The organism is Bradyrhizobium mercantei (assembly GCF_001982635.1).
Classification (GTDB): Bacteria; Pseudomonadota; Alphaproteobacteria; order Rhizobiales; family Xanthobacteraceae; genus Bradyrhizobium; species Bradyrhizobium mercantei.
The window spans coordinates 228,344-1,135,693 of the sequence record NZ_MKFI01000001.1 but is presented as its reverse complement, the minus strand read 5'-3'; the positions used below and the strand labels follow the sequence as shown (position 1 = coordinate 1,135,693).

The window sequence follows — 907,350 nt, the reverse complement described above, 5'->3', positions numbered from 1 at the left end:
GGTCGATCCGCAGCTGCACGCGGCGGATCGCCAGCAGATCGAGCTTCGCTTCGGTCTTGCCCGTGAACACCCGGTCGCCGATCTGGAAGCGCCATTTCCAGACGCCGGCCATAAGCTGCGTGACGCTGAATTCGACGCCCTTGTGGATCATCTGGAACGGTTCCGCGAATGATTGGCGGTCGTCGACATCTAAACTAAAAGTTGTAATAATAATTAACACCCGTCAAATGATATGTCGGAGATTGCGCCCGTTCGGGCGTCGTTGAAGGATCCTGGAAGGGATCCGTCCGCCAGCGGCACCGCGCCACGCAAATTCGCGGTGGGGTGGCTGGCCAATGTTACGAACACTGGTGGAACCCGAGTCTTCCGTAAGAACGCTACGTAGTTTTTTCCGGCGTCAGGAGGGGTACCAAGGTAGTACGCAGATTGTGCCAGCCGGCATCCCGGCGTCGCCGTGCGCGGTCACTAACCCGTTGATGAATTAGTAAGTTTCGGACGATGGTTGCGGCGCATTATGCTGGAACTTTGTTCTGGCCCGGAGAACTACGGATCATGCCGGCTGGGCGCCGGGAGCCGAAGCCAGGGAGCTGCGTGTGGCTTGAGTCGTTCGATCTGCGGGCGATGGCTGAGATGATCGGGATACCGCTCATGCCGCGCGCGCAGGTTCTGATCACCTCATAACGGCCGAACTAGTCCCAAGGACACCATTGCCAATTCGTTCGAAGAGAACATCACGGGAGCGAACTCGGTAGTCCTACTGAGAACGCACTAAGGCACGGTTACGGCTGGCTTAATTCGGCTCCGCGAGGGTTGGAATTCGGCTTCCGAGGGCACCGGTTGCACAGCATCTTTCATGAACAAGTTGATACCTGCCGGTGCTGTCCTGGTTAGGACACTCCCTGCGGTGAGTTAGGACATCCGTAGAAACTTCGGACCAACGATGCGATTAATGTTCTGCAATCGCTACTAGCATTTCAGCACGGAACAATTTTGGAGAGTTCCAATGCCAGCTTGGTCCTCTGAGGAGGAGCAGCTGTTATTACAGTTGCTCCGGGAGACCGAACTAACGCAGCGCGAGATTGCTCAAAAGCTCGGACGAACAGAAGCTGCGGTGAGTTCCCGGTTAACAGTCATCAGGAAGCGGGATGCGGAGGGGAACTAGATCCCCCACAACACAACGCCGCCTCGCTTAAAATGCTCGCGGGCGGCGTCGGCTCTAGCCCCAGGAAGGTCGGCAAAATCCTGATAGGTAGAGTTTGGCACAAAATGCATACTGGGGCGATTACCTCAGAAGTGGTATCGTAGAAGTTGCGGCGCGGTAAGGCGGCCCCAGCATTCGTTCCAACGTGCTGGGGCCGTTCTCTTTGAAATCCATCCACCCGCGCCGGTCGTCTCTTTCGAGACGACCGGCGGCGAGCTTGGGCCGGGCGTCCCGTGCTGAGTGAGATGGCCGACCCGGATTCGGTCGTACCACGATGCAAACGGAGCAGCATTACCGGGCGACTACGCGTTCATGCACGCCGACGTGCATAGCCTGTGCCCTCCGCGCTGGGGGCGTTTCTTGGGCGCAACGAAAAAGCCCGGCTTGCGCCGGGCTCTCCGTAGTTCACTTGCGAGATAGCGCCGCTTCTCGACTGCCGCGATGTCGAGAGCGTTTCTACAGGCGCGAGATGGCAAATCTCTCGGCCGCACTTTGAAATGAAAGAGGCCGCCAACTGAGGCGGCCTTTCTATGAGCGACCCCATCAACCAAGGGGGCCTGTGAGAAGGGAGGCTAGTTGCTGGGGCCATCTACCGGCCCGCATGCGCGCGAGCCAGGTTGCCATTGTGATCAGTTTCAGGATTGCCGTCCCCGTCCCGGACCACCCTGCTTGACGCATTTGATAACCTCATTGTCCAACCTCTCGATACTGCCGGGGGCGGGTATTAAGCAGTTCGCGGTAGTGGGCACCACCACCCGGCAATCGGGCCCTTTCATTTCTGCGCGGACAGCAGCGCGGCACTGATACTCGATCGAATCGGCCTGTGCCTGCGCGGCGAAAGCCGCGACGCAGATTGCCGGACCCAGGATTGAAAGCAATTTCATATTCGTCTCCCCACTTCTTGACGCGAGCAATGGAAAGCGTGTGCCGTTGAACTGTACTCCGACCCGTATCGGACTCAAGCTACCAGATAAGGCAAACCCCCGGACGAAACTGGCACAAACTGCATAGTGAACCCTATAGCCGCATAAGAGCTGATGGGGACGACAGAACATCTCGTGATCGTCGCTCGGTAGTCCTACCGAGAACATCGGCTAAGCCATGGTTTCCGTTCGCTTAATCCGAACTAGGACACTTTCAAATTCAATCTAGGATACTGAGGCTTAAATACGGACAGCACCTACCCGCCGGTACTGGCCGAAATAGGCCACTCGCAAAACCAAAACAGGCCACTGGAACGGGCAGTGTCGGGGGACGTTTGCACCTCACGTCGGGCGTTGGTTGCCCCCCTGCGCTCGGCGAGGCTGTACGGCGGCCCCAGCATCCCCGCTGGGGCCGTCCTTTTGGCCACTCGCAGATGCGAAGTAAGCCACTGTGGCATTGTTCGCTGTTTTCCCCAGTATTACAGAAATCATTCTGGCACCATCTTGCGGTTCTTCTGGAACGGGCGTATTTGTCTGAATCGGAGAGACCCGAATGTCAGACCCGTTCGAAGCGCTGAGAGCTAAAAAGGCGAAGATTCTTGCGGACGCCGAGCGCGAAGCTGCTGCGGTGGACGCAGACTTGCGCGATCTCGAACGGCTAAAGGTGCTGGCTGAAAAATATGGGTTCACGCTTGCGCCAGCGACTATCGAGCAAGCGGTTCGAATGCAGGCTCCTCTTCGCATTCTACCAAAGCCAGGAAACGAAGAGCGCGAAGAGCCAGCTTACGCCAGAGCTATCAAGGCTGCTGAGGAATTGGTCCGCGCAGCTAGCCATCCGCTTGAACTGAGCGATATCTATGATGGGCTGGTTAAGCGAGGCGTCCCTCTGGCAGGCGAAAGGCCGCGCTCCACTTTGAGTGCTTACCTTTCCCACGAGAAATCGACATTACAATCCATCCGCAAGGGATGGTACTGGCTCAAAGATGAGCCAGTTCCCGAATTTCCCGTTGGTTCGCTCTGGCGGGAGACCTGATAGGACGTGGTGTAAGAAGCATGTCGTCGGTTTCTTAGAAACGGTGCCAGCCGGGTCGCCGACGACGGTGCAGGTGCAAGACCTGCCGTCCTTCCTAGCACATGGGGATTCCCAATGGAATCCCCAAGGCTGTTTTGTGGGTATTTTTCCCGCGTGCGGTTAAGATTTCCCGCCCTCAATTACCGTGAACTTCCGGCGCCGATCCGGAGGCGTCTCAGTGGGCAGCGCGGGGGCCACAGAGAGCGCAGCGTCAACTAGCTGAGCGATTGACCAAGCCTTGTCCGCCACGCCCAGCGCCTTCGCTGGCGTCGTCCGCAGTGCTTCATGACTACGGCAGAGATTGTAGTGGCAGACATATAGCGCGACGGCTGCAACGTGGTTGTCCAGCTTTTTGCTAAAGCCGTTCGTCAACCGGGTGAACCGACGCGACGCCATGCGCAGCGTCAAGTTCTGTCGCTCAACATAGCTGGTTGAGACATACTGATCCGGATCGCCGGATACTACTTCACGGTCTACAGCTACTACAGCGGCAGGCGAGTAGCGGCCCTGCGCTTCCTTTACGAGGTGCGTGACCGAGTAGGTCTTTACGATCACGCCATGCGAAGCGGTATCGCCGAAAGCATCGCGGATCGCCATACGGTAGGGATGGAAGCCATCGGTGCTGATCTCGGGCTGGCCGATCACACGGGCGCGCAGATCGTGCAGGAAGTCCATCGTGCTTTCGGTGTTACGCTTGCCGACGCCCCAGCTAATGATTGCCTTCTGCGTTCCGGCCATGCCGATGAACACGTACTGATCGCCCTTGGCGTTGATCTCGTGGCGCTTGACGTTCTTTTGCTTCTTGCCGACGAAGCTCCAGAGTTCGTCCAGCTCTAAGCGTTCGGTGCGGACGCCGACCATGATCCGGTCGTGCAATTCCATGCAGCCGAAGCCGACACGCAGGGCCAGGTTCGCCACGGTGCCACGGTTGACGCCGGTTAGGCGCGACGCGGTGCGGATGCCGACGCCTTCGCAAAGCGCGGCAATGACTTCAATCTGCTTATCGCGGGAAAGTATGTTCATGAGGGCCGAATCCTCTGGGTGAGGGATGGCCCGTCCGCGACTCTGGAAATCACGCCCGCCAAGGCGTATATTTGCAGCGGTTGTCGCTTCGGGGCCGAATCCCGGGGTGGTAACTAGGGATCGGCAGCGCGCCAACGCGGTCGGTCCCACTTATTCGATGATGGTTCAGGGAGCCGGATTCGGACCGACATCTCCACACTTGTAGGGGCGGGTGTCCTACCATTAGACGATCCCTGAAAGTCCTAGAGCCGATTGCAGGGCCGCCGCGTTCCTCCCCCGAGGTTTGACGCTGCGGCCCTTCCTTTTGCGCCCCCTAGCTCGGCTAGCGCGTCGGGGGCTTAGACCCTCCTAGTCATTCGTCGCTCCGTGTCTCTGAATATGGATATTATCCAAGTCGCTATCCTTCGCAAGAACTATTTTGGATATTATCCATCCGGCGCTTGCAGTCTGTGGATTTGGAGGATATACCACCATGGTTCCTATCCACATGGACGGAAGGAGATGGTTATGTCAGACGAGAACGAAGAGGGAACGGCGATCAAGCTAAAAGCCGAGGAGGGCGGAAAGCGGCAGCGTTCCTCAATCGCCTTTCCATACATGGACCTAAACGAGGCGGTCGCCCTAGCTAAGGCGATTCACAACAATGTCGGCACGCATACTTGCTCAATCGAGCAACTCGCACCTTGGGTCAAACAAAGTCCAACAAGCAGCGGTTTTCGCTCGCGGCTGGCGGCGGCGCGGCTTTTTGGGTTGATCAATGCCGACCGATCAGATGCTCTGCAATTGGCCGAGTTAGGCCGGTTGGTTGTAGATGCTAAGCGAGAACGCGAAGGCCGCGCGAAAGCCTTTTTGAGCGTTCCGCTCTATGCCGCCCTGCATGACAAATTTAAGGGAAGTGTTGTGCCGCCTACGGCCGCTCTCGAAAAGGAGCTTGCCGCCCTCGGCGTTGCCAGCACGTTGACCGATACGGCGCGCCGAGTGATGGAGCGCTCGGCTGAGCAGGCTGGATTTTATGAGGCTGGACGAGATCGACTCGTTCTTCCCGGCTTCGTCCCAACGGAAGCCCCGGCCGCCGACGGAAGCAATGATTCCAATGGTGGCGGGGTCGGCGGTAGCGGCGGTGGTGGAGGTGGCGGCGGAGAGGATGACTTGCAACTTGATCCCCTGTTGCTTGCGCTTTTGAAAAAGATTCCGGACCCTGAAAAGGGTTGGCCCGCTGCGCAGCGGGTGCGGTGGTTCAAGACGTTCGCAATGAATGTCTCCCAAATCTATGATGGAGACGACGAGCCCGTCGAAATGAAGATTGAACAGGACAAGGCCGCCAACTGAGGCGGCCTCACGCGATCAGCGCGACAACCAGGATCAGCACGGAAAGCGCGATGATGATGCACCCTGCTGTGGTGACGTGATCCCATGCCATAGGGGGACGCTGGAACTCTTGGCGGCCCGTTGGTTTGATCTGGGTCAAAGCCCTTGGCACAAACTGCATAGTCATTTTGATGGCGCGATAAGGGCCGGTGATACCCTAGAACATTCGGTGATCGCCCCTCGGTAGTCCTACCGAGAACAGCCGGTAAGCCATGGTTTCCGTTCGGTAAAACCAAAACAGGCCACTCTGAAAATCAACTTAGGCCACTAGGGGATAAAACAGGCCAGCGCCTACCCGCCCGAAAGAACATATTGCGAACGTAGAACAAACGTGGTACGAGGTTCCTATCAACAACGCATTCCATCTTTGACCTCACCCGCCCTTTGTCCCGCTAGCGAATCCTCGCCATAAGGAGCACATCCCAAATGTCCGCCACTGCACTGCGTATCGTCGAAGGATCCTCCATGGACAAGTCCAAGGCCCTCTCAGCCGCGCTCTCCCAGATCGAGCGCCAGTTCGGCAAGGGCTCGGTGATGAAGCTCGGCAAGAACGACCGCTCGATGGATGTCGAGACGGTGTCATCGGGATCGCTCGGGCTCGATATTGCGCTCGGCGTCGGCGGCCTGCCGAAGGGACGCATTGTCGAGATCTACGGGCCGGAATCCTCGGGCAAGACCACGCTGGCGCTGCACACGGTGGCGGAAGGCCAGAAGAAGGGCGGCATCTGCGCCTTCATCGACGCCGAACACGCGCTCGATCCGGTCTATGCGCGCAAGCTCGGCGTCAACATCGACGAGCTCCTGATCTCGCAGCCGGATACCGGCGAGCAGGCGCTGGAAATCTGCGACACGCTGGTGCGCTCCGGCGCGGTCGACGTGCTGGTGGTCGATTCGGTTGCGGCGCTGGTGCCGAAGGCCGAGCTCGAGGGCGAGATGGGCGACGCGCTGCCGGGCCTGCAGGCGCGCCTGATGAGCCAGGCGCTGCGCAAGCTCACTGCCTCGATCAACAAGTCGAACACGATGGTGATCTTCATCAACCAGATCCGCATGAAGATCGGTGTGATGTACGGCTCGCCGGAAACCACCACCGGCGGCAACGCGCTGAAGTTCTATGCCTCGGTCCGCCTCGACATCCGCCGCATCGGCGCGATCAAGGAGCGCGACGAGGTGGTCGGCAACACCACCCGCGTCAAGGTGGTGAAGAACAAGCTGGCGCCGCCCTTCAAGCAGGTCGAGTTCGACATCATGTACGGCGAGGGCGTCTCCAAGATGGGCGAGATCCTCGACCTCGGCGTCAAGGCCGGCATCGTCGAGAAGTCGGGTGCCTGGTTCTCCTATGACAGCCAGCGGCTCGGCCAGGGGCGCGAGAATTCCAAGGCGTTCCTGCGCTCGAACCCCGATATCACCACCAAGATCGAGGCCGCGATCCGGCAGAACTCCGGTTTGATCTCCGAACAGATCCTCGCCGGCACGCCCGAGCGCGACGCCGAAGGCGAGGAGCCGACGGAGGAGTAAGCCACAAGCATGATCCGGAAAAGTGCGAAGCGGTTTTCCGAAAAGATCATGCTCAAACGATCACATGATTTCGCTGCAAGCGGGCGCTGAGGACGTTGAGTTGCCGACGTCTTCGGCGCCCGTTTTGTTTTGATGCCGGTGTTCAGTGAGTTGGATCAATGAAGCGTCTGATCTTGAGCAACCCATCTGGCCTCGATCTGACGCGTGCAGGCTTGGCCGACGCGGTGCTCCCGCTCTCGTTTCGCTTCGCCTGGGGAGTGTTGCCTTCACCACCGGAACTGGCCGTCTATTTCGGCGTGCGAGCCGGCCAGAAGCCGGGGAATCATTGGTCAGATTGGATTTCCCCGAAGGGGACGGCCTGGGAGGACCTTGCGTTCAGCGACTATTGCGGGTCATTCGACGTCATCGAGCTATGGTTCGATCCCGATCCAAACGATCAGCTGCAACTGATCTGGGTGCTCGGCCAATTGCAGGCTCAGCCCGAGACGGCGGCAAAGCTGAAATTACGCCTCGTCGGCTTCAACATGCGGGCCATGCCCCCGGAATGGCGCGGATGGAACGAGGTCCCGCTGGCCAACGTCCGACCTGCGGACCTCGAGACGGCAAGCATGTGCTGGCAAGCGTACCGGGCAACAACTCCGGAGGCGTGTTTCGATGTGGTGCAACGCGACCTGAGTGCGTTTCCCTTGCTGAGGCCGGCGCTGCTTGACCTGCTGCGGGAGCTGCCATGGAGCGGATCGGGCCTTGGCGCGACCGAGATGCGGCTGCTTGAGCTGGTCGCTGCGGGATTCATGGGGACGAACGCGCTGTTCTACCTTCGCGGCTTTCGCCAGTGCGGCGTCTTCAACGAGATGGAAATCGGCCGGCTGCTCGAAGGGCTAGCGCACGGACCGCAGCCGGTGATCGCCGGGCTCGACGATAGCTTGCACTCCATCGACCCGGAGAATGCGCGAGATCGTCTGGAGGCCTTTCAGCGAAGCCGGTTGTCGGTGACGGAGTTCGGCAAGGCGGTGCTCGCCCACAAGGAGGACTTTACCCATCACAATCCGATCAATCGCTGGTGGGGCGGCACGCACCTCACCAACGACAACCTCTGGCGCTGGAATCCGGCGCTGACCGGTCACGGCACGTAGCGGGAGCAGCGCGCATCATTATGGCTCGACTCATCTTCACCTTCACCGACAGCGGGGCGGGCGCCCTGAGGGCCGCACGGCTTGCCGATTGCGTTGTTGGCGTCGAGCTGCGGTTCGTTTGCGGAAGATTGCCGGCGTCAAGCGAACTCGATGCCATGTTTTCGCGGTGAGCGGCTTCGCAGGGTACCGGGGCACACTGGCTGGACAATCTCACCGGCCGATTGCTCGAGGACGCGCGTCATCAGGGTCTTGGATTGATCGAATTCTGCGAGCGCTTCGATGCCGTCGATCTATGGATCGATCCCGATCCGAACTCACAACTGCAGTTGATCTGGCTGCTGGATTACCTGCGTCTGCACGCGAGCGTCATATCCAGGCTTGCGATACTGCAGACGGAACACATCATCGGCGCGCAAGCCCCGGCTGAGTTGGCTGCTTGGCAGCTGCACCTCGCCCCTGTCCGTAGCCATCATGACCGTCACGAACGCTACAAGCGGAGCCGGCTTGCACTGACCGGTCTCGGCAAGGCGATCGTTGCGCGGTCCGATGATTTCAGCCGGCACAATCCGATCCATCGCTGGTGGGGCGGCACCGAGCTGACGAATGGGCGGCTGAGGCGCTGGGATGCCGAAAACCGCACCTTGATCGCCCCGTGAGCTTGATCTGCGCGACGCCCGACGTCGTGCTTACCTCTATGCCAACGCCTTTTCCCGGCTCGCGATCAGCGCCCGCAAATCCTCGGTCACCGCGACCGATTGATGGGTCTTCTGATCGGTCGCGACCCAGATGATCTCGCCGGTGGCGCGCAGGTCGTCGGAGCCCTTGGGGAAGATCGCAAGCGCAAGATTGATCGAGGAGCGGCCGATTCGCGCGACGCGGACGCAGACCTCGATGTCCTCGTCGAACCGGATCGGCGCCTTGTACTCGACCACCGATTTCACGGTGTGGAAGTCGATGCCGGTCCGGGCCACCTCGCCGAGATAGTCGTAGCCGAGCGCGCGGAAATACTCGGTTATCGCGGTGTCGAAATAGGTCAGGTAGTGGGCGTTGAACACCACGGCCTGCGCGTCGACCTCGGAATAGCGGACGCGAAACGGGAAGTGAAACCAGAATTCCTCGCGCATGTCTCCTCCTGCCGCGGCGTCGGTCGCTCCCGCGCATTCCGCGCGATAGCCGAATCGCGGACCCCTGGCTCTACCCGTCCTACCGACTGGATCTAGTGCCCGCGGATGACCAGTCGCCCCAATCCCTACTGTGCATGGGGTTGTTTTTGACGTTTTGATCTGGGCCTCGTAGCAACCATTCCCGCTTAATGGTTGCTACAACATCCCGCAACAAAGGCCGCGTTATTCCGCCGCCTCCGCGTAATCCTCCACCGGCGGGCACGAGCACACCAGATTGCGGTCGCCATAGACGTTGTCGACGCGGCCGACCGGGCTCCAGTATTTATCCGAACGCGACACGCCGGCCGGGAAGCAGCCCTCGGCGCGGGTGTAAGCCCGGTCCCAGGCATCGTCGGCGATGTCGTGGACGGTGTGTGGCGCGTGGCGCAACGGCGAGGCCTCGATCTTCCAGCGGCCCTGCTCGATCTCGGCGATCTCGCCCCGGATCGCGATCATGGCGTCGCAGAAGCGGTCGATCTCGAACTTCGATTCCGATTCCGTCGGCTCGATCATCAGCGTGCCCGCCACCGGGAAGCTCATGGTCGGTGCGTGGAAGCCGTAATCGATCAGCCGCTTGGCGATGTCGTCCACGGTGACGCCGCTGGTCGTCTTCAGCGCCCTGGGATCGACGATGCACTCATGCGCGACGCGGCCGCGCTCGTTGCGATACAGCACCGGGAAGTGCGGCTGCAGCCGCGCGGCGATGTAGTTGGCGTTGAGGATCGCAATCTCCGTGGCGCGGGTGAGACCTTCGCCGCCCATCATCAGGATGTAGATGTAGGAGATGGTCAGGATCGACGCCGAGCCGAACGGCGCCGCCGAGACCGGGCCGATGGCGTGCGCCGTCGCCCCATCGGTCGCGGGATGGCCTGGCAAATAGGGCGCAAGATGCGCTTTGACGCCGATCGGACCCATGCCGGGGCCGCCGCCGCCATGCGGGATGCAGAAGGTCTTGTGCAGGTTGAGGTGGCTGACATCGGCGCCGTAATCGCCGGGCCGCGACAGCCCGACCTGCGCGTTCATGTTGGCGCCGTCGAGATAGACCTGTCCGCCATGCGCGTGCACGATGTCGCAGATCTCGCTGATATGCTCCTCGAACACGCCGTGGGTCGACGGATAGGTGATCATCACCGCGGCGAGATTGGCCGAATGCTTCTCCGCCTTGGCGCGGAGATCGTTGACGTCGACGTCGCCGCGCGCGTCGCACGCGACGACCACGACGTCCATGCCGACCATCGCGGCCGAGGCCGGATTGGTGCCGTGCGCGGAGGAGGGGATCAGGCACACCTTGCGGTGCGGCTCACCGCGCGCGAGATGGTAACCCCGGATCGCCAGCAACCCGGCATATTCGCCCTGCGCGCCGGAGTTCGGCTGCAGCGACACCGCGTCGTAGCCGGTGATGTCGCACAACCACTGCTCCAGCCGCTTGAACAGCGCGTGATAGCCCTTGGCCTGATCCGCGGGCGCGAACGGATGCAGATTGCCGAACGCCGGCCAGGTCAGCGGGATCATTTCGGTGGTGGCGTTCAGCTTCATCGTGCAGGAGCCGAGCGGGATCATCGCGCGGTCGAGCGCGAGGTCACGGTCTGAGAGCTTGCGCATGTAGCGCAACAGCTCGGTCTCCGAACGATGGGTGTTGAACACCGGATGGGTGAGGAAGGCGCTCGTGCGCCGCAGCTCCTTCGGCAGCGTCTCGCGTGCGCTGCCCTCGATCTCGGCAAAGCTGAGCTTGCCGCCGAACACGCGCCACACCGCTTCGACGGTCTCCGGCGTCGTGGTCTCGTCGAGCGCGATGCCGAGCGTGGTTGTGCCGATGCGTAGATTGATCCGCTCCGTCTGCGCGCGGGAGAGGATCTCGATCTGCTTCGCACCCACCTCGACCGTCACGGTATCGAAGAACGCCTCGCTGGTCGGCGTATAGCCGAGCTTGCGCAGGCCGGCGGCGAGCACGGTGGTACAGCGATGCACGCCGCATGCGATATGGGTCAGGCCCTCGGGCCCGTGATAGACCGCATACATCGAGGCGATCACGGCGAGCAGCACCTGTGCGGTGCAGATGTTGGAGGTCGCCTTCTCGCGGCGGATATGCTGTTCGCGGGTCTGCAGCGCGAGGCGATAGGCCGGTGCGCCGCGCGAGTCGACCGACAGACCGACGATGCGGCCGGGCAGCGAGCGCTTCAGCGTGTCGCGCACCGCCATGTAAGCGGCGTGTGGTCCGCCGTAGCCCATCGGCACGCCGAACCGCTGCGCCGAGCCGACGGCGATGTCGGCACCGAGCTCGCCGGGCGAGGTGAGCAGCGTCAGCGACAGCAGGTCAGCCGCGACGATCGCCAGCGCGCCCTTGGCACGCAGCGATGCGATCGCCGGCCGGAGGTCGCGCACCGCGCCCGATGTTCCCGGATATTGCAGCAGCGCGCCGATCACTTCGGCCTTGTCGAGCTCGGTCAGGGGATCGCCGACCAACAGCGCCCAGCCCAACGGTGCTGCGCGCGTGCGCATCACCGCCAGCGTCTGCGGATGCACTTCCTTGTCGACGAAGAACACCTTCGCCTTGACCTGCGAGTGGCGCTCGGCGAGCGCCATCGCTTCGGCCGCCGCGGTCGCCTCGTCGAGCAGCGAGGCGTTGGCGACGTCGAGGCCGGTGAGGTCGCAGATCATGGTCTGGAAGTTGAACAAGGCTTCGAGCCGGCCCTGGCTGATTTCGGGCTGGTACGGCGTATAGGCCGTGTACCAGGCCGGGTTCTCCAGGATGTTGCGCTGGATCACCGCCGGCAGGATGGTGCCGGAATAGCCCTGGCCGATCAGCGAGGTGAACACCTGGTTCTGCGCGGCGAGTTCGCTCATATGCGCGAGCGCCTCGGTTTCGCTCAGCGCGCGGCCGAGATCGAGCGGTGCCTTCTGGCGGATCGACGCCGGCAGCGTCTCGTTCATCAGCGCCTGCAGGCTCGCGGCGCCGACCGTCTCCAGCATCGCGTTGACGTCGCGCGGTGAGGGTCCGATGTGGCGGCGGACGAAATCGGTGGCGGCTTCGTTGATCGGCTTGAAGGGCGCGTTCATGGCTTGATCCTCAGGCGGTGTGCGCGGCGTAGGCGGCCTCGTCCATCAGGCCACCGAGCTCGCCCTTGTCTGCAATCTTCAACTTGAAGAACCAGGCCTTGCCGCCGGCGTCCGAATTGACCAGCGCGGGCTCGGCGGCGAGGGCCTCGTTGACCTCGACCACCTCGCCGGTGATCGGCGCGTAGACGTCGGAGGCGGCCTTGACGGATTCGACGACGGCGGCCGCCTCGGCTTTCTTCAGGCTGCGGCCGACCTTGGGCAGTTCGACGAACACGACGTCGCCGAGCTGCGATTGCGCGTAGTCGGTGATCCCGATCGTGGCGACGTCGCCCTCGATGCGGAGCCATTCGTGGTCGGACGTGTACAGCGTCGTCATGGAGATATCCTCTTAGCGTTTGTAGGTATTGGGGACGAAGGGCGTGGCGGCGACTTTCAGCGGCAGCCGCTGGCCGCGCACTTCGGCGAAAACGGTGGTGCCGACGGCGGAAAGGGCGGTGGGCAGGTAGCCCATCGCAACCGGCGCATTGAGGCTCGGGCCAAAGCCGCCCGAGGTCACCTTGCCGATCTGCTCGGTCGAGCTGGCGTCAGCGAACAGCGAGGCGCCTTCGCGCACCGGCGCGCGGCCCTCCGGCCTGAGGCCGACGCGTCGGCGCGATGCGCCTTGCGCGAACTGGGCAAGGATCTCGTCGGCGCCCGGAAAACCGCCGGCGCGGGCGCCGCCGCTGCGGCGGACCTTCTGCACCGACCATTCCAGCGCGCCCTCGACCGGCGTCGTCGTGGTGTCGATATCGTGCCCGTAGAGGCAGAGCCCGGCCTCGAGCCGCAGGCTGTCTCGCGCGCCGAGCCCGATCGGCAACACGTCGGGATTTTCGAGCAGCGCCGTGACCAGGGCCTCCGCCTTGTCCGCGGGTACGGAGATCTCAAAGCCGTCCTCACCGGTATAGCCGGAGCGTGAGACGAAGCAGTCGATGTCGGCGACACGGCGCGGGCCGGCGTCCATGAATTTCATCGAACTGACATCTGCACAAAGTTTCGCCAGCGCCGATTCGGCTTTCGGGCCCTGCAGCGCGATCAGCGCGCGGTCGGCCAGCGACACGATCTCGCAGGTGTCGGAGAGGTGCGCGCGCAGATGCGCCTCGTCCTCTTCCTTGCAGGCAGCATTGACCACCAGGAACAGGTGATCTCCGAAATTCGCCACCATCAGGTCATCGAGCAGGCCGCCGTCGTCGTTGGTGAATTGCGCGTAGCGCTGCCGTCCCGGCGCGATGCCGACGATGTCCTGCGGCACCAGTTTTTCGAGCGCGAGCGCGGCATCAGCGACCTTGCGGGATTCGGCCCTCAGCACGAGCTGTCCCATATGGGACACGTCGAACAGACCGGCTGCGTTGCGGGTGTGCAGATGCTCTTTCAGCACGCCGGCCGTGTATTGCACCGGCATGTCATAGCCGGCGAACGGCACCATCTTCGCCCCGCGCGCCAGATGCAGCACGTGCAGCGGGGTCTGTTTCAGCGGGGAAGTTTCGTGCGCAAGCATCACAGGGCCCTCGCGGTTCCCGCGGGGACCTATTTCCCCTTGAGAAACCTGCAGAAAGCCCCATCTGTCGCTGTGCCTGAGAGTATTATCCCGTCGGCGGACGCAATCGGGGAAGACCCCAGCGCCTCTTTCCAGATGTCAGACGTCACGCGGTCCTTTTGCCTGAGAGTTTCCGGGGCGGTTGCTCCTTCGGCGCCGGCGGCAAAGCCGGTCTCTCCCGACGTGACGGGGTACAGATAGGTAGAAAACACCGCGCCACCAAGACTGTCAACGCAGCTGCAGCAACTATCCCACGGGCTTTGTGCTGCCGCGGCAAGCCCATGATCCACCTGCACAGTTTCTGGACACCGCAGCCGGCAATGTCTAAAAGCGTTCGGCCGGAAAATGACGCCCTTTTGCGGCTGCCGGCCCCTTTCTCGATTGGATGAACATGAGCAGCGTCAACGACATCAGGTCGACATTTCTGAACTTCTTCAAGGAGAACGGCCACGAGATCGTGGCCTCGTCGCCGCTGGTGCCGCGTAACGACCCGACCTTGATGTTCACCAATGCCGGCATGGTGCAGTTCAAGAACGTCTTCACCGGCGTCGAGAAGCGCGGCTATCAGCGCGCCACGACGTCGCAGAAATGCGTGCGCGCCGGCGGCAAGCATAACGACCTCGACAATGTCGGCTACACCGCGCGCCATCTCACCTTCTTCGAGATGCTCGGCAACTTCTCCTTCGGCGACTACTTCAAGGAGCGCGCGATCGAGCTCGCCTGGAATCTGATTACCAAGGATTTCGGGCTCAAGAAGGACAAACTGCTCGTCACCGTCTACCACACCGACGATGAAGCGGCCGGCTACTGGAAGAAGATCGCGGGCTTCTCGGACGATCGGATCATCCGCATCGCGACCTCGGACAATTTCTGGGCGATGGGCGACACCGGCCCGTGCGGACCGTGTTCCGAGATCTTCATCGACCGCGGCGAGCATATCTGGGGCGGACCTCCGGGCAGCCCGGAGGAGGATGGCGATCGCTTCCTCGAATTCTGGAACCTGGTGTTCATGCAATACGAGCAGGTGACGAAGGAGGAGCGCGTGGCGCTGCCGCGTCCCTCGATCGACACCGGCATGGGCCTGGAGCGCATGGCGGCCATCCTGCAGGGCGTCGAGAGCGTGTTCGAGACCGATCTGTTCCGCAACCTGATCGATGCGGCTTCGTCGGCCCTCGGCCATGGTCCGAACGAGCAGAACGTGGCGTCGTACCGGGTGATCGCGGACCATCTGCGCTCGTCGGCGTTCCTGATCACCGACGGCGTGCTGCCGTCGAACGAGGGCCGCGGCTACGTGCTGCGCCGGATCATGCGCCGGGCGATGCGCCACGCGCAGCTCTTGGGCGCGAGCGAGCCGCTGATGCATCGCCTGGTCTGGGCGCTGGTCCGCGAGATGGGCCAGGCCTATCCGGACCTGGTGCGCGCCGAGAAGCTGATTGAGGAGACGCTGCGGCTGGAGGAAGCGCGCTTCCGCAAGACGCTGGCGCGCGGCCTGTCGATCCTCGACGAGAAGAGCGCCGGCCTCAAGAAGGGCGACATGTTCGACGGCGACACCGCCTTCACGCTGTACGACACCTATGGCTTTCCGCTGGACCTGACGCAGGACGCGCTGAAGTCGCGCGGCATCAGCGTCGACCAGGCTTCGTTCAGCGACGCGATGGAGCGGCAGCGCGTGAAGGCGCGCGCCTCCTGGGCAGGCTCTGGCGAAGCGGCGAGTGAAGCGATCTGGTTCCCGCTGCGCGAGAAGCTCGGCGCGACCGAATTCCTCGGCTACGAGACCGAGAGCGCGGAAGGCGCGGTGACGGCGCTGATCAAGGATGGTGCCGAGGTCGAGAGCCTCAAGGCCGGCGAGAGCGGCGCGATCGTGCTGAACCAGACCCCGTTCTACGGCGAGTCCGGCGGCCAGGTCGGCGACATCGGCGTGCTCACGGGTGAGGGCGTCAAGTTCCGCGTCACCGACACCCAGAAGAAGGCCGGCGACCTGTTCGTGCATCTAGGTCAAGTGGAGCAGGGCACGTTGAGCGTTGGCACCGCGCTGCAGCTCGAGGTCGATCACGCCAGGCGTTCGTCGATCCGCGCCAACCATTCGGCGACCCATCTGTTGCACGAGGCGCTGCGCCAGGTGCTCGGCGATCATATTGCCCAGCGCGGCTCGCTGGTCACGCCCGACCGGCTGCGCTTCGACTTCGTGCATCCGAAGCAGATCACGCCGGAAGAGCTCGCCCGGATCGAGGACATCGCCAACGATGTCGTGCTGGAGAATGACGAGGTCACCACCCGCATCATGGGCGTCGACGATGCCCGTGAGGCCGGCGCACGCGCGCTGTTCGGGGAGAAATACGGCGACGAGGTCCGCGTCGTGTCGATGGGCAAGGGCGCCCGCGATCACGGCCAGAACGCGCTCGGCTGGTCGGTCGAGCTCTGCGGCGGCACCCATGTGCGCCGTACCGGCGACATCGGCATGATCTCGGTGACGAGCGAGGGCGCGGTGGCGTCCGGCGTGCGCCGCATCGAGGCGCTGACCGGGCATCATGCGCGCAAGCACGCCAATGACACCATTGCGCTGGCCAAGACCGCGGCGCTGGAGCTGCGCACCACGATCGAAGATGTGCCGGCGCGCATCACAGCCCTGATGGAGGAGCGCAAGAAGCTCGAGCGCGATTTGTCGGATGCCCGCAAGAAGCTCGCGATGGGCGGCGGCGGTGCGTCGAACGGCGCCGGCTCCGGCGTGCGCGAGGTCGGCAACGTCAAGCTGCTGGCGCGCGCGGTCGAGGGCGTCGAGACCAAGGACCTGAAGAGCCTGGTCGACGACGGCAAGAAGCAGATCGGCTCCGGCGTGGTCGCGATCGTCGGCGTCACCGAGGACGGCAAGGCCGGCATCGTGGTCGGCGTCACCGCCGACCTGACCTCGCGCTTCAACGCGGTCGAGCTTGTGCGCAAGGGCTCCGAGGTGCTCGGCGGCAAGGGCGGCGGCGGGCGGCCCGACATGGCGCAGGCCGGCGGGCCCGACGGCGCCAAGGCCGACGCCGCGCTGTCGGCGATCGAGCAGGCGATGGCTAGCGCCTGACGGAGAGGCTGATCGTGGTGACGGCTCCGCTCAAGCCCACGATCAGCGATCCCGGGCTGCGCGACCGTCTCTACGAGCTGCTTGAACGCGATGATCTGCCGCATTCGGGCGGCTCGCGGTTCGCCGGGATCATCGTCGCCATCATTGCGATCGACGTGCTGGCGGCGATCCTGGCCTCCGTGCCCGAGATCGACGCGCAGTTCGGTTGGCTGCTGACCATCGTCGAGATCGCGGCGGTGGCAGCCTTCGCGCTGGAATATGCCGCGCGGCTCTGGAGCGTGGTCGGCCACTCCTTGCGCGACGTGACGCCGCTACAGGCGCGGCTCGAATACGTCGTCTCGGCGCTAGGGGTGATCGACCTGCTCGCCTTCCTGCCGTCGGCCATTGCGCTGGCGATCGGCGACAAGACCGCGCTGGTGCTGTTCGGCATGCTGCCGTTTCTGAAGCTCGTGCGCTACTCGACCGCGATGCGCTCGCTGCTGGCGGCGCTGCATGCCGAGCGGCGCACGCTGTTCGGCTGCGTGGTGATCCTGACCGGCGCGGTGCTGCTATTCGCCGCGCTGCTCTATGCCATCGAGCACAAGGTGCAGCCGGACAAGTTCGGCACCATGCCACAGGCGATGTGGTGGGCGATCGTGACGCTCGGCACCGTCGGTTACGGCGACGTCGTGCCGGTGACGCCGCTCGGCCGCATCGTCACCGTGGTTGCGATCGTGGTCGGCTTTGCGATGATCGCACTGCCGGTCGCGATCATCTCGACCGCATTCGCCGACGAGGTGCGGCGCCGCGACTTCGTCGTAACCTGGGGCATGCTGGCACGGGTGCCGCTGTTCTCGCATCTCAATGCCGCTGACATCGCCGACATCATGCGGCTCTTGCGGTCGCAGACCATCGAGGCCGGCGAGGTCTTGGTGCGGCGTGGGGACGCGGCATCGTCGATGTATTTCATCACCGCGGGCGAGGTCGAGATCGACCTGCCGAGCCAGCGCGTGCGGCTCGCCGACGGCGCATTCTTCGGCGAGATCGCGCTGCTGCGGCGGACCAACCGTTCCGGCACGGTGACGGCGATGCGGAAGACCAAGCTCTTGCTGCTCGATGCGCAGGATTTCCATGCCCTGATCGAACGGATGCCGGCACTCGCAGCGCATGTCCGGGAGACCGCGGAGGCGCGGCTCGCCGATCCGCTCACGGCCGGTGGCGACCTGGCCGCCGCAGAGATTGCCCAGGCGCCGCGCGAGACCGACGGCGGCATCCGCGATTAGCTTTGGCCTAGTCGCGGCGCAGAAACACGTAATCCGCCGAGTACGCCGCACCCTTCAGCGCGCCGGCCTTGTCGCACGCGCCGCTGAGCTCGCCGCCCGAGGTATTGATCCGCTGCACGGTGGCGACGCTGGAGAACAGGCCGTTGCCACGGTGGGAGATCACTTCGAGCTTCAGCCAGGGAATGTCTGCAGGCGTGGTGCCGGGCGCGCTGCCGGCGGTGCGGGCGGTGACCGCGCTGCCGTCGACATGCTCCCAGTTCGGGCCGGCATAGTGCCGGCCGACGGTGCGGCCATCGGCGATCAGGGTCGCGACCGGTTCGCGGAACGACCAGGCGAGCTTGCCGTCGGTGACCGGCTTGCATTCATAGACCTGGACGCCCTCGGCATGGACCGACAGCACCGGGGACTCGCCGGGCGCTGCGACGGCGTCGGGCAGGGGATCGGCAGCTGATGCCGCCGATCCGGTGAGCGAGAGCGATGCGAGCACGACGGCTCTGACGAGGGCCAAGGTCATGCTCGCACCTGTCTTCCCAGGACGGCAGCCGTCAGGCCGCCATCGCCTTGCCGAGGTTGTCGGACACCTTGTCGAGGAATCCGGTGGTCGAGAGCCAGCGCTGGTCGGCGCCGACCAGGAGCGCGAGGTCCTTGGTCATGTAGCCTTCCTCGACGGTCGAGACGCAGACCTTCTCCAGGGTGGTGGCGAACTTCGCCAGTTCCGGATTGTTGTCGAGCTTGGCGCGATGGGCGAGGCCACGGGTCCAGGCGAAGATCGACGCGATGGAGTTGGTCGAGGTCTCCTTGCCCTTCTGGTGCTCGCGGTAGTGCCGGGTCACGGTGCCATGGGCGGCTTCGGCCTCCACGGTCTTGCCGTCCGGGGTGAGCAGCACCGAGGTCATCAGGCCGAGCGAGCCGTAGCCCTGGGCCACGGTGTCGGACTGCACGTCGCCGTCATAGTTCTTGCAGGCCCAGACATAGCCGCCGGACCACTTCAGCGCCGAGGCCACCATGTCGTCGATCAGGCGATGCTCGTAGGTCAGGCCCTTGGCGTCGAATTCCTTCTTGAACTCGCGGTCGAACACCTCCTGGAAGATGTCCTTGAAGCGGCCGTCATAGACCTTCAGAATCGTATTCTTGGTCGACAGGTAGACCGGGTAGTTGCGCATCAGGCCGTAGTTGAACGAGGCGCGGGCGAAATCAATGATCGAGTCGTCGAGATTGTACATCTCCATCGCGACGCCGGCGCCGGGCGCCTTGAACACTTCCTTCTCGATCACGGTGCCGTCCTCGCCGACGAACTTCAGCGACAGCGTGCCCTTGCCCGGGAACTTGATGTCGGTGGCGCGGTACTGGTCGCCATAGGCATGGCGGCCGATGATGATCGGCTTGGTCCAGCCGGGAACCAGGCGCGGCACGTTCTTGCAGATGATCGGCTCACGGAAGATGCAGCCGCCGAGGATGTTGCGGATGGTGCCGTTGGGCGACTTCCACATCTGCTTCAGGCCGAACTCCTTCACCCGGGCCTCGTCGGGGGTGATGGTGGCGCATTTGACGCCGACGCCGACCTTCTTGATGGCTTCGGCGGCGTCGATGGTCACCTGGTCATTGGTCTCATCGCGGTATTCCATGCCCAGATCGAAATAGAGCAGTTCGACATCCAGGAACGGGTTGATCAGCTTGTCCTTGATGTACTGCCAGATGATCCGGGTCATCTCGTCGCCATCGAGCTCGACGACGGGATTGGATACCTTGATTTTTGCCATGACGGAGAGGCCCTCTTGGGAATAGCGCGCTTTTGACGGCGGGATTGCGGAATACGCCTGCGCTATAGCACCGCCCGGGGGCGGGCGGAAGCGGAGGGGGTATGCAGTTTCAGCCCATCTTTTGGCCGAGAACCGCCATTCCGACGGCGGCTCTCGGTCCCCTTGTCCCGGCTGGCTTTTCGTCAGGCGACCCCTTCTAGAATGGCACCTGCGTCGCGGTCCCGGCCACGATGTACCAGGTCGCGAACAGGCCTGCGATCAGGGCCCCCGGCAGGCTCGATCCGGTCCGCCGCCAGGTGAAGGTCGCGATCACGGCCACGATCGCGAGCAGCGGCACGAACTGGATCGCGACGATGGTCGACAGCGGCACGAAACCGGGGTCCGGGACCGGGTTGAACAGTTTCCCCGTCAGCCACATCGTGCCGTATTGCAGCACCAGCAACACGATGAAACCGAACGTCAGCGCCAGGATGTTGGTGAGGTACAGCGCACCGCGCGGCGCAGCCATGGTCGAGAAATTCCGGTGCAGCACGTGCAGCGCCACGACGAAAAACGCCGTGAACGGAATCAGATAGATCAGGAAGATGAGGAATTGCTTCGCGCTCATCAACTTCAGTGCAACGATCCAGAACCTGAAGTCGATCTTGAAGGCGAGATCGGCGAGCCACAGCGCCGCATAACCCACCGCAACCGAGGCCAGCGCGATCACGACGGATTGACCAATGAGCCCGGCCCGGCTGGCACGCTTCGGGGCGAACCGCATCAGCGCCAACGTGATCAGGCCGTTGATGATGGCCCAGACCAGGATCTGGTTGGTGATGCCCTGCGGCAGGAACGCGCTCGGGGTCACGAAGGTGCCGCCGAGCGCAAAGGCCGGATAATAGGTCAGCGCCGGGATGAAGGCGGACAGGATGAACGCCGTGGTCCAGCGCCGGCCGCTCGCGGCCTGATGCGGCGGCATGGTGCCGTCGGCAACCGCCGGCAGCCGCAGGCGGGAGAACATCGCCGCTTCCAGCAGCCCGTCGAACGTCCCGATCACAAGCGCAATGAAACCGACGAGGGCGATCAGCGTGCCGATCTCCTTGCGGAACCAGATCTGGTCGTCGACCGGGCGCGGGGTGCCGCCCTTCAGCGTCTTGGCGAACCAGTCGAGGCTGTAGCCGATCGCCTCATGCGAGATGTGCTCGGCCGGATGGGTCATCGTCGGCGTGTACAGCACCCGCGCGGTGCCATTGGCCGGATCGCCATAGACCTTGCCCGGCTCGACCGCGCCTTGGGTGCCGAACAACGCCCAGAGTTTTGGGCTTGTGGTGACATCGCGGGCGAGCTGGACGCCCCACATCAGGTCGGGGAATTCCTCGTACTGGGCGAACACCAGCGCGGTGTTGCGCGGCCAGCTCGTGGTGCCCTCGGCCGCGAACGGCTTGCCGGTGGACGAGCCTTCAAGGACCATCGACTTGTAGTCGTTGGGCATCGCGGCGGCGGCGGCGAGCACGGTCCAGCCGCCCATCGAATGGCCCTCAAGCCCGATATTCTCCTTGTCGACGAATGGCAGGCTGCGCAGATAGGCAAGGCCGTCAGGTCCGCCGAAGCCGTTGGCGAAGGAGGGCGGGTCGCTGTAGCCGTGGCCGGTCTGGTCGAGCGCCAGCACGACATAGCCGCGGCGGGCGAACTCGATGGCGAAGCCGTCCTGGGTCTCGCGCGAATTGATGTAGCCGTGGACGGCGAGGATGCCGGGCGCAGGGATCTGCGCCGTGGCATTCGCCGGGACGTAGAGCAGGGCGCTCATGGTGTTGCCCTTGGCGCCCTTGAACCTGACATCCTCGATCCGGATGCCGCCTGCGGTCTGCGTGACGTGGGCGAGTAGCCCGCCCGCCACGATCAAGACCAGGCCCACAATCGCCAGCGTCCATCTGCCTCGCATCATCGTCCCCCCAAAAGTGCTTCGACCCAAGTGCCCCGCCGTTCAAGCGGCGTCTCAAGCGTGCCTTTACAGCTTCGCTTTGGTTGTGGTTGATAGCCTATCCGAAGGCGAAGCGCGCGCAAGCGGCTGCCTTCGCTCTGTGCGGTTGGGATTCCGATTGAGGATTCGCAAACGCCGCTAACCCTGTTATCTCCTTGGGGAAAATGGCCCCGCGCAAAACCGGTGCAAAGCTGGTGGATGCTGCCCGGTGCTGTCCCCTGGGCCCCTCTCGGGCTTCCAAATGAGACTTTGAATCAGCCACTTCGGAAGCTGATTCAAAATCTTCAGACGTTGAATCAGAAAGTGAAGTGAGATGTCCGGCACCGACAAGACCAAGGCAGGGCACGACCTTGCCGGTCCCGTCGTCATCCTGGTCGAGCCGCAGCTTGGCGAGAACATCGGCATGGCCGCGCGCGCGATGGGCAACTTCGCGCTGTCGCGGATGCGCATCGTCAACCCGCGCGACGGCTGGCCGAACATTGCCGCCCAGCGGGCCGCCGCCGGCGCCGACCACATCATCGGCTCCGTCGAGCTGTTCGACACGGTCGAGCAGGCGGTCGCCGATCTCACGCTTGTCTTCGCGACCACCGCGCGTGCCCACGACCAGGCCAAGCCGGTGGTGGGGCCGGAAGGCGCGGCCACCGAGATCGTCGGCCATGTTGCCTCCGGTGGCGGGGCCGGCATCCTGTTCGGACGCGAGCGCTCCGGCCTGACCAATGAGGAGGTCGCGCTCGCCAACCGCATCATCACCTTCCCGGTCAACCCGGGCTTCGCCTCGCTCAATCTGGCGCAGGCGGTGCTGTTGATGGGCTATGAGTGGTTCAAGCTGTCGACCGCCGGCGCGCTGCCGTTCGCGATGCCCGAACGGTCCGAGCCGGCCTCCCAGCACCAGATGCAGGCGTTCTTCGACAACCTCGTCGCCGAGCTCGACAAGGTCGAGTTCCTGCGGCCGGCCGAGAAGCGCGACACCATGCTGGTGAATCTGCGCAATATCTTCACCCGGATGGACCCGACCAAGCAGGACATGCATACGCTGCACGGGGTGGTGATGGCGATCGCCGAGGGCCGCAAGGGCCCGGCCAAGGGCGGGGTACTCGACGGCGCCCAGGCCACGAGGCTGCGGGCGCTGCTCGCCGAGCAGGGGCAGGGCGGTGCGACCGCCGACAGCAGCAGCACGGTGCGTGGCCTCGCCCGGCTGCTCCGCCGCAATCCGACCGACGCCGAACGGATTCTGTGGCAGGCGCTGACGCGGGACCGCCGCTTCGCCGGCCAGTTCAAGCGCCAGACCCCGGTCGGCCGCCATATCCCCGATTTCGTCTCGTTCGTGCACCGGACCGCCGTCGAGCTGATCAATCCGAACGAGAGCGAGGCGATCGGAGCCGACCGCGCCAAGCGCCGCGCCTGGCTCGAGGCGCGCGACTACCGGGTGGTTGATATGCAGGTCGCTGACGTCGAGCGCGACCTCGACGGCGAGCTAGCGCGGCTGGAGGCGGGGCTTTCGCCGGGGCGGTGAGGCTTCGCCATCGACCGGACGGCCGTGAATTTGGCAAGGCCTCTCCGCCGTCGTCCCTGCGAAAGCAGGGACCCATACTCCGCGGCGGATGCGGTGGAAGGGACTCGTCGCACCAGCATCGTTCAACGATAGTCATTCGTGGTTATGGGTCCCTGCTTTCGCAGGGACGACACCGAGTATGTTGAACGGCCGGAAGTCATGGATAAGCGAGCTCGCGACATCAGTCGTCCGAGCCTTGCTCTCCATTCCGGCGCAGGGAAAGCCGGGTGTCGATCGCACACCCATGGGTCTCGCGATCGCAGCGAGACGTCGCGCGTCCGGGCCGACAGCGAGACTCATGGATTGGCAGCAATCGCTCTACAATCACGTCAATAGCTCGGGGGCGGCGACAGGTCTGGCCCGGTAAATCTGCACAAATTACCGGCTTTCGAACCAAGGTCGCCATGTCCGAGTTCCCGAGGGGCCCCGTCACGCCCGCCTTAATTGTTGAGGCACTGGAAGCAGTGGCCGGCCATCCGTCAAACGTACGTGCGGGCTTTGCCAAGGGCCAATGCGTCCACGGCACCTATATGCCGTCGCAGCAGGCGGAGGAAATCACGAGGTCGCGGAGCTTCACCAGGCCATCCCGCGTGCTGGCGCGCTTCTCGATGGGCGGCGGCAATCCCGATGTGGCGGATACCGACCATCTGGTGCCGCGTGGTTTCAGCTTCAGGCTTGGCGACACTGATCATCGCTCGGACATCCTCGCGCAAGACGCTCCGGTTCATTATGCGAGGACGCTGGCGCAGATGCTGGCTTTCCTTGAAGTGCGCATCCCGGGACCCGATGGTCAGCCGGACGCCGAAAAGGTCAAGGCATTCTCTGCTGCCAATCCCGAAACGCTGCGCCAGGCCAGCTACATCGCCGCGCGGCCGCTGCCGGCCAGCTTTGCCGGCACGACCTATTGGGGGGTGCACTCCTTCCCGGCCACGAACGCGATGGGCGAGACACGGTTCATCAAATTCAAGATCGCGCCGGTGGGCGGCGAGGTGACGCTGACCGCGGCGGAAGCCAGGGCGAAGTCTGCCGACTTCCTGCACGACGAACTCGAACAGCGGGTGGCGACAGGCAATATCCGCTTCAGTGTGATGGCGCTGCTCGATCGCCCCGGCGATCCCACCCTGGACCTGACCATCCGATGGCCCGACGAGGACGATCGCGAAGCTGTGCGATTGGGGACGATCGTGATCACCGGCGTCGAGCCGAACGAAGCATGCGACGGTTCTATCTTCGATCCGGCAAATCTCGCCGACGGCATCGGTCATCCGCCGGATGAGATCTTCGCAGCGCGCACTGTTGCCTACGCCATCGCGCTGGCGAAGCGCCGCTGATCGGACAGCTCTCGAAGATCATGTATCTCCGGACACGCCGTAAATTTCACGCCGCCACACCGCCGGGCTGACCCCGACCGCAGCCGAAAACACCCGCGTAAAGTGGCTTTGGTTGGCAAACCCGGCCGATATCGCGATTTCGGCCAGCGGCAGCTCGCGCACCGCCATCAGCTGCTTCGCGGCCTCCAGACGCTGACGAAGCAGCCATCGATGCGGCGGCTGGCCCGTGGAGGTTCGAAATGCCCGTGAAAAATGGCTGACCGAAAGGCCGAATTCAGCCGCGATCTGCTGCAATGAAACTGTTCCACCGAGATCGGCGCTGAGCCTTTCACAGGCTTGTTTCGCCTGCCATGGAGCGAGACCGCCGCGGGCCAGCTTCCGGATGGTTCGCAGGCCGCCATAGGTCTGAGCGGCGTGGGTCGTAAATGCGAGCATCATGTGATCGATGAAGAGCTGGTTGGTCTCAGCCGGCCGGCGCAGCGCTTGCAGGAGCGCCCCGCCGATATGACGGATCACCGGGTCGTCATGGCCAACGCCGAGCTGCGAGGGGAGCTCACCAACGCGCGGTGCGGCGGCCTGCGCAGCGATGCCGTCGAGCGCCGAGCGCGGAAGATAGAAATGGAGGGAGTGGCATGGCTTGTCGATCACGAATCTCGGATTCTTCTTCATGTCGTACAGGTAGGTTGCGCCCGCATGGATGTTGTTCTTGGCGGCAGGCGTGCCTAGTTCCCGCTGCTCGCAATCCGGGTAATCGCTGAGTATCAGGCTGACAACATAGGAATCCTCAAGGGCCATCCCGCCGGAAAGGCTCCGCGCGGGGGCATCATCCCGGATTTCAGTGACGGCGATCTCGGCGTTGCGCAGCGAACGCGTAATCAACGACAGCGGCTGATGCTCGAGGTCGAAGTACTGCTTGGCATTCTGACCGTAGAAACCCGTCGACTTCATATGCGCCGCCCTCATGAGTGGTGTTGGACGGAATGATCGCGATCGAGCGAAGGTAGCGACCATTGTGGGGATCACGAAGCAGCCCTCCAGGGCGGCCGTGATTATGTATCGCCTTCGGACACGCCGAGCATTTCACGCCGCCAGACCGCCGGGCTGACCCCGACCGCGGCCGAGAACACCCGCGTAAAGTGGCTCTGGTTGGCAAAGCCGGTCGATATCGCGATCTCGGCAAGCGGCAGCTCGCGCACGCTCATCAATTGCTTGGCCGCGCTGATGCGTTGGCGAAGCAGCCATTGATGCGGCGGAAGTCCGACGGATGTCCGAAACGCCCGGGAAAAATGGCTGACCGAGAGATCCAACTCGGCCGCGATCTCCTGCAGCGTGAATTTCCCGCTCAGGTCGGACGCGAGTCTTTCGCAGGCCCGCTTCGCCTGCCATGGAGCAAGACCGCCGCCAACGGCTTCGGCGTTGCGCAGTCCGCCGTACGCCTGGGCGACATGCGCCGTGAGCGCAAGCATCATGTGATCGATGAAAAGCTGGTTCGCTTCCGATGGCCGGCGCAGTCCGACCAGGAGCGCTGTGCCGATGTGATGCACAACCTCGTCGCGAAAGCCGGTGCCAAACTGGCAGTCGAGTTGGCCGAGACGCCGGATGCCGGACTGCTCTGCGATGCCATTGAGCGCCACAGCTGGAACGTAGAAATGAAGGGAATGGAACGGCTTTTCGATCACAAAGCGCGGATTGTACTTCATGTCGTACAGATAGGTCGTACCCGCCCGGATGTTCGGCTTCCCCACGCACTTGCCGCGCTCCCAGTATTCGCAGTCGGGGTAATCGCGAAGTTTCAGACTAACGATATACGCATCCTCGGGGATGACTTCACCGCAAAGACCCGGGGTAGGATTGTCGTCCCGCGTTTCGGTGGCCGCGATCTCGCCGCCACGCAGAGATCGCGTGGTCAGCGACGACGGCATATCCTGGAGGCGCAGAAGTTCTTTGAACTTCTGACCGTGAAAACCGGTCTGTGCCATGTGTGGTCAGTCTCACTGCAAGGGGCAGGCGGCTCAACGATGGTCGGCGCAGTCCCTTGCATTATCCGGTATCGGGATGCTGTGGTCTAGGTCAGCGGACGCTAGAACGGCATTGTGATTGCCTTGCGACGGACGATTTTCACAAATGATTTCAGTACCCGGCATCCGATTACGCTGACGACATCGATCAACACTGCTGACCCATCGCCTGCGAGCCGCCCATCACAAGACGCCAACATGCGAATCTTGCAGCAGGATCAGGCAAAGCACGGCGCTTTTGGGAAAGAACCCGTAGTTCTCCTTGCCTAAAACGCGCGGCGAAGGCTCGCAGCATTTACCGGCATCAACCAACCGCGGACTCGAAGCAACGACGTCACGCGCCGTCCGTGAAGCCGGGCCGGTGGCACGCGTGTGGTCTCGCCAGACGAGTACAAGCCAATGAGCAAGCCAATCCGCCACGAAGCGTCAGAGGGGTCGCAGGCTGCGCCCGAGATGCATCAGACCGATTTGCCGGGCAGCGACCATCGTACCGCCGAGGCCGAGATGGAGCGGGTGCTCGGGACCACGCCGTTTCACATGGCTCTGGATTCCTCGGGCGCCGGGATCGCGCATTGGAAGCATGATCCATTGCACGACGTCGTCGAGCCGATGACCCATCACGTCATCATGGCCTACAACGGCACGGTACAGCGCATGGAGCGGCGGACAGGGCGATCGCGCGTGACCGGCACGTTCCGGCCCGGCGTCGTGATCATCATCCCGGAAGGATCAAGCTCGCGATGGGACATCCCAAAGCCTGTCGACGTGGTTCAGCTCTATCTTCCGCACGCCAGCCTCAGACGCGTGGCGGACGAAGTCAACGGCGCCGCGCCAAAGGAAATCCTGGAGCGCACGGCGCATCCCGATCCCGTCACATCCCGGCTGCTGCTGAGCGCGGCAACTATCCTGGAGAGCAATGACGCCCTGGATATGTTGTTCAGGCAGCAACTGACGGAGCTGCTGGCCACCCGTCTTCTCGTCGCGCATGCCAGCTCGACCGTCGTGGTCGAGCCGGTCAGGGGAGGATTGGCGCCGAAGGCGCTGCTTCGTGCGATCGAACGCTTGCGTTCAGACAGCGATACGGACGTGTCGCTGGCGGCTCTCGCGTCGGAGGCCGGGCTGTCGCGCTTTCACTTCTGTCGCGCCTTCAAGGACAGCACCGGCCTTTCCCCCCATGCCTGGCTGCGCCACTACCGGCTTGAGCAGGCGATGAGCATGTTGCGCAACACGGATGCGTCGGTGGTGTCAGTGGCGGCGGAGCTCGGCTACGCCTCCCAGACCGCCTTTGCTGCCGCGTTCAAGAAGCTCACCGGCGAAACGCCGAGCGATTGGCGGAGGCGCGTGCGTTAGCGGCAATCGCACTGGCAGGTAACTGAAATGTCTTCCGAACGCGAGGACGGCCCCATGGGCGACCCGATATTGCGCGCTCCCTTGCAAGGCTCTCAGCCGCGTCCCTCCGAGGTGGACCCGGACAAACTACGTCGCGCCGATGTGGAGATGGCGCGTGTCCTCAAGACCGTCCCCCTGCAGATGGCTTCAGACCCATCCAACGGCTCCATCGCGCATTGGAAGCATGGGGCTCTGCACGACGTGGTCGAGCCGATGACCGATCACGTCATCATGACCTATCCCACGGGCGTTCAGCGCCTGGAGCGACGGACCGGGTCATCGGTCGCGATTGGAACGGCGCGTTCCGGCGTCGTGACGATCATTCCGGCCGGATCACAAGCCAGATGGGATATTCCCGGCATCGTCGATGTCATCCAGCTCTATCTTCCGCACACGACGCTCGTACGCGTTGCCCGCGAAGCCAATGCGCCCGCGCCCGGCGATCTTCTGGAGCGGACGGGACAGCCAGACCCCATCACGTCCGGATTGCTGATGAGTGCGGCGGATGTGCTGGATGGCAATGCGGCCCTGGATGCACTGTTCAGGCAGCAACTGACCGATATCCTGGCGACGCGCATTCTGGCCGGGCACACCGGCGCACCAACCACGTTCGTGCCGATCATGGGCGGACTGTCTCCGCAGGCTCTGCGACGCGCGATCGAACGCCTGCATTCCGACAGCGACGCTGACGTTTCGCTCGCGGCTCTCGCGTCGGAAGCCGGCCTGTCGCGCTTCCACTTCTGTCGTGCCTTCAAGGACAGCACCGGCCTTTCGCCTCACGCCTGGCTGCGCCAGCACCGGCTCGAGCAGGCGATGAACATGCTGCGCGACACCGACGCATCGATGGTGTCGATCGCGGCCGCACTCGGTTATGCGTCGCAGACCGCCTTCGCTGCCGCATTCAGGAAGCTGACCGGCGAAACGCCGTCCGATTGGCGGAGGCGGATGCGTTAGCCGCAATCTTTCTGCAAGGACGGCAATCGCTCTGGCGCAGTCGAAATCTCAATCCGTTAGGTCAATACGGTACCCAAGATCCGTATCGGATGGAGATCAACGATGACCTGGAGGAAATATCTCACCCTTCCTGCAATCGTCCCGCCACGGAGGGCGATAGCGAGCGCAGTGGTCTACGGCCTCTCGCTGGGCATCCGTTTCACGTCAGCCACCGGCGAGCAAGTCGAAGTTCACTCGCTCGCCACGGCGCCGATCATGACAACGGACGACGCTCCGCTATCCTACAATGGCTTGCCCCTGAGGCCAACGCAGCCGATTGCGCTTCGACTTGCCCAGCCGATGCTTGCCGGCCGTTGTCACGCGGCGTGCGGACACTCCATGCCGATGGCGCCGGCGGCGACATGCGGCGCGCCGTGAGCGCCGCCTAGAATTCATCTCACATCGTCGTGTCGTTGGTGATTGCGCGGGGCTCTCCCGGACGACGGCGTCGCGCGTGCGTCCCGGCAGCACTACGCATGCCTCCGACATCCGATTTGACTCTCGAGCGCAACAACTTTTGGAGGACCACCATGTCGACCCTTCCTTATGCCGCCGAGCAGAAAGCCGGCACCCGCAGCTCGCCGTCGCGCCAGGCAGTCCGGCGCGCGGCGTTCGCGCTCGCCGCGGCACTCGGCGTCGCCAACGCTGCCGCGTTCGGCCACTACTACGTCACCACCGGCCGCTACCTGGAAACGACCGACGATGCCTATGTCAAAGCCGATTCCACGATTATCGCACCCAAGGTCTCCGGCTACATCGCCGAGGTGCTGGTCTCCGACAACGAACGGGTCAGGGCCGGCCAGACGCTGGCGCGGATCGACGACCGCGACTTCAAGGCCGCGCTGGGGCAGGCCCAGGCGGATGTCGCCGCGTCCGACGCTGCCGTCAAGAATCTCAACCTGCAGATCGAATTGCAGGAGCCGCTGATCGAGCAGCAGGCAGCCGAGGTCGACGCGATCGAGGCCAGCCTGAAATTCGCGCAGCAGGAGCGCGCCCGCTACGACGAACTCATGAAGTCGGGTTCCGGCACGATCCAGCGCGCCCAGCAGACCGACGCGGCGTTGCGCACGCAGACTGCGCAGCTGCAGCAGGGCAAGGCGGGATTGCTGGCGGCCAACAAGAAGATCGAGGTGCTCGCGGCCCAGCGCGCGCAAGCCGTCGCGCAACTCAGCCGCGCGCGCGCGGTCGAACAGCAGGCTGCACTGAACCTCTCCTATACCGAGATCACGGCACCGGTTGAGGGGACGGTCGGCGCACGAACGCTCCGCATCGGCCAGTATGTGCAGGCTGGAACACAACTGATGGCAGTCGTGCCGCTCGACGCGGTTTACGTGGTCGCGAACTTCAAGGAGACCCAGCTTACACATGTGCGCAATGGCCAGCCGGTCGAGCTGCGGGTCGACAGCTTCCATTCGATCAGGCTGAAGGGCCACGTCGACAGCCTGTCGCCGGCAAGCGGCCTGGAATTCGCGCTGCTGCCGCCCGACAACGCCACCGGCAATTTCACCAAGATCGTGCAACGCGTGCCGGTGAAGATCGCGCTCGACGATCACAGCCTCACGGGCCTGCTGCGGCCCGGCATGTCGGCGATCCCGACCGTCAACACCAAATCGGCCGCCGTCGCCGAACGTACCTCCGGGAAACGGCTCGCTGCGCGCGGCGGCGGTCCCGCAGCCGACTGATGCATCGCGCCCGCGCGAGGAGGCCACCATGACGACATTACAAGCTGTCGATGCCGCTCCCGTCAGCGACGGTCAGTCGCCGGCCGCCGGTCCCGCCGTCTCCGCAAAGACCTGGCTCGCGGTGACGGGAGCGACGCTCGGCGCCTTCATGGCAGTGCTCAACATCCAGATCGTCAACGCCTCGCTTGCCGACATTCAGGGCGGAATCGGCGCCGGCATCGATGACGGCGGCTGGATCTCGACGTCCTACCTGATCGCCGAGATCGTCGTGATCCCGCTCTCCGGCTGGCTCGCCCAGGTGTTCTCGGTCCGCATCTATCTACTCACCAACGCGTTCCTGTTCCTGGTGTTTTCGGCGGCGTGCGCACTGGCGCAGGACCTGCCGCAGATGATCGCGCTGCGCGCCGTGCAGGGCTTCACCGGCGGCGTACTGATCCCGATGGCGTTCACGCTCATCATCACGCTGTTGCCGAAGGCAAAGCAGACGATCGGCCTCGCGATGTTTGCGGTCTCCGCGACTTTCGCGCCCGCGATCGGTCCGACCATCGGGGGCTATCTCACCGAGAATTTCGGCTGGGAGTACATTTTCTACGTCAACGTCGTGCCTGGCGGGGTCATGATCGCCATGCTGTTCTTCTCGCTGGAATCGAAGCCCATGAATCTGTCGCTGCTGCGCGAGGGCGACTGGGCCGGGATCATCACCATGGCGATCGGGCTCGCCGCGCTGCAGACCGTGCTGGAAGAAGGCAACAAGGACGACTGGTTCGGCTCGCCCTTCATCGTCCGGCTGGCAATCATTGCCGCGGTCGCACTGGTGTTGTTTCTCGCGATCGAGCTGACCGCGAAGCGGCCGTTGCTCAATTTGCGCATCCTGTTCCGCCGCAATTTCGGGTTTGGCGTTCTCGCGAACTTCCTGCTCGGCGTCTCGCTCTATGGCTCGGTCTACGTCCTGCCGGTCTACCTGTCCCGTATCCAGGGCTACAATTCGGAGCAGATCGGCATGGTGCTGGCATGGACCGGACTGCCGCAGCTCTTGCTGATCCCGCTGGTGCCCCGGCTGATGCAGCGCTTCGACGCGCGTCTGGTGATCGGCATCGGCTTCGTGTTGTTCGGGGGCTCCAACTTCATGAACATCTACATGACGAACGACTATGCCGCCGACCAATTGTTCTGGCCGAATGTCATCCGCGCCTTTGGCCAGGCACTCGTGTTCGCCCCGCTTTCCGCGGTTGCGACCGCGGGCATCGAGCAGGAGAACGCCGGGTCCGCATCCGCCCTGTTCAACATGATGCGAAACCTCGGCGGCGCGATCGGCATCGCCGCGCTGCAGACGCTGCTCACGAAGCGCGAGCAATTCCACTCCAATGTGCTCTCGCAGCACGTCACGATGTTCGAGCAGGCGACCCGCACCCGGCTTGATCAGCTCACGCAATATTTCATCGGCCATGGGGTGGTCGACCGGATGGACGCCGTCCACCACGCCTATGTCGCGATGGGCAAGGTGATCCAGAAGCAGGCCTTCATCCTCGGCTTCAGCGATACCTTCTATCTGCTGGGAGTATCGCAGATCGTCGCGCTGATGGCCGCGCTCATGCTCAGGAAGCCCGGCCGTCTCGATGCCGGCGGTGGGCACTGACCAGCTTCACGGACATCGTCACCGCATCTCACGATCGGCAACATCAGCCGCAATCTCTCTGCAACGACGACAATCGCTCTGGCGCAGCGGCAGGCCCGGTTCGCTAATAGTCCAACCTACCGCAAACACGCCTCAACGCGGCGTGGCCGGTCAGCAGGAGACGAACATGAACCTACACAACACCTCGCTCCCCGTTACATCGGAGCCCGAAGAGCTGGTGCCGTCGCGCTATGCGCTGCGGATCGGCGAGATTGACGTGCTGGTCGTCAGCGATGGCGTGCTGCCGCTCCCGTCCCAGATGCTGGCACATAATGCCGACCCGGCGGTTCGCGCGGCCTGGTTGAAGGACATGTTCCTGCCGCCGGACGCGTTCGATTGGGCGCTGAACGTGGTTGTGGTCCGCAGCGGCGGGAAAACCATCCTCATCGACGCCGGGCTCGGATCCGATCCGGACCTGCATCTGCCGCGCGCCGGGCAGACGATCAAGCGACTGGAGGCCGCCGGCATCGATCTTGCGGCCGTGACCGACGTGGTGCTGACCCACATGCACATGGATCATGTCGGCGGGCTGCTCGTCGACGGCGTCAAGGAGAGGCTGCGTCCGGACCTGCGGATCCACGTCGCCGCCGCCGAAGTCAAATTCTGGGAGGCGCCGGATTTTTCCCGCGTCTCGATGCCGCCGGGCTTCCCGGACGCGCTTCGTGCGACCGCCAAGCGGTTCGCGAACGAATACCGCGGCAATCTGCGGACGTTCGATGACGAGCACGAGGTGGCGCCGGGCGTGGTCGTCCGCCGCACCGGCGGTCACACCCCCGGGCACAGCGTGGTCCGCCTCGCATCCGGCGGCGACCGGCTGACATTCGCCGGCGACCTCGTGTTCACGGTTGGGTTCGAGCACCCCGACTGGCACAACGGCTTCGAGCACGACCCCGAGGAGGCGGCCCGCGCCAGGATTCGCCTGCTGCGGGAACTGGCGGCGAACCGCGAACTGCTGGTGGCGACGCATATGCCGTTCCCATCCGTCGGTCATGTCGCGGTCGATGGCGACGCCTTCCGTTGGGTGCCGGCGTTCTGGGACTACTGACCGCGTGTTGGGGTGGGGGCCGCGCCGCGCGGGTCGGCGCGGCCCCATCCACGCGTCATTCCGGGCTCGCCGCCGCGCGTCGCCCCGCAATGACGATGGAGAAACGGTGCAGTGAGCATTTGCGCGGCGTTCGCCACCAGCGCTCACGCCTTCGAGATGCCGCCGTCGATCACCGGTCCCATCGGCTCATAACGTTCGCCGCTGAAGCGCGTCAGTTGCAGTTGCTCGAGCGGATAATAGTCCGATGGCGAGGTGTTGATCCTGATGCCCGGCAACAGCATGTCGGATTCGACATCCTTCAGATTCGTCGCTTGCTTGATGATGTTTTCGGACGAGACGTCATCGCCGCACTGCTTGAGCACCTGAACCAGGATTTGGCTCGTGAGATAGCCGGTGACGGCGTAGATGTCGTTCCTGGCGGCGGCCGGGTCGTATTTGTCGAGGAATGCGCGCCATTTCTGGATGGCGGGATCGCTGTCCCACGCGGCGTCGACCGGATCCTTCAAATAGGCGCTGGAGATGATCCCCTTGGATACGTCGAACCCCGCCGCCTTCAGCGTCGAGCCCGCCGAGGAGGCGTTGTTGCCGATGTAATGCGCCGGCTGCCAGCCGAGTTCGGCGATCTTCTTGATGCCTTGTGCGGCGAATTTCGGCGTGGTCATGCTCATGAACACATTGGCGCCGGCGGATTTGCAGCGCACCACCTGGCTGTCGATCGTCGGATCCGCGGTCTCGTAGGACAGCTCCGCCACGATCGCGGACGTCTTCGCGCCAAGGCCGTCCTTGAAGCCCTTCAAGACGTCGCGGCCGAAATCGTCGTTCTGGTAGACGATGCCGATCTTGGGGTCTTTCTGTGTCGACAGGACATGCTGCGCGAAGGCCCGTCCCTCGATCTGGTAGCAAGGCTGGAAACCCATCGTGTAGGGGAAATTCTTATAGTCGCCGAATTTGGTGGCGCCCGAGGCGATGAAGAGGTGCGGGACCTTCTTGATGTTCATGTACTTCATGATCGCAGCATTGGTGGGGGCACCGAGCGGCGCAAACAGAACATCGATCTCGTCGCCCTCGACGAGCTTGCGCGCCTGCTCGACGGTCTTGGCCGGGCTGTAGGCGTCGTCATAGGTGATGTACTTGATCATGCGGCCGTTGATGCCGCCTTGCTCATTGATCATCTTGAAATAGCCGCCGGGCGTGCGGCCGATCGACGAGTAGACCGCAGCCGGTCCCGAATAGGCGTCGATGTTGCCGATCACGATCTCGGTCTTGCCCTTGGCGATTGCGGGCTTGCCGAGCAGCAGCGTGGCCGACGCGGCGGCCGCGCCCTTGATGAGCTGACGGCGAGTTGGTTGGATCGAACGGTTCCTTGGCATTGCAGTCCTCCGCTTCTTGTTGTTGGCCGTTTTGGCATTGTTGGCCGGTTTGGCAGCCTCTGACGGGCATGTCGGCTCGAAACACTGCACAGCGTTCGAGCCGGATCAAATCAATCTATGGTAGGCGCGCGCCGGGACTTGTGTGTAGTCGCTGCGATCAGGAATATTGGCGCGGTGTCAGGGTGGCGGCGCGGTGAATCGAGTGATCCGAGCCGCGCCGCACATCGCGGCTGATCAGGCCGGCAGAGCCCGGCCTGCCGTGCGGCCGTCCGCCTTGCGCTGAGGCACCGGAAAGACGCGATCGTAGGCGATGTTGAACACGAACGCGTAGACCAGATAGAACGCGACGATCGAGATATCCATCATCAGCGCAGCCCACAGCGAGATGCCGAGATACCAGGCGACGAACGGGATCAGCAGCACGACCAGGCCGGCCTCGAACAGCATCGCGTGCGCGACACGGATCGGCATCGTCTTGGCGACACGCCCGGTGACGCGGATCAGCGCATGGTCGAAGCCGAGATTGAACAGCAAGTTCCAGATCGTCGCCACCGTCGCCGAGACGACGCCGATGACGCCCATATGGGCGACCGGCTGATTGAACAGCCAGGCGGCGGCCGGCGTGAAGATGGCGATACCGATCAGTTCGAACAGGACTGCGTGCCTGACCCGGTCGGAGAAGGAACGCATGGACATTTTGAAACCCTTTCTTGTCGTTGCGACCGGGTTTCTATCTGGTATTGTGGGATAACAAAGTTAGATAATATCTGGAAAAGTGATAGATGGCCGTCTCCATGGACCAGCTCGAATCCTTCGTGGCGGCAGCCGAGCAGGGGTCGTTCTCCGGTGCGGCGCGGCTTCTGAAGAAGGCGCAATCGGCCGTCAGCACGCATGTCGCCAATCTGGAAACGGACCTCGGCATCGCGCTGTTCGATCGCGCCGGCCGTAATCCGGCGCTGACCGAAGCAGGGGCGCGGCTGTTGCCGGAAGCAAAATTGATCCTCGATCGCCGCGAACATCTGATCGGTGTTGCGAGCAGCTTCGAGGCGCATGTCGAGAAGCGGCTGGTGGTGGCGATCGACGAGCTTTACCCGGAGAGCGCGGTCGGCGAGCTGTTTGCGGAATTCGCCACGCGCTTTCCCCATGTCGAACTGGAGTTGCTGTTTCCGATCATGGAGGACGTCAGCCGTCTCGTGCTCGACGGCAAGGCCGATGTCGGGGTGATGTGGCGGCAGGAACATCTGCCGCCCGAGCTCGGCTTCAAGACCATCGGCTGGGTGCCGCTGCAACTCGTATGCGGGAAGACCCATCCGCTGGCGCATGGGCGGGTGGATTGGGAGGAACTGAAGCGGCATCGCCAGATCATGGTCACGGTGCGCAACGAAGGCACCGAGCGGCATCGGCTGCGTGTCGCAGCCGAAGTCTGGTGGGTCGAGAGCCATTGGGTGATCCTGCAAATCCTCAAGCACGGCGTCGGCTGGGCGCTGATCCCGGCCCACATCATGGCGAGCTCGCAAATTGCCGCCGAGCTGGCGGTTCCGGACCTGGACTTCGACGAGGGCGCGCATCCCGTCGCGCTCGAAGTGGTCTGGCACAAGCAGCGGCCGGCGGGGCCGGCGGCAAAATGGCTGCGGCGCCGTTTCGCCACGCGGCCGCCGATGTTGCGCCTGTAACGGACGAGCGTGCCAGATACGCGTGCCAGATACACGTGCCTTGGCGCATCGCATGGGAGCTGACTTCGCGACCGTGATGTGTTGCCATGCGCGCCGCACTGACCTGACAGGGTGGAAACGATGGTGAAGCAATTGCAAGGCAAGGTGGCCGCTGTCACCGGGGCGGCGTCCGGTATCGGACTTGCGAGCAGCGAGGCGATGCTGGCGGCCGGCGCGCGCGTGGTGATGGTCGACCGCGACGCTGCCGCGCTCGAGGCGCTGGCCGGAAAGCATGGCGATGCGGTGATCCCGCTGGTGATCGACCTGCTCGATCCCAGGGATTGCGCCACGCTGCTGCCGAAGGTGCTGGAGAAAGCCGGCCAGCTCGACATCCTGCATGCCAATGCCGGGATCTATGTCGGCGGCGACCTCGTCGATGCCGACAGCGGTGCGATCGACCGGATGCTGAACCTCAACGTCAACGTCGTGATGAAGAACGTGCACGACGTGCTGCCGCACATGATCGCGCGGGCGACCGGCGACATCATCGTGACCAGTTCGCTCGCCGCGCATTTCCCGACGCCGTGGGAGCCGGTCTATGCGTCGTCGAAATGGGCGATCAACTGCTTCGTGCAGACGGTGCGGCGCCAGGTGTTCAAGCACGGCATCCGCGTCGGATCGATCTCGCCCGGGCCAGTCATCACCTCGCTGCTCGCGGACTGGCCGGTGGAGAAATTGCAGGAGGCGAAGGCGACGGGCAGCCTGCTGGAAGCCAGCGAGGTCGCCGAGGTCGTGCTGTTCATGCTGACCCGGCCGCGCGGCATGACCATCCGCGACGTCGTGATGCTGCCGACGAATTTCGATCTGTAGGCGTCGTTCGATTTCGTTGGGAGCAAGGTTTCTGGCACGCTTCGTGCACGAACAGCACGTTCGCGAACCCAATCCCGCGCAGGGTGCTGCGCGCTGAAGCCTAAGGAGGAAGCCTCATGAAACGCGAAGACCTCACCGAAAAGCTGCTCGACATCAAGCGCGAGAAGGGCTGGAGCTGGAAACACATCTGCGAGACGATCGGCGGCTATTCCGAGGTCCTGATCGTGGGCGCGATCCTCGGCCAGATGAAACTGACGAAGCCGCAAGCGGCCAACGCCGGTGAATTGTTCGAACTGTCGAAAGCCGAGATCGCGATGCTCAACGAGGTGCCGATGCGCGGCACCGGCACGCCGATGCCGCCGACCGATCCCCTGATCTATCGCTTCTACGAGATGGTGATGGTCAACGGCCCGGCCTGGAAGGCGCTGATCGAGGAGGAGTTCGGCGACGGCATCATGTCGGCGATCGACTTCGACATGGCGATGGAGCGCGTCGCCAACCCGAAGGGCGATCGCGTCAAGATCACCATGAGCGGCAAGTTCCTGCCGTACAAATATTACGGCGCCAGCGGCAACGTGCCGGACTACGGCTTCAAGGAGGAGTGAGGAGGGCGCGGCTGCTTTCACGCCGCGCTCCGGTCTTCTCTCTGGCCTCACAGGATCGCGCGCGGCGCGTAGCTCGCGGCTTCCGGCTTGGCCTTGGCCAGGGCTTCGACCTGCTCGGCGAAGTAGTCGACCTGGGCGGCAGCGTCGCCGGAGTTGGCGCGGCCGTGCTCGAGCACTTGCTGGAGCTCGGCTGCGCTCAGGCCAAGACGCTTGTCGGCGGCGAGGCGCTGCAGCAGATCGTTCTGCACGATCTTGCCGGTGCGCAGGTCGCCGATGGCAGCCACCGCATGCTCCTTGATCGCCTCGTGCGCGCCTTCGCGGCCGGCGCCCTTCTTGACCGCTTCCATCATGACGGTGGTGGTCAGCAGGAAGGGCAGATAACGGTTGAGCTCGGTCGCGACGACGGCCTCGAACACCTCCATCTGATCGAGCACGGTGAGCAGGGTCTCGAGCAGGCCATCCATCGCGAGGAAGGCATCGGGCAGCATGACGCGGCGGACCACGGAGCAGGAGACGTCGCCCTCGTTCCACTGATCGCCGGCGAGCCCGGCGGCCATCGCGAGATAGCCCTTCAGGATCACGTGCAGTCCGTTGATGCGCTCGCAGGAGCGGCTGTTCATCTTGTGCGGCATCGCCGAGGAGCCGACCTGGCCCTTGGCAAAGCCCTCGCTGGCGAGCTCGTGGCCGGCCATCAGGCGGATGGTCTTGGCGAAGTTGCCGGGACCGCTGGCGAGCTCGGTCAGCACGCTGACCGCACGGAAGTCGAGGCTGCGCGGATAGACCTGGCCGACGGCATCGAGCGCTTTCGGCAGGCCGAGGTGACGCAGGATGTTCTGCTCAAGCGCGCGGGCCTTGCCGGCGTCGCCGTTGAACAGGGTGATCTGGTCGAGACGGGTGCCCACCGCGCCCTTCAGGCCGCGTGCGGGATAGCTTTGCAGCACATGGACCAGGCTCTGATGCGCCAGCAGCATTTCTTCGCCGGACATGGCGATGCGCTTGCCGAGCGTCGTGACCTGCGCCGCGACGTTGTGGGTGCGTGCGGTGAACGGGATGTCGCGCAATTGCTTGGCGCGCTTGGCAAACCGGACCAGCGCGGCGATGCTCTTGGTCTCGACCAGCTGCAAGGAGCGGTAGACCTGCAATTGCTCGACGTTCTCGGTGAGGTCGCGGCTGGTCATGCCCTTGTGCAGGTGCTCGTGACCGGCCAGCTCGCAGAACTCCTCGATGCGCGCCTTGACGTCGTGACGGGTGACGCGCTCGCGCTGCATGATGGACTTGAGGTCGATCTGGTCCTTGACCCGCTCGTAGCTTTCGATCACGCCATCCGGCACCGGAATGCCGAGGTCGCGCTGGGCCTTCAGCACCGCGATCCAGTAGTCGCGTTCGAGGCGGACCTTGCCTTCGCCGCTCCAGATGGCGCGCATGGCGGGTGAGGCGTAACGTTCGGCGAGGACGTTGGAAATGTGATCTTGGGACATGATCCCGCTCTCTTGGCATTGCCTGAGGCTGGCTGCAAGTCGCGAGCTGCCATGAATCGTCAGGTCTGATAACGCCTTGCCCGCACTTGCGGTGCTGGCGCCACCATACCAGATTCCAGGGGGCGCCGCCTCGGATGATCCGGGGCGGCGCTGGCGTGATTCGCTTGGGGTCAGAGCGAGAAAGCCACGGCCGCAGGTCCGCAGCTGAGCCCTGCCGTGTTCGGCACAGAGACGTCGCTGGTCCAGTTGTCCTCGCCGTCGGTGGTCTTGTACAGGAACTGGCCGTTGGGTCCCTGGTGCAGGATGTACAGTGTGTTGTTGAACACGGCCGGCGCGGCATTGCCGAAATTGCCGGGCGTGTCGGGGACCTGGCGGTCTGCCCCCCAGCTGCCGTTGCCGTCGAACCTCTTGAAGAAGAACAGACCCGTCGGATCGTTGAAGAACAGGTAGATCCAGCTTCCGTACAGGGCGGCGCCGGGACCGTTGCTGAGGCCCTCCGTGCCGGCAACCGGATTGCTTCGCCAGGTGCTGCGGTCGAACGTTGCGTACCAGAAGCGGTTCATGTTGCCGGGTTCGTCAAAGCCGGGCCCGCGGCCGAACACGTAGAGCGTGTCGCCGCGCACGACGGCGGCCGGCGTGTCGACGTTCTGGTAGGCGACCGAGATCAGGTGGTTGGTTCCTGAGGTGTTGATCTCGGGTCCGAAGCTGGTGCCGTCGTAGGTCTTGTACATCAGGTCGGTCTGGCCGGGATTCGAGTAGAGCAGATAGATCAGGCCGTCGTACACGGCGGCCGCCACCCCGCCGCCCACGCCGGCCATGTTGGGCACCAGGGCTTCGGCCGTCCACACCTCGCCGTCATAGACCTTGAAGTACAAGCCCTGCCAGCGCGGATAGAACAAATACAGGTTGGCGTTGAGCACGACCGCCGCCGGCGTGTTGCTGATGCCCTCGGCGCCGGGCACCGGGACGTCGCCGCTCCAGGCCTGGCCGTTGAAGACATTCGAATAGAATTGCGGATGGCTTCCAACGGTCTTGTGGAAGGAAAACAGCCAGCTCGTCATTTTGGAAATCCCCCATGGCGACGCGACGCCGCCTCTGATCATCGGTGCGATTGATCGACATGCGCGGGATCGACTCGAATGGATTGATCGTCCGCGTGCGACCGTCATCTTCTACGACCGATTCACCAAGGGTTGTATGAAGTTGTTCACTCGCCCGTGCAGCGGGGGCTCTGGATTTCGTGCGCGAATTGAGAATCTCGAAGGAGCGGATTGGATTTTAGGGCAACCTGAATCTGGCAATTGTCATTGCGAGGAGCTCGCGACAAAATTGCAAAGCAATTTTGCGCTGAAGCGACGAAGCAATCCATGCCTCCGCTTGCCGCGTGATGGATTGCTTCGCGGAGCCTGTCATCCGGCGGCGCTCCGCGCCGACCGGGTGGCTCGCAATGACGACCGTTCAACCTATCCCTTCGCGGAAGCGAACGCCTCGCGCACGTCCTTCACCGGCGCCATGTCGCGGACGAAGCTGAATGCGCCGTTGTCCTTCATCTCGCGGGCACAGCGCAGGAACGCGGCCAGCGCGTGACGCTCCATCGCGCCGCCGACGCTGATGCGCTTGACGCCGGCGGCAGCGATCTGCTCGACCGTCAAGGTCGGGTCGGCAAAGCCCATCACGAGGTTGAAGGGCCGCTTGAGCGCCGACACCACGGTCTTGATGGTGTCGATGTCGTACAGGCCCGGCGAATACAGCACGTCGGCGCCGGCGGCTTCGAAGGCCTGTAGCCGCTTGATGGTGTCGTCGAGGTCCTTGCGGCCCCAGAGAAAGTTCTCCGCCCGGGCCGTCAGCGTGAACGTGAAGGGCAGCGCCCGCGCCGCCTCGACCGCGGCCTGCACACGTTCGACGGCGAGCGAGAAATCGTAGATCGGATGCTCACGATTGCCGGTCGAATCCTCGATCGAGCCGCCGACGGCGCCGGCCTCGGCGGCGAACCGGATGGCCTCGGCCGCGAGCTTCGGCATGTCGGCACCGCAATTCTCGAGATCGGCGTTGACGGGCAGGTCGGTGGCCTCTGATATCACCCGGCAGTTCTCGATGATCTCGTCGAGGCTGACGGTCGCGCGTCCGAGCGTATTGGCGAGCCCGAGGCTCGTGGTCGCGAGCGCCTCGAAGCCCATCGCCGCGAGCAGCTTCGCGGTGCCGGCGTCCCAGGGATTGGGGATGATGAAAGCGCCGGGCCGCTGATGCAGCTCGCGAAACCGTGCTGCCTTGTCTGCCTGGGTGCGCATGTGAACTCCTGATGGTTGGAAAAAGCCACTGGCAGCACCGATAGGGCGGTTTTACCCATCAGACAAATTTGTTATTTCTCTCGATATCATCAGCTTTTTGCATGAGGACGGAATGGACAGCGACGCGCTCAACACGTTCCTGGTGGTGCATCGGCGCGGCGGGATCTCGAACGCCGCCAAGGCGCTGCATCGCTCGCAGCCGGCGATTTCCCGGCGCATCGCACTGCTCGAGCAGGAGCTCGGCGTGCCCCTGTTCGAGCGGATCGCAGGCAAGACGCGGCTGAGCGATGCCGGACGGGTGATGGTGCCCTATGCCGAGCGCGCGGTGGCGGCGGCGCAGGATGCCGAGAACGCGGTGCGGGCGCTGTCGCGCAACAATTCCGGTCCCGTGGCGCTGGCGGTGACCGGCACACTCGCCGGCGAGCGGCTCTCGAAGGTGCTGAAGCGCTTTGCCCGCCAGCATCCGGATGTCACGCTGACACTGCGCACCGCGACCAGCGCCGAGATCAGCGATCTGATCAGGCGCGGCGAGGCGACGATCGGACTGCGCTACGACCGCGACCGCTCGCGTGATCTCGATTGCGAGGTGCTGTTCGCCGAGCCGCTCGGGGTGGTCTGCGCACTGGACCATCCGCTGGCCGGGCGCAGGGTCGGCAAGCTCGCCGATCTCAGGGACGAGCGATGGATCGCGTTTCCCGAACTGCCCGGGCGCCGCGAGATCACCGCCTCGCATGTGTTCGCATTGTTCCTGACGCATGGGCTCGGCGAGGTCGCCTGGACACCGGTCGACAGCCTCACGGCGCAGAAGCGGCTGGTCGAGGCCGGGCTCGGGATCGCCCTGTTGTCACAGAGCAATGCCGCGGAGGAGCTCGGCAGCTCCAGGATCGCGACGATCCGGGTCGGCAATCTCACGGCAAGTCACGAAGTCGTCGCGGTGACGCGGCATGGCGGCTTCCTTAGCGCCGCCTCGCGCCGTCTGCTCGACATCATCCGCGCTGATTTCACCAAGGCGAGGGGCACAAACAATTCGCGCCGGAACGGGGTCCGGCGCGCGTAGTCGATTTGCCGATTGGCCAGAGCGGGAACTCAGGTCCCCGCCTTGACCTGCGCCGCGGCCACCGCCAGCAGCTCATCCATCTTGGCGCGAACGTCGCGCTCGGTGACGGCCTGGCCCTTGGCGGTGAGGTCCTTGAGAACCTTGTGCAGCACGTCATTGTCGCCGGCTTCCTCGAAATCGGCGGCCACCACCTCCTTGGCATAGGCGCTGGCGGCATCGCCCGCGATGCCGAGCTTCTCGGCGGCCCACAGCCCGAGCAGCTTGTTTCGGCGGGCCTCAGCCTTGAACTTCTGCTCCTCGTCGAGGGCGAACTTCTTCTCGAAACCTTCCTCGCGCTTGTTGAATTCGTTCATGGCTGAAGTTCCAATCCCCTCTAAATGAAGGGCCACCGCTCGTTGCGGCAGCCCCGATGCCTGCCTAGATAAGTGGGAGGAATCGGCAAGACAACGAGCCGTTAAGCCGCAGGCAAAACAGGCGGAATCGGCCCTTTATGATAGGGCGGTATAAGTGCCCTCGAGGGGGCACAATTGATTGTGCTGGATGGCCCAATCGGATAGGTTGCCAACAGGCATGGTTCTTGTTCTGTTTCCAGTGGATTGTTCGGGTTCCAGGCCTCCGCGGCAGCTCCGTCGTGGGTCGTAACCCAAGTCATCCGGAGCACCCAAATCCATGGATTTCAACAAAACACGGTACATCCCAATGAGCCGTCGACGCCGTATTTATGAAGGCAAGGCCAAGGTGCTTTATGAAGGCCCCGAGCCGGGAACCCTGATCCAGCACTTCAAGGACGACGCGACCGCGTTCAACGCCAAGAAACACCAGGTGATCGAGGGCAAGGGCGTCCTCAACAACCGGATCTCGGAGTACCTGTTTCAGCACCTCAACGACATCGGGGTGCCGACCCACTTCATCCGCCGTCTCAACATGCGCGAGCAGCTGATTCGCGAGGTCGAGATCGTGCCGCTCGAGGTGGTGGTGCGGAACGTCGCCGCCGGCTCGCTGTCGCAGCGGCTCGGGATCGAGGAGGGCACCCAGCTGCCGCGCTCGATCATCGAGTTCTACTACAAGAACGACCAGCTCAACGACCCCATGGTGTCGGAAGAGCACATCACCGCCTTCGGCTGGGCCACGCCGCAGGAGATCGACGACATCATGGCGCTGGCCATCCGCGTCAACGACTTCCTGACGGGCCTCTTCCTCGGCATCGGCATCCGCCTCGTCGACTTCAAGATGGAGTGCGGACGGCTGTTCGAGAACGAGATGATGCGGATCATCGTCGCCGACGAGATCTCGCCGGACTCCTGCCGGCTGTGGGACATCAAGTCGAACGAGAAGCTCGACAAGGACCGTTTCCGCCGGGATCTCGGCGGCTTGCTTGAGGCCTACACCGAAGTGGCAAAGCGGCTCGGCATTCTGATCGAAAACGAGCGTCCGGCCGGCAGCGGCCCGGTGCTGGTGAAGAGTTAAGGGGCTATCGTGAAGGCACGTGTCACTGTCACATTGAAGTCGGGCATCCTCGATCCGCAGGGCAAGGCGATCGAGGGCGCGCTCAAGTCGCTCGGCGTCGACGGCGTCGCCAGCGTTCGCCAGGGCAAGGTGTTCGACATCGAGCTCGCCGCGACCGATAAGGCCAAGGCGGAGGCGGCGCTGAAAGCCGCCGCCGACAAGCTGTTGGCGAACACCGTGATCGAGAACTATCGGGTCGAGGTCCTGAGCTAGCCGGGCGAGCCAAATGATATCAGCCGCTCCCGTCTCTCTTGGCAACGACCGGACGGTCGCCCGATTGTTGTTGGGCGGTTTGCTCACCGTTGCCGGGATCGGTGGTGTTTCGGCCCAGTCGCCTGCGCCGGCGCCGTCGGCGACCACGCAGCGGCCGCCATTTGCAGTCAGCGGCTGGCGTTACGAGCGCCGCGATGACACGCATCTGTTCCGTTGCGAACAGGCGCAATGCGGAGCGGGTTCGAAGGTCAGCTACCGGGTTTACACCGGCGGAAATCAGATGACGCTCGATCAGTTCCGTGACGGGCAGAACCAGATCATCAAGGCGCTGGAGCAGCGGACGCCCGGACAGCGGATCACGCTGCTCGGTGTTGACGGCGACAAGGGCACCGCGGTGCCGCGCATGTACAAGGCACGGCGCCTCACGGTGACGCCCAACGGCGCAAGCGAGTATCAGGTCAACGGCCTGCTGTTTGGCGGACAAGGCTCCGCCAGCCTGATCAGTTCGGCGCGCGACGAGAAGGCCAGCAACGACAATTACGCAAGATTTGCCGCCGCAGTTAAGCTCGCGCTGGCACCCAAAACCAGGTGACGCAATGAAATCAGCCGTCCTCGTCTTCCCCGGCATCAACCGCGAGCGCGACATGGCGCGCGCGCTGAAGCTCGCATCCGGCAATGAGACCGCGATGGTCTGGCACGCCGAGACCGCGCTGCCCAAAGGCACCGACCTCGTGGTGGTGCCCGGCGGCTTCTCCTACGGCGATTATCTGCGCTGCGGCGCGATCGCGGCCCGCGCGCCGGTGATGGACGCGGTGCGCGACTTCGCAGCCTCGGGCGGGCTCGTGCTCGGCGTCTGCAACGGCTTCCAGATCCTTTGCGAGTCCGGCCTGTTGCCGGGCGTCTTGATGCGCAATGCCGGGCTGAAATTCGTCTGCCGCGACGTGCATATGAAGGTCGAACGCTCCGACACCCCGTTCACCCGCGGCTACAATGCCGGCCAGGTGATCCGCGTCCCGGTGGCGCATGGCGAGGGCAATTACGAGGCGGATGAAGAGACGCTGAAGCGGCTCGAGGGCGACGGGCGGGTGCTCTACCGCTATTGCTCGGCCGAGGGCGTGGTCGACGAGGCCTCCAACTTCAACGGCGCCGCGCATTCGATCGCCGGCATCGTCAACGAGCGCGGCAACGTGCTCGGAATGATGCCGCATCCGGAAAACCACGTCGAAGAGATCATGGGCTGCACCGACGGCCGCGGCCTGTTCGCAGGCTTGGTCCAGCAGTTCGAGAAGGCGGCCTGACGCCCATGCTCGGACGCTGGTTCGCGGCGGCGGCCGCGTTGCTGCTTGCGACGGCGGCACATGCGCAGGACTTTCCCAAGCGTCCGATCACGATGATCGTGCCGTTCACGGCAGGCGGCACCTCCGATGTCATTGCCCGCGCGGTCGCCGACCAGATGGCGGCAGCGCTCGGCCAGAGCATCATCATCGAGAATGTCGGCGGCGCCGGCGGCTCGACCGCGCTGACCCGCGCGGCGCGCGCCGAGCCGGACGGCTATACGATCGCGATCGGCAACGCCGGCACCAACGCCGCGACCTACACCATCTATCCGAAGCTGTCGTTCACGCCTGACTCCTTCGCGCCGATCGCGGTCGTCGCGAAAACCTTCGGCATCGTCGCGCTGCGCAAGGATTTCCCGGCCAAGGACCTGAAAGAGTTCATCGACTACGCGAAGAAGAACCCGGGCAAGGTCAATCTCGGCCATGCCGGCGTCGGCTCGTCGAATTACCTGATCTGCAAGAGCTTCGTGCATGCCGCCGGGATCGACGTGCAACTCGTCGGCTATCGCGGTGCTGCCCTCGCGCTGACGGATGCGATCGGCAGCCAGATCGACGGAGTCTGCGACGCCGCGGCCTCGGTGTCGCAGGCGATCGACGACAAGCTCGTGAAAGCGGTCGTGGTCGGCTCGACCGTGCGGCTCGCCTCGCTGCCGGAACTGCCGACTTCAAGCGAGGCCGGACTGCCGGAGTTCGAGGCGCAGGGCTGGAACGGCCTGTTCGCGCCGAAGGGCACGCCGCCCGAGATCATCGCCAAGCTGAATGCGGCGGCGCGTACGGCCGTCGCGAGCGAGGCGGTGAAGAAGCGGTTCGTCGACCTGTCGACGGTTGCGCCCGACGCCAACGAGCTTGCGCCCGAGGCGCTGCAGCAGCTCGTGACCCGCGACGTGGCGAAATATCGCGCGCTGCTCGCCGACGACAAGAAGTAGCGCCTGCGCGGTGCGTCGATAGGCGCGGACCATGAACCTGGTCCGTTTGATCAGCGACAAATGCAGGGATAGTCGCCTCAAGTTTCACAATCTCTTCACGCTAGCGCGGACGGTTAGCAACCGGGGATTGTCGCAGCGTGCCGGGCACGTTATGACGGGGCGATTTGGATGATCTGTCCGGCTCGCTGGGATCGTTATGCCTGTTGCATTGGTCATATTGCTGCTCGACATCACGCTGATCTATCACGCCTCGCGCACCGGGCGCTTGCAGCCCTGGGCCTTCATCATCCTGATGGTGCCGTTGATCGGCGCGCTTGCTTACATCGTCGTCGAGCTCGTTCCGGAATGGTGGGGCGGACCGGGCGCCGCGCAGGCGCGCAAGCGCGTCGCCAACCGGCTCGATCCGGAGAAGCGGTACCGCGAACTGTCCGACCGGCTCGCGACATCGGACACGATTGCCAACCGCGCGGCGCTGGCCGCGGAGTGCCACAGCATCGGCCGCTTCGAGGAGGCGGAGAGCCATTACGACCACGTCCTGCGATTGCCGCAGGGCGACGATCCCGCTTACGCGCTGGCCAAGGCGCAGGCCCAGTTCGCCCGCAAGCAGCCGGCCGAGGCGCTGGCGACGCTCGATGCGTTGCGCGAGCGCTGGCCGGACTTCGAATCCGCGGAGGGGCATCTGCTCTATGCCCGCTCGCTCGCCGAGATCGGCCGGGTCGATGAGGCGCTGGAAGAATATCAGGCGGTGTCGCAGTATTTTCCGGGCGCCGAGGCGCGGGTCCGCTATGGCCTCTTGTTGCAGCTGGTCGGCCGCACCGCCGAGGCGCGCATGGTGTTCAACGAGCTGTTGATCCAGATGCGCCGCGCGCCGAAATATCTGCGCGATGCGCAGGCCGAGTGGCTCTCGATCGCCGAGAAGCAATTGTCGGCCTGAGCTGCGATTACAACTTTCGCAGCCAGCGCTTGACGGCCTCGGCCGGCATCGTCATCGCGGCAACGCCGGCCATGACCAGCACGAGCCCCAGCGCCAGGTTCGACGGCACGGATTCCCCGAGCAGGATCACCGACAGCGCGACGCCGATCGGAATCCGCAGATAGCCCTGCGCGTTGGTGGTGAGGGTGCCGAGCCGCGTCAGGCACATGTAGAACAGCATCAGGCCGAAGGCGCTGGAGAAGATGCCCATTACGACGGTCGCGACCAGCGCCTGCGCCGTCGGGTGCAGCGTCCAGGGATGGTCGACGATCAGGGCGACCGGCAGCAGCACGGTGCCGCCGAACAGCAGCGAGCCGGCGGCGACCACCATCGGGTCGTAGTCCGACAGCCGGAGCCCGAAGATCGTCGCGCAGGCGAACGACACGGTGGCGAGCAGGATCGCGATCTCGGCGAAGATTTCCTTGCCGAAGCCCGAGAGCGCGTCGAGGCCGATGATCGCGATCGTGCCGGCGAGGCCGAGGATCGCGCCGACCAGCTTGAGCAGCGAGGCCGGCTCGTGCCGCGTGATCGCCCAAGTGATCAGGAAGGCGAAGATCGGCGTCGTCGAGGCCAGCACCACGGTGTTGGACGCCGGCACGTAGAGCTGCGCCCAGGTGATCACCAAAAACGGGATCGTCGAGTTGATGGTCTGCTGGAAGGCGAACAGCTTCCAGGCCTTGATGTCGGTCGGGATGCGGATGCCGCGGATCCGCAGCACCACGAGCAGGAAGGCTGCGGCGACCAGCGAGCGCGCCGAGATGAAGGTGACCGGCGGGATCGAGCCGAGCCCGATCTTGGTCAGCGGATAGGTCGAGCTCCAGCAGCAGGCGAGCGCCAGCAGCAGCGCATAGTCGCGCCAGCCGCGCGCGCCCGGCGCCGATGGAGTGGGTGTGATCGCGGGAGCCGGCACGCCGCCCGTCTTGGCCCCTTGTTTGAGCACGTTCTGGGTCATGCTCTCGCTGTGCTCTTCGGCACCTTGATTGGCTCCCCGCGCATTGGCGCGCATGGAAACTGATACTTCGGGAGCTAACCCGAGGCCAGAGCAAGTTTACTGCGCTTCGTGTCGCTTAATCCCGCGAGGCGGTATTCGACACGGCCGCTTCGGCATCCATGGAGCCGGGATGTGCACTCGTATCCGACGTCGTTTCCCACCAGTCGCCGAGCGCGTCGATCAGTGGCACCAACCGGTGGCCGGCCGGCGTAAGCTGGTATTCGACGCGCAGCGGATAGCCTTCGAATTCGCTGCGCTCGACGATGCCGGCATCCTCCAGCTTGCGCAGCTCCAGGGTCAGCATCTTGTGCGAGATGGTCGGGTTGTCGCGGCGCAGGTCGCTGAAGCGCTTGGTGCCCTGCTTCAGATAGTAGATCAGCAGCGTCGGCCAGCGGCCGCTCAGCATCTGCATCACTTCTTCGATCGGGCAGCGGGAGACGAGGGTTTTCATGGCGGCTCGTGGTTACAAAAAGGTGCGTAATTTACTTCACGGATGTGGCGAATAGGGTCCGGCTCCGCTGCGCAGCGTGATCGTCAGACATCACCGGAGACCACATCATGGAACCTATCCTCATCTATGGCTTCCCGCTCGGAAGCTCCATGGGGCTCGTCGCAGCCCTCGAATGGCTGCGCAAGCCCTATCGCCTTTGCCGTGTCGACATGCTCGGCGAAATGCGCGATCCCTCCTATGCGCGGATCAATCCGCGGCATGAGACGCCGGCCTTCGTCACCGACCAGGGCAGGGTGCTCACCGAGAACATGGCGATCGCAAGCTGGCTCGCGGCACGTGATACCGAGCGCCGCATCAGCTTCGACCCGTTGTCACCACAGGCCGACCGGATGCGTCAGCTGATGGCCTTCGTGAACACCGGATTCACCGCCGCGTTCAGTCCGCTGTGGGCGGCGCTGGAGATGCAGACCCCGAATCCCGCGATGCAGTCTGTGCTGCGGCAGTGGGGACAGGGTAATGTCGTGCAGCGGCACGACAGGCTCGAGGAACTGATCGGCGACGCGCCGTTCCTGCTCTGTGACCATCCGACATTGGCGGATGGTCTGCTGATCGGTGTCGCGCGCTGGCTCGATTTTCACGCCGTTGCCGACCGCAACCGCTGGCCGAAACTGGCCGCACTCCGTGCGCGACTTGAAGCCGATCCGGCCGTGATCTATGCGACGGCGCTGGAGACGGGCGAGCACAGGCCGGGGTCAGGCGCCTGCGCCGGTCACGTTCCGCTTGCCGAGGTGATCGACCGTTTCGGTGCGCCGGTCACGTGACGATTCTGGGGCCGGAGCTCCGTTGTTCGGGGCTCCGGCTTCTGTTACAGTTTTGTGACCTGTCCCACACGCAGCTACCGCTCGCGCTGATAGGGTTGGTCGCATGACGAAGCATTTCAGATTACCGATCATTTTCACGGCTCTGTTCGTCGCAACGCAATGCATGGCTGCGGAGACCAAGGGCGCGGGCTCAACCTTCGTGTCGCCGGTGATGGCGAAATGGATCGATGCCTACAAGGCAAAGACCGGCAACAATGTCAGCTATCAAGCGGTGGGCTCGAGCATCGGCGTCGGCCTGATCAAGCAGGCCGCGGTTGATTTCGGCACCAGCGACATGCCGCTCGATCCGAAGGAGCTCGACAGGCTCGGCATGATGCAATTCCCGATCGTGATCGGAGGCGTCGTGCCGGTGGTCAATGTCGCGGGCGTCAAGCCCGGCCAAATCCAGTTCACCGGCCAGCTGCTCGCCGACATCTATCTCGGCAAGATCAAGTCGTGGAGCGATCCGGCCATTCAGGTGGTCAATCCCGAGCTGAAGCTGCCGCGGACCGCGATCACCGTGGTGCACCGGCTCGATGGCTCGGGCACGACATTCAACTGGTCGAACTATCTCGCGAAGGTCAGTGCGCAGTGGAAGGCCAGCGTCGGCGAGGGCACGTCGGTGGAATGGCCGGTGGGGCTCGGCGGCAAGGGCAATGATGGCGTCGCCTCGCTCGTCAGTCTGATTCCCGGGTCGATCGGCTATCTCGAATATTCCTACGCGCTGCAACGGCTCGACCGGATTTCCTTCGGCCTGGTGCAGAACAGTGCCGGCAATTTCGTCACCCCGGATGCCGCCTCGTTCCAGGCTGCGGCGTCGAGTGCGGATTGGACCGCGACGCAGGATTTCTATTTGGTCCTCACCAACGCCCCGGGAGAGGACGCGTATCCGATCACGGCCACCACCTTCGTGCTGATGCACAAGCAGTCGAAATCGCCCGAGCGGTCGGCAACCGCGATCGATTTCCTGCGCTGGTCGTTGGAGAGCGGCAAGCCGCAGGCCCAATTGCTCAACTATGTTCCACTGCCGGCCGCGCTGGTCGAGCAGATCGAGCAGTATTGGCAGCATCATTTCGAGGCGCTCACGGCGTCGGCGTCAACGCCCGGAAAGCGCTGACGCCGCATTGGTTGATCCGAGAAGCCTCGTGCCGCGATGGACGCCGGCCTGCGTCCATCGCCTGACATTACCCGAGCTAGCGCAGGACCTCGCTCAGCACCTCGCCATCGACCTGATGCGGTGCCGTCCCGAGAATCCGCACGATGGTCGGCGCGACGTCGATATTGCGCATGTGCCGCACCACGGTGTCCTTCCGGATCTGCGGCCCGGCGGCGATGAACGTCGCGCTCATCACCGGAAGCTCGGGGTCGTGACCGTGGGCGCCATAGAAGTTCGGCATCGACAGCGCGGTGGTTGCCGAATTGAACGGCGCATCGCCCGCGCGCGCGACGCCGGGGTTCTGGATGCCGTCGAAATTGTAACCGGGCGCCATCAGCGCGAACACGTCGCCATAGTCCTGGCCGACGGTCTTGCTGGTGCACTGTCCGGTTCCGGCATCGCATTGCAGCGGCCGGGTCTCGACGACGGTGAAGATGCGCTGATCCTTGAGCGAGTAGTTGAAGCGCCCGTTGGGATCGACCGCGTTCTTCACGGCATCGGTGATCTGCGCCACCAGGGTGCGGTAGGTCGCAAGGTCAACGGTGCCGCCGAGCTCGCGATTCTGCAGGTTGACGTAGATGTCGGCGGCAGGACCCGAGGTGCGGATGCCGACCTTGCTGGTATCGATGCCGGCGTTGCGCAGGATGTTGGTGAGATTGACCGAAGTGTGGAACGGCGCGAAGCCGTGATCGGACACCACGATGACGTTGCTGTCGTGGCCCGCCGCATCGGCAATCTGCTTCACCGCTTTGTCGGCGGTCTGGTAGGCGAAGCGGATGTAGGACGCGTAGCGCTTGACCTTGGCCGGATCCTGGTTGGCGCCGATCGAGTTCGGATCGGTCGGGGTGGTGCCCTGACGCGGATCGGTGAGCAGGAACTGGTGCTCGGAGCCGTCGGGCTGCTCGATATAGACCATGACGAGGTCGGCGTCCGGATGGGTCTTGATCGCGCGCTCGCCGATGTTCGCCTGGTAGCGCACGAAGGTCTTCACCATGTCCTCGAACATGGTCTCGATCTCGACGTCGGGGAAGCCGGTGAAGCCGGGGCTCAGGCGCTCCGGAATGCGGAAATCGGCCTGCGGACGCCAGAAGCCGATGTTGTCGTTGATGTCGTCGACATCGGCGAGAACAGGCGTGTTGCGCGGGATGTAGTTGGCGCCGTAGCGGGCGAAGCGCACCACCGAGAGATCGGGCGACAGCGCCGAGACGAAGTAGGCGGCACCGACCTTGGCGCCGCTGCCTTCGAAGAAGAACGGGGCATTCTCGCCGCCGAACTTGGCGTAGGCCGGCCCGGTCGAGGGCGCGTGGAACGGTCCGGCGGTGATGCCGCGATTCTCGTCGAAGAACACCAGCGTGTCGTAGTTCACCTTGCGATCATTGGTCGTGTCGATCGCGGCGACGCGGATCGAATATTTGACGTCGAGCGTCGCGGCGTTGGTGCAGGTCGCGGTCGCCGCGGCGGAGCATGAGAACGTCTCGATCGGTGCCGCGGTCACCAGCACCGGGCTGAACGAGAAGTGGCCCGCAGCCTGCAGTGCCGCGACGATGCCCGGATCGGCCGTGAAGTCGCTGCGCGACAGCGTGAAACCCTGGGCGCCGATGCCGCCGAACGCGCCGAACGGCACCGTGAAATCGGTGACGCGGGTCGGTTGGGCCGGCTGCACCACGGTCTTGTTGATCGAGATGTCGGCGCCGTCGCCGCCGGGCCAGGTCGCGGTGACGACCTTCTTGCCCTGCTGGCGCAACTGCACCCAGAGCGGCTGTGCAGTCGGGTGCGCCGACGGCCCGAGCGGGCTCTCATTGTAGCCGCCGATCGGCGCCGCGAAGCCGCTGATGCTGCTGGAGATCGGCCCGACGATCGGCTCGAACGTGTTGGAAGGAATGTCGTTATGGACCGCCGTCGAACCGGTCGCGATCGCAATGTGTGACACTGCCGTGAGCGACGGTGACGCCGTCACGTTCTGCAACGCGACTGCGCCGCGCCGGCTCAGCCGGGCGAGGCCGCCATCGCGCGGCAGCACGCCTTCCTCGATGAATTTCTGGATGAAATCGGGCTTGGCACCGTCGAGCGAGATCATCACCACGCGCGCCTTGCGGCCATGGTGACCGCCGTCATGGTCCTGATCTTGATCCTGATCATGACCGCGGGAATCGCCAGCACGATCGCCATTATCGCCGTCCTGACCGGCGCGCGCCGGAGTTGCAGTCCACGCCAGCGATGCGACAAGCGACATCGCCGTCGTGACGGACACAAACGTCTTCAATTTCATGAGAATGCCCCATAATCGCTGTGCGAATGCACAAACGGAAACCGTTGGGCAATCTACGGAGGCTTGGCTGACGGCCATGTGACGCATGCGCGACGACGCAACGACAGCACGTCGTCGCGTCACAACCGCAGTGCGCATTGCTTCACACAAAGAACGCGCGTGAACACAACGCGCTAGAACTCTGTGTTCGATTCAATCCGTGCCGATGTAACGGCTGGATGACTGCGGGTGTCCACAGAGCTCGCGCGTCTTCGAGCGAAGCAGGTCGAGCGCTTACGCTGTCGCGGGCGCCTTGCGCTTCACGCGCTTGATGGTGCCGGAGAAGGTGAACAACGGCCGCTTGGCCGATGTCAGCATGCCGCGCACGAAGATCAGCGACATGCCGGCGCGGGTGACCTCGCCGCTGCATTCGATCAGGTCGCCCTCGCGGGCGGCGTCGAGGAATTCCGAGGCGAACGACACCGTGACGCCGGGGCCCTGGAGCACCGAGCCGGCGAGCGCGAACAGGCAGTAATCCGCGAACGTCATGAAGCAGCCGCCATGGACGTTGCCGCCGCCGTTGAGGTGCTTCTTGGCGACCCGGAACGCGCAGCTGATCCGGCCGTTTTCGTCCATGCGGTGGTAAAACGGGCCGGAATGGCTCTCGAAATTGTCCCGGGTCCAGGCTCGCCAGCCGGCGAATTCGCCCTCGGTTTCGACGTGCAGGTCGGGGCGGCGGTTGAATGCGGTCTCTAGCGCGGTCTTGGCGAGCTCGTTCACGAAATCTGGGCCTTCAATTATCGGGTTCGGGTCCTTAAATCCGATCCATCCCCTTTGTGCAAATCCTGAGTGCCAACCCCAAGCCGCGTCCAACCGCCGCAAAGCTCTGGACAGGCCGAAAATGGGCCGTAAAAGGCCTTTTCGCCCCCGTTCGATCTACCTATTAAGGGTCCCATGACCGAGCCCAAGAACGAGCCCCAGATCACCCCCGAACTCGTCGCCGCCCACGGGCTGAAGCCGGACGAGTACGAGCGCATCCTCAAGCTGATCGGGCGGGTTCCGACCTTCACCGAACTCGGCATCTTCTCGGCGATGTGGAACGAGCATTGCTCGTACAAGTCGTCCCGCATCCATCTGCGCGGGCTGCCGACCAAGGCTCCCTGGGTGATCCAGGGCCCCGGCGAGAATGCCGGCGTGATCGATATCGGCGATGGCCAGGCCGTGGTCTTCAAGATGGAGAGCCACAACCACCCGAGCTACATCGAGCCCTACCAGGGCGCCACCACCGGCGTCGGCGGCATCCTGCGCGACGTCTTCACCATGGGCGCGCGGCCGATCGCTTGCCTGAACGCGCTGAGCTTCGGCGCGCCGGAGCACCCGAAGACCCGGCACCTGGTGTCCGGCGTGGTCGCGGGTGTCGGCGGCTATGGCAATTCGTTCGGCGTGCCGACGGTCGGCGGCCAGGTCCGCTTCCACACCCGCTATGACGGCAACATCCTGGTCAACGCGATGGCGGTGGGCCTCGCCGACGCCGACAAGATCTTCTACGCGGCGGCGTCGGGCGTGAACATGCCGATCGTCTATCTCGGCTCCAAGACCGGCCGCGACGGCATCCACGGCGCCTCGATGGCCTCGGCCGAGTTCGACGATGCCTCCGAGGAGAAGCGCCCGACCGTGCAGGTCGGCGATCCCTTCGCCGAGAAGCTTTTGCTCGAAGCCTGCCTCGAGATCATGGAAGCCGATTGCGTGATCGCGATCCAGGACATGGGCGCGGCCGGCCTGACCTGCTCGGCGGTCGAGATGGGTGCCAAGGGCGACCTCGGCGTCGAGCTCGATCTCAGCGCGGTGCCGACCCGCGAGACCGGCATGAGCGCCTACGAGATGATGCTCTCGGAGAGCCAGGAGCGCATGCTCATGGTGCTGAAGCCCGAGAAGGAGCAAGAGGCCGAGGCGATCTTCCGCAAATGGGGGCTCGATTTCGCCATCGTCGGCTACACCACGCCGACCAAGCGCTTCGTCGTCAAGCATGGCGGCGACGTGATGGCCGACCTGCCGATCAAGGAGCTCGGCGACGAGGCGCCGGTCTATGACCGTCCGCACGTTGCCTCGAACGCGCTGCCGGTGATCCGCGGCCAGGACGTCAAGCCGCCGCTCGGCATCGCCAACGCGCTGACCAAGCTGATCGGCACGCCCGAGCTGTGCTCGAAGCGCTGGGTCTGGGAACAGTACGACCACGTCATCCTCGGCAATACCATGCAGCGTCCCGGCGGCGATGCCGCGGTGGTTCGTATCGAGGACGGGCCGAAGGGACTTGCGCTCACCGTCGACGTCACGCCGCGCTATTGCGAGGCCGATCCGTTCGAGGGCGGCAAGCAGGCCGTCGCCGAAGCCTGGCGCAACATCACCGCGGTCGGCGGCCGGCCGCTCGCGATCACCGACAACCTCAATTTCGGCAACCCGGAGCGGCCCGAGATCATGGGTCAGTTCGTCGGCTGCCTGAAGGGCATTTCGGAAGCCTGCCGCGCGCTGGACTTCCCGGTCGTGTCCGGCAACGTCTCGCTCTACAACGAGACCAACGGCCGCGGCATCCTGCCGACGCCCTCGATCGGCGGTGTCGGCGTGCTCGACGACTTCACCAAGTCGGCGACGCTGGCGTTCAAGGCGGCGGGCGAGGCGATCCTTCTGGTCGGCGATACGCAAGGCTGGCTTGGCCAGTCGGTCTATCTGCGCGACGTCTGCGGCCGCGAGGAGGGTGCTCCGCCGCCGGTCGATCTCGCGACCGAGAAGCGCAATGGCGACGTGATCCGCGGCATGATCCGCGCCGGCACCGCGACCGCGGTGCACGACGTCTCCGACGGCGGGCTGCTGATCGCGCTGGCCGAGATGGCGATCGCAAGCGGCATCGGCGCCCAGCTCCTGGCGGCGCCGTCCTCGATCGTGCCGCATGCCTATTGGTTCGGCGAGGACCAGGCCCGCTACATCGTCACCGTGCCGGCGGCCGACGCGGGCCTCGTGCTGGCCAAGATGAAGGGGGCGGGCGTGCCCTGCGCGCGTATCGGCACCACCGGCGGCGATGCGATCGCTGTCGCAGGCGAGACGCCGGTTGCGGTCGAAGACCTCTCCCGCGCGTTCGAGCACTGGCTTCCGAACTACATGCACAGCACTGCCGCCTGATCCCGACGGATCAGGCGCTACCGCGCGTTGCAAGGATTTCAATGGCGCGATGAATTCATCATCGCGCTATTTCTTTCTGTGCAAGCCGATCCCCTGGATCGCGCCCTAGGTCGCGCCGCGGACCGCGCGCCACGCAAAGATGATGATGCAGGCGCCGATGAAGCCGGCGATGAGATAGCTGAGCCAGCCGCCGCCGAGCGACACACCGAGCAGACCCAACAACCAGTTCGCCAGCGCAGCGCCGACAATGCCGAGGATGATGTTCATGAGGATGCCGGTTCCGGACTTCATGAACATCTCGGCGAGCCAGCCGGCCAATCCGCCGACGATGATGGCGGCGATCCATCCAACTTGAGGGTCGTTCATCTCAGGACTCCCTAGGGGTCAAGCAAGTCCAGCCAGCATACCTGAGAATCACCGGGCGGCATGTGACCAATGGCAGGTTGTGCGCAACTTGTCGGGGCGCGACTCGCCGTTAGGCCTGCCGCTTGCGCCGCTGCCGGCGTTCCGCGGCCGTGATCAGGATGCGCGGGCCTGCCCCCTGGGTGCCGAGCTTGTCGTCGCAATTGCGTAGCGGACATTCGGTGAGCGACAGGCAGCCGCAGCCGATGCAGTTGAACAGCTTGTCGCGGAGGTCGGTGAGATCGCTGATGCGTTGTTGCAGCGCCTCGGTCCAGGCGCGCATCGCGCGCTCCCATTCACGGATGGTCGGAGCGCGATCGAGCGGGATCGCGGCGAAGGTCTGCCGGATCTCCTCCAGCGGGATCCCGGCGCGCTGCGCGATCCTGATCACCGCGATGCGCCGCAGCACGCCGCGGGCATAGCGCCGCTGGTTGCCGCCGGTGCGGTGGCTCGCGATCAGCCCCTTGCTCTCGTAGAAGTGAAGGGTGGAGACCGCCAGTCCGCTGCGCCGCGCCACTTCGCCGACCGAAAGCTCCTGTGCAAGCGTCATAGATTGGAAATCCTGCAAGCTGCCTGCCTTGACCTCAACCATACTTGAGGTTCTATATCAGGCGCGGGCTTGCAGGGGCAAGCTTCCGGCCGACCCGCCGGGGTTCGTTCTTGGAAGCGATATGCCGTCCGCATCATTCTCGTCGCGCCGTTGGCTCGGGCTTCGTGCCAGGCCGTTCGGCATCACCGTCCTGTTGCTTGCTTGTGCCGCCGGTGCGCTGTTCGTCTGGCGCGGCGGCGGGGCCGACGCGAAGCCGACCGCCGAACCGCCGCCGACGCCGGTTGCGGCCATGGTGGTGCGAACCGAAAGCCTGCCGCGGTCGATCGAGGCGATCGGCTCGTTGCAGGCGGTGCGGCAGCTGACGCTCGCGCCCGAGGTTGCCGGCCGCGTCACCGCGATCAATTTCGATGCCGGCACCGATGTCGCCGCCGGCGCGCCGCTGGTGCAGCTCTATGATGCGCCGCTGCGCGCCGCGCGTGCCGTTGCGGTGTCCAAGGGGCGCTTCGCACAATTGCAGGAGAAGCGTTCGCAGGGGCTGGCGCCGTCCGGCTTCGTGACCCAGGAGACGCTGCAGCAGCGCCAGGAAGACCTCAAGCAGGCCGACGCCTCGGTCGAGCAGCTCGATGCGCAGATCGCGCAGACCACGATCCGGGCGCCGTTCGCGGGCCAGATCGGCCTACGCAAGGTCAATCTCGGCCAATACGTCAACGCCGGCGATGCGCTCGCCACGCTGACCGCGCTCGATCAGCTCTACGCCAATTTCACCGTTCCGCAGCAGCGCCTGTCAAATCTGAAGGTGGGAGGCGCGGTGACGATCCGTACCGACGCTTACCCCGATCGGGTGTTCGAGGCTGTTATCAACGCCATCGAACCGCAGGTCGCCGAGGACACCCGCAATGTCCTCGTGCAGGCTTTGTTCGACAATCCCGACCGGCTGCTGCGGCCGGGCCTGTTCGTGACGGTCAATGTGGTGCTGCCGCCGCAACTCGATGCCATCGTGGTGCCGGTCACCGCGATCCAGACCAGCGCATCGGGCGAGAGCGTGCTTGTGGTGCGCGACAACAAGGCGATCGGTGTTGCGGTCAAGACCGGGCAGCGCATCGGCGAGCGTGTCGTGGTGGAGCAGGGGCTTTCGCCCGGCGATCACATCGTGACCTCGGGCCAGCTCCGCGTCATGCCCGGCGCGGTCGTTCAGATGACGATGGCGGAGACGCCGGAGAAAGGGCGCTGACCCCCGAGCGGTCGGCGGCCAAAGGCAAGCATCATGCATTTCACCGACATCTTCATTCGCCGGCCGATCCTCGCGACCGTCGTCAGCCTGCTGATCCTCCTGATCGGCACGGCGGCGATGCTGACGCTGCCGGTGCGGCAATATCCCAGCATGGAAAGCGCCACCATCCAGGTCGACGTTTCCTTCCCGGGCGCGACCCAGGACGTCATGCAGGGCTTCGTCACCTCTGTCATCGCGCAGTCGATCGCGACCGCCAACGGCATCGAGTACATGACCTCGAACTCGACGCTCGGCCTGAGCCAAATCAAGGCCAAGCTGGTGCTCAACGCCAATGCCGACCGCGCCATGACCGAGGTGCTCGCCAAGGTGCAGCAGGTCAAGTACCGCATGCCGGCCGGCGTGTTCGATCCCGTGATCACCAAGATCACCGACGGCGCATCGGCGGTGCAATACATCGCCTTCACCAGCGCGACCTTGAGCCCGGCCGAGATCACCGACTTCGCCACCCGCGTGGCGCAGCCGCTGCTGACGTCGGTGCCCGGTGTCGCGTCGGCCGACACGCTGGGCGGCGCGGCGCTGGCGATGCGGGTCTGGATCGATCCGTTCAAGCTCGCGGCGCGCGGGCTGACCGCGGGCGATATCGCGGCCGCGCTGCGTGCCAACAACGTGCAATCGGCGCCGGGCCGGCTGCGCGGCGAGATCACCGTCACCAACATCACCGCGCAGACCGACCTCAGGACTCTCGACGATTTCCGCAGGATGGTGATCAAGACCGGAGCCGGCAGCGGCGGCCTGGTGCGCCTCGGCGACGTCGCGACGCTCGAGATCGGCGGCGAGAACTACGATGCCAATGCGCGCGATAACGGTACGCCCACCGTGTTCATCGGCGTGCAGCCGACCCCCGACGGCAACCCGCTGGAGATCGTCGCGGCCACCAACAAGGTGATCGACGACCTGAACCGGGTGGCGCCGCCCGGCCTGAAGATCCGGGACGTCTTCAACATCGTGCACTTCGTCAAGGCCTCGATATCGGAGGTGCAGCACGCGCTGGCCGAGGCGATCGCGATCGTCGTGGTGGTGATCCTGCTGTTCCTCGGATCGTTCCGCTCGGTGCTGATCCCGGTCGTCACCGTTCCGCTGTCCTTGGTCGGCACCGCCGCAATGATGCTGGCGCTCGGCTTCTCCATCAACCTGTTGACGCTGCTTGCGATGGTGCTCGCGATCGGGCTCGTGGTCGACGACGCCATCGTCGTCGTCGAAAACATCCATCGCCACATCGAGGAAGGCCTGAAGCCGGCCGAGGCGGCCTTGATCGGCGCTCGGGAAATCATCGGCCCCGTGATCGCGATGACGATCACGCTGGCCGCGGTCTATGCCCCGATCGGCCTGATGGGCGGCCTCACCGGCAGCATGTTCCGCGAATTCGCCTTCACGCTTGCTGGCTCGGTGATCGTGTCGGGCGTGGTCGCACTGACTTTGTCGCCGATGATGAGCTCGCAACTGCTGGGAGAGGCGACCTCGCACGGCCGGTTTGCCCGCTTCGTCGAGCACCAGTTCTCAAAACTGTCGCGCGGCTACAGCCGGCTGCTGGCGGCGACGCTGCGGATGCGCGCCGCGGTGCTCGTGGTCGCCGTCAGCGTGCTGGCAGCGATCGTGGTGCTGTTCCTCGGCAGCCAGCGCGAGCTCGCGCCACCGGAGGACCAGGGCTACGTGTTCACCGTGCTCAGGGCGCCGCAATATGCCAGCGTGGATTACACGACGCGCTATACCGACCAGATCGAGCAGATGTATCGCTCGTTTCCGGAGTACCAGTCGAGCTGGGTGCTCAACGGCAATGACGGACAGAACCGCGCCTTCGGCGGCATCAATCTGACCGATTGGGACAAGCGCAAGCGCTCGGCCAACGACATCCAGAACCAGCTCTACGGCATGTCCTATGGCGTGCTCGGCGCCAGCGTGACGCCGTTCCAGCCGGCCGCGCTGCCGGCCGCGACCGGCGGGCTGCCGTTCCAGATGGTGGTGCGCTCGGCCGGCGATTTCTCCAGCATCTATCAGGAGGTCGAGACGCTGAAGGGGGCAGCCTGGAAGAGCGGGCTGTTCGTGTTCGTCGACAGCGATCTCGCCTTCGACAGCCCGACCGCGCGGATCACCATCGATCATGCCAAGGCGGCCGAGGCCGGCGTCAGCATGCAGACCATCGCCGATACGCTCGCGGTGCTGGTCGGCGAGAACTACGTCAACCGCTTCAACTTCTTCGAACGTTCCTACGAGGTGATCCCACAGGTGCGCCAGGCCGATCGCGTCACGCCGGAGAACCTGGGGAATTTCAACGTGCGCTCGAGCTCGGGCCAGATGTTCCCGCTGTCGACGGTGATCAAGGTCAACGTCAAGCCCGAGCCGAACCGGCTGCCGCAATTCAACCAGATGAATGCGGCGACGATCTCGGCGGTGCTCAAGCCCGGCGTGACCATGGGGCAGGCAGTGTCATTCATGCAGGCGCAGAAGCTGTCGCCGGGCATGACCGTCGATTGGCTCTCGGACAGCCGGCAATATGTCCAGGAGGGCAACCGCCTGATCGTCACCTTCGGCATGGCGCTGATCGTGATCTTCCTGGTGCTGGCGGCGCAGTTCGAAAGCTTCCGCGATCCCCTGGTCATCATGGTGACGGTGCCGCTTGCGGTCTGCGGCGCGCTGCTGCCGCTGTATTTCGGCTTCACCACGCTGAACATCTACACCCAGATCGGCCTCGTTACCCTGATCGGGCTGATCTCCAAGCACGGCATCCTGATGGTGAGCTTTGCCAACGAGATCCAGCACCATGAAGGGCTCGACCGGGTCGCCGCGATCCAGCGGGCGGCCGCGGTGCGCATGCGCCCGGTGCTGATGACGACGGCCGCGATGGTCGCGGGCCTCGCGCCGCTGCTCTATGCCGACGGCGCCGGCGCGGCGAGCCGCTTCGCGATCGGCATCGTGGTGGTGATGGGCATGCTGATCGGCACGCTGTTCACGCTGTTCGTGCTGCCGACCTTCTACATCCTGATCGCCCGCGATCACCGCGCCGCGGCAACGCCACGGCTGGAAAGCGTGGCGGCGAGGGGCGAGATCGCGGCGTAGAGCGCGATGGACTTTGGTTTGGTCGATCCGCCGGCGAACTGGCTGTGACCTCTCTCGCTTGCGGGAGAGGGAACACCGTCCCGATGCCGAGCCCGCTTGCGCGTCGGGCTAAAGCACGTAGTTGGCGCCCGGCAGCTTGCGCAGCAAGGCGGTCGCGGCCCAACTCAGCGCCACGGTGGCGAAGAACGCGATCGCGGCCTTTGCGATCGCCGGCAGATCCATGTCGAACAGCCAGTATTGCAGCCACAGCACGATCGGATAGTGCACCAGGAACATGCCGTAGGCGTCGCCCTGCATGCGGTCGAGCAGCGTCGGCCCCGATGCCTTGGATTGCAGGAAATAAGCCAGGATCGCGAACAGGATCGAAGCGCTGAACAGCACGTAGAAGCTGCCGTAGATCGCGAGATACCAGCCCGGCAGCGGATCGGGGTTACCGATAATCTGGCGCTTGATGTAGATCATCATCCACATCAGCGCATAGGGGATCAGTGTGATGCCGGTCCAGAACCAGCGCCGCTCGGTCAGCCGTCCGTGCGCGCTGAGCACGCCGCCCTCGAGGTTTGCCGCACCGATCCCTGCACCAATGAAGAAATAGCATGCATACAGCAGCACGCGGCTCGCCTGCACCGAGAACGGTCCGAGCTCAAACCAGTAGTTCTGGCCGTAATGGACCAGCATCGGCAGGTAGGCGGCGGCACTGACGAGAACGAGGAACAGCCAGAACTTCGAGGGACGCTGGAATCCCTTGATCGACAGCCGGTTGATCGGCTCGAGCAAGCGCGATGACACTCGATACAGCACGCTGGCCGTCAAGTCGAAGGTCATCAAGACCCAGACGAACCAGATCGGGCCGCTCGGCCACGGCCCGAACATCATGGTCCTCCGCCAGAATTCAGAGAAAGTCAGATCCGGCGTCGTGCGCAGCGCGATCGCGTAATAGGCGATCGGGATCACCGTGACCGCGCAGACGACGAACGGCAGGCCGAGCCGCAGCAACCGGTCGCGCAGGAAGATCAGCCACGGCTTGCGGCCGAGTCCGGGCCAGACGAACAGCCCCGACAGGAAGAAGAACATCGCCATGAAGAAGCTGTCGGTGCCGAGCACGATGCAATCGAATCCGATCCACGACGTCGGGTCGGTGTGCCCGAAATGGGTGTAGGGGATCACCGCATGGTGCAGCAGCACGACCAGCGTCAGGAAGGTGCGCGCACGGTCCAGGGCGACATTGCGCTTGTGGAGCTTCGGTGCTGCCTGGATGTCGACGGCCGGAGCCGCGTGAGCAATCGATTTCATGGTGCCCCCAGCCGGGTCTGCACCCTGATGTTGCAATCGGGAACTCGATTCAGCAAGGCCCAATCGTCCCGATTCCGTGGTGTCGAGGTCGGTCATCTCAGCGCTTCTGTTTCGTTTTGGAACCGGGGTCGGTAATGGCTGTTATCGGGAGGATTGGCGGACGCGCAAGGCGCGCACGCGGCTTGAGGAGCAACAATGACACTGCTGAAAATGGGCGCTGATCTTCCTGGTCGTATCGATCATCGCGGGCTTGCTGGGCTTCACCGGCATCTCAGCCGCCTCCGCCGACATCGCGCGCTTCCTGTTCTATGTGTTCGTCGTGATCTTCCTGGTGCTCTTGATCCTCGGGCTCACGATATTCAGGGTCTAGCGGCGGTCCGGGCCGAATCCTCCCCTCGTCATGCCCGGGCCTTGCCCGGGCATTTACGTTTTTCAGGCTTGGGACGGCGCAAGCTGCCGGGCGAGCCCGGCGATTGCGGCTGGCGGGACGGCCTAGGCGACTTCCTCGATCTTGACCTTGTCCGGATAGAAGGCGAGGTGGCCGGCAATCTCGGTCATGGCCGGGAAGGGCTCCTCGTAGGTCCAGATCGCATTGTCCAGCGTCTTGCCGTTGGCCTTGATGCTGAAATAGCTCGCATCCCCCTTGTACGGGCAGTGCGTGGTCCGCTCGGTGCGGGTCAACAGCTCCATATGGGCGTCCTGCCGGGGGACGTATTGCACGGCCGGATAGCTCGCTTCCTTCAAGGTCAGCGCATGGGTGGTCTCGGCGATCACGACGTCGTCGGCGGTGACGCGGACGCGCTTGGCATTGGGTGTGATCGTGATCGGATGGTCGGGGCCGGGGAGCTTCATGATTCTGCGCCTCTTCTGGTCATTTCGGCGTGATGGCTTGTGACCGATTGATGCAGGTTTAATTCGCTGGGAATGGGAATATAGTGTCGCCAGGGATGACCTAGAAGACCTCGGGCGCTAGGTTTTATCTTGGGTTTTGTCTTAGGTTTCTTGGCCGAACCGGCCTGATTCGAACGACCTGACGGAGGTGGACTGGGATGCCGATGGACGCCCGTGATATCGAATCGATGATCAAGGCAGCGATCCCCGATGCCGAGGTGACGATCCGCGATCTGGCCGGCGACGGCGACCACTACGCGGCCACTGTCATATCCGAGTCATTCCGCGGCAAGTCCCGCGTCCAGCAGCACCAGATCGTCTACCAGTCGCTGAAGGGGCAGATGGGCGGCGTGCTGCACGCACTGGCCCTGCAGACCGGCGTGCCGGAAGGCTAGGCCCGCGGCGACCAGCGGGCGGGGGCCTTAAGCGATGGTGGATAATTCGCGCGGCAGGATGTTTCGCGTCATCGTGCCGGACCAGCACAGCCGCGTCACCAATGCCGAGCTGTTCTTCGACCTCGTCTTCGTCTTCGCCGTCACGCAGCTGTCGCATACGTTGCTGCACCACTTCACCCCGCTGGGGGCGGTGCAGGTCACGCTGCTGTTTCTCGCGGTGTGGTGGGTCTGGGTCTACACTACCTGGGTCACCAACTGGCTCAATCCCGAGCTGACGCCGGTTCGCCTGCTGCTGTTCGTCCTGATGTTGGGCGGGCTGTTGCTGTCGACCTCCATACCCTCTGCCTTCGAGGGGCGCGGGCTATGGTTCGCCGGCACCTATGCGGCGATGCAGGTCGGCCGCACGGCGTTCTGGCTGCTGGTGACGCCGCGGCGGCGAACGGCGGTGCGCCACAATGCAATCCGCATCCTGATCTGGTTGTCCTGCTCGGCCGTGCTCTGGATTCTTGGCGGCTTCGCCGAGCATGAGACGCGGATGTGGCTCTGGATCGCGGCGCTGACGATCGAGTATGTCGCGCCGGCCGCGCGGTTCTGGACGCCTCGGCTTGGCCCATCCTCGATGGAGGCATGGTCGGTCGAGGGCGGCCACATGGCCGAACGCTGCGCCGGCTTCATCATCATTGCGCTCGGTGAGGCGATCGTCGTCGACGGCGCGACGTTCGCCGAATTGACCTGGACGCCGGAGAATGTCGCCGCGTTCATCTCGGCGCTGGTCGGCAGCATCGCGATGTGGTGGATCTATTTCCACAAGGGCGCCGAGGCCGGCTCCGAGATGATTTCCAGGTCGGAGGAATCCGGCCGCGTGGCCCGGATCGCCTATACCTATCTGCACATGCCGATCGTCGGCGGCATCATCCTCGCCGCGGTCGCCGACGAACTCGTGCTGAAGCATCCGTCCGGCCATTCCGACCTGAGGACGATCGTGAGCTCGGTCGGCGGCCCGATGCTGTTCCTGGTCGGCACCATCCTGTTCAAATACGTGATCCGCAATTTCCTGCAGCTCTCGCACGGCGTCGGCATCATCGCGCTGGCGATCACGGCCTATTTCGCCCGCGAGATGTCGCCGCTCGTGCTCTCGATCGTCACCACGGCGATCATGATCGTGGTCGCGGCGTGGGAATCGATATCGCTGCGGTCGGCGCGAGAGGAAGAATAGCGGGAGCCATCACGCGCGATAGGCCGTGGCCACGCGGTGCTGCCAATAGACGAACAAGGGCGCGCCGATCACTTCCAGCGCGGTGAAGCCCACGAACGGCAGCGGCGGCAAGCCGACCATCATCATCGACAGCAGCCGGCCGATGCCGCCGAGGAAGATGCCGCCCCAGACCACGCGAAACAGCACGCTCTCGCGTTCGATCCGCGGCACCAGCCAGAGCAACGCGAGACCGAGACCGAGCCAGACCCCGCCGAAGAAGCGCAGATTGCTGTCGAGCACCGGCAGCGCCGGCACGCCGGACGAGGCATAGAGCGGATCGCTCACGCCCAGCATCGTGATGATGCCGGTCAGGATCGGGACGAGGGCGAGCAGCGCCGTTGCGATCTGTAGCGGACGCCTGCCCATGATCGTTGCGCCGTCCCTCGCGTCATAGCGTTTTCGAGCGAAGTGGATACCGGTTCGCGTGAAGAAAACGCGTCAAGCTAACGTTGCTAGTCGGCGACCAGCGCATGCACCGAGAACATCGTGTTGGCGTCGGTCCAGCTTTCGCGCACCGTCCAGCCCGCGTTGCGCGCGAGCGCGGTGAAGCGCTCGAGCGAGTATTTGTAGCTGTTCTCGGTGTGAATGCTCTCGCCCGGGCGGAACGCGAAGGTGTTGCCGAGGATGCGCACGGTCTGCGCCTTGCGGCTGATCAGGTGCATCTCGATGCGATGGCGGTCGCGGTTGTAGATCGAGCGGTGGGTGAAGCCCGACAGGTCGAAATTGCCGCCGAGCTCGCGATTGATGCGAACCAGCACATTGAGGTTGAAGCGCGCGGTGACGCCGGCCGCGTCGTTATAGGCGTCGTACAGCACGCGCTCGTCCTTCTCGAGGTCGACGCCGATGATCATCTGTCCGCCGTGGCCGAGGATCTTGCGCGCGCTGCGCAGAAAGGCGGCCGCCTCGCTCGGCTCGAAATTGCCGAGCGTCGAGCCCGGGAAGAAGCCGACCTTCGGCATCGTGGCGACGGCGTCGGGCAGCGCGAACGGCGCGGTGAAATCGGCCGCAACCGGATAGATGCCGAGACCGGGGAAATCCCGGCGCAAGCCGTCGGCCTGAGCCTTGAGGAAATCGCCTGAAATATCGACCGGCACATAGGCGGCGAACTCGCAATGCTCGAGCAGCAGGCGCACCTTGGTGGTCGCGCCGGCGCCGAACTCGACCAGCGCCGCGCCTTCCGGGATGATCGCGGCGATCTCGTCGCCGCGGTCGCGCAGGATGCCGAGCTCGGTGCGCGTCGGATAGTATTCCGGCAGCACCGTGATCTGCTCGAACAGCTCTGAGCCGGTGGCGTCGTAGAAGTATTTCGGCGACAGCCGCTTCGGGTGACGGGCGAGATCGCCGATCACATCACCGGCAAACGCCGAAGTCGCTTCGTCGAACGGATACGCTTTGGCCAAAGCGGCGGCATGCACATTCATGATACTCTCCTGAACGCGCTTACCGGCGCGCACTTGATGTCGACTGGAATCGATCAGGCGTAGTCGGCGAGGCGTAACCCCGTGAATTGCCAGCGATGGTGCGGATAGAAGAAGTTGCGATAGGTGACACGGCTGTGACCGGCCGGCGTCGCCAGCGACGAGCCGCGCAGCACGAGCTGGTTGACCATGAACTTGCCGTTGTACTCACCGAGCGCGCCTTCGATCGCGCGGTAGCCCGGGTAGGGCGAATAGGCGCTGCGGGTCCACTGCCAGACGATGCCGTAGGCGTCGTTGAGCAGGCCGGCGCGGGCTGCAACTTCCCATTCCATCTCGGTCGGCAGATGCTTGCCGGCCCAGCGCGCGAAGGCGTCGGCCTCGTAATAGCTGACATGGCAGACCGGAGCCTTCGGGTCGATCGGCTGCAGGCCGCCCAGCGTCATGATCTTCCATTCGCCGTCGATCTCGCGCCAGTGGCCGGGTGCCTGCCAGCCCTCGTTGCTCACGGTGCCGAAGCCGTCCATCAGCCACAGCGTGGCGGTGGCATAGCCGCCGTCCCTCATGAAGGCGAGCCAGTCGGCATTGGTGACGAGATTCTTGGCGAGCTTGACCGGGCCGACCAAAGCGCGATGCGCCGGCTTCTCGTTGTCGAAATGGAAGCTGTCGTCGGCGTGGCCGACGGTGTGGATGCCTTCGTTGAGCGTCACCCATTCCTCAGCGCCGCCGTGCGGCGCCGGGAAACGCCAGGCCGGATCGTAGGCCGGCGGGATCGGGTTCTGCGCGAAGGCATGCAGGATGTCGGTGTACATCAGCTCCTGATGCTGCTGCTCGTGATTGAGGCCGACCTCGACCAGCGGCACCAGCGCCTCGAGCTTTTCCGTCGTGGCGGTCTGGAAGAATTTCACCACCTCGGCGTCGACATGGCGGCGATAGGCGGTGACTTCGTCGGCGGTCGGGCGGGTCAGGTGGCCGCGCTGGTGGCGGGCGTGCCGGGGGCCGGCGGTGACGTAATAGGAATTGAACAGATAGGCGTAGTCCGGATGGAAAGGCGTGTAGCCCTCGACGTGCTCGCCGAGCAGAAACTGCTCGAAGAACCAGGTGGTATGGGCGCGGTGCCACTTGGCGGGGCTCGCATCCGGCATCGACTGGATCAGCTGGTCTTCGGGGGAAAGCGGCGCTACCCGGCGCTCGGTCTCATCGCGGACCGCGCGGTAGGCATCCACCAGCCGCTGGGCGAGCGGGCCGGATTCGGAGGTCAGTGACGGGGAGGCGGCGGGCTTGGTTGCCGCGGCAGAGGCTGGTTTCGTCACAGGGGTCTCCGATTCTAGGGGAGAACGTTGCTTCGGCAATCTGGTTCCAGACGGACAGTTCGTCCTAGATAGGGGCTCCGTTACGGGAAAAAAGCCTCCCCCGCGATGATATTGGGCCCATCAGATAATCCGGCCCCCTTTTGGGGTGCTGTCAGGCCTCCGCCGCATGCCAGATTTCCGCCATTTTGCTTTGGATGCACAATGGTTTGAGCTACATATATAGCCAGTCACGGGTTAGAAGGGCGGGCCGGCCCGTTAAGGCCTGAGAGCGCCGCCTACGCAAGGAAGCGAAAATGAGCATCGAGCAATTCATCGACAACGAAGTGAAGTCGAACGACGTCGTGCTGTTCATGAAGGGCACGCCGCAATTCCCGCAGTGCGGGTTTTCCGGTCAGGTCGTGCAGATCCTCGACCACATCGGTGTCGGCTACAAAGGCCTCAACGTTCTTGAATCGGCCGAGCTGCGCAACGGCATCAAGGTCTATTCGAACTGGCCGACGATTCCGCAGCTCTATGTGAAGGGCGAGTTCGTCGGCGGTTGCGACATCATCCGCGAGATGTTCCAGGCCGGTGAATTGCAGCAGCTGTTTGCCGACAAGGGCATCCCGGTCGACGTGGCTGCCTGACCTTGACGGCGCGCCAGATCGGCAAGGCGCGGCTCGAAGTCATCGTTACCGACATCACGACGCTACGCGTTGACGCCATCGTCAACGCGGCCAATTCGTCGCTGCTCGGTGGCGGCGGCGTCGACGGCGCGATCCATCGCGCCGCCGGGCCCGAGTTGCTGGACGAGTGCCGGACGCTTCATGGCTGCGCGACCGGCGATGCCAAGATCACCAAGGGCTACCGGCTGCCGGCCAGGCACGTCATCCATGCCGTCGGCCCGATCTGGCACGGCGGCACCCAGAACGAGGATGCGCTGCTGGCATCCTGCTATCGCCGCGGCATCGAGCTGTGCCATGCCAACCGGCTCGTTTCCATCACATTTCCCGCCATCTCGACCGGCGTCTATCACTTCCCGCCGGACCGGGCTGCGAAGATCGCGGTCAAAACCGTCGTCGATGCCCTGCCGTCGGCACCAGGTGTCACGCAGGTGATCTTCTGCTGCTTCTCTGCCCCAAGCGGCGAGCTTCACCAGAAGGTCCTGGACACCTTCGGTAGCCCTTGTGCCCAATGATACCGCCGCTACACTTCCCCGTGATATCCGGGGAGGGATAGTTCAAATGCATTCATTTCGTTTGACGTGTGCCGCCGCAGCCGCCGCGGTGGTGCTTGCGGCGCCGGCGTTTTCGCACACCGAGGGCACCTACGAGATTCCGGCGGGTGCGCATTTCAATCCCGACAAGCTCGCCAAGATCAGCGAGTTCTTCAAGAACGAGGTGGCGACCGGCAAGATTCCGGGCGCGATCGTCCTGATCCAGCAGCACGGCAAGCCGGTCTATCACGAGGCTTTCGGCGTGCAGGACGTGGTCAGCAAGGTGCCGATCACGGACAAGACCATCTTCCGCCTCGCTTCGATGTCCAAGTCGATCACCGCCGTGGTGTCGATGCAGCTGCTGGAGGAAGGCAAGTACAAGCTCGACGATCCCGTCTCGAAATACATCCCGTCCTTTGCCAACGTGAAGGTCGGCGTCGAGAAGAAGGCCGAGGACGGCACCAAGACGCTCGAGCTGGTACCCCCGAAGCGGCCGATCACGATCCTCGATCTGATGACGCACACGTCAGGCATCACCTACGGCTTCTACGGCGACAGCCTGGTCCGCAAGGCCTACAAGGCAGCCGATATCTATGGCGGCGATTTCGACCTCGCCGAATTCGCCGAGCGGATCGCCAAGCTGCCGCTGCACAACCAGCCCGGCGAGCTTTGGCAATACGGCCATTCCACCGACATTCTGGCGCGCGTGATGGAGGTGGCCACCGGCGAGAAGCTCTCGACGATCGAGCAGGAGAGGCTGCTCGGCCCGCTCGGGATGAAGGACACCGGCTTCTTCGTCACCGATCCCGAGAAGCAGAAGGTGATGGCCGAGCCGATGCCGAACGACAGCGACTTCCGGGTCGGCCGGGTCAACGATCCGACCAAGGTCAAGAAATGGGAGTCCGCCTCTGGCGGCATGGTCTCGACCATGGCGGATTATTCGCGCTTTGCCCAAATGCTGCTCAACGGCGGCAGCCTCGACGGCAAGACCATCATGAAGCCCGAAACGTTCAAGGAACTGACGACGGATCGCGTCGGGCCGAGCTCGGGCGTCGCGCGCGACTTTTTCTACTTCCCCGGCGACGGCTTCGGCTTCGGGCTGGGGATTGCAGTGCGCACCGATCCGGGCACGGCGAAGCCGCCGCCGCCCGGCGATCTCGGCGAGCTCAAATGGGATGGCGCGAGCGGCTGCTATTACGTCATCGACCGCAAGCAGGATTTCTTCTTCGTCCTGCTGGAACAGACGCCGTCCGAGCGCCAGCGCATCCAGCGGACGTTGAAGCAGCTTGTCTATGAAGCAATGGAGAACTGATATGCGTGGGTGCCGCGCTGTCGTCGCGGCACTCGTGCTCGCGTCAATTGCAACGGGTGCGAAGGCCGGCTCCGAGGGACCGGCCGCGCACGGCTTCTCGGCTGAAGGCCTCGCCAAGGTCTCCGACTATGTCAGGAACGAGGTCGTGACCGGGAAGATCCCCGGTGCGATCCTGCTGCTGCAGCAGCACGGCAAGCCGGTCTACTACCAGAATTTCGGGGTTCGCGACGTCGCCACCGAATTCTCGATGAGCGCGGACACCATCTTCCGCCTCTATTCGATGTCGAAGCCGATCACCACCGTCGTCGCGATGATGCTGGTGGAGGAAGGCAAGCTCGCTCTCAGCGATCCCGTCTCGAAATACATCCCGGCCTTCGCCGACATGAAGGTCGGCGTGGAGAAGCGCGGCGACGAGGGCAAGACGACGATGACGCTGGAACCGCTCAAGCGTCCGATCACCATCGAAGATTTGATGCGCCACACGGCCGGCCTGCCTTACGGCTATTACGGCGGCGGTGTCGTGAACAAGACCTACGCCGATGCCGGCCTGTTCAACAACGATCCCGACAATGCCGAATTCACGGCGCGGCTGACGGCGATGCCGCTCGCCGAACAACCCGGCACGCAATGGGACTACGGTCATTCCACCGACGTGCTCGGCCGCATCATCGAGGTGATCACGGGGAAATCCCTGTTTCAGGTCGAGAAGGAGCGGCTGCTCGGTCCGCTCGGGATGAACGAGACTGCATTCTATGTTGCCGACCGGGCGAAATGGCCGCTGATCGCCGAGCCGATGCCGAAGGATCGCACCATCAGCCCGGTCGCCGACGTCAGTGACCCGCGCCAGCCGCTGCGACGGGAATCCGGCGGCGGCGGCATGGTCGGCACCGTCGGCGACTATGTGCGCTTCTCGCAAATGCTGTTGAACGGCGGCCTCTATGAGGGGAAGCGCTATCTGAAACCGGAAACCATCGCGCTGATGACAAAGGATCATATCGGTCCCGAAACCGGCGTCGTGCGCGACCAGAATTATTATCCGGGTCCGAACTCCGGCTTCGGCCTCGGCTTCGCGGTCCGCACCTCGGTGCCGGCGAACACGGACTGGCCATTGGGCGAGTATCGCTGGGACGGTGTCGGCGGCACGTTCTTCTTCATCGATCCCGCGGACGATCTGTTCGGCATCTTCATGGTGCAGACGCCGTCACAGCGCGGCCGCATCCAGCAGGAATTGAAGACGCTGATCTACCAGGCGATGGGCAGGTAGATGGAGCAGATTTTGGTTGGCGTCGGGAGGAGATGGCAATTCCGGTGTACCTCCAGGGACGCTCGGAACTGCGCGTGCTAACGATGGAACCCTAGGTCAAAATCGACATTCAAGGGGGGAGTCGTTATGCGAACCGCACTGGTTGCAGGGTTGGCTGGATTCTTCTTATCGACGACACTGGGCGGCGCACTTGAAAGCGCGCATGCCCAGAACGCAAAAGCGAAGTCGAAGAAGCCTCAGCCGACAGGACAGATGATATGCAATTCGTCGGGAGGATGCAGGCCGGTCAAACCAGGCTGCAAGCTCGAACCGAGCAATTACGTTGGACAAGTAGAGGTCTGCCCCGGTGAGAGGCGGCCAATCTAGGAACGTCAAAGCGCGGCGCTAACGGCGGAGTGGTCTCTTGGCGCTTGCGCCATAAGACCGCGTGAAATCAGCTGGTCCTGATTTCGTTGCGCGACATCCCTGCCGCGAAAGCTACGCCGCGCGCACGATGTCCCTGACGTGGCCGATCGCCTCCTCGATCATCGCCGCTGACACGTCGAGATGCGTGCAGGCCCTGATGCGGCCGTCCATCATCGCGAGCGTCACGCCGCGCTTGCGCAGCTCGGCGACCATCTTGTCGCCGGATACGCCGGCGCCGTCGGGCTTGAAGAACACGAGGTTGGTCTCGGGTGCCTGCACCGCGATGCCGTTGATCTGCGCCAGCCCGCGTGCCAGCGCCCGCGCATTGGCGTGGTCGTCGGCGAGGCGGTCGACATGGTGATCGAGCGCGTAGATGCAGGCGGCGGCCGAGATGCCGGACTGCCGCATCGACCCGCCGAGCCGCTGCTTCCAGCGCCAGACGTCGTCGATGAACGCTCTGGTGCCGGCGATCACGCCGCCGATCGGCGCGCCGAGACCCTTGGAGAAATCGATCCAGGCCGAATCCCAGCCCGCCGTCATGTCGCGCGGCGCGATGCCGGACGCGACCGTCGCATTCAGGAGCCGCGCGCCGTCCATGTGGGTCACAAGCCCATGGGCCTTGGCGATGCGCACGACCTCGTCCAGCGCGACCTTCTTCCAGATCGTGCCGCCGCCGATATTGGCGGTCTGCTCGACGCTGACCAGCACCTGCGGTGGCTGATAGCGGGTGCGCGGATGCAGCGCGGCCTGAAACGTCTCCGGCGTGAACTGGCCGTCGTCGCCCGCAAGCTGCGTGATCTGGAAGCCGCCGAGTGCGGCATGTGCGCCGCCCTCGCGCGCGATGATATGCGCGGTGGCGTGCGCCAGGATCTCGTCGCCGGGGCGGCAATAGGCCAGCGTCGCCGCGACATTGCACATCGTGCCCGACGGCATGAACACGGCGGCTTCCTTGCCGAGCAGATCGGCGACGCGGGCGCAGAGCTCATTGGTGGTCGGATCGTCGCCGACCTGCTCGTCGCCGACCTCGGCCCTCGCCATCGCCTCGCGCATCGCGGGCGTCGGTTTGGTTTGCGTGTCCGACAGCAGGTTGATGCGGACGGCGGGCGCCTTCGGATCGGGCGGGGCAGGGGTGTAGTGCATGTTGTTTCTCTCGGTCGATATGCCCTGACTTTAGCCAAACAAAAAGGCCCCGGCAAAACCGGGGCCTTTCGGATCTCGCATGCGTGCTGTGATCAGCGCGAATAGAATTCGACGATCAGATGCGGCTCCATCTGCACCGGGAACGGCACATCCGAGAGGCCGGGGGTGCGCGCGTACTTCGCGGTCATCTTGGAGTGATCGACCTCGATGAAGTCGGGCACGTCGCGCTCGGGGAGCTGGCTTGCTTCCAGCACCGGGGTGAGCTGCTTGGAGGATTCCTTGACCTCGACGACGTCGCCGACCTTCAGCTTGTAGCTGCCGATGTTGACCTTGCGGCCGTTCACCTTGACGTGGCCGTGGTTGATGAACTGGCGCGCGGCGAACATCGTGGAGACGAACTTGGCGCGATAGACCACGGTGTCGAGACGGCGCTCGAGCAGGCCGATCAGGTTCTCGCCGGTGTCGCCCTTCAGGCGGCTGGCTTCGACATAGATGCCATGGAACTGGCGCTCGGAAATGTTGGCGTAGTAGCCTTTGAGCTTCTGCTTGGCGCGGAGCTGCACGCCGAAGTCGGAGAGCTTGCCCTTGCGGCGCTGGCCGTGCTGGCCGGGGCCGTATTCGCGGCGGTTCACGGGGCTCTTCGGGCGGCCCCAGATATTCTGGCCCATGCGGCGATCGATCTTGTACTTCGCCTCACTGCGCTTTGTCATCGCGTCCTCTTTGCATAGCCGTCGCACGAAGCGACCGGCGTTTTGTCAGTCAAGGGTTTGAGGAGACGCGCCCTCCTGTGTACCGGCCAAAAGGCCTGTACCGACAGGTCCGCCTCGAAAGCTCGGGGAGAACCACGGGTCGCGAAACGCATCGCGGGCCGAAACCGGCCCGCGAGCAAGGGTCGTCTTAAGGAGAAAGTCCGGGTCTGTCAAACAAAACGCGGGCCGTTTTGGGTCAAATCGGCACCAAAATCGACAATTTTGGCCCTCAGAGGCGGTTTCCGGCCGCCCGAACCAGCCGGGCGTCGGCCTGCGGCCGGATCACGCCCAATTCCGCGGCGATTTCGCCGGCCAGCACCTGCTCGAGCCGGGTCAGGGTCTGTGCGATCAGGGCGGCATCGCAGACCAGATGGTCCCAGCGCAGCACCACATCGACGGTGTTATCAGGCTTGATCACACCATAGCTGAGCAGAAACGGGCCCGGGCTCAGCGCGTGCAACTCGCCCGGGCCATAGGCCGCAACCGAGGTCACGCCGAAGCTGCCGCAGAAATTGGCGCGCTGCCGGCCGAAATTCAGCCCGATCGCCCAAGCCAGGCGGCGTAGCGGAAGCGGCAGGCGCGTCACGCAGAGCGTTTTGCGGAACGAGGGGATCTCGTGCAGCGGCGCGGTCTTGGCGCGGCGGATCAGCGCATCGACATCGCTGAGCGCCATCTCGTCGGCGGCGCAAACTCGCTCGAACAGCACGCAGTCCTCACCCTTCTCAACGCGCGCAACGGCCACCATGCCGACGCTGCGCGGCAGCTCGTACAGGCAAGGCCATGGCCATTTGACGTGCAGCGTCCGCAAGGTCGGCTCGGTCTTGGCGACCAGCGCGAAGGCCTTGACGAAGATGGCGGCCCAGCCCGGTGCCTGCGCCGCGCGTGCGCGGGCCTCGACCACCGCACGAACGTTCACCGAGCGCGTCAGCGAGACGAACGGCACGCCGGCCGATGCGTACATCAAATCGGCGACGAGACGGCGCGGCAATGAAATCCGACGAAATTTACCGCGCATCTGTTCAGTTCACGTCCCTGCAGTCAGGCAAGAAAATCAAAGGCCCGGTGAGTTCACACTGTTGCGCGCCGCACCTGAAGCCAACATGAACCAATTGGTCGGAGACCAATCGGTTCGGGTTCACGGCGCCGGTTTCGCCAAGGGCTCGCCGGCCTTGACCACGTAGACCCCGAGCACCTTGAGCGGCTTGTCGCCGGAAGTCTTGGCGTCGTGCACTGCGCCTTCCGGGATCTGGTAGGAATCGCCCGCTTTCAGCTTCAGCGGCGGTTTGCCGTCGATCAGAAGCTCGAGCTCACCCTCGAGCACATAGCCGGTTTCAGCGCCCGGATGGCTGTGACGCCCCGACGCACCCCCGGCCGGAACCTCGGCAATCGCGGTGACCGTGGTGTAGCCCGCCGGGAAATCGACCTTCTGCAGCGGGGTCCGCTTGATGCCGCTCTGCTGCGCAACGGCAGCGCCGGCACCGGCAAAGGCAATTACGGTGAGACCAAGCAGCAATTTCCTGAACATGCATTTCCTCCCAACCCGCAAAACTCTAGCAGCGCGGAATCGCGGCGAAAAGCAGATGATGTGTGATGTACGCTTTCGACATTGGGATTAGTCCGTTCATCCAATAGCGCGGGATGTCGCGGAATTTAGCGCGGCCGTGCTTACACAGGGCTGACAAGCTGTTCAGGCAATTGCGCTGCGCACAGTTTGCGCTTGCGCCGCTCAATGTTGAGCCGGGTTCCTTCGTGACATGGCTGGAACTTGTTCTCTCCGGCGAGGCCGGGCTGCTTGTCATCGCCCTTGCGAAAACGCGCAGGCGTTTGCGGGAGGGTACCGCCTTCCGCATCGATCATGCTCGTCGATCGTGATGTCCGCGTCCGCCTGATCTCGCCGCAACGCGCGTGACGATCGCGAAGCGCTCCTCAATCTGGTGAGATGGGCAATCCACGTGCTGGAATTCGGATTCAGATTAACAGAAGTGTTTTCCACGCCGGGAGCTTGCGTCGAGCAAATCGGTGATCGTGATTTCCGGCGCGACCGGCCGATCGATCGTCTGCGGTGTCCGCCGGCGACGTGCTCAAACTGCATGGCTCGACAGAAGGACGACCCGCGCACAACCAGTCAGCGCTGTTCGATGCGCATCGCGGTGGTGCGAATTTTCGTCTGTTTTTTCGAGAAAGCAATTTGGAGGGCCGTACCGGATTGACCGATTTGGCACATCTTTCGTTAAGGCTGCACGCCTTGCGACTGAGATTGGCACAAACTGCACATCACACGCAGAGCGTGCTGCGCTATCATTTGATCGCAGCGCGAAATCGGCTCCTAGCAACGTCCCGAGGGAGCGATCACGCGCCGCGGAGCGGTGTGCACGTAGACGTGCATACCGATGGCGACAGAGGAGAAAGGGAAGAAGGGCTGACGGATCAACACTGCCGAAACGAGCAGCACAGAAAAATGGAAGGGCGCGACAATGCAATCGAGCACAAGGTTCGGTCACCAGGAAAAGCATGCTGCGATCTTCACCAGGATTTTCCGCGTGGCGCTTCTAGGAGTCACCGCGCTTGTCGCGCAAGCAGGTCCGGCATCGGCGATCAACATCAGCGCTTCGGCGTCACTGCCGCTCGTCAAACAGCAACAAGCTCGCGATGACGTCGTCCAAGTGCGTGCCGTCGTGCGCCGCGGCGGCGTTGCGGTCGGCCCGCGCGGCGGGGCGGTTGCCTATCGCAGCCGGACGGTGGTGGGTCCGGGAGTTCGGCCCGGCTGGCATGGCGGCGGCGCGCGCTGGGTCGGGCCCCGGCCGCTTCCCGGGCCGCGGCCTGGGGGCTGGGCGCGGCCCGGCTGGTACGGCTGGCCGGTCGGTGGCGCGGTCGCAGCCGGCGCAGCGGTCGGCTTCGTGACGGCGGCAAGCGCTGCGGCCGCACCGCCGGCGCCGGGCATGTGCTGGTACTACACCGATCCGTCCCGAACACAGGGCTTCTGGGATTACTGCCCACGCTAGTGCGAGCGGGTGCATCGCCATGTATCGCGCCGATACCCCATCAGATGAATCAGGGCCGGACGACCGCGTCCAGACCGACGGCGACATGATCTGGATTCCCGGCGGCACGTTCCGTATGGGCTCGGACCATCATTATCCCGAGGAGGCGCCGTCGCATCGGGCGTCAGTCGACGGCTTCTGGATTGACCGCACGCCGGTAACCAACGCCCAGTTCCGCGAGTTCGTGCGGGAGACCGGGCACATCACGATCGCCGAGCGGCCGCCCGATCCTGCGCAATATCCGGGTGCGCTGCCCGATATGCTGTACGCGGGCTCGCTGGTGTTCTGTCCGCCGCGCCGGGTCACCACCCTGCTCGACTGGAGCCAATGGTGGACCTTCATGAGAGGCGCGAACTGGCGTCGCCCCTACGGTCCGCGCAGCAACATCAATGTGCTCGGCAGCCATCCGGTGGTTCACGTCGCCTATGCCGATGTGCTCGCTTATGCCAAATGGGCCGGCAAGGAGCTTCCAACCGAAGCGGAATGGGAGTTCGCGGCGCGCGGCGGGCTCGAGGCCGAGGAATATGCCTGGGGCAACGCCCTGACGCCCGGCGGCAAGCACATGGCCAACACCTGGCAGGGCAATTTCCCGTTGCAGAATCTCTGCGAGGACGGCTTCGAGCGAACCTCGCCGGTGACCGCGTTTCCGCCGAACGGTTACGGCCTCTACGACATGATCGGCAATGTCTGGGAGTGGACCGCCGACTGGTGGTCCGCCCGCCATGAGACCGACGCCGCAAAGCCCTGCTGCATTCCGCAGAACCCGCGCGGCGGCCGCGAGGAGGCGAGCTACGATTCCTCGCAGCCCGCGATCAGGATTCCCCGCAAGGTTCTCAAGGGCGGCTCGCATCTCTGCGCGCCGAACTACTGCCGCCGCTACCGCCCGGCCGCGCGCCATGCCGAGCCGGTCGATACCTCGACCAGCCATGTCGGCTTTCGCTGCGTGGTGCGGCCATCGCCCGCCGTTTCCAATCCAGCGACGTGAAGGTCTATCAATGTAGGGAGTTCGAGATGAGCAGCGAAGCCGACGACAACAAGCAGACCGGCAAGACTCAGGCTATCGATCGCCGCAATCTGTTGCTGGGCACATCCACGCTTGTAGCAGCGGCAGCGCTGACATCGGACGCCTTGGCGCAGGCGCAAAAGTCAGCGCCGGCGGCAAGCCCCGCACCTTCAGCTCCATCAGGCCGCAAGCCGAATATCCTCGTGATCTGGGGCGACGACATCGGCGTTGCCAATATCAGCGCCTATTCGAACGGCCTGATGGGGTATGAGACGCCCAGCATCGACCGCATCGCGCGCGAGGGCATCAAGTTCCAGCACTATTACGGCGAACAGTCCTGCACCGCGGGCCGTTCGGCGTTTCTCACCGGCCAGCACATTATTCGCTCGGGCCTGAGCAAGGTCGGTTATCCCGGGGCGCCGGCCACAGCGCAAAGCCGATGGCTGCCGGCAAACTCGACGTGCTCTCGGCCGGTGCCGTGATCTCGAGCTTGCTGCCGCGCGGCGGTTATACAGCGTTCCTGGTCAACGATATCGAGATCGCGACCGCTCAGCTCTGGGTCCGGCCCGACAAGGGCGTGCGGACCTTCGCCGACCTGCGCGGCAAGCGGATCGCGACCACCAGGATGAGCACTGCGCACATCTTCCTGGACCGCGCGTTGCGCGCCAACGGTCTCGCGCCGGCCGACGTCGAGATCGTGAACAGCAACATGTCCGCCGCCGTGAACGCATTCATCGCGGGCGAGGTGCCTGCCGTCGCGCTCTGGGTGCCCTTCAACATCGCGGTGCGTGAAAAGCTGCCCGGTGCAATCAAGCTGGTCGACGCATCCGCCTACTATCCGCAGTCCGCGGTCGTCGGCGGCTGGCTTGCCCGGCAGGAATATTTTGCGGCGAACCGCGACGTCTTCGCCCGGATCATTCGCGGCTGGGCCGACGCCAACGACCACATGATGCGCCACCGCAAGGCTGTGGCTGAAACCTTGCAGAAGAGCCACTATCCGCAAGCGTCGGTCGCCGATATCGAGGAAGCGCTGGCGGCGCAGAAGATGTTTTCGTCACGGGAGTGGAAGCGGCTTTGCGCCGACGGCACCGTCACCAAGTGGTTGCAGCAGGTCAGCGACTTCTTCGCAACCGAGGCTCCGATCCCAGCTGCAACGCCGGCCACGCAATATTTCGATCCCAGTCTCTATCTCTCGACGATCTAGGGCTTGCGCCGCTCATCGCCCAGATCGAGTGATTGCCGATGGGGCCACGCCTACCGTTTGATCCCGGCGAACGCGGCTGCGATGCCGCGCTGGAACAGCGACCAGTCGAAGCCGAGCGCGAGCGCCAGGTAGCCGCGGTCGATCATCGCATTGGCCTGCTCAGCGGTGCGCGCGACGCCGCCGAGCGGCACGCCGCTCTTCATGATGCCTTGCTCGGCGCGCTGCATCAGCGCGACCACCTCGGGATCGTCGGGCAGGCCGCGCTTGTTGATCGAGGTGGCGAGATCGCCGGGACCGATCACCGCGAGGTCGATGCCCGGCGTCGCCATGATCTCGTCGATGCGATTCACGGCCTCGACATGCTCGATCGTGATCATGCAGATCATGTCGTCGTCGGCGGTCGCCATGTAGTCGTTCATCGAGACGCCCCAGCGGAACGGCGCATGGAACGGGCCCCAGAGCCGGTCGCCCTTCGGCGGATAGCGCACGCTGCGCGCCGCTTTCTCGGCGTCGGCGCGATTGCAGATCATCGGAAAATTGATGCCGAGCGCGCCGATGTCCATCGGCGCCTTGGCGAGGTGCGGCTCGTTGGCTGATATCCGCACCATCGGCACGCATGATGTCCCCGAGGTTGCCACGATCATCGCATGCGCGGTGCCGAGATCGATCGGCCCGTGCTCGAGATCGACGATGATCCAGTCCAGCGACTGCGCCATGATCTGCACGGTCTGGATGCTCGGAATGGTCGCGATCGCGCCGAAGGTCGGGTGCTTGTCGCGCCACGCCTTGCGCAGGCGGTTGAGCGGCGTCAGCGATGCTGAAGTCAATGCAGTGCTCCCTCGATGAGGCGAGGGCAAACTAGCAGCGCGTTGTGACGGCGAAAAGGATCAGGCCGGGACGCGGCCGCCGAAGAACGGCGTCAGCGCATCGGCCAGTGCGTGCGGGCGCTTCGAGGTGAAAATCATCTCGGCGCCAGCTTGGTCGCTCGCGGCCGGGCCAAGCAGATCCGCGACGCGGCGGGCGATCGCCGGCGCCGGATCGATCCAGTCGACCGGCCAGGGCGCGAGCCTGGTCAGGCGCTCCAGCAGCAGCGGGTAATGCGTGCAGGCGAGCACGATGGTGTCGGTGCGGGCGGGGTCATTGGCGCCGTCGCCGACGAAGCAGGGCGCGAGCTCGGCCGCGATGTCCTCGTCACGCACTTTTTGGCCGCTGAGGGCGGCCTCGGCCAGCGAGGCGAGCTCGCCGGACCCGACCAGCGTCACCTCGCAGCCTTGCGCGAAGTCCGAGATCAGCTTGCGGGTATATTCCCGCTTCACGGTGCCCCTGGTGCCGAGCACCGAGACGCGGCGGGTTTTCGACGAGGCGCAGGCCGGCTTGATCGCCGGCACCGTGCCGACGAAGGGCAGGCGGTAGGCATCACGCAGATGCGACATGACGAGCGTGGAAGCCGTGTTGCAGGCGATCACGACCAGGTCGGGGGCGTGGGCCTCGATCAGCTCGCCGACCAGCGGCACCACGCGGGCGATGATCTCGTCCTCGCCATGGTGGCCATAGGGAAAGAAGGCGTCATCGGCGACGTAGACATAATGCGCGTCGGGCCGGGCGCGGACGATCTCGCGCAGCACGGTGAGGCCGCCGAGGCCGGAATCGAAGACGAGGATGGTCGGGGGAGTGGACACGCGGAAATTCTATCCGAAGCAGGGTTACCATTCAGTTGTTTCTGGCTATCCGCTGTCTGCGGCCGACAAAAGGCAGTGAAGGCGGGAATTTCATATGGCCTTGGCCAATACCTGCAAGTATCACGGCAAGCTATTGCTGCGACGTGCGAAATCCAAACCGGGGCCGCAGGGGGCCAGTCCACCATGATGCGCAATACCGCCACCAACTGGGGCTCGCTCGCCCGCGCCTTCCACTGGGTGCTGGGGGCAGCCATCATCGGCATGCTGGCCTATGGCTGGTGGATGAACCACATCCCGGCGCGGGCGGACAAGTTTTTCTATCGGTCGATCCACGCCGACATCGGCTATCTGGTGCTGCTGCTGACGGTGCTGCGGCTGGTCTGGCGTGGCGTCAATCCGACCCCGGCGCTTCCCGCCGACATGCCCTCCTGGCAGCGGATCGCCGCCCGGGTCAGCCACGGCGCGCTCTATGCCGTCACCATCCTGGTGGCTGTCCTGGGCTGGGCCCATTCCGGCTCCCGTGCCCAGGATTATTCGAGCTTCTTCGGCCTGTTCCACATCCCCCAGATCACCTCGCCCGACAAGGCGGCGGCGGATGCCTATGAGGAGCGCCACATCTTCTTCGCCTACGTGCTGCTGGCGCTGATCGTGCTGCACCTCGTGGCGGTGGCGTTCCATTACTTCGTCAGGCGCGACCGCGTCGCCGCGCGGATGATCGGCACGGATACGGCCGATCACGCCACTTGAAGCACAGAGGCCGGGTGCCGGGCTCCGCCTTAACCCGCCGGCATCTGCTTCTCGACCAGGCGCACCCAGTAGGAGGCGCCGTGGCCGAGGATGTTGTCGTTGAACTTGTAGGCGGGGTGGTGGCACATCGGGCCGTCGCCCATGCCGAGGAAGACGAACGCGCCGGGCCGAGCCTCCAGCATGAACGCGAAATCCTCGGCGCCCATCACCGGCACCAGATTGTCGTTGACCCGGTCGGCGCCGACCACGTCGCGGGCGATCTCGGCGGCGACGCCGGCCTCGCGGGCGTGGTTCAGCGTCACCGGATACATGCGGTCGTAATGCGTCTCGGCCGAGCCGCCATAGGCCTTGGCGATGCTGGAGGCGACCTCGCCGATCCGGCGCTCGACCAGGTCGCGCACGCCGGGATCGAGTGTGCGCACGGTGCCGCCGAGCGTCACGGTCTCCGGGATCACGTTGAACGCGCTGCCTGCCTCGAACATCGTGATCGAGATGACCGCCGACTTCAGCGGATCGACATTGCGCGACACGATCGATTGCAGCGCATTGATGATCTGGGCGCCGATCAAGACGCTGTCGACCGCCTCGTGCGGAGCCGCGCCGGCATGGCCGCCCTTGCCGTGGACGACGATCTTCAGCGTGTCCGACGAGGCAAGCATCGGGCCCGGCGTGGTCGCGAAATAGCCCTCCGGCAGGCCCGGCATGTTGTGCAGGCCGTAGACCTCCTGGATGCCCCAGCGGGTCATCAGCCCGTCGTCGACCATCGCCTTGCCGCCGGCGCCGCCTTCCTCGGCGGGCTGGAAGATCACGACCGCGGTGCCGTCGAAATTGCGCGTTTCGGTGAGGTATTTCGCGGCGCCCAAGAGCATCGCGGTGTGGCCGTCATGGCCGCAGGCGTGCATCTTGCCGGGGACCTTGGAGGCGTAGGGCACGTCAGCAGCTTCCGCGATCGGCAGCGCATCCATGTCGGCGCGCAGCCCGATCGTCTTGCCCGAATTGGACTTGCGGCCGCGGATCACGCCGACCACGCCGGTGCGGCCGATTCCGGTCACCACCTCGTCGCAGCCGAACTCCCGCAGCTTGTCGGCAACGATACCGGCGGTGCGATGCACCTCATAAAGCAGTTCGGGATTCTCGTGGAAGTCATGGCGCCAGGCGGCCATTTCATCCGAGAGGGCGGCAACGCGATTGACGATGGGCATAGGGAGCGTCCGTTTCTTGTGATTGCGTAGAGCGGGTCAGCGTAGCGTAACCCGCCGACTTGTCACGCGAAAGGACACTATCATTCTGGGTGCATACGGAGCATAGGACAACCCCAATTCGCAATTGCGAATTGGAGGATTTCGAGATTGCGGCGCGAAATTAGGGGGCACGCGCGGTGTGGATGCCCCGGAATGACGGAGGAGGCCTCAACTTGTGATCAGCCCCGGGTGGCGCCGTGCTCACCCAGGCCACACGGTCTACAAATTCGCCAGGCCGCATTCCACCGCGAGGCGGACCAGCTGGGCGTCGGTCCGCAGGCCGGTCTTGGCCTTGATCAAATAGTGGTAGTTCTGCACGGTCTTGGTGCTGAGGTTGAGGTTGGCGGCGATCTGCTCCTTGGTGTGGCCTGCCGCGAACTGGCGGAGGATCTCGATTTCGCGTTCGCCGAGCTGGTCGAGCGCGGATTTGGTTGGCACCAGGCTTTCCAGCGCGAGCACCCGCGCGACGTCGTCGCTCATCGCATGCTCGCCGCGCGCCACCGAGCGGATCGCCGCGATCAGCTCGGCCGGCTCGCTGCCCTTGGTCACGAAGCCGGAGGCGCCGGCGCTGAACGCCGCCTTCACCTGGGCCGCCTCGCTGTGCATGCTGAAGACCAGGATGCGGGCATCGGCGTCGCGCGCGCGGATGTTGCGGATCGCCTCCAGTCCGCTCGCGCCCGGCATCGAGATGTCCATCACCACCACATCGGGTCCGTGCGACTTGAACGCGCGGTAGGCATTGGCCGCGTTGTCGGCCTCGGCGACCACGCTGAAATCGTCCTGATGCTCGAGCACACGCCGATAGCCCTGGCGGACGACCGGATGATCGTCCACCAGCAGGATCGAGATGCCCCGGCTCTTCACGGTCATCATCTTCGCGGTCGTCATCTCAGGCGGCGAGCGGAATCGTGGCGGCGACGGAGAGGCCGCGGCTGGCGCGCGCAATCGACAGCGAGCCGCCGAGCGCGGTCACGCGCTCGCTGACGCCGGTGAGACCGAAGCCCGCCGATTGCGCCACCTTGGCCGCATCGCCGCCGCCGTCGTCCTCGACGCGCACCAGCAGCGCATTCTCGGCTCCGGTCCGCCGTTCGATCCGCAGCACGATCTCGCGCGCATCGCTGTGGCGCAGCGCATTGGTCAGGCACTCCTGCGCGACACGGTAGGCGGCCGCAGCGACCGTGCCGCTGATGTCGGCGAGGTCGCCTTGGAGATCGAGCTGGATCATCGGCTGCGCGGTGCGCGATCGCCAGCTGTCGACGAGATCGACCAGGCTGGCTTCCAGCCCGAGCTCCTCGGCCGGCGGATGGCGCAGCCGGTTCAACGTGTCGCGCAGGCACGCCATGATGCGGCGCGTCGCCTGCGAGATCATCCGTGCATCCTGCGCAATCTCGGTGCCGGCGGCGTACTTGTCGCCGGCGCTCGCCTCGATCGTGTTAGCGAAGGCGAGGATCGCGGTGAGGTTCTGGCCGAACTCGTCGTGCAGCTCGCGGGCCAGCGTGCGGCGTTCGTCGCTGCGGATCTCGAGCAGCCGCCGTGTCAGCACCGTGCGTTCCTCCTCGGCCAGCGCGAGCCGGTCGCCGAGATCGCCGACGGCGCGGCCGATCATCGCGAGCTCCATCGAGCGGATGCGCGGCAGCGGTGTGCGGTACTCGCCATCGGCCATGCGCCGCAGCGCCGACACGATCGAGTGGGCCGGCGCCAGCGTATGCGCGATCGCGAGCGAGGCGAGCAGCGCGATGGCAAGCGCCATCAGCAGTGCGACATGGATATTGTCCAGGATGTGCTGCCAGGCGAGTGCGATCGCAGCGGCCGGATCGGCGGTGGCGCGCACGGTTCCCGCGGTCGCGGCGCGGGCGCTGATCGGCCGCTCCACGGTGGCGTGCTCGCCGAGCACCATTTGCACCGCGGCGGCGAACCAGCGCGGCGGCGCCTGGCCGATCCCCTTGCTCTGGCCGCAGAGCGGCTTCTCGAAGGCGCCGGCCGGTTCGAACTGCACGCAGATCCCCGGCGCGATCAGGCCCATGGTCTCGATGGTGCGCCAGTCCGGCGCCGGCAGCAATTGCTCGCGCATCCGGTTGCTGCGGAGCAGCAATTCACGCCAGTACAGCGCCTCGAGCGACTGCGAGACCCGCGCGGCAGAGGCCTCGGTGGCGCGATCGACGCTGCGATAGGCGTCGATCGTGGCCCAGACGGTGGCTGCGCCGAGGCATAGCGCGACGATCACGAGCAGGCGGGCGACCAGTTGAAGCACGAGGCGCATGCGATCACTCCACGGCCGGAGCATGATCCGAACAGGCGTGATGCGGTTTCATGCTCAAACGAGTGGCCTGATGCTAACAGCACCGCTGTTCCCCGCCAATCGCAAGCATGCCACGCTATGCAGGTCGGGAAATTTGCCCGACCAAATTTGGGCAGATGTCTTTGGACGGCGCCGGCTGGCTCTGCTCTAACCGTAGCCGAGGTCCCCACGCGGGGCCGCGCGGAACAGTCGTCACAGGGAGCTAACGCAGCATGGACGCCAAGGTCGAGGCCGCGGCCGCACCGGCCGGCACGGACGCGGCGGAGCGCAGTGTGCTGCTGCTCTGGATGATCTTCACCGGCCTTTCGATCTTCGCCGCCTTCCTGCTGTGGCGCTACGGGCTGATCCGCCTGATGGTCAGTTCCGACCGCACCTACATTTCCAGCGTCATCGCGGTGCTCTACATCGTGACCTGCATCCATTGCTTCTGGCGGACGCGGGCGATCGCGCGGGAAGGCGAGGTGGCACGGTCCTGCCGCACGATCCTCGCCGCGCCCGATGGCGCCAAGGCGCTTCTGTCGGATGCGCGCGGTTTGCCCCGCGGGCTCGTCACCGACCACATCAAGAGCCTGGTGCAGAAAGCCGATGCGCAGGCGAAAGGCCGGATCGACCAGACCCTGCTGCTGCGCACGCTGGCGGATCGCTTGCGCGGCTCCAACGGCTTTGGCGCCTTTGTCTCCGACACGTTGATGAAGCTTGGCCTGCTCGGCACCATCATCGGCTTCATCATCATGCTGGCACCGATCGCCTCGCTCGATGCCGCCGACAAGGTCGCGATGAAATCGTCGATGGGGCTGATGAGCGACGGCATGGCGGTTGCGATGTACACCACGCTGGCCGGGCTGATCGGATCCATCCTGGTCCGGATCCAGTACTACATGCTGGATGCCGCGACCCAGCGGGTGTTCTCGGATGCCGTCGTGCTGACCGAGACGCACGTCACCCCGGCCCTGGAACGTCGCCTTGGAACGACGTCATGATGGATGAGTTCGGCCTCTATCCGCGCGAGGAGCCGTTCGATCCGCTCGGCGTCATGCTGTTCAAGGCGCTGCAGGTGATCGCCTTCCTGTTCTTCCTCGCGCTGCTGTCAGTGTCGCCGGACTCCAAGGAAGGCAAGATCGAATCCAAGGCGGAGTTCATCATCACGATGGACTGGCCGGACAATCACCCTGACGATCTCGACCTGTTCGTGCAGGACCCGGCCGGCAACATCGCCTGGTACCGGCATCGCGAGGCCGGCTTCCTGACGCTCGACCGCGACGACCGCGGCGGCGCCAACGACTTCATCGTGGTCAACGGCAAGAAGATCGCCTCGCCGATCCGCGAGGAGATCGTCACCCTGCGCGGCGTCGTCGCCGGCGAATACACCGTCAACGTCTCGCATTTCCAGGCGACGACCGGCGAGCCGGTGCAGGCCAATGTGAAGGTGCAGAAGCTCAATCCGACCGCGCAGGTGATCTTCGACGACAAGCTGACCGTCGATCACACCGGCGACGAGAAGACCGCGGTCAGGTTTCGTCTCGACGCCGAGGGCAAGGTGATCAACGTCGACCGGCGGCCGAAATCGCTGCTCGAGACCTTCCGCAGCAGCTGGCGCAACGGCGCCGACCTCGATCCGAACACCGGCGTCCCGAAATCCGGCGTGAGGGTGCTCCGCAATGATTAGCTTGCAGTCGGTGATCCTCACCATTGCGGTCGCCTACGCGGTGATCGGTGCGCTGCTGCTGATCGTGCTGGTCTACGCGCGGCTGCATTGGTCACTGAAGGCCGTCGTCATCGTCGTGACCAGCGCCTTCTACTTCGTCAGCTTCGGCGGCATGCGCGGCCTGCTCGGCTGGGCGTCCGCGGAGAAGCTGCCGGCGAATTTCAAGCTGCTGTCGACGCGGATCGTGGAGCCGCATTCGCTGGAGGGCGATCCGGGATCGATCTATCTCTGGGTCGAGGAGCTCGACGAGGACAACCGGCCGAGCGCGGTGCCGCGCGCTTTCCGCATTCCCTACAGCGACGCCTTGGCGGAACAGACCCACACCGCCGAGAACGAGATCAAGGCCGGGCATCCGCAGGGCGGGCGCGCGGCGGATTTCGGTGGCGGTGACGGCACCATCATGGACTTCGTCAGGGAGTACATCACCCCGAAGACGATCGTGGAGACCACCGGCGGCGATTCCACGACCGGGACGTTCGTGGCCCCGCCGGCGGGCGCGCAGGGATCGGTTTTCACCCCGCTGCCGCCGCCCCGGATGCCGCCCAAGGACGAGCAGCAATAGGACGGCGCAGATCACCAGGAGGATGGCACAAAAATAGGGATCGCCAATAATCAGTCAGCGGAATGGACAGTAATCATCCGGAATTCCTCAATCCGCTGAACCGTGTAGTCTTGGAGCTAACCGGGGCTAGATTTTATCCCGAAGGCATTTTCCCGGCAAAGGGGCCGCTGCGTGAGGCGGCCCCTTTCGATTCCGGCGCCCGGTTCCGGCGGCCTCATAGTACCGTCATGAATGCGATGGCGAGAACCATCAACCATCCGACAATGACGAGCGACACCACCGCGCCCGCGGTGATCTTGGCGACTTCCTTGAAGGTCATTGGGCGATCCATGCAAACCTCTCCCGGGCAGCCCTAGTGAGACATAGGCACGGACTGGAGGTTCGCCGCCGTCGCTCACGGAACGTTGTAGCGGCCCGTAAGCCAGACGTTCGGCGCGGGCGGGGCCTCCCGTCCGGGGCCCCGCTATCATTTCACAAAATATTGTCTGACAGATATTGAAATCTGTCAGCGAGATGGTGTATATACTCACCAGCCCAAGGGAGGAGGGCGCCCAGTGGCTGTTCCGGCATTTTGGCCGGGGGAGCCGAACCTGATTTGATTACCTCGAAGGACTACCTCCATGACGATAGAAATCTTCCAATTGACCGCCCAGATTCAACAGTGGCTCAACCTTCGCGTCGCCCGCCACTTGGCTGCCCAGGCTGCCAAGTTCACCCGCGGGCAGGACGGCGATAACCAGACGGTAAACGCATGAACGAGGCGGTGGTTTTGACACCCGAGCGGATCCTCGAGGCAACTGAGGATGTCTTGAGACGCTTCGGGCTGACAAAGGCCACCGTCGTCGACGTTGCCCGTGCGCTGGATGTCAGCCACGGCAGCGTCTACCGTCACTTTCCCAGCAAGGCCTCGCTGCGCGATGCGGTTGCAAAGCGCTGGCTCGACCGCGCCAACGAGCCGCTGTGCAAGATCGCAGCCGACTCGGGCCCGGCGCCGGAACGGCTGGAGAAATGGCTGCGCACCGCCTTCTCGATCAAGCAGAAGAAGGTCTGCGACGATCCCGAGATGTTCGCGACCTACCTTGCGCTGGCGCAGGGCGCCCGCGAGGTGGTGGAAGCCTACAAGGACAAGCAGGTCGATCTGATCGCGAAAATCCTGTCCGACGGCGTCGCGCAGGGCGTGTTCGAGACCGACAATGTCAAGGCGACCGCGCGCGCCGTGTTCGACGCCACCGTCCGCTACCATCACCCGGCGCATGCCGAGGAATGGGCCAAGCCTGAATGCCCGTCGCGAATCGACGCCCTGATCGCCCTGCTGCTGCGCGGCGTGCGGGTCTGCAAGCACTAAGCCGACCTTCCTTCCGACATCCCTGATCGACTGATGCCTTCGGCCCGATTGCGAGCCCGGGGCCGCGTGTGCTTGATAGCGGGCAGGGATCAGCAGCGCGGACCACGATGCGGCTTGCACTCTTTGCCGATATTCACGCCAACCGGCAGGCCTTCGCCGCCTGCCTCGAGGCTGCGCGTGCACGCGGCGCCGAGCGGCTGATCTGCCTCGGCGACATCGTTGGTTACGGCGCCGATCCCGAATGGGCCGTCGACACGGTGGTCGACCTCGTCGCGACGGGGGCGATCGCGGTGCGTGGCAACCATGACAATGCGATCGGCGTGCCGAGCGACAGCATGAATGCCGATGCGCAGGCCGCGATCGACTGGACGCGGGGCCGGCTCAACGCCGGGCAGAAGGCCTTCCTCGCGGGCCTGCCGATCACGCGTGAGGAAGACAACCGTCTCTACGTGCACTCCGAAGCCTCTGACCCTGCGAAGTGGCGCTACGTCCGCGACACGTCGGATGCCGCGCGCAGCATGATGGCAACCGAATTGCAGATCACCTTCTGCGGCCACATCCATCGTCCCGGCCTCTACTCGATGTCCTCGACGGCGAAGATGACGAGCTTCGTGCCGACCTCGGGCGTCGCGGTACAATTGCTGACCGGGCGGCGCTGGCTTGCGGTGCTCGGCTCGGTCGGCCAGCCGCGCGACGGCGATCCCGCGGCATCGTTTGCGATGTTCGATACGGCGAGCCGCGAGATCACCTACCACCGCGTGCCCTACGACGTCGCGACCGCCGCGGCGCGGATCAAGGCCAGCGGCCTGCCGCTGTGGCTGGCCGACCGCCTGCCGCTCGGCAGGTGACGCGGTGGCGGCGCTGACCATGCAGCCGGGCGCCGAGCTCGATGGCTTCACTATCGGCGAGCGCGTGCACCGCGGCGGCATGGCGACGCTGTGGAGCGTCACCCATCCCGGCATCACCGTGCCGCTGCTGATGAAGGTGCCGCTGACCTCGGAGGGCGAGGATCCGGCGGCGATCGTCAGCTTCGAGATGGAGCAGATGATCCTGCCGCGGCTGTCGGGGCCGCACGTGCCGGCCTGTTTCGGCACCGGCGATTTCGAGCGCCAGGCCTATGTGGTGATGGAGCGCATCCCCGGGCAGACGCTCTACAAGCGGATCGACAATTTGCCGCTGCCGTATGACGAGGTGAGGGTGATCGGCGGCAAGGTCGCGACCGCGCTCGCCAGCCTGCACCGGCAGAACGTCATCCATCACGACATCAAGCCGAGCAGCATCATGTTCCGCGAGCGCGGCGAAGCGGTGCTGATCGATTTCGGCCTCTCGCATCACCAGCATCTGCCGGATTTGTTGCAGGAGGAGTTTCGCCTGCCTTACGGCACCGCGCCCTACATGGCGCCGGAGCGCCTGCTCGGGGTGCGCGACGATCCGCGCAGCGATCTGTTTTCGCTCGGCGTGCTGCTGTATTTCTTCACCACCGGCGTCCGCCCGTTCGGCGAGACCGAGAGCCTGCGCGGCATGCGCCGGCGGCTGTGGCGCGATCCCTATCCGCCGCGCCAGCTGAGGCCAGACTATCCGCCGTGGCTGCAGGAGATCGTGCTGCGGTGTCTCGAGATCGATCCCGCCGCGCGCTATCCGACCGCGGCGCAGCTCGCGTTCGATCTCGGCCATCCCGAGCAGGTGAAGCTGACGGCACGGGCGCAGCGGCTCAACCGCGATTCCCTCAGCACGGTCTGGCGCCGCCGCTTCAATCTCGGCGCGGTGCCGCCGCAGCCGAAATCCAATGTCGCGGCGCAACTCGCCTCGAGCCCGATCGTTGCCGTTGCACTCGACATCGGCGAGGAGGCCGGCGCGCTGAACGACACCATCCGCGTCACCGCCGATCAGGTGCTGTCGACGTCGCCATCGGCGCGGCTCGCCTGCGTCAATGTGCTGAAGCTCAACCGCCTGGCGATTGACCGCAGCCATGACGAGCAGGGCCAGAACAAGCATGTCGACCGCCTGGTGGCTTTGCAGCACTGGGCGCGGCCGTTCAAGCTCGAGGAGGGGCGGCTGACCGTGCACGTGCTGGAGGCGATCGATCCCGCGGCCGCCATCCTGGAATTCGCCGCGGTCAATCTGGTCGACCACATCATCATCGGCGCGCGGCAGAACTCGATGCGGCGTGCGCTGCTCGGCAGCGTGTCCGCCAAGGTCGCAGCCGAAGCGCCGTGCACGGTGACCGTGGTGCGGCCGTCGCGGCTGGCGCCGCAAGCGGACGACGATGAGGCGGCGGACCAGGCGGCGAATGCCGCGGCCACGCCGCCCGCCGTATTTTAGTCCCGCCGGATCGTCAGATCGCTTCGCCGCGCGCCTCGGCGGCCGCATGGCGGATCGCGGCGATGTTGGTCTTGTAGGCCTCGATTGTGCCGCCCTTGAACACGGCCGAGCCCGCGACAAAGGCGTTGGCGCCGGCGGCCGCGAGCTGGCCCGCAACATCCGGAGCAACCCCGCCATCGACCTCGATGTCGATCGGACGGCCGGCGACCATCGCCCGGACGTCAGAGATCTTGCCGATTGCCGAGCGGATGAAGGCCTGGCCGCCGAAGCCGGGATTGACCGACATGACAAGCACGAGGTCGATCAGGTCGAGCACATATTCGATCGCGCTCGCCGGCGTGCCGGGATTGATCGAGACGCCGGCCTTCTTGCCGAGCGCGCGGATCGCCTGCAACGAGCGATGCAAATGCGGGCCGGCCTCGGCATGCACCGTGATGTGGTCGCAGCCCGCCTTGGCGAACGCTTCGAGATAGGGGTCGCAGGGCGAGATCATCAAATGCGCGTCGAAGATCTTCTTGGTGTGCGGCCGCATCGCCTTGATGACGTCGGGGCCATACGAGATGTTCGGCACAAAGTGTCCGTCCATCACGTCGAGATGGATCCAGTCGGCGCCGGACTGGTCGACGGCGCGGACCTCCTCGCCGAGCTTTGAGAAATCCGACGCCAGGATCGACGGAGCGATAATGAGGGGACGCGGGGTGAATGACTGAGTCATAGCGCAGTTCCGGAAGACTTCAGGGGGCGACGGGTGATCCCGCCTAACACGCGGGCGCGTGGCGGGCAATGCGAGCGGACGGCGTCTCCGAGCCGGAAAATTCTGCCGCTGGCGGCAGCTCTTGCCGGGTGCGCGGAACCCGTAGCGATGCGCCAAGGCCTGGTTTTATTGGGTTTTTGCCATGGCATGCGCCTTGCTCAGCCACTGGCATGCGTTCGAGCCGCAAGGCGCGGCTCTGCTGGAGTATTGCCATGTTATTTGCAATTGGCGCTGCGTCGTCGGCCATTGATCTCCTGAGCTCGCTGATGTCGTCGAAGTCGACGGCCCAGACCGGCAGCTCCAGCCAGGGCAGTCAGACCACCGGGCTGTTCGACCTCTCGACCACGACACCGACGTCGACCAGCAGCACGAGCACCAGCACCGGATCGGGCAACTGCGCCCCGCAGATTTCGCCGCAGACCATGAGCGCGCTGCTCGACGCGCAAAGCCAGTCGCAGACCACCGGTTCGACCAGCACGTCCTCGACCAGCCGGTCGGATGCGCTGAAGGACCTGTTCTCGCAGATCGATGCCGACGGCAACGGCCAGATCACCCAGTCGGAGTTCGAGAACGCGCTCGGCGCCGGCGGGACCAACACCGCGCAAGCCGACGACGTGTTCTCCAAGCTCGATACCAATGGCGACGGCACCGTCAGCCTCGACGAGATGTCGCAGGCGTTGCAGGGCCACAAGGGCGGCGGCCATCACCATCACATGGCCAGCGGCTCGACCGACGGATCCGGCTCCAGCAGCGGCTCGGGCGGATCGAGCTCCGATCCGTTGATGCAGGCGCTGGACGGCGCCACCTCGACCTCGGTGACCAACAGCGACGGCTCGACCACCACGACGACGACCTATGCCGACGGCTCCAAGGTGTCGATGACGACGCCGGCCACCGCCTCCAGCACCAGCAGCACGAGCTCGTCATCCGCGAGCAACAATGCGACCTCGTCCTACAATTTCATCGAGCAGCTGATCCAGCGCCAGTCGCAGGCGATCTCGGCGCAGGCATCGGCCGGCGTGTCCGTCAGCGCTTAGTGCGTGTCGGCTACCACTCGTCATTGCGAGGAGCGTAGCGACGAAGCAATCCATGTCTCCGCAAGCGGTGCAATGGATTGCTTCGCTTCGCTCGCAATGACAATCGTGGAACTGTAGCTGATAAAGCTCTTCGCTTAACCGAACCGGTCCTGCCAGCTCGGCAGCGCGCCGGGGAACGGCAGCGCGGTCGCTGAATGGACGCCGCGGGCGATCGCGCGTGCCACCGTGTTGGCCGCGATCGCACCGAGCTTCGTCAGGCCGAACAGCGGATCGATCGGTTTCGCGCCGGTCGCGGCGGCAAACACCACATCGCCATCGAGCGGGGCGTGCACCGGATAGATCGCGCGCGCCATGCCGGTCTGCGCGATCATCGCCAGCCGCCGCGCCTGCGGTTTTGTCAATTGCGCATCGGTCACGACCACGACCAGCGTGGTGTTCTCGGCGGCGGTGGCGTCCGCGCCGCCCTTCAGCCGCGGCTTCAGCATGTCCTGGGTGAACGAGGGCGGCAGGCCGCGCCCGCCGAACTCACTGTTCACCTCGAACGGCGCCGCCCAGAACCAGGGGCCATTGCCGACGGTGACACTGCCGACCGCGTTGACCACCGCGAGCGCTGCGACTTTGACGCCGTCGTCGGTCACATCAGAGGCCGAGCCGAGGCCGCCCTTGAGATTGGCCGTGGTCGCGCCCATGCCGGCGCCGACGCTGCCGAGCTCGAAGCCTTCAGAGGCGGCATTCGCCGCGGCGTAGCCGAGATCGCGATAGGGTGGAAAGCGTCCCCACGCCTTGTTGCCGCCGTTGAGCAGGTCGAAGCAGATCGCACCCGGCACGATCGGGATCACCGCATCGCGAATCCGAAAGCCGCGGCCGCGCTCGGCGAGCCAGGCCTGCACGCCGCCTGCGGCGTCGAGCCCGAGCGCGGAGCCGCCGGACAGCGTGATGGCGTCGATCGCCTCGACCACGTTGTGCGGGGACAGCAGGGCGTCCTCGCGGGTGCCGGGACCGCCGCCGCGGACGTCGATCGAGGCTACCGCCGGCCGCTCGAACAGGATCGTGGTGACGCCGGAGGCGATCACGGCGTCGTCGGCGTGGCCGACGGCAACGCCGGCAATATCGGTGAGAAGGTTTTTCACGATGCATCCACCCGTCTGCTGTCCGATCACTCCGGTATAGCAGCCACGACGGATGCATCAACCGCCGCCCGCGCGCGGGCAGGGACCCGCGGTAAGACTTGCAGGTCTCGGATCAAAAAAAGCCCCGGCGAACCGGGGCGTTTGGTGTCTTTGACTGGATCGACTAGAGGAGCTCAGGAGCCCTTCGGATTGATCTCGGTGTAGTTGCCCTTGGCGTCCCACTTGTAGACGACGTAGTCGATCGCCTTGATGTCGCCCTTGGCGTCGAAGGCCATCTTGCCGAGCACGGTGTCCCACTCGCCGGCCTTGATGGTGTCCATCACCTTCTTGGCGTCGGTCGAGCCCGCCTTGGCGACGGCCTGGGTCCACACCTGCATCGCGGCGTAGGTGTAGAGCGTGTAGCCTTCGGGGTCGATGTTCTTGCTCTTGAACTTCTCGACGATCGCCTTCGCGGTCGGCTTGTTGCGCGGGTCGGGACCGAAGGTGAACAGCGTGCCTTCGGCGGCCGGGCCGGTGATCGAGGCGAACTCCTTGTCGTTCATGGCGTCGCCCGCCATCAGCACGGTCTGCAGGCCCTGGTCGCGCATCTGGCGCAGGATCAGGCCGGCTTCCTGATGGTAGCCGCCGACATAGACCAGGTCGATGTTGTCACGCTTCAGGCGCGAGACGATCGAATTGAAGTCCTTGTCGCCCTTGTTGTAGGACTCGAACATCTTCTCCTGGAAGCCGGCCTTGTTCAGCGCCTTCTTGGTCTCGTCGGCGAGGCCTTTGCCGTAGGTGGTCTTGTCGTTCAGGATCGCGACGTTCTTGCCCTTGTAGTTCTTCATGATGTAGTCGGCGGCGACCAGGCCCTGCTGGTCGTCACGGCCGCAGACGCGCGCCACGTTCCACAGCTTGCGCTCGGTGAACAGCGGGTTGGTCGAGGCCGGGGTGATCTGCAGCACGTTGGCGTCGGCATAGGCCTCGGAGGCCGGGATCGACGACGACGAGCAGAAATGGCCGGCCACGAACGGAATCTTCGAAGAGCCGATCTTTTCCGCGATCGAGCGCGCCTGCTTCGGATCGCAGGCATCGTCGTCGGATTCCAGCACGAGCTTCTTGCCGAGCACGCCGCCGGCGGCGTTGATGTCGGCGACCGCCTGCTCGGCGCCGTTCTTCATCTGCCGGCCGAAAGCGGATTCGGAGCCCGTCATCGGGCCCGCGACGGCGACGGTGATGTCTTGCGCGAACGCGCTCGCCGATAGTGCGAACGAAGCGCCCAATGCCAGGCCGATCAGCTTCAGTGATTTCATGAGACGTCCCTCGTGGTCGTTGCCTCTTGTGGGAAGGGCCCGGCACGCCGGGCCCCCAAAACCGCGGGCATTCTCGGCTGATTTCGCAGCGAAGTCACCGGCAATTTTCAGGCAAATCGACGCTGCATCAGCCGCATCTTGCTGCAGGTGCGGCACAGAAAGTGCAGCTAGCCGTGGCGGCCGCCTTCCAGATAGGCGGCGCGGATTTCCGGGCGCTGCAGCAATTCGCTGCCGGTTCCGGTCAGCGTGATCAGGCCGTTGACCATGACGTAACCACGATGGGCGAGCTTCAGCGCATGGTTGGCGTTCTGTTCGACGATCAAGACGGTGAGGCCATCCTGCCGGTTCAGCGTGCGGATGGCGTCGAAGATCTGGCGCGCGATCAGCGGCGCGAGGCCGAGCGACGGTTCGTCCAGCATCAAGAGGCGCGGCCGGCTCATCAGCGCACGGCCGATTGCCAGCATCTGCTGCTCGCCGCCCGACAGCGTGCCGCCGCGTTGTGCGACGCGCTCCTTCAGGCGCGGGAACAGCGCGAACACGCGCTCCAGCCCGGCTTCGCGTTCGGCCTCGCTGCATTCAGTGGCATCGGCGCCCATCTGCAGGTTTTCCGCGACGCTCATGCGCGGAAAGATCCGCCGGCCCTCGGGCGATTGCGCGATGCGCAGCCGCGCGATCTCGTGGGTCGGCACGCCGGTGATGTCCTGGCCGTCATATTCGATGGTGCCGGCGCGGGCGCGCGGCCGGCCGAAGATCGTCATCATCAGCGTCGACTTGCCGGCGCCATTGGCGCCGATCAGGGCGACGATCTCGCCGGCATTGATCTCGATATCGACGCCCTTCAGCGCCTCGATCTTGCCATAGGCCGCGCGCACGCCGCGCACCGCGAGCAGGGGTGTGGTTGCTTGTGCCGCGCTCACGTGCCGCTCTCCATCACGGCGATCGCCTCTTCCTCGTCGGCGCCGAGATAGGCGGCGATCACCTTGGGGTCGTCGCGCACGGCCTGCGGCGTGCCTTCGGCGATCTTGACGCCGTAGTCCATGACAACGACGTGGTCGGAGATTTCCATCACGACCGACATGTCGTGCTCGATCAGGAGGATCGAGGTGCCCTGTTCGTTGCGGATCGACAGCAGCAGCTCGTTGAGCCCGCCGCTCTCGCGTGCGTTGAGGCCGGCCGCCGGCTCGTCGAGGCAGAGCAACACGGGTTCCGTGCACATCGCGCGTGCGATTTCGAGCCGGCGCTGGTCGCCATAGGCGAGATTGCCGGCGGCATCGTCGGCGCGCGAGAGCAGGCCGACACGATCGAGCCAGGTCCGCGCCAGTTCGATGGCGCGCTGCTCGGCCGCGCGCCAGGACGGCGCACCGATCAGCCCGAGGAAGGTCAGGCCCGAGGCGCGCATCAGCGCGTTGTGCTGCGCCACCATCAGGTTCTCCAGCGCGGTCATGCCAGGGAATAGCCGGATGTTCTGGAAGGTGCGCGCCACCTTGGCCTGCTTGGTGATGCGGAAATCGCCGAGCCGCTCGAGCTGGATGGTGCGGCCATCGTCATGGGCGAGACGGATTGCGCCGCCGCTAGGCCGGTAGAAGCCGGTGATGCAGTTGAAGACGGTGGTCTTGCCGGCACCGTTCGGGCCGATCAGCGCGGTGATCTTGCGCCGTTCGGCGGCGAAGGACAGCTCGTTGACCGCGACGATGCCGCCGAAGCGCATCATCAGGCGGTCGACGGTGAGGATATGGTCGCTGCTCATCCGTGGCCCTCCTTGACGAGGTCGGATGAGATCGCCTGGTTGCGCTCCAGGAATACGGTCGGCGCGCGATGGCCGATCAGCCCGCGCGGCCGCCAGATCATCAAGAGCACCATCGCGATGCCGAATACCAGCATGCGATACTGATCGAAACCACGGAACAGCTCGAAACCGCCGATCATGGTCAGCGCCGCCAGTGCGACACCGAGCTGCGAGCCCATGCCACCGAGCACGACGATGGCAAGCACCAGCGCCGATTCCTGGAACGTGAAGGATTCCGGACTGATGAAGCCCTGCCGCGTGGCGAAGAAGGCGCCGGCGAAGCCGCCGAACATCGCACCGGTCGCGAACGCGGTGAGCTTGGTCGTGGTGACGTTGATGCCGAGCGCGCGGCAGGCCACCTCGTCCTCGCGCAGCGCCTCCCAGGCACGGCCGATCGGCAGCCGGCGCAGCCGGATCGTCACCCAGTTGGTGAGCAGCGCCATCGCCAGGATCAGATAGAACAGGAACACGATGCGATGGGTCGGCGAGAACTCGATGCCGAGCTTGGCGGCGAGCCCGTCATCGCCGGGCGTCAGCGGAATGCCGAACATGGTCGGGCGGGGAATCCCCGAGACGCCGTTGGGGCCGCCGGTCAGGCTCTGCCAGTTGATGATGACGAGGCGGATGATCTCGCCGAAGGCGAGCGTCACGATCGCGAGATAGTCGCCGCGCAGCCGCAGCACCGGGAAGCCGAGCAGCACGCCCCAGAACGCCGCCAGGATGCCGGCAAGCGGCAGGCAGACCCAGAACGACAATCCGAAATTGGTCGCGAGCAGCGCGTAGGAATAGGCGCCGACCGCATAGAAGGCGACGTAGCCGAGATCGAGCAGACCGGCGAGGCCGACCACGACATTGAGACCCCAGCCCAGCATCACATAGGTCAGGACCAGGATCGAAAGGTCGAGAATATAGCGCTGGTTGTAGAAGATCACCGGCACCAGGAAGGCGAACACCAGGAGCGCCGGCGCCAGCCAGCGCCCGGCGAACGACATCGCCGACTGCACCGGTTTCGGCACGATGCGGTCCTTGTCGACCGGTCCCCACCATTGCCGCAGCAGCTCGATGATGATGCTGCCGCCGAACACGGTGCCGACCAGGGCTGCGAGATCGCCGAACCGCGTCCAGTAGATCAGGCCGCCCTGCGGGCCAGCCTCGGTGCGCACGCCGATCATCAGCGAGAACAGCACCAGCGCGACCGCGGCGCTGATCAGGGCTTTCTTGAGAATGAAGGCGCTGCCCGAGGGCTGCGCGGCGTGCGAGGGGCGGGCTGAGGTCGCGCTCACGAAGTGCCTGTCAGACTTTTTCGACTTCGGGACGGCCAAGCAGGCCGGTCGGCATGAAGATCAGCACCACGATCAGGATCGAGAACGCGGCGACGTCCTTGTACTCCACCGAGAAATAGGCCGACCAGAACGTCTCGATCAGGCCGATCGCGAGCCCGCCGAGCATCGCGCCCGGCAACGAGCCGATGCCGCCGAGCACCGCGGCGGTGAATGCCTTGATGCCGGCGACGAAGCCCATGAAGAAATCGACCAGGCCGTAATACAGCAGGTACATCATGCCGGCGACGGCGGCGAGCGCAGCACCGATCACGAAGGTCATCGAGATGGTGCGGTCGACATCGACGCCGAGCAGCGCGGCCATGGTCTGATCCTGCTCGCAGGCGCGCATGTCGCGGCCGAGCCTTGTGCGCGAGACCAGCCAGGTGAACACCGCGAGCAGCACGATGGTCGCGAGCACGACCACGATCTGGATATTGGAGAGCTGCACGGCGAAGCCCTGCGAACCTTCATGCAGCGTATAGCCGCCGGTGATGATCGGCGGCACCGGCTTGACCCGCGCGCCCTGCGACACCTGCGAGAAGTTGGTCAGGACGAACGACATGCCGATCGCCGACAGCATCGGCGCGAGGCGGAACGAGTGGCGCAGCGGCCGGTAGGCGATGCGCTCGATGGTCCAGCCATAGAGCGCGGTGATCACCATCGAGACCAAGAGCACGATCAGCAGGATCAGCGGGATCGCGGTGAGGCCGAGCGACACCAGCACCAGGAACGAGATCATCGCGATGAAGCCGCCGATCATGAAGATGTCGCCATGGGCGAAGTTGATCATGCCGACGATGCCGTAGACCATCGTGTAGCCGATGGCGATCAGGCCGTAGATCGAACCGAGCACGAGGCCGTTGATCAGTTGCTGGGCGAAATAATCCATGCGCTGCCGTTAGAGCCTGTTCGGTTGAGAACCGAACTGGCTCTCGCTTTGATCTGGACGCGCACTCTTCATGCGAACCGGTTCCCACTTCGCTCGAAAACGCTACGTCGCGGATGACGCGGCGAGGGCCCTCGGCAGCCTGATCCGTCGCGTCGCGGTATTTTCTAACAGCGGAACCCCGGCGGCGGCAACAGCGTGGCAGCAGCAGAAAGGGCCTTGTACATAACTACTTTGGCGGGTGCGGTTCCGATGTCACAGGGGCGACACGTCGCTGCCTTGCAATGATCGCGCCGGAACCGGTGTTCCCCGGGCAGCCGCGCTGCGAGGGCGCGCGTTGTCCCCAGCTTCATGAAGGCAAAAGGGCGCAGGCCCGGCCTGAGCTGGATCCGGGCCGGCAGGGCGAGAGGCCCGATCCGCAGCGCGAGTTCGACGAAGGTTGAGCACGAACATTTGTAGAAGGATCTCGCCGCGAGGCGGGACCTTTCTGTTCTGTTTGCGCCTTGATCTGCGATGCTGGACAGCCGTCGAGCGATCATCCGCTATCGCCGCGCTTGATCGGTTCACGCAGCGAACCGCTCGACCATGAAATCAATGAAGCTGCGCAGCTTGGACGACATGTGCCGGTCGCGGAGATAGAGCAGATTCGTCGGTCGGACCGGCGGCGAATAGTCCGCCAGCAGATGGACCAGACGACTGCGCGCCACGTCGTCCGACAACATCATTTCCGGCAGCATGACGATGCCCATGCCGGCGAGCGCAGCACGGCGCAGTGCTTCGGCGTTGTCAGCCTGGAGGCGGGAGGTGAGGGGAACGTTGATCTCTCCATCCGATCCGGTCAGGCGCCAGATCGCCTGCGCGGAATGCCACTCGGAACGCGCGCCATAGCTGTAGGCCAGGCAATCGTGCCGTCCCAGGTCATCCGGCTGAAGCGGCGTGCCGCGTCGTTCGAGATAGTCGGGCGATGCGCAGATCATCAACCGGTAAGGGGCAAGCGGGCGGGCGATCAGATCAGACGTCGGCAGATTGCCGAGACGGATCGCGGCTTCGAAGCCTGCTTCCGCCAGGTCGACCACCGCGTCGGTGATGACGAGATCGAGATCGATGCCGGGATAGATTGCGGCGTAGTCGGCGAGCGCGGGCATCAGGCACTCGACGGCGAAGGTGACGGGAGCGGTGATGCGCAAGCGTCCCTTGGGTGAGGTCTGGGTCTCCAGCGCCAGTGCCTCCGCGTCGCCGACCAGGCCGAGGATTTCCACGCACCGGTCGTAATAGATCTTGCCGAAGTCGGTCAGGTTCTGGCGCCGCGTGGTGCGGCTGATGAGCCGCGTGCCGAGCCGATCCTCCAGGGCCTGAAGGTGGTTTCCGACCATGGTCGGCGAGAGGTCGCATGCGGCCGCAGCGGCCGTCAGGCTGCCGGTGTCGACGACGCGAACAAAGAGGCCCATGGCCCGCAGGACATCCATTGCCAAGTTTTCCTGGAGAGTGACCCAACAGATCGGCAGTTTATCAAATTTATATGAGCAATACAGTGCATTCCGGGGCGAACCAGCGGTTCGGCGGAACGAGCGGCGCTCCCGTTGAAACGCCCCTGGAGCTTGCCCCTGATGCCGAATTCGAAAGTCGACAAGACCGCGTCGCGACTGACCCTGATCGCCACGAGCCTGGGCTTCCTGCTCATCATTCTCGACGTGACCGTGGTGAACGTCGCGCTGGAACGGATCAAGGTCGCGCTCGAGACCGATGTCAGCGGTCTGCAATGGGTCGTCAACGCCTACACGCTGGTGTTCGCCAGCCTGCTGCTGACGGGCGGCGCGCTGGCCGATCGCTTCGGTGCCAAGCCGATCTTCGTCAGCGGCTTTGCCCTGTTCACCGCGGCGTCGCTGGTCTGCGGTTGTGCGGCAAGCATCTCCGTGCTCGTCGCGGGCCGCGTCGTGCAAGGCGTCGGTGCCGCGCTCTGCGTGCCGGCTTCGCTCGCCTTGGTCAGCGCCAGTTTCCCCGATGCAGCCGATCGTGCGCGGGCAGTAAGCATCTGGGCCGGCGTTGGTGGCCTCGCTCTGGCGGCAGGTCCCGTCGTCGGCGGCGTGATGGTCGATCGCCTGGGCTGGCCGAGCATCTTCTTTCTCAACATTCCGCTCGGCGTCATCGGGCTGTGGATCACGCTGGGCTATGCGCCGTCGGGTTCACGTACGGCGGGGCGTGGCCTGGATCCGCTCGGTCAGGTCCTTGCCATCGTCGGCCTTGCGGGACTTACCTTCGGTTTCATCGAGAGCGGCGGGCTCGGCTGGACCCATCCGCTTGTCGTTGCCGGCTTTGCCGTGTTCGCCATGGCTGCGGCATCGTTCCTGCTGGCGGAGGCACGCAGCGCCGATCCGATGCTGCCGCTGTCGTTGTTTTCGACGCCGGCCGTCGGCGCCGCCTCGCTCGTCGGGCTGCTCACCAATTTCGCCTATTACGGCCTGATGTTCGTGCTCAGCCTGTTCTTCCAGGCGACCAAGGGCTACTCACCGCTCGTCACCGGTCTTGCTTTCCTGCCGATGACCGCGCTGGTGACGATCGCCAATCTTGCCGCCGGCGCCTTCACGGCGCGCTTCGGTCCGAGATTGCCGATGGCGCTGGGGCAGGCGCTCGCTGCCTTCGGCTACTTTGCGCTTGCCGGCACCGATGCGGGCACGTCCTACGTCACCATCGTCGGTCCATTGCTCGCCGCCGGGATCGGCGTGGCCATGACTGTGCCTTCGATGACGGTTGCGGTCCTGACCAGCGTCGAGAAGCAGCGGGCCGGCATCGCGTCCGGTGTGCTGAATGCGGCGCGCCAGACCGGGGGCGTGATCGGCGTCGGCGTGTTCGGATCGCTGGTTGCAGAACCCCATGGATTTCTCGGCGGGATGCACCTTGCCTTGCTGCTCGCCGGTGTAGCGCTGACGATCGGATGCCTTGTGAGTGCGATCGGTGTTCGGTATCGGACTGCCGCGGCCGTGACCGAGTGCTGAACCAATCGTCTCAGGACGAAACATCTTCACGGAGCAGGGTGGCTCCGGCGCCCTGCTGTCCCCAGCAATCCCCAGGCAGTTAAGGTAAACAAAGGGTTTAAATTGCCGCCGGCAATTGATCGGCGTTACCTCGCACGCTGAACCGTCGCCGATTCAAACGGCGCTGGAACCACGGGAAGCGGCAATGTCGAACAACTGGCGGATCAGCTCCTTCAACGGCGCGCTGCTTGCGGCCTATTTCATTCCGGTCTGGACCATCATCGCCTTCAGCATCATGGTGTCGCCGATCCACGGCCTCTATGAGCGGCCGAGCGTGTCGATCGCGCTGTATGCGAGCGACTATCTGCACCTCGGCAAGATGGCGACGGTGCGGCTCGCGTGGCTGCTGGCGCTGGCGCGGATCACCGTGGTGGCATTCTTCGCCGTCTTCCTCGCGATGGCGGCGTTCTCGCCGCTGCGCAAGCGCAGCAGCGGCAGCGACGAGGCGCTTGCGGTGGCGCTCTGCCTCGGCAGCGTGCTGAGCTTCGCCAGCATGATGATGGCATCCAAGGTCGGCGAGATCGAAGCGATGCGCATGCATGCCTCGGAGCTCCTGATGCTGCTCGGCACCGCGATCGTGATGCTGTTCGAGACCTCGCCGAGGCGAACCGCCGAGGCGCCCGCCGCCGAGACCGGCGCGCCGGCCGGCGAACTATCCCTTCAGCAGCCCTAGCTCGGCAATGATCGCGCCGGCTTCCTTGACGGCGTGATTGGCCGCGGGCACGCCGCAATAGATCGCCTGTTGCAGCAGGATCTCCTTGATGTCGTCGGGCGTGAAGTCGCCTTCGGCCAGCGCCGCGCGCACATGCAGGCGGAATTCGTCCCACTGGCCGAGTGCGACCATGGTGCCGATCACGAGCACGCGGCGCGTGCGGTGATCGAAATGCGGCCGGGTCCAGATGTCGCCCCACGCGTAGCGCGTGATCAGGTCCTGGAAGTCGGTGTTGAACGCGTTGCGGTTCTTGATCGACTTGTCGACCCATTCATTGCCCAGCACCTTGCGGCGTTGTGTCATGCCGTCGTCGCGGCGTTGGTTGTCGTCCATTGATGTCTCCTCTTGTCATTGCGAGGAGCGAAGCGACGAAGCAATCCATGCCTCGGCAAGCGGTGACATGGATTGCTTCGCTCCGCTCGCAATGACGCTCTTGGCTGTTAGCGTTGCGTCAGGAAGCCGACCACGGCTTCGGTGAAGGCGTGCGACTGCTCGACATTGGAAATATGCGCGGCATCGAGCAGCGTCATGCTGGCGCCGGGAATGCCGCTGCGGATCATTTCACCCGCCGACACCGGCGTCGCCATGTCCTGCTTGCCTGCGATCACCAGCGTCGGGCTCTTGATCCTGGGCAGCAGCGCGCGCTGGTCGAGCGTCGACAGCGCCTCGCAGCAGGCGAGATAGCCCTCGACGGGCGAGGCCAGCAGCATGGCCTTCATGCGCGCCGCGGTCTCCGGCTCGCGCTCGCGGAAATCAGCGGTCAGCCAGCCCGCGATCACGGTGTCGGCGACCGCGGCGATGCCGCCTTCCTTCACCGCCTTGATGCGGTTCAGCCAGTTGGTCGGATCGGGATAGTAGCAGGCGGTGTTGGCGAGGATGATCTTGCCGAACCTTTCGGGGGCGTTGGCGCCGAGCCATTGCCCGACCATGCCGCCCATCGACAGGCCGCACCAATGCACCTTCTCGATGTTGAGGTCGTCGAGGATCGCGAGCACATCGCGGCCGAACCGTTCCATGGAGTAGGGCCCGGCGGGCACGCCCGACTTGCCGTGACCGCGGCGGTCGTAGCGGATGACGCGGAACATCTGCGTCAGCGCCTTCATCTGCGGCTCCCACATCTGCAGGGTGCAGCCGAGCGAGTTCGACAGCATCAAGGTCGGTCCGCCGTCGCGGCCGTCCACCTGGACGTTGAGCAGGCACCCGTCGGCGTTGATCATCGGCATTGGCTTTACCCTTCTGTCATGCGCGGACTTGATCCGCGCATCCATCGAAAATGAATTTCCTTGCGATGATGGATTGCCGGGTCAAGCTCGGCAATGACATCTCGCTATTTCTCAGCAAGCGAAGCCAGCAGCCGATCAATCAGCGTCTGCGAGGCGCCCTGATAGGCCATCGGCTCGAACAGTTCCGCGATTCTCTTCGCATCGAGATGCGCGGTGACCTTGGCATCCGCCGCCAGCACGTCGCGCAGATGCTTCTTCTCCGCGACCGCTGTCTTGCTCGCGGCTTCGATCACATGATGGGCGTCGCTCTTGCCGATCTTGTCGGCGAGCGCAAAGGTGACGGCTTCCGCCATGATCAGCCCATGCGTCGCATCGAGATTGCTGCGCATGCGCGCCGCATCGACCTCGAGCCCTTCGGCGAGATCGACGATCGCAGCGAGCGCCCCTGACGTCACCAGCATCAGGCCCGGCAAGGTCGGCCATTCCGCGTGCCACGGTCCGGCGCTGCGCTCATGGTCCTGCACCTGCGCGGCGAAGATCGTGGCAGTAAGGTTCGGCGCCATGGTCGCGGCGCCGAGCGCGCTCGCGGCGGCAACCGGGTTGCGCTTGTGCGGCATGGTGGAGGAGCCGCCGCGGCCGGCGCCCGCAGGCTCGAAGGCCTCGCCGACATCGGTCTGCATCATCAGCGAAATGTCGCGCGCGATCTTGCCGCAGCTGCCGGCGAGGATCGCGAAGCCAGACGCGGCCTCGGCGATGCGGTCGCGGTGGGTGTGCCAGGGCGCATCCGGCAACGGCAGGTCCAATTCCTTCGCAAGCGCTGCCGCGACCGCGAGGCCCTTGTCGCCGAGCGCGGCGAGCGTGCCGGCGGCGCCGCCGAATTGCAGGGCCAGCGTCTCGCGGCGCAGGCGCAGCAAGCGCTTGCGGGAGCGGTGCAGGGCCGCGGCATATTCGGCGAGCTTCAGGCCGAACGGCATCGGCAGCGCGTGCTGCAGCCAGGTCCGCGCCACCACGGCGGTATCGCGATGGGCGCGCGCAAGCTTGGCAAAACCGGTGACGGCGCGGTCGAGGTCGGCGAGCAGCGCATCGATGCCGGCGCGCAGCGACAGCATCGTCGCGGTGTCGATCACGTCCTGGCTGGTCGCGCCCCAATGCACATAGCGCGCAGCCTCGGCATCGGACTTGGCGACGTCAGCGGTCAGGGCCTTCACCAGCGGGATCGCCAGATTGCCGGACCGCGTCGCGGCGTCGGCCAGCGCGGCGAGGTCGAATGATTCGGCCTTGCAGGAGTTCGCGATCGGTCCCGCGGCTGCCGCGGGAATCACACCGCAGGCCACTTCGGCGCGGGCCAGCGCGGCCTCGAAATCCAGCATGTTTTGCAGGGTGGTGGCGTCGTCGCACACCGCGCGCATCGCGGCGCTCGACAGCATCGGGGCAAGCAGAGGGGAGAGGGCTGTGCTCATGGCGCGCGACCTAACCACTGTCGCGCACAGATGCCAATGCCCGGGGCGCCTGCGCCATTTTCAAGCAGGCGTCGTGCGCGATTTCGTGAACGGCGCGCTCGGCTTGCTGCGGTTGCGAATATGCATCGCTCATCCTCCGAAGGTGCCCTTTCCTTTGCGCCCGGGCTGCTTTACTTGGGGGAAAAGGTTTCTTGCGATCGAGGAGGTCCCCCATGGCCATGACAATGACCGGCGAAGTCCAGCTTGCAGCGCCGCGCCAGGCTGTGTGGGACAAGCTCAACGATCCCGAAGTGCTGAAGGCCTGCATTCCCGGCTGCGAAGAGCTGGAGAAGACCGACGAAGGCGGCTTCCGCGCCACCGCCAAGATGAAGGTCGGCCCGGTCTCTGCCCGCTTCAAGGGCAAGGTCACATTGAGCGATCTCGATCCGCCGAACGGCTACAAGATCTCGGGTGAAGGCGAGGGCGGGGTCGCCGGCTTCGCCAAGGGTGGCGCCACCGTCGGCCTCGCCGACAAGGATGGCGGCACGCTTCTGAGCTACAACGTGGAGGCGCAGATCGGCGGCAAGCTCGCCCAGCTCGGCCAGCGCCTGATCAACGGTGCCGCCAAGAAGCTGGCCGATGAATTCTTTGCAAATTTCGCCAAGGCGGTGCAGGGTTAGCCCCGCTCACGGGCCGGATCATTCAGGCCCGGCCATGCTCTGGATGGGTGGCTCCAAAGGTTGCCCATCGCGGGGCGCGCCCATATTATGCCGTCTGGAATGATTTTAAACCGCCTGCTTCGCCGATATGCGGTGGCGCAGATAAGAGAGTGCTGATGGCCAAGATTTCAATGATCGTGAACGGCAACCCCGTTAACGCGAATGTCGACCCCCGTACCCTTCTGGTCCAGTTTCTGCGCGAAAACCTGCGGCTGACAGGCACCCATGTCGGCTGCGACACCTCGCAGTGCGGCGCCTGCGTCGTGCACCTGGACGGCAAGGCGGTGAAGTCATGCACGACGCTCGCGGTGATGGCCGACGGTCATGAGGTCAAGACCATCGAGGGGCTGGCTGCCGATGGCGCGCCGCTGCATCCGATGCAGGAGGCCTTCCGCGAGCATCACGGCCTGCAGTGCGGCTTCTGCACGCCGGGCATGATCATGACCGCGGTCGACCTGGTCCATCGCAAGGGCCACGAGCTCTCCGACGAGGTGATCCGCGAGGAGCTGGAAGGCAATCTGTGCCGCTGCACCGGCTACCAGAACATCGTTGCCTCGATCGCCGCCGGCGCCAAGGCGATGGCCAAGTCGGACCTCGCTTAGCAAGTCGGATCTGGCCTAATCCGTAATTCATCGCGACCGCGATCAGGACATTCCAATGTACGAATTCAAATATCATCGTCCCGGCACCGTGCGGCAGGCCGCCAACCTGTTGGTGAAGAACGAGGACGCCAAGCTGATCGCCGGCGGTCACACGCTGGTGCCGGTCATGAAGCAGCGGCTGGCGAGCCCGCCGCATCTGGTCGACCTCTCCCACATCGAAGGTCTCGACACCATCGAGATGAAGGGCCGCTCGCTGGTGATCGGCGCCACCGCCAAGCATGCCGAAGTCGCGAACTCGGCGATCGTCGGCGAGGCGATCCCGGCGCTGGCCGAGCTCGCCGGCCTGATCGGCGATCCCGCCGTGCGCCACCGCGGCACCATCGGCGGCTCGCTCGCCAACAACGACCCGACCGCCGACTATCCGGCCGCGGTGCTGGCGCTGGGCGCGACCATCGTCACCAACAAGCGCCGCCTCAAGGCCGAGGAGTATTTCCAGGGCCTGTTCTCGACCGCGCTCGAGGCCGACGAGATCATCACCAAGGTAATGTTCCCGCTGCCGAAGAAGGCGGCTTATGTGAAGTTCCGCAACCAGGCCTCGCGTTACGCGTTGGTCGGTGTGTTCGTGGCCAAGCGTCCGTCCGACGTGCGCGTCGCGGTCACCGGCGCGGGCTCCGACGGCGTGTTCCGCGTCGCCGCGTTCGAGGAGGCCCTGAAGAAGCGCTTCTCGCACAAGGTGCTCGACGGCATCGCGGTTCCGGCCGAAGGGCTGAACAGCGACCTGCACGGCAGTGCGGAATACCGCGCCCACCTGATCGGCGTTTTGGCGCGCAGGGCGGTGGAAGCCGCGAACGCCAAGGACTAGATCCAAGGGACTGGATCCGAACTGGATCCCAAGGACTAGACTCAAGGCGTGATGTTGCTAACCCCTGTTCGAAGACTGGCAGTTCCATGAGTGCATCGGCGTTACCCACTTCCGTCGATGCGCTCGAGGATCTCCTGACCTCGCGCGGCTATCTCGCCGAACGGTCGCTCGCGACCGTCACCTATCTGGCGCTGCGGATGGGCCGGCCGCTGTTCCTCGAAGGCGAGGCCGGCGTCGGCAAGACCGAGATCGCGAAGGTCCTGTCGGCGGCGCTCGGGCGCAAGCTGATCCGCCTGCAATGCTATGAGGGCCTCGACGTCGCCTCCGCCGTCTACGAGTGGAGCAGCGCGGCGCAGATGATCGCGATCCGCCTTGCGGAAGCCTCCGGCGATACCGATCGCGACCAGCTCGCGAGCGACATTTTCGCCGAGCGCTTCCTGATCAAGCGGCCGCTGTTGCAGGCGCTCGAGCCCGATGTCGCGGGACCGCCGGTGCTCTTGATCGACGAGCTCGACCGCGCCGACGAGGCGTTCGAGGCGTATCTCCTGGAAATCCTCAGCGACTTCCAGGTCACGATCCCCGAGCTTGGCACCGTGAAGGCGCCGGCGCCGCCGATCGTGATCATCACCTCGAACCGCACCCGCGAGATCCACGACGCGCTGAAGCGCCGCTGCCTCTATCACTGGGTGGATTATCCCACAGCCGAGCGCGAGCTCGCGATCGTCAAGTCGCGGGTGCCGAACATTTCCGCCAAGCTGTCGCAGCAGGTCGTCCGCTTCGTGCAGGCGCTGCGCAACCAGGATTTCTACAAGTCGCCGGGTGTCGCCGAGACCATCGACTGGGCCACCGCGCTGTCCGAGCTGGACGCCCGCTCGCTGACGCCGCAGGTGGTCGGCGACACGCTGGGCGCGCTGCTCAAGTACCAGGACGACATCGCGCGCATGCAGGGCGATGCGTTGCAGAAGACATTGAAGGACGCGACGAGCGAGACGTAAGCGCGGTCGCATTTGCGTCCGTCGTTCCGGGGCATGTGAAGCGTGATCCCGGAATGACGAAGTCGAGAGATTCCGATGGCGATCAACCACCTCGCGCCTCCGACCGGCCACATGGCCAACAACGTGATCGGCTTTGCCCGCGCGCTGCGGGCGGCCGGGCTTCCCGTCGGGCCGGGTTCGGTGATCGATGCGCTCGATGCATTGCAACTGATCGAGGTCGGCAACCGCGCCGATTTCTACGCCACGCTGGAAGCGATCTTCGTCAAGCGCCATGAGCATGCGCTGATCTTCCGCCAGGCCTTCATGCTGTTCTTCCGCGCCGCCGAGGAGTGGAAGAGCATGCTGGATTCGGTGCCGCTGCCCGACCACGCCAAGAAGAAGCCGCCGCCGGCCTCGCGCCGCGTCCAGGAGGCGATGGCGCAGCCGGCGAAGACCGAGGAGCGGCCGCAGGCCCAGGAGCAGGAGCTGAAGCTCTCGGTCTCCGACAAGGAGATCCTGCAGAAGAAGGATTTCGCGCAGATGACCGCGGCCGAGATCGCCGAGGTGACGCGCGAGATCGCCAAGATGCGGCTGCCGCAGGCCGAGCTCGTCACCCGCCGCTACCAGCCGGACGCGCGCGGCCTGCGGCTCGACATGCGCCGCACCGTGCGCAACTCGCTGCGCACCGGCGGCGAGATCATCGATATCAGGAAGCTCGGCCGGATCGAGAAACCGGCGCCGATCGTGGCGCTGCTCGATATCTCGGGCTCGATGAACGAGTACACCCGCCTGTTCCTGCACTTCCTGCATGCCATCACCGATGCCCGCAAGCGGGTCTCGGTGTTCCTGTTCGGCACCCGCCTGACCAATGTGACGCGCGCGTTACGGGCGCGTGACCCCGACGAGGCGCTGGCGAGCTGCTCGTCCTCGGTCGAGGACTGGGCCGGCGGCACCCGGATCGCGACCTCGCTGCACAGCTTCAACCAGCTCTGGGCCCGCCGGGTGCTCGGGCAGGGCGCCATCGTCCTCCTTATATCCGATGGACTAGAACGGGAGGCCGATGCCAAACTGGCCTTCGAGATGGACCGTTTGCACCGCTCCTGCCGCCGCCTGATCTGGCTCAACCCGCTGCTGCGCTATTCCGGCTTCGAGGCCAAGGCGCAGGGCATCAAAATGATGTTGCCCCACGTTGACGAATTTCGTCCGGTGCATAACTTGACGTCCATCAAGGGCTTGATCGGGGCGCTGTCATCCCCGCCGCCGGCGCACCACCGCAGCCTGATCCGATCCGTGGCTTGAGGGAGGCTGATATGCTCAATCGCGACGAAGACATTCTTCAGGCCGCCGAGACCTGGCAGAAAGCGGGCCATGGCGTGGCGCTCGCCACCGTGGTCGAGACCTGGGGCTCGGCGCCGCGCCCGGCCGGCTCGAGCCTCGTCATCAATGACGACGGCACGTTCCTGGGTTCGGTCTCCGGCGGCTGCGTCGAGGGCGCGGTCGTGACCGAGGCGCTCGACGTGATCGCGAGCGGCCAGCCCAAGATGCTCGAATTCGGCGTCGCCGACGAGACCGCCTGGAATGTCGGCCTGTCCTGCGGCGGCACCATCCGCGTGTTCGTCGAGAAGGTCGGTTAGCCGTGAAGCTCGAAATCCTCAAAGAGCTGAATGCCGAGCGCGCCGCGCGCCGCCCGGTCATCATCGTCACCGACACCGCCAACGGCGATCAGCGCCTGGTCAAGGCCGCCGACATCGCGGCCGATCCGCTACGCGCCGAACTTGCCAAGCAGCTGCGGATGGGCAAGAGCGGAAATGTCGAGGTCGGCGGAAGGAAACTGTTTCTCAACGTCTACGCACCGACCGCAAAGCTCGTGATCATCGGCGCGGTGCATATCAGCCAGGCCCTGGCGCCGCTGGCGCGCTCGCTCGACTATGACGTGACGGTGGTCGATCCGCGCACGGCGTTTGCAAGCCCCGAGCGTTTCCCCGACGTGCCGCTGGTCGCCGAATGGCCCGACGTCGCGCTGCCGCCGCTCAAGGTCGATCACTACACCGCGTTCGTCGCGGTGACCCATGATCCGAAGATCGACGATCCGGCGCTGCTGCACGCCTTCGACCGCGAGTGCTTCTATGTCGGCGCGCTCGGTTCGCGGAAGACCCACGCCAAGCGCGCCGAGCGGCTGCGCGCGCAGGGCGCCAAGGACAGCGATATCGCGCGCATCCACGCGCCGATCGGTTTGGACATCGGCGCGGTGTCGCCGTCGGAGATCGCGGTTGCGATCATGGCCGAGATCACCGCGCAGCTGCGTTTGCCTCCCAAAGAAAAAGAAGAAGCGGCATGAAGTTCGGTCCCGCCAGTCCGGCCGACGCGATTGGCGGCGTCACCGTGCATACGCTCCGCCAGGGCGCGCTGGTGCTCAAGAAGGGCACCAAGATCGGCCCTGAAGAGGTCGAGGCGCTGACCAAGGCCGGCGTCAAGGACGTCGTCGTGGTGCGGCTGGAGGACGGCGACGTGTCCGAGGACACAGCTGCCGCCAGCATCGCGCAGGCGGTGGCGGGCGAGGGCGTCAATGTCGAGCGCGCCTTCACCGGCCGCGCCAATCTGTTCGCGGCGCGTCCCGGCGTGCTGGTGGTCGATCGCGCCGCGGTCGATCGCATCAACGGCGTCGACGAGGCCATCACCTTCGCCACGCTGGCGGCCTACAAGCCGGTGGTCGAAGGCGAGATGATCGCGACCGTCAAGCTGATCCCGTTCGGGGTCGAGGGACGCTTGCGCGACGCCGCCGTCGCGGTCGCCGGCAAGGATACGCTGCGGATCGCGCCCTATGTGATCAAGAAGGTCGGCGTGGTCTCGACCTTGCTGCCCGGTCTCGCGCCGAAGGTGATCGACAAGACGCTGCGCGTCACCGCCGAGCGGCTGGCGCCGGCCGGCGCCACCATCATCGCCGAGCGCCGCGTGCCGCATGACGAGACGGTGCTCGCGGCCTCGATCAAGGATTTGCTCGGCCTCGGCGCTGAGCTCGTCATCGTGTTCGGCGCGTCGGCGATTGCCGACCGCCGCGACGTGATCCCGGCCGCGATCACCGAGATCGGCGGCGCCATCGAGCATTTCGGCATGCCGGTCGATCCCGGCAATCTGCTGCTGATCGGCAGCGCCGGTGGCGTGCCGGTGCTGGGTGCGCCGGGCTGCGCGCGCTCGCCGGTCGAGAACGGCTTCGACTGGGTGCTGATGCGGTTGCTCGCCGGCATCAAGGTGACGCGGTCGGATCTGACCGGCATGGGCGTCGGCGGTCTGTTGATGGAGATCGTGACGCGGCCGCAGCCGCGCACCGTCCCGGATACCGAAGGCAACCGCAACGTCGCGGCGATTGTGCTCGCCGCGGGCCGCTCGACCCGGATGGGCGGCCCGAACAAGCTGCTCGCCGAGCTCGACGGCAAGAAGCTCGCGCGCATCGTCGCCGAGCAGGCGCTGGCCTCGAAGGCCTCGGAGGTGATCGTCGTCACCGGGCATCAGGGCGACCTGGTCGAGCAGGCGCTGGCCGGGCTCAAGGTGAAATATGTGCGCAATCCGGATTTCGCCGGCGGGATCGCCAGCTCGGTGAAGGCGGGAATCTCCGCGGTCTCCGACAGCGCCGATGGCGCGATCGTCTGCCTCGGCGATATGCCGCTGATCGATGCACAGCTGATCGACCGCCTGATCGAGACCTTCGCCCCCGACCGCGGCCATCTGATCGCGGTCCCCGTCAGCGAAGGCCGCCGCGGCAATCCGGTGTTGTGGTCGCGGCGCTTCTTCAGGGAATTGATGACGCTCGACGGCGACATCGGCGCGCGTCATCTGATTGCCAAGCATGCCGAGGTGGTCGCCGAAGTCCCGGTCGAAGGCAACAGCGCCTTCCTCGACATCGACACGCCGCAGGCGCTGGAAGCCGCGCGGCGCGGCTAGCCCCACTGTCGTCCCGGCCTAGTGCGCAATTGCGCACTAGGCCGGGACGACGAGTGGATAGAACTCGTCTCAACCCGTCATTCACCATCTGGAAACGACCCCCGCGTACAGTCCGCGCCGGACTTTGGGGGATTTCCGCTTGATCATTTCGACCGCCGCCGCGCAGCGCCGCGCGCTGACGATACTTGTCCTGACATTGCTGCTCGGTGCCACGCGTTTCTCCGTGGAAAACTTCGTCCCCAAGGCCCGCGCAGCCGGCGCGTTCGCGGTCGGCAAGTGCGGGGCGTATGGCCAGGCCTACGACTATCCGGCGGAAGCCGCGGCACGTGCCGCCGCGCTGAAGCAGTGCAAGGGCGACTGCACCACCGTCACCATGAAGCGCGCCTGCGCCGCGCTCTCGATCGACCTGAAGAACCCCTGCGGCGCGCATGGTTATGCGGTCGCGCCGAAGATCTCGAGCTCGCTCAACGCCGCGACCAAGAAATGCTACGACTATGGCGGCAAGGAATGCGTGATCCGCGCCTGGGCCTGCGACGCCAAGGGGTAGGGGAGGCACCGCATCAGCTAGTAGCCCGGATGAGCGCAGCGATATCCGGGGCTTCGTTCGAATCCCGCATTTCGCTACGCGCATGCGGGCTACCGCTAAAGCGGCCCCGGATCAGCGATCGACATTCGGATTGAGCTTCTTCGCCGCAGCAATGTCGGCCTCGCCGGCGGCGACGTCACCCTGCTGGCGCTTGGCGATGCCGCGCCAGTAAAGCGCCGCGGCGGAGGCTGGTTGCAGCCGGAGCGCGTGATCGAATTCGGCGACCGCGCTGTCGTATTTGCCGGTCGCGAGATACACGATGCCACGCCCGATCAAGGCGAGATCGAAGTCGGGCGCGAGCGTGACGGCCTTGCTGTAATCGGCCAACGCGCTGTCGTACTCCTTCTTGACCAGATGGATGTCGCCGCGCGCGCCGACCGCAAAGGCATCGTCCGGGTCGAGCCGGATCACCTGCTCGATATCGGCGAGGCTGCGGTCGAGATCGCCGGTCTGGGCGTAGGCCTGGCCGCGATAGATGAGGGCCCTTGCGAGATCCTTGCCGGCAAACTTGCCCGACGCGATGGCCTCGGTGCATCCTGCGATCTGCGCGTCCCACGCGACGTCAGGTTTTCCGGTGCATCCCGCATTCAGTGCCGTCTCGGCGCCCGCCGAGATCGCAGGCGACGCCAAAGCGAGGATCGTGCAGATTGTCCCGGCGGACACAGGCAGCGCGCGACATCTCTTCATCGATGCTCACCGAATGGCACGACCCGGACATCGCGAATGCTGCATGCCCAGGCCTTTGTCGCGCGCGCGGAACGCCAGGTTCAGGGCCCGCCGGCCGCGGGCTACCGCGATGGCAGCGCCGCGATCGTCTCCCGGACCAGCCGCTCGGTCGCGACGCGGTCGTCGTTCGGCGTATAGGACCAGCCGATCCTGACGATCACGAGATCCAGTGACGGCATCACGATCGTGTACTGGCCCTGGCTGCCGGCAGCCATGAAGCTGTCGGGTGGAAAGCCTCCGGCGATGCGGCCGCGGCCGGCGGGCGAGCCGCCGCGTTGGGTCCAGAAGCCCGCGCCGTAGCCGTATTCCTCGGCGCTTGGCGGCGTCAGCGTCGCCGAATAATCGACCCAGCCCTCGGGCAGCAGGCGACGCCCGCTCTCGGTGACGCCGTCCCGCAGGTAGAACAGGCCGAAGCGCGCCCAGTCGCGGGCGCTGGCCCAGAGATGGATCGTGCCGAGTGGAGCGCCGGCGCTGTCGTACTCCAGCGTGGCATGCTGGAAGCCGAGCGGCTCGAACAATTCGCGTGCGATGAAGCGTCGTGCGGCATTGGCATCACCGCCGGCCAGGTTTCGGATGATCCGCGACAGCAGCACGAAATTGCAATTGGTGTAGCGCCACTCATCGCCCGGCTTTGCGCGCAATCCGAGGCTTGCCGCGAAAGCCGATTGGTCGGCCATGTCGTATTCCATCTGGGTGTCGGGATCGAAGATGGTCGAAAATCCCGATGTATGCGCGGAATCTCCGCCGCTGAGGCCGCTCGTCATGCGCAACAGCTGGTCCGGCGTGATCGGGCGTCGCGGGTCGTCCGGCTTCGACCATTCGGTAATCGGCGCCGGCGCGTTGATGTCGAGCTTGCCGCTCCGCACCAGAATTCCGAGCAGGGCGTTGGTCACCGATTTGGTCATCGACCAGCCGATCAACGGCGTTGCCGGCGTCACACCAGGCGCGTAACGCTCGCCGACGATGCGGCCGTGATGCAGGACCACGACGGCCTTGGTGAAGCGGCGCGGTCCGGTGTCCGGTTCGGCGAACGCGTGGTCCAGCGCATCAGCCAGTGCTGCGTTCACCGGCGCCACGACATCGGGACCTGAGAGCGGCGGCAGCGCCGCGGTCGCCGGCGGCAGGTCGTCGGCCTCGCCGCGGAAGAAGCGCGCCTCGCGCCCGGGATGCAGCACGCGGCATCCGAACGGGCCGTCATGCACGGCACGGCTCTCGATCAGGCCGGCGAGGCTGGTCCGCACCTCCTGGTGCTGGCGGTCGACCGTATAGCGCAGCAGGCCGCCGAGCGGGCCGAGCTTGGGCTTGATCGCCTCGTCGAAGAACTGGGTCGGATCGAGACCCGCCACGAAGGTCGCCGAGCACAGCTGGTGACTGGCAAAATGCACGGGAACGCCGGCGGCGCGCGCCAGTCCGTCGCGGCCGATGAACGCGGCGGCCGATCCAAGGCAGGCCACAGCCGAAGCGAGCTTCCAGTTCCGTCGCAGCGAGATCATTCACGGCACCCACTGATGTTGCGTGGGCCGTGGCATAGCCGCATCATGTGCCGGCCGTCTGTCGGCAGGCCGACACAGTGCACGGGGATGTGATGCAGGCGAAAGCAGCGACGAGCGAGGCCGGCCGATCGGCTGCGATCACGTCGGCCCAACGCGCCGTGCTCGAGAGCAGCGAATGGTTTGCCGCGCTCGACCCCGCGTTCCAGCAGGCGATCGTTGCATGGTCGCGCGTCATGACGGTGCCGGCCGGCGGCGCCGTGTTTCACCGCGGCGATCCCAGCGACGGCATCTATTGCGTGCTGTCGGGCGCGATCTGCTTCAGCGGCAGCGCGCCGTCGGGCAGGGGATCGATCGCCGCGCTGGCCGAAGCGCCGCAATGGTTCGGTGAGATCGCGCTGTTCGACGGCGGCCCGCGCACCCACGACGCGCTCGCCGACATCGCCTCGACCGTGCTGCATCTGCCGCTGCGCCATCTGACGAAACTCCTCGCCGATGATCCTCGCCGATGGCAGCAGATGGGGCGAATGCTGGTGCACAAGCTTCGCCTCGCGCTCACGCTGCTCGAGGACATGGCGCTGGAGCCGCCGCGCGTGAGGCTGGCACGCTGCCTGATCAACCTGCTGGAAGGCTATGGCCAGCGCAAAGCGGCGCCGGCGGGCAGCGTGCGCGTCTCGCAGGAGCGGCTCGGCATGCTGCTCTCGCTCAGCCGTCAGACCGTCAACGAGCTGCTGCGGCATCTCGAGCAGGAGCAGGTCATTCAATGCCAGCGTGGCGCCGTGCGCATCCTCGATCTCGGCCGCCTCACCGAAGCGGCCCGTGGGGCGGTGTAAGAAACGAACGCCGGCGTCCGACGGGCAGATGAGGGATGCGCCGTCAGGGCTGGCGTTTGCCGCTCACCCGCGGATAGATTCATCGCATGCAGTTCGACACCAAGATCGCGGTCGTGATCCGCACCGACCTGGAAGTCTGGCAGAAGCTCAACGTGGCGTCGTTTCTGGCCGGCGGCATCGCCGCTTCCTATCCCGAATGCATCGGCGAAAGCTACGAGGACGGGTCGGGGACCCAATATCTCTCCCTGATCGGCCAGCCGATCCTGATCTACGGCGCTGATCGTGCGCAGTTGTCACGCGCGCTGGAGCGTGCGCTGGCGCGCGACGTGAAACCTGCGCTTTACACCGAGGACATGTTCAGGACCACGCATGATGCCGCCAACCGCGAGGCGGTGAGGGCGGTCGCGCGCCCGGAGCTCAACCTGGTCGGCCTCGCCATTCGCGCCGAGCGCAAGTTGGTCGACAAGATCCTCGACGGGCTGAAGTTTCACACGTAGCGGGCGCGCACGTGAGGTGAGCACGACGGTCAGGCTCCCTCAGGGGGAGGGAACCCTTCCGCCGGTGCGTCCATCGCTACCGGCTCGCCGCCTTGTCCGGCATGATTTGCAGCAACGGCGTCGGCGCAATCGATATCTGACCCGTGAACGGCCGATCGTGCGCGGCGATCAGCAGAGCCGATGTCGCGACGCCGGTCGCGAACAGTCCCATGGCGATGGCGGATCCCAGCCGATTGTCGCAGTGAATGAGAGCAATCGCCAGCAACTCGCAGACCGCCTGAATGTAGAGGCACCACCACTTGATTGCGTTGACTTCCGACTGGCTGAGGATGACGCGTTGCCGTCGCGCGTCGAGCGCCGTATCCAGCGCCGTGATGATCTCGCGCTGCGCCGTCTGCTGGCCCGGGTTCTGCACAGGCATCGAAATGACCAGCCGCAGCGCCTCGGTGAGGGCAGCAGGTGCCGCCTTGAGCGAAGCCTTCTGGCGCGCCATCATTGGCCATTCCACGGCAACTGCTTCCTCGATGTGATCGTGAACGAGGCTGCGCAAGCGCGCCTCCTGTTCCGGTGGCAGGCCGCCGGCAAGAAGGATGACCGTTCGCAGCGCACTGGCTTCGCGGCTAACCGCCGTTGCTGCATGCTCGCTGTCGCTCCAGACCTGAGCCGCGGTGAAGGCAACGAACAGGCCGAAAATGACGCCGAGCACCGGTAGCAAGCCGGCAGAGATCGATTTGAATGACGCCACCCGCGTCTTGGTCGACAGGGCCGCAACGGCCAGGAAAACCAGCAAGGTGAGAAAATAGGTGAAGCCGAAGACAGTGAAGGCCATCCACGGCACTGAAAGGTTGTGTAGCCAGTCGCTCATTGGCGTCTCCTCAGCCGATCGCCTGAATCAACTCCCACTACAGCGCCTGATCGCGGCGCCTCCCTTCTGGGAGAGCACCAAGTAAGCCGTAACCCGTCGCGCAGGGAAAGCCGGGTTGTTTCCGGTTGTGCCTGTGGCCCTGCCTTCCGCGGTTTGATTGCGTGGGACCCTTGGGGCTGACATGGGGTGCGATCGGCACTCGGCTTTCCCTGTGCCGTCTGATCGGGAGCGGGCGAAACGGGACCAAACCTCGGGCGGAACGCGCCGCGAGATCCGGGCCGTACGCCCACCTAAAAACAGGAACGTTTCGCGCTGCCGCAGGTTACCTCATACCACATTGACAATGACTGACCAGTCAGTCATAATACGAGCATGACAAAACGCGCGAAAACATCGACCCGCACTCCGTCCGCCCGCCGCCGGACCACGGTCCGCACTGCCGCGGCCAAGGTTCCGAAGCTGGTCTCGCCGCCGGTCGCAGAGCCGAGGCCGCCGGCGAACCGCGCCGAAAAATCCGCCGAGCGGCGCGCGGCGATCATCGATGCGGCGATGGACGAGTTCATCGCGCGCGGTTTTGCCGCGACGCGGCTCGACGACGTCGCCAAGCGGGCGGGCGTCGCCAAGGGCACGCTCTATCTCTACTTCAAGGACAAGGAATCGATGTTCGAGGAGCTGATCCGCACCGCGCTGGTGCCGCTGATCAGCCGCATGACGGCGCTGCCGCCGATCACCGGTCCGGTGCGCGACGCGGTGGAGGGCTTTGCCGAGACCTTCATCCACGAGGTGGTGTCGACCCGGCGCGGCGACATCATCCGTTTGATCGTCTCGGAAGGGCCGCGCTTTCCGGCGATCGCCGATTTCTATTTTCGCGAGGTGGTGTCGAAGGGCCTGGCCGGCATGAAGGCGCTGGTCCAGCTCGCGATCACACGCGGCGAGATCAAGCACCGCGAGCTCGGGGAATTCCCGCAGCTCGTCGTTGCGCCGGCGATCGTCGCAGTGATCTGGCAGAGCCTGTTTGCCCGCCATGCGCCGCTCGATGGGCTCGCGATGTTCAGGATTCATCTCGATCTGATCTTTGGCGAACGGAGGCAGACATGACCGCGTCGCGCATGATGAAGCTGATAACGGCCGTCGCGCTGACGACGGCGCTGGCCGGTTGCCAGGAGAAGCGCGATCCCGGCTTCCAGGGCTGGGTCGAGGCCGACATGATCTTCGTCAGCCCCGATGAATCCGGCCGCGTCATCAAGCTCAACGTGCGCGAGGGCGACGAGGTCAAGCCCGGCGATCTGCTCTATTCGGTCGACGACGATCTGCAGCGCGCCGATCTCAACCAGAACAACGCGACGCTCGCCAACGCCCAGCAGAGCTATGACCGCGCGGCCTCGCTGCGCGGCACCGGGGCCGGCACCCAGGCCAATCTGGATTCCGCCGTCTCGGCGCTGCGCGTCGCGGAGGCGCGCGTCAACACCTCGCAGACCCGGCTCGACCGCCGCAAGGGGTTTGCGCCGATCGCGGGCTCGATCCAGCAGATCTATTTCCGCGAGGGCGAGATGGTGCAGGCGCAGCGGCCGGTGCTGTCGATCATGCCGCCCGGCAACATGAAGCTGCGCTTCTTCGTGCCGGAGACCGAGCTGCCGAAGCTCGCGCTCGGCGACGAGGTGAGGGTGACGTGCGACAATTGCGCGGCCGATCTCACCGCGAAGATCTATTTCATCGCCACCACGGCGGAGTACACGCCGCCGGTCATCTACAGCCTCGATGAGCGCAACAAGCTGGTCTATCTGATCCAGGCGCGGCCGAGCCGGCCCGACGTGCTGCGCGTCGGCCAGCCGATCAGCATCTACCTCAATCCGAAGACGCCCGTGGCGGACCGCAGATGAACGGCGGACCCACCAGTGCGCAGTCCAACGCATCGTCCATCGCGATCGATGTGAAGGGCCTGACCAAGTCGTTTGGCGGACGCGAGGTGGTCCATGACCTGTCGATGCAGGTCAAGCGCGGCTCGATCTATGGCTTCCTCGGACCGAACGGCAGCGGCAAGACCACCACCATCCGCATCCTGTGCGGGCTGCTGACGCCGGACAGCGGCGAGGGCACCTGCCTCGGCTACGACATCCGGCGCGATGCCGACAAGATCAAGCGCAAGGTCGGCTACATGACGCAGCGCTTCAGCCTCTACCAGGATCTCTCGGTGCGCGAGAATCTGGAGTTCGTTGCGCGGCTCTACGGCATGCCGGACGCGCGCGGCGCGGCGGCCGACATGATCGCGCGGATCGGGCTGAAGGGTCGCGAGGAGCAACTCGCCGGCGAATTGTCCGGCGGCTGGAAGCAGCGGCTCGCGCTCGGTGCCTGCACGCTGCCCAATCCGCAATTGCTGCTGCTCGACGAGCCGACCGCCGGCGTCGATCCCAAGGCGCGGCGCGACTTCTGGAACGAGATCCACGCGCTCGCCGCCGAAGGCCTCACCGTGCTGGTCTCGACCCACTACATGGACGAGGCCGAGCGCTGTCACGAGATCGCTTATATCGCCTACGGCCATCTGTTGGCCCACGGCACCGTGGACGAGGTGATCGCGGCCTCCGCGCTGTCGACCTGGACCGTGACGGGCGAGGATTTCAACGGCCTGATGGCCGAGCTCACGGACAAGCCCGGCGTCGACATGGTGGCGCCGTTCGGCACCAGCCTGCACGTCTCCGGCCGCGACAAGGCGGCGCTCGAGGCTGCGATTGCGCCTTATCGCGACAATTCGAAGTGGCACTGGCAGCCGAGCGAACCTTCGCTCGAAGACGTCTTCATCGACCTGATGGGGCGCTCCAAGGACAACTTCCAAGGATAATTGTCAGGGATTATGGCCATGAGCGCGACGGACACGATCCGGAATGGCGAGGCGAGGGAGCCGGCGTTCGGCTTCTGGCGGCGCAGCTACGCGATGCTGGTCAAGGAGTTCATCCAGCTTCGCCGCGACCGCGTCTCGTTTGCCATGATCATCATGCTGCCGGTGTTGCAGCTCACGCTGTTCGGCTTCGCCATCAACACCACGCCGCGCAACCTGCCGACCGCGGTGCTGACCCAGGAGGACACCGATCTCGGGCGTTCGATCCTGAAGGCGATGGAGAACACCGCCTATTTCCATTTCACCCGTGAGGTTCACACCGTCGCCGAGTTCGACGAGCTCCTGCAATCCGGCAAGGTGCTGTTCGGCGTCGAGATCCCGCGCGGCTTCGAGCGCGCGGTGCGGCGCGGCGACAAGCCCGCGCTGCTGGTGGCGGCCGATGCGACCGATCCGACGGCGGCGGGCTCGGCGCTCGGTGCGCTCGGGCCGCTGGTGCAGACCGCGCTGGCGCATGACCTGCACATCGGCGATCCCCCGGACATGCCGTTCGAGATCCGCACCCATGCCCGCTACAATCCGGCGGCGGAATCGCGCCTCAACATCGTGCCCGGCCTGGTCGGGACCATCCTGACCATGACCATGCTGATCTTCACCGCGCTGTCGGTGACGCGCGAGATCGAGCGCGGCACCATGGAGAGCCTGCTGTCGATGCCGATCAAGCCGGTCGAGGTGATGTTCGGCAAGATCGTCCCCTATGTGCTGGTCGGCTTCATCCAGGCCGCGCTGATCATCGGCATCGGCGTGCTGCTGTTCGGCGTGCCGATCCTCGGCAGCCTCACGCTGCTGGCGCTGCTCACCACGCTGTTCATCACCACCAACCTGTCGATCGGCTACACCTTTTCGACCATCGTGCAGAACCAGCTCCAGGCGATGCAGCTCTCGATGATGTTCTTCCTGCCGAGCATCCTGCTGTCCGGCTTCATGTTTCCGTTCGCGGGCATGCCGGTCTGGGCGCAATATATCGGCGAGGGACTGCCGCTGACCCATTTCGTGCGCATCGTCCGCGCCATCATGCTGAAGGGCGCGGCGATGCAGAACCTGCAATACGACACCATCGCGCTGGCCGCCCTGATGCTGTTCGCCATGACCGTCGCCGTGACGCGCTTCCGCCGCACGCTCGATTGAGGCAGAATAAGCGCTGTCGAGATTCCGGGTTCGATGCTTCGCATCGCCCCGGAACGACGGGCGAGGAAAAATGGCTGAGCTCTGGGGTAAAGACAACGCGGCGCGCCACAGCACCGTATCCGCCGATTTCCATCACGCCCTGATGCAGGAGGTGATGACCACCGAGCTGCTCCGCATCAAGGTGCTGATCGGCATCGCGCTCGGCTTCTCGCTGGTCACCTCGACGATCTACTTCACGGCTCCCGAGGCGCTGGCCCGGTTGTGGCACGGCAATTTCAAGCCGTCCTATATCTACTCCGTCATCGTGCCGTTCATCCTGTTCGAATTGTGGGTGCATGGCGCGATCACCAGGCACCAGAAGCAGGGCCGCGACCTGCCGATTGTCAGGCGCTATGTCGGCGCCCTGATCGAGACGTCGATGCCGACCGTCGCGCTCGCCTTGCATATCGACAACATGGGCCCGGTCGCGGCGCTCGGCTGGGTCGCGCCGCTGGTCTATTTCATCTTCATCATCGCCTCGACCCTGCGGCTGGATTTCTGGCTGTCGACCTTCACTGGCTTTGTCGCCGCCTCGGAGCTGTTCTGGATGGCGATGTATTATCGTCCCGACGGGACGCTCGATCCCGAGCCGGATTTCTTCTATCACTGCGCGCGCAGCGTCGTGATCCTGGTTTCCGGCGTGCTCGCCGGCACCGTCGGCATGCAGCTGCGGCGGCAGTTCGGCGCCAGCATCATGGCCGCTACCGCACGCGACCGCATCACCAACCTGTTCGGCCAGCACGTCTCGCCGCAGGTGGTCGAGCGCCTGATGGTGGAGGGCGCCGGCACCGGCAGCGACATCCGCCGCGTCGCCGTGATGTTCGTCGACTTCCGCAGCTTCACCGCCGGCGCGCGCACCCGCTCGCCGCAGGAAGTGGTGGACAGGCTCGACGGTGCCTTCGCCGTACTGGTCGAAATTCTCGACCGTCATGGCGGCATCGTGAACAAGTTCTTGGGTGACGGCTTTCTCGCGCTGTTCGGCGCGCCGTTCGAGACCGGCGACGCTGCGCATCAGGCGGTCGCCGCCGCACGCGAGATGCTGGCGGCCAATGAGCGCGCCAACGCGGCGTCGAGCTGGCCGCTGCGCATCGGCATCGGCATCCATATCGGCGAGGTCGTCGCCGGCAATATCGGCTCGCCGCGGCGCAAGGAATACACGGTGATCGGCGACACCGTGAACTTTGCCGCACGGCTCGAGGCGCTCAACAAGGACCTTGGCTCGCAATTCCTGATTTCGTCGGCCGTCCGCGATGCGCTCGGCGACGACTGTACGGACGCCGTCTCGCGCGGCGAGATCCCGGTGCGGGGTTACGAGCACCCGGTGCCGGTCTGGCAATTGGGGTAGGCGGCAGCAATCTGTGATTGGAGGTATAAAAGTAGCGATTGACGCGCTGTCATATACTCATATAGATGACTATATGAATTCACCCCTCGACGACCGCCTGCCGCGCTACCAGCGTCTCCGCGACGACCTCGCCGCGCGCATCAACCGCAATGAATGGCGTCCCGGGGACCTGATCCCCTCGGAGGCCGAGCTCGGCGCGCATTACGGCGTCGCGATCGGCACCGTGCGCAAGGCGATCGATCAGCTCGTCAGCGACGGCGTGCTGGAGCGCCAGCAGGGCCGCGGCACCTTCGTGCGGCGTGCGCGCTTCAATTCCTCGCTGTTCCGCTTCTTCCGCTTCCAGTCCGAGAGCGGCGAGCGCCGCGTGCCGCGAAGCCGCATCCTGCGGCGCAAGGCGATGCCGGCGCCGTCAGCGGTGGCCTCGGCGTTGCGCATCGCCGTCGGCGAGCCCGTCATCAGCCTGTCGCGGCTGCGGCTGATCGACGAGGTGCCGCTGCTCGCCGAGGAGATCTGGCTCGAGAGATCGCGCTTCGAGGCGATCCTTGCGCTCGACATCGCCGAGTTCGGCGACTTGCTGTATCCGCTCTACGAGGACCGCTGCGGCCAGGTCGTGGTCTCGGCCGATGAAATCCTCACCGTCGAGATCGCGACCGAGATGCAATCGCGGCTGCTGCGGCTCAAGGCCAACGCGCCGCTGATCGTGATCGAGCGCCTTGCCTTCGATCTGGAGCGGCGGCCGATCGAATGGCGCCGCTCGCGCGGGCCGGCGGATCGCTTCCGCTACCACGCCGAGATCAGATGACCGCGGCAAGCAAATAAAACAACACAAGACATTTCAGGGAGGAATGATGGTGAACTGGTACAGCGAATGCTCGCCGCTCGAACGGCGCACCTTCTGGGCAAGCTTCGGCGGCTGGGGGTTAGATGCGCTCGACGTCCAGATGTTCAGCCTGGCTATACCGGCGCTGATCACCGCGTTCGGGATCAGCAAGGCCGACGCCGGTCTGCTCGGCTCGGTCACGCTGTTCTTCGGGGCGTTCGGCGGCTGGCTCGGCGGCGCGCTCGGCGATCGCTTCGGGCGGGTGAAGGCGTTGCAGATCACGGTGGCGACCTTTGCGCTCGCGACCTTCGCCTGTGCGTTTGCGATGAACTACAGCCAGCTCCTGGTGCTGAAGGCCATTCAAGGCATAGGCTTCGGCGCCGAATGGGCCTGCGGCGCGGTGCTGATGGCCGAGATCATTCGCGCCGAGCATCGCGGCAAGGCGCTCGGCGCCGTGCAGAGCGCCTGGGCGGTCGGCTGGGGCGCCGCGGTGCTGCTCTCGGCCTTGGTGTTTACCTATGCGCCGGCCGACATCGCCTGGCGCATGCTGTTCGCGGTCGGGCTGATCCCGGCGCTGTTGATCCTCTACATCCGCCGCGGCCTGAAGGAGCCACCGCGGGCCGCGTCGCGCGCAGCCGAACCGCCGTTCTTCGTAACGCTCGCCGGCATCTTCCACCGCGACGTGCTGCGCTCGACCTTGATCGGCGGCCTGTTCGGCATCGGCGCCCATGGCGGCTATGCGGCGCTGACGACGTTCCTGCCGACCTATCTGCGCGAGGTGCGGCATCTCTCGGTGCTCGGCTCCAGCGCCTATCTCGCCGTGATCATCATAGCCTTCTTCTGCGGTTGCGTGGCTTCGGGCATCATCAGCGACCGGATCGGGCGGCGCGCCAACGTGACGCTGTTCGCCGCCGCCTGCGTCGTCACGGTGCTGGTCTACATCTTCGCGCCGCTGTCCAACTCGCAGATGCTGGTGCTCGGCTTCCCGCTCGGCTTCTTCTCGGCCGGCATTCCCGCCAGCATGGCGGCGCTGTTCAGCGAGCTGTATCCGGCCGGCGTGCGCGGCACCGGCGTCGGCTTCTGCTACAATTTCGGCCGCATCGTCTCCGCGGCGTTTCCCTTCCTGGTCGGCTATCTCAGCGATCACATCGGCCTCGGGGCGGCGATCGGGATCGACGCCGCGTTCGCCTATTCGCTGGTGCTGCTCGCGGTGCTGATGCTGCCGGAAACCCGCGGCAAGGTTTTCGAGCAGGCCGCCGCCACGCGCGCGTGATGACGAGGAATAATCATGACATCGTACGAACACGGATTGACGCGGCGCCAGTTCGCCGCGGGAGTGGCGGCCGCGCTGTCGGCCGGCGGATTGACGGGCAAAGTGAGGGCTGAGGTGCCGAAGCTCGTGATCGATACCCACGCCCATGTCTTCCATCGCGGGCTGAAGCTCGCGCCGGGCCGCCGCTACGCGCCGGACTACGACGCGCCGCTCGCGCTCTATCTGCAACAGCTCGACCAGAACGGCATCACCAACGGCGTGCTGGTGCAGCCGAGCTTTCTCGGCACCGACAATTCCTATCTGGTCGAATGCCTGAAGGCGGCGGGCGGCCGCCTGCGCGGCATCGCGGTGGTTGATCCCACGGTCGGAGCCGAGGAGCTTCGTGAGCTCGATCGCGCCGGCGTGGCCGGCATCCGGCTCAATCTGGTCGGGCAGAAGCTGCCCGATCTGGCCTCGGGCGAGTGGACGGCGCTGCTGGCGCAGATCAGGACGCTCGACTGGCAGGTCGAGATCCAGCGCAACGCGACGGACCTTGCGAGGCTCGCGCCAACGCTGCTCGACCAGGGCGTCAAGGTCGTGCTCGATCATTTCGCCTTGCCCGATCCGAAGCTCGGCATCGACGATCCCGGATTCCAGTCGGTGCTCAAGCTCGGCGCGACGCGAAATGTCTGGGTCAAGATTTCGGCACCCTATCGCAACGGTCCCAACGGCGAGGCATTCGCGAAGCAGGCCTATCCGCTGCTGCGCAATGCCTACGGCGTCGACCGGCTGCTGTGGGGCAGCGACTGGCCGCACACGCAGTTCGAGACGACGCAGAATTACGCGAAGAACCGCAAATTCCTCGACGAGCTCGTCACCGACGCCGATGAGCGCGCGCGCGTGCTTGCGTCGCCGCGCGCGCTGTTTCGATTCTAGCTCACGTGTCTGGCTCGCGTGCGATTGTACCGAGTGTTCTGAAGGGCGTCGTTGCGGCTGTGCTACGATGCGTCATCGGTCGCGGGTGACCGGAGCACAAGGACAAGCACAATGCAGCGGCGCTATATCACCGTCGACGTTTTCACCGACCGCGCCTTCGGCGGCAACCCGCTCGGCGTGGTGCTCGACGCCCAGGGATTGTCGACCGAAGAGATGCAGGCGATCGCGACCGAGTTCAACTATTCCGAGACGACCTTCGTGCTGCCGCCGCAGGACAAGGCCAACGATGCCAACGTTCGCATCTTCACGGTGCGCTCGGAAATCCCGTTCGCCGGTCATCCCAATGTCGGTACCGCTTTCGTGCTGGCGAGCCTTGCGGCGAAGCCGCCGGAGCAGCTGCGGTTCGAGGAGAAGGCCGGCCTCGTGCCGGTCGCGATCCTGTCCGATGGCGGCAGGGTGATTGGCGCCGAGCTGACCGCGCCGCAGGCGTTGCAGCGGACCAATGAGGTGAGCGCGGCCGTTGCCGCCGCGTGCCTGTCGCTGTCGGCCGATGACGTGAAGACCGATCGGCATGTGCCGCAGGTCGTCTCGGTCGGCCTGCCGTTCCTGGTGGTGGAGATCGCCTCGCGCGAGGCGCTGAAGCGGGCGCGGCCCGATGCTGCGGCGTTCGCGAAGGCGCTGGCCGAGATCGGCCGCGACGTCGTCTATTTCTACACCCGCGACGTGCCGGCGAGCGAGCAACCGCTCGACCTGCAGGCACGCATGTTCCATCCCGGCGCGAGCGGGCTGTCCGAGGACCCTGCCACCGGCAGCGCGACTGCGGCTTGCGCGGCGCTCCTTGCCGACATCGATCCCGCGCGCGACGGCGAGTTGCGGCTGCGGATCGGGCAGGGCGTCGACATGGGCCGGCCGAGCCTGTTGCTGACGCGGGTGCAGAAGCAGGCCGGCGCCATCACATCGGTGCGTGTCGGCGGCGGTTGCGTGAAGATGATGGAAGGCACGATCAGCGTGCCGGGCGAAGGCGGCTAGGTCCGAAGCTAGACCTGCGGCGCGGCGAGGTTCTCGATCCTGACTCCGTCGCGCTCCTCGATGATCTCGGCGATCCAGCGGCGGTGGCAGTGCTCGTGGTCGCGCTCGTAGCAGAGGATGCAGACCGGGCCGGATTTCGTGACCAGTGCCGACAGCTCGTCGAGCTCCTCCTTGGCCTGCGCCGTCTTCAAGTGCGCCGAATAGATCTTGTGCAGCAGCGCATATTGCCCGCTGCGCGCCGCCTCCCGTCCGCTCTTCGGCGTGCCCAGGCCGCGGAGGTGGACGTAGCCGATGCCGCGCTCGTCGAGGCCCGCGGCGAGCTGGCTCTTGGAGAAGCCCGGGCGGCGCGAGGAGGCCACCGCGCGGACGTCGACCAGGAGCTTGACGCCGGCATGCTGGAGTTCGTCGAGCACCGCCTTCGACGGCGTCTGCTCGTAGCCGATGGTGAACAGCTTTTTCGCCCTCGCCATCGGTTGTCCCTACTTCACCCGTTCGATCAATTCCATCGCGCCCGCGGGCGCGCGGATCTTGCCCTCGTGGATCACGTAGGCGAACACGTCGCGCGGGGCCTTTTTCGGCGCAGTCTTGTCGACCTTCGGCAGGTCGTCCGGCTCGCCGCCGCCGGCCCAGTCCTGCAAGCGCCTGGCCCAGGCGTCGAGCTGCTTCGGCGGATAGCAGGTCTTCAATTCGTCATTGCCCTTTTGCAGCCGGGCATAGACGAAGTCGCTCGCGACGTCGGCGATCGCCGGATACTTGCCGTGCTCGGCGAACACCACCGGCACTTCGTGCTCGCGAATGAGGGTGATGAATTCGGGTACGCAAAAGCTGTCATGGCGCACCTCGACGACATGGCGCAGCACACGGCCATCGAGCTTGCGCGGCAGCAGCTCGAGGAACTTGCCGAAATCGGCGCCGTCGAACTTCTTGGTCGGCGCGAACTGCCAGAGCACCGGGCCGAGCCGGTCACGCAGCTCCAGCACACCCGAATCATAGAACCGCTTCACCGAATCGCCGGCCTCGGCGAGCACGCGGCGGTTGGTGGCGAAGCGCGGACCCTTCAGCGAGAAGATGAAGCCGTCGGGCACTTCGGCTGCCCATTTGCGGAAGCTCTCCGGCTTCTGCGATCCGTAATAGGTGCCGTTGATCTCGATCGAGGTCAGCTTGGAGGCGGCGTAGGACAGCTCTTTCGATTGCGCGAGCTTGTCCGGATAGAACACCCCGCGCCACGGCTCGAAGGTCCAGCCGCCGATGCCGATATAGATGTTGCCTGCGTCCGTCTTGGTTGTTTTTGCGTCGGTCTTGGTCGCCTTGGGGGGAGCTTTGGCCACGACTGCACTCATCGTGAGGGGAGGGAACAGGAAGCGAGAGTAGTCAAAATAATCGTGATTGGCCAGTTTGCCAGATTTGCGCGGCGGTGCTTATCGTGGTTGCCGGTGTTGGCTAGGATGCCGAAAAACGGGAGAACAACAATGCGCATGCTGGTTGCGGCCGCCCTCTTGATCACGTCCTCCGCCGCCATATCGTTCGCTGCAATGGCCGACGAGGTCGACGACGCGCACAAGCTCGCGATCACCGGCCGCGATGCCTACTGGAATTGTCTCGCCCGCGAATATCCCCGCGACAGCAACAAGGCGATGTCCGATCAGGAGTTCATCTCGCTGATCGCCAATGTCTGTCCCTCGGAGCGGCAGAACTTCCGGGTGTCGCTGATCGACTTCCTGTCGCTGCAATTTCCGAAACAGGATGCCGACGCCAATCTGACGACCGCCAACCGCGCGATCGAGCTGGCGCAGAAGGACATCGTGACCGCCTTCACCCGGCGCAAGGCCGCGGCGAAATAGGTTCCCGAATCCTGTTGCGGCCGGCCGATTTTTGATATCAATCCGCGCAGGCGAGGGGATCATCGGGATGAATTCACGATCGACGGCAGGTTTTTTGGGCGCACTGGTCGCAGCCATCGCGCTGGCGGCGGCGTTCATCTATGGGCCGTCGCCGAGCCAGCTCCGCAATCCGACCCAGCCTGCCGCGGCGCAGCCGCAGGCGGCTCCCGCCGAGGCCGCGCCGGCGGCCCCGGTGCCCCGCGGCCCGGTGATCCGGGAAGTCCCGAACAACTAGCGCCATCTGCCCCTTGCGGACCGCCTGAGGGGTTCCTATCTGGTCTCTAACGGCGACGTTGCAGCTTCAGGGCTCCGGCGCTGGGACGACCACGACAATTTGGCTGCGCCGGATGTACGCGCGCCCTTGTTCGTGGTCGTTGGCATTTTGAGGGGTGTTTTTGCCCCGTTTTCCCGCTTCCCGAGAGAGCGTTTCGGCCGGCCCGCCTTGGCAGCGGGGGAGGCTGCGGCTATACGCTGGCGCTCATGAACGAAGCCATCAAGCCAGGCCCCGAAGCCGCATTGCAGGCAGCAAACTTGCCGCAGCTCTCGGTGGTTGTCCCGACCTTCAACGAACGCGACAACGTCACGGTGCTCTACCGCCGGCTCGACGCGATCCTGAAGGACGTGTCCTGGGAAATCATCTTCGTCGACGACAATTCGCCCGACGGAACCTGGGACGTGGTGCGCGCGCTGGCGCGGAAGGATTCCCGCGTCCGCTGTATCCGCCGGATCGGCCGGCGCGGCCTGTCCGGCGCCTGCATCGAGGGCATCCTGGCATCGAGCGCGCCCTATGCCGCCGTGATGGATGCGGACCTGCAGCACGACGAGAGCCAGCTCCCGAAGATGCTGGCGCTGTTGCAGAGCGGCGAGGCCGAGCTCGTGGTCGGCAGCCGCTACATCGAGGGCTACAAGGCCGACGGCTTCAACAAGCAGCGCGCCGGCGCCAGCGCGTTCGCGACCGAGATCGCGCGCCGCGCGCTGAAGGTCGAGATCGCCGACCCCATGAGCGGCTTCTTCATGATCCGCCGCGATCGTTTCGAGCAGCTCGCGCCGCAGCTGTCGACGCAGGGCTTCAAGATCCTGCTCGACGTGGTGGCGACGGCGGACGGCAAGCTGCGCGCGGTTGAAATTCCCTACACGTTCGGGGCCCGCCAGCACGGCGAGAGCAAGCTCGACTCGATGGTCGCGCTCGACTTCCTCGGCCTGGTGCTCGCGAAGCTGACCAATGATCTGATCTCGCTGCGCTTCATCCTGTTCGCGGCCGTCGGCGGGCTCGGCCTGCTGGTGCATCTCATGGTGCTGTTCATCGCGCTGGAGCTGTTCAAGGCGCCATTCCCGGAGGCCCAGGCCTCCGGCGCGATCGTCGCCATGACCAGCAACTTCATCCTCAACAATTTCCTGACCTATCGCGACCAGCGCCTGAAGGGTTTTGGCATTCTGCGCGGCCTGCTGCTGTTCTATCTGGTCTGCAGCGTCGGCCTGCTCGCCAATGTCGGCGTCGCGTTTTCGGTCTACGACCAGGAGCCGATCTGGTGGCTTGCGGGCGCCGCCGGCGCGCTGATGGGCGTGGTGTGGAACTACGCGATGTCCGGGCTGTTCGTCTGGCGCAAGCGATGACGGTGGCATGAACCCGAACGAGGCGCGGCTGGCGCGGAACACCGCCCTTGCGGTGTGCGCGCTCGTGGTGCTGCGGCTGGCCGCCGCCGCATGGACGCCGCTGACCTTCGACGAAGCCTATTATTGGATGTGGTCGAAGTCGCTCGCGGGCGGCTATTACGACCATCCGCCGATGGTGGCAATCGTGATCCGGCTCGGCACCATGATCGCAGGCGACACGCCGTTCGGCGTGCGGCTGGTGTCGATCCTGCTTGCGCTGCCGATGAGCTGGGCGGTCTACCGGACTGCCGAGATCCTGTTCGGCGGCCCGCGCGTCGCGGCAAGTGCCGCGATCCTGCTCAATGTCACGCTGATGGCCGCCGTCGGCACGCTGATCGTGACGCCGGATTCGCCGCTACTGGTTGCGGCGAGCCTGCTGCTGTACGCGCTCGCCAAGGTGCTGGAGAGCGGCCGCGGCGCCTGGTGGCTCGCGGTCGGCGCCAGCGCCGGCGCGGCGCTGCTGTCGAAATACACCGCGCTGTTCTTTGGTCCGGCGATCCTGATCTGGCTCGCGGCGGTGCCGAAGCTGCGGCGCTGGTATCTCTCGCCCTGGCTCTATCTCGGCGGCCTGGTTGCGGCCGGCCTGTTCGCGCCGGTCATCCTCTGGAACGCCGATCACCAATGGGTGTCCTTCATCAAGCAGATGGGCCGCGCCCGGATCGAGGATTTCCGCCCGACCTACATCGCCGAGCTGATCCCGACGCAGTTTGCGTTCGCAACGCCGCTGGTCTTCATCCTCGGCGTCATGGGGCTCTACGCGCTCTCCCGGCGCCGCGACGGCGCGATGGCCGCGCGCGTGCTGATCAATACGATGTTCTGGACCATCGTGGTCTACTTCACCTGGCACGCGCTGCATGCGCGGGTCGAGGCCAACTGGTTCGCGCCGGTCTATCCCGCCTTTGCGGTGGCGGCCGCGGTCGCCGCGATCCAGGTGCAGTGGGCGCCGCGCGAGCAGCGCACGATCGATTTCTGCCGCCGCTGGGCGGCGCCCACCGGCGTCGTGCTGTTCGCGCTGCTGATCGTGCAGGCCAACACCGGCATGCTCTCGGGCTACCGCCGCGACGCCACCGTGCGCAGCGTCGGGGTCGGCTGGCCGGAGCTCGCCGGCGAGATCGAGGCGGCGCGTGTGCGCAGCGGCGCCGCTTGCGTGCTGGCGCCGGATTACGGCACCACCGGCTGGCTGGCCTTCTATCTGCCCAAGGGCACCTGCGTCGCCCAGCAGGGCCAGCGCATTCGCTGGGTCAACATGTCAGAGCCGAGTCCGGCGCAGCTGTCCGGCAAGCTGTTGTATGTGCATGAGGTCGATCAGGCGATGCCGGCCTCGGTGCGCGACAATTTCGCCCATGTCGAAACGGTGGCCGAGGCCAGGCGCATGCGCGGGCCGTTGATCGTCGAGACCTACGTGCTCGAGCTGCTGGAAGGTGCAAAGGGCGAGGTCTTCGACCGTTCGCCGCCGCCGGAACTCCAGTAAATCGCAGCCGTTGGATGTCGGACCGTCCCCGTCCGGCTCGTCTTCCAGGGAGCCCGTCAACCACGCGAGGTTCCAACCATGACCAGTTCCGTCCTCAAGCCCGCCGCCGAGCTCGCCGCGACCAATCTCAGGCGCGTTCCCAACGAGAGCGCCGAATATCGCCGGGCGCGCCAGGCGCTGCTCGTCGAGGAGATCGAGCTGCGCCGCCATATCGAGCGCGTCGCCGAGCTGCGCCGCGCCTTGCCGCCGGGCGGCGAGGTGACCAAGGCCTATCAGTTTACCGGCGAGTCCGGCGCGGCGTCGCTCGCCGATCTCTTCGGCAACAAGCAGACGCTGATCGTCTACAGCTACATGTTCGGCCCGCAGCGCGAGAAGCCGTGCCCGATGTGCACGTCATTCATGAGCACATGGGAAGAGAAGCTGCCCGATATCGAGCAGCGCGTGTCGTTCGTGTTCACGGCGCGCTCGCCGATCGCACGATTGATCGAGGCGAAAAAAGCGCGCGGCTGGACCCGTCACAGGATCTACTCGGATCCGTCGGGCGACTACACGCGCGACTACGTCAACAAGGATGACGCCGACTTGCCCGGCTACAATGTCTTCACCCGCCACAACGGCACGATCCGGCATTTCTGGGGAGGCGAAATGGGCGGAGGCACGATGGATCCCGGCCAGGACCCGCGCGGCGCGCCGGACATGGATCCGCTGTGGACCTTGCTCGACACCACGCGCGAGGGCCGCGGCACGGACTGGTATCCGAAGCTGAGCTATTGAGGAGATGGTTTTTGCGCGATCCCCGCGTCATTACGGGGCGATCGGCAAGGAAATTCTCTCCTGAATTTATTCCGGCATGCCGCGCCAAAGCGGCATGCCGGAATGTCCCGCAATGGGACAAAAAAGCCCCTTTGGCGGTCCAATGTCATCTTAAAAAAGCCCTACGCCACAGGCACTTCCCGCGCTGCAGGGGATGCGCCCAGTTAAGCGGCATTTAACTAAAAGTCGCCTTAATGGCCGTCTGTGCCCCCTGCGCTACGGTTACGCCGAGACATCGTTCGGCAGATCCAGTGTGGGGACAAAGGTGGACCTGTTTTGAGCGTCGGGCGTATGGGTACGAGTGCGAGTGCGTATGTTCTTGGGGCGCCGAGCCGCAAGAAATCATCCCGAAAAATCCTTCCGCAGCATTTCTTTGGCAGCGCCGCGGTCGCGGCTCTGGTTCTCGGCTGCGCCTGGACCGTCTACGCCAACATCTTCGCGGCGAGCGTCTTTCCGTCGGTCGGCAATGCGTCGTTTGATGCGCCGGTGGCGAAGCGGCCCGTGGCGGTCGCAGCGCGGCCGGCACCCGCATTCAACGAGGTGTTCGCGTCCCTGACGCCGGCGCCTGTGGCGCCCGCAAAGACCGAGGTCGCGAAGTCGGAAGCTCCGGCGGCTTCGCTTATGTTTAACGATCGGTTTGCGGCGGCCTCGCCTGAGGGCGTGGCGTCGAGTGTCGTGGCCGACGCCGCATCGCAGATCGACCCGATCAAACAAGCCGCCGCGCCCAGGGGCACCGAAGCGGCGAGGGCGGTCGCCTCAGCAGAGCTTGCCGAGACATCGAAGCCGTTGCCGGCGCCGAAGTCGGTCGAGGCCGCGAAGAAGCAGGCCGCCGCCAATCTGAAGGTGGCGCTCAACGACCCCACCGCCAATGTTCAGACTCCTGAGGCGAAGGCACCCGAGGCGAAGCCCGCCGAGGCCAAGCAGGCAGCGAAATCCGGCGGCGTTCGCGACATGGCCGCGCGCGCCAAGGCCGCGGTGATGTCGATCGCCTCGAACGAGCGGCACACCATGGTCGAGAAGCTGTGGGGCAAGCGCGAGTCGAGCGGCGGACTGCTGTCGTTTGCCTCGGCCGACGCCAATGTGACCGGCAGCATCCCCTCGACGCTGGACCAGAACCCGATGCTCGGCGGCTCGCCGCCCTATGACCGCCAGACCGCGGTGTACGACATCTCGGCCAGGACCGTGTACCTGCCCGACGGCACCCGCCTCGAGGCGCATTCGGGCCTCGGCTCCAGGCTCGACGATCCCCGGTCCTCGCATCTGAAGATGGTCGGTGTGACGCCGCCGCACATTTACGAGCTGAAGCCGCGCGAGGCGCTGTTCCACGGCGTGCCGGCGCTGCGGCTCAATCCGATCGGCGGCGAGGGCAAGATCTTCAACCGCGTCGGCCTGCTCGCGCACACCTTCATGCTCGGCCCGAACGGCGACTCCAACGGTTGCGTCTCGTTCAAGGACTATTACGCGTTCCTCGACGCCTACCGCAACAAAGGCATCCGCCGCCTCGCGGTGCTGGCGCGGATTCAGTAGGCGCATTCTGCGCGAGGGCGTGGACTCACGCCCGCGAGCCGCGCGACGAAGTCCAGGTTCCTGTCCGAAGGTCGGTGTGCCGTTCCCTTGAAAGGCTGCGTGGAGCGCTATATTCTCCGGCATACAAGGATGCCAGGGCCAACGCGCCGCGCTCCCGAGGGTCTGTAGAACCCGCGGAGCAGGGGAGGAGAGCATGAGCCGGTCGCCAGGCGTCATGCACACGGACAAGGTTCTCGACGTGCTGGCCGGAGGCGGAGCGCCATCCGAGCTGTCGGCGTCGTGGCGTCGCTCCGGCCATCTGCATGCGCTCGATCCGGCGAGCCGCCTGCCGTCGCATCGTCTCGGCCAGGCTGAAATCGCCGCCGCACAGCAGCGCCTCGGTGAATTCCTGAAAGTCGCACAGAGCACGCTCGACCGGCTGTTCCTGGCCGTGGGCGGCGTCGGCTGTTCGGTGCTGCTCGCGGACCGCGACGGCGTCGTCGTCGACCGGCGCGGCGCGGGTGCCGATGACGCGACCTTCGACGCCTGGGGGCTGTGGACCGGTGCGGTCTGGAGCGAGAAGTACGAGGGCACCAATGGCATCGGCACCTGCATCGTCGAGAAACGTGCGCTGTCGATCGACCGCGAGCAGCACTTCTTCACCCGCAATTCCGCTCTGTTCTGCACCACCGCGCCGATCTTCGACGAGCATGGCGAGCTTGCCGCTGCCCTCGATGTCTCGTCCTGCCGGGCGGACCTCACCGAAGGATTTTCCCGGCTGATCGCGACCACGGTCACCGACGCCGCGCGCGCGATCGAGGCCGAGAATTTTCGCCGGGCGTTTCCCGATGCGCGGATCCTGCTGACGCCGCGAAGCGAGCGCGCCGTCAACTCGCTGCTGGCGGTCGATCGCGACGACCTCGTGATCGGTGCGACGCGGGCGGCGCGGCGCGCGCTCGGCCTCAACGCGGCGTCGCTGGCGCGGCCATTGCCGGCGGCTGATCTGATCGGCGAGACGCGCGAGGATGGCGGCCTGGCTGCCGCGGAACGTGCAGCATTGCAGCGCGCGCTGGCACGCGCCGGCGGCAACGTGTCGAAAGCCGCCAGGGATCTCGACATGTCCCGCGCCACGTTGCACCGCAAGCTGAAGCAGCTCGGCCTGCACCGCTAGGGCAGGATGAGTATTGATTGAATCGGCTTGGCGCAGTCTCAGTTCACCTCTCCCCGGCGGGGAGAGGTCGGATTGCGAAGCAATCCGGGTGAGGGCTCTTGCTCCCTCGATCGACCGTTACCCCTCACCCGATTTGCTGCGCAAATCGACCTCTCCCAAGGGAGAGGTGAACTTTCGACGCCGTTGCAGCTCAACCCAATCCCATCATGCCCTAGGGCATTTCACCAGGCTCAAACCGGCGTCCGGAGCACCGCTGCGCCGGTGCCAATTTGCGGCGCACTCTGTCTCAGATTTGCGACAGTTCCCCTGCGGCCGTTGGGGTCGGCCCCTGTTCTGTCCGCCTGATTTGGCCGAGCGTTCCGGCCCAACGCCGTGTGCATCGGCGTGCCAACGGAGGAACACATGAACAAGGTTGACATGCAGTCCGTGCTCAAGGCGCCGTTTGCCAAGCGTTACGGCAATTTCATCGGCGGCGAATGGCGCGAGCCCCATTCCGGAAAATATTTCGACAACGTCTCGCCGGTGACTGGACTTCCGATCTGCGAGATCCCGCGGTCGGATGCCGCCGACATCGAGGCCGCGCTCGATGCCGCGCATGCCGCCAAGGACGCCTGGGGCAAGACCAGCGTCGCCGAGCGTTCGCTGATCCTCAACAGGATCGCCGATCGGATGGAGACCAATCTCGAGAAGCTCGCCACCGCCGAGACCTGGGACAACGGCAAGCCGATCCGCGAGACCATGGCCGCCGACCTGCCGCTCGCGATCGACCACTTCCGCTATTTCGCCAGCGCGATCCGCGGTCAAGAGGGCTCGATCTCCGAGATCGACCATGACACCGTCGCCTATCACTTCCACGAGCCGCTCGGCGTGGTCGGGCAGATCATTCCCTGGAATTTCCCGATCCTGATGGCGGTCTGGAAGCTCGCGCCGGCGCTCGCCGCCGGCAACTGCGTCGTGCTCAAGCCGGCCGAGCAGACCCCGGCGTCGATCATGACGTTGCTCGAACTGGTCGGCGATCTCCTGCCCAAGGGCGTGCTCAACGTCGTCAACGGCTTTGGCCTCGAAGCCGGCAAACCGCTCGCCTCGTCGAACCGGATCGCCAAGATCGCCTTCACCGGCGAGACCACGACCGGCCGGCTGATCATGCAATACGCCTCGCAGAACCTGATCCCGGTGACGCTTGAACTCGGCGGCAAGTCGCCGAACATCTTCTTCAAGGATGTCTGCGCCGACGACGACGATTTCTTCGACAAGGCGATCGAAGGCTTTGTGATGTTCGCGCTCAACCAGGGCGAGGTCTGCACCTGTCCGAGCCGGGCCCTGATCCATGAATCGATCTACGACCGCTTCATGGAGCGCGCGCTGAAGCGCGTGGCCGCGATCACGCAGGGCAGCCCGCTCGACCCATCCACCATGATCGGCGCGCAGGCCTCCTCCGAGCAGCTCGAGAAGATCCTGTCCTATATCGACATCGGCAAGAAGGAGGGCGCCAAGGTTCTGGCCGGCGGCGAGCGCAACAATCTCGGTGGCGGACTGTCGGGCGGCTATTACGTCAAGCCGACCGTGTTCGAGGGCAACAACAAGATGCGCGTGTTCCAGGAGGAGATTTTTGGGCCGGTGGTGTCGGTCACGACCTTCAAGACCGATGAAGAGGCGCTTTCGATCGCCAACGACACGCTCTATGGCCTCGGCGCCGGTGTCTGGAGCCGCGATGCCAATCGCTGCTACCGCTTCGGCCGCGCCATCCAGGCCGGCCGGGTCTGGACCAACTGCTATCACGCCTATCCGGCGCATGCGGCGTTCGGCGGCTACAAGCAGTCCGGCGTCGGCCGTGAGAACCACAAGATGATGCTCGACCATTACCAGCAGACCAAGAACATGCTGGTGAGCTACAGCGCGAAGAAGCTTGGCTTCTTCTGAGATCCCGGCTGCCCCGCGTTCAGGGGACGCGGACGACAGGCTTCGGCGGGATGTCCCGCCGGAGCCCCCTTCACGGAGGCCGAGGTGGCTGACAAGGTGACCGCGACGCCGGCTGCGCTGGAGCTGATCGCCGAGATCGTGGCCGATCATGGGCCGGTGCTGTTTCACCAGTCCGGCGGCTGCTGCGACGGTTCGTCGCCGATGTGCTATCCGCAAGGCGAATTCCTGATCGGCGATCACGACGTCAAGCTCGGCGAGATCGGCGGCGCACCGTTCTACATCAGCGGTTCGCAATATGACGTCTGGAAGCACACCGACCTGATCATCGACGTCGTTCCCGGCCGCGGCGGGATGTTCTCGCTCGACAATGGCCGCGAGCGCCGGTTCCTGACCCGGTCCGAGATCTGCGCGCTGCCGCCGCGCGAGGCGAAGTAGGGCGCCGCGACCGGCACCGATCTGGAACTGGAGGCCATTGTCGCTATACTGCGCTGATCCAAAGCGAGTCCCGGCTCGGCAACGGATCTGGTGCAAAGCGAACATGTCTCCGACGCCCCCCATCGAAACCCCGCCGCCGATCACGACCGAAGCGTTCGTCGATGCCGCGGCGGCGGTTGCCCGCCTCGAAGAGATTTACGAGCGCAACACCGGCTTCCTGCGCAATCGCTTCGAGGCCTATGTCAACGGCGCCGTGATCACCACGCGGGTGCGCGCGCATTATCCGTTCGTCCGCATCACGACCTCGTCGCATGCCCGGCTCGATTCGCGGCTCGCCTATGGCTTCGTCGCAGGGCCTGGCATTCATGAGACCAGCATCACGCGGCCGGATATTTTCCGCACCTATCTCACCGAGCAGATCGGGCTCTTGATCAAGAACCATGGCGTGGCGGTCGAGATCGGCGAGTCCAACGAGCCGATTCCGATCCATTTCGCCTACCGGCGCGACATCAATATCGAGGCGGCACTGACGATTGCCGATAGCTCGGCGTTCACCCGATCGCTGCGCGACATCTTCGATACGCCGGATCTCGCCGCGATGGACGATGCGATCGCCGACGGAACGTTCGAGCTGACGCCGGGCACGCCGGAGCCATTGGCGCTGTTCCGCGCCGCGCGGGTCGATTACTCCTTGCGCCGACTCTATCACTACACCGGCACCGATCCGGAGCACTTCCAGAATTTCGTGATCTTCACCAACTACCAGTTCTATGTCGACGCCTTCGCGCAATCGAGCCTGCAGCGTCTGGCTACGGGCGAGCAGGACATCGAGGCGTTCGTCGCACCGGGCAACGTGATCACGCAAAATGCGCGGCTCGGCGGCGGCACCATGGGCACCGCATCAGAGCGCGTCCCGCAGATGCCGGCGTTTCATCTGGTCGAGCCCGGCTATCGCGGCATCACCCTGATCAATATCGGGATCGGTCCGTCGAACGCGCGCAACATCACCGATCACGTGGCGGTGCTGCGGCCGCATGCCTGGCTGATGATCGGGCATTGCGCCGGCTTGCGGAATACGCAGCGGCTCGGCGACTACGTGCTCGCCCACGGTTATGTCCGCGAGGATCACGTGCTCGATCACGAGCTGCCGCTGTGGGTGCCGATCCCCGCGCTTGCGGAAATGCAGGTCGCGCTCGAGGAGGCGGTCGGCGAGGTGACCGGGCTCTCAGGCTTCGAGCTGAAGCGGCTGATGCGGACCGGCACGGTCGCCAGCGTCGACAACCGCAACTGGGAGATCAGCGGGCCGCAGGTGATCCGGCGGATGTCGCAGTCGCGCTCGATCGCGCTCGACATGGAATCGGCGACGATCGCCGCCAACGGCTATCGCTTCCGCGTCCCCTATGGCACGCTGCTGTGCGTCTCCGACAAGCCGCTGCATGGCGAGATCAAGCTCGCGGGCATGGCGAGCGAGTTCTACCGCCAGCGCGTCGGCCAGCACCTTCAGATCGGGCTGAAGGCGCTGGAGCGGCTCAAGCAGCAGGAATCCGAGCGGCTGCATTCGCGCAAGCTGCGCAGCTTCGCCGAGGTCGCGTTTCAGTAGAGCATGATCCGGAAATTGCGCCGCGGTTTTCCGAAATGATCACGCTTAGGTAATAAGCCAAAGCGCCGGGGCGCGCGGCGATCACGCCGCGAGCGATTTCCACAGCTGTGTCTCGATGCCGATCGCGGCCTTGACCTGCGGCCGCGCCTGGATGCGTGCGAGATAGGCCGCCAATGACGGCCACTGCGCGACGTCGACACCTGCGGAGCGGAGCAACAGCAGGGCCCAGGCGAGGTGCGCGTCCGCCACCGTGAAGCGGTCCCCGACCAGAAATTCGCGGTGCGCGAGATGCTCTGACGGCACCGTTAGGGTCTGTCCGATCCTGGCGCGCGGTTTGGCCAGCGATGCCTCGTCCTTGTACCAGAAGGTCGGAAACAGGAATCCCTTGTGGATCTCGGTGCTGATGAAGCTCAGCCATTCCTGCAACCGGTAGCGCTCCGGATCGCCCGGCGGTGGCGCGAGGCCGAGCTTGGGCTTGATGTCCGCGATATATTGCAGCACCGCCGCGCTCTCGGTCAGTTGCTCGCCGTTCTCGAGCACCAGCACCGGCACGGCGCCCTTCGGCGCGACCGCGTGGAAGTCGCCATCGTCCTCGAGCACCTTCTTGGTCCAGAGATGGACCATGTGGTAGCGCGCCTCGATCCCGGCTTCCATCAGTGCGATGCGGCTGGCGAGCGAGCAGGCCATCGGCGAGAAATAGAGCTGCAGCATGGCTGATCTCTCAGGCAAGCGCGTTGCCGCGGGCGATGATCGCGAAGCGATCGGACAGTTCGGCGAGCGCGACGTCGTGGATAAGCTTGGCGGCAATCGTGCCACCAACGCCATCGGGCAAATCGCGGGTGGCGCAGCTGTCGGCGTCGATGGTGGTGCGGAAGCCGAGATCGAGCGCGGCGCGCGCGGTCGAGCTCACGCACATATGCGTCATGAAGCCGGCGAGCACCAACTCCTTGCGGCCGGTCGCGGCAAGCTGCGCGTTCAGCTCGGTGCCGGCGAACGCGTTCGGCAATTGCTTCTCGATCACGATCTCGCCCGGCCGCGGCTGAAGCGGCGCGACGATCGCGCCGCGCTCCGCGTTGCGATCGAACAGGCTGCCCGGCGCTCCCTTGTGCGCGATGTGGATGATTTTGGCGCCGCTTTCCCGCGCGCGCGCGAGCAACGCGGTCGCGCGCGCAATCGCGGGACCGGCGTCGGGCAGAGCCAGGGGGCCGGCGAGATATTCGTTCTGGATGTCGATCAGCACCAGGCAGCTGTCGCCGAGGCGGGGCGGGGTGAGGTCGATGCCGGCAAGCTGCATCAAGGTCTTGGCTGCGGTCATGGTCGTGAGATCTCCAGCGGATGGGTCTTTCCGAAAATATAGCTGTGGGGCGGCCTGCCGTTATGCAGGGATATTGCAGCCGGTGGCTGCATTATTGCAGGCAGGTCGCGGGCGATGTAGCCTGAGGCCATGAACTGGGACGACCTTCGCATCATCGCAGCCGTCAGGGACGAGGGCACCTATGCCGGCGCCAGCGCACGGCTGCGCATCGACGAGACCACCGTCGGCCGCCGGCTGGCGCGGATCGAACGCGCGCTGGGCTTGCGGCTGTTCGAGGCCGCCGACGGCGTCCGCAAGCCGACCCGGCAGTGCGACGTGGTGCTCGCGCACATCCAGGCGATGGCCGCGCATGCCGAGGAGATCGGCCGGATCGGCGAAAGCCTGCCCGGGCCGGTCGGCCGGTTGCGCATCGCCTCCACCAATGCGATCGCGGAGGAAGCGCTGGCGCCGCGCACGGCGGATTTGCTGCGGGCCCATCCGGGTCTCACGCTGCAATTCCTGACGTCGAGCGAGAATGTGAAATTCTCGCGCTGGGAAGCCGATCTCGCGATCCGCCTGCGCAAGCCCGACAAGGGCGACTTTGCGATCTCGAAACTCGCCGAGGTCAGGCTGTATTTTTTCGAGCCGGTCGCGACAACAGCGCAAGATGCGGTGACGTGCGCCTATCCGGACGAGCTCGGAGCGATTCCCGAAATGCAGTTCCTGCGCGCGAAGCGGCTGCGCGCGCGCTGCGTCACCGACAATGTGCGCATCATCCACAGGCTGATCCAGTCGCATCAGGCGGTCGGCGTGCTGCCCGAGCATAGTTGCGTGGATCTGCTGACCGACCGCAGGCTGCGCGCCACGCTGCTGCCGAAGCGGCGCGACGTCTGGCTTCTGGTGCAAAGCCATCTCAAGCGCGACGCGGCGACGCGCGTCACCATCGACTGGCTGCGCGGCTGTTTCCAGGACGTTGCGCGGAGTGGGTGAGGTGGGGGCGGGGTGTTGATCTGCCCCCCGTCATGAAAAAATCACACGCTTCCCTCTTGCAACCCGGACGTGCTTCGTTTATTAGCCCGCTCCTTCGCTTCGGCCATGGGTTCGGGCTCGTGAGATCCCGACCGGCGCGTGCCGCTTTGCGGTGTCGTGTTCCGCCGAAATGAAGATCACGAGAATGAAGCTCATGGGCGAGCGTCGGGCTGAAACCCGAAGGTACCGGTTCGAATCCGATCTTCTCTCAAAGGATAGCTCAGTTAGGTAGAGCAGGTGACTCAGAATCATCATGTCGCGGGTTCAACTCCCGCTCCAAGCGCTCCGTTCAGCCTGAAAAGCTGATATCTCTGAAGGGGACCGGACGCGCGCTTCAGTCGCAGTCCGGCCGTCCTGCCGCAAGGCTCTTCGTCCGAACATCGACACTGTGAGACCGGCTTTGCGCCGCGGTGGATACCGCCTGCGCTGATGCCGGGTAGCTCCGCTCGGCCGCGCGGTATCTGTCGCGCGATCGCGCGCGTGCGCCCGTCATCGCGCAGGCTCAAGCCACGGCCCGCTTGGCTGACAGGAAGCCGCGTTCGCGTCCTCACGTCCTTTGCAAAACTGAAACCCGCTCTCCGGCCCATGGGCCCGAGTGCAACAATGGAGGCGTGCCATGACCTGGCATTTCCTGACGACCAAGTTGACGGTGAAGGATGGCGAGCGCGCGTTGCTGACGCGCGACGGCCGGCTGGAGCGCGTGCTCGCGCCCGGACGTCACCGCCTGTTCGATCCCTTGCATCAGCTCAAGGCCGAGCTGTTCAGCGTCGTGCGGACCGAATTCCCCGCGGACCGTTACGCGGTGATCAAGGCCGCGCGGCCCGATCTGGCCGGCGAGCTGTTCGAGGCGGTCGAGACCAAGGCGAACGAGATCGCGATCGTCAGCCTCGACAGCCGTCCCGTGCAGCTGATGACGCCTTGGCAGACGCGTGTGTACTGGAAGGTCGCGACGTCGGTCGAGGTCGAGTACATCGACGTGACCAGCGATGTCAGGGTCACCGCGCGGCACCTCGCGATGATCCAGCCCAACCGGGCCGGCGTCATCACCGAGGCGGTGGTCGAGAACCACGAGGCCGGTCTGCTTAACGTCGAGGGCAAGCTGGTCGAGCGGCTCGCGCCCGGCCGGCACGCATTCTGGATCGCGGGCCGCAAGATCGAGGTCAAGCGCCTCGACCTGCGTCCCCAGGCGATCGAGATCACGGCGCAGGAGATGCTGACCAAGGATCGCATCGCGCTGCGCGTGACGCTGACCGCGTTCCGCCGGATCGTCGATCCCGAGCGGGTCGTGGCCACGGTGCCCGACGTGGATGCGTGGCTGTACCGTCTGGTGCAGTTCGCGATCCGCGAGGCGGTGGCCGGCCGCACGCTGGACGAGGTGCTGTCTGCGAAGGCGGCGCTCGACGAGGAGCTTCGCGACTATGTCCGCGGACGTGTCGCGGACTCAGGCGTCGAGGTGACCGAGCTCGGCGTGAAGGACGTGATCCTGCCCGGCGAGATCCGCGAGCTGGTCAACAAGGTGGTGGAGGCGGAGCGGGTGGCGAAGGCCAACCTGATCCGCCGCCAGGAGGAGACCGCGGCGACGCGTTCGCTCCTGAACACTGCCAAGCTGATGGAGGAGAACCCTCTGCTGCTGCGGCTCAAGGAGCTCGAGTCGCTGGAGCGTCTGGTGGAGAAGGTCGGCCGCATCGACCTGCACGCGGGCGACGGCCAGGGCCTCGATGCGCTCCTGACCAAGCTGGTCCGCCTCAAGGCGCCCGAGAGCGCGTAACAAGAAGGGCCGCCCACGGGCGGCCCTTCGGTTTTTGCCGGGGCGAACCGCCGACGCTCGTACGAATGTTAGCGTGCAGACGGCTGTAACGGGGCACCGCCGTGGTGCAATTCGCGTGTCCGGCCCGGGGCGGGCTGCCGCGAAACAGAAGGTGTCACCCCGGACGGATTGCGATAACGTCTATTCCGCCGTGGTCCATTCGGCCAGCCGTCAACCCGTCGGTGAAGCCAATGCAGCAGATTACGGAATGGCTCGAGAAGCTGGGGCTTGGGCAATACGCGCTGCGTTTTGCCGAGAACGGCATCGACGTAGGTGTTCTTCCGGAATTGACGGATGAAGACTTCGACAGGCTCGGCGTCCTGCTCGGCCATCGCCGCAAGATGCTGCGCGCGATCGCCGATCTCAATCAGGCCGAACTGATCGCTGCGCCGGTTTCGTCGCACGATGCCGAGCGCCGCCATCTCACCGTGATGTTCTGCGACCTGGTCGGCTCGACGGCCTTGTCGGCGCGTCTCGATCCCGAGGACATGTGGGAAGTCATCCGCGCCTATCGTGCGGCCTGTGCGCGGGTGATCGCGACATATGATGGCGTCGTCGCCAGATTTATCGGCGACGGGATCCTCGCATATTTCGGCTATCCGCGTGCCCATGAAGATGATGCGGAGCGCGCGGTGCGCGCCGGCCTCGACGTCATCGCCGCGATAGGCAAGCTTGAGACCCGCGCGGACGAGGGCGTCGCGGTGCGGATCGCGATTGCGAGCGGGCTCGTCGTGGTCGGCGACCTCGTCTCCGGCGGTGCATCGGAGGAGCAGGCGCTGGTCGGCGATGCGCCGAACATCGCGGCGCGGCTGCAGAGTCTGGCGGAGCCGGGGGTGGTCGTCGTGGCCGCCTCGACGCGCCGGCTGCTTGGTAATCTGTTCACGCTTCGCAACCTCGGTCGCCGCGAGGTCAAGGGCATCTCCGAGCCGATCGCGGTGTGGGCTGTCGAAGGCGAGCCGGCATCGGAAAGCCGTTTCGAGGCGGTGCGTACCGCGCGCTCGATCGGCTTCGTCGGCCGCAAGGCGGAGATCGAATTTGCGCTATCGTGCCAGCAACTGGCGTGGCAGGGCCAGGGCCAGGCGGTGCTGATATCGGGCGAGGCGGGTATCGGCAAATCCCGCATCGTGGCGATGCTCTCCGACAGTCTCGTGCCCGAGACGTACCGCCGTGTGCGCTATCAATGCTCGCCCTATCACGCGAACAGCGCGCTGCATCCTTTCGTCGCCCAGCTCGAACGCGCCGCCGGCATCCGCTCCGAGGATGTGCCGGAGCAGAAGCTGGACAAGCTCGAGGCCATGCTGGCGCTGGGGACGAAGCAGGTGCCCACCGTGACGCCGCTGATCGCGGCGCTGCTGTCGATCCCGACCGGTGAGCGCTATCCGCCGCTCGGCCTCAGCGCGGCGCAGCAGCGGCGGCAAACATTCGCGGCGCTGCTCGACCAGCTCGAGGGCCTTGCCCGGCAGCAGCCGGTGCTTGTCGTCTGCGAAGACATACATTGGGCCGACGCCACCTCGCTCGAATTGCTCGACCTCGCGGTTGACCGGATCAGGGGACTGCCGATCCTCATGCTCATGACGTTCAGGCCCGAGTTCGAACCGCCGTGGGCGGGGCTCGCCAATGTCAACCTGTTGCGGCTCGATCGGCTCGACCGGCAGGACACGCGCGCGTTGATCGAGCAGGTGACCGTCGGTCGGTTGCTGCCCGGCGAGATGATGGCACAGATCGTCGAGCGGACGGATGGTGTCCCGCTGTTCGTCGAGGAACTGACCAAGATGGTCATGGAGTCGGGGCTGCTCGTCGAGAATGCCGGGCGCTATCGCCTTGACAATCCGCTGCCGCCGCTCGCGATCCCGGCGACGCTGCAGGACTCGCTGATGGCGCGGCTCGACCGCCTTGCGCCGGTCAAGGAGGTGGCGCAGATCGGCGCGGCGATCGGCCGTGAGTTCTCATATGAGCTGCTGCGCAGCGTGGCCGGGCGCGATGATCTGACGCTTGCCGCGGCGCTCGCCCAGCTCGAAGAGGCGGAGTTGCTGTTGCGCCGGGGCACGCCGCCGGATGCAAGCTACAGCTTCAAGCACGCGTTGGTTCAGGAAGCTGCCTACGAGAGCTTGCTCAAGAGCCGCCGGCAACTGCTCCACAAGCAGATCGGCGATGTGCTGCGCGCCAGGTTTGCCGAGATCGCCGAGATCGAGCCGGAAGTCGTTGCCTATCATTTCACCGAGGCGGGGCTCGGCCAGACTGCGCTGGGGTGGTGGCGCAAAGCCGGTCAGCAGGCGCTGAAGCGCTCGGCCTATCGCGAGGCGATCGCACATCTCGGCAAGGCGGTCGCCATCGCCGACGAACTGCCCGACGAGCCGGATCGGATGATCGGCCGGCTCCATCTGCAAATCGCCTATGGTCGGGCGCTGCGGGGCAGTCTCGGGCACAGCGCACCCGAGACCGTGGCAGCCTGGACGCGTGCCCGGCGGTTTGCTTCCGACATCGATGATCCAATCGAACTGGCGCCGATCCAGTCGGGCCTTTTCAACGCCTGCCTGACCCATGGCGAGCTCGCGCCGATGCGGGAGTTGGCGGAGGCCATCATGGGCGCGGCGGAGCGGCATCCGGAATCGCCGGTGGCGACGATCGTCGCGCGCTGGACCAGCGGGGTGACCTCGTGGTTCGCGGGCGACTACCTGAACGCGGGCATCCATCTCGAACAGGCGTTCGCTGCCCATGCGACCGAGCCGGATCCGGCAACATTCAAGGCGTCGACGCTCGATCTGCCGTTCGTCATCATGAGATTTCTGGCGCTCGTGCTTTGGCCTCGTGGCGAGATCGATCGAGCCCGGCAGCTCGCGGGCGCAGCGGTGAGCGTCTCCGGGGAACAGCGCGCGCTCGCGCGCGCCAATGCGCTGGTGCACAAGGCGGTTTTCGACGGGCTGTGCGGCAGCCGGTTGCGGCAGACCGAGACAATCCTTGCCCTCGGACTGGCGCAGGATCACACGATGCCGCTGTATGTTGCCGCCGGCACTTATCTCAATGGGTTGGCGAAGTGGCGCGCCGGCGACCGGACGGCAGGTCTCGCGGAGATGCAACGCGGCTGGACATTGCTTCACGAGAACGACTGCTACCTCTGTGATCCCTTCTGGGGATTGCAGATTGCGGTGGCGAACGCGGAGGCCGGGCAAGTCGAGGCGGGACTCGGCATCATCAACGATCTGATCGACGCGACGGAGCAATCCGGTCAGCACTGGCTGGATGCCGAGCTATACCGCGTGCTGGGTGAGCTGCGGTCGCGTCGCGACACCCGCGACATTTCCGGCGCCGAGGAGGCCTTCCGCCACGCCATCGAGATTGCCCGAAGGCAACAGACGAAGACGTTCGAGCTGCGCAGCGCGCTGGGGCTTGCGCGTCTTTGCAGCCGCGGCGGCCGGGCAGACGAGATGTCTCAATTGTTGTCGCCGGTGCTCGCCGGCTTCGATGCGACGCTCGATCTTGCCGAAATCAACGAGGCGAAGGAGCTGCTCACGCAGGCGCATTGGCGGCCCGACCGCCACTCGCGCGCGTCTTGACCGGCGCCGCGTTGGAGCGGTCACTCTGTCGAGCGCAGTCCTTGCCGAGTCCGAAAACTGGAACTCTCGGGTTCCCGAAGTTTTACGGAACGGCGATGCGCATTTTGCTATTGCGTCCGGCGGCGCATTTGCATCTAACTCTTTCGAGACGGTGCCGCATGGAATTCCGCCGCGCGGTCAAATGCTTGGAATTTGTTGTTAATCCTGTGTTCGAGTGAGTTTGCTGTGCGACCCTTCATCACGAGTTCCCGCAGGTGAGCATTTCCGGCGGAAGTCGTAATCGTCTTCTCGCAACACTGTCGCCGGCGGATTTGGACCTCCTGAGGCCCGAGCTGGAAACCGTTGCGCTCGAACAGGATGCAGTCCTGGCGCGCGCCGGCGACGAGATCGACTACGTCTTCTTTCCTCACAGCGGGGCGATCTTGTTGATGATCGACATGGCGGATGGCCAGACGGTCGCGACCGGTGTGGTCGGAAGCGAAGGGGCCGTGGGCAGCCTTTCGGTGCTTGGAGCATCACCGTCCGGCATTACCGCAGTCGTTCGTGCGCCCGGTATGGCCTCGCGGGTCCCCGCGCCGCGCTTTCATGCCGCTTTTGGCCGCAGTCCCGGGATCCGGCAGGCGATCCAAAAGCACGTCAGATCCATGCTGATCCAGTTTCAGCTTGGCTCCGCCTGCAATGCCCTCCATCCGGTCGAGGCGCGGATGGCGCGCTGGCTGCTCCAGCTTCGCGAGCGCGTCGACAGCGACGTCCTCCCGCTGACCCAGCAGGCGCTGTCGCAAATCCTTGGCGTACGGCGAACAACGGTGACGTTGCTGATGCGCAATCTGCGCAAGCGCGGTGCGATCAGGTCCGATCAACGAGGCCGGATCGAGATCGACCGGGCGCGGCTGGTGGCGACGGCGTGCGAATGCCATCGCGTCATGCGTCTTGAGGCCGAGGGGATCTTCTCGGGTGACAGGGCGCGAACGCGAGGTATGGCGCTGGCTGACGATCCCCGCATCTCGGAAATCGAGGCGGACGACACCGTTTGAGCGCGTTCCCGGCGCGATCAGCCGGCTGGCCGCCGATCACGCCCCGGCGCGAGGGCGGATGCCGTCTCGAACTTCGCAATCTCGCGGAGCACTTTCGCCGTTTCGCGCAACTCGTTGCGCTCAGGGCCCGGCTTCAGCCGTCGTGCTTCATCGAGAAAGTCCTTGGCCTGCAGCAGCCAGGCTGACGTTTCCGTTGAGATCTGCGCATGCGCCATGGTGTCCCTCCATCGCGATCATCAGGAATGGTGGCCGGTTTCAAGCCGGTGAACCGGCGCTGCGGCGTCGCCGCACGCGGATGCTCGGCTCGTCGACCCAGGCGTCCCCGGCAAACCATGCGTGATCGGCGCGGCAGAATGGGCAAGGGGTCCGCGAGAAGAACACCGTACTGCGTCGAAAGCTCTCGCGATCGGTTTTGATTCCGGTGGAAATCGCGTGTCCGGTTTGCGGACATTTGACCATGACCATGCCCATGTGAGCCTCCCTCCCATATTGTTTTTTTGCTCTTGCAGAAAAGCTCCGGCCGGTTGGATTGGCCTCAGGCCGGTGCGGGGTAGTTGGGGGCATCGCGCACCTGCGGCGGTTGACGGAGCATCGGGCAGTAGGGGCTGCATGCTCGTCGCTGGGCTTCTTCCAACCGGCCAGATCCCTCCTCAAACGAATCCTCGATGTGAGTTGAGCCCCGCTTCTCCAGGCGGCTCTCAAGCGAAAGCATTCTCCGCAACGCTTGTCCGCGTCGCGGGAGCTGACGCTCCGCGCTCAATTCAGGTTTTTGAGTGAACTTCGATCCTGTCCCGAGCTTACTGTGCGTGACGAGGTCGAGACTGTCGGTTCGGTTTGCGACTCTCGCCAACAATTTTTTTGCGAATGTCAACTCGAGCCAACATATGTTTATGGGGAGTGCTGTGCATAAGTGAATACCGCCGTGAGCCGCGGTGTGCCTTCTCCAGCGCGAGTTCGGGCACAACATGCACATTGAGCGCGCTGCAACACGTGCGCAGTGGGGTGCCCAAAACAAAAACCCCGGCATCGCTGCCGGGGTTTTGCATTTCGTAATTGCCTTGGAGAGGCTGGACTTAGAAGTCCATGCCGCCCATGCCGCCGCCCGGAGGCATCGCGGGGCCGCCGGCGTTCTTCTTCGGCAGCTCGGCAACCATCGCTTCCGTGGTGATCAGGAGCGCGGCAACCGAGGCAGCGTTCTGGATCGCGGTGCGGACGACCTTGGTCGGGTCGATGATGCCCTTCTTGACGAGATCGGCATAGTCGCCGGTCTGGGAGTCGAAACCGTAATTGTAGGTCTTGTTCTCCAGGATCTTGCCGACGATCACCGAGCCGTCTTCACCGGCGTTGATCGCGATCTGGCGAGCCGGAGCCGACAGCGCCTTGCGCACGATCTCGACGCCGGTCTTCTGGTCGTCGTTCTTGGTGCGCAGGCCCTTGAGCTGCTCGGAGGCACGGAGCAGGGCGACGCCGCCGCCCGGGACGATGCCTTCCTCGACAGCCGCGCGGGTCGCATGCATCGCGTCATCAACGCGGTCCTTGCGCTCCTTCACCTCGACCTCGGTCGCGCCGCCGACGCGGATCACCGCGACGCCGCCTGCGAGCTTGGCGAGACGCTCCTGCAGCTTCTCACGGTCGTAGTCCGAGGTGGTTTCCTCGATCTGCGCCTTGATCTGGGCAACGCGGGCGTCGATGTCGGCCTTCTTGCCGGCGCCGTTGACGATCGTGGTGTTTTCCTTGTCGATCATCACCTTCTTGGCGCGACCGAGCATCTGCAGCGTGACGTTCTCGAGCTTGATGCCGAGGTCTTCCGAGATGGCCTGGCCGCCGGTCAGGATCGCGATGTCCTGCAGCATGGCCTTGCGGCGATCGCCGAAGCCCGGAGCCTTGACGGCCGCGACCTTCAGGCCGCCACGCAGGCGGTTGACGACGAGGGTGGCAAGCGCTTCGCCTTCGACGTCTTCAGCGACGATCACCAGCGGCTTGCCGGTCTGCACCACGGCCTCGAGCAGCGGCAGCAGCTCGTTCAGCGAGGAGAGCTTCTTCTCGTTGATCAGGATGTAGGCGTCGTCCATCTCAACGCGCATCTTGTCGGCGTTGGTGACGAAGTAGGGCGAGATGTAGCCGCGGTCGAACTGCATGCCCTCGACGACGTCGAGCTCGGTCTCGAGCGACTTGGCTTCCTCGACCGTGATCACGCCCTCGTTGCCGACCTTCTTCATGGCGTCGGCGAGGAACTTGCCGATCTCGGCATCGCCGTTGGCCGAAATGGTGCCGACCTGGGCGATCTCCTCGTTCGAGGTGACCTTCTTCGAGTTCTTCTGGAGGTCCGCCACGACGGCTTCGACCGCGAGGTCGATACCGCGCTTCAGGTCCATCGGGTTCATGCCGGCGGCGACCGACTTGGCGCCTTCCTTCACGATCGCCTGGGCGAGCACGGTCGCCGTGGTGGTGCCGTCGCCGGCCGCGTCAGCGGACTTGGAGGCGACTTCGCGCACCATCTGGGCGCCCATGTTCTCGAACTTGTCCTCGAGCTCGATCTCCTTGGCGACGGTGACGCCGTCCTTGGTGATGCGGGGAGCGCCGAACGACTTCTCGAGCACCACGTTGCGGCCCTTCGGACCGAGGGTGACCTTCACCGCGTTGGCGAGAACGTCGACGCCGCGCAGCATCTTGTCGCGCGCCTCGACGGAGAATTTGACTTCTTTAGCTGCCATCTGAGTTTTTCCTTGAGAGATTTACCTGGGAGGGGAAGAGGCGCTTAGGCCGCCTTCTTCTTGGAAGCGGGGACGTCGAGCACGCCCATGATGTCGCTTTCCTTCATGATCAGCAGGTCTTCGCCGTCGATCTTGACCTCGGTGCCCGACCACTTGCCGAACAGGACGCGGTCGCCGACCTTGACGTCGATGGGGATCAGCTTGCCAGCTTCATCGCGGCCGCCCGGGCCAACGGCGATGACTTCGCCCTGCGAGGGCTTTTCCTTGGCACTGTCCGGAATGATGATGCCGCCAGCAGTCTTCTCTTCGGCGTCGATACGCTTGACCACGACGCGGTCGTGAAGCGGACGGAATTTCATGCAGTCCTCCTAAACATTTGCGGATGCTGTAGATTTTTGGAGAGTTAGCAGTCCAGCCAAGCGAGTGCCAGACTGGTTGGGCAGGAGATAGGCCAAGCCTTGGCGGCGGGCAAGTGGCTCTAGCAGAAAAATTGGCACTCGTAAGTGTCGGCTGCCACGAGCATTTCGGCATCCTTAATGCCGCCCTGAAGGGCCGCCTGGCTATTAGCAGATGCGGTAAGCTGCTGCCAACGCTTGAAATTTCAACAACCTATTAAACATTTAGGCTTGAGATGAGTTAGTCGCGTGCGTCACATTTCTCTCATGTGAGCGCATCCATTGCCGGTGGTCCGGCGGGGAGGTCGGCCACCACGTGAATGCGCTCCGTCACAGGAGGTTGGCATGGTCTCGCGAGTTGGTGGGGTTGTTTCCGACGATTTCAGGAAGCAGTTGCTGGGGTATGGGCTGACGACGGCGCAAATCCTTTATCGGATGCCGGATCACCCCTCGCTGCTGCAAACCTATGTCTGGCAGAACTACGACCTGTTTCCGAAATTTCCGGCGCTGCAGGATTTCCTCGCCTTCTGGCAGGAGAAGCTCGAGGGCCCGCTGTTCTCGGTGACGGTGGCGCACTCCAAGCTGGTCAAGCCGGCCGAGCTGCGCGCCGTCCACGGCGTGTTCCGGCTGCATTGATCTGCGAGGTGGCAAGGCGGGTGGCAAGGCGCAAGCAGGCGCGCCTTTACCCACCTGCGGCGCACGACTTGTGTTAGCCTCTTTCCGTCAGAAAAAGACGGGAGGCAAATAATGGCCAAGCAAAAGGCGGCATCAAGACCCGCAGCCAAGACCGCTGTGAAGAAGAAATGGACCGGGCTCGGCGCCGGCGCCAAGAAATCGTCGGCGAAATCGTCCGCGCGCAAGACCATCAAGTCCAAGGGCCGCGTCTCGGCGGCGAAGAAGAGCGCGCCGAAAGCCGCAAGCAAGGCCCGGCCGAAGCAGCGCGTCGCCATCAGCCATCACCGCGAAGAGGACTTCAAGGCCGACGGCTTACGCGCCTACGCCAAGTACCGCGACCTCGGTATCGCAGCCGCCTCGCATGGTCTCGCTCAGGCGCATGTGATCCGGCTGCAAGGCCCGTGCAATCCGGATGAAGTGTCGAAGCTGCACTTCCACGACGTCGACTTCCAGATGGTCTATGTGCTCAAGGGCTGGGTGAAGACCTACATGGAAGGCGAGGGCGAGACGCTCATGAAAGAGGGTAGCGCCTGGACCCAGCCGCCGCGCATCCGGCACATGATCCTGGACTATTCCGACGACGTCGAACTGCTGGAGGTGATCCTGCCGGCCGAGTTCAAGACGGTGGAATTGAAGGCGTAAATCTCGGAGTGTCATGGCCGGGCTTGACCCGGCCATCCATCCAGCTTCGAAAGATTCCTTTTGACCGATGGATGCCCGGTCAAGCCCGGGCATGACGACTTTTTAGCGCGGCCCGATGGATTCCGGGCTCGTCCTTCGGACGCCCCGGAATGACGGGCGTGGTCGTCACTTCATCATCCCCACGATCGCCTCCATCAAACACGTCATCAGCGTCCCCGACACGATCGCTAGAAGTCGATCGATCCGCGAAACCGGGCAGTCACCATAGGATGGCGCCGCTCTCCCTCGCTGGCGAACGTTAACCGGTCGAAGATGCCGCGCGTGTCAACTTGCGGCTGTAAAGATGCGGGAATCCCCTTCATGGCGCCCCAGACGTTCGGCCGACGCGGCGCCACGGCGCCACCTCCACGTGGATTGTTTCAACCCGTCGCGGCGCCGATCGCGCCGGCGATCATGCCCGACCATGCCGGGTCGCCGTCCGATGAGGGTTCGCTATTTCGCGACAACAAGCTTCTGGCCGATATTCCTTTTCTCACCCTTGGCCTGATTGCCGGTCTGGTCCTGATCTTCGCGCTGCAACGCAGCCTGGCCATCGACGTGGCGACGGGCGGCGCACTCGATCCCCGCTCGCTGATCGCCTATGGCGCGTCCAGCTACGATCTGGTCGTCGGGAAGGGAGAGTGGTGGCGGATCGGCCTTGCGCCGCTGCTGCATGGCAGCCAGTCGCACCTCATCGGCAATTGCGTTGCGCTGCTCATCGTCGGCGTCAGGCTGGAGCCTCTGATCGGCCGTGGCTGGTTCTCCCTGATCTTTATTGCAAGTGCGCTGGCCGGTGTGGCCGGCTCGCTCCTGGGCAACGCGCCAGGCGTACCGAGCGTCGGTGCCTCGGGTGCCATCACCGGGCTCATTGTCGCGCTGTTCGTCTCGAGCTTCGATCCCGAGGCGAACGCCGATCAAACGATATCGAGACTGAAGACGTCGCTCTTCTTCGGTGTTCCCGCGCTGCTGCCACTCGCCTTCGGAGCCTCCGGCAACACCGACTATTTTGCCCATGCGGGAGGTGCGCTGGCCGGCGGCGTGCTTGCCCTCATGCCGTGGCTCTTGTTCTCGTCCCATCACAGCCTGCAGCCGAGCCTTAGCACGACGTTGCTCGCAGGATTCGCCGGCGCTCTGATCTGCGCCGGCTTCGCCGCTGCTCACTATTCGTCCTACATGGCCGATGCCGCACAGTACGCCCGTATTTCGGAACTGCCGACGAACGGCGGCGGGATTGCCGGCCGGTCTCTCGATTTGGTCACTCGCTACCCGAAAGACCCACGGGCTCATCTGACCCGTGCGATATTCTTCCTGGAACAAGGGAGGCTCGGTGCAGCCGAGACCGAAGTGCGAGCCGCCATGTCGCTCGCAGCTTCAGATGTGGCGGGCGGGCCGGTGCGTTCCGGGGCGCAGGGCTTGATGGCGATAATGCTGTTGGCGCAGGGGCGGCATAGCGAGGCGAAGGCCATGGCGGCCGAGCCGTGCCGTGCCAGGCTGGCCGAGGTGCGTCGTCTGTTGCAGAAGTCGAAGTTGTGCGATTGACCGGGATTGCGGCGGAGTGCGCTAGGTCAGCACCCCCACGATCGCGCCTATCAGGCACGTCGTCAGCGTGCCCGAGACGATCGACTTCAGCCCGAGCGCGTTGATCTCGTCGCGACGCTCCGGCGCCATGATGCCGAGGCCGCCGATCATGATGCCGAGGCTTGCGAAATTGGCAAAACCGCACATCGCATAGAGCATGATCAGCCGCGAGCGCGGATCGAGTGCGTCGGGGCCGAGCTTCGAGAGATCGACATAGGCGATCAGCTCGTTCAGCACGGTCTTGGTGCCCATCAGGCTTCCGGCCGTGATCGCCTGCGGCCACGGCAGGCCCATCAGCCAGCACACCGGCGCCATGACGTAACCGAGCAGCCGCTGCAGCGAGATTTTCGCGCCGCCGATTTCCGGCAGCAGGCCGATGATCGCGTTCGCGAGATAGACCAGCGCGACCAGCACCAGCAGCATCGCGATGATGTTCATCAAAAGCTCGAGCCCGGCGGCGGTGCCCTTCACGATGGCGTCCATCGTCGACGACACCTGAATATCGGGATCGTCGAGCGCCCCGCCGGTGCGTTTATCAGACGTCTCCGGCACCATGATCAGGCTGACCAGGATCGCGGCCGGCGCGCCGAGCACCGAGGCGATGACGAAATGCGCGGCCGCATCTGGAATCAATGGCGCCAGCAGCGTGGCGTAGAGCACCAGCACGGTGCCGGCGATCCCGGCCATGCCGCCGGTCATCACCAGAAACAATTCGCTGCGGGAGAGCTGCGCCAGATAGGGGCGGATGAACAGCGGGGCTTCCACCATGCCGAGGAAGATATTGGCCGCGGTCGAGAGCCCGACCGCGCCGCCGACGCCGAGCGTGCGCTCCAGGATCCAGGCCATGCCGCGCACCACCGGCGGCAGCACGCGCCAATAGAACAGCAGCGTCGTCAGCACGCTCATGACCAGCACGATCGGCAGCGCCTGGAAGGCGAGGATGAAGTCCGAGCCGGGCGCCTTGGGATCGAACGGCGCCGGGCCGCCGCCGACATAGCCGAACACGAAGGCGGTGCCGGCGCGCGTCGCAGCCGCGATGGTGCCCACCGCATCATTGATCGCACCGAAGGCCTGCGTCACCAGCGGCACCTTGATCAGCACCAGCGCGGTGATGACCGTGACGGCAAGCCCGATCGCCGCCTGCCGCACCGACACCTTCAGGCGATTCTCGCTCAAGACCCAGGCGATCACGAGCAACGCCACCACGCCGAACGCCGATTGCAACTGCAGCATCACGCCCCCAAGAACCCGCGGGCAATTATGGGCAGGGGCTTCGCGCAGCGCAATGCTGTTGCGCGTTCATCTCGAATCCATTGACAAGTTGCAGGCGCTCGGCCACGCAATCATCCATGTCCTCCGCCACGCCGGCCGGCGCCCGCGATCTGCTCGGCCACAGAGCTTTCCTGTTCTTTTTGTCGTCGCGCAGCCTGTCGCGCTTCTCCAGCCAGATCGGCGCGGTGGCGATCGGCTGGCAGATCTACGATCTGACCGGCAGCGCGTTCGACCTCGGCATGGTCGGCCTGGTGCAGTTCCTGCCGACGGCGCTATTGGTGTTCGTCGCCGGTCACGCCGCCGACCGCTTCGAGCGCAAGCGCGTGGTGCAGGCCTGCCAGGTCGCGGAAGCGTTGACCGCATTGTTTCTCGCCGGAAGCACATTTGCCGGTACCATCTCCGAGATCCAGATCTTCGTTGCGACCTTCGTGCTCGGGATCGCCGGCGCGTTCGAGAGCCCGGCGACCGCCGCGCTGCTGCCGCTGATCGCGCCGCAGGGCTCGTTGCAGCGGGCGACCGCGATCTCGAGCGGCGCCGCGCAGGTCGCGACCATCACCGGCCCCGCGCTCGGCGGCTTCGCCTATGCGCTGATGCCGAGCGCGCCCTACGGCATCATGATGGTGTTCTGGCTGTTCGGTGCGCTGCTGACCAGCGGCATCGGCCGGCTGCAGCAGGCGGCGCCGACCAACGGGGCGGTGTCGGATGACCTGTTTGCCGGCGTCACCTTCGTGCGCAGCAACCCTGCGATCCTCGGCACCATCTCGCTCGATCTGTTCGCGGTGCTGTTCGGCGGCGTCACCGCACTGCTGCCGATCTATGCCCGCGACATCCTGCAAACCGGCCCGCTCGGGCTCGGCATCCTGCGCGCCGCACCCGCGGTCGGCGCGCTCCTGATGACCATGGTGCTGGCGCGGCATACCATCAACCGCCGGGTGGGACTACGCATGTTCCAGGCGGTGATCGTGTTCGGCGTCGCGACCGTGGTGTTCGCACTGTCGCACTGGATGTGGCTGTCGGCGCTGGCGCTCGCAGTGCTCGGCGCCGCCGACACGATCAGCGTCGTGATCCGCTTCTCGCTGGTGCAGCTCGCCACCCCCGACGAGATGCGCGGCCGTGTCGGCGCGGTCAACTTCCTGTTCATCAACGCGTCGAACCAGCTCGGCCAGTTCGAGAGCGGCGTCACCGCGGCGCTGCTCGGCGCCGTGCCATCAGCCGTGCTCGGCGGCGTTGCCACCGTCGCGGTGGCGCTGCTCTGGATGAAGCTGTTCCCGACGCTGCGGGATGTCGAGAAGCTGGAGTAGGGCGGGTTCTCCTCACCGTCATTGCGAGGAGCGAAGCGACGACTTGTCCGCCGAAGCCTTGGCGAAGGCGGAAGCAATCCATCTATCCCCGAGTGGAACGATGGATTGCTTCGCTTCGCTCGCAACGACGGTGGTCAAAGCTCTGCTCTTCACCTCGCCCCGCTTGCGGGGAGAGGTCGACGCGAAGCGGCGGGTGAGGGGGACTCTCCACGAGCTCGTCTCTCACCGTCTCCGTGGAGGCTCGGCGGCCTGCGTAGTTTCGGAATAATAGAAATATACTGCTGAGTTGCCCGACGTGTCAAGCCGCCCGCTCGGACGCCGGCCGCCGCCGGCACCTTTGCATGGGGTTGTTTTCGATATTTTGACCGTGCCCCTGCAACGCGATGGCCGGGACAAGCCCGGCCATGCCATCGTGATAGCCCTGCCGCACGCGGGAGAAGGGGAAGATCAGCCCCGGCCGACGAACGGCATCTTGGTCGCCATCACCGTCATGAACAGCACGTTGGCGTCGAGCGGCAGGCCGGCCATGTAGGCGACGGCATCGCCGACCGCTTTCGCGTCCATGCGCGGCTCGTGCTTGGTGGTGCCGTCCGGCTGCAGCACGCCGGGGCCGTTGACCATGCGGTCGGTCATCGGGGTCGCGGCATTGCCGATATCGACCTGGCCGACCGCGATGTCATACATCCGGCCGTCGAGGTTGGAAGCCTTGGTCAGGCCGGTGATGGCGTGCTTGGTCGAGGTGTAGGCCGCCGAGAACGGCCGCGGCGCGTGCGCCGAGATCGAGCCGTTGTTGATGATGCGGCCGCCGCGCGGCGTCTGGTCCTTCATGATGCGGAAGGCGTGCTGGGTGCACAGGAACGGCGCGGTGAGGTTGGTGTTGACCACGGCCTGCCACTGCTCGAGCGGCAGGTCCTCGAAGTTCACCGGCGGCGCGCCCATGCCGGCATTGTTGAACAGCACGTCGAGCCGGCCGTAGGTCGCCTTCACCTTGTCGAACAGCGCGGCGATCGCGGCCGGGTTGGCCATGTCGGCCGAGACGCACAGGCTCTTGCCGGCGGGGCCGAGCTTGGCGGTCTCCTCCAGCATCTCGATGCGGCGCCCGGCGAGCACCACGGTGTAGCCCTTGTCCATCAAGGCGAGCGACGCGGCGCGTCCGACGCCGGTGCCGGCGCCGGTCACGAGCGCGATCTTGCTGGTTGCCTCAGTCATCTCTCAGTTTCCTCTTACTTGGTTTTTGCTTCGGTTTCGTTCTTGTAGGGTGGACGTGGAATGTTCTGATGCGCCGCGCGCAGCGCCGCCGACCAGCGCGAGCGCAGATCGTGGAAATAGGGCTCGCCGGCCTCGATGCGGTGGTTGAGGTCGGCCTCGCAGGCGTCGGTGCGCACCACCAGCACGTCGATCGGCAGGCCGACGCCGAGATTGGAGCGCATCGTCGAGTCCATCGAGATCAGGCCGGTCTTGAGCGCCTCATAGAGCTCGACGTCGTAATGCATGGCGCGGTCGAGCACCGGCTTGCCGTATTTGTGCTCGCCGATCTGCAAATACGGCGTGTCGGTGGTGCACTCGATGAAGTTGCCGGCGGTGTAGACCATGAACAGGCGCATCCGCGAGCCCTTGATCTGCCCGCCGAACAGGAACGAGACGTCGAACGAGATATCCTCGGCGCGCAGCGCATCGCCCTCGGTGGCATGCACCGCGCGGATGGCGCGCCCGATCCGCTGCGCCGCCTGGAACATGGTCGGCGCATTCATCAGGGTCTCGAGCTCGCCGGTGTGCGGGTCTTCCATGCCTTCGGTCAGGGTCGACAGCACCGACTGGCTGATGGCGAGATTGCCGGCGCTGGCGATCGCCATGATGCGATCGCCCGGCTTTTCGAAGATGTGCAGCTTGCGGAAGGTCGAGACGTTGTCGAGGCCGGCATTGGTGCGGGTATCGGCGATCATGACGAGGCCGTCGCGCACCAGAATTCCGCAGCAATAGGTCATTTCCAGTCCCCAACGGTCCGAGTTTCTCGGCGTGAGACTAGTAGCCAATTTCGAGCATGCATCCAACCCCAATTCCCCGCAACGCGGGATCCGAGGAATGGGACGAAATCGCGGGAATTTTCGGCTGGGAAAGCCGGTCGTCCCAAGCCGCGGGCCGGCAGGGCGGGCTTTTCAACGGTTCGGTGAGCGCGCCGGCTCAGAACAGGTCGATGTGGTCCATCACGGCATAGATGATCGCGATCACGATCAACGCGCCGATCAGGACGATTGAAATCTCGACCGCGATGGCGCCGACGCCAAGCGCGCCGGACACCGCGGCAAGCAGCTTCTCCTCGCGGAAGATCAACGCGAACACGGACAACGCAATGGCGAGCAGGCCGAACGAGATCGCCGCCAGCGAAGATCCACCGCGCAGGCGGTCGCCGATCGACGTCTCGCGCTGCGGCGCCTGGTATTCGATGCCCTGCTTGCGGGCGAGCAGGCGATCCTTGATCCTGTGCCCGGTGTCGACCACCACCTGATCGATCGGCGGGGGCGGATCGAGTACCGGCACGATCCAGTGCGGCAGCACCGCCGCGATCAGGGCCAGCAGGCCGACCAGGCTGCCGATCATTCCAAGCCGGCGGGATTGTGCGACAGAAGCAGTCATCGAATGAGCCGTGCCGTGGGTTGACAATCCTTAGTGGGGGCAATCGCCGGGCAGGTTCACGGTCGATCGGGGGCGTGAAAATACGGGGCGCGACGACCGGCGCGTGCTCTGCGTTATATGCAGCCCGCAATGTGCTGATATTGCCGTCGTTGCGGCGTGCAGGGCGTTGTGCTCGACTGTTTTCGGCCGACAACAACAAGAAATTCCGGGAGGCGAGAATGTCGCTCAAACTGTCTGCATTTGTCGTGGCGTTGGGCATCGCAGCAATGGCTACGGGTCCGGCTTCGGCGCAGAAGAAGGGCGGCACGCTGCGGCTCTATCACAACGACAATCCGCCCTCGACCTCGCTGCTCGAGGAGTCCACCATCGCCTCGGTGATGCCGTTTGCGGCGGTGTTCAACAACCTCGTGGTGTTCGATCCGGCCAAGGTGCACGAGAGCATCGACACCGTGATCCCCGATCTTGCCGAGAGCTGGTCGTGGGATTCCACCAACACAAAGCTCACCTTCAAGCTGCGCCACGGCGTGAAATGGCACGACGGGCAGCCGTTCACGGCGAAGGACGTGCAATGCACCTGGCGGATGCTGATCGGCAAGAGCGAGACTCAGGATTTCAAGCGCAATCCGCGCAAGGTCTGGTACTCGAAGCTGAAAGACGTCAGCATCAATGGGGACGATGAGGCGACCTTCGAATTGACCGAGCCGCAGCCCGGCCTGCTGGCGCTGCTGGCCAGCGCCTTCTCGGTGGTCTATCCCTGCCATGTCCCGCAGCAGGTGATGCGCACCAAGCCTGTTGGCACCGGGCCGTTCAAATTCGTCGAGTTCCGGCGCGGAGACTCCATCCGTCTGGTGCGAAATCCCGATTACTTCAAGAAGGACCGACCCTATCTCGATGAGATCACCGTGCGCTCGATCGACAGCCGTGCCACGCGCATGCTGGCGTTCGCGACCGGCGACTACGACATTACCTTTCCGTCCGACGTCAGCATTCCCCTGATGAAGGACGTCAAGGCGCGCGCGCCGAACGCGATCTGCGAGATGACATCGACCAATCTGCAGATCAATCTGCTCGTCAATCGCGTCAATCCGCCGTTCGACAATCCCGATATCCGCAAGGCGATGTCGCTGGCTCTGGATCGCAAGGCCTTCAACAGCATTCTGTTCGAGGGCACCGGGCGGCTCGGCGGCGCGATGCAGGCGAAGCCGGAAGGCGAGTGGGGCATGCCGCCGGAGATCCTGTCGACGCTGATGGGCTATGGCCCCGACACCGAGAACAACCTCGCGGACGCGCAGACGATCATGCAGAAGCTCGGCTACAGCGACGCCAAGCCGCTGTCGATCAAGATCCAGACCCGCAATCTGCCGACCTATCGCGACCCGGCGGTGATCCTCGCCGATCAGCTGAAGAAGATCTACATCATAGCCGAGCTCGACATCCTCGACACGCCGCGCTGGTATTCGCGGCTGCAGCGCAAGGACTACACGATCGGCCTCAACGTCACCGGCGTCAGCGTCGACGATCCCGACGGCAATCTGGTCGAGAACTATTCCTGCAATTCGGAGCGCAACTACACCCAGTATTGCAATGCCGAGGTCGATAAATTGCTGGCGGCGCAGTCGCGCGAGGTCGACAAGGACAAGCGGCGCAAGATCGTGTTCGACATCGAGCGGCTGCTGGTCGACGACGCCGCGCGGCCGGTCATCCTGCACTCATCGGCGGGCAATTGCTGGCAGCCCTACGTGAAGAATTTTCATCCGCACGACAACAGCCAGTACAACAATCTGCGTTTCGAGGATGTGTGGCTGGACAAGTAGCGCATACTGCTCCGCTGGCGATGACATGCGCCGTCGCCCGCGTGCGTTTCGCGTCTTCACTCATTCACGCGACCAGGAGCGGGTAGCTGCTCCTGCGCACCCGCGTCTCCGCGCTGATCGCCGGGTGTCAAGGTTGCGGCGGCACCCGTCAGTCAGACCGCGTAGGGATCCATTGGGATATCCGAAGCCGCTACGGGAGCTCGGATATCAGCTTGGTCCACTCGGCCTCAGGCCACGCCCGCGAGGTGCAGGTCCGAATGTTTCCCATTGAGCTGAGGGCAAGCGCGAGCTTTGTAATGTTGTCGCCGAGGGGCGCCTCGGCGAGGAGAAGAATGTCATGCTCGCCGGAGGTGAGATAGACCTCCTTGATTTCGACACCGAGCTTCTGGGCGAGTTCTCGCGCCGCTCTGCTGCGCTTGGGAGCTTCCTTGACATTACGAATTCCTTGGTCGGTCCAGTCGATCCTCAATATGAATGTCGCCATGTCGTCCTCCAAGGGTTATGCATTTCCCTTGTCTGCCGCGTGCGCGGCAGGCCAACTTGCTTGACGTTGAAGTTGAGGGAGCGCCACATAAGGCAGGCGCTGCAGTCAGACTGAAATGCCTGCCGACGGCCTGACCACCACCCGTTCCTTCAAACGGCGACGTCGGCCCGTCCCGTCTCAAAGGGCAGCTTGGTGTAGATTACGCCACGTCGCTTGTTCGAGAAAGAGGGCTTCTCGCGTTGTGATCGGGAGTGCGGCAGCGAGGCTCGGCCGTCGACGCGCACGCCGAGAGAGAAGCCATGAGAGAAAGCTGCGGCGGTATTGCATCGTTGCGGCCCGAACACCAAATATTTGAACGTGGGAGGCAGAACCGCTCCAGGAGTGAGCGCGTGGCCAGTAAGAGAGCAAACGAGGAGCTCCCCGTCATTGCGCGCTTTGAGGTGCGCCGCCGCAATTACCTCGCGCCCGACGGCTCGATAGACCGGCCGCTTCCCGCCTTCGCTACAGATGCCCGACTGCTCGTCGAACTTTACCGGTCGATGGTGCTCTTGCGCCTGTTTGACCGAAAGGCTGTTGCGTTGCAGCGCACCGGTCGACTTGGAACCTATGCCGTTTCGCTCGGCCAGGAGGCGGTGTCGGTCGGCATCGCGAGTGCGATGCGGGAAGATGACGTTCTGCTGCCCTCTTATCGCGACAACGGCGCGTTGCTCTGGCGTGGCGTCAAGCCGGAGGAGATCCTGCTGTTCTGGGGCGGCGATGAACGAGGCAATCACTTCTCCGGTCCGCGCCACGATTTCCCGTTCTGCGTTCCCGTCGGATCACAGGCGCCGCACGCCGCCGGCGTTGCCTATGCCCTGAAGCTGCGCAAGGAGCCACGCGTGGCCGTCTGCCTGTTCGGCGACGGCGCGACCTCGAAAGGCGACGTCTACGAAGCCATGAACTTCGCCGGCGTTCACAAATTGCCGCTCGTGTTCGTCGCCACCAACAATCAATGGGCTATATCGGTGCCGCTGCGGCTGCAGACGGGGGCCGAGACGCTGGCGCAGAAGGCCATCGCCGCGGGGTTCAGCGGCGAGCAGGTGGACGGAAGCGACGTGGTGGCAATGCGTGCCGCCGCAGAGGAGGCGATTGCCGCTGCCCGCGACGGCAAGGGCCCTCACTTCATCGAAGCGGTGACCTACCGGCTCGGCGATCACACAACCTCCGATGATGCATCGCGCTATCGTTCGGCCGATGCAGTGCAGGCGCACTGGAAGGAAGAGCCGATCGCGCGGCTCAGGTCCTTGCTCGTCGGTCGGAAGATGTGGACCAAGGCGGAAGAGGAGCAGCTTGCCGCCGAGTGCCATGAGCGCATCGAGGCGGCGGTGGAGCGCTATCTGAAGACGCCGCCGCGCCGAGCCGAAACCATGTTCGACAACCTCTATGCCGAGCTGCCCGAGGCGTATGCCGAGCAGCGCCGCGAACTCGCGGGGGAGGACGATGCCTGAAGTCACGTTGGTCGAAGCCATCAATCTGGCTCTCGGCCGCGCCATGGCGGATGATCCTGATGTGGTCGTGCTCGGCGAGGATGTCGGCGTCAATGGCGGCGTCTTCCGCGCGACCGTCGGCTTGCAGGAGCGCTTTGGTCCGGAGCGCGTCCTCGATACTCCGCTTGCCGAACTCCTGATCAGCGGGCTCTGTGTCGGCATGGCCGCGCAGGGATTGAAGCCCGTCGGCGAAATCCAGTTCATGGGATTTATTTATCCCTGTCTCGATCAGCTGGTGAACCACGCATCACGGATGCGCAACCGTACCCAGGGACGGCTCACCTGTCCGATGGTCCTGCGCACGCCGCATGGTGCCGGCATTCGCGCGCCCGAGCATCATTCCGAAAGCACCGAGGCGATGCTCGCCCATATTCCTGGCCTGCGTGTCGTCATGCCCTCGTCGCCGGAGCGCGCCTATGGACTTCTCCTCGCCGCGATCCGCGATCCCGATCCGGTAGTCTTCCTGGAGCCGACGCGGTTGTACCGCGCGGCGAAAGGCGAGGTGGATGACAACGGCGAAGCTTTGCCGCTGGATCTCGCCTTTATCTTGAGGGAAGGTCGCGACGTCACGCTGATCAGCTGGGGCGCGATGCTGAAGGAAACGATGGCCGCAGCGGACGCGCTCGCCGACGAGGGTATCGCTGCCGAAGTTATCGACCTCGCCACGCTCAAGCCCTACGATGAAAACACCGTGCTCGGTTCGGTCGCAAAGACCGGGCGCTGCGTCATCGTGCACGAGGCCGCGCACACCGGCGGATTTGGTGCGGAGATCGCAGCCCTGATTGCCGAGCGCGGACTATCGTCGCTGCTCGCACCCGTGAGCCGCGTCACCGGTTACGACACGATCATCCCGATGGCCCGCCTCGAGCAACGCTACCTGCCGTCGGTCGGACGCATCGTGACCGCAGCCCGAAAGGCGTGCCAGTACAACTGAACACCGACGGATCTCGTGCCATGCGCCAGTTCACGTTGCCCGACCTTGGTGAAGGTCTTGAAGAAGCGGAGATCGTCACCTGGTACGTCAACGAGGGCGATCATGTCGTGACCGATCAGCCGCTCGTTTCGGTCGAGACCGACAAGGCGGTGGTCGAGATACCGGCGCCGTCGAGCGGACGGATCGCGCGCCTGTTCGGTACCAAGGGCGATATCGTGAAGGTCGGCGCGCCGCTCGTGGAGTTCGCCGAGGGCGCAGGGCAGGACACAGGCACGATTGTGGGCGAACTCGGCACTGGCGAGCAACGGCCGGCGCCGGCTACCGCTTCGCCGCCCGGCGGACAGGGAGCTCAAGTGTTTCCGGCAGTGCGCGCGCTGGCGCGCAAGCTTGACGTCGCGCTCGATCTCGTCGAGGCGACGGGGCCCGGCGGCACCATCACGCGGGCCGATGTCGAGAGGGCGGCGAAGCGGATGTCTCACGGCGGACCCGCCGAGCCGCTGCGTGGCTTGCGCCGCGCGATGGCCCAACGCATGACGGCAGCGCACGCCGAAATCGTCCCGGCAACGGTCACCGATGAAGCTGATATCCACGAGTGGCGGCAAGGTGAGGATGTGACAATCCGCCTGGCGCGGGCGATCGCCGCCGCCTGCAAGGCGGAGCCCGCGCTCAATGCCTGGTATCATTCCGGCGCGGGAGAACGGCGCTTGATCGAGCGCATCGATCTCGGTATCGCCGTCGACACCGGCGGCGGCCTGATCGTTCCCGTGCTGCGCAACGTCGCGGAGCGGACCGTATCAGACCTGCGGGCTGGACTCGACCGTCTGCGAGCTGACGCAATCGCGCGCGCAATCCCCCCGGAAGAGCTGCGCGGTGCGACGATCACGTTATCGAATTTCGGTATGATCGGAGGCCGGTTTGCCAATCTCATCGTCGTGCCGCCGCAGACGGCGATCGTTGGCGCCGGGCGGATATCGGAGCGCGTGGTCGCGCTTCGGGGACAGGTTGCGGTCCGGCGCACGCTGCCGTTATCGCTGACCTTTGACCATCGGGTGGTGACGGGCGGCGAAGCGGCCCGTTTCCTGGTTGCCCTCAGATCCGACATCGAGCGCACCTCGTGACATCACTCATTCGCGAGAGCGTCAGGGCTCCTGGCTTTGCCCCGCCGGTGCGCCGACCAGGAACGCGTCGTCCACCGGCACGCCGAGCGCGGTGACCAGCCGGTTGGTCTCGGCGGCCATGCCGACGATCGCCAGCATTTCCTGATACTCGGCGTCGGTCATGCCTTTGGCGCGGGCGGCCGCGGTGTGGGAATGGATGCAGTAGCTGCAGCCATGCGCCACCGAGACCGCGACGTAGAGCATTTCCTTCACCTTCGGATCGAGCGCACCCGGCGCCATCACCTCCTTGATGCTCTCCCAGGTCCGCCGCAGCGTCTTCGGATCATGCGCGAGCGCGCGCCAGAAATTGTTGATGAAGTCCGACTTCCGCACCTTGCGGATGTCGTCGAACACGGCGCGTGCCTCGGCTGAGAGTTCGTCGTCTGAGAGCAGCTTTACGGTGGCCATGGCTTCTTGTTGCTCCGGTTTGAAACGTCGATGATCATAGCAGGGCCCGGACAGCACTGCTTCGGATGCGATCAGGAATCCAGAAAATCGTTCAGTGCGGCGTTGAACAGCGCGGGATCCTGCAAGAAGGCGAAGTGGCTGGCATTGGGAAAAATGAGCAGGCCGGCGCCCGGAATGGTCGCGGCCATGTATTCGGTATGCTCGCGCTTGATGCCTTCGTCATGTTGGCCGTCGGCGATCAGCACCGGCGCGCGGATCGTGCGCAACTGGTCGTCGGTCCAGTTCGGCTGGCTGTCCCACATCTTCTCGATCTGCTGCAGGAACTGATCGTATTCGCCCGGCGTCGGTGACAGCCGCTCATACTCGGTCTTCGCCCGCGCGATGAACTGCGCGAAGGTCGGGTTCTTGTCGATGTCCGGCTTCAGGCCCGATGTCTGGGTGTTGGCGCCGAACGCGAACACGCGGCTGACCCGGTCGGGATGGCGCATCGCCATATCGAGGCCGATGATGGCGCCATCGCTCCAGCCGACGATCGCGGCACGCGGGATCTTCAGGTGATCGAGCAAGGCAACGACATCATCGGTCATCAGGTCGTAGCCGAACGGCTGCGTGTTGCGGCTGCTGCGGCCGTGGCCGCGGCTGTCGACGCAGATCACCCGATGCCGGCGTGCGACCTCCGGCACCTGCAGGCCGAAGTAGTCGGAATTGGAAAGCCCGCCATGGAGAAACACCACCGGATCGCCGTCACCGGTCTCGACATGGAACAGGCTGATGCCGTTGACCTCGGCGTGCGCGCTGTGCCCGGCGATCGGCGCCGGCGTCGCGGGAAGTGTCAGCCAGCGCTCGGCCGCGTCGGCACGCGGGATGCGCGCCAAGCCGAACAGGGCGGTTGCGAGAAAGAGACGTCGGTCCATGATGACACCCGCGCCAAGAGACGCGCCCCGGAATGGCGCGCGAGACGTCGACCTACGACTGCGTCTGGCTCTGCCACTGCCCTGGACGTCCGGCCTGGTCGACCTTGACTGCGACCGTCAGCGTCTCGTTGCCGCCGCCATAACGGGTGCCGCGAACCGGGGCGGCGCCGAGATAATCAAGGCCGATCGCGACGCGGGCGTGGGCGTCGGTGATGCAGATGCCGTTGGCGGCGTCGAAACCGACCCAGCCGAGGTCGGGCACGAAAGCCTCGGCCCAGGCGTGGCCGGCCTGCTGGTTGACCATGCCGTCGGAACGCAGGAAATGGCCGGAGATGAACCGCGCCGGAACGCCGCCGGCGCGCGCGCAGGCGATCAGGATGTGGGCGTAGTCCTGACAGACGCCGCGCTTCAGCGCGAACGCCTCTGAGGCCGAGGTGGCGCTATTGGTCGGGTCCTCGTCGAAGGTCATGTGCTCGTAGATTTGCACCATCAATGCATGCAGGAAGCCGAGCACGTCGCTGCCGGCTTCGGCGCGCAGCTCGCGCACGAAACTCGTCATCGCCGGGTTGAGGTCGGTCAGTGCCGTGGGGCGTAGGAACAGGCTCGGCGGAAACCGCTCATCGCTGCCCTTCAGCACGCCGCCGGTGTCATGGGTCTCGATCAGGCCCTCGCAATGGATCGTGAGGTCACTGATCGAACCATGCGTCAGCACATGGGTGACGTTGCCGAACGCGTCCTCATGGGTGTCGAGCCGGGAATCGGTCGAGACGTCGATCTGCCAATCCGCGACATACTGGCCGTCATGGCTGCCGGGCGTCATCCGCAGAATCTGGATCACGCCCGAGGCCGCCGGCTCGTAGCGATAGGTGGTGGTATGGGCTATTCGCAGGCGCATGGCTCAACCGCGGTTCAGTCGGTTTTTAGGGCAGGAGCGTCATGCCCGGAGCTTTCCCGAGCACCACGTCTTTCTTCCTAATCGGCCGCGAAAGCAAGACGTCGATGGCCGGCGGGAAGCCTGCCATGACGACAATTTGAGCGTTTTTGGGCCGTATCGGTCAGATCAGATACTGCTTGGTGATGATCTCACCCAGCCGCGAATTGTCGGCGATGAACTCCTGGATGAATTCGTGCACGCCGTGCTGGAAGATATCGTCCATATGGCTGTGCTCGAGCCGGTTCCTGATGCCGCGGGCGTGGCGCTGCGAGGCGCCCTGGCGGCCATAGGCGACGCCGATCTGGTCGAGATTGCGCACCAGATTGCTGTAGCAGCTGGCAAGCGAGCGCGGCAGCGTGTCGTTGAGGATCAACAGGTCGGCGATCAGCCAGGGTTTCAGGGTTTCCCGATAGACCCAGTGATAGGCTGTCGTCGCCGACACCGAGCGCAGGATCGAGGTCCACTGGTAGTAATCCAGCGGGCCGCCGACATGCTCCTCCTCGGGCAGCAGCATGTGATATTTCACGTCGAGAATGCGGGCGGTGTTGTCGGCGCGTTCGAGATGCACGCCGAGCCGCGAGAACCAGTAGGCGTCGTTGCGCAGCATGGTGCGGTAGGCCGAGCCGTCAAAGCGCAGCGAGGTCTCCTGCACGAAGCGCAGGAATTTCGCCAGCTCCTCGCGGCTGCCGGTGCCGCCCTTGCTCCAGACCGCCTGCAATTCGATCCAGGCCGAATTGATGGTGTCCCACATCTCCGACGTCAGCGCGGTGCGTACCGAGCGCGAATTGAGCCGGGCGGCCTCGATGCAGTTCTTGATCGAGGAGGGGTTCTCCGACGAGAAGGAGAGATATTCGACGACGTTCTGCTGGTTGGCTTCCGGGTAGTGATCATAGAAGCCCGAGCCGACACCGGCGGTGAGCAGCGCGGAATCCCACTCATTGGTCTTGCCGATATAGGCCGCCGGCAGCGCGGTGACGCGGAGCGTGGCGTCGATCGTCCGCGCGAGATATTCGGCGCGTTCGACATAACGGGCCAGCCAGAACAGGTTTTCGGCGGTGCGCGACAGCATGCTTTCGATTACTCGCTCAGTATCCAGGTGTCCTTGGTGCCGCCGCCCTGGCTCGAATTGACCACGAGCGAACCTTCCTTCAGCGCGACCCGCGTCAACCCGCCGGGCACGATGGTGGTGTGGCTGGAGCCGGTCAGCACGAACGGGCGGAGGTCGACATGGCGCGGCGCGAGGCCCTTGTCGGTGCAGGTCGGGCAGGTCGACAGCGCCAGCGTCGGCTGGGCGATGAAGCCCTCCGGCTCGCGCTTGAGCTTGTCGCGGAACGCCTCGATGGTCGCCTTGGTGGCGGCCGGGCCGATCAGCATGCCGTAGCCGCCCGAGCCGTGCACCTCCTTGACGACGAGGTCGGCGAGGTTGTCGAGCACATAGGACAGATCCTGGGGCTCACGGCAGCGCCAGGTCTGCACGTTCTTCAGGATCGGCTCCTCGCTGAGATAGAACTTCACGATGTCGGGCATGTAGGAATAGATCGCCTTGTCATCGGCGATACCGGTGCCGACCGCGTTGGCGAGCGTGATGTTGCCGGCCGCATAGGCCGACATCAGTCCGGGGACGCCGAGCGCGGAATCCGGCCGGAAGGTGAGGGGATCGAGGAAATCGTCGTCGACCCGGCGATAGATCACGTCGACCCGCTTCAGCCCCTCGGTGGTGCGCATGAACACCTCGTCGTTCTTCACGATGAGGTCGCGGCCCTCGACCAGCTCGATGCCGAGCTTGTCGGCCAGGAAGGAGTGCTCGTAATAGGCCGAATTGTAGACGCCGGGCGTCATCAGCGCGACCGTCGGCTCGGCGGAAGCGTTGTGCGGCGCTACCGAGCGCAACGCCGACAGCAGTTCGTCCGGGTAGCGTTCGACGGGTGCGACGCGGTGGCGCGAAAACAGGTCCGGAAACAGCCGCATCATGATCTCGCGGTTTTCCAGCATGTAGGAGACGCCGGACGGCGTGCGCGCGTTGTCCTCCAGCACGATGAAGTTGTCCGGGTCGGTGCGGATGATGTCGATGCCGGCGATGTGGACGTAGATGTCGTGCGGCACGTCCTGGCCGTTCATTTCGGGGCGGAAGACCGGGTTCTGGAAGATCAGGTCTTCGGGGATGATGTTGGCGCGCAGGATGTCGCGGCCGTGGTAGATATCCTTCAGGAACATGTTGAGCGCGAGCACGCGCTGCTTCAGGCCCTTTTCCAGCAGCGTCCATTCGGTCGCGGACATGATGCGCGGAATGACGTCGAACGGGATCAGCCGCTCTTGGGCTTCGGAATCGCCGTAGACCGCAAAGGTGATGCCGATCCGGCGGAACAGGAGCTCCGCTTCCTGGCGTCGATACTCGAGCGCATCCGGCGGCGTCTCTTTGAGCCAGCGGGAGAGCTCCTGGTAGGCCGGGCGGAGATCCTCGCCGAGGCCATTCATCTCATCGAACGCGACTGCCATGTATCCCGACTGCCCTCCCAAGCCATGTGACACAGTGCATGACTTGATGGGATGGTAGCAAGGGGCGGGCCAGCGCGATATGCATTGGCCTGTGGCATTTGCTAAGGGTGAGGCGGAAGGCCTGCCCGAAAAACCGGCTGAGGTCTGCTTAATTCGGCGGCAAAACCCCGTGACATCAAGGCATTGGATCGGCAATGTCAGGGGATCAAGTTAAGGGAATGCGACCATGAGCGAGATCGTCACGGCGGGGATATTGGTGATCGGCGACGAGATCCTGTCCGGCCGGACCAAGGACAAGAATATCGGCTTCATCGCCGAATACCTGACCAATATCGGCATCGACCTGAAGGAGGTCCGCGTCGTCGCTGACGACGAGGCCGACATTATTTCTGCCCTTGATGCGCTGCGGCATAGGTACACCTACGTGTTCACGACAGGCGGCATCGGGCCGACCCATGACGACATCACCGCCGACAGCGTGGCTAAGGCGTTCGGGGTCGATATCCATCATCACCCCGACGTGGTGGCACGGTTCAGGGAGCGCTGGAGCGAGCAGGACCTCAACGAGGCGCGGCTGCGGATGGCCCGGGTGCCCGATGGCGCCGAGCTGATCCAGAGTGCGACCATCCTGGCGCCGGGCTTCAAGCTCGGCAATGTCATCGTGATGGCCGGCATCCCCACCATCATGCAGGCGATGATGGACATCGTGGCGCCGACCCTGAAGTCCGGCGTGCGGATGCTGTCGGACTCGGTCCGGGCCGACGCAAGGGAGGGCGACATCGGCGGCCCGCTGCGGGCGATCGCGGAAGCCAATCCCGACACCATCATCGGCAGCTATCCATTCCAGGACGAGAACCAGAAGCCGAACACCAATCTGGTGGTCCGCTCGCGCGATCCGGAGAAGCTCGCCGCCGCGATGGCTGCGGTGAAGGAGATGCTGAAGCAGGTACAGGCTGCGCAGAAGAAGCCGGCGGGTTGAAGCGACATGGTTGAACGAAATTCTGAACCGAGTGCGCAGGAGCGGGCCGGCAGGCCGTTCCCGGTCTCGTGGGATCAATTCCACCGGGACTGCCGGGCGCTGACCTGGCGGCTCAATGAAGTCGGTCCGTTTCACGCGGTGGTCGCGATCACCCGCGGCGGGCTGGTGCCGGCCGCGATTGTGGCGCGCGAGCTCGGGCTGCGGGTGATCGATACCGTCTGCGTCGCCAGCTACGACCACGACAAGCAGGGCGACCTGCAAGTGCTCAAAGGCATTTCGGAGCAGACCGCCAAGCTCGGCGGCGGCACCGGCAAGGGATTGTTGATCGTCGACGACCTCGTCGATACCGGCAAGACCGGCAAGTTGGTGCGCGAGATGCTGCCCGATGCGCATTTCGCCACCGTCTACGCCAAGCCGCAGGGGCGCCCGCTGGTCGACACCTACATCACCGAGGTGTCGCAGGACACCTGGATCTTCTTTCCCTGGGACACCGCGCTGTCGTTCCAGCCGCCGATTAGGGATGGGGCGGCCTAGATTTCCACCTCGCCCCGCTCGCGGGGAGAGGTCGGATCGCATGCAGCGAAGCGCAATGCGATCCGGGTGAGGGGGACTCACCACGAGTTCATCTTCCACTATATCTTTGCGGAAGCAGCCCCTCACCCCGACCCTCTCCCCGCAAGAGCGGGGCGAGGGGGAAGTAAGAAGCATGCCCCTGCAAAACCGCGTCACCCCGACAGGCGACATCATCGCCACCGACCATCGTGGCACCTTCACCGGCAATCGCGGCATCATCCACGATCCCGCGACACGGACGCTTTTGAACAAGCGCTGGTCGAGCCCGGCGTGGCTCACCTGCGTCTGCGAGTTCAGGGGGCGCCGGCGCGAGGTGATGCGCCGTCAGAGTTGGACCGAGCTGTTCTTCCTCGATGAAGCCACTGCGTTTGCGGCCGGACACCGGCCCTGCTTCTACTGTCGCCGTGACGACGCCAACCGGTTTCGCGCCGCCTGGGAGCAAGGCAATGGCACGAGCGATCTCAGCGCCAAGGCGATGGATGCGGTGCTGCACGCCGAGCGGCTGGATCGTCGGAAGAAGAAGCGGCTGCATCCGCTGCCGCTGCCGATTGATCAGTTGCCCGACGGGACGATGGTGCTGGTGGCCGCGGAGAGCTATCTCATCGCCGGTGGCAAGACGTCGCGCTGGTCGTTCGCCGGCTACGAGCGGGCCGACGTGACCGCGCCCGCGATGCTGCTGACGCCGCCGTCGACCGTCCGTGCATTTCAGTCCGGCTATCGGCCGGTGCTGCATCCAAGCGCGGCCGCCGCGCTCGGATAATCCCGCCGGCGCTGTCGTTACGCCAGCCGCTGCCGCGCCAGCTTCGCACCCGCGCCGAGCGCGATCAGCTTGGCTTCGGCAATGTCGCGTCGCATCGGCGCCATGCCGCAATTGGTGGTCGCGATGATATTGCCCTTCGGCACGTGTTTCGCCACAGCCTCGATCACCTTGACGACATCCTCAGCGGTCTCGACCTCGTCGCTGGCGACGTCGATCACGCCGGCCTGCACGATCTTGCCGGGGAGGGCGGCGAGCAGTTCGATCGGCACCTTCGAGTTGCGGCATTCGATCGCGACCTGCTGGATCGTGCTCTTGTCGATCACCGGGAAGGTCTCTTCATATTGCCGCCACTCGCCGCCGAGCGTCTGCTTCCAGTCGGTGTTGGCCTTGATGCCGTAGCCGTAGCAGATGTGCACGGCGGTGGCGCAGGTCAGGCCCTCGGCGGCGCGCTCCAGCGCCTTGATGCCCCAGTCGCGCACCTCGTCCATGTAGACGTTGAAGGCCGGCTCGTCGAACTGGATCATGTCGACGCCGTCGGCCTGCAACGCCTTGGCTTCCTGGTTCAACAGCTCCGCGAAGGCGAATGCCATCTTGACGCGGTCGCCGTAATATTGGTCGGCGATGGTATCGATGATCGTCATCGGGCCGGGCATGGTGAATTTCAGCCGGTTCTTGGTGTGGGCGCGTGCCGCACGTGCCTCGCTCTCATGGACGCGGCCCTTGAGCTGCAGCGGTGCGACCACCTGCGGGACCATCGCCTTGTAGCGATCCTTGCGGATGCCCATCTCGACCTTGTGCGCGAAATCGATGCCCTCGATCCGCTCCAGAAAACCGTGCACGAAGTGCTGGCGCGCCTGTTCGCCTTCGGTGACGATGTCGACGCCGGCGTCCTCCTGCAGCTTGACCGCAAGCACCGTGGCGTCGCGCTTGGCGCGGGCGAGTTCGGCACCTTCCGACTTCCAGGGCGCCCACAGCATGTTCGGTTCGGCGAGCCATTCCGGCTTCGGCAGGGAGCCTGCGATCGTGGTTGGAAACAGCATGGGTGCCTCCCGATGGGTTCTGATTGAGCGCCTGTGTGCCATGTCCTAAGCTGGACGTACAGAACAACAAAAGTCTTTGTGATGGGAAATAGACGCCGATGATCGACCTGCACTACGCGCCGACGCCGAACGGCTGGAAGATCTCGATCATGCTGGAGGAACTGGGGCTGCCCTATACGGTGATCCCGGTGAACATCCGCGCCGGCGAGCAGTTCCGGCCGGAATTCCTGGCGATCAGTCCGAACAACCGGATCCCCGCGATCGTCGACCATGCGCCTGCCGACGGCGGCGGGCCGTTCTCGGTGTTCGAGACCGGCGCGATCCTGATCTATCTCGCCGACAAGGCCGGCCGCTTCCTGTCCAGGGAGTTGCGTGCGCGCTCGACCGCCATCCAATGGGTGATGTGGCAGGTGGGCGGCCTCGGGCCGATGCTCGGCCAGCACGGCCATTTCGCGCTCTATGCGGCCGAGAAGATTCCCTACGCGATCGAGCGCTACCGCGACGAGACCGCGCGGCTCTATGGCGTGCTCGACCGCCAGCTCGGCAAGACCGGCGCCTATATCGCAGGCCCCGACTATTCGATCGCCGACATCGCCTGCTTCCCCTGGACCATGACCCACAAGGCGCAGGGCTTCAGCCTCGACGACTACCCGAACATCAAGCGCTGGTATGCGACCGTGCGCGCGCGACCGCAGGTGCAGGCGGGACTTGCGATCGGAAAATTCGTCAAGGAGCCGTTCGACGAGGAATCACGCAAGAACATGTTCGGTGCGCGTGCCAAGGAGCTGGTCGAGAAAAAATAGTGCCCGTTATTCCGCGGCGCGACACGGTTGCGATGCCAGCGCCTTGCGGCGTATCCCGGAATGACGAGAATGAACGCGGAAAAGACAAAGGGAAACGCCATGATCGAATTCTTCTTCGACTGCTCCAGTCCGTGGACCTATCTCGCCTGGCATAACATCCAGCCGCTGGCGAAGGAGTTCGGCGCCGAGATCACCTGGCGGCCAATTCTGGTCGGCGGCATCTTCAACACCGTCAATCCGTCGGTTTACGCGCAGCGCGAGAAGCCGGTGCCGCTGAAGGCGCGCTACATGAAGAAGGATCTCGCCGACTGGGCGCGCTCGGCCGGCCTTGCGATCAAGATGCCGCCGACGGTGTTTCCGGTGAACAGCGTCAAGGCGATGCGCGGCTGCATCTGGCTCGGCAACGAGAAGATGGTGCCGTTTGCGCGCGCCGTGTTCGAGGCCTATTGGGGCGACGACAAGGACATCTCGCAGGATGCGGTGCTGACCGAGATCTGCACCAAGCTCGGGATCGATCCGGCACAATTCCTTGCCGGCATCGGCGACCAGGCGATCAAGGATCAGCTCAAGGCCAACACCGAGGAGGTGATGGCGCGCGGCGGCTTCGGCTCACCGACGATCTATCTCGACAAGACCGACATGTATTTCGGCAACGACCGCCTGCCGCTGATCCGCGAGGCGCTGGCCCGTTTCAAGGCGCGGGCTGCCTGATGCCGAAAGCTGTCGTTTGCCGCGAGCTCGGCCCGCCCGAGCGCCTTCAGCTCGAGAATTTTGCCTCGGTGGCGTTGCAGCCGGGGCAGGTGCGCGTTGCGATCCGCGCCGCCGGGATCAATTTCCCCGACATCCTGATGGCCGCGGGCGAGTACCAGCTCAAGCCGCCGCTGCCGTTCACGCCGGGCTCGGAAGCGGCCGGCGATGTCGTCGAGGTCAATGACGCTGCCGGTGTCGCGGTCGGCGACAGGGTGATCGTCAAGATGCGGCACGGCGCCTATTGCGACGAGACGGTCGCTGTGCCGGCGCAGCTCGTGCCGGTGCCGTCGACCTTCGATTATGCGGAAGGCGCGACCTTCCTTGCCGCGCACGGCACCGCCTATCACGCGCTGATCGACCGCGGGCAGATCAAGCCGGGCGAGGTGCTGCTGGTGCATGGCGCCGGCGGCGGCGTCGGATTGGCCGCGGTCGAGATCGGCAAGCTGCTCGGCGCTACCGTGATCGCGGCGGCTTCATCCGAGGAGAAGCTTGCGATCGCCAAGGCGCGCGGCGCGGATCATCTCGTGCTCACCGCGCGCGAGCCGTTCCGCGACGCTGTCAAGCGTCTTACCGACGGCCGTGGCGCCGACGTCGTGTTCGATCCGGTCGGCGGCGAGGTGTTCGAGAACTCGATGCGCTGCATCAACTGGGGCGCGCGGATTCTCGTCGTCGGCTTCACCGGCGGCATCGGGCTTGCCCGCACCAATCTGTTGATGATCAAGGGCGCGAGCGTGCTCGGCGTGCGCGCCGGCGAGGCGGTGCGCAAGGACCCCGCGCTCGGCGAGGTCAGGTTCAAGGCGCTGAGCGAATGGGCCGAGGCGGGCCGGGTGCGGCCGAACATCTCGCACCGGTTGCCGCTGGAGGATTTTGCGAAGGCGATGCGGCTCCTGATCGAGCGCAAGGCGATCGGGCGCGTGGCGTTGATCACTCGGTAGAACTACGGCCTTTGCAAATGTTCTGCGCAGCGCCTGCCCAAAACTTCGGCGGCGCTGCCGCAGGGCTTTTTTACCAATCGAATGTAGGCATGAACCAACCCGGGGTTGAGTCATGCTGAAGAACACCAGGATACTTTATCGGATTGCTTTCTCCGCCTTGCTGCCGCTGATCGCCTTTGCGGCGATCGCAATCTACGACATCTCGACGAAGTGGTCGGTGCGTTCCGACATCGCCCGGATGCAGCCGATCGCCGAGGGCGTCGGCAAGCTCAGCCGGCTGGTGCACGAATTGCAGCGCGAGCGCGGCCTGTCGTCGGCCTATCTCGGCAGCAAGGGCACGCAGATGCGCGGCGAACTCGGCGAGCAGCGCAAACGCACCGACACGGAGCGGTCGGTCGCAACGTCAGTGCTTGCGGATCTGAAGCAGTCGGGAACCGGGGACATCGCCGCGGCCGCGCAGGCGGCCCAGGACGGTGTCGGTCAGCTCGACCTGCACCGCGCCGACATCGATGGCCTTGCGATCGCGCCGCCGGCCGCCGTCGGCTATCTCACCGACACGATCGGCCGGCTGATCACGGTCATCACCGGCATTGCCAAGCTGAGCCACGACGACGAGATTTCGAAATCCATTGCCGCCTACGCCAATCTGATCGAAGGCAAGGAGCGCGCCGGGCAGGAGCGTGCGGCCGTCGCCGGCGGCATCGCGGCGGGCCGCTTCGAGCCGCAGCTCTATGTCCGCGCGGTTGGCCTTGCGGCGGCCCAAGAAAGCTTCTTCGGCGCGTTCCGCGCTGCCGCGTCGCGGGAAGCACGTGAGCTGTTCACCCGAACCATGTCGGGCAACGCCATCGATACATTCAATGCCATGCGCAAGACGGTAGAGCAGGGCGGGCTTGCCGGGGACTTCAAGTCGCTCGACAGCAAATCCTGGTTCGACGCCGCGACCGTCCGGATCGACATGCTCAAGACAATTGAAGACGGGCTTGCCGCCGAATTGTCTCGCCTGATGATCGACAAGAAGGCAGACGCGACCATGAGCCTCGGTGCGGTGGCCGGACTGATGTTGCTGGCACTGCTCGCGGGATCGCTTGCGGTGCTGGCGATGGCGCGCAGCATCACGGTGCCGATCAACACCCTGGCCTCCAACATGACCGCGCTCGCGGAAGGCAATCTCGATCTCGAAGTCGGCGCCACCGATCGCGGCGACGAGATTGGTGTGATGGCGCGGACGGTGCAGTTCTTTAAGCAAAGCATGATCCGCTCCGCCGACCTCGCCGCGAAGGAAAGTGAGGCCGTCAACCAGCGTGCGGCCCGCGTCGCGCGCGTAGGCGACCTCACCAACCGGTTCCAAGACGATATCGGCGCGGTCATCGACGCGGTGATATCGGCATCCGCACAGCTCGAGTCGACGGCCGCGTTGATGAGCGGGAGCGCCGGCAAGACCAGCGAACAGGCCGCGAATGTCGCCGAAGCGACGCAGGCGGCGTCAAGCAACATGCAGACAGTTGCCGCTGCGACCGAACAATTGTCGGGCTCGGTCGGCGAGATCGGGCGGCAGGTGACGCAGTCGGCGCAAATCGCGCAGCGTGCGGCAGCCGATGGGCGGCGTACCAATGAGACGGTGCAGGGGCTCTCCGCCGCCGCGGAGAAAATCGGCGACGTCGTCAAGCTGATCAGCGAGATCGCAAGCCAGACCAATCTGCTCGCGCTCAATGCCACGATCGAGGCGGCGCGCGCCGGTGATGCTGGCCGCGGCTTTGCCGTGGTTGCCGCCGAGGTCAAGACGCTCGCGGAGCAGACCGCCAAGGCGACCGACGACATCCGGGCGCAGATCGGCGCGATCCAGGCCACGTCAGGCGACGTCGTGACCGCGATCCGGGGCATGACGGTCACGATCGACGAGATCAACGAGATCGCCTCGTCGATCGCCAGTGCCGTCGAGGAGCAGGGCGCGGCGACCCAGGAGATCGCGCGCAACGTTCAGCACGCGGCCAAGGGAACCGGCGACATCTCTGCCAATATCGGTGCGGTCACCGGTGCGGCGGAGGAATCTGGGGTGGCGGCGGGTCAGGTGCTCGGGGCTTCCCAGGAACTGTCGCGACAGTCGGCGCGGATGCGCGTCCACGTCGAGAGCTTCATCAGCGGCATCAAGGCCGCCTGATCAGCGCATCCTTGCGAATTGTCCGTCGCGCAGGAAAGCAATCGTCTGCGCGATCGCTTCCGCATTGCGCACCAGCCAGGGATGCGAGGTGCGGATCACGATGTGATCGGCCATGCCGTCGAGCCTGGTGTTGGCGACTGAGACGCGGCCATCGTGCGGCCGCGGCAGGGGCATGGACGTGATCGGATAGACCGAGCGGTTGCCGGCAATGATGCCGGCCTCATAATCGATTGCGGGCAGCAATGCGCTGGTCGCAGCATCGCGGCGGGTGACGAGCTGCTGGCCGGCCGGGCCGAAGTAGGCGCGATAGGGCGGGAGGTTCTTCAGGCGGTCGGCGATCTCGCTGCCGCCGTTCGGTGTGCCCAGCATCACGACGCGGCCGAGCCGGGCCGGGCGATGTCGTGCGAGGTAGACGCGCGCCAAAAGGCCGCCCATCGAATGGCAAACGAGATGCACGGAGCCGTCGAGGCCCCGCGCGAAGCGATCGAGTGAGGGGTGGATATCCTCGGCCAGCGCATCGAGCGGCTTGCGCCGGCTGTCATAGTCGAGATTGAGGGTGGCGAAGCCGGCATCGCTGAGCGCCAGCTCCATCCTGCGAAACGAGCGCGCCGTCCTGCTGATTCCATGCAGCAGGACGACGCCGTCAGGTGTGGACGACGCGGGACGCCGTTCGCTCACTTATAGTCGCGCTCTTGCCACCACGGGAAATAGTCGGGCATGTCGGACGAGACCTTGTTCTTGAACTGCGCCGGGCGCTTTTCCAGGAACGACACCACGCCTTCCTTGACGTCCTCGGAGCGGCCGCGGGCATAGATGCCGCGGCTGTCGACCTTGTGCGCCTCCATCGGATCGTCGGCGCCCATCATGCGCCACATCATCTGGCGGATCAGCGCCACCGACACCGGTGCGGTCTTGGCCGCGAACTCCTTGGCGAGCGCGCGCGCGGTCGGCAGCAGCTCATCCGGCGGCACCACCTTGCTCACGAGTCGCCCGGCGAGCGCTTCCTGTGCCGGGAACACGCGGCCCGAGTAGCACCATTCCAGCGCCTGCGAGATGCCGACGATGCGCGGCAGGAACCAGCTCGAGGCGGCTTCGGGCACGATGCCGCGCTGGGAGAACACGAAGCCGAAGCGCGCGGCCTCCGACGCGATGCGGATATCCATCGCCAGCTGCATGGTGACGCCGATACCGACCGCCGGACCGTTCACCGCGGCGATCACAGGCTTCAGGCACTTGAAGATGCGCAGCGTCACCTGGCCGCCGCCGTCGCGCACCTGCGGATCGCTGTAGTCGACGCTGCCGTCGGCGTTGCGCTTGACCGGGCCACGCCGTGCGTCGCGGTCGAAGGTGTTGGCGCCGGAAGAGAGATCGGCGCCGGCGCAGAAGCCGCGGCCTTCACCGGTCACGATGATCGCCCTGACGTCGTCGTCCTTGTCGGCCTTGTCGAACGCGTCGATCAGCTCCTGCTGCATCGTGGCGTTGAAGGCGTTGAGCTTGTCGGGCCGGTTCAGCGTGATGGTGAGAATCTGCTCGGCGACCTCGTACTTGATGGTCTCATACGCCATGGGGATGATTTCCTCTCGGTTTTCTTTGAATGCGCGACGTGCGTCGTCATTCAGTTAACCCGGCAATCATCCCTTGTGAAGAAGTCGGATGCGCCGGCGCGTCGCCGGCACATCCAACTTGCGTCGAGGCGCTATTTCTTTGGCGGCGCGGGCCACGGCTTCTGCGGGCCGCGCAGGCCTTCGAACGCCTTGCCCATGCCGAGCACGCCGATATCGTCGAAGCGGCGACCGATGATCTGGACGCCGATCGGAAAGCCCTTCTTGTCGTAGCCTGCGTTGATCGACAGCGCGGGATTCTCCGACATATTCCACGGCACGGTAAAGCAGATGTGCTCGAACGGCTTTGCCGGGTCGTTGAGCGGTGCGGCGAACTCCGCGGGGAAGTTCACCACCGGCGACACCGGCGAGATCACGTAGTCGACCTCGCAGAACAGCTTTGCGGCAGCCGCGCGGATCGCCATCGTCTGGTTGAAGCCGCGCACCACGTCGACGCCGGAGAGGTTTGCGCCAGCCTCGGCCCAATTGAGGATGTAGGGCAGGGTCTTGCCGCGGTCGGCCTCAGACAATTTCGACAGTTCGTCCCAGGTCCGCGCGCGCCAGAAACTGTCGAGCCCCTCGAGCATCTCGGGCGTCAGGATGCCGTCGATCTCGGTGATGACGGCGCCGGCGGATTCGAACGCCTTCGCCGCCTTGACCACGACCTCGCGGACCTCCTTCTCGACCTTCTGGCCAGATCCGGCATCGAGCATCAGCCCGATGCGCAGCTTGCGCGGCGACTTCTCCAGCGCCTTCCAGTTCACTTCCAGCGCGGGCAGGCTCATGCCGTCGCGGCGATCCGGACGCGACAGCACGCTCATCATCAGCGCGGCGTCATCGACGGTGCGAGTCATCGGCCCCGCCACGCGGCCGACATAGGGTGGATCGATCGGCACGCGGCCGAGGCTCGGCTTCAGCGCGACGAGGCCGCACCACGAGGCCGGCAGCCGCACCGAGCCGCCGATATCGGTGCCGAGATGCAGCGGGCCGTAGCCGGCGGCACCGGCCGCGCCCGCGCCGGCGCTCGAGCCGCCGGGGTTCTTGCTGACGTCCCAGGGATTGCGGGTGAGGGGATGGAACGACGACAGTCCCGACGACAGCATGCCGTAATCCGGCATCGTGGTCTTGGAGAAGATCACGCAGCCGGCTTCGCGCAACCGCGCGGCGGGCGGCGCATCCTTCTCCGCGGGCGCCAGCTTGACGCTCGCCGCACCGAGCGGCACCGGCTGGCCCTTGGTTGCGACATTGTCCTTGATGGTCGCGGGCACGCCGTCGAGCGTACCGGCCGGCTCGGCTTGCTGCCAGCGCTCGGTCGAGGCCTTGGCGACCTTCCGCGCCCCTTCCGGGTCGTACAGATACAGCGCCTTGATGTGCGGCTCCCAGGTCGCGACCTGGGAGATGATTTCCTCCAGCACTTCCGACGGCGAGAACTGCTTGGCACGATAGCCGGCGAGCAGGTCGACGGCCGAGAGATCGTGCAGCGATGTGATGGCGTCCGCTTTCGGCTTATGCATGCGCACCTGCCGGCATACGTTTCTCGATGATGCGGGCGAACATGCTGGCGCCGATCGGCAGGATCTTGTCGTCGAGAACGTAACCGGGATTGTGCACGGGCACTGAACCGTCGTGACCGACCCAGAAATACGCACCGGGAACGGCCTGCATCATGTCGGCGAAATCCTCGCTGCCCATCTTCGGCGTCGAGCGGGTGATCACCTTGGTCGGATCGACGACGGTGCGCGCGACTTCCTCGACGACGCGGGACTGCTCTTCCTGATTGACTAGCACGCTGAAGCCGTCGCGGATCTCGACCGAGATTTCGGCGTCATACGCGGCGGCAAAGCCGGCGGCGATCTCGCGCATGCGCTTGCGGATCAGCGCACGGATCTCCTCGGAGAAGCAGCGCACCGTGCCGCACATCCAGGCGTCGCCGGGAATGACGTTGTAGGCCGAACCGGAATGAATCTGGGTGATCGACAGCACCACAGCCTGCAGCGGGTCGACGTTGCGGCTGACGATCGATTGCAGCGCCTGCCCAAGCGTCATTGCGATCACGACCGCGTCCTTGGAACGCTCCGGCATCGCGCCATGGGCGCCATAGCCCTGGATCCTGATGTCGAAGAAGTCGGCCGCGGCCATTGCCGGGCCCGGCAGGATCGCGATCTCGCCGTGGTTCAGGTCGGGCGCATTGTGCAGGCCGTAGACCTCGTCGCACGGGAACTGCTTGAACAGGCCGTCCTTGATCATGGCGCGCGCGCCGCCAAGGCCTTCCTCGGCCGGCTGGAAGATGAAATGCACGGTGCCGTCGAAATTGCGGGTCTCGGCGAGATAGCGCGCCGAGCCGAGCAGCATCGTGGTGTGGCCGTCATGGCCGCAACCATGGAAGCGGCCGGGGATGGTGGAACGCCACTTCAGATTGGTGTTCTCCTCCATCGGCAGCGCGTCCATGTCGGCGCGCAGGCCGATCTTCTTGCTGCTGTTGCCCTTGCCCTTGAGCACGCCGACCACGCCGGTGCCGCCGAGGCCGCGATGCACCTCGATGCCCCAGCTCGAGAGCTTCTCGGCGACGATGCCTGATGTCCGCACCTCCTCGAAGCCGATCTCGGGATGCGCATGCAGATCCCGTCTGATGGCGGTGAGTTCGTCGGCAAAACTGTCGATGCGCTCAATGGTCGGCATGGCTCTCTATCCGTTTGTGCGTGATGGGGAGGTGGGTGTGAAACTAGGGCCGTTAGGCTTGATACGGATACCGGGTCGCAAATGTTTCCACGGCAGCGTGGCGGTATCGGCCGGCATCGCGCCGGGCGCAGCGCAGATCAGCAGTTTCTCCGCGATCGGTTCGAAATCGGCGCGGAAATGCACCGAGCTCTTGTTGACCAGGATCTTCTGCGCGGTCGGCTCGATGCCGACATAGCGGTACATCGACTGGTCGGCAAGCTGCGCCTTGTAGGATCCGACGACGACGCGGACATCGCCGACCCGCAGGCAGGCCGAGGGGCCCATATCCATGTCGCGGCCGCCGAAATAGGGACCGGGCGCGACGAACTTGCCGTCCGAGAGCTGTTCGACCACGAAAGTCTCTTTGTATGGAGCATCGCCGGGAATGCCGGACTTGCCGCCGAGCTCGAGCGTGACTGTGGCCCCAATCCCGGCGGTGTGCGCGGCCCTGGCCGATTGCGGGTCGTAGATCACGCCGGTCGCGGCGCTCGCTTTGTTGCGCACCAGCGCGCGCAGCATGCCTGTGGTGTCGGAATCGCCGCCGGCGCCGGGATTGTCCTGGGTGTCGGCGATGATGATCGGCTTGCTGGCCGACTTTGCCAATTCCATCGCGAGCTGCACGCCTTCATCGGGCGAATAGATCCTTCCGTCGAAATCGTCCTCATGGCTCTCGACCAGGGCGACGACCTTGTCAGCGGCTGCATCCGCATCGGCCTGGGTGCGGCCGTAGGCGAACACGCTCGGTCCGCAATCCCTGAAATCGGCCGCCGGGAAGCCCGGCGCGAACGACAGCGTCGGCACGGCGTCGCTCTCGAGCGCGGCGAGCTTCTGGTAGATGCCCTTGGTCGGCTCGTCGTTGGTGCATTGCCAGCTGATCGGGATCAGGAACGGCAATTGGCGGAATGCCTTGGCGAACCGCTGCCTTGACTTGAGCATCAGCGCCAGATGCCGGGCGCAGGCGCGGCCGGTGTCGGCCATGTCGACATGCGGATAGGTCCGGTAGGCGATCAGCGCGTCGGCATGCTCGATCATCTTGGGCGAGACGTTGGCATGCAGATCGAGGCTCACCAAGAGCGGCAGGTCACGGCCGATCGCCTTGCGGACGCGTGCCAGCGTCTCGCCTTCGCCGTCGTCATAATGCTCGGTGACCATGGCGCCGTGCAAATCGAGATAGACCGCGTCGATTGGCCCCGCCGCGACAATGCCCTCGACCATTTCCGTCACGATCCGCTCGAACGCATCCTTGCTGACATGCGCCGACGGGCTCGCCGCGGCGAAGATCGTCGGCACCAGCTCCCAGCCATTGGCTTCCGCGGCCTCGACGAAGCCTGCGAGGCCGACGTTGATCTTGCGCATGACCTTGAGCACCTCGGCGCCATGCGTCATCGACGGCCAGCCGCCGCCGTGCACGAAGTCGTCATAGGTTGCCTTCGTCGGTGCGAAGGTATTGGTCTCGTGCAGGAAGCCGCCAACGGCAATGCGGGTCATCAAGTTGGTCTCGGTACGTTTCTTCGATCATGATGCGATTGGAATGGTTCGCACCATGATCTCATCTCGTTGATTGGAGCGTGATCTCCGGGGAAGACCGGTGTCCACCTTCAGGGCCATGCTCTAGCGCGCGACGTTAAGCGTGTCGTCGCGCCAAGCGCAAGCCGGGGAGCACCAGCGGATTTGCATGCCCTGTGGGCGTAAAGGCTTAAGGCGAAAGACCTAGGCCGTCGCCACAATGCCTTCCGAAACGGGGCGGAAGTTGGCGAAGTCCCAGCCGCGGCCGGGTGCCGCATCGAGCAGCGCGCGGGTATAGGCCTGCTGCGGATTGGTCAGCACCTCGGCGGCCGGTCCCTGTTCCACGACGCGGCCATGCTGCATCACGGCGACGTCGTCGCAGATTTGTGCGGCGACGCGCAAATCATGCGTGATGAACAGCAGCGCGATCCCCAGCCGCCGCTGGATTTCGTCGAGCAGATCCAGAACCTGCGCCTGCACCGAGACGTCGAGCGCGGACACCGCCTCATCCGCGACGAGCACGTCGGGATCGAGTGCCAGCGCGCGCGCGATCGCGATGCGCTGGCGCTGGCCGCCGGAGAACTGGTGCGGGTAGCGCGAGATCGCATCGGGCGGCAGATGGACGAGCTCGAGCAGTTCGCGGGCGCGCGCCAGCGCGTCCTTGCGCGGCATGCCGTAATTGATCGGGCCTTCCGCGATGCTCTCGCCGACGGTGACGCGCGGATTGAGCGAGCGGTAGGGGTCCTGGAAGATGATCTGGATCTTCTGGCGATGCGGCTGCAACAGCCGGCGCGACAGGTCGGAGATTTCGCGGCCGGCGAGGTGCACCCCGCCTGAGGTCGGATCGATCAGGCGGACGATGCAGCGCGCCACCGTCGATTTGCCGGAGCCGCTTTCGCCGACGATGCCGAGCGTGCGGCCCTTGCGCAAGGTGAGGGTGACGTTGCTGGCGGCGGCGACCTCGCGCGCTTTGCCGTACAGCGAGCGCTCCCGGTAGACCTTGCTGAGCGCATTGGCTTCCAGCACCACGGGCTCAGTCGTTTCCGGCCGCGGCGCGCGCGGCACGAGGCTCGGCACCGAGGACAGCAGGTTGCGGGTGTATTCCATCTGCGGCGTGCGCAGCACGTCCTGCAGCGGGCCGGCTTCGACCAGCCGGCCATGCCGCATCACCGCGACGCGGTCGGCGATCTCGGCCACCACGCCCATGTCATGGGTGATGAAGAGAACAGCGGTGCCGTGGTCGCGTTGCAGGTCGCGGATCAGGGTCAGGATCTGCTTCTGGGTGGTGACGTCGAGCGCGGTGGTCGGCTCGTCCGCGATCAGCAGCTTCGGCTCCAGCACCAGCGCCATCGCGATCATGATGCGCTGCCGCTGTCCGCCGGAGAGGCGGTGCGGGTAAGAGGAGAAGATGCGCTCCACATCCGGCAGCCGCACATGCTCCATCATCGCCAGGATCTTGCGGCGCCGCGCGCGGGCGTCGAGATCGGTGTGGGTGCGCAGCACCTCGTCGATCTGGCGGCCGACCGGCACCACCGGATTGAGCGCGGTCATCGGCTCCTGGAAGATCATCGCCATCCGCGTGGCGCGCAGCTGGCGCAGCCGCCGGTCGGTCGCGGTGAGCAGTTCCTCGCCGACCAGCTTGACGCTGCCGCCCGAGGGCACCAGCGTGCCCTTCTGCTGCAGACCCATCACGGTGAGCGAGGTCACCGACTTGCCCGAGCCGCTTTCGCCGACCAGGCACAGCGTCTCGCCTTCGTGCACCSTTAGCGACAGGTCGTCGATGATGCGGTGAGCGTCCGCCTTGCGGCCGAGGCCGACGACGAGATTGTTGATGTCGAGGATGACGTTGGAAGAGTTGGTTGTGGTCACTTGCCCTCACGCTGCTTCATGCGGGGATCGAGCGCGTCGCGGGCGGCGTCGCCGATCAGATTGATGCTGAGAATGGCGATCGAGAGCAGCAGGCCCGGCCAGAAGATCAGTGACGGCTTGACCTGGAAGAAGGCGCGGCCCTCGGCCATGATGTTGCCCCAGGTCGGCGTTTCCGGCGAGATGCCGGCGCCGAGGAACGACAGGATCGCCTCGGTCAGGATCGCGGAGGCGCAGACGTAGGTGCCTTGCACGATCAGCGGCGCGATCGTGTTCGGCATCAGATGCCGCCACATGATCTTCGGCAGGCTCGAGCCGAGCGAGATCGCGGCCTCGACATAGGGCTCCTCGCGTGCGGTCAGCACCACCGAACGCACCAGCCGTGCCACGCGCGGAATCTCGGGAATGGTGATCGCGACCATCACGGTCCAGATGCTGGCGCCCGACAGCGACACCACGGCGATCGCGAGCAGGATGGCGGGGATCGCCATCAGGCCGTCCATCACCCGCATCATCACCGCATCGACCCAGCGGAAGAAGCCGGCGACAAGGCCGATCAGGAGACCGATGGCGATCGAGCACACGGCGGCGCCGAGCCCGATCACCAGCGAGATCCGCGCGCCGTAGATGATGCGCGACAACAGGTCGCGTCCATAGGCGTCGGTGCCGAGCAGGTACTGCGCGCTCGACGGCTTCAGCCGCTGCGACGGCGTCAGCAAGAGCGGATCGTGTGGCGCAAGGAGCGGCGCGAAGATCGCCATCAGGATGATGAGGGCGAGGCAGATCGTCGCAACCGCGATGATCGGCGTCGACGTCAGGAAGCCGAACTTGACGCGGAACGGCCGGGTGACGGGAATCGTGGATTCCGGAAGGGTTTCGATCGCCATTGCTCAGTACCGGATACGAGGATCGAGCAGGGTGTAGGCAACGTCGATCAGCAGATTGACGCCGACATAGATGCCTGACGTCAACAGGATCATCGCCTGGATCACCGGATAGTCGCGCGCCAGTACCGCGTCGACGGTGAGGCGGCCGATGCCGGGCAGGTTGAACACGCTTTCGGTGACGACGACGCCGGAGATCAGCAGTGCGAAGCCGGAGCCGATCACGGTGATGACCGGAACCGCGGCGTTGCGCAGCGCGTGGCGCAGCAGCACGCCGGTTTCGCCGATGCCCTTGGCGCGCGCCGTGCGGACGTAGTCCTCGCCCAGCACGTCGAGCATCGAGGCCCGGGTCATGCGCGCGATCAGCGCGACATAGATGAAGGAGAGGGTGCAGGTCGGCAGGATGAGGCGCTGGAAGAACGGACCGAAGCTGTCCCTCAGGCAGGCCGCGACCTCCAGCGTGCTAAGCGAATTCGGCTTGGCCGTCGCGCAGGCCGACATGATGCTCTTGTAGCCCTGCACCGGTACCCAGCGCAGATCGATCGCAAACATCTGGATCAGCACATAGCCGATCACGAACACCGGCACCGAGAAGCCGAGCACCGACAGCCCCATCACGAACCGATCGATCCAGGTGCCGTGCTTCCACGCCGCGATCACGCCGAGCGGCACCGCGACCAGGATCGAGAGGATGATGGTGGCCAGCGCGACCGAAATCGACGGCTCGAGGCGCGGGCCGATCATCTCGAGGATCGGCTTGTTCGAGATCAGGGAGACGCCGAGGTCGCCGTGCAGCAGCTTGGCGACCCAGGTGTAGAACTGGATGTAGATCGGCTCGTTGAGACCAAGCGAGGTCCTGATCCGTTCGAGCTGTTCGGGCGTCGCGTTGTCGCCGGCAAGGATCGCGGCGGGGTCGCCCGGCGTCAGCCGCAGCAACAGGAACACGAACAGAGCCACCACGCCCATCACGGGAATGGCAGCGAGGATGCGGCGAAGCAGATATCCGAGCAAATTGGATCCGTTGGGTTGTGGTCGATGAAGTCCCCAGCGGGACCGTTGCACACCGAACCGTAGCACAGATGGTAGCGGACACACTGCAGAAGTTCAGCAAGTCCCATGCCATCGGTGCTGCGATTTTTGCGGTGCAGCTAATCAGTCCTCACAGCGCGATTATTCCTTTGATGGAGTTCGAAGCAGTCCACTGGAAGGTGGATTGATTTCAGCTTTGCGCGATTTCGCAGGCGCATCGCCGAGGCCGGCACCGAGCGACGGCGCCATCGGTGGCGTGTCGAGGTCGCGCCAATCATCGATCGCCCCTGCGACCATCTGCGCCGTCGCGGCCGACAGCGTCCAGCCGAGATGACCGTGGCCGGTGTTGTAGAACACGCCGGGAATCCGTCCGGCGCGCACCACCGGCATCATGTTCGGCATCATCGGGCGCAGGCCGGCCCACGGCACGACTTTCGACGTATCGATGCCGGGGAAATGCTGCCGCACCCAATCCACCAGCGGCTGGATGCGGTCGGCCCTGATATCGCGGTTGAAGCCGTTGAACTCGGCGGTGCCGGCGACGCGGAAGCGGTCGGCGCCAAGCCGGCTGGTGACGATCTTGGCGGCTTCGTCGAGCAGGCTGACGACCGGCGCGGCGTCCCGGCTCTGCGGCGCATCGAGCTGCACCGTGATCGAATAGCCCTTCACCGGATAGACGTTGACGCGGTCGTTGAGCAGGGCGGCGAAGTGGCGGCTCGCCACGCCGGCGCAGATCACGATGCCGTCCGCATGCAGCTCGTGCCGCGCCGTGACGTCGGCATCATGCGAAGCGGTTTCGTTCCAGCCGATGCGGAAGCCGCCATCGCCGTGCGCGATCGTGTCGACGTCGGCTTCGTGGACGAACGACGCGCCGCGGCGGACGCAAGCGTCGGCGAGACCACGCGTGAACTTGTGGATATCGCCGGTCGCATCCGACGGCGTGAAGAAGCCGCCATAGCAGTTGGTCTGCAGCGCGGGTTCCAGGCTGCGGATTTCCTCCGGCGTCACCGGCCGGCGGTCGAGCCCGCCCTGTTGCAGCAGTGTGTTGACGCGCAGGCCCGCGTCGAAGCCGGCCTTGTCGTGATAGACGTGCAGGATGCCGCGGCGTTCGAGATCGAAGGCGATGTTCTCGCGCTGCGCGATCGAGAACAGATGCTTGCGCGCTTCGATTGCGAGTTTCGTGGTCTCGATGGTGTTGGCGCGATAGCGCGCGATGTTGCCGACGAATTCGCCGATCCAGGAATATTTGTGCCAGCTCGGCTTCGGGTTCATCAGGAGCGGCGCGTCGCTTCGCAGCATCCAGCGCAGCCCCTTGAGAATGGTCGACGCGCTGTTCCATACTTCCGCGTTGCTGGCGGAAAGCTGTCCGCCGTTCGCAAACGAGGTTTCCATCGCGGCGTAGCGGTGCCTGTCGAGGACAGTCACGTCGTAGCCGCGTTCGAGCAGGGCATAGGCCGTCGTCACGCCGGTGATGCCGGCGCCGATGATCGCAATATGTGGCATGATGGTCTTCAGGCTCCCGTGGGTTAGAGTCGCCGAACCACCGGTGAAACCGGCTGTTTCGACGCCCCATCTGTCACGGTACCTGAGAGCTTGATCCGCATCGGGCCTGCGCCCGGAAGCGGACTATCCCCTTCGGTGGACGTCACGGCCCTTGATGTGCGGCCATGCGCGTCTCTCTCCAGATCGTCCTGACGATACAGTCCTTTTGCCTGAGAGTTTCCGGGGCGGTTGCTCCGTCGGCGCCGAAGCTGACAACACGTACGTTGTCGCTTCGATCTCTCCCGCATCGTCGCGTTGGACGGCCGGACCGTAGGCGAAGCCTCAAAAATGGACAAGGCTAAATTTCGATCCGGCAGTGCCAACGTGTTGTGCAGTGCAATCGATGTCAGTCCAGCGTCGCCAGCAGTGCTGCCATCAAGCGACCGCGCTCGGCGAGGCTGTCGACCTCGATATGTTCGTTGAGCGTATGCGCATCGGCGCCGCGAACGCCGAGACCGTCGAGCGTGGGGATGCCCATCGCGCCGGTGAAGTTGCCGTCCGATCCGCCGCCGGCGCTGCCGTGCGGCAGATCGAGGCCCATCGCCGCCGCGAGGCCCTTTGCCTTTTCATGGAGCGCCATGGTGCCGGCATCCGGCTCCCACACCGGGCGGGTGACGCCGCGCGTTACCTTGAATGTCACGTCGTTGGTGGTGCCGGACAGCGCCAGCATCCGTTCGACGCCGCGGTCGAGATCGGCCTGGCGCTTGGCCATGCTGAGCGCTTCGCCGGTGCAGGTCGTTGCGACGCAATTGACCCATTGGCCGCCATGCACGATGCCGACGGAGAAGGTGCAGTCCTCCGTGGTCATGCCGTCGATGGCGATGATTTGCCGGGCCATCTCGCGGATCGCGGAGCGGCCGGAGGACAGCGTCGCGCCGGCATGGCTCGGCTTGCCGGTGGCTTCCAGGTTGAAGCGCGCGATCGCGTAACGGCCGGTGACGACGCCGTTGTTGGGCCGGCCGGGCTCCGGCACCAGCACGTATTTGTTGCGCGCGGCTTCCGCCTCGATGATGTCGCGCGTCGACGGCGTGCCGACCTCTTCGTCGGGCGTGAACAGCACGGTGATCGGCAGCGGCGTGGTGAAGGAGGCGCGCGCCAACTGCCGGATCGCCTCGAGCGACAGATAATTGCCGCCCTTCATGTCGAAGATGCCCGGTCCGAAGCACTTGTTGCCTTCGCGCCGCCACTTCAGTTTCTCGATGGTGCCGACCGGGTGCACGGTGTCGAGGTGGCCGGCGATCAGGATGCCGGGCTGGCCTTGTTTCGGATGAGGAAAGCGGGCGCGGACGCAGCCCGCGAAGCCCTGGCGTCCCGCGATGCGTTCGATCGTCGCACCCAAGATCGCCATCTCGCGCGCGGCGAGATCGAGCATGCGCTCGACCGCGGCCGCGTCCCAGGTCGGGCTCTCGCATTCCACCCAGCTGCGCAGGCCCTGCAGCATCGCTTCGGAATCAAAGGGAAGATTGGCTGGGTTCATCGTTTTTCTCTCTTGTTGTTCTGACCGCGCCGGCTTCGCGCGGCGCTCACGAAAATCTCAGCCGAGGATTTTGTAAAGCCAAAATCTGGCGCGCGGCCTCATTCGTTTGTGTACGTCCGATCCGGATTGAAACCGATTGACGCGCTTGGCGCTTGGTGCAAGTCTCGATTTCACAAGCCATACAGCGTGTTAGTTCGCCTAAATAACGAACCGCATGCATAACGAATAAGCCGGCTTTGACCAGTTACACGTCAGGAGAGATTTCCATGTTCCCTAACTCGCGTTGGAAGCGCCGCACGCTCGCGGCCGCGTTGTCGGCGTTCGCGCTGTCGTTTGCGCCTCCGGAATTGTCGTTTGCGCCGCCGGCGATGGCCGCAGGCAAGACCATCACCGCAGTGATGCATTCGGATCTGCGCGTCATCGATCCGATCATGACCACGGCCTACATCACCCGCGATCATGGCTACATGATCTATGACACGCTGCTGGCGACCGACGCCAACTTCAAGATCCAGCCGCAGATGGCGGACTGGAAGGTCTCCGACGACAAGCTGACGTATACGTTCACGCTGCGCGACGGCCTGAAGTGGCATGACGGCACACCCGTCACCGCGGAAGACTGCGTCGCCTCGTTGCAACGCTGGGGCAAGGTCGACGGCATGGGCCAGAAGCTGATGGACTTCGTCGCGAGCCTGGAAGCGACCGACGCCAAGACCATCACGATGAAGCTGAAGGAGCCCTACGGCCTGGTGCTGGAATCGATCGGCAAGCCGTCGTCGCGCGTGCCGTTCATGATGCCGAAGCGTCTCGCCGAGACGCCGCCGGACAAGCCGATCCCGGAACAGATCGGGTCGGGCCCGTTCAAATTCGTGCAGGCGGAATTCCAGCCGGGCGTGAAGGCGGTCTATGAGAAGAACAAGGATTACGTGCCGCGCAAGGAGCCGGCGAGCTGGACCGCGGGCGGCAAGGTCGTCAAGGTCGATCGCGTCGAGTGGGTCACGATGGCTGACGCACAGACCGCGGTGAACGCACTGCAATCCGGTGACATCGACTTCATGGAGAACCTGCCGTTCGACATGCTGCCGGTGCTCGAAGCCAATCCCGATCTCAAGATCGACGTGTTGAACAAGTTCGGCTTCCAGACCCTCGGACGCATGAACTTCCTCTACCCGCCGTTCGACAATCCGAAGGTGCGCCGCGCCGCGTTCATGGCGATGAACCAGAAGGACGTGCTCGACGCGCTGGTCGGCAACGCCAAGTACCAGAAGATCTGCGGTGCGTTCTTCGTCTGCGGCACGCCGCTCGAGACCGACGTCGGTGCCGAGACCCTGGTGAAGGGCAACGGCATGGCGGAAGCCAGGAAGGCGCTCGCGGCATCCGGCTATGACGGCACGCCGGTGGTGATCATGGCACCGGGCGATGTGACCACGCTGAAGGCGCAGCCGATCGTCGCTGCCCAGCAACTGCGCGACGCCGGCTTCAAGGTCGACCTGCAAGCCACCGACTGGCAGACCGTGGTGACCCGCCGCGCCAGCCAGAAGTCGCCGAAGGAGGGCGGCTGGAACATGTTCTTCACCAACTGGGTCGCCGCCGACGTCTCCGATCCGATCGTCAACGCTTCGATCACCGGCCGCGGCAAGAATGGCGGCTGGTTCGGCTGGGCCGAAGATCCGAAGATCGAGGAGCTGCGTGACAAATTCGCGCGCGCCGCGACGGCCGAGGACAAGAAGAAGATCGCAGCCGATATCCAGACCGAGGCCTACGATCAGGTGATCTACATCCCGCTCGGCCAATACACAGTCCCGAGCGCCTGGCGGAAGTCGCTGACCGGTGTGCTCGACGGCCCGGCAACGCCGATCTTCTGGAACATCGACAAGTCCGAGTAAGCTTGCGGTGTGACGCAAACCAAAATGGCCGGGACTTGTCCCGGCCATTTTTCATTTCGCTGTCGCTCGTCAGGTGAAGCTGTCGCGGAGCTGTTCGAGTCCGCGGTGAAGCGGCGGCCCGCTGTGTGGTGCGCCCTGCGGCGGGGAGGGGCGGTCCTTGCGCTGATCGCGTTGTTCGGTCGTGCGCTCGGCGGATGGAAAGTCGTTCGGCATCGTCATGCTCCAATTTGCGGCATGACAACCATGATGCGGTCGACTGGTTCCGGGACGGCCGCCGCTAGTTCGCGTGGCCTGGTCTTGCGCTGCTCGTGCTCGACAGGCTGGTGAGCTGCGTCTGTCCGGGACTGGTGGCGTTCATCCAGACCATCGCTCCCGCGGCGAATGCCAGCACTCCGTACAGCATGATCGCGCAGCGGATCCAGCGCCGGTAGGTCGCGCGCTCGTCGGGCGTCGCGTCACGGAATTTCTGCGCGTTGAGCCCGTTGCTGCAATGAGCCGCGTCGTCGCCATGTTCGAGAATCGACGCACCGTGATCGCGCGCCTCGCCGCTTGCAATCGACATTGCCGGTCTCCGACCAAATTGATTTCAAAATGCGACGGCCGCTAAATGTGCGGCCGGAATTTCCAATGCGGGAAGATTAGACCGTGCGGCTGCCACGGCGTGTGAAGCCAGCCACAGCCGCAAAACACGATGAGGTGATGCGGGCATCGCGATACCGCGCGGGCCTGCTCCGACCATGGGCAGGCGCAGTGGCATGCCAACTCGCGGAAAAAGCGCCTTAAGGTTCCCGTCAGCATTGCGAAGTAATTTGGCCGCCAGCTTGAGTCCCCACCGCGACGGGTTCATGGCCGACGATCATAGCAGGCCCGCACCAACCAGCACGCAACAGCCAATGCCGACCAGCGAGCGGCGGCGTGCCGGATCGCGTCGCCGCGTGCTCAAGTCGGGCGCGATCGAGTTCGGCCACGAGGCGATCCCCTGCACGGTGCGAAATCTCTCGCCCCAGGGTGCCTGCATCGAAGTCAACTCGCCGCTCTGGTTTCCCGACCACTTCGTCCTCGCCGTCGATGGCGAGCGGCACGCCTGCCGGGTGATCTGGAAGAAGGAGAGGCGGATCGGGTTGGGGTTCGACTGAGGCGCAGCGCTGTCGGAGACGGCCTACCTTCACTCGCCGGATCGGCGCGGCAGCCTTCGCTCACTTCTTGCTGGCTTGCCGAGCCGTAGCTCGCGAAGCGAGCGAAGGCTGGTGCGGGCGGTGGGACTCGAACCCACACGACGTTGCCATCGAGGGATTTTAAGTCCCTTGCGTCTACCAGTTCCGCCACGTCCGCGTTGCCAGATCGCGATGCGTTTCCACGGAAGCGCTTCACGATCTCATCTCTTTGTTTGAGCATGATCTTTTCGGAAAGCCGGTTTCCACCTTTCCGGATCATGCTCCAGGGCGCGCCGATTTCTAGCGCGTTTGGGCGCGGAGTGGAATTGGCTTTATCCGCTGCTAACAGGTGAGCTTTCAAAGGCTTACGCTGCGGGCCGCAATTCCATTTGCCTCTCCGGCCGGGCGTTGGGATAAGCAGCGCGCCGCCGCGATTGAGCCTCAATCCGGACACCGGTGGCTGCTTTAGGCAATCTCAACACTGTCGGATTAAGAAAGCTGAATGTCTGCTCGTTTCCAACGCCGCCCGGATCTGTTGCGCGCGGCAGCCGTCGTTGCGCTGCTCGCCTCGGCCGCGGGCGTTTCCGGCTGCGCGCAGATCGGCGATACCGTGCCGTCGGCGTTCGCCGATCCCGCCAAATACGATCTGTATGATTGCAAGCAGCTCGAGACCGAACGCACGAGCCTCAAGACCCGCGCTGCGGATCAGGAAAAATTGATGGCCAAGGCGGAGACCGGCGTCGGCGGCACCGTGGTCTCCGAGATGGTCTATCGCAACGACCTGATCTCGATCCGCTCCCAGCAGAAGCTGGCGGATGAGGCCTGGCGCAAAGGCAAGTGCCACGAAAGTCCGCCGGACACGCCTGCGGCCGCAGCGCCCGCCGCGCCGACGCCGGCCGCGACCGGCCCGCGCGCCCCGCGAGGCCTCATCCACTAGGTCAGCATTTTCGCGCGAACCGAATTTCCGTTCGCGCGCAGGGCGCGCCGAGCCGATAGCTCAGGCGCGCCAGTCGTAGATCCAGTCCTGCCGCGCCAGCATGCGTTCTGGACCGATGACGCGGATCGCCAGATCGCGCGCGATCGCCAAAGGTCCGCTCAAATGATAGATGCGGCCCTGTTGCCGCGCCATGCGCTGCACCTTCAGCACCCGCGCGCGCCGCATGCTTGCGTAGCGCTTCAGCGCTGTGGGAATGCCTGCGGTGTTTTCTCCGGTGCAGTCGCTCAGGGCCTTGGCGAGCACCGCCGCATCCTCGATCGCCATGCCGGCGCCTTGCGCGGCGAACGGCAGCATCGCATGCGCGGCATCGCCGAGCAGCGTCACCGCGCCTTCGCTCCAGCGGCCGATGTCGGGCAGGGTGAACAGCGCCCATTTGCGCCAGCCGTCGACCGCACCGATCAGCATCCGCGCCGTCGCCGGCCAGCGCGCGGTGGCGAAGGCGCCCTTGATCTCGTTGATGTCGCCGGGCGCGCTCCAGCCCGGCCGGTTCCAGGTGCCGGACACGATCGCGACCACGTTGATCTGGCGTCCGGCCGAGATCGGATAGGCGACGAGATGCGCGTCCGGCCCCATCCACAGCTGCACGCGCGGCGCGGTGTACTCACGCGGCAGGGCGGTTGCGTCCAGCGTACCGCGCCAGGCGATCAGGCCGGAGAACTGCGGTTGTACATCCGGAAACAAATGTCCACGGACCGACGACCAGATACCGTCGGCGCCGATCAGCGCAACCGCCAATTCCTCCTGCCGTGAATTGCCGCGGCGCTGCACGACCGTCAGGCCCTTGGCATGCTTGGTCACGTCCTCGAACTGGCAGCCGAGCCGCAGATCGATGTCGGGATGGTCGTTCACCGCAGCCTGCAACGCCGCCTGCAAATCGGCGCGGTGGATTACCCAATAGGGAGCGCCGGCGCGGAACTCGGCCGCCTGACCGAGTGGCATCCGCGCGATCTCGCCACCGGCGCGCGCGCTCAGGATGTTGACGGAATCCGGCGTGACCGCGCGCCGCGCCAGCGGTTCCTTGAGCCCGAGCTCGACCAGGATGCGGCTTGCATTGGGGGAGAGCTGGATGCCGGCGCCGGCCTCCTCGAGCCGTTCGGCCTTCTCCAGCACGACGACGCGAAAGCCTTGTGCCGCCAGTGTCAGCGACGCAGTCAGTCCTCCGATCCCGGCGCCGGCAACGATGACGGTTCGCGTCAGCGCCACGGAGCGGTCAGGCGACCTTGTCTTTCAGCACGCATTCCGGCGGCCGGGCTTCACCGGCAGCGAGATCGGACGCGAAGCGATAGAGCGTCGAGCAGTACGGGCAGATGATCTCGTTGTCGTTGCCGAGGTCGAGGAACACGTGAGGATGATCGAACGGAGGGTTGGCGCCCACGCACATGAACTCCTGCGATCCGATTTCGATCACCGAGACACCGGCATCGTTATGGAAGTGCGGGACGACGTGGTCGGACATATTCTCACCTTGGTGGCAACGATGGGCAGACGCAATCAACAGCATGCGGCATCGCGAAATGCCGCGCACCATACTGGCGGGAACAGTTGATTCCTAGAGCCCCGATGGCTCATTTGCTCATGCAAATTCGACACAATCTTGTCGTCCCAGAGAAGCCCTCCTTTGGTCGGAGCCGTTGTGTCGCAAAAACGGCACACTATCTCCAAGGCGAATAAAACTAGAGGTTTTCGGCGGAATGAACGGGTTGCGCCTTAGTGTCGCGCTGGCTGGCCTGGCAGTAAGTGCTGCCGTGGGCGCGGCGATTTGGCCGCACGCCCGTGACGCCGGCACGGTGCTGGCCGCGCAGGACGATCCCGCAGCGCTCGCCGACATCAGGCTCAATTCCGTGCTGCGCAACAACCCGACGTTGATTTCAGACAACATTGAGGCGGCACTCGCATCAGGGGATGCCGACCTTGGGGCCAGTTTCGTCGCACTCGCGGGCGAGAAGAACATCGCGCTCAGTGATGAACTCACAAAGCGCGTCGAGGACGCGCGCGCCGAGCAGTCGTCCACCACGCATTTCGCCAAGGGCTTCGCCACCGGTCTCGTGACCGGCAATGCCGACGACGTCGCAAGCCTGTCGGGCACGGTCGCGGGTGACCTGTTCGTGTTCGGTGATGTCAGGGATGTCGTGCGCGAGGGCAAGCACCTCGTGATGGGCGAGGACACCGACCGGCTGGTGCTTGGTCTCGCGGCCGCCGGGCTCGCCGTCACCGCGGCGACCTATGTCTCGGTCGGTGGCGCCGGGCCGCTGCGCGCCGGGCTGACGCTGGTCAAGGACACGCGCAAGGCCGGACGGCTGAGCGAGGGCATAATCGAGTGGGCCGGACGCTCGACCCGCGAGGTCGTCGACCAGCCGGCGCTGCGCGAGGCGGTCGCATCCGGCTCGGTGCTGCGCCCGATGGAAACGGCGACCGCGATCCGTGCGGCATTCCGCGCCGAGAAGGCCGGCGCCCTGGTGCGCGTCGCCAAGGACGTCGGACGCGTCGGCGAGGCCGCGGGGGTTCGCGCGGCGCGGGACACGCTCAAGGTCGCGGAGAACCCGCAGGAGATCGCGCGCGCGGCGCGGATCGCCGAGGCGAAGGGCGGCCAGACCCGCGCGATCATCAAGCTGCTCGGCCGCGGCGCGCTGCTGCTTGCGGCCGGCGCATTCAATCTCTCGATGTGGTTGTTCGGCGCGCTGCTTGCGCTGTTCGGCTTCCTGTCGTCGATCAAGGCCACCACCGAGCGGGCCACCGCCTGGTGGCTCAGGCGCAGCAAGGCGCTCCGCCTGAAGCGGCAGATGGCCGCCGCGGCTACTCTGGCGAGTATGCCCGTCCAGGGCTAAACTTGCGGTCGCCGGTCGATCGCAAATCCCAAATCCTGATCTCAAGAAAAAACGGAATCGATGATGCCGAGTTTCCATCACGGCGATGTTGAAATTGCCTATATCGACGAAGGCGCGGGCGAGCCGATCGTGCTGGTGCACGGCTTTGCGTCGAGCAAGAACGTCAACTGGATCTATCCGACCTGGGTCTCGGACCTGGTCAAGGCCGGCCGCCGCGTCATCGCGCTCGACAATCGCGGCCATGGCGAATCCGCCAAGCTCTACGATGCCGCGCAGTACGAGATCGCGACCATGGCGAGCGACGTGATCGCGCTGATGGATCATCTCGGAATCGCGCGTGCCGACATCATGGGATATTCGCTGGGCTCGCGGATGACCGCGATCCTGGCGCGCGAGAATTCCGACCGGGTGCGCTCGGCGATCCTGGGCGGCATCGGCATCGGGCTGATCGAGGGCGGCGGCCCCGGCGAGGCCGTCGCGCTCGCGCTGGAGGCGCCGTCGCTCGACGATGTCACCGATCCGGTCGGCCGCACCTTCCGTGCCTTTGCCGATCAGACCCGCTCCGACCGCCGCGCACTCGCGGCCTGCCTGCGCGGCTCGCGCCGGCTGATGACGCGCGAGGAGGCGGCCGGCATCGGCGTGCCGGTTCTGATCGCGGTCGGCAGCAAGGACGAGATCGCGGGCTCGGCGTCAGCGCTCGGCCGGATCATTCCGGGGTCGGAGGTGCTCGACATTCCGAACCGCGACCATATGCGGGCTGTCGGCGACAAGGTCTACAAGAGCGGGGTCATCGACTTCCTGTCGCGGCGAAAGTAGCTCGCCGGCGTCGTAATCGGCGTCGTCTTTGGCGAAGGCCCGCGCGGCCGCGATCAGCACCACGAAGGTCGCGACCCACACCATGCGCGCGCCGTAGCGGTCGTGCGGCCCCGAGATCACGCCGCAGATCACGGCGTTGCCGAGCAGAGCGAGCGTGACGGTGCCGGCCAGCAGCGTCAGATCGTCGAGCCGCCGCTGCCACAGTCCGCGGCCGAACAGGATCACGACCAGCAGCATCGAGCCCAGCGCGACCGGCACATGGATGTGGTTGATCGCAGTGAAGTCGAGATGCCAGCGTTGCTGTCGCGCGGCGCGCATCGGCGCGACCTGCTTCGGAATATAGCGCTCGATGATGCCATAGGTATGCGGGATCCAGCCATTGGTGCCTTCACCGGTCGCGACATGCATCAGCTGGTCGGCGGTTGCGGTGAGTGCCGCCTTGGCCTGCCATTCCGGATACTCGGCCAGCGAACGCTTCACGATAGTGCCCATCTCGTCGTTCAGTCCCTGGAAGCGGCCGAGCGTGTTGAACATGCTGTGGCCCCACAGGAAGTCATCGGCGGTCGGCGGCAGCTCGTTGCGATAGGGGCAGAGCTTCAGCTTCTCCGTCGCGCAATGGTCGCGCAGATATTGCGTGACGATGCCATCCTGCAGCATGCGGCCGAACGCGACGCCGATGCCGCCGGGGGTCCAGGCGAACTGCCCGGACAGTGCGAAATTCGCCGCCAGCAGCATTGCAGCACCCGCGACGATGGTCAGGCTGCCCTGCACCAGGCCGGCCAGGGGGATGCGCCGGCCGAGCCACGGACGCAGCATCCAGCCGACCAGGCACAGGCCGAACAGCACCCCGAGCGTCGCGCTGTGCGTTGCAGCCGAAAACGCGATGAAGGCGAACAGCACCGCCTTCTCCAGCGTCGAGATCCTGTCGCCGTGCAGGATGAGGATGAAGAGCGCGAGCACCGCGAGGCCGGCAAAGATGTCGGTCAGCAGCATGCTCGCGAGCCATGGCAGCGCCGTGGTTGCGATCAGCGCGAGGCTGATCGCGATCAGCCGGACCGGGCGGGCGAGGTCGAGCACGCGCAGCGTCAGCTGCAGGATCCACAGCGTCGCCAGGGTCTGGACGCCGAGGTTGAGCCAGAAGCCCGAGGTCTCGCCGAGATGGAGGTAGATGCCGAACACCGTCGATCGGCTCGGCACCAGATAGCCCTCGTACCAGCGCGCCAGATAGCCGCCGGTATCCCATTGGAGCAGCGGATAGCCGTTCCAGAAGGCAGGGGCGAGCAGGAGGAGGGGGATGGCAATGGTGGCAACCCAGACCGAGCGTGCATCGGTCAGGCGGGCGCCCGAACTCCGGGTATTGATGATGTTTCCCCCTTTTATTGGGGCCGACCATGCCCAAAACCACACCGGGAACGAAATCCGCCAATAGTTGCAGAAGCACGGCTTGATTTCGGCAAAATCCCGACCAATTCCCCTAGACGCCGGTCCGGGGAGTTCGGCTGGGGTTTACCGTACTGAGCCATCCCGGGACGCGCTGGGTCCACCGTGCTATAACGCACATCAGAACAACCGAATTGCGAGAGCAGCTATGGCAGTTCATCAGGTCAATCCGCAGGGGAGCAAGCTCGCGGCGCTCGATCCGATCTGGGATCGGATCCGCGGCGAGGCGGAAGACATCCTGCGCCGCGAGCCGGAGCTCGCATCCTTCATCTATGCGACCGTGCTGCATCATGAGCGCCTGGAAGATTCGGTGGTCCATCGCATTGCCGAGCGGCTCGATCACGCCGCGCTGTCGGGCGATCTGATCCGCCAGACCTACGGCGAGGCGCTGCGCGATGAGCCCGATATCGGCAACGCGTTCCGCGCCGATCTCGTCGCGGTCTATGACCGCGATCCCGCGACCTCGCGCTTCATTGATCCCTTGCTCTACTTCAAGGGCTTTCACGCGCTGCAGACCCATCGTCTCGCGCACTGGCTGCATCGGAACGGCCGCAAGGATTTTGCCTTCTACCTGCAGAGCCGCTCGTCGGCGGTGTTCCAGACCGACATCAATCCGGCCGCCCGGATCGGCCGCGGCATCTTCCTCGATCATGCCACCGGCTTCGTCTGCGGCGAGACCGCCGTCATCGACGACGACGTCTCGATCCTGCATGGCGTCACGCTCGGCGGCACCGGCAAGGAGAACGAGGATCGCCATCCGAAGATCCGTCACGGCGTGCTGATCGGCGCCGGCGCCAAGATCCTCGGCAATATCGAGATCGGCCATTGCGCGCGGATCGCGGCGGGCTCCGTCGTGGTCAAGCCTGTTCCGCACAACGTCACGGTTGCGGGGGTGCCGGCGAAAATCGTCGGCGAAGCCGGCTGTGCCGAGCCGTCGCGCACCATGGATCAGATGCTCAACGCAATCGGGCTTTGATTTCATTTGCTTTCTGATCGGCGGCGCGTTTTGGCGCGTGCGCAACATCACATCGCCAAAGCCTGAAAAGGCTCTGGCGATCTTTGTCGTCTCGTCCTAAAACTCCCCCGAAAATCATCGACCCGATTGGAGACGGCCGTGGACGTTCAGGAAGTCAGGAAGCTCGACGCGTATCTGAAGCGCGTGTTCAGCAATCCCAAGATCCGCGTGGTGCCGCGGCCCAAGAAGGACGACTCCGCCGAGGTCTATATCGGCGAGGAGTTCATCGGCGTGCTGTTCGTCGACGACGAGGACGATGATCGCTCGTTCCAGTTCCAGATGGCCATCCTGGAAGAAGATCTGGCCGAGTAAGGCGGAACAGTCCTGCTTGTTAATTCGTCACTGCGATGCTCGCAGTGACGAACAAGCTACCCCTTCGCGCTGTGCATCTGCGCGGAGAGGCGGTTCATCCCGGTTGCGATGTCCCGCCATTGCGCAAGCCAGCTGCGCGGAAATCGGAAGGTCAGGTCGGCGCCCTCGATGCGCTGCTCGCTCAGGCACATTCCGGGCGTCGAGGTGTCGCGCGTGCAGCGCGCGATAAGCTGCGGCTCGGTCGCGGTGAACAGGTCCTCGCCGCCATAGGGCGTGCCGTCGCGGAATGCGCGTGCCGTCAGGCCGTCATCGGTGCTGGTACGCTCGTCGAGATAGCGCGGATAGATCGTGCGCACGCGCATGTCGGGTGCGAGTGAATCGTGGTGCGCCGCGATCGACACGAAGATCCTGTCGATCGGCTGCACCTTGTCGTCGACCGTATCGGCGCTGTAGTGCTTCGGCGCGGCCGGCGCCTCCAGCGAGGGGTAGAGGAAGCTCAGATCGACGCGCTCCTGCGGCCCGGAATGGCGCTGGATCTTCATGCGCACGGCCATGGTCGGCACGTTGAACAGCGTGCCGCCGACACTCACCGGCAGCCGCGACGGATCGCTCGCCGGCACGGTCGTGTAGGTCGGCCACAACAGATAGGCGACGAGCGCGATCGCACCGGCCGCGATGATCGCCGAGGCGACGATCGGAACGAGATGCGCGCGCGGGTTGCGGCGGGTGTCGCGGGCGAGATGCTGGGCCGTCGAGAGAAGCGTCATGAACGAGGCAAAGACCGGGTCGGGGGAGGCCGAATCACCTGTCGAATATGCCACGCAGCGAAGAATTTCCGTTACGATTCCAATGGAATCCCTGGACGAATGGCCATGCGCAAACGCCGCGCCATGGGACGCGGATTAACCTTTCCTTAAGGATGATGTGGCGGCCGGCCGGCAATTCTGCGAAGCAGGGGCGAGTGGCCTGTAGCGTAGCGGAAGTGCCGATGTCGCCCGATACCCTGAATTCCCTGTTCTCCCTCTTCATCGGTTTCGCGTTCGCCGGCGCCCTGGCCAGCGGCTATCAGGCGATGGCCGAGCGCCCGGCAGGCTTCGGCCTGCTGCAGGAGGGCGTGGCGCCCAGGACCTTTGCCGCGGTGCCGTTCCTGGTGTTCGCCGCACCGTTCATCATCATGCGCAACACGCTGCGCGGCGCGCGCATCGAGCGCCGCCGCTTCGAATTCGTGATGATGGCAACCGTCATCTCCGGCTTCTGGAGCCTGATGTCCGGCACCTTCTTCGTGATGACGCTGCGCGCTGCGGGCGTGCTCGGCTGATCCGCATCCGGATCAGCGTCTCGCTTGCTTGAAACCATATCCGTCGCTGTGCCAAGGTCGTCCTGACCAGAGCTTCGGTTCTGATTGGATCAGAACACGCTCCAAGGAGACCTTCATGGCGATCTACGAACTCGACGGGCAGGGGCCCGATCTTCCCGCTGACGGCAGCTACTTCATCGCCGACAATGCCGTCGTGATCGGCAAGGTGCGCCTCAAGCCGGGAGCGAGCGTCTGGTTCGGCGCGGTCCTGCGCGGCGACAATGAGTGGATCGACATCGGCGAGGGCTCCAACGTCCAGGACAATTCGACCCTGCATGTCGATCCCGGCTTTCCCCTGACCATCGGCAACAACGTCACGATCGGCCACAATGCGATCGTGCACGGCTGCACGCTGGAGGACGGCGTGCTGATCGGGATGGGATCGATCGTGATGAACGGCGCGCGCATCCGGCGCGGCAGCGTCGTCGGCGCCGGCTCCGTCATCACCGAGGGCAAGGAGTTTCCGGAGAATTCCCTGATCATCGGCGCGCCCGCGCGCGTGGTGCGCACGCTCGACGCCGCACAGGCGGAGGCATTGTCGCGACCGGCGAAGTCCTACGCGATCAGGGGCCCGCAGTACAAAGCGGGATTGAAGAAGATCGGCTGACTTTTTAGCGCTTGCGGCCCAGCTTTCGCGCGGCCTTCGATACCGCGGCGCTTGGCTTCGCAGCCTTCGCGGGTCTTGCTGCTTCCTGCAGCCGCACGCTCTTGCGCAGCGCATCCTTCAGGTCGATCGGAATACCGTGCTTCTTGAAGAGGTCGGCGAAGGCCTCGTCGGCGAGCTCCTGCAAGGTCGCCATCCGGTCGCGGCCAAGCTGCTTCAGCTTGTCGAAAGTGTCGTCGTCAAACTCGATCAGCTTGCGCAAATTGGATTGCTCCCAAACTGTATTGCTCAAACGCCTGCGGGAACCGGTGTTTTGCGGACTCGTTGATGTCCGCAAGGGAGAACTGCCATGCGCAAATTATCCGCTACCGTCGCGCTCGCGACAATCGCTGTTCTGCTGGCGCCCGCCGTTACCGTCGCTCAAGGCGCCGGAGGCGGCACGGGGACCGGCAACCCCTCGTCGGCCAGTCCGGCAACGCCGCAAGTCGCGTCGCCGCCGCGCGGCACCAACAGTGCCGGCACCGCGCAATCCTCCGGCGGCCTGAACACCGGTGCGGGCGTCACCACCGGCTCGGCGTCGACTGAGAATCTCGACAAGGCAATCGAGGACGAGAACAAGACGGTCGACCGTCGGGTCAAAGGCATCTGCCGCGGCTGTTAACGTTTGCCGGTGCGCCCTTGATGAACGCGGGTCGCGCAGAAGTGAGTGCGACATAGGCGCGCGCCGGAAGCTGCGATCCTAGATTGGGTTAGCATGCGCGGGACGCGGCGGAGGAGGCTTGAAAGCAAAGCCTTGGAAAGAGGAGTAACGGGTGATGTTGCGTAAAACGATGATCGCCTTGCTGGCGACGGCCACGGTCGGCCTGTTCACGGTCGACGCCGCGTCAGCGCGCGGCGGATTTGGTGGCGGCGGCTTCCACGGCGGTGGTGGCGGCTTCCACGGTGGCGGAGGCTTTGGCGGCTTCCATGGCGGCGCGTTCCGGGCGATGGGCGGGGGCGGTGGCTTCCGCTCGGCGGCGATCGGCGGTGGCTGGGCCGGCCGCGGCTGGCACGGCGGAGGCTGGCAGGGTGGCGGCTGGCGCGGCGGCTATTACCGGCGCGGCTGGGGTTACGGCTATCCGCTTGCTGCCGCAGCGATCGGGTTCGGGCTCGGCTATGGCGCCTACGATTACTATGACGGCTACTACGGCAATCCCTATTACGCCGGTTACGGCTACGATGACGGCTACGGCTATGGTTACGGCGGCTGCTACGTCGTGCGCCGCAGCGTGATGACGCCGTATGGCTGGCGCGTCCGGCCCGTACAGGTTTGCAACTGAGCCATCCGCTGACGCATGGCCGCTCCATGCGATCGCCATGCTGATGGTCTTGCAATGATCGGCGCGGCCTCGGTGTCTTGATGCCGGGGCCGTCGCGCATTGGTACGCAGCTTGCTTCGTCTTGCAGCAGTCCGTGCGTGAACGCGCCGCGAATACAAAGGGCACGGCTGCGCTTGGCGCCGGGCCTCAGAGGATGTCCGAGATGCTGACCATTCCTGATCTGACATTGCTGTTCATGGTGGTTGTTTCGAGTCTTGCCGTTGCACTGATCTACATGCTCCACGAGCTCGAACCGAAGCTCGCGCGGCTGCGGCTGCGAGCCGATCGCGTCTTGCGCGACCGCACCAAATAGGCCGGCTGCGCGGACCTTGTGGATCGACCCCTGCGTGAGGGCATCCCGGTGCCTGGAGCTTGCCGAACGGCCCCGGGACGGGCATTCGCGAGCACAAAAAACAAGGCCGTCGACGTAGTATACCGTCAACGACCTTGCCAGCCCCGGATATTGAAATCGGCTCACGCCATCCGGTCATTGAAAGATGACTCGGATTCGAAGGGCGATATGTGAACCAGTTCACAAAGTCGGGATTAATTCACGCTAACGGGTGCTCATGCGAGGCGGCCGGCGGCTGCCTGGAGCTCGGAAAGTTCCCGTTAGATACTGATCTTGTTCGGGATTTGGCGCATTTTTATGGCACGGGTCGCGCGTGCTTGCGGCGTCAACCGCGCGACCTGTGGCGCTTCCGGTTCGCGCTGCGGGTGGCCTTCGAGCGTTTGCGCGGCTCGGGCTCGGCGGCCGGCTCATTGGCCTGCGCGCTTGCCAGCGACTGGCGCAAACCCTCGACCTGTTCGGTCAATGCGGCGACCTGTTCGGCGAGCTTCTTGGCGTCGGCCTGCTGCAGCGCGAACAGCTTGCGCATGGTCAGCAGCTGGTCCTGCACCTCCTGCAACTGGTCGATGGATTCCTGCTGGGTCGCCTCCATCCCCTTGGTCTTTTCCACCAGGGCCTCGGAGACCTGCGCGGTCCGCGCCTGCAATTGACGGGCGGCGACCATCCGATCGGTCTCCGGCACATTGCCGCTGAAGCTGCGCCACAGCGCGATCGAGCCGATCCCGAACAGCACGAGCACCAGCGCCACGGCGCCGATCGCGATCGGCTGCACGCCAATCAGGCTGCTGGCTTGTGAATTCCGGGGGGCAAGTTCGACCATGCGACCAACAACCGGACATCAATTGAAAGGTTCGAAATAGCACAAACCTCGGCGCGGGCAAAACCGGGGTCCACGCAGGCCACTGCGGCAGCAGCAAAATTTGTATCATATGTTAATCTTCGGCCGTGCGGTTCGGCCTCTTCGAGGCGCCGATCGGCTCCGCGGCGGGCCCGAATGGACCCCCCCGAATTCAGCCGCTGGGCGCGATCAGGCCGACCCTCATGTCCTTCGCCAGGTAGACGCACGCGCCGTCGGCGATCACCCGGCCGTCGGCGATGCCGAGCACCAGGCGGCCGCGCCTGACCTGGCGCATGTCGACCTCGTAGCGCACCAGCCTGACCTCCGGCGTGATGTGCCCCCTGAACTTTACCTCGCCGACGCCGAGCGCCCGGCCTTTGCCAGGTGAGCCCGACCAGCCGAGCCAGAAGCCGATGATCTGCCACATGGCATCGAGACCGAGACAGCCGGGCATCACGGGGTCGCCGGCGAAATGACAGGCGAAGAACCAATGGTCGGGCGCAACGTCGAGCTCGCCGGCGACATGGCCCTTGCCGAAGGCGCCGCCCTCGGTGCTGATCTCGGTGATACGATCCATCATCAGCATCGGCGGCGCCGGCAGCTGCGCATTGCCGGGACCGAAATATCCGCCCTCGCTCGAGCGCAGCAGATCCGCTCGGCTGTAGGACGATTGCGGGGTGTGAAAATCGTGCGGGTTGAACAAGATGGCCACCAACCTTGGGGTTATGGTTGAACGTCAGGCGCGGCTGCGCCGCTTGGCTTTCGACGGCACGGCCGGGGCCTTTGCGGGCAGGCGCAAGGCCGCGGCCATGAAGGCCCAGATGGCGTCGGTGAGGTCGGCCGGATCGGGCCGCGTTTCGCCCGTCAGCGCGCCGATCAAGGCCTGGCGGATGCCGCCGATCATCAACGCGATGGTGAGGCGAGGGTCGATATCCCCAGTGACGATCCCGTCGCGCTGCGCTGCCTCCAGCATCCGCGCACCGGCCGCGAGCTGCCGTGTGGTGAAGGCGGTCTCGACATCCAGCACCTCCGGCGCCCGGCTCAGCGGTCCGATCACGAGCGGCGCAAACGGATGCTCATAGTGAAACGCGACATAGGCGCCGATCCGCTGCTTCTCTCGATCTGCCCAGCTCGTGGCGGATAGCCTGGCGCCGCCGAATGCCGCCTCATCGAGGTGCTCATAGAAGTCCTCGACCACGGCGGCGATCAGGCCGGCTTTCGATCCGAAATGGTGATAGGCGAGCCCGACCGAGGCCTGCGCCCGGCGGGCGACGGCCTGCATCTCCAGATGCCCGAGCCCTTCGATCAGTTCGTCCTGGGCTGCGGCGAGCAGCCTGTCCCGCGTTCCGGGGTTGGCAACGATCATCGTCCATCTCTGTCTTGAATTGAATTCAATTCAATCGTCCGGATGCTAGGATGTCAAGCTGGCGGTGCGGGCCGGGCGATTGGACGGAAGGTTGGGAATGGCGTTTGCGATCAAGACCGAGATCTCTGATTCCCGGGCGAAAGCGTTCGCCTTCAAGGCCCAGAAGACCATGTATGGCGGCAAGCTGATTGCAGCGGGAGACATCGTGTTCCTCTTCGCGAGCGAGAACGAGGGCGGCAACGGCCTGATCGCCCGCGCGATCGTCACTGCGGCCGAGGCGGTGCCGCGCAAGGCCGGCATCGCCAGGCAAACGCCGCGCGTCAGCATTGAGGTCAGGCGCACCGCACTGGCGAACCGGCCGCTGGGACGTGACCAACTCAAGCGCTTCAAGGACTGGGACGACGGCCGGCCCGAGACCGAACTCAACTTCAAGTTCTACCGCCAGGCCACCAACAAGATCGTCGGCATCACGGACGAGACGGCGGCGTTCCTCGCGCGGTTCTTCTGATCACGAGCGGGCTCGCAAAGGGTGCGGGCAGCCTTTGGGGAAAACGGCCACCCGTTGAGGGAAGGCTCGGCGATCCCTGTGGAAGACTGGCTCAGCCTTGTGACGCTGCGGCTTGCGGTGGTAAGGGTGCTGATATTTCAGCGGGCTTTTCATTGCCAATGGCCTGGATTTCAGTTCGAGCGACCACGTCCGCGCTTGTCGCGATCGGGGTCTATGTTCTGCTTGTCGTCTTCGGTCGCCACGTCCTGCGTGACCCGGATATCCTTTGGCACATCGAAACCGGCCGGTGGATGTTCGAGCATCTTGCCGTACCGAGCACCGATCCGTTCTCCCACACCTTTAACGGAGTGAACTGGATCGAGCACGAATGGCTGGCAGACGTGATCTATGTAGCTGCCACGTCGGTCGCCGGCTGGCGCGGTGTGCTGGCTCTCACGGCCTTGGCCCTTGCCGCTGCCTTCGCGCTACAGACCCGTTTTCTTTTGCGGCATGTGCGCGAGTTGCTTGCGATCGAGATCGCGATCATAGCGGTGGTGCTGATCGAGGGACATGCATTGGCCCGGCCTCATGCGCTGGCTTATCCGATCTTGAGCGCATGGTGCATCGGCATCATCAGGGCCGCAGACGAGAACCGAAGTCCATCGCCCTGGCTGCTGGCCTTGATGCCGCTCTGGGTCAATCTCCACGGCAGTTTCCTGTTCGGCATCGCGTTCGTCGTCCCGATGGCGCTGGAAACCCTGCTCAAAAGTCGGGACCGGAAACGGTTGATTTGGGAGTGGGGTCTCTTTCTGGCGGCGGCGCTGATCGCTGCATGCGTTACGCCTTACGGGCCGAAACTCCTGTTCACGCTCGACCGGGTGATGGACCTCGGTCCGGTGCTGGAGTTGATCTCCGAGTGGCAGCCATCGACATGGAGCAACAACAAGCCGCTCTTCCTGGTGGGGGGCGTCGCTGTCGGGCTCGCGATGTACTTTCGTGTTCGCCTGCCCGCCATCCGCATCCTTGTCATCGGCGGGCTGTTGTTGATGGCGTTGTCGCACATGAGGCACACCAGTCTCTTGTCGCTGGTCGTTCCTCCACTGATCGCGGCTCCGCTCGGCCGTCAGTTCGGCCGGCCGAAATTGGCTCCGGTGACAATGGCTCGCCTCGCCGCGGTTGCCGGTGTTGGAGTCGTGGCGATCGCTCTGACGCTTGTCGACCGAAGGCCTCCTGACGACTACATTCCACGAGCTGCTGTCAGCGCCATGCTGAAGTCGACACATGGTCCGGTGCTCAACGAATACAATTTTGGAGGATATCTGATCTCCATTGGAGTTCAGCCTTCGATCGATGGACGGGCTGATCTTTATGGTGGCCCGTTCATCATGCGCTACGTCCGGGCGGTCCATGGCGGCGATATCGAAGAGTTGCGCGCCTTGATCGCCGAGTATCACATCGAGGCAACGCTGTTGGGCCCGAACATCGCCGCAGTCAAAGTGCTCGATACGCTGCCGGGGTGGCAGCGGGTCTATTCCGACGAGATCGCCGTCGTCCACGTCAGAACAAAGCAAACTGCGCCTGGGCAGTAATGATCTGCCAGCTACCCGGCTAGCGGGTCGGTGGCTGCTGCGTCAGATCCACAAGGATTTGCGGAGTTCGTACCCCTCTCACAAAAGGTTGCGGCCAGCCATTGGGGGATGGCTGGCCGCGCGCGAACCGGTCTGGGACGGGGAGGGGTGGGGATGTGACCGGGTCGCGAACTCGAAATTCCTTGTTCTGCTCAGCGCGAGCTTGCGGTTGAAACTGCGGGGCGGTTGTCGCCGAGCGAGACCCACACATTCGGATCGCTCTGCGATTGCCGCTTGACGAAGCGGTAGCCGGTCTCCGTCCAGGCGACGATGCTCTCGTTCTGGTTATCGAGCACGAACTCGCCCTTGTCGGTCTTCACCGTCAGCACCGCGTGGCCTTCGCCCTTTTTGTCGCGCACCACCGTGATCAACAGCGCCTCGCGCGGCCAGCCGGCGTCCATCAGCATCTTGCGCTTCAGGAGCACGTAGTCCTCGCAGTCGCCGTAACCGTCGGATGGCAACGACCACTTCTCGATCACGCCCCAATGATCCATGTCGGTCATCGGCTTGATGGATTCGTTGACCCACTTGTTGACCCGCACGAGGTCGCGCCAAGCGGTCTGCGACAACACGATGTCGCGTGGTTGCGTCTTGCCGCCGCGGCACTCGGCGGGATTGTCGGTACAGAATTCGACCCAGCCGATCGGCGAACGCGCGACGTCACCCAGGCTGGCGTAGACAACGTCGCCGGCCTTGGCCGACACGCACGTCGCAAACAGGATGGCGGCAACCGCCAAACCTTTCCCCTGTCCCCTGAACCCAAACATCGTAGCCCCCGTTCTTCTTGTTGGGACCACGTTTCGCACAAAGGATTTTCGTCGCCGCTAAGTGTGCAAAGTAGATTTGACGCGAATACTGGTAAAAGCTGCGGCGAATTCGATCTATACTTGAATCGAATTCTCGTAAAATTTGAAACAACTGCAATTGATTCAAATTTTATGCATTAACGCGGCGAGCGCTGCGGCAATGCGGTTTGCTGCGTCAAATGTTCCGGCCGTTAACCGCCGATTTCGCCCGGCCAAACGCAGCGAAGGCGGCCACCGGTGCACCGGAGGCCGCCTTCGCAGGGCCGAAAACGGGGTTTTGGGCGGTTTTTCGCTTTACCTCGCGGTAACGCTCTCTTCGAGGGTTTCCGCGGACTGCTCGTGGACGAACTCGAGCGCGAAGCCTTCTTCGAGATTTCGCACCACGCGGGCCTGCACCCGGCCGAGCATCACCAGCGATTTCAGCGGCGGGCGGTTCTCGGCGGCAATCGCAGCACCCGACAAAGAGAGGTCGATGATGCGGCAGGTCATCCGCGTGCCGTCTTCCTGGGTGAGCAGGGCGATCGGGTTGCGCGGCACGATACGGTCGTGGCGGCGATCCTCGGGCAGATTGAGGATGTCGCGATTGGCGAGCCAGGTGAGCTGGGCGGCGAGCTTGTCACGCTTGCGCGCGGTGGCGCCGATCGTCATCGCAAAGCCGTTGTCGATGATGCGCGTGATGCGCCCTTCGACCCGGCCGATATGGTCGAGATAGGCGATCACGCGATCGCCGACATTGCCGATGCCGGGCGCCAGCAAAGCGAGGCCGCCCGGAGACATGTTGATAATCTGGCAGGGAAACTCGCGCCGGTCGGGCAGCATGTAGCGGCCGAGCAGGTGCACCTTGACGCGCTGGAAGCGCCGCCGCTCCTCGGCTACGGGGACGACGGTAGTTTTCTTCTGTGCAAACGACATCACACCAAACCCGGCCACCGTCCATTCGGAGCCCCGAAGACCCTAAAGCTGATAGGGTTAACGGGGCGTTACGGTTGTGAAATGGAACCCGGACACGGAGCGAGAGAGAAGCGAAGCTCGCATGCGCCGGAACCAAGAGCGTTAGGCCTTCTGATATGCCGCGTCGGGTTCGCCGAACCATCGCGCGGCGGCTTGAGCAGTCTCCTCCGGATCCGGCGCGATGTCTGTGGCCCAAGCCACAAACCCGTCGGGACGCACCAGCACTGCGCTCAGTCCCAGCCGATCCCGGGCGTCGCTTGCGACATAGCTGATCCGGTCCCGCCTGCGATCGGCAAACGCGCGCAGGGCCGAGCGCGCGCCGAAGTCCAGCAGCAGGCCGCGGCCGTCGTGGAGCAACTCGCCGAGCTTCGTCCCGCAGGCGAGCTCGAAGTCGGGCACGCTGCGGCCCACCAGCGGATGGCCGCCGCCGAGATCGTAGCGCAGCGAGACGCCCCACACGCGCTCGGCAAAATAGGTCGCGCAGTCCGGCGTTGCGATCAGATCGCGGATGATGGCTTCGAGCGCACGCGAACTCCGGCAGGGGCGCATCAGCGCGACCTGGGCGCGGGACCAGTCGAGAACCTGCGCGCCCACCGGATGCCGCTCGCCGAAATAGCTGTCGAGCAGACCGGCCGGCGCATCGCCGCGGACCGTGGCCGCGAGCTTCCAGCCGAGATTCATCGCATCGCCGAGTCCGAGGTTGAGGCCCTGGCCACCCAGCGGCGAGTGGATGTGCGCGGCGTCGCCGGCGAGCAGCACACGCCCGCTGCGGTATTGCGTCGCCTGGCAGGCACGATCCGTCCAGGTGGTGGCAAGCTCGAGCGCCGTCAAGGTGACATCGGTGCCGGAGACGCGGCGGAGCACCGCCTGCACATGTTCGCGCGTGATCGGCTGGCTGCGATGGAAGGCGCCGCCGTCGAACTCGACCATCGCGATGGTGCCCGGACGCGCGTAGGTGTACATGCCCGTCGGCGTGTAGCGGCGGCCCGGGGCGAGCTTGTCTGGATCGGCGATCTCGACCGCGATCGAATAGCCGGTGAACTCGGGGGCGGTGCCGGTGAATTCGAAGCTGGCCGCCTTGCGCACCATGCTGCGGCCGCCGTCGCAACCGACCAGCCAGCGCCCGTGGAACGTCACGCCGCCGGCGCGAATGGTGACGCCGTCATCCGACTGTTCGAGTGCCTGAACGCCGAGGCCGCGCCTGATCTCGACGCCCATCGCGGTTGCGCGAGCGGCCAATACGGATTCGAGCGACGCCATCTCGACCGCCATGCTGGTGCCGGCCGGGCTCGGCAGGCGAAACCGCCACTTCGAAGCGTCGATATCATCGTGGCAAAACTGGATGCCGGCGAAATGGCCGGCCGCACGGCCATCTTGCGCGCGCTGTGGCGCCGCGATGTCGTCCAGCATTCCGCGGCGATAGAGTGCTTCGATGGTGGGCGCCGAAAGGCCGCGCATGCCGAACGGCAGCCGCTTCAGCGGCGAGTGCGGGTCGGCGGCCTGCTCCAGCACCAGGACCGAGACGCCCGCGAGCCGCAGCTCGCAGGCCAGCATCAGCCCGACCGGGCCGGCACCGGCAATCACGACATCATGGGGAACGGGAAGGTGGTTGGGCATGAACTGCTCCTTTGTCGGTGTTCGACCGGAGCGGTTCGTCGGGTTGAGAACCACACGGACGAACAATGGACGCATCGCGTCCGGTGTTCGTCGTGGGGATCTCGTGCACGAGGCAGGAGACCAGAGCTTTCGTTACCGAAGGGACTTCGTTCACGAAAGGACTTGGGCTTACCAAACCAAGTCTGCCTTTTCCGACGGGGCCGATATAGCGGCATGGCGATGGATATGCAACCGACGCGGAACGGCGCGCGATCGCTAGGTGCGGGCGACCGCAGCGGCGTGATCAGGACCGTCGACGCGGCGCGCGCCCGGGCGCGGTGCGAGGTTGTCCGGCGTCTTGATATTGCGCGCGAGCCCGGCTGCCTCGAACGCCTTGATCAGCCACCAGCCGAGATCGATCTGCCCCGGCAGCAGCCCGAGCTTCGCCGAGTTGGGATAGGCGTGGTGATTGTTGTGCCAGCTCTCGCCCATGCTGATCAGCCCGGCGATGCCGACATTGTAGCCCTGGGCCGCGACGCCTTCGATGATCCAGGTCTGTCCGCCCTTGCGATGCGAGTAATGACCGATCAGCCAGTGACCGGTGACGCAGACGGCGACCCGGACGCAGATCCCCCACACCAGCCAGCTCCACGAGCCGATCGCAAAGAACAGGATCGCCCAGGGCAATTGCTGCCACATCCAGGTTCGCTCGACGAAGCGGTAGAAGCGGTCATCGGCAAGCCGCGGTTCGAGCCGGAAGACCGGCGGGTGTTTCAGCACGAGCATGCAATGCAGCTGCCACCAGGCATCGCGCCAGAAGCCGGCGGCGTGGCGGGAGTAGTCGTGGCATGCCGGCTGGCGTTGTGCCCAGTCGCGGAAATCGTGCAGCCGCACCATGCCGTACGGGCCGGCCATCCCGACCAGCGTGCCGAGATAGACGCAGAGCCGCTCGAGCCACAGCGGACAGTCGAAGCTCGCATGGATCAGCCGCCGGTGCATGCCGACCGAATGCCCGAAGCACAGCGTGATCGCGCTGGTCACGATGAACAGCGCGAACGCGCTCCACGAGAACAGCAGCGGCCCGAACACGATCGCGACCGCGGTCATGCCGCCGAGCCACAACGACTTTGCCGGCGCCCATTGCACGCGCCCGTCCAGCGGGTCGGTGAGCTCGTCGGCGAAGATTCGTTCAGATCCGGGCTGCAGTTTCATTCCGTTACCTGAAGTTGTACCGCAGGTTGGGATGGAGCGGCTGTCGCTGTCAATCCGCCACGCGCGTCCGTCATGTCGCAGCCTGCATTGGCATCTCGGGCCACTTCACCTAGCCTGTCGTGACTTGGTCATCTCAGGGGGCAGGGGCGTTCGATGATGCGACTGAAATTGTGGCTTGCGCTTGCTGCGGCAATCTTCGTCAGCGCCGGCACGACGCGTGCCGCCGAGATGCGGGTCACCTTGCTCGGCACCGGCACGCCGACGCCGCGGCTCTCCAGCTTCAGCGCCGCGACGCTGGTGGAAGCAGGCCCCGAGAAGCTGATCTTCGATCTCGGGCGCGGCTCGACGATCCGCCTGTTCCAGAAGAAGATCCCGATCGGCGCCATCACCGCGCATTTCATCACCCATCTGCATTCCGACCATATCGTCGGCCTCCCGGACATGTGGCTGACGGGATGGATCGGCACGCCGTTCGGCTCGCGCAGGACGCCGATGGTGATCTTCGGGCCGAAGGGCACCGTGGCCATGACCGAAAATCTCACCAAGGCGTTCTCCGAGGACATCCGCATCCGGATCGACGATGAGGGTTATCCGCCGTCGGGCGTCGCGTTCGCGGCCAAGGACATCGAGCCGGGACCGGTCTATGACAAGAACGGCGTCAAGGTCACCGCGATCGAGGTCAATCACGGCGAGAAGATCAAGCCGTCATTCGGATACGTCGTCGAGTATGACGGCAAGAAGGTGGTGCTGTCGGGCGACACCAAGCCGGACGAGCGGGTGGCAAAGGCGGCCGAGGGCGCCGATCTCCTGATCCACGAGGTCGCGGTGATCGATCCCGAGCTGTTCAAGGCCTATCCGAACTATCGGGCGATCGAGAACCACCACACCTCGCCGGAGGAGGCCGGCAAGATCTTCGCAGAGGCCAAGCCAAAGCTTGCGGTCTATTCGCACATCGTGTTCGCAAGCCAGCCGCCGACACAGGACGTGCCGGAGGATGCGCTGCTGAAGCGGACGCGTACGACCTATCAGGGGCCGCTGGTGATCGGGCACGATCTGATGTCGTTCGTGATCACGGACAAGGTCGAGGGCTTTGCGCCCGACGGCGCCGCGATGAAGTGACGATCGCGGCGCGGTGAGGCTATTTGGCCTCGGCGTCCATGGCCGGTTCGACGGTCGCCGCCGGCGGCTCGACGGTCACCGCTTTCAGAACCTTTCGTTTCGCCGCGCGGATCTCGAGCTGCAAAGGCAGCTGATAGGATCCGGCCGGCGGCTCGAACATGAAGGCGTGGTGCCCGTCGCCCTTGTTGAGCTTGAGCAGGTCCTTGCGGAATTGATCGGCGACGACTTCGGCAACGAGCTCGCCGTTGAAGTAGATGTCGATCGCCACGCGCTTGTCGGGGTGCTGGTCGTACAAGGCCCATCCGGCGATCCTGTTCTCGTTGAACACGTCGACATGGCCGGTGATCTCGCCGGAGAGCTTCTCGATGCCGGCTTCGATCACCTCGAGGTCGCTCCTGTAGATCGATCGCGTCACGTCGAAGCTGAAATTCGCCGTATCGACGCATTGCTCCAGCAGGCTCTGGCGATGCTCCTTCATGCGTTGCAGCGTATCCAGTTCGCCGAGCTTGACGTACATGCCGACGATGCCTTCGATACCAGGATTCATGATCTCGTTCCCCGCAATGCTACAAGCCTATTCGCCCTCGGCCGCGTGCACAATCAATGCTTCCTTGCGGAAAAATACTCCCGTCAAGACTTGAAGCGCCTCGTCCTGCCACGGCGTTCATGACAGGCCTTCATGACATCCCGATCGTCCTGACCTAAAGTCGGTGCGGCCGAACCCGGCCCAATGACAAGGACAGGGAGAGCGAACCGATGGAGCAGATCCGCGTCTGCACGCATGACGGACCTGGAGCCAAGCCGGTAATCCGGACCGTGCCATGGCCGGATATCGGCAAAAAGGCGGCCTTGATCAAGGTCGGCGCCTGCGGCGTTTGCGGAACCGACCTGCATATCCTGAAGGGACATTGGCCGAAGCCGCTGCCGTGGCCGTTCACGCTCGGCCATGAGCTCGGCGGCGTGATCGTCGAGTGCGGCCCGGAGTTCACCGAGGACTTCATGAGCAAGCCGCTCAAGGTCGGATCGAAGGTGATGATCCCGCCCTTGATGCCGTGCGGCCGCTGCTATTACTGCATCCATTATCCGGAGAGCGCCAACAAGTGCCTGACGCCGGTGTATTACGGCCGCTATCTCGGCTTCGAGAAGGCGCCGCACATGTGGGGCGGCTGGGCCGAATATGTCTATGTCGATCTCGACATGCTGCCCGGCACCAAGATCTACAAATTGCCCGACGACATGTCGCTGCGGCTCGGCGCGCTGTCCGAGCCGTTGACTTCCTGCATCCGTGCCTTCAACCGCGCCACCCGCGCCGGCGGTTTCAGCTGGGGCGACACGGTGGTGATCCAGGGCTCCGGGCCGATCGGCATCCTCGCGGTCGCAGCCGCGCAGGAGATGGGGGCAGGGCGCGTGATCTGCGTCGGCGCGCCGGAAAATCCGCGGCTCAAGCTGGCGCGCAAATTCGGCGCAGAGGCGACCGTCGATATCGAGCAGCTCAAGACGCCGGACGAGCGCATCAAGGCGGTGCGCGACATCGTCGGCGGCTTCGGCGCCGATCTCGTGATGGATTGCTCCGGCCATCCGACCGCCGGCCCCGAGGGCATCGAGATGCTGCGCGACGGCGGCACTTATGTCGAGATGGGCCAGTTCACCGACGCCGGCTCGATCGACACCTCATGGCACCGGATCTGCACCAAGGACCTCAATGTGCTCGGCTCCTGGGGCTTCACCGGCAACGATTTGCCGCTCGGTGTCGACATGCTCTACCGCACGCGCAACAAATATCCCTGGCTCGACATGCAGACGATCTATCCGTTCACCGAGCAGGGCGTTGCGCAGGCGGTGGCGGACGCGATGGCGATGAAGACGGTGAAGTCGACCATCGTGCCGTGGCCGGAGCTGGTCGGGTGACGCAGGCAAGCAGGAGCGGTGCAAATCCTGTTGCAGCGCCCCCAAGGAATAGCGGCCGGGTGCTGCCGATCATGCTCTGATATCGCTCGCCGAGACGACGGCCCGGCGCTAACATCGGAGCATGCAGTCGAACCGTATGCCGCCGAATGCAACATTTGCAGGGGGAAACGTGTCCGAGGACTTCCCGCTGTTCAGGACGCTCAGCGCGGAACAGCGGTTGATCGCCTTTGGCGCGATGACCCGGCGTGATCTGGTGCGTGGCGAGCTTCTGGTCGAGCAGGGCGGTGCCTCGGACGCGTTGTTCCTGGTGCTGCACGGCGCGCTCGCGGTGTACCGGAGCGATCATCCCGAGCCGATTGCGGAGTTGCGCGCCGGCGAGCTGGTCGGCGAGATCGGCTTCTTCGCCAACATCCCGCGCACGGCCAATGTGATCGCGATCCGCGATACCAGCGTGCTGGTGCTGACGCGCGCGGCCTATGCGAAGCTTGTCCAGGAAACGCCCGGGATCGTCGAGGCGCTGCTCGCCGCGCTTGCGCAGCGGTTTGCCATTCAGACCGCGCGGCTGTTGCCGGTGCGGGCATCGCCGAAGGCGCGCACCGTCGCGCTGATCTCGGGCGGGCGGGAGCCGGTGCCGGCCGCCTTTGAACAAAGGTTGCGCCAGGGCCTTGCCGCCGCGGGAGCCGAGATCGTCGACCTTGCGCGCGTTGAGGCGATGTTTCCCGGCCGCACGCTCGACGCCTCCGAAGTTGCCGACTGGCTCAACAGGATCGAATATGACGCGCCGCTGGTGGCCTATTTCGGCGGCACGGAAGCATCGGAATGGGCGCGCAAGACCATTCGCCAGGCAGATCTCGTCGTGTTCGCCTGCCGCGGCCATGCGCCGCCGCCTGAGCTGACCGAGATCGAGAGCTTCGCCTGCGCGGTGCATCCGGCGGCGGCGCGCCGCCTCGTTCGTGTTCACGATGTCAGGCGGCACGAGGTCAGCGGCACCGCGGCCTGGCTGGCGCGGCTGCCCTGCTTCATGCATCACCATGTCGCGCTCGAGGACCAGCTCGATATCGACAGCCTGGTGCGCTTCCTGTGCGGCCGCGCCGTCGGGTTCGTCGCCGGTGGCGGCGGCAGCCTCGGCACTGCCCATGTCGGGGTCTACAAGGCCTTTTGCGAGCGCGGCGCGATGTTCGACATCTTCGTCGGCACCAGCGTCGGTTCGGCGATGGCGGCGGGCTTTGCCAAGAACTACGACGCCGAGCATCTCGAGCGCGGCACACACGAGATCTTCGTCTCCAGCCGCAGCTTCCGCCGCCCCACCTGGCCGCGCTACGCGCTTTTGGACCACAAGGCCTTCGATGCGGCGCTGGCCGATCAGTATGGCCACAACTGCCGGATCGAGGATTGCTGGCGGCCGTTCGCTGCGGTCGCGACCAACCTGTCGACGCACAATCTCGAACTGATCCGGACCGGCCTGCTGTGGCAGGCGGTGCGGGCATCGAGCGCCATCCCCGGCCTGCTGCCGCCGTTCTATACACGGGACGGTTCGATGCTGGTCGACGGATGCCTCATCGACAACGTTCCGCTCGGGCAAATGCATCAGCTGAAGAGCGGGCCCAATCTGGTGGTCCATTTCGGCGAGCCGGCCACCGAGATGTTCGACGTCGACTATGCCGCGCTGCCGGGCCGGCTCGAGCTGCTTGCGTCGCTGCTGACGCCGTTCCGGCGAAAATCGCTGCCGGCAGCTCCAAGCGCCGTCAACGTGCTGTGGCGCAGCCTCGTCGCGCATCAGCGCTACGATACGTTGCCGACCACGGCGCTCGACATGGTGATGCGGCCGCCGACGCCCGATGGCATCGACGTGACCGATTTCGACCGCCATCAGGAAATCTTCGAGTCCTCGTACCGCTGGGCCCAGGAGACCATTGCCGCCTCGGAGGCCGCGCATCATCCCGCCATTGCGGCCATCGTTCCGTCGGCCAATGGGGCTGACATGGTCGGCGACACGCGCGCGGATACGGCGACAGCGACCACGCCGGTTTCCCACCAAGCCCGCGTCGGCTGAACGGCTTGCAGGCGGCGGCGAAGTCGACCATCGTGCCGGACTGAAATCCGGAGACGACGATGCCTTTCGATTTGATTCTGCGCGGCGGACGGGTGATCGACCCGTCGCAAAAGCTCGATGCTGTCACTGATGTCGCCTTTGCCGGCGGCAAGGTCGCAGCCGTCGGCCGGGAGTTGAGAGCCGATCCTGCGACCGAGGTTCGCGACGTCTCAGGGCTGATCGTGACGCCTGGGATCATCGATCTGCACACCCATGTCTATTGGGGCGGCACCTCGCTCGGCATCGACGCGGAGGAATTTTGCCGCAACTCCGGCGTCACCACCTCGGTCGACACCGGCAGCGCCGGTCCCGGCAACTTCGCCGGCTTCCGCAAGCATGTGATCGAGCCGAGCCAGGTCCGCATCCTCGCCTATCTGCATGTCTCGCATGCCGGCATCTTCGGCTTCTCCGACAAGGTGATGGTCGGCGAGAGCGAGGAGTTGCGGCTGATGAATCCGATCGACGCCGCGCGCGTGGCGGATGCGAACCGCGACGTCATCGTCGGCATCAAGGTGCGGGTCGGCCTGTTCGCCTCGGGCACCTCGGGGCTGGTCCCGCTCGAGATCGCGCTCGAGGTTGCGGAGGAGGTCGGCATGCCCTTGATGGCGCATATCGACCATCCGCCGCCGAGTTACGAGGAGGTGCTGGCGCGCTTGCGTCCGGGCGACGTGCTGACCCATGCGTTCCGGCCGTTCCCCAACACGCCGGCGACCGCGCAGGGCACGGTGAAGAAAGTGGTGCTGGAGGCGCGCGAGCGCGGCGTGCTGTTCGACATCGGCCACGGCAAGGGCTCGTTCGCCTTCAAGACCGCGCGCGCGATGCTCGCCAACGGTTTTTATCCCGATACCATCTCGTCCGACATCCATCAGCTCTGCATCGACGGCCCGGCCTTCGATCAGGTGACGACGATGTCGAAATTCCTCTGCATGGGAATGCCGCTGCCGGACGTGATCGCGGCGTCCACCGTCAATGCCGCGATGGCATTGCGGCGGCCGGAGCTCGGCAGCCTCAAGCCCGGCAGCGTCGGCGACGCCACGCTGATCTCGATCAGGGAAGGCCAGTTCGACTATGTTGACGTGGTCGGCGAGCACCTCACCGGCGATCGCAAGATCGCATCCGAGGGCGTGGTGATCGGCGGACGCTGGTGGCATCCGAGATAGGGCGTGCGCGCTCAAAGAATCCGCGTTGGCTTTGTCCAAAAAGAGCGACATCGAAGTCGGTTCGAATGAATGGCGGTTGAGGGCCAAACCTGGGAATCCCGCACACTTCCCAATCGCTCGAAAGTGCGCTCAGATGCCCTCCGGTGATACTTGGTGTCGTGGTGTCGGCTTGCACGGGGAGATTGCGCGTGAAGGAACTCGCTGGAAAGACCGCGTTCGTGACCGGTGCGGCGTCAGGCATCGGATTGGGGATCGCGACCGCTTTCGCCCAGGCCGGGGCGAAAGTCATGCTTTGCGATATTGAAGACGCGGCTCTGTCCGCGGCGCTGGAGCAACTGAGGCGCACCAACGTCGATGTCGACGGCGTGAAAGCGGACGTTTCGCTGAAAGCCGAACTACAAGCCGCCGCCGAAGCCACGACCGCGCGCTACGGCAAGGTGCATATCCTCGTCAACAATGCGGGCGTCGGCGGCGGCGGACCTTATGGCACCTGGACCGACGCGTCGTGGAATTGGACCCTGGGCGTCAATCTGATGGCGACGATCTGGGGGATCGAGATTTTCGGGCCGTTGATCGAGCAGCACGGCGAGGGTGGGCACATCGTCTCCACGGCCTCGCTCGCTGGCCTCATTTCAGGGGGAAGCACGGCCTACAACGTTTCGAAGTATGGCGTCGTCGCGCTGTCCGAGGGACTGCGGCCCGAACTCGCGCCTCGCGGGATCGGCGTATCGGTGCTGTGTCCCGGGTTCATCCGCACCCACATCATGGACTCCAGGCGCAACCTTCCCAAGCGCTTCGAGGGGGAGACGCGTACCTTGCCGACGTCGGGCCCGCTTGCCGAGCGGATCAATCTGGTCCGCGAACGCATCTCCCAAGGTATCGATCCCATGTATGTCGGTGAACTCGTCCGCGAGGGCGTCGAAAACGACTGGCCCTATATCTTCACCGACCTCGAATTCGAGGCGGTGGTCGACGCGCGCTTCGCCGCAATCAAGCAGGGCTTTGACCATATCCGCGGGCGTGATCCGAAACGTTGAGCCTTGCGATCGCGCAAGGTCGCCGCGCTGCGAATGATGCGCAATTGCAGCGACGTCATCGCGCCGGTCGATGTCGCGCGAGTCGTTCGCCGGTTCATGCTGTCATCAAAAAAAGATTGGCAGTGCGAATAATGTTCACGCCTTGCGCCCCCTCAGCCGCCCACCACATGTCCGCACCGCAATTCTTGGGTGCAGGTTTGGGTTCCCAAACCGCCCAGTTGCGAATTGTGGAGATGGACTATGGACTTCCTCGGTTTTCTTAATGGCTCAGGTTTAACCCAACCGGCCATTTGGACCGCAGTCGTGATCGCGCTTGTGATCCTGCTGCGCATATCGAACGTATTTCGCTACATTCCGAACAATCAGGTCGGCATCGTCGAAAAGCTGTGGTCGGCGAAGGGCTCGATCGACGACGGCTTCATCGCGCTGAACGGCGAAGCCGGCTACGAGCCGGAGGTGCTGCGCGGCGGCCTGCACGTGATGTTTCCCTTCATGTACCGGATCCACCGCTCCGACCTCGTGACCGTCGGCCAGGGTAAGATCGCCTATGTGTTCGCGCGCGACGGCGCGGCTCTCGAGCCGTCGCAGGTGCTCGGTGCCAACGACACCGAGGACAAGTCGGACTTCCAGGACGCGCGCCGCTTCCTGCTCGGCGGCGGCCAGAAGGGCCCGCAGCGCAAGATCCTGCGCGAGGGTACCTATGCGATCAACACCACGCAGTTCGCTGTCATTACCGATGAGCGTGTCTATGGCCATGCGCTGAGCGAGCGCGAGCGCGGCGTGCTCGAGAGCATGCAGCTCACGATCACCGAGCGCTGGGGCTTTGCCCCGGTGGTGCTGGCGGCCGATCACGACCTGGTCGGCATCGTCACTGTTCATGACGGCCCGTCGCTGCCTCCGGGCGAGATCATCGCGCCTGAGGTCGGCATCGAGCTGCGGGATACCGCGACCTTTCACAACAATTTCCAGGAGCCGGAGAAATTCCTGAGCGCCGGCGGCTATCGCGGCCGTCAGCTCCAGGTCATCGTCGAGGGCACCTGGTACATCAACCGGCTGTTTGCGACCGTCGAGGCGGTGCCGAAGACGGTGATCCCGGTCGGTAATGTCGGCGTCGTCATCTTCTATACCGGCCCGCGCACCGACGACGTCTCGGGCGAGCAGTATCGCCATGGCGAGTTGGTGCTCAACGGCAGCCGCGGCGTCTGGAAGGACCCGCTGTTGCCGGGCAAATACGCCTTCAACACCTATGCCGGCAAGATCGAGGTGATCCCGACCGTCAACTTCATCCTGAAATGGATGCGCGGCGAGGTCGGCGCGATGAAGCTCGACGAGAACCTGTCGGAGATCTCGCTGATCACCAAGGACGCGTTCGAACCGACGCTGCCGCTCTCGGTGGTGATGCATATCGACTACAAGAAGGCGCCGATGATCATCCAGCGCTTCGGCGACGTGAAGAAGCTGGTCGAGCAGACGCTCGACCCGATGGTCTCTGCGTTCTTCAAGAACATCGCGCAGAAGATGACGCTGATCGAGCTGTTGCAGAACCGCGCCGCAATCCAGGAGGAGGCGGCCCACGACATGAAGGCGAGGTTCGAGAGCTATTCGCTCGACCTTCAGGAGGTGTTGATCGGCACGCCGCGGGCGGCCCCTGGCGATCACACCATCGAGAACATCCTGATCCAGCTGCGCTCGCGCCAGATCGCGCGCGAGCAGATCGAGACCTATCAGGAGCAGGAAAAGGCCGCGGTCCAGGAGCGGGCGCTGAACGAGGCCAAGGCGACGGCGGCGGCGCAGACCGCGCTGACGCAGTCGCTGATCCAGGTCAAGGTCAACGAGAACGAGGGCGCGGCGGCGCTGGCCCGCGCGCAGAAGGATGCCGAGACCCGCAAGGTGACCGCAGCCGCGGTCGGCGAGCAGTCGCGGCTCGAGGGCCAGGGCGAGGCCGACCGGGTGCTTGCGGTCGGCGCCGCCAACGCGCAGGCGACCAAGCTGTCGGTCGATGCCTATGGCGGGCCGGAGTACCGGCTTGCCGAGCAGAATTTTGCAAAATTCGCCGAGGCGCTGACGCGGATCAATCAGCCCCTGGTGCCGCAATTCCTGATGTCGGGCGGGCAGGGCGCGGAAGGCAGCAGCGCGGGCCTGATCCCGACCGCGATGCTGAGCTCGATGTTCGGGCAGATGATGCCCGGCGCATTGGAGAAGCTGAAGGACGAGGCGCCGAAAGCGGCGCGCCGGACCAACGGCCAGTGACGAACTGAAGCACATTGGTAAACCGGAAGCGGTGCGCTCTTGATACGGACTGGCGTCCATGCCTTGAGACACCGCTTCCGCCGCAACGTCAAACGGAGCCGGTTACCGAATGAGAGCCTGGGGCGGCCACCACGAGCGCCAGCGAAATGGCCACCCACGCCAATACGATCGGGTCTAGAGGAAAGCGGTCAATGCCGTGTCGCCGAAAAGATGAGTTGCGACCTGCCCACCATGGACGATCTCCCAGCCCGGGATAGGAGTGTCTTCGAGGTTCGTATACGCGACGGTCGGCGACGAGGACATGGCATCCAGAAACACCCCATCGATCTGACCGTTCGGAGTACCTGCAATGAGCTCGACATGATCACCGCTGCTCAACTCGGTATAACCTGGCGGCGGCCCGCCGGGAAACGGAGACGTATTCCAAAGAAAGGTGCTGCCGTAGTTGCTCCCGCCAGGATTGACCTCTCCGACGTGCGGATAACCAGCGGTGCCCGGCACCACGCTGCTGCCTGCAAGGATTAGCCCCGGAGACGCTGCGAAACTTCCGTCGAACCCGTAGACAGTCAACTGTCCGTCGGACGCTTGCGTGATGATGTCGTCTACAGGTCCCGTATTGACGAAATTGGAACCAAAAGCTCCACCCCCTTGAGTATTCGGAGAGGCGGAGTGCTGGACAGCCACTCCCGTGTCCCCAGCCCCAACCACAGGTGCCGCGCCAGCCGTACCGGCGATCAAATCAGACCATATGAGTTCGCCGACTTTATATCCGAGAAGATCGAAAGAGCCGTCGGCAGTCTGGCTAATCAGAGTCGGACCAATCTGGCCGCTCGCCAAGCCGAAGTTGCCCGTTCCATGTACTTCAGGAACAGAGCTCGACGTCATAAAGCTTCCTATCATATGAGCAGAACTGTTAAGGAACAGGAAGTCGAGCATTCCGCCGCCCCGCTCCTGAGCGACCAAATCAGGTGTCCCGTCCCCGTTGAAGTCTCCACTCCCGACCACCTTCCAATGTGCGCCAAGGCCGTAGTCTGCAGCGTAGCTGGCGACGAGGGACGTTCCGTCAAAGCGCAGGAAGTCGACTACGCCGGTTGTTGGATTCTGTACGGTAGCGTCAATAATTGTTGACATCGAAATTGCTCCTGAAACGGTTTCACCCGGAATTGCTGACCGTCGTGAACGCTAGCCCCTGCAGGGAGGCCGAGCAACGGCTTTGTAGGAGCCTCGCAAACGGGACGGACTGGCGCGCAGCCGTGGCGACACGGCGTTCTGAAAATTCATTTCCAGCCCGGTGGTGGGACTAAACGACGCGGGCGGCTACGGTACGGGCGATGAAGGCGAGCGCGAGGATTGGCAGGCGGCGCGTTTCGCGCCCCCTGTCCTGTCGGTTACCGACATCCCACGTGGAGCAGCCATCGTCAGAACGGCGTCAGTGCCAAACGACCGGTGTCCGTCAAACGATTGCAGCGGTAGATTGCGAAGCCTTCGCGGCTGTCGAGCCACGCATAGTAGAACAGGCCAAGCACCTCTTTCGCGGCGACGTAGGATCGGAAATTGGTTCGTGTCTCGTTGACCAGGGTAATCTGATTGGTTTCGTGAGGAGGGCAGGAGGAATCGCGATTGGGAATGCCCCACTCGGTGATCCAGCAGGGCTTGCCGGCCTGGCTCCCCTGCGGCCGGCATTCCGCGAGAACGTACTTCTGTAATCGGTCGCGGCGCCCCTCGGTGGCGGTCGGACTTCCCGGATCATTCGTCCAGGGATAAGTATGAACACCGTAGCCATCGACGAGTGCGTCGAGGCCGTTCGCGCGCATGAACTCCAGCGTTGCGACGGCACCGACCGAGTCGAGCTTTGCGGTTCGCGGAGCCTGCGGAGCTTCGTTGAACACCAGACCGGCGCTGATGATCGGTGCATGCTGGTTCAGCTTCGACCGCGCGCGGGCCTCCTTGATGACCTTGAGCAGCTTCAGATATTGCAGATAGCCTTTGGCGACCTGTTGTGCCTCCGGATCATGCGAAAGGTCCTCGAGGTTGAACTCCCTGGATTGGGCCGGCTTCTCCGCCGGCAAGCTGAAATCCGAATTGAACATCGCGGAATTGATTTCATTGCCCAGTTCGAACCCTGCGAGCTTGACGCCGGCGGCTTCGAGTTTTTCGAGCAGCGGCTCGAAATACTTGCCGAATTGATCTGGATCGGCGGCGGACAATGGAGGTCCGCCCCACACGCCGAAGGCATTGGGCCATGGTCGGCTCGGCGCGCCGGGCCGGTATTGCAGTTGGACCAGCCACTCGATCTGGATGCCCTGCGCCTGGGCGCGCCGGGCAAAATCCACTCCCTGCGCATCGGGCGTAATGCCCGATCGGATGAAATGAACGTTGGCTGCGTGCAATTGCGCGAGGATTGCATTCTGTTGGTCGGCGCTCAGTGACCCCACCGAGGCGTTCACGCCGACAACCGCATCGATGGTCCGGGCGGACAACGGCTGGAATCCGAGGAGGGCGCAAAGCATGGATGTAAGGACAACAAGTCCGCTGCTGAAGCTCTTCATCGGTCGCGCCTCACGATTCCCGGTGCTGGGCGAAGGGTCTGGCTCGATGCCCGCAACGTTGCGGGCAAGTTTTCGGGCGCCGACTATCCTATTCGATCTTGTCGGTGTTCCTAGCGCCGCATGATCAATCTTTGACCATCGGGCCGAACGGCTCCCAGCGCTCGCCGGTGAAGCGCATCATCCGGAACTCCTTGACCACGCGATAATCGCTGCGGCTGGTGTTGATGGAGAGGCCCGGCAGCAGCAGGTCGAGCTTCACGTCCTTCAGACTGGCCGCCTGGCGCATGACATTGTCGCGCGAGAGATCGTCGCCGCACTGCCGCAGCACCTGCACCAAGAGCTCGGCCGCGCTGTAGCCATAGGTCGTGAAGATACTCTTCCTGTCTCCCTCCGGATAATACGTGGCCATGAAGGCGGTCCATTTCTTCATGCCCGCATCGTCCGCCCAGTTCGGGTCGGCGGCCTCCTTGAAGGAACTCGCCGAGATCAGCCCCTTGGCGTTCTCGAGTCCTGCGGGCGCAAGCACCGCGTCGATCGAGGACGAACCGACGCCGAGCAGATGAACAGGCTTCCAGCCGAGCTCCGCCGCCTTGCGGATCGCCTGGGCGGCGAACTTCGGCGCCGCCATGTCGATCAGCACGTTGACGCCGGCGGCCTTGAGCCGCACCACCTGCGAGTCGATGGTCGGGTCGGTCATTTCATAGGGCGCTTCGGATGCGACCATCAGCGCGGCCTTCGTGCCGAGCCCGTCCTTCAAGCCGGCGAGATAGTCCTTGCCGCTTTCGTCATTCTGGTAGAGCAGGCCGATCCTGGCGTCCGGATAATTGTCGAGGATGAACCGCGCGTAGACGCGAATCTCGGTCCGCAGGTTCGGCGCGAAGCCCATGGTCCATGGAAAGTCGGCGGGATCCTCGAAACGCGTCGAGCGACCGCCCACGAACAATTGCGGGACATGGTGGTCGTTGAGATATTTCTGAACGGCGACGTTGGAGGCGGTGCCGGGGGTCTGGAAGGTGAACAGCACCTCGTCGCCTTCGACGAGCCTGCGGGTCTGTTCGACGGCCTTCGGTGGAGTACCTGCATCGTCATAGGAGATCAGCTTGATCTTGCGCCCGTTGACGCCGCCGTGGTCGTTGATCATCCGGAAATAGGCAGCCTGCAGCTTGCCGATGACCGAGACTGACGACGCCGGCCCGCTATAGGGCATGGTCTGCCCGATCCTGATCTCGGTATCGCCTACGCCGGGATCGTATTTGCGGCTTTCCGCGAGCGCATTGGCGGCCGCAAACAGGCTGACGCCGGTGATCGCCGCTCTGGCCGCCAGCCAGCACCAGTTTTTATGCATCGCGTTGCCCAACACTGTCCCGGCTTGACGACGTGGCGCCCCGCGCGCCGGACTGCGGCAGGTGCGGTACGACCTCCGGCAGCGTCTTCCACTCCGGTGTCGGCGGCGTCTCGCCCGGGCGCGGCACATAGGCGGAGCGTGCCGTCATGGCGAGATCGGGGACATAGCGCGGACAGTTTGGATAGATGTCGCGGCATTCGACGCGGATCACCGCCTTGGCGCCGTGGTGGCGCCTCAGGCTTTCGGCGTCGCGATGAATGCCGGCGTCGCCGTTGATGCGAATCCGGTAGCTCTTGCCATCGAAGGTCATGAACAGGAGCCCGACCTTCGGATTCACTGCGATATTGCCGAGCGTCCGGTACATCAAATTGCCGTCGTAGTCGGGAAATTCCAGCGTATGCGGGCCGATGATCTTGACGAACCCGGGATCGCCTCCCTTGAAGCTGCAGTCCGGATGATCGCCATGAGATGACGCGATGAAGAAGAAACTTGCCGACGTGATGTGCGCCGCGTCCCGTTCGGAAAATTCGCTGTGCCTGGCGCTGGTGGCCAGGAACTCGGCCAGGCGCCGGCCGTCGGCCTGCTCCTGCAGCGCAAGCATCCCCTCGTGGTAGAATCCGCGTGCTGCCATCAGCGTCCTCGCGCTTCAATGTGCGGGCGTTGGGTGAGACGACAGCATAGCACCGGCGCGCCGCCGGGCTCTCGCCGATTGACCTGAAGACGATGCGTCCTGTGCCCGCTTGCTGCCGGGTGGATTGCCGGAGACGTCGGGAACGACGCCCGGTTTCACGGGCAAAACACCCGCGCGCAATGGCTCTGGTGCTTAAAGTCATTATCGGGCGCGATCGCGAGAATTGATCGGTAAACCCTGATGCCGCAAAAATTGCGCCTGATGGGTGATCGCAAGATCGCATCCGAGGGCGTCGTGATCGGCGGACGCTGCTGGCATGCGAGATAGGGCGCGCGGACGGCGTCTGCTTGGCCCTCGAAAGACCAAATCGAAGCCGGTCTGAATGAATGTCGGCTATGGGCCAGAAGCGGAAGTCATTCTGTGCATCCGAGCCGCTAGGCGCTCGCGTTCGGCCGCCGCTCAACAAATATGTTGGAGATGCATTCGAGAACGGTTTCGCGCTTCTGGTTGCGCAAGATATTTCGATTCCGGACAATCCCTCGATCAGATTTTGACTTCGATTCGCGCATCTCCAGAACCGTCATTTCCAGATCGAGTTCATCACCAGGGCGCACCGGGTTAGGCAGTTTCACCTCGTCCCAACCCAATCCCATGAGCACTTGGAAGTGTGGTTGGAGCCGACCAGTCCGGGCCATGAGCCGCCTAAACGAGTGACCTCCAGACCTACAAAAACAAGCGACCTTCGATCCTCCAATCGGGCGAGGTCTCGTAGACAACTTGGCAGTGCGAAAGTCGGTGATCGTCCGGGCTCCACATGAGGCTACCGGGCTTGCTTCTGATATGGCACTTTGGTGTATGGCATTTGCCGAGGACGGCATACTCGTTTTGGATCAGCAAGCGACGGACTTCCTGCCGATCCTGCCACCGATACTTCATTACGAGACGCTCAACTACGTCCTCAAGGTCGTGGTCGGATTCGGAGCGATGGTGAAGGGATGAGAGAAACCCGTCTAGAATTGTTTTTATACGACCGACAAGATTAACTTTTTCGGGAGCCCAGACAACCAAGTCCACCTTAAGCTCGGCACCGTTGCTGCCCCGTTCACTTGTGTGCCAATTTGCTCCTTTCAGCACTTTCCAAAGTCGTCCCGGGTCTTGTAGATCGATTTTTTGACATGCTACTGGAGCGCATTCGGCAAGCGTATCGCCCTTGAAAGGAACGATTTGCTTGCTGACCTCGTAACGAACATATGCGTCTGGCAACTGAGGGCAGGGCTGTAGTTTGGCGGCAGTTCTTTTCTCGAACCGTAAACACTGACGATTTCCGAAATCCTCGCTACTTATGCGCGGGTTGTACAGCAGCAAGTTTTCGACATCACGATTTCTTGGCCACTCCTGGCATGTATACGTTGCATTCAAGCCCACACCGGCGGCCAAGTGTTGAATCCCATCGCGCAGCTCTTTGCGATATTGGTCGTCTTCTTTCGTATTGGTGCTGTGGGCAGAAAAGTTAACGTGCCAGGATGTCCAGGCTTCGACAAATTCGTCAGTTGACCTTATGTGATATGGCACGTGTGCGTCTCGCAAGGGACAATCAGCTTGATAGGAGACGACACTGCCCTTTTTAGCAAGGAACGATCAACTCCTGAGTCTGGTTTGGGTCAAAAGGCAACGTGGGCCAATGCCGCGCGGAAGGTGACGAGGTTAAGGCGCCGGTGGTGCCATCACCGGCGAGCGGGAGCGCGATTTCGGAATATTGGAAATATGCTCCTGAGTTGCCCGACGTGTCAAGTGGTCCGGACGGGCCGCGGCCGCCGGCTCCTTTGCATGGGGTTGTTTTCGATATTTTGGCTGCGCGGAGCTGGCGCGGTCCCGCAAGCGGGAGAGGCGACGCGAGTCTGCGGACAAGCCGATAGCCTATTCCGTCTTGTCGACGTTCCAGAACACCGGCGGCGCCGGGCCGTCCAGCACGCCGGTCAATGATTTCCGCCAGGCGCTCGGCAGGCGGAACTGGCCGAGCGGGATATAGATCACCTGCTCGTAGGCTTCCTGCTGGATCTCGACCGCGAGCTGTTTCTGCGCCTCGGGGGTGGTGGCGCGCGCGTAGGCGTCGCGCATCTGTTCGATCTTGGCGTTCTCCGGCCAGCCGAACCAGGCGCGCTTGCCGTTCGCGGCGATCTGGTTGTTGACGATCGGGTTCATCGTTTCGGTGGCACCCGTGAAAGTGAAGAACAGGTTCCAGCCGCCGTCCTTCGGCGGCTTCTGGCTGGCGCGGCGGCTGACCACGGTCTGCCAGTCCGTCACCTGCGCATCGACGTTGAAGCCGGCCGCGCGCAACAGCTGCGCAGCGACCGTCGGCGGTCCTTTCAGAGTCTGCACGTCGCCGGGGATCATGATCACGACGGGCGTGCCGTCATAGCCCGAGGCAGCCAGCGCCTGCTTCGCTTCGGCCATGCCGTTGCCCTTGATCAGCGTTTCCGCGCCGACGTCGCTCGCGAGCGGCGTGTCGCAGGCGAAATAGGCGCCGCAGATCTCGTAATATTTGGCATTGCCGACGGTGGCGTCGAGCACGTCCTTCTGGTTCATCGCCAGGAACGCGGCGCGGCGGATCTTGGGGTTGTCGAACGGCGGATGCAGGAAATTCATCCGGCCCTCGATCTGGAAGCCGAACTTGTTCAGCACGCCCACGGTGAGATCGGAGTTCGCCTCGAGCACCGGCACCAGATCGATCGACGGTTGTTCGAGGAAATCGATGTCGCCGGATTGCAGCGCGTTGATCGCGGTTTGCGCATCGGGCATCGTGATCCATTCGACGCGATCGACCTTCGCCACCTTGCCGCCCGACAGCCAATCCGGCCTTTCCTTGCGCGGCACGTAGTCGGCGTTGCGCTCATAGACCGCCTTGACGCCTGGCTGGAATTCAGTGGCAATGAACTTGAACGGGCCGCAGCCGATCTGTTCAGGGATCTGCTTGCCCGGCGGCGTCTCCGCGAGCCGCTTCGGCATCATGAACGCGACATAGGAGGAGGGCTTTGCGATGCTCTCCAGCACCAGGCCATACGGCTCCTTCAGCTTGAGCACGATGGTCCTGGGTCCGGCTGGCTCGAGCGTCGCGGTGAAGTCCATCAGCTTCTGTCCGGTGCCGTCATTGGTGGCCCAGCGCTTCAGCGAGGCGATGCAGTCCTCGGCCGTGACCGGCGCACCGTCGTGCCATTTCAGGCCGTCGCGCAGCGTGAAGGTGTAGGTGAGCTTGTCGTCCGAGATCGTCCAGTCCGCCATCTGCGGCCGGACCTTGAAGCTGGAATCGATGCCGAGCAGCGTGTCGTAGACCATGTAGCCATGGTCGCGGGTGATGTAGGCGGTGGTGAAGCCGGGATCGATGATGCGCAGGTCCGAATGCATCACGGCAGTGATGGTCTTGCCCTTGGTCGCGGCGACGGCGCGCGACGTGAGGATGGCCGGGGCTGCCATCGCCGGCGGTACGCTCGCCGCGAGCTTGAGGAGCGTTCTGCGCGAAACTTCGACCATTCGCCGTCTCCCGATCTGTCGTTGCGCCGGCACGCGTGCCACAGCGACCGGCATGCTTCACCAATCCGTGACGCAAAGCAAGCAAGGGCCGTGCCGCCGGTTTGGCGCCGGGTTTCCTGATTGGTGACGTGAACGTTCGATGACGACAGACGGCGCGCGGCCTGCGCCGGCACCGCACAAGTCCGCATCCTGCATAGGAGCCTGCGCTTCCTGCCGCACCTCGCAGGCTGTTCGGGGCCTGATCCGGCGTGTAGGCTTGTGGTCCTGCCGGCCAGCAATAAGGCCATATCCCGCACATCCAGGGAACAAGCAGCCGAGGGAGACCGAAAGAACCGTCATGACCGATATCCGATACGTAGCACCGCGCACGCTTGATGAAGCGATTGGCGCATTTGCTGCCGCCGGAAGTGCCGCCCGCATTATGGCAGGGGGCACCGATTTGTTGGTGCAAATGCGCTCCGGCCTGGTGCGGCCGGGATTGATCGTCGACATCAAGAAGATCGGCGAGATGACCGAGATCACCGAGACCGCCGATGGCGGTTTCCGCGTCGGTGCCGCCGTCTCCGGCATGGAGCTCGCCGAGCATGCGCGCTTCGGCAAGGTGTGGCCCGGCGTGCTCGAGGCCGTGAACCTGATCGGCTCCAAGCAGGTGCAGGGCCGGGCCTCCGCCGGCGGCAATCTCTGCAACGGCTCGCCCGCCGGCGACAGTGTGCCGGCGATGATCGCGGCAGGTGCCGTCGTCACCGTGCAGGGCCCGAGCGGCCGCCGCGACATGAAAGTCGAGGACGTGCCGGCCGGACCGGGCCGCACCAACCTGAAGCCCGGCGAGATCCTGGTCAGCTTCACATTGCCGCCGCGGCCCAAAGGCTCGAGCGATGCTTACCTGCGGATGATCCCGCGCACCGAGATGGATATCGCGGTGGTCGGGATCGGCGTCAGCCTGACCTTGCAGGACGGCGTCTGCACCGCGGCCCGTGTCGGCCTCGGCGCGGTGGCGCCGACTGCGCTGCTGGTTGCGCCGGCAGCCCAGGCGCTGATCGGCTCGAAGCTCGACGATGCGGCGCTGGAAGCCGCCGCCGCTGCATGCCGCGCCGCCTGCCGTCCGATCGACGACAAGCGCGGCACCATCGCCTACCGGACCAAAACCGCCGGCGTGCTGCTCAAGCGCACCGCCGCGATCGCCGCCCAGCGCGCGGGAGGACACTAGCACCATGCCGAAACTGCACGTCACCACATCGGTCAACGGCGAGCCGGTCGAATTCCTGTGCGAGCCCTATGAGACCATGCTCGACGCGTTGCGCGGGCAATTGGGGCTGACCGGCTCCAAGGAAGGCTGCTCCTCCGGCGATTGCGGCGCCTGCTCGATCACGCTCGACGGCCGCCTGGTCTGCTCCTGCCTGATGCTCGCGGCCGAGGCCGAGGGGCATGAGATCAGGACCATCGAGGGCATGGCCAAGGGCGAGACGCTGCACCCGTTGCAGCAGAAATTCCTCGAGCACGCGGCGCTCCAGTGCGGCATCTGCACCTCGGGCATGCTGGTCGCCTCCGAGGCGCTGCTCGCCAAGAATTCCAATCCGACCGAAGAGGAAGTCCGCTTCTGGCTCGCCGGCAATCTCTGCCGGTGCACCGGTTACGACAAGATCGTCCGCGCGGTGATGGAGACCGCGGCTGAAATGCGGGAGACTCGCGCATGAACGTCGTCAACAACAAATGGATCGGCCAGCGCACCATCCGGCCCGATGGCGTCGACAAGGTCACCGGCCGCGCGGCGTTTGCCGCCGACACCACCATGCCCGGCATGATCTGGGGCAAGGTGCTGCGCAGCCCGTATCCGCACGCCCGCATCAAGGCGATCAACACCGCCAAGGCGGAGGCGCTACCCGGCGTGAAGGCGGTGGTCACCTCGCGCGACATCGTCGACTTCACGATCGAGAAGGGTGCCGTGATGCTCGGCATCCAGGACATGCGCTGGATGTGCCGCAACGTGATGGCGCGCGACAAGGTGCTGTTCCCCGGCCATCCCGTCGCCGCCGTGGCTGCGACCACGGAAGCGATCGCGGCCGAGGCCTGCAAGCTGATCGAGGTCGACTACGAGGTTTTGCCCTGGGCGATCGAGATCGACGACGCGATCAAGGACGGCGCGCCGATCCTGCACGAGTTCAACAAATTCGACGGCAAGCCCTCGAACATCATGGGCCGCATCGAATCCAAGAAGGGCGACATCGCGCAAGGCTTCAAGGACGCCGACATCGTGATCGAGCGCTCCTTCACCACGCGCCCGGTGCATCAGGGTTATATCGAGCCGCATGCCTGCCTGATCTCGGTTGCCGCCGACGGCAAGACCACGATCTGGTCGTCGAGCCAGGGCCAATTCATGGTGCGTGCGATGACCTCGATGCTGACCGGCATCCCGCAGAGCGACATCCGCGCCATCCCCGCCGAGATCGGCGGCGGCTTTGGCGGCAAGACCATCGTCTATCTCGAGCCGCTCGCGACCTTGCTTGCCAAGAAATCGGGCCGCCCGGTCAAGATGGTGATGACGCGCGAAGAGGTGATGCGCGCCACCGGGCCGACCTCGGGCTCGAAGAGCACGGTCAAGATCGGCGCCAGGAAGGACGGCACCATCGTCGCCGCGCACGGCAGCTTCTATCTGCAGGCCGGCGCCTTCCCGGGCTCGCCGATCCGCGGCGCGGTCGGGTGCAGCTTCGCGCCCTACGACATCCCGCATGTGCTGTCGGAAGGTTTTGATGTCTGTTCCAACCGCTCCAAGGTCGCGGCCTATCGCGCGCCCGGCGCGCCGATCGGCGCCTATGCGGTCGAATGCGTGCTCGACGAACTCGCGGAAGCCTTGAAGATGGATCCGCTGGCGTTGCGGCTGAAGAACGCGGCGAAGGAAGGCACCAAGGCCGCGCACGGCCCGGTGTTTCCGCGGATCGGCTATATCGAGACGCTGGAAGCCGCGAAGAACCATCCGCATTACGCCGCGCCACTCGGCAAGTTGCAGGGCAGGGGCGTGGCTAGCGGCTTCTGGTTCAATGCCGGCGGCGAATCCTCTGCACAGGTCAACATCACCGAGGACGGCAACGTCGTCGTCACCACCGGCCACCCTGATATCGGCGGCTCGCGCGCCGGCATCGCCAACATCTGCGCCGAGCTGCTCGGCATCGACTACAAGCGCGTCTCCGTCATCATCGGCGACACCCAGACCGTCGGCTTCTCCAACCTCACCGGCGGCAGCCGCGTGTTGTTCGCCTCCTCGATGGTGGTGACGCAGGCGGCTGACAAGGTGATCGCGACCTTGCGCGAGCGCGCCGCGAAGCTCTGGGAGATCGACCCTGAAGCCGTGAAATGGGAGAACGGCGCCGCGCATCCGGTCAGTCCGAACGCCGGCCAGTTCGAGCCGCTGACGCTCGCCGACCTTGCCGAGAAGGCGCCGTCGCAGGGCGGCCCGATCGGCGCCAGCGTGCAGCTCAACACCCAAGGCGCAGAAGGCGGCTTCGGCACGCATATCTGCGACGTCGAGGTCGATGTCGATCTCGGCATCGTCCGGGTGATCCGCTACACGGCGGTGCAGGATGTCGGCCGCGCGGTGCATCCGAGCTATGTCGAGGGCCAGCTGCAGGGCGGCGTCGCGCAGGGCATCGGCTGGGCGCTGAACGAGGAGTACATCTACAACAAGGACGGCAAGGTCGATAATCCGGGCTTCCTCGATTATCGGATGCCGGTCTGCTCCGATCTGCCGATGCTCGACTGCGCGCTGGTCGAGGTGCCGAACCCGAAGCACCCGCAGGGCGTCAAGGGCGTCGGCGAGGTGCCGCTGGTGCCGGTCATGGCCGCGGTCGCCAACGCCGTGCACAACGCGCTCGGCAGGCGCTTCTACAGCCTGCCGATGTCGCCGCCGAAGGTGTCGGAAGTGCTTGATGCACCGACGCAGCAGGCGGCGGAGTAGGGAGCGTAGCGCGGGTCAGGCGAAAGCCGTAACCCGCCGTCTTTCCGGCGGGCGAGCGGCGTAGCCCGGATGAGCGAAGCGATATCCGGGGAAGATCGTCCCGCATATCGCTTCGCTCATGCGGGCTACTCCCTTGCTCGTTTGCCACCGAGCCGCGGCAACGGGCGATTGCGTAGCTGGCCGTACCTCGGCAAGATCGATCGGATGCATCAGGCTCACCGTGACGGATGAGAATGACCAACCCCGACGAGCTGTCCGCCTACATGATCTTCAGCCGGAGCGATTGGGCGGCGCTGCGCGCCAGCACGTCGCTGACGCTCTCGGACGCCGATCTTGCGGCGTTGCGCGGCCTGAACGGGCCGATCACGTCGGCCGAAGTCTCGGACGTCTACCTGCCGCTGACGCGCCTGTTGAACCTGCATTTCGCCGCGGCGCGCAATCTGATGCAGGTCAAGGCGGAGTTTCTCGGCCGGCCGGCGCGCCATTCGCCCTACATCATCGCGCTGGCGGGAAGCGTCGGCGTCGGCAAGAGCACCTTCGCCCGCGTGCTGTGTGCGCTCTTGGCCGGCTGGGCCGATCATCCGCGGGTCGAGCTGGTGACGACCGACGGCTTCCTGCATCCGAACGCCGTGCTCGAGGAACGCGGCCTGATGCGGCGCAAGGGCTTTCCCGACAGCTACGACCTGCCGCGGATGCTGCGCTTCCTCGCGGCCGCCAAGGCGGGCGAAGCCGAGCTGGAGCTGCCCGTCTACTCGCATCTGATCGGCGACATCGTGCCGTCGGAACGCCAGGTCATCCAGCAGCCGGATATTCTGGTGTTCGAGGGCCTCAACGTGCTGCTGGCGCGCGGCACGGCGCCGGTGGTGGTGTCGGATTTCTTCGACTTCTCGATCTACCTCGATGCCGACGAGGCCGACATCCAGTCCTGGTATGTCGAACGCTTCCTCAGGCTGCAGCCGACCGCGTTCCGCAGCCCCGCCTCCTATTTCCACCATTACCGGGACCTGCCGCCCAGCGACGCGCGCGAGGTCGCGGACCGGCTCTGGCGTGAGCATCATCGCGCCAATCTCCGGGAGAACATCCTGCCGACGCGGACGCGGGCCGACGTCGTGCTGCGCAAGCGCTCCGACCATTCGATCGGCGAGGTCTGGTTACGGGAGACGTAGAGCAGAGATGTAGCCCGGATGAGCGAAGCGATATCCGGGAAGAGTGGTCCCGCATGTCGCTTCGCTCATGCGGGCTACTGACCTGCTCACCTTAGCTCTCTCCCCAGCCGCGCGAACACCGTCTCGCAGGTCATCAGATCGAGATGCCCGCCGCCGGCGTTCTTGAAGAAGGTGATGTCGCTATCCGACAGCCGGCCTTTGACCGCACCACCGGCGAGGTCGTAGTGGTCGCCGAGCACGTCACTCTCCTTGATCGCGCCGCTCGCAATCGGTTGCAGGATGTCGCCGACGCCGTCGAACGCGGATTCGCGGCGGTCGACGAAGACGCGCGCGCGGCGCGCCGCCTCGTCGTCGGACTCGCGGGTGTCGGGGGTGAAGCCGCCGACCAGGTCGAGATGGGCGCCGGGCTTCAGGTTCGCGCCCTTGACCAGCGGCTCGCGCGAGCGGGTGCAGGTGGTGATGATGTCGGCCTCGCGTGTCGCCGCGTCGAGATCGGTGATGGCCTCGGCGGCGATGCCATCGGCCTCAAGCAGCGTGGCGAGTTCCTGCGCGCGCTCGATCGTCCGGTTCCAGACCCGCACCCGCTTCAGCGACGGCCGCACCGTGCGATGGCCGCGCACCAGCCAGTGCGCCATCTCGCCGGCGCCGACCACCAGCAGCGTCTCGGCATCCACCCGCGCGAGGTGCTTGGCGCCGAGCGCGGAGTCCGCGGCGGTTTTCCAATGGGTGATCTCGGCAGCGTCCATCACCGCGAGCGGCCGCCCGTCATTGCCGTCGAACAGCACGCAGACTGCCTGCACCGCCGGCAGCTTGCCGTGGGCAAGGTTGCCCGGAAAGCTGGTGTAGAGCTTGGTCATCATGAAGCGGCCGGCATCGACCGCGCTGCGCGTCACCAGTTGCTGGCCCTTGTCGTCGCCGAGATAGCCGTCGTGCACCGCGATCTTGGGCCGCCGGTGCGCAGCCTCGATCGCCTCGATCAGGATCGGGAAGCTCAGGACGCGGTTGACCTCGCTGTCGTCGACAATATGCACGTGGTATCTCCTCCAGGGCGCTGTTGCGCTCCTCCAGGGCGCCCTTGCGTTCCTCGCCGGGCGCCCAAAACCGGTCCGGACTGGATAGCGCGTGGGGAAGGCTAGTCAACCGGACATGCACCGTTGCGCTGCACTTGCTATCCTGCACGTCTGATTCTCTCGCAGGTCTCCGCAAGCCGTGGTTGCATTCGTCGTCGCCGTCCTGATCTTCATGCTGTTGAGTGGCGCCGCGCTTGCGACCATGGCGATCCATGGCCGGCTCGCCGATCATCACCGCAGCGACGAGACCAATACCTCGGTACGTTTGGTCGCAACCCTGTTCGTCACCATGCCGTCGCTGCTGCTCGGCCTGATGATGAACAGTGCCGCTAACACCTATGTGGCGGTCGACCGTAATCTGCACGTCTTTGCCACCGACCTGATCCTGCTCGACCGCAGCATGCGGCCGCTCGGCCCCAGCGCCGACGAGCCACGCAAGCGGCTGCTCGCCTATGTCGAGCAGGTGCTCAAGGATGTCCCGATCTCGCGGGCGAACGAGCTGTCCGAACGTCTGCTCGACGAGGTCGGCAACAGCCTCCGCGAGCTCAGGTTCGACGACGAGCAGAAGGTCGCGCTGTGGAACGACGCGCGGTCGGTCTACCGGCAGGCGGTGCAGCAGCGCTGGACCTTCGTCGAGCAGTCCGACGGTTCGTTTCCGTCGCCGCTGATCTGCATCCTGGTCGGCTGGCTGACGCTGATGTTCGCGACGCTCGGCTTTCGCGCGCCGCGCAACGCCGTCGTGGTCTCGACCTATATCGCCGCCGCGGCGCTGATCTCGGCCGCGATCTATCTGATCCTCGAGATGAGCACGCCGTTTTCCGGTCCGATCCAGATCTCCGACCGCCCGCTGGTGCGCGTGGTCGAGGAGATCAAGCGGTAGGGCGATGGCCCCGTAGCCCGGATGAGCCAACGGGTCGCGCGAACGCGCGCCCCGTTGGCTCATCCGGGCTACGCAGTGGTATTGATGCCGCCCTCGGCTTTATTCCCCTCTCACAGTTGGCGATCTCGAAATTTCTTTCCGTGCCGCCGGCGGAATAGCGCGCGCCCTCAGGCGTCCTACGCATGCAAGCCATTTGCATTCGAACAGGAGACATCATGAAGACATCGATCTCGCTCGCGCTCGCCACCGCCATGTCGTTTGCGCTCGCGTCCGCCGCCTTTGCCGCGCCGCCGACCAAGACCGGCACCACCGCGAAGGGCTCGGTCCTGACCGACGCCAAGGGGATGACGCTGTACACCTTCGACAAGGACGGCGACGGCAAGTCGGCCTGCAACGGGCCGTGCGCGACCAACTGGCCGGTGCTGAAGGCGGAGGCCAGCGACAAGGCCGAAGGCGGCTACACCATCATCTCGCGCGACGACGGCTCCAAGCAGTGGGCCTACAAGGGCAAGCCGCTCTATACCTTCGCCAAGGACCAGAAGGCCGGCGACATCACCGGCGACGGTTTTCTAAACGGCGCCTGGCACCTCGCGCAGCCCTGAGGACCACGGAAGAATGTAGGGCGGGTTAGCGTAAGCGTAACCCGCCGTCTCTCCGCGCGGGCACACCGCGGCGGGTCACGCCGGAGCCTGTCATCGGGCTGCGCTTCGCGCGGACCCGTTGGGCTAACCCGCCCTACGGCTTCTCGCCGAATCGAACCGGGCGCCTTACGCCCTGCGCTTCAGCGCCATGCCCATGCTGATCCAGCTCACGCCGGCGCAGATCAGGTCGACGCTGAGGAAGATGCCGAGCACGTAGAGGCTCGAGACCGGCCAGTGCGCCAGGATCATGGCGCCGAGCACCAGCGTGATCAGGCCTGATATCGCGACCATTCCCCACGGCGCGGCCGAGTTCATGCCGAAGGCGAGGAAGATCCGCACGATGCCGGAGGCCACCAGCGCGATGCCGAGGAACAGCGTCAGCGTCGCCGCCGCGAGCAGCGGGTTCTCGAAGGTGACGAAGCCGGCAACGACATAGAGCGCGCCGAGCAGCAGCCAGAACAGGAACTTGCCCCACGTCTTGAACTGGAATGCGTTCACGATCTCGGCGGCGCCCGCGACGATCATCATGGCGCCGACGAACAGCACGCTGACGACGGTGGCAAACAACACGCTGCCGAAGGCGAGCACGCCTGCGATCAGGTAGATCACGCCAAGGGCGACGATCCAGCCCCATTTCGCGCGGAGGTTGGCAAGCCCGGATCCGAGGCTGTGAGGAGGTGTGGCGGGTGAGCTGGACGCTGTGGACATCGTATCGCTCCCGAATACTTGATCAAACCATGCTACCATAGGTGATCGCGGCGACAAGGGCAGGTGCAAGGTGGCACCAAATGCAGGTGGCACCAAAGGCGCCGCGACACGTTGATTCAAATCAATCGGCTTGCTGCCGCGCAGCATTCGCTCGACGACAGCCGGTTTGCACCAGACGACGGAGTGTCCGGATCAGACTGCCAATTGTCCGGATCGCGCATCCACAGAGGAGGTCGACATGCCCACGACGCACGACAAGGACCACGTCTACAAGATACTCGAACTGGTCGGATCATCGGACAAGAGCATCGAGGCCGCGATCGACAACGCCGTCACCCGCGCGTCAAAGACGATCCGGGAAATGAAGTGGTTCGAGGTGGTGCAGACGCGGGGCCATATCGAAGAGGGCAAGGTCCGGCACTACCAGGTGACGCTGCGGGTCGGCTTCACGCTGGAGTAGGCGGCGCTGCTTGCCGCCATTGCGAGTCCGCAGGATGGGTAGAGCGCAGAGACCCATCCCACCCTCATCTGTCATCGCCCGGCTTGACCGGGCGATCCAGTACGCCGCGGCCTCTCGATTCAAGCACTGCTGTCTCTGGAATACTGGATCACCCGCTTTCGCGAAAGCGGGTGATGACACCGCGTGTTTGACATCTTGAAGCGACAACCATCCTCATCGTCGTCCTGGCGAAAGCCAGGACCCATTACCCCGAAAGCTCATCGCTGGGCGATGCTGGGCCGCAATCCCGTTCACACTGAATGCGGTGGTTATGCGTCCTGGCTTTCGCCAGGACGACGAATGGAAGGAGCCGGGCCCATCACCGCCGCGACAGCGGCGGGGGCGGCGGCGGGGCGGTGGCGCCGGCGGCGAGCGAGCGCTGCACCATCACGGTGTCGGACCAGCGGCCGTAGCGATAGGCGACACCAGGCAGATGGCCCACGCGGGCGAAGCCGAAGCGGTCGTGCAGCGCGAGCGAGGCGGCGTTGTCGCTGTCGATATAGCCGATCATCTGGCGGAAGCCGGCCGCGGCGCAGGTGTCGACCAATTCCTGCAACAGCCGGCCGCCGACGCCCTTGCCGGTGAAGCGATGGTGAATATAGATCGAATGCTTCACCGTGTAGCGGTAGGCCGGACGCTTGCGGAACTGGACGACGTAGGCGTAGCCGACCACCTCGCTGTCGCACACCGCGACGAGATGCGGCAGGCGGGTGTTGCGCAGGTTCTTGCGGCGGTCGCGCAGATCGTCGGGCTCGGGCGTGCCTGAGTCGTCGACGCTCTCCTCGATGCCGTGGCGGATATGATAGCGGTAGATCGACAGCATCGCGTCAACGTCGCTGTCACGGGAGGGACGGACGGTGATCTTGTGATCATTCTCCATTGCGTACTGACCGTTCCCTTATTCGGAGACCACATAGGTGTAGAAGCGGACACGGCCGGATTCGTCAATCTCCTTGTAGATGCCCTGGACCTCGACCTCGAAGCCCGGAAACGCGTTGAAGCTCGCCTCGAACATCTTGAGATAGTCGATCATCGGCTTGCTTCGTTCCGTCAGCCGCTCGCCGGGCACGATGGTGGCGATGCCGGGCGGATAGACCACGAACGGCGTCGCGGCGATGCGGCCGAAGATCTGGTCGATCGGCAGATAGTCGACGTCGTTGCGGATCAGATATTGCGCTGCCTGGCGCGGCGACATCGCGATCTCAGGCAGATGTTCGGGCAGGAATTGCTTGGCCTGCAACGTGCTGACGCCGCCGTCGCGGAAGAAGCGGTGCATGTCGCCGCAGAGGTCGCGCAGCCGCACCCCGCTGTAGCGTTGCGGGCGGCGGCGGAAGAATTCGGGGATGACGTCCTCGATCAGCGCGTTGTCGTCGTGCAGCTTCTTGAAGGCCACGAGCCCGGACACCAGCGTGCCGGCCTTGCTGGCCTCGACGCCGGGCGTCAGCAGGAAGAGCAGGGAGTTGAGGTCGTTCTTCTCGGCGACGATCTGGTTCTCGCGCAGATATTGCGCCACGACCGGCGCGGGGATGCCGTGATCGGCATAGGCGCCGGTGGCGTGATTGAAGCCGGGCGTCAGCAAAGTGAGCTTGTTCGGGTCGGTCATGGCAAAGCCCGACGTCAGCTCGGGGAAGCCGTGCCAGGTCTCGCCGGGGTTGAGCTGCCAGTACGACGGATTGGTCGCGAGCTGGTCGGTCGAGATGGTCTCCCAGGCGACATTGTGCACGCCGTTCTCGCGCGCGACGTCGGGGATCATCACACGATCCGGCACGAACGGCTCGAAGAACCAGCGCCGCTCGGGACGCGTCTCCTTCTCCTCGAACTCGCGCTTCACCGCGCGGATCTTCTTGCGCAGCTCGATGCCGAGCCGGATCGTGTCGTCCCACAAGACTTCGCCGGAGCGGCCCTTCATCATCTGCGCGCCGACGTCGAGCGAGGCGAAGATCGGGTAGAACGGCGAGGTCGAGGCGTGCTGCATGAAGCTTTCGTTGAAGCGGCGGTGCTCGACCCGGCGCTTCTGGCCCTTGATGTGGCGGTCGCGGATGTGGATCTGCGAGGCCTGCGAGAAGCTCGCGAGCTGCTTGTGGGTCGACTGGGTGGCGATGATGCCGGGCGCCTCGGCGCCGAGATTGGCGAGCCCCATCGCGAAGCGGCCGGCATAGATCGGGTGGAATTTCATGAAGCCGGCCCAGGCCTCGTCGAACAGGATGTAGTCGCAGAGATGGCCGATCCGCTTCAGGATCATCTCGGCGGAGTGGATGGTGCCGTCATAGGTGCACTGCTCGACCACCGCGACGCGGAACGGGCGCTCCTTCTTCCAGGCGTTCTCGTCCTTGACCAGCGGGTGCTTGCGGATGTGGTCGCGCAGCGTGCCCTCGTCGAGCAGGTCCCAGCGCATCGGGCCGATCAGGCCCCAGGCGTTGCGCACCGTCGGCACATAGACCGGGATGCCGCCGCCGATCAGAAGCGCGCCGTGATGGGCGGCCTTGTGGTTGTTGCGGTCGAAAAGCACGAGGTCGCCGTCGGTGACCAGCGAGCCGAGCGCGACCTTGTTGGAGGTCGAGGTGCCGTTGAGCACGAAATAGGTCTTCTCGGCGCCGAAGATCCGCGCCGCTTCCTTCTGCGCCTTCAGCGCCGGTCCCTCATGGGTGAGGAGGTCGCCGAGGTCGAGCACGGAATTGTCGAGGTCGTCGCGGAACACGGCTTCGCCGAGATGCTCGACGAACACCCGGCCGATCGGGCTGCGGCTGTAGAACACGCCGCCATTGTGGCCCGGGCAGGTCCAAAGCTGGTTGCCTTCCTCGGCATAGTCGACCAGCGCCCCGAAGAACGGCGTCTTCAGGTTCTCGGCATATTGCTTCAGCCTGGAGATCAGGTTCTTGGCGATGAAGGGCGGGGTCTCCTCGGACAGGAACACGTAGCCGTCGATGAAATCGAGCACCTCGACCGGCAGGTCCTCGAACCGCTTGCGGCGGATCAGGAGGATGATCGGGAAATCGAGGCCGCGCCGGCGCATCAGATTGATCAGCGCCGCGGTCTTGCCCTCGAGCCCCTTCTTGCCCCAGTCGACCACCATGCAGCCGATCGCGGCATCGGTCTGCACCGCGATCTCGGCATCTTCCAGCTTGCGGGCGCGGACCACCTCGAAGCCGGAGCGCTCGATTTCGGTGATGATCTGGTTGAAGCGGATGCCCTCGAGGTCATCGGCCTCGAAAACCGGCGCGGCAAACAGGAAGTTGAAGCGTTTGAAATAGTCCATGCGTGTCCCCGATCTGTACCGGCGCTGACGTGTCGGCACAATTCATGACAAAGAGATGACAATGGGGGTCGCAGGATATCGAATTGGTGCTCCGGAGCGCCGCGCCTCAGGGCGAGGCCCGAACCCGAGGATATTCCAGCTGCGTGGCGACAAAATCTGCCGTCGCCCGGCCATAGCGCGTCTCGATCCCGGCGAGGGTCTGGTCGAGCGCCTGCGCGGGCGGCGTCGTGCCGACCGCGGGCAGCAGGCGGTCCGCAGGCCAGCTGGTTGCCACCGCCTGCGGATAGATGCGCAGGCCGTTGCGGCTCGTCACCGCGTCGCCGGTGGCGGCGAAGGTCGCAGCATGCGAGCGGAAGGTTCGCGACCAGCTGTCGGCGACCAGCGCCAGCGAGACCTCGTCGACACCTGGGACCAGCGCGAGGCCGAACTGCTCCCGGTTCCAGAATGCCAGCGTGTTTCGGATCGCGGTCAGCGCGAAGGGGCGGGTGAACGTGAAGGCGCTGCTGTCATGCCGCGCATCCCAGCCGGGCAGGCCGATCTCGCGGGCGACGGCCTCGGCCTTGTCGCGGCCGGCGATCGCCTCGACCAAGGTGAGCGACATCGGCATCGACGCCGAAATGCCCGTCGTCGTCGCGACGCCGCGGTCGACCACGATGCGGCGGTCGGCGACGTACCGGATCGCGGGATGATTGTCGCGCCAATCCTTCAGGTAGAACCAGTGCGTGGTCGCGCGGCGGCCGTCGAGCAGGCCGGTGGAGGCAACGACCTTGCCGCCGGCGCAGATGCCGACGATCACGGCGCCTTGCTCCGCCTGCCGCCGGATCCATTGCATGACAACAGGGTCGTCGTCGCGGCTCATCGCCGGCACGATGACGTAGTCGGCGCCGTCGGGATGCGCGGCGTCGAACGCGGCGATGGTCGCATCCGGCTCGACCTTCAGCACCGGGAACAGCGTGACGGGACCGGGTCCCGTCGCCAGCGTGACGACATCGGCGATATCGGCGCGTTTGAGGATGCCGTAGGGCATCAGATAGTCGGTGGTCTCGGTCATGTCGTTGATGCCGATGATCGCGATCAGCGGGCGCGCGCGCTTCGGCGGCTTCAGCGCCGCCAGTGTCGCGTCGTGTTCCTGCGTCGCGATCGGCGGCTGAACCCGGTAAGCCGATGCGGCGGGCAGGGTGAAGAGCCAAATGCCGCCGATGATTGGAACCAGCGCGGCCACGGCGATGCCGCTCCACGCGAGAAGCCGCCAGGTCATGATGATCGATCTCGTATCCGCTTGCGTCGCCCGGTGCCGAAGCTAGTTGGCGCGCATGCAGATCGGAATGGCGAAATTCCCGCAAAAACGGACACACGAAAAGTGGTCGGACGGGTAGCCCGGATGAGCACCAGCGACATCCGGGGCCGCTCCTTCCCCGCATGTCGCGGAGCCTGTCATCGGGCGCGCGTTCGCGCGACCCGTTGGCTCATGCGGGCTACACGTCGCGCTCAATAGACGAGATTCGTTCCCGGCGGCTTCTCCAGTGCCTCCGCCAGCGTGCGATACTCCGCGCAGTCCGTGCCGCAGATCTCGGCGATCCGGCTCAGATGATACTGCGCGGCATCGCGGTTGCCCTGTTCGATCTGCCACAGGCCGTAATAGTTCCAGGTCAGCACGTGGTTCGGATCGGCCTTCAGCGCGCGCTCGTACCAGACCTGCGACTGCTTGTAGTCGCCGAGCTTGCGGTAGGAGTAGCCGATCAGATTGGCGACGTTCGGATGATCGTCGTTGCCAAGCGCGTGCAACTGTCCGATCGCGGCGGCGTAGTCGTTGCGCCCGTAGATCGTCGCATAGGCTGCGCGATAGCCGTCGCGGAATGCCGGATCGTCGAAGCTCGACTGCTTGGCGGGCTTCTTCTTCTGGGTGGTCCGCTTGCCCTTCTCCTGAGGGTAGGACGGTGGGGCAGGGGTGCTGTAGCTCGACCCGTAGAGCTCACCGCCGCCTGCTCCTCCTCCTCCGCCGCCACCGCCGGCAGCGCGGGCGGTCTGCTGAGGGGACAGGATGATCGGCGCTGTCAGAAATGCCGCAAGCATTGCGAGCTTCGTCGGTGACTTGATCATGCGCACCTCCCGATTCGACGTGGACCGTCATTGATCTGAAGCACTAACTCTCGATCGCAGGAGACATTCCGTGCGTTCTGAAAAATATCTGTCGATGCGGCAATCGCACTGTCGCTTCCGGACGTTGCACTTGCGCGTGCGGGCTGGTTTGTTCGCCGAAACTAACATCGGTGTTAGAATCTGACGCGCAGCGACAAGGACGATTGATGATGCAGACGGACCTCGCGGCGATCTGTCGGAACTACATCGACTGTCTCAATCGGCAGGATTGGCCGCAGCTCGGCGAGTTCGTGGCCGACGATGTGTCCCACAACGGCCAGCGGCTCGGCCTGTCGGGTTATCGCGCGATGCTGGAGAGAGATTTTCGCGAGATCCCGGATCTCAGCTTCAACATCACGCTGCTGATGTCAGATGCGTCCCATGTCGCGTGCCGGCTGGCGTTCGACTGCGCGCCAAAGGGCACCTTCCTCGGGCTCGCCGTCAACGGCAGGCGCGTCTCGTTTACCGAGAACGTGTTCTATGAATTCCGCGATGGCAAGATCGTGCAGGTCTGGTCGGTGATCGACAAGGCGGCGATCGAGGCTCAGCTGGCGTGAGTGTCGCTCGGACGCGCAGCCGTAGCCCGGATGAGCCAACGGGTCGCGCGAACGCGCGCCCGATGACAGGCTCCGCGATATCCGGGGTTCGTCTTCCCGCATATCGCTTCGCTCATGCGGGTTACCGCCGTTCTTATTTCTGCTCCAGGTGCCAGGCGCCGTCCCAATCGGCGACCGGCGGATTTTGCCTGAAGGCTGCGGCGCGTGCCTTCATGGCGATCGACGGGCCGTCGCCCGGCACCGCGGTGAGCGCCGCGGCGAACGCCTGCTCGGCATCGTCCCAGCGCCGTTCGCGATAGGCGGCGAGACCATCCGCATAGTGCTGCCGCAGTTCGGTCTGCGCCGGCGTCAGTTCGTCCTTCATGCCGATGATCTCGAACACGGCGACCGGCTGGGTCTGGCCGAACACGACCAGCCGGTCGACCTCGCGCAGCTCGATGGTGGTGGCGCAGGCCGCCGCGGTGGCCTCCGAGATCAGGCTGCGGCTGCCGTAGAACTTGTTGGCGCCTTCCAGCCGCGAGGCGAGGTTCACGGTGTCGCCGAGCACGGTGTAGCTCATCATGAATTCGGAGCCGATGCTGCCGACCAGCGCCTCGCCGGTGGCGATCCCGATCCGGATGTCGCAGTCGGCCGGGATCGCGCGCACCCCGAGCAGCTCGGGCAGATCCTTGCGCAGCTTGTTGACCTGGCCGATCATGTCGATGGCGGCAAGCGCGGCCAGATGGGTCTGCTCGGTCTCCTCGACGAAGGGGGCGCCCCAATAGGCCATGATGGCGTCGCCGATATATTTGTCGATGATGCCGCGATGCGCTTGGACCGGCGCCGACATCGTCGACAGATAGAGGTTCATGATCTTGACGAGGCCGCTCGGTGTCACGCCTTCGCTCAGGCGGGTGAAGCCCTTCATGTCGCAGAACATCACCGTCATGACGCGGCGCTGCCCTTCGGTGGCGGCGATCGCCGGCTGTTCGAGCAGGCCCTCGGCGATCCTTGGGTTGATGTAGCGGCCGAAGGTCTCGCGGATGCGCTGGTTGTGGCGCAGCGTCTCGATCATGCGGTTGAAGGCGGCCGAGAGCTGGCCGATCTCGTCCTGGGTCGTGATGGCGATGGCGCCGTCGAGCCGACCCGCCTCGACCTCGCGGGTGCTCTCCAACAGGCGCATCACCGGGCGCGTGATGCCGCTGCCGACCAGCATCGCGAACACGAAGCCGAGGATCGCGGCAATCGCGGTCACGACGCCGGAGATGATGATCGCCCGCTGCTGGGCGCTCATCACCTTGGCCGCGGCCGAGGCGACCTGCGCCAGCATGTCGGTCCGGATGCCCTCGATCCGGTTGTTGAAATCGTCACGCAGGGCGTCGGCACGGAGCATGGTCTGCCGCGCGGCCGCAAAGTCCTTGGCGTCGAGTTGCGAGAGCAGCGTCTTGTTCTCTGTGTTCAGCCGCATCAGCAGGTCGTTGACGGCATTGTCGATGCGGTCATCGAGACGCCCGAGGGCGGCATTGTCTGATGGCGTCGAGGGATCGGCGATGATCGCGTCGATCTGCATGCGTGCGGCATCGGTGTCGCGCTTGATCTGGGGCTCAATCTCGTCGAAGGTCTTGCGCGCCGCCGCGTAGCCGGTGTCTTCGCCCGGCGGCTGCATCTTCGCCAACATCATCCGGCGCATCGCCAGCGACCGCTCCAGCGAGCGGACGTTGATGCGAGCGAGATGGCCATAGGCGGGGATGTAGCGGTTGGTCAGCTCGTCCAGGAGATGGCCGACCTGGCCCGCCATCACCATGGACAGCAGCGAGGTGATCACCGCGAGGACGATCAGTCCCGCGGCAATGCCGACGATCTTCTGCCTGATCGAATTTCGAAACATGCCGAGCCCCGCCGCAGCTGCAATAAGCGAGTCACCCCGCCGTGGCGGCGAACCAGCTAATAGAGTTCCGCGGCCCGCGGCGCAAGCGACCGGTTCCGGTCATCCCGTCGTCAGACGGCCGTCAGGGGCTAGCGCAGGCCTTCGTAGACCATCAGGCCGCGCGCGATGGCGAGCTTGCGCAGGGTCCGCGGCACGAACCGTTCCTGGGGATGCAGGTAACGCCACGAGGTCAGCACCAGGTCGTGCAGCCGGGTGACATCGTCCTCGAACGGGGCGAGCAGGCCGGTGAGGCTCGCCGGCATATGGACCCGGGCGGTGAACGGCAGCAGCAGCAGTTCGAGCTGCGCCTTGGAGCCGGTCTCGGTCGTGGCGGTGATGCCGGCGATCGCCGGCAGGGTCTCTTCGACGACGCAGGTGATGATGTCCTCGATCTCGCCGCGGTTCGCCCCGGTGAACAGGGCGGAAAAGCTCTGGTTCTTGAGGTCGCAGCCGAGCAGGGCGGAGGTGCGGGTGCCGGCGACGCGGAACGGAAAGCGGGTCTCGCCGTCGTAGGACAGCACGAAGATGTCGGACAGCAGCTCGCGCACCGCGGACGGCTCGAACTCACTCCGGTCGGGTGCACGTGCGGTGCCGCGCTTCGCATTCCAATAGGCGAAGAACTCGCGGCTGGAGCTGTGTTTCATCTAAAGAACCTTGCCCGGCACCTGTCTCGGCGGGACACATCTGTCCCGGTTTTGCTCAGGCGCCTTCCCTTCTCTGTTGTGCAGGGAAGGCTGTGCAGCGTCCATGCCGTGGGCCGCGGTTTGGGCGGCTTATCGGCAGCTTTGTGTTGTTAACGTAAATTTAACTATGTCCTTGGCGTCCGCGGGAGGTCCGCATAGGGTCCGCCCGTTCCCGTTCACGCCGGCTGCCCCAAGCGCCGGTGCGGTTGGTACACAGGTGGCTTCAAACAGTTTGGTCATCGTGCGGGGAGGGGTGGGGATGTTCTCCCGGTCCTCCTGGGGCACGACAAGACCGGCCGATCAGGGAGGGTGTTCTCAGCACCCTCCCTTTTCTTTTGTCTCGATTTCGGCGTCGCGCGACACCCGCTGTCCGATTACGGGATTGTGCACTTGCACAGGGGCGTGAAAGCCGCCTATCTCTGATTCACAGCCGCATCGAGGTCGCCGACCCCTTGGACTCCCATCCCGAATCCCCGCTCGCGCCGCCGCCGGAGGCGCCGCGCGAGCCGATCCTGACCCTGCCGCCGGCGCTCACCGCCTACATCCTCCTGATCGCGGTGATCCACCTGCGGGTGCTGCTGCCGCCCGAGATGGAGAACTGGACCATCGACGTCTTCGGCTTCATCCCGAAGCGCTACGATTCGACGCTGCTCGACATCACCTTCCCGGGCGGGGAAGGCGCCAAGGTCTGGACCTTCGTCACCTATTCGCTGCTGCACGCCAACCTCACGCATATCGGCTTCAACGTGCTGTGGCTGCTGCCGTTCGGCAGTGCCCTGGCGCGGCGCTTCGGCGCGGTGCGCTTCTTCGTCTTCATGGCGGTGACGGCCGCCGCCGGTGCGCTCGCGCATCTGTTGACCCATGAGCACGCGATCGCACCGATGATCGGTGCGTCGGCCTCGGTGTCGGGGACGATGGCGGCAGCGATCCGCTTCGCCTTCGTGAAGGGCAGCTTCCTGTCGTTCAGCCGGGGCGACGCCGAGGCGGCCGCCAAGGTGCCTGCGCTGTCGCTGTGGCGGGCGCTGCGCAACGGACGGGTGCTCGCCTTCCTGGCGATCTGGTTCGGCGTCAATATCCTGTTCGGCGCCACCTCGCTGTCGCTCGGCGGCGAGGAAGCGAGCGTCGCCTGGCAGGCGCATATCGGCGGCTTCCTCGCCGGGTTGCTGCTGTTCTCGCTGTTCGATCCGATTCCGCGCGCGCGAGACGATGCTGCGGATGCGTCGTCGGTGGATCAGTCGGGACGCGTCTGATCGCCGCTTGCGGCTCGGTTCGAATTCCTCCATCATCTTTGCGACGCAGAAACAAAGCGGGCCGACAAATCGAGCCCAGCTACCGACCGCGCCCCGGAACCGAAATCGGCGCGGAACTGTTGATTGAAGACTCTGGCGAACAGGCTCGACCCCGCTGAAGTGGGGCACGACGGATTCAGGGAGACGACAATGACGGTACGTTCCATTCTCGATGCAAAGGGCCATCAGGTCATGAGCGTCGCGCCCGGCGCGAAGCTCTCGGCCGCGGTCAAGCTGCTCGGCGAGCGCAAGATCGGCGCGGTGCTGGTGATGGAGCAGGGCCGAATGGAAGGCATCCTGTCGGAGCGCGACATCGTGCGCGTGCTCTCAGAGCGCGGCGCCGGCGCGCTGGACGAGCCGGTGAGCGCGGTCATGACCAGGAAGGTCGTGAGCTGCCGCCAGTCCGACACGGTCAGCGGCATCATGGAGATGATGACAACGGGCAAGTTCCGCCATCTGCCGGTCGTTGAGGACGGCAAGGTGGTCGGGGTGATCTCGATCGGCGACATCGTCAAGAGCCGCGTGCAGGAATACGAGCGCGAGCAGGAAGCGCTGCGCGACTACATCAAGACCGCCTGAACGCCAAAAGACGGCCCTAAGCTATTTCCCGGTCGTTCCCGCGCCGGTCGACGGCGGCACCAGGATATCGATCGCTTCCTCGATCGCGCTGATGGAGCGCTCGGCCGCACGGATGCCGTGCGCGATCAGGTCGTCGGCGCGGTGGAAGTCGAACCAGCCGATCTGGCCGACCCGCGGCGAGATCAGCATGTCCGGCGGATCGCCGGCGAGGCGCGCGCGGGTGATGCGGTCCTGCATGATGTTGAAGGCGTCGACCATGACGCTCGAGATCCCGGGCCGGCTGGCGCTGCCGAAAAATTCCCGCTTCACGGTGCGCTCGGCGGAGAAGAAGCGGCCAAACCCGCGCTTCGGCGGTTCCGGCTCAATATCTGCCTCAGCGGTCGCCGCGACCGTCACTTCGGGCGCGGGGGCCGCCGCGCCGTGATTGTAGATCGTGGTCGAGTGGGCGAACACGTCGCTGGAGAGGTTCGCGGCAATCACGATCTCGGCGCCGAGCGCGCGGGCGGCGGAGACCGGCACCGGGTTGACCAGCGCGCCGTCCACCAGCCAGCGGTCGCCGATCAGGACCGGGGCGAAGATGCCGGGCAGGGCGTAGGAGGCGCGCATGGCGTCGACCACGCGGCCTTGGGTTATCCAGATCTCGTGGCCGGTCCGCACTTCGGTGGCAACGCTCGCGAACTTGACCGTGAGGTCCTCGATGTTGGACTGCCCCAGCGCCGCCTCGATCTCGGCGGCGAGCTTGGTGCCGCCGATCAAGCCGGAGCCGTTGAGGCGGATGTCGAGGTAGCCGAGCACGCTGCGCGGCTGCAGGCTGCGGGCCCATTTCTCCAGCGTATCGATATGGCCGGCCGCATAGGCGCCGCCGACCACCGAGCCGATCGAGGTCCCGACCACGACATTGGGGACGATGCCATGGGCGAGCAGGGTCTTGATGATGCCGATATGGGCAAAGCCGCGCGCGGCGCCGCCGCCAAGCGCAAGTCCGATCACGGGCCGGCGAACCGGTCCCAATCCTACCTTGTCGGGGCCGTCGGAGCTCTTGTGGCCTCGGCCCATCCAGCTATCCAACACGACAATTCTCCTGCCAGCGCCAGACTAGGCCGCACAGCACGGCTGCGCCAGCGTCGTCCGTCTTCATGGTTATTCCCCACAAAGGCATGATTCATGCCCCGGGTGGACCGCGGTAGGCAGGGAATGTGACTGGACCGCGACGATAGGGCTAACATCGGCTTGATCGCGCGGTTCCAAACGGGGGGACAGCCCCGCCAGGACTGTGACGAAGCTTCGACGAAGGCTTGAATTTGCCGCGTTTTCGTTGAAAAGCATGGGGATGATCTCGAGGGGCAACGGCATCGGCGGATGCGGGCGGGGCATGCGGCTCCTTCCGCTGCTGACGCTCGCGGCATTTTTGCTCGCCCTGGTCCCCGGTTCCGTGTCGGCGCAGTTCTTCAGCGACCGGCCGCCGCCGATCCCGCCGGCCTCGGTGCCGGAGGTGCCGTCCGGCCCGGCGCTCAATCTGGCGCCGCCGTCCGGGGCCGGTTCAGGGCCCGTGCTACCCGGCCCGCTGACCCAGCCGACCATCGTCCAGCCCTCGATTGCGACCACGCCTCCGGTGGCGCCGCCGGCCGGCTCGCCGACCGCGGGGCAGGCGGTGCTGTCGCTGACCGCGCGGTACGGCAAGGACCTGCCGGTGATCAATGCCGGACTGGTGTGGCGGGTGTTCGCCGACAAGCCTGACGATAACGGCACCTACAAGCTGGTTCGCGAGGAACGCGGAGCGACGCCCAACGTCGTGCTGCCGCCCGGCAATTACGTCGTCCACGTCGCGCTCGGCCTCGTCAGCGCGGTGCGCGCCGTCAGCCTGAAGTCGGAGACCGATCGCGAATCCTTCGTGCTGCCGGCCGGCGGCTTGCGGATCGAGGGCCGGGTCGGCTCGAGCAAGATCCCGGCCAACCAGATTTCGTTCGCGATCTACAAGGGCAGCCAGTTCGACGGCTCGGACCGTGGCCCCTTGGTGCCCAACGTGGCCGCCGGCGACGTCGCGCTGCTGCCGGAGGGCACCTACTACATCGTCTCCAACTATGGCGACGCCAACTCGGTGGTGCGCTCGGACATTCGCGTCGCGGCGGGCAAGCTGACCGACGTCACCGTCACCCATCGCGCGGCCGTCATCACCCTCAAGCTGGTCAGCGAGAAGGGCGGCGAGGCGCTCGCCAACACCGCATGGTCGGTGATCACGCCGGGCGGCGACGTGATCAAGGAATCGATCGGCGCGTTCCCGCGCGTCGTGCTCTCCGAAGGCGAGTATCGCGCGATCGCCAAGAACGAGGGCAAGGTGTTCGAGCGTCCCTTCAACGTCGTCAACGGCGTCGATGGCGAGGTCGAGGTCGTGGCGCGCTGACGCCAGACCGCGTTGCATTTCATGCAACTGTCATAGTCTCTAACCCGAACTAACCATCGCGCAAAATTGAGCCGTCATAATCGCTCGCGGCACCGCGCGTCATCGCTATTTTTACATGGCGTTAAGCCGCGGCATGACTTGGATGCGGTGGGGACTACGTTTTGCGTGGGGCGTGCCATGGTCATGGCCAACAAGAATTCAGCAAAGACATCGGCCAAGTTCAATTCCGAGATGTTCGCCGACGTTCCGGTGCTGCAACGCAAGTGGCAGGCCGCGGTTCGTCCCGGCGAAAAGCTGCCGCACTATGAAGACGTGATGCTCGGCAGTCTCGGCCGGCTCGCCGATCATATCGTGCTGCTGCGCAACGTCGACGGCGTGCTCAGCGTCTCGCACACCGGCCGCTACGTCCAGACCTGGCTGAACGACGATCGCTGGGACATTCCGCTCAGCGCGCTGCCGCCGGACTGCGCCACCGCGCTGACGGAAGCCGCCGCCAACGCGCGCGAGAACTGCCGGCCCTATCTGGCATCGGCGCACTGCGTGCGCGATGGACTGGTGCGGACCTTTGACGTGCTGGCGCTGCCGACGCGGTCGCGCTGGGGCGGTATCCTGGTCGGCGTCTACGTCAACGAGCGCAGCGCGCAGTACAATCTGCTCGACACGATCTTCTCGGCCACTGATGAGGGCGTGCTGTCGCTCGCGGCGATCCGCGACGCGCGGGGCGAGGCGGCCGACTTCCAGATCGTGCATCTCAACCAAGGCGCAGCCAAGCTCTTGATGCAGCCCGCGACCGAATTGCTGTGGCGCCGGCTCAGCGCCGGCGGCAATCCGCTGGCGGCGCCGGCGGTGATGGAGCGCCTGCGCGGCTTCGTCGGGAGCGGTCCCGGCGGCCAGTTCGAGATCGACAGCGGCGATCGCTGCCTGCGACTCGGCGTCACCGCGTTCGGCGACATGCTGTCGCTGACCGTCTCCGACGTCACCGCGCTGAAGCAGCGCGAGGTCTCGTTCCGCCTGCTGTTCGAGAACAACCCGATGCCGATGTGGGTGTTCGACGCCGGCACGATGGAATTCCTGAGCGTCAACGACGCGGCCGTCCAGCACTATGGATACAGCCGGGAGAAGTTTCTCGGCATGACGCTGCGCGAGATCTGGCCGGTGGACGAGTGGAACGTGCACAGCGCCGCCCTGCGCGACGTCGGCGATGTCTATCAGTCGAGCCGCGACTGGCGGCACATCAGGGCCGACGGCACCGAGATCCATGTGCTGACCTTCGGGCGCAAAGTCGCGTTCGAGGGCCGCGACGGCTATCTGGTCGCGGTGGTCGACATCACCGAGCGCCGCGCTGCCGAAGCCCGGATCGCGCACATGGCGCACCATGACGGCCTCACCAACCTGCCGAACCGCGACTTCTACCAGGAGCGCCTGAGCGAGGCGCTGGAGCGTGGCCGAAGCGGCAACAAGCGCGTCGCGGTGATGTGCGTCGATCTCGATCTGTTCAAGAACGTCAACGACTCCTTCGGGCATCCGATGGGCGACCGGCTGCTCAAGCTGGTGGCGGAGCGGCTGCGCGAAGTGGTCCGCGACGACAATGTGGCGGCCCGCCTCGGCGGTGACGAGTTCGCGATCGTGCTTGCTTCCGACGTGTCGCCGAACGAGGCGAGCGCCTTTGCCGAGCGGCTGATCGATGCCCTGAGCGCGCCCTACAACATCGACGGGCTCGAAGTCGTGGTCGGTGCCAGCATCGGGATTGCGCTGTCGCCGGGCGACGGCACGACGTCGGAAGAATTGATGCGCAATGCCGACATGGCGCTGTACCGCGCCAAGTCCGAGGGCGGCGGCGTGCATCATTTCTTCGAACCGGAGATGGACCAGCAGGCGCAGAAGCGCCGCGACATGGAGCGCGATCTGCGCGCGGCCTTCAACAACGGCGAATTCGAGCTGCACTACCAGCCGCTGGTCGATATCGCGGCCGACCGCATCTCGGGGTTCGAGTCGCTGCTGCGCTGGCGCCATCCGCAGAAGGGCATGGTGTCGCCGGCGGAATTCATCCCGGTTGCCGAAGACATCGGCCTGATCGTCGCGCTCGGCGAATGGGTGCTGCGCGAAGCCTGCGCGGAGGCGATCAAGTGGCCAGCCGACGTGAAGGTTGCCGTCAATCTGTCGCCGGTCCAGTTCCGCAGCCGCAATCTGGTCCAGGCGGTGATCTCGGCGCTGGCGCATTCCGGCCTGCCGGCGCGGCGGCTCGAGCTCGAGATCACCGAGTCGGTGTTTCTCGCGGAGACCGAAGCCAATCTCGCGATCCTGCATCAGCTGCGCGAGCTCGGCGTCAGCATCTCGATGGATGATTTCGGCACCGGCTATTCCTCGCTGAGCTATCTGCGCAGCTTCCCGTTCGACAAGATCAAGATCGACCGCTCGTTCGTGAAAGACCTGGCGAGGCGCTCCGACTGCGTTGCGATCGTGCGCGCGATCTCAGGTCTCGGCCGCAGCCTCAAGATCACGACGACGGCGGAGGGGGTCGAAACCGTCGACCAGCTCGACTGGTTGCGGGCCGAAGGCTGCAACGAGGTGCAGGGATTCCTGTTCAGTGCGGCGAGGCCGGGAAGCGAGATCGCGGCCTTGCTGAGCAAATTTGCGGAGCGCGCGTCGAAGGCGGCGTGAGTCTCAACTCGTCATGGCCGGGCTTGACCCGGCCATCCATCATTCAGACGAGTCTTTCGGGAGATGGATTGCCGGGGCAAGCCCGGCAATGACAGCCTGGCATGATGACGGCTTTCGTAGCCCGGGTGAGCAAAGCGACACCCGGGGCGTCGGTCCCGCATATCGCTACGCTCATGCGGGCTACAAAAGCTCCTCGTTCAGAACCGCGTCACGATATCCGACAGCGCCGGGCGCGGGCGGTCCTCGCTCGGCTTGGTCGGCCGGCCGATATGGATCAGGCCGGCGAGCTTCTCGTCCGGCTTCAGGCCGAGACCGTCGAGCACGTCGCGATCGAACACGAACCAGCCGGTCAGCCAGCAGGCACCGTAGCCGAGCGCGGTCGCGGCGGTGACGATGTTCATCGCGCTCGCGCCGGCCGACAATTCCTGCTCCCATGGCGGCACCTTCGGATGCGGCTTGGTGAAGGAGACCACGCCGATCACCAGCGGCGCATCGGTCAGGCGCTTCTTCTCGACCTCGATGTCGGTGGCCGGCGCACCGGGGTTCTTGCGGGCGAAGACTTTGGCGATCACGTCTCCGGCGCGTGCCCTGGCATCGCCCTCGAACACGATGAAGCGCCACGGCGCCAGCTTTCCGTGATCGGGCACGCGCGCGCCGATCGTCAGGATAGTCTCGAGCTCGGCCGCGGACGGACCCGGGCCGGTCATCTCGCGCGGTTTCATCGAGCGGCGTGTCTTCAGGAGTTCAATGGCGTCGGGCACGGAAATGTCCTTCAAGGGGAGTCGTGCCCCCAAGATGGGGGCACGACCAGTCCTGCGAAAGCCAGTTTAGACCGATTGTGAAGATCAGGCGACGGATCGCGCCCGTTTCACGTCCGGCGGCGTCGCCTCATCCACCAATGCGGCGATCGCCTCATCGGTCGGCATCACGGTCTGGCGTTCGCTGCCGAGGCGGCGGACCGAAACCGAATGGGTCTCGGCTTCCTTCTTGCCGACGACGAGCAGCGCCGGGATCTTGGCCAGCGAATGCTCGCGGACCTTGTAGTTGATCTTCTCGTTGCGCAGGTCGATCTCGACGCGCAAGCCCGCGCGGCGCGCCGCCGCCGCCACCACCTTGGCGTATTCGTCGCCCTCGGAGGTGATGGTCGTGACCACGAGCTGCGTCGGCGCCAGCCAGAGCGGGAAGTTGCCGGCATAGTGCTCGATCAGGATGCCGATGAAGCGCTCCATCGAGCCGCAGATGGCGCGATGGACCATCACCGGCGCCTTCTTCGAGCCGTCGTGATCGATGTAGAACGCGCCGAACCGCTCCGGCAGGTTGAAGTCGACCTGGGTCGTGCCGCACTGCCAGTCGCGGCCGATGGCGTCGCGCAGCACGTATTCGAACTTCGGCCCGTAGAACGCGCCTTCGCCCGGATTGATCTCGGTGCGGATCCGGTTGCTGCCCTTGGCCTTGATCTCCGACAGCACGGTCGCCATCACGCGCTCGGCGTGATCCCACATCTCGTCGGTGCCGACCCGCTTCTCCGGTCGCGTCGAGAGCTTGACCGTGAGTTCGCCGTCGAAGCCGAAATCGGCGTAGGTCGACAGGATCAAATCGTTGATCTTGAGACACTCCTCGGCGAGCTGCTGCTCGGTGCAGAACACGTGGGCATCGTCCTGGGTGAAGCCGCGCACGCGCATCAGGCCGTGCATCGCGCCCGATGGCTCGTAGCGATGCACGACGCCGAACTCGGCGAGCCGCAGCGGCAGGTCGCGGTAGCTCTTCAGCCCGTGCTTGAAGATCTGCACATGGCCCGGGCAGTTCATCGGCTTCAGCGCGAACCAGCGCTTGTCCTCGGCCTCGTCGCCGGCAGACTGCGCCGCGAACATGTTCTCGCGGTACCAGTCCCAGTGGCCCGAGGTCTCCCACAGCACCTTGTCGAGGATCTGGGGGGCGTTGACCTCGTTGTAGTCGCCGAGCAGCCGGCGCCGCATATAGGCGATCAGCTGCTGGAAGATGGTCCAGCCCTTGGGGTGCCAGAACACCACGCCCGGGCCTTCCTCCTGGAAGTGGAACAGGTCGAGCTCGCGGCCGAGCTTGCGGTGGTCGCGCTTCTCGGCTTCCTCGATCTGCTTGAGGTAAGCGTCGAGATCTTCCTGCTTGGCGAATGCCGTGCCGTAGATGCGGGTCAGCATTGGATTGTTGGAATCGCCGCGCCAATAGGCGCCCGCCACCTTCATCAGCTTGAAGGCGTTGCCGACCTTGCCGGTCGAGGTCATGTGCGGACCGCGGCACAGATCGAACCAGTCGCCCTGGAAGTAGATCTTGATCGGCTCGTTGCCGGGAATGGCGTCGACCAGCTCGACCTTGAACGCCTCGCCCTTGTCGCGGAACACCTGCTTGGTCTTTTCGCGATCCCAAACCTCTTTCGTGAAGGGCTTGTCGCGCGCGATGATCTCGCGCATCCGCTTCTCGATCGCGGCAAAATCTTCCGGGGTGAACGGCTCGTTGCGGAAGAAGTCGTAGTAGAAGCCGTTCTCGATCACCGGGCCGATCGTGACCTGGGTGCCCGGCCACAGCGACTGCACGGCTTCGGCCAGCACATGCGCGGCATCGTGCCGGATCAGTTCCAGCGCGCGCGGGTCGTCGCGGCCGATCAGCTCGATCTTGGCGTCGGTCTCGATCGGATCGTTGAGGTCGGCGAGCGTGCCGTCGAGCGCCATCGCAACGGTACGTTTGGCAAGCGAGGGCGAAATGCCCTTGGCGATGTCGAGGCCGGTGGTCCCTTTCGGGAAATCGCGCCTCGCTCCATCAGGGAAGGTGAGGGCGATCTTGTTCACGGGTTCTGCGGGTTTGAGGTTGGACAGGCTGTATTGGAATCCGGATTCGGATTTGGGCGGCGTATCGGCCATGATGTCTCCTGTAGCTCACTCCTGCGAACGAGCGCAGGTAAGCGGAAAGCAGCGGTATAGCAGGGGATTTGACGCCTGCAATCCGGCAATATCAAGAAAATGGGCCTCCGGCCGCGCGGATTCGGCGGAGCCCCGCCTGCGTCCGACGCCGCCGAGCGTTGCGACGCTGCCGATCATCGTCTAACGTCCGGCCTCCATTTTCCGCCATCGCGCGATCCGCAAGGTTCATGTTTTCCCGTCTCCTGTTTTTCGCGGCGTTGCTTCTGGTCCCGGGCGTGTTGCGGGCGGAAGACACACCGGTCGAGAAGGCCGGGTTTGCGAAAAAGCTGACCATCTATCTCGCCAAGGGTCCGGCCAATGCCTGCGGCGCCGGTTGCGATCGCTGGATCGCGATCGAAGGCGAGATCGATCGCGAAGCCGCGCAGCGGATCCGCACCTTCCTGTTTCCCCTCAGGGACAAGCAGATTCCGATCTACCTGCATTCGCCCGGTGGAAATGTCGAGCAGTCCTATGCGATCGCGCGGTTTCTGCGGGCACACAAGGCGATTGCCCGGATCGGCCGCACCAACGTGCCGGCCTGTTCCGCTGGCACGCAGGTCGACGCGGCCTGCCTGAAGATCAAGGCGGCGAAGGGGGAGCTCGAGGCCGAGCTCACCACGCGCAATGCGATGTGCGTTTCGGCCTGCGCCTATCTGTTCCTGGGCGCGACCGACCGTGAAGTCGCGCCCGATTCGGTGGTCGGGGTTCATAACTCCAAGCTGATGTTCGTGGTCCACGGGCATCCGCCGGCGCAGGTCATCGCGGACTTCCGGCGGCGCGAGATGGTGAGTGCCGATCGCGACCGCAACCTGTTCCTCGCGGCGATGGGAATCAGCCATGAACTCAGCGACCTCATCCGCTCGGTGAAGTTCGAGAGCCTGCACGTGCTGACGCGGCCGGAGCTCTATCGATTTGGCATCGATACGCGGCCGTTGCCGGAAACGCAGTGGGCGGTGGAGAAGGAAACGCGGCCCTATCTCCGCAAGATCGTGCAGCAGAAAAAGGGCGACGGCAGTTCGTTCCGGATGATGGAGTGGCGCCTGTTCTGCGAGAACAAGGATCGCGGGCGGCTGATGTTCGTGCGTGAGTTCGACGAGGGCGCCGCCGGCAAGAGCACGGTCGTGATGATGGCCGGCGCCACCAAGGCGATCGCGTTCGGCAGGTTGCCCGCGCGGTTCGGCAGGTACGAGGTCTGGAGCGATCCGGTGACGTCGGACGTCGTCAAGGCGATGCTGGCTGCCCCGCATCTGCAGGTCGGCGAAAGCACGCCGTCGCCCGACGGCAAGCCTGAAGCCAAATCCGAGAACAAGTCCGAGAACAAATCCGACGCCCCCAAGCCCGGCTCGGTGACATTCGATATCGGCACCACCGGGCTCAAGCAGGGCTGGGCGCAACTGCTGGCGTCGTGCCCGGCGGCGACATCTGCTCCGAAAGCTGCGGGCCCGTGGCCGGCGGCGGCATCGCCGAGCGTCAACGCGGCACCGGCGGCTTCGCCGTCGCCGTGAGCGCGAGGTTGCGTGCAAGTGGCGCCATCCGATCACGTGCCATCCGATCATGTGCTATGCATTTAGATGCAGTTGCATTGAGTTCGGGGTCTGCTAACAACGCTGCGTGAAACGCTTCGCTCCCACCGCATTGATGCTCGGCAATATCGTCACCGGCTGCTCGGTGCTGGCACCGGCAGGCATGCTGGCGGAGCTGTCCAACGGGCTCGGCGTCACGATCCACGCCGCGGGTCTCCTGATCACCTTCGGCGCCATCGTGCTGTGCGTGGGCTCGCCGGTGACGGCGTGGCTCACCAGCCGGTTCGAACGCCGCGCGTTGCTGACGGCGACGCTTCTGGTGCTGACGCTGACCAATGCGGCATCCGCCTTTGCACCTGATTACAACAGTCTCCTGATCGTCCGCCTGGTGATGCTCGCGGTCGGCGTGCTCTACACCCCGCAGGCAGCCGGCACCGCGGCGCTGATCGTGCCGGTGGAGAAGCGCGGCAGCACGATCGCCTATATCTTCCTCGGCTGGTCGCTTGCGGCTGCGATCGGGCTGCCATTGATCAACTTCATCGCGAGCCGCTACGGCTTTCGCGCGACCTATGGCGGGATCGCGCTGACCGGGCTGGTGAGCTCGGTGCTGCTGTGGTGGCGGTTGCCGGCTGGATTGCATGGCGCACCGGTTGACCTCCGGACCTGGGCCGATCTCGGCCGCAATCCGACCGTCGTGCTGCTGCTGTCGATCACGACATTGCAGATGTCCGGCCAGTTCGTGGTGTTCACCTTCATGGGCCCGCTGCTCGGCAAGTTGACCGGTGCCAATGCCGACGCCATCGGCATCGTGTTCGCGCTCTACGGCATCTTCGGGTTCGTCGGCATCGCGATCGCAACGCGCATCGTGGATGCCTGGGGCGCATGGAAGACGTCGGTGGTGTTCACCGTGCTGCTGTTCGCCGGCGTGGCCGGCTGGGCACTGAGCGCCGGAGCCTATGCATTGATGGCCGCCTCGGTCGCGGTGTGGGGGCTCGGCTTTGCGTCGACCAATTCGATGCAGCAGGTGCGCCTGGTCGGTGCAGCGCCGGCGCTGGCGTCGGCGTCGGTCTCGCTCAACACCTCGGTGCTCTATATCGGCCAGGCCATCGGCTCCGCGATCGGCGGATTGCTGTTTGCGCGCGAATGGTTGCTGAGCGCGGGATACGTGGCGGCGGCCTTCGTCGCGGCGGCGCTTGCGGTCGTGATCATCACCCGCCCGCGCCCGGTGCGGACTGCCGCAGCCGAGTGAGCTTGCGCGTCACCACTTCACGCTCTGGCTCGGTACGATGAATGCCGTCGTGCTGGGCTTGGTCGAGTTGTGGGTGAAGTAGCCGTAGGCGGCGATGATCACGACGAGCAGGGCGAGCACCGCCAGCAAATCGATCTGCCGGGGATCGTGACCGTTGTGGCTGATTTTCCAGCGCATTGTTGTTTCCTCCCCAAGGAACCTGACGGGGGCGATGAAACAATGCGCCAACTATCGCCACAGTTCCGCCGGGACAGCAATGCGCGTGGCGCTTGGCGATGCCGCAGCGATTGATCAGGCGTCGTTGACGCCGCGCCAGCGGCCGAAGCGCCAGGGCAGGTACCAGTGCGCGCCCGGCGGCTTGACCGATGGCACGTTGTCGATTCCGGAGGTGCCCCAGGGCTGGCAGCGCAGCAGCCGCGCCAGCGTCATCCACCCGCCGGCCCATAGTCCGAAGCGCTCGATCGCCTCATCGCCATAGACCGAGCAGGTCGGCAAATGCCGGCAGTTGTAGCCGACCAGCGGCGACAGCGTGTGCCGGTAGATCCAGATCAGGGCGCGGCCGAAATTGCGCGGCAGGCGGCGCGCGGTGATGGCACACTCCATGCATCGTGGATGATGTGGTGTTGAATGGTCTGTCGACGGCATACGCAAGTATGTACGTAGTCTTGCGGGGGTTCCAAGCCAAGGAACTGTTCTGTTGCAGATATTTACGCCACAGTTCGCATTTAACGCACAGCGCAGGTGGCGCTGCAACAAGGGTCCTATGGACGATCCAGGTAAGCAAGGCTACCGTTCCCATAACGCGCCGATGACAGAATCGTGGCGCATTGCCATGGGGCCATTGCCACCGCTCGCATCACCAAGGGCTTGGGGGAAGGAACCAAATTGAGGCTCGTCAGGTCGCTTCCATCGCGTAGCTGGGCGCTTATCGGCGCAGTTGCGCTGTGCTTCGCAGTTTCCGGCACCGTCACGATGGCGGGTGGTTCCGCGAAGGTCAGCTCGACCCTCGAAGAGCGCAAGCTGCCGATGAAGTTCAGCTGGGTCGCCTGCCAGCCGAATTGCCGGGGCTGGGTTTCGGCTGTCGGGATTATCACCGCGGACAGCCCCAGGGAATTCGATGAATTCGCGCGCAGCCGCCAGCTCAACGGCGCCACCATCGTGCTCGACTCCAGCGGCGGCTCGGTCAACGACGCGATCGCGCTCGGCCGCCGCTTCCGCGGCCTCGGCGCGCTGACCACCGTCGGCACCAGCGTCGCCAATCAGGCGGCGCAGGGCGACCGCGCGAGCGTGCTGCCGGATGCCTATTGCGAGTCGATGTGCGTGTTCCTGCTGTTGTCGGGCAAGACGCGCTACGTTCCACCGGCCGCTCATGTCCGCGTGCACCAGATCTGGATGGGTGATCGCGCCGACGACGCCAAGGCCGCGAGCTACACCGCGCAGGACCTGATGATCGTCGAGCGCGATATCGGGCGCCTTGCAAAGTATACGTTCGACATGGGGGGCGCGGGTGAGCTGCTGTCGCTCGCACTCAGCGTGCCGCCGTGGGAAGACCTGCATGAATTGTCGGCGGCCGAATTGCGGCTGACCAATCTCGTCACCACGGATGCGGTCGCCGACGTGCTGCCGCGGCAGGACAATGCAATTCCCGTTGCCGAGGCGAAGCCGAAGATCGGCGATCGCTTCGCGAGCAGCGTGATGGAGGGTGAGGCGCAGCCGCAGGCCGCGAAGGCGACCAAGACCGCCGAGGCTGTGGTGCCGACCGGCGGGACCGCCGCGCCGGCGCCGGTCCAGCCGTCTCAGTAACGCTGACGCCGGCAGGAAGTCTTAGGCCGGCTGCTTTGCCTTGGCCTCGATCTGGCCGATCGCATCGACCACGGCATCGAAGGTCAGAAGCGTCGAGGCGTGGCGCGCCTTGTAGTCGCGCACCGGCTCGAGCAGCGCGATGTCGGCCCACTTGCCGCCCCGCGGGGGCTGGCCGTTTTCCTTCAGCATCTTGCGGACGGTCTCGCGCAATTCGCGCAGCTCGCCCGCGGTCGAGCCCACCACGTGGCTTGCCATGATGGAGGAGGATGCCTGGCCGAGCGCGCAGGCCTTCACGTCATGGGCGAAGTCCGTCACCACGGGGCCGTCCATCTTGAGGTCGACCTTGACGGTCGAACCGCACAATTTGGAGTGGGCGGTGGCGCTGGCGTCCGGCTCGGCGAGCCGTCCGAGGCGCGGAATATTGCCGGCCAACTCGATGATCCGCTTGTTGTAAATGTCGTTCAGCATGAGGACAGATGCCTGGTTCCGGCCGTGCCGGGCGCTCTTGGCGGCTGGGTTTCACCGTCCTATATATGGACGACGCGGCCGGAAACATAGCCCGGCCATGCGTCCACCGCGGACCACATTCGCCGTTGTGGTGCTACAAAATGGGGACTCAGGCGCCCGGCGGATCGATGATCCGCCCCGTCTGCCCGGTGACACATCCGGCCTGAAGGCAATGCCAGGGCCGGTCGAACGGAGAAGACATGGACGCCTTGATCAAGCCGATTCGCCCCAACAAGCCAACTGACGCGAAGCCAGGCGAGCTCGACCCTGCAGAATTCATGGCGGCGGCCGTTCGTGCCGACCAGCCGCGCCCGTCGCGCGCCGAAGCCGAGGACGCCGTGAAGACGCTGCTCGCCTATATCGGCGAGAACACCGGCCGCGAAGGTCTGCTCGATACGCCGCGCCGCGTCGTCGAGGCCTATGACGAGCTCTATCAGGGCTATCACCAGTGCCCGGCCGAAGTGCTCAACCGCACCTTCGGCGAGACCGCCGGCTATGACGATTTCGTTCTCGTCCGCGACATCGAATTCACGTCGCAGTGCGAGCATCACATGATGCCGTTCTACGGCAAGGCGCACATCGCCTATACGCCGGTCGAGCGCGTCGTGGGTCTCTCCAAGCTGGCGCGGCTGACCGACATCTTCGCCCGCCGCCTGCAGACCCAGGAGCATCTCACCGCCCAGGTCGCGGCTGCGATCGACGAGGTCCTCAAGCCGCGCGGCGTTGCAGTGCTGATCGAGGCGGAGCATACCTGCATGTCGGTGCGCGGCGTCGCCAAGCACGGCGCATCGACCTTCACCAGCCGCTTCACCGGCATGTTCCGCGACAATCCGGCGGAGCAGCAGCGTTTCCTGTCCCTGGTGCGAGGACCGAACCGGTAACCTCGCATTCTCTCGAGCGAGGTTGTCCGTGTCCGCATCGACCCACGATCACGACCGTGAAGAGGGGCTGGCCTTCCAGCCCAAATTCGACGCGGCAGGTCTTGTGACCTGCGTCGCGACCGATGCTGCGACCGGCGACGTGCTGATGGTCGCGCACATGAACGACGAAGCCCTGCGCAAGACGATCGCGACCGGCGAGGGCTGGTACTTCAGCCGCTCGCGCAATGCGCTGTGGCGCAAGGGCGAGAGCTCGGGCCAGACCCAGCGCGTGGTCGAGATCCGGATGGATTGCGATCAGGACGCAGTGTGGATCAAGGTCGAGCAGATCGGCGCTGCCTGCCACACCGGACGGCGCTCCTGTTTCTATCGCGCGGTGAAGGACGAGGGTGGCAATGTCAGCCTGTCCTTTGTCGATGCCGACCGCCTTTTTGACCCGGCAGCAGTCTACCGCACCTAACCATTGATCTGAATCAAAGACGGCGCGCCAAATTTCGCGCTTCGTCACCTCCGGTTTCGCGATGAGCTCTCATCGTCGCGCTGGGGGGCAAAAGGTGACGTATCGTCTTACTCGGTTGACCGCGTTTCTGGCGCTCGCTGCGCTACCGATCGATGCTGCCCGATCGCAAACAACCGAGCGTGCACCCGATACGATGGCCGCGCGTGTCCTTGCCTGCGCGCCCTGTCACGGCGCCGAAGGCGAAGGCACCGGCGACGCTTATTTTCCCCGTCTTGCCGGCAAGCCGGCCGGCTACCTCTACAACCAGCTGATCGCGTTCAGGGACGGGCGGCGGAAATATCCGCCGATGAACTACCTGCTGGAGTTTCAGACCGACGATTACCTGAAGAAGATCGCCGAGTATTTCGCTTCGCTCAGGCCGGCATTTCCGCCGCCGGTCCCCCCGGTCGACAGCAAGGAGATCCTGGCGCGCGGCGAGGCGATCGTGAAGAACGGCGATCCGCAGCACGGCGTTCCACCCTGTTCGGCCTGTCATGGCCCCACATTGGGCGGGATGGAGCCCGGGATTCCCGGCCTGCTTGGCCTCCGCGCGGCCTATATCAGCGGCCAGCTCGGCGGCTGGCGTTACGGCACGCGCACGGCGTTCGCGCCGGACTGCATGCAGATCGTTGCGAGCCTGCTGACCGAGGACGATGTCAAGGCGGTGGCAGCCTACCTGTCGTCGCGTCCGGCACCGGCCGATCCGTCCTTCGCGGCGCGCGGCAGCCTTCCGATGCCGCTCGAATGCGGCAGCGAACCGCACTGAAGGGATCGTGCCGATGTCGCGAACCTCAACAGGACTGCTGGTCGGATTGATACTGGTGCTGTCGCCCATCACGGCACTGGCGCAGCCGAAGGCGGCCGATCCGGCCGTCATCGCCAAGGGCGAATATCTCGCGCGCGCCGGCGATTGCATCGCCTGCCACACGGCGCGCGAAGGCAAGACCTTCGCCGGCGGTCTCCCCATGAAGACGCCGTTCGGCACGCTCTACACGTCGAACATCACGCCCGACTCGCAGACCGGCATCGGCACGTGGACGTCGGACCAGTTCTACCAGATGATGCACAGTGGCCGCTTCCCGGATGGCGGCCTGGTCTACCCGGCGATGCCGTTCGCCTCCTACACCCAGGTCACGCGCGAGGACAGCGACGCGATCTACGCGTATTTGCGCACCGTGCCGCCGGTCAAGCAGCTCAACAAGCCGCATGACCTGACGTTCCCGTTCAACAACCGCTCGCTGATCCTTGGATGGCGCACGCTGTTCTTCAGGGAAGGCGAGTTCAAGCCTGACCCAACGAAGTCGGCGGAATGGAATCGCGGCAACTATCTGGTCGAGGGGCTCGGTCATTGCGGGATGTGTCACACCCCGATCAATGCGCTCGGCGGCAGCAAGCAGTCGCAGGCCTTCGAAGGCGGCCTGATCCCGATGCAGAACTGGTACGCGCCGTCGCTGACCTCCAACAAGGAGACGGGACTCGGCGACTGGACGATCGAAGAAATCGTCGACTATCTGCGCAAGGGCGTGTCCGCCAAGGGCGCCGTGTACGGGCCGATGGCCGAGGTCGTCTACAACAGCCTGCAATATCTCAATGACGACGACGTGCGCGCAATGGCGGTCTATCTGAAGGGTCTCGCGCAAGGCGGTCCGCCGGAAAAGGCGTCGACCGCGCTGCCGTCGGCCGAGAGCAGTCTGCTGCTGTCCTTTGGCAAGTCGATCTATGATCGCGACTGCGCGAGCTGCCATGGCGCGACCGGGCAGGGGATGCCGCCGGATTATCCGCCGCTTGCCGGCAACCAGTCGATCCAGATGGTCTCCGCGGTGAACCCGATCCGGATGGTGCTCAATGGCGGCTATCCGCCGGGCACATCGGGCAATCCGATGCCCTACGGCATGCCGCCGTTCGCGCAGAAGCTGTCGGACGACGAGGTCGCGGCGGTCGTGACCTACATTCGAACGGCCTGGGGCAACCGCGGCGAGCCGGTGTCGGCGCGGCAAGCCAACGAGCTGCGTGCAGCAACACTGAATTAGGGGCGCGATCATGATCAACGCACCTTCGCCGCAACCATCGGCATCCGGCTCGGAAGACGATGATGTCGAGACCGTCGTGCGCGCCGGCCCGGGCGGCGCGGTCGCGGTTGCGGGCATCGCGACGGCCATCGTGGTCGGATTGTGGTTGGCATTCTACCTGCTGGTCTTTCTGCCGCGGAGCGTTCCCTGATGGCGACAGAGACCGACCATGGCCTCGGCGAAGCGGTTGCCGCCCGGATCGAGCGGCGCTGGGCGACGCTGTCGCTCGTCATTGTCGCCTTTCTGGTCGGCATGGCGGCCTATATCGGCATCCATCAGGCGACGATGCCGCAGGGCCGGGTCGAGACCGCCGATCCCAAGACGCTGCATCTGTCCGGCGAATTCATCGAGAGCAATCTCGGCAGCGAAATGCAGCCCGACGGCTCGGTCACCGTGCGCGCGATCGGTCAGCAATATTCCTTCACACCGCAATGCGTCGTGGTGCCCGCGGAGACGCCGATCACGTTTCGCGCCACCAGCGCCGATGTCGTCCACGGTTTCCTGATCGAGGGCACCAACATCAACACCATGCTGGTGCCGGGCTACGTCACGGACCTGCCGGTGCGCTTCAAGGCGCCGGGCGATCACGTGATGCCGTGCCAGGAGTTCTGCGGCATCGGTCACCAGGGCATGTGGGGCAAGGTCAAGGTGGTCGACAAGGCCGCGTTCCGCGACATGGCGGCGGCGAAGCGGAGGCTGACCTGTGTTGATTAACAAGCGGCTGATAGCGGCGCATTTCTGGCTCGCCTTCGTCGTGTTCGGCGCGGCGCTGGTGCTCGGCGCCTGGCAGATGTTCGTGCGCAGCCCGTTGAACGCCTGGCACTTCAATCCGGAATTCTACTATCGCTCGGTCACCGCGCATGGCTCGGCGATGGGATACGTGTTCCCGACGCTGATCGCGATGGGCTTCGGCTATGCGATCACCGAGGCGTCGCTGGAGAAGGCGCTGATCGGGCGTCGCTGGGCCTGGGCCGGATTCTTCCTGGTCGCCGCCGGCGCCGTCGTCGCGATGATCCCGGTGTCGCTCGGGCTCGCCTCGGTGCTCTACACCTTCTATCCGCCGATGGTCGGCAATCCCTTCTACTACATCGGCGTCGTCATGGTCGTGGTCGGCTCATGGATCTGGGTCGCGCTGATGGTGGTCAATTTCGTGATCTGGAAGCGCGAGAATCCGGACAAGCCGGTGCCGCTTGCGATGTATGCCAATGTCGCGGGCTGCTTGCTCTGGGGCTGGACCGCGGTCGGTGCGGCGCTCGAGATCCTGTTCCTGATCCTGCCCGTGGCGTTGGGGCTCAAGTCGACGATCGATGCCGGGCTGGCGCGCGTGTTCTTCTCGTGGACGCTGCATGCCATCGTCTATTTCTGGCTGATCCCGACCTACATCGCCTACTACACGATCTTCCCGCGCGCGATCGGCGGCCGGCTCTACAGCGACGCGATGGCGCGGATCTCGTTCATCCTGTTCGTCGTGGTGGCGATGCCGATCGGCGTGCATCATCTGTTTGCCGACCCGCAGGTCGGCGCCGGATTCAAGTTCATGCATTCGGTATTCACCGGCCTCGTCGCGCTGCCGACGCTGCTCACCGTGTTCACGATCTGCGCGTCGGCTGAGGTTGCCAGTCGCCTACGCGGCGGCCGCGGTGCATTCGGCTGGATCGGCGCGCTGCCATGGTCCAATCCGATCATGCTGGCGACCGCGCTGTCGCTGGTCATGCTCGGCTTCGGCGGCGCCGGCGGGCTGATCAACATGAGCTATCAGCTCGACGCCACGGTGCACAACACGCAGTGGATCACCGGTCATTTCCACCTGATCTTCGGCGGCGCCATCGTCATCATGTACTTCGCCATCGCCTATGATCTGTGGCCGCATTTGACCGGCCGGGCGCTGGACAACTTCGGCATGATGCGCGCACAGCTCTGGCTGTGGTTCATCGGCATGATCGTGACCACATTCCCGTGGCACTATGTCGGCATCCTCGGCATGCCGCGCCGCATGGCGTATTACGACTATGCCAACCCGGCGATCTCGCCACAGGCCTTGTCGGTGACGCTGTCGGCGATCGGCGGATTCATCCTGCTGCTGTCCGGCCTGCTGTTCCTGCTGGTGCTGATCCGCGGGCAATTCGGCGCGCGAGGCGAGGCGGGTGCCTACCGCTTCGCGGTGCCGCTACATATGCCGGCGCGGATTCCGGTCGCGCTCAATTCGTTCGGCCTCTGGCTTGCGTTGATGGTCGGCCTCACCGTCGTGAACTATGGTTTCCCGATTGCGCAGTTGATGGCGCTGAACGAGACCAGCGTGCCCGCGGTCTATGTCGGAGCAAGCCGATGAGCGATCAGCCGCTGTTCTCGCTGCGCAATCCGTGGTTCGGCACCAGCGTCGGCATCACGGCCGCGATTGCCGTGCTGTCGGCCATCGCCGGCCTGATCTGGTTGCCGTTGGCGCAACCGAACCTCAAGCTTGCCGGCGTCTGGGATGCGATTTGCAGCGCGGCCGGCGTGCCGCGTGCTGCCGTGCCGGAGGCCGGCGTCAAGCCGGATTTCAAGACCTCCAATGTCGTCATGACGTCAGAGATGCTGACCAGGGTGAACCAGGTCTCGATCGGCCGTGGCGCGACGCTGGCGCAGCGCTGCGCGATCTGCCACGGACCGCAGGGCGTCAGCGACGCGCACTCGCCGAACCTCGCCGGGCAGTTTGCCGCGGTGACGTACAAGGAACTGAACGACTTCAAGACCGGCGCGCGGGTCAGCGTGGTGATGAGCCCGTTCGCGGCGGCCATGAGCGATCAGGACATGAAGGACGTTGCGGCCTACTACGCCTATCTGCCGCGGGTGCCTTCGAACAGCCTGGATACCGGGCGTCCCGCGCCGGCGGTGGTGGTGACGGGCGCCCCGATGCGCAACATCCCGCCCTGTGGCTCCTGCCACGGCGATATCGACAACAAGGCGGGAAGCCCCTGGCTCGGCGGTCAGTCGGCGGTGTACATCAAGGCGCAGCTCGAGGCCTTCGCGTCCGGGGCCCGCCGCAACGACATCAGCCAGCAGATGCGCAACATCGCGCGCCAGATGACGGCCGAGGAGATCGACCAGGTCGCGCATTACTACGAGGCCCAACCCTGAGCAGGGGCGATCTTAACGTGCCGTTAACCATAATTACGGCAGGTTGACGGGACATGGGTGCCGATTGCCGGCGCCCGGCAAGGCACCCGGACAGATGGCGGTCGACCTCTTCAATGCGACGGCTTCGGCAGGTGTCGATGCTTCGCGCCTGAAGGTCGCGGGCTCGATCAAACAGGCGGCCGCGACCACCGGCACGAGCTTCGAATATCTGCTCACCACCGCGAAGATGGAATCCAATTTCAATCCGCAGGCCGGCGCCACCACCTCGTCGGCACATGGGCTCTATCAATTCATCGACCAGACCTGGCTCGGCACCGTCAAGGAGGCCGGCAGCCAGCTCGGCTACGGCCAGTATGCCGACGCCATCACCAAGAATTCCGACGGCAGCTATTCGGTCAGCGATCCCTCCGCACGCAGCGCTGTCATGAAGCTGCGTGACGATCCCGATGCGGCGTCGTCGATGGCGGCGGTGCTGACGCAATCCAACAGCTTCAAGCTCACGGGCACGCTCGGCCGGCGTCCGACCGATGCCGAACTCTATATGGCCCATTTCATGGGCGTCGGCGGCGCCGGCAAGCTGATCTCGAGCGCCGAGGATAGCCCGAGCGCCAATGCGGCCGCGATGTTTCCGAAGGCGGCGGCTGCGAACCAGTCGATTTTCTACGACAAGTCGGGCAGTGCGCGCAGTGTCAGCCAGGTCTATTCGGTGTTGACCACGCGCTACGCCGCGGCCGCCAATTCCAAGGACACGCGCACCGCCTTTGCCGCGGCGGGCGGCGACACCATGTCGCCTTACGCGATCGCAAGCGCGGCGCCGACGCAAGCGGTGTCGATGGACACCGCGTCGTATCTCTCGACCTTCCCGAATACCAGTGCGGCCTCATCAGCCGGCGCGACCTCGGCCGTCGCATCGGCACAGCCGGCGCCGACCTTCCGCTCGCTCTACCAGGCCGGCGACCGCTCGGAACCGATCTCGCCGGCGGTGCAGGAGCTGTGGGGCAACTCCGCCTCGCTGACCGCGTCGGCAACGCCGAAGGTCCGCGCGCCCGGGCGGCTCGATCTGTTCAGCGACCCCAACGGCACTTACAGCAACAGCTAGCGCCGCGTTGCTAGCGCGCGCGAAGCCGCACGCCGTCGCCGTCTTAACGAAACGTCAATAATCCCAAACGTTTATGGTGAACCCTTTGTTAAGCGTCATGGTTTATTTTTCCTTGTAGTTGGCATCGTAGGTCGATGCCGTTTCGTTGCGTAAGCCGGCAGGACCATGATCGTTCGGCAGTTCATTAGTTGGATTAGGACCGCTCCAGCAGGCGAGCGGGCAGAGGCGACGCGGGCGTTGGCCCGGGCCTGGCTCATTTCAGATCTCACCGAGGACGACCGTATCGCAGCCGAAGGCGCGCTGCTGATGCTGCTCGACGATCCGTCGCCGCTGGTGCGCCAGGCGATGGCCGAGGTGTTTGCGCATAGCGGGGAGGCGCCGGCTGCGATCGTGCGGGCGCTGTCGGCCGACCAGCCGTCGATCGCGCTGCCGGTGCTGGAGCATTCACCGCTTCTCATCGACGCCGATCTCGTCGACATTGTCGCGACCGGCTCCGACGAGATGCAGTGCGCCATCGCGCGCCGAAACAATCTGCCGGCTTCGGTCGCCGCGGCGATCGCCGAGGTCGGCTCGGCGGCGGCCGCGCTCGAACTGATCGAAAATCCCTATGCCGGGCTTGCGCCTTTCTCCTGGGACCGCATCGTCGAGCGCCACGGCCACCTCGCGGCGATCAGGGAATCGATGCTGGCGCTGGAAGACCTGCCGTCCGCGACGCGGCTGGCGCTGGTCGCAAAGCTCTCCGACACGCTGGCGCAGTTCGTCGTCGCGCGAAACTGGCTCGGGGCCGACCGCGCCGACCGGATTGCGGGCGAGGCGAAGGAGCGCTCGACGGTCAACATCGCCGCGCGTGCCTTCGGCGACGACATGCAGAACCTGATCACGCATCTGCGCGCCACCGGCCAGCTCACCGCCGGGTTGATCCTGCGCGCGCTGCTGTCAGGCAATCTCGATCTATTCGGCGCTGCGCTTGCCGAACTCTCCGGACTGCCTTATGGCCGGGTCTCGGCGCTCTTGAACGACCGCGGCGGCAACGGCCTGCAGGCACTGCTGCGGCGGGCCGGCCTGCCGGAATCGACCTACGCGGCGTTCCGCATTGCGCTCGAGGCCAGTCACGAGGTCGGCTATGTCGATAGCGGCGACGGTGCGGCGCGGCTGCATCGCCGCATGGTGGAGCGCGTGCTGACGCATTGCGAGACCGATCATTCCGCCGCCGAGCCGCTGCTGATCCTGCTGCGCCGCTTCGCGACGGAATCGGCTCGCGAGGATGCACGGATGTTCTGCGAGGAGCTCGCCGCCGAAGACGCGGTCTCGGTGCTGCCCTACGACGACGACCTGATCGCGGCCTGAAGGCCGCGTTTCCTTCCGATTGATGGATGCTTGGGTAGCTGCGGCAACGCGGGCAGCCGGCCGACTGCGCCGTTATTCGCTGGGTGCGATGCTCGGCGCGAGGATCGCCTCGAGATGCTCGGGGCGGTCGCGGTTGGCGTGGGTCAGGAATTCATCGGCGATGCCGCGGAGCTGCTTGCTCAGCACGCCGGCCACGACCGCGGTGTCGAGCTTGGTGCGGTTGCGCACGATCGCCTGCACGGCGTTGATGTGGTGGGCAATCAGCTGCGGCGGCACTGCGCCCAGGTCGGGCGCGTGCTCGATGATGCGGCACAGGCTCTCGGCGGCTGCGGCCGCCGACGGATAGCCGAACGTCGCGGCATCGCCCTTGATGTCGTGCGCGGCGCGGAACAGCTCCTCGCGCGTCTTGTCGTTGAAGCCCTCGCGCTGCACCGTGGCATGCGCGGCGGAGAGGCGGTCGGCCTCGATCGTCATCCATTCCTTGAACTCGCCCGACAGCCCGGCAAGCGCCTTCTCGGCGCGGCCCACGGGATCGTCGAGATCGCTCTCCGGCACCCGCAGCAGCACCTTCCGCAGCGGATTCGGCTGCGTGATCACGTGGTGCGTGCCGAAGCTCTTGACCTCGATGCTGCCTGGTTTGTCCTTGGAATTGTCCTTGGCCATGACGGTGTCCTAGATCGCGGAGCGCGCCTTCTCGAGCAGCGAGGGCTGCTGCAAAATCTCGACCTCGCCGCTGCCGCGGCGTTCGGGGCCGATATAGGTATTGGTGGTATTGCGGCGGCGGTCGGGGCCGAAATAGGTCTTGGTCTTGATGAACGGGCGCGGGTTGGCGACCACGTTCATGATGCGCTGGTAGAGGCCCTTGGCCGAGATCGGCTTGGCCAGGAATTCGGTGACGCCGGCATCGCGTGCCACGGTGACGCGGCGCTTCTCGGAATGCCCGGTCAGCATGATGATCGGCGCGTAGGGGTTGCCCTTGGATTCCGGCTGCCGGATCATCTGCGCGAGCTCGAGCCCGTCGAAGATCGGCATCGACCAGTCGGTGATGACGATGTCGGGCACGTAGTGGGTGTACATCTCGAGCGCGGTGGCGCCGTCCTCGGCCTCGTACACTTCGCGCGCGCCGAACGAATGCAGCAGCGTCCGCAGAATGCGGCGCATGTGCGGATTGTCGTCGCAAATCAAAAATCGCAGCTTGTTGAAATCGATGCGATACATGGTCCGGTCCCGAAGGGGCATACCGGGCCAAACGCGGTATTACCCGACGTTAACCATATCCCGCCCGGGGTTAATGATTGGTTGCCGGGCAGGGGGAAGGGGCGCGTGCCGTCAGTAGCCGAACTGCTCGCGCAGGATGCGCTCCTCCAGCGAATGGCCGGGGTCGAACAGCATCCGCATCGCGATGGTCTTGTCTGAGAGTATCTCGACGCGGCGGACGTCGCGGACCTCGTCATGGTCGGCGACCGCGGCGACCGGGCGCTTCTCGCCCTCGATCACCTCGATCACCACGAAGGCGGAATTCGGCAGCAGCGCGCCGCGCCAGCGCCGCGGCCGGAACGCGCTGATCGGGGTCAGCGCCAGCAGCGCCGCGTTGATCGGCAGGATCGGACCCTGGGCGGAGAGGTTGTAGGCGGTCGATCCGGCCGGCGTCGCCACCAGGATGCCGTCGGCCATCAGCTCGGGCATTCGCTCATGCTCGTCGATCAGGATGCGCAGCTTGGCGACCTGGTAGGTCTGCCGGAACAGCGCGACCTCGTTGATCGCGTGATGCAGGTGCACGGCGCCGTGGATGTCGGTCGCGCGCATCAGGAGCGGATTGATCAGCGACTCCCGCGAGGCGGCAAGCCGCGTGCGCAGATCATGCGTCGAATATTCGTTCATCAGGAAGCCGACGGTGCCGCGATGCATGCCGTAGATCGGCTTGCCGCTGCGCATGTTGGCGTGCAGCGTCTGCAGCATCAAGCCGTCGCCGCCGAGCGCAACCACGACGTCGGCATCGGCGGCGGAATGGTTACCGTACATCGCAGTCAGCTGCTCGAGCGCCGTCTGCGCCTCTGCGCTTGGGCTGGCGACGAAGGCGATCTTGTCATACCGCTTGGAGCTGGCCATCGCTCACGAACTCGTTTGGCACGGAATACGCCGCGCTCGTCTATACATCCCGGGCGGCCTTGTCGAGATGGTCCGGGAACGGACCGCACGGCTTACCGGTGCCGCCAAACTAGCGCAGTTTGCCGCTGGATTGCGTAAACAGGGGCGCAGGGAGTGGACGATATGGCTAACAGTTTTGCGACACGGCTCGCCGCGGCGTTGCTGGTGGCCTGCCTCGCAACCGCGGCGCGGGCCGACGATGATATGCCGCAGCCATCGCCGTCGCCGAGCGCGCAGGCCCCTAGCAGTCAGAATCCGAGCGGTCAGAATCCAACTGGCCAGAAGGGGCGGGCGGGGCGCGGCGAGGCGGGCTCCGGCGCCAGCGCGGCGGCCAGCGCCTCGACCGCCGAACAGCATCGCCTGCCGCCGGATTCCACGACCAAGCAATCGGTCGCGCTGCCCGACCGCACGCTGAACTTCAGCGCCACCGCAGGCTCGATCCGCGTGTTCGACGACAAGGGCGAACCGCTCGCCGACATCGCCTACACCTCGTATCAGCTCGACGGCGCCGACAAGTCGAACCGTCCGGTGACGTTCCTGTTCAACGGCGGGCCGGGCTCCGCATCGGCCTGGCTGCAATTCGGCAATGTCGGGCCGTGGCGGCTGCCGTTCGACGGCGCAGTGTCCTCGGCCTCGCCCGAACTGCAGGCGAACGCCGACACCTGGCTCGACTTCACCGATCTCGTGTTCATCGATCCCGTCGGCACCGGCTACAGCCGCTTCGTCACCACCTCGGAGGATGCGCGCAAGCGCTTCTTCACCGTCGACGGCGACGCCAATTCGGTCGCGCTGGTGATCCGCCGCTGGCTGGAGAAATACGACCGGCTGACCTCGCCGAAATATGTCACCGGTGAAAGCTATGGCGGCATCCGCGGGCCCAAGGTGGTGCGCAATCTGCAAATGCAGCAGGGTGTCGGCGTGCGCGGCCTGATCCTGATCTCGCCGGTGCTTGATTTCCGTGACTATACCGGCACCAGCATCCTGCAATATGTCGCGAGCCTGCCGACCATGACGGCAGTTGCGCGGCAGGCGAAGGGACCGGTGACGCGGGAGGATCTCGCTGACGTCGAGAGTTATGCGCGCGGCGATTTCCTGCTCGACCTCGTCAAGGGCCAGGCCGACGCGGAAGCCACCACGCGGCTCGCCGACAAGGTCGCAAGCCTCACCGGCATCGATCAGGCGGTGAGCCGCAGGCTCGCCGGCCGCTTCGACATCGGCGAATTCCGCCGCGAGTTCGATCGCAAGAACGGTAAAGTCACCGGCCGCTACGACGCCTCGGTCGAGGGCTTCGATCCCTATCCGGACTCCAGCTATTTCCGCTTCAACGATCCGTCCGGCGATCCCTTGATGGCTCCGCTCACCAGCGCCGCCGTCGACCTCACCACGCGCAAGCTGAACTGGCGGCCGGACGGCTCCTATCACCTGCTCAGCGAGAGCGTGAACAAGGGCTGGGAATTCGGTCACGGCATCAGCCCGCCGGAATCGGTGACGCAGCTGCGCCAGATGCTGGCGCTCGATCCGAAGATGCGGCTGCTGATCGGCCACGGCCTGTTCGATCTCGCGACGCCGTACTTCGCCTCCAAGATCATCCTCGACCAGCTGCCGGCCTTCGCGGGCCCGAGCCGCACCAGGCTTGCGGTCTATCCCGGCGGCCACATGTTCTACTCCCGCGACGGCTCGCGCCTGGCGTTCCGCAAGGAGGTCGAGGCGTTGGTGAAGTGAGGGGGCTGGCGAATTGATTTCAGGTTACCCTCGCCACGTCCCCAGCCGTCGTCCCTGCGAAAGCAGGGACCCATACTCCGCGGCTTGTGTTGTGATCGGGCTTCGTTGTTCCACCACCGCTCACCAATAACCATTCGTGGTTATGGGTCCCTGCTCCCGTGCGCAATTGCTCACTAGGCAGGGACGACACCGAGTTTGTAGCTTCCGCATTCTCGCGATACGCCTGTCCGAGTTGAGTTGCCGCGGGGGCAACTTGTTTCACCCATACGTCTCCACAATAAAGTCGATCAGGGCGCGGAGCTTGGGCGTCATCTTGCGGTTCCTCGGCCACAGGATCTGGCGCGCGCGGGCTTGCGTGGTGTAGTTCGGCAGCAGCACCTGGAGCCGGCCCGCGGCGATATCCTCGGCCAGCAGCTCGTCGCGCATCAGCACGATGCCGGCGCCGGCGAGGGCCGCATAGCGGATGCCGAACGCGTTGTTGATGGTCAGGCGGCTCTCGACGTCGACCTGCACCTCGCCCTCCGGCCCGAGGAAGGTCCATCGCTGTCCGTCCGACCAGCCGGGATAGCGCAGGCATTCATGGCCGGCGAGATCCCGTGGATGGGCCGGCGTGCCGCGTTCGGCGAGATAGCTCGGCGCGGCGCAGACCACGCCGGTGTAGGGCGACAGCGAGCGCGACATCATGGTGGAATCGGTCAGTGTGCCGACCCGGATCGCGGCATCCAGTCCTTCCTCGAGCAGATCGACCATCCTGTCGCTGAGCACGAGGTCGACCGAGACTTCCGGGTATTTTTTCATGAAGCGCACCAGCGCCGGCGCCAGGCTGTACGATCCGAACGCGACCGAGGTCGCGACGCGCAGCCTGCCGCGCGGCGCGCTCAACGCTTCCTCGACCAGCGCATCGCCGGCCTCGGCCTCGACCAGCAGATGCTTGCAGTGATCGAGATAGCTGCGGCCGAGCTCGGTGAGGCCCTGCCGCCGCGTGGAGCGGTTGATCAATTGCGAGCCGAGCCGGTCCTCGAGAAAACGGATATGCTTGCCGATCATGGTCGGCGACATCCGCAGCTCCTTGGCCGCCGCGGTGAATGAGCCAAGATCGGCGACGCGGGCGAACACGGACATGCTGGTTAGTCGGTCCATTATTATAAACCAATGGTTATTTCACTGCAGAGCAAACCGCCGCTTCTAGCACGTAGCATTTCTATTTATTACCATAAGTGAGCAATTGGCGCGAGAATGCACGCGATTGCTTTGGAATTTGGCCGATCGCGCCCGGAGGGGCCGATCCGCGCAAGGGCTCCAACCAGGACAGGAGTGTCAGATGCCTTTCCAGATCACGATCAATGGGACCAGTCATTCGGTCGATGCCGACGGCGATACGCCGCTGTTGTGGGTGCTGCGCGACGTGCTCGGCATGACCGGCACCAAGTTCGGCTGCGGCATGGCGCTGTGCGGCGCCTGTACGGTGCATCTCGACGACAGCGCGGTGCGCTCCTGCATCACGACGATCGACAGCATCGGCGATTCCAAGATCACGACCATCGAGGCGGTCGGCATGACGGCGGCGGGCAAGAAGATCCAGGACGCCTGGCTCGCGCATGAGGTGCCGCAATGCGGTTACTGCCAGTCCGGGCAGATCATGTCCGCTGCCGCGCTGCTCGCAAGCAAGTCGAAGCCGACCGATGCCGATATCGACGAGGCGATGTCGGGCAACATCTGCCGCTGCGGGACCTATGTCCGCATTCGCGACGCCATCAAGCAAGCCGCGCAGTCGGGAGGTTGAGCCATGACGCTGATCGACAATCTGTCCGAGCGCGCCGCCGACCTGTCGCGGCGCAACTTCCTCCGCGCCGGCGCGATCGCAGGCGGCGGTCTGCTGCTCAGCGTGAGCCTGCCGTTCGCGAGCCGCGAGAACGAGGCCGCGGCCGCCGACGGCTTCGCGCCGAATGCCTTCATCCGGATCGGCGGCGACGGCAAGGTGGTGCTGACCATGCCCTATGTCGAGATGGGGCAGGGCACCTACACCTCGATCCCGATGCTGATCGCCGAGGAGCTCGAGGTCGGCCTGAACCAGGTGCAGCTCGAGCATGCGCCGCCGAGCGACAAGCTCTACGCCAACCCGCTGCTCGGCGTGCAGGCCACCGGCAATTCGAATGCGATGCGCGGCGCCTGGCAGCCGATGCGGAAAGCCGGCGCCACCGCGAAGGCAATGCTGATCGCAGCCGCGGCGAAGCGCTGGAACGTCGAGCCCGCCAGCTGCCGCGCCGAGAACGGCGAGGTGCATCATGCCGCCTCGGGACGCAAGCTGGGTTACGGCGAGCTCGCGGCCGACGCGGCCCAGATGCCGGTGCCGGAGAATGTGACGCTGAAGAGCCCGGCCGAGTTCAAGCTGATCGGCACGCCGGCCAGGCGGCTCGATACGCCCTCCAAGATCAACGGCACGGCGGTCTATGGCATCGACGCGCGGCCGCCCGGGGTGAGAGTCGCGACGCTGGCGCAGTCGCCGGTGTTCGGAGGGCGGGTGAAGCGCGTCGATGATGCGGCAGCAAAAGCGATCAAGGGCGTCCGCCAGATCGTGACGCTCGATGACGCAGTCGCCGTGGTGGCCGATCACATGGGCGCGGCGAAGAAAGGTCTCGCGGCGCTCACGATCGAGTGGGACGACGGGCCGCACGCCAAGCTCGCCACGGCGGATATCGCGCGCGAGCTCGAAGCCGCCACCACCAAGCCGGGCGCCGTCGCGCAGAATACCGGCGACGCCGACAAGGCGATGGCGGGCGCCGCGACGAAGATCGAGGCGACCTATCAGCTGCCGTTCCTCGCCCATGCGACGATGGAGCCGATGAACTGCACCGTGCATGTGCGCTCCGATGGTTGCGAGATCTGGGTCGGCAACCAGGCGCTCTCGCGCGTGCAGACGGTGGCCGCGAAGATGCTGAACCTGCCGCCGGAGAAGGTGGTGGTGCACAATCATTTGCTCGGCGGCGGCTTTGGCCGCAGGCTCGAGGTTGATGGCGTCATTCGCGCCGTGCAAATCGCAAAGCAGGTCGACGCGCCGGTCAAGGTGGTGTGGACCCGCGAGGAGGACATCCAGCACGACATGTACCGGCCGTACTGGTTCGACCGGATTTCGGTCGGGCTCGATGCGTCCGGCAAGCCGGTCGCCTGGAATAATCGCTTTGCCGGTTCGTCGGTCATCGCGCGCTGGGCGCCGCCGGCGTTCCGCAACGGGCTCGACGGCGACACCACCGAGGGCGCGATCGATCTCGTCTACGACATTCCGAACTTCCATGTTGAATACGTCCGGGTCGAACCGCCCGGCATCCCGACCGCGTTCTGGCGCAGCGTCGGGCCCTCGCACAACGTGTTCGTCGCCGAAAGCGTGATCGACGAGATGGCGGCAGCCGCCAAGCAGGACCCGGTCGCGTATCGCAAGGCGCTGCTCGGCAAATCGCCTCGAGCCAAGGCGGCGCTCGAGCTTGCGGCGGCCAAGGCCGGCTGGGGCGACAAGCTACCGGCCGGGCGCGGCCGCGGCGTGTCGCTGCAATTCGTGTTCGGCAGCTACCTCGCGCAGATTGCCGAGGTCGAGGTTGCCAAGGACGGCTCGGTCCGCGTCCACCGCGTGGTCTGCGCGATGGATTGCGGCACCGTGGTCAATCCCGACACGGTGCAGGCGCAGCTGCAGAGCGGCATCAATTTCGGCGTCACCGCCGCGCTCTACGGCGAGATCACGCTGAAGGACGGGCGTGTCGAGCAGACCAACTTCGACACCTATCAGATGCTGCGCATCGATCAGGCCCCGGCCATCGAGGTCCATATCGTGCCGAGCACCGAGCCGCCCGGCGGCATGGGCGAGACCGGGACCTCGGGCATCGTGCCTGCGATCAGCAACGCGATCTTCGCGGCAACCGGCAAACGGTTGCGCAAGATGCCGGTCGATCCGGCGGTGTTGAAGCAGGCATAAGGCGCTACTGGCGCGATCGTGAAGTGGCACGGATTTGCAGGTTCCGCTGATCCGTGCGACAAGCGCGCATGCATGTGAGGCGGCTCGTCAATCTCTGGATTCTGCTGTTCGTCGCGGCCGGGCTGTTGCTCGCGCCCGTGGCGCCGGCGTTTGCCCGGATGATGCCGGACGCATCGGCCGTCACGATGCAGGCGATGTCTGACCATCAGGCTATGTCGGACCACGCGATGTCCGGCCACGCGATGTCCGACAAAACGATGTCCGACGAAGCCATGTCGGGGCAGGCGATGGCGGACAACATGCCGTGCTGTCCGGACCAGACCAAGAGCAAGGGCTGTGACGATTGTCCGTTCCTCGCGCTGTGCATGCTCAGCGTCTCGCTGCCCGCGCCAGGCGGAGCGATGTCGCTGATCGCGCGCCAGCCGTCGCTGAGCGCCTTCGCCGCGCGCGATGACCGCCTGCTTGACGGGCTTGGCGCCAAGCCTCCGGATCATCCGCCTCGAACCATCGTCTGACAGGCGCTCAAAGCGCCTGATCGCTGATGCGTGCGCCCGATCGCGCGCGTGTCGCCGCATGCCGCTCACGCGGTTCATCAGACGTATCGAGGAATCATACCCATGAAGTCTTTCCACCTCGCGCGCGCCGCTGCGGCCGCGCTGATCGGCGTTGCCCTTGCCCACGCGCCCGCCCATGCCGAGATCAAGAACTACGAGTTCCAGCTGGTGCAGCCGACCGTCAAGGCCGGCGCCGATCGCATCGTCACGGTGCGGCTGGTCGACAAGAGCACCGGAAAATCCGTCTCCGACGCGATCATCTTCTCGACCCGGCTCGACATGGCGCCGGACGGCATGCAGGAGATGGCCACCAAGGTGACGCCGATGCCTGGCGCCGAGCCCGGCACCTACCGGTTCAAGGCGACCTTCGGCATGGCTGGCCGCTGGCAATTGTCGCTCGGCGCCAAGGTGCAGGGCGAGACCGGTTCGGTCGAGAACAAGCTTGTCGTCACGGCCGAGCAATGAGCCGCCTCATCTGGGCCGGCGCTGCCGCTGCGATCGCCGCAGCGGCTGGCGCCGCGTGGATCGGCCGCGGTTTGCCGCCGCCACCCTCGACCGCTGCGATCGTCTCTGGCGCGCATGCGGCGGAGACGGCTGCGCCGATCTATTACCGCGATCCCGATGGCAAGCCGATCTATTCGGCGACGCCGAAGCAGACGCCCGACGGGCGTGATTTTCTGCCGGTTTTTCCGGAGCGCGATGCGCAATCCGGCGGCCCCGAGCGGCCGGTAGAGAAGGCCACGGCCGCGAACAGCGAGCGCAAGGTCAAATATTATCGCAACCCGATGGGGCTTCCCGACACCTCGCCGGTGCCGAAGAAGGATTCCATGGGGATGGATTACATCGCGGTCTATGACGGCGAAGACAGCGACGATGGTTCGATCACGCTGTCGCCCGGCAAGATCCAGCGGACCGGGGTCAAGTCGGAGCCGGCCGAGATGCGCCGCATCCGCACGCTGGTCCGTGCGCCCGGCACGATCCAGCTCGACGAACGCCGCGTCTCCGTGATCGCGATGCGGGCCGAGAGCTATGTGCAGAAAGTCGCCGACGTCACCACAGGCAGCCGTGTGACAAAAGGACAGCCGCTGATGGAAATCTACAGTCCGGCGATATCTTCCGCCGCGGCCGAATATGTCGCGACCATCACGTCGAAAGCGACCGCGAATATCGCGCCCTACGGACGAGGATCCAAGCAGCGGCTGACCAATCTCGATGTGCCCGAGCCCGTCATCACCGAGATGGAGAAGAGCCAGACGGTCCCGATCGCCATACCGTGGTCGTCGCCGCGCGACGGCATCGTGCTGCAGCGTGCCGCCATCGAGGGCATGCGCGCCCAACCGGGTGACGTGCTGTTCCGGATCGCCGACGTCTCTGTCGTTTGGGCGCTGGTCGATGTCGCCGAACGCGACCTCGGCAACATCGTGGTCGGCCAGAAGGTCACGGTGCGGGCGCGCAGCTATCCCGGCCGCACATTCGCTGGCCAAATCAGCGTGATCTATCCGCAGGTCAACAAGGAGACGCGCACGGCGCGGGTGCGGATCGAACTTGAGAACGTGGATCTTGCGCTGCTGCCGGACATGTATGTCGATGCCGAGATCGACACCGGCAGTGCAGCGCCGGTGCTGACGGTCGCCGACAATTCCATCCTCGATACCGGCAGCCGCCAGACCGTGCTGCTCGACCGCGGCAACGGACGGTTCGAGCCGCGCGAGGTCAAGCTCGGGCGGCGCGGCGACGGCTATGTCGAGATCCGCGACGGGATCGCCGAGGGCGATGCCGTGGTGATTTCGGCCACTTTCCTGATCGATGCCGAAAGCAATCTGAAGGCGGCGATCAAGGGCTTTGCCGAGGCCGGCACGAAGCAGGCAGCAGGTGAGGGCGGGATGATGGATGGAGGCAAGCCATGATCGCCCGAATCATCGCCTGGTCGGCGCGCAATCTGCTGCTGGTGCTGTTCGGCACCGGCTTCGCCGCGGCCGCGGGCCTCTACGCGCTGCTGCATCTGCCGCTCGATGCGATCCCCGATCTCTCGGACACCCAGGTCATCGTCTACACCGAATATCCCGGGCAGGCGCCGCAGGTGATCGAGGACCAGGTCACCTATCCCCTGACCACGGCGATGCTGACGGTGCCGAAATCGAAGGTCGTGCGCGGCTTCTCGTTCTTCGGCGTCTCCTTTGTCTATGTCATCTTCGAGGACGGCACCGACATCTACTGGGCGCGCTCGCGCGTGCTAGAATTCCTCAACAGCGCGGCGTCGCGGCTGCCGGCCGGCGTGTCGCCGACCATCGGTCCCGACGCAACCGGGGTCGGCTGGGTCTACCAATATGCCGTGATGTCGAAGCAGCTCAATCTCGCCGACACCAGAACGATCCAGGACTGGAACCTGAAATTCGCGCTGGCCAAGGCCGAAGGCGTGGCCGAGGTGGCCAGCGTCGGCGGCTTCGTCAAGCAGTACAACGTGATCCTCGATCCGCAGCGGATGCGCGACCGCGGCATCACCATGCAGCGGATGCGCGACGCGATCCGCGCCAGCAACGCCGATGTCGGCGGCCGCACCGTCGAGCTCTCCGAGTTCGAATATGTCATCCGCGGCAAGGGCTACCTGAAGGACATCAACGACCTCGGCAATGTCGTGCTGAAGACCGACAACGGCACGCCGGTGCTGTTGCGCGACGTCGCCCGCGTCGAGTTCGGCCCCGACGAGCGGCGCGGCATCGCCGAGCTCAACGGCGAGGGCGAGGTGGCGAGCGGCATCGTGCTGCAACGCTTCGGCATGAACGCGCTCGACGTTATCGAGAACGTCAAGAGGCGGTTCAGGGAGATCGCGACCAGCCTGCCGAAATCGGTCGAGATCGTGCCGGTCTATGACCGCTCCAATCTGATCTATGCTGCGATCGACACGCTGAAGCGCACGCTGTTCGAGGAGAGCGTGGTGGTCGCGCTGGTCTGCATCGTGTTCCTGCTGCATGTGCGCAGCGCGCTGGTCGCGATCCTGATGCTGCCGGTCGGCGTGCTGATGGCGTTCGGCGCGATGAAACTGCTCGGGATCGGCTCCAACATCATGAGCCTCGGCGGCATCGCGATCGCGATCGGCGCCATGATCGATGCGGCGATCGTGATGATCGAGAATGCGCACAAGCACCTGGAGCGTGCCGAGCCCGGCCGGTCGCGGGTCGCGATCCTGATCGAGGCAGCATCGGAGGTCGGGCCGGCGCTGTTCTTCAGTCTGCTCATCATCACCGTGTCGTTCATGCCGATCTTCACGCTGGAATCGCAGGAGGGCCGGCTGTTCTCGCCGCTCGCCTTCACCAAGACGTTTGCGATGGCGGCAGCGGCGCTGCTGTCGGTGACGCTGGTGCCGGCGCTGATGGTGATCTTCGTTCGCGGCAGGATCATTCCCGAGCACAGGAACCCGATCAACCGTTTCCTGATCTGGATCTACCGTCCGGTCATCAACGGCGTGTTGCGGGCCAAGACGCTGGTGATCCTGCTGGCGCTCGGCGTGCTCGCCGTCACGGTCTGGCCGGCGCGGCAGCTCGGCACCGAGTTCATGCCCGACCTCAACGAGGGTACGCTGCTCTTTATGCCGACCACGCTGCCGGGCATCTCGGTGACCAAGGCGTCCGAGCTGATGCAGACCCAGAACCGGATCATCAAGAGCTTTCCGGAGGTGGCCTCGGTCTACGGCAAGGCCGGCCGCGCCGCGACCGCAACCGATCCGGCGCCGTCGGAAATGTTCGAGACCATCGTCAACCTCAAGCCGAAGCAGGAATGGCGCCAGGGCGTCAGCCTCGACAGCCTGATCGCCGAGATGGACAAGGCGCTGCAATTCCCCGGCGTCTCCAACGCCTGGACCATGCCGATCAAGGCGCGCATCGACATGCTCTCGACCGGCATCCGCACGCCGGTCGGCGTCAAGGTGATCGGTCCCGATCTTGCCGTGATCGACAAGCTCGCGCGCCAGGTCGAGCAGGTGCTCAAGACCGTGCAGGGGACCTCGTCGGCCTATTCCGAACGCAGCCTCGGCGGCTACTATCTCGAGATCACGCCGAACCGCGAGGCGTTGGCGCGCTACGGCATCGCGGTGCAGGACGTGCAGGATACGATCGCCGCCGCGCTCGGCGGCCAGAGCGTGACCACGACGGTGGAGGGGCGGCAGCGCTTCACCGTCAACATGCGCTATCCGCGCGACCTGCGCGACAATCCCAGCGCAATCGCCAGCGACATCCTGGTGCCGATGCCGGCCGGCGGCGCGGTGCCGCTCGGCGAAGTCGCCGACGTCAAGCCGGCGCGCGGGCCGAGCTCGATCCGGACCGAGAACGGGCAGCTCGCGACCTACATCTATGTCGACATCCGCGATCGCGATCTCGGCGGCTATGTCGCCGACGCGCAGCGCGCGGTGCAGGCGAGCGTGGCGTTTCCGCCCGGCACTTATCTGGTGTGGAGCGGGCAATACGAATATCTCGAACGCGCCGCCGCGCGGCTCAAGATCGTGGTGCCGGTGACGCTCTCGATCATCTTCCTGCTGCTCTATCTCAATTTCCGCTCGGTGGCGGAGACTATGATCGTGATGCTGTCGCTGCCGTTCGCGCTGGTCGGCGGGCTCTGGCTGATGTGGGCGCTCGGCTTCAACCTGTCGGTTGCGGTCGCGGTCGGCTTCATCGCGCTCGCCGGCGTCGCCGCCGAGACCGGTGTGGTGATGCTGATCTACCTCAACCATGCGCTGGACGAGGCGAGGGCCCGTTGTGCCGCCGAAGCGCGGACGGTCGGGCGCGGCGACCTGCACCGCGCGATCATCGAGGGTGCGGTCGAACGCGTGCGGCCGAAGATGATGACTGTGGTCGCGATCATGGCCGGGCTGCTGCCGATCATGTGGAGCACCGGCACCGGCTCCGAGATCATGCAGCGCATCGCCGTGCCGATGATCGGCGGCATGATCTCCTCGACCTTGCTGACGCTGATCGTGATCCCCGCGATCTTCGCCATCGTGAAGGGCATCGAGGTCAGCGCGAGCGTGCCGGAACGGAAGGTCGCTGCGGCCGCCGCCGGCCAGCAGGCATCGCTGTGACCGGGACAGCGCGTTTCTTGAAATGGAGAATCCAATGAGTCACTTCACAAAGCCTGTCATCGCCCTGATCGCGCTGTCGGTCACCGCTGTGCCGTCACGCGGTCACGACAAGCACGGCCACGAATCCTATTCGGCCGGCGAGCCCGGCGATCCCGGCAAGCCGTCGCGCACGGTCGAGGTCGAGATGAAGGAGATGGAGTTCACCCCGTTCCGCATCGAGGTCAAGCGCGGCGAGCAGATCCGCTTCGTGATCAGGAATGCCGGCACCGAGGATCACGAATTCCTGCTCGCCACCACCGAGGAGAATCTCAGACATGCCGAGGTGATGAAGAAGCATCCGCATATGGAGCATGCCGATCCGAACGGCGTTCGCGTGGCGCCGAAGAAGAGCGCGGAGATCGTCTGGAAGTTCACCAAGCCCGGAACCTTCGAATATTCCTGCCTGATCCCCGATCACCGCGACTACGGGATGACCGGCCGCGTCATCGTGAAATGAAGCCCGCAACAAGCGAAAGACCAACAACCATGAACAGGACGATCCGGATTGCCGGCGCTGCCAGCTTCGCGTTGGCGCTGACACTTGGCGGGGCACTGGCGCAGGGCGAGACCATCGACGGCGAGGTCAAGAAGATCGACGAGGGCGCGGGCAAGATCACGCTCAAGCACGGCCCGGCCAGGAGCCTCGGCATGGATGCGCCGATGACGATGGTCTACCGGATCAAGGATCCCGCGCTGCTCGGGCAGGTCAAGGTCGGCGACAAGGTCAAGTTCGAAGCCCAGGAGGGCGACGGCGGCTACACCGTCACCGGCATCCGGAAGGCGAGGTGAGCGGGGCTCCGCCGGGTGGGATCAGCCGGCATTAACTCTGCTGCGACGGTCACGCCGCGGCGGAGGAACGCTATCGGCACTGGCGCGTTGCTGTGCATCATTTGAGCGCAGAAGGCCCCCTCCATGACAGTCAACGCGGCAATACTGGTAGCGGCCTTGGTGCTGTCGGGAACCGTGTTGGCGCAGAGCTCCGGTCCGCCGGCCGGCTCGGCGGGCACCGGGCAGACCGCGGCCAACGTGACCACCACCGGCCAAGCGCTGAACAACAGCAAGAAGACCGGCGACAGCGGCCCGCCGATCGAGAAGGCCGCCCGCCCGGCGAAGCCGGATGCCGGCGCTCCCGGCAACACGGTCGGCGCCAGCCGCCCGCAAAAGCCCGACCGGCGTCTCGAGCACTACCCGTAACGACCGTAATCCTGGGGACGTCGCCTGGTCCGAACCGGTCCGGACGGCGCCAGTCATGATATCGTCATTCCATCTCGGTTAGCCAAAGCGTTTGGTCGAAACGCGGTGGGCGGTGGTGGCAGTGGCGGACCGGGTACGGTTCCTTGGAATGGACAGGCAGATCGCGGGCGTCCTGCTCGTGCTAGCGATCGCGCAAGTGTTCGGGTGGGGGACGCTCGGCCTGCCGGCCATCGTCGGCAACCGGATTGCGGCCGACCTCCACATCGCCCTTCCCATGGTGTTTGCGGGGACTTCGACCCTGTACGTGACGATGGGCCTGTGCGGGCCGCTGCTGGCGGAGCCGTTCCGGCGGGCCGGCGCGCGGCGCGTCATGATGATCGGCAGTCTGGTCGCCGCGCTCGGCTTTGTGGTGCTGGCCTGCGCCCATGGGGCGGTGCTGTACTTCATGGCCTGGACGATCCTCGGTGCCGGCGGCAGCGCGGCGCTCAGCACCGCCGCCTACATCATGCTGAACGAGGTGGCCGGGCGGAACGCGAAGGGCGCGATCGGCGCGCTGATGCTGGTCACCGGACTTTCCAGCAGCGTCTTCTGGCCCACCACAGCGTTCCTCGCCGAGGTTTTGGGCTGGCGCGGGACCTGCCTGGTCTATGCCGCGGCGATGCTGCTCGTCTGCCTGCCGCTCTATGCGTTCGGGCTGCCGCGCCGGGCAGCCGGCAAGGCCGAAGCCACATCCGCGTCGGACAGCTCGGCCGCGCTACCCGCGGCGGGCAAGGGAACGTTCATTCTGGTGGTCGCGGCGATCGGGCTCAACGCCTTTGTCAGTTTCGGCTTCAGCGCGGTGCTGGTCGAGCTGTTGAAGGCGCAGGGGCTGTCGGCGGCCGAGGCGGTCGCATTCGGTTCCATGCTCGGCGTCGTGCAGGTGTCGGCGCGCGCGATCGACTTCCTCGGCGGTGGACGCTGGGACGGCATCACGACAGGGCTCGTCGCCGGCACGCTGCTGCCGGTTGCGATGCTGATCCTGATCGCCGGCCACGGCAGCCATTGGGCGATCGCAGCCTTCATCCTGATCTACGGCCTTGGCAGCGGCGCGCTTGCGGTGGCGCGCGCGACGATCCCGCTGGTGTTCTACGACAAGGGCGCGTTCGCCAAGGCAAGCTCGCATATCGCGCTGCCGATGAACCTGATCTCGGCGGCATCGCCGCCGGTGCTGGCTTCGCTGCTGACCCGGGTCGGCAGCAACGCGGTGCTGGAGCTCGCCTTTGCCTGCTCGGTCGGCGCGCTGGTGATGCTCGCTATTCTCGGCCGCCGACGGCGCGAGGTCGGGATCACCGCGACGTCGTAAAGAAAAAGCCGGCGCGGTCGTCACGACCACGCCGGCTTTCTGCTTGGACGATTGGTGGCTCAGTAGACGAGGCCGGTGCCCGGGGGCTTCTCCAGCGCCGCGGCGAGCGAGCGATATTCGTCGCTGTTGGTGCCGGCGAGCTGGGCGATGCGGTTCAGGTGGTACTGCGCCTGATCGCGGTTGCCCTGTTCGACCTGCCAGAGGCCGTAATACTGCCAGGTGCGCACATGGGCCGGGTCGGCCTTGAGGGCGCGCTCGTACCAGATCTGCGAGACCTTGTAGTCGCCGAGCTTGCGATAGGAGTAGCCGATCAGATTGGCGACGTCGGCACGGTCGTCCTGGCCGAGCGCCTTCAGCTGCTCGATCGCCGCGGTGTAGTCGTGCTTGTCGTAGATCGTCGTGTAGGCGGCGCGATACCCAGCCAGGAACTTCTGATCGTCGATCGCGGAGCTCTTGTCCTTCTTGGCCTTCTTGCCCTTGCTGCCGCTGTCGGACGCCGGCGGCGACGGATTGTCGCTGCCCGCAGCGTAGGCCGAGATGACCGGCCCGGCGGCGAGCGTCATCGAGAGCACTGCGAGGCCCAAAAACTTCGTCGTCTTGCTCATTCCTGGTTGCTCCTGATCGTTCCTGATCGTGCTCGGTAATCCTACACCGAAGCCTGATGACTTGAACACCCAGGGGTGCAGAACATTCCCGGCCGATCCCACGATTGCGTGATCCTGCTGCTCGGTGGCGGGGGAGAACATGACAGAGATGTCATTCACATGAATGAAGTCCGTCCATGCCCTTCAGAACGGGTTCAGTGCGCGACCCCTAAGGTCACGTGCATTGATCGGTGAGGCCGACCATCCGGCCGGACACCTCTCGATCCCGAAGAGGAGGACCACCATGCTGAAGACGATTTCCGCCGCGCTGCTCGCCGTGTCCGTGATTGCAGCGCCCGCGCTCGCCGCCGAGACCGGCAAGGCCACCACGCCCGCCCCGGCGACCACGACTGCTCCGGCGACCAAGGCCGMTCCCGTCATCAAGAGCGAGCAGCTGCCGTCGAAGGTGCGCAACGCCAACGCCAAGATGCACCACAAGCACTATCGCCATCACCGCCACCACAAGCACATGGGCATGCTGAAGGTGAAGTCGCCGAAGCATGCGACCAAGCACGTCCACGCGAAGGTCGCGACAAAGCACGTCGCGCCGGCCAAGCGCGGCTGAACCTGAGCTTGAACCTGATCCGAGGGACGTAGTTCGATCCACATTGCCCCGCTGCGCCCTTTGGATGCAGAACCGGCCCGCCCGTCCATTGCTTCCCCAATGGCGGCGGGCCGGAGTGTGTCCGGGTCTCGCTTGTGAACCCGGATGGAAATAACTCAGTTGAGAATTCCCTTCCGCCGCCCGTCGGTCTATGAGACGCGGCCGGGGACACATGAAACAGCTGACTTTGCGGATTTCATCACAACTGGCGGCGATCCTGCTGCTCTCGATTTCGCTCGCCGGCTGCCTGACCAGCGATGAGGGCGGCGGGCCAACCACCTTTACCGATGATCGCGGCGTCGCCAACCAGCCGTTTCCGGACCGGTACCGTGAGCAGATCGTCGCCTTCATGCGGACCTACCTGAACAATCCGGTCGGGGTCCGCGAGGCGGCCATCGCCGACCCGGCACAGCGCACGGTCGGCGGCCGGCTGCGCTACGTGGTGTGCGTGCGCTACAGCGCGAAGGATACCGACGGCAATTACCGCCCGGCCCGGGAGCGCGGCGTCCTGTTCGTCGACGGCCGGCTCGACCGCATCCTCGAGAGCGCCGCCGAGCCCTGCGCCGGCGCGTCCTATGCGGCGTTTCCAGAGCTGGAAAAAATGGCGCGCTAGGGCATGATCCGGAAAAGTGCGAAGCGGTTTTCCGAAAAGATTGCCCCCGCTGTAGGCGCGGCGGCTCGTCGCAGCTGATCGCGACGTCTGATCGAAACGTTAGCGAACTCCGATCACTTTTCGGGGAGCGTTGAACGTCAGCTTAGCCGTGGCGACATATATGCAGCCGAAATGCGGCTGCTTAACCGGTGAAAAATCCTGCTGTGCCAGGGAACAAACGGGCGTTGTTGCGACCCCGTCACAGCCTGGAAACATCACGGGTCTGGCATTGCCCCAAAGCAACCTAATTGAGGTCACGTTGTTTGGCTTAACAGCGCAGCGTTAGTAACGGGGATCAGCGATGAAGAAGTTTTTGCTCGGCACAGTCGCGCTGGCCGCTTTTGCGGGCCCTGCGTTTGCGGCTGACATGCCGGCCCGCACCTATACCAAGGCGCCGCCACCCGTCACGGCGCCGGCCCTCGTCTACAACTGGACCGGTTTCTATATCGGCGGCCATGTCGGCGGCGCATTCACCGACGGCAACAATCTGATGGGCAGCGATGCGCGCTTCACGGGTGGCGTGCAGGGCGGCTTCGACTATCAGTTCGCCCCGAACTGGGTGATGGGTCTCGAGGCGCAGTACTCCTGGCTGCCCAGCTCCACGAACAATGGTGTGCTGCTGCCGGGCGGAACGCTGGTGACCGGCAATACCGACCAGATCGGCTCGGTGACCGGCCGGCTCGGCTACACCTGGGGTCCGGCGCTGCTCTACGCCAAGGGCGGTTATGCCTGGCGCGACAACAACAACATCACGGCGTCGGTCGGCGGCGTGCCGGCGTCCTTCACCACCGATGGCAGCCACAAGGACGGCTATACGGTCGGTGGCGGCCTCGAATACATGTTCGCCCCGAACTGGTCGGCGAAGGCCGAATACCAGTACTACAATTTCGGCAAGACCAACTTCACCAGCGGCCCGGCCGACCTCGTCGGCACGAGCTTCCGGAACGACGAACATACCGTCAAGGTCGGGGTCAACTACCGCTTCGGTTGGGGCGGCCCGGTGGGCTCCCGTTACTGACACTGATCGCGCGTTTGTCGCATCGAGATCGAAAGGCCGGCCTTCGGGGCGGCCTTTTTTATTGGCTGCCGCTTGCTTGTTCAGCCGGTGTTCACGCCTGATCGTGCAATGCAAAAAATAATTCCTGCATTGCACGGAACTTTCATCGTGATGCGCTATTGTGGGATCGCCGGGCTGGTGGACAAACAAACATGCGTAGCTTTGCGTTAGGGCTGATCCTCTCTGCGGTCTCTGTGCCGTGCTTTGCCCAGACCATCCTTAAATCCGAACCGTTGGCGCTTGCGCCTTATGAGGTCGTGTTCGTGCAGGACGCGTCCTGCTCGGCCGGCAAGGTGCTCAAGGTGACGGGCGCGATCCGGGGTCTGCATCGGCGGAAGATCTGCGTGTCGCTCGCCGCCGAACAGGCCTCGTTGGTGACGGCGACCCCGTAGGGGCAAACACGACAGCCGCGCAAAAGCCCCGGTCCGCGCCATGCGGCACCGGGCGCCCCTGCCGTCCCTCAGTTCAGCCGCGGCTCCTGACGCGCTTCGCGGTCGGCATCGGCCTTGTTCTTGACCGGGTCTTCGTTCGGCTCGAGCTGGCAGGGCCGGATCTCGTAGTCATTGTCGAGCACCGGACGGGGCGACGACTTCGCCTCCTCGGAGACGGCATCCACCACCAGGCCCGATTTCCGGGCGAGCTTCCAGACATCCGCCTCGGTCGGGTAGGCCTTGCTCAGCTTGGCATCTTGATAGAATAGCGCGTACGGCATTCGTCGTTCCCCCAAGCACCGACAACGCCGGCAACCGCCCCGGGTTTCGGATCCGATTGTCCGTTCCGATCACGGAACCGTGAGCATGGATGTGCAGCAAGCATCTGAAAATATGAGCCATTTCGGCCCCTTTTGCGAAGGCGCCTGAGTCCTTAACGGGTCGTAAATCCCGGAAAAAAGAATCCCCGGGACTCTCCGGGTAGAATCGCCGGATGCTCCGGCCCATGAGAGCGATCCACCAGCCCCCCTATGAACGCGTGCAGCTCGCGCTTGCGGTTGTGCTGTTCGCGGCCTGCGCCGCGAACATGGCGCTGGTCTGGTCCTGGCTCTAGGATTCCTGCTCCAGGTTTATCGCCCAGGGTTTCCCGGCTCTGGATTTCCTGGCCCCAGCCAAAATCTGTATGTGGCGGCCACGCGAAAACGCCGGGGCCGCGCGGCGCGGGCGGCGATTGACCGCCGCTTCATTCCTTCCATCATGACCGGCAGAACAAGGGCCTGCCGCTGCGCGGACCGGCTGCTATCGGGGTGGAGGGGACATGATCGAGATGCTGCAGGAGCGGGTCAACGGCGACGCCGGCCTGGTGCGGCGCGGCCGCTTTCTCACCACGACATTCCTGCTCGAGATCGGCAAGGCCACCTGGCTGATCGCGATCCATGAGGGCCGCATCGTCGCGGTGACCAAGGGCCCGTTCGTGATGCCGTCGTGGTCGTTCGCGCTGCGCACCTCGGACGGGGAGTGGGCCAAGTTCTGCGAGCTGAGGCCGCCGCCGGGTTCGAACGACCTGATGGCGCTGATCAAGCGCCGCGTGCTGAAGGCCGAGGGCGAGCTGCAGATCTTCATGGCGAACCTGCGTTACTTCAAGGAGGCGCTCGGCAAGCTGCGCCGCGAGGGAGTGGCCGCATGAGCGCCAGATTCGAACCGATCGTCGGCCGCTACATGCATCTCGAGCTGTCCGGCCGGGCGCACCGCCTCTATGTCGAGGAGGCGGGCGAGGGCACGCCGCTGCTCTGCCTGCACACCGCGGGCGCCGACGGGCGGCAATATCGCGGCCTGATGAACGAGGAGCGCGTCACGCGCAACCATCGCGTCATCGCCTTCGATATGCCTTGGCACGGCAAGTCGTCGCCGCCCGAGGGCTGGCACGACGAGGAGTATCAACTCACCTCGGCGCAATACACCGCGATGATCCTCGCCGTGATCGACGCGCTCGAGCTCGACAAGCCGATCGTGATCGGTTGCTCGATCGGCGGCCGGATCGCGCTGCATCTCGCGCTGGAACATCCCGAGCGCTTCCGCGCCATCATCGGCCTGCAAGCCGGCGCGCATGTCGATCCCTATTACGACCTGAATTTCCTGCACCGGCCGGACGTCCATGGCGGCGAGGTCGCGGCCGCCGTCGTCTCGGGCCTGGTCGGTCCCGACGCGCCGGACAGCGAGAGGTGGGAGACGCTGTGGCACTACATGCAAGGCGGCCCCGGCGTGTTCAAGGGCGACCTCTATTTCTACAAGATCGACGGCGACATCCGCGCCCGCATAGCCGAGATCGACACCAAGCGTTGCCCGCTGTTTCTGCTGTCAGGCGAGTACGACTATTCCTGCACGCCGGCGGAGACGCTGGCGGTGGCGAACAGCATTGCCGGAGCCGAGGCCACCATCATGAAAGGCCTCGGGCATTTCCCGATGAGCGAAAACCCCGGCGAGTTCTTGAAGCATCTGCTGCCGGTGCTGGAGCAGATCGGCGGGCGCTCAGCGCGATGAGATCATCGCGCCCTCAGGCGCTGCGTGTCTCAAGGTTTCGGCTGCATGCCCTGCAAGAAGCGCAGCGGGTTGAGCGGGCCGATGGGGATCAGTTCGAAGCTCATCATATGCGCTTTGCCCAACGGCAACTGTTCGAGCATGTCGTGAGCGGCGGCCGGATCAGTGGCGTTGATGATGAACACCACGCCCGGCTTGCCCTGGAGCGAGTACCACTGCTCGATCTTGCCATCGAGGTAGAGGTCGACGGTTTCCCGAACTTCCTCCGGCAGGACAGCACGCACTTGCGATTGTTCAAAACCGGGATTGATGGTCCCGATGGCGAGAATCTTGGTCGTAGGCGTCGTTTTCATGGCGCCTCCTTGTGCGTTTGCGGAATTGAAGCCGGCCAGCCAGCCCACAAGTGCCAATGCAGCGGCAGCAATGAATTTCATGTTATCTTCCCTCTGTGTGGTATGACACTATCCACGTGGATGGCGTGAACCGGCTGCGCTAGAGGTCTCGATGCTTCCGAAGGCTGAAGCGGCATTTTTCGCGATTGCCGACATCTCCGGCTACACCAACTTCCTCGCGGCGGTCGAGCTCGACCATGCGCAGGATATCATCGCCGATTTCATGGACGTGGTGGTGAAAGGGCTGCGTCCGCCATTTCGCCTCGCCAAGTTCGAGGGCGACGCCGCCTTCGTCTACTCGACCGGGACAATCGACGGCTCGCTGCTGCAGGACGCGATCGAGGGCACCTATTTCAAGTTCCGGCGGCGCCTGCGCGACATCCGCCAGGCCTCGACCTGCGAATGCAAGGCCTGCGTCGCGATGGGCGATCTCGATTTCAAGTTTGTCATCCATCACGGCGAGATGGTGAAGCAGAAGATGGGCGGCAGGGAAGAGCTCGCCGGCCGCGATGTCATTCTGGTCCACCGGCTGCTCAAGAACAGCGTTGGCGAGAAGCTCGGCGGCCGCGCCTACGCGCTCTACAGCGATGCGGCGATCCGCGCCATGGGCGTCGATCCGGTGGCGCAAGGGCTCATCGCGCATCAGGAGGCCATCGACATCATCGGCGACGTGACGCTGTGGGCGCGCGATCTCGAAGCGGCGTGGCAGCAGGACGACGCGCAGGTCCGGATGGAGGTGACGCGCGACGACGCCTACGCGATCCTGGAGTTCGACATCGCCGCGCCCCCGCAGACGGTGTGGGAGTTCATCACCGTACCCGGGCAATGGCAGAAATGGTGGGACGCCGACGACATCGTCGAGGAATCAGGCAAGGGGCGCCGCGGGGTCGGCACCAAAAATCATTGCGCGCACGGCAACCATACCAATGTCGAGGAAACGCTCGACTGGCGGCCGGTCGATTACTTCACGGTCGGCATCACGCTGCCGGTGCCCGGCGCGCCGCGCATCGTGATGACCCGAGCCGTTCTGGAACGCCCGGACGGAACGTCCCGTTTCGAGCTGCGGATCGCCAAGCCGAAGCCGAAGGACAAGGCGTTCCTCGACGGCGCCGCCGCCAAATTCGGCGAACGCATGACCCAGGCGATGGCCAGCTTGCGATCGATGGCGGAAGGCAAGCAGCCTGCCGGTGATGCCATGGAGGAGCCGGCGTTGACGCGACCAAGCGGTCGCTTCCTGACCGAGCCGGTGAAATCCGGCGGGCGGGGCTGAAGTCCGGCAGTCGGTTCGGAATTTAGAGCGCGCCGGTTACTTGCCGGAGCGCGGCAGCTCGCTGTTGTCGCGGATCGCGGCGCGGACCTTGGCCATGGTCGTGGTGCAGTATTCCTCGCGCTCCCTGATGAAGCGCTGCTGTTGGGCACGGAAATTGGCCACCCGCTCCCGCACCTCGGATCCGAAGTCGCCGCGGATGTCGAGTTTTGGGAAATGCGGCGGCTCTGCCGGTGCGGGCGGGACCTCGACGACGGTGACCGCCAAGGGCGACGGCGCGGGAGGCAGGCCCTCGAGGACGGTTGGCACCGGAAGCGGCGGCGGCATGACCACCCGGGCCTCGGCGGCGGGCTTGCTCTCCGGGGCAGCCTTTGCCTCCGCGACAATCTTTGCCTCCAGGACAGGCTTTGTCTGCAAGGCGGCCTTTGTCTCCAAGGCAGGCTTTGTCTCCAAGGCAGGCTTTGTCTCCGAGGCGGCCTTGCTCTCCAGACCGGCGGTGGCTTCGGTCGTGGCCGACGGGGTGGGGGCTTGTGGCGCAGCGGTACGCTGGGCAGGCGCCGGCAGCTCAGCGTCGGGCAGCTTGCCCTTCACCGATTGTACGAAGGCCATTGTCTGCGCGATCAGGAGATCGCGTTCTTTCATCCACTTCATGGCGCACCCTAAGCGCGCGGATTGCAGCAGAGCAACTGTGCGGAATCAAGCATCCGTCATCATGATGGTTGATGAAGACGCCTGTTTCGGGGGCACGGTGACAAAATTGTGACGTGCCCCGCGCGCGAAGGTCGTCAGCGCTGGCGCGGATTGGTGTTCGGGACGAACGGGGTGCCGACGATCCGGACCGGGGTCTGGGTCAGTGCGCGATGGGGGGCCGGCGTTTGATTCGTACCCGGCGGGACCGCGGCACTAGCCGGCGCGGGCGCCGGATCGAGCAGGGCGACGACGCCGGCAGCAGCGATGCTCAGCAGCGTGAAGCTGCCCAGAAGCAGGAGATTGCGGTTGGCTTCGCGGACCCTCATGCGGGGAAAATCGCCTGAGGGGGCAGAATGTTCCGAAAAAATCCTCAGGCAGTTTCGCGCCGATTTGGCGCCTCGCTAAGGTGCTGCGTCAGGAGCAGGGGGCAGATTGGTGGGCCGCCTCGGCGGGCACGCGCTCGATGCTGCGGGCCTCGATCAGGTCAGCGTAGCGGCCATACTCCTCGGCCATCTCCAGCAGTTTCTCACGCACCGTGGCGTCGGTGACCTGGCGGGCCAGCCGGCGCGCCTGATCGGACTGGAAGCGGTAATGTGCTGTGTCGGACATGATGGCTCCTCACACATGTGTAAGGGCCGTCCGGCAAAGGTTCACTGAAGGGTTTGTGAGCGATCGGGACCGGCGCCGCCGGGCTTGTCCTCGCGGACCTCGACCTCGAACCAGCCCATCTCCTTCAGCTCGCGCGCCTTCTTCTCGGCCGCGTCCTCACTGTCGCGCTTCAGCACGATCTGACTGGTGCCATCCCGGGCAAGGATCAAATAGGTCATTGGCTGAGTCCCACCCCATCCGTATTCTGCATACCCCTTTCCCGGCTGCAAGAACAGAAACAAGGCGACGGATGGGTGATCCTACGGGAAGGATCCCACGATTCCTGCCAAGGCAGCATCGAGCCGCTTCCGAGCCGCCGTCGATATCGGCGGGCGACATCGGATCGGACGATTGCCGACATCCGGGACGCGTGAGGCGGCGGCTGATTGGTCAGCCCTGTTGGTTGCCAGCAGTGAGCGTGCGCGATGCGTTTCGCAAAGCGCCGTCGGCGACGTGAAGCATCTCCCGGAGACCGGAAGACTACGGCTTGTGCTGTACGTTGTGGGTAAGCCAAGAGAGGCTCTTTGATTGAGCCGCAAATACATGCTCGGTTCGGATCAGACGACGCGACAATGCACGGCACAAGCCGTGTCGATCTGGATGGAGGACGCGATGCCGAGGCATTTCGGTTTGAAGGCAACATCCACGGCGGGACGGTCGGCGTTTACGGGATCAACAAGAGATTTGCAGGAGCGGACTGCGTCGGCGTCTGCATCGAAGAAGCATGCTGTCGTCGGCTCACCGGCGTCAAAACCTGCTTCCCCGTCGGAGTTGCCGTACTCGCCTGCGAGCTGGCGCGGCTGCCGTGGCCGGCGATCGATCTCGGCAGATTGAGGAACCACGCGACGAGGCCGGTCTTTACGGCTCGGACGGCTCGTGCCTTTTCTCGCGCTTCAGGTCCATGCGATCGATGCGTTCATCGATCAGGCGATTCAGCCGCTCGTCCCGCAGCGTATCCCGCCTGAACAGCCCGCCATGCAGGCGATAGGCGAGCAGCAGCAGGACAACAGCAATGCCCACGAGATAGTAGGACCAGTCCATCGTCGGAACCGCGCCAGGCAGCCTCTATTGCCGCAATGGACCTGAACGTAGGGCCGGAACGGGCGCCTTGTCCAACGCTATCGGCGGTCGCGCCGGCTGGACATGTTTCGAAACATCAATGGGATGTGACAGCGGATTTGCGGCACAAATGGCGGCGGTAACCGCGCCGGGCGGCGGGCCAAACATGAGCGCGGGGGCAGCCTAGTTGGAGCCCGCGAGGATGATCAGATTGTTGTACACGGGCGTCGCGATGAAGGCGACGACATAGGCCATCTGCCGCTCGCTCTTGCCGTGCCAAAGCATCCACATCACGAGATAGGTCAAGCCCAGCTTGGCAACCAGCCACCATTCGCCGAGCCACTCCTGGGTAAACCGCATGAACGGGTTCAGCTCGCCCATTCCGCGCTGCAATATCTCGTTGGTGGTGATGAGATCCGAGTAGCCCATCAGCAGGGCAGAGAACAACAGCATTGCCTTCAGCAAGGATGTCCGTGCCCGCAGCTGCTTTTCCGTCATCCGGTACCTGCCCGAATCCGCCTGTGGCTCCCCAAGGAACAATTTTGCGGAATGTTTTCGGCCAGTGCAAGTCCCCCGACCCGGTGGCCCGACGCCACGCCTGCCAAACGTGGTGGAAAACCGGCGCTCGGCGACGTGCGATGAGCCAGCGGAGCGCTGGTGCCGGCTGAGGGGATTGAACCCCCGACCTTCAGTTTACAAAACTGCTGCTCTACCGCTGAGCTAAGCCGGCGAAATGGGAATGATTTGCGCGCTCGCATAGCAGACTTGGCGCGCCAGAGCCAGAACCCGAGGGCCAGAACCTGTGCGGCCCGGATTCATCACGCCGGCCAGCCGCGGTCCAGCAGCAAAAAGGCGGCCGGAAGGCCGCCTTTTGCGCCGTCGGCGTTTCGCCTGCGCTACTGGCAAGGATGCTGGCGGCCGTCGCTGCCGCGGAACCAGGTGCCGGGGGTGCAGACAAGGCCATTCTGCCGGACATATTCCGCGCTGCCCATCGGGGCGCGGCCATAATAGTCGGGGCCGCCGAACGGGGCGGTGGCGATCGCAGCCGCGGTGCCGACCGCGCCGCCGACCACGCCGGCTGCGACGCCGGCCGGGCCGGGGTCATACCGGTTGTAGCTGCCCTGCCAGTCGCGGTCCCGCCGATAGGTGCGGTGATGATAGGCAGTGCGCGTGGTGCCGCCTGCCATCGTCTGGCATCGGGCGGCCGGGTCGGCATTCGAGCAGCGGGCGGCGGTGCCGATGGTCTGTTGCGCCATCGCGGGGCCGGCCAGTGCCGTGGCGAGCAGGGCTGCTGCGCCGAGGATCTTGAGCTGTGTCATGCAAGGTCTCCTCTCGTCGTTGTGACGAGCTAATCTCGTTGTCCAGCCCCCGTTCCGGTGCGGCCTTGGCCTGTGTTCAAACCCGTGTGAAGTTCCGCAACTCTCGCGCATGATGCGTTCCGGATCATGCTGTCTTTGACGAGAATTGCATGTACAGCGATGTTCGATCTGATGGCGGGGCCGGCACGGGGGATTGATGTTCGGAATCTTGAGTCTTGGCTTTCTGCTCGGCATGCAGCATGCGCTGGAGCCGGATCACATCGCAGCCGTTTCGAGCATCGCGGCGCGCCGCACCCATGTCGGTGACATCGTCAAGCACGGCCTGACCTGGGGGCTTGGCCACACGCTCACGCTGTTCGTCTTTGCCGGTGCCGCGATCCTGCTCGGGCGCGCGATCCCGGAGACGGTTGCCGCGCCGATCGAGACCGCGGTCGGCGTCATGCTGGTCGGGCTCGGCGCGCATGTCTGGTGGCGGCTGTGGCGCGACCGCGTGCACTTCCACACCCATTCGCATGGCGACGGCACCACGCATTTCCACGCCCACAGCCACGCCGGCGAACCGCTGCCGCACACGCGCGCCGCGCACAGCCACGCGCACGGCTTCCGCTGGCGCACGCTGCTGGTCGGCCTGATGCACGGCATGGCGGGCTCGGCGGCGCTGCTGGTGCTGACCGTCTCGCAGGCCCCGAGCCCGGTGATCGGGCTCGGCTATGTCGCGCTGTTCGGCATCGGCTCGATGATCGGCATGGGCGTGCTGTCGAGCGTGATCGCGGTGCCGCTGGCGGCCTCCGCGCGCTGGCTGACCTGGGCCAATCGCGGCCTGCAAATCGCGGTCGGCGCGGTCACGATCGCGATCGGCATCCACTCGATCATCGAGAACGCCTTCACTTGATCCGACGGCGCCGCTGGGCGGGCCGTTAACGATTTCTGAGCCCGCACGGCCGCATTGGCCGGATACCGATGCTTACGCGTTAGGCTTACCGCCAGTTTGGCCCGCGTCCTTAACCCTTCCGCCAAGCCGTTCGATTAGGCTGCGGATGGAACAATTCGGGACGCTGGGTGAACATGCGCGGACGACTGGCGCTGGCGATATTGGCTGCGACGACCTCGACGGCACTGGCCGGCGGCGGCTTCGACATCGTCGTGCCGGTGCGCCCCGGCGTGACCATCATCATCAACGGCGTCGACGCCACCTACGCGGTGGTCGAAAGCGCAATGGGGCTTGCCCGCAACGATTCGCTGGTGCCGACCGTCTATGGCGGCCGCCCGATCAGTCCCGAGCCGAATGTCGGCCACTATTATCCGAGCCTCGGCCGCATGCCGGGTTACGGCCGCCTCGAGATCGAGCCGCCGGCCAACCGCAAGCTGCCCCAGCCGGCCGAGAGCTATCATCAATCGTGGGGCGCGCAATCCGCGCCGCTGCCGGCGCAGTCCAACGTGCCGGTCGATCCGCCGCCGGTGATCTACGCGCCCGAATTCAACGGACGGCGTCCGCTGCCGGGCCCGGTCCCGCGGCCGCCGCGTCCCCGAGGCCCCTAACTCAACCACCACTGAACAAGAGCCCCTCGAACGGGGGCCTTCATAGCCACCAAGAGCTACGCGACGAACAACAGGAGAGAGTAATGCGTCAAATGATCAAAGGACTGATTGCGGCCGTGGCCGTCATGGTGACCGCGCCCGCAATGGCGTGCGGTTTCAACCCGTGCGGCTATTCCGCGCCCGTCGTGAACTACGGCTGCGGCGGTTGCGGTGGCTACGGCTACAGCGCGGTCGAACGTCTGCCCGACCCGGATGCGGTCTATCCCGACGCGGCGCAGCAGTACTATTACGTCAACCAGGGCCCGACCTACACCGGCCCGGGCAATTGGGCACCGCGTCCGTACTACCGCGAAGGCTACGGCCGCCCGTATTACGGCTATCGCCACTATGGCTACCGTCACTACGGCTACCGCCATCACTACGGCTATCGCCCGCACTATGGCTATCGCTACGGCTACGCGCATCGCGCGCCGGCCTATCACTACGGCCACCGCCCGCTGCGCCGCTATTACTGATCCTTCGATCTGTCGAAGCCAGCAACGCCCGTTCGCGTGACGCGAGCGGGCGTTGCTCGTCTGACGATTGAAGTCGGGTCGCTCCGGGAAGGGGCGCCGCATCCCCCGCACGCGACCGCCGCAGGTGCGCTGTCAAAATATCGAAAACAACCCCATGCAAAGGAGCCGGCGGGCTGCCGGCGTTCGACAGGGCGACTTGACACGTCGGGCAACTCAGGGATAGATTTCTAATATTCAGAAATCGCGCGACGCCGTCTCGCGAGCGCTGCTGGCCCGCAGGTGCTGCGGTCTCCGTCCAGATATCAAGCTAACCCATCAGGCCGAGCCGGCTGGCGCCGATATAGAGCGCGAGCACACAGGCGTTCGACACGTTCAGGCTCTTGATCTCGCCGGGCATGTCGAGCCGGGCGACGACCCGGCAGGTCTCGCGCGTCAATTGCCGCAGGCCCTTGCCTTCGGCGCCGAGCACCAGCGCGAGCGGCTGCTGCAACGGAACCTTGCCGAGATCCTCCGAGCCCTCGCTGTCGAGGCCGATGGTCTGGAAGCCGTGGTCATTCAGTTCGTTCAGCGCGCGCGCCAGATTCTGCACGGTAATCATCGGCACCAGCTCGAGCGCGCCGGAGGCGGACTTCGCCAGCACGCCGGTCGCCTCCGGGCTGTGGCGGGCGGTGGTGACGATCGCCTTCACCGCGAACGCCGCTGCCGAACGCAGGATGGCGCCGACATTGTGCGGGTCGGTGATCTGGTCGAGCACCAGCACGATGCCCTCCAGCGCCAGCGTGTCGATGCCGGGCGAGGGCAGGGGATCGGCCTCCGCCAGCAGGCCCTGATGCACGGCATCGGGGGTGAGGCGGCGGTCGATATCGCCGGGTCGGACGATTTCCGGGGTGACGCGGGTTGCGATGTTTTCGTCGGCGAGGCGCTTGGCGGCGTTCTCGGTGAGGTAAAGCTTGCGGATCTGGCGGTCCGGGTTGGCAAGCGCGGCCGAAACCGTGTGCCAGCCATACAGAATCACCGGTCCGTCGGAACCGGATTCGCGTTCCCGCCTGGCCTGGGGGCGGCCGAATTTCGGCCCTTTTTGGAAGGGTTTACCGCCCTTGCCTCGGAAATTGGGTTTGCGGTCGCGATCGCTCATGTGAGGCTTGTGTCACGGGTGTCGAATATTGGCAATTTAACCGGCAAATAGGCGGCCCGCTTGGTTGACTTTGGGGACCGCCTTCCCCCATAAACGCGCCCGACCGCGCACCCGCTTCGGGTCGATGCCGGTTATCAGCGTCATTTCGATGACCCGGTCCGCCGCCACTCGCGCGGCCGGTCTGATGCTGTTGGACGGGGGAGTGTCCCGAGTGGCAAAGGGAGCTGACTGTAAATCAGCCGCCTCATGGCTTCGCAGGTTCGAGTCCTGCCTCCCCCACCACGCTTCGCCCTGACGGGCTTTGCGTGGCGCAGCCACGCCCGGCCCGTCAGGGCGAAGCGTGTCCGGCGTAGCTTGAGCATTAGCGAAAGCGAAGACGGACTGATCGCAAATCCCAAATCTGCGAGCTACGGCTAGGCAAGCCAGCAAAACTCCATCGTAGCGAAGTGAGCGAAGGCTGCCACGCCGAAGCCCAAAGGGCGAAGGCGGGCTGTGTGCTGCTGATTGCGTACACCCTCGTGCCGCTTCTGTTCTCCATCCACAGCGATGACGCATTGGCTTGTGAATTTGTAGTTGCGCATATGGACGGCACATCCCGCCAATTGCATTGTTGCTCTCCCAATTAGAAGGTGGGCTTCATGACGAAATACTTGTTTTGGACGATTACTATCGCGGCCGGCATCATCGCGACGCATCCCGCTCAAGCTAGGTCGTGCTCGGATTATAAAGCTATCTGCCTGTCCAAGGCCGCCAAGCCGGAACGATGCGACGGGGCGTGGAAGAGATGCATGAAGACCGGCATCTACATCGGCCCCGAGAGCGGGACGAACCACGGACAGGCCGACAAGCAATAGCTGAAGAGGCCCCTTCGCTCTCTACCCTCGCGCGGCCAGGCAGGCGCGAATCTTGTCGGCAGCGGGGCGCGGCACCGCGTGCGCCCGACACTGTTCGCGCGTGGGCGATGTTTCGCGTGAAGGATGCGCCGTCGTGATCGACGCGGCTATCGCCACCTGGTCTGGGCCTCAGCCTGATGGCCAGACCTATTGAACATCGAGTTCAGCCTCGCCAAAATCCGGAATAGGCGAACACGAGGCCGAGTATATCGGATCGTCGGGGGCTGCGGCGCAAAGACGCCGCTTCGTTCTTCGTGCCAACGCCGAATATGCCACTGCATGTAGCGCTTGTGGGCGACGCGGTAGTAATGCCTGAACAGCGGATACATCGTCGCGACAGGAATTCTGTGGACCCGCATGCTCTCGGACAGCGCAATTTGCTCAAGCGTGAGAAGCTTCTCGCCCTGGTCGAGCACGGCATCAATCAGCGCTATGGAATCCTCGATCACCGGCAAGTGCTTGGCAGGATCCACGGCGGTCAGTCCGCTGTTGTATTCGACGGATGCTTTCGTGTCGTAGCGATAGCTGCCGACGTTCGGCAGTTCGGCCTCGAAACCAGCCAAGGCCGGGAAGGGGTTTCGCCCGTGAAAGCGGTCGACTGCGATCGATCCGGCGCATGCCATGGACCAGAGCTTGTCGAAGAACCCATCCACGAAAAAAGTGTCCGTGTCCGTCATGACGCAGAAGTTCGGGTTGCGCTTCATCTCCTCGCGGAGGACGCACGGCTTGATGCGGTGATGGTAGAGGCCATCGCGCGAGAACTCCGCGATCCTCGACGTAATGTCGACGATCCGGACCGGCAGCTCGCGATAGCGATCCGGCTTGTCGGTATAGACGACAACGTCCACGGGAGCGTGGAATTTCCAGTGCAGCAGAGTGGCGAGGCTGTACCGTAGTTCCAGATAGAGACGATCGAGATTCCCATATTCGACGTAAATGAAAGTCAGTCCACGCGAAATCATTCCAAACATTCCAGCAACATTCAGTTGCAAAGCAATATTGGAGTTCCGGGACAACCGCAAATAGCAAAATGGATGATTCTTCGCGTCTGACCACGATCGCAGTCCCAAAAAACAAAAAGGTCCGCTGTCCAAAAGAGGCAAGCGGGGCACGAAGGGATCCGCGCGCACGACTTCGCCTTATCCACCGACGTCGGCTAGGCAAGCCAGCAAGACTGCATCGTAGTGTAGCGAGCGAAGAGCTGCTGCGCCGAAGCCCGGAGGGCGAAGGCGGGCTGTATCCGCGAAACGTAATTCGCTTCGTAGCCTACAGCCTGAAAACTCAGCAGCGTCCATCCCCGTCCAAGCAAGAGGCGGGATGCACCAAGCCTGCCGCTCTCTATCCTTGTGCGGCCAGGCAGGCGCGGACCTTGTCGGCGGGCGGAGCGAGTGCACCCGCGGGTCGGCTGGATCGTTCGAGGAGGCGAGGGCAGCGTTCAGCGCCGCATAGGACGTATTCCTTGCCACACGTACCGAGGCCAACTTCGCGGCCTTGCGCCGGCAGCAGGCCTGGATCGAGGAGAAATATCGCCGCTTCGACCGAGGTGAGCGTGTGGACCCGCCCTGGAGCCCGGCACCCCGTCAACTAGCGGATCTTGGTCCCGTTGCCCAACCGGGAGATGCGGTGGTAGCTTCGCCGCATTTCAGATCCTGGGCGGGTTTTTTTCTTGAACAATTTGCGAACGGACCACTCGGACCGATCAGACTCGCTTGACGCGATTCGGGGACTTGCGATTTCGCTTGTCATCGCCCGCCATTACTTCGGCTTCAAGCAAGGCATGCTGGGCGTGGATTTGTTCTTCGTGCTCAGCGGCTTCCTGATCGGCGGCATCCTGCTCGACAGCCGCAACCAGCCCGGATACTTCACGTCCTTCTACGGGCGGCGCGCGTTCCGCATTCTGCCGCTCTACTGGCTTGCGCTCGTAATCGCCACTCCCAAGCACTGGCAGTATTATTTATTCTTCGCCCAAGCGATACCGTGGCTGCAATTCGGCTTCCCGACGGACGAGCCACTCCTCGTGACGTGGACGCTCGCCGCCGAAGAACAGTTCTATCTCGTGCTGCCCGTGCTGATCTGGTGTCTACCGCAACGATGGCTAGTTCGCGTCTTGTGGACCGGCGTACTACTCGCCCCTGTGTGGCGCTGGTGGGCACACGCGTACCTGCCGACCCTGTGCTGGGAGTGGCTGCTCCCTGGTCGCCTGGATGAGCTTTTCGGCGGCGCATTGCTCGCCTGCTTCGTCAGGGGCTATTGCAGATCCGTCGCCGCGTGGATCGCGCTAGCCTGCATCCCCCCACTCTGCGATCTCGGCTACGCCGTCGCTTTCACTCCGTTCTGCTTCCTCTCTGTAGCAGCCGCCACTTGCGCCGCCATCGTATGGGCCAGCACCAAAGTCGCCCGGCCTGTGCTTCTCAGGCCGCTGATCTGGCCGGGCCGTCGCTGCTACGCACTCTACCTGTTTCACTGGCCGTTCTACGTGGATACCGGCCTTGGCCAGATTCCTTCGGGACTCGCGTCCATCGCAGTCGTGTGCGCCTTCGCGGAATTAAGCTGGCGGCTGATCGAGGCGCCGCTCATCGCGTACGCGAAGAGACGATTCCCGAGGGCCGGCGCTGAAGATGTCAGCAGCGCATTTCCTGTTGCCAATCCGGTGGGCCGGCCGTAGCAACCGGGCTCCGCAACCTCTGGTCTCTCGAACAGAGCCCGCCTGATATGACACTCCCTCGGCTTGCGGGGCGCGGCGGCCGCGATGCCGAAGTGTCAATCGGTCGGCTCGCCCACTCCATCCACGTAAACATCTCCAACATGTCCAGCGTGCGCGATGCGGCGAGTCGCTTCCTGGCCGGGCAGGGCCATGTAGCCGCGCGACATCACGCGATCGTCAGCCGGCATGGTGCTGCTGCATCTGGTCGAGATGCCCAAGACCCGCAACAATCCGCAGTTGAGAAATCTGCCGTCTTCCCGGCGTGGGGGACGGCAGCACTACCTCATGGGGAGTCCTGAAATGCGCCTTGTCACCGCGATTGCATGCCCAACCCTGTTATTGCTGGTGGCCTCGGCGGCGCAGGCTCAGGTCATCTTCAATACGGCTATCCCTGCGCCTCCGCCCGGCTTCATGGAAATCACCGTGACGCTCAAGAGCGTCGCCGTGCCTCCCGCGCCGCTCCAGGGCAGCGACCGTGACGTCGCCCTGAATGCGATCAGGCAGGATCTCTACGAGGAAGCGAAGGCGCAGTGCCCGATATTGTCGCAGGTATATGCTGCAACCTGCCGAGTGACCTCCGTCAACATCTTCAGGTCCCAGGCTGCGGCGAAGGACGGCCCTCCCAGCTTTGCGATCACCGGGACGGCCAAATATGAGCTCAAGACGAGCGATGGCGACACCAAGCACTGAGCTGCTTCGGTCGATGAAGCTGCGTTGTCCGGCCCGGCGCCCGCCCGATCTTCACGCGCGCAGGGCGCGCCGCAGCAGCTTGGCGAAATCCTGCGCCACCTGGGACAGCGCTTCGTGGGTCGGGGACAGGATCGCGACCTGATACTGGATCCTCGGCCTGAAAGGGCGCAGGGCGAGGCCTTCGGTAAACGGCTTGCTCACGACCGGATCGACGATGCCGACGCCGCGGCCCTCCGCGACCAGCTGGCACGCGGTCGAGAAGAATTCGGTCTCCGCGACGACGTTCCAGCGCGCGCCCTGTTCGGAGAAGGCGGATGCCAGCTGCTGGTAGATCGGGTCGCCGCGAAACAGCGTGATGAACGGGACACCGTCGAGATCGTCAGGGGTGATCTGCTTCAGCTTCGCAAGCGGATGCGCGCCCGGCAGCATGCACATGCAGTCGTAGGAGAACACCTCCATGTGCGCGGTCGGATAGTCGAGCGGCAGCTCGGCGACCGCGAGATCGAATTGCTGCGTCGAGATCAGCTCGCGGACGGTCGCGGAATTCCGCGTGATGATCTTGATCTGCAGCTCGGGCTTGTTTCTGGCGAATTGCGACAGCAGCCGCGGCAGCAGGTTGATCGAGATGCTCGGATAGGCCGCGATCGCGAGGTGACCGCGCCGGCCGGATTTGATCTCGGCCGCGACGCGGGAGGCGTTCTCGGCGGCTTCGAGCGCCCGCGCGGCCTCGACATAGAACAGCTTGGCTTCCGGGGTCGGTTGCAGGCGGCCGCCGCGCCGCACGAACAGGTTAAGGCCGGTCTCGTGCTCGAGGCCTGCGATCATCGTGCTGATCCCGGGCTGCGACATGCCGAGCAGTTCCGCCGCGCGCGTCATGGTGCCATGGAGCATCAGGGCACGGAAGCATTCGAGCTGTCTGAGGCGCATGGGCGACTATACGAATATGCTATAATGGACACAACTAATATTATTAGAATTGCATGAGCGGCGGTGCTCCAATGGCGCGACAGTGCCTTGAGGAGACATCACGTGACCGCCGCAACCGCCGATCTCACCCGCGCCCGCCTGATCCCAGCCCGCAACGGCGTCGCGGCGCGCCTGAAAGCCGGGGAGACCGTCACCGTGGTCAACACCCATGGCAAGCAGGTGGTCGACACCTGGGCTTTCAATGCCGGCGATACCGGCGAGTTCATGTCGATGGAGCACAGCCGCGCATCGATGCTGCGGCTCATCCCCCGCGTCGGCGATACGCTGACGACCAACCGGCGCCGCGCGATCCTGACGCTCGTCGCCGACACCAGCCCGGGCATCCATGACATGCTGATCGCGGCCTGCGACATTCACCGCTATCGCCAGCTCGGCGCCGTCGGCCATCACGACAATTGCACGCAGAACCTGGCGCATGCGCTCGAGGCGGTCGGGCTGTCCAGTGCGGTGACGCCGGCGCCGCTGAACCTGTTCATGAACGTGCCCGTGACCGGCAGCGGACAGCTGGACTTCAAGTCTCCGGTCAGCGAGGCCGGGCAGTATGTGGCGCTGCGCGCCGAGATGGATCTGATCATCGTGTTCTCGGCCTGTCCGCAGGACATGGTGCCGGTGAACGACATGCGGCCGACCGACGCTCATTTTCTCATTGCCTGATGCCGCCAGCGCGGAGAACCGATCATGCGCAAGCTGCCGCCGCTCAATGCCGTCCGCGCGTTCGAAGCCGCGGCGCGCCACGAGAGCTTCACCGCCGCCGCCAACGAGCTCTGCGTCACGGTGACGGCGATCAGCCACCAGGTCCGGCAACTCGAAGCGATCCTCGGGCGCAAGCTGTTCGAGCGCTCCGGCCGCGCCGTGGTGCTGACCGCGGACGGACATGCAGTGTTCCCGATGCTCCGCGACGGGTTCGATCGCATGGCCAGCGCCTTTGCCGCGATCCGGCCGCCGGCCGATAGTGACGCGATCACGGTGTCGACCACGCGGGCCTTCGCCGAGCGCTGGCTGATGCCGCGGCTCGCGCGCTTCAATGCGGCATATCCGGCCCTGATGGTCCATATCGATGCGACCGAGGAGATCAGGACGCCTGATGTCGACGGCGTCGATCTGGCGATCCGGTATGGACGCGTCGACCGCACGAGCGAGAAATCGGTGCTGTTCAGCGATCGTTACATCGCGGTCGCAGCGAGCACGATCTGTCCGCCAGGGGCCCCTCTTGCCATTGATGATATCCGCTCGCGATCGCTGCTGGCGTTCCGCTGGAAGAACGCTGCGCTGGATTCGCCGGCGTGGTCAGCGTGGCTTGCGGGGGCCGATCATGATCCCGCGCGGGATTTTCGCATCTCCTGGTACAGCGAGGAGCCGCTGGCGTTGCACGCCGCCGAGCGCGGGCTGGGCCCTTTGTTGTGCAGCGATGCGCTGGTCGACGAGCAATTGCGCCAGGGTACGCTGCGCCGGCTCGACGGGCCGGCGCTTCCGGGCTTTGCCTATCGTCTCGTGGACGCGCCGGCCGCGGCCAGGCGCAAATCGGTGACGGCATTCGTCGATTGGCTGCGCGGGGAAGCGGCTGCGTTCCGCGCCGCGCCGGCACAGGTCATGACACGGGCTGCGTGAAGTAGGGCAGGTCCTCGACCCGGACCTGGTAGGTACCTGTCTTGACCAGGCCGTCGACATGCGCGGCGATTTCCTCGAGCGGCGCGAACCAGACCTTGCGTTCGGCGATGATCCGCTCGAGCCAGCGCTCCACGACGCGCCAGCGCGCCAGCCGGCCGGTCAGGAACGGGTGCCAGATCCCCATCCAGAATCCGCCGGTCTCATAGGCGGCCTCGAACTCCTCGAAGGAGGCGGCAAGGCCCTCGCTCGGCGATTTGACCGGCATCATGTAGCCGATCTCCGCATAATGGGCGAAGGGCGGCCAATCGTCCGATCCCCAGTGCGGCGGCATCTCGTAGAGCGACCCGCGGGCGGTGCGCATCTGGTACGGAATGTCGTCGGCCATCAGCGACGAATCGTAGACGAAGCCGTGCTCGATCAGGAGGTCGATCGTGGTCTGGTTGGCGTTGTAGACCGGTGCGCGATAGCCGCGCGGCTTGCGCCCGGTCATCGCGACATGGATGCCGAGCGCACGCTCGAAGGCCTCGCGCTGCTGCGCCGAGGAAATCTCGGTCGGATCCTCGTGGATGTAGCCGTGATGGCCGATCTCATGGCCCGCTTTCAGGATCGCTTCCACCGCCTCGGGATAGCGCCGCATCGTCCAGGCCGGCATGAAGAACGACTGTTTCAGGCCGAGGCGGCGATAGGTCTCCAGGATGCGGGGGACGCCGACGGTCGGCCCGTATCGTCCCATCGTGATCGGATAGAGCCGGTCGAAGGAGTCCTTCGGCCGGGCGATGTGAATCAGGCTGTCGGCGTCGACGTCGAACGTGATCGCACAGGCGCAGCGCGCGCCGTTCGGCCAGGGGATGGGATTGCGTATCATTGGATCATCCTCGTGCAGCCGGCGGGGCGGCCGTGCTTCATTCCGCAGCAATATTAACAGGCCCGTCGATCCCAAGACACTGCCGGACCAGCACCGGAATGGCGGCAAGGGCGGCGGCGAGTGATCGCCGGTGGCGCTCATCGCCGAACTCCTGGTAATCGACGGCGATCAGATGACTCTCCTGCACACCGAGATAGTGGGCGCAGGTGAAGATGTGAGTTTCCAGATGGTTCATGGTCTCCCGCACCCCGCCGGGGCCAAAGCCGAACTCGCCGCGCGAGCTCAGCACCACCAGCGTCTTGCCGCGCATGATCGGCTCGAGCGGAAAGTCGCCACGGGCGAGATCGAAACTGAAGGTCTTGTCGATCCGGATCACCTTGTCGAACCACGACTTCAATGCCCCCGGCATGCCGTAATTGTGCATCGGCGCGCCGATCACGATCACATTGGCGCGCTCGAGCTCGTCGATCAGCGCGTCGGAAAGGCGAAGCTCGTCGTGCTGTTGCGCGGTGCGGTCGCCGGGCGGCGTGAAGGCGGCGGCGACCCACGCCTCCGTGATGAGGGGCGGCGGGTCGCGGCCGACATCGCGTGAGATGACGGTGGCGGCGGGCTCGTGCGTCAGCCAGTGCTCGACAAAGGATTGCGAGAGTTTCCGGCTGATCGAGCGGTCGCCGCGCGGGCTGGCATCGATATGGAGCAGTGTCGTCATCTCTGGGCCTCGGCTGATTGGGCAGCAATGCATCCGCGGCACCATGGCCGAGAGCCGGGCCCGGCGCGATTGACGAATCCGGCAGGTGAGTTGAGAAAATCTCAACAGTGAAGCGGCGCATCATGGCGGTGCGGTGTGCAGGCGCGATCGCGGCGCGGTTTGTCGATATCGGACAGACAAACTTCACTCTCGACGCCGTCTCAACCCGGCTTGAGGATTCCTCATTATCGCCTCGCAGCGATCCGCTGCTCAGATGCCCCCATCCCGGCCCAAATCAATGCGCCGGACAACGGGGGAAACATGTTGCTCAAGCAAACACAGCTTCCGGCACAGGATGAGGCCGGCTTCGATGCCCACGGAATTGAGCCGGTGCCGGCGGCGCACCGCACGTCGTCATCGTTCGATCAGTTCTGGATCTGGACCGGCGCCAACATCGCCCCGATCAACTGGGTGCTGGGTGCGCTCGGAATCCAGCTCGGGCTGAGCCTGCTGCAAACGCTTGCCGTCATCGTCGTCGGCAATCTGTTCGGCGCGGCGCTGTTTGGCGCGTTCTGCCTGATGGGACATCGCACCGGCGTGCCGCAGATGGTGCTGGGCCGGCTGGCGTTCGGCCGCCGCGGCGCCTATCTGCCCGCACTGGCGCAGGTACTGATGCCGATGGGATGGGTCGCGATCAACACCTGGATCGTGCTCGACCTCTGCATGGCGGCGCTCGAACGGATGGGGATCGGCGGCGGCGTCGAGCTCAAATACGCGATCGCGGTGCTGGTGATGCTGTTCCAGGTCGGCATCGCGGCGTGGGGCTTCAACGCCATCAAGATGTTCGAGCGCTACACCATGCCGGTCATTCTGCTGATCATGGCCGTGATGACCGCGCTCGCGTTCCTGCGCGTCGACATCAAATGGCAGGCCGCAACGGTGACCGGCATGCCGGCCTTCGCCGCGGCGACGCAGTTGATGACCGCGATCGGCATCGGCTGGGGCATCTCGTGGCTCACCTATGCGTCCGACTATACGCGCTTCACAAAACCCTCGCTCGGCGCCGCCAGGGTGTTCCGCGCGACTTTCCTCGGCATGTTCCTGCCGACGGTCTGGCTCGCGTTCCTCGGCGCTGCGATCGCGTCTGCGGGCGCCGGGTCCGATCCGTCGAAGCTGATCATTGCCGCGTTCGGCACGATGGCGCTGCCGGTGCTGCTGGTGCTGCTCCATGGCCCGATCGCGACCAACATCGTCGTGATCTATTCGGCGGCGCTGTCCTCGCTCGCGCTCGATCTGCGGCGGCCGCGCTGGGTGATCTCGGTGGTCTCCGGCCTGATCGCCTCCGCGATCCTCTATGGCTTCCTGCAGTCGGGCGACTTCGCCCATGCCTTCGACAACTTCATGGTCGCCTTGATCGTCTGGATCAGCCCATGGGCCGGCGTGACGCTCGCCGATTTCTACCTGGTGCGACGCGGCCGGATCGACATCGCGTCGCTCTATGAAGAGCCGGGTCAGGGTCGCGATTTCAACTGGGCGGGGCTGATCGCCTTTGCCGCCGGCTTCGCAGCCGCGTGGGCCTTCCAGATGGGCACCATCAAGGCCATGCAGGGCCCGCTTGCCCTGGCGACCGGCGGGGTCGACCTGTCCTGGCTCACGGGCATCGGCGTGGCGGCGGTGAGCTATCTTGTGCTGCACCGGCTGCTCGGACGGCCGCTGGCGCTGAGCGGCAAGTTGCCGGCTGCGGATGATGCGTCGGTCGCGCCGGCGCCGACATCGACCTGACAAGTGTTGCGCCGCCTCACTCGATCCGCGCGAACAGCTCGACCAGCGTCTCGCGCAGCCAGCGCTGCGCGGGCACGGTGTCGTTGCGCTGGTGCCAGAACAGGCTGACGATACGCGGCGGCGCCGGCAGCGGCACCGGCACGGCGTGCAGATGCTGTGCCTGGCGGGACTGCGCGCTGAGGTCGCGCGGCAGCACGCCGATCAGGTCGGATTGCCGCACGATCTCGTAGGCGGCATTGTAGTGATTGACGATGGCAACGAGGTTGCGCGACAGCCCGCGTGAAGCGAGAAACTGGTCATAGGTCGGCAGCGTCCTGCCGGCGAGGCTGACATCGACATGCCCAGCGCTGAGGAAGCTGCGCATATTGAGCCGCTTCCGGTTCGCAAGCGGATGATCGCGCCGCATGAAGCAGGCATAGTCGACCGTCCACAGCGAACGCGAACGGATCAGCCCCGGTTGCAGTGCCTCGTTGACATAAACGCTCAGCACGCAGTCGACCCGGTTGTCCTCGAGCTGGTCGGCGATCCCGATGATGGTGTTCGGCGCGGTGCGCAGCCGCGCGGTCGGCGCCATCTCGGCGAAGCGATTCAACAGCCGCGGCGTCACCAGCGACGAAACGTAGTCCGACATCGACAGGCTGAACTCGGTCTGCGCACTGCGTGAATCGAACACCTCCTTGTCGAGCGCGCCGCGGATGCTCTCCAGCGCGCCGCCGATCGGGTCCCACAGCGCCACCGCGCGCTGGGTCGGGCGGATTCCGGTGCCGGATCTGACGAACAAGGGATCGCCGAGCGCGTCGCGCAGCCGCGCCAGCGCGTTGCTGACGGCGGGCTGGGTCATTGTCAGCGCGCTCGCGGCGCGGGTGACGCTGCCCTCGGTCATCAGCGCCTCGAAGACTTTCAGAAGGTTGAGGTCGAGCCTGCGGAAGGACACGGACAGTATTCACCGTGGTGATGTACCAGATAACGATTATAAATTATTCCCATAATGTGGATTTGTCTATCATTCCCCGGCCTGACCTCGCGGCGCGTGCCGACCGCGGGGCGGAGGGGGGACTGTCATGTCGATGATCTCGGCGCGCATCGAGCGCCTGCCGTTTGCGCGTTTCCATGTGCACCTGCTGCTGATGGGCGGCCTGGGCTATCTGTTCGACGCGATGGATGCCGCGGTATTGGCGTTCATCTTGCCGGTGCTGCGCACCGCCTGGGGGCTCACCAATGTCGAGACCGGCGTGCTCGGCAGCAGCACCTTCGTCGGCTATCTCTTTGGCGCGTTGCTCGCGGGCACGCTGGGCGACCTGATCGGCCGCCGCGCGGTGATGATGTCGGCGCTGGCGCTCTACAGTGTGGCCTCGCTGGTCAGCGCGACGGTGGACAGCTGGCCGGCGTTCTTCGCCGCGCGCGTCGTCGCCGGCATGGGCACCGGCGCGGAGAGCGCGATCATCGCGCCGTATTTGGCAGAATTCGTGGCGCGGCGTTACCGCGGCGCCTTCACCGGTGCGCTGGCCGGATTCTTCTCGTTCGGCTTCGTCGCGGCCGCCTTGCTCGGCTATTTCATCGTGCCGGCCTACGACAACGGCTGGCGCATCGTGCTTGTCATCACCGCCATACCCGTCGTGATGCTGCTGTGGTGGCGCCGCTCGCTGCCGGAATCGCCGCGCTGGCTGGAAAGCCGGGGCAGGGCGACGGAAGCCGAAGCCGTGCTCGACAGGATCGAGACCAGTTTCGCGCGCGAGGGCCGCGTGCTGCCGGCGCCGGTCGCCGAACCGGCCGCGCCCGCCGTATCGTCGGGAACGCTGTTGAGCAATTTTGCCGCGCTGCTCGCCGGCCGGCAGGCCCGCATCACCACCATGACCTGGATCATGTGGCTGTCGATCACCTTCAGCTACTATTCCTTCTTCGTCTGGATTCCCGGGCTCTTGGTGCAGAACGGCATGAGCATCACCAAGAGCTTCGGCTATTCGCTCGCGATGTATTGCGCGCAGGTGCCGGGCTATTTCACCGCCGCCTATTTCAATGAGCGGATCGGGCGGCAGGCGACGATCGCGACCTATATGCTGCTCGGCGGCGTCAGCGCGCTCGGGCTCGCCTTTGCCAAGAGCGACGGCGAGATCATGACGGCCGGCCTGCTGCTGTCGTTCTTCATGAACGGCACCTATGCCGGCGTCTATGCCTACACGGCCGAGGTGTTCCCGACATCGGTCCGCACCACGGGCGCCGGGCTTGCTTCCGCGATCGGCCGCATCGGCGCGATCGCGGCACCGATCCTGGTCGGCTACCTCTATCCGAATTTCGGCTTTGCCGGCGTGTTCGGCGTCACCACGTCCGTCCTGTTGATCGGCGCTTTGACCGTCGTGCTGATGGGCGTGCCGACGCGCGGCCGATCGCTGGAAGAAATTGCAAGCAAGACCGCGTGAAGCATGATCCGGAAAAGTGTGAAGCGGTTTTCCGGAAAGATCATGCTCAATTAACTACAGCGGCGTCCTGACAGGAGACTTTCATGCCAACAACCCTCTTCAAGAACGCCGCGCTGCTCGATCCTCTGCGCTCCGACCTGCTCGAAGGGCATCACGTGCTGGTCGAGGATCGTCTGATCAAGGAAGTCTCCGATCGGCCGATCGACGCTTCGGCGGACCGCGTCATCGACCTCAAGGGCAAGACGCTGATGCCGGGCCTGATCGACCTGCATGTGCATGCGGTCGCCGTCGAGCTCGACCTGTCGCAGCAGGCGCGGATGGCCAACGTGCTGGTGACGCTGCGCTCGACCATGCTGTTGCGCGGCATGCTGAAGCGCGGCTTCACCACTGTGCGTGATGCCGGCGGCGCCGGCTATGCGCTGAAGCAGGCGATCGACACTGGCCTGACCGATGGTCCGCGGCTGTTCGTCTCCGGCCGCGCGCTGAGCCAGACCGGCGGGCATGGCGACGGGCGCGCCCGCTCGGATTATCTGGCCGACCCGACCTGCTCCTGCTGCGTGCGGGTCGGTGCCATCGCGCGCGTCGTCGACGGCGTCGATGCGGTGCGCAAGGCGGTGCGCGAGGAGCTGCAGATGGGCGCCGACCAGATCAAGATCATGGCGTCCGGCGGCGTCGCGTCGCCGACCGATCCGATTGGCGCCTACGGCTATAGCGAGGACGAAATCCGCGCCATCGTCGCGGAGGCGAAGGCGCGGCACACCTATGTGCTGGCCCACGCCTACACCGCGGAAGCGATCGAGCGAGCGGTGCGCTGCGGGGTGCGCACCATCGAGCACGGCAATCTGGTCGATTTTCCGACCGCGCGGCTGATGGCGGAGCAGGGCGCCTATGTGGTGCCGACGCTGGTCACCTACGAGGCATTGGCCAACGAGGGCGCGAAATACGGCCTGCCCGCGGCGAGCGTCGCCAAGGTTGCCGACGTGCGCGACGCCGGTCTGCGCTCGCTCGCGATCTACCGCGAGGCCGGCGTCAAGATGGGCTACGGCTCCGATCTGCTCGGACCGTCGCAGCGCCTCCAGAGCGACGAGTTCCGGATCCGCGCCGAATTGCTCGGCCCGCAGGCGGTGATCGCCAGCGCCACGGTCATTGGCGCCGAGGTGCTCGGCATGGAAGGCAAGCTCGGCCGCATCGCGCCGGAGGCGTTCGCCGACCTGCTGGTGGTCGAGGGCAACCCGCTGCGCGACGTGAGCTGCCTGCTCGGCCAGGGCGAGCATATTCCGCTTGTCATGAAGGCCGGGCACGCGGAGGTCGACCGGTTGGGCGGTTAAGCGCGCAAGGCCAGATTACCGCCCAATCGGAAGGCATGGCAGGATCATCGCCCAAATCGGCACTGAGCAAAGCAGGCACCAGCCCGCGATGACGGCCACGAATACGAAGTCGAAGGGAAAAATAACGGAGGCCGCCTTGCTTGGGTCGTCCAAGCCCTTCTTCTCCACGAAGCGCTTATAGTTGGCCTGACCGGAATCCCACACCCATCGCGTGAAGCCCGGCCATCGAACGAGAATGAAGCAGAGCCAGAGTGCGGGAAACGCCGTAAAGAGACCCACAAGCGCCCACAGCGATGTGCCCTGACCATTCTTGTCGGAGATGGTCCAGCCCGGACACGCACCGCCGGTCGGATCGACCAGGACGAGAATGCAAACGGCGATCGCCAGCCACGTCAGGCAGATGGCTGCGCCCCATTTGGCGACCCGGCGGCAAAACTCCGGATCGAAATCGAGAAGGGACGGGCTCTCGTTCATGAGGGCATTCTACTGCCGACCGAGTTTTTCCAGCAAGGCCGGGCAATGTCGTCGCCTTGCCGCGCGCTTCGACAACAGCACCGCCGAGGGCCTTGTACTCACCACACCACGCGCAAACCGGCGGTGCCCTTGTAGCTGTGGTTGTCGCCGGCCTCCTGCAGGCTGGCGCGATAGGTCGCTTCGCCGAATACGGTGTAGCGGCCGTTGCCCCAGCTGTAGCTGCCGCCGCCGCCGATAGAGCCCCAGAGCCGGTCGTTGGCGCTGGCGAAGCTCGTGCCCGCGACATCGACATTGCTGCCGTCGAGGAATTCGTAGTGCAGATTGCCGATCGCGTAGAGGTCGGAGCGCGCGATGCTGGCGCCGTCGCTCCAGCTCTTCTGGTGATTGAGCATCAGGCCGACGCGGCCGAGCAGGCTGTCGGCATTGCCGAGCGCGACCTGCGCGCCGAAGCGGTCGGCAAAACCGTCGAAGTCGACCTTGGAATAGGCGAGTTGCGCCTGCGGGGTCAGCGAGAAGCCGTTGCCGACATTGATGCGTTTGCCGCCTTCGACGCTGAAGGCGTAACCGAGACCTTCATTGCCATGGGTCATGCTGCCGACGAGGTCGGAGGTGAGATCGCCGCGATAGAACATGGTCTGCATCTGGCCGTCGAGATAGACCCCGTTGTCGCCGTACCAGGTAGCGGTGGCGCCGACGCCGGTGCCCTCGGCGCGGATGCGGCCGCTGCCGAACAGCGAGTTCACATACGCCGTGGTCAGGCCGTATTGCAGCGTGAGGCCGACGATCAGGCGGCCGTAGCCGTTCTCGAGCGCGAGGCCGTCGAGCCCGGCCTGTGCCTTGAAGTCGTCGCTGTTCAAGGTCGAGCCCGTGGTGTTCGACGGCCGCAGGCTGGTCTGTCCGCCCTCGACGCGGCCCCAGAACGCCGATTGCGTCCATGAACTGTCGGCCTGCGCCGCCGGCGTGACGCCCATCCGCGCCATCGCCTCGCTCGGGCCGCCATTGCCGCCCCAATAGCGGTTGCCGACGCGCTCCTGCATCGACGGCAGCGCGTTCATGCCGAGCAGCACCTGGCCGTAGTTCTCATACAGCGGCACGCCGGGCTGGTACAACGGACCCGCGGACGTCGTCGGTGCGGCCGGATCACTGGGCGGATTGACCAGGCTGGAGCGCAGATACCAGTCGCCGTCCGTCGGCGTCGAGATGCCGTTCTTCTGCAGCGTGTAGGCATAGGCGCCGGCGACGATCGCCTGCTGGCCTTGCAGCGAATAATTACCCGCCAGCGTGAAGCTGCCGTTGGAGGCACCGAACACGTCGATCAGCTTGATGCCGTCGACGGTCTGCGCGCCGCCGCCGCCCGCGTTGTTGATCCTCACGGTCGAGGTGCCCGATGTGCTTCCGCCGACCAAGAGCCGGTCGGTCGCCGAGCCGTCGCCGCCGAGCACGGTGTTGAACAGCAGCGTGCCGCCGTTGCCGGCGTAGTTGCCGACAACCGTCAGCGCTGTGCCGGGCGTCGCGCCGAACCTGACGGTGCCGGCATTGCTGAGCGCCCCCACGATCTGGCTGAAGCCGTTAAGGTCGACCGTGCTGCTCGCACTGGCGGCAAATGTGGATGCCGCGCTGAACGCATCGGCCGTACCTGCGCGCAGCTTGCCGCCGGTGAGCGTGGTCGCGCCGCCATAGGTATTTCTCCCCGAGAGCGTCTGCGTGCCGCCGGTCAGCGCGAGCCCGCCGGTGCCGCCGATCGCGCCGGCGAAAGTATCGCTGCCATTGGTGATGATCAGTGTCTTGCCGCCGAGCGCGACATTGCCGTTGCCGGCGAGACTCTGGATCGCGGTGCCGGTGCCCGCGAGGCCGGAGATGTCGAACGCCGCATTCGCCACCACATGGCTGGAATTGCTGATCGACCCGGTGCCGGTCAGTGCCAGCGTGCCCGCTGAGATCGTGGTCACGCCGCCATAGGTGTTGGCGCCGGACAGCGTTTGTGTGCCGCCCGCGAGCGTCAGCCCACCGCTGCCGCCGATCGCACCGGCGAACGTATCGTTCGCGGCGGTGAGCGTCAGCGTCTTGGCGCCGAGATCGACGCTGCCGCTGCCGGACAGCCGCTGGATGTTGGTGCCCGCGCCGGAAAGCCCGGCGATCGAGAACGTGCCGTTGGCGATCACCTGGCTGGAAGCGGAAATGTCACCGGCGCCTGATAGCGCCAGCGTGCCCGTCGTGATCGTGGTCGCGCCGGTGTAGGCTTGGGCGCTGGAGAACGCCTGCGTGCCGCCGGTGACCTGCACGCCGCCGGTGCCGCTGATCGTTCCGGCAAAGCTGTCGTGCCCGTTGGTGATGATCAGGTCCTTGGCGCCCAGCGTGACGCTGCCGGCACTGCTGCCGGCGAGGCTCTGGATGTGCGAGGCGGCGTCGGGGACATTGGAGATATTGAACGTTGCGTTGGCGACCACACGGCTTGAAATGGCGAGAGCGTCACTTGAGCCGGCGACCCCACTCAGAGAGAGCGATCCCTGCTGGATCACCGTCTCGCCGGTATAAGTGCTGCTGCCACCGAAGATGAAATTGCCGGTGCCGATCTTGGTCAATCCGCCGACCCCGCTGAAGCCGACGCTGCTGAGAACGGTGAAGCCGTTGGTATCGACGGTCAGTCCGCCGGCGGCGATGTTGTTCTGGGCCGCCGTTCCGGCGGAGGCATTCACGGTATTGATGCGAGCGCGGATCGTCGCATTGTCGTAGTTTATCTGACCGCCGGCGTTGCTGATGCTAAAGCCGAAGCCGCCCATGACTATGGTAGCGTTGCTGACGTTGAGGGTGGCCGTGCTGCTGCCCGCCGGGGTGCCGACGATGAGCCTGTTTGTGGTGCTGACGGTCGCACCGTCCGTGACATTGAGCACGCTTGTGGCGCCGGCGAACAGGGTGATCGTGGCGGCGTTCAACTGCGAACCGGCCCCTGTCACCCTGACGGAGGCCGTACCACCTGCGACATCGCCGATCGAAATCGAGCTCGAACTCGTCAGCGTGCTGCCGTTTTGAATTGTGAGATTGGTCGTTCCACCGACCGCGTCGCGCACGTTCATAGCGCCGGTCGTGCCGGTCGCTCCGGGGCTCACGCCGAGGACGACATTTGAATTGGGCGCGATGTTGACTGCGCCTCCGGCCGGCACCGTTCCACCGGACCAGTTCGAGCCCACCGTCCAGTCGTTGCTGGTGGCGCCGGTCCAGGTCTGCGCCGCGGCCGAGCCCGGTGACAGCGCCGACAGCGCGGCCACCGAGGCGCTCAGCAACAGCAGCCGCTGGAACTGCGCGCGGACGCGGGACGGCGGTTCCGTCCGGCGTGAATTGAGAGTGGTGTCACCAACGTGTCGTGCGATCGTCGTAGCCCCGATGCATTCGCGCATGGTGCCCAGCCCTTTGTTCTTGCCGCCGCCTGGCAGGTTGCATTCCGGCAAACCTTCGCCGCCTTGCGGATGTGCGTCACGCTATGTGACTCACTGTGAGCTGACAAATGAAGCTTGTGGCGCTGGCAGCGAAACGAAGCGCGGTGTGCCCGCCATGCAACGTCCGCGCGTTACAATTAATCGATCGCTAACCAGTTGAGCCGTGCCGGGTATGGAAATCGGTGCGCGAGCGGATGGGGAACGCAGCGGGCAGGGCGGCCACGACCGGTGATACCCGCGATCACGTTACCGCTGGTGGCGTTGACGTTGCCGGGCAGAAGCACGACATACCGTCTGTCAAACCCGCCGCTCCGGAGCCAGCCATGAACGCCCCCAACATCGAGTCCGTCACGCCGCAGTCCGACGGCGACGTTGTGGCGTGGCTGACCAACGAGACCCGCGACCAGCGCTTCATCGACAATATCTTCGCCGAGCTCTGCATCCGGTTACAGAACACCGGCATCCCGCTCAAGCGGGCGACGATGAATCTCCTGATCCAGCATCCGCAATGGCTCGGCGCCCGGATCATCTGGGGCGACGGCAAGCGCGAGGCCGAGATCACGCGGGTCGACTACGATGTCCAGCAGCGATCGGAGTATATCGGCAGCCCGGTCTACGAGATCCACCAGGGCGCCACCGAGGTGCGCGAGCGGCTCGCGCGCGATCCCCGCCGCACGCACGCGCTCTATGACGAGATGCGGGCGCAAGGCCTGACCGACTATGTGGCATGGCCGCTGCTGCATACGCTCGGCAAGCGGCATGTCGTGACCTTCGCGACCGACCGTGCCGGCGGATTCGATGACGCCCATATCGCCAGCCTGATGAAGGTGCTGCCGGTGCTGGCGCTGGTCAGCGAGATCCGGATGAAGAACCGCCTGGCGCGGACGCTGCTCGAGACCTATGTCGGCGCCCATGCCGGCGAGATGATTTTGGCCGGCGCGACGCGGCGGGGCACCGGGACCACGGTCCGCGCCGCGATCATGATCTGCGACTTGCGCGATTTCACCCGGATCTCGGACTCCTGGCCGCGCGACGACGTCATCGATCTCCTCAACGATTATTTCGACGCGATGTCGGAGCCGATTGCGCGGCATGGCGGGGAAATCCTGAAATTCATCGGCGACGGACTGCTCGCGATTTTCCCGCTCAGCGAACCCAGGGCCTGCGCCAATCTGCTGCACGCCGTGTCCGAGGCGCGGGAGGCGATGGCGGCGCTCAGCGAAAAGAACAGCATGATGGGCCGGGCGCCGATGAATTACGGCATCGGCGTTCATGTCGGCGATGTCATGTACGGCAATATCGGATCGCGCAGCCGGCTCGATTTCACCGTGATCGGCCCCGCGGTGAACATGGCCTCGCGCCTCGAAGCGCTGACCAAGCAGTTGAAAAAGACGGTGCTGCTGTCGCGCGCCTTCGCAGACCTTGTCGAGCACGATTTCGCGCTCGAACATGTCGGCGAGCATGCGGTGCGCGGCTTCAGCGAGCCGATCGAGCTGTTTGCCTATAACGGCTGACGCCTGAGCGGCCGGAAATCTAGGCCGGTGTCGTCGGCTGCGCCGGCGCAGCCCGCTCGATGAACCCCTTGGCGAGGGCGTGATAGACGCCTTCCTTGCAGATCAGCTTCGAACTCGCATGCGCGATCAGGGCCGCGGCCATCAGCGGCACCACCATCGCGTGATTGTCGGTCATCTCGGTGACGATCACGAAGGCCGTGATCGGCGCCTGAACGACGCCCGCGAAATACGAAACCATGCCGAGCAGCATGATGGCCGGCAGCGGCGCGCCGTGAAACAGCGGGGCGATGTTGGAGCCGAGCCCGGCGCCGACCGCAAGCGAGGGCGCGAAGATGCCGCCCGGCATGCCGCTGATCGAGGCGAACGTGGTCGCCAGGAATTTCCACACGCTGAAGCTTTGGGGCAATTGCGATCCGGCTTCGAGCGCGGATTTGACCTGCTGATATCCCGTCCCGTAGATCGCCCCATCGGAAGCAATTCCGCAGATCGCTGCGGCCAGTCCGCAGACGGCGGCGAAGCCGATCGGATAGCGCTTGATCGCGCGTCCGGCTGGATTGGCAAATCCGCGCGCCATGACGATCAGGATGCGGCTGAACAGGCCGCCCGCCAGACCTCCGGCCACGCCGCAAAGCGGGATTGCGAGCCAGTCGGTGCCGTTGCGCAAGCCTGTCGCGCTGGTGCCGAAATAGGTGTAGTTGCCCATCAAGGCGAGCGACGTCAGGCCGGCGGCGATCACCGCGCCGATGATCAGGCTGGAGGTCCGCGTCTCGAAGGCACGGCTCATCTCCTCGATGCCGAACACGATCCCGGCCAGCGGGGTGTTGAAGGCGGCCGCGACGCCTGCGGCCGCACCGGCCAGGATCAGGCCGGGTTGACGGCGGGGCGAGAAGCGGCCGAGCGCGAACATGATCGACGCGCCGATCTGCACCGTCGGCCCCTCGCGCCCGACCGATGCTCCGCACAGCAGGCCGAACAGGGTCAGCAGGATCTTGCCGGCCGCCACGCGCAACGAAACCAGACTCTCGCGCGCGGTCTGGTCGGTCAAATGGCGTGCCGCGATGGCCTGCGGGATGCCGCTGCCTTGCGCATTCTGGAAAAAGCGATTGGTCAGAAAGACCGAGAGGGCGAAGCCTGCGGGTGTCAGCACCAGCGAGGCATAATGGAAACGCGATACCACTGCGCCAAAGGCGATCTGCGCCAGATCCGCGAGCTGGGCGAGCGCGACCGCCGCCGCACCGACCGCAATGCCGCCCAACAGGAAGATGGCGCGGCGCTGCCAACGCGCGGAGACCAGTCGGAACAGCCGCCGCTGGCGGTTGGAGAGGAAGTTCATTCTGAAGGCATTCTGGCTATGTCGTGGTCCGGGTACGTTCACGTCACTCCTGGCATGCTCGCATCCGCCCTCTGGGCGGGGATGTTCTTCACCAAGGATATTTTTAAGGGCCAGAGGAGCCGCTTGGCAACGGCGACTTGGCGGCAGGACGTGGGAACGAAGGAGGGTCCCGCTTTCGCTGGGATCGTTTCTCTCGTGCGGCGCGATCCGGCGCGCGTGCGCCGAGGCGACCTCATACCCCGAAGGAATGCCTCATCTGCCGGGCCATGCGCTGGACCGCGTCGGTGTATTGACCGTGGTTGAAGTGCTGATCGGCGATGTAAAGAACCAAAATAATGCCTACGGCAATCAATAGCCCTTTCACGCAATCCTCCTCGAAATCCAATCGCAGATAACGTGCGGATGGGTCGAAGTGTTCCCTGGGGGACAGGGGGTCTTACGCGTCCGGCGGCTTTGATGCGGTCATGGTTCGCTCCACTTCAACCGCCAGTGCTCGGATGTTCGGCGAGCTTGGCGAACAGGGCTTTCTTGGTCGCGTCGGTCGCCAGCCTGCTGATCAGTTCGCACTCCTCGGCCTCGACAAGAAGCTTCTCCAAGTGTGCCTTCATGTCCTTCATCGGATGCTCCCATGTCCGGTGATGCTGAATACGGATGCCGATTTGGGATGCGACGGGAACTCCTCAAGACCGCCAAACGGCGTAGCGGCAGAACCGATTGGTACTCTTGCGCAATGCGCGCCGCTTACCGCCGGCGCCGCTGCTATCTCGGAAACAGCCGGTCGCGGATATAGCGCGAGGTCGCGGTCAGGCGGATTCCGCGGGGCTTCTGCCAGGCGGCGCGATCGATCTCCTTCTTGTCGCCGATCGCCAGCCGTCCCTTGGCGTTCTTGGCGATGAAGATCGCGTCGCTCATCCTGCGGCCCGAACGCTTGTTCTTGGCCGTCACTTCCTTCCAGAGGCTGAGCCGACCGAGCTTGAGCTTCGGCAGCTCTTCCTTGATCTCGCGCTTGAGGCAATCCTTCCCGGTCTCGCGCGCGCGCCGACGGCCGCCGGGGAACATCCACAGCCCGTCAGATCGACGTCGAACCAGAAGGACCTTGCCGCGCTTCGCGGCAACCAGTTTGGAGGACTTGGTCATGTACTGCGCAATATCGAAAACAGAATCGATTTCATTCTAACTTGTCTATTTGGGTAGACAAGTTCTATTGACCTAGTGTTCCACAGCCATGTGTCGGCGGTTTGTCGGTGCAGCAGATCAACGAGGCTGCCGGCTGTGATGGTCTGTCGCGATCTCACCGCGTTGCCGGTGTTTTGCTCTCGCTCGCCGCGATCCCCGCTCCAAGCGCGCGCTGCGTAGCTCTCCTGATCTGGCTTGATGTCTGACACCCTCACGTTGAATTCGTGAGAACGGTGATGGTTCCCGGCGCGGGAAACGCGCGCCGCCCGCGTTTCGATCGACAAAGTCATGACGCGCCGGCTTCGTCGGGTTGACTTTGTATCCTTGACTTTATGTTCTTGTTTTGTTCTTATTGCCTTCCACCGTGAATAGGAGGCCGCCATGGACAACCGTATCAGCGAAATTCGCAGGCAGATCAGGGCATTGCGCGTCAGCATGCTCGAGGCCGAAGCCATCATGCGCCAGCAGATCGACCGGGATGAGGACTGCACCTTCGTCGCCGGGGACCTCCTCAAGATGCGGCTGGTCATGAGCCGTCTGGTCGAGGAGCGCGGCGTGCTGGGCGACCGCGAGCCGATCATCGTGCATGCGAGCGTTGCTCCGCGCCGCCGCGCCGCGACGATTGCGTTCATTCGCCCGGCGAAGCCGGAACGCGTCGCCGGCGAAGCGCGTGCGTGATGACATCGTCAGGATAGCGCGGCTGCGCGCCGAATTGCGCGCACTTGATTCATCCATGAACCAGCTCAGGCGGGCCGGACGCGACAGCGCATCCGTGCAGCTTTTGCTGTCGCGCAAGCGCGCCGAGCTGGAAGACGTGATGTGCCGGAGGAACGATGAGAGAGCCGCTTCGGTATTTCCACGACAGCGATGATCACGCGCCCTGGATCAAGGCGCTGGCCGAGGTCCGGCACATGGCGACGCGGGAAGGCTGGTGCTTTCAACACGTGCAGGCGATCATCGTGGCGATCGACCAGTATGCGGAAACCGCGCTCGGCAACCGCGAGTTCTTCCTCAACCGGCCGCAGACCGTTGGCCCGAAGCGACGAGGCGATGTGCCCTAGCGCATTTTCGATCGGCCGATCCAGAACGCCGAGCACTGCTGCCTCTGGAATACTGGGTCACCGCTTTCGCGGGTGATGACACCGCGTGGCGTGAGACGATGAATCGAGAACTATCCTTATCGTCGTCCTGGCGAAAGCCAGGACCCATTACCCCAAATCTTAATTGATGCGCGACGCTGGGGCCGCGATCCCCTTCATCACCGAATTCGGTGGTTATGGGTCCTGGCTTTCGCCAGGACGACGGCTGCGAACATGGACTCATCCGGGCTATCGGCCGGGATGGTCAACCCGCCACGGCCGACATATCGTGGCGGTCAGCGGCCGAATCTGAGGCGGATCGTTCATCGCCGGGTCATCTATTTCAGGCCATCGTCAGCGCCGCGCCCGCAAGGGGCGGCGGCACATTGCGCAGGAGGTTTCGGATGATCAGGGGCTGGCAGGTTGCGACGTCGGCGCTCGCCATCGTCGTGATGGTTGCAACGCTGGGTGCCGAGGCGAAAGCGGCGCAGTGCGGCAACGGGCCTGGCGGGTTCGAAGCCTGGAAGGAGCAATTCGCCGGTGAGGCGAGGGCCAAGGGCGTCGGTGCCACCGCGATCGACGCGCTGATGCAGACGCATTACGCCAGCGCGACGATCGCCGCCGATCGCGGCCAGCGCAGCTTCGGCCTGTCGCTCGAGCAGTTCATGGCCAAGCGCGGATCTGCGACCATCGTGGCGCGCGGCCGTTCGCTGAAGCAGTCGCAGGCGGCGATGTTCGCCTCGATCCAGCAGCGCTACGGCGTGCCGCCGGGACCGCTGATCGCGATCTGGGGGATGGAGAGCGGTTTTGGCAGCCAGCGCGGCAACCAGAACATGCTGTCGTCGATCGCGACCCTTGCCTATGACTGCCGCCGTCCGGATTTCTTCACCGACCAGCTCTATGCGGCGCTGAAGCTGATCGACCGCGGCACCTTGTCCGGCAGCACGCGCGGCTCGATGCATGGTGAGATCGGCCAGACCCAGTTCATGCCGAAGAACGTGCTCAACTATGGCACCGGCAATCTCGATGTCGCGGCCAATGCGCTGAGCTCGACGGCGAACTTCCTGCGCGCCCATGGCTGGCGCGCCGGCGCCGGATATCAGCCCGGGGAACCCAACTTCGCCGCGATCGAGGCATGGAACGCCGCCGGGGTCTATCAGAAGGCGATCGCCATCATGGGACGGCAGATCGACGGCCAATGAGCGCAGAGCCGGGTTCCTTCACCGCCCGTTAACGCAACGATGCCCAGATCGTTTGCGGTAAAACGGAGCAGATGGAGACAGGCTCCATGCTCAAGAACGGCACCTATGCGGCATGGTTTCGAACGTCGCTCGCCAACGGCACCGGCATCGTGCACGTCGCCGACGGCAGGCTGTGGGGCAGCGACGCGGTCATGCTCTACAGCGGCACCTATGAAGTCGACGGCGAGCGCTTCTCCGCGGTTCTCACCACCAGGCGGCACTCCAACGAAGGCTCAACCGTGTTCGGCACCGACGATCTCGTGGTGCGGCTCGAGGGTGCCTGGAGCGGGCCGATCGCGGTCTGCAAGGGCAGGGCCGATGCGGTGCCCGACCTCGCTTTCGAAGTGACCCTGATGCCGAGCAACGACGTGCCGCCCGAGCCGCCGCCGGATCTGCCGCTGCCGAAGTTCAACCCGAGCAAGCTGCCGAAGCTGCCGAAACGTTCCAGCCGCTAAACAACTTTCCAAAGCACGATGAGATTAGGTTGGATCGTCATCGCGCCTCGGCTCAGTCTTGAGCATGATCTCCGCGCCAACGCGTTCCGCGTTTTCCGGATCCTACGCGTCGCGCGGGCCTGCGGTTTCCGGAAACGGCGCGCCGGGGATGTAGAGCTTCAGCGCGCGGATCTCGTAGACCGCCGACGGGTTGACGCTGCGCAAGTCCCGCGCCGCCGCGATCGCATCGGCTTCATTGGCGCAATCGATCACGTAGAAGCCGAGCAGCTGCTCCTTGGTCTCCGAAAACGGGCCGTCGATCACCATGCCGTGGCCGGGCCCGCGCAGGGTGCTGGCCTTGCGGGTGTCGCCGAGCCGTGCAGCCGGGCCGAGCCGGCCCTTCAGCCGTTGATGGACTTCGCGCAGGCCGGTCATCACGGCTGCGTCCTCTTCGGCGTTCCACGATTTGACCTCGGCTTCGACGTGATAGGCGAGGATGGCATAAAGCATCTCGTGAGCTCCCTGTTTTTGATGCGGCAGGCCCAAGGACGTCTGAAAGCCGCCCACGCCGACATTTCTGATGTAGCGGACCGGGCCGTATTTGGGGGTGCGACAAGGTATCCCGCAGGCTCGCATGGCGGCGGCGAATCGCGCGGTACAACCCGCAAAAAAGGCGCGGCGGAATCGCTTCCGCCGCGCCCCCGATTTTGATGTCTCGCTGGTCCAGGGCTGAGAGCGCCCCGATGCCAGGCTGATTACTCAGCGCCTAGCGGGCGATCCCAGCGAGGTGACAGCGCTTGAGACAAGACACTAGATCACCTCCTTTCTTTGTTGATGGGACTGAGAATATAGGCAGGGAATCCGCGCCTGTTAAGGGCACCGGCTGGCCGGTCCGGGCGCGGAACGGGCGGATTGTGCAGAAATAAAGGCTGTTTGCACGGCGCGACCAGGTCAGCCGCGACAGTTGAGGCCGCCGCCCGGCCGTGTTAGGTGATCCCCGACGCGGGTGTAGCTCAATGGTAGAGCAGCAGCCTTCCAAGCTGAATACGAGGGTTCGATTCCCTTCACCCGCTCCATCCCCGAAATATATTCATGAGTGATCCCCGCTAATTATTGAATTTACGGATGGAATCCGTATTTTTGCCAGAAAGAACGTCCAACATTTCGTCCAACAAAACGTCCAACAGACGATGCGAAATGCCTGATTTTTTGACCAGACGAAACGGCACCTGGCACTTCGCTCGTCGAGTCCCGATTGAGTTTTCGCACCTCGATCGGCGGGGCGTTATTCGGCATTCAACAAAGATTCGGATTGCATCGGACCGCGCAGCGGTTCGTGCGTCACGCGTCGCCGAAAAATTCAATGCCAGTCTTGAGCAACACTGGCGCGCGCTTGCGGATTCAGATTCCCGCAAAGTGGTGAACAGCTACGACGAGGCGAGAAAGCGCGCGCGCCTCCTTGGGTTCGACTACATCGAGAATGCACAATTAGTGTCCGCGCCAGCCGCCGACCGGCTCGAGCGTCTCGAAACGCTCGTTGCCAAGGACCTCGTGAATGACCAAGGCGCAAGAGAAGCAGTCCTCGGCCTAAAAAAGAAGCCTGTCTTCAAAGTCTCTAAGATCTTCGAGGAGTACGAGGCGGAAACGAAAGACCAGGTCCTAGATCTCTCGCCGGATCAACTCAGGATTTGGCGCAATGCCCGGAAACGCGTGGTCAAGAGCTTCACCGGCGTTGTTGGCGACAAGCTTGTCACCGACCTCACCATCGATGACGCGATCGATTTCCGCAACTATTGGCGGGATCGAATTGTACAAGAGGCGATAGCTGCAAAGAGCGCCAACCGGGAAATTGGTCAGCTGAGCGGTATGATCAAGGAATTGAATGTCCTGCGGCGCTTAGGGCTGCCCGACCTATTCAAGGGCTTGCGTCTGAAGGGTGAGGTTGACAAGGAGCCCACTCCTTACGAGACCAAGTTTATCCAAAATCGCCTCCTGGCTGACGGGGTGTTGGATGGCTTGAACGAGGACGCGCGCTACATCATTTACGTTATCGCGGATACAGGACTTCGGCCTTCTGAAGTTGTGAATCTCAACAAGAAGACGATCCACCTCAATACTAAGATCCCATACGTCAGCGTACTCCCAGATGGTCGGCGACTAAAGACGGACGACAGCTTGCGCCAAGTGCCGCTCGTTGGTGCGGCACTCGCAGCCTTAAAATTGAGACCGGATGGTTTTCCCAGATATCAGGATAATTCCTCTACCTTTTCCGCGACGGCCAACAAGTTTTTGCTTGAAAACGGACTGCGTCCGACTGAGGACCATACTGTCTACTCGCTTAGGCATAGTTTCAAAGATCGGTTGATTGCGGCCGAAGCCCAAGACAGCCTAATCGACAGTCTGATGGGCCATGACACCAACAAGCCTAAATACGGCAAGGGACCTTCTCTGGAATTGAAGCGCAAATACCTTCAGCGGATTGCTTTCAAGCCACCACCTTCGTTGAGGTAGCTCTCCAAACGCTGGCGCGCCCGATATTTGATAGCTTCTTTTGTTTTCAAATCGGCGAGTTCAGCCTCGAATTTTTCGTACATCGGCACGTGCACGTCGCCGTCGAGCTCGATGAAATAAGCAAGTAGCACAAGTGCTCGTTCCAGCCGCTCGATTGTGACCGGGAGTCGGTCCGCCAGGTTCGCCATCGCCACTGTACTTTTGTGGTCTCAAACCTGAGACCGCCAAACAATCCGTTCGGGCGATGAAGATCATTTTCGTTGCGAGTTGAAGGTTTCAAAGGTTGACATCGAAGAATTGGATAGAATGTCGCAAGCTGGGCGCAAGGCCGCGCTTGAAAACCAATGGCGGAACTTTTTCGGGGCGCGGGATGCAAGCATCCGTGCGGAGGCTCCGTACGAGGGGCACCATTCAAAAATCAAAATGAAAAAACATGGGGAGACGTGGGGACGCCGCGCGGACTTGCCTTGTGCTTGCACCGCGCGGGACGAGTGTCTCCTCTCGAAAGAAATGCGCGCGATAGCGCGGGGCACGGCGATCGTTACCCGAAGGGCCGATACGACGAAGGCGGCTAGGTGAGCGAAGCGAATAGAGCCCGTTTCCGCCGCAGCGCAGCGCAGGCGGATGCCCGCAAATCTCCGGTGATCGGATGAATCAATTTATGGATGTGATGACCTTTCGGACACGCTTAAAGAATGACAGATTTAGAGGATTCGATTTATCGTATTAGCCCTGCGGGTGACCGATGTCGTTGCCGCCGCTCTATAAGTATCTCAGCGTCCAAGGCGCCAAGCTGACGCTCGGGAACCAATGCTTTCGGTTCGCCAAGCCGTCTGAGTATGACGACCTTGAGGACATGACGGTACAGAGCCTCTTTCCGGACAAGCTGGAAAAGGCGCTGGCAACCATGCCGGACGGGTTCGTGGATGCCGTCATGGCGAACCTGTACGCACCCCCGACCTGTCCTCCGGGACAACGGCCGACCGTGGTGAAGCTGCAAACGATATTCCGACAAAAGCCAGAGCTGAGTCCGATCGTTGCCGCGGGGCTAAAAGAAGATCCGGAGAAGGCCGGGCTTGGCGTTGAAGCCTGGAAGACGCGGTCTGAAGCATTCGTGAAGGAGACGAATGGGTTCATGCAGAACTATCGGGTGTTCTGCGTGACGACCGACAAGACCTCCGAACGCATGTGGAAGGAGTATGCCCAGGAAACCGACGAAGAAGTCAGTCAGTCTGCGCTCGATACCGCCTACAGCAACGCGTTGAATGCGATTTATTCGGCGAGGAAGAGCGAAACGCAGGCGAATGCGGCGACGTCCTTCGACGATATTGTGGCCGCGCGAAACATCGACGTGCTCGATATGGCGGACGAGATGGATATCGCGCGCGGCGTGCTGGCCGATCTGTTCGACGGCGCCATGCTGCGTCCAGCCCGAAAACGGCTCAAGGATGCCGTCTGCGAAATGCTTAAGATCACGAGCGCCATGTTCGATGGCGCGCATGATCTGGCATTGAACAACCCGCGGTTTGGCCACGCCAAGGCAACGGGCGCGCCGGTGATGCGCGCACGGCCATGCGACGAGATTATTCGGGACAGTCCCATGACACCAGAGCGAGTACGCTATTGGCTAGAAGAGGTCTGACCTGTGGACACCTGGATTGACATCCGCCGGAAGGCTCGTGCCTGCCACGCAAAAGCGCTGGCGGCAACGGGCGGCGACCGCCGCGCCGCAACAATCATCGCAGCCGTTCTGAAGGCAGATCGTCTCAAGGTAGAGCCGCACGATTTTCCGGCAGATACGCTTGGCTCCCTGAACCGAAAATTTCGCCTCGTGCGGGTCAAGAAAGGCCTGGCGCCAGAGGACGAACTCGTCGTGGTCGCGCACGAGATCGGCCACTTTCACATGCACCACGATCCGCACAACGAGGTAACGGTGCGCCCCGATGGTCTCGGTGGCGATCCGGTCGACAGTGGCGCCGGCAAGGTCGAGGGGTACTCACCAAGCGAACGGAAGGAAGTTCAGGCCGACATTTTCGCAGGCGAATTGCTGTGCCCCGGCGATTGGCTTCGCGATGAGTTTGTTCTACGCAACCGGCGCCCGGCGGAGATTGCCGGTGACCTAGGGATTCCGGTTTCGTTGGTGCTGAACCAGATGGTGCGCGCCGTGCTGCTTGCGCCGATCGGCCCCACGCCCGAGGTACCGCCTGACACCGTCCATGATCTTGACGAAAGTCAACAAGCCGCCGTGATGTGGGAAGGGGAGCCGTTGCTGGTCGAAGCGGGCCCCGGCACCGGCAAGACGCGGACGCTGGTCCGCCGTATCCAGCGCAAGCTGGATGAGAAGTCGGCGCCGGCATCGTTCCTGGCGCTGCGCGGATCGGCAACCACCGCATGGCGGCGACCTGGACGCCAACGCGGGGTACCGGAAAGGCAGTGAGTGTTACGTCGGCACCAACTCTGTCGGCTGAAGGTGAAGCGATACGCGGCAAGATCGAAGAGTTAAGAGCCGCCGGAATCCCCTATGCGGAGCAAGCGATCCTGGCGCGTTCGCACCTCACCCTTGGGCGGATAACAGGAATTCTTGAACAACTGGGTGTGCCCCTTCTCTATCTCGGCGATCTCTTCGAACGTTCCGAGGTGCGCGATCTCTTGTCGCTGGCCAGTATCGATGCCGAGCTCGGCGGTATCGGCCTCGTGCGCGTAGCAGCACTACCCGACTATGCTGTGACGAAGGCCGACGTTCTGACGCTGCTTGCGTGGGCACGCGAGAACAAGGAGGCGTACTTTGAATGTCTGAAGCGGGCCGACGAGATCGAGGGGCTCTCCGATGCCGGCCGGGCTGGCTTCAAAAAACTTGGCGGCGAACTTGACGGGCTTCAGCGGGCGTCGCCCTGGGTTCTGCTCACGACGTGGCTGTTCGAGCGGAGCGGCTATCCGCCGCCTATCGAAGCGGTGGCCTTGCGGGCGTCGCGGACGCCGGAAGCTCGGCTGCAATGAGTCCGTTGCGTCGCGCAGCGGCCGCGTTCGGCGGCGGCGGGCAAGCGGGCGAGGAGACCGCGAGCACTCCGGCTGAAGGTCAGCCCGATTGGGCGCGCCGCATAAAGCGTGCCCAGACCATTCGGCATGGAGCGTCGGCAGCCGGTCACGCGGTCCGCTCAGGCGATCATGGTGGCAGCGGCTCCTCCGTCGATTTGTCCGAAGGAGAGCGCTGACATGCGGCCACTGGCTTTCGCCACGGGCAGCGCGGCATCACCTCGCACCCATGCACCGTACGACTTGAAACCGATCACTTCATCTTAGGGGCAATGATAGATGTTCAAACGACCTTCCGTTCATTACGGGCGCATGCCCGAGCCGATTACGCCTTATCAAAAGGCAGCGCAGGTTTGGGACGAACGCATCGGATCGGCCCGCGTGCAAGCCAAGAACTGGCGCCTGATGGCGTTCGGTTGCTTGATGTTGTCCGCCGGCCTCGCCGGAGGCCTTGTCTGGCATTCGAGCCAGGGATCGATCACGCCATGGGTGGTCGAAGTCGATCATCTCGGCCAAGCCCAAAGGGTTGCGCCGGCCAACTTCGAATATCAGCCCACTGACGCCCAGATCGCCTACCATCTGGCTCGTTTCATCGAGGATGTCAGAGGGCTGCCGGCTGACGGAATCGTTCTGCGCCAGAACTGGCTTCGGGCCTATGATTTTACGACCGATCGCGGCGCCGCCGCGCTTAATGACTACGCGCGCAATAATGACCCCTTTGCCAAGTTAGGCAAGGCGCAGATCTCAGTCGACGTCTCGAGCGTCATTCGCGCGTCTTCAGAAAGCTTTCGGGTCGCATGGACCCAGCGCACTTACGACAACGGATCGTTGAGCTCGATCGAACGATGGACTGCAATTCTTACAATCACGATCGAGACGCCGCGCGATGCCGAACGCCTCCGCAAGAATCCCCTTGGGGTCTACGTCCGCGCCATCAACTGGTCAAAGGAGTTGAGTCAGTGACCAAGACGTTGTCCGACGTTCATTTGAAACGTCCCATTCCGAACGGCAAGCTCAATTCGACTTGGTCCGAGTTCGTGACCGCGAAGCGAGCGGTTCTGTCTGCTCTTCTGCTTTGTTCAACGGCGCTCGGTGGGTGCGCAACCTATATTCCGCCGGAGATCAGCTATGACGCCGAAGCCCCTCCGTTGCCGGCGCCTCCGACGCCTCTCGACGACAGGTTGCGACCGCTTCACGTTCCGCCGCTCTGGAAACCGGCACTCGGCGGCAAGCCGGGAGGGAAGGAAGACGCTGAGCCCGTGAGCCGGGTTGAGACGGCGAACAGCGCTGCCCGCGTCGAACCGCGCAAGCGGGGATATTTTAACGCAGCTCAGATCTACGCCTATAGCCCAGGGGCGCTGTACCAGGTTTACGCCGCACCGGGGCAGATCACGGATATCGCGCTCGAGGAAGGAGAGCAGTTGACGGGATCAGGGCCAATCGCGGCCGGCGACACCGTGCGCTGGGTCGTAGGCGATACCGAGAGTGGGAGCGGCGACACGCGACGCGTCCATATCTTGGTCAAGCCAACCCGCGCATCGATCGAGACCAATCTCGTCGTCAATACCGACCGGCGCACCTACCTGATTGAGCTCCGCTCCCGGGAGCGGCCATACATGCCATCCGTTGCCTGGTACTATCCGGAAACAGTGCGCGAACGATCGCACTTAGTTGCTCTGAGACCCGTTTTTCCGGATCCCGCGCAGCGTATCTCTCGTTACGCGATCGAAGGGGATAGCCCACCTTGGCGGCCGCTTGCCGTGTATGACGATGGCCGCAAGGTCTATGTCGAATTCCCTCAAGGTATCGTGCAAGGTGAGATGCCTCCGCTTTTCGTCATCGGTCCAGACGGCAAGACCGAACTTGTCAATTATCGCGCCCATGGCAACGTGCTGATCGTTGATCGGCTCTTTGCAGCAGCCGAACTCCGGCTCGGCGGTGAGCATCAGCAGAAGGTTAGGCTTGTCAGGACTGACGGGAGGCCGTCGTCGTGAATACCCAGAATGGAAATGATCACGAGCAGGCGATTCAGCCGCAAACACCAAGCGAGGAGTCCGGGAGCTTCCGGTTAAGAGCGGAGCATCCGCGCGTGACACGGCTGTCGCGGAAGGTCTTGGCCGGAGGGAGCGCGGTTGCATTGCTCGCTATCAGCGTAGCCGTGTTGTGGTCGCTGCAGAACAATCGTTCTAGAAGCGGGGCGGTCGATGAGCTTTACAGCACCGACCATCACAACGTTGCCGACGGCATTGCGGCGCTGCCGAAGGACTATAGTGGGCTTCCACGCCAAACGGTCCCTCAGCTTGGCCCGCCGCTTCCTGGCGACCTCGGTCGACCGATCCTTGCAGCACAGGGCCAGTCGCCGACCGTCGGCGCTGATCCGGACCAGCAGCGCCGGGACCAGGAGACCGAAGCTGCCCGTGTCAGCCATTTGTTTGCTTCGAGCAACGGGAGAGAAGTGGGTCCGCCTGCTGCCGTGGCTCTGGGGACCGATCGCGTCGTGCCGTCGAGCCCAACGAGCACGAGCGACGATGGATCTATGCAGAACGGTCAGGACAAGAAGCTCGCCTTCGTCAATGCATCCGTGGATCGCCGTACGGTAAGTCCTGACCGCATCGCCAAGCCGGCCTCACCGTATCTCGTACAAGCCGGCTCGGTCATTCCAGGAGCCCTTATCACCGGGATACGGTCGGACCTTCCAGGACAAATCACAGCGCAGGTCACCGAGAATGTATATGATACTCCCACGGGACGGTTCTTGCTCGTGCCTCAAGGAGCCCGGCTGATCGGCATCTACGACAGCCAGGTTACCTTCGGCCAGTCACGTGTGTTGCTTGTCTGGACACGGCTGATCATGCCCAACGGTCGCTCGATCGTACTTGAGCGACAGCTTGGTGCGGACAGCGCGGGTTACGCTGGACTCGAAGACCAGGTAGACAATCATTGGGGTGAGCTATTCAAAGCTGCCGCGCTCTCGACCTTTTTGGCAGTTGGCACGGAATTGGGCGAGGGCTCGGACACCGATAGCAACAACAGCGCAATCATTCAGGCGTTGCGCCACGGTGCCGCCGACTCGCTGAACCAAACCGGCCAGCAGGTGGTTCGGCGTAGTCTCAACATCCAGCCGACATTGACCATCCGGCCAGGTTTTCCGGTTCGCGTCATTGTCAACCGCGATCTCCGCCTAGAGCCATACAGAGGATGACGCCCAGTGGCAAAACTCAGAATCTCAGGTATCCCCAGCGATAAGCCCGTCAGAGTCACTGCCGAACTACCCGCAACTGTCCATCGCGACCTCCTTGCCTACGCAGAGGCATTGGCACATGAGACCGGTCAGCCCGTTGATCCACCCAAACTGATCGCGCCGATGCTGGCGCGCTTCATGGCCACCGACCGCGGATTCGCGAAGCTGAGACGTCCATCTCAGTCGCGCGACGTGAGTGTCGGGTAGCGTTCAGTCAACAAGTCCAAAAAATTGAGTAGCACCGGGTTCTCGTTGTCAACTCTCCAATGAGCGTAGAAGTCTATTCGGCTTGGCCCAGTTCCGTCTCGTAGTTCTCGGTAGACTAGCCCAGCAAAGCTCGCTCCGACGTCTGATTCCATGGCGAGACCGGCTCCCATGCCCATACTGACCAGACTCTTGATAATGCCTCGACTGACGTCATGTCGCTCGATCTTTGGACGGTCCTCAGGAAGCGCGAGCTTCGATGTCAAAAGGTCCTCCAGTTCGCGGCCGGGGTCGTATTGGCTTAGGAGGACAGTCTCGTTGCGAAGGTCCGTCCAGAAGACAGTTTCGCGCGCTGCCAATATGTGATCTTCAGGTATTGAAATCATAACGCGCTCACTCCAGAGCAGAAGGTTCCGGCAGTCATCTGATAACAAGCGTCCGGGAGTGATGACTACGTCGAGCGCCCCGCTACGAAGAGCGCTGACAAGGCGAATACGAGAGCGTTCCACTGTTGCCAATTCGACTTGCGGAAACCGTTTCTTGAAGTCCATCAAACTGGCGCGCAAGTTCCCAGCTGACATTGACGTGCAAAAGCCAGCAGCGAGACGGCCCTCCTCGCCGCGGCCGCTCGTCCGTCCCATTACGACCAAAGTATCGACTTGCTCGAGGATCATTCGTGAGAGCCGCAGGATGCGTCGCCCAGCAGCAGTCGGCGCAACCCCGCCGGTGGAGCGCTCAAACAAAGCCACCCCCAGCAGGTGTTCAAATTGCTTGATGGAGCGGCTTAACACGGAATGACGAACGGCCAGAAGTTCAGCGGCTTGGCGAAAACTTCCGCAATCGGCAGCAGCAACTGCCGACCTTAGGTGATGTAAGCCGATACTGGCTGATTGAACAATGTTGGCCATATCCTGGCATGTGTCGTGTTCGGCCGCGAACGATCTAAGCGGCTTTCCTTGCGCCCCGCGGCGTGCTCAGCGACGTCCTTGCGCGTGAACGTCGAGCGATGGTCTGTTGGATCAGCGTAGGGGATTATCGGAATGGCTGAGGGGGGCGCGTTCGACCCTTGCAATATCCTCGAAGCGGGGCACCAAGATCAGGTTCGCCGCCTTAATGAAGACTTGCCGGCGCGATGTCTCGGACACATTGAAGTTGGAATCCGGATCCTCGAGCAGATCGTGTGCGATGTTGTTGAGTGTGGGTACGGTGCTCGCTACCTTCTCCTCCCTCGATGATTGCGTTTGGTGAAGGTTATTGTAGGCAGGTCGACAGCACAATTGGATGGACTAGATATTCTCTATCGGAGTATCGCATGACTTCACCTAAATTTGCGCGGCAATCCCATGTGTGAGCACCGTTGCCATGAATTCGCCCCTTGACCCCATCGACGTCCGCGCCCTGCGAATATTAGTCGTAGTGTACGATCTCGAATCGTTTTCGGCTGCGGCGGATCGCCTGGAGGTTAACCAATCGACGATTAGTTATACGATCGAGCGATTGCGAAAGGCCTTCCAGGATCCGCTCTTCGTGCGTCAGGGAAACGGCGTCACGCCCACTCAACGTTGCGACGGCTTGGTGCAATGGGCGAGGGGAATGATCGCGGAGTTCGAGGGCCTTGCATCTCCCGTTGAATTCGAGCCAACCATCGCCGCCGGCTCGGTAACGATCTCCTGTAACCATCACGAGCGACAGACGATGATGCCCCGGTTCATGGCGCAGCTCCGTGCCGCGGCTCCGAAGGTGAAGCTAGTGCTCCTCGAGGCGGCGGGACATGGGGAAGCACAACTCAGACAGAACTTGTGCGATATCGTCATCGGTCCGATCGGCATCGTCGGCGAGGACCACTTTCGAAGACACATCCTTACCGATGAATATGTGTGCGTCATGGACCCGAGCAACCCGCTTACCCGGCGACGAATGTCTCTTTCGGCCTATTGCAAAGCCGAGCATGTCTTTGTCACGTACAATGGAGAATGGCGACCTCTATACATAGAGGCGCTGAAAGCCAAAGGGGTCGAACTACAGCCGGCCGTCACTCTGCCAACTCACGATTGCCTCGAGCGTATAATCCCCGGCAGTACTCTGATCGCTTCCATCCCGCACCAATTGGCTCGGACATTTCGAGGCGGGCTGCGTGTCCAGCCCCTTCCGTTCAAAGTGCCGATCAGCATCGACATGTACTGGAGCGCAAGAACGGCGCGATCAGGGTTGCACAAATGGGCGCGGAATCTACTCGCCGAAGTGGCAAGAGCGAGCGCCGCCTGAGTTTCCGAGCCTCCATCCTTGAGCATTCGGCCGCGGAGCAAGTTTCCGTTAGGCCGCATCCGCCTTTGCCGCCGAGGTCGTGAAGTCGAATTCATAATTCAGATGGAAATAGTGCTTTCGATCGCGTGACCGTCCGGAGTGGGGTCGGTTTTGGCTGGAGTACGAACTCACGGATCAAGCTATCCTTGAGGCCGAATACCACATTCGGAGCCGAGGTGTTTGTCGCGGGCAACGAACACGACGCATTGGGGCATGCGGGCAGCAATACTCGTTGCTGACAAAATGATCATTCTCGAATATCGCGGGGAGGCGTTGCAATTTGGGGGCGCCGCAGCGGAATCCGCGTATTGCGGCGCTCGATCGTAAGCTCGCGGAGCGCGACTTCGATCCCGAAGTCGCTGCGTCATCAAAGTCGGGCGCCAAGGGCGCTAGAAGGAGTCAAGCTTTGCGCGACGATCGATAATCCGAATGCCAGGGATTATCATAATCGATTTTACTTACTTCACGGCGCCACAGTATAGATTCGATCAAGTCTTCTGCTTGGTGAGTTGCCGACCAACGAAATGGCAACCGCAGCACCGGCCTATCGGTTCGGGCACAAGCCGAAGTCCTACAAAAATATGTCGTGGGGGAGGTCTATCGTGGTTACTAGACGCTCATTGCTCAGTTTCGCGTTAGTCAGTGCGGCCCAATTGCGCACCGCAGCAGCGCAGTCGTCATTGAAATCATCGGCTTCAGACTCAAGTGAGTTGACTGGCAAGATCTTTCTCAGGGGTGACACTGAATATGAACCCCTACGTCAAGCCGCAACCTGGAATGCACGTAAGCCAAATCGCTTCCCTACCGCTATCGTTCTTCCTGAGAATGAAAGAGACGTGATTGCTGCTGTGAAAATGGCCAAGTCACGCGGATGGCAAGTCACCACGCGCTCGGGCGGCCATAGCTTCACAGGCTCACATACTCGGGACAATGCGGTTCAAATCAACCTGGCTCGGATGAAGGAGCTCTCAGTCGATGCTGAGGCCCGCGTTGCTTCGGTGAGTCCGGGGTGGAAATGCGGACCATTCAATAATGTGCTTCGCGAGAAGCACGGCCTGATGTTTCCTGTCGCACATGGCTTCGACGTTGGGTTGGGGGGATTCGTCTTGTGCGGCGGACATGGCTGGAACAGCGCTGTTCTGGGACTAGGGTGTGAGAACCTTAGGGGGCTTGATGTGGTTACCGCAGATGGCGAATTGATTCACGCGGACGAAAAGCAAAATAGCGAATTTCTGTGGGCCGCGCGTGGCGCAGGCCCCGGCTTCTTCGGAGTCGCTGTCCGCTATTACCTGGACATACACCCGCAGCCTACTTACGTAAGGCTAAATCAGTACGTATTCCCATTAGATGTTGCTGACGACGCCGCGGCGTGGGTCGATAGTACGCGATTTCCGGCATTTATGGAGCCTGTCGTCGCATACGTCATCGGCAAAGACGGCAAGCCGGTGTTTGCAGTCATCGTTGTTTCGTTCGCTTCATCTCAAGACGAAGCGAACGCGGCGTCGGCGATCATGAGCGCCTGCCCAATCGCTAACAAAGCGATGGTGAAGACCGTGGATGCGCCAGCGATCATCCCCGCCAAAAGCGAAGCAGAGGATGCTTTCATCGTTCCGACTGGCGGGCGATTCACAGTCGATGGTGCATACTCTAATGCCAGTCTGGCAAAGATGGTCTCGCTCTTGCGCGAGGAGATGGCATCACCGCCGACACCCTACTGCAACTTCGCAATAGGTCGCTGGAAGCCCATCGGAAAGGTCAAGGACATGGCTTATTCGATCTCGGGTCAGCACTATTTCTCGGCTATGGGTGTTAGTTATGATCCCGCGGATGATGAACGCTGTGCTGCTTGGCTGGAGAGGATGATCAAGAAGATGACACCCATAGCCACTGGTGCGCAGATGAATGACGAGAATATGCCCGTCAACAAGTTGCCCTATCTTTCACAGGAAGTATCCGCGCGGTTGGAGGCCTTACGAGCCAAATACGATCCGGATCGGCGATTTGCATCATTTTTGAAGTGAATCTGGCGGCGCACTACGCGATCAGTCAATAGCCAAGGAACGGAAAGGAAGTGGCGTGACTTCGAAAGCTCGGCGGGCAGCCTTTTGCCACGCAACCATGTTTGTAATGTTTGCTTGTTTGGGAGATGTTGCTACGGCCGACACCAAACACGGTGAGGCGTTGTTTCAGACATGTGCTGCTTGCCACCAGGTCTTGCTGGGAGATGGCTTGGGCCCAGACTTACGGAAGGTGCTGGGTCGAAAGGCAGGATCACTTCCAGGCTTTCAATATTCGGAAGCGATGAAGACGAGTGGTGTGATTTGGGATGAGACGACGTTGAGCGCTTTCATTCGTGATCCCCAAGCGGAAGTCCCAGGGACGTTGATGGCCTTCCCGGGTTATCAAAATCCTCTCGACGCAAAGGACGTCGTTGACTATCTGAAAACCATAAAATGACAACTTATGCAGCAGTGGGGGAGCAGCGTTAGGCTGCGCGATCGCGTCGCCTAGCGCCACGGAAGTGCATTTGTGGCGCAGAAGGGGAGCAGGTTGAGGAGGCGGACGCCAAGCGGCTGGGAAGCCCTGGCGCGAACCGACAAGTAAGGAAGTGTCTGACGACGGTGCACACGCTGGACAGCGGCCTGCCTTGCCCATCTCTCAGAGAGAGTTGCTCAGCATGTCCCTGGCCCGCACGGCTGTCGAAGCCAATTGTTCTGTACGAGCTTCCTGCCCGGGAACGTGGATCACGATGCTTTCCAGATCCGGGGCCATCTTGATCAGTCTCCATCGACATGCACTTTAGCACTTCCTCCTCCTTGTCATTCATCGGATGCAAGCGAGCGGCGGCCCTTGGCGGCTTGTATAACGCTATCACCCCCGAGATGGGGATCTCGACAAGCGCGCTCCCGCAGGCATGATAGATATCGTTTTGGCATGATCCCTCAAACGGGGAGTGACGTGGAGAGCTGTTTCGACAAATGATACGGCTAGAGACCACTTTGCAGGAATTATCTACTGAAGAGCAAGAACCGGGCGGCCAGTCCGCATACGGCGCTCTGGTCGACCCGGCCCGGCTTCGCGTTGGTTGTGCGGCAATTTTCTCCGCTCATCCATGCTATCTGGCGTCTTTCATTCGCGGCTCGAACGAAACGTCACTCAGGATGTACATCGGTTCCTTTAGTGAACGGTGACCTCGACGTTCTTGAAGCCTCGCAGCGTATTGTTGAGCAGTCGCTCTGTTTTGCCAAGTTCGAACCGGCGAACGCGTTTGGCCAGGGACGTGAGCAGAGCCGTGATCTCGAGGCGGGCGAGGTTCATTCCGGCGCAGACGTGTTCGCCATAGCCAAAGCCGACGTGCTCGGACGCATTTTTGCGCCGGACATGAAACGTTTCGGGACTGTCCCACTTACGCTCGTCCCGGTTTGCAGAGCCGTTGAGAACAATGACCCGAGAGGACGCAGGTACGACGGCATCATTGAATGTATGCTCGGCGAGCGCATAGCGGGAAAAGCCCTGTATCGGGGATTCAATCCGTATTGCTTCGTTGATAGCATTCGGAATCAGAGATGGATCTTGGCAGACGAGATCCCACTGATCCGGGTTCTGCGCGAACAGCCAGATTGCACTCGACGTTGCCAAGATGGTGGTGTCGAGTGAGGGCCCCATGTAGTCGAGCATCATTGTCTTTGCTTTCTCGATCGGGAGCTCGCCACGGTCGGCCGCATCCAGCAGCATCTCTCCCCAGCTTCCTGGCTTCAGTTTGCCTCGTACACATTCACCTAACGCATAGTCGATCGAACCCTTCAGCGTACCGAAGGAGTTGATCGTGCGCTGGTTCATTGGGCCAGCACAGTTGAACCCGGCGATTGCCCATTCGAGCATCTTTTCGCGACCCTCCTCGGGCAGACCCACGGCGTGCGATACGATCGCCACCGGTAGATACTGGGCGAGATCGGTCGCAGCGTCGAAATTGCCGCGGGTCACCAGGCGGTCTACGAGCGCCTCAGCCTCAATCGAGATTGTGTCCTTCAGGTCGCGGAGCGCGCTCGGCACCAAGGGCTTCATGAGAACGCGGCGCATCTGTTGGTGCTCGGCGCCGTCCGAGCAGAGCAGCATTCCTTTCGTGCTTTCGTTCATCGGCTGGTTCATCATCACGCCGTGGGCCGAAGAAAAGACTGAGGCTGTTCCGAGCGCCTCTCTTGCCTCGTTGAAGCGGGCAACCACGAACATCTGGAGCTTGTCCAGGTAGACTATAGGTCCGGCATCGCGGATCGCGCGGTAGATCGGCCACGGATTGAGGAGCGTTTCGTCGCTATAGATATCTGCTTCCGAAACCGGAATACTCTTCGGCATCTTCGTTGTCCCTTTCCCTTCAGTGACGGTCTGCAACAGGCGCTTCCGTCTCGGGACGGAAGAAAGTCATCAGCGTCGCGAGCATTGGTTGATCGTGCGGAGCTTCGCTGAGCGACAGGCGCTACAACTTGCTGGACCAAGACGTTGGGCAATGTCCGGGTCCCGCAGTCATTGCGAGTTGGATGTACGGTTGATGAATTGAGATGTGTGCCGGAAAGCCGGTCGGAAGATCGCGTGCAGCTTGCGGCTGTCGGCGATCTGCTTCCCGTTGGCGTTCCACCACAGATAGGAAGCGATCGGGAAGGGATCGCGACGCTGCGTCTATGTCGCAAGCCAAGGTCAGGAGCCTAACCGTTTTGGCGTCGATATGGGGCAACTTGGGCAGTCGGAATGGCGACGGTCACGCTCTGATCATCGCGATCCCTATGTTTGAGCTCGCCCAAGAATAATGCGGGCGTGGGACCAGTCGGTCCACATCCGTTGAGCGCAACATCGAATTCAGGCGGTGCCATCTATCCCATCCCTAAGTTTTTCGTTTGGAGGGATGTTGCGGCGGCGATCCGTATGAGTAAAATCGATTTTATATATGCGATAGATTTACATCTTGGATGCGTCTGCGGGTCAACGAGCTGCGGCCGCGAGCAGGCCCAAGGTGAAGCTGCGTCATTCGGCTGCTTGAGACACCCCAAATCAACATAAGATCATCGTCCTTGCGGAATGGTCATCGAGGGGAAAGGTCGAGCCGACGAGGCTCGTCGATTGAGCGCGAGCGCTCCGTGAGCATGCAGACGACCTTACGGGAAACCAACTAGTGGGCCCGCAAGGCCGTCAGCAGCCATTCACTAGGGCTGCTTGCGGGTGGGATCGAACCGCTTACCCAGATCGCGCCAGCAGTCGGTATAGTTTTCGTCCACTTCTTTGGACGTGGCGGCGTAGCCCGTCAGACGCTGCGGGAATCGTGTTTCGAACATGAACGCGAGAGTGCCGGACAACTTGGTCGGGGATAGTTCAGCGTTGCTGCCGTGTTCGAAGGCTTTGCTGTCCGGCCCATGAGGCAACATCTGATTGTGGAGCGAGATGGCGCCCGGCGGAAAACCGTCAGGTTTCGCATCGTAGACCCCGTAGATCAGACCCATGAATTCGGACATCAGGTTGCGATGGTACCACGGCGGGCGGAAGGTCTTCTCCGCCACCATCCAGCGTTCGGGAAAGATCACGAAGTCGACGTTTGCCGTGCCGGGGGTTTCCGATGGGGCCGTCAAGACGGTGAAAATCGACGGATCCGGATGATCGAAAAGGAGTGCTCCGACAGGGGAAAAGTGGCGCAGGTCGTACTTGTAGGGCGCGTAGTTCCCGTGCCACGCGACGACATCGAGAGGCGATTGATCGATTTTGGTAGCGTACAGTTCGCCGCCCCATTTGACGATGAGCGTCGACGGTGTTTCTTTGTCCTCGTACGCGGCGACCGGCGTCCGGAAATCGCGGGGATTGGCGAGACAGTTAGCGCCGATCGGGCCGCGGTCCGGCAACGTGAAGGTCGCACCGTAGTTTTCACAGACGAAGGCACGAGCCGGTCCGTCCAGCAACTCGACGGCGAAGATCATTCCGCGCAGAATCACGCAAATCTCGCCCGGCTCGACGTCGATGATTCCGAATTCGGTACGGAAACGGAGTTTCCCTTCCTGGGCGACGATGAGCAGTTCGCCGTCCGCGTTGAAGAAATATTCGTCTGTCATCGAAGCGGTAACGAACGCCACGTGGGCGGCCATTCCGACTTGCGTATCGGAATCGCCGGCGGTCGTCATCGTACGGAGGCCGTCGACAAACGTCAGTTTTTCGGACGGAATGGGCATGGGCTTCCAACGCAACTGCCCGATCGGAAGCTCGCTTTCATCGCGCGCTTGAGGAGCTGTCCGGATTAGTCGTTTGTCGATCTTCGTGAAACGGCCGCTATGTCTGACCGAAGGCCTGATCCGATAGAGCCACGAACGTTGATTGGTGGCTTGCGGTGCCGTGAAGGGAGAGCCGGAGAGCTGCTCCGCATAGAGCCCGTAGTTGACCCTCTGGGGGGAGTTCTGCCCGATCGGGAGGACATCCGGGAGAGCCTCGCTTTCGAAAGTATTGCGAAAGCCTGACATGTACCGCAACTCGGAGCCATCCTCTGGGTTGCTGAATTTGCTTGATGAAGGTTGGATGTTCATGAGTTCCTCCTGTATAGTTGCAAATGTGACCGTCAATTTTGCAACTATCAAGCCCCCAGAAGGTGCGCCAGGTCGCCAGCGATGCGATCTGATTGCGGCGTTAGGTCCGTGGGCGTTGCGCGAAAGGAGGGAGGATGAAGAAATTGGTTCTCGAGGAGTTCATTCCATATCGGCTGAACCGGCTCGGGACTGCAGTTTCGGAGCGGCTGAAGGGTGTCTATTCGAAGAAGTTCGGACTGACCATTCCGCAGTGGCGAGTGCTCTCAACGCTCGGGCAATTCGACCGCCTGACGGCGACCGAGATCGGCGCCCATTCCGCCATGCACAAAGCGAAGGTCAGTCGCGCGGTCAGAGATCTCGAGCTCCGCCGTTGGCTGAGCCGACTCGAGACCGAACAGGATCGCAGGTTCGAAACATTGCAGCTCACCGCCGCTGGTCGAAAAGCGTACGACGCGATAGTGCCGGACATGGCTCGGTTCGAGGAAAGGATGCGTGGCTCAATGGGAGTACAGCAAACGCGCATCGTTATGCAGGCGCTGGATTGTCTCGAGAAGGCCCTCGGCGTGCGGTCGCAACGCCGAGGTCGTGAGGGAGCATAGCGATGCTCCAATGGGCGGGATCGCGGACTCGTTCGTCTCAGAAAAGCGAGTTGTGAACGCCGCCGTCGATGATCAGGCTCTGACCGATGGTGTAGTTCGCGAACTCGCTACAGAAGAGGGCGCAGAACGCACCGACGTCGTCGGCTTCGCCGAATCTGCCGGCGGGGATGCGCAGGATGTCGATGATCTTCTGGACTTCCGCCTCATAGGAATCGGTATTGCCCGGTCTGTCCGCCCGAAATCGGTCCCGGATCCCGCCGGTATGGTGCATTCCCGGTAGAATGTTGTTCAGGATCACGTTGTCCTTGGCCAGAGATCTTGCCATGGCTACCGTGTAGTTCGCCAGTCCCGACCGTGGCGGGCCCGACAAGAGGCGGAAGTCGATCGGTGCACGGGCCGCAAGCGTCATGATATTGACGATCCGACCCCATTTTCGTGATCGCATACCATCGATAGTGCTCTTCATGAGCTCGATGGGACCGATCATTCCGGTTGCCAGGGCCTGCTGCCAATCGTCCACGGTGACTTCTCGGAAGTCCGGCGTCCACTTAGGCGGAGAACAAGTGATAACCAGGATATCTGGCTCGGGAAGCGAGGCAAGCAATCGTGCTCGACCTTCTGGGGTGCTGTGATCGGCGACCACCCATTTTACCGGAATCTTCGCTTTGTCTTCGATCTCGGCCGCGGCGGCAACCAACCTGTCCTTGTTGCGAGCCGAGATCAGAACTTCGACGCCTTCGCGCGCAAGGGCTAAGGCGCTGCTTTTGCCGAGACCGGCGCTGGCACCTGCGACGATGGCCTTACGGCCGCGAATACCCAAATCCATCTTCTTCCCTCCTTACAGCGACGTCTTTTGAGATCAGGGCCACAAGCGACGCCGGCAGCGATGTGGACCTTTCAACTTGCCTGTTGTCTCTCGCGCCGGCGAGCCCTTCGCTGACTCTGGCATCGGTCGGAAGGGCGTCGAGCGTCGTAAGTCGTCGAGCGCAGTCCATGAGACGGCGGCATGCCTTTCGTACGGGCGACTAGAAGGTGATAACGACCTTCCCGAAGTGCTTCCCGGCTTCCAGATATCTGAACGCGTCCTTTGTCTTTTCGAGATCGAACTCGGCGTCGACCACTGGCTTGATGCGGTTGGCGGCAATGGCCGCGAGCATGTCGCGAAAATCGTCGGTACTTCCGACGCTGATACCTCGGACGGACAGCCGCCGCAGGTTGAGCGAGATGAGATCGATGGGGGCCTCGACCCCGTCGAGAAATCCCACAATCGATATGCTCCCCTCGGGCCTTACCGCAATCATGCTCCGTGCTACGTTACGGCCGCCGATCGTCTCCACGACGAGGTCGACGCCCCGGCCATCCGTCAGTCGCGACACCTCTTCGCCGATGTCAGGATGAGTTCGGTAATTGATTGCTTCGTCCGCCCCTAAGCGTGAGGCGCGCTCGAGCTTTGCGTCGTCTCCCGACGTAATGATGACTTTGGCTCCCTGCGCCTTCGCGAATTGGAGAGCGAAGATCGAGACCCCGCCCGTTCCGTGCAGAAGAACCGTGTTGCCGGCCTTGATCGCGCCGTAAGCGAGTGCGTTCCAGGCGGTCAATCCCGCGATTGGCAGCGTGGCCGCCTCGGTCAGGCTGATCGACTCTGGTATTCGGATCAGCTCATTCGGCCGGAAGATCTTGTATTCGGCGAGCTGTCCCGCAACGCTTCCCGCTCCCGGGCGATTCGAAAGGTCGATATGTTCGTGCTTGTAACGTCCGCTGGCCCAAGAGGGAATGTAGAGAGTGGCGACACGATCTCCTGGTTTGAAATCGTGAACAGCGGATCCGACTTCCTCGATCGATCCGCTGCCATCCGCGACCGGAACGAACGGAAGGGTCAATTTGGGATCAAGCCTGCCCTTGATTGTCGCCAGATCGACGAAATTGAGAGCTGCAGCCCTCATCCGGACCAGAACCTCATCGACTTTCGGTGTCGGTTTCGATCCAGATCGGATCGTTAGGTTCTCGATGCCGAAACCGTTTGCGAGAGCGACGTACCTCATCGGAAATGTCTACCCCGAGCGGAGAGCCGGTCAATCTGGTCATATGGCGTCATAAGCTGAGCAATCCGATCGATCTGAAGATTGCGGAGAGGGCTCGAGCTCAACCGTGCATCGCCGATTGCGCCGCCCAAGTAACCTCGTGAACATCAGCGGCGAAAATATTGGGCGCAATAATCCTGTCCAGAGCTTTGGACTGACACTCTCTGTTGACTGAAATTCGCTAGTGGCGAGGAAGGCCTAGCTTTCGACCATAGGGAGATCGACCTCCCACGGCGGGACCGGCAAGAAGCGAGCCGCCAACTCGTCGACCACAACCCTGACCTTCGGCGTTAGCTGCCGCCCCTGGGGCCAGAGCGCGTGAATGGGTAGTCCTGCGCAGACGCAGTCCGGCATCGAGACTACGAGCGATCCGGATTTCAGATGGGGGGCGATCAACCAGGTCGGCAACTGCGCAATCCCCCGGCCGGCAAGCGCCGCGTCAGCGATGGCATCGCCGCTTCCGAGACGCAAGCGGCCCGAAATGTGTTTCAGCTGCGACTGACCGTCCGCGCCGGGAAAGAACCAGGGGCTATTCCGCCCACCATAGTAGTAGATGATGCAGTCGTGGCTTTCGATTTCGTCGGGAGTGCGAGGAAGACCGCGCTGTCGGGCGTAGGATGGCGCAGCGCAGATTGCCATCGTCTGTACGCCGAGCCGCCGCGCAACCAGGCTGGTGCTGTCGTCGAGATGGCCGATGCGAATGACGAGATCGTATCCTTCCTCGATTAGGTCTACGCGGCGATTGTTGAACGTTACGTCAAGTTGGATCTCAGGATATCGCTGTACGACATCGAGCAGCGCCGGCATTACACATTGTCGTCCGAACACGACCGGAAGGTCCACCCGCAGCTTGCCCGCAGGGACTTGCCTACCCGAGACGAGGCTTAATTCGGCAGCCTGGAGATCGGCAAGTGCACGGGCGCACTTCTCGTAGAATGCCTGACCCTGTTCGGTCAGGCCAAGGCTTCTGGTCGTCCTGTTGAATAGTTGGACGCCAAGACGCTCCTCGAGCCGCGCAATGCTTTTGCTGGTCGCCGACCGCGACAGGCCGAGCCTTTCCGACGCGACGGCGAAGCTCCCTGCTTCCGCAGCGGAGACGAAGGTGCGGATACCATTCAGCAGTCCATCGGAGATCATCCAAAAATATTGGTGACAAAAATTCGCCTGTCAATCGAGAAAAAACGGCTGTCGCGAAATCGGTTCACCAACATAACCTGCTGGTTGCGGCGGACTGACGGCACGACGGGGCCGTCGTAAAGCCCAGCAAACCTCGATCTGGAGTCGGCTTACATGATAGACAGGATGGTCTTCTTGCAGAGGAAGAATACGCTCTCGATCGGCGGATTCCAAAAGCACTGGCGAGACGTCCATGGTCCGCTCGCCGCAAGCGTTCGGGGGCTTCGCGGGTATGTGCAATTGGACGCGATCGGATCGGGTGATGGGAAAGCACGTCGGATGCCGGGTACCGGGCTTGAGATTGACGGCATCGCACTACTTGTTTTCGACGATATCCCGGCAATCGCAGCGGGATTTACGCCAGCCAAAGTAGAAGCGCTGGTGGAAGACGAGGGAAAATTCGTCGAACGCCTGGAGCTAGCGACCACGGTCGCGAATATCGTGGTCCCAGCGAGCATCGAGGCGGCACCGATAAGACTGTTGTCGCTGAACAGGCGCAGGTCAGAGGTGGATGCGGCTACGTTCCATGCGGAATGGTGGCGCAATGGGGTGGCCTTCGCAACGAACTTGCCGAAGGAGGTTGGTTACATTCAGCGCATCGTCATAGAGCACAGTCCGAAAGGACCGAAATCGCTGGAGTCGCAGGAACGATCGTTCGAGGGCGTTGAGGAACTGTCCTTTCCCGACGAGGCGTCCTTTGAGAGAGCCCATACGAGTATTGCACTGAGAGGCGCTCAGGTAGCCGGCGTGGGCGATCCCGTCCTTTCCATCGTGCTGCGAGGACACCGCATCGTGTAGGCGGCAAAACTGTTGGGGGCGGTCCGCCGGATCCCGCGACGGCCAACTTACCGTCGTCCTGAAGGCGTCCTTCGGGAAGGCCGCGCTTGCGGTGGATGTTCGGCCTCGCTGCTACTGGCGAGCGTGCGCGCGCGCGTCAGCAATTTATCGATCGTCCTCTCGAAGCTTTCCCGTTCCGCTCGGGACAGTGGCTCTGTCAGATACCTCTCGCGGTCAATTGCCAACGGCATGATCTTCCGATACAGGGCTCGCCCCGAGCGGGTCGACTGAAGGACCTTTAGCCTACCGTCATCGGGCGATTGCTCGCGTACGATGTAGCCCTTCTCTTCGAGCAACGACGACGCGCGGCTCACCGCCATGGCATCGAGGGTCGAATACTTCGATACGTCCAACGACGATATGGAGCCATTGTCGGCCAGTGCCGCTAGGACGCGCCACTCCTGTCTGGTCAGCCCGAACCTCTCCTCGTAGAGCTCCGAGAGAGATCTCGATATTTGGTCGGCTAGGACAACCAGCTTGTAGGGCAAGAAATCTCTCAATCTTACCAGCTCGGCGTCGTCGGATTCGGCCGTCTTATCAGCCGAAACGGGGTCGCTCATTCGAGGAGCTCTTTTCTGAATGGGGTGTGTCGATGTTAGTAGCTCGGGAGCGGTGTCGCAAGGCCGCGCGCTTGAGTTGACTCAGATCATAACAATGGTTATGAAACTCATAACAACGGTTATAAAGTAGGTGGAGGCGTTGCGTCTTGCGAAACATTCGCAAGCCCAGCGCGCTGCTCCGTAAGGGATGAAGCGGATGAACGACGTGATGCGGGGGCCGAGGCGAATGGCGGGTTCCGAAAGCTTCCCGCAAAACCGGCTCGGGCATATCTCGATCTTGGTTTCTGATTATGGGGACGTGCCGTGCGCGCGTCCCGGATGCGAGCGCGCGGCGTAGGGACGGCGATGCTCAAAACCTACAAGTTTCCGAAATTCGAGTACCGGCCGTCGCCCGAGCAGAGTGGGGCGGTCCCTAATCGACATGCGGTAGTGGTCGTTGGAGCTGGCCCGATTGGGCTCACTGCTGCTTTGGAATTCGCTTCGCGCGGGATTTCTGCCGTCGTGCTCGACGACAACGACACCGTATCGGTCGGGTCGCGGGCGCTGGCCTATGCCAAGCGGTCGCTGGAGGTGTGGGATCGTCTCGGCTGCGCTGATCGTGTGGTCGAAAAGGGCGTGAGTTGGAAAGTCGGCAAGGTCTTCTTCCGGAACGAGCTTCGCTATCAGTTCGATCTGTTGCCTGAGACTGATCACAAAATGCCGGCGATGATCAACCTCCAGCAGTACTACCTCGAGGAATCGCTGATCGAAGAGATCGGCCGACAGCCCTTGGTCGACGTGCGTTGGAAGCACAAGGTCGTGGGCCTGAAGCAGGCGAACGATCACGTGGTTCTATCGGTAGAGACGCCAGACGGCGAATTTAGTTTGACTGCCGACTGGGTCGTGGCTTGCGATGGCGCCAACAGCGACGTTCGCGAGATGGTCGGCGCGAAATTTTCGGGGCAGGCCTTTCAGGATCGCTTCCTCATCGCCGACGTCGTGATGAAGGCAGGATTTCCGCCGGAGCGCTGGTTCTGGTTCGATCCGCCATTCCACCGCAATCAGTCGGCACTGCTGCACAGGCAGGCAAGCGACGTCTGGCGCATCGATTTTCAACTCGGACAGGATGCCGATCCCGATGAGGAGAGGAAGCCGGAGCGGGTCATTCCGCGCATCCGGGCGATGCTCGGCGATGAACACAACTTCGAGCTCGAGTGGGTGTCCATCTATCAGTTTGCCTGCCGCCGGATCGACGATTTCCGGTACGGTCGAGTCCTTTTCGCGGGCGATTCCGCGCACCAGGTTTCTCCATTTGGGGGCAGGGGGGCCAACACTGGCGTGCAGGACATCGACAATCTCGGTTGGAAGTTGAGGCTAATCATCGATGGGGAGGCGCCAATCGGCCTAATAGACTCCTACAATGAGGAGCGCGGCGTCGCCGCAGACGACAATCTCCTCAATTCCACACGTTCGACGGATTTCATCACGCCTAAGAGCGCGACCAGTCGGCGCTATCGAGATGCGGTATTGGAACTTGCGGCGAATAACGAATTCGCCCGCCCGTTGCTTAACTCCGGGCGCCTATCGCGCCCCACGCCCTATGTGAACTCGTCGCTGAACACGCCGGACGAAGATGTCTTCGACAGCAGGTTGGCCCCCGGTACGAATTGCGAAGACGCGCCGATCCGTCGGAATGCCGAAGAGGCTTGGTTGCTGAACCAGCTCGGGAATGGCTTTGTAGTGCTGACGTTTGGCGTCTCTCCCGACCTGGAGACGATCGCTCATGGCCTGGTCAAGGCGAGCATTCTCGTGGTCGGGCGCGATATCGAAGATTGCCGGGGCATTCTCTGCGCGCGCTACGACGGTCGCCCCGGAACCACCTATCTGATCCGGCCGGATCAGTATGTCGCGGCGCGCTGGCGCCAATTCGACGCCGACAATATCAGGAAGGCGCTGGCCCGCGCCATCAGATGCTGCAGGGGGTGAAATGGATTTGCTCACAAAGCCTAACATCGCTGATCCGGACGGATTCTATCAGGAGCTAATCGACTCGCAGCGGGACATGACGGAAGAGGCGGCCGAACTGATGAACTGCAAGCTAGTGCTTATCCTTGCGAACCATGTCGGTGACAGGGGCGTACTTCGCGAGGCTATTAGCCGCGCCCGCGGCTCATCGACCGAGGATTGAAGATGACAGAAGCGACGTACGATCTCGATCAAACGCATGATCCAGAGCTGCGGAGCTGGGTCGAAGCGGCGAATGATAAGAATGGTGACTTCCCCATTCAAAATCTACCGGTCGCGGTCTTCCGTAGGGCCGGCTCCGACGAGCAGTTTCGGGCAGGAATCGCGATAGGTGATTCTCTGATCGATCTGTCTGCGTCTTGCCTTTCACCTCATCTGAACGAGCCAGGACTGGCCGCGATCAATCTTGTCTCGTCGTCGAGCTTGAACGAGTTCATGGCTGCAGGACGTCGCGCACAGCGAGCCTTGCGCAGAAATCTTTCGCGAATCCTGCAGCACGATTTTCCGCAGAGAAAGCGCGTTGCGGGCGCCTTGATTGGCCTTCGTGAAGTTGAATTCAAGATGCCTGCCCGGATCGGCGATTTTTCGGACTTCTACTGTTCCATCCATCACGCCACGAACGTAGGAAAACTGTTCAGGCCGGAAAATCCGATCTTGCCCAACTACCGCTGGCTTCCCGTTGGGTATCAGGGAAGGACGTCTTCGATCCTTCTTTCTGAGCAACCTGTCGTTCGCCCGAGAGGACAGATCCTCACGCCGGGATCCGCCGATCCGATCTATTCGGATTGCCGACGGCTCGACTACGAAGCCGAGCTCGGAGTATTTGTCGGGGCGGGTAACACACTAGGCACGCCAATTCCGATCGACCGCGTCGAGGACCATCTTTTCGGCGTCTGCCTGCTCAACGACTGGTCCGCCAGAGACATCCAGTCATGGGAGTATCAGCCGCTTGGACCGTTCTTGGCGAAGAGCTTCGCGACGTCGATCTCGCCTTGGGTCGTAAGTTTTGATGCTCTCGATCCCTATCGTAGGCCCCATCGCAGACCAGACGGAGATCCGGCTTCCTTGCCACACCTGACATCATCCAACGACGCGACGCGGGGCGCGATCGATATCAAGGTTTCGATCCACCTACTGAGCGCGGCCATGCGCGCGCGCGGGTTGCCGCCGGCTCGCCTCTCCCTGTCGAACTACGCAGATGCCTACTGGACCATCGCGCAGGTCGTCGCGCACCAGACATCGAACGGATGCAATCTGCAGCCCGGTGATCTTTTGGGCACAGGAACGATATCCGGACCTGCGCCGGAGTCGAGAGGGTGCCTCTTGGAGCTCAGTGAGGGAGGCAGCTCGCCGGTGTCGCTGCCGTCCGGCGAGACGAGGATTTTCCTTGAGGACGGCGACACTGTGATCATGAGCGCTTGGTGCGAGGCAGAAGGACGGGGTCGGATCGGATTCGGCGAATGTCGAACGACCGTCAGCAAGGCCGTGTGATCTCAAGGCGTCTTGAGGCCCGATTCAACCGCCTTCCGAATGGTCGAGGTGAGCTCGGGAGCTTGGAGCCTGGCGGACTGAAAGTTCATCGTTTGGAACGTCTTATCGAAACATGCGGATTGGTGCTCAATGGGTAAAGTGTTCGAGAACGCACGTGACGCCATTGATGGCCTGGTGAATGACGGCACGACGCTGATGGCAGGCGGATTCGGGCTCTGTGGGGTCCCTGGAGCACTCATCGAGGCCGTGAAGGAAACGGGCGCAAGGAACCTCACGGTCATTTCCAACAACGCCGGCGTGGACGGGGTGGGTCTCGGCATCTTGCTCGAGACGAGGCAGATCAGGAAGATGATCTCCTCCTATGTGGGCGAGAACAAGCGTTTCGCTCAACAGTATCTCTCGGGTGAGCTGGAGCTCGAATTCAATCCGCAAGGGACCCTGGCGGAGCGAATTCGAGCGGGAGGGGCCGGAGTTCCTGCATTCTACACCAGGACCGGTGTGGGTACCGTCATCGCCGAGGGCAAAGAAGTTCGCGAATTCGGCGGCGAGAAGTATCTGATGGAACTGGGGCTCCGCGCCGACGTCTCGCTTGTCCACGCATGGAAGGCGGACACTGAGGGAAACCTCGTCTTTCGCAAGGCCGCACGCAACTTCAATCCGATCATGGCGACGGCCGGCGGCGTGACCGTCGTGCAAGTCGAGCATCTGCTCGAGCCAGGAGCGCTCGATCCGGATTCAATTCATACGCCGGGAATCTATGTTGATCGTATCGTTCATGTTCCGAACGTCGCCAAGCACATAGAGCAGCGTACCGTGCGCAAACGACCGAATGCTTAGCCACTGACGGAACGGAGATCAGATGCCCTGGACCCGCGATCAGATAGCCGCCCGTGCCGCCAAAGAGCTGCGCGAGGGCTTGTACGTCAATCTGGGTATCGGAATTCCCACACTCGTACCGAACTTCATTCCCGCAGGGATGAAGGTGCAATTGCAGAGCGAAAACGGCATGCTCGGGATGGGACCGTTTCCTTACGAAGGGGACGAGGACGCCGATGTGATCAATGCCGGCAAGCAAACCATCACGGAACTGCCGACGACCAGCTATTTCTCATCGGCAGAGTCGTTCGCCATGATCCGTGGCGGACACATTGACCTGTCCATCCTGGGCGCCCTTCAGGTGGCGCAGAACGGAGACCTCGCCAATTGGGCCATTCCCGGCAAGATCGTCAAGGGAATGGGGGGAGCGATGGATCTGGTCGCGGGCGTGAGAAAAGTCATCGTGGTCATGGAACACGTGAGCAAGGACGGGCCGAAGCTGCTCCGCGACTGCGGTCTCCCTCTAACGGGATCGAGGGTCGTGGATATGGTCATCACCGATCTTGGTGTCTTCCAGATCGACAAGATCGGCTCGAACGTCATGCGGCTCGTCGAAATCGCGGATGGAGTTACCCTCGACGAAATCAAGAGCAAGACCGAGGCGACCTTCGACATTCGCGTTGCTGGCAACTAAACGCGCAGCCATTGCGGCAAAGGACGGGCATGTCTCAATTCTTGCAATTCGTATCTTCCGGACTGACCGTTGGAGCGATCTACGCACTCGCCGCGCTCGGGTTTTCGATCATCTACAATGCCTCGGGTGTGATCAATTTCGCGCAAGGCGAGTTCATGATGCTGGGGGGCATGGCAGGGGCATTCTTGACGGCGGCGGGCATCCCGTTGCCGCTCGCTGCGCTTTTGAGCGTGGTAGCCATCGCACTAGTCGGTCTTATCATCGAAAAGCTCGTCGTCGAACCTGCAAGCGGCTCGGACGTGGTCAGTCTCATCATCATAACGCTTGGAGTTGCGATGATATTGCGAGGCATCGTCCAGGTCACGTTCGGAAAGGCCAACCATTCCTTGCCTGCATTCTCCGGAGACAAGCCCATTGCGGTCTTTGGAGCGACCATCCTGCCTCAGAGCATCTGGATCCTCTGTGTTTCCGCGCTTCTCGTCGTGGGCCTAAGTTTCTTCTTCGGCCGCACGCGCATCGGTAAAGGCATGCTGGCCGCGGCCTACAATCGGCTTGCCGCCGAGCTCGTTGGTGTCGACACCCGCACCGTCTTAATGCTGAGCTTCGTTCTGTCGGCCGCGATCGGCGCCGTTGGCGGCATTCTTGTCGCACCGATTGCGACGACCTCCTACGATTCGGGCGGCATGCTCGGGCTGAAGGGGTTCGTCGCGGCGACGCTGGGCGGCCTTGGGAGCGGGGTGGGCGCCGTCCTGGGCGGGCTTCTGCTGGGCCTTCTCGAGTCGATGACCGCCGGCTACGCGTCGTCCGCATACAAGGATGCGGTATCTTTCGTTCTCGCGCTTCTGATCCTTGGCCTTAGACCTCAGGGCTTGTTCGGCGCCAGGCAGACGGATCGGGTATGAGCACAAGCGGTTCCCTACCGGATGTTCTTGCGCCGCGGAGCAGAGCTCCGGGGCTTCTCGCCGTGACAGTCGTTCTCATGGTCCTGCCGGTGTTCTTGCCGAACGCATTCTACCTGGACGTCGCGATCCGGATCGCGATCAATGCCGTGCTTGCCATCACGTTGAACTTGTTGATCGGTTACACGGGGCAGATCAGTCTCGGTCATGCAGGATTCGTAGGTCTCGGAGCTTATGGGTCGGCCATTTTGACATCCCGCTGGGACATTCATCCCGGCCTGGCCCTTGTGGTTTCTGCGATCGCGGCGGGCGTTCTCGCCTGGGTCATCGCCGGCTTGATCCTGCGCTTCAAAGGGCACTACCTGGCGATGGCTACACTGGGGCTGGGCATCATCATCTCGATCGTCATCACGAACGAGACCGTGTGGACTGGAGGTCCGGACGGTATGTCAGTCGGGGACTTCGTGATGTTCGGCTGGCAGCCGTCCGGTGAGAGGCAATGGTACTGGATATTTGCCGCTTTGTTGGTCGTCACGATTGTGCTTGCCCAGAACCTCGTCGACTCGCCGGCAGGCCGGGCTCTCCAGGCTTTGCACGGTTCGGAGGTCGCGGCGCGGGCCATGGGCATCGACACCGCAAGCTTCAAAACGCGAGTCTTCGTTCTGTCGGCGTCCTACGCGGCCATCATAGGAAGTCTCTCGGCGCACTACTTGGGCTTCATCACGCCGGGGATAGCTGCGTTCCCGCATTCGGTTGAGCTGGTCACGATGGTGGTAGTCGGAGGCATGGCATCGGTTTGGGGTGCCGTGTTCGGAGCCGTCCTGCTGAGCCTTCTTCCGCAGGTTCTCGCGAGCTTCGAAGGATGGGAGACCATTGCGTTCGGCGTAATCCTGGTCGTCACGATGATTTTTCTGCCGCGCGGTATCGTACCCAGCCTTGCGGGCCTGTTCCGGCGTCCGGAGGGTTGAATGCTAAAGGTATCGCACCTATCGAAAAGCTTCGGGGGCGTCCATGCTATCGAGGACGTCTCGTTCGAGATCCCGCGAGGGGGCGTCTACGCCGTCATTGGACCGAACGGAGCGGGCAAGACGACGCTGTTTAATTTGATCACCGGCCTTTACGTTCCCTCGGCGGGATCGATCTCGCTCGCGGGCGAGGAAATTTCAGGCATTTCGTCAAATATCCTCGCGAGCCGCGGGTTGAGCCGTACGTTTCAGAACCTGCAGGTCTGCATGAATCTGAGCGCCGTCGAGAACGTCATGGTGGGGGCTCATCTCAACCTCAATTCGAGCCTGCTCGCCGGCATGATCAGGGCGCCGGGCCTGCGCCAATCCGACAGGGCCTGTCGGATGAAGGCCGCCGAATTGCTCACCTTTGTCGGGTGCAAGAAATTCGTCGCGGCCGATGCCAGTGCGATGCCCTATGGAGCTCTGAAACGTCTCGAAATCGCTCGTGCGCTCGCGATGGAGCCGAAGCTGCTCCTCCTAGACGAACCGGCTGCGGGTCTGAATCATACCGAAACGCATGAAATCGAGGAGCTGATCGTCAGGCTCGCGAAGTCCGGCATCACCGTCGTTCTCGTCGAACATGATATGAGGCTCGTCATGAGCATCTCAGAACGTATATTGGTGCTCGACCACGGGAAGCGCCTTGCCGAGGGGACCCCCGACGAAATCCGCATCAACCGTGACGTTATCGCGGCCTACCTCGGCAGTGAAGTGGGCGAGACCTGAGATGCGGTCCCTTGACATCATCCGAAACGAGCATCGCACGATGTGGCAGCTTGCCACCGCGCTTTCAATGCTCGGCGCTCGCCTCAGGGAGAGTTGGGATGCTCACGACGCGCATACGGTCGAGCTCATCCTCGACTATTTCGAACAGTTCACTGGACGTTTTCATCATCCGAAGGAGGACGATCAACTCTTCGCTCGGTTGCGCGAACGATCGGAGGAGGCCGGCGAGATTCTTGCGAAGCTTCGCGGCGACCACGAAGCCAGTCCGCAAAAACTGGCTTTGATCCGCGCTCTTATCAAGGCAGAGCCTGAGCACGGCTGCGGGCAAGCCCTTGCCGAAGCCATCGAACGTTTTCGCGCTCATCTCGATGCACACATGAAGCTGGAGGAGGAAGTAACTTTTGCGCTCGCGCGTAAGATCTTTACGTCCGCCGACTGGGTCGAGATCGATGCGGCCTTCGAGGCCCACGTCGATCCGTTAAGTCATTCGGGCCCTGCGGGAAAGATGACCCTGCTGCAACAACGCATTACGCCGCTTCTACCTGCGTCGGATGGGCGCGGTGCCGAGAAGGATTTCGGCTCCGTCGTCGCGATCTCGGCGGCGCCGCGTGCCGGACGGGATCTCCTTCAGATACGTGATCTTCGGACTCGCTATGGTCAGATCCAGGTGCTCCACGGCGTTTCCATTACGGTGGGGGAAGGTGAACTCGTTGCCCTGATCGGCGCCAATGGCGCAGGCAAGACGACGCTCTTGCGATGCATTTCGGGAGTCCGGCCGGCGAGTGCAGGGGCCATTCATTTCGGAAAAGAGGCCATCACCTCGGTCCGGTCCGCCGCGCGAGTCAGGTGGGGAATCTGCCATTCGCCGGAGGGTCGGCAGGTGTTTGGCCCAATGTCGATCGAAGATAATCTGGTCATGGGTGCGTATACGCGGCCTGGCAAGGAGATCGCCTCTGGGTTGAGCGAGGTTTACGAGCTTTTCCCGATTCTGCGCGAGAAGCGCGCGTTACCGGCGGGGACCCTGTCGGGCGGTCAGCAGCAGATGTTGGCGCTCGGCCGGGCTCTCATGGGTAAACCGAAACTGCTCCTGCTGGATGAACCATCCATGGGATTGGCGCCGCTGATCGTGGAGGAAATCTTCCGAATCATTCGGACCTTGAAGCAGAGCGGGATGACGATTCTATTGGTCGAGCAGAACGCACGTGCGGCGCTTTCCATCGCCGACTACGCTTACGTGTTGGAGACCGGCAAAGTGACGCTGGAGGGCCGCGGCCATGAGCTGCTCGCGAACGACGATGTCCGGCGCGCGTATCTTGGCATGTGAACGCTCCTCGTACGCCAAGCGCTTGCGTGATGAGTTGAGAGACAGAAGGCGCTGAAAGCGGATGCTTCGGCGGTCACGGGGAGACGACCTCTGAAGATGCACTTCCAAGACGTGTAGGAGAACGTATATGAGCAGCGAACAGAGACTGGCCGATTTCGTTTCGAAGACGAGCTTCGAGGAATTTTCCGAAAGCGCTCGTACGATCGTGAAGCAGATCGTGCTTGCCGTGATCGGAACGGGAATGGCTGGCGCTTCCGAGCAGGGTTGCCGCGAAGTCCAAAAATATGTGCTCGAGGCAGGTGGTAAGAGCGAAGCCACGGTCTTTTTCACAGGGGGCAAAGTCCCGACACGCGCCGCGGCTTTGGCCAACGGGGTAGTCTGTCGCGCACTCGACTATTGCGACGCAATGGCGCCGGGTCTGCATATGGGCTCGTCGATCGTGCCGGTGGCACTCGCCATGGCCGAAAGCATGGGCGGTTGCGAGGGGCGTGATCTACTTGCCGCAATCGCGGTCGGCGCCGAGATCGGATCGCGTTTCAATCTATCGGAGGCGGAGTATCATGGCTTCGATCCCACCGGGGTCGCCGGCGTGTTTGCAGCAGCGGCAACCGCGTGTCGAATTAGGCGGCTCCCGCCCCACCAGACGCTTCAGGCACTTGCATTAGCATTCAATCGAGCGGGCGGCAGCTTCCAGAGCAATGTCGACGGTTCACTCGCCGTGCGGGTCATCCAAGGATGGGTAGCCGAGTCCGGAGTGCTTTGTGCCGACTTGGCCGCCGTCGGCATCACCGGCCCGGCAAACTTCCTGGAGGGCGTCTACGGTTACCGCCGGCTTTTCGCGGGCGACGCGAAAGACGACCGCTTTACGCACGCGCTGGGCAAGGATTTTCGACTCGAGCGGACCGTCTTCAAGCAGTTCCCTAGCTGCGGTTTGACGCAAGGCATCACGCAACTGACTCTCGAGGCAGTTCAGAAGCACGGCGTTCGTGCGGATCACGTAAGCTCGATCTCGGTCCGGGTGCCGCCATATGCCCACAAGCTGGTTGGACACCAGTTCGTCGTCGGCGAGAACCCGCGCGTCAACGCGCAGTTCAGCGTACAATTTTGCGTGGCAAACGCATTGCTCCATGGCTCCTCGGAGCTCAATCATTTCACGCCCGAGTCGGTCGGCCGGGATGAGATCATGAAGCTCGCAAGGAGCGTGGAAGTGCGAGCCGCCCCGACGCTGGATGCCCGAGGACATACCGCCGTTGATCTCGACATCACGACTGTGTCCGGCGAGTCCTTCTGCTTGAAACTGGACCACCCCGATGGATTCCCGGACAGTCCATTGAGTGCCGCGGCGCACCAGCGCCGGTTCGAAGACTGCGTACGCTATTCACCGATCAAGAACGCAGAGGCGAGGGGGCAAGCAATCGCCCAGATGATCGAGAACCTCGATGATCTCGGCGACGCCCGGCATCTCGTCAGCCTGCTTGCCGCCAATTGATTACGAGCTCGATCGAATGGACGAAAACATGGAGGCTTACCTAATCGGATGGCCGCACTCCGCGTTCGGCAAGCTCTCGAAGATGCGCTTGAGCCACTTATCGTCCGGGCTGTCGAGGAAGCTGTGTCCTGCCGCGAATGTGGATTTCGACGTGATGACATGGTCTTCGTCGGAAACCTCAGGGCCGGCATCGTTCCTCAAGGAGTTAGCTTGTCGGCAAATATCCCGCCGTCAAAGCGCGCGACCCGCGGCTCGGCGGCGTATTCGACATGGAAGGCAGCGGCGCGGCGGACTAGGTTTCGATCCTTGAAAGGAAGCGCCCTCAAGCGGAAACGGCGGCCCGCCGCACGGCCGCCTTCAGGTCGAAGGCCGTGTCTCCTGCTTCTTCAGTGCTGATCGCGCAGCCGGCATCCAAGAGCCTTCTGGCGGCCATGTGGTCGCCAGCCCGGTTCACGGATTCAACGCATCGCAGCGCACCATCGGCAAAGCCGAATACCGAGAATGCAGATGATTTGGGATCGCCGCGTGAGACGAACGTATCGCAGCCTCGGACGAGCCCGGCGATCTGAAGTTTGAGACTGCCCTGGTCGCTCCAAAACCATGGCAAGCTATGGAAGGGTTCCGGCTTCCCAACCAGTCTGCGCGCGACGCATTTTGCTTGATCCACGGCGTTCTGAACCGATTCCAGCCGGATCGTCGCTCTCGCAAAAGGATTGGGGTGCCGGGCGCAATCGCCGATCGCGGAAATCCTGGGGTCCGAAGTCAGCAGTGCTTCGTCGACGACGATGCCGTCCTCGCAGACGAGACCTGCGTCGCGAGCCAATCGGTCGTCCGCCACCACTCCGATGCCTACCAGGACGATATCGGCTGCGATTGCACGTCCATCGTCCAGGACTGCTTCTGTCACATGCCCTTGCCAACCTCTTAGTTCGTTGACGCGTCTTCCGAAGTGGAACTGAGATCCTGTGTCTCGGTGGGCATCACGAAAGAAGTCCGACATTTTCGGCGAAAGCGAGCGCGCCATAGGGCGGTCCGCCAATTCGATGACGTTCACCTCGATATTTTTTTTCCGGGCTGCGGCAGCAAACTCCAGACCGATGAAGCCTGCTCCGATCACCAAGGCGCTGCGGCAAGATTGGAGGTCAGCTCGGATTCTGGATGCATCTTCGAGCGTGCGCAGTTCGTGCGAGCCCTGGAGCCCGCTTCCGGGCAACTCCAAGGTTCGGGACCGCGATCCGGTCGCAAGAATCAAGTGCGAGTATTCGAGCGCCTGGCCCGAAGTGAGGCGAACGTTTCGTAGAGCGCGGTCGATCGAGACCGCTGCTTGGTTCACTATATCGATGCGCTTGGTATTGAAGAATGATTGAGCGCGCAGCGAGAGGGCCTCGGCAGGAATATCCCCGTGGATGTACCCCTTCGAGAGGGGCGGCCTTTGGTACGGCGCCACGCCTTCGCCGTTGACTATGGCTATCGAACCGTCATAGCCCTCCTCGCGTAGGGATGCGGCGAGCTGGGCGCCGGCATGGCCGCCGCCCAGGATCACGATAGGTGCCGGGCTCATGTCTGGCGCTCGGGCACATGGATTACGATTCCGTCGAGATCGGGAGTCAGCTTGATCTGACAAGAGAGGCGACTGCTGGGCTTTCTCTCGGTCGCCGTGCAGTCGAGCATTTCGTCCTCGACCGCATTCATCACCGGCAGGCGGTCAAGGAAATCCTCCGCAACGTATACGTGGCAGGTGGCACACATGGCCGAGCCGCCGCATTCGGCCACGATGCCGTCGACGCCGTTCGCCTTTGCGACCTGCATGACGCTCATATTCTCGGGGGCGTTTACGTCGGCGACGGTGCCATCATGGGATTGGTAGCTGATTTTCGGCATGATTCCTCAAGCAGGAGTGACGCGAACCGGCAGGCTCGACAAGGAGCGGAGGGTATTGTTGAGACGCCGAACGGGTTCGCCGACGATTTCGATCGACTTGATGCGTTTGATCATCGACGTCAGGACGACCTCGGCTTCCATTCGCGCGACCATCTGTCCGACACACCCGTGAATGCCCGTTCCAAAGCCCACATGGCCCGTCGTCGAGCGCGTGATGTTGAATTTGTCGGGGTCCTCCCATTTGCGCGGATCGCGATTGGCCGAACCGAGGAAGAGGAGCACCTTGGATCCGTCCGGGATCATGGTTGCGCCGACCTGCACGTCGCGCGTGGTCGTGCGGAAGAACGTCTGAACAGGGGACGCCCAACGCAGCAATTCATCGAAGGAGGGGCGGATGAGCGTCGGGTTTTCCCGCAGCTTTTGCCACTGCTCCGGATAGAGGGCGAAGGCGTGTATTGAGGAGCCGATGCCGATGACAGTAGTATCCAGTCCGGCCGTGAGCATCGCCCGCACCAACACGGGTGCCTCGTCGGGCTGAATCTCGCCTCGATCGAGTGCGTCGTAGACTTGCGCACCGAAGCTGCCGGGGGCCAGAACATCACGCGCACACTTTCCATAAATCCAGGCAACGACCGGCTCCGCCTCTTTGATCGACTCCAGGAAGATCTCGTTCCGGGGCCCGAACGAGTTAAAGATCATGTTGCCGAAGGGCAGGAGGTTCTCGCGCCCCTCCATGCCGATCCCGATGGCGTCCGGAAATGCCCATACTGGGAATACGCTCGCCAGGTCCTTCACGGCGTCGAAGGTCTCTCGCTCTATGAGCTTCTCCACCAACGTGTCGGCTCTGGTTTGCCACTCATCGCGAAGGCGCCGCATGGCCGCAGGGCTGAGAATCTTGCTCATCACGGCGCGGGTGCGCGTGTGGAGCGGGGGATCGACCTCAAGCAGCAGGCTTGGGGGTCGCCACGCCTTGTTCTTGCGAAAATCGTCTATGCCGACGCCCGCCGCAGACGAATAGGTCTGCCAGTCCTGCATGGCCGCGTACACTTCGGCGTGACGGGCAAAGCCCCAAACCTGGTAACGCTCAAGCCAAACGACGGGACCGGCGTCTCGGAGTTCTCCATGAAAAGGATAGGGGTCAGTGAGGAATTCGCGCCCAAAAGGATCTAGGCGAGAGACCGGACAACTGACGAGCGGTTCTGAAGTCAGTTCGGCTTGCAACGGTGCCGTCGACATGCTGGTCCTCCCTGTTTTGCCGTCATCGCGGTGCGGGAGGTAAGCTTCATCGATAGGCGACTGAGGGTCGCCTAGCTCCGATTGGCTCTTCCATCCCGTGTCGCCCGTTTTTCTGAAGGCTGACAGGGGAAACGCTAATGCGAGTCAGTTGGTATGTCAACTCACTCGATGTTCGTGAGAGCCTTCCCATCGTGAATCGGGGCGAGCAACTTCTCTACCGAAGCTTCAGACTAGAGAATGCTGATCAGAGGCAGCCGAGTTTAGAAAGAACCAGAGTGCAGTCGCGTGGCTCAATTCTCCGGTGGAATTACGATGGGACCATTTACGCTGTCGATGCGGGCGAGCATCTTTTTCAGCGCCCGGATAAGCACTTCGCGCTCCTCGGGCCCGAGGTCAGCAGTCAGTCGCCTTTCCCTTTCGAAGGCGACTTGAACGATCCTGTCGTGGAGCGCCGCCCCCTTTTCCGTGAGTGCAACCTCTAGAAATCGGCTTCGCTGGCTGTTCGAACGCACCCGAACCAGGCCGCTCTCCTCGAGCGTACGGATCGCGCGACTGACGGCCGCCTTGTCGAGCCCGATGACCTGACAGATCCGGTTCGGCGAAATCCAGGGTTCGACGATGAGAAGAGCCATGCACCGCCACTCGATGACTCCAACGCCGAAGTGCCTCCGATAGATCTGGGACGTGCCATTGGTGAACTTGTTCGAGAGGAACACGAGCAGCACCGGAATGTGTCGATCGAGGTCGAGCGCCAGACGTCCGCCTATGCGAAGGGACGATTCCGGATCGCGTGGCTTCCTACCCGGTTCTTTCGGGCCTTTCCCGGGCTTTTCAAGTTTCTTTGCGGGCGCTCTTGCCATTTGCCGCCTAGGTCACGTGTTGGGATGAGTTCGCATGTGAGGTCCTAAGTCCGTCGGGGACGTTTGACAACTCCGGGTATTGAGTTGATAATTCAACTCACAATCACGAGCACCACAGAGTGCGTCCAGGGAGGAAACACATGCCGAAGTTCATCGGAGGCCTTAAGACTATCGCTTCGGTGGTCGTCGGCCTTGGTTTGATCGTGTCGCCGCAGTTCGGTGCGGCCGCTGAGCGGTCGATAAGGATTGGTTCGTTCCTCACCACCAGCGGCCCGGCTGCCTATCTCGGTGAGCCCGCAAAAAAGACTATGGAAGCCGAAATCGGCCGGATTAATGCAGGCGGGGGCCTTCTTGGGCGACAGCTCGAGCTGGTCCTTTACGATGACGGAGGAGCGGCAGACAGGGCGGTAGGTTTAGCCAAGCGCCTTCTCGACAACGACAACGTCGATGTCCTGATCGGCGGGAGCACGACCGCCACCAGCATGGCCGTCGCGCCGCTCGCCGAAAAAACGGGAATGCCCTTTATTTCGTTCGGGGGAGCCGGAGTGATCGTAAACCCCGTGCGCAAGTGGGTGTTCAAGGTGCCCCATAGCGACCGGATGGCGGCGGAAAAGGTTTTCGTAGACCTGAAGCGACGCGGGCTAACGAAAGTCGCGCTTCTCTCGGAGGATTCTGGTTTCGGCAAAGCAGGCCGCGATCAGATATTGAACGCGGCTCCCGCGTATGGAATTCAGATCGTCGCGGACGAGATCTACGGGGCGAAGGACACGGACACGACCGTGCAGCTCACCAAAATCCGAGGCAATCCCCAAGCGCAAGCTCTGTTGGTCTGGGGCTTCGGATCGGGAGCCGTCATAGCCGTCAAAAACTACAGGCAACTCGACATGCGCTTGCCGATGTATCAGTCGCACGGCGTCGCTTCGAAGGAGTTCGTGAAAGTGACGGGCGCGGCGGGTGAAGGAGTCCGGATCCCAGCCGCCGCCGGCATCGTGGCCGACAAGGTGCCGGCGGAGGACCGGCAAAAGTCTGTAGTGATGGATTACCAGCATCGGTACGAAACACAGTACAAGGAGCCCGTGTCGGCGTTTGGCGTGAATGCGTTCGATGGCGTTCTTTTATACATCGAGGCCGTGAAGCGGGCGGGCAGCTTCGACAAGGAGAAAGTGCGGGATGCGCTGGAGCGGACGCGCGACCTCGTCGGAGCAAATGGCACATTCAATATGAGCGAGAAGGACCACAATGGTCTTTCCTTCGAATCCCTCCGACTTCTTGAGATCGAAAAAGGCGATTGGAAGATCGTGGATTAAGTGAGCACGGCGCAAAGTCCTCGAACGAGTTCTCCCGAGCTGCCCGATTGGGCGGCCCAACTTGAACCCGGCACACCGTGCCGGGTTTTCTTTTGCGCGGCTGCGAGTGGGAGAAGGAAGCGATCTCGCGCGCCGCAAAGTCGAACTGATGTTGGATGTGCCGGACGTAATCACCGGATCTATTTAGGCCGCGTACTCATAAACCGTCGGCGATATCCGCTTTTCTCCGATAGCGACCGCCCTTGTGCAACCGCAGCAAATGACGCGATCGGCCAATTGCGGAAGTAGCTGCCACACTAAGCACTCGAACTTCGGCGCTGTCAGCAACGCCAAAGCGCTGACGGCTCCCATAATACGAACCAAAGCACAGTCGCCCATTGAGCTTCACATAGGCTTTTTCACGCGCACGATCAGTGACATCGGAGCAATCCGGGTGTCTGCAACCACGGGCTCCTTGCTTGCTAACTCCAAACTAGCACATGGTTCGACGAATTGTTCGATAGTCAGCCCTGCCATAGTGATCATCTCGACCCACTGACTTAGGGTTCTATGAAAGCGAGGGACGCGAAAAGGGCCATCTTGCTGGCGGAGCTCATCCGGCAAGGTCTCGAACCAAAAAGCATCTATACGGCCGTCAATATTGTCGAAGTAACCAGCATTCTGTATGGCTACGCGCCGGCCGTGCTCATCCTTCAGAGTCTTTCGATACGGTGACACAAAGCAGGGATGCAGGATCGAAAATTGCAGGAATGCGCCCGGTCGGAGCACTCGACAGGCTTCTGATAGCGCGGCGCGTTGGTTGGGCACGTCCATCAGGGACATGAATGCGGTTGCGAAATCGAACGTGTCGTCCTCAAAGGGCAGACTCACAGCGTCACCTGTACGATAGGTGATGCCCAGCGGCTCAGTTTGCTCGGCTTCCTCTGCGTGGCGGATAAAGGTGGGCGCTATATCAATCGCGTGCATGTTCGCCCCGAGACGAGCCACTTGCCGCGTATTGCTGCCTTCGCCACAACCGATATCGAGTCCCTTCAAGTCCTTGACTGTCGGCAGGGCCGCGAGGAATGCTGGTGTATTCAGGGCGTCTCGATAAATGTCATACCCGGCCCGGCTGTGTCGCGTCCAAGCATCTGCGTTAGCTTCCCAAGCCCGTCTTACATCATCCGCTTCCATGGCGTCCTCCGTCCACGCTCATTTATCGGATCGCACGCTTTCTCTCCAGTACAAACAGCCGCAAAGCTTTCGGGACCAGTCTGTTTGGTATGGGGGTCATTTTCGACGGTTTCATCGGCGATTGTCGGCAGGTCGATGTCGGCTCCAGCCCGCAAGCGCCGAACGGGGTCGGGCCAGAAGCGTTGCGCTTGGCCAGACCTCCGTGATTCAAACTCCCGAACTGGGGGCTCGAATCATGCGCTACGAACTCGCGGATCATGAATGGACCGCCATCAAGCCGATGCTGCCGAACAAGCCGCGTGGCGTTCCCCGGGTAAACGACCGACGCGTTCTCAATGGAATTTTCTGGGTTTTGCGATCCGGAGCACCCTGGCGTGATCTGCCCGAGGCATTTGGTCCGTACACCACGTGCTACAACCGCTTCGTTAGGTGGCGGCGGGCCGGTGTCTGGGGCCGCACCATAGACGAGCTTGCCGCTGCCCACGATGCCGCTGTCCAGATGATCGACACCTCGATCGTCCACGTTCATCAGCATAGGGCCTGCATCACCAGGAACCAGCGGCAGTCGATGGGAAGGTCACGCGGCGGCTTGACCAGCAAAATCCATGCGGTGGTCGATAATGGTCTCCCGGTACGGCTGGCGTTGAGCGCCGCCGGATCCTTCACACGATCGCGGATGCGATCGTAGCGCGGGCAGAGGAGATCGCGCTGGTCGAATGCATGGATACAGGTCAGCCGTACCGGTTCATGTCGCAGGCAGCTCTTCGCGGGGCCGAAAACTTTCGCTTCTTTGCGGACCGCGCGCCCGAAGCGCGGGATGGCAAGACCCTTCGCACCGTCGATCAGCTCAATCTGACGGGGCGCACGCCCATCGGGCCGGTCGGGATCATCACTCCATGGAACGTTCCGTTCATGCTGTCGACGTGGAAAATTGCGCCCGCCCTGGCAGCCGGTTGCACCGTCGTCCATAAGCCGGCCGAATTCTCGCCGCTAACCGCGCGCCTACTGGTAGAGATCGCGGAGAGCGCCGGACTGCCGAGGGGCGTTTGGAATCTCGTCAACGGACTGGGAGAAGACGCAGGAAAGGCTCTCACGGAGCACCCGGCTATCAAGGCAATTGGCTTCGTCGGCGAGAGCCGGACGGGCGCCATGATCTTGAAGCAAGGTGCGGACACGCTCAAGCGCGTCCACTTCGAGCTGGGCGGCAAAAATCCGATGGTCGTGTTCGCGGACGCCGATCTGGAGCGGGCAGCCGACGCCGCAGTTTTCATGATCTATTCGAACAACGGCGAACGATGCACCTCATCGTCGCGGTTGTTCGTCGAAAAGAGCGTCTACCAGAAATTCACCCGGGCGGTCGCCGAGAAGGCAAAGCGCATCAAGATAGGGCACCCCCTTGATCCAGACACCGTCGTCGGTCCTCTGATCCATCCGGTCCACGAAAAGAAGGTCCTGAGCTACATAGACCTGGGACGTTCCGAGGGCGCGAAAGTCGCCGCCGGTGGCGAGAAGGTCTCGGGCCCGGGCGGAGGGTGCTACGTTTTGCCTACCTTGTTCGTCGACGCGAACAATCGGATGCGGATCGCGCAAGAGGAAATCTTCGGTCCCGTTCTGACCGCCATTTCGTTCGAGGACGAGAGCCAGGCGCTCGCGCTCGCGAACGACGTGCAATACGGTCTGGCCGGCTATCTGTGGACCTCTGACGTCATGCGAGCCCTTCGATTCAGCGAAGAGCTGGAAGCGGGCATGATTTGGGTGAATTCAGAGAATGTTCGGCACCTGCCCACGCCGTTCGGGGGCGTAAAAGGGTCCGGCATCGGCCGAGACGGCGGCGACTGGTCGTTCGACTTCTACATGGAGACGAAGAACGTTGCCTTCGCGACGGCGCCTCGCCGGATCTCCAAGCTAGCCAATTAAAGAAACGCAGGAAGTGGGGAGAAAAATGGCAATACCTGTCGCTAATCTGTATCCGCCCGTCAACATCGTCCGTCTGAGTCACGTGGAACTCGTCGTGCGCGATCTGAAGGCGAGCCGCGCGTTCTATGTCGACACGCTGGGCTTGCAGGTGACGTTCGAAGACAGTCAGATGATCACTCTCCGCGCGCTGGAGGAACGGGGACATCACTGTCTGATCCTGAGAAAGGGCGACGAGCCCGCCGCGCGACACCTGAGCTTCAAGCTTTTCGACGAAAAGGATCTTGATGCGGCGCAGGGGTTTTTCGAATCCCGCGGACTTCCCGTACGTTGGATCGATCGTCCGTTCCAATCGCGTACGTTGTTGACGAGCGATCCGCACGGCACGCCCCTTGAGTTCTACGCGAAGATGGACAGGCTCGCTCCGATCCATCAGAAATACGGATTGTACAAGGGGGTGAAACCTCTCCGCATCGACCACTTCAATTTCTTCATGAGCAACGTCGATGAGGCGGTCGCCTTCTACAACGAGCTCGGTTTCCGGACGACCGAATACACCGAGGACGAGGTGACAGGCCGTCTATGGGCCGCCTGGATGCATCGGAAAGGTGGCGTTCACGATATCGCGTTCACGAATGGTAGCGGTCCCCGTCTTCATCATGTGGCATTCTGGGTCCCGACGCCGCTGAACATCATTGATCTTCTCGATCTCATGGCCACGACCGGCTACGTCTCGAACATCGAGCGCGGCCCCGGGCGGCATGGCTTGTCGAACGCCTTCTTCCTGTACGTTCGCGATCCGGACGGGCACCGCGTCGAGTTCTATTGCTCCGACTATCAGACGGTGGATCCCGATCTCGAGCCGCTGAAGTGGAGCCTCAAGGATCCGCAACGTCAAACGCTCTGGGGCGCTCCTGCACCTCGATCGTGGTTCGAAGAGGGCACGCCGTTCCAAGGCGTCGCCATCAAGGAGCCCGATCTGAAAGCCACGCCCATCGTGGCGCCGTGATCAGTCAGGACGCGATCGAGGCCTTCCATCGGAAGACAATGAAATGACCGAACCTTCCGTCAGGCTTATGAGCTTCTCCCACGCCGGGAGGCCGGGATACGGCCTCGTGAAGGGCGATGGAGTCGTGGACCTGTCTAGACGCTACGGCGAGCGATGGCGCGACTTAAGCGAGGTCGTGGCGGAGGGCGCCCTGGAGCACCTGCTGACGGATGCGTCTGGCCTTCCTGCCGATCTCGAGCTTTCCTCATTGCGGTATGAGATCCCCGTGCCTTCGCCGGAGAAGATCATCTGCGTCGGCGTCAACTATCCCGACCGCAACGAGGAGTACAAGGATAACCAGGCCGCGCCGCCAAATCCTTCGCTCTTCGTTCGATTCCCCCGATCCTTCGTCGGACACGATCGGCCCTTGCTTCGACCTGCCGAGTCCCAGCAGTTGGATTATGAGGGCGAAGTCGTGATCGTGATCGGCCGCGCCGGGCGTCGGATCTCCGAAGCGCAGGCGCTGGACCACATAGCCGCGCTGTCGCTTTGCAACGAGGGCACGCTTCGTGACTGGGTCCGCCACGCGAAGTTCAACGTGACGCAGGGCAAGTATTTCGACGGCAGCGGCTCGATCGGACCATGGCTGGTTCCGTTCCGTGACGAATCTCAGATCGCCGACATCAAGTTGGAGACGCGTGTCAATGGCGAGCTGCGTCAATCTGATCGTACGTCACGGATGATCTTCTCTTTTCGCAAGATCATCAACTACGTCTCGACCTTCACCACGCTCGTTCCCGGGGACGTTCTGGTGACGGGAACGCCGACGGGGGCGGGAGCGCGCTTGGATCCTCCGCGCTGGCTCAAGCCGGGCGACGTGGTCGAGGTCGCTGCGCAAGGCTTAGGAACGTTGCGGAATACGATAGAGGACGAGAAGTAATCGATGCTGACGGACGATGAAGTTGAGGAAGCTGTCGCCAGTCTGGATGCTGCCGAGCGAAACAGAACCCAGATAGGACTGCTGTCGCTCAAATACCCGAATATGACTATGGACGACGCGTACGTCGTCCAGGCTGCGTGGAACAAACGGAAGATCGAGGCGGGCCGGGCGGTCATTGGTTGGAAGATTGGTCTGACGTCGAGGACGATGCAGGCCGCGTTGAACATTGACATCCCCGATTCCGGCGTCCTGTTCGACGATATGGTGTTTGACGATAGCGCAACGATCCCCGCTAACCGTTTCATTCAGCCCCGCATTGAGGCCGAGATCGCATTCTTCATGAGCAAGTCCCTCAAAGGACCGAACGTGACATTGTTTGATGTCCTAGACGCAACGGCTTACGTCATGCCGGCTCTCGAAATTCTTGATACACGGATCGTGCGTTCCGACCCGACTACCAAGAAGACACGGACTATCGTCGATACGATCGCGGACAATGCCGCCGATGCCGGCATAATTCTGGGCGGCCGGCCGGTGCGCCCTGTCGACGTGGACATGCGCTGGATGGGGGCTATTGTCTCACGAAATGCCGTCGTCGAGGAGACGGGGCTCGGAGCAGGCGTCCTGAACAATCCTGCTCGCGGTATTGTGTGGCTTGCGAACCGAGTGGCCGGCTACGGCGAGCGGATCGAAGCCGGGCAGGTGGTGCTCGCAGGGTCGTTCATTCGGCCGATCGAAGCTCGACATGGTGACACGATCCATGCCGACTTCGGATCGTTCGGATCCGTGAGTTGCCATTTCGCCTAAGGCGACTTCCGCGCGTCGACCTCGGATACGGATAGGATCATGGCCGACACTTCAAAGCCCATTCTATATGACTATTTCCGTTCTGCCGCTGCGTATCGGGTTTGGATCGCCGCGAACCTGAAGAGAGCGGACTGCATCATTGATATGGTCAACTCAGGAAGGGCGAGCAGAACCAGGAGCGGTTCCGCAAGGTGAGTTCGGCCGGGTTGGTGCTGTACTGGGTGGAAGGCGAACTGCAACTCGCTCAATCCTCGACCATCTGGACGAGGCCTATCCCGATCCACAACCGCAGCTTCGGTCGAAGCATTCGCGGCAACGAGGCCGGATCGGCAAGCCGACGCAGAGTGACCCGAAACCGCACCGGCAAGTTGGCACAACGAAAGCCGCAAAGGTCCACAGTGACCTCCTACTGTACGTAAAGACGGCATGAGTGATCACCTTTCGTTGGGCGGCGCTCCCTACTTCTTTTCCGGTACTTCAGACATCCCAAAGAACCGGTAACGAGATGGGGCCCCGGAAGACCCAGCCCCGAATCGTAGGGGGAGCATGGTCACTGAGACGAAGGTTGCGGAGACGTTCGAACACCGCCGGCACCACCAGTTTGCCAACGAGTTGCCGTGAGATCCAAGCGCCGGCGCAGAAGTGCGGCCCCGCGCCAAATGCAAGATGTGATTGCTTGGGACGAAAGATGTCAAAGCGGTCGGGATCAACAAAACGCCGTTCATCCCGGTTCGCCGCTCCGACGCAGAGACCGATCTGAGTTCCTTCGGAAAGCGCGACACCCGAAAGTTCGGTGGGACGGGTAACGCGTCGTGGATACATGCCGATCGGCGAGATCCAGCGCACCGCCTCCTCCAGGGCGGTTGGCCACAACTCTGGGTTGGCGAGAACGGTCGCTTTTTGCATCGGCTCCATGAGCAGTCCGAGCGTCAGGGTGAGTATTGCGTCGCGCGGCTCGTTTAATCCGCCACCGATGATCACCTTGATGTTCGCTCGAATCTCCTCGATCGGCATCGGAGGATCGGCATGGACCATCGACGACAAGATCGAAGGGTTGGCATGCGAACGGTGGTAGTCCAAGACGGCTTCAATCGCTTCATCGACGCCTTTGCCTGCCGCCATCGCTTTCCGCTCGATCTCGGAGTCGCGCGAATAGTTGCCTGCGCCATCGATGAGCGACTGCGACCACAAGGCCAGCGTTTCCCAAGAAACGTCTTCGAACCCGATCATCTGCATCAGGCTGAGAGAGGCCATCGGCGCGGCGAGTGCCGGGAACAGATCTGCCTGCCCGGCTTCAATGAATGAGTCGATTAGGTTCTTGCAGATGCCGGAAAAGTGCGGCGCCCAATGCTCCTTGATCGTGCTTGCCCTAAAGGAGGGTTCGATAGCCTTGCGCCCTACAGCGTGCTCGGCGCCGTCCTTGCGCATGAACGTAGGGCCCATGATCTGGTTGACCAGCGAAGTAGGATTATCGGCCGAATAGCCGACGGGGTCGCGTTCGATCCTGGCAATATCCTCGAAGCGGGTTACGAGGGTCAGGTTTGCCGCCTTCACGAAAACGGCCGGCGCGGTGTCCTGGATCCGCCTGAAGCTAGGATACGGGTCTTCGAGCAAATTTTCGTATGTGATATCGTTGATGACCGGTACGGCGCTCGCCACCTGTTTCCTCCCCGATGATTTGTTTTGGGGAAGGCTATTGCGGGCAGGTCAACGACACAATTCGATGGGCTAGATAATGCCTATCGAAATATCGCATGAGCTCCCCCTAAGCTTGCGTTGCTCGCAACCAAGCCTAGTGAACGTAACGGCTGCGAGTTCGACTGGCGCAATTACTTCCTGCTTGATGGAATTGGTAGGCAGATTTTCGATGCCCTTTCGCTGCGCCTCATGTTGGGCAGCTTCTGGCGCCGACCGAGTGCTAGACGGCCGCGGTCGAGGCCTGATTGCCACGAGGTCCTGCAGCGCAAAGGGAGATCGTCACAGACCCGTTCAGCGTCTTTCCTGGTTCGAGAACGACGGTTCCGGTGACGGGGTGCCCATCAGCGAACAGGTTGAACCCGTCAGCGACGTGGCTCACGGGCTCTGCGCAGAGATGTGCCGCATCTGCCGGCCGATGTAGAACGAAGTGGGAGAATACTGGATCTGCCTGCATCTCGATCCGGTCTCCGTTCGTGCGGTCGATGACGCACAACCCGCGCCATCCACTGCGATAAAGCGTCACCTCTCCGAGTGGTAACGGGCCAGGCTTGGCCGAGGCAGAGCGATCCCGCTGGAGCGCGGCGAGATAGTCGGCGGTCACCGGCCAGTCGATTGGAGCGTCGAACGCGATGTGGTCGTCGGGGTCATGCTGGAAGTAGGGATGGAGGCCGATCCCACCCGGCATCGGTGTTTGCCCCTCATTCGTAAGACCCAGGGAGAATACGGCACGGGTCGGTTCAAGATCGATGTCGAGCGTCGCCCTGAACGGCCAAGGCCATTCGGCGCCTCCCGCATATGCATACTGCATCGTCACGTGTGAGTGGGTCAGCGAGATTGTCTCCCAGGCCATCCGGTGGGCATGCCCGTGCAATGTATGCGGACGCGCGTCGGGATGGGGCGTCAGCTCGTACCGCTTGCCCTGGAAGAGAAGGACCCCGTCCTTGATGCGATTACTGTAGGGGACGAGCGGATATATGCCGCCCTTGGGCCAGTGCTGCAACTGAGCCGGCCCGACCTCGTCCGGAAACGGCCGCAACACGCTTCTCGCCAAGCCGTCCCGATCGCTGCTGCACAGGTCGAGAAAGGTCACGCGTCCGCCGGCGGACGCGGAGAAGCCAAGACGAGCCGCACCGGCAATCAAGAGCTGCTTTGTGGTCATGCGCTGCACTTCAAATGATGCGAGCCTGATCTCGGGAGAAAAGGTCTGGCCGCCGCCTCGCTGTCCGGGCCTAGTGTTCCGCCGATTCCGAGACGAACGCGGCCAGTTCGGGGGTGGCGGGTGTGCGCAGGATGTCCGACGATCCCATTTCGTGCACTTTGCCGTCCCGCATGTAGATCACGCGATCCGCCACCTTGCGGGCAAACGCCATTTCATGGGTCACCAGGATCATGGTCATGCCGTCGGCCGCGAGCTGCTCCATGACGCGCAGGACCTCACCGGTGAGCTGCGGGTCGAGCGCCGACGTGACCTCGTCGAACAGCATCAGCTTGGGTTCCATGGCGAGGCTGCGGGCAATCGCCACGCGCTGCTGCTGCCCGCCGGAGAGCTGCTCTGGGTAGCAATCCATCTTCTCGCGCAGCCCGACCTTGGCGATCACCGTGTCGGCAATCTCGCGGGCGTCCCGCTGCTTCATGCCTTTCACCATGCGCGGAGCTAACATGATGTTCTGGGCGACGGTCAGGTGTGGGAAGAGATTGTAGCTCTGGAACACAATCCCGACGTCGCGCCGCAATGCCTTCAGATCGACGTCAGTGTCGTGCAACTGATGACCGCAGATCAGCATCGATCCGCCCTGGATCGTCTCCAGGCGGTCCATGCAGCGAAGCGCGGTGCTTTTGCCGGATCCGCTTTGTCCGATGATCGCCGCTACCTCGCCCTTGTTCACCTCGAAGGTGACGCCCTTGAGGACTTCGAGACTGCCAAAGCTTTTGTGGACGTCCTTGAGTTCAACGATTGGCGACATTGAGCTTCCTTTCGAGCGCTCGGCTCTGGACCGACAGCGGGTAACAAACGGCGAAGTACATCAGTGCCGCGATTCCGAAGTAGAGGAAGGGTTCGAAAGTTGCGTTATTGATGATCTTGGCGTTGTAAGAGAGCTCGGCATATCCGACGACCAGCGACGCGATCGACGTATTCTTGACGATCTGGACCATGAAGCCGACCGTCGGTGGCACGGCGATCCGCAAGGCCTGAGGCAGGATGACAGTTCTCATGCGTTGCCAGCGGCTCAGGCCCAGGCACTCGGCAGCCTCCCACTGAGGCTTCGCCACGGCCTGAATACAGCCGCGCCAGATCTCGCCGAGATAGGCGCTGCTGTAGAGCGTGAGCGCAAAAGTGGCCGCCACCAGGGGTGACAACGAGTTGTAGCCCAGGATGCTCGGCCCGTAGAAGCACAGACCCATCAGGACGAGCAGCGGAAGTCCCTGCAAGACCTGGATATAGGTTGCTGCCCCGCGTGAAATCACCCAAGATGGTGAGATGCGCGCGAGCCCGACCATGAACCCGATCAGGCCGCCGAACAGAAAGGTCAGCACGCTCAGGACGACGGTCGCCCAGAGGCCCTGGAGCAGCGAGAGGATGTAGGCGCTATTCATTTGCCGTCTCCTGCAACTCAGAGAGGGGTTCCAAGCGTGCGGCGGCGGGGGAAGATCGCAAGCCCCAGCAGCGCAAAACCGGAACGCACTAGCACGGCAAGCAATAGATAGATGACGCCGAGCACGACGAAGATCTCGAAGTTGCGATACGTCTCGCTCTGGATGCGATTCGATATGCCGAAGAGCTCCTCGACGCCGACCGATGAGACGATGCTCGAGGCCAGCATCAGGAGGACATACTGACTCGACAGGGCGGGATAAACCCGCTCGAGCGCCGGCCGAATGATCACGTGCAAATACGTCTGGGTGCTCGATAGGCCGAGACAGGTCGCGGCTTCGAGCTGGCCACGGTGGATCGATTCAATGCCTGCCCGGACGATCTCTGTCGTGTACGCGCCGATATTGACGGTCAAGGCGATGACTGCGCCCAGCAGGATGGGCAACCGAATCCCCATGCTCGCAATGCCAAAGATCAGGAAGTAGGACTGGACGAGCAGAGGCGTATTGCGGATGAATTCGACGTAAAGCGAGACGATCCACCGGGCCCAGGCTGGTCCACCCGTCCGAACGACGGCGCAGAAGGCGCCGACCAGGATGCCGAACACGGTGGAGAACAAGGTGAGGCGCAGCGTCGTCCAGACACCCTCCAGCAGGAGGGGCCAGTACGCCAGCACTGCTCCGAAATCGAAATTGTAGATCATGGGACTGCTCGCTCCGCCGTGGATCGCGACATCACTGAGATGCCGCAATGACCTCGTTGGGAAGCTCGGCACCCTGGAATTTCCTGAAGATCGCCTGGAACTTCCCGTTGGCGACGTTCTTCTTGACCCAGCCGTCGACCCATTCCTTCAGGTCGGTATCCTCCTTGCGCATGCCGACGCCCATGGGTGCGGTCCGAAGCGGCAGCTTGAGTTCGAGGTTCTTGGCAGGGTTCTTCTTGTTGATGAGATCGACGAGGGTCGGTACCTGGGCAACCAAGTCAAGCTGGTTGGAGACCACCGCCGTCATGGTGGTCGCCTCGTCCTCAAAACGCACGATTTCCGCATCGCGCGGCGCGGCTGCAGTCACATCCGCGTCGTTCGTCGTGCCTCGCGTGACGGCGATGCGCTTGCCCGACAGGTCCGCGAAGGTCTTGATCTGCATGCTCTTGGGTGCTGCGACATACGAGGTCGCGCCGGAATAGGGCAGCGAGAACGCGATCAGCTTCTTGCGCTCGTCGGTAATCGACAAGGCGGAGATGACGGCGTCCGCGCGATGCGACATCAAGAATGGAATGCGGTTGGCGCTGTTCGTTCCAATGATTTCCATCTTCACGCCGAGATCCGAGGCGAGGAGATTGGCGGTCTCGACCTCCGAGCCGGTGGGATTGAGGTTTTCGTCCTTGAACGCCCACGGCGGCACGCTGAGGTCGATCGCAATGCGAATGACCCCTGCCGACTTGATTTTCTCCAGCGTGTCGGCTGTCGCGGCTTGTCCCATGACGGCAAGCGAGATCGCAGTGATGGTGAGAATTTTCGCAAGATTCCTCATTCAACCCTCCCGGTTGCAATTGACTGTTCAGAGTGAGAGCGGGATCGCTCCGCCAATTTCGTCTAGACGAAGTGCGCGTGGCCTCCGCGCCGAGTGTGCCTGTCGATCCCTTGATCGAGCGTTGCTTCGGGTCCGGACTTGCCCTCGTCGCGGGCGACGCCGGGCATCGCGGCGACGTATGGCCGGGCGGCAATTGCACCTTCCGGCGCGACTGGTCCAAATAGGTTCGCAAGCTGGCTCCTCCAGAATATCGATTGTTCTTGTTATGATTGCGCGAGACGTTAGCGAGCGCGGCTTCGCAGGAGAAGCGCGTCTTTTGTGTTCGCAAGAGAACGTCTCACTTCGTGAGACTGTCGTCGTGAGGTGACCGGCCCGATACTCAATGCTTGCCGGTCATGAAGGAGAACAGAAGCTCGATCTGTCCCTCCAGCATGTGCGTGCCGTCGCGCGTGGCGCAGCCGATCTTTGAGGCCTCCGACAGCAGTCTCGTCGGGACCGGATCCGTGATGACGTCGGCAACGACCATGCGCGGTGCGAGTTGGGCGGGATCGACCGGAAGCGCATCGCTGTCCCGCAAGCCCGCCGAGGTCGCATTGACCACGATATCGCAATCGCGGGGAACGGCCGTAGCGATGGAGATACTCCCAGGGTACGTCGCGCTCAGCTTGTCGAAGAGGCTTTCTTGGTTTGCCGCGTTGATGTCGTGGAATGTCAGGTGGCGCGCGCCCTCTTCGAGCATGGAGACGCCGATCGAGGATCCTGCGCCGCCGGCGCCGACCATGAACACGTTCTTCCCGGCGATGGCATGGCCCACCTTCTTCAAGCCGGCAGTGAGGCCGGCCCCGTCGAAATTGTCGCCGTGCCAGCGGCCATCCTTCTCCCGTCGCATCGCGTTGATGGCGCCGAGCACCCTGGCGCGGTCGGACAACCGGTCGCAGTGCGCGATCGCGCCGAACTTGTGCGGCAGGGTGACGAGAATGCTGTCGATGTTGGGCATCGCCTTGAGCACGGGGAGTGCCGTATCGAGATCTCCCTTCTCGATATGCAGGGGTACCAGCACGCCGTCATAGCCGGCATTCTGCATTCGTCCGGTCAGCCAGCCCGGCGCCAGAACCTGCGCGATGGGCGAGCCGATCAGCGCGTGAACACGCGTCTTCCCTGTGATTGCTATGGCCATGAGAGCGTCCGAACTCCTCTGCCGCTTTAGGACAAGTTCGGCGCGGGCGAGGGCGGTGTCATGGCATAGCCTCTGGCCTCATAGTCGAAGTCATGGAGCTTGTTCACGGGCTCGGCCTTGTTGACGGGGGAGGCATAATAGGCCCGGATCTCGGCGATGCGTGTGATGTCGTCGTTGAACACATACCATTCGTCGCCGCGCAGCACCTCGCCGAGGGCCGTCTTCCAATGCGTCCATTCGATCACCGCTTCGCGGCCGTCCGCGCTTGCGAGAATCTTCTCTATGGTCCAGCGCGATCCCATGGTCTTGACGCACCAGACCCAGCCATCGGCAATAGCCTCGGCACCGCGCCAGGGCGCGCCGGGCAGGCCGGGTGGAAAGTAGTGGACCGCATCGCTCGTGAAGCAATCCAGCAGCGCCTGGTGATCGGCATCGTTGCAGGCCAGGAAGTACCGGCGAATCAGGGCTTCAGCCTGGTCGGCTTTCATTGGTGCCGTCATCACCTCACTCCGCCGCCTGCCGCGCACGCCATTCGGCGTATTCCTTCAGTGTTGTCTCGTTGGGCGGGTAGGTCCCCCAAAGCGGCGCGCCGGCGTCAATCTTCGTGAACAGAAATTTTTCGCGGAGCTCCTGCTCGTGGGAATCTTCCGCGAGCTCCTCGGCGATAGCGCGTGGGACGACGACGACGCCATCGCTGTCCCCGACGATGATGTCGCCGGGGTAGACGGCGACGTCCGCGCAACCGATTGGCAATTGCATATCGACGGCGCGATGATAGGCAGGACGCGTCGAGGCCGTATTGGCCGTGCAGTAGGCCGGAAACGGCATCTTGGAGATCTCTGTCCCGTCGCGAAACGCGCCGTCGGTGACGGCGGCCGCGACGCCCTTGCGCATCATGCGGGTCATCAGCATGTTGCCGGCTGAGGCGGCGCGGGGGTCATTGCGACTGTCGATCATCAGGACCTGGCCTGCGCCAATCGCCTCCACGGCCTCCCACTGCATGTTGTCCTCGCCGCGCTTGCGCAGGTCGGAAAGATCCCAGTCCTTGTCTTCCCGCGACGGGATGAACCGCAGGGTAAAAGCCTCCCCCGCAAACGAGCCGGCATTCGGATTGAGCGGTGTGACGCCGACGAGGAATTGCTGGCGATAGTTGCGCTTGAAGAGCTGCGTTGTCAGCGTGGCAGTCGAACAGGCCTTCAGCTTTTTGAGGATTTGGGAAGCAATCGGAGCCATGCGTGTCTCTCTCCAGGAACGGAACCTTGCGAAATGGAAGCAGTGCGCGCGCCTACCTTTAAGGGCATCACCATAGCTGCCGCGACCACGGGCGGAAGGCGCATCGATATAGAGGCGAGAGCGACGTCTCACATGGTGAGATCACGTGCGCGGAGCGTATCGCCTGATGACGTCGAGATCCGGTTCAAAGCCGATGCCGATGCTGGTTGATGCGCCGACAGAGCCAGTCACCGGCGTGGGCGTACTCGCGAGCCACGCCTCCGGCTCGACGAACAGGAACTCAATCAGCGTCGTCTCCGGCATGAAGGGCAGCATCGCCAGCGTCGCGAAGTAGCCGGGTCCGAAATAGGGCGTGTGCGGCATGGCGACCTTGCCGTTGCGCTCGCATGCGGCCAGGATTTGCGCGAATTCGGAAATGCCGCCGACCTTGGTCATGCTCGGCTGCGGATAGGTGACGGTGCTGATGATCCGCCTGAAATCGAAGGCGGTGCTGGCGTTCTCGCCCGTCCCGACAGGGATTCCGGCCTTCTCGATCTCCGCCATGCTCTGGTAGTCATCGGGTGGGAAAACCGGTTCCTCCACCCAAAGGGCATTGCAGGCCCGGAAAGTCTCGCGCAGGCCGATCGTCTCCTGCATCGACCATGCGCAATTGGCGTCGATCATCAGCGAGATGTCGGGCCCGATGACCTCGCGCGCGTGCTCGATGACGTCAGGCGCGATTTCGTGCAGCTTGATGTGCCGGTAGCCGAGCTCGAGCGCCCGCTTGCATTGTTCGGCGACCAGACCCTTGTCGCCATACCTGACGAGGCTCGCATAGGCCGGGCGGTGCGCGGGCGCCTTCGCTCCTAGAAGGCGCCACAGTGGCACGCCCTGCCGCTTCGATTTCAAGTCCCACAGCGCGGTATCGACCCCGGAGAGCGCGAACAGCGTCATGCCGTAACGGCCAAAGAGATGAAGCTTCTTTTGCACCTCTAGGTTCCAGGCGGCGATATTGTCGATGCCGGACATAATGACGAATGGCGCAATCATGTGATCAACCGCCGCCTTCACTGGCTCCAGACAGAAGTAGGCAAAGGCATCGCCCCAGCCGATATGCCCCTCCTCATCTTCGACGCGGATCAGGACCATGTCGAGGCTATGCCATCGAGAGGGGGTTCCACCCGTGCCGAGCCCGCCGTCGGTGAACGGGATCCGCACCGGAAAGGTTTGCAGCGAGACGATCTTTGGCACAGTGTTGCTATTGGTCATGACGCGGTTTTCCTCAAAGCGTTGCGATCGGGTCGACCAAGCCGCGCTCGCCGACATCAATCGATAGCAAGTGTCCCGACAAGGGCGCGTTCGCGAGGCTTTCTCGAGACAGGCCGGTGCGCGCGCTGGTCACGAAGAGCTCTGACAGGGACGCCCCGCCGAAGGCGATGCCGGTCGGGCTGGGGACGGGTAGCGCGACGGTCCTTTCGATCTCTCCGCTGTCATTGAGCTTGATGATGCTCCAGCCTTCGGACAGCCCGATCCACACGTTGAAATGTTCGTCGACAGCGAGGGCGCGAGGAGCGCCAGAGACCTTGGGAATGTCAGCGAATTTTCGCCGTCGCCCCGTCTTGCGCTCCAGCAAATAAACGCACTGGCGGGATGGCTGCGTCGCGAACAGGCCGGCGTCGCCCGCAAAGGCAAAATCGGTTACTTCGCCCTGCATCTCGAATAGCGACTGGATGCCCGTTTGCTTTCGCCACGGGCCTATTCTGCTGAGATTGGCGTCGGCATCGAACGCAGCAGCCCAAACTTCACCGTCCGCAGAAACGCGCAGGACCTTGAACGAGAGGCCCGGCTTCCCCTCCACGCGCTCTTGCCTCCCTGATAAATTGTCGATGATGACGTCATTGCCGACGGAAAAGGCAACGCCTTGCTCGACAAGACACATGGTGTTGATGCGCTCGGACAGAGCCTGCAGCGAGATCGTGTACTGATTTCCGCCCTCCGCCCTGATCGCAGGGGCCAGCAGATCTGCCCAAACCAAAGTCTGTGTGCGTACTTCCCAACGCGGCGCCGCCCCGATGAATGCTGGGTTGTTTGTCCATACCTGGTAGCCGCCGTGGTCACGCCGCGCGCTCTTGATGGTCGGTGCTAGCAGGTCTGAAATCCGCTTTGCGACGTCGACGAGCTCCTGTCCCAATTGCTCGGCGCGCTCGGCAGTGATGCGAAATGTCGGGCCGGCCACGCTGATGGCGGCCAGCGGCTTGCCTCCGGGGTCGAGAATGGCCGTTCCGACGCAGCGGGTGCCCAGGATGATCTCCTCGTCGTCGATCGCGTAGCCGCGGGCGCGGACGATGGAGAGATGATCCTTCAATTGCTCGGGATCACAGATCGTCTTGTCGGTGAACCTGCTCAGGCCGTCGCACAGCGCAAGTTCGACTTGAGTCTCGGATAGGTGAGCGAGGATCGCCTTGCCCTGGCTCGTGCAATGCATGGGCTTCAGCGCGCCGAGCCTCGCGTTCGATCGCTCGGAATGCGCGCTTTCGAAGCGGCCAAGGGAGAGGACGTGATGACCCTCTTGAACCGCGAGGTAGGCCGTCTCACCCGTCAAATCCCGCAGACGCCTCAATTCCACGGACGCGATCGACGCAAGGTCCGACGACGACCACGCATTCTGCGCGAGGTCGAGGAAGTTGAAGCCGAGGGTGTAGCTTTGAGTCCGGGGATCGGTCCGGATCAGCCCGCGCGAGATCAGGGCGGCGAGAATGCGGTAGAGGGTGGCTCTGGGAATGCCCGTCTGCTCGGCGAGACGTACCTGGTCTAGCGTCCCGGGTGATCTGCCGATCAGCTCGAGAATGTCGCAGGCCTTGCCCAAGAGCGCCGTTCCGACGACGTTCTTGGGATGGATTAGATCCGGCGACCACTCGAGCTCGTTCTCAGGCATCGGGCGATTTTAGTATCAATATGTGAGACCATCCAGCTTTTGGGGCACGGTGCGGGGCATGGATCGACCGAAGTGCCCACATGTTGAGATTCGACCGGCGAGCTCAAGTTTGCCCATGCCGATCGGACCACGGACCCCTTGCCCCTGGAGAAAATGCCAGATCGAACGTTGGCTGGCTTCTCTTCCGAGCCGATCTTGCAATGCACGATCTTGGCCAGCGGATCCGCTCGCTGAAGATCTGCTGGAGGGTCGCTTGAAGTCGAGGAAAACGGCCAAGGCGGGAGTAAGGCGGTGCGGGGATGCTGATCGACCTTTAACCCGTCAAAATATCTTGCCGGGGTTCATCCGGTCCGACGGGTCGAGCGATAGCTTCAAGCGCCGCATCAAGGCGAGCTCGATTGAACTTTTCTGTTGCGACATCTCGTGGCGATGAAGCTGGCCAATACCGTGCTCGGCGCTCACGGTCCCGCCCAGTTCCCAAACGATTGTGTTCGCTACGGTCTCGATCTCCTTCCGCTTTCCGAGGAAGTCGCTCGCTTCGATGCCTTCCGGCTGGCACGCGCTGTAGTGGAGATTGCCGTCTCCCATATGACCAAAGCCGAATGGGACGAACCCTGGTGTTATGAGATCTATCGCAGCACAGAGACGACGATAGAGTTCGGGTATTCTTCCCAACGGTACGCAGTAATCGAAACGGATCGAAGCTCCGAGGAACTTATGGAGCTCGGAAAACGAATCTCGGATCGCCCAAAGTTGCGTTTCTTGTGCCGCCGATTGCGAGAGGACGGCATCAGAACAGAGATCCATTTCTAGAGCACGTGAGGCCAGGGTTTCGAGTTTCTCATGGAGGGACTGCTGACCGGCAAGACGGAGCAGCACGAACCAGTCCGCGCTCAAGTCCAACGGTGGCCGGCAGCGCAGCAATAGTTCGCATGACCGACGAATACCCATGACGGGCATTAATTCGATAGCGGAAAGCTCTCCGGCAGCCATTTCGAGAGCCAAATCGGCGAACTGCGTGGCCGCTTCGAGCGAGTCCACGCGGAGGAGGGCCGACGCACTTACTGTTTCCGCGGCGTGCAATTTCAACGAGGCCGCAGTGATGATACCCAAGGTGCCTTCGGAACCTATGAAGAGATGCTTGAGGTCGAAACCGCTATTGTCCTTGCGCAGTGCCCTCAGGCCAGACCAGAGCTGTCCATCAGGAAGGACTACCTCGAGACCAAGAACTAGGTCGCGGCAATTGCCGTAACGCAGCACGCTCATGCCTCCGGCATTCGTGGCGATGGCACCACCGACGGTGGCACTGTCGCGCGACCCAAAATCGAGGCCGAAGTGGCGACCTTCAGAGCGCGCGGCATCTTGAATCTGTGCGACTGTGCAGCCCGCTTCGGCCACAACGGACCAAGTATGTGGCTCGATAGCTCGGATCCGATTCAATCCGCTCGTGCTGAGAATGATTGATGGCCGACTGCCTTCGGAAGGCACCGCGCCGCCGCATAGGCTGGTGTTTCCGCCTTGAGGAACAATTGCACATCCCAACTTGCCGCCCACAGACAGCACCGCTTGGACTTCATTGACACTACGAGGGCGAGCGAGAGCCACAGCTTCGCCTTTGTGCCAACCGCGAAAGTCCTGACAGCTCGCAGCAATCACACTGCTGTCGGTGACCAACAGGCCCGGGCGAGGCAAAGCGGACCGAAGCTCGTGTTCTGTGTTTTCTTGCCCTTGCACTGGTTTACCCATCATCTCCACCTGGCAGTTGGGCCCATCTCAAAACAACTAACACGCGGCGCATGTCTAAGCATGAACATGATTCTCAAGTAGCCAGTTGTGGAACGTCAGGATCGAGATGTCGGCCTTCACGGGAAGGCGGACATCTCTTTCACTGGCGTGCAGCAGATCGAGCGACGATTCGTTTGATCGCTCCTGTCGGCAATGTCAGCCTTTGCGCATTCTGCTGAGCAGATAGTTGTCGTAATAATTTTCCGCGATCTGCGTGTAGAAGAGCAGCTCCTTCATGTACGCGTCGTGGCTTTCCTTGGTCTTCTTAAAGAGCTCGCTCTTCTCGGCCAATTCGTTCAGATGGTCTTGGGTGGCCTTGTAGCAGGTCTCCATGACCGGCTGCGGAAATGCCTTCAGCTCCGTCCCATTCGCGATCAACCGCTTTAGCGCGGCAGGATTTACGCTGTCATACTTTTCGACCATCCAGGCGCCCGCGGCCGAGCCGGCTTGGTTGAGAATGGCCTGATACTGCTTCGGAAGTGCATTCCACCTCTCATCGTTGACGATCATATGCAGCATCGCGCCACCCTCCCACCAGCCGGGGAAGTAGTAGTACTTCGCAACCTTGTAGAAACCGAGCTTCTCGTCGTCATAGGGGCCGACGAACTCCGCTGCGTCGATCGTCCCCTTTTCGAGCGCCGGATAAACGTCTCCGGCCGCGATCTGCTGCGGGACGACACCGAGCCTTGCTAAGACATGGCCACCCATGCCCCCGATGCGGACCTTAAGGCCCTTTAGATCGTCGACTGTCTTGATCTCTTTGCGAAACCAGCCGCCCATCTGCGTGCCAGAATTGCCGCACAGGATCGCGTGCACTTTAAAAGGCTTTAGCGCTTCGCTGCAGAGCTCGGCGCCGCCGCCGAACGTCCACCAAGATTCCTGGTGGCGGTGGTTCATGCCGAAGGGCACGCCTGTTGCATAGGCGAGGGTCGGCTCCTTGCCGATGTAAAGATAAAGTGGCGTCTGCGCCATCTCGACGGTCGCAACGCCGACAGCATCGAGCGCCTGTAGCCCGGGGACCAACTCGCCCGCTGCAAATGTCTGAATCTGAAATCTGTTATCGGTGGCCTCCGCGACGTATTTCGCAAAGAGCTGTGCAGTACCGAAGATGGTGTCGAGGGACTTTGGAAAGCTTGACGTCAAGCGCCACTTAATTTCCGGCATCGATTGAGCGATTGCAGGTGCAGCAACCAACGTCGCTGCGCCAGCCATGGCGCCGCCCTTGAGGAACGTCCGGCGTTTCATCGTGTGTTCACTCCCTAGTTGTGTGTCTCAGTATGAGCGCCGGCTCTTGGAACCATTGCCCGCATCGCGGTCAAGCACCGCATTGCCCCGTAAGTAAGCGGCGTCGCGCCGCTTCCGTGTTGATAACTGCAAGGACCTCTCAAATCGAGCAGCCGACCGCGTCATACCGAAAGAGCCAATCGTAGCGTTCGCGAACCTTTTCTTCATTCCATTGTGATGTGACATATCTGTGCGCGTCTTCGCGGTCGAACAGTCGCTCATTATGAAATAGGAGGCGATTACGGTCGGCAAGTTCGACGCATCGGTTCGCGCGCTCGATGCGCGCTGCTTTGAATGAAGCGATCGCCTTCTCCGGGTCCGATGCGAAGTGACTGAAGCATCGCGCGAGGATCATTCCGTCTTCGATTGCCATGACGGCTCCCTGAGCCATGAAAGGCAGCATGGGGTGCGCGGCATCGCCGATAAGCACGATATTCCCGCGGGACCATTGCTTGATCGGAGGGCGACTCATCAGGGCCCAGCGATAGTGAACCTCGATATTCTCGATCAACGCGTGCACGTCCTCGTGCCAGCCAGCAAAGTCGGCGGCGCAGTCCGCGCGGTCGCCTCGAGCTGTCCAGGATTCTGTTTCCCAAGCATCGCGCTCAACGACGCCCACGAAATTGATGAGCTCACCACAACGAAGGGGATAGGTGACCACGTGGCGTCCGGGCCCAACCCAATTCGTGCCAACCGCGCGACTAAGCCGATCAGGAAGAGACCTCGAAGCCACTGTGCCGCGCCAAGCGACGCAGCCCGTGAACGAGGGACGCGAGTCGCCAAAAAGGGCCGAGCGGACCCGCGAATGGATACCATCAGCCCCGACCAATGCGAGGCCAGAGACGCGTTCGCCGTCAGTGAGGACCGCAGTGGGGGCTTGGCCATCATCGATGATGTCGGTCACCTTTGCGCCGAGACGAATTGCCGAAGGTGAGGCGGCTAAGACGGCGCGGGCGAGCAACATCTGGAGATCGCCGCGATGGAACATCAAATAGGGATGTCCGAATTCTGCTATCGCCGTGGCTCCAAGATCGAAAAGTGGCCAGGTCTCTCCGCTGTTCCACAGCCGAATCTCTTTGGCTTGAGGCGCGACGGAGACTGCATTCATGGCGTCGTCGAGACCGAGATGAGACAGGACGCGTGTTCCGTTTGGGCTAAGCTGCACTCCAGCGCCCAACTCGCGGAGTTCTTCGGCCTGTTCGAGCACCGTAACTTTAATGCCCTGGCGCAACAGCGCGAGCGCTGCCGTTAGTCCGCCGAGGCCGCCGCCAACGATGATGATGGTGCGGTCGCCCATGACCGGCCTCCTTTGGTAAGGTGAAGACAACGAAGTCCTGTGGGTTGATCATTCGCGGCCGCGACAGCGGCTTTCCATGGCCATCGGTCCCGGAGCTCTAGGCCGGCTCGCGCCCAGAAATTCGATAGACGAGTTCCCGCGGATTCTCCGGGGAGACGTCGCCTCGCCAAGCGACATGTTGATCAGGCCTGGTCAACACTAATGCCCGATCGTAGACGGCAGCGCTCTCGTCGGAATCCACGTCTAGAAGACCAAGCGGCACGCCCGTATGGGCGGCCTCGGACATGAGCTCGGTCACGTCGACTGAGGGGTCAAACCGCAGCAACGTATAGTACGGCCCAAGAGCATCGTAGAGGGAGCGTCCATCGCTCAACCAAATGTGGGGGGCACGGCAGCCCGGAACGGTCGAAGGAGTAAAATCGGCCATGCCATAGACCGGAGCCGACTTCCCATCGTAAGCGATTATGGGAGAGTGGTCGTAAAAGTATCCGAAGTTGAGACCGCCGCAGCAGTATTGCTGAACGTTCAGCTCGTAGGCTTTTTGCCCGAGAATCTTCCTGGCTTCTTCGCCGGCTTCGTCGTCGGCGTCGAGATTGTTGGGCACCTCGCTCCTTTGCCGAGACAACGACAAGGCGTGATTCATCGCGAATACCGAGACCTGCTCGGTAATCGGCAGCCGTTCGGCTTCGTGAGCGTCGAGAATACGGGGAGGGGCCCAGCCTGTTATGTGGCCGGCCAGAAGCCATGCGAGATTGGCCGCGTCGGCGATGCCGGCATTCATGCCGTATCCGGCCATCGGAACCCACAGGTGGGCTGCGTCACCGCATATGAAAACGCGTCCATCGCGGAATTTGTCTGCCACGAGCCGACGGCCAATCCAATCCTCCTTGCGGAGAACCTCGTATTCGAAGTCGGTGCCTACGCCCAAGATCTTGCGCAGCGCCCAGTCGCGATCAACGGATTCAAAATCCTGCTCGTCCTCCCGAAGGTAGTTGTGGACGAGCCATGTTTCCCGGCCGTCGATCGCGTACACGTTGCCCGACCGCTCCGGATTTAGGGAGAAAGTCGCCCAGGCTGGCTTGAGCTTGCTCAAGGACAGCAGCTCGGGGGCCCGGATGTAGGTCGACTGCACGCGTTGCACGACCGCGGTGCCGGTCAACTTCGCTCCGATGGCCTTCCTTATTCTAGATCTACCGCCGTCGCAGCCGACGAGAAACTGCGATCGGATGCGGAGAGGTTCACCCCCATCGAGTTGCTTCCCGTAAGAGATCACGCCAGCGGATGTGTGCTCGAAGTGCTCTATCTCGATACGATTGAGCAGCGTGACGCCAGATAGCTTCTCGGCATGTGCGGAAAGTATCGGCTCGAGGTAGATCTGGTTGATCCTGTGTGGAGGTTCGGGCGTAGGCCACCAAGTGTCTGGACCTCCGCGCGCCGTGTACCGATCGCGCCGGCATGGGATGGGTATCCGCGAAAGCTCCTTACCAGTGAAGTTGACGCGATAGGAGACATCGTTCGGGTAGTCGGCAGGCAACCCACCCTCGCGGATCGCCTTGGCAACTCCGAGACGTCGGAATATCTCCATGGATCTGGCGGAAACGTGGTTGCATTTAACGCTGGGCGGCTCGCCCTTGTGACGCAACTCAGCCACGACGGTCTGTACACCACGCCCCGCGAGATCCATTGCGAGCGTCAATCCGACCGGACCTCCACCGACGACGAGGACCTGAGATTCAATCTCGGTCATGCGATTGCCCGAGAAGACGTTTTCCGGTGGGCGGGATCGGCGTCCACATTGCCTCCGTGATCGACAGCGGAAAAATGCGGGCAATAACCGGCCAAGCAGCCGGATAGCCCATCCGCAGACTTAGCGCGTTATGAACTCGCTGTCTATTCTACGGACATGGCTCGCCGGCCGGCAGAGAAACGATGGGCGATTAGATGGCAGTCGCCTTAGGCTTTCACCGCCCTGCGGGTGCGTTTCATCGGAGCGGCTTCGACAGATTTCGGTTTGTTCTCTTGCGGGAGTTCAGTGGGAGCCTGGGAGCCCAGCAGAGTCGAAATCGTATGGCCGGCCTCGCGGACCAATCGCGCGAACTCCGAGATTTTCTCCTCGCTGACGCGCGCAGCGGGGCCGTAGAGTCCGACCGACCCTACGACGCTTCCCCGGTGATCGAAATAGGGTGCTGCGACGGCTATCGCGCCCACGAAAATCTCTCCACGGCTGATGGTATAACCATTATGCGCGGCCGCGCGCAGCGCCTCGTCCAGATTGGTTCGTTGAGAATCTTTGGGAATGCCTGAAAGAAACTCAGCCTGCCGTTCGGAAGGCATGAAAGCCAGCAGCGCCTTGCCCGTCGCGCCTTGCGGAATTTTCATCGAAGATCCAACGCCGCGGCTGATCGCCAGAACGTGACGGCTTTCGCATTCGAGAATGCAGATGCTGCGATCCTCCTCCAGGCGAAACAACGCGGCCGTTTCCCCGGTGACGTCACGCAATTCTTCTAGGATGGGACGAGCGACGTTTACGACATCGAGGCCGCTCAACCAGACGTGCGATAGTTTCATCACGCCATGCGCGAGCTTGAACCTTTGTGGATCACCTTCGGCGTAAATCAATCCGCGGGTAGAGAGCGTGTGCAACAGCCTGTAAAGTGTTGGACGGCTCAGACCAACGCGCTTCTGGATCTCGATCACGCTCATCGCGGGTTGGTCGGCGGTAAAGCACTGCAAAATCGCGATCGCGCGATCCACGGCCCGCACGCTCGACATTCCGGCCTCCACTTGGGCGGCCTCCTTCCTACGCTGTTTCGCCATCCTACCCCGCGGTGAATCTGAAATCGGTTTTCAGTTCAACAATATAGGATGCCCGGGCTTCGCAACAGCCCTGGAACGGAACAACTGGTTTAAATTTCCCTAAAGCGGGTCATCGAGACACGAGTCCGAGGGGCGGTCAGGTGGGGTCGTCCTGCGGCTGGCCCTGGCTGCGGGATTTCCGGCGGAGAGGGGGCTGTCCCTGAGAATTACTCGCACCTGAAGCTCGATGCATTCTCGACGTCTCCCGAGATGTAGCGGGCGACTCTGGGCCAGGTGCACAGAGGACGCGTGCGGCCAGGCCATGGCGTACCGCTGGGAGCTGTGGCAAGCACCATTTCCGGCACCTTGCCGTTCTCGACCCATTCCTGCACCGCCGTGAGCATGTCGAAGCTGCTGGTTGCTGGGCCACCGCCACAATGTCCCATGCCGGGCACCGAGTAGAAACGCAAGAAGCTGGTCGCATCGCCACCGTTGGCGGCGTTGATCTTTTCCACCCAGGCAGCTGTCTGACCGATCGGAAACGCGCCGTCGGAAGCCCCATGGTAAACGAGCATCTTACCGCCGTGGGCCCTGAAGGCGGAGAGGTCGGTCCCTACGAAAGACTGGTCCCAGCTCGACTCGGGGAAGTCGGCGGTCGAGGCGAATGAACCAGCGATATCGGTCCCGAAATTGAAGTCCAGAAAGTACCGATAGGGCTCCGATCCATTGTTGAGCGTTGCGTGCACCGCGTGAGGCGGAGTTACATAAAGCGTCGCGCCAGCCCGCCCGATCCACAGATTGCCGGATTGCACGGAGTCGTACTTGCCTAGCCACCAGCTCCGGTACATGCCTTCCACGAGCCCCAGATCGTAGTCCCAGGAGATATTATCGCCCGGATAGCTCCCCATCATCTTCTCGAGAGCCGTGACATGAGCGTCATCGAGGCAGTTTGCCGACTGCCCGGGCGCGCAGCGCAGGCTCGACGGTTTAAATTTGGCGCTGCATGCCCGGAAATCTTGGGACATTCCGTCCTGCACGCCGTCGAGGGCGTCGCACTGCTGCGTGACCCCGTTCCGCAGGACCGCCAAATTCGTATCGGTGAATGCTTTGTTGATGAAGGGCAGGCCATTGCGATCGACCAGCCCTTGGTCGCGCGCGAGGCGGCCGAACACCTGTGCGATCCAGGCGGGCCGCACGTTCGAAGACATCGGCGCATTCAGAAGAGGGTCGCCCATGACGATCCCGTCGAACAGGTCAGGATACCGCTGACTGACCATTCCGGCCTCCTGTCCGCCTTTGGAGCAGCCGGCGAAGTAGGACCGCGTCGGCCCATTGCCGGCGAACGCCTTGATCACATCCTTGGCGACTGCGGTCGCGCGACCATGAGAACGATACCAGTTATCCTGTCGTGCGCGGAATTCGAAGCCGAAGGCGCGGATGCCGCCCTTCTCCGGAACGTCGTCGATGGCATTATCATGGCCAGCGTTCTGAGACAGGACGGCCCAACCTTTCGCGAGCGGCGAAACGCTGGTGCCGTTGACGGTCATCGCATTGCCTAGCTCTCCGTTAGAGCCGCCGCCTCCGCTGAACACGAAGCGGCCGTTCCAGGCCTCCCCAATTGGTATTCGCATATGAAATTTTATTGCGTAGGGAAGCCCGTCACTGCCGGTGCGCTCGTCGATCGCGCCGATGACTTCGCAGTGGGCCGGCAATGCAGGCGCTGCGTCGGTTTGGACGGTGGCTGACCGCACTTCAGCCGAAACAATCGTCGCACCATCGGATTTGAAGGTCTTCGCCAAGTCGGCACAGCTCTGAGCGGTGCCGAACGTCCGCGCGATCGAAGCCGTTGGGGCATCCGCTGCAACTGCTTCGCGGCCGCACGGGCCGACGAGGGTCATGATGGACAGAACGCGAATGATCGTATTTTTCGACATGCCGCTCTCCGATTCTTTGGCGTTGCTCGGAATGTTTTGCCGGTTAGCGCCTACAAGGACTGGAGAGTTTCTGCCCGCTCGTCCGCGACCCCATTTCGCAGGACACCGATACCCTCGGCTTCGATCTCGATGGAGTCACCCGGCTTGAGCCAGCGGGGAGGGTTCAGGCGTGCGCCTGCCCCAGTCGGGGTGCCGGTCACGATCAGATCGCCGGGTACGAGGGTGGTGAAGGTGGAGATGTAGTTTATCAGCTTCCTGAAGGGGAAGATCATGCGGCCCGTCCGATCCTCTTGGCGGATCTCGCCATTGACACGCGTGACTAGCCGGATGTCGGCGATCTGCTCTTCTTTTCTGAAGGGCACCAGCCAAGGACCGATTGCGCCGGTTGCGTCGAAGTTCTTCCCCTGAGTGACGTTGAACTTCGCGTGCCTTACCCAATCACGGATGGTCCCCTCGTTGCAGAGGGTGATCGCGGCGACGTGGTCTAGCGCGTTTTCTTCGGCAATACGGCGTCCTGCTTTACCGATGACGAGAACGATCTCTCCTTCATAGTCCAATTGAGGAGATTCAGGCGGTCTGCTTAGGGGAGCCTCGTGTCCCACGAAAGAGCGTGGGAAACGCGGAAACAGTGATGGATTTTGAGGAGCCGCCTGGCCGTCTTTGTACTCTTCGTTCCGGTCGGGATAGTTCACGCCCACGCAAATAATCTTCTCAGGATTGGGCACCGGCGGTAGAAACGTCAATTCCGACATCGGAAAATCTTCTGACAATCCGCCGCTGATCTCGACCAATTTCTCCAGCGCATCGCTTTCGATAACGTTTCGGAGGCTAGGCCAGGTGGAATCAAATCTCGCCGATAGGTCAATGAAGCCCTTGTCGGTGATCGCGCCATAACGCGTCTTCCCTGTGACCGAGACTGTGGCAAGGCGTCCGTATTCGAATTTCATGGTCGATCTCCTGGGTAACGCGCGCCGCCGAGAAGCTTTTCTCGGCGGAGCGCTCGGTCGAAGTCAGGGAGCCACAATGGGTTGGGCGGCCAATACGGACTCGCGGATCGCGGCGTCGACGAATCCGCTGCCCTCTTCAAACCAGGATTTCGGAGCGGGAGCGCCCCAGAGCGTCTGGCGTTGAGGATCCTTGAGGTCCCATTTGATCGGCTCCAGATCGGGATCGACGGTCTGGTAATCGGAACAGTAGATTTCGATCCGATGTCCGTCGGGATCGCGGATATAGAGGAAGAACGCGTTCGAAATTCCGTGCCGGCCTGGCCCGCGCTCGATGTTCTTCACCCATCCGGTGGTGGCCATCAAATCGCAGAGATCAATGATGTTAAGAGGCGTAGGAACCCAGAAGGCGGTGTGGTGAAGGCGGGGACCGCGTCCGTTCGTGAACGCTATGTCATGCACGCCGCCCTTGCGGTGCGTCCAGGCCGCCCAAAGACGACCGCTCTCCTCGTCCTCGGTGTATTCGGTGACCCGGAACCCGATCTCGTTGTAGAACGCCACCGAGGCATCGACGTCGGGAGAGAAGCAGTTGAAGTGGTCGATGCGCAGCGGCTTGACGCCCTTGTAGAGAGCGTACTTCTGGTGAATCGGCGGAAGCCTGTCCATCTTGGAATAGAATTCCAGCGGGATGCCATGAGGATCCCTGGTGCGAAACGTGCGCGATTGATAGGGCCGCTCGACCCATTCCACCGGCAGCCCCTTGTTCTTGAAGAAATGGGCGGCCTTATCGAGATCCTCTTCGCCGAAGACCTTGAAACCCAATTCGCGGGCGAGTGCCTTCGTGCTCTTCTTCAGGACAATGCAGTGATGACCGCGCTCTTCCATGGCGCGAAGGTAGATCGTCTCCGACGTCTCGTCGGTCACCTGCAGTCCTAGGGTGTCCACATAAAATGCGCGGGCCTTGGGAAGATCGGTGACGGCGAGCTCGACGTGGCTCAGACGTACAATATTGAAAGGAGGGTAGAGATTCGGGGCAGGGATGGGCATGGGCGTCTCCTATCAGCGAGCGAGTTTTTGGATCGCGTGCTGCGAAATGGCGAACGCGACGTTTTTGGTTTCCATGTAGAAATCGAAGGACCAGTCGCCGCCGTCGCGACCGATACCTGAGCTCTTCAGCCCGCCGAACGGTGCCGGAAGATGGCGTACGTTCTCGGAGTTGACCCAGATCATTCCGGCTTGCAGGGCGTTCGTGAAGCGGAAGGCCCTGGTGACGTCCGAGGTCCAAAGATATCCGGTAAGACCGTACTGCGTGTCGTTGGCGATCCGCAGCGCTTCCTCCTCGTTCTTGAAGCGAATCGCGCTCAACACCGGACCGAAGATTTCTTCCTGTGCAATGCGCATGTCATTTGTCACATCGGTGAAGAGGGTCGGAGCGACGTAACAGCCTCCGCCGGGCCCGGTGACTTTTTCGCCGCCGGCAGCGAGCGTCGCGCCGCCGTTCTTGCCGATGTCGATGTACTGCAGGACCTTCTTCTCGTGGACCGGATGGATCAGGGGGCCCACGACCGTCTTAGGATCGAGCGGATGGCCGACGGGAATGCGCTTCGCCTTGTCGGCAACCATTGCCGAGAACTTGTCGTAGATCGAATCCTCGACCAGCAGACGCGAAGATGAGGTACAGCGTTCGCCGTTCAGCGAGTAGATCATGAAGACGGCCGCCTCCGCGGCCCGCTCGAGGTCGGCGTCGGCAAAGACGATCACGGGATTCTTGCCGCCTAGCTCGAAATGCACGCGCTTAAGCGTGTCCGCTCCCTGCTTCATGATGAGAGAGCCCGTCCGGCTCTCGCCTACGAACCCGATAGCCTTGATGTCGGGATGCTCAGTGAGTGCCTTTCCTGCATCCTCCCCGAAGCCGTTAACGAGATTCCAGACGCCGGGGGGAAGACCCGCTTCTTCGGCAATCTCGATCAACAACCGCGCCGTAAGTGGGGAGAACTCGGCCGGCTTATGGACGATCGTGCATCCTGCCGCCAAGGCCGGCGCGATCTTCCAGGTGGAAAGCATGAAGGGCGTGTTCCACGGCGTGATGATTCCGACGGGGCCGATCGGCTGTCGGCTCGTCATGTTGATCTGACCGGGAGCGTGCAACGTGTTGCCGTCGCGCGCTTCCGGCGCGCGATCTGCGAAAAACCTGAAGTTCTCCGCGCCGCGCAGGGCTGCTTTCGCCATGAACTTCAAGGACTGGCCCGTGTCCATGCACTCGACGAACGCGATCTCTTCGGCGCGGGCCACGATGGCGTCCGCGATCTTGTGGAGCATCGACTTGCGTTTTTCGCCATCCAAAGCGGCCCATGCCGGAAATGCGCTCTTCGCGGCGGCGGCAGCACGGTCGATGTCCGCCGCTTTGCCGCGGGCGACTTTTGCGATGCACTTCAGATCCACGGGGGACAGCGTTTCAAACGTCTCGCCGTCAATTGCCGGCAGCGACTTGCCTCCGATGTGGTTGAGGACGCCGTGCGTTCCAAAGCGCGCGAGGTACTTCTCCGCCTTCGCGAGATTGACTTCGAGATCCGACATTTTCTCCCTCCCTTTGTCGATTGAGGCGATCAACGCCGCGCGACAGATATACTTAACATGTTAAGTAGTCAATCGCGGAACCGGTTTGGCTGCGGCGATCGGCTCTACTTGACTCCCTCGGACGTTTGCGGGTACACGAAAATGACAATGATGTCCATCCAATGGACACCGGGAGGAGCTGACATGCAAGGCTGGAATTTTTCTCTGCGCGTCCCTGGTTTGGCAATCGCGCTGTCGTTGTTGACCTTTCTTCCGGCTTTGTCGGGCGCTCGCGCTCAACAGCCGTCGATCGTCAAGGTCGGAGTCCTGGGGTCGACCGGTGACGTGGCGCTCCATCTGGCGAAGTCGGAAGGCTACTTCAAAGCCGAAGGTATCGAGGTCGACTTCGTGCCGTTCAAGTCGGGCGCTCAGATGGTTGCGCCACTCGGTACTGGACAGCTCGACGTGGCTGCCGGGGTTGTCGCCGCCGGCCTAAACAATCTTTCAGTTCGAGGCGTCGATCTTAAAATCGTGTCCGACCGGGCGTCCATGCCGCCCGGGCACGGCTATATGCAGTTTCTGGTCCGCAAGGACTTGGTCGAAAGCGGAAAATACAAGACGTATGCCGACCTGAAAGGAATGAACATCGGCACGCAGTCGAAGGGTGGGGCGGCCGAGTCCACGTTGAACGAGCTGCTGAAACTCGGCGGGCTTTCCTTCGATGACGTGAACATCGCGTATCTCGGACACTCCGAATTGGCCGTGGCGCTTGGTAACAAGGCCATCGACGCCGCCTTCGTGACCGAACCGCATGCCACGGTGGCGTTGAACCAAGGGTCCGCGGTTCGTATCGCGACCGGCGACCAGATTTATCCAAACGACGTCCTCGGCGTGATGATCTATTCCGGCGCATTGATGAAGAACCGGGCTGCGACCGCGGTCGGATTCATGAAAGCCTTCCTTCGTGCGTGCCGTCTCTTTGATTCCGCCTACAAGGACGGAAAGATGCTGACGAACGAGGCGGCCGACAAGGTCGTCGCCGCTTACAAGGGATACACACAATTGAAGGACGAGGCGCTTATCCGCGCGATGGTGCCGCACGGCTGCGATCCGGACGGAAAGCTCAATGTCGACGGGATGAAGAAGGACTATGCGTTCTTCAAGGCTCGTGGCCTCATTCAGGGCAACGTCGACATTGAGCAGTTGATCGATATGTCCTTCGCCGAGCGGGCAGTGAAGGAACTCGGAAACAGCGCGAAAACCAATTGACACACACAACCGTCAGGCAGGCCATGAACAAACCCGCGAACGTTGCAGGTGCGGCAGTCATCGAAATGCCCCGCGGAGGTCAGGCCTCCGCTAAGGATGCTTCGAAGTGCAAGGTGCGTTTTTCCGGGGTGCACAAGCACTTCAAGACGGGAGACCGCGTATTCACCGCCATTGATGGCGTTTCGCTGGAAATTCCGGACGGCTCGTTCTTCGTGATCGTAGGGCCGAGCGGCTGCGGGAAGACCACGCTGCTGCGCATGCTCGCGGGTCTGGAAAGGCCTAGCGTCGGCACGGTCGAATGCGCCCAGACGGCGGGCAAGTCGCCGCGTATGTCGATGGTATTCCAGGGAGACGCCATCTTCCCGTGGATGACCGTCTGGGACAACGCGGCGTACGCGTTGAAGCTCAGGGCGGTTCCGGAAGCCGAGATCGCCGAGATCGTCGGTCACTACCTTGATAGGACAGGCCTAACGAAGTTCGCGAAAGCGTATCCCCACCAGCTCTCCGGCGGGATGCGCCAGCGGGTGTCAATTGCGCGCGCGTTCGCCAACGATCCCGAAGTCCTTCTGATGGATGAGCCGTTTTCGGCGCTCGACGAGCAGAACAAGACGCTTCTTCAGGAAGAGTTGTTGCGGATCTGGGACGAGACGAAGAAGACCGTGCTCTTCATCACTCACAGTGTGGACGAGGCTGTCACCCTGGGCGACAAGATCATGGTGATGACGGCTCATCCGGGCCGCATCAAAGCGGTCGTTGACGTGCCGTTCGAGCGCCCACGCAACGTGATCGAGTTGCGCGCTCAGCCTGCGTACGGCGAGATGGTCTATCAGATCTGGGGCCATTTGCGCGAGGAGGTGCAGCAGGCGCGTCTTCAAAGCGAAAGCCAGATGAAAGGGTAGGGCCATGACAGTCTCGAACGAACCGGCAGTCTTCGTTTCTGTGGCGTCAGCCCCTTCAACAAGCAAGGGTGGTTACAGCTTTGGTCCGGCCGTGCTGGAACGCGTGATGACGATCGTCTCGCCGATCATGTTGCTGGTCGTCTGGGAGCTTTGCGGCCGCGCCGGTCTGCTTGATCAACGGTATTTCCCGATCCCGAGCACGATCTTTCAAGCACTGAAGGCGCTCGCTGTGTCCGGGGAACTCTGGTCGAACACCGAGGCCAGTCTCCAGCGGTTGGCCATCGGCTTCTTCGTAGGTGGGGTGCCCGCTTTGCTCATCGGCGTCGCGATGGGGCTCTCTAGGCCGCTCAGATTGATCGTCGATCCGTTGATTGCGGCCACATATCCGATCCCGAAAAGCGCCATCTTGCCTCTCCTGTTGCTGATCTTCGGGCTGGGAGAGGGATCCAAGATCGCGATGGTCGCGATCGGCGTGTTCTATCCGGTGGCGATCAACACGTTGGCCGGAGTCTTGGCGATCAACAAGGTCTATTTCGAAGTCGGCACGCACTTCAAAGCGACGCCATGGCAGACCTTCCGTACGATCGCCTTACCAGGTGCACTTCCCTTCATCATGACGGGCGTCAAGTTAGGCGCCGGTCTCGGACTGGTGCTGATCGCGTTGGCCGAGATGGTCGGAGCCAAAAAAGGCTTGGGCTACATGATCTGGAATTCGTGGGAGCTCCTCGCGGTCGATACAATGTACGCGGGTATTCTGGTCATCGCCGTCATCGGCTTCGCGCTCACGATCTTGTTCAACGAGATCGAGCGGATCGTCGTGCCTTGGGCGACCTCACGCTAAGGCGAAGATATCTCGAGGGAGAGACGCACTATGCTTTCAAGGCGAACGGTTTTGCTTGGAGCACTCGCTGCATCGACGTCGCATGCGTTTGCAAATGCGTCCGGTCCCGTGACGATCATCGTGCCTTTCTCGCCTGGAGCCTCGTCGGATGGCATCGCGCGGATGGTTGGCAACTATCTCTCCGACAACATGAAACTAACCATCGTTGTCGACAATCGGGTTGGCGGCGGCGGCGCCGTGGGACTGATGGCGGTTTCTCGGGCTGGCGCTGACGGCGCAACGATCGGGATAGGGGCGACTGGCGCAGTCGTGATCAACCCGCACGTTTCGGGCGCTCCAGCGTTCGATCCTCTGAAGCAGCTTACGACGCTTGCGAAACTCGTCGATATTCCCTTGGTCCTGGTCGCGAGCCCGTCGTCGGGCCTACGCACGATCAACGACGTAGTCGCAAAGTCAAAGGAGACATCCGGGGGGCTGAGCTTCGGATCAACCGGCGTGAACTCCTCTCAACACCTTTCGATAGAGGTGTTGAAGCAGATGACGGGCGCCAATTTGACGCACGTTCCTTATCGAGGAAGCGCGCCGGCTGCCACCGATTTGATCGGAGGACAGCTACCACTGGCGTGCGTTGACCTGACCTCTGTGGTGGAGCAGATCAAGGCAGGCAATCTGGTACCCATCGGCGTTACCGCGGCAAAACGCTACTCGATCGCGCCGGACATTCCGACATTCGCCGAGCAGGGCTTGAAAGGCTTTGACGTGCCGGCATGGCTCGGTATGTTCGGTCCTGCCGGGCTCTCTGGCGATGTTGTCGAGCGGTATTCGGAAGCATTGGGCAAGGCTATGTCAGACGCGGACGTGGCGGCCCGCGCGGAGCGACTCGCGTGCCAGCCGGCATTTCTTGGGCCCAAGGAATTTGCCTCCTTTCTCAAGGAGCAATCGGAGAAAATGAAGCCCCTCGTCAAACTTGTCGAGGGGACCAAGTAGGCCGTCCGACTACTAAGTCGGACTCCCTGGTGCGCCGTGGATGGTCTGATACTGCAGGAACTCTTCCACGCCGAAACGGCCGTTCTCCCTACCGAAGCCGGACTTCTTGAAGCCTCCGAAGGGTGCAAGGAAGTTCTGCGGCGCACCGTTGAGGCTTACCTGCCCGGTTCGAAGCGAGCTTGCGACGCGCAACGCGCGCTCCTGGTCCACGCTCCAGACACTGCCCGACAGGCCGTAGACGGAGTCGTTCGCGATGGCGATAGCGTCGCGTTCGTCTTCATAGGGGATGATGGCAAGAACCGGTCCAAAGATTTCCTCCTTTGCGATAGTCATCGAAGGATCGACTTTCGAAAATACGGTAGGGGAAACGAAGTAGCCGCGTTCGGGCTCGTTGCGAGTGCCGTCGGCCCCGATCGCTTCTGCACCTTCTGCGGCGCCTCGCGCGATGTACTCCATGACGCGCCGGTACTGTGAGGAGGTAGCTACGGGACCCAGGCGTGTAGCTTCCTGGAGTGGGTCGCCGATGGTCCAGGTCTTCATCGCAGCGCGGCAGCGGTCCTCGATCTCGCCGAGGGATCGACGCGGGACGATCATGCGAGACTGGGCGACGCACGTCTGGCCGCTGTTTGCAAAGCATGACGTCAAGACGGCTGGTATGGCTTTCTCCAATGGAGCATCATCCATGATGATCGCGGCAGATTTGCCGCCGAGCTCGAGCACCACGCGTTTGCCCTGCCGACCGGCTGCCTCAGCTACCGCCATGCCCGCGCGCTCCGATCCGGTGAAGCTGACCATGTCGATGCTCGGGCTGTTGCAGATCGCAGAGCCGATTTCCGGGCCACCCCAAACCATGTTGAATACGCCGGGCGGAAGACCGGCGGCAGCGAGGGAATCCGCAAAAAGAACCGCCGTCGTCGGGGCGATCTCACTCGGCTTCAGGACAATCGTGCAGCCGGCCGCGAGCGCGGCGATGACCTTCGCGACAATCTGGTGCAGCGGGGCATTCCAAGGGGTGATGGCGCCGATCACGCCCACCGGTACGCGGCTAACCAGCGAGGTTCCCATGAACTCGCTCCAACGCATCGTGCGAATGGTATCGATGGCGACGGCACCGTTTCGAAGCGGCATCGGGAGTTGCAGCAGTTTTCCGAACCATATCGGTACGCCGATTTCCCTTGCCATCGACTCGACCAAGGCGTCCGAGCGAGCCTCAATCTCTTTGAGACTTCGCTCGAGGACCGCAGCTCGCGCGTCTGGAGGTGTGGAACTCCAGACCGAGAGGGCCTTGGCTGCGGATTGAGCGGCTGCAGCGACATCCGTAGGCGATCCGTAAGCGACCGTGCCGATTTCGGCTTCCGTCGTCGGATTTACGATCTGAGTGCTATCTGAGCCGTTCGCCTTGGACCACTTCCCATCGATGTAGTTATCGCTGATTCTGTTCATTTGGGCCTCACTTCGGGTCGATGACACTTGCGGCGTCCGGGGTCTTTCCACCAGCGGCAAAGGGCGGGGGAACAAGCCGCAACAGGTGCCAAGGGCTCGGCATCGGCGCGACGCGAGCCTCCACGAGGACGGGGCCTCGTTCGCCACGGCGCTTCTTGAGGAGCGCCAGCAATTGTTGCGGATCGTCGGCCCGTTCGTAGGGGATTTCGAATGCGTCCGCCAAGCGGTCGTATTTCGGGTTGAGCAATTCGACCCCGAACTCTTTTCCGAACTGATCTTGCTGCATCTTTCGAACGTTTCCGAAATGACCATCGTTGAAGATCACAATGACGACGTTGAGATCGTACTTGCGGGCCGTGGCCAGTTCCTGAAGATTCCAACCGAAGCCGCCGTCGCCGTTGATGCTGACTACGATGCGTTCTGGATTCGCGACAGCGGCGCCAAGCGCCGTGGGAAAACCATAGCCGAGTGTGCCTTGGTACCCGGGCGTGATGAACGTACCGGGTTCGTAGACAGGGTAGGCAAGGCGGGCGAAATATCCGACCTGTGTGAGTTCGTTGACGAGGATCCCATCATCCGGAATGCCCTCGCGCAGAGCTCTGACCCATGCTCCTTGCGGCTCGATCTCCTCCATTTGCGTGCCTGCCCATCGACGCGCCCTCCCGAGATCGACGGATAGGGCCGGCCGCTTCGAGCAGGCATTCTCGAGCGCCCGCAAGGCGGCCGCACAGTCCGCTTCAACGGACACATCGCAGGTTCGCGGAGATGCCCACGCGTCTGGATCGAGGTTTACGAAGATGAATTTTTTCTTGCCATCCGCAGGCCAAGAGGGCTTGCCCATGGCCGTATCCACGAACCTGCTGCCGACCACCAGAACCACATCGGCGTGCGGAAAGACCGCGCGTCCATCCAAAGTGTTCAAGGCGAGGGGGTGTCTGTCCGAAATGGCACCCCGTCCGTTTTCTCCCATCACAACCGGCATCTGCAACTTTTCTGCGAACGATGCGAGCGCGGCCGATGCGCGGCCGGCGAGCACGCCTCCGCCCACGTAGATGATCGGAAATCTGGCCGCGTCCAGGAGAGCAGCCGCACGTTCGATCTGATGTTCGTCGACGGGCTGCTTCGTCGCCGGAGTGGGATCGATCACGCCAAGGTCGGCGGTTGCGCTCAGCACATCGTGCGGGATTTCAAGACCGACGGGTAGGGGTCTGCCAGATTCCAGTTCGCGAAAGGCGCGGCGGATGAGGTCCGGCACTTCAACCGGACGATCGGCCCGTCCGTGCCACTTCGTTACCGATCCGAGGATGGAGGACTGGTTGCGGATTTCGTGCAGAAGTCCCAGGCCCTTCCCGACGGCCGACGAGTGGATATCGCCTGAGATGCAGACGACCCGCGAACTGCAAGCATAAGCAGTCGATAGACCGGCCATTGCGTTCAGTAGTCCGGGTCCCGGCACGACCATGCAGACGCCCGCTGAACCCGACGTACGGGCGTAGCCGTCCGCCATGTAGGACGTTGCCTGCTCGTGTCTCGGAACGATGTAGGTGATCTTGTCCGCTACCTTGCGGAGACCATCCACAGCCCAGTCGAGCTGCACTCCAGGTACGCCGAAGACGTGTTTGACGCCCTCACAAACGAGTTGATTGGCCAGTGCGTCGCCGCCAGTTTGCTGCATGATTTTGCACCCTTCAGTTTACCGAGGCCGGAGTGGCCCTCGGTTCGCTCGTGGAAGCGATTGATGAATATTGTATCCGAAGATGAGACATGATGACTCGCGGAGACTTCATAGGTGATCGAGCCAGACGTCCAGGACGGCGCAGCGTCCCTCGTCTCGCACAACTCGGTAGGCCTCCACTACAGCCTCGTCGACCTCCGCTGGATCCTTGACCTTCTTCGCCCAGGCTCCGCCGGCCGCGGCCGCGATTCCAGCGTAATCCGGAACAGGATCGAAGCCGGTGTCCAACTGATTGGCGCGAGATGCGTATCCATCCGGATGAAGTGCCAGAGCAGCCCGCTTGGGCGATTTCCAGCCACGATTGTTGAGGACGACTTGGAGGAATGGCGTCTGATAGCGGCGAGCCATCCAGTGCACGGAGGACGGGACGGAAAACATGTACGATCCGTCTCCGCAAATGGCGACCACCGTGGCTTCGGGGCGCGCAAGCTTCACGCCGACTGCGGCTCCTCCGCTCCAGCCCAGCGAACCGCCCCCGCTGAAGAGCAGCGAGCCCGGCACAGTCGGCATGAGGTGATCGGTTACGATCTTGTAGTTCGTAATGGTCTCATTGAGAAACACCGTCTGAGTAGGAGCATGTTTCCTCAAGCATGAGACGAGATATTCGACTGTGATTGAGCTTTTGGGCATGGCTTCGGCTGCCGCCAGCGCTTCTCGCCGCATCCGATGAATTTCGGTGTAATGCGCGATGCGCTTCCTTACGACTTCGGAATCGATGCGTGCCGATCGCAGCCAGTGCGTCAGTTGCCGGAGGGCGACTTCTGCGTCCGCCCGGAACGAAGCCGTTGCGCCGATATGCCAGAGCGGCATCTGTTCCTTAAGCGGGTCGGTATCGATGTGGAAGATCTTCGCGTCCGGTCGCGGGCGGGATACGGACGGAATCCAGGGAACGTCGCAATCCACGACGACGATGACGTCCGCTTCCGCGAGGAGCGGGCTTTGACGTACTTCGTTCCATTGGCTCCCAAGATAGAGCTCATCGTCGTGGGGATAGTTAAGCCAGGTCGGCACGGAATCGAGCACTCCGATCCCTGCCGCGCGGCAAAACTCGACGAGAGCGGTGACGGCGAGAGGTTTCCGACCTACATAGGACGTTATCAGGAGAGGCCGGCGAGCTTCGAGCAAATTGAGACCGATCTCCTTGATAGCGTCGTCGGCGAGAGCCGACGAGGCCATGGCCTTCCAGGAGGCGGTGGTGTCGGGAAGTGGATCAGTTGTCTCTTCCATGATTTCCCGCGCGCCCATCAAATAGACGGGACCCTGCGGTTCGGAGAGGGCAAACTGCATGGCGCGATGTACCATGCTCTTAACGTTCTTTGCGCTCTTTAGCTCGGCATCATACTTGACGTACCCGCGGACGATTCCTCGTTGATCGTGGACGTCCTGGATCCAGTGGATGAATTCGTTCCGGCTACCCTTGAGCTCACCCTCCTGCGTCACGGGCGAGGCGCCAGCGAATATCATGATCGGCGCACGGCCTTTTGCGGCATTGTGAACGGCGCCGGCGAGAGCCTGCGTTCCACATTCGACGTGCACCAGAGTAGCCTGAGGTTGTCCGCTCGCTTGCCAGTAGCCATGAGCGGCACTCATGCCGACCATTTCATTCGGACAAGTGATCACCGAGGGGATTTTGCGGCCGGTCGCCCGGGCTTCCGCAATCGCTTCTATGACGGCGGGATGGTCGCTCCCGAAATTCGCAAAAAGATAGGACATCCCTTGCTCCGAAAACGCTTCGAGAAGGGCGCTGCTTGTCGTGGGCACGCTGGAAACTCCCGCACGTGGAACTCCGGCGACTTTAGGACGGGTTGACAACCGCCGGCCGGGGCGTCCCTTATACACGCGCAATGAAATAAATGTCCATCACGTGGACAAAACATAAATGCTTGGAGGAGCGCCGGACCGATGTTTTCTCCCCATTTCATCAACAGAGTTATGGCAATCACCATCACGGGATTGCTTTTCTTGGGCGCGCAATGTCGTGCCGCCGAGACGGTGAAGATCGGCGTTCTCGGCACGACCAGCGACCTCCCGATGTATCTCGCTCTTCAGGAAGGCTTCTTCGAGAAGGAGGGGCTTAGCCTGGAAATCGTTCCCTTCAAGTCGGGGGCCCAGATGGTCGCGCCCCTTGGTACCGGCCAACTCGACATCGCTGCCGGCATCGTGGCCGCCGGTCTGTACAACCTGTCCAACCGCGGAGTCGAGTTCAAGATCGTGTCCGATCGCGGATCGATGAGACCCGGTTTCGGCTACTATCGCCTGCTGTTGCGCAAGGACATCTACGACAGCGGCCGCTACAAGGGGTACGCCGACCTAAAGGGTCTTCGGATCGGCACGCAATCGAAAGGCGGCCCCGCCGAATCGACACTCAATCAGGTCCTCAAATTAGGTGGACTTTCATACGAAGACATCGATCCGACCTATCTCGGCCATTCCGACATGATCGCCGCACTTGCGAACAAGGCGATCGATGCGGGCTTCTTCACCGAGCCGCATGCCACCTTCGCGCTCAAGAGCGGCTCGGGCGTAGAGATCGCGCGCGGCGACAAGGTGGATCCCAACGGGAATCTCGGCGTGATGATCTATGCGGACTCCTTCATGAAGAAGCGTAGCAAAGCCGCCGATGGATTCATGCGCGCCTTCCTGCGCGGCTGCCGGCTCGTGAACGATGCGTATCGTAACGGCCAGCTCGACGCAGGTCCGTTGGGCGAGAAGGTCATCAAGGCCTATCTCGGCTTCTTCGAAGTGAAGGATGCTTCGCTGATCAGAGCGATGAATCCGAGCGGTTGCGATCCCGACGGGAGGCCCGACCTCGGTAAGCTCCAGGAAGCTTATGCGTTCTTCAAAGGGCGGGGGCTCATTCAAGGGAAAACCGAAGTCAAGGATCTCTTGGATTTCGAATTCGCGGATCGCGCCAGCAAGGCTCTCGGGCCCTACAACCCCTGACCATAATACCCGAACGTCCACACGACGGACTCCAACCGCGGTGTTGACGTTCGAGCAAAGGCAGGCTAACAAATATGGACATAATGTCCATCAGATGGACAAAAAGGGAGGTACACAAACCGATGCGGAACAGCCTCGGAGCGGCCCTGTTCGTTGCCGCAGCACTTGCGCCGCTACAAAGCTCTGCCCAGTCCGCCTCAGGCGGAATTTCCGATGAGGTCGTCAAGATCGGCGTTCTCGGTGATTACGGTGGAGGCAAGGATCTCGGCGGTCCGGGATCTGTCACGGCAGCGAAGCTTGCCGCGGAAGACTTCAACAACAAGGTGTTGGGCAAGCCGATCGAAATCGTCTCGGCAGACCATCAGAACAAGCCCGACGTCGCGGTATCGGTAGCGCGCAAGTGGTTCGATCTCGAGCAGGTCGACGCCATCACGGACCTGGCAATCAGTTCCGTCGGACTGGCGGTTGCCGGTTTGGCTACGCAGAGCAATCGTTCAGTGTTGATCTCGGGAGCGGCTACGTCGGATCTCACAGGGCCAAATTGCTCTCCCATCATCACGCACTGGGCCGACGACACCTACGTGCTTTCGAAGGGCATCGTGCCCGACGTCAGCACTCGTCTTGGAAAAGACTGGTTCTTTGTCGCGGTCGATTATTCCTTCGGCACGGCCATGTTGCGTGATGCCTCGGACGCGCTGGTGAAGAGCGGTGGCAAGGTTGTCGGCAGCGTCCGGTACCCCTACGGCACGCCGGACTTTTCGTCCTTTCTGTTGACCGCACAATCATCGGGGGCCAAGGTCATTGCGCTCGCCAGTACCGGTTCGGACACTATCAATGCGGTGAAGCAGGCGCACGAATTCGGTCTGCAGGAGGCCGGTCAGACGATCGTCGGATTGCTGACGTTCATCGCTGACGTGCATTCGGTGGGATTGAAGGATGCGCAGGGTATGTATCTCGCATCCCAATATTATTGGGACGATGATGACGGTACGCGCGCATTCGCAAAGCGCTTCTTCGCGATCGAGAAGCGGATGCCGACCAAGCTGCAGGCGGCGACGTACGCGTCGGTGAAGCACTATCTCAAGGCTGTCGAGGCGGCAGGCACCGACGAGGCCAAGACGGTAAACGCGAAGATGCGCAGCCTGCCTGTCGACTTCTTCGGTCGTCCAGCACGGATACGAGCGGACGGTCGCGTGATCTACGACTTGGCTCTCTATCGGGTAAAAGCGCCGTCCGCGAGCAAGGCGCCTTGGGATTATTACGAGAGGATCTCGACGATCCCCGGCGACAAGGCATTCCGCCCTGAAAGTGAAGGTGGCTGCAATCTTGTGAAGTGACTGGTTTCGTCACGTTAGGTTTTCCTCCCAAGACTGCCGGCGGCTTCGGCCGTCGGCATTTTTTTCCGGAAAACGGGCTGTCGTTGATGAACGAGCCAAAGAACCTTAGGACAGAGCAAATGAGCACCAAGAACGGAAAGAACACCAAGAGTGGCCTGCACAAGGTCATGGAAGAAACCTCGGTCAATCTGACCGATCGCGTGGCGATCGTGACCGGCGCTGCGCAGGGCATCGGCGCGGTGTATGCGAGATACCTTGCGCTTGCGGGGTGCAGAACGATCATTGCCGACGTGAACGATACCCTCGGGCGGAAGGTGGAGCAGGACCTCAATCAGGAGGGATGTTCGACGGAGTTCGTGTCTATCGATGTGGCGAACGACAAGTCAGTGTGTCGAGCGGTCAATTCCATCGCTGAGCGGCATGGTCGTATCGATATCCTGGTGAACAATGCGGCCTTGTTCTCCGCGTTGACAAAGAAGCCGTTTGAGCAGATCGAAATCGACGAATGGCGCAGGGTGATGCAGGTCAACGTGGATGGTACGTTCCTCATGACCAAGGCGGTTATGCCTCACATGAGACGGGCGAAGTACGGCCGGATCGTCAACATCTCGTCGACGACGGTCCCGATGGGACGCGGCAACTATCTGCATTACGTCACGTCCAAGGCGGCGGTGCTCGGAATCACACGGTCGGTGGCGCGCGAGGTCGGCGAGGATGGAGTGACCGTCAACGCGATCATGCCAACCCTTATAGAGACCGGGGTGGACACTCAGGTCGTCAACGCGGCCACGTTCGACTACATTTTGGAACGTCAGAGCATTAAGCGGACCGGTCAACCGGAGGACCTTGCGCGGGTGCTGTTGTTTCTGGTGTCAAAGGACAGCTCCTTCATCACCGGGCAGACGATCGTTGTCGATGGCGGCGGCATTCATCTCTAAGGCCGCACTTGTCATGATTTTCGGGCGCACGAGCGCCTTGATTGCAGGAGTTCTGGCCTGGAAAGACCGCTGGATAGCGGCTTTCTGGGCCGAGGCCGCTTTCCGAGCTGAGCACGATTTGGGAAGCTAATCCTTTCGACCGCGCGGGTGACCGCTTTCGTTCGGGAACCACCAATGTCCATGGTATGGACACGCATAGACGGATGGCTGACCTCCCATTGGGAGAGAGGTACCGTGCTTGACAACGGTCGCGAAAGCGCAGAGTTATATTTTGAGAATGATGTCCACCTGATAGACTACTAGTCGATGCAGGATGGTTTCGGGATGGAACAAGCGACCAGGGAACGTCGTATGCCGGCGGTTAAATATATACAGTTCGATGGTGCGGAACAGACGGTGGATGCACCGGTCGGGACGAGCGTCATGCAGGCCGCGCTTACCAATGGCGTGCCTGGAATTCTTGCCGAATGCGGGGGCGCCGCCTCATGTGCGACCTGCCACGTCTATGTGGACGAGGCCTGGGTGGAGCGGTGTGGCCCGCCCGGGGATGATGAGAATGACATGCTCGAATGCACTGCGAGCGAGCGCCGGCCCAACAGCAGGCTAAGCTGTCAGATCGAATTGTCCGACGAGCTGGACGGGCTGATCATACGGACGCCGGAGACACAGTCGTGAGCGGGCCGGGAACCGTCATTGTGGGAGCCGGGCAGGCGGGCGTTCAGGTTGCGCTCTCGCTGCGGGAGTTCGGATATTCCAAGCCGATAACTATCTTCAACGACGAAGGACACCCGCCCTATCAAAGGCCGCCGCTCTCGAAGGCCTTCATGTTGGGAAAGGTGGGTCACGAAGGGATGTACCTCCGCAATCCAGATTATTTCGATCGGGCGAGCATCTCCATAGTGTGCGATCAGGTCCAAACCATCGATCGGGTTGCGCGCAAGGTCATCGGCCAATCCGGAGGCCAAACGGAATACGAGGCGCTGGTCCTCGCCACAGGCAGCCGGAATAGAACGCTCGATGTGCCGGGAGCCGAATTGAATGGAGTGTTCTCGCTGCGGTCCCTGGACGACGCCACAGCACTTCGCGGGCAACTCCAATCGGCGCGGGACGTCGTGGTGATCGGAGGCGGATTCATAGGTCTTGAGTTCGCGGCGGTGGCCTCCAAGGCCGGTGCTCGCGTTCACGTGGTGGAAGCGGCGGCGAGACCGATGGCGCGTGCCGTTTCGCCGGAAATTTCGGCCTACTTCACGCGGCGGCACATGGATCGCGGCGCCACGTTCGCCTTCGGAGACACGGTTCTGCGCATCGACGGCAAAGATGGTCACGTCGTCTCCGTTCAGACCGCCAAGGGAGGGCTGGTACCGGCCGACCTCGTTCTGATTGGCGTCGGTATCGTGCCGAATTCGGAGCTTGCGCACGCAGCAGGATTGGCGACGGACAATGGGATCGTCGTGGACGAGCATCTGGTCACCTCGGATCCTTCGATATCCGCGATTGGAGACTGCGCAATCTATCCGAATGTATTTTCGAACAGCATGTTGCGGGTGGAGTCGGTCCAGAACGCGATCGACCATGGTCGTTCGGTGGCTGCCCGTTTGATGGGGCGCCCATCTGCATATTGTGCCGTTCCGTGGTTCTGGAGCGATCAAGGAGAGGACAAGCTCCAGATCGCAGGAATATCTCTCGTCGGCGACATCGGGTTGACGAAGGGCGACCAGGCGGGCGGTCGCTTTTCGGTCTTCCTATTCCGTAACGATTCGCTCGTGTGTGTGGAGTCTGTCAATCGCGTCGCAGATCATATGGCCGCGCGCGCATTGCTCAAGACGGGAAGACTTGGCCGCCTGACGCCGGACACCGTTCAATCCGAAACCTTCGATCTGAAGGCATACGCCTCGAAGGAGACTGTTGATGCCTAGTCCGCTGCAGCTCATTTCCAAGCGACCTTCCTGACACCGGGCGTCGTTCGCCCAATCAAATCTGGAGAACAACCGCATGCCCCAGAACGAATTCGACAAGTTGGTGGACATCGATAAAGGTTTCGTCAGCCGCGAGATCTTCGTGGACTCGGACGTCTACAAGGAAGAACTCAGCAAGGTGTTTACGCGTGCCTGGCTGATGGTCGGACATGAAAGCCTGATCCCCAATCCGGGCGACTTCTTCACTTCGCGCATGGGCGAGGAATCGGTGATCCTCTGCCGGGACAAGAAGGGCGAGATTCACGTCTTCCTGAACTCCTGCCGCCACCGGGGCATGAAGGTTTGCCGCTACGAGTCCGGAAACACATCCCTGTTTACCTGTCCCTATCATAGCTGGACGTACACGACGGACGGGAAACTGCAGGGCGTCCCGCTCTACAAGACGCTCTACGACGGCGTACTGGATCGCGAAGCCAACTCGCTCGTATCGGTCGCCAAGCTCCACAACTATAAGGGGTCGATCTGGGCGACCTGGGACAAGGACGCGCCCGATTTTCTCACCTATCTGGGTGACGCGAAGATTCACCTCGACCAGGCGTTGGATTGCCGCGACGGCCGCGAGGGCGGCTCGGAAGTGATCGGCGTCCACAAATGGGTTTTTCCCGCGAATTGGAAGTTCGCCGCGGAGAATTTCCTCGGCGACACCTACCACAATCCCAGTCACCGGTCCGTCGACCTGATCGGCATCGGACCGAGCGCTGCCGCCGGCAAGAAGGGACGGCGCGACGATGAGTTGGAGAAGGCGCAGCACGTCTGGATCAGCTTCCCGCAGGGACACGGTGTCCACAGCGCGCTACAGCCCGAAGCGAACGAATACATCGAGTCGTTCATGGACAACCCGATTTTGGAGGAGTACTTCCGTCATTGCTTCGAAGAGCGCAAAAAGCGCTTGGGCGAGAACGCGAAGCTGCTGCCTTTCGTTGGAACCATCTTCCCCAATACGTCATATCACGGTCGTCAACCCCGAGGCCTGTGTGCATGGCACCCGCATAGCCCGACCTCGACGGAAGGTTGGCGCTTCTTCCTCGTCGACAAGGACGCACCGACGGAGGCGAAGGATTATCTACGCCGATACTACATGCGCTACTCGGGTCCCGCCGGTATGACCGAGCAGGACGACATGGAAAACTGGTTGTATGCGACCGCCGCGAGCACCGGCACAATCGCGCGGCGCTATCCGTTCAACTACCAGCAGTCGATGGGCGCCTATACGACGGATCACCAGCTCGGCGGCCAGGTCAGTCTCCAAATCACCGAGCAGATCGCGCGCGGCTTCTATAACCGCTGGGCGTCTTACATGCGCAACGCAGGCTGGGACGAGTTGTTGGGCGCTTCGGCGCAGAACAGGCAGGCAGCAGAGTGACTCAATCCGGAAAGGTCGTGATCGTTTCCGGCGGAACGTTCGGAATCGGTCGAGCCATAACACTCGGTCTCGCGTCGCGCGGCCACAAGGTCGTGGCGTTCGGTCTGGAAGCCGCGCAAGTATCAAGCGTCGCGGAGGCGGCGATCCCGGGCCTCCGCAACGAGCTTGCCTCGCGCAAGCTCGAGGCGACAATTCTTGAAGCCGACGTGTCGAGGGCTTCCGACGTCAAGAGGGTCGTCGATACGGCGATCGAAACCTATGGCCGCCTCGATGCCGTGGTCAATAACGCGGCCATCGGTCCGCTAGGGACCGTGCTCGATACGGACGAAGACTTGTTCGACCGGGTCGTGAGCGTAAACCTCAAGGGTCCGTACCTGATGAGCCGCATGGCCATACCGCACATCAAGAGGCAAGGCGGCGGATCGATCGTCAACATCGGATCGGGCGCTGGCTGGGGCAAGCCGAACATGGCAGTTTACAGCGCGACTAAGGGCGGGCTTCATACGCTTAGCGCCGCGATGGCTTACGACTTCATTTACGACCGGATCAGGGTGAATACCGTCATCCCGGGCGGGGGAGGCATCGTCAGCGGGATGAGTCTCGGACGTGTGGGCGGTGATCAGAGTCGCCTCGGCAAGGGATCGCCGGGAACCGCCGCCGGCCGGGTCGCGACCGGCGATGACATCGCCAACGTCGTCGCATTTCTTCTGTCACCCGAGGCCGAAACGTTGTCAGGAACGGTCATCGATGTCGGCTGCTTTGCCAATCAGGGCGGTCCCGTTCCGCCGAAGCCGGCCGGCTGACGTATTCGAACCCAGGAGCATTCCCATGAACGCAATGGTGCAGGAAAAGGACAAGGTTGCGACCGCGACCGCGACCGGCAATTCGGCTATCCAAAGAACTCCGGAATACTACCGGCTGAAGGCCGACGCGGAGGACTTCTACTACCGCGAATCCGACCTTCTCGACGAGCGCCGCTTCCGAGAGTGGCTGGACATCCTGGCCGACGACATCGTCTACTTCATGCCGATCCGTCGGAACGTCAAGTTCGGTCAGCACGCTGCGCGCGAGAATACCAAGCAAGGCGAGGGCATGAGCTGGTTCGACGAGGACAAGTGGACGCTGTCCAAGCGGGTCGATCAGATCCTGACGGGCGTCCACTACGCCGAGGAGCCGCTCTCCCGGATCACCCACATGGTGAGCAACGTGCAGATCAAAGCCGTTCGCCCTGATCTGGACAAGCCGAGCGAGCTCGAAGTGACCAGCCGTTTCTTACTCTACCAGAACCGCGTAGAGTATGAGACCTATACGTTCGTGGGCCGACGCAACGACACGATCAGGATCACGGAGTCTGGCTGGAAGGTCGCGAGAAGAGAGATCCTTCTCGAGCAGAACATCCTGCTCGCGAAAAACCTGACTATGTTCTTCTGAGCGACGAGGGGATAGTTCGTCATGATCAATGTTCTGGAGATCAAGGTCGGCAGTAAACTTCAGCTCCGAGAAGGCATCGTGGCTGAAGTGGTCGAGAACATGGAGGACGGCATGTGGCTCCAAGTCAAGTATCTCGAAGTTCCGAAAAATCCCGGCGAGATCGGTGCCATCGAGCTCTGTCACGCACAGGACATTGTGAAAGTGTCCGGTGCGGCCGAAGGCGTTTGAAGCGACTGGCAGCAGGAGCCGATGAAATGCTCAGATTCGACTACATGCCGAGCGACTTCCATCCCATCTATCTTTTCTTGGGCGACGCGGCCGATCTGACCGCACTTGCGAACCTACTGCGCAAGTTTTCTCAGAGTGCCCGAGAAGTATCCGTCGTCGACGGCATTCCAGGTTCGAAATCCCGCACGGGGCTTACTCTGGTCCCAGCCGACGACGAATTCGGAATGCGTGAGGTCAACGGCAGCTTCAAGTGGAAACTGAACGCTTGGCAGGCTGCTCGCATTGCGGAGCGCATCGATCTGCTGACGCCGGAGGAAAACAAGTCGGGCTCGGACCTGCTTGAGGTCGGAAGCGACGGGGAAATTCCGGTCAAGGTCTCGCGAGGCGAATTCACGGACGATTTCCTCGTCAGCAAGCGCTGATTGCCAAATGCCGCCTATGGGCGGCGACATCGACCACGACAAAGTCGGCAAGGGGACGCGAATGTCCGGGCTGCCCTCGATCGTACAGACAGCCGAACTCTACCGGGAACGTCGAGCTTCGCCCGTCGAGGTCACTTCCGCACTGCTCGAGCGGATCCGGAAGGTCGATCGGCATCTGTCGGCCTACACGACGCTGACGCCCGAAGCCGCGCTTTCCCAAGCGACATTTGCCGAGGAGGAGATGTCGTCCGGGCGGTACCGCTCGGTCCTTCACGGGATTCCCGTGGCCGTAAAAGATATCATCTATACCAAGGGCATCCCCACCTGCTCGGGGATGCCGATCCATCGGAACTGGGTGCCTTCCTACGACGCGACGGTGGTCACCCGTCTGCGTGAGGCCGGCGCGATCATTCTTGGAAAGACCACGACGACCGAAGGGGCAGGGATGTTTCACCACGCCTCGATGCCGATCGCGAAGAACCCGTGGAATCCAGACTACTGGACCGGAGTGTCTTCGTCCGGCAGCGGTGTCGCTGTCGCGGCGGACCTGTGTTTCGGTGCATTGGGGTCGGATACCGGTGGCTCCATTCGATTTCCGGCTGCGGCCAACGGCGTGACCGGGTTGAAGCCCACCTGGGGACGGGTCAGTCGATACGGCGTCTTTCCGCTTGCGGAATCGCTCGATACGATCGGCCCGATCGCAAGGACGGCCGCGGATTGCGCAGCCATTCTCGGAGTTATCGCCGGAATGGACGCATCCGACTGCACCACGGTTCCCGGCGAGGTGCCTGACTATCTATCGGGACTCGAGGGCGCGGCAGGCGCGCGCGGTTTGCGGATAGGGGTCGATACGGCCTTCAACAATGAACATGGGGACCCTGAGGTATTGAGTCGTCTGGAGGATGCTCTCCAGGTGTTTCGCGGCATTGGTGCCGAGATCGTGGAGATCGAATTTCCCGATCCCACCGAGTTCCGCCAATACATATCTTGTCTGTCGAAGGTGGAAGCCGCGCTGGCGCATCGGGAAACGTATCCTGCAAGGGCGTCCGAGTACGGCTCTTGGTTGTCGCAACGAATCTCGGAGGCCGACAAAACCGATCCCATGCAACTGGGGCGGGCCATCGTTGAACGAGATCGTTTCAAGGGCGCTCTCGCCCAAACGTTCGCTCAGCTCGATGTGATATTCCTGCCGGTGCTCGTGCGTCCCACTCCCGACTTGAGCGCCATAACGGGCGATCCTCAGAACGACACTCCCTGGATGTTCATGTTCGCAAGCATCCTGAATCATGCCCGGGTGCCCACGATCACGTTGCCGTGCGGCCTGACATCGAACGGTTTGCCGACCGCATTCCAACTGGTCGGGCCTCACCTGTCCGAGGCAGTGCTCTTTCGGGCCGGTCACGCTTTCCAGCAGCACACCACTTGGCACGGAGCGAGACCCGATTTGAGCTGGATCGGGACGGACTGAATAGGGACTGCTTCTCTGCTCGACGACCCCGGCAGGTAGCCGTCGTCAGCTCAGTGGGGGTCTGGAGCAGGTTTTCTCGGAAGGGCCCTTTAAGCGGGCCCTCATTGATTATGCCCTGGCGAGCGTTTTTACCCGACGAGTCGGTGGTCGAGGGTGTGGTAGCCAGCACAGGAATGCGGACGACACTTTGAGGTGGATTATGCCGCCAGTAAGTCGTGCAGGAAGCTTTGAACCTGCGCACGGAGGTTTTCGGCCTGTCGGGCCAATTCTCCTGCGGCGCCCTTCATTTGATCCGCGGCATCCCCGGAAGCGTCGACGGTTTTCGTGACACCCTCGAGATTTCCGCAGGCCGCCTTCGTACGCGCGGATGCTTCCTGCGCGTTTCGGGCGATCTCGCGGGTTGCTGCGCTCTGTTCCTCCACCGCGGCTGCGATCGCCGAGGAGGTTTCGCTGAATCGGGTGATGGTTTCTCCTATCGAACCGATGGCGATCACCGTTTCGCCGGTCACCGTCTGCATCGTCTCGATCTGCCTGCTGATCTCTTGGGTTGCCTTCGCGGTCTGAGCGGCGAGACTTTTGACTTCCGAGGCGACGACCGCGAAGCCTTTACCTGCTTCCCCAGCTCGCGCCGCCTCGATGGTCGCATTGAGCGCAAGAAGATTGGTCTTGCTCGCGATTTCGCTGATCATCTCGGTGACAGTGCCGATCTGTTTGGCAGCGTCGGAGAGTGCCGCCACGAGCGCGTCGCTCCGTTTGGCATCGTCGACCGCCTTGGCGGCCATTTCCGAAGACGAGGCGACCTGACGGCTGATCTCGTCGACGGACCCCGTAAGCTCGTTTGCTGCACCGGCGACGGCTTCGACATTGGTCGATGTGTTGTCGGAGGCGGCGACCGCCGCCCCGGCCTGACGCGAGGCTTCACTGGCGGCCGCCGTCATCGACGACGCCGTCTGTTCCATCTCGGTTGCCGCCGAAGCGACCGTATTCACAACCTCGCCGACGCCCGCCTCGAACTCCTGTGCAATTCGCTCCATGGCCACGCGTTTTTCGACCGCCGTCCGTTCCGCCGCGGCGGTCTGCTCCGCTTTCAATCGACCGACCTCCGCCGCATTTTTTTGGAACACGCGCACAGCGACGGCCATCTCGCCGATCTCGTCGCGCCTGTCGGAGCCCGAAACTTCGACGTCCAAGGTGCCTGCGACGAGACGTTGCATGTCGAACTTCATCCGGAGAAGGGAACCGCCGATATCGCGATTGATGCACCAGCATGATGCGACGACCAAAAGGAAGACCAACCCCCCCGTGGCGGTAAGCTCCAGGATCGTCGTGCGGAACGCCGCATCCAGATCGTCGGTATAGGCCGCCGCCATTACGACCATGCCATCCCAAGGACGAAAGCGGGAGACGTAGGCTACCTTGTGCTGCAGCTCGCTCGCCCCGGGCCTCGGAAAGAAGTAATCGACGACGGCATCGTCCGTTCTCGCCAGGGCCGTTTCGATCAGGTCGGTGAGAAGGCGACCGTCCGCGACTTTTGCCTCCGATGATTTGCCTTCGAGCTTTGGATTGGCGCCATGCACGCGCACACGCCCGGCAGAATCCAGGGCGATAATGTAGCCTTCGCCTCCGTCGAAGCGGATCGCATGCACCGCTTCGCGGAACTGATCCAAGGCCTGCTCGCGCGTGAGCTTCTGAGCTCCGACTTGGGCATCGAGCGATTTTGCGAGCCCGGTCGCCGCCTGGACGACGGCATGGAGCTTCTCGACGCGGTCATCCATCATTCGGCCTCGCATAATCGAGCCGGCAAAGGCAATGGATGCCGCAACGGCCAATGCCGCAAGACAGAGGACCAATAGAAGCTTGATACGGATGCTGAGGCGGCTCAAGATTTTCATGCGATGTCCCGTCCCGATCGAAATCTAGTATGCAAACCATGACAATAATGTCCGTCAGTCGGACATTAGCATCCAATCGCTGCAAAACGGTTACTCCCGTCGTCGAGCGGTGACGTCCCGGGAGCCGAGACACAAATCCTCCCGGACGGGCTCAACGCCGCGTCAAGGCCGAATCCGAAAGTTGCTAATTTTCGGGTGCGATGCCCCGTCGTCTAACCGGCAGTCGGGTGCCTAGACGGCACTCGACAATCGAAATAGTGCCGCAGACCGCCTTGCCTGGATGATGAGGCGGCGACACCTACCGCTGCGCTCTGAACGTGAAATCTTGGGCCTTTACCGTTCCTGAAATGAGCCCTTGAGACTTAACCAGGTCTACCCACCAATTCAGAGTTCCTTCGTCCACACCTGCACTCAAGTTGGGAATGCGGGCAGAGGCTACGACCGCGGCGGGAAGCTTGGTCCACTTTGCGAGACTGGCCCGCGCGTCGGCCTCGTTGGCTTTGATGTGACCGATTGCTTCCGCGATCGCGTCCCTGAACTTCACAGCGATTTCCTGGTGGTTGGCCAGCCAAGACTTTGGGGCGACGTAAAAGTCGACCGGGATGCCGTTTGGCACGGTTTGAAGATAGTCTCCAAAGGAGTAACCCACGCCTTGGTCGATCATGCGATTGTAGAACGGGTCGACCGTCACGCCCGCATCGATCTGGCCGGCCTTCATAAGATCCTGCATCTGAGGCAATCCAACCTCGACAAACTCCACCTTGCCGGGATCGACATGGTTTTCCGCCAGCCAGCGTCGGGCCATAATGTGATGGAAGGAGTTGAGGCCGATGACGCCGACCTTCTTTCCGATCAAGTCGTTGGCGGATCTGATCTCCGAACCCGTGCGCGCCAGAATACCGGCATATGCTGGCTTGGGCAGGGGAAATTCGGTCGCGCCACAGACAATCTGCAGGTCGATACCATTGTCCTTGGCTTGGATGATGACCGGCGGGACCGCAAATCCGATGTCCGCCGCCTCCGATACCAGGGAGCTCACGACGACCGATTGGTTGGCGACTGGCGTGATCTCGACCGAGAGGCCTCGCTTGTCGAACATGTGCTGATCGGCGGCGACGTACAGCGCCAACGCGTCGCTCTGACTGATTACGACGACCTTCAGGGTATCGGCCGATCGCGCCGGTGTCGCTGTCGCAATCAAGAGTGTCGCCGCCGCCAAAGCGCACCGCGCGAAAACTGTCTGAATCGTCATGAAGTGCTCCGTGACAAGAATGGGGATCAATGAACGGTTCTCCAGCGCAACAGCCAGCGCTCGAGGCCGATAAGCAACAAGCTGCTCGAGAGACCGAGTGCCGCAAGCAGGACAAGTCCAGCGAAAAGATCCGGCGAACGGAACGAGCGTCCAGCGAGCAGAATCCACTGGCCCAAACCGTCGCGGCTCGCGAGCATCTCGCCGACCACCGTCAGGATCAGCGAAACCGTCATGCCCAAGCGCATGCCCGCGAGGATGTCCGGCAATGCACTGGGAAGTACGATCTTGAACACGACCGCTGTCCGCTTCATCCCTAGCGCTTCGGACAGTTCATAGAGTCGCGGCTCGACGGAGCTGAAGCCGTGGATCGTTGCCAATAGCATGGGCCAAAGTGCACCGAAGCAAATCGTGGCCAGTACCATCCCGTCGGAAAGGCCAAAGAAGGCGATCGCGATGGGGATGACGGCAGAAGCCGGAAGAGGACGTAGGAGTTCGAGGCTCGGCTGCAGGTAGCTACGTATCGTGGAGGAGCTTCCGATAAGCGCGCCGATGGCAATCCCGAAGATCGACGCGCATATCCACCCGTAGAACATGCGCTCCAGCGTGTGAAGGAACTTCAATTGTAGTGCGCCTGCGGCAAAGCCATGTTGCAACGCGGCCCACGTGCGCTCTGGGCTCGGCAAAAACACCGGTGAGACCATTCTGGCATCGACCGCGTATTTCCAAAGCAACACAAACGCCACGGCGACGGCGATGCTGGGGACGATCCAAAGCGAGCGCACTGCCTTCATCGCGTGAAGTCCGTCGAGGTCATCCGGCCGAACAGCCGCTTTTCGGTCCACAGCAGCGCGCTGTTGAGTGTCCAACCGACGGCCGCGAGCCAGCATAGAAGTGCGAGCATGGTCGCAGGTTGCAGCGACTGCTGGGCGCTCATCAATCCATAACCAAGTCCAAGCGGATTTGCGGTGACTTCGACGGTGACAGCGACGATAAGCGCCACGCTGGCGGCGAGCCGCAGCGCCACGAAGACGCGCGGCAAGGCGGCCGGCAGCACAATCTTCCAGATCGAGGCGCGGATCCCGAATCCAAGCGCGCGCGACACCTCCAGGAGGCGTGGTTCGATGCTCGACACGGCGGACCGCGTCAAGAGAAGTGTCGGCCAGAACGTGGCAAAGGCCACGATCGACAGTTCCATGCGGTACCCGAATCCGAAGATCAGCATGGCAATCGGTATGAACGCAATCGAGGGAAGAGCGCGGACGATCTCGATCGATACGAACAACAGGCGATCCAAAAAGCTTGAGATACCGAGAAAGGCGCCCAGGAGAAGTCCGAGCCCAAAACCTATCGAAAGTCCGGCCATCGCGCCGGCGAGCGTCTGCATCGTGGCGTTCCAGAGCGTTCCATCCATCGCGATCGTGGAAAGTGCCCGAAGAACCTCGTGAGGCGGGGCGATGATTTCGCTGTGCACGTCGTTCATCGCGTAGACGATCTCTGCCAAGGACAACAACGCGAGCGGAACAATGAACCCACGCAAGCGAGCTAAAGTGTGTTGCCCCGGATTGATCATCAATGCAGCTCCTTGAAGAGTGTGTGGAGCTCGTGGCGCAGTCGGGTGAATTCTCCGTCTTCGCGCGATCGAAGCTGGTCGCGGGGGCGCGATAGGTTGACGTCGAAAGTCCTCACGATCCGTCCTGGGTTGGGCCGCAGGACGATCACGCGATCGCCCAAATAGATCGCTTCTTCCAGATCATGTGTAACGAAGAATACTGTGGCGCCGGTGCGAGCGACGATTGTCAGGATCTCGTCCTGAAGGGACTGGCGAGTCATCGCGTCGAGCGCACCGAAAGGCTCATCCATGAGAATGGCCTTCGGCTCCTGCGCCAGGGCGCGCGCGATCTGCAGGCGCTGCTGCATGCCGCCTGACAATTGACCCGGATACTTGTCCGCATGTTGCGCAAGTCCGACGAGTTCGAGAACGCAACCGATGCGATCGCGATATTCGGACTTCGGCACCCGCATCGCTTCCAGCGCAAGAGCGACGTTGCCCGTGACGGTCCGCCAGGGCAGCAACGCTTTCCCGTAGTCCTGGAACACGATTGCCACATCCTGATGCGACCGCGTTATCGGCTTGCCGTCATAGAGGACCTCGCCGGCGGTTTGGCGAGCGAGCCCGGCCATGAGCCGGAGTAGGCTCGTCTTGCCACAGCCGGAGGATCCTACTACCGAGACGAACTCCTTGCGGCGGACGACGAAATCTATCTTTTCCAGGATCGGACGACCTGCAAGTGTCAGCGTTGCCTGTCGCAGCTCGAAAAGTGCGGGCTCAGTGCCAAGCGGAGTGTGGACTCCGTCGGCGTTTGCTGGAGCCTCGACTGGCGCTGACCGGGTGGTATTGGCACTGTCGAGCGTGAGAGGGGCCGTCATGAGAGCTCCAGCGTGCCGTGAACGCAGCGTCCCTCGAACAGCGTCGCCAGAACCTTTGTCTCGGCGATCGCTTCGGGAGCGATTTCAAAAAGGTTGCGGTCCAAGACGATCATGTCTGCCGACTTCCCGGGGCTTAACGAGCCGGCACGGTCGTCGATGCGTAAGGCTCGGGCCGGACGGCTGGTGTAGAGTTCGATGGCGGTGGCTAGATCGAGCGCTTCATGGGACGAATGCGTCTCGGACGAATGAGAGTAGGGGTTTCTGCGGGTCACCATCGCTGACAGGCCCGGCCAAGGGCTGGGCGTAGGCGCGATGGCTGGCCAATCCGTTCCGGCGGCCGCGTCGGTTCCCAGTTCGAGAAGACTTCGTATCGGCCATGAGCGCTCCACGCGTTCAGGGCCCAGAAGCCGGCTCATCGATTGCATATGGGCGGACGGGAACCACATCGGAGGGCAGAGATCTGCAAGAACATTGAGCTCGCGAAGGCGTGGCAAATCAGAAGGGGCGATGAAATTAAGATGCGCGATCTGATGCTGCGGGCCGCCCGTTCCATTGTTGGCTCGGACGATCGCGATCGCATCGAGCGTGTCTCGAATGGCCTGGTCTCCGATCGCGTGAATCTTGACGCTGATGCCTTCCCGATCGAGTGAAGTGATCCGGTCGGCGAGGTCCGCAACCGAGTAGAAGGACTGCCCGCGAAAGCGCGCTTGGCCGGCGGAGGGGATCAGATATGGCTCGACGAAAGCAGCCGTACGCATGCTTGGAACGCCGTCCATGAAGAACTTTGCGAAGTCCACGTCGATGTGTGGGGATGCGAACTGCTTCCGCGTCGCGATGGCCTCGGGGCCGATTCCGTCGCGAGCTTGGGCGAGCCCCGCCTCCATGGCAATGGTCATTCCGATCCGGGCAGAAAGACCACCGGCGTCGTCGACCATCTTGTAGATCGACATCGTCGCACGGGATGCGACCGCCAACTGGAATCCCGTGACGCCGAGTCCATTGTAGAGCGCGATGCTTGACCGCGCCGCATCGAGATTCTCGTGCTCCGACCATGGGGCTGCCGCCTCGTCCATATTGAAGGCGGCCGCCTCATGCAGTAGCCCGGTTGGGACGCCGCTTTCCGGGTCCCGCACGATCACCCCGTTCGGCGGATCCCGCGTATCCTTTCGAATACCAGCGGCAGCGAGAGCGACGGAATTCGCAAAGCGGGAATGGAAGCTAACGTCGCGAAGGACCACGGGGCGGTCCGCCGAGACCTCATCGAGGGCGCGGAGCGCGGATTCAGTCGCAAATAGCTCGGCAAGCGCAGGCCCCCACGTGCCACCAGTGATCCAACGGCGTCCGGGCTTGCTTGCCGCTGCTTCGACAATGCCGAGCAGTTCCGAAAGGGATGCGATGGGGCTGATCTCGATCTCGAACAAACGCGAGCGCGCCCCTTCGAAGACATGGCAATGCGCGTCGATGATGCCCGGGAGCACCATGCGACCACCGAGCTCTTTGAACTCGGTGCTTCGATCAACGAAGGGTTCGATGTCCGAGGACGACCCGACCGCCAATATCCGGCCCTGGCCGATGGCGATGCAGTCGGCCCAGGGGAGCGCCGGATCGAGCGTGTAGAACCGCGCATCTCGCAGGACGAGATCGGCCTTGGAACGCTCGGTTGGCGGGTCGCGCGTCATAGAATCTCTTTCTGGACCTCATCCAGTGCGCCAGCGACTGCTGCCACCAAGGTCTCGATTTCGGCACGGGAGATGACAAGCGGTGGCGCGCAGTAGAGCTGACTTCCGATGGCACGCAGCAGGACGCCGCGGCGCTGCAGTGCGGCCATGAGGCGCTCTCCGATGCGTGTCTCCTGCGCAAACGGCGTCTTCTCGGATTTGTCCCTGACAAGTTCTAGGGCAGCCATGAGGCCTATTCCCCGGACCTCACCGACGAGGGCGTGCTCGGCGAACTGTCGCAGGCCCGATTGGAGCAGCGATGCGTTTTCGCGCACTCTGCCAACGATATCGATTTCGTCGTAGATCTTCAGCGCCTCGATTGCGACCGCGGCGCCGACAGGGTGGCCGCTGTAGGTGTATCCGTGTCCAAATCCGTTCAAGGAAGCACTGTGGTCGGCCACGCCCTGATAGATCTTGTCCGACATCATCACGGCCGAAATCGGAAAGTACGCCGACGAAAGGTTTTTCGCGCAGGTCAAAAGGTCCGGGCGCATCGCCATGGTCTGGGATCCCCAATATTCGCCAGTCCGACCGAAGCCGCAGATGACCTCGTCCGCAACGAGCAGAATCTCGTACTTCGCGAGGACCGACTGGATCTTTTCGAAATAGGTGCGGGGCGGCACCACGACCCCACCCGTTCCCATGACCGGCTCGGCGACGAATGCCCCGACGGTCTCAGGGCCTTCACGCAGGATTGCTTCTTCGAGCTCTTGCGCCAATCGGGTCGAAAAATCCTCCTCGCTCTCCATGGGAAGTGCATTCCGGTAGTGATGCGGGCAGGAGACGTGCAGAAAGCCCGGGATCGGCAAGCCGTATCCACGGTGCATGTTGGGCAATCCAGTCAGACTGGCCGAACCGATCGTCGTGCCGTGATAGCCGCGCTCTCGGCCGATGATCTTGCGCTTCTCCGGCTTGCCGATCCCAGCGTGATAATACCAAACGAGCTTGATTGCGGTGTCCACGGCTTCGGATCCGGAGGCCTGGAACATCACCTTGGACATCGGCACGGGAGCGCGCGCCAATAGCATTTCCGAGAGCTCGATCACCGTGTCATTGGACCGGTGCGCGAATGTCTGTTGGTAGGGCAGCTTCGACATTTGCCGATAAGCTGCTTCGGCCAGGCGCCGTTCGCTAAAGCCGAGCGCCGCGCACCATAAGCCGGCCATGCCTTCCAGGAAGCGGTTACCGTCCTTGTCGATGACGAAGACGCCATCGCCACGCTCAATGACCAGAGGCCCGATCGTTTCGTGCAGGCGCAAATTCGTCTGAGGGTGGGCGTGACTCGCGATGTCGCGAGCCTCGAACGAATTTAAAGCCACCGACATCGCGCGCTCTCGCCCTGTTAAATTGATATATAATCAACTCGCTGGTTGCGCGAGCTTTCGCAAATTATAAGTAGCGTTGCGACGTAAGGGCAAGAAGAAAGGGATAAAACTTACCTCTTACCAGGTTATAGAATTGATATATAATCAATTCACTCAATGGAGCGAACGAGCCGATGAAGACCGCCCAGAAGACAGTGCGTTTGTTGAAGCAGTTCTCGCTCGACGCGCCCGAGCTTGGGGTGATCGAACTCAGTCATCGGCTTCAGATGGACCGTGCATCTGTGCATCGCCTTCTGCAAAGCTTGTGCGGCGAAGGGATCGTTCAACAAAACGAACGAACGCGACGCTATTCGCTGGGGCCGGCTATCATGGACATTGCTGCGGTCAGGGCTGGCTGGCCGGGAGTCGCGGACGTCGCGCGGAAGCATCTGAACCAATTGCGTGACCGGACAGGGGAGGGGGCTGCACTTTCTCGAACAGATGGCGCATCCGCCATCTGTGTGACGATGGTGGAATGTCGAAATACAGTTCGGGTCGTCTACGAGCTCGGCGAGCGCATTCCGCTTCACTGCTCCGCCAGCGGGCTGGTGCTGCTTTCGCATCTCGAGCCTGAACGGCGAGCCGCGTTGCTTGCGCAACCTCTGGAGCGCTTCACAACGTGCACGGTGACGGATGCCGGCGAGCTCGAAGCGGAGTGTGGCCGCGTGCGCGAGCTGGACAGCGCGTACGCTGCCGACACTTACCTCGAAGGCGTCCGAAGCGTAGCGTCGCCAATCCGCGATGCGCAAGGTCGCGTGGTTGCCGCTGTCGCGATCTCAGTCCCCTCGGCGAGAATGCCGGATCCATCTATTGCCGAGTTTCGGAAAAACGTTCTCAATTGCGCTTCTGCGATTTCCGACGAGCTTTCGCTCAAAGAGTAGCGAAAATCAGGAGCAGACGAAGGCGCTCGACCATGCTCGCTGGTCATCGCGCCACAAGAAGCGCTGAGCCGCTCCCGGCCTGAGCAATTCGTCAAGGGCTTCCGCAGCAGGGAAACGCCCGCCAGGCCGCTCGCGCCGGCGCTCGAGGGTGCCCTGTCTATCGGCGCAGACTTGTACACACCATCTTTCACATCCATGGAATCTCGCTCTCGCATCCCGGGCGGCGCATTGAGCTCTCGAACAGAAACTGTGCAAAACCACAGCGGACGAGGCCTAAGACCCCGCAGCCGCAAATCCGATCGTAGATCTGCGGCATCTGAAAGAGGAAAGCGCTCGATGAATTGCCGCGGATCGTGGCGCTCGGCTTCTGCCGTCCAAAACATGTCCCCTGAACGCAGGACGGTTCTCCAAGGCAATCTCGTCTCTGCATCGGTCACAACGCGCAACCCACTTTGTCGACTTAGTTCGAGGATCTCAAGATGAAGAAGAGCGATACGACTGCAGGATTCGAATGGGGCGGCTTGCTTCCCGAGCCGACGGTGATTCCCGATACCGCCGAAGTCCGCAGAAAATACAGCGAGGAGCGCGCGAAGAGGCTGGCATCAAACCGGACCGACATATCGGATCTGACCGGCGAGCTCGCGCATTACCTCGACGATCCCTACTCGGTCGCAGTCGAACGCGCCGCTTTGAACGACGAGGTCGATGCTCTCGTCGTGGGGGCGGGGTTCGGTGGGCTCATGACAGCGGCCCGGCTCAAGGAGGCGGGCCTGGCTAGCGTGCGTGTCGTCGATAGCGCCGGTGACGTTGGCGGTACGTGGTATTGGAATCGATACCCGGGCATCATGTGCGACGTCGAGTCGTACATCTACCTCCCGCTCCTCGAAGAGACGGGCTACATCCCCACAGAGAAGTACGCATCCGGATCGGAAATATTCGAGTACTCGAAGCAGATCGCCAGGCACTACGGTCTGTATCCGCTGGCTCTCTTTCATACTACGGTCAAGGAGGTTCGGTGGGACGCAGACGCAGCTCGCTGGGTCGTGCGGACCGATCGTGGTGATGCGATCAGAGCGAGGTACGTTGCCATCTGCAAGGGCATCTTCAACAATCCGAGACTCCCCGGCATCCCGGGACTGGGATCTTTCAAGGGCCGTTCATTCCATTCCAGCCGCTGGGACTACGCCTACACCGCTGGGGACATCACCGGAGGCTTGACCGGGCTGTCCGACAAGCGCGTTGGGGTAGTCGGAACAGGGGCCACCGCAGTGCAGGTCCTTCCCCAAGTCGCGCGACACGCGCTGGCCACATATTTGTTTCAGCGCACGCCGTCGACAGTCGGTCCACGCAACAATCGTCCGACCGATGCCTCTTTTGCAGCAGGGCTGGAGCCGGGCTGGCAACGTCGCCGCATGGCCAACTTTACGGAAATCATTTCCGGCCGTGCTCAGTCGACGGATCTGGTCGACGACGGCTGGACGGCTTTTTACGGGCCGCTGCGGCGATCCCTGGCGTCGTTCGGACAAACGCCGGAGGAGGCTTTGGCCGCTAAAGAACGGTTAGACCTGAAGCAGATGGAGGCGATCCGGGCCAGGGTCGACCATGTGGTGAAGGACCCTGAAACTGCCGAACGGTTGAAGCCTTATTACAATTATCACTGTAAGCGACCAGCCTTTCACGACGACTATCTCGAAGCTTTCAATCGGTCCACGGTGACCCTCGTCGATACCGATGGGCAGGGAATCGAGGAAGTGCTTCCCGACGGCGTCGTCGCCGGCGGCCGGAAGTACGAACTCGACTGCCTCATCTTCGCGACCGGATTCGATTACGAATCGAACTCGATCTTGAAGGGTATCGAGATTAAGGGGCGGGATGGCAGTAGCTTGAGCGATAAGTGGAACAGCGGAATCGCAACTCTGCACGGCATGACGAGCCGAGGATTTCCGAACCTGTTCATCCTGCCCGGGTCCAATGCGCAGGCCGCACTGACGGTCAACTTCTCGCACACCATCCAGGAGCATGCGGCCCATATCGGCTACATCGTCCGAGAGATGGAATCGCGAGGAGTTCGCTTCTTCGATGTCTCGCGAAGAGCCGAGCAGGAGTGGGTTCAGCGCATCGCTGCCGGCGTAGACCGGAGGCCGGCGGAGGTATGTACGCCGGGACGCCTTACAAACGAGGGGCAGCTCGACAAGCGACCGATCGCGAATGCGAACTTTCCCGATGCCATGGGATTTTTCCGGGTCCTGTCCGATTGGCGAGAAGACGGAACGCTGTCTGGTCTCGAGCTGAACTATGGGCAGGATACCGTCCAGGGCGATGCTTCAGGAACCGGATCTCGGGCGACGGCCGAGATGCCTTCCGCCTAAAGGAGGTTCGATTGGCTCTCTGCAATCTCGTCGACGTCATCACCTCTGACGATCTGCTTCTGACCGGGGCGTTCTACGCCGCCGATCGATTGGACAGGCGCGCGCGCATCGTCGATGCCGTACTGATGGTCCACGGCAATGGGGCGAATTTTTATAGTTCGTACCAGCGCGGCTTCGCGGAATTGCTCGCCGGCTCTGGCTATCCGGTTGTGACGGCAAACACCCGTGGTCATGGCTTTCTGAGCATGGCCGTGCGATTGACCGGGCCACAGGGCTATTTAGGCACTTCGATGGAGCGGCTGGACGAGTGCCTAAATGATCTGGATTCCTGGATCGCTTGGCTGAAGGTCCAGGGATATCGACGGATTCTCCTCTGGGGTCATAGCCGTGGCGCGGTCAAAGTCGCGTACTACATGGCGCAGCGGCCGGACGCAGCGACTTGCGCCGTCCTGTCGTCGCCGCCACTCCTGTCGCACAGCCGATGGATGGGAACGTCGAGAAGAGAGGAATTCAGAAGGGATCTTGCACGGTGCGAGGAAAGCGTGCGAGGGGCCGAGCCGAATGCCTTAATCGGAGTGACCGTTCCGTTGCCCTATTTCAGCGGCGCAGCGCAATATCTTGATACTTATGGACCGCACGAAAAGTACAACGTTCTCAGGCTGCTTGAGAATATCTCTAGTCCCGCTCTGGCCATCACGGGGACCGTGGAGGTCGAGGCATTCTTTCCATTTCAAGGTCTCGCCGAACTCCTCGATGAGCATGCGACGCGGTCACCGATCTTCGAACACCTGTCGGTCCCTGGGGGCGATCACGTGTACACTGGTTTACGCGAGTGGGTGCTCAACCGCGTTATTTCTTGGCTCACCGATGGCCCGCCGAGTCGTGCGGTAGCCTAGAATGGTTGGGAACGTCTTCCTGGCCAGCAGCGGAGGGCAAAGGCGCGAACGTTCCGAAGATGCCGTGTCCATCGGACGCGATCAAATCCGTCGCATGCCTTCTACCTTTCGGAACGCTACTTGCCACGTTGGTCGAGGGATCCTTCGAGCTTTGCACGCTCCGCTCTGAGCATCGCGACAAGTTCCGGCAGACGTTTTTCGATTCGCACAAGCGGTCCGCCGATGGCGATGGCCAACGGGCGGTGTCCGGAGGGCGAGGGCATCACCATCGCCACCACGCCGGCCTGTCCGTAAACCATCCCCTTTGAGAAGCAGTACCCGTCCTTTCGAACCTTGGCGACGTCACGTTGAAGTTGATCGAGAGAACCGATTTCGCGCGCCGCAGGATTTCTTTCTATGGTTCGGGCGTGCAGTTTCGCTATTCGAGCGCTGCTTTGGAGGCTCAAAAATGCCCACCCCAGCGCGGAGTGAACCAGCAGAACCTTAGCGCCCACGGGCGTGAAATACTGGATGGGCTGATTGGAATGTATGATGTCGACGACCTCGGCGTGCAGGTCGATCGGTGTCCCTAACAACACGGCCTCGTTAGACTTCCGGCTCAGCAGATGCAATGCCGCGCGTATCGGGCCGCGCTCGAATTCGTTGCTGGTGAGCCAGCTTCCAAGTCGGATGATCCGCTCGGTTGGTATGTACGTGCGCAGCTCGGGGTCGAACGAGAGATAGCTGAGGTCTGCCATCGTCTTCAGAAGCGCGGCCGCGCTTGAGTTCGGCAGGCCCAGCTCTTCAACGACGTCGGTAAGCCGCAGCGGCTTCTGGAGACGCTGAAAGAGCTCCAGGATGTCGAAGACCCGACGGGCCGACTTTATGAGAGCGTTCGACATGAAACAGCAAGAATGCCGGTAAAATCTTGGAGGCTCCGTGCTGCAAATATATCACGCGGCGGCCCATGCCAAGGCTCGCAATGCCCGAGTGGGAGGGCCCGGATGCCTGCGCAGTAAATCCGCCTTCCCGCAAATCCGTAGCCGATTTCCACGTATGTGAAATCTTTACCTGCGGAGGCGATCCGCGAATTGCGGGCGACGACCGACGTCCCGCAAGGTCCTTCCAAGCGACCACGGAGGGTCCGATCAAGGGCCGTTCCCAAGGCGCATCGGAAGAGGGAAGGGAACATGCCATGGGAGCGAACACCGACCACATGCAGAAGAGATGGATCGACAATCGTGTCTTGGTCCCCGTTCTTTGCGGGTTAGTGCAAGTCTTGGACGGCTACGACCTGGCTACGGTGGGCTTCGCCGTGCCATCAATCGCGAGGGAATGGGGGCTCGCGCCGGAGGCGTTTACGCAGGCCTTCGCTTTCTCCAGCATCGGCATCATGATCGGCGCCTTGGTCGCTGGCCCCCTCGGTGACCGGTTCGGCCGGCGTCCGATGATCCTGATCTCGGTGTTGCTGTTCGGGCTTTCTTCTTTGGCCACCGCACACGCCACGTCCGTATGGATGCTCGTCGTGCTGCGCTTCCTGACGGGATTGGGAATGGGCGGTGCAATGCCGACCACCGTGGCCCTCACCGGAGATGCGGTTCCGGAAAAATGGCGCACGGCGGCGATAACCTTCATGTTCTGCGGTGCGTCCTTCGGTTCTTTTGCCGCAGGCCAGGTGGCCGCTATGATCCTGCCGAGTTGGGGCTGGCAGGGGATGTTCCTGACCGGCGGCGCCCTCCCTCTCGCCATCTTCCCGGTGCTGTTCGCACTATTGCAGGAATCGAGCGCGTTCCGTGCATCGGCGAAGACGCGGAATCCGATCGGGGGCCTATTTCAGAACGGATTGGCGGCGACCACTCTCCTGCTGTGGAGCATCTTTCTGGCGAACCTTTTCACAATGTATCTTCTCGGCGCGTGGGTGCCCACCTTCATCACTCTCGATGGAACGACTCCTGCCGAAGCTGCTCACGCCGCGAGCTTCTACCCTGTCGCCGGCATGTTCTCCACTTTTCTGGTCGGCTATGCGTTGTCGCGCTTCAACGCGGAGCGCGTGCTTGCGGCCAACCTTGCCATTGCCGTCATCGCTCTGATCTTTCTCGGTAAGGTGCATTTCTCCGGATTTGCTCTGTGCGCGATGCTTTTCGCTATGGGATGGGGGATCGTCGGCAGCATGCTGGGACTGATAGGCCTCGCAGGTACTCTGTATCCGGCACACTTGCGGGCCACAGGAACCGGGTGGGCTATGGGTGTGGGTCGCCTTGGCGGAATCCTAGGTCCGATCGCGGGCGGCACATTGATCCACGCGGGGTACGCGCCATCGTCGATCATGCTGCTACTCGCCTGTCCTACAGCAGCAGTCGTATTGGCGATTCTTATGCTTCGGCGCGTTCGTGGCGCGGGCGATGTTCGCGAAACGGCTGAAGATCCTCAATCCCAGCTCGCGTTGGAGCGCCAAATTGGATCGACGCGCGCTTAGTCCCGCGTCCTAGACGATCGTCTATCCATAGGGGAAGGCCAAATGAACCTGAATTTCGCGGGCCGGACGGCGTTCGTGACCGGGGCAGCTAACGGCATCGGTCTTAGTATCTGCCGCGCCTTGGCGCGTCGCGGTACCAATATAGCGCTCGCCGATATCGAGGATGAGCCGCTTGAGCGTGCACGATCCGAATTGTCGGAAACGGGCGTCAAGGTCGCCAGCTTCGTCGTGGACGTCACCGATGCTGCAACATTCGAAGAGATCGCTGGCGAAATCGACCGACGAATGGGACCCATACATTTTCTGTTCAACAACGCGGGTGTGGCGCTCAAGACCGCTCCTGTCTGGGAATTGAAGCCATCCGACTGGGATTGGGTGCTTGGAGTGAACGTGCTGGGTGTCGTCAACGGACTTCGAGCGTTCGTGCCAGGGATGATCCGGCATGGCGAGGGCGGTCACATCGTCAACACTGCGTCGATAGGAGGACTTCAGGTCAATCCGGCTGTGCGCAACGGGTCCTATGCAGCCAGCAAATATGCCGTCGTCGCTCTCTCGGAATCGCTTGTCTTCGACCTGGAAGGAACGGGTATCGGGGTGTCGCTACTTTGCCCAGGCGTCGTCGCGACGACGCTCGAAAGATCGTCCGAAAGGAGACCCGATCGGCTGGGCGGCCCGAGTGCCTCGTCGAGCGGACTCTCGGATAGATTCAAGAGAGCGGCCATGTCGCCGGACCTCGTGGGGGAAAGAATCCTCGATGCAATGCTCGCAAACGAGTTCTTCGTTTTCACTCACGAGGACGGTCAAGGCAGGATCATCGAACGGCACGAACGCATTCTGGCCGGCTTTCACGCTTGCAGGAACTACATTCGTGATCGTGCTCAAGCGAAGTAGCAACTAACGGAACCATAAGCTCCGTAGTCTGCCTGGATCGTGTCGCCTTTGCGGGCTTCGATGGGGCGAATGAACGAGCCTGCCAGCACGACTTGGCCTGCTTCCAGCGCCAGACCGTTCGGAGCGATCTTGTTGGCGAGCCACGCCACGGCGGTCGCTGGATGATTCAGGACCCCCGCGGCAAGTCCCGTTTCTTCCAGTTGGCCGTTGCGGTAGCAAAGGGCGCCGATCCATCGGAGATCGGCCTCCAATGGCCGGATCGGGCGCCCACCGAGCACGATGCCAGCGTTGGCGGCGTTATCCGCAATCGTATCGAATATCTTTCTCGTCGCCTTGGTTTGCGCGTCGACACGTTCGATCCGGGTGTCCAAGATCTCGAGCGCGGGCACTACGAAATCGGTCGCGTTGAGCACGTCGAACATCGTGCAGGCTGGCCCCGCCAGTCTCCGCTTCATGACGAAGGCGAGCTCTGCCTCGATCCGGGTCGCAATGAAGCGCTCGGTGGGTACCAGGCCGCCGTCGTCGAAGAACATGTCGTCGAGCAGGACGCCGGAGTCGGGTTCGTCGATGTTTAGCGCGCTTTGCATGGCTTTCGACGTCAGTCCGATCTTGTGGCCCCTCACCACACGTCCCTGCGCGACCTTCATGTCGACCCATCTCTTCTGGATCGCATAAGCATCTTCGATCGTGATGCCGGGATGCTCGAGCGAGATCTGCCGGATCTGCGTGCGGGACTTTTCGGCGCTATCGAGCCGTTCGGCCGCGGAAATGATTGCGTCTTGCGACAGGGCCATGATGCGACTTTCGATTGTTGGTGTCTTCTGATGCTTAACATGTTAAGCGTTTCTGGGCAACTTCGATATGCAAATCGGATTCTTAGAGTTGGATCGATGATGGCAAGACGACCTTCGAAGCTGGCGCACTCCCGCCAGTCTCGCCCGAGGCAGCCGGCCGCGGTACCGATGCGGGAGTTTTCGCAATCTTTGCCGATGGCATTGCTGCGGGCGAGAGAAGCGGTCATGAAGCACTTCAGACCCGCGCTGCGCCAGAGCGGATTGACCGAGCAGCAATGGAGAGTGCTTCGGGCGCTTGCCTGGCTCGGAGAAATCGAGATAACGGAATTAGCTCGAACCGTGGTCATACTGGGCCCGAGTCTCTCGCGTATCTTGCGCGATCTCGAGGCGCGGCGATTCATCGAGCGAAGGACGCCTGAAACGGACCTTCGTCGGACGGTCGTCACGATAGCTGCGGAAGGTATGAAACTGATCGATGCAGTGGCGCCCGCCTCGGAGGCGATTTATGCCTCGATTGCGCGTCGGGTGGGAGAGGGCCGGCTGTCTGACCTTCATGACATGTTGGGTGTGCTCGAACGAAGTCTGGACGGGAAGAACGCAGTGCGGCCCCCGAAGCCCGGAACAAACTCGGACGAGTAGTCGGCGGCGCCGCCGTAGTTGCGCCGCCCGGCGAGTGGCGGAGCGGGGGCGCCCTGCTATGCACCTAGGTCCGACCTTACCAGCTCGGCGGCCTTCTCGGCGATCATGATGACAGGAGCGTTGGTGTTGCCCGAGACAAGGCGGGGCATGATGGACCCGTCGACCACCCGCAAGCTCTGCACGCCGCGGACGCGCAACGCGTTATCGACGACGGCTTCGGGGTCGGACGCCGGTCCCATCGCGCAGGTGCCTACGGGGTGGAAGATCGTACTGGCACGTCGTTGCACCCAAGCCAGAATGTCTTCGTCACTCTCGATCTTGCGGCCCGGCTCGTGCTCATCTTCGATGAAACCGGCGAGTGGTTCGCTGCATACGATCTGTCGTACTTTGCGAAACATCTTAACCGCAAGCTCCCGATCCTCGGGTGCCGTCAGATAGCACGGGTAGATGGAGGGTGGCGCCAGCGGATCATCGGTGTTGATCTCGATCCGACCTCTGCTCTCCGGTCTGAGTGCGCAGGCTGACACGGTGACGCCTGGAAACCGGTGAAGCGGTTCATTTCTTTCATCGAAACTTAACAGCGCGAAATGGAGTTGGGTGTCGGGCCGATCATGATCGGATCCGCTCGAGAAAAATGCACCCGCCCGGAAGATACCGCTACTGAGTTCGCCGGTTCGACCCAGGGCGTACTTCATCATTTCTCGCGCTCCGCGCCACCGGGAGTGCGCGAGCTGGTTCAACGTCTCGATGTCTTTGCAGCGATAGGTCGGCCGTATCTGCAGATGGTCCTGGAGATTGCGGCCCACGCCCGGTAATTCCGCCTCCACCTTGACGCCGAAACGGCCGAGTAGCGCCGGATCACCGATTCCGGAGAGCTGCATCAATTGGGGGGATTGTATCGCGCCACCGCTCAGTATCACCTCCAGGGAGGCGCGGAAGATCTCGCGGCACCCCGCCCGAAGGGTCTCAACGCCGACGGCACGTCCGTTCTCGATGATGATTTTGGTGGCCCGTGCGCCCGTGATGAGGGTGAGATTGGGACGGCCAAGCGCGGGCTTCAGGAAGGCGCGCGCGGTGCTCATCCGGCGGCCGTTTCGAGTGTTGATGGTGAAGTAGCCTGCGCCAGTGTTATCGCCGCCGTTGAAATCGGCAACGGTCGGGATCTGACAGCGTGCGGCTGCTTCGATGAAGGCGTCGGAAAGCACGTCGCGCGGCAGTCGTGAAACCCAGAGCGGTCCGCTGCGTTTCCTATCGGCAGGATAGCCGTCGGTCGTCGTGCCAAGAGAACGATCGAAATAGGAGCGGACGGTCTCCCAATCCCAGCCTTCGTTTCCGAGCGCAGCCCAATCGTCATAGTCCTTTCGATGCCCACGTAAATACAGCATGCCGTTGATCAAGCTGGACCCGCCTGGACCCTTTCCTCGAGGCCACGAAAATCGGCGATCCGCCATCGACGGCTCAGGTTCGGTGACGAATTTCCAGTCGTGGCGGGCATCTCCTATCGTCTTCACGTAGCCGATCGGGATGTGGATCCACATGTTCCGAGGTGTCGATCCGGCTTCCAAAAGGATCACTTTGAGATCGGGATTCTCGCTGAGACGTGCGGCGAGCGTGCAACCGGCAGAGCCAGCGCCGACGATGACGACGTCGGCGGTTTGGAATTCTGAAATCATAACAGGTGCCAAAAGGGGGCGCATCGCACCCATGCTTGAGGTAGGTTCTCCGAAGTGCCGACATCGTCGGTAGGAATATGTCACTTTACGGCCGCCGGTCGCGTACGATCGGCGGCCGGTTCGGACTATTTGTTCTCCGGCATGAACTCCCAGACCTTCTTTTCAACGTTGGGTCGGAGAATGTTGCCCGGGAGGTAGGCATCGCCGGTGTCGCGGAATTTGTACCTGTACACGCCGACGAACTCCTTCAGTTTGGAAAACTCGTCCTTGACCGTCTCTCGGACTTTCTTCGGGTCACTGGTGCCGTCGATGCCGTTCCGCCGGAAGATGTCGGCATAGAGCAAGATGGCATCGTAACCGAAGGACCAATTCGCCAGATTCGGAGGTACTCCGATCGCCTGATCTCCCTTCTCCAACACCCTGCTGACGATGCTTTGATACAGCGCCTGATCCGTGTAACCGGGCATTCCGTCCGCGTTGGTCGAGAAGCCGATGACGTACCAGTTGCGACCATACTCGCCTACCATGTTGATGAATGGACCGGACCAGAGCGTCGATGTATTGAAGACAGGAGCCGTGATGCCCTGTGTGTGAAATTCTTTCGCCAGCAGCATCCCTTGCGCGGGGAAGGCCGAGACCATGATCGCATCTGGATTGCGGCTCTTGATCTGAATCGCAGCCGACGACAGGTCGGTGCTCTTGGAAGAGAATTCGACCGTGTCCAGAACCTGAAGCCCGTTGTCTTGCGCGATGGTCTTGAACGCGTCGGCTGCGGCCTTGCTGGATGCCTCCCGGACGTCGGCCGTGATGACGACGGTCTTTACGTTGGGAAACGCCTTCAGAAACGCTTTGAAGCCCTCGGGAATTTGCGTGTCATCGGGGGGCTGGAGTCGGATGGTCCAGGGTCTGACGTTGATGCCGGGCTTGATCGCATTCAGGGCGATGGAAGGCATTGCGATCTGATTGGCGAGGGGACTGACGGTTTCCCATTGAGTGCCGGTCATAGGGCCAATCGATCCGAAATATCCGCCTCCGGCGTAACGCCTGAAGAGAACGACCGCCTGACCGGGGTCCGTCTGGGAGTCTCCGACGTCGAGCTGAAGCAGGCTGCCGTTTACGCCGCCCTTCGAGTTCACGTCCTCTACCGCGAGCTTTACGAGAATCTCCTGAATCTTCCCGTAGCTGCCCAGCGGCCCCGTCAGCGGGGTTATCAAAGCCAATTTGATCGGCGGTTTGGCCTGTTGAGCTTCTGCGGGGCCGTTCGCGACTGCCGCCAACGCGCATGCGCCGATGGCGAGGATTGTTCGTCTCGAAATTCTCACGGTCACCTCCTTGGATCGTTCGCTATGTGTCTTTTGTTGTCTGGTGGCGCGTCATGGGATTGCCCCAGATAGCTGGCGACGATTGCCGGATCTCGGGACAGTTCGTCGGACGGTCCGGACGCGGCGAACACGCCATGCGAGAGCACGAGCGCGCGCTGGGCTAGCTGCAGAGCGCGCCGGACGTTTTGTTCGACCAACAGGATCGCAACTCCATCATCACGCAGCTCGGCCAGGCTAAGAAATACCTCGCCCGTCATTCGAGGCGAGAGGCCCATCGAAGGCTCATCTAGGAGGAGCAGCCGCGGGCGGTTAACTAGGGCTCGCGCCACTGCGAGCATTTGCTGCTCACCTCCCGACAGGTTGCCAGCGGCCTGAGCGCGCCGCTCGCGAAGGCGAGGAAACCGCCCGTAAGCTTTCTCGAGGGCTTCACCGAATGTGACCGCGGTCGGACGGATCTCCCAGGCGAGGCGAAGATTGTCCTCCACGCTCATGGTCTGAAGCGTGCCTCTGCCCTCGGGAACGTGGAGCATGCCGGCGCGAGCGAGATGGTGGCTTGAGGTCCCGCGGATATTGCGTCCGAGGAAGCTCGCTTCGCCGTCGGAAAGTGGGATGATCCCCGAGAGGGCGCGCATCAGCGTTGTCTTGCCGGCCCCGTTGGCGCCAACGATGGCCACGGTCTCCCGCTCGGCGACCTGGAATGTTAGGCCTCGAAGTGCCCGAATGGGGCCGTAACCCGCGCACAGATCCGTGACGCTCAGCAGGACGGACGTCACGAGACGGTCTCCTCGGTATCGGTTCCGAGATAGGCCTTAAGGACCTCGGGGTGGTTCAGCACCTCCGCCGATGCGCCCTCGACGATCTTGCGCCCGTAGTCCATCGCCACGAGTCTATCGGAAAGACTGCGGATCAGGTCCATGTCGTGTTCGATCAGCACGATGGCTCGGACATGGCGGCGGACGATGGCGATGTCGTCCACCAAGCGCCGCGTTTCGTTCTCGTTCATGCCCGCCGCGGGTTCGTCCAACAGAAGCAGAGACGGTTCACCGACAAGCGCGCGGGCGATCTCGAGGCGCCTCGCGTCGCCGTACGAAAGCGAGGAGGCGATGCGATCGACCTTGTCGGCGAGCTGAAGAAGTTCGAGCCAATGCATCGCCCGCGCGATGGCCATCCTGCGCTCGCGGTAGGCGATTAGCGAGCGGAGAGGATGATCCGCGAACGGTCTGAATGCCACGAGCGCATTCTCGAGAACCGTCATCCTGCGGAACAGGCGAATATTCTGGAAGGTGCGCCCGATGCCCAGGCGGCCGATCTCATGCATCGGCCGATGCGTGATGTCTTGATTCTGGAAGAGAATCGTGCCGCCGGTTGCGCGGTAGAAACCGGTAACGGTATTTAGCAAAGCCGTCTTTCCGGCGCCGTTCGGACCTATGAGGCCGACGACTTCACCCTCGTGGATGTCGAGATTGATGCCGTCGAGCGCTCGCAGCCCTCCGAAGGACTTTTGCAGCTTTCGGACCTCGAGAATGGGCTGCTTCATAGCGAACCTGATTTCCGGGGCGCGGATACGGATGCATGCGCCGTGACGAGGCGGAAGGCCAAGAGACCGAGTGGACGAAATAGGAGCATAGCCAGGATCGCCAGTCCGAAAACCGTCGGACGCCATTCGGCGAGAACTCGGAAGTATTCGGGCAACAACGTCATCAGAGTCGCGCCGATCAGCGGTCCCAGCATGTTGTTGGTGCCGCCGAGAACGACATAGAGAACGACGTAGATCGACAGGAGAACATCGAAGCTCTCGGGACGGACGAAATTCATGTAATGGCCGTAGAGCGCCCCCGCGATTGCGGCGATAGCGGCTCCGGCGGAGAAGCCGAGCAGCCGGATGAAAGTCACGTTTATCGCCAGTGAGGAGGCGACCCGGTCATCCTCTCGTACCGCGTCGCAGATCCGCTGCAGCGGGCTGAAGGAGAACCACAAGAGGAAAGCGCCAACGATCAACACGGCAACGATGACAGCGTTGAGATCCGCGCCCCGCATACCGCCGAATCCGCCGACGCCTCCTACGTAGTCGATGTTCTCCAGGGCGACACGCGCGCAGAATGTGATGCCGATGGTGACCAGGATGAGGTATACGCCTCTCAGACGCAGCGCTGGATAACCTAGTACCGCTGCGATCATGGCAGATAGAATTGCCGACACGAGGCAGGCCGGCAGCAACGGCCAACCGAATTTCACAGTCAGCACGCCGGCTCCATAGCAGCCAAACGCCATGAACGCGCCTTGAGCGAAAGAGAGACTCCCGGTCACCAATCCGATGTAGACGCTCCAGGCGAGAAGGACGTTGATGCCTGTGAAGAAGAGCTGATCCGATATCACGCCCGTTGCTCCAGGCCGTGGGTTCCGCTGCTGAAGAGGCCACGTGGCCGCACCATCAGCGTGACGATCATCGCGAGCCAAACGGTGAGTTCGGACAGCCGGCCGAGTCCAAGGTGGAACATGAATGCTTCAAGCACGCCGATGACGAGACCACCGAGCATCGCGCCGCGGAGGTCACCGAGGCCGCCGATGGCCATGATTGCGAGCGCCTTTAGGCCGAACGTCAAACCGATGTCGGAGCTTGCTGCGCCACTCCTCAATGCAAGGAGCAAGCCGGCTTCCGCCGCCAGCGCAGAGGATACGAAGAAAACCGCCTGCGAGACCCTAAGCACGTTCACTCCGAGCAGTGAGGCGGAGACCGGAGACTCGGCAACGGCTCTGATCTGGCGCCCCACCCTGGTTCGCTGCAAGAGCACGTGGAGGCCGCCGGTCAGGATCGCGGTGGCGAGGACGATGACGATTTGAACGTTCAGGAATTCAACGCCGGCAATCTGGAAACGCCGGGAAAGCCACCCACCACCGATCGGGAGCGACACGCTCTCCGTGCCGAAGACCTTTTGCGTGAGGTCGGTCAGCACGAGGCCAACGGCCATTGAAGCAAGACCCGCGGTGATTTTGGCATCGGCGTCTGTGAAGCGACGAAACGCCGCAAATTCGACGACGAGGCCGAGCAGGCCGCCAGTCGCGAAAGCGGCGATGAACGCGTAGTAGGGCGGCAGGCCGCTTGCGACCACGGCCACGAAGCCGCCTATCATCAACACTTCGGGGTGCGCGAAATTCAGCTTGTCCAGCACGCCGATGACGAGCGTGAATCCTACCGCGACCAGCGCGTACAAGGCTCCGCTCACCAGCCCATTGATAAGCAATCCAACCAGCATCATTCGGCTCCGCGGGTGTGCGACAAGCCTACGTGAAGTCCGCGCACTTGAGCTTTCGAGAAATCGTCATGCGCGCGCCTGAGTTTGGCGGGCAGGCTGCTCGGCATCGAGATTACTGTTCGAGCCAGATCTGGTGCGCAGCTCCAGATCTGGGACTTCTTACAGCCCTGTGAGAATCGATAGATGTCGCGCCTCCTCTTGGAGTCGCGCCCGCTAAAAAATAACAAACGGATGTGAAGCAAGACCGTCGCCTCCCACGTGTCCGTGTGACGGACATCATTTCCAAAATAGTCCTACCCGGTCCTGCCGCCGTGTCAAGCTGGCCGTGGATTATCTGCCCTCGGGCTCGCCGCTGCTGAACGCCCGGGGCAGGCTTGACGACCTGCATGCTTATCCAATATCGGGAACGAAGTCCGTAGAGCGGACATATCCAGAATTAGCCCAATGTGGCCTTCCGAGTGGAGGCCTGATCGAGAGGGATCCATGAAGAACCCCGACACCCAGCTTTACATCAACGGCCAGTGGCGGCCCTCCGGCTCGGGAAGGACTCTCCACGTCATCAATCCAGCTACCGAAGAGCCGATCGGGACGGTGGCTCACGCCGACATGGCAGACCTTGATGAAGCGCTGGCTGCGGCGGAGCGGGGCTTCAAGACTTGGAGCGCAGTGCCGCCGTACGAACGCTCGAAGGTGATGCGAAAGGCCGCCGAGCTCTTGAGGGAGCGGCTCGATGCGATCGCAAGGATCATGACCGCGGAGCAGGGGAAGGTGCTGGCGGAGGCCAAGATTGAGACTGCGACCGCTGCCGATATCATCGAGTGGTTTGCCGAAGAGGGCCGTAGGAGCTACGGACGTGTAATTCCGGCGAGATTGCCGGGCGTATACCAGATGGCGCTAAAGGAGCCTGTCGGACCGGTCGCCGCATTCACTCCCTGGAACTTCCCGATCAATCAGGCCGTGAGAAAGCTCAGTGCAGCGTTGGCTGCGGGGTGCTCGATGATTGTCAAGGCTCCCGAAGAAACGCCGGGCTCGCCAGCGGAGCTGATACGAGCCTTCGCGGACGCGGGGCTGCCGGACGGGGTCATCAATCTCGTCTACGGTGTGCCGTCCGAAATCTCGGAATATCTCATTCCGCATCCCATCATTCGCAAGGTATCGTTCACCGGATCGACGAAAGTCGGCAAGGACTTGGCAGCGATGGCCGGGCGGCACATGAAGCGCGTGACGATGGAGCTTGGAGGACATGCGCCCGTGATCGTGTTCGACGATGCCGACGTGGAGTCGGCCGCCAACATCATGGTCGCAGCCAAATTCCGCAACGCGGGCCAAGTGTGCATTTCGCCGACGCGATTCCTAGTTCAGGAAGGGGTATACGATAAGTTCGTCCGTCATTTCGTGGAGGGCGCGAAAGCGATCAAGGTCGGAAACGGTCTTGATGCCGACTCCAGGATGGGTGCACTCGCAAACGACCGCCGCGTCGCCGCCATAGAAAGCATGGTCCAGGACGCGATCGGAAGCGGAGGCCAATTGAAGACCGGCGGAAGTCGGATCGGCAACAAGGGCTACTTCTTCGAGCCGACCGTGGTGACGAATGTTCCGAAGTCAGCGCGCGCGATGAACGACGAACCCTTCGGCCCGTTGGCTCTGATCTCGCCGTTCGCAAAATTCGATGAGGCCGTGGAGGAAGCAAACCGACTACCGTACGGCCTCGCGTCCTATTCCTTTACGAAGTCGGCCAAGACGGCCGCCGCAATCGGTGCAGCCGTCGATGCAGGCATGATGTCCATCAACAGCTTCGCGCTTGCTTTGACGGAAACGCCCTTCGGAGGCGTCAGGGAATCTGGCTATGGATCTGAAGGCGGTATCGAGGGAATGGAAGCCTATCTGAATACAAAGTTCATCACTCAAACAGGCGTATAGGAAGGTCAGGTCCGCGAGCCGCTACCTTCTCATCAGCGCCCGGGTGAACCGCAGCGGGGGAGTTCGAACCCCCCGCTTGCGGAGAGCCAACGGGCTATGGCACCAGGTAATGCTTATCCCACTCCTGCCGCGGCACCGGCGCGCCTAGCGTGTAGCTGAAAGCTCGGATCCTCAGCCCATCATCGCTCGTTTCGCAGCGATAGGCGACATGATACCATGTGCCCCGACTCCGCAAAGCGGCACCGCCGGCGGCTATAACGTGTCCCTGAACGACGGGATTGGCAAATGCATAGGCGACGAACTCGTCGGGCTTAAAGCCTTGGTGCTCCCGGCCAACGATACCCATCGCACGTGCGTTGCAGCGCTGCTCAAGTCTCGTCTCGGGAGACAGCTCAAGCATCTGCTCATCGTGAGATTTTGCTGCGTGAAGGATGTGAGGAAGCCCGCATATCACCAGGCTAACGGCTAACAAGTATCGGATCACGTGCTTGAAGAGGCGGGTTCGGCGCGGTGTTGGCATATCGTGCGTCGCCTAAATTTGCGGCGGGTTACGTAACGCATAAGCGGCGGCGACACAATCGCTATCGTGCGGCGCGAAAGCGAAGCCCACTACCTCCTTGCGTCCGTTACTCCGAGCGTTCGAACTGCGGCTGCCAGCGCAACAGGTACGACTGCAAGGACCGCACCACCAGCGCCAACAGGATGCCTACGAACATCATGATGAAGATCGCGACCATCATCTCGCTGGCATTGGCGCGCCCTTCAGCCTCGATTATGAGCTTGCCTAGGCCGCGTTCGGCGCCAATGAACTCTCCGACGATGACACCGATGAGTGCGAAGGACACCGCAGGAAGCAGGGACGCGAATACCCAGGCAAGCGCCGACGGAATCACGACGGTGCGGAGAATGGTGAATTCTTTTGCGCCCATCAGCCGAGCGGCGGCGATTTGATCGCGATCCACGGCGCGCGCGCCCTCGAATGTATTGAAGAAAACCACAAAGAAGACGACGAGCCAGGCGGTCGCTACTTTTGACCAGTCTCCGAGTCCAAAAATCAGGATGACGAGTGGGACCAAGGCGATGCGAGGGATCGAGTTGAATGCAATGATGTAAGGGCCGAACACGCCGGAGAGGAAATCCGAGCGGCCCAGAACGAGCCCGACGATAACACCTGTTGTCGAGCCGAAGAGAAATCCCCACCAGGTGTTCTTCAGCGTGACGAGGGTCGCCGTCCACAAATTGTTGTCCGTGCTCTGGACGCACGTGAGAAACTCGCCGGGATCGTTCAAGCAGCCGAGCCGCAAGAAGCTTTGCCAGATCAGCGACGGCTTCGCCACGAAATAAGGGTCAAGGATCTTTGGCACATAGGCTTTCGGCAGGAGCGCCTTGCTCCACTCAAAACCCCACTGCCAAACCAGAAGTAGCAGAACGAGGATCGCCAACTGCCAGAACAGGATTACGGAGCGGTGGTTCAACATGATCAGTCGGCCTTGGTGCGGCGAAACTCTTCGCCAAGAGAATGCCAGATATGCGAATACAGCCGGCCGAACTCGGCGGTCTCGCGCAAATCGACCGGATCGCGTGGGCGAGGGAAGGAGACGTCGAAATCATCCTTCAGCCGTCCAGGCCGTGCGGACAGAAGGATGATGCGGCTCGCCAGCGTAAGCGCCTCGCCGAGATCATGGGTCACAAACAGCACGGTCTGCCGCTCGCGTTCCCAGATGTCGAGCAGCGTCTTGTGCATCTCCAATTTGGTGTGAGTATCGAGCGCACCGAAAGGTTCGTCCATCAGCAGGATCTCAGGCTCGAGAATCAGCGTGCGCATCAGTGCCGCGCGCTGTCGCATACCGCCCGAAAGCATGCGCGGAAAACTCTGGGCAAAGCCGGTCAGTCCAGCCTTGTCGATGGCGTCGGCGACGCGTGTGGCTCGTTCCGCCTTCGGCATACCGGCGATCTCAAGTCCATACCCGATATTGTGCTCGACCGTTCGCCAAGGGAACAGGGTGTCGCGTTGGAAGACGTAGCCGACCTTGGGATTCACCCTGCCGGTCTCGACGACGTCGTCATCGATCAGGATGCGTCCATCCGAACGAGGCAAAAGTCCGGCTACCATGTTGAGGATGGTGCTCTTACCGCAGCCGGAAGGACCAAGCAGGGCGACGAATTCACCCTGGCAAACTTCAAAGGAAACGCGGTCCACGGCGACAAACTCGCCTCGACCTGTGTTAAAACGCTTGATGAGCCCTTGCACGGCTATCCGCTTGCGGGCAGTCACTTTATTCTTCGTTTCTCGCGCAACTGCGAGGCTTGTACCCGGCGCGGACGTCACTTGTATTTCGCCTTTGCTGCGTCGAGAAAGGTCATGTCGATGACGTCCTCGTACCTGGTTTGCGGGATGTCTGTGCCTTTGCGGTGCCAAACCTTGGTACCCCGATCAAAGGAGGCCTTGTCGATGCTCCCATCATAGGCCCACGTCGATTTGTCGAAGCCGAGTTCTGCACTCACCGCGTTTGGGTCGATCCCCGAGAAGTATTTCGGCGTGACGAGCGCCTGCACCTCAGCAAGCGGAGTATCTTTTATCCACTTCATGGCGCGATAGATCGCATTCACTGAGGCTTGCACTACGGCCTTTTCCTGCTCGACCGTGTCATTGAGCGCGTAAATGACAAGTACTGGAACCGTTCCGCCAAAATCCTTTTCGAACACGCCGGGCTTCGAAGTGTCGTAGATCGCTTTGCCGAATCCCTGCCTCTCGGCTTCGACGATCCAGCTCGGCGGCGCCATGGCCCCATCAAACTGCTTTGTCTGCAGCGAGGCGAACGCCGTATTGGGCCCACCTCCCGCGACCCAGTTCACCTTTTCGCCTAGACCCCGGGCCTCGAACAAGTAGGTGCCGTAGACCCAAGTGCCCGAGCCAATTGCCGAGGCGGCGATGACCGGTTTGGTTCCGTCTGCGCGCTTGTAGGCGGCGAGCTTCTCGACAGAGGTGATGCCGCTCTCGTAAAGATCTCGACGGACGACGACGTTGGCGAAAGAGCAAACCATCTCGGTCGCGAGCAGGATCTTGCACGGTTTGCCTCGCGCCGAGAGCTGTAGGGGATGGCTTGCATCACCATGAGCGAACTTCGCCTGGTCGGCCGCGAGCGTCTGCCGACCGAAAGTGCCAGCGTTGCCGGTGAGGAGCTTGGAATCGATTCCTTCGTCCTTGAAGTAGCCCTTCAGCTCTGCGATCATGCCGATCGCATATATGGGAGAGACGGGACCAAACGCGAGCGAGGCGACCTTGTTTTCGGCATGCAGCGCGTGCGGCAGAAGCGACGTGCCTGCAAGAGCCGGACCCGCAATGAGGGCTTGGCGTCGTGTTATCATCATGCACACCTCCCATTCAATGAACGGTGCCGGACACGGCTGCGCGTCCCGGGGCGATTCAGCCGCATCTCACGATATTTCGCTCGCAAAGATCGTCGATGTCCGTTCGCGTTAGACCTAGCTCAGTCAGGATCTCAGCCGTGTGCTGCCCTACAGTCGCTGGTTGGCGCCGCAGTCCTAGGGCATGTCCATTCATTTCCAGAGGTAGTCGCGGGATTTTCGCGTTGCCGCCGGCCGGTGTTTCGACGTCGAGCAAGCGCCCGTTGGCGTTGAGGTGTGGATCCTCGATCAGATCGCTCGGCGTAGCAACTGGCGCGAACGGGCAGCCCAGGTGGTCAAGCAGCTCTATCAACTCGGCCTGGGTATAGCGAGCAATGATCCCAGAAACGAGTGGAAGGATGGTGTCGCGTTCCTTCACGCGATCGGCATTGGTATTGTAGCGGGGATCCGACACGAGATCGGGGCGACCGAATTTTTCGCAGAACCGGCGCCAGTGATTGTCGCTGATGATGCCGAGAAAGATCTTCTTGCCGTCCGCGGTCTCGAACGGATCGTAGATCGTCCAAACTCCAGCCCGTTTGCCGCCCGTCGGGGCCGGCGAGACCCCCGTGACCTGAGCACGCACCATGTGTTGTCCCATAAGGAACGCGGTCGTTTCGAAGAGCGCTGACTTGATCAACTGACCGCGCCCCGACCGCTCCCGCTCGCGCAACGCGGCCTGAATAGCAATAACCGCGAACATGCCGCCCATGATGTCGATCACGGATGCCCCGGCACGGCGCGGCTCGCCCGGGGGGCCGGTCATGTAGGCCAAGCCGCCCATGTACTGGACAACCTCATCGAGGGCCATGCGATGTTCGTAAGGTCCGCTCAGAAAGCCTTTGAGGGAGCAGTAGACCAACCGCGGATTGATACCTGACAGTTCTTCGTAACCGCACCCAAGTCGATCCATCGTACGCGGCGAATAGTTCTCGATAAGGATGTCGGCCTGAGCGGCGAGCTTCTGAACGACCGCGCATCCCTCTGGTGCCTTGAGGTCGATTGCCAAACTACGCTTGTTCCGATTGTAGGTGGGGAAGAAACCCACTGCGACGTCTTTCAGTCGGCGGGTCGGATCCCCGTCGGGGGCGGGCTCGATCTTAATGACGTCGGCGCCTAGGTCGGCGAGGATCATGCCTGCGCTCGGACCCATGACCATGTGTGAGAATTCCATGATCCGGATGCCGGCGAGCGGAAGTGAAGCCGTCGAGGTCTGCGCGGAAATCGCGGGCGCCCCGGCCTGTCGATATGTCGAACTCATCTTTTCGATGTCCGCCTTCGAGATCACGCTGCAGGTACGAGCTTTTCGCGCAGCCTGCGCAAGCTGCCGCCGATCTTGACCGACCCGGGCAGGGGATGTCCGACGACGTCCTCGGCCAAGATCGCGCACTCGATCAAAGCGTCCAGATCGACGCCCGTCTCGACGCCCATTTCCTCGCACATGAAGACTAGATCCTCCGTGCAGACGTTGCCGGCTGCGCCTTTGTTGTGTGCAAACGGACATCCGCCAAGGCCGGCTACAGCTGCGTCGAACCGGCGTACGCCCATTTCCAGGCCGGCGAAGGCGTTGGCGATGCCCATGCCGCGCGTGTCGTGCAGGTGCAGCATCACCTCGATCTCCGGAAAGCGGTCCTGAACGGCACCGACTAGACGTTTGATCTGGAGCGGGGTGGCCCATCCCATGGTGTCGGCGAGATTGATCCGCCGGATGGTCAAATCGTGCTCAGCGGCGACACCGAGCGCATCGGATATCAGATCGAGTACGCACCGCGTGGTTACGGGGCCTTCATAGTTGCAGCCGAATGCCGCCATGATACCGATGCTCTCGATCGGGAGGTGATGCTCCTTCAGCAATTGGATCATCGCCGGTTGGGCCGCCAACTGCTCGGCCTTGCTGCGGTTCAGATTGATTTTGACGAACGCTTCCGTGGTAACCAGCAGAATGGCGCCGCCGACCCTCACACGACCGGTCGCGAGAGCGCGCTCCAAACCGCGCTTGTTCAAGGCTAGTGCCGAATACGTCACGTCCGGGTTCGGTGTCATTCCATTCACCACCGCTTCGGCATCGGCCATGCCGGGCACGCGGCGCGGATCGACAAAAGAGACGGTAGCAATGTGACGTAAGCCAGTCTGCGAGAGCGCATCGATGAGTTCGATCTTGCGTTGGGTCGGGATCTGACCCTTCTCGTACTGAAACCCTTCCCGCGGACCTTCCTCTTTGATCTCGATCGATGCCGGCAAATTTGCCACCGCGTGCTCCTCCGGTTTCTGGTTCGATTACGAACGCGTTTTTCGGGACGGAGTGTTGGGCGAAGCGGTGGGCCAAGCAAGGGACCCGAAACCTATGACATATAGGCGTTGCCCTATATTGGATCCGGGCCTAAGGTTTCCGCATGCTTGCCAGCACGCTTCGTCAGTTGAGAGTCTTCAAAACTGTCGTCGATGAAGGGTCCTTCACCGCGGCGGCCGACGTCTTGGACATCTCCCAGCCATCAGTCAGCGAGCATGTTCGCATCTTGGAAGCGCATTTTGGCGAGCGGCTGCTGGAACGACAGCGAGGGCGCGGGCCGAGGATGACGGAAGAGGGACGGCGCATCTATGAGTATGCAGCGTCTGTTCTCGATGAGTCCGAAAAGGTGGGTGCGGAACTGGCTCAAGCGCGGGCCAAGCGCGATTCCATACTGTCATTCGCTGCCCATATGTTCGTCGCGGACGAATTGTTGCCAAGCGTTCTTGCCAGCTTGACCAAACGATGGCCCCACATCGAAATAAGGGCCAATATCGGCCGCAACGAAGAAGTCGTCCATTTCGTCAAGAAGGGAGATGCAGACCTCGGCTTCGTTCTCACCCGCAACGAACCGGTGCCGTTTGGGTTCCAGGCGGAAAGGATCGGGACGCAATGCTTGCTTTTCGTTGCCGCCGCAAATCATCCGTTGGCTCGGGTCAAGAACATCAGCCCCGAGCAGCTTACGGAATATCCTTTCATCATGCCGAATGAAAATTCGGACTATGGCCGCCGCATGCACGCGATGATGGCGGAGATCGGCCTTAAGAACATCAAGGTCGGCTTGCGGACCCAGCACCTTCGGGCTTGGTTTAAGCTGGTCGCATCGTCTCAGAACATCTGTTTTGCATTGAGCGGACGAATTGCATCCGAGCTTGCACGAGGCGAGCTGGTTGTGCTCGATGTAGCGACCAAACGGATCGATCTGGATATCGTAGTCGTCTGGCGGGACAAGCAACCAATCAGCGACGCATCACGGAAATTCCTGCATCTGATCCGTCATATTCCGAGAGGGGACACTTTTGGACCGCTCTCGCGCTGGAAGGGCTGAGCGTCCGTTTCGCGAGCATCTTCCCTACTACCTGGCTCGATTGTCCCTGTTGCCGACCGCGGGCACGTCGCCAGCCGCGTGGACCCAATTGCGCGCACAAGCACGTTTTCGGACCGCAGATCGCCTAACGCGGAGCCAGCGGAATTGACATGGAGGGCGACGGCCGTTCATACTCAAAATACAATAATAATGTCCATCACGCGGACATATTGAGCTAGGGGTCGCCTAGGGCGGGCGGAAGATGCTGCTTCAATTTGAGCGAGGAAGAGTGTGAAGACCGACATCGTAATCGCCGGCTACGCTGAGACCCCCATCCAGTACAAGTCGGGGCGGAGTGCTTATGATCTCGCCGGAGAAGCGATGGCGGCTCTTCTCGAAGCCACCGGTGTCGACGCGCGAGACATCGACGGCCTCAGCGTGACCGCGCCACTGAGCGAGAGTCCGAACCCGTTCTTCGCGGTCTATATGACGGAAGCGCTCGGCCTGGAGCCGACCTGGCTGAACTACGGAGGAAATGGCGGCTGTTCAGCGACCGGGGGCGTCGCACGCGCAGCCTCGGCGATCCGAGACGGGCACTGCGAAGTAGCATTGGTTCTGTCGGCCGATGCGCCCAGTACGGCATGGCGTTCCAACTATGGAGCCTACAGATCCGAGTTTCAGGATCCGCCGGGCGTGCAGGGACCTCCGGCGTCGTTCGGTTTGTTGATGAGCCGATACCGCCATCAGTACGGTTTGAAGACGGAAGCGTTGGGCAAGATCGCAATTACCCAGCGCGAGCACGCTCTTCACAACGAGAATGCCTATCAGAAGTTCAGAACCCCGATCACGATGACGGACTACGAGAACTCACGCGTGATCGCCGACCCGTTGCGTCTGTTGGACTGTGTCATGTTCTGCGATGGCGCAAACGCTTTCCTCGTCACAACGGAGAGGCGCGCCAAGGATATGGGATTGACCAGGATGGTCTATCCGACGGCATTCGCGGAGGTGACGAATTTCGCCGGACGAGAATCTCTCGCCGACATCACTCAAACGGGGTTCTCGGTAGTGGCGCCGAAGGTCTACAAGCAGTCCGGTCTGACGCCGAAGGACATACGGATGTTTCATCCCTACGACGACTTTACGATCGCAGTCATGATGTGTTTCGAGGAATTCGGATTTTGTAAGCGGGGGCAGGGCGCAGATTTCACCCTCGACACTGACATCTCCTTCCGCGGAAGCCTGCCCCTCAATACCGGCGGCGGTCAGATTTCGGCGGGACAACCTGGCTTGGCCAGTGGTGGCCTAAACCTAGCCGAGGCTGTGCGGCAAATGTTCGGCGATGGGGGCGCTCGTCAAGTCGAGAACCCCAGGAACGCCTTGGTCACGGGCATCGGGGTGATCCCCTATGCGCGCAACTGGAGTGTGAGCGCTGCTATGATACTGGAGGCTTGACGAGAAATGTCCGAGAAAAGCGGGCGCGCGATCCCAAGGCCTTCGGTATACGTGGACACTGCGCCCTTCTGGCAAGCCGCGGCCCGAGGAAAGCTGGTTCTTCAATACTGCAAGGACACTGGACGCTTCCAGCACTACCCGCGTCCGGTGAGCATATACACCGGCAGCCGCAATCTGGAATGGCGCGAGGTCTCAGGCAAGGGCGAGATCTACGCCTACACGGTTGTTCGGGTGCCGGGACCGGGACTCGAAGGAAGATTGCCGCTCCTCGTCGTGACCATTCAGCTCGACGAAGGTGTCCGCATCATTGGCAATGTCCTGGGTGCTGAGCCCGAAGAGCTCGCAATAGGTAGACGAGTCGAGCTGACGTGGGATCAGCTCGGCGAGGACGTCCAGTATCCGGCATTCAGGCTGGTGTGAGGCAATTCATGCGCTTGGAGAAAATCCTCGAATCGCAAGCGCTCAGGCTCGCCGAAAGGACGGCCTTGGTCTGCGGAACCGAGAGGATCAGTTATGCTGCGTTGGTCGAACGGACACAGCAGGTCGCGCTGGGTCTGCGTTCACGTGGTATTAAACCCGGCGATCGCGTGGTGCTGTTTCTTCCGAACGGCGTCGAGATCATCGAACTGTTCTTTGCGGCGTTTATGGTCGGGGCCATCGTCGTACCCGTAACCACGCGTTTGACAGCCTACGAACTCGATCACATCTGCCGGGACTGCATGCCGTCGGTAATCGCAGTGGATGGTGCGTCCGAGGCGGTGGAACAGACGTTGTCTGCGTACCCTCAGGCACTGCGGATAACAATAGGTCGCGACTTCGTGGGGGCCGTGCATTATGCGTCGATCAAGTCCGCCGCGACCGGCGAGTTGCCGAGCCTTCCGGCGGAACCGGACGATGCCTTGATCATGTACACGTCAGGCACCACGGGAAAGCCGAAAGGGGCCATAATCACGCACGCCAACGTCATAGTGCAGCATCGCTTCATCAACGGTGTTGAATGGCGCATTTCGGACGAGGACTGCTTCCTCGTGACGACGCCTCTTGCTCACAGGACGGGGTTCGCGCGTATGGCGAACGCGCTGACCTTGGGTGGAACGCTCGTAGTTATGAAGAAATTCGACGCGAGAGAGGCCGTCGAGCTTATCTGTCGCGAGTCAATTTCTGTCGCAGGTATGGTCCCCACCGTCTGCCGGATGCTTCTACCCGAGATTCAGGCTGATCCCACGAAATGCGCTTCGTTGAGGACGATCGTGGTAACCGGAGAGGCGTTCCCGGTGGATCTCAAAAGGAAGTTCATTTCGCTTCTGCCGTCCGTCCGCCTCGTCTCGTTCTTCGCCATGACAGAGGCCGGAGCTGTTACGTCCCTCTCGCATGAAGAGCAGTTCGATCATGCCGATTCGGTAGGACGTCCAACCGCGGGTGTGGAAACCAGGATCGTCGACGAGAAGGGAAGCCCGCTGCCTGTTGGACAAGCCGGCGAGCTGTTGGTGAGGGCCGGGGAGCCCGGTCGATACTCGGTTATGAAAGGATACTTCAATCGGCCTGCCGAAAACGCTGAAGCGATAAGGGAGGGTTGGATCCACACTGGGGACATCGCGAAGAGCGACGAACAGGGCTATCTGTACATCGTTGACCGAAAGAAGGACATGGTCCTCAGCGGCGGCTTCAACATCTATACCAAGGAGGTTGAGCAGGCGTTGATGGCCAATCCAGACATCGTCGACGCTGCGGTTGTAGGAGTCCCGGATCCGATTTTCGGCGAGGCAGTTGCGGCCTTCATCGAACCGGCGCCGGGCCGTCAGCCGACCGCGGTGTCCGTGATCGAGCACGTCCGCGACCGCATTGCAGGTTACAAGAAGCCGAAACACGTCTTCATAGTCGCCGAGTTACCTCGCAACAGCTTGGGCAAGGTTCTAAAGAACGAGCTGCGAGAGTCCGCCCGTCATGCGGCCGAAGTTCGCAACGAAGCCATAGCCGCCAACGAGATCTAAGACGATCCGCTAGAGCGGCGCCTTGTTTGTGGCGCCTTAGGGTGCACTTTGAGAGGACGTAAGCCCGCGACGTTCGATTGCTCCCCGACGACTGGCAGGCCGAGCGCATCCGAAATGAATTTCGCGGTCGAAACGGTGAGTTTGATGTAGGCCGTCAGCATTTCGTCGTTCATGCGAGCATTCGGAGCGAATAGAGCGACCGAACCGATGACCGCGCTGTTGCGATCGAAAATGGGAGCCGCGATGGATGTTGCGTCGCGGAGGAACTCGCCTCGATCGACCGCGTAGCCATCGCTTCGCGCACGGTCGATCGCATCAACCAGTTCCTTCCGTTCGACATCGCCCGGGGTTCGTAGGCGCGGCTTGTTGTCGCGAAAGGCCAGTATGGCCAAGCCGCTTGCATCGTGGGTCATCGGATGACTTTCCCCGACACGGCGGGAAACCGAAAGGCAATGGCGGCTTCCGCACTCCAAAACGCACAAGGATGCATCGTCTCGAAACAGGAAGAGGGCGGCCGTCTCTCCGGTCTGGTCTCTCAAGTCCTCGACGTGTGCTCGAGCCAGATCGGCAACTTTCGTACCGGACAACCAGGCGTGAGCAAGCTGCATCACTCCCGATGCCAATCGAAAGCGTTCTGGTTCGCTTAGCGTCTCGACTAACCCGGTCGCGCACAGGGTATGCAATAGACGGTATAGGGTGGATCGGCTCAATCCGACCTGATGCTCTAGATCGATCAAGCTCAATGTCGGAGCTTCGGGCGTGAAGCACTTCAGAATGGTTACGGCCCTATGGACGGCCCGAACATGGGACATGCGTCCTGCCATTGGCTGGCCGGTCGGTTGCACGACTTCTCCATGCGATCTCGGGCCGTGAAATGCCGTCATCTGGATTCACCTCAGTCGGCGTCCATTCTGCTCATCTCCCCTGTCGAAATCTTTGAGCCAAATCAATCAAGGCGCTGAAGTTGGGAGAACGGCCTGAAGGGATGCCTTCCCATTCGCAAGGCGTACTAGGGTTCGGCTCTCCGGAGGCTATCCGGCAATTCGAGCTCCACGTGGCGGTCGCGTCTATTGCATGGACATTGGTCTCAATATAACAATCACGGTACAGTTGCGGCCTGTGGGTGGGCCTGGATGGGTTGGGGCGAATCTAGGAGGCGCGCTTGCGCTTTCGGGCGGAGCGCGACCTCTTTGCGTTGGACCGGCATGACGACCAAATCGAAAATCGCTCCCGATCTGCTCGAAAGGCTCGTCCGCTCGGTTGGGCGAGAACATGTCGTTGAGGGCGCGGAGGAGCTCGACTGGGCCGGCCGTTCTGCCTGCGGCACGTTCAACGGGCGCGCCGATCTCCTCGTTCGTCCCGGCTCCACTGCCGAGCTGTCCGAAGTGGTGCGCGTCTGTGTCGACGGCAGAATGCCGATGGTGCCCCAGGGCGGCAACACGGGCCTTGCAGGAGGGGCGACCCCCTTCGGAACCGGCGGGGAGGTCGTGATTAGCCTTAGTAGGATGCGCGCGCTGCGACAGCTCGACATTGAAAATGCGACGATTACTGTCGAGGCTGGCCTCACCCTCAGTGAGGTAAGGACCTACGCGGATCGAGCAGGCCTGCTCTACCCGGTAGGGCTCGGATCTGAGGGAAGTTGTCAGATCGGCGGAAACATCGCCACTAACGCGGGTGGCACCCAGGTGCTTCGGTACGGCAACGTGAGACCCCAGGTTCTCGGCCTGGAGGTCGTTCTGCCAGACGGGCGCATATGGGACGGGCTGCGTTCCTTGCGGAAGGACTCGGCCGGTTACGACATGAAGCAGATTTTCATCGGTTCGGAAGGGACCCTCGGTTTCATCACTGCTGCCGTGCTGCGGCTCCAGCCGCGGCCGAGCGACGTCGCGGCCGCATTTGTGGCCGCACCCAACCCTGCTGCGGCCTTGAAGCTGCTTTCCGCGGCGCGCGGGCGCCTTGGAGAGGCGGTGACGGCATTCGAACTGATGCGGCGTGAGGCCATCGATCTTACGCTTGCTGTAAGACCGGAGTTGCGGATGCCGATCGAGCACTTGCACGATTGGTACGTGCTAGTTGAGGTCGCCGGGCAGGGGGATCCGGGAGGACTGGAGCCCGAGCTTGAAGCGGTCCTTGCATCTGCCCTGGAAGAAGGGCTCATCGTCGACGCAGCGCTCGCCCGGAGTAACGCGCAGCGGCTGGCCATGTGGGAGCTGCGCGAGTGGAAGGCGGAGGCCCAGAAGGCAGCCGGTCCGGGTGTCAAGCACGACGTCTCGGTCCCGGTCTCATCGATTCCGAGATTTCTTGCGGAGGCAGATGCTGCCCTGGAGAACGCTCTTCCCGGAATCCGACACTTCGCGTTCGGCCATCTTGGAGACGGCAACATCCATTACAACCCGATCGCTCCGGCCGGGTGGACGGCGGTCGATCTTGATCCTCACCGCGCGAGGATCAACGAGATCGTCCATGACATCGTCGCGCGCTTCGGCGGCTCGATCAGCGCCGAGCACGGAATCGGTCGCCTGCGCTCCGACGAACTCCGCCGCCGCAAGAGCGAGGTCGAGTACGACATGATGCGCGCGATCAAAGGGACGTTCGATCCGTTCGGGCTCATGAATCCTGGAAAGGTTGTGGCTTGAGTTCGTCGGCCGCGGGAGCGCACGATCAAAGTGTTCGGGACATGTCGGTGGGCGCGGGTACGCGCCGTCTCCGCTTGCTCGAACGGTGCCTCTGCCTGAACGATTTCGAAGCGATCGCCCAGCGCAAGCTGCCGCGCATGCTTCACGGTTTCATCGCAGCAGGAGCCGAAACGGAGACCTCGCTGGAAGCGAATTTCCAGAGTTTTCGCGAGCGGGCTTTTGTTCCACGTGTTCTAGCCCAAAACTTCGATCGCGATATTTCGGCGACGATATTTGGTCGCCGTTATGCTGCTCCGTTCGGAATCGCTCCGATGGGCGCGGCGGGCTTGTGCGCATTCGATGCCGACCTTGCCCTTGCGTCCGGCGCCAAAGCATTCGGCATTCCGATGATGCTGAGTGCGTCCTCGCTCGTTTCGCTCGAGGAAGTCGCTCGCATAGCTCCGGGGACTTGGTACCAAGCCTATCTCCCGGGCGACGACAGGGCGATCGAGGCGATGATCGATCGGGTCAAATCGGCCGATTACGACATCCTGGTTGTGACGGCCGATGTGCCGGTGCCGGCGAACCGCGAGACAAATGTACGGAATGGCTTCTCGATCCCGCTGAAGCCGAGCTTCGATCTATTGTGGCAGGGATCGACCCACCCGGGGTGGGTGACAGGCACGTTCTTGCGAACGTACTGGCGTCGCGGAGAGCCACGATTCGTCAATCTCGAGGCCAGCGGCGGACCGCCCGTCCTTTCCCGTGCGGCCCCGCGCCCTTCCAATCGCCGGGATCGTCTGAGCTGGCAGCATGTGGGGCTGATCCGTCGTCGCTGGCCCGGGCGCCTGGTCATAAAGGGCATCCTGTCGCCGCACGATGCGCGGCTCGCGGCGGACATCGGCGCGGACGGCATCATCGTGTCGAACCATGGCGGTCGTCAGCTTGACGGGGCCGTTGCGCCATTGCGCGTTCTTTCGGACATCAGACAGGCCGTTCCGGCAATGACCGTGATGCTGGACGGAGGAGTCAGGCGCGGCACGGACGTGCTGAAGGCATTGGCGCTCGGTGCGGACTTCGTCTTTCTAGGGCGACCGTTCCTGTTCGCTGCCGTTGTACAGGCAGAGGATGGCGTGCGGTATGCCGCACGCCTTCTTGCGGAAGAGATTGACCGCGATTTGGCGCTGCTCGGTCTGCGCTCGCTGTCCGAACTCTCCCCCGGTTTGATCGTCGACGCCTTTCGATGAGGAAGACGGACGCGGGATACAGGAGCGGCGAAAGAGCGGTGTGCCGATCCCGCGCGAGAATTCGGATGAAAGACAGGGTACGAGCATGGCGAAGCCGGTTTGTCTGATAAGTGGTGGCTCCAGCGGCATCGGTGCCGCCTGCGTGGTCGAATTCGTCCGGCATGGATGGAACGTCGTTGCGTCGTATTTCGGGGATGATGATCCTGATGCGGCCCAGTCGTACGTGGATCGCGAAGTAGGATCGCAGGCGGGCGAGGTGCTTTCGGTTGGGCTCGATGTTGCCGATGAGGAGAGTTGTCGCCGGGCTGCCGTGGCCGCGGTCGCCAGATGGGGGCGGTTGGACGCGCTGGTAAATTGTGCCGGGATCACGAAATTCGTTCCGCATACGGATCTCGAAGGGATCGACGCGGCGGAGTTTCGCCGGCTCTACGACGTCAATCTGATTGGCTGTTTTCAGCTTACGCGCGCCTGCGCAGCTGCGCTTCGGAGCTCCGGCGCCGGCGCAGTGGTTAACATTTCTTCGATTGCCGGGCTGCGCGGATCAGGCTCGTCAATCGCGTATGCGGCATCCAAGGGAGCTTTGAATAGCCTGACTTTGTCGCTCGCGCGCAGCCTGGCACCGAGCGTCCGCGTCAATGCCATCGCGCCAGGGTTCGTCGACGGCGGCTTGCCGCAGCGGATGCTGTCGCATGATCAGTACGAAGAAGTTCTCGGGCGACAAGCAGCGACCGCACCTCTGGGCCGGGTGTCGCAACCTGCTGAAATTGCCGCGCTGACCTGGTTCATGTGCGCATGTGCGCCTGGAATGACGGGCCACGTCGCGGTCGTGGACAACGGGCTCCAACTCTAAGACTGCGCCAGGGAGGAAGGACTTTGACGACATCTTCGAAGAGGTATCGGTCCGCCACCATTCGCGAAGGTACCTTGCGCGCTAGCACGCGCGCCTTTCTTCACGCGCTTGGCCACGACGACGACGAGATCGCGCGCCCGCACATCGGAGTTTTGCACACCGGTGGTGAGATGAGCCCTTGCAACGCTAATCTGAGAGACCAGGCGCAACATGCAAAAACCGGCATCTACGCCGCCGGCGGCATGCCCCATGAATGCCCCGTGGTGTCCGTCAGCGATGGGTTGACGATGGCGCACTCGGGCATGCGTTTCTCGCTGCCCTCGCGCGAGCTCATAGCCGACAGTGTTGAAGCCTCCGTTCGCGGCCATCAGTGGGATGGCATCTTCGCCATTGGAGCATGCGACAAGAACCTGCCGGGATTGATGATGGGCATCGTCCGGTGCAATGTCCCGAGCGTTTTCCTTCATGGAGGGGCCGCGCTACCGGCGCATCTGCCCGGACCGCCAGGATCGAGAGTGCTTGCATCCACCGACACCTATGAAACGATAGGTAAGGTGCTTGCAGGGACGGCTACCCTTGAGGAATTGAACGTTATCAGCCACGCGTGCATCCCAACATCCGGCTCGTGCGCCGGCCAGTTCACTGCCAATACGATGGGAATGGTGAGCGAAGCGCTCGGGCTGGCGCCCATTGGTTCAAGCATGATACCGGCAGTGTACAGCGAACGCTCTTCGCTTCTTCGCCGTACGGGACGGCAGCTCATGAATGCCGTGCGGGCGAGCCTTGATGGCCGCGGCCCGCTGCCACGAGACGTGGTGACTCGTCGATCGTTGGAGAACGCATGCGCCATCGTGTCCGCCACCGGCGGCTCAACCAACGCGGCATTGCACATTCCCGCTATCGCCCACGAAGCGGGCATTCGCTTCTTCCTGGACGACGTGGCCGCCGTCTTCGCCCGGACTCCGCTCATTGCGGATTTGCGTCCAGGCGGCAAGTACTTGGCCAGAGACGTTTATTCCGTCGGTGGGGCGGGCGTGATCTTGCGTAGCTTGCTTGACGCCGGACTTCTTCACGGAGACGCCCTCACTTTCACGGGACTAACGCTGGCGGAGGAACTGGGAGGAGCTGGGGCGCCTGATGGGATCGTCGTGCGTCCAGCTTCCGATCCCATCAGTGCGAGCGGCGGACTGACGGTGCTGAAGGGTAATCTCTGTCCGGACGGCGCTCTGCTTAAGACTGCCGGATTGAAGACGCTACGCCATAGAGGTCCAGCACGCGTGTTCGAGTGCGAGGAGGAGGCTCAGGCGGCAGTGCGAGAGATGCGATATGCCGTCGGCGACGTTCTCGTCATCCGTAACGAAGGACCGCGGGGAGGGCCTGGCATGCGCGAGATGCTCGGAATTACCGCGCTGCTGTACGGGCAGGGGATGGGAGATAAGGTTGCACTGCTGACCGACGGCCGCTTTTCGGGGGCGACCCGCGGCCTTTGTATCGGTTACGCCGGCCCTGAGGCGGCCGAGAAGGGACCCATAGCGGCCTTGCAGGACGGCGATATCGTGAGCATCGACGCTTCGCCGCAGGTCAACTCCATTTCGGTCGAACTGACGGATGGGGAGATCGCCCGTAGGCTGGCCAGCCTTCCGTCCGAGCGGCTCGGCAACGAGCGTATGACGGGCGGCGGGGTACTGGAAAAATACGCGAGCGTAGTGCGGCCGGCATATTGTGGCGCGGTGACTCATTCAGGAGCCGTGCGCTGGCCGAGGGACGACATTGCTCGAAAGGAAACATCCTCAGATGGAGACTCCGGAGCAACGTCCTCGTGAAACTGCACCAATCGTGTGAAAATCCGTTCACATCGTCCTGCCTTGGACATCTCTAAGCCGACGTCGGCGGCGCAGGGTCTTGCACCATGCTTCCGACTTCGCCGACTCTGCGAGTTATCCGGAGTTTGTCCGCAAGATGCTGAAGACCGCTGAGGGATCGACCAAGGCGTGCAGACACCCATGACTCGCGGGACGGGTAACCGATCTCTCCCCGCCTGACTCCGTAACACTTCGCTGTTCTTCAACTGGATTCGACGGTTGCATTTGAAGTGATCGATCGGGCCGGCGCGGCTGCGTCCATGCCCGGAATCGTTCGGCCGTCGATGCACTTTGGAGTGGGGGGCCGCGCACTGCCTGGTGAAGGCTCATAACGGGACCCGTCCGAGCCGCGGACATATATCTCAAAATGTGCCGATCCATTGTAGACAGCGTGTCGACAAGAGACTATGGTGCCTCACAACAAAACATGAGGGAGCGCGCTGGGTGATTTCTTCAATCCTCCAAATCCGGTGCTTGTCGAAACGCTTTGGCGGAACGCATGCGGTCCGAGAGATTTCTGCCGACCTTCAGCGCGGGCAGATTTATGGCCTGATCGGGCCAAACGGGTCCGGGAAAACCACGCTGATCAACCTGATCAGTGGCTTCTACGCCCCTGACACGGGAGAAATCATCCTCGACGGAGAGGAGTTGACCCGACGCAAGCCCTATGAGCTGGCCGGTCTCGGCTTGGTGCGGACCTTCCAGATGCCCAAGACCTTCGCCAGCCTGACCGTGCTTGAGAACGTGTTGCTGCCGGTGGCCGGGGATGGCAGGAGCGAGAGCCTCGATGCTATGCGCGATGCCGCTTTCGATGCGCTCGCGACGACTGGCCTCACCGGGATGGCTCAGCATCCCGCGGGGAGCCTGTCCGGCGGTCAGGCCATGTTGCTCCAGTTGGCCCGTGCGCTGATGTGCGCGCCGGTAAAGCTTCTGTTGCTCGATGAGCCTTTTGGTGGCGTGGCTCCCGCGCTCAAGGAGCGGATTACCCACACCATCCGCCAAATCAATGAGCGATTTCAGGCGACAGTGGTTCTGGTGAGCCACGAAATGTCAACGATCCGCGCGCTGTGCTCCAACGTCATCGTCATGGGAAACGGGCAGGTGATTGCGCAGGGCACGCTCGATGAGGTGTCTGCATCGCCCGAGGTAGTGGCTGCTTACTTAGGAAAACCGGTATGAGCACCGCCGACGCATTGTTGAATGTCGCGGGCCTCGGCGTTGGTTATGTGCCCGGCATTGACATCCTTCGAAATATCGATCTTCGGGCCGAAAGAGGGAAGGTCACGACGATCATCGGCCCCAATGGCGCCGGCAAGTCGACCCTGCTGCGATGCATTTTCGGCCTGTTACCTGCGCGCCGCGGCACCGTAGAGTTCGCGGGCAGCATCATGGAGGCGACTGCTCCCGACCGTCGCAAATTGGACGGCATGGCTTACGTGCCGCAGCACCATAGCACCTGTCCACAATTGACGATCGAGGAGAATCTACGCCTCGGTGGATGGCTATTGCGGCGTCGAAAGCCCGAGATGCAGGCACGTCTCGACGAGATATACGAGCGATTTCCGGTGCTGGCCGAGCGGCGCAGAATCAAGGCCACGCAGCTAAGTGGAGGCCAGCTACGCACGCTCGCGGTGGCCAAGGAGCTAATCGTCCAGCCGCGATTGATGCTGCTGGATGAACCCAGCGTGGGCATGTCGCCCAAAGTCGCGCAGGAAGTCTATGCGATGCTGGCCGCGCTACCTTCGCAGGGCGTGACGGTGCTCTTGGTTGATCAGAACATCACTGACGCAGTCGCCATGTCCGATAGCGTCTATCTCATCGCCGAGGGCGGGGTGCAGCGGCACGGCACGGGCCGCTGGTTCACAGAAAACATCAGCGACGTCATTCGGGAAATGCTCCAGGGCGCCTGAGCTGCTTATTCCACTCTCAATCTTTCCTCGAAAGGACGATCATGGATTTTGAATTGTCTGGCAAGCTGGCGATCGCTGCTGCTGCGGCGGCGTTTCTCACGGCAACCGCCACGAGTGCAATGGCGCAAGCCAATGCGACTCCCGTCAATATCGGCGTGCTTACGCCGCTATCGCCTCCCGGCGACTCGGCTGCCGGCCAGTTGATCGTCAGAGGTGCCGAGCTGGGCGCGAAGTACGTGAACCAGCGGCTCGGCGGAGTATGGAATTCGACGTGTCCAGCGCCAGGACCAGTCAACATCGTCAAGGGCGACGACTCCGGCCTCGCCGAGAAGGGCATGGCGGCTCTTCGCTCGCTGGTGACGAACGATAAGATCGCAGGAGTGCTTGGCACCTACGACAGCACGGTGGCGTTGGCTGTGCAGCCGCTTGCGGAACAATACAAGTTGCCGCTGCTGGTGACGCAGGCGTCCGATGACAAGATCAGCGGCAATCACACGAAGTTCACGTTCATGACTCATACGATCGCCCGGGATCGTAGCGATGTCGTGGAAGCATTCATAAAGAGCTACGGGTTCAAGCGCGTGGCCATCCTCGCCGAGAACACCGATTACGGGACCTCCAGCGGGCCAGACATGCAAAAGCGCTTCGTCGATGGCGGGATGTCGAGCCAGCTTTGGATCTTCGATAAAACGAACCCCGACCTCTTGCCCACATTGCTGCAGGTGAAGAAGTTCGCGCCGGACGTGATCTACAATATGGGCGTAGGCGCGCCCGCTTACCTGATCGTCAAGCAGTCCGCTGACGTGGGACTGCTGCCGAAGACTCCGATGATCATCTCCTACGACCTCCCGATACGGCCAGAGTTCTGGCGTAACCTGGGGGAGCTCGGGAAAAACATGATCTTCCTGTCCTACTACCAGCCCAAGCAAGTTCTTACCGACGCGGGCAAGTGGCTGCAGGAGGAATACCGGAAGTCCTACAACGAGCCTGCTCTCTACAGCTCACTCGCCGCGTTCGGCAATACGATCGTGCTGGCGCAAGCAATGAACGCGGCCTGTTCCACGGAGGGAGAGAAGGTCTCGGGCGCACTCGTCAAAGGAGGATTCACAAGCTGGAACCAGACCGGTGTGGCCTTCAAACAGTCCGATGGCGTCGATTGGCAGCGGAGCGTGCAGCCGATCATGGTCCTTCAGTACACCAAAGCGAACCAAGGCTTCGGTGACGCCACGATCCTCTATCCCCCCAACATGAAAACTGGCGAACTGGTTCGCTGAACCCTGGCATCGAAGCGCTCATGCAGCTCCTGCTCCAATCCCTCACGCTCGCACTCCTGAACGGTGCTATCTACGCACTGATGGCGATGGGTATCACGTTCATTGCCAGCATCATGCGAATCATCAACTGGTCGACGGGCGAGTTCTACATGGTCGGCAGCTTCGCGCATCTAGCGCTGCTGACGGTAATCTTCCCCGCGCTCGGCCTGACGCTGCCGATGGCATGGCTGCTATCGGCGCTCCTTGCGATGGGACTCGTCTTCGTGCTCGGCATGGTCGTGCAAAGGACGCTAATCGCTCCAATGCATCGGCCTGGCACTCAGGCGTTCGAATACGCAACTATCATGACGGTCGCGCTCTCCGTGCTCTTGCAGAACGGGGCCATCATGATTGCGGGCCCGAATCAGTATTCCGTTCCGGACTACATGCGCCCGATACTGTTGGAAGACCTCGAGATCGTGCTTAACGGTAGCCGTGTGGCATCGGGTCTCGCGGCGCTGGCCATCATCCTGCTGTTCTATGTCCTGCTGTACCGAACATCGCTTGGACTGGCATTCCGCGGAATCGCGCAGAACCGCCTGGCGGCTGAAACGGCGGGTCTCAATTTGAAGACTATGGATATGCTCGCCTTCGGCATCGGAACGGGACTATGCGCCGTCGCCGGCGCGCTGTTGGCGCCAGTGTTCTTGGTGCATCCGTTGAACGGCGCCGCCGCGACGATGAAGGGATTCGAGATCATCGTGATCGGCGGCATCGGTTCGCTGGGTGGCGCGGTCGTCGCGGCGTTCGGATTGGCTTTGGTCGAAGGGCTCGGCGCTACATTCTACCGCGCAGAACTGCAGCAGCTCTACGGATTCGTCTTCCTCATTGGCTTCTTGGTTTTCCGCCCGCAAGGCCTCTTCGGGCATAGGGAGCGGCGGGTATGATGCCGCAGTCGTCGATGATCGATCTCCTTTCCGCCACGCGCAAGTTGCCAGCTTCCTGGTGGCCAAACGAACTGACACCTGGTGTGGCAGCGGCTCTCGCGACGGCGTTCTTGCCGCTGATGCTGAACGACTACCAACTGCAAGTGATGTGGGTCGCGTTCTATCTCGCCGTGCTGGCGATTAGTTGGAACCTCGTCGCCGGCTACGGTGGGATGTTCTCACTGGCGCAGCACGCACTCGCGACGATCGGCGGTTATTCGTCGGCTGCGGCCGTACTTGCTCTGGGACTGCCAGTCTGGTGGGGCGTGGTGTGCGGCGGGCTCGCGGCGGCGCTCCTCGGGTATCTGCTTGGCCACGCGACACTGCATCTAAGAAGTCTATACTTTGCTATTGCGACCTGGGTCTTTGCTGAGGTCGCCCGCCAGCTAATCACGATCAACTACGAGATCACACGCGGCGCAATGGGATTGCAGGTACCCTACCTATTCTCGACGCTCGATCCTATCGCGTACTTCTACTTGTTCCTTGGATTGCTCCTGGTAGCATTCGGCGCGAGTGCGATACTGCTCCGGACGAAACTCGGTTATCGCATCCAGGCCGTCCGAGATGACGAAGAGCTGGCCATCGCCAATGGAGTAAATGCCGCGCGGGCGAAGCGAACCATCTTCGCGATGTCCGCTGGCATGGCAGGTATGGCTGGCGCGATGTATGGCCATGCGGTGGGGTTGTTGGCACCGAGCCAGGCCGACTTCTCGCAGATGTCCCTTATCATCATCGCGGCTGTTCTGGGTGGTTACCGGACGTTGTGGGGGCCAATCATTGGCGCAATTCTTATCCAGGCGGTCGCCGAAATGCTGCGCTTCTCGCAGGAGGGCAGGCTAGTCATCTTCGCGGCCTTGCTGATTGTCGTGTTCCGCTTGTACCCGCAAGGCGTGATGGGCGCTCTGAAAATCCTCGCGACGTTGCTTCGCCGCCGGCGACAGGCTGAAGGGAAGACTCAATGATGGAGGTGACGTGGCTTATTCGGAGTTGCGGTTCTGTTGGCTCGGGCCTTTGCATTGAGAGTCCTGCTTTGGCGCGAGATGCGACCTCGCATAAGGATGTCGTGAACGCGCGGCGTCGACGAGGACCTATCATCGGCAGCCAACGTTGGACGACGACCTGGACGGCGTGTGATCGGACGGTCCAAAAGAAAAACGAGAGATCAACGTGTCAAAACCCAATCGCCTAAAGGCTGAGGAGAGACCCAAGGGAAACCGCCCGGTCGACGACGTGCCGTCGAGGGGGCGTGGAAGCAACGCCGACGCGGTTTACCTCCGCCTAAAGAGGTCCATCCTCCAAGCAGAGCTGTCGCCGGGAACCCTTCTCGACGAAACAAGCCTCAGCCAACAGTTCAACGTCTCCCGTTCGCCGGTGCGGGAAGCGTTAATTCGTCTCAACGGCGAGCGACTTGTGCAGACACTCAGGAACAGAAGCACCATCGTTGCACATTTCGACGCCTCGGCGTTGCCGGACTACTTCGACGCTCTTCAACTCATGTATCGCGTCACTGCTCGCCTTGCAGCGCTACATCGTACTGAGCGGCAGCTCGAAGAGCTCAGGGAGATTGACCAGAAGCACAAGACTGCCGCCCGTGGCGACATCCTAGTTAGGATCGAATGCAATCGCGATTTTCACTGCAAGATCGCGGAGTGCGGCAAGAACGTGTTCTTTATCGACTGGACCCGCTCGGTTCTCGATCAAGCTCAGCGCTTGATCTACATGTACCTCGAGCACCACGCGGACGTTCAGGTTTCGTATCCTCTGGATTACCACAAGGAGCTGATCGAGGCGATTTCGCAGCGCGATCAAGTCGCGGCCGAAAAACTCGCGAAACTCGATGCCGAAGTGCTGCGCACCGAAGTGTCGACTCGCCTTGCTGCCTCACTCTCCGCCGCCATCGAGCTGTGATGATTGACTGCATAAACAACTGTGAATCAGGGCTGTCTTGGTCTCCGGCGCAGCAGAGCAGCGCGGTCTCGCGATCGCTCAGAAAAGTTCCGGCCGGAAGGGGGGCGACCGGCTGCCTACCTCGTGCCGACGACTTGGTTGCGAGCTAGATGCCCGGCGATCAGCAGGAGTAATCCATGCAGACGGCAAAGCTACTTACCGCATATCCTTCGCCTTTCGGTCATAAAGTCCAGTGCGCCGCGGCGATCGTCGGTTTCGAAATCCGATTAGAATTCGTGAGCACTCTCGAAGCGGGTAGCGAGCTTCGCAGAGTCAACCCTCTCGGCAAGCTTCCGGTGCTAGTTCCGGTCGGTTGCGAGCCGATCTACGACTCTTCGGTGATCGTTGAATATCTTCAACTTCGCACCGGGACGACGCTCCTGATCCCGCGGGACTCCCAAATGCGCCTTAGCGCGCTACGTGCGCAAGCGCTCGCGGACGGACTGGCGGAAGCCGCGGTTCTCATCTACTCCGAGTTCCAGTGGCGAGAGCCGCCGATGCGCAATACCGCTTGGTTAGCGCATCAGGCGGAAAAGATGGTGAGGTGTCTGGATCACCTCGAGGGAGCGCAGATGTTGAATCCGCGCGCCACAGCAGAACGCAATATCGGGACGATCGCTCTCGGCTGCACGCTCAATTACCTCGCGCTTCGGTTCGGAAATGGCATGGCGAACCGATGGCCGCGGACTTTTAGTTGGGTGGAGCATCTTGCGAGAGACATGGAAGAGTTCGCATCCACGGCGCCGCTTCAGCAAGCGCTTCACCTGAAGTACGTCCCTGCGGACGAGCTCTTTGGGCTGCTGCGTCTTGAGCCGGCCAATACGACGACGCGGCCGTCGCTCGGAGGAAGTTTGGACTAGCCTGACGGTCGAGATCTTATTGCCGGTCCGGGAGTCTTCCGTGGACTGGATAATCCTGAGGAGCAGCACAATGATGAAGCGCCGAAATTTTCTTTCCTCCGCGTTCTTTGCGTGCGTCAGCACCGGCGCAACGGCGGCGGCAACGGAAGCTGGTGCTCAGGCCAGGGCTGATCGGGGAATCCCATTCTATCTGTTCGATTCATTTACCCGAACAGCGTTCTCCGGGAATCCGGCGCCTGTGTTGGTGCTGGAGGAGTGGCTTTCGGACAGCCAGATGCAGGCCCTGGCAACTGAGATGAACCAGTCGGAAGTCGCGTTTGTTCTGAAGAAGGGAGCCGATTGGCACATCAGGTGGTTTACGCCCGTTCAGGAGGTGCCTCTAAATGGTCACGCGACGCTTGCTGCGGCGGCACTGATCTTGAATGACCTCGAACCCGATCTGCCGTCGGTCGCGTTCCATACGCGCACCAAGGGCATTCTCTCCGTCGTCAAGTCCGGTGATAGCTTCCTGATGGACTTTCCTGCAGATGACCCGCCGGTAGCGCGCAGTGTTCCTGTCGGGATCGAAGCGGATCTCGGCGTCAAGCCTGCTGAGTTCTGGGCAAACAATCGCAACATTCTGGTCTATCGCGATGCCGAGGAGGTGAAGGCCGTTCGATCCAAGTTAAGCAGGGAAACAGCTTGGGCCGAAGGAAGGAATGTCATCATTACGGCGCCCGGCACCGACGGAACAGATTATGTTCTACGCTATTTCGCGCCTCTTCTTAATATCCCAGAGGATCCAGTCACTGGAGTTGTCCATTGCACGCTCGCGCCGTTTTGGGCGAACAGACTGAAGAAGACGGCCTTTCAAGTAAAGCAACTGTCGGCAAGGCGGGGTGATGTTACGACGGGAGTTGCAGCGAATGGGCGCGTAGTGATTGGCGGGCCAGCCAAGAAGTACATGAGTGGTCAGCTCTTCATTTCTGGTTAGGAGAAGCCTTAAAGGCTTAGGAGGTGAATATGGACCCCTTAGACAACCAGAAGCCGTGGCGTGTTATTCTCGCGGCCACGATCGGCAATGCATTGGAATGGTATGATTTCATCGTGTACGGCTTCCTGGCAGGAACAATCAGTTCGCTGTTCTTCCCGCCCAACGATCCGTCGATGTCGCTGCTGCTCTCAACGCTGAGCGTCGGCGTCGCCTTCGTGATGCGACCATTGGGCGGATTGGTCATCGGTCTTTACGCGGATCGCGTCGGTCGCAAGAAGGCGTTGACGCTGGTCATCTGGATGATGTTCGTCTCGACCGCTCTGATTGCGGTTGCTCCGACCTATGCGACTGCGGGTGTCGCAGCTACGGTGATCGTCGCCATCGGCCGTTTGTTGCAGGGCTTTTCCACGGGTGGCGAGTTTGGCAGCGCGACCGCGTTTCTGATCGAGTACGCTCCTTCTAATCGCCGGATCTTCTACGGGAGCTGGCAGATGTTCGCTCAGGCGTCAGGTGCATTGGCCTCAACGATAATGGGCGCAATTCTGTTCGGCCTTTTCTCCCAGTCGCAAATCGAACTAGGAGCCTGGCGAATTGCCTTCATGGTCGGGCTGCTGATCGGACCGGTGGGCTATTACATTCGCCGGCGGCTGCACGAGCCCAGCGGTAGCGCCGTCGGTGCCTCGGCGGTCGAACGGGTTACGTTATGGGGTACCATCACCGGATATCCCCGCGAGATAGTCGTTGGCCTAGCCGTAAGTGCAGCGGTCAACGTGATGTCTTACGTCATCATTACGCACCTTCCGCTGTTCGTCCACCTCAGTCTGGGTCTGCCTCAAGCCGTAGCGTTCAACACGCTTCTCGTCGCGGTGACTGTCCGGATGATGTTGATTCCGGTTTTTGGTCTACTGGCGGACCGGATCGATGGCATCACTATCCTGCGGGTGGCGCTTGGGACACTAACGATCAGTGTCTATCCCGCCTACGCCTGGTTGATTGCATCTCCCGGCTATCTATCGCTCACCGTGGTCGAATTGTGGTTCGCAGTTCTCATCGCAGCAGCATACGCCCCCGCACCGACGTTTCTTGCGGATCTATTTCCGACTTACGCCCGGGCGACGGGCCTGTCGATCGTGTACAACGTGGCGGCAACGATCTTCGGCGGGTTCTCGCTCTTCTTCGTGACTCTCATCGGCGAGTTGACCGCCAGCAAGTTTGCACCAGCACACTATGCGGTCCTGTTCTTCATGGCCGCTCTGGCATCGCTCCAGCTCATTCCAAGACCTGCCACGACCTCAAGCGTGGCGAGCGCATCCGCGGCCTAACCGAGCTGTAGCTTTGCCATCGATCTTGTTCGTTCCGTTGAAAACGAATGTGTCTCTTCAGAATTGGCCAAGCAACAGGCCGGTCCTGATCACGCTGAGTCTCCTCAATCGGCGCCGCTGCCCACACACCAGGTAACATCATGTTCAGTTCACTATCTGTCCTTCCGACTGATTCAGTCCTCGGCCTCATCCGGTTGCATGCAGAGGATCCGAACCCGTCAAAGATTGATCTGGGGGTTGGCGTGTACCGAGACGCCGCGGGTAAAAGCCCGATCATGGCGGCCGTCAAGGAAGCAGAGAAGCGGCTCGTTAGCCATCAGCGGAGCAAGACCTATTTTGGGTCAGAGGGCGACCCCGAATTTCTCGCCTCGATAATTCCACTCGTTTTCGGTGAGGCAAGGCTTCCAGCGGAGCGGGTAGTGGCCTGCCAGGCCGTTGGCGGAACGGGCGCGTTGAGACTGGCGGCCACGCTCGCCGCTTTCGCGTCATCCGAACCGCGGATTTGGATCGGCGTTCCGACATGGCCGAACCATCTGCCGGTCTTGCAGTCCGCCGGTCTGAAAATCCAACAATACTCCTATTTCGATCCCTCGACTCAGAGTGTGCAGTTTGAGCTCATGAAGGAAGCACTCAAGCAGGCGAAGCCGGGGGACTTGGTGCTATTACACGCATGTTGCCACAACCCGACTGGCGCGGACCTCACGCCGGAGCAATGGCAAGAGGTTGCCGACCTCCTGGTCGCGCGCAAACTCCTTCCGCTCATTGATTTTGCGTATGCCGGCTTCGCGACGAGCCTTGCAGAAGATAGGCGAGGTATCCAAACAATCCTGGCGCAAGTTCCCGAAGCGTTGATCGCGTTCTCGTGCTCGAAGACCTTCGGTCTATATCGGGAACGGACAGGAGCTCTCTTCGTGCTCGCCGACAGCTCCAAGGCGCGTGCCCCGATCCTGTCAAGTTTGCAGGTACTCGCGCGAACAGTTTATTCAACGCCGCCCGATCACGGAGCAGCCGTCGTGAGGACGATTCTAAATGATCCTGAGTTAACGGCTGGATGGCAAGGCGAGCTACGGCAGGCTCGTGACCGCATCGCTAACCTTAGACGAGAGCTCGGACGATACGGTCAGGTAAACCGGATCAACTTTGCGGCGCTGTCGAAGCAAAACGGCATGTTTTCGCTACTGCCGCTAACCAAAGACGAGGTGGTCCGGCTGCGAACAGGCTACAGCATCTACATGGCAGAGTCGGGACGTATCAACCTGGCAGGGCTTCGGACGTCAGATATGGAGTACTTCATACATTCGATATCAGAAGTGACTGCATAACGCCGGCTCAAGGCATTCATCTTCCGTAATGAGCCAATAACAGGAACTTCATCGAGGGACGGTAAGTCGCGCACCAGGGGCTGTTCCCAATCCGCCGCAGTAGACGTTGGACACCGCTCTCGGGCGATTTCGGGGATGCCGGTGAACGATTGCTGGCTGCGTACATAGACCACACCACCATCGCGCGCATCTCTGCCGTGCTGGCGCAAGTCGAGAGCGCTTCGAGAGACTTGCCCCCGAGCCGCTCCGGCGTCACCACTGCTGTCAACAGGGCCGGTGCTCGAAACCTTCACACTCGACGACGGTGCGGACTCACTCCCGCGATCAAGCACAACTGTTGCCATCCTTTGATCATGGACATGCCGGGGCCGGGGGGCTCCAGGCGAGGTGGCGCCCGCCGGTCGCCTGAAGGTCTGCGCCAGTGATATAGCTGCCAGCGTCGGAGCAGAAGAGCAGGGCGGCACCGGCCATCTCGGAGGGGGCGCCTGCGCGCTGCATCGGGCTGCAGCCCGCTTCGATCGCCTTCCAGGTCGCAGCGTTGACACGGCGCCATTTGTTGCGCTCGGTGGCGATGAGACCTGGGGATAGGTTATTGATGGTGATGCCGTAAGGGGCGTATTCGCGCGCAAGATTGAACGACAGGTTGTGTTGCGCACTCTTGAGAGCGGCGTAGACCGAGAGGGCCGGTTCCGGCGCGATCTGGTTGACGCTGCCGATGGTGAGAATGCGTCCGAACCGGTTCTCGCGCATATGCGGCAACGCGGCTTGCAGCAGTTCGATCGTCGCCTTGAAGTTGACCTGAAGCTGGCGCTCGATCTGATCCGCGGTCACCTCTTCAAAAGGGATCCGGTACTGGATCGAAGCGCACACGACAAGAACGTCGAGACCGCCCAGCAGGGTGCGCGCTTCTTCCACGCATCGCGTCGGCTCTCCTGATATTGAGAAGTCCGCATCGATCGCGCCTCCGGCCCGGCCACGACCGGTTATAGCTGCCACCATTTCCTCCGCTGCATCGTTGCGGCCGAAACCGATATCGGCCTGGCGTGCATGCTGAATGACGACATCTGCCCCCGCTTCGGCGAATGCGAGAGCGATCTCACCCCCAATGCTGATGCTGCCCCCGGTGACCAGCGCCTTACGGCCTGCCATCGAAAAGCGTGCAGCCACACGGCGGCTATTCTCCAAATCCTGCGCGTTTGACATGGTTTGCTCCAGCGTCCATTCGATCTGCTGACTGTTCTTCAGGGCGCGAGACGCTCTCCCGTCGATCTGTCAAAAAGATGAATCCGATCCTCATCTACGGAAAACCGTACGCGGTCGCCGGGCCTGGGGCCAATTCGGTCGCGCTGCGTTACGATCATCTGCTCGCCGCTAGCTGCGAGAGAAAGGAGTGTATCGGTCCCCGTTGGTTCCACCGCCTTAATGGTCGCGCCGACGTCTCCTTCATTCGAAATCCTCAGATTTTCCGGACGAACACCCCAGGAGACCTCTCTGCCGTTCCAAAGCTGCCGCGCGAACGCTGGCAACGGAAGCTCGAGGTCGCCTTTCAGAAAACACCCGCCTTCAATACGCCCATCGATCACGTTCATGGAGGGCGAGCCGATGAACTGGGCGACGAAGCGATTGGCCGGGCGGTCGTAAAGATCCAGGGGCGTGCCGATCTGTTCGACGATTCCGTCATGCATGACAACTATCTTGTCACCCATGGTCATAGCTTCGACCTGGTCGTGCGTCACATAGATCGTGGTGGTACGCAATTGCTGGTGCAAAGCCCTAATCTCGGTGCGCATCTGAACCCTCAGCTTGGCGTCGAGATTGGAGAGCGGTTCGTCCAAAAGAAAGACTGCCGGGTCGCGCACAATGGCGCGTCCCATCGCCACACGTTGACGCTGACCGCCGGACAGTGCGCGAGGCTGGCGATCAAGTAACTTTTCAAGGCCCAGCATTCTTGCCGCGCGATTGACCCTATCTTCCATTTGGGCGCTCGCCGTCCGGCGCAGCCGCATCGAGAAACCCATGTTCTGCCTGACCGTCATGTGCGGATAGAGCGCGTAGTTCTGGAAGACCATGGCGATGTCGCGATCCTTCGGCGCAACGTCGTTCACGACGCGCTCGCCAATGCGAATAGCGCCGCCGTTGATGGCTTCCAGACCGGCCACCATGCGCAGCAGGGTAGACTTGCCACAACCGGACGGTCCAACGAGAATGACGAATTCGCCGTCGGCGATATCGATCGAAACTCCGCGGATCGTCTCCAGCGCACCGTACCGCTTGCGGACATTTTCTATTGAAACGCTCGCCATCGGTCCCTCCCGCGCGCTCTCTAGTTTGAGGCAGCTTTTTGCAGATTGGCGACCGCCGCCGCCTCGCCCGGGAGCGCAATGCGATAAACTCGAGAGGCCGTGCGCCGATAGATCAAATCCTTGTCGTCTTCTGAGAGATCGTCCAGCACGGCGTCGAGATTGCGGATCTGGTCGGCAACCAGGCACATCAATTTCTCGACGGGATAGTTGGTGGCCCACATGCACCGATCCGGTCCAAATAGGTCGATGACCATGCGGACGGGGCCGGCGATGCGCTCCGGCAACCAATTGCGGTCGAGAACCCACAAGCCCGAAACTTTGATTGATATGTTCGCGCACTTCGCGCACTCGCGCATTCCCTGGGTCCATTGGACGATGTCGTCGGGAGTATCGCGGAGCGGAGTGCCGAGGTGGTTTGCGACGAACTGCTGGTCGGGATTCGCGCGAGCGAGCGCGGCAAGCTGCTCGAGTTGCCCGGGTACGACCAGCGTGTCGAATACCAACTCGCGTCGTGTCAATTCGGCGAGACCGCGTTGAAAGTCCGAGGTCAGCATGACGTCCGGCGAGTCGACAAAGCGCCACCGCGGACGGCTGTCCCATGCCAGCGACATGCGTATCCCGCGCATGCGTCCGGAGCGCTGGAAAGACGACAGGAGTCTGCCAACGTCAGGCTGGCGCAAGTCAGCATAGCCGATCGAGGCGGCGGGCAAGCTGCCATCACCGCCAACCGTGTCCACCCAATCGATCTCAGAAGCCCCGGATGCTCCCGCGTTTGCCTCCACGAACACCGACGCGACGACGCCGGCGTCGGCCATGTCGCGTGCGTAGTCGGCAACAAGATAATCCGTCTTCAGCCTGGTGTGATCACCGAAAGGGCGCGGCGGCGAGTCCGGCGCTAGCCACCCATAGGGGAAATGACCAAGCTGCCACAGGTGATGATGGGCGTCGATCCTTTGCCGCAACGGTCCGTCTTTCGTTAGCTAAAAACAGTCCTATTGATAGGTCCGTTTGACAGGAGCGTCAATTGCTGCCGATTGGTTTGACAGAATTAACAGGATCACATATGGTTCTGTTAAATGTTCGGACTGACCGTGCTCAGATCCGCGGTGCCGCAACCGGAAATATGGGAGGACGCCATGCTCAAGCTGCTCGCTGCCGGGCTCGTTGCGAGCGTGGCCGTGATCGGAACGGTTCATCTCGCCAGTGCGGACCCGGTGACGATCACCTTCCGCTTCAACGATACCGAACAGGAGGTGCGGGGAGCAATCGATGCATTCCAGCGCGACAATCCGAACATCAAGGTCGACCTCCAGCGGATCGGCTGGAAGGACGCCCGCAACCAATTCTTGCGCGAGGCAGCCGTTGGGGAAGGGCCGGACGTAGCGCACGTTGCGCAGGTCTGGGTCATCGAAATGGGAGCCGCCGGCGCCACGCTTGCGCTGGACGATTTCATTCGGAAGGATCCGCCGCCCAACGGCTTTGCGGACTTCGCCGCACAAGATTTGGCAAAGGGCAGGGACGGCCACTTCTACGGCCTGCCATGGACGACCGACACCTGGGCGATGGTCTATCGGACGGATTTGCTCAAGGATGCTGGCATTACGGACTTGCCTCATACCTGGGAGGACCTGCGCAAGAACAGCGAGGCGGTCTACAAGAAAACGGGCAAGGCCGGCTTTGGCTTTCCGGCCGGAAGCTCGGCATCGGGGGCGATGTGGTTCTTAGCCAATTTCTACTGGTGGTCGCACGGCAAGGAACTGATCGTTCAGAAGCCTGATGGTTCCTATGCGATCGGGCTGATGCCGAAAGATGTCGTCGAATGCATGAACTACTTCAAGCAGTTCATGGACGGCGGCGATAATCCAAAGACAAATCTTGCAGCCAGCGATGCGCATGATCCGGCCATCATACAGGCTTTGGTCACCGGTAAGCAGGCCATGGGGGCTATGCCTCCGAACACATACAAGGAAATCCTCAAGGCGTATGAGGAGGCAAATCCCGGCAAGTCCATTCCGTTCGCGTCCGCGCCGTTCCCGCACCAAGACGATACCAAAAGTTCAATGATTGGAGGACGCATGCTTGTCATTAACGCCAACAGCAAGCATCCCAACGCAGCCTGGAAGTTCACCAAATTCATGGCCTCGCAAGCAGTCTTCGCCCAATACTACCGTACCCAATTTCCGGCCCAGACCTCGTTGCTGAAGCAGATTGATTTCGGGGCGCCCCTGAAGGGGTTTGCGGAACAATTCCCGCATGCCCGCACGTGGGGAGCTTATGCCAGCGGACCGGCTCCGATTGGCACGCTTTGGAATGTCACGACGCGCACTTTCGGAAAGGCGCTATCGGGGCAAGTATCGACCGAAGATGCTGCGAAGGAACTGTTCGCGGAAATCGGTAAGCAGATGCCCTGAGGTTGGCAAAACGAAATCGGGGCAAGGGGCAATATGCGCGACAGGCTTTTCATTACGACGATGCTTCTGCCCGCAGTGGTGCTCCTGGTCTTATTCTACGGCTATCCGATCTTCGACAATCTTCGCATCAGTTTCACGGATCTGTCCCTTCTCGGCATGAAGAAGGGTGGAAACTGGGTAGGCTTGGCAAATTATCGCGAATTGCTTCATCGCGGCGATTTCAGTCACATCCTCTTCAATACCTTGATCTGGCTGACTGCGACGTCCGTGCTTCTTAGGTTGCTCATTGGGCTTGGGATCGCGGTGTTGCTAAATACTAGGGCCCTCAAGACGCTAAGGCTTGCCTCGGTTGCCCGCTTTGCCCTTCTCGTTCCGTGGGCGACACCGCCGATCGTCGCAGTGGTGATCTGGCGCTTCCTGCTCGAGCGCAATGGTTTCGTCAACGACGCGCTGATGGGGCTGAACATAATTAGTCAGCCGATCGCCTTCCTTGCCGACATGCGCACGGTATGGCCATCCATCGTGACGATCATGCTCTGGAACACCGTGCCGCTGATTGCCCTTTCGCTGCTCTCCAACTTGCAGACGGTTCCCGAGGAATATTACGAAGCAGCAGAACTCGACGGCGCTACCAACTGGCAGATGTTCCGCTTCGTGACCTTGCCGTTCCTTATGCCTGCGATTCTGGTGCTCGGACTGATGTCGGTATTCTGGTCGTTCAACAACTTCGTCTACGTGTGGTTGGCGACCGGCGCCGGGCCGGGTACCTTTACCAACGTGCTCGCCACAGAGGTCTATCTCAAGGCGTTCGTGGATTTCCGTCTCGGATATAGCTCCGCGATCGGCATGGTGATGGCGGTCGTGATGGGTGCGTTTGGAATCTTATATTTGCGGCTTGTGGCGCACCGGCAACTGGAGGAGACGCTGTGACTGCTACGGCGCCCTCACGGCACTGGCGCGATCCGGGCGGATGGCAATTTGTCCTTGCTGTTGTGCTGACGATCGTCACGCTGTTTGTCCTGGTCTATCCGGCCATCTACGTGCTCGTCGGTTCGTTCCGGCCCGGTGGCGGCCTGCTGTCGACGGCGGAGACGTTCACGATTCGCAACTACGTTCGGATTTTCCAGGCCGGCTTCGGGCGCTTCATCCTCAACAGTGTGGTCATCTGCGTGGCCGCTACGGTGGTCTCCACCGTGCTGTCGGTCATGGCAGCTTATGTGTTCTCGCGCTTCGAGTTTCGCGCCAAGCGGACCCTCTTCACGGGAATCCTTTTCGGCCAGGTGTTTCCCTGGATCGTCCTGATCAATCCGCTATTTGTGGCGTTCGCCGCCATGCATCTGATCAACAGCTACGTCGGGATGATCCTCACCTACACCGCCTTCACAATCCCGTTCTCGGTCTACATGCTGGTAGGCTACCTTGTAACCGTGCCGAAGAGCCTCGATGAGGCCGCCATCATCGACGGAGCCTCGCGCTGGCAGGTCATCTGGCTGATCATCTGTCCCGTCATGCTGCCGGGATTTGTGGCGACAGCCACCTATGCCTTCCTGCTGTCCTGGACGGAATACCTGTTTGCGCTCGCCTTCCTGACGCAAACCGACCTCAAGACCTTGCCACTCGGTCTCTACCAGTTCTTTGGCGACGATTACGTCGACTGGGGCGCGGTCATGGCAGCATCTGTCGTCACGACGCTCCCGGTCTTTCTGCTTTTCCTGCCGATTCAGGGGTGGATCTCGCCGGGACGCATTGCGGGAGCCGTCAAATGAAGCGCCGCTTGCATGTCCGGAGCGGCAGTTGAGCGGCCCTACGATCGAGAAGCTGCGCGTGGCCTTGGTTGCGGCTCCGCTTGACACACCGATCGTTGCGCCATTCGGTACGGTAACGACGCGTCACAACCTCCTGGTCCGCGTCGAGACTAGCGATGGTTGCTGGGGTATCGGCGAAGCCTGGGGGAATTTTCCGCCCTGGGGATGCCGTGAGCGGGTTGACATCCTGACCAATGTCGTGCGCCCCGCTCTGATCGGCCAGGCGCTGGACGATCCGGCAAGACTTTATCGTGGGCTTGCTCAGACGATGCGCGCTCTCGCCAACCAGCTCGGAGCTCCCGGTCCTTTCCAACAAGCGCTCTGCGGGGCAGACATTGCGCTATGGGATGCGATGGCCCGGCGTGCCGGCTGCCCTCTGGCCGATTTCATCCGGGGGCGGCCCTCGTCGCGACGCGTGGATGTCTATGCGACGAATCTCCCGATCCAACGTCTCGCCGCGGTCGAGGAGATGGCATCGAAGGGGCACACACGCTTCAAATTCCGCGTTGCAGGGAACGACACGCTATTTCTTGATCGGCTGCGGGAGGCCCGTTCGGTCGTCGGCGCACGGCCGATGATGGCAGACGCGACACAATCCCTTCAGCTTGAAACATTGCGTCCGCTCGTCGGAGCTCTCGACGAGCTTGCGCTGGAGTGGCTGGAGGAACCATTCCTGGTCGATGACGAGAAATCCTATGTTGCCTGGTGCGCCCAGAATGTCAGGCCACCGATAGCGCTTGGCGAAAACTCGTACCGACTTGCAGGGTTTCGGCGGCTTCTTGACGTCATCAGGCCGGAGGTTGTGCAACCCGATATCACCAAGACGGGGGGCATCAGCGAAGGGCAGGAGATATGTCGCGATATCCTCGCAGCCGGTCGACGCGCCTGCCTGCACATGTATGGGGGGCCCGTTGGCCTCTATGCCAGTGCGAATCTCAGCGCCGCAATCGATGGGATGTCCTGGCTGGAAATGGACTCCTTGCCCAATCCGCTATTCGACATGCTTCTTCGCCACCCCCCGACAGTCGAGGACGGCAAGTTGCATCTTGGAGCGGAGCCCGGGCTCGGAGAACTCATCCGGGAGGATGTTTTCGAAAGGTTTGAAGTTATATGATTGCGTGAAACGTAGAGGCGGACGGGAGCAATTATTTGAAGAGGGCGTCCAAACCGTCGACAAAGCGGGGCCAGTCGCGGCGGTTGCGGGAGCGCAAGCAGCGGCTCGGCATCTCGACGTATCGTCGAGTGGCTTCGGTACTGCGGCGGCGCATATCAACCGGAGAATGGCAACCGGGGGATCGCCTACCTGCACTCGACGCGCTCGTTGAAGAGTTCAAGGTTGGCCGTGTCACCGTCCGGCATGCGCTTGACCTTCTAGCCGACGAGGGGCTGATCGTGCGCCATCGCGACAGGCGCGGCAGCTCAGTGACGGCCAAGCCATTAGATCGCCGCTGGTTTACCTTGGCCCTCAATTTGGCCGAGCTCGAAACCCACTCGTCTTCGATCACGGTGACGGAACTCGAGAGCGGACCATGGGGAAGTCGGTTACCCGTCACCGCCACGGAAGGGAGGCAAAGCGACAGTTATCATCGCGTCGTTCATCTCCACCATCATTCTGATTTTCCCCGACCGATCGCCATGACCGAGATTCTGATCGATAGTGCGATCTATGCTGGGCTCGACGCCAAGGCAACCAAACGAAAACGACCAATCCTGGAGCGCTTGGCGGCGCGCCATGCAGATCTCGGACAGATCCAGCAGACCTTGACGATCGGCGAAGCTGACCTCGATCTCGCCCGAAACTTAGGTATTCATGAAGCCGCACCGATAGCCGAGCTGCGCCGCATCATCCGCAACGGTGCCGGCACGATTATCTATTTCGGCCATCTTTTCTTCCGCGGCGACCTTGTCCGTCTCGACTTCTCCGTCGATCTGAAAACTTAGCTAGTTTCATTCTGTTTCTATCTTCGGGTTAGACGAGCAGACAAGTTCGCCGTTGCGGAAGCTGGGCTCGCCCCTGCGGCGTCCTGCGGCACACATTGCCTGGTTCGGCCAACCCATCTCGGTTGCCGACGTTGCCCGGCCCGACATCGATCAGTTCGATAAAGCTGGCTTCATCGTTCGACGCGATTTCCCGTCCGCGGACGAAGGACGACCGCTGGAGACTATCGCGCGTAGAGCTGGCGCCGCCTTAGAGGGGCGGACTCATCTTCGAAATGGTGGGCGATAGATGAGCGGCACTTTGCGTGCCGACACCGCTCGATTCATGTTGACCGTAATACGGTACAGCCGTATTGTAGTTCGATACAAGAGGGTTCGGAACGAGCCGTCGTTCGGTGAAGGTGGGCAACGCATGTCGATTAACGTCCGAGGTATCGAGTTTCAGGCCAATCTCGACAACCCAATGGGGCTGGAATTCTACAACCTGTCCCATCGCTTCGGCTTCCAGTCGCCGAATTGGCCGTATTTCGAAGACGTCAAGATCGAGCGCATCCACTACATGGCGAAGTCGGGTGTGCTGTCCCAGCGCATCACGACCAGCATGCACAACACCACTCACATCGACGCCCCCGCGCATGTCGTCGAGGACACGCCGTTCATTGACGAGGTGCCGCTGCCGCATTTCTTCGGCACGGGAATCGTCGTTTCGATCCCAAAGAACTATTGGGAGCCGATCACCTACGACGATCTCGAAAAGGCAGCCGGCAAGGCCGTGCGGCCGAACGACGTCGTGATCGTCAACACCGGCTGGCACCACAAGTACCGCGACAGCGAGGAGTATTTCTGCAAGTGCCCGGGCTTCGTTCCGTCCGCCGGCGACTGGTTCGTCGAGAAGAAAGTGAAGGTCGTCGGTCACGATACCCAGGCCAATGATCATCCGCTTGCCACCGCGATCGGCCCGCACCGCAACGGCCCGCTGCACCCGCATCTGGCGGACGAATACAAGAAGTGGTCGGGCGGGCGCGACTGGAAGGAAGATCATCCCGAGTGGGAGCCTGTGCACCGCAAGCTCTTCACCAACGGCATCCTGGGCATCGAAAACGTCGGCGGCGATCTCGACGCGGTGACCGGAAAGCGCGTCACCTTCGCGTTCTTCCCCTGGAACTGGGACCGCGGCGACGGCTGCATCATTCGTCTCGTCGCGATGATCGACAAGTCGCAGAAGTACCGGATCGAGGACGGCGCAAGCTTCGGTCCCGGCGCATAAGCGGCCGCATCAACATCAGGACGCGGGAGGACGTGCATGCACGTGAAGCGCTTCGCGGACGCCAAGCCCTATGAGGCACCAAACCATCGCGGCGTCGTCGGCTTGCGTTTACAGGGATTCGAGGCCGGCGGTCCCGCCAATCAATGGGTCGGCTATTCGCAATTTCTGCCGGGCGGCGGGGCGGGGCCCGATTCCACGCCGTTCGAGAAGGTCTATGTCGTCCTCGAAGGCCGCATGACGATCGTTGTCGATGGCCGGGAGACGGTGCTGGGTCCGATGGACTCCTGCACGATCGCGCCGGGCGAGGTGCGCGAGATCGTCAACCGCGAGAACGACATTTGCAAGATGCTGGTCGTGATTCCCTATCCTGCGGGAGTGAAGCCATGACAGGTGCGCCGACTGATCCTCTCGCGCTGTTTTCGGTCGCGGGCAAAGTCGCCATCATCACCGGTGCCTCGGGCGCATTCGGTGCGGTCGCGGCGGAGACGCTGGCGTCTGCCGGCGCCAGGCTGGTGCTGACGGCGGGCAAGGCCAAGGAATTAGCCGTGGTCGCCGCCGCGTGCCGGCAGCGAGGTGCCGAGGTCGAGGAAATCGCGGGGCGGCCCAATTCCGAAGCGGCTTGCGATGCCATTGTCGCCAAGGCCGTTGAACGGTTCGGCCGTGTCGACATCCTCGTGGTGGCATCCGGCAAGAACGATGTGGCCAAGATCGTCGAGATGGCGCCCGAGCGCTTTCTCGACGTGATGGATGCGAACGTCACGCAGAGCTGGCTGATGTCGCGCGCGGCCGGCCGCCAGATGCTGGCGCAGGGTGAGGGCGGTAAGGTCATCCTGATGTCGTCTGCGCGCGGCCTGCTCGGCCATCCCGCCGGATACACCGCCTACTGCGCCTCGAAATCCGCCGTCGACGGCATCACCCGGGCGCTCGGATGCGAATGGGGCCCGACCGGAATCACGGTCAACGCGATCGCACCGACTGTTTTCCGCTCGCCGCTCACCGCGTGGATGTTCGGCGACGACGAGCGCGCGACGACGACACGCGCGGGATTCCTCGCGCGCGTACCGAAAGGGCGTCTCGGCGAGCCTGCAGATCTCTCGGGGCCGCTCCTGTTTCTGGCATCCAAAGCGTCCGACTTCTACACCGGCCACATCCTGTACGCAGATGGCGGCTATACAGCGGGTTGAGCCATGAAGGAGCGCATCGCGATTCTCGGTGGCGGCCTGATGGGGCACGGGATCGCGCAGGTGTTCGCCTGCGCCGGTCATCATGTTCGCGTTACCGACCCCATACGCGAGGTGCGTGAACGGATTCTCCCGCGCATCGAGGCCTCGCTGGATGGGCTCGGTCTCGACCAGGCCGCTTTGTCTAGAATCGAGGTCCTCAACACACTCGGGCCCTGTGTCGCGGATGCTGATCTCGTCGTCGAGGCGGTGCCGGAAGATCTAGAGTTGAAGCAGCGGATTTTTGCCGATGTCGAGCGCGCGACCAGGCCGGACGCGATCCTTGCATCGAACACATCCGTCATCCCCATCGGGCAGATCATGTCCCGTGTGGCCGACAAGTCGCGGGCGATCGGGACGCATTGGTGGAATCCGCCCTATCTCGTTCCGCTCGTCGAAGTGGTTCGCACCGACCAGGCCTCGGACGCCGTCATCACCGCGACGATGGAGTTGCTGCGCCGGGTTGGAAAGTCTCCCGTCGAAGTCAAGAAGGACGTTCCGGGCTTCATCGGCAACCGCCTTCAGCACGCGCTGTGGCGGGAGGCGATCGCACTGGTCGCCGCTGGAGTGTGCGATGCGCGGACGGTCGATGACGTCGTCAAATCGAGCTTCGGCGCGCGTCTTGCCGCGCTCGGACCAATCGAGAATGCCGATCTGGTTGGGCTCGATCTCACGCGTGCCATCCACAGCTACATTCTGCCGTCTCTCGACCGGTCGACCGAGCCGTCGGACTGTCTCGACCGGTTGATCGACGAAGGTCGGCTTGGCTTCAAGTCGGGGCGCGGATTTCTGGAGTGGCCGCCTGAAGCGCAGGCGGCGCTGCGGTCGAAAGTGACGAACCATCTCAAATCGGCCTTCGGCACGTCGACCAAGGAGTGATGCAATGGTAAAGCGGCGTTCGGACAGGGTCATCATCACCTGCGCGATCACCGGCGGCATCCATACCCCGACCATGTCCGACGCGTTGCCCTACACGCCGGCCGACATCGCGGCCCAGTCGATCGCAGCTGCCGAGGCGGGCGCTGCGATCCTGCACCTGCACGCTCGCGACCCCAAGGACGGCCGGCCAACGCCGGATCCCGCCGTGTTTATGCAGTTCCTGTCGCGGATCAAGCAGTCGACCGACGCGGTGATCAACGTCACGACGGGCGGATCGCTCAGCATGACAGTCGAGCAACGCCTGGCCGCACCGCTGGTCGCCAAGCCCGAAATGTGCTCGCTCAACATGGGCTCGATGAATTTCGGCATATTTCCGCTCGCCGACCGCTACCCGACGTTCAAGTACGATTGGGAAGAGCCTTATCTGCGCGGCACGGACGACTTCATCTTCCGCAATACCTTCCGCGACATCGAACGCATTTTGAATATGCTCGGTGAGGAGCACGGCACGCGGTTCGAGCACGAATGCTACGACGTCGGTCACCTCTATAATCTCGCCCACTTCGTCGATCGCGGTCTCGTCAAGCCGCCATTCTTCGTCCAGACCATCTTCGGCATCCTCGGTGGCATCGGCGCTGAGATGCGCAATCTGATGTTCATGAAGGAGACGGCCGACCGGCTGTTCGGTGACGACTATCACTGGTCGGTGCTGGCGGCCGGACGCGCGCAGATCCCGTTCGCGACACAGGCGGCGATGCTGGGTGGCAATGTACGGGTCGGCCTGGAAGATTCGCTCTACATCAGCCGTGGCCAGCTTGCCTCGTCCAACGCCGAGCAAGTTGCCAAGATCCGTCGCCTTGTCGAGGAACTCGGCCATACCATTGCGACGCCGGCCGAAGCGCGGCAGATGCTCGCGCTGAAGGGAGGCGACAACGTTGGATTCTAGAAACTAGCAACGACGCACAACGACGTCGACGAATGGGAGGAAGGGCAATGATGGATTCAGGACGCAAGGGACTGGACGCCAGGGTGGCTTCCCTGACCAGGCGCGAGACCATGCGCGGCGTCGCCGTTGCGGGTCTGGCCGTGCTCGCGGCACCGGCCTTCACCGGACGCGCCATGGCGGCCAAGCCGATCAGGATCGGATTCGTGAGCCCGCAAACGGGCCCGATCGCCGCATTCGGCTCAGCCGACGATTTCGTGGTTAGCGAGATCCGAAAGGTGATCGGCGGTGGGATCTCGATCGGCGGCATCAAGTATCCGATCGAGATTCTGGTGCGCGACAGTCAGTCCAATCCGAGTCGGGCGGCCGAAGTCGCGGCGGAGCTGATCACCAAGGACAAAGTGAACCTGATGCTCGCCTCGAGCACGTCGGACACCGTCAATCCCGTCGCCGATCAGTGCGAGCTCAACGGTGTGCCCTGCATCACCACGGATACGCCGTGGGAGGCCTATTTCTTCGGTCGCGGCGGCGAGCCTGCGAAGGGCTTTGACTGGACCTATCATTTCTTCTGGGGCGGCAGCCAGGTGGTTCAGACCTTCACCGGTCTGTGGAATTCGATCGAGACCAACAAGGTCGTGGGCACGCTGTGGTCGAACGATCCCGACGGCGTTGCGCTGAGCGATCCCAACAAGGGGCTCCCGCCCGCCTTTGCGAAGGCGGGATTCAAGGTCGTGGACACCGGCCTGTTCACGCCACTCTCGAACGATTTCAGCGCCCGGATCGCCAAACTCAAATCCGCGCAGGCGGAGATCGTGACCGGCGTGTTCCTGCCGCCGGACTTCGCGACCTTCTGGGCGCAGTGCGGCCAGCAGGGATATCGGCCGAAGGCGGTGACGGCCGCCAAGGCGCTGCTGTTCCCGGCCTCGGTCGAAGCGCTCGGCGAGCGCGGCGCGGGCCTGTCGTCGGAGGAGTGGTGGTCGCCGGATCATCCGTTCAAGTCGGGCCTGACCGGCCAATCGGCCTCCGAACTATGCGACGCCTTTACCAAGGCGACGGGGAAGCAGTGGGTGCAGCCGATCGGCTTCAAGCACGCGGTGCTCGAAGTTGCGCTCGATGTCCTCAAGCGCACGAAGCAGGTCGAGGATCCCAAGTCGATCCTGGATGCGATCGCGGCGACCGATTATCAGTCGATCGTCGGCCCGGTGAGCTGGAAGAAGGGGCCGGTCAAGAACGTCTCCACGACGCCGCTGGTCGGCGGCCAGTGGGTCAGGGGCGACAAGTTCAAGTACGAGATCAAGATCGTCAACAACTCGGCCTATCCAGATATCAAGACGGTGAAGAAGTTCGAGCCGATCGCCTATTGAACCGCGCCGGCCTCTCGCGTGGAAAGGTCGATTGATGACCATCGCGCTGTCGCTCCGCAATGTGTCGAAATCGTTCGGAGCGATCCGCATCGCCGACGGTATCGACCTCGACATCAGCGAGAACGAGGCCGTCGGCATTCTCGGGCCGAACGGCGCCGGCAAGACCACGATCCTCGGGCTGGTGACGGGGACATTGTCGCTCGACGCAGGCGCCGTGGAGTTCCGGGGGCGCGATATCACGGCGCTGCGGCCGGAGCAGCGCTGTCGGCTCGGAATTGCCCGCGCCTATCAGGTGCCGCAACCGTTCGGCGACATGACCGTGTTCGAGAATTTGATGGTCGCCGCCTGCTTCGGTGCGGGCAAGAGCATCGCCGAGTCCCAGGCTGGATGCCTTGAAATTCTTGAAGACTGCGGACTTGCCGATCTTGCCAACGTCCATGCGGGCCGTCTCACGCTGCTCAACCGCAAGCGGCTGGAGCTGGCGCGAGCGCTCGCGACCAAACCAAAAATTCTGCTGCTGGACGAGATCGCAGGAGGTCTGACCCAGCATGAGTGCGACGAACTGGTGGCGCTGATCCGCCGCGTCCACGGCACGGGGGTGACCATTGTCTGGATCGAACATGTGCTGCATGCCCTGATGTCGGTCGTGGGCCGGGCGCTGGTGCTCTACCAGGGCAAGTTCATCGCCGACGGTGCTCCCGCCGACGTCATTCGCGAGCCGAAGGTGGCGGAGATCTATATGGGGATCGACACCGATGCCTGAAGCGCAGCTGCTGCGCGTCAACGCGCTGAAAACCTTCTATGGCGACTTCCAGGCCCTGTATGGCGTCGACATCGAGGTGTCGGCCGGCCAGATCGTCGCCATCATCGGCGCCAACGGCGCCGGCAAGAGCACGCTGCTCAATTCCATCGTTGGGCTCAATCCGGCGCCGCCTTCCGCGATCCGCTTTTGCGGCACGGATATCGGCGGCGAGGCGCCGTACAGGATCGTCCGGCGTGGGCTCACCATCGTGCCGGAGGGACGGCGATTGTTCACCTCGCTCAGCGTCGAGGAGAACCTGCTGATCGGCGCCGAGGTCAAGCGCCCCGGTGAATGGACGTTGGCGAAAATCTACCAGCTGTTTCCGATCCTGCGCGACTTCCGCAACCGGCCGGCGCGGCTATTGTCCGGCGGCCAGCAGCAGATGGTCGCGATCGGGCGGGCGCTGATGTCGAATCCGAAACTGCTGCTGTGCGACGAACTGAGCCTTGGCCTCGCGCCGGTCGTCGTCAAGGAGATCTACCTCTACATCAAGCGCATCGTCGCCGGCGGCGTGTCCGCCGTCATCGTCGAGCAGGACATCCAGCAGGCGCTGAAGATCGCCGATCACGTCTACTGCATGCTGGAGGGCCGCATTGCGCTTCAGGGGCCGGCGCGGTCGCTGTCGCGCGAGGCGATTGCGGCGGCCTATTTCGGAGTGTGACCATGGAGCATCTGGCGAACGCGCTGGTGCAGGGGGTGATGATCGGCGGCCTCTATTCGATGTTCGCCGTGGGGCTCGCGCTGATCTTCGGTGTCATGCGCCTCGTCAACATCGCCCACGGCGATCTCATCGTGCTCTCCGCCTATGTCGCGCTTGTCGCCACGCAATCGCTGGGGCTGAACCCGCTGGTATCGCTGGTGGTCGTGGTGCCCGTCATGGCGCTGGTGGGTTACGCGCTGCAGCGCGGGCTGTTCAACCGCACCATGGGTGCTGACGTGTTGCCGCCGTTGCTGGTGTCCTTTGGGCTTTCCGTGATCATCCAGAACGCGCTGTTGATGAGTTTCTCCGCCGACAACAGGCGCTTGCAGGCGGGGAGCATCGAAGTCGCCAGCGTGACCTTGACCGATGCGATCAGCATCGGCGTGTTGCCGCTGCTGCAACTTGTGCTGGCGGTCCTGGTGATCTTCGGACTTCAACTCTTGCTCTATCGCACCGCGATCGGGCGTGCCTTTCGCGCGGTGTCCGATGATCCCAAGGTCGCGCAACTGATGGGCCTCAACAACAAGCATGTCTTCGGGCTGGCGATGGCGCTCTCCTGCATGATCGTGGCGCTCGCCGGCGTGCTGCTGGCGATCCGCGCCAATTTTGACCCGGCGACCGGGCCGACGCGACTGATCTTCGGTTTTGAGGCGGTAATCATCGGAGGCTTGACGAATTTCTGGGGCACGCTGGCCGGTGGCATCTTCCTCGGCGTGGTGCAGTCGGTGGCGTCGTCCTTCGATCCGGGCTGGCAAATCCTCGCCGGACATATCGCATTTCTCGTCGTCCTGGCGGTACGGCCCAACGGTCTCTTTGGTGCGGCGAACTGAGCATGTCCGGCTTTCACGTCACACGATCATCCACGCTCACGCTGGTCTCATCCATCGGCGCGGTCGCGCTCGCAGCGGTGCTCGCGAGTGGGGCGCTCTGGGCCTCAAACGACACGCTACGGCTGGCGACGGATGTCTTTCTCTATGTCGCACTCGCCTGCCTCTGGAATTTCCTGGCGGGCTATGCGGGCCTGGTCTCGGTAGGGCAGCAGGCCTATGTCGGCCTCGGCGGCTACGTTCTGTTCGCTTTGGCCGCAAAGGCCAACATGCCGGTGCTCTACACGATCCCTTTGTTGGGGATCGTGGCGGCGTTGCTGTCGGTGCCGTCGGCAAAACTGCTGTTCCGGCTGCGGGGAGCGTATTTCACGATCGGGTCCTGGGTGCTTGCGGAAGTCTTTCGCCTGACCGCGATCCTGATCGTGCCGCTTGGCGGCGGCTCCGGCATGAGCCTCCCGGTCAGGGTGGCGCAGACGCTGGGACGCACGCCGCACGACCGCTTCGTCATGACCTACCTGATCGCCTTGGCGTTGCTGCTCGCGATTCTGGTAATGATCTTCCTGGTGCTGCGCTCGCGCATCGGCCTGGCGCTGACCGCAATCCGTGACAATGAGGTCGCCGCGCGCAGCAACGGTGTCAATGTCGACCGCATCAAGCTCGTGGTCTACGTCGCAGCGGCATCGGCGACCGCAATGGTCGGCGGGCTGATCTTCCTGCAGCGGCTGCGCATCTCGCCGGATGCCGGCTTCAGCGTCAACGACTGGACCGCCCTGATCATCTTCATGGTCGTGATCGGCGGGATCGGCACATTCGAAGGGCCGATCCTGGGCGCGCTGATCTACGTCTTCCTGCGCGAGACGCTGGCGACGCTCGGTCCGGTGTACCTGATCATCCTGGGCGCGGTCGCGATCGCGGTGATGCTGGTCGAGCCCCGCGGCATCTGGGGCTTCGTCCGCTCGCGCTGGGGCGTGCAGCTTCTGCCCCTGGGGTTTTTCGTCGGGAAGTCCCCTCAGCGCTGAAGGTGGAACAGTATCTCGGCGTTGCCGTGACAGACCAGGCGGCGCACATCATCCGGGATCGGTGCGGTCTCGATGAAAGCAGCGGCGATATCGGATCGCTCGAAGGGATAGTCGACCGAGAACAGCACGCGGTCGCTGCCGAGGGCGCTGAGCGCGCAGAGCAGGGGCTCAACCGAGCAAACGCCCGATGTCGTCACCGTGACATTCCGCTTGAAGTATTCGGACGGCGCCAGCGCAAGGCGCTTGTCGCCGCGGTTTGAAATCTCCCAACGGCTGTCCAGACGCCATAACTGAAAGGGCAGGGCCTCGCCCATGTGGCCAAGGATCAAAGTCGCTTTCGGAAAGCGGTCGAACAGTCCGGAGAACACCAGGCGCAGCGCATGATTGGCGGTCTCGACGCCCCAGCTCCACACCGGGCCCCAGAGCTCCGGATGGTCCTCATACATCGCCGGCTTGTCGACGGGATTGCCCGGATGGATGTAGATCGGTGCGTTGAGTTCTTGCGCCCGTTCCCACAGTCCGAAGTAGCGGGAATCGTCGAGGTAGATGCCATTGGTCTGGCCGTTGACCATGGCGCCGACAAAGCCGAGATCGCGGACGCATCGCGTCAGTTCGGTGGCGGCCTCGGCCGGATCCTGCAGGGCGAGGTGGGCGAAGCCGCCATAGCGCGCGGGATTGCGCCGGACCTGTTCGGCCAGGAAGTCGTTGGCTTCGCGCGCAAGGCGGACCGCGGTCGCAGTGTCTCGCTCGATCTGAACTCCGGGGCCGGCAAGGGAGAGGATCGCATGCGAGACCTCGCTGGCATCCATCGCCGCGAGCCGTCGCTCGCCGAAGTCCGCGAGCGCGCCCAGCGCCTTGTCGAACAGGTCGGGACTGATATTCGCGGACGTGCTCTTGAAATAGGGGATGAATTGGGGAGCCATGAAGTGCTCCTCGAGGGCGATCTTTCGCATCAGTGCCTCCGAAATCGAGTTGGTTGCCGATTAGTGCCCGGCCGTGTTGAGAACGGGGGTCACGGCGATCTGGTTTTTCTCGCGGGTCAGCAACAGCACGGCGATCGCGGCGATGATCGGCATCAGGCCGAGCACCAGGAAGACCTCGCTTGCGCCGAGACCATTGCGCAGCATCCAGCCGGTCACCAGCGGTCCGCAGACCTGGCCGCCGCGGGCCATCGCCAATCCCCAGCCCAGCCCGGTGGAGCGGATCAGCGTCGGATAGAACGCGGTCGCCAGTGCGATCACGCCGACGCCGCCACAGCCGAGGAACAGGCCGCTGAGGAATGCCGATGCGATCGTCAGGCCGGGATAATCAGGCATCTGGCCGACTGCAGCGGTGAACACCGTGGCCAGCACGAAGGCGCTGGTCAACAGCTTGAACGGCCCGATCCTGGCGAGCAGTGCCCCACACAGGAGCATGCCGACCACCGCGCCGCCATTGTTCAAGGCGACGACCGCGAACGCCTGTGAGGGCTGCAGCCCGTTCGGCTTCACCAGCAGCGTCGGCACCCAGAGCGGGATGAAGACGAGAATGGTGAAGGCGATGCAGAAGATCACCCACAGCAGCAGCGTTGTCGTCAGGCGGCCGTCCGTGAACAAGCTGCGCACGCCTGAATGGCCATGGGTGTGATCGATGGCGGTGAACTGCTCCTGCGGGTCGACCGCGCTTCCCTTGATCTGGGCTGCGATTGCGCGGACCTTCGGTTGGGTCTTGCCGCGCAGCGCGAGGAACCGCAGCGATTCCGGGACGGCGAGCGCGAGGATGACGGCAAGGATCATCGGCAGGATGCCGCCGACGTAGAAGATCGAGGTCCAGCCATAGGCCTTGAGCAGCGCAGATCCCACAAAGGCGCCGGTCATTCCACCGAGGGGAAAGGACGCCCACATCAGTGCGATGACGAGCGGTCGTTTCCGTGCCGGCGTATACTCGGCCGCCAGCGCCGTGAAGCAGGGCGCTGCGCCGCCGAGACCGAGGCCGGCGCAGAACCGCAGCGCCAGCAGCGCCTCGAACGAGGTCACGAACACGGTGAGCAGGCTGAACAGGCCGAACAGCACGGTCGAGAGGATCAGCATCTGCTTTCGGCCAACGCGGTCGGCGAGCGTGCCTAATCCCAGCGCCCCCGTCAGTGCGCCGAGCAGACCTGCCGCGAAAATCGGTGCAAGTCCGGCCGGTGTGAGCGACAGGACCTTTGCAAGCTCCGGCGCGGCGATGCCGATCGACTGCGTGTCGACGCCGTCCAGGATCGACGCCAGCCCGCACAGGGCGACGACGCGGATCTGGAGCGGGCTAAAGCGGGATTCGTCGATCAGGACACCGACGTCTGTGGCACGCGCATTCATGGATTCCTCCCCCGAGCTACTTCACTATTTGGTGCAGCTGTACGCCATGGGCCGGTGTCAATGCACCGAGACCACGCACTTCTTGATGCCGCGCAGCACGTTGTTGACGCTGCGCTCCATCTCCCTGAGCTCGAACCGCTTGACGCGTTTGGTCAGCGCGGCGAGCAGGGCGCGGATTTCCATGCGCGCGAGATTATTGCCGACGCATTGATGCTCGCCAAAGCCGAAGCCGAGATGCTCGTTGGTGCCGCGCCGGTTCACCTGGAAATGGTCGGGATCCTCCCAGCGGCGTTCGTCACGGTTGGCCGAGCCGAACAGCAGGATCGCGCGCGACCCCTCGGGCAGGACCACGCCGTCAATCTCATGATCCTCGGCGACGTAGCGCGAAAAGGCCTGGATCGGGCTTTCAATCCGGATCGCCTCGTTGATCGCCTGCGGCAGCAGCGCCGGATTTTCGTGGACGACGTCCCATTCCTGCGGATGCCGCGCGAACAGCCAGATCGCGCTGATGGTCGCGAAGATCGTCGTGTCCAGCGACGGGCCCATATAGTCGTTCATCAGGAACGGGCAGATCGCAGGATCAATCTCGCCGCGGTCGGCGGCATCCCAGATCATCTGCGCCCATCCGCCCGGCTTGAGCTTGCCCGGAACGCACTGGGTGAAGGCGTAGTGGACCATCTCGGCGACGACGGGAAATGCCGCATTGGTCCGCGCGTTGATCGGCCCGAAGCAATCAAAATTCGCCGGCGCCCAATCGAGCATCCGTTCGCGCCCCTCTTCAGGCAGGCCGACGAGTTCGGAGACGATCGAGACGGGGAGGTGCGGCGCCAGTTCGGTCGCGACGTCGAAAGTGCCCTTGGCGACGAGCCGTTCCACGATCGTCTCCGCTTCCGCGGTCACGCGCTCGCGCAGCGACGACAGTGCCTTTGGCGTCAGGGGCCGCTCGATCACTTTGCGTAAGACGTCGTGGGTCGGCGGATCGCTGCAGAGCAATCCGCCCTTGAGCTTCTCGTTCATCTCGTCGTTCATGGTGACGCCGCCGGCCGACGAGAACACTTGCCAGTTCTCGAGCGCGCCACGGACCTCGGCGTAGCGTGGAAGCACGAACATGTCGTAGGCGTCGAGCCACACCACCGGCCCTAGATCGCGCAATTGCCGATAGATCGGGAACGGGTCGAGCAGCGCCTCGGTGGTGAAGAGCTCAAGCGACGAAGAGGGAGCCCGTGCCATGATGTCCTCCTTGCATTTCCAGCTTCAGGAACCGGCATCGGCGATGCCGTTTCCGGTCGGTTCTTCGCTCGCGTTGACCGCGAGTCGTATTGTCGACGTCAGATCTCGAAGATCCGCTTTTCGGTGCGATGCAGGCACGCGCTGACGCCGTTGGCTTCCACCAGGTAGTTGTCGCAGATCACGGCGAACAGCTGTTCCGTCTCGTACCCGGGATGCACGGCGAGGCACATGTTCTCGGCGAGCGGCATGGTTTCGTCCTGCCTGATCAGCGGGCGTTCGACCATGTCGTAGCCCTGGCCGTGTGCGTACAGCCGCGTCTCGGGCGGCAATCCACGTTCTTGCATCCATCTGTTGTGGGCAGCATGAACTTCCGCAGGCTTCGCGCCCGGGCGGATCAGGGAGAGCGAGTAGTCCTGCGCTTCCTTGACCGATTGGAAGGCGGCCTTGAGTTCGTTGGATGCACGGCCGAGCACGATAGAACGCGCGATCTCGGTGTAGAAGCCGCCGGGGCCATTCACTTCGATCAGCAACGACAGATGATCGCCGGCCGCGAGCGTGCGTCCTTGCGCCCAGCGCGGCATGAATGGCGAGCGAATGCCGACCGGAGCAGACGCGCCGAGGAAGATGCCCTGCTCACTGCCGAGCACGAGCGCCTGGTCCTGCGCGTAAGCCGTGACGTCGATGTCGCGCAGCCCCGGTCGGATGAAGCCGAGTACCTTCTCGAACACGGAATCCTGCAACGAAGCGGCCTGGCGGATCAGCGCGGTTTCCGCCGGGCTCTTCACTGCCTTGATCCGGTCGATCTCCTCGGTGCCGTCGACGAAGGCGACGCCGGGCCCGAGCGCCTTCTCGATGTGCGAGACGAAACCATGGGGCAGTGCGCCGGGGTTAATCCAGGCGATCGTGCGACAGCCGGCAAGGCTCTCGACGGCTATCTTGGCGTCGTAGGCGGTCGTATAGCTGATCGAGGGAAAGGAGGGCGTGGTGACGAGGCGGCCGACGCCGCGGTGCAGGGGGTCACCGCCTTGCAGGTCGCGCCGATGGTCGAACGGTCCCATTTCCACGACGGTCATCCGGCCCGATGCCGGGAAGACGATGGTGCGCGGATAACCGTTGGTGGCTGGAATATCCGTGAACCATTTGACGTATCCTCCGAGCCAGTCATTGGTGTTCTGGAGGACCAACGCGTCCCAGCCGCGGGTCCGCATCACATCGCGGGCCAGCGACCAGCGCCGTTCCAGCTCCTCGTCGCCGATGCGGGTCAAGAGTCTCGCTTCGGGTGTCACCGCGATCTTCTCCCTCATGGCCTGCGGACGATGTTTTGTATGTCGTCGATGCGGCCCTCGAGATAGGCGCGCATGTTGTCGACCAGCAGCGGCAGCGCCTGCTGCGCGTAGATATCGCTCATTCCGCCGATGCGCGGAGTCATGATGACGTTGTCCATGCTCCATAGGGGATTGTCGGGCCGCGGCGGCTCTTCCGCATAGACGTCGAGCCCCGCGCCGGCGATCTTTCCGTGCTGGAGAAGACGTATTAGCGCAGTCTCATCGACGACATTGCCGCGGGCGATGTTGATGAGGATCGCGCTCTGCTTCATGGCCGAGAGCACCGCGTCGTCGATCATGTGGTGGGTCCGGGACGAGTAGGGCACCAGGACGATCAAAAAGTCCGCCTCGGCAGCCGCCTCGTGGAGGCGTGCGCGCGGGACGATGCGATCGAACCCGCGGGCCTCACTTCGGGAGTCGCTGACGCCGAGCGTCTCCATCCCGAACGCCTTGCATCGCAGGGCGACATCCTCGCTGATGGCGCCAACGCCGACCAGCACCGCCGATTTGCCCAGCAGGAGCCGTTGCGGCCGCCGTTCCCATGCCTGATGCGCCTGGTTCGCCAAGATGCCGCGCAGATTCCGCGACAATGCGATCATGTACATGAAGGCGAGCTCAGCCATTTGCGGACCATGGATGCCGCGCCCGGAGGTGACGATCAGCCCCGCCGGCAGATCCTCTAGGGTATCGAGGTGATCAGTGCCGGTGGTTAGCGCCGCAATCCAGTGCAATCGCGGCATGTCATGGATGAGCTTCTGCGAGACCTCGTGCGCAAGGGCGATCAGGATCTCGGCGTTCCCGCAAACCGCCAGGGCCTCGTCCTCCGACGTCGCCGCATGAATGTGATGGCCATGAAACTCCTGGCGCAGCCGGGTCGCATAGGTGTCGGCTTCTCGCTCGAGGATTAGGATTTCGGGCATCAGGTCACCTGCGCAAGCGCCAGCCCGCATCGCACGAGCAGCGTGACCGATCAGCGACGATTTGAACGCAAAGGATCTGGCAGTAAGCCATCTTTGACCCTCCCCACATTTACTCCAAGGGGCGCTCTTCGGCGCCTTGATGCATCTCATGTACCGGATTGCGGTATATGTGTATCATATCGTGAATATCTTCGCAAGGTCTGCGGCGCTTCTCTTTCGCGCCCGATCCAGTTACGAAAGCATCATGAAGAAGAACGTCGTCCCACGCCGCATCCCCACCGCCGAGAAGAACCAGATCCAGGTGATTTCCCGCGCGGCCGCAATCCTGCGCGTGGTCGAGGAAGAGGGGACGGGCCTTAGTCTCGGGCAGATTGCGACTCGGGTGGACTTGGCACGTTCGACTGTCCAGCGGATTGTCAACGCGCTAGTGGCCGAGGGTTTGCTTTTCGTGGCTGGGGCGGCGGGACGAGTAGTTCTCGGCCCGGCGATTCTGCGGGCTGCGCGCACCTCCGGTCCACAGTTTGCGGAAATAGCTCGTCCGCAGCTCATCAAACTTTCCGGTGATTTGCAGGAAACCGTAGACCTCGCAGCGATACGCAAGGACCGTGCTATCTTCATCGATCAGATCGTCGGCCCCCAGAGACTGCGCACCGTTTCGGCGATAGGTGAATCGTTCCCATTGTATTGCACGGCCAATGGAAAAGCGTATCTAGCAACGCTGGAGAACAGCGAGATCGAAGGTCTCTTGGGCCGCTCCTTCGAACGGCGTACCCCCACTACAATCACGAACTTGAATGACCTGTTGTCCGAACTGTCCGAAGTCCGGGCGCAAGGGTTCGCACTCGATCGGGAGGAGCACACACTTGGTATTTGCGCCGCCGGAGTGGCCGTAAAGGACCATTTGGGCAATCCTCATGCGATCTCAGTTCCGGTGCCGACCGCGAGATTTGTCGACGAGGAAGTCAATATTACAAGGCAACTGCTGAAAACGAGGACCCAGCTATTGAAGCTGGCGGAAACGAAGGGTCATCGCTGAAGCCGAACGTCGTGTTTTCGTGCAAAGATCGGCCCGGATCAGTTAGCGTTGACCAAATGCCGTCATATTGAGACTCGGACGGCTCTCTCAGGCGCCGCGCGGAGTTCGCATGCGGTTCGCCTCTTCTAGCACGATCTCGCGCAGCCACATGCTGGCGGGGTCGCTGTTGTGAAGCGCCGGCCACTGGATCGCCTCGGTGAAGGGGGGAGCGCCATCGGCAGTTCGACGATGCGAATCGGCATTGTCTTGGCGAAATGCTGCGCCAAACGTCTGTGCATCGTCGCGATGCGCTCGGTTCCGAGCACTAGGTGCGGGATCATGCTGAAGTTCTGCACGGCGACCTCGATCCGGCGCTTGATGCCGTGCTCGAGCAGAAGCCACGGCTCGATCGAAGGTTTCGAGTCCGGCCGAATTGCGCCATGACATGTCCCATCGACATATATTTCTTGGAGGTCAGCTTGCCGGACAATTGCCGGTTCGACCGGCACCCGACGCAGAGCAGACGCTCGTCAAACAGTATCTCCTTTGAGTGAGCGGGCGACATGAACATATCTCGGGAAAGACCAGCAAATCGATCTCGCCGCGCCGGATCGGCTCGTCCGGCAGATCGTCGAACTGCAACAGTTCGAAGGTGACTTGGGGAGCTCCCGCGCCACCCGCTCCACGATCCTCCTGAAGAAGACGACGGTCATGAAATCGGACAAGACGACCCGAAACTGGCGGTCGGACTTTGTGGGACCGAAGGCATCGCGTGTCGTGATCGACAATTGAATATGCAGCAGCGCGTCGCGCGTCGGTGCGGCCAAGGATTCAGCGAGCGGCGTCGGAACTAGCTCGCGCCCAAAAATGACGAAGAGATCGTCCCCGAAAAAAGTGCGCAACCGTTGCACGGCCGCGCTCATCGCCGGTTGGCTGAGATTGATGCTGCGCGCTGCTGCCGAGAGATTGCGCTCGGTCCAGAGGGCATCGAATGCGACCAGGAGATTCAGATCGAGACCATTAAAGCGCATGCCGCCTATCATCCATGAGCTGGATATGATCCATCCAAACAATCAATTGTACTAATGACAATCAATATCACTAGGGTCTCCGCCAAACAAAGGGAGGATATGGTGGCGCGGACGGAGTTCGATGTCGCCGTTATCGGCTATGGCCCGACTGACCTTACGGCGGCATCGCTGCTTGGCCAACTTGGACTCCAAGTTGTGATGATCGAGCGCTGGCAGACGCTCCATGGCCGGCCTCGGCTGACCCATATCGATGGCGAGACAGCGCGGCTGCTCAGCTTTGCTTGCGACATCAACGAGGCACTGCGGGAGTCCTCGCCGACGAGGGCAAAGGAAGTGTGATCGTGTTCGGCGGCATGAGTGGGTGGTCAACCGCCTATCGTTCGATGGCGGAGGCCCTATGCCGGCGCGGACTTGACTGTTTGCTGGTGGACGGTCCCGGGCAAGGCGAGAGCCGACTGGAAGGCGCATTTTTCGCTGATGCCGATGTGACATCCGGGTTCAGCCGCTTCGTCAATTGCATCCAGGAGCGTACGCCTGGTCAGCGCATGGGACTCTGGGGAAACAGCTATGGCGGCCTGCTCGCCGCGCTCACGGCGACGCGCGATCATCGCATTGAGGCGTGCTGCGTCAATGGCGGGCCGGTGCTGACGGAGCTGCCACCGTTCCGCACGGCCCAAGAACAGTTTGCCGCGATGTTCGGGACGTCGGAGCCCGCGGCGCTCACGAAGAGTCGCACTGCGCTTGCATTCGATGGCAAACGCGCGCCGCTCGCTTGCCCCACCCTCGTACTTGAGGATGGTGCGGACCCGCTGGTACCGCTCGGCACGCAGCGCGGCTTTCTTGTCGGCAATCGCTACTCGCTGTCGCGCGTTCAGACGTGCTCTGACGGCGAGCACACAATCTACAACCACTCCGCCGAGCGCAACGCACTGGCGGCGGACTGGTTTGCTGAGGCGCTCGCGCCGGCAGCTCGATTATGCCACCGGGAGAAACGAAATGCTCAAATCGCGCATTTTTAGTTACGAAAATTCGGTGATGGTCCTGTTGGGGCTGGCATTTGGCTTCGTTTTCTTCGACAGGCTGGCGCTCAATTTTCTCGCTCCGTTCGTCGTTCCTGAACTGCAACTCAGCAATACCCAACTTGGCGCATTGGCGGCGGCTCTCGGATTAACCTGGGCAATCTCCGGCTATGTGGTCGGGGCGCTGTCCGACTATCTCGGCAACAGGAAGTCCTTGCTGGTAGCCGCAATCCTTGTGTTTTCTGCCTGCTCGGTGATTTCCGGCTTGGCGCAATCGTTCCTGGTGCTCCTGGGCGCGCGCATGATCATGGGGATCGCTGAAGGACCCGTCCTTCCGATCGCTCAATCGATCATGGTGGCCGAATCATCCGAACATCGGCGGGGATTCAACATGGGCGTCATCCAAAATTTCGTGACGTCGATTCTGAACGGCTTTATTGCTCCGCTCGCTCTTGTCGCGATCGGTTCCGCTTACGGGTGGCGGAATGCTTTTTTCCTAGCCGGAGTTCCGGGATTCATCATTGCCATTCTCATTATGCTGTTGGTGCGAGAACCACGAAGCGCAGCCGGCATGCGGCATACAGGAGTTGTCGGCCAATCTATCGGCCTGAAAAAGCTGTTGAGTTACCGCAATATCTGGATCTGCGCGATGATCAGTTGCCTCATGGTCGCGTGGATGTTGATCCAAATGACCTTCCTGCCGATCTATCTGGTCCAGTCTCACGGTCTGACGCCCAGTGAGATGAGTGTTGCGATGGCCGCGACCGGTGTTTCATCGGCGGTCTCCGCGATTATGGTGCCGGCGTTGTCTGACCGCTTTGGCAGGCGCCCCATACTTGCACTCTTCTCGTTGGTCGGCGTGATTGCGCCGGTCGCAGCGGTGATGTTCGGCGGCCCGTTGCCTGTCCTGTACGCGCTGATGGCCGTCGGCTTCCTGTCAGTCGGCGCCAGTGCGTTGTTCATGGCGACTGTGCCTTCGGAGACGATCCCATCGGCCCATGTGGCAACCGCGCTCGGTTTCATCATGGGCGTTGGTGAGGTCGCTGGCGGTTTTGGGGGGCCTGGTCTCGCCGGCGTGGCGGCGGATGCGCTGGGCGCCTCGACCCCACTCTGGATCGCGGCCGGAGCATCCATCATTGCCAGCGGATTGGCTCTCCTTCTCGACGAAACCGCACCACGCATCGTTGGGCAAGCCAAGCCTTTGGAGGCGACGTCCACGGCCTGACCGCTGCCGTCGGTCAGGATCGGCGGAACGCCGTCTCGTAGATGCTACACGGAACCAAGACATGAAAATCCATGACTTATTCGACGTGGGCGGACGGTCGATCGTGGTGACCGGCGGCGCCTCGGGCATAGGCCTGGCGATCGCAAGGGCGCTGGCCGAGAACGGTGCACGCGTGACGATCGCGGACGTGAACTCCAATGCGTTGGAAAAGGCACTTCCACTTTTGGGAGACGACGCAGCCGCCGAACGCCTGGATGTGGTCGATCGCGGGGCTGTCGAGCGGGTGTTCGATGCGATCGATCACCATCGGAACGGCATTGATGTCGTATTTGTCAATGCAGGCATCGGCGGCGGACCCGGCTTTGCGGCTCCGAATGGCGAGCGCGGAGTCAATCACGAAGGGACGATTGACGGGTCTGCTGACGCCGAATGGAACGACGTCATCGCGATCAATCTGACCGGTGCGCGCAATACCTGCGCGGCCGCGGCACGCGTCATGAAAGCCCGCGGGAAGGGAGGGCGGATCATAGCGACCTCGTCGGCTGCTGCCATCTTGAATGCTCCATTCGTCTCGACGGCCTATCATGCGAGCAAAGCCGGGATGGCTCATATGATCCGGCAACTTGCGATCGAGCTTGCACCGCACAACATCCTGGTTAACGCCATTGCGCCGGCGAATTTCGTCACCAACATCGGAGACGGTGCAATGCAGAATCCGGCAGTGAAGGCTCTGTTCGCGCGCAATTCGTTGCTGGGTCGCGTTGCCGAGACGGAAGAAATCTGTGGCGTGGCACTTTTTCTTGCATCGGCGGCTTCCAGCTATATTACCGGTACGCAGGTTCGAGTCGATGGCGGAGCATGCCTGATAGGACCCTCATAGGTCCAGGATCACGTGCCCGACGTATCCAGCCCAACGCCTTCGCCGCGGCGGCAGAGGCGGCGTCGTACCTGCGGAGTGCAAGCGCGAGAGCTTTGGCGTCTTGAATGGATGCGTCGTCACACTGGGCTACGGCTAGGCCCCTCCCAATTTTCCGCCCGACGGCGCGGGGCCATTGTCTCTCGCCACGGGTCCGGCCTAGTCGTTGCAAAAGGCCGCCGGCGATGTAAAGTCGTCGGTATTTTCCGACTATCATTAATCCTCTTGAATTCGACGCCGAGACGATTGCTTTAAAACAAGCTTTTCCTTTGGGAGTGTCCCATGTTTGATGCCGCTACCACCGCGCTATTGCGCGCGGTCCTCGACGAGGTGTGTGAGAACGTTGCCCGTCATAAGACGGGCGCCCGCACCCATGTGGCCTCTAAAATTCTGGAAGCGGCCACCAGAGGCGAGACCTCGCTAGACGGGCTCAAGCAGGCTGGGCGAGCAGCTCTATCCGACGCTCCGACCATGTGACGGTAGTGTGCGCGAGACCTAGGTGAATTTTCAGGTCACCGTCCTCAAGATTTTGGTGAGCTATCCCGGCGGCTTCGCCGTGATGGCCGATCTCAAGCGCGACATGGCGATCCTAGCCACAAGCGGCCGCGACTGGGCCGATCGCACCAAACGCCTAGCTTCTCGCTTGCCAGATCTGGATATCTTTTCTCAGGGTCTAATCGTGCGCATGAACGGTGGGTGGCGGATCACCGATAAAGGGCGCGCTGTGTTGGAACTCATGGAAGCACGCCCTGGCGCCGCAGACGAGGCAAATGCAGAGACCACGCTCAACCAGTCCATTTCGTCAACCGAGCCGCTGCAATTCCCATTCCAGAGGAGCCGGCGCGGTCGCAAACGCCGTGAGCAAAGGCGCGCCGCCAGGCAACGTACTTCCGGCAGGTGAGACTCTGTCGAGTGCTTCAGAGCGTCCCAAGGAAGCCGAGGCGCGGAAGCGCTCTGTCGCACATTCGATCGTCGCCAGGTGGCATCGCTTTTCGGATGGACACCGCCCGCTTCGGCGTTCGGTTCGCAGGTGAAGAACGAAGATATCCGCGGTGACCCGCCTTCTTTCGCCTTCACGCTAGTCCAATTCGTCAGAGACCGACAAAGGCGAGCAGGCCGGCTGTTGTGGGGAACGAACCAGACCGTAGCCTTCCTGCCTTCCACGGTGTTGTATTCGGAATAACGGAGACAATGAGCGAGCTATTGACTACGCATAGCGGCTCCAGTGGTCCGGCTAGCAGCACGGTGCCCGAGTCGGTGAATCACGGGTTAATTTTCTGACAAATTTCGCCGCTTGCCGATCCCCCGACTCAGTCTATGACGCCTTCGTCGCACGAAAAACGCGGGTGCACGGATGCAAAGTTCGAACGACGTCGCGAGCAACGAGATACTTCGGGAGCGAGTCCTGTCCTTGCTCGTCGTGGGAGCCAGCGTGTTGGGCGGAAGCGCCGTTTTGCTCATACAGGCGTTACCACCAATACTTCATGGGTTTCCGTAAGGGCAGAAACGAATTTCGAGCGGCACATGAGCCAAGTTGCCGCGAAGAAGTGTCCAATAAAACGTCCAACAAAGCGTCCAACAAGAAAATCGACCAATCAGCTTAAGTAATTGAAATTACAAAGAAAAATTTAAAGTAATATTTGCGTCGGAGCGCTTCACCCGCTCCAATCATCCCCGGAATAGTCTAGTCTCGCGATCGATGTGCCGATCGGACGGCCATGCCGCCGCAACGCGGACAGGACACGGAATGACCACGCCATCCATCGAAGTCCGCCGCCTGCTGGCGGCCGACGCCGCGCTCTATCGCGACATCCGTCTCGAGGCGCTGCGGCTCAGTCCCGAGGCGTTCGGCAGTGCGTATGAGACGGAGAGCGTGCACCCGGTCGAATCGTTTGCGGAGCGGCTCGCGCATGGGGCGGTGATCCTCGGCGCGTTTTGGGATGGTGAACTCGCCGGCATCGTCGGCTTCTTCGCGGCGGAAGGGCCGAAGCGGCAGCACAGGGGCATGCTGGTCGGGATGTATGTGCGGCAGCAGGCGCGGCGCGCAGGCATCGGCCGCCGTCTGGTCGAAGCCGCGCTCGAGCTCGCCGCGCAATCGGTCGAGCTGGTGCAACTCGCCGTAGTGAAGGGCAACGAGCCGGCCGTCCGGCTCTACGAAAGCATGGGCTTCGTCGCGTACGGGCTGGAGACGCATGCGCTGAAGATCGACGGCCGCTACTACGACGACATCCTGATGGCGAAACATCTGGTCAGTCACGGCTGACGTCGGTCAATCGGTTATTTGACCAGCACGCTCGACGACTGCTGCAGCCGCTGCCAGACCAGGGCCGCGCCATGGCGGGATATCCAGGAGAATAAAATCCTCGGCGCGCGTATCCGAGTGGCATCGGATTTATCGCTTCCAGGTTGTATTGGCGCCGGTGTCACGCTAATCAATGAATTTCCATCATAAGGTGATGCGTGCCAGACCGGTTGCAGACGACAGATCGGGCTGCGCCGCGCACGTCAACTACCGCGAAGCTCGCCGTCAAACGAACGTCCGTTGGAAGAAGAATGGGTGATGGCCGGCCATTTCCTGGAATGACACCTTCCCTAGCGCGCGCATGATTGCCGCAACATCAATTTGAGAACGCCTCTACGCCGATTTCGCTTCGATCAGCAACGCAGGTTTTAATCCACGTCGCAGGGAGCCAGGCATGATCACCACACCACCAAAACCCCGGCCGTACACCCACACGGAAATCGGCGCCCTTCCGATGGGCACCCACGATTATCTATTCGCCGTGACGCAATGGATTGCCCCGTCTTCAACGACTGTTCAGGCTGAAATTCAGGGTGATCCAAAGATCTTCAGCGCCGTCTCGATCACCGCATCGACGCTGACTTTGCAGAAGGTCGATCCCGTGGATGTGCCATCACATACGCCGCCGACATACGATTGGGTCGGCGAGCCGGCCGGTTCGTCGAACGGCGCGCCGCTGACCGTCGCTGCGGGGAGCATGATCACTGTGTCCGTCTCCGTGACTCTTCCGGTCGGGACGGCACCGGGTCCGTTTGCCGCCAAGTTGATCATTGGCGGCGATCCCTTTGCCACCAACCTGTCCCTCACCGGAACTTGCTTAGGGGTCGATCCGAATTCCGTTATCGGCCGCAAATACGCTGCCTTGGGTGGCCAGAGCTTCCTTGGTAACCCGCTCGGGCTGCCGCAAGATCTGCCGAACGGTCTTGGCACGATGATGCGGTTCGAGAACGGCGCGATATGGCAGGTGTCGCCGACCGACGCATTTTTCATCGGCAATCCGATCCTCGCCAAGTGGATGGACAAGTCGGTCACCGACGACAACATCCAGCAGATCCTCGGCGTGCCGGTCGAGGACACCTTTGCGACAGCGGAGGCAGGGTTTGCCCAGCGTTTCAAGGGGGGCCTCATTGTCGCGCGGCCGGGCAACCGGTCTTTCGTGGTGTATGGGGCGATCTGGATCTGTTACCAGGGTCTTGGCGACGTGCGCGCGCCCGGCCTTATGCCGGCGCTCGGCTGGCCAACCTACGATGAGATGGGTTGGGAAGGTGGCCGTCTATCACCGTTCGATCAGGGTGAGATTCATTACTCAGGTACGACGGGCGCGCACGAGATGCACGGCGCAATTCTCGCACGCTGGAAATCGGCAAATCTCATCAAGACACTTGGCCGCCCGACGAGCGATGAGCTGGTCGCTGCCGATGGCGTCGGTCGTTACTCACGCTTCGAGCACGGCATCATCGCATGGGCAGCCCCGTTCGGCGCTTTTGAAGTGCCTGGCGCGCTCTCCTCGACCTGGGAGAACGCTCGGATGATGGATGGATGGCTTGAGTACCCGACCGCCGTCACGCAACGTGCTAATCCGCCGGGGTCTTCAAAGGTTGGTACGCTTGTTCGATTCCAGTACGGCTCTGGCTATCTGCTCGACGACGACGAAGTTATCGTCATCCCGGACGAAAAAACCTTTTCAGCCCAGATCCTGACTCCTGCGGGAACCGCGCTTGGGGGAAACGTCGCGCTGACGGTCCGGAGCAACTCCACTTGGGACTTCGCCTGCCACATGCACGACAGTGGCGCCGATGACTACAGTTTCACGGTCCGGGTGATGTTGACGACGCCGAACGGCGTCGCCCTGGCGTTGCAGGCCAACGGTTCGATTCAAGGGCACATCATAGGCGGGGGCGGCCGCGACTTCCATCACGCGGAATCGAACACGATCTCGGATTCCGCGCAGGTTGCGGATCTGCAATTGAAGCAACAGGTCATCTTTCTCCAGGACCATTGGCCGGACATCGCCGAAGCGAATTTCTCGGTGATGCACGCCTACAAGGATATGGGCATCCTTGGCGACGTCGAGGCGGCAGTGAACGACATTGCAGGCTGGCTCGTCGGCGCGGCGGTCGGTGGGCCTGCACTGGCCAGCATCGTCCTTATCGGGAGTGTCCTGGGAAGACATCTCGGCGTTCGCGTCGTCGGACCAGGCGGGCTCGTGGGAGTCGTTGTCGCGGGAGCATCCGTGCTTTTCCTGGGCCCGCTCGGCTTCACGGTGGGCATGTTGGCAGGCGTCGTCGGCGCAGTCGCCATCAAGCATCGTACCATGACGGATGACGAGTACCGGTTCGCGAACCGGATCTTCAAAGGAACGCTGCCTCCGCAAGACCAAATTATCCTCACCAACGTGGCCGCGCCCGGTGCTCATGGCGACGGTGGCGGCAGATTCACCGTGCCCAACATTGACGGCTCGATCCTCGTCAATCTCGGCGACGCATGTTTCCAGAACCCCATGGGGTGGGCCGGTACGTCATACTACAAGCGTGCGGGCCAGGTTTTCATTCACGAGCTGACGCACGTTTGGCAAATCTATCACCGCAGCTCCGTCGGGGTGCTTTGCGACTATGTCACGCGGCGGCGCGCCAGCGTGGGGTCGGACGTTTACGCCTACGGCAAACCGGACATTCCATTCCATAAGTTCGGCCTCGAGCAGCAGGCGCACATCGTCGACGATTGGTACGGTGGCACCCGTTCCGCCCAATATGGTCACAGCTCGAATATGGGCCTGCCGGAGAACCTCCAGGATCCGTTCTTCCACTACATTGCCAACAATATTTGGCTTGGAGATCCGGGATAGCGCGCTTCGCGGGATTCAAGGAGCGTTTCGAACTGACAGGGCAGATGCGGGCGGAAGCGCCTGATTGGCATCCGGGTCGACACGCTCGCGCGCCGATCCGCGGGCGGCCGCGCCGGCGCGAAATCGGCCGTTGCGGAGAGGCTCGCGAGGGACCAATGTTCCGGCGAGGGAGTTTTGGTCGCGTGCCATGACGGAATGGTATTTCATCTGGATTGACGGACCGCGCGGACCCGAGCCGCAGAAATGGTCGTCGGATGCGCTGTGGGGGCAGGTGGCGCGTCAGGACATCATTGTCCGTTTTCCGCTGAGCGATCGCGAGGCCACCTTGTCGCTCGACCAGCTGGCGCGCTTGCATCCGGTGCCGCAGTGAGCTGCGCCGCAGAACCATGCGGCTGCCTCACACCACCAGCCGTCCTTCGCGCTCCGCGACGGCGATCTGCGCTTCGGTCCCCGAATTGAAATCGAGCCGGTCGGCCTCGATGCCGTCACTGAAGATCACGCCATTCTCCGGCATCAGCGAGCGCACGCTGAGGCGCTCGGCGCGGTCGAGGCTGCCGCAGACCAGCGTGACCTGCGAGGTGCGGCTCGGAAACGGCTCGCGCACCGCAAAGCGCAGCGCGCCGGCGTCCCATGCCTGCGGCAGATAGGGCGGGCCGTCGCTGCCGCCGCCGAAGGCGCCGGCGATCGCGAGCGAGCCGGTGACGATGCTCTTGAACCAGGCGGTCGAGCCGAGCCCGGTCGCGACGATCAGGCCGCTCGAGGACTGCCGCTCCTTCTGCCCGGCGAGCGCGATCTCATAGACGGCCGACGTATGCGTGCGCGCGCCGATGAAGAGGTCGTTGACGGCGTAGAGCACCTGGCCGTTGGTGAGTTCGGCTTTCGCCATCGTCACCGCCTTGTGGCCGCGCCTGTCGGAAGCGACCTCGCGCAGCAGGGTAGGGAGGTCATGCGGCACGAAGGGCAGCAGGATGCCGTCGTAACGCCTGGCATCCGGGTTGAGCCCGATCAGCGGATGGCCGTCGAGATATTTCATCGTGTTGGCGACGACGCCGTCCTGGCCGAGCGCCACCACGATGTCGGACGGGCCGAAGATGAAGTTCGGCAAAAAACTCCGGTCGATGATCTGGTAGCGGCCCCATTGCTCCAGCGCCTGCACGGTGACGCGGCGCTCGGCCTGATAGACATCGTGCTCGCGCTGGTAGTCGGAGAAGTCGGCGCCGAGATGCTCGACATAGAAGCGGGCCTGCGCCGCCGTCAGGTATTTCGCGATCAGCTCCTCGAGCCGCGTCTTGCGGGTGACGAGGACGATCTTGCGGTCATTGTCGGCGGGCACGGGGGGCCTCCACGGCGGCGGGCTTGTCCAGCAGCGTGTTGAGCAGGTCGGGCGAGACGTTGAGCTGGCCGATCTTCTCGGCCTTTTCGGCGATGCCGCTGAAGGCCTGCGCGATCAGCTGTCCCGGCTGCATGCCGGCAGACGCCAGCGCCTGGATCACGCGGGTGTCGACGCCCTCGAATATCTTCATCAGCGCGCCGACGCGATAGGCCTCGGCGTCCGCCAGCGTGCGGGTGTTCTCGGCGTTGAGGCCGACGAAGTCCTTGCGCTTGCTCTCCAGCGTGATGTCGGCGACCATGCCGGCCTCGCGCAGCTCGGCCTGCTTGGCCGCGACGCTCGCCTCAGCATCCATCTGGGTCTCCCGGATCGAACGCTTCTTCTGCTCGACCGCGATCTCGGTGTCGAGCTCGCTCTCGCGGATCGCGCGTTCCTGCTCCACGGCAAAATTGCGCCGCGCGAAGATCGCTTCGTCCGCGCTCTTGAGGATCGCCTCGCGCGCCTCGGCCTCCAGCGCTTTGGCGGTGTCCGGCGTCGGCTTGACGCCGCGGATCGAGACGCCGAGGATTTCGAGGCCGAGCGAGGCGATATCGGCGCGGCCGCGCAGTCCGCCCTCGATCAGGCCGGCGATGCGATCGGCGGCCTGTAACGCTTCCTTCAAGGTCAACTCCTTGACCGCCTGCTGCGCCAGCACCTCGACGGTCGCCAGAATCCGCTGCGGCAGCTTCTCCGGGTCGTCGGACTCATAGGTCTTGCCGTCGGCCTTGAGCGTGAAGTTGAGCATCGCGGCGGCCTTCTGCGGCTCGCTGATCCGGTAGGTGACATGGCCCTGAATGGTCAGCGCCTGAAAGTCGCGCGCGCTCTGCTGGAAGATGAAGGCGGCGTCGCGGCTGCCGATCGGGACCGCGACCAGCGAGGTGACCGGCCCATAGTAGAAGCCGGACAGGCCGGCGCCCTGCTGGGTCACCGCGCCGCCGCGGTATTTCATGAGATAGGTGGTCGGCTGGGCCTTGATGAAGCGAAGTCCGAACATGACGGATACTCCTTAATAAGTGTGTCTGAACAACTAATATAGTTGGACTGTACAACTAAGTATGCTATTGTCAAGCCGGGACGCGAAAAGGTTCACGCCAGCGAAGCGGTTTCGAGCGAACTGGACGCCGGTTCGCGTGAAGACGACGCGTCATGACCAGAACCTCGAAGGAGTGGGGAAGAGCATGCCCGAGAAGCCGGAACTCGACTTTCCGCGGCCGCTGACGACGGTCGACGTCGTCATTTTCGCTATTCGGTCAGACGCGCTCCAGGTCCTGCTGGTTCAACGGCCAAGGGCGGAAGGCGAGCCGTTTCCAGGATCTTGGGCGCTGCCGGGCGGCTTCGTCGACATCGCCGGCGACCGCGACCTCGAAGCCTGCGCGGCGCGCAAGCTGAAGGACAAGACCGGCGTGGTCAGTCCGTATCTTGAGCAGCTCGGCAGCTGGGGCAGTGCCACGCGGGATCCGCGTGGCTGGTCTGCGACGCACGCCTATTTCGCATTGCTGCCGGAGCACGCCGCCGGCGGCGCGCTGGCCGCGGATGCGCAATGGTTCGCGGTGGAGGGCGAGAAGGTGAGGCCGAAGCTTGCCTTCGATCACGCCGAGATCCTGCACGCAGCCGTGCAGCGTTTGCGCAGCAAGGTCGAGTACACCTCGCTGCCCGCCTACCTGATGCCGCCGGAATTCACGCTGCCGGAATTGCAGCGCACTTACGAGATCGTGCTCGATCGTGCGCTGGAGAAGAGCGCCTTCCGCACCCGCATGCTCGCCGCCGACCTGATCGAGCCGGTCGCCAGGATGCGCAAGGGGCCGAACCGGCCGGCGCAGCTGTACCGGTTGAAGAGGGCCAAGGCGCCGGTGTTCTTCGCGCGGACGTTCAATCCACCGGGCTGAACGTCAGACCGAGAGATCGAAGCCGGGCGTTGCGACGCCAGGAAGGAACAAGGCAGGGAACGGCCGTCGCGGCACAAAACCACCACGGCGATGCGCAACGTCTCGTTCGCATAATGGAGGCGCGGCGCGATGCCGGCTCTCCAGGGCAATCCTGAGCGAAACATATTGATACGGATTGCGCAGCGGGACCGGCGCGCCGTCGATTCGGAGGAGATAATAATTCTCGCCGCGTGCATCGATCGGGAACAATTGTCCCGACGTTGCGCCATCCGAGACGATGTGATGGCGTCGGCCGCTGCGGTGCCGATCACCTGATGCAGTGCGGCATGTGTTGCGTCGCGCTCTAGCGGCGCTCGTTATCGAGAGCACGCATGCACAAGAAGGCAGCATGGCCGCCATGCGTGCCGAAAATTGCATTGAAGCAGCGTTCTCGATGTATTGCTGGCAGCCCACGATGAAGCGTGAAACAATGCTGCAAAAATCATGTCGGGAGAAAACTTGATGCCGTTCGAGCGGGAGTTGCATTGCGCCGTTGCGTGCAGAAACCTCAAGTGCAACTCCGTCAAGTATAGGTCTTGGATCGCGTTGCCATTATTCTGCCTGATCAGCGCGTTCGGAGTAATGCATAACGCCGTCGCGAACGAATCCCTGCAGATTGTGGATGCGCGCGTACCGGCGGTCGACAAAGCGGGCGGGGACCTTCCCTTGACGATGACGATCAAGAACGAGGCCGACAGCGCCGACGCGCTGCTCCGTGTCCGCTGCCCGGTCGCCAATTTTTCCGAGCGTCATATCGTCGATCGCGGTGAAGGCGCGCCCGCGATGCGCTCGATATCCAATATACCAGTCCCGGCCAAGACATCGCTCGAGCTCAAGCGCGACGGCTATCACGTCATGCTGCTGCAGTTGCGTCAGGCACTCGCGCCCGGCGAGACCTTCAAATGCGCGGTCGTTTTTCAGAAAGCAGGCACCATCGAGACGGAGGTACAGGTCCAGAAGTGACCCAAGTTTAGTGACCAGGAATGCGGCGAATGGCACAGCCATGCGCCGGGACTCAAGGCTTCTCGCGAGACTGTCCGTATGTGACGGGCGGTTCGATCAATGAAGAATGCTAGATCCGGAGGAAATGCATCTATGACAAGGTTGAATTGGGTTAAGTCTCACATGCTCGCGGCGGCAGTAGCATCCGCTGCGACCTTCGCAGGCTCGTTCGCGCTTGCGGACGATGTCAACCAGGACCGTCTGCTCAATGCTGACAAGGAAGCAGGCAACTGGTTGCACCATCACAAGAACTATTCCGCGACCCGCTTCTCGTCGCTGACCGACATCAACAAGGACAACGTCAAGAATCTGAAGGTCGCCTGGACCATGCATCTCGGCGGCGTCGAGGGCGGCGGAATCTGGGCGCATGGCGGCCTGGAGGGAACTCCGATCGTCGAGAACGGATTCATGTACGTCACCGACGGCTGGGGCTCGGTCTACAAGATCGATGCGCATGGCGGCAAAGGCGTGCTGGTCTGGAAGATGGATCCCAAGACCGACCACGACTGGGCCGGCGCGGTGGCCTGCTGCGGTGTCGACAATCGCGGCGTCGCGTTGTGGGGCAACCTCGTCGTCTCGCACACGCTCGACGGCCGCCTGATCGCGACCAACAAGGAGACCGGGCAGGTCGCCTGGCAGCGTCAGGTCGCCGATCCCGACAAGGGTGAGGTGATCACCGGCGCACCGTTGATCGTGAAGGACATGGCGATCTCAGGCGTGGCGGGCGCCGAATACGGCATTCGCGGCTGGATCGCTGCGACCGACCTGAAGAGCCAGAAGGAAGTGTGGCGCACCCACACCATCCCGGGCAAGGATGAGCCGGGTCATGAGACCTGGAAGGACGACAAGGACGCCAAGGCAAGCGGCGGCGGATCGACCTGGGTCACCGGCAGCTTCGACCCCTCGACCAACACCATCGTCTGGGGCGTCGGCAACCCAGGTCCGGACTGGGACAATGAGTATCGTCCCGGCGACAACCTCTACACCGATAGTTCGCTTGGTCTCGATGCCGACACCGGCAAGATCAAGTGGCACTACCAGCACACGCCGAACGATCCCTACGACTACGACAGCGTGGCGGAGAACGTGCTGATCGACGTCCCCGGTCCGAACAACACGACGCTGAAGCTCGCGCTCGAGGCCGACCGCAACGGCTTTGCCTATGCGGTCGATCGCAACACCGGCAAGTTCGTCTGGGGTCTGCCCTTCGTCAAGAAGGTGACCTGGACCAAGGGTCTCGATCCCGAGTCCGGCAAGCCGGTGGAGTATGATCCGAAGCAGGGCGTGCAGAAGTACAACGCCTCGGTGACGCCGAGCCGCACCAACAAGGAAACGGACATCTGCCCCGGCAACATGGGCGGCAAGAACTGGCCGCCGACTGCGTACAATCCGAACCTGAAGCTCTGGTACATTCCGGTGATCGAGAGCTGCAACCATATCAAGGTCGAGGAGTCGCAGAAGGACAAGCTGAAAGCACGTGAGTTCTGGACGGGCGGCGGACCGAGCCAGAACGTCAAGATCACGGGTAGCGTGACCGCGATCGACGTCACCACCGGCAAGGTGGCGGGGAAGGCGGAGACCCAGTTCCCGAACCTCGGCGGCATCCTGGCGACGCCCGACCTCGTGTTCTCCGGGCAGCCATCCGGCGAGGTGATCGCCTATGACGCGAAGTCGCTGCAGCAGCTCTGGCAGTTCAACACCGGCGGTGGCGTCAACGCGCCCCCGATGACGTTCTCGGTGGACGGCAAGCAGTATGTCGCGATCCTGGTCGGCCTCGGCGGTGCCTGGGACAAGTGGTTCATCGATGCCACGCCCGAGCTGAAGCGGATGCAGCCGGGCTCGATGCTCTACGTGTTCGCCCTTTGACGTCGCAGGCGCGGGAGGCTTCGGTAAGAGGCCTCCCGCGTTGACCTTGGTTCAGAGAAACAAAAGCAAATGAAGCACAACTGGCTGGTTGGCGCGTGGCTCGGCTGCGCGCTCGTGATGGGATTGACGGGTACGGCGCAGGCGCAGTCGGCTGGTGATCCGACCGATGCAGGCAAGGCGGTGTTCAAGCGCGGCAATTGCATCGGTTGCCACAAATGGCATGGCAATGGCGGCGGCGGCTATGGCGGCGACGCCCTGTCGCTGCGCAAGACGGAGCTGACGCGCGAGCAGATCATCGAGACCGTGACGTGCGGACGGCCGGGCACCGGCATGCCGTTCTTCGTGCGCGGCTCCTATGACACCACGAAATGCTACGAGATGAACCGGCAGGATGTCGCCGACCGCATGCCGCCCGAGGCCAATGTGTTCCTGCGGCCGAACGAGATCGAGGCCGTCGCCGATTACGTGCTCGCCCATGTCAAGGGCAAGGGCGAGCCGAGCTATGACGAATGCATCGCCTTCTTCGGCGATGGCTCGCGCGTCTGCAACATCTACAAGGAGGCCGGCCATGCCGCCGCGCCGTCCGACCCAAGCGAGAAGGCAAAGCCATGAGCAAGCACAGATCGGCAATCCGCGGGTTCGTCTTCGCCGCCTCAGTCACGGCCGCGGTGCCGGCGATGGCAACCGCGGGGGACCTGCGCGACATCAATGTCGGAATGGAGATCAGCAAAGTTCCCGACGCGGGATACATCAACCTGACCTGCGCCGGAGAGAAGACCACCCACAGATTGGCGGAATGGGCGCAGTGGCCGAACTGCCCGGAAGGGCCGGACCAGCTGCGCGGCATCAGGTTCGAGTATGACCGCGAGACCGCGCGAGAAGGCACCATGGTGGGCGGCCATCCGGCGATCCTGACCGTGATGATCGACAAGGACGCCAAGATCGCGGCGCTGACGATCGAGACCGACCCCAAGGCGCGGCTCTATCTGCGCAAGAAGGCGTTCCTGCTCGGCCTGCAGGCGAAGTCGCGCTATGGCGAGGACGGCTGGACCTGCTCGGAGGCGAAGCCAAGCGGCGGCAAGCAGGAGGTCGGCGGCGTGTTCGTCGACGAGACGTGCAGCAAGACCACGGACGGCCGGACGGTCGTGATCGAGCGGCATCTCTATCGCGAGCCGAGCAAGGAGCTCAAGGACATGACCGACGAGACCCGGATCACGATCCGCCGCGCCGGGTCTTGAGCGCCTGACCGGAATGGCGATTTCAGTAGCCTTCTAACCGACTGCGAACGAATCTCTTTCGTCATGGCCGGCACAAGGCCGGGCATGACGGAGCTAGGTGGTCTTGCTGTGCTAACGCCGCGCCAATAGCACCACGATGACCAGAGCGAGAATGGCGCACAGCACTTTCCAGAAGGTCACGGGATCGCGGTCGTGCAGCGATTTGCGGGTGGTGACGGCCGGGCCGGCCCAGGTCGCGCCGTTCTCCAGTTCATGCGCGAACTCGATGGCGTCGCCGAAGCGTTGCGCGGGCTCGACGCTGAGCGCCTTGCCGATCACGGCATCGAGCCAGGCCGGCAGGTCCGGCCGGTAGCGTGACAGCGGCGCCGGCTTGCCGAAGCGCGGCCGCGAGAACGGCTCGATCTCGCCAAAGGGATAGTTCGCGGTGAACATGCGGTAGACGGTGACGCCGAGCGCGAACAGGTCGGAGGCCTCGTCGCCGGCCTTGCCGCCGAACAGCTCGGGCGCCATGTAGCTCGCGGTGCCCGGAATGTCCTCGGCGGGAAAATCCTCCAGCAGCGGCACGCGCGCGACGCCGAGGTCGACGAGCCGCAACCCGCCGTCCTTCAAGAGGATCACGTTGTCGGGCTTGATGTCGCGATGAATGATGCCGGCGCGATGCAGCGCCGTGACCGCGCGCACCAGCTTGGTCGCAATCGCGATGCCCTCGGTGAGCGACAGCCGCGGCGCGCGGTTGAGCCGCTGCTCCAGCGTTTCGCCCTCGTAAAGCGGCATCGCCGAATAGAGCCTGGTCTGCCGCTCCGCCGGTACCTCGATGATCTCGCCGATCCACAGGCTGCGCACGCGCGCGGCGACCCAGGCCTCGCGCACGAAGGCGAGGCGGTAGGAGCCTTCGCTCGCGACCCGCGGATGCGGAAATTTCAGCACCACGTCGCGACCGGCGCGCTTGTCGACAGCCTTGAACAGGCGGCTGTAGCGCCCGTCGGACAGCACGTCGCCGAGCGCGAAATCGTCGATCACCTCGCCGCTCAGCGGCAGGTCGAGGATCGGCAGCGTCGCGATCGCATGCGTAAGATCGTCGCGATCCGCCGGCGGCAGGTCGACGACGTCGAGCACCAGCGCTGACGTGTTGTCGCTGCTGCCGGCCGCGAGCGCGGCATCGACGATGCTGCGCGCCGATTCGTCGGGCGGCGTGCGTTCGTCCAGCAATTGCTGAAGCCGGGCATCGGCGAGCGCGCCATGAACGCCGTCGCTGCAGATCAGGAGACGGTCATGTTGCCGGAGCCCGACGGACGTATAGTCGAAGCGGGCGAATTCCTCGAAACCGATGGCGCGGCTCAGCATGTGGGCGAGGTCGCCGCGGCCGGCGATATGATCCTGCGTCAGGCGCTCCAGCCGTCCGTCGCTCAGGCGATAGGCGCGGGTGTCGCCGATATGGATCACATGGCATTGCCGCCGCGACAGGATGATGGAGGAGAACGCGCAGGCCATGCCGCTGCGCGCGGCATCGACACGGCCCTGGCCATAGATCCAGCTGTTGGCGGCTTCCAGCGCCCGCGCGGCGCGGCGGCGGACGCCGAGCGTCTCGGGCAGCGAATAATAGGCGTCGATGAAGCTGCGGACCGCGACCTCCGCGGCCTCGCGTCCGCCCTTGTGGCCGCCGACGCCGTCGGCGACCGCGGCCACGACATCGCGGTGAAGCGTGCCCGGCTGGCCCAGGCAGGCCGCGACATAGTCCTCATTGGCGGCGCGCTTGCCGGTCTCGCTGGCGAAGCCGACGCGAACGCCCAAGTCCGGTTGCGCGCCATTCGCCACGTCCGAGCTATCCTCTCCCTGCGGAGCGGGCTATCAGACGCGCGCTCCCGACACCGCGCCCCAGGTGGTGCGCCAGCGGACCTTGACCATGGCAAGTCCGATGAAGCCAAGCAACGCCAGCGCGCCGAAGAACAGGAAGCCGGCGCCGAAGCCGCCGGTCATGCCCTTGGCATAGCCGAGCGTCTGGGCGAGGAAGAAGCCGCCGACGCCGCCCGCGCAGCCGACCAGCCCGGTCATCAGGCCGATCTCGTGACGGAAGCGCAGCGGGATCAGCTGGAATACCGCGCCATTGCCCATGCCGAGCGCCAGCACGCCGATCGAGAACAGCAGCACCGAGACCCAGGCGATGCGCGGCAGCTCGGTCAGCGCCCAGCCGCCCGGCGTCGCCGCCACCGGGCCTTCGGGCATGAACGCGATCACGACATAGGCGGCGACGACGACGCCGAACAGGATCGAGAGCGAGCGGATGCCGCCGATACGGTCGGCGATCATGCCGCCCACGGGGCGGAATCCCGAGCCGAACGCGACGATCAGCGCGACCAGCATGCCGGCCGCGACGCCGGAGACATGATACTGCACGGTGAAATAGAGCGGCAGCGCGTTGGCGAGGCCGACGAAGCCGCCGAAGGTGATGAAGTAGAAGAACATGAACCAGCGGCTGTCGGAGTCCTTCAGCAGCGCGCCATAGGCCTTCAGCGAGATCGGCTTGCGCTCGCCCGGCGCGTCCTTGGCTGCGAACGCATAATAGGCGAGCACCATCAGCATCGGAATCAGCAGGCATCCGAACACGGCCTGCCAGCCCCAATGTTCAGCGATAGTCGGGGCAAGAAGTGTGTCGAGCACGACGCCCATATTGCCGGCGCCGGCGATGCCCATGACCACGCCCTGATATTGCGGCGGATACCAGCGGCTCGCCTGGGGCAGGGCAACGGCAAACGAGGCACCGCCGACGCCGAGTGCCAGCCCGAACAGCTCGATCGCGAGCTTGCTGGTCAGTCCGAATTGCCACACCGCCGCGGTCGCGGCGATCACGACGAGCTGGGCGATGATGCCGGTGCGCTTGGCGCCGATGATGTCGGCGAGAATGCCCATCGGTACGCGCAGCAGTGCGCCGGCGAGCACGGGAATGGCGACCAGGGTGAACTTCTCGTTCACGGCCAGATTCATGTCGCGCGCGATGTAGACGATCAGCGGTCCGAGCGCGACCCACGCCATGAAACTGATGTCGAAGTAGAGGAACGCGGCAAGCAGTGTCGGCCAGTGACCTGCCTTCTTGAACTCGGCTAGCTTCATCGCAAGCGTCTCGCGTTGATGCGGCGGAGACAGCCGCACAAGCGCGGCTCCCTCAGGCGCAGATAAATCGAATGTGGGTGAATGTATGAGCGCGCTCGTCGTTGAGACGCACTCCGTCAAGAAGTCAGGTCAGCAATTTGCGTGCCATCGAATCGATCGCGCCGCTTTGCCTTGCAGTCGCAAGACGTTGCCGCGAGATCGCGAAGCGGATTCCGTGATCGGAATTGGCGTGGCTTGCAGCAAGAGCCGCCGCGCAAACGCGCACGCTGATGCTTTCTTGTGCGATGCGCCATCGGCATGCGCCGGCGCATCGATCGCGGGTTCGCGATCGCCATCGCGGCCGCTGATGCTGTGCTGCACAAGAGATCATCGCCGTGGCTAAAAATTCGGCCTGCCGTTTGCGCGACAGATCGCCCGGCTGATTCGATGTCCCCGAAAACCGATTGATTCTGCTGCAAAATTCGTCCGCGTCGAGTTGGCACGCGTTTTGAATATCAGTCATTAACGGAACATCGATCGTCATTGAGGACGGTCTGCGCCCGCGGATGGGCTTCCTACAACTCCAACCTTTATCGGTGTCGATCAACGACGCGTGTCGCGTCGCTGGGCATCGCCGTCGGAATTGAAAGGCAGACCATGCTCGACAAGGTGATCAAGCAGAAGCTCGTGGTGATCGGCAACGGGATGGCCGGCATCCGGACGGTCGAGGCGCTGCTCGAGCGCGCGCCCGATCTCTACGACATCACGGTGTTCGGCTCCGAACCCTACGGCAACTACAACCGCATCCTGCTGTCGCCGGTGCTCGCCGGCGAGAAGACCGTCGACGACATCATGCTCAACACCGTCGACTGGTACGAGGACAACAACATCACGCTGCGCAAGGGCGAGACGATCTCGATGATCGATCGCCGCACCTGTGAGGTCGTCACCGAGGCCGGCGAACGCGTTCCCTATGACCGCCTGCTGATCGCGACCGGCTCGAACCCGATCATGCTGCCGCTGCCGGGCAAGGACCTGCCGGGCGTGATCGGCTTCCGCGACATCTATGATGTCGATCGCATGATCAAGGCCTCGACCGACTATCGCAACGCAGTCGTGATCGGCGGCGGCCTGCTCGGCCTCGAAGCCGCCAACGGGCTGATGAAGCGCGGTATGAACGTCACGGTCGTGCATCTGCTCGACACCTTGATGGAGCGCCAGCTCGACCCGGTCGCCGGCGGCCTGCTGCGCAAGTCGCTGGAAGAGCGCGGCATGGTGTTCAAGATGCCGGCGCAGACCCAGGCCATCCTGGGCGAGGACCGCGTCACCGGTGTGCGCTTCGGCGACGGCACCGAGCTGCCGGCCGATCTCGTGGTGATGGCGGTCGGCATCCGCCCGAACTTCGAGCTCGCCAAGAAGGCTGGCCTTTATTGTGAGCGCGGCATCGTCGTCTCCGACACCATGCAGACCTATGACGGCCGCATCTACGCGGTTGGCGAATGCGTGCAGCACCGCCGCCAGACCTATGGTCTCGTTGCGCCGCTGTTCGACCAGGCCAAGGTCTGCGCCAACCACCTCGCGATGAAGGGTTTCGCCACCTACGACGGCTCGGTCACCTCGACCAAGCTGAAGGTCACCGGCATCGACCTGTTCTCGGCCGGCGACTTCGCGCCGGGGCCGGACAAGGAGGAGATCGTGCTGCAGGACGCCAACCGCGGCGTCTACAAGCGCATCATCCTGAAGGACAAGAAGATCGTCGGCGCGGTGCTTTATGGCGACACGATCGACGGCCCCTGGTACTTCCAGCATCTGCGCGACGGCACCGACGTCTCGCATATGCGCGAGCGCCTGGTATTCGGCGCCGCCAATCTCGGCGATGGCGGCGTCAGCGGCCAGAACTCGGTCGCCGCGATGAGCGACGAGACCGAGATCTGCGGCTGCAACGGCGTCTGCAAGGGCGCGATCGTCAAGGCGATCTCCGAGAAGAAGCTGTTCACGCTCGACGACGTGCGCGCCCATACCAAGGCGTCGTCGTCCTGCGGCTCCTGCACCGGCCTGGTCGAGCAGGTGCTGGCGTTCACCCTCGGCGGCGACTATTCGGCGGCGCCGAAGGTCAAGCCGCTGTGCAAGTGCACCGATCACAGCCACGACGACGTCCGACGCGTCATCGTCGAGCAGCAGCTCAAGACCATTCCGGCGGTGATGCGCTTCATGGAGTGGAAGACGCTGAACGGCTGCCATTCCTGCCGTCCGGCGCTGAACTACTATCTGCTCGCGACCTGGCCGGGCGAATACCGCGACGACCAGCAGTCGCGCTTCATCAACGAGCGCGTCCACGCCAACATCCAGAAGGACGGCACCTATTCGGTGGTGCCGCGGATGTGGGGCGGCGTCACCACGCCGAGCGAGCTGCGCGCCATCGCCGACGTCGCCGAGAAGTTCAACATCCCGACGGTGAAGGTCACCGGCGGCCAGCGCATCGACCTGCTCGGCGTCAAGAAGGAGGACCTGCCGGCGGTGTGGGCCGATCTCAACGACGCCGGCATGGTGTCGGGCCACGCTTACGCCAAGGGCCTGCGCACGGTGAAGACCTGCGTCGGCTCGGAATGGTGCCGGTTCGGCACCCAGGATTCCACTGGCCTCGGCGTCAAGCTCGAGAAGTTCATGTGGGGTTCGTGGACGCCGGCCAAGGTCAAGCTCGGCGTCTCCGGCTGCCCGCGCAACTGCGCGGAGGCGACCTGCAAGGACGTCGGCGTGGTCTGCGTCGATTCCGGCTACGAGATCCATTTTGCCGGCGCCGCGGGCCTGCATATCAAGGGCACCGAGTTCCTGACCAAGGTCGAGACCGAGGACGAGTGCCTCGAGGTGATCGTGGCGTTGACCCAGCTCTATCGCGAGGAGGGCTGGTATCTCGAGCGCATGTACAAATGGTGCGACCGTGTCGGTCTCGAGCAGATCAGGAAGCGGGTGGTCGACGACGTCGCCAACCGCAAGGCGCTGTTCGCCCGCTTTGCCTATTCGCAGCAGTTCGCGCAGACCGATCCGTGGGCCGAGCGCGCCAGCCACGGCGTCGATCGCAACGAGTTCGCGCCTCTCGCCGAATTGGAGCTCGCATGACCCAGTGGATCGAAATCGGCGCACTCGCCGACATTCCGCGGCTCGGCTCGCGCGTGGTGCGCACGCCGGGCGGCAACATCGCGGTGTTCCGCACCGAGAGCGACGAGGTGTTCGCGCTCGACGACCGCTGCCCGCACAAGGGCGGGCCGCTGTCGCAGGGCATCGTGCACAACAAGCGCGTGACCTGTCCGCTGCACAACTTCGTCATCGAGCTTGCGAGCGGGCAGGCGGTCGCACCCGATGAAGGCTGCACGCATACTCATCCGGCCAAGGTCGAGAACGGCATTGTCTGGCTGTCGGTGCGGCAGGCGGCGGCGGTGAGCTGAGCGGTCAGGCAATGCCCGTCAAGACCACGTGTCCCTATTGCGGTGTCGGCTGTGGCGTCATCGCGTCGAAGGACGCGGCGGGCGCGGTCAGGGTCGAGGGCGACAAGCAGCATCCGGCCAATTTCGGCCGGCTCTGCAGCAAGGGCTCGGCGCTCGCCGAGACCATCGATCTCGACGGCCGTCTGCTGGAGCCTGTCGTCGACGGCGCGCCGGCCGCGTGGGACGACGCGCTCGATCGCGTCGCCGACGGCTTTAGCCGGATCATCAGCGAGCACGGGCCCGACGCGGTCGCCTTCTATGTCTCCGGCCAGCTCTTGACCGAGGACTATTACGTCATCAACAAGCTCGCCAAGGGCTTCGTCGGCACCGCCAATATCGACACCAATTCGCGGCTGTGCATGGCGTCCAGCGTCGCCGGGCACAAGCGCGCGTTCGGCAGCGACACCGTGCCGGGCTGCTACGAGGATCTCGAGCAGGCCGACCTCCTGGTGCTGGTCGGCTCCAACGCCGCCTGGTGCCATCCGATCCTGCACCAGCGCATGCTGGCGGCAAAGGAAAAGAACCCGGCGTGCAAGATCGTGGTGATCGATCCGCGCCGCACCGCGACCTGCGAGGGCGCGGATCTGCATCTGCCGCTGCGCTCGGGCAGCGACAGCGTGCTGTTCAACGGGCTGTTCGCATTCCTCGCCGGCAGCAATGCCGTCGATCGCGGCTTTGTCGGCAATTGCACGACGGGGGTCGTCGACGCGCTCAAGCAGGTGGGTGGCCAGACCGTGGCGCAGACCGCTGCGACCTGCGGCCTGACCGAAGGCGCGGTCGGGCTGTTCTTCGACTGGTTCACCCGGACCGAACGCGTCGTCACGCTGTATTCGCAAGGCATCAACCAGTCGTCGAGCGGCGTCGACAAGGTCAACGCCATCATCAATTGCCATCTGTTGACGGGGCGCATCGGCCGTCCCGGCATGGGGCCGTTCTCGCTGACCGGCCAGCCCAACGCGATGGGCGGTCGCGAGGTCGGCGGGCTCGCCAACCAGCTTGCCGCACATATGGAGATCGAGAACCCCGCGCATCGCGAGCTGGTGCAGCGGTTCTGGCGCGCGCCGGTCATGGCGGAGAAAAGCGGGCTGAAGGCGGTCGACATGTTCGACGCGATCGCCGATGGCCGCATCAAGGCGGTGTGGATCATCTCGACCAATCCGGTGGTGAGCCTGCCCGATGCCGATCGCGCCCGCGCCGCGCTCGACGCCTGCGAGCTCGTCGTGGTGACGGATTGCATGCGCGACACCGACACCACCCGCCATGCCGACGTGCTGCTGCCGGCGCTGGCGTGGGGCGAGAAGGACGGCACAGTCACCAATTCCGAACGGCGGATCTCGCGGCAGCGGCCATTCCTCGCAGCGCCCGGCGAGGCGCGCGCCGACTGGCGCATCATCTGCGACGTCGCGCAGCGCATGGGATATTCCGGTTTCGACTACGCGTCAGCCGCGGAGGTGTTCCGCGAGCACGCCGAACTGTCGGGCTTCGAGAATGCCGGCCGGCGCGATTTCGATATCTCGGCGCTGGCTGCGCTCGACGACGGCGCCTATGACGCGCTGGCGCCGGTGCAGTGGCCGGTGACGTCGGAGCATCCGGCCGGCACGCCGCGGATGTTCGAGAGCCAGACATTCTTCACGCCCGACCGCAAGGCGCGCTTCGTGCCGGTCGCGCCGCGCGCGGCGCGCAACGCGACCAGCCGCGACTTTCCGCTGGTGCTCAACACCGGCCGCGTCCGCGATCAGTGGCACACCATGACCCGGACCGGGAAGACCGGGCGGCTGCTGTCGCATGTGTTCGAGCCCTATGCCGAGTTCCACCCCGAAGATGCGCGGCAGGCCGGCCTGCAAAACGAAGGGCTGGCGCGGCTGACCTCCGGCTGGGGTGAGATGATCGCGCGCGTCGTGGTCAGCGCCGACCAGCGCCGCGGCTGCGTGTTCGTGCCGATGCACTGGAACGAGGAGTTTGCCGGCGAGGGGCGTGTCAACGCGCTGGTCAATCCGGCGGTCGATCCGCTGTCCGGCCAGCCGGAATCCAAGCACACGCCGGTCAAGGCCGATCCTTACGCGCCGAAATGGCACGCCTTCATCCTGAGCCGCGACACGATCAAGCGTCCGGCGTCCGGCTATTGGGTGTACGGCAAGGCCGGCGATTGCACGCGGCTGGAGCTTGCGCTCGACGTCCGTCCGGAGAGCTGGCGCGACTGGGCGCGGACGCAGCTCGGCCTCGACGGCGTCGAGATCGAATGGATCGCCTATCGCGATCCGGCGGCGGGGCGTTTCCGCTACGCGGCGGTGCGCGATGGCCGGCTCGAAGGCTGCGTGTTCATCGCGCCCGATCACACGCTGCCGTCGCGGGCCTGGCTGACCGGGCTGTTCGCCGAACAGCAATTGTCGGCCAATGCGCGGATGGCGCTGCTCGCGGGACGGCCGTTCGGCGCGGGCGAGGATGTCGGCCCGATCGTCTGCTCCTGCTTCAGCATCGGACGGCACCAGATCACCGCCGAGATCAAAAAGGGCGCCGACAGCGTCGAGGCGATCGGCCGCTGCCTGAAGGCCGGCACCAATTGCGGCGGCTGCAAGCCCGAGATCGGCAAGCTGATCGGCGCCACCGCGCAGCCGCGGCAGGCGGCGATCGCGTCCTAGGGTCTCGAACGAGTTAGCAACCCCGGCAGATGCTCTTCAGCTTGCTGTTGAGCAGGCGGTCCTCTTCGTCGGAGGCCGCCTTGGCGTAGGGATCGTCGCCGTGCCGCTTGTCATCGGCTAATCCGCCGCCGTGCATTGCGCCCCCGGCATGCATGCCGTGACTGTGCCCGCCGCCATGGCCGTGGCCGCCGCGCGCATCCGCCGGCGGCATCGCGGCCGCAACCAGCGTCAGCAGCAGCCCGGCTCTTGTGATCATTCGCATGGTGTCCTCCTCGTCGCGGCAGAATACCGCTGGCGCCGGGACAAATCGGTGTCGGCCATCTTCACAATTTCGCGCGGCGGCAATCGGAGCCGGGCGCGCGACCGCGCGGTCGGGTTCCGGCCAGATCCCCCGGTGCGCCGCACATAGGCCGTCCGCGGATGGCTTCATGCCGACAACGCAGTGCTCGCGGCGCCAAAATGGTGTATCGGCAGGCTCTGGCGCGTCCAGGACACGGGCAAAGACACCCGTCCCGCGCCGGATAATCAAGATTTAGCAAGATATCGGAGGAACGCTTCATGTCGGCTCTGCCACTCTCGGGCATCAAGATTCTCGACCTGACACGGGTGCTCGCGGGCCCGCTGTCGGCCCAGATGCTGGCGGATCTCGGTGCCGACGTGATCAAGATCGAACGGCCCGGCGGCGGCGACGACGCCCGTGCCTTTGGTCCGCCCTATCTCCCCGATCCCGAGGGCAAGGCGAACAACAACAATTCGTTCTACCTCTGCGCCAACCGCAACAAGAAATCGGTCACCGTCAATATCGCCAAGCCCGAAGGGCAGGAGATCATCCGCGAGCTCGCCAAGACGGCCGACGTGATGATGGAGAACTACAAGGTCGGCGACCTCAAGCGCTACGGCCTCGATTACGAGACCATCAAGAAGATCAACCCCGGCATCATCTATTGCTCGGTGACCGGTTTCGGCCAGACCGGGCCTTACGCGCCGCGCGCCGGTTACGACGCCATCCTGCAGGCGATGGGCGGTTTGATGAGCGTCACCGGCCATATCGACGGCGAGCCCGGCGAGGGCCCGATGAAGGTCGGCCCGTCGATCGTCGACTACATGACCGGCATGAACACCTCGATCGGCATCCTCTCGGCGCTCTACCACCGCGACGCCAACAACGGGGAGGGGCAGCACATCGACGTCTGCCTGTTCGACACCGTGATCGCCTCGCTGTCGCACTGGCTGCAGATCTACCTCGTCAACGGCAAGATGCCGCCGCGCCGCGGCACCTGGGGCAATGGCGGCATGCCGGCCGGCGTGTTCCGCTGCACCGACGGCGAGCTGATGCTGGTGGTCGGCAATGACGGCCAGTTCCAGCGCACCTGCGCGGTGCTCGGCGAACCCGAGCTCGCCAACGACAAGCGCTTCGTCAAGAACAACGACCGCGTCGTGCACGGCAAGGAGATCATGGCGATCTTCGCGGGCCTGTTCCTGAAGCATCCGGTGGCCTACTGGCTGGAGAAGCTGGAGGAGGCCGGCGTGCCGTCCGGCCCGATCAACAATTTCGAGCAGGTGTTCAGCGATCCGCACGTGCAGTCGCGCGGCATGCGGGTCAAGGTCGATCATCCCTTCGAGCCGAACCTGTCGCTGATCCGCAATGCGCTGACCTTCTCGGGCACCCCGATCACCGAATACCGCGCCCCGCCGCTGCTCGGCGCCGACACCAAGGACGTGCTGGCCACCATCGGCTATGACGAGGCCAAGGTCGAAGGCCTGAAGGCGCAAGGGATTCTGTAGGCCTGCCCCGAGGCGGCGGTCGATTCCGGTCTGCCGCCCCGTCATCCTGAGGTGCGAGCTCTTGCGAGCCTCGAAGGATGAACGGCCCGGCTGGTGGCCGTCGATCCTTCGAGACGGCCGCTGCGCGGCCTCCTCAGGATGACGGGGATAGAGCCAGGTGGCCCACTATACTTCGATCGTCATCGAACCATCATTGACATCCGCCTGCTAGATTGGCGCCATCGATCTCTCATCGAAGGTGCCAATCATGAAACGGGAAGTGATCCGCGTCGAACCGATCTCGAGATGGCTGGAGCGCTGGAAGGCGCCGGCGTCGGCAGTCACGCGCGCCGGCAATATGATCTTCGTCTCCGGCCTGCCGCCGTTCGATCCCGCAACCGGCGAAATCGCCGCAGGCGCCTCGATCGAGCGGCAGAGCGAGCTGGTCATGGAGCAACTGAAGCAGTGCCTGGAAGCGGCCGGCGCCTCGTTCGACAATGTGATGAAGTGCAACATCTTCTGCACCTCGGCGAAACACTTCGCGACCTTCAATACGATCTACAGAAAATACTTCGCGGATGATCTGCCGGCGCGGATCTTCGTCTGCATCCCGGAATGGACCGGGCCGTTCGACATCGAGATCGACTGCATCGCGATGGTGTAGGGCGCCTTAAGGAGAGGCGCTCACAAATCCTGCCGCGTCAGCCGGCCGTGCACCAAGGTCGGCCGCACCGCCGGCTTGCTCGGCACGTCGCCCATCGTCAGCGCCATCACCGAGACCGTGACCACGCGATCGATGATGGCGCGGACGTCGTCGAGGTTGCATTTGCCTTCCGACAGCCGCAGCAGGCGCTCCTTCTCGCGGATGGTGTGGTGCGCCATCGCCAGCGCGAAATGCAGGCCCCAATACAGCTCGGTATCGTCCCGGCCGGGCATCGCGCGGCGCATCGCCGCAGCGAATTTGCGCAGATGATCGACCTCGCGGTTCTTGATGCGGCGGATCGGCGGCACGGATTCGATCGAGGCGCGGATCATGAAGCGCGCCGCGGTCGAGCCTTCCCGATCCGGCCCGAGGCAGCCGCGCAGAGTGGGGCCGACGAGGGCACGCATGATGTCTTCGATCGCGGCGCGTCCGCCGCCCTTTTCCTCGGCCGCCCGCAATTCATTGAGACGCTCGCGGTTGGTCTGGATGCTGCGGGTAACGAACAGCTCCGCGATCAATTCGTCCTTGGAGCCGAAGTGGTAATTCACCGCCGCGAGGTTGACGTTCGCCTCCGCGACGATGTCGCGCAGCGTGACGTCGCCGAAGCCGCGGTCGGCGTAGAGCCGCTCGGCGGCGGCGAGAATGGCGGATCTGGTGTGGTCGCTGGCCATGGCTGAGAGCCTTTCCGTTATTCCGCGATACGCCGGGGAATGACGAAGACGACAGGGAGTTGCATTTCAAACATTTGTATGAAACTATCGTTTGAAGAGCCGGAAATGTCAATCCGCAGATCGCGGGACGACACTCTGGCACACCACCGCCGCCTGTTCCGCGAACGCCCTTGCGAGCCGCGGAGGCGGGGTCAACAATGCGGCCCAAAAGGCCAAAGCCCATGTCCAAGGCCCAAAAAGGCCAGGTCCAAGTCTAGGAAACGAGGAGCGTCCCATGGATTTCACGATGTCGCCGAAGCAGAAGGAGTGGCTGGAGCGCGTTCAGGCTTTCATGACAACGCATGTCCGCCCCGCCGTGCCGATCTACGAGAAGCAGGACGCCGAAGGCCCGCGCTGGAAGGTGATCCCGGTCCTCGAGGATCTGAAGAAGAAGGCGAAGGCCGAAGGCCTCTGGAACATGTTCATGCCGCCGTCCTCGCATGAGGATGACGAATTCCACGGCGCGGGATTGACCAATCTCGAATACGCGCTGCTGTCGGAAGAGATGGGCCACATCTCCTGGGCATCGGAAGTGTTCAACTGCTCCGCCCCCGATACCGGCAACATGGAAGTGTTCATCCGCTACGGCACCAAGGAGCAGAAGCGCAAATGGCTGCGCCCGCTGATGGACGGCGAGATCCGCTCCGCCTTCCTGATGACGGAGCCCGCGGTCGCCTCGTCCGACGCCACCAACATCGAGACCCGCATTGAGAAGGACGGCGATCACTACGTCATCAACGGCCGCAAATGGTGGTCGTCGGGCGTCGGCGATCCCCGCTGCAAGATCGCGATCCTGATGGGCAAGACCGACTTCAACGCCGCCAAGCATCAGCAGCAGTCGCAGATCCTGGTGCCGCTCGACACCCCCGGCATCAAGGTCGAGAAGATGCTGCCGGTGTTCGGCTTCGACGATGCACCGCACGGCCACGCCCAGGTGCTGCTCGAAAACGTCCGCGTGCCGAAGGAGAACATCCTGCTCGGCGAGGGCCGCGGCTTCGAGATCGCGCAGGGCCGTCTCGGCCCGGGCCGCATCCATCACTGCATGCGCACCATCGGCCAGGCCGAGGAGGCGCTGGAGAAGATGGTGAAGCGGCTCGCCTCGCGCACCGCGTTCGGCAAGAAGATCATCGAGCATTCGGTCTGGGAGCAGCGCATCGGCGAGGCCCGCACCGACATCGAGATGAACCGCCTCTTGTGCCTCAAGGCCGCCGACATGATGGACAAGGTCGGCAACAAGACCGCGCAGGCCGAGATCGCGATGATCAAGGTCGCAGCCCCGAACATGGCGCTGAAGATCATCGACCAGGCGATCCAGGCGTTTGGCGGCGGCGGCGTCTCCGACGACGCCGGGCTCGCGAAGGCCTATGCCCACATCCGCACGCTCCGTCTCGCCGACGGTCCGGACGAGGTGCACAATCGCGCCATTGCCAGGCTTGAAGTTCGGAAGTATGCAAACACGTCGCACTGAGCATGATGCGGAACGCATGGCGTTCCCGCGCACATCGTGCTCAGAATGAAAAAGACAATTGGGAGCGCCGGGCGGCGCTCCCAACAAAACTGAGTTGAGGGAGCGTCATCGTGGCGGACGGCGTCAGGAAAGACGAGGAATTTTCCGGGACAAGGGAAGTCGAGGAACGCCATCGCGTCAACGAGGCTAGTCTCGATGCCTGGATGAAGGAACACGTCGAGGGCTATCAGGGCCCGCTCAAGGTCCTGCAGTTCAAGGGTGGCCAATCCAACCCGACCTACAAGCTCGAAACCCCCGGCCGCAACTATGTGATGCGCCGCCGTCCGTTCGGTAAATTGTTGCCGTCGGCCCACGCGGTGGATCGCGAGTTCCGCGTGATCGCGGCGCTCGGCAAGCAGAATTTTCCGGTCGCGAAAGCCTACGCGCTGTGCACCGACGATGCGGTGATCGGCTCGGCCTTCTACATCATGTCGATGGAGGAGGGGCGGGTGTTCTGGGATCCGACCCTGCCGAGCCAGGAGCCGGACGCGCGGCGGAAAATCTTCACCAGCAAGATCGAGACTCTGGCGAAACTGCACGTCCTCGATCCCGAAAAGATCGGCCTCGGCGATTTCGGCAAGCCCGGCAATTATTTTGCCCGCCAGGTCGACCGCTGGACCAAGCAGTATCGTGCGTCCGAGACGCAGCACATTCCGGAATTCGAAAAGCTCGCGGAATGGCTGCCGAAGACGGTGCCGGAGCAGAAGCGCGTCTCGGTCGTGCATGGCGACTATCGCCTCGACAACATGATCTTCCACGCCACCGAGCCGCGGGTGCAGGCCGTGCTCGACTGGGAATTGTCGACGCTCGGCGATCCCATGGCCGACTTCACCTATCTGTTGATGCAGTGGACCATGCCGGGCCTTGCCAATGCCGACCTCAAGGCGTTGAACATTCCGAGCCAGGACGAGGCCGCGCAGATCTATTGCAGCGTCACCGGCATGGCCGTGCCGGATCTCAACTGGTACTTCTCCTACAATCTGTTCCGCCTCGCCGGCATCACGCAAGGCATTGCGGGCCGCGTCCGCGACGGCACCGCCGCGAATGCCAAGGCGCTGGAGTCGGCCGCGCGCACCGTGCCGCTGTCGAAGGCGTCATGGGAATACGCGCAGAAGGCCGGCGCGGTCTGATACTAAACGCGGCGCGACCCTCACGGTTCGCGCCGCTTTCTCTTACCTCGCCCGGCGTGCGGGGAGAGGCATAGGCCGCCTGCGGCGGCCGTTTCTGAAGAACGCCGAAGCACAGCTTCGGCTATGTCGCATGCAGCGAAGCGGAATGCGATCCGGGTGAGTCTCCGCGAGTCCGACTTTCGCCGAGCTTCCTGAGCTACTTCGTGCCGCGGCGCTGCGGCATGTTTCCGCATTGTAGCCATCTGTGACTTGAGTTCGCAGCGCCGCTTTGGCAAGTCAGTCCGGTCAACGCCCGTGCCCTGGTCCTGATCGGACATTTTCACTTTGCCCCTTTCGTCGAACCTTCGCGGCAGCCTGTTCATGGCTGCGGCCATGGCCAGCTTCACGGTCAACGACACCATCACCAAGGCGGTGTCGGCGGAGCTCAACATCGGCGAGATCCTGCTGGTCCGCGGCCTGGTCGCGATGGTGCTGGTCGCAGCACTCGCTTGGTACCGCGATGCGCTGCGCAGTTTTGCCGCGCTGCTGATCTGGCCGGTGGGCTTGCGCGTCCTTGGCGAGATCGGCGGCACGCTGACCTATCTCTCAGCGATCGCGCAGATTCCGCTCGCCAATGCCTCGGCGATCTTCCAGGCATTGCCGCTGGTGATCACGCTGGGTGCGGCGCTGGTGTTCGGCGAGCCGGTCGGCTGGCGGCGCTGGCTTGCGATCGCGGCCGGCTTCATCGGCGTGCTGGTCATCGTCCGGCCGGGCGCGGAGGGTTTTAGCCAGGCCGCGCTGCTGGCGCTGGCATCGGTCGGCTTCTGCGCGGTGCGCGATCTTGCCACCCGCCGCATCCCGAAGCAGCTGCCAACCGTGTTCATCACGCTGCTGACGACCGTGACGGTGACGACGGCGGGCGCCTTCGTGCTGGTCCCGCTCGGCGGCTGGAAGCCGCCGTCCGGTCAGGCGCTCGGCCTGCTCACGTTCGCCGCAGTGCTGATCCTGATCGGCTATCAATGCATCATCGTGTCGCTGCGCACCGGCGACATCTCGGCGGTGGCGCCGTTCCGCTACACCGCGCTGCCGTGGGCGATGCTGACCGGCTATCTCGCCTTCGGCCACAAGCCCGACGGTCCGATGCTCGCGGGTGCCGCGATCATCGTGGCCTCCGGCCTCTACGCCTTCTACCGCGAACGCAAGCGCGACAAGCTCCGCCCGGCCGCAACCGGCCCGGGCCTGCCGCCGGACGGGTTGTAAGCGCGATCCAGGGCGCGTCTGTCTGGACGGTCCTGATCAGTTCCGGCGCTGAACGTCGAGGATGTCCAGAACCGGGCAATCGGGTGCGGTCGTTCCCGAGCATCGCGCGATTGTCGCTGCCAGCAGGCGTTCGAGCTTGCGGAGATCGCTGATCTTGGCGCGGATGTCGTCGAGGTGCAGCGTTGCGATGTCCCGCACTTCGCGGCAAGACGCCTTGCCGGGACCGCCCAGCCGCAACAGCGCCCGGATTTCATCGAGCGAGAAGCCGAGTTCGCGCGACCGCCTGACGAAGGCAAGCACTCGCGATTCGGTAGAACCGTAGATGCGCCGGCCGTTGGCGGCGCGCAGGGGAGGCGGCAGCAACCTGATCTTCTCGTAGTACCTGATGGTTTCGATGTTGACGCCGGTCAGTTCGGAAATCTGCCCGATCGTCATCCCGTCCGCTCGCGAAGCCGTGATCCCGCGCATGCCCAGTTCCCTTGATCCTGTAGTGACTACAGGATGTAGCCTCATCGGCATGAAGGTCAAGGAAAGCAATATCACCGCTCATTCCAGCCGTGGGTCGCAACTGCTGGCGACCGGCGGCCTGCTGGGCGCGTTTGCTGCGTCGTCCTGCTGCATCGCGCCGCTGCTGCTGTTCAGCCTCGGTGTCGGCGGCGCCTGGATCGGCAACCTCACGCGGCTTGCGCCGTACCAGCCTTATTTCATCGCGGCGACATCAGCGCTTCTCGGCGCGGGGTACTGGCTGACCTATCGGTCCTCGAAGGTTGCCTGCGCCGAAGGAGCGGCCTGCGCACGTCCGCTGCCAAATCGCCTGGTGAAGACGACGCTTGTCGCGGCAACGCTGCTCGCCATCGCGGCCCTCGGTTTCGACCTCCTGGCACCATTGTTGTTCGACACCTGAATGGAGTTCCCCATGAACCGACTGATCACTCCCTTCGCAATCCTGCTTTCGGTGCTGGCATCGTCTGCCACGTTCGCCGCCGAGAAGACGGTGACACTCGCTGTCAGGAATATGGATTGTGCAGCCTGTCCTCATATCGTGAAGGCCAGCCTCGAAGCTGTAGCCGGCGTTACGAAGGTCGCAGTGTCGTTCCGGGAGAAGACCGCGGTCGTGACCTACGACGACAGCAAGGTTGATCTGACGGCGCTTACGAGCGCCACAAGCAATGCCGGTTATCCTTCAGCGCCGAAGGGCTGAGTAGGGGCCGAGCTGAGCACCATGATCCTGCAATCCGTCATCACCTGTCCGCAGTGTGGCACCACGAAGTCCGAGACGATGCCGACCGACGCCTGCCAGTATTTCTATGTCTGCACGGGGTGCGGCGAGCGACTGCGGCCGAAGCCGGGTGACTGCTGCGTGTTTTGCTCGTTCGGCTCGGTGCCCTGTCCGCCGATCCAGGCCGAGCATTCCGGCGCCGCGGACGCAGCCTCGGGCTGCCGGTGCTGAACGCCATGGCCTTATCTGCACCCGCGTCCCGCGACTGGCTAGGCAGCTGGCGCAGCAGCGCGTTGGCCTGGTGGATGCCGCACGCCGGCCTGTTCGTCGGCCTGCTCGTCTCGCTGCCGCTGCGCATTGCGGTGTGGTCCGCAGCACTGCTCTGGATGGCTTTGGCCTGCATCCTCAACGCGCGGCGTTGCGGAAGGACGCACTGCCGCTACACCGGGCCTTACTATCTGTTGATGATCGTGCCGGTGCTGGTGTTAGGGCTTGTTATGCGGTCTGACGACGTCTTGGCATGGCTTGTCGTCGGCGCCGCCATCGTCGCGGGAGACAAGTTCATCTGGTGGGTGACGGAGCGCGCCTGGGGAAAGTTTTCGTAAGGCCTTACTTCGCGCAATGCGTGATCAGCCGTGCAACAAAATCTCCGCACGCCTCGAGCTGCGACATCTCGACGAACTCGTCCGGCGTATGTGCCTGGGCGATCGAGCCGGGGCCGACCACGACCGACGGCACATCCGCCATGCTGACGAACAGGCTCGCCTCGGTGCCGAAGGCGACCTTGGCGTGGTCGTTGCGGCCGGCGAGTTGTTTTGCCAGCGTGACGACCGGATCGTCTGCCGCCGTATCGAGCGCGGGGTAGTCGAGGATCTCCTCGAAATCGATGCCGCACTCCGGATGGCGTTCGCGCATTCTGGGCTCGATCTCGGCCTTGGCCCAGGCGATGATCGAGTCGGTCACCTGCCTTGACTCGGTGATGCCGATGCCGCGGCATTCGAACTCCACCGTGCACTGGTCGGGCACGATGTTCAGCGCGGCGCCGCCATGCACGATGCTGGTCAGCAGGGTGGAGTGCGGCACGTCATAGAGACTGTCGCTCTCGCTTTTCGCGGCGAGAAGTTCGGCGCGGCGGCGGATTTCGGTGATGAGGTCGGCCGCGTATTCGATCGCATTGACGCCATCGGGCGCGATCGAGGAGTGGCGGGCGAGGCCGCGGAACGTGGCGCGCACGCCGTGCTTGCCCTTGTGTCCGATGATCACCTGCATCTGGGTCGGCTCGCCGACGAAGCAGCCAAGCGGCCTGATCGGCTTGCGCGCGACGTCGCGCAGCATCGGCCGCACGCCGACGCAACCGATCTCCTCGTCATAGGAGATCGCCAGATTGATCGGCGTCTTCAGCTCGGCCGCGAGCATTTCCGGAACCATCGCGAGGCAGACCGCGACAAAGCCCTTCATGTCGGTGGTGCCGCGGCCGTACAGCCGGCCGTCGCGCTCGACCAGCTCGAACGGGTCATGGCTCCAGTCCTGTCCCGCAACCGGCACGACATCGGTATGCCCGGACAGAACCAGCCCGGCCTTGTCCTCAGGGCCGACCGTGACCCACAGCGAGGATTTTTGCCCGGTCTCATCGACAATGCGCTGCGCGCCGACGCCGAGCGAGGCGAGATAGCGCTCGATATAGTCGATCAGGGGCAGGTTGCTGCGGTCGCTGATCGTGTCGAAGGCGACGAGGTCGGCGAGAAGTTTGCGAATGCGGTCGGGACGTGGGCTTTGCATGGCCTGTTCGTTTTGGAGAGATTGTGGGTGTGCCGGCGATCTTGTCAGCGAAGTATAGCAGCTGGTTCGTCTGCGAAGGCCAAGCAATATTCGGACCGGTGTTGCCCATTCGACACGACGGGCGCAACGCGCCGCGAGGATGTATGATGTGAAGGCCGGGCAACACACTCGGCGTCGTCCCTGCGAAAGCAGGGACCCATAACCACCCAGGCTGATTATCGCGCGACGCTGGAACGACGAGGCCCGTCGGCAACATCCGCTGCGGAGTATGGGTCCCTGCTTTCGCAGGGACGACAGTGGTGGATGTGGTGGCGTTATCGCGCTGTCCGAACTTCACCGACTCAGCGAAGGGGTGGACGCCCCGGCCAAGTGAAGATCGGGCCAGTTACGGCGAGAGCCTCTTGCTAAATCGGCTTGCCCGTATACGGCATCGACGCCGTCAGGCCGCCGTCGACCGGGATGGCCTGGCCGTTGACGTACGACGCCTCGTCGCTGGCCAAAAACAATCCCATCGCGGCGAGTTCGTGCGGCTGGCCGGGGCGCTTCAGCGGATTGAGCTGGCCGATCTTGTCCTGGGTGCCGCGCTCCTTGGCGCGATCGAACACCGGCTTGGTCATGCCGGTCTCGATCAGGCCCGGGCAGATCGCATTGATGCGCACGCCGGTGCCGGAGAGCGAGTAGGCGGTGGTCTGCACCAGGCTGATGACGCCGGCCTTGCTGGCGCCGTAGGGATGTCCGCTGGCGCCGGACTTCAGGCCCGCGACGGATGCGGTGCAGACGATCGAGCCGGAACCTTGCTTGGTCATGTGCGGAATCGAATGCTTGATCGCAAGGAACGGGCCGATCAGATTGACGCGCAACACTTCCTGCCAATGTTCCGGAGTCTGGTCGGCGAGCGGGACGAGGCCGCCGCTGACGCCGGCATTGGCCCAGATCGCATCGAGCTTGCCGTATTTCGCGACGGCCTTGTCGATGAATGCCTTCACGTCGCTCTCGGAGCCCGCGTCCGCAGTGACGGCTTCGACGATGCCGCCGGCATCGCGCAACAGCTTGGCGGTGTCGTTCACGGCATCGGTGCGATCGACCGCGATCAGCTTGGCGCCTTCCTTGGTGAACAGCAGCGACGCCGCGCGGCCGATGCCGCTTCCCGCGCCGGTGATGATGACCGATTTGCCTTCGAGGCGGCCCATGATTTTCTCCCTGTTCACATGGTTCATTCGCGTGATCCGTGGTGCGTCTGCCGCGCGACGGAATTCAAACAAAATTTCAAACGTCAGAAGCACTTGAGACGATGTGCGGCGTGACGTACAGCGTGACGGGACACTATTGAAGGGCTCATCCGATGTCCAATCCAGAGAAGCCTAACGTGACGGTGACACGCTGGTGGTGGGTTCGCCACGCGCCGGTGCGCAGCGATGGCGGCAACATCTACGGGCAGGAGGACATCGACTGCGACACCGGCGACGTCGAAGTGTTCGAGGCGGTCGCCAAGATGCTGCCGCGCAATGCGGTATGGTATTCGAGCAATCTGAAGCGCACGCACAAGACCGCGGAAGCGATCTGGGCCGCCGGTTTCCCGAAGCCTGCCGGCATGACGCAGGAGCGCGACTTCGCCGAGCTGCATCTCGGCCAGTGGCAGGGCATGAACCGGGCGGCATTTCTCGCCAGCCGTCCGCCGGGGAATCTCTGGTTCGCCGACGTCAATGAGCCGGCACCTGGCGGCGAGAGCTTCATGGATCTCTACACCCGCGTCTGCCGCACCATCGTGCGGATCACCGCAGCAGAGGCGGGCCGGGACATCATCGCGGTCGGCCATGGTGGCGTGATCAGGGCCGCGGTCGGTCTTGCACTTGGCGGCCAGCCGGATCGGGGCCTGTCGTTTGATATCGACAATGTCTCGGTGACGCGGCTCGATCACATCGCGGCGCCCAACGTGTCGACGTGGCGGCTGCCGATGGTCAACCAGCAGCCCTGGATCGCCGATCCCAGGCACGCCGCCATGCATCAGCCGTCCGGACCCGAGGTGCGGCCGGCGAGCAAGCTTGCGTGATTGCTGCTATCGCAACACGACAACGCTGCCTAAGCTCAACGTAGAATTTGAACACCTTACATCAGGGAGAGAACCATGACCTTGTTCGACATGAAGGGAAAAGTCGCCGTCATCACCGGCTCGACGCGCGGCATCGGACGCGCGATCGCCGAGCGCATGGCCGAGCACGGCGCCAAGGTCGTGATTTCCTCGCGTAAGGCCGACGTCTGCGAGCAGGTGGCTGCGGAGATCAACACCAGCTATGGCAAGGGCACCGCGGTTGCGATCGCAGCCAACATCTCGTCGAAGGAAAATCTGCAGAACCTGGTCGACGAGAGCAACCGCGCCTTCGGCAGGATCGACGTGCTGGTCTGCAACGCGGCGTCGAACCCGTATTACGGTCCGCTCGCCGGCATTTCCGACGATCAGTTCAGAAAAATCCTCGACAACAACATCGTCGCCAACAACTGGCTGATCTCGATGGTGGTGCCGCAGATGATCGAGCGCAAGGACGGCTCCATCATCATCGTGTCCTCGATCGGCGGCCTGAAGGGCTCGACCATCCTCGGCGCCTACGCGATCTCGAAGGCCGCCGACATGCAGCTCGCGCGCAACCTCGCTTGCGAATACGGCAAGCACAATATCCGCGTGAACTGTATCGCGCCGGGCCTGATCAAGACCGACTTCGCCAAGGCGCTGTGGGACAATCCCGACAATCTGAAGGCCTCGACCGCGCGCTCGCCGCTGCTGCGGATCGGCGTGCCGGATGAGATCGCGGGCGCTGCCGTGATGATGGGCTCGCGCGCCGGTGACTTCATGACCGGCCAGACCATCGTGATCGACGGCGGCGCGACGATCAGCTGAGGCCGGCGTTGGTTAAGACGTCGGTCGTCATGGCCGGGCTTGTCCCGGCCATCCACGTCTTCCTGCCGCCCTAACGTGGATGCCCGGGACAAGCCCGGGCATGACGGAGCAAGTAGGCAAGAGTTCGCCTCACTCCACCGCCGCGTAAACCCCGTTCCTCACCAGCGAGCGGGTGTATTCGCGCTGGCCCGGGCCCTGCATCATGAAGACCGCGATCAAGTCTTCACTCGGATCGATCCAGAAGAACGTGCCAGCCATGCCGCTCCAGAAGAACTGGCCGACCGAGCCGGAGAACGGCGCGATGCCCTGCTGCATGCGCACCGCAAAGCCAAGGCCGAAACTGTGGCCGGGCGATACCAGCGTGCCCTGGACCTTGACGCCGGCGCCGAGGTGATCGGACGCCATGAATTCGAGCGTCTTGCGCCCGATGATCCTGGTGCCGTCGAGCGAGCCGCCATTGAGCAGCATCTGCGCGAAGCGGGCATAGTCCATCGTGGTCGACACCAGCCCGCCGCCGCCGGATTCCATCGCCGGCTTCTCCAGCATGTTGAACAGCTGCACCTTCTCGTTGGTCCAGGGATCGTTGGCAAAGGCCTCGGCGAGCCGGCCGGCATTGGCTTCGGCGGTGTGGAAGGCGGTCTCGTTCATCTGCAACGGCGAGAGGATGTGGTCGGTGAGGTACGCACCAAGCGTCTTGCCGCTGACGACCTCGATGATGCGGCCGAGGACGTCGGTCGAGCGGCTGTAGTTCCACTCGGCGCCGGGCTGGCAGACCAGCGGCATGCCGGCGAGCATGGTGGCGTGCTCGGCATTGGTGATCTTGCGGCTGCGCAGCCGCGACTGCTTGTAGAGCTCCTGCACCGGGCCGTTGCCGGTGTGGTCATACGTCAAACCCGACGTGTGGCGCAGCAGGTCCTGGATGGTCATCTGCCGCTGCACGGGTACCAGCTCGAGCTTGCCGTCGCGTTCGACGCCGACCTTGGTCTCGGCGAATTCGGGGATGAATTTCGCGACGGGGTCGTTGAGCAGGAAGTGGCCGTCCTCTAGCAGCTGCATGATGCCGACCGAGACGATCGGCTTGGTCATCGAGAAGATGCGGAAGATCGTGTCATGCGTCATCGGCGCGGCGGCCGCCGGGCTCTGCCGGCCGATCGCGTCGAACCAGCCGATCTGGCCGCGCCGCGCCACCAGCACCGTGAAGCCGGGTGCGGTTCCCTTGTCGACCTCGCGCTTGAAGGTGTCGGACAGCGCCTGCAGCCGCGCGCTCGACAGCCCGATCGATTCGGGCTTGGCGAGAGGGAGGGACGGGGTGGCTTGGCTGGCGGCGTGCTTGGTGGCGGTCTGGGCGTTCATGGTCTCTCCCTGGTTCTTGATTCTTGCGGCGAGGCGCCGGCATGGGGGTGATCTTTGGGGTGATCTTGCGGTGATCGTCGAAGTCTGGCGCAGAAGTTTTGCAATGAACAGAAGCTTCGCTGCTTCGCCCTTGCAAACCGGCCATGCCCTGTGCTTGAAACGGCGCGAACCGGCGGTGACGCGGGTTCCCTGCAGGAGTGTAGCTCAATTGGTAGAGCACCGGTCTCCAAAACCGGGGGTCGCAGGTTCGAGCCCTGCCACTCCTGCCAGCTTTTAGCTAACAATTTGAATGCCTTGGCCGAGGTCCTGGACCCCGGCCATGATGGTATTGGCTCACTTGATGAGCGGGCAGCCGCCGTCCTTCAGCGGCCGGAACGCCTGGTCGCCGGGCACCTCGACGAGCACCTTGTAGTAATCCCACGGCGCCTTCGATTCCTCGGGCTTCTTGACCTCGAACAGGAACATCGAGTGCACCATGCGGCCGTCCTCGCGCACCACGCCATTGTCGGTGAAGGCGTCGCGGACCGGGGTCGCGCGCATCTTCGCCAAAACCGGCTTGGTCTCCTTGGTGCCGGCGGCCTTCACCGCGTTGAGGTAGTGCAGGGTGGCGCTGTAGGTGGCGGCCTGGTTCATCGTCGGCATCCGCTTCATGCGCTCGAAGAAGCGTTTGCCGAAGGCGCGGGTGCGGTCGTTGAGATCCCAATAGTAGGCCTCGGTGATGATCAGGCCCTGCGCGAGCTTCAGCCCGAGGCTGTGGATGTCGGAGATGAACATCACGATACCAGCCAGATTCTGCCCGCCCGCGACGACGCCGAATTCGGCGGCCTGCTTGATCGCGTTGATGGTATCGCCGCCGCCATTGGCGAGGCCGACGATCTTTGCCTTCGATGACTGCGCCTGCAGCAGGAAGGAGGAGAAATCCGGCGTGTTGAGCGGGTGCCGGGCGCTGCCGAGCACCTTGCCGCCGGCGGCGCGGACCACATCGCCGGTGTCGCGCTCGATCGAGTGCCCGAACACGTAGTCGGCGGTGATGAAGAACCAGGTGTCGCCGCCGTTCTTCACGATCGCGCTGCCCACGGTGTGGGCGTTGGCGTAGGTGTCGTAGGTCCAGTGCAGCGTGTAGGGCGAGCAGGATTTGCCGGTGATGTCGGAGCTCGCCGCGTCCGTCACGATCATGATCTTCTCGAACTGCTTCGACATCTCCATGCCGGCGAGCGCCGTCGCCGAGGTCGGCATGTCGATGATCATGTCGACGTTCTCGGCCTCGTACCATTTGCGGGTGATGGTGGCGGCGACGTCGGCCTTGTTGAGGGCATCGGCGGTGACGAGCTCGATCGGCTTGCCGAACATCGAGCCGCCGAACTCCTCGATCGCCATCTTGGTGGCTTCCACGTTCCCGGCGCCGCCGATGTCGGAATAGACCGACTGGAAATCGGTCAGCACGCCGATCTTGAGCGGCGTCTGTTGCGCGAGCGCGGGGCCGGCCAGCACCGCGGCGAAGAGGCCGGCAGCGGACAGGCTTGTGGCGATGGATTTCATGGTGATGCGTCCTCCGGGATGTTCTTATCGGTTTGTCCGACAAAGCTAGGTTTGCTCGGTTCCGGTGTCAATTCTGGCCCATCGGGTGCGACAATCCGGCTTGGGGCAGCCCATTTGACGCTCCTGCGGCCTTCTTCTAGACTTTGTCCGACAAACGACAATCGGGGAGTCCAAGGTGCCCGCTACGCCGCTGTTCCGGCGCATCGATATCGCGCCGGCCTACCAGAAGGTCGCCGACGCGATCGAACGCGAGATCATCAACGGCCGGATCAAACCGGGCGAGCCGATCGGCACCGAGCAGCAACTGGTCGCGCAGTTCGGCGTCAACCGCTCGACGGTGCGCGAAGGCATTCGCGTGCTCGAGGAGGGCGGCCTGATCCGCCGCGATTCCAGCCGCCGCTTGCAGGCCTGCCTGCCGCGCTACAACAAGCTCGCCACAAGGCTGTCGCGCGCGCTGATCCTGCATGAGGTGACATTCCGCGAATTGTTCGAGACCTCGATGACGCTGGAGGTCGCGAGCATCGAGGGCGCGGTGGAGCGGGCGACCGTGGAGAACATCGCGGAGCTTACCGGCAATGTCGAACGCAGCGCTCATGTCGTCGGCAATCCCGCGGAGCTTGCCGAGTGCGACGTGGAATTCCACGTGCTGATGGCCAAGGCCTCGCAGAACCGCGTGCTGCAGCTCGCCCGCGAGCCCGCCGCGCAGCTGTTCTTTCCGACCACCGAGATGATCGTCGGCGGCGTGCCGGAGGGCGGTGCGCGCCTCGTCGAGGCGCATCGCCATATCCTCGATGCGATCAGGCGGCGCGACAAGGAGGCCGGCGTGCTGTGGACGCGGCGGCATTTGCAGGACTGGCGGCGCGGCTTCGAGAAGATCGCCTCGCTCGATCGCTCGGTCGAGCACACCTACATGGAACACGCCTACGCCGCCCGGCAATAGCGACGGCGCGGCGGACAACACAAGACAACGACAACAAGCACATTCGGGAGGGACTTATGAGCGAAGACATCGCAGCGACCATCCAGCGCGCCCGCGAGCACAGCATCGGCGACCTGTTGCGCCGGTCGGCCAAGCGCTATCCAGCCAAGACCGCGCTGATCTGCGGCGAGGTGAGCTGGACGTTTGCGGAGATGGACGCGATCTGCAATCGGCTCGGACGCGGCCTGCTCGCCCTTGGCGTCGCGAAGGGCGACCGCGTCGCGGTGCTGTCGCGCAATTCGCACGGCTTCGCCGCGCTGCGCTTCGCGGTAGCGCGGATTGGTGCGATCCTGGTGCCGATCAACTTCATGCTCAATCCCGACGAGATCAATTTCATCCTCGCCAATTCCGGCGCCAAGCTGCTCGCGGTCGGCCCCGATTTCGTCGAGACCGCGCACGCTGCCGCCGCCAAGGGCTCGGCGGTCGAAACCCTGATCTGGCTGCCCGGTGAGGATCCGGCCACGGCGCCCAACGGAATCACGACGTTCGAGAGCCTGCTGCACAGCGACGCCTCGGCGCCGGACGCCTCGGTCGACAGCCGCGACCCGGCGCAGATCATCTACACCAGCGGCACGGAGTCGCTGCCGAAGGGCGCGATCCTCACCCACGAGGCCGTGATGTGGCAGTATGTCAGCTGCATCATCGACGGCGGCATGGCGACCGACGACACCGTGCTGCACGCGCTGCCGCTGTATCATTGCGCGCAGCTCGACGTCTTCCTCGGGCCCGCGATCTATCTCGGCGCCACCAGTCTCATCACCGGCAAGCCGGTGCCCGACAATGTGCTGGCGCTGATCGCGGCCCACAAGATCAACTCGTTCTTCGCGCCGCCGACGATCTGGATCGCGATGCTGCGCTCGCCTTCGTTCGATCGCACCGATCTGTCGACCCTGCGCAAGGGCTATTACGGCGCCTCGATCATGCCGGTCGAGGTGCTGCTCGAATTGCAGCGGCGGCTGCCTGACGTGAAGTTCTGGAATTTCTACGGCCAGACCGAGATCGCGCCGCTTGCGACTGTCTTGGCGCCGGAGGACCAGCTGCCGAAGGCCGGCTCCGCCGGCAAGCCCGCGATCAATGTCGAGACGCGGGTGGTCAAGCCCGACATGACCGATGTTGGGGTCGGGGAGGTCGGCGAGATCGTGCATCGCTCGCCGCATCTGTTGTCCGGCTACTACAACGATCCGGTCAAGACCGCGGCGGCATTCGCCGGCGGCTGGTTTCATTCCGGCGATCTCGCTGTTGTCGATGCCGACGGCTACATCACGGTCGTTGATCGCGTGAAGGACATGATCAAGAGCGGCGGCGAGAATGTCGCGAGCCGCGAGGTCGAGGAGATGGTCTACCGGCTGCCTGCGGTGTCGGAGGTCGCGGTGGTCGGACTGCCCGATCCGCGCTGGATTGAGGCGGTGACCGCAATCGTCGTGGTCAAGGCCGGCGAGAGCCTCGATGCCGACGCCGTCATCAAGCATTGCGCGGCGTCGATGGCCCATTTCAAGGTGCCGAAGCGGGTCATCTTCGTCGACAGCCTGCCGAAGAACCCGAGCGGCAAGCTGCTGAAGCGCGAGCTGCGGCAGCGCTATGTCGGCGGCGCCACGCTGGATCAGGCGGTGCAGACGAGCTTTGCCGGCTAGGCCAGCTATTGGCCGGCCGGCGCCGGCGCCTTGTCCGACCATTCCGGCGGCAGGCCAAGCCTGCCGGCGGCCATGCCGACCAGGCCGGGACTGCGGCCGAACGCCTCGCAGGCGGCATATTTCGGCTTGCCGCCTAGCGACGCCCCCATCTTGTCGAACGATGGCAGCTCCGGCGCCTTGCCGAATGGCGTCGCGCCGGTGACGACGAGCTTGCTGAAGTCGTCGCTGAAGGAGGAGGCGAGGTCGTAGGCGTCGCCGGCGCTCGAGACCATCGGCGAGTTGGTGAATGAATTGGCGCCGCGGGCCCAGACCATCGCCGCCTGCTGGCGGCTGGCCGGATCGCGCACCTCGGCTTCGACCGTCAGGCTGCCGAGCCCGATCGGCAAGCGCGGCACCGGCACGGGGACGCCGGCCCCAAGCGCGGTCGGCAGAATGCCGACCACCTTGGATGCGCCCGCGGCGACCTCGTCGGTCGGCGCCGCCTGGGTGACGAGCGCATGCGCGGTCAGGTCCGCGGGCTGATCGGCGCCGACGACCTGAAGCCGCTCGCTCAGGCCCATGCAGAGCGAACGGTTGATCGCATTTGCCACCAGGCTTCGCTGCTCTTGCGACAGCGTCGGCGACGCTGCCTGGGAGAAGGTCGTCGGTACGATCCGTATGGTCTTCGCGGCAAGCACGTCGTCCTTGTTGACGCGCACCAGCGATTTCGCCAGCAGCCCGTCGGACTGCGTCAGGTTGTCATAGGAGGCCAGTGATCCACCTCGGGTCAATGGCGCGCTGGCGCAACCCGACAACAGCGCCATCGCGACCGCAGCTCCGGCAAGCGAGGATGACCGGTTGTACCGGCCATCACGCCATGCCCGTCCCGTGCTCTGCGCGTATGCCGCAGCGCCGGGTCGAAACTCCACTTTCATGTAACCCCTCGAACGATCGCTCACCCCAAGAACGATCGCAGGTCACGATAGAGCAGGGCCGCCCGGGTCGGGATTAAGAGATATTAAGTCAGATGTAGCTCGCGAAACCGTGCGACCTATTTGTGCCGCATTTGGCCGCGCACGCTTAACAAAACGCTATATTTGCACGCTGCGCATCCGCGGCAGACGCCTCTAAAATGCCGTGATGCAAATCCTGGAATACGACCTCGTGGCTTTCCCCGTCAGCAATGCGCGCATCCTCTGCGTCGAGGACGATGCCGATATCGCGCGCATGCTGGCCGAGGTGCTTGACGATAGCGGCTTCAGGCCGGTGCTGGTCGGCTCTGCCGTGGAGATGGATGCGCTGCTCAAGCACGAGAGCTTCGACCTCATCGTGCTCGACGTGATGCTGCCGGGCGAGGATGGGCTCAGCATCTGCCGGCGCCTGCGCATGTCGTCCTCGATTCCGATCATCATGGTCACCGCGCGCGGCGAGGACATCGACCGTATCCTCGGCCTCGAGCTCGGCGCCGACGACTATGTGACCAAGCCGTTCAATTCCCGCGAGCTGGTGGCCCGCATCCGCGCGCTGTTGCGCCGGGTCGAGAGCGGCGCGGCATCGCGCTCCCGGCCGCGCCCGTTGACCTTCGCCGGATGGCGGATCAATCCCACCACCCGCGAACTGCATGATCCGGCGGGCGTCCGGATCACGCTGACCGGCGCCGAGTTCGATCTGCTGCTGGCGTTCTGCCGCAACCCGGGACAGGTGCTGTCGCGCGAGCAATTGATCGAGCAGGCTTTCGGCGGCCTGATCGCGTCGGTCGAGCGCAGCGTCGACGTCCATATCAGCCGCATCAGGCAGAAGATCGAGCCGGATCCGAAGGACCGCTCCATGATCAAGACGGTGCGGCTCGGCGGCTACCTGTTCACGCCCGCGGTCGAGCAGATCTGATGCGATGGGCACAGCGGCTGATTCCGCGCAGCATCGCCGCGCAACTCATGAGCCTCGTCGCGCTCTCGGAGCTGATCGGCATCACGCTCGCAGCTGCGATCATTATTGTCTTGTTCGATTCTCCCTCGATCAACGACACGCAGAAGTTTCTTGCGGGCCGGGTCGCGGAGCTCACGCAGCTGCTGCGTTTCGCGAAGACGCCAACCGACGCGGGTGAACTGCTGGCGGCAGCCAGGCGCGGCGGTCTCGACGTCAGGCGCGTCGCGCTGGGCGAACTCGTGCCTCGAACCGCCGGAGAGATGCGATCGTTTTCCATGCGAGCGTTCCGACAGCTGGCGGCCGAGCCTGGAATCGAGTTGCTGGAGGATCTCCGCCATCCGGCAGGCTCGTCGTCACAGGTGGTTGTGAAGCTCGACGACGGCCACGCCTTGATGGCCGACGTTGCCGTCAAGGGCGGCTTCTGGTCCTTTGTGCTCCGCCCGGCGGCCGGAGGCGCGATCATCGTGCTGATCTCCATGCTGTTGCTGTCGGTTTACGCGGTGCGCTGGGTGATCGCACCGCTGGCGGACGTCGCACGGGCCGCGACCTCGTTCGGCCGCTCGCCGCGGGCTCCCCAGGTGCTGCGCCGGCGCGGTCCGCGCGAAATCGCCCAGGTCGCCGACGCGCTGAACGACATGCGCACCCGTATCGCTGCGCTGCTCGACGACCGCACCCGCATGCTGGCTGCCATCAGCCATGACCTGCGCACGCCGCTGACGCGGCTCCGCTTGCGCTCCGAGCGCGTCGGCGACGACACCCTGCGCCCGGCGATGCTGGGCGATATCGCCAAGATGACGCGCATGATCAACGAGACGCTGGAGTATCTTCGCGAGGATGCGCGCTCCGAGGCGGTCGCGTGCATCGACCTGCCGAGTTTTTTGCAGACCATCTGTTCGGAGTTCGCCGACACGGGCCACGCGGTATCCTATGCCGGGCCGGCGCGTTTGCCTTACGCCTGCCGGCCGCGCGCGCTGTCGCGTGCCGTCACCAATATCGTGGAGAACGCGGTCAAGCATGGCAGCACGATCACGGTGGCGCTGCGGCCGACGGCCTCCGATCACATCGAGATCGAGGTGGCCGACGACGGACCCGGTATCGCGCCGGCGCTGCGCGACAGGGTGTTCGAACCGTTCTTCAAGGCTGACAGCGCGCGGCAGGGAAGCGGCGGCTTCGGGCTCGGGCTCTCGATCGCCCTCGATATTGCCAAGCGCCATGGCGGCAGCATCGAATTGAAGCCGCGCCAGCCGAGCGGGTTGCGTGTGTCCATGCTGCTGCCGCCGGAGCCCGTCCTGGCCTAGACGGCGCCGCTGCCGGCCGCGATAGGGGCGGCTTCATATCGGCGGGAGCCTTGGACGCCGCGGGCGCTGTCCGGCTATCCCCTTGATTCAAGGGGCCCAATGCTGGTCCGGCCCGAACCGGGCCGGGGCCGGGCGCGACGGTGCCGATCTTGACGTTTGGCTCCTCTCGCAGTAGATACGCGGCACTCGCAGCCGGCCCGCTTTGATGGCGGATATCCGGCGCGGCCTAATTCCCCGAACATTCGAGCTCGTTTATCGGCTCAACCTTCCAAACGAGGGCTGGGTCCGCAAGGTCGGCTGTTCGGATTCCTTGAAACGTTGCAATCGTCCGGAGACGGACGCGGATCTCACGATGGCTTTCAGCCCGTTCAAATTCCTGCAGGAAGTGCGCTCGGAGACCGCCAAGGTCACCTGGCCGACGCGCCGCGAGACGACCATCACCACCATCATGGTGTTCGTGATGGTGGCGCTGGCCTCGATCTTCTTCTTCGCCGCGGATCAGATCATCCGCTACCTCATCACCCTGATACTGGGCATCCACTGATGAGCATGGGAACTCAATTGATGGACAAGCGCTGGTACATTGTTCACGCCTACTCGAACTTCGAGAAGAAGGTCGCGGAATCGATCCGCGAGCAGGCCAAGCAGCGCGGTCTGGAAGAGCTGTTCGAGCAGGTGCTGGTGCCGACCGAGAAGGTCACCGAGGTACGCCGCGGCCGCAAGATCGACGCCGAGCGCAAGTTCTTCCCGGGCTACGTGCTGGTGAAGATGAAGCTGACCGACGAGGCGTTCCATCTGATCAAGAACACCCCGAAGGTGACCGGCTTCCTCGGCGCGGAAAACAAGCCGATGCCGATCTCCGAAAACGAGGCGATGCGGATCCTGCATCAGGTGCAGGAGGGCGTGGAGCGTCCGAAGGCGTCGGTGTCGTTCGAAATCGGCGAGAACGTGCGCGTGGCCGACGGCCCGTTCGCCTCGTTCTCCGGCGTGGTGGAAGAAATCGACGAGGCGCGCTCGCGCGTGAAGGTCGCGGTGTCGATCTTCGGCCGCGCGACCCCCGTGGAACTGGAATTCGGTCAGGTCGAAAAGGTGGTCTGACCGGACGGCGCGGGGTATACCCCCCGCGTCAAGTGAGAGGCCGTGGGAGGGAGGAGGCGGTCGCCAGCCCCTTCAACCGAACCACGGAACCTGAAACCGCCGGCCATATCCGGCACAACAGGAGTGATAAATGGCAAAGAAAGTGACCGGATACCTGAAGCTTCAGGTCCCGGCCGGTGCGGCGAATCCTTCGCCCCCGATCGGCCCCGCGCTTGGTCAGCGCGGTCTGAACATCATGGAGTTCTGCAAGGCGTTCAACGCCCAGACCCAGAAGGAAGAGAAGAACACCCCGATTCCGGTGGTGATCACGATCTACGCCGATCGTTCGTTCACCTTCGAGATGAAGACCCCTCCGATGTCCTTCTTCCTCAAGCAGGCTGCCAAGATCCAGTCCGGCTCGAAGGCGCCGGGCCGCGACAAGGCCGGCCAGGTGACCAAGGCGCAGGTGCGCGAGATCGCCGAGAAGAAGATGAAGGATCTGAATTGCGACACCATCGAATCGGCCATGAAGATGGTCGAGGGCTCTGCCCGTTCGATGGGTCTGGAAGTTGCGGGGTAACGGGCCATGACAATCGGAAAGCGTTTGCAGAAGGCCCGCGAGGGTGTCGATCGCGAGAAGCTCTATCCGCTCGCGGACGCCATCAAGATGGTCAAGGAGCGCGCCAAGTCGAAGTTCGACGAGACGATCGAGATCGCGATCAATCTCGGCGTCGACCCGCGCCACGCCGACCAGATGGTCCGCGGCGTCGTCAACCTGCCGAACGGCACCGGCCGCACGCTGCGCGTCGGCGTGTTCGCGCGCGGCGCCAAGGCTGAGGAAGCCAAGGCCGCCGGCGCCGACGTCGTCGGTGCTGAAGACCTGGTCGAGAAGGTGCAGGGCGGTGCGATCGATTTCGATCGTTGTATCGCGACCCCCGACATGATGCCGCTGGTCGGCCGCCTCGGTAAGGTGCTCGGCCCGCGCGGCATGATGCCGAACCCGAAGATCGGCACCGTGACCATGGACGTCGCCAACGCCGTGAAGGGCGCCAAGGGCGGCTCGGTCGAGTTCCGCGTCGAGAAGGCCGGCATCGTGCAGGCCGGTATCGGCAAGGCCTCGTTCTCCGAGGACAAGCTGGTCGAGAACGTGAAGGCGCTGGCCGACGCGGTCTCCAAGGCGAAGCCGGCCGGTTCCAAGGGCACCTACATCCAGCGCGTGGCGGTTTCCTCCACCATGGGCCCGGGCGTGAAGGTCGAGCCGGGCACGATCCTCGGCTGAGGCCTTTGACCGTGAATAGATAAAGAGGGGCGGGATCGGGCAACCGGTTCCGCCCTTTGTTTTTGCCAAAGCGTTTTCGAGCGAAGTGGTGACCGGTTCCCGTGAAGAAAACGCGTCAAACAAGACTCTGAGTGCCCTCGCAGGAAACAACAACAATGCTCGATAAGGTCCTGGTCTATTCGCGCTTTCCCAAGGCCCAGCTGATCCGTTTCGGCGAGCGCTATGAACTCCTGAACGCGGCCGGCAAGCGGCTTGACGAAGCGTTCCCGGCGGGCGAACTCGCCGACATCCGTGCCATGATCACCGCGGGCGGCACGGCGCTCGGGGCCGACGCCATGGACAGGCTGCCGAAGCTCGGCGCGATCGTCTGCTACGGCACCGGCTATGACGGCGTCGATCTCGCCGCCGCCACCAAGCGCGGCATCGCGGTCGGCCACAGCCCCGGGGCCAACGCGGCCTCGGTCGCCGACACCGCGGTGACCTTGATGCTGGCGTCGGTGCGGCGCCTGCTGGTGGCCGACAATTACGTCCGGAGCGGCGACTGGGCCGGGGCAAAGCCGTCGCCGATGATGCGGCCGCAGGCCGGCATGCGCGGCCGCAAGGTCGGCGTCTACGGCATGGGCGAGATCGGCCGCAAGATCGCCGCGCGCATCGCCGCCTTCGAGACCGAGGTCGGCTATTTCAGCCGCACGAAGTATGACTTGCCGTATCAGTACCTGCCGAGCCTCGAGGCGCTGGCCGATTGGTGCAGCGTGCTCGTGATCGCGGTCCGCGCCGGCGCCGACAATGCTGATGTCATCAATGCCGACATCCTGCGCCGGCTCGGCAGTGACGGCTTTGTCGTCAACATCTCGCGCGGCTCGGTCATCGACGAAACTGCGTTGGTCGCGGCGCTGACCGACGGCGTAATCGCCGGCGCCGGCCTCGACGTGTTCGCGAAGGAGCCGCACGCGCCCGATGCGCTGACCGCGCTGCCGAACGTGGTGCTGTCACCGCATCTCGGCGGCCACACGCTGGAATCGCACGTGGCGATGCAGGATTGCGTGCTCGCCAATCTCGACGCGTTCTTTGCCGGCAAGCCGCTCGCCTATCCGGTGGCAGCGGCGTCCTGACAAGCGTTCAGTTCCGGCGAGGCGCGTGGCGCAGCTTGTCCGGGTTGCGGACGACATAGATCGCCGCGATCCGGTTGGTCTCGCCGTCGATCGCCATGCTCAGCGTGTGGTCGACCTCGCCGTCGAGGAAGATCAGCGCGCCGGCGCTGCCATTGACCATCATCGGTTCGACCCGAACCGCGCTGCCGGCGTTCTTGCCGGCGATGCCGATGATGAAGCGGACGATCTTCTCGGCCCCCTTGATCGGGTTCAGTGCCGCGAGCTTGCGACCGCCGCCATCGGTGATCGCGATTGCGTCCTCACGCAGCAGCTCGGTCAGCGCGGAGACGTCGCCGCTGGCCGCGGCCTTGCAGAATTCCGCCAGCAGCCTTGCATGGCCTTCGGGCGGCTCGATCGGAGCAGGGCGGCTGTCGCGCACGGATTTGCGGGCGCGGGCGGCAAGCTGCCGGCAGGCCGCTTCGCTGCGCTCGAGCGTGCGCGCGACTTCCGCGAACGGCCGGTCGAACACGTCGTGCAGCAGGAACGCGGCCCGCTCGAGCGGTGTCAGGGCGTCGAGCGCCAGCATCAGCGCGAAGGAGAGGTCGTCGGCGAGCTCGGTCGCAGCCTCCGCCGACAGGCTCTCGTCGAACACCGGCTCGGGCAGCCAGGCGCCGACATAGAGCTCGCGCTGGGCGCGGGCGCTCTTCAGCCGATCCAGACAGAGCCGGGTCACCACCGTGACGAGGAACGCCTCGGGATTGCGAATGTCATCAGCCGCGGCAAAGCGCAGATAGGCGTCCTGCACGACATCGTCGGCATCGCCGCGGCTGCCCAGCATGCGGTAGGCGAGCCCGGTCAGCCGCGCCCGATACGGCGCCAGCGGGTCGCGCTCAGGCGGCCTGCTTGATGACATCGATCTGATGGCCGGCGACGGTCACGCGGCGACACTCCTTGGCAAACCCCAGCGCCAGCTTGATCATGGGGAAGATGCGGCCGATTTGTAGGGCCATTGCGAGGTCGATCACGCCTTTTTCGCCCCAGCGCGCGCGAACGGCGTCGCGGCAGGTGTCATCGTCGGCCGAGCGCTGGACGATCGCCTGCGCGAAGCGGAAGCCGAGCGCAGTTTCCGCCGTCATCGCGGCAACATCGCGCCGGAGCACCGCCGTGACCTGCACTTCCGCCATTCCAGCCTCGACCGCCATGTCGGCGACCAGTTGCGCGCAGGGCCCGCAGTCTTCGGCCAGCGCGCCGGTCAGCTTGGCGGCGTAGAAGGCTTCTATCGGTGCGACCTCGCGACAGGCGGCGGCCTTCATCGCGCCGGCGAACTTGAAGAAGGTCGTGGGTGAATGCTTCAACATCATCTCGAGATAGCTGGTGTCGTAGCCGTAGCGCTTGGAGTAGGCGCGCAGCATCCGGCGCGCGATGAAACTACGCATGTTGTTCTCCTTGACTGGGCAGGGCGGAATAGAGGGCGAGTGCCGCGGGCAGGATCACCGCGACCAGGTCCGATACGGCGTGGCGGTTATGGCCGCCGGCAATCATCGCCAGATGCAGCAGGGCATGGCCGGCCAGAAACGCGGCGCCCGCGACCGCCGCGGGCCAGTAGATCGGCCGCCAGGCCCGCGCTGCCAGGCCAACCCCGGCGGCCATGAAGGCGATGCCGACGTCCTGGACCAAGTGGGGGTTGAACGGCCCGGTATCGGCAGCGCCGGGAACCAGCGACCACCAGGTGGAACCGGCTGACAGCATCACCACCCCGTTGCCGAGGTTGAATAGGGCGAGAATTCCTGCAATCCATCGTTTCATGGGTGCCTCCACCGCCCAGACGAGCGACGCGGCCGTCGCGTGACCTGCTCGCGAGAGAAATTTTTCGCGGGGGTCGGCCGCCGAACTGGTCTGAAATTTGCTCTTGGCAAGTCAGACAGGACCGGCTACATAGCCCCTTCCGGGCGTGCTGGCACTTGCTGGCATGTCCGTGCTCGCATTCCGAAAACCTGAGATGATAGGAGATCATTCCTTTCCGCATGCCCGCAAGGATGCTCGAAAGGAAGGAGACCCGTCGCCCCAAAAGGAATGAGAGCAGGGGCCTTCAGCGTGCTGAAGTGCCTCGATCCTGTCCAAGACTGCAGGCGCCCGCGAGAACTTCGTGTTTTCAACGGCTTAATCGCATAGCCTGCATAGACGGGTGAAGACCGGATTTTGTACTTCACGTCGCGGCATGGTCGCGGTGGAAGGCTGGTTTGGTTCGAACCTCGACAGCCCATGGCCGCAAGGCTCTGGGAGGGCAGGCTTCTAGATGTCGTCTTGCCCGGCATGTCCGAGGGGCCTTGCGCTCCAAGGATCAGGTTTAGGGCGGGACGATGGGTGCAACCCGGCGGTCCTGCCTTCGCGGAAAGGCCGCCAACCGGAAAGAGCTTGCTGTGGAACGAGCGGCAAAAAAAGAGTCGGTCGATCAGCTTAACGGGGTCTTCAAGGCCACGTCGGTTGCGATCGTTGCTCATTATTCCGGCCTCACCGTGGCCCAGATGCAGAAGCTGCGCATGCAGATGAAGCAGGCGGGTGCGTCGGTGAAGGTCTCGAAGAACCGTCTCGCCAAAATTGCTCTTGAAGGCACTGACGTCGCTGCCATCGGCTCCCTGCTGAAGGGACCGACCGTGATCGCTACTTCGAACGATCCGGTTGCGGCGCCAAAGGTTGCCGTCGAATTCGCCAAGGCGAACGAGAAGTTCGTCATCCTCGGCGGCTCGATGGGTAAAACCGTCCTGAATGTCGACGGCGTGAAGGCGCTTGCCTCACTGCCGTCGCTCGACGAACTGCGCGGCAAGATCGTTGGCCTCCTCGTGGCGCCGGCGACCAAGCTTGCTCAGCTGTCCAACGCGCCCGCGGCCAAGCTCGCACGCGTCATTCAGGCTCATGCCTCAAAGGGCGAAGCGGCCTGACCCTTCGCTAATCTCAAACCTGGTTCGAACCAAACGTTTAAGGAACTGAACAATGGCTGACTTGCAGAAAATCGTCGACGACCTCTCGAGCCTCACCGTGCTCGAAGCGGCCGAACTCGCCAAGCTCCTCGAAGAAAAGTGGGGCGTGTCCGCCGCTGCCGCCGTCGCGGTTGCTGGCCCGGCTGCCGGCGGCGCTGCCGCTGCTCCGGCTGAAGAGAAGACCGACTTCACCGTCGTGCTGGCTGCCGCCGGCGACAAGAAGATCGAAGTCATCAAGGAAGTCCGCGCCATCACCGGCCTGGGCCTGAAGGAAGCCAAGGACCTCGTCGAAGGCGCTCCGAAGCCCGTCAAGGAAGGCGTCAACAAGGAAGAAGCCGACAAGATCAAGGCCCAGCTCGAGAAGGCTGGCGCCAAGGTCGACCTCAAGTAATGCGCGATCCGGGAGCGCCGCAGGGCGCTCCCGGGCCATGCAGCGGCATGCGACAGGTTGTCGCGTGACGCGCCGGACACAAAAAAGTGTGGGGATCCGTGGACTTAACCCTCGAATCTCCTTTATTGCCATCCCATATCGGGTTGGCAGCGGAAAAACACGGTAGGCGGCGGGAGCGGCAGGGCTCCTGGCGGAAGCCGTTGGGAGACAGTCAGATTTCGGGCTTTTTCAGTCCGTAAAGCGAAGCGTTTGGACGAGCGGGTGCAGTGATGCGCCCCGCGCGTCGTTTTGCGTTTTGGAGGCGATGGGGCCCAAGCCGGGGATTTAATTCCTGACTTAGCGCTTCGTTCCTTCGGGACGATTCGAAATTCAACCCGGGGCCGATGGCAGTCGTGTCCCGGAAGGTTCGCCCCACAAAGGCGACGAAAATGAGAGGCCACGATGGCGCAGCAGACATTCACCGGTCGCAAACGCGTACGCAAGTTTTTCGGTCACATCAAGGAAGTCGCCGAGATGCCGAACCTCATCGAGGTTCAGAAGGCGTCCTATGACCAGTTCCTGATGGTCGACGAGCCGGTCGGCGGGCGCCTCGACGAGGGCCTGCAGGCCGTGTTCCGCTCGGTATTCCCGATCTCGGACTTCTCCGGCACCTCGATGCTCGAATTCGTCCGCTACGAATTCGAACAGCCGAAATATGACGTCGACGAGTGCCGCCAGCGCGGCATGACCTTCGCTGCGCCGCTCAAGGTGACGCTGCGCCTCATCGTGTTCGATATCGACGAGGAAACCGGCGCCAAGTCGGTCAAGGACATCAAGGAGCAGGACGTCTACATGGGCGACATCCCGCTCATGACGATGAACGGCACCTTCGTCGTCAACGGCACCGAGCGCGTCATCGTCTCGCAGATGCACCGTTCGCCCGGCGTGTTCTTCGACCACGACAAGGGCAAGACCCATTCGTCCGGCAAGCTGTTGTTTGCCGCGCGCGTGATTCCGTATCGCGGTTCCTGGCTCGACATCGAGTTCGACGCCAAGGACATCGTGTTCGCGCGCATCGACCGCCGCCGCAAGCTGCCCGTGACCTCGCTGATGTACGCGCTCGGTCTCGACGGCGAGCAGATCCTGTCGATCTTCTACAAGAAGATCACCTACAAGCGAACCAAGGACGGATGGCGCGTGCCGTTCGATGCCAGCCGCTTCCGCGGCTATTCGACCGTCAACGACCTGGTCGACGCCGACACCGGCAAGGTGGTGCTCGAAGCCGGCAAGAAGCTGACGGTGCGCCAGGCGCGCCAGCTGCAGGAGAAGGGCCTCAAGGCGCTGCGCATGTCGGACGAGGAACTCGTCGGCAACTATCTCGCCGAGGATCTCGTCAACCCGAAGACCGGTGAAATCTACGCCGAAGCCGGCGAGGAGATCACCGAGAAGTCGCTCAAGGTGCTGAACGAGCAGGGCTACAAGGACCTGCCGCTGCTCGACATCGACCACGTCAATGTCGGCGCCTACATCCGCAACACGCTGTCGGCCGACAAGAACATGACGCGTGAAGACGCGCTGTTCGACATCTACCGCGTGATGCGTCCGGGCGAGCCGCCGACGCTGGATTCGGCGCAGGCGATGTTCCAGTCGCTGTTCTTCGATGCCGAGCGCTACGACCTCTCCGCGGTCGGCCGCGTCAAGATGAACATGCGCCTCGAGCTCGATGCGCCCGACACCCATCGCACGCTGCGCAAGGAAGACATCCTGGCGGTCATCAAGACGCTGGTCGACCTGCGTGACGGCAAGGGCGAGATCGACGACATCGACCATCTCGGCAACCGCCGGGTGCGCTCGGTCGGCGAACTCATGGAGAACCAGTACCGGATCGGCCTGCTCCGCATGGAGCGCGCCATCAAGGAGCGCATGTCGAGCGTCGATATCGACACCGTGATGCCGCAGGACCTGATCAACGCCAAGCCCGCGGCTGCCGCGGTGCGCGAGTTCTTCGGTTCCTCGCAGCTGTCGCAGTTCATGGACCAGACCAACCCGCTGTCGGAGATCACCCACAAGCGGCGCCTGTCGGCGCTTGGCCCGGGCGGTCTGACCCGCGAGCGTGCCGGCTTCGAAGTCCGCGACGTGCATCCGACGCATTACGGCCGTATCTGCCCGATCGAAACGCCGGAAGGTCCGAACATCGGCCTGATCAACTCGCTGGCGACGTTCGCGCGCGTCAACAAATACGGCTTCGTCGAGACGCCCTATCGCAAGATCAAGGACAGCCGCGTCACTGACGAGGTGGTCTATCTGTCGGCGATGGAAGAGGGCCGCTACCGCGTCGCGCAGGCCAACGTGCCGCTCGATGCCAAGGGCCGCTTCACCGACGATCTGGTGGTCTGCCGTCACGCCGGCGAAGTGCTGCCGGTGACGCCGGACAAGGTCGACTACATGGACGTGTCGCCGAAGCAGCTGGTTTCGGTCGCCGCGGCGCTGATCCCGTTCCTCGAGAACGACGACGCCAACCGCGCGCTGATGGGCTCGAACATGCAGCGCCAGGCGGTGCCGCTGGTTCGCGCCGAGGCGCCGTTCGTCGGCACCGGCATGGAAGGCGTGGTCGCCCGTGACTCCGGTGCTGCGATCGCAGCCCGCCGCTCCGGCGTGATCGACCAGATCGATGCCACCCGCGTCGTGATCCGCGCCACCGAGGATCTCGATCCGACCAAGTCGGGCGTCGATATCTACCGGCTGATGAAGTACCAGCGCTCCAACCAGTCGACCTGCATCAACCAGCGTCCGCTGGTGAAGGTCGGCGACATCGTCAAGAAGGGTGACATCATCGCCGACGGTCCGTCGACCGATCTCGGTGAGCTCGCGCTCGGCCGCAACGTGCTGGTCGCGTTCATGCCGTGGAACGGCTACAACTTCGAAGACTCGATCCTGCTCTCCGAGCGGATCGTGAAGGACGACGTGTTTACGTCGATCCATATCGAAGAATTCGAAGTGATGGCCCGCGACACCAAGCTCGGACCTGAGGAAATCACCCGCGACATTCCGAACGTCTCGGAAGAAGCGCTGAAGAACCTCGACGAAGCCGGTATCGTCTACATCGGTGCGGAAGTCCGCGCCGGCGACATCCTGGTCGGCAAGATCACGCCGAAGGGCGAGAGCCCGATGACGCCGGAAGAGAAGCTGCTGCGCGCCATCTTCGGCGAGAAGGCCTCCGACGTCCGCGATACCTCGCTGCGCGTGCCTCCGGGCGTGCAGGGCACCATCGTGGAAGTCCGCGTGTTCAACCGCCACGGCGTCGACAAGGACGAGCGTGCGCTGGCGATCGAGCGCGAGGAGATCGAGCGTCTGGCCAAGGACCGCGACGACGAGCAGGCGATCCTGGACCGCAACGTCTACAACCGCCTCGCCGAGCTCCTGGAGAACCGCCAGGGCATCGCCGGCCCGAAGGGCTTCAAGAAGGATACCAAGATCACCCGCGCGGTGCTCGACGAGTATCCGAAGTCGCAGTGGTGGCTGTTCGCCTCGCCGAACGACAAGCTGATGGCCGAGATCGAGGCCATGCGGAAGCAGTACGACGAGTCGAAGAAGGGCCTCGAGCAGCGCTTCCTCGACAAGGTCGAGAAGCTGCAGCGTGGCGACGAGCTGCCGCCCGGCGTGATGAAGATGGTCAAGGTCTTCGTCGCGGTGAAGCGCAAGATCCAGCCCGGCGACAAGATGGCCGGCCGTCACGGCAACAAGGGCGTGGTGTCGAAGATCGTGCCGATCGAGGACATGCCGTTCCTCGAGGACGGTACCCATGCGGACATCGTGCTCAATCCGCTCGGCGTGCCGTCGCGCATGAACGTCGGTCAGATCCTTGAGACCCATCTCGGTTGGGCCTGCGCCGGCCTCGGCAAGCGCATCGGCCAGACCATCGACGCCTACTATCAGAAGCAGGATCTCAAGCCGCTGCGCGAGACCCTGAAGAAGATCTACGGCGAGGATGAAACCATCAAGTCGCTGAACGACAACGAGCTGGTCGAACTTGGCCGCAATCTGAGCCACGGCGTGCCGATCGCGACGCCGGTGTTCGACGGCGCCAAGGAAGCCGACATCGAGGAGATGCTGAAGCTCGCGGGCTTCGACGCCTCCGGCCAGTCGACCGTCTATGACGGCCGTACCGGCGATGCGTTCGATCGCAAGGTGACGATGGGCTACATCTACATGCTCAAGCTGCACCATCTCGTGGACGACAAGATCCACGCGCGTTCGATCGGTCCGTACTCGCTCGTCACCCAGCAGCCGCTGGGCGGCAAGGCGCAGTTCGGCGGCCAGCGCTTCGGCGAAATGGAGGTCTGGGCGCTGGAAGCCTACGGCGCCGCCTACACGCTGCAGGAGATGCTGACCGTGAAGTCGGACGACGTCGCCGGCCGTACCAAGGTGTACGAGGCGATCGTGCGCGGCGACGACACCTTCGAGGCCGGTATTCCGGAATCGTTCAACGTGCTGGTCAAGGAAATGCGCTCGCTCGGCCTCAACGTCGACCTGCACAATTCCAAGGTGGGACCGGCGCCGACATCGGAAGCGGCCGAGTAACGCTGTGATTGATGCCCGGCGCCAAAAGCGCGAAGCGCGTCTTCGCGTAGAGGCGCCGGGCCTTCGCGCCCCACTCGGACGTTGAGCGGGGCGCGCGCTGAATAAAAGTTTCGAATTTGCTGCCGGTGACGATCGGCACGCGAGGAGAAGACCATGAATCAAGAGATTATGAATCTTTTCAATCCGACGACGCCGGCCCAGGTCTTCGACCAGATCCGGATTTCGATCGCGTCTCCGGAGAAGATTCTGTCCTGGTCGTACGGCGAGATCAAGAAGCCGGAGACCATCAACTACCGTACCTTCAAGCCGGAGCGCGACGGCCTGTTCTGCGCGCGCATCTTCGGGCCGATCAAGGACTACGAGTGCTTGTGCGGCAAGTACAAGCGGATGAAGTACAAGGGCATCATCTGCGAAAAGTGCTCGGTCGAGGTGACGCTGTCGCGCGTCCGGCGCGAGCGCATGGGCCATATCGAGCTGGCAGCTCCCGTTGCCCACATCTGGTTCCTGAAGTCGCTGCCGTCGCGCATCGGCCTGCTGCTCGACATGACGCTGAAGGATCTCGAGCGGATCCTGTACTTTGAATATTACGTCGTGCTCGAGCCGGGTCTCACCGCGCTGAAGGACCGTCAGCTGCTGTCCGAAGACGAGTATCTGAAGGCGCAGGACGAGTACGGCCAGGACAGCTTCACCGCCATGATCGGCGCCGAGGCGATCCGCGAGCTGCTCAAGGGTCTCGAGCTCGAAAAGCTCGAGCAGCAGCTGCGCACCGACATGGCCGAGACCGACTCGGACATCAAGCACAAGAAGCTCGCCAAGCGCCTGAAGATCGTCGAGGCCTTCCGCTTCTCCGGCAACAAGCCGGAGTGGATGATCATGACGGTCGTGCCGGTGATCCCGCCGGACCTGCGTCCGCTGGTGCCGCTTGACGGCGGCCGGTTCGCGACCTCCGACCTCAACGACCTGTATCGCCGCGTCATCAACCGTAACAACCGCTTGAAGCGGCTGATGGAGCTGCGTGCGCCCGATATCATCATCCGCAACGAAAAGCGCATGTTGCAGGAGGCCGTCGACGCGCTGTTCGACAACGGCCGCCGCGGCCGCGTCATCACCGGCGCCAACAAGCGTCCGTTGAAGTCGCTCGCCGACATGCTGAAGGGCAAGCAGGGCCGGTTCCGCCAGAACCTGCTCGGCAAGCGCGTCGACTATTCGGGCCGTTCGGTGATCGTGGTCGGTCCCGAGCTGCGCCTGCATCAGTGCGGCCTGCCGAAGAAGATGGCGCTCGAGCTGTTCAAGCCGTTCATCTACTCGCGGCTCGACGCCAAGGGCCTGTCCACCACGGTGAAGCAGGCCAAGAAGCTGGTCGAGAAGGAGCGTCCGGAGGTCTGGGATATCCTCGACGAGGTGATCCGCGAGCATCCGGTGCTGCTGAACCGCGCGCCGACGCTGCATCGTCTGGGCATCCAGGCGTTCGAGCCGGTGCTGATCGAGGGCAAGGCGATCCAGCTGCATCCGCTGGTCTGCGCCGCCTTCAACGCCGACTTCGACGGCGACCAGATGGCCGTGCACGTTCCGCTGTCGCTCGAAGCGCAGCTGGAAGCGCGCGTCCTGATGATGTCGACCAACAACATCCTGCATCCGGCGAACGGCCAGCCGATCATCGTGCCGTCGCAGGACATCGTGCTCGGCCTCTACTACGTCTCGATCATGCGCGAAGGCCTGCCCGGCGAGGGCAAGATCTTCGGCGACATGGCCGAGCTCGAGCACGCGCTGCACTCGAAGGTCATCCACCTCCACACCAAGATCAAGTACCGGTGGGAAGGCATGGACGAGGAAGGCAAGATGTCGAAGCGGTGGATCGAAACCACCGCGGGCCGCGTCATGCTCGGCAACCTGCTGCCGAAGAGCACCAAGATCTCGTACGACATCATCAACAAGCTGATGACCAAGCGCGAGATCTCCGGCGTGATCGACCAGGTCTACCGTCACTGCGGTCAGAAGGAGACGGTGATCTTCTGCGACCGCATCATGGCGCTCGGCTTCTACAACGCCTTCAAGGCGGGCATCTCGTTCGGCAAGGACGACATGGTCGTGCCGGCGTCGAAGTGGAAGATCGTGGACCAGACCCGTACGCTGGCGAAGGATTTCGAGCAGCAGTACAATGACGGCCTGATCACCCATGGCGAGAAGTACAACAAGGTCGTCGACGCCTGGTCGAAGGCCGGTGAAGAAGTCGCCAAGGCGATGATGAAGGAGATCTCGTCCACCAAGAAGACGGCGGCGGGCGCGGATGCCGACATCAACTCGATCTACATGATGGCGCACTCCGGTGCGCGTGGTTCGCCGGCCCAGATGCGCCAGCTCGCCGGCATGCGCGGCCTGATGGCCAAGCCGTCGGGCGAGATCATCGAGACGCCGATCATTTCCAACTTCAAGGAAGGTCTGTCGGTGCTCGAGTACTTCAACTCGACCCACGGCGCCCGCAAGGGCCTCGCGGACACCGCGTTGAAGACCGCGAACTCGGGCTACCTGACCCGCCGTCTGGTCGACGTCGCGCAGGACTGCATCATCACGCAGACCGATTGCGGCACCACGCTCGGCATCAAGATGCGCGCCATCGTCGACGCCGGCACCGTGGTCGCCTCGCTCGGCTCGCGCATCCTGGGCCGCACGGCCTGCGATGACGTGCGCGATCCCGCCACCAACGAGGTCATCATCAAGCGCGACACGTTGATGGAGGAGAGCCATGTCGACGCGATCCAGCAGGCCGGCATCCAGGAAGTGAAGATCCGCTCGGCGCTGACCTGCGAGCTGATCAACGGCATCTGCGCCAAGTGCTACGGCCGCGACCTGGCCCGCGGCACCCCGGTCAACCACGGTGAGGCCGTCGGCGTCATCGCGGCGCAGTCGATCGGTGAGCCCGGCACGCAGCTGACGATGCGCACGTTCCACATCGGCGGCGCCGCCCAGCTCAACGAGCAGTCGTTCGTCGAATCGAACTTCGACGGCAAGATCGTGATCAGGAACAAGGCCATCGCCCGCAACAGCGAAGGCAACCTGGTCGCGATGGTGCGCAACATGGTCGTCGCGATCGTCGATGCCGACGGCACCGAGCGTGCAACCCACCGTATTCAGTACGGTTCGAAAATGCACGTCGACGAAGGCGACATGGTCAAGCGTGGCCAGCGCATCGCCGAGTGGGACCCCTATACCCGCCCGGTCCTCACCGAAGTCGAGGGCACGATCGGTTTCGAGGATCTGGTCGAGGGCCAGTCGATCTCGGAGACGCTCGACGAATCGACCGGTATCGCCAAGCGCGTGGTCATCGACTGGCGCACGACGCGCGGCGGTTCGGACCTGCGTCCGGCCATCGTGGTCAAGGGCAAGGACGGCAAGGTGCTGAAGCTCGCGCGTGGCGGCGATGCCCGCTACATGCTGTCGGTCGATGGCATTCTGTCGGTCGACGTCGGCGCGAAGGTGATGCCCGGCGACATCCTGGCGCGTATCTCGACCGAGAGCGCCAAGACGCGTGACATCACCGGCGGTCTGCCGCGGGTGGCGGAACTGTTCGAGGCTCGCAAGCCGAAGGATGCGGCGATCATCGCGGAGACCGCGGGAACGATCCGCTTCGGCCGCGACTACAAGAACAAGCGCCGCATCTCGATCGAGCCGATGGACAAGACCGAGGAGCCGCGCGAGTACCTGATCCCGAAGGGCAAGCACATCCACCTTCAGGACGGCGACATCGTCGAAAAGGGCGATTTCATCGTCGAAGGCAATCCGGCGCCGCACGACATCCTGGCGATCAAGGGCATCGAGGAACTCGCTGCCTATCTGGTCAACGAAATCCAGGAGGTCTACCGGTTGCAGGGCGTGCTCATCAACGACAAGCACATCGAGGTGATTGTCCGTCAGATGCTGCAGAAGGTCGAAGTCACCGATCAGGGCGACACCGACATGATCTCGGGCGAGCAGGTCGACAAGATCGAGTTCGACGCGCTCAACACCAAGGCCAAGGAGGAGGGCAAGAAGCCCGCCACGGGTACGCCGGTTCTGCTCGGCATCACCAAGGCGAGCTTGCAGACCCGCTCCTTCTTCTCGGCGGCGTCGTTCCAGGAGACCACGCGCGTGCTCACCGAAGCTGCCGTCAACGGCAAGGTGGACCCGCTCGAAGGCCTCAAGGAGAACGTCATTGTCGGCCGCCTGATCCCGGCCGGCACCGGCGCCTCGATGGCGCGGATCCGCGAGGTCGCGGTCAAGCGCGACAAGCTGATCCTCGACGAGCGCGAGAAGCAGCAGGCGGCGATCGTGCCGACGGCCCCGGAAGCGGAGCCGCTGGCGCTGCCGCCCGCGGAATAGGCATCCGCAAGACTACGGGTATGGCGAGAAGGCCGGCGTTTTGCCGGCCTTTTTGCTGCTTTCTTTCCCTGCTGCGGTGCAGGGACGCAGTTTGTTCATCTTCCCTTCAGGCAAAAAAGTGCTTTTGCTAGGGTGACTTAGACCGGCTGTTTGGCTCGCGCCGGAGACGACGGAATCCATATGCTCGACTTGGCTATTGTAGGCGGCGGCCCCGGGGGGCTGATGAGCGCCTGGTATCTGAAGCGCAAACTCGGCGACCTCTGTCGCATCACGATCTTCGAGGCGTCCAATCGCCTCGGCGGCAAGATCGTCACGCGCAAATTCGACTCCGCGCCGGCGATGTATGAAGCCGGCGTCGCCGAGATCTACGATTACTCGATGACGGGACCCGACCCGCTGCGCGAGCTGATCCAGCATTTCGGCCTGCAGACGATCCCGATGGATGCCGAGCAGGTGCAGCTCGACGGCGAGCTGCTGGCCGACGTCCCCGGCATGCGCCGCAAATACGGCGCGAAGACCGCGGCCGCGATCGAGGCGTTCCGCAAGCGCTGCAGCGACCTGGTGTCGCCGCACGAATATTACGAGGGCATCGGCGCCCACGACAACGAGCACCCGTGGGCCTACAAGACCGCCGAGCAGATCCTCGACGAGGAGGTCGAGGACGCGACCGCCAAGCGCTTCTTCAAGGTGATGGCGCGCTCCGACATCGCGACCGAGAGCCACAACACCAACGGCCTCAACGCGCTGAAGAACTACGTGATGGATGTCGACGGCTATATCGGCCTGTATTCGATCCAGAACGGCAACGAGCAGCTGGTCGATTGCCTGCGCTCGGAGGTCAACGCCGACATCCAGCTCAACCATCGCGTTCTCAAGGTCGGCAAGACTGCCGACGGCCGCTACCAGCTCAACATGATGAACGGCAAGGGGCCGGAGACGCGCGACTTCGACCTCGTGCTGGTCTGCCTGCCGCACTCCTGGCTTGCAACCATGCGCTGGGACGGCGAGACGTTGCGCAAGTCGATGGTCAAGCACGTCGCCTATTTCGATCGCCCCGCGCATTATCTGCGGGTCTCGATCCTGTTCGACGAGCCGTTCTGGGGCGAGAAGATCCCGGGTGCCTGGTTCATGTCGGAGGCGTTCGGCGGCTGCTGCGTCTACAATGAGGGCGCGCGCCACGACGTCGGCAAGCACGGCGTGCTGAACTGGCTGATCGCGGGCTCCGACGCGCTCGCCTTCGCCAATCTCAGCGACGAGGAACTGATCGACGCCGCGCTGAAGTCGCTGCCGGCCGCGCTCGGCGATGCGCGCGAGCATTTTCTCGAGGGCAAGACCCACCGCTGGCTGTCGTCGGTCAACGCGCTGCCGGGCGGCCTGCCGGTGCGCGATGTCATGACCAATCACCGTCCTGAGCCGAAGGAGCATCCCGGCCTCGTGGTGGTCGGCGACTATCTGTTCGATTCGACGCTGAACGGGCTGCTCGATTCCTCCGATGCCGCGACCGACATCATCGTCACCGAGATGATGCGGCTGCGCCGCACCCGCGCGCAGGACGAGGGCACGCTGTCCGACAAGATCGACCGCAGCTATTTCGAGAATTATCGCGGCGTCGGTCCCTACAGCGAAGTCTGGCGCGATTTCACCGACCCGGCCTATCTGACCGACCTGATCAAGACGGTGTGGGGCAGGGCGAAGGGTTACAAGCTCCTGATCGCCGGCTCCGCCAGCGGCGAATTGGTCGGCGCGCTGCGCGAGCGGGGTATCGATGCCTGGGGCATCGAGAACAACCGCTACATCCACGGCAAGACGCCGAAGGCGCTCAGGAAGTACAACAAGCTCGGCTCGATCGCCGACATGCCGTTCAAGGACAACGAGTTCGACTTCGTGTTCGAGACCTCGTTGTGCCATCTCGGCGAGCGACAGGTCGTGCGCGGGGTGCGTGAGCTCAACCGCGTGGTCAAGACCGGTGTGGTGTTCGCGTCGGTGACCTCGGACATGGCGCCTGCGGTGATCGATCGCTACGACCTGCTGCGCGGGGTGAAGAAACTCGGCACCTGGTGGGAGTGGTCGGAACTGTTCTTCGGCAACGGCTTCGACCTGTCGATGCACCGCCGCGACTGCACCGACGCGCTGTGGACGCTGACGTTGGCCGCCAACAAGGGGCCGGGGCAGTGGTACGCCGACTCCGACAGCCTGCGCTATTCCTTCTTCGACAAGGTCGATACCGACCTCGACGACTAACGGCGGCCACGACGAGCGGCACCTGGCGCAAGGCGATCGGCCTTGCGTCAACCAACTGTCAAACGCGGCGATGCCGTGATGGCGAATCGACGGCAGCGTGTGGCGCGCGCCGGCCGTTCCAAACGCTTTGCCGAATTCATCCTGATCGCATAGGATCGCCGCCGCAGCGTTCGCCGCTGCGGTTTTGATTTGCGGTCATGCCGGCCGTGGAGCATCGGTTGGTTTCATGGCGTCCAGACCTCCTGCATCAGACGATCCGACCAAAGCGGCGGCCGACGATCCCGAGCTGAAGAAGAAGCCCGCAGCCGTGGCCGGTCCGCCCGCGGCGACCGCCGCTGCAAAGCCGGCCGCGCCGGCTGACGACGACGAGGATGAGGACGACGACGACGAGTTCGAGCTCGACGACGACGATGACGAGGACCTCGTCGTCTTCACCGCCAAGGAAGCCGCCGGCGCGCTGTCGACGATCTTCGGCTTCATCAGGCCGATCCTGGCGAACTACAGGAAGCCGCTCGCCTTCGTCACCATCGGCGTGCTGGTCGAGACGTTGTTCAACGTCATCATGCCGCTCAGCCTGAAATTCCTGATCGACGACGCGCTCGGCGAGGAGGATTTCCAGGCGCTCTACAAGATCCTCGGGGTGCTCGCGGTGGCCGGCATCGTCACCTCGATCATCGCGGTCTGGTACGAGCGCTGGGACGCGCGGCTCGGCGCTGGCATCATCGCCGACGTCCGGACCCGGATCTTCGAGCACGTCCAGAACCTGCCATCGGCCTATTTCGCGCGCACCAAGCGGGGCGAGATCCTGTCGCGCTTCTCGATCGACCTGTCGGCCTTCGAGGGCTCGGTCAAGACCTTCGCCAACAGCGCGGCGCTGCCCGGTTTCGAACTGATCGCCGGCATCATCCTGATGCTGTTCCTGAACTGGCAGCTCGCGGCGGTTGCGCTGCTGGTGTTTCCGATCACGCTGATCGGTCCGCGCATCCTGACGCCGAAGGCGGTGCAGGCCAATTACGAGCAGAAGCAGAACGAAGCCGCGCTGCTCGGAACCGTGCAGGAGAACGTCGCCGCGCAGGCGGTGGTGAAGGCGTTCAACCTGCAGCGCCGGGCGCTCGGCTGGTTCACGCTGCGCAACCGCGACGTCCGCGCCAAGGCCGCCTCGGCGATGTTCCTGTCGACCATGGTGGAGCGCACCGTCACCATCGCGGTGCTGCTGCTGCACCTCGTGGTGCTGGCGATCGGCGCCTATCTCGCCACCAAGGGCCAGATCACGGTCGGCACCTTCGTGACCTTCGAGAGCGCATTCTGGGAGGTGTCGTACAACATCGCCCATCTCATGCATTTCATCCCGGTGTCGATCCAGTCGGCGGCCGCGGTGCGGCACATCCAGGAGTTGCTCGACGAGCCGACCCGCGGCGCCGACCGCCCGGGTGCGCCGGATCTGCCGCGCATCACCAATGACATCTCCTTCGACCGCGTCACCTTCCAGTATGAGGGAGCGCAGACGCCGGTGCTCGACAATCTCAGCCTCAAGCTCAACGCCGGCAAGAGCATCGCGATCGTCGGTCCGAGCGGCTCCGGCAAGAGCACGCTGATCAACCTGATCCTGCGGCTCTACGTGCCGGACGAGGGCCGCGTCGCGATCGACGGCGTCGACATCCGCCGGGTGACGCGCGAATCGTTGCGGGCGAACATGGCGGTCGTGTTCCAGGAGAACATGCTGTTCAACATGTCGATCCGCGAGAACATCCGGCTCGGCAAGGAGGGGGCAACCGACGCCGAGGTCGAGGACGCCGCCCGGAAGGCCGAGATCCACCGCTACATCATGAGCCTGCCGCAGCGCTACGACACGCCGGTCGGCGAGCGCGGCGATACCCTGTCGGGCGGACAGCGCCAGCGCATCGCGATCGCGCGCGCCATCATCCGCAACCCGTCGGTGCTGCTGCTCGACGAGGCGACCTCGGCGCTCGACCAGACCACCGAGGCGGCGATTAACCGTACGCTACTCAAGGTCGCCGAGGGCCGCACCATGATCTGGTCGACGCATCGCCTGACCTCGGTGGTCGAAATGGACGAGATCATCGTGATCTCAGGCGGCCGGGCGATCGAGCGCGGCTCGCACGAGGCGCTGCTGGCCCAGAATGGCGTCTACCGCAAGCTGTGGGACGACCAGGGTCTCCATCACGACGCGGACGACGAGGATGACGACGACGCGGACGATGAAGACGACGACGAGGATGAGGACGAAGACGAAGACGAAGATGACGAGGGCGATGACGAGGAGGCCGTGACGCCTGCGCCGCGTCGCCGGTGACCTTCGCGCGCTACGCCCGGTCGGCGGCGTGCGGACGTTGCCGGAAGTGATCGGCCGGCCGTGCCGGTGACGCCTGCGGGCGTTGCAGCCGGCGTAGCGAGCCCCGTCCGAGATAGCCAAGGAAGCGCGCCCAGCGCTGGGCCTGCCAGTAGGGCCCGCTGCCGATCGAGATTTCACGGAAGCTGTACGCCTTGGCGTTCGACCAGGCGTCGCACTCCGTCTTGACCGGATCGTCGTAGAACGCGGTGATCTTCTCCTCGCCCATGCCGTCGGTCGCGAGCCAGGCCGGGATGTGGACGTTGCAGAGCTGGGCGACGTCGGTGAACACCTTGTCGGTCCCGGTGCCGGTGACCGGGCAGGTGCTGGCGAAGGCATCGCCGACCAGCACGACGCCGGCCTGCCGATAGCCGGTGCTGACATAGACGTCGGCGGGCCTGATCTTGATGTCGCCGGCGACGTCGAACTCGCCGGTGAGCCGGCGCAGCCGCGGCAGCGCGGCGTTCAGCGTCTCGACCGGGTTGCGGCGCATCGCCCGCAGCCAGGGATCGTCGGCCGGGCGGTATGTGAAGAGGTTGGCGCGCATCCGGTTCCCGACCGGAAACAGCGTGATGTAGGGGATGCGGTCGCTCGGCCGCTCCGAGAAATAGGTCATGGCCGCGAACGGGAAGGCGGGGCGGCCGACGGGGACGAAATCGAAGCCGAGCGAGATCGAGTGGCAGTGGCTCGTGACCAGCCGCTCGATGCCGAGCATCCGGCGCAGGCCGACGTTCAGGCCGTTGGCGAGCACCACGAGGCGCGCCGAGATCTCCTCTCCGCGGGAAAGCACGATCTTCTGCCGTTCGGAGCTGGTCGCGACATCGACCACCTTGTTGCAGATGAACTCCGCCGGTCCCGCGATTTCGTTCCGAATCGCGGCGATCAGATCGTCGTACATGATGCCGTATTGCCGGCTCGGCTGCCGGTCGAGCAGGTGGCCGAATCGCGCGATCCAGTTTTCGCCGTCCAGCGTCGCCGAACGGAGCACGGATTCGGCGAGGCCGGTCCTGCCGAATCGCTCGAGCTGGAGGTCGCCGCTGATCTTTTCGACGCGGAAATCGAACGGATAGACCTGGTGGGGGTCTATCAGGAGGGTCGGTATCCCGGCACGGCCGAGCATCGCGGCTGCGGTCGAGCCCGCAAGACCTCCGCCGATGATCGCGATGTCGGTGTAGCGCATAAGGGGTTCCGTGGCCGTAGACCCCGATTTTTGCGCTGCGAATGGCAAATAAAGGCTTAGTTTCGAAATTTGCATTCAGGACTAAGTTGGGGAGAATTGTTTCTGATCATATTTTATCCGGGTTAAATATGATTCCGCTCCCGCGCCGGAGATTCGGATCGAGGTGAGGGGAGGCACGGAGGCTGTCACAATCCGTCGCCTGACGAGCGCTGATGAAATGCGAAATACGCAAGCGGCAGAGGCGTTTCTTTGCTTGTCGTTTTGCTTGACTTCACTATCTCTCGATTATACAAGGCGCCCACTTAACGACAGGCGGTGAGCTACGCCAGCGTCGGAACGGAACACCCGAAGGTCCCTTTTCAGGCGCCGGACGGGCACCAACCTCGACGAATGCCGCTCAAACGCTGTCGATGATAGCTAGGCAATGCCAGGACGATATTAGTTCTCTTGAGCACGTCCTCTTGAGAGTGAATTCGGATGCATGACCTCGGTGGCGGACCGGACAGCGAGCGCTGAACGGTTCGGGATCGCGGTCCTCTGTGGCGTCGAAGCGCTTTCCGCTCAGCGATGAGTGGTTGGCGCGATTTCGCTTTGCGCGGGTATTTCTACCGCGTCGAGCGGGCCGTACGGGACGGCTTTTCCCGAGAAGAATTGGCGGGGCCATTCAAGGCTTCGCGAACTAAAGGGTGAAGGCTACATGCCGACGATCAACCAGCTGATCGCAAATCCGCGTGAAGTGCAGAAGTCACGTAAGAAGGTGCCGGCGCTGCAGCAGTCGCCGCAGAAGCGCGGCGTGTGCACGCGCGTCTACACCACGACCCCGAAGAAGCCGAACTCGGCGCTTCGTAAGGTCGCCAAGGTGCGCCTGACCAACGGCTTCGAGGTGATCGGCTACATCCCGGGTGAAGGCCATAACCTCCAGGAGCACTCGGTGGTCATGATCCGCGGCGGCCGCGTCAAGGACTTGCCCGGCGTGCGCTACCACATCCTCCGCGGCGTGCTGGATACCCAGGGCGTCAAGAACCGTAAGCAGCGCCGTTCGAAGTACGGCGCGAAGCGTCCGAAGTAAGCGGGAAACGATCAGATGTCGCGTCGCCATTCTGCTGAGAAGCGTGAAGTTCTTCCGGACCCGAAGTTCGGGAACATCATCATTACGAAGTTCATGAACTCGGTGATGTACGCCGGGAAGAAGTCGGTTGCCGAAAACATCGTCTACGGTGCGCTCGGCATGATCGAGACCAAGACCAAGCAGAACCCGCTCGGCGTGTTCGAGCAGGCGCTCGAGAACGTGATGCCGACCATCGAGGTTCGTTCCCGCCGCGTCGGCGGTGCGACCTATCAGGTTCCGGTCGAAGTCCGTTCGGTGCGCCGTCAGGCGCTCGGCATCCGCTGGCTGATCTCGGCCGCCCGTGAGCGCAACGAGAAGACCATGACGGAGCGCCTCTCGGCGGAGCTGCTCGACGCCTCGAACAATCGCGGCAACGCGGTCAAGAAGCGTGAAGACGTGCACCGGATGGCGGAAGCCAACCGCGCGTTCTCGCACTATCGCTGGTAAGGCGAACAACGGAATTTAAGGAACAGTCTCATGCCCCGCCAACATGCCATCGAGGACTACCGCAACTTCGGTATCATGGCGCATATCGACGCCGGCAAGACCACGACCACCGAGCGCATCCTCTATTACACCGGCAAGAGCCACAAGATCGGCGAAGTGCACGAAGGTGCCGCGACGATGGACTGGATGGAGCAGGAGCAGGAGCGTGGCATCACGATCACCTCGGCTGCCACCACCGCGTTCTGGAACGGCAAGCGCCTGAACATCATCGACACGCCCGGCCACGTCGACTTCACCATTGAAGTCGAGCGTTCGCTGCGCGTGCTCGACGGCGCCGTTTGCGTTCTCGACTCCAACCAGGGCGTCGAGCCGCAGACCGAGACCGTCTGGCGCCAGGGCGACAAGTACAAGGTTCCGCGCATCGTCTTCGCCAACAAGATGGACAAGACCGGCGCCGACTTCTTCAAGTGCCTCGCCGACATCGTCGACCGCCTCGGCGCCAAGCCGATCGCGATCCAGCTTCCGATCGGTGCCGAGAACAACTTCAAGGGTCTCGTCGACCTCGTGAAGATGAAGGGCGTCATCTGGAACGATGAATCGCTCGGCGCCAAGTTCGACTATGTCGACATCCCGGAAGATCTGGTCGAGCAGGCCAAGGAATATCGCGAGAAGATGGTGGAAGCTGCCGTCGAGCTCGACGACGACGCTTTGGCTGCCTTCCTCGACGGCAAGGAGCCGGACGAGGCGACCCTGAAGCGCCTGATCCGCAAGGCCGTGCTGACCGGCGCGTTCTATCCGGTGCTGTGCGGCTCCGCGTTCAAGAACAAGGGCGTGCAGCCGCTGCTCGACGCCGTCGTCGACTATCTGCCGTCGCCGATCGACGTGCCCGCGATCAAGGGCACCGACGAGGACGGCAACGAGGTCGTGCGCAAGGCGGACGACAAGGAGCCGCTGGCGCTGCTCGCGTTCAAGATCATGGACGACCCCTTCGTCGGCACCATCACCTTCTGCCGCATCTACTCGGGCATCCTGGCCTCGGGCACCGGCGTCATCAACTCGACCCGCGAGAAGAAGGAGCGGATCGGGCGGATGCTGCTGATGCATGCGAACAACCGCGAGGACATCAAGGAAGCCTATGCCGGCGACATCGTCGCGCTGGCCGGCCTGAAGGAAGCGCGCACCGGTGACACGCTGTGCGATCCCAACAATCCGGTCATCCTCGAGAAGATGGAATTCCCGGAGCCGGTGATCGAGATCGCGATCGAGCCGAAGTCGAAGGCCGACCAGGAGAAGCTGGGCGTGGCGCTGGCCAAGCTCGCCGCGGAGGATCCGTCCTTCCGCGTGACGACCGACCACGAGTCCGGCCAGACCATCCTCAAGGGCATGGGCGAACTGCATCTCGACATCAAGGTCGACATCCTCAAGCGCACCTACAAGGTCGACGCCAACATCGGCGCGCCGCAGGTGGCGTTCCGTGAGCGTGTCACCAAGCGGGTCGAGCACAGCTACACCCACAAGAAGCAGACCGGCGGTACCGGCCAGTTCGCGGCCGTGACCATCATCGTCGAGCCGAACGAAGCTGGGAAGGGCTACGAGTTCGAATCGAAGATCGTCGGCGGCGCGGTGCCGAAGGAATACATCCCCGGCGTCGAAAAGGGTCTCGAGAGCGTGCTGTCCTCCGGCGTGGTCGCGGGCTTCCCGATCGTCGACGTCAAGGTGCAACTGATCGACGGCAAGTTCCACGACGTCGACTCGTCGGCACTGGCCTTCGAAATCGCCACGCGCGCCTGCTTCCGCGAGGCGCTGCAGATGGGCAAGTCCGTTCTGCTCGAGCCGATCATGAAGGTCGAAGTGGTGACCCCGGAAGACTACACCGGTTCGGTCATCGGCGACCTGAATTCCCGGCGCGGCCAGATCCAGGGCCAAGACATGCGCGGCAACGCCAACGTCATCAACGCGATGGTGCCGCTCATGAACATGTTCGGTTACGTGAACAACCTGCGCTCGATGAGCCAGGGACGCGCGACCTTCACGATGCAGTTCGATCACTACGCCGAAGCTCCGGCGAACGTGTCGGCTGAAGTCCAGAAAAAGTTTGCTTGATTGTCGTTGGTTAGCACTAACGACTGAACGGAGAGTCAAATGGCCAAAGCAAAATTCGAGCGTAACAAGCCCCACTGCAACATCGGCACCATCGGTCACGTCGACCATGGCAAGACCTCGCTGACCGCAGCGATCACCAAGGTGCTTGCAGAAACCGGCGGCGCGACGTTCACCGCCTACGACCAGATCGACAAGGCGCCGGAAGAGAAGGCGCGCGGCATCACGATCTCGACCGCTCACGTCGAGTACGAGACGCAGAACCGCCACTACGCCCACGTCGACTGCCCCGGCCACGCCGACTACGTGAAGAACATGATCACCGGCGCTGCCCAGATGGACGGCGCGATCCTGGTCGTGTCGGCCGCTGACGGCCCGATGCCGCAGACCCGCGAGCACATCCTGCTCGCCCGCCAGGTCGGCGTGCCGGCGCTTGTCGTGTTCCTCAACAAGTGCGACATGGTCGACGATCCGGAGCTGCTCGAGCTCGTCGAGCTCGAAGTCCGCGAGCTGCTCTCGAAGTACGAATTCCCGGGCGACAAGATCCCGATCATCAAGGGCTCGGCGCTCGCCGCCCTCGAAGACAAGGACAAGAAGCTCGGCCACGACGCCATCCTCGAGCTGATGCGCAATGTCGACGAGTACATCCCGCAGCCGGAGCGTCCGATCGACCAGCCGTTCCTGATGCCGGTTGAAGACGTGTTCTCGATCTCGGGCCGCGGCACCGTCGTCACCGGCCGTGTCGAGCGCGGCGTGATCAAGGTCGGCGAGGAAATCGAGATCGTCGGTATCCGCGACACCCAGAAGACCATCGTCACCGGCGTCGAAATGTTCCGCAAGCTGCTCGATCAGGGCCAGGCCGGCGACAACATCGGTGCGCTGCTCCGCGGCACCAAGCGCGAGGAAGTCGAGCGTGGCCAGGTGCTGTGCAAGCCCGGTTCGGTCAAGCCGCACACCAAGTTCAAGGCTGAGGCCTACATCCTCACCAAGGAAGAGGGCGGTCGTCACACCCCGTTCTTCACCAACTACCGTCCGCAGTTCTACTTCCGCACCACCGACGTGACCGGTGTCGTGCATCTGCCGGAAGGCACCGAGATGGTGATGCCGGGCGACAACATCGCGATGGAAGTGCACCTGATCGTGCCGATCGCGATGGAAGAGAAGCTGCGCTTCGCGATCCGCGAAGGCGGCCGCACCGTCGGCGCCGGCGTCGTCGCCGCCATCATCGAGTAATACGCGAATAGGGAATGGCGAGTAGCGGGTGGGTCACCATTCGCTATTCGCTACTCGCCACCCACTAAAGAAAGAGTTCGGCAATGAACGGCCAAAATATTCGCATCCGTCTCAAGGCGTTCGACCATCGAATCCTCGATACGTCGACCCGTGAGATCGTGAACACGGCGAAGCGCACCGGTGCGCAGGTTCGCGGACCGATTCCGCTGCCGACCCGCATCGAGAAGTTCACCGTCAACCGTTCGCCGCACGTTGACAAGAAGAGCCGCGAGCAATTCGAGATGCGCACCCACAAGCGCCTCCTCGACATTGTCGACCCGACCCCGCAGACCGTCGATGCGCTGATGAAGCTCGACCTGGCCGCCGGTGTCGACGTCGAGATCAAGCTCTAAGGTTTTGGATTTTTACGTCCGCCGCTTGCGGACAGAAAGACAGGAAGCACGCCGATGCGCTCCGGAGTGATCGCACAGAAGGTCGGGATGACGCGGGTCTTTACGGAGACCGGCGAGCATATCCCTGTGACCGTGCTGAAGTTGGGCAACTGCCAGGTGCTGGGCCACCGCACGACCGAGAAGAACGGCTATGTCGCCCTTCAGCTCGGCTCCGGCGCCCGCAAGACCGTGTACATGCCCAAGGCCGAACGCGGCCAGTTCGCGGTCGCCAAGGTCGAGCCGAAGCGCAAGGTCGCCGAGTTCCGCGTGTCCGAGGACGCGCTGATCCCGGTCGGCGCGGAGATCCAGGCGGACCATTTCGTGGTCGGCCAGTTCGTCGACGTGACCGGCACCTCGATCGGTAAGGGCTTTGCCGGCGGCATGAAGCGCTGGAATTTCGGCGGTCTGCGCGCCACCCACGGTGTGTCGATCTCGCACCGTTCGATCGGTTCGACCGGTGGCCGTCAGGACCCCGGCAAGACCTGGAAGAACAAGAAGATGCCCGGCCACATGGGCGTCGACCGCATCACCACGCTCAATCTGCGCGTGGTGCAGACCGACGTCGAGCGCGGCCTGATCCTCGTCGAAGGCGCCGTTCCCGGCTCCAAGGGCGGCTGGATCTCGGTGCGCGACGCGGTCAAGAAGCCGCTGCCGAAGGAAGCCCCGAAGCCCGGCAAGTTCAAGGTTGCCGGCGGCGAAGTCGCCGAGGCTGCCGCCGAGAAGGAGGGCGCGTGAGATGGAACTGAAAGTCACGACCCTTGAAGGCAAGGACGCCGGATCCGTCGAGCTCTCGGACGCGATCTTCGGTCTCGAGCCCCGCGCCGACATCATTCAGCGCTGCGTGCAGTGGCAGCTGAACAAGCGTCAGGCCGGCACGCACAAGGCCCAGGGCCGCGCCGACGTCTGGCGCACCGGCAAGAAGATGTACAAGCAGAAGGGCACCGGCGGCGCCCGTCACGGCTCGGCCCGCGTGCCGCAGTTCCGCGGCGGTGGCCGTGCGTTCGGTCCGGTGGTTCGCTCCCATGCGACCGACCTGCCGAAGAAGGTGCGGGCGCTCGCGCTGAAGCATGCGCTGTCGGCCAAGGCCAAGGACGGCGGGTTGATCGTGATCGACAATGCGCAGCTCGAGGCCGCCAAGACCAAGGCGCTGCTCGGTCACTTCTCCGGTCTCGGCTTGACCAATGCGCTGATCATCGACGGCGCCGAGCTGAACGCCGGTTTCGCGACCGCGGCCCGCAACATCCCGAACATCGACGTGCTGCCGATCCAGGGCATCAACGTCTACGACATTCTCCGCCGCCACAAGCTCGTTCTGACCAAGGCTGCGGTTGATGCGCTGGAGGCGCGCTTCAAATGAAGAACATCGATCCGCGCCACTACGACGTCATCATCTCGCCGGTCGTGACGGAAAAGGCGACGCTCGCCTCCGAGCACAACAAGGTGCTGTTCAAGGTCGCCGGCAAGGCGACCAAGCCGCAGATCAAGGAAGCGGTCGAGAAGCTGTTCGACGTCAAGGTGAAGAGCGTCAACACTCTCGTTCGCAAGGGCAAGACCAAGGTGTTCCGCGGCAATCTCGGCTCGCAGTCGGACACCAAGCGCGCGATCGTGACCCTGGAAGAGGGCCACCGCATCGACGTGACTACCGGACTATAAGGCGCAACGACGATGGCATTGAAAACCTTTAATCCCACGACGCCGGGCCAGCGCCAGCTGGTCATGGTCGATCGTTCGGCGCTCTACAAGGGCAAGCCGGTGAAGACCCTGACCGAGGGCAAGCTCGGCAATGGCGGTCGCAACAACACCGGTCGCATCACCGTGCGTTTCCGCGGCGGCGGCCACAAGAAGGCCTACCGCACCGTCGACTTCCGCCGCGACAAGGTGGACATGCCGGCGGTCGTGGAGCGGCTCGAGTATGATCCGAACCGCACCGCGTTCATCGCGCTGATCAAGTATCAGGACGGCGAGCTCGCCTACATCCTGGCGCCGCAGCGCCTCGCCGCGGGCGACACCGTTGTCGCCGGCAACTACGTCGACGTGAAGCCGGGCAACGTCATGCCGCTCGGCAACATGCCGGTCGGCACGATCGTGCACAACATCGAGCTGAAGATCGGCAAGGGCGGCCAGCTGGCGCGCTCGGCCGGTACCTACGCCCAGATCGTCGGCCGCGACCAGGACTACGTGATCGTCCGCCTGAACTCGGGCGAGCAGCGTCTCGTGCACGGCCGTTGCCGCGGCACCATCGGCGCGGTCTCGAACCCGGATCACATGAACATCTCGATCGGCAAGGCCGGTCGTACCCGCTGGCTCGGCTGGCGTCCGCACAACCGCGGCGTCGTCATGAACCCGATCGACCATCCGCACGGCGGTGGTGAAGGTCGTACCTCGGGCGGTCGCCACCCGGTTACTCCGTGGGGCAAGCCGACCAAGGGCAAGAAGACCCGCACCAACAAGTCGACCAACAAATTCATTCTCCTCAGCCGCCACAAGCGGAAGAAGTAAGGAACGCCGGACATGGTTCGTTCAGTCTGGAAAGGCCCGTTCGTCGAGGGTTCTCTGCTCAAGAAGGCAGATGCCGCCCGCGCGTCCGGCCGTCACGACGTCATCAAGATCTGGAGCCGCCGCTCCACCATCCTGCCGCAGTTCGTCGGCCTGACCTTCGGTGTCTACAACGGCCAGAAGCATGTGCCGGTGGCGATCAACGAGGAAATGGTGGGTCACAAGTTCGGCGAGTTCTCGCCGACCCGGACCTTCCACGGCCACTCGGGCGACAAGAAAGCCAAGAAGGCTTGAGGAATAGACGATGAGCAAACCAAAGCGCGAACGTAGCCTCGCGGACAATGAGGCCAAGGCCGTCGCCCGCATGCTGCGCGTCAGCCCGCAGAAGCTGAACCTGGTGGCGCAGCTGATCCGCGGCCGCAAGGCGTCCGCTGCGCTCGCCGACCTGCAGTTCTCGCGCAAGCGGATCGCGGTCGACGTCAAGAAGTGCCTGGAATCGGCGATCGCGAACGCCGAGAACAACCATGACCTCGAGGTCGACGACCTGATCGTCGCCGAGGCGCATGTCGGCAACGGCATCGTGATGAAGCGTTTTGCTCCGCGCGGCCGTGGCCGTTCGGGCCGTGTGTTCAAACCGTTCTCGCACCTGACCATCGTGGTTCGTCAGGTCGAGGCCGAGGCAAGCGCCTAAGAAGGGCGCAGGAGAAGACGATGGGTCAAAAGATCAATCCAATCGGGCTGCGTCTCGGCATCAACCGGACCTGGGACTCCCGTTGGTTCGCCGGCAAGCAGGAATACGGCAAGCTCCTGCACGAGGACGTCAAGATCCGCGAGATCCTGCACAAGGAGCTCAAGCAGGCGGCCGTCGCCCGCATCGTGATCGAGCGTCCGCACAAGAAGTGCCGCGTGACGATCCATTCGGCCCGTCCGGGTGTCGTGATCGGCAAGAAGGGCGCCGACATCGACAAGCTGCGCAAGAAGGTCGCCGACATCACCTCGTCGGACGTCGTGATCAACATCGTCGAAATCCGCAAGCCGGAGCTCGACGCGACCCTGGTCGCTGAATCGATCGCCCAGCAGCTCGAGCGCCGTGTCGCGTTCCGCCGCGCCATGAAGCGCGCCGTGCAGTCGGCGATGCGTCTCGGCGCCGAGGGCATCCGCATCAACTGCTCGGGCCGTCTCGGCGGCGCCGAAATCGCGCGCATGGAGTGGTACCGCGAAGGTCGCGTGCCGCTGCACACGCTGCGCGCCGACGTCGACTACGGCGTTGCTACCGCGTTCACGACCTTCGGCACCTGCGGCGTCAAGGTCTGGATCTTCAAGGGCGAGATCCTCGAGCACGATCCGATGGCCCAGGACAAGAAGATGGCGGAAGGCGACAACACGCCGCGTTCGCGCCGCGACGCCGCTTGAGGCAAAGCAGGAATTTGAGGGCTTAAAGCCATGATGCAACCTAAGAAAACGAAGTTCCGGAAGGCGCATAAGGGCCGTATCCACGGCGTTGCGACCTCTGGCGCGACGTTGGCGTTCGGCCAGTTCGGCCTGAAGGCGATGGAGCCTGAGCGCGTCACCGCCCGTCAGATCGAAGCCGCCCGCCGCGCGCTGACCCGTCACATGAAGCGCGCCGGCCGCGTCTGGATCCGCGTGTTCCCGGACGTGCCGGTGTCGAAGAAGCCCGCCGAAGTCCGCATGGGCTCCGGCAAGGGTGCGCCGGAATTGTGGGTGGTCCGGATCAAGCCGGGCCGCGTGATGTTCGAGATCGACGGCGTGCCGGTGCAGACCGCGAAGGAAGCGCTGTCGCTCGCCGCCGCCAAGCTGCCGATCAAGACGCGCTTCGTTGCGCGCATTGCGGAGTAATCGCCATGGCCGAGATGAAAGTTGAAGACATTCGCGCGATGAGCGACGACCAGCGGGAAGACGCGGTCCTTAACCTGAAGAAGGAACGCTTCAACCTGCGTTTCCAGCGCGCCACCGGGCAGCTGGAGAACACCTCGCGGATGCGGGAAGCCCGCCGCGATATCGCTCGTATCAAGACCATCGCCGCGCAGCTGCGCGCGAAGAAGAAGTAAGGGGCCTGCTATGCCGAAACGTACTCTGCAGGGCGTGGTCGTCAGCGACAAGCAAGCCAAGACCATCGTGGTGCGCGTCGATCGCCGCTTCACCCACCCGATCTACAAGAAGACGATCCGCCGTTCCAAGAACTACCACGCGCACGACGAGAACAACCAGTTCAAGCCGGGCGACATGGTCTGGATCGAGGAATCGAAGCCGATCTCGAAGCTGAAGCGCTGGACCGTGGTCCGGGGCGAACACAAGAAAACGGCCTGATTACCTCGGCCTGGCCGAAGTCATTCAGGGAAATTTTGAGCGCGCTAAAGCGCAGAAAGAGGACGAGGTGCATCAATGATTCAGATGCAGACCAACCTCGACGTGGCCGATAATTCTGGCGCACGCCGTGTCATGTGCATCAAGGTTCTTGGAGGTTCCAAGCGCCGCTATGCCACCGTGGGCGACGTTATCGTTGTGTCGATCAAGGAAGCCATCCCGCGTGGCAAGGTGAAGAAGGGCGACGTGATGAAGGCCGTCGTGGTCCGGGTCCGCAAGGACATCCGCCGCGCCGACGGTTCGGTCATCCGTTTCGACCGCAACGCCGCCGTGCTGATCAACAATCAGTCCGAGCCGGTCGGCACCCGTATCTTCGGGCCGGTGCCGCGCGAGCTGCGCGCCAAGAACCACATGAAGATCATTTCGCTCGCGCCGGAGGTGCTGTGATGGCTGCCAAGATCCGCAAGGGCGACAAGGTGATGGTGCTCACCGGCCGCGACAAGGGTCGCACCGGCGAGGTGTTCGAGGTGCGTCCGGACGAGAACAAGGCTCTCGTTCGCGGCATCAACATGGTGAAGCGTCACCAGAAGCAGACCCAGACCCAGGAAGGCGGCATCATCTCCAAGGAGATGCCGATCGACCTTTCCAACATTGCGTATGTCGGCAAGGACGGAAAGCCGACCCGCATCGGGTTCAAGATTCAGGCCGATGGCAAGAAGGTTCGTGTTGCCAAGAGCTCGGGAGCAGAGATCGATGGCTGATACAGCTTACACGCCGCGTCTGCGCGCGGAGTACGACAAGAAGATCCGCGGCATGATGACCGAGAAGTTCGGTTATGCCAACGTGATGCAGGTGCCGCGCCTCGACAAGGTCGTGCTCAACATGGGCGTGGGCGATTCCGTCAACGACCGCAAGAAGGCCGAGACCGCCGCCGCCGAGCTGACCCAGATCGCCGGCCAGAAGGCGATCGTGACCTATTCGCGGATCGCGATCGCGACCTTCAAGCTGCGTGAGAACCAGCCGATCGGCTGCAAGGTCACGCTGCGCAAGGCCCATATGTACGAGTTCATCGACCGCCTGGTGAACGTGGCGCTGCCCCGCGTCCGCGACTTCCGCGGCCTGAACCCGAAGAGCTTCGACGGCCGCGGCAACTACTCGCTCGGCATCAAGGAGCACATCATTTTCCCCGAGATCGACTTCGACAAGGTCTCGGAAGCGCGTGGCATGGACATCACGGTCTGCACCACCGCCAAGACCGACGACGAGGCGCGTGCCTTGTTGACCGCTTTCAATTTCCCGTTCCGGCAGTGAGTAGCTGAGCCAAAGCCACTCAAACGCGGATACTCAGGAGCCAAGCATGGCAAAGAAGAGTTCAGTCGAGAAGAACAACCGGCGCAAGCGGATGGCGAAGAACGCCGGCCCGCGCCGCGAGAAGCTGAAGGCGATCATCGCCGACAAGACCAAGCCGATGGAAGAGCGCTTCGCGGCGACGCTGAAGCTCGCCGAGATGCCGCGCAACTCGTCGCCGACGCGCATCCGCAACCGTTGCGAGCTGACCGGGCGTCCGCGCTCGAACTATCGCAAGAACAAGCTCTCGCGCATCGCGCTGCGTGAACTCGGCTCCAAGGGCCTGGTTCCCGGCCTCGTGAAGTCGAGCTGGTAAGGGAGGGTCGGAACCATGTCTACGCACGATCCGATCAGCGATCTCATCACCCGCATCCGCAACGCGCAGATGCGTTCGAAGTCCAAGGTCTCGAGCCCCGGCTCGAAGATGCGCGCCAACGTGCTCGAAGTGCTGAAGTCCGAGGGCTACATCCGCGGCTACGCCAGCGTCGAGCATGCCTCGGGCCGCAGCGAGCTCGAGATCGAGCTGAAGTATTTCGACGGCGAGCCCGTCATCCGCGAGATCGAGCGGGTGTCGAAGCCGGGCCGCCGCGTTTACGCCTCGGTGAAGAACCTGCCGCGCGTGAACAACGGTCTCGGCATTTCGGTGTTGTCGACGCCGAAGGGAATCATGGCTGACCACGAGGCGCGCGACGCCAACGTGGGCGGCGAAGTTCTCTTCACGGTGTTCTGAGGAAGGATTTTACGATGTCACGTATCGGCAAGCGGCCGGTGGCGATCCCGTCGGGTGTGACGGCGACCGTCGAGGGCCAGACGGTGAAGGTGAAGGGGCCGAAGGGCCAGCTTCAGTTCGTCGTGCATGACGACGTCGAGGTGAAGTTCGAGAACGGCCAGGTCAAGGTCGCTCCGCGCGTCAAGACCAATCGCGCGCAGGCGATGTACGGCACCGCGCGCGCGCAGGTCGCCAACCTCGTCGAGGGCGTCACCAAGGGCTTCGAGAAGAAGCTCGAGATCACCGGCGTCGGTTACCGCGCCGCGATGCAGGGCAAGAACCTGCAGCTCGCGCTCGGCTACAGCCACGACGTGGTCTACGCGATCCCGGAAGGCATCACCATCGCGGTGCCGAAGCCGACCGAGATCACGATCACCGGCAACGATCCGCAGCGCGTCGGCCAGGTCGCCGCCGAGATCCGCGCCTACCGTCCGCCGGAGCCCTACAAGGGCAAGGGCGTGAAGTACGCCAACGAATTCATCTTCCGCAAGGAAGGCAAGAAGAAGTAACGGAGCCGGTCATGTCACTCAAGGTTACGAATGCCCGGCGCAAGCAGCGCGTGCGCCTTGCGCTTCGCCGCTCGGCAGGCGGCCGTCCGCGGCTGTCGGTGTTCCGCTCGTCCAAGCACATCTACGCCCAGGTCATCGACGACCAGAAGGGCGAGACGCTCGCCTCCGCCTCGTCGCTCGAGAAGACCATGCGCGACGCCGGCAAGACCGGCGCCGACATCGATGCGGCGAAGGCGGTCGGCAAGCTGCTCGCCGAGCGCGCGGCGCAGAAGGGCGTCAAGGAAGTCGTGTTCGATCGCGGCGCCTACATCTATCACGGGCGCGTCAAGGCGCTCGCGGATGCGGCGCGCGAAGGCGGATTGAGCTTCTAAACGAATCGATCGATTACAAGGAAAGAGGCGTAAGGCCTCCTAGAGATTGGAAAACACCATGGCAGGTGAACGCGAACGCGGCGGACGCGAACGGAGCAGGGAGCGCGAGGAGCGCGACAGCGAGTTCGTCGACAAGCTCGTCCACATCAATCGCGTGGCGAAGGTCGTCAAGGGCGGCAAGCGCTTCGGCTTTGCGGCGCTGGTCGTGATCGGCGATCAGAAGGGCCGGGTCGGTTTCGGCCACGGCAAGGCGCGCGAAGTACCGGAAGCGATCCGCAAGGCGACCGAATCGGCGAAGCGCAACCTGACGCGCGTCGCGCTGCGCGAGGGCCGCACGCTGCATCACGACGTCGCCGGCCGTCACGGCGCCGGTCGCGTCTATCTGCGCACCGCTCCGGCGGGTACTGGCATCATCGCCGGCGGCCCGATGCGCGCGGTGTTCGAGACGCTCGGCATCCAGGACGTGGTGGCGAAGTCGATCGGCTCGTCGAATCCCTACAACATGGTTCGCGCCACCTTCGACGCGCTGAAGCACCAGGATTCACCGCGTTCGGTGGCTGCCCGCCGCAACATCAAGGTCTCCACCCTGCAGTCGCGCCGCGTCGGCGGCGATGCCGAAGCGGTGGCGGAATAACAACGCGCGCTTCTCGAAGCGCTACTCGGAGTTACTGTCATGGCCAAGGCCAGCAAGACCATCAAGGTCGAGCAGATCGGCAGCGCAATCCGCCGCCATCACTCGCAGCGTTCGACGCTGATCGGCCTCAAGCTCAACAAGATCGGCCGGGTTGCCGAGCTGCAGGACACCCCTGAAGTTCGCGGCATGATCAGCAAGGTTCAGCATCTCGTCCGCGTCGTCGGCGAGTAAGCAGAGATAAGGAGAAGGGCGATGAAGCTCAGCGATATCGCCGACAACGCCGGCTCGCGCAAGAAGCGCATGCGTGTCGGCCGTGGCATCGGTTCCGGCAAGGGCAAGACCTCGGGCCGCGGCGGCAAGGGCCAGACCGCGCGTTCGGGCGTCCGTATCAAGGGTTTCGAAGGCGGCCAGATGCCGATGCATCGCCGTCTGCCGAAGCGCGGCTTCAACAACATCTTCCGGCTCGACTTCGCCGAGATCAATCTCGACCGTCTGCAGGAAGCGATCGACAACAAGCTGGTCGATGCGAGCGCGACGGTGACCGTCGAGACGCTGGTCAAGGCCGGCGTGCTGCGCCGCGCCAAGGACGGCCTGCGGCTGCTCGGCCGCGGCGAGATCAAGACCAAGCTGACCATCGAAGCGCACGGCGCTTCCAAGTCGGCCATTGCCGCGGTCGAAAAGGCCGGCGGCTCGGTCAAGATCCTGGCCCCCGCCAAGGACGAAGGCGAGGCGGCGTAACATCTGCGTCATTGCCCGCTGCCGCAGCGGGCAATCCGCAGATCGAATGATGGACTTATCGAGGCCGAGCACCAGATAATGTCCGGTGTCTGCCGATGGCCCCGATAGAACGAGTTCTTGGGGCGTCGGCGAAGCGGGCTCCGGGAGAAAGCCGAACATGGTCTCAGCAGCCGAACAACTTGCCGCCAACCTCAATTTCGGACAGCTGGCGAAAGCCGACGAGCTGAAGAAGCGCATCTGGTTCACCCTGGGTGCGCTGCTTGTTTATCGGCTGGGCACCTACATCCCGCTGCCCGGCATCGATCCCAACATCTGGGAACAGGTGTTCCGCAGCCAGTCCGGCGGCATCCTCGGCATGTTCAACATGTTCGCCGGCGGCGGCATCCACCGCATGGCGATCTTCGCGCTGAACATCATGCCGTACATCTCGGCATCGATCATCGTGCAGCTGCTGACCACCGTGTCGCCGCAGCTCGAGGCGCTCAAGAAGGAAGGCGAGGCGGGCCGCAAGACGCTGAACCAGTACACCCGCTATCTGACGGTGATCCTGGCGCTGTTCCAGTCCTATGGCATCGCGATCGGCCTCGAAGGCGCCGGCAATGTCGTCAGCGACCCCGGCATGTTCTTCCGGATCTCGACCGCGATCACGCTGACCGGCGGCACCATGTTCCTGATGTGGCTCGGCGAGCAGATCACCTCGCGCGGCATCGGCAACGGTATCTCGCTGATCATCCTGTCCGGCATCGTCGCCGAGCTGCCCTCGGCGCTCGCCAATATGCTGGAACTCGGCCGCCAGGGCGCGATGTCGACCGGCCTGATCCTGATCGTCATCGTGATGGCGGTCGCCGTGATCGCCTTCATCGTGTTCATGGAGCGCGCCCAGCGCCGGCTGCTGATCCAGTATCCGAAGCGCCAGGTCGGCAACAAGATGTTCGAGGGCCAGTCCTCGCATCTGCCGCTCAAGCTCAACACCTCGGGCGTGATTCCGCCGATCTTCGCCTCGTCGCTGCTGCTGCTGCCGACCACGGTCGCGAACTTCAACGCCGGCAAGGGGCCGGAGTGGTTCCAGTGGCTCACCACCCAGCTCAGCCACGGCCGTCCGCTGTTCCTGCTGCTCTATCTGGCGCTGATCGTGTTCTTCGCCTTCTTCTACACCGCGATCGTGTTCAACCCGACCGAGACCGCGGACAATCTGAAGAAGCATGGCGGCTTCATCCCGGGTATCCGGCCCGGTGAGCGCACCGCCGAATACATCGACTACGTGCTGTCGCGCATCACGGTACTCGGCGCGATCTATCTCGCGATCGTCTGCCTGATCCCTGAAATTCTGATTTCCTACGCCTCGGTCCCGTTCTACTTTGGTGGCACGTCGCTCCTGATCGTCGTCAGCGTGACGATGGATACGGTGTCGCAGGTGCAGGGCTATCTGCTCGCCCATCAGTATGAAGGGCTGATCAGGAAGTCGAAGCTCAGGGGAGGCCGCCGCCGCTGATCGCGGCGCGGCGCCAAACTCAAAACACAGGTGTGCGGACGTCGCCCACCTAGCCGGGGGGCGAAACAGATATGAGATTGATCCTTTTGGGGCCGCCGGGCTCGGGCAAGGGAACCCAGGCGCAGCGGCTGGTGCACCGGCATGGCATCGTTCAGCTCTCGACCGGCGAGATGCTGCGCGCTGCGGTCGCCGCGGGCACCCCGGTCGGCTTGCAGGCCAAGGAGATCATGGCCAATGGCGGCCTGGTTCCAGACGAGGTCGTGGTGGGAATCATCGCCGATCGAATCGAGGAGCCCGATGCCAAGAAGGGCTTCATTCTCGACGGCTTCCCGCGCACCGTGCCGCAGGCCGAGGCGCTGGACGAATTGCTCCGCAAGAAGCACCTCAAGCTCGACGCCGTCGTTGAGCTGCGCGTCAACGAGAGCGCGCTGCTCGCCCGCGTCGAGAAGCGTGCCGAGGAAACCCGCGCGCGCGGCGAGGAAGTCCGCCTCGACGACACGCCGGAAGTGCTGACCAAGCGCCTGGCGCAGTACCGCTCGCTGACGGAACCGCTGATTCACTATTATTCGGAGCGGCGGAAGCTTTTGACCGTCGATGGCATGATGACCATCGAGCACGTCACCCGCGAGATCAACCGGATCCTGACCGCGCTCGGCGCGCTGGAACCGAAAGATCACGAGGATCACGCCCCCAAGGTGGCCAAAAAAGTCGCCAGGACGGTAAAGAAGACCGCGAAGAAGACCGCCAAAGCGGCCAAAAAGGCTGCCAAACCCGCCCGGAAGGCTGCCAAGGCGCCCTCCAGGGCCAAAGCGGCCAAGAAGGCTGCCAAGAAGGCCCCGAAGAAGGCCGCTCGTGCGGCAAATGCCCGGAAGGGGGCAAAGACCGCCAAAAAGGCAGCAAAAAAGCTCACGAAAAAGCGAGCTAAACGCTAGGAGCGGTTGACGAAACCGACATGAATCCTTTAATAAGCCCCGCATCCAAGTTGGATAGTTTTATGACGATGCCGGGCCCCGAAGGACATGAGGGGAAGGGCGTCGTGTTCGCGTTTGTGGACACAAGCCCGAGAGAGCAAGAACTTGAGAAGCCCGTATCCGTGATGGAGCGGCGACAGGAGAGAAGTCCGTGGCCCGTATTGCCGGCGTCAACATCCCGACCAACAAGCGCGTCCTGATCGCGCTTCAGTACATCCATGGTATCGGCCAGAAGAACGCGGCCGACATCATCGAGAAGGTGAAGATCCCCGTGGACCGTCGCGTCAACCAGTTGACCGACCAGGAGGTCCTCCAGATCCGCGAAGTCATCGACCGCGACTATCTGGTCGAGGGCGACCTCCGTCGCGAGGTCGGCATCAACATCAAGCGGTTGATGGACCTCGGCTGCTATCGCGGCCTGCGTCATCGCCGCGGTCTGCCGGTGCGCGGCCAGCGCACCCACACCAATGCGCGCACGCGCAAGGGGCCGGCCAAGGCGATCGCCGGCAAGAAGAAGTAAGTTTTGCGAATTGCAGGTGGGGAGTAGCGAATCGAAATTCGCTACTCGCCATTTGCGTTTTGAGGTGTAGCCGCTGGCACTACGGCGGCGCTTGAGATCACAGGAAAGGTTTGAAATGGGCAAGGAAGCCACCCGCGTACGCCGCCGCGAACGCAAGAACATCGCCTCCGGCATCGCGCACGTGAATTCGTCGTTCAACAACACGACCATCACCATCACCGACGCGCAGGGCAACACCATCGCCTGGTCGTCAGCCGGCACGATGGGCTTCAAGGGTTCGCGCAAGTCGACCCCTTACGCCGCGCAGGTTGCGGCTGAAGACGTCTCCAAGAAGGCGCAGGAACACGGCATGCGCACGCTGGAGGTTGAAGTGGCCGGCCCGGGTTCGGGCCGTGAGTCGGCGCTCCGCGCGCTGCAGGCTGCGGGCTTCACCGTCACCTCGATCCGCGACGTGACCACGATCCCGCACAATGGCTGCCGTCCGCGCAAGCGTCGGCGCGTTTGATCTGTAAGTCGCGGGCGGCCTCTGGCCGCCCTGCGATGGTTTTTGGAATTGACCGCGCGGACTGATCCGCGATCTCCAACGCCAGGTTCGGCCATTCGATTGGCCCGATGACCGGCAAAGGGTGAAAAAGTGACGATCCAGAAAAATTGGCAAGAACTCATTCGACCGAACAAGCTGCAGGTGACGCCGGGCTCGGACGCGAGCCGGTTCGCCACCGTCGTCGCCGAGCCGCTCGAGCGCGGCTTCGGCCAGACGCTCGGCAACGCGCTGCGCCGCATCCTGTTGTCCTCGCTGCAGGGCGCGGCGGTGCAGTCGGTGCACATCGACGGCGTGCTGCACGAGTTCTCCTCGATCGCCGGTGTCCGTGAAGACGTCACCGACATCGTCCTCAACATCAAGGACATCTCGATCAAGATGCAGGGCGAAGGCCCGAAGCGCATGGTCGTGAAGAAGCAGGGCCCGGGTGCCGTCACCGCCGGCGACATCCAGACCGTCGGCGACGTCACCGTGCTCAACCCCGATCTGCAGCTTTGCACGCTGGACGACGGCGCAGAGATCCGCATGGAGTTCACGGTCACCACCGGCAAGGGCTATGTCGCCGCCGAGCGCAACCGTCCCGAGGACGCGCCGATCGGCCTGATCCCGGTCGACAGCCTGTTCTCGCCGGTCCGCAAGGTCTCCTACAAGGTCGAGAACACCCGCGAGGGCCAGATCCTCGACTACGACAAGCTGACCATGACGATCGAGACCAACGGCGCGATCACGCCGGAGGACGCGGTGGCTTACGCTGCGCGCATCCTGCAGGATCAGCTCAACGTGTTCGTCAACTTCGAAGAGCCGCGCAAGGAAGTCACGCAGGAGATCATCCCCGATCTCGCGTTCAACCCGGCGTTCCTCAAGAAGGTCGACGAGCTCGAGCTGTCGGTGCGTTCGGCAAACTGTCTGAAGAACGACAACATCGTCTACATCGGCGACCTCGTGCAGAAGTCGGAAGCGGAAATGCTCCGCACCCCGAACTTCGGCCGCAAGTCGCTGAACGAGATCAAGGAAGTGCTGGCCCAGATGGGTCTGCACCTCGGCATGGAAGTGCCGGGCTGGCCGCCGGAGAACATCGACGAGCTCGCCAAGCGCTTCGAGGATCACTACTGATCCGTTTTCACCGTCGTGGCCGGAAACTTTCCGGCCACGATTTTTTTGCGGCACGATCCCGGAAAAGTGCGCAGCGGTTTTCCGACAAGGATCATGCCCAAGTTAAGTAGCAAAAGCGCGACGTCGCGCTTTTGCGGGCGAACGCAGGATGCCCACCTGCACTTGTCGCTGAACCACCGCGACAGAATTGAAGAAGGAATAAGTCAATGCGTCACGGCAAGGTTCATCGGAAGCTCAACCGCACCGCCGAGCACCGGCGTGCAATGTTCGCCAACATGGCGGCCGCGCTGATCAAGCACGAGCAGATCGTCACCACGCTGCCGAAGGCCAAGGAGCTGCGGCCGATCGTCGAGAAGCTCGTCACCCTCGGCAAGAAGGGCGGTCTCGCCCTGCGCCGCCAGGCGATCTCGGAGCTGCGCGACCAGGATCAGGTCAAGAAGCTGTTCGACACGCTGGCGACCCGCTACAAGGACCGCCAGGGCGGCTACACCCGCATCATCAAGGCCGGCTTCCGCTACGGCGACAACGCGGCGATGGCCGTGATCGAATTCGTCGACCGCGACGTCGATGCCAAGGGCCAGGACTCCGGTCCCGCCCAGGGCAACGAAGCCGAGGCGGCGTAAGCCGGTTTGGAGCCAAGGTTTTGAAAGCGGCGCCCTCGGGCGCCGTTTTTGTTTTGTGGCTAGCCGGCGCGGATCGTCGCGATGAAATTGTCGAGCTCCTGCCTCAGGCGGCCGTTACCGTCCGACAGCAGCCGCGACGAGCTCAGCACCTGGGAGGAGGCGCTGCCGGTCCTGGAGGCGCCGCTCGCCACCTGTCCGATGCTGACGGCCACCTGCGCGGTTCGCTCCGAGGCGATCTGAACGTTTTCCGCGATGCTCCGCGTCGCGCTGCCTTGCGCGTCGATGGCCTTGGCCACGTCGGAGGCGATCTGCGCGATCCGCCGGATGATGCCGGCGATATCGCCGATCGCGCCGGCGGACTGCCGTGTCGCGGCCTGGATATCCGCGATCTGGCTGCGAATGTCCTCGGTAGCATCAGCGGTCTGCCTGGCGAGCGTCTTCACCTCCTGCGCGACCACGGCAAAACCCGAGCCTGCCGCGCCGGCGCGCGCGGCCTCGATCGTCGCATTGAGCGCGAGCAAATTGGTCTGCCGTGCGATCGCAGCGATCAGCTGCACCACGTTGCCGATGCGGTCGGCGGCGGAGGCGAGCTGCGCCATCCGCGCGTCGGTCTGCTGTGCCTGGGCGACGGCGTCGCTGGCGAAACTGGCGGATTCGCCGACCTGGCGTCCGATCTCGGCAGCCGATGCGATCATCTGCTCGGTCGCCGCCGCAACCCGCCTGACATTGTCGGAAGCCTCTTCGGAGGCGGCCGCGACATTGGCGGACAGGTCCTGGGTGTGATGGGCGGTGTCGCTGAGGTCGCGGGCCGAGGCCGCAAGCTCTTCGGAGGCCGCCGAGACCGTGGCGATGACGTTGCCGGCGCTGGCCTCGAACGCCGCCGCAAGCCGCGCCAGCTCGGCCCTGTGCCGGTCGGCCGCGCGGCGGTCTTCCTCGCGCCGGGCGTCGAGCTCGGCGCGCGCCTTGTCCTGCGCCCTGGTCTTGAAGCTCTCGACCGCGCGCGCCATGCCGCCGATCTCGTCGCTGCGCTCGAGGCCGGGCAGGACGACGTCGAATTGTCCATCGGCGAGCTGGCGCATCGCCGCGCTCATCCGGCTGATCAGGCCGGCGACGCGCCGGCCGAACAGGATGGCAAACAGCGTCAGGACGACGGCGACGATCCCGATCAGCCAGGTGAAGGTCTGCCTGAAAGCGTCGGCCTTTTGCTGCGCGAGCTCGGCGCGGGCGTTGGCCGCTTCGGCAACCTTGACCAGGGCGGGACGGGTGCGGTCGAAGATCTGCGACAGATCGTCCATCTGATCGTCGAGCGTCTGGCGCGAGACCAGGAAACCGGCGAAGGCGAGCTTGTAGGCGCGCGCGAGGCCGAGCGTTTCGGCCTTCATATCCGCCGGCAGCGTGGACGCCGCCAACGCGGTCTCGAATTCGTCCTCGCGTTCGTTGAGCTGGTCGCCGAACCGCTCTTCGCCGCTCAGCGCAAAATCCTTCTCGAGACGGCGCATCGTCAGCAGCAGGATGGTCAGGCGCGGCTGATCGATCTGTCCGACTTTGGTCTCGAATTGCTGGACTGCATTGCGCAGCTTGCCCTGCAAGCCGTCGTTCGGGTTCATGCCGAGGATGCGTTGCGCGCCGACGATATTCTGGAACCGCGTCGCGTAGAGATTGATGCCACTGCGCAGCGACGCGACCTGCCGGATCGGATCGCCTTCCGGCGCGGTCGCAGCAAAAGCTTCGAGCCTGTCGAGCAGGGCGATCTCGTCGGCAACACGGCCGGAAAGTTTCTTCACGAGCCCTTCATCGCGCGACTTCAGGAAGCGGGACGCGATCTGCTGCGTCTCCAGGAAGCCATCCGAGAGCTCGGAGAGTTGCGCCCGGAAGCGCATGCTGTCATCGGACTCGCGCTGAACACGGGCCGCGTAGTCGAGGCCGCCGAGGCAGGTGACGCCGATGATGGCAACGCCACCGATCCCGAGCATCGCGATCTGGCTTTTGAGGCTGGGACGAAATCGCTTCAGGACATCAGCGGCGAACGGCTTCATCCTGGACACAACGAACATCTGGTGCATTCCTGTCAGTCGCGGAGCTCCGGACGTCGTTGTCGAAGTGAGGGGCGCGTCCGGTTGCCAACACAACAGCTCGCGCTGTTTGCGGCGACGCTTAGCCGTGGCCAATTGACAATGTGTGAAAGCAACCCGCGTGTGCGCGATGTTTCATATGAAGATTGCATGAAGGCTGGAGAGACGATGCATCAACCAAGATTGCGCGGGACAATTCGAATAGCGACGAAAGCACGCAGCGCGCCGCACGCGTCATTCGCGCGACATGGTTGTCATCGGTCGCCGGCGGTGCTGAGATGCCGCTCTGCACTGCCGCCAATTTGCGCATACGTCTGTCTCAATCCCGGTTGCATCGGCGTGCGCGCATCCAAATATGTCCGACACCGCTGACAGGAGACCTCTCAAATGAAAATCGACCTTTCCGGAAAGACTGCGCTGGTGACCGGCTCGACCGCAGGTATCGGCAACGCCATTGCAAAAGGGCTCGCTGAGACCGGCGCCGAGGTCGTGGTCAATGGCCGCGGTCAGGCCAAGGTCGATGCAGCCGTCGCCGCCATTACCAAGGCGGTGCCGGGCGCGAAGGTCCGCGGCATTGCCGCCGACGTCTCGACCGCAGCCGGCTGCAAGGCGCTGCTCGCGGCGCTGCCCGAGGTCGACATCCTCGTCAACAATGCCGGCATCTTCGAGCCGAAGCCGTTCTTCGACATTCCGGACGAGGACTGGAGCCGCTTCTACGAAGTCAACGTGATGTCGGGCGTGCGGCTGTCGCGCGGGTACATGCAGGGCATGCTGAAGCGCAACTGGGGCCGCATCGTCTTCATCTCCTCGGAGTCCGGCCTCAACATCCCGACCGAGATGATCCACTACGGCATGACGAAGACCGCGCAGCTCGCGATCGCGCGCGGGCTTGCGGAGTTGACCAAGGGCACCGCCGTCACCGTCAACTCCGTGCTGCCCGGACCGACGATGTCCGAAGGCGTCGAGACCTTCGTCAAGGATCTCGCCAGGCAGAACGGCCAGTCGGCCGAGGAGGCGGCCGCCAATTTCGTCAAGCAGCACCGGCCGACCTCGCTGTTGCAGCGCTTTGCCAGCACCGAGGAGATCGCCAATCTCGTCGTCTACGCCTGCTCGAAACAGGCCTCCGCGACCAACGGCGCCGCGCTGCGGGCCGAGGGCGGCATCGTCAACACGATCGCGTGAGGCCGCATGGCGGCCTACGTGATTTCTGAAGTCGAGATGCGGGACCCCGCGGCGTTCGAGGCCTATCGAACGCTGGCGGCGAAAACCATCGAACAGTATGGCGGTCGCTACATCGTGCGCGGCGGTGCCGTTGAAGTGGTGGAGGGCGGTCCGCCGCCCAACGCAATCGTCATCGTCGAGTTTCCGACCATGGCGCGCCTGCGCGAATGGTACGCGTCCGCTGAATACGCCGAAGCGCTGAAGCTGCGCGCGACCGCGCTGGAGCGCCGGCTGCTCTTCGTCGAGGGCGTGCCGCAGCTCTAGAGCAGAGTTTGAATCGAGTCGGCTTGGCCAGGAGCTGCTTGACCTCTCCCCATCGGGGAGAGGTCGATTTGCGAAGCAAATCGGGTGAGGGGCCGCAGCTCCAACGAGGGACCGTAAACCCTCACCCGGCGCTACGCGCCGACCTCTCCCAAGGGAGAGGTGAACCTCCGCGGCCAATCCAGGTCAATCTCATCACGCTTTAGGAAGCTACCCTTTGGCGCCATCAAGAAACTCGCTGAATCCGGCGGGACGGTAAGGGCCGAAGCATATCTGCTCCAGCACGCCGATCCCGGTCCGGTCGCCCTGACGGGCGCGTACCACCTGTTGCACGTGCACGTTCTCGCGGGCCAGCGGGTCGAGCGTGGCAGGATCGAACGACTCGCCGCCGATCTCGAGCTCGCCCTTCCACATGCCCTGGCCCCATTGCGGATGGCCGTAGCCGAGGCCCTTCATCTGGAATTTGAGGATCGGGTCGAGCGCGATGGTCGTGGTGTGGCCGTCGATGTCGACGAGGTCGATCTCGGCCGACTGCGCCAGCCGGGTGTTCGGCACGTATTTGACGCGATGCCGCGCAGTCGCCATCCGGCGGTCGAGGCCATCGACGACGCCGGGGATCTCGGCCTCGCTGCGGTAGAGTGGTGCCGTGATGCCCTCGCGGACCAGCGCCTCGCCCTGCGTGCCGTCGAAGAAGATGGTGTGCGAGATGTGGTCGTCCCAAACCAGCGGCGCCCAGAGGAAGAACACGCTCGGCGGCGGCATCGGCGCGCCGCCGACGTCGCGTTCGCCGACATTGCGCACGCCCCAGGAGCGATCCTTGGTGCCGTAGCAGGTGCGATCGTCGACCTTGATCCCGCCGTCGGGGTGATGCACGACCCCGTTCCAGCGGCCGAACTGGTCGAACCGGGTCGAGTCCATCGCGCGGCGGTCGCCCGACCATAGCGTCTGGCGCGCTTCCTGGATCGCGGCTGTACGTGCCGAGAAGGTCAGGTCGCAGGCGAGGCCGGTCGCATTGTCGTCGAGCACGACGCGGGTCCGCAGCATCGGTTCGAGCACCTCGAGCCTGAACGGGCCGACCTGCATCTCGGTGCGCTCGATCGGCGCCCGCCGCGAACCGTAGAAGCAATGCTGCCGGCCGCCGCGCTCGACGACGCTGAAGGCGCAGTCGAGGATCTTGCGGTGCGGATAGATCGCAATGCCGATGCCGAAATAATACGAGCCGTCGGCGGTGTAGCCATTGAACCAGGTCCGGTCATAGACATTGCGGTCGCTGGTTGAGGGAACCGCGATCGGCTCCGGCGTCTGGTGGATGGGGAAGTCGTCAAGCTTGTTGAGCACGAGGATCCCTCTCGTTTGTTAGTCCTGCCAGTATGAGAAACTGTCGTGATCCAGGGCTTGCGCGCAGGCGCCACGGGTCATTTTCAGGAACAGCGCATCGCCGCGCTCGGAGCGCTGGACGCTGAGCGCGGAGACCACGCCCATCATGATGCCGTGCAGGGTGTAGCGCCGGTAATCCCGCCAGCAATCGTCCCAGCCATAGTCCTGCACGCCGCGGCGGATCAGCTCGGAATGATAGAATCGCACCAGGTCAATTTCATGTAATCGCCGCTCGATTGGGTCGATGCCGGCCGACAGGAAATAGGCGACGTCGACGATCCCAGGCCCGACCGTCAGCGTCTGCCAGTCCAGTGTCGCCATCGGACGGCTGTTGCCGCGGACTTCGAACAGCATGTTGTCGAGCCGGAAGTCCGCATGCTGCAACGTTCGCGGCGTCGATCGATCGGACTGGTAGCGCAATATCGCGTCCGGAAGGCGGTCGATCAGGTCAAGAAATTCCGGCTCGATCACACCGTGATATCGCTCCTTGTAGCGACCTATGATGGCGGGCAGCACCGCGCGAAGGTCTCTGCGCCGGCTGGCAGCCACCACGAAGCAATGCACCGCGTCGAGCGCCGGATCGTTCCATCGCGGCGCATGCAACGCGGCGGCCTCGGTCATCGCCGTCAGGCAGTCCGCGATCGCGCATCCGGCGAGCTGGTCGCCTTGGCGTGCCGGCGCCAGGTCTTCCAGGATCAATGTGAAGTCGTCGGTCGCCGGATCGATTTCAGCGAGGATCGGGCGCGGGGTGTGAATGGCGACGGTCGCCGCCAGCTCGCGATAGAACGCGACCTCGCGGACATAAAGCGTGTGCGCGGAACCGGAATGGCGGCTGTCGGGATCTGCGGCCGGGAACTTGCCGACGACGCTTAAGGGCGCGCTCGGCTCGTCGCCATCATAGCTCAGACGAAAGCGGTAGCTGTCGCCGACGAGGCCGTTGCCGACGGGCTTGCACGTGAGATCAACGACCCTGACCTGATCGATCACACCGGCTTCGCGCAGCGCTCGCGTCATCCACTCCGGATCGATCCGCGACGGATCGGCCGTGAGCAAACTCATCGGCGTCCTCCCATCCCCTTTGCCTACCCTTGGGGCGTCACCACCGCTCCGGCCGTGTCTTGCACGGCCGGATTGAAGACGGGGTGATCGTTGCGCAAATCATACAGGCGATCGTGGCTTTGGCAAAAGCCACCGGACGGCCTGTGGGGATATCTCGGAAGGTGCGTAGGGTGGGTCGGCTGCTCCTACCGCGTTGCAGCCGTTTTTCCCGGATTCTGTGATGGTAAGGGAATCCAGCGTCACTACGACCCGTCATTGCGAGCGAAGCGAAGCAATCCATCTGCCCTCAGACGCGGTTGGATGGATTGCTTCGTCGCTATCGCTCCTCGCAATGACGACGGAGGCAAAGCCGTGGCCTAATCCCCGTACCGCCGTGGACTTACCAGCCCTCCAGCACGATCTTGCCGCGCGACTTGCCGCTTTCCAGCAGCGCGTGGGCGCGCTTGAGATTCGCGGCATTGATGGTGCCGAAGGTCTGGTCGAGCGTGGTACGCAGCACGCCCTTGTCGATCAGGTCGGCGACATCGTTGAGCAGATAATGCTGCGCGATCATGTCTGATGTCTGGAACGACGAGCGCGTGAACATCGACTCCCAGTGGATCGACACGGCCTTGCCCTTGAACGCGACGATGTTGAACTCCGGCGGATCGTCGATCAGGCCGAATCTGCCCTGCGGCGCGATGAAGTCGGCGATCGACTTGTAGTGCTGGTCGGTGAAGGTGAGGCTGGCGACGAGGCCGACCGGCGGCAGCTTCAGCTTCTCGATCTGCTCCTTCATCGGCTGCGAGTGATCGATCACCGCATGCGCGCCGAGGTCGCGGCACCACTTCTGCGACTCCGGCCGCGTCGCGGTCGCAACCACGGTCAGGCCGGTGAGGCGGCGCGCAAGCTGGATCAGGATCGAACCGACGCCGCCGGCGCCGCCGGTGATCAGGAGCGTGCGGGGGTCGAGAGCCTTGCCCGGCACCGCGCCCAGCCGGTCGAACAAGAGCTCCCACGCCGTGATCGAGGTCAAAGGCAGGGCGGCGGCCTGCGCGAAGGACAGCGAGGTGGGCTTGTTGCCGACGATGCGCTCGTCGACCAGATGAAATTCCGAATTGGTGCCCTGGCGCAGGATCGAGCCCGCGTAGAACACTTCATCGCCGGGCTTGAACAGCGAGACGTCGGGCCCGACGGCGTCGACCACGCCGGCCGCGTCAAAGCCGAGGATTTTGTAGCCGCCGTCGGTCGGCGCCGCGCGCTTGCGCACCTTGTAGTCGACCGGGTTGGCCGAGATGGCCTTCACCGCGACGCGGATGTCGCGCCCTTTCGGTTCGGGCTTGGCGATCTCGAAATCGACGAGCGAATCCGCCGCCTCGATCGGCAGCGACTTTTGGTATCCGACGGCCTTCATGGCTGGTCTCCGTGGTGGGCGATTGCCTGCCGTCTAACTGTCGCGCTGGCGTCTATTTGGCAAGTACTGTAAAATCAGGGAACTAGTCCCCGTTTGTATACTATTGGGAAATATCAGATGAAACGGAAGAATTTCGCGCGCCGGCCGGGCTGCGCGGTCGAGGCCGCGCTCGATCTGATCGACGGCAAATGGAAGGGCGTGATCCTGTATCATTTGCAGGCCGGCACCCAGCGCTTCGGCGAATTGCGGCGGCGGATGCCCGGCATCACCCAGCGCATGCTGACCAAGCAGCTGCGCGCGCTGGAGGATGATGGTCTCGTGATCCGCAAGGTCTATGCCGAAGTGCCGCCGCGGGTCGAATACACGCTCTCCGAACTCGGCGAGAGCCTGCGTCCGGTGATCGATATTCTGAAAGCCTGGGGCGAGGGCCACCAGGAACGGCTGTCCTGCGCGCCGGCGCCCGAGGTCGTCGTGAAGAAGAAGCGCGCGGCCTGATCGGCGTTCCCGCTTCACCTCTCCCGGAGGGAGAGGTCAGATCGCATCGCAAGATGCGATCCGGGTGAGGGATTACGCTCCACCGAGGAAGCGGCACCCCTCACCCGAATTGCTTCGCAATTCGACCTCTCCCCGTCGGGGAGAGGTAAGTCGCGTCAGAACGCAACCTGCGTGCGCAGCGCGACCGCGTCGAACTTCGAGCCGACATCGGCAGTCGACGTCGCCGAGGCCTGCTTGGCGATGTCGCCGTGCAAATAGTTCAGCATGAAGCGGACGTTGTTGTTGACGTACCAGTTCAGCGCGGCGGTGTAGACGGTCTGCCGTCCACCCGCGACGCCGACCGCCTGCGCGATCTGATCGTTCAGATCCATCGTGCTGACGCGGCCGGCGATTTCCCAGGCGCCCCAGCCGCCGCCGGCGAACGAGAACGGATCATGCGGCTTGATCCCGCCATAGGAGGCCGTCGCGGGATTGTAGGCGTGGTTCTCGCCGGTCAGCACATAGCCGACCTGCGCGTAACCGCCGTCGAATTTCAGGCTCGGCGCGCCGAACGGCGGCAGCCCGGTATTCGCAGAGCGGTCGACATTGAACCAGTAATATTCGCCCTGCGCGATGAACGGGCCATAGGTCGCCGCCGCCTCGACGCCGTAGACCTGCGCGCCGGAGACGTTGGCGATCGCGCCGGTCGAGATCAGCGTGGTCGGATCGATGCGCAGCTCGGGCCGGTCGCTGAGCGTGAGCGTCTGCGCCTGCGTCAGCTGGTTGCGCGGCGGCTGCACCAGCCATTCCGCATCGGCGCCGATATGCACCGAATAGTTCTTGCCGCTGATCGGATTGCCGGCGACGCGGATCACGCCGCCATACTGCTCGGACGTTCCGGCCGGCGCGGTCGAGGACGCGGAGTGGATCGAACCCGTGGTCGGTCCCGTGACATAGCCGCCGATCCAGAACTGGTCGTTCCACCAGCGGGTGCCGGCGCCCGAACGGAAGTCGCCGGCCGCGATGTTCTGCGCGATGATGCCGACCGAGGCGCGCTCCATGAACAGGATGTCGTTGGAGCTGGTCGCCTCGTCCAGCGTCCACGGGATGTCCATGATGCCGCCTTCGATCGCCATCTTGCCGCCGAACGGCTTGAAGCCGGTGTAGCTCAGATAGGCATTCTCGACGCCGGAGGTACCGCCGCCGGGCAGCGAGCCCGGGGCCGCGCCGCCGAACCCGTCGGACGAGCCGCCGAAGTCGTAGATCAGCGAGTAATTCCAGTCGCCGAAGAACTTGCCGACGATGCCGATGCGCGCGCGGCGGAGGTTTTCGCCGCTGTCGAGCTTCTGCGGCGAGGTGTTCGCGGTGTTCGGGCGATAGTCGTAACCGCCGACGTCCCAGTGGATGCGGCTCGTGATCGCGACGCAGTTCTGTTCGTCCGCGGTGCAGATCGTCGGCCGGTTGTTCGGCATCGTCACCACGACGCCCGACGGCGCGACCGGGCCCTTGACCGGGATAGCGGCGTTGGCGCTTGCGACGCGCGCGGCTTTGGCATCCGCCGCCTTCGCATTGGCGTTCGCGCTGGCCGCGGTGGCGGTGTTGGCGTTGGTCTGCTTCTGCAGTTTATCGAGCTTCTGCTCGAGCATCTTCAGCTGCTGCTTCAGCAGCGCGATCTCCGCATCGCTGCCGCCTCCGGCCGATTGCGAATAGGCCGGCGAGGCCGCGAGCGCCCCTGCCAGCCCTATGGCGATTGCACCAACTTTTGTCGCACCCATTGTGCACCCCTGTTGTGTTTGAAGTCCCCACTCACTCACTGGACGGTCCTAGGAGTTGAACGTGACTGACGCACGACAGCGCTTCCAGGCATCGCAGTTCCGCTTGTTGTCCGCGGGCAACAAGCGGAGCGGCGCAGTGAGATGACAGCCATCATAGGAGTTTGGCGGCGCGCTTCAACGCGGCAGCCGCCGGTTTTGCACCGGTCCGGCAGGGGGCAGTTATCCGGCCCGGCGCCCTTCAATTGCCCGGCGAACACGCCTATATTCCGGCGTTTTCCACGAGAGGTGAGAATGCTCCGACCCGTCCGCTTCGCTGCCATATCCGCGCTGTGCACACTGGCTTTCATGGGGAATCTGTCCCCGGCCGCGGCCCAGGACCGCCGGGTGCCGTCCTCGCAGGCCGAGCTGCAGCTGTCCTATGCGCCGATCGTGCAGCGGGTGCAGCCGGCGGTGGTCAATGTCTACGCCGCCAAGACGGTGCAGAACCGCAATCCGTTCATGGACGATCCGTTCTTCCGTCGCTTCTTCGGCGCGCCGGGCCAGCAGCCCGAGCAGATGCAGCGCTCGCTCGGCTCCGGCGTGATGGTCGACGGCTCCGGCCTCGTGGTCACAAACAATCACGTGATCGAGGGCGCCGACCAGGTGAAGGTCTCGCTCGCCGACAAGCGCGAATACGAGGCCGAGATCGTGCTGAAGGACAGCCGTACCGACCTCGCGGTGCTCAGGCTGAAGAATACCAACAAGGAGAAGTTCGCCACGCTCGACTTCGCCAATTCCGACCAGCTCCAGGTCGGTGACGTCGTGCTCGCGATCGGCAATCCGTTCGGCGTCGGCCAGACCGTGACGCACGGCATCATCTCGGCGCTGGCGCGCACGCAAGTCGGGATCACGGATTATCAATTCTTCATTCAGACCGACGCCGCGATCAATCCCGGCAATTCGGGCGGCGCGCTGGTCGACATGACCGGCCGGCTCGCCGGCATCAATACCGCGATCTTCTCGCGCTCCGGCGGCTCGCAGGGCATCGGCTTTGCGATCCCCGCCAACATGGTGCGGGTGGTGGTGGCCTCCGCCAAGAGCGGCGGCAAGAATGTGAAGCGGCCATGGCTCGGCGCGCGCTTGCAGGCGGTGACGCCGGAGATCGCCGAGACGCTCGGGCTGAAGCTGCCGACCGGCGCGCTGGTCGCCAACGTCGCGCCGAACAGCCCCGCGGCGAAGGCCGGCTTGAAGCTGTCCGACCTGATCGTCGGAATCGACGGCACGCCGATCGACGATCCCAACGCGTTCGACTACCGCTTCGCGACCCGTCCGCTCGGCGGCAATGCGGAGATCGAGGTGCAGCGCGCCGGCAAGCCGGTGAAGCTCACCGTGCCGCTGGAGACCGCGCCCGACACCAACCGCGATGAGATCGTGCTGACCGCGCGCTCGCCGTTCCAGGGCGCCAGGGTCGCCAACATCTCGCCGGCGCTGGCCGATGAGCTGCATCTCGACGCGGGCGCCGAGGGCGTCGTCGTGATCGAGCTCGCCGATGACGGCACCGCGGCCAATGTCGGCTTCCAGAAGGGCGACATCATCCTGGCGGTCAACAACGAGAAGATCGCGCGGACCAGCGACCTCGATAAGGCGTCGAAGGCGGGCTCGCGGGTCTGGCGCATCACGCTGGTGCGCGGGGGCCAGCAGATCAACGTGACGCTCGGCGGATGAGCCCCAAGGATGAGCGCTAAGCGACCGCACGAGGCCAGCAACCTGTTCGCTGCGGCGGGGATGGAGCAGGACGCGCCACACCCGCTGCCGGACCGGCTGCGCCCGCGCACGCTGGCCGACGTCGTCGGCCAGGATCACATTCTCGGGCCCGACGGCGCGCTGACCCGCATGCTGGAGACGCGCACGCTGGGCTCGCTGGTGTTCTGGGGGCCGCCCGGCACCGGCAAGACCACCGTGGCGCGGCTTTTGGCCGACGCCACCGAGCTGCATTTCGAGCAGATCTCCGCGGTGTTCTCCGGCGTCGCCGACCTCAAGAAGGCGTTCGATGCGGCGCGCGCCCGCCGCGAGACCGGCAAGGGCACGCTGCTGTTCGTCGACGAGGTGCACAGGTTCAACCGCGCGCAGCAGGATTCCTTCCTGCCCGTGATGGAGGACGGCACCGTGGTGCTGGTCGGCGCCACCACCGAGAACCCGTCCTTCGAGCTCAACGCGGCGCTTCTGTCGCGCGCCCGGGTTCTGGTGTTTCACTCGCTCGATACGGCCGCGATCGAAAAGCTGTTTGCCAATGCCGAGAAGATCGAGGGCAAGGCCCTGCCGCTCGATGCGGAAGCGCGCGCCGTGCTGGTGCGGATGGCCGACGGCGACGGCCGCGCCTCGCTGACATTGGCCGAAGAAGTCTGGCGCGCCGCGCGCAAGGGCGAGGTGTTCAACGCCGAGCAGTTGCAGGCCATCCTGCAACGCCGCGCGCCGATCTACGACAAGTCGGCCGACGGCCATTACAACCTGATCTCGGCGTTGCACAAGTCGGTGCGCGGCTCCGACCCGGATGCGGCGCTGTATTATCTCGCGCGCATGCTCGATGCCGGCGAGGATCCGTTGTTCCTGGCGCGGCGCGTGGTGCGCATGGCGGTCGAGGATATCGGCCTGGCCGATCCGCAGGCGCTCGTGGTCTGCAACGCCGCCAAGGATGCCTATGATTTCCTGGGCTCGCCGGAGGGTGAGCTCGCGATCGCGCAAGCGGTGGTCTATCTCGCCACCGCGCCGAAATCGAACGCGGTCTACACGGCGTTCGGCGCCGCGATGCAGACCGCCAAGCAGGGCGGCTCGCTGCTGCCGCCGAAGCACATCCTGAACTCGCCGACCAAGCTGATGAAGTCGGAGGGCTATGGCTCCGGCTATCAGTATGATCACGACGCGCCCGACGCGTTCTCCGGCCAGGACTATTTCCCGGAAGCGCTGGGCCGCCAGACCTTCTACGATCCGCCCGACCGCGGCTTCGAGCGCGAGATCCGCAAGCGGCTGGATTACTGGCAGCGGCTGCGCAAGGAGCGGGGCGGGAGCTAGCGCAAGGTGAGACGAGGCTGCGGCCGCGAAGTGCGCGCGTGCCCGTTCCCGCCTGCGGCGTGAAAGCGTCGCTTGCAGAAGCCCGCAAATGCCATGTGCAGCAGCCTTGCCGCTGAAGGGCGCGTGCGCAATTTCGGAATATTAGAAGAATACCCCTGAGTTGCCCGACGTGTCAAGTTGGTTGGTCGAACGCCGGCCGCCGCCGGCTCCTTTGCATGGGGTTGTTTTCGATATTTTTGGCCGCGCCCGCTGTGATCCATAACTTCATGGTGCTCTGGCGCTCACTTCACGCTCTTCACGAACTCCAAAATCTCGTCGGTCAGCCGGGTGTCCGGCGTGTTGATCGCATAGACCTCCGACATGTGGCTGTGCTGCGGCAGCATGAAGCTGCGCGCGCAGCCGGCGGGCCGCTTGCAACTGGCCTGCTTCAACAGCTCGAACTGCTCGACGAAGCGCGGCGGATCGAGCTCGGCCGCGGTGATCAGGAACGGGATCGGGCTTGCGAGCAGGCCCTGTAGCGAGGAGCGTTCGGCATACCGCGACGGGTCGGAGCCGTAATAGGCGAGCTCGGCGTCGCCGGCCGGCGAGGCGGTCAGATCGTAGATGCCCGACACCATGATCGCGCCGGCAAGGCCGCCGCCCTTCACGTTGTGGAATTCGCCGTGCGAGACATAGCTCGCGACATGGATCGCGCCGGCCGACTGGCCCATCAGGAAGATGCGCCTGGGATCGCCGCCGCGGGATGCGACGTTCTCCGCGACCCATTGCACGATCGCGCCCATGTCCTCTGCGCCGGCCGGCCACGGAAACGCCGGCGCCAGGCGGTAGGTGGCATTGATGCCGACGAAGCCGCTCTTCGTCGCCCACAGCATGACGTTGTCGTAGAACGGGCTGCCCGGCGCGCGCTTGTTGCCGGCGACAAAGCCGCCGCCATGGATGTAGATCAGCACCGGCCGTGCCGGGGCTGCGGTGTCCGGCGTGAAGACGTCGAGCAGATGGCGGTCGGCCGGGCCGTATTTGACGTCGCGCTCGACCTTGACGCCCTGATAGGGCTCTTTCTGTTGCAAGGGTGCGTAGAGCGCGGCCGTCCTGGGCGGGTCGACGACGCGGCCGAGTTCCAGGAGCTTCCAGGCCAGATCTTCCGGCATGGGGTCTTGCGGCATCGGGCTCTCCTGGGCCAGCGCGGGGCCTGTGAACATGAGGGCCGCCGCCAAAGCCGATATCGCCAGTCTCATTCCAGGGGCTCCCCATCGCTTGCCGCGCGCGGCCGAACATGGCCGATGTTGCGCCGGATTCACACCGATTTCGCCGTGACGATTCGCGGCATTTGCGCTAGGCACAATGCAGGTCTGGAGCCGAAACACCACTATGAGCCGCCGCATCAAGAGAACCACATCGCCGGGCGATCGCGCCAAAGGCCGTGACCGGGACCGCGCCGGTGATCGTGGCAAGGAACGCGGCAAGGGCGGAGCGACGCAACGCAGCCGCAAGCCGGACGACCGAAAGAGTGGCGACCGTCCGTTCGCGCACCGTGCGCCCGGAAAGCCGCCGCGCTTTGCCGAGCCGCGCCGCGACCGCCAGGAGCGCGCGGAGCCTGCCGCTGCGAAACAGGCGGCCGAGCAGCCATTGCCGACCAAGGTGCAGACCGTCGTCGTCACGTCAGACGAGAACGGCATGCGCGTCGACCGCTTCCTCGAGGCACGGTTTCCGGGCCTGTCGTTCTCCCATATCCAGCGCATCGTCCGGAAGGGCGAGCTCAGGGTCAACGGCAAGCGCGCCGATTCCAAGGACCGGCTGGAGGAGGGCCAGAGCGTGCGGATTCCGCCGCTGCGGCTCGACACGCCGAAGACGTCAGGCACGCTCTCGGAAGCCGAGGCGAAGACGCTGCAGGCGCTGAAGGACATGACGCTGTACGAGGACGACGACGTGCTGGTGCTGAACAAGCCGGCCGGCCTCGCGGTGCAGGGCGGCTCCGGCATGACGCGCCATGTCGACCAGATGCTCGAGGTGATGCGCGACGCCAAGGGGCAGAAGCCGCGGCTGGTGCACCGGCTCGATCGCGAGACCTCGGGCTGCCTGCTGGTCGCCAAGACCCGCTTTGCCGCCACGCATCTCACCGGCGCATTCCGCCATCGCTCCGCGCGCAAGATCTATTGGGCGCTGGTCGCCGGCGTGCCGAAGCCGAAGCAGGGCCGGATCTCGACCTATCTCGCCAAGGAGGAGAGCGAGGAGGACAGCATCATGCGGATCGCGGAGCATGGCGACGAGGGCGCGAGCCACGCCGTGACCTATTACGCCGTGGTCGAGACCTCCGCGACCAAGCTCGCCTGGGTCTCGCTCAAGCCGGTGACCGGCCGTACCCATCAATTGCGCGCCCACATGGCGCATATCGATCACGCGATCGTCGGTGATCCCAAATATTTCAACAAGGAAAACTGGCAGCTCCCGGGCGGCCTGCAGAACCGGCTGCATCTCCTCGCCCGCCGCATCGTGATTCCGCACCCGCGCGGCGGCGTGATCGATGCCACCGCGCCGCTGCCGCCGCACATGCTGCAATCCTGGAATCTGCTCGGGCTCGAGGCCGATCGCTTCGACCCGATCGAGAACGCGCCCGAGGAGTGACGGGGCGGGCGCCGCTTCCCAATATCCACCGCGGACAGCAAGAACGATCAAACCGCGCCGCGCACAGCCGCTATGTTGCCGCGCGCCGGTCGTTGCCGGCATGCAATCAGCAAAGAGGCTGTCCATGACCGGCACCTGGTTACGCGTCGCGCTCTTCCTCATTGGCTCGGCTTTTGCCTCGGCGGCACATGCCGAGACCGTGGTGCTCCGGGGCGGCACGCTCTACGCATCGGTCGATGCGGCCGCGCTGCCGGATGCCGTGATCGTGATGACGGATGGCGTCATCAGCGCGGTCGGCAAGTCCGGCGACGTCACGGTGCCCTCCGATGCGCGGACGATCGATTGCAGCGGCAAGACCATCGTTGCCGGGTTCTGGAACAGCCACGTGCATTTCACGCAGAAATCCTGGCAGAACGCCGGTGCCGCGCCGGCCGAGGCGCTGACCCAGCATATGCAGGAGATGCTGACGAGCTGGGGCTTCACCACGGTGTGGGACCTCGGCTCCGATCCGAACAACACGCTGGCGCTGCGCAAGCGCATCGCCGCGGGTGAGGTCGCCGGTCCCAACATCCTGCTCGCCGGCAATGTGTTTCCCAAGGGCGGGCATCCTGTCTACCTGCCGCCCGAAATTCAGCTTCCCGAAGCCGCGACACCTGAGGAGGCGGCGAAGTGGGCCCGCGACTGGCTCGCGATGGGCGAGGACGGCATCAAGCTGTTCACGGGCGCGTTCATGGGCGACAAGCCCGTCGTCAACATGGACCCGGCGATCGCCAAGGCCGCGGTCGACGTGGCGCATGCGCAGGGCAGGCCGGTGTTCGCACACCCGCAGAACAAGGTCGGCGTCGAGACGGTGATCGCATCCGATGTCGACGTGCTCGCGCACACCACGCCCAGCGAGCGCGCCTATACCGAGGACCAGCTTGCACGCTTCAAGGCGCAGAACACCGCGCTGATCCCGACGCTGGCGTTGTTCACCACGGTGGTGCTAGATCCGAACGTCACCAACCGTCTGGTGGCGGCGACCGTCAACCAGCTCAAGCAGTTCTCGGACAACGGTGGCACGGTGCTGTTCGGCACCGATGTCGGATTCACCAAGCAATACGACACCACGCAGGAACTCCAGCTGATGCACCGCGTGCTGTCGGAGCGCCAGGTGTTGGCCGCGCTGACGACCAATCCGGCGCGATTCTTCAAGGCCGCGAAGAAGGGTAGGGTCGAACAGGGTTTTGACGCCGATCTCGTGGTGCTCGACGGCGATCCGCTGAGCGATGTCGCAAATCTTGCGAAAGTGAGCACCACGATCCGCGCCGGTCACGTGATCTATCAGAAGCCGTGACGGCCAGCCGGTGGACGCTGCGTCGATCTACCTGGCCGGAATGCGCAGCGTGGCGAGGTCGGAGCCGACGATCGTCGTGGCGGTGAAGCCGCCTGCTTCGGCGGCGGCACGATAGTCCGCTTCGGTCAGCGCGCCGCCGGGCACCTTGTAGGGGCCGTGATGCGTCGCCCCGACCTGCGGCGCCAGATGAGTCAGCATCAGGTATTTGGCGCCGGTGCGTTTCGCCATGGCGCCGAGGTCGGGCGTCAGGCTCTGGCGATGATAAACCGGAGCCGGCATGCCGCTGTCACGCTCCGGACCCATGATGGGATGCATGGTCGAGTGCACGATCACCTCGGCGCCCTGTGCCAGCCGCTCGACCTGTGCGGATGTCGAGGTCGGGCGGGGTGGCGCGGGGCTGTCGTTGCTGGCGTCGCCGCCGATCACGACGCTGCCGGCGGGCGTGTCGACGCGGTATGAGGCGTGGCCGGCGACGTGGGTCGAGCGGATCGCGCTCACCTTGACGTCGCCCTTGCTCCAAACCACCTGCGGCGCGTCGCTCGGCTCGAACGTGATGAGGTGCGCGAGCTCGGCGGGTCCGCCGGCCAATCGTCGCTTGTCCTCCGAGACCCGTTGCGCGATCTCGCCGGACTGAACAAAGGCGTCACCGATATGCGTCACAAACTTGCCGCAGCTCATGGTAAAGCCGAGCGGTGACGACACATCGTTGCTGCACACGACATCGAGCCTGGCTCCGCTGGAGCTGAAGTTCCAGCGCGCAAGCAACAGGTCGACGAAGCCCTCGGTGTGGTCCGAGTGCATATGGGTGAAGAAGATCGCATCGATCTGATCGGGATCGACGTTCAGTTGCGACAGCCTCAGGATGGTGCCGCGGCCCGCGTCGAATTGCAGCTTCATCGTGCCGCATTCGCTGCTGTCGTCGCCATAGCGCACGAGGGTGCCGGCGCCGGCGACACCGTTGATCAGGGCCGGCCCGCTCATCGTACCGGTCAAGGTCACGAGCATGCAGGGCGCGGATTGGGCAGGAAGCGGAAGGAAGAGCCAGATGGCGGTCAGCAAGGCCGTCGGAAGCAAGAAGCGCCGCATGCTATCGGCTCCGGTGTCGTTCCGATGATCGAACAGACTGCCGAAGTTCGCGCCGTACCACAAGCGCCCGGCCACACCGCATCGAGACCTTGTGATCATCGGTCCGCGTTGTTCTGATGTTCGCACAAACGAAATCCGCCGGCCTTTCCGGCCGGCGGATTGGTATGTGTCGTCAAATGCGGGCGTCAGTTGTTCCAGTTGCCGCCCTGGTCGTTACCGTCACCGTGGTGATGGCCGCCGCCGTCGAAGTCGAAGAAGTCGAACAGGTCGCTGAGCGCCGGGCTGTTGACCGGAACGTAGGGATTGCCGGGCGCTGCAACCGGGTTCGGGTAGTTGTCGCGGCTGCGATGGGTGATCGGCTCGAGGCGCCAATTCCGCTCGATGAATTTGATGATCGAGACGTGATCGGCATATTCATGCGAGATGTGGCCCTGCCGCGCGAACGGCGACACCACGATCAGCGGAATGCGCGTGCCGTCGCCGAAATAGTCGAGCGGCTGCACATAGCCCGAGTCGAAGTAGCCGCCACCCTCGTCGAAGGTGACGAAGATCGCGGTGTCCTTCGCGTAGTCCGAGGCCTGGACCTGGTCGATGATCTTCTTCGTGAAGCCTTCGAACAGGTTGAGCTTGGACGACGACGGGTGCCCGTCGGTGAAGCCGCTCGGCTTGACGATGGAGACCGCCGGCAGCGAGTGCTTGGAGAGGTCGGAGTACAGATCAACCGAGTCCTTGATATGGGCTGCGACCTGTTCCGGGTGCGACATGATCGAGGTGTCGTACTGGAACGGATTGCAGATGTTGCAGTACTCGTCGGCGGTCGGACCGGCTACGCCCCAGTTGAGCTGGTAGGGATCGTTGACGTAGTTGTTCCACTGGTCGCCGTAATACTTCCAGGAGATGTTGCGCTCGTTCAGGCTGTCGCCGATGCTCTTGCGGGTCGACGGCGGGATCGTGAACGGCGTGTTGGAGGGATTGGTGTCGGTGTAGGCGTTCTTGCCGTTGCCGAAATAACCGGGATTGTAGTTGTTCAACAGATAATAGTGGCCCGGTTCGCAATTCGCATTGATCCGGATGTTCTTCAGATAGTCCAGGATCGGCTTGACGCCGGGCTGGGTCGCATCCGAGCAGTCGCTGTAGGAGCCGCCGCCGGACACCGGGCTCGTCTGGTAGGGCGGCGCGAAGCCGCCATTGCCGCCCGCGCCGTAGCCGTCCTCGGTGTACCAGTTGTTGGTGCCCGTGGCCGGGTTCGGATTCTCGATCTGATGGACGATGCCGGCGTCGGGCGTGCCGCCGAACACCTGCGTGCCGTTCGGCGGCACCGCGGCGTTGCCGTAGGTGTCGCTGAAGTAGAGCATGTCGGCATGACCGAACATGATGTGGTTGGCACCGGTGCCGCCGTTGACCGACTGGTGGAAGTTGTCGCTCATCGCGTATTTCTGCGCGAGCGAGGTGAAGTAGGGCACGTCGCCCTTCTGCACGTTGTAGAAGCCGAGCGCGGTCGAACCCTCACCCGTGGTCGTGGCGGTCGGCGAGTACTCCGTGGAGAAGTTGGAGGGCAGCGCCGCGCCGTTGGCGCCGGCGCCGACGGTCACTTCGACCCAGGCGAACAAATTGCCGCCGCAGCCCGACGGATTGTCGCGGCTGGCCGCCGAGTGGTTGCAGTTCAGCTGCTGCCACATCTGGTAGAAGCGATGCACCGGGCTCGCCGAATACGAGTCGTAGGGCATCGCATCGCTGTTGGTGAGCTGGAACGGACCGGCCGGCAGCGCGCTGACATTGGTGATGCGCTGGTCGGGGGTCTGCGAGGTCTGACCGGTGCCGCCGGAGAGCAGGTACTGGTAGTACTCGGACGGCAGGCCGGACTCCGACTGCTGCGCCAGTGCAAGCGACGCCTCGCAGGTGGTGATCGGCGAGCTGCCGCATTTGTTCGGGATGTAGGAGACCTTGGGGCCGCCGACTAGCGGAGACGGCAGCTGATCCTTCGGGAAGTTCTGCTTCGGCGGGCTCAGCAGGAACGCATCGTTCGGGCCGTTATCCATGGCCGCCTGCTGATGCGCCTTCTCGAAGTTGGGGCCGGGGATCGCGTTCTTGTTGTGATCGAGCTTGACGATGCCCTGCGACAGCAGGTTGAACACGCTTTCGCCGGAACGCTGCGGCACGTAGGTCGCGAAGACGTGGTCGAAGCTGCGGTTCTCGCCGATGATGACGATCACGTGCTTGATCGGCGACCGGGTCTCGTGTCCGCCGTGGTGGTCCCAGTCCTGCGCCAGCACCGGGCCGGCGGTGAACTGGCCCAGCGCAAGTGCGCTGAGAGTGAGGCGGCATCCCTGCAGCCAACGTGACTTGTGCCTGTCGCGCATTAAAGCTCTCCTTTTTGCTCGTTGAGCGGCTTGGTGGAACTTGCGGTGTCGCGCGGCACGACCCTGATCCGTCCCATCATGCCGCCGTCCTCATGCTCAAGGACGTGGCAGTGGTAGACGAAGGTGCCGACGATGTTGGGATCGCGGAAATCCATGCGCAGACGCACGCTCGGATATTTCAGCATCCGCCCGTTGTAGTAGGGGACGTTGACGGTATCGCGCAGGAACGGCTCGTTGACGGCGACGCCGGACCAGTCGAGCAGCTGGAAGTGAAGCTGATGGATGTGGAAATCATGCAGCTCCATCGAGCGGTTCTCGATGATCCAGTCCTCGACGTCGCCTTGCCTGACCGTGATGTCGGGAATGTCCGAGTGCGGATCGAACGGCTTCGGGGTCTCGCCGTCGAGCGTCATGAAGAACTTGGTCGGGCTGTTCGGGTCGTTCGGATTCTCAGGCTGCTCGGAGAAGAACAGTTTCCTGACGCGCACCGGTGCGACGTTGCCGACCCACGGCCGTTCAGGTCGCGGCAGCGGATCGGCGCGGGCGGGCAGCGCAGCCTGCGGCTCGCTTGCATCGGCCGAAGCCGTGATCGCCAGCAGGGCGCGGTTGGGGTCGTTCTCGCCGGCGGGTCCGGTGTCGACCGCGCGTGTCACCAGCAGGGCCGAGGCGCCGGCCGGCGGGCCTTCGACGATGAACTCGGCGCGCGAGCCCGGCGGCAGGCCGATATGGTTGACCCATTGCACTGACAGCGACGGGCTGCCCTGGAATTGCAACGGCACGCCATCGAGCCCGACGATGCCGATCTGCTGCGGCGCGCGGCCGACCAGCAGCGCGAGGTTGAGATAGGTGATCGCGGACGCGTTCAGCACGCGCCAGAGCTGGCGCTCGCCCGGCTTCATCGTGAGCCTGGCCGGCGGATAGTTCGGATAGGGCACCGGCACGAAGTTGACGGAGAGATCCTTCGACGGCTTGCCGAAGCCGGTGCCGGAATTGGCGACGTCGCCGTCATTGTCGAGCTGGCTCTTGGTCATGACCGGCTCGAATCTCGACGGCGGCGCGTCGGGATTGACGAGATCCTGGTCGCGGATCACCAGCACGCGCTCGGGCAGGCCGGCAAGCTGTGGATCGGCGCGCTCGATCCCCTCGATGACGATGGCGCCGGAGGCGCCGCCGAGCACCTGCGTCTTGCTCAGGCCGTGCAGATGCGGGTGATACCAATAGAGCCCGGGCGGCGCGTCGTCCGGAATGCGCAGGCGATAGTCGAACGGCGCATCGTCGGGCTGGATCGAGGTCTTCAGCACCTCATCCTGGTGGCAGACCGGCGGCACGGTCAGCCCGTGGAAATGCAGATTGGTCGAGACCGGCGTCATCGCGCCGCTCGCGCAAACGTCGACTTTCGGTCTCGTCGTGCAGATCGGCGCGCCGTCGAGCGGCTTGTCGATCGCGGGCGTTGCCGTGTCGAGGTCGACGAGATCGTTCTTGAAATGGATGACGAGCTGATCGCCCGGCTTCAACCGCAGGGTCGGCGACGGCTTGCCGTCGGGCGTCAGGTAGCAATAGCGCGACGTTCCGTCCGACAGTTTCTCATCGTGGATGCTGAGATCGGTTTCGAGCACACCGTCGCGGCTGCGCAATTCGCCGGGTTCCGCGATCGCGCTTCCGGGCTCGGGCCTCGCACAAACGTTCTGCTGGGCTCGCGGCGCATCCTGCACGCCCGCTGCGGCGAGCCAGGCCGTCGCGCCACTCGCGGCAAGCCCGAGGCAAGCTGCGGCGATGACACAACATGCGGTCGAAAGTCGTCGTGCCACGCCGCCCTGCCAATACGTCGCCATCGGCGCGCAAACGCGCTACCGGCGCCGTGCGTGACGCCAGTCCACGTCTTGCGACCGAATGGTCGACAAATGCTTCTGTTTGGTATGGGAAGGCTAGCGGCGCGTTGTTGCCGAAATCTGGCAGGTTTTTAACACGCAGATGACAGAAACTTGCGGCACTTCGACGCATAACTGCGCGCGATGTTCAAACCTGTTGAGCGATCAATCGGATGAAGCATTCACGGACTCAATTGCGGAGATACGGAGACGCGCAGGCAATCGGCAGAAATTTTTTCGGCGTCGCTGTTCCTGTCATGTGAAGTCGGGCGCGGCCGTTTGGTTCCAGCGAATTGTTTCGCGGCCGACACGATCGCGGCACGCGATTCGCAGATTGCTTGCTACCCCGCGACGGCGCTCGGAAGGAACTTGGCGTCCTGTTCGGCAGGCTCGCCCAGTTCGTTCTCCCATTTCGCGACCACGGCGGTTGCGACGCCGTTGCCGATGACATTGGTCATCGTCCGTCCCATGTCGAGGAAGGCGTCGATTCCGATCAGCAGGACGAGGCCGCCGGCCGGCAGGCCGAAGGTGGGGAGAGTGGCGGCGGCGACCACAAGCGACGCGCGCGGCACGCCGGCGATGCCCTTGCTGGTGATCATCAGAAGCAGCAGCATCGCGATCTGGGTCGTGATCGGCATCTCGATGTTGAAGGCCTGGGCGACGAACAGCGCGGCGAAGGTCTGATACATCATCGAGCCGTCGAGATTGAACGAGTAGCCGAGCGGCAGCACGAAGCCGGTGATCCGCTCCGATACGCCGAACTTCGTCAGCTGCTCGATCATCTTGGGGAAGGCTGCCTCGCTGCTCGATGTCGAGAAGGCGATCATCATCGGTTGCCGGAGCAGGCGCAGCAGGTTCCTGATCGACCCGCCGAGCACGACGCTGCCCGCGCCGATGATGATCACCCAGAGCACCAGCAGTCCGAAGTAGAAGGCGCTGACGAACTTGCCATAGGTGACGAGGACCCCAAGCCCCTGCGTAGTGATGACGGCCGCCATGGCCGCGAACACGCCAACCGGCGCAAAGCGCATGACGTAGTCGGTGAACTTCAGCATCACGGGCACGATCTGATCGATAGACCGTGCGATATCCGGGGCAAGCGTGCCTTTGACCGCGCTCAGCGCAAAGCCGAAGAACATCGCGAAGACGAGGATTTGCAGCACCTCGTTTCCGGCCATCGCCTGCACGACGCTGATCGGGAAGACGTGGGCGGCGAAATCCTTGACGTTCAGGCTGTTGGTCTGAACGTTGGCCGTGGCATTGGCGTCGGGGAGCGCGAGACCGAGGCCGTGCCCCGGCTGCAGCAGGTTTGCGAGCACGAGCCCGACCGCGAGAGATATCACCGATGCGGTGATGAACCAGGCCAGCGATTTGACGGCAATTCGCGCCACGGCACCGCCGCTTGCGCCAAGGCTGGAAATCCCTGACACGATGGTGGCGAACACCAGTGGCGCGATGATCATCTTGATCATGCGCAGGAAGATGTCCGACAGGATGGCGAAATAGCCCGCGATCGCCTTGGCTTGTTCAGGGCTTGCGAGCGTGTTGCACGCGTAACCGACGGCGATGCCGAGAAACAGGCTCACCATGATGTATGTGGTGAGCTTGCTCGAAGTCTGGACTCTGCTGCCTGCCTGCATGACGTGATCCTTCGCCACCGGGGAGTTGCGGCATCCGAGCTGTGGCGCGCCTTCCGGCGTCTCGGAGTGCTGCTAGAGCATGATCCGGAAAAGTGGAGACCGGTTTTCCGACAACATCATGCTCAAACAAGGAGAGTTCGAACGGAAAGCCGGTCCGGCTAACCGAGCTTGGACAGGACCGCCGTACGGGCCTGGATTGCTGGCGCGTTGCGGGCGCGGATGGCCTCGATCAGGCGGTCAATGTCCTCAGTGGTGTTGAACATGCCGAGCGACACGCGGATGCCGTCGCGCTCGGGCGAGACACGGATGCCGTTCTGCGTGAAGTAGTCCAGCCAGTCGGCAGCCGGCAGGGCGATGACATAGATGTGCGGCGCGCGGTGCTGCCGCTCGCGCGGGCCGACCAGGCCGACGTCGAGCCGATCGAGGCGTTCGATCAAATAATCGCCGAGCTCGAAGCAATGTTGCTGGATCTTCTCGATCCCGATCTGGTTGATGAGATCGATCGCGGCGCCCAGCGCCTGAATTGCCGGAAGGTTGAAATTGCCGAGCTCGAAGCGGCCGGCGGTCGCGGGCAGGGCCATGTTGTCCGGTCTCGCGATGAAGTCGAGCGGCGGTTCGGCAAGGCTTGCCGCCGCGAGGTAGGCGGGCTCCAGCTCGGTCCGCGTCGCATCCCAGTAGAGCAGGCCGAGCCCCTGCGGCACCAGCAGGCCCTTGTGCGTGCCGGAGCCGATGAATGTGGCCTTCATGGCCTTGGCGTTGATCGGGACCACGCCGATGCCCTGCATCGCGTCCACGACGAAGTAGAGCGAAAGCTGCGCGCAGAGTTCGCCGACACTCTCGACGTCGAAACGATGGCCGGCGTGAAAGGTGACATGCGACATCGAGATCGCGCGCGTCCGCTCGTCGATATGCGGCCGGAAGCTCTCTGCATCGACCACTTCGGTCATCGGGATGAAGACGATCTCGACGCCCTTCTTGCGCAGGTTGAGGAAGGCGTAGGCGTTGTTGGGGTGATCGCCGTGGATCATCAGAACCTTGTCGCCGGCACGAAGCGGCAGCGCATTGGCCGCGATATTCATGCTCTCGGAGGTGTTCTTGGTGAAGGCGATCTCGTGCGGCCCGACCCCGAGGAAATCAGCGACTTTCGCGCGGGTCTCTTCAAGGCGGTTGAGCCAGATCTGCTTCGGGCCGGCGTTTTCGAAGCCTTCCCACAGAAAGCGTTCGTAGGCCTCCTTCACCGGCCGGGAGAGCGGCGTCTGAAAACCGCTGTCGAGATAGACCACGTGCTCGGCGGCCGGGAAGGCCTTGCGAACGGCTGATACATCGTAGTGCTGGCGCATGGTCACTCCGGTGGCTTGGGCACGGCAACGCGTCCCGCCGGACGGCCCGGCGGCGGTCAGTTCTGGTGACGTCGAAGTGGACTTGAAGTTGACTTGGAAAGAACTGCCTAGATCGTGGTCAGCTCGATCATCTGCCGCAAGGATACACAGGATTGGTGTTAGATCGAGATTTCATTCAGAAAATGAGAGTATTTATTCCGAAAAGTGAGAATCTTCGAAATCTTCTTCATGATCCTGTAAAATGGTTTCAGACAGCAGTGTCGCCGCCTCCTGCAATGGGGCGATGAAGGCATCGAGACCTGCGAAGCCGACCCGCGCCGCGGGCACCGACACGCCGAGGCATGCGATCAGATCGCCGGCCGGCGAGACGATCGGCACGGCGCACCCCACGACACCGCGCACGAATTCCTCGTTGGTCTTGGCCCAGCCTCGCCGCCGTGTCTCCTCGAGCAGGGCCAGCAACGCATCGGGGTCGGCGATCGTGGTCGGGGTGTAGCGGACGAGGGGCAGTGAATTGACCAGCCGCTGGCGAACCTTCGCGGGCAGCCGGCTCATATAGATCTTGCCCGTCGACGTGCAGTGGAGCGGCGCCGCTTCGCCCGGATTGAATTGCAGCGCCTGCTGTTGCTTGGAGCGAACGCTGTCGACATAGACCACGACGTTGTCGCGGACGACGCCGATCTCGCACTGTTCGCCGATCCGATCGGCCACCGCGCTCAGCACGGCGTGCCGGCGCACGGTGCGAAACGCCGCGCCGATGGTCTTGGCTGCAAGCGTCACCAGCTTGCTTCCGACGACATAACGCTTCGTGCCGAGAGCCTTCTGAATAAGGCCTCGCGCTTCGAGATTGCCGATCAGCCGATGCGCGGTCGGAAGCGGAAGCGAGAGCGCGGCCGCGATCTCGGCGGCCGACAAAGCTTTCTTCTGTTCGGCAACGAAGGTCAGGATCGCGATCGCCCGATCCAGCGGCCCGTCGTTGGAATTGCTGGCTTCGTGAGCCACGATGAATCCCTCTGCGTCGATGTCGCCAAAGCTTTTTATAGCAACACAAACGGAAAGGCTTCCTCCGAAATCGCAACGATGCTGGCCGCGACGTGGTGCGGATCATCGTTGCTACCGCCTGAACTGTGCCAGAAACATCCGCAAGGAATCGTGCGGGCTCTCGACGTCCGCAATCACCCAGCCGTCGGGACCGTTGACGACGATGAAGTTGAGCGTGACCGCGCGGCCCTCATTGTCGAACGTGACGGTCACATCGGTCTTGTCGAACTGCCGGCGCGGGATTGCGATCGAGATCGGGCCGAGCCGCCAGGTCGGGCTCTGCACCAGGAAATCGTAGGGCGCGTCGTGCAGCGCCGTCCAGGCGCCGCGCAGGCTGGAATCGAAGAATTGCCGGGCGGTTTCCTCATCGCGCGGCAGGCCATTGGAAAATTCGGCGCTGCCTCGCCCGTAATGGGCGTAGACGTTGCGGATCAGCGATTCCGGTGTGCGGAACCCGGCATCGACGGTGGCGGCGGCCGCGAAAACCGCTGCCACCAGCGAAAAACCCGCGAGGAATTTGCAGCGTCCCATCAGCTTTATTTGCCCTTGCCGCTGACATATCTTGCAGGGAAATCCTTCGAAACGAAAGCCGGCCGGCGCGATGCGCGAACTCTTCGACGATATCCCTGAACAAGCTCCGCTCGATCCGCAGGAGGCGGTGCGGCGCCACATCCGCACGCCCCAGCGCAAGCGCTTCTACAGCAGCGCTGGCGTCACTGAGGCCGATGGTGGATTTGCGATCACGCTCGACGGCAAGCAGGTCCGCTCGCCCTCCGGCAAGCCGATCGTGGTGCCGACCCGCGCCATTGCGGACGCGGTCGCGGCGGAATGGAATGCGCAAGGAGAGACCATCGATCCCATGTCCATGCCGCTGACGCGGCTGGCCAACAGCGTGATCGAGGGGGTGATCGATCGCGTCGACGAGGTCGCCGACGATGCCGCGAAATTCCTCGGCAGCGATTTGCTGTTCTATCGCGCCGGCCACCCCGAGACGCTGGTGGCGCGCGAGGCCCAGCACTGGGATCCGATCCTGTTCTGGGCGGCCGACGCGCTCGGCGCCCATTTCGTGATGGCCGAGGGGGTGATGCATGTCGGCCAGCCCGAGCCCGCGATCAGGGCGGCGCGGGCGGCGTTTCCGACCGATCCATGGTCGGTCGCAGCGCTTCATGTAGTGACGACGCTGACCGGCTCGGCGCTGCTGGCGCTGGCGCTGACGCACGGCGTCCGTGACGAGGACCAGGTCTGGGCCGCCGCCCATGTCGACGAGGACTGGAACATCGAGAAATGGGGCGTCGACGAGGAGGTCGCGGCGCGCCGCGCCGCCCGGCAGGCCGATTTCAAGGCCGCCGCCGGCGTTCTCAGGGAGCTCAGGCCGGCTGCCGGTTAACGAGGGGTTTACGGCGGCGGGCTAGCCTGCGGCACGTCCCTCGCGCCTGGCCGAGACCTCCGACATGGCAATTGCCGTCAATCCCGTGCTGCCGGTGCTCGCCTCGAAGGAGGCGGACAGCGTTGCACCCGACCTCACGCTCGAGGCGGGCAGCGTCGTCAATGCGCAGGTGCTGAAGATCCTGTCCGCCGACCTGGTGCGGATCGCGATCGCGAGTCTGTCGATCGACGTTCAGACCGAGGTGCCGTTGCAGCAGGGCCAGAACCTGCAGCTCGCGGTGTCGCAGACCAATGACGGCATCCGCCTGCAACTGGTCGGATCGGGCGCGGACACCGGCGATGCGGTGCAGCTATCGCCGGCGGCGGCCAACGTCACCGCTACGGCCGAGCCCATCGCCACGGCGCCGAAGGTTGCGTTGACGCCGCTGGAGCGCGTCACCATCACCGCGACCGCCCAGCATGCGGCGGCGGTGCAGGGCAGTCAGGCGCCGCTGTTTGCCAACCTCGCGGCGGTGGTATCAGCCAATCTGCCGCCAAGGCTGCAGGCTGCGATCGCGCAGGTGCTGGCGCAGCAGACCGGCCTCGACGACAATCTGAGTGGTGAAGCCGTCAAGGCCGGCTTGCAGAAGTCCGGCCTGTTGCTGGAGGCGAACCTTGCCGCGGGCGTTGCGCCGGCGAGCGGCAGCGTGCCGGATCTGAAGGCCGCGCTGATCGTGCTGCGCCAGGCGCTGACCTCGCTCGGCGCTGGCGATGCCGCCAAACCCGCGTCCACGCCGCTGCAGCAACCGGCACTGCCCAGCGCCGGCACGGCGCCGAGCCTCGTGCCGTCAGGCACGCCCGGCCTCGAGGTTCAGGAGATCCTGCTGCCGCAGGCCCGTGTGCCGGTCGCCGAAGATCTTACCCGCGGCGCCACCGGGCTTGCCGGGGCGCTGGCAGACGCGCTCGATGCAGGTCCGTCATCCGGCGGCGCGCTCAATCTCATTCAGGAGGTGCTGCACGAGCTCGGCAATCCGGCACGGCAGGGCACAGGGCCGAGGGAGATGCTGCCCGGCGATCTGCCTGCGCGCGGCGCTACGCCACCGCCGCCGTTTCACGGCGCGCTACCGGCGGCGCAGGCCGTCGCCGAGCCGTCGATTGCCCCCGGCACGCCGCTCGCGACCACCGCGCATCGCCTACTGGAAAACACCGACGCGGCACTGGCGCGGCAGACGCTGCTGCAAATCGCCTCGCTGCCGGATCGCAGCGATGGGTCGCGCCCGCAGCTCGACGCCATGGTGCCGCGCTGGAATTTCGAGATCCCGTTCCTGACCCAGCAGGGCACGGCGATGGCGCAGTTCGAGATTTCCCGCGACGGAGGCGGCAATGAGGTCGAAGCCGCCAAGCGGGTGTGGCGGGCGCGCTTCACGCTCGACGTCGAGCCGGCCGGCCCGGTGCACGCGCTGGTCTCGCTGAACGGCGAGCGCACCTCGGTGCGGATGTGGGCCGAGCGTCCCTCGACCGCCGCGCAATTGCGCGCCGGCACCTCCGAGCTGAGCCAGGCGCTGACCAGGGCGGAACTCACGCCCGGCGACATCGAGATCCGCGACGGCAGCCCGCCGCAGCCTGTGCCCGCACGCGCCGGCCATTTCCTGGACCGCGCATCATGAGCGACGCGAAGAACCAGCTTGCGGTCGCGCTGCATTACGACCACGCCGGCGCGCCGCGGGTGGTCGCAAAGGGCAAGGGCGCGATCGGCGCCAAGATCATCGAGGTCGCCAAGGCCAACGACATCCCGATCGAGGAGAACGAGGTACTGGCCGGCGCACTCTCCAATGTCGAGCTCGGCGACGAGATCCCGGCCGAGCTCTACAAGGCTGTTGCCGAGGTCCTGGTGTTCGTGCTGCGGATGTCGGGCCGGGCGCGCTGAGCACTTTCAATCGAAGACGCTTGTTGCCATCCTTTCACCACGATGGCATCCACCATCGTCGTCAACCCGAACCAGTTCAGGTCCCCGTGATCCATCGCCGCCATGCGCTCGGTCTGTTTGCTGCCGCCGCCGTCCTGCCGTCGCGCAGCTTCGCCAATGTGTCCTACCAGCGCAGCGAGTTTCGCGAGGATCTGCAGAAACGGTTCTTCGATCTCGGCACCGAGGGCACCTTCGTCGGCTACAAGATCGACGACTACCTGATCATCGCGAGCGACAAGGTTCGTTCAGGCGAGGGCAAGCTGCCGGCTTCGACCTTCAAGATCCCGAACGCGCTGATCGCGCTCGAGACCGGCGTGGTGCAGGACCCCGACAAGGACGTGTTCAAGTGGGACGGCGTGACCCGCAGCATCGAGGCCTGGAACAAGGATCACACGCTGCGCTCGGCGATCGCGGTGTCGGCTTTTCCGGTATTCCAGGAGATCGCGCGCCGGATCGGCGAGGAGCGGATGAAGAAGTATGTCGACATCATCGACTACGGCAATCGCGACATCGGCGGCGGCATCGACCGGTTCTGGGTTTCCGGCAATCTGCGGATCGATCCGGTGCAGCAGATCGATTTCCTCGACCGGCTGCGCCGCGGCGTGCTGCCGGTCGGCAAGCGCAGCCAGGAGCTGGTGTGCGACATTCTCCCGGTCACGAAAGTCGGCGACGCCGTCATTCGCGCCAAGACCGGGCTGACCGACAAGGAACACGGCTCGCTCGGCTGGCTGGTCGGCTGGTCGGAGAAGGGCAGCGACATCACCGTGTTCGCGATGAACATGGACTGCAAGACCCAGGCGCAGATCGACGCGCGGATGAGCGTCACGCAGCAATGCCTCACCGATATCGTCGCGCTGTGACCATCTGATCTGCGCGATCATAGCTGGCTGGTGCTGGCCAGCTCGACTAGCATCCTCCGATAAATCAAAGCGGAGGAATCATGCATTCAGCAACAGTCTGGCTCTCGTCGCTCACGCTGGCCGCGGCCGGCGGCTGGCTCGCCGCCACGGTATTTGCGGCGCCGGCCACCAGCAAGGAGCCGCGCTTTCCGCAGCTCACCATGGAGCAGCTCAACGACCTGCAAAAGCCCCTCGGCGAGCAGATCATGAAGGTGTCGAGCGTCGGCATCGGCGGTCCCTACAATCCGATGATCCGCAGCCCGGTGCTCGGCCAGCGTCTCTATGATCTGTTCTATTATCTGCGCTGGCAGACCTCGGTGCCGACCAGGCTCAACGAATTCGCGATCCTGATCATCGGCCGGCAGTGGCGCTCGCAGGTCGAGTGGTTCGCGCATGCGCCGCTCGCCGCCAAGGCCGGGCTGTCGGCGGATGTCATCGCCGAGCTCAAGGCCGGCAACCGTCCGACGAAAATGGCCGACGACGAGGCCGTCGTGTACGACTTCGTCACCGAGCTCACCACCACCAAGAAGGTCTCCGACGAGACCTATGCGCGGGCCAAGAAGATCTTCAATGATCAGCAGATCGTCGATCTCACCGCGCTCGCCGGCAATTACGTGATGGTCGCGATGATCCTGGCGATGGCCGAGGAGACCGTGCCGCCCGGCAAGGAGGAGCCGTTCAAGGTCGGCGAGAAGTAGGGCGCTGCTCCTGCTTCACCTCGCCCCGCGTGCGGGGAGAGGTCGGATTGCATCGCAGATGCAATCCGGGTGAGGGGGCTCTCCGCAGACGCGGCTGTCACCGTGCACGCGGAGGCAGCCCCTCACCTGAACCCTCTCCCCGTAAGAACGGGGCGAGGGGGCGCAGCGCCGTTGCTGCTCGACATAGCCTCAGCGCCCGATCGCCCGCTGCAAGGTCGGCATCAGCTTCGGGTCGCGGCATTGCGCGACGTTGAACCGCATGAAGGCGGCGGCCGTCTGCGAGGCGCTGAACACATTGCCTGGCGCCAGCACGATGTTGTCCGCCAGCGCCAGGCGCGCCACGTCGGCGGAGTCGCGCCCGTCCGGCAGATGGCACCACAGGTAGAAGCCGCCGCGCGGCATCAGCCAGGGCTCGATGCCGATCCGCTGCAGTTTCTCGCCGACGTCGCGGCGGGCGCGGGCGAGCCGCCGGCGCAGCTCCTCGACATGCTTGCGATAGAAGCCGCTCGACAGCACGCTTGCGATGATCTCGGTCGCGACCGCGCTCGGACCGCCGAAGCCAGTCGCGACCTGAAGGTCAACGAGATCCTCGATCCAGTCGGTGCGCGCGGCGATGAAGCCGCAGCGCAGCGACGCCGACAGCGTCTTGGAGAAGCTGCCGATCCGGATCACGCGGTTGAGCCCGTCGAGCGCGGCGAGCCGCGCCGACGGCTCCGGCTCGAAATCGGCGAAGATGTCGTCCTCGACGATCGTGAGGTCATGGGCTGCGGCGGAATTCAGCACGCGGTGCGCGGTCTGCGGCGACAGCGTCGCACCGGTCGGATTATGCAGCGCCGAATTTGTGACGTAGAGCCGCGGACGTTCGGCGGCGAGTGTCGCCTCGAAGCTTGCGACGTCGGGGCCCGATGCGGTGTAGGGTACGCTTACGATCTTCACCTGATGCGCGCGCAGCAGCGCCCGGAAATTGAAATAACAGGGATCGTCGACCACCACGGTGTCGCCCGGCCGCAGCAGGAAGCGGCAGACCAGGTCGATCGCCTGGGTGCCGGACGCGGTGAGCAGCAGTTGCTCGGGCGGCACCTCGAGGCCCTCGTCGGCAAACCGCGCCATCAGGATTCGGCGCAGCACGAGCGAGCCGCGCGTCGCGCCATAGTCCGTGAGCACGGCGTCATCGGCGCGCGCCAGGCCGCGCAACGCCCGCCGCAGCGCTTCGGTCGGCATCCACTCGGCCGGCAGCCAGCCGCAACCCGGCTTCAGCGCGCCGGTCTCGGCATCGAGCGATTGCCGCGACACCCAGAACGGATCGACGGCGCGGTCGCGCTGCGGCTGGTCCTTTGCCAGTGCGAGCGGCGGCAGCGCCGCGGAAGAGACGTAGAAGCCGGAGCCGGGGCGAGGGCGGATCAGGCCCTCGGCCACCAGCCGGTCATAGGCTTCGACGACGGTGGACGGCGAGACGCCCATGGTGGTGGCAAGGCCGCGGATCGAGGGCAGACGGTCGCCGGCGACCAGCGCGCGGCTCGCGACCTTGGCGCGGATCGCGCTCATCACGTCTGTGGTGCGCGTCGCTTTCGGCGGATCGGATTGCTGTTGCAAGTGTATGCCTACCTTTGCCCATACAGTTTGGCTGTATTGTACTGATCTGTAGCTGCCTTGGCGAGGGCCAGACGGCTATGTTCGTCGCTCGGAAGGCAAGGTGTGATGGACAAGGCTTCGATCGACGGCTGGGGCAGCGGACTGCTCGGCGTGATTATCTTCAGCGGCTCGCTGCCGGCGACCCGCGTTGCGGTGGCGGGGTTCACGCCGCTGTTCCTGACCTCGGCGCGGGCGGCGATCGCGGCGCTGCTCGGCGCTGCGCTGCTTGTGGTGCTACGGCAGCCCTGGCCGCAGCGCAGGGACCTGGTGTCGCTGACCATCGTCGCGCTCGGCGTCGTGATCGGCTTTCCGCTGCTCACCGCGCTGGCGCTCCAGCACATCACCTCGGCGCATTCGATCGTGTTCATCGGCCTGCTGCCGCTGTCGACCGCTATATTCGGCGTGCTGCGTGGCGGCGAGCGGCCGAAGCCAATGTTCTGGCTGTTCTCCTGCGTCGGCAGCGCGACGGTCGGCGCATTCGCGCTGTCGAGCGACGGATCGGCGTCGCTGACCGGCGACCTCTTGATGGTCGCCGCGATCATCGTCTGCGGTCTCGGCTATGCCGAAGGGGCGGCGCTGTCGCGGCGGCTCGGCGGCTGGCAGGTGATCTCCTGGGCGCTGGTGCTCGCGGCACCGGTGGTGCTGCTGATGACCATCATGACGCTGCCGCCGAGCTGGCAGGGCATCGGCGCGCCGGCCTGGCTCGGGCTCGCTTACGTCTCGATCTTCAGCATGCTGGTCGGCTTCGTGTTCTGGTATCGCGGCCTTGCGATCGGCGGCATCGCCAGCGTCGGCCAGTTGCAGCTGCTGCAACCGTTCTTCGGCCTCGCGCTGGCCGGGCTGCTGCTGCACGAGCAGGTCGCCTGGTCGATGATCGCGGCAACCATGCTGGTCGTCGTCTGCGTCGTGTTCGCGCGCCGCTACGCGTGAGCGGGCATCGGCCCTCCCGAGGCTGAGAATCTATCCGTCATTGCGAGGAGCGATAGCGACGAAGCAATCCATCTCTGTACTTGCCGCGCGATGGATTGCTTCGCTTCGCTCGCAATGACGGGGCAGGCGGCTTCACGGCCCCTCAGAACGAAGGAATATGCGCTTCTCCGCTAGCCCAGCTTGAACAGGCCCTGCAGGAAATCGCTGACCGCCTTGCGGGCCTCGATCGCGGTGGTCGGGTTGCCGCCGACATGCGGGCCGAGTTCGACGCAGGCATCCTTGTAGCTGAACGGCGCCTGCGTTGCCGCATTCATCAGCACGCCGCCTTCGCCTTCCTTGATGGTGCAGTGTCGCACGGTCTGCGATCCCTTCGATTCCACCACCGTGTTGTTGCCGATCAGGCCGGCATCGAAGCCATGCGCGGAGTCGGGATATTCGGTCAGCACCACGTCGCGCTTGGCCTCCATGAGCCGCGTGACATAGGCCTTGCAGCTCGCGACGGGGTTATAGTCGTCGGGCGAACCGTGGAAGATCCGGATCGGCCGCGGCGCCACCTCGGTGTCGGTGAGATAGCTGGTCGAGCAGTCCGGATAGAACGGAATATAGGCCGCGAACTGCGCGCCGGACTTGTTCCAGAGCTTGTTGAAGCGGTCGAGGCTCGCATAGAGCGTGGCCTGGCCGCCGCGCGAGAATCCCATCAGCACGATCCGGTCAGGATCGACCCGCGGATGCTTCGCGAGGATCTCCAGCGAATGATAGATGTCGACGATCAAATTGAGCCGGCCGAGCAGGGCCTGGTTCGGCCCGGTCGCGGTCAGGCCGCGGCCGGAGAAGCCGTCGATCACGAAGGTCGAGATGCCCATGCCGTTGAAGTGGCGCACCCAGGCGTCCATCCCGGCGCCGACGCCGCTCGAGCCGTGCATCAGCACCACGACCGGCAGCCGGCCGGTCCCTTGCGCGATCTTGAATTCGCCGCCGACCGTCACCGCCTTGCCGTTGGCGTCGCCGGTCAGGAATTGCCGGTCGGAGATCGTCAGTGAGGGGATGGCGTAGATCTCGGTGCGCGCCGCGATCTCCTTCGGGATCTGCTGGGCGCTGGTCTCGATGCAGGTGAACAGCACGGCGCAGCAGAACAGGATCGCGGTCGCGGCCAGGCGCCAGTCTGTCAGCATCGGTTCACCCAAATGTAGTCTTATGATCCGCGACTACACCAATCGAGACGCAGGCTGTCAATTTGCCTGGCGCGTCTGTCGACATCACGCCGTCATGCCCGGCCTTGTGCCGGGCATCCACGTCTTTGCTTCAATCTATGAGAAAAGCCGTGGATGGCCGGGACAAGCCCGGCCATGACAATGCGTTGTGAAAGCTTGCGCCCCTAAGCCGGCCCCTGCGTCTTCCCGATTCGCCCGAGATGGGTGTAGCCAAAGCCTGCGGAATATTTCAGCCCGTAGCCGAGCGCGCGGTCGATCCCGATATGGGCGAGCCAGATCATCGCAATCGAGAGCACCAGCGGTCCTTCGCCGGCAAAGCCCAGCGTCATCAGCGCCACCGGCGCCAGATAGGTGTGGGCGGCGTTATAGGCGATTGCGCCGGCCCGTGGGCTGATCAGGTAGGCGGCAAAGCTGATATCCGGCACCAGGAACAGCAGGACGTAGATCAGCCAGGAGCCCTCCCACTTGTAGTAGAGCACGGTCATCCCGACGAACAGAACCAGTCCTTCCAGCCGGAGCAGGGTGCGCACCCCTCCGGTCGCGGCGCCGGTTTCGGCCGTAGTGGTGTCGGTCATCGCTGTCTCCCCCAGATGTCGGAAAATCCTACCGTTTTTGCGCCCGAACCCGTCCACAAGCGGCTTTCCGGTTCCGAAATGGCCGTGCTAAAGCCTTTCCGAACGAAGCGGATACCGGCTCGAGCCGGGACGCGGACTGTAGCTAACACGGGCGGAAACAAATGAAAGATATCCTCGACACCCTCGAAGAGCGGCGCGCCGGCGCCAAGCTGGGCGGCGGCGAAAAGCGCATCGAGGCGCAGCACGCCCGCGGCAAGCTGACCGCCCGCGAGCGGATCGAGCTTTTGCTGGACAAGGGCTCGTTCGAGGAATTCGACATGTTCGTCGAGCACCGCTCGATCGAGTTCGGTATGGAGAAGAGCAAGATCCCCGGCGACGGCGTCGTCACCGGCTGGGGCACCGTCAACGGCCGCAAGACCTTTGTCTTTGCCAAGGACTTCACGGTTTTCGGCGGCTCGCTTTCCGAAACCCACGCGCTGAAAATCACAAAGCTTCAGGACATGGCGATGAAGGCGAGGGCGCCGATCATCGGCCTCTATGACGCCGGCGGCGCGCGCATCCAGGAGGGCGTGGCGGCACTCGCGGGTTATTCCTATGTGTTCCGCCGCAACGTGCAGGCCTCGGGCGTGATCCCGCAGATTTCCGTCATCATGGGGCCCTGCGCCGGCGGCGACGTCTATTCGCCTGCGATGACCGACTTCATCTTCATGGTGAAGAACACCAGCTACATGTTCGTCACCGGCCCCGACGTGGTGAAGACCGTCACCAACGAGGTGGTGACCGCGGAGGAACTCGGCGGCGCCTCGGTGCACGCCACGCGCTCCTCGATCGCCGACGGCGCCTTCGAGAACGATGTCGATGCGCTGTTGCAGATGCGCCGCCTGATCGACTTCCTGCCGTCGAACAACACCGACGGCGTGCCGGAATGGCCGAGCTTCGACGACATCGGCCGGGTCGACATGTCGCTCGACACGCTGATCCCCGACAATCCGAACAAGCCCTACGACATGAAGGAACTGATCCTGAAGGTCGTTGACGAGGGCGATTTCTTCGAGATCTCGGAGACCTTCGCCAAGAACATCGTCACCGGCTTCGGCCGTATCGCCGGCCGCACGGTGGGCTTCGTCGCCAACCAGCCGATGGTGCTGGCGGGCGTGCTTGACAGCGACGCCTCGCGCAAGGCGGCGCGCTTCGTGCGGTTCTGCGATGCCTTCAACATCCCGATCGTCACCTTCGTCGACGTGCCGGGCTTCCTGCCGGGCACCGCGCAGGAATATGGCGGCCTGATCAAGCACGGCGCGAAACTGCTGTTCGCCTATTCGCAGTGCACGGTGCCGCTCGTCACCATCATCACCCGCAAGGCCTATGGCGGCGCCTTCGACGTGATGGCGTCGAAGGAGATCGGCGCCGACATGAACTACGCCTGGCCGACCGCCCAGATCGCGGTGATGGGCGCCAAGGGCGCGGTGGAGATCATCTTCCGCTCTGACATCGGCGACCCCGACAAGATCGCCGCGCGAACCAAGGAATACGAAGACCGCTTCCTGTCCCCCTTCATCGCCGCCGAGCGCGGCTACATCGACGACGTCATCATGCCGCATTCGACGAGGCGGCGGATCGCGCGGGCACTCGCGATGTTGAAGGACAAGAAGGTCGAAATCCCGGCGAAGAAGCACGACAATCTGCCGTTGTAATACTGCTGTCGTAGGGTGGGTTAGCCAAGCGTAGCCCGCCATCTCCGTTCGGCATGATCGGCGGCGGGTTACGGCTTCCGCCTAACCCGCCCTACAGGTTCGAATCCGATGACCGAAGACGAGCCGATCGACGAGATCTCCGAGATCGAGGCGCAGATCGAGGAGCTTGCCGAGAGCGCCGAGCGATCCCGGCGGATCATTCTTGGCTCGAAGGTCGCGATCGCGGGCGGCTTCGTGCTGCTGCTCGTTGCGCTGCTCGGCCTGCTGGGCTCCGGTGAGACCGCGGCACTCGGATCGATCGCGCTGGTGCTGGGCGGCATCGTGTCGCTTGGATCGAATGTCAGTACGCTGCGGCAGACCGAGGCCGCCATCAGCACCGCCGAGGCGCGCCGCGCGCGGCTGATCGGAAGCATCGATCTGCGCCTGGTGCACGATGCGTCGTTGAAGCTGATGTAATCACGCTGCGCGTACTCCACCCATCCTGCGAGCTGTATCCCTATCCTGAGCTGTCATCGCCCGGCTCGACCGGGCGATCCAGTACGCCGCGGCCTCTCGGCTCAAGCACTGCCGTCTCTGGAATACTGGATCACCCGCTTTCGCGAAAGCGAGTGATGACAGCGTGCGGGCTTTTTGAGATGTGAATCGGTGTCTGTCCCCACGTCGTCCCGGGCAAGCGGAGCGCGACCCGGGGCCCATAGCCACAGCTCGGTGTTGTGGCGCGACGCTGGGGCCGCAGCTTGCTTCAACAACGCAGCCCTGCGGTTATGGGTCCCTGCTTTCGCAGGGACGACGGATGGACAGCAATCCTACTTCGACGCCAGTGGCACGTAGTCGTACTCGCCGACGCCTTGCAGGATCAGGAAGGTCAGCGACGTCGTGCCGGCGTTGGTGACGAGGTGAGGGCGGGTCGGCCGCACGGCGTAGACTTGGCCGACCTTCAGGTTCACCTCCTCCTTCGGCTCCTGCAGGAACAGCCGCATCTGCCCTTCCAGCACATAGAACGTGTCGGAGATGTTGCTGTGGGTGTGCCACGGCACCTTCTGGGTCGGCGAGAGCTGCAGCTCCATGATGCGGAAGCCGGGGCGGGCGGCGTGCTGGGCGCGGCGCTCGACTTCGTAGAGATGGCTGGCATCCTTGAGCGGTTGTCCTGACTTCATGGCGGCCTCCCGGAGCTGTTCTTGGGCGCGATCCTAGTCCCGTTCAATCGCGCGAGACAGTGGCGGAATCGGCATGACGGCCAAGATGCCGCGGCGTGCTCGGGCGGGTGATGCTGAGCCGCGCCGCACAAATCCGCTGCGCCGCCGTGATGGTTGTGCGATGTCACGGCGCCTCGAGCGCGGCGCGCGGCGTCGAGTTGCGCGAAACCTGACTGCGCGGTTCAGCAAGCGTTCAGGTCGCAGCGAAAAAACTCGGCTGGTGCAGTTGGTCCAACTTAGCAACAAAGGAAAACTCTCATGGAACGCCGGGATTTTCTAAAGTTCGCCTTCGGTGTCGCCGCCGGCGCGGCCACCTTCGTCGCGACGGCGCAGGCGGCGCCGCTCGCGCCGCTTCCGCTCAAGGAAGATGCCCACTCGGACGCAGGCCGCGATGCGCATCCGGCCGTCACGACAGGTGACGAGGTCGATCGCCTGAAGCCCGAGGAGGTGCGTTGGCATCACGGTCACCGGCGCTGGCATCATCGGCACTGGCATCGCCGGCATTGGGGCTGGCGCCGCCACCATTGGCGCCGTCATCACTGGCGCCGCTGGTGACACCTCGAGAAAAGAAAAACCCCGCGCAAGGCGGGGTTTTGTTTGCGCAGGTTTGCCGCGATCAGATCGGGCGGCAACGGCCATAGCGCCAGGCGAAGCCATAGGGGCAGGCGCGGACGCGCGGCGCCACCACGACGGGGCGCTCGACCACGACCGGCGGGCGCACAACGACGGCGCCCGGGGCGACGACGACGGGGCCGCGGTTCCTGACGCAGCCGCCATAGGGGCCGCGGTGCCAGCCGGGGCCGCAACCGCCGGCCGCATCAGCGGCGCTGATGCCGGCGAATGCCGTCGTCACCAAGACTGCTGCTGCAAAAAGATACTTCATGTCTTCTCCTTTTAATTGGGCCGCGCTGCGGCACCGCAACAAACTTTCGTCTACCGATTCGCCCGGCCGGATCATTGCAGAAGCCGTGCCCGATGTCGCCGACCATAATGTTGCGGTCTGAATGCGACATGAATGTTGCAGGTCACGCCTGCGTCAGGGCGCCGCAAGCAGGCCCAGCATCAATTCGAAATATTTCTCAAGCGCGAGCAGGGCTGCGCACAGCCCCGGCGAGGATAAAAATGTATCGGAGTGCGAGGCTAATCGCCCGCGCCGAACAGTGCCGCGAACCGCTTCTCGCCGTTTCGCGAAAAATTGACCACGCGGCTGCCCGGTGCAGAATCCCGCGCGGCCCACTTCAATTCGGTGAAGCGGTCCATCATGGCAGCGCCGAGCGTGCCGGCGAGATGATGCCGCCGCTCGCTCCAATCGAGGCAGGCCTTGCACACCGGACGGCGCGGATGGGTCAGCGCGTCGGCGTCGATCTGCAGCTCCTCGGCCATGAAGCGCTTGCCTTCGCCGGTGAGCTCGATCGCCTGCTTGCTCTGGCGCACAAGCTTCTGCCGCTTCATGCTGTCGAGCATCTGCACGCCGAGATCGCCGGCGAGATGGTCGTAGCAGATGCGGGCACGGCGCAGCGCCGGATCCTTCGGCCCGGTGCGCACACGCATATGGCCGGCGCGGGCGGCGATGCCCTGCAGGCCTTCGAGCACGTCGGCGACGTCGGGATCGCTGAGGCGATAGTAGCGGTGGCGGCCCTGCTTCTCCGGCTCGATCAGCCCGCCGGCCTCGAGCTTGGCGAGATGCGAGCTCGCCGTCTGCGGCGTGATGCCGGCCTCCTGCGCGAGCTCGCTCGCGGTCAGTGCGCGGCCGGTCATCAGCGCGGTCAGCATGTTGCAGCGTGCGGGGTCGCCGACCAACGCGGCGATCCGGGAGATGTCGGGTCCTGCTTTCATAGTTCGATGATAGCCGAAGCATCGAGGTCGGGCAAGGCGGTAGTCTTCACCGTGCCGTCATTGCGCGGAACGCAGTGACAGAAAAATTCCAGAGGCCATCAATGACCATCACCGTCTTCATCCGCTACCAGCTCGATCCGTTCAAGCGCGCGATGTTCGAGGAGTATTCGCGGAACTGGCTCACGATCATCCCGCGCTGCGGCGGCGAACTGCTCGGCTACTGGATGCCGCACGAGGGCACCAACAACATCGGCTTCGCGCTGATCTCGTTCGAGAGCCTCGCCGCTTACGAGGCCTATCGCGCCCGGCTGCGCCAGGACAAGGAGGGCGTGGCGAACTTCAACTTCGCGGAAGAAAACCGCTTCATCCTCGCCGAGGAGCGGACATTTCTGCGCAAGGTCGAGCTATAGTTGGGCCACGACAACCATGCGGAGGCACTCATGATCGCCGTGATCTTCGAAGTCTGGCCGAAGGCTGAGCACCGGAATCTCTATTTCGACCTCGCAGCCGAATTGAAGCCGATCCTGCAGGAGATCGACGGCTTCATCTCGGTCGAGCGGTTCGAGAGCCTCACCGAGAAGGGCAAGTTCGTGTCGCTGTCATTCTTCCGCGACGAGGCCGCGGTAGAAGCCTGGCGCAACACCATCGAGCACCGCCGCACCCAGGCCAAGGGCCGCGCGCGGATTTTCGACAACTATCGCCTGCGCGTTGCCAGCGTGATGCGCGACTATGGTTTGAACGAGCGCGAGCAGGCCCCGAAAGATAGCCGCGCGGTGCATGAGCCGCACTAGCAGCGCGAATGCCGCGTGCCTATCTCTGCGCGGGCCAACGACTTCAGGGAGCGACCAATGCCACTGACAACTGCTGACAAACGAGCCGCCTTCAAGAAGCTGCACGAGAGCGGGTGCTTCATCATCCCGAACCCGTTCGATGCCGGCAGCGCCCGCGCCTTGCAACATCTCGGCTTCAAGGCGCTGGCGTCGACCAGCGCGGGCTTTGCCTGGACCATCGCCAAGGCCGACAACCGCGTCACCATCGATGATGTCTGCGATCATCTGGCCGCGATGTGCGCGGCGGTCGATATTCCCGTCAATGCGGACTTCGAGGGCGGCTTTGCCGTCGAGCCGGAGAAGGTCGCCGTCAATGTCGCGCGCGGCGTCAAGACCGGCGTCGCCGGGCTCTCGATCGAGGACTCCACGGGTGATGCGGCCAACGTGCTGTACGAGCACAAGCTCGCGGTCGAGCGCATCAAGGCGGCGCGCAGGGCTGTTGATGCCGACAACAGCGGCGTGCTGCTGACCGGCCGCTGCGAGGCGTTCCTGTGGGGCAAGAAGGACCTCAATCTGGTGATCGAGCGCCTGCAAGCCTATTCGGAAGCCGGCGCGGACGTGTTGTATGCGCCGGGCATCTCGACCAAGGAGGAGATCACCGCGGTCGTGAAGGCGGTGGCGCCGAAGCCGGTCAATCTTCTGATCGGCGGCGCGTCCGATTTGACGCTGCAAGCGGTTGCCGATCTCGGCGTGCGCCGGATCAGCGTCGGCGGGGCGCTGGCACGGATGGCCTGGACCGGCGTCATGAAGGCGGCGAAGGAGATGGCCGAGAAGGGCACCTTCACCGAATTCGCCAACGGCTATCCCGGCGGCGAGCTCAACAAGATGTTCAAATAGACCGCGCAGGCAGAAAAGCAGCGGGCCTTTTGGGGGCCCGCTGCTCGCGCCTGGTCAGTGTCGTCAGTCGTTACTTCGGATTCCCTGCCGGGGCGGCCGGCTTGTTTGTGTCCGACTTGTTCATGTCAGACTTGTTCATGTCAGACGGTGGGGTCGACGGGTTGGCCGGCGCTGCGCCGGTGGTCGTGCCGGGCTGGCTGTTCGGCTTCGGTGTCACGTCGCGCATGCCCGGAGGCGGCGCGGCCGGGTTGGCCGGCTGCTGCTGCGCGGTCTGCGTCGACGGCGTGGTGCCTGCCTCATGCACCGACGTATTGTTCAACCCGTAGAACAGCGCGCCGAGCACCACGGCCACCGCAACTGCGAACATCGCGACCTTGGTGCTGCTGGCCGGTCCCTCCTGGAGTTCCGGATCCGGCTGCAGCTCGTTGTCCAGGCTGTTGAAGCGCGCCTGACGGCGGATTTCGTCATCGGTCAGGTTGGCGCGATACGGATCGTCAGGGTTGTAAGCCATTGCAAAGTTCCTCCGTTAGCACCCCAAAGCTAATCGCCGGGGACAATAGCTGGCGCGTTCGGATGTTCCGCGCCAATGTTGCAACCAGTTCATGCAGGAACCGTCGATTCCGTGGGTTCCGAACCTGTTCCATGAGGCTTTTTCAATGTGGACCATGCCGCCCACCGATTCGGTGCTGCACGTGCTCTCATTCGTCGCCGTTGCGGCGCAGTCGATGACGGCGGCGCTGGCGGCCGGCAGGCGCAGCATGGATTGGGCCGGCGTCTGCATGCTGGGCGCGATCACCGCGCTCGGCGGCGGCACCATCCGCGACGTGCTGCTCGGGCACTATCCGCTCGTCTGGGTCGCGCATCCGATCTACCTTGCGATCGCGGCGGCCGGCGCCTTCGCCACCATCCTGCTGGCGCGGCTGGTGGTCAGGCTCAATCTCGCATTTCTGGTGCTCGATGCGATCGGGCTCGTGGTGTTCACGATGGCCGGCTGCGATGTTGCCTGGCAGGTCGACGCCTCGCTGCCGATCGTGATCGTCGCGGGCATGATCACCGGCTGTGCCGGCGGCGTGCTGCGCGACATCCTCTGCAACGAGGTGCCGCTGTTGTTTCGCAGCGAGCTCTACGCCAGCGTCTCGGTGGTAACGGGGCTGTTCTATGCAACCGCGTTCGGACTGAACCTCAACCCGCCGGCCTGGACCTTGCTGACCTTCGCGCTCGGCCTGAGCTTCCGGATGCTCGCGATCCGCTACCGATGGGAGATGCCGAAATTCGTGTTCTCGGACGAGGAGCGGTGAGGTGCCATCTCGCCGTCCGCGCCTTCATTTCGATATCCGCGCCTCATTTCGCTGCGCGGGCCCTGGCGACCTCGTCCGCCGTCACGGCCGGTGCCGCATTGCCCCAGGAATTGCGGATGTAGGTCGCGACGTCGGCGACCTCCTGATCGCTGAGCTTCGGATAGGCCGGCATCGAGCCTGCGTTGGGCGCGCGCGGCGTGGTCAGGGTCTGCGCGCCGTCGAGGATGATGCGCAGCGTGCTCGCAGGATTGGCCGATTGCAGGTTGGCGTTGCCGGGCAGCGGCGGATAGATCCGCGGGGCGCCGGAGCCGTCGAGCTCATGACAGGCGACGCAGGCGCCGCGATAGATGCGCTCGCCGTTGCCCATCTGCGCCGGCGAGGGCGGGGTGACCTGCGGCTCCGGCGCGCCGGTGGGCAGGCTCTTCAGATAGACGGCGATCGCGCGCACATCGGCGTCGCTCATCTTCGAGGTCGAATTGACCACCACCTCCGACATCAGCGGACCGGCGTTGCTGTGGCCGTTGCGGCCGCTCTGCAGATATTCGGCGATATCAGCCGCGCTCCATGACTTCAGCCCGCTGCGCGCGGCGCCATCGAGCCTGGGTGCCAACATGCCCTGGACCATGCTGCCACTGAGCGCCTGGTCGCGCTTGTCGGCGCCGAAGCCATTCTTCGGCGTGTGGCAGGCGCCGCAATGGGCGAGCGCCTCGACCAGGTAGCGGCCGCGATTCCATTCCGTCCCCTTGCTCTGGTCCGGCTGGATGATGCCCGGCGTGAAGAACAGCGCATTCCAGGCCCGCATCAGCACGCGGTAGTTCAGCGGCCAGCGCAGCTCGGGCGGCGGCGCCTTGTTGCTGACCGGTGCAAGCGTCGCGAGATAGGCGCGGATCGCCAGGATGTCGTCGCGGATCAGCTTGGTGAAATACGGGTAGGGGAAGGCGGGGTAATAATGCGCTCCGCTCGGTGAGACGCCACGACGCAGCGCGCGGAGGAAATCGTCGTCGCTCCAGCTGCCGATGCCGGTATCGCGGTCGGGGGTCAGGTTCGGCGAGAACACCGCGCCGAACGGCGTGTCGATCCGCTTGCCGCCGGCGAACGGCTTGGCCGGGTCGGCGGTGTGGCAGCTCGCGCAGTCGCCGGCGATCGTGAGCGCCTTGCCGCGGGCGATGATGTCGTCGGTTGGGGCGGCCGCGCATTCGCGGGCGCCGAACGCACTGCACAACAGCGCCGTGACCAGAATCGCACCCGTCGTTCGAAATCGTCGCCGCATCCGTTCACCTTCCGCACCTTCCGGTCCACAAGACGCGTTACGCCATTTCGCCGCGGGCCTGTCCTGCGACAGAAACCGAAACGGCTCTCCGATATTCCCGGCACGAAATTGCGATTTTTGGGCGACGGGCCTGGTCGCCCAGAATTGTGCTGCGCGGGCCGGAAAATCCGACATAGACTGGTTCTAACAAGTTCGGATGACTAGCTAAAAAGCAGTCGTCGCGACCAGCGCAAAGAGGGCTAAATGGGAATCAACCAAGGGCCTATCAGCCTCGACCAGAAATACACTCAGGGCACCGGTCACGTCTTCATGACCGGCATCCAGGCGCTGGTCCGCCTGCCGATGGCGCAGATCAGACGCGACCGCGCCGCAGGCCTCAACACGGCAGGCTTCATCTCCGGCTATCGCGGTTCCCCCCTCGGCGGCTACGACCAGCAGCTGTTCGCCGCCCGCAAGCATCTCGAGCAGTACAACATCAAATTCCAGCCCGGCGTGAACGAGGATTTGGCGGCCACCGCGATCTGGGGCTCGCAGCAGCTCGGGCTGTCGTCCGGCGCCAAATATGATGGCGCGGTCGGCATCTGGTACGGCAAGGGCCCCGGCGTCGACCGCTGCGGTGACGTGTTCCGCCACGGCAATGCGGCGGGCTCGGCCAAGCATGGCGGCGTGCTCTGCCTCGCCGGCGACGACCATGGCGCAAAATCCTCCACCGTCCCGCATCAGTCCGACCACGCCTTCATCTCCGCGCTGATGCCCTACCTCTACCCCTCCAGCATTCATGAAATGATCGAGATGGGCCTCCTGGGTATCGCGATGTCGCGCTACTCGGGCTGCTGGGTCGGCATGAAGGTGATCACCGAGACGGTCGAGACCACGGCCGAGATCGACCTCACCGACGAGATGACGCCGTTCATCATCCCGGCCGATTTCGAGCTGCCGCCGGGCGGGCTGAACATCCGCTGGCCCGACGACCGCTTCGAGCAGGACCGCCGGTTGCAGGACTACAAGGGTTTTGCCGCGATCGCCTTCGCCCGCGCCAACAAGGTCAACCGCATCACCATGGATTCGCCGAACGCGCGCTACGGCATCATGGCGTCCGGCAAGAGCTACGAGGATATCCGCCAGGCACTGCGCGAGCTCGGCATCACACCCGAGATCGCCGCCAAGATCGGCATCCGCCTCTACAAGATCGGCATGCCCTGGCCGCTGGAGCCGGAAGGCGTGCGCAACTTCGCGGTCGGCCTCGAGGAAATCTTCATCGTCGAGGAGCGCCGCGAGATCGTCGAGAACCAGGTCAAGCAGGAGCTGTTCAACTGGCGCGACGACGTGCGCCCGCGGATCGTCGGCAAGATGGACGATCACGACAAGCGCTTCCTGACCTTCGCCGCCGAGCTCAGCGTGGCCTCGCTTGCGAGCTCGCTGACCGAACGGCTGCTTCGACTTAATCTCAATCCTGAAATCGCCGAGATGCTGCGCGCCAAGGCGGACTGGTTCAACGGCCGCCAGTCGACCCAGATGCAGGCGACCGCACCGGTCAGTCGCACGCCGTATTTCTGCTCGGGCTGCCCGCACAACACCTCCACCAAGGTGCCGGAAGGCAGCCGCGCGCTCGGCGGCATCGGCTGCCACTTCATGGCGCTGTGGATGAACCGCTCGACCGAGACCTTCACCCATATGGGCGGCGAGGGCGTGCCGTGGGTCGGCATCTCACCGTTCACCAACGAGAACCACATCTTCGCCAATCTCGGCGACGGCACTTACTTCCACTCCGGCATTCTCGCGATCCGCCAGTCGATCGCCTCCAAGGCCAACATCACCTACAAGATCCTCTACAACGACGCGGTCGCGATGACCGGCGGCCAGCGCCACGACGGCGACCTGTCGCCGCAGCAGATCACCTTCCAGCTCCACGCCGAAGGCATCCGCGAGATCTACCTGGTCTCGGAAAATCCCGACGCCTATCCGGCCGACACCATCGCGCCCGGCGTCAAGCTGTTCCATCGCGACGAGCTCGAGAACGTTCAGAAGATGTGCCGCGACACCAAGGGCACCTCGGCGATCGTGTTCGTGCAGACCTGCGCCGCCGAGAAGCGCCGTCGCCGCAAGCGCGGCTTGATGGAGGATCCGGCGCGCCGCGTGCTGATCAATCCTGCGGTCTGCGAAGGCTGCGGCGACTGCTCGGTACAGTCGAACTGCATCTCGGTCGAGCCGCTGGAAACGGAGTTGGGGCGCAAGCGCACCATCAACCAGTCGACCTGCAACAAGGATTATTCCTGTGTGAAGGGTTTTTGCCCGTCCTTTGTAACGGTCGATGGCGGCACCCTCAAGCGTCGCGCGCCTACCGAGCTTGGCGATATCGGCGCCTTGCCCGAACCGGCCTCGAAGCCCGCGCTCGACCGGCCCTACAACATCGCGGTCGGCGGTGTCGGCGGCACCGGCGTGCTCACCATCGGCGCGCTGCTCGGCATGGCCGCGCATATCGAGGGCAAGGCCTCGATGATCCTCGACATGTCAGGCCTTGCGCAGAAGGGAGGAGCGGTGCTGAGCCACGTGCGGCTGTCCGAGCACACGGCAGATGTGACCTGCTCGCGCATCGTGACGGGGACGGCCGATCTGGTTCTGGCGGCCGACGAAGTCGTGGCGGTCTCAAAGGACACCATGACGCTTTGCGAGCCGAGCCGCACCGTCGGCATCATCAACAGCCACATCATCCCGACCGCGGATTTCATCCTCAACCGCGACTTCAACTTCCAGAGCCGCAAGGTCACCGGCGTGCTGGAGACCGAGCTGCGCAAGGACTCCGCCTTCTTCGACTTCACCAAGCCGGCCGAGGCGCTGCTCGGCGACTCCATCGCCACCAACATCATGATGATGGGCTTTGCCTATCAGCGTGGGCTGCTGCCGCTGTCGGCGGAATCGATCCAGCAGGCGATCGAGGTCAACGGCGTCTCGATCAAGATGAACACCCAGGCGTTCCAGCTCGGGCGTCTGGCCGCGGCCGATCCGGCGCGCCTTGCGGCGATGATGAAGGGGCAGGATGGGGACGCAGCCCCGGTCAAGACGCTGGATGCGATGTCGCTCGACGAGATCATCACCCATCGCATGGCGCTGCTGACGGACTATCAGAACGGGCGTTTGGCAAAACGGTACCGCAAGCTGGTCGACCAGGTCCGCGACGCCGCCACCAAGGGCGGCTATGGCGAGGCGCTGCCGCGCGCGGTCGCGATCAACTACGCAAAACTGCTCGCCTACAAGGATGAGTATGAGGTGGCGCGGCTGTTCACCGATGGCCGCTTCGAGAAGCAGTTGCGCGACCAGTTCGAGGGCGAGTTCAAGTTCAACTTCAATCTCGCACCGCCGATCCTCGGCGGCGGGTTCGATGCGCAGGGCCGCCCGAAGAAGCGCGCGTTCGGCTCGTGGATGATGTCGGCCTTCAAGGTGATGGCGCGATTCCGCTTCCTGCGCGGCACGCCGCTCGACATTTTCGGCTACAACGCCGACCGCAGGCTCGAACGTGATCTGATCGCGGGCTACGAGAAGGATGTCGCGACGGTGCTGAGCCTGCTGTCGCCGCTCAATCACGACATCGCGGTCGAACTGCTGTCGCTGCCCGAGCGCATCCGCGGCTACGGTCCGGTGAAGGAGAAGGCGGTCAAGGAGGCGAAGGTTCGCTACGCGCAACTCGCCGCCGACCTCGCCAACCCGCCGCCCGCGCCGCGGCAGATGGCGGCGGAGTAGGGAGGCTTCGTAGGGTGGGTTAGCGAAGCGTAACCCACTACTGCTTTCGCCACGCTGAAACGATTGCGGGTTGCGCCTTCGGCTAACCCGTCTCGCTAGCTAGCCCATCTTATGGGCGTGCTTGCCGTGGCGCTTGATGAGTAATTTCCGAACGATGTGAACCGCGCCGAAGCCTAAGGTGATGGCCAGGATCACGACAGAGAAAAATACGGCAAGCGTAAACGACACCGCCATCGCTGCGCCGACATCTCGGTAGCAATTGATGCCGATGTAGCCTTCAAGCCGCCTTTCATCGATGATGATCCAAAGCTGAAGCCCCATGTGGCAAAGCCAAATGACGAGGCAACTGACGACGTAGACCAAATTGCCTCGAAATATGACGGATGCTCCCGCCGGAATGAGCATTAAGGCCGCGAACGCATACCAAGTTGCGGGCACGCTGTTTCCTGATTCAGTACAGGCGGCACTAAAACGGTACGAATACCAGGTCCACTGCGCGTCGAGCAGACATCCTGACAGCACGAAGCAGAAAAAGAGGAGAAGTGATCGCTTGGTCAACACGAGCGGTCGCCGGTGGTTTGCATGTAGGTCGGCTGGACAGAGACTAGACCGCGGTGTTCGCTCTATGCACGTTAAAGTATTGTGCATTTTCCTTGCAGCCTTGCGGGGCAAAGGCACACGGCCGCTCACTCACGACATCGCGGTCGGACTGCTGTCGCTGCCCGATCGTATCCGCGGCTACGGCCCGGTGAAGGAGAAGGCGATCAAGGAGGCGAAGGTTCGCTACGCGCAACTCGCCGCCGACCTCGCCAACCTGCCGCCCGCGCCGCGGCAGATGGCGGCGGAGTAGGGCTGGTGCGCAAGCTGCGCTAGTTCATCGACCGATGCAACTTGCGGTAACGAGGCTCGCCGGGTAGAGAAGCGTGTGAGGGCGCTTGTCGAATGCAGGTGGAGCATGACGTTACGTGGTCTTCTGATCTTGGGCTTCGTGGTGCCCGCGCTGGCGGTATTGGGTCTCTACTGGAATCAGCACGGCATCGAGCGCGTGATGCGCGATGGCTATGTCACGACGGGAACGATTACGTCGGCGGCGCAGACGTCTTCAAGGTTTCCGATCTCATTCGACGACGGATCGCTCCGCTACGTCGACGAGCATCTCTCCATCGGATTGCGCTGGACCGGAAAGGACGGCGTTGAACGAACTCGGACCGGCGTCGGCGTGAGCGGCGCCTTTGCCGCGCGCATTCTGGTTGGCAATCGTGTCAAGCTCGTTCCTGTAGCCATTCGTGCGATCGACGACGACGGGTCTCTTCCGGTCGTGATCGAGGATGCGAATGATCGCTTGCAGGATATTCGATCGCAGTTCGGTTTCATGGCGAAGTTGGCGGTGCTTTTCGCCGTCCTGCTGGCCGCGTTGATTGGCTGGCAAAAGTGGTCGCAAAGCCGCAGTCCGGGCTCGGCGGAAGCCGGGCAAAAGCAGCGGCGCGCAATTCCCGTCGCTCTCGCGATGATGACGGCCATTACGCTTCCGGTCGGAGCGTTCATGCTTGTCAGCTCGTATTTGGAGCAGGGGGCGGCGGCAGAGATGCTCGACCACGGCGATGAAGCCAGCGCCGATATCACCCGTGCGGTTGCCGAAGTGCAGAAACCCGGCGCTGCTCCCAGCTATCTCGTCACGCTGGCGTGGACCGACAAGAGCGGACAAAGGCAGACGTTTGGTCCAACTCATATCAGCGCCGGGTTCTGGCGGCAGATCACGCGCAATGACGTGCAGACCGTCACGCAAACGAAGATCCGCTACCTCGAAGGCAGGCCGACTGTTCGTCCGCTCATTGTGGGCGATGCCGCCGAGCGGCTCTTTCAAGACCGCGCCGGCGTGACGGGCGGGGCTGTGTTCCTTGCCCTTGGCTTGGTCCTGGCGGGACTGACGATGTGGCGGTTTCGCGCGAACACGAATGCGGCTTCTATGCCGGCTGCCGGAACATGAGCGCAGGCAAATAAGGTGCGCTTCTCGTCGCTCCCTCGCTGAGCGATGGTGGCGCGCCTGCGTTGGTCGACGCTCCAATTCCGCGCGCGAGCCGATACGATTGCCGTCGATAATCGTATCGGGTCGCGCCCGTCACCGCAGTCTCGCCTGACGGAATATTTCCGCGCTTGCCAAGGTCGCGTCGTCGGTTCAGAAAAACGCTGGAGCGAAAAACGCCAGCGGAGAGCGATTTGACCATCAAGGGCAAGGCCTACATTGCCGGGATCTACGAGCATCCCACCCGGCATGCACCCGATAAATCAACAGCACAGCTTCACGCCGAGGTCGCCAAGGGTGCGATCGAGGATGCCGGGCTGACCAAGGACGATATCGACGGCTATTTCTGCGCCGGTGACGCACCGGGCGGGCTGTGGCCGATGGTCGACTACCTCGGCCTCAACACCAGGAAGCTGCGTCACGTCGACTCCACAGAGACCGGCGGCTGTTCCTACCTGATCCATCTCGGCCACGCCGCCGAGGCGATCGCCGCGGGCAAGTGCTCGGTCGCGCTGGTCACGCTGGCGGGCAAGCCGCGCACTGGCCCGATGCCGCCGCGCGCCTCCGGCGCCGAGGCCGATTTCGAGTTGGCCTACGGGGCTACCACGCACAATGCCTATGGCATGTGTGCCATGCGCCATATGCACGACTACGGCACCACCTCCGAGCAGCTTGCCTGGATCAAGGTCGCGGCCTCGCATCACGCGCAATACAATCCGCATGCGATGCTGAAAGAGGTCGTCACCGTCGAGGACGTGCTGAACTCGCCGATGATCTCCGATCCGCTGCACCGGATGGATTGCTGCGTCGTCACCGACGGCGGCGGCGCGATGATCGTCACCACGCCCGAGATCGCCAAGAGCCTGAAGAAGCCGCTGGTGCGGCTGATCGGCCACGGCGAGGCGATGAAGGGCCCGCGCGGCGGCAAGGATCTCGATCTGACTTACTCCGCCGGTGTGTGGTCCGGCCCGCGCGCCTTCGAAGAGGCGGGCGTGACCCCGAAGGACATCAAATACGCCTCGATCTATGACAGCTTCACCATCACGGTGCTGATGCAGCTCGAGGATCTCGGCTTCTGCAAGAAGGGCGAGGGCGGCAAGTTCGTCGCCGACGGCAATTTGATTTCGGGCGTCGGCAAGCTGCCGTTCAACACCGATGGCGGCGGCCTGTGCAGCAACCATCCCGTCAATCGCGGCGGCATGACCAAGATCCTCGAGGCCGTGCGCCAGTTGCGCGGCGAGGCGCATCCGAAGGTGCAGGTGAAGAACTGCGACCTGGCGATCGCCCACGGCACCGGCGGTCTGCTCGGCGTTCGCCACGCCGCCTCTACCTGCATTCTGGAGCGTGCGTGATGTCTGAAGCGAAGAAGTACAATGCCCCGGTGACCAACCCGGAGACCGCGCCGTTCTGGGAAGCGGCGAAGGCGGGCAAGTTCATGATCAAGCGCTGCACCACCTGCGGCGAGGCGCATTATTTCCCGCGCGCGATCTGTCCGTTCTGCTTCTCCGACAAGACGGTGTGGGAAGAGTCGAGCGGCGAGGCGACGGTCTACACCTACAGCCTGATGCGGAAGTCGCCGACCGGTCCCTATGCGATCGCCTATGTGACGCTGAAGGAAGGCCCGTCGCTGCAGACCAACATCGTCGATTGCGATCTGGAGACGGTGAAGATCGGCCAGAAGGTCAAGGTGGTGTGGAAGCCGACCGACGGCGCCCCGCTGCCGTTCTTCACGCCGGCGTAATTTTTACCCTCTCCCCTTGTGGGAGAGGGTGCCTTCGCCGAAGGCGAAGGCGGGTGAGGGGTCTCTCTCCGCGCAGAGGATCTCTCTGCGGCGCGAACCCCTTACCGAAGCGAGTTTGCGATTTGCGCCGGTGTAGCCCTCTCCCACAAGGGGAGAGGGCGCAGTAACGAGCAGCGGCGAAGAAGAACAGAGTTCGGGGAGAAAACAACAATGCCAATCGTGTACGAACAGCTGATGGCCCTGAAGAACCTCGGCCAGAAGTACAGCTACAGCGATCGCGACGTGATGCTCTATGCCTACGGCATCGGCCTTGGCGCCGATCCGATGGACGAGAAGGAGCTCGCCTTCGTCAATGAGGGCGTGCTGACGCCGCGTCCGCTCAAGGTGGTGCCGACGTTTGCGTCGGTGGCGGCCTGGGGCGCCGGTCCCGGTGAGATGAACCTCAACCGCGTGATGGTGGTCGACGGCGAGCGCGACATCACCTTCCACAAGCCGTTTTCGACCGCGGCCCACATCACCGCCGACTCGACCGTGCTCGACGTGTTCGACAAGGGCAAGGACAAGGGCGCGGTGATCCGCCACCAGACCGTGCTTAAGGACGAGAAGGGCGAGAAGCTCGCCACGCTCGTCGCCTCGCGTTTCGCCCGCGGCGATGGCGGCTTCGGCGGTCCGTCCGACGGCCAGCCCGAGCCGCACAAGGTGCCGGAGCGCGCGCCCGACAAGGTGGTCGACATCAGCACGCGACCCGACCAGGCGCTGATCTACCGGCTCTGCGGCGACCGCAACCCGCTGCACTCCGATCCCGAGTTTGCCAAGAAGGCCGGCTTCCCGCGGCCGATCCTGCACGGCATGTGCACCTACGGCATCACCTGCCGCGGCGTCTTGCAAACCTATGCCGATTACGATCCCGCAGCCTTCAAGCAGCACGCGGCGCGGTTCTCCTCGCCGGTGTTTCCCGGCGAGACCGTGACCATGGAGCTGTGGAAGGACGGCAACGTGGTGTCGTTCGAGGCCAAGGTGAAGTCGCGCGGCGTCACCGTGATCAAGAGCGGCAAGACGGTGCTGGCGTAGCCACTTGCGCTGGTCGTCGGCTCCCTCTCCCCGCAAGCGGGGAGAGGCGAAGAAGAAACAACAACGGAGAAACAACCATGGGATTACTCGACGGCAAGGTGGCGCTGATCACGGGCGCGGGCGGCGGACTGGGTGAAGCCTACGCAAAACTGTTTGCGCGCGAGGGTGCGGCCGTGGTGGTCAACGATCTCGGCGGCCCGCGCGACGGCTCGGGCTCCGACAAGTCGATGGCCGACAAGGTGGTGGACGCGATCAAGGCCGAGGGCGGCCGTGCGGTCGCCAACGGGGCCGACATCTCGACGCTCGCCGGCGGCCAGTCGGTGTTCGACGACGCCATCAAGCATTTCGGCCGCGCCGACATCCTGGTCAACAACGCCGGCATCCTGCTCGACGAGACCTTCCACAAGGCCAAGGAAGCGAACTGGGACAAGGTGATGAAGGTGCATCTCAAGGGCACCTTCTGCTGCACCCAGCCGGTGTTCAAATGGATGCGCGACAATGGCGGCGGCGTCATCGTCAACACATCCTCGACCTCGGGCCTGATCGGCAATTTCGGCCAGAGCAATTACGGCGCTGCCAAGGGCGGCATCTGGGGCCTCTCCAACGTGCTGGCGATCGAGGGCCGCAAGTACAACATCCGGATCTGGACGCTGGCGCCGGGCGCGCTGACCCGCATGACCGCGGACCTGCCGCGCTACAAGGAGAATCCGGGTGCGGCGCTAGGTCCGGACGGCATTGCGCCGGCCGTGCTCTACATGGTCAGCGACCTCTCCGGCGACCAGACCGGCAAGGTGCTCGGCGTCTCGGGCCCGCGCGGGGTCCGCGAGATGCGGATGATGGAAATGGAGGGCTGGAAGCCGCCCTTTACCGGCTGGAAGGCCGAGGACATCGCCACCCACGCCAAGGACATCTTTTTCTCCGAAGAACAGATCAAGATGGGCGCGCGGCGGTTCTGATGTATACCGTCATTCCGGGGCGATGCGTCAGCATCGAACCCGGAATCTCGAGGTTCCGGGTCGGGCGCTTGCGCGCCATCCCGGAACGACGGACCAGAGGATAACAAATGACCAAACTCACCGCCCAGGCCGCTGGAACCTTTGCGATCGCGCCGACCCCGTTCCATGACGACGGCCGGATCGACGAGGCGTCGATCGACCGGCTGACCGATTTCTACACCGAGGTCGGCTGCGACGGCGTCACGGTGCTGGGCATTCTGGGCGAGGCGCCGAAGCTCGATGCCGCCGAGGCCGAGCAGGTCGCGCTGCGCTTCGTCAAGCGCGCCAAGAAGCTGCAGGTGATCGTCGGCGTCTCGGCGCCGGGCTTTGCCACGATGCGCTCGCTGGCCAAGAAGTCGATGGATGCGGGCGCCGCCGGCGTCATGATCGCGCCGCCGCCGCATCTGCGCACCGACGACCAGATCACAGGCTATTTCAAGCAGGCGCAGGAAGCGATCGGCGATGACATCCCCTGGGTGCTGCAGGACTATCCGCTGACGCTGACCGTCGTGTTCACGCCCGCCGTGATCCGCAAGATCGTGATGGATTCGCCGTCCTGCGTGATGCTCAAGCACGAGGACTGGCCGGGCCTCGAGAAGATTTCGACCTTGCGCAACTTCCAGAAGGACGGCTCGCTGCGGCCGCTGTCGATCCTGGTCGGCAATGGCGGCCTGTTCCTCGATTTCGAGATGGAGCGCGGCGCCGACGGAGCGATGACCGGCTATGCTTTCCCCGAACTCCTGATTGATGTCGTCAACCTGTCGAAGGCGGGCAAGCGCGACGCCGCGCATGATCTGTTCGACGCGCATCTGCCGCTGATCCGCTACGAGCAGCAGCCGGGCGTCGGCCTCACCGTGCGCAAATACGTGCTGCAGAAGCGCGGCATCATCTCCTCCAGCGCCCAGCGCAAGCCCGGCGCCGTGATCACGGCGCAGGCGAGGGCAGAGGTCGACTATCTGCTCTCCCGCGTGGCGCGCGTCGACCGCCGCGCAAATTTGCAACCGCAATCCAGTGCAGCAGGCTAATAATGACCGAGATCGTTGCCCCCCGCCTTGCTTCGACCGTGCTGCTGCTGCGTGACGGCGGCAGCAGCGAAATCGAAGTCTTCATGATGGTCCGCCATCACCAGATCGAGTTCAACTCCGGCGCGCTGGTGTTTCCGGGCGGCAGCGTCGACAAGAACGACAAGGAGATCGCCGCCGATCCCGCGCTGTATTCGGGCGGGGCAGGGCTCGACGGCGACGCGCTCGGCTTCCGGATCGCGGCGATCCGCGAGACCTTCGAGGAGAGCGGTATCCTGCTGGCGCGGCCGGCATGCTCGAAGGCTCTGATCGACGCCAGGCGCGCGAACGAGATCGCGACCGCGCACCGTGCGGCGCTGAACGAAGGCAAGATCAGCTTCCTCAAGGTGCTCGCGGACAATGGTATGGTGCTCGCGCTCGACGAGCTCGTGCCATACGCGCACTGGATCACGCCGGAGGGCATGCCGAAGCGCTTCGACACCTGGTTTTTCCTGGCCGCGGCGCCGCCCGAGCAGCTCGGCGCCCATGACGGCAAGGAATCGACTGACTCGATCTGGGTATCGACGCGCGAGGCGCTGGAGGGCGGCGAGACCGGCCGCTTCAAGCTGCCGTTCCCGACCACGCGCAATTTGATCAGGCTCGGCAAGCAGCCGAACGTCGGCGCCGCGCTCGCCGACAGCCGTGGCAAGCCGATCGTCGCCGTGATGCCTGTCATGACCAAGACCGCCACTGGCCGCCAGCTCCGCATCCCCAAGGAAGCCGGCTACGACGGCGAGGTGTTCGACGTCGGCGCGCTGGGGTAGGATTCCACAAACAGCGCAGCACATTCGGTGTCGTCCCGGCGAACGCCGGGACGACGATGGGATTCACACTTCGGTCTGAACCGAAGGATTATCACCTCGCATCACTGTAGATTCCGTCTCCACCATCGAGTCGGAATCCTCAGCCCATGACCACCACCCCACGCCAACCCAACATGGGCTTCGAGCTGGCCCTGCTGCTCGCGCTCGCCACCCTGTGGGGTGGCTCCTACACCTTCATCAAGCTCGGGGTCGCGACCATCCCGCCGATCACGCTGATCGCGGCGCGCACCGCGATCGCGGGGCTGTTGCTCGTCGTCCTCATGCGGATGCGCGGCGTCACGATGCCGACCGACAGCGCGACTTGGCGCCGCTTTATCTTCCAGGCTTGTCTCAACAGCGTGATTCCGTGGACGCTGATCGCCTGGGGCGAGCGTTTCGTCGATGCCGGGCTGGCGACCATTCTCAATTCGGCGTCGCCGATCTTCACCTTCCTGTTCACCGCCGCGATCACCCGCCACGAGGCCGCGAGCCCGCGCAAGCTGTTCGGGGTCATCGCCGGGATGGCGGGGATCTGCCTGATCGTCGGCGTCGATGCGTTCCGCGATCTCGGGCAGGGCATCGTGGCCGAGGTCGCGATCGTCGCCGCCACGATCTGCTACGCCTGCGCCGCGATCTTCAGTCGCGGCTTCAAGGGGCTCGATCCGATGGCGCCGGCAGCGGGCTCGCTGCTCGCGGGCGCGGCTATCCTGATTCCGCTCGGTCTGGCCGTCGAGCGGCCCTGGACAGTGACACCGTCGACGACGTCGCTGCTGGCGTTGCTGGCGCTTGCGGTGTTCTCGACCGCGATCGCCTTCGTGATCTACTTCCGCCTGATCCAGACCCTCGGCTCGGTCGGCACCACCGCACAGGCCTATCTGCGGGTGCCGATCGGGGTTGCGCTCAGCGTCACGTTCCTCGGCGAACGGCTCAGCCCGACGGCGTGGATCGGGCTCGCCTGCGTCGTCGTCGGCGTTGCCGCGATGACCATTCCGGCGCGAAGAACCGTCGCTGCATGAGGTCATAGCCGCGATGACGATCCCGGCGCGGAAAACAGCAACGCCCTGAAGTTTCGTCTCCCGAAACCGGTGCCTTGCTGCCGCCGGGCAATCCCTGCATCCTGCCGGCAACGAGATCACAGGGCGGGAACAGGACGATGCTGCGGCGGATCAGCCTCATTGCCGGTGCGTGCGTGATGCTGCTGGCATTGGCGGGCACGGTGCGCGCGCAGGACTTCCCGAGCCGGCCGGTCCGCATCGTGATTCCCTATGCGCCCGGCAGCGTCGCCGATGTGTTCGCGCGGATCATCGCGCAGGACATGCAGGAGCAGTGGAAGGGCACCATCGTCGTCGAGGCCAAGTCCGGCGCCAACGGTTCGATCGCGGCCGAGGAGGTCGCGCGGTCCGCGCCCGACGGCTACACGTGGCTGCTGGTGACGACCTTCTTCACCGCAAGCCCGGCGTTGAACACGCAGCTGCGCTGGGACCCGGTCAGGGATTTCGTGCCGGTCGGCCAGATCTGTCTCGCGCCGAACTTCTTCATCGTGCCGACCTCGCTGCCGGTGAAGTCGGTCGCCGACTATGTCGCGCTCGCCAAGGCCAAGCCGGGCACGCTGAACTACAGCCATCCCGGCAAGGGCTCGACCGGCCACCTCGGCTTCGAGCTGTTCAAGCGGCTGGCCGGGATCGACGTTACCGCGATCGGCTACCGCGGCTATCCGCAGATGGTGCCCGACATCGCGAGCGGCCTGATCACCTCGAGCTTCCTGTCGGCCAACCAGGCGCTGGCCCAGGTGCAGTCCGGCAGCATCCGGATCATCGCCGCGATCAGCGACGGCCGCTCGAAGTATTTCCCTGAGGTGCCGACCATGGCCGAGCAGGGCTTTGCCGAGGCGCAGGTGACGCCGTGGTTCGGCTTCGTGGTGCCGGCAGGCACGCCGCGGCCGGTGGTCGAGCGCATCAGCGTGGCGCTGGAAGCGGCATTGGCCTCCGACGACGTGCGGAAGAAGCTCGATGTCGCCGGCTGCGACGCCAGGAGCGCGCCGCTCGCGCACTTCGCCGACATCATCAAGGCGGACGTCGCGCTCTGGGCCAGGGTGGTCAAGGAGGCAGGCATCCCGCCGGACTGAGCCCTTTGCACTGTGCCGAAATCGGCCACCGGTGCCCGCCCGGGTGACAGAGATCACACCGCCGGGAGGTCGGGCCTACAGCATGTTTCCCCAAAGCCCGTAATTTCCCGTATATTGGGGCGCATTGGACCCCGGCCTTGATGACATGACCGCTGAATTGCCGCCGAATTCGCAAGCGCCGCGTGCGTTCTCCCTCTCGATTGGCCAGCTCACGTTCGGCAGCTTCCTGCTGGTGCTGGCTGTGATCATCATCACATCCACCGCCAGTGTGATCGCGATCCGCCATATCGATACGACCTTCGCCGAGCTGCAGCGGCTGCAAAGCGTCGGCGACATCGCCGAGGATATCGACCGCCGCACCAACGAGCTGCGGCTGGCTGCGCGGGACTTCGTCACCGAGCCCGGCAACCAGTCGGCCCAGGTCGCCCAGGCCGCCCAGTCGCTGAGCGAGATCCTGAAAAAGACCCGGATCGAGCTGGCGCCCGAGCAGCAGGACATGATCGACGGCGTCACCCAGCGGCTGGCGACCTATCGCAGCGGGATCGAGCGTATCTCGGCGTTGCTCAGCCGCCGCGCCGAGATCGTCGCCGGGCTGCCGCCGCTGCGCGACGCCTTCGACAAGGCTGTCGCCGCGAGCAACGATGCGGCGCTGGCCAACGCGCTCTCGCAGATCCAGAGCCGCGTTGCCACCGCGCTGCTGGCGCACAACACCTCGGCCGCCGAGCAGGCGGCGCAAAGCATGCGGGCGATGACCATCGCCGATCCGACGCTGCGCAGCGCCGTCGACAAATATGCCGAGGCGATCAGCGCGATTTCGGTGCGCGAAGGCCAGATCGCCGACATCGACCGCGAGGTGCTCGGCGCCGAAGGCGTGTTGATTCAGAAGGTCACCGAGCTGCTGCGCGAGCTCAGCTCCCGCCGCGGCCATGTGCTGTCGCGCGATTTCGCGCGGACGCTGGCCGAAGCGAAATGGCAGAGCATCGTGCTCGGGACGGCGGGCGTGCTGATCGGCCTGTTCGCCGCGGTGCTGGTGGTTCGCCGCACCGTTCGCCCGCTCGCCCGGATCGCCGGCTCGATCCGCAAGGTCGCCGGCGGCGAGAAGAGCGCCTTCATCCCCGGTGCCGATCTCGACAACGAGATCGGCGACATCGCCCGCGCCGCCGAGGTGTTCCGCCAGACCCTGGTCGACGCCGACAGCGCCCGCGAGGCGGCGCTGCGCGCGCTCGCCGAGCAGCGGCTCGCCGAGGAGAGCTACCACAAGCTGTTCGAGGCGTCGGTGGAGGGCATCTATGTCACGACGCCGGGTGGCACGCTGCTCAACGCCAATCCGGCGCTGGCGCGGATGATGGGCTACGCCACGCCGCAGGACCTGATCAACGGCATCGACGATATCGCCACCACCGTGTATGTCGATCCGGCGGCACGCGAGCAGTACCAGCGACTGATGCAGCGCGACGGCACGGTGCGCGACTACGAATACCAGGTGCGCGCGAGCGACGGCACCGTGCTGTGGCTCTCGGATTCGGCGACCGTCGTGCGCAACGACGTGGGCGAGGTGATCCGCTACGAGGGCACGGTGCGCGACATCACCGACCAGAAGCGCGCCGAAGATGCCATCGCCGAAGGCCGCCGCATGTTGCAGATGGTCATCGACACGGTGCCCGCCGTTATCAACGTCAAGGAACGCAATTTGCGTTACGTGCTGATGAACCGCTACATGGCGGGAATCTTCGGCATCGAGCCGCAGGATGCGATCGGCCAGACCACCGCCGAGCTGATGTCGCGCTATGGCGCGGCCAAGACCGACGAGAACGACAAGCGCGTGCTGTCGGCGCGGCGCGAACTCGGCTTCTATGAAGAAGAGTACAAGGACGCCGCCGGCAACATGCGGCAATGGCTGGTCAACAAGCTGCCGATCCTCGACGCGCAGGGCGAGATCGAGAACATCGTCACGGTGGCGCTCGATATCGGCGAGCGCAAGCGCTCCGAGCAGGAGATGCGCAAGGCGAGGGATTCCGCCGAAGCCGCGCTGCGCAACCTCCGGGAAACCCAGAATTCGCTGATCGAGGCCGAGAAGCTCGCCGCACTCGGCCGTCTGGTGGCCGGTGTCGCCCATGAGGTCAACAACCCCGTCGGCATCAGCCTGACGGTGGCGTCCGCGCTGGAACGCAAGACTGCGAATTTCGCGAGCCAGGTCGAGCGCGGCGACCTGCGGCGCTCGAGCCTCAACGATTTCCTGAACACGGCCCGGGACGCGTCGTCGCAGCTCGTCGCCAATCTCAACCGCGCCGCGGAGCTGATCCAGTCGTTCAAGCAGGTCGCCGCCGACCGCAACTATTCGGACCAGCGCACCTTCGATCTCGGCGATCTCACCGAGCAGGTGGTGATGAGTTTGCGGCCCGGCCTGCGCAAGCACAATCTGACACTCAACATCGATTGCGAGCCGAACCTGATCATGAACTCCTATCCGGGACCGTATGGCCAGGTGCTGACCAATCTGTTCCTCAACGCGGTCGCGCATGCGTTCCCGGACGGCAAGGCCGGCGAGGTCGAGGTCCGGGTCCAGGCGTCCGGCGGCGACAATGTCGAGGTGATCTTTGCCGACAATGGCTGCGGCATGAGCCTCGACGTGCGCCGCCGCGCCTTCGATCCGTTCTTCACCACGCGGCGCGATCAGGGCGGCACCGGGCTCGGCCTGCATATCGTCTACAGCATCGTCACCACGCGCCTCGGCGGCCGGCTCTCGCTCGATTCCGCGCCGGGCAACGGCACCCGGATCCAGATGATCCTGCCGCGCGTCGCTCCGTTGGAGCAGGCCGCGGAGTAGGGACGCGCGCTCCCGACCAAGAGCATCGATATTCGACCAGCATCGATCAATGCGCGAACGGCATTGGACCGTCAGCGACAACGCTCCTACGGCTCGCTCAGCCGGCCTGCCGATCAACGGCCGGCGCGAGCAGGGGAGAAACGACATGATCTCACGGCGCAATCTGGTTGCCGGCATCGGTGCGGGCGTGGCGAGCGCAGCCGCCAATCGCGCGATGGCGCAGTCGTTTCCATTCAAGCCCAATCAGCGCTATCCGGATCCGGCCATCGAGATCCTCGATCCGGCCTTTGCCAAGTACCGGCTCTACAGCTCGACGCTGGAGCAGGTCGCAACCGGCATGCGCTGGGCCGAAGGGCCGGCCTATTTCCCGGAAGGCGGCTATCTCTTGTTCAGCGACATCCCCAACAACCGCATCATGAAGTACAGCGAGAAGGACGGCAGCCTCAGCGTATTCCGCAGCCCTGCCAACTTCGCCAACGGCAACACCCGCGACCGCCAGGGGCGGCTCGTCACCTGCGAGCATTCGGTGACGCGGCGGATCACGCGCACCGAGAAGAACGGCAAGATCACCGTGCTTGCCGACAATTTCGAGGGCAAGCGCCTCAACTCGCCGAACGACATCGTGGTGAAGTCCGACGACACGATCTGGTTCACCGATCCGGTGTTCGGCATCGCCGGCGAGTGGGAGGGCTTCAAGGCCAAGCGCGCGCAGGACAGCACCAACGTGTTCCGCATCGGCACCGACGGCAAGCTGACGGCGGTCATTACCGATCTTGTCAATCCCAACGGGCTTGCCTTCTCGCCGGACGAGAAGAAGCTCTATGTCGTCGAGTGGAAGGGCACGCCGAACCGCAGCATCTGGAGCTACGACGTCAATGCCGACGGCACCGTCTCCAACAAGTCCAAGCTGATCGACGCCGCCGATCAGGGCTCGCTCGACGGCTTCCGGGTCGATCGCGACGGCAATCTGTGGTGCGGCTGGGGCAGCAACGGCGCGCTGCAGTCGGAACCGACTGACGTCGGCGGCCGCAAGGTCTATCAGCTCAAAGGCAAGCCCGAGGATCTCGACGGCGTGATGGTGTTCAGCCCGCAGGGCAAGCCGCTCGGCTTCATCCGCCTGCCGGAGCGCTGCGAGAACCTGACCTTCGGCGGGCCGAAGAACAACCGCCTCTACATGGCGTCGTGCCACTCGATCTACGCGCTCTATGTCGACGCGCATGGCGCGACGTGAGGCGACTGCTGCGCTTCGTTCGCCGTGACTTCTCTCACCGTCATCCTTGTAAGTCAGGACGTGCTGGATGACGGTCTGTTAGCTTCGGATCGCTAATTGATATCCGCGAGTTTGTGCAGCGTTGCGCCGAAGATCAGGCTCGCCTTGCCGACCAACGCGGTTCCGCTCATCGTCCCGCGGGTATCGGTGAAGGTGCCGGAGACGCCGATGCCGACTGGCGCAGGCCCGCCAAACAACGGATTGTCGGTGTCGCGCGGCGTCGTGTGGCGTTGCACAAGGACCTCGCCCTTGAACGCGTCGCCCTTCACCGTGTAGCTGCCGGTGTAGTATAGATAGGCGTCGCCGCCCAGGATCTGGCCGTCGCGGAAGAGAATGACGCCACTGCCCTTGCCGACGCGTCCGTCCAGCAGGGTGACGTGAATTGAGTACAGCCCGTTTTTCATAACGTCCCATTTGCCGGCCGCCGCGCCCACGGCAAGCCGGTTGGTTTTTTATGCCAAAGCGAGCAACCTCGTGCAATGCGGCAGGTTGATTCCCGGGTGTCCGGAGTGGCCGTGAACCCTCGGTTCCTGCCAGGCGGTGTGACGGCGCGATGACAGCGGACCGTGCGCGCGAATCGGACTGGCCCGCGAAATGCATAGCTCTGGTTGCACTGGCCGGTGAGTGCTGGAGCAACATACATGACAGACAGGATGGAAGCTGGCGGCCGCCTTGCGGGCCGGTATGACGATCCCGGAACCCTGACCCGCCGTCGCGGCGGCCGGATGCGGGTCTCCCTGCCGCTCGGCATGGTCGCGCTCTTGTCGGTCGCCGCTGCGCAGCTTGCGCAGGCGCGCGATCCCGACGGCCGCTACGCCAATTCGCCGCTGAAGGAATGGTTCGACGGTCTGCGTAGCGGCAAGGGGCCGTGCTGCTCGGATGCCGACGGCAGCGCCGTCAGCGACGTCGATTGGGAATCGAAGGACGGACACTATCGTGTGCGCCTCGATGGAGCCTGGATCGATGTCCCCGACGAGGCCGTGGTCACCGAACCCAATCGGGTCGGCCGCGCCATGGTCTGGCCGATCAAGAGCTACATGGGTATGACGATCCGCTGCTTCATGCCCGGCAGCATGACTTGAAGCGTTTTCGAGCGAAGTGGGGTACCGGTTCGCTTAAAGAAAACGCGTCAAAACAAAAAATCCGGAGCCCGTTCCGATCCAATCGGAACGGGGCTCTGGCGCCTCGCTCACACGTACTTGTTGTCGCGCTCAAGTAGCTCGATCGAGATGCCCTGCGGGCCGCGGATGAAGCAGATCCGCACGCCGGGACGGATCGTGGTCGGCTCCTTGGTGAACTCGACGCCCTTGGCCTTGATCTCGGCCGCGACCGCGTCGATGTCCTTCACCGTCAGCCCGAAATGATCGAGCCCCTGATACGGCGTCACCGGCGGCGCGTTGACGCCGTCGCCCTGCGTCACCTCCGCGATGAACACCTTGGCGCCGCCGAGCTGAACGTCGATGCGGCCGGGACCGCGGATGATCTCGCCGCCGAGGATGTCGCGCAGCCAGGTCGCGGTGGCCTCGGGATCGGGACTGCGCAGATGGACGTGGTCCCAGGTGACGACAGGCATTGCGAACTCCTTATTGTTTCTCGTGCCGCTTGGGTGCGCGGCATTCGCTCGCGGGCGGCGCAAAATAGCGAGCAGCCGGCTGCGATGCCATCCCTCCGTGGCGCCTGTCGCAAGATTGTCGTCCCGGAATGAAACCATTCCCGGCGTCAGCGATTGTTCTCGCGTGGCCGCTCGACCTGTAGCCGTCCCCGATGCCGCTCGCTGCGATGACTGCGGCATCCTTGCTGGCGGCTTGATCGGGCGTCGAGGGTGAGGGCACGACGATGCGGATCGGCTTGGCGTCGTTTCGAAGATTTGGCGCCGGACGTCTCGGTGAGCGCGGCTTCTATGCCAGTCTGCTGCTGCCGCTGATCGCGCTGGCCGGAATCTGTGCATGGTTCATGCTCCCCGAGCCCAGCGACGCCGGAGACCAGGGTGTCTGGCCGGTGTCGTCAGCCACAATCCGCGCCGCACAGAATACCGCGACCGGGGCGCAAACCGCCGAGGTCGCAAAAGATGCGCTGGCCGTACCGGCAGATGAGCCGGCCACCGTCGGGGTGGCGACCGCTCCGCCGGCGGCAGCGGAGATCCAGCCGTCGGAGCCCGGCTCCGACAGGTTGCCGGTCGACAAGCTGCGGATCGCATCGCAAATCTGGCAGCGCGGCGGGCTCGGTTCGAAGGCGCTGGTCACCATGACGCTGCGCAATGCCAATGATTTCGCGGTGAAGGACATCGAGATCGCCTGCGCCTTCATCCGCCGTGACGGCAGCCCCGTGACGGAGCGCAAGCGGCTCATCCCCGACACCATTGCCATGAAGAGCCGCAAAACCTATTCGCGGATGCTCATCGGGTTCGTAAACGTCAATGCAAACAAGGCCAAATGCACGGTCGTGACCGCCAGCCGCCTCTAAACCCGCATCTCGAAAAAGTGACCGGGAATTGACTTGGCGGGTGAACCGTAACGGCCGGGCAGGAACTAACTAATAAGCCGACCGTTAGAGAACGACCCGGAAGCGCCGATGGCGACTTTCGGGTGATCATGCGCAGACGATGAACTCGCCGCGCGATGACTAATGTCGTCGCGCCGAGATGAACCGCGCCCGCTGCGCGCGGGGGGGAGCTTCCAAAATGCCTGTAGCGCGTTATTTCCTGTACGTTGGTGGAGTGCTGCTCGCGCTGCTCTTCGTCGTGACCGCAATCGTGCCGCAGGAGACCGTGGTCCCCGGCCAAAGCCAGACCATCTCGTCGCCCGGTGTCGACAAGAGCATGGTACGGATCCGGTCGACCCAGAAACTGCCGGAGCGGGTGGTCTACGACACCAACCTGCCGACCATTATACCGTCCCAGGTGAACGCGGTCGCCGCGGCCATCCCGCCGGCGACGGGCGACGCGTCGGCGCAGGCCCGCGTCCGCAACACCTTTGCCCAGTTCATTCCGCCGGAGAAGGCTGACGCGCAGAAGGCCGTGGCCGAGGCGAAGCCGGCCGAGCAGCCGGCGCAGGCACCGAAGAAGCGCAAGGTCGCGCGCTACCACAGCCATCCCCAGCAGCCGATGCGGTTGGCACAGCCCGGTATGTATCAGCCCTACCGCGTCGCGCAGCAGCAACCGCGGATGGGCTTCTTCGGCGGCTTCGGAACCTGGTAGGCAAGGGCCGCCGCAGCCGGCAATCGATCCGCCGCCGCAATCACTTGCGGCGGCATTTTCATGTCCCGCGACAGCAGCCGGGCCGCCGGCGCAATTAGCGCGGCAGGCGCGGAATCTTGTCGGCGAAGCCGTTGTAGCAGGTCAGCCGCTCGTCCTCTTCCTTCACGAAGCGGCATTCGTTGACGCCCTTGGCAGGGGCGGCCTTCGGCTTCGGCTGCGGCTTGAAGATGTCGTCGTAGCAGATCAGCCGCTCCTTGGTGGCGTCGTCGATGTCCTGACAGGCCTGGAGCTTCTGGGCGACCGACTGCGGCTTGCCCGGCGCGGCCGCCTTCTCGCCCTTCTTGGCGGCCGATTTCTTGCCGACCTGGACCAGCGGCTTGTCGCCGACCATCGGCTGCGAGGCCGCCGCCGGCTTGTCGGCGGAGGCGGGGGGTGGAGTGGTGCCTTGAGCAAGCGCCGCAGCCGGGCAGAAGAGCGCCAGCGCGAGGATGATATGTCTCATGTCGAAAATGTCCGAAATGGCGTGATGACCGGAAGGATTGCGCCGGGGATCGGAAAAGCCCGGCAAGTGCCGAGGCTTATCGCAAGTTTTGTCCGAATCCTACCCCCAGAGATGGTCCGCCTGGCACCGATCCACCGGCAAAAACAAGGGCAAGTCGCCGCCGGTCCGGCCGCAAGGCAGCGTGATTTGCCTTTGCCGCGCCGGGCGGCTATCAGGACGCCATCTGCGCGACTGGCGCTTGGATGGACCACCATCGGGGAGCGCAGAGACTGAACGCCGCGCGCCTGGGCACCGCTTCGAAACGGAGGTGCCATGACGGCGAACATTCTCGATGGGCATGCACATGCCCAGATTGTCATCGACAAAATTGCGAACGAACTGGACCGGCTGCCGCGCGCGCCGGGACTTGCGGTCGTGCTGGTCGGCAGTGACCCGGCGAGCCAGATCTATGTGCAGAGCAAGGTTAGGATGGCCGGGCGGCTTGGGTTGCGCGGCGAGGTCGAGCGCCTGCCTGATGACGCCAGCGAGGCCGATCTGCTGGCCAGGGTCGCGGCGCTCAATGCGCGCGACGACATCGACGGCATCCTGGTCCAGCTGCCGCTGCCGGCGCATATCGACGCCCTGCGGGTGATGGCGGCGGTCGATCCAGCGAAGGATGTCGACGGCCTGCACGCGCTGAACGCAGGCCGGCTGTTTCACGGCGACGATGCGCTGGTGCCGTGCACGCCGCTCGGCTGTCTCCGGCTGATCAAGTCGATCCGGCCCGATCTCACCGGCGCCCATGCCGTGGTGATCGGCAGCTCCAACATCGTCGGCAAGCCGATGGCCGCGCTGCTGTTGCAGGAGCAGGCGACCGTGACCCAGACCCACATCCACACAAGAGGCATCAGCAAGATCTGCCGCCAGGCCGACATCCTGGTCAGCGCGGTGGGCAAGGCTGGGCTCGTGCGCGGCGACTGGATCAAGCCGCAGGCCATCGTGATCGACGTCGGCACCACGCGCGTCGAGAAGCCGGACGGCGGCTACGCGGTGTGCGGCGACGTCTCCTTCGACGAGGCGGTGCAGGTCGCGGGCGCAATCACGCCGGTGCCGCGCGGCGTCGGCCCGATGACGATCGCCTGCCTGATGGAGAACACCGTGAAGGCCGCAAAGGCGAGGGCGGCCCGGCTGCAATAGCGCGGCATGCGTACGGCGAGGCGCGAGCGGCCGATGTCGCTCGCGGGCCTGCGCGAAGTTCATGACGTCTGAGGTAATGGAAAGCCCGCGGCGTTCCGATATCGTCGCGCGACAGATGGAGGCGCGCGATGCTTTATGCGGAAGATCTCACCGAGGGCCAGACCTTCAAGCTCGGCAGCTACACGATCGGCGAGGCCGAGATCCTGGAGTTCGCCGGGAAATATGATCCAGTGCCGATCCATACCGATCCCGTCGCAGCCGCTGCCGGCCCGTTCGGCGGCCTGATCGCGAGCGGCTTCAACACCATTGCGATCTATCAGCGGCTGGTCGTGGAGGCGATCTGGAGCAAGGTGGCGGGCATCGTCGGGCGCAGCTTCGAGATTCGCCTGCCGAGCCCGGTTCGCCCGGGGACGACGCTCACCGGGCAATCCGAGATCCAGAAGATCACCATCAGGCCGGAGCGGCGCGACGCGGTCGTGATCTTCAAGACGGAGCTCTTCAACGACGAGCAGCGCCCCGTGCTCGTCCTCGTGCTCGATGCGCTGATCCATATGCGCCCGGTGGAGCAGGGTCGGACATAGGCTCTGCATACAGGAAACCCCGAGGTCATCGGCCTCGGCTTATCGCGCTTGGACAGGTGCCTTGCATTACATGGTACCTTGCTATATATAGTCCCTGTGACGCGCAGGAGTTCGATGGCGGAATCGACGATCCAGGTTCAGCTCAAGAAGGGAGCGCTCGAGATGTGCGTGCTGGCGCTGCTGGCCCGTGGCGAAAGCTATGCCTATGAGATCGCGAGCACGCTCGCCTCGGGCATCGGCATGGGCGAGGGCACGATCTACCCCTTGATGCGCCGCATGCAGGATGACGGGCTGGTCGATACGCGCCTCGTCGAGTCGAACAGCGGCCCGCCGCGGAAATACTACCGGCTGACGACGGCCGGCCGCGCGGCGCTCACGGCCCAGAAACGCGAATGGCAGGCGTTCACGGACGCGGTCGATCAGCTGCTCGGAGAGCGCAAATGAACAGGGCCGTGTTCCTGCGACGTCTCTCCGACGGGTTGGCCGGCGTTCCGGCGCGCGAGGCCGAGGACATCCTCGATGACTACAGCGCCTATTTCGACGAGGGCGTTGCGGCCGGGCGCAGCGAAGAGGACGTCGCTGCCGCGCTTGGCGATCCCGCACGGCTGGCGCGCGAGCTGCGCGCCGAGACCGGCCTTAAGCGCTGGGAAGAGGACCACAGCCTGCGCAATTCGGCCTCCGTGCTGCTGGCGCTCGGCGGTCTCGCCGCGGTCGACATTGTCCTGCTGCTGCCGCTGCTGTTCGCGGCGCTGCTCACTGTGCTGATTCTCGGCCTCGTGATGTTCGTGCTCGGCATCGTCGGGCTTGGACTCCTGGTCAGCGTCTTCAAGCTCGCGGGCGTCGCGTCGATCGCGAAGCTGGTGCTGCGCACGGTGGCAGGCATCGGCCTGATCTCCGCCAGCGGCGGGATCGCGTTGCTGCTGCTGTTCGCCGTCAATGCCGCGGTCGGCAAGCTCGGCAGCTACGCGCGGCTGCATTACCGACTGCTCAAGCCGGAACAGCACGCCGGCTAACAGCGCCGGCATCAGGAGGATTGCGACGATGCCCGGATCACAGATTCTCAATCCAGCTCAAACCCTCGATCGCCGCAGCGTGCTGGCCGGGCTTGGCGCAAGCCTGATCGTGCCGCCGGGCGCGTCAGCGCAACCGTCGGCCGAGGATATTGCCCATCGCCTCGCGCAGGCCGAGAGCGCCGGCAGGATCAGCGGGCTGCACGCGCTGCTGGTGAGCCGAGGCGGCAGGCTGGTGTTCGAGCATTACGGCAACGGCGACGACGAGTCGGAGATCCAGGGGCGGCTCCGCGACGTCGCGTTCGGTCCTGATGTCCCGCACGATCTGCGTTCGGTATCGAAGAGCGTGATTGGTCTCGTCTATGGCATCGCGCTTGCGGCCGGCAAGGTGCCGCCGCCCGAGGCGAAGCTGTATGACCAGTTTCCCGAATACGCCGATCTCGCACGCGAGCCAGGCCGCGACCGCATCACCATCCATCATGTGCTGTCGATGACGCTCGGCATCGAGTGGGATGAACTCACAATCCCCTATGGCAGCGATCTGCGCAATTCCGAGATCGCGATGGAAGCCGCACCGGACCGCTTCCGCTTCATCCTCGAACGGCCGATCATTGGCGAACCGGGCACGCGATGGGCCTATTGCGGCGGCGCTACCGCGCTGCTGGGCCGTTTGATCTCGCGCGGCACCGGCGAACCGCTGCTCGCCTATTGCCGCCGCGTGCTGTTCGAACCGCTGGGCTTCGGTGCCGTCGATTGGGCGCAGGGACGCGGCGACGGCCAGTATCGCGCAGCATCCGGCCTGCGGCTGTTGCCACGCGACCTCATGAAGATCGGCGAACTCGTTCAAGCCGGAGGCGCGTGGGGCGGGCAACAGGTCGTACCGCGCGACTGGCTGAAGCGCGCACTCGTGCCGGCCGTCGTAATCCCCGACGGACGCCGTTACGGGTATCATTGGTACCTCGGTGCGTCCTTCGCGGCGGCCTTGCCGCACCCGGAGCGCTGGGCTGGCGGCATCGGCTGGGGCGGGCAGCGCCTCTATGTATTTCCGGCGCTCGATCTTGGCGTCGCGCAATGCTGCGGCAATTATGACAAGTCGGCGGCCGAACAGCGGCGCATCAATGACGCCATCGTTGACGAGATCGTGCTGCCCGGCATCTAGTCGACCTGCGGTGCAGGCATTGCCTTGGGCGGATGTGCGGACGTGAAACGCAGCAAGCAGACGCGCGAAGTGATCGACGGCAAGCGGCGCAAGGCCGAGGAGTGGCGTCGCTTGCAGGCGCAGAACGCCGCCGAGAAGCAGCGTCTTCGCGAGTACAGGGTTGCGCTCGCGCGCGACCAGGTTCCCGTCGATACGACGCGGCTGGCGCCCTCGAACAGCTATTCGATCCCCGGTTTCGTCGAGCGCGGAACCTATCGGCCGGAGCCGTTCGTCTGCAAGGATTGCGGCGTGGCCGAGGTCTGGACGCCGCTTCAGCAGAAATGGTGGTACGAGACCGCGAAGGGCGACGTGTTCACCAACGCCGTGCGCTGCCGGGCCTGTCGCAGCAGGGAGCGCGCACGCAAATCCGCCGCGCGCCGCGTGCATCTGGAAGGGCTCGCCAGGAAGAAGAAGCCTCCCGCATCGTGAAGACAGGCGAGACGTCGCGCCGAGCGTCACGCATCGATCGACAGGGAACCCGCGCGCAGGGCGGTCAATGCGTCGCGCGTGCGGAACGTTTCGTTGCCTGATCGGTTCGAGACTTCGAAGCCCCCGAACGCGGGGTGGGCGGGGAGGCAACCAGCCAAGGAAACCGTTCAAGGAAACCGTTCAAGGCCGGAACCAACGAGAAGGAGCAGCGGATGAAGCTCAATTCCACGCAAGTCAAGCAGACCATGTCGCAAATGAACGCCCAGGTGCTTCCGGATGATCATCCGGCCGTGGCGCAACTGAACAGCGTGTTTGGCGAGCACACATTCTTCGTCGATACCAGCGGGCTCAAGGTCCTCGAACCCGCGCAGACCTCCGACAGGCCGGGGCAGACCGGTGAGGTCGTGAGCCTCGCCGAATGGAGCGATCCGGAGCTGACGTCGCTTCGGCCGCACGAGCCCGAGCCGACCGGCGTGCTCATCACGCTTGAACCCAGCAAGCACTGACGCGCGCTCGAGCGCAGTGGGTCGTGCCGCATCATTCGGCACGGCGATCGGCCGCTGATGGCGATAGCCCCGCCTCGTCAAGAGGTGCCGAAAGTCACATGGCAAATCAGCGCCGCCTGCGTATGCATCGGTTCGAGATGGGTATCCAGGCGGTGAGGGGCAGATGGGGATCGTGCGGCGCTGGAGCTCTGACGAGGACGAAAAGCTCAGAGAGCTCGCCAGGGCCGGCAAGAACGCTCTCGAAATCAGCAACGAACTGACCCGCAGCGCTTCGGCCGTGCGTCGGCGCGCCGAGGTGCTGTCGGTCCTCATCATGGCGAAGGCGTTTCGCGCGCGCCCGTCGCATGTGGCCACCCATCTCGAACGAGTCGCGATCGACGCGATCCGCAATCGCCGTCCGTTTCCCGCGGGCGTCGGCCCAAGCACCATTGCCGGAATGATCGAGAAGGGTTGGATCGTCCCGGAGATGGGGCGAAGATATTGCGTCACCGACGCCGGCGTGGAGGCGGTGCGCCGCAAGATCCCGAGCGGGTGAGCGGACGGGCAAATCGGCCCGCCACGGGGGCTGTGACGTACGCCAAGCCATGCCATCTTCCTGATGGCCGCCTTGTAGCGGCGAGCGCATAGACTGGCCACGGACTGGTCGCGGCTCCCGGAGGACATCGGCGGTGTCGGGCGAAAGCAATCTGGCGAAATTGTTGCGGGACATGAATCCCGTTTTGGGCGAGGGCGTCTTCGTGTTCTGCACGTTGGCGGCCGACGAGGGCATTCCGGCGGACATCACGCCGCAGCTGACGTTTCGCGAACCGGAAGGCCTGACCGTCGTGCTGCGGCGCGAGGAAGCAGAACGCGCCGGGTTTCGCTACCAGTTTGTTTGCCGCCTGATCATCTTGACGGTCCACTCCTCGCTTGAGGCGATTGGCTTTCTCGCCGCAGTCACGGCGCGTCTTGCGAAAGCAGGCATTAGCGTGAATGCGGTGTCGGCATTCCATCATGATCATTTGTTCGTGCCGGAGCATCGGGCGGATGAAGCCGTCGTCCTTCTGCGCGACATGTCCGCACAGACCTGAACACCGTGCAGGCGGGAGGACAGGCGGGGTTAATTGTGATCGAGCCCAATATTCTGCGCCCGAGACGAGCGCTTGCGCCGTTGAAGGAGAGGGGACACTGAGAGCCGGCGGTCTCCGGTATGTCCAACCATCCGGCCGATCGCACCGATGCTCAACGTCCAGCAAGCTCCAGCCGACCGCTACCAGCGTTTCGCCGATCTCGCGCCTTTCGTCGGCGAAGCGATCGACACCATTGCCGCGTTGACCCCGGCCCAGCGGGTCGATGTGGACTTCCTCGAACGGGAGTTCATCCCTGCGCTCGGGCTCAATGACGAGCTGCTGCACGAGCAGCCGCCGGAGCTTGCGCCGAGCTTCGGCAAGGGCCTCCACCTTTGGCAGTATCCGAACCAGCTCGCGCCGTATCTGGCCTGGCTTGCGCGCAACGCATCCGGCATCTCGTCGTATATGGAAATCGGCTGCCGCTGGGGCGGCATGTTCATCCTGGTTGCGGAGTGGCTCCGGAACAGCGGTGCCGAGCTCAAGACCGTGATCGCGCTCGATCCGATCGCGCCGACGCCGTTCATCTCGACCTATTTCGATCTACTGCAAGAGCAGGCTGATATCGAGCCGATCTACATGCAGGACTTTTCAACCTCGCCGCTGGTCGGCGCGCATGTCGGCCGGCTCAAGCCCGACTTCGTCTTCATCGACGGCGATCACAGCCTGCGCGGCGCGCTGCAGGACCATCTCCTGGTGCGCGCCCACGCCAGCATCATCGTGCATCACGACATCCACTCGCAGGCCTGTCCGGATACGACCTTGCTCTGGAAGGCACTGAAGGAGTTCGAAGCACCTGGCTTCGATACGTTCGAATTCACCAGCCAGTATCCGTCCGTCAACGGCGCGTTCCTCGGCATCGGCGCGATGAAGCGGCGGTCCGCATAGGACAGGCCGGGCCTAAGGCGTCGGCGGCGTCTCGAACGCTCGCCAACCCGAGAGCCTCAGATCTCCGCGAATGCCTGATGGCCGCGCACCTCTTTCTCCCAGCCCCACGAGCTGTCGGTGCAGGACTGGAAACTTCGCAGCAAGCGTTCCGCTGCTCGGGGGATCGCGCGTATCGGTCACGGTCAGGCTGACCAGGTGATAGCCCGATCCGAAGGTCTGTTCGAACGCGCCTGGGTCGACCTTGCGGATCGTGTTCGGATCGTCGATGTCGTCGAAGGTGACGAGCGTCGGTGTTCGGCCGGGAGGAAAGCTGCCATCTGGCCGGACGACATCCGGCCTGAGATATGACCAGAGCGGCATCCCGTCGAGCGGATAGTGCAACGGCAGGAAGACGTGTCGCCGGCTGCCAAGGTCGACGTGAGGCGCTTCACCGGTTTGCCATGTGGTGCTCGTGACTGCGGCCGGATACCACCACGGTGCGTGGTTGTTGACCATCTCGATCACGGATGCGCCGCGCGCCGTGCCGTGCGGCGTTGCCACCTCGATCGCAACCCGCTTGCGGGTCGGCTTCGATGAGGAGGAGCCGCCGAACACCAGCAGGTATCCGCCGCCGAGCACAAGTAGCCAGATCACAAGGCGCCGGGTCAGGTTGGTCCGCTGCATGCGCTGCTCCATGCCCTGGCGATCTCACCGATCGGCCCAAGGACGCAGCAGCTATCCTGGAGCATCTCTCCAAAGGTCTGATTAATGGGCGGCGACTGGCCGGTCGCCCAGATTGAGCTTGCTCTTGTCGCCACCGGCCCAGGCCAGCGTCTTCGGATCCATCACGCGGAACCAGAGCGGCGGGATCGCAGCGAGCCCGAACATGCCGGTGTAGCCGTTCGGCAGCCGGGGGATGTCGTTGAAATCGCGCAGCGACTGGTAGGGGCGCATCGGGTTGGCGTGGTGGTCCGAGTGCCGTTGCAGGTGGAACGTCATCAGGTTCGAGACGATGTGGTTGGTGTTCCAGGAGTGGCGCGGTTCGACCGCCTGATAGCGGCCGTTCGGCAGTTTTTCGCGCAACAGGCCGTAATGTTCGACATAGTTGGCCTGGGTCAGCGCGTACCAGCCGAGGAAGTGATGCGCGACGATGAACGGCGCGACCTTCCAGCCGAACAGCGCAATCAGGATCGCCGCGACGACGAGCGTCAGCGCAAAGCCCTGCAGGATCTCGTTGTTGACCGACCAGACCGGCTCGCCGCGCCGGGTCAGCCGTTCGGCCTCATTGCGCCAGCCGCGCTTGAAGGCGCCCGGCAGTTCGCGCGTTGCGAACGCATAGATCGATTCACCGAACCGTGCGCTGGCGGGGTCCTCGGGCGTTGCGACCCAGGTGTGGTGGCCGCGATTGTGCTCGACGCGGAAATGGGCGTAGCCGACCGCGCAGTTGGCGAGCATGCCGAAGAAGATGTTGAGCCGATCCGCCTTGTGGCCGAGCTCGTGCCCGATCAGCAGCGCGCCGCCATTGATGGTGCCGACGCCGAGCAGCAGCGCGACATAGGACCACCACGGCAGCTCCTGCGTGCCGAAGAAGGCGATCAGGGCGACGTAGTTGATCCAGGGAAACGCTACGGTGATGCGTGCAAGCCGCAAGTAATACGGATCGGCTTCCATCGCGGCGACCACCTCCGCCGGCGGATTGTGGGTGTCTTCACCGAAGAGGACATCGAGCAGCGGGATCAGGATGAAGATGAAGACGAACGGAATCAGCGTCACCACCGGATTGTGCGTCCGCAGGAAGAGCCAGTAGGACAATAGCGGGATCAGCGGCGGGATGAACGAGAGCATCCAGAGATAGCGCTTGCCGTCCTTGTAGGAGATCGTTTCGCCAGCGGCATTGGTGCCCGTGAAGATCATCGCATTCCCTCCAGAATCTCGTTCGTGCCGGCATTCGCCGTTGTTGCCGCAAGGATGCCGCGAGGCGGGCCTGCGCCGCCAGTTCCCAACAGGCCAATTTTGTGGCATTTTGCGCCAAAACCTGAGGGGCTGGACGTTCGCGAGGGAGGGCGCCGAGGCAATGCAGGGATCGGAGGCGGATGCCCTTCGCACGCCGGTGTCGGCGAGCTATGCGCGGGCGCTGGTGCGGGCGTTCGGCAAGACGCGCGGTGAGCGCGATGAGCTGCTCAAGGGCACCGGCGTTGAGCAGCAGCTGCTTGACCAGCCCGGCGCACACATGCCGGTGTCCGCGCTGGTGATCCTCGCCGCCAATATCACCCGCCTTCATGGCGAGCTGTGGCCGTTGTCGGCCGCGGCAGTGTGGTCGACATCGCTGCAAGGGGCGCTCGACGTGGCGACCCGGACGGCGCCGACCATCGAGGACGCGTTGAGCACCGGCGCGCGCTTCGGGTCGACCCGCGCCCCCTTCATTCGCAACCGGCTGCGCCGAACAGCGCGCACGATCCAGATCGAAATCTCGCCTGCGGTGCCGATGGAAGGCGCGCTGTGGCGCGCCGTGGCACTCGCCGTCAGCCTCAATGTGCACGCGGTGTATGTGCAGTTGCTTGAGGATTCGATCGACCAGGCGAGGCTGCAATTTCCCTGGCCGCCGCCCGCGGGTGCGGAGCAGCTGGTGCAGCATTATTCGTGCGCCGTGACATTCAACGCGGCGGCCTTCAGCTTCGAGGTGCCGAAAGAACTGTGCGCGCGGCCATCGCCGTTTGCCGATCCGGAATTGCACGCCAAGGCGATCGAAGCCCTGGAGGCGATCGAGAAGCCGCGCTCGGACAGCGCCGCGCTGGCGCGGATGGTCGAGAGCCTGATTGCCGCGCGCCTGCCGCATCGCCTCGGCGAAGAGGACGCCGCGCGTCTCGTCGGCACCTCGCGGCGCACGCTGGTGCGGCGGCTGGCGGAGGCCGGCTGCGCCTTCCGACCGCTGCTCGACGGTGTGCTGCGCGAGCGCGCGCGGACCATGCTCGCGGCGGGCACCCAGTCGCGCGACGAGATGGCGGCCGCGCTGGGCTACACCGATGCAACGAGCTTCAGCCGCGCTTGCCGGCGCTGGTTCGGCGAGAAGAACGTGCGCGGCGAGCAGATCAAGTGACGCGCGTCACGCTTTGCGACGCATCGAGTAGAAGAGGTGGCGCTCTCGCAGAGATACAGACTCAGAGCGACCGGACACATCTTGCAACAAAGCAGTATCAGCGCTGAGCCCGTGAAGACACATGCGGTGGACGACATGCACGCCCGTTAGGCGCGAGCGGCTGTTCCAGCTTGACTTCGGTGACAACTACAGGACAATCGCTGTTAACGTTTCCATCTGAGGCTTTGGCTATGGGCGACATTGCGCGTGCATGCTGCAGGTTGGCGCGTAACTCTGCTGGCAAGCATTTTTCGATTTTTGTTCTGACGATTTCGACGCTCTTGATCACGCTGGCGCCGCTGCAGACAGCGTCCGCCGCCCATGAGCATGATGCTCATGTCCATGATACTCATATGCATGATTCAGCGCATGCGGCCGCGATGGCGGCGCATCCCGACGATTCGGTGAAGCGCGACGAACACGCCGCCATGCTGGATTTGGCCCCCGTCGCGGAGGCGACGTTCACGGCCAGGCAAAGCGGCCGCTGGCTCGACGCAGCGACCTGGAGCGGGAACGAGGTGCCCACGGACGGCGCGCGCGTCGTGATTCCCGGCGGCACCGACGTCGTGCTCGATGGCCGGATCGCCGATCGCAGCTTCGAGTGGGTCCGCGTCATGGGCAGCCTGCGACTGTCATCGGATAAATCCACGCTGTTGCGCGTGATCACGCTGCTGGTCGACGTCGACGGCACGCTCAACATCGGCGATGCCGCGAACCGGGTTGCGTCGCTTGCGGCTGCGGAGATTTGCTTCATGCCGCGCAAGGGGCGCGATCGCGACCGCGATCCGCTGGATCTGGGCGGCGGCCTGCTGTCCCACGGCTTCATGAAAATCTATGGTGCGGCGAAGACGCCCTATGGCATCGCGTCGGCGCAGCTCAACAAGGGGGACCAGTGGGTCTCGCTCGATCGAGCCGTCGACGGTTGGGCTAAGGGCGACAAGATTCTGCTGCCCGGCACGGAAGCAGACGTCAATCACGATGAGGTGCTCGAGGTCGCCGAGATATCGGCGGAGCGCACGCGGGTGCGCCTCGACAAGGAACTTGCATTCGATCATTTCTCTCCCTTCAGCCGATCGATCCCGGTGTCCAATTTGACGCGCAACGTGCGCTTCTATTCCGCCGAGACGACGCCGCTGGCCGCGCGCGGCCATGTGATGATCATGCACCGGCAGACCGGCACGGTGATCGACGGGGCCTCCTTCGAGGAACTCGGGCGCACCGACGCCTCGCGGGCGCAGACGATCCCGCAACTCGACGCCGACGGGAAACTGAAGCCCGGCACCGATGACAACTCGATCGGCCGCTATGCCCTGCATTTCCATTTGCGCTCCGGTGCGCGGATCGAAGTGGCCCCGCATATCGTGCGCAATAGCGTGATCATCGGCTCTCCGAAGCTTGGCCTCGTCAATCACGGCGGCAACGTCATCGCCGAGCAGAACATCGGCTATCGTATCGTCGGCTCGCACTTCTTCGCCGAGAACGGCAGCGAGATCGGCGCCTTTATCGGCAACGTGGCGGTGCGTTCGTCGGGGTCGGGCGACCGCATCCGTGCACGTGACATGACCTATGATTTCGGCCATGGCGGCCACGGCTTCTGGTCGCAGAGCGGCGGCATCAGGATGTCCGGAAACTATGCGTTCGGCCATGCCGGCGGCGCCTTCGTGATCTTCGGCTACCCGTTCGTCGAAGAAGGCCGCACGGTGTTCTTCGACGGACACAATATCGGCGATCCCAAATACGCCGATGCCCTCGGGCACGTGCTGATCTCGAACGTCAATTTCGTGTTCGAGAACAACGTCGCGGCGGGCTCGCAGAACGGATTGGAGATCTGGAATCACAAGATCTACAACAATCACGACGAAGTCAGCCGGGTCGACGGCTTCAAGGCGTGGGGCGTGCGCGAGTACGGGGTTTTTCTGCCCTATGTGAAGAACACCGCGTTGAGCAACCTTGAGCTCGTCGCCTGGCCCCAGCCCAGCGCTGCCGTCGGAATTGCCGGCAATACGCTCAGCGAGAACATCGCGTTCGACAACATCAAGGTCAGCGGCTTCGCGCTCGGTATCGCCTTGCCGCGTCGCGGCACGGTGTCATTGCGCCATGCGACGCTGGCGAACCGGCAGAACATCGAGATCTCGAACGCCAACAAGCCGGGCCGACTGATCGAACTGTCGGACCTCAAGCTCGGGCCGCCGCCGGCCGTGCCGGTCGCCGCGGTCGCATGGCGGCAGACGCTGAGAAATTGGTGGCATGCCGCGAAGAGTGCGGCTCCAGCGGAGCATGTCGACATCAATTTCCGCGATCGCATGCTGCCGGAGAACGGTGACATCGCGATGCTGTTCGAACCCGATCACATCTACCTCACGGATGAGACCGGGCGCCATCGGCTGTATTTCGAGACACAGCTGGCGCGCACGGTGGTGCTGCGCGACGATGGGCCGTCGGCGTTGCAGGGCCTTACGGCGAAGGAAGTGTTCGACAAGTTCGGTCTGGCCGTCGGCGATCAGCTGGCGCCCGGCAATGTCGAACGGCTTGCTGCCTCCAGCGCGTGGATCGACCGGTCGACGGCGGTGGCGGACGTACCGGCTGCAAGGGAGCGTCGCGGCGTCAACGAGATCTATCCGATGTCGTCGGAGCATTTCCTGCGGGCCGGCAGCAACGTGACCGATCTGTGGAAGGTGGTCGAGGGACAGTCCAGCAAGGTCGTGTTCGTCGATCGCGAGCCGCCAAGGTTCTGGTTTCTGCCCGGCCTCAGGCCATTTGAAATCCATCCGGACGATGTCCAGTACGGTTACCGCATCATGGGCTTTGTCGCGGACCACGTCGGCAAGAAGATCACGGTGCGGGCCTTCTCCAAGGAGTACCAGGATCTGAAGGTCGATCCGGACGGATATGTGCGCGTGTCGTTCACCGTGAGCGACATGGCGGGAAATGAAACCAAGGAAGACGTGGCGCTGCTTGTCACCGACAAGGCGGTGCGACGCGGTGCCAACATCAATTTCTTCGTCCAGAAGGCCTATTGCGGCGAGTGCGGTTACGACACGTTGTACCAGGACATCGCGCGCATGTTCGGCCTCGGAGAGGACGCTACATTCATTACACAATAAAATCGTTACACAAAAAACTTCGCTGACGCACGTGCGCGTATGTAACCTAGTCCGCTGGACGATCAATGAACTGCTGCGCCGCTTCGGGGTGGGTCGTCCGTCCGTGACGATCGATCCCGAGGGCAGGAGGGCAACGGATCTGGCTCGCGCGGTTCAGATCGCACCCTCCTTGACGAAGTCCGAGCTGGATCGGCTGACGGACAATGAGCTCGATACGACGCCTGCCTGGTTGCTGCATTGCCCGCTCAGCCACCCCAAGGTCTCCGACGGGGTTTTCATCAATCGGCCTGTCGATACGTCGCGCAGCGGCGATCAGCGCTATGTCGATCCATACTGTGTTTCCGTCCGCGTCGATGATGCGCTGGACAAGCCACGGCTCGCATTCCGCGTTGGAGACGACGGCCGGCCATTCGCCAGCATCGACGCGCCGACATGGGACGGATCCGGCTTCCGTCTTCATCACTTCGAGTTTGATACCTCGCCGGACTTCACCTCACCCAATCTATGGCGTACGCCCACACTGTTGACTGCGATCGACGGCCAGAATCTCGGTGATGACCGGGGTCTTGCCCATTACGTGATGCAGACGCGGGAACGCAACCAGCATAGCGGCCTGTCGCCCGCGGTGTCGTTTCCGTTTCCGGCAGCCGCGATGTGCTTGCCCGACCGGCGAAGCGAGATCGGCGTCCGGCACATCGAGATGCTCGCCGCCGCGCTCGGCAGCGAGGGGACGGCCGCGGGCACGATCGATGCAGTGTTTCGTTATGCCCAGGCCAAGTTCGCATGGGCGAACGACACGGTTTTCAGGCCGCCCGTCGAGGTGCTTCGCTCGAGCATGGGCGGGTGCGGCCATGTCAACTTCCTGGCGGCGTTGCTGCTGGAGCTCAATGGCATCCGCTGCCGTGGCGTTGCCGGCTTCGACCCGGCGCTGCGTGAGGCCTATCCCGGGGCTGGTCACACCGCGATCGAACTGCTCGATCCGGCAAGCGACCGCTGGGAGTATTTCGACCCCTATCTCGATATTCGGCTGCCAGGACGCGCTGCGTCGCAATTGCCTGATGACCCCGAAGCGCTCGGCATCAGGCTTGCGGAGATCAGCCCGGAGTTCCGCGGCCTTGGTGACTACATCGATCTCGGCCGGATCTTCCGCTACCGCATCTATCTTGATCCGCTCGAGCGCTTGCCCCAGGCGACCATGCTGCAGTTGAACGGTCAGGAAGATTTCTATGGCCGGCATTGGCGCTTGTCGGGTCCGAGCCGGAAAGCCGGACCATGTCCGTCATCCCGGCGCGCGATCCACGCACGGGCGCGGTTCATCTACAGCGAGCAGCCGATCTCGACATCGTATTTGACCACGACGCAGGCGCCGGTCGCGTCGCCATGGGCCTACGCGACGATCTGAACCGGGGCCGCGGCTAGGGTCCGTCGATGTCCTGCTGTCTCACCAGCTCCGTCATCAGGACGAGCAATTCCCGCCCCATCTGATTGCCATCAATCTGCGATGGGTTGGCAAGCAGGCCCGCGATTTTGCCGGTCCAGGCCGGGCCGGCGGAGGAGCCGGCATAGGCCATCGACCAATCGGGGAAGCGCCGCGGCGTCGCGGGCCGGAAGGTCAGGAGGGTGACGTCCCGATGCCTCGGATCGCACTCGATGGCGCTGAAGATGTTCTCGACGGCGGCCTGTTCGCCTTCAAGCACCTGGCAAAAGTAACCTTCGCTGAACAGCAAGGCACCTGTCACGCCGAGCCGGGCATTCTTGGCCCGCGACTGCGCCAGGATGGTGCCGATGATCTCGCGCGCCGAAGCGTCGTGCACGCTGCTGTTGCTGCGGCTGACGTAGATCAGGGCATGTTCGGTTTGCGACATCTCCGCATTGCCTCAGCGCGCCAACGAGAAGGATACGGCCCGCGAGTGACACGCCGCTCAAACGAAGAGGGGCCGCGTCACGCCAACGGCCCCCACCGGGAAAAATCTGAAAAAATCGAACTTGATCGAAATAGCCCGGTATCTGGCTGTTAGCGCGGATCGCTGCCGAAGTGGATTCCGGACAAACACGGGAACCGAAAGGCGCCGAGTTCAGCCGAACATTCCGCCTCGCGTGCGTGGTCCGGCTTCCGTCAATTGGGCGCTGTTGCACGGCGACATCGTCGCCAAAGGGGCGCCAGGAAACGCCAAGCGGCTATCTCCATCCCGTCAATGCGTATGCAGGGCGTCGTAGGCGTGGGCAACAAAGACAGCGGCACTGACGCATAGCAGCGCGACGATCATCGCTTCCATCATGACACTTCCCCTTATTGTTTGGGGAAACGCTACCGGCCAAATGTTTCCGCCCGGTTTCATGCGCTGGGGAAAATGGTTTCGTGGGGCTATGGGATGGGGCCAACAGAGACGGCGATGTCTAGCTGCTGGCGCGCTCGGAGAGATCGCAACTTCAGATGTAAACAATTGTAAATCCGCCGTTTTTCAGTTCGATCCCAGGACGAGTGTTGATTTGAGTGGTTGGGCGCTGCGCTATCGGTTCCGCAGTCAGTTATCCACAGCCTGATTTGGCAAGCCCAAAGCCACCGAAGTCCCCTCACGCGCTGCTTGAGGTAGCAACAAGCTAACTTGAAACTCAGGATTAGCACTCTCGTAATCGGCGACCGTAAGGAAAACTGACGATTATCGGAAATGCTATGAGCAGCGGACATTTTGCACTGCCGCTGTATTGGTGCCGGGGGCGATCTAGCATCGCATTTCTGACGTTCAACCACCGTTTGCAGAAATCATTGATCGGGGACGGGCTCCGGAATTGGAAGCGCTGCGTTCGCTTTGCAACCTGCGCGTCCGTTATCGTCCAGAATGCGATTATGTCGTGCCTTGTTGCAACCTGCGAACCAGCATCTGATCAGTGATCCACGGGACGGCCACAGAGGCGGCGGTTCACGATCGTAGTGAATATGATTTGATAAAAAAGGAGATGGTTCAAATGCAGGAGAAGACTGCGAGCAAGCGTCTGGTGCTTCCGCGTGAGGCCCGTTCGCGCATACCGTGCGGCAACACGAAATTGTACGGCTTGATCAACGAAGGTCGGATCGTCGCATACAAGAACGGTCGCCGAACGATGATCGATCTTGATAGCATCGAGGCTTACCACGCTTCGCTGCCGCGTATCGCTCCGAAGCCGAAGGTCATGTCTAAGTAGGTGGTTCCCGATGCCCGCGACCTTCAACATCAGCGCCCACGTTTTTGATCCCGCTTAGGGCGGTCCCCGCGTGGCATCACGAGGGCGACGCCACGATACGGGCGATCAACGACGCGGCGTAACCGCAGACAAGCCGTGCCCCAATTCAATATTCAAGACCAGTGTCGGGCGGCTGAGCGCCCGCGCCCGCCGCACGGGCTGTAACAGCACCGTGCGGCGACCAGAGAACCAGAGAACAGAGAGCAAAAAATGAAACCGTTTCGCAAAGGGATCAACGAACAGTGTTCGCCAGCGAAGGCGAGCCTGTTGACCAAGGTCAAGTCCAATGCATGCCAATGCGCCGCCTGGCGGCTCTGCGTCGCCTATCGCTTGTACGCCTGATACCAAGTGCCTCACGATCGATTTTCTCAAGACGTTGTTCGCTCATACGACCCAGCCCGTCTACGTTTGCAGTTTCACGAATGAGCGCATCGAGGGCGCCGAGCGTCACGTGATGACGCGCAAGCCGATCGAGATCGAAGCGTTCAAATCCCAATGGGACATCGCAGGGCGCGGGATGTTCTTCGCGGTCGGCACCGTCAAAGGCAACAAGCGCCACAAGCCGACGATCGCAGAAACGATCGGGCTTCACGCCGACATTGACTTCGACAAGGTAGACGGAACGCCGGACCTCGCCGAAGTGTTGCGGCAAATTTCCCGGCTTCGCTAGCATCCGCGAAACGGCGGAGGCGATCCACCGCGACAGCAACCTCGTGGCGGGGTTTCTGCCGGACTGCGTCGAATTTGATCCGAAAGCGCGGATCAAGGTCGCAGACTTCTGCCTGGCATTCTCGGCGTGGTTCGTCGAGCAGAAGGGTGAGGACCGACGGCCGCCATCCAATGACAGCATAAGGAAGGCGCTGAAGGCGGTCGGCGACGGCCGCATCGTGACCGAGCGCACCAAGACGAGCCGATACTACTGCGGCGTCGCGCTGAACAAGCTGGGGCTGCGCTACCATCAGTCGGCTTACGAGAGCCACATTTTCGAGGGGAAGACTGCCCTGACGAAGGCGCCAGGTAGCGATGTGAACTCCCTGATCCCGGCAGCCTGGGACGAAAGGGAGAGCATCATCGCGATGCGGGCGTATCACCAGCGCGTCACCGATGCCACCTCTGGCGTCACCGATCAGCGTAATGAACGGCGTGACCTGGCAGAGATCGTTGGCGAGGACGACGATGATGAGTGACGGGTGACGCGTCCAGCGCGGTCGAGCGCCGCGCGTCACCGAGCGCGTCACCGAGTTAATTGTCTGTTCTGGTGCGGTCTTCTCTAGTTGATGACACGGGTGACGCCAATATCTGGCATTGGATAGAAAAGGAGGATGAAAGGAAGAAGTTGGAGAAACAATGTTGCGGAACGGCTAGGTGTGTCGGAGTAGGGCGTTTACGGCGTCAACCGCGTCACGCGTCACCGAAATCAGGTCGTCGAGGCACGGCGTCGCGGGTCCTTCCTGGCACCGGGGCAATGCGGGTCGCGCTCGCGGTCATTGGGTATTTAGTCCTAGACCCGCATAGGGGGTTGATATTGGCGAATACCCCCGACACCGTCTTGTTCAGGGGCCAGTCAGAGGATTGGCCCCTTGTCCCAAAGATTGGCAGGCTTGTAGTAGATCGACCTGTGGTTGACGCGGAAAAAGCGATCCTAGAGACCTTCAAGCAGCAGTCTCTTCCCTTTCTCGAAAGAGCACCCCTCTCAGATTGGGAGTGGCTCGCAATAGCCCAACATCATGGTCTTCCTACCCGCCTCCTTGATTGGACACTCAACCCGCTAGTCGCATTGTGGTTCGCGGTTGCGAGCCCGCCGTCGGCAAGGCGTGATGGGGTTGTCTGGGTATTCCAACCGAATTCCGACGATTTCGTAAGCATAAATCACGAGGGACCATTCTCCGGCGACCGTACGAAAGTATTCCGACCTTCCCATGTAGCCGAAAGAATTAGAGTGCAGGCAGGCTACTTCAGTGTCCACAAGTACCTAGAAAAGGAACGTCGGTTCGTCCCGTTCGATAAGATTGCGTTGTACCAGTCACGGCTCACGAAAGTGATCATTGCACGTGCCGCATTTGCAGACATTCGTTTTCGTCTGGATCAGTACGGCGTGAATTATTCGACTGTGTTCCCGGGACTTGACGGGTTGTCGCGCCATATCGAATGGTTGCACAGTTTCCTCGGCGATGAGAAAAACCTGCGCCGATCCGTCGCTGATATGCGTTGGGAAATACCGAACTGAGCTGCTCATGTCTGTTCAGGCCACAGTCGGCATTCGCCACGTGCTCGAAATGTGGAGCGCACCACAATAATCTGCTTTGCACGTGGCGTGCTCCATGGACGGGGCCTGCCAAATTCGCTCTCCGCCGCATAGGCTGGCCGAATGCGAAACCCTTTCCGAAAATCACCCATGCAGGAACTTGAAACCACTATCGTCTCGCTCACGAAGCGCGGCGAGCAGCTTGTCGTCAAACGTTTCGCCGCACAGGCAGCGGCTGACAAGGCGATCAAGGCCCGCCAGCATGCCTTGCTGTCGGCCGATCTGGACGACCATCGGGCACTCGACAAGGTGCAGAGCGCCGCGGCGACGGCAAGCCTGGACCTGGCGGCTATCGACGATGCGATCGCCGTGCTGGCGCAACAGAAGGCAGAAGCCGAGCATCGGCTGGCGGCTGAACGTGAGCGCATCGAGCGCGGCGCGGCGGCAGAAGCGCTGACCGACCAGGTTGCCGCCATCAGGGCGGCGTTGCCGGGTTACCTTGAGCATTCGCGGGTGTTCGTTGACGCCTTGTCCGAGATCAGCCTTTGGCATTTCGAAAGCGACCAAATTGCTAGGTTTGCTCAGAACACGATGGCTCAGATCGAAGTGGCGGCTAACTTCGCAATGTCGGAGTTGGCGGCGATGCCGGACGCGATCCGCGAGGGTCGGCAGGCCATTCCGGGAACGCCGATGTCCGTCCCGGTCATCGCTCCCGTTGAGCCCGCCGTCGCGCCGCTGATCGAACACAACCCAGTGCTGCGCGAGGCCAATTTCACCGTGATCGACCGCAGCCAGGAAGCGCGCTCCATCGAGATTGAGGTGCCGCGCACATGAAATCAGCCCCTCCTGGATGGCAGCCCCACCGAATTGTCACGCGGATCGACGGCTGGATTGTCGATCCGAAGAACGGCCGCCGCGTCCCGGCGGCCATTGCGGAGATGATCGCCCGTGCCGCGCCGCGCTCGGGTGATAGCACTGTCGCGGCCATTCGCTCGCGCATGCTCGCGCGGCACAAGAAGGTGCTCGGCCATGTCTGAAGAAGTTCCGGCTGAGGAAGGATCAGCGGCCTTTCTCGCCAAGACGGAGGCCGCTGTCGGGGTCGGATTGGTGGCCGATCTCGGCGGCGGCCTCGATGACCAAAGCGACGGGTACGACAGCCTGCTCGCGTCGCTCGGTCGCACTCACGACGAGGATATGCGGATCGCTGTCCATGAAGCCGGGCACGCCGTTTGCGCGCGTCTCTTGGGGCATGAGGTCGGTGGCATTACCGTGAACCCCGACGTGGTTCGTGGTTCAGAGGGCTTGTGTTGGGGCGTTGGTCACGCTGAGGCGTTTGCGGAAGGTCGCGGCGATGTCTCCGACGTGCAGGATGCGCTTCGCTCGGTCATGCCGCAAGCGGGCGAAGATCGTCAGCCCGTCGCCGATGTTTTTGCAGGCATCTACGCTCAGTGCATCGAGTTTATGGCAGGCCGGGCGGCGGAACGTATGCTGCTTGACGGAGAGCCTCCCGTGCCTATTGATGATCTTCGTCAGGCACGGGAACTGACCACGCTGATTTCCGCCAGTGATGAGGCTCTTGATGCCTTTATTTTGCATTGTGATTTGACTGCGCGCGACTTGCTGATGCCTTACGGTGATGTCGTGATGGCGTTGTCTATCGTCTTGCGTATCAAGCGGACGTTGAATGGCGCAGAGATTGATCAGATCATCTGGCAAATGGAAGCCCGGAAGGCGTTGGCGGTTGAGCAGCAGCGGCGCGTTCAACGGCGCGAGCGCGAGTTGGCGGCGAGAGGGGTTCTCGCAAAATGTGACTAGCTACCGGTCGGGTTTAGCGCGCCACTCGGAAAGCAGCACCGTAGCGGATGCAATCAGCCTGTTGAGGCTCTTCAAAGTGTCTCTCCGCTTTCCCCTTTAGCCGATCATGCTGACGATCACTTACGTTTGGGGTCGTGCATTAGCAACGACGACGGATATCAACTTCTGCGTCGTCACCATCAGAATGAGAAGGTGAATGGGCACCAGAAGCAGCAACGCGAGTGCCCACGGGTCGTAGGACAACCACCCAGGGGCTATTGCACGAGGAAAGTCCAGGGTAATCAAACTGGGAACAGTTATTACTCGCCCAGAAATGACGACACCTAAACGCTGAGAAATTGCAAATAGCGAGTAGATGAGGACGCCGATTGCAAGTGGCGCGAGCGCATAGAGGAAAGCATACAGTCTTCCCAAAATGTCGCGGGTCTCGAACGCGAACCAATAGTTGCCAGAATTGAACTTCCCGTGCGGAAGGCGCCGAACCCGCCTCCACAGTTCAAACGAAAAGACAAAGTAGACTAGCGGTCCAAGCCGAACCAGGACAGTACTCGAAGCATTGATGCCGAAGTAGGAAGTGTCACGTTCTTTCTGCTCGTAAGCCTGTTGGACCGCGTCGTCGAGGCGATCGGGCGTGAAGTGCCGTCCCAGCGCGTCGTTGGCCGTATTCAGAATGAGGTAGTCGACAGCCTGTGCATGGAGGAAGACGTACTCATCCGAGAGACGTACGTACCTTCTCATCGCTTCCGGGAGCAGCGGCAAGACGATCTGGTTCGCGTTTCGGAGAGGATAGTTCGAGAATATTCGTTGTTCCGCTCTGCCAAGAAATTCTTCTTCCAGTGTTCGCGGAATAGCAAAAGCGTGCTGACCATCATCGAGTTGAAAGATAAGTGCCTTGAATTCACCGCTAGGACCTGGACCACACTGGTTGAAACTTGCGAGTTGGGCTGCTTCACTCGTCACCGTATGTGCTTCGCCTACGATCATAATCGTAATGAAATTGAAGGTCTGGCCCGGTGCCAACCGCGTAACCAGAGCATCGCAGTTTCCGCTGGCGGCCATTCGCATTGGTACACCACGAACCCGTTGCGAACGATCAAGTGGAGTGTCGCTGAATTTCGACTTGGCCTTGGGCGTTCTCTGCTGATCTTTTCTGTCCGGGTCGAGCTCTTCAACGATCTCGTTAAAACTCTCTGACATTGCATCTGAGTAGAAATGCGGAAGATCTCTTAGCGTCGCCGGTCTGCTGAATGTTGGATTGCTGCCGGTCAGGTATCGCAACGCGAGCAATTTATCCAAGTTTACTAGTTTAGTCGTCGCTTCATTGTGTTGATAAAGACTGACCCCCACGTATCCATATACGAGCATGAACGAAATGATCGTGAGGTAGATTGCTGCTATCGAGGAAATCAAACTGTCTGTGAAGTTTTCAATCGGGCGGTTCACCAGTTTTGTCGGCACAGCTCAACGTTCCCTATTCAGAGGCTTTCATGGCCCGCACCCCGGCATGCATCAGCATTGGGCGAGCAGCGTCAAGCACGGTATGCGGACTTAACGAAACGCTAGTCACGGCTTCCTGGCCGCCTCCAACAGCGCACGTCGAAGAAGTTGATCGATCAGTTGGCGTGCCTCGCTTAGCTCCATCGGTTTGCTCGGTCGCCTATACTTGCGTTTGGCATGGCGAACCCAATTTGCTGTCTGCTTGAGTAGTTTGATCCTCGGCTTTAACGCCCAGCCTAGCGACAAGAACGCTTCTTCGGCCTTCTTTCCTTGGCCGCCAAACCGGAGGATGAGCGTTTCGAGCGTCTTGTAAATATCGAACCATTCTGTGGCCGTACCGAAGTACACTAGGGCATCATCCAACAAATCATCTGTGTCTGCGAGACTGACCCACGCCTGCACGTCACTTTCTTGAGCTGGAGCGGGCGGGACGGGCTTGCCGTCAGGTCCGATCACGGAAACGGCGGCGATAGTGTCAATCACGTCCAGTTCATCGAACATCTCGGTGAAGATCGTTCTGTGGCGCTTCCCATCGGACATGAATTGGGTAACGCCGCCGGCGAAGCGAAGCGATCCCGCATGACAGGACAGAGCCATAGCACCGTTGATACGTCCAATAAGAGCGGCAGCTCGATCCCGCACCTCGGTAGCGGTCAGCAATGCGTCCAGGGTCTTCGAGCGCAGTATTGTCTGACTGTCGTGGTTCTCTACCCAGGGGTCGAACGGCTTCTTCAGGGCGGCCTCCCAAGCGGCCATGTCTTTGTCCTTGCCCTGGACCGCCGCTCCCCAGCCTATACAAAGTGCCTTTGTCACGTTCAAATCCTTGCCTGGTTGGGGCGCTGTCGCTAGGCTCACTCGCTTATGTTCCGGCTCCTCGTGTTCGGCGGCGGCGATGGCTAGAATTTTCAGCCTTCGGGGCAGAGCATCTTCAGCAGTCGGGTACCGTTGGTTTCGGGCGCCACAAACTTCCAGTCCAGTGGTTTGTTATGGCTACCGCGCCCGCGAACTTGAATGCTTAGTTCGCGCATCATCCGCTCTGAACAGTTTAGCTCATAAAAAATTCGCGCAGCCGGTTCGATAGAGCCGATGTCGGCAGTCACTTCGTATCGGATAACCGCTATCTGCTCGTCAGCCGACAGTTTGACGAAATCTGCGATGGGAGGAACGTAGCGCGACACGACTTTGTGCGCCGCTCCATTGACGATTTTGCCATCAAAATCCTTCTCGATGTCGACGGCATCCATTTCACTTTGCAACAGGCATTTAGCCCAGACGCGAACGTGCCGATCGGCATGCCGTTCGGCGGTACTTGCATCATAGAAGCAGTGTTGGTCGTTGTCGGACCACCCATATAGTTTCCAGTCGACTTCAGTTGCCTGCGCGGCAGCTCTGAACGAGAGGACGGCACAGAATATGATTGGAACAATCATTGCCACCGTCAGGCGTGCTGCCATCAGTTTCATTGTGAAAACGTTCGTTTGCGATAAGCATCAATCATAGCGGTAGTCACGTCGTGGGGATAGCAGATAGGAGCCGCACCGCCGGGCCGTGCGTATGCGCTTCGTCCGCCGCATGCCCTTCCGTTCCGCATCAGGTCGTCGGGGCAGGCGCACGGCTTGCCGCTCGTGTGATACTGATCTCTACTCGCCTTGATTAGGATCGCCGCGATGGCTGCTACGGTCAGCGCCACCTCAACACGACGTTTTGGCTCTGCTTTCAGCGGAGGTTTGTCAGATGCGTTCGCATGATCGAGGGGCGGGTCACGCGTAAGGCCAGATGAAGGAAACTCAAACGGCTGCTTCTGCGGCGCAGCAACGACAGGCGCATCAACCAATGCGAGCGGCTGTGTACGAGTAGCAGCGAGTGAAGTGGGCGTCGGAGGCGAGATAGTTATCGTCGCGCTTTGATGGCCTATCGAATAGGCCGCAAAGGCTGTAACGACTAAGAGCAAAAAGATAACTCCGCCCCGCATGACCGCTTCTCTACCGGCTGTAGTTCTTCCCACCAGTGCTAATGGTGTACAACGTCTCCGAATACGGTAGACGCGCGAGGATGCGCGCCTCCTTGGCTACCTTGCCCATGACTACCCCTCGACATAGGAGGCTCACACCGCCAAGTTTGCGGTCGCAGACCGCGTCGGCGCTGTCGATGAAGTTCAAGTTTGTAAGTCGAGTAATGACGACAGTTCGGCCCTCGGGTATGGCGCCGATGGGCTGAATGACAAAGATCGTGACAAACTGCGCTACAACAATAAACGAGACGATGAGCGCACCAACGCCCAACCAGTATTTCATAAAAAACGGTTTCCTCGCTTACATTGGCTATACTACCACGGTTGTGTCTTACGGGCGCCACTTCAAGCGCCTGCGGGTCCTTGAGCAATATCGATCACATGCCGGTCGGCGCCAACTGTAATAACAATCGTGTAAGTCTTCGCGCCACCAGCCTGATCAGTTGGTGGCGCAAGATGCAATTGGCCGCCGTACCACTCACCTGACATGAGCGTGTTGTCCTTGATCACCGACTGCTCTAGTGCCGCCATATTACGCTGTCCCGCCTCCACTGTGGCGGCGACCATCGCGTCGTTTTGAGCCGCTGCGTTGCCTTGGGCGATTGCGGCGGCGGTCGGGCTGTAGAACGCGCCTGTGCGACCGCTTGGGGTCGTGTAGCTGCCATATCCTGCTTGCGAAGCACTATAGGTATTGCCTGCTGCCGCTAGACCCGTAAAAATGGCCCGTGCGACCTGGCGGTTCTTTTCTTCCTGCACGAGCATTTCATACGTCACGACCTGCATTGAATGATCAGTTCCGCCGACGTGTTGGATTGCTTCGACTTGCGATACCCGGAAATCTACGGGGGCCTTACCAAGATTATTGATGCCCACGACAAACACGGGGCGGCCATTGGCTTGAAACTGCCGAGAAGCAGGGCGCACAAGGACGAGCGAATTCTTCTGCCGAGATACGAGGGCTGGCTGTCCATCGCGCATGAGCGCCTGCTGTTGCGGATTGGACGTTTTGAACTGAACAATTTCGCTGTTTGTTACACACCCCCCCAACATGGCGCAAAGCGCCACAACGCCCAGCCTACGCATTATTAATTCCCCAGACCCGAAAGCGAGATAGAACCGCAACCGGAGCGGGATATCAATATTCAGCTTCAACTCACAGCATAGACCTTAGTTGTGTGTACGCGAGTGAGCGGGACACTGTAGTTGCACTGGCTGTTTGAACACGAATGACCGTCGCGAAGACGGTCCGCATTTTAGGGAGGATTGCTTTGAAGAAGGTGACAATACTTGCGGTGGCGCTGCTTTGCTCAACCACATTTGCAGAAGCACGGGGCGGGGGCGGTCATGGCGGAGGCCGGGTTTCCTATGGAGGAGGTCATCACACGTCTAGTCACGGTGGATCATACTCCGGCGGGGTGGGGTCGTCCCACAGAGGCGGCACCTATTCGAACCCGAGCACCGGTAATCGGTACGGAACGCACAGGTAGGTCATCCCACGTCCCGGCATCAATCAGCGATGTCGGGATGTGCATCCTACTTTTCCACCTCGCACCTCAAATCGCCTCGTTTAGACGACTTGTTGAAATTCAACCTTAGCAAGTTGCCAGTTGGCGGTTCAACGCGTTTCCATTATCGTTAGCGCGCGTTGCGTCGGGGGTTTTCGAGCTGAGGGGGCGTCTGTGCGTTCGACATTGGCATGCCTGATTGCCTTTGCGCTTGGCGCCTGCACATCACAAGCTGAAAAGGACCGACGCGAAACAGCGCGTTCGGCGACTTCCGAATGTATGGCGCGGGAAACCGTTGTCGCCGCTGCGCAGCCAGTTGACTTGGACACTGCTGCTCGCGCCGTTCTGGCAAATTGCGATTTCCCCGGCGTAATTGAGCGACCATTGATCGCAGACCATCCTGGATACCGTGATTATGTTCATGAACAGGTGCAGCGGAGATATGGTGAAATGCTGGATACGGTACGGGGGCAGATCGCTGTACTTCGGACCCGCTAGAGCTGAGTAGGCATCGCATGCCTGCGCTCAATGATCTTTTGAATGTCGAATGGCATATCTTTTAGCGCTTGCTGGCTGACGGCCTTTTGGTTGCGTCAACGATCACAATGTCGGCCGCGCGGTACCCCGCCTTACGCTGAGCCTTCTGGGTAGCGAGAATCTTGAGCCCTTTCTTGCCGAGCTTTCCGACATTTATAACAAGAAATAGTCCCTCATCGGTTACTGCTGCTGTCTTATAGACGCCGAGCTGGGTCCTATAGCCGTGTTCTACGGTGCCAGTAGAAAGCTTTATCTCGACCAGGAAACGACCTGCGTAACCAGAGGAGAATTTGAAGTCGACGGGTCCGCCGCCCGCATTTACCTCCGGAGAGATATCTATGTTGTTCGCCTTGCAATAGCTGTCCGCCACGCCAAAGAACACGAGCTGTGACGATTTTTCGCTTCGAGGTTTGCTGCCGTGCCAGAGCAGCCGCGAGAGATCATTATGCTCCACCAAGTGCTTGAACTGGGCAACAATCAGATCGACCACGCGCTTCAACTCGGCGGCATTTTTTTTAGTCGGCGCCTCAATCTTCAGCGGAAATTTGCTCGAAGTCTCAGTAATTGCTTGCCGCAATGCTTCGATTGCGCGCTTGTCCTTCGAAAAGTCGTAACTCTTGAAATGCTCGCCGAGCATATCGTCGAAGAAGCGTTTGAAGCCCTTTGCGGACGATAACGCGGCCTGTTTCAGTGCTCGCTTTTTGTCCGTGACGGTAGCCTTCGTGATGTCGCCGAGCATCTTGTTGACTGCGTCGCGTAATACTGCGTTGTGCGAAACGACCCGATCGATATCGGACCAATCAGCAGCTACAGGCAGTTCACGTAGAATGTCTTTAGGCACCAATGCAAAAGCGTGCTCAGGATCGAGCGGATTTTGGGGGAGGTTGTATGTTGCTCGCCCGATGACAAAGTTTTTGGTGGGAACGCCGTGGGTTTTGCAGAACCCCTGCGTAATCTCTTCCAGGATCGGCATGATAGAGTTCGTCGTGAGGTCGCTTATCGTGTCGGGGCCAACTTTTTCCTCAAGAATGCCCATCAATCCAATAATCTCGGGGTTCTTCATGCCGAGGTTTACAATATCTCTGGCTGTTGTGAGGATTTTCGTCTTGAGGCTTACCGGTCTGCTGCTGCCAGAAGTTCCTCGTCCGCCATAGCCCAGACAGGTCTCCCGTCGCTCGTGAAGATCGAGGAGCCTAAGCGCCGCAGTCCATGCCGGTCCGCTGTTGGTCGGAGTTGCGAGCAACAGATCGACAATGTCCTTCATTCGCTTGCGGAATGTCGCGAGCCCCTTGCCACTGATCAACGGATTGCTGCTATGCCGGAGCAGGAGCGGATCGATGAAGAGCTTGGTGTCTGCGTTGAGAAATGGGTCGAGCAGGCCCGCTTTTTGGAGTGCAGAAGGATCAATGCGGAATTGCTGACTGAATAGTCTTGGCCTAAAAAGCTTTGCCACAACGATACGCCTTCGTACACCGCTAAAAATGGCGCATGCTATGCAAACAACTAGCAGTTGACAACATACGTGGTGGTGGCGCTGTACTAGACCTTAGTTGTGTGCATGCAAATGAGCTGTGTCGCATATTTTTGATTGACCGAAGCATCCATTGCTCGTGACGCTGTTGAGCAAATCAATGTTGTGTTGCCAGAAGCGGAATTCTCGTGCGGATCATTCCTTCAAACGTGTTGTCATCATCGGACCTGGTCGTCGATGCCATCTATGAGGGCGGAAGACAGGGAAACGCAGCCGACGATCCAATCTCTAAAATCCTTGAGGGGGTTGGAAACCAAGGCGGATTTCGCGCCGCCGGGCGCGGGCCGGATAAGAAGTACGTCGTGCTCTACACCAGCGGGGAAGACAAAGACTGGCCCGATACATTGGACTTGAGCACAGGACAATTCATCTACTTTGGTGACAACAAGACACCTGGACACGAACTGCACGAGACGACACGTGGTGGCAATGAACTCTTGCGGCGTGCATTCGAATTCCTGCACGCGTCGCCGCTGATGCGCGCAAAGGTGCCGCCGTTCTTCATTTTCAAGAGATACCCAACTCCCGCCAGTGGCCGGTCTGTACAGTTCAAAGGGTTGGCGGTCCCTGGGTTTCCTGGCTTGCCTTCGACCGCTGACCTGGTCGCGGTTTGGAAGACGACCGAAGGGCAACGTTTTCAAAACTATCGCTCGATTTTTACAGTCTTAGACGCTCCTGTAATCACACGCACCTGGCTACAAGAACTAGCTGCCGGACCTGGTGCAAGTACGGCCGTTTCAGCCCCCGCCGCTTGGCTGGATTGGGTGCGGTCTGGCCGAGCGAAGGCGCTGGCTTCGGAAAGCACTACGATCATTAGGAACGTCGAAGAGCAGCGACCAGACACCCCTGCCAAGACTGCGATCCTGCGCGTCGTCTTTGAATATTTCGAGCAAGCACCGATTGCATTTGAGGCGTTCGCCGCGCGTGTCTTTCAGATGCATGATCCGCGTGTGATTATCGACACCATCACGCGGGGTAGCGTCGACGGTGGTCGCGATGCCATTGGTCGCTATCTCCTCGGCCTTTCGGGCGATCCAGTGTACGCGGAATTTTCGCTTGAGGCGAAGTGCTATCAACCGGGGTTCGACGAAACGACGCCGAATACTGTTGGAGTTCGAGAAGTTTCGCGCTTGATCTCACGAATTCGCCATCGGCAGTTCGGAGTTCTGGTGACTACCTCAGTGATCGCGCGGCAGGCGTATGAAGAGGTTCGCGAAGACCGCCATCCGATCATCTTCTTCAGCGGACGAGACATTGCCGACATTCTTGTCAACAATGGCTTCAACACGCCAGAATTGGTGATGTCTCTTTTGCACACGGAATTTTTGCTGACGGAGACAGCCTGACTTTGTTGGCTAGCGGTTAACGGCACCGAAGACGGAATGGAGGGGTGTGGATATGAAATCATGGAGTGGAATATGGCCGCGTTAGCGGAGGGGTATATTCATCTGAACCCCTACATGGCATCTCGTGCACGGCTCGTAGAGATTGGCGAATTAAGTCAAGCCGCGGCCATTGACATTGCCCAACGGGTTTACGGGGGCAACGTCACGCTTCACGTCAAGATTGAAGAGGGGTCCGCGAAAGCATGGTTCGGGGTTGCAGCGGGTCTCGCCACAGCCATAGGCATGTACCCGAACCTAAGGACTGGTACCATCGCTCTGGTAAACGACGCTCGCGAGTTCGGCGGATACATCAACTCGACTTTCATAGAGAAATCGAAAGCGAAGGAGGAGCAGGTTTTCCGAGTTGAGCGACGCACCAAAACACCGGGTAAAATCGCCCGGGTCATCAAGAGACTGGATGAACTCAACGAAACGCCTGCCAAACCTGAAAAGCGGCGGCTAGAACTGGCAATGGTGAGACAGGAACTCGAAGCGATCGAGAGGGACTTGCAGCAGCAAGAAATCGAGGTACTGCACGCGGGCCTCGTCTACGAAAACCTCCCTCCGCTGCGGCCACAGCCAAATAAGACCGGCGTGCTTGGGCCAACGCTTGGAATGCCTCCGAGGCCGGAGGCTCGACAGATGGGCTTGCCGTATGATCTGACGTTCGACGCGAATGTGCGTTCGGCAGAACCCGCCGGAAGCCCGGTCGTCTACATAAAGACAGTGTTCGTTCCTACTATAGGCATTCGCCTTTCAGAAAATCAGCCCCTTCCTCCTCGCAAACTTGAGCCGCCACTAGAGCACTAACCCGTTGGGCTCCGCACGATGTTGAGTATGTCGGTCTGGTGTGTCTCACAGCCCAGGCAGTTGACCCTTAGGCAGCGGTATCCGGCATTCAGGGCTATGGCGTCGACATCTCTACGCGCGTCCCGGGGCGGCCCGCTCGGTGAGGCGCCGGACCGTGGCGCCGAACCGGTGTTCGCGGGATTTGGTGCCCATGGGCGGTAATATGTCTGCGGCGGTAGCCTATGTGCAAATTATCAATCCGTTGGGGATCGGAACGGCGCTGGGCTACCGGGCGTCGAGGGTGCGTGCATGGACCCGCTGTCAGCAGTTGATCGGGCGCAGGGCTAAGGCTAGGCCAAATCCGAATATCTGTGGACAAGCCACGCGGTCAGAAATGTGGTTTGGCACAGGACTGACACAGCGGACGAACGCAATGCCGATCGCCTCACGTCATAAGCGCGTTACGCGAAAGGCGTTGTTCCTTAGCAGGGGACGTTGCGGCGTTTGACGGCGGTAGACGGGCAGGTAAATCAGCGCGCAGATAGAGACCGTCCCCCGAAGGGCTCTCATGTATTTCAATGGAGAGCCGCGTCATGCACAATCGACTACAAGTCAGCCTCTGGGGGCTGCATCTCACCGCCGATGGTATTGTGGCGATAGCGGCAGCACTGTTGATTGTGCTCGCAGTTGTTGCTGCATCTCGCCTTTAATTTGGGTCGAGCGGCTGATGACTGACACAGGATTTCAATGACGCCGCGCTCTTTTCCGAGAGTGCATTGGCTTTGGTCCCGTCTTGACGAGAACACAAGTTGACCGCCAAATATTCGACAATGACGATTTCACCCCAGATGTGGTCCTTTACTGAAAGGCACCAGCGCATTTTCCAACTGAAGGAGTGCGTTGCAACGAGGGTTGGCTCGCCATGCCACGGTCGGATCGTTCGCGCTCATATCATTCCTCGATCTCAGTTGAGACAGATAGCGCAGCGAGGTCGTGTCATCGCTGTTCCAACATCCCTGACCGCCGTGATGAGGATGCAGCGAAGTCAGTTCGAAGCCAAGGAGATCGGCGTTGGCGAGTTCTCGACGATGAACTGCTTCTGCGCCAACCACGACAAGGCTCTCTTCGCGAGAGTTGAGGACGTGCCGCTGAACTTTTCCTCCGAGCAACTTACATTGCTGCACTATCGAGCCGTTGCCGCTGAGTTCTATCATCGTAGAAACCAACTAGAGTCAGCAGCCTTAGAGCATGATTTGGAGACGGGCGAACCGAATGACCTCAGATTTTCCTGGATTGTCACGTGGAGCGGCAAAGCGTTTCACGAAGCGCATGACGCTCTGAGGCGCACTGAGAAATTGATTGCGGCTCGGCGCTTCAAGGATATCCGCAGCCTTGTCGTACGGTTCGATGCGCCGCCTGATGTGATGACGGCTGGCGCCTTTCGGCCGCAATACGATTTCGCTGCGCGCCGTGTTCAGAACCTTGCCGAAGACTGTTCTTACGTGGCGATGCACTTGCTTGCCGCCAACGGTGCGGCAGCACTGGTTTTTACTTGGCTGCAAACAGATGCCGCAGTAGCGGAGCAATTCGTTGGCTCGTTTGCCGCTCGGCCGAGAGAGCAGATGGCATCGCTCGCTGTCCAATGCGCCTTCGAGCACATCGAGCATACTTGCATGTCAAATACGTGGTGGAGCGATCTGAAGCGCTCGATGCGGGCCGCGCTCCTTGAGCGCGTCAGGCGAGCGAATTCCCTAGCTTACCGGCGCTCACCCCGCTGCCTATCCTACCGCCTGCACTATGCCGACTGGCCCGTCGCGGACATTCGGTGATCATCGTGGATGACGGTCTTGGCAGGGCCAGTCAGGCGACTTGCCTAAAGTCAGACACTTTCCCAATCGGCTTCAGGGCGTAGTCCGCCCAAGCCTGCAAAACTTCACACCGCTTCCGCAATGCGGCGCCGTGCTTGTACGCCTTCTCAGCGGCATCACCCGTAATGTGATGCATGCAGTGCTCCACGATCTCGACTTCAAAGTTGGTTTCCTCCTGCGCCCATGTTCGAAATGTGCCGCGCAGACCATGAACCGTCAGTGTCGGATCACCGGAAAGCTCCTTGAGCCGCTTGAGCATGGTGTTATTGGACATGGGACCAGCGAGGTTGCGGCCAGGGAACACGTAATCGCTGACCCGGCTATCGTGCATTTCGCGCAGGATCGCGACGGCTTGGCGCGGGAGCGGCGTCAGCTTATCGATGTCGTTCTTCGTGCCTTCGCCGCCGTCAGTGTCCTCCGGGATGTCGCTAGCCTTGATCTCCCATAGTCCGGCATCGAGGTCGAGTTGCGACCAACGCATATGCATGATCTCAGCCGAGCGCGCGACGGTCAGGGTGAGAATTTCAATGGCGCGGGCGCTCTGATCTGGGCTTCCGCCGACCTTGCCCATGAAGCCCGGCAAGCTCTGGTGCGAGATGCCCTTGTGATGACCACGGACCCGGCCACGCTTGGGCGCTTTGCCCATCTTGGGGCGCAGCCTGGTGTCGTAGTCGGCTGGATTATCCTTGCGCAGACCGTCTGCGATGGCGGCATCAAAGATCAGCTTGAGGCGTTGTCGAACATCGCGCGCGTTCTCGACCTGATGCTGGATACGGTCAAGCACGAGCTTAATCACGTGATCGGTGACGATTTCATCCATCCGCATCTTATGGAGCGCGACGCAGTGCACATCGACGTTGCGCTTGAGCTTGTTGCGCGAGGCGAGGTGCTTGAGGCTCTTCTCATAGGTGTCACGCCAGGCGGAAGCGTAGGCGCCAAACAACGGGCAAGCCTGTGCCCGGCGCTCTTCGTTTCGGTGCTCCTTGGGGTTGATGCCTTTGGCGAGGAGACGGCGGGCGTCAATCGCTTTGTCTTGGGCTTCCGTAAAAGAAACATCCCGCGCTGACCCGAAGCCCATGCTGTCCTTGAGGCCGTTCCGTTGAAAACGAAACAGCCAACGACGAGCGCCAGACGGCGCCACTATGAGATACAGATTATTGCCGCAGGGATAATCGCCACCCGGAACGGTGAGGTAGTTCTTGGCCGAAATAACGTGTCGAGAAGCGCCCATGCCGGTGAACCCCCGCGCGGCCGTTCGGCGCCGATCGCGGCGTTCTCCGAACCCACATTCTCTATATAAAGGAGCTTCTAACTCGGCGCGAGTGGTGGTTGGAGGGGTAATCGAGCTCGCGAATGGCCGCGAACGAAAACGCACGAATTCGATGATCTGCGGACGGTAAATTACTGTGAATAATACTGTTTTTGATTTATTGGCGAATGATCGCGAACGCTGATGAACGATTATGAACTTCGAATTGGCGCGCTCGGAGAGATTCGAACTCCCGACCCTCGGAATCGAAATCCGATGCTCTATCCAGCTGAGCTACGAGCGCGTTGCGGGTCGATTACCAGACTTGGTCAGCCGGGGCCAGCCGGGACGGCGCGGCGTCCGCGTGTCCCGCAGGCCGTCCGAGGACCTCAGAAGCAGGGGTGCCGGCGGCGGTCCTGGCCGATATAGGCGGCCGAGCTCTGGTAGCACTTGTTGTTCGTGGGGCCGTCGTAAAAGGCGAAGCTGCCGGCGGTCGGGCCGGGGCCGTAATTGTGCAGATAGCTGATGTGGTAGGGCAGGCCCCAATAAGCGTGCCGGTGGTGGTGATGCCGGTGGTGCGGAGTGGCCGTAAGGTCGGCCGCCGCGGCCGGGACAGCCAAGGAAACTGTCAGGGAAACGGTCAAGGCGAGGGCGGCGAAAAGCTTGGTCTTGGTCATTGGCGGCCTCCGGGCATCACGCTGGAATCGGCCTCATTGGCCGGTCCCAGCCTCATTTAACCCGGAATTCGGTCAAAAGCTGCGGGAAATCGGCCACAGCGCGCCAAATTCTGCCTTTTTGCGGATGCTTAACGGATTGCCAACACAGTCCGGCCAGAGTCTTGCGGTCAGGTCCGGCCGGGCCGTCTTTCCCTTGGTTTTGAACATTTCATGCGCATCACGCTCCTTGCCGCCTTGCTGCTCTCGGTTCTGGCTGCGACGCCCGCGCGGGCCGTGCTGCACATCACGCGCGACCATGGCGGCTATGTCGAGGAGTACAAGGCCAAGTACAAGCTGATCCGCGACCGCCGCGAGCGCGTCGTGATCGACGGCATCTGCAACTCGGCCTGCACGCTGGTGTTCGGCATCGTGCCGCTGAACAAGATCTGCGTGACGCCGAAGGCCAGCATCGGCTTCCACCAGGCCTATTACGACAAGGCGTTCACCTTCGGCATCAAGGTCACCAGCCTCGAGGGCACCTCCGACCTGATGTCCTACTACCCCGATACGGTGAAGGACTGGATCCGCCGCAATGGCGGGCTCACCACCGAGATGAAGAAGATCAAGAACGGCGTCGATCTCTGGAAGATCGTCGATCCCTGTCCGGACGAGTGGTAGGGCGCCCGTTCCGCCACGCTCCCGCACGTCAGGTTTTCGGCCTGACATCGCCATCCGACACCAGCAGCACCGACGCTTTCGACTTGCCGAGCACGGCGGTCGCGACGCTGCCGAAATTCAGGCTGTCGCCCTGGATACGGTCGACGCCCATCACCACGAGGTCGGCGCGACTTGACGATATCTCCTGCAGGATCGCGGCCTCGGGGGCGGTGCTGGCGCGCAGCCGCGTCGCGACATTGATGTCGTAGCGAGCGGCGGTCGCCGCGATGTCCTTCAGGATCGCTTCCTCTGATGCCAGCGACATGCTCGGGCTCGCGCGGCGGGCGCCCTTGTCGCGCGTGGTCGAGACATAGACCACCTGGAGCGGCTCGGCACTGAGGCGAGCCAGCACGATCGCGACCTCGGCGCCGCGCCGCGAAACGTTGCTGCCCGACACCGGCACCAGGATTTTCCGCGCGTTGGCCGTCGGCTCCTTCTCGTGCGCGCCCTTGGCGGCGGCGATCGCCAGCGGGCCGCCGAAGCCGGAGGTCAGCTCGTCGATCCGCCTGTCGAAGCCGCCATCGGGACCGGCGACCTCGTCCACACCGACCACGAGCAGGTCAAAGCCCTTTTTGGCTTCCTCGGCGATCGCCTCCGGCGCGGTCTCCTCGCTGATACGGCTGATGACCTCGACATTGCCGCCGCCATCGGCCTCGGCCTTGGCGCTCACCTTCGCTGCATTGATGACCGCAGCCTCCGGGCTCTCCGCGTCGGCGCGGTTCTGCTCCTGCCGCTTGGCCTCGGCGTCGACATGCAGCACCGTGATCGGCAGGCCGCGCCCGCCGGCGAGCAGGCCTGCGAGATGGGCGGCGAATTTCGCGTTGCTGCTCTCGTCGACCGCGAGCAGCAGCCGCTCGAGATTGGCGACGAAGCCGCGCTGCTCATATTCCTCGCGCTCCAGCCGTTCCTTCTCGTCCTTGCCGAGCGGCAGCCGCGCCAGCGCGCCGCGCAGCATCGGCGGCATCGCCATCGTGGTCAGGATCGCCATGGTCACGATCATCGAGAACATGGTCTGGCTCAGCACCCCCATCGACAGGCCGATGGTGGCGATGATCACCTCGGTCGAGCCGCGCGCGTTCATGCCGCTCGCCAGCGCGTAGGATTCCTGCCGCGTCAGCCCGCCCAGCGCGCCGCCGACGAAGGCGCCGCCGAACTTGCCGATGCTCGCGATCAGGATCAGCGCTCCGGTCAGCAGCAAGAGTTGCGGATCCCTGAGCACGGTGAGGTCGGCGCTGAGGCCAGCGAGGCCGAAGAACACCGGCATGAACAGGCTCGAGATCAGTCCACGCAGCCGCTCGTCGATCTGTCTGGTCAGGATCGGGGATTCCCCGACCAGCACGCCGGCGATGAAGGCGCCGAGCACGGTATGCACGCCGATCAGATGCGTGATGCCAGCCATCACGCTCATCAGCAGCAGGATCGCGGTGATGACAGCCGCCGATGAGACCAGATTGTCGTTGGCCCAGCGGATCAGCCGGAACACCAGCCGGCGGCCGATCGTGAAGCTGATCGCGAGGAAGGCGAGGGTGCCGAACAGCGCCTGCGCGATCGAGAGGACGTCGAGGGTGCCGCGCGTGGCGAGGCTGAAGATGATTGCGATGATGATCCAGCCGATGGTGTCGTCGATGATCGCGGAGGCGACGATGATCTGGCCGACATTGCGGCGCATGAAGTTCATCTCGCGCACCACGACGGCGACGATCTTCACCGACGAGATCGAGAGCGCGGTGCCGAGGAACAGCGAGGCGATCAGCCGCGCTTCGGGATGCGGCAACAGGCGGTCAGGCAGGAACTCGCCGAGCGCAAAGCCGCAGACGAACGGCACCGCGATGCCCGCGACCGAGATCGTGGTTGCGGCGCGGCCGACCTTGCGCACCAGCTTGAGGTCGGTCTCCATGCCGGTCAGGAGCAGCAATAGCAGGATGCCGAACTGCGCGATGCCGTCGATCAGCGCTTTCTGCTCACCGGACGGTGGAAAGACCACGTCATGCGCAGCCGGCAACAGCCAGCCGAACAGTGACGGGCCGAGCAGCAGGCCGCCGAGCAGTTCGCCGATCACGGAGGGCTGGCCGATCCGCTGCATCAGCTCGCCGAGGCCGCGCCCGACCGCGATCAGGAGGGCGATCTGGGCGAGCAGGATGAACTCGGACGGCTTGCCCGCCTTGTCGGCTTCGGCACTGGCGGCCGTGGCGGTCGCAACCAGGATGATGACCGCCCAGATCGTCGGTTGAAGCCGCCGCCTGTGGATCACCATTGCGTCTCCGATTGCAAATTCCAGCGCGGCCCGGCGCGCTTGCCGCGCCGCATGCGATCAACGCCCGGGTTCCAAAAGCGATCCACAAGGGGCAGATTTTGGAACCGGGGGCGCCCGCCATACGTTTTGCTCATGAGGCGTTCATCCTCATGATGCGATTGTCTCCAGGCGAGACTGACATGAGCGAGCCTGACCGCCGCAGCGGCTACGTCATGGCTCCCCCTCGGCTCGCGGGCACAGGAGGCCGCGATGGCAACCAGATCCAATCTTTCGAAGGCCGAACTCGCGCGCAGCGTTGCCGGCGCAACGTCAGCGCTGGTGCTGAGCGCGCTCGCTGTGTTCGTCGCCGCCCATCATCTGAGCGGCGGCTAGGGCCGCGCGCGTGCAGCGTTCATTGGCCGCGTCCCGATGCGCGATGGCAGGTTTCGCGCAGTCGCGGGCCGGTGGCGTGTCAATCAGGAGAGCAAAAAGGTCCCGATCAAGAGACCGGCTGCAAATGCCCACAGTCCCAAGGTGCATGCCGATATGACCCGGATGAAATTGCGGAGATCCACATCCGGCGAGCGGGATTGATCTGTCAATTGCAGGCACCCCCTGCGGTGGCCGCCTTTGCGCTCGGCGAGGCAGCCTGTTCCTCATAGGTGCCCAAATCAAGGCGACGGACGGTCCGGCGGCATCACGCATTTGCGAGGTGCGTGCCGGTCAAGTCACCCGGCGTTTGGGGCCGCGAGCACGGGCTGAGGGGCTCTTCGCGCTCCGGCCTATCTCGAACGAGACGTCTGCCGCGCTTCGCGCGGTGTCTCGGTTTCACCGTTACCCGTGCTCTCCGGTTGTACGACTTCGAACCTGGACTGGCTGAACCGGCCCAATCCGCTGAGCTCATAATAATCGTCGCGTTCGTGAGTCCGTGTCACCTCGTAGACTCGCCCCACCGAGAGCGTGTTTCGCTGCAACGTGTTGTCGATGCAGCGAACGCGGAAAATCGTGCCGGTTTCGACCATGCGCTCATCCTGAATTGTTGGTCTTGTTGGCGTTACCTATCGCGCGATGTCGCGATCGCAACCGGTATCCCTGCGATGGGCCGATCACGATATTTCGTTCGGCAATTTCCACTCACGCGCGGGTTCGCAGACTTCGCTGTCGCACGGAATCCGCTTCATGTGATAGCCGGCAGGAAGCAGCTGGCCCGGCGCCTCGTGCGCGACCGGTACATCGAAGATCAGCCCGCAAATCAACGCATGTTCCCAGGCTTGCTTCTCCGTCGGAAACGCCTGGTCGATTTGATTGTCACGATCGAACAACGCGTAGGGCATCTCTCGTCCCTGAGCATCGGCTGGGCGCGGGCGGTCTGGATCCGGCGCGCCCGATAGCCTGAAAACGTCTCTGCCAGGCGAGCGTTCCTAGCTTCCGAGGCTTCACTTCCAAGGCTTCACTTGCAAGGCTTCACTTGCAAGGCTTCACTTGCAAGGCTTCACTTGCAAGGCTTCCCGCCTGTTCGCCGCGTTGGGGCCTGCGGTTTGCCTTATGCCGGCGCATGTCCTATCAGATTGGCTTTCGAAGGACGCGAGCAAGGCTTGATCGATTCCTATCAGCTCCATGCGACGAAGGCGCGCTCCCCGAGGCAAGAGGGCGGCGGCGGGCAAGGCCCCGGGAAGACCTCGTTCAGCATATCGGCCAACGCGCGGATCGTGATTGGATCGGCGCTTTTTGCGTTGGTGTCGAGCGCATTCCTCTATCTGCTTCCGGCGAGCCCGATCGACAGGAACCTGCTCCGCGGCAGCTTCTACTATTTCAAGGGACATGCGTTCCAGATTCCGGTCAAGTATCTGGACGGCGAGCTCAACGCTGCTCGATTGTATGAAGATGACAAGCTGCTCGGTCCGGCAAACAGCGACCGGCAGGAGATCGTCACCAAGGGCGGCGGCCGCTTCCAGGTCTTTCGGGACAACACCAGCTTTTTCGGCCCGGTCTTGCTGCTCTCGACGAGCGACAACAGCAATCCGAATACCAACGGCAGAAAATATCACCTCAGGTGACGATCTGAAGCTGCACGGCATCGGCGAGAGGGCGTGGGCCCGTCGATGAGAGCCAGTGCGAGACGCAATCTCGTGGAGGGGTCCTTTCCCCACGCCGCGGACCGCAGTCATCCGAAAGGATGATCAATTCGGCTGTGCACGGAGCGCGCGGGTGGTTTATTTCCGTTTTGTAACGGACTATACAGGCGGTTGCCTAAATAATGTGCAGCCACTTGAAGTATAGCTGATGTGACTTCCTTTCTCCTTCCGTTTGCATGCCTCCTGCTGCTCATCCTGTGTTCGCGGTTTGCCTATGGCGTCGGCTTTCACGCGGGCCGCGAACAGGGAATGTCGGATGTCTATCATCTCGTAACGATGGACAAGGCGCGCCCCTCATTGAAAGGGGTCCAGGACAATATCAGCGGATCCGTCGCGATCGGCTCAACCATCTTTGCGTTCGCTGCCAGCGCATTTCTTTTCCTGCTGCCCGCACAGCCGATCGACCGCTCGCTTCATGGCGAGTTCCGTCGTTGGCAGGGCAATGCCTACGTGATTGTGGTCAAATACCCGCTGAACCGCCTGCGCGAGGCGCGGCTTTATGAAGACGACAAGCTTCTCGGTCCGGCAAACAGCGACCCGCAGAAGATCTGGGCGCAAGGCAGCGGCCTGTATCGGCTCTACAAGGAGGCCGACGAACTCGCGCCGATCCTGATGTTTTCCGCAAGCGACAACACCGATCCCAACACGAACGGCAGAAAGTATCGCCTGGAGTGACGATCTCGGCCCGGCCGAATGGGTGCTTACTGCAAGATCAATGCAGCAATCCTGTGCTTACCCTGCCGTCACCCGGTCGAGCATCCGGCGCGCGCGGCGCATCACGCCGGCTGCCACGCGCCGCGGCGTGTAACGACTGGTCGCCACTTGCAGTGCAATAGGGGGAGCCTCATCGAGTTGCTGATCGCCGATGTGGAAGGTGCCTCCGTCGCCGACGGTAGCGTCCCATTTGGTGGAGACGCCGATGCTGAACGTGCCGTCCGGTAGCGAGACCTCGCAGCGGCCATCCTTGATGGGCCCCCAGTAACTGACGCCGTCGGTCGCCCCTTGCGGGAAGATGTAAGCGACCAGTGGCGCCGCGCCATGCGCGGCCACCGCGCGCACCATCAGTTCATCGGGAATATCCAGCGTCACGCGTCTATGCGGGACATCGGCCAGATCGAACGGGATTTGCGCGCGCAATACCTCGAACAGCCCGCGCCATGTCTCCTGCGTCTCCTCCGGAACGATCTGCGCGTGCCAGACCGCGGCGAGCGACGGGAAATAGCTGTCGAGTTCGGCTTTGGCAGCGTCGATCGCATCTGCCCAGCCGGCCATATCCCTGGCGGGATCATTGAAGCAGCGCAACGATTCGTCCGGCGGCTTGGTGATGACGGGCGACATGCCGAATTGCAGGATCTCGTCGCGTGCAAACCGCACCAGGTTCGGCAAGTCGAGAATGTTGGATTTCATCACGCACATCGAAATCCCGATATTCGCCTTGGGCGACGGCGCAGCTTTCACCACCTCCTTGAGCAGGCGAATGTTGGCGCGCACCTCGTCGAATTTCGCCCCGACGCGGACGCGCTCGTAGGCCTCTCCCGTGCCGTCGAGCGACACGTTGATGGTCATGTTCTTGAATCGCCGAAGGCCGGTGAGCACCGGCTCGGTGACGATGGTAGCGTTTGTCGAGGTGCCGAAGTCGAGATAGGGGTTTTTCCTGGTGTCGAAATTCGCCAGGAACCGTCGCCAGATCGGCAACAGAAACGGCTCGCCGCCACCGGCGATCAGCCGCACCAGATATGGCGCGAGGCGTTCGATCTCATCGGCTGCGTCGGCACGCTTGATTTCGGCGTCGCGCGTCGATTCCTGATAGCAGTGGGTGCAGCGGATGTTGCAGCGATGCGACGGCGTGTAGGAAATGATGGTCGGCTTTGCCTCGAGCACCGTCGCGCCGCGGGCGATCTCATCCTTGAGCACCGCGATGTTGCGGCCGTGCGGCGTCTCGGTATCGTCATCGGCGTCGCTGTCGTAGTCGAACCCGAGGCTCATGCCCTGCCTGACGGCGTGGCACTTGGCGCAGCCGGCCGCGGCGAGGTCGCCGCGTGCCATGCCGGCGCGAAGTTTCTGGTACGCAGGGCCGTTCCAGATTTCCTCGATCGACTGCTCTTTGACGTTCCCGACTGGACTGTTCAAGTTCTCATACGCGCCCCAATAGCAACACGGCGCAGCAGCTCCGGTACTGTCAATGATCATCTGTTGCCAAGGGATATGGCAGCGCGGCGTTATTGTGTTGTTCTCGGCCATTCTCAACCCAAGTTAAGCGATGTCCCTCCGACGCGGGCTGCAAGCAGCTGCGACCGCTCATCGGCTGTTTGCACATGTGCGTTGACTGGAGGGCGAATTGCCGCACTCGGTCGTTGAGCACGGATACGTCGATTTCTTCAGTTGCCTTGTTAGTTGTCTGGCGCAACTCGTTCCGGCGTCGTTTGTTCCTCGCCTTGTTTCTTGTGGGCGCAAGAGTGGCGGACGATCGTGGCGATCTTGGGGGAGCGTGCGTCTTGAATTCGGCAGGGAACAATCGAGCAATCAAACAGCGGCCTGGGAAAGAATTTCCCATCTGTATTGTTTCGCAACACGACGCGATTGTTGCTGAGGTCGCGTAGCGCCCGGCCGGTCACATGAAGCCCGGGTTGCGCGGCAGATACTGGCCCCAATCGCCGAACTCTCGCGACGACATCAACAGCATCGGACATTTGATCCGCATGCCGTGTGCCATCGCGGTATCAAGCGCCGCCTTGCTCGCACCCGGCAGGAATGCCGATATCCGTGGCGCGCCGCGCTCGGCCGCCAGGTGCAGCGCGGTTCTCAAGGCGGGGGCGACGGCGTCGGGTTCCATCACTGCGAGCGGGCCGATATGACCGCCGGCGTCGACATAGACGTAGCCGGCCCAATCGTTCCCGTCGTGCAGATTGAATCCAGTCGCCGCGCCGTCATCGATCAGATAGCGATGATGCTTTTCGCGCGAGACACCGAGGGTCCGCTCGTCCGCCTGCGCGAGGCGGTGCAAGGTCGAAGCCTCCGCCCTGAGCGGCGTGACGTCGTATCGCGCGCCGTGCAAATGATCGATCAATCGTTCGCGCGGTGCACTGACGGTGTAGATCGGAAATCGCGGCAGCAATCCGTGACGGATGTAGAGTCCCTGCGACGCCGTGTTGAAGCTGAAGGTGATGAGCACCTTGTTGGACGCGCCCGATGCCTCAGCGTGCGCGATGGTCCGCTTGATCAGTTCGTTGCCGATGCGTCGGCCCTGCTGATCGGGCGATACGAACAGCTGCGCCAGAAACCACATGTCGCCGCAGACCCAGCTCCAGGCGAAGCCGAGGATCCGCTCGTTCTCCTCCGCAACCCAGAGGCCGTCGGGATCGTCCTTCATCGAGAACAACTGAAATTTTGGAGGAGACGAAACCGCCATCGGGCCGAAGCCGTGCCGTTCCGTGAGATCGTTGATGCTGGAGACCACGAGGGCGTCGGCGAACTCCAGATCCTCTGCGCGGGCCGGCCTGCAAACCACTGACATCAGGCAACTCCGTTGGTGGCCGGATAATTTTCAGAACCTCATCGTGCCGGGATCGAGCCCCAGCGCCAGGCGGCCGGCGATGATGTAATTGTTCGGGCTCATCGCGATGTGCTTCGCGGCGGCGCGCGCATCGCGGCCCGCGCGCTCGATGGCGCAGGTCTCGAAGATGGCGGCGGCGCCCGCGCTCGCGGCCAGTTCATCGGTGATGGACATGGCGGTCTCGGCTCCATATGCGTTGGCGATCCGGACGTCCGCGCGCGCCGCAACCAGCCGGTCGCCGCCGGTCTCGGCCGCGGCCATCAACTCCGTCATGGCATCGATGATGAAGGCGCGGGCGGCGCGAAGCGTGGCTCTTGCCCGTCCGAGCGTTGCCTGGACGGTTTCGTGATCGCGTAGCACGGAGCGGGTGCCTTGACGGCCTTTCCGGCTGGCGAGCTCCGCGAACGCGGTCATGGCGCCGGAGGCGATGCCGAGCGGCACCCCGCAGATGCTCCACGCAAACACCGATGATGGCGGCAGGCGATAGAGCAGTCCGGGCTGGGTCGGTCGCAGCCCGATGAACGGATGGGCGTGAGCGGCGGGCATGAAGATATCCCGTGCCTCGAAATCGCAGCTTCCGCTGCCGCGCAAGCCGGACACATGCCAGTTGTCGTGGATGGTCACGTCAGCCCGATCGGGATAGCAGCAGAGCAGCGGCGAATCCGGATCCCCGGGCGCGACGCTGGCCAGCACCATGAAGCGCGTCGCATGATGCGCGCCGCTCCCGAATGGCCAGCGCCCGGACAGGCGATAGCCGCCCGCGACGGCGGTCGCGGTGCCGACCGCTCCGGTCGAACTCGCGACAAAAGCGCGCGGGTCGGCGAACCACTCGCGCACGACGGTCTCATCGAGATAGCCGCCGATCCGGCTCATGCCGCCGCCGTTGCCGACCAGCCAGCCGACGGAGCCGTCGAGCGCGGAGGCGGCTTCGACGACGCGCATGAAGTCGACGGGAGACAATTCGGGTCCGCCGAGCGCGCGCGGCAGCCAGAGCCGGAACAGGCCGGCATCGGCCAGCGCGGCGAAAACCGCGTCCGGCAACCTCCGTCTGCTATCGAACGCGGCGCGTTGCGCAGCGATGAGCGGGGCCAGCGCCTCGACGGCCTCGAGCACGCGGCAAAGCTCGGCCGGGGCCCCGGCCTTCACCACCGGACCGGAACGCGCCGTCGGACCGCCCGCTTCCGTCGCATGACCTGGATCGCGCATCGGGCTCTCCTCGAAGTTCTGTACTGCCGCAGCATGATCGCGGGCTTCTCCGAGGTCCTGAATCCGTTCCGAAAAAGTTGGGAAAAATGTAGTCTTCCGGCCATGGCGACGATCCACGAATTCGGGCCCTACCGCCTCGATGCCGAGGCCGAGATGCTGTTCCACGAGGCCGAACCGGTCGCGCTCGGACGGCGCGCGGTGGTGCTGCTCCGGCTGCTGGTCGAGCGAGCGGGGACGCCGGTTTCCAAGGACGCGTTGATGCAGGCGGCGTGGCCGGGGCTTGCGATCGAGGAGAGCAATCTGACGGTGCAGATCGCCGCCCTGCGTCGGGTCTTTGCCGGCGTCGACGGCGGCGCGACCTGGATCGAGACGCTGCCGCGCCGTGGCTACCGTTATGTCGGGCCGCCGCTCGCCGCCGATTCCGGAGCAGGGCTGCCGATCGTGCCGGCACCGGCAGTGTCCGACAGGCCGTCGCTCGCGGTGCTACCGTTTCTGAATCTGAGCGGCGATCCCGGGCAGGATTATTTCTCCGACGGGATCACCGGCGACATCATCGCCGAACTGTCGCGGTTCAGGTCGCTGTTCGTCGTCGCCCGCCATTCGAGCTTCGCCTACAAGGGGAAGACGTCCGAGATCAAGCGGATCGGCCGCGAGCTCGGTGTCAGGTACGTCGCCGAGGGGAGCGTGCGCAAGGTCGGCGACCGGGTGCGGGTGACCGTCCAGCTGCTCGATGCCGCAACCGGTTACAGTCTCTGGACCGCGCGCTACGACCGCGACCTGGAAGACATCTTCACCCTGCAGGATGAGATCGTCCGGGCGATCGTGGCCGCCCTGCCGGGCCGCCTGGAGGACGCCGGCCGCGAGATCGCCAGGCGCAAGCCGACCTCCAGCATTACCGCCTATGACCTGGTTCTGCTCGGAAACGAGCGATGGCGTCAATTGACCGTGAAGGACATGGCGCAGGCGAGGGCGTATTTTCGCAGCGCCGTCGCGCTCGACCCGCAATATGCCCGCGCCCATGTCAACATCGCCTGGACCATCGTCTGCGATGTGTTTCTGGAATCGCCGACCACCGCGACGGTGGGCGAGGCGTTTCGCGAGATCGAGACCGCGCTCGACATCGATGACGGCGACGCCTGGTCTCATGGCGTGTTCGCGCAGCTGCTGTTTCTGTCGAAAGAGGACGCCAGGGCGGAAATCCATTTCGGCCGGGCGCTGGCGCTCAATCCAAACGATGCCGACGTGGCGGCGGTGTTCGCCAACATCCTGGTCTACTGGGGGCGCTGGCGCGAGGCACTGATATGGATCGGGACGGCGAAGCGGCTCAATCCCTTTCCGCCCAATCTGTACCACTGGTATCACGCGCTCGCGCTTTATTCCGGGCGTGAGTACGAGCAGGCGATCAAGGCATTGCTGGAGGCGCGGTCGTTCGATCGATGGTCGCACGGGCTCCTTGCGGCCTGCCATGCCCAGACGGGGCGGCTCGCCGAGGCGCGGTCCGAGGTAGACGCATTCGTTCGCGAACGATGCCGCGAACTGAATGCCAATGGCAAATCCGCACCCGCAAAAACCCTCGACCTCGCGCGGGTGAGGGCCGAACGCTATCGCGATCCCGGTGACCGCGAACATTTCCTCGACGGATTGCGCAAGGCCGGTCTCACCGGTTGACCGCGTACAGCCGGACTGTTTCGAAATCCAAAGCTCAGACGGTTCTTGTCGCGAGAACGCGAACGTTTGACTCATAGATCGGATAACAGACTCGCTGTCGTCCCAGCGGAAGCAGGGACCCATAACCACCGATGTTGATTGCTGTACGTCGCTGGAACGACGAGTCGCGTTCACAAGCCGGGCCCCGGAGTATGGGTCCCTGCTTTCGCAGGGACGACGGTGTGCCTGGGGCGCCAACCCCGCCAAAATTCGCGATTGCCGGCTGCCCCATCTTCAGGCAATGACGGCCTGCAATGAACAAGAGCTTCGAGGAAACTGCCGCTCGTCTGGCGCCGGCGATCTTTGTCGTGCTGTGGAGCACGGGATTCATCGGCACCAAATACGTCATCAACAATGCGGAGCCGCTGACCTATCTGGCGATCCGGATGGCGTTCGTGGTGGTGGTGATGGCGGTCATCGCCGCGGTGGCGCGGCCGAAATGGCCGGATCGCACCGGCGTCTTCCACAGCGCGGTGGCCGGCATCCTGGTGCACGGCTTCTATCTCGGCGGCACCGCGATCGCGATCGCGCATTCGATTCCGGCCGGGCTCTCGGCGTTGATCCCGGGCTTGCAGCCGATCCTGACCTCGACCATCGCCAACCGCTGGTTGGGGGAGCGCGTCACGCCGCTGCAATGGGGTGGGCTGGTGCTTGGCCTCGCCGGCGTCGTCTTGATCCTGCACAACCGGCCGATGACGGGCGACGCCGGCTGGGGCTGGCTTGCCTCTGGCGTCTCGCTGATCAGCATCACGCTGGGCACGCTCTATCAGCGCCGCTACTGCAACCGGATCGACTGGCGCGCCGGCAACCTCGTGCAGTACATCGCGGTGACGATCTTCTTTGGCATCGGCGCCTTCTTGTTCGAGACCAATGTGGTGCACTGGACCGGCGAGTTCGTGCTGGCGCTGGCCTGGCTGGTGTTCGCACTGTCGATCGGTTCGATCTCGCTGTTGTACTGGCTGATCCGCCACCATGCCGCGACCTCGGTCGCGAGCCTGTTCTATCTGGTGCCGGCAACGACCGCGCTAATGGCGTATCTTCTGTTCGACGAAAAGCTGGACTATGTCGCGATTGCCGGCATGACGGCCTGTGCCGCGGCGGTGCTGCTGGTCAACCGCCGCTAATCCTTGCCGCGGATTTTCGCGTATGCCGCAAGTGCGCGTTCGCGGCCCTGCTTGTGATCGACGATCGGCTGCGGGTAGCTCTTGCCGAGCTTGATGCCGGCACTTGCGAGCTCGATCGGCGTCGCGGTCCAGGGCTGATGGATCAGCTCGTTGGGCAGTTGCGCGAGCTCCGGCACCCAGCGCCTGACATAGGCGCCGTCGGGATCGAACTTCTCACCCTGCAGGATCGGATTGAACACGCGGAAATAGGGCGCGGCGTCGGCGCCGGAGCCGGCGACCCATTGCCAGTTCGCCGGGTTTGAGCCGGCATCGGCATCGACCAGCGTGTCCCAGAACCACTGCTCGCCGGCGCGCCAGTCGATCAGCAGATGCTTCACCAGGAACGAGGCCACCACCATGCGCACCCGGTTGTGCATCACGCCGGTGTGCCAGAGCTCGCGCATCCCGGCATCGACGATCGGATAGCCGGTCAGGCCGCGCTGCCAGGCCTTCAATGCGCGGGCGTCGCGCTTCCACGGAAAGGCGTCGAACTGCTCCTGCAAATTCCGCTCCGCCAGGTCGGGGACGTCGTACAGCAGATGGCGGCAGAACTCGCGCCAGCCGAGCTCGCTCAGGAACTTGTCGATGTCGCCGGCAAGGCGCGGATGCTCGGCGGCGGCGAAACGGGCGGCGTACCAGAGCTGGCGCGGGCTGAGCTCGCCGAAGCGCAGATGCGGCGACAGGCGGGAGGTGCCGTCGCGGTCGGGCCGGTCGCGGTCGCTGCTGTAGCCCGCGATACCGTCGTCCAGAAACGCCTTCAGCCGCGCCTGCGCGCCGGCTTCGCCCGGCGTCCAGGTCTCGCGCAGGCCGCCGGCCCAATCCGGCCGGGTCGGCTCGAGCTTCCAGTCGTCGATGGCCTCGCTCGCGATACCGCCGATGCAGGTGAGCTTCTTCGGCGCCGGCAGCGGCTTTGCCGGATCGCCGAGGCCCTGCACGCGCCGCCAGAACGGCGTGAAGACGCGCAGGCCGCGATTGTCCTTGTTGCGGATGGCTTTGGGATCGACGAGCAGGTCGCCGGGGAAAATCTGCGAGTCGATGCCGTCACTTGCGAGCGCGGATTCAACGTCGCCGGCAATCGCTTGATGCGGCGCCTGCGCGATGTCGTTCCAGAACACGGCGCCCGCGTTGATTTCGCGTGCCAGCGTGGCGATCACGTCAGCCGCCGGTCCTCTACGCAGCACCAGCGTTCCACCGGTCGCCTGAAGGCTTTTGCGAAGTGCGCGCAGCGATTGCGCGAGCCACCAGCGCGTCGCGCCCCCGAGGGGGCGCGCGGCTGGAGGTTTCAGGGCACGGCTTTGTTCGTCGCGGACATAGAGGCCAACCACGGGCGTGCCGCGGCTGGCTGCTTCGTGCAGGGCCGGGTGGTCCGACAGTCGCAGATCGTCGCGGAACCAGACGATAACGGGCTGTGCGCTTGCCACTCGACCACGTCGTTCCGGCCGTTACTTCGGCTGCGGCACGATGCGGATATAGGGCTTCGGTTCCTTCCAGCCCTGCGGGTAGATCGTCTTGGCCTCGTCGTTGTTGACCGAGCCGGCGATGATCACGTCCTCGCCCTGCTTCCAGTCAGCCGGGGTGGCGACGCGATGCTTGGCGGTGAGTTGCAGCGAGTCGATGACGCGCAGGATCTCCTGGAAGTTCCGGCCGGTGGTCATCGGGTAGACCAGCACCAGCTTGATCTTCTTGTCGGGGCCGATGATGAAGACGTTGCGGACGGTCTGGTTGTCCGCCGGCGTGCGGGTGAGGGGATCGCCTGAGGTTGAGGCCGGCAGCATGTCGTAGAGCTTCGACACGTTGTAGTCGGTGTCGCCGATCATCGGATAGTTCGGCGCGGCACCCTGGGTCTCCTTGATGTCCTCGGACCATTTGGCGTGACGGTCGACCGGATCGACCGACAGGCCCATCAGCTTGACGCCGCGCTTGTCGAACTCGGGCTTCAGGCGGGCGAGGGTGCCGAGCTCGGTGGTGCAGACCGGGGTGAAGTCCTTGGGATGAGAGAACAAAAGCGCCCAGCTGCTGCCGATCCAGTCGTGGAATTTGACCTTGCCTTCGGTGGTCTCGGCTTCGAAGTCGGGAGCGAGTGCGCCAATCTGAAGTGCCATGATTTTACCTCATCTCTTTGATGTTGCAGCTAAAATTGCATTTGAGGTGGTCGGGTTCCATTATAGGGCGCATCGACGCTTAAGTGAACGGGTTCTGAAAGAAGATGAAACATTTCTTCTTGAGGGAGGAATTCCAAGCAACTTGTTTTGATCGATGCCCCTGCGGCGAAATATCAGCTGCGGCACAAAAGCTTGGAAATGCCCAGATAAAGCCGCTTATCGCCGTCATCACGCCGGCCCCGGCTGCTATAGGACTGAACCGTGACAGCTTCCAAAGCGACCAAATAGCAACCATCTAAAAATCTCGGAACCCAAGTTCCGAATCGTTAACCACTCGTTTACGCCCGCATGGAAAAGCTGGCCTAAGATAGGAATTGAAAGCCCCCCACAATGTCTACCCCAAGTACCAAGACCGCTGAGGCTCTCAGCGGTGCGTTGCATCCGTCCTGCCGCAAGACCGCCGCCCACGCGCTGACCATCGTCCGCGACGGCGTCATCACCGGCGAAGGCCCGACCACCAAGGGCCGTATCCATTTCTCCCGGTCGCTCGATGCCGATGACGCTGCCTGGTGCGCGCGCATCTTGACGGCGGCCGCGGTCGAGCATCAGCCGGTCAGCCGAGCCGAGATCGAGGCGCTGTTCGCGATCAACGAGGCGGCTGCCGAGCGCAGCGATGGCGGCCGGTTCGACGACCTGCTCGCCAAGGCGATCGCCCACCATGCCGCGTCCGAGTCCGGCCTGCCGGTGCCGCCGCGCACGGTGGCGCTGTCACCCGAGACCGACATCGGTCGCTGGGCGCCGACGCAGGGCACCAAGATGGACACCAAGGTTCTGGAGTGGATTGCCGGTCGCATGCGCGGTCAGCGCCGCACCGGCCGTGCGCTCGCGGCGATGGTTGCGACGCTGGTCGGCGCGACCGCTCTGCCGCTCGCAGCGCAGCTGCCCAACGTGTTCGACATCGGGATGATGTGATCATCCGGGGCGATGTCCTGCATCGTCCCGAACGAAAGGCTACAAGCAAGACGGCTTCAGGCGAGAGCGGCGGGGATCACTTCCCCGCCGTTTTCTGTTTGCCGCCGGTCTCCTCGAGCCCGAGCGTGCGCCCCGGGAAGCCGGCGACGTCGAAATAGCGGGTCGAGAGCACGCGCTGGAATTTCAGCACGGTGCGCAGGCCGTTGGCCGACGGCTTCTTCGACATGATGGTGCCCTCGGCCATCTTCGGCACGATGCCGTTCGGCAGCGCCTCCGACATCACCCGGCCGATCAAGCCGCCATTGTTCGGGGCGCGCAGGCCGAGCAGCTGGGCTGCGGTCATGCCGACATCGGCGTTGCTGACCGGCAGCGGGTCGACATAGCCCGCCTTGAAGTCGGGGCCGATCGCGGCGGTGAAGTTGAAGGTGTCGCCACGGCTGAAGCTGCCATGCATGCCCTGGCCCTGGCGCAGCACGGTGTCGGCGATCTGCACCGAGCAGTTGGTCGGGATCTCGCAGCCGCTCGACCAGGAGCGGAAGTTGACCACGATCGACGGGTTCGGCGTCACTGCCTTGCCCTTCAGATTGAGGTTCGACATCGGCAGCGTGCCGGGGAAGGTGCCGAGCTTGTCGTCGACGAACAGGCCGCTGACATAGTCCTGCTCGAGCAGCGCCTTGACGACGCGGTCGGCGAGCTTCTTGTCACGGTTCGGCAGATAGATCAGGTCCGAGCCGCCATTGGTCGCGATCACGACGTCGGGCTTGGCCGGGTCCTGGCCGAGCACGCCGTTGCCGGCCTTCGGGTGGGCGTTGTCGGCGACCTTGGCGTTCTTGTCGTTGGGGTCGAACAGCGGCAGGTTCAGCGCCTTCGCGAGATCGATCGCCAGGAAGCCCATCGGCAGGAAATCCTTCGGCGTGTCGTCGAAGGCGATCTTGGCCGAGGGGCTGGTCTTGCTCTCCTTCGAGATCGTCGAGAAGCCGTGGTCGGAGGAGACCATGATGTTGGTGGTGGCCGACAGCCCGAGCTCGTCGAGCGCCTTGCGGAGCTGGGCGAGGTTGTTGTCGGCATTCTTGATGCCGGCCATCGAGGTCGGACCGTTGATGCCGGGGGTGATGGTGTTTAGGCTGTCACCGGTGTTGTGCTGGCTGCCGTCAGGGTCGCGCGACCAGAACACCAGCACGAACGGCTTGTTGCGCGCCTTGAACATCGGCAGCACGACCTTGGTCGCGACGTCGGCCATGTAGCCCTGCTGCGCGACGTTGGCGACCGTGGTGCCCGGCGTCTTGGCGTCGCCCGCCTTGGCGTTGTCGCCGCGGCTCGGGGTGGCGAGCGGCAGGCCGGCCTTGGTCAGTGCCTCCTTCATCTCATCGGACAGCGGCACGCCGGTCTTGCCGCCGGTGGAATCGTCGACCACGATCGTGTTCTTGCCGCGATCGGTGTGGTCGAACAGCAGGGTCGGACCGACCTTGCCGATGGCCGCGGTGCTGAAACCCTGGCCGCGGGCCATCTTCAGCAGCGTCTCCTCATTGAGGTAGTCGCCGTTGAAGTGATCGTCGATATCGGCGAGTACCGCGTCGTTCTCGATGAACGGCACCACGGTGTCGCCGGCCGGCACCGAGGTGTAGCCGGTATAGATCGTGTTGGAGAAGGTGCCGGTGTCGCCGAGATAGTGGCCGGTCGACAGTGCCGAGCTGTTCGCCATCGTGAAGGTCGGGAACAGCGAGTGCGAATTCTTGAAATGAACGCCTTTGTCGCGGATCTCGGCCATCGCGGGCGCCGTCTGCGGCGTCACGATGCCGCCGCGCAGGCCGTCGGGGACGAACAGGATCAGGTTGCGGGGCTTTGCGTTCTGCGCGGACGCGGCGCCGGCTGAAAGCGCGATTATGCTCGCGGACAATAGTGTGATGGCTCGACGCATTTTCTCGCTCCCCCATAGGGCCCCGCGGCAGATCGCCGCCGCCTTCGTTTAGTTTTGCCATATGACAGAAATGTTACAGCGCTTGTTTGGCGCTGTAACTGCCGGATTTTTCTTGGCGAGCGCCGGTCGACACGCCGTCATTCGGCAGGCTGAATCGCGGACCTCTCACCGCGCGCAGCGCTGCCGGCATGCCCGTACCGTGCATAGAGCGCGGGCAGCACGGCGAGCGTCAGCAAGGTCGCGCTGATCAGGCCGCCGATCACGACGGTGGCGAGCGGCTTCTGCACCTCGGCGCCGGTGCCGGTGGCGAATGCCATCGGCACGAAGCCGAGCGAAGCCACCAGCGCCGTCATCACCACCGGCCGGAAGCGGGTGAGGGCGCCTTGCTCGATGGCGTCGCGCATCGGCACGCCGCGCTCGCGCAATTGCCTGACGAAGCTCAGCATGACGAGCCCGTTCAGGACCGCAACGCCGGACAGCGCGATGAAGCCGACGGCGGCCGAGATCGAGAACGGCATGCCGCGCAGCCATAGCGCCGCGATGCCGCCGGTGAGCGCCAGCGGCACCGCGCTGAACACCAGCAGCGCGTCGCGCGCCGATCCCATCGCCGCCAGCAGCAACAGGAAGATCATCGCAAAACAGGCCGGCACCACCACGGCAAGGCGCTGCCGCGCCGCGGCGAGGTTTTCGGACTGGCCGCCCCAGGTCATCCAGTAGCCCGGCGGCAGCGCCACCGATTGCGCGACCTTGGCCTGCGCTTCCTCGACCACCGAGCCGAGATCGCGGCCGCGGACATTGGCCGTCACCACGATGCGGCGCTTGCCGTTCTCGCGGCTGATCTGGTTCGGCCCTTCGGTGAAGGAGAATTGCGCGACGCGGTTGAGCGGCAGGCTCTGCACCGGCGAGCTCGGCGTTGCCTTCGGCAAGGCGACCGGCAGATTGCTCAGCGCCTCGAGATCGGAGCGCACGCTCTCCGGCAGCCGCACCACGATGTCGAAGCTGCGATCGCCTTCGTACACGACGCCGGCATCCTGGCCGCCGACCGCGGCGCCGATCACGTCCTGGACCGCGGAGACGCTGAGGCCGCGCCGCGCGATCGCCGCCTTGTCGACCTTGATCTCGAGCACGGGCAGGCCGCTGGCCTGTTCGACCTTGACGTCGGTCGCGCCGCGCACGCTGCGCAATGCGGCCGCGATCTGGTTGGCGGCCTTCTGCATTGGCTCGAACTCGTCGCCGAACACCTTCACCGCGATGTCGCCGCGAACGCCGGCGAGCAGTTCGTTGAAGCGCATCTGGATCGGTTGGGTGAATTCGTAGACGTTGCCGGGCAGCCGGCCGACCGCCTTCGAGATGTCCTCGATCAACTGCTCCTTGGTCAGTGATGGATCCGGCCATTGCTCGCGCGGCTTCAGGATGATGAAGGTGTCGGAGGCGTTCGGCGGCATTGGATCGCTCGCCACTTCGGCGGTGCCGGTCTTGGAGAACACGAAGGACACCTGCGGGAAGCGGCTGACGGCCTTCTCGACCGACAGCTGCATCGCCTGCGACTGCGACAGCGCCGTGCTCGGAATCCTGAGCGCGTGCATCGCAATGTTCTTCTCGTCGAGCGAGGGGATGAACTCCTGGCCGAGACGGAAGAAGGCGAACAGGGCGGTCGCGAACAGCACGATCGCCACTGCGATAACCGGAACGGGCGTTGCGACCGCGCGGCGCAGCAGCGGGCTGTACCCGCGCTTCAGCGCGGCAACCAGCCAGTTCTCCTTTTCCTGCACGCGGCCGGTGATGCCGATCGCGATCAGTGCCGGCACCAACGTCAGCGACAGCACGAAGGCGGCCGCGAGGGCGAGGATCACGGTCAGCGCCATCGGCTCGAACATCTTGCCTTCGACGCCGGTGAATGTGAGCAGCGGCACATAGACCAGCAGGATGATGGCCTGGCCGTAAAGGCTCGGCTGCACCATTTCGACGGCGGAGGCGCGCACCGTCGCCAGCCGTTCGTCGCGCGTCAGCACACGGCCGAGCGCGTGCTGCCTCTCGGCGAGGTGGCGCAGGCTGTTCTCGGTGATGATGACGGCGCCGTCGACGATCAGGCCGAAATCGAGCGCACCAAGGCTCATCAGATTGGCGCTGATCCGCCCCTGCCACATGCCGATGGCGGTCATCAGCATGGCAATCGGGATCACCAGTGCCGTGATCAGCGCTGCCCGGAAATTGCCGAGCAGCACGAACAGCACGGCGATCACGAGCAGTGCGCCTTCTGAGAGGTTGCGCGCAACGGTGCCGATCGTCGCATCGACGAGCTGGGTGCGATCGAGCACCGTCTTGACCTCGACGCCCGCCGGAAGGGATGGCGTGATGGCACGCAGCTTGGCATCGACGGCGGCGGAGACCGTGCGGCTGTTGGCGCCGATCAGCATCAGCGCGGTGCCGACCACGACCTCGCGGCCGTTCTCGCTGGCGCTGCCGGTCCGCGTCTCGCCGCCGATCGAAAGCGTCGCGAGATCGCGGATCCGGACCGGGACGCCGCCGCGGGTGGTGACGACGACGGCGCCTAACTCGTCGATGTTCTCGAGGCGGCCGCCGGATCGCACCACATATCCTTCGCCGTTGCGTTCGATGTAGCGCGCGCCGCGGCTGACATTGTTGCTCTCGATTGCCTTGGCGACGTCGGCAAAGGTGAGGCCGAGCGCGATCAGCTTCGCTGCGTCGGGATGGACCTGGTACTGCTTGAGGTAGCCACCGATCGAATCGACGCCGGCGACACCAGGCACCATCTTGATCTGCGGCTTGATGATCCAGTCCTGCACCGTGCGCAGATAGGCGTCCTTCTCGACTTCGCTTTGCAGCACCTGGCCGTCCGCCGTCAGGAAGCGGCCGTCGCTTTGCAGCCCCGGCGCGCCATCGCTCTGCACTTTTTGTCCGGAGTAATGGACGGTCCACATGTAGATTTCGCCAAGGCCGGTCGAGGTCGGGCCGATCCGCGGCTCGATGCCTTGGGGCAGGCGCGCGCGCACTTCAGTCAGCCGCTCGCCGACCTGCTGGCGCGCGAAATAGATGTCGGTCGCCTCGCTGAACACCGCCGTGATCTGCGAGAAGCCGTTGCGCGACAGCGACCGCGTGCTCTCCAGCCCCGGCGCGCCGGCGAGTGCCGTCTCGATCGGGAAGGTGATCTGCTTCTCGATCTCCGCCGGCGACAGCGCAGGCGCCACGGTGTTGATCTGCACCTGCTTGTTGGTGATGTCGGGCACCGCATCGATCGGCAGCTTCGTCAATGCGAGGCCGCCGAGGAACATCAGGATGGCCGCCAGGGTGACGACGACCCAGCGCCGCTGGATCGCAAGACCGATGATGCGCTCAATCATGGCCGTGCTCCGCCTCGTCCTTTTCGATCTCGGCCTTCAGCGTGAAGGTGTTTTGTACGGCGATGGTCTCGCCGGCGGCGAGGCCCGAAACGATCTCGATATCGTCGTCGTCCTCGCGGCCGGTCCGCACCGATCGCGCCTCAAAGCCATCGGCATCGCGTACGAATACGGTCGATGTCCCCTTGATGGTTTGAATGGCTTTCTTTGACACGATGACGGTCGACGGCGCGCCCGCCAGCGGCACCTCGGCGGTGACGAAAGTGCCCGGCTTCCAGCGGTGGTCCTTGTTGGGCATGGTCGCGATCACCCGCGCGTTGCGGGTCTCGCGATCGAGCAGGGGGCTGACGAAGATCACGCCGGCGCTGGCCTCGTCCTCGGTGCCGATGGCGCGGATCTTCACCGTGACGCCTTCGCGGACCGCGCTGATGTCTTCCGGTGAAACTGCTAGGTCGACCCAGATATCGTCGAGATTGACGATGACGTAGAGCTCGCTTTCCTGGCCCTCGCGCCCGATCAATCCGCCGAGGTCGACGCGGCGTTCGGAGACCCGGCCGCTGATCGGTGCACGCAGGAACTGGGTCCGCAGGCTCTCGGGGGGCTGGTTGGGCAGATCGGCGATCTCGCTCTCCGACAGGCCCAGCGCGAACAGCTTCTGCCGTGCGCCGTCGAGCTTGATCTGGGCGTCGTTTGCGGTCAGCCGCGTGCGCAGGAATTCGTTCTCCGACACGATGCGGGTCTCAACCAGCGTCTTCTGCCGCGCATAGAGCGTCTGCTGCAGATCGTTGGTCAGCCGCGCGGCGAGGTATTCGCTCTTGGCGTCGGCGACCTCGCGGCTTTCGATCGCGGCGACGATCTCGCCCTTCTCGACGACGTCGCCGAGGCGCTTGCGCAGTTCCGTGACGGTTGCCAGCACGCGCACCGAGACGCGGCCGATATGGTCGGCGTCGGGGATCAGCGATCCCGGCGCGAGGAAATGCCGCTTCAGCATGCCGCCGCCGGCCGGCGCGAAGGTGATGCCGGCTTCCCGGACCTGCTCTTCGCTCAGCTCGATATGTCCGGGCGCCTCATGCTTGCCCTCGGATTTCTCCGGGCTCGTTGACGCAGTCTCCTGCGGCGTGGTCGGGAACTTGATCGGCCAGCCGATCCATCCGGCCGCCACAACGACCAGTGCGATGCCGGCGGCTACGCCGGCGAAAAATAGAACAACCCGTTTCATATGCGCCTCTCCGCAGCACAGGCCGCTGGCCATGCGCTGTCGCGACATCGATCTGTGCGAAAGCGTGCGCGCTGCCTGATGGCAGCGGTACACGGCCGGTCACGTTGACCGGGTCAGGCGCGGGGTGGTTTGAAGGGAGAGAGGCGCTCGGCCGACGCCGGCAGCTCGATACGGCTGTCGCTATAGCTATGGGGCGCATAGGCGATCGGGAACGCCGTTTCCTGCGGAGCGACCGAGGCGACGTGCGTCAGGCAGTGATCGCCATGCAGCGAAGCCGGATGCGCGGGAGCCTTGCCGCCCGTGTCGTTGATCGACAGTGCGATCGAGAAGCCGGGAGCTGCATCATCATCATCATCGAAGGCCCAGCCGTGGAAGAACGACAGCACCAGCGCGAGCGAGATCAGTCCCGCAAGCAGGCTGCGCCAGCGGCGCGATCCCGTTGCGTGGGGGGAAGACTGAATCATGGTGCGCGACGCGTCCATGGCCCTCATTAACGCCGTGACCGCGCGCATTCAAGTTCGAGACCGCGACAGATTGGCCGTGGATACTATAACGTTACACGCCGTCTGCGGTCCGGCGCAGCAGCCATCGGCGCGCCGCGACGACGGCCCAGATCGCTTCGACGAGGCCGAACGGCCAGGCGCCCTGCAGGAAACCGTAGGCCGAGCCGAGCGCGCAGGAGACTGCGAAGGCCAGGATGAACCAGGGGCTGCGATCTTCGGCCGCGTAGCAGACGAGCATCATGGTCACGGCGAACAATCCGAACAGCGTCAGCGCATCCATTCCGCGGTACAACCCCTGTTGTAACACCATTGATATCTGAGCATGCTTGGGATGGAATATCCATCCAGTGCCGCCGCCCGAAAGGATCGTCCCCATGAAGCGCATGCATGTTCACGTCGCCGTCAAGGACATCCCGCAATCGGTCGGCTTCTACTCGGCGCTGTTCGGGGCCGAGCCGACGGTCGTGAAATCCGATTATGCAAAGTGGATGCTCGACGATCCCCGCGTCAATTTCGCGATTTCGACCCGCGGCCGCGAGCCGGGCCTCGATCATCTCGGCATTCAGGTCGAGAGCGCCGAAGAGCTCGGCGAGGTCTACGGTCGGCTGCGCAAGGCGGGCGGCGAGGTCGTCGAGCAGGGCCTGACGGTGTGCTGCTATGCCAAGTCCGAGAAGTCGTGGATCGACGATCCCGCGGGGATTGCGTGGGAGACCTTCCACACGACCGGTGAGAGCATCGTCTATGGCGACGGCACCGGCGAGCGGACCGCGCGTGTCGCGCACGAGAAGCAGGACGGCAAGCAGAGCGCGTGCTGCGCGCCGCAGCCGCAGGCGGCAGCGCCCGAGGCTTCGGCTTGCTGCAATTCGTGAGGTCGAAGCGGCCGCACGTATCAACGCCAGGAGGCCGCCGCCGGCAGTCGCCGCAACCAGCTACCGCTGTAAGCAAAGGCTTAATGCCTGCGACATATTATCCCGACGTCGACTCCCCTCCGTGCTAACAGCCCCTTAACCATGCGGCTCTTGCCACTCAAGGACCCTGAGCGGTCCTGGCGTCACATCAAGGCACAATGGAAGAAGGACGCTGAAGGCGTCGGTGAGGATTTTGCCACCTTCGGCGGCGTCGTGGCGTTTGAAGCGCTCACCGCCAGGGAAGGTGACGGTCAGGGGCTGTATCACCTGACCGACGGCGAACGGGTCCACGCGGTCTGTCAGGTCAGGCGTCTCTTGATGAGCCGATATTCGGCGCCGGCTCTCAGCGCGCGCTTCGTCAATGTGTCTCCGATCTACGATCTCGGCGTCGCCGATACCGGCACCTACGCGCAGATGCTTGTGGCGCTGTTCTCCGGCGTGGTCTGGCTGTCGCGTGATGCGTTGTCGGCAAACCACATCCGGTTTCTGCTCAAGAGCCCGGGAGACTCGCAGTTCTTCGCCGCGCTCAAGGCCGTGACGCCGCTCTCACCGTTCTCGAAATTCACCATCGAAGGCGCGTTGATCGAGTGCAGCCTGAAGGAGGCGTCCACGGCGCCTGTGGCGGCCGTCTCCTGACGATCTTCCCGCCGACCGCGTTCGCCTGCGCATCCGCCTTAACCGTCCGATAACTGATTTTCCTAACCACCCCTTGGGTTGTGTTCCCGTAGAAGAGCACCCGCAGGGGCAGGAAAATGTCGATTGTTTCAACGGACAGCGTGATGCCGGAACACCGGCGGCTGTCGATCAAGGGTGTGTCGCGCGCCAGCAGGATGGGCGCCATTCAGTGGCTCGTCCTGAGCGCCGCGCTGCTGGTGCTCGCGATCACCCTTGGCACCGGCTACCTCGCGCTGCAGTTTCGCGAGCGCGCACTGGAGATGTCCGAGCGCGAGCTCAACAACACCGCGCTGCTGCTGTCGCGGCACTTCGACCAGCAACTCACCGACCTCCAGCATGTCCACGACGACATCTTGAATTACCTGCGTTCGGAGCAGGTCGAGACCGCCGATCAGTTCGAGAAGAACATGTCGCTGTTGAGCGCGCACGAGATGCTGCGCACACGGCTGGCGGCGCTGCCGCATGTCGGAGGGCTCAATCTGTTCAACGCCAAGGGCTGGTTGATCAACTCGTCCGAGATGTGGCCGGTGCCCGATATCAGCATTGCCGACCGGCGCTATTTCCAGGAGTTCATCTCGGGGCGGCCGACGTCGCCGGTCATCGTCGAGCCCGCGATGAGCAAGGTGACCGGCAACTGGACCACGATCTTTGCGCGCAAGATCACCGGGCGCAATGGCGAGATCATCGGCTTTGCGAGCCGCGGCGTCGAGCCGAGCCATTTCGAGGATTTCGTGGCCTCGTTGGCGCTGAACGGCGACACCGTGATCTCGATGATCCATCGCGACGGCACGATCATCGCGCGCTATCCGCAGGATGCCAGCGCGGTCGGCCGCAACATCAGCGACCAGTCGTTGTTCCGGAAAGTCATCGGCCTCGGCGGCAACACGTCGGGGCGGTTCGTCGGCTCCGCCGGCGAGGAGAATGTCGGCGCGGTCAGGTCGTTGTCGCACTTTCCGATCCTGATCCTCGCCACCACCAGGACCTCCAGCGCGCTGGAGGACTGGCGCGCCCAGACTAAGCTGCAGTTCTGCGCCGCCGTGCTCGCGGTGCTGATTGTGATCATGATGGTGTTCCTGATCGTCCGCCAGTTGCAGCGGCAGCACGATGCGGCGCAGCGCCGGCTGTCCGAGCAAAGCCAGCATCTCGACACCGCGATCAACACCATGACGCAGGGCCTGCTGCTGTTCGACGCCTCCGCGCGGCTCGTGATCTGCAACCAGCAATACATCGACATGTTCGGCCTCTCGCCCGACATCGCCAAGCCCGGCTGCCATCTGCGCGACCTGATCCTGCATCGCCAGGCGCTCGGCTCGTTCGTCGGCGATGTCGACGAATACTGCGCACGCTTCACCAACCCGAGGGGTGACGAGGTCCGGGACTCCGTGATCGTGACGCCCGACGGCCGCAGCATCCGCCTGATCTACAAGCGCGCGCCTGACGGGGGCTGGGCCACCACGCTCGAGGACGTCACCGACGGGCGGCGCACGCAGGCGCGGATCGAGTATCTCGCGCATTACGATGCGCTGACCAATCTGCCGAACCGGACGCTGTTCCAGCGCCACGCGGAAGGGCTGCTGCTCGAGTCCGCCGCGCGCGAATTCGCCATCCATTATATCGATATCGACGAGTTCAAGCGGATCAACGACACGCTCGGCCATCCGATCGGCGACGAATTCCTCCGGCGCGTGGCCGAGAAGCTGCGTCAGTCGGTTGGGTCGAACGATTTCATCGCGCGTCTCGGCGGTGACGAGTTCGCGATCGTCCAGCACGATATCGCCTCCGACGATGACGTCAGCGATCTCGTGGCGCGGATCTATCAGTCGCTGCGTACGCCGTTCGACTGCCTTGGCCATCATTTGGCGAGCGACGCCAGCATCGGCATCGCGATTGCGCCGCGCCACGGCTCCGATCTGTTCCGTCTGCTGAAATGCGCCGATCTGGCGATGTATGCCGCCAAGGCGGCCGGCCGCCGGACCTATCGCTTCTTCGATCCGGCGATGGAGAAGCAGGCCAATCTGCGCCGCGCGCTGGAGGCCGACTTGCGAACCGCCCTGGCGGAGGGCAGCTTCGAGCTGCACTACCAGCCGCTGGTCGACCTGCGCAGCGACGAGGTGACCGGCTGCGAGGCGCTGCTGCGCTGGCGCCATCCGGTGCGCGGCATGATCTCTCCGGTGGAGTTCATTCCGGTCGCCGAGGAGACCGGGCTGATCGAGGAGATCGGGCAGTGGGTGCTGCGCACCGCCTGCATAGAGGCGGCGGGCTGGCCGGCGCATGTCCGCGTCGCGGTCAACGTCTCGCCGATCCAGTTCAAGTCGGAGACGCTGGCACTGAAGGTCGCGAATGCGCTTGCCGAGAGCGGGCTCGACCCGCGCAGGCTCGAGCTCGAGATCACCGAGGCGGTGCTGATTGCCGATGACGACGCGGCGCTGGTCACGCTCGGTCAGCTCCGCGGGCTCGGTGTCCACATCGCGCTCGATGATTTCGGCACCGGATACTCGTCGCTGCAGTATTTGCAGCGCTTCCCGTTCGACAAGATCAAGATCGACCGCAGCTTCGTCAAGGAAGTGACGCGCAACTCGGGCTCGGCCTCGATCATCCGCGCCGTGGTCTCGATCGCCGCCGATCGCAACATGATCACGACCGCCGAGGGCGTCGAGACCGATCAGCAGCGCGACACCGTGCAGATGCTCGGCTGCACGCAGATGCAGGGCTATCTGTTCAGCAAGCCGGTTCCGGCGCAGGACGTCCGGACGCTGCTCGCGGCTGAAGGGGTCGAGCACGCCGCCTGAGCCGCGGCGAATCCGTTCGCAGGAACAATCCGCCCCGTCTCCGATTGAGAGCGAAAGCTCTCGAAAGGCGAGGCGACTCGATGAAAAGCAAGCTCGTATCCGACGCTCCCAGCGCACAAGTCCACGTCGTCGTGCTCGATAGCGGCGAGGAGGCATTCGGTACGCTGACGAAGTTCGCCAATGATGCGAGGCTGACGGCGGCATCGCTCACCGCGATCGGCGCATTCGAGCGGGCGACGGTCGGCCGGTTCGATTTCGAATCGAAGAGCTACCTGAAGATCGAGATCAACGAGCAGTGCGAGGTGCTGTGCGCGGTCGGCGATATCGCGACCGGTGACGACGGCAAGCCCAGCCTGCATATGCATATCGTGCTCGGACTGTCCGACGGTTCGACGCGCGGCGGCCATCTGCTCGCCGGCACCGTACGCCCGACGCTGGAGGCCGTGGTCACGGAAGCGCCGGCCAGCCTGAGGCGCCGGAAGCGGCCCGAGCTCGGCATCGCCCTGATCGATCCGGCCGCGGGCTGATCGCCGGACGCGCCCTGCCGAAAGGTTCCAAAAAGTCGATCGGACTTGGAACCGAAACCGCGGAACCGCGTTCCCTTGCGGGGCTCGACCGGCAAGGCGATCAATGAAAACCGCAGTTGCGTCCGCGGCCATGCTGCTGTTTGCCTCGTCCATGGCGAACGCTGAGAGTGGCCTTGCGTCCTATTATCGTGGCATCGGCAGGAGTGGCGAGATGACCTGCGCGCACCGCAAGAGGGCATTCGGCAGCATGATCACCGTGTCCTATCACGGTAAATCGATCCGCTGCCGGGTCAACGACCGCGGCCCGTTCATTCGCGGACGGATCATCGATGTCTCGACCGCGGCAGCCCGCGCGCTCGGCATCCTTCAGCTCGGCGTCGCGCATGTGGTGATCGAGTAGGGCGCGGCCGACGGGTGCGGTCAGGGCTTCGAAGCGGTCGCTCGCTGCTCGACGATCGCCTTGCGGAGCGTGCGCGACAGCGCCTCGACCGAATAGGGCTTCTGGATCAGCTCGAAACCGCTGTGCGCGTTCTCGGCGAGCACGTTGCTGTAGCCGCTGGTCAGCACCACCGGCAGGCCGGGAAAGCGATCGCGGATCACACCGGCGAGCTCGACCCCGTTCATGCCGGGCATGATCACGTCGGAGAACACGAGGTCGGCGGCGAACTCGTTCTCGGAGAGGATCGAGAGCGCTGCGTTGGCATTCGCCGCGCGCTTGACCGAATAGCCGAGATCCTCCAGCAGTTCGGTGGAGAACTGGCCGACATCGTCATTGTCCTCCACCACGAGGACGCGATAGCCGCGGCCGATCGAGGCCTGCTCGGTGCCGGCGCTGGCGGCGACCTTGGTGTCCACGGGACGCATTGCCTGCGGCAGATAGATCGTGAAGGTCGCGCCGTGTCCCGGCGTGCTGGTGACCTCGATGTCGCCATCGGATTGCTTGACGAAGCCGAAGGCCTGACTCAATCCGAGACCGGTTCCCTTGCCGACCTCCTTGGTCGTGAAGAACGGTTCGAAGATCGCGTCGAGATTTTCCGGTGAGATGCCGGTGCCGGTATCCTGGATCGAGACCGTCACGAAATCGCCGCTGCGCGAGGCCTGGGCGCGCAGGGCAGGGATGTGCTTGACCTTCCTGACGCCGATCGTCAGCTGGCCTTCGCCGTTCATGGCGTCGCGGCCGTTGACCGCAAGATTGATCATCGCGGTCTCGAACTGGCCGATATCGGCGATCGCAAAGCAGTCGGGATCCTCGATCCTGACCTCGATGTGGATCCGTGCGCCGACCAGCGGCCGGATCAGCTGCGTCACGCTATCGACCTGGGTCCCGACATTGAACACTTCGGGATTGAGCGGCTGCCGGCGCGCAAACGCCAACAGCTGCGCGGTGAGTTTGGAGGCGCGCTCCACGGTCTCGGAGATCGCATCGATGTAGCGGCGGCGCCGTTCGTCCGGCAGCTCGCGGCGGCGCAGGAAGTCGGTCGCGGAGCGGATGATGGTGAGCAGATTGTTGAAGTCGTGCGCGACGCCGCCGGTGAGCTGGCCGACTGCTTCCATCTTCTGCGATTGCCGCAGGGCTTCCTCGCCGCGGCGCCGTTCGGTGATGTCGACGGCCTCCGGCACCGCGCCGACGATCGTGCCATGCTGGTCCTGCAGCGGCCGCATCGCGAAATCGAAATAGCGCTCGCCGATCGGCAGTTGCAATTGCAGCTCGATCTTGACTTCGTCGCCGCGCATCGCGCTCGCAAATGCATTCTGGATCACGCGCGGCATTCCGGCGGAAGCAGTGAACCACGGCGTGTCCCAGAACGGCTTGCCGACGACGTCGGCGGCGTCAGCTCGAATGCCGGCCAATGCGGTCTGGTTGGTGTAGAGCAGGCCGCCATCGCGGTTGAGCAGCATCTGATATTGATGGCTGGTTTCCAGGATCGCGCGGGTCTGGGCTTCGCGGGATTCGAGCTGCGCGGTGCGCTCCAGGATGCGCCGCTCCAGCGACTCGTTGAGCTTGCGCAGCTCGATCTCGGCTTCCTTGGCGGCGGTGATGTCGTGGGCGACGCCGATGAAGCCGATATGCTTGCCGTTCGGGTCCCAGCGCGGCTGCGATTCCGAGCGCAGCCAGCGCCAATCGCCCTTGGCGTTGCGATAGCGGGCTTCGAGCACGAACGGCTTGAGCGAGAGCTCGCCGGTGATCTGCTCCTGAAGGATCTGCGGCAGGTCGTCCGGATGCAGCGCCTTGCGCCAGTCGAACACGATCGCTTCCTCGAACGGCAGTCCGAGGAAGTCGAGATAGGCCTGGTTGGCGAAGGAGCGGGTGCGGTCGAGCTTGGTGACCCAGATCGGGACCGGCGCGCTGTCGGCGATCAGGCGGAAGCGTTCCTCGCTCTCGCGCAGGGTCTCCTGCGCCAGCATCTGGTCGGTGACGTCGAGATCGGCGCCGACCAACCGCAGCGCGCGTCCGTTGCGGTCGCGCTCGATCTTGGCGACGACGCGGATCCAGCGGCTCTCGCCGTCGTTCGGGCGGACGATACGGTATTCCGTGGTGTAATCCTCGCCGCCGGCCTTGAGCACGCCGAACAGGTGCTTGATGGTGCGCTCGCGATCGTCGGGGTGGATGCGCGCGACCCAGTTCTCGTAGGTCTCGTTGACCTCCTCGGGCGGCAGACCGTGCACCAAGAGATATTCGGGAGAGCGGCGGTTGCGCACGCCGTCGCGGAAATCGATCTCGAGCCCGCCGACCCGCGCGATGCGCTGGATCCGCGCCAGCTCGGCCTCGCGCTCCTGCAGCTCGCGATGGGCGCGATCGCGTTCGCGCGCGATCTCCTCAAGGTGCTGCCGCAGCCGTTCGGCCGCCGCAGCTTCGGGGAGCACATCAGAGGGATCGGGTGGGGTCATACGCGCCGGCAACCTCTCGGTGCAGTGTCACACAGGACGAGGCGGCTTTGCCAGCTTGATTTATCGCGATCACTTGCCGTTCACTCGCTCGTCACTTCCCCTTCACTTCGCCTTGGGCGGACGGCAATTGTAGGCGCGGCGGAACCCGGCAGCCTGCGCATCCTCCTCGGAGCAGAACCAGCGATCCGGATTGCCGAGGCCCGGGTAGCTGCGGCATGCCTGCAAATGATAGATGCCGATATTGCCGGTGACGCGTGCACGCACGGCGTATTTGCCCTTGATGTTGCAACTCGCCGGCATCGGCAGGTCTGCGGGGAAGAGCGCGTCGCGGATTTGCGTGTCGCGATCGGCCGGGCAGGCGTTGCCGAGCAGGGCGCCATCCTTCTTGGCGGTGCGGAAATCGCGCGGCGCCACGAAGCAGCCCTTCCAGAGCCCGGCGCGATTGTCCTTGGCGGTGGCTTGATCCGGCTTGAATCGGCCAGTGGCCGACCCGTCGACGTTAAGGGCGTAGCCTTTCTGGACCAGCACCTGGCTGAGGCTGGTTGGATCACCCTCGATCTTGCAGACGCCGAGGCGGCGCTTCTTGAAGGTCGGATCGACGCCGATATCGTCGCAGTGGATGGGCTTGCCGCCGATCAGCTTGGTCAGTTGATCGCGCGCTTCGATCCCGCAGGTCCAGACATCGGCGTGCTCGTCGATGCAGAGCTGGTCGACCGCCGGCGCGTCGATGCCGTCGAGCCGATAGGTGGTGTTGCCGAGCTGAACGGTGCCGGCGTCCTTGATGATGGCCGACACCGCGGGGGCAGCGGTCGCAGAGGAGCCGGGGATCGCAGACAGGCAGGTCAGGAGGAGCGTCGTGACGACCGGATTTCGAAACCGCATTTTCTCACTTCAGATCTTTGGCGGGCAGCCGGACTTCTAGCACAGGCAGGTACCATCCAACCAAGGACAGTTCGCACGCGCCGCGTGCGCGCCGTCACATCCCGCTCGGCATTCCGCGACGTAGAACGGCCGGACATGTTCATGGGAAGGGATGCCGGCATGGCCGAGTTCATCATCAACATTCTCGTCGACGTCGTCACCGACATCCGGACCCTGCAATGCCTCGCGCGTTGGCGGTGGAAGAAGAAGCCGGCTCCGGAAACGGTGTTCGCTCAAAGATCCGATTGACTTGATGAGAACAAAATAGGAACATGATGCTCCACCTGAATCCCGGATACACCATGATGTCTGCACGGCCCGAATCTGACGACGATGACGGGCTGGAAGCGGCTGTCGATCAGGCCATTTCCGCCTGCGGCGGGAATCTGCGCGCGACCATTCGGGCACTGATCGTGGCCAATGAATTCCTGGAGAACGAGGTCAGCGAGCTGATGAAAGCCGTCGCGAAGGCCCATTCCCGCGGCCGCTTCAAGACCTATTCGGGCTGAAATACACCTCAGGCTACCGCCGACGACTGGCGTCGGGCTGGTCAAGGGCCGGGCAGGCGCTGCATTAGACCGTTGCCTCCGGGGCAATTTGCTGTACCAACGGAGTGGCCCGTGCCGGATTGCGCGGGGAGGAATCCTGCCAAAGCCCAAGCCTTAAAAAGCCAAGTCCTAAAAAGCCCAAGCAAGAAGAGCATGTTCAAACGAATTCTGATCGCCAACCGCGGCGAGATCGCCTGCCGGGTCATCAAGACTGCGCGCCGTATGGGGATTGAGACGGTCGCCGTCTATTCCGAGGCCGACCGCGACGCGCTGCATGTCGAGATGGCCGACGAGGCCGTGTTGATCGGCCCGCCTGCCGCGGCCGAGAGCTATCTTCTGATCGACAAGATCGTCGAGGCCTGCCGCAAGACCGGCGCGCAGGCGGTGCATCCCGGTTACGGCTTCCTGTCCGAGCGCGAGGCGTTTCCGCGCGCGCTCGAAGCCGCCGGCATCGTCTTCATCGGCCCGAACCCCGGCGCCATCGCCGCGATGGGCGACAAGATCGAATCCAAGAAGGCGGCTGCGAAGGCCAAGGTCTCGACCGTGCCGGGCCATCTCGGCGTTATCGAGGACGACAAGCACGCGGTCCAGATCGCCGACGAGATCGGCTATCCCGTGATGATCAAGGCCTCCGCCGGTGGCGGCGGCAAGGGCATGCGCATCGCGCATTCGAAGGCGGAGGTCGCCGAAGGCTTCAACCTCGCCAAGGCCGAGGCGAAATCGTCGTTCGGCGACGACCGCGTCTTCGTCGAGAAGTTCATCGTCGATCCCCGGCACATCGAGATCCAGGTGCTCGGCGACAAGCATGGCAACGTGATCTATCTCGGCGAGCGCGAGTGCTCGATCCAGCGCCGCAACCAGAAGGTCATCGAGGAGGCGCCGTCGCCGCTGCTCGACGAGACCACCCGCCGCAAGATGGGCGAGCAGGCGGTCGCGCTGGCAAAGGCCGTGAACTACGATTCGGCCGGCACCGTGGAATTCGTCGCCGGCCAGGACAAGAGCTTCTACTTCCTGGAGATGAACACCCGCCTGCAGGTCGAGCATCCCGTCACCGAACTGATCACCGGCATCGACCTCGTCGAGCAGATGATTCGCGTCGCGGCCGGCGAGAAGCTCAGCCTCGCGCAGAAGGACGTCACGCTGACCGGCTGGGCGGTTGAATCCCGCGTCTATGCCGAGGATCCGTTCCGCAACTTCCTGCCGTCGATCGGCCGCCTGGTGAAGTACCGTCCGCCGGCCGAGGCCAGCCATGACGGCATCACGATCCGTAACGACACCGGCGTGCAGGAAGGCGGCGAGATCTCGATCCATTACGATCCGATGATCGCCAAGCTCGTCACCCACGCGCCGTCGCGCGCCGCCGCGATCGAGGCGCAGGCGACCGCGCTCGACGCCTTCTATGTCGACGGCATCAGGCACAACATTCCGTTCCTGTCCGCCTTGATGAACCATCCGCGCTGGCGCGAGGGCCGGCTCTCGACCGGCTTCATCGCGGAGGAATTCCCCAAGGGGTTCTCGGCGCGCGCGCCCGAGGGCGAGATCGCGCGGCGGCTGGCCGCAGTCGGCGCCGCGATCGATCACGTGCTGGGCGAACGCAAGCGGCAGATTTCCGGCCAGATGGGCGGCCGCGTCGTGCTGCGCGAGCGCCGCCGCGCGGTGTGGCTCGATCGTGCCGAGATCGCGCTCGACGTCGCGCGTGAGGCCGACGCCATCGCGGTGCGCTTCATCGGCGCCGACGGATTGCCGGGCAATCCGCACAACCTGGTGTCGAGCTGGGTGCCGGGCGAGCCGGTCTGGCAGGGCACCATCGACGGCAATTTCGTCGCCGTGCAGGTGCGGGCGATCAACAACGGCTTCCGCCTCGCGCATCAGGGCTTCGAGGTGCCGGTCTATGTCTTCACCGAGACCGAGGCGACCTCGGCGCGGCTGATGCCCGTGGTCTCGGCCGCCGACACTGGCAAGAAGTTGCTGTGCCCGATGCCCGGTCTCGTGGTGTCGATCGCGGTGACCGAGGGCCAGGAGGTCAAGGCCGGTGAGACGCTTGCGGTGGTGGAAGCCATGAAGATGCAGAACGTGCTGCGCGCCGAGCGCGACGGCACGGTCAAGAAGATCCACGCCGCCGCTGGCGCCACGCTCGCGGTCGATGCGCTGATCCTGGAGTTCGCATAAAAGAGCTCCGCCTTCGCGAAGGTAGCGGCGATCGGTCGTCGCCGGCGCCTTCGCAAGGACAGACAAGGAGTCCGAGACATGGCCTTCCGCAAACGCCGCGAAGCACTGCGATCGATCCTCAGCGGATCAACCTGCATTCGCCCGGGCTCGGTCTATGATGCGACCTCGATCCGGATCGCGGAGGATCTCGGTTTCGAGCTCGGCATGTTCGGCGGCTCGGTGGCCTCGCTCGCCGTGCTTGGCGACCCGGACATCGCACTGATCACGCTGACCGAGTTCGCCGAGCAGGTGCGCCGGATGTCGCGCGCGTCGACGCTGCCGGTGCTGGTCGATGCCGACCATGGCTACGGCAATGCACTGAATGTCCGCCGTACGGTACAGGAGGTGGAGGCCGCCGGCGCCGCTGGTCTCACCATCGAGGACACGCTGCTGCCGCAGCCGTTCGGCCAGGCCAAGACGCAACTGATCTCGCTCGAGGAAGGCGTCGGCAAGATGAAGGCCGCGCTCGACGGGCGCAGCGATCCGTCGCTCGTCATCCTCGGCCGCACCGGCGCCGTCTCGATCAGCAATCTCGACGATGCGATCGCACGCGCGCGGGCCTATGAGGCGGTTGGCGTCGATGGGTTGTTCTTCACCGGCATCAAGTCGCGCGGTGAGCTCGAGGCGCTCTCGGCCGCGACGAGGCTGCCGATCGTGCTCGGCGGTGCGCCGGAGGAGATGACGGCGCTGGACTATCTGGCAAGCCAGCGCGTCAGGATCGCGCTGCAGGGCCACGCGCCGTTCGCGGCGGCAACGCAGGCGGTCTATGAGACGCTGAAGGCGCTGCGCGAAGGCACCTCGCCGAAGAACCTCAAGGGCGTCGCTTCATCCGAACTCACCAGCCGCGTCATGCGCGAGGCGGAGACCAAGGCGCGCAGCGGCGAGTTCCTCGGTCTGAAGAAATGAGCGGCGTGATCCGCCACGTCACGATCACAGGACGCGTCCAGGGCGTCGGCTATCGTGCCTGGGTTCACGAAAGCGCGAATGCGCGCGGCCTCGAAGGCTGGGTCCGCAACCGCCGCGACGGCAGCGTCGAGGCCGTGTTCGCCGGCCCCGAAGATATCGTTGCCGACATGATCAAGGCGTGCGGCCGCGGCCCGATCTCGGCGCGCGTCGACAGGGTGCAGGCAGGTGCCGGCACATCAGACCTTTTGAACCTGCGCGGGGCAGGCGAGCGGTTCGCGTTCCTGCCGACGGTCTAAGCGGCCGAGATCACCAGCGCCTGGATCTTCCCGTCGATCGGACCGGTGCCGAAGCGGCGCGCCAACGCCTCTGCCACGCGCTCTGTTGCAGCCTCGAGACTCGGTTGCCCCTGCGCCTCGATCTCGCCGCGCATCGGCGTACCCTGGCAGTAGGCGACGGCGACATCCTGCGGCGAGGCGGCGGGGCTGCGATGGGTGACCAGCTCGATGGCGATGTCGCGGAAGCCGGCCGCGGTCAAATCGTCGCGAATGCGCGCCGGGTCGTGATAGCCGTGCGGCGTCCGCGCCATGAATTGCGGCGGGTTGTTCGGAAACACCTGGTGCATGGTCTGCTGCATCACGTCGGCGAAATCGTTCTCCTCGATCTTGTCCCAGACGTTGAAGAGAAACCGTCCGCCGGGCCTGATCACCCGCCGCGCTTCGGCGTAGCCCTTGACGCGGTCGGGGAAGAACATCGCGCCGAATTGGCAGGCGACGATATCGAAGCTCGCATCGGCAAACGGCAGTGACAGCGCGTCCGCCTGCTGCCATCGGATGTTTGCCTTGCCGGCGAGGTGCGTCTTCGCCTGCGCCAGCATCGGCTCGTTGAGATCGGTCGCGGTGATATTCGTCTCGGGCAATTCCGCAGCCAGCACGGTCGTGACGGCGCCGGTGCCGGCCGCGATCTCCAATAGATCGCGCGGCTGGTGGCTCTTGATGCGCTGCGCGAGGTCACGAGCATAGGGCGCAAAGATCATCGGCACCATGAGCCGGTCGTAGAGCTGCGGGACCGATCCCGCGAAGACCTTGTCGGAAAGGGGGGCCGTCATGAGCGTTCCTTCGCGAAATGCGGATGGCCGTCGTAGGCCATCACGGGCAGAAGCCGCGTCCGAAGTATGGACCAGCGGTCCGCCCCCGCCAACGCCCCGAATTGCGTCCTGGCGCCAATTCCACGGTCGACGGCGGCCCTTGACTTCTGCTCCGAATAATCTGATATTTCTGTCATGACAGAAATAACTGCCAAGAAGAAGCTTCCCGCCGCCGTCGAGCGCTTCATTCTGCATTGGGGCGACATGGGCGACCAATGGGGCGTCAACCGCTCGGTCAGCCAGATCCACGGGCTGCTCTACCTCGCCGAGGCGCCGATGACGGCGGAGGACATCGCCGACACGCTCGGCATGGCGCGCTCCAACGTATCCAACTCGATCAAGGAGCTGCTGTCCTGGGGACTGATCAGGCGGGTGCCGATCCTCGGCGACCGCCGCGACCATTTCGAGGCCGAGGCCGACATCTGGGAGGTCGCGGCAAAGATCGCGGCCGGGCGCAAGGAGCGCGAGATCGATCCGGCGCTGGCGGCGCTGCGCGCCTGCGTCTCCGATGCGGCCGACGATCCGGCGATCGCTCCGCTCGCCAGCAAGCGGCTGAAGGAGATGCTGACTTTCACCGAGCTGGTCGACCGCTGGTACACGCAGATGCTGAACGTGCCGCGGCCGCGTCTGGTCGCGCTGATCAAGCTCGGCGAGAAGATCGTGAGTTTCCTGCCCACAGGCAGAGCCAAATAGGGGCGGCGGCGTAACGGGAGTGTGCGATGGCGTCAGCAAGGATATCCACCTTAAAGACAGCGCCGGCTTCCGATACAAAACTGCTCGACGATCATCGCTTTCGTGCATTGCTGTCGGACGAGGATTGGGGCCGGCTGCCGGTCGCGATCTGGCGGCGGTTCTCGAAGCGGTTCGAGGACGGCAACACCGTCGTCTATGTCGGTGAGGTCGAGGAGGCCGCGAGCAGCCGCGCGGGCTGGTGGCTGGCACAGGCCGCGCGGCTGATCGGCGGGCCGCTGCCGACCGGCACCGAGACCCGGGTGCCGATGATCGTCACCGTCACCGAAGACGCCGCAAGCGGCGGCCAGATCTGGACCCGCATCTGCGCCCGCCGCGACGGCTTTCCGCAGGTTATTCATTCCGCCAAGCGCTTTGCCGGGCCCTCCGGGCTCGAGGAATATATCGGCTTCGGCTTCAGCATGGCGCTGCGGATCACGGTCGAGCACGAGGCGCTGGTGTTTCGCAGCGTCGGCTATTCGCTGCAACTCGGTCCGTTTCGCCTGTCGCTGCCCGACTGGCTCACGCCCGGCGATCTCACCGTGACCCATTCCGATCTCGGCTGCGGCGACTTCCGCTTCACGCTGGAGATCATCCACCCGCGTTTTGGCCGGCTGATCCGTCAGTCTGCCGTGTTCAGGGAGGCCTCGTCATGACGCCGCTGCTTTGGACCCTGGTCGCCATCCAGATCGCGATGGGCGCCTTCGACACCTTCTATCACCATGAGTTCACGGAGCGGCTGGCCTGGCGTCCGTCGCAGCGTCATGAGCTTCAGCTGCACAGCGCGCGGAACATGCTCTATGCGCTGCTGTTCCTGGTGCTCGGCTGGCTCGAGGTGCACGGCATTCTTGCGATCGCCGTCATGGCCGTGCTGGTGGTCGAAGTCGTCATCACGCTGATGGATTTCGTCGAGGAGGACCTCAGCCGAAAATTGCCGGCGAGCGAGCGGATCAATCATACGCTGCTGGCGATCAACTACGGCGCTATCCTCGTGCTGCTGGTGCCGGTCCTGATCGGCTGGGCGATGCTGCCGACGGCTGTCGTGCCGGCATATGCGGGCCTTTTGAGTTTGTTCGCGACGGCCGCGGCGTTCGGTGCCGCGCTGTTCGGCGCGCGCGACTTTGCCGCCGCCAGGCGCCTCGGACGGATGGTAAGCCGGCCGGCCGCGATGCTGGTCGAGAAATTGCCGGCGCGGCAGACCTTGCTGGTCACCGGCGCCACCGGCTTCATCGGCAGCCGCCTGGTCGCAAGTCTCACGGCCTCGGGCCATCAGGTGATCGCGTTGATCCGCAACCCGGCCAAGGCCGAGATGCTGCCGCCGCCGGTGACGCTGATCACGAGCCTCGACCAGTTGCCAGCCGAGACCAGGATCGACGCCGTCGTCAATCTCGCGGGCGAGCCGATCGGCAACGGCCTGTGGACCGAAGCCAAGCGCCGCAGGATCATCGCCTCGCGGATCGACATGACGGCCGAGGTCGTCAAGCTGATCGCGCGGCTCGAGCGCAAGCCGGCCGTGCTGGTGAGTGGATCGGCAATCGGCTGGTACGGGCTCTGGCAGGACCAGGTGCTGACGGAGTCGGCGAAATCCCATGCCTGCTTCAGCCATGAGCTGTGCGAGGCCTGGGAGAGTGCGGCGAGGCCCGCGGCCGATCACGGTGTGCGCGTGGCCTATTTGCGGATCGGTCTCGTGGTCGGCACCGATGGCGGATTCATCACCCGGATGCTGACGCCGTTCGAATTCGGTCTCGGCGGCCCGCTCGGCTCGGGCAGGCAGTGGATGTCGTGGATCGAGCGCGACGATCTGGTACGCCTGATCGCGCATGTGATCGCAAAGCCCGAGCTTTCCGGTCCCGTCAACGCGACCGCGCCGATTCCGGTGACCAACACCAAGTTCACCGAGGAGCTGGGCCGCCGCCTGCACCGGCCCGCAATCTTCCGCGTGCCCGCCGCGCTGCTGCGCATGGCCGGCGGCGACTTTGCCGAAGAGCTCTTGCTCGGCGGACAGCGCGTGCTGCCGAACAAGGCGCTGAGCAACGGCTTCGTGTTCCGGCACGAAACCCTGCGCAGCGCGTTCGAGGCGATCTTGTGAGGAGGCTTGAATGTCCAGCACCTGTTCCCGTGCATTCGGCGGCTGGCTTGCGGGCTGCGGCGCCGCAACGGCGGTGATCTCCGCCATTGGTCAGACCTTGCTGATGTTCGCGGCGCGCGGCGATGTCGGTCGGCTGCTCTACGGCATCGTTGTGCTGTTGATTCCCTCGGCGGTGGTGTTCGTCATCACCTGTCTGCTGACTGCCATTCCCGCGGCGATCGTCGTCTGGCTGAGCGAGGAACTCAGGATCCGATCTGCCGGCTTCTTCGCGGGTGCGGGCGCGGCGATCGGGGCCTTGAGCATCACCGTGCTGCTGCGATCTCCGGCTGTCTGGACGTCCGGGCTGGTTGTTCTGTTCGCCGCGGCCGGCTTTGTAGCGGGCCTGACCTACTGGTTCGTCGTGCGCGAACTGACGGCCCGCGCGCGCTTCATGTGACGTTGCGTGACGCGTTACGCCGCGACGACGCTCCGGAACGTCGCTGCCAGCGTCCGCAACGCCGCGAGCTTGGCGGGGTCGCTGACCTTCGAATGCAGCATCACCTTTGATGAGCCGAGCCGCGGCAATTTGTGCGCGGGGCCGATATCGATCAGGCCGGGTGGCGCGATGCGGCGGACCAGGGGCGCGACGGCAAGCCCGGCAAGCGCGGCCGCGGCCACCGCGGTGACGCCGCCGCCGACGAAGCTTTCGCTCCAGGCAATGCCGGCCTTGTCGAGCGCCCGCACCGCGAGCGCGCGCACCCCGCAGGGCGTCGCCAGCGTTGCCAGCGGCAAGGCGTCGCCACGCGGCCAGACGAAGCGCTTGGCGGCGAACCAGCCGAATTCGTCCTCGGTCAGTTTCTCGCCGCCGCGGCGGCTGCCCTCCTGGCGCACGATCACGGCGTCGAGCTCGCCGGCATCATAGGCATCGAGCATCGCGCGCGAGAAGCCGATGGTCACGGAGAGCGCAAGCTGGGAGGCCATCGCATGCAGCCGCTCCAGCAGCGGCACCAGCTCGGGGCCGGCGGCGTGATCGCTGATCCCGAGCGTGAGCTGCTGGCGCGCCGGCTTCTCGCCGGACAGCGCGCGGTCATGCACCTCGATCAGCGCGCGGGCATGATGCAGGAAGGAAGCGCCGTCGGCGGTCAGCCGCACCGCGCGCGGTGAGCGCTCGACCAGCCGCTTGCCGAGCACCGTTTCGAGCCGCTGCAATTTCATGCTGATCGCCGCCTGCGTGGTGCCGAGCGCCTCGGCGGCGCGGGTGAAGCCTTGCAATTCGGCGACCAGGAGGAAGGCCTGCACGGTGTCGATGTCGAGCGTGGCGGTCATGATCAACAATCGTTATCATTGGTATCCATATAGATAAGATACCAAGATGACGCGGAAAGGTCTAGCTAGGGGAGGCGCGATTGACCGCGCCAACGAATTCAAGGAGACCGATCATGCCGCTCATCACTGTCACCTATGCGACCTCGCGCGAGAGGCCGTCATTGAAGTCCGACGTCGCCGCCGCGGTGTCGGAGCTGACCGCAACGATCCTGCACAAGGATCCCAAGGTCACCGCTGTTATCGTGAAGTCTGCCGTCGCCGCCGACTGGTTCGCAGGCGGCAAGTCGCTCGCCGAGCAGGGGCTCGCGAGCTACTGGCTCGACGTCCACGTCAGCGAAGGCACCAACACCAAGGACGAGAAGGCGGCCTATCTCGCCGCGCTGTTCAAGCGGATGGGCGAATTGCTCGGGCCGCTGCACACCGAGAGCTACGCCCATGTCGACGAGGTGAGGGGCGATGCCTACGGCTTCGGCGGCCTGACCCAGGAGCGCCGCTACATCGCCGGCAAGCTCGACGTCGCGCCGCAGAAGGCGGCCTGAGCCCTAGACGGTCGCTTCCGGCAGGTGCGCCGCGGTGTCGCCGAACACCTCGGTAAAGGCCTGCCGGAGCGCGACGTCGACATCGGCCATCGTGACCGGCAGCCCGAGATCGACCAGCGAGGTGACGCCGTAGCGCGGATCGACCACGCCGCAGGGCACGATCGCCTGGAAGTGCGCGAGCTCGGGCTCGACATTGATCGCGATGCCGTGGAACGAGACCCAGCGGCGCAGCCGCACGCCGATCGCGGCGATCTTGTCCTCATGGCCGGGTCCCTTGTCCGGGCGTTTCACCCAGACCCCGACGCGGTCCTCGCGGCGCTCGCCGCGGACATTGAAGGCCGCAAGGGTGCGGATGATCCATTCTTCCAGCGAGGCGACATAGGCGCGCACATCCGGCCGGCGCCGCTTGAGGTCGAGCATCACATAGGCCACGCGCTGGCCCGGGCCGTGATAGGTGACCTGGCCGCCGCGGCCGCTCTGGAAGGTCGGAAAGCGCGGGTCGAGCAGGTCGTCGGCCTTGCCACTGGTGCCAGACGTATAGAGCGGCGGGTGCTCCAGGAGCCACACCAGCTCCGCGGCCTCGCGCGCGGCGATCGCCGCTACCCGGGCGTCCATCGCGGCGAGGGAATCAGGGTAGGGCACCGGACGATCCGAAATCCGCCATTCGACCGCGGCGCCGCCGGAAGGGCGCGCAAAGGTCGTCAAATCGAGGCTTTGTCGGTCGTTAACCATTAGCTAACCCTAACGTGGTTAGGTGAAACCACAATTTAGTTCCCGTTCGGCGGTTCAGAAGTGCCCACCCTCGATAAAGTCAGCGTTGATCTCATGGTGGTTCTCGGCACCACCACCATGCCGATTCACCAGGTCATGCGGCTCTCCCGCGGCGCCATCATCGAACTCGATGCCACCGAGGCCGACGAGGTCAAGATCCTCGCCAACAACCTGCCGGTGGCCAGCGGCGTTGTCCTGGTCGACCGCAACCGGATTGCGGTCGAGGTCAAGCAAATGCTGCCGAAATCTCCCGGAGTTCGCAGTTAATTCGCACATTAATCGCCTTGTCCCTGCACCGATGATTTGTTACATGGCCCCGTCGATCCGGCGGCGCCTTAGGGTTCCAACCGGCATCCCAGCGCTCGTGGCGGAATTGGTAGACGCGCTGCCTTGAGGTGGCAGTGGGTAACACCGTGGGGGTTCGAGTCCCTCCGAGCGCACCATACCTCAGCTGATCATTGAAGTTGTTGCGGTTTTAGCTCCCTTGCTGGCGGCACGAGGCGCGGGTGGAGACCCGGGGATAACAGGATTTCGGTCCGCGCGCGGCTCGCGCAAGAGTCCGCCATCACGACGCCGCCTGCGTTCAGCCACCGCAGAGAATCTTCCCGTTCGAAATCTCTATCTTCGGCTCTTCCTCGGCTTGTCCAATCCCGAGGGAACGGGGCGCTGGCTCATCGCTTCCACCATCGGCTGAAGTAAATGAGCAGCATCGCGCCGGCCATCGCGGGGCCACCAGGGAGCGGGAGCAGGGCGAGGGCCAGCAGGATCACCAGTGCCGTGACGAACCACGGCCGTTTCCTGCTCGGTGCCGTTGCTGGTCCCGCCGCGGGAGCAGGCTGTGGGCCGGCCGCGCGCGGCGCGCCCGCCGGCGGTGGAACATTGCGCCAGGGCGACGGGCTGGGCGGAGCAGTGCGCGCTTGCGCGGCCCGCTTCTTTTCGTCCTGTCGCGCCAGCGCGACCAAGACCGGGTCCGGTGCTGGCGGCGGCCGCTCCGCGGGCGTCCATTGCCGGCCGGGTGGCATCTCTCCGGCGGCCGCAGCCTTGCGGAATGCGGCGCGGGTCGGGCGCCGCGCGGAACGGGTTGGCGCATGCTGTGCGGCGAGGCGTAGCGCTCGTTGCAGCAAAGGCGCGCCGCTCTCCGGATCGACCATCACGGCGAAATGCCCGAAGCCGAGCAACGACCGGATCACGTCCTTGCCGGGGCCAAAGTGCTTGCCCGCCGGCCCGTGGCGCTCGACCTGCTGCAACACGGCGCGGTAACGGCGCAGCAGATCGCGCGGCACGGCCACCGCCTCGTTGACGGTGAGGCCGGTGACTTCCTGGCGCGACGAGCGGCGCATCACGCGCGTCTTGTCCGGATGGACCTTGAACCCTTCGGCCTCGACGATGCCGTGCACGGCCTTGAGCAGGGTTCCGATCTTTCTGATCGCTTCGCCCGAGGCGGAGAAGGTCAGGTCGTCGGCGTAGCGGCTGTAGACAAATCCGAGTGTGCGCGCGAGGCCCACAAGGCGTCGGTCGAGTTTGCGGCAGATCAGGTTGGTGATCGCCGGGCTCGTCGGCGCGCCCTGCGGCAGCAGCCGCGGGCCATCGGCAATGAAGTGGCGCTCGCCGTCGAGCGCGACGTCGTCGACCATCGGCTCGGTGCATAAGAGCGCGAGCGGGATCGCGACCGCTTCGGCATAGCCCAGCGCCTCGAACAGGCCCTTGACGCGGGCGTAGGTCAAGGTCGGGAAGAAATCCTTGAGGTCGAGATTGATCACCACGTCGCGGCCGACATGGTTGCGCGCATTGGTCAGGATCGAGCGCTGCGCCGCAAATCCGTGCGCGGCATCATGCAGCGGCACCCGCGCAAGGATGTTGTCGAGCACCCAATACTGCGCGCGCTTGAGGCGCGGCATCGGCGCCGAGATCAACCGCTCACCGCCGCTCTTCTTGGGGATCGTGAAGCGCTGATAGTGATTGACCGACGCCACTTTTCTGTTGAAGGCGAGGAAGCGCAGCTCGCCCAGCGGCACACCCATTGCGTCGGCCAGCGCCTTGGCATCGGCGAGCGGGGGCAGGCCATCGCGCAGGGGCGTCGTGGTCGTGCGGGTGTGAAGGCCCGGCGAGACGTCCGCGCCGAGATAGAGCACATCGCGCTTGCGCCGGTCGTACCAGGCAAAGGCCCGGCTCTGCCGTGCTTCAGCGTTGCGGCGCTTGGTCTCCTGCCGCCGCGCCATCGCTTCGGCCTTGCGGCGCTTGTGCATTTCCTTCAGCGCGCGCTCGGGATCGCCGAGCACGGCGTTCTGGCGCTGCAGTTCGGTAAGCTCGCGCATCGCCTCCGCGCGGTCGCGGATCACCTCTGCGGCCGGCGCCGGCGCGTCTTCGCCGTCGGGCCAGAAACCGAGGCGGATCATCTCCTCGAGGATGACCTCGTCCTTCGACGACTGGCGGATGCGGTCATAGAGTTCCTGACGCGTCAGCGTGCCGGGAGCAACAGTCTCGTTCACGCGGCCAGCCCTCCGGTCAGGAGTGCGGCGGCGGTCTCGCGAAGCAGGGGGATCGGAAAGGGCGCAGGCCGGATTGCCTTCGTCTCTTCTAAGAACTGGATCGATCCACTCGACGCCGGGGCGTCCACCCCTACGCAATTGGGTTCAACGAACCCATTCTGCGATTGCGTAGGGGTGGACTGCCCCGGCCCAGTGAAGATCGGGCCAGTGACGCATGCGTGGTCATGGTGCAAGGACGGCGATACGCCGCCCGGGTTGCAAGGTCCTGACCGGCCTGCGCCCTTCCGAATGCAGTGATACGCGAATTGGTGTCGCCGGTTCAAGCCGGCTCTGCGGATGGTGGCTTTCATGTCACTCATCTGATGGCGGGTCCGTCCTGGGCGACGCCCTCGACTTGTGAGTGGAAGATCCGGCGCAGTGCGAGCATGTGCTCGCAGGGGCCGCGCATCATCTTGTTGTGGCCGTAGAAATGACAGCTGCATCGCGCCTCGACGAGACGATCGTCGTCGTCGATGACGAGGCTCACCTGCTCGGTGCGGGCATTGTCGAGCACGCTGCCGTTGACGGCGCGAACGCCCTGATTGCGATCAATGTTGCCGATGGTCACGAGGTTGGCGTTGATCAGGCGATCGGCCTTCTCCTCCTGCGCGCTGGCGAAGCGCAGCTGGGCTGATGACAGCGGCTCGCGCGTCAGTTCGCGCAGGCGATAGAGCGACTTGTCGAGGTCGAACATCACGCGTCCGGCCTGGGTGTAGGCCGTGAGCGCCGCATGCACGAGCGTCTGGTCGACGCCGGTCTGTTGCGCCAGCTCGGCAGCGGTGGCCGCATGGGACTTGCCGAGTGCAGCGAAAACGCGCTGGGCACTGTCGTTGTCGACCTTGTGGCGCGGCGCGAGCAGGTCGAATTGCCCGGCCGACGACCAGTCGTTCGCAGTCCAGCCGGACAGGCCGAGCGTGAAGCGCAGACCGCCGAAATCGACGACGAAGAACGACGGCAGGCCGGTTCCGGTCAAGTGCACCCGCACCGAGCGCGCCAGCGGCAGCGCCCGCCCGAGGATCGCAAGTCGCCGCCGGCCCCAGATGCGGACCTCGGCGGCGGACTTGCCGCGATAGATCGAGCGGCGGAAGGTGAGCCTGTCGTGCCACGGCTCGATGATCACCTCCACGGGCGCATCCGGCTTGAGCACGAAACGCAGCGAGCGCGGGCCGGCTTTCTCCTTCTTTTGCGCGAGGCGAGTGAGGATGTTGGCCATGTCAACCGGATGCAGGTCGAAGACATGCGCCGGCAAGGTCATGGCGCTCGACACCTGCAGGAAGCCGCGCACCCAGCTGTCGGGCAGGTCGATCTTTTCTTCGCGGAAGTCGAGGTCGTCTCCGGTCTGGACCTCGAACCCTGTGGGATCGATGGTGAGGGTGGTGTCGCGATAGGAGCGGATCTTCTGGAATTCGTCGTAGAGGGCGTGGCTGTAGTCGATATTGGTGGTGCCGAACGCCATCTCGCCAAGGCTCTCGAACACGTCGTGGTCGCACGACAGCCGCCCGTAGCTCGATTCGTCGAGGCTGAAGCACTCGAAGAAGATCTCGTCCGGATGCACCGTGATCACCGGATCGAGCACGATCCAGGCGTCACGGTTCTGCTTGTAGAGGAAGTTGAAATAGGATTGCCGCGCCGCCCAGAACGGCTTCATCAGCCGATCGCGTTCGCGGTCGAAGCCGCGGATGCGGTCCTGCAATGCCGCGATGCGCGGCTTGAGCGCCTCGGACTGCGCCGTCGCCTCGGCGAGGAAACTGGCCTCGCTCTGCTTCAGCCACTCGAAATAGGCGGTACGGTCGCGCGGCTTGAAGCGCAGGTCCGACACCACGACGTGATGCAGCGCGGAGATCGCCTCGCGGAACGCGAGATGGCGCGCGACCTTGCCGGTGAAGAAGGTCGGCTGGCGCAGCGTGTCCGGCGCGAAAGCGAACGACGACGAGGCGGCGTCGGACGAAGCGCTGGTGCTGCCGAGAAATCGATAAGCGAAGTTCATGCGGCGCTCCCGCTGGTTTGCGAGCTGCCGCCTGACGGCGCGCGGCCGGCGCGGGCTACGGTGACGGGCAGCGGGAGATCCGGCCAGGCATGCGCGATGTCGCGCAGGATGATCAGCGCCGGTGCCTTGTCACGCAGCGTCACGCTGAGCGTGAAGTCGTGCAACAACTGCGCGATCACCGCCGCGCGGTCCCGGTGCGCCAGCGCCTCGTTGCGCAGCGCCGTGAAGATCCGGTCCTTGGCGATGCGCCCGCGGTTGATCTGCATCAGGATGATGCGGGCCTGGGTGAGGAATTTGGCGAAGATCGCCGGATCCTCCAGCGAATCGTCTGTGATCAGTTCGGTGACGAAGAGGTGGAAGCTCCCCGAGGGATGCTCCAGCACGCGCCCCAGCACCTCGGCGATATTGCCCTCGGCGAGACTGCGCCGCAGCAGCAGGCGGGCGCCGTCCTGCACCGCCGGCACCGTCGAGTCCGCCATGACGGCCAGCGCCGCGGCCGGCAGCGCGTCGCTGGGCCATGCCGTGAGGCGGTTCACTGCGGTCGTCCGGACATCGTCCCACTCGCTCTCGACCAGCAGCACGGCATTCTGCGGGTCGGCGCGGAAGCGGGGCTCGTCGGCCGCGAACGCATCAAGCGCGAAGCGGCGCACGGCGGCGAACGGATGATTGCCGAGCCGGGCGAGCTGGCGGACCGAGAAGCGCGACGGGTCGCGGCTTTCCAGCAATTTTGCGCCCAGCATCCGGGCACCGGCCGCGCGCGCCTGCAAAAGGCGCCACAGCGTGCCGTCATCGATCGCGGCCGCGGCCTGCGGCAAGGCTTCGACGAACAGCGTGACCATGTCGGCGGCATGGCCTTCGACCGGCTCGGCGCGGAAGAAGCCGGCCATCAGCATGTCGCGCAACCGGATGGCAAAAGCCTCGTCGGTCGCCGCGAGGCGCGCGACCAGCGGACGCGCCGCCGCGCGCAGTCCGGCATGGGCGCCGGTGGCTGCCAGTACGATGCCGTCGCGATGCTGCGCGAGCGCGGCGTCGTCGAGCCGCGCCAGGAGGCTCATCGAGGCCATGCGGATTTCCGGCGCATCGGCCTGCAGGATCGCCTGCCAGAACGCTTCCGGCAGGTCGCCAGGCCGCGTCGGGGTCACCGCGATGAGCTGGATGCTGGCCGCCTGCACGTCGGGGCTGGCGTGGCCGGTCAGGCTTTCGATCACCTCCGGCTCCAGCGGGCAGTCGCGATCCGGCCAGAGCTGCGGCAGCAGCGCGAGCGCAGCGGTGAGGCCGGCGCGCAGCTTGTCGTCCAGTTCTGGCGGCAATTGCGCGAGCCAGGCCGCGAACGCTTCCGTCGCGCGGGCGCGTTGCTCCCGCGAGGGCGCGCGGTCGCGCAGCCAGCCCCGGGTGCGGCCCTGCACATGGTCGTGCGGGCTCGTCAGCGCGGCGCGTGCAAGGGCGGGGTCGGCCCACGGCCAGTCGGCGCGGTTGTCGATGGCGCGGATCGCCAGGTCGCGCATTTCAGGCACATCAGCCTCGAGCAGCGCGGCGATCAATGCCGCATCGGCCTTGCCGGAATCGATCAGGCGCCGCGCGATCGTGGCCGCGAGCGTGGTGACCTCGGGATAGGGCGAGGCGAGCAGGCCGCCGATCGCGGCGACGTCCATCGCTTCGGGCCGCGGCGGCCCCTGTCGCAGCGCCTCGGCAGCGAAACGCGCCGCCTCGTGATTGCGCGCCAGCGTCGCGATGCGCAGCAGCCGCTGCGGCTGGGCATCCCAAAGCGCGGGGAAGGCTTCTTCGCGCTGTGCCGTCGCACGCGCACCGAGATGGCGATGCGTGAGCGACCTGGCATTGAAGTCGCTGGTTGCGGCTGTGGCATGCAGCAGGTGGCTGACGCTCCAGACCCGGCTCAGCGCCTCGGTGGTGTGAGGGGTGAGACGGTAGCCGCCGTCGATAAGGGCATACTTGCTCGATGTCGCCGGCTTGATGCCGTCGGCGTCGGTGAAGGCGAGGAGAAGCTCACTCGCCATCGCCGTGAAGGCGTCCTGTCCGAGCTCGGCGCGCTTGCGCAGCATGCGCCAGGCGCGCCGCTTGAAGTAGAGCAGCGTCTGGTCGGACAGCGCGAGGCGCGGAGCCGCGCTCTGCTGTTCCTCGCTGAGGTTGAGAGCCTGGCGCGAACCGGGCAACCAGACGCGGTCGTTGTAGACCCGGCCGCGATAATACATCGGCGTCGCCAGCTCGAACTGCCGCGCAGTTGCGGCAAACAGCGGGCCGTCGTCGGTGAGATCGGCATATTTGAACAGGCGCCGCAGCACCTGCACATAGGGCGGGCGCGGGCTCATCGCGTGCACGGCCGCGAGCAGCGTCTTGCGCGCGGCGTCGTCGGCGAGCGCATGGTGGGCGAGGGCAATGAGGAACTGGTTGGCGAACCCCGGCTGCGTCGAATTCGCCGCCAGCAGGGCCTGGATCAGGCCCGCGCCATTGCCGTTCGCCAGCGCCGTCTCGATGTCGCGCGTCGCCGCAGCATCCGTCGTTCGCGGCAACGACAGGCGCGGCGACGACCGCCGCGGGCCCATCAGCTCGCTTGCGAGGGCGTAGGCCGCGTAGTCGCGCGTCACCAGGCTGACATTGTGGTCGGCGCAGCTGCGCAGCAGATCGGCGGCGTCTGCACCGCCGCAACGCGCCAGCGCGTAGACGAGGCTGTAACTCGCGTTCGCCGCGCCGGTCTTCCCGGCGAAGGCTGCGAGTTGGGGATAGGCGGCTGTGAGCCGGATCACACCGAGGCGCCAGAACAGGCGGTCGCGCTCGTTTTCGGGCCAAGCACCGCGCGCGCAGGTCGCGAGCTTCCTGAGTAGCTCGGTGTCACGTCCGTCGGCATCGGCGCCGGTGTCGCGAACGGTCAGCGGTGGAGCATCGCCCTCGGTGCGGCGATAACCGCCGTTGATCTTTGACACCACGACACTGTCGAACAGCTTTTCTGCGTTCGCGCGGGTGACCGGCGATGGGGTCTTGGTGCCATCCCTCAGCGACGTGCCGCGACGGCCATATCTGAAATTGACCAGATAGCGTGCATCGTCGTCGGCGCGTTCCAGATCGACGAGATCGACTTCATAGAGCTTGTCGGATCTGCCTTCCTTCATCCAGAGGCGAACGGAGCGAACGACTTGCATTGACCACCCTGGGATGTCCGGGGCGATTTACATCGCAAGCCGGCCGCGCCGCGTCAATGGGGCGACGCTCCTGTAACACTGGTCGGGTAGGGTAGCGGATGCATGGCCTTGCTGGTATGGCGTCGCCGGACCGAGGCCGCTGCTTCCCCCGATCGCGCGGCCGCAAGCCTGCCCCACCCGGAGCGCCTGATGATCTTTGCCAGCTACGTCTATCGTGTCGTCTCCAATTTCGTGTTCCTGGGGCTGGTCTATTTCACGCTGAACTTGCTGGAGAAATACGAGCAGCGTGCGACGGTCGCGATCCTGGTCCTGGTCTATGCGACGATGCATGCCCTCTCGGGCCTGCGCTCGTTCTATTTCTTCCAGCGGATCGAGCGCCTCGAAGGCGAGACGCGGCGGTTGGCCGCAGCGGCCGGCGAGGGGCCCAATGCGTCAGCCTCGCGCAAGCAGATCGTCGCCGATGTCACCGAGCTCAGGCATGCCGGCGAGATCAAATCCTATATCGACATCTTCTTCCTGGCGCTGGTGATCCTGCTTTGCGTCGCCAAGATCGTGGCCAGCTAGATCACGTCAGTCAGGCACGCGCTTGCTGGTCGCCGTGGCTTCGGCGCGCGGGGTGCGTTTGGCGACGCGGACCGAAGCATTGCTCGCATTGGGCGGCGCGGCATGCGGGGCTCTGCCGTGAGCCGCTGCGGGCGCCTGATGCGCGGCCTGCTTCGGATGCCGGGCCTGGCGCGCGGAGAACGCTTGCGCGCGCGGCGCGCTGACGCCCGGAGCAGTTGCGCGCTGTGCGAGGCGGCGGCTGGCCGTCGAACGGGCCGCGAGCAGGGTCAGGTCCAGCGCTTCGGGAACGCGAAACACGTCCGCCGCCGGGATCGGCAAGCTCGAGACGGAAGCGAGCTGCGAGAGCTGCGGCTGCGGCCACAGCGTGCGGACGGGCACACCGACGCGGGCGCGCTGCGCGTGGTCGAGGATGTCGGCATCGCGCCAATCCATGTCGGCAAAGACAGGCGCCGGTAGCGTCCGCGTCGCGGTGAAGACGAAGTTCGGAATTTTGGGCCAGCGCGTGGTCGCCACCGTCTCGGTCGGCGGATGCAGGAACCATTGCTGCGGCTGGGTCGGCGTCGCCGGTCGGTCCGGAGTTGCCGGCACGACGTGAACGATGCGGTAGCCGCGTTCCTTCAGCGTGGCGAGGATGCGCGGCAGCGCCGCGACGGTGCGCGGCTGGATGTCGTGCAGCAGCAGGATGCCCTTGCGCTTGGCCTCGATGCGCTGGATCGCGAGATCATAGACCCGCTGCGGCGAGATGTGGCGCCAGTCATCGGCCGGGAAGTCGGCGCTCCAGACCTGGATGCCCTGTGAGGCCAGATACGCTTCGGGGATCTCAGCGCGCATCAGGCCGGGAATCCGGAAGAATGGCGCGAGCTTGCTTTTGTCGCCATTGAGGGCTGCGAGCGTCGAGGCGATGCCGTCGTCGACTTCCTGCCGTACCTTCTCGAGCGGCATCTTGTTCATCGTCAGCGGATGGTTCTGGCTGTGCGTGCCGACGGTGTGTCCGGCCGCGATCAGCTTGCGCACGCCCTCCGGATTGAACCGGGCCTGGGAGCCGATGGTGAAGAAGGTCGCCTTGACGCACTGGCTGGCGAGAATGGCCAGCACCTGGTTGCTGTATTTCGGCAGCGGGCCGTCGTCGAAGGTCAGCACCACCTCGTGGTCGGCAAGCGGCAAGGTCTCCGGATACTGCATGGTGCCGATCCGCGGGTGCTCCCTGGGATCGACCACGAGGGTCCGCGAGGTGCCGAGTGCGTTGGGGTTAGGGCAGTCCGCGGCGAGGGCGGCCTGCGGCGTCATCAAGCCGCAGCCCAGCAGCGCCGCGCCGATCACGGTCCGCGAACGCTTCCGGATCATCGTCAGGACGTTTGCAATCATCGAATCTCGGCCGCATTCCAAACGCACTGACGAATCCTTAGGTACGGCGCCATGAACGCCGCCTTAACAGTCTGTAATACAGTCCGTGTTCCGGGTTCAATGTGTCCGGTCGGACACGGTTTTCATCGCCGCCGGGACGATGTGGACGACGTGATAATTATGCTCCTGCAGGTACCTCAGGAAGGCGGGCAGCATCTGGGCTGTCCGCATCTGCGGGTCATGCAGCAGGATAATTCCCTTGCGGTGGCCTTCGAGCCGCCCGGTGAGCAGCTTGAGTTCCTCCTCAGGCGTCATCTTGTTCCAATCGCTGGCCCAGAAATCGGCTCCGAACACCGCGATACCGCGCTTTTCCAGATGGTTCAGCAGGGTCGGCGTCGACTCGAAATAGGGGAACCGGAAGAACGGCGTGCTCGGGACCGTGCTCGCGGTGCCGCGCAAGGCCATCTGGACCGCTTCGATCCCTCGATTGATGTTCGCCTCGGCCTGATCCGTCGGCATTTTGTTGAGATGCGGATGGTCCCAGCTGTGGTAGCCGATGCTGTGGCCGAGGCGCGCAATCTTGCGGACCATATCGGGATGATCGGCGGCGTTGCGGCCGACCATGAAGAAGGTGGCCTGCACGCATTCGGCGGCCAGCGCCGTCAGCACCTTGTCGGTGACCCCCGGCGTCGGTCCGTCGTCGAAGGTCAGCACCACCTCGCCATCCCGCAGCGGCAGGGTCTGCGGAAAGCTCTTCAGCCCGACGCGCGGATAGGTCGCTGGGTCGACCTCGAGCACACGTGAGGTGCCGAGCGCGTCCTTGCGCGTGCACTCGGCGGCATGCGCCGGGCCAACCAGCACGCAAGGTGCGAGCGCGATCGAGATCAGCATCGCGACAATGTTCAGGATCGGTCGCGGTGCGCTCGACATATTTCTCATTGCACTGGCCCCCGCCCATTAGGTAATCCGTTCCGCACTCATCCAACCAGTTTTTCCCCTCCTGTCAAACCGGCGAAACACGGCATGGCCGAGAAAATCGACGTTGCCGAACCCGCCGAGGCCGACCTGCTCGCCCGGATGCCGATGCGGGACGAGGAGGGCCAGCTCCGCCCCGAATTCGTCGAGGAGATCACCCGGGCCATCCACGCCGCCGACCGGCCGCTGCTCTGCGAGGTGGTCGCGGAACTGCATGAGGCGGACCTCGGCGACCTGATCGCGGCGCTGGAGCCGGACGACCGCGTCACCCTGGTCGAGATCACCGGCACCGATTTCGACTTCTCGGCGCTCAACGAGGTCGACGAGACGGTCCGCGAGGAGATCCTCGAGGAACTCGAGCCGGAGACCGTGGCCGAGGGCGTCCGCGAGCTCGAATCCGACGACGCCGTCGAGCTCCTCGAAAGCCTCGACAAGGAGGACCAGGAGGAGATCCTCGAGAAGCTGCCGGCGGCCGAGCGAGGGGACATCGAGCGCAGCCTGCTGTATCCGGAGAACACGGCCGGCCGGCGCATGCAGACCGAGTTCATCGCGGTGACGCCGGATTGGAATGTCGGTCAGGCGATCGACTACATGCGCGACACGCCCGATCTGCCTGATCGATTCTACGAGATCTACGTGGTCGACGCCGAGCGGCACTTGCTCGGCGCCGTGCCGCTCGACGTGCTGTTGCGCACGCGCCGTCCGGTTCCGATCAAGGACCTGATCGACGAGGACCGCCGCCGGGTCTCCGCGCTGGAGGACCAGGAACAGGTCGCGCGGATGTTCGGCAAGTACAATCTGGTCGCAGCGCCCGTGGTCGACACCATCGACCGGCTGGTCGGCGTCATCACCATCGACGACGTCGTCGACGTGATCGAGGAGGAGGCCGACGAGGACCTCAAGGCGCTGGGCGGTGTCACCCATCCCGAAGAGCTGTCCGACACGGTCTGGACCATCGCCCGCGGCCGCTTCAACTGGCTCTTGGTCAATCTCGCCACCGCGTTCCTGGCCTCGTCGGTGCTCGGCCTGTTCGAGGGCCAGCTCGAGAAGATGGTGGCGCTCGCGGTGCTGGCGCCGATCGTGGCAAGCCAGGGCGGCAATGCCGCGACCCAGACCATGACGGTCGCGGTGCGCGCGCTCGCCACCCGCGAGCTCGGCGCCTACAACGCGATGCGCGTGGTGCTGCGCGAGACCATGGTCGGGCTCGTCAACGGCATCGCCTTTGCCGTCATCACCGGCATCGCCGCGGTGGCGTGGTTCAAGATCCCCGGCCTCGGCATCGTGATCGGGCTTGCGATCATCTGCAATCTGGTCGCCGGCGCGCTCGGCGGCATCCTGATCCCGATGGTGCTGGAGCGGGTGCGGGCCGATCCCGCGGTCGCCTCCGGCACCTTCGTCACGACCGTCACCGACGTGGTCGGCTTCTTCTCGTTTCTCGGCATCGCGACGCTGTGGTTCGGGCTGAAATAGAGCATGGTCCGAAAAAGTGCGAAGCGGTTTTTCGAGAAAGATCATGCGGAGAGAGGCGCCTGACGGCCGGTTTATCGTTAATCGCGCCTTAACGGGGTTGGCGGATGATGCTGCCATCTCCAAAGCGGCCATCACGGGGGCCATCATGCAGCGGTTGCGGCTCAAGGCGGACGGACGGATCGTCGAATTGCGCGACGGGCAGGAAATCCCGCTCGTGCCCGCGCTCCCGGCCGAGGCAGCGATCTCGCCTGCGGCCGCGCAGCCGGCGGTGCGCGATCTGCGCCGCCGGGCCCAGCTCACCCAGCTCGAATTCGCCGCCAAGCTCGGCGTGCCCGTGGAAACCATCCGCAACTGGGAGCAGGGCAAGCGCGCCCCGCGGGGACCCGCCCGCGCGCTGCTCGCGGTGATCGCGCATTCGCCGGAGACGGTGTTCGCCGCGCTGTCGAGCGAGCCGACGGCGGCGTGAGCGGGCAGGGCGTTGTCCCGCCTCACTACCAGCCGATAGATCACGCTTTCACGCCGCATCCTCCGCCGTCGTCCTGGCGAAAGCCAGGACCCATAACCACCACTTTGCGTGATGAAGGGGACAGCGGCCCCAGCGTCGCGCAACAATGCGCAGTTGGGGTAATGGGTCCTGGCTTTCGCCAGGACGACGATGGGGGTGGTTCTCGATTCAAAATGACAGACACGCGATGTCATCACCCGCGCATTCCCTCCGCGCGTCATCCCTGCGAAAGCAGGGACCCATACGCCGCGGCGGATGTGGTGGAAGGGACTCGTCGTACGAGCGTCGTTCAACGGTAGCTATTCGTGGTTATGGGTCCCTGCGTTCGCAGGGACGACACCGCGTATGTTGCGCGGTCGGTGGTCATGGATAAGCGATCTCGCGACATGATCTGCCCGAGTCTTGCCTTTCGTTTCGCCGCCCTGTGAACAAAGGGCGCAGGGAAAGCCGGGTGCCGATCGCACCCATGGGCTCCGCTGTGGGGGCTCGCGCCATCGGGCAACTCAGTGATTGGCGATTCCGCGAGAGCCGGCCGCAGCGTTAGCACTCGGGGCACGGCGTCATGGGGGCTTGCCAGGAAAGCGGTTTGGCCGCTTAATCGGAGGATTGCTGTAATTTTTATTTCCAAGCATGGATTTTTCCCATGAATGCCATCGAGCAGATCATTGCCGGCTATGTGTCGTTGAAGAATCGTCAAAAGCTGGAAGAGCTCAGGGACCATCGCCAGCGACTGCTGGACGATGTTCGAGCCTCCAGCGTCCCTGGTTTCAAACCATCGGTCGTGCATGACACGCTCCGCGAGGAGATCGAGCTGATCGAGGCGGCCTTGGCGCGCTTCGACGAGGACGCGTAGTTTGCTGCCGCGGCGCTAGCCCGGCCGGTCATCGTCTTTCTGCGATTGCGACGGACTTCTGTTTGGGAGGTGCTCATGATCGATCAGAGAACTGCTCCTTATGCTGCCTTCTTGCTCCGCGTGACGCTTGCCGGGCTATTCATTGCGCACCTCTACGGCAAGTGCGTGCTCAAGCCGATCAACCTGTGGTGGAACGGCCTTGCCAAGCTCGGTTATCCCGAATGGGTTCTGGCCTATGCCCTGAGCGCCGAATTCGGATCGGCGGTTCTGCTGTTGCTTGGCATCTATACGCGCTGGGTGAGCATCTACACGATCCCCATGATGCTCGGCGCAACCCACTTCTGGATGCTGCGCAAGGGCTATTGGTTCACGGAGGCGGGCTGGGAGCTGCCGTTCGTGTGGGCGATCATGCTGGCCGTTCAAGCGCTGCTGGGCGACGGAGCGTTTGCGGTGAAGGTTCCCAGGCTGCCTTGGGAACGCCGGCTGCAACCGACGCCGGCCTGACGGATTCGCATTCAGGCTGGCGCGTGCGCAACCGATGCGCCGGCCCGGGGTGACATTTTCAATGGGGAGGACATTGCCATGCTGCGTATTGCCGTACTGCTGTTGCTCGCTTCTGCCACCACAGCTCACGCTGAGATCGTCCGCAAGGAATTGAAGCGCGCCGACGTGGCCGGGACCAACATGGAAGCCATTGAGGTCTATCTCGAGGTCCCGCCGGGAGAAAGTCTCCCGCGCCACACGCATCATGGCGAGGAGATCGTCTATGTCATTCAGGGAGCGACCTTGCTCCTGCCGGATGGTTCACAAAGAGAATTGCCCACCGGCGCCGGCGTGATCAACCAGCGCGGCGTGCCGCATGCGGGTTTCAAGATCGGCGGCGACAAGACGCTGAAGCTGATCAACGTCTTCGTGGTCGACAAGGGCAAACCTTTGACCGAAGTCGTTCAGTAACAATCAGCCGCAGCGGGGCTGCTTGCCACGCCATCAACATCGAGGAGCCCGACGAATACAACCGGATCGTCGGCGAATTCCTGGCGCAGGTGGAAAGCGGCCGCGGGCCGCAGCGCGATCCCCGGGCGGTCAGCGCCTCGATTACGGGAATGAAGGACTAGGGCCTCCATTGCCCCGTGCTCAGATGCTCGTGCGCCAAGAGCCAGCCAGAGTGCTCCTTGCGGAACACTCTGGTTCCTCGGCCACCGCCGCCAACGTTCTCGCCGCGGACTTTGGCTGTCCATGCGAAGCTGTAGATGACGGCGGCCGAGCTGTCGGATTGCGTGATCCAGATCGAGTCCAGGGTGGAGTACTCGTAGTCTTCAACCAGCCTCCAGTTGGCTTGCATCGTGGCGGAAAACACCTCCTTGCCTGATATCGCCGTCCCGTTGCTGTAGAACAGCACGACGTCATCGGTGAGAAACGTCAGCGCGGAATCGATGTCCCTCTCGATCAACGTTGCGGTAAAGTCGGCCATGCAAGCCTGTGGCGTGTTTGCGGGCATGTCTGCTCTCTATCCCCTGTGATCCGGAGACCGCTTCGCTGATTGGCCCCCGGTGACCGGGGCAACGCATTCGTCTTGCATGGTGATCTCCGTCGCTAGGCGCGGCTCTCCGCCGCCCAGATCACGGCGTCGGCACCGGCGGGGATGCGCATCGGGCTCGACGGATCGGTCACCGCGCGCCACACCGCTTCGGCCACATCCTTTGCATAGGTGACCGGCCCGGCTTCGCCAAAGCGTGCGAAGACGCTCTCGACGAGGTCGGCATAGGCCTCGTGGTCGAGACCTTGCACACGGGTGCGTGCGGTATCGCCGAACCGCGTTTCCGGCGAACGGCCCGGCAGCACCAGGCATGCGCGCACGCCGAATTGCGCGAGCTCCAGCGCCATCGACTCGGTGAACGCGTTCACCGCCGCCTTGGTCGCGGTGTAGGACGCGATCAGCGGAATCGATTTCAGCGTCACGGTCGAGGTGACGTTGACGACAACGCCGGACCCGCGCTGCCTGAACTGCGGCAGCACCGCCTGCGTCAAGGCCATGGTACCGAACGTGTTGGTCTCGAACAGCTCGCGGATCGTCGCCATCGGCGTGGCCTCGAACGGCGATGCCGCGCCGAAGCCGGCGTTGTTGACGAGGGCGTCGATCGGTCCCGCGGCCTCGACGGCCCGGCGGATGCTCTCGGGATCGCTGACGTCGAGCGCAAGCACGCGCAGATGCGCCGATCGCGGCAGCAGATCCTCGCGCGGCGTGCGCATGGTGGCGACGACGTTCCAGTCGCGGTCGAGAAAGTATTTCGCGGTTTCAAGTCCGAAGCCGGACGAGCATCCGGTGATCAAGATGGTGTGCATGGTGTTCTCTGGGGGCTCTTGGAAGTGATTTGACCGGCACAGACGATAGGTGTCAGTGGCCGGACCCTCTATGTTTGATAGTCCAAGAGTCATTTGCAGGAGTCCGGATATGATCGACCCGCTTGCAGAGGTCGTCACGCTGCTCCAGCCGAGCGCAGGGTTTTCGAAGGCGGTGGTCGGCGCCGGGGCGTGGCAGGTCCGCCGCTCCGATGTCGGGCACCCTTTTTATTGCGTGGTGCTCGAGGGCGGGTGCCGGCTTGAGGTCGACGACGACCAAACGATCGAGCTGGGCGCTGGCGACTTCATCCTGATGCCCGCGGCTCACGACGTTGCGATGTCGAGTCTCACGCCGCCTCCCGGGGCGGGTGCCGTCACGCCTCACGTCGCGCTCGCCACCGGAGAGTTCAGAATCGGGGACCAGCACGGCCCGACCGACCTGCGGATGCTGGTCGGCCATTGCAGCTTCGGCTCGCCGGACGCAGGTCTCCTGGTGTCGCTGCTTCCCGAACTGGTGCATGTGCGCGGCGAACCGCGGCTCGCTACCTTGATGCAGTTCGTACGGGACGAATTCCGCGAACGGCGTCCCGCGCGCGAAGTCGTTCTGGCACGTCTGCTCGAGGTTCTCCTGATCGAGGCGCTGCGCTCGACCGCCGGCACCGCTGCGTCGCCCGGCCTGGTGCGCGGGCTCGCCGACGAGCGCCTCGCGGTTGCGATCCGGCGGATGCATGAGAGCCCGACGCGGGCGTGGACCGTCGCGCAACTGGCGAAGCAGGCGGCGCTGTCGCGCTCGGCCTTCTTCGAGCGGTTCAGCCGCGCCGTCGGCGTTGCACCGATGGAGTATCTGCTGGCCTGGCGCATGGCGATGGCCAAGAACATGCTGCGTCGGAGTGAAAGCGGCATCGCCGAAATCGCGGAGCGCGTTGGCTACGGTTCGGCAAGCGCGTTCAGCGTTGCGTTCACGCGCCACGTCGGACTGTCGCCGACGCAATATGCGCGCGGGCAGATCGGCTCGTGACGCGCGTCCCTCGTCATCGAGATCAAGATCGATTCAATCATCGCTCGCAGTCGCTGCAACCGACGCGTGAATCGAACGCGTGATGATGAATCGTTGTGTCGATGTGTTGCTCGCACAAAACTTACACAGGGCTGTCATCGGCGATGGCTAACTTGTCGCAGGTCGACGTCATAAATCTGTAAAATCAAGGGGCACTACGTGAAAGCCAAATTTCTTTCGACGGTCGGAGTCTGTCTGGTTGCTGCCGCTGCAATTGCGTGCAGCGCTGCCGCGCACGACGACAGGGATCACGATCATCGTCATCCGCACGACATCCACACTGCAACGCCGATCAAGCATCTCGTCGTCATCTTCAACGAGAACCGCTCGTTCGATCATTACTTCGCGACCTACCCGAATGCGGCCAATCCGACCGGCTCCATTCCCTTCACTGCGAAGCCGCATACGCCGAAGGTGAACAACCTCGCCAACGCCGGACTGCTGACCAACAATCCGAACCTCAACCCGGCCAACGGCACCGGCGCGACCAATCCGTTCCGTCTCGACCGCACCCAGGCCAACACCAAGTCGCAGAACCACGCCTACACGCCCGAGCAGCAGGCGGTGGACAACGGCAAGGAAGACCTGTTTCCGGAGTTCACGGGCCGCGGCACCGCCGGCGGCGTCGGCGCCTTCGGCACCAACGGGCAGGTGATGGGCTATTTCGACGGCAACACCGTCACCGCGTTCTGGAACTACGCCCAGAACTTCGCGATGAGCGACAACAACTGGACCGATACCTTCGGTCCGTCGACGCCCGGCGCGATCGAGGTGGTGTCCGGTCAGACCAACGGTGCGCAGAACATCGTCGGCACGTCGTCGTCGATCGCCGACGGCCAGGGCGGCCTGACCCTGATCGGCGATACCGACCCCGCCTACGACTCCTGCTCGAGCACGACCAGCCAGGTCCTGATGACCAGCAAGAACATCGGCGACCTGCTCAACGCCGAGCAGATCAGCTGGGGCAGCTTCATGGGCGGCTTCGACCTGACGCTCAAGAACAGCAACGGCACCACCAATTGCGGCCGCAGCACGTTCTCGAGCAACGTCAACGGCACCATCGTGGACTACATCCCGCACCACGCTTGGTTCCAGTACTACAAGTCGACCGCCAACCCGACCCATGCGCGTCCGAGCTCGGTCAATGCGGTCGGCCACACCTACGTGCCCGGCAGCAAGACGGTCGATCCGGCCAATCATGCCTACGACCTCGAGGACTTCTACGCCTCGGTGAAGGCCGGCAACTTCCCGGCCGTGTCCTACATCAAGATGCCGGCCTATCAGGACGGTCATCCCGGCAATTCCGATCCGCTCGACGAGCAGGCGGGCAATGTCGAGCTGATCAACTTCCTGCAGAAGCAGAAGGAGTGGGGCGAAACCGCGGTCATCGTCACCTATGACGACTCCGACGGCTGGTACGACCACCAGTACGTCGCACCGATCACCGCCTCGTATGATCCGACCGCCGACCAGGTCAACGGTCCCGGCCAGTGCGGCCGCGGCATCGGCAAGCAGACGCAGCCGAACGGTCTCGAAGGCAAGCCGGTGAACGGCCGCTGCGGTCCCGGCACGCGTACCCCGTTCCTGGTGATCTCGCCCTTCGCGAAGCGGAACTACGTCAGCCACACGATGATTTCGCAGGCCTCCGTGGTGCGTTTCATCGAGGACAACTGGCTGCACGGCCAGCGTCTCGGCGGCGGCTCGTTCGACGAGAAGGTCGAATCGATCGCCGACATGTTCGACTTCGAACGCGGCCATGGTCAGGACCACGAGTACCGTCAGGACACGCTGTTCCTCGATCCGACCGCCGGCACGGTGATTGTCAGCCCGCCGGATGAGCATCACCACCACTAACGCTCTGGGAACACTGGACGTCATATGAACGGCCGCATTCTGTGGCTTCTCGGCGCCGGCCTGCTCTGCATGGCCGGCGCCGTTGCGGCAGTCGAAACGCAGCAGCTTCCGGATGCAAAGCAGCTTCCGGGGACCAACCCGAACCCGGTGCAGCTCAGGCGTCCGCCTGTGGCCCCGCTGTCCGCGATGGCGCAGCTCGGCCAGAAGATTTTCTTCGATGCGTCGCTGTCGTCGTCGGGCGCATTGTCATGCGCATCCTGTCACAGCCCGGACCACGCCTATGGCCCGCCCAATGACGGGCCGGTGATGCTCGGCGGGCCCACGCAATCCCGGCAAGGGACGCGCGCCGTGCCCGGCCTGACCTATCTCGAGCGGCAGCCGAATTTCAGCATCGGGCCCGAGAAGGACGAGGACGACAACGTCGTCGACTTTGCGCAACTGGCCGCGCTCGGCCAGCAGGCGGCGCGCGCCAAGAAGGTCGCGACCGGCACCGCTGCGTCCGCGGTCAACATCGTGCCGCAGGGCGGACTGTTCTGGGACGGCCGCGCCGACACGCTGCAGGACCAGGCGATCTTCCCGCTGCTCGATCCCAACGAGATGGACGGCGGCAGCATCGAGGTGGTGGCGCAGAAGCTGCGCCAGGCGAGCTATGCGCCGCGCTTTGCCGAACTGTTCGGCGCTGGTGTCTTCGACAATACGCGGCTACTGGTCGCGGAAGCGATGTTCGCGGTTGCGCGCTATCAGGTGGAGGAGCCGAGCTTCCATCCCTACAGCAGCAAGTTCGACTACTGGCTGGAGGGCAGGGCGCGGCTGAACGAGAGCGAGCTGCGCGGCCTGCAACTGTTCAACGATCCGGAGAAGGCCAATTGCGGCGGTTGTCATACCTCGCAGCCGACCCGCGACGGCCTGCCGCCGCTGTTCACCGACCATCAGTATGAGGCACTCGGCGCGCCGCGCAACACAGCGCTCGCCGGCAACGGCGATCCCGATCATTTCGACCTCGGAGTCTGCGGCCCGTACCGCACCGACATCGCCGAGCAGACGCAATATTGCGGGATGTTTCTGACGCCGACCCTGCGCAACACGGCAACGCGCCGCGTGTTCTTCCACAACGGCGTCTTCACCAGCCTCGAGCAGGTGCTCGATTTCTATAATTTCCGCGATACCAATCCGGAGAAGGTGTTCCCGCGTGCCGCCGACGGGACGGTGCGGAAATACGACGACCTGCCCGAGAAGTATCACGGCAATGTCGACGTCAGCGATCCGCCGTTCGAGCGCCATCTCGGCGACACGCCGGCGATGACGGCGCAGGACGAGGCCGACATCATCGCCTTCCTGAAGACGTTGACCGACGGTTACCAGCCGGAGCGGTAAGCCGCAGTGGCGGTCCACCGCGGAACCGAACCGTGAGTTGGCAGGTCCTGGTCATGCGCGCATAATGGCCGCATGAATGTCGTCGAAGGCAACGGCGCCAAGATCCCCGCGATCGGGCTTGGGACATGGGAGCTGCGCGGACGGACCTGCGCGCGCATTGTCGAGCAGGCGCTGCGGCTCGGCTACCGGCACATCGACACCGCCGAGATCTATGACAATGAGCGCGAGGTCGGCGAGGGGCTGCGTGCCTCCGGCGTCAAGCGCGACGAGGTGTTCGTCACCACCAAGATCTGGACCACGCATTTCATGGCGAAGGATCTCGATCGCGCCGCGAAGGAGAGCCTGGCGCGGCTGCGGCTGACCGAGGTCGACCTGTTGCTGCTGCATTGGCCCAGTTCGCAGGTGCCGCTAGCCGAGACGCTCGGCGCGCTGGCGCGGGTCAAGCAGGCCGGGCTGGCGCGGCATATCGGGGTCTCGAACTTCAATGCGGCGCTGATCGGGGAGGCGGTGGCGGCGTGCCCCGAGCCGCTCGCCTGCGACCAGGTCGAATACCATCCATATCTGGACCAGGCCGATGTGATCGGGGCCTGCGCGCGCCACGGCATGGCGTTCGTCGCCTACAGCCCGATCGCGAAAGGGCGGGTCAAGGGCGATCGCGCGCTGGCGCGGATCGGCGACCGCTATCGCAAGACATCAGCCCAAATCTCCCTGCGCTGGCTGGTGCAACAGAATGTGTCCGCGATCCCGCGCACCTCGAAGCTCGAGCGGCTCCAGGAAAACCTCGACATCTTCGATTTCGAGCTGTCGGATCAGGACATGGCCGAGATCTCGGCGATGGGGAGCGCTGAGGCGCGCTGACTGGCCCCGTGGCGCATCGGGTCGTCGCCTGGGCAGCAGGTCGCGGAAAAATGGCTGGGCCCTGATCCGGATCATGCTATTGCCCGCTGGCCGATTGCCGCTTTGGACCGAATGGGGATTGAGGCAGGCGGGTTCCGGCCGGTATTATTGCCGGCGGGGAGACATCACCGACGTGATCGAGTGGGATGAAGTTTCGGCCAAACGCGGATCTGATGGCGTCGGTGTTCGTGCACCTGATGCTGCTCGGGCTGATTTTCCTGTATTCGGAGGTCCATCAGTTCGATCCCGTCGCCGCTGACACGGTGCCGGTCGAGATCGTGACGCCGCAGGAGGTCGCCAACTCGGAGGTGACGCCCGATCCGGTGCCCAGCCCGTCGCCGACCCCCGAACTGCGATTGCCGTCGCTCGACAAGCCCGTGGACTCAGCCAAGCCCGAACCCGCGGCGCAGGCGCCCGCGCCACAGCAGAATCCGCCGCAGGCACAGAAGCAGACGCCGCCGGCGCCCAAGCCCAGCCCTAGTCCGCAACATGCCGCGGCTGAACCACCGTCCGCGACACCGGCGCCTCAGATGCAACCGACGCCGCAGCCGATGACGCCCCAGCCAACCACGCCGCAACAGGCGGCGCCGTCACCGCCGGCCTACGCCAAGCCCGAGCCTGACCTGTCCGTCAAATACAATGTCATGCTCGGCCTGCCGCCCGACATCTCCGTGAAGCCGCCGGCCGACGCGCCGTCCGGCCCCGGTCCCGGCAAGGATAATTTCGACGCCGCCGCCACCGAGCAGGCCGACGTCGGCTCCAGCGTGGCCGCCGAATTCCGCCGCCATCTGAAGACCTGCTTGAAGCTGCCGCCAACGCTGAGCACGGGCGACGACGTCAGGGTCAAGCTCAGGGTGTTCATGAAGCCCGACGGCAAGCTTGCCTCATCGCCCGTACTGATCGAAGCCACCGCATCCGAAAAGGGGCCGCTGCTGCTCAAGAGCGCGACCGAAGCACTGCAGGCCTGCCAGCCCTACGCGATGCTGCCGCGGGATCGCTACGGCGAATGGAAGGTGCTCGATCTCGATTTCAGCCCCCGCGATTTTGCCTCGTAGGGCGGGCGCAATAACCGCTGTGGTCCCGTGTCGCGCGCAAAAACGAATGGCACCCTACGCAAGCTTGTTTGTCACCCCGCCAGCGGGCGGCCCTAGGCCGCCTGATCGCCGCTCAAAGTCACCGGCGGATGCCGTAGAGGACCATGTCGCCACTGGCGATATTTCCCGTTGAGGTAAAGAACGTAAGACCAGTCATCGGCGTAGGCCCCCCCCGGAATCCGGTTGATGTCTGCGCGATCGATACTCCATCAGGACGCATACGTAGGCCCTTAAAATTTCCAAAACCGGATAATCCGTTGCGTTAGGTGTCCGGAATTGCAGCACACCAGACGCATGATAACCGCCGCCGTTACCGACACCTTGGCCGCTGCCGGTCCGGGTCAAGACAATTCGTTCGCTGATCGAATCCGGCGCCGAACCCATGTCGGCTCCCCCATCGGCGACCTTGTACGGGCCACGCTCGTCGACTGTCTTGGCCAGGCCGTCCGCACCGAGCGGCGACAGCATGGTCCCAGTCGGCGGCGCGGCCCGCCGAATTGAAGGCGATCTCCGCGCCGACACCGTGCGCAAACACCCGTGGCCACGGCCGACGAATTCAGCGCGACGATTGCAAAGGATCAATTTGGTTTCTGTCCCGACATGCCGCCACATTGTGGGGGCGCGACCGGGATGCGTAACCCTGACGCGTGTCAGGGACACTGATCAGTTGCTATCTGAAGAAAGTCAGCTGTTTGCGTTGCCAGCTCGTGGATTTGATCGAATCCCACTTGACGAAATCAAACCTTAGCCGCGAGCGCTCGTAGATCAAAATGCCGCGTTCGCCGCTTCTCACCATGATTGCCGATAACGTTCCGCCGGTGGTCTCAAGCGTCGTTTCGGACGCTTTGTTGAGGACCTGTCTCATAGAATCGACTCCCAAAGCAAAAGAGAAGATAAGAATGGCCGAGCCAGCGCCCAGCATAATGACACGGATGCGCGTCGCTGGATCGATCTCGAACCCAAACGTGAGCGCCATGAGCACGAGCGCCACGACGCACGCCACATAGGTGGCTGAGGGGTTAAAGTAGAAGGCAATCGAAGCGAACAGAATTCCGATAGCGGGAACGAGGATACGAAACCACCTAACTCGAGCTGGTCGCTTTCGCGTCTCCTTCTTGGTTGCCTCGATCGGGTTCTGGAAGCGAATAATTGAATCTGAGACAACATCGCCCACGAGCAGAGAAACCGCTGTGAAGATGGCAAATGGAAGTGCCGGAATCGCAAACGCCAGATGCTCAGTGACACTGAAGAGAGAGAACGCTGACAAGCCAATTGGGAAGAAGGAGCCAACCTCCCATGACATGGCTAAAGCCGATCCCACTAGCGGGACCAACACAACGGCATCCTTGGCAAAAGCCAATCCCCGGTCTTTTTTATCATCTGCCATCTAGGCCTCCAAAATAGAAGTCGGCGAAAACATTGGCGCTGACACCTGTCGTGGTTTTTCGTTCCCCCTTCCTCGATAAGGTCTATTCAAATGAATGCAGCCCCGCCAGTGTTGGGGGCAACAGCGTCGCGAAACGCTGCCACCGCTGGCCAACCCTGGCAGGGAGATCCGCACGACGATCAGTCTCTGTTTCGCCGACCCGCCGCTGCTACGCAAGGACTGCACAGGAAGCGGCCAGACGCATCCGCGCGCCGAGCTCCGTCGCGCCTTATGCCGCATATCGTCAGTGGGCGGACTGTCATGGTGCCCGAAGGTGTCGACCCCGGCTTTGCCTATCGACCGGGCGAACAACCATTGGCTGATGTCCAGGAGTGATGGTATTGAAAATTGTTTCTCGATATTTCAGCTTGGCAAGGACTATTTGGGGAGTGATCGTGATGCTTAGGCGTGGGGTGGCCCTGGGTCTCCTTTTCGGAATCAACTTGGCCTTGATAAGCACGACGGAAGTGCAGGCTCGCTGCAGGGATGCAAGAAAGACCTGCAACTATGCTGTGTTGTGCATGACCGTCAATTGGTCACACAGGCCGGGAATTAGGCAGGGAGCTGCCACCGGCGTTGGACAACAAGTGTGGGGTGAATTGGCAGGGTGCGAGAGATCCGGGTTAGAGGTACCGTCGGACAATTGGCCGACCTATAAGCGCTCGTTCGAGAGCGTGTCGCGTGGCTGTACTGATTTTGAGTATGTCCAGATCGGCAAGGCTGCCCTTTTGGTGCTCGATGGTAACGGAGGGGCGTGCAACCAGTTTCCAGAATAAACGGACTGGTTGATTCGTTATTCGCGGAGCGTCCATAAGCGGCAGCAAATTAGCCTCAAGATCGCTCCCCGCTGTTAGCCTGACGGAGCGCAGGTTCGAGTCCGAGTTTCGCCGCCGCATGCAGCGCTGAAGCTCGGACTTGTGCTTGCTTTAAAGGACTTTCAACTCGGACTCGCGACGTTCGCAGCCGCAAGTCGAGTTCGTATCGTCGCCGCGCGATTTATCGATGTTTTTGTGTACGCCGCGCGGCCCTGGTGACATTCGATCTTGCACGGCGGCCTATTGTGAAAGTGCGCCGCCGCTCGGCTAAGCCTTTGCAAATCCGCCACTTCCCACCCATTCCCAGTCAATCCCGGAATTGCCCAGGGGTGTCACTCGAAACTGCGCGTCGCATCCCGGCCAAGCGAAGCGCGAGCCGGGACCCGTAACCACCGATCTTCGCGTTGTACGATGCATGGGCCGCAGCGTCGCGCCCTTACCTAAAGCCGTGGTTATGGGTCCCTGCTTTCGCAGGGACGACGTGAGATCAATGCCGGAAATCACCGTGCGCCGGTGAACACCATGGCAACGGAAGGCTCGGCTTCAACTTCCCATCGCCTGCCAGGCGTTCGAGGCGAACTGCCGGCGCCAGATCACGATCACGACCGCGGCGGTGGTGGCGAGCAGCACCCACGGGCTGACGAACCAGCCGAGATAGCCGAGCGCGAAGAAGAACGCGCGCTGACCGCGGTTGAAGTGCCGGCCCGCGGTCTCGAACAGGCGGGTGGTGCGGATCACATGGGCCTCCGCCTCGGGCGTATCGCGCTGGCCGGCCGGCGGCATCGCGCCGAACAGGATCGCGACATAGTTGAACAGGCGATAGGCCCAGGCGAATTTGAAGAAGGTGTAGATGAAGATCAGGATCAGCCCGATGCACTTGATCTCCCACAAGGCAGGCGAGGGCGTGAGGTTGACCGGCAACGCACCGAGCACGGCGAGCGCGTCGCTGGTGGCGCGCAGCAGCGCCAGCGCGCCGCCGATCGCAATCAGGCTGGTGGAGGCAAAGAACGCGGTGCCGTTCTGCAAGGAGGCCATGATCTGCATGTCGACCATCCGCGCGTCGCGGTGGAGCAGGTTCCTGACCCAGATCTCGCGATAGACATGCATCCGCGCCGACAGGCTGTCGCGCCCATACGCGGTGTGCTCCAGCGTGATGGCGTAGACTAGCCACTCCAGCGCAAAGAAACTGACGGCTAGGATGTCGGCCCAATAGCCGGTCATGGGGCCTTCCTTCGTGAACGCGCGGGCAGCCGCTCCGCGCCCGCATCCTGCGTGATGTACAGGTTGAACGCGTGCAATGCACTATGGCAAACTACGCTGGCAACAGGATTCCCCAACCAATGCTCAAGCTCGTCATCGGCAACAAGAACTATTCGTCATGGTCGATGCGCCCGTGGCTCGCGCTGCGCGCCAACGACATCCCGTTCGAGGAAATCTTCGTTCCGCTCTACACCGACCAGACCGACAAGGACCGCATCCTCTCCTTCAGCAAGGCCGGCAAGGTGCCGACGCTGATCGACGGCGACGTCACGGTGTGGGACTCGCTCGCGATCATCGAATATCTCGCCGAGAAATTCCCCGAGGCCAAGCTGTGGCCGGCGGACCGTGCCGCGCGCGCACACGCCCGCGCGATCTCGGCCGAGATGCACTCCGGCTTCGTGCCGCTGCGCAGTGAATGCGGCATGAACCTGCACCGGCCGATCCGCGCCGTCGCGCTGTCGGACGATGCGCGGGCCAATGTCGCGCGCATCGAGGAGATCTGGGCCGATTGCTATGCGCGCTATGGCAAGCAGGGCCCGTTCCTGTTCGGGGCCTTCTCCGCAGCGGATGCGATGTACGCGCCCGTGGTGCATCGCTTCCGCACCTACGCGATCCCGGTGAAGCCCGAGGCGAAGCATTATGTCGACGCCATGATGGCGCTTCCGGCATTCCAGGAATGGACCCGCGACGGCCTTGCCGAGACGCTGCGGATCGAGCGATTCGAGGATGCCTGACGGTCGCAGCACTGCCGAATTGTGACAACGGCGGCAAAGATCGCGGCTTGACGCCGCGGGGCCGAAGGCGTCGAATCCGAACGGCTGGTTTTGCAAGTCGTGAAAGGACTTACGCTATGGGCATTCTCGATTCCCTGGAGAATTCGCCGGAGCTGAAAGGCATGCTTGGGCAACTCGGGGCGGCGGTGATCCCGGTTGTGCTCGGCGAGGTGATGGGCAATGGCGGGCAGGGCGGCTTGTCCGCGATCGTCGCCAAGCTCGAGCAGGCCGGACTCGGCGAGCAGGTCAAATCCTGGATCGGCACCGGCCAGAACCTGCCGATCACGGCCGACCAGCTCCAGCAGGTGCTGGGCAGCGACACCGTCAAGCAGCTCGCCGCCAGGTTCAACATTCCGGTGGACCAGCTGTCCCAGGTGCTCGCCCACGCGCTTCCGGCCGCGGTCGATGGCGCGAGCCCCAACGGCAAGCTGCCGCATACCGCCTGAACCGCTGGAACCGGGTTCCAGCCGGGCTCGGCGGGCAATTTCCAGCTGGCACGTAAATTGCCGCCTATCGCCCTGAAAAACCTGAAATAATTGCACCTTCGCCATGCCTCAATCCTGCTGGATTTGGGGCGGTGCGATGTGCTAGCTTGCCGCAGGGTTCTCAAAATGCCGGCTTGAGCTAGCGGGACTGTCAGCTCGGCCAGCAATCTCTAAGAAAATGGAGAGGGCGTTGAAGCATAAGTACTCGATTGGCGAGATCGTCTATTTCACGGCCAGCAACGTGGCGCGCCCCGCTGCGAGCGGCACCTATGAGGTGATCCGCCTGCTGCCGACCGACGGTGACGACTGCCAGTATCGCATCAAGAGCTCGACCGAAGCTTTCGAACGGGTGGCCAAGGAGAGTCAGCTCGCGCTGACCTGACGGAGTTGTGCGCAAGCCGGTGGCAGCAGCGGGTTCCGCGCCGTCGCCGTCAAAAGGCCCTGTTCGCAGACCCATTGTGCTGAAGGTTGGACGTCGGGGTGGCGGCGTTCGCCGTCGCAGATTGTGCTTACGCTGCGTTGAGGGACATCGCGCATGAATTGGGCTTCCTCGCTGGACCAGATCTGGCGCTCACCGACCTTCCCGATGTGGTTGACGCTGGCCGCAGCGGGGTTCTTTGGGATCGTCGTTCTGGTGACGCTGCTGCGCGCGGAAAAATCCGTCGCCAACGGCGCGCTGACCGTGATCACGCTGCTGTCGATCGCGGTTGCGGTGGCCGCCACGATCCGTGGCTTCGGGCCGGGCGGACCGGCCGCGCCGGCCGAGACCCGCACGGCGCAATTGACCGGCCAGACCGTGCCGGCGCTCGCCTGCGTCGACGACCTCGCCGGAGATGCCGTCCTCAACGCCTGCGAGAAGGTGCTGTTCGGTTCATCGGATACAGCCGCGGCGGCGGTCAGCTACGCCGCCGCGCAGGTCTCGCGCCTGACCGCATTGGGCGACCTCGCAACCGCGGAGCGCAATTCGACCACCGAGCTGCAGGCGCTGCGCCGCGCCATCGAGCATGATCGCTACGGCCTGGTGGCCTATGCGCTGATGGCGCGCGACCACTGCACGCCGACCGCATGTCCCGCGTTTCGCTCGCTCGGCGACAACCATCAGATTATCGCCAACATGAACGAGCGCACCTACGAGAACCTGATCACGCGCTACGCGGGGGCCTGGAACGCGCCGGCCGCGGCCCAGCCATCGGCTGCAGGCCTGGTCGCGGCGCTGCCGCCGTCGATGCCCACGGGCAAGCCGACCAATGCGGAGTTTCCGAGCTCGGCGGACACCCCGCCGATCAGCATCATGACGCCCGTACCGGCGAAGCCGGCGGCTGCGGCACCGCCGCCGGCCGCCCGGGCTGCCGCGGCTCCGGCGCCCAAACGGCCGCCCGCCGCGAAGCGTCCGGTTCAGATTGCACCTGCACCCGCGGCGCCTGCGCCGCCGCCTGCCGCGGCGAGCGCGCCGGCGGCCGCAAACCAGGAATGAGCGTGATGACGGCCGCTTGAGCGGTCGTCGTTGCACGATTCCGCGCGCTAATCCCGATATCCACCGCTGCCGGCAGCGCTCCCTTTTCAAAGCGCGCGCCGGCCGCTACATCCGCCGTATGCCACTTCATCTCATCAGGCTCGCCGTCGGTTGCGACTCCGTCAAGGAACTCAAGGGCTGGGTCGCCGAACGGATGGCGACAGCGAAGAAAAAGGGCCTGCCGCTCCGTCACGTCCACATCACGCGGATGACCCCGAAGCGCGAGGAGGAGATCCTCGCCGGCGGCTCGCTGTACTGGGTGATCCGTGGCGAGATCGCCGCGCGCGAGAAGATCGTCGCGATCGAGCCGTTCCGCGACAAGGACGGCATCGGACGCTGCCGCATCGTGATGCAGCCCAAGGTGATCGCGGTCTCGCCCCGGCCGATGCGGCCGTTCCAGGGCTGGCGCTATCTGACTGCGGACTCCGCACCCGCAGACCTCACCAAGTCGAGCGCGGCCAGCGTGGCGTCGATGCCCGAGCCGATGCGCCGCGAGCTGCGTGACCTCGGCTTGCTCTGAGCAATCGGCTCGGCAATTACTGAGTGACGAGATGCAGCCGGCCCCATTCGGAGGCCGGGATCTCGACATAGCGGCCGCCCCCGGCATTGCTGACGGCGACGTCGAGCAGCTCGTGATCGATCCCCATCTCGCCGAGATATCGCCGGAACTGGTCGGTGAAGATCGAGGTCAGGCTCTCGCGATGCTCGGCTGAGACGTTCGGGGCGAGCCGGTTGTGGATCGCCATGCCGCTCAGCACCACCCGGCTGCCCGCCGGCAGGCTGCGATGCACGCCGCCCGACAGCACCAGCACGCAGGCCAGATCGCAGGCAATGCCGGTCAGCTTCTCCTTCGCATCCAGCGGGCCGCCGGGCCGCTTCAGAGCAAAGCATTCCTCGTCGGATTTGCCGGTACAGGCCTCGACCTCGGTCGCCGCGACCGCGGCATCGATCCCGCGATCGCGCAGGATGCGGCCAAGGCTGGAGGCGACATTCAGGTTGGATTCGCCCTTGATGTTGATCACCACCGGCAACTTGCGTCCGTTCTGCCGGTCGAGGATCGCGAGCAGGCGCTTGTAGGTGTCCCATTGCACGGCGCCCTCGGCGGCGATCCAGTCCGAGCAGCCCGGGCCGCAGGTATCCGGCGCACCATGCGCGACATAGAAGATCATCGCGCCGGGTGCCGAATTGACCCCGCCGACCGGCGGCCGGGTCTGCGCCTGCACCAGGCCAGCGGCCAATAGCGCGACGCCGAGAAGAATGCCTTGCCTGAAGTAACTGACCATTCCGATCGCCCCTGAAAGCCGCGATCATCCCTGCGCCGCGGCCCCCGCGCAAGCGAACGACATCACACTTTTCCCGATGCCACCTACACCGCGATGTTGTCGATCAGGCGCGTGCTGCCGATCCGTGCCGCCACCAGCATCCGCATCGGGCCGTCCTTCAGCGAGCCGATCGGCGCCAGGGTGGCGGCGTGGCGAACCTCGAGATAATCGAGCACGAAGCCGGCCTTGGTGATGTCAGCGGCGCCGGCGGCCATTGCGGTTGCGGTGTCCTCGCCGGCGCGCAGGCGGCCGGCCGCCTGCTTCATCGCACGGTTGAGCTCGGGGGCCGCGCGGCGTTCCTCCGGCGAGAGGTAGACGTTGCGCGACGACATCGCGAGACCATCGCGCTCGCGCACCGTCTTGGATCCGATCACCTTGACGCCGAGGTCGAGGTCCGCAGCCATCTGGGTCACGACCCGGAGCTGCTGAAAGTCCTTCTCGCCGAAGATCGCGACGTCGGGCCGGACCTGCGTGAACAGCTTGCCGACCACGGTGGCGACGCCGCCGAAGAAATGCGGCCGGAAGCGATCCTCGAGCCCGGCGGTCGCCGGTCCCTCCGGGACGATCCGCGTGGCGAAGCCGTCCGGGTACATCGCCTTCACCTCGGGGTGCCAGATCAGGTCGACGCCTTCGGCGGCGAGCTTGGCGACGTCTTCCTTCCAGGTGCGCGGATACGAACCGAAGTCCTCAGTGGGAGCGAATTGCGTCGGGTTGACGAAGATCGAAACGACGACGCGCTTGGCGCGGCGCTTGGCGAGCCGCACCAGCGACACATGGCCGTCATGGAGCGCACCCATGGTTGGGACCAGCGCGACGGTCGCCTTCTTGGCGCGCAAGGCGTCGACGGCGCGACGCAGGGCAGGGACGGTGCGGACGACGGTGGGATTTCTCGGCATCTGGTCTCGGCTCGTGAGGCAATCTGGGTGGGACGAATTGAGGTGGAACGGTTGGCATTCGGCAGGTCACGGACCTTACCAAGACCGGGCCGCACTCGGCAAACCGACGCGATAAGCATTACCCGATCCCGGACGCGCGTGGCGCGCACGTGTCGTGCCGCCGATCGACGCAGCAGCGTTGCGCGATTCATCATTAAGGACGGCCGCGATTGATTTCCACTTGGAGTGATGCATTTCACTTGACCGCAGCGGCGCGCGATTTGAAGATCATTGCCGGGATTGAATCATGTTAGTTCAGGCCAGTCAGGGTCAAGCCGGCTCCGCGCATGTCGTTGTGCTGGGCAACGAGAAGGGCGGTTCGGGCAAGTCGACCACCGCCCTGCATATCGCCGTCGCGCTCCTGAAGGCCGGTCAGCGCGTCGCCAGCATCGATCTCGACTGCCGCCAGCAGAGCTTCACCCGCTACATCAGCAATCGCCAGGCCTGGGCCCGGCGCTCCGGGCTCGACCTCGAACTCCCCGCGCACCATTGCATCAAGTACGGCGAGACGATGCAGATCGAGGAGAACGAGAACGCCGAATTCCAGCAGTTCATGGAAGCGGTGAGCGCGGTGGAACATGCCTATGATTTCATCGTCATCGATACCCCGGGGTCGGACAGCTACCTGATGCGGCTCGCGCATTCGATGGCCGACACCCTGGTGACGCCGATCAACGACAGCTTCCTCGACTTCGACGTGCTGGGCACCGTCGATCCCGCGACCTACGCGGTGACCGGGGAGAGCCACTACGCCGAGATGGTGCGCGACACCAGGCGCAAGCGCCGCCAGCTCGACGGCGCCTCGACCGACTGGATCGTGGTGCGCAACCGGCTGTCGATGCTCGGCTCCCGCAACAAGCAGCTGGTCGCCGACGGCCTGAAGCAGCTGTCGCTGCAGCTCGGGTTCCGGGCGGTCGACGGCTTTGCCGAACGGGTGGTCTATCGCGAGTTCTTCCCCCGCGGGCTGACCGCGCTCGACGACATCGACGAGGCGACCCTCGGCACCCGCCCGAGCCTCGGGCACGTCACCGCCCGGGAGGAGGTGATGAGCCTGCTCCGCCAGCTCAAGCTGCCGCTCGACGAGCGCGGCCGCCGCCGGGCCGCCAACCGGGCCGAGTGGTTCAGCCAGGTCGACAAGCCGCTCGAAGTCGACGACATCATCGGCAGCTAGCGATCGTGAATTCGCAGGGGCCGCTCTCCGCGTCGCCCGCGCGGGAGGCGCGTGGCCAAAATATCGAAAACAACCCCATGCAAAGCAGCCGGTGGTGGCCAGCGTTCGACCAGGCTACTTGACACGTCGGGCAACTCACCGGTATTTTTCCAATATTCCGAAATTGTGCGCGTGCGCTCGGGGGCGATTTGGAGCGGTTGTCGACCTGGGATGTCCTGCACGCCGTTGATCTCGCGATCACTGCTTTCGTCACATGCACGGTCGTAACCTGGATAACCCCTCTCCTGATGGGGCGGCCCGCGGAGCCGGTTGGAATCCTTTGGGCGGTGATATCGGCGGTGTTCGTGTTCAGGGATACCCTCGAACAAAGCCGGTCGGCTGCGACATCGCGGATCCTTGCGACTTTTATCAGCTTCGCGCTGTGCCAGATCTACTTGCTGCTCTTTGCCGCCAATTCGCTTGGCCTGTCGGTGTTGATCGTGATCGGCACCTTGCTGTTGATGCTGGCCGGCCGCCGCAACGAAATCGGTCTGCTGGCGATCACCACGGCGGTCATCATGATCGTTGCCGCCGAACATCCAGAAACGGCCTGGCAACAACCCTTGTTGCGCCTTGCGGATACCGCCGCGGGCGTCGTGGTCGGCGCCATCTGCAAATGGATTGCGTCATCCTTGTATGACCGCCTGAGTGGACAGGACCGGCGCTGATTACGCCGGCCCTTGATGCACGGAACTCTTCCCCTGTAAGCCTTCACTCAGGAATGCCGGATGGAGCGATCCCGATCGTGAGCAGCAGCGCGTTGACGGCGATCGATCTGGGCGGTCGGGGCGCAATCGTCGGATTGTCGTTGCTGATCGCAGCCGTGTTGCTGCGCGATCGCCGTGATACGGCGGCTCGCCTCGGCGCCGCGGTGCTGGTCGCCACCGCCGCTTCCGCAATTTCCGGGGCACCGGGATTTCCGCGGCCATGGCCATATTGGGCCCTGATCCTGCTGGCGCTGTCGAGCAGCGGAGCGGTCCTGTTCTGGCTCTGGGCGCGCGCGACCTTCGATGATGATTTCGTGCTCCGGCCCTGGCACGGCGCCGTGCTGGTCGGCGTTGTCGGTGTCCAGTTGTTTGACGTCTGGCCCACAAGAGGCGCGCTCAGGGGCGATCTCGATCAGACGATGTCGGTCATCTATCTTGGCCTCGCTGTCCTGGCGGCGGCACAGACGCTCACGACATGGCGGGCGGACCTGGTGGCGGGACGTCGGCGGTTGCGAGTGATGGTCCTGCTCGGCGCAGTGGCCTGGAGCATCGCAGGTTCTTTTCACAAGTTTTGGCCGGACCTGATTGCCAGTTCCTCCGCCTGGAGCGTCGCCAACGGATTCGTGCTGTGGGCGCTGCTGGGGCTGATTGCATGGAGCCGGTTTCAGGCGGCCTCAACGGAGCAAGCACCCGTCCTGCTGCCCGTAGCGGCTGGAATTCCCAGCGGTGCCAGCACAAAGCCACTTGAAGGAGAGGACAGGCCGCCCGCGGTCGACGCCGAATTGTTGCGCCGGCTAAAGCGGCTGATGACCGTGGAACGCGCCTATCGGCGCGAAGGATTGACTATCGGTTTGTTGGCCGCCGAACTCGGCGTTCAGGAGTATCGGCTGAGGCAGTTGATCAACGAAGGCTTGGGGCACCGCAACTTCAATGCCTTCCTCAATCACTATCGGCTCGAGGATGCCAGCGCCGCCCTGGCCGATCCCGCCCAAAAGCAGGTGCCGGTGCTGACCATCGCCATGGACGCCGGCTTCCAGTCGATCGGCCCGTTCAACCGGGCCTTCAAGGCCGCCACCGACCTGACGCCGACAGAATTCAGGCGGCTTGCGCTGGCGAAACACGCGTCCGAGGCGGGCAAACCGGACGACCGCCCAGGAATCGGCCAGCAGGACCTGAGGAATCGGCCAGCCGAATTCTGAAGCCGGCGAGCGCGGACTGAAATTCTCGGGCAGGTTTTGCGAACGATCGGTTTGGGCGGTCGCAAACTGCGAAGCGAGGATCGAATGGAACGGCGCCAATTCATGTCACTGCTCGGCGGAGCTGCGTTGGCGCCGCTCGCCACCTTGCCGCTGTGTGCCGAACCGACCGACGGCTGCGGTGTTCCGGTCGCGCGAGACGACGGATGGCCCGTTGCCTCCGTCGATGAGGACAAGCTCGTCGATCGCGGTGCGTTGTGCAGGATGGCCGATCGCCTCGCGAAGACTACCAACGTGCACTCCGTCCTCGTCGCGCGCGGAGGCAGCCTGGTGTTCGAGCGGTACTTCAGCGGTCCCGACGAGGTGGACAACCGCAAGCTGAGGAACGTCGTCTTCGATGCCGATACGCTGCACGACATGAAGTCGGTCTCGAAGAGCGTCGCGTCGCTCGCAACAGGTATCGCGATCGATCGCGGCCTGATCGCCAGCGTCGACGAACCGATCCTGAATTTCTTCCCCGAACTGTCCGATCTGCGTTCCCCTGAGCGGGACCGTTTCAAATTGGTGCACGCACTCACAATGTCGATGGGTCAGAAGTGGGTGGAGGCGACACCGGAGACGGGAGACGAGGACAACGACGAGGCGCGCATGAACAGGTCGCCCGATTCCTGCCGGTACGTCCTCGGTCTTCCGGCGACGGCCCCGCCGGGACAGGAGTTCTTCTACAACACCGGCGCGCTCGCGCTCGTATCGGCCATCGTGCGCAAGGCGACCGGACGCCCGCTAGACGAATTTGCTCGGGAGGTGTTGTTTGAGCCTCTTGGCATCACGGCCGTGGAGTGGAAGCGCCGCAAGGGTGACACCGACGCCGGTGGCGGATTGCGGCTGCGGCCGCGCGACATGGCAAAGATCGGCCAGCTTGTTCTCGCGGGTGGCCGCTGGAACGGCCGCCAGATCGTCCCGCAGGCATGGGTCGAGACCTCGACGGCTGCAAAGCTCAAGGCCACGGGCCATCAATCCTACGGATACCTGTGGTGGCTCGGCCAGACCTCGCTCAATGGGCACAAGGTCAACTGGGTTGGCGCGCTGGGGCGGGGCGGGCAGTCGATCCGCATCGTCCCCGAGCTCGATCTCGTCGTCGTGGTGACCGCGGGATATTACCAGGACTACAGCCCGCAGGCGTTCCAAGCGCAGTACGGCGTCTTCAGGGACGTCTTGCGGGGGATTTCGCCTCCGGTCTGAACCGGACGCCGGGTAATTGGGCTTGCCGATCTCGGGCGGTCAATAAGCCGCTGGAACTCCACGACATAATCGGCGACAACCCCGCCAGGCATCTCGGCGGGTGGCGATCGAGGCCGGGTTCCCGGCGACGAGCATATGTCAGATGACGATCGTCACTTCAGCAAGCTCCGAAAGCACGGTAGTCTTGCGGAGCTTTCGGCCATTTCATCGCCAATATGCCGGAACAAAGCTGGCCAAATCCGGTTTTCCTAGGCTATCCGAGCCGTGGCTTATTCGTCGGGTGGCCTTGAGGTATCATCGTGCCGCAGATCTACAGCGCCAGAAGCGATTGCACAAAGGTTGTGTGCACCGCACAATGAACGTGCTGCGAAGTCCCAACATTTAGACTTCCTGTCACGGCGCTGTGACATATATTCTCAAAAGGAGGCCGAAGAGTCTCCGGCCAAGAATAGCCCTGAAAAGGCGGGCACCTCGAGGACGTCATGAAGCGTGGAATTCTCGTTCTGCTTTCTCTCTCCGTGGTCATCACGGCGGCGTACTTCACCGCGAGCAAGTGGGCGATCCGTCACGAAACTCTCATGTTCAAGGATCCGACGCGCGATGAGCGGCCGGTCGCGGTCGATGTTGCCGTGCGCTTCGACAAGGAGATGCAGGCCGACGCCGGCATGATCAAGCTTCCGGTTGCGATCCTCAATCATGGCAATACCGTCAAATTCACCGAATATTCCTTCCTCGCGAACGTGTTCGCGGCGCGCGGCTATCTGACCATCAGCATTCAGAACGACCTGCCGTCGGATGGACCGATGGTGACCAAGGTCGGCGAGCTCTATGTCGGGCGGCTGCCGCAGTATCAGCGCGGCATCACCAACATCAAATTCGCGATCGAGGAGATGAAGAAGCGTCAGCCGAACGCGGACTACAGCAAGCTGACGATGGTTGGCCATTCCAATGGCGGCGACATCGCGATGTATTTCGCCAAGCAGTATCCGGACGAGATCAAGAAGGTCGTCACGCTGGACAATCTGCGTGTGCCGTTCATGACCGACGGCAAGTTCAAGATTCTCTCGTTCCGTTCGCATGATCAGCAGTTCAAGCCCGATCCCGGCGTGGTGCCGGACGAGGAGGAGTGCGAGAAGGCCGGCATCACTGTCGTGAACACCAACTTCCAGCACAACGACATGCGCGACACCGGCCCCGAGAAGGCCAAGGACTCGATCCAGGCCATGCTCGATAAATTCCTGGCCGACACCGACAGCGCGATTGCGCCGGTCGACACCAGGAATGCGCCGCCAAAGATTCTGGAGCCTGGTCCGGTCTCGCTCTACGTGCCGGTCGAGAAGCCTCAGACCCTGACCGAGAAGCTCAAGAAGTCGCTCTCGCTGACCAAGACCGAGACCAAGAAGGATCCGTCGGTCACGAATTGACGGGGCTGCCGGGCAGGCCCGCCACGTTGACCGATCCGATATGGCGGCCCACATAGTGTTTGCTGTACGAGGCAAGCGCTGATGGCCGGCAAGATAATCAAACCGACATCCGGAAGCGATGTACGTCCGGCCAACGCGCCCGACGTGCCGACATCGAGCGCGAACGACATCGCCGCGTTCGTGGCGAAGGCGCGGGCGATGTCGCCGCATCGCGCCGGCGCACGCGGTCGCCTGGTGTTCGCGCTCGACGCCACCATGAGCCGCCAGCCGACCTGGGACATGGCGTGCACGCTGCAAGCCGACATGTTCCGCGAAGCCGGCGCGCTCGGCAGCCTCGATATCCGCCTGGTCTATTATCGCGGCTTCAACGAGTGCCGTGCCACCGGATGGATTTCCGACAGCGCGCAGCTCGCGCGGCTGATGAGCAAGATCGATTGCCAGGGCGGCAATACCCAGATCGGCAAGGTGCTGTCGGAGACACGCCGCGAGGCGGTCGCCTCGGCGGTGCGTGCGCTGGTGTTCGTGGGTGACGCGATGGAGGAGAGCGCCGACGACCTCTGCGCCAAGGCCGGCGAGCTCGGCCTGCTCAAGGTGCCGGTCTTCATGTTCCAGGAGGGCTCGGACGCGACCGCCGAGCAGACGTTTCGCGAGATCGCGCGGCTGACCGGCGGCGCATGGTGCAGGTTCGATCCCGGCGCGGCCGCGCAGCTCCGCGAGTTGCTGCGTGCCGCCGCAGCCTACGCGGCCGGCGGCCGCGAGGCGCTGCTGCAATTGGCGAAGACCACGAGCGGCGCGGCCAAGCTGATCGGCCAGATGAAATAGCGCGGCGGCGCGTCAGGCTTGGCCCGACGTCGCGACTTTTGCAATTGTGCCGAGCAGCGTCGACATGTTGGCTGAGACCTGCCTGGTCGCTTCGGCAATGCCGTGCCGTTCCGCGAGCCAGGCCGGATCGTTGTAGGAGAGCCAGCAGTCGCCGGCCTCGTCCTGCCAGACCAGCGCCTTGAGCGGCAGGTCGATCCCGATGGTCTGCGCTGCCTGCATCAGGGGCGTGCCGCCCTTCGCATTGCCGAAGACGAAGACCTCGGTCGGACGCAGCGCGAGGCCGGCAGCCGCGGCACCCGCGGCATGATCGATCTGCGCAAACAGCGTCAGCCCGCTCGCCTCAAGTTCGGCCTTGAGCCGGTCGGCGGTTTGCTTCGGTCCAACATTGCTGCGAAGGCTGATCAGTCCGTCTCTCGCCATCAGGTTTCCTTTGCCACGGTTGGCAGTTGCGGGAGGCCGCACGGCCGTGAATCACGGTAGAACCGGAAGTGCCCGCTTGACGTCGGCCAGTGACGAGTCATGTTGCCGTGATCCAAGAAACTCGTGGCGATACTGGCCGGGTGCCATCCCCGTAGCCTGCCTGAAAGCGCGAGTAAAATTGGCCTGGCTGGAAAAACTGAGCGCCAGCGCGATGTCGACCAGCGGCTGATCATGCTGCAGCAGCATGGCTTTCGCGCGCTCGAGGCGTCTGGTGCTGACGTAACGATGCGGCGAATGTCCCAAGGCTTGCTTGAACGCCCGCGCGAAATGGTATCGGCTCAGACAGGCAATCGACGCCATGCGATCCAGGGTGAGATCACCCTCGAGGTTCGCTTCGATGTAGTCCAGCACACGGAACAGTTTGCGTCGGTCGAGCCCCGCTCTTGCGAAAAAGGCGGCCGACCGCGCGGTCGATTGATTCATGTATCTCTGAACCAGCCTTGCCGCGATGCTGTTGGCCAGCGACTCGACCATCAGCCTGCCGGTAGAGGTTTCAGCCTGCAGTTCCGACGCGATAGCACGGGCCATCTCGCACAGCAGGGGATCTTCGAACGCGCTTTCATATCGCAGCGAGCCAAGCGCCAGTTCATCGATGTCGACGCCGAGCTTGCTCGGCGAGAACTGACTCGGGGTGAGGTAGATATGCATGATCTCGGGCAGATCGTCGGCGATGTCGATCAAGCCGTCTCGCCAGCCCACAGGAGACAGCCAGACCGTACCCCGGCGCGTGACATTTCGATCTTCGATCCCGGCGGCCCGTCGGGTGACCGGCGACCCGCTGCCGCGGATATCGACGAAGACCTCGACGTCAGATGGCGCACAACGCCAGGGAATCACGCTCTTGCCATGAGCCCGCAATTCGGCCGACAGGCCCGACCAGCCGCGACTCATCGAAGACAGCAGCAGCTTCGACCGTCCGGTGGTGCGCCAAACATCGCAATAGGGCTGAGGCTCGGTTCGGCTCGCGGCAGGCCGCTGTGGACGCTTCTCCATGACGCGCTCCCAAAAAGACAGAGGCTGCGCTTGCGCCCTTGAACCAGGCTTTTCGCGCAGCATAACGAAGAAACCGGGACAGGTCCTTGAAAACATCGACCGCATCCGATGGATGGCTTGGAACCGATGTCGAGGTTCCGCGCCTGCGCTTTCAGCTTCGGTCTATCCGAGACTGGTTGCAGTCGTGAGCAGGTGCAACGGCGGGCGTGCGAACCCTACCGATCATGTTCTGAACCGGAGCGGGTTTCCCGCCTTATGGAGAGTTCGGTCCCGAACGGCTTTGCTGGGATTGCCGTGATGTTGTCATTGCTTGCTTTCGGGGCGAGCAAAGCAACGTCTCCGGGCGCCTCGCGAAACGCAGTGCGCCGGGATGGTCAGCGGGTCAGGGAGCGAGACCAAGCTTCGCATGCTTTTTGCCGCCGGGCCGCTTATATTCCGGGCATGCCAACTCTGATCGCCGGCGTCGTCGCCGTTGTCGTCCTTTATTCCGCGCTGCAGATGTTTCGTGCGGCCAATCCTGCCGTGCTCGCGCGCGCGATCAAGATCGGCGGCGGGGTGCTCGCGCTTGCCGTTGCGGCCTTCACCGGTGTGCGGGGCGAACTGGCGGTGGCCATTCCGCTCGGCATCTTCGGTGCCGGACTGCTCGGCTGGTCGCCGTTCGGGACGACCGGCCTACCCAATTTCGGCGGCATGTTCGGCGGTTCGCGCACGCAGGGACAAAGCTCGCGGGTGCGCTCGCAATATCTCGACATGAGCCTCGATCACGGCAGCGGCGTGCTCACGGGCCGGATCGTGGCCGGACCGCAGGCCGGCCGCATGCTCGACGAGTTCGACCTGCCGCAGCTGCTCGCGATGGTCCCGAGCTTCGATGCCGAAAGCGTAGCCCTACTTGAAAGCTATCTGGACCGCCGTTTTCCCGCCTGGCGTCAGGACGCACAGGGCGACCGGGCAGGGGGGCAGGGCCGTACGGCGGCGAGCGGCAAAATGACGAACGAGGAGGCCTATCAGATCCTTGGCCTGCAGCCGGGCGCGTCGCGTGACGACATCGGCCGGGCTCACCGCACCCTGATGAAGAAACTCCATCCCGACCAGGGGGGCTCGACGTACCTCGCCGCCCGTGTGAACGAGGCCAAGGATACTTTGCTTCGCACGCATCTCTAACTCCGACGCTACCAACGCCACAGCCGAGAGCTGCCTTCCGTTTCTGATTGATGCCCCGTCTGGCCCGCCGCTGTCCGGCGTGGCCGATCGCTCTTTCGGGAAAACTTAACCGTAAAATCTTGACGAGAAGTTTTCATAACGGCGCCGCGCGCATCGGGGCGGCGTTCGTGTCGGCCATGCAACAGAGCCGGTAAAGCAAAGGGGCCGACGCTTGCGGCGCCGGCCCCTTGAAATCAGCAGATGCATGATCCGGAAAAGTGCGAGGCGGTTTTCCGATAAGATCATGCTCAAATATGAGCCCAAAGCGCGATGAATCGCGCTTTGGCGTCGATCAGTTGCGCACGGTGATGCAGGAGATCTCGGCGCGCTTCAGCGTCTTGCAGGCGGCTTCGGCCTGGTCGCGCTCGAGACCGGCAAAGCGGGCGCGATAGAGCTTGCGATTGTCCTTGGCGACGACTTCGGTGAACGGGTCCGCCTTGCTCAGCAGGCCGCGGGCCGAGCTGCGCGCAAGGTCGATGCGCTTGTTGGCCTCGCCCTCCGACTCCAGCGCGCCGACCTGGATGATCCAGCCGGTGTGCGCGACGCCAGGCTTGACCGCGCTGGTCTGCGGGGCAGCCTGCAGGCCGCGGGTGGGTTCGATCGACGCCACGGCCTGCGGTGCTGCCGGGGCGGGCGAATGGACGGAAGAGGCCGGCAGCACGCCGAGGATGCCGTTCCCGGTGCCGAAATTGGCCGGCTGCGGCGGCATCTCGGGCCTTGAGGTCTCGGCAGCCCGCGCCATCATCGCATTGGAGGTCTCCGGGACCTCGCCGCGGGACGGGATCGTGCTGGTGATCGGGGGCGCCGCCTGTGCCGGACCGGCGGCGGCGAGCTTGATCTGGCCGGCCTTGACCTGGACGGTCTTCACCTTGACCGGCTTCATCGGTTCAGCCGAGCCGGGGATCGCGGCGAGCTGCTGGGTCTGGATCACGCCTGAGGTCAGCGGTGCCGGCTCGGGCTTGGGCTCGAACCTGGCCTGCGGCTCCGGCTTCGCCGGGGGCGGCGGCAGGGCGGCAGCGGCCGCCGCCATCAGCGAGGGTTTTGCGGGGCGCGGTGCCGGCATTGCCGCAGCCGCCGCCGCGGGCTCCGACGCCGTGACCGGCGACGTGTCGGCGCTGCGGGCGTCGTCGGCATCGGCAACCTCGACATTGGCGTCGGCGGGGTTGCGCTCGGTGATCGCTGCGACAGTGCGGTTGGTCGCACCCCTGCCGATATTCTCGGCCAGCAGGTTGCGCATGATGGCGTCGCGGGAGCCGCCGCTGCGGCCGCCGAGCACCACGCCGACCAGGAAGCGATTGCCGCGGTGGATCGAGGTCACGAGGTTGAAGCCGGAGGCGCGGGTGTAGCCGGTCTTGATGCCGTCGACGCCCTCGACGCTGCCGAGCAGACGATTGTGACCGGTGATCGTGTGGCCGCGGAAATTGAATGCCGTGGTCGAGAAGTAGCGATAGTAGCGCGGGAAGCGATCCTGGATGGCGCGGCCCAGGGTCGACTGATCGCGCGCCGTGGTGACCTGCTCGTCGTTGGGCAGGCCCGAGGCATTGCGATAGACGGTCCGGCTCATGCCGAGCGCGCGGGCCTTGCGGGTCATCATCCGCGCGAAATCATCTTCGCTGCCGCCGATCGCCTCGGCGATCACCACTGCGGCGTCGTTGGCGGAGCGGGTGACCAGGCCCTTGATGGCGTCTTCGACCCTGATGGTCTGGCCGGGGCGCAGGCCAAGCTTGGTCGGGTCCTGTTCGGAGGCATGCTCGGAAACCGGCATCTCGGTGTCGAGCTTCATCTTCCCGGAATCGAGGCGCTCGAACAGCAGATAGAGCGTCATGATCTTGGTCAGCGAGGCGGGGTGGCGCAGGCCGTCGGGACTGTTCGATGTCAGCACCGAGCCGGTATTGCCGTCGACGATGATCGTCGCGAATTGCGGGCTGTAGCTCTCGCGCGCGGACTCGCTGTGATGGTGACGGGCCGTGTGGCGCCGGTGACGGCGCGCCTCCGCGCTATCACTCGTGATCAGGATCGCCGTCGTGACGGTTACGAGCCCAAGAACGCCAACTCGCAGCGCCCGCGAGGAGGCAAAGGTTGTTCGAAGCATCTACTTCCCCGTCCCAATTTCTATCTAGATCACTGGCTCGTGGGGCGAAATTGTGCCCGGCGGCCGTCGATCCTTGCCTGTGCAACAGACCATTTCGGGCAGATCCATCGGCCCTGTTGGCGGCTCAGGTCGCTCTTCTAGCTAAGGTGTTGTTCACAAACAGCTTTCGAGGCTGCCTGTCGGAAGGCGAACAAAGTCCGGGAATCAGGTTAGGCGGCCCGAGTTTCCAAAAGATTAAGCAACCGTTGCGTAGTCCCCCGGGGTTTAGCGCAAATGCCGAAGATTCGGGCTGTGTGATTTTGCGTTGCACAATATTTGTTGATTTTATTGTGCGATGCGGTATTCTGATCAAGTCAGGGGGCCGGGAGCTTCCCGGCAATGGGAATTTGCGCCTTCAAGTCTGGGAAAAGGAATTCCATCCATGGTCAAGATCGAAGACATTCAGAACTACGGCAAAGAGCATTTCGAGTCGGTCACGGCGTCTGCGAACAACCTGCAGAGCGGCGTCCAGGCGATCGCCACCGCTTACGGCGACTACGCCAAGAAGTCCTTTGAGGACACCAAGTCGTTCGTCGAGAAGCTGTCGGGCGTGAAGTCGCTGGACAAGGCGCTCGAGGCGCAGACCGAGTACCTGCGCTCGTCCTACGAGACCTTCGTCGCGGAATCGCAGAAGATCGCCGGTCTCTACAGCGACTGCGCGAAGCAGACCTTCAAGCCCTATGAGGGCCTGGTCTCCAAGTTCACGCCGGCTGCCCAGTAAGCAGCGTCGATCTGAACAAACGAAAAGCCCGGCCGTTGCGGCCGGGCTTTTTTGTTGCGCGTGAGGCGGGCGGTTACTTCGCCAGCCGCAGCTTGCTCAGGGCCGTTCCGATCGTGTTGAACGTCGTCAGGATCTGGGTCGAGCTCGTCAGCATGAAGAACTTGTCGGGGCTGCTGGCGCAGTTCTTCAGCACGGTCGAGGTCGGATCGGCGGGCGAGTGCGTGTTCACCTGGATGGTGTAGATCGTGTACATCGGCGACCCACCGGAATCCTTCGCGTTCTGCAGGTTCTGGCACATCAGGGCCTGCCTCGCATCGATCGGATTGCCGGACGCCTGCGTCCTGCCGTCGCCGTAGTCGGGCCAGCGGTCTTCGGTGTTCAGACCGTCGGACAACAGGATGATGACCCGGTTGTAGGTCGTGTTGGAGTCTTCCGCCGGCGTGTTCAACGGTCCGCCCACCAGCAGGGACTGCCACGCCCAGGCCAATCCGACCGCCTGGTTGGTGCCGCCGGTCGGCTGCATGGCGTTGACCGCAGTCTTGAGGGCGGTCCAGTTGTAGCTCAGCGGAATGATCGTCTCGAGCTGCGTCGAAGAGCTGCTGCTGCAATAGGCGGTGCTGTTCTCGTAGATCTCGTTGGCCGGAAACAGCGTGGTGACGTCGGACGTCGCCGGCAGCACGCCGGTCGCATCGTTCGGCTGGGTGCGGTCCGTGATGCAGCCGGTCCAGGTGCTGATCGGATTTGAGGAGGCCTGGCGCCAGTCATTGGCGACCCCAACGGCGGTGGGCGTCCAGATGTGCTCCGTGTTGGTGGTGCTGGTGGGGTCCCGATACCCGACGATGGCGGAAACCCTCGGCTGATTGGTGTTGTGCGAGGTGTCGTTGGGGCCAGGCTGCGTCCAGTTGTGAACGTAGGTCCATCCGGTGCAGGACCGGCCGCTGCCGCTGCCGCTGCAGGTGCAACCCGAGACGTTGCTGCCCGACGAATTCTTCGGACAGCTGCACTTCGAGCTGCCGCTGCAAAAGGTCTCCTTGTTTCCAGCCGCATTGGCCGCACTCGGCTCGCTGGTCCAGCAGCCATTGTAGAGCGTCTGGGAATTGCCATCGACGGTCGGGCAGATCGGGTTCTGGATGCTTGCGCCATTGACCGTCAGCGTCGTCGACTGGATCGTCGACGTGGTCGAACTGTTGCGGGTGGGGCTGACCTGGCAGACGAATGCTCCGTTCGCGCTGCCGTCGGTGTTGCCGGTGGTGTTGGTGAACGGGCACCTCGAGCCCGGTCCGACAGCATGCCAGTTGTAGGGAAGCGTCGCCTGCGTGCTGCCGTTGGCGGGCTGCGTGGTCGGCGGATTGAGCCAGTCGGTCCAGTCGATCCAGCTCGCGCCGTAATTGCTGGAGCCGACATTGACGTCCTTGAAGAACGGAATCAGGGAAATATAGACGTCGCCGTTGTTCTTGCTGAGCGCGCTGAGCTGATCGATCAGTCCGCCGGTTCCGGCCACCGCGTTTCGCAGCGCGACGATCTTGTTGTCATCGACCATCGATCCGGTGTTGTCGAGCGCGAGCGCGACGCGCATCTTGACGTTGCCCCAGGTGGTGGTCGTCGAGCTGCTGAAATTCAGCTTCGGAAAACCGGCAAGCTGCATGAAATCGGAGTTGATGTAGCCGGATCCGCCGAGGAGAATGGTCGCCGCCGTGTTCGCGGTCGGGGTCGTGTAGGTGGCCGAGACCGACACGCCCTTGCCGTCCTTGTTGGTATAGAGGGCGGTGAAATAGGTCTGGGCCTTGCTTGGGATCTGCGCGGCCGTGATGCTGCCCATGGTCAGATCCTTGGACAGCATCAGCGCGGTCGAATCGAGCGCCGACTGCATCGCGGTGCGGGCGTTATTGGCGCGGGTATAGTCGATCGCGACGCCCACGAAGGCGAAAATCGGCAGGATGGCGAGGGTGAAGATGACAGCGACATTGCCGTCGGTTGCCCTGGAAAACCGGCGGATAGCCGCGCGGCCGCGATTGAAAATGGCTGAACCAAGCATGGCGCTCTCATCGAAAAGGAATGCGCGGCCATCTCGACGCGTGCGGCTAAACAGATGGTGAATCGGGCTGGGGAAACCCGGGCAACCGGCCCGGCGGACGGTCAAAAGCAGGGCAAAAGCGCTTGCTATCCTGAATGCCTTCTAAAGGGGATGCCCTGATCCTTTGTCAAACCGGGCAGAAATGATTAACCTTCCGAGGGTTGCCGCGCCGGGAATCGAACCGGTGGGCCGCGGCGGGACAGCGCTTGCGGGAGGACCTCGTGAGGCCCATATTCTGGAGGTCGATCCGGCCGCCGGATCGGACCGGGAGCGGCAATCTGGAAAGCATTGCTGGGGGTTCCGCGATCAGTCTTGCGGCAATCGCGACACTTCCAACTGCCATCCGGCTTTCCGCCGGTCTCCCTAGGGGAATTCGAACGCCTGAACCATGTTGCGATCCACGTTGACAGTCCCGATCTCCGAGCCGGTTTCGGCCATGCCCGCGGCGTTCGCCGCGCCGGTACCGAAAATGAGCAATGACGACAACCGCAATGGCACGGGCAGCGGCCCGTCGACCTCGGTCATCACCAAGGTCAAGCCGAAGACCAAGCGCCCGAACCTGTATCGCGTCCTGATCCTGAACGACGACTACACGCCGATGGAGTTCGTCGTTCACGTGCTGGAACGATTCTTCCAGAAGGACGCCGAGGCGGCGACCAAGATCATGCTGCACGTTCACCATCACGGGATCGGCGAGTGCGGCGTGTTTACCTACGAGATCGCCGAGACCAAAGTGACGCAAGTCATGGACTTCGCGCGCAAGCATCAGCATCCACTGCAATGTGTGATGGAAAAGAAATAGTTCGCTGGAACGATTGACCCCGCCGCGGGGAGCGGGACGGGTCTTGCATCGCGTTTTGTGACGGTGATGAACGGCGTTCCCGTACGATCACGGGGCGCGGCGGGCGACGTTCGGGCGCCCCGAATTTAGAAGAAAGCCATCACCGCGGGACCGGTCTTTCGCCACGATCCGTCGTAACTATATCAAGGGCGATCACGAAGGTTGTTATTGCCTGACCCGGTAATGGCGATCATGATGGCCGGGGGCCATAGAGGACGCGAATGCCAACTTTTTCCCAAAGCCTTGAACAATCGCTGCACCGTGCATTGGCGATCGCAAACGAGCGTCACCATCAGTATGCGACGCTCGAACATCTGCTGCTGTCGCTGATCGACGACTCGGACGCGGCGGCGGTGATGCGGGCCTGCAGCGTCGATCTCGACAAGCTGAGGACGAGCCTCGTTAATTATCTCGAGACCGAATTCGAAAACCTGGTGACTGACGGCGCTGACGATGCGAAGCCGACCGCCGGGTTCCAGCGCGTGATCCAGCGCGCGGTGATTCACGTCCAGTCGTCCGGTCGCGAGGAAGTGACCGGCGCCAACGTGCTGATCGCGATCTTCGCCGAGCGCGAGAGCCACGCCGCGTATTTCCTGCAGGAGCAGGACATGACGCGCTACGACGCCGTCAACTACATCAGCCACGGCATCGCCAAGCGGCCCGGCGTCTCCGAGGCGCGGCCGGTGCGCGGCGTCGACGAGGAAACCGAGGCCAAGGGCAACGAGGACGCCAAGAAGAAGGGCGAGGCGCTCGAGACCTATTGCGTCAACCTCAACAAGAAGGCGCGTGACGGCAAGATCGATCCGGTGATCGGCCGCAATGCCGAGATCAACCGTGCGATCCAGGTGCTGTGCCGCCGCCAGAAGAACAACCCGCTGTTCGTCGGCGAAGCCGGCGTCGGCAAGACCGCGATCGCCGAAGGCCTCGCCAAGCGCATCGTCGACAGCGATGTGCCCGAGGTGCTGGCGGCTGCGACCGTGTTCTCGCTCGACATGGGCACGCTGCTGGCAGGCACCCGTTACCGCGGCGATTTCGAGGAGCGGTTGAAGCAGGTCCTGAAGGAGCTGGAGGCGCATCCGAACGCCATCCTGTTCATCGACGAGATCCACACCGTGATCGGCGCCGGCGCCACTTCGGGCGGCGCGATGGATGCGTCCAATCTGCTGAAGCCGGCGCTGGCTTCGGGCACGATCCGCTGCATGGGCTCGACCACCTACAAGGAGTACCGTCAGCACTTCGAGAAGGACCGCGCGCTGGTGCGGCGCTTCCAGAAGATCGACGTCAACGAGCCGACGGTGGAAGACGCGATCGCGATCCTCAAGGGTCTCAAGCCCTATTTCGAGGATTACCATCGGTTGAAATACACCAATGAGGCGATCGAGGCGGCGGTGCAGCTGTCGTCGCGCTACATCCACGACCGCAAGCTGCCCGACAAGGCGATCGACGTGATCGACGAGTCCGGCGCGGCGCAGATGCTGGTCGCCGAAAGCAAGCGCAAGAAGACGATCGGCATCAAGGAGATCGAGACCACGATCGCGACCATGGCGCGGATCCCGCCGAAGAGCGTGTCGAAGGACGATGCCGAGGTGCTCAAGCACCTCGAGCAGACCCTGAAGCGCACCGTGTTCGGTCAGGACAAGGCGATCGAGTCGCTGTCGGCGTCGATCAAGCTGGCGCGGGCCGGCCTGCGCGAGCCGGAGAAGCCGATCGGCAGCTATTTGTTCTCAGGTCCGACCGGCGTCGGCAAGACCGAGGTGGCCAAGCAGCTGGCGGCGTCGCTCGGTGTCGAGCTGTTGCGCTTCGACATGTCCGAATACATGGAGCGGCACACCGTGTCGCGCCTGATCGGCGCGCCTCCCGGCTATGTCGGCTTCGATCAGGGCGGCCTGCTCACCGATGGCGTGGACCAGCATCCGCATTGCGTGGTGCTGCTCGACGAAATCGAGAAGGCGCATCCGGATCTGTACAATGTGCTGCTGCAGATCATGGACCATGGCCGGCTCACCGACCATAACGGCAAGCAGGTCAACTTCCGCAACGTGATCCTGATCATGACCACGAATGCGGGCGCGCAGGATCTCGCGCGGCAGGCGTTCGGCTTCACGCGCTCGAAGCGGGAAGGCGACGATCATGAGGCGATCAACCGGCAGTTTGCGCCTGAGTTCCGCAACCGGCTGGATGCGATCRTCYCGTTCGCGCACCTCAATGCCGAGGTGATCGGCATGGTGGTCGAGAAGTTCGTGCTTCAGCTCGAAGCGCAACTCGCCGACCGCGACGTCACGATCGAGCTGTCCGAGCCCGCCAAGGCCTGGCTGATCGAGCACGGCTATGACGAGCAGATGGGCGCGCGTCCGATGGCGCGTATCATCCAGGAGCACATCAAGAAGCCGCTCGCGGATGAGGTGCTGTTCGGCCAGCTCAAGAGTGGTGGGCACGTCCGCGTCGTCCTGATCAAGGACGAGGCGACCGCCAAAGACAAGATCGGCTTCGAATATGTCGAGGGCCCGGTCACGCCGAAGCCCGAGAACCTGCCGCCGCGCAAGCGCAAGCCGCCGAAGGGTGGCCCGAACAATGGCGGCGGAGGCGGCACCAAGGGGCCGGTCTCGAAGGGACCAATGGTCAAGGCCTGAGGCGCGAGCGAGTGATCAAAATGAAAAGGCCGGCTGAACAGCCGGCCTTTTTGTTTGTGATCGTACGGCCGGAGTATAGGCAGCTAAACTGGGGATGAGTTTTTGGTTGAATTGGCTCGGCGCGGCCTTGGTTCACCTCTCCCCGTCGGGGAGAGGTCGGATTGCGAAGCAATCCGGGTGAGGGCTCTTGCTCTCTCGATAGACTGTAACCCCTCACCCGGCGCTACGCGCCGACCTCTCCCAAGGGAGAGGTGAACTTCCGACGCCGTTCCAGCTCAACCTAATCTCATCAGGCTTTAGCTGAGCCGGGGCTTAAGCTCCCTCATAGTCGGACAGCAACTTTGCAAGCAGTTTGAGTTCGTCAGGGGATTTTTCGGTCGGATCATTGATGACGTTCTGAAGCAAATAGAACTCAGTTTCGTTTTTGATCCGTCCGCGCCTCAGAATCTTGGCGTAACCTCGCGAGTATCGTCTGCGCAATTCGGAGAGGGTGATGATCCCGCGGCTGATCAGCTCAGCATCCAAATTCGCAACTTCAGCTGGATCAAACGACGAGGAACGTTCCACGCAGTCATTGATTGCTTGACGCAGTCCGTGGAAAGCCATTCGAGGGCTTCTCTTTTCCATGGCCTCCAGGACAGCCAGAGGCTGCTCCTTCGGCGGCACAGTCTCCATCGGCATGTATCGTTCAACATAGAACGAAAAGAAATTCTTCAGCTGCGCATACTCGCTTCGATTGAAGTTCTGCATCGCTGCGTACCTTATGGATCGCCACCAAGCTCGAACCTGCGGTGGACGGCTGTTCCCAGGGAATGTCGCGCCGTCGCACTACGGATTCTTGCCCGACGGATCGCACCTCACTCGCCCTTGAGCCGCTGCCCCTCTTGGACCCGCACCCGCTCGGCGCCGCGGCTGCCGGCGGAGGACAGCCGCAGCGTGCTGAGGAGGGCGCCCACGACGGCGAAGCCGACGCCGACCATCAGCGAGATCCTTGTGCCGTCGGCTGGATAGCGCGCCAGCAGCAGCGCCACCAAGGCAGCGCCGATGGTCTGTCCGAGCAGCCGCGCGGTGCCCAGCATGCCGCTGGCGCCACCCGAGCGCTCGCGCGGAGCGGCGGCGATCATGGTGCGGTTGTTCGGGGTCTGGAACAGGCCGAAGCCCGCGCCGGCGAGCGCCATGCGCCAGATCACGTCGATCGGTGCCGCGTTGGCCGGCATCAGCGCTAGCGAGCCCAATCCGGTCGCGAAGATCAGCAGGCCGATGCCGCCGAGCAGCCCGGCCGGATAGCGCTCGACCAGCCAGCCGGCAATCGGCGCGGCGAACGCGACCGCGATCGGCCACGGCGTGATCAACAGGCCGATCTGCACCGCCGAATATCCGAAGTGGTTTTCCAGATAGAACGGCATCGCGACGAAGGCCAGCATCTGGCCGCAGAACGAGGCGATCGAGGTGCCGATCGAGAGCGCGAAGATCGGAATCCGCAACAGGTCGACCGGCAGCAGCGGCGAGGGCAGGAGATGCTGGCGCCGGTACAGTAAATGCGAGGCGACCGCGGCAACCGCGAATTCCAGTGCGCAGACATACAGCGCCTCGCCATGGCCGGCGCTGTCGATCGCGCTGATGCCGAACCCGAATGCGATCGCGCTCATGGCGGCGCTTTGCCAATCGAAGGCGTGAACCGCGGGCCTGGTGTGCGGCAGGAAGCGCCAGCCCAGCGCCAGGGTGACGATGCCGAGCGGGACGTTGATGGCGAACAGATAGGGCCAGGTCCCGACCGCCAGGATGAACGAAGCGATGGTCGGGCCGGCCGCGGCCGAGATGGCGACGACCAGCGCGTTGACGCCGATGCCGCGGCCGAGTTGGGAATGCGGGTAGATGAAGCGGACCAGCGCGGTGTTGACGCTGAGGATGCCGGCTGCGCCAAACCCTTGCAGGATGCGGGCAACCGTCAGCAGCGGCAGCGTGTGCGACAGCGCGCAGAACAGCGAGGCCAGCGTGAACAGCAGCAGTCCCGCCAGATAGACGCGGCGATAGCCGATGATTTCGCCGAGCGAAGCCAGTGGCAGCAGCGAGATCGTGATCGCCAGCTGATAGCCGTTGACGATCCAGATCGAGAACGCCGGGCTGGCGTTGAGATCCCGCGCGATGGTCGGCAGCGCGACATTGGCGATCGAGCCGTCGACGACGGCCATGACGAGGCCGAGTGCGATCGTGAGAATGGCCCAATTGCGCTGCGGCTGCGGCAGCCCGTCGGGATGCTCAATAATCGCGGACGACATGTCGTGGAGGGGCTCTCGGTTCCGGCGTTGCGGGCCTACCGCATGCTGGATTAGCCCCGCGTTTGCAACCCCGAATGCCGGATGCCGGCCGCGATCAAAACGATGGCTGGGAGCCGCGCAAAGCGGCTCAGCCTCGATTGTTAGCCTTGATCGTCAGCCCTGGCCGAGCAGTTCCTTGATCCGGCGCTGCAACTGCCGCTTCTTGATCTCGCTGCGGCGGACCCGCTCGTCGAGGTCGCTGACCGGGGTGTCCGAGGTCATGATCCGGAAGGCGAGGCCAACCTTGTTGGCCTGCCGCCAGATCAGGCGCGCCAGGAACGAGCGGCCCTTGCGTGCGATGTTAAGATTCATCTCTTCGGGCAAACGGGTGGCGTCGCCGAATTCAACGCAGGCGCCGCCTTCGCTGATATTGCGGACGACGCAATCCATCGTCGAGCCGCGCTCGTTGATCTCCGCAACCGCACCGTAAAACACCTTGTCGCGAGCGCGCTGGCGCCGGTCCTGCATGGGAAATCCTCCAACAATGAACGGCAGGACTGTACCGTTCCGCCTCAGCGAAAAGAAGGGTATCGGGGGAACCGGTTGGAGTTAGTGTAAATTTTTGCATCTGTGCAGGTCCGGATTCACGGCTATTTTGCGCCGCAAATCACCCTTGGGAGCTTGCTTTTGAAGCGTTTTCGTTGTGCGAACCGGTATCCGCCGCTCCGCGCGAAGCCGCGTCAGTTCGGCAGCCGGCTCTGCCGCCAGTCGCGCGGCGACAGGCCGTAATGGTCGCGGAACACGCGGCCGAAATGCGAGAGATCGTTGAAGCCCCAGGCGAACGCGATCTCGCCGATATGGCGATGCGCATGGGCCGGCGAGGCGAGGTCGCGCTTGCAGCGCTCGAGCCGCTGCGCCAGCACGAAGCGCTGGAACGAGGTGTCCTCATCGGCCAAGAGGCTGTTGACGTAGCGCGGTGAGATGCCGAGGGCTGCGGCGGTCTCGGTGAGGCCGAGCTCGGGGTTCGGCAGATGCGCGAGCACATGCGCCTTCAGCCGGTACAGGAGCGCGGAGCGGTGGGTCGACGCCGGCAGCGCCACGCCGCTGAGCCGCTCGCTCATCGCCATCGCGAGCAGGTCCGCGGCCTGATCGGCGAGGCGGATCGCATTGTCGGGATCGAGCCTGTCGGCGATGTCGGAAAGTCCGCTGATGAACTGGTAGGCGAGCCGCTGCACCGGACGATCCGACGTGAACGTGGTCGCGGTGAGGCCCTGGGTGCCGGCAAAGCGCCGGTGCAGCATCGCGCGCGGCACCTGGAAGATGGTCTGCGTGAAGTCGTCGTTGAAGCGCAGCTCATAGGGCCGCGTGGTGTCGTAGAATGCGAACTCGCCGGGCCGGATCACGGTCTCGCGGCCGTCCTGCACCACGCCGCCCGAGCCGCTTCGGCCGAGCGCGAACAGAACAAAATCCTCGCTGGCGCGTGCGATCCGCGACGGTGTGCGCAGCACGCGCTGCTGGCCCGACGAGACGATCGAGCACTTCGCCGGACCCAGCTGCGCGCTGGTGATGGCGCCGTGAAAGGCTGTGCCGAGCTCGGACTTGCAGTCGAGCTGCACGAACACGTCGCAGACGATGTCCTGCCAGAGCGCCAGCCGCCGATGCGTGGGCGCGTCTTCCGTGGTGAACAGGGCCGGCATGATTTCCTCCCTTCACGAGTGCAAACGCTGGCCACGCAAACAAAGCAAGCTTTGTACCGGGGGCGGCTGGGGGCATCTCCTCGGCAGTCGAATTTTCCTTCCGTCCTGGTCGAACGGCGGTCCCGGTCCCGGGGCAGCATGATGTCAGAGGCCGCCATGGCCGATCAAGCACGAACCGGCCGGGATGCCGGCACGAGGAGGACATCATGGGCATCGAACACCCGAAATATCGCGTTGCGGTGGTGCAGGCGGCGCCGGCCTGGCTCGACCTCGACGCCTCCATCGCCAAGTCGATCGCGCTGATCGAGGAGGCCGCCGCCAAGGGGGCGAAACTGATCGCATTCCCCGAGGCTTTTATCCCCGGCTATCCCTGGTACATCTGGCTGGACTCGCCGGCCTGGGCGATCGGGCGCGGTTTCGTGCAGCGCTATTTCGACAATTCCCTGTCCTACGACAGCCCGCAGGCCGAGAAGCTGCGGCTCGCGGTGAAGCAGGCCGGAATGACCGCGGTGCTCGGGCTGTCCGAACGCGACGGCGGCAGCCTCTATCTCGCGCAATGGCTGATCGGACCCGACGGCGAGACCATCGCCAAGCGGCGCAAGCTGCGGCCGACTCACGCCGAGCGCACCGTGTACGGCGAGGGCGACGGCAGCGACCTTGCGGTGCATGACCGCCCCGGCATCGGCCGCCTTGGCGCGCTGTGCTGCTGGGAGCACCTGCAACCGCTGTCGAAATACGCGATGTATGCCCAGAACGAGCAGGTGCATGTCGCGGCCTGGCCGAGCTTCTCGCTGTACGATCCGTTCGCGCCGGCGCTCGGCTGGGAGGTCAACAACGCGGCCTCCCGCGTCTATGCAGTCGAGGGCTCGTGCTTCGTGCTGGCGCCGTGCGCCACGGTCTCGCAGGCGATGGTCGACGAGATGTGCGACCGCGACGACAAGCACGCGCTGCTGCATGTCGGCGGCGGACACGCCGCGATCTACGGGCCGGACGGCAGTTCGATCGCCGAGAAGCTGCCGCCGGAGCAGGAAGGGCTGCTGCTCGCCGACATCGATCTCGGTGCGATCGGGATCGCCAAGAACGCCGCCGATCCGGCCGGCCACTATTCGCGGCCTGACGTCACGCGCCTGCTGCTGAACAAGAAGCCCTCGAAGCGCGTCGAGCATTTCGCACTGCCGCTCGACAGTTTCGAGGAGATCGACGCGGCCGCGAGCTGAGTGCATCAGCCAAATCGAACCGGAGGCGACTGCCATGGAATCCGCGATTCCCCCTCATTTGCAGACCGAGCGCTCCCGTCATCGGCGCGTACCCGATGACTACGCGCCGCCTTATCCATCCTTCGTCGCGCGCCACAAGCCCGCGGTCGCAAGCGTCATCATGGCCTATTTCGGCGTGCAGTTTCGCGGCGAGCCGACTGCCGCCGTGACCGATGCGCTGACGCAGATCGCAAACCGGTTTGGTGGCGACAACGGGCCGACGCATTGGGACCGCGCGCAATATGTCGACCAGGCCGGGTTCACCAACGTCGTCTCGGTTGCCTATTGGGACGACGCCGGGCGTTTCGATGCCTGGTTCGACGGCGCACGCGAGGCCTGGACCGGCGCTGGCGTCAGCGCTGGCGTCGGCCGCTTCATCGAGGTGCTGCGGCCGCATGTGGCGCGTTACGAGACGCTGTTCTCGTCGCTCGGGCGCCCGGAGGGCGTCGCGGTGCTTGCCGAAGGCATGAGCGCCGAGGTGCAGGAGCACGCCTATTGGGGCGGCATGCGCGACCGCATCCCGCTCTCACAGACCGACGCGATGACGCCGGGCGGCGAGCCGCGCGTGATCCGCGATGGTGCGCGGATCCGCGTCGTGGCACATGACAATCTCTGCCTGATCCGCTCTGGTCAGGACTGGAGCGACACCGAGGCCTCGGAGCGCAAGATGTATCTCGACGATGTCGAGCCGGTGCTGCGTGAGGGCATGGATTTCCTGCGCGACGACGGCCTGCCCATCGGCTGCTACGCCAACCGCTACATGCGCGTGGTCGATGCGCAGGGGAGGCCGACCGAAAAATCCTACGGCCAAAGCTGGTGGAAGAGCCTGGCCGCGCTGGAGCGCTGGGCGGAATCGCATCCGACCCATGTCAGGATTTTTGGCGCGGCGATGAAATATCTGTCGACGTTGGGGCCGAGCGCAAAGCTCAGGCTGTATCACGAGGTCACGGTCGCCGCCGCCGACGAGCAGTTCTTCGAATATCTCGGCTGCCACGAGCGGACCGGCATGCTGGGCGCGGTGCAGTGAGCGTAAGCGGCTTGCACACTTGTCGTCCCCCGGCTTGACCGGGGGACCCAGTACGCTGCGGCTTCTCCGTGACTGACTGGTGTCTCTGGAATACTGGATCGCCCGGTCGAGCCGGGCGACGACACTGTCGGTTTGGAAAGCGATGGTGCTGAATGCTCGGTCTGCCTTAAGCGACGCGCAGGCCCTTCGCGATTTCCTTCTGTGCGTCGAATTCCCGCCGCAGCCTTGCCAGCTCGTCGGCGCTCAGCGCGTCGGCGTTGCTGTAGTCGCGCTTCCAAGAGGCATCCTCGCTCCAGCGCAGCGGCGACTGCACGGTGGTCTGCGGACCGGGGGCGGACTCCAGCACGCGCAGCGCGAGCTCCAGCGTGAAGGCCTGGGAGGCCTCGTCGTGCGGCTTGCCGGCGGCATTGCCGAGCGGGAAATCCGAGAACAGGAAGCGCGGCACTGCGGCGTGCTCGACGATGTCCTTGGCGCAGCCCATCACGACGGTGGAGATGCCGTTGGCCTCGAGGTGCCGCGCGACCAGGCTGACGGTCTGGTGGCAGACCGGGCAGTTCGGCACCAGCACCGCGGCGTCAACCTTGTCGTCACGGCAGCGCTTGAGGATTTCGGGGGCGTCGGTCTCGATGGTGACGCGGTGGCTGCGGTTGGTCGGCGCACCGAAGAAGCGCGGAGCGACGTCGCCGATCGTGCCGGCCGCGGCGAGCCGCTTGAGTTGCGCCAGCGGGAACCAGGTGCCGCTGTCGGTCGCCGTGGTGTGGGTGCGGTCATAGGCGATGTGCGAAATCCGCAGATCGTGCTGCGCTGACGTGTCGCCGTCATAGACCGAATAGAATTTTGCCCCGCCATTGTATTTCGCGCCGGGGCCCTGGTCGCCTTTGGCGGGGTCGAACGGCGCCGCTGTCGTGATGAGGGCGACGCGGGACTGGTTCAGCGGCTTCGTCAGCGGCTCGAACGGGGCGGCGGTGTAATGCGCCCAGCGGTAGGGGGTGGTGTAGCCGATCGCCGCGTAATAATCGCGGGTCCGCTTCATGTAGCCGATCGGGGCGTCATCGTCGGGGGCAAAGCCGGTTTGATCGTCGGACGCTGCGGCCATTTTGCGCTCCCTTTTGCGCGCCATCATTTCAGTCCATAGCTAGACCACGAGCTTGCGGTGTCAAGCCGCGCCAGCGCGGGAACAGATTTGCCATGCGAACAGGTCTTTGCGCCGCAATGGTCCTGCTTGTGCTGCTGGTGCCGCCGGCCGGCGCCGAAGATGCGCCTGCCGCGGCCCCGGCGACGCCGCCAGGCGCCGAGCGGCCCGCAACGCCGCCTTCGGACAAGCCCGCCGAGAAACCCGCGGAGGCGCCTGCGGAGCAGCCTGCGACGCCTCCGGGCACGCAGGCCGAGAAACCTGCTGCGCCTCCAGCGGACGCCCCCGCGGCGCCTGCCGACAAGCCTGCTGCGGCACCGGGCGACCCGCCTGGGAAACCCGCGGCCGAGATCAACAAGCCCGCGACCGACAAGCCCGCCGACGACGCGCGTGAGAGCGACACCCGCGAGGCGATGTGCCTGATGATCGAGTCGGCAGCACGGGCGAACGACTTGCCGCTCGAATTCTTCGCGCGGGTGATCTGGCAGGAGAGCCGCTTCCAGGCCGACGCGGTTGGTCCGGTGACCCGCAACGGCCAGCGCGCGCAGGGGATCGCGCAATTCATGCCGGGCACCGCCAACGAGCGCGGATTGCTTGATCCGTTCAATCCGGTGCAGGCGCTGCCGAAGTCGGCCGAATTCCTCAGCGAGCTGCGCAACCAGTTCGGCAATCTCGGCCTCGCGGCCGCCGCCTACAATGCCGGCCCGCGCCGGGTGCAGGACTGGCTCGCCGGCACCGGATACATGCCGCAGGAGACGCGCAATTATGTCTCGGCGATCACCGGCTCGAGCGTCGACGACTGGGCCGCTGCCGCCCGCAACAACGGCAAGATGCCACAGCGCGCGCCGGCCCAGAGCTGCCGCGAGCTGATGGCGCTCTTGAAGCGCGCGCCCAATCCGTTCGTGGCTGAGCTCGAGCAGCACATCACGCTGTCGGCGGCCAAGGTCTGGGGCGTGCAACTCGCCGCCGGCTTCAACCGCGACAAGGCGCTCGCGATGTATGCCCGCGCCATGAAGCGGTTGTCGAACGTGATCGGCGACCAGGACCCGAGCCTGCTCAGCTCGCGGCTGCGCACCCGCGGCAGCGCGACGTTCTACCAGGTGCGCATCGGCGCCGACACGCGCCCCGAGGCCGACGGCCTGTGCAACCGCATCCGCAAGGCGGGCGGGGCGTGTTTTGTGCTCAAGAACAGGGCGTGAGGGGAAGGCCCACCGCGTCATTGCGAGGAGCGCAGCGACGAAGCAATCCATCCGTCCGCGCATGTGGAAGCGTGGATTGCTTTGCTTCGCTCGCAATGACGGCTGGGGCACCACTGCCGCATACCAGCGCTGTGCTGCCATTCGCTTGACCGTGGTTTCGTGCCGCCCTAATCCGCCACCATTGCAAAACCATCCGGTTCACCGTGGCGCTTCCTCCGCTCGATTCCCCGCAGTGGCAGACCTCGTTCCGCGCCTTCCTGTGGGGCGCGCGGTCGATCGGCGCGACCGTGCTGACGCTGGTGCTGTTTGCGACCTATCTCGGGATCGGTGCGCTGGCGCATGATAGCGGCTTCTCGCTGGGCTGGACGCTGGCGAGCACGGCGTTCGTCTGGGCGGGGCCTGCGCAGATCATCGTGATCACGACGCTCGGCTCCGGCGCCACCGTGCTGCAATCGGCGATCGCGGTCACCGTCAGCGCAATCCGGCTGTTCCCGATGGTGGTCTCAGTGCTGCCGTTGATGCGCACCGAACAGACAAAACGTCGGCATCTGATCTTGGTGGCGCATCTCACCGCAGTGACGCTGTGGGTCGAATGCTACCGCTTTCTGCCGCAGGTGCCGCGTAACCGTCGCATCGCCTTCATCCACGGGCTCGGCCTGGGGCTGGTCTCGGTCTGCCTGATCGCCAACACGATCGGCTACACGCTTGCGGCCAATCTCACGCCGCTATTGGCCGCCGGCATGCTGATGCTGACGCCGCTCGCCTTCCTGTTCTCCACTGCGCGCAACTGCCGCGAGCTCGCCGATGTCATCGCGCTGGTGCTCGGGCTCCTGCTGTTCCCGCTGGCGGCGATGCTCAACAGCGGCGTCGACATCCTGGTCAGCGGCGTCGTCGCCGGAACCATCGCCTATGGCGTGCACCGGGCGCGGGCGGGGACGGTGAGGGCGCGCGCATGAGCACCTTCATCGGCGACTGGCACGCGCTCGCAATCCTGTTCGTGGCGGGCGTCATCCCCAACCAGATCTGGCGCATGCTCGGCCTCTGGTTCGGCGGCGGCATCGACGAGAATTCGGAACTGCTGGTCTGGGTGAGGGCGGTCGCCACCGCGATCCTCGCCGGGATCATCGCGCAGATCGTGGTGCAGCCGCCGGGCGCGCTGGCCAGCGTGCCGGACTGGCTGCGTTACAGTTCGGTTGTCGCAGGCTTCGTGGCGTTCATGCTGGCGCGGAAATCGATCTTCGCCGGCGTGATCGTGGGCGAGGTCGTCATGATCGCAGGCAAATACTGGCTCGGCTGATTGCGGCGACCGCATTATCCGCTACTCTCGTTCCCCAACAACAAGACAACGGGGAAACGGCATGCAGCGGCGCGCATCATCGCTATTCATTGTTGCTCTGACGGCGTTGCTGGCGGCGGCGCAGCCTGCGCGCGCGGCCGACTATCCGGCGCGTCCGATCAAGCTCGTGGTGCCCTATGCCGCGGGCGGGCCGACAGATGTGCTCGGCCGCATCGTCGGCGAATATCTCGGGCGCGATCTCAAGCAGGTGGTCGTGGTCGAGAACAAGGCCGGCGCGCAGGGCGCGATCGGCGCCGAGGCCGTGGCGCGCTCCGATCCCGACGGCTACACGCTGTTCGTGACGGCGGCCTCGATCTTCGTGCTCAACCCGCTGCTCTACAAGAAGCTGCCCTACGATCCCACGAGGGATTTCCGCCTGCTGTCCGTGATCACGGATGCGCCGATGATCATGGAGGTGCATCCGTCGGTTCCGGCCAAGACGATCGCGGAGTTCGTCGCCTATGCGAAGAAGAATCCCGGCAAGCTCAATTTCGGATCGGCCGGCACCGGCGGCACGGTCCATCTCGCCGGCGAGATGTTCAAGCAGATGGCCGGCGTCGAGATGACCCACGTGCCCTACAAGGGCGCCGGACCCGCGTTGCAGGATTTGCTGTCCGACAATATCCAGCTGATGTTCGACACGCTCGGCACCGCGCTGCCGCCGGTCAAATCAGGCATGCTGCGCGCGCTCGGCGTCAGTTCGACCGAGCGTATCCCCGACTTGCCCGATCTGCCGACGATTGCCGAGAGCGGCTATCCCGATTATGCGGTCAGCGTCTGGTATGGTATTGCAGCGCCGTCGAAAGTGCCTGACGACGTCGCCGCTAAGATCAAGGCGAGCCTGGACCGGGCCTTGAACGACGAGGCGTTCCGCGCTTCGCTGGTCAAGATCGGTTTTCCGCCGCTGCGCGCGAAGAGCCAGGCCGAGATCGACAAGTTCGTGGATACCGATCGCGCGCGGTGGGCGGGCGTGGTCAAGGCGCTCAACATATCGCTGGACTGACACATGGTACGTGAAATGGAATTGCGCCAGGGCGAGGTCGCCGTCGACATGCCGACGGCGCGCGATGCCGGGCTCGTCTTCATCGGCCGCATCCGCACGCCCTGGACCTCGCGGCTGGCGACGCCGCGGCAGGGGCGGCACGACGGCCCGGTGTGCCGGCTCGAGATTTTCGAGCCCTGGGTCGCGGCGATCAAGGGTGTCGATTTCTACAGCAATCTCGAAGTGTTGTACTGGCTGCACCAGTCGCGCCGCGACATCGTGCTGCAAAGTCCGAAGAATAACGGCAACACCCGCGGCACCTTCTCGCTGCGCTCGCCGGTGCGGCCGAACCCGATCGGCACTTCGATCGTCAAGCTGGTCGGCGTCGAGGGCAACGTCATCCTGGTGCGCGGCCTCGACTGCCTCGACGAGACGCCGCTGATCGATGTCAAGCCCGACCGCTGCGAGTTCACCCCGCTGGCCCCGCCGCAAGCGGGGGATTTCGAGACGGAGTGAACCTCTCGGTTGTCATTGCGAGGAGCGAAGCGACGAAGCAATCCATCGTTCCGCATGCGCCGAACGATGGATTACTTCGCGGAGCCTGTCATCCGGCGGCGCTCCGCGCCGACCGGGTGGCTCGCAATGACGAGGAGAGGCCGCTACTTCAGCGCCGCGATCAGCTTCGCCGCGTTTGCCTCGAGCACCTTGCCGTCTTCCTTGTGGCTCGCGGGCGGCAGCAGCGCGACGCCGTCCTTGCGCGGCATCACATGCATGTGGAGGTGGAAAACCACCTGGCCGCCGGCCGGCTCGTTGAATTGCTGCACGGTGATGCCGTCGGCCTCGAACGCCTTCATGCTGGCGGCCGCGATCTTGTGCGCCGCGCGCGCGACATGGGCGTAGTCGTCGGGCGTGATGTCGAGGATGTTGCGGGCAGGGGCCTTCGGGATGACGAGCGTATGCCCGGGCGAGCGCGGCATGATGTCGAGGAAAGCGAGCACGTGCTCGTTCTCATAGACCTTGTAGCAGGGAAACTCGCCGCGCAGGATTTTTGCGAAGGGGTTGTTGTTGTCGTAGGCGGCGGGCATGGCGGCGTCTCCTCAATTTTATTGCGCTAATGTCTAGGTCGCGGCCCAAACGTCAAGCGTCGTCGTCGACGGTCTTCCGGAACGGACCGGCCTCGGCGAGCTCGCGGCCGACCTCGGCGACATAATCACGCTCGCGCTTGAGGTAATCGGCGATCGCCCGGCGCAAGCCGGGATCGGCGATGAAATGCGCCGAGTAAGTGGTCTGCGGCAGGTAGCCGCGCGCCAGCTTGTGCTCGCCCTGCGCGCCGGCCTCGACCACCTTGAGCCCGCGCTGAACCGCGAAATCGATCGCCTGATAGTAGCAGACCTCGAAATGCAGGAACGGGTGATGCTCGATCGCGCCCCAGTTCCGGCCGAACAGCGTGTCCGAGCCGATGAAGTTGATGGCGCCCGCGATCCAGCGGCCGTTGCGCTTGGCCATGACGAGCAGCACGTCGCGGGCCATGCTCTCGCCGATCAGCGAGAAGAATTGCCGGGTCAGATACGGCCGGCCCCATTTGCGCGAGCCGGTCTCCATGTAGAACTCGAAGAACGCGTCCCAGGCGTCTTCGGTGATGTCGGAGCCGGTCAGCCAGTGGATGGTGATCCCGGCGGCTAGAGCCTCGCGGCGCTCGCGCTTGATGCCCTTGCGGTGGCGCGAGTTCAGCGAGCCGAGGAAATCGTCGAAGGTCTTGTAGCCCTCATTGTGCCAGTGGAACTGCTGGTCGGTCCGCTGCAGGAAACCGTGCGCGCCGAGGAACTTGGCCTCGTCCTCGCGGGCAAAGGTGACGTGCACGGAGGAGGCCTCAGTGGCGTTGCAGAGCGCGCGCAGGCCCCGCACCAGCGCCGAGCCGATCACCTCGCGGTCGACACCGTCGCGGATCAGGAGCCGCGGCCCGGTCGCGGGCGTGAAGGGGACGGAGACCTGGAGCTTCGGATAGTAGCTGCCGCCGGCGCGGTGATAGGCCTCGGCCCAGCCGCGGTCGAACACGTATTCGCCCTGCGAGTGCGATTTCAGATAGCAGGGCACGACGCCGGCGATCCGGCCATCGAGCTTTGCGATCAGATGCCGTGGCCCCCAGCCGGTCCGCGGGCAGGCCGAATTGGAGGCTTCGGCAGCGGCAAAAAAGGCATGGGAAACGAATGGGTTATAGCTCGAACTTGCGGCGGTCTGACAGTCGCCTGCGGAACCGGGCGAGGCCAGGGTGTCGAGGTCATGGATGCTGCTGGCGCCCGCCTTCGGATTGGCGCAGGCATCCCATTCGGCCGCCGGTACGGCGCCGATGTCAGCTACAGCCTCTAAGGTGATTTCAGAAGACGCCATCGAGAATGAAGACCGGTGCCTCGTTTGAGCATGATCTTTCCGGAACAGCTGGCTCCACTTCCGGATCATGCTCCGCATTCCGCCATCGGCGATGACGACCAACCTCCGACAACATCGTGCGTCGCAGCGACGAGTTCAAGGCTGCCGGTGACATCTCAGGTTCCCGGCACAAACCCCTCGAAAATCATCTGGTCGGCGTAGCGCGCCGCGCGTTTACGCTGTTCCGCGGTCCGCACGGTCCAGGCCAAAAGCGGGCAGCCGAACACGTTGCGGGCGATCCAGGGCGCCGGCGCCGGGAGCTGGTTGACCCAGAAAGCAACGAAATGCGGCTCGGTCTTGAAGCCGTGGCGCAGATACAGCATGCCGTCGCGCTGCGCCGGGCTCAGCTTGTCCCAATGGCCGTCGTCATAGCTGCGCTGGGCGGTGATGCCGCGCGGCAGGTTCGGCATGATCTCGCGCAGCGCCAGCACCTGATCGGGATCGAACGACATGCCGACAACAGGGCCGGAATAGGACGACAGCACCTCGGCCATCCGGCGCACCAGACTGCGGTCGCCATCGAAATGGCTCTTCACCTCGACCACCAGCGGAACGCGGCCGGCGACCAGCGTGCAGAGATCGCCGAGCGTCATCATCTGCTCGGCGGTGTCCTTGAACCTGACCGCCTTGAGCTCGGCCGCCGTCTTGGTCGCCAGCAGGCCCGACCCCTCGGTGAGGCGGCCGAGTGCATCGTCGTGATGCACCATCGCCTCACCGTCGGCGGTGAGCTGGATGTCGCACTCGATCGCGAAATTGCCTGATACCGCGGCGTTGGCCGCGGCCGGCATGTTCTCGATGACGCCGCGTGCGGCGTCGTGCAGGCCGCGATGGGCGACCGGCCGTTTCGTCAGCCAATCCGGCGCGCGCATCGATCAGGCGACTTCGAAGACGCCTTCGACTTCGACCGCGGCATCCGCCGGCAGCGAGGCGACGCCGACGGTGGTGCGGGCATGGCGGCCCTTGTCGCCGAACGCTTCGACCATCAGGTCGGAGGCGCCGTTCAGGACCTTCGGCCCGTCGAAGAAATCGGGCGCCGAATTGATGAAGCCGCCGAGCCGCACCACGCGCACGACCTTGTCGAGGTCGCCGAGCGCGGCCTTGATCTGCGCCAGTAGGTTGATCGCGCAGCCGCGCGCGGCAGCGGCGCCCTGTTCGAGCGTGACGCCGGCGCCGAGCTTGCCCTTGGCGATCAGCTTGCCTTCGGCGTTGAAACAGACCTGGCCGGAGACGAACAGCAGGTTGCCGCTGCGGACGAAGGGGACATAGTTCGCGACCGGGGAGGTCGGCTCGGGAAGTGTGATGCCCTGTGACGCCAGTTTCTGTTCGACGGTACCCGCCATTTTGTTCCCCAATTGGATTGCACGAAGCCTGAAACGCGGTCAGGGCCGAGTTTGTTTCGATTGTTTCGCGCATCGTGCCGCCGGTTGCAAGCGACTGGACGGCATGCGTCATGCCGCCGTGAGCTGCGGAATCGCAGGGAAAACTGCCGAAAATGACGGCACTTTCGCCGCGCAGATTACTATTTTGTCAGACTTGCCCCAGTTGCGGCGCAATACCACCGTCACTATTGTGGCGAATCCCTGCCTCCTCGAGGAAAAACAATGACCCTGCCGTTTCGGACTCCGTTGCGTGCCCTGGTGCTCACGATCGCCGTTGCCGCAGGATCCGGACTGGTTCAAGGGTCCGCGGCGGCCGCCGCAAGCGGGCCGTTTCTCGCGCATCAGGCCCTGTATGATCTGAGCCTGGTGAAATCGCGCGGCTCCAACTCGGTCAGCGATGCGCGCGGGCGCATCCTCTACAATTTCTCCGGCAACTCCTGCGAAGGCTACACCTCGGAATTCCGCCAGGTGTCCGAGCTCGACAGCGGCGAGGGCAAGGTGACGTTGTCCGATCTGCGCTCTAGCTCCTGGGAGGACGCGTCGGGCAAGAGCTACCGCTTCAAGATCGACACGCGGATGAACGACAGCGACTCGTCCCCGGTCGACGGCATCGCCGAGCGCGTCGGTGATCATATCACCGTGAAGCTGACCCAGCCGGTGAAGAAGACGTTCAATATCGACGGCAAGATTGTGTTCCCGACCGAGCAGATCCAGCACATCATCGCTGCCGCCCGTGACGGCAAATCGGTGCTCGAGCAGACCGTCTATGACGGCTCCGACAATGGCGAGAAAATCTACAACACGCTGACCGTGATCGGCCGGCCGATCGCCGGCGATCGCGCGCCGTCATCGCCCGATCCGTCGACGGCGAGCGATGCGATGAAAACCATGACGCGCTGGCCGGTGACGGTAAGCTATTACGACAGCGATGCGCGGGCGAAGGACGGCGAGCAGACGCCGGTCTATGCGATGTCGTTCGAGCTCTACGAAAACGGCGTCTCCCGCGCGCTGGTCCTTGATTACAACGATTTCGTGATCTCCGGCGCGCTGGACAAGTTCGACGTCAGGGATTCCAAGCCTTGTAAATAAGGGGCTGGCTATAGCCACCCACTCGCCGTCGTCCCGGGCAAGCGAAGCGCGACCCGGGATCCATAACCACGACCGGTAATTGTCGTGCAGCGCTGGAGCCGCAGCGGCCTTCGACAACTGCTCCCTGTGGTTATGGGTCCCTGCTTTCGCAGGGACGACAGCGGAGCAAAAATCCCCCGCGAGACCGCTCTGGCCTCAACCGTCCGACCCGAGTACGCTTGCCGAAACACGCGTTTCAGGGAGGCACATCATGAGCAAGATCGATCATCTTCGCCCCAGCGGCCTGCATCACAATCCGGCTTACTCCCACGTCGTCGTCGCGTCAGGTGCGCGCACGGTCTACATTTCCGGACAGGTGTCCACGGACGAGGAGGGCCGGGTGGTCGGCGCCGGCGATCTCGCCGCGCAGACGACGCAGGTGATGCAGAACCTCGGCATGGCGCTGAAGGCGGCCGGTGCGAGTTACCGGGATATCGTCAAGATCACGACCTTCGTGGTCGGCTACAAACCGGAGTTGCGCCCCATCATCGGCAAGGCACGTTCGGCCTTCTTCGAGGGCATGGAGCCGCCGGCCTCTACTCTCGTCGGCGTGACGTCGCTGGCGGCGCCGGAATGGCTGATCGAGATCGAGGCGGTTGCGGTCGCGGATTGAGTCAGACGACCTTCGTCATTGCGAGGAGCGAAGCGACGAAGCAATCCATCGTTCCGCATATGCCGAAGCATGGATTGCTTCGCTTCGCTCGCAATGACGGCCGGTGAGACTGGAGTAATTCCTACTCTTCCGCGCTCTTCCCCGGCCCTTCATACGCAATCCCCCGGATCACGGCGGCATTGCCGAACTTCTTGCGCAGATTGTCCATCGCGCGTTCGGCGTGCGCCGAGCGGCGGTCGAGCATGTCGGAATCGTTGGCCTGCGCGCCCGGGCGCAACGCGCTGACGCCGGCGCCCATCAGGCGGAAGGCGGTGCCGTCGATCTCCTTGGCCAGCATCTCGCGCGTCACCGCGAAGATCTTGGCGGCCAATTGGGTCGGGGTCTGGATCGATTGCGAACGGGTGCGCTGGCGGAAGTCCGCGGTCTTCAGCTTCAGCGTGATGGTGCAGCCAGAGAGGTCGCTGCTCTTCAGACGGGCCGAAGTCTTCTCCGACAGCTTCCAGAGCAGCTTTTCCAGGATCGCAAAGTCGCGGATGTCGGTCTCGAAGGTGGTCTCGCTCGAGATCGTCTTGGCGCCGCGGTCGGGCACCACGCTGCGGTCGTCGATCCCGCGCGCCAGCCGCCACAGCCTGCGGCCTTCGCTGGCGAATTGCTTCATCAGCTCGTTCTCGTCGGCGCGCTGCAAATCGGCGATGACGCGGAAGCCGCGCTGCACCAGCTTCTCCTGCGTCGCCGGGCCGACGCCGTAGATGAAGCCGACCGGCTTGCCGGCCAGCATCTCGCGCGCCTCGTCCTGGTCGAGCGTGGCGAAGCCCCTGGGCTTGTCGAGGTCGGAGGCGATCTTGGCCAGGAACTTGTTGCAGGACAGCCCGACCGACACCGTGATGCCGATGTCGCGTTCGACGTCGCGGGCGAACCTAGCGAGCACCTTGGCCGGGATCATGCCATGGACGCGCTGCGTGCCGGAGAGATCGAGGAACGCCTCGTCGATCGACAGCGGTTCGACCAGCGGCGTCAGCGCCTGCATCGCGTGGCGCACCTCGCGCCCGACCCGGACATATTTCGCCATGTCCGGCGGGATCACGGTGGCGTCGGGGCAGAGTTCCAGCGCCTTGAACATCGGCATCGCCGAGCGGACGCCATAGGTGCGGGCGATGTAGCAGGCAGCCGACACCACGCCGCGCTTGCCGCCGCCGATGATGACGGGGCGGTCGGCGATGTCAGGATTGTCGCGCTTCTCGACGGTGGCGTAGAACGCGTCGCAATCGATATGCGCCAGCGAAAGCGCGGGCAGGGTGCGATGCCGCACCAGCCGCGGCGAGCCGCAATGGCTGCACCGCTTCACCTTGATGTCGAGATCGCCGAGGCAGTCTCGGCAGAAACTGAGGGGGCCGTCGGAAGCTGCCGCTGCCGTCGTCACGGCACGTCGCGCTCCCATCTCGGATCACCCAGCGCCTGATGGGCGGCCGCGATGTTGGTCGGATGCAATTCGGAGGCGGCTGCGAACGCCTTCACTGTGGCATCGTCGCGCATCACGAAATCGAGCACGCTCGCCAGAAATTGAGGATTGGACGCCGCGTTCCGCAGCGTCTCTGGACCGATTCCGGTTTCGGCCAGGAACAGACCCAGCCGCTCGGGATCGCCGGCAATGAAGCCGAGCGCCTGAATCGCAACGATTTCAGCGACTTCCCGCGGGTTGTGAACAGGCTTTTTCAACGCGCCGGTTTGCCTTTCCGTTAACTTATGGTCTCTATTGAGAGGCCCATCATGCCCGAGTCTTCCGCATGTGTTCAAGCAACGGAAACCACGCTGCGGAAGTTGGACTAACGGGTTAACGGGTTAGAGCGATTCTGGCGCTAGTTTGAATTCACATTTTCGACGCGTCCCGAGCGCGGTGCTTGAAGTGCCGCAGCCGGGCCTGTTTCCTAAGTCTGGGAGGGACGGGATGGCCAAAACCGTCCTGATCGTGGAGGACAACGAGCTTAATATGAAGCTCTTTCGCGATCTGTTGGAAGCGCATGGCTATCAGACTTCGGGCACCAGCAATGGCTTCGAAGCGCTCGATCTCGTCCGCAAACTGCGCCCCGATCTCATTCTGATGGATATTCAACTGCCTCAGGTTTCCGGCCTCGAGGTCACGCGCTGGATCAAGGACGATCCCGATCTGCGCACGATTCCGGTGGTCGCGGTCACCGCCTTCGCCATGAAGGGCGACGAAGAACGCATCCGCGAGGGCGGCTGCGAAGCCTATTTGTCCAAGCCGATCTCGGTCGGCAAATTTATTGAGACTGTCCGACGCTTTATCGGATAGGGGAGTTGTGGTGCCATGTCCGCGCGTATCCTCGTCGTCGATGATGTTCCGGCGAACGTCAAGCTGCTGGAAGCTCGCCTGTCGGCCGAATATTTCGATGTGCTGACCGCGTCCAACGGGACCGAGGCGCTGGAAATCTGCGCGCGCGCGGAATGCGACATCATCCTGCTCGACGTCATGATGCCCGACATGGACGGCTTCGAGGTCTGCCGTCGCCTGAAGTCGAATCCGGCGACGCATTTCATTCCCGTTGTCATCGTCACCGCGCTCGACAGTCCGGCCGATCGCGTCCGCGGGCTCGAGTCCGGCGCCGATGATTTCCTGACCAAGCCGGTGTCCGATGTCGTGCTGATCGCGCGCGTGCGCTCGCTGACGCGGCTGAAGATGATGACCGATGAGCTGCGCATGCGCGCCATCACCTCGCTCGAGATCGGCATGCAGGCGCCCGAGCGCAGCGCGATCGCCGACAAGGGCACCGGTGGGCGCATCCTGCTGGTCGACGACCGTCCGTCGTCCTACGAAAAGCTGGCGCCGATCCTCTCCACTGAGCACACCGTCGACGTCGAGACCAATCCGTCGGAAGCGCTGTTCCACGCCGCCGAGGGCAATTACGACCTGCTGATCGTGTCGCTCAGCCTCGACAATTTCGACGGCCTGCGGCTGTGCAGCCAGGCGCGCTCGCTTGAGCGGACGCGTCAGGTGCCGATCCTTGCGATATCGGATGCCGACAACAACACGCGGCTGATGCGCGGGCTCGAGATCGGCGTCAACGACTATCTGCTGCGGCCCGTCGACAAGAACGAGCTGCTGGCGCGGGCACGCACCCAGATCCGCCGCCGCCGCTATACCGATCATCTGCGCGACAATGTGCAGAACTCGATCGAGATGGCGATCACGGATGCGCTGACCGGCCTCAATAACCGGCGCTACATGGAGAGCCATCTCGCGACGCTGGCCGAGCAGGCCTCGATCCGCGGCAAGCCGCTGGCGCTGATGATCCTCGACATCGATTACTTCAAGGCGATCAACGACACCTACGGCCACGATGCCGGCGACGACGTGCTGCGCGAATTCGCCGTTCGCATCCGCAAGTCGATCCGCGGCATCGATCTCGCCTGCCGTTACGGCGGCGAGGAGTTCGTGATCGTGATGCCCGAGACCGACCTGCATGTCGCCGGCATGGTCGCCGAGCGGCTGCGCCGCTCGATCGCGGGCGAGCCGTTCACCGTCGACAAGGGCGGCAAGCGGATCACCGTCACGATCTCGATCGGGCTCACCACCTTGGAGCGCAAGGGCGAACAGGTCTCCGACGTGCTGAAGCGTGCCGACACCGCGCTCTATCGCGCCAAGCACGACGGCCGCAACCGCGTGGTATCCGCGGCGGCTTAACGACCGCGCTTCACACCATCCACAACACCGGTGGTCATACCCTGCGCATGCGGGGTATCCAGTACGCTGCGGCCTCTCGTTTCAAGCTGAACCGTCTCTGGAATACTGGGTCACCCGCTGGAGCTGTCATCGGGCGGCGCTTCGCGCCGACCCGTTGGCGGGTGACGACAGCATTTGTCATGGATGCAGATGCTATCGCCTGGGCTTCACCGCGTCATAGGCCAGCCGCTTGAACTCGAACGAGAACGGATGGACGAACGCCATCTGGCGCTGCGCCATCATGACGCCGGCGATGCCTTTTCTGGGCGAAATCCACCACTGCGTGCCCGCGACGCCGCCCCAGTAGAACTCACCGGCCGCATCGGGATGATCGATCGGCGAGGGGGTGAGGATCAGGCCGCCGGCAAGCCCGTGCGCCTTGCCGGGCTGTTCGCCCATCATTGCGAAGCGGATCCATTGGCCTTCGGGCAACTGGTTGGACATCATCGCTGCAATCGTGTCCGGCTTCAGCAGCGTCGGTCCGCCCGGCAGCAGGCTGCGGATCAGCGCGACCATGTCGGGCAGTGTCGACACCAGGCCGCCGCCGCCATTCAGCCGTGCGACCGGACGCAGATAGGCGCCGGGGAAGGGCGCATTGTCGGTGCGGGTGAGGCCCGGCTTCATCGGCTCCATCAGGTCGGCGCCAGCGTAATACGCGACGAGGCGACCCTGGTCCTGTTCGGGAACGACGAAGCCGGTATCGACCATGCCGAGCGGATCGAGGATGCGCTCCTTGATAAACTTGTCGAAGCGCTGGCCGCTGACGACTTCCACGAGGCGTGCGATCACGTCGATCGCGAGCGAGTATTCCCACGACGTGCCCGGCTGGTAGATCAGCGGCAGATCGGCCAGCACATCGACCATCTGAGCCAAGGTCGTGTTCGGATTGTGCACGCCGCGTTCGTTCAGAGCCTTGAAGATGACGGTGCCGGGATCGAAGAAACCGTAGCTCAGGCCGGCGCTGTGGCTCAGCAATTGGCGAATGGTGATCGAGCTCTGCGCCGGCTCGGTGTCATCGATCGATGTCGCGCCCGGCCGCAGCACCTTGCGGTTTCCGAGTTGCGGGATGTAGGTCTCGATCGGATCGTCGAGGTGGAAGCGGCCGTCCTCGAACAGCAGCAGCGCCGCGCAGGAGGTGATCAGCTTGGTGTTGGAGAACACCCGGAAGATGTGGTCGGTGCGCAGCGGGGTCTGTGCTTCCTTGTCGGCCCAGCCGACGCAGGACACATCGACCAGCTCGCGGCCGACCATGACCGCGGACGAGATGCCGGACAGCAGATTGTTGTCGATATAGCGCTGCATGGCGGCGCGCGCCGGCGCGAAATCGTAGCCGGTGGCCGTCACCTTCAGATCTTCCATGGTCGTCCCCCTGTTGCGCCGGGCTGTTTGCGCGGTCGTCGGCAATCTCGCGCGACGGAATATTTCATTCGGCCATCACGCACGCTTGGCGCTACCAACCAAACGGAACCTGTTTGCGCAACCGGATTTATCCGCCGCGCTTCTTGTCCGCGGAGCCTGCGACCTTCACCCCGGCATTCGCCAGCAGCACACGGGCGGCTTCCCTGGCCGCGCACGCCATGGCGGGATCGTCGCGCACCAGGTCCTGTGCGATCGAACCATCGACCAGGAGCGTGAGCTGGGTCGCCAGTCCCTCGGCATCGGCGACATCGAGCTGGCGGAGCAGATCGCGAAACCAGATCCGGCGGCTTTCCTTGAAGGCAATTGCGATGTTTCTGACGGTGCGGTCCTCGTCATCAGGACCGAGCTCGGCCACCGCGTTGACGAACGGGCAGCCGCGGAAATCCTTCGCCGCAAAGCGCCGCTCCAGCGAATCGAAGGTCGCGAGAATCTGCTCGGCCGGCGGCTTGTCGGAGGGGCGGGGCTGCACGAAGCGGCGTTGCAGATAGGCTTCGATCAGCGCGTCCTTCGACGGGAAGTGATTGTAGAGCGTGCGCTTGCTGATACCGATCTCGGCCGCGATGGTGTCGACGCCGATCGCGCGAATGCCCTGCAGGTAGAACAGTTTGTCGGCGGTCTCGAGGATCCGCTCCTTCATGGTCTGTTTGGGAGGCGGGGAAGCCATGCGCCGGCCGTGATCCTCTTCGCTTGACAGCAGCGCTTGTGTATAGCCTAATTACACAGGTCTGTGTACCTAAAATATGCGGGAATCGCAGGCTGCGGCTATCGTGCCGCGCCCCTTTGGGAGAACAAGAACAATGCCCCTGTTGCAGGTCCTGCGTCCCACGCTTCCCATTCTGATCGGTGCCTCCATCATGCTCACGCTGAGCATGGGGCTGCGGCAGAGCCTCGGCATCTTCATGCAGCCGCTGACCCACGACATCGGCATTTCGGTGTCGCATTTCACGCTGGCGCTCGCCGTGCAGAACCTCGCCTGGGGCTTCCTGCAGCCGGTGGCGGGCGCGATGACGGTGCGTTACGGCTTCCGTCCGATCATGGTGGTCGGCGCGCTGGCCTATATCGCGGGCCTCGTGCTGATGACGACGGCGCATGGGCTCGTCAGCATCATGATCGGCGCCGGCGTGCTGATCGGCATTTCGCTCGCCTGCACCGCGAATGCGATCGCAATGTCGGTCGCCGCGCGCGCAGTGTCGGAGACGGTGCGCTCGACCGTGCTCGGCATGGTCTCGGCCGCAGGCTCGCTCGGCGCGCTGCTGTCGGCGCCGATCGGCCAGATGCTCAATGAAGGTTTCGGCTGGCGCGTCGGGCTTGCCGGTTTTGTCATCCTGTCGATCGGGATGATCCCGGCCGCGCTGTACGCCGGCCGCGTCGACAAGATTCCGCTGCCGAAGCCAACGGCCGATGATATCGGCAACGCCACGGCGGCGACTGCGGCGAAGACCGCGTTCGGCAATGCGTCCTTCGTGGTGATGACTTGTGCCTACATGGTCTGCGGCATGCAACTCGTCTTCCTCACCACGCATCTGCCGTCATATCTGGCGATCTGCGGCCTCGATCCGATGCTGAGCGCGCAGACGCTCGGCATGATCGGTGGCTTCAACGTGCTGGGCTCGCTGTTCTTCGGCTGGGCCGGCCAGCGCTGGAACAAGCTCGCGCTGCTCGGCGGGATCTACATCCTGCGCTCGCTCGCGCTCGCCTGGTACTTCATGCTGCCGGCAACGCCCGCCTCGACGCTGCTGTTCGGCGCCATCATGGGCTTCCTCTGGATGGGCGTCGGTCCGCTGGTCGCGGGTGCGGTGGCGGAGATGTTCGGGCTGCGCTGGCAGGCGATGATCCAGGGCCTTGCCTTCATGAGCCACCAGATCGGCAGCTTCCTCGGCGCCTACGGGGGAGGGCTGATCTACGACTCGCTCGGTTCCTACACCATGGCCTGGCGCATCGGCGTTGCCCTCGGACTTGCCGGCGGCATCATCCAGGTGGCGTTCGCGCTGATCCGGCCGTCGCAGCCACCGTTGCTCAAGGCCGCCTAAGCTTCCGATCCAGGTAAACCGGCGACTGCCCCATACGCGGGCAGCCGTCGGTTGCTGCCTATTTTTACATCTACCGCCTGCTGCGAGAACGTGCAGTGGAGCGCGAAGCCGTTTCGCGCGTGGATCGAATTTGCAGTATCTTCAACGTGTTGCTCGACCTGCACCGGTGGCACGAATCTTGATTGAATCTGGCTAGAAATCGTGCCGGAAGCCGTCGCTGAGGTTCCGGCCTGGGGACCCATGGGAAGGGCTGGCCGCGATGAGGCTAGTCGCCGTCACTCTCCAGCCATCCGCGCACCACGGCCTTCGCCGCGCCGCCGAGCAGGCGGCCTTTGTGCCTCGCGCCCGGCCTGCCGCCGCTGCGACGTCGCTGCATCCCGCCAGCCGCACCGCGGCTTCGAGAGATCCCGATACCGAACGCGCAATGTTTCGCCGTTCGTGCTTCGAACGCGGCGCGCCCATTCCGAACACCAGCATTTCTTGTGATGGGAGGACGATGATGGAGTCTGCGACATACACGCGCCCGAAGCTCGTGCGGATCGTGATTGCTCTGCTGGGAATGGCGTTTCTTTGCCTGCTGTTCAGCGACCTCGCACTGGCCGAGGACGCTGCGGCACCGCCTGCCTGCGGCGGCAAGATTCTCGAGAAGTGCACGCCGAATTCCGGCGACACCGCCTGGATGCTCACCTCCGTCGCACTCGTCCTGATGATGACGGTGCCGGGGCTCGGCCTGTTCTACGGCGGCATGGTGCGCAAGAAGAATGTCGGCGATACCGTGATGACCAGTTTCGCCGTGACCTGCTTGGTCACGATCCTGTTTGCCCTGCTGACCTACAGCCTGGCGTTTCGTGCCGGCACGCCGTTTATCGGCGGGCTCGATCGCATGTTCCTCAAGGACATCCTGAGCGATATCGGCAAGGGTGGTATCGGCAATCCCAATCCGCTCGCCGCGACCATCCCTGAGTCCGTCTACATCTGTTTCCAGATGACGTTCGCCATCATCACGCCGGCACTGATCGCCGGCGCGTTTGCCGAGCGGATGAAGTTCTCGGCGATGCTCTGGTTCATCGGACTGTGGGCGATCTTCGTCTATGCGCCGATCGCCCACTGGGTCTGGGGGCCCGACGGGATCTTCTCGGCGGGTAATGATGCTGCGTATGTCAAGGTTCTCGATTTTGCCGGCGGCACCGTTGTGCATATCAATGCCGGTGTGGCCGGCCTGATGTGCGCGATCATGCTCGGCAAGCGCGTCGAGACGGGGCCGGCGCACAACATGGTGCTGACCTTCATCGGCGCCTCGCTGCTATGGGTCGGTTGGTTCGGCTTCAACGCCGGCTCCGCCGTCACCGCCGGAATGCAGGCGGGCATGGCCATGCTGGTGACCCAGATCGCTACCGCAGTGGCGGGCTTCACCTGGATGCTGGTGGAATGGGCATTGAAGGGCAAGCCCACGGTCGTCGGCATCTGCTCGGGTGCCGTCGCTGGCCTCGTCGCGATCACGCCTGCTTCCGGTTTCGTCGGGCCGGTCGGCGCCTTCGCCATCGGGATCGCCGCCGGCGTCTGCTGCTATTGGGGATGCACCGGCTTGAAGCGCATGTTCAGCTACGATGATGCGCTGGATTGCTTCGGCGTTCATGCCCTCGGCGGCATCGTCGGGGCGCTGCTGACCGGAGTGTTCGCAATCGAGCAGTATGGTGGAACGGCCGGCGTTCTGGAGGGGAATCCCGGGCAATTCCTCAATCAGTGCATCGGCGTCGCGACGGTTTTCGTGTATGATGCCGTCGTGAGCCTGATCATCCTGTTCGTGATCAATCTCTTCGTCGGGCTTCGCGTGACGCGAGACGTCGAGCGCGAAGGGTTGGATCTGGCGCTGCACGGCGAGGTCGTGCAGTAGACTTGGCGGCATTCTGCGCTGGCCGGCGATTGCCGCCGGCTGGCGCGGGTCAAAGCTGTTCGAGGTGATCCGATGAACTGGTTCTATTGGAACACAGCGTGGTCGCTGTTCTTCAGCCTCGTTTGGTTCATGACCATCACACACAATCCGGATGCGCGCATTGCGGATGCGAACCTGCCCGATGAGGCGTTCGGCGGCCGCTAGAGCATGATCCGGAAAAGTGCGAAGCGGTTTTCCGAAAAGATCAACGCTCAGACAACGAGCTGGAGCGCGATGACGATTCAACCAGATCTCATCGCGCTTTAGCTGCGATAGTAGCGCCACATCCTGAGGAACGTCCGGTGGATCTCGTCGGGCGTCCGGTCGAATGGCTCGAGATCGATGCGGACCACGCCACGATGGTCCATGCGCCACGGCAGGCGCATCAGGAGCCGATAGGGTGGCCGCTTGCGCCAATCGGCGACCAGCGCGCTGCCGAGCGGTCCGCTCAGTGCGATCTGCAACTCGTGAACGGTCATCGCGCGCTCGGCGATCTCGACGAGGTCGATGCGCGTGATGGCGCGCCAGCGGATCAGCCCGAAGGCCTGGATGAAGATGCCGTACTGGTTGGCCCCGATGGTCGGACGACCGGCCTCCAGCAGGGGGATGTTGTAGTAGGTGAAGCCGCCGGCTGCTGCCGCCAGCGCCAGCCAATAGAGTGCGCCGGTGATCCAGCTCGTGGTCAGGAAGATCGCGGCGAGCGCGGCCGTGACATAGACCGGAAAGTAGATGTCCTCGCGGCCGTAGGCGACCGAGTAGCCGCCGACATTTCCCTCGTCCAAGCTTGCGATCATCTGAGCCCTGCGCCCGGGACCGGCCCGAAAAACATGAGGGATGACGCCAGGCTACAAAGCAAAAACGGGGCCGCGAGGGCCCCGTTTGAAACGTCAGAAGCAGCCGATCTTACTTGATCTTGGCTTCCTTGAACTCGACGTGCTTGCGCGCGACCGGGTCGTACTTCTTCTTGACCAGCTTGTCGGTCATGGTGCGCGAATTCTTCTTGGCGACGTAATAGAAGCCGGTATCGGCCGTCGACACGAGCTTGACCTTGATGGTGACCGCTTTGGCCATGTGCAAATCCTCGAAAATGAAGGGGTATCGGGAGCCGGCCAAATCGGCCCGCGTTTGGCCCGGAAACTAGCCACAAACCGTGAGAAGTCAAGGATTTCCCGGCCGAAACGGACCCGATTCCGGCCAATTAGCCCTCGAAGAACTGGTTTTTCGGCCGCGGCAGGCCCAGATTTTCGCGCAATGTCCGCCCTTCGTACTCGGTCCGGAAGATTCCGCGCTTCTGCAGTTCCGGCACCACCTTGTCGACGAACTCGAACAGGCCCTGCGGCAGATAGGGGAACATGATGTTGAAGCCGTCGCTGCCGTGGCCGGTCAGCCATTCCTCCATCTGGTCGGCGATGGTCTGCGGCGTGCCGACGAAGGCGAGCCCGCCATAGCCGCCGACGCGCTGGGCGAGCTGGCGCACGGTGAGCTTGTCGCGCGCGGCGACGTCGACGAGGCGCTGCCGGCCGCTCTTGCTTGCATTGGTTTCCGGGATCGGCGGCAATTGCCCGTCGGGATCGAAGCCGGACGCATCGGTGCCGAGGATCACCGACAGCGAGGCGATCGCGCTGTCGTAATGCACGCGGCTGTCGAGCAGCGCGCGCTTCTCCTTGGCTTCCTCGACGCTGTCACCGACCACCACGAAGGCGCCGGGCAGGATCTTCAGATGCTCGGGATCGCGGCCGATCTTCTCCATGCGGCCCTTGATGTCGGCGTAGAGCTTCTGTCCGTCGGCCAGGCTGCCGCCGCCGGTGAAGACGGCTTCCGCGGTCTCGGCCGCAAGCTGCCGGCCGTCGTCGGAGGCGCCGGCCTGCACGATGACCGGCCAGCCCTGCACCGGGCGGGCGATGTTCAAGGGGCCGCGCACCGAGAGATATTTGCCCTTGTGGTTGAGCACATGCATCTTGCCGGGATCGACGAACAGGCCGGACTCGACATCACGCACGAAGGCGTCATCGGCAAAGGAATCCCAGAGGCCGGTGACCACATCGTAGAACTCGCGGGCGCGCTTGTAGCGCTCGGCGTGCTCCATGTGATCGTCGAGCCCGAAATTCAGCGCCGCGTCAGGATTTGAAGTCGTGACGATATTCCAGCCGGCGCGGCCGCCGGAGATGTGATCGAGCGAGGCGAAGCGGCGGGCGACGTGATAGGGCTCGTCGAAGGTGGTCGAGCCGGTCGCGATCAGGCCGATATTCTCGGTCACGGCGGCCAGCGCCGAGAGCAGCGTGAACGGTTCGAACGATGTGACCGTGTGGCTGCGCTTCAGCGCATTGATCGGCATGTTCAGCACGGCCAGATGGTCGGCCATGAAGAAGGCATCGAACTTGCCGGCCTCGAGCTTCCGGATCAGCGTCTTGATGTGGTCGAAGTTGAAATTGGCGTCGGGCCAGGCCCCGGGATAGCGCCAGGCGCCGGTGTGGATGCTGATCGGCCGCATGAACGCGCCGAGCTTGAGTTGACGCTTCGCCATTGCCCCGTTCCGTTCCTGATGTCGTTAGCGGAACAGATAGGGAGGCCGGCGGGTAACGCCATGAGGGTCCTCAAGAAGAATCTTGCAATCTGGGCGACGAGAAGAGGATATTTTCAACCCGATGCCTTTGTCATTGCGGCGGGGGACATGATTTATCCGGCAAGGCCTTTGCGGATCTTTGGCTTCCTGGTCGCGCTGATGTTCTGTCTTGGCAGCCCGGCGCGGGCCCAGATCGTTGCGATCGGCGCGAGCAATGTCGCGGGCAGGGGTGTCAGCAGTTCGGACGCCTGGCCGGCGCAGCTGCAGGGCATGCTCGCCGCCAAGGGCCGCAATGTCCACGTGACCAACGCCGGAATCAATGGCGACACCAACGCCGGCATGCTGGCCCGGCTCGATTCCGCGGTCCCCGAAGGGACCAGGATCGTGCTGCTCGACCGCTATGGTGGTGGCTGGAACGCCAGGCGATTGGGGCAGGGCGATCAGAACGCGGAATTGGCTGCGATCGAGGCGAAGCTGCGCAGCCGGCACATCCGCGTGATCCCAATGTGGTGGAATGCGGTCCTGCGCAACTACCTGCAGCCGGACCACATTCACTTCACGGTCGAGGGACACCGGCTGGTTGCCGCGCACATGCTGCCCTCGGTGGCGTCAGCGGTTCGCTGACCTGCGATCGGAGCTCTACGCCCCGAGCACGTCCTTCTGCATCTTGCCGCCGTAGAAATGGAAGAACGGCACCGGCGCGTCGTGGCGGAGCGGGCCGGTGGCGAGGCGGCGGTCGAGCTCAGCGAGCACGTTCTTGGTCATGGCGTGCGCATCGGCGAGCGGCTCGGAGCCGATCTCGACCCAGACCAGCTCGACCAATTCCGCATCCGCATGCACCACGCCTTCGACACGATGCGCGATCGTCGAGGCGTCCGCAGTGAAGAAGCGCGTGTCGAAGCGGCGGACGCGGCCGGGCGGGGTGATCGCGCGCGCGATCAGGAACAGGCCGGACGGATCGGGCAACAGACCCGCGTCGGCGAACGGCGCCCACGGGCCGTCGAGCTTTGCTGTCTTCTCGACCTTGCGGCCGAGGCAGAGCCCGGTCTCTTCGCAGGCTTCGCGGATCGCCGCATTGGCGAGCGCACGCGCGCGGCCGGGCGTGATCTTCGGACTGCCTTTCAACAGATTGGCTTCGAGCTCCGGCGTGATCGGAGCCGCGACCGGCACGCGATTGTCGGCCTTGTCGACGCGGCCGCCGGGGAAGACGAATTTGCCCGGCATGAACACGACCTTGTCGTGGCGCTTGCCGACCAGCACCTTCGGCTTGGCGCCGGAGCGATCGATCAGGATCAGCGTCGCCGCATCCTTCGGCCGGAAATACGCATGATGATCGGCTTCTTTTTCGCCCTGGTGGACCACAGCGGCGGGTGCGGCGGCTTCAGTCATCTCATCCCTTTCATTTCTTCTTGTGGTCCGGTTTAGCTAGACCGGCGGGATGTCGCTAGGGGGATTCTCGTCAAAGCCATGCATGCGCAGAGCCCATTGCAAGCCGATCACGGCTCCCTTCACCGGCTGCAACAGCGCCAGCGATGCGAACAGCGTGAACGGCAGATAGATCGCAAGTTGCAGCCAGACCGGCGGTGAATACTCGGTCTCGATCCACAGCGCGGTCGGTACCACCATATGGCCGACAATCACGATGACGAGATAGGCGGGCAGATCGTCGGCGCGATGCGGCGAGAAATCGAGGTCGCAGACCGGGCAATGGCCGTCGCATTTGAGAAACTTGCGGAACAGTCGGCCTTTTCCGCAGCGCGGACAACGGCCGCGGAACCCGCGCTTCATCGCGCCCCACACGTCGCGCTTCTCGGGCTCGGCCGCGTCGCGAGTCCAGACCACCGTCGGCGGTGTCACTTCCATGACTTGCCTCGCTTCGATTTGCCGGGCTTCGACTTCGCCGGCTTGCGGTCCTTCTTGTTGCGCGCCTTGCGTTCCTTGTGCGCCTTCTTGCCGGATCCCTTGCCTGGCCCCTTGCCAAATCCCGCGGCGCGGCTCTCGGCTCTCTTGCCGTCGCGTTTTCTGTCGCGCGGAATTGCCTGGCCGTCGGATAATAGCTCAAAGCGCAGTGCGCCCGCCACTGGCGCGGCCTCGACCAGCCGCACGTCGACGACGTCGCCGAGCCGATACATGGTTCCGCTGCGCGAGCCGATCAGCGCGTGGCGGGTTTCGTCGTAGTTGAAATATTCGCTGCCGATGGTGCGGATCGGGATCAGGCCGTCGGCGCCGGTGTCGTCGAGCTTCACAAACAGGCCGGCGCGCGTCACGCCGGAGATGCGGCCCTGGAACGAGGCGCCGACCTTGTCGGCAAGGAAATGCGCGATCAGCCGGTCGGTGGTCTCGCGCTCCGCCTTCATCGCGCGGCGCTCGGTGACGGAAATCTGCGCGGCGATTTCGGCGAGCGTCTCCACGCTCTCGTCCGTCGGCAAGGCGCCTTCGCCAAGGCCGAGCGCGCGGATCAGCGCGCGATGCACGATCAGATCGGCGTAGCGGCGGATCGGTGAGGTGAAGTGCGCGTAGCGGCGCAGGTTCAAGCCGAAATGGCCGTAATTCTCCGCGGAGTATTCGGCCTGTGCCTGCGAACGCAGCACCACCTCGTTGACCAGCGGTTCGTAGTCCTCGCCGGCGACCTGCGCCAGCACGCGGTTGAATTGCGATGGACGCAGCGCCCCCTGTTTGGTGAAGGGCAGGTCGAGCGTCTTGAGGAATTCCTGGAGGTTGTGCACCTTCTCCTGGCTCGGCTCGTCATGCACGCGGTAGATCAGCGGCAGCGCCTTCTTCTCCAGCATCTCGGCCGCGGCGACGTTGGCGAGGATCATGAACTCCTCGATCAGGCGGTGCGCATCGAGCCGCTGCGGCACGATCACCCGATCGACGGTGCCGTCCGGCTTCAGCAGGATCTTGCGCTCCGGCAGATCGAGATCGAGCGGGTCGCGTTCGTTGCGGGCGAGCTTGACCAGCTCGTAGGCCGACCACAGCGGCTTCAGGATCGGATCGAGGATGGGGCCCGTCGCGTCATCCGGCCTGCCGTCGATCGCGGCCTGCGCTTGCGCGTAGTTGAGCTTCGCGGCCGAGCGCATCAGCACGCGGTGGAACGTATGCGAGCGCTTGCGGCCGTCGGCGCCGATCACCATCCGCACCGCGAGCGCGCCGCGCGGCTCGCCCGGCACCAGCGAGCAGAGATTGTTGGAGATGCGCTCGGGCAGCATCGGCACCACGCGGTCGGGGAAATACACCGAATTGCCGCGCTGGAGTGCGTCGCGGTCGAGCGCCGAGCCGGGCCGCACATAGTAGGCGACATCGGCAATTGCGACATGGACGATGAAGCCGCCCTTGTTGTTGGGATCAGTGTCGACCTCGGCATGCACGGCGTCGTCGTGATCCTTGGCGTCAGGCGGATCGATGGTGACGAGCGGCACGTCGCGCCAGTCCTCGCGACCCTGCAAAGTCGCGGGTTTTGCCTCTTCGGCCTCGCGGAGCGCAGAAGACGAAAACACCTGCGGGATGTCGTGGGTGTTGATCGCGATCAGGCTGATCGCCTTTTCGCTCGCGATCGAGCCGAGCCGTTCCTTGACGCGGGCGGAGGCGAGACCAAAGCCGCGGGTGCGGATCAGGTCGACGCTGATCAGGTCGCCGTCCTCGGCGCCGCCGGTATCTGGCTTGGCGATGTTGAGCTCGCGGCCGGCCTGCTTCTTGTCGACCGGGATCAGCCGTCCGCCGCCGTCGGGATTGCGACGGAAGATGCCGAGGATACGGGTGCGGCCGTGATCGATCACCTTGATGACGCGGCCGCGATAGGGCGTGCGGTCTTGCTCGTCGCTCACCTCGACCCGCAGCAGCGCGCGGTCGCCGACGCCGGCGGTGGTGCCGGGCTTCGGCCGCCGCGGCGTCTCGATGCGGATTTTCGGGGCGGTGCCGTTCTCTTCCGTGTCCCACTCGGCGGGGGTGGCGATCAACTCGCCGTCAGAGTCACGGCCGGTGATGTCGGCGAGCACGGTCGGCGGCAGCGCCGCCGGTTCGTGGATCCTGCGGCCGCGTTTTGCAATTGTGCCGTCGTCGGCGAGATCGCGGAGGATCCGCTTCAGCTCGATGCGGTCGGCGTTCTTCAGGCCGAACTCGCGCGCGATCTCGCGGGTGCCGACCTTGCCTGGATTGGCGCGGATGAAGGCGACGATGGCGTCCCGGCCCGGAAAGCCATGGTCGGGTTTTCGTTTCACTTATCCTCGTGCCTTGCCGGCGCTCTTCTTCGCGGGCGCTTTCGCTGACGTCGATGACTTTGCAGGCGATGTCTTGGCCCCCGAAGCGACCGGCGCGCGCGCCTTGCTGGCCGCATCCGATTTCGGCTTCGCGGCGGCCTTCTTCGCAGCCTTCTTGGCGGGCTTGGCCTCGGCATCGTCGCCGTCGGCGGCCTCAGCCTTGGTCTTTTCAGATTTGGCTTTGGCGGCCTTGGCAGGCTTTTCCGCCTTCGCCTTCTTGACCTTCTTGCCGCCGCCCTTGGCCGCGCGCTCGTCGATCAGCGCGATGGCTTCCGCGAGCGTGACCTCGTCGGGCGTGCGGTCGCTCGGGATCGTCGCATTGACGCCGCCGGCCGCGACATAGGCGCCGTAGCGGCCGTTCTTCAGCGCGACCGCGCCGAGCGTTGGGTGATCGCCGAGCGGCTTGCCGGGATCGGCGCCGAAGCGGCGGCCGCTCGGGCCCTTCGCGATCTTCTCCGCGATCAGCGTCACGGCGCGGTTCAAGCCGATGTCGAACACCTCGTCGCCGGCCTCGAGGCTGGCATAGGTCTTCTCGTGCTTGACGAACGGCCCGAACCGGCCGAGGCCGGCGGTGATCGGCTGCCCGGTTTCCGGATGCTTGCCGATCTCGCGCGGCAGCGACAGCAGCTTCAGCGCCAGTTCGAGATCGACATCGGCGGGCGAGGTGCCCTTCGGGATGCCCGCGCGCTTCGGCTTCTCGCCTTCAGCGTAATCCTTCTGCTCGCCGAGCTGGATATAGGGACCGAAGCGGCCGGCCTTCACCGTGACGTCGAACCCGGTGTCGGGATCGGTGCCGAGCACGCGGTCGGCGCTCTCGGCGCTGTCGGCCGCGAGCGGGCGGGTGTAGCGGCATTCCGGATAGTTCGAGCAGCCGACGAAGGCGCCGAACTTGCCGGCCTTGAGGTTCAGCCGGCCGGTGCCGCAGGTCGGGCACTGCCGCACGTCGCCGCCATCCGCGCGCGGCGGATAGATGTGCGGGCCGAGCATCTCGTCGAGCGCGTCGAGCACCTCGGCGACGCGGAGGTCCTTGATGTCGTTAACCGCGCCGATGAAGCCGCGCCAGAAATCCTGCAGCACCTGCTGCCAGGCGATCTCGTTGTTGGAGATGCGGTCGAGCTGCTCCTCGAGATCGGCGGTGAAGTCGTACTCGACGTAGCGCGAGAAGAAGTTCTCGAGGAAGGCGACCACGACGCGGCCCTTGTCCTCGCCGTGCAGCCGCTTCTTCTCAAGCTTGACGTAGCCGCGATCCTTCAGCACCTGCAGGATCGAGGCGTAGGTCGAGGGACGGCCGATGCCGAGCTCTTCCATCCGCTTCACCAGCGATGCTTCCGAGAAGCGCGGCGGCGGTTCGGTGAAGTGCTGGGTGACGGCGAGGCTCTGGCGCTTCACGGCTTCGCCCTGGCTCATCGCGGGCAGGCGGCGCGAATCCTCGTCCTCCTCGTCGTCACGGCTTTCCTGGTAGAGCGCGAGGAAGCCGTCGAACTTGATGACCTGGCCGGAGGCGCGCAGCTCCAGCACCCGGGAGCCGGCCTTGGCCTCGATATCGACCGTGGTGCGCTCGAGCTCGGCCGATTCCATCTGGCTCGCGATGGTGCGCTTCCAGATCAATTCATAGAGCCGCGCCTGATCGGCATCGAGCCGGCGGCCGATGGTGGCCGGACGCCGCGACAGATCGGTCGGACGGATCGCTTCGTGGGCTTCCTGCGCGTTCTTGGCCTTGGCCTGGTATTGGCGCGGGGCATCCGGCACGTAGGCGTTGCCATAGTCCTCGCCGATCACCTTGCGCGCCTGGGTGATCGCCTCGGGCGCGATCTGCACGCCGTCGGTTCGCATATAGGTGATGAGGCCGGTGGTCTCGCCGCCGATGTCGATGCCTTCATAGAGCCGCTGCGCGATGCGCATGGTATGCGCCGGCGCGAAGCCGAGCTTGCGGCTCGCTTCCTGCTGCAGGGTCGAGGTAGTGAAGGGCGCCTGCGGATTGCGCCGCGCCGGTTTGGCTTCGACGGTCGCGACCTTGAACAGCGCGGCCTCGATCGCCTTCTTGAAGTCCTCGGCTTCCGCGCCGGAGCCGATGTCGAGCCGGGCGATCTTCTTGCCGTCGGCGCCGACCAGCCGCGCCTCGAAGGCTTCGCCGCGCGGCGTCAGCAGCGTCGCGACCAGCGACCAGTACTCCCGCGGCACGAACTTCTCGATCTCGAGCTCGCGGTCGCAGACCAGCCGCAGCGCGACCGATTGCACGCGGCCGGCAGAGCGGGCGCCGGGCAACTTGCGCCACAGCACCGGCGAGAGGGTGAAGCCGACGAGATAGTCCAGCGCACGGCGCGCCATGTAGGCGTCGACCAGCGCGCCGTCGATCTGGCGCGGCGCCTTCATGGCCTCGGAGACGGCCTGCTTGGTGATGGCGTTGAACACCACGCGCTCGACCTTCTGGTCCTTCAGCGCGCGCTTCTCCTTCATCACCTCCAGCACGTGCCAGGAGATCGCCTCGCCCTCGCGATCGGGGTCGGTTGCGAGGATCAGGCGGTCGGCACCCTTCAGCGCCTTCGCGATGTCGTTGAGCCGGCTCGCGGCCTTGGCATCGACCTCCCAGATCATCTGGAAATTGGCGTCCGGATCGACGGAACCGTTCTTGGCCGGGAGGTCGCGAACATGGCCGAACGACGCCAGGACCTCGTAGGAGGACCCCAGATATTTGTTGATCGTCTTGGCCTTGGCCGGCGACTCCACAATGACGATATTCATGTCATTCCAATAGCTTACGGGAAAACTTGAAGGCAGGTTCCGCTAGACTCGCGACCTGCCGTGTCGGGGCGAACATGGGTGCTGGGGCGGTCGGTGTCAAATCGCCAGATATTGAAGGGAGGGCCGAAGCTGTGGAGTTTCTATCCCAAGGGTTGAAAAATGCGTCCTAGAGTTGCGGCCGGAAAGGGCGTATCTCTTTATATATAGGTAGGAATCGGATTAGGCCTTTTGAGCAGCACAGGGGGCGGGCGCAAGCCCGGGCCGTCCGGCCGACGGCGACCGGCGGGCGACGAACCAGGTGGGAAGGGCGACCCGGATGACGCCCTGGTCCTGATCGCGGCCGCAGCGACCGAACTTGCCAAACTCGCCCAGCGCCACAAATTCGAGGTGCTCGACCACCTGCTCGCGATGACCCGCCTGGAGGCCGACGAGCAATTGCGGGCGAGGAGCCGAAGGAAGCTGTCGTGAGGGAAGTCGGTGCCAAGCGAGGAGTGGCACCGACAGCCAGGTTCTCGGTGTCATCACCCGCGCGAAAGCGGGTGATCCAGTATTCCAGAGACGTCAGTGCTTGAGCGGAGGGGCCGCGGCGTACTGGATCGCCCGGTCAAGCCGGGCGATGACGGTGTGGGTGTGGACGCAGCTTCTCGCTCTCGCGCGCAACTTCGCGCCGAGAGGCGCATCCAGCAATGACGGCGGAGAGGGTTACACCAATGCGCGCCGGGCCGTCTTCTTCACCGGCCGCGGCTTCAGCGTCGTGTCGGCTGCGCCGAGCACGCGTCCGTCCTGCGACAGCAGCGCGAGCTTCCTCACTGGTCTGCCCTTGTCGCGGTCGACCATGATGGTCGCGATCTCGTCCGGATGCTCGTCGAACTCCTCGGTCCATTGCCGGAGCGCGACCAGGATCGGGAAGATGCCGTGGCCCTTCGGCGTCAGCACATATTCCTGATAGGCGCTGCCGTCGGAGGCGGGGACTGTCTTGAGAATGCCGCGCTCGACCAGCGTGCGCAGCCGCGTGGCGAGGATGTTCTTTGCGAGCCCAAGGCCTGCCTGGAATTCGCCGAAGCGGCGCCGGCCGAGGCTGGCGTCGCGGATGATCAGGAGCGACCACCAATCGCCGAACACGTCGAGCGCGCGCGCCACCGGGCAACTATCGCCTGCAAGGCTGGTTCGTTTCACGGCTGTCTCCAGGAATTTCGCTCATCACGATCTTGTGTGGTTGCAATATTAAACTTGGTGCTCTAGTTAGGCAATGAAGTTTAATAATGCAACCACATTGGAGGCGGACATGAGACTGGCAAACAAGACGGCGTTGATCACCGGCGGCAACAGCGGCATCGGGCTTGCGACAGCAAAGCTGTTCGTGGCCGAAGGCGCCAAGGTCGTCATCACCGGGCGCAACAAGGAGACGCTTGCGGCGGCAGCGAAGGAGCTCGGGCCGAATGCACTCGCTGTCGTGGCCGATGCCACCGACGTCGCGGCGCTGGAAGCCGCGGTGAAGCAGGGCGCCGAGAAGTTCGGCAAATACGACGTGCTGTTCGCCAACGCGGGCATCCCCGGCCAGACGCCGGTCGGCGGCACAACGCTTGCCGCATTCGAGAATGTGATCCGCACCAATCTCACCGGCGTGTTCTTCACCGTGCAGGCGGTCGCGCCTTATCTCAACGACGGCGCGTCCATCATCCTCAACGGCTCGGTGATTTCGGTGCTCGGCAATCCCGGCTACTCGGCCTATGCCGCGAGCAAGGCCGGCGTGCGTGCGATGGCACGTGTGATGGCGTCAGAACTGTCGCCGCGCAACATCCGCGTCAACGTGGTGGCGCCGGGCGCGGTGCGCACGCCGATCTGGGGCGCCGCGATCGCAACGCCGGAGGCCGAGAAGGCCTTCGAGAAGCGGATCGGCATGACCACTCCGCTCGGGCGGATCGGCGAACCCGATCACATCTCGAAGACCGTGTTGTTCCTGGCCTCCGATGACGCGGCCCATGTGCAGGGGCAGGAGCTGTTCATCGATGGCGGCTCAACGGCGTCTCCCGCCGGCGCGCCGATCTATCGCGGCTAGAGTCTTTCGTTCCGATTGAATCAGAACGGGCTCTAGACTTTATCTTGACGCGTTTTCCTCACGCGAACCGGTCTCCACTTCGCTCGAAAACGCTCTCAGTTTGTTTCTCATTGTAGCGAACGGCCGGTGTGAAACGCTTCACACCGGCCGATTTCGTTCGCGACTATCATCGCGCGCATTGAACCTTTGACGTACTCGCCGGACTCCTGAAAAGGGCGGGGATTTTTTTCACCACGGAATCATTTGGAGTGCCGTCATGCCGAAAGCAGCTGCCCGCATTTCGACGTCGATCCCGGTTTCGTCCGAATCCGAAAGTTCGGACACGACACAGTTTGTGACGGTCGCGTTGTTTTCCGGCATCGGCCTGCTGATTTCGCTGGTCGCCGTCATCCTCGGCATTCAGGGCGTCTGGTTCTGACGCCCCGCCCACAACTGTCATATCCCGCGCATGCGGGGTATCCAGTAAGCCGCGGACCATCGGTTCAACAGCAACCGCCTCTGGAATACTGGGTCACCCATTTTGCGGGTGACGACAGGCGGTTCCGGAACTAGGCGGCGTTCAGGCTGCCGGCGGCCTGGAGCGCGCCCGCAACCGCCTTCTCGCGATGCTCGGGGCCGACCTGGATGCCGTCAGCGGGGATGAATTCGAGATTCCTGACACCGATGAAGCCGAACACACCGCGCAGATAGGTCTCGAGGTGCTCGAGCGCTGCCATCGGCGTGTCGGCGCCGTAGTACCCGCCGCGCGAGATCGCGATGATGACGCGCTTGTTGCCGGCCAATCCCTCAACGCCGCCGGCGCCGTACTTGAAGGTCTTGCCTGCGACGACGACGCGATCGATCCAGGCCTTGAGCTGGGATGGAATGGTGAAATTGTACATGGGGGCGCCGATCACGACGATGTCGGCGGCGAGGAACTCGTCCAGAACCGTCTGGCCGGTCGCGATGTCGTCGCGCACCGACGGGTCTGGGGCTGCGCCCTGACTGGCGGCGAGGTGGAGGCCGGACAGGTGGGCGAGCGGGGTCTGGGTGAGATCGCGGTAGCTCACGACGAGGCCGGGATTGGCCTGGCGCAGCCGCTCGACGGCGGCGGCGGAGACCTGGCGGCTGACGGAGTGGGGGCCGAGGACCGAGGAGTCGATGTGCAGAAGTTTCATGGCTGAGGTCACCTTTGGTATAGGTTTGTAACTGGCGCTATATGAGTGACCGCCCTAAATCTCCGCAAGAACGCACATTTTTGAAACCCGAGCACACCGATGAGACCCGAGCACATCCATGTAACCGACCCGCCGCTCAATCCGGCGGAGCATCAGGACTGCCGCGGCGTCGCCTCCGTGCTGTCGCGCGTCGGCGACAAATGGAGCGTGCTGGTCATCATGCTGCTGCGCGACGGACCGCGCCGCTTCAACGAACTGAAGCGGATGATCAACGGCATTTCGCAGCGGATGCTGACGTTGACCCTGCGCGGGCTGGAGCGTGACGGGCTGGTGACGCGCACGGTGTTCCCGACCATTCCGCCGCGGGTCGATTACGAGCTGACCGATCTCGGCCGCGGGCTCGCCGTCCCAGTCATGGCGCTCGGCGAATGGGCGTTCGCGCATCTGCCGCAGATCGAGGGCGCGCGAAACGATTTCGATGCGCGCAACGCGGAGTGATCAACTTGTTATCCGTCACCCTGAGGAGGCCGCAATGCGGCCGTCTCGAAGGGTCGACGGCCACAGTCGGGCCGTCGATCCTTCGAGACGCGCTACGGGCTCCTCAGGATGACGGACTGACATTTGCGCGAGCAAACAATTCGCCAGCTAAATCATCGACACCAGCCCGCCGCCGTGACGTTCGAGTCTGCCGGCTAGTTCGAGTTCGAGCAGCACCGCGCGGACAATGGCGGGCGAGACGTCGGCCATCCGGATCAGATCGTCGAGGCTGATCGGGCTCGGGCCGAGCAGGTTGATGATGCGGGCGCGATCGCCGCTATCTGTGGCAAAATCCAGCGGCTCGTCTTCCTCACGCGCGCCAAGCATGACGGGCCGCTCCATGATCGGCGTCACCGCGCTGATGACGTCGGCAGCTTCGGTGACCAGCGTGGCGCCTTGCTTGATCAAATCGTTGGCGCCGGCGGCGCGCGGATCGATCGGCGAGCCCGGCACCGCGAACACCTCGCGGCCCTGTTCGGCGGCCATTCGCGCCGTGATCAGCGAGCCCGAGCGATGCGCGGCCTCCACCACCACGACGCCGAGCGAGGCGCCGGAGATCAGCCGGTTGCGGCGGGGGAAGTCGCGCGCCCGCGGCACGTGGCCGAGCGGCATCTCGGAGATCGCGGCGCCGTGTTCGAGCAAAGCGGCCAGCAAATCCTCATGCTCGGGCGGGTAGATGCGGTCGTGCCCGCCGGCGAGCACGGCGACGGTGCCGCTTGCGACGGTGGCGCGATGCGCTGCCTGATCGATGCCGCGGGCCAGGCCGGAGATCACGACAAAGCCGGCATCGCCGAGATCGCGCGCCAGGGTGCCCGCAAATTTCAGCCCGGCGCCGGAGGCATTGCGGGAGCCGACGATCGCGATCATCGGCCGCATCGTGGTGTCGCGCGCACCGCGCACGCCGAGCAGCGGCGGCGCGTCGTCGATGGTGGCAAGCCGCGTCGGATAATGCGCCTCCTCGGGCGCGACGAGATCGATGCCGAATTTGCGGCAGGCTGCGAGCTCGGCTGTGGCGTCGGCCTCGCTGCAGATCCGCCCGGCGCCCGATGCGCCGCCGCGGCGGGCGAGATCGGGCAGGCGCTCCAGCGCGTGCGCCGCGTCGCCAAAATGGCGGAGCAGCGATGCAAAGGTGCGCGGGCCGACATTGTCGGAGCGGATCAGCCGCAGCCGGTTGAGCCGTTCGGCGTCGGTGAGTTTTGCGGGGCTGGGCGAACGGTCATGCATGCAGGATGCAGCTTCGCCCAACCTGAGATTGTGATCAACTGCGACATTGGCGCAGCCGCGCGCGACGCGCTAAAAGCGGCCGCCAATGTCAGGGAAGCCGCCCATGATCTCACTTGCCGACCTCAAAGCGCGTATCGAGCAGGGCGCGCTGTCGCCCGATGCCGCCATCGGCCAATCGCAGGACGCCATCGCAGCCCAGGACAAGGCGATCGGCGCCTTCGTCCGCCATGACGCTGCGGCGCGTGCGCAAAGCGCCGGACCGTTGCGCGGTATTGCGGTCGGTATCAAGGACATCATCGACACCGCCGATTTCCCGACCGAGATGGGCGCTGCGATCTATCGCGGGCACCAGCCGCGTGCCGATGCGCCGGTCGTGATGGCGCTGAAGCAGGCCGGCGCCACCATCATCGGCAAGACCACCACGACCGCGTTTGCGGCCAACGATCCGACCGCAACGCTCAATCCGCATAATCACGCCCATACGCCGGGCGGCTCGTCGTCGGGCTCGGCGGCCGCGGTCGCCGCCGGCATGGTTCCGCTCGCGCTCGGCACCCAGACCGGCGGCTCGGTGATCCGCCCGGCCTCGTTCTGCGGCGTCGCCGCGATCAAGCCGAGCTACCGGCTGCTGCCGACCGTCGGCGTGAAGTGCTTTTCGTGGACGCTCGATACCGTCGGGCTGTTCGGCGCCGGCGTGCGCGATGTCGCGCTGGGGCTGGCGGCGATGACCAGGCGGGCGGACCTCGTGGTGCCGTCGCAGGTCGCGGCGCCGCGCATCGGCGTGGTGACGCAGGCCTTCGCCGGCGCACCGGAAAATTCCGGCGCGGAGGCGTTGCAGAAGGCCGCGCGGGCCGCCGAGCAGGCGGGAGCGACCGTGCGCGAGCTCGCAATGCCCGAGATCATCGCGGAAGCCTGGCGGATCCATCCGGTGGTGCAGGAGTTCGAGGCGCATCAATCGTTCGCCTGGGAGTACGGCCAGAATTACGATGCGATGCCGCCGCTGCTGCGCGGCCGGCTCGACGAGAGCAAGGGCGGCACGCCAGCCGAATACGACGCGGCGATGGACGTCACGCTGCGCGCGCGGCAGGCGCTGGCCGCGATCCTCGGCGAGGTCGACGTGCTGCTGACGCTGTCGGCACCGGGGGCTGCGCCGAGCGGCTTGGCGTCGACCGGCGATCCCCGTTACAACCGGCTTTGGACCTTGATGGGCGTACCCTGCGTCAACGTGCCGACGCTGACCGCCGAGGGCGGATTGCCTGTCGGCGTGACCGTGATTGCGGGTTTTGGCGATGACGCCAAGGCGCTGGCGGCGGCGAGCTTTGTCGAGGACGCGTTGAGGGCCTAACGTCTCGTCACTTCCTCTCGCCGATCTTGCCTTCGGTGCCGGCCTGCAGGCGCTGGATGTTCTCGCGGTGCTTGTAGAACAGCAGCAGCGTCAGTACGACGAACAGCGAGGCGAGCGCGTTGTGGCCGAACCACCACAGGAACAGCGGCGTCACGAACGCGGCGATCAGGGCCGAGAGCGAGGAGTAGCGCGTGGTGTAGGCGGTGCCGAGCCAGATCACGGCAAAGATCAGCGCCGCCGGCCAGAACAGGCCGAGCAGCACGCCGATATAGGTGGCGACGCCCTTGCCGCCGCGGAAATTGAGCCAGACCGGGAAGAGGTGGCCGAGGAATGCGCCGAGCGCCGCCAGCATCGCCGCGTTCGGGCCGTCGATGGTCCCGGCGATGATGACTGCGACCGTGCCCTTGAGCATGTCGCCGATCAGCGTCGCCGCGGCGAGGCCCTTGCGGCCGGTGCGCAGCACGTTGGTGGCGCCGATATTGCCCGAGCCGATGGTGCGCAGATCCTGCGTACCGGCGAGCCTGGTGAGGATCATCCCGAACGGGATCGAGCCCAGCAAATAGCCGATCAGGAATGCGACCAGCAGCATCGCATCAGCAGACATCGCAGTGGTCCCCTGGACGGTCGGTCCGACTCATGTCGGATAATCCCGTCAATGAAATATTAACCATAAATCCGCACCATCGCCTTGGAAATGAAGGAGCTTGTCATGGCTTCCGTTCGCAGGCGGCTGGAGCAGTTCTTCTTTGTCGTTTACGTCGCAGCCATCGTGGTCGGCACCACGATGGAAGCAATGTCGCAACTCGCGGCGCGCTGAGTTCCACTCTGATTGGGCATGATCTTTTCGGAAAACCGGTTTCCACTTTTCCGGATCATGCCCTAGACGTGCTCGTACACCGTCCGTCCGCCGACGATCGTCCGCGTCACGCGGCCCGAGAAGCGGGCGTCGTCGAACGGCGTGTTCTTGCATAGCGATTTGAGCTCGTCGCGGTCGAGCACCCAGGGCGTGTCGGCGTCGATCACGATCACGTCGGCCGGTGCGCCGGCGCGCAGCGTGCCACCGGGTAGCCCAAGCAGTTCCGCCGGCCGTGTCGACATCGCCCGGATCAGCGTCTTGAAGTCCATCTCGCCATTGTGGATCAGCCGCAGCGCCGCCGGCAGCATGGTCTGCAGGCCGACCGCACCGCTCGCCGCTTCCGCGAACGGCAGCCGCTTGACCTCGACGTCCTGCGGATTGTGATCGCTCATCACGACGTCGATCAGCCCGGAGGCGAGCGCGGCGACCAGCGCCTTGCGATCCTCCTCGGTGCGCAGCGGCGGCGCCAGCTTGAGGAAGGTGCGGTAGGGCCCGATGTCGTTCTCGTTCAGCGTCACGTGGTTGATCGAGACCGAGGCCGAGACGTTGTGGCCGGCATCGCGGGCACGCTTGAGGATTTCCAGCGATTCGGTCGAGGTCAGCGAGGCCGCGTGATAGCGCCCGCCGGTCAGGGCGGCGAGCCGCATGTCGCGCTCGAGCATGATCGACTCGGCGGCGGTGGGGATCCCGGCGAGGCCGAGCCGGGTCGCGAACTCGCCCTCGTTCATGACGCCTTCGCCGACCAGATGCGGGTCCTCGGTGTGATGCACGATCAGCGCGTCGAAGTCGCGGGCATAGGTCAGCGCGCGCCGCATCACCTGGGCATTGGTGACGCTGCGGTCGCCGTCGGTGAAGGCGACGGCGCCGGCGGCCTTCAACAGGCCGATCTCGGTCATCTCTTGGCCCTGCATGCCCTTGGTCAGCGCCGCCATCGGATGGATGTTGACGATCGCGGTGTCGCGGGCGCGGCGCAGCACGAAGTCCACCGTCGCCGAATTGTCGATCACCGGCGAGGTGTCGGGCTGGCAGATAATGGTGGTGATGCCGCCGGCGGCCGCGGCCTGGCTCGCGGAGGCAAAGGTCTCGCGGTGGCTGGCGCCGGGTTCGCCGACGAAGGCGCGCATGTCGATCAGGCCGGGGGCCACGATCTTGCCGGCGCAATTGACGATGTCGGTGCCTTCGGGGACGCCGGCGGCGCCGATGCCGCGCTTGGCGTCGCGGATCACGCCGTCGGCGATCAGGACGTCGCCCGGACCGTCGAAATCACGCGAGGGATCGATGACGCGGGCGTTGGCGAGCAGGATGGGGCGGCGATCGGTCAGCATTGGTCTCACGCGTTCGGCAGGTTGCGGGCGAGTGCTTCGAGCACCGCCATGCGTACCGCCACACCCATTTCAACTTGTTCACGGATCAGCGACTGCGCGCCGTCGGCGACGAAGGTGTCGATCTCGACGCCGCGATTCATCGGGCCCGGATGCATCACCAGCGCGTCCGGCTTGGCGTAGCCGAGCTTCTTCTGGTCGAGGCCGAAATAGTGGAAATACTCGCCCGACGACGGCACGAAGGAGCCGTTCATGCGCTCGCGCTGCAGCCGCAGCATCATGACGATGTCGGCGCCGTTGAGCCCCTCGCGCATGTCGCGCGCGACCTCGACGCCCATCCGCTCGATGCCGGGCGGCAGCAGCGTGGAGGGCGCCACGACGCGGACGCGGGCGCCCATGGTGTTGAGCAGGAAGATGTTGGAGCGCGCTACGCGCGAATGCAGCACGTCGCCGCAGATCGCGATCGTCAGCCCCTCGAGCCGGCCCTTGTTGCGGCGGATGGTCAGCGCATCGAGCAGCGCCTGCGTCGGGTGCTCGTGGCTGCCGTCGCCGGCATTGATCACGGAACCGTCGACCTTGCGCGCCAGCAGCTCGACCGCGCCGGAGGCGTGGTGGCGTACCACCAGGATATCGGGGTGCATCGCGTTCAGCGTCACCGCGGTGTCCATCAAGGTCTCGCCCTTGCGGGTCGACATCGATGACACCGACATGTTCATGACGTCGGCGCCCAGGCGTTTTCCGGCGATCTCGAACGAGGACTGGGTCCGGGTCGAGGCCTCGAAGAACAGGTTGACCTGGGTGCGGCCGCGCAAACTGGCGCGTTTCTTGTCGACCTGGCGGTTGAGCTCGACATACTCCTCGGAGAGGTCGAGCAGGCCCGTGATGTCGTCAGCGGAAAGGCCCTCGATGCCCAGCAGATGCCGGTGGCCGAGGACAAAAGTCGATTTCAATGATGGGGTCATTAAAGCGAGAGCTATAGGCGCGGATGGCCGGTGGGGCAAGCGCGAAGAGGGCCGGGGGGAGTTTTCCCCGAGTAAGATGCGGCCGGGCTCTGGGCGCCAGTACCGGGCAGCCGCGCCTTGCTTCTGCGGGCGTTTCCGGAACATGACTTGGACGGCCAGATCAGCCCTGCCATGACGTGGGAGCGAGGACGCCGTGAAAATTGTCGTGATCGTCGTCGCTGCCGTCATGAGCCTGGTCGCACCGGCCCTTGGCCAGAACCTCCCCGGCGACTTCGCGTTCCTCCGCGACATCGATCCGACCATCATCCAGGACATCCGCTACGCCGGCGCGAACAATTTCATGGGCCGGCCGATCGCGGGTTATGGCGCGGCGGAATGCGTGGTGAAGCGGGAGGTGGGGCTGCGGCTCAGGGCGGTGCAGCAGGAACTGGCCCGGCAAAAGCTGTCGCTGAAGATGTTCGATTGCTACCGGCCGGCCCGGGCGGTCGCAGACATGGTGGCCTGGTCGAAGAATGGCACCGAGACCGCCGCCGAGCGGCGCTACAATCCGGCCTTCTCGAAGGCAGACCTGTTCCGCCTCGGCTACATCGCCACGCATTCAGGGCATTCGACCGGTGCCGCGGTCGATCTCACGCTGGTCGATCTGACCGCCGACAATTCGCGCAGGTTCGACCCGGCGAAGGACTATGCCGACTGCACCGCGCCGGTCTCAGCCCGCGCCCCGGAAGGCAGCGTCGACATGGGCACTGGCTATGACTGCTCCGACGTGAAGGGCCATACCGCCTCCGGCGCCATCACGCCGGCGCAGAAGCGCTGGCGCACCACGCTGGTCGCGGCGATGGCCCGGCAGGGCTTCGTGAACTATTCCAAGGAATGGTGGCACTTCTCGCTGCCGGGAGCGGGCGGGACCGCCTACGACTTCCCGATTTCGCGGGCGCGCTAGCGGAGAATTTTCCTTCAAATTCGAGGCACCCCGGCAAGACAAAACTTGCCATCGCATAAGTGGCGATGGGTGCATTCAACACTCCTTAATTGCAGCCGGATGAAGTGCGGCGATTGCGGGAGCACGAAACATGCGTCTAGCAGCCATTGCGATTGTTGTTGTCGGCGCTGCCGGCATCGCGATCTACGATCAATACGACAAGGGCGCGAATTATCAGCGCGTCGATGCACGCATCAGCGGCGTCAGCGACCAATGCTATCTGGAAAAGGTCGAGCGCAACGTCATCACCAAGACGACGTGGACGTCCGACCTGACCCGCTGCGAAGTCGCCGAGCTGCTGCGGAAGGAGCATCCGAAGTGGCAGGGCTATGACCTGAAGCACAAGATCGAGGTGCGCGTGGTCTTTGTCTCGCCGGTCGATGGGGCCACGCACCAGTCGAGCTTGCAGATGTCTTATTTCCCGAACGGCAAGCCGCTGCGCGCCGGGGATATTTTTCCGGTGCTGGCCTCCAAAACCAAGGCGGACAAGACGCGTTCGATCTGACCGCCACGGCGGTTCAGCGGAATCGGAGTCCAACCATGCGTCTCGGCCTCTACGGGATGATCGCGATCGGCGTCGTCGGCTTCTACGCCTACAGCGAGTTCGACAAGCGGGTGAACTTCCGGCCGATCGACGCGCGCGTCAGCAGCGTCAAGGAGCAGTGCTATCTGGACAAGACCGAGGGCAATCGGAGTTCGAGCTCCGATCTGCTGCCTTGCGAGATCGCTGAGCTTCTGGCGCGCAACCATCCGAAGTGGCAGGGCTACGACATCAAGCACAAGATCGAAATCCGATTTGCCTATATCTCGCCGGTGGACGGGGCCGCGCACGAATCCAACCTGCAGATGGCGGAATATCCCGATGACCGGCCGCTACACGCCGGCGACATCTTTGCTGTGCAGGCGTCCCGGAGCAACGCCAACAAGACCAGGCCCAACGACTGGCTCGACAGGCGGCTCGGCCGCCATGCGCCGAGGCACGGAAGCATCTAGCGGAAGCCGCATTTTTCGCTGCCCGGCGCCGGTTCGCGGGCTTATGATCCCTCGATTCCACTTCGCCACCATTGGCCCGGCTGTCCGGGCCGCATGGGCGCAGCGAGACCAATTCCCGAGGAGAGCATGACGCAGGCTCCGTTCGCCACCCACGACGTGCTGAACCAGTCGCCGCCGCTCGAGAACGTCGATCTGTTCACGACGGACGCGGCGCTGGTCGCGGCGGTCGCCGCCAATGGCGGGGTGGGCGCAACGGCTGAACTGTCGGATTTCGGCAAGCACTGGGGCTCCGCCGCGATGGCGGAGCGCGGCCGCGCCGCCAACGAGAACACGCCGAAACTGCGACTGTTCGATGCCAGGGGCAATCGCCGCGACGAGGTCGAGTTTCACCCGGCCTATCATGAGTTGATGGCGCACTCCGCCCATGCGGGCGTGCACAATTCGACCTGGACCGCCGACGGCAGGCCGGCCGGCGACGCCGCCGAGGTGGTGCGTGCCGCGAAATTCTACATCGCCTCCCAGGTCGAGACCGGCCATCTCTGCCCGATCACGATGACGCGGGCTTCGGTCGCGGCGCTGGCCTCGCAGCCGGACATCCTGGCGAAGACGATGCCGGTCATCCGCACACGCGCCTATGACCCCGGCTTTGCGCCGTGGTGGACCAAGCGCGGCATGACGCTCGGCATGGGCATGACGGAGAAGCAGGGCGGCACCGATGTGCGCGCCAACATGACGCGCGCCGAGTGCGACGGCGGCGCCTGGCGCATCACCGGGCACAAATGGTTCATGTCGGCGCCGATGTGCGACGCGTTCCTGGTGCTGGCGCAAACGGAGCGCGGCCTGAGCTGTTTCTTCATGCCGCGTTTTGCGCCCGGCGGCACGGTCAATGCGATCCATTTCCAGCGCCTGAAGGACAAGCTCGGCAACCGCTCGAATGCCTCCTCCGAGGTCGAATTCCACGGCGCCCATGCCGAACTGATCGGCGAGGAGGGTAAGGGCATCCGCACCATCATCCAGATGGTGCAGCTGACGCGGCAGGATTGCGCGATCGCATCCGTAGGCCTGATGCGCTCGGGGCTCGCGCATGCGCTCAATCACGCGCGGCATCGCAGCGTGTTCCAGAAGCATCTCGCCGACCAGCCGCTGATGCAGGCGGTGCTCTCGGACATGGCGCTGCATGTCGAGGCGTCGGTCGCGCTGGTGATGCGGCTGTGCCGCGCCTTCGACCGCGCACCCGGCGATGCCGGAGAGGCCGCTTACATGCGGCTGCTGACGCCGGCGATCAAATACTGGACCTGCAAGAGCGCGCCCGGCTTCCTCTACGAGGCGATGGAGTGCCTCGGCGGCAATGGCTATGTCGAGGAAGGCATTCTGGCGCGTCACTACCGGGAATCGCCTGTCAACGCGATCTGGGAAGGCTCCGGCAACGTGATGTGTCTCGACGTGCTGCGGGCGCTCGGCCGCGAAGCCGATGCCGCGCTCGCCGTGCTGCGTGCGCTCGCCGACGCGACCAAGGGCCTGCCGGGCGCGGCCGAGGCTGTCGCATCGATCGGACGATCGTTCCGCCGGCCGGACAGCGAGCGCATCGCCCGGCTTGCGGTCGAGCAGCTGGCGCTGCTGGCGACCGCCGCCGCGCTCAACCAGGTCTCGCCCAAAAACGCCGAACTGTTCGCGGCGACACGACTTGCCGAACGCCACGCCGGCATGTACGGCGCGGTGGACCTCTCCGATGCCGATCAGCGCGCGCTGCTGGCGCGGGCGCTGCCATGACCACATTCACCACCGTCATGCCCGGCCTTGTGCCGGGCATCCACGTCCTTGCTTCGATGAAGCAAGAAAGACGTGGATGGCCGGGACAAGCCCGGCCATGACGAACCGATAATGCCGAGGACTGCTGATGGACGCTCTCAATCCCGATACGCCGCCTGCCGCTCTCGAGGCTCCGCCACGCCCGCCGCGGGTCTGGAAGTTCTGGGGCACCGCGCTGTGGGGCCTTGTGATCTTCGCCGCGATGTTTCTCGGCCAGCTCGCGGTCATCATCTACCGCATCATCGCGCAGGGCGGGGAGCTGTCGGCGGCCGGGATCACCCATGTGGTCGCCGACGGTCTGACGATCTCACTCTCGGTCCTCGCCGGCCTGCCGATGGTGCTGCTGGTGCTGTGGTTCGCGATCCGCCGCACCCGGATCTCGTTCGCCGATTATCTCGGACTGCACGGGACGTCGTGGAAGAACGTGATCATCGGCGTGGTCGCACTCATCGTGCTGGTCGGCGCCTGGGATATGGTGTCCCGCGCCGCCGGCCGCGAGGTGACGCCGGGCTTCATGGGCGACGTGCTGAAATCGGCACAGGAGCACAGCGCGCTGTGGCTCCTGGTGATCGCCTTCGCCGTCGCCGCACCGCTCTGGGAAGAGCTGTTCGCGCGCGGCTGGCTCTATCGCGGCTGGTCGGAATCAAGGCTCGGCCCCTATGGCGCGATCGTGCTGTCGTCGCTCGTGTGGACCGTGATGCACCTGCAATATGACTGGTTCTTCCTCTGCCAGGTGCTGACGATCGGATTCCTGTTCGGCTATTTGCGCTTCCGCACCGGTTCGACCTGGCTGACCATCCTGCTGCACGGGCTGAACAATTTCGCGGCGACGATCCAGACCTGGTGGCTGGCGGGCTGACCGGCCGATATGTTAGGTTGAGCTCAGGCCCACCTTCGCTGCAAAATTGTTGCAGAAAAATCCAGCATGTCGAACTTCGAGAATACCGGCGCGCGGATCCCTACATCGCCGCCGCCGCCGCGGACCTGGGACTTCGCGGGGACCGCATTCGTCGTCCTGATCGCCTACGCCATTTATTTGATGGCGGGAGGTTTTGCCGTGGCGTTCATCGTCGCGCTGCAAGACGGCGTAGCCACGATGTCACCGGCTCAATTTCAGGATTTCGCAGCCCAGGGGCGATGGCAAGGTCCAGCCATCATCATCGCGAGCCCGTTGGCGATCGCCGTGCTTTGGATCGCGATCCGAACGGCGGGCCGAGGGTTCGCCGAATATCTTGCACTCAACTGGCCGAGCAGAAATGAGGTGGTTCACGCCCTGGTGGTCACGGCCATTATAATGGTTGCCGAGAGCTTGAGCGGATTTCTCGTCGGTTCGGAGGACGGTACACCCGGTTCATTCCTGATTGTTAAAGGACCCAGCGGGTTATTGACGCTCCTTGTTGCTGTCTGCATTGCCGTGCCAATCATGGAGGAATTCGTTGTCCGCGGTTTCATGTTTCGCGGCTGGTCGCAGTCGTTCCTCGGTCCGACTGGCGCCATCGTCCTGACGTCAATCGTGTGGGCGATGATGCATACTCAGTACGATTGGTTTTGGCGTTTCTGGATTTTCGTCTCAGGTCTTGCTCTTGGCCATTTTCGCTGGCGCAGCAATTCGACTTGGCTGACAGTGATTGTTCATTCCGCCATGAACATGGTTTGTTTTCTTGTGAGGGGCCCCTACACGTAGGCTTCGCCGGCAACCAGCGATCAAGGCGAGCAGGGGAGCGTCGCCGCCATCGGGAACCTGACGGAGGCTGCCGCCGATCCCGCAAAAGTGCTATGATCTAGATCAATGAACGAGCGCGGGCCGGATCGAAACTAGGCAGCGGCGGCTGCCGTCGTGCGAGCTCTTCCCATGGCTACGTTGTTGCGAACTCTTCTGGCCAGCGTCGTCGCGCTGGCGTCGCTCGGTGCCATCACGCAGCAGGTGCGCGATGGAGGCGTGACCGATACCGAAATCCGGATCGGCAATCTGATGCCGTATAGCGGCGCGCTGGAGATTTTCGGCCAGATCGGCAAGGCGGAAGCCGCCTATTTCGAGATGATCAACGAGCGCGGCGGACTCAACGGCCGCAAGATCCGCTTCATGTCCTACGACGATCTGTCGGATGCGTCCAACGCCATGGACCTGACGCGCATTCTTGTCGAGACCGACAATGTGCTTCTGATGTTCGGATCGTTCGGTACGCCGGGGAATCTGGCCGTGCGGAAGTACCTCAACGAACGGCAAGTCCCGCAACTCTTCGTCGCCTCCGGCGATCAGGACCTCGGTGACCCGTCGGTCTATCCGTGGACCATGGGCTGGCAGCCCTCATACCGCGAGGAGGGGCGCATCTACGCCAATTACATCCAGGCGTTCTATCCCGGGAAGAAGATCGTGGCGCTCTGGGAGAATGACCAGTTCGGGCGCGAATTGTTCAAGGGACTGGTGCAAGGGCTGGGTGACGTCGCCCACAACATCAGGGTCGACATCGCCTACGATGTCGACGATCAGCATCTGGACGGCCACATATCGATCCTGAAGCAGTCGGGCGCCGAGGTCTTCGTGTTTGCCGGCGTGCCGGAAAATGCCGCCAAGGTGATCCGGGCTGCGGCTGAACACGGCTGGCGGCCGGTGTTCGTCCTGAACCAGATGGCGTCGTCGATCGAGACCGTGCTCAAGCCGGCCGGCACCGAGAATGCGACCGGCGTCATCACCGCCGCCTTCCTGAAGGATGCGAGCGATCCGGCCTGGAGAGAAGAGCAGGGCGCCTGGCACAGCTTCCTGGACAAATATACCAAGGCCGGCGGCAAGGACGACGCTGCCGCAGTCTACGGCTATGCCGCTGCCGAAACGATGGTGCAGGTGCTCAAGCAGTGCGGCAACGATCTGTCGCGCGAAAACGTCATGAAGCAGGCCGCGGCGCTGAGGGACTATCAGGCGTCCGCCTTGCTTCCGGGCATCAAGATCAACACCGGTCGCTTCCGGCCGGTCGAGCAATTGCGGTTGCTTCAGTTTGACGGCCGCAGCTGGCAGCCGATCGGCGATGTGCTCGATACGGCGTTCACCGGCTCGAGCGGGAAATAGCGACGATCAGTGCAAAGCGATGCGCAATGGTGCGGGCACGGCCTCAGCGAGCCCGCCCGCACAAGCGCAAGTCTCGCCGTAAGGCTGCGGCGATCACAAACGGCATCGCGGCCGCTCTGTCCGGTTTTTCGCTGAAAAAGATGGCTTGTTGCGCGGACGGCACAGAAATCTCCGGCAAATTCAGTTACATTCAGACCATATTTGAAAAATTTGGCATCATCCGGAGCAGTGCGTGGCGTCGGACGCGGTCAGCCTGGTGGGTACAACAAGTGTAGCCGATGCGACCGCTGCACCCGCGCGGTTTTACGTGAAGATACTGACGCGCGGTGAGATCGCTGATAGCCCTGTCTGGGCTGCCACCTTCGCCGAGCTGCGCAAGGATCACCGCTACTACGAGATTGTGGAGGATACGCTCCGCGACGGCGTCGAGTACCGGTACTTCGCGATCGTCGACCGGGCAGACTGCATCCAGGCGGTACAGCCGTTCTTTCTTCTCGAGCAGGACATTCTCGAAGGACTTGGCGCGCAATGGCAGCCGTTGCTGGCGCGCATCCGGCGCGTCGTCCCCGGGTTTCTAAAAATGCGCACCCTGATGGTCGGGTGCTTCGCCGGAGAAGGGCATCTCGCCGGATCAGACGCGGTGCCACCTGCCGAGATCGCTGAGATTCTTTGCCGCGAGATCGTCAATCTCGCAAGGTCGTGCCGGGCGCAGCTTATCGTCCTGAAGGAATTCCCTGCGCGCTACCGGCCGCTGCTGGATTGTTTCATCCGGCGCGGTTTCGCCCGTGCGCCGAGCATGCCGATGACGGCGCTCAATATCGCGCACGACGATTTCGACACCTACATGCAAAAGGTTCTGCCGCGATCGGCGCGCTGGCAACTGCGCAAGAAGCTCAAGGCAACCGACGGCGAAACCATCATCCTCACCGTCACCGAGGACGCACGCGATGCCGTCGACGAGATCCATCCGCTCTATCTGCAGGTCTTCGACCGTTCGAAACTGCATTTCGAGAAGCTGACGGCCGACTATCTCCGCCGGCTCGGCAGCGACATGAAGGACAAAGTCCGCTTCTTCATCTGGCGCCGGGGTGGGCAGGCGGTCGCCTTCAGCCTGTGCATGGTCGAAGGCGACAGTCTGTTCTGGGAGTATGTCGGGCTGGACTATGGCGTCGCCCTCGACCTGCATCTCTACTACTACACCATTCGCGACATGATGAACTGGGCGATGGCCAACGGCTACAAGTGGCTTCGCAGCACGGGTCTCAGCTACGAACCGAAATTCCGGATGCGGCACGATCTCGATCCGCTCGACCTCTATGTCCGCCTTCGCTCGCCGCTTCCGAATGCGATCTTCAAGCTGCTGCTGCCCTGGATCGTGCCGGCTCGTTATGACAAGACCCTGCGAAGGTTCGCGAACTACCGCGAGCTTTGGTAGCGGCTCCCAGGCGGGCCGCCCCACGCCGTCCCGGCTCGAGCCAAGCCTGCCCGGGTCTGCCCTCTAAAGCCCGACTGCCGCAATCACGATCGGCATCGTGATCGCGGCGAGGATCGTCTGCAGCGTGATGATCTGGGCGAGGAGGGGGGCGTCACCGCCCATCTGGCGCGCCAGCACATAGGCCGACGGCGAGGTCGGCACCGCGGCGCAGGCGGCGACGATGGCGAGATTGGAGCCGGTGACGCCGAACCACACCGCGAGCGCGACCGTGAGCACGGGCATCAGGACCAGTTTCAGGACCAGCGCGACGCTGGCGGCGAGGCTCGGGCGAAACATGCCTTCCAGATGCAGTCCGGCGCCGGTCACGAGCAGGCCGATCGCCAGCGACGAGCCGCCGAGCGCGTCGGCGACATCGTACCAGATCTGCGGCAGCGGGATGTGCGCGACATTGATGACGAGCCCGATCACGCAGGCCCAGATCAGCGGGTTCTTGACGATCGTCATCACGATCGCGCCCGCGGAGCGCTTCTCGGACGAGGCGTATTTCGCCAGCACGGCGACGCTGAAGACATTGACCAGCGGGATGATCGCGACCATCGCGACGGACGCGAGCGCGAGGCCTGTGCTGCCAAAGAGATTGCGCGACACCGACAGCGCGACATAGGTCTGCCAGCGGGTCGCGCCCTGGAAGATCGAGGTGAAGGCCGGGCCGTCGATCCCGGCGCGGGCAAGCGGAGCTCTGAGCGCGAGGCAGAGCAGCGACATCGCGAGCGCCGCGAGCAGCAGCGCGCCGCCGACGCCGGCAACCGGCACCCTGGTCAGGTCGGCCTTCACCAGCGTCTGTACCAGCAGCACCGGGAACAGCACGTAATAGGTCAGCTGCTCCAGCCCGTGCCATTGGGTGTCGAGCCGCATCAGCGTGCGCTTCAGGACGAAGCCGAGCACGATCAGCAGGAACACCGGCAACAGGGCCGCGATCACCACGGCCATCGTCAGCGGTCCCCGCGCAGTTTCGCGAGCCGGTCGAGCGCGCCCTGCAGGATGAAGATCGCGGCGTGCTCGTCGATCACCTCGGCGCGGCGGGCGCGGCTGACGTCCATCCCGATCAGCTCGCGCTCGACGGCGGCGGTCGACAGCCGCTCGTCCCACAGCCCGATCGCAAGCGTCGTGAGGCCAGCGAGGTTGCGGGCGAAGGCCCGGGTCGATTGCGCGCGCGGGCCTTCGCTGCCGTCCATGTTGATCGGCAGGCCCAGCACGAAGCCCACGGCATTGCGCTCGGCCGCGATCGCGAGCAGCCGCGCCGCATCGGCCTTGAACTGCTTGCGCTGGATGGTCTCGACGCCGGTCGCGAGCCGCCGGTCCGGATCGGAGACGGCAACGCCGATGGTCTTGGTGCCGAGGTCGAGGCCGACCAGCGCGCCGCGTTCGGGCCAGTGCGGCGCGGCTTCGATCAAGGGAAGGATGGGGGCGGGCATGGTCTTGCGCTTAGCACGCGCCCGCGCGCCGAGGCAAAGCCCTTGCTTCACCTCTCCCCGACGGGGAGAGGTCGAATTGCGAAGCAATTCGGGTGAGGGGGGCTGTGCTTCATAGAGGGGACGTAACCCCTCACCCGGCGCTGCGCGCCGACCTCTCCCGATGGGAGAGGTGCATACGCGCACCACGTCAAGCGGCGATCACCCGATCGTCGCCGCCAAGGCAGGCCGCGAGTCCTTGCAGCGGGCTGTATTGATGCGCGGTGCGGCGCTGGATGAACAGCGTCTCGACCAGCGCGTGCTGCGGGTTGAGCTTGTGGAAGATGACGTCGCGCTGCACGTGGTCGCGTTCGACCACCGCGCGCGGCAGCAGCGTCACGCCCATGTCGGCGGCGACGCAGCCCACCATGCCGTCGAGCGTGCCGAACTCGAAACGCACGGCGGACGGCCAGCCGAACTCGGTGAACACCTGTTCGAGCCGTTGCCGGTAGGTGCAGCCGGTGCGGAACACCAGCGCGGTCGGGCCCGACTCCGGGGTGCCGGCGCGCAACGCGGCGAGCGACTTCCAGCGCTGCGCGGTGACGAGCACCAGTTCCTCGGTAAAGGCGGGCGTTGCCATCAGGTCGGCGTGCTCGATCGGGCCGGCGACAAAGGCGCCATCGAGCGAGCCGTCGAGCACGGCGGCGACGAGGTCGGCGGTCGGCGCGGTGCGCAGCGTCAGGCGCACCGCCGGATAGCGGCGATGAAACTCGGCAAGCAGCGCCGGCAACCGCACCGCAGCCGTCGTCTCCATCGAGCCGATCGACAGCGGTCCCTTCGGCTCGCCATCGTCGCGTGCGGCAAGCACCGCTTCGCGCGACAGCGCGGCCATGCGCTGCGCATACGGCAACAGGCGGCGCCCGGCGCCGGTCAGCGACATGCCGCGGCTGTGACGTTCAAAGAGCGCGGTGCCGATCTCGGCTTCCAGCGCCTTGATGCGTTGGGTGACGTTGGACTGCACGGTGTTCAGCTCGTCGGCGGCACGGGTGATGCCGCCAAGCCGGGCGACGGAGGAAAAGGTGAGCAGGTCGGTCAATTCCATTTGGGACCACCGTTTCAATTTAGAGATGGCATCGTTCTCTAGTATTCATTATCCGAGAATGATAGGCCCGGTTAGGCTGGAAGTCCAGAACAGCAAGGTCAGGGAGCGAGCGCATGCCGATCAGCACCGAATTGACGGCGCGTCTGGGCATCGAAAATCCGATCCTCGCGGCGCCGATGGCGATGATCACGGGCAGCCGGCTGGTCAAGGCGGTGAGCGACGCCGGCGGCTTCGGCATTCTGGGCGGCGGCTACGGCGACAAGGCGTGGCTCGAGGCGGAGACGGCGCAGCTCAAGAGATCTCGCCGTCCGTTCGGCATCGGCTTCATCACCTGGAGTCTCGCCAGGCAACCCGAACTGATCGATATCGCACTGGCGGCGCGGCCACGCGCGGTGATGCTGTCATTCGGCGATCCCGCGCCGTTCGCACCCAAGATCAAGGCGGCCGGCGCGCTGCTGATCTGCCAGGTGCAGAATGAGGAGCTCGCGCAGCAGGCGCTCGATTGCGGTGCCGACATCCTGATTGCGCAGGGCACCGAGGCGGGCGGTCACGGCGCCTCGCGCACCACACTCGACATCGTGCCTGCGATCATCGATTTCGCCGCAGGGCGCGTGCCTGTGGTCGCGGCCGGCGGCATCGCGGATGGCCGCGGCCTGGCTGCGATGATGATGCTCGGCGCTTCCGGCGTGCTGATGGGGACGCGTTTCTATGCCAGCATCGAGGCCGACGCGCCCGAGCGGGCAAAGCAGCTGATCCGCGCCGCGAAGAGCGGCGAGACGGTGCGCGGCGTGGTGATGGACTGGTCGCGCAAATTGATGTGGCCGGCGCCGTTCACCGCGCGTTCGCTTGCCAACGATCATCTGCGGCGCTGGTCTGGCCGCGAGATCGAGCTGATGCAGCGCGCGGACGAGATCGCGGTGGAATATGCCGCGGCGAGGGAGGCGGGCAATTTCGATATCGCCGCGGTTTTCGCAGGCGAATCCGTCGGCCTGATCCATGATATCGTTCCCGCGGCCGAGATCGTCGGCCGCATCGTCACCGAGGCCGAGCAGTCGCTGCAGGGCCGGCGCAACTTTTTTCCTTCTCCCCTTGTGGGAGAAGGTGGCGCGGACAAAGTCCGCGCCGGATGAGGGGTCTGTCCCGGCGGAGGAGAAACCCCTCACCCGACTTCGATGCTTCCGCATCGAAGTCACCCTCTCCCACAAGGGGAGAGGGTAATTCCGAGCAAGCAGGAAAGAGGCACGCCATGTGGCCGGACCGTCGATTGATCGATCGTTTCAAGACCGAATTCCCGATCGTGCTGGCGCCGATGGCCGGCGTGATGGACGCAGAGCTCGTGATCGCGGTGGCGCAAGGCGGTGGGCTCGGCTCGCTGCCTTGTGCGATGCTGTCGGCCGAGAAGGCGCGCGAGCAGGTCAACATCATCCGCCAGCGCGTCTCCGCGCCGGTCAACCTCAACTTCTTCTGCCACAGGGCGGTCGACGCCGATCCGGCGCGCGAGGCGATCTGGCGGCAGCGGCTGGCGCCTTACTATCGCGAGCACGGCCTCGATCCGAACGCGCCGATCAACGCCGCGAACCGCGCGCCGTTCGATGCGGCTTTCTGCGCGGTAGTCGAGGAGTTGAAGCCCGAAATCGTCAGTTTCCACTTCGGACTGCCTGAGCCGAAACTGCTGCAGCGGGTGAAGGCGGCGGGTGCCACCGTGATGTCGTCGGCGACCACGGTGAAGGAGGCGATCTGGCTGGAAGAAAACGGCGCCGACGTCATCATCGCGCAAGGCGCCGACGCCGGCGGCCATCGCGCCATGTTCCTGACCGAGAATATCTCGCAGCAGCCCGGCACGTTCTCGCTGCTGCCGCAGGTGGTGGACGCGGTGAAGGTGCCGGTGGTCGCCGCCGGCGGCATTGCCGACGGGCGCGGGATCGCGGCGGCCTTCGCGCTCGGCGCCTCGGCCGTGCAGATCGGCACGGCGTTCCTGCGCTGTCCGGAATCCAAGGTGACCGCGCAGGGCCGCGTCGCGCTGGCCCAGGCGAGCGACGAATCCACGGTGATCACCAATGTCATGACCGGGCGCCCGGCGCGCGGAGTCGCCAACCGCGTGATGCGCGAGGTCGGCCCGATCTCGCCCGATGCTCCCGCATTCCCGCATGCCGCGACCGCGCTCGGGCCGCTGAAGGCGGCTGCCGAAAAACAGGGCAAGGTCGATTTCACCAATCTTTGGGCCGGGCAGGCGGTGCGGATGGGCAAGGAAATGCCGGCCGCCGAGCTGACCCGGGCGCTGGCCGGGGCCGCGCTGGCGCGGATGGGGCAGCTCGGGGGCTGATTTCGCCCCGTTTGCAGCGCGGTTGCGGCGCAAAACCGGCCTCTGCTATACGGCAGGCTGACCTTTCAGCCTGACCACCCGAGGCCCTATATAATGTCCGTAGACGCCACGACCGTCCGCCGCATCGCGCATCTGGCGCGGATTGCGGTCAGTGACGCCGAAGTTCCCCATCTCCAGGGCGAGCTGAACGCGATGCTGGCCTTTGTCGAGCAGCTGTCGGAAGTGAATATCGACGGCGTCGAGCCGATGACCTCGGTGACGCCGATGGAGATGAAGAAGCGCGCCGACGTGGTCAATGACGGCGAGATCGCCGATGTCATCGTCCGCAATGCGCCCGACACCGTGAACGACTTCTTCCTGGTGCCGAAGGTGGTCGAGTAACGGATACCGGTTCGCGTGAAGAAAACGCGTCAAACAAAAGCGACAAAGTCCAATGTGTCTGCTCTGCGACGATGAGAAGGCCTACAAGGCCTATATGGACTTCCTCGATGCGGTCGAACGCAAGGGGAAGGTCGCCGATCCCAATGCGGCGATGGACGCCGTGCTCGATCATCTCGAGGCGCTCGATGCCGAGCGCGCCAGAGAAAACGTCAAAGCCCGGCAGGATGACCCCGCCAACGACAAGACCCTGTCTCCGTTCTTCTGCAGCCCGATCAATAAATGACCGATTTGACATCGCTGACGATCGCCGAGGCCCGCGAGGGCCTGGCGAGCAAGTCTTTCACCGCCCGCGAACTGACCGATGCGCATCTCGCCGCCATCGAAGCCGCGCGCGTGCTCAATGCCTATGTGCTCGAGACGCCCGACCGGGCGCGCGAGATGGCCAAGGCTGCCGACGAGAAAATTGCAAAGGGTGAGGGTGGCCCGCTCGCCGGCATTCCGCTCGGCATCAAGGACCTGTTCGCGACGCGCGACATCAGGACCACTGCGTGCTCGAAAATCCTCGGCAATTTCATTCCGCCCTATGAATCGACGGTGACCTCGCAGCTCTGGCGCGACGGCGCGGTGCTGCTCGGCAAGCTCAACAATGACGAGTTCGCGATGGGCTCGTCGAACGAGACCTCGTGCTTCGGTCCGGTCACCAACCCGTGGCGGCGCGAGGGCAGCAACACCACGCTGGTGCCGGGCGGCTCGTCGGGCGGCTCGGCCTCCGCGGTGGCGGCGTCTCTCTGCATGGGCGCGACCGCGACCGATACCGGCGGCTCGATCCGTCAGCCTGCCGCGTTCACCGCGACCGTCGGCATCAAGCCGACCTATGGCCGCTGCTCGCGCTGGGGCATCGTCGCGTTTGCATCCTCGCTCGACCAGGCCGGCCCGATCGCGCGCACGACCCGCGACGCCGCGATCCTGATGCGCTCGATGGCGGGTCACGATCCCAAGGACACCACCTCGGTCGACATCGCGGTGCCGGACTATGAGGCCGCGATCGGCAAGTCCGTGAAGGGCATGAAGATCGGCATCCCCAAGGAGTATCGGCTCGACGGCATGCCGGCCGAGATCGAAAAGCTCTGGAGCCAGGGCACGGAATGGCTGAAGGCCGCCGGCGCCGAGATGGTCCCCGTGTCGCTGCCGCACACCAAATACGCACTGCCGGCCTATTACATCGTGGCGCCGGCGGAAGCTTCGTCAAACCTCGCGCGCTACGACGGTGTGCGCTTCGGGCTGCGCGAGCCGGGCAAGAACATCGTCGAGATGTTCGAGAACACCCGCGCCGACGGCTTCGGCGACGAGGTGCGCCGCCGCGTGCTGATCGGCACCTACGTGCTCTCGGCCGGCTACTACGATGCCTATTATCTGCGTGCGCAAAAGGTGCGGACGCTGATCAAGAAGGATTTCGAGGACTGCTTCGCCAAGGGCGTCAATGCGATCCTGACGCCGGCGACGCCGTCGGCGGCGTTCGGCATCGGCGAGAAGGGCGGCGCCGATCCGGTCGAGATGTATCTCAACGACATCTTCACGGTGACCGTGAACATGGCGGGCCTGCCGGGCATCGCCGTGCCATCAGGCAAGGACACGCAGGGCCTGCCGCTCGGCCTGCAACTGATCGGGCGACCGTTCGACGAGGAGACACTGTTCTCGCTCGGCGAAGTGATCGAGCAGGCGGCCGGCCGCTTCACGGCGCCTAAATGGTGGTGAGCGATGGCGGATTTCCGCGGCAGTCTCGCTGACTCCGCGCCTGATGGTGCGTTGTCGCCGCCGCTCGCCGCATTGTGGTGGGCGAGGAAGGGCGACTGGGACCAGGCGCACCGCATCGTGCAGGACGAGAGCGACGTCAATTCGGCCTGGGTGCATGCCTATCTGCATCGCGTCGAGGGCGATCTCGGCAATGCCGGCTACTGGTATCGGCAGGCCGGCCAGCCGGTCGCAAAGGACACGCTCGAGGCCGAGTGGGAGCGGATCGTCACCACGCTGCTGACACAGCGCGGCTAAAGGACACCGGTGCGGTGGCACCGCGAGCATTAACCGTGTTTCGGCCGCCATGCCGCCGCCCAGATTGGCCGTGATAGGCTTACGGAACCGGGCGGGGGCCAGCGGCAAAGAGAGTATTCGTGCGTGGGTCGGGCATAGGGGGATGGCTGTCGGCGTTGCTTGTGGCCGTGGCGGCGGCGGGCCTCGCCGGCTGTGCGTCCGTCTACAATCTGCCCGGCAATGTGCCGCTCGGTGCCGCGCTCGCCGACAACAGCAGCGCCCACGAAATTCCCCCTTACGAAGATGATCTGCTGCTCGCGCTGTCGTTCTCCGGCGGCGGAACGCGCGCCGCGGCGTTTTCGTTCGGCGTGCTGGAGGAGCTTGACCGGGTGCGTTCAAGTGCTGCGGGCACCAAGACGCTGCTCGACCGCGTCGACTTCGTCTCCGGCGTCTCCGGCGGATCGATCACCGCGGCCTACTTCGGATTGAAGCGCCGCGCGGCGCTCGCCGATTTCCGCGAACGCTTCCTGCTGCGCAATGCCGAGGAGGGCCTGAAGACCAAGATATCGCTCGGCAATATCGGGCGCGCGCTAGGCGGCGGCGTCAACGACAGCCAGTTCACCGACTGGCTCGATCAGAATCTGTTCGACGGCGCGCGGTTCGAAGCCTTGCCCGACGACCGCCGGCCGCGGGTGTGGATCAACGCGTCGGACATCTACAACCGCACGCCGTTCGTGTTCGGCAAGACGTCGTTCGACGCGCTGTGCAGCGACATTCGCTCCTATCGGGTCGCCGAAGCCGTGGCGGCATCCGCCGCGGTGCCGCTGGCATTCGCCCCGATCGTGCTGCAAACTTATCCCGGCGGATGCGCCGCGCCGCTGCCGCCCTGGTACGATCGGGTGCGTAACGATCCGAATGCGCAACCGTTGCTGCGATCCTATGCCGAGGCCCAGGCGCGCTACCGCGACGGCTCGATGCGCTACGTCAAACTGCTCGATGGCGGGCTGGTCGACAATTACGGCTTGTCGGGGCTGAGCATCGGCTTGCTCGCCGCGCAGCGTCCTTACGAGCCGCTCGACGAACGGCAGGCGGCCAAGCTGAAGCGCATCCTGTTCCTGGTGGTCGACGCCGGCCGCGGCATCTCCGGCGACTTCGTCCAGACGCTCGAAGGACCGAACGGCGTCGAGCTGGTGTCGGCGGCCGCTGACACCGCGATCGATGCCAGCGTGCGCTCGAGCTACGCGGCCTTCACCGCGCTCGCCAATGACTGGTCGGGCAAGCTGAAGCGCTGGCGCTGCGGCCTGTCGGCGGCGGATCGCGCCCGGCTCGGCGTCGGCGCCGGGTGGAAATGCGGCGATGTCGCGATCTATGTCGAGCGGCTCGGCTTCGACCGGCTCGGACCGGAGCGTGCCGGCATCCTGAACGCCATCCCGACGCGGCTGTCGCTGCCGCCGGAGCAGGTCGACCAGCTGATCACGGGCGGCGCGGACGCGCTGCGCTCAAGCAAGGCCTATCAGCAGTTCCGGCGCGGGCTCTGATCGGGGCTTAAGCGCCGGCGCGGGCTGCGAAGGGACACCAAGGCGGCTTGACTGGCGCGATTGGTTGCGCGAAGCCCAATCCATCCCAGATATCACTTTATCCGGAAACCGAGATCCATGACCGCAGCTGCCGCCCCGCACAAACTGATCAAGAGCGCCACCGGCGATTGGGAGGTCGTGATCGGCATGGAGATCCATGCCCAGGTCACCTCGAACTCAAAACTGTTCTCCGGTGCATCGACCGCGTTCGGCGGTGAGCCCAACTCCCATGTCTCGCTGGTCGATGCCGCGATGCCGGGCATGCTGCCTGTGATCAACGAGGAGTGCGTCCGCCAGGCGGTGCGCACCGGTCTCGGGCTGAATGCGAAGATCAACCTGCGCTCGGTGTTCGACCGCAAGAACTATTTCTATCCCGACCTGCCGCAGGGCTACCAGATCAGCCAGTACAAGTCGCCGATCGTGGGCGAGGGCGAGGTCGAGCTCGAGCTCGACGGTGGCCGCAGCGTCACGATCGGGATCGAGCGGCTGCATCTGGAACAGGACGCCGGCAAGTTGCTGCACGATCAGTCGCCGACGATGACCTATGTCGACCTCAACCGTTCCGGCGTCGCGCTGATGGAGATCGTCTCCAAGCCCGATATCCGCGATGCCGAGCAGGCCAAGGCTTACGTCACCAAGCTGCGCTCGATCCTGCGTTACCTCGGCACCTGCGACGGCGACATGGAGAAGGGCAGCTTGCGCGCCGACGTCAACGTCTCGGTGCGCCGCCACGGCGAGACCACGCTCGGCACCCGCTGCGAAATCAAGAACATGAACTCGATCAACTTCATCGGCCAGGCGATCGAGTACGAGGCGCGGCGTCAGATCGAGATCATCGAGGACGGCGGCTCGATCGACCAGGAAACCCGGCTGTTCGACCCGAACAAGGGCGAGACGCGCTCGATGCGCTCCAAGGAAGAGGCGCACGACTATCGCTACTTCCCGGATCCCGATCTGCTGCCGCTCGAATTCAGCCAGGCCTTCGTCGACGAGCTCAAGGCGCAGCTGCCGGAACTGCCGGACGAGAAGAAGTCCCGTTTTATTACGGGCTTTGGCTTGTCGCCCTATGATGCGAGCGTGCTCGTCGCCGAGCGCGAGAGCGCGGAGTTCTACGAGACGGTGCTGTCAGGCCTCGCCGACAAGGCACGCGACGGCAAGCTCGCCGCCAACTGGGTGATCAACGAGCTGTTCGGACGTCTCAACAAGGAAGGCGTTGCGATCGCAGCCTCGCCGGTGTCGGCAGAGCAGCTCGCCGCGATCGTCGATCTGATCGGCGAGGGAACGATTTCCGGCAAGATCGCCAAGGACTTGTTTGAGATCGTCTGGCAGGAAGGCGGTGATCCGCGCGCGCTCGTCGAGACGCGCGGCATGAAGCAGGTCACCGATCTCGGCGCGATCGAGAAGGTGGTCGACGACATCATCGCGGCCAATCCCGACAAGGTCGAGCAGGCCAAGGCGAAGCCGCAACTGGTCGGCTGGTTCGTCGGTCAGGTGATGAAGTCGTCGGGCGGCAAGGCGAACCCGCAGGCGGTCAACGACCTCCTGAAGTCGAAGCTCGGCATCTGAACGAACAGGACAATGATGTTGTCCTTGGCGCATGATCCAACCGGATCATGCTCCCGCGCGATCGCCTCTCGCGCCGTCGCGCGCGCGTGAACGCGGCGTGACCCTGCCTCACACCCTCGGTCGACGGTCGCACTGACGCCCTCGGCTCCGAATCGCCGAAGCTGCGATTCGTTCGCGAATCCGGCTCGGACGACCTCAAACGAGGCAAAAGCCGTCTTTCCCACGAAAATTTTTTCGTTGCCAAAAATTACGACTCGGCGTCGGCGACGCGCCGCTTTTCGTCGTCGCGCGCGACTCAGCGCAACGACGATCGTGCGTCGATCGCTTCAATGCGAATTCATGGAAAGCCTGCAATACAAGGCATTTCCTGCAACGTTGACAAATGCCGATGTCGGCCGCTGTTGCACTTCTTGCATCGTCGCGCGAATGCATCGTCGATTTGAACGGCGGCGCGCGCCGTCCGCACTGCCACCGCTGCGTCAACACTTCCTTAAGCGGGACACTGTTTTTTTCAGTCTGTTGGTGTATTCGGGAAGTAGTGCATATCGATTCCCGAGTGCACGCAGCGAAGTAGAGCCATCTCACATACTGGAGGGCAACATGGCTAAGAAGGCAAAGAAGGCGAAGAAGGCGAAGAAGGCGAAGAGCGCAGTGAAGAAGACTGCGAAGAAGACCCGCAAGGTCGCCAAGAAGAAGTAAGCCTCTCGCCTTGAGAGGATTGCCGGCGGCTTGACGCCGGCACGTCGCGAGAGCCAGCGGACGGACTGCTGAGAGGCACATCCCACCCCAAGGCTCTGGCTGACGAAAGAGGGTGTCGGCGAGACATCAGGTCAAACGGCTGGATCGTATTTCGGAGAGGGCAACCTTCCCAAAACCGGTCCGGCAGAAGAAACAGAGATTTCTTCGTTCGGTGCGGAGCCCGCTTGGTTCCGCAATTTCGCCGGCGAGAATGCCGAGCTGAAATCTGGTCCTGACGTGTTCGCCGACCCCCTCGTTCCGGCGGCCCGCGCAGTCCGCGCCCGGCAGCCACTTTCCCATTCCAGTTCCGGATCGACATGAGGCCTGACGGCCTCGCTTTGCATTTGTCCGTGCACCCGCCCGCACGCGGTCCGCTGGTCGTGCCATCCCTCCGCCAATTTCCGGACTGACTGCCCGCCCAGGCTGGCGATCGCCCGCGGCCATTGTCCGCCATGGTTATCGTTGTCCGAAACAGCAGGGTAAACCGGTGTTCATGAATGCAAGGAAGTGCCTGCGGCACAGGCACTTCTTCGATTCCGGCAGGCGTGCCCGGCGGCGCCGGTTTACATCCCGTTCATCGCGATACTTAAACCGCTCTTCAAATTTGATGGGCCATGATCATCCCAACAAGCCGGCAAACGGCGAGCGCATGATCCAAAGGATCAGCGCGGGAATAGCAGGGTAGTTCAACAGTGGACGGGGGCCGCGCTCGGGGGAGGGCGGCCAACAACAAAAAAGGGGAATGACGACAATGTTTCAGGGGGTCATCGATCAGGAAAGCGCAGTCCCGGTTGCTGCGACTGCAATCCAGGACGTGCTGTTCGAACGTGGCATGTACTGGGCGAGCGGTCGCTCCGGGGTGGTCAACCTCGTCGCGGCGCACAAATGGTTCAACCTGGCGGCGCTCAAGGGGCGTACTGACGCGATCGCGCACCGCCGCGAAGTCGCCGAGCAGATGTCCGATGTCGAGATCGCGGCCGCCCAGCGCGAAGCCCGCGCCTGGATGACGACGCATTAGGTTTCGTTTGACGCGCTTTCTTCACGCGAACCGGTACCCGCTTCGCTCGAAAACGCGCCGGTCGTTATCGAGCCGGGAGCCTCGGCTCCCTCGCTCCATCTAGCACCAGTATCGCGCGGCATAGATCACGGTCATCACCGCGCCAGCCACGATCACGAACTGCCGGACGACCGGCCCGGGGAGAATCCGGATCAGGTAGCCTCCGGCATAGCCGCCGGCCATGGCGCCGAGCAGCATCGTCGCCGTCTCCGGCCATCGCACCGCGCCCTGAAACACGAAGATCAACGTGGCGGCGAGCGACACGCAGGTCGCGAGCAGGTTCTTCAGCGCCTTGATCGCCCTGATGTCGTTGGGTTCGGTGATCGATAGCACCGCGGTCAGGATGACGCCGAGACCGGCCCCGAAGAAACCTCCATAGACGCACGCCAATCCCAGCACTGCACTGCTCGCGCCGTTCGGCGGCAAGGTCGCGGTCTTCCGGCGGGCGATGGTCCATCCCTGGATCTGCGGCGCGAAGGCAAACAGCAGCGTCGCGAATGCGATCAGGGCCGGCACCGGCAGGACGAACAGCCGCTCGGGAAGCAGCAACAGCACGCCGGCGCCGACTGCGCCGCCAAGCGTGGAGACGGCCATGAAGCTGATCGTGCGTCGCGTCGCCGGCGGGAGCTTGCCGCGATCGGCGAGCGCTGCGATCAGATGTCCCGGCGAGATCGCCACCGCATTCGATGCATTGGCGATCACGGCGGGCAGGCCAGCCGTGAGCATCGCCGGAAACGTGATGAGCGTCGCGCCGCCCGCCAATGCGTTGATGATGCCGCCCGCGACACCGGCCACGAGCAGCAGAAGACTTGTCCGGATATCCATCCTTCACCCCTTTGCAGCGCGAGCAGGCTAGCGGACGGAGCAACGGCTGGTCTGGAATGTCTGTGACGGCGCTTCAGTCGCGCCAGTAGACGCCCGGCGTCGTGCCGAAGGTGCGACGGAACAGGCGGGTGAGGTGGCTCTGGTCGGAGAAGCCCGTATCGGCCGCAACGGCTGCGATCGGCTCGCCGGCGCGCAGCAACTGCCGGGCATGGTTGAGCCGCGCCAGCAGGCGGAACGCATGCGGCGCCACGCCGAGCTCACGCCTCACCATGCGGCTGAAGCCTTCGCGGCTTCGCCCGAAGCCTGCGGCAATCGCGCCGATCGGCTCCACACTCGCGGTCAGGGCGATGCCGAGCTCGCTCCTGTCGATCAGCCTGGCCGACGGTGATCGCTCGCGCGACAGCGTGTCGTCGGCGATCTCGCGGATGTGGTCGGGCGATATCTCGTCGGCGTTTCGCCACCGTGCCCCAATGCGGAGGATGCTAAGCGATGACGAGGCGCGGCTGGCCGGAACATAGGCGTTCAGGCATACCGTCTCGTCGTCCGGGGTCGGCACCGGTGCGTGCAGCATCCCCGCCGGGATGAGCGCGGCATGGCCCGCAGGCACGGTCACGGTCGCACCGTCGATGCGAAAGGCGCGTGATCCCGACAGCACCACGACGATCTGGCTCTCGTCATGGAAGTGGGGCCTGAGGCCAAGCGAGCCGGCACCGCGCCACGATGCCAGCTCGACGATGTCGTCACGGTCCGCGCGCCGGTATGTCCAGGTGGTGGCAGAGGCAGAGCGGGTCATCGGCGAAGCGATCGGCTAATTCAATTGGGCGGAAAGGGTAGAGCACGCGGCGCATTTGCCCGGCCGCAGCGGTTCGCGGACGGTCTCTATCGGCCGGCTGCAGCCGCCGCGCCAATTTTCGCATTGCGCGGACGGACGATGCAATCGGCCATTTCATCGAGACTCGTCCAGCTCGCGCGCGTGATGCGTGCCCCATTCGCACAGCGCAAGCATGATCGGCTGCAGGCTCAGGCCGAGCGGGGTGGCGGAGTAGTCCACGCGCGGCGGGACCTGGCCGAATACCTTGCGGTCGACGAGGCGATGTTCCTCGAGCTCGCGCAGTTGCTGCACGAGGACCTTCTGGCTGATCTGCGGCAGCAGCCGCTGCAGAGCCGACAGGCGCTTCGGTCCATCCATCAAGTGATAAAGGATCACGGCCTTCCAGCGTCCGGAGATCGTCTTCAAGGCCCGTTCGATCGGCAGGGACGGCAGCCTGTTCACGACCCTCGTCATGGTCACCTCCGGGTGTCTTGGGGAGCAAATGGTGCGTAGAGCCAGATAGCATATCCAGGGCAGTTTCCTGAAAACCCACTGGGAACTCTGCCATGCAAGCTGTTGTCCTGAGCCGCTTCGGCGGACCTGACGTGCTCGACGTCGTTGATATTCCTCGGCCGGCGCCTCGCGTGGGCGAGGTGCTGATCCGCGTGATGGCCGCCGGGGTGAACTACTTCGAGGTGCTGATGAGGGCCGGCCGTTATGGCTTCACGCCGCAGCTTCCGATGACCCCGGGCGTCGAAGTCGCTGGTGTCGTCGAGGACATCGGCGGCAACGGCCACGCCGGCACAGTCGTCGGCAGCCGCGTTGCGGTTCCGCTGTTCGCTCATGGCCTCGGCGGGGGCTACGCACAATTCGTGACGGTCGACGCCCGTGCCGTGCATCCGATCCCGGATGACGTGCCCTTCGATGCCGCTGTGGCGGCTATGGTGCAGGGGCTGACCGCGCTCCATGCCGTGCGGCGGTCACCGGCAACCGGCAAAACGGTGTTGATCCCGGCCGCCGCAGGCGGCGTCGGCGCCCTCATCGTCCAGCTCGCCCGACGGCAAGGCGCGCGCAGGATCATCGCGGCCGCCGGCTCCGACGAGAAGATCGCGATTGCCCGGGCTCTTGGCGCGGATGCCGGCGTCGTCACGGCTTGCGACGGCTGGGGGGCGGCGGTTGCCGACGCGGCGAGCGGCGAGGGTATCGACGTGGTCTACGACTTCGTCGGGGGAATCGCGCACGAGTACCTTGCTGCGCTCGCGCCGCAAGGCCAGGTGCTGTTCGGTGCGCTCGGTCGGGCCGATCTCGATCACGCGGCCCTCAACGCGATGTTTGGTCAGAACCAGTCGTTGGAAGGGCTGGCGCTGATCCCGCTGCTCACGGCCGAGAACGTGCGCACCGACCTGGCGGAGCTCTATGCGCTGATCGGACGCGGCGAGCTCACGGTGCGCATCGCTGGTCGATACGCCCTCGGCGAGATTGCGAGGGCGCATCGCATGATCGAGGCGCGCAAGACGACCGGCAAGGTCGTCTTGCTACCTTAAGGGCCTGGCCGGCGGCTGCGTCATGCCTGCGCGACCGAGGCGATCGGCGAGGCCGTTCGCATCGTCGCGACAGCGATGAGGGCGGCGACGAGGTTGGCGGCTGCGCTGATCGCCACCGGAATGAAGTAGCTGTGGCTGATATCGAATGCGAAGCCGGCGGCGCTGGGGCCGAGCAGCGTGCCGAACGCGACGCTGGTGTAGAGGATGCCGATGATGCCGCCGACATTGCGGCCGCCGAAATGGTCAGTGACCACGGCGGGCAGGATCGCGACCCAGCCGCCGTAGAACACGCCGAACAGCAGCGCGAAGGCCGTGAGCGACCAGAAGCTGCCGGCGAGCGCCCAGATCGCCAGCGAGACCGCCATGCCGAGATACATCGCAACCAGGAACGCATCGCGGCCGACACGGTCGGCGATGCCGCCGAGGAAGAACCGGCCGGCGGTGCTGCCGACACCGATCATCCCGAGCAGCAGCACGGCGAGCGTCGGCGCCACCTGGTGGTCGACCGCAAAGGGCACCAGATGCACGAAGGGCACGAACACCCCGAACGCGCTGATCAGGCAGGCCGCATAGAGCCCGGCGAAGCGGGCGGTCCGCACCGCATCGCGGATCGAAACACCCTGGCGGAGTGGCGCGGCCGATGCCGCCTCGAGCGGATCGCCGTCGGGCCCGGTGCCGTAGCGGCGCGGATCGTCCGCGATCAGGAGCGATGCTCCGATGCCGGCGACGGCGGCAACGACACCCAGCACGACATAGGCATCGCGCCAGCCGAAGCTCGTGATCAGCCAGGTTGCGAGCGGCGGCATCACCAATGTCCCGACGCCGATCCCGCTGACGGCAAGGCCCGATGCGAAACCGCGCCGCCGGACGAACCAGCGTTGCACGGCGCCCAAGGTCGGGACGTAGGCGCAGCCGACGCCGGCGCCGATGCCGATGCTGTAGGCGGCATAGACCTGAAGGATGGTCTGTGCCTGTCCCGCCAGCACCATGCCGAGGCCGACCAGCGCCATTCCGACGCCAGCAAGCCTGCGTGCGCCCCAGCGGTCGGCGAGCGGGCCGGAGACGATGCCGAGCCCGAAATACAGGAAGCCCGCGAACGAGAACACCAGCGAGACCGAGCCGCGCGAGGCGCCGAACTCCCGCTGCAAGGACTCGACGAAGGACGAGAACGTGTAGGCGCTGCCGAAGCCAATGAGCGTCACGACGAAGGCTGCCGCGACGACATACCAGCCGTAGAACGGCTTTGCGCGTTGATAACCGGCGTGCATCACGGCGTTCCTCATGTTCGTTCTCCCTGTGCCGCGCGCTCGCCGGCCTTGGCCGGCGGATAGAGCAGCATCTGCGTGCAGCGAAACAGCGCGATGGTCTTGCCGGTCGCCTCGCTGCTGACATCGGCATCCCAGACCTGGGTGGTGCGCCCGGCGTGAACGAGGCGCGCCGCGCAGCTCACGCCGCCTTCGCGCGCGGCGCCGATGAAGTTCGTCTTCAACTCGCCGGTGGCGAAGCCGATGGCGCCGTCCGGCAAGGAGGCGAGGCAGCCGAACCCGCACGCGGTATCCGCCAGCGCGACGATGCTGGCGCCGTGCAACAGCCCGTGCGGCGAGAAGTGTTTCGCGGCAATCTCGAAGCGGCCGCGGATGAGACCGCGTCCGGCTTCGAGCCAATGAAAGTCCAACAGGCCGGGCAGGCTGCCGGCCTGCGACGCGTTGATGCGCTCGACGAGTTGGCTGGCTTGGCCGCCAGCACCGATCTCGTGCGGCGCGAGTTTATTTGGGACCTCAGTCATTCTTGTCGGGGCTCCATCCGGGAACCGAAAGCCACCGCCGATAGCCCTGGAGAAAGCTTAGAAAATCTAACTTTCATGATTCGGGCCTCTCTGCGTTGACGCGGCTTTTGGCGTTAAGATAGGCTGATGAAACGCCCGTGCGGCCGAGCTGGCAAACCAGATTTGCTGTGCATTGTGGATTAGAAAATCTAAATCATGGAAAGCAGGCTTCCACCCCTGAATGCGCTCAAGGCGTTCGAATCCGCCGCCCGCCATCTCTCGGTGAAGCTCGCGGCTGAAGAGCTGTATGTGACGCCGGGCGCGGTCAGTCAGATGCTCAAGACGCTGGAGGCCCATCTCGGCGTCAAGCTGTTCGAGCGGGTGCCGCGCGGCATCTATCTCACCGATGCCGGGCGCGACTATCTGCCGTCGATCCGCAACGCGTTTCGCCAGATCGCGGAGGCCTCGCGCCGCGTCGCTGCGTCAGTCGACGTCGGCACGCTGACGGTGAGCGTCACGCCGTTCTTCGCGTCGGCCTGGCTGGTGCCGCGCATGGCGTCATTTCAGAATGCGCATCCCGAGATCGACCTGCAGATCGTCACCAGCAACACGGTGGTCGATTTCTCGCGCAGCGGCGTCGACGTCGCAGTGCGCCATGGCCTCGGCCGCTATCCGGGGCTGCGCAGCGATCGCGTCGTCACGGTCGAGATGGTCGTGGTGGCATCGCCTGCGCTGGTCGCGCGTCTCGGGCTGCCGAAATCTCCCGGCGAACTCGCGGGCTGGCCGCAGGTGCATGATGCCGACCGCAAGGGGTGGAGCCTGTGGTTTCAGGCCAACGGCATCGCGGAGGTCCGCACGCCGCGCGGACCGTCGTTCGACGACAGCGGTCTGCTGCTGAAAGCCGTGCTGACCGGGCAGGGCGCGGGGCTGCTGCCGGCGGCAATGGTCGCGCATGAGATCGAGAACGGCGAACTGATCCAGCTGCTCGAGACCGCGCATCTGGAGGAGTTCGCCTATTATCTCGTCTGCCCCGACAACCGGCAGGGGCTTCCGAAGATCGCGGCGTTCAGGGATTGGATCCTGGGGGCGGCCGCCCAGTCAGCGGCTGCGGAGCGATAGTTCTCCGCCGCGACGGCCTAGCGATAGAACGCGTTCGGCGGCACGCCAAAATGCCTGCGGAACATCGCGGTGAAGGCGCTCTGGCTGGCATAGCCGGCATCGAGCGCGACATCGACCACCCGTGCGCCGCGCGCCAGCCGTTCGAGCGCGAACAGCAGGCGCGCCTGCTGACGCCATTCGCCGAACGTCATGCCGGTTTCCCTGGCGAACAGGCGATGGATCGTCTTCTGCGTCAGCTTCAGCCGGCGCGCCCACTGCGCGGCGGTCGAAGTATCGTCCGGGCGGGCCACCAGCGCCGCGCAGATCCGTGCCAGCCTCTTGTCGCGCGGCGTCGGCAGATGCAGCGGCAGCACGTCGATTTCGCGCAGCTGGTCGAGCAGCACGCGCATCAGCCGCTCGTCGGAGGTCGCCGGCGCATAGTCCAGCGGCACGCGCATCGCGGCCACGAACAATTCGCGCAGCAGCGGCGAGACCGTGAACACGCAGCTGGTCTGCGGCAGATTGGGGGCCGCGTCGGCGTCGACGAACACGGTGCGGATCTTGACCGCGCCGCACATCCGGACCTCGTGCTCGAGATCGGCCACCAGCCACACCGCGCGATTGGGTGGCACCACCCAGGTGCCTTCGGCGCAGCGCACGACCATCACGCCTTCGATCGCGTAGAGCAACTGGCCGCGCGGATGCGCGTGCAGGCCGGTCGAGGCGCCGCTCGGATAGTCGATCTCCATCGCCGCCATCGGCCGCGCCGTGGCGTGATAGCCGAGATGCCGTGTGATCAGCTCGTCCAACACATCTTCATCTCGCATGTCCCAATCTCGCTAGGCGCGGTCATTCTAGCGTGAGACGGACCTTGGCGCGACAGGTAGTTGCTGGTGCGTCCTTCACAAACGCTGTCAGGTCATGTTCAGGAAGAAAGCCGCACTTCTCTATCCCTTCGTTGCCATCGTGCTGTGGGCCGGCAACGTCATCGTCTCCCGCCTCTCGGCGCACACGATCGGTCCGCAGGCGATCACCTTCTATCGCCTGCTGGTCGCGGTGCTCCTGATGTCGCCGTTCGTGGCGCGCGGCGCCTGGCGCAATCGCCGCGCGATCTGGCCGCATCTCGGTCCGCTCGCGATCCTCGGCTTCCTCGCGATGTGCCTGTTCCAGAGCCTGTCATACCTCGCGGCGGAGACCACGACTGCGACCAACATGGCCGTCTTCACCGCGCTGACGCCGCTGTTGACGGTCGGACTCAGTGCCGCGCTGCTCGGCGAGCAACCGACGCTTGGCATGGTCTGCGGCGCGCCGCTGTCGTTTGCGGGCCTCGTCTATCTCGTCAGCGGCGGCGATCTGTCGTCGCTGCTGCACAATGGCGTGCACGCGGGCGACGCCTTGATGCTGCTCGCCGCGATCGTCTACGCGCTCTACGGTGTGCTGCTGAAGCGCTGGAATCTGCCGATCAGCGGATGGCAATCCACCTACATGCAGGCGCTGTGCGCGCTGGCGGTGATGTTTCCCGCCTTCCTCGCGACGCCGGCGCCGCTGCGTCAGGTCAACGCCGAAACCTGGCCGCTGATCGTCTATGCCGGCGCGCTGGCCTCGGTGGTGCTGCCGTTCCTCTGGATCCGCGGGGTCGCGCAGCTCGGCCCGAACCGCTGCGCGATCTTCATGAACCTGCTGCCGGTGCTCACGGCTGTGGCCGCGATCGTGATGCTGGGCGAGCCGGTCAGGTCCTTCCACGTCATCGGCGGCGGCCTCGCGCTGCTCGGTGTCGCCTGCGCGCAGGCTTTCCCGCGGCCGATGACGACCGCGCGCGCGGTAGCTCGCAGGTGACCGATTGGCGATCTCGCTGTTTTGATCGCATGTGAGAGGTCGGGGCAGAATACAGCGCTACGCTCGGTGATCACCTGTATGGTGAAACGGAGCGATCGCGATGCGTGTTTCCTTGCGTGTTTCCTGGCGTGGTTTGTTGCATGTTGCCTCGGCCTTGATGCTGCCCCTTGTGCTGCTGTGGAGTGCGGCTGCCGACGCTGCAACCGCGCCTCACAGGCGCGTGCGACAACACCTCATCATCCGTCCAAGCGAACAGGTGGCTCCTCCGGGCTGGTACCGATATCCCGGCTTCGGGCCGATCCCGCCTGGAGAAAACCGAAATCTCGATCCATCGACCCGCGGCAGCGGTTGACGTCGGTCGGCGCAGCGCCGGAGCCGCATCGCGTTCTGCCCTAAACCGCGACAATGCCTTGGAGGCTGGATTCGGCTCGGGCAAATCTTCGTTTGGCGTAACCGATGAGCGGCGCCTCGATCGTACGCCAGCTGATTTCCGCGGCGATACACACGATCGGAAGCGCGATCAAGGCAGTGAACTGGCCGCCGAGGCCGACGAACATGTTGTACACCAGCAGATGGAATAGATAGAGCGCATAGCAGCGGCGCCCCATCCAGATCAGCGGACGGAGCATGATCGGCCGTTGGGTGACGGCGCCCGACCAGACGGCAGCGCTGCAGATCAAGGCCGTGACCGAGAGAAAGTAGGCGAAGGGGCCAGCCACCACGAAATAGGCAATGTCGCAAAGCGGCGGCAGGCAGGCCAGCATCGCCCACGTGATGCGGGAGCGGCAATAGCCGCGCAGGAAAGCGGCGAGCAGAACGCCGCCGAACAGTCCGTCCAGACGACCGGGCAGCAGATATTCCCAGGAAAGGTCGGGCAAATAGGCGTCGAACAGCCAGCGCCAGACCGGGGCGAGCAGCACGCCGCTCCAAAGCACGGGGATCAGCCAGCGTCGTGGCAGCCAGTAGATCAGCGCCGGCAGGATCAGGTAGAACTGTTCTTCGATGGCCAGCGACCAGGTGACGAAGGTCGGTTCGTGCAGGGGATAACCGAACTGCAACCACGGCACGGCTTGGGCGAAGAACAGATAGTAGCCCCAGTGAGCTGGCGGAGCGATCAGCAGGAGCAGCCAGTACAGCGGCAGAATGCGGAACGCGCGCCGTCCGTAGAAGGATGAGAAATAGCCCGGCTGTTCACGGCTATCCAGCAGAATGCCGCCGATCAGGAAGCCGCTGAGGACGAAGAACAGGTCGACGCCGACCAGGCCGAATGTGAAGCCGACGTAGTGGCAGGCGATGACCAGCGAAATCGCCAGGCCGCGGAGCGCGTCGAGCGGCTCGGAGCGGCTCTGCCGATGGGTGGGGTCCGATCGCATCGTGCTCATGATGAATCGGCCAGAACGCGACGCGAAATCAATGCCATGAAATAAGTCTCGCTCGAAAGAGGCCATCCTTCCGCAATCGGTGTCAGAGGGCAAGGGTTACCGCTGACCAAGGTAAAGGGCTCCGTACTGTCCGTTGGGCCGGGAGGAATGTGTGTGACGGCCGTTGTGCTGCCGATCGTCTATGCGGCGTGCCCACCCACGCGCCTGAGTGACCCGCCTCACATCATGTCCGGAGCCGGTCTGCGAGAGTTCCGGCCGAGGCGATGCAATGGTGCGTCGGCCCAATTGTGGAGGAGGGTAAATCATGCGTTCAGTTACACTGAGCTTCGCCGTTGCAACTGCGATTGCTCTGTTCACGTTCGGTCAGTCGGCATCTGCTGCCCCCATCGGAGCAGTCGTGAAGGCGTGCGACAGAACCGCAGGATGCAACTACACCCTGAACAAGGCGGGAGACTTGTCTGGCTGTTCCTCGAAAGCCTGCTTCTATTGCCCCAACGACGGCAAGCGGCAGTGTTTCGGAATCCAGTGAGGTAGCAGAGGGGCCTGCGTCCAGCGGGCCCCTTTGACGTTGCGTCTCGACCGTGCCCGCAGGCGCGCCCCTGATTTCTCCGGCCGCTCGAAAGAAGCGCATGACGGCCTGCGGCCAGCGGACCGCGCGCGGCGCGGCTCAACGAGGTTGCGCAGGATGAACGGGACCGGCGCGATGAGGCGAGGGGACCAACTCGATTGCACCGAGTGCAATGTTTTGATTGCACCGCGGTCGTGGTCGAAGCAGTTTGCCTGCATCAATCAGATTGTACGCCGCAATCGGCCCGAGCGCAGACGCGCTCCGGGCCTGTGGCTCCCGTGGGACGACAAGCATGGAGTTGACACTCACCACCGTCGTGATCGCCTTCGCCGGTGTATTCTTGATCTGCTTCATGAAGGGCGCGTTCGGCGGCGGGTTCTCCATTGTGGGGATTCCGCTGCTGTCGTTCGTGATGGATCCGGTGACGGCCGGTGGCCTGCTTGCCCCCTTGTTCATTGCAATGGACCTGTTCGCGCTGCGCTACTGGAAGCCGTCGACCTGGTCGAAACCCGACCTCGTGCTGCTGTTGCCTGGGCTCGTGATCGGCATCGGGCTCGGCTATTTGCTGTTCCGCGTGCTCGACCATCGCGCCGTGGCGATTGTCATGGCAATGGTGACCCTGACATTCGTCGGTCTCTGGTTGCTGGGAGGTTCGGACGCGACGGTCCGTCCGCGATCGTCACCCAAGGCGGTTGCCGCGGGCCTTGCGTCGGGAGTTACGACCATGGTCGCGCATTCCGGCGGGCCGCCGCTTGCGATGTATCTGTTGCCGCTCGGCCTCAGCAAGGAGGTCTATGCCGGAACGACGAGCCTGTTCTTCACCGTCGGCAACGCGACCAAGGCAGTGCCGTGGCTGCTGCTGGTGAGACCAACGGGCAATGTCTGGATCGTGATGGCAGCCTGCCTGCTCGCCATCCCCGCCGGCGTCTGGCTCGGCTGGCGGCTGCATGGAAGGCTCGATCAACGACAGATCTACCGCGCTTGCTACGGACTGCTGGTCGTGACTGCGCTGAAACTGCTGTGGGACGGTGTGTCCGGATATCTCGGCTAAGGAAAGAGGCCTGGGGCTGTCCGTCAAGCCGGGAAAAGCGTGTGACCGACGGCGTTGTGGCTTGAAACGATTTTCGGGAGCGAGGTCTTCCACACGCACTAGCCGCTTGCTCGCAGCTTGCCGTCTTGCACCATCCGGTGTTGCGGCCGCGTGCCTGAGTGAGTCACCTCATATCGCTTCAGGACTGCGATTGCCCTGCTCACGTTTGGTCATCCAACAGGAAGTGGGTCAAGGACCGCGCTATGCCGCGTCGGTGACCAGCTTGTGCTGGGATGTCTCGGTGACACGCTTTTCGAGTGTGGCGATGGTTCCCTTGAGATTGGCGTGCCGCTCATTGAGCGACCGTGCCAAGATGGGATACCTTGCGTCCGACCGGTCATAAATCCCCGCGCGCGCTTCTTCGGTCGCGATGTCGGCTTCGATCTGCTGGCAGGCCAGGACGAGATCGGACAGCATCTTGCTGATCGTCGACTCTTGTCCGGTGCGTCCGCGAGCTGTCTCAAAACGATGATGCATGTTCATGTGCGTGCTCCGAATGTCTGAGTTCGGTACACCGAGAACAGCTGGCGCCGAACTATTCACGGCTACATCGCAAGTAGCCTGCCAGTCGGGAGGCCGTAAGAATACGGTCGGGGCGGTCTGGCGCGGGATCGGCCACCGGGTGGCGATAGCCTGATGGGTCTGGCCGACTATTCTCGCCGCCACGCCGGAATGCAGGCGCCCAGCGTGGCGCGCTTGTAGTCTCGTGCGGCGTCGTGATCCCCAACCTGTTCAGCAAACCTAATCGCCGCCTCCATGTCCTGGGCGGCGGACGCGCTGTCGCAGAACAGGCTGCGAATTTCAGCACGGTATCGATAGGCCCTGTAGTTCATCGGGTTGTATGAAAGCGCCAGATTGTAGTTGTCTTGCTCTTCAGTGGCGACCCGGCGCGCTTCATCCGACTGGCCCTTCAAGTTGGTGAGGCGATTGAGGGACTGGAGTGAGCCGAGCTCCATGTAACGCAGCGACATCGCGCCAAGGCTTGCAGGAAGCGCATCGTCCGACGAAGAAGCTTGCTTCGCCGCGCTGTTCGCGCGTTCGATTTCGATCTTTTTGTACTTGATGGCGTTGTCGTAGTCCCGCAGGCTCTGGAACGTGCTCGATATTTCGCCATTGATCGGCGCGATAGAGGCGGTCGAGAGCCGCCGGTCGCTCAGCAACTTGAGGCATGCCCGTATCTTTGCCTGCGGAGGCGAGACGTCGCGACATTCCTTGTCAACCACACGCCACTCGTCCGGCGTATGCACCGTCGGCGGCGTCTGCGCAGCAGGCAGTACGAAGACCAGTGCGAAGCAGATCGCTAACCTGGGACCGCGACTTGGGCCATCCATTGTGTTTCTTCGCCCTCAGCCCGGTTCTTCTGCTGGGCTCGTGGTGATTTGATGCCAAATAATCAGGCCGAGGGGAAGCTGACACTGGTCTTGGATGGACTCAAAAGTGAGGCCGTTCGTGACTGGGAAAGACCGAACGGCCCCAGCCGGCCCTAAGTGCCAAAAATGGAAGAAATGGGTCGGCGGTCCAGCTACGGAGCGGCGGGGCCAATGGTTTCACCCGTCGATTGACATCGCGACGCTCCGCCGCTTTTCGGAATGTTGGATCAGATCACCTTGGCTTCTTTGGTGATAGCCGCAATCGAGGGGCCGGATTTCCGGATTATTGAGGCAAACTGTTGATCGGAGACTCTTAGCCGCTTCTTCAATACTTTGACCTGGACCTTGTCGCGCAGATCCAGCGAATTGCGGAAATAGGTTTGCCTGCGTTTGTTCATGGCAATTTGGCTCACATAGAAGTTGTTGCTCGCGATGTTGCGGCATTGCGTCGACATCGACTGGTCGACGATGGGACCGGTTGCTCTCGCGAACATGCCGTCGCCGCCTACGCAACGCTGAGCCGGCGGCAACGTTCCTGCAGGCCGCCTGCTATGAGCGAGCAGGGTCGGCCTGACGACAGGTCGTCAAAACAAACGCCGCCTTGCTGCATTGCCACTCGCTGCCAAGCGCGGCGCTCGAGACGGGCCGCGGGGCAGCAACGATCGCCAGCAGGACAACCATACATGCGAGAGAAGTTGCGATCACGAGCCTGCCTGTTGCGGATGAGAAGCGCGGCCGGAACCAGGGATCCAAATCGACTGAGCGACGAAGCTGGGCGTTACGCAAAACCTGGTCGAGATCCTGGAATTGGATGCCACTGTCTTGCTGCATGGCTTTACCCCGGAAATGTTCAGGTGAAAGGAAACAATGCGGGGATGCTGCGCGCGGTTTGTTTCGCGCTCGCTTCGAGGTGCCGGGAATGATGTTTCGTTCACGCGGAGGTGACTGCCGGTTCACACCGGGCGGGCCAACGCCCGAATGTCTCCATAGGGATCCCTGGGGATCGTGGTTGGGCAGCCGGTTGTGGGGCTGGCGGAGAGGGAGGGATTCGAACCCTCGATACAGCTTGAGACCGTATGACGCTTTAGCAAAGCGTTGCCTTCAGCCACTCGGCCACCTCTCCAATGGCGCCGATATGCCCGAGTGGGCGCTGAGCCGCAAGCGGCAGATTCAGTTTGCGGCAAGGTGATTTAGTGACAGCGCCGCCGCGGGCGGCCCCGGAATGGGCGCTTAGCCCTCACACGGTACCCTCACTCGGCGATTCTGATGCCGGAATGCACAAAAAATATAAGCGATAACAATATCTTAGACTGGAGTTCGGTCGAGGAGGGGCCCGCCGCTCGCGAGGCTGTTGAAAACCGCCTGCGCCGGCTCATTCCACGCTGGCGCCACGGCGCAAGTCGGCCTCGATCTGCAATCTGGTGCCGCCGCCGAAGCGGGCACGGTAGACCTGCAGGTTCTCCATGATGCGCTGGACGTAGTTCCGCGTCTCCGAGAACGGAATCAGCTCGACCCAGTCGACCGCGTCGACCTTGGGATCGCGCGGGTCGCCATAGCGCTCGATCCATTTCTTCACGCTGCCGCGGCCGGCATTGTAGGCGGCGAAGGTCAGGATGTACGAGCCGCGATAGTCCTCGAGCAGGCCGCCGAGCTCGGCGGCGCCGAGCATCGCGTTGTAGACCGGGTCGGTCTTCATCCGGTTGAGGTCGAAGCCGATGCCGGCGCGCTTGCAGACATAGCGTCCGGCGTCCGGCGTCACCTGCATCAGTCCGTAGGCCTGGGCCGGCGACACCACCGCCGGATTGAACGCGCTTTCCTGGCGCGCAATCGCATAGACGACGCTCTGCTCGACCTCCGGCCCGACCTGGCGGAACGACGGGATGCCGTTCACCGGATAGGCGTAGTGGTCGAACGGCAGTCCGCGGTTGAGCGCGGCCTTGCCCATCAGCAGCATGCCGCGGGCATCGCCATGGCGCGCGGTGAGCTCGCCGAGGCCGGCCAGCGCTTCAGGATCGCCATTGTCGCCGAGGTCGCCGAAGATCGGGATTGCGAGCTCGCGCGCGTCGATCTCGTAGAGCAGGGCGACTGCACGCACGATCTCCAGCCGATCGGCGCCGCGGCCGCGCGGCGCGCTGTTCAGCTCGATCTGCGGCAGGCCGAGTTTTGCGCGGGCAAGCTGGCCATAATAGCTGGTCGACTGTTCGGCCGCGCGTGCATAGGCCGCGCGCGCCTCCTGGCCGCGGCCGGCAGCCTCGGCGGCGCGGCCCTGCCAATAGCCGGCACGGGCGAGCGCGGTGGGATTGGCGCTGCCGACGCCGATCCGCGCGAAATGCTGGGCGGCGAGGGCGGGATCGTTGAGGAAGCGCAGCGCAATCCAGCCCGAGGTGAATTCCTGCTCGGTCTTGTAGATGTCGCGGGCCGGCAGCGCCGCGTCGCGCGCGATCAGATAGGCGGTGCGAAACTCCTCGGTGTCGATCATCTTGCGCGCCAGCAGCCGGCGCTCGATCCACCATTCGTCGACATTGTAGAGGCGCGCGGGGTCCTTCGGCGCGCTCAGCATCAGCCGCGCGGCCTCAGTGAATTTCTCCTCGCGGCGGAGCAACTGGATCTTGGCGAACAGATAGCCGGTGTCGCCGGAGAGTTCGCTCGGCACCGCTTCCAGCAGCGCGCGCAGGTTCGAACCCTTGCGGGTCGCCGCGATCCGCGCCTTGGCCAGCGCCACATAGCCGGAGCCGAGGCGTCTGGCTTCGCGCATGCCGGCGGCCTCGTTGTCGGTGCCGTACAGCATGGTGTCCATGCGCGCCTTGTGGTCGCCGGCCGTCAGGAACGAGCCGAACAGATCGAGCGTGGTGTTCTCGGTATCCTCGCTCATCCCGTCGTTGCGCCAGGCTTCGCGGACCAGGCGCTCGGCATTGCCGCGGTCGCCGCGGCCGATCATCACCTTGGCGAGCGCGAGCCGGCCCTTGGCCGAGACCGGCGATTCATTCTGGAACCAGGCCCAGACCGCGGAGTCGTCGCGGTGGTCGTCCCACAGCGAGGCCTCGATGCGGCGGCGCAGGAAGGTCTGCGAGGGCCAGCTCGGATTGGCGTCGAGGAAGGCGCGGTAGCGCTCGACCGAGGCGCCATTGTCCTCGCTGCGCAGGATCAGCCATTCGGCAAGCTTGCGCGCGACCGGATCGGAGATCGAGGCCTCGGCCTCGGTGGCGTCAGAGGGCCTCCGCTTGCGCAGCAGCTCGACGACGCTTGCGAGCGCCTCCTTGTCCGACTGCGATGTCGCGGATGTCGCAGCGACCGCCGCTGGCACGACCGGCTTGCGCACCACAGGTGCGGCATGCTGGCGGGTCGCCGGAACCAGCGAAGGCGCGGCGGCACGGGCGGGCGCCGGCTTGTTGGTCGGCAGACTTCCCGTTGCGGCCGGAGCGGCAGGCTTCGACGCAGTGGGCTTGGCTGTGGTGGGTTTGGCCGTGGTGCTCTTGGATTCGGTGGTCTTCGACGCCGCAGGCTTATGAGCTTCGGTCTTGGCAGGCGCAGCCTTGCCGCCGTCTGGCTTGACCGTGCTGGACTTGGCGGCGGCCGTCTTATGCGCTTCGGTTTTTGAAGTATCAGTTTTGGGAGCGTCAGTTTTGGCCGCGTTGGTTTTGCCAGCGGCGGGCTTGGCTGCCGTTGATTTTGAAGCGGCTGGCTTGGCCGCGGCCGGCTTGGAAGCCGTTGCCTTGTCGGCGGCCGGCGCCGGCACATCCTCGGCGGCCCATGCACCGCCCGAGATGGCGGCGAGGCCGACAAGGAGCGCCAGGCTCGTTGCCAGCGCCGTCGATCGCAATGTGCCTGCGCGGGCGGAACGGATCACAGAAGTCCTCTGCGGCCCCGAATCATCTGGTCGTTTGGGCCATGGGTTCTTATTTGATTGAAAACGTAGACAAAATACTAAGAAGCCTGCCGGTGCGGCTGTTTGCGCCAGCACAACGGCAAAATCGCGGCTGGAAGCGGTTTCGCGCGCCGCGGATTACCGTTGGGAATAGGTACGGTACGGCCCTTTCGCCTGTCCGCCAGACCCGATATGAATTGCCTTTCATGGCGTTTCGCATCAACCGGGTGCCGGTTGCACGGACGTGAGCACGACAACAACAAGGGTCCGTCGACCTAGCCTTTAGCCTGAAGCGTTTGGAGGAAGTCCATGGCAGCCAAGACAAAATTCCGGGGATCATTCACTGCCTTGGTGACGCCCTTCAAAAACGGCTCGGTGGACGAGGCGGCGTTCCGCGGGCTCGTGAACTGGCAGATCGAAGAGGGCACGCACGGCCTGGTGCCGGTCGGCACCACCGGCGAGAGCCCGACGCTGAGCCACGACGAGCACAAGCGGGTGGTCGAATGGTGCATCGAGGAGGCCAAGGGCCGGGTGCCCGTCATCGCCGGCGCCGGCTCGAACTCGACCAAGGAGGCGATCGAGCTCGCCGAGCACGCCGAGAAGGCGGGTGCCAACGCGGTGCTGGTGGTGACGCCGTACTACAACAAGCCGACCCAGGAAGGCATGTACCAGCACTTCAAGGCGATCAACGACGCGATCGGCATTCCGATCATCATCTACAACATCCCGCCGCGCTCGGTGATCGACATGTCGGTCGACACCATGAAGCGGCTGTTCGAGCTGAAGAACATCGCCGGCGTCAAGGATGCGACCGCCAGCATGGTGCGGGTCTCGCAGCAGCGCGCCGCGATGGGCGAGGACTTCAACCAGCTGTCCGGCGAGGACGCCACCATCATCGGCTACATGGCGCATGGCGGCCATGGCTGCATCTCGGTGACCTCGAACGTCGCGCCGCGGCTGTGCTCGGAGTTCCAGACCGCATGGCAGAAGGGCGACGTCACCACCGCGCTGAAGATCCACGACAAGCTGATGCCGCTGCACACCAACCTGTTCATCGAGAGCAATCCGGCGCCGGTGAAGTACGCGATGTCGCTGCTCGGCAAGCTCGACGAGAAGCTGCGCCTGCCGATGGTGCCGGTCGCTGAATCGACCCGCCAGGCCGTCCGCAGCGCCATGGTGCATGCCGGCCTGATCAACTGAGCCGGAACGGTACCGCCGTGAACAATGCCGTGCGCAATGTCGAAGAGAAGGGGATGGGCATGCTGAAGGAATTCCGCGAGTTTGCCATGAAGGGCAATGTCGTCGACCTCGCCGTCGCCGTCATCATCGGTGCTGCGTTCGGCGCGATCGTCACCTCGCTGGTCGGCGACATCATCATGCCGATCATCGGCGCGATCACGGGCGGCCTCGACTTCTCCAACTACTTCACCGGGCTTTCCAAGGCCGTCAACGCAACCAACCTGGCCGACGCCAAGAAGCAGGGTGCGGTGCTGGCCTGGGGCAACTTCCTGACGCTGACGCTCAACTTCCTGATCATCGCCTTCGTGCTGTTCACGGTCGTCCGCTTCATGAACCAGTTCAAACGCAAGGATGAGGCCAAGCCCGCCGAGCCGCCGAAGCCGTCCGACGAGGTCGTGCTGCTGACGGAAATCCGCGACCTCCTCAAGAAGGGCTAACGTGGCCGAGAAGAACGAACGCCCGATCAAGGTTGTCGCCGAAAACCGAAAGGCCCGCTTCAACTACGCAATCGAGGACACGATCGAGGCCGGCATTTCGCTGACCGGCACCGAGGTGAAATCAATCCGCAGCGGCAAGAGCACGATCGCGGAATCCTATGCGGATTCCAAGAACGGCGAGCTGTGGCTGATCAACGCCAACATCCCGGAGTATCTCCAGGCCAACCGCTTCAACCACGAGCCGAAGCGGCCGCGAAAGCTGCTGCTGCATCGCAAGCAGATCAACAAGCTGCTCGGCGCGGTCGACCGCGAGGGCATGACGCTCATTCCGCTAAAACTGTACTTCAACGAACGCGGCCGTGCCAAACTGCTGCTCGCGGTCGCCAAGGGCAAGAAGCTGCACGACAAGCGCGAGAGTGAGAAGAAGCGCGACTGGAGCCGCGAAAAGGGCCGCCTGCTGCGGGCGCGGGGATAGGACTCAAGCCGTCATTGCGAGAAGCGAAGCGACGAAGCAATCCACCCATCCAGTGCACGTCGCTATGGATTGCTTCGCTTCGCTCGCAATGACGCTCAGGGAGATGTAGGCCGATGACCCAGAGCAGCCTCACCGATGTCGACTGGAGCAAGATCCCGGCGCCCACGGACGACGGCGGCGCGGCGCATCTCGTCGGCATGACGATCCCGCCGGTCCGGCTGCGCGCCACCGACGACACCTCGGTGGCGCTGTCGGCGCTGCAGGGCCGCACCGTGGTGTTCGCCTATCCGCGAACCGGCGAGCCCGGCAAGATCGGGCTGGTCGATGATTGGGACATGATCCCGGGCGCCCGCGGCTGTACGCCACAGACCTGCGCGTTCCGCGACCTGTTCGCCGAGCTGAAGGCGGCCGGTGCTGCCCAGGTGTTCGGGCTGTCGACCCAAAGCAATGCCTACCAGACCGAGATGGCGTCGCGCCTGCATCTGCCGTTCCCGGTGCTCTCAGACGAGGCGCTTGAGCTGACGCACACGCTGAGATTGCCGACGATGTCGGTGGCCGGCCTGACCCTGATCAAGCGGCTCGCGCTCGTCATCGACGATGGACGCATCACGCATGTGTTCTATCCGGTGTTCCCGCCCGACCGGAATGCCGGCGACGTGCTGGAATGGCTGAAGGACAATCCGCGGAAGGACTAGGCCAGAGCGTCGCCGCAGGGGGCGCTGCCAAAATATCGAAAACAACCCCATGCAAAGCAGCCGGCCGCGCCGGCGCCCGGCCAGCCGACTTGACACGTCGGGCAACTCAGGGATATTTTTCTATTATTCCGAAATGGTGCGGGTTTGCTGTGGCGTTGCGGACTTCGGATAGCGGTTCGCAAAGTGGATGCCGCCCGAGCGCTGCGCTAGCCGAGCTCCTTGCGCACCGTCGCGAAGACCTTGCGGAACATGTCGGTCGTCAGCACGCCGGTGTTCGTGTTGTAGCGCGAGCAGTGGTAGCTGTCGTACAGCTTGAATTGGCCTGCGCTATGCACTGCACCGTGCACAAAGGGCGCTGCGGCCAAGCGGATGTCCAGCGCTCTCAAGGTTGATTCGTGGGCGATTCGCCCGAGCAGCACGATGGCGCGCAGCTTCGGCATGGTGGCGATGGTGGCGCGGAGGAATTGCCGGCAGGTGTTGATCTCGGCCGGCAGCGGCTTGTTCTGCGGCGGCACGCAGCGCACCGCATTGCTGATCCGGGCGTCGACCAGCTTCATGCCGTCGTCCGGCCGTGCCTGATAGACGCCGCTGGCGAAGCCGTATTCGAGCAAGGTCGCGTAGAGCAGATCACCGGCGTAATCGCCGGTGAAAGGACGGCCGGTGCGGTTGGCGCCCTGCATGCCCGGCGCAAGGCCAACGATCAGTAACCGCGCATTCGGGTCGCCGAACGATTCCACCGGAGAGTTGAACCAGTCCGGGTTGCGCGCGCGGGCTTCTGCGCGGAAGTCGGCCAGCCTTGGACAGAGCTGACAGTTGCTGTCGGGACGCTGGGATGCGGCGACGAGATTACTCGTCGAAATCGTCATCGGCTCCCCGTGGGGCCATGGTGGTCGCGCGCTGCAGGAATTGCGGGGAGTGATGACGCGGTTCGCGGGGTTCGCGCGGGGCCGGACGTTCGGACGGATCGCGGCCAAGCTTGGATTGCAGCTCGACGAGGTCGGTGAAGACGTCGGCCTGGCGGCGCAACTCGTCGGCGATCATCGGCGGCTGGCTGGCAATGGTGGAGATCACGGTGACGCGAACGCCGCGGCGCTGGACGGCCTCGACCAGCGAGCGGAAGTCGCCGTCGCCGGAGAACAGGATCATCTGGTCGATGTGCTCGGCGAGTTCCATGGCATCGACGGCGAGCTCGATGTCCATATTGCCCTTCACCTTGCGGCGGCCGCTGGCGTCGATGAATTCCTTGGTCGCCTTGGTGACGACGGTGTAGCCGTTGTAGTCGAGCCAGTCGATCAGCGGACGGATCGACGAGTACTCCTGATCCTCGATGATCGCCGTGTAGTAGAACGCACGGAGCAGCGTGCCGCGACTCTGGAATTCCTTGAGGAGGCGCTTGTAGTCGATGTCGAAGCCGAGCGTCTTTGCGGTTGCGTAAAGATTGGCTCCGTCGATGAAGAGCGCGATCTTGTTGGAAACAGGTGACGACATCAAAGTGTTCTCGCGTGGTTGTTAGTGTTCTTAGCGCAGCGGCGATCAACCGCGCGCAATTTCCTGCGTTGCTGCCTAAAGTTCTGTGAATCTTTCCCCACGACAGTCACCACCGCAATTATGGTGAGGCGAGGGCAAAAAGCCTAGACCTTTGACATTGCAATGAAGAGATTTACTTGCCTGGGACAGCAACCTGGCCATGTCGTCAGACGCTCCGGCCCTTCTGGCCCCGGCAGACCGAGTTATCAGAGCCTGTTCGGAAGGCAAATCACAAATTTTACCTTGCGAAACGGGGGCCAGCCCTATAACTAACCCTCATAACCTACATGTTCGGTCCCTTTTACCACGGAGCGCCTCGAGATGGCTCGCGTCACCGTCGAAGATTGCATTGATAAGGTCGACAATCGCTTCGACCTCGTCCTGTTGGCCGCGCACCGCGCCCGGATGATCTCGTCGGGCTCGCAACTCACGGTTGATCGCGACAACGACAAGAACCCGGTCGTCTCGCTGCGCGAGATCGCCGATTCGACGATCTCGCCGGAAGACCTGAAAGAGGAACTCGTGCACTCCCTGCAGAAGTTCGTCGAGGTCGACGAGCCCGAGCCCGACACCGTGCCGCTGATCGGTTCCGCCGGTGCCAGCGTCGACGCCGACGACACCGAGGTCGCGGTCGAGCGGATGACCGAGGAAGAGCTGCTGAAGGGCCTCGAGGGCCTGGCGCCGCCGGAGGAGCAGCCCGAGGAAGACGAGTAGGCTCGTCGTTCAGCTCCTGGTTTCCAAGAGATTTGCCAAAGGCCCGGACATCGTTCCGGGCCTTTGCTTTTGTTGACAATTTTGCTGTTACGGTGCGTCCTATGCGGACGCGGGAAATTGAATGGTTCCGGGGCCCGCGCGGGGTGCAGCTTCATTCGAAAGCGCACTAGATTGAGGAGAGTGGGACGTTCTGGTCCCGCACGAGAGGCAGCGAGTTCATGGCGTATCGACGCCGCAGTTCCATCCAGATGCAGGCTGCAACCGAAACGGTCGCGGTGGCGCCGGCGTCGTCCGCGGCGGAGAGGCCGGCCAAGCCGCGGACGCGCATGATGCGACAATATGACCTCGTCGAGCGGGTCCGTTCCTATAACCCCGACACCAACGAAGACCTGCTCAACCGCGCCTATGTCTACGCCATGAAGGCGCACGGCACGCAGATGCGTGCCTCCGGCGATCCCTATTTCTCGCATCCGCTCGAGGTCGCCGCGATCCTCACCAACCTCAAGCTCGACGACGCCACGATCGTGGCGGCGCTGCTGCACGACACGATCGAGGACACCGAGGCGACGCGGGCCGAGATCGACACCGTGTTCGGCCACGAGATCGGTGCGCTGGTCGAGGGCCTGACCAAGCTGAAGCGGCTGGAACTGGTGTCGCGCGAGGCCAAGCAGGCCGAGAATCTGCGCAAGCTGCTGCTGGCGATCGCCGACGACGTCCGCGTGCTGCTGATCAAGCTCGCCGACCGCCTGCACAACATGCGGACCATGGAGTTCATGCCGCCGGCCTCGCGCCGCCGCATCGCCGAGGAGACGCTGGATATCTATGCGCCGCTGGCCGGCCGCATGGGTATGCAGGAGATGCGCGAGGAACTCGAGGATCTGTCGTTCTTCGTGCTCGATCCCGAGGCCTATGCGGTGGTCAAGCAGCGGCTCGATTCACTGGCCGAGCGCAACCGCAACCTGATCGGCGAGATCGAAACCCAGCTCTCCAAGAACCTGCAGAAGAACGGCATCACCGCGCGGGTGTTCGGCCGGCGCAAGCAGCCGTTCTCGATCTGGACCAAGATGGAGCGCAAGTCGGTCGGCTTCGAGCAACTGTCCGACATCTACGGGTTCCGCATCATCCTCGACGATGTCGGCGCCTGCTACCGTGCACTCGGCATCGTTCACACCACCTGGCCGGTCGTGCCGGGCCGCTTCAAGGACTACATCTCGACCCCGAAGCAGAACGATTACCGCTCGATCCACACCACGGTGATCGGTCCCGGCAAGCAGCGCGTCGAATTGCAGATCCGCACCGAGGAAATGAACCAGATCGCCGAGTTCGGCATTGCCGCGCACGCCTTCTACAAGGAGGGCGAGGGCTCGCCGCACGAGCGGCTGAAGCACGAGTCCAACGCCTTCGCCTGGCTGCGCCACACCATCGGCATCCTCTCGGAAAGCTCCAATCCGGAAGAATTCCTCGAGCACACCAAGCTCGAGCTGTTCCACGACCAGGTGTTCTGCTTCACGCCGAAGGGCAAGCTGATCGCACTGCCGCGCAACGCCAACGTGATCGATTTCGCCTATGCCGTGCACACCGGTGTCGGCAACAGCGCGGTCGGCTGCAAGATCAACGGCAAGTTCGCGCCGCTGTCGTCCGAGTTGCAGAACGGCGACGAGGTCGAGGTGCTGACCTCGAAGGCGCAGTCGGCGCCGCCGTCGGCCTGGGAAGCGCTCGCCCGAACCGGCAAGGCGCGTGCCGCGATCCGGCGTGCCACCCGTGATGCCGTGCGCGACCAGTATGCCGGCCTCGGCCGCCGCATCGTCGACCGCCTGTTCGCCCGTGCCAAGATCGAATATGCCGACGACAAGCTGAAGGGCGCCTTGCCGCGGCTCGCGCGCACCTCGATCGAGGAGGTGATGGCCTCGGTCGGACGCGGCGAGATCAAGGCCTCCGACGTCGCGCGGGCGATGTATCCCGACTACAAGGAAGAGCGGCTGGTGCGCTACGGCGCCAAGAAGGGGCTCGCCGCCAAGCTGAAGACGCAGAACCCGCCGCATCCGGCGCGCGCCACCTCGGTGATCCCGGTGCGCGGCATCAATTCCGACCTGCCGGTGAAGTTCGCGCCGAACGGCGGCGCGGTGCCGGGCGACCGGATCGTCGGCATCGTCACGCCGGGCGAGGGGATCACGATCTATCCGATCCAGTCGCCGGCGCTGAAGGATTTCGAGGAGGAGCCGGAGCGCTGGCTCGACGTGCGCTGGGACATCGACGAGACCATGCCGCAGCGCTTTCCGGCGCGCATCCTGATCCACAATGTCAACGAGCCCGGCAGCCTCGCCCAGATCGCGACCGTGATCGCCGAGCACGACGGCAACATCGACAACATCCACATGTCGCGCCAATCGCCCGATTTCACGGAGCTGACCATCGATCTTGAGGTCTATGACCTCAAGCATCTCCTCGCTATCATCGCGCAGTTGCGCGCCAAGGCCGTGGTCGCGAAGGTCGAGCGCGTCAATGGGTAAGCACAGGCGAGCGGAAGCGACGCCGTCCTTCAGACGGCGATGCCCGCGCGTGACAGGCTAGAATTGCAGGTCAGGGAAATGACAAAGGCTGCTCCGCTCCGTCTCGGTATCAATGTCGATCACGTCGCGACCCTGCGCAATGCGCGCGGCGGGGCGCGGCCCGATCCGGTGCGGCTGGCGCTCGCCGCGATCGCGGCCGGCGCCGACGGCATCACCGCGCATTTGCGCGAGGACCGCCGCCACATCCGCGACGAGGACATGGCGCGGCTCAAGGCCGAGATCTCCAAGCCGCTGAATTTCGAGATGGCGGCGACCGACGACATGCTGCGGATCTCGCTCGCCACCAAGCCGCACGCGGTTTGCCTGGTGCCGGAACGGCGCCAGGAGCTCACCACTGAAGGCGGCCTCGACGTGGTCGGCCAGCACAACGCGCTGGCGCCGTTCATCGCACGGCTCAACGATGCCGGCATCCGGGTCTCGCTGTTCATCGCCGCCGATCCCAGGCAGATCGAGATGGCCGCGAAGCTGAAGGCGCCGGTCATCGAGATTCACACCGGCGGCTGGTGCGACGCGGTGGTCGACGGCCACAAGGACAAGGCTGAGGCCGAATGGACGCGGATCGTCGCCGGCGCAAAGCTCGCGCAGGCGGCCGGGCTCGAGGTCCATGCCGGCCACGGGCTCGACTATGAGACTGCGGAGACGATCTCCGCGCTGCCCGAAATCCGCGAGCTGAACATCGGCTATTTCATGATGGGCGAGGCGCTGTTCGTCGGCATCGCCGCCACGGTGCGCGAGATGCGCGCGGCGATGGACCGCGGCCGCGCCAAGGTTGGCGCATGATCATCGGCATCGGCTCCGACCTGATCGACATCACCCGGATCGCGAAGGTGATCGAGCGCCATGGCGAGCGCTTCCTCGATCGCATCTTCACCGACGCCGAGCGCGCCAAGGCGATGCGCCGCGCCAACAACGAGAAGATGGTGGTCGCGACCTACGCCAAGCGTTTCGCCGCCAAGGAAGCCTGCTCCAAGGCGCTCGGCACCGGTATCCGGCGCGGGGTGTGGTGGAAGGACATGGGGGTGGTGAACCTGCCGGGAGGGCGGCCGTCGATGCGGCTGACCGGCGGGGCGCTGGCCCGGCTCCAGGAACTGACGCCCGAGGGCATGCAGGCGCAGATCGACCTTTCGATCACCGACGATTGGCCGCTGGCGCAGGCCTTCGTCATAATTTCGGCGGTTGCCCCCGCCAGATGAGCGCGCGGCGGCGGAATCTGCCAGAAAACTTCAGCAAACTAAAAAATCATTGATATTTCAATGAATTGCGAAGTTTTGAGGCGGCGATTGATTGCGCCCCTGCGAACAACCGTCTAAAACGCCGCAGGGTTATATCGAGCGAGACGCTGATTCCGGGTTTAGGCCGGAATTTGCCCTCAAGATCAGTATCAAGGCCATTTTCCTCACGCGAAGGCCGAACGCTTCGCGCGAAGAGAACGTTCTGCCACCGCGTGGGTCAAGGCCTGCGGGAATTGGGAAAGCAATGAGCGTGACCACCGGGACCAAATCTGAAAGCGGCTTGGGCGAGACCATCCGCGTTGTCATCCATGCCCTTCTGATCGCGCTCGTTATCCGCACCTTCCTGTTCCAGCCGTTCAACATCCCGTCGGGGTCGATGAAGGCGACGCTCTTGGTCGGCGACTATCTGTTCGTCTCGAAATACTCCTACGGCTACAGCCACTATTCGATCCCGTTCTCGCCGAACATTTTCTCCGGCCGCATCTTCGGCTCGGAGCCGAACCGCGGCGATATCGTGGTGTTCCGCCTGCCGCGGGATGACTCCACCGACTACATCAAGCGCGTCATCGGACTGCCGGGCGACCGCATCGAGGTGAAGGGCGGGCTGCTCTACATCAATGATGAGCCGATCAAGCGGGAGCGGCTGAGCGACTTCGTCGGCGAGGACCCGTGCGGTTCGGCGGATGCCACCGCCCGCGTCAAGCGCTGGAAGGAGACGCTGCCGAACGGCGTCAGCTACGAGACGCTGGACTGCACCGACAACAGCTACATGGACAACACCATCGTCTACACCGTTCCGCCCGGGCATTTCTTCATGATGGGCGACAACCGCGACAATTCCACCGACAGCCGCTTCCTGTCGCAGGTCGGCTACGTGCCGTTCGAGAACATCATCGGGCGCGCCCAGATGATCTTCTTCTCGATCGCCGAGGGTGAGCAGGCCTGGATGATCTGGCGCTGGCCGTTCGCCGTGCGGTGGAATCGCCTATTTTCCATCGTGCGATGAACGACGATACCGCAGCCATCAACGATCAGGCGCCCAACGGCGAGCCGAGCCAGACGCCTGCCGCCGACAGCACGGCCGCGCCGAAGAAGCGGCGCAGCAAGGCGGCCAAGGCCGCCGAAGCGAAGGCCGCGATCGCCGGCACCGAGGCGCGGATCGGCTACACCTTCTCTGACGCAGCGCTGCTGACCACCGCGTTCACCCACGTCTCCGCGCTGAAGCCCGCGACCCGCAACCGCGCCGACAGCTACCAGCGGCTGGAATTCCTCGGCGACCACGTGCTCGGGCTGATCGTGTCCGACATGTTGTTCCGGGCGTTTCCGAAGGCCGACGAGGGCGAATTGTCGAAGCGGCTCGCCGATCTCGTGCGCAAGGAGAGCTGCGCCGATGTCGCCAAGTCGCTCGGGCTGCTCGAGGACATCAAGCTCGGCATGGTGAAGGCGGTCGAGGGCGCACGGCTGCGCAAGTCCGTGCTCGGCGATATCTGCGAGGCGGTGATCGGGGCGATCTTCCTCGACGGCGGCTACGAGGCCGCGCGCCAGTTCGTCGAGCGCAACTGGACCGAACGGATGCACAAGCTGCGGCGGCCGCTGCGCGATCCCAAGACCGTGTTGCAGGAATGGGCGCAAGGCAAGGGATTGCCGACGCCGGTCTATCGCGAGGTCGAACGCACCGGCCCGCACCACGATCCACAATTCCGCGTTGCCGTTGACCTGCCGGGCCTGGCCTCCGCCGAGGGCCTCGGCGGCAACAAGCGCGCGGCAGAGAAGGCAGCAGCATCCGCGATGATCGAGCGCGAAGGCGTCGGTACCAATGACTGACGAAGCTAAAGGGCAGGGAGACGCGACGCGCTGTGGCTTCGTCGCGCTGATCGGTGCACCCAACGTCGGCAAGTCGACGCTGGTCAACGCGCTGGTGGGCTCCAAGGTCACCATCGTGTCGCGCAAGGTGCAGACCACGCGGGCGCTGATCCGCGGCATCGTGATCGAGGGCAACGCGCAGATCATCCTGGTCGACACGCCCGGCATCTTCGCGCCGCGGCGCCGGCTTGACCGCGCCATGGTGTCGACCGCCTGGAGCGGCGCGCACGATGCCGATCTCGTCTGCGTGCTGCTCGACGCCAAGTCGGGCATCGACGAGGAGGCCAACGCGATCCTGGCCAAGCTCGAGACCGTCGCGCATCCGAAGATCCTGGTGCTCAACAAGGTCGACCTCGTGCAGCGCGAGAAATTGCTGGCGCTGGCCCAGGCCGCCAACGAGCGGATGCGCTTCGAGCACACCTTCATGATCTCGGCGCTGTCGGGCGACGGCGTTGCCGACCTGCGCCAGACGCTGGCGAAGCTGGTGCCGGCGGGGCCGTTCCTCTATCCCGAGGACCAGATGTCGGATGCGCCGATGCGGCATCTGGCGGCCGAGATCACCCGCGAGAAGATCTACAGCCATCTGCATCAGGAATTGCCGTATCAGTCGACGGTCGAGACCGACAGCTGGACCGACCGCAAGGACAAGTCGATCCGGATCGAGCAGACGATCTTTGTCGAGCGCGAGAGCCAGCGCAAGATCGTGCTCGGCAAGGGCGGCGCCACCATCAAGTCGATTGGCGCGCAGGCCCGTGCCGAGATTGCCGAGATCATGGGCGTGCCGGTGCATCTGTTCCTGTTCGTCAAGGTGCGCGAGAACTGGGGCGACGATCCCGACCGCTACAAGGAAATGGGACTGGACTTCCCCAAGGAATAAGAACCGGCGTTTGCATGAACGTGCCCAAGGCAATGAATGTGCCCAGAAACGTGCTGTGGTTTGAGGTGCTTCTCTATCTCTCGCTGACGCTCGACGCGCTGTCGGTGGCGTTCCAGGACCGCACGCCGACCGCCGTGAGGACCGAGCAGATGATCACGGGCGAGACCCTGACCGCCGGCTGCATGATCCTGCTGCTGGTGTATTTCGTCCGGCTCGCCGCCCAGCACCGCAAGAACTGGCCGCGCTGGGCGCTGGCCGCGATGCTGGTGCTGTCGGTGATCTCGCTGGTGCAGGTGATCGGCGAGAAGGGCCTCGAGATCGACAGCGCGATCGAGATCGTGTCCTGCATCCTGACCACGGCCGGGCTGTATTACTCCTTCACCGGCGACGCGCAGGGCTGGTTCAACGCGTAGCGCCAGACCTCACGATCGGTACGCGTGGAAGATGACGATCCCGCTCACCACGATAACCCAGAAGACGAAGCCCACGATGACGCCGAGCGAAGCTGACAGGACCATCCGGCCCTGAGGCGAGCGAGTGATTCTGGGAATACCGATCCAGCTGATCTTGCCGTCGGGGCGTTCGATGGTCACCTTGCCGAGCGTTGCGGCGAAGACCACCGGATGCATTTCCCAGAACGCCCAGAACACAAGTTCGAGCACGCCGGCGATCAAGTCGCCGATGAGGCTAGCCATTACGATCATCTCGCATATGTCGACAACTTCAGTATCGGACCGGTTGGCGGTATAGTTAGCACATGGAATGGACCGACGAAGGCATTGTGCTGGGCGTCCGGCGGCATGGCGAATCCTCCGCCATCGTCGAGCTGTTGACGCGCGAGCATGGCCGTCATCTCGGCCTGGTGCGCGGCGGCGCCAGCTCGCGGATGCGGCCGCTGCTGCAGCCCGGCAACAGCGTCACCGCGGTGTGGCGGGCGCGGCTCGACGAGCATCTCGGGATGTATGCGCTGGAGGGCACCCGGCTGCGCGCGGCAACGCTGCTCGCCTCGTCGCACGCGGTCTACGGCGTCACCCATCTGGCTGCGCTGGCACGGCTGCTGCCGGAGCGCGATCCGCATGAAGACATCTACGAGATGCTGCAGGGGACGCTCGACGATTTCGAGGACACAGGCGTTGCCGCCGTGCACGTGATCCGGTTTGAGCTCGCCATGCTGACCGAGCTCGGCTTCGGGCTCGACCTGGAAAATTGCGCAGCCACCGGCGAGACCACCGACCTGGTCTATGTGTCGCCGAAATCCGGCGGCGCCGTGTCTCGTAGCGCCGGCGAGCCGTGGCGCGACCGGCTGTTGCCGCTGCCGGCGTTCCTGCGCGAAGGCGAAGGCGGCGCCAACAGCTGGTCGGACCAGGACCTGATCGACGGCTTCCAGATCACCGGCCTGTTCCTGCTCCGCCATGTGCTGGAGCCGCGCGGGCAGGGCCATTCCGACGCCCGCGACGGATTCATCAATGCCGTGGCCAGGCGGCGGAGCCGGCTGGCGGGGACCTGAGGCGCAGACCTTCGCGCGCCCCTGTCATGCATCGAGGTGACGGGAACGAAATCGCCCTGTGGCGCGTTCCGGACCCGTGGTTCCATCGAAGGGCGACCGATGTTTCTGCGGGGAATTGTCATTTCGGCGGCGTTGCTGACGCTGGCGCCGGACGCAAATGCCGGCGAGCAGGGGGGCGTGCTGCGTCGCGTCTCCTGCACGGTGGTTCGCTACTACGTCGCCAAATACTCGGCCGCGGCGGCCGAAGGCTGGGCGCGAGCCCACGGCGCAACCGACGCCGAGATCGAGATCGCCCGCCATTGCCTCAAAGAGGCTCCGGTCAGGACCGTGCGGGCGGCCAACCAGGCCACGCAATAATTGCGCGAATCAGGTGAATCGGTGCGCGTTTGAGCTGATTCGCGGCTTGCCCGATTCAGCGCAAAAGTTTAACGCCTCCCCATGGGAAAGCGACAGACCCCGCCGGAAGAGCCGGCCGAAATTCACGAGGTGCCGCTGCGTGATGCGCTCGAGGAGCGCTATCTCGCCTATGCGCTCTCGACCATCATGCACCGTGCGCTGCCGGACGCCCGCGACGGGCTGAAGCCGGTGCACCGGCGCATCCTTTACGGCATGGACCTGCTCGGGCTCGACCCGCGCGCCGCGTTCAAGAAGTCGGCCAAGATCGTCGGCGACGTGATGGGCTCGTTCCATCCGCATGGCGACCAGGCGATCTATGACGCCATGGTGCGTTTGGCGCAGGATTTCTCCTCGCGCTATCCGCTGGTCGACGGCCAGGGCAATTTCGGCAATATCGACGGCGATAATCCGGCCGCCTACCGCTACACCGAAGCGCGCATGACCGAGGTCGCGCGGCTCCTGCTCGACGGCATCGACGAGGACGGCGTCGAGTTTCGGCTCAATTACGACGGCCAGTCGAAAGAGCCGGTGGTGCTGCCGGGCGGCTTCCCGAACCTGCTCGCCAACGGCGCGCAGGGCATCGCGGTCGGCATGGCGACCTCGATCCCGCCGCACAATGCCGCCGAGCTCTGCGACGCCGCGCTGCATCTGATCGAGAAGCCCGACGCCAAGTCGAAGGCGCTGTTGAAATGGGTCAAGGGCCCGGACTTCCCGACCGGCGGCATCGTCGTCGATTCCAAGGAAGCGATCGTCGAGGCCTACACCACCGGGCGCGGCTCGTTCCGCACCCGCTCGCGCTGGACCCAGGAGGAGGGCGCGCGCGGCACCTGGGTGGTCGTCGTCACCGAGATTCCGTGGCTGGTGCAGAAGTCGCGGATCGTCGAGAAGATCGCCGAACTCATCAACGAGAAGAAGCTGCCGCTGGTCGCCGACGTCCGCGATGAGTCGGCCGAGGACGTGCGGCTCGTGATCGAGCCGAAATCGCGCACCGTCGATCCGGCGCTGATGATGGAATCGCTGTTCCGCCTCACTGAGCTGGAAAGCAAGATCTCGCTGAACCTGAACGTGCTGATCAAGGGCCGCATCCCGAAGGTGGTCGGCCTTGCCGAGTGCCTGCGCGAATGGCTCGACCATCTGCGCGACGTGCTGGTCCGCCGCTCCAACTTCCGCAAGACGCAGATCGAGCACCGGCTCGAAATCCTCGGCGGCCAGCTGATCGCCTATCTGAACCTCGACAAGGTGATCAAGATCATCCGCACCGAGGACGAGCCGAAGCCGGTCCTGATCAAGACCTTCAAGCTGTCGGAGGTCCAGGCCGAGGCCATCCTCAACATGCGGCTGCGCAATTTGCGCCGCCTGGAGGAGATGGAGATCCGCACCGAGGACAAGGATCTCCGCAAGGAACTGAAGGGGATCGAGGGGCTGCTCGGCTCCGAGACCGAGCAGTGGGCCAAGGTCGGCGAGCAGGTGCGCAAGGTCCGCGACATCTTCGGGCCCAAGACGCCGCTCGGCAAGCGCCGCACCACCTTCGCCGATGCGCCCGAACACGACCTCGCCGCGATCGAGGAAGCCCTCGTCGAGCGCGAGCCGTGCACCGTCGTGATCTCCGAGAAGGGCTGGGTGCGCACGCTGAAGGGCCATGTCGAGGATCTCTCGGGGCTCGCCTTCAAGACCGACGACAAGCTGGAGCACTCGTTCTTCGCCGAGACCACCTCGAAGCTGTTGCTGTTCGCCACCAACGGCAAGTTCTACTCGCTCGACGTGGCAAAGTTGCCGGGCGGCCGCGGCCATGGCGAGCCGATCCGCATGTTCATCGACCTCGAGCAGGACGCGGCGATCATCTCGCTGTTCGTCAACAAGGGCGAGCGCAAGTTCCTGATCGCGAGCAGCGAGGGGCAGGGCTTCATCGTCAAGGAAGAGGATTGCGTCGGCAACACCCGCAAGGGCAAGCAGGTGCTCAACGTCGAGATGCCGAACGAGGCCCGCGCGATCACGACCGTGAACGGCGACACCGTTGCCGTGATCGGCACCAACCACAAGATGGTGCTGTTCGGTCTCGACCAAGTGCCGGAGATGGCGCGTGGCCGCGGCGTGCGCTTGCAGAAATACACCAGCTCGGAGCTGTCCGACGTCGCGGTGTTCGATGCCAAGGCCGGCCTGACCTGGAAGGATTCCGCCGGCCGCGAGCACAGCATGACCATGAAGGAACTGGCCGACTGGCGCGGCAACCGCGCCGACGCCGGCCGGCTCGCCCACGGCCTGCCGAAGTCGAACAAGTTCAATCGCGGCGTGGAGTGATTGCGTAGGGCGGGTTAAGCGCAAGCCGTAACCCGCCGCTGCGGTGTGATAGTATCCACATTTCACCGCGCTATAACCGTCGCCGACACATTCGGGCGACGGTTGCCATGGCGCACAATCACGACCACGACCATGACCACAGCGGTCATTCGCACGGGCACGCCCATGGCGGCCACTCCCACGCGGGCCATTCCCATGCCGGGCACAGCCACGCGCCCGACAGTTTCGGGACTGCCTTTGCGGTCGGCGCGTCGCTCAACACCGCCTTCGTCATCGCGGAGCTGATCTTCGGCTACTCCGCCAACTCGCTCGCCCTTGTCTCCGACGCCGTCCACAATCTCTCCGACGTCATCGCGCTGCTGTTGGCCTGGGGCGGGGCGTGGCTCGCCGGCCGGCGCCCGACCGACACCCACACCTATGGCTACCGCCGTGCCTCGATCCTGGCGGCACTGTTCAATGCCGGGCTGCTGCTGATCGCGGTCGGCGGCATCGCGGTCGAGGCCATCAACCGCTTCCGCGAGCCGGCGGAGGTCGCGAGCTGGACCGTGGTCTGGGTCGCGGCGCTCGGCATCCTGATCAATGGCGGCACCGCGCTGTTGTTCATGCGCGGCCGCGACAGCGACCTCAACGTCCGCGGCGCCTATCTGCACATGGCGGCGGATGCCGGCGTCTCGCTCGGCGTCGTGATCGCCGCGCTGCTGATCATGGCGACCGGCTGGCAGTGGCTCGATCCGGCGATCAGCCTCGTCATCGCCGTGGTCGTGCTGCTGAGCGGCTGGGAGCTTGCCCGCGACAGCGTCAACCTCGCGCTCGACGCGGTGCCGAGGGGGATCGACCTCAAGCAGGTGAGGGACTATCTCGCCGCGCTCGAGGGCGTCACCGAGGTGCACGATCTGCACATCTGGGCGATGAGCACCAGCGAGACCGCGTTGACCGCGCATCTGGTGCGGCCCGGCGGCCATGACGACGTCTTCCTGCATCGGGTCTGCGCCGAGCTCTCGGAGCGGTTCAGCATTCACCACGCGACGCTGCAGGTCGAGATCAGCAGCGAGACCTGCCGGCTGGCGCCGGCCGAAATGGTCTAGCCGGCGGCCGTCACGCCCTCGCGTTCAATTGATCGGCCGACCTATCTCCATGTCTTCCTCGGGCGGCGGCGGCACGGCAGATTACGACCGCGCGAATAGCCGGCGCGATCAACGGAGGGCGACGTGAAGAAGGCAATCAGTCTTGCGATGTTGCTGTGGATCGCCGGCGCGCCGCCGCATGCGGATGCCCAACCGGCGAAATCCGGCGTCGAGCGGCTCTACATCCTCAACTGCGGTGAAGGCGTCGCCGGCGACATTTCACGCTGGTCGCCCGGCGTCAACGAAGGCAAGTCGATGGACTTCGTCGACAATTGCTACCTGATCAAGCACGCGCAGGGCTGGTTCCTGTGGGACACCGGCATTCCCGACGCGGTGGCGGCGATGCCGAACGGCCTCGCGCCGGCCGATCCCAAGGCGATCACCTGGCGGCGGCCGAAGACGCTCGCTGCGCAGCTCGACCAGCTCGGGGTGAAGCCTTCGGATATCAAGGCGATCGCGGTCTCGCACACCCATCCCGATCACATCGGCAATGTCGAGATGTTTCCGGCCGCGATGCTGTATGTCCAGAAGGCGGAGTATGAGTGGCCCGGCGTCAACAACGCGCCGCGCTTCAAGCCCGAGCATCCCGTCACCAAGCTCGAGGGCGACCGCGACGTGTTCGGCGACGGCAGCATCACCATCCTCTCGACGCCGGGCCACACGCCCGGCCACCAGTCGCTGCTGGTGAAATTGCCGAACACCGGCGCGGTCGTGCTGAGCGGCGATGCCGTTCATTTCAGGGATAATTGGGACAATCGGCGGGCACCGAGCATGAACGCCAGCAAGGAGCAGACGCTGGCCTCGATGCAGAAGATCGCCGACACTTTGACGAAAGAGAAGGCGCAGCTCTGGATCAACCACGACAAGGCGCAGCGCGACGGACTGAAGCTGTCGCCGGAGTTTTATGACTGAGCAGCCGTTGCCGCGCGGGGGTTCGACCAGCTTCGAAAAAGCTGCGCGGTCTCCTCGTCCATTGGGAAGAAGCTCTCGATCCGCAATTCCTGCAGCGTGACGTCCTGCGGCGTCCCCAGCGTTGCGATCGTCGTGAACAGTTGCAGGCGGACGTCGCCCTTGCGGAACAGCATCGGCAGTACCGGTCCGGATGTTGGGGGCGGCGCCGCCAACGCGGGCTCGACGCCATCATAGGCTAGCAGGCGCTTGAGCAAGTCAGCCGTTGCGGTGGTGCCGTCGACGGCCGCATCGGCCTCGACGCTGCGCACGAAGTAGCCGGCGACCTCGGTCCAGTTGGTGAGATACGGTCGCAGCACGCCGGGCGCGGCCAGCGCGTCGGCGAGGTTGACCGCCGTACCGGGCGCGAGCGGCCCGACCAGGAATTCCACCAGCCGGCCGGCGCCGGCATTGGCGAGCAGCAAATTCCAGTGCCGGTCGACCACAACAGCAGGGAAGGGCTCCTGCTGCGCCAGGATGAAATCGAGCGCGTAACGGATCTGGGCGAGCTCAGGCGCCGCAAGATCGGTCTGCCGCCATACCGGCGCGAAGCCGGCGGCGACCAAGAGCGCATTCTGCTGGCGCAGCGGCACGTCGAGCGCCGCGGCGAGCCGGATCACCATGTCGCGGCTCGGTGCGGCGCGGCCGAGCTCGAGGAAGCTCAGATGGCGCTGCGAGATGTCCGCGCGTCCGGCCAGCTCGAGTTGCGAGTGGCCCTTGCGCTGCCGCCACCAGCGCAGGCTGGCTGCAAAATCGCGCTGCTGCGACATGAATACCTACCAGGTAGTTGCCGGAATGATCTCGCTGGGCAAGATGCCACAAGCGAGCGCGAAGCGCATGGGCAGCAGGATGGGCGAGTGGATCGGCGTTGCGATTGCACTGGTCTCGAGCTGCCTCGGCGGCACGGCGGCCGCGATCACGCGTTATCTGGCAGGCAATGCCGACCCGATCACGCTTGCGATCCTGCGCTGGGCGATCGGCTTCCTCTGCGTGCTTCCCGCCGCGCTCCTGCTCGGGGCGAAATGGCCGCGGCGCGCCGATTTGCCGGCGGTCGCAGCACTCGGCGTGGCGTTCTTCGGCGTGTTCTTCGTGCTCTATAATCTAGCGATGTCCTACACGACGGCGGCGCGCGCCAGCCTTGCGCTGGCGACGTTGCCGCTCTCCACCATGGTGGTCGGCGCCGTGCTCGGCATCGAGCCGTTGACGACGCGCAAATCGGCCGGGGTCTCGATTGCGGTGCTTGGCGTGGCCGCCGCGCTGGCATCCGGGCTGTCGGCGGCGCCGCCGGGGGCTTGGCGCGGCGAGCTGATCATGGCCGCCGCGGTGCTCTGCATGGCGTTCTACAACGTGCTGTCGCGACCGTTCATCCGCCGTTCCAGCGCGCTCGGCTTCCTCACCGTGGGCATGGGCGCGGGCGCTGCGGCGCTGGTGGTGGTCGGGGCGTTCACCGGCAGTCTGGCGACGCTGCGCGATTTCGGCGCATCGCAGTGGATCGCGGGGCTCTATCTCGGGATCGCCGGCGGCGCGCTGGCCTTCATCCTGTGGGTGCTGGCGCTGGAACGGGCCTCGCCGACCCGCGTCGCCAACACCATGACGGTCAATCCGATCGCTGCCGGGCTGCTGGCGAAGCAGCTGGTCGGGGAGCCGATCACGGCCAATCTGGTGCTTGGCCTGATCGCGGTCTTCGCCGGAATCTGGATCGCGACGTCGGAAACCAGATCGGGCTGATCAGTCGTGCGGGGCGGTCGGCGCGGCGACCGGTGCGGCCGGCCCATGCTTCGGCTTCAGCGTGCCGGCGTAGAACGACAGGGCGAAGACCAGGATCAGGCCGCCAAGATAGACCCCATAGGATTGCGGCGGCGTGATCGCCCATTGCATGAGCCGTCGGATCGGATTGGGCGGATTGCTATCCATGCCGTGTTGTGCGCGAACGCCGCGGCAAAAGGAAGCGCAAATCCTGTCAGGATGCTCGCAAAGGTTGCATCGTAAGTATTGCAGTGCTAAAGCTAGAGGCGGCGATGCGATTTGCGGCTCTTGACCAGGAATGAGGTCAACATGATCAGCAAGATTGCCTGCACAGTTGCGTTGTTGATGCTGGGTTGGGTTGCGCCGGGTCAGGCACAACAGCCGGCACCTGCAGACTCCAACGCCTCGATTGTAGCCAATCCCGCCGTCGAACGAATTCTCAGGGATCCAAAGCAGGGCGAGGCCACCGTCGTGCTGGAGGGCTATGTCGGGCTGTCGACGCCGGAGACGGTGCGGCTGTACAGCGACCTGACCCTGCAGCGATATTGGGACATACCGCGCAATGAAATTGTGCGGCAGGTGCAGGGCAATGACCCCGAGAAGGATCCCATAAAGCTCTACGTTCGATCGTCGACGCTGGTGGCTTCGGCCAGCAAGATGACCGCCGAGATCGCCACAATGCAAAGGGCGATGTTCGATTCCAGCGGAAAAAGGTCGATGCGGCGGACCTCGTCGAAGTCCAGATTTGCCGGCACCGGCGCAATGGCAGGCATAGAGGTATGCTCCGGCTTCTGTGAGGTATGCGCCCTTGGCGCGGGGGCAGCGTGTCTGCTGTGTGCGGACTGCGTTCTGCAACCATGGCCGGATTGATGAACCGGTAAAGTCCGGCAGGCCTGTCCTTGGGCGGCCTGTGGCGAGGCTCAGCGGGCGCCGCCGCCAGGTTGGGCTTGGCATGCGCCGTCAAGCCTTCCTCCCGCACCGATTGCCCGGCATAATCCAGCTTATGGAACTGACGCCCCGTTTGCGCCTCATGAATTGGCTGGTCCGCCAGGGTCTGACGGGCCTGCCGGAAAACGACCTGCTGCGCGGCTTCTGCGAGCGCTGCCGGGCCGCAGGCATGCCGCTGTCGCGGGCGATCGTCTTCATCGACACCCTGCATCCGATCTTCGAGGGACGCGGCTTCCGCTGGAACGACGGCGAGAGCAACGAGGCCGACATCTTCGAATACGGCTCGACCAGCACCGGCGAGGCCAGCCAGACCTGGCGGCGGTCGGCCTTCTACCACATGCTCGAAAACGGCCATGACGAGATGGTGATTGATCTCGCCGGGACACATGATTTCTCGATGATCGGCGAGCTTGCCGAGAAGGGCCACAAGCACTTCGCCGCCTTCGTGCATCGCTTCGGCGAGGCCGGTACGATCGGCGAGATGGACTGCTTCTATTCCTACTACACCACCCGGCATTCGGACGGCTTCGGTGAGAATCACATGGCGGCGCTGCGCGACCTGGTGCCGGTGCTCGGGCTCGCGATCAAATCGGCCGCGCAGGTCGAGATCGCCCGCACACTCGGACGGGTCTATCTCGGCCGCGAGACGGCGGAGCAGGTGCTGCGCGGGCGCATGCAGCGCGGCATCACCGAGAAGATCAAGGCCGTGCTGTGGTATTCCGACGTGCGCGGCTCGACCGCGATCAGCGAGCGCATCGGCCCCGACGAGATCATTCCGTTCCTCAACGACTACGCCCAGGCCTCGATCGACGCGATCCATGATGCCGGCGGCGAGGTGCTGAAGCTGATCGGCGATGGCGTGCTGGCGATGTTCACCGGAGAGAATTTGGCAGGCGCCAAGCGCGCGGCGCTGCGGGCCGAGCACAAATTCCGCAACAACATGGATGCGTTGAACGAGCGCCGCGCCGCGGACGGGCAGCCGACCACGACGGCCTATGTCGGCCTTCATGTCGGCGAGGTGTTTTACGGCAATATCGGCAGCGAGGACCGGCTCGACTTCACGGTGGTCGGACCCGCCGTCAATGAGGTCAGCCGGATCGCCTCGATGTGCGCCTCGGTCGATCGCGAACTGCTGGCCTCGACCGCGTTCCGCGCCGGGCTCGACGCCGCCGGCCGGAACTACCTGGTCTCCACGGGCCGCTTCGTGCTGCGCGGCATCGGCCATGCGCAGGATCTCTACACGCTGGATCCGGCGGTTGCCGCCGACGAGGTCGTCGGCGGCAAATATGAGCGGTACCTGGCGAGCTAGGGTGAGGGGCAGGGCATCATGCTGTTGCTCCGTTGCCAATCCAAGGTTGTGCGGTATACTCGACCCACCATGATGATCCGTACCCTCAATATCGCATCGGTCTTCTTCCTGAGCCTGTGACGGCACCGCTTTCCAAGCGGTTGGAAGACGAATGAGCTGATGGCCGCGCGGCCTGAGGCATTTCTCCGGACCGAATGAGCCCGACTGTTCTGCTTCGCGCAGACGAGTGTCGTTGGCTGAACGATATGAGGACTTCATGCCCCCCCGTGACGACGAACCCGTGTGCGCCCTTGGCGACGCACAGATAGAGCAATTCATCCAGGATGGATTTGTCAGGATCGACCACGCCTTTCCACGGGCGCTGGCCGACCAAGGCCGCGCCATCCTGTGGCGCGATCTGCCGTGTGATCCCGCTGATCCGGCGACCTGGACGCGGCCGGTCGTCCGGCTGGATTACTACGGCGATGAGCCGTTCAGGCAGGCCGCCAACACACCGGTGCTCCATGCGGCGTTCGACCAACTGGTCGGCAAGGGGCGCTGGCTCCCACGACCCAACCTCGGAACGTTTCCGGTGCGATTTCCAAGCCCGCACGATCCGGGCGATGCCGGCTGGCATATCGACGCGGGCTTTCGCAGCGAGGCCAGTGATTTCTCGTCCCGGCGGTCGAATGTCACCTCGCGCGGCCGCGCGCTGCTGATGCTGTTTCTGTTCTCCGACGTCGGCGTGTGCGACGCGCCCACGCGCATCAAGGTCGGATCGCATCGTGACATCGCGCGGTCACTCGAACCGGCCGGCGACGCGGGCCTGTCTTACGTCGAGCTCGACCAATTGGGTACGGCGCTTGACCGGCCCGAGGCGCCGGCGACCGGTGAAGCCGGCACGGTCTATTTGTGTCACCCCTTCCTCGTGCACGCAGCGCAGATGCATCGTGGCACGGAGCCGCGCTTTCTGGCCCAACCGCCGCTGGCTCCGGCCGAACCGTTCAGGCTCGTCCGGGAAGACGGCGGCTATTCGCCGGTCGAAATCGCCATCCGGCTCGCGTTGCAGGAAAAGCGGAGGTGATCGCGATGCGCGTGGTGATCCTTACACGAGCGTCCGGCTCCGGAAAAACCGCCATTGCGTCGAGCTGGTCTGCGCACGTTTGACGTCGGCGTAGACACGATCGTTACGAGGAGCCGGTCACTTTCGGCTCCTCGCGATGACGATCGTTCAGCAGCGCACGGGCTCGCCGACCATGTCGGGCTGCCGCGTCAGCGACACCGCGGGCGACAGCAGGATCACCAGCGCCTGGGCGGCGAAGATCGCGGCTGCGAGGTAGAGGCAGGCTTCGGCACCGTAGAAGCCACCGACGATGGCGCCGAGCACGGAGCCGAGCGGACGGGCGCCGTAGCTCATGATGTTGATCGCCGAGACGCGGCCGAGCAGCGACGGCGGCGTCACCGACTGCCGCAGCGTGGTGGTCGAGATCACCCACAGGATCGGGCCGACGCCGAGCAGGAAGAAGCCGAGGCCGGCGAGCAGCGGCGTCGCGATCCAGGTGGTCAGCGCCATCACCAGTGAGGCGACGAGCCCGGTCACGGGGCCGAGCCCGATCACGGTGCCGAACGCCAGCCGCTTCATCACGCGGGTTGCGAACAGCGCGCCGACCACCATGCCGACGCCGTACATCGCAAGCGTGGTGCCGACGCCGGTGGCGCTGAGCCCGAGATGGCGCACCGCATAGGGCACGAACACGGCGAGCAGCAGGAACGACGCCGTGTTGAAGATGAACTGGGTGATGAAAACAGGTCGCAGCAAGGCGTGATGCATCACGAAGGCCGCACCTTCCTTGATGTCCTGCAACGGATGACGCCGCGGCGCGGGCGCACGCGCCGGCTCGTAGAGGCCGGCGAGCAGCACGACCGCGATCGCCGACAAGGCCGCGGCGAAGCCGAATGCAGGCGCGGCGCCGACCCAGCCGACCAGCACGCCGCCGAGCGCGGGACCGCTGGCGAAGGCGACGGTGCGCGCAAGCTCGATGCGGGCGTTCGCCGCCGGCAATTGCTGCGACGTCACGAGCGAGGGGACCAGCGCGGGTGCGGCGACGCTGTAGGCAACCGTGCCGCAAACCGCGATGAAGCCGAGCAGAGCGAGCAGCGGCAAGGTCATCGCGCCGAGCCAGAGCAAGAGCAGGATGGCGGCGAGGGCCGCCGCGCGCAGCGCTTCGGAGCCCGCCATCACCCAGCGCCGCGACACCCGGTCGGCGAGCAGGCCGGCCGGAATTGCGAACAGGATGAAGGGCAGCGTCAGCGCGGTCTGCAACAGGCCGGTCTGGCCTTCGCCGACGCCGAGCACCAGCACGGCGACGATGGGTGCGGCCGCTAGCGCGATCTGCTCGGCCGATTGCGCGGCGAGGTTGGACCAGGCCAGGCGATTGAACGTGCTTGGCAGGCGAGGCGTATCGGCGGACATGGCAGAATCCTTGGGGACATTCGATCTGGCCATAGTGTGTGGTTGGAAGACGCTCGATCCCACCCGTTTCCCGACAACCCCAAAACAAAGGCCGGTTCGCTGCCTGTTGTGACGGCGCAAGACTCTCACCGTCTCGTCCTCACCTCGATTCACCCTTTAGGGGAATTGCGACTTGAAATCGCGCGGCGTCGAATTGGCGCAAGCAGCCCGGTCGCTCGCCAGACGCCACCCACGGGAGACGAGACATCATGAGCCAAGCCCCCTACGAGAGTTTTGCAGGCCAGCCGAATCCGGAGCGCCGCCGGCTCCTGAGCATCGCCCTTGCAGGCGTCGCCGGGGCGGTGCTGCCGGCAGCATCGCGCGCGGCCGCCGCGGGGCCGTCCGAAAAGGTCGATGTCGACGATATTGCCTACCTGACGGCCGGCGAGGCGCTCGCGAGATTCAAGGCCAAGACGCTGTCGCCGGTCGAACTGTTGCGGGCGCAGATCAAACAGGTCGAAGCGTGGGAGCCGACGCTCAAGGCAACGACGTACACCTATTTCGACGAGGCGCTGGAACAGGCGCGGATTGCGGAGCGCAAGTACGTGCGCGGTGAACCGGTCCGCCCGCTGGAAGGCATCACGCTTGCCATCAAGGACTATCACTCCGTCAAGGGCAAGATCACCACCTACGGCTCGCGGCTTTACAAGGATTTCGTTCCGGACCAATCTGCGCCGACCGTGGAGCGCCTTCTCGCCGCCGGGGCGATCATGCATTGCCGCACGACGACACCGGAGTTCGCGCATTCAGGTGTGACGGCGTCCTTGCTTTGGGGCGTCACGCACAACCCGTGGAACCCGGCATTTACCCCCGGCGGCTCGACCGGCGGAGGCGGCGCGGCGCTGGCCGCCGGCTACACGACCTTGTCGGACGGCACGGATGGCGGCGGGTCCATTCGCATCCCGGCTGCGATGAACGGCGTGTTCGGCTACAAGCCGCCATGGGGACGCAACCCCAACGACCGCGAGCACCCGAATGAATGGCTGATCCACTATGGCGAGCTGGCCCGCAGCGTCGGCGATTGCGGGCTGATGCAGAATGTCACGTCCGGCCAGCATCCGGCCGACATGTCGTCCCTGCGGGACAAGGTGGTGATCCCGCCGACCTTCGACGGCATCGCCGGCATGAGGATCGCGCTGTCGATGGACCTGGGCTATTTCGCTGTTGATCCTGAGGTCGAGAAGAACACACGCAATGCCGTGTCGGTGCTGCGTTCGCTCGGCGCCGTGGTCGACGAGGTCGACATCGGCTGGACCAAGGAAATCGAAGACACATGGAACACAAGGTGGCAGGGCGTGTTCTACGCGCTCGCGGGCAGTCTTCTGACCAAATCCCGCAACGACGTGGACCCCTACGTCATCAAGATTCTCGAAGAGGGCAAGAAGCTCGACGTCACGAAGTTCTACAACCTGAATACCGTGCGGCAGAAGATGTACGCATCCATGACGAAGCTCTTCGAAACCCACGACGCGCTGATCTGTCCGACGACCGCGACGACGAAGATCGTCGCAGGGCGCAGCAGCGAAGCGCCGCTCACCATCAACGGGAAGTCGGTGAACCCCTTTATCGGCTGGTTCATGACGTATCCCTTCAACTTGGTCGGCACCCTCCCGGTGATGTCCGTGCCCACCGGTTTCGATGCCGAAACAAGCGTGCCCACCGGGATGCAGATCGTCGGTCCAGCCTATGACGACCTGAGGGTGTTCCGCATCGCGTCCGCATTCGAAGGCGCGACGCACCCCTGGCAGCGCCGGCGACCGAAACCGGCCGCCTGAAGCATGATCCGGAAAAGTGCGAAGCGGTTTTCCGAAAAGATCATGCGCAAACAATAACCTAAAGCGCGACGGTGCTTCATCCTGATCGCGCTTTAGCGTGGCTTGACACCTGCGGGCCGCAGGAAGACCATCATGCCCCATGATGAGAGATGGACCTTGATGTCTCTCCCGGCAGCAAACGCATTTCCCACTACCGACCGCGAAGCCCTGATGGGATGCTTCGCGGCGGACCTCGAACGGGCTGACGACCTCGAGTCCGCCCTGGATGCGTTGCATCAAGCCCTGTCGGGCCTGGGCTTTTCCTCCTTCGCCTACGGCATGGCCAGCACGCCGAGAGCGCAAGACGGCAGCTTCACGTCACCCGTCGTGAAGACGCGCGCCTTTCCAAATCGATGGGACCGGCACTGGAGCCACCTCTGCGATCCCTACTACCGGTTCTGCTTCACGACGACCTTGCCCGTAAAGTGGATCGACGTGCAAACCCATGAACGTCTGAGCACTGGCGAGCGGGCGTGCGTGGACCACCTGAACGACAAGAACCTGCATTACGGAATCACGATTCCGATGCACATGCCGAACGGATCATTTGCGTTCGTCAGCGCGATTTCGGAAAGCGCGACCAAGTACGAGACCGGTTCTTCACCGACGGTCGTCAATGGGTTGTTCGCATTGTGTCATCAATTCCAGAACACCTCTCTCAGGAGATGGTTGTGGAACGAAGCCGCCGACAGCAAGGCCTGGCTCAGCGCGCGCGAGAAGGAGTGCCTGTCCCTCGCCGCGCAAGGGAAGACCTCGGATGACATTGCCCTGATCCTCGGTTTGTCCTGCGAGACCGTGCGTTCTCACATGAAGCGTGCGATCGCGCACCTCAACGCGTCGAACAGGCCGCATGCAATAGCGAAGGCGATCCAGCTTCGGCTCATCGACATGCCATTCGCCTAGAACGAATTGTTCAACTTACGGCGGACTTGCACGCGCGACAGTGCGCATCTGTCGATGCGATCCGACCTCCCCCCAGCGGGGGGAGGTGAAGTGCGGGAGGTGAAGTGCGTCTGCCATCAGGCTGCTTCAGCCTGCCACTACGGCGCCTTCATTGCGGCGTGGCCGCGAGCTGGCCGGTGATGGTGCCGGACAATGTGGCCGGCCGGGTGTCCTCGCCATTCGCAGGTGCTGCGACCTCGGCCTTGCGCTGCGCCAGTGCGCTGGTCAGGCTGGTGAGCGCGTCAGACCCGGCCGGGAAGCCCGCTTCCGTGAGGATCTTGTCGATCATCGGCTTGAATGCCGAGACCGACAGCAACTGCGCGGCGAGGCCGTCGCCAAGCCCGAGACCGCCATTGCCATTGGCGTGGCCGTTGGCGCCGCCGCGGCCGAGCATGCTGCCGGTGTCGAAGATCCTGATGTCGGAGATCTTCTCGATCGGCTTCACTGCTTCGGCGAGCGCGCTCGGGATCACGTTGATCCGGGCGAGGTTGAGATCGTAGTCGATCATCTCGGCGCTCAGCTTGTTGCGCGCCTCCGCCTTCATCGTCGCGACCTCGGCTTCGGCCTGGCCGAGCGCCTTGACGCCGGCGGCGCGGGTGGTGGCGGCTGCCGCATCGGCCTTGGCGAGCACGTTGGTGGCTTCCGCCTTGTTGGCGGCGGCCTGGCGTTCGGCTTCCGCCATGACCGTGATCGGCATCGCGTCGGTCTCGGCCGCCTTGCGCGCCGCGATCACGTTGATGATCTTGTCGCGCTCGGCGATTTCGGTGGCGCGGGCGGTGGTGACCTTTTCCTCGGCGGCGATCGCAACCGCGCGCGCGGTCTCGGCGATGGTCTGGGCCTCCGACTGCTCCTTGCTCTTGGCCGCGACCGCGATCGCGCTTTCCTGGGCGACGATCTGTAGGTCGCGCTCCATCTCGGTGTTGCGGCGCTTGACCGCGAGATCGGCCTCGATCTTGCGGGTGTCGCGGGCCTGGTTGGCCTCGGTCTGCTTGTTGGCGACCGCGAGCTCCTGCTGGATGCGGTATTCGGCCTCGTTCTGCAACGCGGTCTGCTCGACCTGCGCGGTCTGCGCGCGCATCGCGGCGGTCTTGTTGGCGATGTCGCGCTGCTGGGCCAACTCGGCCTCGCGCTTGGTGCTCTCGATCGTCAGCGTGGTCTGCCGCGCCACCAGGTCCTGCTGGGCGATATTGACCTCGGTGGTGCGGACGATCTGGTTGCGCTCCTGTTCGCGCTCCTTGGTGATCTTGGTCAGCGTGGTGAGGCCGTGGGCGTCGAAGAAGTTGCTCGGGTTGAAATGCTTGATGTCGCTCTGGTCGAGCCGGGTCAGCGACACCGATTCAAGCTCGAGACCGTTGTTCTGGATGTCGGCGCCGACCGCATCCTGCACCGCCTTGACGAAGGTCGCGCGCTGCTCCTGCAATTCCTCCAGGTTCATGGTCGCCGCGACCGAGCGCAGGCCGTCGACGAATTTTGCTTCCACCAGCTCGCGCAGCTCGGTCGCGTCGTTGGTGCGGTTGCCGAGCGTCTGCGCGGCAAGCGCGATCGACGACGAGTCGGGTTTGACGCGCAGGTAGAACTCGGCGCCGATGTCGACGCGCATGCGGTCCTTGGTGATCAGCGAATCCGGACCGCCGCGCGCCACCTCGAGCCGCAGCGTCTTCAGGTTCACCGCGGCGGTGGAGTGGAAGATCGGCAGCACCAGCGAACCGCCGTCGAGCACGACCTTCTGGCCGCCGAGGCCGGTGCGGACATAGGCCTCATCGCGCGTCGAGCGCTTGTAGAGCTTGGCGAACAGCAGACCGATAACGAGAATGACAATGACGCCAATGACGACGGGTATAGCAAGTTCCCACATGTGTTATGCCCTGTTGGAAGATCGTTGTTGTTCGACGAGGTCGGCGGGAGCGGCAATCGCAATGAAACTCCTGGCGTCGCGGTCGACCAGCAGCACGCTAGTGCCGACCGGCAAAGCCTCGGACTCCGCGCTGGCACGCGCCGACACGGTATGCCAGTTGCCGAAGACATCCTTGAGACGGACCCTGCCGGGCAGACCCTGATCGAGCGGGCCGACCGACACGGTTGCGACCTTGCCGACGAAGTCGCTGTCGTTGACCGCATAGCTCTCGTCGCGCGGAATGATGCGGGCGAGGCCGCGGCTGGTGTTCCTGATCACGGGGATGCTGCCGGCGGCGGCAACCACGGCAGCAATCGAGACCGGGATGGCGGTGCCTGCGGCATGCGCCAGTCCCTGAAGCAGGAAGCCTCCGATCGAGAAGATGCCGAGGATCAGGATGATCAGGATCAGGAGGGGAAGCCGCCCGGCGTTGATCCAGAGAAACAGGCCACTGAGAGCATTGTGGCTCTCGGCCTCGACCGCGAACTCCTTGCCGATGAGTTCGCTGATCGAAAGTCCGACCATGGTGGTCAGCAGCTCGATACCGCCAAGTGCCACCATGATCGCAGCCGCGACCGCGAACGGCCGCACGTCGGGGGCGAGCAGGATGTCGCCAACTGCACTCATTTTTCTGACTTGATCCTTTCAAGCCGCGCCGCGATTTCCTTTTCGCGATGCAGGCGATCGAGTTCGTCAAGCTCCTTGTCGCCGAGCACGCTGGAAGCGGGAACACCGGTGACCCGGGCGATCGCCGCCATGGCGCGTTCGGCACTCAATGTATTGGTCGTCGATGGGCCCCGGCTGGTTTCGTCCTTGGCCTCGCGGAGCAGACTTTGTTCGAGATCGGCCAATCGCGTCTCCGCCTCGCGGCGCGCGCCGAGCATGGCCTGCAGCGCCTTGGTCTGTTCATCGATTTCGAGCTCGATGAAATCCATTGCGCGTTCCAGCGCGATCACCTGCGACTCCAGATCAATTTGCCGTGCGACGCCGGCGCGTGCGAGGTCTTCGCGATTTTCCGCAAGTGCGAGACGAATCTTTTCGTTCAGAGCAGTGGTTTCGGTATCCAGTTCCTCGCGCCGTTTCTTCAAGCGGAATTCTTCGGCGCGCGACTTGCCGAGCGCGTAGCGCGCCTCGTCGGCGCCGGCGTCGATCTCGCGGATCGCCTGCTTGACCAGCGCGACCTTGTTGTTGCTCTCGACGTTGTCGATGGTCTGGCTCGCGATGGCGGCAAGAAGCCGGCCCATGCGCGCAAGGATGCCTTCGTGAAGCATGGTCTTCTCCTCCGGTTGTGCTGATTTCGATTTGACGGCGATGTGGATTTCGTAGCCGCGTCCATCCGAGATCAAATGTGCCGGGAAGGGACTTTCCCAGCCCGAGACATATCCCGGTACGTCGAACGGCACCAAGACGCGTCCGCTGACAGTGCTAATGGTCAGTGAAGTTGGACCCTTGATCGCAAACAACTTGTCGTCGAGCGGTATCCGGCGGACGGCGGCGCCTGCGATGTAGTTGGCGCGATCGCGCAGGCCGAGCGTCACGAGGCGCGCGGGCAGGCCGGTCTCCCTGCGGATCCTCTCATAGGCCTGGGCGTGCAGCGCGACGAGGTTGGCACCGACCGGGGCGACCTCGGCGAGAACAGCCATCATCCGGTCATAGGCCGCAAAGGTCGCTTCGATCGCCTCGATGCCTGAAGGGTCAGGGGCGAGGGCGTAACGCAGCGTTGCGGTCGGCGTCTCGACGGGCAGTTTGATCATGCATCTAACGTAAAGCACTTCCTCAGTACTTTACAAGGAGCGCGGCTGGTATCATTTTCGTGAGCCTAGATGCAGTTGCAAATGAGTTGCAATAACGGGGGAGATCGGCCATCCTCGCCGCATGGACGCTCGAACTCCTGAAATGTCTTCCGTTTCCGTTCCCCATGGCGTGCCCGGTGGCTGGCGCGACGATGCCGGCCATGCGCGCAGCCTTCCCGAGGTGAACGCGACGGTCGCGGTGCCGACCGGCGGCCTGTGGTGGCGGCGGCTGCTGGCCTTCGCGGGGCCGGGGTACCTCGTCTCGGTCGGCTACATGGACCCCGGCAACTGGGCCACCGACCTCGCGGGTGGATCGAAGTTCGGCTACACGCTGCTGTCGGTCATCCTGCTCTCCAATCTGATGGCGATCCTGCTGCAGGCGCTCGCCGCGCGGCTCGGCATCGCAACCGACCGCGACCTGGCGCAGGCCTGCCGCGCGACCTATTCGCGGCCGGTCAATCTGCTGCTGTGGCTCGCCTGCGAGGCCGCGATCATCGCCTGTGACCTCGCCGAAGTGATCGGGACCGCGATCGCGCTGAAGCTCTTGTTCGGCATCCCGCTGATCGGCGGCGCGCTGCTCGCGGCGCTCGATGCATTCTTGCTGCTACTGCTGATGAACCGCGGCTTCCGCTTCCTCGAAGCCTTCGTGATCGCGCTGCTGATCGTGATCGCGGTCTGCTTCGTGGTCCAGATCGCCGCCGCCGCGCCGCCGATCGCCGGCGTGCTCGGCGGCTTCATGCCGTCGCGCGAGATCGTCACCAATCCCGAGATGCTCTACATCGCGATCGGCATCATCGGCGCCACCGTGATGCCGCATAACCTCTATCTGCACTCCTCGATCGTGCAGACCCGCGCCTATCCGCGCACCGAGGAGGGCCGGCGCGACGCGATCAAATGGGCGACCACAGACTCGACCATCGCGCTGATGCTGGCGCTGTTCGTCAATGCCGCGATCCTGGTGCTGGCGGCCGCGACCTTCCACAAGAGCGGCCACTCGGATGTCGCCGAGATCGACCAGGCCTTCGAGTTGCTGTCGCCGCTGCTCGGGCTCGGCATCGCCTCGACGCTGTTTGCCGTGGCGCTGTTGGCGTCCGGCCTCAATTCGACGGTGACGGCGACGCTGGCCGGCCAGATCGTGATGCAGGGTTTTCTCGATTTGCGGCTGCCCGACTGGCTGCAACGGCTGGTGACGCGCGGCATCGCGATCGTTCCGGTCATCGTGGTCGCGGCGCTCTATGGCGAGAGCGGCACCGCGCAGCTCCTGGTGTTCAGCCAGGTCGTGCTGTCGATGCAGCTGCCGTTCGCGGTGATCCCGCTGGTGCGGTTCGTGTCCGACAAGCGCAAGATGGGCGCGTTCGCGATCTCGCTGCCGGTTGCGGTGACGGCGTGGATCGTCGCCGGCCTGATCGTGAGCCTGAACGTGAAGCTGCTGATCGATACGTTCTTCGGGACCTAGCAGACGCTAGTCCTGCGGCTCGGCCAGCCCTTCGCCTGACGCGTCGACGCGCAGCCAGCCCGACGGCGCGAGCCGCTGCTGCGGCAGGAAGCGGCCCTTGTAGTCCATCTTCTTGGAGCCCTCGATCCAGTAGCCGAGATAGACGTAGGGAAGGCCCTGCCGGCGGGCGCGGGCGATGTGGTCGAGGATCATGAAGGTGCCGAGCGAGCGGGCCTCAAGCCCCGGCTCGAAGAAGGAATAGACCATCGACAGCCCGTCGCTGAGCACGTCGGTCAGCGCCACCGCCATCAGCTCGTCGCCGCGGCCGGTGATGGCGCTGTCGGCGTTGCGCTTGCGATACTCGATGATCCGGGTCTCGACATGGCTGTCCTCGACCATCATCGCGTAGTCCAGCACGGTCATGTCGGCCATGCCGCCGTTGCGGTGCCGGCGGTCGAGATAGGCGCGGAAGACCGAATATTGCTCAGAGGTCGGCACCGCCGTGCGCTGCTCGCCGATGATGTCGGCGTTGCGGGCCAGAACCTTCCGGAAGTTGCGGGAGGGGCGGAATTCGTTGGCGACCACCCGGACCGAGACGCAGGCCCGGCACTGGTCGCAGGCCGGGCGGTAGGCGATCGACTGGCTGCGGCGGAAGCCGCCATGGGTCAGCAAGTCGTTGAGATCGCCCGCTTTGTCACCCACCAGGTGCGTGAAAACCTTCCGCTCGTGTCGACCCGGCAAATACGGGCAGGGCGAGGGCGCCGTCAGATAGAACTGCGGGGTGTCACGCGAGTGCTGGGTCACGTCAGATCGTCGGGCTCCACAAACAATACAGGCAGCCGAGCTAGCATCGCCCCCCCGAGGCTAACGGTCAATTGGTTTAGGCGGGCCTAATAGGAGGCCCGCGCGGCCGGAGATACCTGGGTCCGGACCGAGCTGTTGATAACAACGGTTCCGAGGATGATGTCGTGGAGCAGCCGGCGGCGGCCGTTGAGCAGGCCGACCAGCAGCACCAGCGGCGACAGGAACGAGATCGTCACCCAGAACAGCACCGCGTGGGTAGCGCCGAGCACGAAATAGCCGCGTGCGCCGTACCAGGTGCGCAGCTCCAGATCCATCATGCGCATGCCGATGGTGGCCGAATGCTGGCCGCCGATCGAGGCGCCGTAATAGACGATGGCCCAGACGATCGAGGCCGGCGACACCAGCCAGAACAGCGCCCAGCCGAGGCCGAGCGTGACGACACCGAAGATCGCAATAAAAATCACCGCCAGGATCACCGGCACCGACAGCACGAAGAGGTCGATCAGGAATGCGAACACCCGTCGCGTCAGCACGCCGCGGAACAGTTCCGGCTGCATCAACGGATCGAATGCATGCGGAGGAACGCCGCCGTCGTTGCGCCAGGCATCGTTGTACCTGGTGCCGCCGTCATTGCCGTAGGACATGACCAACCTCCGATGAAAGTCCCGCGCAGGACATGGGAACAGGAAGCGTGTCTGCCAAGCCTGCACGAACATTAACTAGCCGAAATATTCCGGCGATTCGGCGGCCATAGGCGGTCGCGGAACGTGTATGTTGCGTCCGGCAAGCCGAGAGGAACCCATGAGCACACGGATCGGGCTGCGCTGCAGGTGCGGACAGGTTTTCGGTGTCGTCTCGAACCCGTCGCCCAAATCGGCCAATCGTGTGACCTGTTACTGCGACGACTGCCAGGCGTTCATGCACCAACTCGGTCGCGCCGATCTGCTCGATGCACATGGCGGCACCGACATCGTCCAGATCGCGCCGTCGTCGCTCAGCTTCGTGCAGGGCCAGAACAAGATCGCCGGCGTGCGGCTGACCCCGAAGGGGCTGTTCCGCTGGCACACGACCTGCTGCAACACGCCGGTCGGCAATACGCTGACGCCGCGGGTCCCGTTCGTCGGAATTGTCGCGCAGGCGTTCGACGGCGGCGCGCCGCGCGCCGATGAAGCGTTCGGCAAGCCGGTCGGCGCGATCCTCGGAAAATATGCGGTCGGCGAGGCGCCGAAGGGCTCGACCGGATTGAACCTGGCGCTGATCGCGCGCGCCATCGGCAAGGTGCTGGGCTGGCGCCTGCGCGGAAAGGCTTGGCCGCATCCGTTCTTCAAGCGCGAGACCGGTGAGCCGGTCTATCCGCTGACCGTGCTGTCGCAGCAGCAGCGCGACGCATTGCGTCCGCTATGTGGCCCGCATCCGACGGCGCCGGCCGCGGGCCAGACCTAGTCTAGGATTCCGCCTTGATTTTCTCGGCGGCCTGCGGCGCGAAATAGGTGAGGATGCCGTCGGCGCCGGCGCGCTTGAAGCCGACCAGGCTTTCCATCATGGCGCGCTCGCCGTCGATCCAGCCGTTGGCGGCGGCGCCTGCGATCATCGCGTATTCGCCGGACACCTGGTACACGAAGGTCGGCATCGCAAACGTATCCTTCACGCGGCGCACGATGTCGAGATAGGGCATGCCGGGCTTCACCATCACCATGTCGGCGCCCTCGGCGATGTCGAGCTCGACCTCGCGCAGCGCCTCGTCGGAATTGGCGCTGTCCATCTGGTAGGTTCGCTTGTCGCCGGTCAGCGTCTTGGCCGAGCCGATCGCGTCGCGGAACGGGCCGTAGAAGGCGGAAGCGTATTTCGCCGCATACGACATGATCTGCACGTCGCCGAAGCCATTGTCGTCGAGCGCCTCGCGGATCGCGCCGATCCGGCCGTCCATCATGTCCGACGGCGCGATCACGTCGCAGCCGGCCTCGGCCTGGGTCAGCGCCTGCTTCACCAGCACCGCAACCGTCTCGTCGTTGAGGATCTTGCCGCCTTCGATCAGCCCGTCATGACCGTGGCTGGTGAAGGGATCGAGCGCGACGTCGCAGAGCACGCCGATATCAGGGAATTCCTTCTTGATCGCGCGCACCGCCTGGCAGACCAGATTGTCGGGATTGAGCGCTTCCGAACCCTGCTCGTCGCGCAGCGCCGGCTCGGTGAAGGGGAACAGCGCGATGCAGGGGATGTTGAGTTTGGCCGCGCGCTCGGCGTCGCGGACGATCTGGTCGACGGTGAGCCGCTCGACGCCGGGCATCGAGGCGACAGGCGTGCGGGCGTTGTGGCCATCGACCACGAACATCGGCCAGATCAGATCATTGGTGGTCAGCACGTTCTCGCGCACCAGGCGGCGGGCCCATTCCGTCTTGCGATTGCGGCGCATCCGGATCGAGAGGTCGAGCGAGGGCGAGGCGAGGGCATCCGTCTGGCGCCGCGGCGTGTCGCGCAATTCGATCGGGCGCCCGAATTTGATCGCCATGATGTCTTCTCCTCGAGGGACGGCAACTCTAGACCTAATAGCAGGCCTGGACCTGATATAAGTCGAGTTCTAGCACCTCACAGGGGCGCCGTCATTGCGCCGCCGTTGCGTCTCCATTGCGTCCCGGGCGCCCTTGATTTGCCGCAACGGCAATTGATTTTGCGGCCCCGGCGGGCCAAGACTGCGCCATGAACCCCATTTTGCAGCCGTTGCGCGGCGATTCGGATGTCTGACACCTCTGCACGCGATCAAGCGCGGGACAACGCCATCTCGGTGAGCGCGATCTCGTCCGACCGGATCGAGCCGGACGACAATGCGTGGACGCGGCGCCTCGTCATCTTCCTGCGCATCATGGCCGTCGTCTCGGTCGCCAAGGGCCTCTATCACTGGGCCCAGGTGACCGGCTTCGTCGGCGGCGAGGAGGAGGCCTTCGAGAACCAGTCGATGGCCTGGCAGACCGCCACGATCTATTTCGCCGTCATCGAGCTCGTTGCCGCGGTCGGGCTGTGGCTCGCGACGCCGTGGGGCGCCGTGGTCTGGCTCACCACCGTGGTGTCGATGGCGGTCATCGAGCTGATGTTTCCGGGCATCTATGGCGGCAGCCTCACGGTGGTCGGGCTCGAGGCCGTGATGCTCGCGGCGTATCTGGCGCTGGCCTGGATGTCGGCGCGCGAGCGCCCGCCATAGGCCGCGTGCAGCGATCGCCCGATACACTGTTGCCACGCTGCGACAGGGCGACGAATAGCTGGGGACGGCCGGCAATATTTGCCAGCCGTGCGCGCAACGAGAAGACAGCATCGCTGGTTCTGCTAGGTGGACGCCGACAGATCGCACCCCTTTCGAGACGCGCCGTTTCCGGAGCATCTCCACGGGACCTGCCGTCGGGATCCATTTCACCGGATCTCGGTGCGTGTGCCGGCCGGCTTTGCGCGGGCCGACGGCGGAACCGGTCTGGCCGCGGCGACGATTGATGGCCGCTTGCGCGCATCGCGCGCGTCTCGCCACGATGCACTCCGATAAAATTTTCAAAGAATTTTCCGGTAACCAATCGGTCACCGTAAAGGGTTCCCTCACACACCTTACGCCGTCGTTTCGAATTCAGACGATGCTGTTTCCGAATGTGACAGGGGAGGCAGACGAAGCGTGAACAAGGGTCCGCCACCGTCAATGAAAAGTTGCGAAAAGCCCTTGATCCATGGGCTTAATCCACGATTCACTGTCTTAAATTCATGATCTCTTTATTCTCTTATTTAAGCGGATATTCAAACGGCCCCCTTACGTTGGACCTATCAGGCGGGACACAAGTTTCGTCGAATAAAGTCGATAAAAACGACAAACAGGGGAAGTGTCATGATGAAAGCCGTTGCGACAACGGCGGCGGATGCCGCTGATCGCGCTGCCGGTCAAGCTCCGGTGCAGCCGCTCTATCTCGAAGCCCTGACTTTGGTGGAGCGGCTGCATCGCCGGCTCCTCGACGTCATCAAGGATGAATTCGATCGTCGTGGCCGCGCCGACATCAACTCGGTGCAGGCGCTGCTCCTGTACAACATCGGTGACAAGGAACTGACCGCCGGCGAGCTGCGCACCCGCGGCTACTATCTCGGCTCCAACGTCTCCTACAATCTGAAGAAGCTCGTCGAGCTCGGCTTCCTCGATCATCAACGCTCGCGCGTTGATCGCCGCTCGGTCCGCATCCGTCTGACCCCGCAGGGCCAGGAAGTCCGCAAGATCGTCGACGCGCTCTATCAGAAGCACGTCAAGACGGTGGAGCAGGTCGGCGGCATCTCGAACGAGGAGTTCGCGAGCCTCAACAAGTCGCTGCATCGCCTGGAGCGGTTCTGGACCGACCAGATTTTGTATCGGCTCTGATAACAACTTTCAGACACGTAGCCTGTTACTAGGTGGCCAAGAAGGACTCAAAGTGAACCAAAGTGCACGTAGAGGCACACGGTTCGCGCCAGTTCGCGCCATGCCGGGCATGCCCGCCCGTTACCTCCAGTGAAGACACAAAGTGCACGCTAGAAGGCACGTAGAACGCGATTAGGCGCCCCTGGGGCGCCTTTTCCTTTTAGAGGATGAGCACGGCTTCAGGGTGAAGGATGCGAACGGCTTCTTCATTTGCGGCATCGCCCATCGCGAGGATCTGCACCGGGGCAATTACCAGCACGCCAACAACTTCCTCTCACGGGAAGAGGCGAGGCGTATCGGGAAGGCCATCTCCAGGCTGCCGGAGCTGTTGCGGCGGCCGCAGTATTGACCGGCCCGACGTATCGGGCCGGCTTGTGTCAGTTCTGGGTGCAGACGAAGTGCGTGCCGTTCTTCGTCGTGCCCGTCGCCCGGTTGCCCTTCTTCGCAACCGGGTAGTTGTTGCCGGTACGGAAGCCGGTGAGATGGATGTAGGCGCTGTCGCCGCCATCGTATTGCCCGGTGATGAGACCGGGGGCTGAGCAAGTCCACGCCGCGCAGGCAGGGATGCTGCTGACTGCCAATAAGGCAACGGTGAGAGCGGCCTTCACCTTACCGCCCATCGCGGCACTTCCGGTAGGGCTCGGCCTTCTCGGCGGGAACGGTGTAGGCACGCCACTCCGCGTAGGTGAAGCCGTACTTCTTCATGCAGGCCAGCGCATGAGGGGTGTTGTTCTTGGGCTCGGCAAAGGCCGAACCGGTCGAGAGAGCCAATAAAGCAGCAATCAAAGCAAATCGCATGGGTATCCCCTAGGGTTGAAATTGGGGGAACATAGCGACCTCTAGTGTACCCGCAAGGTCCGGCATCGTGAACACCGCACATTATTTAGGGTGATGTGTCCTAGCTACTGCTTGTCTCCGGGCCGATGGCCGGGCGGCTCACGATTCAGCATGCAAACAAATCAGCGCTTGAAGCGGCGTCGGCCTGGTCGGCCAACCGGCAGCGGTCTCTTGGCGAGCGCACCGTTCCTGTTCGTGTGCCAGTAAGCCTACCGCGGAGATTGCCTGCCAGATTGGCCACAAGCGGTTCGGTCACGACATGACTCTTCGGTACATACCGAGCTTGCCGGATTATCTGGTGAAGAGTGCCGCCGCTTTGGAAAAGCTGCTGCAGGAAGTTCTCGCGCCAGCTTCGGGCAAAAAGGTCGAAAAAGCAGCCTGATTTCAACCTGGTGCGGTTGGGGACCGACCAGATCCTGTATCGCCTCTGAGCCTTCCCGTTTTCGCCTGATGGCCAAGCCGGCCGCTTCAGAAGACCGGCAGCTTTCCTCCAGTCAACGCATCGGTCATGCCCGGCCGATGCGTTTTTCATGCTGCATGAGTTTCATGCTGCACTTGCGAAAATAAATCGGTCCGGCGAGGAACCAAGACGTTCCCAGCGCTTTATTTCGTCTCCCAACGGAGAAGCAGGACATGCTGGTTGAGCGCGAGATCGAGGTGCTGAATGTCGAGGTCGTCGGTGACGCCTACGCGATCGCCTCGAACTATCTGCGCAAATCCGGCGCGATTCCCGACACCTTCGCCACCAATGAGCGCCTGCTCGGCATCATCGTGAAGCTGTTCCAGCGCGGTGAGCTGAACCGGCTCCGCCTCGCCAACAAGGCGATCGCGAAGTTCGAGGCCGAGACGCTGGTGGTCGCCTGAGCGTCAACCCGGAGACTTCAATGGAAGCCGCTATCGATCGGATCATGCAGACGTATGATCTGCTGCTCAATCGCACGTCCGCTGCAAGCGACGAAGCGCGTGCGAAGGTGACAGAGTACGTACAGACGCTGTTCGACGCGGGCGAGCGCGATACCCATCGGTTGACCGTATGCGGGCTGACCTATCTGCGCCAGCTCGACGGCAGCACCGATCACGTGAAGGCCGGGTATACCGGGCTGTAGCGGCCGGCTGTTGCCGTTGCTGTCAAACCGCTTGTTCGGTGTCATCACGCGCGCGAAAGCGGGTGATCCAGTATTCCAGAGACAGCGGTGCTTGAACCGAGAGGCTGCGGCGTACTGGATCGCCCGGTCGAGCCGGGCGATGACAAGGTGTGTGGGACAAGACTCTCCTCCCCACGTCGTCCCTGCGAAAGCAGGGACCCATACTCCGCGGCTTTCGTTGTTACCAAGACTCGTCGTTCCAGCATCGCTTACCAATAGCTATTTGTGGTTATGGGTCCCTGCTTTCGCAGGGACGACGCTGAGTTTTGCTGTCGGGTGACCCGGCTCCTATTCGGGGGGCATCAGCCCCGGCGACGACAGCCATTCGCTCACATGAGCAGCCGTATCGGCCTGCCGGGCCTTCTGCAGGAGCAGGTCCTTCTCGATGCCGGTGGGAAGAGCCCTTGCTTTCTCGCGCAGGCTCTTGGCCTCCGCGATGAGGCGCTCTTCGAGCGAGTGCGCTTGCCTGAAACGACGACGCTTGAACATGCGCTGTCCTTTCCTGCTTGAGGAGGCGGGAGCGCAACTGGCGTTCTCATCACCGATGGATGCCCAAGGCTTTGCGGTGATGCTCAGTTAACTTTTGGGCAGCGGCAGGTGTTCCCGCGGTTCCGTTGGAACCATCTGGAACCGGAAGAGTCGACTTTCAGCTCCCGGCCTTTGCCCCCAAGCCCTCCGGGAGTAGCGATCCCCGGTGCTGCGAAACCTCCGGTACCGGGGGTCGCTGGTTGCGCCCGGCGGAGCTGTGCCCGCTCGACCCGTTCCGCGTCATGGCGGGCGAGGGCGGCGCGACATCGCGGCGCGTTTCAATCGCTCAAATCAATGCAAGCGAAAAGCGACCGCCCAGCTGCGGCGATTTGCAGCACGGAATAGTCGCGCCGTCCGGCTTGCCGAAGGCTGTGGCGAATGGTCGCTAAGGACACGCAGACGCGAGATCGGCGAGCGATTCCTCATGCGATGGGGACCGCGCTTTCCGGCCGGCGATGCGACCATGTGAGCGGATGCAGCGGGCGATCGGCAGGCCGCATCCGAAAATTCAGGAGGAAGCCCATGATCTCGTCCCGCATGCGCCTGTTCGGCGCGGTCGTCGCGTTGTTGCTTGGGGCGAGTGGTCCGGCAGCCGCGCAGCAGCTCGAGCTCAAGCTGATGGCACCCGCGGCGCCCGGCGGCGGCTGGGATCAGACCGCGCGTTCGATGCAGCAGGCGTTGGTGGCCTCAGGTGTCGCGCGCAGCGTCCAGGTCACCAACGTTCCCGGCGCCGGCGGCAGCGTCGGCATCGCGCAGTTCGTCAACAGCGCCAAGGGCGACGGCAACCAGATGATGGTCAACGGCTTCGTCATGGTCGGCGCGCTCGCGATGAACAAGTCGCCGGTGACGCTCGATCAGGTGACGCCGATCGCGCGCCTGACCGAGGAGATCCAGGTCATCGTGGTGCCGGCGAATTCGCCGCTCAAGACGGCGCAGGATCTCGCCGCCGCGGTCAAGGCCGATATCGCCAAGGTGACCTTTGCCGGCGGCTCGGCCGGCGGCGTCGATCACGTGATGGCGGCGCTGTTCGCGGGCACGGTGGGCGCCGACGCCAAGAAGATCAACTACATTCCGTTCTCCGGCGGCGGCGAGTCGCTCGCAGCCATCCTCGGCGGCAAGGTTACCGCCGGCATTTCCGGCCTCAGCGAATACGAAGGCCAGATCAAGGCCGGCAAGCTGCGCGCGCTCGGCGTCACGTCGGCGCAGCGTCTGCCCGGCGTCGACATCCCGACCTTCAAGGAGCAGGGCATCGACCTCGTGCTCGCCAACTGGCGCTCGGTGGTCGCACCACCCGGCATCACGCCCGAGCAGCGCAAGGTGCTGAGCGATGCCGTCGAGAAGATGGTGAAGTCCGATGCCTGGAAGGAGATCTTGAAGCAGAAGGGCTGGGATGACGCCTATCTCGGCGGCGATGCCTTCGCGGATTTCCTGAAGAAGGAAATCGTGCGTGTCACCGACGTGCTGAAGTCCGTCGGCCTCGTGAAGTCATGACGCCGGACACGGCCTCCGAGAATCCGCCGCGCGCGCCGGCGCGGCGGGTCGACCGCGCCGGCGTCGTGATCGCGGCCGCGCTGGCCGTGCTCGCCGCGGTGCTGGTGTGGGACGCGAGCAAGCTGCCGTCCACCACGATGTACGGAATGGGGCCGGAGGCGATGCCGGTCGTCATCGCGATCGGCCTCGTCATTCTGGCGGCCGGCAATCTGATCGATGCGCTGCGCGGCAACCTGCCGCCGCGCGAGAGCATGGACCCGAAACCGGTGTGGCTGATCATCGGCGGGCTTGCGCTCCTGATCGCCATCATCGGCTTCGGCGGCGGCTTCATCCTCGCGACCTCGGCGCTGTTCATCACCACGTCGGCCGCCTTCGGGCGCCGCGCCGTGCTGGCCGACACCGCGATCGCGCTCGTGATCACGACCCTCATTTATCTCGCGTTCGACAAGCTGTTGACGTTGAGCCTTCCCGCCGGCCCGCTGGAGCGACTGCTGTGATGGATACCTTCGCCGCGCTGGCGCATGGCATGGCGGTCGCCATGCAGCCGATGAATTTGCTCTACGCCCTGATCGGCGTGTTCCTCGGCACCGCGGTCGGCGTGCTGCCGGGCATCGGTCCGGCACTGACGGTCGCGCTGCTGCTGCCGGTGACCTACAAGCTCGATCCCGGCGGCTCGCTGATCATGTTCGCCGGCATCTATTATGGCGGCATGTATGGCGGCTCGACCACCGCGATCCTGATCAACACGCCCGGCGAGAGCGCGTCGATGGCGACCGCGCTCGAAGGCAACAAGATGGCCAAGGCCGGCCGCGGCGGTCCCGCGCTGGCGACCTCGGCGATCGGCTCGTTCGTCGCCGGCACCATTGCCACCATCGGCCTCGCATTCCTCGCGCCGTGGCTGGTCGACTTCGCGGTGCGCTTTGGTCCCGAGGACTATTTCGCGCTGATGTGCGTGGCCTTCGTCACGGTGTCGGCGACCTTCGGCGACTCGCCGGTTCGCGGCCTCACCAGCCTGTTCATCGGGCTCACGCTTGGCCTGGTCGGCATCGACAAGCTCACCGGTCAGGCGCGGCTTGCGTTCGGCATCCCTGAATTGCTCGACGGCGTCGAGGTGACGACGCTGGCGGTCGGCCTGTTCGCGGTCGGCGAGGCGCTCTATGTCGCCTCGCGGCGCCATCATGCCGAGGAGAAGCTCGAGCCGGTGCGCGGCTCGCTGTGGATGACGCGGGAGGATTGGCGGCGCTCGTGGAAGCCGTGGCTGCGCGGCACGCTGTTCGGCTTTCCGATCGGGGCGCTGCCGGCCGGCGGCGCCGAGATCCCGACCTTCCTGTCCTATTCGACCGAGCGGCGACTCACAAAACATCCCGAGGAGTTCGGCAAGGGCGCGATCGAGGGCGTCGCGGGGCCGGAAGCCGCCAACAACGCCTCTGCCGCCGGCACGCTGGTGCCGCTGTTGACGCTCGGGCTGCCGACCTCGGCCACCGCGGCGATGATGCTGGCGGGCTTCCAGCAGTATGGCCTGAACCCGGGGCCGCTGCTGTTCGCGGAGCGGCCCGACCTGGTGTGGGGGCTGATCGCGAGCCTGTTCATCGCCAACGGCATGCTGCTGGTGCTCAACCTGCCGCTGGTGGGCTTGTGGGTGCGGCTGCTCGCGATCCCGCAGCCATGGCTCTATGCCGGCATTCTGGTGTTCGCCACCATGGGCACGATCGCGGCCAAGCCGTCGGTCGTCGAATTGTCGATGCTGGCGGCGTTCGGGGTGATGGGCTTCCTGATGCGGCGGTTCGATTTCCCGATCGCGCCCGTGGTGATCGGGCTGATCCTGGGGCCGATCGCCGAAAGCCAGCTGCGCCGGGCGCTGGCGATCAGCCTCGGCGATCCCATGGTGCTGCTGCAAAGCCCGATGTCGGCAACGCTGCTGGGCATCGCGCTGATCGCGTTGCTGGCGCCGTTCGTACTGAAGGGATTGGGACGCTTCAAGGCCAACGAGGATTAGCGCGTGGACGCAGCGCTAGCCTTGCGACGCCGCGCTCGATGCTTGCCCCAGGCGCGGCTCTGTCCCGGCCAGCAGCCGTTGAATGTTCGCGCGGTGGCGCGCGACGACGTAAAGGCTGCCTGTAATGACCAGTAGCCGGTAGGGCAGCGGCTGCTCGAGGCCGCAGACGAGTGCGATCGCCGTGAGCGCCGCCAAGATCGAGCTGAGCGAGACAATCCGGGACATCGCCAGCACGACGCCAAACGCCGCGGCCGCACCCAAACCGACCGGCCAGGACATCGCCAGCAAGACGCCGAGCCCCGTCGCTGCGGATTTGCCGCCCGTGAAATTCAGCCAGATCGAACGGCTGTGCCCCAACAACACGGCAAGTCCGGCCAGGCAGACAGCCCAGGGCAGCCAGGTTTGCAGGTCAAGCGCTGCCGGTGGCGCGACCGACGGCAATGCAAGGAGCCAGGGATAGAACCAGCGGGCAAATGCGATCGCCGCCACGCCTTTCAGCACATCGACCAGCAGGACAACCAACGCAGGCCATTTCCCGAGGGTCCGCAACACGTTCGTTGCCCCGGTGGATTTGGAACCATGCTCGCGGATGTCGATGCCTCTGAGCAGCTTGCCTGCCAGATAGCCGGCGGGCGTGGCGCCGAAGAGATATGCGATTGCCAAACCAACGATGCCCGCTATCCAGAAAATCATCCGTCTGCCCTCGATGCGCCAATGTCGGGCAATCATCGGTTCGAGTCTACCGCTCAGACGGGTTGATGTTCGCGCAGGGAACGGGCAGGGCGATCGATGCGGCGCCGCAGTATCGATGCTGAGAAAGCTGAAACCGGCGCGTGCAGTCGCCGCGCGATGCCTCTGACCCCTTGGGCGGCCGCGGGAACCCTCGGCACGTAAAAGGCCCGCTCCGGGGCTCGCATTTCGGAGCGGGCCAGTCTGGGCACGGCAAATATCGCCGCGGCAGAAACCTAGCGCGACATGCTGACACCACCCTGACGACGGTCAAAAAGAGAGGCGGCCGATGCCGCCTCTCTGTCGCAACGGTATTTTTGTGAACGGAACCGGCAGCTCACCATTTGTAGGCGAGGCTCGCCGTGATGCGGCGGCGATCGCCGTAGTAGCAGGAACTGATGGTCGCGCAGCTCGCGACGTAGATCTTGTCGGTGACGTTCACGACATTGAGCGCCGCGCGCCAGTGATTGTCCCATTCGTAGTGCAGGGCGAGATCGCCCAGCACGAAGGAGGGGACGGGCGCGGTGTTCGCCTGGTCCGCAAAGGACGCACCGACATAGCGCACGCCGCCGCCGAGGCCGAAGCCGGCGAGCGGGCCTTCGCGGAACGTATAGTCGGTCCAGATCGAGGCCATTTCCCGCGGTGTGTTGGTCGGAACGGTGCCGACCAGCGCGGGATTGAGGTCCTTGCTGACGAACAGCTCGTAATTCGTGTAGCTCGCGACCAGCTTGAAGTCGCGCGTGATGTTCGCGACCGCCTCGAGCTCGACGCCGCGCGAGGTGACCTCGCCATTCTGGGTCTGGAACAGCGGGTTGTTCGGATCGGTGGTCAGCGCATTCTTCCGCTTCAGGTCGAAATACGCGACGCTGAATCGTGCGTTGAGCCCGACCGGCTCGTATTTGACGCCAACCTCGCTTTGCTCGGAGGTCTCGGGCAGCAGCAATTGCCCGGCCGCATTGAGGCCGATGACCGGGTTATAGCCGGTCATGTAGGAGACGTAGGGCGCGACGCCATTGTCGAAATTGTAGATCGCGCCGACGCGGCCGGAGAACTTGCTGTCCTGCCGGCTCTGGTCGGCGCCGATCCGGTTCTGGTTGTCGAGGTCGACCCAATCCTGGCGGCCGGACAGCACGACCGTCAGCCGGTCGAGCTTGACCTGATCCTGCAGATAGAGCCCGGCCATTGCCTGCGTGAGATAGGCGTTCTGATACAGCGCGCCGCTGTAGGGCGCGTTGACGCCGTAGACCGGATTGAACACGTTGAAATTCGTGCCCATCCCAAAACCCTGCCGGTCGTCGATGCCGTAATGCTTGAGGTCGACGCCGACCAGTGCGGTGTGCTGCAGCGCCCCGGTCGCGAAGCGATATTCGAGCTGGTTGTCGAGGTTGAACTGATTGGCGACGCCGCGGGCGTAGAAATTGCCGCGCGTGATGTCGCCGGCGGCCGGCGTCGTCGCCCAGCCCAGCCCGTAGAGGCCGGTATAGTAGACGTCGACATGTCCGAAACGCGCGTTCTGGCGGAAGTCCACACTGTCCGTGAGGTTCTTCTCGAGCTGGTAGCCGAGCGTCTCCTGCTCGCGGCGGAACTGGTCGGCGCTGGGGTCGCCGATGAACAGGCTGGTGGGAATGCGCCCGAACGGCGCGTTGGTGACGGTGCCGACATAGGGCAGGAAGTTCTCCGCCCGCGTGTTGTTGTGCGCGGCCGTGGCGTAGACGGTGAGCTTGGTATCGACGTCAGGCCGGAAGGTGACCGACGGCGCGAAGAAGAAATTGTTGTCGTAGGTGTAGTCGGTCTGGGTGCCGCCGCCTTGCACCTGGCCGACCATCCGGTACAGCACCTGGCCGTTGCCGGACTGCGGGACCGCGCCGCCGATGTCGAACGCGGTGTAGGCGTTGCCGAAATTGTTGACGCCAGCCTCGATATAGCGAATGGGCTCGGCCTGCGGCAGCTTGCTCACCGCGTTGACGAGACCGCCGGGCGCCGAGCCGCCATACAGGATGCCGGAGGGACCGCGCAACACCTCGACGCGCTCGAGGTTGAACGGTTGCAGCTTCCAGCTCGCATAGGAGGTGTAGAACAGCTGCAGGCCATCGAGGAACAGCGACTCGTTCTGTGCCGGGAAGCCGCGGATCAGGAACCAGTCGTTGCGGAAATCGGAACCATAGGTGCCGCCGATCACGCCTGGCGTGTAGCGCAGCACCTCGTCGAACTTGCTGACGATCTTCTGGTCGCGGATCTGCTCGGCCCCAATGACCGTCACTGATTGCGGGGTCTGGATGATCGGCGTGCTGGTCTTGGTGCCGCTCGAACTCTGCCGCGCCAGATAGCCGGTGACCGGGCCGTTGGCGCGCTCGTGTCCGCCGCCTGCGCCTGCGGCCTGCTGTGCGGCCTGCGGCTGTGCGCTCACCGGGGCGGTCGTCGCGCGGCGTGCGGCGCTGCGTGCGCGCGTGGTGCGTTGCGCGGGCTGCTGCGATCGCGCCGCTTGCCGTTGCGATGGCGCATCGACCGTCACGGAAGGCAATTGCGTCTGCGCGAAGACATCGTCAGCGCCAGCAACCGAAAGAGCCACCAAGGCCGAAGCAGCAAGCCGCTGCGGCCGAATCCATCCGTCCGTCATTCAACGCCCCCAAGGAGAAGTTTTCCTCGGCGTCGTTATCACGGTGATGTTCGTTGACAGCCCGCGCGCAGTTAGAAGCTATCGAAGCGGTACGCTAAGTGCGCATGTGTGATCGACAGACAACGGAGTAGGCCGCGTTGTTGCACGCATCGCGTGAGAGCTTTGAATCGATCCAGTGTTGAACGATTCAAGAGTTGAACGATTCAAAATTCGCCTCGCATGTCTCATCGTCTCGTGACCCGATACATCACGATCGAACGGGTGATGTTCGAGAGCGTCGCGAGTTGCGCAGTTCTGTTCTTGCGAAGTACGAGGGAGACCGGCGCGGCGGTTACCAGTCCGCACGTGCGCGATCGAGAAGGGGCAGCGTCGTTGCGATTGATGGCCGCCGTAGCCGGGCCGCGCCGGACGGCTGGAACCCGGGCCAGGGGCGGCTGGAATCGGGGCGGCGGCGCGGGTGCGCGGCCGGCTGGCAATCCCCGCCATCCCCACCATATCTGGCATAATTGACCGCCGAGGACCGCAACCGCTTGGCCATTTTGGGGCGATGTGGTAACGCTCTGAAACCAGCTTCGACCGCCACTCGTGACCGTCCGCATCCTGCCTAAGGGCTTGCGGCGGTGGAGATATTTCGCCGATGACCTCATCCTCCAAGACCGCTTCCGCGCCCGATTCCTTCTTCACGGCTGGTCTCGCCGAGGCCGATCCCGAGATCGCCGCCGCGATCAAGGGCGAGCTCGGCCGGCAGCGCCATGAGATCGAGCTGATCGCCTCGGAAAACATCGTCAGCCGCGCCGTGCTGGAGGCGCAGGGCTCGGTGATGACCAACAAATACGCGGAAGGTTATCCGGGCGCGCGCTACTACGGCGGTTGCGAGTGGGTCGACGTCGCCGAGAACCTCGCGATCGACCGTGCCAAGAAGCTGTTCGGCGCCGGCTTCGCCAACGTCCAGCCGAACTCCGGCAGCCAGATGAACCAGGCGGTGTTCCTGGCGCTGCTGCAGCCCGGCGACACCTTCATGGGTCTTGATCTCGCCGCCGGCGGCCATCTCACCCACGGCTCGCCGGTCAACATGTCCGGCAAGTGGTTCAAGGCCGCGCACTACACCGTGCGCCGCGAGGACCAGATCATCGACATGGACGAGGTCGAGAGGCAGGCCCAACAGGTCAAGCCGAAGCTGATCATCGCCGGCGGCTCGGCCTATTCGCGCGCCTGGGACTTCAAGCGCTTCCGCGAGATCGCGGACTCGGTCGGTGCGTATCTCCTCGTCGACATGGCGCATTTCGCGGGCCTCGTCGCCGGCGGCGTGCATGCCTCGCCGGTGCCGCACGCCCACGTCACCACCACGACGACGCACAAGTCGCTGCGCGGTCCGCGCGGCGGCCTGATCCTCACCAATGACGAGACGCTGGCCAAGAAGCTGAACTCGGCGATCTTCCCCGGCCTGCAAGGCGGCCCGCTGATGCATGTGATCGCCGCCAAGGCAGTGGCGTTCGCCGAGGCGCTGCGGCCCGACTTCAAGGTCTACGCCAAGAACGTAGTCGAGAACGCCAAGGCGCTGGCCGAGACGCTGCGCAGCCACGGCCTCGACATCGTCTCCGGCGGCACCGACAACCATCTGATGCTGGTCGACCTCAGGCCGAAGGGCCTCAAGGGCAACATCTCCGAGAAGGCGCTGGTGCGCGCCGCCATCACCTGCAACAAGAACGGCATCCCGTTCGATCCCGAGAAGCCGTTCGTCACCTCGGGTCTTCGCCTGGGTACGCCGGCCGCGACCACGCGCGGTTTCGGCGTCGCCGAGTTCAAGCAGGTCGGCGGCATGATCGCCGAAGTGCTGAATGCGCTGGCGCAGTCGCCAGACGGCAAGGCGCCGCTGGTCGAGGCCGCGATCAAGGAGCGCGTCAAGGCGCTGACCGATCGCTTCCCGATCTATCAGTAAGAAAAGGGGCGCATGATCCGGAAAAGTGGGTACCGGTTTCCCGAATAGATCATGCGCAAATAAAGGTCCCGTCGGATGCGCTGCCCGAGCTGCAATTCTCTCGATACGCAGGTCAAGGACTCGCGTCCGACCGAGGACTCCGCGGTCATTCGCAGGCGGCGCGTGTGCATGGCCTGCAACTTCCGCTTCACCACCTTCGAGCGGGTGCAGCTGCGCGAGCTGACCGTGATCAAGCGCAACGGCCGTCGCGTGCCGTTCGACCGCGACAAGCTGGTGCGCTCGCTGCAGATTTCCCTGCGCAAGCGCCCGGTGGAGTCCGAGCGGGTGGAGAAGATGGTGTCGACCATCGTCCGCGAGCTCGAAAGCGGCGGTGAGGCGGAGGTCTCCTCGGAGGCGATCGGCGAGATCGTGATGGAGCATCTGCGCCAGCTCGACGACGTCGCCTATGTGCGCTTCGCCTCCGTCTATCGCAATTTCCGCGAGGCCAAGGATTTCGAGGCCGTGCTCGACGAGTTGACCGGCGAAGAGGATCCGCGGCTCGCAACGTTGCGAAAATGATCTTTCGCATTCTCGAAGACCAGTTCGCGCAAAAAGCCAAAGAGGCCAAGGAAACTGCCAAGGCCGCCGATCTGCGCTTCATGCAGCTCGCGCTCGCACTCGGCCGCCGTGGCCTCGGGCGCACCTGGCCCAATCCGGCGGTCGGCGCCGTCATCGTCAAGGACGGCGTGGTCGTCGGTCGTGGCTGGACCCAGCCGGGCGGCCGCCCGCATGCCGAGGTCGAAGCGCTCCGGCGCGCCGGCGACGCCGCGCGCGGCGCCACGCTCTACGTCACGCTCGAACCCTGCTCGCATTTCGGCCGCTCGCCGCCTTGCGCGGACGCCGTCGTCGCGGCCGGGCTTGCCCGCGTGGTTTCGGCGATCGAGGATCCCAATCCGGAGGTCGGCGGGAAGGGGCACGCGAAACTGCGCGCTGCCGGCATCGCGGTCGATGTCGGGCTGTGCCAGGCGGAGGCCGCGCGCGACCATGCCGGACACTTCCGTCGCATCACGGACAAGCGCCCGCATGTGATCCTCAAGCTCGCGGTGTCGGCCGACGACAAGATCGCCGCGCACGGTCACAAGCCGGTTGCGATCACTGGCGAGGCCGCACGGACCCGCGTGCATCTGTTGCGTGCGCAGAGCGATGCGATCCTGGTCGGCATCGGCACGGTGAAGGCCGACGATCCGCTCTTGACCTGCCGGCTACCCGGCATGGCGGCGCGCTCGCCGGTGCGTGTGGTGCTGGATCGCGCGCTGCGGATCTCGGGCGACAGCCGCCTGGTGCATTCGGCGCGCGAGACGCCGCTCTGGGTGATGACCTCTGACATGGCGGAGGCGCCTGCCGCGGTGAAGCTCGGCGCCGCCGGCGCGCACGTGATCCGCGTTGCCGCCAGTGCGCCGGAGGGGCTTGATCTGCCCGCAATCCTGCATGCGCTGGCGGAGAAGGGGATCACACGGCTTTTGGTCGAGGGCGGCGCGCGCGTGGCAAATTCTTTCCTGGCGGCCGGCCTGGTCGATGAGATCTGGCTGCTGCGCGGGCCTGAGGCGGTCGGCGCCGACGGCGTTCCCGCGCTGGACGCAATGCCGCTCGACGCAATCACGCAGTCGCCGGCCTTTCGCCTTCGTGCTAGCGAAACTTTGGGCAGTGATATTCTGACCATCTACGATCGTTCGTAGGCCGTCATGGCCGGGCTTGTCCCGGCCATCCACGACTTGCCTGGTCGCGTGTGGTCAAGACGTGGATGCCCGGGACAAGCCCGGGCATGACGAAGAGCAAGAGGTTTGTCGTGTTTACCGGAATTGTCACCGATATCGGCGAGATCGTAAGCCTGAAGCCCGTCGCGCAGGGGCAGCTGCACCGGCTGCGGATTGCCTGCGACTACGACCAGACCACGATCGCCGACGGCGCCTCGATCGCCTGCAACGGCGTCTGCCTCACCGTGGTCGCCTCCGGCACTGCCGACGGCAAGACCTGGTTCGATGTCGACGCCGCGGCCGAGACGCTCGGCATGACCACCGCCAAGCACTGGGCGCAGGGCGGCCGGCTCAACCTCGAGCGCGCGCTCAAGATCGGCGATGAACTCGGGGGTCACATCGTGGCCGGGCATGCCGACGGGATCGCGAGCATCGTCAAGCGCGACGATCTGCCCGACATGGCGCGCTTCGAGCTTAGAACCACCCGCGAACTGGCGCGCTTCATTGCGGCGAAGGGCTCGATCACGCTGGACGGCGTGTCGCTGACCGTGAATACGGTCGACGACGTGACGTTTTCGGTGCTGATCATCCCGCACACGCTCAGCGTGACGACCCTGAGCGGCTGGAAGGCCGGCAGCGAGGTCAATATCGAGGTCGATCTGATGGCCCGCTACGCGGCGCGGCTGTCGGAGATGAAATAGCCTCGATCCGGGATTGCGGCCGAGACGGACATCCTTATGTGCCAATTCGGCCCGGGCGACTTCCGGCCGGATGTCCCATGCATTGCTGACGAAGCCGACCTGAAAAATCGGGCCGATCGCGGTGACATCCAGGCCAGTATTGCCCTTGGCTTTGCCGCCTGCTGCGCCTAAAACGCTGCACAAATCCTCCCCAAGTTCCGATTGGTTATTGCAATGGCTGACGCGCGGCGCGCACCCCTGAAGGACCAGACCGACATATCAGGCGCACGCGTGCTGATCGTCGAGGCCCGGTTTTATGACGACATCCAGGACGCGCTGCTGGAAGGCGCGCTCGCCGAGCTGAAGGCGGCCGGCGCCAGCCACGACGTGATCACGGTGCCGGGCGCGCTGGAGATCCCGGCGGCGATCGCGATTGCGATCGATGCCGCTGAAACGAACGGCAGGCCGTATGACGCGGCGATCGCGCTCGGCTGCGTGGTGCGCGGCGACACCATCCATTTCGAGATCGTCTCGCAGGAATCCTCGCGCGGACTGATGGATCTGGCCGTGAGCCGGAAATTCCCGCTCGGCAATGGTATCCTCACGGTCAACACCGAGGCGCAGGCCTGGGCGCGGGCGCGCGCCAGCGAGTTGAACAAGGGCGGCGACGCGGCGCGTGCGGCGATCGCGATGCTGCGGATCAAACGCCGCCTGGCAAAGGCCTGACGATGGCTGACAACAACAAACCCGGCAAACAAGCTGACAGGAAAGCCAACCGGCGCGGCGCAGCACGGCTCGCCGCCGTGCAGGCGCTCTACCAGATGGATATCGGCGGCGCCGGGATCAACGACATCTTCGCCGAGTTCGAGAGCCACTGGCTCGGCAACGAGGTCGAGGGCGAGAAATATCTGCCGGCGGAAGCCGCGTTCTTCCGCGACGTGGTCTCCGGCGTGGTGCGCGATCAGGCCAGGCTCGATCCCTTGATCGACGAGGCGCTGTCGAAGGGCTGGCCGCTGAAGCGGATCGACGCGATTTTGCGCGCGGTATTGCGGGCGGGCTCCTATGAGCTGGAGCACCGCAAGGACGTGCCGGGCCGCGTGGTGGTGTCCGAATATGTCGACGTCGCGCATGCCTTCGTCGAGAAGGACGAGACCGGCATGGTCAATGCCGTGCTCGACCAGATCGCGCGCCAGTTCCGCGGCGACGAGTTTGTGCGGAACTGAACCACGTATTCCGCCGTCATCACCCGCGAAAGCGGGTGATCCAGTACGCCGCGGCGGTTATTGGCAACAACAGCTGCCGCGGCGTACTGGATCGCCCGGTCAAGCCGGGCGATGACAGCTGAGGGGAAGGCGCGCGAGATGGCAGAGCGTCACGACGGCCCCTCCGGCGAAGACTCCCTGATCGCGCGCTATTTCAAGCCGCTCGCGACCGATCCGGGCGCGTTCGGTCTCGACGACGACGCCGCCGCGCTGCGGGCCGCCGGCGAGGACATCGTGGTCACCACGGACGCCATCGTCGAGGGCGTGCACTTCCTCCCTGATGATCCGCCCGACACGCTGGCGCGCAAGGCGCTGCGGGTGAACCTCTCCGACATCGCGGCCAAGGGGGCGGAGCCGGCGGGCTTCGTGCTGACGCTGGCGCTGCGTCGCGCCGAAGAGGCCTGGCTGAAGCCGTTTGCCCAGGCGCTCGGCGAGGACGCCGGCCATTACGGCTGCCCGCTGCTCGGCGGTGACACGGTCTCGACGCCGGGACCGCTGATGGTCTCGATCACCGCATTCGGCCGGGTGCCGCAGGGCAAGATGGTGCATCGCGCCGGGGCAAAGGCGGGCGACCGCGTGTTTGTCACCGGCACCATCGGAGATGCTGCGCTCGGCCTCGACGTGCTCCGCGGTGGTCCGGTCGCGGCTGATCTGGCGGTCGATGTCGTCGGCCGGGATTTTCTGGCAGCCCGCTACCGTGTTCCGCAGCCGCGCAACGCACTTGCCAAGGCCGTCCGCGCCCACGCCAGTGCGGCGATGGATGTGTCCGACGGTCTCGCCGGCGATCTGGCCAAGCTTTGCGTGGCCAGCGGCGTGGCGGCCGTGATCAACGTGCCGAGTATCCCATTATCGTCGGCGGCCGCGGGGCTGCTCGCGCGCAAGGCGATCGATATCGAGACCGTGGTGGCCGGCGGCGATGACTATGAGCTCTTGTGCGCGGTCCCGAGCGATCATGTCGACGCCTTCCTGCGGGAGGCACGGCAGGCCAGGGTCGCGGTGACCGCGATCGGCGGCCTGATCGCAGGCGTGTCGCCGCCAAGCTTCCTCGACGGACAGGGCCGGGAACTGGCGCTGAAGCGGCTGTCCTACAGCCACTTCTAGAGCGTTTTCGAGCGAGGCCGGCACCGCTTCGCATGCAGAAATCGCGTCAATACAAGAATCTAAAGCCTCGTCCCGACTAGATCGGAACGGAAGGCTCTCGAAGTACCGCGCCGATTCTCCTTCTAAATAGCTGCCGATATCGGCTTTTTCGGCCACAGGTGGCGTTGCACAGCGGTAACGATTTTGGCAAGGTCGCGCCCGATTTGAGGCAACCCGTTTTTGGGGAGGGGTGTCCTCGAAAAATAAGCGCCTGCCGCCCCCTAGCGGCACAAAGAGGCGCGGGGGTTACATCAAGGATCTGAGGCAACATGACAGCTTTATGGTTGATTGTGCTCTGCGGGGCGCTTTCCATCGTCTACGCGATCTGGGCGACCCAGTCGGTCTTGAACGCGGATGCGGGCAATGCCCGCATGCAGGAAATCGCGGCTGCGGTGCGCGAGGGCGCACAAGCCTATCTGCGGCGGCAGTACACCACGATCGGCATGGTCGGTATCGTGATCTTCGTGGTGCTGGCCTACTTCCTAGGCTTGCCGGTGGCGATCGGCTTTGCGATCGGCGCCATCCTGTCGGGTGCGGCCGGCTTCATCGGCATGAACGTCTCGGTGCGCGCCAACGTCCGCACCGCACAGGCAGCGACCACCTCGCTCGCCGGCGGCCTCGAGCTTGCCTTCAAGGCGGGGGCGATCACCGGTATGCTGGTTGCGGGCCTCGCGCTGCTCGGCGTCACCATCTATTTCATGGTGCTGGTCAAGTTCATGGGGCTCGAAGCCGGCAGCCGCACCGTGGTCGACGCCATGGTGGCGCTCGGCTTCGGCGCCTCGCTGATCTCGATCTTCGCGCGTCTCGGCGGCGGCATCTTCACCAAGGGTGCTGACGTCGGCGGCGATCTCGTCGGCAAGGTCGAGGCCGGCATCCCCGAAGACGATCCGCGCAACCCGGCGACCATCGCCGACAATGTCGGCGACAATGTCGGCGACTGCGCCGGCATGGCGGCCGACCTGTTCGAGACCTATGCGGTGACCGCGGTCGCCACCATGGTGCTCGCGGCGATCTTCTTCGCCAAGACCTCGATCCTGGTGAACATGATGACGCTGCCGCTCGCGATCGGCGGCATCTGCATCATCACCTCGATCATCGGCACTTTCTTCGTCAAGCTCGGCGCCAGCCAGTCGATCATGGGTGCGCTGTACAAGGGCCT

General features: G+C 63.8%; 884 protein-coding genes, 9 tRNA genes, 7 pseudogenes and 4 riboswitches (2 of these 904 only partly in view). Of the genes and pseudogenes, 535 read left to right on the top strand and 365 right to left on the bottom strand.

What is annotated here, in order from left to right; translation table 11 throughout:
• Positions 1-151, bottom strand: partial view of a hypothetical protein gene (locus BI327_RS05550; protein ID WP_076858712.1) — the 5' portion only. It extends 56 nt beyond the left edge of the window; only the first 151 of its 207 coding nucleotides appear in the window; the start codon lies at positions 149-151; its stop codon lies off the left edge, out of view.
• 852 nt (positions 152-1,003) lie between these two features.
• On the opposite strand from BI327_RS05550, the gene BI327_RS43500 reads away from it, so the two are divergent.
• Positions 1,004-1,162, top strand: coding sequence for a sigma factor-like helix-turn-helix DNA-binding protein (locus BI327_RS43500; RefSeq protein ID WP_076858710.1), 159 nt, complete (start codon positions 1,004-1,006; stop codon positions 1,160-1,162).
• 674 nt (positions 1,163-1,836) lie between these two features.
• On the opposite strand, the gene BI327_RS41490 is transcribed toward BI327_RS43500, so the two are convergent.
• Complete coding sequence (locus BI327_RS41490) at positions 1,837-2,085, bottom strand: hypothetical protein (protein WP_143271536.1); 249 nt, start codon at positions 2,083-2,085, stop codon at positions 1,837-1,839.
• 592 nt (positions 2,086-2,677) lie between these two features.
• Between BI327_RS41490 and BI327_RS05535 the strand changes: the two genes are divergently transcribed.
• Positions 2,678-3,157 (top strand): hypothetical protein, encoded by a 480-nt coding sequence (locus tag BI327_RS05535; protein WP_076858709.1) that lies wholly within the window; start codon positions 2,678-2,680, stop codon positions 3,155-3,157.
• A 159-nt stretch (positions 3,158-3,316) separates the two neighbouring features.
• Here the strand turns inward: BI327_RS05535 and BI327_RS41275 are convergent, their stop codons facing one another.
• Positions 3,317-4,219 carry a transposase gene (locus BI327_RS41275; protein ID WP_089025379.1) on the bottom strand — a complete coding sequence of 301 codons (903 nt, stop codon included), beginning with the start codon at positions 4,217-4,219 and terminating at the stop codon, positions 3,317-3,319.
• Positions 4,220-4,726: 507 nt separating this feature from the next.
• Here BI327_RS41275 and BI327_RS05520 point away from each other — a divergent pair.
• From BI327_RS05520 to BI327_RS05505, 4 genes are all read left to right on the top strand, one after another.
• Entirely contained in the window at positions 4,727-5,548 is an 822-nt protein-coding gene (locus BI327_RS05520) for a hypothetical protein (protein WP_076858708.1), read from the top strand.
• Positions 5,549-6,013: 465 nt separating this feature from the next.
• The gene (gene recA / locus BI327_RS05515; protein WP_076858707.1) at positions 6,014-7,102 is read left to right on the top strand and encodes a recombinase RecA; all 1,089 of its coding nucleotides are present in this window, start codon (positions 6,014-6,016) and stop codon (positions 7,100-7,102) included.
• Between the two features lie 158 nt (positions 7,103-7,260).
• Positions 7,261-8,235, top strand: coding sequence for a hypothetical protein (locus BI327_RS05510; RefSeq protein ID WP_174683027.1), 975 nt, complete (start codon positions 7,261-7,263; stop codon positions 8,233-8,235).
• 254 nt (positions 8,236-8,489) lie between these two features.
• Positions 8,490-8,891, top strand: a complete 402-nt coding sequence (locus tag BI327_RS05505; protein WP_143271535.1) for a hypothetical protein — start codon at positions 8,490-8,492, stop codon at positions 8,889-8,891.
• 36 nt (positions 8,892-8,927) lie between these two features.
• On the opposite strand, the gene BI327_RS05500 is transcribed toward BI327_RS05505, so the two are convergent.
• The 4 genes from BI327_RS05500 to gcvT all read right to left on the bottom strand — a co-directional run bounded on the left by BI327_RS05500 (position 8,928) and on the right by gcvT (position 13,989).
• On the bottom strand, positions 8,928-9,359 hold the full coding sequence (locus BI327_RS05500) for an acyl-CoA thioesterase (RefSeq protein ID WP_076858705.1): 432 nt from the start codon (positions 9,357-9,359) through the stop codon (positions 8,928-8,930).
• Positions 9,360-9,581: 222 nt separating this feature from the next.
• Entirely contained in the window at positions 9,582-12,455 is a 2,874-nt protein-coding gene (gcvP, locus tag BI327_RS05495) for an aminomethyl-transferring glycine dehydrogenase (protein ID WP_076858704.1), read from the bottom strand.
• A gap of 10 nt (positions 12,456-12,465) precedes the next feature.
• Positions 12,466-12,831, bottom strand: coding sequence for a glycine cleavage system protein GcvH (gene gcvH / locus BI327_RS05490; RefSeq protein ID WP_076858703.1), 366 nt, complete (start codon positions 12,829-12,831; stop codon positions 12,466-12,468).
• 12 nt (positions 12,832-12,843) lie between these two features.
• Positions 12,844-13,989: a glycine cleavage system aminomethyltransferase GcvT gene (gene gcvT / locus BI327_RS05485; protein ID WP_076858702.1), complete on the bottom strand. Its 1,146-nt coding sequence runs from the start codon at positions 13,987-13,989 to the stop codon at positions 12,844-12,846.
• A 141-nt stretch (positions 13,990-14,130) separates the two neighbouring features.
• Positions 14,131-14,219: riboswitch (glycine riboswitch) on the bottom strand.
• A 200-nt stretch (positions 14,220-14,419) separates the two neighbouring features.
• On the opposite strand from gcvT, the gene alaS reads away from it, so the two are divergent.
• Both alaS and BI327_RS05475 read left to right on the top strand, forming a co-directional pair.
• Positions 14,420-17,092, top strand: a complete 2,673-nt coding sequence (gene alaS, locus BI327_RS05480; protein WP_076859244.1) for an alanine--tRNA ligase — start codon at positions 14,420-14,422, stop codon at positions 17,090-17,092.
• 11 nt (positions 17,093-17,103) lie between these two features.
• Positions 17,104-18,354: a cyclic nucleotide-gated ion channel gene (locus BI327_RS05475; RefSeq protein ID WP_076858701.1), complete on the top strand. Its 1,251-nt coding sequence runs from the start codon at positions 17,104-17,106 to the stop codon at positions 18,352-18,354.
• Positions 18,355-18,361: 7 nt separating this feature from the next.
• Here the strand turns inward: BI327_RS05475 and BI327_RS05470 are convergent, their stop codons facing one another.
• From BI327_RS05470 to BI327_RS05460, 3 genes are all read right to left on the bottom strand, one after another.
• Positions 18,362-18,868 (bottom strand): DUF3455 domain-containing protein, encoded by a 507-nt coding sequence (locus tag BI327_RS05470; RefSeq protein ID WP_083741930.1) that lies wholly within the window; start codon positions 18,866-18,868, stop codon positions 18,362-18,364.
• Between the two features lie 31 nt (positions 18,869-18,899).
• Positions 18,900-20,114, bottom strand: coding sequence for an NADP-dependent isocitrate dehydrogenase (locus BI327_RS05465; protein WP_076858700.1), 1,215 nt, complete (start codon positions 20,112-20,114; stop codon positions 18,900-18,902).
• Between the two features lie 196 nt (positions 20,115-20,310).
• Positions 20,311-22,041: an alpha/beta hydrolase family protein gene (locus BI327_RS05460; RefSeq protein WP_167386839.1), complete on the bottom strand. Its 1,731-nt coding sequence runs from the start codon at positions 22,039-22,041 to the stop codon at positions 20,311-20,313.
• A 349-nt stretch (positions 22,042-22,390) separates the two neighbouring features.
• Here BI327_RS05460 and BI327_RS05455 point away from each other — a divergent pair, with 349 nt between their 5' ends.
• Both BI327_RS05455 and BI327_RS05450 read left to right on the top strand, forming a co-directional pair.
• On the top strand, positions 22,391-23,590 hold the full coding sequence (locus BI327_RS05455) for a TrmJ/YjtD family RNA methyltransferase (protein ID WP_076858699.1): 1,200 nt from the start codon (positions 22,391-22,393) through the stop codon (positions 23,588-23,590).
• A 443-nt stretch (positions 23,591-24,033) separates the two neighbouring features.
• Positions 24,034-24,960, top strand: a complete 927-nt coding sequence (locus tag BI327_RS05450) for a catalase family peroxidase (protein ID WP_076858698.1) — start codon at positions 24,034-24,036, stop codon at positions 24,958-24,960.
• Positions 24,961-24,978: 18 nt separating this feature from the next.
• Here BI327_RS05450 and BI327_RS05445 read toward each other — a convergent pair whose 3' ends face one another.
• Complete coding sequence (locus tag BI327_RS05445; protein WP_076858697.1) at positions 24,979-25,908, bottom strand: helix-turn-helix domain-containing protein; 930 nt, start codon at positions 25,906-25,908, stop codon at positions 24,979-24,981.
• Between the two features lie 101 nt (positions 25,909-26,009).
• A complete protein-coding gene (locus tag BI327_RS05440) occupies positions 26,010-26,939 on the bottom strand; it encodes a helix-turn-helix domain-containing protein (protein WP_076858696.1) in 930 nt (309 codons plus the stop codon).
• A 492-nt stretch (positions 26,940-27,431) separates the two neighbouring features.
• On the opposite strand from BI327_RS05440, the gene BI327_RS05435 reads away from it, so the two are divergent.
• From BI327_RS05435 to BI327_RS05410, 5 genes are all read left to right on the top strand, one after another.
• Complete coding sequence (locus BI327_RS05435; protein WP_245334718.1) at positions 27,432-28,328, top strand: helix-turn-helix transcriptional regulator; 897 nt, start codon at positions 27,432-27,434, stop codon at positions 28,326-28,328.
• 27 nt (positions 28,329-28,355) lie between these two features.
• Positions 28,356-29,321 (top strand): helix-turn-helix transcriptional regulator, encoded by a 966-nt coding sequence (locus tag BI327_RS05430; RefSeq protein ID WP_245334717.1) that lies wholly within the window; start codon positions 28,356-28,358, stop codon positions 29,319-29,321.
• A 569-nt stretch (positions 29,322-29,890) separates the two neighbouring features.
• Complete coding sequence (locus BI327_RS05420) at positions 29,891-31,042, top strand: HlyD family secretion protein (RefSeq protein ID WP_076858692.1); 1,152 nt, start codon at positions 29,891-29,893, stop codon at positions 31,040-31,042.
• 28 nt (positions 31,043-31,070) lie between these two features.
• Positions 31,071-32,678, top strand: a complete 1,608-nt coding sequence (locus tag BI327_RS05415; protein WP_076858691.1) for an MDR family MFS transporter — start codon at positions 31,071-31,073, stop codon at positions 32,676-32,678.
• Positions 32,679-32,844: 166 nt separating this feature from the next.
• Positions 32,845-33,762 carry an MBL fold metallo-hydrolase gene (locus BI327_RS05410; RefSeq protein WP_076859239.1) on the top strand — a complete coding sequence of 306 codons (918 nt, stop codon included), beginning with the start codon at positions 32,845-32,847 and terminating at the stop codon, positions 33,760-33,762.
• 143 nt (positions 33,763-33,905) lie between these two features.
• Here BI327_RS05410 and BI327_RS05405 read toward each other — a convergent pair whose 3' ends face one another.
• Complete coding sequence (locus BI327_RS05405) at positions 33,906-35,132, bottom strand: ABC transporter substrate-binding protein (RefSeq protein ID WP_076858690.1); 1,227 nt, start codon at positions 35,130-35,132, stop codon at positions 33,906-33,908.
• A 234-nt stretch (positions 35,133-35,366) separates the two neighbouring features.
• Positions 35,367-35,828: a PACE efflux transporter gene (locus BI327_RS05400; RefSeq protein ID WP_076858689.1), complete on the bottom strand. Its 462-nt coding sequence runs from the start codon at positions 35,826-35,828 to the stop codon at positions 35,367-35,369.
• A gap of 86 nt (positions 35,829-35,914) precedes the next feature.
• Here BI327_RS05400 and BI327_RS05395 point away from each other — a divergent pair, with 86 nt between their 5' ends.
• The 3 genes from BI327_RS05395 (at position 35,915) to cynS (ending at position 38,259) form a co-directional block, all read left to right on the top strand.
• Complete coding sequence (locus tag BI327_RS05395) at positions 35,915-36,805, top strand: LysR family transcriptional regulator (RefSeq protein ID WP_076858688.1); 891 nt, start codon at positions 35,915-35,917, stop codon at positions 36,803-36,805.
• Positions 36,806-36,925: 120 nt separating this feature from the next.
• On the top strand, positions 36,926-37,654 hold the full coding sequence (locus BI327_RS05390) for an SDR family oxidoreductase (RefSeq protein ID WP_076858687.1): 729 nt from the start codon (positions 36,926-36,928) through the stop codon (positions 37,652-37,654).
• Positions 37,655-37,770: 116 nt separating this feature from the next.
• Positions 37,771-38,259 carry a cyanase gene (cynS, locus tag BI327_RS05385; protein ID WP_076858686.1) on the top strand — a complete coding sequence of 163 codons (489 nt, stop codon included), beginning with the start codon at positions 37,771-37,773 and terminating at the stop codon, positions 38,257-38,259.
• A gap of 47 nt (positions 38,260-38,306) precedes the next feature.
• Here cynS and purB read toward each other — a convergent pair whose 3' ends face one another.
• From purB to BI327_RS05370, 3 genes are all read right to left on the bottom strand, one after another.
• Complete coding sequence (gene purB, locus BI327_RS05380; protein WP_076858685.1) at positions 38,307-39,737, bottom strand: adenylosuccinate lyase; 1,431 nt, start codon at positions 39,735-39,737, stop codon at positions 38,307-38,309.
• 170 nt (positions 39,738-39,907) lie between these two features.
• Complete coding sequence (locus BI327_RS05375; RefSeq protein ID WP_076858684.1) at positions 39,908-40,798, bottom strand: hypothetical protein; 891 nt, start codon at positions 40,796-40,798, stop codon at positions 39,908-39,910.
• 402 nt (positions 40,799-41,200) lie between these two features.
• Positions 41,201-42,025 carry an isocitrate lyase/PEP mutase family protein gene (locus BI327_RS05370; protein ID WP_076858683.1) on the bottom strand — a complete coding sequence of 275 codons (825 nt, stop codon included), beginning with the start codon at positions 42,023-42,025 and terminating at the stop codon, positions 41,201-41,203.
• A gap of 112 nt (positions 42,026-42,137) precedes the next feature.
• Here BI327_RS05370 and BI327_RS05365 point away from each other — a divergent pair, with 112 nt between their 5' ends.
• Positions 42,138-43,082 carry a LysR family transcriptional regulator gene (locus tag BI327_RS05365; protein WP_076858682.1) on the top strand — a complete coding sequence of 315 codons (945 nt, stop codon included), beginning with the start codon at positions 42,138-42,140 and terminating at the stop codon, positions 43,080-43,082.
• Positions 43,083-43,111: 29 nt separating this feature from the next.
• On the opposite strand, the gene BI327_RS05360 is transcribed toward BI327_RS05365, so the two are convergent.
• Positions 43,112-43,435 carry a DUF1476 domain-containing protein gene (locus BI327_RS05360; protein WP_076858681.1) on the bottom strand — a complete coding sequence of 108 codons (324 nt, stop codon included), beginning with the start codon at positions 43,433-43,435 and terminating at the stop codon, positions 43,112-43,114.
• A gap of 346 nt (positions 43,436-43,781) precedes the next feature.
• On the opposite strand from BI327_RS05360, the gene purC reads away from it, so the two are divergent.
• From purC to BI327_RS05330, 6 genes are all read left to right on the top strand, one after another.
• Complete coding sequence (gene purC / locus BI327_RS05355) at positions 43,782-44,549, top strand: phosphoribosylaminoimidazolesuccinocarboxamide synthase (RefSeq protein WP_016843454.1); 768 nt, start codon at positions 43,782-43,784, stop codon at positions 44,547-44,549.
• A gap of 9 nt (positions 44,550-44,558) precedes the next feature.
• Positions 44,559-44,801: a phosphoribosylformylglycinamidine synthase subunit PurS gene (gene purS / locus BI327_RS05350; RefSeq protein ID WP_029083848.1), complete on the top strand. Its 243-nt coding sequence runs from the start codon at positions 44,559-44,561 to the stop codon at positions 44,799-44,801.
• A 70-nt stretch (positions 44,802-44,871) separates the two neighbouring features.
• Positions 44,872-45,393 carry a hypothetical protein gene (locus BI327_RS05345; protein ID WP_245334716.1) on the top strand — a complete coding sequence of 174 codons (522 nt, stop codon included), beginning with the start codon at positions 44,872-44,874 and terminating at the stop codon, positions 45,391-45,393.
• 4 nt (positions 45,394-45,397) lie between these two features.
• Positions 45,398-46,099, top strand: a complete 702-nt coding sequence (gene purQ, locus BI327_RS05340) for a phosphoribosylformylglycinamidine synthase subunit PurQ (protein WP_076858680.1) — start codon at positions 45,398-45,400, stop codon at positions 46,097-46,099.
• Between the two features lie 5 nt (positions 46,100-46,104).
• Positions 46,105-47,064: a tripartite tricarboxylate transporter substrate-binding protein gene (locus BI327_RS05335; protein WP_076858679.1), complete on the top strand. Its 960-nt coding sequence runs from the start codon at positions 46,105-46,107 to the stop codon at positions 47,062-47,064.
• A gap of 196 nt (positions 47,065-47,260) precedes the next feature.
• Positions 47,261-47,998: a tetratricopeptide repeat protein gene (locus BI327_RS05330; RefSeq protein WP_076858678.1), complete on the top strand. Its 738-nt coding sequence runs from the start codon at positions 47,261-47,263 to the stop codon at positions 47,996-47,998.
• Positions 47,999-48,005: 7 nt separating this feature from the next.
• Here BI327_RS05330 and BI327_RS05325 read toward each other — a convergent pair whose 3' ends face one another.
• Both BI327_RS05325 and BI327_RS05320 read right to left on the bottom strand, forming a co-directional pair.
• Positions 48,006-48,989 carry a DMT family transporter gene (locus BI327_RS05325; protein ID WP_076859235.1) on the bottom strand — a complete coding sequence of 328 codons (984 nt, stop codon included), beginning with the start codon at positions 48,987-48,989 and terminating at the stop codon, positions 48,006-48,008.
• A gap of 115 nt (positions 48,990-49,104) precedes the next feature.
• A complete protein-coding gene (locus BI327_RS05320) occupies positions 49,105-49,479 on the bottom strand; it encodes a winged helix-turn-helix transcriptional regulator (RefSeq protein WP_076858677.1) in 375 nt (124 codons plus the stop codon).
• 107 nt (positions 49,480-49,586) lie between these two features.
• Here BI327_RS05320 and BI327_RS05315 point away from each other — a divergent pair, with 107 nt between their 5' ends.
• A complete protein-coding gene (locus BI327_RS05315; RefSeq protein WP_076858676.1) occupies positions 49,587-50,300 on the top strand; it encodes a glutathione S-transferase family protein in 714 nt (237 codons plus the stop codon).
• 103 nt (positions 50,301-50,403) lie between these two features.
• Entirely contained in the window at positions 50,404-51,456 is a 1,053-nt protein-coding gene (gene pstS / locus BI327_RS05310; RefSeq protein ID WP_076858675.1) for a phosphate ABC transporter substrate-binding protein PstS, read from the top strand.
• 76 nt (positions 51,457-51,532) lie between these two features.
• Here the strand turns inward: pstS and BI327_RS05305 are convergent, their stop codons facing one another.
• Both BI327_RS05305 and BI327_RS05300 read right to left on the bottom strand, forming a co-directional pair.
• Complete coding sequence (locus BI327_RS05305; protein ID WP_076858674.1) at positions 51,533-53,764, bottom strand: alkaline phosphatase family protein; 2,232 nt, start codon at positions 53,762-53,764, stop codon at positions 51,533-51,535.
• Between the two features lie 273 nt (positions 53,765-54,037).
• Complete coding sequence (locus tag BI327_RS05300; protein ID WP_076858673.1) at positions 54,038-54,523, bottom strand: PaaI family thioesterase; 486 nt, start codon at positions 54,521-54,523, stop codon at positions 54,038-54,040.
• A gap of 174 nt (positions 54,524-54,697) precedes the next feature.
• Here BI327_RS05300 and purL point away from each other — a divergent pair, with 174 nt between their 5' ends.
• A complete protein-coding gene (gene purL / locus BI327_RS05295; RefSeq protein WP_076858672.1) occupies positions 54,698-56,917 on the top strand; it encodes a phosphoribosylformylglycinamidine synthase subunit PurL in 2,220 nt (739 codons plus the stop codon).
• Positions 56,918-57,022: 105 nt separating this feature from the next.
• Here purL and BI327_RS05290 read toward each other — a convergent pair whose 3' ends face one another.
• Positions 57,023-57,283, bottom strand: coding sequence for a GlsB/YeaQ/YmgE family stress response membrane protein (locus BI327_RS05290; RefSeq protein WP_076858671.1), 261 nt, complete (start codon positions 57,281-57,283; stop codon positions 57,023-57,025).
• A gap of 109 nt (positions 57,284-57,392) precedes the next feature.
• Complete coding sequence (gene soxR, locus BI327_RS05285) at positions 57,393-57,869, bottom strand: redox-sensitive transcriptional activator SoxR (RefSeq protein WP_076859234.1); 477 nt, start codon at positions 57,867-57,869, stop codon at positions 57,393-57,395.
• 121 nt (positions 57,870-57,990) lie between these two features.
• On the opposite strand from soxR, the gene BI327_RS05280 reads away from it, so the two are divergent.
• Together BI327_RS05280 and BI327_RS05275 are read left to right on the top strand one after the other, a co-directional pair.
• Positions 57,991-59,100 (top strand): efflux RND transporter periplasmic adaptor subunit, encoded by a 1,110-nt coding sequence (locus BI327_RS05280; protein WP_076858670.1) that lies wholly within the window; start codon positions 57,991-57,993, stop codon positions 59,098-59,100.
• Between the two features lie 33 nt (positions 59,101-59,133).
• Complete coding sequence (locus tag BI327_RS05275; RefSeq protein WP_076858669.1) at positions 59,134-62,214, top strand: efflux RND transporter permease subunit; 3,081 nt, start codon at positions 59,134-59,136, stop codon at positions 62,212-62,214.
• 108 nt (positions 62,215-62,322) lie between these two features.
• Here the strand turns inward: BI327_RS05275 and BI327_RS05270 are convergent, their stop codons facing one another.
• A complete protein-coding gene (locus tag BI327_RS05270; RefSeq protein ID WP_076858668.1) occupies positions 62,323-63,507 on the bottom strand; it encodes an acyltransferase family protein in 1,185 nt (394 codons plus the stop codon).
• Between the two features lie 217 nt (positions 63,508-63,724).
• Here BI327_RS05270 and BI327_RS05265 point away from each other — a divergent pair, with 217 nt between their 5' ends.
• Complete coding sequence (locus BI327_RS05265) at positions 63,725-63,877, top strand: DUF1328 domain-containing protein (protein ID WP_076858667.1); 153 nt, start codon at positions 63,725-63,727, stop codon at positions 63,875-63,877.
• A gap of 122 nt (positions 63,878-63,999) precedes the next feature.
• Here BI327_RS05265 and BI327_RS05260 read toward each other — a convergent pair whose 3' ends face one another.
• A complete protein-coding gene (locus BI327_RS05260) occupies positions 64,000-64,359 on the bottom strand; it encodes a DUF427 domain-containing protein (RefSeq protein WP_076858666.1) in 360 nt (119 codons plus the stop codon).
• Positions 64,360-64,556: 197 nt separating this feature from the next.
• Between BI327_RS05260 and BI327_RS05255 the strand changes: the two genes are divergently transcribed.
• Both BI327_RS05255 and BI327_RS05250 read left to right on the top strand, forming a co-directional pair.
• Positions 64,557-64,793 carry a BolA family protein gene (locus BI327_RS05255; protein ID WP_016843470.1) on the top strand — a complete coding sequence of 79 codons (237 nt, stop codon included), beginning with the start codon at positions 64,557-64,559 and terminating at the stop codon, positions 64,791-64,793.
• 34 nt (positions 64,794-64,827) lie between these two features.
• Positions 64,828-66,009, top strand: coding sequence for a low temperature requirement protein A (locus BI327_RS05250; protein WP_076858665.1), 1,182 nt, complete (start codon positions 64,828-64,830; stop codon positions 66,007-66,009).
• A gap of 9 nt (positions 66,010-66,018) precedes the next feature.
• On the opposite strand, the gene BI327_RS05245 is transcribed toward BI327_RS05250, so the two are convergent.
• From BI327_RS05245 to egtB, 3 genes are all read right to left on the bottom strand, one after another.
• Positions 66,019-66,414 carry a DUF4345 domain-containing protein gene (locus BI327_RS05245; protein WP_076858664.1) on the bottom strand — a complete coding sequence of 132 codons (396 nt, stop codon included), beginning with the start codon at positions 66,412-66,414 and terminating at the stop codon, positions 66,019-66,021.
• An 86-nt stretch (positions 66,415-66,500) separates the two neighbouring features.
• Positions 66,501-67,469, bottom strand: a complete 969-nt coding sequence (gene egtD / locus BI327_RS05240; RefSeq protein ID WP_076858663.1) for an L-histidine N(alpha)-methyltransferase — start codon at positions 67,467-67,469, stop codon at positions 66,501-66,503.
• Between the two features lie 53 nt (positions 67,470-67,522).
• Positions 67,523-68,776 carry an ergothioneine biosynthesis protein EgtB gene (gene egtB / locus BI327_RS05235; RefSeq protein ID WP_083741928.1) on the bottom strand — a complete coding sequence of 418 codons (1,254 nt, stop codon included), beginning with the start codon at positions 68,774-68,776 and terminating at the stop codon, positions 67,523-67,525.
• Between the two features lie 293 nt (positions 68,777-69,069).
• On the opposite strand from egtB, the gene grxD reads away from it, so the two are divergent.
• Genes grxD through BI327_RS05215 form a run of 4 tightly spaced genes read left to right on the top strand, consistent with a single transcriptional unit; the run spans position 69,070 to position 72,547 of the window.
• Positions 69,070-69,402 carry a Grx4 family monothiol glutaredoxin gene (grxD, locus tag BI327_RS05230; protein ID WP_016843475.1) on the top strand — a complete coding sequence of 111 codons (333 nt, stop codon included), beginning with the start codon at positions 69,070-69,072 and terminating at the stop codon, positions 69,400-69,402.
• Complete coding sequence (locus BI327_RS05225; protein WP_076858661.1) at positions 69,399-69,953, top strand: O-acetyl-ADP-ribose deacetylase; 555 nt, start codon at positions 69,399-69,401, stop codon at positions 69,951-69,953. The genes grxD and BI327_RS05225 overlap by 4 nt, the downstream gene beginning before the upstream one ends.
• A gap of 46 nt (positions 69,954-69,999) precedes the next feature.
• Entirely contained in the window at positions 70,000-71,283 is a 1,284-nt protein-coding gene (locus BI327_RS05220; RefSeq protein ID WP_076858660.1) for a serine hydrolase domain-containing protein, read from the top strand.
• A gap of 1 nt (position 71,284) precedes the next feature.
• Positions 71,285-72,547 carry a serine hydrolase domain-containing protein gene (locus BI327_RS05215; RefSeq protein WP_076858659.1) on the top strand — a complete coding sequence of 421 codons (1,263 nt, stop codon included), beginning with the start codon at positions 71,285-71,287 and terminating at the stop codon, positions 72,545-72,547.
• Between the two features lie 477 nt (positions 72,548-73,024).
• Here the strand turns inward: BI327_RS05215 and BI327_RS05210 are convergent, their stop codons facing one another.
• From BI327_RS05210 to BI327_RS05190, 5 genes are all read right to left on the bottom strand, one after another.
• Complete coding sequence (locus BI327_RS05210; RefSeq protein WP_076858658.1) at positions 73,025-74,092, bottom strand: threonine aldolase family protein; 1,068 nt, start codon at positions 74,090-74,092, stop codon at positions 73,025-73,027.
• A 92-nt stretch (positions 74,093-74,184) separates the two neighbouring features.
• Positions 74,185-74,802, bottom strand: a complete 618-nt coding sequence (rpsD, locus tag BI327_RS05205) for a 30S ribosomal protein S4 (RefSeq protein WP_024582597.1) — start codon at positions 74,800-74,802, stop codon at positions 74,185-74,187.
• 268 nt (positions 74,803-75,070) lie between these two features.
• On the bottom strand, positions 75,071-75,856 hold the full coding sequence (locus tag BI327_RS05200; protein WP_076858657.1) for an acyltransferase: 786 nt from the start codon (positions 75,854-75,856) through the stop codon (positions 75,071-75,073).
• Between the two features lie 120 nt (positions 75,857-75,976).
• Entirely contained in the window at positions 75,977-76,366 is a 390-nt protein-coding gene (locus BI327_RS05195; RefSeq protein WP_076858656.1) for a cupin domain-containing protein, read from the bottom strand.
• Positions 76,367-76,506: 140 nt separating this feature from the next.
• Positions 76,507-76,698 (bottom strand): hypothetical protein, encoded by a 192-nt coding sequence (locus tag BI327_RS05190; RefSeq protein WP_076858655.1) that lies wholly within the window; start codon positions 76,696-76,698, stop codon positions 76,507-76,509.
• Positions 76,699-77,381: 683 nt separating this feature from the next.
• Here BI327_RS05190 and BI327_RS41270 point away from each other — a divergent pair.
• From BI327_RS41270 to BI327_RS05170, 4 genes are read left to right on the top strand one after another with little or no spacing between them, the layout of a single operon-like run.
• Positions 77,382-77,843 (top strand): hypothetical protein, encoded by a 462-nt coding sequence (locus BI327_RS41270; RefSeq protein ID WP_245334715.1) that lies wholly within the window; start codon positions 77,382-77,384, stop codon positions 77,841-77,843.
• A gap of 19 nt (positions 77,844-77,862) precedes the next feature.
• Positions 77,863-78,867 carry a formylglycine-generating enzyme family protein gene (locus tag BI327_RS05180; protein ID WP_076858653.1) on the top strand — a complete coding sequence of 335 codons (1,005 nt, stop codon included), beginning with the start codon at positions 77,863-77,865 and terminating at the stop codon, positions 78,865-78,867.
• A gap of 26 nt (positions 78,868-78,893) precedes the next feature.
• Entirely contained in the window at positions 78,894-79,367 is a 474-nt protein-coding gene (locus BI327_RS05175) for a sulfatase-like hydrolase/transferase (RefSeq protein ID WP_083741966.1), read from the top strand.
• On the top strand, positions 79,325-80,089 hold the full coding sequence (locus BI327_RS05170; RefSeq protein ID WP_076858651.1) for an ABC transporter substrate-binding protein: 765 nt from the start codon (positions 79,325-79,327) through the stop codon (positions 80,087-80,089). The genes BI327_RS05175 and BI327_RS05170 overlap by 43 nt, the downstream gene beginning before the upstream one ends.
• A gap of 50 nt (positions 80,090-80,139) precedes the next feature.
• Here BI327_RS05170 and BI327_RS05165 read toward each other — a convergent pair whose 3' ends face one another.
• Together BI327_RS05165 and murI are read right to left on the bottom strand one after the other, a co-directional pair.
• Entirely contained in the window at positions 80,140-80,916 is a 777-nt protein-coding gene (locus tag BI327_RS05165) for an HpcH/HpaI aldolase family protein (protein WP_076858650.1), read from the bottom strand.
• A gap of 60 nt (positions 80,917-80,976) precedes the next feature.
• On the bottom strand, positions 80,977-81,768 hold the full coding sequence (gene murI, locus BI327_RS05160; protein WP_076858649.1) for a glutamate racemase: 792 nt from the start codon (positions 81,766-81,768) through the stop codon (positions 80,977-80,979).
• Positions 81,769-81,951: 183 nt separating this feature from the next.
• Between murI and BI327_RS05155 the strand changes: the two genes are divergently transcribed.
• Complete coding sequence (locus BI327_RS05155; RefSeq protein WP_076858648.1) at positions 81,952-82,515, top strand: cytochrome b; 564 nt, start codon at positions 81,952-81,954, stop codon at positions 82,513-82,515.
• 29 nt (positions 82,516-82,544) lie between these two features.
• Here BI327_RS05155 and BI327_RS05150 read toward each other — a convergent pair whose 3' ends face one another.
• The 3 genes from BI327_RS05150 to BI327_RS05140 form a co-directional block, all read right to left on the bottom strand.
• On the bottom strand, positions 82,545-83,717 hold the full coding sequence (locus BI327_RS05150; protein ID WP_076858647.1) for a M20 aminoacylase family protein: 1,173 nt from the start codon (positions 83,715-83,717) through the stop codon (positions 82,545-82,547).
• Between the two features lie 258 nt (positions 83,718-83,975).
• A complete protein-coding gene (locus BI327_RS05145; RefSeq protein ID WP_394329834.1) occupies positions 83,976-84,644 on the bottom strand; it encodes a response regulator in 669 nt (222 codons plus the stop codon).
• 1 nt (position 84,645) lies between these two features.
• Positions 84,646-86,016 (bottom strand): sensor histidine kinase, encoded by a 1,371-nt coding sequence (locus BI327_RS05140; RefSeq protein ID WP_076858646.1) that lies wholly within the window; start codon positions 86,014-86,016, stop codon positions 84,646-84,648.
• Between the two features lie 251 nt (positions 86,017-86,267).
• Here BI327_RS05140 and BI327_RS05135 point away from each other — a divergent pair, with 251 nt between their 5' ends.
• The 7 genes from BI327_RS05135 (at position 86,268) to BI327_RS05110 (ending at position 91,989) form a co-directional block, all read left to right on the top strand.
• The gene (locus BI327_RS05135) at positions 86,268-87,035 is read left to right on the top strand and encodes a MotA/TolQ/ExbB proton channel family protein (RefSeq protein WP_076858645.1); all 768 of its coding nucleotides are present in this window, start codon (positions 86,268-86,270) and stop codon (positions 87,033-87,035) included.
• Positions 87,032-87,721 carry a hypothetical protein gene (locus BI327_RS05130; RefSeq protein WP_076858644.1) on the top strand — a complete coding sequence of 230 codons (690 nt, stop codon included), beginning with the start codon at positions 87,032-87,034 and terminating at the stop codon, positions 87,719-87,721. The genes BI327_RS05135 and BI327_RS05130 overlap by 4 nt, the downstream gene beginning before the upstream one ends.
• Positions 87,714-88,322: a hypothetical protein gene (locus BI327_RS05125; RefSeq protein ID WP_076858643.1), complete on the top strand. Its 609-nt coding sequence runs from the start codon at positions 87,714-87,716 to the stop codon at positions 88,320-88,322. The genes BI327_RS05130 and BI327_RS05125 overlap by 8 nt, the downstream gene beginning before the upstream one ends.
• 620 nt (positions 88,323-88,942) lie before the next feature.
• Positions 88,943-89,077: a hypothetical protein gene (locus tag BI327_RS43495; RefSeq protein WP_279705295.1), complete on the top strand. Its 135-nt coding sequence runs from the start codon at positions 88,943-88,945 to the stop codon at positions 89,075-89,077.
• The gene (locus tag BI327_RS05120) at positions 89,074-89,667 is read left to right on the top strand and encodes a TetR family transcriptional regulator (RefSeq protein WP_076858642.1); all 594 of its coding nucleotides are present in this window, start codon (positions 89,074-89,076) and stop codon (positions 89,665-89,667) included. Before BI327_RS43495 ends, BI327_RS05120 begins: the two co-directional genes overlap by 4 nt.
• Positions 89,668-89,774: 107 nt before the next feature.
• Complete coding sequence (locus BI327_RS05115; RefSeq protein ID WP_076858641.1) at positions 89,775-90,515, top strand: metallophosphoesterase family protein; 741 nt, start codon at positions 89,775-89,777, stop codon at positions 90,513-90,515.
• A 19-nt stretch (positions 90,516-90,534) separates the two neighbouring features.
• A complete protein-coding gene (locus BI327_RS05110) occupies positions 90,535-91,989 on the top strand; it encodes a serine/threonine protein kinase (RefSeq protein ID WP_076859230.1) in 1,455 nt (484 codons plus the stop codon).
• A gap of 13 nt (positions 91,990-92,002) precedes the next feature.
• Here BI327_RS05110 and rpe read toward each other — a convergent pair whose 3' ends face one another.
• On the bottom strand, positions 92,003-92,704 hold the full coding sequence (rpe, locus tag BI327_RS05105) for a ribulose-phosphate 3-epimerase (RefSeq protein ID WP_076858640.1): 702 nt from the start codon (positions 92,702-92,704) through the stop codon (positions 92,003-92,005).
• 251 nt (positions 92,705-92,955) lie between these two features.
• On the opposite strand from rpe, the gene BI327_RS05100 reads away from it, so the two are divergent.
• Complete coding sequence (locus BI327_RS05100; protein WP_076859228.1) at positions 92,956-93,780, top strand: EF-hand domain-containing protein; 825 nt, start codon at positions 92,956-92,958, stop codon at positions 93,778-93,780.
• A 134-nt stretch (positions 93,781-93,914) separates the two neighbouring features.
• Here BI327_RS05100 and BI327_RS05095 read toward each other — a convergent pair whose 3' ends face one another.
• From BI327_RS05095 to BI327_RS05065, 7 genes are all read right to left on the bottom strand, one after another.
• Positions 93,915-94,910, bottom strand: a complete 996-nt coding sequence (locus BI327_RS05095; RefSeq protein ID WP_076859226.1) for a P1 family peptidase — start codon at positions 94,908-94,910, stop codon at positions 93,915-93,917.
• Between the two features lie 173 nt (positions 94,911-95,083).
• On the bottom strand, positions 95,084-96,202 hold the full coding sequence (locus tag BI327_RS05090) for a branched-chain amino acid ABC transporter substrate-binding protein (protein ID WP_076858639.1): 1,119 nt from the start codon (positions 96,200-96,202) through the stop codon (positions 95,084-95,086).
• Positions 96,203-96,369: 167 nt separating this feature from the next.
• Positions 96,370-97,119, bottom strand: coding sequence for an ABC transporter ATP-binding protein (locus BI327_RS05085; protein ID WP_076858638.1), 750 nt, complete (start codon positions 97,117-97,119; stop codon positions 96,370-96,372).
• Positions 97,116-97,949, bottom strand: a complete 834-nt coding sequence (locus tag BI327_RS05080) for an ABC transporter ATP-binding protein (protein ID WP_076858637.1) — start codon at positions 97,947-97,949, stop codon at positions 97,116-97,118. Before BI327_RS05080 ends, BI327_RS05085 begins: the two co-directional genes overlap by 4 nt.
• The gene (gene livM, locus BI327_RS05075) at positions 97,946-99,271 is read right to left on the bottom strand and encodes a high-affinity branched-chain amino acid ABC transporter permease LivM (protein ID WP_076858636.1); all 1,326 of its coding nucleotides are present in this window, start codon (positions 99,269-99,271) and stop codon (positions 97,946-97,948) included. The genes BI327_RS05080 and livM overlap by 4 nt, the downstream gene beginning before the upstream one ends.
• Before the next feature lie 10 nt (positions 99,272-99,281).
• Entirely contained in the window at positions 99,282-100,199 is a 918-nt protein-coding gene (locus tag BI327_RS05070; protein WP_076858635.1) for an ABC transporter permease subunit, read from the bottom strand.
• A gap of 560 nt (positions 100,200-100,759) precedes the next feature.
• Positions 100,760-101,662, bottom strand: a complete 903-nt coding sequence (locus BI327_RS05065) for a LysR family transcriptional regulator (protein ID WP_076858634.1) — start codon at positions 101,660-101,662, stop codon at positions 100,760-100,762.
• Between the two features lie 141 nt (positions 101,663-101,803).
• On the opposite strand from BI327_RS05065, the gene BI327_RS05060 reads away from it, so the two are divergent.
• Both BI327_RS05060 and BI327_RS05055 read left to right on the top strand, forming a co-directional pair.
• Positions 101,804-103,189, top strand: coding sequence for an MFS transporter (locus BI327_RS05060; RefSeq protein WP_076858633.1), 1,386 nt, complete (start codon positions 101,804-101,806; stop codon positions 103,187-103,189).
• 184 nt (positions 103,190-103,373) lie between these two features.
• Positions 103,374-103,901 carry a hypothetical protein gene (locus BI327_RS05055; protein ID WP_076858632.1) on the top strand — a complete coding sequence of 176 codons (528 nt, stop codon included), beginning with the start codon at positions 103,374-103,376 and terminating at the stop codon, positions 103,899-103,901.
• Here the strand turns inward: BI327_RS05055 and BI327_RS05050 are convergent.
• The 3 genes from BI327_RS05050 to BI327_RS05040 all read right to left on the bottom strand — a co-directional run bounded on the left by BI327_RS05050 (position 103,881) and on the right by BI327_RS05040 (position 106,623).
• Entirely contained in the window at positions 103,881-104,273 is a 393-nt protein-coding gene (locus BI327_RS05050) for a carboxymuconolactone decarboxylase family protein (RefSeq protein ID WP_076858631.1), read from the bottom strand. The genes BI327_RS05055 and BI327_RS05050 overlap by 21 nt on opposite strands.
• Before the next feature lie 107 nt (positions 104,274-104,380).
• A complete protein-coding gene (gene pcaD / locus BI327_RS05045; RefSeq protein ID WP_076858630.1) occupies positions 104,381-105,163 on the bottom strand; it encodes a 3-oxoadipate enol-lactonase in 783 nt (260 codons plus the stop codon).
• 104 nt (positions 105,164-105,267) lie between these two features.
• Positions 105,268-106,623, bottom strand: a complete 1,356-nt coding sequence (locus BI327_RS05040) for a 3-carboxy-cis,cis-muconate cycloisomerase (RefSeq protein WP_076858629.1) — start codon at positions 106,621-106,623, stop codon at positions 105,268-105,270.
• Between the two features lie 212 nt (positions 106,624-106,835).
• On the opposite strand from BI327_RS05040, the gene BI327_RS05035 reads away from it, so the two are divergent.
• The 9 genes from BI327_RS05035 to BI327_RS04995 all read left to right on the top strand — a co-directional run bounded on the left by BI327_RS05035 (position 106,836) and on the right by BI327_RS04995 (position 114,245).
• Positions 106,836-107,282: an SRPBCC family protein gene (locus BI327_RS05035; protein WP_016840413.1), complete on the top strand. Its 447-nt coding sequence runs from the start codon at positions 106,836-106,838 to the stop codon at positions 107,280-107,282.
• 155 nt (positions 107,283-107,437) lie between these two features.
• Positions 107,438-107,923 (top strand): (2Fe-2S)-binding protein, encoded by a 486-nt coding sequence (locus tag BI327_RS05030; RefSeq protein ID WP_016840414.1) that lies wholly within the window; start codon positions 107,438-107,440, stop codon positions 107,921-107,923.
• 55 nt (positions 107,924-107,978) lie between these two features.
• On the top strand, positions 107,979-108,785 hold the full coding sequence (locus BI327_RS05025; protein WP_076858628.1) for an FAD binding domain-containing protein: 807 nt from the start codon (positions 107,979-107,981) through the stop codon (positions 108,783-108,785).
• A gap of 86 nt (positions 108,786-108,871) precedes the next feature.
• Entirely contained in the window at positions 108,872-109,780 is a 909-nt protein-coding gene (locus BI327_RS05020; RefSeq protein ID WP_076858627.1) for an AAA family ATPase, read from the top strand.
• Positions 109,781-109,855: 75 nt separating this feature from the next.
• Complete coding sequence (locus tag BI327_RS05015; protein WP_174683026.1) at positions 109,856-111,058, top strand: vWA domain-containing protein; 1,203 nt, start codon at positions 109,856-109,858, stop codon at positions 111,056-111,058.
• 11 nt (positions 111,059-111,069) lie between these two features.
• Positions 111,070-111,393, top strand: coding sequence for an XdhC family protein (locus tag BI327_RS05010; RefSeq protein WP_076858625.1), 324 nt, complete (start codon positions 111,070-111,072; stop codon positions 111,391-111,393).
• Between the two features lie 2 nt (positions 111,394-111,395).
• Positions 111,396-112,097 (top strand): XdhC family protein, encoded by a 702-nt coding sequence (locus BI327_RS05005; RefSeq protein WP_076858624.1) that lies wholly within the window; start codon positions 111,396-111,398, stop codon positions 112,095-112,097.
• Positions 112,094-113,698 carry an NTP transferase domain-containing protein gene (locus BI327_RS05000; protein ID WP_076858623.1) on the top strand — a complete coding sequence of 535 codons (1,605 nt, stop codon included), beginning with the start codon at positions 112,094-112,096 and terminating at the stop codon, positions 113,696-113,698. Before BI327_RS05005 ends, BI327_RS05000 begins: the two co-directional genes overlap by 4 nt.
• A gap of 190 nt (positions 113,699-113,888) precedes the next feature.
• Positions 113,889-114,245, top strand: a complete 357-nt coding sequence (locus BI327_RS04995) for a DUF4189 domain-containing protein (RefSeq protein ID WP_076859224.1) — start codon at positions 113,889-113,891, stop codon at positions 114,243-114,245.
• Between the two features lie 111 nt (positions 114,246-114,356).
• Here BI327_RS04995 and BI327_RS04990 read toward each other — a convergent pair whose 3' ends face one another.
• Positions 114,357-114,971, bottom strand: coding sequence for a tetratricopeptide repeat protein (locus tag BI327_RS04990; protein WP_083741927.1), 615 nt, complete (start codon positions 114,969-114,971; stop codon positions 114,357-114,359).
• Positions 114,972-115,072: 101 nt separating this feature from the next.
• Positions 115,073-116,503 carry a serine hydrolase domain-containing protein gene (locus tag BI327_RS04985; RefSeq protein ID WP_076858621.1) on the bottom strand — a complete coding sequence of 477 codons (1,431 nt, stop codon included), beginning with the start codon at positions 116,501-116,503 and terminating at the stop codon, positions 115,073-115,075.
• Positions 116,504-116,595: 92 nt separating this feature from the next.
• On the opposite strand from BI327_RS04985, the gene BI327_RS04980 reads away from it, so the two are divergent.
• Together BI327_RS04980 and BI327_RS04975 are read left to right on the top strand one after the other, a co-directional pair.
• Positions 116,596-117,333, top strand: a complete 738-nt coding sequence (locus BI327_RS04980; protein WP_083741926.1) for a Crp/Fnr family transcriptional regulator — start codon at positions 116,596-116,598, stop codon at positions 117,331-117,333.
• 86 nt (positions 117,334-117,419) lie between these two features.
• Complete coding sequence (locus BI327_RS04975) at positions 117,420-117,830, top strand: DUF2000 family protein (protein ID WP_076858620.1); 411 nt, start codon at positions 117,420-117,422, stop codon at positions 117,828-117,830.
• A gap of 76 nt (positions 117,831-117,906) precedes the next feature.
• Here the strand turns inward: BI327_RS04975 and BI327_RS04970 are convergent, their stop codons facing one another.
• A complete protein-coding gene (locus BI327_RS04970; protein ID WP_076858619.1) occupies positions 117,907-118,695 on the bottom strand; it encodes a bestrophin-like domain in 789 nt (262 codons plus the stop codon).
• Positions 118,696-119,067: 372 nt separating this feature from the next.
• Between BI327_RS04970 and BI327_RS04965 the strand changes: the two genes are divergently transcribed.
• From BI327_RS04965 to BI327_RS04925, 9 genes are all read left to right on the top strand, one after another.
• Positions 119,068-119,793, top strand: a complete 726-nt coding sequence (locus BI327_RS04965; protein WP_076858618.1) for a TetR/AcrR family transcriptional regulator — start codon at positions 119,068-119,070, stop codon at positions 119,791-119,793.
• Positions 119,790-120,575: an HlyD family secretion protein gene (locus BI327_RS04960; RefSeq protein WP_083741924.1), complete on the top strand. Its 786-nt coding sequence runs from the start codon at positions 119,790-119,792 to the stop codon at positions 120,573-120,575. Before BI327_RS04965 ends, BI327_RS04960 begins: the two co-directional genes overlap by 4 nt.
• Positions 120,572-121,531: an ABC transporter ATP-binding protein gene (locus BI327_RS04955; RefSeq protein WP_076858617.1), complete on the top strand. Its 960-nt coding sequence runs from the start codon at positions 120,572-120,574 to the stop codon at positions 121,529-121,531. The genes BI327_RS04960 and BI327_RS04955 overlap by 4 nt, the downstream gene beginning before the upstream one ends.
• An 18-nt stretch (positions 121,532-121,549) precedes the next feature.
• Entirely contained in the window at positions 121,550-122,713 is a 1,164-nt protein-coding gene (locus BI327_RS04950) for an ABC transporter permease (RefSeq protein ID WP_076859217.1), read from the top strand.
• 70 nt (positions 122,714-122,783) lie between these two features.
• On the top strand, positions 122,784-124,097 hold the full coding sequence (locus tag BI327_RS04945; RefSeq protein ID WP_076858616.1) for an adenylate/guanylate cyclase domain-containing protein: 1,314 nt from the start codon (positions 122,784-122,786) through the stop codon (positions 124,095-124,097).
• 73 nt (positions 124,098-124,170) lie between these two features.
• On the top strand, positions 124,171-124,899 hold the full coding sequence (locus BI327_RS04940) for a GntR family transcriptional regulator (RefSeq protein ID WP_076858615.1): 729 nt from the start codon (positions 124,171-124,173) through the stop codon (positions 124,897-124,899).
• 46 nt (positions 124,900-124,945) lie between these two features.
• The gene (locus BI327_RS04935) at positions 124,946-126,190 is read left to right on the top strand and encodes an MFS transporter (RefSeq protein ID WP_076859215.1); all 1,245 of its coding nucleotides are present in this window, start codon (positions 124,946-124,948) and stop codon (positions 126,188-126,190) included.
• A 15-nt stretch (positions 126,191-126,205) separates the two neighbouring features.
• Positions 126,206-127,105: an amidohydrolase family protein gene (locus BI327_RS04930; protein WP_076858614.1), complete on the top strand. Its 900-nt coding sequence runs from the start codon at positions 126,206-126,208 to the stop codon at positions 127,103-127,105.
• Positions 127,106-127,216: 111 nt separating this feature from the next.
• A complete protein-coding gene (locus BI327_RS04925; protein ID WP_076858613.1) occupies positions 127,217-128,134 on the top strand; it encodes a PhzF family phenazine biosynthesis protein in 918 nt (305 codons plus the stop codon).
• 8 nt (positions 128,135-128,142) lie between these two features.
• Here the strand turns inward: BI327_RS04925 and BI327_RS04920 are convergent, their stop codons facing one another.
• A complete protein-coding gene (locus BI327_RS04920; RefSeq protein WP_076858612.1) occupies positions 128,143-128,604 on the bottom strand; it encodes a DUF488 domain-containing protein in 462 nt (153 codons plus the stop codon).
• 9 nt (positions 128,605-128,613) lie between these two features.
• Positions 128,614-129,462, bottom strand: coding sequence for a DUF72 domain-containing protein (locus BI327_RS04915; RefSeq protein ID WP_089025370.1), 849 nt, complete (start codon positions 129,460-129,462; stop codon positions 128,614-128,616).
• A gap of 141 nt (positions 129,463-129,603) precedes the next feature.
• Here BI327_RS04915 and BI327_RS04910 point away from each other — a divergent pair, with 141 nt between their 5' ends.
• The 10 genes from BI327_RS04910 to BI327_RS04865 all read left to right on the top strand — a co-directional run bounded on the left by BI327_RS04910 (position 129,604) and on the right by BI327_RS04865 (position 140,583).
• The gene (locus BI327_RS04910) at positions 129,604-129,975 is read left to right on the top strand and encodes a hypothetical protein (protein WP_076858610.1); all 372 of its coding nucleotides are present in this window, start codon (positions 129,604-129,606) and stop codon (positions 129,973-129,975) included.
• 67 nt (positions 129,976-130,042) lie between these two features.
• A complete protein-coding gene (locus BI327_RS04905) occupies positions 130,043-130,249 on the top strand; it encodes a hypothetical protein (RefSeq protein WP_076858609.1) in 207 nt (68 codons plus the stop codon).
• Between the two features lie 245 nt (positions 130,250-130,494).
• Positions 130,495-131,628, top strand: coding sequence for a glycosyltransferase (locus BI327_RS04900; RefSeq protein ID WP_076858608.1), 1,134 nt, complete (start codon positions 130,495-130,497; stop codon positions 131,626-131,628).
• 7 nt (positions 131,629-131,635) lie between these two features.
• Positions 131,636-133,138, top strand: a complete 1,503-nt coding sequence (locus BI327_RS04895) for a glycosyltransferase family 39 protein (protein ID WP_076858607.1) — start codon at positions 131,636-131,638, stop codon at positions 133,136-133,138.
• A gap of 78 nt (positions 133,139-133,216) precedes the next feature.
• Positions 133,217-133,912, top strand: coding sequence for a DUF899 family protein (locus BI327_RS04890; protein ID WP_076858606.1), 696 nt, complete (start codon positions 133,217-133,219; stop codon positions 133,910-133,912).
• A gap of 330 nt (positions 133,913-134,242) precedes the next feature.
• Positions 134,243-135,478, top strand: coding sequence for a tlde1 domain-containing protein (locus BI327_RS04885; protein WP_347337654.1), 1,236 nt, complete (start codon positions 134,243-134,245; stop codon positions 135,476-135,478).
• Between the two features lie 193 nt (positions 135,479-135,671).
• Complete coding sequence (locus tag BI327_RS04880; protein ID WP_076858605.1) at positions 135,672-136,628, top strand: helix-turn-helix domain-containing protein; 957 nt, start codon at positions 135,672-135,674, stop codon at positions 136,626-136,628.
• A 402-nt stretch (positions 136,629-137,030) separates the two neighbouring features.
• Positions 137,031-138,548, top strand: coding sequence for an aldehyde dehydrogenase (adh, locus tag BI327_RS04875; protein WP_076858604.1), 1,518 nt, complete (start codon positions 137,031-137,033; stop codon positions 138,546-138,548).
• A gap of 84 nt (positions 138,549-138,632) precedes the next feature.
• The gene (locus BI327_RS04870) at positions 138,633-138,983 is read left to right on the top strand and encodes a DUF779 domain-containing protein (RefSeq protein ID WP_076858603.1); all 351 of its coding nucleotides are present in this window, start codon (positions 138,633-138,635) and stop codon (positions 138,981-138,983) included.
• Between the two features lie 103 nt (positions 138,984-139,086).
• Entirely contained in the window at positions 139,087-140,583 is a 1,497-nt protein-coding gene (locus BI327_RS04865) for an AMP nucleosidase (RefSeq protein ID WP_076858602.1), read from the top strand.
• An 81-nt stretch (positions 140,584-140,664) separates the two neighbouring features.
• Here the strand turns inward: BI327_RS04865 and BI327_RS04860 are convergent, their stop codons facing one another.
• Both BI327_RS04860 and BI327_RS04855 read right to left on the bottom strand, forming a co-directional pair.
• On the bottom strand, positions 140,665-141,294 hold the full coding sequence (locus BI327_RS04860) for a glutathione binding-like protein (RefSeq protein ID WP_076858601.1): 630 nt from the start codon (positions 141,292-141,294) through the stop codon (positions 140,665-140,667).
• Positions 141,295-141,304: 10 nt separating this feature from the next.
• On the bottom strand, positions 141,305-141,898 hold the full coding sequence (locus BI327_RS04855; RefSeq protein ID WP_076858600.1) for a cysteine hydrolase family protein: 594 nt from the start codon (positions 141,896-141,898) through the stop codon (positions 141,305-141,307).
• A gap of 129 nt (positions 141,899-142,027) precedes the next feature.
• Between BI327_RS04855 and BI327_RS04850 the strand changes: the two genes are divergently transcribed.
• The 5 genes from BI327_RS04850 to BI327_RS04830 all read left to right on the top strand — a co-directional run bounded on the left by BI327_RS04850 (position 142,028) and on the right by BI327_RS04830 (position 149,301).
• Positions 142,028-142,867, top strand: a complete 840-nt coding sequence (locus BI327_RS04850; protein ID WP_076858599.1) for a LysR family transcriptional regulator — start codon at positions 142,028-142,030, stop codon at positions 142,865-142,867.
• A 252-nt stretch (positions 142,868-143,119) separates the two neighbouring features.
• Positions 143,120-143,186: transfer RNA gene (locus BI327_RS04845), tRNA-Leu, on the top strand.
• 336 nt (positions 143,187-143,522) lie between these two features.
• Positions 143,523-144,674, top strand: a complete 1,152-nt coding sequence (locus BI327_RS04840; protein ID WP_076858598.1) for an SPFH domain-containing protein — start codon at positions 143,523-143,525, stop codon at positions 144,672-144,674.
• A 230-nt stretch (positions 144,675-144,904) separates the two neighbouring features.
• The gene (locus tag BI327_RS04835) at positions 144,905-148,267 is read left to right on the top strand and encodes an adenylate/guanylate cyclase domain-containing protein (RefSeq protein ID WP_076858597.1); all 3,363 of its coding nucleotides are present in this window, start codon (positions 144,905-144,907) and stop codon (positions 148,265-148,267) included.
• A gap of 254 nt (positions 148,268-148,521) precedes the next feature.
• Complete coding sequence (locus BI327_RS04830) at positions 148,522-149,301, top strand: Crp/Fnr family transcriptional regulator (RefSeq protein WP_076858596.1); 780 nt, start codon at positions 148,522-148,524, stop codon at positions 149,299-149,301.
• Between the two features lie 17 nt (positions 149,302-149,318).
• On the opposite strand, the gene BI327_RS04825 is transcribed toward BI327_RS04830, so the two are convergent.
• The 4 genes from BI327_RS04825 to groES all read right to left on the bottom strand — a co-directional run bounded on the left by BI327_RS04825 (position 149,319) and on the right by groES (position 152,374).
• Positions 149,319-149,516 carry a hypothetical protein gene (locus BI327_RS04825; protein WP_076858595.1) on the bottom strand — a complete coding sequence of 66 codons (198 nt, stop codon included), beginning with the start codon at positions 149,514-149,516 and terminating at the stop codon, positions 149,319-149,321.
• A 40-nt stretch (positions 149,517-149,556) separates the two neighbouring features.
• Positions 149,557-149,772 carry a hypothetical protein gene (locus BI327_RS04820; RefSeq protein WP_076858594.1) on the bottom strand — a complete coding sequence of 72 codons (216 nt, stop codon included), beginning with the start codon at positions 149,770-149,772 and terminating at the stop codon, positions 149,557-149,559.
• A 602-nt stretch (positions 149,773-150,374) separates the two neighbouring features.
• On the bottom strand, positions 150,375-152,015 hold the full coding sequence (gene groL / locus BI327_RS04815; protein ID WP_024582526.1) for a chaperonin GroEL: 1,641 nt from the start codon (positions 152,013-152,015) through the stop codon (positions 150,375-150,377).
• A 44-nt stretch (positions 152,016-152,059) separates the two neighbouring features.
• Positions 152,060-152,374 (bottom strand): co-chaperone GroES, encoded by a 315-nt coding sequence (gene groES, locus BI327_RS04810; protein WP_021077770.1) that lies wholly within the window; start codon positions 152,372-152,374, stop codon positions 152,060-152,062.
• 381 nt (positions 152,375-152,755) lie between these two features.
• On the opposite strand from groES, the gene BI327_RS04805 reads away from it, so the two are divergent.
• The 3 genes from BI327_RS04805 (at position 152,756) to BI327_RS04795 (ending at position 155,305) form a co-directional block, all read left to right on the top strand.
• Positions 152,756-153,046: an usg protein gene (locus BI327_RS04805; RefSeq protein WP_076858593.1), complete on the top strand. Its 291-nt coding sequence runs from the start codon at positions 152,756-152,758 to the stop codon at positions 153,044-153,046.
• Between the two features lie 111 nt (positions 153,047-153,157).
• Positions 153,158-153,727 (top strand): cupin domain-containing protein, encoded by a 570-nt coding sequence (locus BI327_RS04800; protein WP_076858592.1) that lies wholly within the window; start codon positions 153,158-153,160, stop codon positions 153,725-153,727.
• A 360-nt stretch (positions 153,728-154,087) separates the two neighbouring features.
• On the top strand, positions 154,088-155,305 hold the full coding sequence (locus BI327_RS04795) for a rhomboid family intramembrane serine protease (RefSeq protein ID WP_083741923.1): 1,218 nt from the start codon (positions 154,088-154,090) through the stop codon (positions 155,303-155,305).
• A 21-nt stretch (positions 155,306-155,326) separates the two neighbouring features.
• Here BI327_RS04795 and BI327_RS04790 read toward each other — a convergent pair whose 3' ends face one another.
• Positions 155,327-156,577, bottom strand: coding sequence for a NupC/NupG family nucleoside CNT transporter (locus BI327_RS04790; protein ID WP_076858591.1), 1,251 nt, complete (start codon positions 156,575-156,577; stop codon positions 155,327-155,329).
• A 116-nt stretch (positions 156,578-156,693) separates the two neighbouring features.
• Here BI327_RS04790 and BI327_RS04785 point away from each other — a divergent pair, with 116 nt between their 5' ends.
• Positions 156,694-157,917, top strand: a complete 1,224-nt coding sequence (locus BI327_RS04785; RefSeq protein ID WP_076858590.1) for an MFS transporter — start codon at positions 156,694-156,696, stop codon at positions 157,915-157,917.
• A gap of 447 nt (positions 157,918-158,364) precedes the next feature.
• Here BI327_RS04785 and BI327_RS04780 read toward each other — a convergent pair whose 3' ends face one another.
• The 3 genes from BI327_RS04780 to BI327_RS04770 form a co-directional block, all read right to left on the bottom strand.
• Positions 158,365-159,126, bottom strand: a complete 762-nt coding sequence (locus BI327_RS04780) for an SDR family oxidoreductase (protein WP_021077765.1) — start codon at positions 159,124-159,126, stop codon at positions 158,365-158,367.
• Positions 159,127-159,140: 14 nt separating this feature from the next.
• Positions 159,141-159,902, bottom strand: a complete 762-nt coding sequence (locus BI327_RS04775) for a proteasome-type protease (protein WP_076858589.1) — start codon at positions 159,900-159,902, stop codon at positions 159,141-159,143.
• A gap of 196 nt (positions 159,903-160,098) precedes the next feature.
• Positions 160,099-160,551 carry a hypothetical protein gene (locus BI327_RS04770; RefSeq protein WP_076858588.1) on the bottom strand — a complete coding sequence of 151 codons (453 nt, stop codon included), beginning with the start codon at positions 160,549-160,551 and terminating at the stop codon, positions 160,099-160,101.
• Between the two features lie 218 nt (positions 160,552-160,769).
• Here BI327_RS04770 and BI327_RS04765 point away from each other — a divergent pair, with 218 nt between their 5' ends.
• Positions 160,770-162,365: an ABC transporter substrate-binding protein gene (locus tag BI327_RS04765; RefSeq protein WP_076858587.1), complete on the top strand. Its 1,596-nt coding sequence runs from the start codon at positions 160,770-160,772 to the stop codon at positions 162,363-162,365.
• A gap of 190 nt (positions 162,366-162,555) precedes the next feature.
• Here BI327_RS04765 and BI327_RS04760 read toward each other — a convergent pair whose 3' ends face one another.
• Positions 162,556-162,849: a GYD domain-containing protein gene (locus tag BI327_RS04760; protein ID WP_076859210.1), complete on the bottom strand. Its 294-nt coding sequence runs from the start codon at positions 162,847-162,849 to the stop codon at positions 162,556-162,558.
• A gap of 440 nt (positions 162,850-163,289) precedes the next feature.
• On the opposite strand from BI327_RS04760, the gene pdhA reads away from it, so the two are divergent.
• Genes pdhA through BI327_RS04745 form a run of 3 tightly spaced genes read left to right on the top strand, consistent with a single transcriptional unit; the run spans position 163,290 to position 166,427 of the window.
• Entirely contained in the window at positions 163,290-164,336 is a 1,047-nt protein-coding gene (gene pdhA, locus BI327_RS04755; protein WP_083741921.1) for a pyruvate dehydrogenase (acetyl-transferring) E1 component subunit alpha, read from the top strand.
• Positions 164,329-165,309 carry an alpha-ketoacid dehydrogenase subunit beta gene (locus BI327_RS04750; RefSeq protein WP_076858586.1) on the top strand — a complete coding sequence of 327 codons (981 nt, stop codon included), beginning with the start codon at positions 164,329-164,331 and terminating at the stop codon, positions 165,307-165,309. The genes pdhA and BI327_RS04750 overlap by 8 nt, the downstream gene beginning before the upstream one ends.
• A 20-nt stretch (positions 165,310-165,329) precedes the next feature.
• Positions 165,330-166,427 (top strand): dihydrolipoamide acetyltransferase family protein, encoded by a 1,098-nt coding sequence (locus BI327_RS04745; RefSeq protein ID WP_076858585.1) that lies wholly within the window; start codon positions 165,330-165,332, stop codon positions 166,425-166,427.
• 21 nt (positions 166,428-166,448) lie between these two features.
• Here BI327_RS04745 and BI327_RS04740 read toward each other — a convergent pair whose 3' ends face one another.
• From BI327_RS04740 to BI327_RS04720, 5 genes are all read right to left on the bottom strand, one after another.
• Positions 166,449-166,874, bottom strand: a complete 426-nt coding sequence (locus BI327_RS04740; RefSeq protein ID WP_076858584.1) for a carboxymuconolactone decarboxylase family protein — start codon at positions 166,872-166,874, stop codon at positions 166,449-166,451.
• A gap of 71 nt (positions 166,875-166,945) precedes the next feature.
• Entirely contained in the window at positions 166,946-167,788 is an 843-nt protein-coding gene (locus BI327_RS04735) for an alpha/beta fold hydrolase (RefSeq protein WP_076858583.1), read from the bottom strand.
• Between the two features lie 52 nt (positions 167,789-167,840).
• The gene (locus tag BI327_RS04730) at positions 167,841-168,683 is read right to left on the bottom strand and encodes a transglutaminase family protein (protein ID WP_076858582.1); all 843 of its coding nucleotides are present in this window, start codon (positions 168,681-168,683) and stop codon (positions 167,841-167,843) included.
• A 160-nt stretch (positions 168,684-168,843) separates the two neighbouring features.
• Complete coding sequence (locus BI327_RS04725; RefSeq protein WP_076858581.1) at positions 168,844-169,791, bottom strand: alpha-E domain-containing protein; 948 nt, start codon at positions 169,789-169,791, stop codon at positions 168,844-168,846.
• An 8-nt stretch (positions 169,792-169,799) separates the two neighbouring features.
• Positions 169,800-171,218, bottom strand: a complete 1,419-nt coding sequence (locus tag BI327_RS04720; protein ID WP_076858580.1) for a circularly permuted type 2 ATP-grasp protein — start codon at positions 171,216-171,218, stop codon at positions 169,800-169,802.
• Positions 171,219-171,444: 226 nt separating this feature from the next.
• On the opposite strand from BI327_RS04720, the gene BI327_RS04715 reads away from it, so the two are divergent.
• From BI327_RS04715 to BI327_RS04705, 3 genes are all read left to right on the top strand, one after another.
• Entirely contained in the window at positions 171,445-172,197 is a 753-nt protein-coding gene (locus BI327_RS04715) for a competence/damage-inducible protein A (RefSeq protein ID WP_050625549.1), read from the top strand.
• 6 nt (positions 172,198-172,203) lie between these two features.
• On the top strand, positions 172,204-172,731 hold the full coding sequence (gene gpt, locus BI327_RS04710; protein WP_076858579.1) for a xanthine phosphoribosyltransferase: 528 nt from the start codon (positions 172,204-172,206) through the stop codon (positions 172,729-172,731).
• 172 nt (positions 172,732-172,903) lie between these two features.
• Positions 172,904-173,530: a hypothetical protein gene (locus BI327_RS04705; RefSeq protein WP_076858578.1), complete on the top strand. Its 627-nt coding sequence runs from the start codon at positions 172,904-172,906 to the stop codon at positions 173,528-173,530.
• 17 nt (positions 173,531-173,547) lie between these two features.
• Here BI327_RS04705 and BI327_RS04700 read toward each other — a convergent pair whose 3' ends face one another.
• Positions 173,548-174,570 carry a methionine synthase gene (locus BI327_RS04700; protein ID WP_076858577.1) on the bottom strand — a complete coding sequence of 341 codons (1,023 nt, stop codon included), beginning with the start codon at positions 174,568-174,570 and terminating at the stop codon, positions 173,548-173,550.
• A 98-nt stretch (positions 174,571-174,668) separates the two neighbouring features.
• Between BI327_RS04700 and BI327_RS04695 the strand changes: the two genes are divergently transcribed.
• The 4 genes from BI327_RS04695 (at position 174,669) to BI327_RS04680 (ending at position 179,216) form a co-directional block, all read left to right on the top strand.
• A complete protein-coding gene (locus BI327_RS04695; protein WP_076858576.1) occupies positions 174,669-175,373 on the top strand; it encodes a glutathione binding-like protein in 705 nt (234 codons plus the stop codon).
• A gap of 99 nt (positions 175,374-175,472) precedes the next feature.
• On the top strand, positions 175,473-176,084 hold the full coding sequence (locus BI327_RS04690) for a 2-hydroxychromene-2-carboxylate isomerase (RefSeq protein WP_076859206.1): 612 nt from the start codon (positions 175,473-175,475) through the stop codon (positions 176,082-176,084).
• The gene (locus tag BI327_RS04685) at positions 176,084-177,058 is read left to right on the top strand and encodes an NADPH:quinone oxidoreductase family protein (protein ID WP_076858575.1); all 975 of its coding nucleotides are present in this window, start codon (positions 176,084-176,086) and stop codon (positions 177,056-177,058) included. Before BI327_RS04690 ends, BI327_RS04685 begins: the two co-directional genes overlap by 1 nt.
• A gap of 112 nt (positions 177,059-177,170) precedes the next feature.
• Positions 177,171-179,216, top strand: coding sequence for a methyl-accepting chemotaxis protein (locus BI327_RS04680; RefSeq protein ID WP_076858574.1), 2,046 nt, complete (start codon positions 177,171-177,173; stop codon positions 179,214-179,216).
• On the opposite strand, the gene BI327_RS04675 is transcribed toward BI327_RS04680, so the two are convergent.
• From BI327_RS04675 to BI327_RS04630, 10 genes are all read right to left on the bottom strand, one after another.
• Complete coding sequence (locus BI327_RS04675; RefSeq protein ID WP_076858573.1) at positions 179,217-179,894, bottom strand: alpha/beta fold hydrolase; 678 nt, start codon at positions 179,892-179,894, stop codon at positions 179,217-179,219.
• On the bottom strand, positions 179,891-180,781 hold the full coding sequence (locus BI327_RS04670) for a crotonase/enoyl-CoA hydratase family protein (protein ID WP_076858572.1): 891 nt from the start codon (positions 180,779-180,781) through the stop codon (positions 179,891-179,893). The genes BI327_RS04675 and BI327_RS04670 overlap by 4 nt, the downstream gene beginning before the upstream one ends.
• A gap of 131 nt (positions 180,782-180,912) precedes the next feature.
• On the bottom strand, positions 180,913-182,331 hold the full coding sequence (locus tag BI327_RS04665; protein WP_076858571.1) for an amidase: 1,419 nt from the start codon (positions 182,329-182,331) through the stop codon (positions 180,913-180,915).
• Positions 182,324-183,496, bottom strand: coding sequence for a M20 aminoacylase family protein (locus BI327_RS04660; RefSeq protein WP_076858570.1), 1,173 nt, complete (start codon positions 183,494-183,496; stop codon positions 182,324-182,326). Before BI327_RS04660 ends, BI327_RS04665 begins: the two co-directional genes overlap by 8 nt.
• Before the next feature lie 6 nt (positions 183,497-183,502).
• Positions 183,503-185,023 (bottom strand): M81 family metallopeptidase, encoded by a 1,521-nt coding sequence (locus BI327_RS04655; protein WP_076858569.1) that lies wholly within the window; start codon positions 185,021-185,023, stop codon positions 183,503-183,505.
• A 222-nt stretch (positions 185,024-185,245) separates the two neighbouring features.
• A complete protein-coding gene (locus tag BI327_RS04650; RefSeq protein ID WP_076858568.1) occupies positions 185,246-186,910 on the bottom strand; it encodes an ABC transporter ATP-binding protein in 1,665 nt (554 codons plus the stop codon).
• Complete coding sequence (locus BI327_RS04645; RefSeq protein WP_076858567.1) at positions 186,907-187,794, bottom strand: ABC transporter permease; 888 nt, start codon at positions 187,792-187,794, stop codon at positions 186,907-186,909. The genes BI327_RS04650 and BI327_RS04645 overlap by 4 nt, the downstream gene beginning before the upstream one ends.
• Positions 187,795-187,797: 3 nt before the next feature.
• Positions 187,798-188,802: an ABC transporter permease gene (locus BI327_RS04640; RefSeq protein WP_076858566.1), complete on the bottom strand. Its 1,005-nt coding sequence runs from the start codon at positions 188,800-188,802 to the stop codon at positions 187,798-187,800.
• 159 nt (positions 188,803-188,961) lie between these two features.
• Positions 188,962-190,323, bottom strand: a complete 1,362-nt coding sequence (locus BI327_RS04635; protein WP_076858565.1) for a D-amino acid dehydrogenase — start codon at positions 190,321-190,323, stop codon at positions 188,962-188,964.
• 68 nt (positions 190,324-190,391) lie between these two features.
• Positions 190,392-190,507: riboswitch (glycine riboswitch) on the bottom strand.
• Between the two features lie 3 nt (positions 190,508-190,510).
• Positions 190,511-190,617, bottom strand: a riboswitch (glycine riboswitch).
• 91 nt (positions 190,618-190,708) lie between these two features.
• Entirely contained in the window at positions 190,709-191,839 is a 1,131-nt protein-coding gene (locus BI327_RS04630; RefSeq protein ID WP_076858564.1) for a M20/M25/M40 family metallo-hydrolase, read from the bottom strand.
• Positions 191,840-192,105: 266 nt separating this feature from the next.
• On the opposite strand from BI327_RS04630, the gene BI327_RS04625 reads away from it, so the two are divergent.
• Complete coding sequence (locus BI327_RS04625) at positions 192,106-193,725, top strand: ABC transporter substrate-binding protein (RefSeq protein ID WP_076858563.1); 1,620 nt, start codon at positions 192,106-192,108, stop codon at positions 193,723-193,725.
• A gap of 69 nt (positions 193,726-193,794) precedes the next feature.
• On the opposite strand, the gene BI327_RS42195 is transcribed toward BI327_RS04625, so the two are convergent.
• Positions 193,795-193,938, bottom strand: coding sequence for a hypothetical protein (locus BI327_RS42195; protein ID WP_159450406.1), 144 nt, complete (start codon positions 193,936-193,938; stop codon positions 193,795-193,797).
• A gap of 64 nt (positions 193,939-194,002) precedes the next feature.
• Positions 194,003-194,287, bottom strand: coding sequence for a hypothetical protein (locus BI327_RS04620; RefSeq protein ID WP_076858562.1), 285 nt, complete (start codon positions 194,285-194,287; stop codon positions 194,003-194,005).
• Positions 194,288-194,618: 331 nt separating this feature from the next.
• Between BI327_RS04620 and BI327_RS04615 the strand changes: the two genes are divergently transcribed.
• Positions 194,619-194,861 carry a PilZ domain-containing protein gene (locus BI327_RS04615; protein ID WP_076858561.1) on the top strand — a complete coding sequence of 81 codons (243 nt, stop codon included), beginning with the start codon at positions 194,619-194,621 and terminating at the stop codon, positions 194,859-194,861.
• A 109-nt stretch (positions 194,862-194,970) separates the two neighbouring features.
• Here the strand turns inward: BI327_RS04615 and BI327_RS04610 are convergent.
• Positions 194,971-195,057, bottom strand: a tRNA-Leu gene (locus tag BI327_RS04610).
• Positions 195,058-195,381: 324 nt separating this feature from the next.
• Here BI327_RS04610 and BI327_RS04605 point away from each other — a divergent pair.
• A complete protein-coding gene (locus tag BI327_RS04605) occupies positions 195,382-195,816 on the top strand; it encodes a twin-arginine translocation pathway signal (RefSeq protein WP_076858560.1) in 435 nt (144 codons plus the stop codon).
• A gap of 60 nt (positions 195,817-195,876) precedes the next feature.
• Here BI327_RS04605 and BI327_RS04600 read toward each other — a convergent pair whose 3' ends face one another.
• Both BI327_RS04600 and BI327_RS04595 read right to left on the bottom strand, forming a co-directional pair.
• A complete protein-coding gene (locus BI327_RS04600; RefSeq protein ID WP_076858559.1) occupies positions 195,877-197,079 on the bottom strand; it encodes an FAD-dependent monooxygenase in 1,203 nt (400 codons plus the stop codon).
• A 7-nt stretch (positions 197,080-197,086) separates the two neighbouring features.
• Positions 197,087-197,332: a zinc-finger domain-containing protein gene (locus BI327_RS04595; protein ID WP_018272338.1), complete on the bottom strand. Its 246-nt coding sequence runs from the start codon at positions 197,330-197,332 to the stop codon at positions 197,087-197,089.
• Positions 197,333-197,567: 235 nt separating this feature from the next.
• Between BI327_RS04595 and BI327_RS04590 the strand changes: the two genes are divergently transcribed.
• Together BI327_RS04590 and BI327_RS04585 are read left to right on the top strand one after the other, a co-directional pair.
• Complete coding sequence (locus BI327_RS04590) at positions 197,568-198,701, top strand: hypothetical protein (protein ID WP_076858558.1); 1,134 nt, start codon at positions 197,568-197,570, stop codon at positions 198,699-198,701.
• 63 nt (positions 198,702-198,764) lie between these two features.
• Complete coding sequence (locus BI327_RS04585; RefSeq protein ID WP_076859204.1) at positions 198,765-199,517, top strand: alpha/beta fold hydrolase; 753 nt, start codon at positions 198,765-198,767, stop codon at positions 199,515-199,517.
• 24 nt (positions 199,518-199,541) lie between these two features.
• Here the strand turns inward: BI327_RS04585 and BI327_RS04580 are convergent.
• Positions 199,542-200,924 (bottom strand): annotated as a pseudogene (locus BI327_RS04580) (hypothetical protein); the annotation flags it as partial.
• 181 nt (positions 200,925-201,105) lie between these two features.
• Here BI327_RS04580 and cysE point away from each other — a divergent pair.
• Together cysE and BI327_RS04570 are read left to right on the top strand one after the other, a co-directional pair.
• Positions 201,106-201,933, top strand: a complete 828-nt coding sequence (gene cysE / locus BI327_RS04575) for a serine O-acetyltransferase (RefSeq protein WP_076858557.1) — start codon at positions 201,106-201,108, stop codon at positions 201,931-201,933.
• Positions 201,934-202,071: 138 nt separating this feature from the next.
• Positions 202,072-202,284, top strand: coding sequence for a DUF3126 family protein (locus BI327_RS04570; RefSeq protein ID WP_021077729.1), 213 nt, complete (start codon positions 202,072-202,074; stop codon positions 202,282-202,284).
• A 56-nt stretch (positions 202,285-202,340) separates the two neighbouring features.
• On the opposite strand, the gene BI327_RS04565 is transcribed toward BI327_RS04570, so the two are convergent.
• The gene (locus BI327_RS04565; RefSeq protein ID WP_076859202.1) at positions 202,341-203,051 is read right to left on the bottom strand and encodes a hypothetical protein; all 711 of its coding nucleotides are present in this window, start codon (positions 203,049-203,051) and stop codon (positions 202,341-202,343) included.
• Between the two features lie 221 nt (positions 203,052-203,272).
• Between BI327_RS04565 and BI327_RS04560 the strand changes: the two genes are divergently transcribed.
• Both BI327_RS04560 and BI327_RS04555 read left to right on the top strand, forming a co-directional pair.
• Positions 203,273-203,602: a DUF6949 family protein gene (locus BI327_RS04560; RefSeq protein WP_076858556.1), complete on the top strand. Its 330-nt coding sequence runs from the start codon at positions 203,273-203,275 to the stop codon at positions 203,600-203,602.
• A 115-nt stretch (positions 203,603-203,717) separates the two neighbouring features.
• Positions 203,718-204,248 carry a gamma carbonic anhydrase family protein gene (locus BI327_RS04555; protein ID WP_076858555.1) on the top strand — a complete coding sequence of 177 codons (531 nt, stop codon included), beginning with the start codon at positions 203,718-203,720 and terminating at the stop codon, positions 204,246-204,248.
• Positions 204,249-204,252: 4 nt separating this feature from the next.
• Here the strand turns inward: BI327_RS04555 and BI327_RS04550 are convergent, their stop codons facing one another.
• Positions 204,253-204,507 (bottom strand): hypothetical protein, encoded by a 255-nt coding sequence (locus tag BI327_RS04550; RefSeq protein WP_076858554.1) that lies wholly within the window; start codon positions 204,505-204,507, stop codon positions 204,253-204,255.
• 87 nt (positions 204,508-204,594) lie between these two features.
• On the opposite strand from BI327_RS04550, the gene BI327_RS04545 reads away from it, so the two are divergent.
• From BI327_RS04545 to BI327_RS42600, 3 genes are all read left to right on the top strand, one after another.
• A complete protein-coding gene (locus BI327_RS04545) occupies positions 204,595-204,906 on the top strand; it encodes a hypothetical protein (RefSeq protein ID WP_076858553.1) in 312 nt (103 codons plus the stop codon).
• Positions 204,907-205,060: 154 nt separating this feature from the next.
• On the top strand, positions 205,061-205,564 hold the full coding sequence (locus BI327_RS04540; protein WP_076858552.1) for a hypothetical protein: 504 nt from the start codon (positions 205,061-205,063) through the stop codon (positions 205,562-205,564).
• Positions 205,565-205,757: 193 nt separating this feature from the next.
• On the top strand, positions 205,758-205,916 hold the full coding sequence (locus BI327_RS42600; RefSeq protein ID WP_167386838.1) for a hypothetical protein: 159 nt from the start codon (positions 205,758-205,760) through the stop codon (positions 205,914-205,916).
• 364 nt (positions 205,917-206,280) lie between these two features.
• Here the strand turns inward: BI327_RS42600 and BI327_RS04535 are convergent, their stop codons facing one another.
• From BI327_RS04535 to BI327_RS04525, 3 genes are all read right to left on the bottom strand, one after another.
• On the bottom strand, positions 206,281-206,772 hold the full coding sequence (locus BI327_RS04535) for a hypothetical protein (RefSeq protein WP_076858551.1): 492 nt from the start codon (positions 206,770-206,772) through the stop codon (positions 206,281-206,283).
• A 190-nt stretch (positions 206,773-206,962) separates the two neighbouring features.
• The gene (gene fabA / locus BI327_RS04530; protein ID WP_076859200.1) at positions 206,963-207,493 is read right to left on the bottom strand and encodes a bifunctional 3-hydroxydecanoyl-ACP dehydratase/trans-2-decenoyl-ACP isomerase; all 531 of its coding nucleotides are present in this window, start codon (positions 207,491-207,493) and stop codon (positions 206,963-206,965) included.
• A 33-nt stretch (positions 207,494-207,526) separates the two neighbouring features.
• Entirely contained in the window at positions 207,527-208,156 is a 630-nt protein-coding gene (locus BI327_RS04525; RefSeq protein WP_076858550.1) for a TetR/AcrR family transcriptional regulator, read from the bottom strand.
• Positions 208,157-208,253: 97 nt separating this feature from the next.
• Here BI327_RS04525 and BI327_RS04520 point away from each other — a divergent pair, with 97 nt between their 5' ends.
• Both BI327_RS04520 and BI327_RS04515 read left to right on the top strand, forming a co-directional pair.
• On the top strand, positions 208,254-208,664 hold the full coding sequence (locus tag BI327_RS04520; protein WP_076858549.1) for a hypothetical protein: 411 nt from the start codon (positions 208,254-208,256) through the stop codon (positions 208,662-208,664).
• A gap of 158 nt (positions 208,665-208,822) precedes the next feature.
• Complete coding sequence (locus BI327_RS04515) at positions 208,823-210,232, top strand: hypothetical protein (RefSeq protein ID WP_076858548.1); 1,410 nt, start codon at positions 208,823-208,825, stop codon at positions 210,230-210,232.
• 191 nt (positions 210,233-210,423) lie between these two features.
• Here BI327_RS04515 and BI327_RS04510 read toward each other — a convergent pair whose 3' ends face one another.
• The 4 genes from BI327_RS04510 to BI327_RS04495 all read right to left on the bottom strand — a co-directional run bounded on the left by BI327_RS04510 (position 210,424) and on the right by BI327_RS04495 (position 214,836).
• Positions 210,424-211,038, bottom strand: coding sequence for a transglutaminase-like cysteine peptidase (locus BI327_RS04510; protein WP_076858547.1), 615 nt, complete (start codon positions 211,036-211,038; stop codon positions 210,424-210,426).
• 333 nt (positions 211,039-211,371) lie between these two features.
• The gene (locus BI327_RS04505) at positions 211,372-211,989 is read right to left on the bottom strand and encodes a PilZ domain-containing protein (protein ID WP_028336124.1); all 618 of its coding nucleotides are present in this window, start codon (positions 211,987-211,989) and stop codon (positions 211,372-211,374) included.
• 141 nt (positions 211,990-212,130) lie between these two features.
• Positions 212,131-213,645, bottom strand: coding sequence for an FAD-dependent monooxygenase (locus BI327_RS04500; protein ID WP_076858546.1), 1,515 nt, complete (start codon positions 213,643-213,645; stop codon positions 212,131-212,133).
• Between the two features lie 255 nt (positions 213,646-213,900).
• A complete protein-coding gene (locus tag BI327_RS04495; RefSeq protein WP_076858545.1) occupies positions 213,901-214,836 on the bottom strand; it encodes an acyl-CoA desaturase in 936 nt (311 codons plus the stop codon).
• A 153-nt stretch (positions 214,837-214,989) separates the two neighbouring features.
• Between BI327_RS04495 and BI327_RS04490 the strand changes: the two genes are divergently transcribed.
• Entirely contained in the window at positions 214,990-215,955 is a 966-nt protein-coding gene (locus tag BI327_RS04490) for an MBL fold metallo-hydrolase (RefSeq protein WP_245334713.1), read from the top strand.
• 19 nt (positions 215,956-215,974) lie between these two features.
• Here the strand turns inward: BI327_RS04490 and BI327_RS04485 are convergent, their stop codons facing one another.
• A complete protein-coding gene (locus BI327_RS04485) occupies positions 215,975-216,502 on the bottom strand; it encodes a hypothetical protein (protein ID WP_076858544.1) in 528 nt (175 codons plus the stop codon).
• 209 nt (positions 216,503-216,711) lie between these two features.
• On the opposite strand from BI327_RS04485, the gene BI327_RS04480 reads away from it, so the two are divergent.
• The 5 genes from BI327_RS04480 to BI327_RS04460 all read left to right on the top strand — a co-directional run bounded on the left by BI327_RS04480 (position 216,712) and on the right by BI327_RS04460 (position 224,402).
• A complete protein-coding gene (locus BI327_RS04480; protein WP_076858543.1) occupies positions 216,712-217,863 on the top strand; it encodes a zinc-binding dehydrogenase in 1,152 nt (383 codons plus the stop codon).
• 169 nt (positions 217,864-218,032) lie between these two features.
• Positions 218,033-219,916, top strand: coding sequence for a patatin-like phospholipase family protein (locus BI327_RS04475; protein WP_245334712.1), 1,884 nt, complete (start codon positions 218,033-218,035; stop codon positions 219,914-219,916).
• 59 nt (positions 219,917-219,975) lie between these two features.
• Entirely contained in the window at positions 219,976-221,115 is a 1,140-nt protein-coding gene (locus BI327_RS04470) for an amidohydrolase/deacetylase family metallohydrolase (RefSeq protein WP_076858541.1), read from the top strand.
• A 188-nt stretch (positions 221,116-221,303) separates the two neighbouring features.
• Positions 221,304-222,152: an SDR family NAD(P)-dependent oxidoreductase gene (locus tag BI327_RS04465; protein ID WP_076858540.1), complete on the top strand. Its 849-nt coding sequence runs from the start codon at positions 221,304-221,306 to the stop codon at positions 222,150-222,152.
• Positions 222,153-222,392: 240 nt separating this feature from the next.
• Positions 222,393-224,402 carry an SPFH domain-containing protein gene (locus tag BI327_RS04460; RefSeq protein ID WP_076858539.1) on the top strand — a complete coding sequence of 670 codons (2,010 nt, stop codon included), beginning with the start codon at positions 222,393-222,395 and terminating at the stop codon, positions 224,400-224,402.
• Between the two features lie 174 nt (positions 224,403-224,576).
• Here the strand turns inward: BI327_RS04460 and BI327_RS04455 are convergent, their stop codons facing one another.
• The 7 genes from BI327_RS04455 to BI327_RS04435 form a co-directional block, all read right to left on the bottom strand.
• Positions 224,577-225,533, bottom strand: a complete 957-nt coding sequence (locus tag BI327_RS04455) for a hypothetical protein (RefSeq protein WP_076858538.1) — start codon at positions 225,531-225,533, stop codon at positions 224,577-224,579.
• Between the two features lie 287 nt (positions 225,534-225,820).
• Positions 225,821-226,951, bottom strand: coding sequence for a hypothetical protein (locus BI327_RS04450; RefSeq protein WP_143271534.1), 1,131 nt, complete (start codon positions 226,949-226,951; stop codon positions 225,821-225,823).
• 124 nt (positions 226,952-227,075) lie between these two features.
• Positions 227,076-228,296 (bottom strand): ABC transporter substrate-binding protein, encoded by a 1,221-nt coding sequence (locus BI327_RS04445; RefSeq protein WP_076858536.1) that lies wholly within the window; start codon positions 228,294-228,296, stop codon positions 227,076-227,078.
• Positions 228,289-228,927 (bottom strand): pyridoxamine 5'-phosphate oxidase family protein, encoded by a 639-nt coding sequence (locus BI327_RS04440; protein ID WP_076858535.1) that lies wholly within the window; start codon positions 228,925-228,927, stop codon positions 228,289-228,291. Before BI327_RS04440 ends, BI327_RS04445 begins: the two co-directional genes overlap by 8 nt.
• A gap of 434 nt (positions 228,928-229,361) precedes the next feature.
• On the bottom strand, positions 229,362-229,622 hold the full coding sequence (locus BI327_RS41485) for a MaoC/PaaZ C-terminal domain-containing protein (RefSeq protein WP_159450405.1): 261 nt from the start codon (positions 229,620-229,622) through the stop codon (positions 229,362-229,364).
• Between the two features lie 28 nt (positions 229,623-229,650).
• Positions 229,651-230,499 (bottom strand): hypothetical protein, encoded by an 849-nt coding sequence (locus BI327_RS41480; protein WP_143271532.1) that lies wholly within the window; start codon positions 230,497-230,499, stop codon positions 229,651-229,653.
• A 345-nt stretch (positions 230,500-230,844) separates the two neighbouring features.
• Positions 230,845-232,455, bottom strand: coding sequence for an ABC transporter substrate-binding protein (locus tag BI327_RS04435; protein ID WP_076858534.1), 1,611 nt, complete (start codon positions 232,453-232,455; stop codon positions 230,845-230,847).
• A gap of 346 nt (positions 232,456-232,801) precedes the next feature.
• Between BI327_RS04435 and BI327_RS04430 the strand changes: the two genes are divergently transcribed.
• From BI327_RS04430 to coaA, 4 genes are all read left to right on the top strand, one after another.
• Positions 232,802-233,662, top strand: a complete 861-nt coding sequence (locus BI327_RS04430) for an FAD binding domain-containing protein (protein WP_076859196.1) — start codon at positions 232,802-232,804, stop codon at positions 233,660-233,662.
• A gap of 4 nt (positions 233,663-233,666) precedes the next feature.
• Positions 233,667-234,149: a (2Fe-2S)-binding protein gene (locus BI327_RS04425; protein ID WP_076858533.1), complete on the top strand. Its 483-nt coding sequence runs from the start codon at positions 233,667-233,669 to the stop codon at positions 234,147-234,149.
• Positions 234,146-236,404 carry a xanthine dehydrogenase family protein molybdopterin-binding subunit gene (locus BI327_RS04420; RefSeq protein WP_076858532.1) on the top strand — a complete coding sequence of 753 codons (2,259 nt, stop codon included), beginning with the start codon at positions 234,146-234,148 and terminating at the stop codon, positions 236,402-236,404. The genes BI327_RS04425 and BI327_RS04420 overlap by 4 nt, the downstream gene beginning before the upstream one ends.
• A gap of 233 nt (positions 236,405-236,637) precedes the next feature.
• Complete coding sequence (gene coaA, locus BI327_RS04415; RefSeq protein ID WP_076858531.1) at positions 236,638-237,570, top strand: type I pantothenate kinase; 933 nt, start codon at positions 236,638-236,640, stop codon at positions 237,568-237,570.
• 86 nt (positions 237,571-237,656) lie between these two features.
• Here coaA and BI327_RS04410 read toward each other — a convergent pair whose 3' ends face one another.
• A complete protein-coding gene (locus BI327_RS04410) occupies positions 237,657-238,601 on the bottom strand; it encodes an ornithine cyclodeaminase family protein (RefSeq protein ID WP_076858530.1) in 945 nt (314 codons plus the stop codon).
• A 178-nt stretch (positions 238,602-238,779) separates the two neighbouring features.
• On the opposite strand from BI327_RS04410, the gene BI327_RS04405 reads away from it, so the two are divergent.
• Together BI327_RS04405 and BI327_RS04400 are read left to right on the top strand one after the other, a co-directional pair.
• Complete coding sequence (locus tag BI327_RS04405; protein ID WP_083741920.1) at positions 238,780-239,520, top strand: bestrophin-like domain; 741 nt, start codon at positions 238,780-238,782, stop codon at positions 239,518-239,520.
• A gap of 215 nt (positions 239,521-239,735) precedes the next feature.
• Entirely contained in the window at positions 239,736-240,122 is a 387-nt protein-coding gene (locus BI327_RS04400) for a COG4315 family predicted lipoprotein (RefSeq protein WP_076858529.1), read from the top strand.
• Positions 240,123-240,287: 165 nt separating this feature from the next.
• Here the strand turns inward: BI327_RS04400 and BI327_RS04395 are convergent, their stop codons facing one another.
• On the bottom strand, positions 240,288-240,869 hold the full coding sequence (locus BI327_RS04395; protein ID WP_076858528.1) for an HdeD family acid-resistance protein: 582 nt from the start codon (positions 240,867-240,869) through the stop codon (positions 240,288-240,290).
• A 238-nt stretch (positions 240,870-241,107) separates the two neighbouring features.
• On the opposite strand from BI327_RS04395, the gene BI327_RS04390 reads away from it, so the two are divergent.
• On the top strand, positions 241,108-241,329 hold the full coding sequence (locus BI327_RS04390) for a dodecin (protein ID WP_076858527.1): 222 nt from the start codon (positions 241,108-241,110) through the stop codon (positions 241,327-241,329).
• Between the two features lie 358 nt (positions 241,330-241,687).
• On the opposite strand, the gene BI327_RS04385 is transcribed toward BI327_RS04390, so the two are convergent.
• The 4 genes from BI327_RS04385 to BI327_RS04370 form a co-directional block, all read right to left on the bottom strand.
• Positions 241,688-242,248 carry a GNAT family N-acetyltransferase gene (locus tag BI327_RS04385; RefSeq protein WP_076858526.1) on the bottom strand — a complete coding sequence of 187 codons (561 nt, stop codon included), beginning with the start codon at positions 242,246-242,248 and terminating at the stop codon, positions 241,688-241,690.
• Positions 242,249-242,266: 18 nt separating this feature from the next.
• The gene (locus BI327_RS04380) at positions 242,267-244,624 is read right to left on the bottom strand and encodes an Orn/Lys/Arg family decarboxylase (RefSeq protein WP_076858525.1); all 2,358 of its coding nucleotides are present in this window, start codon (positions 244,622-244,624) and stop codon (positions 242,267-242,269) included.
• A 106-nt stretch (positions 244,625-244,730) separates the two neighbouring features.
• Complete coding sequence (locus BI327_RS04375) at positions 244,731-245,882, bottom strand: DJ-1/PfpI family protein (protein ID WP_076858524.1); 1,152 nt, start codon at positions 245,880-245,882, stop codon at positions 244,731-244,733.
• Positions 245,883-246,112: 230 nt separating this feature from the next.
• Positions 246,113-246,724: a tetratricopeptide repeat protein gene (locus BI327_RS04370; protein ID WP_076858523.1), complete on the bottom strand. Its 612-nt coding sequence runs from the start codon at positions 246,722-246,724 to the stop codon at positions 246,113-246,115.
• A 206-nt stretch (positions 246,725-246,930) separates the two neighbouring features.
• On the opposite strand from BI327_RS04370, the gene BI327_RS04365 reads away from it, so the two are divergent.
• Positions 246,931-247,320: an ester cyclase gene (locus BI327_RS04365; RefSeq protein ID WP_076858522.1), complete on the top strand. Its 390-nt coding sequence runs from the start codon at positions 246,931-246,933 to the stop codon at positions 247,318-247,320.
• Positions 247,321-247,453: 133 nt separating this feature from the next.
• Here the strand turns inward: BI327_RS04365 and BI327_RS04360 are convergent, their stop codons facing one another.
• Both BI327_RS04360 and BI327_RS04355 read right to left on the bottom strand, forming a co-directional pair.
• Positions 247,454-249,187 carry an adenylate/guanylate cyclase domain-containing protein gene (locus BI327_RS04360; protein ID WP_076858521.1) on the bottom strand — a complete coding sequence of 578 codons (1,734 nt, stop codon included), beginning with the start codon at positions 249,185-249,187 and terminating at the stop codon, positions 247,454-247,456.
• Positions 249,188-249,315: 128 nt separating this feature from the next.
• Entirely contained in the window at positions 249,316-249,870 is a 555-nt protein-coding gene (locus tag BI327_RS04355) for a PAS domain-containing protein (RefSeq protein WP_076858520.1), read from the bottom strand.
• 491 nt (positions 249,871-250,361) lie between these two features.
• Here BI327_RS04355 and BI327_RS04350 point away from each other — a divergent pair, with 491 nt between their 5' ends.
• Together BI327_RS04350 and BI327_RS04345 are read left to right on the top strand one after the other, a co-directional pair.
• Positions 250,362-251,159: a rhomboid family intramembrane serine protease gene (locus BI327_RS04350; RefSeq protein ID WP_089025366.1), complete on the top strand. Its 798-nt coding sequence runs from the start codon at positions 250,362-250,364 to the stop codon at positions 251,157-251,159.
• Positions 251,160-251,348: 189 nt separating this feature from the next.
• Positions 251,349-251,777 carry a CBS domain-containing protein gene (locus tag BI327_RS04345; protein ID WP_076858519.1) on the top strand — a complete coding sequence of 143 codons (429 nt, stop codon included), beginning with the start codon at positions 251,349-251,351 and terminating at the stop codon, positions 251,775-251,777.
• Positions 251,778-251,798: 21 nt separating this feature from the next.
• Here the strand turns inward: BI327_RS04345 and BI327_RS04340 are convergent, their stop codons facing one another.
• Positions 251,799-252,833 (bottom strand): patatin-like phospholipase family protein, encoded by a 1,035-nt coding sequence (locus tag BI327_RS04340; RefSeq protein WP_089025365.1) that lies wholly within the window; start codon positions 252,831-252,833, stop codon positions 251,799-251,801.
• A gap of 274 nt (positions 252,834-253,107) precedes the next feature.
• Here BI327_RS04340 and BI327_RS04335 point away from each other — a divergent pair, with 274 nt between their 5' ends.
• Both BI327_RS04335 and BI327_RS04330 read left to right on the top strand, forming a co-directional pair.
• Entirely contained in the window at positions 253,108-254,178 is a 1,071-nt protein-coding gene (locus BI327_RS04335) for a hypothetical protein (protein ID WP_076859191.1), read from the top strand.
• Between the two features lie 177 nt (positions 254,179-254,355).
• Entirely contained in the window at positions 254,356-256,839 is a 2,484-nt protein-coding gene (locus tag BI327_RS04330) for a putative bifunctional diguanylate cyclase/phosphodiesterase (protein ID WP_076858517.1), read from the top strand.
• 197 nt (positions 256,840-257,036) lie between these two features.
• Here the strand turns inward: BI327_RS04330 and BI327_RS04325 are convergent, their stop codons facing one another.
• Together BI327_RS04325 and thrS are read right to left on the bottom strand one after the other, a co-directional pair.
• On the bottom strand, positions 257,037-257,600 hold the full coding sequence (locus tag BI327_RS04325; RefSeq protein ID WP_076859189.1) for a nitroreductase family protein: 564 nt from the start codon (positions 257,598-257,600) through the stop codon (positions 257,037-257,039).
• A gap of 84 nt (positions 257,601-257,684) precedes the next feature.
• Positions 257,685-259,733, bottom strand: coding sequence for a threonine--tRNA ligase (gene thrS, locus BI327_RS04320; protein ID WP_076858516.1), 2,049 nt, complete (start codon positions 259,731-259,733; stop codon positions 257,685-257,687).
• 227 nt (positions 259,734-259,960) lie between these two features.
• Between thrS and BI327_RS04315 the strand changes: the two genes are divergently transcribed.
• Positions 259,961-261,277 (top strand): COG3904 family protein, encoded by a 1,317-nt coding sequence (locus tag BI327_RS04315; protein WP_076858515.1) that lies wholly within the window; start codon positions 259,961-259,963, stop codon positions 261,275-261,277.
• 133 nt (positions 261,278-261,410) lie between these two features.
• Complete coding sequence (locus BI327_RS04310; protein WP_076858514.1) at positions 261,411-262,544, top strand: MFS transporter; 1,134 nt, start codon at positions 261,411-261,413, stop codon at positions 262,542-262,544.
• Positions 262,545-262,553: 9 nt separating this feature from the next.
• On the opposite strand, the gene BI327_RS42595 is transcribed toward BI327_RS04310, so the two are convergent.
• The gene (locus BI327_RS42595) at positions 262,554-262,721 is read right to left on the bottom strand and encodes a hypothetical protein (protein ID WP_167386837.1); all 168 of its coding nucleotides are present in this window, start codon (positions 262,719-262,721) and stop codon (positions 262,554-262,556) included.
• Between the two features lie 114 nt (positions 262,722-262,835).
• Complete coding sequence (gene yidD / locus BI327_RS04305) at positions 262,836-263,147, bottom strand: membrane protein insertion efficiency factor YidD (protein ID WP_076858513.1); 312 nt, start codon at positions 263,145-263,147, stop codon at positions 262,836-262,838.
• 369 nt (positions 263,148-263,516) lie between these two features.
• Between yidD and BI327_RS04300 the strand changes: the two genes are divergently transcribed.
• A complete protein-coding gene (locus BI327_RS04300; RefSeq protein ID WP_089025363.1) occupies positions 263,517-264,347 on the top strand; it encodes a COG3904 family protein in 831 nt (276 codons plus the stop codon).
• Positions 264,348-264,368: 21 nt separating this feature from the next.
• Here BI327_RS04300 and BI327_RS04295 read toward each other — a convergent pair whose 3' ends face one another.
• Positions 264,369-264,815 carry an iron-sulfur cluster assembly scaffold protein gene (locus BI327_RS04295; RefSeq protein ID WP_076858511.1) on the bottom strand — a complete coding sequence of 149 codons (447 nt, stop codon included), beginning with the start codon at positions 264,813-264,815 and terminating at the stop codon, positions 264,369-264,371.
• Positions 264,816-265,054: 239 nt separating this feature from the next.
• Here BI327_RS04295 and folE point away from each other — a divergent pair, with 239 nt between their 5' ends.
• The 10 genes from folE to BI327_RS04245 all read left to right on the top strand — a co-directional run bounded on the left by folE (position 265,055) and on the right by BI327_RS04245 (position 273,863).
• Positions 265,055-265,735 (top strand): GTP cyclohydrolase I FolE, encoded by a 681-nt coding sequence (gene folE, locus BI327_RS04290; protein WP_076858510.1) that lies wholly within the window; start codon positions 265,055-265,057, stop codon positions 265,733-265,735.
• Between the two features lie 22 nt (positions 265,736-265,757).
• Positions 265,758-266,192: a phosphoribosyl-AMP cyclohydrolase gene (hisI, locus tag BI327_RS04285; protein WP_076858509.1), complete on the top strand. Its 435-nt coding sequence runs from the start codon at positions 265,758-265,760 to the stop codon at positions 266,190-266,192.
• A gap of 193 nt (positions 266,193-266,385) precedes the next feature.
• Positions 266,386-266,997, top strand: coding sequence for a c-type cytochrome (locus BI327_RS04280; protein ID WP_083741919.1), 612 nt, complete (start codon positions 266,386-266,388; stop codon positions 266,995-266,997).
• A gap of 13 nt (positions 266,998-267,010) precedes the next feature.
• Positions 267,011-268,261, top strand: coding sequence for a c-type cytochrome (locus BI327_RS04275; protein WP_076858507.1), 1,251 nt, complete (start codon positions 267,011-267,013; stop codon positions 268,259-268,261).
• Positions 268,262-268,271: 10 nt separating this feature from the next.
• Complete coding sequence (locus tag BI327_RS04270) at positions 268,272-268,451, top strand: hypothetical protein (RefSeq protein ID WP_076858506.1); 180 nt, start codon at positions 268,272-268,274, stop codon at positions 268,449-268,451.
• Positions 268,451-269,014 carry a cytochrome C oxidase subunit II gene (locus BI327_RS04265; RefSeq protein WP_076858505.1) on the top strand — a complete coding sequence of 188 codons (564 nt, stop codon included), beginning with the start codon at positions 268,451-268,453 and terminating at the stop codon, positions 269,012-269,014. Before BI327_RS04270 ends, BI327_RS04265 begins: the two co-directional genes overlap by 1 nt.
• Entirely contained in the window at positions 269,004-270,629 is a 1,626-nt protein-coding gene (locus tag BI327_RS04260; RefSeq protein ID WP_076858504.1) for a cbb3-type cytochrome c oxidase subunit I, read from the top strand. Before BI327_RS04265 ends, BI327_RS04260 begins: the two co-directional genes overlap by 11 nt.
• Positions 270,626-271,417 (top strand): c-type cytochrome, encoded by a 792-nt coding sequence (locus tag BI327_RS04255; protein ID WP_076858503.1) that lies wholly within the window; start codon positions 270,626-270,628, stop codon positions 271,415-271,417. The genes BI327_RS04260 and BI327_RS04255 overlap by 4 nt, the downstream gene beginning before the upstream one ends.
• A gap of 94 nt (positions 271,418-271,511) precedes the next feature.
• Positions 271,512-272,516, top strand: a complete 1,005-nt coding sequence (locus tag BI327_RS04250; protein ID WP_089025362.1) for a transglycosylase SLT domain-containing protein — start codon at positions 271,512-271,514, stop codon at positions 272,514-272,516.
• A 165-nt stretch (positions 272,517-272,681) separates the two neighbouring features.
• Positions 272,682-273,863, top strand: a complete 1,182-nt coding sequence (locus BI327_RS04245) for a DUF2336 domain-containing protein (protein WP_076858501.1) — start codon at positions 272,682-272,684, stop codon at positions 273,861-273,863.
• 72 nt (positions 273,864-273,935) lie between these two features.
• Here BI327_RS04245 and BI327_RS04240 read toward each other — a convergent pair whose 3' ends face one another.
• The 3 genes from BI327_RS04240 to BI327_RS04230 all read right to left on the bottom strand — a co-directional run bounded on the left by BI327_RS04240 (position 273,936) and on the right by BI327_RS04230 (position 275,972).
• Entirely contained in the window at positions 273,936-274,526 is a 591-nt protein-coding gene (locus tag BI327_RS04240; RefSeq protein WP_076858500.1) for an Hpt domain-containing protein, read from the bottom strand.
• A gap of 9 nt (positions 274,527-274,535) precedes the next feature.
• On the bottom strand, positions 274,536-275,081 hold the full coding sequence (locus tag BI327_RS04235) for a response regulator (RefSeq protein ID WP_050402868.1): 546 nt from the start codon (positions 275,079-275,081) through the stop codon (positions 274,536-274,538).
• 111 nt (positions 275,082-275,192) lie between these two features.
• Positions 275,193-275,972, bottom strand: coding sequence for an NAD kinase (locus BI327_RS04230; RefSeq protein WP_076858499.1), 780 nt, complete (start codon positions 275,970-275,972; stop codon positions 275,193-275,195).
• A 162-nt stretch (positions 275,973-276,134) separates the two neighbouring features.
• Here BI327_RS04230 and BI327_RS04225 point away from each other — a divergent pair, with 162 nt between their 5' ends.
• A complete protein-coding gene (locus BI327_RS04225) occupies positions 276,135-277,733 on the top strand; it encodes a S10 family peptidase (protein WP_076858498.1) in 1,599 nt (532 codons plus the stop codon).
• Positions 277,734-277,991: 258 nt separating this feature from the next.
• On the opposite strand, the gene BI327_RS04220 is transcribed toward BI327_RS04225, so the two are convergent.
• Positions 277,992-278,855 (bottom strand): LysR family transcriptional regulator, encoded by an 864-nt coding sequence (locus tag BI327_RS04220; RefSeq protein ID WP_245334711.1) that lies wholly within the window; start codon positions 278,853-278,855, stop codon positions 277,992-277,994.
• A 199-nt stretch (positions 278,856-279,054) separates the two neighbouring features.
• On the opposite strand from BI327_RS04220, the gene BI327_RS04215 reads away from it, so the two are divergent.
• The 10 genes from BI327_RS04215 to BI327_RS04170 all read left to right on the top strand — a co-directional run bounded on the left by BI327_RS04215 (position 279,055) and on the right by BI327_RS04170 (position 289,897).
• Positions 279,055-279,516, top strand: a complete 462-nt coding sequence (locus tag BI327_RS04215) for a (2Fe-2S)-binding protein (RefSeq protein ID WP_076858496.1) — start codon at positions 279,055-279,057, stop codon at positions 279,514-279,516.
• Positions 279,517-279,519: 3 nt separating this feature from the next.
• Positions 279,520-281,697 (top strand): xanthine dehydrogenase family protein molybdopterin-binding subunit, encoded by a 2,178-nt coding sequence (locus BI327_RS04210; RefSeq protein ID WP_076858495.1) that lies wholly within the window; start codon positions 279,520-279,522, stop codon positions 281,695-281,697.
• A gap of 68 nt (positions 281,698-281,765) precedes the next feature.
• Positions 281,766-282,212, top strand: a complete 447-nt coding sequence (locus BI327_RS04205; RefSeq protein ID WP_076858494.1) for a hypothetical protein — start codon at positions 281,766-281,768, stop codon at positions 282,210-282,212.
• A gap of 102 nt (positions 282,213-282,314) precedes the next feature.
• Positions 282,315-282,716 (top strand): FixH family protein, encoded by a 402-nt coding sequence (locus tag BI327_RS04200; RefSeq protein ID WP_076858493.1) that lies wholly within the window; start codon positions 282,315-282,317, stop codon positions 282,714-282,716.
• The gene (locus tag BI327_RS04195; RefSeq protein ID WP_076858492.1) at positions 282,713-284,158 is read left to right on the top strand and encodes an efflux RND transporter periplasmic adaptor subunit; all 1,446 of its coding nucleotides are present in this window, start codon (positions 282,713-282,715) and stop codon (positions 284,156-284,158) included. Before BI327_RS04200 ends, BI327_RS04195 begins: the two co-directional genes overlap by 4 nt.
• Positions 284,155-287,322 (top strand): efflux RND transporter permease subunit, encoded by a 3,168-nt coding sequence (locus BI327_RS04190; protein ID WP_076858491.1) that lies wholly within the window; start codon positions 284,155-284,157, stop codon positions 287,320-287,322. The genes BI327_RS04195 and BI327_RS04190 overlap by 4 nt, the downstream gene beginning before the upstream one ends.
• 34 nt (positions 287,323-287,356) lie before the next feature.
• Positions 287,357-287,818, top strand: a complete 462-nt coding sequence (locus BI327_RS04185) for a cupredoxin domain-containing protein (RefSeq protein ID WP_245334710.1) — start codon at positions 287,357-287,359, stop codon at positions 287,816-287,818.
• A gap of 29 nt (positions 287,819-287,847) precedes the next feature.
• On the top strand, positions 287,848-288,150 hold the full coding sequence (locus BI327_RS04180; RefSeq protein ID WP_076858489.1) for a copper-binding protein: 303 nt from the start codon (positions 287,848-287,850) through the stop codon (positions 288,148-288,150).
• Between the two features lie 123 nt (positions 288,151-288,273).
• Complete coding sequence (locus tag BI327_RS04175) at positions 288,274-288,555, top strand: hypothetical protein (protein ID WP_143271531.1); 282 nt, start codon at positions 288,274-288,276, stop codon at positions 288,553-288,555.
• Positions 288,556-288,703: 148 nt separating this feature from the next.
• The gene (locus BI327_RS04170) at positions 288,704-289,897 is read left to right on the top strand and encodes an MFS transporter (RefSeq protein WP_076858487.1); all 1,194 of its coding nucleotides are present in this window, start codon (positions 288,704-288,706) and stop codon (positions 289,895-289,897) included.
• 59 nt (positions 289,898-289,956) lie between these two features.
• Here the strand turns inward: BI327_RS04170 and BI327_RS04165 are convergent, their stop codons facing one another.
• Positions 289,957-290,502, bottom strand: a complete 546-nt coding sequence (locus tag BI327_RS04165) for a tetratricopeptide repeat protein (protein WP_076858486.1) — start codon at positions 290,500-290,502, stop codon at positions 289,957-289,959.
• 283 nt (positions 290,503-290,785) lie between these two features.
• Here BI327_RS04165 and BI327_RS04160 point away from each other — a divergent pair, with 283 nt between their 5' ends.
• The 4 genes from BI327_RS04160 (at position 290,786) to BI327_RS04145 (ending at position 293,246) form a co-directional block, all read left to right on the top strand.
• Positions 290,786-291,106 (top strand): His-rich protein BRANT, encoded by a 321-nt coding sequence (locus BI327_RS04160; RefSeq protein WP_076859187.1) that lies wholly within the window; start codon positions 290,786-290,788, stop codon positions 291,104-291,106.
• A 211-nt stretch (positions 291,107-291,317) separates the two neighbouring features.
• Positions 291,318-291,758: a hypothetical protein gene (locus BI327_RS04155; RefSeq protein WP_245334709.1), complete on the top strand. Its 441-nt coding sequence runs from the start codon at positions 291,318-291,320 to the stop codon at positions 291,756-291,758.
• A 340-nt stretch (positions 291,759-292,098) separates the two neighbouring features.
• Positions 292,099-292,815: an outer membrane protein gene (locus BI327_RS04150; RefSeq protein WP_076858485.1), complete on the top strand. Its 717-nt coding sequence runs from the start codon at positions 292,099-292,101 to the stop codon at positions 292,813-292,815.
• 191 nt (positions 292,816-293,006) lie between these two features.
• Positions 293,007-293,246: a DUF6719 family protein gene (locus tag BI327_RS04145; RefSeq protein ID WP_076858484.1), complete on the top strand. Its 240-nt coding sequence runs from the start codon at positions 293,007-293,009 to the stop codon at positions 293,244-293,246.
• Between the two features lie 68 nt (positions 293,247-293,314).
• On the opposite strand, the gene BI327_RS04140 is transcribed toward BI327_RS04145, so the two are convergent.
• Positions 293,315-293,566 (bottom strand): hypothetical protein, encoded by a 252-nt coding sequence (locus tag BI327_RS04140; RefSeq protein WP_076858483.1) that lies wholly within the window; start codon positions 293,564-293,566, stop codon positions 293,315-293,317.
• 536 nt (positions 293,567-294,102) lie between these two features.
• On the opposite strand from BI327_RS04140, the gene BI327_RS04135 reads away from it, so the two are divergent.
• Together BI327_RS04135 and BI327_RS04130 are read left to right on the top strand one after the other, a co-directional pair.
• Positions 294,103-294,471, top strand: a complete 369-nt coding sequence (locus BI327_RS04135) for a hypothetical protein (protein ID WP_076858482.1) — start codon at positions 294,103-294,105, stop codon at positions 294,469-294,471.
• Positions 294,468-295,325 carry an alpha/beta fold hydrolase gene (locus tag BI327_RS04130; RefSeq protein ID WP_076858481.1) on the top strand — a complete coding sequence of 286 codons (858 nt, stop codon included), beginning with the start codon at positions 294,468-294,470 and terminating at the stop codon, positions 295,323-295,325. The genes BI327_RS04135 and BI327_RS04130 overlap by 4 nt, the downstream gene beginning before the upstream one ends.
• Positions 295,326-295,354: 29 nt before the next feature.
• Here BI327_RS04130 and BI327_RS04125 read toward each other — a convergent pair whose 3' ends face one another.
• Positions 295,355-295,756, bottom strand: coding sequence for a muconolactone Delta-isomerase family protein (locus BI327_RS04125; protein WP_076858480.1), 402 nt, complete (start codon positions 295,754-295,756; stop codon positions 295,355-295,357).
• A 70-nt stretch (positions 295,757-295,826) separates the two neighbouring features.
• Here BI327_RS04125 and BI327_RS04120 point away from each other — a divergent pair, with 70 nt between their 5' ends.
• Complete coding sequence (locus tag BI327_RS04120) at positions 295,827-296,984, top strand: DUF2652 domain-containing protein (protein WP_076858479.1); 1,158 nt, start codon at positions 295,827-295,829, stop codon at positions 296,982-296,984.
• Positions 296,985-297,020: 36 nt separating this feature from the next.
• Here BI327_RS04120 and BI327_RS04115 read toward each other — a convergent pair whose 3' ends face one another.
• The 9 genes from BI327_RS04115 to BI327_RS04085 form a co-directional block, all read right to left on the bottom strand.
• On the bottom strand, positions 297,021-297,623 hold the full coding sequence (locus tag BI327_RS04115; RefSeq protein WP_167386833.1) for a hypothetical protein: 603 nt from the start codon (positions 297,621-297,623) through the stop codon (positions 297,021-297,023).
• A 143-nt stretch (positions 297,624-297,766) separates the two neighbouring features.
• Positions 297,767-297,997, bottom strand: coding sequence for a hypothetical protein (locus BI327_RS04110; protein ID WP_076858477.1), 231 nt, complete (start codon positions 297,995-297,997; stop codon positions 297,767-297,769).
• Positions 297,998-298,085: 88 nt separating this feature from the next.
• Complete coding sequence (locus BI327_RS04105; protein ID WP_076858476.1) at positions 298,086-298,280, bottom strand: hypothetical protein; 195 nt, start codon at positions 298,278-298,280, stop codon at positions 298,086-298,088.
• Positions 298,281-298,321: 41 nt separating this feature from the next.
• Positions 298,322-298,498 carry a hypothetical protein gene (locus tag BI327_RS42590; protein WP_167386836.1) on the bottom strand — a complete coding sequence of 59 codons (177 nt, stop codon included), beginning with the start codon at positions 298,496-298,498 and terminating at the stop codon, positions 298,322-298,324.
• Positions 298,499-298,876: 378 nt separating this feature from the next.
• On the bottom strand, positions 298,877-299,161 hold the full coding sequence (locus tag BI327_RS41475; protein ID WP_143271530.1) for a hypothetical protein: 285 nt from the start codon (positions 299,159-299,161) through the stop codon (positions 298,877-298,879).
• A gap of 16 nt (positions 299,162-299,177) precedes the next feature.
• A complete protein-coding gene (locus BI327_RS04100) occupies positions 299,178-299,360 on the bottom strand; it encodes a hypothetical protein (protein ID WP_076858475.1) in 183 nt (60 codons plus the stop codon).
• Positions 299,361-299,561: 201 nt separating this feature from the next.
• Complete coding sequence (locus BI327_RS04095) at positions 299,562-299,876, bottom strand: DUF5658 family protein (protein ID WP_245334708.1); 315 nt, start codon at positions 299,874-299,876, stop codon at positions 299,562-299,564.
• Between the two features lie 157 nt (positions 299,877-300,033).
• Positions 300,034-300,108: transfer RNA gene (locus BI327_RS04090), tRNA-Thr, on the bottom strand.
• A 166-nt stretch (positions 300,109-300,274) separates the two neighbouring features.
• The gene (locus tag BI327_RS04085; protein WP_076858474.1) at positions 300,275-300,697 is read right to left on the bottom strand and encodes a hypothetical protein; all 423 of its coding nucleotides are present in this window, start codon (positions 300,695-300,697) and stop codon (positions 300,275-300,277) included.
• 196 nt (positions 300,698-300,893) lie between these two features.
• Between BI327_RS04085 and BI327_RS04080 the strand changes: the two genes are divergently transcribed.
• The 3 genes from BI327_RS04080 (at position 300,894) to BI327_RS04070 (ending at position 302,751) form a co-directional block, all read left to right on the top strand.
• A complete protein-coding gene (locus BI327_RS04080; RefSeq protein ID WP_076858473.1) occupies positions 300,894-301,589 on the top strand; it encodes a HoxN/HupN/NixA family nickel/cobalt transporter in 696 nt (231 codons plus the stop codon).
• Positions 301,590-301,762: 173 nt separating this feature from the next.
• A complete protein-coding gene (locus BI327_RS04075) occupies positions 301,763-302,236 on the top strand; it encodes a hypothetical protein (protein WP_076858472.1) in 474 nt (157 codons plus the stop codon).
• A gap of 83 nt (positions 302,237-302,319) precedes the next feature.
• Positions 302,320-302,751, top strand: coding sequence for a hypothetical protein (locus BI327_RS04070; protein WP_174683025.1), 432 nt, complete (start codon positions 302,320-302,322; stop codon positions 302,749-302,751).
• 307 nt (positions 302,752-303,058) lie between these two features.
• Here the strand turns inward: BI327_RS04070 and BI327_RS04065 are convergent, their stop codons facing one another.
• On the bottom strand, positions 303,059-303,886 hold the full coding sequence (locus tag BI327_RS04065) for a TrmH family RNA methyltransferase (RefSeq protein WP_076858470.1): 828 nt from the start codon (positions 303,884-303,886) through the stop codon (positions 303,059-303,061).
• 196 nt (positions 303,887-304,082) lie between these two features.
• Here BI327_RS04065 and BI327_RS04060 point away from each other — a divergent pair.
• Both BI327_RS04060 and BI327_RS04055 read left to right on the top strand, forming a co-directional pair.
• A tRNA-Tyr gene (locus BI327_RS04060) sits at positions 304,083-304,168 on the top strand.
• A gap of 356 nt (positions 304,169-304,524) precedes the next feature.
• A complete protein-coding gene (locus tag BI327_RS04055) occupies positions 304,525-304,740 on the top strand; it encodes a hypothetical protein (RefSeq protein ID WP_076858469.1) in 216 nt (71 codons plus the stop codon).
• 146 nt (positions 304,741-304,886) lie between these two features.
• Here BI327_RS04055 and BI327_RS04050 read toward each other — a convergent pair whose 3' ends face one another.
• Entirely contained in the window at positions 304,887-305,741 is an 855-nt protein-coding gene (locus tag BI327_RS04050; protein ID WP_143271529.1) for a hypothetical protein, read from the bottom strand.
• 704 nt (positions 305,742-306,445) lie between these two features.
• Here BI327_RS04050 and BI327_RS04045 point away from each other — a divergent pair.
• Positions 306,446-307,444 carry an acyltransferase family protein gene (locus BI327_RS04045; protein WP_076858467.1) on the top strand — a complete coding sequence of 333 codons (999 nt, stop codon included), beginning with the start codon at positions 306,446-306,448 and terminating at the stop codon, positions 307,442-307,444.
• 225 nt (positions 307,445-307,669) lie between these two features.
• Positions 307,670-308,173, top strand: a complete 504-nt coding sequence (locus tag BI327_RS04040; RefSeq protein ID WP_076858466.1) for a hypothetical protein — start codon at positions 307,670-307,672, stop codon at positions 308,171-308,173.
• A 51-nt stretch (positions 308,174-308,224) separates the two neighbouring features.
• On the opposite strand, the gene BI327_RS04035 is transcribed toward BI327_RS04040, so the two are convergent.
• Positions 308,225-309,100 carry a LysR family transcriptional regulator gene (locus BI327_RS04035; RefSeq protein ID WP_076858465.1) on the bottom strand — a complete coding sequence of 292 codons (876 nt, stop codon included), beginning with the start codon at positions 309,098-309,100 and terminating at the stop codon, positions 308,225-308,227.
• Positions 309,101-309,202: 102 nt separating this feature from the next.
• Between BI327_RS04035 and BI327_RS04030 the strand changes: the two genes are divergently transcribed.
• Entirely contained in the window at positions 309,203-309,814 is a 612-nt protein-coding gene (locus tag BI327_RS04030; protein WP_076858464.1) for a DUF1989 domain-containing protein, read from the top strand.
• A gap of 24 nt (positions 309,815-309,838) precedes the next feature.
• Positions 309,839-310,768, top strand: coding sequence for a LysR substrate-binding domain-containing protein (locus BI327_RS04025; RefSeq protein ID WP_076858463.1), 930 nt, complete (start codon positions 309,839-309,841; stop codon positions 310,766-310,768).
• Here BI327_RS04025 and BI327_RS04020 read toward each other — a convergent pair.
• Positions 310,749-311,633 carry a polysaccharide deacetylase family protein gene (locus BI327_RS04020; RefSeq protein WP_076858462.1) on the bottom strand — a complete coding sequence of 295 codons (885 nt, stop codon included), beginning with the start codon at positions 311,631-311,633 and terminating at the stop codon, positions 310,749-310,751. The two genes, BI327_RS04025 and BI327_RS04020, sit on opposite strands and share 20 nt — an antisense overlap.
• Positions 311,634-311,670: 37 nt before the next feature.
• Entirely contained in the window at positions 311,671-312,342 is a 672-nt protein-coding gene (locus BI327_RS04015) for an FMN-dependent NADH-azoreductase (RefSeq protein ID WP_076858461.1), read from the bottom strand.
• A gap of 300 nt (positions 312,343-312,642) precedes the next feature.
• Here BI327_RS04015 and BI327_RS04010 point away from each other — a divergent pair, with 300 nt between their 5' ends.
• Complete coding sequence (locus BI327_RS04010; protein ID WP_076858460.1) at positions 312,643-314,103, top strand: purine-cytosine permease family protein; 1,461 nt, start codon at positions 312,643-312,645, stop codon at positions 314,101-314,103.
• 16 nt (positions 314,104-314,119) lie between these two features.
• On the opposite strand, the gene BI327_RS04005 is transcribed toward BI327_RS04010, so the two are convergent.
• The gene (locus tag BI327_RS04005; RefSeq protein ID WP_076858459.1) at positions 314,120-315,043 is read right to left on the bottom strand and encodes a LysR substrate-binding domain-containing protein; all 924 of its coding nucleotides are present in this window, start codon (positions 315,041-315,043) and stop codon (positions 314,120-314,122) included.
• A 121-nt stretch (positions 315,044-315,164) separates the two neighbouring features.
• Here BI327_RS04005 and BI327_RS04000 point away from each other — a divergent pair, with 121 nt between their 5' ends.
• Positions 315,165-316,520 (top strand): MFS transporter, encoded by a 1,356-nt coding sequence (locus BI327_RS04000; protein WP_076858458.1) that lies wholly within the window; start codon positions 315,165-315,167, stop codon positions 316,518-316,520.
• 83 nt (positions 316,521-316,603) lie between these two features.
• Positions 316,604-317,848, top strand: coding sequence for a metal-dependent hydrolase family protein (locus BI327_RS03995; RefSeq protein WP_076858457.1), 1,245 nt, complete (start codon positions 316,604-316,606; stop codon positions 317,846-317,848).
• A gap of 15 nt (positions 317,849-317,863) precedes the next feature.
• Here BI327_RS03995 and BI327_RS03990 read toward each other — a convergent pair whose 3' ends face one another.
• Both BI327_RS03990 and BI327_RS03985 read right to left on the bottom strand, forming a co-directional pair.
• Positions 317,864-318,322, bottom strand: a complete 459-nt coding sequence (locus BI327_RS03990; protein WP_076858456.1) for a hypothetical protein — start codon at positions 318,320-318,322, stop codon at positions 317,864-317,866.
• A 98-nt stretch (positions 318,323-318,420) separates the two neighbouring features.
• The gene (locus BI327_RS03985) at positions 318,421-321,717 is read right to left on the bottom strand and encodes an autotransporter family protein (RefSeq protein WP_143271528.1); all 3,297 of its coding nucleotides are present in this window, start codon (positions 321,715-321,717) and stop codon (positions 318,421-318,423) included.
• A 362-nt stretch (positions 321,718-322,079) separates the two neighbouring features.
• Between BI327_RS03985 and BI327_RS03980 the strand changes: the two genes are divergently transcribed.
• A complete protein-coding gene (locus BI327_RS03980) occupies positions 322,080-323,270 on the top strand; it encodes an adenylate/guanylate cyclase domain-containing protein (RefSeq protein WP_076858454.1) in 1,191 nt (396 codons plus the stop codon).
• A gap of 19 nt (positions 323,271-323,289) precedes the next feature.
• Here the strand turns inward: BI327_RS03980 and BI327_RS03975 are convergent, their stop codons facing one another.
• The 4 genes from BI327_RS03975 to BI327_RS03965 form a co-directional block, all read right to left on the bottom strand.
• On the bottom strand, positions 323,290-324,603 hold the full coding sequence (locus BI327_RS03975) for a chloride channel protein (RefSeq protein WP_076858453.1): 1,314 nt from the start codon (positions 324,601-324,603) through the stop codon (positions 323,290-323,292).
• A gap of 232 nt (positions 324,604-324,835) precedes the next feature.
• A complete protein-coding gene (locus tag BI327_RS43490) occupies positions 324,836-324,967 on the bottom strand; it encodes a hypothetical protein (protein WP_283807765.1) in 132 nt (43 codons plus the stop codon).
• Positions 324,968-325,082: 115 nt separating this feature from the next.
• On the bottom strand, positions 325,083-325,220 hold the full coding sequence (locus BI327_RS03970; RefSeq protein WP_245334706.1) for a hypothetical protein: 138 nt from the start codon (positions 325,218-325,220) through the stop codon (positions 325,083-325,085).
• 142 nt (positions 325,221-325,362) lie between these two features.
• Positions 325,363-325,740, bottom strand: a complete 378-nt coding sequence (locus BI327_RS03965; protein WP_076858452.1) for an NUDIX hydrolase — start codon at positions 325,738-325,740, stop codon at positions 325,363-325,365.
• A gap of 420 nt (positions 325,741-326,160) precedes the next feature.
• Between BI327_RS03965 and BI327_RS03960 the strand changes: the two genes are divergently transcribed.
• The 4 genes from BI327_RS03960 (at position 326,161) to BI327_RS03940 (ending at position 328,554) form a co-directional block, all read left to right on the top strand.
• The gene (locus tag BI327_RS03960; protein ID WP_076858451.1) at positions 326,161-326,457 is read left to right on the top strand and encodes a hypothetical protein; all 297 of its coding nucleotides are present in this window, start codon (positions 326,161-326,163) and stop codon (positions 326,455-326,457) included.
• A gap of 155 nt (positions 326,458-326,612) precedes the next feature.
• On the top strand, positions 326,613-326,840 hold the full coding sequence (locus tag BI327_RS03950) for a hypothetical protein (protein WP_076858449.1): 228 nt from the start codon (positions 326,613-326,615) through the stop codon (positions 326,838-326,840).
• A 422-nt stretch (positions 326,841-327,262) separates the two neighbouring features.
• The gene (locus BI327_RS03945; protein WP_076858448.1) at positions 327,263-328,060 is read left to right on the top strand and encodes a lytic murein transglycosylase; all 798 of its coding nucleotides are present in this window, start codon (positions 327,263-327,265) and stop codon (positions 328,058-328,060) included.
• 86 nt (positions 328,061-328,146) lie between these two features.
• On the top strand, positions 328,147-328,554 hold the full coding sequence (locus tag BI327_RS03940) for a hypothetical protein (protein ID WP_076859180.1): 408 nt from the start codon (positions 328,147-328,149) through the stop codon (positions 328,552-328,554).
• A gap of 102 nt (positions 328,555-328,656) precedes the next feature.
• Here the strand turns inward: BI327_RS03940 and BI327_RS03935 are convergent, their stop codons facing one another.
• A complete protein-coding gene (locus tag BI327_RS03935; protein WP_076858447.1) occupies positions 328,657-329,043 on the bottom strand; it encodes a YciI family protein in 387 nt (128 codons plus the stop codon).
• Positions 329,044-329,535: 492 nt separating this feature from the next.
• Between BI327_RS03935 and BI327_RS03930 the strand changes: the two genes are divergently transcribed.
• Both BI327_RS03930 and BI327_RS03925 read left to right on the top strand, forming a co-directional pair.
• Positions 329,536-329,609 (top strand) — tRNA-Gly (locus BI327_RS03930).
• Positions 329,610-329,730: 121 nt separating this feature from the next.
• Positions 329,731-331,044 (top strand): tyrosine-type recombinase/integrase, encoded by a 1,314-nt coding sequence (locus tag BI327_RS03925; protein ID WP_076858446.1) that lies wholly within the window; start codon positions 329,731-329,733, stop codon positions 331,042-331,044.
• On the opposite strand, the gene BI327_RS03920 is transcribed toward BI327_RS03925, so the two are convergent.
• Positions 331,005-331,232: a hypothetical protein gene (locus BI327_RS03920; protein WP_076858445.1), complete on the bottom strand. Its 228-nt coding sequence runs from the start codon at positions 331,230-331,232 to the stop codon at positions 331,005-331,007. The two genes, BI327_RS03925 and BI327_RS03920, sit on opposite strands and share 40 nt — an antisense overlap.
• A gap of 557 nt (positions 331,233-331,789) precedes the next feature.
• Between BI327_RS03920 and BI327_RS42870 the strand changes: the two genes are divergently transcribed.
• The 7 genes from BI327_RS42870 to BI327_RS03875 all read left to right on the top strand — a co-directional run bounded on the left by BI327_RS42870 (position 331,790) and on the right by BI327_RS03875 (position 337,525).
• Positions 331,790-332,686 carry a hypothetical protein gene (locus BI327_RS42870; RefSeq protein ID WP_076858443.1) on the top strand — a complete coding sequence of 299 codons (897 nt, stop codon included), beginning with the start codon at positions 331,790-331,792 and terminating at the stop codon, positions 332,684-332,686.
• Between the two features lie 3 nt (positions 332,687-332,689).
• Positions 332,690-333,481 carry an ImmA/IrrE family metallo-endopeptidase gene (locus tag BI327_RS03905; RefSeq protein ID WP_076858442.1) on the top strand — a complete coding sequence of 264 codons (792 nt, stop codon included), beginning with the start codon at positions 332,690-332,692 and terminating at the stop codon, positions 333,479-333,481.
• Positions 333,478-334,041: a hypothetical protein gene (locus tag BI327_RS42865; protein ID WP_174683024.1), complete on the top strand. Its 564-nt coding sequence runs from the start codon at positions 333,478-333,480 to the stop codon at positions 334,039-334,041. The genes BI327_RS03905 and BI327_RS42865 overlap by 4 nt, the downstream gene beginning before the upstream one ends.
• A gap of 315 nt (positions 334,042-334,356) precedes the next feature.
• Positions 334,357-335,040, top strand: coding sequence for a conjugal transfer protein TrbF (trbF, locus tag BI327_RS03890; RefSeq protein WP_076858441.1), 684 nt, complete (start codon positions 334,357-334,359; stop codon positions 335,038-335,040).
• Positions 335,037-336,071, top strand: coding sequence for a P-type conjugative transfer protein TrbG (trbG, locus tag BI327_RS03885; RefSeq protein WP_076858440.1), 1,035 nt, complete (start codon positions 335,037-335,039; stop codon positions 336,069-336,071). Before trbF ends, trbG begins: the two co-directional genes overlap by 4 nt.
• Positions 336,068-337,279, top strand: coding sequence for a TrbI/VirB10 family protein (locus BI327_RS03880; protein WP_076858439.1), 1,212 nt, complete (start codon positions 336,068-336,070; stop codon positions 337,277-337,279). Before trbG ends, BI327_RS03880 begins: the two co-directional genes overlap by 4 nt.
• Positions 337,280-337,285: 6 nt before the next feature.
• Entirely contained in the window at positions 337,286-337,525 is a 240-nt protein-coding gene (locus tag BI327_RS03875; protein WP_076858438.1) for a DUF2274 domain-containing protein, read from the top strand.
• Here BI327_RS03875 and BI327_RS03870 read toward each other — a convergent pair.
• Positions 337,498-338,430: a LysR family transcriptional regulator gene (locus tag BI327_RS03870; RefSeq protein WP_076858437.1), complete on the bottom strand. Its 933-nt coding sequence runs from the start codon at positions 338,428-338,430 to the stop codon at positions 337,498-337,500. The genes BI327_RS03875 and BI327_RS03870 overlap by 28 nt on opposite strands.
• 454 nt (positions 338,431-338,884) lie before the next feature.
• Between BI327_RS03870 and BI327_RS03860 the strand changes: the two genes are divergently transcribed.
• The 3 genes from BI327_RS03860 to BI327_RS03850 all read left to right on the top strand — a co-directional run bounded on the left by BI327_RS03860 (position 338,885) and on the right by BI327_RS03850 (position 342,283).
• Positions 338,885-339,787 carry a LysR family transcriptional regulator gene (locus BI327_RS03860; protein ID WP_076858435.1) on the top strand — a complete coding sequence of 301 codons (903 nt, stop codon included), beginning with the start codon at positions 338,885-338,887 and terminating at the stop codon, positions 339,785-339,787.
• A gap of 563 nt (positions 339,788-340,350) precedes the next feature.
• The gene (locus BI327_RS03855) at positions 340,351-341,847 is read left to right on the top strand and encodes an FAD-binding oxidoreductase (RefSeq protein WP_083741915.1); all 1,497 of its coding nucleotides are present in this window, start codon (positions 340,351-340,353) and stop codon (positions 341,845-341,847) included.
• A 55-nt stretch (positions 341,848-341,902) separates the two neighbouring features.
• On the top strand, positions 341,903-342,283 hold the full coding sequence (locus BI327_RS03850; protein WP_143271526.1) for a c-type cytochrome: 381 nt from the start codon (positions 341,903-341,905) through the stop codon (positions 342,281-342,283).
• A gap of 720 nt (positions 342,284-343,003) precedes the next feature.
• Here BI327_RS03850 and BI327_RS03845 read toward each other — a convergent pair.
• Together BI327_RS03845 and hmgA are read right to left on the bottom strand one after the other, a co-directional pair.
• A complete protein-coding gene (locus BI327_RS03845) occupies positions 343,004-344,215 on the bottom strand; it encodes a cytochrome P450 (RefSeq protein ID WP_245334705.1) in 1,212 nt (403 codons plus the stop codon).
• Between the two features lie 806 nt (positions 344,216-345,021).
• Complete coding sequence (gene hmgA, locus BI327_RS03840; RefSeq protein WP_076858431.1) at positions 345,022-346,380, bottom strand: homogentisate 1,2-dioxygenase; 1,359 nt, start codon at positions 346,378-346,380, stop codon at positions 345,022-345,024.
• A 134-nt stretch (positions 346,381-346,514) separates the two neighbouring features.
• Between hmgA and BI327_RS03835 the strand changes: the two genes are divergently transcribed.
• Complete coding sequence (locus BI327_RS03835) at positions 346,515-346,979, top strand: MarR family winged helix-turn-helix transcriptional regulator (protein ID WP_076858430.1); 465 nt, start codon at positions 346,515-346,517, stop codon at positions 346,977-346,979.
• A gap of 37 nt (positions 346,980-347,016) precedes the next feature.
• On the opposite strand, the gene BI327_RS03830 is transcribed toward BI327_RS03835, so the two are convergent.
• From BI327_RS03830 to BI327_RS03820, 3 genes are all read right to left on the bottom strand, one after another.
• Positions 347,017-347,805 (bottom strand): SDR family oxidoreductase, encoded by a 789-nt coding sequence (locus BI327_RS03830; protein WP_076858429.1) that lies wholly within the window; start codon positions 347,803-347,805, stop codon positions 347,017-347,019.
• A gap of 199 nt (positions 347,806-348,004) precedes the next feature.
• Positions 348,005-349,021 carry a zinc-dependent alcohol dehydrogenase family protein gene (locus BI327_RS03825; RefSeq protein ID WP_076858428.1) on the bottom strand — a complete coding sequence of 339 codons (1,017 nt, stop codon included), beginning with the start codon at positions 349,019-349,021 and terminating at the stop codon, positions 348,005-348,007.
• A 237-nt stretch (positions 349,022-349,258) separates the two neighbouring features.
• The gene (locus tag BI327_RS03820) at positions 349,259-350,197 is read right to left on the bottom strand and encodes a LysR family transcriptional regulator (protein WP_076858427.1); all 939 of its coding nucleotides are present in this window, start codon (positions 350,195-350,197) and stop codon (positions 349,259-349,261) included.
• Positions 350,198-350,350: 153 nt separating this feature from the next.
• On the opposite strand from BI327_RS03820, the gene BI327_RS03815 reads away from it, so the two are divergent.
• Complete coding sequence (locus BI327_RS03815) at positions 350,351-351,034, top strand: EthD domain-containing protein (RefSeq protein ID WP_076858426.1); 684 nt, start codon at positions 350,351-350,353, stop codon at positions 351,032-351,034.
• A gap of 47 nt (positions 351,035-351,081) precedes the next feature.
• Here BI327_RS03815 and BI327_RS03810 read toward each other — a convergent pair whose 3' ends face one another.
• A complete protein-coding gene (locus BI327_RS03810) occupies positions 351,082-351,633 on the bottom strand; it encodes a MarR family winged helix-turn-helix transcriptional regulator (protein WP_076858425.1) in 552 nt (183 codons plus the stop codon).
• A gap of 345 nt (positions 351,634-351,978) precedes the next feature.
• Between BI327_RS03810 and BI327_RS03805 the strand changes: the two genes are divergently transcribed.
• The 11 genes and pseudogenes from BI327_RS03805 to BI327_RS03760 all read left to right on the top strand — a co-directional run bounded on the left by BI327_RS03805 (position 351,979) and on the right by BI327_RS03760 (position 362,083).
• The gene (locus BI327_RS03805; RefSeq protein WP_076859179.1) at positions 351,979-353,598 is read left to right on the top strand and encodes an FAD-dependent oxidoreductase; all 1,620 of its coding nucleotides are present in this window, start codon (positions 351,979-351,981) and stop codon (positions 353,596-353,598) included.
• Position 353,599: 1 nt separating this feature from the next.
• Positions 353,600-353,800: a DUF2783 domain-containing protein gene (locus BI327_RS03800; protein ID WP_076858424.1), complete on the top strand. Its 201-nt coding sequence runs from the start codon at positions 353,600-353,602 to the stop codon at positions 353,798-353,800.
• Between the two features lie 2 nt (positions 353,801-353,802).
• A complete protein-coding gene (gene fahA, locus BI327_RS03795; protein WP_076858423.1) occupies positions 353,803-355,128 on the top strand; it encodes a fumarylacetoacetase in 1,326 nt (441 codons plus the stop codon).
• A 129-nt stretch (positions 355,129-355,257) separates the two neighbouring features.
• A complete protein-coding gene (locus BI327_RS03790) occupies positions 355,258-355,965 on the top strand; it encodes a CoA transferase subunit A (protein WP_076858422.1) in 708 nt (235 codons plus the stop codon).
• A gap of 22 nt (positions 355,966-355,987) precedes the next feature.
• Complete coding sequence (locus BI327_RS03785; RefSeq protein ID WP_076858421.1) at positions 355,988-356,638, top strand: 3-oxoacid CoA-transferase subunit B; 651 nt, start codon at positions 355,988-355,990, stop codon at positions 356,636-356,638.
• Positions 356,639-356,667: 29 nt separating this feature from the next.
• On the top strand, positions 356,668-357,540 hold the full coding sequence (locus BI327_RS03780; protein ID WP_076858420.1) for a branched-chain amino acid ABC transporter permease: 873 nt from the start codon (positions 356,668-356,670) through the stop codon (positions 357,538-357,540).
• 62 nt (positions 357,541-357,602) lie between these two features.
• Positions 357,603-358,505 (top strand): branched-chain amino acid ABC transporter permease, encoded by a 903-nt coding sequence (locus BI327_RS03775; RefSeq protein WP_245334704.1) that lies wholly within the window; start codon positions 357,603-357,605, stop codon positions 358,503-358,505.
• Positions 358,506-359,270 (top strand): ABC transporter ATP-binding protein, encoded by a 765-nt coding sequence (locus BI327_RS03770; RefSeq protein WP_076858418.1) that lies wholly within the window; start codon positions 358,506-358,508, stop codon positions 359,268-359,270. It begins immediately after the preceding gene.
• A gap of 1 nt (position 359,271) precedes the next feature.
• A pseudogene (locus BI327_RS43040) lies at positions 359,272-359,667 on the top strand (hemerythrin domain-containing protein); the annotation flags it as partial.
• Positions 359,668-359,775: 108 nt separating this feature from the next.
• On the top strand, positions 359,776-360,594 hold the full coding sequence (locus BI327_RS43035) for an ABC transporter ATP-binding protein (protein WP_394329840.1): 819 nt from the start codon (positions 359,776-359,778) through the stop codon (positions 360,592-360,594).
• Positions 360,595-360,721: 127 nt separating this feature from the next.
• Positions 360,722-362,083, top strand: a complete 1,362-nt coding sequence (locus BI327_RS03760; protein ID WP_076858416.1) for an MmgE/PrpD family protein — start codon at positions 360,722-360,724, stop codon at positions 362,081-362,083.
• Positions 362,084-362,405: 322 nt separating this feature from the next.
• Here BI327_RS03760 and BI327_RS03755 read toward each other — a convergent pair whose 3' ends face one another.
• The 4 genes from BI327_RS03755 to BI327_RS03740 all read right to left on the bottom strand — a co-directional run bounded on the left by BI327_RS03755 (position 362,406) and on the right by BI327_RS03740 (position 366,060).
• On the bottom strand, positions 362,406-363,644 hold the full coding sequence (locus BI327_RS03755; RefSeq protein WP_076858415.1) for an NAD(P)/FAD-dependent oxidoreductase: 1,239 nt from the start codon (positions 363,642-363,644) through the stop codon (positions 362,406-362,408).
• Positions 363,641-363,964, bottom strand: a complete 324-nt coding sequence (locus BI327_RS03750) for a 2Fe-2S iron-sulfur cluster-binding protein (RefSeq protein WP_076858414.1) — start codon at positions 363,962-363,964, stop codon at positions 363,641-363,643. The genes BI327_RS03755 and BI327_RS03750 overlap by 4 nt, the downstream gene beginning before the upstream one ends.
• Positions 363,965-363,970: 6 nt before the next feature.
• Positions 363,971-365,200, bottom strand: coding sequence for a cytochrome P450 (locus BI327_RS03745; RefSeq protein ID WP_076858413.1), 1,230 nt, complete (start codon positions 365,198-365,200; stop codon positions 363,971-363,973).
• Between the two features lie 290 nt (positions 365,201-365,490).
• A complete protein-coding gene (locus tag BI327_RS03740) occupies positions 365,491-366,060 on the bottom strand; it encodes a MarR family winged helix-turn-helix transcriptional regulator (protein WP_076858412.1) in 570 nt (189 codons plus the stop codon).
• A 140-nt stretch (positions 366,061-366,200) separates the two neighbouring features.
• Here BI327_RS03740 and BI327_RS03735 point away from each other — a divergent pair, with 140 nt between their 5' ends.
• Positions 366,201-367,367 (top strand): ABC transporter substrate-binding protein, encoded by a 1,167-nt coding sequence (locus tag BI327_RS03735; protein WP_076858411.1) that lies wholly within the window; start codon positions 366,201-366,203, stop codon positions 367,365-367,367.
• Positions 367,368-367,751: 384 nt separating this feature from the next.
• On the opposite strand, the gene BI327_RS03730 is transcribed toward BI327_RS03735, so the two are convergent.
• Positions 367,752-368,540: a class I SAM-dependent methyltransferase gene (locus BI327_RS03730; protein ID WP_076858410.1), complete on the bottom strand. Its 789-nt coding sequence runs from the start codon at positions 368,538-368,540 to the stop codon at positions 367,752-367,754.
• Between the two features lie 235 nt (positions 368,541-368,775).
• Here BI327_RS03730 and BI327_RS03725 point away from each other — a divergent pair.
• The 5 genes and pseudogenes from BI327_RS03725 to hpaH (BI327_RS03705) form a co-directional block, all read left to right on the top strand.
• Positions 368,776-369,192, top strand: a pseudogene (locus tag BI327_RS03725) (IS5 family transposase); the annotation flags it as partial.
• Positions 369,177-370,457, top strand: a pseudogene (hpaE, locus tag BI327_RS03720) (5-carboxymethyl-2-hydroxymuconate semialdehyde dehydrogenase); the annotation flags it as partial. The pseudogenes BI327_RS03725 and hpaE (BI327_RS03720), both read left to right, overlap by 16 nt.
• Before the next feature lie 25 nt (positions 370,458-370,482).
• Positions 370,483-371,463: a 3,4-dihydroxyphenylacetate 2,3-dioxygenase gene (gene hpaD / locus BI327_RS03715; RefSeq protein WP_076858408.1), complete on the top strand. Its 981-nt coding sequence runs from the start codon at positions 370,483-370,485 to the stop codon at positions 371,461-371,463.
• A 43-nt stretch (positions 371,464-371,506) separates the two neighbouring features.
• The gene (locus tag BI327_RS03710; RefSeq protein ID WP_076858407.1) at positions 371,507-372,382 is read left to right on the top strand and encodes a fumarylacetoacetate hydrolase family protein; all 876 of its coding nucleotides are present in this window, start codon (positions 371,507-371,509) and stop codon (positions 372,380-372,382) included.
• A 3-nt stretch (positions 372,383-372,385) separates the two neighbouring features.
• Positions 372,386-373,189, top strand: a complete 804-nt coding sequence (gene hpaH / locus BI327_RS03705) for a 2-oxo-hept-4-ene-1,7-dioate hydratase (RefSeq protein WP_076858406.1) — start codon at positions 372,386-372,388, stop codon at positions 373,187-373,189.
• A gap of 477 nt (positions 373,190-373,666) precedes the next feature.
• Here hpaH (BI327_RS03705) and BI327_RS03700 read toward each other — a convergent pair whose 3' ends face one another.
• The 20 genes from BI327_RS03700 to hpaE (BI327_RS03605) all read right to left on the bottom strand — a co-directional run bounded on the left by BI327_RS03700 (position 373,667) and on the right by hpaE (BI327_RS03605) (position 396,953).
• Positions 373,667-374,848, bottom strand: a complete 1,182-nt coding sequence (locus BI327_RS03700) for a cytochrome P450 (RefSeq protein WP_076858405.1) — start codon at positions 374,846-374,848, stop codon at positions 373,667-373,669.
• A gap of 259 nt (positions 374,849-375,107) precedes the next feature.
• Positions 375,108-376,046 (bottom strand): aldose 1-epimerase, encoded by a 939-nt coding sequence (locus tag BI327_RS03695; RefSeq protein WP_076858404.1) that lies wholly within the window; start codon positions 376,044-376,046, stop codon positions 375,108-375,110.
• 70 nt (positions 376,047-376,116) lie between these two features.
• Positions 376,117-376,851: an amino acid ABC transporter ATP-binding protein gene (locus tag BI327_RS03690; RefSeq protein WP_076858403.1), complete on the bottom strand. Its 735-nt coding sequence runs from the start codon at positions 376,849-376,851 to the stop codon at positions 376,117-376,119.
• Positions 376,835-377,482, bottom strand: coding sequence for an amino acid ABC transporter permease (locus BI327_RS03685; protein ID WP_076858402.1), 648 nt, complete (start codon positions 377,480-377,482; stop codon positions 376,835-376,837). Before BI327_RS03685 ends, BI327_RS03690 begins: the two co-directional genes overlap by 17 nt.
• A gap of 17 nt (positions 377,483-377,499) precedes the next feature.
• Entirely contained in the window at positions 377,500-378,183 is a 684-nt protein-coding gene (locus BI327_RS03680; protein ID WP_076858401.1) for an amino acid ABC transporter permease, read from the bottom strand.
• A 31-nt stretch (positions 378,184-378,214) separates the two neighbouring features.
• Entirely contained in the window at positions 378,215-379,012 is a 798-nt protein-coding gene (locus tag BI327_RS03675) for a transporter substrate-binding domain-containing protein (RefSeq protein WP_076858400.1), read from the bottom strand.
• 379 nt (positions 379,013-379,391) lie between these two features.
• Positions 379,392-380,189 (bottom strand): shikimate dehydrogenase family protein, encoded by a 798-nt coding sequence (locus BI327_RS03670; protein ID WP_076858399.1) that lies wholly within the window; start codon positions 380,187-380,189, stop codon positions 379,392-379,394.
• A gap of 26 nt (positions 380,190-380,215) precedes the next feature.
• Entirely contained in the window at positions 380,216-380,689 is a 474-nt protein-coding gene (locus tag BI327_RS03665) for a nuclear transport factor 2 family protein (protein WP_245334703.1), read from the bottom strand.
• Between the two features lie 4 nt (positions 380,690-380,693).
• On the bottom strand, positions 380,694-381,422 hold the full coding sequence (locus BI327_RS03660; protein ID WP_076858397.1) for an RraA family protein: 729 nt from the start codon (positions 381,420-381,422) through the stop codon (positions 380,694-380,696).
• Positions 381,423-381,563: 141 nt separating this feature from the next.
• Entirely contained in the window at positions 381,564-382,670 is a 1,107-nt protein-coding gene (locus tag BI327_RS03655) for a mandelate racemase/muconate lactonizing enzyme family protein (RefSeq protein ID WP_076858396.1), read from the bottom strand.
• Positions 382,671-382,683: 13 nt separating this feature from the next.
• Complete coding sequence (locus tag BI327_RS03650) at positions 382,684-384,336, bottom strand: IclR family transcriptional regulator domain-containing protein (RefSeq protein ID WP_076858395.1); 1,653 nt, start codon at positions 384,334-384,336, stop codon at positions 382,684-382,686.
• A 321-nt stretch (positions 384,337-384,657) separates the two neighbouring features.
• Positions 384,658-386,082, bottom strand: a complete 1,425-nt coding sequence (locus tag BI327_RS03645; protein ID WP_159450404.1) for an FAD-binding oxidoreductase — start codon at positions 386,080-386,082, stop codon at positions 384,658-384,660.
• 195 nt (positions 386,083-386,277) lie between these two features.
• Entirely contained in the window at positions 386,278-387,366 is a 1,089-nt protein-coding gene (locus tag BI327_RS03640) for a TRAP transporter substrate-binding protein (RefSeq protein ID WP_076858394.1), read from the bottom strand.
• A gap of 139 nt (positions 387,367-387,505) precedes the next feature.
• Entirely contained in the window at positions 387,506-388,702 is a 1,197-nt protein-coding gene (locus BI327_RS03635; protein WP_076858393.1) for an FAD-dependent monooxygenase, read from the bottom strand.
• 97 nt (positions 388,703-388,799) lie between these two features.
• A complete protein-coding gene (locus tag BI327_RS03630) occupies positions 388,800-390,449 on the bottom strand; it encodes an FAD-dependent oxidoreductase (protein WP_076858392.1) in 1,650 nt (549 codons plus the stop codon).
• 206 nt (positions 390,450-390,655) lie between these two features.
• Positions 390,656-391,474 (bottom strand): IclR family transcriptional regulator, encoded by an 819-nt coding sequence (locus BI327_RS03625; protein ID WP_245334702.1) that lies wholly within the window; start codon positions 391,472-391,474, stop codon positions 390,656-390,658.
• Between the two features lie 251 nt (positions 391,475-391,725).
• Positions 391,726-393,432, bottom strand: a complete 1,707-nt coding sequence (locus BI327_RS03620) for a tannase/feruloyl esterase family alpha/beta hydrolase (RefSeq protein ID WP_076858390.1) — start codon at positions 393,430-393,432, stop codon at positions 391,726-391,728.
• A 50-nt stretch (positions 393,433-393,482) separates the two neighbouring features.
• Entirely contained in the window at positions 393,483-394,379 is an 897-nt protein-coding gene (locus tag BI327_RS03615; RefSeq protein WP_076858389.1) for a fumarylacetoacetate hydrolase family protein, read from the bottom strand.
• Positions 394,380-394,442: 63 nt separating this feature from the next.
• A complete protein-coding gene (hpaD, locus tag BI327_RS03610) occupies positions 394,443-395,423 on the bottom strand; it encodes a 3,4-dihydroxyphenylacetate 2,3-dioxygenase (RefSeq protein WP_076858388.1) in 981 nt (326 codons plus the stop codon).
• 12 nt (positions 395,424-395,435) lie between these two features.
• On the bottom strand, positions 395,436-396,953 hold the full coding sequence (hpaE, locus tag BI327_RS03605) for a 5-carboxymethyl-2-hydroxymuconate semialdehyde dehydrogenase (RefSeq protein ID WP_076858387.1): 1,518 nt from the start codon (positions 396,951-396,953) through the stop codon (positions 395,436-395,438).
• A 183-nt stretch (positions 396,954-397,136) separates the two neighbouring features.
• On the opposite strand from hpaE (BI327_RS03605), the gene BI327_RS03600 reads away from it, so the two are divergent.
• From BI327_RS03600 to BI327_RS03585, 4 genes are all read left to right on the top strand, one after another.
• A complete protein-coding gene (locus tag BI327_RS03600) occupies positions 397,137-398,201 on the top strand; it encodes an ABC transporter substrate-binding protein (RefSeq protein ID WP_076858386.1) in 1,065 nt (354 codons plus the stop codon).
• Positions 398,202-398,224: 23 nt separating this feature from the next.
• The gene (locus BI327_RS03595) at positions 398,225-399,100 is read left to right on the top strand and encodes an ABC transporter ATP-binding protein (RefSeq protein ID WP_245334701.1); all 876 of its coding nucleotides are present in this window, start codon (positions 398,225-398,227) and stop codon (positions 399,098-399,100) included.
• 4 nt (positions 399,101-399,104) lie between these two features.
• Entirely contained in the window at positions 399,105-399,941 is an 837-nt protein-coding gene (locus tag BI327_RS03590) for an ABC transporter permease (RefSeq protein WP_245334700.1), read from the top strand.
• Between the two features lie 108 nt (positions 399,942-400,049).
• Complete coding sequence (locus BI327_RS03585) at positions 400,050-400,928, top strand: Bug family tripartite tricarboxylate transporter substrate binding protein (protein WP_159450403.1); 879 nt, start codon at positions 400,050-400,052, stop codon at positions 400,926-400,928.
• A gap of 12 nt (positions 400,929-400,940) precedes the next feature.
• On the opposite strand, the gene BI327_RS03580 is transcribed toward BI327_RS03585, so the two are convergent.
• The 3 genes from BI327_RS03580 to BI327_RS03570 form a co-directional block, all read right to left on the bottom strand.
• Positions 400,941-402,371 (bottom strand): aldehyde dehydrogenase family protein, encoded by a 1,431-nt coding sequence (locus tag BI327_RS03580; protein WP_076858384.1) that lies wholly within the window; start codon positions 402,369-402,371, stop codon positions 400,941-400,943.
• 7 nt (positions 402,372-402,378) lie between these two features.
• On the bottom strand, positions 402,379-404,046 hold the full coding sequence (locus tag BI327_RS03575; protein ID WP_076858383.1) for a thiamine pyrophosphate-dependent enzyme: 1,668 nt from the start codon (positions 404,044-404,046) through the stop codon (positions 402,379-402,381).
• Between the two features lie 108 nt (positions 404,047-404,154).
• Positions 404,155-405,867, bottom strand: a complete 1,713-nt coding sequence (locus tag BI327_RS03570) for a thiamine pyrophosphate-requiring protein (protein ID WP_076858382.1) — start codon at positions 405,865-405,867, stop codon at positions 404,155-404,157.
• A 141-nt stretch (positions 405,868-406,008) separates the two neighbouring features.
• On the opposite strand from BI327_RS03570, the gene BI327_RS03565 reads away from it, so the two are divergent.
• The 11 genes from BI327_RS03565 to BI327_RS03515 all read left to right on the top strand — a co-directional run bounded on the left by BI327_RS03565 (position 406,009) and on the right by BI327_RS03515 (position 416,212).
• The gene (locus BI327_RS03565; RefSeq protein WP_076858381.1) at positions 406,009-407,049 is read left to right on the top strand and encodes an ABC transporter substrate-binding protein; all 1,041 of its coding nucleotides are present in this window, start codon (positions 406,009-406,011) and stop codon (positions 407,047-407,049) included.
• 122 nt (positions 407,050-407,171) lie between these two features.
• Positions 407,172-408,386 (top strand): ABC transporter substrate-binding protein, encoded by a 1,215-nt coding sequence (locus BI327_RS03560; protein ID WP_076858380.1) that lies wholly within the window; start codon positions 407,172-407,174, stop codon positions 408,384-408,386.
• 119 nt (positions 408,387-408,505) lie between these two features.
• Complete coding sequence (locus BI327_RS03555; RefSeq protein WP_210191171.1) at positions 408,506-409,324, top strand: SDR family NAD(P)-dependent oxidoreductase; 819 nt, start codon at positions 408,506-408,508, stop codon at positions 409,322-409,324.
• A gap of 351 nt (positions 409,325-409,675) precedes the next feature.
• The gene (locus BI327_RS03550; protein ID WP_076859169.1) at positions 409,676-409,999 is read left to right on the top strand and encodes a 2Fe-2S iron-sulfur cluster-binding protein; all 324 of its coding nucleotides are present in this window, start codon (positions 409,676-409,678) and stop codon (positions 409,997-409,999) included.
• On the top strand, positions 409,996-411,240 hold the full coding sequence (locus tag BI327_RS03545; RefSeq protein WP_076858379.1) for an NAD(P)/FAD-dependent oxidoreductase: 1,245 nt from the start codon (positions 409,996-409,998) through the stop codon (positions 411,238-411,240). The genes BI327_RS03550 and BI327_RS03545 overlap by 4 nt, the downstream gene beginning before the upstream one ends.
• Positions 411,241-411,316: 76 nt before the next feature.
• A complete protein-coding gene (locus tag BI327_RS03540; protein WP_076858378.1) occupies positions 411,317-412,663 on the top strand; it encodes an aromatic ring-hydroxylating oxygenase subunit alpha in 1,347 nt (448 codons plus the stop codon).
• A 17-nt stretch (positions 412,664-412,680) separates the two neighbouring features.
• Entirely contained in the window at positions 412,681-413,466 is a 786-nt protein-coding gene (locus tag BI327_RS03535) for an SDR family NAD(P)-dependent oxidoreductase (protein ID WP_245334698.1), read from the top strand.
• Positions 413,467-413,491: 25 nt separating this feature from the next.
• Positions 413,492-414,094, top strand: coding sequence for a 3-phenylpropionate/cinnamic acid dioxygenase subunit beta (locus BI327_RS03530; RefSeq protein WP_076858376.1), 603 nt, complete (start codon positions 413,492-413,494; stop codon positions 414,092-414,094).
• Positions 414,095-414,115: 21 nt separating this feature from the next.
• On the top strand, positions 414,116-414,322 hold the full coding sequence (locus BI327_RS03525; protein ID WP_245334697.1) for a hypothetical protein: 207 nt from the start codon (positions 414,116-414,118) through the stop codon (positions 414,320-414,322).
• A gap of 26 nt (positions 414,323-414,348) precedes the next feature.
• Positions 414,349-414,744: a hypothetical protein gene (locus BI327_RS03520; RefSeq protein ID WP_076858375.1), complete on the top strand. Its 396-nt coding sequence runs from the start codon at positions 414,349-414,351 to the stop codon at positions 414,742-414,744.
• A gap of 16 nt (positions 414,745-414,760) precedes the next feature.
• The gene (locus tag BI327_RS03515; RefSeq protein ID WP_210191170.1) at positions 414,761-416,212 is read left to right on the top strand and encodes an amidase; all 1,452 of its coding nucleotides are present in this window, start codon (positions 414,761-414,763) and stop codon (positions 416,210-416,212) included.
• A gap of 197 nt (positions 416,213-416,409) precedes the next feature.
• Here BI327_RS03515 and BI327_RS03510 read toward each other — a convergent pair whose 3' ends face one another.
• The 7 genes from BI327_RS03510 to BI327_RS03480 all read right to left on the bottom strand — a co-directional run bounded on the left by BI327_RS03510 (position 416,410) and on the right by BI327_RS03480 (position 424,826).
• Positions 416,410-418,104: a methyl-accepting chemotaxis protein gene (locus BI327_RS03510; protein WP_076858374.1), complete on the bottom strand. Its 1,695-nt coding sequence runs from the start codon at positions 418,102-418,104 to the stop codon at positions 416,410-416,412.
• Between the two features lie 298 nt (positions 418,105-418,402).
• A complete protein-coding gene (locus BI327_RS03505) occupies positions 418,403-419,356 on the bottom strand; it encodes an ABC transporter substrate-binding protein (protein ID WP_143271525.1) in 954 nt (317 codons plus the stop codon).
• 26 nt (positions 419,357-419,382) lie between these two features.
• On the bottom strand, positions 419,383-420,147 hold the full coding sequence (locus BI327_RS03500) for an ABC transporter permease (RefSeq protein WP_076858372.1): 765 nt from the start codon (positions 420,145-420,147) through the stop codon (positions 419,383-419,385).
• Positions 420,144-420,926 (bottom strand): ABC transporter permease, encoded by a 783-nt coding sequence (locus BI327_RS03495; protein WP_076858371.1) that lies wholly within the window; start codon positions 420,924-420,926, stop codon positions 420,144-420,146. Before BI327_RS03495 ends, BI327_RS03500 begins: the two co-directional genes overlap by 4 nt.
• A complete protein-coding gene (locus BI327_RS03490) occupies positions 420,926-421,783 on the bottom strand; it encodes an ABC transporter ATP-binding protein (RefSeq protein ID WP_083741911.1) in 858 nt (285 codons plus the stop codon). Before BI327_RS03490 ends, BI327_RS03495 begins: the two co-directional genes overlap by 1 nt.
• Positions 421,780-423,462 (bottom strand): amidohydrolase, encoded by a 1,683-nt coding sequence (locus BI327_RS03485; protein WP_076858370.1) that lies wholly within the window; start codon positions 423,460-423,462, stop codon positions 421,780-421,782. Before BI327_RS03485 ends, BI327_RS03490 begins: the two co-directional genes overlap by 4 nt.
• The gene (locus BI327_RS03480) at positions 423,459-424,826 is read right to left on the bottom strand and encodes an aminotransferase (RefSeq protein WP_076858369.1); all 1,368 of its coding nucleotides are present in this window, start codon (positions 424,824-424,826) and stop codon (positions 423,459-423,461) included. The genes BI327_RS03485 and BI327_RS03480 overlap by 4 nt, the downstream gene beginning before the upstream one ends.
• Before the next feature lie 173 nt (positions 424,827-424,999).
• On the opposite strand from BI327_RS03480, the gene BI327_RS03475 reads away from it, so the two are divergent.
• The 3 genes from BI327_RS03475 (at position 425,000) to BI327_RS03465 (ending at position 429,011) form a co-directional block, all read left to right on the top strand.
• The gene (locus BI327_RS03475) at positions 425,000-425,746 is read left to right on the top strand and encodes an IclR family transcriptional regulator (protein ID WP_076858368.1); all 747 of its coding nucleotides are present in this window, start codon (positions 425,000-425,002) and stop codon (positions 425,744-425,746) included.
• A gap of 479 nt (positions 425,747-426,225) precedes the next feature.
• Positions 426,226-428,115 carry a flavin-containing monooxygenase gene (locus BI327_RS03470; protein WP_076858367.1) on the top strand — a complete coding sequence of 630 codons (1,890 nt, stop codon included), beginning with the start codon at positions 426,226-426,228 and terminating at the stop codon, positions 428,113-428,115.
• An 11-nt stretch (positions 428,116-428,126) separates the two neighbouring features.
• Entirely contained in the window at positions 428,127-429,011 is an 885-nt protein-coding gene (locus BI327_RS03465) for an alpha/beta hydrolase (protein ID WP_076858366.1), read from the top strand.
• 116 nt (positions 429,012-429,127) lie between these two features.
• Here BI327_RS03465 and BI327_RS03460 read toward each other — a convergent pair whose 3' ends face one another.
• On the bottom strand, positions 429,128-429,892 hold the full coding sequence (locus BI327_RS03460) for an IclR family transcriptional regulator (protein ID WP_076858365.1): 765 nt from the start codon (positions 429,890-429,892) through the stop codon (positions 429,128-429,130).
• Between the two features lie 293 nt (positions 429,893-430,185).
• Here BI327_RS03460 and BI327_RS03455 point away from each other — a divergent pair, with 293 nt between their 5' ends.
• On the top strand, positions 430,186-431,466 hold the full coding sequence (locus BI327_RS03455) for an MFS transporter (protein ID WP_076858364.1): 1,281 nt from the start codon (positions 430,186-430,188) through the stop codon (positions 431,464-431,466).
• A 42-nt stretch (positions 431,467-431,508) separates the two neighbouring features.
• The gene (locus BI327_RS03450) at positions 431,509-432,357 is read left to right on the top strand and encodes an SDR family NAD(P)-dependent oxidoreductase (RefSeq protein WP_076858363.1); all 849 of its coding nucleotides are present in this window, start codon (positions 431,509-431,511) and stop codon (positions 432,355-432,357) included.
• Here the strand turns inward: BI327_RS03450 and hpaH (BI327_RS03445) are convergent.
• Complete coding sequence (gene hpaH, locus BI327_RS03445) at positions 432,345-433,151, bottom strand: 2-oxo-hept-4-ene-1,7-dioate hydratase (protein WP_076858362.1); 807 nt, start codon at positions 433,149-433,151, stop codon at positions 432,345-432,347. The genes BI327_RS03450 and hpaH (BI327_RS03445) overlap by 13 nt on opposite strands.
• A 99-nt stretch (positions 433,152-433,250) precedes the next feature.
• On the opposite strand from hpaH (BI327_RS03445), the gene hpaR reads away from it, so the two are divergent.
• Positions 433,251-433,790, top strand: a complete 540-nt coding sequence (gene hpaR / locus BI327_RS03440) for a homoprotocatechuate degradation operon regulator HpaR (protein ID WP_076859161.1) — start codon at positions 433,251-433,253, stop codon at positions 433,788-433,790.
• A gap of 56 nt (positions 433,791-433,846) precedes the next feature.
• Here the strand turns inward: hpaR and BI327_RS03435 are convergent, their stop codons facing one another.
• The 6 genes from BI327_RS03435 to BI327_RS03410 all read right to left on the bottom strand — a co-directional run bounded on the left by BI327_RS03435 (position 433,847) and on the right by BI327_RS03410 (position 440,042).
• On the bottom strand, positions 433,847-435,463 hold the full coding sequence (locus tag BI327_RS03435) for a GMC family oxidoreductase (RefSeq protein ID WP_076858361.1): 1,617 nt from the start codon (positions 435,461-435,463) through the stop codon (positions 433,847-433,849).
• Between the two features lie 125 nt (positions 435,464-435,588).
• On the bottom strand, positions 435,589-436,785 hold the full coding sequence (locus BI327_RS03430; RefSeq protein WP_159450402.1) for an ABC transporter substrate-binding protein: 1,197 nt from the start codon (positions 436,783-436,785) through the stop codon (positions 435,589-435,591).
• 2 nt (positions 436,786-436,787) lie between these two features.
• Entirely contained in the window at positions 436,788-437,558 is a 771-nt protein-coding gene (locus BI327_RS03425) for an ABC transporter ATP-binding protein (RefSeq protein ID WP_076858359.1), read from the bottom strand.
• A complete protein-coding gene (locus BI327_RS03420; protein WP_076858358.1) occupies positions 437,555-438,322 on the bottom strand; it encodes an ABC transporter ATP-binding protein in 768 nt (255 codons plus the stop codon). Before BI327_RS03420 ends, BI327_RS03425 begins: the two co-directional genes overlap by 4 nt.
• Complete coding sequence (locus tag BI327_RS03415) at positions 438,319-439,161, bottom strand: branched-chain amino acid ABC transporter permease (RefSeq protein WP_076858357.1); 843 nt, start codon at positions 439,159-439,161, stop codon at positions 438,319-438,321. The genes BI327_RS03420 and BI327_RS03415 overlap by 4 nt, the downstream gene beginning before the upstream one ends.
• A complete protein-coding gene (locus BI327_RS03410; protein ID WP_083741908.1) occupies positions 439,158-440,042 on the bottom strand; it encodes a branched-chain amino acid ABC transporter permease in 885 nt (294 codons plus the stop codon). The genes BI327_RS03415 and BI327_RS03410 overlap by 4 nt, the downstream gene beginning before the upstream one ends.
• Positions 440,043-440,522: 480 nt before the next feature.
• Here BI327_RS03410 and BI327_RS03405 point away from each other — a divergent pair, with 480 nt between their 5' ends.
• Complete coding sequence (locus BI327_RS03405) at positions 440,523-441,959, top strand: NAD-dependent succinate-semialdehyde dehydrogenase (RefSeq protein WP_076858356.1); 1,437 nt, start codon at positions 440,523-440,525, stop codon at positions 441,957-441,959.
• 94 nt (positions 441,960-442,053) lie between these two features.
• Here BI327_RS03405 and BI327_RS03400 read toward each other — a convergent pair whose 3' ends face one another.
• The 6 genes from BI327_RS03400 to BI327_RS03375 form a co-directional block, all read right to left on the bottom strand.
• Entirely contained in the window at positions 442,054-442,359 is a 306-nt protein-coding gene (locus BI327_RS03400) for a DUF930 domain-containing protein (RefSeq protein ID WP_083741962.1), read from the bottom strand.
• 226 nt (positions 442,360-442,585) lie between these two features.
• Positions 442,586-443,437, bottom strand: coding sequence for an ABC transporter permease (locus BI327_RS03395; RefSeq protein WP_076858354.1), 852 nt, complete (start codon positions 443,435-443,437; stop codon positions 442,586-442,588).
• 2 nt (positions 443,438-443,439) lie between these two features.
• Positions 443,440-444,234, bottom strand: coding sequence for an ABC transporter ATP-binding protein (locus tag BI327_RS03390; protein WP_076858353.1), 795 nt, complete (start codon positions 444,232-444,234; stop codon positions 443,440-443,442).
• 50 nt (positions 444,235-444,284) lie between these two features.
• Complete coding sequence (locus BI327_RS03385; RefSeq protein ID WP_076858352.1) at positions 444,285-445,331, bottom strand: ABC transporter substrate-binding protein; 1,047 nt, start codon at positions 445,329-445,331, stop codon at positions 444,285-444,287.
• 55 nt (positions 445,332-445,386) lie between these two features.
• Complete coding sequence (locus BI327_RS03380) at positions 445,387-446,628, bottom strand: CaiB/BaiF CoA transferase family protein (RefSeq protein WP_076859157.1); 1,242 nt, start codon at positions 446,626-446,628, stop codon at positions 445,387-445,389.
• 23 nt (positions 446,629-446,651) lie between these two features.
• Entirely contained in the window at positions 446,652-447,617 is a 966-nt protein-coding gene (locus tag BI327_RS03375; RefSeq protein WP_076858351.1) for a hydroxymethylglutaryl-CoA lyase, read from the bottom strand.
• Between the two features lie 143 nt (positions 447,618-447,760).
• Between BI327_RS03375 and BI327_RS03370 the strand changes: the two genes are divergently transcribed.
• The 4 genes from BI327_RS03370 (at position 447,761) to BI327_RS03355 (ending at position 452,127) form a co-directional block, all read left to right on the top strand.
• A complete protein-coding gene (locus tag BI327_RS03370; protein WP_076858350.1) occupies positions 447,761-448,702 on the top strand; it encodes a LysR family transcriptional regulator in 942 nt (313 codons plus the stop codon).
• Positions 448,703-448,972: 270 nt separating this feature from the next.
• Complete coding sequence (locus tag BI327_RS03365; RefSeq protein ID WP_076858349.1) at positions 448,973-450,136, top strand: thiolase family protein; 1,164 nt, start codon at positions 448,973-448,975, stop codon at positions 450,134-450,136.
• A gap of 6 nt (positions 450,137-450,142) precedes the next feature.
• Positions 450,143-450,556: a Zn-ribbon domain-containing OB-fold protein gene (locus BI327_RS03360; protein ID WP_076858348.1), complete on the top strand. Its 414-nt coding sequence runs from the start codon at positions 450,143-450,145 to the stop codon at positions 450,554-450,556.
• Positions 450,557-450,564: 8 nt separating this feature from the next.
• Positions 450,565-452,127, top strand: a complete 1,563-nt coding sequence (locus tag BI327_RS03355; RefSeq protein WP_076858347.1) for a class I adenylate-forming enzyme family protein — start codon at positions 450,565-450,567, stop codon at positions 452,125-452,127.
• On the opposite strand, the gene BI327_RS03350 is transcribed toward BI327_RS03355, so the two are convergent.
• Positions 452,124-453,011 (bottom strand): IclR family transcriptional regulator, encoded by an 888-nt coding sequence (locus BI327_RS03350; RefSeq protein ID WP_083741906.1) that lies wholly within the window; start codon positions 453,009-453,011, stop codon positions 452,124-452,126. The two genes, BI327_RS03355 and BI327_RS03350, sit on opposite strands and share 4 nt — an antisense overlap.
• A 321-nt stretch (positions 453,012-453,332) precedes the next feature.
• Between BI327_RS03350 and BI327_RS03345 the strand changes: the two genes are divergently transcribed.
• From BI327_RS03345 to BI327_RS03280, 14 genes are all read left to right on the top strand, one after another.
• Complete coding sequence (locus BI327_RS03345) at positions 453,333-454,763, top strand: FAD-binding oxidoreductase (protein WP_089025401.1); 1,431 nt, start codon at positions 453,333-453,335, stop codon at positions 454,761-454,763.
• Between the two features lie 41 nt (positions 454,764-454,804).
• Positions 454,805-455,989: an alpha-hydroxy acid oxidase gene (locus BI327_RS03340; RefSeq protein ID WP_076858345.1), complete on the top strand. Its 1,185-nt coding sequence runs from the start codon at positions 454,805-454,807 to the stop codon at positions 455,987-455,989.
• 85 nt (positions 455,990-456,074) lie between these two features.
• A complete protein-coding gene (locus BI327_RS03335; RefSeq protein ID WP_076858344.1) occupies positions 456,075-456,839 on the top strand; it encodes an SDR family NAD(P)-dependent oxidoreductase in 765 nt (254 codons plus the stop codon).
• Positions 456,782-458,662 carry a dihydroxy-acid dehydratase gene (locus tag BI327_RS03330; RefSeq protein WP_083741905.1) on the top strand — a complete coding sequence of 627 codons (1,881 nt, stop codon included), beginning with the start codon at positions 456,782-456,784 and terminating at the stop codon, positions 458,660-458,662. Before BI327_RS03335 ends, BI327_RS03330 begins: the two co-directional genes overlap by 58 nt.
• 483 nt (positions 458,663-459,145) lie before the next feature.
• The gene (locus BI327_RS03325; RefSeq protein WP_143271524.1) at positions 459,146-459,880 is read left to right on the top strand and encodes an ABC transporter ATP-binding protein; all 735 of its coding nucleotides are present in this window, start codon (positions 459,146-459,148) and stop codon (positions 459,878-459,880) included.
• The gene (locus tag BI327_RS03320; protein WP_076858343.1) at positions 459,877-460,611 is read left to right on the top strand and encodes an ABC transporter ATP-binding protein; all 735 of its coding nucleotides are present in this window, start codon (positions 459,877-459,879) and stop codon (positions 460,609-460,611) included. Before BI327_RS03325 ends, BI327_RS03320 begins: the two co-directional genes overlap by 4 nt.
• A gap of 41 nt (positions 460,612-460,652) precedes the next feature.
• The gene (locus tag BI327_RS03315) at positions 460,653-461,885 is read left to right on the top strand and encodes an ABC transporter substrate-binding protein (protein WP_076858342.1); all 1,233 of its coding nucleotides are present in this window, start codon (positions 460,653-460,655) and stop codon (positions 461,883-461,885) included.
• 20 nt (positions 461,886-461,905) lie between these two features.
• Complete coding sequence (locus tag BI327_RS03310) at positions 461,906-462,811, top strand: branched-chain amino acid ABC transporter permease (RefSeq protein WP_076858341.1); 906 nt, start codon at positions 461,906-461,908, stop codon at positions 462,809-462,811.
• Positions 462,808-463,815, top strand: a complete 1,008-nt coding sequence (locus BI327_RS03305) for a branched-chain amino acid ABC transporter permease (protein WP_076858340.1) — start codon at positions 462,808-462,810, stop codon at positions 463,813-463,815. The genes BI327_RS03310 and BI327_RS03305 overlap by 4 nt, the downstream gene beginning before the upstream one ends.
• Before the next feature lie 205 nt (positions 463,816-464,020).
• Positions 464,021-464,761 carry a GntR family transcriptional regulator gene (locus tag BI327_RS03300; protein ID WP_083741903.1) on the top strand — a complete coding sequence of 247 codons (741 nt, stop codon included), beginning with the start codon at positions 464,021-464,023 and terminating at the stop codon, positions 464,759-464,761.
• Positions 464,762-464,937: 176 nt separating this feature from the next.
• Positions 464,938-465,660: a glutathione S-transferase N-terminal domain-containing protein gene (locus tag BI327_RS03295; RefSeq protein WP_076858339.1), complete on the top strand. Its 723-nt coding sequence runs from the start codon at positions 464,938-464,940 to the stop codon at positions 465,658-465,660.
• A gap of 70 nt (positions 465,661-465,730) precedes the next feature.
• Positions 465,731-466,633, top strand: a complete 903-nt coding sequence (locus BI327_RS03290; RefSeq protein WP_143271523.1) for a PhzF family phenazine biosynthesis protein — start codon at positions 465,731-465,733, stop codon at positions 466,631-466,633.
• A 29-nt stretch (positions 466,634-466,662) separates the two neighbouring features.
• On the top strand, positions 466,663-467,955 hold the full coding sequence (locus BI327_RS03285) for an MFS transporter (protein ID WP_076858338.1): 1,293 nt from the start codon (positions 466,663-466,665) through the stop codon (positions 467,953-467,955).
• A gap of 140 nt (positions 467,956-468,095) precedes the next feature.
• Entirely contained in the window at positions 468,096-469,277 is a 1,182-nt protein-coding gene (locus tag BI327_RS03280; protein WP_076858337.1) for an amino acid aminotransferase, read from the top strand.
• Positions 469,278-469,628: 351 nt separating this feature from the next.
• Here BI327_RS03280 and BI327_RS03275 read toward each other — a convergent pair whose 3' ends face one another.
• Genes BI327_RS03275 through BI327_RS03265 form a run of 3 tightly spaced genes read right to left on the bottom strand, consistent with a single transcriptional unit; the run spans position 469,629 to position 472,542 of the window.
• Positions 469,629-470,480, bottom strand: coding sequence for an SDR family NAD(P)-dependent oxidoreductase (locus BI327_RS03275; protein ID WP_076858336.1), 852 nt, complete (start codon positions 470,478-470,480; stop codon positions 469,629-469,631).
• 38 nt (positions 470,481-470,518) lie between these two features.
• Entirely contained in the window at positions 470,519-471,580 is a 1,062-nt protein-coding gene (locus BI327_RS03270; RefSeq protein WP_076858335.1) for an ABC transporter ATP-binding protein, read from the bottom strand.
• 20 nt (positions 471,581-471,600) lie between these two features.
• Positions 471,601-472,542, bottom strand: coding sequence for an amidohydrolase family protein (locus tag BI327_RS03265; protein WP_076858334.1), 942 nt, complete (start codon positions 472,540-472,542; stop codon positions 471,601-471,603).
• A 174-nt stretch (positions 472,543-472,716) separates the two neighbouring features.
• Between BI327_RS03265 and BI327_RS03260 the strand changes: the two genes are divergently transcribed.
• The 15 genes from BI327_RS03260 to BI327_RS03190 all read left to right on the top strand — a co-directional run bounded on the left by BI327_RS03260 (position 472,717) and on the right by BI327_RS03190 (position 486,755).
• Complete coding sequence (locus tag BI327_RS03260) at positions 472,717-473,991, top strand: ABC transporter substrate-binding protein (protein WP_159450401.1); 1,275 nt, start codon at positions 472,717-472,719, stop codon at positions 473,989-473,991.
• Between the two features lie 33 nt (positions 473,992-474,024).
• On the top strand, positions 474,025-474,921 hold the full coding sequence (locus tag BI327_RS03255; RefSeq protein ID WP_076858332.1) for a carbohydrate ABC transporter permease: 897 nt from the start codon (positions 474,025-474,027) through the stop codon (positions 474,919-474,921).
• A complete protein-coding gene (locus BI327_RS03250; protein WP_076858331.1) occupies positions 474,918-475,757 on the top strand; it encodes a carbohydrate ABC transporter permease in 840 nt (279 codons plus the stop codon). Before BI327_RS03255 ends, BI327_RS03250 begins: the two co-directional genes overlap by 4 nt.
• 28 nt (positions 475,758-475,785) lie before the next feature.
• A complete protein-coding gene (locus BI327_RS03245) occupies positions 475,786-476,910 on the top strand; it encodes a mandelate racemase/muconate lactonizing enzyme family protein (RefSeq protein ID WP_076858330.1) in 1,125 nt (374 codons plus the stop codon).
• A gap of 35 nt (positions 476,911-476,945) precedes the next feature.
• On the top strand, positions 476,946-477,737 hold the full coding sequence (locus BI327_RS03240) for a GntR family transcriptional regulator (RefSeq protein ID WP_076858329.1): 792 nt from the start codon (positions 476,946-476,948) through the stop codon (positions 477,735-477,737).
• Between the two features lie 409 nt (positions 477,738-478,146).
• Positions 478,147-479,001, top strand: coding sequence for a cyclase family protein (locus tag BI327_RS03235; protein ID WP_076858328.1), 855 nt, complete (start codon positions 478,147-478,149; stop codon positions 478,999-479,001).
• A gap of 36 nt (positions 479,002-479,037) precedes the next feature.
• Positions 479,038-479,388: a cupin domain-containing protein gene (locus BI327_RS03230; RefSeq protein WP_076858327.1), complete on the top strand. Its 351-nt coding sequence runs from the start codon at positions 479,038-479,040 to the stop codon at positions 479,386-479,388.
• Positions 479,385-480,185: an SDR family NAD(P)-dependent oxidoreductase gene (locus BI327_RS03225; protein ID WP_076858326.1), complete on the top strand. Its 801-nt coding sequence runs from the start codon at positions 479,385-479,387 to the stop codon at positions 480,183-480,185. The genes BI327_RS03230 and BI327_RS03225 overlap by 4 nt, the downstream gene beginning before the upstream one ends.
• 3 nt (positions 480,186-480,188) lie before the next feature.
• On the top strand, positions 480,189-481,100 hold the full coding sequence (locus BI327_RS03220) for a 3-hydroxyacyl-CoA dehydrogenase family protein (RefSeq protein WP_076858325.1): 912 nt from the start codon (positions 480,189-480,191) through the stop codon (positions 481,098-481,100).
• Positions 481,101-481,104: 4 nt separating this feature from the next.
• A complete protein-coding gene (locus BI327_RS03215; RefSeq protein WP_076858324.1) occupies positions 481,105-482,046 on the top strand; it encodes a BKACE family enzyme in 942 nt (313 codons plus the stop codon).
• Positions 482,047-482,093: 47 nt separating this feature from the next.
• A complete protein-coding gene (locus tag BI327_RS03210; protein WP_076858323.1) occupies positions 482,094-483,407 on the top strand; it encodes an ABC transporter substrate-binding protein in 1,314 nt (437 codons plus the stop codon).
• Positions 483,408-483,441: 34 nt separating this feature from the next.
• Entirely contained in the window at positions 483,442-484,170 is a 729-nt protein-coding gene (locus BI327_RS03205; RefSeq protein ID WP_076858322.1) for an ABC transporter ATP-binding protein, read from the top strand.
• A complete protein-coding gene (locus BI327_RS03200) occupies positions 484,163-484,870 on the top strand; it encodes an ABC transporter ATP-binding protein (protein WP_076858321.1) in 708 nt (235 codons plus the stop codon). Before BI327_RS03205 ends, BI327_RS03200 begins: the two co-directional genes overlap by 8 nt.
• A gap of 2 nt (positions 484,871-484,872) precedes the next feature.
• Complete coding sequence (locus tag BI327_RS03195) at positions 484,873-485,739, top strand: branched-chain amino acid ABC transporter permease (protein WP_076858320.1); 867 nt, start codon at positions 484,873-484,875, stop codon at positions 485,737-485,739.
• A 2-nt stretch (positions 485,740-485,741) separates the two neighbouring features.
• Positions 485,742-486,755: a branched-chain amino acid ABC transporter permease gene (locus tag BI327_RS03190; RefSeq protein WP_076858319.1), complete on the top strand. Its 1,014-nt coding sequence runs from the start codon at positions 485,742-485,744 to the stop codon at positions 486,753-486,755.
• Here BI327_RS03190 and BI327_RS03185 read toward each other — a convergent pair.
• The 5 genes from BI327_RS03185 to BI327_RS03165 form a co-directional block, all read right to left on the bottom strand.
• The gene (locus BI327_RS03185) at positions 486,746-487,708 is read right to left on the bottom strand and encodes an amidohydrolase family protein (protein ID WP_076858318.1); all 963 of its coding nucleotides are present in this window, start codon (positions 487,706-487,708) and stop codon (positions 486,746-486,748) included. The two genes, BI327_RS03190 and BI327_RS03185, sit on opposite strands and share 10 nt — an antisense overlap.
• 30 nt (positions 487,709-487,738) lie before the next feature.
• Positions 487,739-489,091, bottom strand: a complete 1,353-nt coding sequence (locus BI327_RS03180; protein WP_076858317.1) for an MFS transporter — start codon at positions 489,089-489,091, stop codon at positions 487,739-487,741.
• Between the two features lie 57 nt (positions 489,092-489,148).
• Positions 489,149-490,321 carry a cytochrome P450 gene (locus BI327_RS03175; RefSeq protein WP_076858316.1) on the bottom strand — a complete coding sequence of 391 codons (1,173 nt, stop codon included), beginning with the start codon at positions 490,319-490,321 and terminating at the stop codon, positions 489,149-489,151.
• Positions 490,322-490,419: 98 nt separating this feature from the next.
• On the bottom strand, positions 490,420-491,607 hold the full coding sequence (locus tag BI327_RS03170; protein WP_159450400.1) for a M24 family metallopeptidase: 1,188 nt from the start codon (positions 491,605-491,607) through the stop codon (positions 490,420-490,422).
• Between the two features lie 14 nt (positions 491,608-491,621).
• On the bottom strand, positions 491,622-492,716 hold the full coding sequence (locus BI327_RS03165) for a D-2-hydroxyacid dehydrogenase (RefSeq protein ID WP_083741898.1): 1,095 nt from the start codon (positions 492,714-492,716) through the stop codon (positions 491,622-491,624).
• Between the two features lie 94 nt (positions 492,717-492,810).
• Between BI327_RS03165 and BI327_RS03160 the strand changes: the two genes are divergently transcribed.
• A complete protein-coding gene (locus BI327_RS03160) occupies positions 492,811-493,602 on the top strand; it encodes an IclR family transcriptional regulator (RefSeq protein ID WP_076859145.1) in 792 nt (263 codons plus the stop codon).
• A gap of 87 nt (positions 493,603-493,689) precedes the next feature.
• Here the strand turns inward: BI327_RS03160 and BI327_RS03155 are convergent.
• A pseudogene (locus tag BI327_RS03155) lies at positions 493,690-494,612 on the bottom strand (LysR family transcriptional regulator).
• A gap of 54 nt (positions 494,613-494,666) precedes the next feature.
• Here BI327_RS03155 and BI327_RS03150 point away from each other — a divergent pair.
• The 9 genes from BI327_RS03150 to BI327_RS03110 all read left to right on the top strand — a co-directional run bounded on the left by BI327_RS03150 (position 494,667) and on the right by BI327_RS03110 (position 503,289).
• Positions 494,667-494,951, top strand: a complete 285-nt coding sequence (locus BI327_RS03150) for an FAD-dependent monooxygenase (RefSeq protein ID WP_076858313.1) — start codon at positions 494,667-494,669, stop codon at positions 494,949-494,951.
• Positions 494,948-495,631 (top strand): alpha/beta hydrolase family protein, encoded by a 684-nt coding sequence (locus BI327_RS03145; RefSeq protein WP_076858312.1) that lies wholly within the window; start codon positions 494,948-494,950, stop codon positions 495,629-495,631. The genes BI327_RS03150 and BI327_RS03145 overlap by 4 nt, the downstream gene beginning before the upstream one ends.
• Positions 495,609-496,856, top strand: coding sequence for an MFS transporter (locus tag BI327_RS03140; RefSeq protein WP_076858311.1), 1,248 nt, complete (start codon positions 495,609-495,611; stop codon positions 496,854-496,856). Before BI327_RS03145 ends, BI327_RS03140 begins: the two co-directional genes overlap by 23 nt.
• 61 nt (positions 496,857-496,917) lie before the next feature.
• Entirely contained in the window at positions 496,918-497,736 is an 819-nt protein-coding gene (locus tag BI327_RS03135; protein WP_076858310.1) for an SDR family NAD(P)-dependent oxidoreductase, read from the top strand.
• A gap of 318 nt (positions 497,737-498,054) precedes the next feature.
• Positions 498,055-498,249 carry a hypothetical protein gene (locus BI327_RS03130; RefSeq protein ID WP_076858309.1) on the top strand — a complete coding sequence of 65 codons (195 nt, stop codon included), beginning with the start codon at positions 498,055-498,057 and terminating at the stop codon, positions 498,247-498,249.
• Positions 498,250-498,271: 22 nt separating this feature from the next.
• Positions 498,272-498,673: a hypothetical protein gene (locus BI327_RS03125; protein ID WP_076858308.1), complete on the top strand. Its 402-nt coding sequence runs from the start codon at positions 498,272-498,274 to the stop codon at positions 498,671-498,673.
• An 846-nt stretch (positions 498,674-499,519) separates the two neighbouring features.
• Positions 499,520-500,035 (top strand): GNAT family N-acetyltransferase, encoded by a 516-nt coding sequence (locus BI327_RS03120; RefSeq protein ID WP_076858307.1) that lies wholly within the window; start codon positions 499,520-499,522, stop codon positions 500,033-500,035.
• A gap of 433 nt (positions 500,036-500,468) precedes the next feature.
• Positions 500,469-502,919: an LGFP repeat-containing protein gene (locus tag BI327_RS03115; RefSeq protein WP_083741896.1), complete on the top strand. Its 2,451-nt coding sequence runs from the start codon at positions 500,469-500,471 to the stop codon at positions 502,917-502,919.
• A gap of 187 nt (positions 502,920-503,106) precedes the next feature.
• Positions 503,107-503,289, top strand: coding sequence for a hypothetical protein (locus BI327_RS03110; RefSeq protein WP_076858305.1), 183 nt, complete (start codon positions 503,107-503,109; stop codon positions 503,287-503,289).
• Positions 503,290-503,316: 27 nt separating this feature from the next.
• On the opposite strand, the gene BI327_RS03105 is transcribed toward BI327_RS03110, so the two are convergent.
• Complete coding sequence (locus BI327_RS03105) at positions 503,317-504,252, bottom strand: sugar kinase (RefSeq protein ID WP_076858304.1); 936 nt, start codon at positions 504,250-504,252, stop codon at positions 503,317-503,319.
• The gene (locus BI327_RS03100; protein WP_076858303.1) at positions 504,236-505,282 is read right to left on the bottom strand and encodes an SPFH domain-containing protein; all 1,047 of its coding nucleotides are present in this window, start codon (positions 505,280-505,282) and stop codon (positions 504,236-504,238) included. The genes BI327_RS03105 and BI327_RS03100 overlap by 17 nt, the downstream gene beginning before the upstream one ends.
• A gap of 184 nt (positions 505,283-505,466) precedes the next feature.
• Here BI327_RS03100 and BI327_RS03095 point away from each other — a divergent pair, with 184 nt between their 5' ends.
• The gene (locus BI327_RS03095; protein ID WP_076858302.1) at positions 505,467-506,174 is read left to right on the top strand and encodes an NUDIX hydrolase; all 708 of its coding nucleotides are present in this window, start codon (positions 505,467-505,469) and stop codon (positions 506,172-506,174) included.
• Positions 506,175-506,177: 3 nt separating this feature from the next.
• Here the strand turns inward: BI327_RS03095 and BI327_RS41465 are convergent, their stop codons facing one another.
• Entirely contained in the window at positions 506,178-506,699 is a 522-nt protein-coding gene (locus tag BI327_RS41465) for a hypothetical protein (protein WP_143271521.1), read from the bottom strand.
• Here BI327_RS41465 and BI327_RS03085 point away from each other — a divergent pair.
• The 4 genes from BI327_RS03085 (at position 506,676) to BI327_RS03070 (ending at position 510,319) form a co-directional block, all read left to right on the top strand.
• Entirely contained in the window at positions 506,676-507,176 is a 501-nt protein-coding gene (locus BI327_RS03085; RefSeq protein ID WP_245334695.1) for a copper chaperone PCu(A)C, read from the top strand. The two genes, BI327_RS41465 and BI327_RS03085, sit on opposite strands and share 24 nt — an antisense overlap.
• Before the next feature lie 132 nt (positions 507,177-507,308).
• The gene (locus BI327_RS03080) at positions 507,309-509,081 is read left to right on the top strand and encodes a PQQ-dependent dehydrogenase, methanol/ethanol family (RefSeq protein WP_245334694.1); all 1,773 of its coding nucleotides are present in this window, start codon (positions 507,309-507,311) and stop codon (positions 509,079-509,081) included.
• 69 nt (positions 509,082-509,150) lie between these two features.
• Complete coding sequence (locus BI327_RS03075) at positions 509,151-509,693, top strand: c-type cytochrome (protein ID WP_076858298.1); 543 nt, start codon at positions 509,151-509,153, stop codon at positions 509,691-509,693.
• Positions 509,690-510,319: a hypothetical protein gene (locus BI327_RS03070; RefSeq protein WP_076858297.1), complete on the top strand. Its 630-nt coding sequence runs from the start codon at positions 509,690-509,692 to the stop codon at positions 510,317-510,319. Before BI327_RS03075 ends, BI327_RS03070 begins: the two co-directional genes overlap by 4 nt.
• A 111-nt stretch (positions 510,320-510,430) precedes the next feature.
• On the opposite strand, the gene BI327_RS03065 is transcribed toward BI327_RS03070, so the two are convergent.
• The 3 genes from BI327_RS03065 to BI327_RS41460 form a co-directional block, all read right to left on the bottom strand.
• Entirely contained in the window at positions 510,431-512,134 is a 1,704-nt protein-coding gene (locus BI327_RS03065) for a bifunctional protein-serine/threonine kinase/phosphatase (protein WP_076858296.1), read from the bottom strand.
• 33 nt (positions 512,135-512,167) lie between these two features.
• Positions 512,168-513,427, bottom strand: coding sequence for an MFS transporter (locus BI327_RS03060; RefSeq protein ID WP_076859143.1), 1,260 nt, complete (start codon positions 513,425-513,427; stop codon positions 512,168-512,170).
• Positions 513,428-513,551: 124 nt separating this feature from the next.
• A complete protein-coding gene (locus BI327_RS41460) occupies positions 513,552-513,950 on the bottom strand; it encodes a hypothetical protein (RefSeq protein WP_143271520.1) in 399 nt (132 codons plus the stop codon).
• A 113-nt stretch (positions 513,951-514,063) separates the two neighbouring features.
• Between BI327_RS41460 and nirB the strand changes: the two genes are divergently transcribed.
• Genes nirB through BI327_RS03040 form a run of 3 tightly spaced genes read left to right on the top strand, consistent with a single transcriptional unit; the run spans position 514,064 to position 519,527 of the window.
• On the top strand, positions 514,064-516,523 hold the full coding sequence (gene nirB / locus BI327_RS03050) for a nitrite reductase large subunit NirB (protein ID WP_076858294.1): 2,460 nt from the start codon (positions 514,064-514,066) through the stop codon (positions 516,521-516,523).
• Entirely contained in the window at positions 516,520-516,849 is a 330-nt protein-coding gene (gene nirD / locus BI327_RS03045; RefSeq protein WP_050420820.1) for a nitrite reductase small subunit NirD, read from the top strand. Before nirB ends, nirD begins: the two co-directional genes overlap by 4 nt.
• 11 nt (positions 516,850-516,860) lie before the next feature.
• A complete protein-coding gene (locus BI327_RS03040) occupies positions 516,861-519,527 on the top strand; it encodes a nitrate reductase (protein WP_076858293.1) in 2,667 nt (888 codons plus the stop codon).
• Between the two features lie 13 nt (positions 519,528-519,540).
• Here BI327_RS03040 and BI327_RS03035 read toward each other — a convergent pair whose 3' ends face one another.
• Complete coding sequence (locus BI327_RS03035; protein ID WP_143271519.1) at positions 519,541-519,789, bottom strand: hypothetical protein; 249 nt, start codon at positions 519,787-519,789, stop codon at positions 519,541-519,543.
• Between the two features lie 296 nt (positions 519,790-520,085).
• Here BI327_RS03035 and BI327_RS03030 point away from each other — a divergent pair, with 296 nt between their 5' ends.
• Together BI327_RS03030 and BI327_RS03025 are read left to right on the top strand one after the other, a co-directional pair.
• On the top strand, positions 520,086-521,312 hold the full coding sequence (locus BI327_RS03030) for a CaiB/BaiF CoA transferase family protein (protein WP_076858291.1): 1,227 nt from the start codon (positions 520,086-520,088) through the stop codon (positions 521,310-521,312).
• 247 nt (positions 521,313-521,559) lie between these two features.
• Positions 521,560-521,955, top strand: coding sequence for a Rid family hydrolase (locus BI327_RS03025; RefSeq protein ID WP_076858290.1), 396 nt, complete (start codon positions 521,560-521,562; stop codon positions 521,953-521,955).
• A 20-nt stretch (positions 521,956-521,975) separates the two neighbouring features.
• Here BI327_RS03025 and BI327_RS03020 read toward each other — a convergent pair whose 3' ends face one another.
• Positions 521,976-522,665, bottom strand: coding sequence for a TetR/AcrR family transcriptional regulator (locus tag BI327_RS03020; protein WP_076858289.1), 690 nt, complete (start codon positions 522,663-522,665; stop codon positions 521,976-521,978).
• Positions 522,666-522,939: 274 nt separating this feature from the next.
• On the opposite strand from BI327_RS03020, the gene BI327_RS03015 reads away from it, so the two are divergent.
• The 3 genes from BI327_RS03015 to BI327_RS03005 all read left to right on the top strand — a co-directional run bounded on the left by BI327_RS03015 (position 522,940) and on the right by BI327_RS03005 (position 526,580).
• Positions 522,940-524,172, top strand: coding sequence for an acyl-CoA dehydrogenase family protein (locus BI327_RS03015; RefSeq protein ID WP_076858288.1), 1,233 nt, complete (start codon positions 522,940-522,942; stop codon positions 524,170-524,172).
• 110 nt (positions 524,173-524,282) lie between these two features.
• Complete coding sequence (locus BI327_RS03010) at positions 524,283-525,341, top strand: phosphotransferase family protein (protein ID WP_076858287.1); 1,059 nt, start codon at positions 524,283-524,285, stop codon at positions 525,339-525,341.
• 324 nt (positions 525,342-525,665) lie between these two features.
• A complete protein-coding gene (locus BI327_RS03005; RefSeq protein ID WP_076858286.1) occupies positions 525,666-526,580 on the top strand; it encodes a DMT family transporter in 915 nt (304 codons plus the stop codon).
• Positions 526,581-526,616: 36 nt separating this feature from the next.
• Here the strand turns inward: BI327_RS03005 and BI327_RS03000 are convergent, their stop codons facing one another.
• The gene (locus BI327_RS03000) at positions 526,617-527,015 is read right to left on the bottom strand and encodes a MerR family transcriptional regulator (RefSeq protein WP_245334693.1); all 399 of its coding nucleotides are present in this window, start codon (positions 527,013-527,015) and stop codon (positions 526,617-526,619) included.
• Between BI327_RS03000 and BI327_RS02995 the strand changes: the two genes are divergently transcribed.
• Genes BI327_RS02995 through BI327_RS02980 form a run of 4 tightly spaced genes read left to right on the top strand, consistent with a single transcriptional unit; the run spans position 526,975 to position 528,404 of the window.
• Complete coding sequence (locus BI327_RS02995; protein WP_347337653.1) at positions 526,975-527,484, top strand: mercuric transporter MerT family protein; 510 nt, start codon at positions 526,975-526,977, stop codon at positions 527,482-527,484. The two genes, BI327_RS03000 and BI327_RS02995, sit on opposite strands and share 41 nt — an antisense overlap.
• Positions 527,485-527,496: 12 nt before the next feature.
• Positions 527,497-527,781 (top strand): mercury resistance system periplasmic binding protein MerP, encoded by a 285-nt coding sequence (gene merP, locus BI327_RS02990; protein ID WP_076859141.1) that lies wholly within the window; start codon positions 527,497-527,499, stop codon positions 527,779-527,781.
• 21 nt (positions 527,782-527,802) lie between these two features.
• Positions 527,803-528,030, top strand: coding sequence for a GDCCVxC domain-containing (seleno)protein (locus tag BI327_RS02985; protein ID WP_083741895.1), 228 nt, complete (start codon positions 527,803-527,805; stop codon positions 528,028-528,030).
• Between the two features lie 5 nt (positions 528,031-528,035).
• The gene (locus BI327_RS02980; RefSeq protein ID WP_076859139.1) at positions 528,036-528,404 is read left to right on the top strand and encodes a hypothetical protein; all 369 of its coding nucleotides are present in this window, start codon (positions 528,036-528,038) and stop codon (positions 528,402-528,404) included.
• Between the two features lie 4 nt (positions 528,405-528,408).
• Here BI327_RS02980 and argE read toward each other — a convergent pair whose 3' ends face one another.
• Positions 528,409-529,578 carry an acetylornithine deacetylase gene (argE, locus tag BI327_RS02975; protein ID WP_076858282.1) on the bottom strand — a complete coding sequence of 390 codons (1,170 nt, stop codon included), beginning with the start codon at positions 529,576-529,578 and terminating at the stop codon, positions 528,409-528,411.
• 404 nt (positions 529,579-529,982) lie between these two features.
• Entirely contained in the window at positions 529,983-530,768 is a 786-nt protein-coding gene (locus BI327_RS02970) for an SDR family NAD(P)-dependent oxidoreductase (RefSeq protein ID WP_076858281.1), read from the bottom strand.
• 152 nt (positions 530,769-530,920) lie between these two features.
• Here BI327_RS02970 and BI327_RS02965 point away from each other — a divergent pair, with 152 nt between their 5' ends.
• Together BI327_RS02965 and BI327_RS02960 are read left to right on the top strand one after the other, a co-directional pair.
• A complete protein-coding gene (locus BI327_RS02965) occupies positions 530,921-531,628 on the top strand; it encodes a histidine phosphatase family protein (RefSeq protein WP_076858280.1) in 708 nt (235 codons plus the stop codon).
• A gap of 75 nt (positions 531,629-531,703) precedes the next feature.
• Positions 531,704-532,471, top strand: a complete 768-nt coding sequence (locus tag BI327_RS02960; RefSeq protein ID WP_076858279.1) for an SDR family NAD(P)-dependent oxidoreductase — start codon at positions 531,704-531,706, stop codon at positions 532,469-532,471.
• A gap of 129 nt (positions 532,472-532,600) precedes the next feature.
• On the opposite strand, the gene BI327_RS02955 is transcribed toward BI327_RS02960, so the two are convergent.
• Entirely contained in the window at positions 532,601-533,824 is a 1,224-nt protein-coding gene (locus BI327_RS02955) for a serine hydrolase domain-containing protein (protein ID WP_076858278.1), read from the bottom strand.
• A 193-nt stretch (positions 533,825-534,017) separates the two neighbouring features.
• On the opposite strand from BI327_RS02955, the gene BI327_RS02950 reads away from it, so the two are divergent.
• Positions 534,018-534,093: transfer RNA gene (locus BI327_RS02950), tRNA-Trp, on the top strand.
• Between the two features lie 64 nt (positions 534,094-534,157).
• Here BI327_RS02950 and BI327_RS02945 read toward each other — a convergent pair.
• Entirely contained in the window at positions 534,158-535,363 is a 1,206-nt protein-coding gene (locus BI327_RS02945) for an ABC transporter substrate-binding protein (protein WP_076858277.1), read from the bottom strand.
• Between the two features lie 175 nt (positions 535,364-535,538).
• On the opposite strand from BI327_RS02945, the gene BI327_RS02940 reads away from it, so the two are divergent.
• A complete protein-coding gene (locus BI327_RS02940; protein WP_076858276.1) occupies positions 535,539-536,303 on the top strand; it encodes a FadR/GntR family transcriptional regulator in 765 nt (254 codons plus the stop codon).
• 56 nt (positions 536,304-536,359) lie between these two features.
• Positions 536,360-537,973, top strand: a complete 1,614-nt coding sequence (locus BI327_RS02935; protein ID WP_076858275.1) for an acyl-CoA synthetase — start codon at positions 536,360-536,362, stop codon at positions 537,971-537,973.
• Positions 537,974-537,978: 5 nt separating this feature from the next.
• Here BI327_RS02935 and BI327_RS02930 read toward each other — a convergent pair whose 3' ends face one another.
• On the bottom strand, positions 537,979-538,887 hold the full coding sequence (locus BI327_RS02930) for a DUF3313 domain-containing protein (protein ID WP_076858274.1): 909 nt from the start codon (positions 538,885-538,887) through the stop codon (positions 537,979-537,981).
• Between the two features lie 205 nt (positions 538,888-539,092).
• Between BI327_RS02930 and BI327_RS02925 the strand changes: the two genes are divergently transcribed.
• The 7 genes from BI327_RS02925 (at position 539,093) to BI327_RS02895 (ending at position 544,644) form a co-directional block, all read left to right on the top strand.
• On the top strand, positions 539,093-539,839 hold the full coding sequence (locus tag BI327_RS02925) for a response regulator (RefSeq protein WP_076858273.1): 747 nt from the start codon (positions 539,093-539,095) through the stop codon (positions 539,837-539,839).
• Positions 539,839-541,176 carry a HAMP domain-containing histidine kinase gene (locus BI327_RS02920; protein ID WP_076858272.1) on the top strand — a complete coding sequence of 446 codons (1,338 nt, stop codon included), beginning with the start codon at positions 539,839-539,841 and terminating at the stop codon, positions 541,174-541,176. The genes BI327_RS02925 and BI327_RS02920 overlap by 1 nt, the downstream gene beginning before the upstream one ends.
• Before the next feature lie 352 nt (positions 541,177-541,528).
• Entirely contained in the window at positions 541,529-541,720 is a 192-nt protein-coding gene (gene secE, locus BI327_RS02915; protein WP_016840554.1) for a preprotein translocase subunit SecE, read from the top strand.
• A 20-nt stretch (positions 541,721-541,740) separates the two neighbouring features.
• Positions 541,741-542,274, top strand: a complete 534-nt coding sequence (nusG, locus tag BI327_RS02910; protein WP_050625731.1) for a transcription termination/antitermination protein NusG — start codon at positions 541,741-541,743, stop codon at positions 542,272-542,274.
• A gap of 130 nt (positions 542,275-542,404) precedes the next feature.
• A complete protein-coding gene (rplK, locus tag BI327_RS02905; RefSeq protein ID WP_066499365.1) occupies positions 542,405-542,833 on the top strand; it encodes a 50S ribosomal protein L11 in 429 nt (142 codons plus the stop codon).
• 6 nt (positions 542,834-542,839) lie between these two features.
• A complete protein-coding gene (rplA, locus tag BI327_RS02900) occupies positions 542,840-543,532 on the top strand; it encodes a 50S ribosomal protein L1 (protein ID WP_076858271.1) in 693 nt (230 codons plus the stop codon).
• A 155-nt stretch (positions 543,533-543,687) separates the two neighbouring features.
• Positions 543,688-544,644 carry a 2-hydroxyacid dehydrogenase gene (locus BI327_RS02895; RefSeq protein ID WP_076858270.1) on the top strand — a complete coding sequence of 319 codons (957 nt, stop codon included), beginning with the start codon at positions 543,688-543,690 and terminating at the stop codon, positions 544,642-544,644.
• A gap of 7 nt (positions 544,645-544,651) precedes the next feature.
• On the opposite strand, the gene sigJ is transcribed toward BI327_RS02895, so the two are convergent.
• The 3 genes from sigJ to BI327_RS02880 are packed head-to-tail and all read right to left on the bottom strand — an operon-like array spanning position 544,652 to position 546,429.
• Positions 544,652-545,536 carry an RNA polymerase sigma factor SigJ gene (gene sigJ / locus BI327_RS02890; RefSeq protein WP_076858269.1) on the bottom strand — a complete coding sequence of 295 codons (885 nt, stop codon included), beginning with the start codon at positions 545,534-545,536 and terminating at the stop codon, positions 544,652-544,654.
• A complete protein-coding gene (locus BI327_RS02885; RefSeq protein WP_076858268.1) occupies positions 545,514-546,059 on the bottom strand; it encodes a hypothetical protein in 546 nt (181 codons plus the stop codon). The genes sigJ and BI327_RS02885 overlap by 23 nt, the downstream gene beginning before the upstream one ends.
• Complete coding sequence (locus tag BI327_RS02880; protein ID WP_076858267.1) at positions 546,052-546,429, bottom strand: hypothetical protein; 378 nt, start codon at positions 546,427-546,429, stop codon at positions 546,052-546,054. Before BI327_RS02880 ends, BI327_RS02885 begins: the two co-directional genes overlap by 8 nt.
• A 614-nt stretch (positions 546,430-547,043) precedes the next feature.
• On the opposite strand from BI327_RS02880, the gene rplJ reads away from it, so the two are divergent.
• The 6 genes from rplJ (at position 547,044) to BI327_RS02850 (ending at position 561,463) form a co-directional block, all read left to right on the top strand.
• Positions 547,044-547,562, top strand: coding sequence for a 50S ribosomal protein L10 (rplJ, locus tag BI327_RS02875; protein ID WP_076858266.1), 519 nt, complete (start codon positions 547,044-547,046; stop codon positions 547,560-547,562).
• Between the two features lie 52 nt (positions 547,563-547,614).
• Positions 547,615-547,992, top strand: a complete 378-nt coding sequence (gene rplL / locus BI327_RS02870; RefSeq protein WP_028339322.1) for a 50S ribosomal protein L7/L12 — start codon at positions 547,615-547,617, stop codon at positions 547,990-547,992.
• A 441-nt stretch (positions 547,993-548,433) separates the two neighbouring features.
• Complete coding sequence (rpoB, locus tag BI327_RS02865; protein WP_076858265.1) at positions 548,434-552,552, top strand: DNA-directed RNA polymerase subunit beta; 4,119 nt, start codon at positions 548,434-548,436, stop codon at positions 552,550-552,552.
• 153 nt (positions 552,553-552,705) lie between these two features.
• Positions 552,706-556,908: a DNA-directed RNA polymerase subunit beta' gene (gene rpoC, locus BI327_RS02860; protein WP_076858264.1), complete on the top strand. Its 4,203-nt coding sequence runs from the start codon at positions 552,706-552,708 to the stop codon at positions 556,906-556,908.
• Between the two features lie 180 nt (positions 556,909-557,088).
• Positions 557,089-559,149: an FAD-dependent oxidoreductase gene (locus tag BI327_RS02855; protein WP_076858263.1), complete on the top strand. Its 2,061-nt coding sequence runs from the start codon at positions 557,089-557,091 to the stop codon at positions 559,147-559,149.
• Between the two features lie 226 nt (positions 559,150-559,375).
• Complete coding sequence (locus BI327_RS02850; RefSeq protein ID WP_076858262.1) at positions 559,376-561,463, top strand: ABC transporter ATP-binding protein; 2,088 nt, start codon at positions 559,376-559,378, stop codon at positions 561,461-561,463.
• Positions 561,464-561,473: 10 nt separating this feature from the next.
• Here BI327_RS02850 and BI327_RS02845 read toward each other — a convergent pair whose 3' ends face one another.
• A complete protein-coding gene (locus BI327_RS02845; RefSeq protein WP_076858261.1) occupies positions 561,474-562,679 on the bottom strand; it encodes an FAD-dependent oxidoreductase in 1,206 nt (401 codons plus the stop codon).
• Positions 562,680-563,376: 697 nt separating this feature from the next.
• Between BI327_RS02845 and rpsL the strand changes: the two genes are divergently transcribed.
• The 31 genes from rpsL (at position 563,377) to rplQ (ending at position 582,447) form a co-directional block, all read left to right on the top strand.
• Positions 563,377-563,748: a 30S ribosomal protein S12 gene (gene rpsL / locus BI327_RS02840; RefSeq protein ID WP_006611834.1), complete on the top strand. Its 372-nt coding sequence runs from the start codon at positions 563,377-563,379 to the stop codon at positions 563,746-563,748.
• A 15-nt stretch (positions 563,749-563,763) separates the two neighbouring features.
• Complete coding sequence (rpsG, locus tag BI327_RS02835; protein WP_050625739.1) at positions 563,764-564,234, top strand: 30S ribosomal protein S7; 471 nt, start codon at positions 563,764-563,766, stop codon at positions 564,232-564,234.
• A gap of 30 nt (positions 564,235-564,264) precedes the next feature.
• Positions 564,265-566,337: an elongation factor G gene (fusA, locus tag BI327_RS02830; protein WP_076858260.1), complete on the top strand. Its 2,073-nt coding sequence runs from the start codon at positions 564,265-564,267 to the stop codon at positions 566,335-566,337.
• A gap of 39 nt (positions 566,338-566,376) precedes the next feature.
• Entirely contained in the window at positions 566,377-567,567 is a 1,191-nt protein-coding gene (tuf, locus tag BI327_RS02825; RefSeq protein WP_028339316.1) for an elongation factor Tu, read from the top strand.
• Positions 567,568-567,650: 83 nt separating this feature from the next.
• Positions 567,651-567,959 carry a 30S ribosomal protein S10 gene (gene rpsJ / locus BI327_RS02820; protein WP_002712302.1) on the top strand — a complete coding sequence of 103 codons (309 nt, stop codon included), beginning with the start codon at positions 567,651-567,653 and terminating at the stop codon, positions 567,957-567,959.
• Positions 567,960-568,013: 54 nt separating this feature from the next.
• Positions 568,014-568,733 carry a 50S ribosomal protein L3 gene (gene rplC / locus BI327_RS02815; protein WP_076858259.1) on the top strand — a complete coding sequence of 240 codons (720 nt, stop codon included), beginning with the start codon at positions 568,014-568,016 and terminating at the stop codon, positions 568,731-568,733.
• A 1-nt stretch (position 568,734) separates the two neighbouring features.
• Positions 568,735-569,355 carry a 50S ribosomal protein L4 gene (gene rplD, locus BI327_RS02810; protein ID WP_076858258.1) on the top strand — a complete coding sequence of 207 codons (621 nt, stop codon included), beginning with the start codon at positions 568,735-568,737 and terminating at the stop codon, positions 569,353-569,355.
• A complete protein-coding gene (locus BI327_RS02805) occupies positions 569,352-569,651 on the top strand; it encodes a 50S ribosomal protein L23 (RefSeq protein ID WP_016843746.1) in 300 nt (99 codons plus the stop codon). The genes rplD and BI327_RS02805 overlap by 4 nt, the downstream gene beginning before the upstream one ends.
• A gap of 12 nt (positions 569,652-569,663) precedes the next feature.
• The gene (rplB, locus tag BI327_RS02800) at positions 569,664-570,497 is read left to right on the top strand and encodes a 50S ribosomal protein L2 (RefSeq protein ID WP_024578573.1); all 834 of its coding nucleotides are present in this window, start codon (positions 569,664-569,666) and stop codon (positions 570,495-570,497) included.
• A 12-nt stretch (positions 570,498-570,509) separates the two neighbouring features.
• Positions 570,510-570,788, top strand: a complete 279-nt coding sequence (gene rpsS / locus BI327_RS02795) for a 30S ribosomal protein S19 (protein ID WP_018272137.1) — start codon at positions 570,510-570,512, stop codon at positions 570,786-570,788.
• Positions 570,789-570,798: 10 nt separating this feature from the next.
• Positions 570,799-571,185, top strand: a complete 387-nt coding sequence (rplV, locus tag BI327_RS02790; RefSeq protein ID WP_050420397.1) for a 50S ribosomal protein L22 — start codon at positions 570,799-570,801, stop codon at positions 571,183-571,185.
• A gap of 20 nt (positions 571,186-571,205) precedes the next feature.
• Positions 571,206-571,907, top strand: coding sequence for a 30S ribosomal protein S3 (gene rpsC / locus BI327_RS02785; RefSeq protein ID WP_018272135.1), 702 nt, complete (start codon positions 571,206-571,208; stop codon positions 571,905-571,907).
• 30 nt (positions 571,908-571,937) lie between these two features.
• Positions 571,938-572,351 (top strand): 50S ribosomal protein L16, encoded by a 414-nt coding sequence (gene rplP, locus BI327_RS02780; RefSeq protein ID WP_016843752.1) that lies wholly within the window; start codon positions 571,938-571,940, stop codon positions 572,349-572,351.
• A 5-nt stretch (positions 572,352-572,356) separates the two neighbouring features.
• Positions 572,357-572,563: a 50S ribosomal protein L29 gene (gene rpmC, locus BI327_RS02775; protein WP_021081654.1), complete on the top strand. Its 207-nt coding sequence runs from the start codon at positions 572,357-572,359 to the stop codon at positions 572,561-572,563.
• Positions 572,564-572,573: 10 nt separating this feature from the next.
• Positions 572,574-572,822, top strand: coding sequence for a 30S ribosomal protein S17 (rpsQ, locus tag BI327_RS02770; RefSeq protein ID WP_016843754.1), 249 nt, complete (start codon positions 572,574-572,576; stop codon positions 572,820-572,822).
• Between the two features lie 75 nt (positions 572,823-572,897).
• Entirely contained in the window at positions 572,898-573,266 is a 369-nt protein-coding gene (rplN, locus tag BI327_RS02765) for a 50S ribosomal protein L14 (protein ID WP_011473865.1), read from the top strand.
• Positions 573,266-573,580: a 50S ribosomal protein L24 gene (gene rplX, locus BI327_RS02760; RefSeq protein ID WP_016843755.1), complete on the top strand. Its 315-nt coding sequence runs from the start codon at positions 573,266-573,268 to the stop codon at positions 573,578-573,580. Before rplN ends, rplX begins: the two co-directional genes overlap by 1 nt.
• Positions 573,573-574,130: a 50S ribosomal protein L5 gene (gene rplE / locus BI327_RS02755; RefSeq protein ID WP_050420398.1), complete on the top strand. Its 558-nt coding sequence runs from the start codon at positions 573,573-573,575 to the stop codon at positions 574,128-574,130. The genes rplX and rplE overlap by 8 nt, the downstream gene beginning before the upstream one ends.
• 46 nt (positions 574,131-574,176) lie before the next feature.
• Positions 574,177-574,482, top strand: coding sequence for a 30S ribosomal protein S14 (rpsN, locus tag BI327_RS02750; protein WP_016843757.1), 306 nt, complete (start codon positions 574,177-574,179; stop codon positions 574,480-574,482).
• Positions 574,483-574,497: 15 nt separating this feature from the next.
• A complete protein-coding gene (rpsH, locus tag BI327_RS02745; RefSeq protein ID WP_021081651.1) occupies positions 574,498-574,896 on the top strand; it encodes a 30S ribosomal protein S8 in 399 nt (132 codons plus the stop codon).
• Positions 574,897-574,910: 14 nt separating this feature from the next.
• The gene (rplF, locus tag BI327_RS02740) at positions 574,911-575,444 is read left to right on the top strand and encodes a 50S ribosomal protein L6 (RefSeq protein WP_024578581.1); all 534 of its coding nucleotides are present in this window, start codon (positions 574,911-574,913) and stop codon (positions 575,442-575,444) included.
• 11 nt (positions 575,445-575,455) lie between these two features.
• Positions 575,456-575,815: a 50S ribosomal protein L18 gene (gene rplR / locus BI327_RS02735; RefSeq protein WP_016843760.1), complete on the top strand. Its 360-nt coding sequence runs from the start codon at positions 575,456-575,458 to the stop codon at positions 575,813-575,815.
• A 58-nt stretch (positions 575,816-575,873) separates the two neighbouring features.
• Positions 575,874-576,449 (top strand): 30S ribosomal protein S5, encoded by a 576-nt coding sequence (rpsE, locus tag BI327_RS02730; RefSeq protein ID WP_074126937.1) that lies wholly within the window; start codon positions 575,874-575,876, stop codon positions 576,447-576,449.
• Between the two features lie 39 nt (positions 576,450-576,488).
• Positions 576,489-576,680 (top strand): 50S ribosomal protein L30, encoded by a 192-nt coding sequence (gene rpmD, locus BI327_RS02725; RefSeq protein WP_028335461.1) that lies wholly within the window; start codon positions 576,489-576,491, stop codon positions 576,678-576,680.
• 21 nt (positions 576,681-576,701) lie between these two features.
• Entirely contained in the window at positions 576,702-577,187 is a 486-nt protein-coding gene (gene rplO, locus BI327_RS02720; RefSeq protein WP_076858257.1) for a 50S ribosomal protein L15, read from the top strand.
• Positions 577,188-577,344: 157 nt separating this feature from the next.
• Entirely contained in the window at positions 577,345-578,679 is a 1,335-nt protein-coding gene (secY, locus tag BI327_RS02715; protein ID WP_024578584.1) for a preprotein translocase subunit SecY, read from the top strand.
• 71 nt (positions 578,680-578,750) lie between these two features.
• Positions 578,751-579,611 (top strand): adenylate kinase, encoded by an 861-nt coding sequence (locus BI327_RS02710; protein ID WP_076858256.1) that lies wholly within the window; start codon positions 578,751-578,753, stop codon positions 579,609-579,611.
• A 190-nt stretch (positions 579,612-579,801) separates the two neighbouring features.
• The gene (gene rpsM / locus BI327_RS02705) at positions 579,802-580,170 is read left to right on the top strand and encodes a 30S ribosomal protein S13 (RefSeq protein ID WP_050420404.1); all 369 of its coding nucleotides are present in this window, start codon (positions 579,802-579,804) and stop codon (positions 580,168-580,170) included.
• 115 nt (positions 580,171-580,285) lie between these two features.
• Entirely contained in the window at positions 580,286-580,675 is a 390-nt protein-coding gene (rpsK, locus tag BI327_RS02700; RefSeq protein ID WP_006021048.1) for a 30S ribosomal protein S11, read from the top strand.
• Positions 580,676-580,804: 129 nt separating this feature from the next.
• The gene (locus tag BI327_RS02695; RefSeq protein ID WP_018272129.1) at positions 580,805-581,824 is read left to right on the top strand and encodes a DNA-directed RNA polymerase subunit alpha; all 1,020 of its coding nucleotides are present in this window, start codon (positions 580,805-580,807) and stop codon (positions 581,822-581,824) included.
• A 206-nt stretch (positions 581,825-582,030) separates the two neighbouring features.
• Positions 582,031-582,447 (top strand): 50S ribosomal protein L17, encoded by a 417-nt coding sequence (gene rplQ, locus BI327_RS02690; RefSeq protein ID WP_050420405.1) that lies wholly within the window; start codon positions 582,031-582,033, stop codon positions 582,445-582,447.
• Positions 582,448-582,506: 59 nt separating this feature from the next.
• On the opposite strand, the gene BI327_RS02685 is transcribed toward rplQ, so the two are convergent.
• The gene (locus tag BI327_RS02685) at positions 582,507-584,501 is read right to left on the bottom strand and encodes a methyl-accepting chemotaxis protein (protein WP_159450399.1); all 1,995 of its coding nucleotides are present in this window, start codon (positions 584,499-584,501) and stop codon (positions 582,507-582,509) included.
• Between the two features lie 405 nt (positions 584,502-584,906).
• Here BI327_RS02685 and BI327_RS02680 point away from each other — a divergent pair, with 405 nt between their 5' ends.
• Together BI327_RS02680 and BI327_RS02675 are read left to right on the top strand one after the other, a co-directional pair.
• The gene (locus BI327_RS02680) at positions 584,907-585,701 is read left to right on the top strand and encodes an SDR family NAD(P)-dependent oxidoreductase (protein ID WP_076858255.1); all 795 of its coding nucleotides are present in this window, start codon (positions 584,907-584,909) and stop codon (positions 585,699-585,701) included.
• Positions 585,702-585,707: 6 nt separating this feature from the next.
• Positions 585,708-586,004: a DUF1330 domain-containing protein gene (locus BI327_RS02675; protein ID WP_076858254.1), complete on the top strand. Its 297-nt coding sequence runs from the start codon at positions 585,708-585,710 to the stop codon at positions 586,002-586,004.
• A gap of 207 nt (positions 586,005-586,211) precedes the next feature.
• Here the strand turns inward: BI327_RS02675 and BI327_RS02670 are convergent, their stop codons facing one another.
• From BI327_RS02670 to BI327_RS02660, 3 genes are all read right to left on the bottom strand, one after another.
• Positions 586,212-587,339, bottom strand: a complete 1,128-nt coding sequence (locus tag BI327_RS02670; protein ID WP_076858253.1) for a hypothetical protein — start codon at positions 587,337-587,339, stop codon at positions 586,212-586,214.
• A gap of 18 nt (positions 587,340-587,357) precedes the next feature.
• Complete coding sequence (locus BI327_RS02665; RefSeq protein ID WP_076858252.1) at positions 587,358-588,437, bottom strand: phosphotransferase; 1,080 nt, start codon at positions 588,435-588,437, stop codon at positions 587,358-587,360.
• Positions 588,438-588,816: 379 nt separating this feature from the next.
• Positions 588,817-589,830 (bottom strand): zinc-binding alcohol dehydrogenase family protein, encoded by a 1,014-nt coding sequence (locus tag BI327_RS02660; protein WP_076858251.1) that lies wholly within the window; start codon positions 589,828-589,830, stop codon positions 588,817-588,819.
• Between the two features lie 117 nt (positions 589,831-589,947).
• On the opposite strand from BI327_RS02660, the gene BI327_RS02655 reads away from it, so the two are divergent.
• Positions 589,948-590,325, top strand: coding sequence for a winged helix-turn-helix transcriptional regulator (locus BI327_RS02655; RefSeq protein ID WP_021081638.1), 378 nt, complete (start codon positions 589,948-589,950; stop codon positions 590,323-590,325).
• A 155-nt stretch (positions 590,326-590,480) separates the two neighbouring features.
• On the opposite strand, the gene BI327_RS02650 is transcribed toward BI327_RS02655, so the two are convergent.
• The gene (locus BI327_RS02650) at positions 590,481-592,079 is read right to left on the bottom strand and encodes an OprO/OprP family phosphate-selective porin (RefSeq protein ID WP_076858250.1); all 1,599 of its coding nucleotides are present in this window, start codon (positions 592,077-592,079) and stop codon (positions 590,481-590,483) included.
• Positions 592,080-592,424: 345 nt separating this feature from the next.
• Here BI327_RS02650 and BI327_RS02645 point away from each other — a divergent pair, with 345 nt between their 5' ends.
• Both BI327_RS02645 and BI327_RS02640 read left to right on the top strand, forming a co-directional pair.
• On the top strand, positions 592,425-593,783 hold the full coding sequence (locus tag BI327_RS02645) for a DegQ family serine endoprotease (protein ID WP_089025359.1): 1,359 nt from the start codon (positions 592,425-592,427) through the stop codon (positions 593,781-593,783).
• 9 nt (positions 593,784-593,792) lie between these two features.
• A complete protein-coding gene (locus BI327_RS02640) occupies positions 593,793-595,127 on the top strand; it encodes a replication-associated recombination protein A (RefSeq protein WP_076858248.1) in 1,335 nt (444 codons plus the stop codon).
• A gap of 281 nt (positions 595,128-595,408) precedes the next feature.
• Here BI327_RS02640 and BI327_RS02635 read toward each other — a convergent pair whose 3' ends face one another.
• Positions 595,409-596,290: an alpha/beta hydrolase gene (locus BI327_RS02635; protein WP_245334692.1), complete on the bottom strand. Its 882-nt coding sequence runs from the start codon at positions 596,288-596,290 to the stop codon at positions 595,409-595,411.
• 205 nt (positions 596,291-596,495) lie between these two features.
• On the opposite strand from BI327_RS02635, the gene BI327_RS02630 reads away from it, so the two are divergent.
• Entirely contained in the window at positions 596,496-597,749 is a 1,254-nt protein-coding gene (locus tag BI327_RS02630) for an RluA family pseudouridine synthase (protein ID WP_076858246.1), read from the top strand.
• A 124-nt stretch (positions 597,750-597,873) separates the two neighbouring features.
• Positions 597,874-599,085 (top strand): amidohydrolase family protein, encoded by a 1,212-nt coding sequence (locus tag BI327_RS02625; protein WP_076858245.1) that lies wholly within the window; start codon positions 597,874-597,876, stop codon positions 599,083-599,085.
• 27 nt (positions 599,086-599,112) lie between these two features.
• Here the strand turns inward: BI327_RS02625 and BI327_RS02620 are convergent, their stop codons facing one another.
• The 7 genes from BI327_RS02620 to BI327_RS02590 form a co-directional block, all read right to left on the bottom strand.
• Positions 599,113-600,090, bottom strand: a complete 978-nt coding sequence (locus BI327_RS02620) for an MBL fold metallo-hydrolase (RefSeq protein ID WP_159450398.1) — start codon at positions 600,088-600,090, stop codon at positions 599,113-599,115.
• Positions 600,091-600,356: 266 nt separating this feature from the next.
• Entirely contained in the window at positions 600,357-602,531 is a 2,175-nt protein-coding gene (locus BI327_RS02615; protein ID WP_076858243.1) for an alkaline phosphatase family protein, read from the bottom strand.
• Positions 602,531-604,339 carry a multicopper oxidase family protein gene (locus BI327_RS02610; protein ID WP_210191169.1) on the bottom strand — a complete coding sequence of 603 codons (1,809 nt, stop codon included), beginning with the start codon at positions 604,337-604,339 and terminating at the stop codon, positions 602,531-602,533. The genes BI327_RS02615 and BI327_RS02610 overlap by 1 nt, the downstream gene beginning before the upstream one ends.
• A gap of 401 nt (positions 604,340-604,740) precedes the next feature.
• Positions 604,741-606,039, bottom strand: a complete 1,299-nt coding sequence (locus BI327_RS02605) for a dicarboxylate/amino acid:cation symporter (protein ID WP_076858242.1) — start codon at positions 606,037-606,039, stop codon at positions 604,741-604,743.
• Positions 606,040-606,197: 158 nt separating this feature from the next.
• A complete protein-coding gene (locus BI327_RS02600; RefSeq protein WP_083741888.1) occupies positions 606,198-607,379 on the bottom strand; it encodes an aminotransferase class V-fold PLP-dependent enzyme in 1,182 nt (393 codons plus the stop codon).
• Positions 607,380-607,571: 192 nt separating this feature from the next.
• Complete coding sequence (locus BI327_RS02595) at positions 607,572-608,381, bottom strand: IclR family transcriptional regulator (RefSeq protein WP_076858240.1); 810 nt, start codon at positions 608,379-608,381, stop codon at positions 607,572-607,574.
• Between the two features lie 111 nt (positions 608,382-608,492).
• The gene (locus BI327_RS02590; RefSeq protein WP_076858239.1) at positions 608,493-608,951 is read right to left on the bottom strand and encodes a hypothetical protein; all 459 of its coding nucleotides are present in this window, start codon (positions 608,949-608,951) and stop codon (positions 608,493-608,495) included.
• A gap of 70 nt (positions 608,952-609,021) precedes the next feature.
• Between BI327_RS02590 and BI327_RS02585 the strand changes: the two genes are divergently transcribed.
• The 5 genes from BI327_RS02585 to BI327_RS02565 all read left to right on the top strand — a co-directional run bounded on the left by BI327_RS02585 (position 609,022) and on the right by BI327_RS02565 (position 613,348).
• A complete protein-coding gene (locus tag BI327_RS02585; RefSeq protein ID WP_076858238.1) occupies positions 609,022-609,807 on the top strand; it encodes an ATP12 family chaperone protein in 786 nt (261 codons plus the stop codon).
• A gap of 64 nt (positions 609,808-609,871) precedes the next feature.
• Positions 609,872-611,452, top strand: coding sequence for a flagellar hook-length control protein FliK (locus tag BI327_RS02580; RefSeq protein ID WP_076858237.1), 1,581 nt, complete (start codon positions 609,872-609,874; stop codon positions 611,450-611,452).
• Positions 611,449-611,712 carry an EscU/YscU/HrcU family type III secretion system export apparatus switch protein gene (locus BI327_RS02575; RefSeq protein WP_076858236.1) on the top strand — a complete coding sequence of 88 codons (264 nt, stop codon included), beginning with the start codon at positions 611,449-611,451 and terminating at the stop codon, positions 611,710-611,712. The genes BI327_RS02580 and BI327_RS02575 overlap by 4 nt, the downstream gene beginning before the upstream one ends.
• An 86-nt stretch (positions 611,713-611,798) precedes the next feature.
• A complete protein-coding gene (locus BI327_RS02570) occupies positions 611,799-612,611 on the top strand; it encodes a penicillin-binding transpeptidase domain-containing protein (RefSeq protein WP_076858235.1) in 813 nt (270 codons plus the stop codon).
• Between the two features lie 80 nt (positions 612,612-612,691).
• A complete protein-coding gene (locus BI327_RS02565) occupies positions 612,692-613,348 on the top strand; it encodes a carboxymuconolactone decarboxylase family protein (RefSeq protein WP_076858234.1) in 657 nt (218 codons plus the stop codon).
• 189 nt (positions 613,349-613,537) lie between these two features.
• On the opposite strand, the gene BI327_RS02555 is transcribed toward BI327_RS02565, so the two are convergent.
• Complete coding sequence (locus tag BI327_RS02555) at positions 613,538-614,893, bottom strand: aminotransferase-like domain-containing protein (RefSeq protein ID WP_076858232.1); 1,356 nt, start codon at positions 614,891-614,893, stop codon at positions 613,538-613,540.
• A gap of 153 nt (positions 614,894-615,046) precedes the next feature.
• Between BI327_RS02555 and BI327_RS02550 the strand changes: the two genes are divergently transcribed.
• A complete protein-coding gene (locus BI327_RS02550; RefSeq protein ID WP_076858231.1) occupies positions 615,047-615,910 on the top strand; it encodes a DMT family transporter in 864 nt (287 codons plus the stop codon).
• Positions 615,911-616,080: 170 nt separating this feature from the next.
• On the opposite strand, the gene BI327_RS02545 is transcribed toward BI327_RS02550, so the two are convergent.
• Both BI327_RS02545 and BI327_RS02540 read right to left on the bottom strand, forming a co-directional pair.
• Positions 616,081-617,082 (bottom strand): dienelactone hydrolase family protein, encoded by a 1,002-nt coding sequence (locus tag BI327_RS02545; protein WP_076858230.1) that lies wholly within the window; start codon positions 617,080-617,082, stop codon positions 616,081-616,083.
• A 203-nt stretch (positions 617,083-617,285) separates the two neighbouring features.
• On the bottom strand, positions 617,286-617,696 hold the full coding sequence (locus tag BI327_RS02540; protein ID WP_076858229.1) for a DUF4260 domain-containing protein: 411 nt from the start codon (positions 617,694-617,696) through the stop codon (positions 617,286-617,288).
• Positions 617,697-617,857: 161 nt separating this feature from the next.
• Between BI327_RS02540 and BI327_RS02535 the strand changes: the two genes are divergently transcribed.
• Entirely contained in the window at positions 617,858-619,390 is a 1,533-nt protein-coding gene (locus BI327_RS02535) for an acyl-CoA carboxylase subunit beta (protein ID WP_076858228.1), read from the top strand.
• Between the two features lie 108 nt (positions 619,391-619,498).
• On the top strand, positions 619,499-619,846 hold the full coding sequence (locus tag BI327_RS02530) for a hypothetical protein (protein WP_076858227.1): 348 nt from the start codon (positions 619,499-619,501) through the stop codon (positions 619,844-619,846).
• A 350-nt stretch (positions 619,847-620,196) separates the two neighbouring features.
• On the opposite strand, the gene BI327_RS02525 is transcribed toward BI327_RS02530, so the two are convergent.
• On the bottom strand, positions 620,197-620,547 hold the full coding sequence (locus BI327_RS02525) for a cupin domain-containing protein (protein ID WP_076858226.1): 351 nt from the start codon (positions 620,545-620,547) through the stop codon (positions 620,197-620,199).
• A 297-nt stretch (positions 620,548-620,844) separates the two neighbouring features.
• Between BI327_RS02525 and BI327_RS02520 the strand changes: the two genes are divergently transcribed.
• Positions 620,845-621,141, top strand: a complete 297-nt coding sequence (locus BI327_RS02520) for a twin-arginine translocation signal domain-containing protein (protein WP_076858225.1) — start codon at positions 620,845-620,847, stop codon at positions 621,139-621,141.
• Positions 621,142-621,202: 61 nt separating this feature from the next.
• On the opposite strand, the gene BI327_RS02515 is transcribed toward BI327_RS02520, so the two are convergent.
• A complete protein-coding gene (locus tag BI327_RS02515) occupies positions 621,203-621,469 on the bottom strand; it encodes a GCG_CRPN prefix-to-repeats domain-containing protein (protein WP_076858224.1) in 267 nt (88 codons plus the stop codon).
• Positions 621,470-621,726: 257 nt separating this feature from the next.
• On the bottom strand, positions 621,727-622,422 hold the full coding sequence (locus BI327_RS02510) for an ArsR/SmtB family transcription factor (protein WP_076858223.1): 696 nt from the start codon (positions 622,420-622,422) through the stop codon (positions 621,727-621,729).
• A 101-nt stretch (positions 622,423-622,523) separates the two neighbouring features.
• On the opposite strand from BI327_RS02510, the gene BI327_RS02505 reads away from it, so the two are divergent.
• The 3 genes from BI327_RS02505 to BI327_RS02495 are packed head-to-tail and all read left to right on the top strand — an operon-like array spanning position 622,524 to position 624,089.
• The gene (locus tag BI327_RS02505) at positions 622,524-622,832 is read left to right on the top strand and encodes an NIPSNAP family protein (protein WP_076858222.1); all 309 of its coding nucleotides are present in this window, start codon (positions 622,524-622,526) and stop codon (positions 622,830-622,832) included.
• Positions 622,833-622,862: 30 nt separating this feature from the next.
• Entirely contained in the window at positions 622,863-623,213 is a 351-nt protein-coding gene (locus BI327_RS02500; RefSeq protein ID WP_076859134.1) for an antibiotic biosynthesis monooxygenase family protein, read from the top strand.
• A 57-nt stretch (positions 623,214-623,270) separates the two neighbouring features.
• Positions 623,271-624,089, top strand: a complete 819-nt coding sequence (locus tag BI327_RS02495; RefSeq protein WP_076858221.1) for an isocitrate lyase/PEP mutase family protein — start codon at positions 623,271-623,273, stop codon at positions 624,087-624,089.
• A 70-nt stretch (positions 624,090-624,159) separates the two neighbouring features.
• Here the strand turns inward: BI327_RS02495 and BI327_RS02490 are convergent, their stop codons facing one another.
• Positions 624,160-624,600 carry a hypothetical protein gene (locus BI327_RS02490; RefSeq protein WP_076858220.1) on the bottom strand — a complete coding sequence of 147 codons (441 nt, stop codon included), beginning with the start codon at positions 624,598-624,600 and terminating at the stop codon, positions 624,160-624,162.
• Between the two features lie 145 nt (positions 624,601-624,745).
• On the opposite strand from BI327_RS02490, the gene BI327_RS02485 reads away from it, so the two are divergent.
• Positions 624,746-625,387 carry a trimeric intracellular cation channel family protein gene (locus BI327_RS02485; protein WP_076859132.1) on the top strand — a complete coding sequence of 214 codons (642 nt, stop codon included), beginning with the start codon at positions 624,746-624,748 and terminating at the stop codon, positions 625,385-625,387.
• A 43-nt stretch (positions 625,388-625,430) separates the two neighbouring features.
• Here the strand turns inward: BI327_RS02485 and BI327_RS02480 are convergent, their stop codons facing one another.
• Positions 625,431-626,657, bottom strand: coding sequence for a cytochrome c (locus BI327_RS02480; RefSeq protein ID WP_076858219.1), 1,227 nt, complete (start codon positions 626,655-626,657; stop codon positions 625,431-625,433).
• A gap of 243 nt (positions 626,658-626,900) precedes the next feature.
• Between BI327_RS02480 and BI327_RS02475 the strand changes: the two genes are divergently transcribed.
• A complete protein-coding gene (locus tag BI327_RS02475) occupies positions 626,901-630,395 on the top strand; it encodes an indolepyruvate ferredoxin oxidoreductase family protein (protein WP_076858218.1) in 3,495 nt (1,164 codons plus the stop codon).
• Between the two features lie 99 nt (positions 630,396-630,494).
• Here the strand turns inward: BI327_RS02475 and BI327_RS02470 are convergent, their stop codons facing one another.
• Entirely contained in the window at positions 630,495-630,956 is a 462-nt protein-coding gene (locus tag BI327_RS02470; protein WP_143271516.1) for a hypothetical protein, read from the bottom strand.
• 64 nt (positions 630,957-631,020) lie between these two features.
• On the opposite strand from BI327_RS02470, the gene BI327_RS02465 reads away from it, so the two are divergent.
• The 12 genes from BI327_RS02465 (at position 631,021) to BI327_RS02410 (ending at position 644,272) form a co-directional block, all read left to right on the top strand.
• Positions 631,021-631,245: a hypothetical protein gene (locus tag BI327_RS02465; RefSeq protein WP_143271515.1), complete on the top strand. Its 225-nt coding sequence runs from the start codon at positions 631,021-631,023 to the stop codon at positions 631,243-631,245.
• A gap of 105 nt (positions 631,246-631,350) precedes the next feature.
• Positions 631,351-632,382, top strand: a complete 1,032-nt coding sequence (locus BI327_RS02460) for a DUF3592 domain-containing protein (protein ID WP_076858215.1) — start codon at positions 631,351-631,353, stop codon at positions 632,380-632,382.
• A 230-nt stretch (positions 632,383-632,612) separates the two neighbouring features.
• Positions 632,613-633,770, top strand: coding sequence for a thiolase domain-containing protein (locus BI327_RS02455; protein WP_076858214.1), 1,158 nt, complete (start codon positions 632,613-632,615; stop codon positions 633,768-633,770).
• On the top strand, positions 633,770-634,159 hold the full coding sequence (locus tag BI327_RS02450) for a Zn-ribbon domain-containing OB-fold protein (RefSeq protein ID WP_021080623.1): 390 nt from the start codon (positions 633,770-633,772) through the stop codon (positions 634,157-634,159). The genes BI327_RS02455 and BI327_RS02450 overlap by 1 nt, the downstream gene beginning before the upstream one ends.
• A 210-nt stretch (positions 634,160-634,369) precedes the next feature.
• Positions 634,370-635,230: a MaoC family dehydratase gene (locus BI327_RS02445; protein WP_076858213.1), complete on the top strand. Its 861-nt coding sequence runs from the start codon at positions 634,370-634,372 to the stop codon at positions 635,228-635,230.
• 77 nt (positions 635,231-635,307) lie between these two features.
• Positions 635,308-636,186 (top strand): SDR family oxidoreductase, encoded by an 879-nt coding sequence (locus BI327_RS02440; protein ID WP_076858212.1) that lies wholly within the window; start codon positions 635,308-635,310, stop codon positions 636,184-636,186.
• Positions 636,187-636,293: 107 nt separating this feature from the next.
• On the top strand, positions 636,294-637,250 hold the full coding sequence (locus tag BI327_RS02435) for a dihydrodipicolinate synthase family protein (protein ID WP_076858211.1): 957 nt from the start codon (positions 636,294-636,296) through the stop codon (positions 637,248-637,250).
• Between the two features lie 2 nt (positions 637,251-637,252).
• The gene (locus tag BI327_RS02430; RefSeq protein WP_076858210.1) at positions 637,253-638,050 is read left to right on the top strand and encodes an NUDIX hydrolase; all 798 of its coding nucleotides are present in this window, start codon (positions 637,253-637,255) and stop codon (positions 638,048-638,050) included.
• Between the two features lie 146 nt (positions 638,051-638,196).
• Entirely contained in the window at positions 638,197-639,105 is a 909-nt protein-coding gene (locus BI327_RS02425) for a DMT family transporter (RefSeq protein ID WP_076858209.1), read from the top strand.
• 137 nt (positions 639,106-639,242) lie between these two features.
• Positions 639,243-640,214: a Bug family tripartite tricarboxylate transporter substrate binding protein gene (locus BI327_RS02420; RefSeq protein ID WP_076858208.1), complete on the top strand. Its 972-nt coding sequence runs from the start codon at positions 639,243-639,245 to the stop codon at positions 640,212-640,214.
• A gap of 145 nt (positions 640,215-640,359) precedes the next feature.
• Positions 640,360-643,041: a PAS domain S-box protein gene (locus BI327_RS02415; RefSeq protein ID WP_076858207.1), complete on the top strand. Its 2,682-nt coding sequence runs from the start codon at positions 640,360-640,362 to the stop codon at positions 643,039-643,041.
• A 145-nt stretch (positions 643,042-643,186) separates the two neighbouring features.
• Positions 643,187-644,272 carry an SMP-30/gluconolactonase/LRE family protein gene (locus tag BI327_RS02410; RefSeq protein ID WP_076859130.1) on the top strand — a complete coding sequence of 362 codons (1,086 nt, stop codon included), beginning with the start codon at positions 643,187-643,189 and terminating at the stop codon, positions 644,270-644,272.
• A gap of 92 nt (positions 644,273-644,364) precedes the next feature.
• Here the strand turns inward: BI327_RS02410 and BI327_RS02405 are convergent, their stop codons facing one another.
• Positions 644,365-644,715 (bottom strand): GrlR family regulatory protein, encoded by a 351-nt coding sequence (locus BI327_RS02405; RefSeq protein WP_026192881.1) that lies wholly within the window; start codon positions 644,713-644,715, stop codon positions 644,365-644,367.
• A gap of 321 nt (positions 644,716-645,036) precedes the next feature.
• On the opposite strand from BI327_RS02405, the gene BI327_RS02400 reads away from it, so the two are divergent.
• Positions 645,037-645,393 carry a hypothetical protein gene (locus tag BI327_RS02400; RefSeq protein WP_394329839.1) on the top strand — a complete coding sequence of 119 codons (357 nt, stop codon included), beginning with the start codon at positions 645,037-645,039 and terminating at the stop codon, positions 645,391-645,393.
• 107 nt (positions 645,394-645,500) lie between these two features.
• Here the strand turns inward: BI327_RS02400 and BI327_RS02395 are convergent, their stop codons facing one another.
• Positions 645,501-645,884 carry a VOC family protein gene (locus tag BI327_RS02395; protein WP_076858206.1) on the bottom strand — a complete coding sequence of 128 codons (384 nt, stop codon included), beginning with the start codon at positions 645,882-645,884 and terminating at the stop codon, positions 645,501-645,503.
• A 263-nt stretch (positions 645,885-646,147) separates the two neighbouring features.
• On the opposite strand from BI327_RS02395, the gene BI327_RS02390 reads away from it, so the two are divergent.
• Together BI327_RS02390 and BI327_RS02385 are read left to right on the top strand one after the other, a co-directional pair.
• Positions 646,148-646,774, top strand: coding sequence for a hypothetical protein (locus BI327_RS02390; RefSeq protein WP_076858205.1), 627 nt, complete (start codon positions 646,148-646,150; stop codon positions 646,772-646,774).
• 217 nt (positions 646,775-646,991) lie between these two features.
• Positions 646,992-647,507: a hypothetical protein gene (locus tag BI327_RS02385; RefSeq protein ID WP_076858204.1), complete on the top strand. Its 516-nt coding sequence runs from the start codon at positions 646,992-646,994 to the stop codon at positions 647,505-647,507.
• Positions 647,508-647,601: 94 nt separating this feature from the next.
• Here BI327_RS02385 and BI327_RS02380 read toward each other — a convergent pair whose 3' ends face one another.
• Complete coding sequence (locus tag BI327_RS02380; protein WP_076859126.1) at positions 647,602-648,009, bottom strand: hypothetical protein; 408 nt, start codon at positions 648,007-648,009, stop codon at positions 647,602-647,604.
• A gap of 217 nt (positions 648,010-648,226) precedes the next feature.
• Positions 648,227-648,306, top strand: a riboswitch (ZMP/ZTP riboswitch).
• Between the two features lie 15 nt (positions 648,307-648,321).
• Between BI327_RS02380 and BI327_RS02375 the strand changes: the two genes are divergently transcribed.
• The 10 genes from BI327_RS02375 (at position 648,322) to BI327_RS02330 (ending at position 654,903) form a co-directional block, all read left to right on the top strand.
• Positions 648,322-649,185: a bifunctional 5,10-methylenetetrahydrofolate dehydrogenase/5,10-methenyltetrahydrofolate cyclohydrolase gene (locus BI327_RS02375; protein WP_076858203.1), complete on the top strand. Its 864-nt coding sequence runs from the start codon at positions 648,322-648,324 to the stop codon at positions 649,183-649,185.
• 128 nt (positions 649,186-649,313) lie between these two features.
• Entirely contained in the window at positions 649,314-649,766 is a 453-nt protein-coding gene (locus BI327_RS02370; RefSeq protein ID WP_076858202.1) for a MaoC/PaaZ C-terminal domain-containing protein, read from the top strand.
• Positions 649,767-649,880: 114 nt separating this feature from the next.
• Positions 649,881-650,210 (top strand): PadR family transcriptional regulator, encoded by a 330-nt coding sequence (locus tag BI327_RS02365; protein WP_076858201.1) that lies wholly within the window; start codon positions 649,881-649,883, stop codon positions 650,208-650,210.
• Positions 650,207-650,779, top strand: a complete 573-nt coding sequence (locus tag BI327_RS02360) for a DUF1700 domain-containing protein (RefSeq protein ID WP_076858200.1) — start codon at positions 650,207-650,209, stop codon at positions 650,777-650,779. Before BI327_RS02365 ends, BI327_RS02360 begins: the two co-directional genes overlap by 4 nt.
• Positions 650,780-650,807: 28 nt before the next feature.
• Positions 650,808-651,935 (top strand): serine hydrolase domain-containing protein, encoded by a 1,128-nt coding sequence (locus tag BI327_RS02355; RefSeq protein ID WP_083741886.1) that lies wholly within the window; start codon positions 650,808-650,810, stop codon positions 651,933-651,935.
• Positions 651,936-651,977: 42 nt separating this feature from the next.
• On the top strand, positions 651,978-652,403 hold the full coding sequence (locus tag BI327_RS02350) for a zinc-ribbon domain containing protein (RefSeq protein ID WP_076858199.1): 426 nt from the start codon (positions 651,978-651,980) through the stop codon (positions 652,401-652,403).
• Between the two features lie 212 nt (positions 652,404-652,615).
• On the top strand, positions 652,616-652,909 hold the full coding sequence (locus tag BI327_RS02345; RefSeq protein WP_076858198.1) for a hypothetical protein: 294 nt from the start codon (positions 652,616-652,618) through the stop codon (positions 652,907-652,909).
• Positions 652,910-653,072: 163 nt separating this feature from the next.
• The gene (locus BI327_RS02340; RefSeq protein WP_076858197.1) at positions 653,073-653,444 is read left to right on the top strand and encodes a hypothetical protein; all 372 of its coding nucleotides are present in this window, start codon (positions 653,073-653,075) and stop codon (positions 653,442-653,444) included.
• 133 nt (positions 653,445-653,577) lie between these two features.
• The gene (locus BI327_RS02335; RefSeq protein WP_076858196.1) at positions 653,578-653,979 is read left to right on the top strand and encodes an ACT domain-containing protein; all 402 of its coding nucleotides are present in this window, start codon (positions 653,578-653,580) and stop codon (positions 653,977-653,979) included.
• 147 nt (positions 653,980-654,126) lie between these two features.
• A complete protein-coding gene (locus BI327_RS02330; protein WP_076858195.1) occupies positions 654,127-654,903 on the top strand; it encodes a hypothetical protein in 777 nt (258 codons plus the stop codon).
• Positions 654,904-654,915: 12 nt separating this feature from the next.
• Here the strand turns inward: BI327_RS02330 and BI327_RS02325 are convergent, their stop codons facing one another.
• A complete protein-coding gene (locus BI327_RS02325) occupies positions 654,916-655,578 on the bottom strand; it encodes a hypothetical protein (RefSeq protein WP_076858194.1) in 663 nt (220 codons plus the stop codon).
• Between the two features lie 69 nt (positions 655,579-655,647).
• On the bottom strand, positions 655,648-656,796 hold the full coding sequence (locus BI327_RS02320; RefSeq protein WP_076858193.1) for an alkane 1-monooxygenase: 1,149 nt from the start codon (positions 656,794-656,796) through the stop codon (positions 655,648-655,650).
• Between the two features lie 160 nt (positions 656,797-656,956).
• On the opposite strand from BI327_RS02320, the gene BI327_RS02315 reads away from it, so the two are divergent.
• The 3 genes from BI327_RS02315 to BI327_RS43645 all read left to right on the top strand — a co-directional run bounded on the left by BI327_RS02315 (position 656,957) and on the right by BI327_RS43645 (position 662,524).
• Positions 656,957-657,979 carry a helix-turn-helix domain-containing protein gene (locus BI327_RS02315; protein ID WP_076858192.1) on the top strand — a complete coding sequence of 341 codons (1,023 nt, stop codon included), beginning with the start codon at positions 656,957-656,959 and terminating at the stop codon, positions 657,977-657,979.
• A 392-nt stretch (positions 657,980-658,371) separates the two neighbouring features.
• Entirely contained in the window at positions 658,372-661,122 is a 2,751-nt protein-coding gene (locus tag BI327_RS02310) for a G8 domain-containing protein (RefSeq protein ID WP_159450396.1), read from the top strand.
• A gap of 580 nt (positions 661,123-661,702) precedes the next feature.
• Positions 661,703-662,524: a transglutaminase-like domain-containing protein gene (locus tag BI327_RS43645; protein WP_347337660.1), complete on the top strand. Its 822-nt coding sequence runs from the start codon at positions 661,703-661,705 to the stop codon at positions 662,522-662,524.
• A gap of 13 nt (positions 662,525-662,537) precedes the next feature.
• Here the strand turns inward: BI327_RS43645 and BI327_RS02300 are convergent, their stop codons facing one another.
• Positions 662,538-662,987 carry a BLUF domain-containing protein gene (locus BI327_RS02300; protein ID WP_076858189.1) on the bottom strand — a complete coding sequence of 150 codons (450 nt, stop codon included), beginning with the start codon at positions 662,985-662,987 and terminating at the stop codon, positions 662,538-662,540.
• 1,102 nt (positions 662,988-664,089) lie between these two features.
• On the opposite strand from BI327_RS02300, the gene BI327_RS02295 reads away from it, so the two are divergent.
• The 8 genes and pseudogenes from BI327_RS02295 to BI327_RS02265 all read left to right on the top strand — a co-directional run bounded on the left by BI327_RS02295 (position 664,090) and on the right by BI327_RS02265 (position 668,404).
• Positions 664,090-664,305: a helix-turn-helix domain-containing protein gene (locus BI327_RS02295; protein WP_089025356.1), complete on the top strand. Its 216-nt coding sequence runs from the start codon at positions 664,090-664,092 to the stop codon at positions 664,303-664,305.
• 325 nt (positions 664,306-664,630) lie between these two features.
• Positions 664,631-665,014 (top strand): hypothetical protein, encoded by a 384-nt coding sequence (locus BI327_RS02290; RefSeq protein WP_143271513.1) that lies wholly within the window; start codon positions 664,631-664,633, stop codon positions 665,012-665,014.
• A gap of 43 nt (positions 665,015-665,057) precedes the next feature.
• Positions 665,058-665,531 carry a hypothetical protein gene (locus BI327_RS02285; protein WP_076858187.1) on the top strand — a complete coding sequence of 158 codons (474 nt, stop codon included), beginning with the start codon at positions 665,058-665,060 and terminating at the stop codon, positions 665,529-665,531.
• 278 nt (positions 665,532-665,809) lie between these two features.
• Positions 665,810-666,085: pseudogene (locus tag BI327_RS43705) on the top strand (FRG domain-containing protein); the annotation flags it as partial.
• Positions 666,086-666,283: 198 nt separating this feature from the next.
• The gene (locus BI327_RS43030) at positions 666,284-666,571 is read left to right on the top strand and encodes a hypothetical protein (protein WP_245334691.1); all 288 of its coding nucleotides are present in this window, start codon (positions 666,284-666,286) and stop codon (positions 666,569-666,571) included.
• Between the two features lie 168 nt (positions 666,572-666,739).
• On the top strand, positions 666,740-667,423 hold the full coding sequence (locus tag BI327_RS02275; RefSeq protein WP_076858185.1) for a hypothetical protein: 684 nt from the start codon (positions 666,740-666,742) through the stop codon (positions 667,421-667,423).
• Positions 667,420-667,626, top strand: a complete 207-nt coding sequence (locus tag BI327_RS02270; RefSeq protein WP_076858184.1) for a hypothetical protein — start codon at positions 667,420-667,422, stop codon at positions 667,624-667,626. Before BI327_RS02275 ends, BI327_RS02270 begins: the two co-directional genes overlap by 4 nt.
• On the top strand, positions 667,619-668,404 hold the full coding sequence (locus BI327_RS02265) for a hypothetical protein (RefSeq protein WP_076858183.1): 786 nt from the start codon (positions 667,619-667,621) through the stop codon (positions 668,402-668,404). Before BI327_RS02270 ends, BI327_RS02265 begins: the two co-directional genes overlap by 8 nt.
• Before the next feature lie 120 nt (positions 668,405-668,524).
• On the opposite strand, the gene BI327_RS02260 is transcribed toward BI327_RS02265, so the two are convergent.
• The 6 genes from BI327_RS02260 to BI327_RS02220 all read right to left on the bottom strand — a co-directional run bounded on the left by BI327_RS02260 (position 668,525) and on the right by BI327_RS02220 (position 675,407).
• Positions 668,525-669,862 (bottom strand): hypothetical protein, encoded by a 1,338-nt coding sequence (locus tag BI327_RS02260; protein WP_143271512.1) that lies wholly within the window; start codon positions 669,860-669,862, stop codon positions 668,525-668,527.
• A 105-nt stretch (positions 669,863-669,967) separates the two neighbouring features.
• Positions 669,968-670,714 (bottom strand): hypothetical protein, encoded by a 747-nt coding sequence (locus BI327_RS02255; protein WP_076858181.1) that lies wholly within the window; start codon positions 670,712-670,714, stop codon positions 669,968-669,970.
• Positions 670,715-670,806: 92 nt separating this feature from the next.
• Positions 670,807-671,364: a hypothetical protein gene (locus tag BI327_RS02250; protein WP_076858180.1), complete on the bottom strand. Its 558-nt coding sequence runs from the start codon at positions 671,362-671,364 to the stop codon at positions 670,807-670,809.
• 519 nt (positions 671,365-671,883) lie between these two features.
• Entirely contained in the window at positions 671,884-672,195 is a 312-nt protein-coding gene (locus tag BI327_RS02240; protein ID WP_076858179.1) for a hypothetical protein, read from the bottom strand.
• Positions 672,196-672,257: 62 nt separating this feature from the next.
• Positions 672,258-672,995 (bottom strand): hypothetical protein, encoded by a 738-nt coding sequence (locus BI327_RS41450; protein WP_143271511.1) that lies wholly within the window; start codon positions 672,993-672,995, stop codon positions 672,258-672,260.
• Between the two features lie 981 nt (positions 672,996-673,976).
• Positions 673,977-675,407, bottom strand: coding sequence for a hypothetical protein (locus BI327_RS02220; protein ID WP_076858175.1), 1,431 nt, complete (start codon positions 675,405-675,407; stop codon positions 673,977-673,979).
• Positions 675,408-675,613: 206 nt separating this feature from the next.
• On the opposite strand from BI327_RS02220, the gene BI327_RS02215 reads away from it, so the two are divergent.
• Together BI327_RS02215 and BI327_RS02210 are read left to right on the top strand one after the other, a co-directional pair.
• Complete coding sequence (locus BI327_RS02215; RefSeq protein ID WP_076858174.1) at positions 675,614-676,831, top strand: restriction endonuclease; 1,218 nt, start codon at positions 675,614-675,616, stop codon at positions 676,829-676,831.
• Positions 676,832-676,891: 60 nt separating this feature from the next.
• The gene (locus BI327_RS02210) at positions 676,892-677,680 is read left to right on the top strand and encodes a hypothetical protein (protein WP_076858173.1); all 789 of its coding nucleotides are present in this window, start codon (positions 676,892-676,894) and stop codon (positions 677,678-677,680) included.
• An 818-nt stretch (positions 677,681-678,498) separates the two neighbouring features.
• On the opposite strand, the gene BI327_RS42190 is transcribed toward BI327_RS02210, so the two are convergent.
• The 6 genes from BI327_RS42190 to BI327_RS43485 form a co-directional block, all read right to left on the bottom strand.
• A complete protein-coding gene (locus BI327_RS42190; protein ID WP_159450394.1) occupies positions 678,499-678,873 on the bottom strand; it encodes a hypothetical protein in 375 nt (124 codons plus the stop codon).
• A gap of 27 nt (positions 678,874-678,900) precedes the next feature.
• A complete protein-coding gene (locus BI327_RS42185; RefSeq protein WP_159450393.1) occupies positions 678,901-679,326 on the bottom strand; it encodes a hypothetical protein in 426 nt (141 codons plus the stop codon).
• Between the two features lie 193 nt (positions 679,327-679,519).
• A complete protein-coding gene (locus BI327_RS02200) occupies positions 679,520-680,758 on the bottom strand; it encodes a tyrosine-type recombinase/integrase (protein WP_076858171.1) in 1,239 nt (412 codons plus the stop codon).
• A 245-nt stretch (positions 680,759-681,003) separates the two neighbouring features.
• Positions 681,004-681,080 (bottom strand) — tRNA-Arg (locus tag BI327_RS02195).
• A gap of 85 nt (positions 681,081-681,165) precedes the next feature.
• A complete protein-coding gene (locus BI327_RS02190) occupies positions 681,166-681,453 on the bottom strand; it encodes a hypothetical protein (protein ID WP_076858170.1) in 288 nt (95 codons plus the stop codon).
• Between the two features lie 72 nt (positions 681,454-681,525).
• Positions 681,526-681,660 (bottom strand): hypothetical protein, encoded by a 135-nt coding sequence (locus BI327_RS43485; RefSeq protein WP_283807764.1) that lies wholly within the window; start codon positions 681,658-681,660, stop codon positions 681,526-681,528.
• Between the two features lie 3 nt (positions 681,661-681,663).
• Here BI327_RS43485 and BI327_RS02185 point away from each other — a divergent pair, with 3 nt between their 5' ends.
• Positions 681,664-682,110: a hypothetical protein gene (locus BI327_RS02185; RefSeq protein WP_076858169.1), complete on the top strand. Its 447-nt coding sequence runs from the start codon at positions 681,664-681,666 to the stop codon at positions 682,108-682,110.
• Between the two features lie 28 nt (positions 682,111-682,138).
• On the opposite strand, the gene BI327_RS02180 is transcribed toward BI327_RS02185, so the two are convergent.
• Positions 682,139-684,403, bottom strand: a complete 2,265-nt coding sequence (locus BI327_RS02180; protein WP_076858168.1) for a cation:proton antiporter domain-containing protein — start codon at positions 684,401-684,403, stop codon at positions 682,139-682,141.
• 249 nt (positions 684,404-684,652) lie between these two features.
• Between BI327_RS02180 and BI327_RS43480 the strand changes: the two genes are divergently transcribed.
• A complete protein-coding gene (locus tag BI327_RS43480) occupies positions 684,653-684,775 on the top strand; it encodes a hypothetical protein (RefSeq protein ID WP_283807763.1) in 123 nt (40 codons plus the stop codon).
• Between the two features lie 389 nt (positions 684,776-685,164).
• Here BI327_RS43480 and BI327_RS02175 read toward each other — a convergent pair whose 3' ends face one another.
• Positions 685,165-685,404: a hypothetical protein gene (locus BI327_RS02175; protein ID WP_076858167.1), complete on the bottom strand. Its 240-nt coding sequence runs from the start codon at positions 685,402-685,404 to the stop codon at positions 685,165-685,167.
• 84 nt (positions 685,405-685,488) lie between these two features.
• Positions 685,489-685,716, bottom strand: coding sequence for a hypothetical protein (locus tag BI327_RS02170; RefSeq protein WP_076858166.1), 228 nt, complete (start codon positions 685,714-685,716; stop codon positions 685,489-685,491).
• A gap of 162 nt (positions 685,717-685,878) precedes the next feature.
• Between BI327_RS02170 and BI327_RS43025 the strand changes: the two genes are divergently transcribed.
• On the top strand, positions 685,879-686,439 hold the full coding sequence (locus tag BI327_RS43025) for a hypothetical protein (protein WP_245334690.1): 561 nt from the start codon (positions 685,879-685,881) through the stop codon (positions 686,437-686,439).
• Positions 686,440-686,667: 228 nt separating this feature from the next.
• Positions 686,668-687,192: a hypothetical protein gene (locus BI327_RS02160; protein WP_245334689.1), complete on the top strand. Its 525-nt coding sequence runs from the start codon at positions 686,668-686,670 to the stop codon at positions 687,190-687,192.
• 57 nt (positions 687,193-687,249) lie between these two features.
• On the opposite strand, the gene BI327_RS02155 is transcribed toward BI327_RS02160, so the two are convergent.
• The 3 genes from BI327_RS02155 to BI327_RS02145 form a co-directional block, all read right to left on the bottom strand.
• The gene (locus tag BI327_RS02155) at positions 687,250-688,758 is read right to left on the bottom strand and encodes an SPASM domain-containing protein (protein WP_083741884.1); all 1,509 of its coding nucleotides are present in this window, start codon (positions 688,756-688,758) and stop codon (positions 687,250-687,252) included.
• Positions 688,759-689,128: 370 nt separating this feature from the next.
• Entirely contained in the window at positions 689,129-690,031 is a 903-nt protein-coding gene (locus BI327_RS02150) for a GNAT family N-acetyltransferase (RefSeq protein WP_076858164.1), read from the bottom strand.
• Positions 690,032-690,061: 30 nt separating this feature from the next.
• Positions 690,062-691,276: an acyl-CoA dehydrogenase family protein gene (locus tag BI327_RS02145; RefSeq protein ID WP_076858163.1), complete on the bottom strand. Its 1,215-nt coding sequence runs from the start codon at positions 691,274-691,276 to the stop codon at positions 690,062-690,064.
• On the opposite strand from BI327_RS02145, the gene BI327_RS02140 reads away from it, so the two are divergent.
• Together BI327_RS02140 and BI327_RS02135 are read left to right on the top strand one after the other, a co-directional pair.
• Positions 691,259-692,944, top strand: a complete 1,686-nt coding sequence (locus tag BI327_RS02140) for a winged helix-turn-helix domain-containing tetratricopeptide repeat protein (protein ID WP_245334688.1) — start codon at positions 691,259-691,261, stop codon at positions 692,942-692,944. The genes BI327_RS02145 and BI327_RS02140 overlap by 18 nt on opposite strands.
• Before the next feature lie 293 nt (positions 692,945-693,237).
• On the top strand, positions 693,238-694,107 hold the full coding sequence (locus tag BI327_RS02135; RefSeq protein WP_076858161.1) for a DMT family transporter: 870 nt from the start codon (positions 693,238-693,240) through the stop codon (positions 694,105-694,107).
• Here BI327_RS02135 and BI327_RS02130 read toward each other — a convergent pair.
• Together BI327_RS02130 and BI327_RS02125 are read right to left on the bottom strand one after the other, a co-directional pair.
• On the bottom strand, positions 694,104-695,567 hold the full coding sequence (locus BI327_RS02130; RefSeq protein WP_076858160.1) for a cryptochrome/photolyase family protein: 1,464 nt from the start codon (positions 695,565-695,567) through the stop codon (positions 694,104-694,106). The genes BI327_RS02135 and BI327_RS02130 overlap by 4 nt on opposite strands.
• Before the next feature lie 21 nt (positions 695,568-695,588).
• Positions 695,589-696,248: a peroxiredoxin gene (locus tag BI327_RS02125; protein ID WP_076858159.1), complete on the bottom strand. Its 660-nt coding sequence runs from the start codon at positions 696,246-696,248 to the stop codon at positions 695,589-695,591.
• Positions 696,249-696,638: 390 nt separating this feature from the next.
• Between BI327_RS02125 and BI327_RS02120 the strand changes: the two genes are divergently transcribed.
• Entirely contained in the window at positions 696,639-697,220 is a 582-nt protein-coding gene (locus BI327_RS02120) for a hypothetical protein (RefSeq protein ID WP_076858158.1), read from the top strand.
• 76 nt (positions 697,221-697,296) lie between these two features.
• Here the strand turns inward: BI327_RS02120 and BI327_RS02115 are convergent, their stop codons facing one another.
• From BI327_RS02115 to BI327_RS02095, 5 genes are all read right to left on the bottom strand, one after another.
• A complete protein-coding gene (locus tag BI327_RS02115) occupies positions 697,297-699,138 on the bottom strand; it encodes an alkaline phosphatase family protein (RefSeq protein ID WP_076858157.1) in 1,842 nt (613 codons plus the stop codon).
• Between the two features lie 137 nt (positions 699,139-699,275).
• The gene (locus tag BI327_RS02110) at positions 699,276-702,500 is read right to left on the bottom strand and encodes an efflux RND transporter permease subunit (RefSeq protein WP_076858156.1); all 3,225 of its coding nucleotides are present in this window, start codon (positions 702,498-702,500) and stop codon (positions 699,276-699,278) included.
• Positions 702,493-703,716 (bottom strand): efflux RND transporter periplasmic adaptor subunit, encoded by a 1,224-nt coding sequence (locus BI327_RS02105; protein WP_076859120.1) that lies wholly within the window; start codon positions 703,714-703,716, stop codon positions 702,493-702,495. The genes BI327_RS02110 and BI327_RS02105 overlap by 8 nt, the downstream gene beginning before the upstream one ends.
• Positions 703,717-703,829: 113 nt before the next feature.
• Entirely contained in the window at positions 703,830-704,198 is a 369-nt protein-coding gene (locus tag BI327_RS02100; RefSeq protein ID WP_076858155.1) for a hypothetical protein, read from the bottom strand.
• A 73-nt stretch (positions 704,199-704,271) separates the two neighbouring features.
• Entirely contained in the window at positions 704,272-704,499 is a 228-nt protein-coding gene (locus BI327_RS02095) for a hypothetical protein (RefSeq protein WP_076858154.1), read from the bottom strand.
• A 94-nt stretch (positions 704,500-704,593) separates the two neighbouring features.
• Here BI327_RS02095 and BI327_RS02090 point away from each other — a divergent pair, with 94 nt between their 5' ends.
• From BI327_RS02090 to BI327_RS02070, 5 genes are all read left to right on the top strand, one after another.
• The gene (locus tag BI327_RS02090) at positions 704,594-705,088 is read left to right on the top strand and encodes an ArsI/CadI family heavy metal resistance metalloenzyme (protein ID WP_076858153.1); all 495 of its coding nucleotides are present in this window, start codon (positions 704,594-704,596) and stop codon (positions 705,086-705,088) included.
• A gap of 141 nt (positions 705,089-705,229) precedes the next feature.
• Positions 705,230-705,763 carry a hypothetical protein gene (locus BI327_RS02085; RefSeq protein ID WP_076858152.1) on the top strand — a complete coding sequence of 178 codons (534 nt, stop codon included), beginning with the start codon at positions 705,230-705,232 and terminating at the stop codon, positions 705,761-705,763.
• Positions 705,764-705,879: 116 nt separating this feature from the next.
• Positions 705,880-708,591 carry a bifunctional diguanylate cyclase/phosphodiesterase gene (locus BI327_RS02080; RefSeq protein ID WP_083741883.1) on the top strand — a complete coding sequence of 904 codons (2,712 nt, stop codon included), beginning with the start codon at positions 705,880-705,882 and terminating at the stop codon, positions 708,589-708,591.
• Between the two features lie 80 nt (positions 708,592-708,671).
• Positions 708,672-709,118, top strand: a complete 447-nt coding sequence (locus BI327_RS02075) for a PPC domain-containing DNA-binding protein (protein WP_076858150.1) — start codon at positions 708,672-708,674, stop codon at positions 709,116-709,118.
• 103 nt (positions 709,119-709,221) lie between these two features.
• The gene (locus BI327_RS02070) at positions 709,222-709,518 is read left to right on the top strand and encodes a septal ring lytic transglycosylase RlpA family protein (RefSeq protein ID WP_076858149.1); all 297 of its coding nucleotides are present in this window, start codon (positions 709,222-709,224) and stop codon (positions 709,516-709,518) included.
• A gap of 20 nt (positions 709,519-709,538) precedes the next feature.
• Here the strand turns inward: BI327_RS02070 and BI327_RS02065 are convergent, their stop codons facing one another.
• Positions 709,539-712,007, bottom strand: coding sequence for a PAS domain-containing hybrid sensor histidine kinase/response regulator (locus BI327_RS02065; protein ID WP_076858148.1), 2,469 nt, complete (start codon positions 712,005-712,007; stop codon positions 709,539-709,541).
• A gap of 102 nt (positions 712,008-712,109) precedes the next feature.
• A complete protein-coding gene (locus BI327_RS02060) occupies positions 712,110-712,889 on the bottom strand; it encodes a thermonuclease family protein (RefSeq protein WP_076858147.1) in 780 nt (259 codons plus the stop codon).
• 141 nt (positions 712,890-713,030) lie between these two features.
• Between BI327_RS02060 and BI327_RS42180 the strand changes: the two genes are divergently transcribed.
• The 5 genes from BI327_RS42180 to BI327_RS02040 all read left to right on the top strand — a co-directional run bounded on the left by BI327_RS42180 (position 713,031) and on the right by BI327_RS02040 (position 716,886).
• Entirely contained in the window at positions 713,031-713,177 is a 147-nt protein-coding gene (locus tag BI327_RS42180) for a hypothetical protein (protein WP_159450392.1), read from the top strand.
• 53 nt (positions 713,178-713,230) lie between these two features.
• Positions 713,231-713,437: a hypothetical protein gene (locus BI327_RS02055; RefSeq protein ID WP_016840474.1), complete on the top strand. Its 207-nt coding sequence runs from the start codon at positions 713,231-713,233 to the stop codon at positions 713,435-713,437.
• A gap of 192 nt (positions 713,438-713,629) precedes the next feature.
• On the top strand, positions 713,630-715,645 hold the full coding sequence (locus BI327_RS02050) for an acetyl-CoA carboxylase biotin carboxylase subunit (RefSeq protein ID WP_076858146.1): 2,016 nt from the start codon (positions 713,630-713,632) through the stop codon (positions 715,643-715,645).
• 78 nt (positions 715,646-715,723) lie between these two features.
• Positions 715,724-716,590 (top strand): isocitrate lyase/PEP mutase family protein, encoded by an 867-nt coding sequence (locus BI327_RS02045; RefSeq protein ID WP_076858145.1) that lies wholly within the window; start codon positions 715,724-715,726, stop codon positions 716,588-716,590.
• Entirely contained in the window at positions 716,587-716,886 is a 300-nt protein-coding gene (locus BI327_RS02040) for an acylphosphatase (protein ID WP_076858144.1), read from the top strand. Before BI327_RS02045 ends, BI327_RS02040 begins: the two co-directional genes overlap by 4 nt.
• Here BI327_RS02040 and BI327_RS02035 read toward each other — a convergent pair.
• Positions 716,883-717,695: a class I SAM-dependent methyltransferase gene (locus tag BI327_RS02035; RefSeq protein WP_076858143.1), complete on the bottom strand. Its 813-nt coding sequence runs from the start codon at positions 717,693-717,695 to the stop codon at positions 716,883-716,885. The genes BI327_RS02040 and BI327_RS02035 overlap by 4 nt on opposite strands.
• Positions 717,696-717,869: 174 nt before the next feature.
• On the opposite strand from BI327_RS02035, the gene BI327_RS02025 reads away from it, so the two are divergent.
• Genes BI327_RS02025 through BI327_RS02010 form a run of 4 tightly spaced genes read left to right on the top strand, consistent with a single transcriptional unit; the run spans position 717,870 to position 720,988 of the window.
• Positions 717,870-718,427 (top strand): GbsR/MarR family transcriptional regulator, encoded by a 558-nt coding sequence (locus tag BI327_RS02025; protein WP_076858141.1) that lies wholly within the window; start codon positions 717,870-717,872, stop codon positions 718,425-718,427.
• Between the two features lie 26 nt (positions 718,428-718,453).
• Entirely contained in the window at positions 718,454-719,119 is a 666-nt protein-coding gene (locus BI327_RS02020) for a DUF4166 domain-containing protein (protein WP_076858140.1), read from the top strand.
• Entirely contained in the window at positions 719,116-720,552 is a 1,437-nt protein-coding gene (locus BI327_RS02015; RefSeq protein ID WP_076858139.1) for a TIGR01777 family oxidoreductase, read from the top strand. Before BI327_RS02020 ends, BI327_RS02015 begins: the two co-directional genes overlap by 4 nt.
• A gap of 10 nt (positions 720,553-720,562) precedes the next feature.
• Complete coding sequence (locus tag BI327_RS02010; RefSeq protein WP_076858138.1) at positions 720,563-720,988, top strand: hypothetical protein; 426 nt, start codon at positions 720,563-720,565, stop codon at positions 720,986-720,988.
• A gap of 14 nt (positions 720,989-721,002) precedes the next feature.
• On the opposite strand, the gene BI327_RS02005 is transcribed toward BI327_RS02010, so the two are convergent.
• Positions 721,003-721,857, bottom strand: a complete 855-nt coding sequence (locus BI327_RS02005; RefSeq protein ID WP_076859119.1) for a LysR family transcriptional regulator — start codon at positions 721,855-721,857, stop codon at positions 721,003-721,005.
• A gap of 113 nt (positions 721,858-721,970) precedes the next feature.
• On the opposite strand from BI327_RS02005, the gene BI327_RS02000 reads away from it, so the two are divergent.
• On the top strand, positions 721,971-722,396 hold the full coding sequence (locus BI327_RS02000; RefSeq protein WP_076858137.1) for a tautomerase family protein: 426 nt from the start codon (positions 721,971-721,973) through the stop codon (positions 722,394-722,396).
• 3 nt (positions 722,397-722,399) lie between these two features.
• Here BI327_RS02000 and lipB read toward each other — a convergent pair whose 3' ends face one another.
• Entirely contained in the window at positions 722,400-723,128 is a 729-nt protein-coding gene (gene lipB, locus BI327_RS01995) for a lipoyl(octanoyl) transferase LipB (RefSeq protein WP_076858136.1), read from the bottom strand.
• Positions 723,129-723,188: 60 nt separating this feature from the next.
• On the opposite strand from lipB, the gene BI327_RS01990 reads away from it, so the two are divergent.
• Together BI327_RS01990 and BI327_RS01985 are read left to right on the top strand one after the other, a co-directional pair.
• Positions 723,189-723,434 (top strand): FliM/FliN family flagellar motor switch protein, encoded by a 246-nt coding sequence (locus BI327_RS01990; protein ID WP_021080574.1) that lies wholly within the window; start codon positions 723,189-723,191, stop codon positions 723,432-723,434.
• Between the two features lie 91 nt (positions 723,435-723,525).
• A tRNA-Leu gene (locus BI327_RS01985) sits at positions 723,526-723,610 on the top strand.
• Between the two features lie 228 nt (positions 723,611-723,838).
• On the opposite strand, the gene BI327_RS01980 is transcribed toward BI327_RS01985, so the two are convergent.
• The 3 genes from BI327_RS01980 to BI327_RS01970 form a co-directional block, all read right to left on the bottom strand.
• Positions 723,839-725,656 carry a reverse transcriptase family protein gene (locus BI327_RS01980; RefSeq protein WP_076858135.1) on the bottom strand — a complete coding sequence of 606 codons (1,818 nt, stop codon included), beginning with the start codon at positions 725,654-725,656 and terminating at the stop codon, positions 723,839-723,841.
• 355 nt (positions 725,657-726,011) lie between these two features.
• Positions 726,012-727,682, bottom strand: coding sequence for an SWIM zinc finger family protein (locus tag BI327_RS01975; RefSeq protein WP_076858134.1), 1,671 nt, complete (start codon positions 727,680-727,682; stop codon positions 726,012-726,014).
• The gene (locus tag BI327_RS01970) at positions 727,679-730,837 is read right to left on the bottom strand and encodes a hypothetical protein (protein ID WP_076858133.1); all 3,159 of its coding nucleotides are present in this window, start codon (positions 730,835-730,837) and stop codon (positions 727,679-727,681) included. The genes BI327_RS01975 and BI327_RS01970 overlap by 4 nt, the downstream gene beginning before the upstream one ends.
• Positions 730,838-731,026: 189 nt before the next feature.
• On the opposite strand from BI327_RS01970, the gene BI327_RS01965 reads away from it, so the two are divergent.
• Positions 731,027-731,401 (top strand): hypothetical protein, encoded by a 375-nt coding sequence (locus BI327_RS01965; protein ID WP_076859118.1) that lies wholly within the window; start codon positions 731,027-731,029, stop codon positions 731,399-731,401.
• Between the two features lie 6 nt (positions 731,402-731,407).
• Here BI327_RS01965 and BI327_RS01960 read toward each other — a convergent pair whose 3' ends face one another.
• Both BI327_RS01960 and BI327_RS01955 read right to left on the bottom strand, forming a co-directional pair.
• Positions 731,408-732,766 (bottom strand): polysaccharide deacetylase family protein, encoded by a 1,359-nt coding sequence (locus BI327_RS01960; protein ID WP_076858132.1) that lies wholly within the window; start codon positions 732,764-732,766, stop codon positions 731,408-731,410.
• A gap of 96 nt (positions 732,767-732,862) precedes the next feature.
• Entirely contained in the window at positions 732,863-733,684 is an 822-nt protein-coding gene (locus BI327_RS01955) for a polysaccharide deacetylase family protein (RefSeq protein ID WP_089025354.1), read from the bottom strand.
• A gap of 84 nt (positions 733,685-733,768) precedes the next feature.
• Between BI327_RS01955 and mgtE the strand changes: the two genes are divergently transcribed.
• The 5 genes from mgtE (at position 733,769) to BI327_RS01930 (ending at position 737,502) form a co-directional block, all read left to right on the top strand.
• Positions 733,769-735,190, top strand: a complete 1,422-nt coding sequence (gene mgtE / locus BI327_RS01950; protein WP_076858131.1) for a magnesium transporter — start codon at positions 733,769-733,771, stop codon at positions 735,188-735,190.
• 145 nt (positions 735,191-735,335) lie between these two features.
• Positions 735,336-735,656, top strand: coding sequence for a helix-turn-helix domain-containing protein (locus BI327_RS01945; protein WP_076859116.1), 321 nt, complete (start codon positions 735,336-735,338; stop codon positions 735,654-735,656).
• Positions 735,657-736,338: 682 nt separating this feature from the next.
• Positions 736,339-736,548 (top strand): hypothetical protein, encoded by a 210-nt coding sequence (locus BI327_RS01940; protein ID WP_076858130.1) that lies wholly within the window; start codon positions 736,339-736,341, stop codon positions 736,546-736,548.
• Positions 736,549-736,623: 75 nt separating this feature from the next.
• Positions 736,624-737,052, top strand: a complete 429-nt coding sequence (locus BI327_RS01935) for a DoxX family protein (protein WP_076858129.1) — start codon at positions 736,624-736,626, stop codon at positions 737,050-737,052.
• A 78-nt stretch (positions 737,053-737,130) separates the two neighbouring features.
• Positions 737,131-737,502, top strand: a complete 372-nt coding sequence (locus BI327_RS01930; RefSeq protein ID WP_076858128.1) for a cupin domain-containing protein — start codon at positions 737,131-737,133, stop codon at positions 737,500-737,502.
• 157 nt (positions 737,503-737,659) lie between these two features.
• Here the strand turns inward: BI327_RS01930 and BI327_RS01925 are convergent, their stop codons facing one another.
• Together BI327_RS01925 and BI327_RS01920 are read right to left on the bottom strand one after the other, a co-directional pair.
• Positions 737,660-738,046 carry a YybH family protein gene (locus BI327_RS01925; protein WP_083741882.1) on the bottom strand — a complete coding sequence of 129 codons (387 nt, stop codon included), beginning with the start codon at positions 738,044-738,046 and terminating at the stop codon, positions 737,660-737,662.
• A gap of 95 nt (positions 738,047-738,141) precedes the next feature.
• Positions 738,142-738,891 carry an SDR family oxidoreductase gene (locus tag BI327_RS01920; RefSeq protein WP_076858126.1) on the bottom strand — a complete coding sequence of 250 codons (750 nt, stop codon included), beginning with the start codon at positions 738,889-738,891 and terminating at the stop codon, positions 738,142-738,144.
• 109 nt (positions 738,892-739,000) lie between these two features.
• Between BI327_RS01920 and BI327_RS01915 the strand changes: the two genes are divergently transcribed.
• From BI327_RS01915 to BI327_RS01895, 5 genes are all read left to right on the top strand, one after another.
• A complete protein-coding gene (locus BI327_RS01915; RefSeq protein ID WP_076858125.1) occupies positions 739,001-739,906 on the top strand; it encodes an AraC family transcriptional regulator in 906 nt (301 codons plus the stop codon).
• Positions 739,907-740,104: 198 nt separating this feature from the next.
• A complete protein-coding gene (locus BI327_RS01910; protein ID WP_076858124.1) occupies positions 740,105-741,799 on the top strand; it encodes a phospholipase C in 1,695 nt (564 codons plus the stop codon).
• 24 nt (positions 741,800-741,823) lie between these two features.
• A complete protein-coding gene (locus BI327_RS01905) occupies positions 741,824-743,173 on the top strand; it encodes a cytochrome-c peroxidase (RefSeq protein WP_076858122.1) in 1,350 nt (449 codons plus the stop codon).
• A 72-nt stretch (positions 743,174-743,245) separates the two neighbouring features.
• Positions 743,246-744,031, top strand: a complete 786-nt coding sequence (locus BI327_RS01900; RefSeq protein WP_076858120.1) for an aldo/keto reductase — start codon at positions 743,246-743,248, stop codon at positions 744,029-744,031.
• A gap of 185 nt (positions 744,032-744,216) precedes the next feature.
• Positions 744,217-745,125, top strand: a complete 909-nt coding sequence (locus BI327_RS01895; protein ID WP_076858118.1) for a hypothetical protein — start codon at positions 744,217-744,219, stop codon at positions 745,123-745,125.
• Between the two features lie 192 nt (positions 745,126-745,317).
• On the opposite strand, the gene BI327_RS41440 is transcribed toward BI327_RS01895, so the two are convergent.
• From BI327_RS41440 to BI327_RS01875, 3 genes are all read right to left on the bottom strand, one after another.
• Entirely contained in the window at positions 745,318-745,632 is a 315-nt protein-coding gene (locus BI327_RS41440; RefSeq protein ID WP_143271509.1) for a hypothetical protein, read from the bottom strand.
• A gap of 202 nt (positions 745,633-745,834) precedes the next feature.
• Entirely contained in the window at positions 745,835-746,551 is a 717-nt protein-coding gene (locus BI327_RS01890; RefSeq protein ID WP_076858116.1) for a hypothetical protein, read from the bottom strand.
• A 1,397-nt stretch (positions 746,552-747,948) separates the two neighbouring features.
• Entirely contained in the window at positions 747,949-748,626 is a 678-nt protein-coding gene (locus tag BI327_RS01875; protein ID WP_076858111.1) for a DUF599 domain-containing protein, read from the bottom strand.
• A 119-nt stretch (positions 748,627-748,745) separates the two neighbouring features.
• Here BI327_RS01875 and BI327_RS01870 point away from each other — a divergent pair, with 119 nt between their 5' ends.
• From BI327_RS01870 to BI327_RS01850, 5 genes are all read left to right on the top strand, one after another.
• Positions 748,746-749,399, top strand: coding sequence for a glutathione S-transferase family protein (locus tag BI327_RS01870; RefSeq protein ID WP_076858110.1), 654 nt, complete (start codon positions 748,746-748,748; stop codon positions 749,397-749,399).
• Between the two features lie 116 nt (positions 749,400-749,515).
• Positions 749,516-749,884 (top strand): YidB family protein, encoded by a 369-nt coding sequence (locus BI327_RS01865; protein ID WP_076858108.1) that lies wholly within the window; start codon positions 749,516-749,518, stop codon positions 749,882-749,884.
• Positions 749,885-750,101: 217 nt separating this feature from the next.
• Complete coding sequence (locus BI327_RS01860; protein WP_089025353.1) at positions 750,102-750,305, top strand: hypothetical protein; 204 nt, start codon at positions 750,102-750,104, stop codon at positions 750,303-750,305.
• A 153-nt stretch (positions 750,306-750,458) separates the two neighbouring features.
• Positions 750,459-751,397, top strand: coding sequence for a hypothetical protein (locus BI327_RS01855; protein WP_076858106.1), 939 nt, complete (start codon positions 750,459-750,461; stop codon positions 751,395-751,397).
• Positions 751,398-751,515: 118 nt separating this feature from the next.
• Positions 751,516-751,956: a DUF1489 family protein gene (locus BI327_RS01850; protein ID WP_076858105.1), complete on the top strand. Its 441-nt coding sequence runs from the start codon at positions 751,516-751,518 to the stop codon at positions 751,954-751,956.
• A gap of 16 nt (positions 751,957-751,972) precedes the next feature.
• On the opposite strand, the gene BI327_RS01845 is transcribed toward BI327_RS01850, so the two are convergent.
• Positions 751,973-752,719: a hypothetical protein gene (locus BI327_RS01845; RefSeq protein WP_076858103.1), complete on the bottom strand. Its 747-nt coding sequence runs from the start codon at positions 752,717-752,719 to the stop codon at positions 751,973-751,975.
• 83 nt (positions 752,720-752,802) lie between these two features.
• Positions 752,803-753,654 carry a pantoate--beta-alanine ligase gene (gene panC / locus BI327_RS01840; RefSeq protein WP_076858101.1) on the bottom strand — a complete coding sequence of 284 codons (852 nt, stop codon included), beginning with the start codon at positions 753,652-753,654 and terminating at the stop codon, positions 752,803-752,805.
• 286 nt (positions 753,655-753,940) lie between these two features.
• Between panC and BI327_RS01835 the strand changes: the two genes are divergently transcribed.
• The 6 genes from BI327_RS01835 to BI327_RS01810 all read left to right on the top strand — a co-directional run bounded on the left by BI327_RS01835 (position 753,941) and on the right by BI327_RS01810 (position 760,294).
• Positions 753,941-754,864: a division plane positioning ATPase MipZ gene (locus tag BI327_RS01835; RefSeq protein WP_076858098.1), complete on the top strand. Its 924-nt coding sequence runs from the start codon at positions 753,941-753,943 to the stop codon at positions 754,862-754,864.
• 197 nt (positions 754,865-755,061) lie between these two features.
• Complete coding sequence (locus BI327_RS01830; protein ID WP_143271507.1) at positions 755,062-755,571, top strand: FUSC family protein; 510 nt, start codon at positions 755,062-755,064, stop codon at positions 755,569-755,571.
• A gap of 77 nt (positions 755,572-755,648) precedes the next feature.
• Entirely contained in the window at positions 755,649-756,809 is a 1,161-nt protein-coding gene (locus tag BI327_RS01825; protein WP_076859114.1) for an AraC family transcriptional regulator, read from the top strand.
• A gap of 102 nt (positions 756,810-756,911) precedes the next feature.
• A complete protein-coding gene (locus tag BI327_RS01820) occupies positions 756,912-758,048 on the top strand; it encodes a serine hydrolase domain-containing protein (protein ID WP_245334687.1) in 1,137 nt (378 codons plus the stop codon).
• 482 nt (positions 758,049-758,530) lie between these two features.
• On the top strand, positions 758,531-759,472 hold the full coding sequence (locus tag BI327_RS01815; protein ID WP_076858092.1) for an alpha/beta hydrolase family protein: 942 nt from the start codon (positions 758,531-758,533) through the stop codon (positions 759,470-759,472).
• An 81-nt stretch (positions 759,473-759,553) separates the two neighbouring features.
• The gene (locus BI327_RS01810) at positions 759,554-760,294 is read left to right on the top strand and encodes a hypothetical protein (protein ID WP_076858091.1); all 741 of its coding nucleotides are present in this window, start codon (positions 759,554-759,556) and stop codon (positions 760,292-760,294) included.
• A gap of 12 nt (positions 760,295-760,306) precedes the next feature.
• Here BI327_RS01810 and BI327_RS01805 read toward each other — a convergent pair whose 3' ends face one another.
• Positions 760,307-760,714: a DUF302 domain-containing protein gene (locus BI327_RS01805; protein ID WP_076858090.1), complete on the bottom strand. Its 408-nt coding sequence runs from the start codon at positions 760,712-760,714 to the stop codon at positions 760,307-760,309.
• A gap of 51 nt (positions 760,715-760,765) precedes the next feature.
• Positions 760,766-761,767, bottom strand: a complete 1,002-nt coding sequence (locus tag BI327_RS01800) for a helix-turn-helix domain-containing protein (protein ID WP_245334686.1) — start codon at positions 761,765-761,767, stop codon at positions 760,766-760,768.
• Between the two features lie 441 nt (positions 761,768-762,208).
• On the opposite strand from BI327_RS01800, the gene BI327_RS01795 reads away from it, so the two are divergent.
• On the top strand, positions 762,209-762,928 hold the full coding sequence (locus BI327_RS01795) for a DnaJ domain-containing protein (RefSeq protein ID WP_076858088.1): 720 nt from the start codon (positions 762,209-762,211) through the stop codon (positions 762,926-762,928).
• A gap of 331 nt (positions 762,929-763,259) precedes the next feature.
• Here BI327_RS01795 and BI327_RS01790 read toward each other — a convergent pair whose 3' ends face one another.
• The gene (locus tag BI327_RS01790; protein WP_076858086.1) at positions 763,260-765,059 is read right to left on the bottom strand and encodes a D-alanyl-D-alanine carboxypeptidase; all 1,800 of its coding nucleotides are present in this window, start codon (positions 765,057-765,059) and stop codon (positions 763,260-763,262) included.
• 421 nt (positions 765,060-765,480) lie between these two features.
• Here BI327_RS01790 and BI327_RS01785 point away from each other — a divergent pair, with 421 nt between their 5' ends.
• On the top strand, positions 765,481-765,819 hold the full coding sequence (locus tag BI327_RS01785; protein ID WP_076858084.1) for a phasin family protein: 339 nt from the start codon (positions 765,481-765,483) through the stop codon (positions 765,817-765,819).
• A 73-nt stretch (positions 765,820-765,892) separates the two neighbouring features.
• Here the strand turns inward: BI327_RS01785 and BI327_RS01780 are convergent, their stop codons facing one another.
• Complete coding sequence (locus BI327_RS01780) at positions 765,893-767,854, bottom strand: TadE/TadG family type IV pilus assembly protein (RefSeq protein ID WP_076858082.1); 1,962 nt, start codon at positions 767,852-767,854, stop codon at positions 765,893-765,895.
• A 508-nt stretch (positions 767,855-768,362) separates the two neighbouring features.
• On the opposite strand from BI327_RS01780, the gene clpS reads away from it, so the two are divergent.
• Entirely contained in the window at positions 768,363-768,695 is a 333-nt protein-coding gene (gene clpS, locus BI327_RS01775) for an ATP-dependent Clp protease adapter ClpS (RefSeq protein ID WP_076858080.1), read from the top strand.
• Positions 768,696-768,955: 260 nt separating this feature from the next.
• Complete coding sequence (gene clpA, locus BI327_RS01770; protein ID WP_076858078.1) at positions 768,956-771,364, top strand: ATP-dependent Clp protease ATP-binding subunit ClpA; 2,409 nt, start codon at positions 768,956-768,958, stop codon at positions 771,362-771,364.
• A gap of 312 nt (positions 771,365-771,676) precedes the next feature.
• On the opposite strand, the gene BI327_RS01765 is transcribed toward clpA, so the two are convergent.
• The 4 genes from BI327_RS01765 to BI327_RS01750 all read right to left on the bottom strand — a co-directional run bounded on the left by BI327_RS01765 (position 771,677) and on the right by BI327_RS01750 (position 775,319).
• On the bottom strand, positions 771,677-772,114 hold the full coding sequence (locus BI327_RS01765) for a hypothetical protein (protein WP_076858077.1): 438 nt from the start codon (positions 772,112-772,114) through the stop codon (positions 771,677-771,679).
• Positions 772,115-772,221: 107 nt separating this feature from the next.
• Complete coding sequence (locus BI327_RS01760) at positions 772,222-773,643, bottom strand: MFS transporter (RefSeq protein WP_076858075.1); 1,422 nt, start codon at positions 773,641-773,643, stop codon at positions 772,222-772,224.
• Positions 773,644-773,796: 153 nt separating this feature from the next.
• On the bottom strand, positions 773,797-774,150 hold the full coding sequence (locus BI327_RS01755; protein WP_076858073.1) for a PilZ domain-containing protein: 354 nt from the start codon (positions 774,148-774,150) through the stop codon (positions 773,797-773,799).
• Positions 774,151-774,362: 212 nt separating this feature from the next.
• On the bottom strand, positions 774,363-775,319 hold the full coding sequence (locus tag BI327_RS01750; RefSeq protein WP_076858071.1) for an AraC-like ligand-binding domain-containing protein: 957 nt from the start codon (positions 775,317-775,319) through the stop codon (positions 774,363-774,365).
• Positions 775,320-775,525: 206 nt separating this feature from the next.
• On the opposite strand from BI327_RS01750, the gene BI327_RS01745 reads away from it, so the two are divergent.
• Together BI327_RS01745 and BI327_RS01740 are read left to right on the top strand one after the other, a co-directional pair.
• Positions 775,526-776,536, top strand: coding sequence for a carbon-nitrogen hydrolase family protein (locus tag BI327_RS01745; RefSeq protein WP_076858069.1), 1,011 nt, complete (start codon positions 775,526-775,528; stop codon positions 776,534-776,536).
• A gap of 34 nt (positions 776,537-776,570) precedes the next feature.
• Complete coding sequence (locus BI327_RS01740) at positions 776,571-777,602, top strand: phenylacetaldoxime dehydratase family protein (RefSeq protein WP_076858067.1); 1,032 nt, start codon at positions 776,571-776,573, stop codon at positions 777,600-777,602.
• A gap of 166 nt (positions 777,603-777,768) precedes the next feature.
• Here the strand turns inward: BI327_RS01740 and BI327_RS01735 are convergent, their stop codons facing one another.
• Positions 777,769-778,698 (bottom strand): glycine/sarcosine/betaine reductase selenoprotein B family protein, encoded by a 930-nt coding sequence (locus BI327_RS01735; protein WP_076858065.1) that lies wholly within the window; start codon positions 778,696-778,698, stop codon positions 777,769-777,771.
• A 92-nt stretch (positions 778,699-778,790) separates the two neighbouring features.
• Here BI327_RS01735 and BI327_RS01730 point away from each other — a divergent pair, with 92 nt between their 5' ends.
• The 5 genes from BI327_RS01730 (at position 778,791) to tsaA (ending at position 782,767) form a co-directional block, all read left to right on the top strand.
• Complete coding sequence (locus BI327_RS01730; RefSeq protein WP_245334685.1) at positions 778,791-779,933, top strand: lytic transglycosylase domain-containing protein; 1,143 nt, start codon at positions 778,791-778,793, stop codon at positions 779,931-779,933.
• Positions 779,934-780,136: 203 nt separating this feature from the next.
• Complete coding sequence (locus tag BI327_RS01725) at positions 780,137-780,889, top strand: AzlC family ABC transporter permease (RefSeq protein WP_076858063.1); 753 nt, start codon at positions 780,137-780,139, stop codon at positions 780,887-780,889.
• A complete protein-coding gene (locus tag BI327_RS01720) occupies positions 780,886-781,230 on the top strand; it encodes an AzlD domain-containing protein (RefSeq protein ID WP_076858061.1) in 345 nt (114 codons plus the stop codon). The genes BI327_RS01725 and BI327_RS01720 overlap by 4 nt, the downstream gene beginning before the upstream one ends.
• Positions 781,231-781,291: 61 nt before the next feature.
• Positions 781,292-782,272, top strand: a complete 981-nt coding sequence (locus tag BI327_RS01715; protein WP_076858059.1) for a Bug family tripartite tricarboxylate transporter substrate binding protein — start codon at positions 781,292-781,294, stop codon at positions 782,270-782,272.
• A gap of 3 nt (positions 782,273-782,275) precedes the next feature.
• Positions 782,276-782,767, top strand: a complete 492-nt coding sequence (gene tsaA / locus BI327_RS01710; protein WP_074128941.1) for a tRNA (N6-threonylcarbamoyladenosine(37)-N6)-methyltransferase TrmO — start codon at positions 782,276-782,278, stop codon at positions 782,765-782,767.
• 143 nt (positions 782,768-782,910) lie between these two features.
• Here the strand turns inward: tsaA and BI327_RS01705 are convergent, their stop codons facing one another.
• The 4 genes from BI327_RS01705 to BI327_RS01690 all read right to left on the bottom strand — a co-directional run bounded on the left by BI327_RS01705 (position 782,911) and on the right by BI327_RS01690 (position 786,018).
• On the bottom strand, positions 782,911-783,336 hold the full coding sequence (locus BI327_RS01705) for an HIT family protein (RefSeq protein WP_076858058.1): 426 nt from the start codon (positions 783,334-783,336) through the stop codon (positions 782,911-782,913).
• Between the two features lie 52 nt (positions 783,337-783,388).
• Complete coding sequence (locus BI327_RS01700) at positions 783,389-784,639, bottom strand: GNAT family N-acetyltransferase (protein WP_076858056.1); 1,251 nt, start codon at positions 784,637-784,639, stop codon at positions 783,389-783,391.
• Positions 784,640-784,794: 155 nt separating this feature from the next.
• A complete protein-coding gene (locus BI327_RS01695) occupies positions 784,795-785,547 on the bottom strand; it encodes a glycerophosphodiester phosphodiesterase (RefSeq protein ID WP_076858054.1) in 753 nt (250 codons plus the stop codon).
• A gap of 3 nt (positions 785,548-785,550) precedes the next feature.
• On the bottom strand, positions 785,551-786,018 hold the full coding sequence (locus tag BI327_RS01690; RefSeq protein ID WP_016845428.1) for a RidA family protein: 468 nt from the start codon (positions 786,016-786,018) through the stop codon (positions 785,551-785,553).
• 261 nt (positions 786,019-786,279) lie between these two features.
• On the opposite strand from BI327_RS01690, the gene BI327_RS01685 reads away from it, so the two are divergent.
• Both BI327_RS01685 and BI327_RS01680 read left to right on the top strand, forming a co-directional pair.
• Complete coding sequence (locus tag BI327_RS01685; protein WP_076858052.1) at positions 786,280-787,146, top strand: cell envelope integrity EipB family protein; 867 nt, start codon at positions 786,280-786,282, stop codon at positions 787,144-787,146.
• Between the two features lie 250 nt (positions 787,147-787,396).
• A complete protein-coding gene (locus tag BI327_RS01680; RefSeq protein WP_076858050.1) occupies positions 787,397-787,798 on the top strand; it encodes a RidA family protein in 402 nt (133 codons plus the stop codon).
• 121 nt (positions 787,799-787,919) lie between these two features.
• On the opposite strand, the gene BI327_RS01675 is transcribed toward BI327_RS01680, so the two are convergent.
• Both BI327_RS01675 and BI327_RS01670 read right to left on the bottom strand, forming a co-directional pair.
• Entirely contained in the window at positions 787,920-789,236 is a 1,317-nt protein-coding gene (locus BI327_RS01675; protein ID WP_076858048.1) for a DNA polymerase IV, read from the bottom strand.
• Complete coding sequence (locus BI327_RS01670; protein WP_076858046.1) at positions 789,215-789,514, bottom strand: DUF3572 domain-containing protein; 300 nt, start codon at positions 789,512-789,514, stop codon at positions 789,215-789,217. The genes BI327_RS01675 and BI327_RS01670 overlap by 22 nt, the downstream gene beginning before the upstream one ends.
• Before the next feature lie 229 nt (positions 789,515-789,743).
• Here BI327_RS01670 and BI327_RS01665 point away from each other — a divergent pair, with 229 nt between their 5' ends.
• Both BI327_RS01665 and BI327_RS01660 read left to right on the top strand, forming a co-directional pair.
• Complete coding sequence (locus BI327_RS01665; protein ID WP_016845968.1) at positions 789,744-790,109, top strand: response regulator; 366 nt, start codon at positions 789,744-789,746, stop codon at positions 790,107-790,109.
• A 15-nt stretch (positions 790,110-790,124) separates the two neighbouring features.
• Positions 790,125-791,498 carry a PleD family two-component system response regulator gene (locus BI327_RS01660; protein WP_076858044.1) on the top strand — a complete coding sequence of 458 codons (1,374 nt, stop codon included), beginning with the start codon at positions 790,125-790,127 and terminating at the stop codon, positions 791,496-791,498.
• Positions 791,499-791,690: 192 nt separating this feature from the next.
• On the opposite strand, the gene BI327_RS01655 is transcribed toward BI327_RS01660, so the two are convergent.
• Complete coding sequence (locus BI327_RS01655) at positions 791,691-792,896, bottom strand: serine hydrolase domain-containing protein (protein WP_245334684.1); 1,206 nt, start codon at positions 792,894-792,896, stop codon at positions 791,691-791,693.
• 127 nt (positions 792,897-793,023) lie between these two features.
• Positions 793,024-793,620, bottom strand: a complete 597-nt coding sequence (locus BI327_RS01650; protein ID WP_076858043.1) for a TetR/AcrR family transcriptional regulator — start codon at positions 793,618-793,620, stop codon at positions 793,024-793,026.
• Positions 793,621-793,753: 133 nt separating this feature from the next.
• Here BI327_RS01650 and BI327_RS01645 point away from each other — a divergent pair, with 133 nt between their 5' ends.
• The 3 genes from BI327_RS01645 to BI327_RS43020 all read left to right on the top strand — a co-directional run bounded on the left by BI327_RS01645 (position 793,754) and on the right by BI327_RS43020 (position 797,084).
• Positions 793,754-794,986 carry an MFS transporter gene (locus tag BI327_RS01645; protein ID WP_076858040.1) on the top strand — a complete coding sequence of 411 codons (1,233 nt, stop codon included), beginning with the start codon at positions 793,754-793,756 and terminating at the stop codon, positions 794,984-794,986.
• A gap of 496 nt (positions 794,987-795,482) precedes the next feature.
• The gene (locus BI327_RS01640) at positions 795,483-796,880 is read left to right on the top strand and encodes an ammonium transporter (RefSeq protein WP_076858038.1); all 1,398 of its coding nucleotides are present in this window, start codon (positions 795,483-795,485) and stop codon (positions 796,878-796,880) included.
• A 72-nt stretch (positions 796,881-796,952) separates the two neighbouring features.
• Positions 796,953-797,084 carry an inositol phosphorylceramide synthase regulatory subunit KEI1 gene (locus tag BI327_RS43020; protein WP_245334683.1) on the top strand — a complete coding sequence of 44 codons (132 nt, stop codon included), beginning with the start codon at positions 796,953-796,955 and terminating at the stop codon, positions 797,082-797,084.
• A gap of 98 nt (positions 797,085-797,182) precedes the next feature.
• On the opposite strand, the gene BI327_RS01630 is transcribed toward BI327_RS43020, so the two are convergent.
• From BI327_RS01630 to BI327_RS01620, 3 genes are all read right to left on the bottom strand, one after another.
• Entirely contained in the window at positions 797,183-797,713 is a 531-nt protein-coding gene (locus BI327_RS01630; protein ID WP_076858034.1) for a hypothetical protein, read from the bottom strand.
• Positions 797,714-797,822: 109 nt separating this feature from the next.
• A complete protein-coding gene (rpmG, locus tag BI327_RS01625; protein WP_018271988.1) occupies positions 797,823-797,990 on the bottom strand; it encodes a 50S ribosomal protein L33 in 168 nt (55 codons plus the stop codon).
• A 127-nt stretch (positions 797,991-798,117) separates the two neighbouring features.
• Positions 798,118-799,443, bottom strand: coding sequence for an LLM class flavin-dependent oxidoreductase (locus BI327_RS01620; RefSeq protein ID WP_076858033.1), 1,326 nt, complete (start codon positions 799,441-799,443; stop codon positions 798,118-798,120).
• Between the two features lie 147 nt (positions 799,444-799,590).
• Between BI327_RS01620 and BI327_RS01615 the strand changes: the two genes are divergently transcribed.
• Positions 799,591-800,106, top strand: a complete 516-nt coding sequence (locus BI327_RS01615; protein WP_245334682.1) for a GDSL-type esterase/lipase family protein — start codon at positions 799,591-799,593, stop codon at positions 800,104-800,106.
• Positions 800,107-800,121: 15 nt separating this feature from the next.
• Here the strand turns inward: BI327_RS01615 and BI327_RS01610 are convergent, their stop codons facing one another.
• From BI327_RS01610 to topA, 4 genes are read right to left on the bottom strand one after another with little or no spacing between them, the layout of a single operon-like run.
• Positions 800,122-800,871 (bottom strand): NUDIX hydrolase, encoded by a 750-nt coding sequence (locus BI327_RS01610; RefSeq protein ID WP_050627458.1) that lies wholly within the window; start codon positions 800,869-800,871, stop codon positions 800,122-800,124.
• Positions 800,872-800,907: 36 nt separating this feature from the next.
• Positions 800,908-801,345, bottom strand: a complete 438-nt coding sequence (locus BI327_RS01605) for a DUF983 domain-containing protein (RefSeq protein ID WP_076858031.1) — start codon at positions 801,343-801,345, stop codon at positions 800,908-800,910.
• Positions 801,336-803,699, bottom strand: a complete 2,364-nt coding sequence (gene rnr / locus BI327_RS01600) for a ribonuclease R (RefSeq protein WP_076858030.1) — start codon at positions 803,697-803,699, stop codon at positions 801,336-801,338. Before rnr ends, BI327_RS01605 begins: the two co-directional genes overlap by 10 nt.
• The gene (gene topA / locus BI327_RS01595) at positions 803,700-806,480 is read right to left on the bottom strand and encodes a type I DNA topoisomerase (protein ID WP_076858028.1); all 2,781 of its coding nucleotides are present in this window, start codon (positions 806,478-806,480) and stop codon (positions 803,700-803,702) included.
• Positions 806,481-806,708: 228 nt separating this feature from the next.
• On the opposite strand from topA, the gene BI327_RS01590 reads away from it, so the two are divergent.
• Positions 806,709-806,948 carry a hypothetical protein gene (locus BI327_RS01590; RefSeq protein ID WP_076858026.1) on the top strand — a complete coding sequence of 80 codons (240 nt, stop codon included), beginning with the start codon at positions 806,709-806,711 and terminating at the stop codon, positions 806,946-806,948.
• 234 nt (positions 806,949-807,182) lie between these two features.
• On the opposite strand, the gene BI327_RS01585 is transcribed toward BI327_RS01590, so the two are convergent.
• Positions 807,183-807,656 carry a winged helix-turn-helix transcriptional regulator gene (locus BI327_RS01585; protein WP_076858024.1) on the bottom strand — a complete coding sequence of 158 codons (474 nt, stop codon included), beginning with the start codon at positions 807,654-807,656 and terminating at the stop codon, positions 807,183-807,185.
• A 109-nt stretch (positions 807,657-807,765) separates the two neighbouring features.
• On the opposite strand from BI327_RS01585, the gene BI327_RS01580 reads away from it, so the two are divergent.
• Both BI327_RS01580 and BI327_RS42580 read left to right on the top strand, forming a co-directional pair.
• Positions 807,766-808,539 (top strand): SDR family NAD(P)-dependent oxidoreductase, encoded by a 774-nt coding sequence (locus BI327_RS01580; protein WP_076858022.1) that lies wholly within the window; start codon positions 807,766-807,768, stop codon positions 808,537-808,539.
• A 256-nt stretch (positions 808,540-808,795) separates the two neighbouring features.
• Positions 808,796-808,957, top strand: a complete 162-nt coding sequence (locus BI327_RS42580) for a hypothetical protein (protein WP_089025350.1) — start codon at positions 808,796-808,798, stop codon at positions 808,955-808,957.
• Between the two features lie 130 nt (positions 808,958-809,087).
• Here the strand turns inward: BI327_RS42580 and BI327_RS01575 are convergent, their stop codons facing one another.
• A complete protein-coding gene (locus BI327_RS01575) occupies positions 809,088-809,696 on the bottom strand; it encodes an FMN-dependent NADH-azoreductase (RefSeq protein WP_076858020.1) in 609 nt (202 codons plus the stop codon).
• A 99-nt stretch (positions 809,697-809,795) separates the two neighbouring features.
• On the opposite strand from BI327_RS01575, the gene BI327_RS01570 reads away from it, so the two are divergent.
• Positions 809,796-810,194, top strand: a complete 399-nt coding sequence (locus BI327_RS01570) for a winged helix-turn-helix transcriptional regulator (protein ID WP_076858018.1) — start codon at positions 809,796-809,798, stop codon at positions 810,192-810,194.
• Positions 810,195-810,341: 147 nt separating this feature from the next.
• Here the strand turns inward: BI327_RS01570 and dprA are convergent, their stop codons facing one another.
• Positions 810,342-811,457 (bottom strand): DNA-processing protein DprA, encoded by a 1,116-nt coding sequence (gene dprA, locus BI327_RS01565; protein ID WP_076858016.1) that lies wholly within the window; start codon positions 811,455-811,457, stop codon positions 810,342-810,344.
• 103 nt (positions 811,458-811,560) lie between these two features.
• On the opposite strand from dprA, the gene BI327_RS01560 reads away from it, so the two are divergent.
• The gene (locus BI327_RS01560) at positions 811,561-812,799 is read left to right on the top strand and encodes an amidase (RefSeq protein WP_076858014.1); all 1,239 of its coding nucleotides are present in this window, start codon (positions 811,561-811,563) and stop codon (positions 812,797-812,799) included.
• 7 nt (positions 812,800-812,806) lie between these two features.
• On the opposite strand, the gene plsY (BI327_RS01555) is transcribed toward BI327_RS01560, so the two are convergent.
• The 3 genes from plsY (BI327_RS01555) to BI327_RS01545 all read right to left on the bottom strand — a co-directional run bounded on the left by plsY (BI327_RS01555) (position 812,807) and on the right by BI327_RS01545 (position 815,939).
• Positions 812,807-813,403: a glycerol-3-phosphate 1-O-acyltransferase PlsY gene (plsY, locus tag BI327_RS01555; protein WP_076858013.1), complete on the bottom strand. Its 597-nt coding sequence runs from the start codon at positions 813,401-813,403 to the stop codon at positions 812,807-812,809.
• 275 nt (positions 813,404-813,678) lie between these two features.
• Positions 813,679-814,980 carry a dihydroorotase gene (locus BI327_RS01550; RefSeq protein ID WP_076858011.1) on the bottom strand — a complete coding sequence of 434 codons (1,302 nt, stop codon included), beginning with the start codon at positions 814,978-814,980 and terminating at the stop codon, positions 813,679-813,681.
• Positions 814,981-814,985: 5 nt separating this feature from the next.
• Positions 814,986-815,939, bottom strand: a complete 954-nt coding sequence (locus tag BI327_RS01545) for an aspartate carbamoyltransferase catalytic subunit (protein WP_026192854.1) — start codon at positions 815,937-815,939, stop codon at positions 814,986-814,988.
• 226 nt (positions 815,940-816,165) lie between these two features.
• On the opposite strand from BI327_RS01545, the gene BI327_RS01540 reads away from it, so the two are divergent.
• From BI327_RS01540 to BI327_RS01505, 8 genes are all read left to right on the top strand, one after another.
• A complete protein-coding gene (locus tag BI327_RS01540; protein ID WP_076859109.1) occupies positions 816,166-816,882 on the top strand; it encodes a M15 family metallopeptidase in 717 nt (238 codons plus the stop codon).
• 130 nt (positions 816,883-817,012) lie between these two features.
• A complete protein-coding gene (locus BI327_RS01535; RefSeq protein WP_076858010.1) occupies positions 817,013-817,426 on the top strand; it encodes a hypothetical protein in 414 nt (137 codons plus the stop codon).
• Between the two features lie 35 nt (positions 817,427-817,461).
• Positions 817,462-817,914 carry a hypothetical protein gene (locus tag BI327_RS01530; RefSeq protein WP_076858008.1) on the top strand — a complete coding sequence of 151 codons (453 nt, stop codon included), beginning with the start codon at positions 817,462-817,464 and terminating at the stop codon, positions 817,912-817,914.
• Between the two features lie 126 nt (positions 817,915-818,040).
• Positions 818,041-819,684, top strand: a complete 1,644-nt coding sequence (locus tag BI327_RS01525; protein ID WP_076858006.1) for an acyl-CoA dehydrogenase family protein — start codon at positions 818,041-818,043, stop codon at positions 819,682-819,684.
• Between the two features lie 127 nt (positions 819,685-819,811).
• Positions 819,812-820,582, top strand: a complete 771-nt coding sequence (locus BI327_RS01520) for a CPBP family intramembrane glutamic endopeptidase (RefSeq protein WP_076858005.1) — start codon at positions 819,812-819,814, stop codon at positions 820,580-820,582.
• 66 nt (positions 820,583-820,648) lie between these two features.
• Positions 820,649-821,407 (top strand): CPBP family intramembrane glutamic endopeptidase, encoded by a 759-nt coding sequence (locus BI327_RS01515; protein ID WP_245334681.1) that lies wholly within the window; start codon positions 820,649-820,651, stop codon positions 821,405-821,407.
• 168 nt (positions 821,408-821,575) lie between these two features.
• Positions 821,576-822,787, top strand: coding sequence for an ABC transporter substrate-binding protein (locus BI327_RS01510; RefSeq protein ID WP_076858003.1), 1,212 nt, complete (start codon positions 821,576-821,578; stop codon positions 822,785-822,787).
• 232 nt (positions 822,788-823,019) lie between these two features.
• Complete coding sequence (locus tag BI327_RS01505; RefSeq protein ID WP_245334680.1) at positions 823,020-824,222, top strand: GNAT family N-acetyltransferase; 1,203 nt, start codon at positions 823,020-823,022, stop codon at positions 824,220-824,222.
• A 63-nt stretch (positions 824,223-824,285) separates the two neighbouring features.
• Here the strand turns inward: BI327_RS01505 and BI327_RS01500 are convergent, their stop codons facing one another.
• From BI327_RS01500 to BI327_RS01490, 3 genes are all read right to left on the bottom strand, one after another.
• Positions 824,286-825,212: an AEC family transporter gene (locus tag BI327_RS01500; protein WP_076858001.1), complete on the bottom strand. Its 927-nt coding sequence runs from the start codon at positions 825,210-825,212 to the stop codon at positions 824,286-824,288.
• Positions 825,213-825,214: 2 nt separating this feature from the next.
• Positions 825,215-825,697: a Holliday junction resolvase RuvX gene (gene ruvX / locus BI327_RS01495; protein ID WP_076859106.1), complete on the bottom strand. Its 483-nt coding sequence runs from the start codon at positions 825,695-825,697 to the stop codon at positions 825,215-825,217.
• Between the two features lie 187 nt (positions 825,698-825,884).
• Positions 825,885-826,775, bottom strand: a complete 891-nt coding sequence (locus tag BI327_RS01490; RefSeq protein ID WP_076858000.1) for a LysR family transcriptional regulator — start codon at positions 826,773-826,775, stop codon at positions 825,885-825,887.
• Positions 826,776-826,888: 113 nt separating this feature from the next.
• Here BI327_RS01490 and BI327_RS01485 point away from each other — a divergent pair, with 113 nt between their 5' ends.
• From BI327_RS01485 to BI327_RS01445, 9 genes are all read left to right on the top strand, one after another.
• A complete protein-coding gene (locus tag BI327_RS01485) occupies positions 826,889-827,905 on the top strand; it encodes an NAD(P)H-dependent flavin oxidoreductase (RefSeq protein ID WP_076857998.1) in 1,017 nt (338 codons plus the stop codon).
• Between the two features lie 116 nt (positions 827,906-828,021).
• Positions 828,022-829,098 (top strand): NAD(P)H-dependent flavin oxidoreductase, encoded by a 1,077-nt coding sequence (locus BI327_RS01480; protein WP_076857997.1) that lies wholly within the window; start codon positions 828,022-828,024, stop codon positions 829,096-829,098.
• 93 nt (positions 829,099-829,191) lie between these two features.
• Complete coding sequence (gene gatC, locus BI327_RS01475) at positions 829,192-829,479, top strand: Asp-tRNA(Asn)/Glu-tRNA(Gln) amidotransferase subunit GatC (RefSeq protein WP_057020773.1); 288 nt, start codon at positions 829,192-829,194, stop codon at positions 829,477-829,479.
• Positions 829,480-829,531: 52 nt separating this feature from the next.
• The gene (locus BI327_RS01470; protein ID WP_076857995.1) at positions 829,532-829,762 is read left to right on the top strand and encodes a hypothetical protein; all 231 of its coding nucleotides are present in this window, start codon (positions 829,532-829,534) and stop codon (positions 829,760-829,762) included.
• A complete protein-coding gene (gene gatA / locus BI327_RS01465; protein ID WP_076857993.1) occupies positions 829,759-831,234 on the top strand; it encodes an Asp-tRNA(Asn)/Glu-tRNA(Gln) amidotransferase subunit GatA in 1,476 nt (491 codons plus the stop codon). The genes BI327_RS01470 and gatA overlap by 4 nt, the downstream gene beginning before the upstream one ends.
• A 3-nt stretch (positions 831,235-831,237) precedes the next feature.
• Entirely contained in the window at positions 831,238-831,528 is a 291-nt protein-coding gene (locus tag BI327_RS01460; protein ID WP_076857992.1) for a hypothetical protein, read from the top strand.
• A 155-nt stretch (positions 831,529-831,683) separates the two neighbouring features.
• Positions 831,684-833,045, top strand: a complete 1,362-nt coding sequence (locus tag BI327_RS01455) for a patatin-like phospholipase family protein (protein WP_076857990.1) — start codon at positions 831,684-831,686, stop codon at positions 833,043-833,045.
• 117 nt (positions 833,046-833,162) lie between these two features.
• The gene (gene gatB, locus BI327_RS01450) at positions 833,163-834,650 is read left to right on the top strand and encodes an Asp-tRNA(Asn)/Glu-tRNA(Gln) amidotransferase subunit GatB (protein ID WP_076857988.1); all 1,488 of its coding nucleotides are present in this window, start codon (positions 833,163-833,165) and stop codon (positions 834,648-834,650) included.
• A 1,489-nt stretch (positions 834,651-836,139) separates the two neighbouring features.
• Positions 836,140-836,406: a hypothetical protein gene (locus BI327_RS01445; RefSeq protein WP_021078341.1), complete on the top strand. Its 267-nt coding sequence runs from the start codon at positions 836,140-836,142 to the stop codon at positions 836,404-836,406.
• Positions 836,407-836,505: 99 nt separating this feature from the next.
• On the opposite strand, the gene BI327_RS01440 is transcribed toward BI327_RS01445, so the two are convergent.
• From BI327_RS01440 to BI327_RS01430, 3 genes and pseudogenes are all read right to left on the bottom strand, one after another.
• Positions 836,506-837,270, bottom strand: coding sequence for a sulfite exporter TauE/SafE family protein (locus BI327_RS01440; protein WP_076857986.1), 765 nt, complete (start codon positions 837,268-837,270; stop codon positions 836,506-836,508).
• Positions 837,271-837,343: 73 nt separating this feature from the next.
• The gene (locus tag BI327_RS01435; protein ID WP_076857984.1) at positions 837,344-838,063 is read right to left on the bottom strand and encodes a helix-turn-helix domain-containing protein; all 720 of its coding nucleotides are present in this window, start codon (positions 838,061-838,063) and stop codon (positions 837,344-837,346) included.
• 86 nt (positions 838,064-838,149) lie between these two features.
• A pseudogene (locus BI327_RS01430) lies at positions 838,150-838,555 on the bottom strand (winged helix-turn-helix transcriptional regulator).
• Between the two features lie 92 nt (positions 838,556-838,647).
• Between BI327_RS01430 and BI327_RS01425 the strand changes: the two are divergent.
• The gene (locus tag BI327_RS01425) at positions 838,648-839,625 is read left to right on the top strand and encodes a quinone oxidoreductase family protein (protein WP_076857982.1); all 978 of its coding nucleotides are present in this window, start codon (positions 838,648-838,650) and stop codon (positions 839,623-839,625) included.
• Positions 839,626-839,645: 20 nt separating this feature from the next.
• Here BI327_RS01425 and BI327_RS01420 read toward each other — a convergent pair whose 3' ends face one another.
• Positions 839,646-840,908 (bottom strand): MFS transporter, encoded by a 1,263-nt coding sequence (locus tag BI327_RS01420; RefSeq protein WP_245334679.1) that lies wholly within the window; start codon positions 840,906-840,908, stop codon positions 839,646-839,648.
• Positions 840,905-841,411, bottom strand: a complete 507-nt coding sequence (locus BI327_RS01415; RefSeq protein WP_076857980.1) for a PaaI family thioesterase — start codon at positions 841,409-841,411, stop codon at positions 840,905-840,907. The genes BI327_RS01420 and BI327_RS01415 overlap by 4 nt, the downstream gene beginning before the upstream one ends.
• Positions 841,412-841,606: 195 nt before the next feature.
• On the opposite strand from BI327_RS01415, the gene gcvA reads away from it, so the two are divergent.
• Complete coding sequence (gene gcvA / locus BI327_RS01410; RefSeq protein ID WP_076857978.1) at positions 841,607-842,509, top strand: transcriptional regulator GcvA; 903 nt, start codon at positions 841,607-841,609, stop codon at positions 842,507-842,509.
• A gap of 17 nt (positions 842,510-842,526) precedes the next feature.
• Here gcvA and BI327_RS01405 read toward each other — a convergent pair whose 3' ends face one another.
• A complete protein-coding gene (locus BI327_RS01405; RefSeq protein WP_076857976.1) occupies positions 842,527-843,315 on the bottom strand; it encodes an AraC family transcriptional regulator in 789 nt (262 codons plus the stop codon).
• Between the two features lie 94 nt (positions 843,316-843,409).
• Between BI327_RS01405 and BI327_RS01400 the strand changes: the two genes are divergently transcribed.
• Positions 843,410-844,324, top strand: coding sequence for a DMT family transporter (locus BI327_RS01400; protein ID WP_076857974.1), 915 nt, complete (start codon positions 843,410-843,412; stop codon positions 844,322-844,324).
• Between the two features lie 392 nt (positions 844,325-844,716).
• On the opposite strand, the gene BI327_RS01390 is transcribed toward BI327_RS01400, so the two are convergent.
• The gene (locus BI327_RS01390; protein WP_083741879.1) at positions 844,717-845,772 is read right to left on the bottom strand and encodes an acyltransferase family protein; all 1,056 of its coding nucleotides are present in this window, start codon (positions 845,770-845,772) and stop codon (positions 844,717-844,719) included.
• 794 nt (positions 845,773-846,566) lie between these two features.
• Between BI327_RS01390 and BI327_RS01385 the strand changes: the two genes are divergently transcribed.
• Positions 846,567-847,325, top strand: a complete 759-nt coding sequence (locus tag BI327_RS01385; protein WP_076857970.1) for a sulfite exporter TauE/SafE family protein — start codon at positions 846,567-846,569, stop codon at positions 847,323-847,325.
• Positions 847,326-847,565: 240 nt separating this feature from the next.
• Here the strand turns inward: BI327_RS01385 and BI327_RS01380 are convergent, their stop codons facing one another.
• The 5 genes from BI327_RS01380 to BI327_RS01355 form a co-directional block, all read right to left on the bottom strand.
• Entirely contained in the window at positions 847,566-847,847 is a 282-nt protein-coding gene (locus tag BI327_RS01380) for a hypothetical protein (RefSeq protein WP_076857968.1), read from the bottom strand.
• Between the two features lie 167 nt (positions 847,848-848,014).
• Positions 848,015-848,695, bottom strand: coding sequence for a hypothetical protein (locus tag BI327_RS01375; protein WP_076857966.1), 681 nt, complete (start codon positions 848,693-848,695; stop codon positions 848,015-848,017).
• A 266-nt stretch (positions 848,696-848,961) separates the two neighbouring features.
• Complete coding sequence (locus BI327_RS01370) at positions 848,962-849,228, bottom strand: DUF3606 domain-containing protein (protein ID WP_076857965.1); 267 nt, start codon at positions 849,226-849,228, stop codon at positions 848,962-848,964.
• A gap of 536 nt (positions 849,229-849,764) precedes the next feature.
• Positions 849,765-849,857 (bottom strand) — tRNA-Ser (locus BI327_RS01360).
• A gap of 249 nt (positions 849,858-850,106) precedes the next feature.
• A complete protein-coding gene (locus tag BI327_RS01355; RefSeq protein WP_076857961.1) occupies positions 850,107-852,554 on the bottom strand; it encodes a transglycosylase SLT domain-containing protein in 2,448 nt (815 codons plus the stop codon).
• 354 nt (positions 852,555-852,908) lie between these two features.
• On the opposite strand from BI327_RS01355, the gene dapA reads away from it, so the two are divergent.
• From dapA to BI327_RS01335, 4 genes are all read left to right on the top strand, one after another.
• The gene (dapA, locus tag BI327_RS01350; RefSeq protein WP_076857959.1) at positions 852,909-853,799 is read left to right on the top strand and encodes a 4-hydroxy-tetrahydrodipicolinate synthase; all 891 of its coding nucleotides are present in this window, start codon (positions 852,909-852,911) and stop codon (positions 853,797-853,799) included.
• Positions 853,800-853,858: 59 nt separating this feature from the next.
• A complete protein-coding gene (mscL, locus tag BI327_RS01345) occupies positions 853,859-854,275 on the top strand; it encodes a large conductance mechanosensitive channel protein MscL (RefSeq protein ID WP_076859103.1) in 417 nt (138 codons plus the stop codon).
• Between the two features lies 1 nt (position 854,276).
• Positions 854,277-854,750, top strand: a complete 474-nt coding sequence (gene smpB, locus BI327_RS01340) for an SsrA-binding protein SmpB (RefSeq protein ID WP_076857957.1) — start codon at positions 854,277-854,279, stop codon at positions 854,748-854,750.
• Between the two features lie 113 nt (positions 854,751-854,863).
• Positions 854,864-855,445 (top strand): peroxiredoxin, encoded by a 582-nt coding sequence (locus BI327_RS01335; RefSeq protein ID WP_076857956.1) that lies wholly within the window; start codon positions 854,864-854,866, stop codon positions 855,443-855,445.
• 206 nt (positions 855,446-855,651) lie between these two features.
• Here BI327_RS01335 and BI327_RS01330 read toward each other — a convergent pair whose 3' ends face one another.
• Both BI327_RS01330 and BI327_RS01325 read right to left on the bottom strand, forming a co-directional pair.
• Entirely contained in the window at positions 855,652-856,311 is a 660-nt protein-coding gene (locus tag BI327_RS01330) for a uracil-DNA glycosylase (protein ID WP_076857954.1), read from the bottom strand.
• Positions 856,292-856,933: a LabA-like NYN domain-containing protein gene (locus BI327_RS01325; RefSeq protein WP_050422617.1), complete on the bottom strand. Its 642-nt coding sequence runs from the start codon at positions 856,931-856,933 to the stop codon at positions 856,292-856,294. The genes BI327_RS01330 and BI327_RS01325 overlap by 20 nt, the downstream gene beginning before the upstream one ends.
• A gap of 360 nt (positions 856,934-857,293) precedes the next feature.
• Between BI327_RS01325 and rpoZ the strand changes: the two genes are divergently transcribed.
• From rpoZ to BI327_RS01285, 8 genes are all read left to right on the top strand, one after another.
• A complete protein-coding gene (gene rpoZ / locus BI327_RS01320) occupies positions 857,294-857,686 on the top strand; it encodes a DNA-directed RNA polymerase subunit omega (protein ID WP_016844003.1) in 393 nt (130 codons plus the stop codon).
• A 218-nt stretch (positions 857,687-857,904) separates the two neighbouring features.
• Positions 857,905-860,196, top strand: coding sequence for a RelA/SpoT family protein (locus BI327_RS01315; RefSeq protein ID WP_076857952.1), 2,292 nt, complete (start codon positions 857,905-857,907; stop codon positions 860,194-860,196).
• A gap of 78 nt (positions 860,197-860,274) precedes the next feature.
• Positions 860,275-861,036: a pyridoxine 5'-phosphate synthase gene (locus BI327_RS01310; protein ID WP_076857951.1), complete on the top strand. Its 762-nt coding sequence runs from the start codon at positions 860,275-860,277 to the stop codon at positions 861,034-861,036.
• Positions 861,033-861,449, top strand: coding sequence for a holo-ACP synthase (acpS, locus tag BI327_RS01305; RefSeq protein WP_076857949.1), 417 nt, complete (start codon positions 861,033-861,035; stop codon positions 861,447-861,449). The genes BI327_RS01310 and acpS overlap by 4 nt, the downstream gene beginning before the upstream one ends.
• Before the next feature lie 283 nt (positions 861,450-861,732).
• On the top strand, positions 861,733-862,494 hold the full coding sequence (gene lepB / locus BI327_RS01300) for a signal peptidase I (protein WP_076857947.1): 762 nt from the start codon (positions 861,733-861,735) through the stop codon (positions 862,492-862,494).
• Positions 862,491-863,312: a ribonuclease III gene (gene rnc, locus BI327_RS01295; protein WP_076857945.1), complete on the top strand. Its 822-nt coding sequence runs from the start codon at positions 862,491-862,493 to the stop codon at positions 863,310-863,312. Before lepB ends, rnc begins: the two co-directional genes overlap by 4 nt.
• Positions 863,305-864,228 (top strand): GTPase Era, encoded by a 924-nt coding sequence (gene era, locus BI327_RS01290; protein ID WP_076857943.1) that lies wholly within the window; start codon positions 863,305-863,307, stop codon positions 864,226-864,228. The genes rnc and era overlap by 8 nt, the downstream gene beginning before the upstream one ends.
• 32 nt (positions 864,229-864,260) lie before the next feature.
• On the top strand, positions 864,261-864,641 hold the full coding sequence (locus BI327_RS01285; RefSeq protein ID WP_076859102.1) for a hypothetical protein: 381 nt from the start codon (positions 864,261-864,263) through the stop codon (positions 864,639-864,641).
• 9 nt (positions 864,642-864,650) lie between these two features.
• Here BI327_RS01285 and BI327_RS01280 read toward each other — a convergent pair whose 3' ends face one another.
• Positions 864,651-864,923, bottom strand: coding sequence for a hypothetical protein (locus tag BI327_RS01280; RefSeq protein WP_076857942.1), 273 nt, complete (start codon positions 864,921-864,923; stop codon positions 864,651-864,653).
• A 62-nt stretch (positions 864,924-864,985) separates the two neighbouring features.
• On the opposite strand from BI327_RS01280, the gene recO reads away from it, so the two are divergent.
• The 5 genes from recO (at position 864,986) to BI327_RS01255 (ending at position 870,465) form a co-directional block, all read left to right on the top strand.
• Positions 864,986-865,735, top strand: a complete 750-nt coding sequence (gene recO, locus BI327_RS01275; protein ID WP_076857940.1) for a DNA repair protein RecO — start codon at positions 864,986-864,988, stop codon at positions 865,733-865,735.
• Between the two features lie 99 nt (positions 865,736-865,834).
• The gene (locus BI327_RS01270; RefSeq protein WP_076857939.1) at positions 865,835-866,092 is read left to right on the top strand and encodes a hypothetical protein; all 258 of its coding nucleotides are present in this window, start codon (positions 865,835-865,837) and stop codon (positions 866,090-866,092) included.
• Positions 866,093-866,173: 81 nt separating this feature from the next.
• Positions 866,174-868,429, top strand: coding sequence for a DNA topoisomerase IV subunit A (gene parC, locus BI327_RS01265; RefSeq protein ID WP_076857937.1), 2,256 nt, complete (start codon positions 866,174-866,176; stop codon positions 868,427-868,429).
• Between the two features lie 107 nt (positions 868,430-868,536).
• Positions 868,537-869,514 carry a cation diffusion facilitator family transporter gene (locus BI327_RS01260; RefSeq protein WP_076857935.1) on the top strand — a complete coding sequence of 326 codons (978 nt, stop codon included), beginning with the start codon at positions 868,537-868,539 and terminating at the stop codon, positions 869,512-869,514.
• 147 nt (positions 869,515-869,661) lie between these two features.
• The gene (locus BI327_RS01255; RefSeq protein WP_076859101.1) at positions 869,662-870,465 is read left to right on the top strand and encodes an N-acyl homoserine lactonase family protein; all 804 of its coding nucleotides are present in this window, start codon (positions 869,662-869,664) and stop codon (positions 870,463-870,465) included.
• On the opposite strand, the gene BI327_RS01250 is transcribed toward BI327_RS01255, so the two are convergent.
• Positions 870,456-871,271, bottom strand: coding sequence for a helix-turn-helix domain-containing protein (locus BI327_RS01250; RefSeq protein WP_076857934.1), 816 nt, complete (start codon positions 871,269-871,271; stop codon positions 870,456-870,458). The genes BI327_RS01255 and BI327_RS01250 overlap by 10 nt on opposite strands.
• A gap of 79 nt (positions 871,272-871,350) precedes the next feature.
• Between BI327_RS01250 and BI327_RS01245 the strand changes: the two genes are divergently transcribed.
• The gene (locus BI327_RS01245; protein WP_076859100.1) at positions 871,351-872,229 is read left to right on the top strand and encodes a DMT family transporter; all 879 of its coding nucleotides are present in this window, start codon (positions 871,351-871,353) and stop codon (positions 872,227-872,229) included.
• Here BI327_RS01245 and BI327_RS01240 read toward each other — a convergent pair whose 3' ends face one another.
• Positions 872,230-872,415 carry a hypothetical protein gene (locus BI327_RS01240; RefSeq protein ID WP_076857932.1) on the bottom strand — a complete coding sequence of 62 codons (186 nt, stop codon included), beginning with the start codon at positions 872,413-872,415 and terminating at the stop codon, positions 872,230-872,232. It lies immediately after the preceding gene.
• 141 nt (positions 872,416-872,556) lie between these two features.
• Between BI327_RS01240 and BI327_RS01235 the strand changes: the two genes are divergently transcribed.
• The 3 genes from BI327_RS01235 to BI327_RS01225 all read left to right on the top strand — a co-directional run bounded on the left by BI327_RS01235 (position 872,557) and on the right by BI327_RS01225 (position 875,567).
• Positions 872,557-873,117 (top strand): hypothetical protein, encoded by a 561-nt coding sequence (locus BI327_RS01235; protein ID WP_076857930.1) that lies wholly within the window; start codon positions 872,557-872,559, stop codon positions 873,115-873,117.
• Positions 873,118-873,250: 133 nt separating this feature from the next.
• Entirely contained in the window at positions 873,251-874,504 is a 1,254-nt protein-coding gene (locus BI327_RS01230; protein ID WP_076857928.1) for an adenylate/guanylate cyclase domain-containing protein, read from the top strand.
• 256 nt (positions 874,505-874,760) lie between these two features.
• The gene (locus BI327_RS01225; RefSeq protein ID WP_076857926.1) at positions 874,761-875,567 is read left to right on the top strand and encodes a phytanoyl-CoA dioxygenase family protein; all 807 of its coding nucleotides are present in this window, start codon (positions 874,761-874,763) and stop codon (positions 875,565-875,567) included.
• A 147-nt stretch (positions 875,568-875,714) separates the two neighbouring features.
• Here BI327_RS01225 and BI327_RS01220 read toward each other — a convergent pair whose 3' ends face one another.
• Complete coding sequence (locus BI327_RS01220; protein ID WP_076857924.1) at positions 875,715-876,956, bottom strand: MFS transporter; 1,242 nt, start codon at positions 876,954-876,956, stop codon at positions 875,715-875,717.
• 248 nt (positions 876,957-877,204) lie between these two features.
• Between BI327_RS01220 and BI327_RS01215 the strand changes: the two genes are divergently transcribed.
• Entirely contained in the window at positions 877,205-878,770 is a 1,566-nt protein-coding gene (locus BI327_RS01215) for an amidase (protein ID WP_083741878.1), read from the top strand.
• Between the two features lie 132 nt (positions 878,771-878,902).
• Positions 878,903-879,712, top strand: a complete 810-nt coding sequence (locus BI327_RS01210) for a helix-turn-helix transcriptional regulator (RefSeq protein WP_076857923.1) — start codon at positions 878,903-878,905, stop codon at positions 879,710-879,712.
• A gap of 148 nt (positions 879,713-879,860) precedes the next feature.
• Here BI327_RS01210 and BI327_RS01205 read toward each other — a convergent pair whose 3' ends face one another.
• Genes BI327_RS01205 through BI327_RS01195 form a run of 3 tightly spaced genes read right to left on the bottom strand, consistent with a single transcriptional unit; the run spans position 879,861 to position 883,399 of the window.
• Positions 879,861-881,606: a flotillin family protein gene (locus BI327_RS01205; protein WP_076857920.1), complete on the bottom strand. Its 1,746-nt coding sequence runs from the start codon at positions 881,604-881,606 to the stop codon at positions 879,861-879,863.
• Between the two features lie 3 nt (positions 881,607-881,609).
• Positions 881,610-882,272, bottom strand: a complete 663-nt coding sequence (locus BI327_RS01200) for an OB-fold-containig protein (protein WP_076857918.1) — start codon at positions 882,270-882,272, stop codon at positions 881,610-881,612.
• Positions 882,269-883,399 carry a PspA/IM30 family protein gene (locus BI327_RS01195; RefSeq protein ID WP_076857916.1) on the bottom strand — a complete coding sequence of 377 codons (1,131 nt, stop codon included), beginning with the start codon at positions 883,397-883,399 and terminating at the stop codon, positions 882,269-882,271. The genes BI327_RS01200 and BI327_RS01195 overlap by 4 nt, the downstream gene beginning before the upstream one ends.
• A gap of 121 nt (positions 883,400-883,520) precedes the next feature.
• Between BI327_RS01195 and BI327_RS01190 the strand changes: the two genes are divergently transcribed.
• The gene (locus BI327_RS01190; RefSeq protein WP_076857915.1) at positions 883,521-884,894 is read left to right on the top strand and encodes an Nramp family divalent metal transporter; all 1,374 of its coding nucleotides are present in this window, start codon (positions 883,521-883,523) and stop codon (positions 884,892-884,894) included.
• Between the two features lie 6 nt (positions 884,895-884,900).
• Here BI327_RS01190 and BI327_RS01185 read toward each other — a convergent pair whose 3' ends face one another.
• Together BI327_RS01185 and BI327_RS01180 are read right to left on the bottom strand one after the other, a co-directional pair.
• Positions 884,901-885,677, bottom strand: coding sequence for an arginyltransferase (locus BI327_RS01185; protein ID WP_021078378.1), 777 nt, complete (start codon positions 885,675-885,677; stop codon positions 884,901-884,903).
• Between the two features lie 86 nt (positions 885,678-885,763).
• Entirely contained in the window at positions 885,764-886,321 is a 558-nt protein-coding gene (locus BI327_RS01180) for an RDD family protein (RefSeq protein ID WP_076857913.1), read from the bottom strand.
• A 157-nt stretch (positions 886,322-886,478) separates the two neighbouring features.
• On the opposite strand from BI327_RS01180, the gene BI327_RS01175 reads away from it, so the two are divergent.
• Positions 886,479-887,120 carry a DUF6151 family protein gene (locus BI327_RS01175; RefSeq protein WP_076857911.1) on the top strand — a complete coding sequence of 214 codons (642 nt, stop codon included), beginning with the start codon at positions 886,479-886,481 and terminating at the stop codon, positions 887,118-887,120.
• 1 nt (position 887,121) lies between these two features.
• Here BI327_RS01175 and hemB read toward each other — a convergent pair whose 3' ends face one another.
• Complete coding sequence (hemB, locus tag BI327_RS01170; protein ID WP_076857909.1) at positions 887,122-888,186, bottom strand: porphobilinogen synthase; 1,065 nt, start codon at positions 888,184-888,186, stop codon at positions 887,122-887,124.
• Between the two features lie 225 nt (positions 888,187-888,411).
• On the opposite strand from hemB, the gene BI327_RS01165 reads away from it, so the two are divergent.
• From BI327_RS01165 to BI327_RS01155, 3 genes are all read left to right on the top strand, one after another.
• Complete coding sequence (locus BI327_RS01165; RefSeq protein WP_050422596.1) at positions 888,412-888,873, top strand: DUF6163 family protein; 462 nt, start codon at positions 888,412-888,414, stop codon at positions 888,871-888,873.
• A gap of 663 nt (positions 888,874-889,536) precedes the next feature.
• The gene (ldtR, locus tag BI327_RS01160; RefSeq protein ID WP_024583358.1) at positions 889,537-890,055 is read left to right on the top strand and encodes a transcriptional regulator LdtR; all 519 of its coding nucleotides are present in this window, start codon (positions 889,537-889,539) and stop codon (positions 890,053-890,055) included.
• 223 nt (positions 890,056-890,278) lie between these two features.
• Positions 890,279-890,443 (top strand): hypothetical protein, encoded by a 165-nt coding sequence (locus tag BI327_RS01155; RefSeq protein ID WP_245334677.1) that lies wholly within the window; start codon positions 890,279-890,281, stop codon positions 890,441-890,443.
• 28 nt (positions 890,444-890,471) lie between these two features.
• Here BI327_RS01155 and BI327_RS01150 read toward each other — a convergent pair whose 3' ends face one another.
• Positions 890,472-890,714: a hypothetical protein gene (locus tag BI327_RS01150; protein WP_076857906.1), complete on the bottom strand. Its 243-nt coding sequence runs from the start codon at positions 890,712-890,714 to the stop codon at positions 890,472-890,474.
• Positions 890,704-890,892 (bottom strand): hypothetical protein, encoded by a 189-nt coding sequence (locus BI327_RS01145; protein ID WP_076857904.1) that lies wholly within the window; start codon positions 890,890-890,892, stop codon positions 890,704-890,706. The genes BI327_RS01150 and BI327_RS01145 overlap by 11 nt, the downstream gene beginning before the upstream one ends.
• 672 nt (positions 890,893-891,564) lie before the next feature.
• On the opposite strand from BI327_RS01145, the gene BI327_RS01140 reads away from it, so the two are divergent.
• Together BI327_RS01140 and BI327_RS01135 are read left to right on the top strand one after the other, a co-directional pair.
• The gene (locus BI327_RS01140; protein WP_076857902.1) at positions 891,565-891,795 is read left to right on the top strand and encodes a hypothetical protein; all 231 of its coding nucleotides are present in this window, start codon (positions 891,565-891,567) and stop codon (positions 891,793-891,795) included.
• 20 nt (positions 891,796-891,815) lie between these two features.
• Entirely contained in the window at positions 891,816-892,037 is a 222-nt protein-coding gene (locus BI327_RS01135) for a hypothetical protein (RefSeq protein ID WP_050422593.1), read from the top strand.
• A gap of 327 nt (positions 892,038-892,364) precedes the next feature.
• Here BI327_RS01135 and BI327_RS01130 read toward each other — a convergent pair whose 3' ends face one another.
• Positions 892,365-892,565 (bottom strand): hypothetical protein, encoded by a 201-nt coding sequence (locus BI327_RS01130; protein WP_076857900.1) that lies wholly within the window; start codon positions 892,563-892,565, stop codon positions 892,365-892,367.
• 561 nt (positions 892,566-893,126) lie between these two features.
• Here BI327_RS01130 and BI327_RS01125 point away from each other — a divergent pair.
• From BI327_RS01125 to BI327_RS01115, 3 genes are read left to right on the top strand one after another with little or no spacing between them, the layout of a single operon-like run.
• On the top strand, positions 893,127-894,095 hold the full coding sequence (locus BI327_RS01125; RefSeq protein WP_076857898.1) for a Bug family tripartite tricarboxylate transporter substrate binding protein: 969 nt from the start codon (positions 893,127-893,129) through the stop codon (positions 894,093-894,095).
• Positions 894,092-894,592 carry a tripartite tricarboxylate transporter TctB family protein gene (locus BI327_RS01120; protein WP_076857896.1) on the top strand — a complete coding sequence of 167 codons (501 nt, stop codon included), beginning with the start codon at positions 894,092-894,094 and terminating at the stop codon, positions 894,590-894,592. Before BI327_RS01125 ends, BI327_RS01120 begins: the two co-directional genes overlap by 4 nt.
• Positions 894,592-896,091 (top strand): tripartite tricarboxylate transporter permease, encoded by a 1,500-nt coding sequence (locus tag BI327_RS01115; RefSeq protein ID WP_057020728.1) that lies wholly within the window; start codon positions 894,592-894,594, stop codon positions 896,089-896,091. The genes BI327_RS01120 and BI327_RS01115 overlap by 1 nt, the downstream gene beginning before the upstream one ends.
• Positions 896,092-896,106: 15 nt before the next feature.
• Here the strand turns inward: BI327_RS01115 and plsY (BI327_RS01110) are convergent, their stop codons facing one another.
• Positions 896,107-896,784: a glycerol-3-phosphate 1-O-acyltransferase PlsY gene (gene plsY / locus BI327_RS01110; protein ID WP_076857894.1), complete on the bottom strand. Its 678-nt coding sequence runs from the start codon at positions 896,782-896,784 to the stop codon at positions 896,107-896,109.
• A 373-nt stretch (positions 896,785-897,157) separates the two neighbouring features.
• The gene (locus BI327_RS01105; RefSeq protein WP_076857892.1) at positions 897,158-899,437 is read right to left on the bottom strand and encodes a TonB-dependent siderophore receptor; all 2,280 of its coding nucleotides are present in this window, start codon (positions 899,435-899,437) and stop codon (positions 897,158-897,160) included.
• 637 nt (positions 899,438-900,074) lie between these two features.
• Here BI327_RS01105 and glyA point away from each other — a divergent pair.
• From glyA to BI327_RS01065, 8 genes are all read left to right on the top strand, one after another.
• Positions 900,075-901,376, top strand: coding sequence for a serine hydroxymethyltransferase (gene glyA / locus BI327_RS01100; RefSeq protein ID WP_076857890.1), 1,302 nt, complete (start codon positions 900,075-900,077; stop codon positions 901,374-901,376).
• A gap of 75 nt (positions 901,377-901,451) precedes the next feature.
• Positions 901,452-901,934: a transcriptional regulator NrdR gene (gene nrdR / locus BI327_RS01095; RefSeq protein ID WP_016844999.1), complete on the top strand. Its 483-nt coding sequence runs from the start codon at positions 901,452-901,454 to the stop codon at positions 901,932-901,934.
• Entirely contained in the window at positions 901,931-903,091 is a 1,161-nt protein-coding gene (ribD, locus tag BI327_RS01090; protein ID WP_076857889.1) for a bifunctional diaminohydroxyphosphoribosylaminopyrimidine deaminase/5-amino-6-(5-phosphoribosylamino)uracil reductase RibD, read from the top strand. The genes nrdR and ribD overlap by 4 nt, the downstream gene beginning before the upstream one ends.
• Positions 903,092-903,201: 110 nt before the next feature.
• Positions 903,202-903,810: a riboflavin synthase gene (locus BI327_RS01085; protein WP_076859098.1), complete on the top strand. Its 609-nt coding sequence runs from the start codon at positions 903,202-903,204 to the stop codon at positions 903,808-903,810.
• 213 nt (positions 903,811-904,023) lie between these two features.
• On the top strand, positions 904,024-904,515 hold the full coding sequence (gene ribH, locus BI327_RS01080) for a 6,7-dimethyl-8-ribityllumazine synthase (RefSeq protein ID WP_076857887.1): 492 nt from the start codon (positions 904,024-904,026) through the stop codon (positions 904,513-904,515).
• A gap of 2 nt (positions 904,516-904,517) precedes the next feature.
• A complete protein-coding gene (gene nusB / locus BI327_RS01075; RefSeq protein ID WP_076857886.1) occupies positions 904,518-905,012 on the top strand; it encodes a transcription antitermination factor NusB in 495 nt (164 codons plus the stop codon).
• 111 nt (positions 905,013-905,123) lie between these two features.
• Positions 905,124-906,152, top strand: coding sequence for a thiamine-phosphate kinase (gene thiL / locus BI327_RS01070; RefSeq protein ID WP_394329833.1), 1,029 nt, complete (start codon positions 905,124-905,126; stop codon positions 906,150-906,152).
• 308 nt (positions 906,153-906,460) lie between these two features.
• Positions 906,461-907,350 carry the beginning of a sodium-translocating pyrophosphatase gene (locus BI327_RS01065; protein WP_076857883.1) on the top strand. 1,231 nt of this gene lie beyond the right edge of the window, so 890 of the gene's 2,121 nt are visible here — the first part of the coding sequence; its start codon is at positions 906,461-906,463; its stop codon lies beyond the right edge, outside the window.

Coding starts and splice junctions, on each gene's coding strand:
- BI327_RS05270 (WP_076858668.1), bottom strand. CDS start 63,507: ATGAAATCGATTGCTCACGCGGCTCCGGCCGTCGACATCCAGGCAGCA.
- parC (WP_076857937.1), top strand. CDS start 866,174: ATGGGAAAGCGACAGACCCCGCCGGAAGAGCCGGCCGAAATTCACGAG.
- BI327_RS01375 (WP_076857966.1), bottom strand. CDS start 848,695: ATGGATGGCCCAAGTCGCGGTCCCAGGTTAGCGATCTGCTTCGCACTG.
- BI327_RS03470 (WP_076858367.1), top strand. CDS start 426,226: ATGAAGAAGAGCGATACGACTGCAGGATTCGAATGGGGCGGCTTGCTT.
- BI327_RS43485 (WP_283807764.1), bottom strand. CDS start 681,660: ATGTTCAAAACCAAGGGAAAGACGGCCCGGCCGGACCTGACCGCAAGA.
- BI327_RS02935 (WP_076858275.1), top strand. CDS start 536,360: ATGAGCGAAGACATCGCAGCGACCATCCAGCGCGCCCGCGAGCACAGC.
- BI327_RS01760 (WP_076858075.1), bottom strand. CDS start 773,643: ATGTCGTCCGCGATTATTGAGCATCCCGACGGGCTGCCGCAGCCGCAG.
- BI327_RS01460 (WP_076857992.1), top strand. CDS start 831,238: ATGGCGGATTTCCGCGGCAGTCTCGCTGACTCCGCGCCTGATGGTGCG.
- BI327_RS05375 (WP_076858684.1), bottom strand. CDS start 40,798: ATGACGAGCTGGCTGTTTTCCTTCCACAAGACCGTTGGAAGCCATCCG.
- BI327_RS04340 (WP_089025365.1), bottom strand. CDS start 252,833: ATGGGCCGAGGCCACAAGAGCTCCGACGGCCCCGACAAGGTAGGATTG.
- BI327_RS01640 (WP_076858038.1), top strand. CDS start 795,483: ATGATGGAGTCTGCGACATACACGCGCCCGAAGCTCGTGCGGATCGTG.
- BI327_RS04725 (WP_076858581.1), bottom strand. CDS start 169,791: ATGCTGTCGCGCACCGCCGAAAACCTGTTCTGGCTGGCCCGTTATGTC.
- BI327_RS02515 (WP_076858224.1), bottom strand. CDS start 621,469: ATGAAGTATCTTTTTGCAGCAGCAGTCTTGGTGACGACGGCATTCGCC.
- adh (WP_076858604.1), top strand. CDS start 137,031: ATGAACAAGGTTGACATGCAGTCCGTGCTCAAGGCGCCGTTTGCCAAG.
- BI327_RS03405 (WP_076858356.1), top strand. CDS start 440,523: ATGAAGAACCCCGACACCCAGCTTTACATCAACGGCCAGTGGCGGCCC.
- BI327_RS01870 (WP_076858110.1), top strand. CDS start 748,746: ATGCTCAAGCTCGTCATCGGCAACAAGAACTATTCGTCATGGTCGATG.
- BI327_RS03460 (WP_076858365.1), bottom strand. CDS start 429,892: ATGTCGAACGCTCTCATAAAGTCGGCCCGTCGGGTCTTCGACATCCTG.
- BI327_RS02070 (WP_076858149.1), top strand. CDS start 709,222: ATGAAAACCGCAGTTGCGTCCGCGGCCATGCTGCTGTTTGCCTCGTCC.
- BI327_RS05170 (WP_076858651.1), top strand. CDS start 79,325: ATGGCTGCCGGCAAACTCGACGTGCTCTCGGCCGGTGCCGTGATCTCG.
- BI327_RS02895 (WP_076858270.1), top strand. CDS start 543,688: ATGCTCGATAAGGTCCTGGTCTATTCGCGCTTTCCCAAGGCCCAGCTG.
- BI327_RS03310 (WP_076858341.1), top strand. CDS start 461,906: ATGCAGCTCCTGCTCCAATCCCTCACGCTCGCACTCCTGAACGGTGCT.
- glyA (WP_076857890.1), top strand. CDS start 900,075: ATGACCTCATCCTCCAAGACCGCTTCCGCGCCCGATTCCTTCTTCACG.
- BI327_RS03355 (WP_076858347.1), top strand. CDS start 450,565: ATGCGCTTGGAGAAAATCCTCGAATCGCAAGCGCTCAGGCTCGCCGAA.
- BI327_RS02385 (WP_076858204.1), top strand. CDS start 646,992: ATGCCTGTAGCGCGTTATTTCCTGTACGTTGGTGGAGTGCTGCTCGCG.
- BI327_RS02405 (WP_026192881.1), bottom strand. CDS start 644,715: ATGAAAAACGGGCTGTACTCAATTCACGTCACCCTGCTGGACGGACGC.
- BI327_RS04690 (WP_076859206.1), top strand. CDS start 175,473: ATGATCGAATTCTTCTTCGACTGCTCCAGTCCGTGGACCTATCTCGCC.
- BI327_RS02085 (WP_076858152.1), top strand. CDS start 705,230: ATGCGGCTCTTGCCACTCAAGGACCCTGAGCGGTCCTGGCGTCACATC.
- BI327_RS03560 (WP_076858380.1), top strand. CDS start 407,172: ATGCGGAACAGCCTCGGAGCGGCCCTGTTCGTTGCCGCAGCACTTGCG.
- BI327_RS02240 (WP_076858179.1), bottom strand. CDS start 672,195: ATGAAATACTGGTTGGGCGTTGGTGCGCTCATCGTCTCGTTTATTGTT.
- BI327_RS05290 (WP_076858671.1), bottom strand. CDS start 57,283: ATGAACGACCCTCAAGTTGGATGGATCGCCGCCATCATCGTCGGCGGA.
- BI327_RS03665 (WP_245334703.1), bottom strand. CDS start 380,689: ATGACGGCACCAATGAAAGCCGACCAGGCTGAAGCCCTGATTCGCCGG.
- BI327_RS03945 (WP_076858448.1), top strand. CDS start 327,263: ATGATCAGGGGCTGGCAGGTTGCGACGTCGGCGCTCGCCATCGTCGTG.
- BI327_RS01515 (WP_245334681.1), top strand. CDS start 820,649: ATGTCGAACTTCGAGAATACCGGCGCGCGGATCCCTACATCGCCGCCG.
- BI327_RS03940 (WP_076859180.1), top strand. CDS start 328,147: ATGCTCAAGAACGGCACCTATGCGGCATGGTTTCGAACGTCGCTCGCC.
- BI327_RS04520 (WP_076858549.1), top strand. CDS start 208,254: ATGGCGTTTGCGATCAAGACCGAGATCTCTGATTCCCGGGCGAAAGCG.
- BI327_RS05155 (WP_076858648.1), top strand. CDS start 81,952: ATGATGCGCAATACCGCCACCAACTGGGGCTCGCTCGCCCGCGCCTTC.
- BI327_RS04470 (WP_076858541.1), top strand. CDS start 219,976: ATGCCTTTCGATTTGATTCTGCGCGGCGGACGGGTGATCGACCCGTCG.
- BI327_RS01230 (WP_076857928.1), top strand. CDS start 873,251: ATGGAACTGACGCCCCGTTTGCGCCTCATGAATTGGCTGGTCCGCCAG.
- nirD (WP_050420820.1), top strand. CDS start 516,520: ATGACCCAGTGGATCGAAATCGGCGCACTCGCCGACATTCCGCGGCTC.
- rpsD (WP_024582597.1), bottom strand. CDS start 74,802: ATGACAAAGCGCAGTGAGGCGAAGTACAAGATCGATCGCCGCATGGGC.
- BI327_RS01695 (WP_076858054.1), bottom strand. CDS start 785,547: ATGCGCGCGCCGGATTGGCTGACGAAACGGCCGGTCGCCCATCGCGGC.
- BI327_RS02390 (WP_076858205.1), top strand. CDS start 646,148: ATGCGGATCGGCTTGGCGTCGTTTCGAAGATTTGGCGCCGGACGTCTC.
- BI327_RS01790 (WP_076858086.1), bottom strand. CDS start 765,059: ATGCTTCGAACAACCTTTGCCTCCTCGCGGGCGCTGCGAGTTGGCGTT.
- BI327_RS03175 (WP_076858316.1), bottom strand. CDS start 490,321: ATGGCACGGGCTCCCTCTTCGTCGCTTGAGCTCTTCACCACCGAGGCG.
- BI327_RS04300 (WP_089025363.1), top strand. CDS start 263,517: ATGGCGGGTGGTTCCGCGAAGGTCAGCTCGACCCTCGAAGAGCGCAAG.
- hpaH (WP_076858406.1), top strand. CDS start 372,386: ATGCTGACGGACGATGAAGTTGAGGAAGCTGTCGCCAGTCTGGATGCT.
- BI327_RS02885 (WP_076858268.1), bottom strand. CDS start 546,059: ATGCGTAGTTTCATCGCGCGCCGGATGCTGCGCGCCTACTCCAAGCGC.
- BI327_RS04495 (WP_076858545.1), bottom strand. CDS start 214,836: ATGAAACTGCAGCCCGGATCTGAACGAATCTTCGCCGACGAGCTCACC.
- BI327_RS01835 (WP_076858098.1), top strand. CDS start 753,941: ATGTTAGTTCAGGCCAGTCAGGGTCAAGCCGGCTCCGCGCATGTCGTT.
- BI327_RS01850 (WP_076858105.1), top strand. CDS start 751,516: ATGCCACTTCATCTCATCAGGCTCGCCGTCGGTTGCGACTCCGTCAAG.
- BI327_RS01575 (WP_076858020.1), bottom strand. CDS start 809,696: ATGAAACTTCTGCACATCGACTCCTCGGTCCTCGGCCCCCACTCCGTC.
- BI327_RS02425 (WP_076858209.1), top strand. CDS start 638,197: ATGACCACCACCCCACGCCAACCCAACATGGGCTTCGAGCTGGCCCTG.
- BI327_RS05195 (WP_076858656.1), bottom strand. CDS start 76,366: ATGTTCAGGAAATTGCTGCTTGGTCTCACCGTAATTGCCTTTGCCGGT.
- thrS (WP_076858516.1), bottom strand. CDS start 259,733: ATGGCCGATACGCCGCCCAAATCCGAATCCGGATTCCAATACAGCCTG.
- BI327_RS05010 (WP_076858625.1), top strand. CDS start 111,070: ATGCTCAATCGCGACGAAGACATTCTTCAGGCCGCCGAGACCTGGCAG.
- rplF (WP_024578581.1), top strand. CDS start 574,911: ATGTCACGTATCGGCAAGCGGCCGGTGGCGATCCCGTCGGGTGTGACG.
- BI327_RS04385 (WP_076858526.1), bottom strand. CDS start 242,248: ATGGAGAATGATCACAAGATCACCGTCCGTCCCTCCCGTGACAGCGAC.
- BI327_RS01535 (WP_076858010.1), top strand. CDS start 817,013: ATGCGTCTAGCAGCCATTGCGATTGTTGTTGTCGGCGCTGCCGGCATC.
- tuf (WP_028339316.1), top strand. CDS start 566,377: ATGGCCAAAGCAAAATTCGAGCGTAACAAGCCCCACTGCAACATCGGC.
- BI327_RS02190 (WP_076858170.1), bottom strand. CDS start 681,453: ATGACCAAGACCAAGCTTTTCGCCGCCCTCGCCTTGACCGTTTCCCTG.
- BI327_RS03335 (WP_076858344.1), top strand. CDS start 456,075: ATGGCGAAGCCGGTTTGTCTGATAAGTGGTGGCTCCAGCGGCATCGGT.
- BI327_RS04560 (WP_076858556.1), top strand. CDS start 203,273: ATGTCGCCCGATACCCTGAATTCCCTGTTCTCCCTCTTCATCGGTTTC.
- BI327_RS01665 (WP_016845968.1), top strand. CDS start 789,744: ATGGCCAAAACCGTCCTGATCGTGGAGGACAACGAGCTTAATATGAAG.
- BI327_RS03080 (WP_245334694.1), top strand. CDS start 507,309: ATGACAAGGTTGAATTGGGTTAAGTCTCACATGCTCGCGGCGGCAGTA.
- BI327_RS05190 (WP_076858655.1), bottom strand. CDS start 76,698: ATGATCGATGCGGAAGGCGGTACCCTCCCGCAAACGCCTGCGCGTTTT.
- BI327_RS04970 (WP_076858619.1), bottom strand. CDS start 118,695: ATGAGCGACTGGCTACACAACCTTTCAGTGCCGTGGATGGCCTTCACT.
- BI327_RS04700 (WP_076858577.1), bottom strand. CDS start 174,570: ATGCTGTTTCCAACCACGATCGCAGGCTCCCTGCCGAAGCCGGAATGG.
- BI327_RS05245 (WP_076858664.1), bottom strand. CDS start 66,414: ATGGGCAGGCGTCCGCTACAGATCGCAACGGCGCTGCTCGCCCTCGTC.
- BI327_RS03120 (WP_076858307.1), top strand. CDS start 499,520: ATGACCACGCCATCCATCGAAGTCCGCCGCCTGCTGGCGGCCGACGCC.
- BI327_RS02640 (WP_076858248.1), top strand. CDS start 593,793: ATGAGCGCTAAGCGACCGCACGAGGCCAGCAACCTGTTCGCTGCGGCG.
- BI327_RS04925 (WP_076858613.1), top strand. CDS start 127,217: ATGCAGCGGCGCTATATCACCGTCGACGTTTTCACCGACCGCGCCTTC.
- fusA (WP_076858260.1), top strand. CDS start 564,265: ATGCCCCGCCAACATGCCATCGAGGACTACCGCAACTTCGGTATCATG.
- BI327_RS02395 (WP_076858206.1), bottom strand. CDS start 645,884: ATGCCTGTCGTCACCTGGGACCACGTCCATCTGCGCAGTCCCGATCCC.
- BI327_RS42190 (WP_159450394.1), bottom strand. CDS start 678,873: ATGATAGAACTCAGCGGCAACGGCTCGATAGTGCAGCAATGTAAGTTG.
- BI327_RS01905 (WP_076858122.1), top strand. CDS start 741,824: ATGAACGGCCGCATTCTGTGGCTTCTCGGCGCCGGCCTGCTCTGCATG.
- groL (WP_024582526.1), bottom strand. CDS start 152,015: ATGGCAGCTAAAGAAGTCAAATTCTCCGTCGAGGCGCGCGACAAGATG.
- BI327_RS42180 (WP_159450392.1), top strand. CDS start 713,031: ATGGGAAGGGATGCCGGCATGGCCGAGTTCATCATCAACATTCTCGTC.
- BI327_RS04205 (WP_076858494.1), top strand. CDS start 281,766: ATGCATGTGAGGCGGCTCGTCAATCTCTGGATTCTGCTGTTCGTCGCG.
- recA (WP_076858707.1), top strand. CDS start 6,014: ATGTCCGCCACTGCACTGCGTATCGTCGAAGGATCCTCCATGGACAAG.
- cynS (WP_076858686.1), top strand. CDS start 37,771: ATGAAACGCGAAGACCTCACCGAAAAGCTGCTCGACATCAAGCGCGAG.
- BI327_RS04380 (WP_076858525.1), bottom strand. CDS start 244,624: ATGGACTATTTCAAACGCTTCAACTTCCTGTTTGCCGCGCCGGTTTTC.
- rplA (WP_076858271.1), top strand. CDS start 542,840: ATGACAATCGGAAAGCGTTTGCAGAAGGCCCGCGAGGGTGTCGATCGC.
- BI327_RS02065 (WP_076858148.1), bottom strand. CDS start 712,007: ATGACCCCACCCGATCCCTCTGATGTGCTCCCCGAAGCTGCGGCGGCC.
- BI327_RS05100 (WP_076859228.1), top strand. CDS start 92,956: ATGTTATTTGCAATTGGCGCTGCGTCGTCGGCCATTGATCTCCTGAGC.
- BI327_RS03490 (WP_083741911.1), bottom strand. CDS start 421,783: ATGACGGCCCCTCTCACGCTCGACAGTGCCAATACCACCCGGTCAGCG.
- BI327_RS04180 (WP_076858489.1), top strand. CDS start 287,848: ATGAACAGGACGATCCGGATTGCCGGCGCTGCCAGCTTCGCGTTGGCG.
- BI327_RS02115 (WP_076858157.1), bottom strand. CDS start 699,138: ATGCGTCGAGCCATCACACTATTGTCCGCGAGCATAATCGCGCTTTCA.
- BI327_RS04490 (WP_245334713.1), top strand. CDS start 214,990: ATGATGCGACTGAAATTGTGGCTTGCGCTTGCTGCGGCAATCTTCGTC.
- BI327_RS01425 (WP_076857982.1), top strand. CDS start 838,648: ATGCAAGCTGTTGTCCTGAGCCGCTTCGGCGGACCTGACGTGCTCGAC.
- BI327_RS04670 (WP_076858572.1), bottom strand. CDS start 180,781: ATGGCGTATGAGACCATCAAGTACGAGGTCGCCGAGCAGATTCTCACC.
- BI327_RS02675 (WP_076858254.1), top strand. CDS start 585,708: ATGGCGGCCTACGTGATTTCTGAAGTCGAGATGCGGGACCCCGCGGCG.
- BI327_RS02460 (WP_076858215.1), top strand. CDS start 631,351: ATGACGTTACGTGGTCTTCTGATCTTGGGCTTCGTGGTGCCCGCGCTG.
- BI327_RS03150 (WP_076858313.1), top strand. CDS start 494,667: ATGACAATCAATATCACTAGGGTCTCCGCCAAACAAAGGGAGGATATG.
- BI327_RS02490 (WP_076858220.1), bottom strand. CDS start 624,600: ATGGCTTACAACCCTGACGATCCGTATCGCGCCAACCTGACCGATGAC.
- BI327_RS02480 (WP_076858219.1), bottom strand. CDS start 626,657: ATGCGGCGACGATTTCGAACGACGGGTGCGATTCTGGTCACGGCGCTG.
- BI327_RS04445 (WP_076858536.1), bottom strand. CDS start 228,296: ATGCATAAAAACTGGTGCTGGCTGGCGGCCAGAGCGGCGATCACCGGC.
- BI327_RS04535 (WP_076858551.1), bottom strand. CDS start 206,772: ATGGTCGAACTTGCCCCCCGGAATTCACAAGCCAGCAGCCTGATTGGC.
- BI327_RS03530 (WP_076858376.1), top strand. CDS start 413,492: ATGAACGCAATGGTGCAGGAAAAGGACAAGGTTGCGACCGCGACCGCG.
- BI327_RS04440 (WP_076858535.1), bottom strand. CDS start 228,927: ATGGCAGCACGCGGATTCTACCACGAGGGGATGCTTGCGCTGCAGGAG.
- BI327_RS04780 (WP_021077765.1), bottom strand. CDS start 159,126: ATGACTGAGGCAACCAGCAAGATCGCGCTCGTGACCGGCGCCGGCACC.
- BI327_RS03095 (WP_076858302.1), top strand. CDS start 505,467: ATGCCCGAGAAGCCGGAACTCGACTTTCCGCGGCCGCTGACGACGGTC.
- BI327_RS01930 (WP_076858128.1), top strand. CDS start 737,131: ATGCTGCGTATTGCCGTACTGCTGTTGCTCGCTTCTGCCACCACAGCT.
- BI327_RS02420 (WP_076858208.1), top strand. CDS start 639,243: ATGCTGCGGCGGATCAGCCTCATTGCCGGTGCGTGCGTGATGCTGCTG.
- tsaA (WP_074128941.1), top strand. CDS start 782,276: ATGGTACGTGAAATGGAATTGCGCCAGGGCGAGGTCGCCGTCGACATG.
- BI327_RS03035 (WP_143271519.1), bottom strand. CDS start 519,789: ATGCGAATGATCACAAGAGCCGGGCTGCTGCTGACGCTGGTTGCGGCC.
- topA (WP_076858028.1), bottom strand. CDS start 806,480: ATGAATATCGTCATTGTGGAGTCGCCGGCCAAGGCCAAGACGATCAAC.
- BI327_RS03625 (WP_245334702.1), bottom strand. CDS start 391,474: ATGTCGAGCGTGCGGGCCGTGGATCGCGCGATCGCGATTTTGCAGTGC.
- BI327_RS03475 (WP_076858368.1), top strand. CDS start 425,000: ATGAAGACCGCCCAGAAGACAGTGCGTTTGTTGAAGCAGTTCTCGCTC.
- BI327_RS01580 (WP_076858022.1), top strand. CDS start 807,766: ATGAGACTGGCAAACAAGACGGCGTTGATCACCGGCGGCAACAGCGGC.
- mgtE (WP_076858131.1), top strand. CDS start 733,769: ATGGCCGAGAAAATCGACGTTGCCGAACCCGCCGAGGCCGACCTGCTC.
- BI327_RS04210 (WP_076858495.1), top strand. CDS start 279,520: ATGACGCTGATCGACAATCTGTCCGAGCGCGCCGCCGACCTGTCGCGG.
- rplV (WP_050420397.1), top strand. CDS start 570,799: ATGAGCAAACCAAAGCGCGAACGTAGCCTCGCGGACAATGAGGCCAAG.
- BI327_RS02300 (WP_076858189.1), bottom strand. CDS start 662,987: ATGTCGCAAACCGAACATGCCCTGATCTACGTCAGCCGCAGCAACAGC.
- BI327_RS04785 (WP_076858590.1), top strand. CDS start 156,694: ATGTCCTCCGCCACGCCGGCCGGCGCCCGCGATCTGCTCGGCCACAGA.
- BI327_RS02060 (WP_076858147.1), bottom strand. CDS start 712,889: ATGCGGTTTCGAAATCCGGTCGTCACGACGCTCCTCCTGACCTGCCTG.
- BI327_RS01120 (WP_076857896.1), top strand. CDS start 894,092: ATGACGCCGGACACGGCCTCCGAGAATCCGCCGCGCGCGCCGGCGCGG.
- BI327_RS04930 (WP_076858614.1), top strand. CDS start 126,206: ATGACATCGTACGAACACGGATTGACGCGGCGCCAGTTCGCCGCGGGA.
- BI327_RS01785 (WP_076858084.1), top strand. CDS start 765,481: ATGGTCAAGATCGAAGACATTCAGAACTACGGCAAAGAGCATTTCGAG.
- BI327_RS04840 (WP_076858598.1), top strand. CDS start 143,523: ATGACCTGGCATTTCCTGACGACCAAGTTGACGGTGAAGGATGGCGAG.
- BI327_RS03400 (WP_083741962.1), bottom strand. CDS start 442,359: ATGCTTGAGCTGTCTCCCGAGACGAGACTTGAGCAGCGCTGCAACGCA.
- BI327_RS04660 (WP_076858570.1), bottom strand. CDS start 183,496: ATGCCGACCATTGAGCGCATCGACAGTTTTGCCGACGAACTCACCGCC.
- BI327_RS03750 (WP_076858414.1), bottom strand. CDS start 363,964: ATGCCGAAAATCAGCTACCAATCCCATGATGGCACCGTCGCCGACGTA.
- gatB (WP_076857988.1), top strand. CDS start 833,163: ATGACCGCAGCTGCCGCCCCGCACAAACTGATCAAGAGCGCCACCGGC.
- BI327_RS04070 (WP_174683025.1), top strand. CDS start 302,320: ATGCGTCAAATGATCAAAGGACTGATTGCGGCCGTGGCCGTCATGGTG.
- acpS (WP_076857949.1), top strand. CDS start 861,033: ATGATCATCGGCATCGGCTCCGACCTGATCGACATCACCCGGATCGCG.
- BI327_RS02575 (WP_076858236.1), top strand. CDS start 611,449: ATGAGCGACGCGAAGAACCAGCTTGCGGTCGCGCTGCATTACGACCAC.
- BI327_RS04680 (WP_076858574.1), top strand. CDS start 177,171: ATGCTGAAGAACACCAGGATACTTTATCGGATTGCTTTCTCCGCCTTG.
- BI327_RS42595 (WP_167386837.1), bottom strand. CDS start 262,721: ATGCGCTGGAAAATCAGCCACAACGGTCACGATCCCCGGCAGATCGAT.
- BI327_RS02355 (WP_083741886.1), top strand. CDS start 650,808: ATGCCCGGATCACAGATTCTCAATCCAGCTCAAACCCTCGATCGCCGC.
- BI327_RS01610 (WP_050627458.1), bottom strand. CDS start 800,871: ATGACTGAAGCCGCCGCACCCGCCGCTGTGGTCCACCAGGGCGAAAAA.
- BI327_RS05420 (WP_076858692.1), top strand. CDS start 29,891: ATGTCGACCCTTCCTTATGCCGCCGAGCAGAAAGCCGGCACCCGCAGC.
- BI327_RS03455 (WP_076858364.1), top strand. CDS start 430,186: ATGGGAGCGAACACCGACCACATGCAGAAGAGATGGATCGACAATCGT.
- BI327_RS05360 (WP_076858681.1), bottom strand. CDS start 43,435: ATGAACGAATTCAACAAGCGCGAGGAAGGTTTCGAGAAGAAGTTCGCC.
- BI327_RS05215 (WP_076858659.1), top strand. CDS start 71,285: ATGCGTGGGTGCCGCGCTGTCGTCGCGGCACTCGTGCTCGCGTCAATT.
- BI327_RS05535 (WP_076858709.1), top strand. CDS start 2,678: ATGTCAGACCCGTTCGAAGCGCTGAGAGCTAAAAAGGCGAAGATTCTT.
- BI327_RS02415 (WP_076858207.1), top strand. CDS start 640,360: ATGACCGCTGAATTGCCGCCGAATTCGCAAGCGCCGCGTGCGTTCTCC.
- BI327_RS01660 (WP_076858044.1), top strand. CDS start 790,125: ATGTCCGCGCGTATCCTCGTCGTCGATGATGTTCCGGCGAACGTCAAG.
- lipB (WP_076858136.1), bottom strand. CDS start 723,128: ATGGTTAACGACCGACAAAGCCTCGATTTGACGACCTTTGCGCGCCCT.
- BI327_RS02475 (WP_076858218.1), top strand. CDS start 626,901: ATGGGAATCAACCAAGGGCCTATCAGCCTCGACCAGAAATACACTCAG.
- BI327_RS04745 (WP_076858585.1), top strand. CDS start 165,330: ATGCGCCAGTTCACGTTGCCCGACCTTGGTGAAGGTCTTGAAGAAGCG.
- BI327_RS01440 (WP_076857986.1), bottom strand. CDS start 837,270: ATGGATATCCGGACAAGTCTTCTGCTGCTCGTGGCCGGTGTCGCGGGC.
- BI327_RS04790 (WP_076858591.1), bottom strand. CDS start 156,577: ATGCTGCAGTTGCAATCGGCGTTCGGCGTGGTGGCGTTGCTCGTGATC.
- argE (WP_076858282.1), bottom strand. CDS start 529,578: ATGCAAAGCCCACGTCCCGACCGCATTCGCAAACTTCTCGCCGACCTC.
- BI327_RS01380 (WP_076857968.1), bottom strand. CDS start 847,847: ATGAACATGCATCATCGTTTTGAGACAGCTCGCGGACGCACCGGACAA.
- BI327_RS04695 (WP_076858576.1), top strand. CDS start 174,669: ATGATCGACCTGCACTACGCGCCGACGCCGAACGGCTGGAAGATCTCG.
- BI327_RS03755 (WP_076858415.1), bottom strand. CDS start 363,644: ATGAGCCCGGCACCTATCGTGATCCTGGGCGGCGGCCATGCCGGCGCC.
- ruvX (WP_076859106.1), bottom strand. CDS start 825,697: ATGCCCGCCCCCATCCTTCCCTTGATCGAAGCCGCGCCGCACTGGCCC.
- BI327_RS01405 (WP_076857976.1), bottom strand. CDS start 843,315: ATGCGAGATGAAGATGTGTTGGACGAGCTGATCACACGGCATCTCGGC.
- BI327_RS04420 (WP_076858532.1), top strand. CDS start 234,146: ATGAACGTCGTCAACAACAAATGGATCGGCCAGCGCACCATCCGGCCC.
- BI327_RS05050 (WP_076858631.1), bottom strand. CDS start 104,273: ATGGACGACAACCAACGCCGCGACGACGGCATGACACAACGCCGCAAG.
- BI327_RS04000 (WP_076858458.1), top strand. CDS start 315,165: ATGTCGATGATCTCGGCGCGCATCGAGCGCCTGCCGTTTGCGCGTTTC.
- BI327_RS05430 (WP_245334717.1), top strand. CDS start 28,356: ATGTCTTCCGAACGCGAGGACGGCCCCATGGGCGACCCGATATTGCGC.
- rpoZ (WP_016844003.1), top strand. CDS start 857,294: ATGGCTCGCGTCACCGTCGAAGATTGCATTGATAAGGTCGACAATCGC.
- BI327_RS03870 (WP_076858437.1), bottom strand. CDS start 338,430: ATGGCCAACATTGTTCAATCAGCCAGTATCGGCTTACATCACCTAAGG.
- era (WP_076857943.1), top strand. CDS start 863,305: ATGACTGACGAAGCTAAAGGGCAGGGAGACGCGACGCGCTGTGGCTTC.
- BI327_RS04135 (WP_076858482.1), top strand. CDS start 294,103: ATGATCGAGATGCTGCAGGAGCGGGTCAACGGCGACGCCGGCCTGGTG.
- BI327_RS03760 (WP_076858416.1), top strand. CDS start 360,722: ATGAGCAGCGAACAGAGACTGGCCGATTTCGTTTCGAAGACGAGCTTC.
- BI327_RS05330 (WP_076858678.1), top strand. CDS start 47,261: ATGCCTGTTGCATTGGTCATATTGCTGCTCGACATCACGCTGATCTAT.
- BI327_RS03970 (WP_245334706.1), bottom strand. CDS start 325,220: ATGAAGGACATGAAGGCACACTTGGAGAAGCTTCTTGTCGAGGCCGAG.
- BI327_RS01250 (WP_076857934.1), bottom strand. CDS start 871,271: ATGTCGCAGCAGCGCGATTTTGCAGCCAGCCTGCGCTGGTGGCGGCAG.
- BI327_RS02605 (WP_076858242.1), bottom strand. CDS start 606,039: ATGCAGGCAGGCAGCAGAGTCCAGACTTCGAGCAAGCTCACCACATAC.
- rplE (WP_050420398.1), top strand. CDS start 573,573: ATGGCTGATACAGCTTACACGCCGCGTCTGCGCGCGGAGTACGACAAG.
- BI327_RS04075 (WP_076858472.1), top strand. CDS start 301,763: ATGCGCGGACGACTGGCGCTGGCGATATTGGCTGCGACGACCTCGACG.
- BI327_RS03660 (WP_076858397.1), bottom strand. CDS start 381,422: ATGGCTCCGATTGCTTCCCAAATCCTCAAAAAGCTGAAGGCCTGTTCG.
- BI327_RS03645 (WP_159450404.1), bottom strand. CDS start 386,082: ATGGGTAAACCAGTGCAAGGGCAAGAAAACACAGAACACGAGCTTCGG.
- BI327_RS01935 (WP_076858129.1), top strand. CDS start 736,624: ATGATCGATCAGAGAACTGCTCCTTATGCTGCCTTCTTGCTCCGCGTG.
- BI327_RS03235 (WP_076858328.1), top strand. CDS start 478,147: ATGTCGATTAACGTCCGAGGTATCGAGTTTCAGGCCAATCTCGACAAC.
- BI327_RS03285 (WP_076858338.1), top strand. CDS start 466,663: ATGGACCCCTTAGACAACCAGAAGCCGTGGCGTGTTATTCTCGCGGCC.
- BI327_RS05390 (WP_076858687.1), top strand. CDS start 36,926: ATGGTGAAGCAATTGCAAGGCAAGGTGGCCGCTGTCACCGGGGCGGCG.
- BI327_RS04165 (WP_076858486.1), bottom strand. CDS start 290,502: ATGAGCAAGACGACGAAGTTTTTGGGCCTCGCAGTGCTCTCGATGACG.
- BI327_RS05210 (WP_076858658.1), bottom strand. CDS start 74,092: ATGCACTACACCCCTGCCCCGCCCGATCCGAAGGCGCCCGCCGTCCGC.
- BI327_RS05180 (WP_076858653.1), top strand. CDS start 77,863: ATGTATCGCGCCGATACCCCATCAGATGAATCAGGGCCGGACGACCGC.
- BI327_RS01675 (WP_076858048.1), bottom strand. CDS start 789,236: ATGGGAGCGCGACGTGCCGTGACGACGGCAGCGGCAGCTTCCGACGGC.
- BI327_RS01560 (WP_076858014.1), top strand. CDS start 811,561: ATGATCTCACTTGCCGACCTCAAAGCGCGTATCGAGCAGGGCGCGCTG.
- rpe (WP_076858640.1), bottom strand. CDS start 92,704: ATGACTCAGTCATTCACCCCGCGTCCCCTCATTATCGCTCCGTCGATC.
- folE (WP_076858510.1), top strand. CDS start 265,055: ATGGACGCCTTGATCAAGCCGATTCGCCCCAACAAGCCAACTGACGCG.
- BI327_RS05415 (WP_076858691.1), top strand. CDS start 31,071: ATGACGACATTACAAGCTGTCGATGCCGCTCCCGTCAGCGACGGTCAG.
- BI327_RS05400 (WP_076858689.1), bottom strand. CDS start 35,828: ATGTCCATGCGTTCCTTCTCCGACCGGGTCAGGCACGCAGTCCTGTTC.
- BI327_RS04310 (WP_076858514.1), top strand. CDS start 261,411: ATGCTCGGCAATATCGTCACCGGCTGCTCGGTGCTGGCACCGGCAGGC.
- grxD (WP_016843475.1), top strand. CDS start 69,070: ATGAGCATCGAGCAATTCATCGACAACGAAGTGAAGTCGAACGACGTC.
- BI327_RS03180 (WP_076858317.1), bottom strand. CDS start 489,091: ATGAATGCGCGTGCCACAGACGTCGGTGTCCTGATCGACGAATCCCGC.
- BI327_RS01685 (WP_076858052.1), top strand. CDS start 786,280: ATGACCCTGCCGTTTCGGACTCCGTTGCGTGCCCTGGTGCTCACGATC.
- BI327_RS02525 (WP_076858226.1), bottom strand. CDS start 620,547: ATGAAGTCAGGACAACCGCTCAAGGATGCCAGCCATCTCTACGAAGTC.
- BI327_RS05040 (WP_076858629.1), bottom strand. CDS start 106,623: ATGAGCACAGCCCTCTCCCCTCTGCTTGCCCCGATGCTGTCGAGCGCC.
- BI327_RS02680 (WP_076858255.1), top strand. CDS start 584,907: ATGAAAATCGACCTTTCCGGAAAGACTGCGCTGGTGACCGGCTCGACC.
- BI327_RS02080 (WP_083741883.1), top strand. CDS start 705,880: ATGTCGATTGTTTCAACGGACAGCGTGATGCCGGAACACCGGCGGCTG.
- plsY (WP_076858013.1), bottom strand. CDS start 813,403: ATGTCTGCTGATGCGATGCTGCTGGTCGCATTCCTGATCGGCTATTTG.
- rpsC (WP_018272135.1), top strand. CDS start 571,206: ATGGGTCAAAAGATCAATCCAATCGGGCTGCGTCTCGGCATCAACCGG.
- BI327_RS04625 (WP_076858563.1), top strand. CDS start 192,106: ATGTTCCCTAACTCGCGTTGGAAGCGCCGCACGCTCGCGGCCGCGTTG.
- BI327_RS04020 (WP_076858462.1), bottom strand. CDS start 311,633: ATGATACGCAATCCCATCCCCTGGCCGAACGGCGCGCGCTGCGCCTGT.
- BI327_RS03980 (WP_076858454.1), top strand. CDS start 322,080: ATGAACGCCCCCAACATCGAGTCCGTCACGCCGCAGTCCGACGGCGAC.
- BI327_RS04195 (WP_076858492.1), top strand. CDS start 282,713: ATGAGCCGCCTCATCTGGGCCGGCGCTGCCGCTGCGATCGCCGCAGCG.
- BI327_RS04585 (WP_076859204.1), top strand. CDS start 198,765: ATGCCGAGTTTCCATCACGGCGATGTTGAAATTGCCTATATCGACGAA.
- BI327_RS04255 (WP_076858503.1), top strand. CDS start 270,626: ATGAGCGATCAGCCGCTGTTCTCGCTGCGCAATCCGTGGTTCGGCACC.
- BI327_RS01970 (WP_076858133.1), bottom strand. CDS start 730,837: ATGCAAGTCGTTCGCTCCGTTCGCCTCTGGATGAAGGAAGGCAGATCC.
- BI327_RS05500 (WP_076858705.1), bottom strand. CDS start 9,359: ATGCGCGAGGAATTCTGGTTTCACTTCCCGTTTCGCGTCCGCTATTCC.
- BI327_RS01550 (WP_076858011.1), bottom strand. CDS start 814,980: ATGCTGACCGATCGCCGCCCCATCCTGCTCGCCAACGCCCGCGTCATC.
- BI327_RS01945 (WP_076859116.1), top strand. CDS start 735,336: ATGCAGCGGTTGCGGCTCAAGGCGGACGGACGGATCGTCGAATTGCGC.
- BI327_RS04590 (WP_076858558.1), top strand. CDS start 197,568: ATGAACGGGTTGCGCCTTAGTGTCGCGCTGGCTGGCCTGGCAGTAAGT.
- BI327_RS04990 (WP_083741927.1), bottom strand. CDS start 114,971: ATGAAGAGATGTCGCGCGCTGCCTGTGTCCGCCGGGACAATCTGCACG.
- nirB (WP_076858294.1), top strand. CDS start 514,064: ATGCTCGACAAGGTGATCAAGCAGAAGCTCGTGGTGATCGGCAACGGG.
- BI327_RS04235 (WP_050402868.1), bottom strand. CDS start 275,081: ATGTATCGCATCGATTTCAACAAGCTGCGATTTTTGATTTGCGACGAC.
- rplP (WP_016843752.1), top strand. CDS start 571,938: ATGATGCAACCTAAGAAAACGAAGTTCCGGAAGGCGCATAAGGGCCGT.
- BI327_RS02270 (WP_076858184.1), top strand. CDS start 667,420: ATGAAATCAGCCCCTCCTGGATGGCAGCCCCACCGAATTGTCACGCGG.
- BI327_RS03030 (WP_076858291.1), top strand. CDS start 520,086: ATGTCGGCTCTGCCACTCTCGGGCATCAAGATTCTCGACCTGACACGG.
- BI327_RS01285 (WP_076859102.1), top strand. CDS start 864,261: ATGAATGTGCCCAGAAACGTGCTGTGGTTTGAGGTGCTTCTCTATCTC.
- BI327_RS05115 (WP_076858641.1), top strand. CDS start 89,775: ATGCGGCTTGCACTCTTTGCCGATATTCACGCCAACCGGCAGGCCTTC.
- BI327_RS04630 (WP_076858564.1), bottom strand. CDS start 191,839: ATGAACCCAGCCAATCTTCCCTTTGATTCCGAAGCGATGCTGCAGGGC.
- BI327_RS03590 (WP_245334700.1), top strand. CDS start 399,105: ATGACAGTCTCGAACGAACCGGCAGTCTTCGTTTCTGTGGCGTCAGCC.
- BI327_RS04460 (WP_076858539.1), top strand. CDS start 222,393: ATGGACTTCCTCGGTTTTCTTAATGGCTCAGGTTTAACCCAACCGGCC.
- BI327_RS04275 (WP_076858507.1), top strand. CDS start 267,011: ATGTCGCGAACCTCAACAGGACTGCTGGTCGGATTGATACTGGTGCTG.
- BI327_RS03805 (WP_076859179.1), top strand. CDS start 351,979: ATGCTCAAAACCTACAAGTTTCCGAAATTCGAGTACCGGCCGTCGCCC.
- BI327_RS02155 (WP_083741884.1), bottom strand. CDS start 688,758: ATGGCCGAGAACAACACAATAACGCCGCGCTGCCATATCCCTTGGCAA.
- BI327_RS03115 (WP_083741896.1), top strand. CDS start 500,469: ATGATCACCACACCACCAAAACCCCGGCCGTACACCCACACGGAAATC.
- BI327_RS04525 (WP_076858550.1), bottom strand. CDS start 208,156: ATGATCGTTGCCAACCCCGGAACGCGGGACAGGCTGCTCGCCGCAGCC.
- BI327_RS05280 (WP_076858670.1), top strand. CDS start 57,991: ATGCCGTCCGCATCATTCTCGTCGCGCCGTTGGCTCGGGCTTCGTGCC.
- BI327_RS04110 (WP_076858477.1), bottom strand. CDS start 297,997: ATGAGGGTCCGCGAAGCCAACCGCAATCTCCTGCTTCTGGGCAGCTTC.
- BI327_RS02170 (WP_076858166.1), bottom strand. CDS start 685,716: ATGCCCTACGCGTTGTTCGATCGTGACAATCAAATCGACCAGGCGTTT.
- BI327_RS01605 (WP_076858031.1), bottom strand. CDS start 801,345: ATGGAAGTGACACCGCCGACGGTGGTCTGGACTCGCGACGCGGCCGAG.
- BI327_RS02210 (WP_076858173.1), top strand. CDS start 676,892: ATGGAGTGGAATATGGCCGCGTTAGCGGAGGGGTATATTCATCTGAAC.
- BI327_RS04975 (WP_076858620.1), top strand. CDS start 117,420: ATGCAGTTCGACACCAAGATCGCGGTCGTGATCCGCACCGACCTGGAA.
- BI327_RS04805 (WP_076858593.1), top strand. CDS start 152,756: ATGGTCTCGCGAGTTGGTGGGGTTGTTTCCGACGATTTCAGGAAGCAG.
- BI327_RS41485 (WP_159450405.1), bottom strand. CDS start 229,622: ATGGCCCGGACTGGTCGGCTCCAACCACACTTCCAAGTGCTCATGGGA.
- BI327_RS02310 (WP_159450396.1), top strand. CDS start 658,372: ATGCATGATTCAGCGCATGCGGCCGCGATGGCGGCGCATCCCGACGAT.
- BI327_RS05080 (WP_076858637.1), bottom strand. CDS start 97,949: ATGAGCAGCGACCATATCCTCACCGTCGACCGCCTGATGATGCGCTTC.
- BI327_RS04170 (WP_076858487.1), top strand. CDS start 288,704: ATGGACAGGCAGATCGCGGGCGTCCTGCTCGTGCTAGCGATCGCGCAA.
- BI327_RS01280 (WP_076857942.1), bottom strand. CDS start 864,923: ATGGCTAGCCTCATCGGCGACTTGATCGCCGGCGTGCTCGAACTTGTG.
- BI327_RS02345 (WP_076858198.1), top strand. CDS start 652,616: ATGAAGCTCAATTCCACGCAAGTCAAGCAGACCATGTCGCAAATGAAC.
- BI327_RS41440 (WP_143271509.1), bottom strand. CDS start 745,632: ATGCTGTCGCCGCTCGGTGCGGACGGCCTGGCCAAGACAGTCGACGAG.
- rplR (WP_016843760.1), top strand. CDS start 575,456: ATGTCACTCAAGGTTACGAATGCCCGGCGCAAGCAGCGCGTGCGCCTT.
- BI327_RS05035 (WP_016840413.1), top strand. CDS start 106,836: ATGGCCATGACAATGACCGGCGAAGTCCAGCTTGCAGCGCCGCGCCAG.
- BI327_RS01780 (WP_076858082.1), bottom strand. CDS start 767,854: ATGCTTGGTTCAGCCATTTTCAATCGCGGCCGCGCGGCTATCCGCCGG.
- BI327_RS05325 (WP_076859235.1), bottom strand. CDS start 48,989: ATGACCCAGAACGTGCTCAAACAAGGGGCCAAGACGGGCGGCGTGCCG.
- BI327_RS04370 (WP_076858523.1), bottom strand. CDS start 246,724: ATGATCAAGTCACCGACGAAGCTCGCAATGCTTGCGGCATTTCTGACA.
- BI327_RS01915 (WP_076858125.1), top strand. CDS start 739,001: ATGATCGACCCGCTTGCAGAGGTCGTCACGCTGCTCCAGCCGAGCGCA.
- hpaE (WP_076858387.1), bottom strand. CDS start 396,953: ATGTCGGATCTCGAAGTCAATCTCGCGAAGGCGGAGAAGTACCTCGCG.
- ldtR (WP_024583358.1), top strand. CDS start 889,537: ATGATGAAAGCCGTTGCGACAACGGCGGCGGATGCCGCTGATCGCGCT.
- BI327_RS01815 (WP_076858092.1), top strand. CDS start 758,531: ATGAAGCGTGGAATTCTCGTTCTGCTTTCTCTCTCCGTGGTCATCACG.
- alaS (WP_076859244.1), top strand. CDS start 14,420: ATGAGCAGCGTCAACGACATCAGGTCGACATTTCTGAACTTCTTCAAG.
- BI327_RS02325 (WP_076858194.1), bottom strand. CDS start 655,578: ATGGAGCAGCGCATGCAGCGGACCAACCTGACCCGGCGCCTTGTGATC.
- BI327_RS02945 (WP_076858277.1), bottom strand. CDS start 535,363: ATGAAATCCATCGCCACAAGCCTGTCCGCTGCCGGCCTCTTCGCCGCG.
- BI327_RS04280 (WP_083741919.1), top strand. CDS start 266,386: ATGGCCGCGCGTGTCCTTGCCTGCGCGCCCTGTCACGGCGCCGAAGGC.
- BI327_RS02495 (WP_076858221.1), top strand. CDS start 623,271: ATGCCACTGACAACTGCTGACAAACGAGCCGCCTTCAAGAAGCTGCAC.
- BI327_RS03370 (WP_076858350.1), top strand. CDS start 447,761: ATGCTTGCCAGCACGCTTCGTCAGTTGAGAGTCTTCAAAACTGTCGTC.
- BI327_RS01335 (WP_076857956.1), top strand. CDS start 854,864: ATGACCCAGAGCAGCCTCACCGATGTCGACTGGAGCAAGATCCCGGCG.
- BI327_RS04935 (WP_076859215.1), top strand. CDS start 124,946: ATGGTGAACTGGTACAGCGAATGCTCGCCGCTCGAACGGCGCACCTTC.
- BI327_RS02920 (WP_076858272.1), top strand. CDS start 539,839: ATGCGATGGGCACAGCGGCTGATTCCGCGCAGCATCGCCGCGCAACTC.
- BI327_RS02040 (WP_076858144.1), top strand. CDS start 716,587: ATGAGCGGCGTGATCCGCCACGTCACGATCACAGGACGCGTCCAGGGC.
- BI327_RS03495 (WP_076858371.1), bottom strand. CDS start 420,926: ATGATCAATCCGGGGCAACACACTTTAGCTCGCTTGCGTGGGTTCATT.
- cysE (WP_076858557.1), top strand. CDS start 201,106: ATGGCAGTTCATCAGGTCAATCCGCAGGGGAGCAAGCTCGCGGCGCTC.
- BI327_RS04955 (WP_076858617.1), top strand. CDS start 120,572: ATGAACGGCGGACCCACCAGTGCGCAGTCCAACGCATCGTCCATCGCG.
- BI327_RS03595 (WP_245334701.1), top strand. CDS start 398,225: ATGAACAAACCCGCGAACGTTGCAGGTGCGGCAGTCATCGAAATGCCC.
- BI327_RS01570 (WP_076858018.1), top strand. CDS start 809,796: ATGAGACCCGAGCACATCCATGTAACCGACCCGCCGCTCAATCCGGCG.
- rplL (WP_028339322.1), top strand. CDS start 547,615: ATGGCTGACTTGCAGAAAATCGTCGACGACCTCTCGAGCCTCACCGTG.
- BI327_RS01545 (WP_026192854.1), bottom strand. CDS start 815,939: ATGACCCCATCATTGAAATCGACTTTTGTCCTCGGCCACCGGCATCTG.
- BI327_RS02410 (WP_076859130.1), top strand. CDS start 643,187: ATGATCTCACGGCGCAATCTGGTTGCCGGCATCGGTGCGGGCGTGGCG.
- BI327_RS01525 (WP_076858006.1), top strand. CDS start 818,041: ATGACGCAGGCTCCGTTCGCCACCCACGACGTGCTGAACCAGTCGCCG.
- BI327_RS04250 (WP_089025362.1), top strand. CDS start 271,512: ATGGCGGTCGACCTCTTCAATGCGACGGCTTCGGCAGGTGTCGATGCT.
- BI327_RS05365 (WP_076858682.1), top strand. CDS start 42,138: ATGGACAGCGACGCGCTCAACACGTTCCTGGTGGTGCATCGGCGCGGC.
- BI327_RS03275 (WP_076858336.1), bottom strand. CDS start 470,480: ATGTCAAACGCGCAGGATTTGGAGAATAGCCGCCGTGTGGCTGCACGC.
- BI327_RS02145 (WP_076858163.1), bottom strand. CDS start 691,276: ATGCGCGATCCAGGTCATGCGACGGAAGCGGGCGGTCCGACGGCGCGT.
- BI327_RS05120 (WP_076858642.1), top strand. CDS start 89,074: ATGAACGAGGCGGTGGTTTTGACACCCGAGCGGATCCTCGAGGCAACT.
- recO (WP_076857940.1), top strand. CDS start 864,986: ATGGAATGGACCGACGAAGGCATTGTGCTGGGCGTCCGGCGGCATGGC.
- BI327_RS03935 (WP_076858447.1), bottom strand. CDS start 329,043: ATGCTTTATGCCATCCTCGCCTATCACGTCGAAGCCGAGGTCAAATCG.
- BI327_RS04115 (WP_167386833.1), bottom strand. CDS start 297,623: ATGAAAGAACGCGATCTCCTGATCGCGCAGACAATGGCCTTCGTACAA.
- BI327_RS04035 (WP_076858465.1), bottom strand. CDS start 309,100: ATGCGCCTCAGACAGCTCGAATGCTTCCGTGCCCTGATGCTCCATGGC.
- BI327_RS02000 (WP_076858137.1), top strand. CDS start 721,971: ATGCCGCTCATCACTGTCACCTATGCGACCTCGCGCGAGAGGCCGTCA.
- panC (WP_076858101.1), bottom strand. CDS start 753,654: ATGCCGAGAAATCCCACCGTCGTCCGCACCGTCCCTGCCCTGCGTCGC.
- BI327_RS02850 (WP_076858262.1), top strand. CDS start 559,376: ATGGCGTCCAGACCTCCTGCATCAGACGATCCGACCAAAGCGGCGGCC.
- BI327_RS03650 (WP_076858395.1), bottom strand. CDS start 384,336: ATGCCTGAGAACGAGCTCGAGTGGTCGCCGGATCTAATCCATCCCAAG.
- BI327_RS05465 (WP_076858700.1), bottom strand. CDS start 20,114: ATGGCAAAAATCAAGGTATCCAATCCCGTCGTCGAGCTCGATGGCGAC.
- BI327_RS02265 (WP_076858183.1), top strand. CDS start 667,619: ATGTCTGAAGAAGTTCCGGCTGAGGAAGGATCAGCGGCCTTTCTCGCC.
- sigJ (WP_076858269.1), bottom strand. CDS start 545,536: ATGTCATCAAGCAGGCCGCCTGAGCGCGACCCGCTGGCGCCGTATCGG.
- BI327_RS04335 (WP_076859191.1), top strand. CDS start 253,108: ATGATCTCGAGGGGCAACGGCATCGGCGGATGCGGGCGGGGCATGCGG.
- BI327_RS02180 (WP_076858168.1), bottom strand. CDS start 684,403: ATGGTGATCCACAGGCGGCGGCTTCAACCGACGATCTGGGCGGTCATC.
- BI327_RS02510 (WP_076858223.1), bottom strand. CDS start 622,422: ATGAAAGCAGGACCCGACATCTCCCGGATCGCCGCGTTGGTCGGCGAC.
- BI327_RS04835 (WP_076858597.1), top strand. CDS start 144,905: ATGCAGCAGATTACGGAATGGCTCGAGAAGCTGGGGCTTGGGCAATAC.
- BI327_RS02035 (WP_076858143.1), bottom strand. CDS start 717,695: ATGACGGCCCCCCTTTCCGACAAGGTCTTCGCGGGATCGGTCCCGCAG.
- BI327_RS01715 (WP_076858059.1), top strand. CDS start 781,292: ATGCAGCGGCGCGCATCATCGCTATTCATTGTTGCTCTGACGGCGTTG.
- BI327_RS04545 (WP_076858553.1), top strand. CDS start 204,595: ATGCGCAAATTATCCGCTACCGTCGCGCTCGCGACAATCGCTGTTCTG.
- BI327_RS04265 (WP_076858505.1), top strand. CDS start 268,451: ATGGCGACAGAGACCGACCATGGCCTCGGCGAAGCGGTTGCCGCCCGG.
- BI327_RS04565 (WP_076859202.1), bottom strand. CDS start 203,051: ATGACGCTTCTCTCGACGGCCCAGCATCTCGCCCGCGACACCCGCCGC.
- yidD (WP_076858513.1), bottom strand. CDS start 263,147: ATGGAGTGTGCCATCACCGCGCGCCGCCTGCCGCGCAATTTCGGCCGC.
- BI327_RS04175 (WP_143271531.1), top strand. CDS start 288,274: ATGACAGTCAACGCGGCAATACTGGTAGCGGCCTTGGTGCTGTCGGGA.
- BI327_RS03565 (WP_076858381.1), top strand. CDS start 406,009: ATGTTTTCTCCCCATTTCATCAACAGAGTTATGGCAATCACCATCACG.
- BI327_RS03320 (WP_076858343.1), top strand. CDS start 459,877: ATGAGCACCGCCGACGCATTGTTGAATGTCGCGGGCCTCGGCGTTGGT.
- BI327_RS03730 (WP_076858410.1), bottom strand. CDS start 368,540: ATGGAAGCGGATGATGTAAGACGGGCTTGGGAAGCTAACGCAGATGCT.
- mscL (WP_076859103.1), top strand. CDS start 853,859: ATGCTGAAGGAATTCCGCGAGTTTGCCATGAAGGGCAATGTCGTCGAC.
- BI327_RS02275 (WP_076858185.1), top strand. CDS start 666,740: ATGCAGGAACTTGAAACCACTATCGTCTCGCTCACGAAGCGCGGCGAG.
- BI327_RS01630 (WP_076858034.1), bottom strand. CDS start 797,713: ATGATCGCAAGCTTGGACGAGGGAAATGTCGGCGGCTACTCGGTCGCC.
- BI327_RS01105 (WP_076857892.1), bottom strand. CDS start 899,437: ATGACGGACGGATGGATTCGGCCGCAGCGGCTTGCTGCTTCGGCCTTG.
- BI327_RS05175 (WP_083741966.1), top strand. CDS start 78,894: ATGAGCAGCGAAGCCGACGACAACAAGCAGACCGGCAAGACTCAGGCT.
- BI327_RS02655 (WP_021081638.1), top strand. CDS start 589,948: ATGAAACGGAAGAATTTCGCGCGCCGGCCGGGCTGCGCGGTCGAGGCC.
- BI327_RS02430 (WP_076858210.1), top strand. CDS start 637,253: ATGACCGAGATCGTTGCCCCCCGCCTTGCTTCGACCGTGCTGCTGCTG.
- ribD (WP_076857889.1), top strand. CDS start 901,931: ATGATCTTTCGCATTCTCGAAGACCAGTTCGCGCAAAAAGCCAAAGAG.
- BI327_RS03350 (WP_083741906.1), bottom strand. CDS start 453,011: ATGACGGCATTTCACGGCCCGAGATCGCATGGAGAAGTCGTGCAACCG.
- BI327_RS05250 (WP_076858665.1), top strand. CDS start 64,828: ATGGTGGATAATTCGCGCGGCAGGATGTTTCGCGTCATCGTGCCGGAC.
- BI327_RS03200 (WP_076858321.1), top strand. CDS start 484,163: ATGCCTGAAGCGCAGCTGCTGCGCGTCAACGCGCTGAAAACCTTCTAT.
- BI327_RS02320 (WP_076858193.1), bottom strand. CDS start 656,796: ATGATCTTCACGGGCACCAATGCCGCTGGCGAAACGATCTCCTACAAG.
- BI327_RS04795 (WP_083741923.1), top strand. CDS start 154,088: ATGGCGCCCCAGACGTTCGGCCGACGCGGCGCCACGGCGCCACCTCCA.
- BI327_RS03060 (WP_076859143.1), bottom strand. CDS start 513,427: ATGAAGCTAGCCGAGTTCAAGAAGGCAGGTCACTGGCCGACACTGCTT.
- BI327_RS04095 (WP_245334708.1), bottom strand. CDS start 299,876: ATGACGGAAAAGCAGCTGCGGGCACGGACATCCTTGCTGAAGGCAATG.
- BI327_RS04145 (WP_076858484.1), top strand. CDS start 293,007: ATGCGTAGCTTTGCGTTAGGGCTGATCCTCTCTGCGGTCTCTGTGCCG.
- BI327_RS03480 (WP_076858369.1), bottom strand. CDS start 424,826: ATGTCGGTGGCTTTAAATTCGTTCGAGGCTCGCGACATCGCGAGTCAC.
- BI327_RS05140 (WP_076858646.1), bottom strand. CDS start 86,016: ATGCGCCTCGTGCTTCAACTGGTCGCCCGCCTGCTCGTGATCGTCGCG.
- BI327_RS01820 (WP_245334687.1), top strand. CDS start 756,912: ATGTCACTGCTCGGCGGAGCTGCGTTGGCGCCGCTCGCCACCTTGCCG.
- rpsH (WP_021081651.1), top strand. CDS start 574,498: ATGTCTACGCACGATCCGATCAGCGATCTCATCACCCGCATCCGCAAC.
- dapA (WP_076857959.1), top strand. CDS start 852,909: ATGGCAGCCAAGACAAAATTCCGGGGATCATTCACTGCCTTGGTGACG.
- BI327_RS41450 (WP_143271511.1), bottom strand. CDS start 672,995: ATGCGTAGGCTGGGCGTTGTGGCGCTTTGCGCCATGTTGGGGGGGTGT.
- BI327_RS04960 (WP_083741924.1), top strand. CDS start 119,790: ATGACCGCGTCGCGCATGATGAAGCTGATAACGGCCGTCGCGCTGACG.
- BI327_RS01900 (WP_076858120.1), top strand. CDS start 743,246: ATGAATGTCGTCGAAGGCAACGGCGCCAAGATCCCCGCGATCGGGCTT.
- BI327_RS02315 (WP_076858192.1), top strand. CDS start 656,957: ATGCAGGGATCGGAGGCGGATGCCCTTCGCACGCCGGTGTCGGCGAGC.
- BI327_RS01750 (WP_076858071.1), bottom strand. CDS start 775,319: ATGCCGGCCCTGTTCACCACGGAAGACGCGCCCACGCATCGGCGGCTG.
- BI327_RS05460 (WP_167386839.1), bottom strand. CDS start 22,041: ATGATGCGAGGCAGATGGACGCTGGCGATTGTGGGCCTGGTCTTGATC.
- BI327_RS05405 (WP_076858690.1), bottom strand. CDS start 35,132: ATGCCAAGGAACCGTTCGATCCAACCAACTCGCCGTCAGCTCATCAAG.
- BI327_RS04125 (WP_076858480.1), bottom strand. CDS start 295,756: ATGAAATTCATTGCTGCCGCTGCATTGGCACTTGTGGGCTGGCTGGCC.
- BI327_RS04865 (WP_076858602.1), top strand. CDS start 139,087: ATGTCTCCGACGCCCCCCATCGAAACCCCGCCGCCGATCACGACCGAA.
- BI327_RS01145 (WP_076857904.1), bottom strand. CDS start 890,892: ATGCGATTTGCTTTGATTGCTGCTTTATTGGCTCTCTCGACCGGTTCG.
- BI327_RS02590 (WP_076858239.1), bottom strand. CDS start 608,951: ATGGGACGCTGCAAATTCCTCGCGGGTTTTTCGCTGGTGGCAGCGGTT.
- BI327_RS03950 (WP_076858449.1), top strand. CDS start 326,613: ATGAGAGAGCCGCTTCGGTATTTCCACGACAGCGATGATCACGCGCCC.
- BI327_RS03025 (WP_076858290.1), top strand. CDS start 521,560: ATGAAACGGGAAGTGATCCGCGTCGAACCGATCTCGAGATGGCTGGAG.
- BI327_RS04450 (WP_143271534.1), bottom strand. CDS start 226,951: ATGAAGAGCTTCAGCAGCGGACTTGTTGTCCTTACATCCATGCTTTGC.
- BI327_RS05470 (WP_083741930.1), bottom strand. CDS start 18,868: ATGACCTTGGCCCTCGTCAGAGCCGTCGTGCTCGCATCGCTCTCGCTC.
- BI327_RS01115 (WP_057020728.1), top strand. CDS start 894,592: ATGGATACCTTCGCCGCGCTGGCGCATGGCATGGCGGTCGCCATGCAG.
- BI327_RS05060 (WP_076858633.1), top strand. CDS start 101,804: ATGCCGAATTCGAAAGTCGACAAGACCGCGTCGCGACTGACCCTGATC.
- BI327_RS02665 (WP_076858252.1), bottom strand. CDS start 588,437: ATGAGTTTGCTCACGGCCGATCCGTCGCGGATCGATCCGGAGTGGATG.
- rpsQ (WP_016843754.1), top strand. CDS start 572,574: ATGCCGAAACGTACTCTGCAGGGCGTGGTCGTCAGCGACAAGCAAGCC.
- BI327_RS02930 (WP_076858274.1), bottom strand. CDS start 538,887: ATGAAAGTGGAGTTTCGACCCGGCGCTGCGGCATACGCGCAGAGCACG.
- BI327_RS01225 (WP_076857926.1), top strand. CDS start 874,761: ATGCCCCCCCGTGACGACGAACCCGTGTGCGCCCTTGGCGACGCACAG.
- BI327_RS02985 (WP_083741895.1), top strand. CDS start 527,803: ATGATCCTGCAATCCGTCATCACCTGTCCGCAGTGTGGCACCACGAAG.
- BI327_RS01530 (WP_076858008.1), top strand. CDS start 817,462: ATGCGTCTCGGCCTCTACGGGATGATCGCGATCGGCGTCGTCGGCTTC.
- BI327_RS02630 (WP_076858246.1), top strand. CDS start 596,496: ATGAGCCGCCGCATCAAGAGAACCACATCGCCGGGCGATCGCGCCAAA.
- BI327_RS03825 (WP_076858428.1), bottom strand. CDS start 349,021: ATGAGGTACGTCGCTCTCGCAAACGGTTTCGGCATCGAGAACCTAACG.
- BI327_RS01205 (WP_076857920.1), bottom strand. CDS start 881,606: ATGTGGGAACTTGCTATACCCGTCGTCATTGGCGTCATTGTCATTCTC.
- BI327_RS04860 (WP_076858601.1), bottom strand. CDS start 141,294: ATGCTGCAGCTCTATTTCTCGCCGATGGCCTGCTCGCTCGCCAGCCGC.
- purC (WP_016843454.1), top strand. CDS start 43,782: ATGAGCCGTCGACGCCGTATTTATGAAGGCAAGGCCAAGGTGCTTTAT.
- BI327_RS03655 (WP_076858396.1), bottom strand. CDS start 382,670: ATGACCAATAGCAACACTGTGCCAAAGATCGTCTCGCTGCAAACCTTT.
- BI327_RS02580 (WP_076858237.1), top strand. CDS start 609,872: ATGGCAATTGCCGTCAATCCCGTGCTGCCGGTGCTCGCCTCGAAGGAG.
- BI327_RS03515 (WP_210191170.1), top strand. CDS start 414,761: ATGGGCGGCGACATCGACCACGACAAAGTCGGCAAGGGGACGCGAATG.
- BI327_RS03305 (WP_076858340.1), top strand. CDS start 462,808: ATGATGCCGCAGTCGTCGATGATCGATCTCCTTTCCGCCACGCGCAAG.
- rpsN (WP_016843757.1), top strand. CDS start 574,177: ATGGCAAAGAAGAGTTCAGTCGAGAAGAACAACCGGCGCAAGCGGATG.
- BI327_RS03280 (WP_076858337.1), top strand. CDS start 468,096: ATGTTCAGTTCACTATCTGTCCTTCCGACTGATTCAGTCCTCGGCCTC.
- BI327_RS05370 (WP_076858683.1), bottom strand. CDS start 42,025: ATGCGCACCCAGGCAGACAAGGCAGCACGGTTTCGCGAGCTGCATCAG.
- BI327_RS03295 (WP_076858339.1), top strand. CDS start 464,938: ATGCAGACGGCAAAGCTACTTACCGCATATCCTTCGCCTTTCGGTCAT.
- BI327_RS01765 (WP_076858077.1), bottom strand. CDS start 772,114: ATGCAGAACTTCAATCGAAGCGAGTATGCGCAGCTGAAGAATTTCTTT.
- BI327_RS01615 (WP_245334682.1), top strand. CDS start 799,591: ATGATTTATCCGGCAAGGCCTTTGCGGATCTTTGGCTTCCTGGTCGCG.
- BI327_RS04315 (WP_076858515.1), top strand. CDS start 259,961: ATGTTTTCCCGTCTCCTGTTTTTCGCGGCGTTGCTTCTGGTCCCGGGC.
- purB (WP_076858685.1), bottom strand. CDS start 39,737: ATGTCCCAAGATCACATTTCCAACGTCCTCGCCGAACGTTACGCCTCA.
- BI327_RS05335 (WP_076858679.1), top strand. CDS start 46,105: ATGCTCGGACGCTGGTTCGCGGCGGCGGCCGCGTTGCTGCTTGCGACG.
- BI327_RS02565 (WP_076858234.1), top strand. CDS start 612,692: ATGCATTCAGCAACAGTCTGGCTCTCGTCGCTCACGCTGGCCGCGGCC.
- BI327_RS04215 (WP_076858496.1), top strand. CDS start 279,055: ATGCCTTTCCAGATCACGATCAATGGGACCAGTCATTCGGTCGATGCC.
- BI327_RS05135 (WP_076858645.1), top strand. CDS start 86,268: ATGGACGCCAAGGTCGAGGCCGCGGCCGCACCGGCCGGCACGGACGCG.
- BI327_RS04605 (WP_076858560.1), top strand. CDS start 195,382: ATGTCTGCTCGTTTCCAACGCCGCCCGGATCTGTTGCGCGCGGCAGCC.
- BI327_RS04480 (WP_076858543.1), top strand. CDS start 216,712: ATGGAGCAGATCCGCGTCTGCACGCATGACGGACCTGGAGCCAAGCCG.
- BI327_RS03000 (WP_245334693.1), bottom strand. CDS start 527,015: ATGACGATCGGGCAGATTTCCGAACTGACCGGCGTCAACATCGAAACC.
- BI327_RS04985 (WP_076858621.1), bottom strand. CDS start 116,503: ATGATCTCGCTGCGACGGAACTGGAAGCTCGCTTCGGCTGTGGCCTGC.
- BI327_RS03130 (WP_076858309.1), top strand. CDS start 498,055: ATGTTTGATGCCGCTACCACCGCGCTATTGCGCGCGGTCCTCGACGAG.
- BI327_RS05065 (WP_076858634.1), bottom strand. CDS start 101,662: ATGGATGTCCTGCGGGCCATGGGCCTCTTTGTTCGCGTCGTCGACACC.
- BI327_RS04980 (WP_083741926.1), top strand. CDS start 116,596: ATGCAGGCGAAAGCAGCGACGAGCGAGGCCGGCCGATCGGCTGCGATC.
- BI327_RS05440 (WP_076858696.1), bottom strand. CDS start 26,939: ATGGCACAGACCGGTTTTCACGGTCAGAAGTTCAAAGAACTTCTGCGC.
- BI327_RS02585 (WP_076858238.1), top strand. CDS start 609,022: ATGCGCGAACTCTTCGACGATATCCCTGAACAAGCTCCGCTCGATCCG.
- BI327_RS42195 (WP_159450406.1), bottom strand. CDS start 193,938: ATGCCGAACGACTTTCCATCCGCCGAGCGCACGACCGAACAACGCGAT.
- BI327_RS04775 (WP_076858589.1), bottom strand. CDS start 159,902: ATGACCTATTGCTGCGGAATTCTGGTGCGCGACGGCCTCGTCATGATC.
- rpsG (WP_050625739.1), top strand. CDS start 563,764: ATGTCGCGTCGCCATTCTGCTGAGAAGCGTGAAGTTCTTCCGGACCCG.
- BI327_RS42580 (WP_089025350.1), top strand. CDS start 808,796: ATGCCGAAAGCAGCTGCCCGCATTTCGACGTCGATCCCGGTTTCGTCC.
- secE (WP_016840554.1), top strand. CDS start 541,529: ATGGCTTTCAGCCCGTTCAAATTCCTGCAGGAAGTGCGCTCGGAGACC.
- rpsE (WP_074126937.1), top strand. CDS start 575,874: ATGGCAGGTGAACGCGAACGCGGCGGACGCGAACGGAGCAGGGAGCGC.
- BI327_RS01865 (WP_076858108.1), top strand. CDS start 749,516: ATGGGCATTCTCGATTCCCTGGAGAATTCGCCGGAGCTGAAAGGCATG.
- BI327_RS01510 (WP_076858003.1), top strand. CDS start 821,576: ATGGCTACGTTGTTGCGAACTCTTCTGGCCAGCGTCGTCGCGCTGGCG.
- BI327_RS01795 (WP_076858088.1), top strand. CDS start 762,209: ATGCCAACTCTGATCGCCGGCGTCGTCGCCGTTGTCGTCCTTTATTCC.
- BI327_RS02175 (WP_076858167.1), bottom strand. CDS start 685,404: ATGGTCGAAACCGGCACGATTTTCCGCGTTCGCTGCATCGACAACACG.
- BI327_RS05130 (WP_076858644.1), top strand. CDS start 87,032: ATGATGGATGAGTTCGGCCTCTATCCGCGCGAGGAGCCGTTCGATCCG.
- BI327_RS05070 (WP_076858635.1), bottom strand. CDS start 100,199: ATGGATTATTTCGCCCAGCAACTGATCAACGGCCTCGTGCTCGGTTCG.
- BI327_RS03185 (WP_076858318.1), bottom strand. CDS start 487,708: ATGCGAAAGATCGCCCTCGAGGAGCACTTCATGGCTCCCCAATTCATC.
- BI327_RS01255 (WP_076859101.1), top strand. CDS start 869,662: ATGTTGCTGTGGATCGCCGGCGCGCCGCCGCATGCGGATGCCCAACCG.
- BI327_RS01180 (WP_076857913.1), bottom strand. CDS start 886,321: ATGTCCTACGGCAATGACGGCGGCACCAGGTACAACGATGCCTGGCGC.
- BI327_RS05320 (WP_076858677.1), bottom strand. CDS start 49,479: ATGAAAACCCTCGTCTCCCGCTGCCCGATCGAAGAAGTGATGCAGATG.
- BI327_RS03550 (WP_076859169.1), top strand. CDS start 409,676: ATGCCGGCGGTTAAATATATACAGTTCGATGGTGCGGAACAGACGGTG.
- BI327_RS02880 (WP_076858267.1), bottom strand. CDS start 546,429: ATGAAACGATGGATTGCAGGAATTCTCGCCCTATTCAACCTCGGCAAC.
- BI327_RS01480 (WP_076857997.1), top strand. CDS start 828,022: ATGTGGCCGGACCGTCGATTGATCGATCGTTTCAAGACCGAATTCCCG.
- BI327_RS04635 (WP_076858565.1), bottom strand. CDS start 190,323: ATGCCACATATTGCGATCATCGGCGCCGGCATCACCGGCGTGACGACG.
- BI327_RS03110 (WP_076858305.1), top strand. CDS start 503,107: ATGACGGAATGGTATTTCATCTGGATTGACGGACCGCGCGGACCCGAG.
- BI327_RS02120 (WP_076858158.1), top strand. CDS start 696,639: ATGTCTACCCCAAGTACCAAGACCGCTGAGGCTCTCAGCGGTGCGTTG.
- BI327_RS02135 (WP_076858161.1), top strand. CDS start 693,238: ATGAACAAGAGCTTCGAGGAAACTGCCGCTCGTCTGGCGCCGGCGATC.
- BI327_RS03675 (WP_076858400.1), bottom strand. CDS start 379,012: ATGAGGAATCTTGCGAAAATTCTCACCATCACTGCGATCTCGCTTGCC.
- rplX (WP_016843755.1), top strand. CDS start 573,266: ATGGCTGCCAAGATCCGCAAGGGCGACAAGGTGATGGTGCTCACCGGC.
- BI327_RS01215 (WP_083741878.1), top strand. CDS start 877,205: ATGAGCCAAGCCCCCTACGAGAGTTTTGCAGGCCAGCCGAATCCGGAG.
- BI327_RS03985 (WP_143271528.1), bottom strand. CDS start 321,717: ATGCGCGAATGCATCGGGGCTACGACGATCGCACGACACGTTGGTGAC.
- BI327_RS03635 (WP_076858393.1), bottom strand. CDS start 388,702: ATGGGCGACCGCACCATCATCATCGTTGGCGGCGGCCTCGGCGGACTA.
- BI327_RS05520 (WP_076858708.1), top strand. CDS start 4,727: ATGTCAGACGAGAACGAAGAGGGAACGGCGATCAAGCTAAAAGCCGAG.
- BI327_RS01500 (WP_076858001.1), bottom strand. CDS start 825,212: ATGGCCGTGGTGATCGCGGCCCTGTTGCCGGTGTTCCTGCTGATCGTG.
- BI327_RS02185 (WP_076858169.1), top strand. CDS start 681,664: ATGCGCATCACGCTCCTTGCCGCCTTGCTGCTCTCGGTTCTGGCTGCG.
- BI327_RS04760 (WP_076859210.1), bottom strand. CDS start 162,849: ATGGCGACATTCATATTGAGGATCGACTGGACCGACCAAGGAATTCGT.
- BI327_RS01895 (WP_076858118.1), top strand. CDS start 744,217: ATGAAGTTTCGGCCAAACGCGGATCTGATGGCGTCGGTGTTCGTGCAC.
- BI327_RS04505 (WP_028336124.1), bottom strand. CDS start 211,989: ATGTCGTTTGCACAGAAGAAAACTACCGTCGTCCCCGTAGCCGAGGAG.
- BI327_RS02545 (WP_076858230.1), bottom strand. CDS start 617,082: ATGCTGACAGACTGGCGCCTGGCCGCGACCGCGATCCTGTTCTGCTGC.
- BI327_RS01435 (WP_076857984.1), bottom strand. CDS start 838,063: ATGACCCGCTCTGCCTCTGCCACCACCTGGACATACCGGCGCGCGGAC.
- BI327_RS04920 (WP_076858612.1), bottom strand. CDS start 128,604: ATGGCGAGGGCGAAAAAGCTGTTCACCATCGGCTACGAGCAGACGCCG.
- BI327_RS04685 (WP_076858575.1), top strand. CDS start 176,084: ATGCCGAAAGCTGTCGTTTGCCGCGAGCTCGGCCCGCCCGAGCGCCTT.
- trbF (WP_076858441.1), top strand. CDS start 334,357: ATGTTCAAACGACCTTCCGTTCATTACGGGCGCATGCCCGAGCCGATT.
- BI327_RS02290 (WP_143271513.1), top strand. CDS start 664,631: ATGCATGCCAATGCGCCGCCTGGCGGCTCTGCGTCGCCTATCGCTTGT.
- BI327_RS04715 (WP_050625549.1), top strand. CDS start 171,445: ATGAGCGAGATCGTCACGGCGGGGATATTGGTGATCGGCGACGAGATC.
- egtD (WP_076858663.1), bottom strand. CDS start 67,469: ATGAATGTGCATGCCGCCGCTTTGGCCAAAGCGTATCCGTTCGACGAA.
- BI327_RS01200 (WP_076857918.1), bottom strand. CDS start 882,272: ATGAGTGCAGTTGGCGACATCCTGCTCGCCCCCGACGTGCGGCCGTTC.
- BI327_RS01925 (WP_083741882.1), bottom strand. CDS start 738,046: ATGCCCGCAAACACGCCACAGGCTTGCATGGCCGACTTTACCGCAACG.
- BI327_RS04905 (WP_076858609.1), top strand. CDS start 130,043: ATGAATTCACGATCGACGGCAGGTTTTTTGGGCGCACTGGTCGCAGCC.
- BI327_RS04645 (WP_076858567.1), bottom strand. CDS start 187,794: ATGGCGATCGAAACCCTTCCGGAATCCACGATTCCCGTCACCCGGCCG.
- BI327_RS04245 (WP_076858501.1), top strand. CDS start 272,682: ATGATCGTTCGGCAGTTCATTAGTTGGATTAGGACCGCTCCAGCAGGC.
- BI327_RS04735 (WP_076858583.1), bottom strand. CDS start 167,788: ATGGACCGACGTCTCTTTCTCGCAACCGCCCTGTTCGGCTTGGCGCGC.
- hpaD (WP_076858408.1), top strand. CDS start 370,483: ATGGCAATACCTGTCGCTAATCTGTATCCGCCCGTCAACATCGTCCGT.
- BI327_RS03450 (WP_076858363.1), top strand. CDS start 431,509: ATGAACCTGAATTTCGCGGGCCGGACGGCGTTCGTGACCGGGGCAGCT.
- BI327_RS04740 (WP_076858584.1), bottom strand. CDS start 166,874: ATGGCCACCGTAAAGCTGCTCTCAGACGACGAACTCTCAGCCGAGGCA.
- BI327_RS05395 (WP_076858688.1), top strand. CDS start 35,915: ATGGCCGTCTCCATGGACCAGCTCGAATCCTTCGTGGCGGCAGCCGAG.
- BI327_RS04890 (WP_076858606.1), top strand. CDS start 133,217: ATGACCAGTTCCGTCCTCAAGCCCGCCGCCGAGCTCGCCGCGACCAAT.
- BI327_RS02365 (WP_076858201.1), top strand. CDS start 649,881: ATGGCGGAATCGACGATCCAGGTTCAGCTCAAGAAGGGAGCGCTCGAG.
- BI327_RS05445 (WP_076858697.1), bottom strand. CDS start 25,908: ATGAAGTCGACGGGTTTCTACGGTCAGAATGCCAAGCAGTACTTCGAC.
- BI327_RS03510 (WP_076858374.1), bottom strand. CDS start 418,104: ATGAAAATCTTGAGCCGCCTCAGCATCCGTATCAAGCTTCTATTGGTC.
- BI327_RS01720 (WP_076858061.1), top strand. CDS start 780,886: ATGAGCACCTTCATCGGCGACTGGCACGCGCTCGCAATCCTGTTCGTG.
- BI327_RS04105 (WP_076858476.1), bottom strand. CDS start 298,280: ATGTCCGACACAGCACATTACCGCTTCCAGTCCGATCAGGCGCGCCGG.
- BI327_RS01235 (WP_076857930.1), top strand. CDS start 872,557: ATGATCAGCAAGATTGCCTGCACAGTTGCGTTGTTGATGCTGGGTTGG.
- BI327_RS04100 (WP_076858475.1), bottom strand. CDS start 299,360: ATGGACTGGTCCTACTATCTCGTGGGCATTGCTGTTGTCCTGCTGCTG.
- gatC (WP_057020773.1), top strand. CDS start 829,192: ATGTCCGTAGACGCCACGACCGTCCGCCGCATCGCGCATCTGGCGCGG.
- BI327_RS01705 (WP_076858058.1), bottom strand. CDS start 783,336: ATGCCCGCCGCCTACGACAACAACAACCCCTTCGCAAAAATCCTGCGC.
- BI327_RS01245 (WP_076859100.1), top strand. CDS start 871,351: ATGGGCGAGTGGATCGGCGTTGCGATTGCACTGGTCTCGAGCTGCCTC.
- BI327_RS01940 (WP_076858130.1), top strand. CDS start 736,339: ATGAATGCCATCGAGCAGATCATTGCCGGCTATGTGTCGTTGAAGAAT.
- BI327_RS05200 (WP_076858657.1), bottom strand. CDS start 75,856: ATGCGCGGTAAATTTCGTCGGATTTCATTGCCGCGCCGTCTCGTCGCC.
- BI327_RS01965 (WP_076859118.1), top strand. CDS start 731,027: ATGATCTTTGCCAGCTACGTCTATCGTGTCGTCTCCAATTTCGTGTTC.
- purQ (WP_076858680.1), top strand. CDS start 45,398: ATGAAATCAGCCGTCCTCGTCTTCCCCGGCATCAACCGCGAGCGCGAC.
- BI327_RS01805 (WP_076858090.1), bottom strand. CDS start 760,714: ATGGCGAGAGACGGACTGATCAGCCTTCGCAGCAATGTTGGACCGAAG.
- BI327_RS02955 (WP_076858278.1), bottom strand. CDS start 533,824: ATGAACGCCCAGACCGCCACCAAGCACGCCGCCAGCCAAGCCACCCCG.
- BI327_RS02980 (WP_076859139.1), top strand. CDS start 528,036: ATGGCCTTATCTGCACCCGCGTCCCGCGACTGGCTAGGCAGCTGGCGC.
- BI327_RS04895 (WP_076858607.1), top strand. CDS start 131,636: ATGAACCCGAACGAGGCGCGGCTGGCGCGGAACACCGCCCTTGCGGTG.
- BI327_RS04355 (WP_076858520.1), bottom strand. CDS start 249,870: ATGAAACACAGCTCCAGCCGCGAGTTCTTCGCCTATTGGAATGCGAAG.
- hemB (WP_076857909.1), bottom strand. CDS start 888,186: ATGGCGATCAAATTCGGGCGCCCGATCGAATTGCGCGACACGCCGCGG.
- BI327_RS03600 (WP_076858386.1), top strand. CDS start 397,137: ATGCAAGGCTGGAATTTTTCTCTGCGCGTCCCTGGTTTGGCAATCGCG.
- lepB (WP_076857947.1), top strand. CDS start 861,733: ATGAGCGTGACCACCGGGACCAAATCTGAAAGCGGCTTGGGCGAGACC.
- BI327_RS03290 (WP_143271523.1), top strand. CDS start 465,731: ATGATGAAGCGCCGAAATTTTCTTTCCTCCGCGTTCTTTGCGTGCGTC.
- BI327_RS02650 (WP_076858250.1), bottom strand. CDS start 592,079: ATGGGTGCGACAAAAGTTGGTGCAATCGCCATAGGGCTGGCAGGGGCG.
- BI327_RS02330 (WP_076858195.1), top strand. CDS start 654,127: ATGCTCAACGTCCAGCAAGCTCCAGCCGACCGCTACCAGCGTTTCGCC.
- BI327_RS03555 (WP_210191171.1), top strand. CDS start 408,506: ATGAGCACCAAGAACGGAAAGAACACCAAGAGTGGCCTGCACAAGGTC.
- BI327_RS03640 (WP_076858394.1), bottom strand. CDS start 387,366: ATGAAACGCCGGACGTTCCTCAAGGGCGGCGCCATGGCTGGCGCAGCG.
- BI327_RS03225 (WP_076858326.1), top strand. CDS start 479,385: ATGACAGGTGCGCCGACTGATCCTCTCGCGCTGTTTTCGGTCGCGGGC.
- BI327_RS03620 (WP_076858390.1), bottom strand. CDS start 393,432: ATGTCGAAAAATACGATCATTCGCGTTCTGTCCATCATGACCCTCGTC.
- rpmG (WP_018271988.1), bottom strand. CDS start 797,990: ATGGCCAAAGCGGTCACCATCAAGGTCAAGCTCGTGTCGACGGCCGAT.
- BI327_RS03630 (WP_076858392.1), bottom strand. CDS start 390,449: ATGACCGAGATTGAATCTCAGGTCCTCGTCGTCGGTGGAGGTCCGGTC.
- BI327_RS03965 (WP_076858452.1), bottom strand. CDS start 325,740: ATGACCAAGTCCTCCAAACTGGTTGCCGCGAAGCGCGGCAAGGTCCTT.
- BI327_RS03920 (WP_076858445.1), bottom strand. CDS start 331,232: ATGGCGAACCTGGCGGACCGACTCCCGGTCACAATCGAGCGGCTGGAA.
- BI327_RS43020 (WP_245334683.1), top strand. CDS start 796,953: ATGAACTGGTTCTATTGGAACACAGCGTGGTCGCTGTTCTTCAGCCTC.
- BI327_RS05020 (WP_076858627.1), top strand. CDS start 108,872: ATGAGTGCATCGGCGTTACCCACTTCCGTCGATGCGCTCGAGGATCTC.
- BI327_RS03790 (WP_076858422.1), top strand. CDS start 355,258: ATGGGTAAAGTGTTCGAGAACGCACGTGACGCCATTGATGGCCTGGTG.
- BI327_RS41465 (WP_143271521.1), bottom strand. CDS start 506,699: ATGCAACTCCCGCTCGAACGGCATCAAGTTTTCTCCCGACATGATTTT.
- BI327_RS03710 (WP_076858407.1), top strand. CDS start 371,507: ATGACCGAACCTTCCGTCAGGCTTATGAGCTTCTCCCACGCCGGGAGG.
- BI327_RS02400 (WP_394329839.1), top strand. CDS start 645,037: ATGCGGGTCTCCCTGCCGCTCGGCATGGTCGCGCTCTTGTCGGTCGCC.
- nusB (WP_076857886.1), top strand. CDS start 904,518: ATGGCTGACAACAACAAACCCGGCAAACAAGCTGACAGGAAAGCCAAC.
- BI327_RS03690 (WP_076858403.1), bottom strand. CDS start 376,851: ATGTCGCCAATCGTTGAACTCAAGGACGTCCACAAAAGCTTTGGCAGT.
- BI327_RS41460 (WP_143271520.1), bottom strand. CDS start 513,950: ATGACGATCGATGTTCCGTTAATGACTGATATTCAAAACGCGTGCCAA.
- BI327_RS03855 (WP_083741915.1), top strand. CDS start 340,351: ATGGCAACCGCAGCACCGGCCTATCGGTTCGGGCACAAGCCGAAGTCC.
- BI327_RS04270 (WP_076858506.1), top strand. CDS start 268,272: ATGATCAACGCACCTTCGCCGCAACCATCGGCATCCGGCTCGGAAGAC.
- BI327_RS04820 (WP_076858594.1), bottom strand. CDS start 149,772: ATGGGCATGGTCATGGTCAAATGTCCGCAAACCGGACACGCGATTTCC.
- BI327_RS02615 (WP_076858243.1), bottom strand. CDS start 602,531: ATGCGCGACAGGCACAAGTCACGTTGGCTGCAGGGATGCCGCCTCACT.
- gcvH (WP_076858703.1), bottom strand. CDS start 12,831: ATGACGACGCTGTACACGTCCGACCACGAATGGCTCCGCATCGAGGGC.
- BI327_RS01845 (WP_076858103.1), bottom strand. CDS start 752,719: ATGGTCAGTTACTTCAGGCAAGGCATTCTTCTCGGCGTCGCGCTATTG.
- BI327_RS04055 (WP_076858469.1), top strand. CDS start 304,525: ATGACGAAATACTTGTTTTGGACGATTACTATCGCGGCCGGCATCATC.
- BI327_RS01690 (WP_016845428.1), bottom strand. CDS start 786,018: ATGGCGGGTACCGTCGAACAGAAACTGGCGTCACAGGGCATCACACTT.
- BI327_RS02380 (WP_076859126.1), bottom strand. CDS start 648,009: ATGAGACATATCATCCTCGCGCTGGCGCTCTTCTGCCCGGCTGCGGCG.
- BI327_RS01210 (WP_076857923.1), top strand. CDS start 878,903: ATGCCCCATGATGAGAGATGGACCTTGATGTCTCTCCCGGCAGCAAAC.
- BI327_RS01800 (WP_245334686.1), bottom strand. CDS start 761,767: ATGGAGAAGCGTCCACAGCGGCCTGCCGCGAGCCGAACCGAGCCTCAG.
- gcvA (WP_076857978.1), top strand. CDS start 841,607: ATGGAAAGCAGGCTTCCACCCCTGAATGCGCTCAAGGCGTTCGAATCC.
- BI327_RS02855 (WP_076858263.1), top strand. CDS start 557,089: ATGCTCGACTTGGCTATTGTAGGCGGCGGCCCCGGGGGGCTGATGAGC.
- BI327_RS02805 (WP_016843746.1), top strand. CDS start 569,352: ATGAAGAACATCGATCCGCGCCACTACGACGTCATCATCTCGCCGGTC.
- BI327_RS01755 (WP_076858073.1), bottom strand. CDS start 774,150: ATGCAGGACCGGCGCCAGCGCGCTCGCGACAAGGTGTTTTACGGTGCG.
- BI327_RS04950 (WP_076859217.1), top strand. CDS start 121,550: ATGAGCGCGACGGACACGATCCGGAATGGCGAGGCGAGGGAGCCGGCG.
- BI327_RS04510 (WP_076858547.1), bottom strand. CDS start 211,038: ATGTTTGGGTTCAGGGGACAGGGGAAAGGTTTGGCGGTTGCCGCCATC.
- BI327_RS02340 (WP_076858197.1), top strand. CDS start 653,073: ATGGGGATCGTGCGGCGCTGGAGCTCTGACGAGGACGAAAAGCTCAGA.
- BI327_RS01260 (WP_076857935.1), top strand. CDS start 868,537: ATGGCGCACAATCACGACCACGACCATGACCACAGCGGTCATTCGCAC.
- BI327_RS03255 (WP_076858332.1), top strand. CDS start 474,025: ATGCGCGACAGGCTTTTCATTACGACGATGCTTCTGCCCGCAGTGGTG.
- BI327_RS01955 (WP_089025354.1), bottom strand. CDS start 733,684: ATGAGAAATATGTCGAGCGCACCGCGACCGATCCTGAACATTGTCGCG.
- BI327_RS01700 (WP_076858056.1), bottom strand. CDS start 784,639: ATGGCGTCTTCTGAAATCACCTTAGAGGCTGTAGCTGACATCGGCGCC.
- BI327_RS02125 (WP_076858159.1), bottom strand. CDS start 696,248: ATGGCACTTCAGATTGGCGCACTCGCTCCCGACTTCGAAGCCGAGACC.
- BI327_RS02710 (WP_076858256.1), top strand. CDS start 578,751: ATGAGATTGATCCTTTTGGGGCCGCCGGGCTCGGGCAAGGGAACCCAG.
- BI327_RS03100 (WP_076858303.1), bottom strand. CDS start 505,282: ATGTTCGGACTTCGCTTCATCAAGGCCCAGCCGACCACCTATCTCATG.
- plsY (WP_076857894.1), bottom strand. CDS start 896,784: ATGATTTTCTGGATAGCGGGCATCGTTGGTTTGGCAATCGCATATCTC.
- BI327_RS02535 (WP_076858228.1), top strand. CDS start 617,858: ATGAAAGATATCCTCGACACCCTCGAAGAGCGGCGCGCCGGCGCCAAG.
- hmgA (WP_076858431.1), bottom strand. CDS start 346,380: ATGAACATCCAACCTTCATCAAGCAAATTCAGCAACCCAGAGGATGGC.
- BI327_RS03770 (WP_076858418.1), top strand. CDS start 358,506: ATGCTAAAGGTATCGCACCTATCGAAAAGCTTCGGGGGCGTCCATGCT.
- BI327_RS04880 (WP_076858605.1), top strand. CDS start 135,672: ATGAGCCGGTCGCCAGGCGTCATGCACACGGACAAGGTTCTCGACGTG.
- BI327_RS01975 (WP_076858134.1), bottom strand. CDS start 727,682: ATGAACTTCGCTTATCGATTTCTCGGCAGCACCAGCGCTTCGTCCGAC.
- BI327_RS41490 (WP_143271536.1), bottom strand. CDS start 2,085: ATGAAATTGCTTTCAATCCTGGGTCCGGCAATCTGCGTCGCGGCTTTC.
- BI327_RS42185 (WP_159450393.1), bottom strand. CDS start 679,326: ATGCTCGATGTGCTCGAAGGCGCATTGGACAGCGAGCGATGCCATCTG.
- rplN (WP_011473865.1), top strand. CDS start 572,898: ATGATTCAGATGCAGACCAACCTCGACGTGGCCGATAATTCTGGCGCA.
- BI327_RS04015 (WP_076858461.1), bottom strand. CDS start 312,342: ATGACGACACTGCTCCATATCGATGCCAGCCCGCGCGGCGACCGCTCG.
- rplQ (WP_050420405.1), top strand. CDS start 582,031: ATGCGTCACGGCAAGGTTCATCGGAAGCTCAACCGCACCGCCGAGCAC.
- BI327_RS01650 (WP_076858043.1), bottom strand. CDS start 793,620: ATGGCTTCCCCGCCTCCCAAACAGACCATGAAGGAGCGGATCCTCGAG.
- BI327_RS05125 (WP_076858643.1), top strand. CDS start 87,714: ATGATTAGCTTGCAGTCGGTGATCCTCACCATTGCGGTCGCCTACGCG.
- BI327_RS01390 (WP_083741879.1), bottom strand. CDS start 845,772: ATGGCCTCTTTCGAGCGAGACTTATTTCATGGCATTGATTTCGCGTCG.
- BI327_RS04705 (WP_076858578.1), top strand. CDS start 172,904: ATGCCCCTGCAAAACCGCGTCACCCCGACAGGCGACATCATCGCCACC.
- BI327_RS04240 (WP_076858500.1), bottom strand. CDS start 274,526: ATGGCCAAGGACAATTCCAAGGACAAACCAGGCAGCATCGAGGTCAAG.
- BI327_RS03140 (WP_076858311.1), top strand. CDS start 495,609: ATGCTCAAATCGCGCATTTTTAGTTACGAAAATTCGGTGATGGTCCTG.
- hpaH (WP_076858362.1), bottom strand. CDS start 433,151: ATGGCCCTGTCGCAAGACGCAATCATTTCCGCGGCCGAACGGCTCGAT.
- BI327_RS03195 (WP_076858320.1), top strand. CDS start 484,873: ATGGAGCATCTGGCGAACGCGCTGGTGCAGGGGGTGATGATCGGCGGC.
- BI327_RS02635 (WP_245334692.1), bottom strand. CDS start 596,290: ATGCCGCAAGACCCCATGCCGGAAGATCTGGCCTGGAAGCTCCTGGAA.
- BI327_RS04140 (WP_076858483.1), bottom strand. CDS start 293,566: ATGCCGTACGCGCTATTCTATCAAGATGCCAAGCTGAGCAAGGCCTAC.
- BI327_RS01370 (WP_076857965.1), bottom strand. CDS start 849,228: ATGTTCGCGAGAGCAACCGGTCCCATCGTCGACCAGTCGATGTCGACG.
- BI327_RS05090 (WP_076858639.1), bottom strand. CDS start 96,202: ATGAAATCACTGAAGCTGATCGGCCTGGCATTGGGCGCTTCGTTCGCA.
- BI327_RS03830 (WP_076858429.1), bottom strand. CDS start 347,805: ATGGATTTGGGTATTCGCGGCCGTAAGGCCATCGTCGCAGGTGCCAGC.
- BI327_RS03960 (WP_076858451.1), top strand. CDS start 326,161: ATGGACAACCGTATCAGCGAAATTCGCAGGCAGATCAGGGCATTGCGC.
- BI327_RS04065 (WP_076858470.1), bottom strand. CDS start 303,886: ATGAGCGATCGCGACCGCAAACCCAATTTCCGAGGCAAGGGCGGTAAA.
- clpS (WP_076858080.1), top strand. CDS start 768,363: ATGAGCAATGACGACAACCGCAATGGCACGGGCAGCGGCCCGTCGACC.
- BI327_RS02485 (WP_076859132.1), top strand. CDS start 624,746: ATGTGGACCATGCCGCCCACCGATTCGGTGCTGCACGTGCTCTCATTC.
- BI327_RS03695 (WP_076858404.1), bottom strand. CDS start 376,046: ATGACCACAAAGCAGCTCTTGATTGCCGGTGCGGCTCGTCTTGGCTTC.
- BI327_RS03505 (WP_143271525.1), bottom strand. CDS start 419,356: ATGACGATTCAGACAGTTTTCGCGCGGTGCGCTTTGGCGGCGGCGACA.
- BI327_RS04945 (WP_076858616.1), top strand. CDS start 122,784: ATGGCTGAGCTCTGGGGTAAAGACAACGCGGCGCGCCACAGCACCGTA.
- BI327_RS01960 (WP_076858132.1), bottom strand. CDS start 732,766: ATGATTGCAAACGTCCTGACGATGATCCGGAAGCGTTCGCGGACCGTG.
- rpsJ (WP_002712302.1), top strand. CDS start 567,651: ATGAACGGCCAAAATATTCGCATCCGTCTCAAGGCGTTCGACCATCGA.
- BI327_RS03670 (WP_076858399.1), bottom strand. CDS start 380,189: ATGGCCATAGCAATCACAGGGAAGACGCGTGTTCACGCGCTGATCGGC.
- BI327_RS02140 (WP_245334688.1), top strand. CDS start 691,259: ATGACCTGGATCGCGCATCGGGCTCTCCTCGAAGTTCTGTACTGCCGC.
- BI327_RS03085 (WP_245334695.1), top strand. CDS start 506,676: ATGCCGTTCGAGCGGGAGTTGCATTGCGCCGTTGCGTGCAGAAACCTC.
- BI327_RS02200 (WP_076858171.1), bottom strand. CDS start 680,758: ATGGGCGCTTCTCGACACGTTATTTCGGCCAAGAACTACCTCACCGTT.
- BI327_RS03075 (WP_076858298.1), top strand. CDS start 509,151: ATGAAGCACAACTGGCTGGTTGGCGCGTGGCTCGGCTGCGCGCTCGTG.
- BI327_RS01240 (WP_076857932.1), bottom strand. CDS start 872,415: ATGGATAGCAATCCGCCCAATCCGATCCGACGGCTCATGCAATGGGCG.
- BI327_RS04855 (WP_076858600.1), bottom strand. CDS start 141,898: ATGACCGCAGCCAAGACCTTGATGCAGCTTGCCGGCATCGACCTCACC.
- BI327_RS02465 (WP_143271515.1), top strand. CDS start 631,021: ATGCACGTTAAAGTATTGTGCATTTTCCTTGCAGCCTTGCGGGGCAAA.
- BI327_RS04540 (WP_076858552.1), top strand. CDS start 205,061: ATGTTGCGTAAAACGATGATCGCCTTGCTGGCGACGGCCACGGTCGGC.
- BI327_RS04595 (WP_018272338.1), bottom strand. CDS start 197,332: ATGTCCGACCACGTCGTCCCGCACTTCCATAACGATGCCGGTGTCTCG.
- BI327_RS01130 (WP_076857900.1), bottom strand. CDS start 892,565: ATGTTCAAGCGTCGTCGTTTCAGGCAAGCGCACTCGCTCGAAGAGCGC.
- BI327_RS04185 (WP_245334710.1), top strand. CDS start 287,357: ATGAGTCACTTCACAAAGCCTGTCATCGCCCTGATCGCGCTGTCGGTC.
- BI327_RS02660 (WP_076858251.1), bottom strand. CDS start 589,830: ATGAAGGCCGTCGGATACCAAAAGTCGCTGCCGATCGAGGCGGCGGAT.
- BI327_RS01860 (WP_089025353.1), top strand. CDS start 750,102: ATGGAGAGGGCGTTGAAGCATAAGTACTCGATTGGCGAGATCGTCTAT.
- BI327_RS03575 (WP_076858383.1), bottom strand. CDS start 404,046: ATGCAGCAAACTGGCGGCGACGCACTGGCCAATCAACTCGTTTGTGAG.
- BI327_RS01190 (WP_076857915.1), top strand. CDS start 883,521: ATGGACGCTCGAACTCCTGAAATGTCTTCCGTTTCCGTTCCCCATGGC.
- BI327_RS04150 (WP_076858485.1), top strand. CDS start 292,099: ATGAAGAAGTTTTTGCTCGGCACAGTCGCGCTGGCCGCTTTTGCGGGC.
- BI327_RS04665 (WP_076858571.1), bottom strand. CDS start 182,331: ATGCATAAGCCGAAAGCGGACGCCATCACATCGCTGCACGATCTCTCG.
- BI327_RS05315 (WP_076858676.1), top strand. CDS start 49,587: ATGGAACCTATCCTCATCTATGGCTTCCCGCTCGGAAGCTCCATGGGG.
- BI327_RS03135 (WP_076858310.1), top strand. CDS start 496,918: ATGAAAATCCATGACTTATTCGACGTGGGCGGACGGTCGATCGTGGTG.
- BI327_RS03735 (WP_076858411.1), top strand. CDS start 366,201: ATGCCGAAGTTCATCGGAGGCCTTAAGACTATCGCTTCGGTGGTCGTC.
- BI327_RS02970 (WP_076858281.1), bottom strand. CDS start 530,768: ATGGGCCGCCTCGAAGGCAAATCGGTCATCATCACCGGCGCGGGAAGC.
- BI327_RS02010 (WP_076858138.1), top strand. CDS start 720,563: ATGTCCAGCACCTGTTCCCGTGCATTCGGCGGCTGGCTTGCGGGCTGC.
- BI327_RS04555 (WP_076858555.1), top strand. CDS start 203,718: ATGGCGATCTACGAACTCGACGGGCAGGGGCCCGATCTTCCCGCTGAC.
- BI327_RS02505 (WP_076858222.1), top strand. CDS start 622,524: ATGACCATCACCGTCTTCATCCGCTACCAGCTCGATCCGTTCAAGCGC.
- BI327_RS02250 (WP_076858180.1), bottom strand. CDS start 671,364: ATGAAACTGATGGCAGCACGCCTGACGGTGGCAATGATTGTTCCAATC.
- BI327_RS01645 (WP_076858040.1), top strand. CDS start 793,754: ATGCCCCTGTTGCAGGTCCTGCGTCCCACGCTTCCCATTCTGATCGGT.
- BI327_RS04295 (WP_076858511.1), bottom strand. CDS start 264,815: ATGCTGAACGACATTTACAACAAGCGGATCATCGAGTTGGCCGGCAAT.
- BI327_RS02360 (WP_076858200.1), top strand. CDS start 650,207: ATGAACAGGGCCGTGTTCCTGCGACGTCTCTCCGACGGGTTGGCCGGC.
- dprA (WP_076858016.1), bottom strand. CDS start 811,457: ATGCATGACCGTTCGCCCAGCCCCGCAAAACTCACCGACGCCGAACGG.
- BI327_RS01195 (WP_076857916.1), bottom strand. CDS start 883,399: ATGATCAAACTGCCCGTCGAGACGCCGACCGCAACGCTGCGTTACGCC.
- BI327_RS04425 (WP_076858533.1), top strand. CDS start 233,667: ATGCCGAAACTGCACGTCACCACATCGGTCAACGGCGAGCCGGTCGAA.
- BI327_RS03580 (WP_076858384.1), bottom strand. CDS start 402,371: ATGAACAGAATCAGCGATAACTACATCGATGGGAAGTGGTCCAAGGCG.
- BI327_RS03070 (WP_076858297.1), top strand. CDS start 509,690: ATGAGCAAGCACAGATCGGCAATCCGCGGGTTCGTCTTCGCCGCCTCA.
- BI327_RS01470 (WP_076857995.1), top strand. CDS start 829,532: ATGTGTCTGCTCTGCGACGATGAGAAGGCCTACAAGGCCTATATGGAC.
- BI327_RS01125 (WP_076857898.1), top strand. CDS start 893,127: ATGATCTCGTCCCGCATGCGCCTGTTCGGCGCGGTCGTCGCGTTGTTG.
- rpmC (WP_021081654.1), top strand. CDS start 572,357: ATGGCCGAGATGAAAGTTGAAGACATTCGCGCGATGAGCGACGACCAG.
- BI327_RS01385 (WP_076857970.1), top strand. CDS start 846,567: ATGGAGTTGACACTCACCACCGTCGTGATCGCCTTCGCCGGTGTATTC.
- BI327_RS05410 (WP_076859239.1), top strand. CDS start 32,845: ATGAACCTACACAACACCTCGCTCCCCGTTACATCGGAGCCCGAAGAG.
- BI327_RS01420 (WP_245334679.1), bottom strand. CDS start 840,908: ATGAGGAACGCCGTGATGCACGCCGGTTATCAACGCGCAAAGCCGTTC.
- BI327_RS02995 (WP_347337653.1), top strand. CDS start 526,975: ATGTTGACGCCGGTCAGTTCGGAAATCTGCCCGATCGTCATCCCGTCC.
- BI327_RS03340 (WP_076858345.1), top strand. CDS start 454,805: ATGTCGGTGGGCGCGGGTACGCGCCGTCTCCGCTTGCTCGAACGGTGC.
- groES (WP_021077770.1), bottom strand. CDS start 152,374: ATGAAATTCCGTCCGCTTCACGACCGCGTCGTGGTCAAGCGTATCGAC.
- BI327_RS04080 (WP_076858473.1), top strand. CDS start 300,894: ATGTTCGGAATCTTGAGTCTTGGCTTTCTGCTCGGCATGCAGCATGCG.
- BI327_RS02050 (WP_076858146.1), top strand. CDS start 713,630: ATGTTCAAACGAATTCTGATCGCCAACCGCGGCGAGATCGCCTGCCGG.
- BI327_RS02550 (WP_076858231.1), top strand. CDS start 615,047: ATGGACAAGGCTTCGATCGACGGCTGGGGCAGCGGACTGCTCGGCGTG.
- BI327_RS02045 (WP_076858145.1), top strand. CDS start 715,724: ATGGCCTTCCGCAAACGCCGCGAAGCACTGCGATCGATCCTCAGCGGA.
- BI327_RS05305 (WP_076858674.1), bottom strand. CDS start 53,764: ATGAAATTGAAGACGTTTGTGTCCGTCACGACGGCGATGTCGCTTGTC.
- BI327_RS02620 (WP_159450398.1), bottom strand. CDS start 600,090: ATGCTCGTGACCTTGACCGGTACGATGAGCGGGCCGGCCCTGATCAAC.
- BI327_RS01655 (WP_245334684.1), bottom strand. CDS start 792,896: ATGGAAGATCTGAAGGTGACGGCCACCGGCTACGATTTCGCGCCGGCG.
- BI327_RS03485 (WP_076858370.1), bottom strand. CDS start 423,462: ATGACGCGCGACCCGCCAACCGAGCGTTCCAAGGCCGATCTCGTCCTG.
- BI327_RS05025 (WP_076858628.1), top strand. CDS start 107,979: ATGTACGAATTCAAATATCATCGTCCCGGCACCGTGCGGCAGGCCGCC.
- BI327_RS42870 (WP_076858443.1), top strand. CDS start 331,790: ATGTCGTTGCCGCCGCTCTATAAGTATCTCAGCGTCCAAGGCGCCAAG.
- BI327_RS01920 (WP_076858126.1), bottom strand. CDS start 738,891: ATGCACACCATCTTGATCACCGGATGCTCGTCCGGCTTCGGACTTGAA.
- BI327_RS05275 (WP_076858669.1), top strand. CDS start 59,134: ATGCATTTCACCGACATCTTCATTCGCCGGCCGATCCTCGCGACCGTC.
- BI327_RS03420 (WP_076858358.1), bottom strand. CDS start 438,322: ATGAAGCAGCCCATTCTCGAGGTCCGAAAGCTGCAAAAGTCCTTCGGA.
- BI327_RS01175 (WP_076857911.1), top strand. CDS start 886,479: ATGAGCACACGGATCGGGCTGCGCTGCAGGTGCGGACAGGTTTTCGGT.
- BI327_RS04225 (WP_076858498.1), top strand. CDS start 276,135: ATGGCTAACAGTTTTGCGACACGGCTCGCCGCGGCGTTGCTGGTGGCC.
- BI327_RS04375 (WP_076858524.1), bottom strand. CDS start 245,882: ATGACCTGGCGGCTTCTCGCGTGGAGCGGCATCGCCGTGGCCGCGCTG.
- BI327_RS02450 (WP_021080623.1), top strand. CDS start 633,770: ATGTCTGAAGCGAAGAAGTACAATGCCCCGGTGACCAACCCGGAGACC.
- BI327_RS03995 (WP_076858457.1), top strand. CDS start 316,604: ATGCCAACAACCCTCTTCAAGAACGCCGCGCTGCTCGATCCTCTGCGC.
- BI327_RS03810 (WP_076858425.1), bottom strand. CDS start 351,633: ATGAGCGACCCCGTTTCGGCTGATAAGACGGCCGAATCCGACGACGCC.
- BI327_RS02500 (WP_076859134.1), top strand. CDS start 622,863: ATGATCGCCGTGATCTTCGAAGTCTGGCCGAAGGCTGAGCACCGGAAT.
- BI327_RS04365 (WP_076858522.1), top strand. CDS start 246,931: ATGATGCAGACGGACCTCGCGGCGATCTGTCGGAACTACATCGACTGT.
- BI327_RS03925 (WP_076858446.1), top strand. CDS start 329,731: ATGCCTGATTTTTTGACCAGACGAAACGGCACCTGGCACTTCGCTCGT.
- rplK (WP_066499365.1), top strand. CDS start 542,405: ATGGCAAAGAAAGTGACCGGATACCTGAAGCTTCAGGTCCCGGCCGGT.
- BI327_RS02445 (WP_076858213.1), top strand. CDS start 634,370: ATGCCAATCGTGTACGAACAGCTGATGGCCCTGAAGAACCTCGGCCAG.
- BI327_RS03680 (WP_076858401.1), bottom strand. CDS start 378,183: ATGATCTACAATTTCGATTTCGGAGCAGTGCTGGCGTACTGGCCCCTC.
- BI327_RS03990 (WP_076858456.1), bottom strand. CDS start 318,322: ATGAACGAGAGCCCGTCCCTTCTCGATTTCGATCCGGAGTTTTGCCGC.
- gcvT (WP_076858702.1), bottom strand. CDS start 13,989: ATGCTTGCGCACGAAACTTCCCCGCTGAAACAGACCCCGCTGCACGTG.
- BI327_RS43035 (WP_394329840.1), top strand. CDS start 359,776: ATGACCCTGCTGCAACAACGCATTACGCCGCTTCTACCTGCGTCGGAT.
- BI327_RS04050 (WP_143271529.1), bottom strand. CDS start 305,741: ATGATTTCGCGTGGACTGACTTTCATTTACGTCGAATATGGGAATCTC.
- BI327_RS02295 (WP_089025356.1), top strand. CDS start 664,090: ATGCAGGAGAAGACTGCGAGCAAGCGTCTGGTGCTTCCGCGTGAGGCC.
- merP (WP_076859141.1), top strand. CDS start 527,497: ATGAACCGACTGATCACTCCCTTCGCAATCCTGCTTTCGGTGCTGGCA.
- BI327_RS01540 (WP_076859109.1), top strand. CDS start 816,166: ATGAGCCTGGTCGCACCGGCCCTTGGCCAGAACCTCCCCGGCGACTTC.
- pcaD (WP_076858630.1), bottom strand. CDS start 105,163: ATGCCGATGATCAACGCCGACGGGTGCCTGCTCAACGTCCAGGTGGAC.
- BI327_RS02685 (WP_159450399.1), bottom strand. CDS start 584,501: ATGTTCGTTGTGTCCAGGATGAAGCCGTTCGCCGCTGATGTCCTGAAG.
- BI327_RS03015 (WP_076858288.1), top strand. CDS start 522,940: ATGGATTTCACGATGTCGCCGAAGCAGAAGGAGTGGCTGGAGCGCGTT.
- coaA (WP_076858531.1), top strand. CDS start 236,638: ATGACCAACCCCGACGAGCTGTCCGCCTACATGATCTTCAGCCGGAGC.
- BI327_RS05015 (WP_174683026.1), top strand. CDS start 109,856: ATGGCGATCAACCACCTCGCGCCTCCGACCGGCCACATGGCCAACAAC.
- BI327_RS03835 (WP_076858430.1), top strand. CDS start 346,515: ATGAAGAAATTGGTTCTCGAGGAGTTCATTCCATATCGGCTGAACCGG.
- BI327_RS04615 (WP_076858561.1), top strand. CDS start 194,619: ATGCCGACCAGCGAGCGGCGGCGTGCCGGATCGCGTCGCCGCGTGCTC.
- BI327_RS05260 (WP_076858666.1), bottom strand. CDS start 64,359: ATGAAGCTCCCCGGCCCCGACCATCCGATCACGATCACACCCAATGCC.
- BI327_RS04620 (WP_076858562.1), bottom strand. CDS start 194,287: ATGTCGATTGCAAGCGGCGAGGCGCGCGATCACGGTGCGTCGATTCTC.
- BI327_RS03745 (WP_076858413.1), bottom strand. CDS start 365,200: ATGTCGACGGCACCGTTGCAAGCCGAACTGACTTCAGAACCGCTCGTC.
- BI327_RS04515 (WP_076858548.1), top strand. CDS start 208,823: ATGGCCTGGATTTCAGTTCGAGCGACCACGTCCGCGCTTGTCGCGATC.
- BI327_RS05455 (WP_076858699.1), top strand. CDS start 22,391: ATGTCCGGCACCGACAAGACCAAGGCAGGGCACGACCTTGCCGGTCCC.
- BI327_RS03820 (WP_076858427.1), bottom strand. CDS start 350,197: ATGATCTCCGATGGACTGCTGAATGGTATCCGCACCTTCGTCTCCGCT.
- BI327_RS02555 (WP_076858232.1), bottom strand. CDS start 614,893: ATGAGCGCGATCCGCGCCAAGGTCGCGAGCCGCGCGCTGGTCGCCGGC.
- BI327_RS04500 (WP_076858546.1), bottom strand. CDS start 213,645: ATGCCCAACCACCTTCCCGTTCCCCATGATGTCGTGATTGCCGGTGCC.
- BI327_RS03165 (WP_083741898.1), bottom strand. CDS start 492,716: ATGAGATGCATCAAGGCGCCGAAGAGCGCCCCTTGGAGTAAATGTGGG.
- BI327_RS03260 (WP_159450401.1), top strand. CDS start 472,717: ATGCTCAAGCTGCTCGCTGCCGGGCTCGTTGCGAGCGTGGCCGTGATC.
- BI327_RS03520 (WP_076858375.1), top strand. CDS start 414,349: ATGCTCAGATTCGACTACATGCCGAGCGACTTCCATCCCATCTATCTT.
- BI327_RS05450 (WP_076858698.1), top strand. CDS start 24,034: ATGTCCGAGTTCCCGAGGGGCCCCGTCACGCCCGCCTTAATTGTTGAG.
- BI327_RS03975 (WP_076858453.1), bottom strand. CDS start 324,603: ATGAACTTCCTCTCCAACCGCCAGCGGCGGCTGTTCCGACTGGTCTCC.
- BI327_RS03020 (WP_076858289.1), bottom strand. CDS start 522,665: ATGGCCAGCGACCACACCAGATCCGCCATTCTCGCCGCCGCCGAGCGG.
- BI327_RS03800 (WP_076858424.1), top strand. CDS start 353,600: ATGGATTTGCTCACAAAGCCTAACATCGCTGATCCGGACGGATTCTAT.
- BI327_RS43480 (WP_283807763.1), top strand. CDS start 684,653: ATGGCAACCAGATCCAATCTTTCGAAGGCCGAACTCGCGCGCAGCGTT.
- BI327_RS05110 (WP_076859230.1), top strand. CDS start 90,535: ATGCAGCCGGGCGCCGAGCTCGATGGCTTCACTATCGGCGAGCGCGTG.
- pstS (WP_076858675.1), top strand. CDS start 50,404: ATGACGAAGCATTTCAGATTACCGATCATTTTCACGGCTCTGTTCGTC.
- fahA (WP_076858423.1), top strand. CDS start 353,803: ATGACAGAAGCGACGTACGATCTCGATCAAACGCATGATCCAGAGCTG.
- BI327_RS02100 (WP_076858155.1), bottom strand. CDS start 704,198: ATGGACGCGTCGCGCACCATGATTCAGTCTTCCCCCCACGCAACGGGA.
- BI327_RS42590 (WP_167386836.1), bottom strand. CDS start 298,498: ATGACCTATTTGATCCTTGCCCGGGATGGCACCAGTCAGATCGTGCTG.
- BI327_RS01165 (WP_050422596.1), top strand. CDS start 888,412: ATGTCTGACACCTCTGCACGCGATCAAGCGCGGGACAACGCCATCTCG.
- BI327_RS02005 (WP_076859119.1), bottom strand. CDS start 721,857: ATGACCGCCACGCTCGACATCGACACCGTGCAGGCCTTCCTCCTGGTC.
- BI327_RS03330 (WP_083741905.1), top strand. CDS start 456,782: ATGTGCGCCTGGAATGACGGGCCACGTCGCGGTCGTGGACAACGGGCT.
- BI327_RS02075 (WP_076858150.1), top strand. CDS start 708,672: ATGAAAAGCAAGCTCGTATCCGACGCTCCCAGCGCACAAGTCCACGTC.
- BI327_RS01220 (WP_076857924.1), bottom strand. CDS start 876,956: ATGTCCGCCGATACGCCTCGCCTGCCAAGCACGTTCAATCGCCTGGCC.
- BI327_RS01445 (WP_021078341.1), top strand. CDS start 836,140: ATGTTTCAGGGGGTCATCGATCAGGAAAGCGCAGTCCCGGTTGCTGCG.
- BI327_RS04850 (WP_076858599.1), top strand. CDS start 142,028: ATGAACTGGGACGACCTTCGCATCATCGCAGCCGTCAGGGACGAGGGC.
- BI327_RS42600 (WP_167386838.1), top strand. CDS start 205,758: ATGTCCGAGATGCTGACCATTCCTGATCTGACATTGCTGTTCATGGTG.
- BI327_RS02095 (WP_076858154.1), bottom strand. CDS start 704,499: ATGGATGCGCTGACGCTGTTCGGATTGTTCGCCGTGACCATGATGCTC.
- thiL (WP_394329833.1), top strand. CDS start 905,124: ATGACAGCTGAGGGGAAGGCGCGCGAGATGGCAGAGCGTCACGACGGC.
- BI327_RS03500 (WP_076858372.1), bottom strand. CDS start 420,147: ATGAAGGCAGTGCGCTCGCTTTGGATCGTCCCCAGCATCGCCGTCGCC.
- gatA (WP_076857993.1), top strand. CDS start 829,759: ATGACCGATTTGACATCGCTGACGATCGCCGAGGCCCGCGAGGGCCTG.
- rpoB (WP_076858265.1), top strand. CDS start 548,434: ATGGCGCAGCAGACATTCACCGGTCGCAAACGCGTACGCAAGTTTTTC.
- hpaR (WP_076859161.1), top strand. CDS start 433,251: ATGGCAAGACGACCTTCGAAGCTGGCGCACTCCCGCCAGTCTCGCCCG.
- BI327_RS03780 (WP_076858420.1), top strand. CDS start 356,668: ATGTCTCAATTCTTGCAATTCGTATCTTCCGGACTGACCGTTGGAGCG.
- BI327_RS04040 (WP_076858466.1), top strand. CDS start 307,670: ATGGTGCTGCTGCATCTGGTCGAGATGCCCAAGACCCGCAACAATCCG.
- BI327_RS03380 (WP_076859157.1), bottom strand. CDS start 446,628: ATGAGTTCGACATATCGACAGGCCGGGGCGCCCGCGATTTCCGCGCAG.
- BI327_RS01490 (WP_076858000.1), bottom strand. CDS start 826,775: ATGGAATTGACCGACCTGCTCACCTTTTCCTCCGTCGCCCGGCTTGGC.
- BI327_RS03190 (WP_076858319.1), top strand. CDS start 485,742: ATGTCCGGCTTTCACGTCACACGATCATCCACGCTCACGCTGGTCTCA.
- BI327_RS01270 (WP_076857939.1), top strand. CDS start 865,835: ATGTTTCTGCGGGGAATTGTCATTTCGGCGGCGTTGCTGACGCTGGCG.
- nrdR (WP_016844999.1), top strand. CDS start 901,452: ATGCGCTGCCCGAGCTGCAATTCTCTCGATACGCAGGTCAAGGACTCG.
- BI327_RS04220 (WP_245334711.1), bottom strand. CDS start 278,855: ATGTCCGTGTTCGCCCGCGTCGCCGATCTTGGCTCATTCACCGCGGCG.
- nusG (WP_050625731.1), top strand. CDS start 541,741: ATGGACAAGCGCTGGTACATTGTTCACGCCTACTCGAACTTCGAGAAG.
- BI327_RS04900 (WP_076858608.1), top strand. CDS start 130,495: ATGAACGAAGCCATCAAGCCAGGCCCCGAAGCCGCATTGCAGGCAGCA.
- BI327_RS03410 (WP_083741908.1), bottom strand. CDS start 440,042: ATGATGCTGGTTGGATTGCTTATCAATGGGCTGGTGAGCGGAGCCTTG.
- BI327_RS01315 (WP_076857952.1), top strand. CDS start 857,905: ATGGCGTATCGACGCCGCAGTTCCATCCAGATGCAGGCTGCAACCGAA.
- BI327_RS02015 (WP_076858139.1), top strand. CDS start 719,116: ATGACGCCGCTGCTTTGGACCCTGGTCGCCATCCAGATCGCGATGGGC.
- BI327_RS04130 (WP_076858481.1), top strand. CDS start 294,468: ATGAGCGCCAGATTCGAACCGATCGTCGGCCGCTACATGCATCTCGAG.
- BI327_RS05145 (WP_394329834.1), bottom strand. CDS start 84,644: ATGACGACCGCGAAGATGATGACCGTGAAGAGCCGGGGCATCTCGATC.
- BI327_RS04720 (WP_076858580.1), bottom strand. CDS start 171,218: ATGGCAGTCGCGTTCGATGAGATGAATGGCCTCGGCGAGGATCTCCGC.
- gcvP (WP_076858704.1), bottom strand. CDS start 12,455: ATGAACGCGCCCTTCAAGCCGATCAACGAAGCCGCCACCGATTTCGTC.
- BI327_RS04750 (WP_076858586.1), top strand. CDS start 164,329: ATGCCTGAAGTCACGTTGGTCGAAGCCATCAATCTGGCTCTCGGCCGC.
- BI327_RS02600 (WP_083741888.1), bottom strand. CDS start 607,379: ATGCGCCAGCACTACGATGTATCAGCCGTTCGCAAGGCCTTCCCGGCC.
- BI327_RS03385 (WP_076858352.1), bottom strand. CDS start 445,331: ATGATGATAACACGACGCCAAGCCCTCATTGCGGGTCCGGCTCTTGCA.
- hpaD (WP_076858388.1), bottom strand. CDS start 395,423: ATGCCCATCCCTGCCCCGAATCTCTACCCTCCTTTCAATATTGTACGT.
- BI327_RS01135 (WP_050422593.1), top strand. CDS start 891,816: ATGGAAGCCGCTATCGATCGGATCATGCAGACGTATGATCTGCTGCTC.
- BI327_RS01890 (WP_076858116.1), bottom strand. CDS start 746,551: ATGGCAGATGATAAAAAAGACCGGGGATTGGCTTTTGCCAAGGATGCC.
- BI327_RS03160 (WP_076859145.1), top strand. CDS start 492,811: ATGAAGAAGAACGTCGTCCCACGCCGCATCCCCACCGCCGAGAAGAAC.
- BI327_RS04330 (WP_076858517.1), top strand. CDS start 254,356: ATGGTCATGGCCAACAAGAATTCAGCAAAGACATCGGCCAAGTTCAAT.
- rplB (WP_024578573.1), top strand. CDS start 569,664: ATGGCATTGAAAACCTTTAATCCCACGACGCCGGGCCAGCGCCAGCTG.
- BI327_RS03860 (WP_076858435.1), top strand. CDS start 338,885: ATGAATTCGCCCCTTGACCCCATCGACGTCCGCGCCCTGCGAATATTA.
- BI327_RS02965 (WP_076858280.1), top strand. CDS start 530,921: ATGTCCAATCCAGAGAAGCCTAACGTGACGGTGACACGCTGGTGGTGG.
- rpoC (WP_076858264.1), top strand. CDS start 552,706: ATGAATCAAGAGATTATGAATCTTTTCAATCCGACGACGCCGGCCCAG.
- purL (WP_076858672.1), top strand. CDS start 54,698: ATGACCGAGCCCAAGAACGAGCCCCAGATCACCCCCGAACTCGTCGCC.
- BI327_RS04085 (WP_076858474.1), bottom strand. CDS start 300,697: ATGACACAGCTCAAGATCCTCGGCGCAGCAGCCCTGCTCGCCACGGCA.
- BI327_RS04390 (WP_076858527.1), top strand. CDS start 241,108: ATGCCCACGACGCACGACAAGGACCACGTCTACAAGATACTCGAACTG.
- BI327_RS04730 (WP_076858582.1), bottom strand. CDS start 168,683: ATGCGCCTGCGAATAGCCCATACCACCACCTATCGCTACGAGCCGGCG.
- BI327_RS05055 (WP_076858632.1), top strand. CDS start 103,374: ATGTCGAACAACTGGCGGATCAGCTCCTTCAACGGCGCGCTGCTTGCG.
- BI327_RS04485 (WP_076858544.1), bottom strand. CDS start 216,502: ATGAATCCTGGTATCGAAGGCATCGTCGGCATGTACGTCAAGCTCGGC.
- BI327_RS03360 (WP_076858348.1), top strand. CDS start 450,143: ATGTCCGAGAAAAGCGGGCGCGCGATCCCAAGGCCTTCGGTATACGTG.
- BI327_RS04655 (WP_076858569.1), bottom strand. CDS start 185,023: ATGACCCGCATTGCCGTTGGCGGCTTCCTGCACGAGACCAATACCTTC.
- BI327_RS04010 (WP_076858460.1), top strand. CDS start 312,643: ATGTTGCTCAAGCAAACACAGCTTCCGGCACAGGATGAGGCCGGCTTC.
- BI327_RS04230 (WP_076858499.1), bottom strand. CDS start 275,972: ATGGCCAGCTCCAAGCGGTATGACAAGATCGCCTTCGTCGCCAGCCCA.
- BI327_RS04120 (WP_076858479.1), top strand. CDS start 295,827: ATGCTTCCGAAGGCTGAAGCGGCATTTTTCGCGATTGCCGACATCTCC.
- BI327_RS04395 (WP_076858528.1), bottom strand. CDS start 240,869: ATGTCCACAGCGTCCAGCTCACCCGCCACACCTCCTCACAGCCTCGGA.
- gpt (WP_076858579.1), top strand. CDS start 172,204: ATGGTTGAACGAAATTCTGAACCGAGTGCGCAGGAGCGGGCCGGCAGG.
- BI327_RS01330 (WP_076857954.1), bottom strand. CDS start 856,311: ATGACGATTTCGACGAGTAATCTCGTCGCCGCATCCCAGCGTCCCGAC.
- BI327_RS01855 (WP_076858106.1), top strand. CDS start 750,459: ATGAATTGGGCTTCCTCGCTGGACCAGATCTGGCGCTCACCGACCTTC.
- rpsL (WP_006611834.1), top strand. CDS start 563,377: ATGCCGACGATCAACCAGCTGATCGCAAATCCGCGTGAAGTGCAGAAG.
- BI327_RS41275 (WP_089025379.1), bottom strand. CDS start 4,219: ATGAACATACTTTCCCGCGATAAGCAGATTGAAGTCATTGCCGCGCTT.
- BI327_RS03345 (WP_089025401.1), top strand. CDS start 453,333: ATGACGACCAAATCGAAAATCGCTCCCGATCTGCTCGAAAGGCTCGTC.
- BI327_RS05000 (WP_076858623.1), top strand. CDS start 112,094: ATGAAGTTCGGTCCCGCCAGTCCGGCCGACGCGATTGGCGGCGTCACC.
- BI327_RS02645 (WP_089025359.1), top strand. CDS start 592,425: ATGGGGAATCTGTCCCCGGCCGCGGCCCAGGACCGCCGGGTGCCGTCC.
- BI327_RS03220 (WP_076858325.1), top strand. CDS start 480,189: ATGAAGGAGCGCATCGCGATTCTCGGTGGCGGCCTGATGGGGCACGGG.
- BI327_RS04770 (WP_076858588.1), bottom strand. CDS start 160,551: ATGACTGCTTCTGTCGCACAATCCCGCCGGCTTGGAATGATCGGCAGC.
- rplO (WP_076858257.1), top strand. CDS start 576,702: ATGAAGCTCAGCGATATCGCCGACAACGCCGGCTCGCGCAAGAAGCGC.
- rpsS (WP_018272137.1), top strand. CDS start 570,510: ATGGTTCGTTCAGTCTGGAAAGGCCCGTTCGTCGAGGGTTCTCTGCTC.
- BI327_RS03315 (WP_076858342.1), top strand. CDS start 460,653: ATGGATTTTGAATTGTCTGGCAAGCTGGCGATCGCTGCTGCTGCGGCG.
- BI327_RS02440 (WP_076858212.1), top strand. CDS start 635,308: ATGGGATTACTCGACGGCAAGGTGGCGCTGATCACGGGCGCGGGCGGC.
- secY (WP_024578584.1), top strand. CDS start 577,345: ATGGTCTCAGCAGCCGAACAACTTGCCGCCAACCTCAATTTCGGACAG.
- BI327_RS01875 (WP_076858111.1), bottom strand. CDS start 748,626: ATGACCGGCTATTGGGCCGACATCCTAGCCGTCAGTTTCTTTGCGCTG.
- BI327_RS03615 (WP_076858389.1), bottom strand. CDS start 394,379: ATGAAATTCGAATACGGACGCCTTGCCACAGTCTCGGTCACAGGGAAG.
- BI327_RS05255 (WP_016843470.1), top strand. CDS start 64,557: ATGCCGATGGACGCCCGTGATATCGAATCGATGATCAAGGCAGCGATC.
- BI327_RS03215 (WP_076858324.1), top strand. CDS start 481,105: ATGGTAAAGCGGCGTTCGGACAGGGTCATCATCACCTGCGCGATCACC.
- BI327_RS01810 (WP_076858091.1), top strand. CDS start 759,554: ATGGCCGGCAAGATAATCAAACCGACATCCGGAAGCGATGTACGTCCG.
- BI327_RS02435 (WP_076858211.1), top strand. CDS start 636,294: ATGACCAAACTCACCGCCCAGGCCGCTGGAACCTTTGCGATCGCGCCG.
- BI327_RS04435 (WP_076858534.1), bottom strand. CDS start 232,455: ATGGTCGAAGTTTCGCGCAGAACGCTCCTCAAGCTCGCGGCGAGCGTA.
- BI327_RS05030 (WP_016840414.1), top strand. CDS start 107,438: ATGGCCAAGATTTCAATGATCGTGAACGGCAACCCCGTTAACGCGAAT.
- BI327_RS01735 (WP_076858065.1), bottom strand. CDS start 778,698: ATGGCCGCAGCGTCCGACGATCAAACCGGCTTTGCCCCCGACGATGAC.
- BI327_RS05220 (WP_076858660.1), top strand. CDS start 70,000: ATGCATTCATTTCGTTTGACGTGTGCCGCCGCAGCCGCCGCGGTGGTG.
- BI327_RS04885 (WP_347337654.1), top strand. CDS start 134,243: ATGGGTACGAGTGCGAGTGCGTATGTTCTTGGGGCGCCGAGCCGCAAG.
- BI327_RS01745 (WP_076858069.1), top strand. CDS start 775,526: ATGGGCATCGAACACCCGAAATATCGCGTTGCGGTGGTGCAGGCGGCG.
- BI327_RS03540 (WP_076858378.1), top strand. CDS start 411,317: ATGCCCCAGAACGAATTCGACAAGTTGGTGGACATCGATAAAGGTTTC.
- ribH (WP_076857887.1), top strand. CDS start 904,024: ATGGCTGACGCGCGGCGCGCACCCCTGAAGGACCAGACCGACATATCA.
- BI327_RS03685 (WP_076858402.1), bottom strand. CDS start 377,482: ATGAATAGCGCCTACATCCTCTCGCTGCTCCAGGGCCTCTGGGCGACC.
- soxR (WP_076859234.1), bottom strand. CDS start 57,869: ATGACGCTTGCACAGGAGCTTTCGGTCGGCGAAGTGGCGCGGCGCAGC.
- BI327_RS03395 (WP_076858354.1), bottom strand. CDS start 443,437: ATGTTGAACCACCGCTCCGTAATCCTGTTCTGGCAGTTGGCGATCCTC.
- BI327_RS04940 (WP_076858615.1), top strand. CDS start 124,171: ATGAATTCACCCCTCGACGACCGCCTGCCGCGCTACCAGCGTCTCCGC.
- BI327_RS04400 (WP_076858529.1), top strand. CDS start 239,736: ATGAAGACATCGATCTCGCTCGCGCTCGCCACCGCCATGTCGTTTGCG.
- BI327_RS03740 (WP_076858412.1), bottom strand. CDS start 366,060: ATGGCAAGAGCGCCCGCAAAGAAACTTGAAAAGCCCGGGAAAGGCCCG.
- BI327_RS02530 (WP_076858227.1), top strand. CDS start 619,499: ATGACCGAAGACGAGCCGATCGACGAGATCTCCGAGATCGAGGCGCAG.
- BI327_RS01520 (WP_076858005.1), top strand. CDS start 819,812: ATGGACGCTCTCAATCCCGATACGCCGCCTGCCGCTCTCGAGGCTCCG.
- BI327_RS01620 (WP_076858033.1), bottom strand. CDS start 799,443: ATGGCGAAGCGTCAACTCAAGCTCGGCGCGTTCATGCGGCCGATCAGC.
- BI327_RS04025 (WP_076858463.1), top strand. CDS start 309,839: ATGCGCAAGCTGCCGCCGCTCAATGCCGTCCGCGCGTTCGAAGCCGCG.
- BI327_RS01140 (WP_076857902.1), top strand. CDS start 891,565: ATGCTGGTTGAGCGCGAGATCGAGGTGCTGAATGTCGAGGTCGTCGGT.
- BI327_RS04910 (WP_076858610.1), top strand. CDS start 129,604: ATGCGCATGCTGGTTGCGGCCGCCCTCTTGATCACGTCCTCCGCCGCC.
- BI327_RS04190 (WP_076858491.1), top strand. CDS start 284,155: ATGATCGCCCGAATCATCGCCTGGTCGGCGCGCAATCTGCTGCTGGTG.
- BI327_RS02375 (WP_076858203.1), top strand. CDS start 648,322: ATGACGGCGAACATTCTCGATGGGCATGCACATGCCCAGATTGTCATC.
- BI327_RS43500 (WP_076858710.1), top strand. CDS start 1,004: ATGCCAGCTTGGTCCTCTGAGGAGGAGCAGCTGTTATTACAGTTGCTC.
- BI327_RS03230 (WP_076858327.1), top strand. CDS start 479,038: ATGCACGTGAAGCGCTTCGCGGACGCCAAGCCCTATGAGGCACCAAAC.
- BI327_RS03525 (WP_245334697.1), top strand. CDS start 414,116: ATGATCAATGTTCTGGAGATCAAGGTCGGCAGTAAACTTCAGCTCCGA.
- BI327_RS04455 (WP_076858538.1), bottom strand. CDS start 225,533: ATGTCAACAATTATTGACGCTACCGTACAGAATCCAACAACCGGCGTA.
- BI327_RS02150 (WP_076858164.1), bottom strand. CDS start 690,031: ATGTCAGTGGTTTGCAGGCCGGCCCGCGCAGAGGATCTGGAGTTCGCC.
- BI327_RS02520 (WP_076858225.1), top strand. CDS start 620,845: ATGGAACGCCGGGATTTTCTAAAGTTCGCCTTCGGTGTCGCCGCCGGC.
- BI327_RS04965 (WP_076858618.1), top strand. CDS start 119,068: ATGACAAAACGCGCGAAAACATCGACCCGCACTCCGTCCGCCCGCCGC.
- BI327_RS01415 (WP_076857980.1), bottom strand. CDS start 841,411: ATGACTGAGGTCCCAAATAAACTCGCGCCGCACGAGATCGGTGCTGGC.
- BI327_RS04200 (WP_076858493.1), top strand. CDS start 282,315: ATGAAGTCTTTCCACCTCGCGCGCGCCGCTGCGGCCGCGCTGATCGGC.
- BI327_RS02105 (WP_076859120.1), bottom strand. CDS start 703,716: ATGAAACGGGTTGTTCTATTTTTCGCCGGCGTAGCCGCCGGCATCGCA.
- BI327_RS02960 (WP_076858279.1), top strand. CDS start 531,704: ATGACCTTGTTCGACATGAAGGGAAAAGTCGCCGTCATCACCGGCTCG.
- BI327_RS02090 (WP_076858153.1), top strand. CDS start 704,594: ATGAAGCGCATGCATGTTCACGTCGCCGTCAAGGACATCCCGCAATCG.
- BI327_RS02055 (WP_016840474.1), top strand. CDS start 713,231: ATGATGTCTGCACGGCCCGAATCTGACGACGATGACGGGCTGGAAGCG.
- rpsK (WP_006021048.1), top strand. CDS start 580,286: ATGGGCAAGGAAGCCACCCGCGTACGCCGCCGCGAACGCAAGAACATC.
- BI327_RS01740 (WP_076858067.1), top strand. CDS start 776,571: ATGGAATCCGCGATTCCCCCTCATTTGCAGACCGAGCGCTCCCGTCAT.
- BI327_RS03435 (WP_076858361.1), bottom strand. CDS start 435,463: ATGATTTCAGAATTCCAAACCGCCGACGTCGTCATCGTCGGCGCTGGC.
- BI327_RS05150 (WP_076858647.1), bottom strand. CDS start 83,717: ATGCCCATCGTCAATCGCGTTGCCGCCCTCTCGGATGAAATGGCCGCC.
- BI327_RS04345 (WP_076858519.1), top strand. CDS start 251,349: ATGACGGTACGTTCCATTCTCGATGCAAAGGGCCATCAGGTCATGAGC.
- rplC (WP_076858259.1), top strand. CDS start 568,014: ATGCGCTCCGGAGTGATCGCACAGAAGGTCGGGATGACGCGGGTCTTT.
- BI327_RS01310 (WP_076857951.1), top strand. CDS start 860,275: ATGACAAAGGCTGCTCCGCTCCGTCTCGGTATCAATGTCGATCACGTC.
- BI327_RS05435 (WP_245334718.1), top strand. CDS start 27,432: ATGCATCAGACCGATTTGCCGGGCAGCGACCATCGTACCGCCGAGGCC.
- BI327_RS01325 (WP_050422617.1), bottom strand. CDS start 856,933: ATGTCGTCACCTGTTTCCAACAAGATCGCGCTCTTCATCGACGGAGCC.
- BI327_RS02020 (WP_076858140.1), top strand. CDS start 718,454: ATGGCGTCAGCAAGGATATCCACCTTAAAGACAGCGCCGGCTTCCGAT.
- BI327_RS03270 (WP_076858335.1), bottom strand. CDS start 471,580: ATGGCGAGCGTTTCAATAGAAAATGTCCGCAAGCGGTACGGTGCGCTG.
- BI327_RS05510 (WP_174683027.1), top strand. CDS start 7,261: ATGAAGCGTCTGATCTTGAGCAACCCATCTGGCCTCGATCTGACGCGT.
- BI327_RS02370 (WP_076858202.1), top strand. CDS start 649,314: ATGCTTTATGCGGAAGATCTCACCGAGGGCCAGACCTTCAAGCTCGGC.
- BI327_RS01485 (WP_076857998.1), top strand. CDS start 826,889: ATGCCGATCAGCACCGAATTGACGGCGCGTCTGGGCATCGAAAATCCG.
- BI327_RS02625 (WP_076858245.1), top strand. CDS start 597,874: ATGACCGGCACCTGGTTACGCGTCGCGCTCTTCCTCATTGGCTCGGCT.
- BI327_RS02025 (WP_076858141.1), top strand. CDS start 717,870: ATGACAGAAATAACTGCCAAGAAGAAGCTTCCCGCCGCCGTCGAGCGC.
- BI327_RS01730 (WP_245334685.1), top strand. CDS start 778,791: ATGCGAACAGGTCTTTGCGCCGCAATGGTCCTGCTTGTGCTGCTGGTG.
- BI327_RS03210 (WP_076858323.1), top strand. CDS start 482,094: ATGATGGATTCAGGACGCAAGGGACTGGACGCCAGGGTGGCTTCCCTG.
- BI327_RS01400 (WP_076857974.1), top strand. CDS start 843,410: ATGTTCAGGAAGAAAGCCGCACTTCTCTATCCCTTCGTTGCCATCGTG.
- BI327_RS02110 (WP_076858156.1), bottom strand. CDS start 702,500: ATGATTGAGCGCATCATCGGTCTTGCGATCCAGCGGCGCTGGGTCGTC.
- BI327_RS02845 (WP_076858261.1), bottom strand. CDS start 562,679: ATGCGCTACACCGACATCGCGATCATCGGCGGAGGTCTTGCGGGCTCG.
- BI327_RS02540 (WP_076858229.1), bottom strand. CDS start 617,696: ATGACCGACACCACTACGGCCGAAACCGGCGCCGCGACCGGAGGGGTG.
- rplD (WP_076858258.1), top strand. CDS start 568,735: ATGGAACTGAAAGTCACGACCCTTGAAGGCAAGGACGCCGGATCCGTC.
- BI327_RS04360 (WP_076858521.1), bottom strand. CDS start 249,187: ATGTTTCGAAATTCGATCAGGCAGAAGATCGTCGGCATTGCCGCGGGA.
- BI327_RS04800 (WP_076858592.1), top strand. CDS start 153,158: ATGGCCAAGCAAAAGGCGGCATCAAGACCCGCAGCCAAGACCGCTGTG.
- BI327_RS03785 (WP_076858421.1), top strand. CDS start 355,988: ATGCCCTGGACCCGCGATCAGATAGCCGCCCGTGCCGCCAAAGAGCTG.
- BI327_RS03205 (WP_076858322.1), top strand. CDS start 483,442: ATGACCATCGCGCTGTCGCTCCGCAATGTGTCGAAATCGTTCGGAGCG.
- BI327_RS03040 (WP_076858293.1), top strand. CDS start 516,861: ATGCCCGTCAAGACCACGTGTCCCTATTGCGGTGTCGGCTGTGGCGTC.
- BI327_RS43645 (WP_347337660.1), top strand. CDS start 661,703: ATGCAGACGCGGGAACGCAACCAGCATAGCGGCCTGTCGCCCGCGGTG.
- BI327_RS04155 (WP_245334709.1), top strand. CDS start 291,318: ATGAAACAGCTGACTTTGCGGATTTCATCACAACTGGCGGCGATCCTG.
- BI327_RS04765 (WP_076858587.1), top strand. CDS start 160,770: ATGTCGCTCAAACTGTCTGCATTTGTCGTGGCGTTGGGCATCGCAGCA.
- BI327_RS01680 (WP_076858050.1), top strand. CDS start 787,397: ATGAGCAAGATCGATCATCTTCGCCCCAGCGGCCTGCATCACAATCCG.
- BI327_RS43495 (WP_279705295.1), top strand. CDS start 88,943: ATGACGATAGAAATCTTCCAATTGACCGCCCAGATTCAACAGTGGCTC.
- BI327_RS04825 (WP_076858595.1), bottom strand. CDS start 149,516: ATGGCGCATGCGCAGATCTCAACGGAAACGTCAGCCTGGCTGCTGCAG.
- BI327_RS02925 (WP_076858273.1), top strand. CDS start 539,093: ATGCAAATCCTGGAATACGACCTCGTGGCTTTCCCCGTCAGCAATGCG.
- BI327_RS01150 (WP_076857906.1), bottom strand. CDS start 890,714: ATGGGCGGTAAGGTGAAGGCCGCTCTCACCGTTGCCTTATTGGCAGTC.
- rnc (WP_076857945.1), top strand. CDS start 862,491: ATGAACGACGATACCGCAGCCATCAACGATCAGGCGCCCAACGGCGAG.
- BI327_RS03815 (WP_076858426.1), top strand. CDS start 350,351: ATGATAGACAGGATGGTCTTCTTGCAGAGGAAGAATACGCTCTCGATC.
- rpmD (WP_028335461.1), top strand. CDS start 576,489: ATGGCCAAGGCCAGCAAGACCATCAAGGTCGAGCAGATCGGCAGCGCA.